Below are 746,397 nucleotides of genomic sequence, written 5' to 3' on the forward strand. Positions count from 1 at the left end.
CAAAATGGAGAGCAAGGAAAGCTCCTGAGAACAGGAGGAACCACCAGTCTTTTTTTGATAGTTTCTTAAATTCTTTTCTGTTTATATAGACCATTGGAAGCATCAAAATTCCTGCGAGCCACATGCGGTACATGCTCAGTATTGTTGCTGGAGCATCCGACCATTTGACAAAAATAGCAGAGAAGGAGATAGCTATAATGGAAATTGCCAATGGGATGGCAATTGATTTTGTGCCTGTTGTCTGTTCCACAATTTACCCCCTTCATTACATAATAAGTAAATGATAGTACTATCTATTCAGTTAAACAAGAGGTTTTTTCCAAGTTTAAGAAGCTGGATGAAAGGGCGATGAGTTCAGCCAGCTAAATATAAAAATGGAGAAGAATATTTTCATAAGCACCGAGATTCACGTTTAAATGTTCTGATTCGGCAGCATATTCCTGACATGTTAGTGGCATTGTTAACTTTTTTCCCTTTAGTGAGAAAGGCAATGGATAACTTACTTGGTCTGGACTGTTATTCATCACAGTCATAAATATTTCATTTTCGTTCCTATGGCAATAAGCAATGCAATTATTTAGGACAGGAAGGAAGGCAAAGCTTGCGTTTCCCGAGAGGATAGCAGCAGACTTTCGAATCGAAATCAGTTTTTTTAAATATTCCTTTATTTCCACGTTCTGTTTTTCTTTATCCCATTCCATGCATTTTCTGCAGCCAGGATCGCTTCCGCCATCAAGACCAATTTCATCGCCGTAATAAATACATGGTGTGCCAGGAAAAGTGAATAGAAAAGTAAACAGCTGCTTAACTCGTTCAGGTCTATAATGGGACTCCTGCATAACCCGAGGTGTGTCATGGCTGCCGATAATGTTAAAGAGGACTTTATTAACATTGTCTGGATATGCATGGACAATGGAGGTCATATCCTCGACGAATCCTTTAGCAGAAATCATGTCATAAGCAAAAAACTGCAAAGACTTGGAAAGCAAGGGATAGTTCATAACAGAATCAAATTGTTCGCCTCTCAACCAAGGCATGGAATCATGCCAAATTTCTCCTAAGATGAAACAATCTGGTTTTACCGCCTTAACACGCTTCCTGAATTCCCGCCAAAAGGCATGATCGACTTCATTGGCAACATCTAGCCGCCAGCCGTCAATATCACATTCCTTGATCCAATATTCAGCAACATGCAGCAAGTAATCTCTTACCGCTTTATTAGCTGTATTGAACTTTGGCATATCCTCATAGAAGCCGAAGGTCTCGTAATGAAAGCCAGAGCTGTCCTTTAATGGATATTGATGGACATGAAACCAATCCTTATAAGGAGATCTCTCTCCATTATTCAGCACATCCTGAAATGGCGGAAACATATAACCACAATGATTAAATACAGCATCAAGCATGACGCGAATTCCCCGCATATGGCACTCGCTCACAAGTTGTTTTAAAATGCTGACATCTCCGAAATGGGGATCAATCTGCAAGTAGTCAATTGTATTATATTTATGATTGGAATTGGCATAGAAGATCGGTGTTAAGTATATGCCTGTAATTCCTAAATCCTGCAGATAATCTAATGAGTCGATGATGCCTTGCAAATCTCCCCCGAAATAATTCGTCAAGCCAGGTGCCTCTTGCCCCCAAACAGCGGTTTCGATTGGGTTTCTGTCAGGATCGCCATTGCGGAATCGTTCTGGAAATATTTGATACCAGATTGTTTCTCTCACCCAATCTGGCGGTGTGAATAGTTCTGTTTCATGTATATAAGGCAAGCAGAAGTAATAGCCTGGATCTTCGGGCAAAAAAGGAAAGAAGCCCTTTTCTGTAAAGGTAATCTGTTCATCTCCTTGTTTGATAATGAAACCGTAGCGAAGCCGTTTAAGACTATCTGTAACAGAGGCTTGCCAGTAATCATGAAGCTGATCAGAGCCTGTCTTTTGCATCTCAAGCAATGAATTTTGCCATCTGTAGTTGCTGGTTTTATATTGGTCGCCATAAATCAAGGTGACAGCATGGACGTTGTCTTTTTTTGTCCGGAGGCGGATATGGAGTATATCTTCCTTGTAAAGATAGCAGAAATTATCTCCAGTCCGATGATAAATGGAAGCCAAATCAATCATTTCCCCACACTCCCTTTCCTACAAGTCATTTTCAACAGTGTAGCCAATTTGCTGAAAACCTATAAGGGAAAAGAAGGCGAAAAAAAAACCAGACATTGAACATTCAATGTCTGGTTAATTTACTCTTTAAACAGCTGTGCTGCTTGTAGGAGTATTAACATCAATATCTTTATTATAAGTATCAGTGTCCAATTCACCTAGTGCTTTACTTGCAACAACTCCAGAAACCATTGAGCCGCTCACATTTAAAGCAGTACGTCCCATATCGATTAGCGGTTCAACAGAAATCAATAATCCAGCCAATGCAACAGGCATATTTAATGTAGACAGAACGATTAATGTAGCGAATGTCGCTCCGCCGCCGACACCGGCAACACCAAAGGAGCTAAGCATAACAACAAGGATTAAAGATGTGATGAAACCAGGTGATAACGGGTCAATCCCTACAGTCGGTGCAATCATAACAGCCACCATAGCAGGGTAAATTCCTGCACAGCCATTTTGTCCGATAGAAACACCAAATGAAGCAGAGAAGTTAGCGATTGCTTCAGAAACACCAAGTTTAGATTTTTGAGCATCAATATTCAAAGGCAGTGTTCCTGCACTTGTGCGTGAAGTAAAGGCGAATGAAAGCACAGGAAGCACCTTTTTCACATATTTTGCTGGACTTAATTTTAAAGCAGCAAGGATAATCAAATGAACGATAAACATTGCTATTAAAGCAACATATGATGCAATTACAAATTTACCAAGTTTAACGATAGCATCAAGATTGCTGCCTGCCATTGTTTTTGCCATTAAGGCAAGAATTCCGTACGGAGTTAAACGCAATACTAGTGTAACGATACGCATGATAATTGTGTAGACAGCTTCGATCATTTTCTCGAAGAATGCTGCCTGTTCTGGATTTTTACGTTTAATGCCAAGCAATGCCACACCTATAAAGGCTGCAAAGATTACAACAGCAATCGTTGAAGTAGGACGAGCACCAGTTAAATCTGAGAATGGATTAGCTGGCAAGAATTCAAGAACTTTTTGTGGAATAGTTGTGCTTTCCACTTGTGTCAAGCTTTCCTCAAGCTGCTGCCCACGAAGAGTTTCAGCATCACCTGAAGTAATGTCAATTGCTTTTAAGTCAAATCCGACTGCAGAAGCAATCCCAATTCCTGCAGAAATTGCAGTAGTCAATAATAATGTTCCGATAACAAGACCGCTGATTTTCCCAATATTGCTTGCTTTTTTCAAACGAGTAAAAGCAGAAATAATGGAGATGAACACTAGCGGCATAACAATCATTTGCAGAAGCTTCACATATCCGCTTCCAATAAGACTGAACCAGTCATTTGATTGAATTACTACTTCTGAAGTAGGTTCATATATTAATTGAAGAATGATACCAAATAAAACACCAAGACCTAAGCCGGTAAATACACGCTTTGAAAAGGATACGTGTTTCTTTTGCATGTAGTATAAAACGCCAAGCAAAACTAGTAAAACGACAATATTAACAACGGTTAAAAATATGTCCATTGTAGTTTCCCCCTATAATTATGTATAAGTTCATTTAAATCCTATCGGTTAAATAGGAATTACTAAAAGTACAATAACATGATTATATGTAAAAGTAAATAAATAAAATTAAATAATTTAGTTAAAATGTCTAAACAGTGAAAACTTTTATTTTGAAAGAAGAGGTTTTCCAAAGTACCTTACCATAAATAAATTTTTTACAACCATATAAAAAAGGAACACAGATGTGTTCCTTGCATTTACCCGTTTACAACATATCCGCCATTGACGTGCATGATTTGGCCGCTGACGTAAGAGGAGTCTTCACTTGCTAAATAAACATAAGCTGGAGCGAGTTCATTTGGCTGGCCAGCTCGTCCAAATGGTGTATCTGCGCCGAATTGGGAAACCTTTTCGCTGTCAAATGTTGATGGAATCAACGGAGTCCAGATTGGACCTGGCGCGACACCATTCACCCGAATGCCATCTTTTGCAAGTGATTGGGATAAGGAACGGGTGAAGGAAGTGATTGCACCTTTAGTTGATGAGTAATCAAGCAGTGTTTCATTTCCTTTATAGGCTGTGATGGAAGTTGTATTGATGATGCTGTCGCCAGCGTTTAAATGCGGCAACGCTGCTTTTGTTAAAAAGAACATAGAGAAAATATTTGTGCGGAACGTTTTCTCCAATTGGCTAGCTGTTATGTCCAGCAGACTGTCCTGTGGATGCTGCTCAGCGGCATTATTAACGAGTATATTTAATGATCCGAATGCATTAATTGTTTCTGCAACAACCTTTTGGCAGAAATCTTCTTCACCGACATCCCCTGCTAAGGTGATGCATTTAACACCTTCTGCTTCGACTAATTCCTTCGTTTTTTCAGCGTCGTCATGTTCATTTAAGTACACAACAGCAACATTAGCTCCTTCTTTTGCATAATAGATGGCAACAGAACGACCAATCCCGCTATCTCCGCCAGTTATGATTGCCGTCTTGCCTTTAAGCTTACCAGAGCCTTTATAGTTGGGGCTCACATCCGTTGGTAATGGATTCATTTCAGTTTGAATACCTGGCTGCTGATTTTGATGCTGTGGTGGAAATGTTTGGTTTTGTTGGCTGTTTGAACTCATCATAAACAACTCCTTTTTTATTTCTTTGTTTGTTGTCTATTTTTCCCTTATAGACAAGGATAAACATGGAAAATTCAGGAGATAAAAAACCTGACCAAAAAAATGGTCAGGCTGTGTTTTAGCGATAGTTTACAAATTGAACGTCAATTGTAAGTTTTGCTTCTTTAACAGCTGCGATGATTTTTTGCAGATCATCGCGGCTTTTTGCTGTTACACGGATTTGGTCGTCTTGCTGCTGGCTTTTAATTTTCAAGCCGCTGTTTTTAATAAGAGTGTTGATAATTTTAGCATTGTCTCTGTCAATCCCTTGAACCAATTTCGCTCTCTGACGGACCGTGCCACCAGATGCTCCTTCGATTTTTCCGTAATCCAAGTTTTTAATAGGAATGTTGCGCTTGAACATTTTGCTGATCAGCACATCTTTTAGCTGCTCCAACTTATATTCGTCGTCGGATAGTAGAACAAGCTCTTCCTTTTCTAATGTAATATTGCTTTTGCTGCCTTTAAAGTCATAGCGTGTTTGAATTTCCTTCATTGCGATTTGTACCGCATTCGAAACCTCTGCCATATCTACTTTTGAGACAATGTCGAATGAACTTTCTTTAGACATAGAAATACCTCCTGGTTAGTATGGGGCTTTCACCCATTTCCTTTTATGTCTGTATTATAGTAAAATATAGCAGTTGTAACAACTTTAGGGTACAAAACAGTTTACGATAGATATAATTCAAGGAGGACAATATAGTGTCTTTAAGAGATTACATAGGCCGAGTAGAAATATTGACGGTCGCAAGGGAAGCAACATTTGGATATTTTCTTACACTGGAAGAAGAAGGTGAAGATGTTCTGCTTCATTTTAGTGAAACAGATCAGAAATTTGAAATTGGGGATGAGGTCCGTGTATTCATTTATACGGATTCACAAGGCAGAGCGTGCTCAAGCACAAATATACCGTCCATTTCAGTTGGAGAATATGATTGGGTGAAAGTAACGGATATTAAAGAAGGGCTTGGCTGCTTTTTTGATATTGGATTGAAAAAGGACATGCTTCTTGGCGAGGATGATCTGCCTGTTCATGAAGAAGTTTGGCCGGAAGTCGGGGATTTGCTCTATATTACATTAAGGGTAGACCGCAATAATTTCCTTTATGTTAAGCCTGCGACAGATCCTGTTATTGAGAGCATTTCGACTAAGGCTACACGAAAAGACTATAATAAAAACATTCACGGCCATATTTACAGAACAGCAAAGGTTGGAAGCTGGATTTACACGGCTGAAGGCTTTAAAGGCTTTATCCATGAGTCAGAGCGTAAAGTAGAGCCGCGTCTTGGAGAAAAGGTAAATGGCCGTATCATTGATGTGAAGGAAGACGGTACAATCAATGTGTCCTTATTGCCACGAAAAGAGGAAGCACTTGATGAGGACTCAAAAACAGTGCTTGCATATCTTGAGCAAAGAAAAGGTCAGATGCCATACACAGACAAAAGTATGCCAGAGGAAATCCAAGAGAGATTTGGGATGAGCAAAGGCTCCTTCAAGAGGGCTCTTGGCAGATTGATGAAGGAAAATAAAATCTACCAAGAACATGGATGGACACACTTGAAGAAAGAAGACGAATAAAAAAGAGCAGCCATGGGGCTGCTCTTTTTCTTATAGATGATCTGTCTTTTTGCTATATTGGTGTTTGCCCAATTTACGATTTTTCTCGCGAAGCAAATTCTTTTGCTCTAAGCGGGCGTTATTGTCTTTTGGCTTTTTATTATTATCAGAAGTATTTGGCATGTCTGTATACTCCTCCATTCATTAGCTGTTCTGTAGAACATTATTAGTATGACTGAAAGGAGAAGGGAGTATGCAGGCACAGCCTTACTGGTTCGATTTGTCTTACTTGCTGTTTAGGAAGAACAATGCAATCGTTCCTGCACCAGTATGGGAGCCGACAGCAGCTCCGATAGAGGATATGTACACATCATTCGGCTGGAAACGCTCCATAATGGTATTTTTGAGTTCGGTTGCAGTCGCTAAATCATCAGCATGGCTGATTGCAATAGTCTGTGTGTTAAGACTATTTCCGCGCTCCTCCATCACATCAAGCATGCGGCGAAGCAGCTTCTTTTTACCGCGGATTTTTTCAAGCGGAACAAGCTTGCCGTCTTCCACATGAAGAAGCGGTTTGATTTGCAGCAACCCTCCGACAAAAGCAGATGCTTTAGAAACGCGGCCGCCTTTAGCTAAGTACTCTAAATCCTCCACAGTAAAGAGATGCTCCATATGTTCACAAAAAAAGCGCGCTCGAGCTTCAGCCTCTTCTTGAGTTTTGCCAAGACTGCGCTGTTTTACGCACTCTTGCACAGCAAGCCCTGCTCCAAGAGAAGCACATTTGCTGTCAATGATAGTGAGGTGGAAGTCAGGATAATTCTCTTTCACTTGCTCATAAATCATCTTAGCTGTTTGAAAGGTGCCAGAAAGCTGCGAAGAAAAGGCAACATAAATGCCGCTTTCGCCGTTTTCAGCCATTTCCGTAAAAACATCCTCAAAAAGGGATGGAGAGACCTGGGAGGTCTTTGGTACTTCACCGTTTCTAATTGCGTCATATACAGCATTCGGCTGGATTGTCTTTAAGTCTTCATACTCTTTGTTTTCCAAATTTACCTTTAATGGAAATAGAATGACATCATTATCGTCATAATAAGAAAGAGGCAGATCACAAGCACTGTCCGCTAATATTTTATATGTCATAAGCTCATCTTCTTTCTGTGTTTTTTTTCATTATATGACTTTCACTTAGTGAAAATTATGGTATATTGATTGCTGGTATGTATACATATGCATTATTTAGGTGTTGCATACTATTAGTTTATAGAATCTTATTCAAAAAAACAATGAATCCTAAAAAGCTTAGGAGCAAATATAGTACTGGGGGATTATTATGTATTGGACATTAACGAAGAAGTTAGTTGTAGTAATTGTTGGGGCTCTTTTGAACGCTGTTGCAATGAACTTTTTCTTAATACCTGCAGATGTTTATGCAAGCGGGTTTGCCGGTGTGGCACAGCTTATTTCAAGTATTACACCTATTACGACAGGAATATTGCTGTTTATTCTCAATGTGCCTATTGCCATACTAGGCTGGATTAAGGTTGGGAAATCATTTACATGCTATAGCTTTCTAAGTGTTGCATTCATGTCTTTATTTCTTGAACTTCTTCCGGTTTATTCCTATTCAGATGATATACTGCTGAATGCTGTCTTTGGCGGTGTTATTGCAGCTGTCGGTGTCGGGATTACGTTGAAAATCGGTGCATCCACAGGCGGAATGGATATTGTTGCAATGATTCTTTCGAGAATGCAGGACAAGCCTGTCGGCACATATTTTTTTACATTAAACAGCATTATCATCATAACAGCAGGGTATCTTTATGGATGGGAAAAAGCTCTGTACACCCTTGTTACACTGTACGCATCCACAAGGGTGATTGATGCGATACATACAAGGCATCAAAAATTGACAGCGATGATAGTCACAAAAAAATCCGATGAATTAAAAGTGGCAATTCATGAGAAGCTAGTAAGAGGGATTACTATGGTTCCAGCAAAAGGAGCCTTTTCCAATGAAGATAGGGATATGATGATGATAGTTGTTACACGGTATGAATTATATGACTTGGAAAAAACCATTAAAGAGGTAGACCCGCAAGCATTTACTAATATCGTGCAAACAACAGAAATATTCGGCTTCTTCAGAAAAGAATAAAGGAGGTAGTCGGTATAGTGCTTCGTGTCATAATTGCAGCAGCACTCGCTTTTAGCCTTTTTTCCTTTGGCGGTGATCGAATACATGCAGAGGGAAATAATCTGCAGTTTGAGATTTCTGCAAAACCGAATAAAGACTATGCGGAAATCAGAATGACTGTTTTAAACACTGGGGATAAAGCCGTTAAACTTGTTTTTTCCTCCTCGCAAAAATATGAATTTTCGATTAGAGCAAAGGGAGGAAAAGAAGTTTACCGTTATTCAGCAGATAAGTCCTTCCTCCAAGCACTGCAGGAGCTAAAGCTCAAATCCAATGAGTCACATACATGGGTAGAGAAATGGAATTACCGAAAAAATAACGGTGAGCTAGTACCGAGTGGCGAATATGCTGTTAAAGCAACCTTGTTAGGAAAGAAAAACAAGGGAGAGACCATAACGGCCAAGACAACTTTAGTTGTTCCTTTCGTTACGGATATTAAGACTACCGGCCAAAAGGGAATATATACAATAGAAGGAATTGCTCATACGAAAGAGCGGTTAACATTTACAGTAGAAGATGGACATAAAGAATTATTGTCAAAGCAGCCTGTTGCCGTTACAGACGTTGGGAGTTTTAAGGTGAATGTGAAGATAAAAACAGAAGATTTGCCGAAAAATGGGACATTGCTTCTTTATTTTCAAGAAGTAAATGGAAAACAAAGCGATCCAGTAATATTGGAACGGTTTCCTTCATAATTAATAAGCTAGCCTCCATTAGTGGATGGCTAGCTTATTAGCTTAACGGGATTCTAGCTGCTCAAGCTCCTTTTGCAAATCAGACAGCTGCTCTTGTTCAGCACTCGTCGTATTGGCATAGGCGGAACTTAATGCATTTTTGGCTTTAGCAATCATCTCACTATCACTGCCACTAGACTTCGCCATTTCTACTGCTTGTCGTGCTTCTTGAAATAATCGGTTTCCCATTTAAAGTCCTCCGTGAGTAGATTCGTTCGAATTAGCCATTTTATAGCTTTCGGCCTCTGCATATGTCATATGATATGGAATACGTTGATCATGCTTAGATACTGAGTCTACACCCTGTTGTACGAAGCGTTTTGATTTATTTCGTTTTCCCATAGCAGATAATCCCTCCGCAAGTTGTTTTTTAGAGACAGCGCGATCATTTCATGGTGGAAACAGCTGCAAACTGCTTCTATAAAATAGTATTGGTCAAAGCAGCAATTAAATAGGCGGTAATGTTAACCAAAAAAAGAGCCTGTTACCAGGCTCTTTGTATTTATCATAGTGCTTGTAAATTTAAATAATCATTTAAAAACACAGCGATGCCGTCTTCTTCGTTTGTCAATGTTATATGGTTAGCCCGTGATTTTAATTCCTGCAAGCCATTTCCCATCGCTACGCCGACTCCTGCATATTCAATCATCTCAAAGTCATTATCTTCATCACCGAAAGCAATAATATTCTTCTGCGGAATATTGTAATAATCAGAAACCTTTTGCAGTCCGACAGCTTTGCTGAGGCCTGTCCTGACAATTTCGATTATATGGTAAGGATCTCCCCAACGACGGTGGTCAATTAAATCGGCATGAACATCAGTTAAATGCTTACGTATTTTAACTACATCCTTTTCTTCGGCATGGATAAGCAAGCATGTTGGCGGTGCTTCTAAGAATTCCAACAAATTGCCTGTAGTCGTTTTCGGATTTCCTAATGAGAAGATATCAAGCAATTTATCATCATGATAATGAAAATATATATCATCGATTACTTCTGCAACGATATTATGATAGTCAAAATTATCACAAGCCTCTACAATGTCTTTCACAGTAGCGATATCTAATGGAGAATGATAAACGCCCCATTCTTGTGAGCGAGGATGGTGGATGAAAGCACCGTTAAAATTGACAATTGGTGTATCCAAATCCAATTCTTTATAGATAGCTTCACTTGCCCGATAAGGTCTTCCAGTTGCAATCATTACAATATGACCGGCTTCTTTTGCTTTTGCGATTACTTTTTTTGTTAAAGGGGAAATCGTCTTATTGTTTTTAAGTAATGTTCCATCAAGGTCTAAAGCAATTAGATGTTTTTCTGTCATAATTTCTCCTTAAATGTTTGTTTATATTATTTATAAAAAGTTAATGGTGAGTCACCATCAGCTTTTTAAGTAGCAATATTTAGTAAATAGAAAGACTTCGTGATAAACTTAATAATGCTAAGTCTTAGTTTATACATATCGTTGATGATTGGAATATATGCATTTATTGTAATGCTCAAATGTTAAGAATCAATAAAGAACTTGTATAGCTAACCATAAAAGCTTGCTAGCTTGCTTTTAATTATATGTTAACGCAATAAAAAAGGATTTTCAAAAAAATATAAGCAAAGGAAGGCATATAAATGATTATTATCGAAAAAATAAAAATTAATGACGTACCAATCCTGCATATTGTCGCAAAAGAAAGTTATGATCAGCCCCTTCCTTTTATCCAATTTATACATGGCTTTACGAGTGCTAAGGAGCATAATCTCCATTTTGCTTATAACCTAGCAGAAAAAGGATTTCGAATTGTTCTGCCTGATGCCCTTTATCATGGCGAAAGAGAGGCAAATCTGTCAGGAATGCAGCTGAATATGCAGTTTTGGGATATTGTGCTGCAAACAATCGAAGACATTGAGCATGTTAAGCATTATTTTGAAGCAAAAGGACTTATACAAGAAGATAAAATTGGTCTTGTTGGAACAAGCATGGGCGGAATTGTTACATTAGGTGCCTTAAGCCGCTATCCATGGATTAAAACTGCTGTTTGTCTGATGGGGATGCCGTATTATGAGAAGTTCGCAAATTACACGATTCAGGAAGTAAAGAAACGGGGTTATGAGCTTCCACTTTCTGAAGAGGAAATTGATAGGCTTTTGAAAAGGCTTGGAGAACTTGATTTAAGCAAACAGCCTGAAAAGCTGGAAAACAGACCGTTGCTGTTCTGGCATGGAAAGAAGGATGAAACGGTGCCATATATGTATTCCCGCCAGTTTTATGAAACAATTCTTCCATTATATGAAGAAACACCAGAGAAACTATCTTATATTACGGAAGAACATACAGGCCATAAGGTGAGCAGAAAGGCGATGCTGAGAACGATTGAATGGTTTGAGGAGTTCCTGCAAAATCAGGCCTCCTTGTAAAAAACGGTTATTTTAGCTCTAGATTATGCGAATTCTTTTTCTCTATAGTTAATCTCTGTTATGATAAGATAGAAGTATGTAAGAAGGAAATAAGATCCAATAGATGGGGTCTGTTATATAAAGAAGTATAAAGGAGTGGGTGTAAAATGGAAGAAGCATTAAAAGATAATATTATGGGTGCATTAGAGCTTGTAATCGACCCAGAATTAGGTGTGGATATTGTTAATCTTGGTCTAGTATATGACCTTGACTTGAATGAATCAGGGGTGCTCACAGTAACGATGACACTTACAGCAATGGGATGTCCGCTTGCAGGAGTAATTGTTGATCAAGTTAAAGCAGCATTGACAGACATACCTGAAGTAAAGGAAACTGAAGTAAACATTGTCTGGACGCCAGCATGGACGAAAGACAGAATGTCAAGATATGCAAAAATCGCATTAGGCGTGCAATAAGAATGTCGTAAGGGAGAGATGTCTCCCTTATTTTATTATATTTTTTTGGAATATTCGGCGAATATAATAATCCGGAGGTGACTGTCATCAAATGAAGGATTTGCTTAATAGGCCGCTCAGAGATTTGAGAATAAGTGTGATTGACCGTTGTAATTTGCGCTGCAGTTATTGCATGCCTGCAGAAATATTTGGGAAGGATTATGCCTTTCTGTCGCAAGGAGAACTGCTTTCATTCACTGAGCTGGAGCGGTTGGCCAAGACTTTTGTGTCACTTGGTGTGGAGAAAATCCGCCTGACTGGAGGGGAGCCTTTGCTTCGGAAGGATCTCCACTTGTTCATCGAAAAACTCATGCAGATTGACGGACTCAAGGATATTGCTTTAACGACAAATGGAATTTTTTTGCCGCGGCATGCTAAAGCACTTAAAGAGGCGGGCTTACAACGTGTTAATATCAGCCTAGACAGTTTGAATGATGAGCTGTTTGGGAGTATTAATGGCAGAAATGTTGGTACCAATCCTGTTAAAAAGGGGATTGAAGCAGCTAAAGGAGCCGGGCTTGGAGTTAAGATCAATATGGTCGTCAAAAAGGGACTGAATGAGTCAGAAATTATTCCGATGGCGAAGTTTTGCCGAGAAGAGGAGATTGAGCTGCGTTTCATTGAATATATGGATGTTGGCAGCACGAATGGCTGGAAATGGGATGAAGTTGTTTCAAAAAAGGAAATCATAGATATATTAAAAACAGAGTTTGAATTAATAGAAGCAGAGCCTGATTATTATGGGGAAGTGGCAAAAAAGTATTTATATAAAGGAAGCAGTACATATGTCGGATTCATTACTTCTGTGACAGAATCTTTTTGTTCAAGCTGCACAAGATCACGGATATCAGCAGACGGAAAATTATATACTTGCCTGTTTAATGGTAATGGTCATGACTTAAAATCCTTCATAAGAAACGGCGCTGCAGATGAGGAACTGCTGAATTATATTAAAAGTATATGGCAAGCAAGAGCAGACAGATATTCTGATTTGCGAACAGCTGAGGCAAAGGGAAGCAACAGTAAGATAGAAATGTCCTATATTGGCGGTTAGAGAAGAGGGAAATGAGATGGTGGAAAGAAGAACTCCGATAGCGGTGGAGGAAGCAGTAAAGAAAGTAATGGATTGTAAGCTGGCGGGGAAAACGGAATATGTTTCGATCTTTGACAGCAGTGACCGATTTCTGGCAGAAGACATAAAGGCCGACCACGATATTCCAAGGTTTGATAGAAGCGCATATGATGGATATGCATTTCTATCAAAGGCTAGTGCTTGCTGTACAGAGGAAAATCCACTCATCTTGGAAGTAATCGACGAAATTGGTGCAGGGTATGTATGCAAAAAAAACATCGGCAAGAACGAGGCTGTCAGAATCATGACAGGAGCAATGCTGCCTAAGGATTGTGATGCTGTTGTCATGCTGGAGGATGTGGCTGAATCTTCAGTTGACGGCAAACCGTATATAACTGTTACTAAGCAAGTGCAAATGGGGGAAAACATCTCTTTTAAAGGGGAGGATGTACAAGAGGGCGAAGTCCTTGTACAAAAAGGAACGAAAATTAACCCTGGTATTGTTGCTCTGTTGGCAACATTCGGCTATGAGCAAGTACCTGTTGCGAAAAAACCAAAAATCGGCGTTTTCGCAACAGGAAGTGAACTGCTTGAGGTTAATGAACCTTTAGAGGAGGGCAAAATCAGGAACAGCAATGCTTATATGGTAATGGCACAAATTAAGCAGGCTGGAGCTGAAGCTGTATATTTTGGGAAGCTTGCAGATATATTGGAAGATAGCTATGAAGCTATTAAAGAGAGCTTAAATGCTGTCGATATTCTAGTAACAACGGGAGGCGTTTCTGTCGGTGATTTTGATCTGCTGCCCGTTATTTATCAGAAATTAGGAGCAGAAGTGCTTTTTAACAAGATTGCCATGCGCCCAGGCAGTGTGACTACAGTGGCAAGCCTTGATGGCAAGCTTCTGTTTGGCCTTTCTGGAAATCCATCTGCATGTTTCGTCGGCTTTGAGCTTTTTGCCCGGCCAATTGTCAGAACGATGCTGTTTGCAGAAAAACCGCATTTGCCAACTGCGACTGCCAAACTGACAGCGGATTTCCTGACTTCCAATGCGTTCACAAGATTTATTAGAAGCAGAACCTTCCTGGATGAAGATGTATTATATACTGGACCAAGCGGGACAGATAAGTCCAATATTGTCAGCAGCCTTAGCCATGCTAATGCGTTGACTGTCCTGCCAGGAGGACAAACTGGCTACAAGGCCGGAGATCGTGTGCAAGTGATAATGTTAGAAGGAAATGTTAATTGATAAATAACGTTAAAACACCTGTTCTTTTTAAGAATAGGTGTTTTTCTTTTTTTATGTAAAAAGAAAGGGCAAGACAACACCATGGCACATATCATTAGTAAAGAAAATAGAAAATTAATTCTTTTTTGAAAAACGGTTGATTTTATAATGCTAAGTTTTTATAATAAGAGAATCGAATATTAATATTTATAAATAAAAATGATTAAATATACAGAGTTTCCTGTAGAAGGAGGAAATGATGAAAGCTGCAATTATCGGCACAACTGGATATGGCGGAGCTGAATTGATGAGGGTTTTAGCTAATCACCCTGAATTTTCTATTCACTCTGTCCATACAACAAGGGATGAAGTCCCTGTATGGAATGAATATCCCCATTTATATGGCATCGTTGAAAATAAATTAGAAAAAGTAGATTCCTCTCTTATTGCAGAGAATTGTGATGTTGTCTTTTTTGCTACGCCGTCTGGTGTATCAAGCAAACTTATTAGTGATTTTGCAGATAAACCAATCAAGATCGTTGATTTATCTGGTGACATGCGTCTTCGAAATTTAGATGATTATCAGAACTGGTATAAAAAACAGCCAGCTTCTAGTGAAGTGGTCAGCAAGTTTGTCTATGGTTTGTCTGAGTGGAATAAAGAAAAAATCGCAAAGGCAGATTGGTTATCTAATCCGGGTTGTTATCCGACTGCAACATTGCTTGGGTTAGCACCTGTTATTAAAGAAAATCTTGTTAAGCCGGACAGCATCATAATTGATGCGAAATCAGGAATCTCTGGTGCAGGCAGGACACCGTCTAGGGGGACTATGCTTGCAGAAATGAATGAAAATTTAAAGATATATAAAGTGAATGAACATCAGCATATTCCTGAAATAGAGCAGCAGCTGACAGACTGGAATGACTCTATCCGTCCTGTTACTTTTTCGACACATTTGCTTCCTGTAAACAGAGGAATTATGGCGACTATTTATGCTTCTCTAAAGGAAGAAAATACAGCAGAGCAAATACATGAACTGTTTATGGAGGCATATAAAGACAAACCTTTCGTGCGGGTGAGGCCAATAGGTAATTATCCTTCCATTAAAGAGGTTAATGGTTCCAACTATTGCGATATCGGCATTCATCTTGATGAAAGAACTAAAAGACTAACTATTATATCAGTAATTGACAATTTAATGAAAGGCGCTGCAGGGCAAGCAGTACAAAACGCGAACATTATGTTCGGCTTGGATGAATGTACGGGCTTGAATTTTGTGCCGATGTATCCATAAGGAGGAGTATTTATGCAGGTTGTATCAAATGGAGAGCAAACCTCTCAAATAAAAGAACTAGTGAATGGCAGCATTGTCACACCAGCTGGTTTTAAAGCGGCAGGTTTGCACGCTGGGCTGCGTTACAATAAAAAAGATTTGGGAGCGATTGTGAGCGAAGTACCTGCAAGCTGTGCAGCAGTTTACACAATGAGTCATTTCCAAGCAGCGCCGCTAAAGGTGACGCAGGAGTCTATTAAATCAGAAAAGCTCATTCAAGCAGTTGTTGTTAACAGCGCCTGTGCAAATGCCTGTACTGGTGAAAAAGGCTTAATTGATGCTTATAAAATGCGCGAATTGCTGGCAAATCATCTCGGAACAAAACAAGAGTATGTAGCTGTTTCCTCAACGGGTGTTATAGGCGAATACTTGAAGATGGATAAAATCGAAGCAGGAATCAGTCAGCTTATCTTTGGAAATACACAAGAGGATGCAGACAGTTTCCAAGAGGCTATTTTAACAACAGATTTAGTCATGAAAAAATGCTGCTTTACAGCTGAAATTGGTGGCAAGACAGTTACTATCGGCGGAGCTGCCAAAGGATCTGGCATGATTCATCCTAATATGGCGACAATGCTTGGCTTCCTGACAACAGATGCGAATATATCTTCAGATGTGCTGCAGACAGCATTAAGTACAGTGATTCCAACATCCTTTAATCAAATCACTGTTGATGGAGATACATCCACAAACGATACAGTGCTTGTAATGGCAAACGGATGTGCAAAAAATGAAGAGCTTACTTTAGACCACCCTGATTATCCTGTATTTGTTGACTTGTTATCTGCTTCATGTGAAAGTCTTGCAAAGCAAATTGCCAAAGATGGCGAGGGTGCTACGAAATTAATCGAAGTAAATGTGAAGGGCTGTAAGACAGAGGAAGAAGCAAGAGTTATTTCTAAACAGATTGTCGGTTCCAACCTCGTGAAAACAGCGATGTATGGATCTGATGCAAACTGGGGCAGAATCATTACAGCTATCGGCCAAACGAAAACGGATGTAAACCCAGCTTCTGTAGATATTGCAATCGGACCGATTACTATGCTGAAGAACAGTGAGCCGCAAAGCTTTTCGGAAGAAGAAGCAATTGACTATTTGAGCAAGGACTATATTCAAGTTCATGTTGATTTGCATAATGGCGACAAACAAGGAACAGCATGGGGATGCGACCTGTCCTATGATTATGTCAAAATCAATGCAAGCTATCGAACATAGGAGTGTGCACGTGATGAAGACAATACTTATTAAATGTGGAGGAAGCGTCATTGATCAGCTTTCCGAAGGATTCTTCACCAGCATAAAAAAACTGCAACAAGATGGCTTTCACATTATATTTGTCCACGGCGGCGGCCCTGACATCAATGAAATGCTTGATTTATTATCTGTAAAAGCCGAATTTCATAATGGGCTGCGAAAAACAACAAAAGAGGCCCTTGCAGTTGTGGAGATGGTCCTTTCTGGAAAAACCAACAGGAAACTGGTCGATTTATTAAGGAAGAATAATCTTTATGCAGTCGGCTTAAACGGAACGGATGACAACTGTCTTACAGCAAGTATTATCGATGAAGAAAATCTTGGGTTTGTTGGCAATGTGGAGGAAGTAAACAATAAGCTAATCTTAAGACTGTTAGAAGAAGGCTATATTCCAGTTGTGACTCCCCTTGGAATTACAGCAGAAGGCATTAAGCTGAACATTAATGCAGATTATGCTGCTTCAGCTGTTGCTAAAAGCTTAAAGGTTGAGCAATGTCTTTTTGTAACAGACGTAGACGGCATTATCATTGATGGAGATATTGCCAGTTTAATAGGAAAAGAAGAAGTGCTGCAGTATATTGAACAAGGGCAGATTACAGGAGGTATGGTCCCGAAAGTTACTTCGGCGTTAGCTGCTATTGACAGTGGCTTAAACAGTGCCATGATCGTATCAGGAAAAAAAGAATTTTATGCAGATGAGAGATGGAACGGAACAAAAATTGTAGCGAAAGCGGAGGTTATGTAAATGAGTCATTTATTTCCTACTTATTCTAAATGGGAAATTGAGCCAGCATCAGCTAAAGGAAGCTATATGTACAGTACAGAAGGTAAGAAATATTTGGATCTTACTGCAGGTATCGGTGTTTGCAATCTCGGCCATTGCCATGAAGAGGTAAAGGCAGCAGTTGAAGCACAACTGGAAAAATTCTGGCATGTTTCTAATCTTTTCCCGGTAGAAATACAGGAAAAAGCAGCCGAAGCATTGGCGAAAGCAAGTTCAATGGATGCAGTATTCTTTGCCAACAGTGGTGCAGAAGCAAATGAAGCAGCAATCAAGCTTGCAAGAAAAGCTACCGGCAAAACAAAAATTATCACATTTGAGCAGTCCTTCCACGGCAGAACCTTTGCAGCAATGTCGGCAACAGGGCAAGAGAAAATTAAGCATGGCTTTGGTCCAATGCTTGAAACGTTCGTATATGTGCCATTTAACGATATAGATGCATTAAAAGCTGTGCTGACAGATGAAGTTGCGGCAGTCATGCTTGAGATTGTTCAAGGTGAAGGCGGCATTCATGTAGCTAGTCAAGAATTTCTGCAAGAAGCAGAAGCGCTAGCAAAAAGCAAAGGTGCATTGTTAATCATAGATGAGATTCAAACAGGAATCGGCAGAACAGGAAAACCATTTGCATTTCAGCATTTTTCCTTAAATCCCGATATCATCACATCGGCTAAAGGGTTAGCAAATGGCCTTCCAGTCGGAGCAATTGCAGCGAAACAAGAATTAGTAGAATTTTTTGGACCTGGAAGTCATGGCACTACATTTGGAGGCAATCCTCTGGCAATGGCAGCAGCGACAAAAACAATGGAGATTATTTTTGAAGAAAGCTTTCTGCAAGAAGTAGAGCAAAAAAGCGAATTTCTTATTAGCCTGTTAACAGAAAATCTGAAGGAAAATACAGCGGTAAAGGATATCCGCGGATTAGGTTTGATGATAGGAATTGAACTTGAAGTACCTGTAGCCAATGTGCTTAGTGACTTAAGAGAATCGGGCTTGATTGTTCTGAATGCAGGAGAAAAGGTAATACGACTTTTACCAAGCTTGAATATAACTACAGAACAGTTAAAGGAAGCAGTAGAAATATTAGCAAGCAAACTAAAAATTTACAGCAATATTGCAATTTAAGATGTATTTTTTTGCAGTGTGATGTATAATTATAAGAAATTTAAAATAAATATACAAGACTTATAGAGGTGTGCTAAAGATGGAAGGATACTTGCATTTAAGCAATGGAGCGAAATATAAAGGAAAATTCGTTACAAACGCAATGGAAGAAATTTGTGGAGAAATCGTCTTCTTTACAGGAATGACAGGATATCAGGAGGTTTTAACAGATCCTTCTTATAAAGATCAAATCATCGTCTTTACGTATCCGCTTATAGGAAACTATGGCATTAACAAAGAAGATTTTGAGAGTAAAAAGCCGCATGTTAAAGGTGTAATCGTTTATGAAGCAAACAAGCAGGCTTATCATTATCAGTCACAACATTCACTTGCTGAATATTTGGAAAAATGGGATATTCCTTTGCTGAGCCATGTTGATACAAGATCAATCGTGAAGAACATCCGTACGGAAGGCTCCATGCCTGCCATTCTTTCAGGAAACGGGGAAGTTGATAAAGCAGGCTTCTCATTAATAAAGGATTCGAAGGTACCGAAAGTGTCAGAAAAGGCACAGCAAACATACAGCGAAGGCGACTACCATATCGTGCTGGTCGATTTCGGCAAAAAGGAAAGCATGCTCGATGCCCTTGTGGAGAGAGGCTGTAAGGTAACCGTCGTACCTTATGACACAGCATTTGAAGCAGTTAAGAAACTGCAGCCAGATGGAATTTTGTTGTCAAACGGACCTGGAGATCCCAAAGAGCTAACGAGTGTATTGCCGACTATAAAACAGTTAATTCAAGCTTATCCTACATTAGGAATTTGCCTTGGTCACCAGCTGGCAGCATTAGCTCTTGGCGGTGACACAACAAAGCTGTCATTCGGACACAGAGGGGCAAATCATCCTGTTTATGATAAGCGAAATAACAAAGTGATTATGTCCTCACAAAACCACAGCTATGTGGTGGAAGAAGGCAGTCTAGCAAACACTGGCTGTGAGGCAAGATTCTTTAACTTGCATGATAATTCTGTCGAAGGTATGACACATAATGTGTATCCTTTGCAGACAGTGCAGTTCCATCCGGAAGCAAATCCTGGACCTTCAGAGGGCCATTATATATTTGATGAATTTATAGAAAATGTTAAAGCAAACAATGGGAGAGTTTTTGCATATGCCTAAAGACAACAGTATTAAAAAAATATTAGTAATTGGTTCAGGCCCTATTGTTATTGGGCAAGCGGCAGAGTTTGATTATGCTGGCACACAAGCATGCATGGCATTAAAGGAGGAGGGCTACCAGGTCATCCTTGTCAATAATAATCCAGCGACCATCATGACAGATCAAACCTTTGCAGATTCGATTTATTTCGAACCGCTTACTCCAGATGTATTGGAAATGATTATTGCAAAGGAACAGCCTGATGGCTTGCTTGCAACATTAGGCGGGCAAACAGGTTTAAATCTTGCCTTCCAATTAAGTGAACAAGGAATCCTTGAAAAATACGATGTTAAGCTGTTAGGAAGCTCGATTGAATCCATTAAAAAGGGAGAGGATCGTGAAGCATTCCGCCAGCTCATGTATGAATTGAATGAACCAGTTCCAGAAAGCAAAATCGTTCATTTAGTAGAAGAAGCAATTGAGTTTGCGGAAGAAATTGGATTCCCCATTATCGTACGCCCTGCTTACACTTTAGGAGGAACAGGCGGCGGAATTGCTGACGATATGGAGGAGTTTAAAAGACTTGTCAGCGGCGGTCTTAAAGAAAGTGCCATCGGCCAATGTCTAGTGGAAAGAAGCATTGCTGGCTTTAAGGAAGTCGAATATGAGGTAATGCGTGACAGCATGAATACATGTATCACGATTTGTAATATGGAAAATATTGACCCAGTCGGTATCCATACAGGTGACAGTATCGTTGTTGCTCCTTCACAGACATTGACGGATGTAGAATACCAAATGCTTCGCTCTGCTTCTATTAAAATTATTTCTGCCTTAGGAATTATCGGCGGCTGCAATATTCAGTTTGCTCTTGATCCGAACAGCAAGAAGTATTATTTGATTGAAGTCAATCCACGGGTCAGCAGATCGTCAGCACTTGCTTCAAAGGCGACAGGGTACCCGATTGCCAGAATGGCAGCGAAATTGGCGGTTGGTTATACACTTAATGAAATCGTGAACCCAGTTACAGGAGATACGTTTGCGAGCTTTGAACCAGCTCTTGATTATGCAGTTGTTAAATTTCCAAAATGGCCATTTGACAAGTTCCCAAGTGTTACTAGAAAGCTGGGAACACAGATGAAGGCAACTGGAGAAGTTATGGGAATTGACCGCAATATTGAAAGAGCGCTGTTAAAAGCAATTCGATCTTTGGAAATTAAAGGGAATGATTTGACTGTTCCCGGAATAGCTGCTGCAAGTACAGATGAATTGTATGCAAAGGCTAAAGATCAAACAGATGAAAGATTTTTTGTGTTGTTAGAATTGCTCCGCAGAGGAGAAACGATGGAAGCAATCCATCACTTAACGAAAATCGATTTGTTCTTCCTACAGATTTTCCATGGGCTTGTAAAGATGGAGAAGGCTATTCTTTCCACTTCTCTTGAAGAAGCAGGAGAAGAAGCATTGCAGTTATGGAAAGAAAAAGGATTCAGCGATGCATTCCTTGCAGCAGCATGGCAGTGTACAGAACAGGATGTGCGCAACAAACGCAAAGCTCTCGGTATATTGCCTGTGTATAAAATGGTTGATACATGTGCAGCAGAATTTGAAGCAAAAACGAACTACTACTATTCCACTTATTATGGAGAGAACGAGCAGACAGAAAGCAGCAAGCGTAAAGTGCTTGTTATCGGCAGCGGTCCGATTCGCATCGGTCAAGGGATTGAATTTGATTACTGCTCTGTTCATGGTGTATTTGCTTTAAAGCAGGAAAATATCGAAACCATCATCATCAATAATAATCCAGAAACGGTGAGCACAGACTTTGCGACAGCAGACAGATTGTATTTTGAACCACTGACAATCGAAGATATTATGAATGTCGTAGATTCAGAGGGAATTAAAGAAGCAATCGTTCAGCTTGGCGGACAGACTGCCATAAATGTGGCAAAAGGATTAGAAGAATACGGTGTGAAAATTCTCGGCACAGACAGCAAAACAATTGATGTTTTAGAAGACAGAGATCTGTTTTATCAAATGCTTGATGAAGAAAGCATTCCTCATATCGAAGGAGATATTGCCTTTGACGAAGCAGGCTTGCTAACTGCTGTGAATAAATTGACTTACCCTGTCCTCATTAGACCTTCCTATGTTATCGGTGGAAAAGGGATGGAAAGAATCAATAATGACGATGATTTGAATGCTTATCTGCAAACAGACATTCCTTATCCAGTCCTTGTTGATCAATTCCTAGAGGCGTATGAAGCAGAATTGGATTTGGCAGCAGATGGAGAAAACATATGTGTTCCAGCAATCATGGAGCATATCGAAAAGACAGGTGTCCATTCTGGTGACAGTCTTTCGATGCTACCGGCCCAAACTCTGACAGAGTCTGTACAAGACAAAATGTTGACATATGCGAAAAAGATTGTCGGCAATACAAAATACAAAGGTCTTATGAACATTCAATATATTATTGATGGCGAGAAGGTATATGTATTAGAAGTAAATCCACGTGCAAGCAGAACCGTTCCAATTGTCAGCAAGGTGACAGGTGTCCCATTAGTTCAAATTGCGACAAAAATATTGCTCGGGAAATATAATTTGTCAGAAGAAGAGAAAACCTTCAAGAATGATCTCGACTTTGTCTGCATTAAATACCCAGTTTATTCAAATTATGCTCTCAAAGGACTTGATTCCAAAGTCGGTCCGGAAATGAGATCTACCGGGGAAGGAATTGCTCTTGCAGATTCAATAGCAGAAGGCTTGAAAAAGGTATTCCATCCGACATTGAAAAAAGTCGAGAATAAACAAATTATCATAAAATCTGACAACTTCGACATTGCTATAAAGCAAAAGGCAGAGGCAGTTGGATTAACAGTAAAAACAGCAGAGGAAGCTGGACCACTGTTGGCTGAAGACCAAACAGTCGCGTTTTATAACCCAGAAAATGGAGCAGATGACAAGCTTCTCCGTGAAACAGCAACAAGAAATCGTCTAATTACATTTACACAACAGGAAAGCTTAGAGGCATTCATTGAGTCCTTTAAAGCAGACTCTATTTCTGTCCAATCTATTAATGAATGGCATAATAAATCGAAAAAGGGTGTGAGCACCGTATGATATTAACGTCACTAACAGACTTGAAGGGCAAAGACTTACTCACATTGGCTGAATACTCTTCAGAGACAATTGTCGAGCTTGTTAATAAAGCGAAGGAATTGAAAGAAGCACATTTAAATGGAGAAATAATCACACCATTAAAAGGAAAAACGCTGGGAATGATTTTTGAAAAGTCCTCAACAAGAACAAGAGTTTCCTTTGAAACTGGAATGTTTCAGCTCGGGGGGCAGGCCCTTTTCTTAAGCTCCCGCGACTTGCAAATTGGAAGAGGAGAACCTATTTCTGATACGGCAAAGGTTTTATCTCAATATGTGGATGCGATTATGATTAGAACATTTGCACATGAAACGGTCGAAGAATTGGCAGAACATGCTACAATCCCTGTCATTAATGGATTAACAGATCTTCATCATCCATGCCAAGCGCTGGCTGATTTGCTGACTATTCTTGAGGTGAAGGGGACTCTGCAAGGGCTGAAGCTAGCTTATATTGGCGATGGAAATAATGTCGCACATTCGCTCATGATTGCTTGCGCAAAAGTTGGAATAGATATCGCTGTAGCAACACCAGCAAATTATAAGCCGAACGAGGAAATTGTTGCTTTAGCAAAAAGCTTTGCAATGATAAGCGGCAGCGCCGTTTCCATTGTCCAAGATCCAGTGGAAGCAGTGAAAGATGCAGATGCTATCTATGCAGACGTTTGGACCAGCATGGGTCAAGAAGAAGAAAACGAACAAAGACTAAAGGATTTCCAAGGTTTCCAAGTTAATAAAGAGCTCGTCGCACATGCTAAAGCTGATTACATGTTCCTTCACTGCCTGCCTGCACACAGGGAAGAGGAAGTAACAGCTGAAATCATTGACGGACCGAACTCGTACGTATTTCAAGAAGCAGGGAACAGAATGCATGCCCAAAAAGCATTGCTTGTTGAATTATTGAGTTAAGTTTCTAAAGCCTATTTCGATAGGCTTTTTTCTTTATGCTTATTATCTCCACTAAACTAATAATAAATTAGCGTTAATGAAGTTAATAATTTCCGTTATTAGCTTGGAAAAACGGGAAATAATAATAATGCAGTTCATGGAAGACACTGTGGATCTTTAAAGCTTAGGAGGGTTTATATGGGACAAAATAGACAGTTTCGACCAGGGCAGAAAGCCCCGAATAACGGTGTATATATAGAAATCGGTGAAACAGGAAGTAATGTCAATAATCCCCAAAAACTGAAATTGAAAGCTGGAGATCGTTTCCCAGAAACATCGAACCATAACCGCCTTTGGTCATACCAAAGAAGGCCGTAACTAAGCCGGGTTTAATGAATAAAAAATGGCCATCCGATCATTCGGATGGCTTTACATATGGAGAAGAAATACTATAATAAAAGTAAAGGTCAAATATGGTCAAAAGAGGTGCTTTTTTATGAATCCTGAGATGATGACGGAAAGAGTGCAACAAGCTTTTAGTGATGCCCAAGCATTCGCCCTTAAACAGAACCATCAAGAAATAGATGATATTCATCTATTTCTGGCAATTTTAGAGCGTCCCGATAATTTGCTGGATTCTGTATTGCAAAAACTGGATAAAGACACAGAGTTGGTACGGCAGGAGCTTTTGAAGGAAATTGATAAGAAGCCTAAGGTTACACTTAGCGGTAATCAGTCTAGTTCCATTTATATAACCAATACACTACAGCAAGTCCTGCATGAAGCAGAAAAAGAGCAGGAAAAATGGAGTGATGATTATCTTTCAGTCGAGCATATACTGCTCGCTGTCTTTGCTGTCGGAAACTCTGCAGTGCGCAGTCTATTTGATAAAATCGGCATAAACAGCCAACAGGTCAGAATAAAAATTAAAGATATAAGGGGGAGCCAAAGAGTGACTAGTAAAAACCCAGAAGCATCTTATGAGGCCCTTTCCAAATACGGCAGGGATCTTGTAGCAGATGTGAAAGAAGGAAAAGTGGACCCTGTCATTGGCAGAGATAATGAAATTAGGCATGTTATTAGAATTTTATCGAGAAAAACAAAGAATAATCCAGTATTAATCGGAGAGCCTGGCGTCGGCAAAACGGCGATTGTCGAGGGTCTTGCTCAGCGAATTGTCAGAAAGGACGTACCTGAAGGACTGAAAGATAAGACTATTTTCTCGTTAGATATGGGTGCCCTTATCGCTGGAGCAAAATTCAGGGGAGAGTTCGAGGAGCGGCTTAAAGCGGTCCTGCAAGAAGTGAAAAATAGTGAAGGCAGAATCATCCTGTTTATTGATGAGCTTCATACAATTGTCGGCGCAGGAAAAACAGATGGAGCAATGGATGCGGGAAACATGCTTAAGCCGATGCTTGCAAGAGGTGAGCTTCATTGCATCGGGGCGACAACCTTAGATGAACATCGACAATATATCGAAAAAGATCCAGCATTAGAGCGAAGATTTCAGCAGGTTTTAGTTGCTGAGCCGACGGTAGAGGATACAGTATCTATTATTAGAGGTCTGAAGGAAAGATTTGAAATACACCATGGTGTTTCTATTCAAGATAGAGCAATTATCGCTGCAGCAACCTTATCAGACCGCTATATAACAGACAGATTCCTTCCGGATAAAGCAATTGATTTAATAGATGAAGCTTGTGCGATGATTAGGACAGAGATAGATTCTATGCCAATTGAAATCGATGAGCTGACAAGAAAAATCATGCAGCTAGAGATTGAAGAAGCTGCCTTAAAAGGGGAAGAAGACCCGCTAAGTAAGGAAAGGCTGCTTGTGATAAACAAGGAAGTCTCCAATTTGCGTGAAAAGGCAAATGCACTTCAGGCTAAATGGCAGCTTGAAAAAGAAGGTCTGTTAAATGTTCAGGCGAAAAAAGAAGAATTAGAAAGAAAACGCAGAGAATTGGAAGAAGCAGAAAATAATTATGACTTAAATAAAGCAGCCGAACTCAGACACGGCAGCATCCCTGCATTAGAGAAAGAATTAGAGCAGCTTGAAAATAAGACCAGCACAAAAAAAGGAGAAAGGCTGCTTAGGGAAGAAGTAACAGAGCAGGAGATATCTGCAATTGTAGCGAGATGGACAGGAATTCCTGTTACTAAGCTTATGGAGAAGGAGAGAGAGAAGCTTCTTCGTCTTGAAAGCATCCTGCATGAAAGAGTGGTAGGGCAAGCCGAGGCTGTTAAGCTTGTCAGTGATGCTGTATTAAGAGCACGAGCAGGCATCAAAGATCCAAATAGGCCGATTGGTTCGTTTTTGTTCCTAGGACCGACAGGTGTCGGCAAAACCGAGCTAGCGAAAGCGTTGGCCTCCAGTTTGTTTGACAGTGAAGAACAAATCATTCGGATTGATATGTCGGAATATATGGAAAAACATGCTGTTTCCCGTTTAATTGGAGCACCTCCAGGGTACGTTGGATACGAAGAAGGCGGACAGCTAACCGAGGCAATCAGAAGAAAGCCTTATAGTGTCGTATTGCTGGATGAAGTGGAAAAAGCCCACCCAGAGGTTTTCAACATCCTGCTCCAAGTGCTTGATGATGGAAGAATCACCGATTCACAAGGAAGGGTAGTTGATTTTAAGAATACGGTCATTATCATGACCTCTAATATTGGCTCCCATCTTCTGCTCGAGGGCAAAGATTCCGATTCCATTCCTGAGCACATCAGAGATGGTGTCATGAATCAATTAAAAGGACATTTTCGCCCTGAATTCTTGAATCGGATTGATGAAATTATTTTATTTAAGCCATTGGCATTAAAGGAAATAAAAGAAATTGTCTTAAAGCTTATCAGTCAATTGCAAAGCAGACTTTCTGACCAGCATATCAGCATAAGCATGACAGACCGTGCCGGTGAATATATTGCAGTAAATGGCTTCGACCCTGTATTTGGAGCAAGGCCGCTCAGACGTTTCCTGCAAAGAACGGTTGAAACAGCATTGGCAAGAGAAATAATCGCAGAGAAGGTCAAGGAAAACGATCACGTTGAAATTGACGCTGCAGAGGATGGCATCTTCCTTACAAGAAAATAAAATAAAAAAGGGTGAAAGCAGCTGCTTTCACCCGATAATTAAGCTAGAGATTAATGCGAACCTTCCTCATGACTCGGTTCATCATTTGGCAATACAGCAGCCAAAAGGAAAATGACAACAGAAAAGACAACTGTTAACACTACTCCCATAGAGAAGCTGTAAGTTATTCCGTTCATAGAACTAATAACATATGTAAGCATTTGCGCTAATAGGAATGTCCAAAAAATCGTTACGATATACCGCATACAATCACCTCACACTTATTTTTAAGGTCTGTTCTAATAGTATCATACAGGGCCAAAATAATAAATCATATATAATCTCCTTTTTTTCTTAAATAACATAAAAAAATCATTTATCGCTTCTGTCATACTTAAAACATGAAATACTTGGGCAAACTCCCTTACATTTTGCTGAAATGGTCATACATTAGTAAAAGGAAAACCTAAAAAGGAGTTTTGAGAGATGGAGAACCGGAACTTCCAACTGGATACCGAATGGAATATGATACATTATCCAACACAGCAGCCTAACGGTTTCGGTATCTTAATTATTGGTGACGACAGACATTTTGTAGATGCAAAGAATAGCTTTTGGGTACAGAATGAAGGGAAGAAATCAATTATTGATTCATTGCGAAATAAAGGATACACCATTTTTTATTCTAATCTCTATGGAAAGAACTGGGGAAGCGAAAGATCTTTAATGCTTGCTAAAAGACTGTATGAGCATATGATTCGCTCAGAAATCCTCAACCCGAAAATACATTTAATTGCAGAAGGAATGGGAGCATTGGTTGCGATAAAGCTGATGATGGAAATGAAGGAAAATATCCGTTCAGTCGTCTTGTTCAACCCTATTCTGTCTTTAAGTGAACATCTTGAGAAAGAAAAGGAGCATAAATTTTTCTTTAAAAAGCTTTGTAATGAAATAGCAGCTGCCTATGATAAAAATGCTAAAGTTATCCCTGACTTTATAAAAGAAATAAAAGAAAATCATCTAGAAGAGACAGACACCCCTGCGAAAATCATCCATATACTTCATAACGGCAAATCCTATTACCAATCCCAGCTGCTGAAGGAAAGAATTAGAAAATGGGATCAAGAAGAGCTGCCCATCTTCGTATCTTATGTTTTGCCAGAAAAAAGGAGTGCAATCCCCGGGCAAATTATCCGCTTTTTTGGACAGTATGAAAAAACCCTCTAGCTGTCCCTTTTTTTACGTTAGAGAGGCTGAAGCGATTAGTTTCAGCTTCTTTTATTCTAAGATAGCAGCTCTTTGATGATAATCATGATTGCTCTTATCTCTGCATAAGATACACTAACCTGACTTCAAGGAGGCTTCTTTAGATGGAGAATGCAGTAATTGTCGGTACATACCAATTTATCGGCTTTCACCTTTGCCGCTCTTTATTGGAAGATGGAGAAACTGTTTATGGAGTATCTTATCCAAATCTGAAACTGGAAGATTCCGAAGATAAGCAGCTAGAAATAGGAAGGAATGCCAATTACGAAGAAATAGGCTGGGAAGAGAAATTTAAGGGAAACAGCGGCAAGATTATTTATGATTGTTATGACATACTAAACAGCGATAAAATAATCAGCCAAATAAAAAATGATTTGCATATAGAAAGCAATATTCAGGATTTGACAGATAGAAAGCATGAATTAATCTTTCTAGGTAATGTGCTGGATTTCACCCGGCATGAAGAAGAACTCTTTCCAATGCTGAAAAGTATTGGTATTCCTTTCAGGTTTATCTATTATCCGACCGTGTATGGACCATGGCAGCCAAAGGAGTTTTTATTTGTTCAATTATTAGAAGACTGTAATGATATAGAATTAAGCGAGCTGGAGTATAAGGAAGATGCTATTTTTATAGATGATGCAGCAGCTGCAACGAAAAAGCTGATGATGGAAACAAGCACAGCCTGTCTTTTCTTGACGAGCGGCATCAAAAATCATTGGATGCACGGTAAAAAAGCAATAAAAGAGTTTCCGGTAAAAATTCCGCGCTATCAGATTCCTTCCTGCTTACAGTCGTATACAGTTGATAATAAAAACAATATTGCAGATAACTTGGAAATGCAAAGAAGACATATTAAGATGTATAAGTGGTAGTGTAGTAGTTTATATGAAAAATTGCGTGAAAGAAAGGCGTTCAAATGAAAAAAATGAAGCTAATGCTGTCCCTTTTCATCCTGCTGAGCACCTTTTTTCTTGCCTCCTGCGGACAAGCCGAAAAAAAGGGGCAATTGAAAAGTGTAGGATTGCTCGTGACTGGAACGGTTACAGACCAAGTCTGGGGCACGAAAGGATATAAGGGGCTGTTAAATATACAATCACATTATAATGTGGATGTTTATTATAAGGAGTATATTGATTCCCTTGCCCTTGCAGAAAGAGCGATCGAGGAATTCGATCAAAAAGGGGTAAATCTCATCTTTGGGCATGGCAGTGAATTTGCGGATTATTTTAATATTTTGTCTGAAAAATATCCTGACATCCATTTTATCAGCTTTAATGGCAGCGCTAAAAATGATAATACAACTAGCGCCTCGTTTGAAGGCTATGCGATGGGCTTTTTCGGAGGAATGGTCGCAGGCCATATGACAAAGACCAATACAATCTCTGTTATTGGAGCCTTTGACTGGCAGCCTGAGATACAAGGATTTATAGACGGAGCTAAGTATGAGAATAAAAATGTGGAGGTTCTGACTGATTTTGTACAGGGGTGGGATAATCGTGAACAGGCACTGAAGCTGCTCGATTCGGCGATTGCCAAAGCTGCTGATATTATTTATCCTGCAGGTGACGGATTTAATATCGATATCATCGAACAAGTAAAGGCGAAGGGCCTTTATGCAATTGGTTATGTTTCTGAACAATCTGATCTTGGCAGAATGACTGTTTTAACAAGCACCGTGCAAAATGTATCAAAAATGTTTGATATACTTGCTGGCAAATTTAACGAAGGCAAGCTCGTATCAGGCGATATATCTTACGGAATGAAGGAAAATGTCATCACATTAGGAAAGTTCAGCCCTAATATTGATGCGGCATTTATCCAAAAAATCAATAAGGAAATGAAGCAATATAAAGAGACAGGCAAATTTCCTAATAACCAATGATAAAAAGCTTGCATTTTGCTCTTTGTGGAGGAGGAGATGCAAGCTTTTTCTCTCCAGCAGGAGCTGCACTAAAGGTTAGTCCATCCATTTTTTTAACATTGGCTTAACTTTGTTAATCAGCGGCTTTAGCTCATTAGCAGAACTCATAAATAGCTCAATATTACTAAAAACTAAGTTCATATCTATTTCGTCCAAAAAGTTCATCACTTTGTTATTATCTTCTGGTTGCTGCGAATCCTCCTCGCGCTGTCTGCCATGCTGACCTAAAATCCAGGAATCTCCTTTCGTTCTTTCCCTTCTTTCCCTTCTTTCATATAAAGCATCATCATGCTGTTTTTTACGATAAACCTTTCTGCCAAGCATGAAGTCATAATAGTAATCTTCCTCTGCTTTCACGCTGTCATCCTGTTCATCGACGGCATTTTGAATATCCTCATCCAACGCAGTTCCCCCCTTTATTCCAGGCAATATTAGCTCTTTATGTTTATCTTATGAATAAATTTAAGAAGTTGTTTAGACAGGCGCTTATAAAGTGAAAAAAAGTTGCATACTATATGAGAAATTTGATAAAATTAGTACCAAGTCATAATAATTGATAATAATATATAGAATACGATTGCGTCGAAAAATGCCTTTCATTTTTCAATTTACAAGCAAATAAAGTATAATCGGACATATTAAAGGAGCTGACAGCTTTGAGTACAGGAATTATTGGCCTTGGCCGTGCATTGCCTGAAAGAATCTTGACAAATTTTGATTTGGAAAAAATGGTGGACACGAATGATGAATGGATTCGTACACGTACAGGCATTGAGGAGAGAAGAATTGCAGATGATAATACAAATACATCTGACATAGCATATGAAGCTGCAAAAAAGGCAATTGAGAATGCTAACATCAGCCCTGAGGATATTGACATGATTGTTGTGGCAACAGTCACACCAGATCAGCCGTTTCCGACAGTTGCCTGCATGCTTCAAGAACGCCTTGGCTGTATTAAAGCTGCAGCAATGGATTTAAGTGCAGCATGCGCAGGTTTTATGTATGGAATGGTTACAGCTAAACAGTTCATCGATAATGGAGCTTATAAATACGTTCTTGTTGTTGGTGTGGAAAAGCTGTCAAAAATCACGAATTGGGATGACCGCAATACAGCTGTGCTCTTTGGCGATGGCGGCGGAGCTGTCGTATTGGGTGAGGTTTCAGAAGGACGAGGAATTCTTTCCTTTGAGCTAGGTGCAGACGGCTCTGGCGGTAAGCATCTTTTCCAAGATGAAGAAGACTTTATCCAAATGAACGGCAGAGAAGTATTTAAATTTGCTGTTCGTCAAATGGGTGAAAGCAGTGAAAATGTATTGGTAAAAGCAGGCCTTTCTAAAGAGGATGTTGACTTGCTGATTCCGCATCAAGCGAATATTCGCATTATGGAAGCATCCAGACAGCGTTTGAATCTTCCTGAAGAGAAGATGTCAAAAACAGTTCATAAGTATGGAAATACAAGTGCAGCTTCGATTCCAATCTCACTTGTGGAAGAGTATGAGGCGGGCAAGCTTAAGGACGATGACGTCATCGTTATGGTAGGCTTCGGCGGCGGCTTGACATGGGGCGCAATCGCTCTGCGCTGGGGCAGATAATTAAAAAATTTTAACACTTAGAGTGTATGAATAAATCAAAGGAGATTACAATCATGAGTAATAGAAGAGTAGTCGTTACAGGTATTGGTGCAGTAACGCCGGTTGGTAATGATGCTGAAAAAACATGGGAAAATATCGTGAATGGAGTTTCTGGCATTGGGCCGCTTACGAGAATAAATGCAGATGAATATCCTGCAAAAGTAGCAGCACAAATCAATGACTTTAACGCAGAAGATTTCATGGATAAGAAGGATGCAAGAAAGATGGATCGCTTTACTCAATATGCTCTTGCTGCTTCTTTAATGGCTGTGAAGGATGCAGACTTGCAAATTACCGAAGAAAACTCAGCACGCATTGGTGTTTGGATCGGTTCAGGAATCGGCGGTATGGAAACATTCGAAAATCAATACGAAATTTTCCAAAAGAGAGGCTATAAACGTGTTAGTCCGTTCTTCGTGCCAATGCTTATTCCAGACATGGCAACAGGACAGGTTTCTATCACGCTTGGTGCAAGAGGGGTTAACTCATGTACAGTAACTGCTTGTGCAACAGGAACAAACTCAATCGGCGATGCCTTCAAAGTTATTCAGCGCGGTGATGCTGATGCAATGATTACAGGCGGAGCAGAAGCGCCAATTACAAAAATGTCAGTTGCAGGTTTCTGTGCGAACACAGCACTTTCCACAAACCCAGACCCAAAAACAGCGAGCAGACCGTTTGATGCAAACCGTGACGGATTTGTTATCGGTGAGGGTGCAGGTATTCTAGTGCTGGAAGAATTAGAGTATGCACTTGCAAGAGGAGCAAAAATCTACGCAGAAATCGTTGGTTACGGCTCAACTGGTGATGCATATCATATCACTTCTCCAGCTCCTGGCGGAGAAGGCGGTGCACGTGCGATGAAAATGGCAATCAATGATGCAGGCTTACAGCCAGAAGAAGTATCATACTTGAATGCACATGGAACAAGCACAGCATATAACGATAAGTTTGAGACAATGGCTATTAAAGAAGTCTTCGGAGACTATGCTTATAAATTGCCAGTCAGCTCAACTAAATCAATGACAGGACACTTGTTAGGGGCTGCAGGCGGAGTTGAAGCGATCTTCAGCATTCTTTCCATTAAAGACAGCGTAATTCCTCCAACAATCAACTATGAAACACCAGATGCTGATTGTGATTTAGACTATGTAGTAAACAAGCATAGAAAACAAGAAGTTAACGTGGCAATGAGCAACTCATTAGGCTTTGGTGGACATAACGCAACAATTATCTTTAAGAAATATCAATAATAATAAAACAGGCTAGCCTTTAATAGGTTAGCCTGTTTTTAATTTATGTTAATAATAATTATTATAAATTAAAATTGACTATAATTAAAAAATGTATATAATTAAATATAGAGTATAAAAAGTTTTTGCGGATAATAACAATTATGAAAATCTTTATTTCTAGAACTAAGTAAGCGCTTGCTTAAGAAGTTAGCTCTTTTCTCATTATGACAGACTGATTATCAATTTAACATCGCTTGTTTAGCAAAGGAGGATAATATGTTAAGTATCGAAAAAGCAATACAGGCATTAAAGGAGAAAAATATTCGCTTAACACCTCAAAGACATGAACTAATAAATATTCTTTCCAAAGGAAATAAACATTGGACAGTAGAGGAGTTATATCAGCTGTTAAATGAGTCCATGCCATCTGTAAGTATTACAACAGTTTATAATAATATAAAGTTATTTTGTGAGATAGGTTTAGTGAAAGAAATTCAGTTTGGAGAATCATTAAGCAAGTATGAATGGAAACAAGAAGACCACTATCATATCGTCTGCAGTAAATGTGGAGAAATGGTAGATGTATGGTACCCAGCTTTAAAGGAGGTAGAAGTATTTGCCCAATCCATATCGAAATTCAACATTAGCTCCCATAACCTCCAGTTCTACGGGACATGCAGCAGCTGTGAACAGAAATAAACAATCTGGGCAGCAGGTTTGTCCTGTATGTAAACAGCCAATCCAAAGATTAAAGCATTCCATCCTTTGCGGCTGCGGATTCAAAATGATCGTAGATAAACGAAAAAAAAGCATTTGAATTAAAACTCTGCACAAAAGATGTGCAGAGTTTTTGTTTTCATTAACTGGTCTTATGAATGAACACCATATGATTTGTCAGAACATAAACTATAACGTTATATTCTCAGTCTGTAGAGGGAAAGGGGGAAAGGATTTGGGGTAGTGAACACAAGAGAGTGGCTCGATGAAAAATTTTATAAACCAGTTGCGATTTGCAGTGAGCTTAAAGGCGCCTTCGAAGGAGAGCCGTCAAGACAGGTATATCAGCATCTTGCCAATTTTGGGATGTATAAGCCTTCAAGAAAAACAAAAGAAATATATGATTCACTTGTTAAAGAAGATGTATGGGCGAAGTGTGAACGAATTTACTTAAAATACAAAAGCTTATGGAAAGGTCCTGATATTCCTATTTATATTTTTCCTTTTAATCAAACTTCCAGAAGAAGTGACAAGAAATCAGGGCTGTCATTTCCTGATATGCTATTCCTCTTTATTGGAGATATAGAAGATGAAAAAGAGCTGGAAGCCTTAATAATTCATGAATATCATCATGTTTGCCGAATACACTATCAAAAAAAGGATGTCGATGAATACACCCTTCTGGACTCAATAATTATGGAAGGGCTGGCAGAGCATGCTGTTAAAAACCACTGTGGAGAGAAGTATAATGCAGATTGGTGCCGTAAATATAAAGAGGATGAATTAGAGGGCTTCTGGGAAAAGCATCTGCAAGAGAATTTGGATATTAATAAAAGTGAATATTTGCATGATGCTTTGCTGTTTGGTCTAGGAAGCTTTCCGGATATGCTGGGCTACTGCTACGGATTTTATATGATTACTAAATTTAAAAAACAAAAAAGTTTTTCTGAAAAAGCATATTTTGTTTTGAAAAGCGAAGAATTTTTAAAGTAAATACAGCATAAAAATAGAGAGAAACCTTTATACTATAGGGTTTCTCTTTTTCTACACAATTTAGACTTATGCTAATATTTAAAAAAATATTGCAATTCAAATAAATCTGTAATAGTATTTTAACAAATAGATTTTAATGTAATAAAAGTCACAATATGTCAGAGGTGTAAAATGAACGGTAATGCTTCCACATCAAATGATAGTTATTTGCTGGAGGTTAAAAACTTAGAAACCTCCTTCTCTATCGACGGAAAGCTGTATAACGCTGTCGATAATGTATCCTTCCAAGTGAAGCCGCGCCAAATTGTCGGAATTGTTGGAGAATCTGGGTGTGGGAAATCAGTCCTTAGCCTGTCTATTATGAAGCTTCTTCCTAAAGGAGCAGGAGTTATCCGCTCAGGTGAAATTATCTTTGATGGAGTCCATCTTGAAACAATGGGAGATAAAGAGATAAACAGTATTAGAGGCAGTGACATTTCCATGATATTTCAAGAACCAATGACCTCATTAAACCCTGTTTTCACAATAGGCTTTCAATTAATGGAGGTATTGTTAAATCACCACGATATCACCAAGAAACAAGCAAGACAAAAGAGTGTCGAATTGTTGAAAAGCGTAGGTATATCAAGGCCGGAAAAACTGGTAGATGAATATCCGCATCAGCTTTCAGGCGGGATGCGCCAAAGGGTGATGATTGCGATTGCCATCGCCTGCCAGCCGAAGCTTTTGATTGCTGACGAGCCAACAACCGCACTTGACGTAACTGTTCAAGCTCAAATCCTTGATCTCATGAAAGAAATTCAAGCAGAGAACGATATGTCTGTCATTCTAATCACCCATGATTTAGGTGTAGTTGCGGAAATGTGTGATGAAGTAATCGTCATGTATGCAGGCAAAATCGTCGAGAAGACAGACGTTGATACACTGTTCTACGAACCGAAACACCCCTACACAAAACTGCTTTTGGAGGCTATCCCAAAAATGGACGAGGAAGTCGAGCTGTTGAGCTCCATCAGCGGAATAGTTCCATCCTTAAAAAATATGCCCGAAGCCGGCTGCCGATTCGCAGATCGCTGTCCGATGGCAATGCCCGAATGTAAATACATAACACCGATTCTTGCAAGCACTGAAGATGGACATGAAGTTTCCTGCCTTCTCTATGATCAAAGCAAACCGAAGGAAGGAGTGAACGCATAATGACAGCAGAAACTATTAAGGATAAAGATATTTTATTGGAAGTTAAAAATCTTAAAACCTACTATCCTATTAAGGGCGGATTTTTACAAAGAAAAGTGGCTGATGTAAAAGCAGTCGACGATATATCTTTTGAAATTAATAAAGGAGAGACATTGGGGTTAGTTGGGGAGTCTGGCTGCGGCAAGTCAACAGCAGGACGAACCATATTGCGGCTGTTAGAGCCGACCGATGGAAAAATCATTTTTGACGGTAAAGATATAACGAAGGTAAAAGGAGCAACTTTACGGAAAATACGTCAGGACTTCCAGATGGTTTTCCAAGATCCTTATGCTTCTCTTAATCCGACTATGATGGTAGGCGACCTAATTTCTGAGCCTATAAGAAATTATTATAGAAAAGACGGTAAAGCTTTGAAACAAGAGATTCTTGAACTACTTATGAAGGTTGGCTTGCCAGAGGATGCTTATTATAAATATCCACATGAGTTTTCTGGTGGTCAAAGGCAAAGGGTTGGAATTGCTAGAGCATTAGCTTTAAGACCGAAGCTAATTATTGCTGATGAACCTGTTTCAGCACTTGATGTTTCCGTGCAATCTCAAGTGTTAAATTTGTTGAAATCCTTGCAAAAAGAGTTTGACCTAACCTTTTTATTTATTGCCCATGATTTAAGTGTAGTTAAGCATATGAGTGATCGAATTGGAGTTATGTATCTAGGTGGTCTTGTTGAAATTTCTGCAAAGGAAAGCCTTTATGAAGAACCGCTTCATCCATATACACAGGCTTTGATATCAGCTATACCTGAGCCTGATCCAAGAAAAAGAAAAGAGCGAATTATTCTTAAAGGAGATGTGCCAAGCCCAATAAACCCACCGAAAGGTTGCGCTTTTCATCCGCGTTGCAAGCATGCAATGCCAGAATGCTCAAGCATTAAACCACAATTAAAGGAGGTGAAGCCAGGACATCAAGTCGCTTGTCATCTTTATAACTAAAAATATATGTATGGGGGGAAGATTATGAAAAAGAAGTCTATGTTATTGATTTTTTCATTGCTGCTAGTATTATCGGCTTTTTTGGCAGCATGCTCGGACACTACTAGTTCAGGGGAAGACAGCGGTGAGAAAAAGGAAGTGGAAGGCGGAACAGTAACATTTGGTTTTACACAGCCATTTAAAGGTGTCTTATCTTATGCTTATTATGAAGGTGAAGATGATGCTAATGCCCTTCAATTTATGCAAGAAGGTTTACTTAAGACAAATGATGATTTGGTTGCAGAGCCAAACCTGGCTACATATGAGTTTTCCGAAGATAATACAGTACTAACTTTTAAAATTAAAGAAGGCGTAAAATGGCATGACGGTGTTGAATTAAAAGCAGAAGATATGGAGTATGCTTGGTACTTGATTGCTGACCCTAATTATAATGGACCTCGTTACGCAAACGTTGCCATGATTAAAGGGGTTCAAGAATATCATGATGGAAAGTCAGATACGATTGAAGGCATTAAGGTAGTCGATGATTATACGATTGAAGTTACATTAATTGAGCCACAAGTCAATGTGCTGGAAAATATCTGGACTTATCCAGAACCTAAGCATTATTATGGTGATCTTGCGGCAGACAAGGTGTCTGAGGCTGACCAAGTACGGAAAAATCCAATAGGTGTAGGACCATTTAAAGTAAAAACAATTGTTCCAGGTGAAAGCATTGAATATGAGCGTTTTGATGATTACTGGCAAGGTAAACCAAAATTGGATGGTGTCGTTTATAAAGTTATAGACGGTTCATTGGCTTCAGGCCTTATTCAAAATGGAGAAGTAGATGTAATTGAAGCACCTAAAGACCAATGGGAAACTATTAAGGCGTTAGACAATATTAATCCAGTTACTGTTGATGCTATGTCTTACTCCTATATTGGCTTTAATTTTGGTCATTATGATAAAGAAGCAGGAAAAGTTGTTATGGACAATCCAAAATATCAAAGCAAAGAATTACGTCAAGCGATGGTATATGCAATTGATCGCCAAGCCTTTATTGACAATTTTGCTTCTGGATTAGGTAAACCGTTAAATACACCATATCCTACTGTATCATGGGCGAAAATCCCTGATGATCAAATCAATTCATATGAATTCGATCAAGAAAAGGCGAAGTCATTGCTTGATGAAGCAGGCTATAAAGATGTTGACGGAGATGGGTTCCGTGAAGATCCAGATGGCAAACCGTTCACAATTAAATTTGATGCTATGAGTGGCGTGGAAACATCTGAAGCACGTGCGCAATTCATCTTGCAGTCATGGGGTGATGTTGGTCTTAAAGCAGAACTGAACGGTGGTTCATTAAAAGAGTTTAACTTGTTCTACGATACAGTAGAGGCAGATAAGTCAGAAGTATTCATGGGTGCATGGGGGCTTGCGAATGACCCAGATCCATCTGGCTTATGGTTATCAACAGATGTTTGGAACTATTCACGCTGGTACAATGAAAAATCGGATGAATTAATCAAAAAAGGTATTCAATATCCGCAAGATGCAAATCAAGATGTGCAAGAGTACAGAAAAGAAATTTATTATGAATGGCAAAAAATTGTAAATGAGGAATTACCGACAATCTTCTTTGAACAGCGTGAAGACGCTTGGGCCATTAATAAACGAGTAGAGGGCGTTAAAGTTACTCCATTTGGAACAGAAGATTTCCACCAATGGCATATTGTTGAATAAAAGTTTAATTGATAAGGAGAATGGAATATGTTGCAATACGCAATTAGAAGGCTAATCGGTATGATTCCAATTCTTTTCCTTATCTCAGTAGTGGTATTTTCCCTGGCGAAGTTAATGCCAGGGGATGCCCTATCTGGAAAAATAGACCCGCTTAATTCAGATCCTGCTTATATTGCCGAAATGCGTGATCAATTAGGGTTAGATGATCCAATTCATATACAATATTTGAGATGGATTGGCGGAGTTCTGCAAGGAGATTTTGGAGATTCATTCCAGCATAAGCAGCCGGTTATGGAACTTATTGGAGAGAGATTGCCAAATACAATTATTCTCGGCATTACAGCATTAATTATTACCTATGTTCTAGCATTTTTTATGGGAAGATATTCTGGAAGAATGCCATATACAGTTGGAGACTATTTAATATCTGGCTTAAATTATTTAATGCTTGCTATTCCAAGCTTTGTAGCAGCATTGGTAGCTATTTATATTTTTGCCATCCATTTAGGCTGGGTACCAGCAAGCGGCAGTGTCGGCTCAGGTGTGGAACCGGGCAGTCTTGAGTATATCCTGAGCAAAGCTAAGCATACAATTTTGCCTGCTATTGTATTAGGAGCGATGTCAACTGCATCGTATACACAGTTTTTAAGAAATGATATGATTGAAAGCTCTCGTAAAGATTATGTTCGTACTGCAAGAGCAAAGGGTACGAAAGAATCAGCGATTTACAATAAGCATATATTGCGAAATTCTATTATCCCGATTATCACACTATTAGGATTCGATATAGCAAATATAATTGGTGGCGCTGTTATAGTAGAGTCAATATTTACATATCCTGGTATCGGAAATTTGTTCTATGAATCAGTAAACAACAGGGATTATTCGGTTATGATGGCTATTTCCCTGCTGTTGACAGTTATGTCTCTAGTGGGAAATCTGATTGCGGATTTATTATATGGGCTAGTCGATCCACGGATTCGTTTAAGTTAGGAGGGAATGAGATTGGAACCATCATTATCGAAGCAGACTAGAGTGACACCGAATTTGAATAAACCTGTTAAAAGCCAATCTCCATGGGCGATTGCCCGCAGGAAATTCCTTGCAAATAAGTTGGCCCTAATAAGTTTATTATTTTTGTTGTTAATTACGATATTATCCGTTTTGGCAGAACCACTTACGATGTCAGTTGAAGAAAACAATCGAATAGATTTTTCGCAAATAAGCAAAACACCATCTTCAGAGCATTTTTTTGGTACTGATAAGTCTGGAAGAGATATTTTCGCTAGAACACTGCTTGGTGGACAGACTTCCTTGCTACTAGCATTCTCCATTACTGCCTCGGTTGTAATAATTGGCACAGTGATTGGAGCAATTGCTGGGTATTTTGGAGGATGGGTAGACAACCTACTCATGAGGTTCACCGACTTTGTCATGAACTTTCCATTCCTGATTTTTGTTATTGTTCTTGCTGCTATTTTTCCAGGTAGCAGTATTGGCACACTGATATTTGTCATAAGTATTCTCAGCTGGACAGGTATTGCCAGACTGGTCAGGAGTAAGATAATGGCTGAGAAGGAAAATGAATACGTCTTAAGCTCTATATCAATAGGATGTTCGCCAGCTAAAGTTATTTTTAACCATTTGTTGCCGAATGTCGTATCTACTATTATTGTACAGGCAACTTTAACACTAGCGACGATGATTGTCGTGGAAACTAGTTTAAGTTTTCTTGGTTTTGGAGTGCCGTTGACTACGCCGACATGGGGCAATATGATGCAAGAAGCAAGAAGTCCCGATGTACTAATGAATAAGTGGTGGATATGGATTCCCCCAGCAGCAATACTAACCTTGACTATCCTATCCATTAACTTCATAGGCGAAGGCCTAAAAGATGCCTTCAACCCAAAATCCAAACGTTAATGATTAACAGGTTTACTGTACAATTAGAAAAGGCTATAGATATAAAGGTAATAAGTCTTTCTTACATAGAAAGGCTTTTTTGCTTTTTAAATCTATGGAGAGTTTGTACATATATAAGAGAAATGTATCATAATAATAAACATACTATGAATGGGCGAGTGCAAAGATTACATGCTTTCTAGAAAAGAAACTTATAAGAACAATGACAAAACAGGAATAAATTTACTGCTCGATGCCCATACTGATTGACAAACAGTTGTTGAAGCGAGGGATAATAATATGCAATATCTTCATGATGTTTGGGTTAATTGGTTTGAAGGAGAAGAAAACGGTTATAATGTTTGCCATTTCCACGAATGGAGAAAAGAAGATGGGGTGGAGCTGCTTGATCAGGTGCCGCTCGTAAAGATTGATTCGGTGTTGTTTAACTACATAGAAAATGATTTAGCAGAGCTTCCGAGGCAGCTGCTTGAAGAAATTTACCAAAAAGCTTATCTTCGAAAAAACCATGAAAGAATCCAATTGGATTATTGCTTTGTTGTTTCAGATGGAATAGGGATTTTGGTTGTTGATACACTTGGTTATTCCATTCCGATTAGAAAAAGCAGAATGATACCTAGGCAGGAACAGCTGGCATATGAGTTACTTGAAAGCCAAGAGACTATAAACTACAACTTTCAAACAGACAACGAAGAAAATAAGGAGTTTCATATCCTGTCGCCTGAGCCGCAAATGATGTACGGGCTGACTAGAAAAGAGCGTCAGCTTAAGCAATTGTTGTTCATGGCACTCGATCAGCTGCATTCCTCTGAAAATGTTGCAGAAGTGAGATATTGGTATACAGAATGGAGCCCAGAGAAGTATTTTGATATTCAAAGCCTTGAATTTGAGGATGCTTGGAGTGAGCTGTTTGACTGCACGAAATTTGGCTGGTCGCCAAAGCATGAGACGTTTTGTGAAAACATTATAAAAGGACAGCCCTTTTTTGAGAAGCTTTGGGAATTAGAACATGGACCAAAGGTAAATTAAATAACTGCTTTCTTCTATTATAAGACATAAAAACAGGCTGATAGCTATCTATCAGCCTGTTTTTATTATCTGCGCTTGCGGCCTAAGCCCATAGCGTTTTCCATTTTTTTAACCATTTTGTTTGCTACTTTATTCGCTTTTTCCGCACCTAAATCTAAAATCTCGTCAAGCTCAGGGGAGTTCATTAATTCATTGTATTTCTCTTGAATTGGACGAAGTGTATCAACAACTACTTCTGCAAGATCTGCTTTAAAGTCGCCGTAGCCTTTGCCTTCATACATTTCCTCCAAGCTTGCAATTGATTTCCCTGAAAGAATAGAGTAAATAGACAACAGGTTGGAAACTCCCGGTTTATTTTCAATATCAAACTTCACGATGCCTTCTGAATCTGTAACAGCACTCTTGATCTTTTTGACAATGGCTGACGGCTCATCTAATAGAGTGATTGTTGCCTTTTTATTAGGATCAGATTTGCTCATTTTTTTCGTCGGTTCTTGCAGTGACATGATTCTTGCGCCGACTTTAGGGATACGAACTTCTGGTATTGTCAGAATGTCGTTATATTTCTTGTTGAATCTTTCAGCAAGATCTCGTGTCAGCTCTAAATGCTGCTTTTGGTCTTCTCCGACTGGAACTAAATCTGTGCTGTACAGCAGAATGTCTGTTGCCATCAATGGCGGGTATGTGAGAAGTGCTGCAGAGACACCTTCTTTGCCAGCTGATTTATCTTTAAATTGCGTCATGCGCTCTAATTCCCCTATATAGGAAATACATTGCATCATCCAAGCACCTTGAGCATGGGCAGGCACTTCTGATTGGATGAATAATGTAGCCTTTTCAGGGTTAATACCGACAGCAAGATACAATGCAGCAAGGCTGCGGATATTGTTTCTTAATACAAGGCGGTCTTGCGGAACTGTGATCGCATGCTGATCAACAATGCAGAAATAGCAGTTATAATCATCCTGTAGCTCCACAAACTGACTTAGTGCGCCAATATAATTTCCTAAAGTAATTGTTCCGCTCGGCTGGATGCCGGAAAAGATTGTTTTCATTTGTTTTTCCTCCATTTGCTGTTTGTACTATATAAAGGTTGGACATAGAAACGTCTTTTTAAGCCTGCAAGGAATTTTTTGCACAAAAAAAGACCACACGTCCCTATACGAACATAGGGACGAATGGTCCGCGGTGCCACCCTAATTGCTTAAAACAAGCCACTTTATCCTTGGTAACGAAAGGAAGTCGCTGAAATGTAATATGCAAGAAGTAGCAGTTCTATTTCAGTGCTCAAAAGTCCATTCCTTATAACTGGCTGTTTGTTTTCACCAGACACAAACTCTCTTTTAAACCATTATATAAGTACTACTCTTTATCAAAGCATAAATGTATTAACTATATATGTATAAATTAAACTAAAAACAAGGAAAAATCAAGGGAAGGCAAGGGATATTTTACGCTTAGAGGCCTAATTGATTCAATGAAGATAAAGAAGGGATAACTTTATCAGGAAAATGTTAGGAAATTTTAATTTTCTAGCTACAAAGTATATCAGAATATTATTCACAGAAAAATCTATAAATTAAATTAATTTAGATTATTCTTAATTCTACAAAATTCTACAAATTTCTTGCAATCTAATAGGTCGATATATATAATTGGTTTTACGAGTGGAAATTAAAAGTGATATTTCAGACTATTTGAAACAATTGGATACTAAAGTTTATTTCCTAATTCATTATTATACTAGCCTAATTGTTTAGTAGTGACGAAGGTTACATAAAGGATTGTTTACTATTGCTGAATAGCGAATAAGTGGGCTTGAATTTACAGACTATTTAGGAAATATAAGTTTATGTATTCTTGCGTTTTATATGGGAAAGATAATTTTTGGAAACTCCACTTGTGGACAAAATATATAAGGGGGTAAAACAATGAAAAAGAGAATGCTTGTACTTCTATCATTAGTACTTGCACTTAGTGCATTCCTTGCAGCTTGTGGCAACGGCGACAGCGGTAGCTCAGAAGAGGCAAAACAAGATTTGCGTCTTAACATCAGATCAGAGCCATTCTCACTAAACCCTGGTTTAGCGAATGATTCTACATCAAGCAACGTATTGCTTCAAACTTTTGAAGGTTTAACTCGTATTGATAAAGACGGTGAGCCTGAGGAAGCAATGGCTGAAGACATTCAAGTTTCAGACGACCAATTAACTTATACTTTCAAAATTAAAGAAGATGCTAACTGGTCAAACGGTGATCCTGTAACTGCTGAAGACTTTGTGTATGCTTGGAAATGGGCTCTTGACCCAGCTAACCAATCACAATATGCTTACCAGCTTTACTATGTAAAAGGTGCTGAAGAAGCTAACACTGGTAAAGGTAAGCTAGATGATGTTGGAGTTAAAGCAATCGACGAGAAAACGCTTGAAGTTACTCTAAACAACCCAACTCCATACTTCACTCAATTAACTGCTTTTTACACTTACTTCCCTGTAAACAGCACAATTGCTAAAGAAAATCCAGACTGGTATAAAGATGCTGGAGATGATTATGTATCAAACGGACCATTCAAAATGACTGAATGGAACCACAGCGAATCCATTAAGCTAGAGAAAAACGAAACTTATTGGGATGCTGACACAGTTAAGCTAGCAACAGTTGAATATTCTATGATCGATGATGCTGGAACTTCTCGCAGCATGTACGAAAACGATGAGTTAGACTGGAATGGTCTTCCATTCGATACTGTTTCAACAGATGCTATTAAAGCACTTAAAGACAGCGGCGAGTTGAAAACTCAAGCAACTGCTGGTACTTACTGGTACAAATTCAATACGGAAGTTGAACCTTTGAACAACGTTCATATCCGTAAAGCATTGACATATGCAATTGATCGTCAATCAATTGTAGACCAAATTACACAAGGTGGACAAATTCCAGCAATGGCAGCTGTTCCTCCAACAATGTTCCCTGAGAACGAAGAAGGCTACTTCAAAGACAATGATATCGAAGCTGCAAAAGCAGAACTTCAAAAAGGTCTTGATGAGCTAGGCTTGAAAGATGCTTCAGAACTTCCAACTATCACTTTATCTTACAACACAGATGAAGCACATGCGAAAATTGCTCAAGCAATTCAAGATATGTGGAAAAATAACCTTGGAATTGATGTAACATTAGGAAACGAAGAGTGGGCTGTTTACATTGATAAACTTCACTCTGGCGATTACCAAATCGGACGTATGGGCTGGTTAGGTGACTTCAATGATGCAATCAACTTCCTTGAGCTATACCGCGATAAAGAGGGCGGTAACAACGATACAAACTGGGAAAATGCAGAATTTAAACAATTGTTGATCGATTCTCAAAAGGAAACTGATGCAGCAAAACGTCAACAAATGCTTAAAGATGCTGAAGCAATTCTAATGGACGAGCTTCCAATCGCACCGATTTACTTCTATACAAATGTTTGGGTACAAAAAGACAACCTGAAAGATGTAGTAATTTCTGGTCTTGGTGATGCTCAATTGAAATGGGCTTATTTCGAATAATATAAGTCAAAAGTAAAAAGGTATATGAAGCTTTTGCTTCATATACCTTCCTTTCTAATTAGAGGTGATTAGAAAATATTGGAGGTTTAAATCATGATAAAGTACTTGACAAGACGTCTGCTGTTTATGTTACTTTCTTTACTGCTTATTGTAACAGCAACGTTTTTCTTCATGAGGTTGGCACCAGGTAACCCTTTTACATCAGAGAAACAGCTGCCACCGGCAATTGAAGCTAACTTAAATGAACATTATGGACTAAACGACCCTTGGTATGTCCAATATGGGGAGTATTTACTTCGCATTGTACAATGGGATTTCGGCCCATCATTCAAATATAAGAGCCAAACAGTTAATGACTTAATCAATGAAGGATTCCCTGTTTCCTTAGTTCTGGGAATGGAAGCAATCTTTATTGCATTAGCAGTTGGTGTATTACTTGGTATTATTGCTGCATTGAAGCATAACAAATGGCAGGATTATACAGCAATGATTATAGCAGTACTCGGAATATCTGTTCCTTCCTTTATTATGGCCGCATTTTTACAATATGTATTCGCGATGAAATTAGGCTGGTTCCCGGTTGCAAGATGGGGAACATTCTCACAAAGCGTCTTGCCTGCCATCGCATTAGCAGCAGGGCCAACGGCGTTCATTGCCCGACTTACAAGATCATCTATGCTTGAAGTGTTGAGCAATGATTATATTAAAACGGCAAAAGCAAAAGGCTTGAGCCAAACTACTATTACAGTAAAACACGCTATCCGTAACGCTATTCTTCCAGTAGTATCCTATATGGGACCACTATCTGCAGGGATTGTAACAGGAAGCTTTGTCATTGAGAAAATATTCGGCATACCAGGTCTTGGATCACATTTCGTCAAGAGCATCGGTAACCGTGATTATACAGTAATTATGGGTGTAACAGTTTTCTATAGTATTATCCTATTAGTATCTGTTCTTCTTGTCGACATATTATATGGACTAATCGATCCACGCATTAAATTAGCTGGCGGGAAGAAAGGAGAATAAGCATGCAGCAAATTTCAAAAGATAAATTCAAAGTTGTCGGTAACAGCAGCGCTGAAGCAGAAACGATTTCCAGACCGAGTCTGTCCTTCTGGAAAGACGTTTTTATGCGTTTCAGAAAGAACAAGCTTGCTATGTTCGGCCTTGTGCTGTTAATTATTTTAATTGTTATGGCGTTTTTGGGACCTTTTCTTACACAATATGATTATCGTGAAAACGACTTAATGAAAGCAAACCAGCCTCCAAGTGCAGAGCATTACTTCGGTACAGATGATCTTGGACGTGATATGTTCGCTCGTATTTGGTATGGTGCGAAAATCTCTCTATTCATCGGGATTGCAGCTGCTATCATTGACTTAGTAATTGGTGTAATCTGGGGGGGAATCTCTGGGTATAAAGGCGGCCGTGTCGATGAAGTAATGATGAGGATTGCAGACGTACTTTACGGAATTCCTTACTTGCTTCTAGTTATCTTATTAATGGTAGTTTTAGGTCAAGGATTAGGAACAATGATCCTGGCAATGAGTATTACCGGTTGGATTAACATGGCACGTATTACACGTGGACAAGTGCTTTCATTGAAAAACCAAGAGTATATTTTGGCTTCAAGAACTTTAGGTGCAGGCTTAACAAGAATCATGGGCAAACACTTGATTCCAAATGCAATGGGACCTATTCTTGTAACATTAACTTTGACTATCCCAAATGCTATCTTTACAGAAGCATTCTTGAGCTATTTAGGATTAGGTTTAACACCTCCTTTAGCAAGTTGGGGAACAATGGCTAATGATGGTATCGCAGCGATGAGCTACTACCCATGGCGTGTATTCTTCCCAGCATTGTTTATCTGTTTAACAATCTTTGCATTTAATGTAATCGGCGACGGCATACGTGATGCACTAGATCCAAGACTACGTAAGTAAGGAGTGAGCAAAATGGAAAAATTGTTAGAAGTAAAAGATTTAAAAGTCTCATTCCATACGTATGGAGGAGAAGTTCAAGCAGTACGCGGTGTTTCTTTTGATTTATATAAAGGAGAAACATTGGCTATCGTCGGTGAATCAGGATCAGGAAAAAGTGTAACATCCCAAACATTGATGAAGCTGATTCCAATGCCACCTGGTCAAATTAAAGGCGGACAAATCCTGTTTAAGGGTCAAGATATTGTTCCAAAAACAGAAAAAGAAATGCAAGCTATCCGCGGTAAGGATATCAGCATGATCTTCCAAGATCCAATGACATCATTGAACCCAACGATGAGAATCGGAACACAAATCATGGAAGTAATTATTAAGCATCAGGATATTTCGAAGGAAAAGGCAAAAGAAAGAGCAATTGAATTGCTGAAGCTTGTTGGAATTCCAATGCCAGAAAAAAGGGTTAATCAATACCCTCATGAATTTTCAGGCGGTATGAGGCAGCGTGCAATGATTGCTATCGCTCTTGCTGCAAGACCATCCTTGCTTATTGCCGATGAGCCTACAACTGCATTGGATGTTACAATTCAGGCACAAATCCTTGATTTAATGAAGGAATTGCAAAACAAAATGGATACAAGCATCATCTTTATCACTCATGATCTCGGTGTTGTTGCGAATGTTGCAGATCGTGTTGCTGTTATGTATGCTGGTGAAATCGTTGAAATGGGCACAGTAGATGAAATATTCTATGATCCAAGACACCCATATACTTGGGGATTGCTTGCGTCTATGCCTAGCTTGGATAATGATGGAGAAACGGAGCTTGCTGCCATTCCAGGAACACCACCTGATTTGACAAACCCTCCTGTAGGTGACGCGTTTGCACCGAGAAATCCGAATGCCCTTGCAATCGATTATGAGCAAGAGCCGCCAATGTATCAGGTTTCAGAAACGCATTTCGTGAAATCTTGGCTGCTGCATCCAGATGCTCCAGCTGTTGAACCGCCTGCATCTGTGAAGGAGAAAATCCGTCCTTTATCCACTAACTTTGATAAACCTGTACTAGTGAAGGGGGATTTGTGAAATGGCTGAGAAATTACTTGAAATAAAAGACTTAAAGCAGCATTTCAATGTCGGCAGACCAAATTTGGTAAAAGCCGTAGATGGTGTATCCTTTGATATCTACAGAGGAGAAACATTAGGTTTAGTTGGTGAATCCGGCTGTGGTAAAAGTACGACAGGCCGATCAATTATTCGCCTTTATGAAGCAACAAGTGGACAAGTTCTATTTAATGGAGAAAATGTTCACGGAAAAAAATCAACTGCAGATTTGAAGAAATTCAATCGTAAAATGCAAATGATTTTCCAAGATCCATATGCATCCTTGAACCCTCGTATGACGGTAGCTGATATTATCGCAGAGGGCATTGATATCCATGGATTAGCGAAAACCAAAAAAGAACGCATGGAAAAGGTATATGAGCTGCTGAATACAGTTGGGTTAAACAAAGAGCATGCCAACCGCTATCCGCATGAGTTTTCCGGCGGACAAAGACAGCGTATCGGAATTGCCCGCGCACTTGCTGTAGATCCAGATTTCATCATTGCCGATGAGCCGATCTCTGCACTTGACGTATCAATCCAAGCTCAGGTTGTAAACTTGATGAAAAAGCTGCAAAAAGAAAAAGGCTTAACATACTTGTTTATTGCCCATGACCTTTCAATGGTTAAATATATTAGTGACCGTATTGGCGTTATGTATTTTGGGAAGCTGGTAGAGTTAGCTCCTGCTGATGAGCTGTACAACAATCCTATCCACCCATATACAAAGAGCTTGCTGTCTGCTATTCCGCTTCCAGACCCTGAGACAGAGCGCACTCGTACAAGAACAGCGTATGATCCTGCTGTACATCAGTATAAAGAGGGCGAAGAGCTTAAAATGCGCGAAGTAAAACCAGGACATTTCGTATATTGTTCGGAGGCAGAGTATAATCAATATAAACTGCAATTCAAAAGTTAATTCATAACGATCTCTCGATTTGAGATCGTTATTTTTTTTGCTTTTTTTTCAGTTAATGGAGAATGGCAAGAACATTTAACCATGAATTAATAGAAACAGGCACATAATAAAAGAAAGATTGTGGAGGTGTCGTATGAAATACATTACTTTTTACTTATCTTTTGCATTATGTGCTTTATTGTTAATACCTAACACAACAGGAGCTGAAAAGCCTGATTTGTTATCAGACCAACAAACGGAGAAGCTTCTAAAGGGTTTTCCTGAAGAAGTTTCTGAAAGGAAGAAAACAAGTCTGACATTTCCTTATCCTGACGCAGTCAGAGGCATTTATGTTAGCGGCAGTGCGGCAGGAAACAGCAATCGGTTTAATCAGCTAATTCAGTTTGTGAATCAAACAGATTTGAACGCGATGGTTATTGATTTTAAGGAGGACAGCGGAAAGCTCGTTTATAAGCCAACAAAAGCTTCATCGTTAGCAAACGCAGGTTCTAATAAAGTGAAAAGTATCCCCGCCATGCTAAAAAAATTGGAGAAAGCAGGCATCTATCCAATTGCAAGAATTGTTGTTTTCAAGGACAGTCATCTGGCACAGCAAAAACCAGAGTGGACATTCAGAAATGGCGAAAAGGTTTGGAAAAATGAGCGTAATGAAGCCTTTATTAACCCTTTTGTGAAGGATGTTTGGGACTATAATGTAGCAGCAGCAATAGAGGCAGCACAGCTAGGGTTTCAAGAAGTTCAGTTCGATTATGTCCGTTTTCCTGAAGGTTTTGAAAAAAAAGGCGCTAATTTAAGTTATTCTAAAGGTGATTATGGGAAACTGAATATAAGTGAAGGGCAAAGAAGGGTAAAAGCAGTATCTGACTTTGTTAAATATGCGAAGGAAAAGCTTAAGCCGTATCATGTAAAAGTTTCTGTGGATATATTCGGCTATGCGGCAACACTGGAAGAAGCTCCTGGCATTGGTCAGAACTTCACAGAAATCAGCAAAAATGTTGATGTTATTTCAAGCATGATTTATCCAAGTCATTGGGGTCCTTATTTTGGAATAAAAAAGCCTGACCTTGAACCATACCGCCTTGTAGACGCGTACATGAAAGTAGAGAAGCAAAAGCTGACAACTTTGCGCAATCCACCAATTTCCCGGCCATGGATTCAAGACTTCACTGCTGTTTATTTAGGAAAGGGAAATTATCAGCCTTACGGAAAAAAGCAAGTCGAAGCTCAAATTGACGCTTTATACGCAAATGGAGTGAAAGAGTTCCTTCTCTGGAACGCAGGCTGTAAGTATACAAGCAATGTGAATTACAAACCGGCGGAATCAAAGAAAAGATAGGAGTTTTTCAATATGCATTGGTATGAGAAATTAAATGAGTATTTTCCGATAGAAGAGATGAAATCACAAGAACATATGGAAGCCTTATTAGCAGATTTTCCAGAAATTTATCATAAGGATGAAGGGAAACACCATGTATTGATGTATGTGGAAGTGGAGGATTTTATTTTCATTGATTATCTGTTTGTTTCTGGAGAGTCGAGAGGACAAGGTTTAGGGCATAAACTGTTAGAAAAACTTAAAGAAAAGGGCAAACCGATTATTTTGGAAGTAGAACCAGTTAACTATAAAGATTCAGATACAAAAAAACGCTTGAAGTTTTACAAAAGAGAAGGCTTCCAGCACGCCAAGACAATTGGCTACAGAAGAAGATCTTTAGCAACAAAAGAAGTTAATGTAATGGAAATACTGTATTGGTCACCAACTAATGAATCTGAAGAACTGGTGTATGATGCACTAGTAAGAACATACGAAAAAATCCATACGTATCGTGACAGTGATTTTTATGGACAGTCATACGATCCGGTTGAACAAGCAGTCCAATTTGATGAGGATAAAGAGAAGCGAGATATATTTGACGAAATTTGACTATAATTGAAAACAGATGGAAAGCGTATGTATGTTTCTATCTTATTTTCAATAACTGATTCTTAATTGAGAATGGATAAAAGAGGTTTATGTAATGGGACAAACGGGTACTTACACTAAGAACAGGAAAAATAAAAGAAAAACAAATGCGCCTAAAAAAAATGAAACCTTTTTACATCTCAATCGTCTATAATAGTAAGCAATTTAAATAGCCTGAAATTCTCAAAAATTTACTGGGAAATAAGGAAAAAGGGCGGGTGATCATTGGCGTAAACACTGAAATGGGCTGCATATTAAAAGAAAAAGCAACTCTAAATAAACCTAAACAAATGATATTAAAAAAAACTATACCAAATTACTTATAATTGGTGTATAATAATTAATATAAATTACTTGATTAAATTAATTACAATTTAAGAATATAACATACTCAAGTATTTATTTGAATTAACTAGTGGTCTAAATACATGTCTAAATAAAGGGAGTGTGAATTTGTAAAATGGTAACATTATACACTTCACCAAGTTGTACATCCTGCAGAAAAGCAAAAGCATGGTTAGAGGAACATGAGATTGCTTATAAAGAAAGAAACATCTTTTCAGAGCCGTTATCCATTGAGGAAATCAAAGAGATTCTTCGTATGACTGAAGACGGTACAGATGAGATTATCTCTACAAGAAGCAAAACATTCCAGAAGCTGAATGTTAATCTTGAAACAATGCCTTTACAAAACTTGTTTGAGTTAATTAAGGATAACCCAGGATTACTGCGCCGTCCGATTATACTGGACGAAAAAAGGCTTCAGGTTGGTTATAATGAAGATGAAATACGCCGCTTCCTACCAAGGAAAGTTAGAACATTCCAATTGCGTGAAGCACAGCGTCTAGTGAACTAAATTGATTATTAAATAATAATATATAGGTCTGGCTAGAAAGCTGCTCTGCAATAATTGTGGAACAGTATAGTCAGACCTTTTTTTCTATAGTAGGAAAAGTCCAAGCTCCTTAAAAGGAATTTGGTTTGAAATTAAATTCCTGAGGTAATAATACTAAATATAGCTTGAAGTGAATACGCTTATAAAAAGAATCTCCTTACTTAGGCAAAAACCGTTTAAATAACCGTGAATATAGGCATACATTGGTTTTTGCTGATTTCAGGATATTTTAATTCCATTTAAAGCGGTTTTGTCATAAAATATAAAGTACAAGGTACAATAGCAGTTGACCTTCTATTTTAAAAAATGAAACATGGGATAAAACGAATATCTGTATGGGGGTTTAGTCCCTTCCATTATAGCTTGAAGGGAGTGTTGCAAAATGGAAATTGAACGTATTAATGATCATACAGTTAAGTTTTATATTTCGTATATTGATATAGAAGAACGCGGTTTTAAGCGGGAGGAAATATGGTATAACCGAGAAAGAAGCGAAGAGCTTTTTTGGGAGATGATGGACGAAGTTCATCAAGAGGAAGATTTTATTTTGGATGGGCCGTTATGGATTCAAGTTCAAGCATTGGATAAAGGACTTGAAATACTTGTGACAAGAGCACAGCTGTCAAAAGACGGTCAGAAATTCGAAATCTCCATTCCGGAAGACAAGCTGAAGGATCTGCCATTGGATGACCGCTTTGAAGATTTAATGGATCAGCACTTCACAGTCAAGGATGGAGACGATGACTTTGGGGAAAACCTTGAATTCCTTATTGCTTTTAAGGAATTTGAAGACTTAATTTCCCTCAGCAAACTTCATGGACTGGAAGGAATCGATACAAAACTTTACACATACAAGAACGAATACTTTTTGTATGTACAGTTTCTTGATGAAGAAACGGATGAAGAAGAAGTCGACAATGCGTTGAGCATCCTACTTGAGTATGGACAAGAAACGCAGACAACCATACATGTTGTTGAAGAATACGGCAAAGCAATCATAGAAGACGAAGTATTTATGGAGCTAAGAAAATACTTTCATTAAATAAATAAAGAGCCTGTTTAATGGTAAGGCAAGAAATTCACATTATAAAGTCTATATATAGTCATGGATTATCTATATAGTAGAAATTGTAATGGTGAGTTTCACCTTACAGGAGAACAGGCTTTTTATTTTTCATTTAATTTTTTCTCACATAGGGCGTATACATAATTGCAATGATGGCAGGTGTTTAACATGAATCATACAGCAAGGCTGGGAATATTTTTAGGAGCCGCAGGCATATTCGTGTATGTTTTTAATTTTTTTATTACCGTTAAGGGCGGAATTATTGGACAGCTTAGCTTAATCATAAGTCTTTGTGTGATATTTATCGGCTTTGTCATCTTCTTTGAAAACAGGCATCCTACACAAACACTGACATGGCTTGTTGTTCTTGGCAGTTTTCCCGTTGTCGGCTTTATATTTTATCTCCTGTTTGGACGTAATTATCGAAAAGAAAGAATTTATCGTAAAAAGTATTTTCTTGATAAACAGGCATTTTTGCGAATTGAAAGAGAAATTGGCACTGGAACAGAAGAAAGGCAAAAGGAAATGGATCTTCATCAGCAAAATTTGTTCCGGCTAGCAGAAAAAATCGGCAACAGCCCCATTTCATTCGGCACTTCTTCCACTATCCTCACAAATGGAGATGAAACGTTTTCCTCCATATTAGCTGAGTTGAAAAAAGCAGAGCATCATATTCACCTTGAATACTATATCGTGAGGCATGACGACATTGGCCAGCAAATTAAGGATGTCCTAATCGAGAAAGCGAACCAAGGGGTGAAAATAAGATTCCTTTACGATGCAGTCGGATCATGGCAGCTTTCGAAGCGCTATATTAATGAAATGCGGCAAGCTGGAATTGAGATTGTTGCATTTGGTCCAGTTAAATTTCCGGTACTTAACAGCAAGTTTAACTTTCGCAATCACAGGAAAATTATCGTTATTGATGGAAATATCGGATTTGTCGGTGGACTCAATATAGGTGATGAATACCTAGGGAAAAATCAGTCGATTGGCTTTTGGAGGGACACGCACCTTTTGGTGAAAGGAGAAGCGGTCCGGTCGCTACAGCTGATATTTTTGCAGGATTGGTATTATATGACGAATAGCAGCTTTTTGACAAATGATTATCTAACACCGATTACGGAAGAAAACACACATGGCGGGGTGCAGCTGATTGCCGGCGGTCCTGACAATGAATGGAGTGTCATCAAAAGTATCTTTTTTTCGATGATGACATCTGCAACGAAATCAATCTGGATTGCAAGCCCTTATTTTATTCCTGATGAGGACATCCTTTCTGCCATTAAGATTGCTTCATTGAGCGGCATTGATGTACGCATCCTTGTTCCTAATAAGCCGGATAAGCGCATTGTATTTCATGCATCCCGATCGTATTTTCCTGAGCTGCTTGAGGCAGGTGTGCGTATTTATGAGTATGAAAAAGGCTTTATGCACAGCAAGCTGTTAATCGTAGATAATGAAATAGCTTCCATAGGGACATGCAATATGGATATGCGCAGCTTCCACTTAAACTTTGAAGTAAGCGCCTTTTTATACAAAACCCAAAGCACTAAAAAGCTGGCAGATATCTATTTGAAGGATTTGGAAGATGCTGTGCAGCTTGAAATAGATTCATTCGGGAAAAGACATGTCGGTTTCCGCATCCTCGAATCAACATCAAGGCTTCTATCTCCCCTTTTATAAGGGAGGAGCCTTCAGTTGTTTTGTGATTAATTGTAAAATTTCATTTTTCAAAGGAGCGTGGCAGTCTATTGTTTACTGCGTTAAATAAGGACGGAAGCATCGTTTGCGCCTTGGATTTTAAAGAGAAAAAGGAGCTTCAGGCAGAAAAAAGAAACAGCATATTCTATTGTCCAGCATGCCGAAGTGTGGTTGTATTAAAGAACGGAGAGAAAAGGCTGCCTCATTTTGCTCACCGTAAGGATGTATCCTGCAGTGGAAGCAGTGAGCAGGAATCATCTTATCATTTGCAAGGAAAGCTGCAGATTTATAATAGATTGAAGGATTTAGGATTAAAGCCAGTACTAGAGCCGTATTTTCCGTCCATTAAGCAAAGAGGAGATATTGGTGTCATGTGGGACAATTCTTATTATGTCATAGAATTTCAATGTTCTTCCATACCAGTGTCCTGCTTGCAAAAACGGACAAAGCAATATCGAAAAGAAAAGTACCAGCCGATCTGGATATTAGGTTATAAAAATGTGAAACGTTCTAAGAGCTTCTCCCGATTTTCTGCTTTTCAATCCTCATTCCTTGTTCCATTTAAGGGCAAATATATCCTCCCAGCTTACTGTCCATACCAAAAATCCTTCTATATTATGGATAACCCGATTCCCATTTCTAAAGAGAAATTTATTACCTCTATTAACAAGCTTCCACTAGCTGCTGTCACCCTCCGTGAACAAACAATAAATCTTAGCAGCAATTTTCCATACAGTGATTGGCAATCTGCCATTCAAAAACAAAAGAATAACCATATACATTATCATTCAAACGAGAATGACCGCTTTTTGCGATATCTCTACAAAAGTGGTTTGCATCCGCATGTTATACCGCCATTCATTGGCATTCCCTTGAAAGAAGGAATTAAACTGTTAACTCCTCCTTTAATCTGGCAGGCATATTTGTATATTGACTGTTTTCTGCCAGCTAGAAAAATTGTTTCTCTTCATAAAGTTTATGATGCTTTTCTAAGCAGAATAAAAAGGGGGGACATCACAGTCCGCAATCTTCCCAATATTATAGACAGTAATTGGAGGAATACAGTTAATGATTACTTAACAGTGCTTGTGAAAATGAAGGTGATAGAAGAGATTCGGCCAGATTTTTTTACAAGCAGTGAGGAAGCTTGCCTTAGCTCAGACTCCCTGGCAAAACACGAGGAGGATTTTTATTTAAGGTTAAAAGGAGGGAGTTTACAATAATAATAGCCAAACGGAAAAATCATTAATGAAATACAGCAAAGCTACATATGATAAGCTTAGTAAATCACAAAAGTTTAAAAATGAGCAGGAATTTAGTTATAATAGATAGAAAATATCGGATAGGAAAATTTTTTCGAAATCCGAAGGAAAGATTGGAGGATTTACATGTCTAATGAAACAACTGTAAAAAAACTGCCTTTACGTAATGAAGTTCCAACGGAAGACACATGGAGACTGGAAGACATCTTCGCATCTGATGATGACTGGAATAAAGAATTTGAAGAGGTGACGGCCCTCTCGAAAAAAGCAGGGGACTATCAAGGAAAGCTTGCAGAAAGTGCGGATGTTTTGTACGAAGCGCTTCAATATCAGGATACGCTTTTAAGCCGTTTAGGTAAATTATATACATATGCACATATGCGATATGATCAGGATACAACAAATGGCTTTTATCAAGGCCTGGACAGTCGGATAAAAAATTTATATGCACAAAGTGCGAGTGAACTCGCATACATTGTCCCAGAACTTCTATCTATTGATGAAGCAATCATAAAGGGTTTTCTTGAGGAGAAGGAAGAATTGCGCCTGTACGAACAATCATTGGAGGAAATTAACCTTCAGCGTCCGCATGTTCTTTCAGCAGATCAAGAAGCACTTCTTGCCCAAGCATCTGAAGTATTGGATGCATCTAGCAATACATTCGGCATGCTTAATAATGCGGATATAGAATTCCCGAGCATTAAAGATGAGAATGGGGAAGATGTGGAAGTTACACATGGCCGCTATTCACGCTTTTTGGAAAGTGCAGATCAACGTGTGCGTCATGATGCGTTTAAAGCGGTTTATGATACGTATGGGAAATTCAAAAATACGTTTTCATCTACATTATCCGGAACAGTAAAAAACCATACATTTAATGCAAGAGTGCGAAATTATAAATCAGCACGGCATGCAGCTCTTGCTGCTAACAATATTCCTGAACAGGTATATGAAAACCTTGTGGAAACAATCAATGAGTATTTACCATTGCTGCATCGTTATGTAAAGCTTCGTAAAAAGGTACTTGGTCTTGAGAAGCTTCATATGTATGACTTGTATACTCCGCTTGTTAAGGATGTGAAAATGGAGATCAGCTATCAAGAAGCTACTGAACATATCCTTAAAGGACTTGCACCGCTAGGAGAGGAGTATTTATCCATTCTGAAAGAAGGCTTTGAAAACCGATGGGTTGACGTTCACGAGAACAAAGGGAAAAGAAGCGGAGCTTATTCATCAGGAACATACGGCACCAATCCATATATCCTAATGAACTGGCAGGATAATGTGAATAACCTGTTTACTTTGGCTCATGAATTCGGACATTCTGTTCACAGCTATTATACAAGAAAATCACAGCCGTACCCGTATGGAAATTATTCGATTTTTGTCGCAGAGGTTGCGTCTACATGCAATGAAGCATTGCTGAACGATTATATGCTAAAAACAATCACAGATGAACAAGAGCGCTTATACTTGCTGAACCATTATTTAGAAGGCTTCAGAGGTACTGTATTCCGTCAGACTATGTTCGCAGAGTTTGAGCACCTTATTCATGAAAAGGCGCAAAATAACGAAGCATTGACAGCTGATTTATTTACTTCCGAGTACTATGCGCTAAACAAAAAGTATTACGGCGAGGAAGATATCATTATTGATGAGGAAATCGGCTTAGAATGGTCAAGAATTCCTCATTTCTATTATGATTACTATGTGTACCAATACGCGACAGGCTACAGTGCAGCAACAGCTTTAAGCAAACAAATTCTTGAAGAAGGCAAGCCGGCAGTGGATCGCTATATTGATTTCTTGAAAGCGGGAAGCTCCGACTATCCAATTGAAGTGCTGAAAAAAGCTGGAGTTGATATGACAAGCAAGGACCCAATCAGAGAGGCTTGCAAAGTATTTGAACAAAAGCTCAACGAAATGGAAAGTCTGCTTTCTTAATGTTTAAGGCATGCGGCTATTTAGCCGCATGCCTTTTTACTTATGAAATCCTTTAAACTTCTTGCGATTGTTCATAAAGGACAAAAATAGAAAGAGCGCGATAAACAAAAGCGGTGAGCTTATATAAAGGGGGATTATATGCATAAGCCCGAGAATATTCAAAAAGAATGCAAACAAGATGCAAAGCAGCAGGGATACAGGGATAATTGCCTTCATGTTAACTCATCTCCTTTCATTAAGATCAATGCTAGCCTGTCAATAATGTATGTTTCTACATCATTAGTTATGAAAGTTTGTCTATTTTGTGAACAAATATACAAACTTATTGATAAGGATAATGATAATATGATATTATTATGTTGTGAAATTAATCACAAACAAACTTATACCCCTTTGTTTGACCGTGAAAAATTTCTCCCATCCCCTTTGTTAATTAATAAAAAAAGGCCTTGCCTTGAGACAGCAAGCCCTTTTTTTATGTCATCATTTATTTATCCAATATATTTCCAAAACATTCCATACTTTGCAGGAATCTGCTCTACTAACTGTTTAAGCTGCAGCTTTTTCATTTCCTTTTCCATCTCTTGGATAGACTTGTTATAAACAACGGAAAGCTCTTTAGAAGCAACAAGGTTAAAGCATTTTAAGAAAGATTCCAATGGGGGAGGATCTGCTTTTTCTGGGACGATTTGAAGCATTTCCTCAATAATTTGTACATATACCTCATAAGGATAATAGCCAGTAACCTTTATTCCTTCCTCCTCAATGTTTTCGTTAAAGAAAACCAATGTCGGGATTTCGGAAACTTCCATTTCAGAAGTAATTTTTAAATCGCATTGGAAAGCTTTCGCAGCACTTGTTGAGTGAATATCGGAAATAAACTCAACAACATCCAAGCCGACGCTTGCCGCACAATTTTTCAGCACGTCAAATGTAGCAATATTTTGCTTTTCAAGAAAGAGCATTTCTTGCAGTTTTCTTAAAAAACGGATGCCGCATTTACGGCCTTGTAATTCAGCTGCTTTTAATGCGATTGAAGCCAAATATGGAGAGACAATGGGATTTTCGAACCAGAGCGAACCGTCGCATGACATTCCTGTTCTGCTCGCTGTTTGTTCCCAAAGTTCAGCGATATTTTCGTATTTCTTCTTTTTATTCATGTTTAATGTGGCTAATCTTCCGCTCAAAACATGCTTTAAGGAAAAATACTGGCCGTATTCAATCTGAAGCTTTTTAATGATAGGCTCTAAAGCCCAACATTCAGGACATAAAGGATCGACAAACATGTATATTTCAAGGGGTTTGCTATCAGGGCAATTGTCATCGGCTGTTTTCGGGATGGATGTAGACAAATCTTTTTCAATCATGTTTAATCACCTTTATCTTTAGTTTTCCTCCGAATTAATCATGTGTTTTGCTGTCAAAGCAAGTCTTGAAAAAAGTCCTTCACGAATGGAGTCGTCTAGCTCAACTTCATCCATTGCTTCACTCATACAGGACAGCCATGCTTTTGCACGCTTTTCCGTAATGGGAAACGGCAAATGCCGGGCCCTAAGCATAGGATGGCCGTGTTCTTCTGTGTATATTTGCGGCCCTCCTAAATATTGTGTAAGAAACTGCTTTTGTTTTCTTGCAGTTTCTGTTAAATCATCTGGAAAGATAGGAGCTAAATCGGGGTGTTTGCCAACACGCTCATAAAATGCGTCAACAAGATTGCTAAGCGTTTTTTCCCCAATAACATCATATGGAGTAGGCATTTTATTGACCATCTTTAAAACTCCTTTTTGTTTGAAATAATAGGACTTTAAGGAAAAGAATATGAATTATTCCTTTTTATAAGATAAAAAATCACTTAATGCTATTTTACCAATGGTCTTTTCATTGTACAAATAAATAGCTTGTAAAACTTTATTATCACATTTTCCGGTTTATGCCTGTTTAATTTACAGCGCCATTTTTTCATAAAAAAATATCCACTAACAAGTACCGGATAAAAGTGTAAGAAAGCAGGCCGGTGAATGTCGGCCTGCAAGTAAAATTGTTATGCTGTATAATGCTGTGTCACTTTTGCGACATAGTTTTGTGTTTCTTTAAATGGAGGAATTCCTCCATATTTGTTTACATTGCCTGGTCCTGCATTATATGCAGCTAGAGCAAGGCTGACATCGCCATCATACTTTGTAAGCATTTGCTTCAAGTACTTAGTGCCTCCCATAATGTTCTGCTCAGGATCATAAGTGTTATTAACTCCCAAACCTCTGGCAGTTGCAGGCATCAATTGCATTAAGCCTGATGCGCCGGCATAGCTTGTCGCGTTTGGATTAAAGTTGGATTCCACTTTAATAACAGAACTGATCAGTTTTTCAGGAACACCGTATTTAGCAGCAGCCTTTTGAATAATATCATCAAAATCGCCATTGCTGCTCGAATCACTTTTCGCTAATTTAGTTAAGCTGATAGGAAGCAGGGAGCTTGTTGCACTTGTCTGCATTAGATTTGAGCTGGCTGCACTACTAATGCCGGCGTAGCTGCCTAGTGTATTCTGCATGATGCTGTCAGCAGCACCTGTCCCGCTCGATGAAAAACTGCCGAGCAGTTCTTGAAATAAATTATTTGAAGAAGAGCTGTCAGCAGTTCCTGCAGTTGACATGTTCTGTAATGCTTGCAATTCAAATAAAACTTTTAATTGATCTATTTTCATGTAGTTCCTCCATATGACTGGTAAACTGAGTTATCTATTTAAATTCCGTTCTTATATTTTTGCTCGTAAAATCTTCTAACTTTATTTTTGGTCTTTCTTACAGGTATTTGAAAGGATTGAAGGAGCTGTTGGAAATATGCCTGTCCTTCTTTTCTATCGCTTACTTCATATTCTAACTCATAATCTTCTATATTTAAATAAAAACTGTGATCGAAAACTAGTAAACCATTTCCAGTTTCTTTTTCTGCTCGGATAGTAGTGAGAGAACCAAAATAATGAATCTTTTCTGGTGCAATACCTAAGTCCAGCAAAAGTGCTGCAAACTGTTCATCCAAAATTCGGCCTGTCTGAATCATTTCCTCGCCAGCTTCTGCAGACAGCTGCTTGTTCGTTTCAAGCAGCCCGTCCTCATGGGGCTGCTTTAACGTCAACTCGTAGCCAGCCTGTTTTTTGCGGATTCGCAGTGCAGAGCTGCGTTCTTTCAAGGCGAAATCTGCCGTGTCAAAATAATGGTTTTCTTGTTTAAATAACTCATTTTCTTTGACTTGATAATGTTCAAGCAAATTGGTGTATTCTTCTTTAGTCAGCATATTTTTAAATTCTATTTCAATGTTTTTCTCCATCATCCAAATTCCTTTCCCGGCTGTTTAACTTTTATGCCTTAAACGGTCTTAAGGCAAGGTTCTAATAGATATTATCTCTTTGTTTGTTTCTGACTGCAATGTTTAGGATAAATTTATCCAATGTGGTAAAATAGTGCATAGTTGGAGGGTGAAAAAATGAAAGAAAAACTACAAGTGCTAAACGCAGAAATGACTGAATCTAATTTAATCTTGAAAGTGGAAGAAAGCTATCCGGTTAACGAGCTTTCTGCAAAGGGGCAGATCTTAGTTGATTCTGACGCTTTCGCCTTTATATATTTAGCTGAAAAAGGGGATCAGTACGTATATATTGTACTCGGCAAAGATATTTGGCCGAGCTTAAAGAAAGGCTTAGAGGCCGAATTACCGGTGTATTTGTCAAACGGACAGAATAACCTTGAATTGGCTGAATGGAAAGAGGAAATGGAATACTTAATTGATAATATTGAAGGCAACGGCAATTATGGAGAAGAGATGGAGGCTAGTGTAACAGCCGTTTTTTCATAATATAAACCGACGTACATAATAGAAGAAACCTATTTAAAATGGGGTGTTATATATGCAGTGGGAGCAATTTTTAGCCCCTTATAAACAAGCGGTTGATGAACTGAAAGTTAAGTTAAAGGGCATGAGGAGACAGTTTGAGCATGAAGAGGAGCATTCTCCGATTGAATTTGTCACAGGAAGAGTAAAGCCGATTGCAAGCATTCTTGATAAGGCCAATGAAAAGGGTATACCTTTAGACAAATTAGGAACAGAAATGCAGGATATTGCCGGCTTGCGTATGATGTGTCCCTTTGTGGACGATATTATAAGAGTAGTAGAATTATTAAGGGCTCGCAATGATTTTGAAATTGTGGAGGAAAGAGACTATATTCTCCACCGAAAAGAGAGCGGCTACCGTTCCTATCATGTCGTTATTAGCTATCCGGTGCAAACAATCAACGGAGAGAAAAAACTCCTGATGGAAATACAGATTAGGACGCTTGCCATGAACTTTTGGGCAACGATTGAACATTCGCTTAACTATAAATATAAAGGGCAATTCCCGAAGGACATCCAAATGAGACTTCAAGGAGCTGCCGAAGCTGCATTCCGCCTGGATAAGGAAATGTCGCTGATCCGAGGGGAGATTCAGGAAGCACAAGCCTTTTTTAATCGAAAAAAGGAGCAGAAAGACAGGAAAAAATGATGGAAATCATTTCAAAGAGGAGCTAATCGAAAATGAAATTTGCCGTAACCTCAAAAGGTGATTCAAAGTCGGATAATTTAGTACAGCGGTTAAAGCAATATTTATTGGATTTTGAGCTGGAGTATGAGGAGGAAGAGCCAGATATCGTCATTTCAGTCGGCGGTGACGGCACGCTTTTATATGCATTCCACCGCTACAGCAGCCGCTTGGATAAAACCGCATTTGTCGGTGTTCACACAGGCCATCTCGGCTTTTATGCAGACTGGACGCCTGATGAAATTGAAAAGCTTGTTATTGCTATTGCTAAAACACCATACAGTGTAGTCGAATATCCATTGCTTGAAGTGACTGTTCAGTATCAGGATGAAGATAAGGAAACACGATATCTTGCCTTGAATGAATCTACTGTAAAAAGCATTGACGGTACATTTGTTATGGATGTAGAAATCAGAGGAGAGCATTTTGAACGGTTTAGAGGAGATGGACTATGTGTATCTACTCCTTCCGGCAGCACGGCGTACAATAAGGCTTTAGGGGGAGCGCTGCTGCACCCGTCTATCAGAGCCATTCAATTGGCTGAAATGGCTTCTATTAATAACCGTGTTTTCCGGACAGTCGGCTCACCGCTCATCATTCCTGAGCATCATACTTGTGTGCTGAGACCTGTCAATGAGCCTGATTTTCGCATCTCCATCGATCATTTGACATTATTGCATAAAAAGGTTAAATCGATTCATTATCGAGTTGCCGAAGAAAAAATACGGTTTGCGAGATATCGGTCATTCCCTTTCTGGAAAAGGGTTCATGACTCTTTCATCTCAGAATAGAATTAGGAGTGCAAGGCATGTGACATTTAAGCTAGACTGGGTTATGGAAGAAGACGGGAAGATAATGCTGAAGGAGTTTCTGAAAGAAAGGTCCATCTCTAAGTCTGCTCTGACGGATATCAAGTTCAAGGGCGGCAGGATTACTGTCAATGAGGTGGAGCAGAATGTCCGTTATATGGTGAAAAGAGGCGATCGGATTTCAGTATTATTCCCTGTTGAGAAGCCGAGTGAGGGCTTGCTTCCCGAAGAAATACCGCTGAACATTATATATGAAGATGACTATCTTCTTATCGTGGAAAAGCCGAGCGGGATGAACACCATTCCTTCAAGAGAGCACCCTTCCGGCAGCCTTGCGAATGCTGTTTTCGGCTACTATGTGAAAAAAGGCATTGCAGCAACAACACATATTGTCACGAGGCTTGATAGAGATACATCGGGGATGGTCCTTATTGCGAAGCATCGTCATGTTCATCATCTTTTGAGTGAACAACAGAAGGCCCGCTTGGTCAAACGACATTATACAGCGTTAGCAGAAGGGCTGTTCTCCAATAAGAGCGGCACCATCAATGCGCCTATCGGCAGGTGTGGAGACAGCATCATTAAAAGGGAAGTAAGAGAGGACGGGCAGACAGCCATTACTCATTACAACGTGCTAACTCAGCTGTCTGATTTTGCCGCTGTTGAGCTGTCTTTAGAGACTGGCAGAACACATCAGATTCGTGTACATATGTCTTATATAAGCCATCCATTAATTGGAGATGATTTATATGGCGGTTCACGCCATAAGTTAGGAAGGCAGGCGCTGCACTGCTCAAGACTTGCCTTTATCCATCCAATCACACAGCAGGAAATGGAATTTTCCGTCAGCCTTCCTGAGGATATGAAAAGGTTATTTACATTAAATAACCAGGCTGGGACATAAATATGTAAATTTGCATAAAAACCGAACTATTTTTATTATTTATTGATAAAAAGTTTGGTTTTTTATGTTTTCATTTAAATAAAATAATAAATAATCTTAGTGGAATGGAGCGGAGGACACTCGACTCCTGCGGGAAATAGAGGAAAGGCTATAGACCCCGCAGGCGAAGACGAGGAGGCTCAGCTTCCTCCCCGCGGAAAGCGAGTGGGACGAGAGCGCAATGAAACGAACTAATTTTAAAGCCATATTCTATTTTTATTGTTTCAAAGTTAGATGAAATTTTATTATTCTTGTTTAGATAGGCTTATTTTGTTGTGCCATCCCCTTTATTTATGCTAATCAAATGTCCGGAATTTCTCTGCTATATAAGGCATTGCAGAAGAAACCGATTGAACAGTCATTTCAGGGTAGCTTAGTGCGGATAAATGTCCACCAAAAACAGCTCCTGTATCAATATTATAAGTATTGTTAATGGCACGCACCTCTTTAACAGGAGTATGTCCGTAGACAATCGCTGCTTTTCCTGTATAAGATTTAGCCCAATCCCGTCGGACTGGTGAACCGTCAGGATGGCTTTCTCCCGTAATATCACCATAAAGAACGAATGTTTTTACCTTCTCAGAATGCTTGCCAATATAATCTTCCTTAATCCCTGCATGGGCAATAACTAACTTTCCACCATCAAGTACATGGTATAAAGGAGAATGATCATACAGCTTCATGAACTTGTTTTTGATAATTTCCCTGTCCTTTTTTTTCAAGCTCTCCAATTCTTCTACTGTTGTTTCCAATCCATGCTTAATTTGCACCTTTCTTCCTAAAAAATAACGGTAAAGCTTGTTGCAGTGATTTCCTGGCACATAATATCCAAGTTTTTTTTCAATAAGTGTGCAAACAACCTCTATCACACGCAGAGAGTTAGGACCTCTGTCTGTTAAATCCCCGACAAAGGCAAGCCATCTGTTCTCTTGATGAACGGGATAGCCTAAATCCCATGTATAGCCAAGCTTTTTTGTTAATGCTTGCAGTTCTTCATAACAGCCGTGTATATCACCGATAATATCCAGTTTCATATTTGTCCTCCCAATTCAATCCTTCGTACCAATTATCTTTTGTAGGGAAACAAAATATTATAAGGTCACAATCTAAAGTTTTACATGTAAAAGAATGGGGAATATATATTAGCTGTCTCCTGTTTCCTTTAGGTTGTTTGTTAAGGTATCATAATTTTTTTATTGGAAATTAGTGAGATGGACGACAAACTCTAAGAGATTTGTTAGTATAGAGAGAAACTTTTGAAAGGAGTATGTTTTGAAAGAGATAACGAGCAGCTATGAAGAAAAACTAGAAGAAATCCTCCATTCTTTACAAAATGAAAACTTACAAACATTCAGAGAAGCATTTTTAGAACTGCATCCATATGATCAAGCTTCATTTTTTAAGGAATTGGAGAAAGTAGAACAAGAGAGTGTATTTCATTTTTTATCACCTGAGGAGATTGCAGAGTTATTTGAGCATCTCGATATGGAAGACCATGATTACCAGGAGCTGTTTGCAAGACTGCTGCCTTCCTATGTGGCTGACATATTCACACATATGTCAGCGGATGATGCAGCAGATATCCTCATCGCTTTGGAAAAGCAGCAAGCACTTAGTTATATCGCCCTTATGCCGCTTGAAGAGGCAAGCAATGTCAAGGCACTAATGGATTATGAGGAGGAAACTGCAGGGAGCATCATGACACTTGAATATGTCAGCCTGTATTCTCATATGACAGTTCATGCTGCAATGGCCTTGCTTAAAGCGGAAGCACCTAATGCGGAGACAATTTACTATATTTATGTGGTGGATGAACAGAAGCATCTTGTCGGAGTAGTATCCTTAAGGAATTTAATCGTAAGTGATGACAGTACAGTGATTGCTGACATTATGAATGACAGTATCTACTCTGTTTCTGTCACTCAAACCCGTGAGGAAGCAGCAAGGAAGATGCGGGATTATGACTTTCTTGCATTGCCTGTCATTGATTTTCAAGGGAGGCTGCTCGGCATCATCACGATTGATGACATTGTCGATGTATTGGAGGAAGAAGCAACTGATGATTATTCAAAGCTTGCGGCTGTTTCTAATATGAACTATGTTGATCAACATCCCGTTTCTGCTGCAAAAAAACGATTGCCGTGGCTGATTATCCTGTTGTTCTTAGGAATGTTTACGGCAAGCTTAATCGGCAGGTTTGAGGAGACGTTAAACAAGGTTTCTATCCTTGCTGTTTTCATTCCCTTGATTGCAGGGATGGCAGGAAACACGGGGACACAGGCACTCGCAGTTGCAGTGCGGGGCATTGCGACAGGAAACCTGGAGAAGGAAAGCAAGTTCAAGCTGATCATGCGCGAAGCGGGAACAGGACTAATAACAGGTGGAGTCTGTGGAATACTTGTAACATTGGTCGTTTATATTTGGAAAGGCAATATTTTTTTAGGGCTTTTAGTTGGTGCATCTATTTTAGGAACACTAATTGTAGCGACAATTGCAGGTTCTATAATCCCTCTATTGATGAATAAATTAAAAATTGATCCTGCCGTTGCATCTGGACCATTTATTACAACTTTAAATGATATTATCAGTATCCTCATTTATTTTGGAATGGCAACGATGTTTATGGGATTGTTGACCAGTTAAGTTATTTTAGAAAGAAAAAAGCAGTTATCAAGGAGGAAATAAAATGGAACACGGCGCTTCTGTAATGTCCTTAATGATTGTAATCATTGTGGCATTATTGACACCGATTATTTTGCACCGCCTAAAGCTAAATGTTATTCCTGTCGTGGTTGCAGAAATTATCATGGGGCTTATTATTGGAAAAAGCGGTTTTAATCTTGTCGAGCAGGATACTTGGCTGGAGACTTTATCAACATTAGGCTTTATTTTTCTAATGTTCTTAAGCGGGCTGGAGATAGATTTTAAATCTTTTTCCAGCAATAAAAAAAGAGAGACACTGCCGAATGGGAGGCTTGAACCGAAGCCGTTCTCAACATCTGTCATCATCTTTGCCGCTATTTTTGCGTTATCGGTTATTTTGAGTTATCTATTTGTCCTTGCAGGCTTTGTAGATAGTATTTTCTTAATGACTATCATCATTTCTACTATTTCACTTGGTGTGGTTGTGCCAACATTAAAAGAAGCAAATATCATGAAAACGGCAATAGGGCAAATCATCCTGCTTATAGCAGTCATTGCTGATTTAGCGACAATGATATTGCTGGCAGTTTTTGCTTCGATTCATGAAAGCGGCGGTAACACTTGGCTGTTACTAATCCTATTTGCAGCAGGGGTGTTATTATATTTTGCAGGCAGACGCTTCAAAAACAAAAACACTTCAGATTCGATGTCAAGAGGAACAGTGCAAATCGGAACAAGGGCAGTGTTCGCATTAATTATTTTCTTAGTAGCGCTGTCTGAAACTGTCGGTGCAGAAAATATTCTTGGTGCTTTCTTAGCAGGGGTGCTTGTGTCGCTCTTGTCCCCGAATGAAGAGCTTGTGCATCAATTAGATTCCTTTGGCTATGGCTTTTTAATTCCGATATTTTTTGTAATGATTGGTGTTGACATGGATTTATGGTCACTATTTACAGATCCTATGCTTCTTTTATTTATACCGCTCTTATTGCTTGCTTTGCTAGCAAGCAAGATGCTGCCTATTTACTATTTAAAAAAATGGTATGATAACAGGACAATAGTAGCATCAGGGTTTTTATTAACATCGACATTGTCTCTAGTAATTGCAGCTGCAGCGATTGGGGAAAGAATGAATATAATAACCTCGCAGATGAGCGGGATATTTATTCTTGTAGCAATTATTTCCTGTATTATCACACCGATTGTTTTCAAAAAACTTTTCCCAAAGGAAACAGCAGGAGAAAGGGCAGTAAATATTTCAATCATCGGTGTGAATCAGATTACTATGCAGCTATACCAAGAGTTAAAATCCCCTTACTATAAGGTGGAATTCTATCATAAAAAACAAGAAAAACATGATCTGCAAATTGCAGATTCTCTGTTTGAAATCACAGAGCTGGACAATTATACCGAGGAAGTTATCAAGGCTACAAACATTTCGGCAGCGGACATTGTAGTAGTTTCTACTGGCGATAGCAGTGAGAATGAAAGAATGAGTCTTTTATTAAAGCAGGCAGGGATTGATAGGGTTATTTGCAGAATGGAAGATCTCGATAAAGAGGCCTCTTTGCAAAAGGAAGGAATTGAAGTGTTTTCATCCTTTACATCAACTAAAGCACTGCTAAAAGCGATGATTCAATCTCCGAGCATCCTTGCTTTGTTAGGGAATAATGAAACATCTTTACATGAAATTACAATTAAGAACAAGGGGTTTGAGGGAATGACATTAAGAAAGTTCCCGTTCACTGGAGATGTTATTTTTGTACGAATCTTCCGTGGAAGAGATTCCGTTATTCCCCATGGAGACACCGAGCTGCAGCTACATGACCATTTAATTGTAACTGGTTCTGAAGAATATGTCAGGGAGCTGAAAAGAAACCTAGAACGTGAGTACTAAGTGGCAACGGAAAAATAAGCCAAATGACTACGGTAACAGCACTTTTCTTTTTGAAGATAGTATAGTAAAATTAGTACTAGGTACTAATAACTTGTAATATAATTTAGGAGGATAAATTATGAGCTTTTCATTAAAGGGCAAAACCTATGTTGTAATGGGTGTTGCGAACAAAAGAAGCATTGCATGGGGGATTGCTACATCTCTTCATAAAGCAGGTGCCCGTCTAGTATTCACATATGCTGGAGAAAGACTGGAGAAAAGTGTTCGTGATCTTGTAGCAACACTTGAAGCAAGTGACAGCATCGTTTTGCCATGTGATGTTACGAATGACCAGGATATCGCACAGTGCTTCCAAACGATCAAAAACGAAGTTGGAACTATTCATGGAATTGCTCATTGCATCGCTTTTGCAAACAAGGAAGAATTGCAAGGGGATTACATGAATACAACAAGAGAAGGCTTCTTGCTTGCGCATAATATCAGCTCTTATTCTTTGACTGCTGTAGCGAAGGAAGCTAAAGGTTTGATGACAGAAGGCGGAAGCATTGTTACATTAACATATCTTGGTGGAGAACGTGCTATTAGAAACTATAATGTTATGGGTGTTGCAAAAGCTTCACTTGATGCAAGTGTCCGTTATTTAGCATCTGATTTAGGCAAGGACGGCATCCGTGTTAACTCTATTTCAGCAGGTCCGATTCGCACACTTTCTGCAAAAGGTATCAGTGACTTTAACTCAATCTTGAAAGAGATTGAAGAACGCTCACCGCTAAGAAGAACAACAACACCTGATGAAGTGGGAGATACGGCTGTATTCTTGTTCAGTGATATGGCAAGAGGAATTACAGGCGAAAACATCCACGTAGATTCAGGCTTCCATATTATTTCATAAGCAATAAATAAGCGCTGACCTAAAATGGGTCAGCGTTTTTTGTTTTGCAGAATAGAGCAGCACCATGATGAATATCTTTTTTAAAGAAATACCTGACACAAACTCCTTGATTAACATTAAAGCATGCCCCAGCATAGATTAAGATGAAGTAGGCAAAAAAACCTGCTGTATATTATGTATTAGGAGGTGACTTTAACTTTATGAGGAAAAAAACAGCAAGAAAAGCTTCACCTCTCTTGTTTCAGCATACTCCTTTTCCTGCTGAAAACATGCAAAGCACATTCTCTGCTCGTAAAGCGCAAACACGTAAGCGAAGAGAGGAAATAGAAAACGCAGCATTGCAGGCTGCTAAAACAAAAACAGAAAAACAAACCGATAAAGAGCATATCGGTATGATTGAGTCTCCAGGGGCTGTTCGGGATAAAATACATGACTACAATGTAGAGCAGGCGGAACAACAAGAAAGCCAAGAACGGAAACCTGCATTCCGCAGGCTGAAAAGCTTTAGGGAGATGGGGATAGAGGAAAGGCTGACATATCTTTTTAACTTTCCGAAACAGCTTCCTCCTGTTGCATGTATCCTGACGGTTGAAGAAAACCAGCAAATAAGAGGATTTATAACTGGCAAAGATGACAAGAAAGTGTCAGTAAAGTTGATGGATGGCGAGGAAATCTCCCTTTTTACGAAGAAAATTACAGATGTTAGAATGGTCGGTATTTAAGCATCGGCTCAGGAAAAAAACGCACTGTTAAAAGTGCGTTTTTTTTTTGCACATATGTAGCTTTCTTTAGTCTAGGGAATTAAAGAAAAGGGAGCCAGCACCTATTACCAGTAATAATAGGGAATAGGCAACAAGAGCAATTTGCGTAGAATGATTTGCTTTGTGGAAAATCTTTATCAACACTCTCACCTCCGAAGTAAGATAAGATGAAGTTTCCTATATTGCAAAAAAAATAAACAACCAGCCATATAAAATGACTGGTTGTAGGGTGTAAATTACGCTTATATTAATCACAGATGTCTAAATCAACGTCAGCAATGCATTGTACGGCACAGAAGCATTTCAAGTCAACTGTAATGCAGTCGCTTGTGCGACGGAATCCATCCACTTCACAGACTTTGCCAAGGTCAATGCCTTTTGGTCCTGTGATATCAAGTGTTTCTCTGCCAGAGTGAGTGTTAGTAATTGGTGCAAGCACTCTCAATACTGCACAGCAGTTGTCAAACACATCTTCTACGCGGAAGAAGATAGACACACATGCACAGTCATCTCCTCTGAAGAAAGCATGGAAAGGTGATCCGTCAGCTGTTTTTAGAACAAATACACGAGTATCTGCTTTACTGCGTTTTGTTGGGGAAACAAGTGAACCTAGTGGCTCAGAAAAGCAGTTTGTTTCACATTCGCAGTTGTCTTCTGCACTATCTTGAATATCTTTAATGGCGCGAACCACTTCGCAAACACAGCTAGAAGTACCGAAAACATCATCTTTTTTTCCACAACCCATAATTGATTTCCTCCTTGTTTGTTTCTTTCTTTGTGATACTACACTACTAACATATTGCCAAAGACCGTTATGGGTTACGGACAAACGCCTTTTTTCTTGAAATTTAGGCATATGCCCAAATTTCCAAGTGTGTTTAGATGTCTGTCATGAAAATAGGCACTGAAAGACTGCTTTCTTCATATTAGTGTGTGTATAGAGGAGGGTAATAAAAATGAATATAGAGTGGATAGAACTGCTGCTGTTAGTGTTAGCCACATTTCGCCTGACTAGATTATTAGTGTTTGACCGCATAACGGAATTCCTTCGCATGTTAGTGCTTGATGAAAAGCTTGAAAAAAATGAAAATGGTGAAGATGAGATATATTATGTTCCAAAGGACGGTTTGGTTAGAGGCTTTTTAGGGGAATTGATTAGCTGTTATTGGTGTACTGGAGTTTGGTCAACTGGCTTTCTTGTCCTATTGTATTATTTCCTTCCAAGCATTTGCACACCAGTTGTACTGATACTTGCCATTGCAGGGGCTGCTTCTATAATCGAGGCTATCGTGCAGAAATTGACGGAATAACATTGAAATTCATTTTCTATATTTAGGCTAGTTGTTTACACATAGACAAAAAGAGCCTCATACAATATGGTAGACATATTCTAATGTCATTCTAAAAAAACGGGAGTGCTTGTAATGATGAAAAAACTGACAAAAAAAGAAGAAGCACCTGCTGCTATTTCCCGGAAAAAAAAGGTGAAAAAGAAAGGCTGCGGCTGTGGGAAAAAAGTTAAAACAAATGGCTAAAAGCCAAGAAAGAAGAGCGGATCTGCCGTTCTTTTTTTTGTCTTTACAAAAATTGGGGCTGTATGCTTCCTTTTTTTTTTCATAAAAAACAGTAAAAACGAAAAAAATAAACAAAGGAAAAACATACATCTTTTACATAGGAAGGGACAAATATGACACATCAAAAACGTTTTTTTGTATTTTTTATTTTCATGTGCTTTCTTCTGGCCGGTTGTGAAGAATCATCTCCTTCCAGCCGGACCGCTTTATTCAAAAGGGTTGATCCTGCTCCATTAACAGTTACCAAAAATCCAGATCAGCTTGAACAAATATTAGTGCGTCAAGTAAAAGATGAAGCAAGTTCGGTTAAATCCATCTATGACGTAGCGGTGATTAAAGGCCAAAAGGAAATTCTGGTTGCTTATAAAGTAAAGCATATGTCCAGGTTTAGAATGAAGGGCATTGAGAGTGACTTGAACAAAATCTTAAGTGATAAGTTTCCCGACCATACATTCACTGTATCAAGTGACTATAAGATATTTCTAGAAGCGATAAGGCTTGGGGATAAGATGAAGAATGCAGATTACAGTGAAAAAAATGCGGATAAGCGGCTTAAGCAAATAATCAATCTCACCAATGAACTAACATAAGGAGAAGGTATTAATGGCGAAGAAAAAGAAAACACCACAGCAAAAACAGTATGAACAATTAGAGAAAAAATACGAAACGAAAAGACCAGTAGTAAAGAACTGCATAAAGGCTTTTTTTGTCGGAGGCTTTATTTGTATGCTCGGACAGCTGCTGTCTTTTATGTATATTTATTTTTTCCACTTTACAGAGCAAACTTCCGGAAACCCTACAAGTGCCACAATCATATTCCTGTCTATGCTGCTCACTGGATTTGGCATTTATGACCGGCTTGGCCAGTTTGCCGGAGCTGGAAGTGCAGTGCCGGTTTCAGGGTTCGGGAACAGCATTATTTCTGCGGCAATAGAGCATCGGACCGAAGGCTTTGTATTAGGTGTAGGAGGAAATATCTTCAAATTAGCAGGCTCCGTTATTTTATTTGGTGTCTTTGCTGCCTTTGTTGTTGCTTTAATTAAAACGCTTATTCTAATGGCCAGGGGGGTTATGTAATTGCTTAAAGGAAAACAGTCATGGCTTTTTGACAATCATCCTGTCATACAGTCTACAGGTGTAGCAGGCGGTCCATTTGAAGGGAACGGAAACTTAGCGAAGGATTTTGATATTTTGCATGAAGACTTATGGATGGGCAAGACATCTTATGAGCAAGCGCATAGAGTGCTTTTGGAGGAAGCAACAGCGACTGCTTTAAAAAAAAGCGGACTGTCTGCAGAGGATGCCCAATTTTTTATTGCAGGCGACCTTATCAATCAAATCACACCAACCAGCTTTGCTGCCCGTGACCTGAAAGTGCCTTATTTCGGCTTGTTTGGCGCTTGTTCTACCTCGATGGAGGGGCTGGCAATGTCTTCTTTTATAATCAACTACAAAGGTGCTAAGAATATCCTTACAGGTGCTTCGAGCCATAACGCAGCTGTTGAAAAGCAGTTCCGCTATCCAACAGAATATGGCGGTCAAAAGCCGCCGACAGCACAATGGACTGTCACAGGCGCAGGCGTTGCTTTGTTAACAGAAAATGACGGAACGCATGAAAATTGCCCGTACACGACGTCAGCAACAATAGGAAGAGTAATGGATATGGGTTTAATTGATCCATTTAATATGGGCGGGGCAATGGCTCCAGCTGCTGCTGATACTATTTGTGCCCATTTCAATGACTTAGGTGTTGATGCATCTCATTATGATTTAATTGTTACTGGTGATTTGGGTAAAATTGGCAGAGATTCTGCACTCGCACTTCTTGAGGAAAAAGGAATTCATATTGATAAAAATAAATTTAATGACTGCGGTTTACTTATCTATAAAGCTGATCAGCCAGTCCAATCAGGCGCTAGCGGTCCTGGATGTTCTGCGACTGTATTATACGGTCACTTGTTGAACGAAATGAAAAGAGGTGTTTATAAGCGGATACTTGTCGTGGCGACAGGTGCATTGTTATCTCCGCTTACGGTTCAGCAGGGAGAATCTATTCCATGTATTGCTCATGCAGTATCAATCGAAATATAGAAGGGAGGAAAATGAGTATGCTGCCAATGTTTTTTTGGGCATTTGTAATAGGAGGCTTGATTTGTGTAATTGGCCAGCTAATGTTTGATGTGGCCAAGCGTACACCAGCACATACTTTAACGACTTTAGTTGTGGCAGGTGCTATATTAGATGGACTAGGTCTGTATGAGCCGTTTGCCGACTTTGCCGGTGCTGGTGCAACTATTCCTATTACGAGCTTCGGTAACGCACTGGTTCATGGTGCTATGCAAGAAGCAGAGACACATGGGTTAATTGGGGTACTCACAGGAATGTTTGAGGTTACCAGCTCAGGAATTTCAGCCGCAATCGTCTTCGGTTTTATTGGCGCTTTAATTTTTAAACCAAAGGGTTAAGAATTCTTCCGTTTCATCCGCTAATAGTCAATCGTACAAATTCACATAGCTTAGGAGCTTGCCTATACACAATACCTCAATTTCCATATGCTATTAAAGAATAAAGGAGAAGTGAGGTGAAGGTGTATGTGTTTCGGCGGATATGGATATGGAGGCGGCGGCTATAGCGGCGGCGGTTATGGTTCTTCATTTGCTTTGATCGTTGTACTTTTCATTCTATTGATTATTGTTGGAGCTAGCTTCTACGCTTAATAATTAGTAAATGAACGAAAGGATAGGCTTTCCATGGGAAAGCCTATCCTTTTTAATTTTTTTAACTGAAAATTTTCACCTTTTACTTTTACCTACATACTATGTAAAGTAGCTCAAGAAGGAGGAAATACAGGTATGAATAACAACTTCTTTAAGAATATAGAATCAAAAACAGGTGTGAATATGAAAGACATTTTTGACCTGGCTAATTCATTACAAAATGCAAACTTCAAAGATGAAAACACAGTAAGAGGGGTCATTCGCCGAGTATCCCAAATCGCTGGCAAACCTGTTCCTAAAGAAACAGAGGACAAAATTGTTCAATCCATTGTTAAGGATGGGAAACAGCTTGATTTCAACACACTATCCAAGATGATTAATAAAAAGTGATTTGGCGGGTAACCTCTTGTCTAAAGGTTACCCTTTTATTCTTTATTCTTGTGTATTGGTGCCAGTCTTAAAGCAGATAAGAACCGGGATGCTTTTGCTTTTCTTCCCCTCAAGTGCATCGGAATGGATACATACAGCTCTGCCATTGATCTTGTCATCGCAACATATAATAGTCGCCTTTCTTCTTCCATAGGCAGATTGTCGCCATTTCGGAAGGCTTCCAATGCATAATCGTGAGGAAGGGAACCGTCAACACCGCCTAGAATATAGACGATTTTATATTCGAGTCCTTTGGCACGATGAATGGTTGTCAGGCTGATTGCATTTTTTGTATCTTTATATTGTTTTTTCAGTTCTGCGTTCATGGCAATCATATGGTCTGTATAGGCAACAAATTCAGCAATGGTGCCAAACTTTTTAGCGACAACTTTAAGATCTCGAAGATCGTCAGAGCCTTTATCCCATTGATTTCCTTCATTTCCCCGTTTTTTAATGAACTCTTGGAAGCCGAGTTCTTTTTCAATAAAGGCAATGGCCTCTAAAGGGGGAGTTGATTTTAGTTTTTTCAGAGCGTCTGGAATTTTTTTTAGTCTCGATTCCTGAAAGGCAAATCCGGTTTTAATTTTTGCGAATCCGTCAGCCAGGCTGCAATCTTCCAAAATACTTAATGCTTTTAAGTCTTGAAGCACACTTTTCTTGAGAAATAATGTCGGCAGCAAACTGTTAACAGCATGCTGATCATCTGGGTCAACAGCAAGCTTTAAGTAAGCAATCATGCTTTTGACGATAAAGCGGCTGTAAAAGGAACCAGAATCCTGCTCGAGTCTAAATGGAAGACTTGAGGAAGACAGTCTTTCAAACATTGCCCTGCTGTTTGTATTAGTTCTAAACAGAATGGCGAAGTCCGTCGGTTCTGCCCCTTTTTGAATTTTTTCTAATATGTCTGTGACTATCATTGTTGCTTCTTCCTCTTCATCATAAGGATAGAAGAGGAGGGGATTTTGTCCAGTATAGGTCGCAGCCATTTTTTTGGGACGTCTGTTTTTGTTTGCTTTTATAATATCATTTGCTGATGATACAATTTCATTAGTAGAGCGGTAATTATTCTTCAGATAAATAATTTTGGCGTTTTTAAAGTCCTTTTCATAATCCAGCAGGTATTTCGGGTCACTGCCTCGAAATGCATAAATAGCCTGATCATCGTCTCCAACTGCATAAATACTTTTCGCTCGTTGGGACATCAATTTTATCCATTCATACTGGACTTTATTAATGTCTTGAAATTCGTCTAGCAGGAAATAGGAAAATCTGTTTTGGTATGTTTCAAGTATTTTAGGATTTTCAAGGAAAAAGTAATATCCGCCGACAAGCATATCGTCAAAATCATATTGGCCTTTGTTATGCTTTGTCTCTTCATATTTTTTGTAAAGTGGCAATACCTTCTCTTCCCAATCAGAAGCAGGCTTAATTTCATGTGGAAATTGCAAAGAATTCTTCCATGCTCCAATCAATTGAAGGGCAGCATCATATGGGAATTCTTTCATATCAATTCCTAATTCTGTGCCAATTTCTTTTAGGATTAATTCTTTCTGCCAGTTGCTGCTCAGCAAATTGGTCCTTTTCCATTTATTTGGTTCGTGAAAAAGGAGTATTTGATACAGGATACTGTGGAAGGTCCCTGAAACAATCCGGCTGATTACCGTTTTGGTCATGTCAGGATACTTCATAAGCCGTTCTTTCATTTCTAATGCAGCTTTGCTCGTAAATGTTACTAGCATGATGGAGGCAGGATCAATTTTCTTCTCATGGATGAGATAGGCAGTTCTCGCCGTCAGAACTCGTGTTTTTCCGCTTCCAGCACCTGCAACAACCAATACTGCTTCCTCATCTGTTGTGACGGCATTGCATTGGGATTCATCAAGCTTGACGCCACTAAGGGAAAGAGCATGAAGATAACTGTCTGGCGCGTTATAATCAAGTCTGCCCACCTTAGCAGCAGTATCTGTAACAGTTTGGATGATTTTAGGCTGTTTAAAGCTAATTTCTTCAACCGGTGTTGAAATGCTTCGAGATTTAGGAAAACGAAATCCGTTTCTTTCTTCATATTCAACAGCAGCAGCTGCTTCACTGACAGCTGGAGTAATATTTTGCTGGCAAGGCTCTGAAGTGGAAGCATGGTAAAAATGCGGTTTTGCTTTAATACCCAAGTAAAGCTTTACAGCCTCACCGCAGACTGAGCAAGCAAGAAGGCCTTTTTTTCCAGCTTCATGCCAAGTCTGCCAGTCGCTTCTCGTATCAGCATATAAATGTATCAATCTATCATAATAGTAGGCTGTTTCCATAGTTAAACCTCATTTTCATACAATACTTCTTTTTTTAACGTACTTATTATCATAGCAAAATAAAAGAGTATATAAAAGGGAAGAAGGAAGTTTAACAAAACCATTAATTGGGTATGGATAAAAAAATCAAGTAGGAGGCAATTCGTATGGGTTATATTCTTCCAGTAAATAACTATCAATATGAACAGTATGTTAGACAGGATATCGCGCAAAAAAATAGACCTGTTAAGAGCCAAAAGGTTTTTGCACCTGCTGTTATTTCCAATACATATGAGAGATTTGACCAGCCCAATTCTGCACATAATAAAGAGGCTTCCAAAAGGAGAATGGAAGATGCGGAGAAGCTCATTGCCGAACTGACAGGAAAAGGTCGGCAATTCAACAAGCTTGTCTAATTAATAGCTTTGAACATATAAAGGAGCATCTTCCTGCCATTCAGCATACAACACTGTTTTAGGAGAATGAATTCCTATTTGGGCTAATTCTGCGTTTAGCTTTTTTTCATCCCAGCCGACAGTAGTCAAATTTTCCTCGATGATTTCTCCATCTAGTATGAGACTTAAAGGCAGAGTGCTGTCTTGGACATTCAGCTGCATTTCTGTCCGGGAGGGACTTGTATATGCCTGTTTTTTAATCGTGTTAACCGTTCCATCTGTTTCTAAAATAGCATAATGGCATTCTTGGATGGAGAAAATATCCTTGGAACGGAGAAGATGCTGAAGCTGGTTCAAATCGAGATGGTTTTTCTTCAGTTCATCATAATCTATCTTTCCTTTTTGGATGATGATAGATGGCTTTCCTTCAAGTAAGCTGCGTGAGCGCCGGAACTTTTGTGTCAAAAATTCTGTCAGGAAGATTAAAAAACCCCAAATAATGACAGCATATAATATTTCCTTTATGCCTGTATTGTCATCATACATTGCGTTTCCGACTAATTCCCCAATAACTAGCACACAAACAAAATCGAACGTTGTTACTTGGGTTATAACAGTTTTACCGAGTATTTTAGTAAAGAGAAGAAGTGCAATAAATCCAAAAACAAGCTCTGAACCAATATGCAGGAAATCCATAAGTTTATCATCCTTTCTCCTCCGTTATTCTAGACAAGAACAATAGAAAATAAACAAAGGGGAATGTCAGCAGACATTCCCCTAAAAATTTGTAAGTTCTCTTATTCATTATTACCGAGACGGAAAGTCTCAAATACAGTCCAAGAGCCGTTTTCCAACTCATACAAGAGATGAAAGCGGTCCGTACTTTCCTCATGGCTGAAACTGCGCATTCTTAAGCTGCTGTATAGATCGAGATGCTCATCGTTAGACAGCTGCTGCCCAAGTGTTACGTGAGGAATGAAAGGATGCTCCTCGGGCACACCGATTGTGTTAATGATTTCCGTATGTAGATCCTCTAAATCGGAATTTTGTTCGATCTTTAAATAAATAACATTATTAACAGGCTGAAATGTGCTTATTTTCAAAACTTTAATCGCAATGGAATGGTAATGGCTCGCCACCTTTTGCAACTTGGCACTGATTGTCTTAATTTCATCATTGTCTGCGTTGAATTCGCCTACTAGCGTGATGTGAGGCGGTACTAAAGCGTATTTCGGATCATAGCGTTTACGGTAAGAATTAGCTAAATCTTGCAGCTCTTTTCCTGGAAAAATAGCGATGCCATATTTCATGGTTGAAACCCCCATTTCTTCTCTTCAATAATGTATATTCCTTAAGACAGGTATTCATTGCCTTACAAGCAGTTTTGCAGTATCTGTAAGATATTATAACAAATTTATAAATTGATGTTCAAAAATATCTGTTTTTTCATTATTTTCATATATAAAAAATTGTTTTAACTGCTATACATATGTAACAGAATAGTCCTCAAATAAGGCTGCCAATATTTCCATGTATGATTTCCTTCGTATTCTTCGTAATGATAATCGGCATTAGATTCGTGCAGCAGTGTAGCCAAGTTCCGGTTTGGTTCAAGGAAGTCCTCGATTGTGTTGCTGGACGTTTTAACTGCTGTTTCCTCGCTTCCTATTATATGGAATATTTCGAGAAGATGAAAGGTCTGAAAGGCGTTTACTTCAGATAACACTTCCTCGTTAACATATGGAGACTGAAGCATCACTTTGCCGAATGTATGTGGATATTTCAAGGCTGCTCTAAGCGAAACGGTTGCTCCAAGGGAATCACCGATAAGTCCTCTGCCGAGCCCCATTTGGTATGTCGGAAATTCACTATCCAAAAACGGGACAAGCTCATGTGCGAGAAAGCGGATATAGCTTTGTGATTTTTCGCCATCTGGGTGATATTTTGACCTTCTGTCTGCAACATCCGCATATGGAATACCAACGATTATTGTTCCTTCTATGTCGTTATTCAACTGCAGTTCATCTGCAGTTCTGCCAATCCTGCCAAGCTGGAAATAATCTTTCCCATCTTGGGCAATCAAAAGCTGGTATTTATATAAATCAGAATAGTTTGGTGGTAAATAGACGAGCAGCTGAATTTCTTCATTCAAAGCATTGCTGTAAAACATGATTTCTTTAATTGTCCCTTGAGTAGACATAATTTGCTCCTTCATTTTTTATTATTATTTACGTTTAGTTTAGCATAAAATCCCTTTTCCTTGCAGATTCTCCGTTTATTTTCATAAACTGCTAATTCACTATATATTGTGTACATTCGGTGAACAAACCTACTATATGTTGATGTTTTTAGAGACGGTTATTTATAATGAGGAAGAATTGAGTGTAGAGGGAGAGAAGGAAATGGGTACATATGAAAAATTAATGAATGAATTTGCTGATATAACAACAGGGGAGCGCATAGACCTTATCCAAGAAAATGCCAACATGGACGGTGTTTCTCCGATGAGCCATATGATGCATTTTGCTTCTGCTTCAACAAAGCATTTTACAATCGAACAACTTTTGTCAGAAGAAGCGAAAAATGCGTATTTAAGCGGTTATATCCATATTCATGATTTAGACTTTTATGCGTCAGGAACGGCTACATGCTGCCAAATCCCAGTCGGCAAGATTTTAAAAGAAGGCTTTAATACGGGCCATGGATATATGAGAGAACCGAAGAGCATTATGAGCGCCATGGCGCTGACATCAATAATCCTGCAGGCAAACCAAAACCAGCAGCACGGGGGACAAGCAGTGCCTTTGTTTGATTATGACTTGGCTCCATATATCAAGAAATCCTATATGCGCCATAAAAACCGACTTGAAGGGCTTTTTTCAAGTGTCAAGCAAAGGGATGAAATTGCCTGGAAATGGACAGAGGAAGAAACCTATCAGGCATGTGAAGCGTTTGTGCATAATTGTAATAGCATGCATTCAAGAGGAGGGGGGCAGACACCGTTTGTCTCTGTTAATCTCGGTACCGACATATCAGTGGAAGGAAGATTGCTTACAAAAAGCTTGCTGCTTGCTGTAAAGGCAGGATTAGGGAAAGGGGAGACGCCAATTTTTCCAATTATCGTCTTTAAAGTAAAGGAAGGTATCAATTACAGCAAGGAAGATATAAACTATGATCTTTTTCAGCTTGCAATCGAGACAACAAGCAAAAGATTGTTTCCGAATTTTCTTTTTCTGGACGCACCGTTTAACAAAGAACATTATGACGGCACACCAGAGTCAGAAGCAGCAACAATGGGCTGCAGAACGAGAGTGATGGGAAATATTCATGGGTCAGCCAGCTGTATTGGAAGGGGAAATCTGTCTTTCACAAGCCTTAACCTACCCCTTATCGCACTGGAATCCAACACTGTTGAGGATTTTTTTACACGCTTGGACAGTTATATACATATTGCCATTGAGCAATTGTATGATCGTTACGAGTATCAAGGGAATAAAAAGGCAGCAAACTTCAAATTTTTGTTCACTCAAGGAGTTTGGAAAGGAGGGGAGGCGCTTAGCCCTGAAGATAATCTTGAAGAAATCTGGAAACAGGGCACGCTGTCTCTTGGGTTTGTAGGCCTTGCTGAAGCTCTGGTTGCCTTAACAGGCTATCATCACGGAGAATCAGAAGAGGCTTATAAGCTTGGGTTGAAAATTGTTAATCATATGAGAAAAAGAACAGATGAAGCAACGAAAGCTAAGCAAATGAACTATTCTCTTATCGCCACTCCAGCTGAATCGTTTGCAGGCAAAGCGCAAAGAGAAGTCAGAAAAAAATACGGAACCATAAAGAGGATTACCGACCGGCCTTATTTCACAAATAGCTTTCATATCCCCGTTCATTACAAAATTATGGCAATTGATAAAATTGAAAAGGAAGCGCCATTCCACCTGTTGACGAACGGAGGCCACATCACTTATTTAGAATTGGATGGGGATGCAAGCAAAAACCTTGCAGCAATGGAGCAGATTGTCCGGGCAATGAAGGAGGCCGGCATTGGATATGGAAGCATTAATCATCCTGTCGATCGGTGTCTTGCTTGCGGGTATAAAGGGGTTATAAATAACAGCTGCCCTAGCTGCAATATTGCGGGAGAGGAGAATTTTGAGCGTATCCGGAGAATTACAGGCTATCTCGTCGGGTCACTAGATAAATGGAACTCAGCTAAACGGTCGGAAGAGAAGGACCGAGTGAAGCATAGATGAGAGTGCTAAATATTATACAAGACAGCATTGTAGACGGCCCGGGACTGAGAAGCACTGTTTTTTTTGCCGGCTGTCCTCATCGATGCAAGGGGTGCCATAACCCGAACAGCTGGAACAGAAGAGGCGGTACAGAGATGGAAGCTGCTGATATTTTTAATATATTGATGGCCAATCCCTTTAATGATGTCACCTTCAGCGGCGGGGAGCCTTTTTATCAGAATCATCACGAGCTCCTCACACTTGCATCAGAACTGAAAAGGAATGGAAAAAATATTTGGTGTTATACTGGATATAAATGGGAACAATTAATTAGCTGCGCAAGCAGCAAAGCCGTTTGCGAATATTTAGATGTTATTGTAGATGGCCCGTTTATTATGGAGAAGAGAGATTTAAATCTGCAGTTTATGGGAAGCAGCAACCAGAGACTGATTGCTGTTTCCCGCAGCTTGGCAGCGCAAGAACCCATTCTTTTTGAATGATAAAAAAGCATGTGCTTTTCGCACATGCCTTTTAGCTTCTATATTTACGCTCTTAAATTTGGAGATAACGGCTTTTCTTCTTTGTCTTTCATGATGTACTTTCGCAAGATTGGCAGCACCCATCTGTCTAGGCCATAGTAGCCTGCATTTGCGCCAGCAAACATAATGATCATTCCCATGAGTATATCTGTTGGGTTATGAGAAATCGTACCTGCGAGAATGAAAGAGAAATTCATCACAACTCCAAAGAATGTAGCTGCAGTTGTCAGACAGCCAAGAATTAAGCCTAACCCTACCAGCAATTCGCCAATCGGAATTAATACGTTAAATAGTCCAACATTAGGAAGTGCAAATCCTTCTATAAAGCTCGTATACCAGCCGTAAACGGCACCGTCAGGACCTGTGACAGGATTTTTAATCGCATTTGTTAAAAATCCGCTTGCATCAAAGCCCTCGCCAGTCAGTTTTCCGAAGCCGGATTTAAACCAAGAATATCCAAGGAATAAACGAATAACAGTTAAAACAATGGCAGCAATCTTATTTTCTCTAATAAAGGCATTAATCATAGTTTTCATCCTTCCTTTATTTCAATATTTCTTACAAGTTAAATATAGCAAAAAAAGAGGGAAGAAAATGATTATTGTGAAATAGTTCACAAAGAAGCCAAGATATTGTGTCTGATATTTGAACATTTATTAAAGAGTGTGTCAGAAATCACTGTAATGTGATTAAGGAGAAGCTCCCAGTTACGAAGGGAGCTTTACTTCTCGATGCTTGGTTTTATTACAGAAGCTGTTGTATTTCTATTGATGATTAGCAATAATTGCTCTGCCATATAGCTTGAGCTGTATTTAAAACCGCCTTTAATCCATTCAACGAGCAGACCAAAGAGGGCGTAGGCAGAATAACTAGCAGCTAGTTCTTTGTCTATGGGGGAGTCCACTACAGGTGTATGAAAATCTTGGAGCGATAATTCCTTTAGAATTTCACACAGTCTATACTGGAAACTATGCAGCAATTCTGCATGGATAATCAGCTTATAAAAGTTTGCGTTTTTTTGGACATGGTCGAACAATTTAATGGCATTTGCCGTCAGTTTACTTACTTCAAAAATTTCGGAATTTTTATAAGGCTCCCGGTAAGAAGCAACCAAATCAGTAATAATGTCATCAATAATTTCATTCAGCAAATCTTCCCTATAAGTATAATGCTTATAGAAGGTGCCGCGATTCAAGTCTGCTAGCTGGACGATATCTGTTATGGTTATTTCCTTAAAGCTTTTTTCCTGCATAAGGGAAAGAAATGCTTCTTTTAGTGCTCGTTTTGATTTAATCACTCGCCTATCAAGGTATTCATTTTTATTAGACATATTCCACCTCTAATGTTCATCAAAAAGGATTTGGCAGCAGAAAGCCTGCGATTTGTTGACTAATAGACAAATTCCACTTTATTTGCTGATTGTCCTTCATCGTTTAGTGTCATTATACTATAAGTGTAGTAAAAATTCGCAATGTTGAAAGCGTATTCTAACAGTTCATATATGGGGGTATCTTAATGAGACTTGAAAACAAGGTTGCAATCGTAACAGGTGCTGGTTCTGGTATGGGAAAACAAATTGCTCTTCTTTATGCAAAGGAAGGAGCAAATGTGGCTGTATCAGACATTAATTTGGATGCAGCAAATGCAACAGTAGAAGAAATAAAAGCAAATGGCGGCAATGCATTCGCAGTATCAGCGAACGTGGCAAAAGAAGAGGACATACAAAACCTTATAGATACAACAGTGCAAAACTATGGAACGCTCGATATTCTTGTTAATAATGCTGGAATTATGGATAATTTTGAACCTGCAGGCGATATTTTGGACGAGAATTGGGAAAGAGTATTTGCCGTCAATACAACAAGTGTTATGAGAGCAACACGGAAGGCGCTGCCGATTTTCTTGGAAAAAGAGAGCGGTGTGATTATCAATGTAGCTTCAGCTGGAGGCTTGCAAGGAGCAAGGGCAGGTGCTGCTTATACTGCTTCTAAGCATGCTGTTGTCGGCTTCACTAAAAACACTGGCTTCATGTATGCCCAAAAGGGAATTCGCTGCAATGCAATAGCTCCAGGAGGCGTGGAGACTAATATCAGTGCTTCAATGACAAATGTTAACCCATTTGGAATGGGCAGAGTACAACCGGGGCTAGGTGTAAACCCTCGTATCGGCAAGGCGGAAGAAGTCGCAACTGTTGCTCTATTCCTCGCATCAGATGAATCAAGCTTTGTTAATGGAACAGTGATCACTGCAGATGCAGGGTGGACAGCATTTTAATAAAAACAGGCGTACCAGAAGGTACGCCTGTTTTCTTAGATTAAAGTACTTTGTTTAAGAAGTCTTTAGTCCGTTCGTTTTGCGGATTACCGAAGATCTCCTGTGGAGTGCCTTGTTCGACAATATAACCGCCATCCATAAATATAACTCTGTCTGCTACTTCTCTTGCAAATCCCATTTCATGTGTCACGATAACCATAGTCATGCCTTCTTGTGCCAATTGCTTAATAACATTGAGCACTTCTCCAACCATTTCAGGGTCAAGGGCACTTGTTGGTTCATCAAACAGCATAATATCTGGATTCATTGCAAGCGCACGGGCGATAGCCACCCTTTGTTTTTGACCGCCAGATAACTTCGCTGGGTTTTCTGGAGCCTTATCCTTTAATCCAACACGATCTAAAAGCTGAAGGGCTTTTTCTTTTGCTTCTGCCTTCGTTGCTTTCTTCAATTCGACAGGAGCAAGTGTAATATTCTCCAGAACACTCAAGTTTGGAAAGAGGTTAAAGTGCTGGAAAACCATTCCGATATTTTCTCTTACCTTGTTAATATCAGTGTTTTTATCTGTCAGCTTTTGGTCGTTAACAACAACTTCTCCGCTTGTTACTTCCTCCAGCATATTCAAACAGCGCAGCAAGGTACTTTTTCCAGAACCAGAAGGACCGATAAGGCAAACGACTTCACCTTCTTGGACCTGCACATCAATCGATTTTAAAACTTCAAGGTTTCCATATGATTTTTTCAGATTGGTCACTTTAAGCTTTGCCATTTTTAATCCTTCTTTCTAAAACATTTGATACTTTAGTTAGTATTGTAATAACAATTAAGTAAATCACGCCGACGATAATCCACATTTGGAATGATTCCAGATTTCTTGCAATGATGATTTTACCGCTTTGTGTCAATTCGTTTATGCCAATAATAGACAGAATCGAAGTATCTTTCAGTGTTATGACAAACTGGTTAATAAATGCCGGAATCATCAATTGAATAGCTTGTGGAAGAACTACCTTCATCATAGCTTTTCCATAAGGAAGTCCTAAACTGCGGGCAGCTTCCATTTGGCCTTTATCTACAGATTGAATACCGCCTCTGACGATTTCAGCCATGTAAGCACCAGCATTTAAGCTTAATGTAATGAGACCTGCAACAAATGCAGTGATTCGGAAATCAAATGCAGCCGGTATACCAAAGTAAATGAAGAATGCTTGGACAATCAATGGTGTTCCACGGAAAATATCAATATAAATCATTGCAATAGTGCTTAAAACTTTACTTTTTGCAATTCGCATTAAGCCAAAGACAATTCCCACTATTGTTGCAATAATTAAAGAAACAACAGTAAGGATTAATGTCATTTTTAATCCTGTCATCAAGCTTGGCATGCTTTCTTTTAGAAGTCCGAAAAATCCAGTGTCTTCTGCAGCAGCAGTGTCAGAGCCTGTTTCCAAGTATTTATCCATGATTTTCTGGTATTCACCAGATGCTTTTAAGTTTGCAAGTCCTGCGTTAAACATTTCTAAAAGTTCCGTGTTTTGGCCTTTTGAAACAGCAAATCCGTAAGAAGCGCCTGCTTCTTTTTCAGTCACTGTTTTTAAGCCATTGCCTTGTTTAATTCCATATGCTAATACAGGATAGTCATCAAATACAGCAACGGAATTTCCTGTTTTTACATCTTCGTACATATTTGCAGAGTCATCAAAAGTAACAATATTAAAGCCGTATTCGTCTTTAATGCTTTCAGCGAAGCTTGCACCTTCCGTTCCTGTTTTAACAGCGACCTTTTTGCCTTTTAGGTCATCGTAGGAAGTAACAGTGTCATTATCTTTACTAACAGCCATGATGATTCCAGAATCAAAATATGGATCAGAGAAATCAAATTTCTGTTTTCTTTCATCGGTAATGCTCATTCCCGCAATAACTGCGTCAACTTGCCTTGATTCTAATGCCTGAACAGCAGCATTAAACCCAAGCGGTTTAATTTCGTATTTAAAGCCTTGGTCTTTTGCAATTGCTGCAACAAGGTCCATATCAATTCCAACGAATTCACCACTCGTATCTTGGAATTCAAATGGAGCAAAAGTAATATCTGTAGCAATCTGATATGTTTTTTCTGCAGCCTTCACATTTGTTAGTGGAGAAAGCATGCTTAAGGTAGTCAGTAAAACTACAAAGAACAAAATTAACTTTGGAAATCTTTGTTTTATCTTCATTCATATAGCTCCTTTTGTACTTTTTCTGTGTTGGGAAATTAGGATAAATAAATCCTTTTTAATAAACATTTGTTTGTATGTAAGATAATCTGACATAAAACATAATTAAAATCATACTAAATAAACGCAAAATTGTACAGATATGATTTTTAATTGAGTATAATTTACCTTTTTATTAATAATTGCATTAGTTCTTTCATACAGCTTGTTTTCTGATATGAAAGAGGTTTCATACCTAGCGATGAAGAAGGTAACGGCAAAATTTCTTCCATGATAGTTTTTTTGTTTGGCGTTTGCTTGATAAAAGAAATGCTTTTTCTAAGTCGTTTTATTTTTTCTTACAATGGTGTATCTAATGCCTGTAATTGAAAAAATTTTTCTATAGCTTTTTAAAGAGGGAAGGGGAATGGGGGTGGATGCTTAAAAGCGTACATGTTTATGCACGCTTTTAAGATAGGTTTACTTAAATTGATTGTCTGGGTGAAGATTGTTTTGCATGAGTTCTTGTACTTTGTTGATTTGATCTGTTGAGGCAATCTCTGTTTTGTACCAGCCTTTGTCATCCATGATTGAAAAGAGCTCGTATTGGTTGGAGCTGGCATTGGCATAGGCTCCTTCGTAAATCTCTCGCAGTCCTTGATGCTTTGTCTCGAGTATAACGTTATTGATGCTATGGCAGCGGCCTTTTTCAAGCTCCAAACAAAGCTGGAGCAATTCCCGGTCTGTCAGTCCGCGTCCTTCGATATTGTTTGGCATAAGATCATTCCTTTCCCATAAGCTATTGAATATTTTGCGTCCTGTTAAAATATTGGGATAGGTCGGCAATCTTTAACTGGTGCTTTTCTGCCATTGCTTCCAATATGTTTTTTAATGTTTCATCCTCACATTGTGTTGCACACCAATTTAATGTTTTAGCGGTAATTGCTTCTGCACGTATCTCATCCTCAATAAATGCCAGTTCCTTCATTGTTAGTTCGGTCAAAGCTTACTTCACCTCCCACAACCATATATGCTTAGTATTGTTTCGGTACAGCTGTTTTATCCTTGTTTGCAGATAATGGCTGTTTATTACGAAGATATTCGGATTTAATAACATGCTCTTACGCTATATGAGCCATAATATAGGCATCGATCCGATTACGATAGAAGGGGCTTATTTAAATTAGATTTGTTTATGCTATAATAGTATTAGAACCAAGTACTAAAACTAGGTGTAATATTATGAATACGACTTGTCGAACTAGGGGGACAATATGGAAGATTTATTAAAGCTAAAAGGCAAAAATATCGTCATTATGGGCGTTGCAAATGAACGGAGTCTAGCTTGGGGTGTGGCTAAATCATTATTTAAAGCAGGTGCAAATCTGATATTTACATACCGTCTTGACCGCTCTCTTGCTAAGTTGAACAAATTGCTGGCAGATAACAGCTATAATGCCGATTTGATTGTGCAATGCGATGTTAATAGTGATGAAAGCACAAAAAATGCCTTCCAGGAAATTGGGGAAAAGGTTGGCGTGATCCATGGAATCGTCCACTCTGTTGCGTTTGCTCATTCGGAAGATTTAAAGGGAGATTTCATTAATACTTCAAGAGAAGGATATGCATTTGCACAGGATACTAGCAGTTATTCATTAGTTGCTGTTGCAAGGGAAGCGAAGCCCTTCATGACAGAAGGCGGATCTATCACGACAATGAGCTATCTAGGAGCAGAACGTGCTGTAGGCGGATATAATGTGATGGGTGTTGCTAAAGCAGCACTAGAATCTTCTGTGAGATACTTGGCATTAGACATGGGTAAAGATAATATCCGCGTTAATGCAATCTCTGCTGGAGCAATCCGCACACTCGCTGCTAAAGGTGTCGGTTCATTTAATGAAATTCTTCATAAGATTGAAGATACTGCGCCATTGAAACGGAATGTAACACAGGACGAAGTTGGTGACATGACATTAGCTATGATCAGTGAGCTGTCCAGAGGGGTTACAGGCGAGATCATTTATGTAGATTCAGGCTATAACATTCTAGGGTAATATAAAGCAAAAAACGAGGCTATGATATAGCCTCGTTTTTTATTATTTAGATTTTGTTCTAGGCGTTGATCTTCTAATGAAAAATGCTAAAAGAAGAGCTAGTGCCGAGATACCTGTAGCAACGATAAAGGCATCGTTAATTCCGTCAATTGTCGCTTGCTGAACTGCTTTCCCATAAATAGAGGATACAGCCAGTGCCTGACCAGAGCTTGTCGGAATGCCAGCTAATGCTGCAAAGCCTTGACCAAGCTGTGCCATTTTTTCGGCGATAAATGGATTATCACTTGTAATAATATTGCTGTAATTAGCAGTATGGTATGTGGATCTGTTTGTCATAACGGTAACAAGGAATGCTGTCCCAATACTTCCTGCAACTGTTCTTGCAGTATTAGAAGCAGCTGTACCATGACTTGTTAAATGCATAGGCAGCTGATTCATTCCTTCTGTCATAACTGTCATCATGATAAACGACATTCCGAACATGCGGAAAATATAAAGCATCATGATATGTGCATAAGTTGTTTGCATCGTCAATTGGGTAAAGCCCCATGTTGTCAAAACAGTAATGACAAGTCCAATAACTGCGAGCGGTCTTGCCCCGAAGCGGTCAAACAGCTTACCGGCAATCGGCGACATGATACCCATCACGATAGCACCTGGGAGCATTAATAGGCCAGAATCCAATGCTGTAAAGCCGCGGATGTTTTGCAGGTAAACAGGGAGCAAGATCATCCCAGCAAACATTGCCATATTAACAACCATGCTTACTACTGTAGTTAAAGCATAAATATCATATTTAAATACTCTTAAATCAAGCATCGGTACATCTGTTGTGAATTCACGCCATACGAATAGAACTAAGAACACAATCCCGATGAAAAGAGATAAGACAACTACACTGCTGTCCCAGCCATCGTTTCCAGCTTCACTGAAACCGTACAGTAAGAAGCCCAACCCGATAGAGGAAGTAATAAAGCCCCAAAGGTCAAATTTAGGATTTGTACGCGGTGTAACATCTCTCATCCAAATGGAGGCGATAATTAAATCGATAATACCAAAAGGAATGACTAGATCGAAAAGCACCCTCCAAGAATAGTGTCCGATAAGCCAACCTGAAAGTGTCGGTCCGATTGCAGGGGCAAAGATCATGGCAACACCCATGATACCCATTGCAGTTCCTCGTTTTTCAGGAGGGAAAATAGTTAAGAATGTTGTCATTAGAAGCGGCATAATGACACCTGCTCCGGCTGCCTGAATAACGCGTCCAACCATCAGCATGCTGAATCCGGTGGAGACAGAACAAACTAATGACCCTATCGTAAAGGCACTCATTGCAAGGATTAATAGTTTCCTTGTACCAAGCTTGCTGATTAAAAACGGAGTAATTGGAATGAATATACCGTTTGTCAGCATATAGCCTGTTGTCAGCCACTGCACAGTGCTTGTTGATACATTCAAGTCGTTCATAATATGCGGGATGGCAACATTCAATAATGTTTGGTTCAAAATCGCAACGAATGCGCCGAGCATAACTGCAGCAATAATTTTGCCTTTACTGCCTTCAAAATCAACCTTCGCTTTTTCTTTTACTGTTTTTTCTACTTCAGGTATTTCTTCTTCGCCAGGTTTTTCGGCATCATCTACATCTACGACATACTCTAGGCTTGGCTCTGTAATCGCAGATTTTGCTAATGTATCATTTATGGCATCAACCATCGGACTCTCTTCAGCGATGGAGCTGGTTTGCGATGTTTCTTTATTAAGGATTGGTTCATCCTTTTCATAATTTTTTGCCGGTTTTGGCTTCCTGCTTTGTTTCCTAATCAGGTAATTGATGGTGAGGAGCAATATAATGCTGATCACTGCATAACTTGCGATATATATCGTCATCGTCATCACCTACTTATGAATTCGCACAGTTACATTCATACCAGGTACTAAATCTAAACCACCATAGTTATCAATCGAGATTTTTACAGGAATGACTTGCGTTTCTTTTGTGTAGTCGCCTGAAGAATTGCTGCTAGGAAGCAAAGAGAATGTGCTTGATGTTGCTAAGCCTAAAGAATCGACTTTACCAGTAAGAGTTGTATCTGGATATGCATCTACATAAAGATCGACATCTTGACCGACCTTTACATCATTTAAGTCCGTTTCATCAACATTTGCTGTAACCCAAAGATTGTTCATATCATATGCTTTAGCAAGAGAAGTACCTGCTGCTACGAATGAGTTTTCTACTGCTGAAGATTGGACAACCGTGCTGTTAGCAGGAACGTTTACATTGATTTTTGAAGTTCCAGTTTCTGTTGTTACTTCAACTGTACCGATTTTTTCGTTTTTGCCGAATTTTTCTCCGACATCACCGCTCCAGTTCGTTAATTTACCTGTTGCAGGGGAAGCAATGCTTACTTGCTGTCCAGCGATTTGGGCATTATCTGTTGAGATATACGAAACTGATTTGTCATAGAAATAATAGCCGGTAAAACCGCCGCCTACTAAGACAACTAGTAGGATGATGTTAATAAGTATCATGCGTCTTGCATTCATTCTTGAAAGTCCTCCTTAGAATTGAGAATCGTTAAGATTTTGTTGTTTAATTCAAGCAGTTTTTGTATATCTTCGTCTGGGAATTGCATTATTTCTTTTATTTTGCGGGCAACGACAGAGTCAGAATGCATCAGTGCTTCTAATTTTTCATTTCCTAGCTTTGTCAGATGTAGATTGACAGCTCTTCTGTCGGTTGTTTGAGTTGTCCGTTCAATCATATCCTGCTGCACAAGGCGGTCAATCACACCGCTGACAGTACTTTTTGTCAGACGTAATTTGTCTGCAAGCTCGCCTAAGCTTATATTCGGCTGAAATGAAACCCGATATAAAGCTTTTAGCTGAACAGCAGTCAAACCCATCCGGTCTGCATCTTCCTTTAGGAGCTGATAGTAAGCCTTGCTTATTCTTGCGTACGATCGAATCAGCTCATTGTTTAAAGCTTCTTTCACGCCATGCCTCCTTTTCCCTTATGAAATAAACTACCCAACCAGACATAAAAAATGCTGGAATTAATACCTTGTCAAAAATAGTTCGTATACGAACTATATCGCAAGAGCTATCTTCGCATAATTAATTAGGAGTATCATTAAAAGAAGTTAAAAAAATGATGAGAAAATAATGAGTGGAAAGTAGCTATATTAAAATAGAAGGAAAGCGGTTTATAAAACAGAGGAAAGACCCTTTTCAAAGGAAAAGGGCCATAGAAATCAACTGTTTAAATCATATAATCCTGGGCTGTGCTCATTTGGCATATCAGGAAGTTCAGGGACAGGATAGCCTTGAGGAGGCTCAACGACTTTAAGCTCTCCTTTATTTCTGCTTGGTGACTCACCTTGGAAAATCTCGCCGATTCTAGTGTCATCAAGACGGAAGTTGAATTGAGCATTATGGAAGCCTAAGTCTACATACTTGCGGCATTCAGGGTACTTATTGATGTCATAGTTTGGAACTGGGAATAGTTTTGCCCAGTTTACGCCTAATGTTTCAAGTGCTTTGGCGAAGGCATTTTGGTGTGCGTTGTCACGAACAATTAAAAATGCCAAAGTTTCACGGAATGTTTTGTTTGAGCTCATTTCATATAAACGTGATTTTTGCAAAACACCTGTTGACTCAAGAACTAAGTTATCAAGAAGATCAGCAACTAAGTTCCCGTGGCTGTATACATAGTTTCCTGTCCATGGGTTTCCACCGGCATCAACTGGCAGAGAAGCCTGTGCACCCATTATATAATGATGTGGGTTAACATTTTCTGTTGCAACATGAAGTGGTGCATTGCTTTCGCCAACAGAACCTACACCTATATCACCTGAACCATTGAGCAGCTGATTAATAGTTGTCTGAACGAGCTCCACATGGCTTAGCTCTTCAAGGAATACACCACGAATCAAGTCGCGATATTGTTTAGCTTTTCCACGGAAGTTAGCACTTTGGAAAGAGAACTGCATCATTGTTCTCATTTCTCCAAAACGTCCGCCTAATGCTTCTTGAAGGACTTTTGCTGCGGCTGGGTCTGGTTTATCAGGAACAATTACATTTATTAAATCTTCTTTATAGAAATACAAGATGATACCTCCAATGGTATTTTTTTAATTTTTATCATTTTTTATTGTTGATTAATTTTCTTTTTTTTATTCCACCCTTTTTAGAAACGAACCAAAAAGGGGATAGTAAATATATAATGAACAATCGAAATTGTTAAAATATTTTTTTCGAAAATAATAGTTGATGAAAGAAATTTTTTTTCGTATAATAAGTACATAGGAAATGAAAACACTTACAAATAAACAACTTTGACTAGGAGGTACATCATATGGATGCCTACTTATTAATTATCACACTAGTTTCAATCGTCCTTGTTATATTAGGAGTTTCCCTGTTTAAATGGCATGCATTTATCAGCTTAACAGTTGCAAGCTTATTTCTAGCCATTTTCTCAGGACTATCTTGGGATAAAATTGTAAGCGCTTATGAGACGGGCGTAGGTGGCGTATTAGGTCATTTAGTCGGGATTTTGGCGCTTGGAACAATACTTGGAAAAATGCTGTCCGAATCTGGGGCAGGGCTGCAAATTGCAAACTTCTTTGTTAGAGTTTTTGGAGAAAAGAAACTGCCATGGGCAATGTTCTTCTCTGGGTTTATTATCGGAATTCCCGTTTTCTTTGAAGTTGGTATTTTAATACTGCTTCCACTTGTTATCTCTATACAGAAAGCAACAAAGAAAAACATTCTTTTGATTGCTTTGCCAGGTATTGCTGGTTTGTCAATCGTTCATGGTTTAGTGCCGCCGCATCCAGGTGCTATTGCGGCAATCGGAATCTTTGATGCAAATCTAGGAAAAGTATTGCTTTACTCACTTATCATTGCACTTCCAGCCGGGATTGTCGGCGGACCGCTGTTTGCTAAATATATTTATAAACGTGTTGTACCACAAGGCGAGCCAGAATTAGTTCGTGTGGAAGAAAAAGACGAAAAGGCACTGCCAAGTGTAGGTATTTCTTTCTTCTCTATCTTGCTGCCTGTTATTTTAATGATTATCGGAACTGCTGCACCATATATGAAATTCTTGCCTGGTGAAGTTCAAAAAGCACTAGCATTTATTGGAAGTCCATTGGTTTCACTGCTGCTTGCTGTATTCTTTGCATTCTATTTCCTTGGCTTCAAGCAGGGAATAGGCAAGGAAAAATTGAAAAAATTCACAGAGGACTGCATCTTGCCAGTCGGATCAATCGTGTTAATCATCGGTGCTGGCGGAGCATTTAAACAAGTGCTGATTGACAGTGGTGTTGGTACTACAATCGGTAATATGTCTGAAAGCTTATCTTTGTCTCCATTAGTTTTAGCCTTTATGATTGCAGGACTTATCCGAATTGCGACAGGGTCTGCGACAGTTGCTTTAACAACTGCAGCAGGAATTGTGTCTCCAATAATTGCAGGTATGTCTGGAGTTAATGTGGAATTGCTTGTATTAGCAACAGGAGCAGGTTCCTTAATGTTCTCTCATGTCAATGACGCTGGTTTCTGGATGGTGAAGGAATATTTAGGATTGTCAGTAGAGGAAACATTCAAAACTTGGACAGTTCTTGAGACGGTTCTTTCATTCGTTGCCTTTGCAGGAGTATTGATTTTGGATCTGTTTGTATAATAAATAAAGAAAAAGGGTGCCAACCTTGAAGCTATCAAGGTTGGCACCCTTTTTATGTTACATTCTCGTATCAGAGATAGCATTTCTGATTTTCTTTAGTGACTTATTGGCTGTATCTTTATTTAAAATCATCATATTAACATACAGAGCATCAATCAGGCTTAATTGAGCAATCCGGGAGGAAAGGGCCTCAGACCTGAATTCTGTTTCCTCTGAGCTTGTAAACAGTGCCACATCTGCATGTTGAGCGATTGGTGATTTTGGATATCCTGTAATGCTAATCGTTTTGGCGCCATTGGTTTTTGCTGTTTTTAAGATATTGATTGTATCTTTGTTCGTACCGGAATGGGAGATGACGACAGCTACATCACGATCAGAAAGCTGGGAGGCAGACATCAGCTGAAAATGTGAATCAATGAATGTAAACGCTTTTATTCCTGTGCGCACAAATTTATGAAATGCATCCATTGCAATGACTGCTGATCCTCCAGTTCCATAAAACTCTACACGCTGTGCTGCAAGCAAAAAATCTGCCGCTTTTTGTATGGACGAACCGTTTACCAGCTGCAAAGTATTTTCCAATGTGCGAATATTCGACATAAACACCTTTTCTGTCACTGTTTTCACATTATCCTGTTCATTTATCTCTTCATGGATATGCTGGATAGGCTCAATGATTTCAGATGCGAGCGCGATTTTCATCGCTTGATAGCCTTTAAAGCCTATTCGTTTGCAAAATCGAAATACAGTTGCATCTGCAACGTTTAAATCCTCTGCAAGCTCATTGATTGTACTGTGAATAATTTTTTCTGGGTTTTCTAATATATAATCTGCAATCTTTTTTTCTTTTTCACTTAGTCTTGCATAATAGGAGCGGATTTTTCCTAAGCAGTTTTGTGCCATATCATTTGATTCCTTTCGACATATTATAAGTATAGTATAGCATATTCAAAATTAGAAAAAATATTTTTTAATACGCTTTCATTAATGAAAAAAATTTCGTATAATAAAGATGAGAGAGAAAATTTTTTTCATGAGGGAGCGTTATAAAAATGAATATTGGATTAATAGGTCTAGGAAAAATGGGATTCAATTTAGCAGAGAATTTATTGGATCATAATTATAGTGTAACAGCTTTTGACGTAAATGTAAGCGCTGTAGAAAAAATTTCAGCAGCTGGTGCCCTTGGTGTAAAGACAATAGCAGATTTAGCTGCTAGTTTGCCAAGTCCGCGGGTGATTTGGGTAATGGTACCATCAGGAAAAATTACCGAGGATGTTATCTTAGAGCTTAGCGAGCAATTAGAAGAAGGGGATATTATCATAGAAGGTGGCAATTCCCATTATCAGGACACAAAAAGGAGAGCAGCTGAGCTGAAGACAAAAGGCATTCATTATCTTGATGTAGGCACTAGCGGGGGAACAAGTGGAGCTAGAAACGGTGCGTGCATGATGATTGGAGGAGACAAAGACGTCTTCACAAGTGTGGAAGGCCTTTTTAGAGATATTTGTGTGGAGAATGGTTATTTATATACAGGAGAAATTGGCAGCGGCCATTTCTTAAAAATGGTTCATAACGGTATTGAGTATGGAATGATGCAGTCAATTGCAGAGGGGTTTGAATTGCTTGAGAAAAGTGAATTCAACTTTGACCATGAGCAGGTTGCGAAAGTTTGGAATAATGGCTCTGTCATCCGCTCATGGCTGATGGAATTAACACAAAATGCCTTCTCGAAAGATCCAAAACTTGAAAGCATTAAAGGAGTAATGCATTCATCAGGAGAAGGAAAGTGGACACTGGAAACAGCACTTGATCTGCAAGTGGCGATGCCTGTGACTGCGATGTCGCTTATGATGCGCTACCGTTCGTTAGAGGAGGATACATTCACAGGAAAAGTCGTAGCTTCATTAAGAAATGAATTCGGAGGCCATAGTGTAGAGAAGAAGTAAAAAAAGCTGCAGCTAATTGCTGCAGCCTCTTTTTATTTAACCCACTTGCGCTGGAAGTCAGCGATATACTCATACTCATTATTAAGCAATCTGGAGATACGGATAAAGATTGGTGTTAAATCTTCATAGATGACAACATTCTCTTTGATAGGCTTATGAGCATGTGTGCTGCCGACAAGCTCTTTCATAATGCTGAAATCTTCAATTTCTCCAAGTCCATACATGCCGAGAACGACTGCACCAAGGCAAGAGCTTTCAAAGCTTTCAGGGACTGTCACTTCCTGATTAAAGATGTCAGCCATCATTTGCCTCCAAAGCTCAGACCGGGCAAAACCGCCAGTAGCCTGGATTTGCTTCGGCTCACCGATTACCTCCTGCAAAGCAAGCATTACTGTATACAGATTTAATATAACGCCTTCAAGCACAGCTCTAACCATATGTTCTTTCTTATGGTGAAGACCAAGTCCAAAGAAGGAGCCTCTTGCGTTCGAATTCCAAAGCGGAGCTCGTTCTCCTGCTAAATATGGATGAAACAGAAGTCCGTCTGCTCCAGGAAGAACGCGGGAAGCAATCTTCGTTAACACTTCATACGGATCAATGCCTAGACGCTTTGCAGTCTCCACTTCTGATGAAGCCAGTTCATCACGAACCCATCTGAACGTCATTCCGCCGTTATTGACAGGACCGCCGACTACCCAATGGTTTTCTGTGAGGCAGTAGCAGAAAGTCCGCCCTTTTGGATCTGTCACAGGTTTATCTGTTACAGTTCGGATTGCACCGCTCGTGCCGATTGTGACAGCTACCACGCCAGGATCAATAGCATTTACACCTAGATTGGATAGAACTCCGTCATTGGCTCCAACGATAAAAGGAACTTCTTGAGAGAGACCGAGCTCTAAAGCAAGCTCTTCCTTGAGACCTGTGACAGCGTGTGTTGTCGGAACAGGTAAAGGCAAATGGTCTGGAGTTATTCCAGCAATTTCAAGTGCTTCTTTATCCCAGTCAAGCTGTTCTAGGTTAAACAAACCTGTAGCAGAAGCAATGGAATAATCGACAATGAATTCTCCAAAGAAATGATGAAAGATATATTCCTTTATACCAATAAATTTAGCAGTTTTTGTGAAGATCTCCGGATGATCAGCTCTAAGCCAAGCGATTTTTGCAAGAGGAGACATCGGATGGATTGGAGTGCCTGTGCGCTTGTATATTTCCATCCCATTTAACTCATTCTTAATTTTATCTGCCCATTCAGCTGAACGGCTGTCTGCCCACGTGATGCATTTAGTCAGCGGTTTGTTTTTATCATCGAGAGCAATTATACTGTGCATCGCAGCACTGAAGGAAACAAGCTTTAATTTCTCCAGCTCGACATTACCTTTTTTCAATGTAGTCTTGATTGCTTCTTTCGCAGCAGAAAGTATTTCATCAGGGTCTTGCTCGGCAATGGCAGGTGCAGGGCTGTAAAGCGGGTATTCAACATGATGCATGCTGATTACCTTGCCAGCTTCGCCGAATAATACAGCTTTTGTGCTTGTCGTTCCAATATCAACACCTAAATAGAAGGAATCCTTAAACATTACGAAATCTCCTTTATCATAAAATCCTTAAATATAAATTAAGAGTAAACGGTAACAAAAAAAATTTCTAGAAAACATAAACTTGTTAGAAAAATTTTTTCTTCTCTTTTATTTTAAAGCATCTTTTTTATTTTTGGAACTGTTTTCATTAAAAGAATAAAAGAAACAGGACAAGAAATCAAACATCACGGCGACAAATATCCCTTCGCAACTCGAATTATAGGGAAATTTTTGTAAGGGATATTCTTGAAAAAGCGGAAGCGGGCACTTAGACTAAAACTTGTAATTGGTAGCGGTTACATATTGCGCTATTAGGAATGATCCCCGTCTGACATCATAGAAATACAAAATTTTTTCTTTAAGTTTGTAAGCGGTTGCAAGTTTGTCTGATGTTTTAAAGAGATGAACGTGTTAGACTCTGAGTTTATTTAAGGGAGTGGGGTCCTCTTAGATAGTCAGAAATCAAACAGAGAAAAGAGGGGAAGAAACATGAAAAAAAGCAAGCTGATTTTGTTAACAATCGTCATGATTTTAGTGCTTGTGCCAATACTGCAAGCCTGCAGTTCCAAATCAGGCACTTCGGGGTCAGACGATACAGTCCAGCTCACCTTCTCAGCATGGGGAAATCCAGCTGAAATAAAGGTGTATCAAAAAGCGGTCGATGGATTCATGAAAGAAAATCCAAATATTAAAGTGAAGTTAGTACCAATCCCAAGTGATGGGTATATTCAAAAGCTGCAAACACAGCTGCAAGGAAGCCAAGCACCAGATGTATTCTATGTCGGTGACGGTGATATTTCCAAAATTATTGAAACAGGCAAGCTTGCACCGCTCGGTGAATTTATGAACAGCTCGGAAAGCTATGCAAAACCAGATGAATTTGCAGAAGGGTTATGGGGAGCGGCTAAAAAAGACAATGAGATTTACGGCATCACAGTCGATTGCAATCCGATGCTTATATATTACAATAAAAAGCTGTTTTCAGAGCTTGGAATTAAGTCTCCTCAGGACTATTATGACGAAGGCAAATGGAACTTCGAAGCGATGAAGGAAGTGACTGATGCCCTGCGTGACGGCGGCAAATATGGATTAATTGTTGATAACTCATGGAATACTCTTTTCAGCTGGATTTGGGCTAACGGCGGGGAAATTTACAACAAAGAGACTGGCGAATTCATTCTCGATCAAAATGAAAAAGGAATTGGCGCAATGAGTTTCTTGGAGCAAATGATTAAAGGAAAGAACTTCACTTATTCAGGATCTCTGCCGAAAGGTCAAGGCTCTGAGGCGATGTTTATGTCAGGGCAAGTTGGCATGGTTACTGCAGGCAGATGGTTCACACCACTTTTCCATGAAAATAAATCATTAGAATGGGATTATATTTCATGGCCATCTAATACAGAAAATAAGCAAGAGCCTGTTGCCATTCCGACTGCATATCTAGCTGCTAATAAAGATTCAAAAAATAAAGAGGCGGCGATGAAATTTGTTTCTTACTACACATCTAAGGTAGGGCAAGAGCAGCGTCTTAACGGTATCGGAAATGCAATTCCTTCTATCAATGGTATTGATGAAGCAATTACTAGCTCCAATGTTCCAGAGCATGTCAACTATATTATTGAAGCAAGGGAAAAAGGCTATGCAAACGCAATTCAATCCACCATTCCTGGGTTGGATAAGGAAGTCAATGACATTATGGACTTGATGTATCTTGGCAAAGATGATGCCCAGACAACAGTAGATAAACTGACGAAAAAAGCGAAAGAAATGATTGAAGAACATAAAGCGGAATAAAAAAGTAAATGGAGGAAGGGGAAGGAATTCCTTTCCCCCTTCTATTTTAAAAAAAGTGGGTGAACGCTGATGAGAGGCCGACAAAATCTTTGGGGATATGCATTTTTAGCTCCGCAATTAATCGGATTAATACTATTTTCATTGATTCCAGTTATCTTCACATTAACATTGAGCTTTATGAAATGGGACGGGTTTGGCGCTAAAGAATTTATTGGGTTAGCTAACTATATCGATCAATTTCAAGATGCCGACTTTTGGAAGGCCTTAGGAAATACGGTTTATTATACAATTTTAGTCATTCCTGTCAGTATCGCTTTGTCATTAGCGGTTGCAATTGCTCTCAATAAAATTAAGGGCAAAAATTTCTACAGACTTTTTTATTTTATGCCTGTTGTTACAAGCTCTGTTTCTATCGGGGTTATCTGGATGTGGATTTTAAATGGAGACTTCGGCATATTAAATCAAATTCTAGCAAACTTTGGAATTAAAGGACCAATGTGGCTGACAGACACAAACTGGGTCATGCCATCGATTGCTATTCTAAGTATCTGGTGGGGACTAGGACATAATATGGTTATTTTTTTGGCAGGCCTGCAGGGGATTTCTAAATCCTATTATGAGGCGGCAGAAATAGACGGAGCAACAAAGTGGCAAAAGCTTCGCCATATTACCTTGCCTCTGCTATCACCAACGACCTTCTTCATTGCTATAATGGCAATTATTTCTTCTTTCCAAGTTTTTGATCAGGCTTATGTTATGACAAGCGGAGGACCTGCTAAATCGAGCTACACGTTTGTGTATCATATTTACGAAGCCGCCTTTGTTGATTTCAAAATGGGTATCAGCTCGGCAGCAGCAATGGTATTGTTTGTCATCATACTCGCATTTACGCTAATCCAATTCAAAATGTCGAAAAGGTGGGTGCATTATGAAGATCAATGACGTACCTGTTAATACAGCCCCCAAGCCTGTGGTTCCATTGCCAACAAAGAAAAAAATCTCTGTTCTGCGCATATTGCTCCATCTTGTCCTAATTGCTGGTGCCTTTTTGATGGTTGCACCTTTCCTTTGGACAATAAGCAGCTCACTGAAAGATATGTCGCAAATTTTCCTTGTGCCGCCGAAATGGTTCCCTAATCCTATTAATTTCCAAAACTATCCCAATTCCTTAACAGCCATGCCATTTGCAAAAGCTTATTTTAACAGCTTCTATATAACAGCAGTTGTTGTGCTTTTAAACTTGCTGACTTGTTCCATGGCTGCATTTGCTTTCGCAAAAATGCGCTTCCGCGGTTCCAATCTGCTGTTCATTATGTTCTTGGCAACAATGATGATACCGAAGCAAGTGACGATGGTGCCATTGTACTTAATTATGGATGCCTTTGGCTGGATTGATACACATCTATCCTTAATTGTTCCAGCTGGCTTGTTTAATGCATTCGGGGTGTTTTTATTGCGGCAGTTTATTAGAGGGATACCGAATGAACAAATCGAGGCAGCTGTATTAGATGGGGCAAACCCAATTCGGATTTATCGAAGCATCATACTGCCATTGATCAAACCAGCACTTGCTGCCTTCGGAATATTTGCCTTTATGGGAATATGGAACAGTTTTTTAGAGCCGCTGATTTATTTAACTTCACCAGAAAACTTCACTGTTCCGCTGCTCTTGAATACCTTTAAAGGCTTATATTTTACAGACTGGTCCTTGATGATGGCTGGAACGACCATTTCCATTATTCCAGTTATTATTGTCTATATTTTTGCCCAAAAACAAATTATTGAAGGCATCGCCTTAACGGGCTCTAAAGGCTAAAGTCATTGATGGTTAGAACTATCCTTAATGAGGTGATCTTATTAACAAGCTGATGAATGCGTGCACATGGATATACCGCCTGCTGTATGCTAATCTTCTCTGGCTGCTGTTTACAGCCGCAGGACTTGTCCTGTTTGGAATTTTTCCTGCAACTGCAGCCATGTTTTCTTTAACGAAACAATGGCTCGAGGGAGCGGGAGATGACCATATGTTCCGAGAGTTTATGCTAAAGTTCAAAGCGTATTTCATCCAGGCAAATATTTTAGGGGCAATCGTTCTATTTACTGGTATCTTGCTGTATGTTGATTTCCAGTTTTTTTTACAAGCAGAGAGTACTATTTTTGTAGTTTTCAGATATACTCTACTGACTATTGCATTTGTTTATATCATTATGCTTCCATACTTATTTCCTCTATTAGTGGAAAAGAAACAAACTATAAGGGAAGTGCTGAAAAGTATGCTGTTTATGAGCATTACCCGGATTGCACACAGCGCAATTATGGTGATCGGCACTATCACGATTTTTGCTGTTTTCAGCCGATTCGCCGGCTTCTTCTTGTTATTCCTAGGAAGCACGATAGCGCTGTGGCTGACTTGGAATGTTAATACAGCATACAGGAACATACTGCGTAAACAAGCATAGCGGTTTTATAGAAGAATAGAGGGGAGAAAAACATATGTCCAAAATTACTTTCATCGGAGCAGGAAGCACTGTGTTTGCAAAAAATGTACTAGGAGACTGCATGATGGTCCCTGCACTGGAAGGTTTTGAGTTTGCTCTGTTTGATATTGATGAAGGCCGCTTGAAGGATTCGGAAAATATGCTGAACAATTTGCGTAACAACTATAATTGCTCTATTACGATAAAAGCTTATTCCAATCGAAAGGAAGCATTAAGAGGAGCAAAATATGTCATAAATGCCATCCAAGTTGGCGGGTATAAGCCTAGCACAGTTATCGACTTTGAGATTCCGAAAAAATACGGTCTGCGTCAAACAATTGCAGATACTGTTGGAATTGGCGGTATTTTCCGCAGTTTACGGACTATTCCTGTCATGCTTGAGTTTGCGAAGGATATGGAAGAAGTTTGTCCTGATGCCTTGTTTTTGAATTATACAAACCCAATGGCAGCACTTACTGGTGCGATGCTCCGTTATACGAATGTTAAGACAGTCGGACTGTGTCACAGTGTTCAAGTTTGTACATCCCATCTTTTAAAGTCTTTAGGGATAAAAGCCAATAATGTCGAGGAGAAGATTGCGGGGATTAATCATATGGCATGGCTTTTGGAAGTAAAAGCAGACGGGCAGGACTTATATCCAGAAATAAAGAGGCGTGCGAGAGAAAAGCAATTGCAAAAGCATTCGGACATGGTCCGGTTTGAATTGATGGAGAGATTTGGTTTTTATGTGACTGAATCATCAGAGCATAATGCTGAATATCATCCATATTTCATTAAGAAGCGCTATCCTGAATTAATTGACCGCTTTCAAATTCCGTTGGATGAATATCCGCGCCGCTGTGTTCAGCAAATCGAAAACTGGGAAAAAATGCGCAAGGAGCTTGTACATAACAGCAATCTAACACATGTGCGCTCCCATGAATATGGTTCAAGAATTATCGAAGCGATGGAAACAAACAACCCTTTCAAATTTGGAGGCAATGTTTTAAACACAGGCGGCTTAATCAGCAACCTGCCTGAAAAGGCATGTGTCGAGGTGCCGTGCCTTGTTGATCGCAACGGGATATTGCCATGCTATATAGGCGAGCTTCCAGAGCAGCTAGCTGCATTAAACAGAACTAATATCAATACACAGCTGCTGACAATTGAAGCTGCTGTCACCCGGAAAAAAGAATATATTTATCAAGCAGCCCTGCTGGACCCTCATACTGCAGCTGAACTGTCTATTGATGATATTGTTGCCATGTGTGATGATTTAATTGAAGCACATGGAAGCTGGCTGCCGAATTACGAATGAAAAATGGATGCATCTATTATGGATGCATCCTGTTTTTTCTTTATTTAATTTTCAAAGCAAGATTTTGATTAACAGTACAATAGAAATGACAGTTTTTACTCTGCTGTTTCTTTAAGCTTTCTATAGATGCCGGGATATGCAATTGCACCTTTTGATAGTCATTGTAGCGTAAATAAAGATTGTACACTGATTTTGGAAGAGCGCTTAGCCACTCGAGCGGTATGGCTATTATTCCTTCACCATTTTCATCGACGGATGCAGGAAGGCTGAATTCTGATGCTGCGGACTGCCTGTCCCGTAAAAGAAGTTCTTGGATCGCTGCATCAACACCTGTTGCCTTCAAATGAAGGCTAATATGGTCCGTGTTAGAGGTGCAGTTGGCAAGCTCTGCATGAGCTGGAAGCTCGATATATTTATAGGGCTCTGCTAATGGTGACACCATAAAGACTTGATCATCTTTAAAATGAAAGTTCTTTATTTTTGTATTCGCATGCCAGCGGGTGAGTTCTTCCACTTCCTTATAGCAACCGTTTTTAAAAAGCTGATAGCATGCTTTGTTAATAGGCTTAAAGAAATGATCGCTAATGTCATAATCTAAACTCTTAGCTGTCCTTAATGTTTTTTTCATTGTCCATACATAGGCTTTCCTTTTCAAATAGTCATTTGCTTTATGCTTTACTGAAGATTTTTCACTTCGCAAAGTATGGTAACGGTTGATAAAGCCGGTAAAGCAGTCAAATTCATATAATCTGTTCAGTATCATCTTTTTTATAACAGGATCAAGTTCTTTGCCCTTAAAGTAGCGAATCACCTTTTGATTACATTTCATCTTATGTAGGACATTCGTTCTTGAAGTTAAGGAATCTTTATTTTCGTTTTGTCTGTTTAAATAGTAAATGACATCTTTTGTTGTTGAGATGGATTTACAGCATGCGAGCACATCCATAAAAAATTGCTTATCTTCGGCAAATTTCATGGCAGGAAACTTTAGGCCATTTTCTTTAATAATGCTCGTTTTCATCATTCTTGCTCGTGGTCCTAAGTGATGAAAGATATGGGGGATAGAAACTGGCGGAACATTCCTTCGCTCTGTGCTTGATTCATGCTCTCCCACGATTGCTGTACCGTCTGTCCGTATTTTCACAGTTTTACCCACGATATAATCATCATTTGTTTCTTTAAGCACATTATAAAGCTTTTCAAGCCCGGATAATTCAAACCAGTCATCTGCATCAAGGAATGAAATATAGGGAGCCTTAGCAAGCTTTATACCTAAGTTTCTTGGGTAGGCAGGTGTCCCTGTATTCTTCTTTAGGAATGCTAGCTTAATATTTGGATGTTTCTTGCTGTACTCAAGCAGAATGGAGCGGGTATTATCTGTTGAACCGTCATCCACGAGGATGTATTCAATTTTTTCTCCTAATGTTTGATTCAAAACAGAATCGATTGTTTTTTTTATAGTGGCATCATTGTTGTATACAGGTGTAACCACCGTTACAATGGGGGCTGCAGTCTGGTTGGGATGCTGGAAAAGCTCATAATCGCTGGCAGTTTTAGTTTTCGGCCGAAAAAAGAGTAGATTCATCTATCATCCAAACTTTCTTTAATGTATTTATTTGAAGCTATTAGTTAAACTAGTGCTATCACCATTATGAAATATTTAGTATAAAACTATACATTTTTCACGAAATTATGCTAGTTTTAGAAATAAAATCCAAGGGAAAGGGGAGAATAAAATAGAAGTATTGACAATATAAAGAGCAGTCATTTATAATCTGCTTGTAAGCGGTTTCGATTGATTGCTAAAAAAATAGGTCAGATAATCTCACAAAAACCAAGCATTATTTTTAATATTTGCTAGAATTGGTTTATATTGAATTAACTGGTCTAGACATCTAGTTATATAGTTGATAAATTATTTTCAGTTAGAAGGGATCATGTTATGACAATGAAGGAACAAGGTGAGCTTTTGCTTCTTAAAGACTTAACCATTTACACAGAAGAGGGAGTGCTCTCAGATGGTTATTTGCTTATGGAGAAAGGAAGGATTCATTCTTACGGAAAATTAGCGGAGCTTGAGAAGACAGAGAACGTGCAAACAATATCATTCCCTAAAGGAAGCAAGCTTATTCCAGGGATGATTGACATTCATATTCATGGGGCGAAAAATGCCGATGCGATGGATGGTTCACACGATGGACTAAAGACGATCGCCGAAATCCTGCCATATGAGGGAACAACAAGCTTTTTAGCGACAACGATGACACAAGGGCAGGAAGAAATTGAATCTGCGCTTACGTGTATTTCGGCATTTATAGAAACAGACAACAAACCAGGCCAGGCAGAAATTCTGGGCGTTCATTTAGAAGGACCATTTATTAATGAAAAGAGAGCAGGAGCACAGCCGCTCGATGCAATTAAAACGGCAGATATTGAGCTTTTCCAAAGATGGAATCAACTGGCTGGTAACCAGATTCGACTGGTTACATTAGCGCCTGAGAAGGAGAATGGGCTAAAGCTTGCAGCTTACTTAAAAGAGAATGGTATTGTCGCGTCAATGGGACACACAGATGCTGTTTATGAGGAAGTAGTTGAAGCCGTACAAGCAGGAATGAATCATGTTACACATCTATATAATGGCATGAGAGGTTTCCATCATAGAGACCCAGGCACAGCTGGAGCTGTCCTCCTTCATGATGAGTTAACAGCAGAGATGATTGTAGATGGAGTTCATATCCATCCAGAAATCGTCAAACTGACCTATAAACAAAAGGGGAAGGATAAAATCATTCTGATAACAGACAGCATGAGAGCAAAATGGCTTGAAGATGGTGTTTCCTCACTAGGCGGTCAGAAAGTAATTGTAAAAGACGGCAAAGCGTTGCTCGAAAATGGGGCTCTTGCTGGAAGCACTTTAAAGATGAATGATGCACTCACCAATATGATGGCTTTTACAGGCTGTTCGTTAGAGGATGTCATCACAATGGGTGCTTATAATCCAGCTAAACAAATTGGCATTTTAGATAGAAAAGGCAGTATTAAAACAGGCAAGGATGCAGATTTAGTCGTACTAGATGACAACAATAAAGTAATCTTAACCATTTGCAGAGGAATAATCGCAGCAAAATCCGGAGGTGCAGAATAATGAAATGGATCGAAGTAGATAACTATGAAAAAATGAGTGCGCAGGCAGCAGATGCCATCATCAGACTTGTGAAGGAAAAGCCTGATGCTATTCTTGGTTTGGCAACTGGCGGAACACCTGCTGGGACATATAAACGTCTTGCAGAAGACTTTAAGCAAAACAAAACATCCTATGAAAACATCAAAACTGTTAACTTAGACGAATATGTGGGCTTAGAGGCAAATAGTGAACAAAGCTATTCCTATTATATGGATAAGCATCTGTTTGATCATATTGACATTAAAAGAGAAAATGTTCATCTTCCAAAGGCGGAAACACCGCCGTATGAACAAGATGCCGCAGAATATGAGGAGCTGATCGACAAATTAGGAGGAGTGGACTTACAAATTCTTGGTATTGGCGAAAATGGCCATATTGGCTTCAATGAGCCGGGCACATCATTTACCTCGAAGACAAGTGTTGTCGAATTGGATGAGTCAACAAGAGAGGCAAATGCAAGATACTTCGAAAATCGCGATGACGTACCGACACATGCGATTTCTATGGGGATCTCTACCATTATGAAAAGCAGAAAAATCATTTTGCTCGCTTCAGGCAGCAAAAAAGCGCCGATCTTATATAATCTTTTCCAAACAGAGGTGACAGAGGATATTCCTGCATCTATTCTGAAGCAGCATCCAGATGTAACAATAATTGCAGACAGTGAAGCTTTGGCAATTTTGAAGGATAAACAAGGAAGTGTATATCGTTGATTATTAAGGATTCCCATATTCCAATCTATTTTCAGCTGGAAACGGAAATAAAGGAGCTTGTAAAGGGCTTAAATCCTGGGGACCCAATTAGTTCTGAAAGAGAATTTGCAGAGAAATATGACATCAGCAGAATGACTGTCCGTCAAGCTATCAATAATCTTGTCAATGAAGGTATTTTAGTTAGAAAGAGAGGCAAAGGAACCTTCGTTGCAGCACAGAAGGTAGAGCAGCCTCTTTCCGGCTTGACGAGTTTTTCAGAGGATATGCGTTCAAGGGGGATGAAGCCGCAGACGAAAATCCTTTCTTTTCAACAAATCAGTTCTGACAAAAATATTGCTGCAAAGCTGAAAATAGAAGAAAACATGCCGGTATATGAAGTGAGCCGTCTAAGGCTAGCAGATGAAAGTCCAATGGCGCTGGAGGTTTCTTATTTACCGGCCCATATTATCACTGACCTGACCGAAAAAACCATTCACGCCTCCCTTTATGATTATATTGAAAAGGAGCTGCAGCTTACAATCAGCCATGCATCACAAACGCTGGAGTCATCCCTTGCTCAAGGAAACGAATGCAATTTATTAAAAATTGAGGAAGGCGATCCTGTGCTGCTTATTGAACGCTACAGCTATTTGGAAAATGGAGCGGCCTTTGAGTATGTTAAATCCATTTACAGAGGAGACCGCTATAAATTTGTCATCGATATGAAGAGGTGAAAATATGAGCGAATTAAGAGGAACAGAGCAGCGCAATCCACACAGTCTTCATTTAGATGAATGGTCAACACTAGAGATTGTTCAATTTATGAACAAGGAGGATGAAGGAGTTGCTCAGGCAGTCCGTGGAGCACTGGCAGAAATTAGCCTTGCCGTCGATGGGATTGCTGACAGATGGAAGCGCGGCGGCAGATGCTTTGTTGTTGGGGCAGGGACGAGTGGCAGACTGGCGGTAGTTGATGCAGTAGAGCTAGTTCCGACGTTTTCAATCGCGCAAAACAGATGGGTGCCTCTCCTTGCTGGCGGATATGAAGCAATGTGGAATTCCCTTGAAGAAACAGAGGATGATGATAACTGGATTATTGCTGCACTGAACAGCCACTCTCTTGCAAAGGACGATGTGGTGATAGGGGTAACAGCCAGCGGGTCAACACCTTTCGTTCTCGCTGCTGCAAAACTTGCAGCTCAAGTCGGTGCGATGACAATTGGAATCAGCAACAACGAACAAACTGTTTTATCCTCTATATGCGAAATCGGGATCGAGGCGCCAACAGGACCTGAAGTGATTAGGGGATCAACAAGACTGAAGGCAGGCACAGCTCAAAAAATGATTTTGAATATGCTGTCAACAGCAACGATGACAAAGCTCGGCAAAGTATATCAAAATGAAATGGCAGACATGAAACTGATTAACAAAAAGCTTGTGGACAGAGCTGTGCAGATGCTGATTAACATAACAGATACAACAGAGGAAGAGGCGCGGGCTGCTCTTATGAGTGCAGACCTTAACTTGAAATCAGCAGCATTTTTGATTCTGACAGGTGCAGCAGCTGAGGAAGCAGCGGAATTCTTAACACAATCAGAGGGGCATTTAAAAAAAGCGATTCAGCTTTATTTCCAGGACGTAAAGGAGGGGAGGGCTTAAACGAACAAAGAAGATTAATCTAAGCTATTATATATAATTTTTTTACTTTGAAAAACTAAAGGGGTAATAGTATGAAAGCTTATTTGCAAAAACTTGGTCGAGCTTTAATGCTGCCTGTAGCTGTATTGCCAGCGGCAGCGATTTTAATGGGGATAGGTTATGCAATCGACCCTTCTGGATGGGGAGCAGACAGTCCAACCGCAGCTTTTCTAATAAAGGCTGGTTCTTCCATTCTTGACAATATTCCATATTTATTTGCAGTTGGGGTTGCATTAGGATTATCTAAGGATAAGGATGGATCTGCTGCGTTAAGCGGTTTAGTAGCATTTCTAGTTATTAAGACATTGTTATCCACAAATTCCGTTGCGATGCTTCAAGGAGTTAATCCAGAAGATGTGAATATTGCCTTTACAAAAATTGAAAATGCCTTTATTGGGATGCTTTCTGGTATAGTCGCATCGATTATGTATAATCGCTTCAGCAAAACACAGCTTCCAGCCGCATTTGCATTTTTCAGCGGCAAAAGGCTTGTTCCAATTCTAAGTGCTGTCAGTATGCTTGTAGTTGCTGTTATCTTATTATTCTTATGGCCGGCTATCTACAGCGGATTAGTATCATTTGGAACACAAATCAGTAAGCTAGGAGCAATCGGAGCAGGTTTATATGGTTTCTTCAACAGACTGCTTATCCCGACAGGTCTCCATCATGCGCTGAATGCCGTATTCTGGTTTGACTTAGCAGGTATTAATGATATCGGGAACTTCTGGGCTGGCAAAGGGGAAAAAGGTGTGACCGGTATGTATCAAGCAGGCTTCTTCCCTGTTATGATGTTCGGATTGCCAGCAGCTGCTTTGGCAATGTATCATACAGCTAAGACGAAAAGAAAGAAGCAAGTCGCATCCCTTATGCTTGCAGCAGGAATTGCGGCATTCGTAACAGGTGTAACAGAGCCAATTGAATTTGCCTTTATGTTTGCAGCACCTGGATTGTATTTAGTTCATGCCGTGCTTACTGGTTTCTCACTGGCAATCGCGTCCTTCTTCCATTGGACGGCCGGGTTCTCCTTCAGCGGTGGCTTAATTGATTTTATTTTAAGCTCACGGCTGCCTTTGGCAAACCAGCCGTATATGCTGATTGTTCAAGGGTTGGTTTTCGCTGTTATTTATTATACGCTGTTCCGCTTTTTAATCACGAAGTTTAACTTGACGACACCAGGGCGTGAGGAAGAGACTGCTGAAGAAGCAGCGGTAACAACACAGACTACTGGTGATAACAAATTTGCTGCAATGGCTTCACAAATATACGAAGGTTTAGGCGGAGATGAAAATGTCGCTTCTGTCGATAACTGTGTAACAAGATTAAGAATTGAAGTGAAAGACATGGATGCAGTAAATCAGAATAAAATCAAAGCGACGGGAGTGCCGGGAATTAATATTGTCGGCCCAACTAGCATTCAAGTCATTGTCGGCACACAAGTGCAGTTTGTTGCAGACGAAATAGAGAAAATCAGACACGAAGACTAACAGCTGTCTCTTAAAATACGAACAAATCCCGATTAAAAGGTAATCGGGATTTGTTGTATGTTAATGGAGGCGTAACTCCTGTTATAAATAACCTTAAGAGTGATATTCACAAGAATTCTGCTCTTTTATTAAAAAAGTAATTTTCTAAATAATTTTATAATGATATGATATGTAACAAGATTAAAGAGATTTGGTTAAAGTGAAAACTGGTCAGATATTCTGACAAGAGTCTCGTTTTTTTACATGAAAAGAGGTAAACTAACGCGGAAGAGTGTTTTTTTTCTATTTAATAGGAAATATTGTTTTGAGATATAGTTCGTATTTTGCTTGGATTTTATTACTTTAGAACTGTTTTTTTATAATTTTTTATTTAAAAAGCGCACATTTTGTTGTAAATGAATAAAAAGGTATGTATAATACAGGTATAAACAGTTTGGCAGGTGATTATCATAGATTCGAATGAAACGAAAAGATTACTTTCTCAAATCTATAATAAAGTATCAAAGGAATTGTTTGGTGCTGGTACCACATTGCTGAAAGTAACCATCGATCAAAACGTAATAACCTTGCAAGCCAAGCATCCGAGGGCTTCCCGATCAGCTGCACTGGAAGGGGAAGTGCCGAGCTTAAAGCTAGAGGTGGATTTCCATCTGTCTCTATTGTTTAAGAAAAAGTTCAGGCAGCAGCTTGAGGAACAAACAGGCTGGAATATTGAAGCTTTATTAAGAGATTACGATTCATTCACTCAATTTGCTTTTACAAATATCGTCTTAAATACTAAATAATGAGGATTTTTGCTTGGATTTATCTGAGTGAAACGCCAAAATATAAGACTAAGATAGTTTTCCCTTTGTTTATCAAAGAAAAGACAATCTTAAGTAGAAGAATGATTCTATTTAAGATTGTCTTTTTTTGTTTTGCTTCGCGCCTTTAAGGCGGGCAGGATAAAAAAAGGGAGTATTATACAGCATTTATTATAAAAAAATATCTAATAGAAATGAAAATGGAGGAGCATAAAAAATGAAAAAAATAGTTCAAGCATTTGCAGCATCATCTTTACTGTTATTGGCAGCTTGTGGTTCTAATGATTCAGGCAGCAACGAAGGAAAAGAGAAACTTGTTGTATCGACATGGGGCTTTAATGAAGACTTTTTCCGTGAAGAAATTTATAAGCCTTTTGAAGAGGAAAACAATGTAGAAATCGTTTTAGATACAGGCAATAATGCTGATCGTCTCAATAAAATCAAGCAAGGCAATTCAGATGTAGATGTTATTTTCTTATCAGACTACTATGCACAGCAAGGCATTCAAGATGGATTATTTGAGACGATTGACCGCGAGAATATTCCTAATGTTGACAAAATCTATGATGTAGCGAAAGCTCCGCTAGGGGAAGAATACGGACCAGCGTACACAATTGCTCAGTTTGGAATTGCTTATAACCCTGATGAGTCTCCAATTGAAATCACTTCTTGGAAGGATTTATGGAGTGCAGATTTAAAAGGGAAAATTACCATTCCAAGCATCACTTCTACAACAGGTCCGATGATGGTTGATTTAGTATCACAGGTGAGCGGTCAAGAAACATTTAATGAAGATGCAGCTTTCACATCCTTGAAAGAAATTATGCCAAGTGTTGTGAAGGAATACGGACAAACTTCTGAATATGTAAACATGTTTGCACAAGGCGAAATTGCAGCTGGACCAATTATGGAAATGTATTTTGCTGACTTGAAAGAAGCAGTTCCAAATGCAGAATTTGTAACACCGGCTGAAGGTGGTTATGCAGTAATGAACACAATGAATGTTATTAAAGGAACAGATCAAAAAGAGCTTTCTGAAAAATTCATCAACTACATTCTCGGTCAAGAAGCTCAAGAGAAATCAGCAAAAAATAAAGTGGATTCTCCTGTAAATATTGATGTCGAGCTGACAGAAGAGGAAGCTGAGGGACTAACATATGGAGAAGACTTGATTAACAGTCTTCACACAATGGATATGAAATTCGTTAATGAGAACTTGAGCAAGTGGATAGACCGCTGGAACCGTGAGCTTATTCAATAAGAGTAGGAGGAACTTGGAATGCCTGAAAAGCTGATACTTGATGTGGATACAGGGATTGATGACGCGATTGGCATTTTGCTCGCCGTTAAAAGCAAAAACTTTGACCTGTTAGGTATAACGACAGTGAGCGGAAACGTCTCCTTGAATACCGCGACTATTAATACATGCAAAATACTTGATTTGCTTGGTAGTACAGAAATACCGGTTGTTAAGGGAGCAGAGTCTCCCTTGTTTAGAAAGCCGGTTTTTGAACATCGTATTCATGGAGAGGATGGCCTTGGCGGAGCGTTAAAGGATATCCCTGTAAGCAATGAGATAAGCGATGGCTTTGCACCAGACTTCATAATCAATTCAATTTTAAGTTTTTCTGGAGAGGTTACCTTAATCTGTACCGGTCCTCTTACCAACTTGGCATTGGCTGTGAAAAAATGTCCTCAAATTACGAAGCATGTCAAAAAGGTGATTTTCATGGGCGGTGTAGTAAGAGGTGTCGGCAATATTACCCCAACAGCTGAGTTCAATGCTTATGTTGATCCAGAGGCTGCAAAGATTGTCCTTCAGGCTGGCTTTCCGTCCATTGTACAGGTTGGCTTGGATGTAACTAGAAAGGCATTGCTTACTAGAGATCATATTCAACAGTTGAAAGATGAAAAGCTTGCGAGCTATATAGATGAAAGCACAAGCGATTATCAGCAAAAGTACTACTCCCGCTATAATGTGCATGCATGTGCCATGCACGACCCGTTAGCGGTCGGAATTGCCATTAACAGCAAGCTGGTGGTAACAGAGAAGCATTATGTGGATGTGGAAACAAAGAGTGAATTATGCGATGGTCAGTTTGTGTGTGATTTCCAAAACCGCTTGAACAAGGAGCCTAATTTAGAGGTATGTCTTGAAGTGGATACGGAAGCCTTTTTTGAAATGTTTATTGAAACTTTAAATTCTAAAAACTAAACAGGGAGTGATGAGATGAAGAAAAGATATCTATACCTGTTGCTTCTACCAGGATTGCTGTTTTTAACTGTCTTTATGGTTATCCCAATCTTGTCGATGATTGGTACAACCTTTCATGATAATGGAACAATTAGTGTAAAAGGATATATCGATTTTTTTAAGGATGATTATTTCATCAAGATTTTACTGACTACCTTGCGTGTCAGCTTGTTGACGACGCTTATCTGTATCTTGATTGGCTTTCCGGTCTCTTATTATATTTCTAAACTTCAAGCTCGGAAAAAGGCAGTTTTCCTGCTGTTAACTATTTTTCCGTTGTTGACAAGCCCTGTTGTCCGCTCATTTAGCTGGATGATTATTATCGGGAAAAACGGAGTTCTGAACAAAATTTTACTAGGAGCCGGGCTTATTGACCAGCCGCTTGAAATTTTGTATACACCAACAGCTATTATTATTGGTTTAGTGCATTTATTCCTGCCTTTAGTAATTGTTACACTTGTTGGAGTAATGGAGAATATCGAAATGGATTTACTGCAGGCAGCAGAGAGTCTTGGGGCATCAAAACTCGGAGTCTTCTTGAAGATTGTTGTGCCGCTTTGTGTGCCAGGGCTGGTAATCGGTAGCATTCTCGTGTTTGTCGGCAGCTTTACAGCTTATACGACGCCAGCATTGCTAGGCGGAAAACAAAGGGTTATTTCGACGTTTTTATATCAAAATGCGATTACATTAAATGATTGGAAGCTAGCATCCATTGTAGCAACAATCATGATTGTGGTGACCTTTATTATTATTTCCATTATGAATGGAGTAGCAAAAAAACTTAATCCGAAGGGGTAGAGGTGTATGCAGGAAAAGAATAGAGGGTTGGCCCTGTTTACCTTCCTCGTTTTTGTTTTTTTACTAGGGCCTTTGCTAATTATATCAATTACTTCATTTGAGGGCGGAAGCATCTTGAAGTTCCCTCCTGAAGAGTATTCGTTTAAATGGTATGAAAATATTTTTCAAGTAGAAATGTTCTTGAGCACATTCAAGACATCTATCCTTGTTTCCATTGCCGGAAATATTTTAGCATTATTACTTGGCGTGCCAGCTGCATATGCGTTAAGCAGATTTGACTTTGCGGGTAAGGGAATTATCAATGGGATTTTTGTTTCGCCAATTCTTATTCCGGGAATTGTGTTAGGTTTTTCCTTCTTACGTTATATTGTGGTTGCATATGAGCTGCCGATCTATACTTCCCTATTTATCGGTCATACTGTCATCATGCTGCCGTTTGTTATTCGTGTTATCTCGTCAAGCTTAACAAACTTTGATTTTTCGATAGAGGAAGCTGCACTTAGTTTAGGAGCAAGCAGAATTGGCACCTTTTTCTCGATAGTTGTCCCGAATATAAAATCAGGCATAATTGCAGCTGTAATGATTGCCTTCTTAGAGTCATTCAATAATGTTGATATCTCTGTTTACATGACAGGACCAGGTGTGAGCACATTCCCAATCCAGATGCTGTTGTATGTAGAGAACTACTTTGACCCTACTGTTGCAGCTATATCTGTACTGTTAATGATTATTACTGCATTGTTCATGTTTATAGTAGAACGATTAATGGGATTATCCTATTTTACAAAAAGATAGAAGGGATTGTTAAATGTGGCTTTGTTTACATTACAAGACATATCTGTAGCTTATAACAAAAAAGAAATTCTTAAGGATTTCAATCTTGAAATCGAAAAGGGGCAGCTTGTATCCCTGCTTGGACCAAGCGGCTGCGGCAAGACAACAACGCTTCGTCTAATTGCCGGTTTCCTGCAATCAAATAACGGGAAGTTCTTGTTTAAAGATAAAGATTATACAAAGGTTCCTGTTAACAAAAGAAACTTTGGGTTTGTGTTTCAAAACTATGCTTTGTTCCCCCATATGACTGTTGCTGATAATATTGCCTTCGGTCTTCGTTTGCGAAAGGTTCCGAAAGCAGAAGCTGTGAAGCGAGTAGAGCGCATGTTGGAAATCGTCAATCTAGAAGGATACGGTAAAAGATACCCTGCAGAGCTCTCAGGTGGACAAAGACAACGGGTAGCAATCGCAAGAGCACTTGTCATTGAACCGGATATTCTCCTTTTTGATGAACCATTAAGCAATCTCGATGCTAATTTGCGTGTCAATATGCGTGTTGAAATAAGAAGAATACAGCAAGAGCTTGGAATAACAACGGTATACGTTTCTCACGATCAAGAAGAATGCTTCTCTATTTCTGATCAAGTAGCCATCATGAATAAAGGCATCATCGAGCAATTGAGCGATCCTGCAACCATTTATAAATATCCTGCAACAAAATTTGTCGCTGATTTTATCGGCTTCAAAAACTTTATTGAGTTTGATAGAAGAGAAGATAAAGGGGATATAGTGGAGCTGTATAAGAATGGCAGTATGTTTACTGTTGAAAAACATTCCCATATGACGCCAGCTAAAAAGGTTGGAGCTGTCCGGCCAGATGACTTCCTGCTTGCAGAATGGAACGAAACACAAGTCCTTCCTTCTAATGGCATACCAGGAAAAATAAAGATTACAACATTCCTCGGCAGAAGCTATCAATATGTTGTCAGCACACCAATTGGTGAATTTACTGTTAATAAAGAGATGACAGCACCATTTAATGTCGGACAAGTTGTAGTCCTGATTATTCCAAAGGATCAGATGGTGCTTGTAGAGTAGGAGGGGTCAAACAATGAAAGTAGATATGCTTATTAAAGAAGCAATGGTTTTTAACAGCTATTTCAAACAGTTCACAAAAGCAAATGTCGCTGTTAAGGATGGCAAGTTCTTTTATATAGGTGCAAAAGGCAGTGAAACGTTTACGGCAGAGAAAATAATAGAAGCTGCTGGCATGTATCTTGTTCCAGGATTGATTGATATCCACCTCCATATTGAAAGCACGATGGTTACTCCAGCGACATTTTCATACGGTTTGCTAAAAAATGGGGTCACCACGATTGTACCTGAGCCTCATGAAATGGCAAACGTGTTTGGAATAGCAGGTGTAAAAGAGATGATCAAGGCAAGCAAGAACTGTCGTTTGGACATGTTCTATGCTATTCCAAGCTCGGTTCCTGCAACTAGTATGGAAACTACTGGCGGAGCAATTGAGATAGAAGATATCGAAGAATTGCTGCAGACAGAGAGAATAAAATGCCTTGGGGAAATCATGAATTATTATGATGTTATTTCCAAACCAGGCGGAAAAACAAACAAGATATTATCATATATGTCAGAGAATTATCCTGAGCTTATTATTGAAGGACATGTTCCAAAACTCCTTGATCTCGAATTACAGAGTCTGGCATTTGCAGGAGTTACATCCGATCATACCCATCAAACAGTAGCAGGGATGAAGGAGCGTATAGCAATAGGGATGTTCCTTGAAATTCAAGAAAAATCAATGACAAAAGAAGTTATAGATTATTTAATTGATCAAGATGTTGATGAGCATTTCTGTTTTGTGACAGATGATGTAATGGCAGATTCCCTGCAAAACAGAGGGCATTTAAATGTTCTCCTGAAAAAAGCTATCGCAATGGGCATGTCTCCTGAGAAAGCGATTTATGCTTGTACTTATACACCAGCTGCCCGCATGCGAATGTATGACAGAGGCGTAATTGCACCAGGCAAGCTCGCAGATTTTCTGCTAATTTCAGAGTTAGAAAGCTTTCATATCCAAGAAGTATATAAAGAAGGAACAAAGGTCTATGATGAGACAATTCCTTACGTACAGGAAGAAAGCAGCCAAGCATTTCCGAGCAGCTTCTACGAAAGTGTAAATCTAAACAAACTGGGTGAAGATGCTTTTCAAGTGAAGCTTATGAAAAATGATGGCAAAGTAAAATGCCGAATAATGAATGTGAAAAACGGCTCTACCTTCACAGAAGAAAAACATGATGATTTAAATATAGAAGCGGGTATGCTGCAGTGGGAGGAAAGTGAATACGGACTTCTTGCTACATTTGAACGCTATGGCAAGAACGGCAATAGTGCAAGAGGGCTTATTGGCGGGGATGTCCTGAAAAGAGGTGCTGTTGCCACAACTTATTCACATGATAACCATAATCTCCTTGTCCTAGGTCAAAATAAAGAGGATATGGTGATAGCAGCGAATGAAGTAATAAAGCAGCAAGGAGGAATCTGCTGTGTTCATAATGGCGAAATTCTTGCAAATGTGCCGTTGCCTGTTGGCGGTATTCTTTCAGAAGAGCCTTTATCTATCATTTCTAAGCAGGTAGAACAATTAACAGCAACACTCCAAGCGCTTGGCTATGAACATTATAATGCGATTATGTCGTTAAGCACTTTATCGCTGCCAGTAAGTCCTGCATTAAAAATTACAGATCATGGCTTAATTGATGTTAATAAAGGGATGGTTGTTCCTTTAGTGGTTAAGTAAGCAATAAAAAAAGAACTAGATCTAAATGGATCTAGTTCTTTTTTTATATTTATTTAATGCCCTTCATTTTGCCTTGAATCATTGGTGATAGAAGGAATAATACAAGAGCTAGTACAATCGAGCAGCCACCGATGATGCCGAAGTACAACATTTCAGTTTTTTCTGAATAGAACTTAACAATTTGTGCATTCAATCCTTGTGCTGCAGCATTAGATAAGAACCAAAGGCTCATCGTTTGTGCAGAGAATGCAGCCGGCGCTAATTTTGTTGTTGCTGATAATCCTACAGGAGATAAGCAAAGCTCTCCAATTACAACGATAAAGTAGCTAAGCACAAGCCATAAAGGATTAACAAGCGAGTTCGCTCCGCCAAAATAAGCTGGAAGCAGGATTACTAGGAAAGAAAGACCTGCAAACAGCAATCCTATTGAGAATTTCTTTGGGATAGAAGGCTGGCGGTCACCAAGCTTAACCCATAGCCATCCTATAATTGGTGCAAAGATAATGATAAACAGCGGGTTCAATGATTGGAATAGTGTTGGCGATAAGTGCAAGCCAGCAAATTCAAGTTGTGTACGTTTATCAGCATATCCTGCAAGAATTGTAGAACCTTGCTCCTGTATTGCCCAGAACATTACAGATGCTAAGAACAATGGGATATAAGCAATCAAACGAGAACGTTCGTCAGATGTTGTTTTTGGACTGCGGTACATTACCGTAATATAGATTGCTGGAATCAAGAATCCAAGGATACCGACTACAATAGCAAAAGTGTCAAATGTAAGAAGGCCTGTTGGAATAGTAATGGCTAAGATGATAGCAAGAACAACGATTCCAATACCAATAATAGAATAAACCTTTTTCTTTTCAGTAGCTGAAAGAGGATTTGCAACAAGGGTACCTGCCAACCCAAGGTTTTTCTTTTTTGTAAACATAAATACTAATAATCCAATAAGCATACCGATTGCAGCAAGACCAAAGCCTAAATGGAAGCTTGTGTTCATGCCGACTTCACCGACGATCAGCGGAGAAAGGAATCCTCCAAGGTTGATACCCATGTAGAAGATACTGAATCCTGCATCGCGGCGATTGTCTTCCTGTGAATAAATTTCACCGACAATACTTGATACGTTTGGTTTCAATAAGCCTGTACCAATAACGATCAGCACCATTGATACGAAGAACATGCTGATGCTTCCTGGTACTGCTAAAACAATATGACCAAGCATGATGAAAATACCGCCATAAAATACTGCTTTAGAAGTACCAAAAATTCGGTCAGCTAACCAGCCGCCAATGATTCCTGACATATAGACAAGTGAACCGTAAATAGACGTAATGGCAAATGCAGTAGTTTCAGGAATGCCTAGTCCGCCTTTTGAAACTTCATAATACATGTAGTAAACAAGGATAGCTTTCATTCCGTAGTAAGAGAATCTCTCCCAGAACTCTGTGAAAAACAGAGTGAAAAGTCCTTTTGGATGACCAAAAAAACCCTTTTGCGGAACACTGTCCACAATTTTCTGTTTATTTAAGTCTAGCATTGTTTTAACCTCCTCTAGTATTCTAATATAATACTGAAAAAACAGATGTTTTGTCAAAAAAATTTTTAATATATCGAACGATATTGTTCTGTAAAGGATTAAACAAGTTTTTCCATTTTTATAATCAAAATAGTTTTATGTAGTTTTAAGTAGAATTTTGTTATTTTATTATATCTATATATAATTTTTAGGTATAATTTGGAATAATTAGAAATGTAGTGAAAAGGAATGGAAATATGTACATTCGGTTAAATTAACAAATGTTTGTAAATTTAAGGAGGTTAAAAAACATGAAGGATACAAGTGAGTTTGTACAAACATTAAAGGAAAACAGTAAAAAACAAGAGAAAAACAAACATAAAGGAAAAGGCCATCCAGAAAGCAGCCTTCCTAACAAACAGCATTGATGTGAAAGCTGCCTGTTTTAATAAATGGGCAGCTTTTTTTCTTTCTGCCAATTCTAATTTTCCCCCAACTAGCACCTTTTTAAACGAAACGCATAACTTAACAAGGGCTGTTTAAGGAGGGAGAACAGATTGAAAATTGAACGTGTTGTCACTTATTACGGTTATGATCTGCTTATTAATGAAGAACTACATAAGAAATGTTTAAATTGTCAAAAGTGGTATGCTTTTGCAGAGGAATTAGGCTTTTGTCCAAACTGCATGAAATCCATTAGAGAGAATAAGCGTATGTAAATGGAAGCATGTTTTCCTAAATATCGGGTATTCTACTTATTAGACAATTAATGTGTGGAAGGGAGTACAAGAATTTATGAAGGAAATGACTGTTTACTTAAAGGAAGCAACAGAAGCACAGCCAATTAACTCATTAGAAGCAGCTTTAGTTACGACAGAAGGGATAGAGAGAGCCCTTGTTGATGTTTCGGACGGAGAAGTCAAAATTGTTTATGATGAAAACCAAATAACAAAGGAAACAGTACTAGAGAAGATAAAAGAGCAAGGGTTTCATTCTATAAGCTGACACTAATATAACTTAAGTAAAGAAAACTGTCCTATTAGTCTAGTAAATGCATATAAATAAAGTAAGTTTGCATGCTAATAGGAGGAGCTTATGTTTTCTTTAATCGGTAAGGCCGTGTTAGGAATGGCGTTGCTCAGACTGCTGTCAGGATGTATTGAAATAACAGCAGCAGTATTGATGCTAAAGTCCAATCAAATAGAAAAAGCCTTAATTATCAATAGTTCTCTTGCAATTGTCGGTCCGCTCATCCTGATTGCCACGACATCAATCGGCCTTTTCAGTATTGCTGACAAAATTTCGTTCGGGAAGATGCTATGTGTGCTAACAGGAGTTGGCTTTATCTTGTATGGTGTTAAGGGCAGCTGAATAATAATAAACCTGATAGACTTCTATCAGGTTTATTTTGCTTTTTGTTTTTAGCAGCTCTAGCTGGTTGCTGTCTGGTTTTTTATTTTGTCTGTTTCTTCCTCTATAGAAACAACATCAATTCGTTCAAATAACGGCTCTATATCCTTTATAAAAGCAGGTATCTTTTCCGTGTATTCCCAAGACCATTTTTCAAGCTGAAATAGAGATTTAAGTTTGTTTGAACTAAATGGTAAAAAGGGATGGAGCATCTGCCCGATATTTATTAACAGGATGCAGCAATCATAAATCGTCTGACGGCATGATTCCTCGTCTTCCTTGATATCAATCCAAGGTTTCCTATTATCAAAATATTTATTCAAATATCGAATAAGCTCAAACAATGATTGAAGTGCCTGCTTTATTTCTCCTGCTTCTATTTTTTTAGCCACTAGTATGTAGCTAGTATTAATTTGCTTGCGGACTTCTTCGCTTGTCTCCCGTTTTTCCACATTATTTGAATAGTATTTACTGATGAATTTCACAGTCCGATTCACAAAATTACCAAAGCTGCCGAGAAGCTCACTGTTATGGCTGTAGATGAATTCGCGCCAAGAGAAATCAGCGTCCCGCTTTTCAGGAGCATTGATTGTAAGAAAATAACGAATAGAATCTGGGTGATATTTCTTGATTAAGTCAGGAATCCAAACAGCATAGTTTTGGCTTGTAGAAATTTTCTTTCTCTCCAATGTCATATATTCATTGGAAAGAATATAGTCCGGCAGTGCTTTGATGTTTAAGCCAAGAAGGAGAGCCGGCCAAATAATAGTATGAAAGGGAATATTGTCTTTCCCATGCACATAATAAGACACAGTATTCTCATTCCAGTAATCATCATGCTTTCCTCCGGTTTTGTGAGCCCAGTGTTTGCTTGCTGAATAATATCCAGCAACAGCCTCCACCCAAACATATATTTTTTTATCTTCATAGTTAGCGATTGGAACACTCACACCAACAGGCAAGTCTCTTGTTACAGCTCTGTCGCGCAGTCCTTCTGTTAAATATCTTTCTGTCAAAAATCTGGCATTGTTTCTCCATGTCTCATTCTTTGAAGAGCTTTTCAGCAGTTGCTCAAGCTGCTGCTGAAAGGAGCTTAAGGAGAAGTAAAAGTGCTCCGTTGTTCTAACAGTAGGTTCATGCTGGCAAAGCTTGCATTTTTTATCATGAAGCTCCAATGCTTCTAAAATGGCAGAGCAATGATCACATTGGTCTCCCCGTGCCTTATTACCGCAGGCTGGGCAGATGCCTTCAACAAAGCGGTCTGGCAGAAATTGAGCACAGTTTATACAGTATGCCTGCTCGACCTCTTTTTTATATAGATGACCATTTTTTTGTAAAGCTAAAAATAGCTCCTGAACGGTTTTATGATGATGGTCTGCATCTGTTCTTGTATAAACATCATAGGAAAATCCTAGTGCTTCAAAATCATGTGCAAATTCCTGATGATACCTGTCTGCGATTGTTTTTGGCTCAACGCCTTCTTGGTTTGCCCGAACTGAAATGGGAGTACCATTGCAGTCACTGCCTGAGACATAAAGTACTTTTTCTCCCTTTTGCCGGTAATATCTTGCCAGAATATCACCGGGCAATAAACTTGCGATATGGCCGATATGCAATGAGCCATTTGCATATGGCCAAGCTCCTCCAATAAAAATAGTCATCCTGCATTCCTCCTAAAAAGTTTTGGAAAAATGAACAAAGCTGCAAAATAAAAAGCCCCGCCCTTTTCCATAAGAAAAGGACGGGGCTCTATGCCGCGTGTTACCACCTTTGTTCACTGCTTGCTCACACAAGTCAGCCTCTGCAAGTACATCCAGCTTAATAAAAGCCTTCATACTGTGACATGGATAACAAGTGTCAAATCTTGCCGCAGCCTACTAATTAATATGTTCAGTGCGGAGCTCAGAGGCCATTTTTCTAATAGATATCAATGCTTCCTTGCAGCAGGGTGGAAGCTCTCTGTAAAAGATAATCTATTGTACTTTCCCTCATCAACGCTACATTTTATATGATTGGATATATTATAAGCTTTGTAATTACCAAAATCAACCATAAAAAAAACAAAAGAAGAAAATCAAAATAAAGCGTTTACATTATTAATGAAAGCATTTACAATGTAATTGTACCAACAAATATAAGACGTTCTAATAAATAGATGGTTAACATTAGATAATGGAGGTTCCATATTATGAAATTCCCTAAAGATTTTTTATTCGGTGCAGCATCGGCTTCTTACCAAGTGGAAGGTGCGTGGAATGAAGACGGTAAAGGTGTGACTAACTGGGATATCTTCTCTAAAATACCTGGAAAAACATTCGAAGGAACGAATGGCGATGTTGCAGTTGACCATTATCATCGCTACAAGGAAGATGTACGATTAATGGCTGAAATGGGATTGGAATCCTATCGCTTCTCCATATCTTGGGCACGGATTATTCCAGATGGTGATGGAGAAATTAATGAAAAAGGAATTGAGTTTTATAATAATTTAATAGATGAATGCCTAAAGTACGGAATTGTCCCATTTGTGACTCTTTACCATTGGGATCTCCCACTTCCATTAGAAGAGGATGGCAGCTGGACAAATAAACGCACAACAAATGCGTTTGCTAAATATGCGGAAGTTTGCTTTAAAGCATTTGGAGACAGGGTTAAGCATTGGATTACATTTAATGAAACAATTGTTTTCTGTACGCTAGGGTATTTAAACGGTGCTCATCCGCCAGGATTAGTGAATGCGCATAAAGAATATTTCCAAGCGACACATAATGTGTTTCTTGCCCATGCGATGGCAGTGAAGAAATATAAAGAACTAAAGCAATACGGGGAAATTGGTATTACGCATGTATTCAGTCCTGCATTCGGCGTGGACAGCAAGGAAGATAATCTGTTTGCTGCTAATCATGCGAATTACTACCAAACATATTGGTACTATGACCCTATCCTTAAAGGCGAATATCCGCAATATGTATTGGATGCACTAACGGAAAAAGGACTGACGCCAGATTGGACAAACGAGGAGCTTCAGCTTTTGAAAGAAACAGCTGGCTTCAATGATTTTATCGGGCTTAACTATTATCAACCGGCACGTGTTGAAAAAATTCAAGGGTCAGCTGAAGCAGTTGAAATCAGCCGAGACAATGCGACAGGCAGGCCTGGAAACCCATCCTTTGACGGGGTCTACAAAACGGTCATGATGGAGGACAAAGTGTATACAAAATGGGGCTGGGAAATCTCTGCAGAAGGATTTCTTGATGGCTTGCGAATGCTAAAAGAAAGATATGGAGATGTAAAACTGTATATTACGGAGAATGGTCTTGGTGACGAAGATCCAGTCATTGAGAATGAAATTGTCGATGTCCCAAGAATTAAATATATTGAAGAGCATTTAAAAGCAGTAAAAACAGCAATTGGAGAAGGTATCCATTTAAAAGGATACTACGCATGGTCTGTAATTGATCTTTTAAGCTGGCTGAACGGTTATAAGAAACAGTATGGATTCATCTATGTGGACCATAAAAACAATCTGGCAAGAAAGAAAAAGCTTTCCTTCCATTGGTACAAGCATATTATTGAAACAAGAGGAGAAGAGCTTTAATTGTAGTCTGTAAGTATTTAAAAGGGGTATTCTTCTAGGTAGAAGTCTGCCCCATTTTTATCGAGAGGAGAAAAGCATATGACAGTCAAATACCAAATGGTTGCCAGTGCCCTCGAGAATGATATTCTAAAAGGGAATTTCCAAGCGAACGAAAAGCTCCCGACAGAAGAAGAGTTGATGCATAGGTTTCAAGTCAGCCGTAATACCATTCGAAGAGCATTAAAAATATTGGCAGATGAAGGCTATGTCTATCAAGTGCAAGGTAGCGGTCTTTTTTTGAGAGAGTTTTCCAGGCCTGGCTGTATAACGATTCGAAAAATGCGGGGGCTCACTAGTGAGTTGGCCGGGGCTGATATGAACAGCTCTATCATTGAATTGTCACTCGTGCTGGCTGACAGCAAACTGGCTGCTAAAATGAAGTGTAAGCCTGGTGATTCTCTGTACTATATTAAAAGACTTCGCTTCGTAAATGGCGAGCCTCTTGTTTTAGAAGAAGCTTACTACAATAAGACATTGGTACCATATTTGAATACAGAAATTGCTGAATCATCTATATATCGATATATAACAGAAGACTTAAGACTAAAGGTAGGGTTTGCCGATAAACTCATTTATTGCGAGAAGCTTTCGAAAGAGGATGGTCTTCATTTAAGTTTGCCAGAAGGAGACCCTGCCTTAGTTGTGGAAAATACCGTTTTTTTAAATACAGGAGTTGTATTTAACGTTTCTCTAGAAAAATATAATTATGCTTCAGCAAGACTGCTGGCATTGACGTTTTAAAGAGGAGGCCGCTTATAAAGCGGTTTTTTTCATTATGAAAAAGGGGGGAAGTACGTTTGACCCTTATTGACAATAAATTTTTTGGCCCTATACTATTGTATATCGGTTAATTTTTCTGAATAGTATGTAAATTATTGATGGGCCATACACGTAAATCAAAAGATATTTAAAAGATTTGCCTAGTCCCCAAACAGGAAGATACTTGCATATAATAATAATGAAGAGGGAGTGTCAAAGTTTATATAAAAGCATTTTACCAGCAATAGAGGTTAGTATGCTGACTTATTATCATTGCTGGGTATCGTAAAATTATAACAATACTTGTCTTTAAAAACGGCACACTTATCGTGACGAAGATAAGGGGAGATTAACAAATAAAGAGAAGTAATTTTTAAAAGAGCATCGAAAGAAAATATAATGGCTAAAAGCATGGATTATCAGGGGGAACACTATTATGGAGGAATATTTAAAAGAAAGGGAAAAAGAGATGATTGAGCTGCTCAAGAATCTCGTAAATATTGACAGCGGAAGCTATGTAAAAAAAGGAGTCGACCAAATTGCAGACATCTTAGAGAGTAAGTTTGCAGAGGCTGGCTTTGTTTCAACCATAAAAAAAGAGAAGAAAACAGGAAATAATCTTGTTTTGCGTCATAAGGATGCTAGAGATCCGAAAGTTATTATTGTTGCCCATATGGATACTGTCTTTCCGGAAGGCACTGCAAAAAAACGCCCGTTCCGAATAGAAGGAAACAGAGCATACGGCCCTGGAGTTGTTGATATGAAGGGCAGCCTTGTATCTGTTCTGTATGCAGTTAAAGCACTAAGAAGCATTCATTCTTCTGCACTAAAAAATGTGGAAATAGTCTTAAATAGTGACGAAGAAATCGGTTCAGCTAATTCAAGAAAGCTTATCGAACAAACGGCAAGAGGGAAGGATTATGCCCTAATTGTGGAGCCAGGCAGAAAGGATGGTTCGATTGTATCTGCTCGAAAAGGCGGGGGACGCTATACGATTATGGTCAAGGGAACCAGTGCACATGCAGGTGTTGAGCATGAAAAAGGGAGAAGTGCAATTGAGGAGCTGGCATACAAAACCATTAAGCTTCAAAAACTGACTAAATACCAAGAAGGAATAACTGTTAATGTAGGAATGATTGAAGGAGGAACATCCATCAATACGGTTGCTTCATCTGCGAAAGCTGGAGTGGATGTTCGTCTTGTTAATATGGAACAAGCTCCTCTTATTGATAAGCAAATCCGCGAAATCTGTGCTGTTTCTGACGTGGAAGGCACTGAGATTGAGGTGAAGGGGAGCATAAGCAGACCGCCAATGGAGAAAAACAGTCAATCAGTTCAACTATTAAAAATAATTAAAGAAGCTGGCAAGGAACTTGGAATTGAAGTCAAGGACACCTTTACCGGCGGAGGCTCTGACGGAGCATTTACAAGCTCGATGGGAATTCCGACAATAGATGGACTTGGACCAGTTGGAGGAAATGCCCACAGTGAGGAAGAATATTTGGAGTTGGATACTTTCATTGAGCGGACACTGCTTCTTGCAACAGTATTAACAAAACTGACCGCCAAAGTGAGAATGACAGCGTAAGCTAGATAATGCTTAACACAAAAAAAGCGAATCAATGATTCGCTTTTTTTTGTGTGTATTATTCGCCGCGCACAGCTTTAATGGCTGCAGCTCTGTCTTCACTGTCATAAATAAAGGAACCGGCAACAAGAACATTTGCACCTGCTTCTTTGCAAAGGACAGCTGTTTGTTCATTTACACCGCCATCTACTTCAATTTCAAGTCCTGGATTGAACTGATCAGCAAGTTTACGAACTTCTGTTATTTTTGGCAATACGCTCGAAATGAAAGCTTGTCCGCCAAAGCCCGGGTTTACCGTCATGAGCAATACCATTTCAACATCTTGAATTACATGCTTAATCATCTCAACTGGTGTGCTTGGATTTAGAACAACACCTGGTTTTGCGCCATGCTCTTTAATGAGCTGGAGTGTGCGATGAAGATGAGGACATGCTTCTGCATGTACTGTGATAATATCTGCACCAGCTTTAGCAAATGCTGGGATATATTGGTCTGGATTTTCAATCATTAGGTGGACATCCAATGGAAGTGTTGTAACCGGTCTGATTGCACTAACAATTAGAGGGCCGATCGTGATATTTGGAACGAAATGGCCGTCCATAACGTCAACATGGATATAATCTGCTCCGCCGCGCTCCACATCTTTTATTTCTTCTCCTAGTCTTGCAAAATCGGCAGACAGGATGGATGGTGCTATTTTAACCATAATAATTGCCTCCACTTATGTAATAATTTGCAGCAAGCTTTCCATTACGTCGCCCATGACTTGGACAAAAAAGCTTTATATGTCTTCTTAGAAAATTATAACAGAGCCTACAAGAAAATTGAAGTATACGGAAACACAGCTCATTGAGGAAGAAAGACAGCAAAAAGACCTAATATCCTCCTAGCTTAAAAGCAAGAGATATTAGGTCTTTTGAATGGATATTACATAGATTGTTCGATTGCTGTTTTTACGTCCTCTGGAGAGTTCTGATAGCCTTCGGATATGCATTGTACAAGTAATTCCTTGTTTTTGTATTGTTCAGGCTTGTTCTTATTATAGTAATAACGTACACATTCTTCTTCTTTAAAGAACGCTTTCCCGATTTTTAATAATGCAGTGACTGGTAGAGCACTAAAGGCAGGCGCGTTTGCTGCTTCAGCTGGTTGTGCCTTAACTTCTTTAACTTCTTGTGTGGATGCTTTCAATTCTGCTGCAGGCGCTTGTCCTTGGCCTTCATGATGGAATTCTTGAACCACTTGATTAATTAAGTTTTCCTGAGAAACAAGCTGCTTTAAAAGCTTTTTCTTTACACGTTTCTTTTTGGACTGCAATCCAAAGGTTTGGAGGATATAATGCTGCAGCTCAGTGTTTTCTGCTAATTCTTCATGTGTTTTGTAAATCGAATTCATTGCTTAACTCCTTTTTTTGCTTCTATCTATTTGCATATCTTATTCGAACAAATTTTTTGCACTTGTACTATTATATACTAATCTATGAAAAGTACAAAATATCCTTCGTGTTGCGAAGTAAGACTCACGAAAAAAGAGGAGGGCAGAGGCCCTCCTTTTAAGTATTTAAGCTCGTTCTTCAAACAGTCTTGCAATCTCAACAATAGTATTAGTTGCTTTTTGCATGTTATCTACTGAAATATACTCATATTTGCCATGAAAGTTTTCTCCACCTGTGAAAATATTAGGTGTCGGCAGCCCCATATAGGAAAGCTGGGACCCGTCTGTTCCTCCGCGAATTGGCTCAATAATCGGTGATATTCCAAGGTTTACCATTGCTTCATGTGCAACTTCCACGATTTCTTTAACAGGTTCAATTTTTTCGCGCATATTATAATATTGATCCTTTAGGTCTAGGACTACTGTCTTTTCTCCATACTTCTTATTTAATTGAGCTACAATCTCAGATAAATTTGTCTTTTTCTCTTCAAACAGTTTTCTGTCAAAATCACGGATTATATATGCAAGCTTCGTTTGTTCCACATCACCTTCAAAAGATAGAAGATGGTAAAAGCCTTCGTAGCCGGATGTTTTTTCAGGGGCTTCTTCAGAAGGCAAGCTGTTTTGTAATTCCATCGCGATTTTCATAGAATTGACCATTTTTCCTTTTGCTGTGCCAGGATGGACATTTGTACCATTTACCGTGACTTTTGCCCCGGCTGCATGAAAGCTTTCATATTGCAGCTCGCCTAATGGACCGCCGTCCACTGTATAAGCAAAATCTGCTGCAAATGCTTTGACATCAAACTTATGAGGCCCTCTTCCTATCTCCTCGTCAGGAGTAAAGGCAACCCTGATTTTCCCGTGCCTAATATCAGAGTTCTTTAATGTAATAAGGGCAGTCATGATTTCTGCAATGCCTGCTTTATTGTCAGCACCTAAGAGGGTTGTTCCATCTGTTGTAATTAACGTATGACCTTTGTAGTTTGCAAGCTCTGGAAAATCAGCTGGAGATAATACAATATGTAAATCAGAATGAAGGACAATATCCCCGCCGTCATAATATTCTACTATTTGCGGACGGACATTTTTCCCAGTAAAGTCAGTTGCTGTGTCCAAATGGGCCAGAAAGCCGATAGTTGGGACACTTTTCTCTGTATTGGCAGGCAGTGTTGCCATAACATAGCCATTTTCGTCTATTGTCACTTCTTCCATGCCAATTTCTTGTAATTCATTCACAAGCTTTTTGGCTAGTGTCAGCTGTCCAGGTGTAGAGGGGCATGAAGTGCTTTCCTCGTTTGATTGTGTTTCAATGACAGCATAGGATATAAAGCGATCAATGATAGAATTTTTCATTATTTCATCTCCTTATTAGCATCTAATGCGATTTTACCATATAAATATTTCGCCTGTCTTAATTTAAAAAAGGGTTAACAAGCCGTTTGTCACAAATATGTCAGAATTGACTGGCAAAAGGATGTCTAAAGGTTTTTTCTGTTCGCTACAATAGAAATATCAAAACGAAGGGAGCGGAAGATGAATAAAAAGGTTAAAGGGCTAATTTTTTCGGCAGTGGTTATATGCTTAGCAGGGCTGCTTGTTATGCTGATACAAACGAACGGACCGAAAGCGATAAAGGACATTAAAAAAATTGCGGCTCAAGAGACATACACGCAAGCTGACAAGGAATATATTGTTTACTTTTGGCAAGAGGCATGCTCTTACTGTAAACAAATAGAAAATGTCGTCCTTGAATACACAAAAACTGGAGAAACTCCACTTTATATCGTTGATATGGGCGATAAGGAAAATGCAGTCAGCTGGTATGATTGGCAAGAACATCACAACAAGTACGACAAAGTGATTGGTAGGGTGGAGGATGGGAAGGAAATTCTCGATGATGCCATAAATATCAATGATTTTATAAATGACAAGGATATAGCTTGGTCTATTCAATCGAGGGATGATCATAAATTGTATGCTGTCCATCAGACTGCATATGAAAATCAAATGCCAAAGTCAGCCTCCGAACTAGAAATAGCAGGGACGCCAACCATGCTGAAGATAAAAGAGGGCAAGCTCGTCGATTATCGTGTCGGTGTGGAGGAAGTGGCTAAATTGCTGAAGAATTAACTAATTAAGAAAAGCAGTTGCGAAAAAACCACAACTGCTTTTTTCACAGCTTATTATCAACTAAATGAGAATAATATTTTCTAATTGAGAAAAAACCAATTGACAATGAGAATCACTTTCATTTAATATGAACCTAGGGCAGGTTGTGCCTGAAATAGGTACAGGAAGGGGGGCACTGAAAATTCGTATTTTAGCTTTACCAATATAACTATATAGAGGGGAGAAATATACTTGCTTAAACAGAAAGTTGCAATAAAAATAGTTGCAATATTAGCAATATTCACATTTTTATCTGTTGGTTTCAGCACTAAATCTTTAGCTGCATCACTAGCAGACGGCGAGTACTCCATTAATTACTCTGTATTAAGAGCAGATAATGACTCAGCCTCAATGGCTGATGGCTATTTCCAAAAACCGGCGAAATTGATTGTCGAAAATGGAGCTCTTAAAGTCCAAGTAGGTATTTCTACTTCAGCTATTACAGAGTTTAAAGTAGGAGGACAAAACGTTACCGAAATAAGTAAAAATGGTGAATCCAGTGTTGTTCAATTTAACATCAACTCACTTCAGAATCCTACAAATGCAGAGATTCATGTCATTGTGGAAGACCAGAATTACGACCATTGGTACACGATAAGATTTGATTTTGATGAAAGTTCAGCACATGCTCTTTCTTCACAATCTAATTCATCCACTTCAGAAACATCAAATTCAACCTCTGAGACAGCAGCAAGTTCAACTGAACAAGACACAACAAAAGAAACAGCAGCCAAAGTGGAAAACCCAAGAACTTCTGATCAATCAGAAATCACTGTCTTCACTGTATTAATGGTTGTATCCCTTGGGATTATCGTATTTTATGTTGTAAACAGAAAAAGGCTAGTTAAATAGTTTCTAATAAGAGTTACAAATTCTACTAAAAAGGAGAAAAAGATGAAAATGAAAACTGCAAATATAGCACTTGCGTTTCTTGTAACAGTCTTTTCCGTTGTTAGTACAGTAATTCCTTTGGATAACAAAGCTTATGCTGCCGAGTCAAGCAGCCGTTCAGTTGTAGCAGATGGGGAATATAGTATCGGCTACACGGTATTGCATGCAACAAATAATGTAGCATCAATGGCCGACCAATATTATACAAAACCAGGAAAGCTAATCATAAAGAATGGTCAGGCTAAAGTCCAAGTAGAATATAGCAATTTAATTACAGAGTTTAAAGTAAATGGTACGCCGGCAACAAAGATAAGTGAAAGCGGCGGCAAAATTAAGGCTGAGTTTCCTGTTGCTGATATTGAGGGTTTAACAGCTGCAGAAATTCATGTACAAGTTCCAGCGATTAGTTATGACCACTGGTATACAGTGAGGATTGACTTTAATACTACTGGATTGTCCAACTAACAGCCGATTTAGTTCAGAATCAAGAAGCAGAACTAAATAACTACATGAAAAGAGCTACATATTCTACTAAAAAGGAGCAAAAGAACAGAATGAAGGCTGCAAAAATTGCACTTGCGTTTCTTGTAATAGTCTTTTCCATCGTAAGCACTGTCATTCCTTTGGATAATAGAGCTTATGCTGCCGAATTGAACAGCAGTACTGCTGTGGCAGATGGGGAATATAGTATTGGCTATACTATATTGCATGCAACAAATGATGAAGCATCAATGGCCGACCAGTACTATACAAAGCCTGGAAAATTAATCATTAAGGACGGACAGGCTAAAGTTCAGGTAGAGTACAGTAATTACATTACAGAGTTTAAAGTTAACGGCACTCCTGTTACAAAGATAGGCGAAGCTGGAGACAAAACTACGGCTGAGTTTCCAGTTGCTGATCTGGAAGGACTGACAGAAGCTGAGATTCATGTCGAAGTTCCAGCAATAAGCTATGATCACTGGTATACAGTCAGATTTGACTTTGATACAGCTTCTTTACCTGTTCAAACAGAACCAAGTGAAGAAGCAGAAGAACCTGCAACAACACCAGAAAATCCAGGTGAAGAAGCAGAAGAACCTGCAACAACACCAGAAAATCCAGGTGAAGAAGCGGAAGAACCTGCAACAACACCGGAAAATCCAGGTGAAGAGCAAGAAGAGCCTGTAACAACACCGGAAAATCCAGGTGAAGAGCAAGAAGAGCCTGTAACAACACCGGAAAATCCAGGTGAAGAGCAAGAAGAGCCTGTAACAACACCGGAAAATCCAGGTGAAGAGCAAGAAGAACCTGCAACAACACCGGAAAATCCAAGTGAAGAAGCAGGAGAGTCAGAGGAAGAAACCCCTGCTGCACCACAGGAAGATATCGTGTACGAAGACGGTGAGTATGAAGTCGACTATACAGTGTTGCATGGAACGGCAGAGGAGAAGTCGATAGCAGATAACTACTTCACAAAACCAAGTAAAGTTATCGTTAAAGATGGAAATATTACTGTGCAGACGGAGTACAGCAGCCTGATTACGGAATTCACTGTTAATGGTGAAAATCCGACGATTATCAGCAATGATGGCACAAAAACAGTTGCTGAGTTCCAGCTAGCATCTCTCAACAGCATTACAGAGGCGCAAATACATGTTGAGATTCCAGCAATTAATTATGATCATTGGTACAATGTAAGGTTTGATTTCAACACAGAAAACTTGCCTGTATTGGAAGAAAAAGAACCACTTGCAGATGGCACATACACAATCGATTACAAAGTCTGGAAGGAAAATGCAGATGAAGCTTCCAGCATGGGCAATTACTTATCAAAACCAGCGAAGCTAATTGTTGAAAATGGAAAAACATATATTCAACTAAATCTGTCTTCCAGCAATTTCGTAACAGGCTTTAAAGCAGAAGTGAATGGAGAATATATGGATGCTGACGTCATTTCAGAAGACGCTGCAGCCAATACAAAAGTGCTTCGTTTTGAAGTTCAGGATTTAAGTGGAGAAACAAACATCCAATTAGCCATGTCTTATGGAATGAGTCATGTAGTCAGAATGGTGTTTGATGAAGGCACTGTTGTTGTAAGTGAGCCAGAAGAAAATCCAGAACCTTCGCCAGGTGAAGGAGAAGAAGAGCCGCTTGCAGATGGCATATACACAATCGATTACAAAGTTTGGAAGGAAAATGCAGATGAAGCTTCCAGCATGGGCAATTACTTATCAAAACCAGCGAAGCTAATTGTTGAAAATGGAAAAACATATATTCAACTAAATCTGTCTTCCAGCAATTTCGTAACAGGCTTTAAAGCAGAAGTGAATGGAGAGTATGTGGATGCTGACGTCATTTCAGAAGACGCTGCAGCCAATACAAAAGTGCTTCGTTTTGAAGTTCAGGATTTAAGCGGAGAAACCAATATCCAATTAGCCATGTCTTATGGAATGAGTCATGTAGTCAGAATGGTATTTGATGAAAGCTCCATTTCTGTTGATGATGAAGGAGAAAATCCAGGCACAATACCAGGTGAAGGCGAAGGAGAAAATCCAGGCACAACGCCAGGTGAAGGCGAAGGAGAAAATCCAGGCACAACACCAGGTGAAGGCGAAGGAGAAAATCCAGGCACAACACCAGGTGAAGGCGAAGGAGAAAATCCAGGCACAACGCCAGGTGAGGGTGAAGGAGAAAATCCAGGCACAACACCAGGTGAAGGTGAAGGAGAAAACCCAGGCACAACACCAGGTGAAAGTGAAGGAGCAAACAGTCAATTTGTAGATGGTGAGTATCAATTAGATTACAGCATTTTACATGCATTGCAAAATGAAAAATCAATGGCAGATCAATATTTCACAAAGCCTGGTAAAGTGACATTAAAAAATGGTAATGCAACTGTTCAAGTAGAATTCAATGACTATATTACAGAGTTTAAGATTAACGGTAAAGAAGCTGAAATTATTAGCCAAAGTGCTGGGAAAACAGTTGTGCAATTTGCTGTTGCTGATTTGACTGGACTAACTAGTGCAGAAATTCATGTTGAAGTTCCGGCAATTGGCTACGATCATTGGTATACCGTTCGCTTTGACTATGATACTAGCAAACTGCCAACAAAATCCGGAGATAATGGAAACGGTACAGGCGGGAACGAAGAAGGAAATGGCAATGGAAATGAAGAAAAGCCTGAAGAAAATCCAGGCAATGTAGATGAAGATAAAGAAGATGGCAAAGGTGATAAAGGCGAAAATACTGTCTTAAAGGATGGAGAATATACGGTTGATTATTCTGTATTACATGCGAGTAATAATGAAAAATCAATGGCAGATTCTTATTTCGTTAAGCCAGGAAAACTAATTGTGAAGGACGGCAAAGTAGTTGCTAGACTGACAGTTAACACAGAATTTATCACTGAATTCCTTGTAGGATCTAAAGCTGTAACGGTAATCAGCAAATCTGGCAATTCCACAGTAGTAGAATTCCCTGTTGCAGATTTAGCTAATCCGACTGTTGGTAATATTCATGTTGTAATTCCTGAGTTGAATTATGATCACTGGTATGAAATCCGCTTCTTATTTGATGTGTCAGATCTTCCGGTCGAAGGAATTGACAATGATTTTGACCAGATTAATCACGAAGACACTAATGCAGAAGATGGTACTACAGACAATGGTGAAAATCTTGAATTTAACCGAGATGGAGACACAACAGCTGATGAAACAAAAACAGCAGAAACTACCAATAAAGTTATCAATGCAAAAACTGGAGATACAGCACAAATAGCATTATATCTATCATTACTGCTTATTTCCCTTGCCGTGTTGGTAAGAAAATATCGCAAACGCTCATTTTAAGATATTCTGCGAGATTGAGCAATCAATCTCGCGGAAAATGTATTTGCTTTAACTCAGGGAGGAGAAATATGAAATACGTTAAGACATGTTTATTTGTATGCATATGTCTTCTGCTTGCAAGCTGCTCTAATAACAGTAGTGATGTGTCCAGCAATAAGCCGGCAGAAAAACAACCGGAAGAAACAGTTGTTGCCACTACATTAGCAGTTGCTGAAATCATGGATAAGCTGGAAGTAGATTTAGCAGGAGTGCCGACAACACAATATACTCTGCCTGAAAGGTACAAGGATGTAACGGAGGTTGGCAATCCGATGAGTCCTGATATGGAAATCATTAAATCTCTTAACCCTTCAGAAGTTCTGTCTGTAACAACTTTGGAATATGACTTGAGCGAAAAGTTTGAGAGCATGAATATTCCGGCCTCTTTTGTGAATTTGGAAAGTGTCGATAATATGATTCAGTCTATCACAGAGCTTGGCGAAAAATATGAAAAAACCGATAATGCAAAGAAGCTTGTTGACTCGATTCAATCAAAGGTTGCAGAAATGGAGGAGCAGACAAAGGATAAGGAGCAGCCAGTTGTGTTGATATTGCTTGGTGTGCCTGGTGCCAGTTATCTTGTGGCCACAGAAAATTCTTATGTCGGCAATTTAGTGGAAGTAATGGGCGGGAAGAATGCCGTTGAAGATCAGGCCGCAGAATACATATCTGCAAATACGGAGTTTCTACAGCAAACCAACCCAGATATAATTTTACGCTTATCACATGGGGTGCCAGACCAAGTTGCCAAAGAATTTGACAAGGAATTTGCGGAAAATGATATTTGGAAACATTTTAATGCAGTGAAAAATGGAAGAGTGTACGACTTGGAAGAGCCGTTATTCGCTACCACTGCTAATTTAAACATCACGCAGGCATTAGACCAGCTATTGGAAATGATGTATGAGTAGCAAAGGAAGAGATACATGAATAAGAAAATTATCAGTTTTATTATCGTAATTATGGCGCTGATTGGAATAACTGTTTACTCTGCTGCAAAGGGGAGCATCTCCGTTAGTTTAATGACATTGGTAAATGGAGTTCTGCACGGTAACAACGAAGAAGTTAATGTCATTGTCGATCTCCGGTTTCCGAGAATTATCGTCGCCCTCCTTACAGGAGCGATTTTGGCAGTTTCCGGTGTTCTTTTTCAATCTGTCATGAGGAATCCACTGGCAGATGCAGGAATTATGGGGATTTCAGCCGGTGCAAGCTTTTTTACGTTATTTGGATTGTTATTTTTGCCAACGCTGTTCATCAGCAGCACCCTATTTGCCTTTTTAGGAGGAGCGGTATCTTGCTTTATTATTTATCTGCTTTCCTGGAAATCTGGATTGAAGCCTTTAAGGGTTATTCTGACAGGTATCGCAGTGAGTGCTATGTTCACAGGGTTGAGAGAAGCTCTCATTAATATTTGCGCCTATTTTAATATCACTGTTGGAGCATCGAACGCATCAAATTTAACAATGAAAACTTGGGAAGATGTTGAGTTAATTGTCCCCCTTGGATTAATAGGTATCCTGCTCGCGTTACTAGTAAGCCCATGGTGTAACCTGCTGAAATTACAAGATAAGAAGGTTGTCCAATTAGGAGTTAATATTCAGCTTGTCCGGATTATTATTTCTGTGATTGCTGTATTTCTCGCATCTGTGGCAACATCTATCGCAGGTATTATTATCTTTGCCGGATTGATTATTCCCCATATATCAAGACAGCTAGTCGGGACAAATCATCATATTCTTATTCCTTTTTCGGCATTGGCAGGAGCTTTTCTGATATTAACTGCCGATACGTTTGGAAGACTTTTGATTGCTCCCTTAGAAATTCCTGCCTCGACAATCATGGCAGTAATTGGCGGTCCATTTTTGATCTTTTTGCTGAGGAAAGGGGATAAATTAAATGGAGTTTAAAGGCCTGTCTTTCTCCTATGACCAAGGAAGAGCCTTTATGGAGGAATTAGAAGGAAGGATAGAAAAGCATAAAATAACGACAATCATTGGTCCAAATGGCTGCGGAAAATCAACCTTGTTATCACTTTTAGCAAGAGGTCAAAAACAAACTGCTGGTGCCATCACCTTGGATGGTAAGGATATACATTCCTATAAAGCGAAGGATTTTGCCCGAAAAATTGCGATGGTTAACCAAACAAACCACATCTCAGAGGATATGACAGTCCAAGAGCTAATACAGTTTGGGAGAATACCTTATAAAAAGATTTGGAAACAGGACAATGAGGAAGATACAGATGCAATAGAGTGGGCACTTGCATGCACCAAACTGCATGACTTCAAGGATACACCTGTGAGTGCATTATCCGGAGGGCAAAGACAGCGTGTCTGGATAGCGCTGGCACTTGCACAAAAAACAGAGATATTATTTTTAGATGAACCAACAACCTATTTGGATATCTATCATCAACTAGAATTACTGTCATTAATTAAAGAATTAAATACTGTTCACGGCATTACAATCGTTATGGTTCTCCATGATATGAACCAGGCGCTCCGATACTCCGATTTGGTCATCGTTATGAAGGATGGGGCAATAAAAGCTTATGGGCGTCCGGAACAAGTGATTACACAGGAAAAAATAAAAGAAATTTATGATGTTCATATAGTCGTTAATGAGGATGACGAAACAGGTTTATATATCGTTCCGTTGAGCATTTGAGAAAGGAAGGGAAACAATGAGTGCAAAGCTGATAATCCAACGAATAATTACCATCATGGCCGTTCTAGTCTTTGTTTACTCAGTCTATAAACTAGTTCCTCCTTTATATGATTACTACACAAACAGAAAAGTGCTGGAAACGGTGCAGGAAATCTATAAACCTAATCAAACGTCGGACGAAAGCTTACAGCCAACATCCATCCGCTCCTCATTTGATCCATTGCTGGAAATTAATGAAGATATGGTCGGCTGGATAACAGTTGATGATACAAAAATAAATTATCCTATCCTACATTCCTCTGATAATGAATTTTATCTGACCCGAAATTATAAAAAAGAAGAAACACGTGCTGGCAGTATCTTTTTGGATTACCGAAATGATAAAAAGCTTGAAAACAATAAAAATACCATAATTTACGGACATAGAATGAAGGATGGTACGATGTTCAGCGGTTTAAAGAAATATTTAAATGAGTCCTTTTTTGAAAAACATAAAAAAATTCACTTAGATTCTTTATATGAAGGCTATGAACTGGAAGTCTTTTCTGTTTATCAAACTACAACGGATTTCTATTATATTGAAACAGATTTTTCTGCAGACAGTGAATATCTTGATTTTGTTGATTTATTGCAGGAGAAATCTTTGTATGATACAGAAATGGAGTTTAGTCCGGAAGATCGAATTGTTACATTATCAACATGTGATTATGCGATTGATTCACTGGAAGGAAGGCTGGTTGTTCATGCCAAGCTGGTGAAAAGGAGTTGATACAAATCTTGCTTAACAAAAAAATAGGAAAGTATATGTCTATATTGAGTATAGGTTTCCTGCTTGCAGCATGTGGAAAAACAGGCGGAGGAACAGCAGAGTCGAGTGCTGATTCTATAGCTGTTACTGATTTTGCAGACCGTACTGTAACATTTACGGAAGCACCGGAAAAGGTAGCGGCTTTGGGCAGTGGAGATGTTGATTTAATGCATGCATTTGGAGTAGAAGTAGTTGGGAAACCAACACTTTCAGACGAAAGCAAGCTTGAAATCGCAAAGGACGCTGAGCAAATTGGAACAACACATGAAGTTAACTATGAAAAAATCGCACTGCTTCAGCCGGATGTTGTGTTAGCAAATGTTGGCTTTAATCAGGAGGATGTGCCGACAATTGAAGGGCTAGGTACGAAAGCAGTTTTGACAGAAGCAAACTCTATTCAAGATATTAAAAAGCAGATTACTCTTTATGGAGAAATGCTGCAAAGTACAGATAAAGCTGATCAGTTGATAAAGGAATTGGATGCAGACTTAAAGGCTGCTAGTTCCGCTTTAAAAAATTCGGAAAAACGTGTGCTTCTTGTTTATGGTGCACCAGGCACGTATATGGCAGCATTGCCAAATTCATTAAGCGGTGATTTCTTAGCAGCAGCAGGAGGGATAAATGTAGCAAGTGATTATCCTGCCTTAGAAAAATTCCCGCAATATGCACAAATAAATACAGAAAGAGTTGTGGAAGCAAACCCAGATGCCGTTCTCTTAATTACACATGGTGATGCAGAGGAAATTAAACAAGGCTTTCTAAAAGAAATGAAACAAAATGCTGCTTGGAATACATTAGATGCTGTTAAAAATGACAGAGTAGAAATCTTGCCTGCCGATTTATTTGGCACAAATCCAGGTACAAGAGCAGTTGATGCTGTGCAATACTTGGTTGAATTGTTAAATCATTTGGAGTGAGCATGTTGGAATATGTAGAAAGAAAGAAAAAACGAATGGCAGTCCTTGTGAGTCTCCTATTATTGCTGCTTATTGCCATATATGCAGGCTTATCATTTGGCGCAGTTTCTGTGTCCTTTAAGGAGTTATGGAGTGTGCTCGCATCAGGTGGAGAAGGTGTGTATGAAAAAATTGTATACAATCTCCGTCTTCCGAGAGTTATTGTCGGCTTATGTGTTGGAGCATGTCTAGCTGCATCAGGAGCATTGCTGCAAGGGGTAATGAGAAACCCGCTGGCAGATCCAGGTATTATCGGAGTTTCGTCTGGCGGTGGCTTGTTCGCTATCATCACAATGGTTATATTTCCACAGTACAGCTATTTATTGCCGTTTATTGCATTTATCGGGGCCTTTTTAACAACCGTTTTGATTTATATGTTTGCTTGGGATAAAGGCGCATCACCGGTAAAGATTATACTGGCAGGTGTGGCAATGAATGCAGTGCTTGGAGCAATTATGAATGGAGTAATGGTCTTGTACAGCGACAGAGTCCAATCTGTAATTGGTTGGCTGTCGGGAGGGTTAAACGGGAGAAGCTGGTATCATGTTGATATCATCTTGCCGTATACAATCATTATGCTGCTTGTCAGCTTGCTCGCCATTAAACCTGTTAATATATTGATTTTAGGAGATGATGCAGCGAAATTATTAGGACAAAATGTAGAGTTAATTCGCATGCTGATTATTCTGCTCGCCTCTTTTTTAGCAGGGATTGCCGTCAGTGTTGCCGGTTTGATTGGGTTTGTTGGATTGGTGGTTCCCCACATCATACGCCTTCTTATCGGAGAAGATTATCGATTTTTGCTGCCTTTTTCCATTATTGGCGGAGCAGCCTTAGTTGTCATTGCGGATACGGCAGCACGAAGCTTGTTTGATCCAATTGAATTGCCTGTCGGTATCTTGCTTGCAGCACTAGGTGGTCCTTTCTTCATCATTTTGCTGCGTCGAAGGAGGATATTGTAATGACAGTGTTAAAATCAGAGGATTTGAGGTTTGCGCAAGGGAAATTTCGTCTCCATGATATTAACCTTGAATTTCCACAGGGAAAAATGACAGCAATTGTTGGTCCCAATGGTTCAGGGAAATCGACACTATTAAAACTTTTTGCACGGCTCTTAAAAACAGACAGCGGCAATGTGACATTGGACAATCAGCTCATTCATAAATATAAAAGAAAAGAGTATGCAAAGAAAATTGCCATGCTTCTGCAGGCAAAAGAAATAATGCCAAATATTACGGTGAAAGAATTAGTTGCCTATGGGAGAATTCCATTTCAAAAGCTTGCCGGAACTGCTTCAGCAAAAGATAAAGAGATTATTGCGTGGGCAATAAAAGAAACTGGGTTAGAAAAAATGGCCGATCGTATGGTAGGACATTTATCTGGCGGGGAAATGCAACGAGCGAGGATTGCCATGGCGCTTGCCCAGAAAACACCGGTTTTATTGCTTGACGAACCAACTACTTATTTAGATATTACCCATCAGCTGGAGCTGATGAAACTTTTAACAAGAATAAATAAAACGTATCAGATTACTATCATTATGGTATTGCATGAGCTGCAATACGCAGGGGCTTACAGTGATAACTTGATTGTTATGAAGGATGGCGCAGTCTATCAAACTGGAAAACCGCAAAGTATTTTAACAGCTCAATTGCTAAAAGACGTGTATGAAATTGATGCAAAAATAAAATTTGAAAATAATTATCCTATTATTATCCCAAACTACGAAATTTAGGAGGAAGAAAATATGTATATTGTAACAAACACGGTAAAGGTTAAAGAAGGATTTGCAGAAGGATTTATCGAGAGATTTAACAGAACTGGAAAAATTGAAGAAAAAGCAGGATTTATCGGATTAGAAGTACTGTTGACTGCTGGGACAACAGATTATGAGGAAATTACTATCGTCACTAGATGGGAAAACAAAGAAGGCTTCTTAGGCTGGGTAGGAAGTGAGGAATTTAAAGAATCACACGCACATAGAGGCGGTGTTCCTGAATTCATTATTGAAAACAAAACTACAAAATATGAAGTGAGAGTGCAACGGAAGCCGATTATTAAAGAGGTTGCTGGCAACTAATGAGGAAAAAGAGGAGCTGTGAAGGCTCCTTTTTCTTTTGTCTTTAAGCTCTCTGTCATTGGCAGTAAAAGCAATCATTTCTCTAAGGATTGAAAACGCTTTAAAAAAGTGGTGGAAAATTAGGTAATGTTGTATGATAATAGACAATAAGTCTAATAAAGGAAATTATCCTGCACATAAATTTAAGCGCTTACATTTTTTTGGAGGAGCAACCATGTCAAATAATAAACAGGAAGTATACGGTTTTCGGTTTTTAGACACATTGAATCAATCATTTTATCAGCTGTTTGCTGTAGGAAACCAAAGTATTACAAAGGAAGCTTATCATTGGAATGGATTAACACGTAAAGATGGTCCGCTTTTTTTGTTCCAATATACACTCGAAGGCTGTGGTTACATTGAAATAGAAGGAACTCTCCATAAATTAGAAAAGGGAACCGGCTTTATGGTCGAGATACCAAGCGACCATCGTTATTTTTTTCTGGAAAATAATTCGAATTGGGAGATTCTATTTATTATGTTCCGTCCTACCAATATTGAAGCAGAATGGCAAAGGGTCGTGTCTAATATTGGCTCTGTTTTTTCTATGTCAGAGGACAGCTCGCCGATTCGTTTCTTAAAAAGGATTTTTGCCAGTGCTGCGAAAAACCACATAACAGATGGCTTTCGGGCCTCTGCGATTGTCTATGAGTTTGTTATGGAACTGTTCAGACATCAAGTATCTGCGAAAAAGGCAAAACAGTCATGGCCCCTGCCAGTAGCAGAAGCTGCATCTTATATGGAGGCATCTTACCAGTGCTTGCAAAGCTTGGAGGAAATAGCGGATAAAGTTAATCTTTCCAAGTATTACTTTACAAGACTATATAAAAAAACAACAGGATACACACCTATTGAGTACTTAACAAAGATTAGGATGGAAGAGGCAATCAGGCTTCTAAGAGAGACGGATATGACAATGGAGGCAATTGCTCAGGAGCTTGGCTACTCGACGGGCAGTTATTTCATTAAAGTATTTCATCAGTGGATTGGCATTTCGCCAGGTGAATTTCGTTTGGCGACAGAACATGCTTATTTACATCAATTAAAATTAGATTAACATAGCAATATATTACATATATAAGCAAAAAGTTATCGTAGATGTGCTGTATGCGTTTCCTTTAAGATTAACTTATAAATCGCGAAGGATGTGAATAGTAATGAATCATCATCGTTTTGCCCAGACTCCTCCACTAGGATGGAACAGCTGGGATTGTTACGGCGCTTCTGTAACAGAAGAGGAAGTTAGAGGAAACGCTGAATATATGGCAACGCATTTAAAGGAGTCTGGATGGCAATATATTGTTGTAGATATCCAGTGGTATGAGCCTGGTGCGAACTCCTCTATGTATCGTCCATTTGTTGAACTGGAAATGGATGAGTTTTCCCGCTTAATTCCTGCAGTCAATCGGTTTCCTTCCGCTGCCGACGGAAAAGGTTTTAAGGAGCTTTCGGATTATGTACATAGCCTTGGCTTAAAATTCGGCATTCATATTATGAGAGGGATACCAAGGCAAGCTGTTCATCAGAATACGCCTATTTTAAACTCTGTTCATACAGCCCGCGATATTGCTCATCCTAATTCTATCTGTCCATGGAATACTGATATGTACGGAATAGATGCGAGCAAGGAAGGGGCACAAGCATATTATGATTCGCTGTTTAAGCTGTATGCTGAATGGGGAGTCGATTATGTAAAGGTCGATGATATTGCTGCATCAAAGCTTTACAACACACATGTGGATGAAATCGAGCTGATCAGAAAGGCGATTGATCATTGCGGCAGAGACATGGTTTTAAGCCTTTCGCCAGGACCTGCTCCATTAGAGTTTGCAGACACATTGCGTGATAATGCGAATATGTGGAGAATGACAGATGATTATTGGGACCAATGGGAGCTTTTGTACGATATGTTTGATAGATGCGAGAAGTGGAGCGGTCTTTCGGGACCAGGCTATTGGCCGGACTGCGATATGCTGCCATTAGGGCATATTGGCATTCGCTCCGTTGATGGAGGGGGAGCAGACCGCTGGACAAGATTTACAAAAGATGAACAGGTTACGATGATGACTTTATGGTCGATTTTCCGTTCACCGCTTATGTTTGGCGGAGAGCTTCGGGATAATGACAGCTGGACACTGTCATTGCTTACAAATAAAGATATGCTGGAACTAAACCAAAAAGGTTCTCACAGCAGACTTTTGTTTAGAGAAGACAATAAAGTTGTCTGGACTGCCAATGGTCCTGAAGATGCTGTTTATGTTGCTCTATTCAATATTGGTGAAGCACATTGTGAAATAGAGGTTTCTTTAGAGGAATTAGGGGGGAACAGTTCTTCCATAGTGAAGGATGTTTGGAGCAATGAAGCCACTTCCAATAAAGAAAAAATCCAAGTAACTCTTGCACCCCACAGCAGTAGACTATATAAAATAACATAATAGCAAAAAGGCTGAACATAATCGTTCAGCCTTTTTGCTTATTGTTTTACGACAGGAACTGCCGCAGTTGAATCTCTGATGATTATTTCTGGTTCATAGACAATCGATGGGGCAGGTTTGCTTTTCTTTTCAACAGCAGCGACAATCCACTTGGCCGCCTCTTCGCCCATTTTCATTTTTGGATGGGTAATAGAGGTTAGTTTGACTTCTGAAGCTTCTGTTAAAAAAGAATCGTCAAAGCCTAGAATGGAAATGTCATTAGGAATAGATAAGCCCATTGTGCGCAAAATGCTGATTGCTTTAATCGCAAGCTGGTCATTATAGCAAACAATCGCAGTCGGCCTGTCTTCTCTTTTTAAAATTTCCTGCAAAGTTTCCAAGGATTTGTCTTGGTCTTCTGTTGTAAAGTTAATGATCATATCCTGAAAGAAAGGAACGGAATGATCTTTGTATGCTTGAATGAAACCTTTCATCCGGTTGACACCTTGCAAATCATCTGTTTTAAAAAGGCCGATGATTCGTTTATGTCCAAGCTTAATTAAATGCTCTGTAGCGATATACCCACCCTTTTCATCATTGACGATTATATAAGGCGGGGCAAGCTGGGAGTAGAACTGATTAATCATTAAATACGGAATCTTATTTTGCTCTAATTCCAAATAATAGCTGATATTAGGGTTGAAATTACTGCTTTTTGTCGGTTCAACAATCAGGCCGTCAATATTGCTACCAAGCATAGTCTGCAAGCTTTGCTTTTCTTTTTCAATATCATTATCCGTACATGCAAAGGTTAAGGAGTAGCCTTTTGTCGATAGATAAGATTCAATGCCTTTGATAATAGAAGGGAAGATGTAATCAGAAATATAAGTGGTAATTACCCCGATATTCTTTGTGCGTTTCACTGCTTGACCAGCAGAATTTGTACTTGTATTTCTGTCGGAGCAGAACGTTCCGGCACCTTGTTCTCTGTACAGCCATCCTTCATGAACCAAATCTCCAATTGCTTGGCGAATGGTATGGCGGCTTACGCCAAACATTTTGACAAGTTCATTTTCAGAATGAATTTTTTCTCCTGGTTTGACTTTGCCTGTTGTAATCCATTCGGTAATTTGTTCTTTTACCATGTTGTATTTTGTTTGTTGTGCCACACTATCACCACTTTCTCGCGTTTCCATATCTGTAACTTATACGTACAAAATTAGATATAGAGATATCGTACCAAAAAACACCGAAAAAAACTATCATTAAATTTTTTACCTAATGCACTTGGAGCAAACACCTTTCAGCTTATAGGAAAGAGGGTGTTTTCGTACAAGTGAAGGTATGCAAGTTGTTCTCCATTTCAGCGAAAAAGAATAATACATGTCTAGAAATGTAAAAGGAATTCAGTTGACATGTACGAACAACTAGCATAAAATTTTTATTATAGAATGCGCTTATATAGAAGGATGCTTAAATTGCAGTTACTGCTTATAAATAAGAGATAGGGAAGTGAAGCTAAAATGACAGTTGAAGCTTTTCATTTAAGGCAAGTGAGAATTACGGATGGCCCGTTTAAACATGCGATGGAATTAAACAGAGATTATCTGTTGCAGCTCAAACCAGATAAGCTATTGTCCAGATACAGACAATATGCAGGGTTAGAGCCGAAAGCAGATCATTATAAGGGCTGGGAAGAACAAGGAATTTCCGGCCATACGCTTGGACATTATATTTCTGCATGCTCTATGATGGCAGCTGCAACAGGTGACAGCAGATTTAATGAAAGAACAGCATATATAATTGACGAACTAGCGCTTTGCCAACAAGCGGACGGAACAGGTTTAATTTGTGGCATACCGAGAGGGAAAGAGATTTTTCAGGAAGTAAAAGAAGGTAAAATCTATTCTCAAGGCTTTGACTTAAATGGAGGATGGGTGCCTTTATACACCATGCATAAAGTGTTTGCTGGTTTAAGAGATGCGTATATTTACACAGATAATGAAAAGGCGCTTCAAGTGGAAATAAAGCTGGGACTTTGGCTTGAGGACATGGTTAGGGGTTTGTCTGAAGAGCAGATGGATGAACTGCTTAAATGTGAATTCGGGGGAATGGCAGAGGTTCTTGCTGACTTGGCAGTCCATACTAGTGACGACCGATTTTTTGCTCTTTCAGAAAGATTTTATCATAAAGAAGTATTAAGTCCATTAGCAGATAGAAGGGATGCTTTAGCTGGAAGGCATGCTAACACACAAATACCGAAAGTGGTCGCTGCGGCACGGCAGTACGAAATCTCCGGCAACGAAATGTACAAGGAAATTTCTGAGTTCTTTTGGGACACTGTCGTTCATGAGCATTCCTATGTAATTGGAGGTAATTCACTTAATGAGCATTTTGGCGAAGCTGGCAAACTAAATGACCGCCTCGGTGAAAATACGTGTGAAACATGCAATTCATACAATATGCTGAAGCTTACAAAGCATCTTTTTAAGTGGAAACCTACAGCTGAAGAAGGCGATTACTATGAGAGAGCTCTTTACAATCATATACTTGCATCACAAAATCCGCATGATGGTAGTGTCTGTTATTTTGTGTCACTTGATATGGGCGGACATAAAAAATACAACTCTAAGTTTGACAGCTTTACATGCTGTGTAGGATCTGGGATGGAAAACCATGCGAGCCATGGCAATGCCATTTATTTTCATGATGAAAATAAACTGTATGTTAATCAATATATACCTTCTCGTCTTGACTGGGATAACATGGGGGTTATTGTCGAGCAAAAAACAGAATATCCACAGAATGGCAGAATTAGAATAGAACTGTCTTGCCAAGAGGAAAAGGCTTTTTCTCTCTATTTAAGATATCCTTACTGGGCGGTTAGTGGAATGGAAATCTCCATAAACGGTGAACAGTACCAGCATGATAATCAGCCTGCGAGTCTTATTGAAATAGAAAGAGTTTGGCAGGATGGAGACGTGCTGGAAATTCATATACCAATGACACTTCGCAAGGAAGCAATCCTGGATAATCCAGACAGAGTCGCTTTTTTACACGGGCCGATTGTGCTTGCAGGAGATTTAGGGGAGATAAGTGACGCACAGGTTACGAAGGATTTATTATTTACACCGGTCCTTGTGACAGATGATGATCCAATTCATGCAATAGTCGCTACTGCTGATGCAGAATACAGGCTGGATGGCATCGGCAATCCTCGTGATGTGAAGCTATTGCCGTTTTACCTTCTGCATGACAGAAGTGCGACTGTTTATTGGGATGTGTTTACAAAAGATAAGTGGCAGGAAGCGGAGAAAGCTTATAAAGAAGCGCTTCAAAAGGAACGAGCGCTGCAAGAAAAAACGCTTGATTTCGTTCAGCCTGGAGAAATGCAGCCAGAGCGCGACCATCAGTTTGAAGGAGAGCATGTCGGAATTGGAACTGTGTCTAACCGGAAGTACCGCGACACATGGCCGAATGGGCATTTCAGATTTAATCTGACAGTCTTGCCAAACGAAAATAATAGTCTTATAGCAACTTATACAAAAAATGAATGGAACAGCATGAAGGAATTTGATGTGTTAGCAGATGACAGGAAGCTTGCCGACGGAAAGATAGAATGGGAAGAAATGAGTCAATTTGTATACGTTAAATATGAGATTCCTAGTGTGGCAACAGACAGAATTTCCATTACATTCCGGGCACATCCAGACAAAAGGGTGCCGAAAGTTTTTGAGCTAAGGACAATTAAGGGCTAAATCATACAAGTTGAAAATAAATAAAAAATTTTCAAAAAAGAGATTGAAATAATTTCAATAGATGTTAGAATTACATTATAGTTATACGTACAAGTTGGTAAAAGTTATCTGGTTGTAAGGATGAATGAGAAATGTTTATGAACAGAGACAACAGGCTTCTTGTACGTATAAAGATTTTAAAGAAGTAAAGGAAAAACTAGACAGATACATTTAAATATCTCAATTTTGAAAACGCATACTTTAGCTAGGAAGGAGAAATACACATGGCAAAGTACTCAATAGGAGTAGATTATGGAACCCAATCAGGCAGGGCGGTTCTTGTAGAGGTAGGAACAGGCAGAGAGGTAGCTACTGCCGTTAAGGAATATACACATGGTGTAATGGACGAGTATTTACCTGACGGAAAGACGAAGCTGGAACATGACTGGGCCCTTCAGCATCCTGCTGATTATTTAGAAGTTTTGCAGATTACGATACCAGAGGTTTTACAGAAAGCTAATGTTTCAAATGAAGATGTTATTGGGGTTGGGATTGATTTCACTGCTTGTACGGTCCTGCCGATTGATAAGAACGGCATTCCGCTCTGCTTCTTGCCAGAGTTTAAGCAAAATCCTCACAGCTACGTGAAATTATGGAAGCACCATGCAGCTCAAGATGAGGCAAACCGTCTGAATGAAATTGCTGCACAGCGGGGAGAAACATTTTTACAGCGCTATGGCGGAAAAATTTCGTCTGAATGGGCAATCCCGAAAATCTGGCAAATTCTTAATGAAGCACCAGATGTTTATGATGCCGCAGATCAAGTGCTAGAAGCAACTGATTGGGTTATTTCCGAATTGACAGGAAAGATTGCGCGAAACAGCTGTACTGCAGGCTATAAAGCAATCTGGCACAAACAAGAAGGCTACCCAAGCAAAGAATTCTTTAAGGCGCTAGATCCACGCTTGGAAAATGTTGTAGAAGAGAAGCTGTCTACAGATATTCATTCCATTGGTTCTAAAGCAGGGGAAATCACAGAAAAAGCTGCGAAATTAACAGGCTTAAAACCGGGGACAGCAGTTGCAGTTGCAAACGTGGACGCCCATGTTGCTGTGCCGGCAGTAGGAATAACAGAGGCAGGTAAGCTGCTGATGATTATGGGTACATCAACATGCCACATCTTGCTTGGTGAAACAGAGGAAATTGTACCAGGAATGTGCGGAGTGGTCGAAGATGGAGTTATTCCAGGCTTTCTAGGATATGAAGCCGGCCAATCTTGCGTTGGAGACCATTTTGAATGGTTCACAGAAAACTGCGTACCGGAAAGCTACCAGAAGGAAGCGGAAGAAAAGGGCTTGAACATCCATCAGCTGTTGACAGAAAAAGCCAGCAAGCTGAATGTTGGGGAAAGCGGACTGCTTGCTCTTGACTGGTGGAACGGGAACAGATCAACACTTGTTGATGTTGACCTGACAGGAGTATTGCTTGGTGCCACTCTTTTAACAAAGCCGGAAGAAATTTATCGTGCCTTAATTGAAGCAACTGCATACGGCACAAGGATGATTGTGGAGACATTCCGTAATAGCGGGGTGCCAGTCAATGAGGTTTACGCAGCAGGAGGCATCGCGGAAAAGAATACCCTTATGATGCAGATTTATTCAGATGTATTGAACATGGATATTAAAATTTCAGCATCCTCCCAAACACCAGCTCTTGGAAGTGCAATGTTTGGTGCTGTCGCAGCGGGTAAGGAGCGCGGGGGTTATGACCATATTAATGAAGCGGCTCAAGATATGGGAAGAATTAAGGACCATATCTATCAGCCTATTGAAAACAATGTCAACGTTTATGAGAAGCTTTTTGATGAATATTCCCGCCTATATGATTATTTTGGTCGCGGTGAAAATAATGTGATGAAAACACTCAAGCAGATTAAAAAAGAAGCTGCACTTGAGGGCAAGGAGGGAAACTATGTTAGAGAAGCTTAAGCAGGAAGTATTAGAAGCTAACCTGGCGCTGCCTCAGCATAATTTAGTAACTTTCACTTGGGGGAATGTAAGCGGTATCGACAGAGAAAGCAATCTTGTAGTCATTAAGCCAAGCGGTATCCCTTATTCACAGCTGAAAGCAGAAGACCTCGTTGTCACTGATTTGGATGGAAATATTATGGAGGGGAATTTAAACCCTTCCTCTGACACACCGACACATCTTGCTTTATACCGTGCATTTCCAGAAATCGGCGGGATTGTACATACACATTCGCCTTGGGCAACAAGCTGGGCTCAGGCAGGCAGAAGAATTCCTGCATTAGGAACAACACATGCGGACTATTTCTATGGTGAGGTGCCTTGTACAAGAAAGCTGACGGAAGACGAGGTCAACCGAGCTTATGAGCTGGAGACAGGCAATGTCATCATTGAAACAATTCGAAAAGAGGGCATTGACCCGAAAGCACTCCCAGGGATATTGGTGACAGGCCATGCCCCGTTCTGTTGGGGAAAGAATGCAGATAATGCGGTCCATAACGCTGTCGTCCTGGAGGAGGTAGCTAAAATGGCCCTTCATACATTGCAGTTAAATCCAGATGTGGAGTGGATTGATCAGTATTTGCTTGATAAGCATTACTTAAGAAAACATGGTGCGAATGCCTATTACGGACAAAAAAGCGAAGAAACAAAACAAAAAACATCCAAATAAAATAACTAGGAGGAATTAATGTGTTAAATACAAGAGAGTACGAATTCTGGTTTGTTACGGGAAGTCAGCTGTTATACGGTGAAGATGTATTAAAGCAAGTGGAAGAGCATACGAAGACAATGGTAAACGGTTTAGATTCCTCGTCTTCTTTAAGCTATAAATTAAGATTTAAGGCGGTTGTGAAAGATGCTGATTCAATCAGAAGACTTGCTTTAGAAGCAAATGCTAATGAATCCTGTGCTGGTATCATCACATGGATGCACACTTTCTCTCCATCTAAAATGTGGATTGCCGGTCTTTCGGCCTTGCAAAAACCTTTATTGCATTTTGCTACACAATACAACAGAGATATTCCATGGGAATCCATTGATATGGATTTCATGAACCTTAACCAATCAGCACATGGTGACAGGGAGCATGGTTTTATTGGAAGCAGACTGCAACTGAACAGAAAGGTTATTGTCGGACATTGGGAAAATGAAGAAATCCGCGGACGAATCGGCAGCTGGATGAGAACTGCAGTTGCTTTCTCTGAAAGCAAAGCTTTGAAGATTGCTAGATTCGGAGATAATATGCGTCAGGTTGCCGTGACTGAAGGCGACAAAATTGAAGCGCAGATTAAGCTTGGCTGGACAGTGAACGGCTACGGCATCGGAGATCTTGTAGCGAAGATGAATGAAGTAACGGATGCAGACCTCGACGCTTTGATGGCCGAGTATGAAGAAAAATACGATATCGTACCAGCAGGTTTAGAGGAAGGTTCAATCAGAGACTCCATCCGCGAACAAGCAAAAATTGAATTAGGTATGAAAGCATTCCTGGAAGAAGGAAATTATACGGCTTTTACAACAACATTCGAAGATTTGCATGGTATGAAGCAGCTGCCTGGTCTTGCTGTGCAAAGACTGATGGAACAAGGCTACGGCTTTGCTGGTGAAGGAGACTGGAAAACAGCAGCGCTTGTCCGCTTAATGAAAATAATTGCCGGCAATGAAGGAACATCCTTTATGGAAGATTACACATATCATTTCGATCCAGAAAATGAAATGGTTCTCGGCTCACACATGCTGGAGGTATGTCCGACAATTTCGGCAACAAAACCGAAAATCGAGGTTCACCCGCTAGGTATTGGCGGTAAGGAAGATCCTGCCCGCATCGTGTTTGATGGAAGAGGAGGATTAGCATTAAATGCTTCTATCATTGACCTTGGCCACCGTTTCCGTCTGCTTGTAAACGAAGTGGATGCGATTCAGCCAGAAGAGGAAATGCCGAATTTGCCAGTGGCAAGAGTGTTATGGAAAACGCAGCCATCATTAAGCCAAGCAGTAGAAAACTGGATTCAAGCAGGCGGAGCCCATCATACATGCTTCTCTTATGTTGTATCAACAGAACAGCTTAGAGACTTAGCAGAATTAGTAGGTATTGAACTCGTTGTTATTAACAATGACACAAACTCTATTTCATTTGAAAACGAGCTGCGCTGGAATGATGTGTATTACCGTTTGAAAGGATAAGAAAATTCATCTATTAAGACGGAACAAAACAACAGCATGATAAGTCAGAACTTCCATGACAATTCTAGATTTTTTTAGAACAATGGAGGTTCTGACTTCAGCTCTTTTATCACACGATAAAGATTAGCGGGAATGTTAACGAAGTACATATTCTGTAAGCGAATCAATAAGGAGGAGAAGATAGCATGGGGAATACGGTAATCATTAACGCGGACGTAAAAAAAGGAAAAATTAATAAAAATATTTACGGTCATTTTGCAGAGCATTTAGGCAGATGTATATATGAAGGAATATGGGTTGGAGAGGAATCGCCAATACCAAATACAAAAGGAATAAGAAATGATGTATTAGCAGCGCTAAAAAAAATTAATATTCCAGTCTTAAGATGGCCAGGCGGCTGTTTTGCAGATGAGTACCATTGGAAGGATGGAATCGGCCCAAGAGAAGACCGCAAACGAATGGTTAATACACATTGGGGCGGCGTCGTTGAAAACAACCATTTCGGAACACATGAATTTATGCTTCTGTGCGAGCTGTTAGGGACTGAACCGTATATCTGTGGAAATGTTGGCAGCGGCACTGTCCAAGAAATGTCAGAATGGGTAGAATACATGACATTCGAAGGAGAATCTCCAATGGCAAATTGGCGCCGCGAAAACGGCAGAGATGAACCATGGCAGCTGACTTATTTTGGCGTCGGCAATGAAAACTGGGGCTGCGGCGGAAATATGAGACCAGAATATTATGCGGATCTTTATCGCCGTTACCAAACATATGTCAGGAACTACGGAGATAACAAAATTTATAAAATTGCAGGCGGAGCAAATGTCGATGATTATAACTGGACAGAAGTGCTCATGAAAAATGCCGGCCACTTGATGGATGGGCTTAGCCTTCATTATTATACAATTCCGGGAGACTTCTGGCTTGGTAAAGGCTCAGCACTAGACTTCCCTGAGGATGAGTGGTTCATTACGATGAAGAAAGCCATTCATATGGATGAGCTCATTACAAAGCATGGCAATATTATGGATAAATATGATCCTGATAAACGTGTTGGCATGATTATTGATGAGTGGGGCACATGGTTTGATGTAGAGCCGGGAACAAATCCAGGCTTCTTGTATCAGCAAAATACGATTCGTGATGCACTCGTCGCAGCACTGCATTTTAATATTTTCCATCAGCATTGTGACCGTGTCCAAATGACGAATATCGCACAAACAGTGAACGTGCTGCAAGCGATGATTTTGACAGAAGGCGAAGAAATGATTCTTACGCCGACATATCATGTTTTTGATATGTACAAAGTCCATCAAGATGCTGAGCTTTTAAGTGTGGATGCGCAAATTGGCAGCTATGAACATAACGGAGAATCCCTTCCGCAAGTAAGTGTGACTGCATCGAAGGATTCTGCTGGCCAGGTTAATGTGAGCTTCTGTAATATCGATCATGTAAACGGCAGCTCATTCGAATTGGATTTACGCGGACTGACCGAGGCGAAAGAGGTGTCTGGTACAATCCTGACAGCAGATGCAATGAATGCTCATAATACATTTGATGCGCCAGAAACAGTTAAGCCAGCTGCATTTACAGATGTGTTAGTAAACGGAAGCAAGCTGTCTGTGAATATTCCACCGATGTCTGTAGTGACATTGGCTATAACAGGAGCTTAAAAACATGATGCAAAAGAATGCATGCAAGGGCTGTGTCGAGAGTGTAATAGTTTCAGAGGAAGTCATTGAGGAGCTGCTTAAAGAGGCAGCAGAAACACCGGAAAAGCTTGTGCTTGATTCAGTCTATCAAGAAAGGCTGAGCATTTGCCGAGACTGCACTTCTTTACAATACGGGACGACTTGTGCCTATAGCGGATGTATTGTCCGCTATAGAGCAAAGTTTAAAAGAAAAGCATGCCCGAATATCGGAAACCCTAAATGGTCTAAAGTTGTATAAAGCTTATCTTTAAAAAACTTTCAAGAAGAAAGGAAGTAAAGCACATGACAGCGAATAAAGCAAAGATGATTCTAGAAAAGGATTTTAAAGTTGGAGAAATTGACAATCGGATTTATGGCTCATTCATTGAACATCTCGGTAGGGCTGTGTATGGAGGTGTCTATGAACCGAATCATCCGGAAGCGGATGAGAACGGTTTCAGGAAAGACGTTATCCATTTAGTTAGAGAACTTCAAGTGCCCCTTGTCCGCTATCCAGGCGGTAACTTTGTGTCCGGCTATAATTGGGAAGATGGTGTTGGTCCTGTTGAAAGCCGCCCGCGCAGATTGGATCTGGCTTGGAGAACGACAGAGACAAATGAAGTAGGTACAAATGAATTCATGAAATGGGCAAAACTGGTAGGTGCAGATGTAAACATGGCAGTCAACCTTGGGACAAGGGGAATTGATGCTGCCAGAAATCTTGTTGAGTATTGCAACCATCCAGGAGGTTCCTATTACAGTGATCTTCGTGCTGCGCACGGGGTGAAGGAACCATACAATATTAAAACATGGTGCTTGGGAAATGAAATGGATGGTCCTTGGCAAATCGGCCATAAGACTGCAGCAGAGTATGGAAGAATTGCTCAAGAAGCAGCCAAAGTGATGAAATGGGTCGATCCGTCCATTGAGCTGGTAGCCTGCGGCAGCTCTCATCGCAATATGCCAACATTTGCAGATTGGGAAGCAACAGTGCTTGACCATACATATGACCATGTTGATTATATTTCCTTACACCAATATTACGGAAATCAGTCTAATGATGTAGCCAATTATTTGGCTTTATCACTCGAAATGGATGACTTCATCTCCTCTGTCATTTCGATTGCAGACTATGTAAAAGCAAAAAAACGAAGCAAAAAGAAAATAAATCTGTCCTTTGATGAGTGGAATGTCTGGTACCACAGCAATGAAAACGACAAGTTGATCGAGCCTTGGAGCATCGCGCCGCATCAGCTTGAAGACGTTTATAACTTTGAAGATGCTCTGCTTGTAGGCTGTATGCTGATTACGATGTTAAAGCATGCAGACAGATTGAAGATTGCTTGTTTAGCACAGCTTGTAAACGTTATTGCGCCAATTATGACAGAGGATAATGGGCCAGCATGGAAACAGACTATTTTCTACCCGTATATGCATACATCTGTTTACGGAAGAGGAGTATCCTTGAATCCAATTATCTCCAGCCCGAAATATGACAGTAAGGACTTTACAGATGTCCCATTTTTAGAATCAACAGCCGTATATAACGAAGAACAGGAACAGCTGACTATCTTTGCTGTGAATCGTCATTTAGAAGAAGGTCTCCTGCTTGAATGTGATATTCGCAATTTTGAAGGGTATCAAGTTGTCGAACATATCGTTTTAGAAAACGATGATATCAAGGCGGAAAACAGTGCCGAAAAACAGCGCGTAGAGCCGCATACAAATGGGAATGCCGAATATAAAGACGGAATTATTACAGCTGTTTTGCCAAAGCTGTCCTGGAACGTAATCAGGTTAGAAAAACGATAATGCGCTATTAAACTAATAGCTGCTAGCGGAAGGGATAGATTATATGAACATAACAGTAGAAGCATATGGGAAAATCGGCGATAAAGCCGTAGATCAATACAAACTGACGAATGATAACGGAATGGATGTTACGTGTATCAACTACGGCTGCATTATTACAAGCATAGTAACACCAGACAAAAATGGCAGCTTTGAAAATATTGTTCTTGGATACGATTCACTTCAAGAATACGAGCAGGATTCCTACTTTTTAGGAGCGGTTGTCGGCAGGATAGCAGGCAGAATTAAAGGAGCTGGTTTTGAACTGGATGGCAAGCAGTATACACTTGCCAAAAATGACGGAGCAAACCATCTGCACGGAGGAGTAAAGGGCTATAACAGAGTCGTTTGGCAAGCGGAGCCAATAGAAGAGGACGGGGCAGTTGGCGTTAAGTTTACTCATACAAGTCCTGATGGTGACGAAGGCTATCCAGGTGAGCTGAGGCTAACAGTATCCTACTTGCTCAATAATGATAACGAATTAAGCATTACTTACGCAGGTACAGCAGATCAAAAAACAATCGTCAATTTAACAAACCACTCTTACTTCAATTTAAGCGGAAATCTTAAAAGAGATGTCCTAAACCATAAGCTGACAATAGCTGCTGACCGTTTTCTGGAATTGGATGGAGAACTGATTCCCACAGGTGTCCTAGCAAACGTGGAAGATACAGTTTTTGACTTTAGGGAAGGACGACTTATTGCGTCTGGTGCTGAATCAAGAGATGAACAAATATCACTTGCAGGTGGCGGCTATGATCATCCATTCCTTCTGAATAAAGAGAAGACGGACGAAATTCTGTTAACGGAAGAAGAGTCAGGCAGAACTTTGACAATCAGTACAGATGAAGCTGGTGTTGTGTTATATACTGGCAATCAAATTGACGAGTCCAGCAGATTTTTTGAAGTTCCGGCAAAACGATACCATGGACTTTGCCTAGAAACACAAGGACTTCCAGATGCAATCAATCAACCTGAATTTCCGACATGGGTAATGGAGGCAGACGAGGAATTTAAAAGAAAAACAACTTACACTTTTGGAACATTATAATAAATAAACACGTGGACTTGGCGGGTGTTAGAGGAGGAGTTTGCAATGGAAAATTTTGTTGCCGAAATTCATGATCTATTTAAAACATGCAGCTGCGGAAATCATCATAATGACATACCGATTGAAACAATTATGGCAGAGAACGGAGCTCTGAACAAAGTAGCTTCCTTCCTGGCTGAAAAGTCATTTATCAGTCCGAAAATCGTTGCTGACAGCAATACGATGACTGCGGCGGGAGATAAATTGACAGAGCTGCTTAACTCAGCAGGTTTAGCGGTAACATCCTGTGAAGTAACTCCAGATGAGAACGGAGATGTAGTAGCAGATGAAAAGGCACTTGTTCAAGTGCTGCTTGAAACAGGGAGAAACAGCGATTGTATGATAGCAGTCGGTTCAGGGACAATTCATGATATTACCCGCTTTTGCAGCGCTACATTAAATATACCATTCATTTCCATACCTACTGCACCTTCTGTTGATGGATTTACTTCACTGGGAGCGCCGCTCATTGTTAGGGGTGTGAAGAAAACATTTCAAATGACATCACCTATTGCAGTATTTGCTGATATTGATGTCTTAAAAAAGGCACCGAAAGAGATGATTGCAGCAGGTGTCGGCGATATGATTGCCAAGTACACGTCTCTAGCTGATTGGAAGTTTGAGCGTTATGCAGCGGATGTTCCTTATTGTGAGCTTTCTGCTGAATTAACTCAGCTCGCATTGGATGAATGTGTTGCCAATATCGAAAAAATAGCGAAAGCAGAGGACGAAGGCATCACCATCTTAATAGAAAGTCTTATCAAGTCAGGCATCGCCATGCTTGTCTTCGGGCAATCACATCCAGCTTCAGGAGGAGAACATCATTTATCTCATTATTGGGAAATGGACCTTTTGAAAAACAATCGTCCCCAAGTCCTGCATGGAGCGAAGGTTGGCGTTACTACTATATTGTTAAGCTCCATATATAAGAGTGAGTTTCTTAATGAACTGGACAATATATTAGAGAATGGCGAAATACAAGAAAAGCATGGTAAAGTGTTGGCTAATTTAAGAGAGAATAAAGACAAAGTGAAAGAAATACTTGAAGCGATACCTGATCCTGAAAGCACTAAAAGGCTGATTGAAAATTTAGGTGGGCCAGTTTTGCCAAATGAACTAGGCATCTCGGAGTCATTAGTGCACGACAGTCTAAAACATGCTCACCATCTTAGAGACCGTTACACAGTCTTGAAGTTTTTGAATGTAGTGTTACAAACAGAGTATGATTTTGCGGCAAAAGCATAAGAGAATGAAAAACCTGCTGTTTAAAACAGCAGGTTTTTTTGTATTATGAATGGTTAACTTTTGAATATCTATCCAAAACTGTTGTGAAAATAAGTACCAAGAATCATTTTCAATAAAAACAAAAATAAATAGAGGGAAACACCTTTATTTGTAAAATATTTAGGTTGGTAGACAATTTTTTCAGTATTTACAGCTCTTATTCACTATTAATAACAAAAATGCACCAGAGATAGACAGGAAACCTATCCTTTTTATCTCTTTATCTCCAAAAATATGAAAAAATAAAGAGGAAAACGGTTGACTGAAAGCGTTATCCGTATTATGATGTAATCATAAATTATCAAAACATAACCAAAACATAACAACAAGATGATGATAGTATGAATAAGTTTTCCCAATATATTTATGAACTGCAGTATCAGCAGACAGAATAAAGTGAGAAGGGAAGCAATACAATCAACTTATTAGCTGTTCAAACAGCCGAAATAATATCTGGAGGAGGAAATGAAGATGTCTACAGTTACAGCAGAAAAACTGAAAAACTATATTAATGGTGAGTGGGTTGAAAGCAATACTTCTGTTTACGAAGAGGTATTTAACCCTGCTACAAAAGAAGTCATCGGTCGTGTTCCTATTTCCACTAAGGAAGATATTGAGCAGGCAACAGAAGCTGCAAAGGCAGCATTTGAAAAATGGAAGAATGTCGCGGTGCCAAGAAGAGCTAGAATATTATTCAACTATCAGCAGCTGCTTATGAAAAATAAAGAAGAGCTGGCAAGGCTGATTACAATTGAAAATGGAAAAAACTTAACAGAGGCTTTGGGAGAAGTACAAAGAGGAATTGAGAATGTAGAATTCGCAGCAGGTGCACCAACATTAATGATGGGTGACTCACTTGCTTCCATTGCAACAGATGTTGAAGCGACAAACTATCGTTACCCAATCGGTGTAGTCGGCGGAATTGCACCATTCAACTTTCCAATGATGGTGCCATGCTGGATGTTCCCAATGGCAATTGCTCTTGGCAATACTTTCATCTTAAAGCCATCTGAGAGAACACCGCTGTTAACAAGAAGATTAGTAGAGTTGTTCACAGAAGCAGGATTACCTAAAGGGGTATTCAATGTAGTTTATGGAGCACATGATGTTGTAAACGGCATCTTGGAGCATCCTGAAATTAAAGCAATCTCTTTCGTCGGCTCAAAGCCGGTTGGTGAGTATGTTTATAAAAAAGGTTCAGAGAACTTAAAGCGTGTTCAAGCACTGACAGGTGCAAAAAACCATACAATCGTCCTGAATGATGCTAACTTGGAAGAAACAGTCACTAATGTTGTTTCAGCTGCATTCGGTTCAGCTGGTGAACGCTGCATGGCATGTGCTGTCGTTACAGTAGAAGAAGGCATTGCAGATGAGTTTATGGCTGCATTAAAAGCGAAAACAAGCAGCATCAAAATTGGAAACGGCTTGGAAGACGGTGTGTTCTTAGGTCCTGTTATCAGAGAGGAAAATAAACAAAAAACATTAGGTTATATCGAAAAAGGTATTTCCGAAGGCGCAAACTTGATTGCAGACGGTCGACAAAATGCTCCAGAAGAAGGATATTTCGTTGGACCAACAATCTTTGATAATGTCACAACAGATATGACAATCTGGAAAGAAGAAATATTTGCTCCTGTATTGTCCGTCATCCGTGTGAAAAACTTAAAAGAAGCAATTGATATTGCGAACCAATCAGAGTTTGCTAACGGTGCCTGCTTGTTTACATCCAATGCATCTGCCATTCGCTACTTCAGAGAAAATATTGATGCAGGTATGCTTGGCATTAACCTGGGAGTACCAGCGCCGATGGCATTCTTCCCATTCTCAGGCTGGAAGTCTTCTTTCTACGGAACACTTCATGCAAACGGCAAGGATAGTGTAGATTTCTATACTCGCAAAAAAGTAGTTACAGCAAGATATTTGGCACCGACTTTTGATTGATAGATAGAATGAGAGTTTTTGTGAATTTTTTGGCCTCGATCAGAGTGGAAAACTCTGATCGTAAGGCTTAAGGAGGAAAAACGTATGAGTCAACTGCTGCGAAAATTTCAGCATACGGAAGCAATCGATGGTGTAAAAGTTATTCATAATGTTACGCAAGAAAACTCCCCGCTAAAATATGTTGGTTTTAAATTAATTGAATTATCCCAAAATGCTCAATACAAAGAGACGCTCAGTTTAGAAGAATGCTGCATTGTTGCTGTAACAGGAAAAATTACTGTCAGTGACGGCACAGCTGTATTTGAGAATATCGGCACTCGAGACAGCGTGTTTGAACGGATTCCAACAGACAGTGTCTATGTTTCTAATGGGAATGAATTCACAATCTCTGCAAACAGCAGAAATGCTAGAGTAGCCCTATGTTATTCCCCTTCTGATGAGGCAAAGCCAACGAAGTTGATTAAAGCAGAAGAAAACAGTGTAGAGCATAGAGGGAAATTTAATAACCAGCGCCTTGTCCATAATATCCTTCCCGATTCGCATCCTGCAGCCAACAGCCTTCTCGTTGTTGAGGTCATCACAGAAACTGCGAATTGGTCAAGCTATCCGCCCCACAAACATGACCAGGATAATTTGCCAGAGGAATCATTTTTGGAAGAAACATACTACCATGAAATCGATCCAAGACAAGGATTCCTGTTTCAACGCGTATACACTGATGACCGATCATTAGATGAGACGATGGCAGTTGAAGATGGTGATGTAGTAATTGTGCCTAAAGGTTATCATCCTGTTGGTGTGCCGGATGGTTATACATCTTACTATTTAAATGTCATGGCAGGACCGACAAGAATTTGGAAATTCAATAATGATAAAGACCATGAATGGATTTTAAACCGCTAAATTAGGAGGATGCTACCAATGAAATATGAATTCAATTCAGATAAAGAGTTTGACTTAATAGCAATCGGCAGAGCCTGCATCGACTTAAATGCAGTGGAATATAACCGTCCAATGGAAGAGACGATGACATTTTCCAAGTATGTAGGAGGATCACCGGCAAATATAGCAATTGGCAGCAGCAAACTAGGCTTAAAAGCTGGCTTTATCGGAAAAATTGCTGATGATCAGCATGGCCGCTTTATCAAGAGCTATATGCAAGGTGTTGGCATAGATGTTTCTAACATAGTGACAGACACAGAAGGACATAAGACAGGCCTTGCCTTTACAGAAATCAAAAGTCCTGATGAATGCAGTATCCTCATGTACCGTGATGATGTAGCAGATTTATATCTTGAGCCTTCTGAAGTAAACGAAGAATATATCAAAAGAGCAAAGCTGCTGCTTGTATCTGGAACAGCTCTAGCTGCAAGTCCTTCTAGAGAAGCTGTAATTAAAGCAGTCCAACTAGCTAAGAAGAATGGCGTTAAGGTAGCGTTCGAACTAGATTATCGTCCATATACATGGAAATCACAGGAAGAAACAGCTGTTTATTATTCTCTTATTGCAGAGCAAGCGGAAATTATTATTGGTACACGTGATGAGTATGATGTGATGGAAAACAGGAAAGATGGCCGTAATCATGAAACAGTGCAGCATCTTTTTGGCCAAAGTGCTGAATTAATTGTCATTAAGCATGGTGTTGACGGATCATACGCTTATGTGAAATCAGGTGATGTCTTCAGAGCGCAAGCGTATAAGACGAATGTATTAAAAACCTTTGGAGCTGGAGATTCCTATGCATCTGCCTTCTTGTATGCATTAATTTCCGGCAAGGAGATCGGCGAAGCTCTGAAATACGGAAGTGCGTCCGCTTCTATTGTAGTAAGCAAGCACAGTTCATCTGAGGCGATGCCGCAAGTGGAAGAAATTGAGGAACTGATTGCGAAAAATGAAAAGATTGAAGCATCAAGATAGGAGGCAAAAGAATGGAAACGATTCGTTTGACAACTGCACAAGCGCTGGTCAAATTTTTGAATCAGCAGTATATCCATGTTGATGGTAATGAGTTTCCTTTTGTAGAAGGAATCTTCAATGTATTTGGTCACGGAAATGTATTAGGAATTGGTCAAGCCCTGGAACAGGACCGAGGACATTTAAAAGTGATTCAAGGTAAGAACGAACAAGGGATGGCACATGCTGCTATTGCTTACAGCAAGCAAATGCTCAGACAGAAGATATTTGCTGTTTCCACTTCTTCAGGTCCTGGCTCAGCAAATGTTATTACGGCAGCTGCCACAGCGCACGCTAATAATATTCCTGTTTTATTTATTCCGGCAGACACTTTTGCATCAAGACAGCCAGACCCTGTTTTGCAGCAAATGGAGCAAGAGTACAGCATTGCAGTAACAACAAATGATGCATTTTTGCCAGTTTCCCGCTACTGGGACCGCATTACTCGCCCGGAACAGCTGATGTCAAGTTTGCTGCGCGCATTTGAAGTGATGACAGATCCAGGGAAGGCTGGCCCGGCAACGATTTGTATCGCTCAAGATGTCGAAGGGGAAGCCTTTGATTATGATGTGAAGTTCTTTGAGAAAAGAGTGCATTATGTTGACCGGAAAGCCCCTCATGAGCGTGAGCTCGACGGTGCTGTCAAGCTGATCCAATCCTCTAAAAAGCCGCTTATTTTAGTAGGCGGAGGCGCGAAATATTCAGAGGCAAGAGAAAGCTTAATCGCATTTTCTGAAAAATACAACATCCCGCTCGTTGAAACACAGGCAGGCAAATCGACAGTAGAAAGTGACTTCAAAAACAATCTTGGCGGTATGGGTATTACTGGTACTCTTGCTGCTAATAAAGCAGCAAAAGAAGCAGATCTCATTATTGGTATTGGTACAAGATATACCGATTTTGCGACATCCTCCAAAACGGCCTTTGATTTTGCTACAGCTAAGTTTTTAAACATTAACGTAAGCAGAATGCAAACATATAAATTTGATGCATTCCAAGTCGTAGCAGATGCAAAAACAACACTCGACCGGTTATTCCCGCTTCTTGAAGGCTATGAAAGCGAATTCGGAAGCAGAATCGGCCAATTGAAAGATGAGTGGCTTGCAGAAAGAGAGCGATTAGGCAAGGTTGAATTCAACCGTGAAGCATTTAATCCTGAGATTAAAAACCACTTTTCACAAGAAATTCTAAATGAATATGCTAACGCTCTTAATACAGAGTTAGCCCAAACAACAGCATTGCTAACTATTAATGATAGTGTTGCAAAAGACAGTACGGTTATCTGTTCTGCTGGTTCTCTGCCAGGCGACTTGCAGCGCTTATGGCATTCTAGTACCCCGAACACATACCATCTTGAATACGGATATTCCTGTATGGGCTATGAAATTTCTGGAGCATTAGGTGTGAAATTAGCTGATCCATCAAAAGAAGTTTACTCCTTTGTCGGAGACGGAAGCTTCCTCATGCTGCATTCAGAGCTTGTGACATCACTGCAATATAAGCAAAAAATTAATGTTCTCTTGTTTGATAATTCAGGGTGGGGCTGTATCAACAACCTGCAAATGGATCATGGCAGCGGCAGCTTCGATTGTGAGTTCCGCGATGCTGATAATCAGATTATGAACATTGATTACGCTAAAGTTGCAGAAGGCTATGGAGCAAAGGTTTATCGTGCCAACACAGTCGAGGAATTGAAAGCAGCTATAGAAGATTCGAAAAAACAAGATATTTCTACCTTGATTGAAATGAAAGTGCTGCCAAAGACAATGACAGACGGCTATGACAGCTGGTGGAATGTTGGGGTGGCTGAAGCCTCTAACATGGAAAGTGTCCAAAAAGCTAATGACTCCAGGAAGGCGAAACTTCAAGAAGCAAAACAATATTAAAAGGGGAGAATGGGGATGGGGAATCAAATCTTATGGGGTATTGCACCGATTGGCTGGCGCAATGATGATATTCCCGAAATTGGTGCCGGCAATACGTTGCAGCACTTGCTTAGTGATATTGTAGTTGCAGGTTTTCAAGGAACAGAAGTAGGCGGCTTTTTCCCAGAACCGAGTGTCTTGAATAAGGAGCTTGGTTTGCGAAACTTAAAGATAGCTGGGAAATGGTTCTCAAGTTACATCATCCGAGACGGCATGGATTCAGCGGCAGAAGCGTTCCATGAGCATTGCAAATATTTACAAGAAGTGAATGCGTCTGTTGCTGTTGTGTCTGAACAGACCTACAGCGTGCAAGGCACTTCAGAAAATGTATTTTTGACAAAGCCCTTCTTTACCGATCAAGAATGGAGACTGTTGTGCAGCGGCTTGAATGAGCTCGGTAAAATTGCTGAAACTTATCAATTGAAGCTTGTCTATCATCATCATATGGGAACAGGGGTTCAGACATTAGCGGAAATAGACCGTTTGATGGATCATACAGATGCCAATCATGTACACCTTCTTTATGATACTGGCCATATATTCGTATCTGACGGAGATTATATGACATTGCTTATGAAGCACAGAGACCGTATCAAGCATGTTCATTTTAAAGATGTCAGAGAAAATGCGCTTACTGAATGCAGTAAGGAAGGCTTGTCCTTTCTGCAATCCTTCCTTCGGGGCATGTTTACAGTACCTGGGGATGGCTGTATTGACTTTACAGAAGTGTATGCCTACTTGCTTGAGACGAATTACAGCGGCTGGATTGTGATTGAAGCAGAACAAGATCCCGCAGTCGCAAATCCTTTAGAATATGCTCTTATCGCCAGAAATTATATAAATAAGAAATTGCTTGTCCAAACATACACGGAAAAGGGGAATGTTGTATGACTACAAGCAAGGATACCCATAAAAAACACTTGAAGAAAATCACCATTATTTCAACATTCGGGGGGCTGCTGTTCGGTTATGATACAGGCGTCATAAATGGGGCCCTCCCCTTTATGTCAGAAGAAGATCAGTTGAATCTTACTCCCTTTACAGAAGGGCTTGTCACAAGTTCTCTCTTGTTTGGAGCTGCTTTTGGAGCAATGTTTGGCGGCAGATTATCTGATCATCATGGCCGGAGGAAGAATATTCTTTATCTTGCTATCTTGTTTATCTTTGCTACATTAGGCTGTACTTTTGCACCAAGTGTAGAATTGATGGTTACCTTCCGCTTCATTTTAGGTCTTGCTGTCGGCGGAGCTTCGGTAACAGTACCTGCTTTCCTGGCAGAAATGTCGCCTGCTGAAAACAGGGGGAGAATGGTTACGCAGAATGAGCTAATGATCGTATCAGGGCAGCTGCTCGCATTTACTTTCAATGCTATTTTAGGAAATACACTAGGTGATACAGCTCATGTCTGGCGATATATGCTTGTCATTGCATCCCTTCCTGCTGTATTTCTATGGTTTGGAATGCTCGTTGTCCCGGAAAGTCCGCGCTGGCTTGCTTCTAAAGGCAGAATTGGCGATGCACTGCGCGTGCTGCAAAAGGTAAGAGCAGAAGCAAGAGCACAAGCAGAACTGAAAGAAATTGAGAAATCGCTTGAAGATCAGTCTCAAATGAAAAAAGCGACTTTTAAAGATTTGAATGTTCCATGGGTTCGAAGAATTGTGTTTATTGGTTTGGGGATTGCTGTTGTACAGCAAATAACAGGCGTTAACTCAATCATGTATTATGGAACAGAAATCTTAAAGGATGCTGGTTTTGAGACAAGAGCAGCTTTAATAGGAAATATTGCAAACGGTATCATATCGGTTGTTGCTACGTTTGTCGGAATCTGGCTCCTAGGTAGGGTCGGCCGCCGTCCAATGTTGATTACAGGTCAAATCGGCACAACCATTGCCTTGCTGTTAATCGGAATCTTTTCTCTTACGATGGAAGGATCACCAGCATTGCCATATATCGTCTTATCCTTAACTGTAACCTTTTTAGCCTTCCAGCAAGGAGCTATCTCACCAGTGACTTGGCTCATGCTTTCGGAAATTTTCCCGCAAAGGCTTAGAGGACTTGGAATGGGAGTGACAGTGTTTTGCTTGTGGATCACGAACTTCTTAGTTGGCTTGCTGTTCCCTGTATTAATGGCAGGAATTGGACTGTCCACAACATTCTTCGTTTTTGTCGGATTGGGAATCATTGCGATTGCGTTTGTTAAGAAGTATTTGCCGGAAACAAAGGATCGCTCCTTAGAGCAATTAGAACAGGAATTTCGCAACTACGGGAAGAACCTCTCAGATGATGATGCAATACCAGAAGCGAAATAAGTTTTTTTGTAAGCGTATACCAAAGGATAGAAAAGAAACTAATCGAAAAGAGGATGAGAGATATGACATTGAATATCGGGGTAATTGGCACAGGTGCTATTGGGCGTGAACATATTAAAAGAATTACAAACACACTGTCAGGCGGAAAAATCGTAGCTGTTACAGATGTAAATCAAGAGTCGGCAAAACAGGCTGTTGAGCAATATGGTTTAGATGCTGTCGTTTATCCAGATGATGTATCATTAGTTGCAGCAAATAACGTGGATGCTGTTTTTGTAACAAGCTGGGGACCTGCCCATGAAGCAAGTGTGCTCGCAGCTATTAGTGCAGGTAAATATGTGTTTTGTGAAAAGCCTTTGGCAACAACAGCAGAAGGCTGCATGAGAATAGTAGAAGCAGAAATGAAGCATGGCAAACGACTAGTGCAAGTTGGATTTATGCGCCGTTATGACAGCGGCTATGTTCAGCTGAAAGAGGCAATTGATAATAAATTTATTGGAGAGCCATTATTAATTCATTGTGCTCACCGCAATCCGGAAGTTAATGAAATGTATACAACAGATATGGCAATCTCAGACACATTAATACATGAAATTGATGTTCTTCATTGGCTAGTAGATGATGACTATAAATCTGTGCAAGTTCTATTTCCAAGAAAATCTAAATACGCACATGAAAACTTAAGAGATCCACAAATTGTCCTATTAGAAACACATTCAGGCATTATCATAAATGTAGAAATCTCCGTTAATTGCCAGTATGGCTATGATATTCAATGTGAGGTAGTTGGTGAAGACGGGATTGTGAAGCTTCCTGAATTCCAAAGCATCACATACCGCAAAAATGCTACATTAGGTTCTAATATATTAGTAGATTGGAAGCAGCGCTTTCTTGATGCCTATGATACAGAGCTTCAGGATTTTATGGATTCTATTAAAAAGACTGGAGAACCAAACGGCCCGACAGCATGGGATGGCTATATAGCTCAAGTCACTGCGGATGCATGCATTAAATCCCAGCAATCAGGCGGCAGAGAAGATGTCGTCCTAGCAGAAAAACCAGATTTCTATAAAAAAGGATTAGAAGCTGCAAGTCTATAATCTATTAAATATAACGTGATTACATTGTGAGGGGATTTCCCCCTCACGCGCATATTTATAATTTACAAAGGGAAGAGGTTAAAAAATATGAGATTAGCATACGATCCATCACACTTTAGGGATAATACAGGTTTAAAGGAAACAATCGACAATGTAGCAAGACTCGGCTACGAATATGTAGAGCTTTCTCCGCGCAAGGATTTCATCTGGTTTTACGAGTATCCAAAAGTTGATAAGCAGCTAATCAAGGATTTGAAGAGATACTGTTCAGATGCAGGGGTGAAAATTTCATCTGTTTTGCCTGTACAGCAATGGTCTTCCCCAAATGAATTAGAACGGCAGGCTGCTGTGAGGAACTGGAAACGATGCATTGAAATCACATCTGATTTAGGTGTTGATTTAATGAACAGTGAATTTGCCGGCGATAAAACCCGCCCAACCGAAAGTGAAGCATCCTTCATTCGCTCCATGGATGAGCTTATGCCTATTTTCGAAAAGGAAGGAATTGCCCTTAATCTGCAATCACATCCTCATGACTTCATTGAATTGAATATTGAGGCTGTTCGAATGATTCGCGCGTTAGATAAGGATTGGATTAAGCTTGTTTACTCTGTGGCACATGCTTTCTTTTATGATGACGGCATCGGCGATATCGGAAAACAGCTGGATGAGGCAAAGGACTTGCTGGCACATGTATTGATTGCAGATACGCTGAACCATAAAGCAGCATTTGGCTTGCGCTATATCGTTAATCCGCCGAATGCTAATGTGACTGTTCATCAGCACTTGAACCCAGGCGAAGGCGAAATTGACTTTGATACACTATACCGCAAGCTGAGAGAATTCAATTTCAACGGCATTATCACAAACTCTGTTTTTGCTTATCCGGATAAACCAGATTGGTCCAATGAAGTGACATTGAGATCCATTAAAGAAGGATTAGGATTATCAGCAGTTAAATAAGGAGGATTGTCAGAATGAAAATAGGATTAAATCAAGGGACAACATTGGAAAACTCAAGCTTAGAGAAGGATTTAGAGCTTTGTGAGAAATACGGCTATGACTATATAGAAATCAGATCAATCGACCAGCTGAAAGACTACTTAAAAACACATACACTTGAAGATTTAGCCCAGTACTTTCAAACTCATCATGTAAAGCCGCTCTCATTAAATGCACTAGTGTTCTTTAATAATCGCACAGAGGAAGAATATGCAGCATTGCGTGAAGAGTTTCAGGAAATGCTTGAGATTTCAAAAGTAATTAATTGTAAGAATATTGTTGTAGTACCGCTTGTTTCTGAACAGAAGATTCTGCGTAAAGACATTATCAACAGCAGTGTCGAGACTTTACGAGATTTGTCTGACTTGGCAGAGCCATATGGAGTGAAACTAGCAATTGAATTTATCGGCCATCCACATGCCACTATCAACACATTGGAATTCGCCAATGAAGTGGTCAAGGAAGTCGACAGACATAATGTTGGCATCGTGTTTGATACATTCCAATATTATGCGATGAATTCTACGCTGGAAAGCTTGAAAAACACAGATTCTGAAAAGATATTTATCTTTCATATTAATGACGTCGAAGATTATCAGCCTGGTATTCTAATGGATGTTGACCGAGTATGGCCAGGGCATGGAGCCATTGATTTAGACAGCATTATCCCTATCTTAAAGAATAAGGGTGTAGACCATGTGTCTGTTGAACTCTTCCGACCAGAATACTATCAGCTTGATGCGGAAGAAGTTATCAAGACTGCAAAGGAAACAACACTTCAAGTGCTTGCTAAGCATTTTGAAGCGGAAAAAGCTCTGTAAGTTTTAGGGGGAAAATAAATAGATGGAGGTGTAGCAATGGCGATTGTTTCGATGCATGATATGTTGAGAAAAGCGAAAGAAGAAAAGTATGCTGTCGGTCAATATAATATGAACAGCTTTCAGTGGGTTCAAGCAATTCTGCAGGCAGCCGAAGCTGAGCAAGCACCTGTCATTGTTGCCGCTTCCGACCGGTTAGTTGATTATTTGGGAGGCTTTAAAATAATTGCAGCAGGTGTATCTGCATTAGTAGAAGAATTAGAAATCACTGTGCCTGTAGCTCTCCATTTAGATCACGGCAAAAGTGTAGCAAGATGCAAGCAAGCGATTGATGCAGGCTTTAGTTCGGTCATGATTGACGGCTCCCATTCACCTATTGAAGAAAATATCAGGATGACAAGAGAAGTCGTTGATTATGCTAGGAACTTTGGTGTTTCTGTCGAAGCAGAGGTAGGAACGGTCGGCGGAAATGAGGATGGTTTAATCGGAGGTATTTCCTATGCAGATCCAAATGAGTGTTTGCAGCTCGTCAATGAAACTGGTATTGATGCACTGGCAGCAGCATTAGGATCTGTTCATGGACCGTATAAAGGAGAGCCAATCCTTGGCTTTAAGGAAATGGAGCATATTTCTCGGATTACAAATGTTCCGTTAGTCCTGCATGGCGGGTCGGGAATTCCGCTCCATCAAATCCAAAGATCGATTGAACTAGGTCATGCAAAAATAAACGTTAATACAGAATGTCTGCAGGCATGGGCTCAGGCTGTACGAGAGCTTCTCGTCCAGGATGACAAAGTATATGATGCGAGAACGATACTTGCACCTGGGCAAGCAGCGATCATAGCAACGGTGAGAAGCAAAATGAAAGAATTCGGAACAAGCCGGAAAGCTGTAAAGCTCGAAGCGTAAAGGAAATATGTAAATATTGGATGAAGACAAAGCTTATTGTGAAACCTAATCACAATAAGCTTTTTTGATTTTGTCAGAAGAAATCAAAAATGAAAACGCATTATTTTTTAATTGACAACATGTATATACATGTTATCATAAATATATAACCTGTATATACAGGGTTCATAAATGTAAATAATGGCGGTGTATATAGATGAATCAAACATGGTGGGAAAAGGCAGTTGTATATCAAATATATCCGAAAAGCTTCAATGATACTACTGGTAACGGTGTCGGTGATATTCAAGGCATTGTGGAAAAATTGGACTATTTGCATGAGCTTGGTGTAGATGTCATATGGTTAACACCAATTTATGCTTCTCCTCAAAGAGATAATGGCTACGATATTAGTGATTATTTCTCCATTCATCCTGAATACGGGACAATGGAGGATTTCGATGTATTGCTGAGTGAGGCTCATAAAAAAGACATTAAGGTTATTATGGACATTGTCGTGAATCATACGTCAACAGAGCATGAATGGTTCAAACAGGCGGCTTCCTCGAAAGATAATCCGTATCGAAATTATTATATTTGGAAAGACGGTAAAGAAGATGGAAGTGCACCGAATAATTGGCAGTCAAAGTTTGGCGGAAATGCATGGCAATATGATGAAAAAACAGGGCAGTATTATCTTCATTTGTTTGATGTCACACAAGCTGATTTAAACTGGGAAAATGAAGAAGTTCGCCATAAAATCTATGAAATGATGAACTTTTGGTTTGAGAAGGGCGTCGATGGCTTCCGCCTTGATGTTATCAACTTAATTTCAAAAAATCAGCAATTTCCAGATGACAATGTGGGGGACGGAAGAAGATTTTATACCGACGGACCAAGAGTGCATGAATTTATTCATGAGATGAACAAGGAAGTCTTCTCAAAATATGATTCTATGACAGTTGGCGAAATGTCATCTACAACATTAGAGCATTGTATTCAATATTCCAACCCGACACGGGAAGAGCTTAGCATGACTTTTAATTTTCATCATTTAAAGGTTGATTATCCGAATGGAGAAAAGTGGGCGCTGGGCGATATGGATTTCCTTTCCTTAAAGAAAATATTATCTGATTGGCAGACAGGCATGAATAAAGGCGGAGGCTGGAATGCGCTGTTTTGGTGTAATCATGATCAGCCCCGGGTCGTTTCAAGATATGGCAATGATCAAAAATACCATAAGGAATCAGCGAAAATGCTTGCTACAGTCATTCACATGATGCAGGGAACGCCTTATATTTACCAAGGAGAAGAGTTTGGGATGACAGACCCTAAATTCGATTCTATTGAAGATTACCGGGATGTTGAATCAATCAATATGTTTCAACTATTAAAGCAAGCGGGAAAAACAGAAGAGGAAATCCTCGAAATATTAAGACGTAAATCTCGTGATAACTCAAGAACTCCTGTACAATGGAATGCAGAGGCAAATGCTGGCTTTACAACAGGAACACCGTGGATAAATACAGCTAGAAACTATCATGAAATAAATGCAGAAGCAGCCTTAAAGGATTCTGATTCGGTCTTCTATCATTACCAAAAGTTGATATCATTGAGAAAAGAGTACGATATTGTTACAAATGGCGATTATGAGCTATTGCTTCCAGATCACCAGCAGCTTTTTGCATATGTTCGTTCCAATGATAACGAAAAGCTGATTGTGGTTAATAATTTTTATGGAGAGCCTATTTCATTCGAATTGCCTGACACATTAGAGGTTGAAGGTTATACAAAAACCATGCTGTTATCTAATTACTCTGACTCAAAAGAGGTTCTAGAAAATATCGAATTACGTCCTTATGAATCAATTGTGTTTTATTTAAAGAAATGACGTTCGTCCTAAATTCATGGAGGTGCTAGTATGTTCAAAAACCTGTTTAAGAAAAACCAGTCAAATGCAGATGAGAATTCCTTTATTCTTCCATTAGAAGGAAGACTTCTTCCTATTGAAGAAGTGCCAGACCCAGTCTTTTCCCAGAAAATGATGGGAGACGGTGCAGCCATTGATCCAACAAATGGCACACTAATCTCACCGGTTAATGGAACAGTTATTAATGTTTTTCCTACAAAGCATGCCATTAGTCTGTCAGATAACAACGGCAGAGAAATTCTCATTCATGTAGGATTGGATACAGTTACTTTAAAAGGGGAAGGCTTCACATCCTTTGTTACGGACGGTCAAAAAGTGAAGCAAGGTGAGAAATTAATGGAAATAGATTTTGAGGCAATTAAGGACAAGGTGCCGTCTGTTATTACACCAATTATTTTCACAAACCTAAAGGAAAATGAAAAGGTAGTTATAGAGGATAACCAGATAAAAATTGTGTAATTGATGCGGGCATGGAGAATTCTCCATGCCTTTTTTTATAGTCCGCCTCACATGACAGTACGATTCAGATTCGTATATACTTAGTTTACAAGATAAAAAGCAAGTGAGGAGAGGCATATGAACAGCATCTTATTTGATTTGCATACACACCATGACAGATGTGGCCATGCAATTGGTAAAATCGAAGAGTATATTCAGGCAGGGATTGAGAAGGGGCTGCATTATATTGGCATATCAGATCATTCTCCCTTGTTCTTTCATAAAGAAGACCAGCCGTTTCCACGGTACTCCATGGGGAAAAGTGAGTTTGTTCACTATGTGGAAGAGGTCCTCAAGCTGAAGGAAGCCTATAAGGACAAAATTCATGTTCTGCTTGGAGTGGAAAGTGATTATTATCCACATCTTCTTCATATGTACAAAAAAGAATATGATAAATATCCATTTGATTATATTATCGGTTCTGTTCATTATGTGAATGGAAAGAGTATTTTTGATAAAAGCAGATGGCCAGGGCTTACTGCGTCACAGCAAGTTCAAGAGAAGGAAGATTATTACCGATTAATTCAAGGATCAGCCAAAAGCGGTGTTTTCCAAATCCTTGGTCATATTGATGCAATGAAAGGTTATTATCCTGCCTTTTCAGCCATTGAAACACCAATCTTAGATGAGACACTGAAAATTATTGGCGAATCAGGTGTATCCATTGAAGTGAACACATCAGGAAAAATGAAGGATGTGGGCGGCTGGTATCCAGCTGATGACATGTTAGAACGTGCCTTTTATTATAATGTCGATATAACATTTGGATCCGATTCTCATCATCCTGACCGAATCGGCGATGATTTGTTCGCTGTCCAGAAGAAGCTGAAACAGATTGGATATCAAGAAATGGTCTATTATGTTGGCCAGAAAAGGCAAACAGCACCACTATAAAAGAGAGAGGAATGCAGAACAACTGCATTCCTCTTTTTTATTCAAATGGATAACGTATACCCCATTGATTGCGAACATCTGTCATAATTTCCATCACATCAACCGTTAATGGCAATGTGCTTTCCTTTTCTTTTTCTGCAACAAATCGCTCCATATCTTCAATTTCATAATGCAAAGCTTTACTGCTCTCGCCTGCTTCCACCGTCTCTTGTGTACCATCTAAATAATGAATGGTTGCCTTATCGGCTCTAGGAAAATCAGGAACCATGATATAGCCGTTGTCGCCAGCGATGATGCCAAGCTTTTGTGTTCTGGCTCTCATTGCAAGTGTGACGACAGCCATTTCGTCTTCTTTGTTTTTTAGGATAATTCCTGACTGTTCATCTGCACCTGTTGAATATTTATTAACGGTTGTCAGAATCTCATGAGGCTGGCTTGAAAGAAAGGATCTAGCAAATGAAAGAGCATATGTACCGATATCAAGCAAGGCCCCGCCTGCCAAATCCATATTAAAATAACGGTTTGTAGGATCATCTTCCTTAGAGCTGCCAAACAGCACATTAACCATTTTCAATTTGCCGATACTGCCTGAAGTGATCCGATGACGCAATTCTTTATACAGCGGCATATGGTAAATAGTCATTGCTTCTGCTAGTACAAGCTGTTTGTCTGCAGCTAGCTTTACTGCAGCAAGAAGCTGCTCAGAGCTAACCGTAATTGCTTTCTCACAAAAGACATGTTTATTGTTTTCTAGGCTTTTCATAATGAATTCATAGTGGTTTGAGTGCGGGGTTGCAATATAGACAACATCTATTTTGTCATCGTGAAGCATTTCCTCATAACTTCCGTATGCCTTTGCAACATTATATTGCTTTGCAAACTGCTCTGCTTTTTCTAATGTTCGTGAACCGACTGCATAGATGCTCCCGTGCATGTCATTTAACGCTCTTGCAAAATCAGCAGCGATACTGCCAGGTCCAAGGATTGCCCAATTTAATTTTTTCATCTACTGTCACCTCTTAAATAGTTTCATAGCCCGAAACCTATATAGAATAATTCCCTATATTATTCCATTGTAAACCATTTACGTAAGTGATTACCAATCCTGCAACTTGAATTTTAAACGAAATATTATAACTAATTTGTACATTATTTGCAAGAATAATAAATTTTATAAAGTGCTAATGTTTAAGGTAGAGTTGGACGATAGAGCAAGTAGGGGAGAGAAATATAAAATGAGGAGCGAAAGGCATGAAAGTGATAAAAAACAGTAAAATTTCTATTAAAATATTAATGATCATTATATTCAGTGCTATATCATTAATTACAGTCGGAATTTATGCTATTAATGGTATGAAAAACATGGCTGACGGATCTGAAGAGATGTATAATGACCGCCTAATACCAAACACATGGGTGGCTAAAATAGTAAGCGACGATCAGGCGACAGATCGGTTTGTTTTAGAGCTGATGTTAAATGAGGATGACTCAAGAAATAGTCAGCTTAATGAAATGTACAAGAAAACAACTGATGAAATAGATCAGTATGTAAGCAAATTAGACCAGCTGGATTTGTCTTCAGAGGAACAGACAGCGCTTGATCAATATAAACAGTCACTGACTGAAATCAGTGAAACAACAAATGAAGCTTTAGCATTAGCATTGGACAATAAAAATGCAGAAGCATATCGTCTTTATTCTGACGAAGTAATAAGAAAACGGGAAGAAATGACAGATTTGCTCGAATCATTACAAAAGGCAAATGAAGACCAGGCAAGTAAAATCGCACAGGAAAACAAAGATAATTACAGTACAACGCTTGTGCTTTCCATCAGCATTATTGCGGTATTTCTAGTGCTGTCTGTATTATTCGGTCTCTATATTTCACGGACAATCACAAATCCAATTAAAAAGCTAAAAGGTTTAATGGAAAGTGGAGAAAATGGCGATTTCTCTCAAAGATCTGACTATGCATCGAAGGATGAAGTAGGCTCTCTGTCTTTAAGCTTCAATAGTATGGCTGACGGAATCAAAGAGCTTGTGGAAACAATCGGTGAAACATCTCAAGCTCTCGCTTCCTCTTCTGAGGAATTAAGTGCAAGCTCAGAGGAAAGCAGCAAAGCGAGTGAGCATATCTCAGAGACGATTCAGGAGCTTGCATCAAGCTCAGAGAATCAAATGAGATTAATGGCATCAAGCTCAGAGGGAATTAACAATGTAACGGCAAGCACGGAAAAAATCTCCGAAAACGCAGAAAAAGTAGCGCAAACAGCCTCCTCTACAGCTGAAGCGTCAAAAGAAGGGCTGCAAAACATTGAGGAAGTAACAGCTCAAATGAATTCGATTAATACAAATGTTGGAAACTTAGCTATGTCTATTGATACGTTGGAAGGACGTATTAAAGAAATCGGCGAAATCACAAAGGCAATTACGGACATCTCTTCACAGACAAACTTGCTTGCACTTAATGCAGCTATTGAAGCTGCAAGAGCAGGAGAGCAAGGCAAGGGCTTTGCTGTAGTAGCCGATGAAGTAAGAAAGCTGGCTGAACAGTCTGCCCAATCTGCAGAGCAGATCACAAGTCTTATCGGTCAAATTCAAGGCGATACAAGAGTTACGATTCAATCTATGTCAAGTGCAAAAAATGAAGTTGATTTAGGCTTAAACATTGTGAAAAATGCAGGAGAATCCTTCGGTAAAATAGAAGTGTCTGTTCTGGACTTAGTCAGCTTGTTTGAGAATGTGTTCACTTCGTTGAAAGAATTGAAGGAGAATACAGAAGTTATTAATGTATCGGTAATGGAAGTAAACAGCATGGCAGGGGAAGCGGCAGCAAATACTGAAAATGTGTCCGCTGCGACAGAAGAGCAAGTGGCGTCAATGGAAGAGATTGCAGCATCGTCGTCTTCTCTAGCAAATCTTGCCGAAAGCTTGCAAGAACTTATCCGGAAGTTTAAAGTGTAAATCACGTATCCCCTAAAAAGGCAAAGGCAGCAACGCTGCTTTGCCTTTTTTTATGCGTCCATATTCAGGTCAATTATACCTCTAGTATGGCAGCATTCTCAAAACCAGTGTTTTTAATGATACGATTAAATTGCATTATAAGCATGGGGCTTTTGTTAATAATGAGAATCATGCTTTTGCATCCTGTTTCCTGGTAAACACGGAAACAGCGCTCCATATATGGAATCATTGCCTGTGTCAGCACATCAATATCTAAACAGTTAATTCTTAATGTGTGCTCACAAGATGGGATGCAATTTACCTGTAAAGCGTATTCAGCAAGAAACTCCTCTACCTTTTCAGGTGTAAAAGTCCCCGCAATAATCATATCAATTGATTTGGCTGAGGGATTCACTGTAATTTCAAATTTTCCACTGTTCATGTCCCTAGAATCTCCTTATTAGATGATGCAGCCTCCTCTTAAAACGAAGAAAGTTTTTATTTCTGTTCTCAATGAGCAAAAATTGACAGGTCTCATCAGTCTGTCGGATATAAACTAATTATAATAGCAGTGCAAGCTTGCTCTGCTACAATTTTAATTTAGGGGGCATATAAATGACAACTTTCAAGGCTTATATTTGGCAGCTGAGAAAAAGTTCCTTTGAAATCGGTCAGGATTATGGAGTTTTCTTGAAGAAACAGCCAGATTTGCTGACTATGTATAAACATGTAACAAAAGAAACGATTGATTGGCGCAATATGGAAGCCATCTATAGGGAACTTGCTCCACATCTTCTAGAGGAGCTTCAAGGTGTGGCAGAAAAGCTAGAAGTTAGCTATACATCGGCTGCAGCCTGTTTTAGCGGTTATGATGTCCCAAAGACAAAAGCAATGGGCTGTACAACGCTCATTGATAATGGTGTTTATACAAGAAACTATGATTTTTCGCCCCTTTTATATGATGGCATTTTTTCCATGATTCAAACCAACAGTCAGTACGCTTCAGCGGGGTACAATTTACAGCTGCTTGGAAGGCATGACGGCGTAAATGAAAAAGGGCTTGTAATTGGTTTGCATTTTGTCAGCAATGAAGGATATAGAAAAGGAGTTTCCCCATGGGTAAGCTGCAGAATAGTGCTGGATAACTGTTCGACCGTGGAGGAGGCTGTCTGTTTATTAAAATTAATTCCTCATGCGGCTTGCTATAATTTCTCCATTGGTGATGAAAAAGGAAATATGGCAACTGTGGAAACCTGTCCCGAAAAAGTTGAAGTTCTTTGGGGGAATGGCTCACTAGCATGTACAAATCACTTCAAGCATAAGAAGATGACCACAAAAAACCGTACAAATATAGCGGGATCGCTTCAAAGGCAGACTCATTTGGCGAAATTGATGGGAAGCAGCTTGAATCAGACTAAATTATTTGAGCATTTCAGTGAGGACACATCTCCGCTGTTTTTCACAGATTATCAGGACTTCTTCGGAACCATTCATACTTTCTCTTATGCTTTCGATCAAGGCTTAATTAAGACTGCTCTTGCTAAAAGCGCTCATCCGTTAGTACTTGATTTTAAAAAGTGGGTGGGGGGAGATGACATTGTTGAGTCAGTGCTGACAGGGGAAATCAACGAAGGTTAGCATAATCCTTAGTATATAGAAATATTTTATCTAAAAATAACGATTTCAGCTATTCAAAGGGAGGATATCAAGTTATGATAGAAGCTAGCAAAAGTTAATTAAAAATATAGGAAGGTGGAAAGATTTTGTCCGATGTACTGGAAAGAAATAAAAGGCTGCGTTTAGCATTCCTGCTTGGTTCACTGGCTATTTTAGGTCCGCTTACGATCGATATGTACCTGCCATCCTTCCCGACCATTGTGAAGGATTACGGCACGACAGCCTCCCTAGTTCAGATTAGCTTGACTACCTGTCTGCTTGGCTTAGGAGCGGGCCAGCTAGTAATAGGGCCGATGAGTGATGTTATAGGACGGAGAAAACCTTTAGTCATTTTCCTGATTGTTTACTTAATCGCTTCTGTCATTTGTTCTTTTGCCCCAAATATTTACTTCTTTATTGTAGCACGCTTTGTCCAAGGCTTTTCAGCAGCCGGCGGGATTGTTATCTCAAGGGCGATTGTCCGCGATGTATACAGCGGCAAGGAATTGACGAAATTCTTTGCGTTATTAATGCTTGTTAATAACTTGGGACCAATCTTAGCACCTGTCGCAGGAAGCACGATACTCAAGTTTGGCGATTGGAATGTTGTATTTCTTGTGCTTGCATGTGTAGGAGTAATCCTATCACTTACTGTTTCTTTGCGTCTTAAGGAAACATTGCCTCCTGAGAAACGAGTGCCGAGTAATATAGGGCAAATTTTGCGGAATTTCGGGACGCTTCTAAAGGATCGCCAATTCAGAGGATATGCACTTACACAAGGCTTTATTGTAGCAGGGATCTTTGCCTATGTTTCAGGGACACCGTTTGTTTATCAAAATATTTACGGCGTTTCGCCAACAACATTCAGTCTGCTGTTTGGAATGAACGGAATTGCTTTAATGATTGGCTCCCAGCTTGTCGGAAGGTTTGCAGATACTGTTTCTGAGAGGACTTTCCTGCAAATTGGCCTCCTTATTGCCAATCTTTCAGGTATTACCTTATTCATTGCCCTGTTGCTTCATGCCCCATTGCTAGCCATTGTTATTCCCATTTTCTTTTTTGTGTCGTCCATTGGAATTATTTCAACAACATCTTTCTCATTAGCGATGGAAACACAAGGTCATATTGCAGGAAGTGCATCTGCATTGCTCGGTTTGCTTCCATTTATTTTAGGATCCATATCCGCGCCGCTAGTAGGTATTGCCGGCGAGCAAACAGCCCTTCCGATGGGTGTGATTATGTTTTTAGCGAGCTTTTTGGCGCTGCTGTCTTATTACGGCTTTGTAAGAAGGGGCAGCCGTGTGGTTGGCTCACCACAGTAATTTGTACAGATGATAGATAAGCCGCTTCTTAAACAGAAGCGGTTTTTCGAATTAATTCTTTGACAATTGGAGAAAATAGGTTTATATTTGATGTATCAATTATTGACATGTCAACTAATTGTTTGGAAGGAGAATACCATGAGTAATGATTGCCTCATACAGCTCCAGATTTTTTATCAGCTGCAAAAGCTGAATAATAATGTAAATACAAAGTTTGAGTCCTGTTTAGGCTCCAGTCCGACAAGGATTGAGATCTTGCATTGCCTCTATAATGCTGATGAGATAAGCCAGAGTGCCCTGCAGAAGGAAGTTAACATTGATAATGCAGCAGTTACAAGGCATTTAAAACAGCTTGAAGCAGCAGGACTAATATCGCGCCGTAAAAAAGCGGAGGATAACCGTGTCACGTTAGTTAGTTTAACAGAAGGCGGCCGGGAGGAAATTACCGTTTCCCTTCAGGCGAAAAAAAGCTTTATTGAACAGACGTTAAACGGTTTTAGTTCAAGCGAGCAGGAAACATTGCTTGATATGCTCTCCCGCTTGAGTAAAAATGTGTCTACGGTTGAAATATAAGATAGCTTAGATACAGTTTAAGTGCGGCTGCCTGCCTTAAGCAAGTCAGCTGCAGCCGCTTATTATACAAATTATAAGGAGGAAATAACTATGTTCATTATTCACGCAAAAATGAAATTACAAGAAGGTAAAGAAGCAGCATTTTTAAATGAGGTACAAGCTTTAGTTAAAGCATCACAAGCAGAAGAAGGTAATGTTGCCTATAATCTTGTGAAAAGTGTAGAAGAAGAAAACACTTATTTAATGATTGAAGGCTGGAAAGACCAAGCTGCTATCGAAAGCCACAACAAAAGCAGCCATTTCCAAGGATTTGTTTCTAAAGCAGGCGAATATTTAGCTGCACCGCTTGAAGCAGAATTATACCATGCAGAGAAAATCGAAAGATAACAACATAACAAAAAGGGCAGAGAATCCACTCTGCCCTTTTTACTATGTCAACTTACCAGTCAAAAATTGTGCTTCTCCAAACCCAAAGCTCCAATCCTCATCATTGTTTATCGTAAAGGATACCATAACGTCATTTGGGGTAATCCCGCATTGGCGTTCAAGTTCATCTGTCAGGCTTTTATAAAAAGTCTGTTTCTGATCAGGGGTGCGGTATCTGCTTGTCACACTTATTATGAGGACATTTTCACTTCTCGAAAAACCAAGCCCTGTATCCTCAATGACCATTTCATATGATTTGTGCTGGGAAACAATCTGATATCTGTCTCTTTCTGGCACCTGAAATGCCTCTACCATGACACGGTGAGATACATCAAGTATTTTTTTGATTTCTGTCTCAGATCTTCCTTCATACATATCGAAGCGTATTAACGGCATATTATCCTCCCCAATGTTTATGATTTAATATACCATAATATTATCATTAATTAACCAAGATGTCACCAAGATATTATCTTTTTTTCTGGAATAAGAATCGGGATATTTTTTTGAATATTTTTACCGGAAAAGACGCATCTTATCTTCGATAAGGAGGTGAAAACATGAAAAAACTAGTAATGGCGCTTCTGTGTTTATTTGCTGTTCCTACAATGGCTTTTGCTGATACATATACAGTCAAAAGCGGAGATTCTATGTGGAAAATAGCTGTTAAATATCAAATAGGCTTAAGGGAAATTATTGGAGCTAACCCTCAAATTAAAAACCCAAGCCTTATTTACCCTGGCCAAAGCTTAAACATTCCGAATATCGATTCTGTTAAAACAGTAGAACGTGAAGTAATTAGATTATGTAATATCGAAAGACAAAAAGCAGGCCTTGCTCCTTTAACAGAAAACTGGGAATTATCGAGAGTAGCAAGAGACAAGTCGATGGATATGGCACAAAAGAATTATTTCAGTCATACGAGTCCAACTTATGGATCACCTTTTGACATGATGAAAGCATATGGAATCAGCTATAGATCAGCTGGTGAAAATATTGCTAAAGGACAGACAACGGCGCAGCAGGTCGTAAATTCCTGGATGAATTCAAGCGGCCATAGAGCAAATATTTTAAGCAGCTCCTTCACTCAAATAGGTGTAGGTTACTATGCAACAGGACATCATTGGACTCAAATGTTCATTTCTAAATAAGCCTTTGGTTATTGCCGCCAACTTACTAAAAATAGCAGGCGGCAATAATCCCTCTTATATCTAATTAACGATTCCTCTGTTTAAATTGAAGAAAATTTCCAATAATGAATGGTGTCTCATCTTTTTGGCTTTCCGTCATATAAACGGTTAACGTATCTGTATTTTGGCTAGGTGAATAGTTGTGGTAATGACCAACAATTTTTCTCTAGACCCATAAGGTTCGCGTTTGTTAAGATACAAAGGTGATTTTTTTAGAGGGGAAGTATTGCTTTGTCGACAAGAGAACGAATTGCGAAAAAAGTAGCTTGGATTAGCGTTATAAGCAATGTAATATTAACGATAGGAAAACTGGTAGTCGGCTGGGCGGCAAACAGTGACGCTGTGTTTGCAGATGGTATTCATTCAGCTGCAGATGTTTTTGCTTCTGTCATTGTATTGTTTGTTATTAAAATAGCAAACAAACCGGCAGATCTTGAACACCCATACGGACATGGAAAAGCGGAAATCATTGTTTCTGGAATTGTTGGAATTGTTCTGTTTGCGGTGTCTTTATATGTTGTTTATGAAGCAATCATCGGCCTGTTTCACCCGATTACAGCTCCGAATATACTTGCTATGTGGATTGCCATTATTTCATATGGCGCAAAGGAATACTTATACAGGTACAGCATGAAAATTGCTAATGACCAAAAAAGTAAAGCAATCGAGGCAATCGCGTATGATCATAAAGCTGATATTGTTGCAAGTATTGCAGCAGCAGCTGGTGTTATTCTCTCCATTATAGGAGATAAGTTCGACATCAAGCTTTTGCTGTTTGGCGATAAAGTTGCGAGTATTATTGTGGCATATTTGATTTTCAGAATATCGAGGGAAATGCTCAAAGAAGCTTTTGATATTCTGCTTGAGCGCAATATTGATTCTGCTATCTTAAGTGATTATGAGCAAATCATCTCTTCTTTTTCAGAGGTAAAAAGAATAGACCGGCTCAGAGCACGTGAACATGGTCATTATGTGCTTGTCGATTTGCGGATTTCTATCGATCATGACAAGACAATCAAGGAGGGGCATGATTTATCGAGAGAAATAAAGCAAAAGCTGATGAAAAAGCATGATAATATTGAAGAAGTGCTTATTCACTTAAATCCTTACTATTAAAACAGCCTGTGGACGCCTAAGTATGAAGGCGGCCACAGGCTGTTATGGTATAATGAAGGATATATAGAAGGACTTTTAGATGGAGGATTTTTTTGTGGAGCGTGGCAGTTTTCAATGGATGAAGTCTGTTAACAAGACAATCATCCTTAATAAAATCAGGATGTCAGAGCCGATTTCGCGAGCGCAGATTGCGAAGGAAACAAGCCTTACTCCGCCGACTGTCAGCAGTATTGTCAAAGAGCTGATGACAGAAGGGCTTGTGGTGGAAAGTACGCTTGGCGAATCGAGCGGCGGCCGCAAACCGACAATGCTGCATATTAACAGCACAGCTTTTTTTGCAGTTGGAGTGGATGCGGGACCAGAAACAGTTGAGTGTGTGCTTACAGATTTAACAGGGAAGATCTATGATCGCAGCACAGCAAAATTGCAGGTGCCAATTACGAATGAAGCGTTTATTGGAACGTTAAAGCAAGCTGTAATAAATCTATTTCTTTGTTCCGGCATTGATAAGGAGCAAGTTATTGGGATTGGCATGGCTATGCACGGTGTAGTTGATGTCGATGCAGGAGAGGTGCTTGTTGCTCCGAATATAAGCTTACGCAATATACGTGTTAAAGAGCTTTTCGAGGAAGAATTCGGCATGACGATAAGAGTGGAAAATGATGCAAGGGCAATGGCATTAGGAGAGTCATGGTTTGGCGGGCATGGTGGTGTGAACAGCATGGTGGCAATAAATATTGGCAGAGGTGTCGGTGCCGGACTTGTTTTGAATGGCAAGCTCCATCACGGGGCACAGGGAATAGCTGGAGAATTCGGCCATATGACGATTGATCTCCATGGTGCAGTATGTGAATGTGGAAATCAAGGCTGCCTGCAAACATTAATAAGCGGCAACGCAATAGAAGAGCGCTCGATTGGTATTTGCGGCGAGCGGATAAGTGGTGAGGAGATATTCGCTTTAGCGCAGGCAGGCAGCGAGGTTCATGCCGACTTCCTTTCGCAAATCGGCGAAATGATTGGAATCGGCTTGACGAATTTAATTCATTTGCTCAACCCTGATAAAATTGTGCTGGGCGGAGGCGTCATGAAAAGCGAGCAGTATTTGCTGCCTGCCATCCAAAGAAAAATCGAAAGAACAGCATTGACGAAAGAAGCAGCAAAAACAGAAGTGGTGGCAACGAGCTTAGGAGATGATGCTACTGTATTAGGAGCTGTGTCCTTGCTGCTTGTCGAGCTGTTTGACCAAAGTTAAAAAAGCTGAACCTGCACTTAGGTTCAGCTTTTTTTGTACGTTTAGTTTAATATATCGAGGAAGCGCTGAAAGGATTGCTTTTCTTTAAAGACACCAGCATCTTCAAGCACTCTCACGAATTTTTTGCCTAATTCTTTTTTGACAATCTGTTCTGCTTCAGAAACAGTGGAGATGATCCCGTATTCTTGAACAATAGCATCAGCCCATTGCTGATGATAATCTTTAACCGTATTTTCTTTCCCGAGTAAAAGCTTTGTGATTTCACCAAGCTCCTCTTTTAAGCGGGGCGGAAGGACTGCCAGCCCCATCACTTCAATCAAGCCGATGTTTTCTTTTTTGATATGATGCACATCAGCATGAGGGTGGAAAATACCGAGCGGATGTTCAGCTGTTGTCCGATTGTTTCTTAAAACAAGGTCAAGCTCAAAGGACCCGTTTCGAACTCTGGCAATCGGCGTAATGGTATTATGAGGCACATCTTCTGTAAATGCATGAATATGTGCTGCTTTATCAGAATAGCCTCTCCAAGATTTTAGAATTAGCTCTCCAGCATTGACAAGCTCTATGCTGCTTTTCCCTCTCAATCGAATCACTGACATCGGCCATTTAAGGACAGACGCAGTGACGTCAGGAAAATTATTTAAGGGAAATTGGAAGCTGTCCTCTGCTCGAGTCATCGCGAATTCATAACAGCCGCCTTGATAATGGTCATGACTGAGAATAGAGCCGCCGACAATCGGCAAATCTGCGTTAGAACCGATGAAATAATGAGGAAATTTCTCGGTAAAATGCAGCAGTCTTTCGAATGCTTGACGGTCAATTTTCATATCTCTGTGTTCGTCTGAAAAGACAATGCTGTGCTCATTATAATAAACATAAGGTGAATATTGTAAGTTCCAAGTTTCACCTGCAAGCTCAATTGGAATAATCCGATGGTTCGATCTGGCAGGATGGCCGATACGGCCGGCATAGCCTTCGTTTTCTTTGCAAAGCAGGCATTTTGGATAATGAACATCCTTCTTCATCGCACGTTCCCGCTTAATTTCCTCTGGATCTTTTTCAGGCTTGGACAGGTTAATGGTAATATCCATAACGCCGTATGCTGTATCAATTTTATAGGAAATATTATTTTTTATTCTGTTCATTTGTATATAGTTGCTGTTCTTACTTAATTGATAAAAGTAAGCTGTTGCAGCTGTCGGTGCTTGTTTATATTTATCGTAAAACGTCTCCCTAACCGCTGAAGGACGAGCTACAAAACAATTCATTAAATTGGCGGCGAAAATGTCCTTCATATCCAATAAGTTCTCGATAATAGCTTGATCAGTGGCATAGGAAACAAGCCAGTCGATTACATCATGAATAGAAAGGTCATCAGAAAGTTTCTCGACAGCAGATTCTTCTGGAAAAGCTTCCAGTTTAAAAAGCTGTATTACTTGATTTCTTACATAAATGACATCCGCAGCTTCAATCAACTCTGCTTCCTTTGCTTGTTGGACAAGTTTGGCTATATAAGCATATATCATCTGGCCACTTCCTTCTTGTATCCGTTCGGATGGGACAAGTGCCAGTTCCAGGCATCCTTCATAATCTGCTCAATGGAAGTTCTGCTCGGCTTCCAGCCAAGAACTTCTTTTGCTTTAGCAGAACTTGCAATTAAGGTGCTCGGATCGCCGGCACGGCGCGGACCGATAACAGCAGGGATTTCTTTGCCTGTTATTGTACGGGCTGTATCGACAAGCTCCTTAACAGAGAAGCCTTGGCTGCTGCCAAGATTGAAAATATCACTTTTGCCGCCTTGTTGTAAATATTGTACGGCTAGTAAATGGGCGTCAATGAGATCCTCCACGTGAATATAATCTCTTATGCATGTACCGTCCGGAGTGTTATAGTCATCACCATATATGGTAACAAATGGGCGCTTGTTCAAGGCAGCCTGCAGAATAATCGGGATAAGATGTGTTTCAGGATCATGATCTTCTCCAATTTCCCCTGTTTCTCTTGCTCCTGCTACATTGAAATAACGCAGTGATACATACTTTATGCCGTAAGCCTTGTCAGCCCATTCTATCATTCTCTCCATAGCCCGCTTCGTTTCTCCGTAAGGATTAGCTGGATTCGTTGCCATATCCTCTGTAATAGGAACTGTGTCCGGCTCGCCATAAGTTGCTGCGGTCGAGGAGAACACAATATTCTTTACGTTAAACTCTACCATTGCCTCAAGCAGCATTTGTGTACCGTGAACATTGTTATCATAATATTTAAGCGGGTTCTCCATTGATTCGCCGACAAGAGAGTTGGCAGCAAAGTGAATAACTGCCTCAATTTCTTCCTGTGCAAAAACAGAACGGAGGAAATTCATATCACGAATATCTCCCTCATAAAATGATGCATCAGGATGGATAGCCTCTTTGTTGCCAGTCTCTAAATTATCGATAATAATTACTTTTTGTCCACGATCATGCAGCTGATGCACAGCGTGCGATCCAACATAGCCTGCTCCGCCTACCACTAAAATGCTCATAAATAACCCACCTTTTTAAATTTCTTTTGCTCCGTCGCCGATAGTCGCTTTATAAAAGGTTGCTTCATAACCAATCTTCTTTAGATAAATTTCATTAACATTCTTTTTGAAATCCTCTGCTTTATCTTCTTCCACAATCGCAATCGCGCATCCGCCGAAGCCTGCACCAGTCATACGTGCCCCGATAACGCCAGCTTGATTCCATGCTGCTTCGACAATTGTGTCCAGTTCAGTTCCAGTCACTTCATAATCTTCTTTTAAGCTGACATGTGATTGATTCATCAGCTCACCGAATCTATTAAGGTCGCCATTGTTTAATGCGGACAGCGCTTCCAATGTTCGCGCATTTTCATAGACAGCATGCTTTGCACGCAATAGATTAACTGGGTCTTTAATAAGATGTTTTGCATTATCAAATTCCTCAACCGTCAAAGCACCTAAGCTTTCAATGGACAGCTCTGTCTGAAGATCACTTAAGGCGGCTTCGCATTGGGAGCGGCGCTCATTATACTTTGAACCAGCAAGGGTGCGCTGTTTATTTGTATTGATGATCATGATTACATGGTTTGCCAGCTTAATCGGTGCATACTTATACTCTAATGTTTGACAGTCTAGCAAAATAGCAGAATCCTTCTTACCCATTCCAATTGCAAACTGGTCCATTATCCCGCTGTTAACTCCAATATAGCTGTTTTCGACTTTTTGCCCAAGTTTTATCATCGGTATGCGCTCAATTGGAAGGTCGAACAGACCTTGAAGGAGTACACCTGTCACAAGCTCGATTGAAGCAGAAGAAGAGAGGCCGGCGCCGTTTGGAATATCGCCGTAAAACAAGATATCTGCACCAGTATCGATTGAAAAGCCGGCTTCTCGTAAATGATGAATCATGCCTTTTGGATAATTTGCCCAGTCATGAGCCTTATCGTATGCTAATGAAGACAGGTCACATTCAATGATACCGCTATCAGAAAAGTTAACAGAATAGAAACGAAAGACAGAATCATCCCGTTTTGTAGCTAGTGCGTAAGTTCCATAAGAGATGGATGCAGGAAAGACATGGCCGCCATTATAGTCTGTATGCTCACCAATCAGATTGATTCTGCCTGGAGCAAAGAACTTCCGAGGCGTAGTATCTGTAGAAAAAATAGACTGATATGTTTCAAGTAAAGGATAGTTAGTATTCATAATAGCCTCCTGTTATCGACTGTTTTAACTTTGTTAATTAATTTAATTAAGTCTATGTTCAGATTACTACTATTCTGCAGAGGACGCAATAAAAAATATAGTGATTTTTTTAAATTCGTGGCATTTTGAAAAAACAGTTTACATCATCATTATTATTTAATATAATTTAGTAAAAAATAAGTAAAAAAATTTACTGATTAAAAAGAGCTATTAAAGTTCATTACATAGATGAAAATGGTGAATGATAAGGCATGGAGGTAAAAGATGGCTACCATTAAAGATATCGCAGAAGAATCAGGGTTTTCGGTTTCGACGGTTTCCCGTGTATTAAATAATGATAAAAGTTTATCTGTTCCAGATGAGACAAGAGAAAAAATTTATGAAGTGGCAGAAAAGCTCAATTACCGAAAGAAAACAGTAAGACCGCTAGTTAAAAACATTGCTTTTTTATATTGGCTCACAGACACAGAAGAGCTTGAAGATATATATTTCAAGGAAATGCGGATTGAGATTGAAAAATCAGCAAAGAAAGCAAATGTTGAAATGTCTACATATAAAATATCAGAAGGAATCATTAGCATACCAGATACAATAGAAGGATTTATTGCTGTCGGTTCTTTTACAGAAACAGAGTTAGCTTATTTAAGAAAGATTACCACAAACGGGGTATTTATTGATACTACTCCTGATCCGGATCATTTTGATTCTGTTCGGCCTGATTTGGCGCAAATTACGAAAAAAACGATAGATTTCTTAATGGAAAAAGGACATACGGAAATTGGCTTAGTCAGTGGTACTTATCATAACCCCAATACAGATAAGGATGAAATGGATGTCAGGGAAAAAATCTTCCGGGAAATTATGGCGGAAAGAGGGCTTTTAAACGAAAGCTACATTTTCTGCAGAAGAGGCTTTTCTGTGGAGAACGGCTATACTTTGATGGGCAGGGCCATTAAAAAGCTTGGTGACGATATGCCGACGGCGTTCTTTACCGCTGCTGATCCAATTGCGGTGGGCTGCCTGCAGGCATTGAATGAGCACGGTATATCCATACCTAACAGAGTCAGTATTATCAGCATAAATAATATCAGTATTGCCAAATATGTATCGCCGCCGCTGACTACTTTTCATATTGATATGAAGGAAATTTGCAAAAACGCCATCACCTTATTGTTAGAGCAGGTAGTGGAGAAAAGAAAAGTGGTTAAAACCTTATATTTAGGCTCAGAGCTTATTATAAGAAGAAGCACGAATTAAGCTAAAAGCAGCACTGTAAAGAGTGCTGCTTTTTTTTGTGAAGAAAAATAATTTCGTAAAAAAATTTACTTAATAAAGTAAAATAATTGTTTACATATTTCTTTACCGGTGCTATATTGATTTTAGTGAAACGCTTTCACATCAATTGGTGCAATTAGGAAAACTATTGGAAAGGATGTCCTATATATGAAAAAGTCTAAAAAGTATTTAAGCCTGATTGGAGGCATCGCTTTAACTTTATCACTGGCAGCCTGCGGACCTCAAGACAGCGAAGGTTCAAGCGGACAGAAAGCTTCATCTAATAAAGACTACGATCTATTAGTCTGGGAAGATATTGAAAAATCAGAAGGAATTAAAGATATCGTTGCTAAGTTTGAAGAAGAAAATGATGTTACAGTAAAAGTAGTGGAAAAACCGTACGCACAGCAAATCGAGGATTTACGCCTTGATGGTCCTGCAGGAACTGGTCCAGATGTTTTAACAATGGCTGGCGACCAAATCGGAACAGCAGTTACGGAAGGACTTATTAAAGAGCTTGCTGTTGATGACAGCACAAAATCCATCTATACAGAGTCTGCTCTGCAGTCACAAATAGTGGACGGAAAAGTATACGGTTTGCCAAAAGCAGTAGAAACGACAGTGCTTTATTATAACAAAGATTTGATCTCAGAAGAAGAACTGCCAAAAACATTGGATGAATGGTATGAATATTCCAAGCAAAACACATCTGGAGACAAATACGGATTCCTTGCTTTATTTGACCAAATTTACTATGCACAAAGCGTGTTAAGCGGCTACGGCGGTTATATTTTTGGTGAAGATGAAAGCGGTGCTTATAAGCCTGATGACATTGGTTTAAACAATGCTGGGGCATTAGAAGGTGCACAATATATTCAGAAGTTCTATAAAGAAGGACTGTTTCCAGCTGGAATTATCGGCGAACAAGGAATCAATGTGCTAGAGTCATTATTCACAGAAGGAAAAGCTGCTGCAATTATTTCCGGACCATGGAATGTTGAGCCATTTAAAAAAGCTGGCATCAACTATGGTGTTGTGAAATTGCCAGAGCTTTCTAACGGTAAAAATATGAGTGCATTCATCGGCGTGAAAAGCTACAATGTCAGCTCTTATTCTCAAGACGCAGAGCTTGCAAAAAAGCTGGCAGTATATTTGACTAATGAGGAAAATTCAAAAACAAGATACGAATTGACACAGGAAGTACCGGCTGTACAGGCATTAGCTGATGATCCGGCTGTGAAGGAAAGCGAAATAGCAAAAGCAGTTGCTGAACAGTCGCAATTCTCTGAATTGACACCGAATATTCCGGAAATGAATGAAGTTTGGACACCGGTTGATGCTGCCCTGCAGACAATCGCAACAGGCAAAGCAGAGCCAAAGGATGCCTTAAATCAGGCAGTTGAGACAGTTAAAGGTCAAATTGAAGCAAAGCATAGCAGCAACTAAAATTTACTGACAGTGCCAAACAAAAATTGTTTGGCACTGCATAATTCCGGCTCATTACATAAAGTAAGAATAATCAAGGGGTGAAAAAGGTGCAACATCGCAATAAAGCTCTTATTCTATCAATTATTCCAGGAGTTGGGCAGTTCTATAACAAGCAATGGGTAAAGGGTCTGCTGTTGCTTTTAACAGGCATAATGTTCTTTTTAGTATTTGGAGATTTGCTTAATATGGGTTTCTGGGGAATCTTTACTTTAGGAACAGAAGTACCTCGTGATAATTCTATTTTCCTTTTAGCAGAAGGAATCATTGCCATCATAGTTACATGCTTTGGATTAGCGGTATATTATTTTAACTTAAGAGATGCTTATAGAAACGGAAAATTACGTGATGAAAACATGGAATTAAGTTCATTGAAAGAACAATACCATAATCTGGTTGCGCAAGGATATCCGTATCTTGTAAGCGGACCTTCTTTATTCATTTTAATTTTTGCGGTAATTTTCCCAATCCTTTTCAGTTTCGCGTTAGCCTTTACGAATTATGACTTATACCATTCTCCGCCGGCACATTTGACAGATTGGGTCGGATTGAAAACATTCGCTGAAATTTTCACAGTAGATATATGGCGTTCGACATTCTTCGATGTGCTTGCATGGACGGTTGTGTGGACAATTGTTGCCTCAACTGTGCAAGTTAGCATTGGTATTGGGCTGGCAGTCCTTGTTAACCAAAAGGAAATCCGCTTTAAGAAATTTTTCCGCACAATTCTAGTATTGCCTTGGGCAGTGCCAGGTTTTGTTACGATTTTGATTTTTGCAGGATTATTCAATGACAGTTTCGGTGCAGTCAACAACGATATTCTTGCAGCATTAGGCATAGGGCCGATACCGTGGCTGACAGATGCTAGCTGGTCAAGAGTTGCCTTAATCTTAATGCAGGGCTGGCTTGGATTCCCATATATATTCCTAGTAACAACAGGTGTGCTTCAGTCTATTCCAGACGATTTATACGAAGCAGCAACGATTGATGGTGCGAGTATTTTTGCAAAGTTCAAGCATATAACAATGCCGATGATCTTAATCGCAATGGCGCCAATCATCATTACACAGTTTACGTTCAATTTTAATAACTTTAATATTATCTATCTATTTAATGGCGGCGGCCCTGCAGTGCCTGGTTCAACAGCGGGCGGCACCGATATTTTAGTATCGTGGATTTATAAGCTGACAATGCAATCAAGCCAGTACTCTTTGGCTGCCGCATTAACGATTCTGCTTTCTGTATTTGTTATTGCGATTGCTCTATGGCAGTTCAGACGCACAAATTCATTTAAAGAAGGAGCGTAAGAGATGAAGACAAACATGAAGCAAAAAAGATTCTTTCGGCTCCTTGTCTCCTATGGCATCTTAGCTTTTATGACAGTAATCATCATTTATCCTTTGCTTTGGACAATCGGAGCAAGCTTTAATCCTGGCAACAGTCTTATTAGTACGTCCATTATTCCGAGCAATCCGACATTGGATCATTATAAAGAGCTGTTCGCAGGCAAAGAGAGTCTGCAATATGCCAACTGGTATATGAACTCGCTAAAAATCAGTGTCTTTACCATGATAGGAACGGTTATCAGCGTATCGTTCACAGCATATGCGTTTTCTCGTTTCCGTTTTAAAGGCAGAAAAAATGCACTTACAGTGTTCTTGCTGCTGCAAATGATTCCGCAGTTCTCTGCATTGATTGCCTTGTTCGTTTTAGCTCAGCTTCTTGGGCTTATGAACAGCCATTGGCTTTTGATCTTACTATATATTGGCGGACAAATACCAATGAATACGTATTTAATGAAGGGCTATATGGATTCCATTCCGATGGATCTTGATGAAAGTGCCAAAATTGATGGCGCAAGCAATACAAGAATTTTTTGGCAAATCCTCATGCCGTTATCAAGACCGATGATTGCCGTTGTAGCAATGAATGGATTCACAGGACCGTTAGGGGATTTCGTTTTGTCATCAACTATCCTGCGCACACCGGAATCTTACACATTGCCGATTGGACTCTATAATCTTGTTAATGAAGTGATGGGTGCAAGCTATACAACATTCGCTGCAGGAGCCATTTTAATAAGCATTCCAATTGCCATCATATTTATTCTGCTGCAAAAGAACTTTGTATCAGGTCTGACTGCAGGTGGAACAAAAGGTTAACTAAAAATAAGGAAACAAAAAGGAGACTTTTATGGCAAACAAAGAGAAAACATTTGTTACAGATGCTAAATTTATGCTGCATGGCGGCGATTATAACCCTGATCAGTGGCTGGACCGTCCAGATATTTTAGCGGATGACATTAAGCTGATGCAGCTGTCCCACACAAACACTTTCTCGCTTGGGATATTTGCGTGGAGCGCCTTGGAACCAGAGGAAGGTGTCTACCATTTTGAATGGCTTGATGAGGTGATAGAAAGAATTCATGGTATTGGCGGCAAAGTGATTTTGGCTACGCCAAGCGGTGCAAGACCTGCATGGATGTCCCATAAATATCCGGAGGTGCTGCGTGTTGACGGCGCTAGAAGGAAGCAGCTCCATGGCGGGCGCCATAATCACTGCTTCTCTTCTAGTGTTTATAGAGAAAAAACACAGCAGATTAACAGATTGCTTGCTGAAAGATACGGCAGCCATCCGGCTTTGCTGATGTGGCATATTTCCAATGAATATGGCGGGGAATGTCATTGTGATACCTGTCAGGAAGCCTTCCGACAATGGCTGAAGAAAAAGTACGACAATAACTTGAAGGCTGTCAATGATGCTTGGTGGGGGCCGTTTTGGAGCCACACATACAGTGACTGGTCACAGATTGAATCTCCTTCTCCAATCGGTGAGAATGCAGTGCACGGCTTAAACTTGGATTGGCGCCGATTTGTGACAGACCAGACAATTGACTTTTTTGAGAATGAAATTGTTCCAATTAAAGAGATTTCACCAGATATTCCGATTACTACAAATTTGATGGCAGATACATTTGATTTGATTCCATTCCAAAGTCTTGATTACAGCAAGTTTGCGCGTCACGTAGATGTGATAAGCTGGGATGCATATCCTGCTTGGCATAATGATTGGGAAACAACAGCGGATTTAGCGGTGAAGGTTGGCTTCATTAATGATTTATTCCGCAGTTTAAAAGAGCAGCCGTTTTTGCTGATGGAGTCAACACCAAGTGCTGTCAACTGGCATAAAGTCAATAAAGCGAAACGTCCAGGCATGCATTTGCTTTCTTCTATGCAGATGGTTGCCCATGGTTCTGACAGCGTTCTATACTTCCAGTGGCGCAAATCGCGTGGGTCGTCAGAGAAGTTTCACGGTGCAGTTGTTGACCATGATAACAGCCCGGATAACCGGGTGTTCCAGGAAGTTGCCAAGGTCGGTACAACGCTGGAAAAGCTGACCGATATTGTCGGTACAAATCGTGTAGCAGATACAGCCATCCTGTATGATTGGGAAAATAACTGGGCGCTGAATGATGCGCAAGGCTACGGATTAGACACGAAGCGCTATCCGCAAACATTGCAGCAGCATTATCGCACATTTTGGGAGCAGGATGTTCCAGTTGATGTGATCACAAAGGAAAACGATTTTTCTAAATACCGTCTGTTGATTGTGCCGATGCTCTATTTAGCAAGTGAAGAGACGATTGCCCGCTTAAAAGCGTATGTAGCAAATGGCGGTACGTTAATCATGACATATATAAGCGGAATCGTGAATGAGCATGACTTAACGTATATGGAAGGCTGGCATCAAGATCTGCAAGACATGTTTGGCCTAAATCCAATTGAAACAGATACACTTTATCCGAAAGATGCTAACACTGTCCATTACGAAGGAAAGGATTATGTACTGAAGGATTATGCAACCGTTGTAAATATTGCCTCTGCTAATGTGGAAGGTGTGTATAAAGAAGATTTTTATGCAAACACAGCAGCAGTAACAAGCAATGCTTATGAGAATGGGAAAGCTTACTATATTGGCGGCCGATTAGATGATGAGTTTCATCGTGCTTTCTACGGCAAGCTTATTGAAGAATTGTCATTAAAGCCAGATTACGCGATAACACATGGCAGCGGAGTATCTGTTCAAGCAAGACAAGATGAAGGTAAAGAGTATCTCTTTATTATGAACTTTACAGAAGATACGCAGCCAGTTGTCCTTGGCAGTGAAGTAAAGGATGTTATTACTGGTGAGCAGCTTCATGGCAGTATAAAGCTAGATAAGTATGAAGTGAGAATAGTAGAGAAAGTAAAAGGCTAATTTTTAGGAAGAGAATGCGAGAACAGCAAGGAGTATCATGCATCATTTTAAAAAAATGAATGTATTAAGCACTGTGCTGTAACTCGTATTCTCTTTTTGTTGTAAAATTCTCCAATTAGAAGGTGATGTTGATGAAAAAGAAGTGCGGTAAATGGAGGAAAGTACTTCCTTTATTGTATGTATTGATATTAATGATAAGTCTAATGCCGACAAACACTAAAGCAGCAGAAAACAGCTATGCAGTGAATGGTGGAATGGAAACAGACTTCTGGACAGATGGTTCTTGGAGCTTTCAAGATTTAGATGATAGTCAGGTTGAGGTACATCATTTTGCTTATGCAGAAGATACTTGGATAAAACCTGCTGAAGGACAGTATGCTTTGAAATTCTGGATAAAGGACAATGCCAGTGCTCAAACCTTTAAAGTGAAGCAAACAGCTGCCTCACTTCCTGCCGGAAAGTACGAATTAACCGTGCAAACGATGGGGGGAGCAGATAAAGAAGCTGGACAGGTAGCGTTATTCGCAGGTTCAAGCAAAACAAGTCAGGCAGCTACAAAAGGCTATAACAACTGGGAGACACAGTCATTGACGTTTGAACTGTCTCAGGATACAGCAAACTTTGAGTTTGGCGCTGAAATTGCAGGACAGCCGAATACTTGGGGTTATTTGGACGGCTTTTCTCTGAAAAAGGTCGATGGCAGTGCAACGGAACCAGTGGAAAGTGATATTTTCGTTGAAAAAGTTGAGGGCTTAAACGATAACTTTATCAAGGGAGTCGATGTTTCCAGCATTATTACCCAAGAAGACAGCGGTGTTACATATTACAATGAAGAAGGACAAGAGCAGGATATTTTCAAAACATTGGCAGATTCAGGCGTTAATTATGTACGTGTCCGCATCTGGAATGATCCGTATGATGCAAGCGGAAACGGATATGGCGGCGGAAATAATGATTTGGAAAAAGCAAAGGAAATAGGAAAAAGAGCGACAGCGAATGGAATGAAGCTGTTAGTAGACTTCCATTATTCGGATTTTTGGGCAGATCCTGCTAAACAGCAGGCACCTAAAGCTTGGGCCAATTTAAGTCTTGAAGACAAGAAAAAGGCGTTGTACTCGTATACGAAGGACAGTTTGCAAGCATTGCTTAACGAAGGAATCAACATCGGCATGGTCCAGGTCGGCAATGAAACGACAGGTGGATTTGTGGGCGAAAAGGACTGGACAAAAATGTCTGAGCTGTTTAATGAAGGCAGCAAGGCAATCAAGGAAGTGGATCCTAACATCCTGACAGCCTTGCATTTCACTAATCCGGAAACAGCAGGCCGCTATGCATCAATAGCAAAGACACTCGATGATAACAATGTCGATTATGATGTATTTGCAAGCTCTTACTATCCATTTTGGCATGGGTCATTAAGCAATTTAACATCTGTTTTGAAAAATGTCGCAGACACATACGGTAAAAAAGTAATGGTCGCCGAAACATCCTATACATATACAAGTATTGATGGAGATGGCCATGAAAATACAGCACCAAAAAGCTCTGGACAAACATTAAATTATCCTGTCACTGTTCAAGGACAAGCAACAGCGGTCCGGGATGTGATAGAAGCGGTCGCTAATGTGGGAGATGCAGGCATCGGCGTGTTTTATTGGGAGCCTGCCTGGATACCAGTCGGCAGCCCAGATAAGTTAGCACAAAATAAAGCCATATGGGAGAAATACGGTTCTGGCTGGGCGTCAAGTTATGCTGCAGAATATGATCCCCATGATGCCGGAGCGTGGTTTGGCGGAAGTGCAGTCGATAACCAGGCATTATTCGACTTTAACGGAAAACCGCTCGCTTCGTTAAATGTGTTTAAATACGTGAACACAGGAGCAGTTGCCCCAGTTAAAATAGAGAAGCTGACAGACGTTACAATTGAGGCAGCAGCAGGGGAAGACATCAAGCTCCCTGAAACCGTAACAGCTGTTTATAATGATGGCACAGAAGGGCCGATTGCTGTCACTTGGGATGAGCAAGCTTTAATCGAGGCAATTAATGCAGGCATCGGTGAGTATGTTATTAACGGGACAGTAGAGGGCGGTTTGTCAGTTAAGGCAAATCTTACAATTAAACCGGAAAACTTTGTGCAAAATCCAAGCTTTGAAGAGGCAGATAAAAGCATGTGGAAAATTACGTATCCGAATGATTTAGCACCACATGCCGATTTTCTAAAAAATCCCGCAGATGCTAAATCTGGTGAACATTCTTTGCATTTCTATTCAGCAGACCGTGTAGACTTTACTGTTGAACAGACAATCACAGGACTGACTCCAGGCTACTATGATGCTTCCATGTTCATTCAAGGCGGAGATGCAGCTGCTGCCAATATGAAGCTGTATGTAAAAACGAATGATAAACAATATGATGTGCCAACTAATGTTACTGGGTGGAATATTTGGGCAGATCCTAAAATCAGCGATATTCTTATATTGAATGGAACTGTTACGATCGGTGCAAGCATTCAGGCGAACGCTGGCGCATGGGGAAGCTTGGATGATTTCTCCTTCGTAAAAACTGCTGATTACGAGGAAGCTGTAGAAGAGGAGGAGCAGACACCGCCTGCACAGGATGATCAAGCAGAGGACTCAGATGAGCAGGAGGAAGTTTCAGCAGGTGAAGAGATAAACAATGAAACTCCTGTAAAACAAGAGGAACCAAAACAAGAAACAGAAAAGCATGAAACAAATAAGCAAGTGAAAGAGGAAAACACACACCAAGAGCAAAAAGGCAACAGCCTGCCTGATACAGCTACAAGCATTTTTAACTTCTTGCTGTTAGGTTCTGTTCTTTTAGTTAGCGGCGCAATTTTGTATAAAATATAAAAGCAAGCCTGTCACTTTTTGAGAGAAGTGACAGGCTTTTTTGATTTTATTTAATAAAAAAGGAGAATATTACTAGTTTAATTATATATTTATTTATTTATTTATTTCGGCAAAGGTGTACAAGTTATGACACTTTTATGAATTTAAATACTTCTAAATTATCAAAAAATAACTAGAGAATTTAACCTGTATATGTTATTTTAGTATGGTAGCACTTTACCAAACTACCAAACTAAAGAAGTGTTTATTTATACATATATTAATTAAAGGGATGATGTGCAATGAAGAATATTGTCATTATTGGCAGCAGCGGCGGAAATCTGTTTAACCTCGGCGGCGCAAAACCAGTACAGCTATTGGAAGAAATATTAAAACAAGCACATGCAGCTGGATTGAATGTAGCTAATATCCAGTTTATCGCTGCGAAAGAGTCGATGGATACAGCAAAGGACCATACGAATGCGGCTATTTACGGCTATAAAGACAATGAGGTGCTATCTTTGTTTGAGGCTTCTTTAAAAGAGGTTAATCTTGAAGCAGCAAAGCTTGATAACATGATTGCAGCAAGTATTAGAAAAGGGGAAGTGGACGGCATCATTGCGATGAGTGCTGACACAAAAGCTGTTAACAAGGAGACTTTAGCTGCCGCCATTGAGAGAAAGCTGCCAATTGTCGGTACAGGAGGAACCTCTATGGCTGCAATGACAGTAATGGGCGCCAATGTTATTTCTTCCTCTGGTACGACAGGATCAACAAGCAGAACAAGAGCCATTTCGTTCATATCCTCCTTGTGTAAGCATTGGAACATAAAATTTAATCCCATCATCGGCTCATACGAAAAGACGCAAGCAACAAATACAGCTCCGTGGAAAAACATTAATATAAGGGGCATTATGGTTTCATCACTGCCAGGCTTTATCGCAATGGCGCTTATTCTCGCTATTAGCCAGATTCCAGCGCTGAAAGGATTAAGTGACATATTTGATTTAATGATAAATGCCTTACCAGTAATGCTTGCAGTTATAGCGGCTAAACAGGTTTCTGAACTGGATGAAGTGTCTATTATCGCGGGTGTTATTGCTGGGATATTGTCTGTTCAAGGCGGTATTATTGGCGGAATAATCGGCGGGATTGCAGCAGGTCTTCTTGTACAATTTTTCTTCCGCAAATGCATACAGTGGAAATTCCCAATCACGACTGTCAATATTGTCAGCGGCGGTTTATCGGGACTAATTGCTGGCTTATTCGTTTACTATTTAATCGGTCCGATTGCTTTACAGGCTGGCAACCTTATTAAGGATGTTATTGAACAAGCGGTAGCTTTTAATCCGATACTTGCCGGTGTACTAGCAGGCGTGCTCATATGGCCTGCAATTTTAGGCGGGGTTTATCATGCAGCAATCTTGCCAATTGTGCTGCTCGAAATGGAGAAAACAGGAAACAGCTTTTTAGGAGCTGTCGATATGGTTGGCTTAGTAATGGTGGCTGCAGGAATTAATCTTGCGAACATCGTTGCGCCAAGAGACAGAGGAGAGAGTGCTGTAGCTGCACCGGGCTTTTTAATCAATATGGGCTTTGGGACATTTGTAGAATCAGCGTATCCGTTCATGTTCTCCAATAAAATCGTCTTTGGCGGAGCACTTGTTTCAGCAGGAATTGGCGGAGGTCTTGTCGGCTTATTCAATGTAAGAGGAACAGCTTATGTTCCATCCTTTACAGCACCATTCCTTTCCAATAACATTGCAGGTTTTATTATCGCAATGGTTGTTCCCCTTGTCGTTGCTTTTCTGATTACACTAACTGCAAATAAGCTATCTTCCAAAAAGAGAACAGGAAAGAAATGGGAAGATGAAGTTGCAGTTTAATAGAAAGAAATCCCATTTTAAAACAATGGGATTTTTTTTATTTAGGAAAACGAATATAATTAGTGTAGATATCTATTTTTAACTAGGCAATATGTTTATTGTATTGCCAGACTGGAGGCAAAAGATGTACAGCTTTAAAAATGATTATAGTGAAGGTGCCCATCCAAATATATTGCAAGCACTAATAGAAACAAATCTTGTACAAGAAGCTGGTTACGGAGAAGACAGCTACACAATACAAGCGGTGAAACTTTTAAAGGAAAAAATGGGCCATGCAGATGCAGATATTCATTTGCTCTCTGGCGGCACACAAACAAATTTGACAGCGATTTCTGCCTTTTTAAGACCACATGAAGCGGCAATTGCTGCAACTAGCGGTCATATTTTCGTTCATGAAACTGGAGCAATTGAGGCCACAGGGCATAAAGTTGTTGCCATTGATACAGAGGACGGCAAGCTGACACCAGCACATATTCAGCAAGTGTTGGACGAACATACTGATGAACATATGGTTAAACCAAAGCTTGTTTACATATCCAATTCAACAGAAATTGGCTCTATTTATTTAAAGAGTGAGCTAGAAGCGCTGAAAAGCTTCTGTGACAGCCATAATCTTTTGCTATTTTTAGATGGAGCCAGACTTGGTTCTGCATTATGTGCAGACGGCAACGATCTTCAATTAAGCGACCTGCCCCACTTAGTGGACGCATTCTATATCGGAGGCACGAAAAACGGTGCCTTGCTTGGTGAGGCGCTTGTGATTATTCGTGATTCCTTGAAAGAGGATTTTCGTTATCATATTAAGCAAAAAGGAGCACTGCTTGCTAAAGGCAGACTTTTAGGAATTCAGTTTTTAGAGTTATTCCGTGATAATCTTTTCTTTGAGCTTGCTGAACATGCTAACAACATGGCAAGTCTTTTACGAACAGGTCTGCATAAGGAGAATATTGATTTCCTTATTGATTCTCCAACCAATCAACTGTTTCCGATTCTGCACAATGATCAGATCAAAAAGCTGCAAGACAAGTATGCTTTCTTAGTGTGGGAAAAAACGGATGCAGATAAATCAGCAATCCGCTTAGTAACGTCTTGGGCGACGAAAGAAGAAGCTGTCATTCAGTTTTTGAAAGATATAAAAGGGTAATAACAAAGTAAGCATGAAGACTTTTTTCATGCTTATTTTTAGTTATATGTAAGGGTTTACAATTGGGAAAATCTGCTGGTATAATCAGATTACATTATTAGGTAAAGGAGGAAGCAAATTGAACAAATTCAAGGGAATTATTCCACCTGTGTCCACGATTTTTGACGAAGAAGGCAAGCTGAGTGAAGTGGAAATGGCACAGTTGATTGACAGGCTGATTGAAGCAGGTGTTGACGGCTTGCTGTTTCTGGGGACTGGCGGGGAATTCAGTCAGATGTCTAGGGAGGAAAGATTACAGACAGCTGAGTTTGCGGTGAGGCATGTAAAAAGGAGAGTGCCTGTGTTAATTGGCACTGGCAGCACCAATACAAGGGAAGCGGTAGAATTAAGTGTACATGCCCAAAAAATAGGGGCAGATGGCGTTATGGTCATCAATCCTTTTTACTGGAAGCTGACTGATGACAATCTATATGGTTACTTCAGCAAAATTGCCCAGTCTGTTGACATTCCTGTTCTCCTCTATAACTTTCCTAACCTTACCGGCCAGGATTTAAGCCCTGAGTTTGTGGCCCGCCTTGTCGACGATCATCCCAATATTTCTGGCATTAAAGAAACCGTTGATTCTATCGGGCATATCCGTGATATGATAATGCAAGTAAAGCGTAAACATCCTCACTTTTCTGTTTTATGCGGTTATGATGACCATCTCTTAAATACGCTTCAGCTTGGCGGAGATGGAACGATATCTGCAAGCGGCAACTTCGCACCGCAAATTTCCATCGGCATTTACCGTGCCTTTTTAAACGGCGACCTTGTTAAGGCCTCCATCCTTTATAAGCAGCTAGCTATACTTCCGCAGCTTTACAAGCTTGACAGCCCATTTGTAAATGTTATAAAGGAGGCAATAAAGCAATGCGGCCTCGACATTTCTACATATGTTCTGCCACCGTCAGCACCACTTAATGAAAAGAAGATTTCACAAGTTAAGGAGATTTTAGCAGAAGCGGGAGTTTTACCTGCGGCAAAATCATAAAATTCCGTAACAGATGAACAATTGGTTCATCTGTTTTTTGTTTCTGTGTATAAACAAAGTGATATCTTAACAATGATGGTCCTATTGCCAGCTTTCTATCAATCAAGTCGCTTAATTTCAGACCTAATTTCCAGAATAAAGCCTTAATTAATATTGTCAGATGTATTCATTTATCAATTTATGTACTGCTGGAATATCAGCTGGAGCCCATTTTAATGATTCAAGATTCTCTCTCTTTAGCCAAATTAATTTAGAATGTTCCTTTGCATTTGGGCTGTCAGAAATAATAGTTGCCTTTATGCAAGTTAGGGTAATAATAAAGCTCTCATATTCATGCGTATTTTCGTGAAATAAATCGGTCGCTTTTATTTGGCAGCCAAGTTCCTCCATGATTTCTCTTTCTAATGCTTGAAATGCATTTTCACCAGCTTCTATTTTTCCTCCAGGAAACTCCCAACTGTTCGGAAGAGACATAACAGGTGAACGAAGGGCACATAATATTTCGTTTCGTTCGTTTTCTATAATTGCTGCAACTACATGAACTACCTTTTTCAATATGAGTATCCTCCTGTAACTCGAATGGTACCATAATAGCATTTTTTTCGAGTAAGAGCATGCTTCATCTAAAAAGCATTTGGCAGTTAAAATGGCAGCATAAAGGCTGGTCCAAAATTAAAGGAACAGCATACTTTAATGAAGAGATGCCTTTACACTGTTTTTCCGCGATAGAAATCCTCAAAGAAGATATCTTCGACTAATTAGATTAAAAATAGACATAGCTCTCTCTGTAGAATAGAGGCGTAGACTGATTTATACAAAATAATCTGTTAGTGAGCTTATTCTTTAGAATCCCGATTAATAGAAATATAAAGTTATTCCAGTAAAATGGCTTGGGATTTGGAAAATAATAAACTTGGTGAATTTTTAAATAATCATTGAATCTTACTGGAGAATTTGTTAAATTAGAAGAAATCAAAAGGCTGTGTGTGACTGGCGAAACGCGGGATTAACCGTAGGGGAGCACATAGTGTCGATGCCGTTCGCCTGGGCAGAGGTAAGGGAATAAAGCTTTCTCTTTTTCCTTTGCCTCTTTCTCTTTATTGGAAGAGATTTTGGGCTGTTTTTGGTCAAATAGCAAAGAATTTTGCAAACTATTTTATGGGAAGAGGAGCAACTTACATGAGCACAACCCTTTTAGACAAAGTAAAAACAATCAAAACCTTGAATAATATCGCAGGCAGCGGATTGAACGTATTTAAGAAAGAGAATTTTATCATTGATAATGACAGTGAAAATCCTGATGCGATTGTAGCTCGCAGTTATAATATGCATTCTATGGAATTTGGGAACAAATTAAAGGCGATTGCTCGTGCAGGTGCAGGTGTTAACAATATTCCTGTTGAAAATTGCACAGAAAAAGGAATTGTCGTTTTCAATACACCTGGAGCAAATGCAAATGCAGTAAAGGAAATGGTTCTGACTTCCTTAATGGCTTCTTCTCGTAATCTGTTTGATGGTATTGCTTGGGCGAAAAACCTGAAAGAAGAAGGCGACCAAATTCCAAAGCTTGTTGAAGCAGGTAAAAAGCAGTTTGTCGGTAAAGAAATTAAAGGAAAAACACTTGGTGTTATCGGTTTAGGAGCGATTGGAGCACTTGTTGCCAACGATGCTCTTGATTTGGATATGGATGTAATCGGCTTTGACCCATTCATCTCTGTTGATACAGCATGGAATCTTTCTCGAAATGTACAGCGTGCGATGACAATTGAGCAGCTGTTTACAGAAAGCGACTATATTACTGTTCATGTACCATTAACTAATGATACAAAAGGGATGTTTAACAAAGAAGCATTCAGCATCATGAAGGAAGGTGTTCAAATTCTGAACTTCTCCCGCGGAGAGCTGGTAAATGAAATCGATATGGCGGTTGCTCTTGAAAATGGCGAAGTCGGCAGATATATCACTGATTTTCCAAATGAAAATGTATTGAAAATGAAAAATACAATTCCTGTGCCTCATCTAGGTGCTTCAACACAGGAATCAGAAGAAAACTGTGCGATTATGGCTGCACGCCAAGTGAAGGATTACTTGGAAACAGGGAATATTAAGAATTCCGTTAACTTCCCAAATGTATATCTTCCTTATACAGGCAAGCAGAGAGTCGCAGCATTCCATAAAAACGTGCCGAATATGGTTGGACAAATCACGATGGCAATCTCTGGATACAGTTTGAATATCGCTGACATGGTTAACAGAAGCCGTGGTGAATATGCATACACGATGATTGATATTGACAATGAGGTGGCTGGCGATATCATCCCTTCATTAGAAGCAAAAATCCGTGAAATTGAAGGAATTGTAACTACTCGTATAATTTAAGATAATAGCTCTCACTTTGATGTGGGAGCTTTTTTTATTATAATAAAAATTAATAGTTTAAATAATTTTAATTTTCTTATAATTATTTGACTAGAAAAGATCTCAAAAAGTATAATGAAACCATTATTTTCTAAGGTTTGTTTAATGTCAACGTGAATCATATTAGAGGAACAAGCAGGCCTTCTACATAAAATAGCAGGAAACGCCCACCCTAAAAAGGTTGGGAGGTGCAATGATGGGAAATGACAAAATGCCTGATTTTAACAGCCTTGATGATCGTCTTATTGGAGATGGCTTGAACCAAGCAGCTTTTTCAATGAAAACAAATCTAGATCCAAAAGACCCTTTAGAGGACAATCCGTATTTTGATAAAACGAAGGAATATAGCAAAGAAGAACTAGAGAAATTTAGAAAGTTTTTCGGCGGCCGATAAAAATGAACTCCTGTGCCAAGGCATGCAGCCTGCTGCCTTGGTATCTTAACTATATAAGCATAGGTGTAAATTTAAATTTCAGAATTTACTGAATAATAAAAGGGAGGAATAGATATGCTGGAGAACTGGAACGAACAATTGGAGGAAATGTATAACAAGATGGTGGAATGGAGACGGCATTTTCATCAGTATCCAGAGCTAACCAACCAAGAATACAAAACATCTAAACTGATTGCAGACATCTTGACTGATTTTGGTATTAAAATCCGGACAAATGTCGGTGGGATGGGAGTTCTTGGGTATATTTACGGAGCGAAACCTGGTAAGACAATTGCACTGCGGGCCGATTTCGATGCATTGCCGATACAGGATGAAAAGAACGTACCATATAAGTCGAAGGTTGATGGTGTCATGCATGCATGCGGCCATGACGGGCACACAGCTACATTGCTGGCAGTTGGCAAGGTGCTGAATGAAAATCGAAAAAATCTTGCAGGAAACGTCATTCTTCTGTTTCAGCATGCAGAGGAAGGCGGAGGCGGTGCCGGAAAAATGATAGCAGACAATTGCCTTGAAGGAGTAGATGCAGTGTTTGGCAATCATTTATGGAGTCTTTATCCTACAGGGGAAATAGCATATACGAAGGGGTATACAACCGCTGCTGGCGATGGTTTCTCGATTAAGATTAAAGGCAAAGGCGGTCATGGATCATCTCCTCATGATACAGTTGATTCTATTGCGGTAGCAGGCCAGCTTATTAACCAGCTTCAATATATCGTCAGCCGCAAGGTGAATCCACAGAAAACAGCTGTACTAACAATTGGTTCCATTCATGCAGGGAATGCTGCAAACGTCATTGCTGATACTGCCGTAATGAAGGGCACGGTGAGAACATACGAAAAGGAAGTACAACAGCTTGTAAAAGAAGCAATGGAAGAGGCGATTAAAGGCATCTGCATGAGTTCGAAAGCAGATTATGAATTCAACTATAAGTATGGAATGCCAAGTGTATATAATCATCCTGCTGAAACGGATATTTTTGCAAACACCATTAAGACCTCCCTGCCTGAGTTAGTAATAAAAGAAGTACCTGCCCTCCTTGTAAGTGAGGATTTTGCATTATATCTAGAGAAGAAGCCGGGGATGATATTTTTTACAGGAGCAGGAAACGAGGAATTGCAAGCAATATATCCACATCACCATCCAAAGTTTGATTTTGATGAAAAAGCAATGCTTTATGCCGGAAAAGCAATGCTTGCTATCAGCCATTATTATTTAGCAGAAATACCGTCAGGATGTGCGGCAGTTACGGTAAAATAAGGATAACCTACCTTTTATCCATACAGGAGAAAAGGTTTTTTTTATTATAGGTTTATGGCAGACATATTGGGGCGATACAGGATATGATTAATCTTGATTAAACTGCTTTTATTAGGGAAAGGTAAAAAAAACGTTTAAAGGAGCTGGCAAAAAATGCAAATCCCGATCGGTGTATCAAATAGACATATCCATTTAACAAAAGAAGATGTAGAAAAGCTGTTTGGAGAAAATTATGAGCTGACAAGTAAAAAAGAATTATCACAGCCTGGAGAGTTTGCCGCAGAAGAAACGGTGACTATCAAAACGGATAAGTCTGAAATTAACAGGGTGCGAATTCTTGGTCCAATCCGTACGCTGACACAAGTGGAAATTTCAAAAACAGATGCCCGCCAGCTGGGCATTAATCCACCCATCCGCCCTTCCGGCAAAATTGAAGGAACACCTGGCATTACGATTATTGGTCCTCATGGAGAAATCACAATAGATAAAGGGGTTATTATTGCAGAGCGGCATATTCATATGACACAACAGGATGCTGACAATTTTGGTGTAAGTGATGGACAATATGTTAGTGTAAAAACGGACGGGGAAAGGGAGCTTATTTTCTATAAAGTATTAATCAGAGTTAAGGATACTTATGCCTTGGACATGCATATTGATACAGATGAAGCAAATGCTGCAGGAATTCAGACAGGGGATAAAGGGGTATTAATAAAATAGTTAAAAAACACGGTCTTTAGGGACCGTGTTTTTTATTAGAAACGAAAAGGTTGACGAAAAAGCAATATGTCGCTATTATTTGTATTAATAATACGTTTTAATACGTATTTTAAAATGGGCGGATAGGGGAGAGATAAAATTGAATATTAAGGAAATCATTAATGAAATACACACAAAAAAGGAAGAAGGAATGAAAGATATTTATTTAGTCGCCTGTGGAGGTTCTTTAGTCGATATGTATTTATCTGAATATTTCCTCAAAAGTGAAGCGAAAAGAACGAGAGTGTCCCTATACACGAGTAATGAGTTTGTGCATGCGGTGCCTAAAGCGCTGGGAAGTCATTCACTTGTTGTTGTCTGCTCCCATGGAGGCAATACGAAAGAGTCTGTGGAAGCAGCAAAAACGGCAAAAGAAAAAGGTGCATCGACTATTACATTGACACATAATGAAACAGGTGCATTAGTCGAATATGGAGACTATAATATTCTTTATAAATGGGGAGAAGAAACAGACGTAAAAGACAACCCAATGGCAATTATTTTTGCCATTGCCGTCGAAGCTTTACACAGTATAGAAGGATATGATGCTTATCATAAAGTAATAAAAGGGTTAGAGCAAATCAATACAGTTATTGCAAAAGCACGCATACAAGTAGCAGAAAGAGCAAGAGCCTTTGCTAAAAAATATGAGCATGAGAATATGTTCTATGTTTTGAGCAGCGGTGCTTCATACGGTCATGCCTACGGGTTTTCCATTTGTTCTTTAATGGAAATGCAATGGGTTCATGCTTCAGCCATACATACTGGGGAGTATTTTCACGGTCCATTTGAAGTAACAGATAAAGAAACACCATATATTTTACTTATGAATGAAGGCAGAACGAGAGCTTTAGATGAAAGGGCGCTTAGCTTCTTGAAGCAATATGGAGAAAAGCTAGAAGTGGTTGACTGCAAGGAATTAGGGATTAATACAATCGATGATGAGGTTGTCGAGTTTTTTAATCCGATTGTTTTCTACAGTATTTTAAGTGTGTACCGAGCAGAATTGGCAAAAATCAGACAGCATCCGTTAGAAACAAGAAGATATATGGGCAAGGTTGCGTACTAAAGTCGTTTTCTTCAGCTGTTTTTACAAAATTGATTAAAAATTGAGCAGTATTGTATAATTGGCGTGGGTTTTATACAGGTGATGTGATGGGGGAGAGGATTGCGGTGAAAGTATTAGGGATTGGCGATAATGTTGTCGATAAATATACATATAAAAGAATAATGTATCCAGGAGGAAATGCTCTGAATTTCAGTGTTTATGCGAAAACGCTTGGCGCTGATGCTGCTTATTTAGGGATATTCGGCACAGATGATGAGGCACATCATATTAGAAATGTACTGAAGGAATTAGCAATTGATACAAAACGCTGCCAGGAAGTCGAAGGAGAGAGCGGCTATGCATTAGTCGGACTAGAAAACGGTGATCGGGTGTTTTTGGAGAGCAATGATGGCGGAATAAGGAAGTATCATAAGCTCCAACTAAATAAGGAGGATATAAAATATATCCAATCCTTTGATTTGCTGCATACTAGCAAGTACAGCTATTTGGAAAAAGAGATGCCGAATATTAAAGCTGCAGGTGTACCAGTTTCCTTTGATTTTTCTGATGATTTCACAGAGGAATACTTGCTTGAAATTGGGCCATTTGTTGACTATAGCTTTCTTTCATGCAGCCACTTAACAGAAGAGGAAGCAAAGGCTGTCCTAAAGAAAATGGTATCACTTGGAAGCACACTTTCTATAGCAACAATGGGAGCAGAAGGAGCATTGCTGTATGATGGAGTAAGCTTTTACAAGCAAATACCGAAACTAATCGAGGCTGTTGATACATTAGGAGCTGGAGATTCCTTCCTGACAGCATTTTTGCTGCACTACTTACAACAAGAACAAGATGGTTTGGAAACTGCACTTGCTAAAGCTGCCGAATTTGCGGCAGCATCTTGTCTTGTAGAAGGTGCTTTTGGTCATGGCAAAGCTTATTAAGTGGAAAAGATTTATTTATTTTTAAGTCTTTGTTATTCTTGGAGTAAATGAATAGAATAGGTGATAACTAATATGATTAAGCAAGAGAATCGTGTCCCTCTCTATATACAGCTGAAAGAAACGCTGCGCACAGCTATTACTGCCAATCGCCTTAAAGCTGGTGACAAGATTCCGACAGAGGTGGAGCTCAGTGACAAGTATAATATCAGCAGAGTTACTGTCCGCAAAGCGATTACCGAATTGGTGGAAGAAGGCTATCTTGTAAAAAAGCAAGGCAAAGGGACATTTGTTCAGACACAAAAGATTGAAAGAAAGATTCTTCATTTAAAGAGTTTTACCGCTTCTTGTGAAGCACATGGCCTGAAAGTAACAAGTAAGGTTATCAAAAAGGAACTGATTGATCCAGATGACAATGAAAAAGAACGGTTAATGCTAGACGATGATGACCAGCTGATTCATATTCAAAGGGTCAGATATGCAGACGATCGTCCGCTCATGCTCGAAAATAATTTCTATTCCTTTAAGCGGTATAAATTTTTGCTGGAAGAGAGTCTCGACGGCTCCCTTTATGAGCTGTTAGAAGAGAAATACGGTATTAACCTAAACAATGCAGGAGAAACTTCCTTGGAAATTGTCAGAGCATCTGACCAGGAAGCGCCGCTGCTTGATATTACAATTGGAGAACCGCTTTTCTATTTGGAAACAGTCGTTTCTGATACTGCTGTCCCTGTTTATTTAGGAAGACAGTATATTGTCGGCGAACGATATAAGTTTTCGTTTTAAAGCCAGCTTGCAACCTTCTTAGAGGAGGTTGCTTTTTTGTATTATGCTGCTAAACGGTTGCCCACGCTCGAGGTCATAAGTCGCCGCTAAGCAGACGCCCTGCACTTTTCTGTCCAGTTCCGGGCGCCATCGGCTCGAGGTCATAAGCCAAGCTGTCCAAGAAGGTGGAAGAGCGCCACCTTCTAAGGCCATCTCGTCTTATGCAAGTCGCCGATAAGCAGGCGCCCTGCACTTTTCTGTAAATTCTAATAATATATTGACTATGCTGGTGGAAAGTAGTATAAATAAATAAAACGTCATGAAACGTATTAAATAATACATATGATTGTTGAGATGGAGGGGTTCTTTTTGAAGAGGAGATTTGTGGGGATGGTTATGCTGGTTGTTTGTATGCTTGGTTTAGCTGCATGCGGGAAGAGTGCGGCTGGTGGAGAGGAAGGTAGTAAGCAATTGGTGATGGGAACTTCAGCTGATTATGCTCCGTTTGAGTATATTGATACGGCAACGAGTGAGGAGATTATTGGGTTTGATGTGGATCTTGCGAAAGCGCTTGGTGAGAAGCTTGGCTATGAAATAGTCATTCAGGACATGGATTTCAGTGGTTTGATTACATCACTGCAATCAGGTAAGGTTGATTTTGTTATGGCTGGTATGGAAGCGACTCCTGAGCGCAGCAAGAATGTGGATTTTACTAATCCTTATTTTCGAAGTGATATTTCTATGGTAGTAGCCAGTGATGGAGCTGTTCAGACTTTTGAAGACATTAAAGGGAAAGTAGTGGGAGTACAAGTTGGTTCCATACAAGCGGAAAAGGCAAAAGAACTGCAAAAAGAAGTTGATTTCACTGTGGAGACAAGGGATAGAGTGCCTGACTTAGTGGAAGAGATTAAAAGCGGCCGTTTTGAAGGAGTTTTAATGGAAGATGTTGTTTCCAAAGGATATATAAAAAACAATGATAATCTGAAAGTTATCTCTGTCCCGAATAATGAAACTGGCGGCGCTTCTATTGCCTTTCCAAAGGACAGTGAGCTGACAGAGAAATTTAATACAGAATTGGCAGAGATGAAAGAAAATGGTGAAATGGATCAACTCGTTTCTAAATGGTTTGGCGGCGTTAAATCAGTAGATTAACAAGTAGCAATATATTATAGAAGAAACTAGGGGAAAAGAGGATGCAGATTAGTCTGCATTCTCTTTATTTTTATAGGCGAGAATGGAGGAATTTAGTAAAACATATATTCATTGTAAAAAATAAAAAAATGTGTTAGATTTTCTTACTTTTTTATACAATTCTGAATAATTATATTATATAATCAACTTAAATAAACAACATTGTCCAAACAAACGAAGTAATTGAACACTTTTGTTCAAAAAAGATGAATTTTCCACATTCAATATGAATAAAATGGAGCAAGAGGCTTGAGTACAAGGAGGATTGACGTAAAATGGAAGCGCTTATGCGGAATATGTTTCAGTCATTAGCAAAAAATCAGCCAGCCAACAGACTTGCGAAAAAATATGGGCTTCGTTTAGGTGCAGCAAGGTTTGTTGCAGGAGAATCAATCGGAATGGCAATTGATGCGGTAAAAAGATTAAACAAACAAGGTAAGGTCGTAACTCTCGACCATTTAGGTGAATTTATCTCAACAGAGGCAGAGGCAGTAGAATCTGCTGCGATGTGTATTCAAACGTTGGACGCCATTGCTGAAGCGAAGGCAGAATCAAATCTTTCTCTGAAGATGACTTCCCTCGGATTAGATATCAGCAGGGAGTTATGTATGAAAAATATGCGTAACATTCTCGACCGGGCGAAGTCGTACGGAAATTTCGTGAGAATTGATATGGAGGATTATGGTCATTGTCAGGAATCAATCGACATATACAAGGAGCTTCGTCAGGAATATGACAATGTCGGAATTGTTCTTCAGGCCTATCTATACAGGACAGAAGGAGATATTGCTGATCTGCATGATCTGTCTGCTAATCTTCGGCTAGTGAAGGGAGCGTATAAAGAGTCACCGAATGTCGCTTTTCCGGAGAAAAAGGATGTTGATAACAACTTCAAAAAAATTATTGAACAGCATTTGCTTAACGGCAACTATGCAGCTGTAGCGACACATGATGAGGCGATGGTCGAGTATACGAAATCCATTGTAAAACAGCATGGTATTCCAAATGACCAATTCGAGTTTCAAATGCTGTACGGCATTTGTGAAGAGCTGCAAGACAGACTTGTGAAGGAAGGCTACAAGGTTCGGATTTATGTTCCTTACGGTATCGATTGGTTCGGTTATTTTATGAGGAGGCTTGCAGAAAGGCCGGCTAATGTTTGGTTTATCGTCAAGAATTTCTTTAAGTAAGCTTAAAGTTTAATAGTTTTATCCAAAATATACAAAAAAGGAGACTGAATTATTATGACGACAACTGCACCTTACACAACTTTCAAAAACGAGGCATTAACTGATTTTACAGCAGAGGAAAATAAAACGGCAATGTATGCAGCAATAGCTAGGGTCAAAGAGGGGCTTGGGAAGAAGTATCCAATTGTGATCGGCTCGGAAAAACTTTTTGTTGAGGAAGAAACAGTCTCAGTGAATCCAGGAAATGTGGACGAAGTAGTTGGCACTGTAAGCAAGGGATCTACTAAGCTGGCAGAAAAAGCTATGCAAACAGCATTAACAGCATTTGAAATGTGGAAAAAGGTAGCTCCGGCTGAACGTGCAGCCTACTTGTTCAAGGCTGCTGCATTGATGAGAGAGCGTAAGCATGAATTTTCCGCCTACCTTGTTTTGGAGTCAGGGAAAAACTGGGTAGAAGCAGATGCTGATACGGCAGAAGCTATTGATTTTCTGGAGTTTTATGGAAGAGAAATGATTCGTTTGAGCGAGACGAGTATTCATCAGCCGCTTACGCAGATTGCTGGTGAAGAAAATAAGATTACGTATATTCCGCTAGGTGTCGGCATTGTTATTTCACCGTTTAATTTTCCATTGGCAATTATGGCTGGAACGACTGTTGCTGCTATCGTCTCAGGCAACACGGTTATTTTGAAGCCGGCTGATGCTACACCGGTTATTGCTGCTAAGTTTGTCGAGTTGATGGAAGAGGTAGGCTTGCCTTCTGGAGTATTAAATTATTTGCCTGGTGATGGTATTGAAGTTGGTGAGTATTTAGTTGAACATCCGAAAACACGTTTTATCTCGTTTACAGGTTCAAGAGCAGTTGGCTGCAGAATTTATGAAAAAGCTTCAAAAGTTCAAGATGGTCAGCTTTGGTTAAAACGTGTGATTGCTGAAATGGGTGGAAAAGATGGTGTGGTTGTTGATGAAACAGCTGATTTAGATGCTGCTGCAGCGGCAATTGTTGCTTCTGCTTACGGATATCAAGGCCAAAAATGTTCTGCAGGCTCCCGTGCAGTTATCGTAGAGTCTGTCTATGACGAAGTGGTCAGCAAGGTAGTACAATTGACAAAAAATCTTTCAATCGGCTTGCCGGCAGAGAATCATCCGGTAGGACCTGTTATCGATCAAAAATCATTTGACAAAATAATGGGCTATATTGAAATTGGCAAACAGGAAGGAAAATTGCTTGCTGGAGGAAAGAGAGCGGATGGAAACGGGTTCTATGTGGAACCGACAATCTTTTCAGATGTTGATCCACAGGCACGTATCATGCAGGAGGAGATATTTGGACCTGTGCTTGCGATTGCAAAAGCTTCCGATTGGCAGGAAGCGATTGACATTTATAACAATACGGAATACGGACTGACAGGTGCATTTCATTCGCAAGATGACAGCAGAATAGATTATGCCCTTGAAAATATGCATTGTGGAAATCTTTATATAAATAAAAAATGTACAGGTGCACTTGTAGGTGCCCATCCATTCGGCGGATTCAATATGTCTGGGACTGATTCAAAAGCTGGCGGCTATGATTATTTGCTATTATTTACGCAAGCGAAGTTGACATCTAGAAAAAAATAATATAAAAATAATAGACTAGGAGATGTACTTTTTCATTGTGCATCTCCTGTTTAAGCGAAAAACATATAAAAATACATATTCGCTTAAATATTTATTGATTTTTGCTTATAAAAGAATGAATATTCGAAAATTTGGCAAAGGATCAAAATGGGGATAAAAGGACTTCTTAGATTAGAGAATGGAGGATGGGGACTTGAATACACAAATTTTAATTTCGATTGCTATTTATATGGCTGGAATGCTTGTTATTGGCTACTTCGCCTATAAACGTACATCCAATCTAGAAGATTATATGATTGGCGGAAGGTCGCTTGGTCCTGCTGTTACAGCATTGAGTGCAGGAGCAGCTGACATGAGCGGCTGGCTGCTTATGGGGCTTCCGGGAGCAATGTACACCCAAGGGATAAGTGCCTCATGGATTGCAATCGGCTTGACGATAGGAGCTTATTTAAACTGGCTATATGTAGCTCCGCGCCTTCGGGCATACACAGAAGTGGCCAATAACTCTATGACTATTCCAGCATTTTTGGAAAATAGATTTAAAGATAAGTCCAATATATTGCGTCTGACATCAGGGTTAGTCATCATTATCTTTTTTACGTTTTATGTTTCATCAGGAATGGTGTCAGGCGGGGTTTTATTTGAAACTACATTCGGCTTGCATTATCAAACAGGACTTTGGATTGTAGCTGCAGTCGTCATTGCCTACACATTGTTTGGCGGATTTTTGGCAGTAAGCTGGACAGATTTTGTGCAAGGATTGATTATGGTTGTTGCATTAATACTTGTACCAATCGTGACCATTATGGAGGTTGGAGGTCTAGGATCCGGCTTTGACACAATAAAAGAAATTGATCCAAAGCTGTTTGATATTTTCAAAGGGACGACTGTTCTGGGCATTATATCGTTGGTTGCTTGGGGACTTGGTTATTTTGGTCAGCCGCATATTATCGTACGGTTCATGGCGATTTCTTCGGTGAAAGAAATTAAAAAGGCAAGACGTATTGGAATGGGCTGGATGATCTTTTCTGTCGGCGGCGCCATGTTTACAGGTTTTTTAGGTCTTGCCTATTTCTCTCAGCAAGGATTAGAAATAAAGGATGCGGAAACAATTTTTATTAAATTGAGTGAAATACTGTTTCATCCGCTCATTACCGGCTTCCTCCTTGCTGCAATACTGGCAGCTGTTATGAGTACGATTTCTTCACAGCTGCTCGTAACAGCAAGCTCCCTGACAGAAGATGTTTACAAAACATTCTTCAGACGCAAGGCAAGTGAAAAGGAGCTGTTGTTAATCAGCAGACTTGCCGTGCTTATAGTATCTATTGTTTCTGTACTTCTTGCTTTTAATAAAAACGGGACGATTCTCTCCCTTGTAGGATATGCGTGGGCAGGCTTTGGTGCATCCTTTGGCCCGGTCATTCTGCTGAGTCTTTCCTGGAAAAGAATGAACAGATGGGGAGCCCTCGCTGGAATTGTCGGCGGAGCGGTGACAGTTATCATCTGGGCAAGCATAGACGTTCTGAAAGAGAATCTTTATGAAATAATCCCAGGGTTTATTGTCGGTCTGCTAAGCATCTGGATTGTCAGCCTGCTTACAGAAGCACCGAACGCTAAACAAGTGGAGAATTTCAACGAATATAAGCAATCTGTATAACAGTCCGTGACTAAAGAAAAAGCTGATTTTGTAAACACACAACAATCAGCTTTTTCTTTTCTATGTATTTTCTTTATATCTAGCAGTAGAAAGTTAAGCCTTTGGTATGGTAAAGTTAGTAAAAAAGCTTGAAAGGGTAATAGTATGTTCGAACATGCACAAATACAGCTTGACCGCTCTTTTGCGGTTGCAGATAAACAGACGCCGATAGCTGAGATAAAATCGAAACTTCTTGAGTATAATTTTGTCGTTGTGACAGGCGGAACATACTTTATAATCGGCAATTATGAGTACGAAATAATCGCGTTGGCTCCACCGACTGCTCCAATAGGTGAGTGGCTCAAGCGGCTTGAATGGATTCCGTCCTTCGCAGCATTTGCAGAAAGGCTCCCGTATAAAGCTGATTGGCGCCGTCCTGCACTGTGGCTGGAGGATGGGATTCCCGCTGGGATTATAACGGAAAGTACTTGGGTAAATATGCTTGAAGCAGAGCGCCGGCAAACTACTGCTTATTTTCATACATTGGCTGAAACGATCAACGATTCGGTAACTGCTGTTGATGAGGAAGGAATTGTTGTTGGCTGGAATACAACAGCAGAGGAAACCTATAAAATAAAAAAAGAGCATATTATCGGAGCAAAACTCGCTAGTCATTTTAGTGATGAATCACTTGTACTAAAGCGCATTCTAAACGAAGGCTATCCAGTGAGAGGGCAGTATCACAGACCTAATGCGGATACTCATGTGCTGATAAATGCAACACCAGTCATTTTGGATAATAAGATTATAGGCGGGATTGCCTCAGAGCATGATATTACAAAAATGATCAGGCTTAACGAAGAGCTGGACTCTGCGTCGACATTGCTTGTTCAGAAAATAAATCCGTTTTTATCCTTCGACAGCGGAAGTCCGAAGTTTCAGGAATCGCTGAAAGTAGCGCAAAAAATGGCTCATGCAGACATCCCTGTTTTAATTACCGGCGAGGCCGGCTCAGGCAAAGAAATGCTTGCCCAAGCGATTCATTACGGCGGTTCAAAGGCTACTGGTTCATTTGTTAATATCAATTGTTCCGTTATTCCGCCAGGGCTGTTAGAAATTGAGCTTTTTGGCATTGAAAAAGCATCGTTTACCGATGAAAAGCAAAATGTTATCACAGGAAAAATCGAACAGGCTGCAAATGGCACTATCTTTATTGAAAATATTGACAAGATGCCGTTGGCCCTGCAAGAAAAACTGCTCCTGTACTTAGTGGAGAATGCCTTTTACCGAGTGGGAGGGCAGGAAGTGATTTCCTCTTCCACAAGAATAATCGCCTCAGCGTCAAGGTCTGTGGAAAGTCTTCTCAAAGATGGAGAACTGAATGAGAAGTTATTTTATAAACTGTCAGTCATTCATATTTATATTCCCCCGTTAAGAACGAGACGTGAGGATATTGCAGCACTTGTTGAAAGATTTTTAGAGGAATTCAGTGTCAAATATACTAAGCCTGTTCCTGTTGTTGATGAAGAAGCAATGGCTTTGTTTGTAAACTATGAATGGCCAGGAAATGTGCGGGAACTGAGAAATATAATTGAACGAATTATCATTTTGCATGATACGAACAGAATTACGCTAGCTCACTTGCCAGATAATCTTATCGAGAACAACGAAGTGGATAATTCCTTCCTATCTTCTCATGCAAAGATGGATGAAGCGCAAGAAATAGAAGAAGCACTCAAGAAAACATATGGCAACAAAAGTGCAGCGGCAAATCTGTTAGGAATTTCCCGGGGAACGCTTTATAATAAAATAAAAGAATACGGATTAAGCTGATAAAAAACACGAAGCAAAGAAGAACAAATAGTCCTTCTTTGCTCCGTGTTTTTTTATGTCTCTAGCTGGAAGAAACGCCGCAGCAAATACGCAAGCCATTTTCCGTTATGGATATGGCGAATGTTTTCAATAAGCCCATTAATAACAGCAGGGCTCATTGTCTGGTTGTTAGCCTGCTCGATCAACAAATGAAGAGACTCCTTGGCATATTCCCCGTTACAAGCTTCAGTATTCGAGTTTAGAAGCTTAACGATTGTTTCCTTATCTAATGAAGCGTCTTGCGGTAACTCTATCAGATAAGATAATTCCTCCGTTATAAAAGGTATTGTTTCATGAATGGCAAGCAGGTTTGTTTTCTCTGCTAAAGATTTTGACAAAAGGCAGACATCTAAAGGGAGCTTTGTAAATACAAATAGTTCAGAGTAAGTTTTTAAAAAGCCTTTGATGCAATACAGCAAATCATATTTCACCTGGTCAGCAGATTTTCCGAAAACTTTTTCTATCAAGAGCAGAATTGTGCTGTTTATCAGCTTATCATAGTGATGTAATTTCTTAATAAGATCTGGGCTGACAGAAAAATTATGCTCGTTCATAAATATCTTTCCACGATCAGAATCTTTTTTAAAAGTGGAAAAAACCGAGTGATAAAAGTTATACAGGAAATTGTCATCTACAGGCGTATGTTTGACTTGGTAGTCAAGATTAGAAACTAACTGCTTCATGGCGTCGTCAATCAGTTCGAGAATCAACTCATCCTTTGATTTAAATGATAGATAGAATGCCCCTTTGGAAATCCCGCAGCTTTCTGTTATTTGCTGAACGGAGGTTGTGGCGATTCCTTGCTTGGCGAACAATTCTAATGCAGTGTCCATAATTAATTGTTTTTTAACCATACTCTATTTTAGCTCCTAGCTATAAATAATTTGACAAATGACTGGCTAGTCAGTATTATATGTAATTAGTTCGACAAAGTCAATAAAGGGTAGGTGCAAAAGTGAAAGGGATAGTTAATTTCGTACTGAAGAATAAACTGGCGGTTTGGTTATTGACCATTATTATCACAGCTTCAGGTATTTATTCTGGTACACAAATGAAAACGGAGACGATTCCGGATATTTCGATACCGTACTTAATGGTAACGGGTGTATATCCAGGAGCAACTCCTGAACAAGTAATGAATGATGTATCGATGCCGATTGAACAAGCAGTGGAAGGACTAGAGGATGTTAAGGCCGTCTATTCTAATTCCAGCTCAAGTGTGTCAAGCATACAAGTAGAATATGAGTATGGCATTGACATGGATGAGAAAAAGAGACAGCTTGAATCTGCATTAGATAATGTAACACTTCCAGAAGATGTGGATGCACCGACTGTGTCTGCAATCAGCATGAATATGATGCCGGTTGTTGCATTGTCCATAAGCAGCACAGAAGAGGATATTGTTGATTTGACATCAACAGTGGAGGATGTAATCCTTCCTGATATTGAAAAGCTTGATGGTGTTGCTTCAGCAACTATTTCCGGCCAGCATGTAGAAGAAGTTGACTTCGCCTATAATAAAGAGAAATTGGCTGAGCTGAACCTGACAGAAGATGACGTAAAACAAGTTATTCAAGCAAGCGATATGGCTACATCTTTAGGTCTTTATGAATTTGAAGAAGGTGAAGAGGCTGTATCTGTTGACGGGAAGCTTACATCAATAGATGAATTGAAAGATATGATGATTCCGGTAACACCGACTGCTGAGAACCCTTCACCATTTGTGAAGCTTAGCGATATTGCTACAATTGAGGCTGTCGGCAAGGAAGAATCAATTTCCCGTACAAATGGGGAAAACGCGATTGCTATCCAAATCGTAAAAGGCCAGCAAGCTAATACAGTTGATGTAGTAAACGCTGTTAAGGATCTTGCTGAAGATGAAAAAGATAAAATTGACGGTTTAGTCATTGACGTAACACTTGACCAAGGACAGCCAATTGAAGATTCTGTCCATACTATGATTGAAAAAGCAGTATTCGGCGGATTGATCGCAGTTCTAATCATCCTGCTGTTCTTGCGTGACATTAAATCTACCATTATATCGATTGTTTCCATTCCGGTATCCATTTTCATGGCATTTTTGCTTCTGCATTGGATGGATATCACACTGAACATTATGACGCTAGGAGCCATTACAGTAGCTATTGGTCGTGTAATTGATGACTCCATTGTTGTAGTTGAAAATATTTACAGACGTTTGCATTCTAAAGAAGAGAAGCTTACAGGGCGTGCGTTAGTGCGTGAAGCAACAATTGAGATGTTCAAGCCGATTCTTTCGTCTACATTAGTAACTGTTGCCGTGTTCGCGCCACTTATTTTCGTGGGCGGTATGGTTGGTGAACTGTTTGTGCCGTTTGCATTGACGATGACATTCGCTCTTGGTGCATCATTGATTGTTGCCGTTACAATCGTACCAGCTCTTTCACACTTCTTATTTAAAAAGAAATTATACAGTGAGAAGACAGAAAGCGGACATAAAGAAGTTGGAAAGCTCGCTTTATGGTATAAAGGATTATTAGAAAAAGCATTAAACCATAAAATCATTACGTCTGCCATTGCAGTAATACTTCTTGCAGGAAGCTTGGCACTTACGCCATTGATCGGATTCAGCTTCATGGGCAGCGAAGAAGAAAAAGTCATGTACTTGACGTATACACCAGAAGCTGGTGAAACAGAGAAGCAAACAGCAGATAACATTCAAGTTGTTGAAGATGAAATGCTGAAGCGTGATGATATTGATACAGTTCAAACATCTATTACCGACAGCAGCAATGCAGACATGACCGCTGCGATGATGGGCGGCGGCGCTGGCGGCGGACTTATGTACCTGATCTTTGATCCAGACATGAAAAACTTCTCTGAAGTAAAAGAAGATATTGAAACATATATTGCTGATATTGGCCAGACAGGAGAATGGAAGAGCCAAAACTTCACTTCTATGTCAGGGTCTACAAATGAAATCAGCTATACGTTCTATAGTGAGGATTTAACTAAGCTTAATGAGTCAGTAAAAGAAGCTGAAGATATTATGAAGGATAATGACGGTCTTAAAGATGTATCTTCAAGTGCAGAAGCAGCATATGTAGAACATACATTAAAGGTTGATCAGGAAAACCTTCTGCAGTACGGATTGACTACAGGTCAAATCGTTATGGCATTAAGCAATCAAGGTTCAGATGAAGTTCTGACAACTGTTGAGAAAGACGGAAAAGAGCTTGATGTTATTGTAAAACAAGAAGAGAAAGCTACTCCGAAATCACTTGATGAATTGTTGGATACAGAGATAGCAACAGCAACTGGAACGACAATGAAGCTTGAAGATCTTGTGGAAATTGAAGAAGGAACAACACTCAATACACTTGATCGAAGCAAGGGTGAGTATTATGCGACAGTTACTGGAACTATTACAACAGATGATATTTCTAAAGTGACAGCTGAAGTAGATGAAAAAATCAATGATATTGACTTGCCTAGCGGCGTAACGATGGGCGTAGCTGGTGTGTCTGCTGACATGACAGAAACGTTCACACAGCTTGGAGTTGCGATGATTGCTGCAATTGCGATTGTATACTTCATCCTTGTTGTTACCTTCGGTGAAGGTGCTGCACCATTCTCCATTCTATTCTCGTTGCCATTCGCAGTGATTGGCTCGTTCGTAGGATTGTTAATTGCAGGTGAAACAATCTCCGTTTCCGTAATGATGGGTATGCTCATGTTGATAGGTATAGTTGTAACAAACGCGATCGTATTAGTAGACCGAATCATCCATATGGAAAGAGAAGGTATGAACTTGCGTGATGCGATTCTGGAGGCAGGCGCAACCCGACTTCGTCCTATCCTGATGACGGCAATTGCCACAATCGGTGCATTGATTCCACTTGCAATCGGTAACGGCGGAAGCGGAATTATCTCTAAAGGCCTTGGAATTACCGTAATAGGCGGTTTAACAAGTTCGACATTGTTAACACTTCTTATCGTTCCAATCGTCTACGAAATTCTGTCTAAAATGTTTAAGAAAAACCGCAAAAAAGTCGAAGAAAATTAATCGACAGAGGGCAGCCGTGATTGGCTGCCCTTTCTTTATTTAATAGGATGAAAATAGGTGCGGAGTGGTGAGTGTCATACGGGATTTGTAGATAAGTCCGAGGGCTCACACGAGATAGGGCGGAGTATTTTGGCACTAGCTGTGTGAAGGTGAAACCATGCAGCGGAATTCAACAGTCTATTCTAAGCTAGACGCTCTTTTTTTTGCTAAAATTCGTGCTATTAAGACAAAAAGCAACAACAGAAAGGGAATCAATGGTACTTATCCTTTTCGTTATGAAAAAATAGAGTAAACAGCTAAAATAACTCTTGATTTTAATGATTTAATTAATTAAGTTGTTTCGAAAACCACAAAATTAACAAAAGTATAAATAATTAAACCTTAGTTTACGGAGTATAAAATATTAGTTAATGTTTTTGTTAATTAAGATATAAAAATATATTGTTAAATTTATATAATAGTTATTGACAGCGTTTTCAGCTTATTGTATAAATAACATGTAAGGTATTTTCTTATAAAAAGGAGGCTCTGATCAAAGTTTAATAGAGCAATTAATTTATCGATTACGTTTTTATATAGTTAATATCAAATACATAAGCAGAAAGAGAAAGGCAATATAGTGATGTGCTAAGAATGATGATTCTCAAGCATTCTCCTTAAAACAGCACAAAACATTTACTGTGCCTTATCGGTACTGTTTGAAAAGTTGCACGTTTATTGCTATATGAACAAATCGATAAAATGCGGCATAAAACTTGTTTTGGTTATAGGGAGAATACAATATATATTTTTCCTGCTGTTTTCTTATCTGTTGCACCAAATGGTTAAGAGGGAGTGGGTTGACGAAAGTGTCAGGATAATCCACTGGATCTTCTGGATTTAAATTTTTACTAAGAGTATATACATGGCAGTACAAAAAATAATTGGGGGAGTACTGATTATGAAGAAACTGAATTTAATGCTGGCTATTTTGTTGGTTGCAAGTATGTTTCTAGGTGCATGTTCAAGCAAAAGCAGCGGAAATAGTGATGAAAAAGAAATTACTTTTATGTTTAGAGGCGGCGAAGATGAAAAAGCGGCTTATACTGCAGCCATCAAAAAATTTGAAGAGCAGCATGAAGGTGTTAAAGTAAAAATCATCAATACAGATGCTGACCAATACTCTACTAAACTATCTGCAGCTGTATCTGGCGGCAATGTGCCTGATGTGTTCTATCTTGATTCAGGAAGCATTGCAAACTATGTAGATAATGGAATTATCAGAGACATTACCGAGGATGTAGAAAAAGCAGATTTCGATTTGAACAGCTTATGGCAGTTTGGAGTAGACATTTACCGCTATGATGGAGATACAGCAGGTAAAGGAGCACTTTACGGATTACCGAAGGATGTTGGACCTTTTGCTTTAGGATATAACAAAGATATGTTCGAAAAAGCAGGCATTCCAATTCCAGACAAAGATAAAGCGTATACATGGGATGAATTCCTGAAAGTCAGCCAGGAATTGACACAAGATACAGATGGTGACGGAGAAGTAGATCAATGGGCGAGCGGATTTAACGCAACATGGTCATTACAGTCATTTGCATACAGCAATGGCGCTTCTTTCCTAAATGAAGCAGGAGATAAAGTAACAGTGGATACTCCTGAATTTGCAAAATCTCTGCAATTCTTCTCAGATTTGTCAAACAAATATAATACAACGCCAAATTCATCTCAAGCAGAAACATTGGATACTTACCAAAGATGGATGAATGGCGAGCTAGCTTTCTTCCCAGTAGGTCCTTGGGATATGAGCACATACGCTAAGCTTGACTTTGAATATGACTTAATGCCATGGCCGTCAGGTGATGCTGGCAAGTCTGTTGCTTATGTTGGTTCATTAGGACTTGTAGTTTCTGAGATGACTCAATATCCGGAATTGGCTACAGAGTTAGCTATTTACTTATCAGCTGATGAAGAAGCACAGCAAACATTGCTTGATGCACAAGTTCAAATTCCAAACCTTGTCGATATGGCGGAAGAATGGGCTGCTGATACAGAGTCAGTTCCAAACAACAAACAAGAGTTCCTTGATATTGTCCAAGATTATGGTGTGCCTTATCCAACATTTGCGACATACAATTCCCAATGGTTAGATGAGTTCTGGACAAATATTACACCAGTTGTTCAAGGCAAAAAGACGGCAGAAGAATACTTGAAAGAAATTCAGCCGAAAATGCAAAAGCTTCTAGATGAAGCAAACGAACAAGCGAAAATGTCAAAATAATAGATTAATAGGCATCTGTGGCAAGTCGCAGATGCCTATTGCTAAAAGGGGTGAAAAGCATGTCTGGCATTAATCCGGTTGTCGGTACTAAAGATGTAAAGCCGACAAAACCAAAAAAGCAAAAATCCAGCGCACTATATAAGCAGGAACATCGAGTTGCCTTTTTATTCGTACTCGCTCCTGTTATAGGTTTCCTATTATTCTCTGTATATCCGTTTGCCTACTCCATATACGCTTCTTTTACCGATTGGAATGGGTTAAACCGCATGAATTTCGTCGGCTTAGATAACTTTGTTAAACTGTTCCAAGATCCGTACTTTTACCAAACGCTCTATAATACGGTCTTTTATATGATTGGTATTCCAATTGGCCTTGGTTTGGCATTGCTGTTGGCTATTGCGTTAAACAGGGGCTTGCGTGGCACTACATTTTTCAGAACGGTTTACTACATACCAGTTATATCTTCCCTTGCAGCCATTTCCATCATGTGGGCATGGGCATATAATGGGGATTTCGGTTTAGTTAACCAAGTGTTGGAGATTTTCGGAATTCAAGGGCCGAACTGGCTTGAGAATAAGTCAACAGTTAAGCCGGCCATTATTTTAATGGCAGTATGGAAAGGTCTAGGATATTCTATGCTGTTGTATTTGGCTGCTATTCAAAGTGTTTCTAAGTCATTTTATGAAGCAGCAGACTTGGATGGAGCTAACTCATTCCAGAAGTTCTTGAACATAACCTGGCCGATGGTTAAGCCAGTTACATTCTTCTTAGTTATCACAAACATTATCGGCGGTTTCCAAATCTTCACGGAAATCAATATTATGACACCGACTGGCGGCCCTGAATACAGTGCTGCATCCATCGTTTGGTATGTATGGCAAAAAGCCTTTAAGTATTATCAAATGGGTTACGGTTCTGCCATGTCATTGATCTTGTTTATCTTCATTTTCATCGTGACAGTCATTCAATTCTACTTAAATAGAAAATCAGATTATAGCTTGGACTAGGAGGTGTGTTAGTGAATGAAAAAGCAAAAGAGAATTACAGACATAATCGTTTATGTAATCCTGTCGCTTGGTTCAATCTTGATGATTGGTCCTCTGCTTTGGATGATTTCTACTTCGTTAAAGGATAAAACAGGTGTATTTGCCTTACCGCCGCAATGGATACCAGATCCGTTCCAGTTTGATGCCTACACGAAGCTGTTTCAGCTGGACACTTTAGGATATGGGATAAAAAATACCATTATTGTTTCATTGTCTGTAACAATAGTTGGAACCATTACATCAAGTATGGCTGCGTTTGCCTTTGCAAAGCTGAGAATGCCATTTAAGGATTGGATATTTCTAATTTTGTTGGCATCTATCATGATTCCATATCCAATTATCATGATTCCACAGTTCGTTATGTTCTCAAAAATCGGTTGGGTTGATACACTCCTTCCGCTTATCGTGCCAGGATTGTTCGGTAATATCACGATGATTTTCTTCCTGCGGCAATATTTGGCCAATGTGCCATACTCGCTTATTGAAGCCGCGAAGGTGGATGGAGCCGGATACTTGCAAATATTCTTTAAGCTGATATTCCCGGTCATTCGCCCTGCGGTCGCAGCACAGTTTATTCTTTGGTTTATGGGTGTTTGGAATGACTATTTGGCGCCATTAATTTATTTGAACAGCCCAGAGAAGCAGACATTACAGGTTGTTATCGCGAATTTAAAAGCAACCTATGCGATACAGACAGATTATCCGTTAATCATGGCTGGCTCCGTTGTTTCCTTGCTGCCTGTGCTGATTGTATTCCTGATATTCCAAAAGCAAATTATCGAGTCAGTTGCTTTATCTGGTGTAAAAGGATAAAGGTTAAGGAGGCTTATTAGTTGAAGGAGAATACAAAAAGATGGTTGGAGACTATTCAATCCTATCAATGGGGTACACTTGGGGCACATGACCCTACAATCGTAAAGGAAGATGGCATTTACTATATGTTTGCAACAGACACCTTTTTTGAGGAAAAGCCTACACAAGGGGTGCCGATAAGGAAATCTAATGATCTTGTCCACTGGGAGTTTGCAGGTACTGCATTGGCAGGAATTCCGACAGAGGCGAATGCTTGGTCGAATGCCCGCGGCCTGTGGGCGCCGGAGGTTATTCGTTATAAAGACAAATATTATATGTATTATTCTGCTTCAACATTTGGCAGCACAGTGTCATGCATTGGTCTTGCAACTGCTGAGCATCTTTTGGGGCCATGGAGCGATCAAGGAATTGTTATTAAAACAAATCCAGACTTAGCCAAACATAATGCGATTGACGCTAATATTGTTGTAGATAAGGATGGAAGGTACTGGATGTGTTATGGCTCTTTCTTTGGCGGCATTTATATGACCGAGCTTAATATGGAGACAGGACGTCTAAAAAATGAACAAGATTATGGCACGCTGCTCGCAAAGCGTCCTAAATCTGTTGATACAGCAATTGAAGGTGCCTTCATCTATTATCATGAAGAATTGGATTATTATTACTTGTTTACTTCCTATGATAGTTTGAATGACAGCTATAATGTGAGGGTGGCAAGGTCAAGGGAAATAACAGGACCTTATTTAGATATAAATGGGAACAGTATGTTAGAAACAGAAACCCGGCCGGACTCTATTGGTGTAAAGCTTGTTGGCAGCTATCAATTCAAGGAGGATATCAGCTGGATTGGTCCTGGCCATAACTCTATTTTTACAGAGGGCAAGAAGAATTACATGGTTCACCATGTACGGATTGAAGAACGTTCTCCGTATCACTTTGCTTTCATTCGGGAGATATTTTGGCTGAACAATGGCTGGCCTGTTGTTTCTCCTGAGCATTATGAAAAAATGGATGCGCATTTGTTGTCAGATAAAGATTTGCTTGGAAAATGGGAGATTATCGCTTTTGATGATACAACTACGATTAAGGAAAGCGAGTTTTTTAACATAAACGAAAGCAACCTGGCAGAGTTCGAGCCATTGGGAGAACAGCAATATCTTCATAAAAAAAGTGGTACTATATTCATTGTTTTTACATGCAAAAACTGGAAAGAAGATAAAGAAGGAATTGGGTTCTCCGGATTAACTCCAAACGGAAACACAATTTTTGGAAAGAGGGTTTAGTATATGGCGTGGTCAAATAAAATCATGATTTATCTGGATAAAGCGGTAAATATCATTTACTTGAATCTGCTTTGGGTTGCTGGCGTGTTGCTTGGACTTGGCTTTTTTGGGGTGTTTCCTGCCACATATGCCTTATTTCATCTGCAAAAAGATGAGGCATATAAAGCGGATTATCCGTCCTATCTGCAAATTGCCAAAAGCTTTTTCACTGCATATAAGAAAGGCTTTATGAAAATGAATGGCTTAGCCCTCATTTATGGAGCGATTCTTTATGTGCTGTGGATTGATATGCAGCTTGTCAAACAAATGGCTATTGGATTGGCAGTGCTCTATTATCCGCTTCTCTTTATCATGATTTATGTTTTGGCTGCCATCGTTTATACATTCCCTGTTGCCATACATACGGAAGGGACATTTAAGCAAAAAGCGAAATTGGTGCTGGCTTTGCCGCTGCTTATGCCATTCCAAAGTATTTTCAGTCTGCTGTTTTTCTTAGTACTGCTGGCAGCAGCTTATAAATTCAGCATTATTCTCCCACTATGCTTCGTTAGCATCTATATCATCTGCATTGAAAGGTTCATATCAGGTGAATTAGTGAAAAAAGGAGCTATTAAAGGAGAAATAATCAAAGAGAACATTTAAAGGGAGATAATGACGATGATTGAGACAACATCTAAATATAATAATCCAATAGTTTTACAGCGTGCAGATCCTTGGGTTTATAAGCATACAGACGGTTATTATTATTTCACAGGCTCTGTTCCTGGTTATCAAGAAATTGAAGTGAGAAGAGCAAAAAGTTTGAATGATCTTGAAAACAGTGAGAAGGCGACTGTTTGGAGAGCACATGAAGAAGGGCCGCAAAGTCAGTTAATCTGGGCACCAGAGATTCACTTCGTGCAAGGCAAATGGTATGTTTATTTTGCGGCAGCACCAAGCAGCCATCCGAAAAACCATATTTTCCAGCATCGCATGTTTGCAATTGAATGTGGTGATGAAAATCCTCTTACAGGTAAATGGGAGGAAAAAGGGCAAGTGAAAACACAACAGGAAAGCTTCTGTCTTGACGCTACCGTGTTTGAACATAATGAAAAACTGTACTATGTTTGGGCACAGAAGGAGCCTGCTATCCCTGGAAACTCTAATCTGTATATTTCTGAAATGGAGAACCCATGGACATTAAAAGGCAAACAGCTTTTGCTGACAATCCCTGAATTTGGCTGGGAAAAAATCGGTTTTCTAGTGAATGAAGGTCCAGCAGTAATAATCCGCAACAATAAAATTTTTATCACTTATTCTGCAAGTGCAACAGATGGAAACTATTGCATGGGTATGCTTTGGGCAGATGCAGATGCAGACCTTTTAGATGGCTACTCGTGGACTAAATCGAAAGAACCTGTTTTCAAAAGTGCGCCAGAAAACGGTCAATTTGGTCCAGGCCATAACAGCTTTACTGTAAGTGAAGACGGTCAAGAAGATATCCTCATTTATCATGCCCGTCCATATACAGAAATGGATGGAGATCCGCTCGATAATCCAGATCGTCATGCCAGAGCACAAGTGTTTACTTGGGATGAGAACGGTTTCCCTGTATTCGGAAAACCGATAGCTAATAATAACTAAAGGTAAGCAAAAAGACAACTAGAAGACCTAGTTGTCTTTTGCCTAGTATCTTGTGTAAATCGATTACAAGAAATTGCATAAAAATAGTACCAGCTCCACCTGCGCTAGGTACCGATGATGACCACGAATGTCATCCAACCTAAAAACAGTATAAATGAAAACGTTTACAATGTCAAACGAAATAACCATATGTCAATGGAAAAATAATCAATGGATAAAAAAGCCATAATCTTTGTCCAAATGCCCATAACGGTTATATACTTATATATAATTCTTTAGAAAGAAGGTGCACATACTTTGGAATATGTTAAATTAGGCAATACTGGCATGGATGTATCTCGACTTTGTCTCGGCTGTATGAGCTTTGGAGTCCCAGAAAGAGGCAGTCACACTTGGGTATTAGATGAGGAGGGGAGCCGTCCGATTATTCAGAAGGCCCTCGAGCTTGGCATTAACTTCTTCGATACAGCAAATGTGTATTCAGATGGAACAAGTGAAGAAATTGTGGGAAGAGCATTAAAAGATTTTGCAAACCGTGATGAAGTTGTCCTTGCTACGAAGGTTCATGGCCGAATGCACCAAGGTCCTAACGGTGCAGGACTCTCCCGCAAGGCAATTATGAGTGAAATCGACAATAGTCTAAGAAGGCTAGGAACAGATTATGTGGACCTTTATCAAATACACCGTTGGGATTATGACACTCCTATTGAGGAAACGATGGAAGCCCTTCATGATGTTGTTAAGGCAGGAAAGGCACGTTATATCGGTGCATCCTCCATGTATGCTTGGCAATTCTTAAAGGCACAGCATGTTGCCGAAAAAAACGGCTGGACAAAATTCATCACCATGCAAAATCATCTTAATCTATTGTACAGGGAAGAAGAACGGGAGATGCTTCCGTTATGCAAAGAAGAAAAAATCGGCGTCATACCGTGGAGTCCTTTAGCAAGAGGCAAATTAACTCGCAACTGGGAAGAGACAACAGCCCGTTCTGAAACGGATGAGTTTGGCAAGTCACTTTATGCTCAAACAGCGGCTGCTGACAAAATAGTTGTTGAACGGGTAGCACAGATTGCAGAAATACATGGAGTATCACGTGCCCAAATCGCACTTGCTTGGGTATTGCAAAAAGAGACAGTCGCATCTCCAATTATTGGATCAACAAAAATGTCTCATTTAGAGGATGCAGTTGCAGCGCTCGCAGTAACATTATCACAGGAAGAAATTGCCCAGCTTGAAGAACCATATATTCCTCATCCTGTATTAGGATTTAAATAAAATATGAAAGAAACCATTCTTGTTGATGGTTTCTTTTTTTAGTGTAAGGGAAATGAAATACTGATAATAAGAACATACTAACACTACCTATACGAGAAAAGCTTACTTAGCAAAAGGTTTAACTTACTAGATAAAGGGTATAAGGCTAAGGTTGATTTTCTTTTCAAAAGGCATAAAGGGAAAAGTTGGGAGTAATTTATTTTTATGAAAAAAGTTTCAATAGTATTTTATATTTCGACAGCATTATTGCTGCTGCTTGTTCTCGTTGGGATTGCAGCACCATCTCTGCTTGAGAATTTAACAAACTCGGTACAAAGCTTTATTACAACTAGTTTTGGCTGGTATTATTTAATTGTTGTATCGTTTTTCCTAGTTGTCTGCCTCTATTTATTAGTTAGTCCAGCAGGACGCATCAAGCTTGGAAAACAGGATGATAAGCCTGAGTTTTCGAGAATATCTTGGCTTGCGATGCTGTTTAGTGCAGGCATGGGGATTGGACTAGTGTTTTATGGGACAGCAGAACCGATAAGCCATTATGCGATAAGTTCACCAACTGGAGAGATAGGGACAGATCAAGGCATGAAGGACGCAATGAGATATACCTTTTTCCATTGGGGCATTCATGCATGGGCGATTTACGGGCTTGTTGCCCTTTGTTTAGCATACTTTACTTTTCGCAAAGGGAATGTTTCATTAATTAGTGCCACTATAAAGCCTATTATCGGTAAAAGGTCAGACGGGATTGCAGGTAAAGCTGTTGATACGATTGCTGTTATTGCCACCGTACTCGGAGTTGCTACAACACTTGGTTTTGGAGCGGTTCAAATCAATGGAGGACTTTCCTTTGTATATGGTGTACCTTCAAGTATAATGACACAATTCATTATTATATGTATTGTAACGGCCTTGTTTATTTATTCAGCATTGAGCGGTCTTGGAAAAGGAATCAAAATCTTAAGCAATGCCAATATGATTTTAGCTGGTATTTTGTTTTTGCTGCTATTTCTCGTTGGGCCAACCTTGTTTACATTAAATCTATTTACAGATACTCTAGGATCTTATTTACAAAATCTCGTGAATATGAGCTTCCGTATTGCTCCTTTGAACCAAGAGAATAGAACATGGATTAACAGTTGGACGATTTTTTATTGGGCGTGGTGGATTGCATGGTCGCCATTTGTTGGTGTCTTTATCGCAAGAATCTCGAAAGGAAGAACAATCAGAGAGTTTGTTGCATATGTATTGTTCATTCCAGCAGTAATTGGTTTCCTTTGGTTCTCTGTATTCGGAGGGACTGCGATGCTGTTGGAGCATGATACACCTGGATTAATTTCTGGGCTGGCAACAGAAGAATCATTATTTGGTGTGTTAGAGAATTATCCATTAAGCAGAACTCTTTCTATCTTGGCGATTGTATTAATTGCTGTGTTTTTCATCACATCTGCTGATTCTGGAACCTTTGTTCTTGCAATGATGACTACTAATGGCTCTCTTAACCCGAGTAATCGTCTAAAGGTAATTTGGGGAGTTTTATTAGCAGCAATGGCACTTGTGCTCCTTTATTCTGGTGGCCTGCAAGCATTGCAAAATACGATGATTATAGCAGCATTGCCTTTCTCGATTATAATAGCGTTAATGGCAATAAGTTTATTGAAGTCAGTCAATCAGGAAGTTAAGGAGTTCAGGCTCGCTAATTTAAAAAGTAACAGCAATCCTAAAGGATAGGATTGCTTTTTTTTCATAAAAAGTTGTGCTTCTTGTTCAGAAAAGCTACACTTTAGAAAGATTATGAAAAGCAAGGAGATACTATGAACAATTATAAAATGATCATTCAATATGATGGCGGCAGGTACAGAGGATGGCAGCGCCTCGGCAACGGAGACAGCTCCATCCAAGGAAAAATCGAAAACGTTCTGACTGAGATGGCTGGTGAAGAGGTGCAAATAATTGGCTGCAGCAGAACAGATGCTGGCGTCCATGCAATGGAGCAAATTGCGAATTTTAAAATAAAAACTTCGATGAGTGAGTTACAAATAAAGACGTATTTAAACAAATACTTGCCGAACGATATAAGCGTTCTTCATCTAGAAACAGTTCCTGACCGTTTTCATGCCCGCTATAATGCGAAGGATAAAACATATTTATATAAAATTTGGAACGAGGAGCATACGAACCCTTTCATGCGCAAATACAGCATGCATGTCGACCAAAAGCTCGATATCTCGAAAATGAAAGAAGCGGCCAGTCATTTTTTAGGAAGTCATGATTTCACTGCTTATTCGAATGCGAAAAGCAAAAAAAAATCAATGGTCCGCGAAATATACGCTATATCGATAGAAAAAGAAAACGGCTTTCTCCATATAAGAGTAAGAGGCGATGGCTTTTTATACAATATGGTAAGGAAAATCGTCGGCACATTAATTGAGGTCGGTTTAAATACAATAAAGCCTGACCAAATTCCTGCTATCATTGAATCAAAAGAAAGAGTCCAAACAGGCCTAATGGCAGAAGCAGCCGGCTTATATTTAGAAAAAGTTGAATTTTAATGTTCGAAAGGAAGCTATGATTATTAGCTTCCTTTTTTTTCCTTGATAAGCATAATGATTGCTTTTTACGTAGGATTGGAGTAAGGTTATGTTCGTTAATTATACCAATTGGTATAAAAAGTGAACTTATTTTATCTTATTTATATAGATTTTTATTTTATTAGGTGATTAGGGGGGAAACAAACAATGGGGATTGTAGTTGTGGAAATATGTGATGGCAGCTTAATCACTGCTGTCCCGCTTGAGGAAATCCTCGAATCAGAATATCCAGAAGTAGCAGTGATTGAGAATACCTGTCTTTCTTTCTGTGGCATGTGTGCAAAGAGACCTTACGCTATCGTTAACGGTAAAAGAATTTTTGCGAAAACTGCTGAAGAATGCGTAGCATTAATTAAAAACCAGATTGAAGCAGAGTTAGCATTATATGCTTAACATCAGAAGTACTGGCATATAGTGAAAAAGGGGTGGGAGAAATGGAAAAAGAGTTAGTAGATCAACAAAAAGAGGTTTTTCAAAGGGATGTTAAGGAACATTGGTATGTTCAATATGAGGAAGCAGAATTCCCAGCCATTCAGAAAGGGTGGGTGCTGCCTGTAGAAAGATGGAAGGATTTTGACCCATTTATTTTAATGGCAGAGGATTGGTTTAAAAGGGGAACATTCTCAGACCATCCCCATCGCGGCTTCCAAACCATCACATATGTTGTAGACGGAAGATTAGAGCATATTGATAATGGCGGAGGACGAGATATTCTTGAACCTGGGGATGTGCAATATATGAATGCTGGCTGGGCGGCTAGACACGCAGAAGAAGGGGTGGGCGATGATATTGCTCATACATTGCAGTTATGGCTGAATCTGCCGAAGAATCTAAAGCACAGTGAGACATTTTATCAAAATGTATATAGTGAGGATGCGCCTACTGTTGATTTCAATGGCGGAAAAATAAAGGTGTTTTCAGGAGATATCGCAGGCGTTCAAGGTCCCCTACATTCTCTTGTTCCCATTACATTGTCAGAAATAACTTTAGAAGAGGGAGCAAGCTATGTTCATCACATGCCAGAAAACCATAATGCTTTTTTATATGTGTTGTCAGGTGATATGGATTTTGGTATTAATCGTGTGAATTTACAAAAGCATGGTACAGCTACATTGACTTATGCAGAACATGGAACAGCAGACAAGCTGAGTGAACTTACCGTTAAAGCAAATCAACGAAGATCAAAGGTGCTTATTTATTCAGGAGCACCAATAAACGAAGAAATTGTACCATACGGTCCATTTGTTATGAATACGATGGAGGAGATAAAACAGGCCTTCCGCGATTTCCATCACGGGGAGTTCGGACCGCCGGCTAAATGAGCGAAAGGAGCATAGCTAGTGCTATGCTCCTTTATATTTACTAAAAAAGGAGACAACCTCTGTATGTCACAGAGGTTGTCTTTTTTAAAACTTAACAAGAAATCTGCAGTGGCTGTCGCCATCTGTTCTGCAGCAAGACCTGCTGATATTTTCTGTTTTGAGGACATCTTTAAACATTTCTGTTTCACATTTGCAGGCAATTTTAAATTCCTTCGCAACCTCAAGAATAGGGCAATTATATTCAATCAGCTCATATGTGTTTTCCTCGAGCTGGTTTAACTCTGCCATATAGCCTTTTTCATTTTGGATTTTTGTGATTTCCTTCATCTTTTGAAGTGGTTCCTTACTGTCCATTCTGACAGCATATTCGTGAATAAGCCGAGCCTCTCTTTTCTCAAATAAGCGCTGAACGGAGCCATCGCCATACAGCTCCTCGATATCCCGCAAAAAACCAATGCTGATTCCTTCATAATTTTTCGGGAAATGCATTTCAGCCTTTTCTGTTAGAGAGTATAGCTGCATCGGTCTTCCCATGGATTGCTTGAATTCCTTCGTTTGAATCATACCATCCTTTTCCATGATAGTAAGATGCTTGCGAACAGCCATATGGGTAATTTCAAGGCGCTTAGTTAAGTCACTAACAGTGAGTGAGCCTTCTTTTTTTAGAAGATGAAGTATTTTGTCTTTCGTATTTTTTTGTTTTGTGTCCATCTATATAACCTCCATTAACCAGTTGGAGTAATCCTTCCTTGTGAACGACAAGCAAAGCAGCCGATTTTATTAATTATACCATAAAGTATAAAATGTTAACATTTTTATGATTAACAGCATAGAATGGGCAGATAAGGTGAAAAAAGTGGAAAAAATCAATTGCAATTTTGTGGTTGATAGGTTATTCTTTAACTATACTTTTTATACTAATAAGTATAAATACTACATATTTAGGGGGATTACAAAATGTCAAAATATGAACTGCCAGCATTAAACTATGATTTTTCTGCATTAGAGCCTCAAATCGACAAAAGTACAATGGAGATCCATCACGGCAAGCATCACCAAACATATGTGAATAACTTAAATGCTGCTTTAGAAGGAAAAGCTGATTTACAAGAAAAATCTCTAGAAGAATTGTTAAGTAATTTAGATTCAGTGCCAGAGGAAATTAGAACTGCTGTAAGAAATAACGGAGGCGGCCATCTTAACCATACTTTGTTCTGGGAAGTAATCGCACCAGCAAAAGAAGGAAATGCGCCTTTAGGGGAATTGGCTGAAGCATTTACAGAAGCGTTTGGAAGCTTCGATGAGTTCAAAAAAGCGTTCGCTCAAAGTGCGACTACTCGCTTTGGTTCAGGCTGGGCATGGCTTGTTGTTAATGAAGAAGGAAAGCTTGCAGTTACTAGCACTCCAAACCAAGATAACCCAATTATGGAAGGCAACAATGCAATCCTAGGCTTGGATGTTTGGGAGCATGCTTACTACTTGAACTATCAAAACAGAAGACCTGATTATATTTCCAGCTTCTTTGAAATTATTAATTGGGATGCTGTTGCAGAAAAATACGCAAGCTTTAAAAAATAAGCTTGAATTGTGAGATGTCCTTTTTAGTGAGGGCATCTTTTTTCAAAAATAAAAGGGAGGCAATCAAGATGAAGCTTGTCGGTATCTCCGGTTCTCTTGTCGGAACCAAAACAGCAAAAGCAGTCTATGAAGTGCTGGCAGCAGCAAAATCTGCTGACCCAAGCATAGAAACAGAGCTGATAGACCTTAAGGAATTTGAGGTTGAATTTGTAAAGGGAACTCCGCTTAGCTATTACAATGACGACACGATAAAAGTAGTGAAGACTGTATTGTCTGCAGATGCTTTAGTTATTGGCAGCCCTATTTATCAGGCATCTATACCAGGTGCTTTAAAGAATCTGTTTGATCATTTGCCTGTTGATGCGTTTAAAGGAAAGGTAACAGGTATTGTTATGACTGGCGGTACGGATAAGCATTTCTTAGTGGCAGAACATCAGCTAAAACCCATTCTCAGCTACTTAAAGGGACTTATCCCGACAACGAATGTGTTTGTTCATAATGATGATTTCAATCAGGATAATGAATTGGCTAGCAGCGAAGTGTCAGCTAGAATAAAGAGCTTAGCGAGTGAGCTGATTGCACTGCAAAAAGGCTATGCCGGGAAATAAAAAAGAGATGTAGGGGGAATACTCCCAAACATCTCTTTTTTTGAACTTATTTAAAAAGCACGCTGACAGGCTTTTGCTCGTAAACCCGAGAAATAGCGTCGCTTAATAACGGAGCGATTGTCAGCTGTGTGATTTTGCTGATTTTTTTCTCTTCTGACAGCGGAATGCTGTTTGTAACAATCAATTCTTTCAGATGTGACTCTGTAATGTTTTCGATTGCCCGCTCTGACAGCACAGGATGTGTGCAGCATGCGTAGACTTCCTTTGCACCATTATCAAGGAGTGCTTTTGTAGCGGTTGTGATTCTGTATGCTGTGTCGATAATGTCATCGACAATAATCGCTGTTTTTCCTTCAATGTTTCCAACGATATTAACTTCACGAGATTCTCCAAAATCCCTAGGGCCCCGTTTATCAATGATAGCAATTGGAGCTTTCAGGCGGTCTGCCAATTCCCGTGCTCTAGTCGTGCTTCCATGATCTGGTGCAACAACAACGACATCATTAGCAAACTCTTTTGTTAGTAAGTATTGCGCCAATATCGGCATTGCGACAAGCTGGTCAACTGGAATATTAAAGAAGCCTTGTGTTTGCGGTGCATGGAGGTCCATTGTAATGACGCGGTCAGCTCCCGATTTCTGGATGAGGTTTGCAATCAGCTTCGCAGTGATTGGTTCCCTCGGCTGAGCTTTTCTGTCTTGGCGTGCATACGCATAATATGGCATAACAACATTGATGCATTTGACAGAAGCCCGTTTAAGGGCGTCAATCATAATAAGCAGCTCCATAATACTTTGGTTTACAGGGTCGCTTGTCGGTTGAATAACAAATACATCACAGCCGCGCACGCTTTCTTCTATATTGATTTGAATTTCTCCATCACTGAATTTTTTAACAGAACATTTTCCAAGCTCTGTTCCCAAATTTTCGACAATTTCTTGTGCTAGCTCTGGATTGGCGTTTAAGGAGAATACTTTTAACTTAGATCCTTTATATGTATTTGGCAACTCGGTTTCCTCCTATAACAGTTCATTATTAGTAGTATGTGCAGCGTTTTCAAAAAAAACTGCCTCTATAAAGTATTGTAGGGTACTGGATGTGTCAATGCAACCAGTTATGTGAATATTTCCTCCTAATAGTCTTCTTTGACTAAAACTGTCAGCATCAACTAAGATAATAGGAGGTTATGGCGTATTTTGGCAAGGGATGTGTATAAATTGAAAATTTTATTAGTGGAAGATGATAGAACTATCGCAGTTGGCCTTGAATACAGTTTAAATCAAGACAATTACGAAACAATTGTTTGTCATACTGCAGAAACGGCCAAACAAACAATGCAAGATGGTCTGGACCAAATAGATTTATGTATCTTTGATTTGTCATTGCCAGATGGCAGCGGCTATGAACTATGTGAATTCGTAAAACAGCGCTGTGACAAGCCTGTTATTTTTTTAACAGCATTAGATGATGAAGTGAATGTAGTTATGGGACTGGATATGGGAGCAGATGATTACATAACAAAGCCTTTTCGCGTTCGTGAATTACTTTCTAGAATTAAATCGGTGTTACGCAGATATAACAAGCATGCACAAACAAAGCCTGTTATTGATATTAATCCTATTTCTATTAATACATTGGAAGGCAAGGTATACAAAAGTGGGGAAGAAGTATTAGTGACTGCGTTAGAATACCGGTTACTCCTAATATTGGCTAATCATGCCGGCCAAGTGCTGACAAGATCTCAGCTGCTTGAAAGGATTTGGGATGTAGCCGGGGACTTTGTCAATGACAACACATTGACGGTCTATATTAAAAGACTGAGAGAAAAGCTAGAGGATGATCCACAAAAGCCGGAACTTATTAAAACAGTTCGCGGCTTAGGATACAAGGTTGGTGATTAAATGCTTCGCAACCGAGAATTGCTTATTAATTTACTGATCCTTTCTGCCATAGCTCTGATGTCTACTTTATTTTTCTATTTGTTCATTTCTCGAGCTGCCGCGATTTATGTATTTGCAGTTAGTCTGCTTTTCATAAGTGTCCAGGCTGTGTTTACCTATTGGCGCTACCGGGAAATCGCCCGTCTAAGTAGCTATTTGCGTAGAATAACGAATGGAGACTACCAGTTTGACATAAGAGATAATCATGAAGGAGAGCTGAGCATTTTAAAAAGTGAGATATATAAAGTCACATTAATGCTCTCCCAGCAAGGCTCTTCCTTAAAAAAAGATAAGTCAACATTGACAGATGCCATTTCGGATATTTCCCATCAATTAAAGACACCATTAACCTCGATGATGGTTATGGCAGATTTATTAAGCAGTAAAAACTTAGACGAGGAAAAACGAAATGAGTTTACAAGAAATATTCGTATTCAGCTTGAGCGGATTGACTGGCTCGTATCCTCTTTATTAAAGCTGTCCAAAATAGATGCCGGTTCTATTTCCTTTAAGCAAGAAAAGGTATCTGTTGTACAAATGCTTGAGAAAGCTGCTGAAGCTGTTCTGATTCCTATGGATATTAAGCAGCAGACATTAAAGCTTTCAGGCAAAAAGGATGTGAGCTTTCAGGGAGATTTAAATTGGACGGCAGAAGCACTTCTAAATATCTTGAAAAACGGGGTTGAACATACGGCAGAAGGCGGGGAAATTGCTATTTCCTTTATGGAGAATGCTCTGTTTACTGAAATATCCATTTATGATAATGGGAAGGGCATACCAAAAAAGGATCTTCCCTACATATTTAAGCGTTTTTATAGAGGAGCTAATGCCGGCGAAGATAGTGTTGGGATTGGTCTTGCCATGTCATACAGTATCATTTCGGCGCAAAACGGAGATATAGAGGTATCAAGTAAAGAAGGCAAGGGCACAACATTTACTATTAAATTTTATAAGCAATCCACAAAAAGCGTTAAGTGACTAAATTGTCACTTTCCTAGTCACCGCTATGTCATTTTAGGCAGATAAACTAGCAATAAATCAACATATGAAAGGGGTACTGAATATGGAAATCTTAAAAATAGAAAATCTGTCTAAAGTGTACGGAAAAGGAGATACGGAGGTGAAGGCACTTGATGATGTGTCTTTTACTGTAAAAAAGGGAGAATTCGTTGTAATAATTGGCCCATCTGGTTCAGGTAAATCAACATTGCTTCATCTCCTTGGCGGCGTAGACAGACCAACAAGCGGAAGAGTATTAGTTGATGGAACCGATATATATGGATTAAACGAAACGAACTTGGCGATTTTCAGAAGAAGGCAAATTGGTCTTATCTATCAATTCTATAATCTGATTCCGATTTTGACTGTTGAAGAAAACATTACATTGCCCTTATTGCTGGATGAGCATCAAGTGGACGACAATAAATTGGAGGATATCATCCGGGTTCTTGGCCTTAAGGACCGCCTCAAGCACCTGCCAAACCAGTTATCAGGAGGTCAGCAGCAGCGTGTTTCCATCGGTCGTGCTCTTATCAGTAATCCAGCTATTGTACTGGCAGATGAGCCTACAGGAAATCTGGACAGCACAAACAGCAAGGAAATAATGGAATTATTGAAGATGTTCAATAAAACGTTTAATCAAACCTTGATTGTCATTACTCACGATGAAAGGATTGCCTTGCAGGCAGACAGAGTCATTGCGATTGAAGATGGAAAGGTCGCCAAGGATGAGGTGATTCGTCCGTGAATATTATTCAAAAGCTTACAATAAGACATTTAAAGGAGAATAAGCGGCGTACGATTGTTACTCTTATTGGTGTCATTATTTCCACGGCAATGATAATGGCGGTCGCAACACTTGGTGTTTCCTTTCTCGACTTGATTATCCGCCAGTCCATTTCTCAGGACGGGGAATGGCATTTGAAATATGAGGATGTTAATCAGACCCAAATAACGGAAATAGAAAAGGATGACACTACGAACAAGCTTTTCCTTTCAAAGGATTTAGGATACTCGGAAATAAAAAACCCCGCAAACGCATACAAGCCATATATTTTTTATAAGGCATTTAATGAAGCCGGTTTTAAAGCTTTTCATATAAAACTTAGTGAAGGGCGCCTTCCTGAAAATCCTAATGAAATTATCCTTTCAAAGAGTATGACAGATAAGGCGGAATTATCCTATAAAATTGGAGACAAACTTACAGCAGACATTGGCCAAAGAGCTGAAATCGGGAATGAGCAAGGCGCCAAGGAGTTGACACAGCAGTTTAGCATTCTTATGGATGAGCAGGGAAAGCGGACGGAAGGTGTAATAAATACTACTGAAAAGTCCTTTACGGTTGTTGGCATCATGGAAGACCCGACCTGGGCGTATACATGGGAGCCAGGCTATACTGCAATAAGTTATATCGATTTTACTTCACTTGCCAAAAATGATAAAGCAAATGCAGTTATCGTTTTAAATAAAGTAACAAGCTCTCTTTTCGATGATGCAGAGGCACTTGCGAAAAGGTTAAATATAGACAAAATCACCTATAATGAAGAATTGCTGCGCTACTATGGTATAACAGATAATGACAGCTTACGAACAACATTTTTTGGTACAGCTGCCGTCATCATTGCTGTTATTATTATTGGTTCTGTTGCATTAATCTATAATGCATTCGCAATCAGCGTGTCAGAGCGGGCAAGGCACTTAGGGATGCTTTCAAGTGTGGGAGCAACAAAAAAACAAAAAAGAAATGCTGTGTTTTTTGAAGGTGCAGTGATAGGAGCAATCAGTATCCCAATTGGGATTCTGGCGGGAATTGCTGGTATAGCTGCAACATTCCTATTCCTAAATTCGTTCATTGAAGGGGCTTTAAACGTTACAGTGAAATTGAAGCTGGTCGTTACACCTTATTCTATATTAGCAGCTGTAGCACTGTCTGCGTTTACTATTTTTATATCAGTCTATTTGCCTGCTCGCAGGGCCTCTAAGATTTCTGCTATTGATGCGATTCGCCAAACACAGGATGTGAAGCTAACAGGTAAAGCAGTGAAAACATCCAGGCTCATTAGAAGGTTGTTTGGAATAGAAGGAGAAATAGGCCTGAAGAATTTAAAGCGGCATAAACGCAGATATCATGCCACTGTCTTTTCATTAATAATCAGTATTGTACTGTTTTTGTCTGTGTCGTTTTTTACATCAAATATAAAAAAATCAGTTCAGATGTCACAGGAAAATGTTAATTTTGACATTCAAGTATTTAGTTCGCTACAAAAGGAACCGAGTGATTATCTGCCCTTAACGAAGCTTGCGTATGTCACAGACAGTACAATTACAAGAGAGCTGTATGCTTTAAGCACGAGGATTGATGAATCCAAAATTGCAGCTGAACTGAAGGAAATGGTAAAAGAGGACAAGAGTCTTCTTACAGACGGAAAGTTAGCTTATGCCGTCCATCTTGTCAGTCTTGATGATAAAAGCTTCCAAAGTTATGCAAAGGAAGCTGGTGTTTCCTTAGAAAAGCTTCAAGCAGAAGATTCCTATACGGGAATTCTAGTAAATCAAATTACTTATCAAAACCCTGATACTGGAAAGTTTGTAGAAACGAAAACGGTTCATGCAAAAGAAGGAGAAAATCTGGAGTTGTACTATAACGATGGGGAGGAAGAATCAAAAGTTAGTGAGGTACAGATTGCTGGTATGACGAATAAGCTCCCCCGTGGTATTCATACAACAGGAGTCGGCGGCATTGATATTATCGTCTCAGACAAGACGTTAACCGATCTCTCAAAGAACGAGCAGATGAAGGATTTTATCGAGACATCACTTTATTTGAACAGCTCTGATCCACTTGCAACACAGAAAGAACTAGAGGACATTATACAAGCAGATATGTATGTTTATAATGTTTTCCAAAACAAGGAGAAGAACGAACAGTTGCTGTTGTTTATATCTGTTTTCACGTACGGTTTTATCATCCTCATCTCGCTTATTTCAGTAGCGAATATCTTTAATACTATCAGCACAAGCATAAATTTAAGAAAACGGGAATTTGCCATGCTTCGGTCTGTCGGAATGACACCGAAAGGCTTTAACAAAATGCTGCAATATGAAAGCATGTTTTATGGGATGAAAGCATTGCTTTACGGTCTGCCAATCAGTATTGGTGTTATGGTGCTTTTATATATGTCTATCAGACAGACATTCGAGTACGGCTTTGCTTTGCCATGGTTGAGTATTCTCTATTCAATTGTTGCTATTTTTGTCATTGTAGCTTCTGCCATGATGTACTCTACTAGTAAGGTTAAAAAGGAAAACATCATTGATGGATTAAAGCAAGAAAATATCTGAAAAAGCGCCGGATTTGTTTTGTCAAATCCGGCGCCTTCGTTATTCTTTTGTTAAGTGTTCATTGCGGGGGAAGGAACGTTTATCAAGAATAACTTCATCCGCCGCATCCCTGTTTGTAGTTCCTTCGCCGCGCCTTTCTAAAATCGGTGTATCTGGTGTATCTTGAAATACGGGATTTCTACGTTCATAGTCTTCATTAGGTCCAAGGGAAATATTCATCCCCTGTTCTTTCCCATTTAATGGGGGCATTTCTGGATAGTCGGTAGAGATATTAGCATTAAACTCTTTTGCCTCTTTTTCAACTGCCAGCAAGAATTTTCCTTGTTCCAGTTCAGTGGAAAATTGATCAAGCTCTGCTGCCGGAATATCCAAGTTTGCTGCTTTCGTATTTTCATTTGTGCCGAAACCAAGGTCTTCCATTGTAAAATAGCTTTTCAATTTCTCAAAAAAACCAGCGGATTCATTTGTATCACCAGATGCAATGCTTGCGTCAGTATTAGCTTCCAAATAATCAGTATCTGTTCTGTTCGTCACGACAGAAAAATCCTCTGCAACATATCCTTTATTCGTCAGTCTTTCAATTGCGTTAATGGTCTCTTCTGGAGTCTCGTAAACAGCTACAATACTTTTTGCCATTTTTATTCCCTCCTTGAAAAATCGAATAAACATCTATGTCCATCCTTTTCCCCTCATACAAAAATATAAACGGAAAGATGATTTTACCAATTAAGGAATGAAAAGGTTATGTTATTAGAAACGTGATTTTTACAGTCTCTTTAAGCGATCACAGGAAAAAACCAGAACAATTCAAAAGAGTTCTGGTTTTTATCATTTAACGTTCGCAAGCAATCAAATCTTTATCTCTGTCGCTTTTTTTGTTGGCATCATAAAGAGCTTTAGAAACGTATGGCTTGTATTTTGTTTTCCCGCCTTTATTTTTCACATTGGCAGCACGGGCCACTCCGCCCTTGTATTTTTTGTTGAGCTCTGTGCAGTTTTTATAGGTAACTACTTTTGTGGCAGCTTCTGCCTCGTTAACCGTACTAAGTGTGAAGGTAAAAAGCAGACCTGCTGCTATAGCAGCTTTCATGATTGACTTCATAAAGATTCTCCTTTGAATGGTACATTAGAATTAGCGTATTTATTGGGAAAAATAGGTATTATTTTCTAATATACTTCCAATCCCTATATGATAGTATCTTAATCCTCTTATACTAGCAATAAAAATATGATATTATGTATAAAATTAATTTCTAAGAAATTAGTCAAGGGAGGATCGTGTGCTTAAGGACTTAAGGGGACCGCGGGAAATGGAGCCTGACGTTGGCATGCTTTTTGCCTTGGTTATGGTATAAAAAGAATTCTAGATAAGACATAAAGGGAGGAACTTTTCATGACACTCCAGCAATTGAAATATGTGGTGGAAATTGTACTGTGCGGTTCAATAAATGAAGCGGCAAGACGTTTATACATGTCACAGCCGAGTTTGTCAAAGGCAGTTAAGGAGCTGGAAAAGGAGCTCGGTTTTGAGATTTTTCTGCGGACCTCAAAAGGAATAACCTTATCAAAAAACGGGGCTGAGTTTCTCGGTTATGCCCGTCAAGTAGTGGAGCAGTCGGAGCTGTTAGAGCGCAGATATTTTAACAGCGCACCTTCTCAGCAGCTGTTCTCTGTTTCCACACAACATTATGCATTTGCTGTCAATGCATTTGTCGAAATGATTAAAAAACATGGTGCAGATGAATATCAATTTACGTTGAGAGAAACGCGGACATATGAAATTATTGAGGATGTTAAAAACTTCCGCAGTGAAATTGGCATTCTGTATGTTAGCTCCTTTAATGAAAAGGTCATGCTGCAAATGCTAGAACAGGAAGGGCTTGATTTCCATTCTCTTTTTGAGGCAGGGCCCCATATTTTTGTGAGTGCCCAAAATCCTCTTGCGGAAAAGTCATCTGTAACGCTCGGGGATTTAGAAGCATTTCCTCGTCTGTCCTTTGAACAGGGAGAGTTCAATTCCTTTTATTATGCGGAGGAAATATTCAGCACGATTCCAAGAAAGAAATCGATACAGGTGAGTGACAGAGCGACATTGTTTAACTTGCTGATTGGCTTAAACGGATATACGATTTCTACTGGTATATTAAGCTCTGATTTAAATGGATCTGATATTGTATCGGTTCCCCTTGCTGAGGAGGAAACAATTTCTGTCGGATGGATTGTTCATAAAAAAACGAGACTTAGCCGGATTGCTAATCTTTATTTAGAGGAGCTTAAAACATTCGTAGATTTTTATGCGAATAAGTGATATAGCTTTTAGTTATAACGGACGATTACTTTTATCAGTTACTCTATACCCTTTTAATTATGCTAATATACAGACAATAATGAGGACAAAGGGAAAAGAGGGAAAGTACATGCAAACGATTGATAAATCAACACAGAAAAAAGCACCATTTCGTGCAGATCAAGTAGGAAGCTTACTTAGATCGGAGGCAATCAAGCAGGCTCGTCTCCAAAGAGCTGCTGATGAAATTACAGCTGAGCAATTAAGAGAAATAGAAGATACAGAGATTGCAAGAATTGTGGAAAAGCAAAAGGAAGTTGGCTTGCAAGCTGTAACAGACGGTGAATTCCGCAGAGCATGGTGGCATTTCGATTTCCTTGAGGACCTTCAAGGCGTGACAGGCTATCAAGCAGGATCAGGCATTCAATTTAAACAGAAACAAACAAAATCACGTTCTATTAAAGTTACTAGCAAGCTTGGGTTTGACAAACATCCATTTTTGGAGGATTTTAAATTCTTGCAGCAAGCAGCAGGTGATCATACAGCAAAAATGACAATCCCTAGTCCAAGCATGCTGCATTTCCGCGGTGAGGTGGACAGTGCTGTCTATCCGGACCAGGATGAGTTTTTTGCAGATCTTGCGCAAACTTATAAAAAAGGACTGCAAGCATTTTATGATGCCGGCTGCCGTTACATACAGCTTGATGATACATCATGGGCTTATCTATGCTCAGAAGAACAGAAGGAACAGCTTCGCGCAAAAGGATTGGATCCTGACTATTTAAGCAGAAAATATTTAGAAACATTAAATGCAGCAGTTTCTGACCGTCCAGATGATTTTAAAGTGACTATGCATATTTGCCGCGGGAATTTCCGTTCCACATGGATTTCTTCTGGAGGCTATGAGCCGGTTGCAGAAAAATTGTTCGGCCATCTGAATATCGATGGATTCTTCCTTGAATACGACAATGACCGTTCTGGAGGATTTGAACCGCTTCGCTATGTGAACAGACCTGACTTAAACATTGTATTAGGATTGATTACATCTAAATTTGGCGAACTAGAAAGCAAGGATGTCATTAAGCGCCGAATTGAGGAAGCGTCTCAATATGTTGACTTAAATCAATTAGCTTTAAGCCCGCAGTGCGGCTTTGCTTCAACAGAGGAAGGCAACCTGCTTACAGAAGAGCAGCAATGGGACAAACTGCGCCATGTTGTGGAAATTTCTAAAGACGTGTGGAAGTAATAGTTAATACAAAAAAACTGGTTGAAATTAATTCAGCCAGTTTTTTATTGTTTTACAATAGGATAAAGCAGTAGTCTATAATGGAAGAAAAGGAAGGAGCTAAATGCTTCATGATAAAAGCTGTTTTGTTTGATTTAGACGGAACTTTTTTGAATAGAGACGAATCAGTCCTTCGCTTTGCTGACTGGCAATATGAAAGATTGAAAAAGTGGACAGGACATATACCGAAAGATACGTATATTAATAGATTCATCGTATTGGATGCGAAAGGGTATGTGTGGAAAGATAAAGTATACAGGCAGCTTGTTGAAGAATTTTGCCTGACTGGCATTACCTCACAGGAACTGCTGCAAGACTATTTAGATGAGTTTTCCTACAGCTGTGTTCCTTTTCCTAATGTAAAAGAAATGCTGGAAGAGCTGGCAGCAGCAGGGTATAGACTTGGAATAATTACAAACGGATTTGGTAAGTTCCAAATGGGAAATATAGAGGCATTACGTATAAGAGGCTATTTTGATGCTATATTGATATCAGAATGGGAAGGTGTAAGAAAACCTGATCCTGCCATTTTTTTGCGTGCACTGCAAAGAATGGATACAGTTCCTAATCAAAGTATATTCGTCGGTGATCATCCGCAAAATGATATTGCTGCAGCTAGTCATGTTGGCATGGTGAGTGTATGGAAAGAAAATGCGCAGTGGAGCGGGGGAATTGCTGATTATACAGTGACGGATTTAGGTGAGATCCCAAACTTACTTCATGATTTAAAAAATAATTCCTAGAATAGTTGTTGGGAGGCAATTATATGAATGAAAGGTTTATTATCGACTATCAATCGCCAATCGGCCTTATCGAAATAACAGGTACAAAGGCTGGAGTATATTCTGTTTTGTTTACAGAAAGAGACAGCTTGCAATATCCGCTGACAGAGGACATACCGAAACCATTAACAGACTGCTATGAGCAGCTTGATCAGTATTTTAATGGCGAGCTTGAAACATTTAGTTTTCCCTACATTATAGAGGGAACTAATTTTCAAAAAAATGTGTGGACAGCATTAATGGACATTTCCTACGGAAATACGGGTTCCTATAAAGAAATTGCCGTCAGTATCGGCAATGAAAAAGCAATCAGGGCTGTCGGCAGTGCAAATGGCAGAAATAAGCTATGTATTGTTATCCCTTGTCACCGGATTATCGGCAGCAACGGAAGTTTAACCGGATATGCAGGTGGGTTATGGAGGAAGGAATGGCTGCTTGACCATGAAAATAAAAAACATGTCCCGAAGCAATAAGCTCGGGACATGTTTTTTATATTTTAAACTGCTTAATGATTGTTTGCAGATCATCTGCTAAAAGAGCAAGTGCCTGGGACGAAGAAGTGATTTCTTCCATAGAAGCAAGCTGTTCCTGTGTAGCAGCAGAGATATTTTGGGTGATGGCAGCTGAATCTTTCGCGACACCACTTACATCAAATATCGATGCATGGACAGTTTCGGTTCCTTTTGCAAGCTTATTCAAGGCTTCTGATATATCTTCAATTTGGGATACAACACTATTTACGGCAGTTTCGATTTTTTGGAAAGAGGTGCCGGCAGAATGAACAACATTCAGTCCTGAATGAACCTCGTGAGATGCTCTTTCCATTGTTTCCAATGTATGCTCAGTATCCTTTTGAATTAATTGAATCAATTTTGAAATTTGTTCTGTTGAATTAGTTGATTCCTCTGCAAGCTTTCTGACTTCATCTGCGACAACAGCGAAGCCTTTGCCGTGCTCACCAGCTCTAGCCGCCTCAATGGCAGCGTTTAATGCCAACAGATTTGTTTGCGCTGAAATGCCAGTGATAACATTTGTGATTTCTCCAATTTCATTTGAACGTTCCTTCAAGCTTCTGACAGCTTCTGATAAGCTGTTAACATTTGCATAAATAGAATTCATTTGTGTGTTAACTTCTGCAATTGCTTCGTTTCCTTCAGTAGACACTTGAGATGCGTGCAGAACATCTTTTGTTATTTTTTCCGTGTTATCAGCAATTGTTTTCGTATAAGCTGTTATGTCACTGATAATATGTGCACTGTCTTCCACCTTATCTACTTGTTTGTCTGTTCCAGCGGAAAGCTCTTGTACAGTAAGAGTTATATGCTCGCTTGCTTTGCTGTTTTCCTCCGCGCTAGCACTTAATTCCTCTGAAGCGGCTGCAACCTGCTGAGAAGAATCATATACAGTGCTGAATACAGATTGCAGCTTTGATGTCATATGATTAAAGGACTCTGACAGCTGACCAATCTCATCACGTGATTGATAACTGCCTTTTACTGTGAAATCTCCGTTTTCAGCAAGAGAAAGAAGCTCTTTTACTTCCTTCACAGGATTGATAATCATTCGTCCAATCAGAATACTTAATCCGATTAGCAGCAGTAAGCCGACAATGATGACTGCAGCAACAAAAATCGTAACTGTTTTTAAGCTATCTTTGCTTTTGCTGTAAATATTTTCTGCATACTGTGTTTTTGTGTTTGCAAGTTCTTTAAGCGTATTATTAACCTTCGCTCTGTTTGGTTCTACTTCTTTTAAGTAAAGGTCATAGCCTTCTTCATTTTTGTTGGCAAGGGCCAATTCGACAACCTTATCTCTTGCGGCAGATAATGCAGTGATTTGTTCTTTAAACTGCTCGAGCAGTTTTTGTTCATCAGACATTAAGTTTCCGCTCTCAATTTCCGCAACAAGTGCATCAATTTCTTCCCAAGCAGAAGTAATTTCCTCGTGCAATTCTTTATTTTTGCTTTCGTCAGTCGTCAGCAGCAATTCTAATGTATATGCGCTGCTCGCCCTTGTATTTATCCTGATCTGCAGCATGTCTGTTACTGGCAGTAAATTCTCCTTGTACATAATCTCTGTGTCCTTTGCCATGACACGGATATAATTTAATCCTAAAAAGCCGACTGATCCGAGTGCAAGAGCACTTACTAAGATGATAATGAACAGCTTCTTTGTAATAGATAAGTTCTTAAGCAGTTTCAATGTATATTCTCCTTTTAAGTAAGATAAATTCCTGAAGCTAATACATATATCGACAGAGTTAAATTAAAATATAGAGGTGTAATTTTTCCTCTTTTTTCCTTAAGGCGATTGTCCATGCATGGAGTTCCTTCTTCTTGAATAAATACTTGTAAGGGGTGAAAAACTGGAGGAATTTGAAAAATAAAAAAGAAGTTTCGCTCTGTGAATAAACGGTTAATTACTAGAATCAGTATGAAAAAAAGATTCTGGAATAAAAAGGCTACATAATAGTGCAAAAAAATCAATTATGCTATAATAAGTGATTAATTGAATATTGAGAAATTTTTCGTTGTTTTTAGTAGAAAGGGAAGGAGAAGGCAAATGAAAAAAAGGGTGGTAATCTATACAGCGATAACGAAAGGCGATGACGAATTAAAGGAGCCGGCAATTAAATCTAATCAGTGTGACTATATATGCTTTACAGATGATCCAGCACTTATTTCATCTACATGGCAAATAAGGCCTCTTCCTCCAAGCGACTTGGATATTGAAAGGCAGTGCCGGCAGGTTAAAATCATGCCGCATTTCTTTTTGCCTGAATATGAATTCAGTATTTGGGTAGATGGGAGTATGGAGATAACTGGAGATATCGATGAGCTGATTGAGCAGTACTTTCTGCTAGGCGACAGACCGCTGTATACCTTTAAGCATCCACTAAGTGACTGCATTTATGAGGAAGCGAACGAGTGTATAAAGCAAGGGTGCGACAATGAAGAAATTATCAGGGATCAGCTGGCGAAATATAAAGAGGAGTATTACCCTAAACATAACGGCTTGATTGAAAGCAGTGTAATCCTTCGAAAAACACATTCTCCTGACGTGATGCAATTAATGGAGCAGTGGTGGAAGCTGGTGAAGAATTTCAGCAGAGCAGACCAGCTTAGCTTCAATTATGCAGCATGGGTATCAGGATTCTTTTATGGATATTTGCAAGGAGACAGCAGAGGAAACAGTAAATATTTCCGCCATGTTCACACAGCAGCTGTGCTGGAAATGGAGCTGCCTGAACTAGTTTAATAGGTAATTTTTAAGGGAGGCATGGATATGCCTCCCTTTTTGTTGCTTTAAGCGGGCAGCTTTTTCGATATGAGCTTGAATACATAGAAGTAAAGGAACACACTAACAAGTGCTGAGAGAAAGATTAAACCGAACACAAGGATAGGCATCATCCAGTCTGCAACAATTACAGCAAAGGGAGCTAAGAACCTGCCAATGGTAAATTGCAATTTAGAGGCTCCCATATATAAGCCGCGCGATTCTTGGGGTGCATATTCACTCACAAAATTATTCATCACAGGAGAGCGAATAATTTCTCCGAAGGTAAAGATAACGGTAAACAGCATTAAAAGCCAAATATTTGTTGTCAGCCCGACGGCGAACATTCCAATGCCTGCTAAAAAAGAGGAAAGCATAAAAATATCGCGGTCTTTCCAATCTTTAAGCCATTTGGCAGATGGAAGAACAAAGAGGACAAACATCAGCCCGTTTAAGCCGAGCATCCAGCCGAAGGCTTCTGTGCCAGACAGTGTAAAGGACCAGTCATTGACTGTCAACACCGTTTGGAGGTGCACAAACTCTGTCACATAAATTGCTAAATAAAGATCAAGCTGCATAATAGCTATAATCGCAAAAACTCCTGCTGCAATATAAAGCACAAATACTTTGTCAGAGAGTAAGGTCCTGTATGCTTTCCACTGGTTAAGGAATGTATTCCAAATACCTCGAGAACCTTGATGACTATTTGCAGCTGCCGGCACAGTTTCTTTTATGGCATAAAAGATGGCAACACTGTAGATGGCCATAATGAGCATACAGGCCCATAGTAATTCTGTTCTGTACTGGAAAAAAAGGGTTGCCCCGATTGCAGGTCCTAATACAGCTCCAATATTGTTAGCTGTGATAAAGACAGCAAATACTTGACGCCTATTCTTCTGTGTAGTCAAATCCGCTACCATGGCATCACTTGCAGGACTATAAATTGCCCCGCCGATTCCGATGCCAATAAAACAAAGATAGTCTAGCCAGTGGGAGGAGGATAAGGCAAAAACAGCAAACATGAGCGCTTTTAAGCAGCACCCTGTAAGCATTACAGGCTTTCTCCCAAAACGGTCGGCTAAATCACCGCCAATCATGCTGAATGCAATTGCTGTAAGGGGAGGAACTGTCATAAGCAACCCTGCTAACTGACTGCCAAGTGCGCTGCTGAAGTAAACAGCGATAAAGGGAAAATACATCCAGTACAATAAGTTGAAAAGAGCTTCTCCAAAAAGCCGTATTTTTAAATTGGCATTCCATACAGTTATGTTCATTTCATTACCTTTTCCTTTTATTTAGTTTCCGGCCGGTATATTTATCCTAAAATAATAAAAAAATTAAATATAGACTTATATTTTGATTTATTTTATAATAATAGTATGAAAATTTAGAATCTTCATCTCTTCGTTTAAGTGCGATAAAAATCGAACATATGCTTCGTTTAGCTGTACGGTACTTTCCAAATGAACATAAGAAACTAGCCATCTATGCTAGTTTCTTTTTTTTATGACATAAATTGAACTAATGTTTTATAAAAATAAATTAATTATTGAAATTAAGTTTCAATAATCCTATAATAAAATGGTAACCAAGAATGGAGGACTAACGTATGGATCAGAAGCTCAAGTTACTAACTACAGAATCTCGAAATGATCAAACAATGCATATAGACACAGCAAAGACGATAGATATCTTGAAGCTTATGAACGAAGAGGATCAAAAGGTTGCCCTCGCAGTACAGCAAGTGCTTCCAGATGTTGAAAAGGCTGTTCAATTTGCCTGTGAGTCTATTAAGAATGGCGGCCGCCTTATTTATATTGGGGCCGGCACAAGTGGTCGACTTGGTGTTTTGGATGCAGTCGAATGCCCGCCGACTTTCAGTACTGCCCCAGGGTTAGTTCAAGGGATAATAGCCGGAGGGGAAAAGGCATTTGTCACTGCTGTTGAAGGAGCAGAGGACAAAGAGGAGCTTGGAGCACAAGATTTAAAAGATATTAGCTTAACAGCCTATGATACAGTGATTGGAACTGCTGCGAGCGGACGTACTCCATATGTAACAGGTGCGCTCTTGTTTGCGCGAAGTGTTGGAGCGAAAGCAATCGCGCTCTCATGCAATAATCAGTCCGTTATCAGCGAGGCTGCTGACCACAGTATAGAAGTGGTCGTAGGGCCGGAAGTGCTCACTGGTTCGACAAGACTAAAAGCAGCAACCGCACAAAAGATGATATTGAATATGATTTCAACAGCTACAATGATTCAGCTTGGGAAAGCCTATGAAAACTTAATGGTAGATGTGCATGTGAGCAATTATAAATTAAAAGAAAGAGCAATCAACATCATCTGTAAAACTACAGGGGCAAGCTATGATCATGCTAAAGAGGCACTGGAAAACGCCCAAAACGAAGTGAAAACGGCAATTGTGATGCTAAAAACGAATAAAGAATACAAAGAAGCGAAGGAACTTCTCGGCACAGCGGGCGGTTATGTAAGAAAAGCGGTTAACTTAGCAGGTGGCAAGGAAGAATAGCACAACTACGCTACCGAGTGAATAATATTGAGACGGCAACAAGGCTGTCTTCTTATACGGAAAAATTAAAGCGGTTTCATTTTTAGTTGTTTCAAATGAGAATAAAGAGGGGGAACTAAAATGTCCGGGGAAAATCATGTTTTAGCGCAAAAAATCTTAGAACAGCTGGGCGGTCCTGCTAATATAGCAGCTTATACACACTGTATGACTCGCCTGCGTGTAACGCCTGTTAATTTTGCTGTTGTAGATAAAGAAGCAATAAAAAAAATCGATGGTGTATTAGGGCTGGTTGAGGATGAGACACTGCAAATCATTATAGGACCTGGGAAAGTTAATAAGGTTACTGAAGCATTTGGAGGGCTTCTATCCTCATCAGGCGAAGTAAATCTAGAAGAGCTAGCAGCACAGAAAAAATCAGAGTTAAAAGCGAAAAACGCTACTCCTGTCAAACTGTTCTTACGAAAAATCGCCAATATTTTCATTCCGCTAATCCCCGCCCTTGTAGCATCAGGATTAATTACAGGAATTACGAAAGCTGTTGTACAAGGCGGCTGGCTTGCGGCAGAGTCGCAATTTGCGCTGATATTAACAGTGATCGGAGGCGGCTTATTTACCTATCTAGGCATTTTAGTCGGCATAAATGCAGCGAAGGAATTTGGCGGTTCACCTGCATTAGGGGGAGTTGCCGGCATTTTAATCATTAATCCGTCTGTCGCTGGAATAACTCTTTTTGGAGAAGAACTGCTGCCTGGACGGGGCGGATTAATTGGTGTTTTGTTTGCAGCCATCTTCATTGCCATTGTCGAAAAACATGTCCGCCGCTTTGTGCCGCAGTCCCTTGATATTATCATAACTCCAACAGTAGCTTTATTAATAACAGGAATTATCACCTATCTCGTGTTCATGCCAATCGGGGGCATTATCTCAGATGGAATTACAAAAGGCTTGCTCGCTGTTTTGGATATGGGCGGAGTTGTAGCCGGCTTTGTGTTAGGAGCTGCATTTTTGCCGTTAGTTGTAACAGGCTTGCACCAAGGGTTAACTCCTGTTCATCTTGAACTAATAAATGCAATTGGGGATGATCCTCTGCTGCCGATTTTAGCAATGGGCGGAGCAGGCCAGGTAGGTGCAGCATTTGCCATCTATTTAAAAACGAAAAAAACACGCTTAAAACGAGCGATTGGCGGTTCCTTGCCGTCCGGTTTGCTCGGTATCGGGGAGCCGTTGATTTTCGGGGTGACACTTCCCCTTGGCAGGCCATTTTTGACAGCTTGCCTTGGAGCAGGAATAGGCGGCGCATTTCAAGCTTATTTTAAAGTTGCTACCATTGCTGTCGGCGTTTCCGGATTACCGCTTTCCTTTCTAGTTCATGCCGAACAGATTTTACTATACTTGGCCGGGTTAATCATTGCTTATGCAGCAGGGTTTGCTTTCACATTTTTATTTGGATTTAAGGATGAAATGGCGAGTGAATTCGAATGATTGGGATTTCCTTTTATTTAAATGATCCTCTCGCTGAACGTCGATTAATAGAAGCAAGTATGCAAGGAGTTAAAAAGGCATTCACCTCATTGCATCTTCCTGAGGAACAGGGGCATCTTGCTAGCAAGGTAAAAAAACTGCTTGCAACAGCCAAAGCTAATGGAGTCGAGGTTTATGCAGATGTGTCTCTGAAAACCCCCAGCCATTTAGGAATAGCAAATTTAGAACAATTGAGGGATCTTGGCATAGCAGGAATTCGACTTGACGACTTTGATTCGCATATGATTATTAAGCTGTCAAAGCAATTCCACATTGCCCTTAATGCAAGTACAATTTCAAGGATAGAGCTTAAAAGTTTTCTTGCAAATGGACTAGAGAGTGAAAGGCTGATTGCTTGGCATAATTTTTATCCTCGCCGTGAAACTGGCTTAGATGAAAACTTCTTCAAGAAGCAAACCGCTTTATTTAAACAATATAATATTCCAGTATGTGCCTTCATACCAGGAGTAGGGGAAAAAAGAGGCCCCATCTTTGAAGGGCTTCCAACGCTGGAAAGCCATCGTGATATAGATCCCTTTATAGCAGCAGTTGAGCTGTTGAAGGTGGGAATAGATGATGTGTATATAGGAGATCCAGCATCAGGAAAGGAACTTTTAGCGAAGCTGATGAAATTTCATTCAGATCGCATCCTCCCACTTCGTATAAATTCCTCCGTTCTCCAAGGGGGAATTTATCGCATCCGTCCCGATTTTGCCCGCGATGTGCTGCGCTTAATGGATACAAGGAATGATGAATCTGCACCTCCTGAATATACAGGGGAGCGGCTTCGGGGAATGATTACAATGGACAATGACTTATATGGGCGCTACCGAGGGGAAGTTCAAATTGCCTTACGAAAACTTCCTGCAGATGAACGGGTTAATGTCATTGGTCAGGTTATCGAGGAGGATCTCGAGCTACTGTCACATATTCAACCAGGTCAACAGCTGGAGTGGAAAGTATTGGGGTCATACTAGAGCGAGTACAGAGCAACATGTAACAAAATAATAGTGAGCTTGTGCCCTGTTATATTTTTAACAGGGTTATTCTTATGTTTTAATAGAGTGATAATTGCTAATTTTATGATAAACTAAAGCGGTAAGGAAATAACTTACAGGAGTTTTCAATAAAAAAGAATGCAGCTTAGCTTGGACAGCAGCATTCTTCCTAATGATTGCTTCTGTTTTTTAGCAGCCATGCTTTTGCAGCAAGTCCAACTGCTAAACCGGGTATGACACAGAGAATCGGCATAAATATCGGTCCAATCAAGAGGCCGAATAAGGTCCATCTCTGTGAATAAATCAGCCCGATGGTTACAAAAATCGTACATGATACGTAGGGAAGAAAGGCGTAAGGTGGAGTAGAACCTTCCTTATATGTATCTCTTACAGCATCCCACATGGCAAAAAAATACAGACATGGATAAAACATAAGCCATTGAAAGTGAATATATTCCGTTGCTTTATCAAAATGGCCATTGAAGCTGGAAATGATCGCAAGATTAAAATTGGATTGGCGGTTAATGACCATTTCCATCAAAATAAAAAGCAGTGATTTTAAGATTTTGTGATTTAACAGCTGGCCAAAGCCAGGAAAAGCAATCGACCATAACAATCTTTCCAATGTTACTTTATTCAATTTAGGATCAGCCTGCTTCCTATTTGTATATTGGTAATTGGTATATAGAAAAAACAGTAACTTGTCATAATGCCGCTGTTTCTTATTATTACACATAGCATTTTAAATATTAATTTTTTTACAGAATTTGTATAATATTATCGCGCGAATATTAGAGGTAGGTGCAGAAGTTTGAAGGAAATAACATATATGGACATACATAAAGAAGGAGAAGTAGTTCTTGATACTGCTAGGTTTCGCCATTATCATGATCCGAAGATGCTCAGTCGTTATGACAGTAATTTTATTGCATTTAAGGAAATGCCAAATAAGAAGGAATTCAGCGATACAGAAAAATATCTACAGGAATATCATGTTGCAAGAGGGCAAAAACATGTAAAGTTTGTGTTTCCGCCGAATGAAAAGCTAGATGATTCATTATTAACTAATCTTTCTAGTGAAGGCTATGACACTGGATTTACGGAGTTGTATAAAATAAATCCGCGAGATTTTCCAGGATATGAGATGAAAAAAGAAATAGAAATTGCTCATGTCGGAGCAAATCAGCTTGAGGATTTTTTAACATTAAACTATCAGCAAGACCTTGTCTTCGGGAGTGCGTTTGCGTCAATGAAGCAGGAAAATAATCGGAGTCACTTTAAGGATTCTGCTTTTGGGCAGGTTATCGCTTATTATAATGGAGTGCCTGCTGGCGGATTAGTAGCAATCCTGAAAGAACAAACAGTCGAGATTGATGGTTTGTTTGTACTGCCGGAATTTCAACGAAAACAAATCGCGGCACATCTCCAGCAATTTGTGATGAAGTCCTTTCCCGAAAAGACGGTTATACTGCTTGCAGATGGTGAGGATACACCAAGGGAAATGTATAAAAAGCAAAATTATGAATATGTCTGTTTTCAGTATGAAACAGTGAAGGTATTTGAAGAGGATTAAATCTATTGCAAAGGGGATGAGCAGCGTGAAATCAGTTAAAGTTTTTCATTATGATGCATTCAGCACCATGCCGGACAAAGGCAATCCTGCTGGAGTGGTTTTCACAGGAGATTTATGCAGTAAGTCGGAAATGCAAGAGGTTGCCTTTAAGGTTGGATTTAATGAAACAGCATTTATTGCCAGCTCTGACAAAGCAGACCTGAAGATAAATTACTTCACACCAGGCCATGAAATGGATTTATGCGGACATGGGACGATCGCCTGTTTATACGGCCTTTACGAACAGAGATTATTGCCTCCGAAAGAGGAGTTAACAATAGAAACCAAAGCTGGCATACTACCGATTAAACTAAAGGTAGATAATTCAGGAAGAATGTACATAACGATGAAGCAAGCACAGCCAAAGTTTATGGAATTTCGAGGTTCCCAGAAAGAGCTAGCCTTGGCAATTGGTTTAAAAGAAGATGATTTATCGGAAGAGCTGCCAATTATGTACGGCAGTACAGGAATATGGACACTGCTTATCCCTATCAGGAGCTTATCTGCGTTTAAGAAGATGAAGCCGGACAATCAATTGTTCCCGAATATTTTGACAGAGAATCCAAAGGCATCCTTGCATCCTTTTTGCCTCGAAACAGAACTGGAAGGCGCTGATATGCATGCCCGCCATTTTTCTTCGCCATTTTCTAAAACAGTGGAAGATCCTGTCACAGGCACCGCCTCTGGAGTGATGGGTGCTTATTATGCTTCTTATATTAAAGAGCAGGCTAAAAAGCCATTGCATTTAATAATAGAGCAAGGTTTGGAAATGAACCGTGCAGGCACAGTGTTAGTAACGGTGTCAGAGGGAGATAACGGACTTGGCATAGAAGTCACAGGAACAGCAGTGTATGTGAATGAAATGGAAATAAATATTGGTCATTAAAAAAAATGGGCTGGAAAAAATAAAATAGATATTGCAACGTTTGGGAATATACGGTAATATGTTAAATAATTATTAAAGCGAAGATAAGGACATGAGTTGTTTAAAAAAGTTGACAGAGAGGGAAGTGCAAGCTGGAATCTTCCTAACAGATTTTAACATCTTACCACCTTTGAGCTGTGTTGGGGAAATATAGTATCCAATGCCGTCAATGCTGCGTTAAAGCACAATAAGCCGCAAAGTTTTTGCGGGAAATTGGGTGGAACCACGGGTATAAGCACGCTCGTCCCTTGCTAGAGGGATGTAGTGTGCTTATTTTTTTATATAAAAAAGTGATGAAAAGGACATGAATTATTTTTACGGTCTACAGAGAGGGAAGTGCAAGCTGGAAACTTCCTGGCTTAGGAAAATGATTTACCGCCTTGGAGCAGTGCCTTAGAAAAGGTACCGTTAGCTGCGTTAAAGCACAATAAGCCGAAAAGTTTTTGCGGGAAATTGGGTGGAACCACGGGTATAAGCACGCTCGTCCCTTGTTAGAGGGATGAGTGTGCTTATTTTTTTATATAAAAAAGTGATGAAAAGGACATGAATTATTTTTACGGTCTACAGAGAGGGAAGTGCAAGCTGGAAACTTCCTGGCTTAGGAAAATGATTTACCGCCTTGGAGCAGTGCCTTAGAAAAGGTACCGTTAGCTGCGTTAAAGCACAATAAGCCGCAAAATTTTTGCGGGAAATTGGGTGGAACCACGGGTATAAAACGCACTCGTCCCTTGTTAGAGGGATGAGTGTGTTTTTTTTATACAAATTTTTAATAGGAGTTGATTGACTGATGAAGAATCAATGTATCAGAGTGAAATTTCCGGATGGGAAATGGAAGGAATATAAAAAAGGAGCTACAGCAGGGGAGATTGCAGAAAGTATTAGCTTAAGTTTGTGCAAAAAAGCAGCAGCGGCAAAAATAAATGGTCAGCTGCTAGATTTAGCTACTCGACTGGAGGAAGATGCTAAGCTTTCGATTATCACTGTTGATTCTATGGAAGGGCTAGGAGTTTTGCGCCATACTGCTGCACATATTATGGCACAGGCATTGAAAAGATTATATCCATCTGTCGAGTTAGCAACAGGTCCGGTCATTGAAAATGGTTTTTATTATGATGTGAAAAGCGAGGTACCGTTATCACTTGGTGACTTGTCAGCTATCGAAGCAGAAATGAGGAAAATCATCGACGAAGATTTGCCGATTGAGCGTATCGAAGTTTCCTTTGATGAGGCAGAAAAAATTTGGCGCGAAAGGAAGGAATCCTACAAGTTAGAATTATTGAGTGCAATACCAAGCGATGAAATCATTTCCATTTATAAGCAAGGAGAATTTATGGATCTATGCCGTGGTCCTCATCTTCCGCAAACAGGGATGTTAAAGTTTTTTGCGTTAACAAATGTTTCTGGAGCCTACTGGAAGGGAGATAGTCAGAATGAAGCCCTTCAGCGTGTATATGGAACAGCATTTGCTCATAAACAGGACTTAGCGGATTATATGCACTTTTTAAAAGAGGCAGCGAATCGGGATCATCGTAAATTAGGGAAGCAGCTAGGCTTATTTATGTTTTCTGAAGAAGCTCCAGGCATGCCGTTTTATTTGCCTAAAGGGCAGCGGATTCGCAATGAGCTGGAAAAATTCTCAAGAGAATTGCAGCAGGAATCGGACTATGAGGAAGTTCGCACTCCTTTTATGATGAATCAAAGACTATGGGAACAATCAGGACACTGGGATCATTATAAAGATAATATGTATTTCTCTGATGTCGACAATCAATCCTTTGCACTGAAACCGATGAATTGTCCTGGTCATATGCTTGTTTACAAAAATAATTTATATTCATACAGAGATTTGCCAATCAGGCTAGCTGAGTTCGGCCAAGTTCATCGCCATGAATACAGTGGCGCCTTGAACGGGATGCTTCGAGTCCGTACATTTTGCCAAGATGATGCCCATATTTTTGTGCGGGAGGATCAAATTCAAACAGAAATCAAAGACATAATTGCGCTGATTGATAAAGTATACAGCACATTTGGATTTGATTATAGTGTGGAGCTGTCAACAAGACCGGAGGATTCTTTAGGAGATGACAGCCTTTGGGAAGCGTCAGAGCATGCCCTTGAACAAGTGCTGGATAATTTAAACATCAACTATGTGGTAAATGAAGGCGATGGAGCATTTTATGGACCGAAGATTGATTTTCATATTAAAGATGCATTAAACAGAAGTCATCAGTGTGCGACAATTCAGCTAGATTTTCAAATGCCGGAAAAGTTTGATCTTGTCTATATAAATGAGAACAATGAAAAGGTTCGGCCAGTTGTTATTCACAGGGCAGTTTATGGAAGTCTGGACCGATTCTTTGGCATTCTAATTGAACATTTCAAAGGAGCTTTTCCAGTTTGGCTTGCACCACTCCAAGTGAAAATCATTCCCGTTTCACATGTACATCTGGACTACTGTTTACAAGTTCAATCCGCCTTGAAGCAAGCTGGTATTTCTGTTGAATTAGATCAGCGGGAAGAGAAGCTAGGCTATAAAATCCGAGATGCCCAGCTGCAAAAGATTCCTTATATTCTTGTATTAGGTGACCAAGAAGCGCAAGCAGGAACTGTAAATGTCCGCAAGTTTGGCAGCAGGGACATAAAGGAGCAATCGCTCATGCAATTTATCGATGCTGTAGGCAAGCAAATAAAAGATAGAAGCTTATCATAATTTCATAAAAAAAGCCTGTCTTGCTAGTCTATACGACTAGTTTGACAAGGCTTTTTTTATATTTCAGGCAAAGAAGTATCTTTAAACACTTGGAACCGCAAACAGCTTCAAAAAGCCGTTCAGCTTATAGGCAGAATGATTTAATAAATAATCTAATCTCGTTCGCAGCCTGATAATTGTATAGATAATGGTTACAAGTATCGCCAAGAAAATCCCTCCTGAATATGGTTCTGCCATTTAATTATGGCTTTTTTAGTGTTTCAACATATAAAAATATTATTCGTACCAATAAATTGACAGAAGAGAGGTAACAAAGAAGAATTTTTATAATATTTCGACACAAAAGAGTGAGCTTGTATTAAAATGACTATACACAGGCATTAGAGAATGGAGGCGTATGGAAGGTGGAAGCACCGATTTTAGTATATAGAGGCACATATATTGAAAGCACACATGATATTCATATAGCTGTTGTCAATAGAGATGGAGAATTGATTTACTCCTATGGAGATCCGAACAGATTGACATTTCCACGGTCATCCATGAAACCGTTCCAGGCTATTCCCCTTATAGAAACTGGTGCAGCAGACCGCTTTGCTTATGATGGTTCTGCACTTGCACTAAGCTGTGCTTCACACAGCGGTGAGAGCTATCATCGCCACACCGTCCTTAATATTTTAGACAAGCTTGGTTTGAAGGAAGATGCCCTCCAATGTGGGACACATACACCTTGGGATATGGCGAGCTATAAAAAATTACTAACAGCAGGCAAAGATGTTACACCAGTTTACAGCAACTGCTCTGGCAAACATTCTGGCATGCTGGCAACAGCGGTCCATATGAACGAAGAAATTGCATCCTACCGCGAGATTACCCACCCTATTCAGCAGCGGATTCTTGAGGCAATCGAAGCAGTATGCTCCTATCCAAAAGAGCAAATCAGAATCAGTGTGGACGGATGCGGGGTGCCTGTCCATCAACTGCCTTTACTACATGCAGCACTTGGTTATGCGAGGCTTGCCAAACCTGATGCTTCAAACAAAAGAGAAGGCGCTCTTGAAAGAATAAGGGATGGGATGATAAATTATCCGGAAATGGTTGGCGGAACGAAACGGTTTGATACAGATTTAATGAAAGCATTTGGAAATCAGATTGTTTCAAAGGCAGGAGCAGAAGCGGTTCAATGTCTTGGTTTAACGATGGAGGGAATCGGCATTGCTGTTAAAGTGGAAGATGGAGGGACAAGAGCTGTCAGTGTTGCCACAATGGAAGTGCTCAGGCAGTTAGGGGTAGGTAATGAGCAAATTTTTAAACAGCTGTCTAAGTATATAGAAGCGCCTGTTTATAATGCAAGGAAGGAAAAAATCGGCGCAGTGAAAGCGAACTTTGTTCTTAAGAAAACGCAGGGAGAAATATAAACAAACAAGGAGACAGGATGCCCCTGTCTCCTTGTTTGTTATTATTTGCTTTGTGCTGGTGCTGCTGATCGAAGGAAGAAGGATACCCCAAGACCAATCAATAAAAACACACTAAGAATGATGAAAGACATTGTCAGCATTCCTGTTTTTAACAGCTGTACAGATACGATTGGACCAGCACTTGCTCCAAGAAACAGAATGAAAGCATTAAATGAGATAGCTGTTCCTCGCGCATTGCCTGCTTTTTGGCTGATTAAAGATATAATGACAGGTGAAACTACTGCAATTCCGGTCACAAACAAAACACTCATAATGACAACTGCAGGCAGAGAGGTGCAAAAACCTAACAAGAATAATCCAGCAGCGGAAAGGCCAAGGCCAGCTCTCATGACGTTCAATGCCCCAAACCGCTTGGAAATGGATCCGACAAAAAAAGCAATAAGCATCCCAATAATTCCAACTGCTCTTACATACAAAATCTGGTCACTAGATAAACCGAATTTCGGAGAGGATAAATAGCTGCCCAAAATAGTGTACATACCAACTAATGTAAATAACAGCATGAACGTAACCGAGAAGCAAAGCAGGAGCTGTGGCTGATAAAACAGCTTTTTTATCTGCTTAAACTTGCTCCAAATATGCTCGGTTGATTTTTCCTGCTCCTCTTTCGGCAGAGCTATAATGACAAGCACTGCAGAAAACAGATAAACAACACCTAAAATAAGAAAGATTGCATTCCACCCGAGCAGTTCATTAATAATGCCGCTAAAAAGCTGCCCGATGATGCCGGCCATCAATAATCCAGTACTGATAAAGCCAACGACTGTGACCCTTTTATTAGGTGGAAACATTTCGCCTGCATAAACAAGGGAAATGGGTGCAAATGCAGCAGCAACAAGTCCTTGTATTGCCCTTAAAACCACGAGCGCATGATAGGAATGGACAAAGCCAATCATAAATGTAATAACAGTTAATACACTGATGCTGACTACCATAAGAACCTTTCGTCCATATTTATCGGAGATAGGTCCATACAGTAAGCAGCCAAGAGCATAACATAAAGAAAACGAACTGCCTATCCAGGATGTCTGGTCTAAAGTAATGTGGAATTCCTTTGAGAAGACGGAGGTTAAGGGAATGGTAATGTACATACTTGTTAACAAGGTAAGTCCGCACCAAAATAGAATAAATGTTATAAAGGGATAATTCCTTTTTTGACTTGCCTCGTTAATAATTGCGTGACTCAATTTCAGCGCTCCTTTTATTGTTAGTTCTCTCCTAAAGATGAGGAGATGATGAAATCCATCTGATTATATAGCCTTTCTAAAAGGTATGCAATGATAGGGATTTTATCCGAGTTCTCAAAGAATGAATGATTACCAGAGACTTAATAAAAGAAATAGGAATATTTTCTTATATATTTGCCAAATTACTTGTCGATATAGGGGGTGGAAAGATATAAAAAGATAAGGGCAGGAGACATCATGGGGAATTTAAAGAGAATAAAGAAGATGAAAATGACGATTCAAAAGAAGCTATTAATCACCTTTTTGCTGTTAGTCATTATACCTGTACTAACAATAGGAGCAGTCTCCTATTTCAGTGCAAACAAGGCGATTTCAGACCAAATCTCGTATGCATCAGAGGCGAGTGTAAACTTGTTAAACGAATATATAGACAGTACTGTAGAGCCAAAGGTGAAAGATGCTGAATTTTTTGCTGAAAACATTGCGGTAAATAAAAACAGCGTAAAAGAGAATTCAGATTTACGCAAACGGCTTGATGAATATGCATCCCTCCATCCCGAGACTGCCAGCATCTATGTAGGCACGGCGAATGGCGAGATGATTCAATACCCAGTTAAAAAGCTTCCGGACGGTTATGACCCAAGGGAAAGAGATTGGTATAAAAATGCAGACCCAACAACAGAAACAGTGATTTCTGATGCTTACTTATCAGCTTCCGGAGAAATGGTTGTTACCATCTCCAAAAAGCTTGCTGATGGATCTGGTATCCTTGGCATAAATTTAAAGGTTGATTCGATAAAAGAAGTTGCTCAAAAAGTGACAATCGGTAAAGAAGGCTATGGCTTTATCCTTGGGAGGGGAAAACAATATATTTATCACCCATCGAAAGAGTCCGGCTCTGAGGCAAAAGACAGCTTCATGTCTGCACTGTATGAAAGTGAATCAGGACATCAAAACTATGAGCTTGATGGTGAGCTGAAAAGCATGGCATTTACAACGAACAAATTAACTGGCTGGAAAATTGCCGGGACGATGTATAAAAGTGAAGTGGATAATGCATCAGCATCTATTGTAAAGTCATCGTTAATTATTCAGATTTTTGCTATCCTAGTTGGCATTGCTGTTGCAATTCTTGTTACACGTTCAATCATCCGCCCGCTTCAGAAGCTGAAGAATAGTGCACAGGTTATCAGCAAGGGAGACTTAACAGCGCCGATTGAAGTGTCTTCACATGACGAAATTGGCGAGCTTGGCACAGCATTTTCCGATATGAAGGAATCACTGCGGGGGCTGATTTCACAAGTAGATTCAAATACAGAGCAGGTGGCAGCAGCAGCTGAAGAGCTGTCAGCAGCTTCAGAAGAAACAAAAACAGCAACTGTTCATGTTGCCTCCTCTATTCAACAGATTGCAAGTGGTGCAGAGGTGCAGACTACTGGCATGGAAAAAACAGCAGCAGCTATTGAAAAGGTAGGACAAGGCATAAATACAATTTATAATAATGTGGAAATGGTCAATAAGGAAGCAAGATTGACAGCAGATCATGCAATAGAGGGCGGAGAGTCTGTCAAAAAAACAGTGGACCAAATGACCACTATTTATAACCATGTGAGCGAATCAGATCAAATGATAAAATCATTAAACGATCGCTCTAAGGAAATAAATGAAATAAGCAATGTAATCAGCGGAATCGCTGAACAGACAAACCTGCTTGCACTTAATGCCGCAATTGAAGCAGCAAGGGCTGGAGAGCAAGGCAAGGGATTTGCTGTCGTGGCTGAGGAAGTAAGAAAGCTTGCAGAACAGTCGCAAACATCTGCTAAACAGATTACTGGTTTGATTAAAGATATTCAGACAAGTACAGAACAGACTGTTGATAAAATGAAGCAGGCTGCTGAAAGTGTTGAAACAGGAATCGAGGTTTCACAAGAAGCAATCGTCAAGTTTAATGCCATTATTGAAGGAATCAAAAATATGGCACCAAAAATGGACGAAGTCTCTCATATCGTTAAAGGTGTTAATGGAGAAATACAGTCCGTCACTGCGACTTCATTTAACTTAGCAAATATCGCTAAAGAAAACACTTCTGCATCAGAAAGTGTTGCAGCAAGCACAGAACAGCAAATTGCTGTCCTTGAGGAAGTTACAGCTTCAGCTAAATCACTTGCAAACATGTCAGAGGAACTGCAAGAGCTGATCCGCAAGTTCACTGTGTAATTAGGTAAATAAATCCAATTGTTGGAACGGTTTTTCTTTCAGCTAAGAAAAGCTGCTGTACCAATGATAAGACCGCTTTTGTCACAAAACAGAAGCGGTCCTTTTTTTCTATCCTTATTGCCGGGATATAGAATATAATGGAGAAAGGAATGCATCGCCATAAGGAACCAAAAGGCTGTTGCACCAATCTTTAGAAAAGATGGAGAAGAAAACTTAAAATGTCAAATGAACTATTCCTTTTTTCCTTTATTGATATTTGCGGTGGGTTATTGAGCGCTTTGCTATGCATTTACGCCTTTTTTAATATACGCCATGCTCCTGGGGGCATCTTCTATATTTTAGGGACTTTTTGTTGCTCGCTGTTTACGTTCTTTTATGTTTTTGAACTGAACAGTCAATTACTAGAGCATGCAAAAATCTGGCTGCGACTAGAATATTTAGTTTTGCCATTCATCCCTGTCTTTACATTATTTATGTGCATGGAGTATGTCGGAGTAAAGTGGAACCGGCATTTGTATTACTTTTTTTTCGGTCTGCCACTGCTGACAATACTTGTTCACTATACAAATGATTTTCACCATTTTTACTATAAATCGATGAGTATGGACACATCTGGACCTTTCCCTGTTTTGAGCTTAGAAGGAGGACCATGGTTCTATGTTCATTCCTTTTTCCTGTATGCCTGTGTGTTAGGGAGCATTGTCCTCTTGCTTGCGCAATTTAGAAAGGGCAGAGCAAGCCGTTTTAAGTGGCAGATAGCCACGATGACTGCAGGACTGTTTGTGCCTGTGCTAGGGAGTGTTTTGTATTTAACTGGTTTAAGTCCAAATGGCATTGATTTAGGACCAATATCAATGAGCATCTCTTTTATTTTCCATGGTGCCGCCATTATATCCTTGCAGATGTTCAGCGTTGCACCAATTGCTAGAGAAAAGGTGTTTGACAGTATGGAGGAAGGGGTTTTAGTTTTAAACCATAACAACATAATTGTAGATTTTAATCCAATTATGCAGCAGATGGTGCCGAAAATCAGCCGTGCCATTGGCAAATCGATTAACGATATCCTCAAGGACAGTCAAACGCTGTTAGGTATTATCTCTAAAGGAGAAAAGCGCGATTATAAACAGGAAACTGCTTATGGAGATATTCATTATCAAATTAAATTCACCCCAGTATTGCACAGAAGTAAGCATCTCGGTCAAATCATCACATTTGTAGATGTGACAGATAGAATACGTCTGCAAGACCAGCTGAAAGCAATCGCAAGCATAGATGGGTTAACAGAGGCTTATAACAGAACCTTCTTTCTGCAAAAAACGGAAGAGCTGCTCGATAAGGGGTGTTTGAAAAGCTTGAGCATCATCATGTTTGATGTGGACTATTTTAAAAAAGTAAATGATACTTTTGGTCATAAAGCAGGAGATACCATCCTAAAGCAAGTGGTTAAACTGGCTAAAAAGCATATGAGAAGATCTGATATTATTGGCCGGTATGGCGGTGAGGAATTTATCATCTGTCTGCCTGATGCTTTCATGCAGGAAGCAATTGTTATTGCCGAAGCAATTCGCAGAGAAATCGAAAGAACACACGTCGATGTAGATGGAAAAGAAATCAAGGTGACGACAAGCTTCGGTGTTGCAAGTGCTGCTGCTAACGACCAAAAAAACAGCAAGCTTATCGCCTCCCTTATGGATGAAGCCGATATGGCACTATATACAGCGAAAAATAACGGCAGAAACTGTGTTCGGTCATTTGAAGACCCAGTTGTCATTCACTAAAAAATGTATCCTGTTAACAGGATACATTTTTTTTATGCAGGGCTTTTCTGCCGATATATTTGGCTTGCCCACAACAAATACATTCCCCCGAAGAAAATATATAAAAGCCCATTGGCCGCACCTAATGCTCGCGGTTCAAATACTTCAAGCAGCAGACCTGTAACGAACATGGATAAACCTAAGCTTGTATTGCCGATTGTGGCAGATAAGGCAAAATAACTTCCTTGGTGCTTTTGCGGCATGGTTTTCATCACAACTGTATCAAGCAATGCATTTCCGACACCTCCAAAAACCGTCAATATCCCAAACAGGACGGCAATCATTGCAAACGAGTTCACCTGGCTTACAATCAACAGAATAATTCCCTCAATGATCATCGCGAGATAAGCAAACAATAAGAAGTTTCCCTTAATTAATCGAGTGAAAAAGGGGCTGATAATAAAGCCAACTCCCAAGACGCTGTATAGAATGCCTACTCCTAGATCTGCAGCAGGAAAGGTGTCTATCGCATAGATGCTTATAAGGACATTTTCTATCCCGTTAGCTAAAGGTACAAAAATATCAGCACTTAACAGCATGATAAATAAGGAGGAAGAGAAAATTACGGCTATAAGCTGATTACCTTTCTCCTTCGTTGCTGGCTGATGAGCTGTATGCCGAACAGCATCATCTATTTTTGCAATTCTGCTTATAAATGCTGCTGCAGTCAAGAAGGATAAGATATTGACAAAAAAGGCAGCTTTTTGGCCAAATAGCAGGGAGATGATTCCGCCGGAAAATGCGCCGATAACAAGGACGAAGCCCAACTGGACTTGTTCCCACCCGTTTACTGCTTTCATACTTTCCCCATTTATTAGTGCTGGAATGCTTGCCTTCCGCACAGGCGCATAGAGGGCTTCACCGCTGGCCAAAAGAAACGAGGCAACATAAATAATCCATATATCTTCTTTGCTGTTTACAAATAGAAAGGATATGGCAATGAAAGCCCGGACTATGTCTGTATAAAGCAAAACTTTTTTTCGAGACCATTTAGCAGCAACCATACTGCTAAGTGGCCCAAACAGTAAGAATGGCAGCATGCGCAAAGCCAGTGTTATGCCTACAGACATACCCGATGCAGACAATTGTAAAAGAAGCGACAGAGAAGCTACTTGACTGAATCTGTCTCCGATGCCATTGATAAGGCCAGAAAAAAACAACTTCTGATATTCCTTTTCTTGCGACAGAATAGACATGATTGATCACCTTCTAATTAGATTGATATCTAATTAGATGATAATCTAATTTAAGTAACTTGTATAGATATAATGATTAATAAATTTAATAGCAGCCATAAAGCCTTATCTTTCATCCGGAAATTTTTTACTGCATTCCCCTCCAAAAGCCTTGCTGTTCCTAGTAATTGTTGGGTTTTTGGTGATTCATTTCTAGTAGGGGAGGATAACAGCATCCGTATATTTTCGCGAAACATGTGTTCTTATATGAGTCGAAAGGCACTTTTTATGAATATACTAAATTGTTAAACTATTTGGTGTAAACTACTAATCCTACAGGAGGGATCATATTATGAGACCAGAAGTGAAGGTAATACCTTACAAAGTGGAGCAAGTGGTACAAATGGCGAATGAGGTGCCGACAGGAATTCAGCAAATTCAAGCACCTGCATTATGGAACAAATCAAAAGGAAAGGGTATTAAGGTTGCAATCCTTGATACAGGCTGTGATACGACACATCCTGATTTGCAGGAACGTATTATCGGCGGCTATAACTTTACAGACGATGATAATTCAAATCCAGATATTTATAGTGATTATAATGGACATGGCACACATGTAGCCGGAACAATTGGAGCAGTGGAAAACAACGATGGAGTGGCAGGTGCTGCACCACAAGTGTCTCTTTTAATCGTAAAGGTTCTTAATGGACAAGGTTCAGGGCAATATGATTGGATTACTAACGGAATTTATTATGCAATTGAACAAAATGTTGATATTATTTCCATGAGTTTAGGAGGACCGGATGATGTCCAAGCACTTCATGATGCTGTGAAAAGGGCGGTTGACAACCAAATTTTGGTCGTTTGTGCGGCTGGTAATGAAGGAGATGGACGTGAGACGACTGAAGAGCTGGCATACCCTGCAGCATATAATGAAGTAATTAGTGTTGGTTCTGTCGATTTTACAAGAAACTCCTCCGAATTCTCCAACTCTAACAGAGAAGTGGACCTTGCTGCACCTGGAGAAAATATTCTGTCCACATATCCAGGCGGCCAATATGCCAGACTTAGCGGTACATCTATGGCAGCACCTCATGTAAGCGGCGGACTTGCCCTAATTAAGGCAATTGCAACGGATGAATTTGACAGACCTCTGACAGAACCGGAGCTGTATGCACAGCTCATCAAACGGACTGTTCCACTAGGATTCTCTCCAAAACTGGAAGGGAATGGGCTTCTTTATTTAACAGCCCCAGAGAAGCTCGCAGAAGCAATCCAGTCAAGTGTGACGAAAATGCTGTCTGTCTGAGTATGATAGAAAACAAGACGCTTCCTTTACGGAAGCGTTTTTTTGTTGGCAGTCAGAAAGAAGTTTAAAGCAGCTGTTTAATAGTAATACATCTCTAAGTCCATTATAATAGCAACATAAAACGTAAAATGAGGGTTATTAATTGAAAACACAAGAATTTATATACACGATTTCTTATCACGAGGATGAGGCAGATGTTTGCCAGCTGGAGATGCGCTCGCTTTTTTCAGCAGAAAATATTACGAATTTCGTGGAAAGCACACTCGAAATTGATCCAAGCAGGAGCCCGTTTATCAAGGGAAGAATCGATATTAAAGCAGCAAACGAAAGCTTTGAAGAGCTGCTGACAGATGTTCAGAAAATCGGACTGGAGGAAGACTCCTATAAAGTTGTGTTTATTAAAGGAACTAGAAATATTCCCTTTACCGAGAGAAAAAGAATGGAAAGAGTCGCAGGCGCTTGTATTAAAGGTAATGTGAATCTGCATAACCCTGACAAAATATATGCCATTATGTTTGGCAATGGCCGCTGGATATTTGGCGATTATCAGGAAAGCACATCCGTTTGGCTTGCACATCAAGGCAAGCCGAATCAATATTCAACAGCGTTAAGCACAAGATTGGCAAGAGCTGTTGTCAATATTGCCGTACCACATCCTTCAGGAACTAAGGCAATTGATCCTTGCTGTGGTATCGGAACGGTGCTCATCGAAGCATTGTCAATGGGTATCGATATAGTTGGCAGTGATATAAATCCACTTGTTACAGGCAAGGCACGAGAAAATATTGCTCATTTCCAACTGAACGGAGAGGTTCTGTTACAGGATATCAAGGATGTGACAGGAAAGTATGATGCCGCTATTATTGATATGCCTTATAATCTTTGTTCTGTTCTTCCATATGAAGAGAAGCTGTCTATGCTTAAGAGTGCAAGACGATTTGCGAAAAAGGCTGTTATCGTATCAATTGAAGAAGTAGACGATGCAATTCTTCAAGCAGGATTTACAATTGTCGACCGCTGCATTGCTAAAAAAGGCAATTTTAAAAGGCATGTTCTAGTATGTAGCTGATGGTTATTTTTGGTGGTGCACAATGTTTGTTGCCTATATCTCTACAGTGTTAGAATAAAAAATATAATATATAAGTTACCCTAAACTTGAAGAAGGAGAAAGCCAAATGAATGTAAAGCTTACGAAAAACATCATAAAAGAAATGTGTGGCAATGTCTCCTTCAAGCGAGGGGATTCTTTTGTGAGAAATAAAAAAGTCACATTTCAACTCTTTCATTCACATACATGCAAAGCGATTGTACATGGAGCAGATGATTTTATGGTGAGTATAAAAGCAGATGCTGCAGGGAAATTGGAGGCAGAATGCTCTTGCCCCAAACTGGCGTCCTTTCAAAAGGACTGTCAGCATGTGGCCGCTGTTTTGCTTGCTGTTTATGAGCAGCAGCTGAAAAAAACTGCTCCGCAAGTGGTGCAGGGTGGTGAAATGCTCGCAATGGAGCTTTTGTCCATTTTTGATGGTGCGCCTGCAAGAAAGAGCGCTCATCAGCGCCATTTTGAGAATCGAGATATTCAGAAGGCTGAGTTTATTTGTCATGTAACGGAGTCTCACGGGAAAAGAAAAACCTTTGCAGTTGAAATGACCATAAATGGCACAGCCTTGCCGGATATTTATGCGTTTTTGCAGGCATGGAAAGTAGGAACCCCTTATACAGATGGAGAAATTTCCTATAATCCAGCTACACAATGCTTTTTGAAGGAAGCCGATGATGTGTTAAGCGGGCTGTTTGCAATCGGTGAGGATGAAAAAGTCAATCAGACAGCAAGCGGTGCCGGAATTGCAGGAGAAGAAAGACAGCTGTTGTACTTATCGCCTTCTTCCTGGCCTACTGTTCGCCGCCTGCTTTCGAAGGCACCATATGTACAATTACAGCATAGAGGCGAGTTATTTTCTGATTTCCGCCTTTCCAACAACCAGCTGCCGTTAACATTCTCATTCGAGCATGAAAACTCAGGTTCCCATAAGCTTGCTATAGCAGGAATGAACCATATAGAATTACTGCCCTTATATGATTCGGTAGTAGCAAACGGAATAATATATGAATTAGACAGCCAGGATATGCAAAGGCTGTCCGAATTAAAAGGCATGCTGGAGCAGACTGGTACAAATCAAATTCCAATCCGCCCGAACCAGGCGGAATTTTTTCTTGAAAAGGTAGCGCCTAATTTAAGAAAACTCGGCAAGGTGAATATAAGCAGCCAATTTGTGCGGACGCCGCTTGAAGCAAAGCTGTATTTGGACCGTGTCAACAACCGGCTGTTAGCAAGCCTGGAGTTTCACTATGGGCCTGTAATGCTTAATCCTGTTGAAAACAGGGATATACCTGCAAAAGGCTTTTTTGTCAGGGAAGAAGAAAAGGAAAATGAGATCCTTAAAATCATGAAAAACAGCTCGTTTGCACAAACTGACAGCGGCTATATTCTTTATAATGAAGAGCTAGAGTATGAATTCTTATATAATACTCTCCCAGAGTTGAAGAAAATGGTGCAAATATATGCAACAACAGCAGTGCGCAACCGAATCTTTAAAGGCAACAGCTTCCCGAAATTCAGAGTGAAAATAAAAAAAGACCGCATTAATTGGCTGGAATTTAAGTTTGAAATGGATGGCGTACCAGAAAGAGAAATTAAAGAGCTGCTGTCTGCACTTGAAGAAAAACGAAAATACTACCGGTTGAGAAGCGGATCACTCTTGTCTTTACAGACTAGAGAATTCGAACAAATCCAGCATTTTTTAAAGTTTCCAGAGCTAGAGCTGAAGGAGGAAGTTGATATTTTTGAACTTCCCGTTACAGAAGGTTTGTCGTTATTTTCAGATGGAGAGCAGGGCATTATCGAGCTGGACAAATCGATGAAAGAGCTTATGCAAACAATCCGTCAGCCAGAAAAAACAGACATTGAAGTGCCTGCCAAGCTGCAGCAAGTCTTGAAAGAATATCAGAAAACAGGATTTAAATGGATGAAAACCCTTGCTAAATATGGGTTTGGAGGAATATTGGCAGATGATATGGGGCTTGGGAAAACATTGCAAAGCATCACATTTATCGCCTCAGAGCTTTCCAATATCAGAGAAAGAACACAGCCTGTATTGGTAGTTTGTCCATCATCCTTAACATATAATTGGCTTCAGGAAATAGGGAAGTTTGCTCCTGATATTCAAGCACTTGTGATTGACGGCGCTGCTGCTGACAGGAAGCAGCTGCTGAAAGAGCTTGCTGGCATTGATGTTGTGATCACTTCTTATCCGCTGCTGCGCAAGGATATTCATTTGTATGAAACAATCGCCTTTCATACGGCATTTTTTGATGAAGCACAAGCCTTTAAGAATGCAGGGACACAGACGGCAAAGACAGTGAAGCGAATTCGTGCAGACCAGCGCTTTGCCTTGACAGGAACTCCGGTGGAAAACTCACTTGAAGAGCTTTGGTCATTATATTATATTGTTTTTCCGCAGCTGTTCAGAACATTGAAAGAGTATGCGAATTTGTCGAAAAAACAAATCTCGCAGAGAATTAAGCCATTTTTGCTGCGCCGTCTTAAAGAGGATGTCTTAATGGAACTCCCTGGTAAGGAAGAATGGGAGGAAGCTGTTGATTTGCTGCCAGAACAGAAGAAGCTTTATGGAGCATATTTAGCAAAACTTCGCCATGATACACTTAAACATCTAGATAAAGCAACACTTCGAAAAAATCGCATACGAATTTTAGCAGGTTTGACGAGATTGAGACAAATCTGCTGCCATCCTGCCTTATTTGTCGACGGCTATAACGGTAAATCGTCCAAGCTGGAGCAGCTTATGCAAATCATAGAGGAGTCAAAGCAGGCAGGCAGGAGAGTACTGATTTTTTCTCAGTTTACTAAAATGCTCGAATTGATTGGAAGAGAACTCGCAATAGAAGGTCTGCCGTTCTTTTATCTGGACGGAAACACTCCCTCTGAAGAGCGAGTTGACTTGTGCCGCCGCTATAACGCTGGCGAAAGAGACTACTTTTTAATCAGCCTGAAGGCAGGTGGAACAGGCCTCAATTTAATGACAGCAGATACAGTCATCCTTTATGATACTTGGTGGAATCCTGCTGTTGAGGAGCAGGCTGCTGACCGCGCCCACCGGATTGGTCAGGAAAACGTCGTCCAAGTAATCAAGCTGTTAGCAAAAGGAACCATTGAAGAGAAAATACATGAGCTGCAGGAAAAGAAACGGCATTTAGTCGATGAAATAATCAATACAGACGAAGCGGTGCTCTCTTCCATTACGGAAGAGGAGTTGCGAAGCCTGCTTCTGTGAAAAAACGAAGGGAATGGTAGAAATGGCAAAACAAATCAAGCTGGATGATACTATAATCCAAGTAAAAAGCTATACAGAAGAGATCCAAAATGATCTGCATTCAATCAAAATTATATTTGATGTAGCAAGCGACGATTATCATGAAATTACTACCCTTCTTTATAAAGGAGCATTCCATGTTACAGTCGCAGAAAAAGATTTAGCATTTCACGCTGCTATCCAGCAATATTCCACCTCTATAACCAATCTATATGAAAAAGGAAATACAGGTGAATTTACGTTAACTCTACTCGAGACAAGGAACTAACTTAGAAAGAAGGCATCGCCATGAGATTAGGAATATTAGATCAATCGCCGATTTCCACTAATCAAGAGGCACAGGATGCTTTAGCTGCCTCTGTTAAATTGGCGCAAGCCGGAGAGGAATTTGGATATGTTCGATATTGGCTTGCTGAACACCATGATTTGCCAGGCCTTGCTTGTTCGGCACCAGAAGTGATGCTGAGCTATATCGGCGCTAACACAAGAACCATCCGCATCGGCGCTGGTGCGGTGCTGCTACCTTATTATCGTCCGTATAAAGTAGCAGAAGTGTATAACATGCTGGCAACCTTAATGCCCAATCGCGTTGATTTAGGAATTGGACGGGCACCAGGAGGTTCTGCAGAAGCAAGCAATGCATTATCCCCAAACTTCCTCCAGCAGGTTTGGGCAATGCCTGACAGCATAAAGGAGCTGCTCTTATATTTGGATGATGAATATAGTACAAATAATGAGCATGCAACATTATCAGCAGCACCAGTTCCGAAAATCCCGCCTGTACCATGGCTGCTTGGCACAAGCAAAAAAAGCGCAATCTTAGCAGGCCAGCTCGGGCTTTCCTACACATTCGGCCATTTTATGAGCGATAAAGACGGCCCGGAAATTGTCCGGCAATATAAAGCTGCCTTCAAGGAACGAAAAGAGGGACAAAAAGCAGGAACGATTGTCGCCGTAGCTGCCTTTTGTGCAGAAACTACAGAAAAAGCGGAAGAAATCGCCTTAAGCTCCTTCATATGGTCACTGCAAAGAGCAAAAGGAGCAGGAGAAGGAGTCCCTTCAATTGAAGAAGCAAAAGCATACAAGCTAACCGATGAAGAAAGTCAAACACTTGCTTCCATGAAAAATAAAGCTGTTATTGGGAACCCGAAAGAGGTTAAAGAACAACTTTTAAGCTTAAAAGAAGCGTACGGTGCAGATGAAATCATGATTGTCACAATCACATATAATCCAGTTGATAAGATCAATTCATACAGATTGATTGCAGAGGAATTGTTATCTTAAGAAAAGGAGGCGCGTTAGTTTCGCGTCTCTTTTCTTTTTTTGTCCAGCTAATTTTCTGGCTGAATTATGATACTCTCTATATCCTCCTGCTTGAAAAGATAGTATAATTCGGATTAAGAAAGGGCTTACAAAAGATTGAAGAAGCAGAAAGCTAAACTTAATAATAAATAGATTTGCCTAGTTTGTATATTGGATAAACTAAGTAGGTTAGTAAACTTGTAAAGGAGAGAGGAAATAATCAATTACGGCTTATAAGTGGAAGAAACTTCGCAAATAAGGGGGAAGTATATGCTTAGGTTGTTAAAAAACTGGAATACGATGCGAAATCAAATATTAATTGTTTTTCTATCTGTCATGTTTATTGTGTTATTAATTGTAAGTATCTTAATATTCAACCAAGTATCGTCTCTGTTAAAAAACAACGCAGAAAAACAAATCAAACAAGTGGCTGTGGAGGCTAATGGAAGACTTGAATCACTGTATGAGCAGATTAACATGGCTTCAAAGCTTGTTGTTACAAACGACAAAGTGCAAAAGCTGCTGACGAAGGAATATGACAAAAAGGAAGTGCCATTTTTAGAGCTGCAGCAATTGATGGGAACAGTTAACACCATTACAGCAAACTCTGATGGCATTTTTTCGTTCCAGCTTTTCACGAATGAAGAGCATCGTATCCTGCCTCTTGATGACGCAAATGCTCCCCTTAAATTAAGGGATATCTGGGTGGAGATGGCAAAGAGAGAAAAGGGAAGACTAGTTTGGATCGGTGAGGATCCGAATGACCCTAATTATTTTCTTGCAATCAGAAGAGTTAATTTAATGGACAGGAATTATGCAAATGGCGGATACATCCTCATCAGCATTTATAAAGAGTATTTTCAGTTCGTCAACAAGGATTTAACTAATAAAACAAACCAGTATTCCTTACTGCTTGATAAGTCTCTTGAGCCGATTATAACCGATTATGATAAGCCGCTTCCGTCCATCATACATAATGAAAAATCAACTGTACAAATAAATAGTCGGGATTATATGGCAACAAGAGAGGTATCGGAAATCACTGGCTGGACAGTCCTTATCTTAACACCTGTAACTGCCTTAACAAGCGGAATTTCTGTTCTCCGTTCAAGTATCTTAATCTCAGGGTTGATTGGTCTGCTCGTTTTTTTTATTTGCTCGTTATTTCTGTCTACCATTATTACAAGACCAATAAACAGGCTGACAGAAACGATGAGACATGCTAGTAGTGAATCTCTTGCGTTAAACCCAAAGTTGCCCTCTGTTAACGAAATAAATGAATTGAATAGTACCTATAACCAGCTTGTGAATGAGACAAACCATTTGATAAAAATGGTATATCAAAAGGAAATTATCAGAAGCCGCAGTGAATTGAAAGCTATTCAAGCACAGATTAACCCACATTTTCTCTTTAATACGTTGAATGCCCTTCATTGGTCGCTGGAGGACAAAATGGAGGATGAGCTTGCAGAGACTGTCGTTGCAATGTCCAATCTCTTTCGTTATACAATTACGAACAGTCCAGATGACGAATGGGTTTACTTGAAGGATGAACTAAATCATATCAACGATTATATGGAAATCATGAAAATGCGCTTCGGAGACGATTTAAAATGGCGCATAGAGATGGATACAGTATATGAACTGGTTAAAGTGCCTAAATTCTTGATACAGCCATTAGTAGAAAACTCTGTTATTCATGGTGCAGGAAACAAAATAGGAGTTTGCACCATTATCATAACTGTTACATTAGCAAGCAACAGACAAGGATTGTTGGTTACTGTAGAAGATGACGGTATGGGAATCACCGAAGAGAATCTAGAGAAAATCAAGACAGGGATGGACATTGGAGGGATTACCTCCATTAACGGCAAAGGAATGGCGATTTCTAATGTCCATAAAAGGCTTAAGCTCTATTATCAGGAGGATGGACAGAAAGGACTGGAAATAAAGAGTAAGCGAAACAAAGGGACAGTTGTTTCCTTTGAAATTCCGATTGTAGGGGGAGACCAGGAATGTATACAAAAACTATCCTAATTGTTGATGATGAACCAATGGCAAGGCAGGGAATAAAGAGGACGCTTGATGCTTGGGCAACTGAAGAATGGCAAATACTTGCTGCATCAAATGGGATTGAAGCGATTGAGCTTGTCAAAAAACACAAGATTCATATATTAATAACAGATATTCGTATGCCCCAAATTACCGGCATTAAACTTTTGCAGGAAATAAAAGTACAGAACTTAACACCTGTAGCTATTGTCATCTCTGCCTATTCTGAATTTGAATACGCACAGGAAGCACTCCGTTTAGGTGTCATTAATTATTTGCTCAAGCCTGTCAGCAAAAAGAAATTGATTGATGCAGTGGAAGATGCCATCCAAAGAGAAACAAAGCAAACAAGAGCAGAGATAATGGAAAAAGTTATGGACGAAAAACTCCTCAAAATCAACATGAAAGAAAACACAGCAAAGGAACCAGTCAGAGAAGCTGTCCGCTATATTGACAAAAATTTAAAGACAGAGCTGAGCTTAAAGTTAGTTGCTGAGCATGTCCATTTAAATCCAAGCTATTTAAGTGTCCTTTTCAAGGAACAGATGAAGGTAACTTTCAGTGAATATATAACAAGACGCAGAATTGAACATGCTAAAGAAATACTGATTGCTACTAATCAACCAATCACAGATATTGCGGAGGAATGCGGCTATAAAACTTCTAAGTATTTCATTAAGATTTTTCGTGAGTTAGAAGGTGTCACACCAAGCATGTACAGACGGACAAATAGTGTAAGAGCTTTCTAAAAAAAGTAGTATTATTCCTAATGACAGTGACCTTTCAGGGCAATAAGTAAAGGTGGTAGACTAACTAGTGTAAAGAAACTAATAAAAAGGGGGCAATACAGTGTTTAGACGCAAATCTATTTTCGTAATAATGTCCATTTTCATGATAGTTGTCTTAGCATTAGCAGGTTGTTCTTCGTCTACAAATGAAAGCGCTTCAAGCGATGGAAAAACCGTCATTAAATTTATGCATCTATGGCCAGAAGGATCTTCAAAGGCACAGTATACAATCGTCAATAACATCATCAAGCAATATGAAAAGGATCATTCAGATATAAAAATCCAAACAGAAATTCTTGGAAATGAACAATACAAGGATAAAATCAAAGTTTTATCCGCGTCAAACGAACTTCCAGACGTTGGGGTAACATGGGCTGCTGGCTACTTAAAGCCTTTCGTGGAAGGAAATATGCTTGCACCATTAGATGATAAAATCGAAAGCGATTTTAAAGATTCGTTTGTTGCAGGGACGACAGAAGCATATGCAGTAGATGGAAAAACATATGGTTTGCCACTAGAGCTTAATATTACACCAGTCTACTATAACAAAGAAATCTTCGAGAAATACAATCTTGAAATCCCAGAAACATACGATCAGTTTTTAGAAGTAGTAAAGACTTTAGTAGATAAAGGGGTTACACCTATTACGCTTGGAAACAAGGACAGATGGACTGGATCGATGTGGTATATGTATCTTGCTGACCGTATTGGCGGGCCAGAGGCATTGGCTAATGCCATTAACCGGTCTGGAAGCTTTGAAGATCCAAGCTTGCTTAGTGCGGCTGAGGAAGTGAAGAAGCTAGTTGATATGGGAGCATTTGTGAAAGGCTTTAATGGTTTATCAAATGATGAGGCAAAAGGCTATTTCATGAATGAACAGGCAGCCATGTATTTGATGGCGACTTGGGAATTGCCGAACTACACAACAAGCCCTGATGTAACGGATGAGTTTAAGGAGAAGGTGGGCTACTTCAAGTTTCCGACATATGATGGCGGTAAAGGAGATATCAACAGCTATGTAGGCGGACCTGGAGTCGGGTTGTTTGTGTCAGAGAACTCAAAGGTGAAGGAAGAAGCAAAAGATTTTGTTTCCTATCTTGTCAAGGAGTGGGGCAAGCATTCAGTCACAGATGCTGGAGTGATTCCTGCTACTGTTGTTGACACTTCCAATACAGACCTTGACCAAATGTATATTGATATACTCAATGATTTAGGCACTGCTTCCAACTTGACTTTATATGCAGACGTACAAATGAGTTCAAGTGTTGCACAAGTCCACTTGGATATGATTCAATCCTTGTTTGGCGGTCAGGCAACTCCAAAAGAATTTGTGAAGAAACAGGAAGAAGCTTTAGCGGAAGAAGAGTAAGCAAGAGGGGGCAATTTCTTTTTGCCCCTAAACTAAAGTCAAAGGAAGGAGGAATAGGTAATGAAAACAGTCATGTCCAATAAAATCGCGATTTGCTTATACGTGCTGCCTGCCTTGCTCCTAATACTTGTGCTGATATATATTCCGATTGTCCTGACAGGTTATTACGGGCTGATGGATTGGGATGGCATCGGGGCAATGAAATTTATCGGGCTGGATAATTATGTACAGCTCATAAAGGATAAGATGTTCTGGACCAGTACGTATCATTCTGTCTTATTGGCTTTATTTTCAGCAATAAGCCTAATATTCTACTTAGTCATTTCTATTATCCTTGCCAGCAGGATTAAAGGAGCAAATCTGCTTCGGAAAATTTATCTAATTCCAATGCTGTTATCGTCTGTTGCGATTGCCCAGCTGTGGCTGAAAATATTTGATCCGACAAATGGGATGCTTAATAAATTGCTAGAGCTGCTCGGTGTAGAAAATACACCAATATGGCTGGCAGATCCTAATCTTGTACTTATCGCTATCTTTGTTCCGATTATTTGGCAATATGCAGGCTTTTATATCATTATCTACTATGCCGCATTAAAAAACGTGCCGGAGGAAGTGATTGAAGCGGCAAGAATTGATGGTGCAACACCATTGCAGATAGCCTACAGAATAAAGCTGCCGCTCATTTCAGGTGTTATTAAAGTAACGATTGTCCTCGCCATTGTCGGCTCCCTAAAATATTTTGACCTTATTTATGTCATGACAGGAGGCGGACCAAACGGCTCCAGTGAAGTAATCGCATCCTATATGTACAAAGAGGCCTTTAAGACATATAACTTTGGCTATGGCAGTGCGATTGGCTTTGCCTTACTTATCTTATGCCTTGTTATGACATGGCTTATCCAAAAATTAACGGCATCAAAAGACGATGTCCAGTATTAAGAAGGGAGGAGTGAAGATATGAGTGAAATTACAGCACAAAAGAGAACGAAGACCATTCCTCACACTTCGCCTAAAACAAAAGGCTCGATAAGCTCGAAAGTAGGCTTTGGGTTTCTTTATCTGATTCTAGGTATTATTGCTGTATTTCAAATCTATCCGCTAGTTTGGCTGTTCTTTTTTTCCTTGAAAACAAACCAAGAAGTATTTGGTTTATCTCCATTTGCTCTGCCGAAGGACCCGCAATGGGGTAATTACGTAAAGGTCTGGACACAAGGAAATATCAGCCTGTATTTCTTTAACAGTGTTTGGATAACGGTTGTAGCAGTAATGTTAACTGTAATCTTAGCAAGCTTTGTCACCTTTGCGATCACAAGGATGTACTGGAAACTAAGCAAGCTTGTTCTCGGACTGTTTATGGTAGGCATTATGATTCCATTGCATTCCACACTTATTCCATTATTCAGCTTCTTTAACAACTTGCATCTAATTGATAATCCTATCTCCATCATTATTTCATATACGGCTTTTAATCTGCCATTAACAATTATGATTCTATTAGGCTTCTATCAAACACTTCCTAGAGAAATCGAAGAGGCAGCCGTAATGGATGGCTGCTCCATACACAGAATCTTTTTTCAAATCACCTTGCCAATGACCACCCCCGTCATGGCAACAATCATTATCATCAACATGATTTATAACTGGAATGAATTTGTATTCGTAAATACTTTTATCAGTTCAGATAAGTGGAAGACATTAACGGTTGGTGTCAATAATTTCGTCGGTCAATATTTGACAGATTGGGGAGCGATTGGGGCAACGTTAATGATCAGCATTATTCCGATATTAATTGCGTTCATCGCATTGAGCAATCGTATTGTTGAAGGATTGGCAGCAGGTTCTGTCAAAGGATAAAAAAGAAAAGGAGCTGTGATTTATGCCGGAAAATATGTTTTTTAATGCACATCACTCCCCAATTGGGGCATTCGCAAGCTTTACAATCGGATTTCCAGCAGCAGGCGGAGGGCTTGATTTGGAACTGGGCCGTTCACCAAAAAAGAATGTTTATATTGGTGCGGAAAGCTTAGATAAAGAGGGGATTTACGAGGCATTTCCGTTTTTTGATTATCAGGAAGATGACGAAAGCAAACGCTATGATATTGAAAATATGGACCCTGATCCAGACAAGCCAAATATTATTTTCCCGTTTTCAAAGGAGAAGGTAACAAGAGAATTTAAGCTTGGAACAGATACATGGAAAGCAGGGGACTTAACCTTCAAAGTTTATACACAAGTAGAATCTGTACCAGAACCGGGGAAGGGCAATGAGGAGGAAATGAAGAGGATTCTTCTTCCGGCAGTCCTCGCAGAATTGACGGTTGATAATACAAAAGGAACAAAAGCTAGGCGGGCGTTTTTTGGGTATGAGGGCAGTGACCCGTACAGCTCTATGAGGCGGCTCGATGATACGATGGACGGAATCGCTGGAATCGGCCAAGGCAGGCTGACTGCAATCGCCGCAAGTAATGCAGATATTAACTCCGCTATGCATTTCAGCATGGAAAATATCTTGACGACACCGCAAGAAGAAAACTGGACATTTGGATTAGGTCCGCTCGGTGCACTAGTCGCAGATGTTCCTGCAGGAGAATCGAGGACATACCGGTTTGCTGTCTGTTTCTATCGCGGTGGAATTGTTACTGCCGGCATGGATACATCTTATTACTATACGAAGTACTTTAAAAATATCGAGTCTGTCGCAGCCTACGCGTTGGAACATTTTGATGAGATTGCAAAAAGAGCAGAAGCTGCGGATGACCGCCTATTAGCTGCTAACCAGTTATCTGCAGACCAGCAGTTCATGCTGATTCACTCGATTCGCAGCTATTATGGTTCCACACAGCTCCTTATTTGTGACGGTGAGCCGTTCTGGGTTGTCAATGAAGGGGAATACAGAATGATGAACACCTTTGATTTAACTGTTGATCAAATATTTTTTGAGCTGAAAATGAATCCTTGGACAGTAAAAAATGAGTTAGATATGTTTGTGAAGCGCTTCAGCTACGAAGATAAAGTCCGGTTCCCTGGCAGTGATACGGAATACCCTGGCGGCATCAGCTTTACACATGATATGGGTGTTGCCAATACAATCTCCCGTCCGCATTACTCTTCATACGAACTGTATGGGCTTGACGGTTGTTTTTCCCATATGACACATGAACAACTTGTAAACTGGATTTTATGTGCTGCTGTTTACGTGTCACATACAGCCGATGAAGCTTGGCTAAAAGAGAATATGGAAATGGTGGAGCGCTGCTTTGAAAGCATGGTAAACAGAGACCACCCAATTCCAGAAAAGAGAAACGGCTTGATGGGACTGGATTCCTCCCGAGTAATGGGCGGGGCTGAAATAACCACATATGACAGCTTAGATGTCTCGTTGGGGCAAGCGCGAAATAATATTTATCTCGCAGGGAAAATTTGGGCATCTTATGTCGCCCTTGAAAAAATATTCAAGGAACAGGGAAAAGAAGACTTGGCAAAGCAAGCAGGCCTACAAGCAGAAAAATGCGCAAATACGATTGTGGAGAATGTGACAACAGAAGGCTATATCCCGGCAGTAATTGGAGAAGGCAATGATTCTAAAATAATTCCAGCAATTGAAGGGCTTATTTTCCCATACTTCACAAACTGCCAGGAAGCGCTTGAAGAGACAGGACGGTTCGGCCCCTATATTCAGGCATTGAAAAAACACCTAAAAACAGTAATGACAGAAGGAGTTTGTCTGTTTGAAGACGGCGGCTGGAAAATATCTTCAACAAGCAGCAACTCATGGCTCAGTAAAATTTATTTAAGTCAATTTATCGCAAGAGAAATCCTTGGCTGGCAATGGGATGAAAAGGGAGCGAAAGCAGATGCCGCTCATGTTAAGTGGCTGACACATCCCGTTCTTTCCGTATGGAGCTGGAGCGACCAGATTATTGCAGGGGAGATTGCGGGCAGTAAGTATTATCCGCGCGGTGTGACAAGCATTCTTTGGCTTGCAGAAAGCAAGTAAGAATAATAAGAGGTGGGAATATGTGGGCGAAATCGATGGGAAAGCTGTTCACTGTTTGTGAGTGGATCACTAGAGGTGCTTACCTTAATATCTTATGGATGGCATATACAGCTGCAGGTTTGTTTGTATTCGGGTTCATGCCTGCGACTACAGCTATGTTTGCGGTGATAAGGAAATGGCTGAGAAGAGAAAAGGACATTCCTGTCTGGAGGACATTCCATGATGTGTATAAACAAGAATTCATTAAAGTAAATTTATTAGGAATTATCCTAATATTACTTGGCATGATTCTTTGCTTGGACTATTGGTTTCTCCAGTTTACAAATGGTGTAATAAAAGGGATGATGACAGGACTGTTACTTTTGCTGTCAGCTGTTTTTCTAACATTGCTAGCATACTTTTTCCCAGTTTATGTCCACTATGACTTGAAGCTTGGCGACTATCTTAAATATGCTCTAATCCTTGGAGCGTATCATCTGCATGTTACATTATTCATGCTAATTCTTACAACAGTGACAGTTAGTCTTTTGTTATATATGCCTGGCGTTATTCCATTTTTCGGAGGTATTTCACTTGCCTGGATTTGGATGGCGGGAGCGAATTACAGCTTTATACAGATTGAGAAAAGAGGAAAGAAAAGACTGGCTGTTTAATGAAGCAGCCAGTTTTTTTAAAGGTAAATTAGAACAATGGAAAATTTCAGAAAATACTTAGTTTGTGCATTGTACTAACTAAGTAACGGTGCTATACTAAAACTACATTATTAATGAAACCGCATACATTTCTGTAATAGCAACGTTTATCAAACACATAATTAAAACTCCGCAGCATTTGCTCGCATCCTGACGGCTCTAAAACATCCTATGAACATTAATCACCAATCTACTTAAATAAAGCATTTCTCACTAAAATAACATTTATTAAACAGATCTTGCTGACGGCAAACTACCATACTAGTATTCCGTTTAGTTAGTTTGTGAACACTTTAGTTTATGAATGTATAACCCATTTTGAGGGGGTTGAACAAGTAGAGAGGCTGATGCAAGACTGGCAAAAGCTAAAAGGGAAAATTAATGAAGAGAGATTTACAGGAGTTCTCCACCGATTAAGTGTTCAGCTTTCTGATGCCAAGGAATGGAGAGATATTGTCAACTCCTACTTTTTTCGCAAATCAGGGATTGGCGACAATAAGCATAGAACCATTTATTAGAAAAGTATTCGACTTAGGCTTGGAACATAGGTGCGTAAAAGAAATTGATGAAATTCGTAGCAAGCATTCGGAAGAATGAGATTTCCTGATAAAGATTATTCCCAATTCTCATAATAACGTCTGTGCGCACAGGAGACTGGTGTTACTATGATATGTTTTGAAATGGAATATGGATGTTTTGCCGCAAATAAGCTATAAAAAAAAGCGTGAACCATATTTGGTTTACGCTTTAATCGTGTTTAGCTTTGAAGCTGTGCCTTCAGAAATGCTTCTGCTGAAAAAGCAGACGCTCCTAATGCAGACACTGGCAGAGACAAATCGGAGAAATCAATTCTGATATCTGTCTGGTTAAACGGGGAAGTATATGCTTTGATAACTTCCCTTACCTTTGGTTCAAGCCACTGTTTACAGGAAGCAAGCCGATTTCCGATAATGATTTGTTCAGGATTGAAGGCATGGATGATATTAATGATGCCGACAGCCAAGTTCTCACCAATTTCTTCTAATATATTTATTACTTGTTCGTCCTCTTTTTTTGCGAGCAGTAAAATATCATCTAAACAAATGTCACTTTCCTTTTTAAGATTCTTGCTGTTTGCTTTTAATAGTAAAGCCTGTTCTGAAGCGTAAAGCTCCCAGCAGCCTTTGTTGCCGCATGTACATTTGGCTCCGTTTCGATCAATCGTCATATGCCCGACTTCACCAGAATAGCCGTTAAATCCGCTGTAAAGCTCACCGTTAATGATAACTCCTGCACCAATACCAATGCCGGCGCTGATATAAATCAAGTTATCAGCATGCTGACCCGCACCAAACCGCTTTTCTCCGTATGCACCAGTGTTCGCTTCGTTTTCAACAATTACAGGTACTTGAAAGATTTTCTCCAGTTCTGATTGAAAATGAATATCGTGCCAGCCTAAGTTTGGGGCAAGCAAAAGTGTTCCTTTCTTATCGACGATACCGGGTGCGCCTACTCCAATCCCAACAATACCATAAGGAGAGGCTGGGGCAGAGCTTATGAAGGCGGTGATAATTTCCACTAGTCGGCTCATTGTATCTTCATAGGAAATATTTTTGTATGCTACATTCTTTTGTACAATAATATTGCCGCTGAGATCTGTCAGGACGCCAAGTATATAATTGACACCGAAATCTAGACCAATTGTGTATCCGGCCCCGTGGTTGAAGTGGAGCATTACTGGTCTCCGGCCACCGCTTGATTCGCCTGGACCTGATTCATTAATAAATTTTTCCTCTAACAGCTCCGCTACAAGCGAGGAAACGGTTCCTTTATTAAGGCCAGAACGCTGTGCGATATCTGCACGAGACAGTGGAGTATGATTGATAATTTGTGAAAGTACGAGTGACTTATTTTCCTTTTTTACAAGCTGTTGGTTCCAAGTGATTGGCATAAACGTCATTTAGCCCCCTTTTTGTCAAAAATAATATTCCCATTTTATCATTAATAACGGAAAACATTAATAATATTGAATTAAGTTTATCTAATAAACAAACAAAGCGCAACAAACTTAGTTTATTCAATAGACAAACTAAGTTTGTGCTGATATAATAGCTTCATAGCTAACAAGAAGATAGAGAGAGAAATGAATATAGGACTTTCTTTTTCTTTTATTTTGTAAGCGATATCAAAATCGATAATTTTAATGAGGAGGCAGTTAACAATGGCGTATTTTGAAAACATCAATCAAATCAGGTATGAAGGTCCAGCATCGAAAAATCCCTTTTCCTTTAAGTACTATAATCCAGAAGAGATAGTAAATGGCGTTTCCATGGAAGAGCAGCTCCGTTTTTCGGTAGCTTATTGGCATACATTCACAGCAGATGGAACGGACCCGTTTGGAAGCGGTACAGCCATCCGCCCTTGGAATCACTTAAAAGGTTTAGATTTGGCAAAAGCCCGTGTGGAAGCAGCTTTTGAATTATTTGAGAAACTGAACGCTCCGTTTTTCTGCTTTCATGATTCTGATATTGCACCAGAGGGAAATACATTAAAAGAAACATATGATAATCTTGACCCGATTGTAGCGATGATCAAGGAATATATGAAAACAAGCAAAACGAAATTACTTTGGAATACAGCTAATATGTTTACACATCCAAGATATGTGCACGGTGCAGCAACTTCCAATAACGCCGATGTGTTTGCGTATGCTGCAGCAAAGGTGAAAAAAGGCCTTGAAATTGGCAAGGAGCTTGGTGCAGAGAACTATGTGTTCTGGGGCGGCCGCGAAGGTTATGATACATTGCTGAACACTGATATGAAACTGGAGCAGGATAACTTAGCCCGTTTCTTCCATATGGCGATTGACTATGCACAGGAAATCGGTTTTGATGCTCCATTCTTAATCGAACCAAAACCAAAAGAACCGACAAAGCATCAGTATGATTTTGATGTGGCGACAGGATTGGCATTCCTGCAGAAATATGATCTTCAGGATCACTTTAAGTTTAATATTGAAGCAAACCATGCGACGCTTGCCGGTCACACTTTTGAGCATGAATTGAGAGTAGCGAGAATTAACGGCATGCTTGGATCTGTTGATGCTAACCAAGGTGATACATTGATTGGCTGGGATACAGACGAGTTCCCGACAGATTTATACAGCACCACTTTAGCCATGTATGAAATCTTGCTGAATGGCGGACTTGGCAAAGGCGGTTTAAACTTTGATGCGAAGGTGCGCAGAGGCTCTTTTGATGCGGAAGATCTTTTCCATGCACATATTGCAGGGATGGATTCCTTTGCAATCGGCCTTAAGGTTGCCAATAAGCTAATTGAGGATAGAGTTCTAGAAGACTTTATTTCTGACCGCTATGCAAGCTTTAAGGAAGGAATTGGCCTTGATATCGTCGAAGGAAGAACTAACCTCCATAAACTGGAGCAACATGCTCTTGCAATTGGTGAAGTGACAAATAAGTCTGGCCGCCAAGAACGCTTGAAGGCGATTGTGAATCAATATTTGTTGGAAACATTAGCGCAAGTACGCGTATAAAAGAGAGAATGTGCTGGGGATCATACCAGCACATTTTTTAACAGGTAAGGTAAATGACTAAATGAGGTGATCTGACATGAAGTATTGCTTTGGAGTAGATTTAGGTACAAGTGCTGTAAAGATTTTACTTGTTGATAAAAACGGAAATGTCGCTCATGAGGTATCAAAGTCGTATCCTTTGATCCATGAAAAATCAGGCTACAGTGAACAAGACCCTGAGGAGTGGGTGAACAAAACACTTGAGGGCTTCACTGAAATCATAGAAGTGTTCGAAGGGGAGAAAGAGGATATTGACGGGATAAGTTTCTCAGGTCAAATGCATGGCCTTGTCCTGCTCAATAAGGAAAATCAAGTATTGCGAAACGCGATACTTTGGAATGATACGAGAACAACAGAGCAGTGCCGGTTTATTGAGGAAAAGGCTGGTGAAAAATTGCTTTCTATCACAAAAAATCCGGCATTAGAAGGCTTTACTTTGCCGAAACTGTTATGGGTTAAGCAATATGAAGAAGATCTTTTCAAACAAGCCGCTGTTTTCATGCTGCCAAAGGATTATCTCAGGTACAGGCTCACTGGCAGCATACATACAGAATACTCCGATGCTGCAGGCACTCTTTTGTTAGATATAAGTAAAAAAGAATGGAGTGCAGAGCTTTGTGAATTGTTCGGCATTGATGCTAGTCTTTGTCCGCAGCTTGTTGAATCACATGCACTTGTTGGAACTGTCACAGCAGAAGTTGCGGAGAAAACAGGGCTGTCTCCTGAATGCAAAGTGTTCGCCGGCGGTGCGGATAATGCTTGTGGAGCAATCGGCGCAGGTATTCTGGCGAGTGGGAAAACACTTTGCAGCATCGGCACATCTGGTGTTGTGCTTTCCTATGAAGAAAAAGCAGAGAAGGATTTTCAAGGAAAGGTACATTACTTCAATCATGGAGAGGAAAATGCCTATTATACGATGGGAGTGACATTAGCAGCAGGTCACAGCTTGAGCTGGTTTAAAGATACTTTTGCCGAGCATGATGGTTTTGAGGAAATGCTGGCAGAAATAAATCTTGTTCCAATTGGGTCAAACGGACTGTTATTTACCCCATATTTAGCAGGTGAGAGAACACCATATGCAGATGCATTGATTCGGGGCAGTTTCATAGGAATAGATGCAACACATAAACGCCGAGATTTTGTTCGTGCTGTACTGGAGGGTATTACCTTTTCCTTAAATGAATCAATTGAGATTTTTCGAGAGCACGGTAAGACAATCGACACAATTATCTCAATTGGCGGCGGAGCCAAAAATGAAGCGTGGCTGCAGATGCAGGCAGATATCTTTAATGCAAAAGTCCTGAAGCTATCAAGTGAACAAGGGCCAGGGATGGGAGCGGCCATGCTTGCAGCAGTTGGAGCAGGGTGGTTTTCGTCATTAGAGGAGTGTGCGAACACGATGTTGCAGACTGTGAAGGAATATGAGCCTATTCAAGAGAATGTAAAAAGGTATGAAGAATTATACCGAATCTACAAGAAGGTCTATGGTCAAACCAAAATGCTGTCTGAAGAGTTAACACAGTTTCGAAAATAATGGAAACAAGGAGGCTCTAATATGAAGTATAGAGAGCTGGGGAAAACAGGTCTGAAGATAAGCGAGGTCAGTTTTGGAACATGGGCGATTGGCGGTTCATGGGGGAAAACGGATGATGAAGAGGCACTGAAATCGCTTGACAGGGCAATAGGGGAAGGGGTGAATTTCTTTGATACGGCCGATGTCTATGGGAATGGACACAGTGAGGAATTGCTGGCTAAGGTGTCTAAGGGGAAGGAAGAGGATATTCACATTGCGACAAAATTTTGCCGAGGCGGAGATATTCATGCAGCCGACACCTATACTTATGAAAATGTTCGAACCTTCTGCGAAAACAGCTTGAAGCGCTTGAACAGAGAAGCAATTGACTTATATCAGATTCATTGTCCGCCCCTTGAAATCCTTCAGGACGGTAAAGTTTTTGCAGTGCTGGACCGTTTGAAGCAGGAAGGGAAAATAAAGCATTATGGTGTCAGTGTTGAAACAGTGGAAGAGGGATTGCTGTGTCTTGAGCATGAAGGGGTAGATTCACTGCAGGTTATCTTTAATATCTTCCGTCAAAAGCCTCTAGAGAAATTGCTGCCAGAAGCAAAGCAGAAGGGAACGGGTATCTTAGTTCGCCTGCCGCTGGCAAGCGGCCTGTTAACAGGCAAATTTACGCAGGGGCACCGCTTTGAAAAAGATGATCATCGCGCATTTAATGAAAATGGGGAGTCCTTTAATATCGGAGAGACTTTTAGCGGACTCGGTTTTTCAAAGGGTGTTGAGCTCACGGAGCAGATTGCGTGGATTGGTGATAGACGTCAATCGATGGCATCTGCTGCCTTAAGATGGATACTTGATCATGAGGAAGTGTCCTGCATTATCCCAGGCTTCAAAAATGAAAACCAAATTCTTGCAAACTTAGCAGCGCTGGATGAAGCACCTTTTACACAGGAGGAAAAAACGAGGCTTAACCATTTTTATCAACAGAACGTAAAAAACAGCATCAGAGGACCGTATTGAAGGAAAAGGGGCACTGCCCCTTTTTTATTATTTTCCTAACTTTATAGATTATTCTAGTATGATATCTGCAATAATCTCACCAGCTGTAACGGGTGCAACCTTTGCCGGCAGTCCAAGGGCATGGATTGCAGATATTCCTTTTTCCTTTGCATAAGCAAAATCGGTTCCGCCAGGCCGAGAAGCGAGATCGATGATTAATGTTTGGTCTGACAGCTTATCAAGCAGCTGTTTTGTCAAAACATGAAAGGGAACAGTATTAATCAGAATATTTTGCTGGTCAAGCTCATCAGGTAAATGTTTAAATAAGACAGGTGTTAAGCCCATTTCCTGAACACGTGCTCTGTCAGCAGACTCTCTTACAGCAACACTGACAACAGCGCCGAGATTTGAAAAGAGACGGGCAACAGTCATTCCTACTCTTCCAAACCCAAGAACTAATACATGAGAGCCATGAATCGTGTAATCCGTTTCTTCAATGGCGATTTTTAAAGCTCCTTCGGCAGTCGGGATAGAGTTTAAGATAGCAACATCATCTCTTGCAAAAATAGCCACAATGTTTCGTCCGGTTGTTTTTTTTATGTATTCTAAAAAGGGAGTGATAATGCCAGAATAAATGCAGCAGTTTTCCTTTGTTTTGCGGAACATATCCTCCGTCAAATAAATGTCTTCACTGGAAAACTTGGATTCTGCTTTTCCATCATTGCCGATACCTGGGATAGGCAAAAGGATGCTGTCCAAACTGCTGAAGTCAACTTCTGAGATATGCTGTTTGCATACATTGGCATACTCAAGCTGTACATTTTCAAAACCTGTTAATATAATCTGTCCAGCTGATTTGGCAAGCTTTTCGATTACATGCAGCTGACGCTGATCACCGCCGATAATCAGAATTGTATGTTGGTTAATCATCTAATCCCTCCTGAAAATTAAATTAGCACACTACTAATAATAATAGCCAATTGTAAAAAATAGTCCTGTAGTTATGATAATATATATTTTCATAGAACAAAGTTTTTTCAAATTTTTGTTAGAAATTATAGAATTTATCATCTCCATGTGGGATTTTTTTTGTTATGATATAATTTTAGTGAAGTGTGAGAAAAGCACTATTTATTGTGATAAATTAACATTTAATATAAAAGGATGGAAACAGGAGCAATTTATAATGGAGAAAGCAGCTATTGATTTTAATTTAATGAAAGCTAAGTTCCGCGAAAATGGCTTGCAGCCTACCGCTATTACTGTTTTTTCGGAAAGATTAAATGAAGAGGAATTATTACAAAAGCATATGCAGTACCAGGAAATCTTGGATGTGGTCATCTATTTTCTCGATAAATTCCTCGATTCGTTAAAAGAGATGCCTATAATCGCTTCTGTCTGTGATGCAGAGGGGTATCTGTTAAAAAATCTTGGTCATGAGCAGAGCATGCGGGATGCTGAAGCTCTCGGAATTAAAGAAGGAGTTCGCTTTACAGAAGAGGATTGCGGCATTGATGCGATTTCCTTGACGTTAAAGCACAAAAAAAGTGTAGAAATCGTAGGAACTCAGCATTACCATGAATATCTCCATCGTAAAGCCTGCTATGCTGTGCCGATTATCGACTGGACAGAGGATAAGGTTCTTGGAACGATTTCCATTATGACTGATATCGAGCATGCAAGCCCTCTTATGCTGACCCTTTTGTCAACGGTCAACCAAACGATTGAACGGGAAATTGATTTAATCAGACAAAACCATGAGCTGAACATATTAAACAAAATAATTATGGATACAACAAGAAATGGAATATTGGTTGCCGCTCAAAGCGGGAAGCTGATTGCCTTCAATGCATATGCTGAACATATAACAGGCTGGAAAAAGGAGAACATTATTGGTGCAAGCCATTTAACCCTGGAGTATTTCGGTGAATATTTGCAGAATGTCTTGTTAACAAAAAGGCCGTATACAGATATAGAAATAACCTTTACACGGGAAAAAGATCAGGAAGCTCTAATTTTTTTGCTTGATTGTTTTCCTATTTTCTTGAATAACGGCACACTTGTTGGAGCTTTTGCCCAATTCAGAGATTATACCGAAAAGAAGAATACAGAAAAGCTGCTGCTAAATTCAGAAAAGCTGACAGCTGTCGGCCAAATGGCTGCAAGTGTTGCACATGAAATCCGTAACCCGCTGACAACTATTCAAGGTTTTATTCAATATTTGGAAAAAGACTTTCGGGAAAAGTCGCATTATGACCTTATCATGTCAGAGCTAAAGCGCATTAACTTTATTGTTAGTGAGTTTCTGATTTTGTCCAAGCCGCACGCTGTCCATTTCATTAATCAGGATTTGCAGAAAATTATGGATGAGACAGTTTCTCTCTTTCAGGCGAGTGCAAACATGAACAATATACTAATAGAAAAAAACTATGCTCAAGATAATATCTTTGTCCAATGTGATGAAAATCAATTAAAGCAAGTCTTCATGAACGTCTTCAAAAATAGTGTAGAAGCATTGCCTTATGGGGGAATTATTAAAATTCGCACAAATGTGACAGAGGATAAAGAAGCGATTATTCAAATAGAGGATAATGGGATTGGCATGACACCAGCACAAATAAAAAGACTCGGCCTTCCGTTTTATACGACAAAGGATACTGGCACTGGCTTAGGGTATATGGTGATCATTAAAATCATTGAACAGCATCAAGGCCATCTTCATATTGAGAGTTCTGTGAATAAAGGAACGACAATTGAAATCAGGCTCCCGCTTAGTTAATATAACAAACTATAATAAAGACCGCCGCAGATTGCGTATCTGCGGCGGTCTTTATTGTTAATATTTATATTGCTTAATTATTTCATGAAGTTCATCTGCCATGACAGACAGAGTGTGAGAAGCTGACGTAATCTCCTCCATTGCTGCAAGCTGCTCTTGTGTAGAGGCAGCAACTTCTTCTGATGAGGCTGCATTGCTTTTGGCAATATCTGAAACTTCATAGGCCGTTCCTTCCACTACTTGAACAACTGTAAGCATAGTCTTAATCGTGTCAGCTACAACGTCCATTTTCGGATTAATATCTTTCATACTGGAAAGAATATCGCTGAATTTTTGAATGGCATCCTCCGAAACAGACAACCCGCTTTGCACATTGTCAACAACGGTAGACATTTTTTGCACAGTATTTTCTGTGTCCTGCTGGATTGCCTTAATTAATTCGGAAATCTGGCTTGCTGAATTCTGAGACTGTTCAGCGAGTTTGCGAACTTCTTCTGCTACAACAGCAAAACCTTTCCCAGACTCACCAGCCCGAGCTGCTTCTATAGCAGCATTCAAAGCAAGGAGATTTGTTTGCTCTGATATTGCTGTGATAACACCAAGTATGGAGCCAATTTCTTTAGAACGGTCATACAAGGAACGTATTACTGTATTAGAATCTAATACAGAGGCATGAATTAGGTTCATTTGATCGACAGTCTGCTTAACAGAATGGCCGCCTTCTTCTGCTTTTTCTGTAGTTGCTCTCGTTAATTCCGAAACAGCTGCAGTACTTTCAGCAATAGATGCTGTACCAGCAGAGATTTTACCTACTGACATAATATTTTCATCCATTCCAGCTGTCTGCTTTTCTGCATTGCTTGCTACCTCTTGGATGGCATCTGCGACTTGTTCTGTTGCTTCACTTGTTTGGACTGCGCTTGCATTCAGCTCTTCTGCTGAGGCGGCAACATGTACTGCATTTTGTTCAACGTTTCTTAACAAACCGCGCAAGCTTGTCTGCATGTCAATGAAAGTCGAAGTAAGGTCGGCGATTTCATCATTTGATTTTACGTGAATTTCTTCTGTTAAATCACCGCTGCTGATTTTCTGTGCTGTTTGTTGGAGTGATTTCACTCGAATAACAATCGATCGTACAATCAGCATGACGATGGCTGCGCCAACAATCACTGCGGCAGCAATCACGAGGAAGGTCGTGTTTAGGATTGGGGCAGCAGCGTCCTCTGTTTCAGATGAAAACATTGTGCCTGCCACTTTCCAGTCTGTCAGCTTATTTGTTGTGAAATACATAACGCTTTTTTCGCTGTCAGCAGTATAATTTATAATACCGCTATCTGATTCGAACATCTTCTTATAATAGCTTTGCTCCGCTTTAGCACCAGCCTCCTCAAGCGGATTCACAATGAACAGTTGCTGTGTATCAAGCAGGATAGCATAACCATCCTCACCGATATTTACGCTTTTTGCTGTTTCCTCGAGTTTTTGAATGTTGATATCAATCGCGACAACACCGCTTGAGTCAGCAATCTTTTTCGTTACTGTTACAATCATTTCTCCAGTGCTTGCATCTTTATAAGGACTTGTAACAACAACATCATTATTGTTCATACCATCTTGATACCATGGTCTTTCACGCGGGTCAAAATCGCTTGGCAAATCCGTTTTAGGATATGAGATCATCTGACCATCCGTTGTGCCAATATAGATGGTTTGCACCTCCGGATGTAAGCCGATATATTGAGTAAACTTTTGCAATGCTTCAGAATTATCTCCGCCTTCATACATATCAGTATTCAGCAGATCAGCAAAAAAGCTTGCATCATGTATCTTTGGGGAAAGGGTATTGTCTATATTTGAATTAAGAAGCTTTACATTTTCTTCCGCACTTTTTAATAAACTGTTTTCCAGTTCATGTTTTGCGCTGTTATAGGAAAGGAATCCTACTAATACTGTTGGAAGTAAAAGAATAACAGCAAAAGCAGTGTATAGCTTAGATCTTAAATTCCATTTGAAGTTCATTTTTTTCATGATGCTTCTCCTTAAGTGAAATTTAGATTACTTGCAACTATTTAACGTTGTTAAGCAATCTTATTAAGATTTATTTCGGCACATCAACATTATAGTTAAGCACTGCTTCTGAAAAATTTTAATTAGTGCCAAAATTCCTAAAATGAAAATGCTTTATTTGTAAAAATTTTAATTTTGTGGATAGAAAATAAATGATCTGATTTTAGGCTTGCATTTGGAAGGAAAAGGAGTTATATTATCATTAACAAGTAATTATTGAATTACAAATTACTGATTGATAAGAGGGTTTATAAGCATGAAATATAAAACAGAAAAAGAAGTTCTGGCAAACTATGATTCGGCAAAGTACCGAACTCCAGACGGCTATACTGCTGATATTGCCATTTTCACAATCGTCTCAGAAAGAAAAGAAGAAAAGGCACCTCCAATAATGACATTAAAACTGTTACTCATAAAGCGGGCAGACGCGGATAACGACGGAAACCCAAATATTGAGGGCGGAAAATGGGCTCTTCCTGGGGGCTTTGTTGATGCAATCAAAGGAGAAACAGCTTTAGAAGCTGCGAAAAGGGAATTAAAGGAAGAGACAAATGTTGATGGTTTGCATATTAAGCATTTTGGTGTGTATGACAATGTCACAAGAGATCCACGGGGCTGGATGATTTCCAATGCTTTTTACGCCATTGTTCCTGAGGAATATATTCAAAAGCGCGAGGCGAACGATGACGCAGCAGAAGTGGAGCTGTTTGATATGGAAGAGGTAACTCAGTTGAAATTAGCTTTTGATCACGAAAAAATTATTGCAGATGCCCATATGTTTATAAAGCGTGACATGATTACCACAACTGCAGCAAAAAGCTTCTTGCCAAAGGAATTTACATTGTCTGAGCTGCAGCGCGTTTTGTTGACGGTAGGAGAAGACCCTAGAATCTCAAATGATTCCGTTTTTTTCACAAAGGCGCCAAAGCTTCCGTTCATTGAAAAAGCATTAGATGCAGACGGAACGCCGAAAAAAACGAAAAGGAATTCATTCAGACCATCACAGCTGTATGTTTTTAATGATTTTGAAATAGTGGAATCCATTTATCATTAATATCTGAAAAGAAGGAAAGAGAGCAGCTTTCCTCCTTTTCTTTAAGGTTAGTAATTTGTAAATGAATAATTACAAATAACTTTTAAATTTTAAATCAGCAAATTTTTAGTTAAGGGAGGAATAATCTATGGTGAATAAGGCGTTAATAAATATTGACTATACATTCGATTTTGCTGCCGTGGACGGGCGATTATCTTGCGGGGAAAAGGGGCAATTAATAGAAAGAGAAGTTTCAGCCATTACGGAAAGATTTATACAAAACGGTGATTTTACAGTGTTTGCAATTGATGTTCATGAATTAAATGATCATTATCATCCAGAGCGAGCATTGTTCCCCCCACATAATATTAGGAACAGTGCGGGCAGAAATTTATTCGGCAGTTTACGGGAAGTTTATGAAAGAAATAAACAGTCTCCACATATTTATTATCTAGATAAAACAAGATATTCAGCATTTGCAGGGACAGATTTGGAGTTGAAATTAAGGGAACGAGGGATAACAGAACTTCATCTTGTTGGGTTATGCACAGATATATGTGTGCTTCATACGGCTGTTGATGCATATAACAAAGGCTTTAGCATAGCAGTTTATGAGGATGCAGTTGCCTCCTTCTCCCAACAAGGGCATGATTGGGCAATGGAACATTTTAAAGCGGCATTAGGAGCTACGATAATCAAGGGAAAAGGAGTGTGTTAAATAAATGAAATATTCAGATGACAGTTTAATGCTGCATACAGACTTATATCAAATCAACATGGTGGAAACATATTGGAAGGATAATATCCATGAACAAAAGGCAGTGTTTGAAATGTACTTCCGCAAGCTTCCTTTTGGTAATGGCTATGCAGTCTTTGCAGGGCTCGAGCGGGTTTTACAAGTTATTAAAAACTTTCATTTCTCTGATACAGACATTCAATATTTGCGAGAATACGGCTATGCAGAAGATTTTTTAAGCTATCTCAGCAAGCTAAGCTTTACTGGTGATATTTACTCGATGAAAGAGGGGGAAATTGTCTTTGGAAATGAACCGCTGCTGAGAGTGGAGGCCCCTTTGGCAGAAGCTCAGCTTTTAGAAACAATTCTCTTGAATATCGTAAACTATCAAACGTTGATTGCGACAAAGGCCTCCCGCATTAAGATGGTCATTGGAGAAGATACTGCAATGGAATTCGGCACAAGAAGAGCACATGAGCTTGATGCTGCTTTATGGGGTACTAGAGCAGCCTATATCGGCGGGTTTTCGGCAACAAGCAATGTCAGAGCAGGAAAACTTTTTGATATTCCAATTGCCGGAACTCATGCTCATGCACTTGTGCAAGCATACCGGGACGAATACAAAGCTTTCAAAAGCTATGCCAGCAGTCACAAGGATTGTGTCTTCTTAGTAGACACTTATGACACCTTGCGTTCAGGTGTGCCTAATGCGATTAAAGTAGCAAAGGAATTTGCAGGCCGCATAAACTTTAAGGGAATAAGATTAGACAGCGGTGATTTAGCGTATTTATCAAAACAGGCCAGAAAGCTTCTTGATGATGCAGGGTTCAAAGATACACAAATCATTGCTTCAAACGATCTTGATGAAAAAACAATCATGAATGTTAAGGCGCAAGGAGCAAGAATCGATGTGTGGGGAATCGGGACAAAGCTTATTACCGCATACGATCAAGCCGCATTAGGCGGTGTTTACAAGCTTGTATGTATTGAGGAAGCGAATGGACAGATGACAGATACGATAAAAATATCAGCTAATCCTGAAAAAGTGACTACACCAGGGGAAAAAAGACTGTACCGAATCATTAATAATGGAAACGGCCATGCAGAAGGGGACTATATTGCTCTTGCTAAAGAAGAGGTGCACAAAGAAAGACTGAAAATGTTCCACCCAGTTCACACATATATAAGCAAATTTGTGACAGATTATACAGCTAAGGAACTTCATGTAGCTGTTGTCAAAGAAGGAGAAGTCTGCTATGAACTTCCGCCTCTCCAAGAAGTGCAAAGCTATGCGAAGAGCAGTCTGAAGCTATTTTGGGATGAGTACAAGCGGATGTTGAATCCAGAGGAATATCCTGTTGATCTCAGCCAGGAATGCTGGAACAATAAAATGACACTTATCAAAAAAGTGCAAGAGGAAGTCGAAAACAGTTTGTAAGGAAGGGAGAGCTTTACAATGGGGAAAATCGGAATATATGGGTCATCTTTTGATCCTGTCACGAATGTCCATTTGTGGACGGCGAGCACTGTCGCACATCGCTGTAAGCTTGATAAAGTTATTTTCCTGCCTTGCTCAAGCAAGCGTCGTGACAAACAGTTACATGTTGAAGATCAGCATCGCTGGAGGATGCTGGAGCTTGCAATTGATAACAATCCTAAATTTGTCGCAGATGATTATGAAATGAAACAAGAGGCGTGGAATATTTATACGTATAACACGTTGAATCACTTTAAAGAAGTATTTCCTGAAGATGATATTTACTTTATTATGGGTGCAGATTTGCTCGTTGATATCGGCAAAGGAAAGTGGACGAAGGGCGAGGAGCTAATTTCAGAAAATAAGTTCATTGTAATGGCAAGAAACGGCATTGATATGCTGCAGGCAATAAGTCACTCGCCTATTTTAAGAAATAATGATGATGGTACGACATTTCACCTTCTTGATAAAGGGCTGGCTATGGAAATCAGCTCTACCTACATTCGCGAGGAATTGGCAATGGGCGGAGAACCGCGCTATTTACTGCCAGACTCCTGCTACAGCTATATTAAAGAGAATAGGCTATACGAATAGGTAAAAGCAGCCGTATGAAACATCAGGACGAAGATGTTTCATACGGCTTCCATCCTATAAAAAGCTGTTATTAATTTCGCAGCCTGTAAATTCAATCAGACCAATATTGTTAGTCGTCTTAATGAGAAAGCCATTTTCTAACGTCTCATGTCGGATTGTTTCCTTCCATATACAAGCTGTGCTTGGTTCTCCCTCACTCAAGAGTTGACTGTGATCATAATAACGATGCGTAATATTCTTTTTGATAACTTGATTGCTTAAGAATAAAGATCCTTTGATTGCAAGATTGGCCAGTCCGCGAAATGATTCATTTTTAATCGGACTGCTTGTGTATTGGTGAATAGTTCTCTTGTCATGAGGAAAAAACTCGACCTCCGATTTTAAGGCGAAAGCCATATGTGCATCACCAGAAAGAATAACACACTCAGAAGGGTTCCACTTAGCTATTCTTGTATGAAATTCATGGAAACCGCGACTGTTGAATTTCCACCATTCTAAGTCCATTGCCTCCTGCAGTTTTGGGATATTTTTTGAAACAGGCAGGACAATCTTTTTTAAGAAAGTCTCAATCAGGTCGACGCCGTATAAAGGAGTTGCAGACAAAAGGATAAGAGGTTCCCCTTCTTGCCAGCCAGATTCATTAAGGCTTGATTCAAGCTGGTCCCATGCGTCCTTGTTAATCAGATTGGGGCCGTTTGTCCGGCTGGTAAGGAATGGTGTAATCATCCGTTGTTTTGTGTCAGGATAGAAGCGCTGTGTTCTAGTATCGAGGACAAGTGTAATTGGAGTAGACGGGATCGTATAATGCCAGTTGGCATAGGTCCACATTGCAGAAATCCAATTCTCATATGGAGTTGTTTTATAATTTAAGCCTTGAAGACGGGAATTAACAACAGCTAAAAAAGGGGCAGAAAAAGAATCAGGTGCATTGCCCCAGCCTTGGAAAGCCCAGTAGGCGGTCAGTCCATTTGCGACGGAATGACGGCCAAGAGGGGCAGACCAAACATTTTCCATCCAGTCAGCGGAAATGTTCCAGTCATCTGTTATATCATGATCATCAAAGATCATATAAACAGACATGTTGGCCAACACTCTGCGAATATGAGGGGTGGATGCTGCAAATTGTATCAGGCTTTTGGATTGTTCTTCATATTCTTTCCGTTTTGTGTGCAAAGCTTTGTCTGACTGTAATGATTTGTCGACAAAATACTTATTTTCAGCTAACAGATGATCCAAATTAGGGATTGCTGCTTTTTGTCCGGCTGCTTGCCAAAGAGCGGGACTCCAGCTCAAAAGGTACATCGCTGCATATTCCCCTAACGATAACAAATGATTTGCTGCTTTTCTGGAGGTAAAGCCGCACAGCTCTTTTGTCAGTTCCCCACGACCGTTCACTTGATACATTTTAGTGCTGTATTTTTGGTCAAGCTCCACACCTAAATCTTGGAGAGGTTCCTTCTTGCCGATCAATATTTCTCCAAGACTTTGAATGAATGGCGTGATTGGGTCTGCGACATCATCAGCATAGATTTGATCTCCAAGAAGGAAGAGAGAGGATGGCCTTACTTGTAAATCAGACCAGAATTCTGTAAGCAGGCTGTCTCCTTTAATTAATGCATCATTGCCTGTGCCATGCAGCTTTTGGCAAGATCCGTACATAAAGGTGCTTTTATTTTCAGGAATAAAAAAAGAAGGCAATGGATAGTCACCGTATACAATGGAATACGGATTATGTGAATCAAGCATTTGGTAGTCACCAAGATGCCATTCTTTGCTTCCATCGCTAAAAAATACATTATAGCCAAGCAGCTGTCCTGTTGGAAAGCTTCCTTCTGTTGGTTCAGCCTTCATTAAATATATAAATAAGTTTTTTCCCATTTTGACAAGGGTTGTTTCACTATGAGAACTTATACGTTCTAGAAAGCAAGCATCATTAGACTGCTGAACAGCAAACACTTCGGTTCTTGCTTCCATTGGCTTGCTTAATGCAATCCAGCAGTACAGCTCTTTGCTTTCTGTTCTTCTTAAGATTGGTCCAGCGAGGATATCAGGTAAATGCAAGATAAATCACCGCCCCCTTTTTTGTTATAGGCTATTCACCTAGCACAAAAAGGTGATAACGAAAGGGTGACAATAAATGCCACCCGCTTTCTTTGCATTATTAATAGAAAGAAGTGCTAATAGAAGCACTGCTCGTTGCTGTAGTATTCGTGCTTGAACCTGGCTTCCAGTTAAAGGGAGGCAGTGAGCTTCCAGACAGCTGTATACTGTTTGGGAAGGCTTCAGAGATAGTTTCACTAGTAACACTTGATGAACTGTCAGCATTGCTCTGCTCTTCATTTAGTTCTTGCAGTATGCTCTCGAAAATGTTAGCAATCTGTTCATCCGAGGCCGATTCTAAATCGAAGCCTGCAAGCTGGCCAGACAGATCACTAGATAATGAATCTGTAATAATGGAAGCTTCCGCAGTATCCTCCGTGTTTAAGCTGCTGATTATATTGGAAAGGAATTGACTCATCTGGGCAACAGTGTATTCCTCGCTCATTTGTGAAATCACTGGTGGAGGCATTGTTCCTATAGACATCACCCTTTGAGGCTTAGCACTTTCCAAAGTGTCTGATACTTGTTCAAAAAGGGAGGAGATTTCGTCTTCTGTACTTTCTTCTGTGTCAAATTCTGATAAGAGACTGCTGATGGTTGTATATGCTGTTTGCAAGCTGTCTTGCAGGGTAGTATCTGTCAAGCTGCCGCTCTCTTCTGCCTTCGGTTGCATATTTTTTAGAAATGCTGTTTTTTGTTCAGTTGTTAATGCTGGTAAGTCCTTTGTGCTTGTGACGGGCACCTCGCTTCCTTGGCTGCTTGCTGTGAGCATATCTTGGAATGAAGCGATAGAGTCATCTTGAGCAGTGACTGTTTGCACTGCTGATTTTTGCAGCATTTGCAAATAAGCAGAAGCATTACTTACTGATATGGACATAAAAAAACTTCCCTTCTAATAAAAATTCGGAATCTAGTAGTATAGATAAATCCGTATTAATAGTAGAGAGGAAAGCTTAAGATATGCTTAAATTTCTTTTTGTTTAAACTGCAGCATTTTGCTGCATGCGAAGACGATATTCCTTTGGAGAGCAGAGATTATGACGTTTGAACAGCTTATAAAACTGGGCAATATTGCTTATGCCAACATCAAAACTGATTTCCATAATGCTTTTTTCACTTGTTAACAGCAGCAGCTCTGCTCTTTTAATTCGTTTAAGATTCACATAGTCTATAAAGGAAATTCCCATGCTTTTTTTGAAATACTTAATGAAATAGTGATAGCTTAAGTTTAAGATAGAGCAGGCTTCCTCGACAAAAAGCTTATCTTTTAGATGATCTTCAATATAATCTAGCACTGGCTTTAGCCGGGTGAAGCTTTCCGCATCGGCAAATTTCAGCAAATTTTGCTCGTCGTTTCTAATGAGCAGCAGCAAAAGCTTTTTTATGGCCGAATTGATGGCAATCTCATATCCTTTTTCCTTTTGCTGTGCCTCCATATAAATCTCCATAATCAGGCTGTATACCTGTTTTTTTACTTGTTCATTTTTTTCAAAAATATAATTTAAATGCTGCAGCGGTGTTGTGACCTCAGAAAAGCAATGCAAATAGGGCAGGATGCTCTGGTCAAAATGCTTCACTAAGTCTACTTGAAACACAATATAGCGCAGATTTCCTTTAGAAGGTTTACATGTCCGGTGGGGCTGGGATGCACCCATAATATAAGTGTCCCCACTTCCAATCACAGTGGATTGATATTGGTGCTGAATCGCTAAATTGCCCTCCATGATTGCGAGAAATTCGACTTCCTTATGAAAATGCCATGTCTCCTGCTCGATAAGCGCAGTATAATCCGGCTCATCATTAATTTCCCAAACCTTTAAAGATAATAACGGATTTTCATAATGAACCACTTCATTAACAGGTTCTTCATATGTATTTTTAACCATTCTCTAAGACCCCCGACAAAAGATATAAATGCATCATCCATTATGGAAGTGTATTTTTTTATTTTCGATAAATGACACAATTGAATAAAAAGAAGCCAATTTTGAGCATTTATTAAATCGCTTTCATTTTTTATAATGATACCATAAATCGGTATTGGAGTGTGGCTAACTTGATAACTATATGGAACGAAAATCGCCATGAAAAAATAAATCCTGTTGTAGCGGAAATTTACCCTGATGGTATACACGGCTGTATTGACAGCGTTCTAAAAAATGCAGGCTTTGATACAAAAACGGCAACCTTGGATGATCCGGAGCACGGCCTGACAGATGAGGTGCTGGAAAACACAGATGTTCTTGTCTGGTGGGGGCATATTGCGCATGGAGAAGTAAAGGACGAAATTGTAGAAAAAGTGCATAAGCGTGTTCTAGATGGAATGGGACTTATCGTCTTGCACTCCGGCCATTTTTCGAAAATATTCAAAAAGCTAATGGGAACAAGCTGTGATTTGAAGTGGAGAGAAGCGGATGATAAGGAAAGGCTGTGGGTAGTTGCTCCAAGTCATCCGATTGCTGAAGGAATCGGTGAATATATCGAGCTAGAAAAAGAGGAGATGTATGGCGAGCATTTTGATATCCCAGCACCAGATGAGCTGATTTTTACAAGCTGGTTTACAGGCGGAGAAGTGTTCAGAAGCGGCTGTACATACCAAAGAGGGAACGGAAAAATATTTTATTTCAGACCGGGACATGAAACGTATCCTACATATCATCAGAAAGACATTCAACAAGTCATCATTAATGCAGTGAACTGGGCGAAGCCGGTTGCCAGAACACGTCCTGTATACGGGAACAGTCAGCCTTTAGAAAAGTTATAGAAAAAAATCATAGGGGGAAAAAAACATGAGTACATTAAAAATTGGTGTAATTGGCTGCGGGAGCATCGCTCAGCACAGGCATCTGCCTGAATACAGCTGGAATAAGAATGTGGAGATAGTCGCTGTTTGTGATATTAATGAGGAGCGCGCTCTTGAGATTGGCAAAAAATATGGTGCAAAAGCATATACAGATTATACAGAGCTTCTTGCTGTTGCAGAAATCGATGCGGTAAGTGTATGTACACCAAACTATCTGCATGCACCAATTTCTGTTGCTGCATTGAATGCAGGCAAACATGTGCTGTGCGAAAAGCCGATGGCAACCTCATCTGAAGAAGCAGCCCAAATGATAGAAGCAGCCAAAAAGAGCGGAAAAAAGTTAATGATCGGGCATAATCAGCGTTTTGTAAAATCACATCAAAAAGCTCGTGAACTAATTAAATCAGGTGAAATTGGCAAATTATACAGTTTCCGCACAGCATTCGGCCATGGTGGTCCGGAGCAATGGAGCGTGGACGGCAAGGGAAGCTGGTTCTTCCAGAAAGAAAAAGCATTCATTGGCGCAATGGGAGACTTAGGTGTTCATAAAACAGACCTTCTCCGCTATATTCTAGGGGAGGAATTCGTTGAGGTTGGAGCCTTTGTGGAAACAAATGCGAAGGATTTTGCCGATGTGGATGATAATGCTGTGTGCGTATTGAAGACAGAAAGCGGAGTAATCGGAACATTGGCGGCAAGCTGGGCTTACACGAGCAAAGAAGATAACTCGACGGTGATTTACGGTGAGAAGGCAATCTTAAGATTGGAAGATCATCCTCAATACTCTTTAATCGTGCAGTATGCTAATGGGGAAACCGTAAACTATGAGCTTGGTAAAATCCAATCAAATGATGAAGGCGGCCAAAATGCAACAGGTGTGATTGATCATTTTGTCGCTTCCATTCTAACGGACAGTGAACCTTTGATTACAGGAGAAGAAGGCAAAAAATCTCTGGAAGTTATATTAGGTGCGATTAAATCAAAAGAGACAAAGCAAATCGCAACAATAATTCAATAAAATATATAGATTAGAAGGAGAGAATGGCAATGAAACTAGGAGTCTTTACAGTCCTGTTTGCAGATAAATCGTTTGAAGAAATGCTTGATGCAGTAAAGGAAGCCGGCCTGCAGGCTGTTGAAATCGGCACAGGAGGCTATCCGGGCAATGCACACTGTGATTTGGACACATTGCTGGAGGATGAAACAAAGAGGCAGGAATATATAAAGAAAGTCGAAGACAGAGGATTAATGATAAGTGCGTTCAGTTGTCACGGCAACCCAATTTCTCCTGAGAAGGAGTTCGCGTTGAAATCTCATGAAACTTTGATGAAAACAATCAAGCTTGCCTCCCTTCTAAATGTGCCTGTTGTTAATTGCTTCTCTGGAACAGCTGGTGATCATGAAGGAGCGAAGTTTCCGAATTGGCCAGTCACTCCATGGCCAACTGAATACAGTGATGTGAAAACATGGCAATGGGAGGAAAAGCTGATTCCTTACTGGAAGGAAGTAGGACAGTACGCAAGTGATCACAATGTGAAAATTGGTCTTGAACTGCATGGCGGATTCTTAGTTCATACTCCATACACACTTTTGAAGCTGCGCGAAGAAACATGTGATGCAATCGGCGCCAACCTTGATCCAAGCCACTTATGGTGGCAGGGCATTGATCCTGTGGGAGCCATTAAAATATTGGCAAAAGCAAATGCAATCCATCATTTCCATGCTAAAGATACGTATATCGACCAGGATAATGCGAATATGTATGGATTGACAGATATGCAGCCATACGGAAATGTACAGTCAAGGGCGTGGACTTTCCGGTCTGTCGGCTGCGGCCATAGTGCTGCAGAATGGTCTGATATGATGAGTGCATTGCGCACATACGGCTATGACTATGTTGTCAGTATCGAGCATGAGGATCCACTTATGTCTATCCGTGAAGGACTGGCAAGAGCTGTATCAACACTTAAGTCAGTTGTTATCGAAGAAGCACCATCTCAAATGTGGTGGGCATAAATACCAATTTAGGAGGATTTAAGCATGACTTCATATAAAGTAGGGATCGTAGGGTGTGGCAATATTTTTCCGATGCATGCACAATCAATCGTAACAAGAGAAGATGCTGAGCTTGTTGCAGTTTGTGATGTAAAAAAAGACCGGGCAGATTCAAAAGCGGCCATTTATAATTGTGCCAGCTACACAGACTATGAAAAGATGTTTGAGCAAGAGTCTCTCGATGTTATCCATATTTGTCTGCCCCATCATTTGCATGCGCCTGTTGCCATTGCTGCAGCAAAAAGAAAGATTCATGTGCTGACAGAAAAGCCGATGTCTATCAGCTTAGAAGATGCAGAAGAGATGGTAGCAGCACATCAGGAAAATGGCACAACATTAGGCGTTATTTTCCAGAATCGTTATAATCCAGGCTCTCAGCTTATTAAGAGGATGCTTGTAAACGGTGAATTGGGTGCGATTAAATCAGGAAAATTATCAGTAACATGGGACCGCTCTGATGAATATTATCAAAAAAGTGATTGGAAAGGTACGTGGGAGAAAGAAGGCGGCGGCGTTATTATCGACCAGGCGATTCACACATTAGATTTGATGAGATGGTTCATTGACAGTGATATTAAATATGTCGATGCAACCATCAGCAACAGAGCTCATGAAATAATTGAAGTAGAGGATTCTGCTGAAGGAGTAATTTCCTTTCAAAACAATGTTGTAGCAGCTTTTCATGCCATCAATTACTACACATATGATGCACCTGTGGAAATAGAGCTGCATTGTGAACAAGGAATTGCTAAAATGGTTGCAGACCGTGCAACTGTTCGTTTGATGGATGGCAGAGAGTTTATCGCTGACAATAATCCGCAAGAAACATTCCATTATGATAATGGTGCAAAGGGCTATTGGGGTGTAAGTCATGTCAAGCAAATCAACAATTTCTATGAGTCTCTAAAATCAGGAGCAGCACCTGATATTACGGGAACAGATGCATTAAAAACACAAAAAATGATTTGTGCTATCTATGAATCTGGCAAGAAAAGAGAAAGAGTTGTATTCCAACAAAATACATCGCAAAAAGAATTGGCTTGACGAACCTTTCTGAAGACTCAAAGGTAGCTGAAACACTCTGCAATGACATTTGCCAAAAGCTATACTAAATTAATTGACTTGATTAAATGAAAGTCAAAAAACAAATTTAGCAGCCATTGTCCAAGCAGAACGTGAATAAATATGAAGAGGATTCCTGATTGGGGGTCCTCTTTCTTAGCTGTCAACAAAAAAAACATGTTTTTCAATTTTTGTAAATAGAAAAAAAGGGTTTGCAAATAGAATAAGAGAATGCTAGTATTGGTGCGAACAATGTGATGAAAGCGTTTGAACTATTAATATATACATGTAGAACACTTAAACTTTTGTGAGGGAAAGAGGTTGGTCAGCTTGAACAAAAAGGATCTATTGCTGTTCATTGGTGACAGCATTACAGAAGCAGGCAGATATGAAGATCCGGAACAGATTGGTTTCAGCTATGTCCGTTATATTAGAGATTATATGGCGATTAATCGGCCAGAGTCTCTCCCAACAATCATCAATAAAGGGATTGGCGGCAATAGAGTCCCTGATTTGGCGGAGCGCTGGGAAGCAGATGTACTGAATCTAAAGCCAGATTATGTATCGATATCAATTGGCATCAATGATGTATGGCGACAGCTGGATTCCCCGCATCAAGAGTCATTGTCGCCAGAACAATTTAAAGAAGTTTATGCTAATTTGATTGAGCAAGTTTGCGCCCGCACAAATGCCAAAGTCATTTTAATGGAGCCGACTGTAATCGAAGAGAATGTAGATGCCCAAGGAAACAGGCTGCTCATACCATATGTAAAAGCAGTACAGGAACTGGCTGAAAGCTATAATGCCGTGCTTGTGCCAACACATACAGCATTTATTGCATATCTTCAAAAAGAGAATCACCAAGTGCTGACAACAGACGGTGTTCATATGAATACAGCTGGAAATATGCTGATGGCACAAACATGGCTTCAAGCCGTCTTAAACTAAATCGAAAAGGAGATAACGAAATGGTGTATACAGCGAATGAAAACCGTTATGAATCGATGAAATATAATCGAGCTGGAAACTCAGGTCTTTTGCTCCCAGCCATCGCTTTAGGGCTTTGGCATAATTTTGGCGGTGTGGATACATATGAAAATGGCCGGGCTATTTTAAGGAAAGCATTTGATTTGGGCATCACCCATTTCGACCTGGCAAATAATTACGGGCCGCCGCCTGGAACAGCGGAAGAGATGTTCGGAAAAATGTTAAAGGATGATTTTGCGCCATATCGGGATGAAATGGTTATTTCCACTAAGGCAGGCTATCATATGTGGCCAGGTCCATATGGTGACTGGGGCTCAAAAAAATATCTTGTTTCCAGTCTTGATCAAAGCTTGAAAAGACTGGGACTTGAGTATGTGGATATCTTTTACTCGCATCGTCCAGATCCAAATACGCCTTTAGAGGAGACGATGTCGGCTCTTGACCTCGTTGTTCGGCAAGGGAAAGCTATGTATGTTGGAATCTCTAACTATAGTGCAGAACAGACTGCAGAAGCAGTCAAAATTCTCAATCGCCTTGGCACTCCGCTGCTTATTCATCAGCCGAAATATTCTCTTTTGGACCGCTGGATAGAAACAGGGCTTCAAGACGTATTAGCAGAAAACGGTGTTGGTTCGATTGCCTTTTGTCCGCTGGCACAAGGTTTGCTGACAAGCAAATACGCAAACGGCATTCCGGAAAATTCAAGGGCTGCAAAACCACAAAGCTTCCTGAAGAAAGACCAGGTTACCGAGGAGTTGGTAGATCGCGTGATGAAATTGAATCAAATTGCATCAAACCGCGGTCAAAGCCTTGCTCAAATGTCATTAGCATGGGTTCTTCGCCATGGGAAAGTTACTTCTGCTCTCATCGGTGCAAGCCGAGTTAGCCAAGTTGAAGAAAATGTCGCAGCACTGAACAACTTAGATTTTTCGGAGAAAGAGCTTGCAGATATTGATTATATTTTAACTGCTTCCTTCTAGCAGTTACAAAATAACATTGCTGTCTAAATGGCAGCAATGTTTGTTTGCTAAAGACTGAATACAACTGTATTGATAGAAAAAAGGAGAGGAAATCATCATGATAAAAAAACTGTTGTTTGTGTGGAGAATCCCATCATTTCCAATTCTTTTTTTAGCGAATTTCATATTTGGCTTATCTATGTCATTTTTTGCCCCATTCTCTTCCCTTTTTGGAATTGATGAGGTTGGAATGAGCAATATCGGATTTGGGGTATTTATGACAATTATGGCAATTGGCGGTGTCGTAATCAGCACCATCATTGCCAAAAAATCAGATGCACAATTAAGCAGAAAGAAAATTTTATTATTTACAAGCTTTACAGGCATGCTCGGCTATATAGGCTTTGCCTTTGTCCGGGATTATCTCTTTTTGGCAGTGATAGCCTTTGTTCTGCTTGGTTCGGCAGCTGCCTCTGTGCCGCAGCTGTGGGCCTATGCGCGGGAGGCGCTGTATCATTCTGATGTTCCGAAAGAACAGGTGCCGTTTGTAATGAATGTTTTCAGGATGTTCTTTGCCCTTTCCTGGACAGTAGGACCTGCAGCAGCAGCATGGCTGCTGGCAATAATAGACTTCAAAGGATTGTTTCTGTTAGTTGCAGCAAGCTATGGAATAGGAATGATTGTAATACTGCTTTTCTTGAAGGATATTCCGAAAATTGTTGGTGAAAAGAAGGCTGTCCCTACCGGGGTGAGCTCTTATGTCCGGAAGCCTCATATATTCGGAAACTTGGCTGCTGCTTTGCTTTTAGCAGCGGCAACATCAATTCATATGTTGAATGCTCCGCAATTTGTTACTAAAGTGCTTGGTGGCAGCGAGTTTGATGTTGGATTAATATTCAGTGTGCCGCCGATTTTTGAAGTACCGATGATGATTGCTGTCGGAATCTTGGCTACAAAGCTTGATAACAGTCTGCTCATAAGGATAGGCTTTGGCATTGCTGCCATTTATTTTACTCTATTCTTTTTTGTTGGCGAACCTTGGCAGATCTATCCACTGCAAATATTAAGTGCTGCACAAGTTTCCATTACTTCAGGAATTGCCATTTCTTATTTTCAGGATTTTATTCCTCAAGCACAAGGAACGGCAACAACACTGTATATGAATTCTACCCAAATCGGCAACACGGTTGGTTATTTACTGTTTGGCGTTTTAGCAGAAGCGATGAGCTATGGCAATGTCATTATTATTTATGCGATTTTCGCCATTGTTGCCTTACTATGTCTAATCCTTTTCGGAAAGGAAAAGCAAAAAGCACAAACAGCATCGTTTCGGATGGAATAAAGTTTTATGAAAAAGGCAGTGACATAAGTATGTAAATTTGTGTAAAAACCGATCTATTTAATCATGTATTGATTAATAGATCGGTTTTTGTGTTTTAGTTTTAATACACTAATTAAAAATCTTAGTGGAATGGAGCGGAGGACACTCAACTCCTGTGGGAAATAGAGGAAAGGATGAGACTACGCAGGCGAAGACGAGGAGGCTCATCTTCCTCCCCGCGGAAAGCGAGTGGCTGGAGCGCAATGAAACGAACTAATTTTAAAGCCGTAATTTAGTCACAAGCTTTATTTTTCAAATTGTAATCTTATTAATCGTGTTTAGACTGGTTATCTTTCGTTTTATCTCAACCTCTTTTTTTATAGCCAAATAAAAATTGCAGTAAACTCATAGTAAAAAAATAAATTTATGTATAAAATAAAAGAATCGTTTGAAATTATCCTCAAGCTAGGAGGAGTGTTGTTGGAGTCTCGAAAGGAAAAAGAGAAAAAACAAGTAAAAAAACAGCATTTGCTGCTTGCCAATATCTTGCAGCAAATTTTGAATATTTCCTTGATTTTGCTTGCGTTAATGCTAAGTGTTTTATTATGCAAAGAAATCATTTACTTTGTCGGACATGCAATGGAGCTCCATCAGATAAGCAGCAATTATGAACTGCTTGAAAGAATATTGGTGTTCTTTTTGTACTTTGAGTTTATTGCCCTCATAGTGAAATATTTTCAAGAAAGCTATCACTTTCCATTAAGATACTTTCTTTATATCGGCATCACTGCAATGGTCAGACTTATCATTGTCTACCACGATAATCCATTGCACACACTGCTGTATACCTGTGCTATTCTTGTATTAGTTATCAGCTACTACATAATCTCGGCAGCATCATCAAGGAAACATTAGAAATAGTAAAGAGAAGCTTCAAAGGGGGAGGATGCAAATGAATAGTTCACTTCAGTCGATAGAATATGAAGTTGCACTTCTGGTTCGTTTAATTACGGCAAGCAATCCAAAGCTTGGGAGTCTTGATCGATCCGAATACTTAATATTAAGTGAATTACAGCAAAAAGGGCCGATTGGAATTAATGAAATAGCACACCAGCTGCTGTTAAATATCTCAACTGCCAGCAGACAGGTTAGTAATCTCGAAACGAAAGCTTATATTAAAAGATACCCTGATGCGAATAATGGACGGATAAGCCTGATTGAAATAACAGAAGAAGGACTTGAGGTTCTAAAACGAGTGCAAAAGGCACGCCGTACAGTGTATGGGGATATCTTAAAAGACTGGAAACAGGAAGAAATCGGCCAATTGGATAAATTAATTAGTCGCCTTAATGCTGATTTTAAGAAGTGGGGGCAAGATTAAAAGGGATTCTTACAAAGAGTCTCTTTTTTTCTGCCGTAAAAAAAGATTGATTATTTATTTATATATTGTATAATACAACTTGTTGTATACAATATATAAATAACCACAAAAAGGGGGAGGGAAAATGAGTCAGCAAGTTAATACATCTGCATCTGAATCAGAGAAGGTGGCAGTTCCTCCATATTTAATCATTTCCATCTTGACAATATTCGCCATCGGTTCACAGTATTTTTCCAATCTTTCTTATATATTAAACCAAGGTGTGATACAAAATGGTTTGCAGCTTGGAACAAGCAGCCTATTGCTGCCTTCGACCTTATCTAATCTTGGGTTTGCATTTGGTGTGCCTATAGGACCAGTGTTGACAAGGAAATTTGGTTTACGAAAGAACTATTTGCTGTTTACATTTATTTTTCTGATTGGCTCCATTATGGCAGTCCTTACAGAAGATTTATTGTTTCTTATCATCGGGAGGGTTGTCCAAGGAATCAGTGCAGGATTTTTGTTTTTAACGATCTTGCCTGCCAGTCTAAAGTCGTTTCCTAATAAAATCAGGAACACGTTTTTGCTGATGATCATCACAGGTCTGTTCGGTGCTAGCGCTTTAGGTGCTTTATTTGGAGCCGTATCCTTACAGGCCGGCGCTTGGCGCTGGCTGTTTGTGCTGAATGTTATAGCTTCTGTTCTGTGTTTATTGGTTGGCTTTTTCGGTTTGCCAAAGCTAGAGCAGAAAGAAGAGCATTTGCCACAGGACAAAACAGGCATATTCCTATGGACGGCTTTGCTAGCGGTGCTTGCCGTTCCATTATGTAATTTAGTGGACAAAGGCTTTTCATCAATCTATGTTTGGCCATTTTTACTAGCAGCTTTCATACTGATGTGCCTATTTATTGTTGTTGATAGAAAGGCCGAAACCCCATTAGTGCCATTTAGAACATTAAAGGCATCAAAGCCTATCTCAGGCACAATCATGGCCATCGCTTCTCATCTGGCATTAGTTTTTGCAATTGCTGGTATTAATGGGTTCTTACGCAATAATTTAGATTTGCCGTTTGTATACTTGTCCCATTTTTATTTCTGGTTTTTCGTCGGTATAGTTGTGACAGCTGTTCTAAAAACGGTTTTATATGACAAATTAGGAGCAGGTATCCTTGGTATTATTGGTTCAATTGCCGTTATTTACGTAAGCATTCAATGGAGAACGATTGATTCAGCAACCTCCTTGCATGAATTATATTTTCAAGTCGCCTGCCTAGGAGCGGGGGTAAGCATGGTATTAGTGGGTGGAGCATTAGGAACTGCTCTTGCAGGAGACATTCACCAAGCCTCCATGCGGTCTGTCACGTTACATTCTATGCGTAACTTTGCCGGTGCCATTGTTTCCCCGTTACTCGCATGGTTTTTAACAAAGCAAAACGCCGTCAATTATGAAATGCTTCGCTGGAGCCTGCAAAGTGACAGTTCAGAGTTTAAATTGGAAATGGCAAATTGGACGCGTCGTTTAATGGGGCAGGGGAATTCTGTTGCAGATGCAAAATCATTGGCATCTTATGAACTCGTTGTTCATGCCAAAAAATCTGCTATTTTAGGAGCCTACCATCAGCTTTTCACAATACTGCTAGTTTTAGGTGTAATTATGCTGCTTTCTTCCATCGGTAAAGTTGCCACAGGCAAGGGCAGATCACTTGTTCAAAAACCGTCAAAGGAAGCTGTAAATCACAAGGCGGAAAACATTAGAGTCTAATCAAGATTGGAGAGAAACAGATGAGCAAAGGGAAAATATTATTAATAAACTTCATCGGACTTGTTGTTATATTAGGTCTGATTGCTTTAGGAGCTTATTTTTATTATCAAAACAAAAATTATGTAAAAACAGATGATGCTGTCGTTTCAGCAGATATTACGGAGATTGTGGCGCCAACTTCAGGGGTTCTAACGAGCTGGAACGGGGAAGCTGGAAAAGATATAAATAAAAAGGAATCAGTAGGAAAGGTAAGCAGTGGGAAGACTGCAAGTAACGTAAACAGTATGGAGGCTGGAACGATTATTAAAAATGAAGCAAAGGCAAATGAGCTTGTTCAAGCAGGGCAGGTGCTCGCTCAAACAGCAGATATGGATCATATGTATGTTTTAGCGAATATTAAGGAAACCGAATTAAAAGACATTGAGATTGGTGATAATGTTGATATAACCGTGGACGGTGATTCAGATGTAATGTTTGACGGAAAGATAGAAGATATCAGCTATGCGACAAACTCTGTCTTTTCTGCATTGCCTTCGCAAAATGCAACAGGGAATTATACGAAAGTGACACAAAAAGTCCAAGTGAAAATTTCCATTCAGAATCCGACAAAAAAAGTGCTGCTCGGTATGAATGCAGAGGTAAAGATATCTATTTAAGAAAAAGGGCAAATCCTAAGAAACTAGCTTAGGGTTTGTCCTTTTTCGTTTTCTTAATATAGTAAAATTAACTTGAGGATGCATGTAAAAGATTGGTATTATAGAAGAAGATTATAGAAAGAGAGAATGCTTCGTATGAGTATGCGTCTAAGAGATTGGGATCAGAATTTAAAGATCCGCCTTGCAGGGGAATCTGTTGTTAATATTACATTTTGGATGTTCTTCCCTTTTTTAGCTATATATTTTACTGATTCCTTCGGAAAATCAACAGCTGGCCTGCTGTTAATATTATCTCAAGTTGTTTCCTGTGCAGCCAATTTGCTCGGAGGCTATTATGCAGATAAATACGGCAGGAAAAGAATGATGGTGCTGTCAGCATTTGCCCAGGGAGCTGCATTCACCGTTTTTGCCTTTTCAAGCTCCCCTTGGCTTGACTCAGCACTGCTAGGGTTTGTGTGCTTTACTGTTGTAAGTATGTTCGGTGCAGTGTATTGGCCGGCAAGTCAGGCAATGATAGCGGATGTAGCGGAAGAGAAGGATCGCAGCGATGTATTTGCGATTTTTTATACGTCGACAAATATTGCAGTCGTGATTGGCCCTATTATTGGCGGTATTTTTTTCGCTGATTACCGATTTGCATTACTGCTGATGGCCGGCGTGCTGAATCTTGTTCTCGGCATTGTTCTTCATTATAAGATCACAGAGACTGCACCCGTTTCCAAAATGGAGGAGAGCGGGCAAGCAAGTAATTGGATTTCTGTGCTCGGCGATCAGCTTAAAGATTATAAGGTAATCATGAATGACCGCATTTTTTTGCTTTTCATCATCGCAGGCGTGCTTGTCGGACAAACCTTCATGCAATTAGATCTCCTGTTTCCAGTGTATATAAATGAAGTGGTGACAGACCAGCCTTTGCTTCAATTCGGTAATTGGTCTTATGTGGTGGAAAGCACACAGGCATTTGGTCTTGTGCTCGCAGAAAACGGCTTGTTAGTCGCTATCTTTACAATTACAGTTACAAGATGGATGAGTAAATACAAAGAACGGAATGTGTTTATCATATCTTCGTTTATTTATGCCGCTTCTGTGCTGTTATTTAGCCAAACTTCATGGATTTGGGGGCTGCTGCTGGCGATGCTTGTGTTTACGCTGGCAGAGTTGATGACAGCTGGCATACAGCAAGGGTTCATTTCCGAGCTTGCACCAGCTGATAAAAGGGGGAAGTATTATGCCGCTGCAAGTCTGCGCTACACCTTCTCGAAAATGATTGCACCATTGTCCATTCCGATGAGTGCATGGGTGGGCTATACGTGGACATTCTTCTTTATCAGCTTGTTAGCCATATTAAGTGGTGTAATTTATTACCGGCTATTTGTTAAATTCGAACAAAGAAAAATGGAAACAGCTCCTAAATGGTAATTTAGGAGCTGTTTTTTATGCTTCTTTTTGAGCAATGACAAGCTTAATATTGTTTTCACTTGCGAATGCCTGATATTCCTTTGGAGGCTCGGCACCTGTTATTAAGTAGTCAATATCATGTAGAGTGCAGTATGTCATTAATGCATATTTATCAAACTTATGATGGTCAACAAGCAAGTAAACCTCAGCACTTCTTTCGACAACATTCTTTTTAATTTCGCTTTCTAATGGGGAGGAGTTTGTGACACCATTACTGATGGAAATCCCTGTTGATGCCATAAAGGCCTTATTGATGTTATAGGATTTGATAACATCTGTGCTTTGGATGCTTGCAAAGGATTTCGTTTTTCTTTCTAGCACACCGCCAAATGTTATAATATGAAGATTTTCATATGGCAGTGCTTTAATGATGAAATCGAGATTATTTGTAATAATGGAAAGCTGTTTTGTTTTAAGGTACTCCAGCATTTCCAATGTGGTTGTGCCTGAATCAATAAAAATTATATCACCGTCTTGAACGAACTCGGCTGCGTTCTTACCAATCAGCATTTTCTCATCCTTATTGCGTATTTGCCGATCGTTAAAAGAAACGAGTGTCGCATGGTTAACGGCAACCCCACCATAGACTTTTTTAAGCTCTCCTTCTTCAACAAGCTCCTGTATGTCTCTGCGAATCGTATTTTTAGAGACATTAAATACTTCTACCAGTTCATCTAAAGAAACAGTTTCATGTTCATGCACATAATCCTGAATTTCCTTGATTCGTTTATTCTTCAGCATTTTTCTAGCCACCTTTTATTATTCCGCTATCTTTTATTTAAGTCTGTCTATTATCAAAGCTGCCCTGAAGTTACTTGAATACATTATTAATCCTGCATCCGCAGTTAAAATATGAAAGTCTAGTAACAGCATTTTTTTATTAACTTAGCTAAATTATACCAAAAACTAACCAAGAGTTCACCATAAAAATTAGAAATTTTCTTGTTCGTCACGAGCAAATCTAGGGGGGGATTCAGTTTGGAAAAGGAGGTTGATATATTGATATAAAAAAACCAAGCTGATCATAATCACAGCTTGGCTTTTTGTATCTATTTATTAGTTTTCTGCAAGTTTTGCAGAAGTTTTTTGCTGCACTTTGTTTGGATTGCTTTGAATATCTTCAGCAGGTGTTGCTCGTTTCATAAAGAATGACAGGATTAAAGCAAGAACAACGACGCCGACAGAAATAAGGAATGCATCATTAATTCCTTCCATCATTGCTTTCATCGCAAGCTGTTCTTTAGCTGCCGCAAGTGTTGCCGCATCTGGCTGTACTGTGCTGTTAGCCATAGATTTCATTGCATCTTCTGCCAATTCATTTGCATGTGTTGTAGTGCGGTTGGACATAATGGTGATCATTAATGCAGACCCGATTGCGCCAGAAACTTGCTGCAATGTATTGTTCATTGCTGTGCCGTGCGGATTCAAACGTCCAGGCACTTGATTTAAGCCGTTTGTCATTACTGGCATCATAACCATTGACATCCCGAACATACGGAAAGAATAAATGATGATTAGAGTTGTATAAGATGTGTCCATTGTTAATTTGCTGAACATATATGTTGTAACAGCTGTGATAGCCAACCCGGTTACTGCTAAAATACGGGCACCATATTTATCAAAAAGTTTACCAGTAATTGGCGACATAATTCCCATAATGATTGCCCCAGGTAAAAGCAGCAGTCCTGAATCTAGTGGAGAGATACCTCTAACTGTTTGAATGTACATAGGCATTAACAGCATCGCAGAAAACATGGCAATATTAACTACAATAGAAATCGCTGCTGATAATGCAAATAACGGATATTTAAAAATCCTGAATTCAAGCATTGGATTTGGAATTTTAAGCTGTCTTACAATGAAGAGAACTAAACTTAGGAAACCAATAATCAATGTTCCATAAACATACGGGCTGTCCCAGCCTTTGTTGCCGGCAGTGCTGAATCCGTACAGCAGACCGCCAAAGCCTAATGTTGACAGAATGACAGAAAGGGTGTCGATAGAAATATCTACTTTATCCTTTTTATCCTTTAATTTCACAATGGCAAGTACCAAAACAAGAATGGCAATTGGTGCGATTACACGGAATAAAACATGCCAATGGAAGTGCTCTACGATATAACCAGACAATGTCGGACCAATTGCTGGTGCGAAAATCATAACTAAGCCGAATACTCCCATTGCACTTCCGCGTTTTTCAACAGGGAAGCTTGTAAGCAGGAAGTTCATCAATACTGGCATCATAATCGCAGAACCAGAAGCTTGGACCATACGTGCTGCCAACAGAACCGGGAACGATCCTGAGAAGCCTGCCACAAGTGTACCAATGGTAAACAATGACATCGCTGTGATAAACAGGCGTCTAATGGAATATCTTTGAATTAAAAAAGCCGTTGTCGGAATCATAATTCCGTTAACGAGCATGTAGCCTGTAACGAGCCATTGCCCGACAGAAGCATCAATATCAAAGTCCTTATTAATAGAAGGCAATGCTATATTTAATAATGTTGAGTTTAAGATAGCAACAAAAGCCCCGGCCATCAGAATGGCGATAATGCCATATGGTGGCTTTTTCGTATTTTGTGTTGCTGTGTTGTTCATGAAATGTTTTCCTCCTTATGAACCTTTAGTTCATTTTTTATACAATTGTTCTAGGCTTAAATAATAATATACTGGCAGTATAAATTTTGCAATAAAAAATGTTTAGGTTTACTAAAAAATAAATTTTGTTGGATTATTTTTCCTGTTGAATAGCGAGAGCAAGGCTTAATGGTAACGTTTTCTTTGCTGATTTCTTGAAATTATTTACCGAATAGGTTAGTATGTTTTTTGAACTGTCAGTATAATTTCCCTAAGGTGATGAATATGAATAACCGGAAAAAGCATGTATTGAATAAAGCTCATGAGCTATTTATTGAAAAAGGATTCCAAGCCACATCCATTCAAGAAATTCTAGAAAGTAGCGGAATCTCGAAAGGAACCTTTTACAACTATTTTTCAAGTAAAAATGAACTGCTGATTTCTATTTTTAAGGATATATACACTGAACTTGGCGAGAAGCGCAAACAGCTTATGATTGGTCAAGATAAAGCTTCATTGGCAATTTTTATTCAGCAAATTGAATTGTTAATTAACACGAACAACCAGTATAAGATTATCTCTCTTTTTGAAGAAATTTTATTTACGAATGATCCGGAGCTCAAGCAATTTTTGAACAGGAGGAGAATTCAGGAATTAAACTGGCTGTATAAGCGGCTAATGGATATTTGCGGAATTGATAAAAAACCGTATCTGCTTGATTGTGCCGTCATGTTGACTGGCAACCTTCATAATATGATCTTTTTCTATTCGTTAGATCAACAGCGGCAAATAGATGTTCATAAAATTGTACAGTACAGTGTTAATAGAATAATTGCGATGACAGAGGATGTTGCGAAGACTGGCGAACGAGTGCTTGCTCCTGAATTGCTGTTAAAATGGCTGTCAGACAGCGCCGAAAGTGACAGGCATACAGATAGTAAAAATATTTCCTGTATGATTGAATCTTTAAAGCTAATGGTTAGAAACAGTGTGCAAAATGTGGAAGATCAGAAAAAATATGAGGAATTAATCGATTTTGTGGAGGAAGAGCTGGCAGAGCCGGAAAATCGCCGCAAGCATCTTGTCGATATGGCAATAGGTGAGTTAAAATCTTCAATCAGCGACAGTGAATGCCATAAAGCAGTTTGTTTACTAGAAGAAAAAGTGCTGACAATGGAATAAGCAATGGAGTGGCCTGAAATCCGCAAATCGAGATTTTAGGCTTTTTTTTATTAAGTTACTTGCTTTATTAATAAATATGCTGATTAGATTTTGCACGATTAGGGAAATTTAAACGATATAACAAGAAAGTGGGTTTGATTTAAAGTGGAGTTTTTTTTAGCAATTCTTCCTGCTCTGTTTTGGGGCAGCATCGTATTAATTAATGTGAAAATAGGGGGCGGGGCATACAGTCAGACATTAGGTACAACAATTGGTGCACTTCTTTTCTCTGCTGTAGTTTATTTGATTGCAAGACCGGAGCTGTCCCTTCTTATTCTTATTGTCGGTATATGTTCAGGTATCTTTTGGGCAATTGGGCAAAGCAATCAATTTAAATCAATTGAATATATTGGGGTTTCAAAGACAATGCCAATTTCAACTGGTTTGCAGATTGTATCAACAACCTTGTTTGGTGTCCTAGTATTTCGTGAGTGGACAACTGCTACTACCATTATTCTTGGCATTATTGCCATTCTTTGTATATTAGCAGGGATAATTTTAACTACATATGATCAGAAGAGAAGTGCAGATGAGTCTGCCAAACTGAAAAAGGGGACAGTTACCTTACTGATTTCTACTTTAGGGTATTTAGGCTATGTTGTAATCGCAAGACTGTTTTCTGTTGATGGCTGGTCAGCACTCTTCCCTCAGTCAATCGGAATGGTGATTGGCGGACTTGTTATTACATATAAACATAAGCCATTCAATCTTTATGCATTAAAGAATATATTGCCTGGTTTGTTTTGGGCAGCTGGAAATATGTTTTTGTTTATTTCGCAGCCAAAGGTCGGCGTGGCAATCAGCTATTCTTTATCCCAGACAGGTGTAGTTATTTCTACCCTAGGCGGAATCTTCTTATTAGGAGAAAAGAAAACAAAGCGCCAGCTTGTCTTTGTTGCGGTTGGGATTATCCTCATTATTGCAGGGGTCATCTGTTTAGGCATCGCGAAAAAATAACAAGGAGGAACTTTCCGTGTATACTGACTTAAAAGGTAAAGTAGTGGCAATTACAGGAGCATCGACGGGCTTGGGCCGTGCAATGGCAATCAGATTTGGTAAAGAGGGGGCTAATGTTGTCATCAATTATTTTTCTGATGACAACGAGGCATCAGCTGTCAAAAAAGAAGTCGAAGAAGCAGGCGGACAAGCTGTCATTATTCAAGGTGATGTCACAAAGGAGCAAGATGTCATCAATCTTGTTAAAACTGCGCATGACCACTTTGGAAAGTTAGATATAATGATAAATAATGCAGGAATTGAGAATCCAGTGCCATCCCATGAGATGACATTAGACAATTGGGAAAAGGTAATCGGCACAAATTTGACTGGTGCGTTTCTTGGCAGCAGGGAAGCGATAAAGTATTTTGTTGAGCATGATATTAAGGGCAATGTAATCAATATGTCAAGCGTTCATGAAATGATTCCGTGGCCGACATTTGTTCATTATGCAGCAAGTAAAGGCGGGGTGAAGCTGATGACAGAAACACTTGCCCTTGAGTATGCTCCAAAAGGAATACGTGTAAATAATATCGGGCCTGGTGCCATTAACACTCCTATTAATGCAGAAAAGTTTGCCGATCCTGCCAAGCGAAAAGATGTGGAAAGTATGATACCATTAGGCTATATAGGAAAGCCGGAAGAAATCGCTGCCGTTGCTGCTTGGCTTGCATCTGATGAGTCCAGCTATGTGACAGGGATAACTTTGTTTGCAGACGGCGGTATGACAAAATATCCGTCTTTCCAGGCTGGGAGAGGCTAAAATAGTTAACAAACAACACTGATATCCTCTGCATTGACCGTTATACTCCCTGTTGGTAGAATGGGAGTTAGTATTTTATAGGAAAGAATTCGGGTTTTGTTATAAGGATATAGGTGGAGATACAATGATGGAAAAACCGGCAAATTCATATACGGAAAGCTGGCTGGCATTATCAAGCTTACAAGGTGCAATAGCGACGGAGCTTGAACATGTCCTGCAGCATCAGCATAAGCTTTCACTTAGAGAGTTTTATGTGCTTCTTTATTTGTCAAAAGCACCAGAGCATAAGCTTAGACTTCAACAGCTTCAAGATATGGTGGGCTTGAGCCAAAGTGCCTTATCAAGGCTTGTGACAAGACTTGAAGCGAAGGAATGCGGAGCCCTGCAGCGACATCTGTGCACAGATGATCGGAGGGGAATTTACACTGCATTGACTGAGTATGGTAAAGACAAGTTTGTGAAAGCAAATGAGACTTTTTCTAACACACTGGCAGCTATACTGGAAAAGACAGAAACAAAAAATGACCTTAGTTCCATATTGCAAATGATGATTGGAAAGAAGTAAAAGCTGATAAGCACATGTCCGCTTTTACTTCTTTCCTTTTTTTATATTTTGTTGTAACTTTTTCCATTCAGTTTTCGCCCTATTAGAAGAAGACAGACTAAGGGGATGTGCTCGTTTGCGAAGGATAATCTTACTGCTTTTTTTCTTTGTATTGCTAATAGGCTGTTCAAACATTCAGCCTGTCATGAATGAACCACCTAGTCTTTTTATTGTTATGGACGATATCCGGCATGAAACGAAGCTTGGCAGCTACTGCTGGTCAAATGGCGGAAGCGGTGTTTGTGCAGATACAGCTGGACCGTTGGAGCTGCTCAAGGATGAAACACCGAAAAAGGTCAAAGCTAATCAAAGGATAAAATTTGAATTTGATTATGAAAATCCTTCTGAAGGGAGCTTACAACAAATACAGTCTGAAAATAAAGAAACAACAGTATTAAAAGCTGGTGGCCAAATGAAGGCTCCGCAAGAAGCGGGAATCTACTATTTTGTGTACTCTGCTTTGTGGACAGATGAGGATAGTCCTAATGGAGATGCACTATATGCTTTTGCTATTGAAGTGGAATAGGTTTGGGAGAAAACGGGTATCTTGTATGTGGAAAAAAAGAGAGAGCTATTTCAAGTTATTTTATTTGACCATCTAGAACAGGAATGATAATTTATATGCATGAGCATGCATTTTGAAAAAGAAAGAAGGAATATAACGATGGAACATTTATTTTCTCCATACTCTTACAAAAGCTTAGAGCTAAAAAACAGAGTTGTTATGCCGCCAATGTGCCAATATTCTGTGACGAAAAAGGACGGAATTGCAACAGATTGGCATTACGTTCATTATGTAAGCAGAGCAATCGGTGGTGCGAGTTTAATCATTATTGAAATGACAGATGTTGAACCAGACGGAAGGATTACTGACTATGATTTAGGATTATGGTCTGATGAGCAAATTGCTCCACTTGCAAGAATAGTGGATGCTTGTCATCAACACGGTGCGAAAGTGGGCATTCAAATTGCTCATGCTGGTCGCAAAGCAGAAGATGCAGAGCTTCCAGTCGCTCCATCGCCAATTCCATTTGACGAAAACTCGAAAACACCTAGAGAGCTAACAACAGATGAAGTAAAAGGGATGGTAGAGAAATTCCGTGCTGCAGTGGAGCGTGCTGTAAAAGCGGGCGTTGACACAATTGAGCTTCATGGTGCACATGGCTATTTAATTCACCAATTCCAATCAAAGCTGACAAATAAACGGGAAGATGAGTATGGTCAAGATCGTACGAAATTTGGTGTGGAAGTTATCAAAGCAGCTAAGAGTGCTATGCCGGAAGATATGCCTTTAATTTTGCGCATTTCTGCGAAAGAATATGTGGAAGGCGGCTACGAGGTGGAAGAAAGCATCGAGTTTTCGAAAGCGTATGTGGATGCAGGTGTGGATATATTCCATATAAGTGCAGGCGGAGAAGGCCCGATTGCAGCAGCAGGAAAACCTGGCACACATGTTGCTTACCAAGTGCCGTTCGCACGAGCATATAAACAGGCATTTAATCTTCCTGTCATTGCTGTAGGCAGATTGGATGAAGCAGCTCTTGCTAATTCAGTTATTGGAAATGAAGATGCAGAACTTGTTGCAGTTGGAAGAGGAATGTTAAGAAATCCTTACTGGGCATTAGAAGCAGCTGCTCAGTTAAGGAAGGAAACAGCAATTCCACAACAATATGTACCAGGGTTCCCAAGATAATTATTCAAAAAGGTGCATAGCTATATGCATCTTTTTTCGTGCAGAAAAAGGATACGCTTCCTGTTTGTAGAATAATATAGTGGCATTACATAGGAAGTATCATCAGTGGAGGGGATATTAGTGGAAAAAGCGCTTGTGATCGGTGGAACAAGGTTTTTTGGTGTGCATCTTGTAAGGTCATTATTAGACATGGGTGTTCATGTAACAGTAGCAACTAGAGGGATGGCGGCAGATCCCTTTGGAGACGAAGTGGAACGAATTTTCTTTGACCGCTCTGATTTAACGAACTTTAAGGAATCATTTAAAGATACAAAATGGGATGCTGTTTATGACCAGATTTGTTACTCCTCAGAAGATGCACTTAATGCAATAGAGGTTTTCAGCGGAAAAACGGAACATTACATACTAACATCCACATTATCTGTGTATGACTCTTACAAGCAGCTTTTAAAAGAAGAAGATTTTAATCCATATGAATATCCAATCGTTATAAAATCCGCCAAAGAGGTGACATATCAAGAAGGAAAAAGACAGGCAGAAGCTGTGTTTTTCCAAAAAGCCCCTTTTAAGACGGCAGCAGTAAGAATTCCCATCGTACTTGGAATCAACGATTATACTAAAAGACTTGAATTTCATACAGAAAAAGTGGCAGCCGGGGAAGAAATCTATTTCCCTAACATTCAGGCAGCAATGGGATTTATTGATGAAAAGGAAGCAGGAAACTTTATTGCCTGGGCTGGAGTAAAGGGGATAGAAGGGCCAGTCAATGCATGTGCTGACGGCATCATTCACTTGTCTGAACTAATAGCAATAATTGAAAAAAGCACTGGAAAACAAGCGGTTTTAGCTAATGAGAAGCAGGACAATAATGCATCTCCTTATGGAATTGACTCATTTTGGGCAATGAGCAATGATAAAGCTAAAGGGATGGGGTATCTATTCTCGAATTTGCAAGAGTGGCTGCCAAGCCTTATAAATAGTATAACAAAAAAGTAAAGTGAATAATTGGAAACTAGCCAACCTGTGCGTATGGTTAGTTTTTTTGCGTAAAGGAAACTTTTTTAACATAATGCATATAAATGGTATTAAAGGAGTGATTTAAATGAATCGAAGCGGACGAGTTGAAAAGAAGATTGCTGCATATTCTTATATTTGCAAAACATTAGGAATTATTAATGAAGCAGAAATGAAACAAATCCAAGCTGGCATCTCTAATAAAAAACGGCAAAATCGCTAAAAGAGGAAAGCTTAGAACGCTTTCCTCTTCATTTAGGTGGTTTCAGGTGAGGACTTTTTATGTTTTAAATGTACGATAAAGGTTGCAATCCCAATCAGTAAAACACAAGCAAGACTTATAAAAAAGCCAGTTCGAATACCTTTTTCTAACACTGTCCCGCTGACAGCAGCAAGAATAAGAAGCAGTCCGATTATTGCCTTTGTCTTATCCCATCCTTTAGGCTTCAAAACTTTAAAGGAGGAGAACAAAATAAATGCCCAATTGTACAGTAACAGTATCCCGGCTGCAGTTGTAATATACTCAAATATCTTCCCTGGCAATAGTAAAGCAGCTAGAACGGATGCAAATAATCCTATTGCTCCTAAAGTTAATGAGGGAAGGGGCAGCTTATGAAATTTCTTTAGCTTCTTTTCGAAAATTTTAGGTGCATCGCCACCTTTAGCCATTGTAACAAGTAATTTAGTTACACCGAATAGCGATGCAGTCATCGTTGAAAACCCAGCAATAATGATCGCCCCATTAAAAACATGAGGGAAAAAGCTGAGCGGATAACCTGCGAGTGCTGTTACAAAAGGACTTTCCTTCTCATTAAATTTATCAAGTGGTACAAGCAATACTGCTAAAGCTAAAGACAGAACATAGATAATCAGCAAAATGATGAGCATATTAGTACCAGCTTTTGGTGCATCCTTCTTGTCCTTAAGCTGCATCGCCATCATTCCAATAACTTCTATCCCTCCATATGCATAAAAGGCATAGATAAGAGATGTCCAAAATCCTTTATATCCTTTTGGGAAAAAAGCATCAAGGCTTTTAGGGGTCTGCATAGCATGATCTCCGCCATGAATCCATCCAAATAAAGCTGCAGCTCCTAAGATGATAAACATAACAATCGCTGCTGTTTTTATAACAGCTAAATAATTCTCAACCTTATCAAAGCCGTCTGTGCCCAAGAAAACGACAAATATCGATAATACAGCAAAAATACAAGCAAATACCCAAAGAGGTATTTTGGGAAACCAAAATTGTGAAAGAAGAGACAGGGCGGTAAGCTGGCTGCCCATAATAAGAATATTGGAACCCCAATAATTCCAACCGCAGCTAAAGCCGGCCCAAGAACCAAAAGCCTTGTTAGCGTAATAACAAAAGGACCCTTCCTGGGGATCTTCTGCTGTCATTTTTGCCAATAAATTAAAAACAATATAAGTTCCAATTGCCGCAATCATGAAAGATAATACAATCGCTGGACCTGTTTCAATGATTCCCAGGCTGGAACCTACAAAGTAGCCAGTGCCAATCGTACAGCCGACACCAACAAGTGATAATTCATACCATTTTAAATTACCTTGCTTATTTGAATCCTTCTGATTGTCTTTTTCTTGGCTGCTCATAATAACTCCTTCTTAAATAATAATAAAAATGGTTATATGTCTTAACTTAGTATGTATCGTTTTCATTGAAATATTTGCGGAGCGCTGATTTTCATCATTGATGGAAAAATATGTGTAAAATTAAGCGGCAGACCTTGTCTAAGCACTACAAAGGACTCAGGAAAAATAAGTCCATTTACATAACTTTGCTAAAAAATTTGCTGCTTGTTTAAAATTCCGCTAAAATGAGAACGAAAAAAGTATGCCAGAAAGAGGTTCAAGCATGATAGATCATATTGTCCTTGTCAAATTTAGTGAAACAACAACAGAAGAACAGCTGCAGGAAGTGATTAAAAGGTTCCGCGCCTTAAGAAACAAAATCATGGGAGTTGTAGACCTGCAGGCAGGACTGAACTTCGCCCAAAGCAGTAAAGATTATCAGGTAGTCCTGAAGGTTCGTTTTGAAGACAGGGAGGCCCTTGCATTATATGGACCAAATCCCGAACATCAAGCAGTAGCAACATATATTCGCGAAGTCGGCAGAGTCGACAGCATCGTCGTGGATATTGAAATATAAAAGAAAAACAGGCCGAAATTGGCCTGTTTTTTGTATTAGATGGATCAAAAGAAATTATCTCCACACATTAAAAATAGAATGCATAGCGGCAGGTTGATACGTGAAGACTATGATTAAATCGACAAATATTTGTAAAAAGTTCTCACTGAAGCATAACTAACGTATCTATAATAACAACGCATGACATCAAGGTTTTTTCCTGGTAGGTAAGAGCAAGGATTGGATGGAGTCGCTGTGACATATCTCACACAAAACAAAAAAATCTTTAAAATTTTGCGGTTCTCACATTTATTTTTAATAAAAAAGTGGTATTATATTAAAGGAGTTAATGAAGGGTTGTTGTAGAAACTTTAGAATTACTAGTTTTGTATAACTACATACCTTATTATCAATGTATCCAAATTATTAGTCTACGAACTATTGTGCAAAAATGCACAATAGTTTGATATTCAAAAAAACATTAGGAAAATGCCAATAGCAAAGGAGAATCAGTTATGTCAGAAACAACTACACAAACAAGTGCTGAACTGACAGCTACATCTACTAATAGCCAAGACTTATTGGATCAGCTTTTAAAGCCTGAGGTACAAGAGTCATTGACTACTTTAATCGAACAGCTGCCAAAATTAACAGAAGTCGTTAATACATTGACAAGCTCATATGATCTTGTTCAAGGCCTATCAAAAGATGAGGTCTTCATGAGTGATATGGTCAATGCAACAACTGAAATGCTTGAACCAGTCGTTCATTCAGCAAAAGGTATGGCTTCAGCTGTAATTGAAGCGAAGGATCGTGCTGAGCAAAGCAATGAAACAATCGGTGTATTCGGATTGCTTAAATTACTAAAAGATCCTCAAGCTCAAAAAATGCTGCGTTTTACACAAAGCTATCTTCAAATCTTGAACGAACGCGACCAACAAAAATAAGTTCAACAATTGAATAGAACGAAGGACGGAGGATATACCATGGCAAAAAATATAGTTATTTTAGGTGCAGGCTACGGCGGTCTATTGGCAGCTCAAAATGTCCGCAAATATTACACTAAATCACAAGCGAATGTAACGGTAATCAATAAATATCCAACACACCAAATCATTACGGAATTGCATCGCCTTGCAGCAGGAAACGTTCATGAAAAGGCTGTAGCAATGCCTCTTGATAAGCTTCTTAAAGGTCTTGATGTTGATATTAAGATTGCAACAGTTGAATCTTTCAACGTAGATAATAAAGAAGTAATCCTTGCAGGCGGATCTAAGCTAAGCTACGATGCACTTGTTGTTGCATTAGGAAGCGTAACAGCTTACTTCGGTATTCCTGGATTGGAAGAAAACAGCATGGTTTTAAAATCAGCTGAAGATGCAAACAAAATTTTCAAGCATGTGGAAGAACGCATCAGCGAATATGCTAAAACGAAAAAACCAGAAGATGCTACTATTCTTATCGGCGGCGGCGGATTGACTGGTGTTGAACTAGTTGGTGAACTAGCTGACATCCTGCCTGCAATGACAAAGAAATACGGCGTTGACTATAAAGAAATCAACCTATCTCTTGTTGAAGCAGGACCAAAGATTCTTCCTGTTCTTCCAGATGATTTAATCGACAGAGCTACTAAAAGCTTGGAAGCTCGCGGCGTTAAGTTCTTGACTGGACTTGCAGTAACAAATGTAGCAGGCAATGTTATTGACTTGAAAGATGGTCAAAAAATCGTTGCTAACACATTTGTATGGACTGGTGGGGTTCAAGGTAACCCTCTAGTTGGTGTTTCTGGTCTAGAAGTAAACCGCGGACGTGCTACAGTTAATGACTTCTTGCAATCAACTTCACATCCTGAAGTATTTGTTGCAGGAGACAGTGCTGTATACTTCCCAGCTGATGGAGATGGTCGTCCAGCACCTCCAACTGCACAAATCGCATGGCAAATGGGTGAATTAATCGGGTACAACCTTTTTGCTTACCTTGAAGGTAAAACACTAGAAGGATTCAGCCCAATCAACTCTGGTACACTTGCAAGCCTAGGCCGCAAAGACGGAGTTGCTATTGTTGGCGGAAGCTCTACACCGCTTAAAGGCATGCCTGCATCATTGATGAAAGAAGCTTCTAACATCCGTTATCTTTCACATATTAAAGGCTTGTTCAGCTTAGCATACTAATATTTTTTCTAAAGGAAGGGTTGTCTTAACGACAATCCTTCCTTTTTTATTTTTTATTTTATAAAACGATGAATTAACGAGAAAAACAGCAAAAAACAGAGAATTGGTTAGATGAGGACGAGTAATTTGCATTGCCTGCGTCTTTTAGCGTTTTTTTGTTCTTTTTTGCTCTTTTTCCTTCATTTACTTTTTATCTTTTTGGGAGTAATATCTTCAAGTAAATAATATTTCGTAAATCGCTTAATCCATTTTTGGAGCGGGGGACCCAATTTTTATGTGCCGTGATAATGGCGCTTGGGGTGAATCCTATTGCAGGAGGGGCAACTCTCAGATGTCCCAACCCGACAGCTAACTCCGCAAGCGTTTAGAGAGAGGAATAATCTGATGTTCGATTTGACACGATCGACCACGGGGTATCCTCGTGGTTTTTTTGTGTGCAAAAATTGGGATATCGCCTACTTGGAAAGACATTTTACGAGAAAGCTGGAGGGTAACATGAGCGGTTCAATTTTGAAACGAATTTTAATTGGGAAGCCACTAAAAACAAGTGCATTGGGGGAGCAAAAATTAAATAAGCTTAAAGCATTGGCGATTCTTTCTTCTGATGCACTTTCATCGGTTGCATACGGAACAGAACAAATACTGCTCGTATTAGCAGGTATTGGTATTCTCGCATACTGGTATTCTATACCGATTGCCATTGGGGTACTTGTGCTGCTTGTAGCACTGATATTATCATATCGTCAAATCATCTACGCATATCCTCGCGGAGGCGGTGCTTATATTGTTTCAAGAACAAATCTAGGGGAAAATGCCGGCTTGATTGCAGGAGGCTCCTTGCTCGTTGATTATATCCTGACTGTTGCTGTAAGTGTATCAGCAGGTACAGATGCAATTACATCAGCATTTCCTAGCTTACATGAACATAATGTGCTTATAGCCAGCTTGTTTGTTATATTAATTACTATTTTGAACTTAAGAGGAGTCACAGAATCAGCATCTATTCTGGCTTATCCAGTGTATCTGTTTGTTATCGCGTTAGTGGTGCTGATTCTTACAGGTTTATGGAAAATGGTCACAGGTGATGTTGGCAACGCGGTGCATACACCAATTGGTACAGCTGTTCCTGGATTGAGTATTTTTCTATTATTGAAGGCATTCTCATCTGGATGCTCAGCGTTAACAGGGGTCGAGGCTATTTCCAATGCTGTACCGAACTTTAAAGAGCCTTCAGCAAAAAATGCAGTCCGAACATTAACGCTGATGGGAGTTATACTGGGCGTGCTCTTTTCCGGTATTACCTTACTTGCCTATTGGTATGGGATTTCGCCAAAAGCAGAAGAAACGGTTGTATCACAAATCGCTTCAGAGGTGTTTGGCCGGAATGGATTTTATTATTTCATTCAAGTAACGACAGCGCTTATTTTAATATTAGCTGCTAATACTGGCTTTGCTGCGTTTCCGTTGCTTGCAGTCAACCTTGCTGTTGATAAGTATATGCCAAGAATTTTTACAATTCGTGGTGACAGATTGGGCTATTCGAATGGAATTGTTACATTAGGAGCGGCATCTATTCTATTAATTATTCTTTTTAAAGGGAATACAGAAATGCTTATTCCGCTGTATGCAGTAGGTGTATTTATTCCATTTACACTATCCCAAAGCGGAATGATTAAAAAATGGTGCACAGAAAAACCGAAAAACTGGAAGTGGAAAATGAGCATAAACTTGGCTGGGGCATTAATAACACTAACTGTGCTGCTTATTTTATTCACGACAAAGTTTTCTCAAGTATGGTCTGTGCTGATATTCCTACCGATAATCGTCTTTATCTTTCATAAGATTAAAGGGCATTATGAGGATGTTGCCAGCCAGCTCCGTATGGATGAACATCATAAAGCAGAAAAGCCAGAAGGTAATATTGTTATTTTGCCTGTTGCTGGGATAACGAAGGTTGTCGATAATTCTTTAGCATATGCAGAAACGATTGGACAGACGATTATCGCTGTATATGTTGCCTTTGACAGAGAAAGCGAAAAACGGATGGAGGAGAAATGGAAAGCATATAGACCGGATATCCGCCTTGTGACAATCCATTCCCAATATCGCAGTTTAGTGAGACCATTAAGGAGATTCATAGATGTAATTGAAGAAAAAGGAGCAGAAAATAACCATAGTGTCACGGTTATTATTCCACAGTTCATAACGAAAAAAAGCTGGCATAATATCCTGCATAATCAATCCAGCTTGCTTCTTAAAGCCCATCTTCTTTACAGACGAAATGTTATCGTAACTACTGTGCCTTTCCGGTTTAAAAAGTAACAGAGAGAAGGGGGCTCATAAACATGAGCCCCCCTTTTTATTAGCCGTAAAGAATACCGCCGTCGATTAATACTGATTGTCCTGTCATATAGTCTGAATCTTTAGAAGCGAGAAAGGATACAAAATTGGCTACATCTTCTGGTTCCTGTGTGCGGCCTAATGCTATAGATTTAGAGAATTGTTCAAAGGCTTGCCCTTTTTCGAGATTCATATACTCAACCATGCCCTCGTCAATTCTGTCCCACATGCTGGTGCCGACAATGCCTGGGCAATATGCGTTAACTGTTATTTTGGCAGAAGCGAGTTCCTCAGCAGCAGCTTGTGTCCACGCTTTGACTGCAAATTTAGTGGCAGAATAAGCACCTAGTAAGGAATAAGCTCTGTGCCCTGCGATGCTGCAGGCATTAATGATTTTTCCGCCAGTTCCTTGTTTTTTCATTTGCACTGCGGCTGCTTGGATACCGTACAAGGTTCCGAACACGTTGACTTCAAAAATTCTTTGTAAATCCTCTTCCGAAATATTAAGAATAGAATCAACTTGATCTATACCTGCATTGTTTACAAACACATCTAGCTGTCCGTATTCTTGCACCGTTTGTTCTACTAATGCTTCTAGCTCTTGTTTTTTGCTGACATTTGCTTGAATTGCAATCGAATCGATGCCTTTTTCTATCAGTTCGATGCTGGTTCTGTTTGCGCTTTCTTCATTAATGTCACTGACTACAACCTTGAAACCATCTTTGCCAAGGCGTTCTGCAATCGCTTTGCCAATCCCCATTCCGGAGCCTGTGATTACTGCTACTTTTTTATCCATAATGCTACTCCCTTCTATTACTAGTTAATTACCATCCTAATTCCCTGATAGAAAGGCAGTGAAACAAGCAAAACCTTATTTAACAGATTTCCTGGGAAATTTGTCGACAGGATAAAGTAGTTAAAATAACAGAAAAAACTTGCATTCATGTATAATAAAAGAGACTAAAAAGCAAAGGGGATATGAGAGATGAGTTTGGCTACAATTATTAAGGAAAGAAGAACCTTTAAGAAGTTTAAAACAGAAGCTATTGATTTGGAAACAATTAAAGAGCTGCTGCAAGTATCAGCATTTGCTCCAAACCATAAATTAACAGAACCGTGGGAAATCGTATTTATCGGGGAAGAAACAAGGGCTAAGTTTAATCATAAAATCAATTTCGGAGATGCGCCAATTTTATTTGCTGTTTTATCTCACAAAGGAAAGACTGCTTTAGAAAGGGAAGAAAATACAGCTGCGGTGTCTTGTTTTATCCAAAACTTTCTATTGCTGGCATGGGAGAAAGGAATCGGAACTTTTTGGAGTTCTGTAGGCGCTTCTGAGAACGGTAGAAATATTTTAGGTGTGACAGAAGACTATGATGTGATCGGTGTAATTGCAGCTGGGTATCCTGATGAGACGAAGGACGCAAAGGAAAGACAATCGATCGAATTAAAAGTAAAACATTTGAATTAGGGATTTAAAAAACTTGATTTTATTAAATCAGGTTTTTTTATTGAGCAATTTCTTCCTTATCCAGCTGTCTTCTGACTGTTGTAAATGCAACGATATTTGCAATTTCTTCTTTTGTAAGCGGCTTTCCATCTACTGTCAGCACAAGGTTGTCCATTTTCGGAATAGACCCAATTTCTACTTTTGTTGTCTTATTCTTGCGGGAAAGAATTACATCAACAGAAACATCAAACAAGTCTGCTATTTGAATGAGGGCTCTTAATGATGGCTCGCGGTAGCCAGATTCATAGCCGGCATAAGTGCTTTTAGCAATTCCTAAAAGTTCAGCTGTTTCAGCTTGAGACCAGTTTTTGTTTTTCCTAAGTTCACTTAATATTTGCAGCAACTTTAATTCCTCCTTTTACTCTATATTTGGAGTATAGCATGTCAATCCTCGTTTTAAAAGAAAAAATACGCGAATTGAATACATATATTGCTTTATTAATAGGAATGGTACTATAATACAAATAAATAAATACGCGTAACGCATATAAAGAAATGATGGAGGAAGTAGGAGGAACACTCATGAAAAAAATATTGCTGCTTGCAACAGGTGGTACAATTGCTTCTGTAGAAGGAAATGAAGGGTTAGTTCCTGGCATGTCTGCGGAGCAGTTATTAGAGCATTTTGAAGGAGATTCTCAGACTGTTGATGTCACATGTGAAATACTGATGAACAGAGACAGTACGAATATGCAGCCAGAGCATTGGAAAGTGATTGCTGAGGCAATCAGCAACAATTATAACTTATATGATGGTTTTGTGATAACACATGGAACAGATACGATGGGCTATACTTCTGCAGCATTATCATACATGCTTCAAGGATTAGACAAGCCAGTTGTTATTACAGGATCTCAAGTTCCGATCAGCTTTAAACAGACTGATGCAAAGAAAAATGTGGCAGACAGTATCCGTTTTGCAACAGAAAACATCGGCGGGGTATTTGTTGTCTTTGATGGCAGGGTTATCATTGGCACGCGTGCAGTGAAGATGAGAACGAAAAGCTATGATGCTTTTGAGAGTATAAATCATCCGTATGTTGCATCCATTCAAGACAATCATATTCATTATTACTGGAAGCCTGGCAAAGCAGAAGGTTCTTTTAAGAAGGATACTAGCCTGTGTCCAGATGTGTTTCTGTTGAAGCTTCATCCAGGTACGAAGCCGGAAATATTCGACTATTTAAAAGACAACTATAAAGGCATTGTTATTGAAAGCTTCGGCAATGGGGGCCTGCCTTTTGAGGGAAGAAACCTGCTTCCTAAGCTTCAGGAAATGGTAGAGTCAGGAGTGGCTGTCGTCATCTCCACCCAGTGCCTAGAGGAAGGACAAGACTTGTATTTATATGAGGTAGGAAGAAAGGTTGCGCAATATAATGTTATCTTATCGGCGGATATGAACACAGAAGCTATTATCGCCAAGCTGATGTGGGTATTAGGAAAAGCAGATAATGTTAAAGAAGCAAAAGAATGGATGGAGAAGCCGATCGCATGGGATCTTTCAGTGGATTGGGAAAAGTGAAGGTAATTTCGTTTGAGAAGACAGCAAGCTATATTTGGCTCCATATAGGGGTATTGCTTATGGCCGTTAATATTCATTATTTTATGGCGCCAAACCAGTTTGCTTCTGGAGGACTCGGAGGTTTGAGCATTGTCCTTCAAGCGGTGTTCCCTAATATGCCTCTTGGCGGGCTGATGGGTTTGCTCAATATAATATTCTTCCTGTTAGGGTTTGCGTTTTTAGGGTTTCAATTTGGCCTTAAAACAATCTATGCTAGTTTTTTGCTAACGTTTTTTGTTTGGGGATTAGGAGAACTAGATCCTGTCAGTGCACCGTTAAGTCATGATCTTTTCATCCAGCTTGTTGTCGGTACTTTAATCGCGGGCTTTGGGTTAGTGCTTGTATTAAAGCAAAATGCATCTACTGGTGGGATGGACTTAATTGCCATGATACTCAATAAATATTTTTCGATTGAAATAGGCAAGGCCGTACTTATGGCAGATTGTCTTATTTCTGTGGCTGCACTGTTTGTTTTCGGTGTGGAAAAAGGATTGTACGCCTGCTTTGGAGTTTTCTTGAGAGGAATTGTAGTGGATTACTTCCGCAACCAGCTGCAAATGACAAAAGAGGTAGTTATCATTAGCGAGAAATGTGAATTCATTAAGCAGTATATTATTGAAAACCTTCATCAAAGCGCAACACTGCACTCTGCCAAAGGGGCATTTTCTAATGACGATAAAGAAGTTATTACGATTGTATTAGAAAGACAGGATTATATAAAATTAAAAAAATTTATCTATAAAATTGATAAGAGAGCATTCATTACTGTACATAATATGAACGAAGTGATGGGCAGTAATTTTAATAATGTTGTTTAAACAGGCATGTAACAGGGTAAGTATTTCTACCCTGTTTTTTTTTATGTCTTTTTGAGGGGGCAGCTTGATTTTTAGGGATTTTTTGTCTGCTGGCAGTGGGAAAACACGGAAAAATATCTTAATAACTGAAAAAACCATCCGATAATACATAGTATAAAAAGCATTTCTTCATTGTGATAAAACGTGACTATAGTATTATATACGTATAATCGCATAAAGAATAATATAGGTAATATACAGTAAATATATGAGAACAAATTACATAATTAATTTTTGTAGGTCAATAGAATCATATTGTTGGATGTGATTCTAGTAATAAGGAGGTTTTAGGATGAAAAAAGTAATTGTGCCAGGTGTGTTTTTTACGGCATTATCAGCACCTGTCCTTATTCAAGAAGCACAAGCAGCGTCAAATGAGGCTGTTGTAAAGTATGTCAATGTAGAAAGCAACTCTTCCCTTAATGTGAGAAAAAGCGCGTCATCTAGCGCGGCTGTAGTAACAACGTTAAAAAAAGGAAAAGAAGTAACTGTTCTGTCTGAAAGCAATGGATGGGCAAAAATATCTGTTGATGGGAAGACTGGCTATGTAAGCACTGCCTATCTTTCTGAAAAAACTAGTAACTACATAAAATATGTGTCTATTGATCAAGATTCTACTCTGAATGTGCGAAGCGCACCGAATACTTCTTCGTCTGTTGTTACAAAAATAAAAGTGAACACTAGTGTGGAAGTTTCCTCAACATCTAATGGCTGGTCAAAAATAAAAGTGAACGGAAAGGAAGGATACGTAGCTTCTAAGTATTTAGCTGACAAGGTAACAGCAGTAAAGGATAATTCTTCGGAAAGCTCTTCTTCCAAACCAAACACAGCTGCTGAAGCAAAAACAACTACGATGTATGTCAATGTTGACCAAGGTTCAAGCTTAAACATGAGAAACAAGGCTTCAAACAGCGGGTCTGTAATCGTGAAGCTTGCCAGGGGAGTGGCGGTAACATCTTACGGAGATTCTAATGGCTGGACAAAAATAAACGTTTATGGAAAAGAAGGATATGTTTCCACACAATATCTATCAAAAACAAAACCTTCAACATCTACTGCTGACAGTGGTTCAACCAATGTTGTGAAAACTACAACGAAATATGTAAATGTTACAAAGGGTTCCTCATTAAATATGCGTTCTAGCGCCAGCACAAGCGCAAGTGTAGTGTCCAAGCTTGCAAGAGGGACAAAGGTGACAGTAACTTCTGAAGCAAACGGCTGGGCGAAAATTACAGCAGGCGGCAAAACAGGCTATGTGAGTACAAGCTATTTGTCCTCATCAAACCCAGACAGTCAAAGCAGCAACAATGGCAACTCCGGCAATACAGACACAGGCAAAGAAACAGCTGTAACAAAGTATGTGAATGTGGATAAAAATTCAACGCTGAATATGCGTTCAAGTGCCAGCACAAGTGCAAGTGTAGTGTCCAAGCTTGCAAGAGGGACAAAGGTGACAGTAACTTCTGAAGCAAAGGGCTGGGCAAAAATTACAGCAGGCGGGAAAACAGGCTATGTGAGTACAAGCTATTTGTCCTCATCAAACCCAAACAGTCAAAGCAGCAACAATGGCAACTCCGGCAATACAGACACAGACAAAGAAACAGCTGTAACAAAGTATGTGAATGTGGATAAAAATTCAACGCTGAATATGCGTTCAAGCGCCAGCACAAGCGGAAGTGTAGTGTCCAAGCTTGCAAGAGGGACAAAGGTGACAGTAACTTCTGAAGCAAAGGGCTGGGCGAAAATTACAGCAGGCGGGAAAACAGGCTATGTGAGTACAAGCTATTTATCCTCATCAAACCCAAACAGTCAAAGCAGCAACAATGGCAACTCCGGCAATACAGACACAGGCAAAGAAACAACTGTAACAAAGTATGTGAATGTGGATAAAAATTCAACGCTGAATATGCGTTCAAGTGCCAGCACAAGCGGAAGTGTAGTGTCCAAGCTTGCAAGAGGGACAGCTGTTACGGTTATTTCTGAAGCAAACGGCTGGGCAAAGGTGACAGCAGGCGGCAAGACTGGCTATGTTAGCAGCAGTTATTTATCTGCAAGCAAATTGGATGACAGCACTGGCTCTGAGTCTAAACCTGATACAGGTAGCGGTACTGATACAAGCACTGGCAACGGTGAGCAAGGAACAACAAAGTATGTAAATGTCGACCAAGGATCAAGTCTAAATATGCGCAGCAAGCCATCTACTTCTGGAGCGGTTGTTGCAAAATTAGCAGCAGGTACAGCGGTCATTGTCTACTCAGAAGCAGATGGCTGGGCAAAGGTGACTACTAATGGTCAAGAAGGCTATGTCAGCAGTTCCTATTTAACGACTAAACAAGCGGAAACTCCAGGTGTGAGCATTGGGGATACAGTTAAGACATACGTAAACTATGATATGACATTGAATGAAATGGCTGATATCCAAATGAAGGCAAACCCGCAAACCGATAAGGTTTACAATGTCTATATAAGAGAAGATGCTATTGCCTTTAAATCCTCTGATTCGACAAAAGGAACTGTTTTAGGAAGCGGATGGAGATTAAGAGGCGGTGCAGGTACAGAATACCAGGTCGTCAATTCTGTTCAAAACGGTCAAGTGCTGACAGTCACTTCAAAAGTGAAGGGTTCGGACGGTTATTATTGGTATAAAGTAAACAGCACACAATCATGGGTAAATGCAAGCAAAGAAGATACTACGTATTATTTGGATCCAAATAATTTCCTTAACACCACTGTGCAGTCCATGCAGTTTCTTAAACTGTCGGCTAAAGCTGACATTAATGACGCAGAAGTGAATGAACGCATTCTTGCGGGGAAAGGGGTTTTGGCTGGAAAAGCTTCCTCGTTTATCACGGCAGCGAATGCTTATGGTGTGAACGAAATTTACTTAATTTCTCACGCCTTGCTGGAAACTGGCAATGGTTCATCTACATTAGCGAAAGGTGTCCAAGTGAACGGCAAAACTGTTTATAATATGTATGGAATTGGCGCATATGATGGCAGTGCAATTTCAAGTGGTGCTCAATATGCATACAATGCAGGCTGGTTTACACCTGAAGCAGCAATCATTGGTGGAGCTAAGTTTATCGCACAAGGATATATTAATGCAGGACAGGATACGCTTTACAAAATGAGATGGAATCCGGGCGCTGCAGAAAGCACTGGGAATGCAACACATCAGTATGCAACAGATATCGGCTGGGCGTCAAAACAAGTAACCCAAATTCATAATCTATACAGTCTGTTAAACTCTTATACGCTGAAATTGGAAATACCAGTGTATAAATAACAAAAATGCTGACCCAATTATTTGGGTCAGCATTTTATTTTTCACTGATAAATTCATCCAACGCGTAATCTGCTGCGGGGATATCCAGCTCTTTATCTAAAGCAAGCTTAGCAAGCTGCTGGCCGAGATAAGGTCCCATTGTTAGTCCTGATGCACCTAGACCGTTTGCGAAAATAACACTGTCCTGCCCAGGAATTCTTCCGAAAATAGGCAAAAAATCTGCGGTGAATGGCCTAAAACCTACTTTTGCTTCCAAAAATGTACTGTTTAACAGTCCTGGAGCAAACAATAGCGCTTTTTCCATTATCTCTTTCATGCCGCCCGTTGTCAGCCTGTAATCAAGGGCTTCATCATTTTCATGGGTTGCTCCAATTACAATGCGGTTCCCATTTAAGGAAAGGATATACTGATCATGTGGAGGCATTACAACAGGCCAATCGTCGCTGTTTACTTCAGGCATTTGCAAGTGAATAATCTGACCCTTTTGAAAGCTTAAGTCAATTGCCAGCTTTAATGGCTGAAGAAGCTCATTCGCCCATACGCCGGCAGTAATAATAACTTCATCTGCCAGAATTGTTTCATGTGCTGTTTTAATGCCGATAACAGTGCCGTTTTCCATTAGCAAGCTGCAATCTGTTTGAAGAAATATCGCATCTAGTTTTTGAGCAGCAGATAGCAGAGAGTTTCTTAATGCCCAGCCATCAACTCTGGCAGCACCGCTCACATAAACAGACTGGTAGCCGTCCGCTAAAGGAGGGAAGAGCCTCTTTGATTCTTGTTCTGATAGAATCGTAACATCTCCTATTTCTGGTGCATCTTCTTTGCGTTTTAAAGTTCTTTTTACCATCGCTTCTAGTTTGTCTATATTATTGTGCGGGCTGATAGCCCCGACTTTTTTATAGCCTGTGTTAAATTCCCCGCTCGCCTGCAGCTCTTCCACTAAAGCGGGATAATATCTGGCTCCCTCCATCGCAAGCCTGTACCAACGCTTGTTGCGTCGCTGTGATATCCATGGACAAATAATTCCCGCTGCAGCTTTTGTTGCCTGTCCAGAATCCTCTCTGTCCACAATAGTTACTAGCGCACCTTGCTTAGCTAATTCATAGCCAACAGACGCTCCTAGAATTCCAGCGCCTATTATTACTGTTTTTTTCATTATAGTCCCTGCCTTACTAGTTATTAAAATGTGCAAAGTGTTACGTTTATGTGACATAACCTAATATAGGTTGCAGACTGTCCACAAAAAAGCGTACTATTATTTTAAGCTTTTACTAGGATAGATTTCAATCCATGCTATTTTAGGTACTGTATTTCAAGAAAATTACTAGATTAATATAAAATTGAAATATAACTGTAACATTCCTATTACTTAAATGACAAAATGTGATGCTATACTACTAATTGTTGGCGAAAGTTGTACAAAGAATAGAAGTTTCGTCGAAAACTAATCGAACGGCTTACAAAAATGGGCCTTTCCTAATATAATGATGGGGTAACCCCATAAACTTTACTAACTACATAAATTACTAGACAGATAATAATAGAACGTACATTAGACCAGTGCAGGGGGAAAATGAAATGTTAAAAAAGAAATTAGTAGTTTTAAACACAACAATTATGCTTGGACTTGGAAGCTTAGGTATTCCGGCAATCAGCGCAAAAGCAGAAACATCTGCATCTATTGCAAGTGAGCGTACTGCATTACAGGATAAAATTTCTGATGCTGAGTATAAAATTATTGAAGCGCAAGAGAAGCTTGCTGACTTAAATGCACAAATCAAACGTGTAGACAGTGCCGTTGAAGATAATAAAGAGCAAATTGAAAAGACAGAAAAAGATATTAAAAGCACGAAAGAAGAAATTGCTTCATTAGAAAAAGAAATTAAAGACCTTCAAAACAGAATTGAACAACGCAATGAAATTTTAAAAGAGCGTGCTCGCACATATCAAGAGAATGGCGGAAGCGTTGATTATATCGATGTTTTGCTAGGATCTGCTAGCTTCAAAGAGTTTGTTGACCGCGTTGGTGCTGTTGCAACAATCATGGAAGCGGACAAAGATCTTATCCAAAGCAATGAAGCAGATAAACAAGATTTAGAGAAAAAGCAATCAAGCGTTGAAGAAAAGCTATCAGGCTTAAAAGATATGCAATTAGATTTGGAAGAAATGCAAAAGCAAAACCTTGCTAAACAAGAGGAAAATGAAAAAGCGAAAGCTGAATTAGAAGAGAAGCAAAAAGAAAATGAAGCGGCTAAAGCAGAGCTTGAAAAGGAAGATAATTCTCTTGCAGCTAAAGAAGAAGAAATCAAGAAAATGATTAAAGAGAAAAAACAAGAGGATTTAGACAATTTAATCAGTACAACAACTCAAGCAACTTCAAGCTCAAGTTCTGATTCGAGCTCTAGCTCTAGCTCTAGCTCAAGCTCAAGCTCTTCTGCTAAGAAAAGCACATCTACAGCAAAGAAAAGCAGTTCAAGTGAACAAAAAGCAACAGGTGGAAAATCTGCTGTAATTACTGCAGGCTATAAATATATTGGAAACTCAACATATAAATTCGGTGGCGGAAGAACTGCTTCTGATATTGCAAATGGATTGTTTGACTGTTCTGCATTCGTAAGCTGGGCTTACTCTCAAGGCGGATACAGCATCCCTGCAAGCACTGATGCATTGAAAAACTACGGAACACAAGTTTCTTACAGCGATATTCAACCTGGAGATTTAGTATTCTTTGATACTTACAAAAAGGACGGCCATGTAGGTATCTATATCGGCGGTGGCAAGTTCATCGGATCTCAAAGCTCTAACGGTGTTGAAATTGTTTCTATGTCTAACAGCTACTGGAAATCTGTTTTCAACGGAAGAGTAGTACGTATCTAATTTGAACTATTAATAGAAAGCATTACTCGGTGGTTAGAATCATTGGGTAATGCTTTTTATTCTTCATTAAGTATATACCCTTATTTTTAAGCAATATTCAAATATTGTTTAAAAATTTTAAAAATGGCAAGAATGATCATAGCAGACAGAAAAGAGTTAATTAGTTTATAAAAAACTATTGATTTATTCATCCATATAGTTTAAAATCAATAATCGTAATCGTTCTGATTTGAAATAATCTTTTATATTTATAGTTTACATGTTTTATAATCACTTATAAATCGTAATCAATCCGAAATAATCACAGATCATAATGAAAGAAAAGGAGCAGATATAATGTTAAATACATATAAAATACTGATTATGTCGCTAATTGTCCTTGTTATCGCGGCAGGATGCAGCAATGGCAATGGAGAAACGAGTGAAGAGAAAGACAGCGATAAGCTGAAAATTATCACTACTTTTTATCCAATGTATGAGTTTACGAAGAATGTAGCCGGTGATAAAGCAGATGTTGAGCTGCTGATTCCATCGACTATTGAACCACATGATTGGGAGCCAACTCCAAAGGATATCGGTAACATCCAAAATGCAGATTTATTTGTTTATAACAGTGATGATATGGAAACGTGGGTTGCTGATATTGAAGCAAGCATCAATAATGACAAAGTATCTGTTGTTGAAGCAAGTAAAGGCATTGAATTGATGGATGGTGAAGAAGAAGAGCATGAACATGAAGAAGAAGGACATGAAGAAGAAGAACATGAACATGAGCATAGCCATGAAGCTGATCCCCATGTTTGGCTAAGTCCAGTTTTAGCGCAGCAAGAAGTCCAAACAATTACGGATGCAATCGTCAAGGCAGATCCAGATAATAAAGAGTACTATGAAACAAAAAGCAGCGAGTATATCGAACAGCTGAAAGCACTTGATGAGAAATATAAAACAGAGTTAGCAGATAAAACGTCAAATGAATTTATTACACAGCATACAGCATTTTCATACTTGGCAAAAGAATATGGACTTGTTCAAGTGCCGATTTCAGGGATTTCTCCTAGTGAGGAACCAAGTGCTGCCAAATTAGCAGAGCTTAAAACTTATGCCCAAGACCATAAGATAAAAGTGATTTATTTTGAAGAGCTCACTTCTAGCAAAGTGGCTGATACTCTTGCAAAAGAGCTTGGGGCTGACACAGAAGTATTGAATGCATTAGAAGGTTTGAGTGATGAGCAGCAAAAAGCTGGTGAGAATTATATTACAGTTATGGAAGATAACTTAGAGCAGCTGAAAAAATCTCTTTTTGAGTAAAGATATGCTATAATCATTAAGGCGTATGTGAAGCATGTCATCACATACGCTTTCTATGTGAAAAAGAGGATAGTTAAATAGATAATAAAAAACGAAAGGGGAGATTGAGATGGCACTTGCTTCTATTAGAAATATAACATTTGGTTATGAACATCTGCCCTCATTAGAAGATGTTTCTTTCGACTTAGAAAGCGGAGAGTTTGTCGGAATCACCGGCCCGAATGGTGCGAGCAAATCGACGCTGTTAAAGCTAATACTTGGCTTGTTGAAGCCTTGGAGTGGAAATGTTGTTTTAAGCAAACAGAACAGTCAAGGGAAAAAATTGACGGTCGGCTATGTTCCGCAGCAAATATCATCTTTTAATGTCGGCTTTCCGAGCACGGTCTTAGAACTTGTTCGCTCTGGCAGATACCAAAAAAAGAAATGGTATAAGCGGCTTCAGGAAAATGACCATAAGGCAGTCCAAGTTGCATTGGAAATGGTCGGCATGTGGGAGCACCGTAATAAAAAGGTAGGAGATTTATCTGGCGGTCAAAAACAGAAAATCATTATTGCTAGAGTACTGGCATCAGAGCCGGATTTGCTCGTATTAGATGAACCGACGACAGGTATGGATGCTGAAAGCCGCAAAGGTTTTTATGAGTTTATGAGGCATCAAGTTGTATCCCATAACCGAACTGTCGTGATGGTAACACATGAGCAGGACGAAGTAGAAAGCTACTTAGATAAAATAATTCATATTGAGAAAGGAGAGAAGGGAGGATGGAGATGTTTGACCTTGAATTCATGCAAAGAGCATTTTGGGCAGGCGGATTAATTGCTATCATTGCACCGATTATTGGTGTGTTTCTTGTGTTAAGAAGACAGGCCCTGATGGCAGACACTTTGTCCCATATCTCGTTGGCGGGTGTGGCAATCGGCTATTTCTTTCACACTAATCTGACTTTCTCAAGCATTCTTGTTGTTGTGGCAGGTGCTTTAGGAATTGAATATATGAGACGGGCATATCACTCTTATTCAGAGGTTTCTGTTGCTATTTTGATGGCTGCAGGTTTATCCTTTGCCCTCTTTTTAATGAGTATTTCAAGCGGGGGAATGTCGACGAGCATGGATCAGTACTTGTTCGGAAGCATCATCACAATCAGCGAGCAGCAAGTTCTTGTGTTGGCTGCAGTAACTGTTATTATATTGCTATTTTTCATCATTTTTAAACGGTCTATGTATTTAATGACGTTCGATCAAGATACAGCAACAGCTAGTGGTGTGAATACAAATCTGTTATCGATATCATTCAGTATTTTAACAGGAATTGCGATTTCGGTGATTATTCCAACAATCGGTGTGCTGTTAGTGTCCGCATTGCTTGTATTGCCAGCTGCGTTTGCAATCAAGCTCGCAAAGGGTTTTAAAATGGTGTTCATCGTGGCAATCCTAATCGCCTTGTTCAGTATTTTCACTGGTCTTTTCTCATCCTATCAATTAGGAACTCCACCAGGAGCGACAATTACATTGCTGCTTGTCATACTATTAGGTTTTGGTTTCCTTATTCAAAAAATAGTGCTGCACTTCATGCGCTACCATAAACAAAAGGAATACCGAAAAAACTTCGGATAAAATAAGAGAAGGAGCTTTCCAAAATGAAAGCTCCTTTTCGTATACTTAATAGCCTTTCTTGTAATCTACAACATTGATTTCTAATTTCTTTTCAGCAAGGAATCTTTTTAAGTTCGGGATGAATATATCTTCGACTACTCGTTTATCATAATGCTCTGTGGAACCGGAAGTGTGTGGAGTAATGATGACATTATCCATTTCCCATAAAGGGCTCGACTCTTCTAATGGTTCTTTCTCAAATACATCCAGGCCGGCTCCTAAAATTTCTCCTGCAGAAAGAGCGGCTGCCAAGTCAGCCTCTTTAATGATTTCTCCTCTTCCAATATTGATAAGGAAGGCACTGTTTTTCATAAGTTGAAACTGCTCTTTTGTAAACAGATGGTAAGTATCCTCTGTTAGGGGAAGCGTGATAACAACGTAGTCACATTCAGGCAGAACTTCATTAAGCATATCTGTTGTGTACATCTCATCAACATAGTTCTCTGGTTTACCTGAATGGCGGATACCGATAACTTTCATACCAAAAGCTTTTGCTAATTTAGCTGTTTCTTTTCCGATTGCTCCGACTCCGATTACACCAACTGTTTTGCCATGCATCTCTAGCTTAATATCTGCTCCATCCCACTTTTTCTTTACTTGGTTTTTAATATAAGTATGTATATTGCGGGTTAATGACAGCATCAGTGCGAAAACAGTCTCGGAAATAGGAAAGCTATGAACGCCATTCGCGCTTGTTATCGTGATGTCTTTTCCTTCTAAATCTTTTAACGGAAGGGAGTTAACACCAGCACTCCATGTTTGAACCCATTTCAGCTCATCAAGAGCATTCATGCTACTGTCTTCAAAGAATTTTCTCCAGCCAAGTATGATCGTTGTATCTTGCACATGTAGCTTCCATTGCTCCGGCTCGTTTGTCATAATAATATCCCAATCAGGTATTGCTTCTTGAATTTGTTTCACTAAGTTATCCTCTATTTGGCGAGTGATAAGCAGTTTTTGTTTTTTCATCCTATTGCACTCCTTTATTGGATAATAAGTATATTGTAACAATATACAAAAAATTTAACATCTGTTAGATGTAAAAAACCAGCAGACACCTTCATGTACTGCTGGTTTTTCCAATTAAATAATTCTTTTGCGCAAAAAACTGGAAATGGCGTCGATAATGGTAACCATTACGATAATTCCTAACAAGATGATTCCAACTCTGTCCCAATCCCTTGAATTTAACGCGAAAATCAAAGGTGTACCGATACCGCCTGCCCCAATGACACCAAGGATGGCAGCAGCACGAATGTTAATTTCAAATCGATATAAAGTATAAGATAAAAATCCAGGCAATACTTGTGGAAGCACAGCGAACCACAATACCTGCATGCGGTTTGCACCTGTCGCTGTTAATGCTTCAGTCGGACCCATATCAAGACTTTCGATTTCTTCTGAGAACAGTTTTCCGAGCATTCCGATGGAGTGCAATCCTAATGCAAGAACACCAGCAAAAGAGCCAGGGCCTACTGCCTTGATGAACAGAATAGCCATAACAATTTCAGGGAAGGTACGGATAAAGCTCAGCACGAATTTTCCTGAGGATGTAATTGCTTTGCCTTTGCTCATATTGTTTGCTGCCCAGAAGGCGAAGGGAACACAAAGAATTCCAGAAATAAAGGTACCAAGAATGGCAATAGCTAATGTATCCAGAAGGCCGCGCAATAAATCCTCGCCTTCAGGCAAATATACATAATCCCAATCAGGATGAAAGATTCCGGAAAAAATTGCTTTTGAGATTTGTCCTGCTGTTTCTTTAATATCATTTACAGGCATGCCTGCAAAAGCCCAAATATACACTAATGCGAGCAAGATAAAAATGACTGTCCTAAAAAGGTATTTTTTCTTTGGCTTATTAACTTTAGTGGATAGTTGGCTCATAATAATTTCTCCCGTAATTTCGTGCTAATATAATCAATCACTAACACAACAACTAACGTCATGATAATGATGGAAGCAGTCTTATCGTATTCAAGGAATCCAAGCGTTTTATCGTAATATTCCCCGATTCCACCAGCGCCGACCAGTCCAAGGATGGCAGCAGCCCGGACATTTACTTCAAATGTATATAAAACATAGGAAGTGAAATGAGCAGTTACTTGAGGAATAACACCAAAAAACACCCATTGCACCTTATTTGCTCCTACTGCTGTCATCGCTTCAAGCGGACCTGGGTCAATAGACTCGATAGCTTCATACAGCAGCTTTGCAACTAAACCAATAGAAAATATAGACAGTGCGATAATACCTGGAAGGGCACCAAGACCGAAAATAGCAACAAATATACTGGCAAGAAGCAGATCAGGTATTGTCCGGATTAAGTTAAGGATAAACCGGAATGGATAGACTATCCATGAGTTACGGATAATATTGCTCGCACACAGCAATGCAAGCGGGACAGCAATGATTGCTCCAAAAGTGGTGCCGATAACAGCCATACGGATTGTTTCAAGCATCGGCTCTAATATGTTCTCGAAATAATGCCAGTTTGGCGGCCACATTTGTACAAGCAAATCAAACATGTTAGGAAAACCGATTGTTAAGTCAGCAATGGAAGATTCTGTTTTAAAGGAGCTCCACCACAGTAAAGCCACTACTAAAATGATCGTGAAAATCATCTTTGTTTTGGCAGGCGGTTTTGGGGCATTTCTTAGCCCTGCTTTTGGTTCATTAATGTTCGGTTCGTTTATGCTCATACTGGTTCACCTAACAGCTCGTCTTTTTTGATTGGTCTGCCGTAAATTTCTGCAAACACTTCATCTGTGGCAGCTTCAACAGGTCCATCAAAGACTACTTCACCTGCCCTTAAACCGATAATTCTAGTCGCATACTCGCGGGCAAGATCAATGAAGTGAAGGTTAACTACTGTTGTAATGCCATCTTCTTCATTAATTCGCTTTAAGTCGTCCATTACTTGTTTTGTTGTTAATGGGTCAAGGGATGCGACCGGTTCATCCGCTAATATTACTTGCGCCTCTTGTGCGAGGGCGCGTGCAATCGAGACACGCTGCTGCTGTCCGCCTGAAAGCTCGTCCGCACGAGAATAAGCTTTTTCTAAAATATTAACCCTATTTAAGGCGTTTAAAGAAAGTTCGACATCATCTTTTGGAAAAGCCCCGAGAATCGTTCGGAATGTGTTATGATAGCCAACACGTCCGGATAGTACATTTTTTAATACGGTAGAGCGTTTTACAAGATTGAAGCTTTGGAAGATCATGCCGATATCACGGCGGATTTTTCGGAGGCCGGAGCCTTTTGCTGCAGTGATGGATTTGCCGTCTATCAAAATTTCGCCTTCTGAAATTTCATGCAAACGATTGATAGAACGGAGGAAGGTTGATTTTCCGGCACCAGAAAGCCCGACAATTACAACGAATTCACCTTTTTCAATCGTAATGTTAATGTTATTCAAACCCTTTGTACCATTCGGATAAATTTTCGTAACATTTTTAAACTGTATCAATTGCCTACCAACTTTCTCTTAATTTTAGAAAAAGAACCTAAACAACAAGCTTCTTTTTTCTACTAAACAACGGAATTTACTAACTCCGATGCTTAGTAGAGAAAATAAGTCCAACCACCTAGTATTTTTACTAGATGGTTGGTTGAATAGATTTATAGTGATTAAAAGAACTTGAATTGCATGTATGTAAAAGAATTTTCTTTAAACATTTAGAAATCCATGCACTTTTGTCCTAATATATATACTATTCAGTCTTTACTTTTTCTGCATATTCACGTACAACATCGAAATTGCTGTCATCAGAAACAACATATCCTTCATGTGTGTAAATTTCTCTTATGATTTCATGGCCTTCATCACTTTTACCGATGGAAATAAATGCATCTTGTAATTTCTTTTTCCATTCGTCTGTCATGTCAGAGCGTACAGATACTGTATCGTTAGGAATTTCCTCTGTAAAAGAAATAACCTTTGTATCCTCAAACACAGTTGGGAAATCTGCTTTTACAATGTTACGAGCATCTTGGAAAACAGCTGCAGCATCCACATCACCATTAAGTAGAGAGATGATTGCTTGGTCATGACCTTTTACTGTAATACCTTGTACATCTTTAAGTGGGTCAAGATCATTATCCATTAATGTAGCCGCAGGCCATACATACCCAGCAGATGATGTAACATCTTGGAATGCGATTTTTTTGTCTTTTAGATCAGCAACGGAGTCGATGCCAGAATCGTTTTTCACTACGAAAATAGATTTATAGAAATCTACCAATTCGTCTTTTTCTGAACCATCATCATTAATACCTTTACGTTGTGCTTGAAGAATTACATCAGCAGCATCTTTTTCTTTAGCTAATACATAAGCTGTTGGAGGCAAGAAGCCAACGTCAACTTGTTTAGAAGCCATTGCTTCAATAATTGTGTTGTAGTTAGTAGAAACACTTACTTTCACTGGAATGCCTAGTTCATCAGATAGCAAATCTTCAAGCGGTTTTGCTTTTGCTTCAAGTGTATCAGCACTCTGAGAAGGAACAAACTGAACGGTTAATTCCTTTGGTTCATATCCCTCTGACGCGTTTGAGCCAGTTTCATTTGATGATCCACAGCCAGCAAGAACACCTGCTGCTAACGACAAAGATAGACCGAATGTTGCAATTTTTTTGAACATTATTTTACCTCCGAAAGATGTTATGTGTTATTACATGTAAAAATATAGCATATAAAATTGTAAAATAGTGAAAATTTTGTATAAAAAAATTATTATTTTTTTGTAAATAGTAACTATTGAAATATTCTGATAATTATTGTAAAACTAGTTATGTCGGCGTTTTTGAAAGAACAATGAATGGACAAATGTTTATTATTTTCCAGAAAATATTATTGTGAAATATTGCACTAAATAGATAGAATGCTATTTTCTGAAAAAAAAGAAAGAAAAAATGATACTCTTCTACTATAATAAAGCATGCAAGCGAGTGTACGATTAAAGATATAGGAGTGGAGAAATTTGACAGATACAAATGTAACAATACTATTTACTAGCGATGTGCACGGGAATATTTATCCTCTTCTTTATGGCAATAACCAGCCGGCAAATGTTGGTCTCGGAAAAGTAGCAGCTATTCTTGCAGAAGAAAGGGCCAAAAATGAGCATACAATTGTTATAGACAATGGGGATTTAATTCAAGGAACACCATTAACTTATCATTATGTGCATGCATTAGCTGATAAAAAAAACCCAATGATCCAAATATTAAATAAGCTCCAATATGATGGCGCAGTTATAGGAAATCATGAATTTAACTATGGACTCGATATTCTCCGCAAAGCAGCCTCAGAGTCAGAGTTCCCTTGGTTATGTGCAAACATAATCGATGAAACGGCAAATCAACCTTTTCTTGGCAAGCCATACATAATCAAGAACGCTGGCAATATCAAAATTGCAATACTTGGCATTACTACACATTACATACCAAATTGGGAAAATCCATCAAATATAAGCGGACTTCGCTTTCATGATGCATTAGAAGAAGCAAAGTATTGGGTCGAGAAAATAAAAGCAGAAGAGCAGCCTAATTGCATCGTTGTTTCCTATCATGGCGGGTTTGAAAAAGATATAGACACAGGAGAGCCGACAGAAGCTCTAACTGGGGAAAACCAGGGCTTTAGCATGTGTGAACAAATCCAACATTTAGATGTACTGATAACAGGTCATCAGCACAGAACACTGACAGGCAACATCAATGGTATTGAAGTTATTCAGGCAAGCAACAATGGCCAGCTAGTCGGTAAAATCACGTTAACGTTCACTGAAAATGGAAAGCTTGCAGCAAAGAAATCTGAGCTGCTTTCGACAGAAGGAGTCGAGGCAGATCCTGACATTTTGGCGCTTGCTACTAGCTATGAACAAAGCACACAACAATGGCTGGATACACCGATAGGCTTTATCGACGGAGATATGACTGTCTGTGATCCAATGGAAACCCGCTTGTCGGACAGCCCTTTAATTGAATTTATTAATAAAGTTCAAATGGAAGCAGCCGGTGTAAAAATCGCTAATACAGCACTGTTCAACAATGATTCACCTGGCTTCAAGCCGAATGTGACAATGAGAGACATTGTTTCTAATTACATTTATCCAAATACGCTGAAGGTTCTGGCCATCTCTGGCGAAGATATAAAGGATGCATTAGAGCAAAGCGCGAAATACTTTGAAGTCGACGAAAACGGTAATCCAGCCGTAAATAAGACATATCTATATCCAAAACCGCAGCATTATAATTATGATATGTGGGAAGGAATTGAATATATATTAGATATTTCTAAGCCAGTCGGACAAAGAGTCACGAAGCTGCAATATGCAGGCAAGGATATAAAGAAAGACGAACAGTTTGAAGTAGTTATGAATAATTATCGGGCCGGCGGGGGCGGTAACTACTTCATGTATCAGAATAAGCCTGTTTTAAGAGAAGTGCAGTTTGACATGTCTGAGCTTATCGCTGATTATATTACGGAAAGAAAAACGGTCAAGGCAACATGCGACCATAACTGGAAAGTTGTCTGGTAAGAGGAATACATCTTCATAACTAGGAAAGAAGCATTGGCAGCAATGCTTCTTTTTCATACAGTAATATTTCATTGACATTCCTTTTTTACTGCTATAGTCTTAATATTAAAAAATTAATTTGTACTATTGGAAAGGGATGAGAAGCTTTGGCAAACAGGCCTGTAATCGGGATAACAGGTGCGTATGTCCTTCATAATAAATTTATGGAGGGGACATATGTTCATCATGATTATCAAAAAACAATCCATGCAAATGGCGGACTTCCGGTCATTTTGCCTTTTGTCAGCGCAGAGCTGGCAGAAGAGATGGTCGATCATTGCGATGCGATTCTGTTAAGCGGCGGAGAGGATGTAGATCCTCAGTTTTATCATCAAGACCCACATCAAAAATTGGCAAGCACGATTCCCTTGAGAGATGAAGTTGAACTCGCGCTTATAAAAGCAGCGATGGAGAAACAAAAGCCGATACTGGCTATTTGCCGCGGTGTTCAGATACTTAATGTTGCTTTAGGTGGTACATTGCTTCAGGATATTCCAAGCCAAGTTAGTGACAGCATTCAGCATACCCAAACAGCAGAGCGCAGCAGAGATACTCATTGGACAAGCATTGATGCGAGCAGCAAACTTTATGAAATAATGGGAGTAGAGTCGGAAAGAGTCAACAGTCTCCATCATCAGGCAATAGACAGGCTCGCAGAAGAATTGATCGTGACAGCAAAAAGCTCTGACGGCATTATTGAAGCAGTTGAACATAAGGATTATGGTAATTTTTTATTAGGAATACAATGGCATCCAGAGTCGATGGCTTCCACCAATGAAAGAATGAATCGGATTTTCACTGAGTTTATCGCTGCGGCAAAATAAACATTAGTTTAAGCCGATAGAGGGCAGCAAACAGCAGCCCTCTTCTGGTTTATTCTTTTAGAGAGCATGACAATTGTTTATTTCCCCTTTTTTATAGAGAACATATGAGAAAAGTGCTAGTATGTTAAGTAGATGAAATATTGTTTTATTGGTAAAGCAAACTTGAAAGATCGTAAACCCAAGCGATTGAAAAGAGTATACTGGGGTGAAATAGATGCTAGAAAATCGCACAGGAAATCTTTTAAAGCAGCTAATGGCTGCAGAGGACCTAATAACAAGTGAACAATTATCGAGAGTGCTTCATGTTACATCAAGAACCATACGCAATGATATGAAGGAACTGGAATCATTGCTAGCGGCAAATGGCGCGAAAATTAAATCTGTGAGAGGACAAGGCTATAAATTAGTAATTGAAAGTGACCAGCTTTTTCGGAAATTTCTGCAAGAAAGTTTTCATGAGGGAAAAGACGATATTATTCCGACGCTGAAAGGCGGAAGAGTTCACTACATTATTAACAGGCTTTTGCTGACAGATAAAAACTTAAAGCTGGAAGACTTGGCAGAAGAGCTGTTCATAAGCAAATCGACGATCCAAAATGACTTGAAAGAGGTGAAAGAGCTTCTTTTAGTTTATGATTTAAAAGTCGAGAAGACAGGAAACAGTGGACTAAGAATAAAAGGGGATGAAGTTAATCTTCGCTTTTGCATGTCAGAATATCTATTTAATAGAAAGCTTGATCAGACAGAGCTGACATATGATCCAGCAGCCCTCTTAGTAAATGAAGAGTTAGCAGCTATTCGCAATATCATTCTCGAAGAAATTAGGGATGCTGGCATCACCTTATCCGACATTAGCTTGAATAATCTCGTTGTTCATATTGCAATTGCTTGTAAGCGTATACGGGAAGGGAATTATATTTCCGCCATTCCGAAAGAAAAAAATGAAATACTAAAGGAAAAAGAGTATGCAGTTTCTGAAAAAATTGTTCGAACAATTGAAGAAGAGCTTAACGTAGCATTTCCTGAAACAGAAATTGCTTATATCGCCATCCACCTTCTAGGCACAAAATTGCTGACTCATCATGAGCTAACAGATGGGGAAGTGCTTGAATTTATTGATGAAAGCATCATGGATTTGACCAAAAAAATACTCGCTGAAACGGACGAAAAGATGGACCTCGGCATTAAAGAAGACAGAGAGCTGTTTACAGGATTGTCTTTGCATTTGAAGCCAGCGATTAACAGATTTCGTTATAAAATGAATTTGAGAAATCCGTTGTTAGACGATATTAAATCTAATTATCCTATTCCTTTTGAAGCAGGAGTTGTGGCTGCAGGAGTTATTAATAAGGAATTAGGCTATGACATTCACGAAAATGAAATTGCCTTTTTGGCTCTGCACTTTGGAGCAGCAATGGAAAGAAAAAAAGTCAGCAGTAAAAAGAAACGGTGCATGATTGTCTGTGCATCAGGAGTGGGAAGTGCCAATCTGCTTTATTATAAGCTGAAGTCTCAATACAGCTCAGAACTTGAAATGATCGGAACAACAGAGCTTTATAAGGTGAAAGAAATCAATTTTGCAGAAATTGACCTTATAATCAGCACGATTCCCATTAAGGAAGAAGTGCCTGTTCCTGTTATTGAAGTAAATACGATTCTTGGAGACAGAGATTTTGAGAAAATCAATGGAGCATTATATTCTAAGAAGGCAAAAAACAAAGCTGATTCTTCAATTAGAAGCGAGTTAGTCTTCTTACAGCAGCCTTTTGATAAAAAGGAAGAGGTATTTGCCTTTTTAGAGGCAGAGCTTTTGAAGTTAGGCTTAATTGACGAAAGCTTTATGGATAATGTGAGAAAGCGCGAAAAAGTGTCACCGACATGTTTTGGGAATTTAGTCGCCATCCCGCATCCAAATACGCCGCAGACTGAGGAGACTTTTTGGGCCTTTTGCACATTGCAAAAGCCAATTGACTGGGGCGGAAAGAATGTTCAGTTTGTTTGTCTGTTAAGTGTTCAAAAGAACAGTACAGGAGATTTTCAGGAAATGTATGACGTGCTGGGAGATGTTCTTGACAGTCCTGCCATTATTCAGCATATGCTGAAATGCAAAAGCTTTTCAGAATTTAAGGCTGTTTTTCCTTCATAAGAGAGTTAAGGGTGTGAGGATATCATGAGAATATTATTATGCTGTGCTGTCGGCATGTCTACAAGCTTGCTTGTGCGCAAAATGAAGAAATATGCAGAGACCAATAATATAGATTGCACTATCTGGGCGATTCCTGCTGAAGCGATCAACCATCATTTAGATAAAGCAGATGTTATTTTGCTTGGACCGCAAGTTCGGTTTCTGCTCCGTGATGTTACAAAAATGGCAAGCAAAAAAGAAATTCCTGTTTCCATCATTAATACGGTGGACTATGGAAAGTTTAATGCAAAGGAAGTTCTTGACCTTGCTGTGAAACTGGTTTCAGAAAAGAAAAACAGCGGGCTGGCCTTTTTGGATGGCCAGCAATAAGCTTTCCAAACACGCAAAAAAACATGAATAGTTTTCTGACTTTATCAAAAGATAGAAGAAGAACGGAAAAGAAAAGAAAAAAAGTTAGTATTAACATTGAAAATCAGCTAAAATAGAAAGGTAACACATATTTTTATTTGGAGGTATTTTACTATGAGCGAAAAAACTTTTACTATTATTGATGAAACTGGAATACATGCAAGACCAGCTACATTATTAGTAAGCACTGCAAGCAAATTCAAATCAGACATGCAAATTGCATATAAAGGCAAATCTGTAAACTTGAAATCCATCATGGGCGTTATGTCACTTGGTGTACCAAAAGGCGGAGAAATTACTATTTCTGCTACTGGTGAAGACGAAGCAGAAGCTGTAGATGGTTTGGAAGCAGTTCTTAAAAAAGAAGGCCTAGTAGGCTAATCCAAACAAAATACATACTAAAGGCCCCCTATACATTAGGGGGCTTTTAGTTTTCACAAGAATTATTGTCCAAATATTCCGATTATCATGTAAAATGGGAATGGGAGGGAAAACTAATGGTTGTAAAGGCAGAAGGTATTGGACTTAAAAGGAATGGGAAATGGATTTTAAAGGATATTAATTGGGAAATTAACCGCGGAGAGCATTGGGTGCTATATGGCTTAAATGGAGCAGGAAAAAGTGCGCTGCTTAATATGATTTGCGCTTATTATCATCCAACAGTCGGAAAGCTGACTGTGCTTGACAAAGAATTCGGTGCATCAGAGCTTGGTGCTAATTTAAGAAAAAGAATCGGCCTTGTATCGAGCAGGCTGCAGCAAAATCTTTATGTATCAGACAGTGCCTATGAAATCATTTTGAGCGGTGCTTATGCAAGCATCGGTTTATATGAAACACCTACAGATGAAGTCAGGGCTAAAGCAATCCGCCTTCTTAGAGAGCTAGGCTGTTATGAATATGCCGACAGGGCATACTCCAGCTTATCGCAAGGAGAGAAGCAGCGTGTTTTAATTGCCCGTGCACTTATGCTCGACCCAGAGCTGGTAATTCTTGATGAGCCGGCGACCGGCCTTGACTTTTTAGCAAGAGAGCAATTGCTTGAAACAATTCAAACCTTGGCGCAAATGGAAGCGGCCCCGACGATTATTTATGTGACACATCATCTGGAAGAAATTTTGCCAGTATTTTCTTCCACATTGCTTTTGAAGGAGGGGACTGTTTTTGCTAAAGGAAAAACGGAAGAAATTATGACAAGTTCTAGCTTAAGCGAGTATTTCTCCTTTCCTGTCGATGTTATCTGGAGTAATGGACGGCCGCTTTTGGCTAAACATGTAACTCAATGACTTAAGAGATGGAATAAGGCTGGCCAAATTTCTGGCCAGCCTAAATCATGTGCATGGTTAATCCCAATCCTCGTAAACAACAACACCGCCAGTTAAATCAATGGTGTTTCGTTCCCCTTTATATAATAGCTTTCCGTTTTCCTCGACAATCAGATTCTCATAAGTAAATACTTTTTTGCCAGTTGGAAGGGTAATGATTACTTTGTCTCCTAGGTTTTGGTCATTGGGCTTATCTGCAAAAAATAGCTCTGTGAAAATAAAGCCGCCGATAAAAAGAAGAAGTAAGACACCACAGCTAATAAGGTATAATTTTTTTTCCCCCTTTTTATGATCCTGGTTTGCATGTTTTTCTAATCGATTCATCTTTTCCTCCATACTTGCATTGTTCAATAAATATTTAAAAATTCCCTTATTAGTAAAATATGAGATTTTCAAAAAAAGATGATTAATAATCGTAATTTAGAAAGATAGTAAATAATAAAAATGTGAATGATTAAAAAAATTAATAAATAGTGAAACTTCTCCGCGCTTTCTTCGTAAATAAGTTATCAAAACATTTAGAAAGGATAGGTGGTGAATGGTTTAGTTTGGGAGAGTGTTTTTTATAAATAAAACTTTAGAAAGTGAATGATGCTAAATGGAGCTATTCGGAGTTAGTATAATATCCATTTATCTCGCTGTATTAGTGATTTCAGCGGTGCTCATTTTGTTCTCCATCTTTTTTTCCGATATTATTCATGCAGATATCGGCATCCTTAATCCTACATTATTGCTTTCCTTTTTGACGATTTTGTCAGCATGCGGATATTTATTAGAACGCTATAGTGGTATGAACAGTCTGTTAATTCTTGGACTGTCGGTGATAGCGGCCTTAATTGCGGCAAGTTGCTTCCACTTTTTTGTATTAATTCCATTATCTTCTGCAGAGGAGTCGCTCGTGTACAATGAAGAGTCTTTAAAGGGAAGAATCGGAAAAGTAATAACTGCAGTTCCAAAGGATGGTTTCGGGGAAATAATGATTGAAAGCACAAGCGGACATATTTCAAAGACAGCGGCCAGTTTTTACAATGAAGTTATCGAAAATGGAACAGAAACAATTGTGGTGGAGGTGAGAGACCGGATTTGCTATGTCGTCCCGTATGACGGCTGAAATGATTTACTTACAACATAAGGGAAAGAAGGAGGAACAATGATGGGAATTGCTCTAGAAATTTGGATTATTATCGGAATTGTACTTATTTTGTTTATTGCGTTAGTAGGTATTTTTATCGCTAAATATAAAACAGCAGGGCCTGATGAAGCACTTATCGTTACAGGCAGCTATCTAGGTTCGAAAAATGTTCATGTAGATGAATCAGGAAATAAAATTAAGATTATTCGCGGCGGCGGTACATTTATTTTGCCTGTGTTTCAGCAGTCAGAGCCGCTAAGCTTGCTGTCAAGTAAGCTAGATGTATCCACACCAGAAGTTTATACAGAACAAGGTGTTCCTGTTATGGCTGATGGTACGGCTATTATAAAAATTGGCGGATCAATTGGCGAAATTGCAACTGCAGCCGAGCAGTTCCTTGGAAAATCAAAAGGAGATCGGGAAAATGAAGCAAGAGAAGTGCTGGAAGGTCATCTTCGCTCGATTTTAGGGAGTATGACAGTCGAAGAAATCTATAAAAACAGAGATAAATTCTCTCAAGAAGTGCAGCGGGTTGCGTCACAAGATTTGGCAAAGATGGGCTTAATGATTGTTTCCTTTACAATAAAGGATGTAAGAGATAAGAACGGCTATTTAGATTCTCTTGGTAAGCCTAGAATTGCCCAAGTGAAAAGAGATGCAGACATCGCTACAGCTGAGGCAGACAAAGAAACAAGAATTAAAAGAGCAGAAGCAGATAAGGATGCGAAAAAGGCAGAATTGGAGCGGGCTACTGAAATAGCAGAAGCGGAAAAGGAAAATCAGATGAAAATGGCTGATTTCAGAAGAGACCAGGATATAGCGAAAGCTCGTGCTGACCAGGCATATGATTTGGAAACTGCACGTTCTAAACAAGATGTAACAGAGCAAGAAATGCAAATTCGCATCATTGAAAGACAAAAGCAGATTGAACTGGAAGAAAAAGAGATACTAAGAAGAGAAAAGCAATATGATTCGGAAGTGAAAAAGAAAGCCGATGCAGACCGTTACGCAGTGGAGCAGTCAGCAGAAGCAAATAAACGCAGACAGATGGCAGAAGCCGATGCCAATCAATACAGAATTGAGTCACAAGCGAAGGCAGAAGCCGAAAAAGTTCGTGTCGATGGATTGGCTAAAGCGGAAGCTGAGAAAGCAAAAGGGGAAACAGAAGCAGAAATCATCCGCTTGAAAGGTTTAGCAGAGGCAGAGGCGAAGCGGAAGATTGCGGAAGCATATGATATGTATGGCCAGGCAGCTATGTTAGATATGGTGTTGGAGATGCTTCCTGAGTATGCGAAACAAGTGGCAAGCCCGCTTGGCAACATCGATAAAATTACAGTTGTCGATACAGGCGGAAACGGCAGCTCTGGTGCAAACAAAGTATCAGCATATGCGACTGATTTAATGGCAACAATGCAAGAATCTTTAAAAGCATCTGCTGGGATTGATGTGAAGGAGCTTCTGGATAATCTTTCAGGTAAGAGAGTCGACGCGCTCCCTTCAGAAGTAAAGGAATAAGATGAAAAGGGTATCCTGATTCGAGGATACCCTTTCGTCTGTAAACAAACTTTAAAGAGGAACTGTATTCATTCTATAAATAATCGAAATGGATGGGGACTACAGAAAAAACTGTTCGCTTTGAATGCATCATATCATTTAAATGTCCTGCAAATCTTTAAAGCAATATTTATTCTTAATTCCTTTTTTTCTTAGCAAACTAAAAGGGCATCCTATTTTTTAGGATACCCTTTTGATGGATTATTCTGCTTTCAAGTCTTCAATAGAATCAATATCCATATAACTTGGAACTACAAAACCAAGCTTTGTGCCTTCTAGGTTTGCACCTAGATCTTCAAACTTGCCTTTATACTTAGTAGCATAATCTTCATGTGTTATTGGCAGCCAGCCTGCAACATGTGCATCAAGGCTTCCATCTGCCACTCCAGTCCACATTGGACCTGCTTCAACTTGGCTTAATGTAACGTCATAACCTAGGTCAGTCAAAACTTTGCCGATAACATTTGTACTGGCAATTTCACTGTCCCAAGCAACATAGCCAAGCTTAATTTTATCGCCATTTACTTTTGAAACGCCCTTCGTCCATTCACTTACAACATCGGCATTATCTTTCACCCATGCAGCAGCTGCATCTTCAGGTTGTGTTCCATCATAAATTTCCATCATAACTTCGCCCATTGCATCTGTATCCCAATGGAAGTTATCAAGCACTTGATATGCTTCTGGCATATCTTCTTTTAAACCGTTGCGAACAATTGTATGAATGTTTTCATCTTCGCCGAATGAACCTTTAGGATCATCTAAATATTTCAGATCATATGCATTAAACATCCAATGCGGAGTCCATCCTGTAATAATGATTGGCTCTTTTTTATCATAAGCTTTTTTTAATGTGGCAGTCATTGCCGCACTTGAACCTTCGACAATTTCCCAGTCAGACAAATCATAATCTTCCTTGGCTTTGTTTGCTGCCTTCATAATTCCTGCACCAGGGTCAATTCCGATAATTTCGTGATCTACCTGCTCTGCGATGGGAGCATTCTCGTCTGCTTTAGAACCGCAGGCAGCAAGAGCGAAGACTAATGCTGCTGAAAATACTAATGTTATTAATTTTTTCATGTGTTTAAATTCCCCCTCGTTTTTTTGTACCAAGATTTTGTGTAATTCTATCAAGAATGATTGCAACCACTACAATTGCCAAACCGGCTTCAAAGCCACGTCCGATTTGGATTTGAGTAACTGCTCGGTAAACGTCAGCACCTAACCCAGGAGCTCCGACCATTGCAGCGATTACTACCATGGATAGCGCAAGCATAATACTTTGGTTAATACCGGCCATTATTGTCGGCATGGCAAGGGGAAGCTGAACCTTCAATAGTTTTTGTGCTGTGGTGCTTCCGAAGGACTCGGTCGCTTCCGTAATATCAGCAGGTACTTGCTGAACACCAAGAATCGTTAATCGAATAGTAGGTGGCATGGAGAAGATAACAGATGCTACTACACCAGGAACGACTCCTATATTAAAGAAGAAAATAGCAGGAATTAAATATACAAATGCTGGCATTGTCTGCATAAAGTCTAGTACAGGAACAACTATTTGCTTCACAGTATTTTTTTGCGATGCCCAAATTCCAAGCGGCACCCCTATGATAATCGAAATAATGACAGCTGACAGCACAAGTGCTAATGTGTCAAGCATTGGATCCCAATACCCAAGATTATCAACTAGAAATAAACCAACTAAAGTAAATAATGCGATTTTCTTATTTGCTAATTTCCATGCAATCAATGTCATAAGAATAATAAAGATATAGGAAGGGATAAAAGCAAATACAGCTACCAATGAATCTACTACAACTTCAAGACCTTCGCTGATACCGTCGAATGCTACTGCGAATGTGGTAGTCAGCCAATCTACAAATGTGTCAATCCAATCTGCAACCGGAAGTTTTGGAAATAGATTTTCCATTAGTTAAGCACCTCCGTTTTTTGTGTTTCAATCATTTCTAATGAACTGTTAATATTTTCATTATTGCCGGCAAGTGCACCGATAACAGCACCTCTGACAAGCATGCCTTTCAAGCGATGTTCCCCGTCTGTTACTGCAACAGGTATACTTGCAGTTGAAACTTTATCGAAGAGGTCAACCAGCAATGTTTCCCCGCTTACTGTTACTGTCTCTTCCAATATTTCATGCAGAGGTATGTTGCTTTCAACCGCTTTTTTAGCTGCATCTGCTGTTACAGCACCAAGCAGCACTCTTTTTTTATTGACTACATAAATGCTGGATATTCCGAGGTCTCTCATCATTTGGAGAGCAACACGAGGCCCTTTGTCTACGTTAACAGCTTCTGCACGTTTCATAACATGGTTTGCTGTTAATACTTTCGAAAGATCAACATCTTCGACAAAACGCTCGACATAGTCGTTAGAAGGATTCATTAAGATTTCCTCTGGTGTACCTACTTGGACAATGGTTCCGTCCTTCATTAAGGCGATACGGTCACCAATACGTAAAGCTTCATCTAAATCATGTGTAATAAAGATGATTGTTTTTTCCATATTTGATTGCAAATCAAGTAATTCATCCTGCATATCTTTACGGATTAACGGGTCAAGTGCACTAAAAGCTTCATCCATCAGCAATACGTCTGGATCATTTGCAAGTGCTCTCGCAAGACCAACCCTCTGCTGCATTCCGCCGCTGAGCTGATCTGGATATTGGTTTTCATAACCTTCTAAGCCGACTAGTTTAAGAGATTCTAATGCACGCTGTTTTCTGGCAGCTTTATCGATCCCTTGTATTTCCAAGCCAAACTCTGTATTTTCCAGAATCGTGCGGTGCGGAAGAAGAGCGAACTTTTGGAATACCATGCTAATCTTTTCTCTTCTGACTTTACGTAGTTCTTCCTTAGACATTTTCACAATGTCCTTGCCATCGATGTAGATTTTCCCTAGTGTGGGATCAATAAGTCTGTTCAGCAAACGGACTAGTGTTGATTTACCGCTCCCTGATAATCCCATAATGACAAATATTTCGCCTGCTTTAATTTCAAAGCTTGCTTTGTTAACACCGACAGTTGAACCTGTCTTTTTTAATATTTCCCCTTTACTCTCACCCTTTTGGAGAAGGGAAATGGCTTTTTTGCTGTTTTTACCGAAGATTTTTGTAACATCTTCAATTTTCACTTTTACGTTGTTTTCCATTCTTTCACCTCGTTTTTTCGGGAACCGTCAAGCTGGCACTCCATAAGTATAGTATTAATTAACTTATTCTCGCAAAGCTTATATTCAGTCAAATTCATTCATTCTGTACGTACAGAAAAAACTGTACGTACTGTAATAGACGTTTCCTTACAATTCCTCTTAAATACTGCCGAATGCTATTGTGATTGTTTCTTTACAAATTTATTAATCATGATAATCTATAAAGGAATAATAATTAATTTGAACAAACGTAGATGCGAAAAAGTGGAGAGTTGCCACAAAGATACAAAGCATCAGTTTCTCCGTTTTTCTTCTATATAATGAATGATGAAATTGGATGTGAATATAGCAATGGAAGGTAAAGAACAACTGGAAAGGGCTCGAGAAAGAGTAATTGACGTAATTGCTCAAAATATGGACTTGTATGGCGTAACAGATTCAATCGGCAGACTATATGGAATGTTAATGTTTCAAGAGCAGCCAATGACACTGGATGAAATGAAAGAAGAGCTCGGCATGAGCAAAACGAGCATGAGTACATCTGTCAGAACTTTATTGGAATTGAAGATGGTCGATAAAGTATGGAAAAAAGGGGTAAGAAAGGACCTATACAAGGCAGAAAGTGATTGGTACCAAAACTTTGTTGATTTTTTTGCAATTAAGTGGAGAGCGGCTATTTCGGAAAATGAAACCGAAATGAAAAAATCACTGACTGAATTAAACAAGCTATTGGACCGGGAAGATGTCGACGAAGAAGTAAAAGAAATGGCGAAAAGCGACATCCAAAAACTCGAGTACGCTCTAAATTACTATGATTGGCTCGAAAGATTTGTAGACAGTCTGGAATCAAAGGAAATCTTTAAGCTTATACCTATGAAGGAAACAGAATAACAAACTAAAAGGCCTCTCTATAATTTAAGAGAGGCCTTTTTAGTTTTTTAGAAAAAATATTTCACTAAGAGAATGTTGATTGGAACGAATAGGTGAGACAGCAGCTGTGCTCCTTTTTGCAATGAGAAAGAGTGCGGGTGCCTGCTTGTACTAGTCAAAAACCTAAAAAATGTGCATTTGACTATCGCACATTCTGGGGGGTTTGAATAGGATATATGGAATTTAAAAAAGGAGGAGTTAATTATGGGTGAAGTAGGATACGGCGGAGGTTTCGCTCTATTAGTAGTTTTGTTCATCTTGTTGGTAATCATTGGCGCTTCTTGGGGCTACGGCGGACTTTACTAAGAGATAAAAATAATTAATTATAAGGAGGAACACTATATGTACGGATATGGTGGATGTGGTTATCCTAGCTACGGTTATTCATGCGGAGGACATGGTTACGGCGGAGGTTTCGCGTTAATCGTTGTTTTGTTTATTCTTTTGATTATTGTAGGTGCAGCTTGCTTTAAATGGTAAGTATATGGAGTAAGCCTGATTCCAGACATGGAATCAGGCTTTTTCGATAAAAAAAATAAAAAAAACGATAAAAAATGTTTAGAGCCTAAAAATAACGGGTAAAGAATACTAAAAAAATTTTTTGAATTAGGGACGTGAGGGGACATGCAAAGAAGATGGGTTATTTACCGTTTGACAGCAGAGGAAAAATTCAATTAAAACATAGTTACATATCATGAATAAACAATTGTCACTTTTTACCATATATTACAATAGGTGTTGGAGTAGTATAATTATAGACATATAACATAGGGCATCAATTTATATCTTAAAAATACATATATTCTTTATAGAATCGGGGGAAATTATGACTGAAAACATCTCTACCCATTCATCGGAGCATACTGATAGGATGAATGACTATTATGTGGTCGGAATTGGGGCTTCGGCTGGCGGACTGGAAGCAATTGAACAGTTTTTTGCCAATATGCCTTCAAACACAGGTATGGTCTTTGTCATTGTACAGCACCTTTCATCCAAGTATAAGAGTTTTATGCCGGAGTTGCTCGCCAAAAAAACGAACATGAATATTTTACGGGCGGCAAAAGGAATGCAGTTGGTTCCTAATACGATCTATTTAAATCCTCCGAATCAGTTCTTAACAATTAAAGAAGGAGTTTTTGAGCTGGAGGAATATGAGAAAGACAAGCATTATAACTTTCCAATCGATACATTTTTCAGGTCGCTTGCCTATGAAAAGCAGCAGAAGGCAATAAGTATTGTTTTTTCAGGTAATGGAACAGATGGGACAGAAGGTATTCAGATCATAAAAGAGAATGGAGGAATTGTGTTTGTTCAGGAAAAAGATACAGCTAAATTCCATAACATGCCAAAAAGTGCAATCACTTCAGGTGTTGCTGATTATGTAGAAGCTCCTTCTGACATTCCTGTAATCATCCAGACAATTACAGATCCATCCAGCTTAAATTATAGTGAAGAGTCACTTAAGCATATCTTTAATATTTTGCTGAAAAAAACAGGTATTAACTTCTCCTATTATAAAAAAAGCAGTGTGCTGCGCAGAATCGAAAGAAGAATGAAGGTAATTAAAGATCCGCTGCATTCATTAGATGCGTACCGTGATTATTTGTTTAAGGTTCCAGAGGAGATTGATTTACTGCAAAAGGATCTTCTTATCGGTGTAACTCAATTTTTCAGAGATCCAGAAGCCTTTAAGGAAATCGAGAAGCTGATACCAGAGCTTGTAGAAAGAAAAATAAAAAATGGTGAAGAAGAAATCCGGGTGTGGACTGTAGGCTGTTCAACAGGACAAGAAGCGTATACAATGGCTATGCTTATTGATCAATATATCGAGACAATTGAAGATTCAATTGATTTTCGTATTTTTGCAACAGATGTTGATAAAGATTCTATAAAGACGGCTAGCCAAGGGATATATGATAGTGAACTGTTAAGCGAAATTCCGTCATACATAAAAGAAAAATACTTTGAGCCTGCCGGTGAAAAGTACCAAGTTAAGAAAACAATCAGAAAGAAAATTGTGTTTGCTCCCCATAATATTTCAAAAGACTCCCCTTTTGTAAATATTGACTTAATCAGCTGCCGCAATATGATGATTTACTTCCAGCCTGAATTGCAGCAAAGAATCTTGTCGCTTTTCCATTTTTCCCTGATTGAGGATGGAATACTGTTTTTAGGATCAAGTGAAACAGTTGGCAAGCTTTCTGGCTTTTTTGAGCCTATCCATTCTAAATGGAAAATCTATCGCAACAAGCAAAGTGATAAATGGGATTTAAAGGAGCCTGCAATTCATTCCAAAACGAAGGCGAAGGAAACCACAAATTCCGATGTGCATGTACCTACCACATTCTTTGATGCACTGCCAGGACGAAAGGTAGACTTGCTTTATCAAAAGCTTGTTAATGATTTTATTAATCCATGCATCATTTTAAATGAGCAGAATGAAGTGGTGCTCACCTCGAAAAAGGCGAATCGTTTTTTATCGGTTCCGATTGGTGAAACGAATTACAGTATTTTTAAAATGGTTCCAGCCCATCTGTCGGTCATTATTGGAACAGGTTTAAAAAAACTAAGAGAAAACGAATCAGAAGTAACGTATAAAAATGTGCTGTTAGTCATTGACAAGGAAGAAAAATATTTCGACTTAACGATTAAAAGATTTCTTGATAAAGATGCTCTTTCGATTCTTTTGTTTCATGAGGAAGAAGAAAGTAAAGGAATTATTTCCTCACCTATCTATTTTGACCATGACAGCACAATCAGTGAAAGGGTCATCGATTTAGAGCAGGAATTATTCTATACGCAACAGAATCTGCAGACAACAATAGAGGAGCTTGAAACGTCCAATGAAGAGCTGCAATCAACGAATGAAGAGCTGATTGCCTCTAATGAAGAGCTGCAATCGACCAATGAGGAGCTGCAATCTGTCAACGAAGAGCTTATAAACGTTAATAATGAATACGAGAATAAGATTGCCGAGTTAACCGATTTAACGAATGACTTGGATAATCTATTAATAAACACAAATATAGGAACGATCTTTTTAGATAAAGGTTTCAACATTAAATTATTTACACCAGAAGTGCAGAAAATCGTCAATGTGCTGGACATGGATATTGGCCGTCCGTTATTTCATATCTCCCATAATTTAGAGTACGGTTCCTTACTTGAGGACGCAAAGGAAGTATTGAAAACGACATCTAAAGTGGAAAGAGAAATTCGCAGCTATGACGGCAACTGGTATGGCATGAAGGCAATGCCTTACCGCACGAGCGATAATATTGTCGATGGTGTTGTTATTACTTTTACCGATATTACAGAAATTAAAACCTATAATCAAAAGCTGAGTCTGACTTCCAGCGTGATTGAACAGAGTCCGACAAGCATTATTATTACCGATAAAGCTGGTAGAATTGAATATACAAATGAGCGCTTTAAGCTTCAGACTAAGCAAGAACTCGATTGTATAGGCCTGCATATATTAGATGTGTACGAGCAATACTTAAATGCAGAGGGATTTCTAGCAGTTTGGGAAGCTATTAAAGCAGGCAATGATTGGGAAGGGAATATTACTTACCGTTTGGATGATGGTATTGAAAGATGGGAGAATGTCAGTTTTCATCCGATTAAAGATTCTTATGGAAATTTAGTTAATATTCTTCGCACATCTGAGGATATAACGGAAAATAAAAAATCAGAAGCCATGCTGAAAAAATCAGAAATGCTTTCTGCTGTCGGCCAGCTTGCCGCAGGTATTGCCCATGAAATTCGAAATCCATTAACTTCACTGAAAGGCTTCTTGCAGCTGATGATGCAGAGCAATACATATAACAAGGAATATACGGAAGTGATGTTCTCAGAATTCAATAGGCTGGAGTTGATTATCAGTGAATTCCTAGTATTAGCAAGACCGCAAGCTGTTGCATTTAAAGAGCAGCAAATAGAAGGAATTCTAGAAGATGTCAATGTATTGCTGAGTACTCAGGCAATCTTAAAAAATATCAGTCTTGCACTAGACTATGAACTGAATATGCCTCCTGTTTATTGTAATGAAAAAGAGTTGAAGCAGCTGTTTATCAACATGATTAAAAATGCAATGGAAGCAATGGATTCAGAAGGTGCAATCTCTATTTCTGCCCGAATGGAGACAGAAGGTCAGCTTCTTGTCAAAGTGTCAGACCAAGGGAAGGGAATACCGAAGGAGCAGCTAGAAAGAATGGGCGAGCCTTTCTATACAACAAAGGAAAAAGGAACTGGCTTAGGATTGATGATCAGTCAAAAAATCATTGATAACCATAAAGGCACACTGACTTTCCATAGTGAAGTAGGAGTAGGTACAACTGTTGAAATGAGATTTCCTGTCAAATGAAAAAAACCCTTAGTAAAGGGCTTTTTTCATTTCATCAACAAGAGACTTTATTTCATACAGCTCATCATAAATCATTTCCGAATATTCCCCTTTTCCATCTTCAATAATGAGCGGGGAAATAACACCGAGCAGGTCAACTATTGTGGAAGTTGACCTTTTAACTTTATCCAGCTTTTTCTTTGTATCGAGATTTTGAAGATGATCAAGACTTTCTTTATCCTGCTTTAAGACTGGAGGCATAATTTTTATATCCTGCCCAGCCTGCAGTTTGAGCAATGCTTCTCTTAGCTGGTTTAGCTCATAGGAAAGATTGATATATTGGCTGTCTATGAAATGACAAACGATATAATAATGTTTGTTAGCTGAATCATATGTATATTGAATCTGACATAGAGCCAAACCTTCACTTGTTTTCATATTCGCTTCCATTGATGTTTTTCCATGGCTGTCTGTAAGAAAGGCAATCGTTTTTTCGCGGCTTTCAAGATCAACGAGCTCCAGAAAACTATCAGCAGCAAAAAACCTCGCTTTGCTTGCATTAGATCTTGCTAATATGGAATAGCGGTCGTTTATTAGGAAGAATGGCATTGGCATCAAAGATAAATCTACCATCATAAAGAGTCACCTCTTGCAGAATGAATAAAGCTGCTTTCTTCATTGTAATCTTTAAGCCAGTATTTCAACTGTGATTGTTCTGATATAAAGATGGTTGCAGGACTTGCATATGGTCTTAAGTTATAATCATGAAGCAGTCTGCTTCCGACAATTATTGCAGGCTGTGGTGTTAGCTCTTCAAGCTGTTCAATATATGGGCGGAGAGTTGGAATTGAATAAGACATCGACAGGGACATGCCAATTACATCAGGCTTCCATTTCTGTGCCATATAAACAGCGTGTTCAAGCGGAAGGTTAGCACCGAGGTTTTTGACATCCCAGCCAGCTTCTTCGAAGGTCGAAGCTACCATTTTTAGCCCTAGCGTATGGTGTTCCCCTTCTAGGCAAAATAATAATGCCTTTTTTGCTAGTGCATCGTTCTTTTGGATATTCAGCATAAAATGAGAGAGTATGATTTCGCAAATACCTGTAGCTAAATGCTCATCTGCAACACTTATTTCGTTTTTTTGCCATAATTCTCCGATATAATTCATGGCAGGTGTAATTAATTCATCGTAAATAAAAGAAGTATTATAGCCTTGATAATCAAGTTCCTGAATAATTGCCATGCTTTTTTGTATATTGCCTTCAAGTAAAGCGCCAGCAAGCTCTTTAGCCGAAACGAAATGCGTCACTTTGTATTGTCACGTCCAATCTGGAATATTGTCTTCGTTATGAATGAAGTTTCGAAATTGTAGTAAATAAATTATACTATAAATACTGGATCAGTTAACTAGAAAATCATAGAAGGGATAAAGAGATAAAGAGATGAATCTTTTGGATAAAGAAAAAATCGTCGAAAAACTGTTTGTTAAGTTTTATGAACAGTATCCTGATTTAGTAAGGTTTGGAGAAAATGGGAGAAAACGAACAAGAGAGGATATAAACTATCATTTTCAGTATATGGAAACGGCCTTTTCTCTTCAAAATAAGCAGATATTCCATGATTATATCATCTGGTTAAGTGAGGTCCTTGAGACAAGAGGAGTAGGTAAGCATTTACTTTATATAAACTTGGAGTGGATTGCTAGTGAGCTTCGCGAATTAGAACAGACAGATGAAATAATCTTTTATCTGGAAATCTTGGCTGAAGGGATGGTAATCATTAAAGCAGGCAGTCAATAATGAAGGAAAACTCCAGCAGATTTGCTGGAGTTTTCCTTATTCGATATTAAAATAGAAAGCTTTCGTATTAGCCAATAGTTGATTATATATTTGTTTTGCTGGCATATTCTTTAGTTTTGATAGTTTCTCCATTGTGTGATGAATCATGGCAGGCATTGTTTTATGGTTATGAAAAGGGCCTTCAAAGGGCCATGGTCCATCGGTTTCTGCCATGATCTTTTGCAGAGGATATTGTGCCGCAATACGTTGGATTTCCTCTTCATAAACAATATCAGGTGTAAAGGAGATATAGCACCCGTTTGTCTTCATCCGCTCTAATGTAGTTTCGCTTCCTTTGAACCAATGAAAGTGGGCTTCCATAAAGCTGTGTTTTTCTAATAATTCCAAAGCAAGCGGTGCTTCATCATAAATGCAGTGCAAAATGATTGGTTTCTTCACTTCCTTGGCGAGCAGGATAAATTGCTCAAGTACTTCAAGATACGGCTCAAGAGGATAACTTTGTGGGTCTTTTTGTCTTTCATAATGAGGAAGACCAACTTCGCCTATTGCAATCATATCTTGCTGATGCAGCCTAATCCATTCAAATAAGTCTGCGAAGTCTCTATCCTTTAGGAGCGGCTGTTCTGGATGAAAGCCGAATGCCGGGTGAACGAAAGAGAAATTTTTGCTTAATTGCCGATTGCGGATGGAGGAAGCTTTGTCCATTGATACAGCAATAAGAGCAGCTATCGATTCATCTCTTTGGATATTGGCAATTTCCTCCTCGGAATATTGGTCAAGATGAATATGAGCATCAATTATTCTGTTCAATCTGCTTTACCTCCGAAGGTTTAAGTTTATAATAGATATCTTTCTTCCATTCTAAGAATTCCTGATTGAGCCAAAGATCGTCTGCTCTCGGCCGAGGAAACGGCACCGTTGCTTCCATAAGCTTATCGTTTGGATTAGAAGGAAGGATATAAATTCTATCCGACAGATACAAGGCTTCATCAATATTATGAGTAATAAAGAGAACCGTTCTTTTATCCATACTCCATAACGATAAGAGCCATTTCTGCATTTCCAATCTCGTCAGCTCATCAAGGGCGCCGAACGGTTCATCCAAAAGAAGCAGTGGCATCGGACTCATTAAGGCTCGAACAAAGGAAACACGTTGTTTCATCCCTCCTGATAGTTCAGCAGGAGTGGCATTAGCATAGGAGGATAAGCCTGCTTTTTTGAGCATATCCAGTGCAAGCGCCTTATCCTTTTTGCCGTTAATTTCTTGGGTAATCAATACATTTTCCAATACAGTCCGCCAAGGAAATAAGGAGGGTGCTTGAGGCATATAGCTGATATGGCCTTTTTGTCCAGTAATATCCTTGCCGTTTTGCATGATGTTTCCTGCATCAGGCTTTAGCATCCCGCCGATGAGATGGAAGATGGTGCTTTTACCACTCCCCGATGGTCCTAATATAGAAACGAATTCTCCTTCTTGAACCGTCATATTTAAATCTCGTAGAACAGGTTTTTTTTCAAATGACATGCTTATATTTTTTAATTCCAGTTTGCCCATTTACTTCTCCTCCTTGCTTTGGCCGCGGATGCACCATTTCTCAAGCAGTTTAATGACAACGAAAAAGAGCAAGCTTAATGCCATAATAGCAAAAATCGCCACAAATACACGGTCTGTGCGGAATGATTTGGATGCCATAGTCATATATACTCCAATTCCTTCTTTCGAACCAAGCCATTCAGAGATAACGGCACCCATAACACTATAGGTAGCTGATATTTTTAATCCAGAAAAAATCGACGGCAGGGCATAAGGCCACTCCAGCTTCCAAAACATTTGCCGTTTTGTGCTGCCTGACATTTGCATAAAGTGTTTAAGCTCTGGAGATGTTTGTCTGAATCCGTCAAGACAGGCTACTGTAATCGGAAAAAAGCATACGAGTGTAATAACAATTAGCTTCGGCATAATACCAAAACCAAACCATACTACAAGCAGTGGTGCAAGCACGATAGTTGGAATGTTTTGAGACAGAATCAGCAGAGGATACACAGCTTCCCGGAAAAAAGCCACCCGATGCAATGTGACAGCAATCAGTAGTCCGACTGCACTACCAATCAAAAACCCGATAACAGACAGCTTTGTAGTGGCAATCAAGTGAACGAAAAAAGTATCCCAGCTTGCATTCGCTTCCGTGAGTATCGCCGAAGGAGAGGGAAGCAACCAGTTCTCGATATGAAAAAACCTTACAGCAGCTTCCCAAAGTCCAAATAAAAGAAGGAGAACCAGTAACGGTCTCCAAAATGTTAATAAAAATTTATTCATTAGCGATATTTCCCCGTTAAGTCTTCCATTGTAATTCCGTCAGGCTGATAAAGAACTTTAATTTGGGTAATAACATTGCTCGATCCAATGTCTGTCATCTTTTTGTTCATGGAGCTGATAATTTGAAACAGCTCATCCATGTCACCTTCCATCGTTGTTTCTAACGGATGGACTTCATATTTAACACCAGAATCTTGAATAATTTTAATTGCCTCATCCACATAGGGAATTACATTTTCCCCGTTTTTTGTTTTTGGAATGATTTGTACACTAATTAAAGCATTTGCCATTATTCGTCTCCTCCTTCAGGCAGAAATTCGTTTGTAAATGCTTTGTCTGCATCAAGCTGCTTTTCTAACAGCTTATTGTCATACATCCAATCAGCATAGTTCTTCCAAACAGACAGCTTTTGTTCCCCCCAGCGAGGTGCGTCATCTTGGTATTTAGATGCCAGCCACTCTTGGCTTTTTTTCACTAGCTCCTCATCTAAATCTGGTGCATGCTTTAACAGGATGGAAGCTGCATCGTCCGGGTTATCTATTGTGTATTCATAGCCCTTTGTTGCTGCTTTCAGGAAAGCTTTGACGGTTTCTGGATTATCTGCAATCATACTTTCGTTTGTGGAAAGTACAGGTGTGTAATAATCAAGCTTATCACTGTAATCAGTTAAGTAAATCATATTAATCTTTTCGCCGCGAAGCTCTGCCTCCACTCCGGTCCAGCCGTAATAAATCCAGGCGAAATCAATGTTTTGCTTCATTGCCGTGAAATAGTCAGCATCTCCGATATTAACAATATCAACATCTTTAACATCCGTATTTTCCTGCTTCATCAGGGAAGAGATGACAGAAGCTTCGACTTCTGAACCCCAGCCTCCATATGTTTTACCTGCAAAATCCTTAGGTGATTTGATGTTATTTTCTGCAGGTGAAGCAAATCCGGATGTATTATGCTGAATGATTGCTGCGATTGATACGAGTGGCACACCTTGAACTCTTGCTTGTGTAATTCCTTCTTGATAGCTAACGCCAAAGTCTGCTTTTCCGGATGCGACTAAGGAATCAGCACCAGCTTCACCAGGTGTGATGATATCAACATCAAGTCCTTCCTCTGCGAAATAACCTTTTTCCTCTGCTGCATAAAGTCCTGTATGATTAGTGTTTGGTGTCCAATCCAGAACAACAGTGATTTTTTGCTTTTTGTCTTCCCCTTGCTCCTTGCTGTTTTCTGATGTGTTGCTGCAGCTTGCTAAAAGCAGGACTGCGGCAAAAGCCATTAAAGCTTTTTTCATAATGCTTCCTCCTGTAGTAAGAAAAAAAGTTAGGAACCTGTAACGAAGTAGGAGAGTTGCTGCACTATAACTTTAAGTTAAAAGTGAGCCGGCAACTGTTATAAAAACGAAAAAAAAGTTCAAGTTACATGAACCTGAACGCTTTAAATACAAAGGTATGTAAAGAATGTCCGTTTCCTACGCTGGCATTAACCAGATCAGGTTCAAAGGGTTTTTATCTTTCGGATAACTCTCAACCAGCAACACTGGTTCCCCTAGTAATTCTTTTTTTCTCATTCTGTTTTCCTGCTTATTATAGCAGATATATAAGACTTGTCCTATATCTTCCATCATATAAATCAAATTTGGCTGTTTTTCTTCCATTTTTCAAAAGCAATCAGCTCCTGATTAACAGCAGAAAGGACGTATTTTAAGACAAGTGCATCGTCGACAATTCCAATGCCAAAGATAAAATCCGGAATAATATCTAATGGAGACAAAAAATATAATAATCCTGCAACAATCAGCACCATTGATTTTTTGTTAATTTGCCGATATGTGCCGTTTTGGTATGCCTTGACTAACGAAAGCAGTAACTGAAGCTTGTCCCAAAGAGACGATAGCCACTTTCTGTTAGAGGTTGCTTTTGGAACAGCCTTTTTTAACAGCTCTGTTAGTCTGGAAGGCTGTTCCACAAGTGCAGCCGCTTTTTTTTCATGTTTTTTATATCCTGTTTCTATTTTATCTTTTTTAAATAACAACATCATCAACTCCGTATAAAGTGTACTGTATAAATAATGTTTGCTTCTTTACCATTCATTAAACATTTCCCTTTATATAGGAGATAAAACTAATAAGGAGAAATTTACTTTCTTTTCGTATGGTTGTTACAATGAAAGTAAAGATTAGAACTGGAGCTGATCATGATGTTGGAAGAATGGATTAAAAATGCAAACCACCTTGTCGTTTTTACCGGTGCAGGTATGTCAACCGAAAGTGGTTTGCCCGATTTTCGGTCTGCAGATAAAGGATTATGGACAAATGAACAAAAATCATATTTATCAAGCACAGATGCACTGAACCATCATTTAGAAGATTTTATCGCCTTTTACAGGGAAAGAGTATTAGGAATTTCTGAATTTAAGCCGAATAAGGGCCATTTTCTGTTGGCAGAGTGGGAGAAAAGAGGTTTGTTAAAAGGGGTTATAACCCAAAATGTAGATGGATTTCATTTTCTTGCAGGAAGTAAAAAGGTGTATGAGCTGCATGGGACTCTGCAAAAGCTCCATTGCCAAACATGTAAAAAAACATATTCGTGCAACGAATATCTGCATGAGGTTTATGTATGTGAATGCGGCGGCACATTGCGTCCATCCATTGTTTTATTTGGAGAAATGCTGCCGGAAAAACCGTTTCTTCTTGCAGAAAAAGCAGCTATTGCATCAGATGTGTTTATCGTGCTAGGCTCTTCACTGAGTGTGTCACCAGCGAATCAAATCCCCTTGCTCGCTAAGCAGACGGGAAGTAAATTAATAATTATTAATAACGAAGAAACAGAGTTTGATTACCTTGCTGATCTCCTAATCCGCGAAGCAATCGGCCAAACGCTTGAATGTGCAGAGGCAAAGCTTAACAGCATATAAAAAAATGCAATCTTTGCAAAAACTAGGGTATGGGGAAGGGATTGCAAACTTTTGTGTATCGAGCTATTATTAAGAGATGAGCATAAATGAAAGTGCAAAAGAGAGGAATAAAACATGTCTAAAACATTTCAAGATGAGGTATTGTCCCGACGTACCTTTGCAATAATATCCCATCCGGATGCCGGTAAAACAACGCTTACGGAAAAATTACTGTTGTTCGGCGGAGCAATTCGCGATGCTGGAACAGTAAAGGGGAAAAAGACCGGGAAATTTGCAACAAGTGACTGGATGGAAATTGAAAAGCAAAGAGGTATTTCCGTAACATCAAGTGTTATGCAGTTTGACTACAACAATGCGAGAGTTAATATTTTGGATACACCAGGACACCAAGATTTCAGTGAGGATACGTATCGAACATTGACTGCCGTTGACAGTGCTGTCATGATTATTGACTCTGCAAAAGGGATCGAGGAACAGACATTAAAGCTGTTCAAGGTTTGTCGTATGAGAGGGATTCCGATTTTTACATTCATCAATAAGCTTGACCGTCAAGGGAAGGCGCCATTAGAGCTTCTTGCGGAGCTAGAGGAAGTAATGGGAATTGAGTCGTACCCGATGAACTGGCCAATTGGTATGGGGAAAGAATTCCTAGGTATTTATGATCGTTACTATAACCGAATTGAGCAGTTTCGTGTAGAGGAAGGCGATAAATATATCTCGTTAAATAAGGATGGGGAAATTGAGGGAGAACATCCGATTAAAAAGGATTCCCTGTATGACCAGACGCTAGAGGAAATCATGCTGCTAAATGAAGCAGGCAATGAATTTTCAGCAGACAGAATTAACAGCGGAGATTTGACACCAGTATTTTTCGGTAGTGCTTTAGCGAACTTCGGCGTACAGACTTTCTTGGAAACTTATTTGGATTTTGCGCCATCGCCGCAGCCAAGAAGCTCTACTGCAGGAAAAATTGATCCGTTGTCAGAAGAATTCTCAGGATTTATCTTTAAGATTCAGGCAAATATGAACCCAGCACACAGGGATAGAATTGCTTTCTTAAGAATTTGTTCAGGTAAGTTCGACAGAGGAATGACTGTCAATTTGCCAAGGACAGGTAAGCAAATTAAACTGGCCCAATCCACTCAGTTTATGGCGGATGACAGAAGCACTGTCAATGAAGCGGTAAGCGGTGATATTATTGGATTGTATGATCCAGGATTTTACCAGATTGGCGATACATTGACAGTAAACAAAAACACCTTCCAATATGAAAAGCTTCCGCAATTTACACCAGAGCTTTTCGTGCGTGTCACAGCTAAAAACGTCATGAAGCAGAAGCATTTCCACAAAGGAATTCAACAGCTTGTTCAAGAAGGAGCAATCCAGCTATATAAAACAGTAAAAACAGAGGATTATCTTCTTGGTGCAGTTGGACAGCTGCAATTTGAGGTGTTCGAGCACCGCATGAGAAATGAATATAATGTAGATGTGCTTATGGAGCATGTTGGTTCTAAAATTGCCAGATGGACAGTGGATGAGGAAGTAAACGAAAACTTATCAAGTGGCAGAAGTCTGTTGGTTGAAGACAGATATGGGAAAAAAGCATTCTTGTTTGAAAATGAATTTGCGTTGCGCTGGTTCCAGGATAAAAATCCTGATGTTAAACTTTATAATCCAATGGATTCAGAAGAATCCTAACAAAAAAAACAGGCGATTATCTTAATCGCTTGTTTTTTGTATCTAAATGTTAGTTTTCTTAACTTGTTATGGGAGTTGTAGCGAGGTAAACAAATGTTTAAAAGGAATATTTGGTATTTTTTTATATTAGTATAATATCAATGTTGGTTGATGGTGTAAGTGTATCCTAAAAAAGAAAGGATTTCTATTAAATTACTTGAAACTATACTATGGTAAATGGATTATTTCGCTTAGCTAAAATTAAGCATAGCAAGGTTTTTTGTTGTATTTATATAATTTCTAACTGTTTAGATTTTTTAAAAAAGTTAAAACTTTCTAAAAAATAATTGTAATCGACTAAAATTTAGGTATAATAAAACCATGTTGTAATAAATAGTAACAAACCTATGTTATATATATTAACATTTGAAGAGAAGGACAATTTTGGTATGAGTATCATTTTAATTAAGGGAAAAGTCTCGGATAGTAAGGTTAATTATCTGAATATTCTTTTAAGTTAAGATGATATTTTTATAAAAAAATATAGGGGGAACAAGGATGAAAAAGAATCTATCAGTAATATTCAGCATGCTGTTAGTGCTTATATTAGCATTGGCAGGGTGCTCGGGGAATTCGGAAGAATCCAATACGAATGCAGATGAGAATTCAAAGACGTCAAGCTTGTTAGATACGGTCATTAAGAGGGGAACGCTGAAAGCTGGAGTCAATGACGCCCTTCCTGGATTTGGATACATAGATTCTGATGGGAAAAACACTGGATTTGATGTTGATTTTGCGAGAGCAATTGCAGCAGGTGTCTTAGGAGATGCTAGCAAAATCGAATTCCGTCCATTATCAGCGACGGACCGGTTTACAGCATTACAATCGAAAGAAGTTGATGTGTTAATCCGCAATTCTACTTGGACAACAAACAGAGACGCTGAAGTTGGGTTAAGTTTTGCACCGGTCACCTTCTATGACGGTCAAGGAATTATGGTTCCGAAAGACAGCGGCTGGACTTCTTTAGAAGATTTAGAAGGAAAAACAATCGGTGTTGAAACAGGAACTACAACTGAATTGAATCTTGCGGATCAAATGAAGGCTGCTGGAGTAAGCTATACCCCGCAAACATTTGATAATGCAGATGCAGTCATTGCCGCATACGAATCTGGCTCTATTGATGCGTGGACTACAGATAAATCTGGTCTAGTGTCACGTCAATCAATGCTGCAAGATCCTGATGCACATATCATTTTAGATGCTACTCTTTCGAAAGAGCCTTTAGCACCAGCAGTCCTTGATAATGATGAAAAATGGAAAGATGCTGTAAGCTGGATTGTTTATGCAACAATTCAAGCAGAAGAGTTTGGTATCACTTCTGAAAATGTCGATGAATTCCTGGAGAGTGAAAATCCTGAAATTCAGCGCCTGCTCGGTGTCGGCGGTAATAATTTAGGAGAACAGCTAGGATTATCAAATGATTTTGCGTACCAAGTAATCAAGCAAGTCGGCAACTATGGAGAGATTTATAACAGGAACCTTGGCCCAGACACTGTGTTCAAGCTTGAAAGAGGGCAAAACGCATTATACAGTGATGGCGGACTGTTATATTCTATCCCATTCCGTTAAAAAGATGATGATTTTATAACAGTTTGGAAGGCCTGCTGATATTGCTTTTCTAGCAGGCCTATTCTTTTAGCTAAGGGAGGCATACAAATGGAGAATAAAAGAACTGCAGCAACCCCCCTGTGGAGAAACAAAAAGATGTTACCAATACTTATCCAATTACTATTTGTGGTAATTGTCGGATTTGCTATTGTCTTTATGGTTCGGAATGTTCAATCTGGCTTAGAGCAAATCGGATTGAAGATAGGGTTGGATTTTCTAAATCTGAAAGCTTCTTTTCCGATTGCAGAATCGCTGATTTCCTATACACCTGAGGACCCTTATAGCCGAGCAATTGTTGTTGGCTTGTTAAATACCCTGAAAGTGTCATTTTTTGGAGTAATTATTGCATCTATACTTGGAGTTCTTATGGGAATTGCCCGGCTATCCTCTAACTGGCTTATTCGTAGTCTTGCAACTGTATATGTGGAGGTGTTCCGTAATACACCATTATTAGTGCAAATTTTCATTTGGAACTTTGCAGTATTCTTACCAATGCCAAAAATTGATAACGCAGCGTCAATCGGTTCCTTCTATTTTTCAAATAGAGGTGCAGCTATTCCTTGGTTTACAACCTATGATAATACACTCATATGGATTGGTGTAATTGTCGTATTGGCAGCAGTTTCCATTTTTTTGTTTAAAAAATTGACATCGTTAACTATTAATAATGGTAAAAATACACATCCACTCTTAACTGCTATTGGCTTTTTAATTTTCGGCTTTATCATCTCTTATTTCTTATTAGGCAATGGGCCATTTGGTATTTCCGTTCCGGAATTTGATGGCAATGCTTTTGTCGGAGGTACATCCTTATCTATAGGTTTCTTGTCCATGCTTGTCGCCTTGTCCATTTATACATCAACATATATAGCCGAAATTGTACGTGCCGGTATCCTAGGTGTTCCGAAAGGACAGACAGAGGCAGCCAAAGCCCTTGGCTTTAAGAGCCCTACAGCATTAAGATTAATTATTTTTCCGCAAGCAATTCGCATTATCATTCCTCCGTTGACGAGCCAGTACTTAAACTTAATCAAAAACTCAAGCTTAGCGATGGCTGTTGCTTATCAGGATATTGTTGGAATCGGCAATACAATCATTAATCAGACAGGGCATACATTTGAAATCATCCTTATTATGATTGCTGTTTATTTACTGTTCAGCTTAGGGACTTCACTGTTTATGAACTTCTTTAATAAAAAATTCCAGTTGGTTGAAAGGTAGTGATGCAAATTGGATAATGTACAGCTTAATAACAGTGAAAGAAGAGTAGAATCAACTTCGCTCAGCAGGCTAGTAAAAGTACAGCTTTGGCTGAAATCAAATCTCTTTAAGGATTGGAAAAATGCGATACTCACCATAATTGCTGCGATGTTTACGGGTGCGATCATCGTCAAAGTTGTTGGATTTCTAGCAAGCAGTGACTGGAGTGTAGTAAGTGCAAATCTGCGCCTCTTAATGGTTGGTCAATTTCCGATGGAGGAGATTTGGAGACTTTGGGTCGGAGTAATCCTCATCTCGATATTATTTGGGACATCATGGGGATTATGGCGAGGTGTCATTGGGCATGTAGCCATTACCTTGTCAGTTATCATGCTTATTTTTGCGGTTGTCCCTTACACAGAACCTATTACAAAGGCCTATTTAGGTGCCAGCATCGCTGCCATTTATTTATGCTATGCCCTTGGCAGAAATCTTTCTGTTTTAAAAATACCAGTATTAATTCTTTGGATTCTCATTATACCGATAGCAGTTGGAATTATTAACGGATTTGGCATCCTTGAGCCGGTGAGCACGAATGTTTGGGGCGGGTTTTTGCTTACACTCGTGCTCGCATCGGTCGCAATCATTTGCTCCTTTCCAATAGGACTTTTACTTGCTGTCGGCCGAAGAAGCAAGTTGCCTGTCATCAAATATACATGCATTGTTTATATTGAAATCATCCGTGGCATGCCGTTGATTATGGTGCTGTTTATTGGGCAATTGCTGCTCCCGATGTTTCTTGGCGGCGAAATCCAAATGGATAATGTTTTACGAGCAATGATTGCCTTCACACTTTTTAGTGCTGCGTATTTGGCAGAAAATATCAGGGGCGGGTTACAGTCTATTCCCCGCGGCCAGTTCGAAGCAGCTCAAGCATTAGGATTAAATAATTTTAAATTGATGGTTTTTGTCATTTTACCGCAAGCCTTAAAGGCGGTAATCCCCGCAATGGTCGGTCAATTCATTTCTATATTTAAAGATACATCATTAGTTGCCGTTATCGGTTTAGCAGATTTTCTTGGTATGGCCAAAAAAGTCGCAGCAAATCCAGAGTACTTAGGTAAGTACATGGAATTATATGTGTTCATTGCATTAATGTATTTCATATTCTGCTACTTAATGTCACATGTCAGCAAAGCTTTGGAAAAATCACTAGGGGCAGGCAGCCGCTAATAGGGGAGGACTAACAATGGAGAGTGTATTTTCTGTAGAAAAGCTTTCAATACCGGTAGAGCAAAGAGAAGATATCATCAAAGTGAAGGGTTTGAATAAATGGTATGGCGACCATCATGTTTTAAAGGATGTTGATCTGCAAGTAAAGCAAGGAGAGGTGATTGTTATCCTCGGACCTTCTGGCTCTGGCAAGTCTACCTTTATCCGGACAATCAATGCGTTAGAAGAGTTTCAGAAGGGTTCTATTATGGTGGATAATATTGCCTTGACAGATGATTTGAAAAATATTGAAGAAATAAGAAAGGAAACAGGCATGGTTTTTCAGTCCTTTAACCTATTTCCTCATATGACAATATTAAAGAATATTTCTCTGGCACCGATATGGGTGCGGAAATGGAAAAAGAAAAAGGCAGAGCAAATTGCGATAGAGCTTCTCGAAAGAGTAGGTATACCAGAGCAGGCACAAAAATATCCTGGTCAGTTATCCGGCGGGCAGCAGCAGCGTGTGGCTATTGCTAGGGCATTAGCGATGCAGCCAAAGATTATGCTGTTTGATGAACCGACATCAGCACTTGATCCAGAGATGGTAAAAGAGGTCCTTGATGTTATGAAGACACTAGCAGAATCTGGGATGACTATGCTTGTCGTTACACATGAGATGGGTTTTGCTCGTCAGGTGGCTGACAGAATCATTCTTTTTGATAAAGGGGAAATCGTCGAAATGGGCAAACCGGAGGATATTTTCGATAATCCACAGCATGACCGCACAAAACTATTTCTTTCACAAATCCTGTAAAAAGAGCCAAATACGGCTCTTTTTTTTCGGTTATTTTTATCGTTTCAGCTGACAGTTTATTGCTCTTGTAAATTTCTTTTCAGCAACATGAACGGATACTGTATAAAAAAATGCAGTTTAGCTAAAAATGAAAAAATGAAAAGGTATATAAGAAGTAGATGGTGATAACCTATGAGGGACCTAAGTAAATTAGAGGCTGTTATGTGGAGCATAGCACTCCCTGGCTTCAGTCAATTATTGATGAAACAGTATTGGAAAGGTACTCTTTTAGTGGTGCTGGAATTTATTATTAATGTGCAAAGTAATTTCAATTATGCAATCATGCAAAGCTTTTTAGGTAATTTTGAATCTTCCATAGAAGCCCTTGATTTTCAATGGATCATGTTTTATCCCTGCTTATATTTGTTCGCAATGTGGGATGCATATAAGTCGACCATGAAAGAACAGGATGAATATGCATTTTTGCCGTTTGTATTTTGTGCTTATTTTGTTACAGTAGGGGTTATGTATTCGACGCGGTTTAAGATATTTGGTATTTTTCCAGGTCCTATATTTACACCGATGCTCTTTTTGATTCCAGGTATTTTAAGCGGTTTTTTAGTGAAGTATGCAATATTGTATTTTAAAGGTCAGTTCAATCCGAATAAAGAATAAACAACGATACTAACTTTCGAAAGTAAAAAATAGTCAGGTCTTGTTTATTTTTTTTCGGTTTTTGATTGTCAAGAAAGAATCTTTCGTATATAATAAGCTTATATCAATCGTATATCTACTCAAAGGGGAGTAGCTTTTAGGATATTTTATCCTAAAACAAAGTCGTCAGTTCGTGGTCTAGTACCATCGGCTTTGTTGGCACTATTAAAAAGTGCTTAGCAAGACCTTTGCCTATTGGCAGAGGTCTTTTTTGCGCTTTTTTGTACATATAAGACAATCCTGTCAATAGGGGGATACCTGTGGGTATACAAAAACTATTGATAGGAGGAGAAAATATGGATTTTGCATTACTGTTAGAGTATGGTTGGGTGCTCCTGATTCTAGTAGGGTTAGAGGGGATACTGGCAGCTGACAATGCGGTTGTTATGGCAGTTATGGTTAAGCATTTACCGCCAGAGCAGCAGAAAAAAGCATTGTTCTATGGTTTGTTCGGTGCATTTATATTCCGTTTCGCGAGTTTGTTCTTAATTTCTGTTCTAGTAGACGTTTGGCAGGTTCAAGCGCTTGGTGCTATTTACTTACTGTATATTTGTATCCACAATTTATATGGAAAGTTCTCACCAAAGGAGAAACAGGAGAAAGAAAAGGAAAGGAAAAAATCTGGCTTCTGGATGACTGTTTTGAAAGTAGAACTTGCTGATATTGCCTTTGCAATTGACTCTATGCTAGCAGCAGTTGCATTAGCAATCACGCTGACACCAACAGGCTGGTTTGATATTGGAGGCATTGACGGAGGACAATTTACAATCATGCTATTAGGTGGAATCATCGGACTAGTTATCATGCGTTTTGCAGCAAACTCGTTCGTAAAACTTCTGCAAACAAGACCTTCCCTGGAGACAGCAGCCTTTTTAATTGTCGGCTGGGTAGGTGTGAAGCTGGCTGTATTTACATTGGCACATCCAGAAGTTGGTCTTCTTGATCAGCATTTTCCTGAGTCGAAAGTTTGGAAATTCTTCTTCTGGTCTGTATTGTTAATCATTGCAGTAGGCGGCTATATTATCTCTGGTCGAAAAGCACAGAAAACGGTGGAAGATAACTAAATGTTAAAAAGGAAATAATGTTTGCTTTAAAACTTTGCAGGTGCCAAAGTGAGCAATCATTATTTCCTTTTTTATTTTTTCTTTGAGCATTGATAATTTTAAGGTATAGTTATTATTGAGTTTTGCCAGACAGCTCTGCTTGAGCTTGCTGAACTAGGCGTTTTGTAATCTCTCCGCCAACAGAACCATTGGATCTGGCAACTGTTTCAGAACCTAAATTAACGCCGAACTCTTGAGCAATTTCATATTTAATGCTATCTAAATATTGTTCAATACCAGGAACTAATAATTTGTTTGAACTAGCCATAATGTCAGGGACCTCCTTGATAAATAAAATACAGAACTTATATACCGTTAACAAAAGGCTATTATGCTGATAATAGGTAAGTTGTTTGGCAATATTAATTTCTGTACTTATAATATGCGGGGTTTTCATTCATTTCATGAGTGGTAATGTTTGTGTAATGGGGAGATAAGAGGAAGAGCAATAGAAGGGATTTGTATGGACATGAAAAGAACGGTAAGGGATTTGCTGAATAAATTTACCCCGGCCCAAATTATTACAGGATATTATTTGCTGGCGGTCAGCGTATCTGTCTTGTTGTTAAGCATACCAGCTGTTCATAAAGAAGGTGTGCATGTTTCCTTTATGGACACTGTTTTTACGGCAATAAGTGCAGTGAGTGTCACTGGTCTGACTGTAATAAATATATCCGATACTTATAGCACATTAGGCATTTTCATATTGATGTTTGTCCTTCAATTCGGCGGAATTGGAGTCATGACTTTAGGAACGTTCTTTTGGATGCTGCTCAGGAAAAAAATCGGTTTAAAGGAGCGGCAGCTGATAATGCTTGACCATAACCAATCACATCTTTCTGGACTGGTCCAGCTTATCAGGGAAATCATCAAGCTGATCTTAATTATAGAGCTTGTTGGGGCAATCGTGCTGACACTGCAGTTTCATCAATACTTCCTATCATGGAAGGATGCAATCATTCATGGACTGTTCGCCTCGATTAGTGCAACAACGAACGGGGGATTCGACTTAACAGGGACCTCCCTAATGCCTTATAAAGATGATTATTTTATTCAGTTGGTACATATTATTCTAATCACCCTTGGTGCGATTGGATTTCCAGTTTTAATTGAAGTGAAGAATTATCTATTCCCGAAGAACCCTGGAAAAGTTTTCCGGTTTTCTCTATTTTCGAAATTGACATCTTTAACATTTGGACTGCTGTTATTTTTTGGTACTCTCAGCATTATTTTGATTGAATCAACAAATTATTTTGCAGGAATGACTTGGCATCAAATCTTTTTTAATGCATTTTTTCACTCGGCTTCAACTAGAAGCGGTGGGCTTGCGACAATGGACTTGAATGACTATTCACTCGGAACACTGGTGATTTTTTGTATTCTGATGTTTATCGGTGCATCCCCAAGCTCTGTCGGTGGGGGAATTCGGACAACTACGTTTGCATTAAACTTAATGTTCATTTATCATTACGCGAACGGCAATCGGCATATTAAAATTTTTAAAAGAGAAATCCATGAAGAGGATATTATTAAATCGATGGTCGTCACAATTTTAGCTTTTGCCTTATGCTTTACCGCAACAGTTATTTTGTGCATCACCGAAAGTGCTCCGCTCATAAAAATATTGTTCGAGGTTTGTTCTGCATTTGGAACAACAGGCTTATCACTTGGTTTAACTCCTGATTTGTCCAATGTAGGCAAATGTGTCATCATGGTACTTATGTTTATTGGAAGAATAGGGCTAACTTCCTTTATCTATATTATTGGAGGAAAAGAGAAAAAGGATAATTTCCATTATCCAAAAGAGAGAATAATCATTGGCTAAGGCGTATTCCGCCTTGGCTTTTTTTATGGTTGGATTGTCATATCATGGTACGGATACGTTCCTGTAATTTGCAAAAAATAGGTTTGTACCATCCATTAAAGGAGACGATCATATGGCGAAAAGAAAGGCAGAATTCAATGCTGTTGAAAAATACAGCAAAACTCCTAAAAAGAACATCCAGGAAACAGAGTTCTCCGCTGAATTCATTCGCGGCGAGGACCCGATGAAGAATGCTAATCGAAACTCCAAGCATGGAAGAGAGGGGAGATAATTATGGCAAAAAAAGCGAATAAAAATAAAAAAGAACAAGCTAATGTAGAATTTGGCCAGGAGTTTGGCGATCTTAATGCAAGCAAACTTTATGATACAGGGGCTTTGACTAAAGACAAAGTAAAAAGCGGCAAAAGAAAATAACGGTATTGTCATAAGCTAAAAAGAGAAGCCTCTTTAAAAGAGCTTCTCTTTATAGCTTGTTTTTGTAGACCATTTTTGCATTTTAGTTGTCCTGAATTCTATAAATGGCTGTGCTAGTGATGCTACCAAGTTGGTTGACAGTACTAATGTTAGCAGAAAAGCCATTAGCACGATGAGAAAATAAGATTTCGGTGTAGTGAACGCTTCCTGCAAATCAGTTGACCGAAAAATCCGGATAAAGAAACCGTGTAATAAATAAACATAAAGCGTGTTTTTACCAAATCGAGTAAAGAAATATTGCTTCTGCGGCACACAGGCAAAAAAGCAGAAAATCATTAAAAAGCTCAATAAGTAGAAACCAAGTCTGACTAGTATTGCTTCAAACGAAGAAGAAGCTAACACATCATATGGCTTCGATCCTAATAGCCATTGGTGATTTATATCTGGGAAATTGTAAAATACAGCAAAACAACTCACGAAAATAAGAATGGCTCCTATTTTGAAAGGCTTTGCTCTGACCCACTCAAAATGTTTTTTGTTCATATAATAGCCTAATAAAAACAAGGGGAAGAATACAAATGTTCTTGTAAGGCTCAAGTAGCTGGAAGTCCAATCAACAAATCCGATTGCAAGGCCGAAAAACATTGCTATTGACAAGCCATAAATTGGCTTCAGCTTGGAAAAGCCCAGCAATAGCATATTCCAGAAAAATAAGCTGATTAAAAACCAAAGTGACCAATGCGGACTTAATGGATCAACCGTTAAGCTTGATTTTCCGTAAAGGTAAAAATAAAAGATACTGTATATAACCTGAAAGATAATATATGGTAATATCAGCTTCTTTACATACTTTTGTACATAACCTTCCTCGTAAATCCCTTTCGCAAAAAATCCGGAAACTAAAATAAATGCCGGCATATGGAAAGTGTAAATGACTTTATACAAACTATAAATACTATTGCTGTCACTATTAAAAGATTGAATAAAATGACCGAATACAACGAAAAAAATCAACAGAAACTTTGCATTATCAAAGTAATAATCTCGGGTTTGCTTCATATTGTTCTCCCTTCTTTGCAAGCTAACCTTTTAGCAGCAATGCCATTTCCAAATATAGTCAATCGGAAAACGTTTCAGGCAGATGATTGGCTGTTTAGCCACTATTATTTATAGCACATATAAACAATAGCTAAACTGTTTTTCGCAAGTTGTTAACTAAATTTCTACTTATTAATAAAAGTGAAATATTTTTGTAAATAAACTTTTTTAATTGTAAATTTAAGGTTAATACAAGCATCTGAAATTTTCCTTAACTTGGTTGACTAACTTTATGATTAATTTATTTTGTAACTGTAAAGGATTTTCTCGAATTTTGTAGAATAAATAATGCACCAAGTTTTACGAGAGGCGGGAAATCCTTGTCTGGTGAAATCTATACAAAAGAAATGCAGCATATCCAGCAGCTGAAAAAGAAAATCAGCTTTTTGGAACAAGAGAATAAGCGGCTGAAGGATGAAAAGAATTGCAGAGAAATGGTGGAGGAGCTGAAAACAGCGGCCTTTGAGAATTCCAGTGAAGGAATGGTCATACTGGACGAAAAGGGAGTAATCCTGGAAGTAAATTATGCAATAAAAGATATATTTCACATCCACAAAAAAGATATGGTTGGGCGTAACCTTACTCACTATCTTCCGCAAGAGTACAGAGATGATTTGAGGAACTGGATCAGCTTACAGTCTTTCGAAAAAGACGCAAAAACAGCTGTTCTGTCAATGGCAAATCCCGCGAGAGACTCCTTTTCTGAAATCCATATATCCAGAATAACTAAGTATCCATATTTTTTAGCTGTTTTAAAAGATGTCACGTATTTGCGCAATTTAGAAAGAAGGCAACGAAAGGATGCTGCTTTATTTCACGATTTCTTTACAGAAGCACTAGATGGAATCGTTCTATGGAAGGAAAACGGCGAGATTGTCTCAGCAAATAAGGCAGCTTTGGCTATCTTTGAAAGCAGTCTGGAAGAAATGAAACGGAAAAAAATCAGTGATTATGTCTATAAAAAGGACGACAGCTATATTCATATTATTAAAAGCTTATGCAGCAAAAACTCCCATCGGGATGAGCTGATGTTTTTGATGCCGAATGGGCAAAAAAAGCTGCTAGAGTTCACAACAAAGCTTCATTCTGTTGAAGGTCTTCATATGAGTATTTTTCGCAATATTACAGAACGCTATAATATGGAACTGGAGCTGCTTGACAGCAAAAGCATGTTTGAAACAATTTTTGAGGAAGTATTTGATGGTGTTATTCTATGGGACAGGGATTATAACATAAGTGATATTAATAAAGCCGCATTGCGAATGCTTCAAAAGGATAAAGAAAGTTTGCTTGGCTTAAACCTGATTGATTATTTGCCAGAAGGGAAATCAATTGGAGAAGAGATTAAGCCAAAACTTCTTTCATTAAGAGAGGAAGGGCAGAACAGAGGTATCTATACTGCCTCCTTTAACGGAGATGATTGGACACAGCTGGAATTTCGGAACAAGTATAATATATATTCTGGCTTTAGCATAACGGCTCTAAGAGATATAACAGAGAACGCGATACTCGAGGAGCAGATAAGAAAGTCTTCCACCCTTCATGTTATCGGGGAGCTTGCAGCTGGAATTGCCCATGAAATCAGGAATCCAATGACTGCATTAAAAGGATTCATACAATTACTGGAAAGCAGCAATGACAGTGAAAAGCATCCGATGTATTTCACTGTTATTAAATCAGAGCTCAGCAGGATTGAGACAATCATCAATGAATTCCTGCTGCTGTCAAAACCGCAAAACGTTAAGTTTGTTAAAGCGGATTTGCAGCAGATTATGAATGAGACACTAGACCTTCTCAATGCACAAGCGGTCTTATATAATGTTCAATTTACAAGAAATTATACAAATTCCCTTACAGAAATGTTTTGTGAACCAAACCAATTAAAAAAAGTCTTTATTAATATTGTCAAAAATGCGATTGAGGTGCTTGAAGTAGGAGGAGAGATCAAGACAAGCATAAAGTCCACTCCGGAATATTTTCATATCACAATTGAAGACAATGGCAATGGGATGAGTAAAGAGAAACTAGCAAAGCTCGGAGAACCATTTTATACAACGAAGGAAAAGGGCACAGGCTTAGGCTTGATGGTTTCCTTCAAAATTATTAAAGAGCATGCTGGGAAAATTGAAGTAGAGTCGGAAGAGGGGGAAGGTACGAAATTTCATATTTATCTTCCGCGCAAAAAGCAATGAAGCTCAAATCAACATAATTTTACGTAATAAAAAGACTTCTTGACAGCACAGAAGTCTTTTTATTATTATCTAATTAGATGATTATCTAATTTAGGAGTGATTATATGCAGTTAGACAGGCTGGTCGCTTTCCACAAAACAATCGGTGATCCAACAAGAATCAGAATTATTGCTTTACTAGCAGCAAAGCCGTGGAATGGTACTGCTCTTGCAGGCAAATTAGGATTGACAGCACCTACTATCACACACCATTTAAAGAAACTGCGAGAAATAAATGTAGTGTATGAACGAAGAGAAAAAAACACGATTTATTTTTATTTAAATAAATCAGTCATTTCCCAACAGGCAGAAGCGCTTGTTAAATTGTCTCTATTGGAGAAAGGAGAGCAGTCGTTGGATATGAATAGGAATAATGAAGAAGCAGCTAAGATTATCGAGAATTTTATCGGTTCAGACGGAAGGCTCAAGAATATCCCTGCACAAAGAAAGAAGAAATTAATCATCTTTCGCCATATCATAAAGGGGCTTAAAGAAGGCATAAAATACGAAGAGAAAGAATTAAATGAATATATCAAAAGGTTTTTTGATGATTATGCGACGATTCGCAGAGAATTTATCATTAACCATTTCATGTATAGGGAAAATAATATTTATGAATTGAACCCGGAGGAAATGTGGGCAAAATGATAGGGATAGAATCATCTATCCCTATTTCTTATCCATAATATTCTGGTCTTCTATCAGAGAAAATTGGAATCATGTTTCGTACCTCGGATACTTTAGCTAGGTCGATGGTCCGTGCTAGGATTTCACTGTTTTCTCCTGCTTCTCCGACAATTTCTCCCCATGGGTCAATTATCATACTATGGCCTGCGAACACATTTGCAGGATCAGAACCGCTTCTATTGCATGCGACCACATAGCACTGATTTTCAATAGCTCTGGCAATTAAGAGTGCTCTCCAATGAGCAAGCCTTGCAAGCGGCCATTCTGCTGATACAAACAGCACATTAGCTCCTTTGGAAGTGTGTGTACGGACCCACTCCGGAAATCTAATATCATAGCAAATCAGACCTGCTGCCGTTTCTCCATTCAGCTGAAAGAGCCCAGTTGCTGTTCCGCTTTGTAAATAAAGATGTTCATCCATGAGTTTAAATAAATGGAGCTTGTCGTAAGTATGTATTAACTCTCCTTCTTTATTAATGACAAGAAGTGTATTAAAAATCCCATCCTCCTTTTTATTGGCAACAGAACCTCCGATAATGTGAACTTGATAGCTCCTAGCGAGATGTTGCAAAAAGCTGATTGCCTTCTCTGCATGTTTATCTGCAATAGTGTCAAGATGTGGCAAATCATAGCCTGTCGTCCACAATTCTGGCAGAATGACAATATCTGTCTGCTTTCCTGCACAGGCTTCTTTAATCCATTTTTCAGCAGCAAGAAAATTCTGCTTTGGATCACCAAAAACAATATCCATTTGAATGATGCTTATGTTCCATTCCAGAAAAATCACCCTCTATTCATCTTGAATTTTATCGCTTATAATGAAAAACAACATTTACGTTTACTTCCCTTGCTTCTTTTATAACATAAATAATTTGAATATTATATATTTTCTAGGTGAAGTGCATCAAGAAAAAAGACGACTGTATTAAAATACGTGTATTAATTTAGAAAGAAGGTAGAAGGAATGAAGGAATATCGTCAATCAGCCTTGTTAGACAGACTCCCAGTTCAATTTTTTGCATCTCTTGTAGAAAAGGTAGCGTCGTACACCGAAAAGGGCTGTGATGTAATTAATTTAGGTCAAGGCAATCCTGACCAACCAACACCTGAGTATATTGTTAAAAGCCTGCAGAATGCTGCAGAAAAGCCAATCAACCATAAATATTCCCCTTTTAGAGGCTATCCTGCCTTAAAAAAAGCGGTTGCTGAATTTTACAAGCGAGAATACGCCGTAGATTTGGACCCGGAAACAGAGGTGGCTGTTTTGTTCGGAGGAAAAGCTGGTTTAGTGGAAATACCTCAATGTCTTCTTAATCCAGGTGATACGGTGCTGCTGCCAGACCCTGGCTATCCTGATTATTTGTCAGGTGTGGCACTTGCACAAGGTGAGATGGTAATGCTGCCTCTTGAAGAGAAGAATCAATTTCTTCCAGATTATAGTAAGCTTTCTAATTCTGTGCTGGAGAAAGCAAAATTGCTGTTCTTAAATTATCCCAATAATCCGACTGGGGCTACGGCGACGAGTGAATTCTTCCAAGAAACAGTATCTCTAAGCCTTGAACATGATATTTGTGTAGTTCATGATTTTGCTTATGGAGCACTTGGATTTGACGGAAAAAAACCAATCAGTTTTCTCTCCGCCCCGAAAGCGAAGGATGCCGGCATTGAAATCTACACCTTATCGAAAACATTTAATATGGCAGGATGGAGAGTAGGCTTTGCAGTAGGAAACAAAAGTATAATCTCTGCACTAAACCTTTACCAAGACCATCTGTATGTCAGTTTGTTCGGAGCAGTACAAGAAGCAGCTATCACAGCTCTGACCAGTTCCCTTGAGGAAGTAGACAAGCTAAACAGCCTGTATCAACGAAGAAGGGATGTCTTCATCAATGGATTAAAAAGTATCGGCTGGAAGGTGGAGGCGCCGAGCGGCTCGTTTTTTGCATGGCTGAAGGTACCTGACGGCTATACTTCTGAGCAGTTTGCAGACTATTTATTAGAGAAGGCTCATATTGCTGTAGCGCCAGGAACAGGATTTGGAGAATATGGAGAAGGATATGTCAGAGCAGGCTTGCTCACATCAGAAGAACGGCTTTTAGAGGCTGTAGAACGGCTCAGAAAGCTGGCTAATGAATAACTTGCAAAAACCCGTCGTAAAGTAAAGCAGGCGGGTTTTTCCTTTTCTGAAAGAAAACGTCGAAAATAAAGGCTAAATAATGTAAAATTTTGTATGGTGATTTAGCGATAAAAAGCACTTAAACAATAATATTTTTCAAAAATAAAATGAAAGCGCTTCATGTTTTTGGGGGGTTATGGAGGTTTTTGAAGGTTTATTTGTCGAAAATCCAGTTATTTTTTGACTATTCTAATTCCAAATACCTATTTTAAAGAAAAAAATGTCTAATATTGCGATTCTATTTACTTTTATTTATTTTCTTGTAATAATTCATCAAGTAAACGTGAATTTGTCTTTACAAATAATTAATATAAATACGATTAGGAGGAAAAGAAAGTGCAACCGAGGAAACAAGAATTACTGCTTGCTATCCAAAAGAAGAGAGAGGTGATGATTGAGGAAGCGCAACGTTCAGGGTATACGAGTGAGGAAACAGTCCGATACAGTCAGGAACTCGATGAGCTGATTTTTCAGTATCAATTGCATGTTCGGCTGCAAAAGACAAAGATGAATTTTGTGAAAAAATCCTATAAATCAATGATCGTATGGCCAAAGCATCTCGTCTACCAGCACAAAAAGATTTCAGAGATACTATGAAACATTTACAACATTGCCTTCCATTTAAAAAAGAATACGTTAATGGCTGAAAGTCAATATCCTTTCTTCTCGCCTCCTTGGGACAATCTGTTATATTCCAAATATAAAAGACAACGAGAGTTTCTTGTAACAAATCAGGTAAAGTCATTTTGATTTTGCGCCATGCATTATTTTATCTGGAAAAGTAACGATGTTTTTGTACATAAGGAAAGTTTTCTTTTATTAAGAAAAACAGCATGAAGGATGATGACAAAACAAAACCTTCGATTAATGCTGAAGGGTTATGGACAGTTTACGCATTTAAGATTAGCATCTATCACTATATCCCTTCTAAGAGTTTTTAATAAAGTATGAAAGCAAGAGCCATCGTCGCCTCGCCTCATTAAGAAATGTAGAAAGCCCTTATATAGATAAGGACTTTTTGCTAAAGGCTCTGATATGTTTTGTTATGAATTTAACGGCAGGATAATATCCACTTTCGTACCTTTGTTTTCCACACTTGAAAGATATATCTCCCCATTGAATGATTGAATAATTCTTCTGCATACGACAAGACCTAACCCTGTTCCAGATGACTTGGATGTATAAAACGGTTCAAACAGCTTTTTCAGTTCTGTTTCAGGAATACCTACACCAGTGTCATATACCGTAATGCTGACACGATTATTCAATTCTTTTAATTTAATTGTCAGTGTACCGCCGTTTTCCATTGCTTCTAATGCGTTTTTCGTAATGTTTAGAATGACCTGTTTCATTTGATCAGCATTGCAATATACAAACAGCTTTTTTTTGGCAATTTCAAAATGACATTCTACGTTATAAAGATTTGCCTCTGAGAGGATCAGGGGCTTTAATTCTGTAACAATGTTTTCAATGTTTAAAAGCTGTTTTTTAAGTTCTGTCGGTTTGCCCAAAATCAGAAACTGGCTGACTATTTCATTAATTCTATTAATCTCTTTTTGAATAATCGAGAAGTAGAATTGATCTTCCGCATCCTTATGCTTTTCACTTAACAGCTGTACGAGGCCCTTGATGCCAGTTAAAGGATTTCTAATTTCATGTGCAGAACTAGCGGCCATATTGCCGACCAGTTCGAGCTTATGCAGTTCATTTTCTTTATTTTCTTGGTCTGCTTTCTTTTTGTGATGATAAAGAATGATGACAAAATACAGTAAATGAAAACATATAAAGAAGATGAGCAGTAAAGGCCAGTTCTTTGTTAAGATTTTTTCGGTTTTAATTTCTTTTTGCTCTACAATTATCTTCCAAGGTAAGCTGTTCATAGGCAAGGCAATTGTGGAGCTGCTTAGAGATATTGGTTTATTCATACTTAATATAGTTTCTTTTTCTTCGCTAATAACGGCAATATTGCTTTTGGGTGTGAGCATTTCCATCACATTCGATAAATAATCGACCCTTAAATAAGCAATAATTAAGTTCACCACATGCTGCTGATCATCTAAAACTGGCTTGGCAAGACCGATTACTTTTTGTCCATCGACAAGGTAATCTGTTTTGTTTGAGACGGTTGCAATTTTTGCTTTAATGGCTTCTTTTACATAATCTTCTTGAGGGATAGCCATTTCTTCAATTTTCCTGTCTGTTCCAGCAATTCTATTGCCAGCAGGATCGAGTATGTAAATTCCTCCATACATTTGCTCCTGTAACAGGAGCTTTTTCAGGAAGATATTTTGCTTAGCTTTATCCCAATTACCTGAAGAGGATTCCAGCATGATGCTGACAGTATTCAATGAGTTAATCGTTTTATTAATAAAATTATCCCATTGCCTTTGATGAACAGAAGCAATTCTGTATGCATTTCTCTCATGCTTTGCGACTTCTTCCTTTTCTTTTGTAAACAATAATATCCCTGCTGCCAGAAGAAACGGGAAGATGGCAACAGTTATATATATTAATAATTTTTTAACAATCATACACATCTTCTCCATTAAAAATAACCAATTTATGTTTTAAGTAGATTTGTTTCTAAACTTATAATATACCATAAATTCCAAAAGAAGTAAGCAACTAGATGCCTATCTTTCGATTAAACAAATTGTCTGTAAACAATCCTGTTGATTCATTCGGAAAAAAAGGGTATGGTAAGAAGAGAAATTGACAAATACAAGGAAAAAAAGTATAATTAATTTGAATTCGAGATATTTTTATATAAAGGAAGAATAAATATGGGCAATGAAGAAACAAATCAATCATTAAAATTATTTATTGTGCTGTCAAGAGCATATCGAGCAATTAACGAAAACGTCAATAAACTTATTCACACATATGGATTGAATCCAACAGAATTTGCTGTTTTAGAACTGCTGTATCATAAAGGTGATCAGCCTTTGCAGCAAATTGGCGGAAAAATTTTATTGGCAAGCGGAAGTATCACGTATGTTGTGGATAAACTTGAGGAAAAAGGCTATTTGAAAAGGGTTGCCTGTCCTACTGATAGAAGGGTGACATTTGCATCCATTACCGACAGCGGAAAAGAAATGATCGAAACAATCTTTCCAAGCCATGAACAAAGAATTCATGATCTAATGTCTGAGCTTTCCACTGAAGAAAAGGAAACCGTCATACAGCTTGTAAAAAGATTAGGTCTTTCTGCCAGCGGAAAAAAATAACCAATTTGTTTAAAGAGGGGAGATACCCCTCTTTTTTTTATACTAATAATATATTAGTATAAACAAGTTTTACTAAGAATGCAGGAATATAGAGGCTCGCTGTATAATAAGAATAGTTGGATAAGAAATTAGATTTATTTCCGTTATACAACTATAATTATGAAAGCTTTGCGAAAAATAAAATAGCTTGGAGGAACATACGTGAAATTTTCAGCATTTACATACGAAAGACCAGATGTAACTAGCATAAAAAAAGAGATGGGCGCATTATTAGAAACCTTTAAAACTGCTGAAAATCTCGAACAGCAGATTGCAGTAATTGAAAAAATCAATAAGATCCGCAACAATGTTTCCACACAGTTTAATATTTGCTATATACGCCATTCGGTTGATACTGCTGATGAATTCTATCAACAGGAGCAGGATTATATTGACGAAATCTCTCCTGAAATAGAAGGGTTAGAAACGAAGTATTACGAGGCACTTGTGCAATCGAAATTCAAGGATGAGCTTGAAGCGAAATGGGGCAAACAATTATTCGCTTTAGCAGACGCTCAGCTGAAAGTCTTCTCCGAAGAAGTAATGTCTTTGCTGCAGCAGGAAAATAAGCTGTCAACAGAATATACAAAGCTTATGGCTTCTGCAAAGATTCATTTTGAGGGTGAAGAAAGAACATTGGCACAAATGGAGCCTTTTACTGAATCGAAAGACCGTGCTGTCCGGAAGGATGCAAATGAGAAGAAGTTTGCCTTTTTAGCGGAAAATGAAGCACAGCTTGACCGGATTTATGATGATATGGTTAAGGTCCGCACCGAAATCGCAAAGAAATTAGGATACAATAATTTTGTTGAGCTTGCTTACTACCGTATGTATCGCACAGATTATGATGCAGAGATGGTTGCTAAATTCAGAGAGCAGGTAAAGGAGCATATTGTTCCCCTTGCATCTAAGTTAAAAGAAAGACAGAAGAGCCGAATTGGCGTAGAAGAACTAAAATTTTATGATGAGCCGTTCAATTTCTTATCAGGTAATGCAGCGCCTAAAGGTGATTCAGAATGGATCCTTGAAAATGGCCAAAAGATGTACAATGAATTGTCAAAAGAAACAGGCGAGTTTTTTAAACTGTTAAATGAAAATGAACTGATGGATTTAGTCGCTAAAAAAGGAAAAGCCGGCGGAGGGTACTGCACTTTTATTGAGGATTATAAGGCGCCGTTTATCTTTTCTAACTTCAATGGAACTTCCGGTGATATCGATGTATTGACACATGAAGCAGGACACGCATTCCAGGTGTATTCAAGCGGTGCTAATTTTGATATCCCAGAATACTACTGGCCGACATATGAAGCGGCAGAAATACATTCAATGAGCATGGAGTTTTTTACATGGCCGTGGATGGACCTGTTCTTCCAGGAAGATGCAGATAAATATAAATTTTCCCATTTAAGCTCCTCCTTGCTTTTCCTTCCATACGGAGTGTCTGTTGATGAGTTTCAACATTGGGTTTATGAAAATCCGGAAGCAACACCGAAGGAAAGAAAGCAGGCCTGGAGAGAAATTGAACAAAAATACTTGCCGCATAAAGATTATGATGGAAATGACTATCTAGAAGGGGGCGGCTTCTGGCAAAGACAATCCCATATTTACACATCTCCGTTCTATTATATTGATTATACGCTTGCCCAGATTTGTGCCTTCCAATTCTGGAAGCGATCAAGAGAGAATCAGGAGGAAGCTTGGGCTGATTATGTGAAACTATGCCAGCTGGGGGGAAGCCTGCCTTTCACAGAACTGGTGAAGGAAGCAAACCTGATATCTCCATTTGAAGATGGCTGTGTGGAATCAGTAATTGGAGAAATTGATGCATGGCTTCAATCTGTTGATGACAGCAAGCTTTAAAGAGGAAAAGAAGACCACATCATTATGATGTAGTCTTCTTTTTTTAAAGACGTTTTAGAAATAATCTATGGCTTTCCGACAAAACGATGTGCGGATAGCGAATATGATAATGAGCATCGCCGGCAGTTAATGGAATATGGTCAATCGCGACCCCGCTCCATACTTCATCTAATGCTCCCATTGTTATAATAACGCGCAGGTTTTTGTCTAATAGGTGATCAAGAAACACAGGCTCTGCTGAGACAGTATAAGCAGGGGATAATTGCTTCATTATATCGGGAAATTGTTTAGAAATGTATAATGGAAAGGGGCAGTTTCGTTTGCTGTTGCCATTGCTGGAATGGCTGCATTAATGAATCAACTCCTTTATTACTAATAAAGTATGTTAAGCATTCATAAAGGTGCTAAAGTCAGAGAATGAAATATAGGAAAAAAAACCGGCAAGGAATACTCCTTGCCGGTTTTTTCGTTTACTCATATATTTCTGTTTTAATTTCTTTTTCAGAAGGGTCCCATATCATAATTGCTTTTGATTCTTCATTTGTTCCAGACAGTTGAACAGTAATCGGTAAATAATCCGGAAGTATTTGTGATTCAATTTTGCCGCCGACATACTCTATCATGGCTGTTGTTTCAGAAGAGGTGATATTAGGTGCTTCAATATCAAGGGTAATATTGGACAGCTCGTCTTCTTCATAGAGAAGCTTTCCGGTCATGATAATGTTCAATGATTTAAACTGTGTTTGTATATCTTCTTCCAGCGTCGAAAGAACATTCGATAACGAGCGGTCTAAGCTTTCAAATGTACTCGAAGGGAAGGCGATATACTTTCTGTTAATGTCATTCCATTTAGCAATAGTATTGTCGTTTTTGTCAATATAAGAGGAAGCTAAAAACTTACCTGGCACGATATTGCCTTTATTTGTTTCTTCATAAAGAGTTAAAAATATTGGAACATCTGGGATATCGCTGTTCGCTCTTATTCTCTTCAAAATCGTTTCTGCAATTTTTTTCCCTTGTTCTTCGACTTCGTTTTTACCGTTTTCTGTTTGATCTACCTTTATTTCGTCTGTATAAACCAATCCTGCATCATCTGTTGCTCGAATATAATAGATTTTATTTAAGGAAACAGCTAAAGAGATGCCTTGAATCTTTCCTTTGCTATTCACATAATCTTGTTCGAGCACATGTGAAAGCACCTTCGGATTTTTCTTTTCGTCCTTTAATATGTCGCCAGTATCTGTTAACGATGGGTTTAAGCCATTTTTGTCATCTGACTTTCTTGCAATCCAGCTGTTTATCGTTGCTGAATCCAAATATTGCCCTTCTTGCAGATAGTAGTTATCTGTTGGGAATTGGTCTGTTGATAAATCCATCAAGCCCATTTCCAACTCTTTAATGTCGACTAGATTATCGACATTGTTTACTATTGCGCCTCTTGCAATATTTACTTTAACAGGCTCTGCAATTCGGTAAATTTCTTTGTTTTGTATGACAGTAGTTGGAACAGTTTCTTCTGTGCCTCCATTGCCAGTGTCGTTATTACAAGCAGCGAGCAGTGTCACTAAAACCGTACTCAGTAATAATTTCTTGTATTTCATTAAAGTAGCTCCTAACCAAGTAAAAATATGTAGAAAAAATGAATACCATTTATATGGTAACATGTTAATGTCTTATTAAATTACAAAAATATAGAGTGTAAAGCCAATGTTTATTCTACCATGTAGATTTTCTTTAGTAAAATGATGTCTGATTTGTAGGGGAGCTAAATGAAAATAGTATCTCACCTTCTGGATATTACAGCTCTGTTTTTGTTGTATATGTTAAAATGAAGGAAAAAGATGTAAATTATCCGTTGGAGGTTTAATATGTTTGCACCGAAATGGAGTAAAGTAAAAAAGCATTTACAAAGCTTTATAAGTCCATCCTTAATAAACAGAGTCGATTTTTTGATTATCAATTATCGTAAAGTCCATGATAACTTAGGAAGAGCGGTTATTACGGTGGATAAAAAAGAAGTATGGAATATGTGTACAATAACAGCTGAGCGAAAAAAATTAGAGAATGTCAGAACATCAGTTAACGTATATGATTTAGATGGTTTTGTCAAAACAACAGCGAGAGGGGACTTTGCTCATAAACGCATGAAGGAGGAGAGCTTTGCCCAAGCTGATTTTTTTGATGGGCTGCAACAATCCTTCAGCACACAAATTCACGTATCCTTGCAATCAAGCAATATGCTGATAAAAATCTTAGCTCTGCTTGATAGACGTGTCGGTAAAAGGACGTTAATACGCCTTTTTGACACTATCCAAACAGAATCGGAACTTGTGCAATTCTTTTACAAGCTAAGATGTGAAGCTTGCGGGATAAATGTTTATAAGTAAAAAAAACGCTCAGAAATGTTCTGAGCGTTGAAGCATTTATTGGACAACCGTGCTGCTGTTCACTTGTTTAATGATGATGTTATCATCTTCTAATACGGCAGTAAGTTCGCCAGCCTCTGGTTCATCTAAGATAAAGTCAGCAAGGCTGTCTTCGAGATGCTCTTGAATGACTCTTCTTAGCGGGCGTGCACCAAAGTCTGGGTGTGTTCCCAGTTCTACCAGTTTTTCTTTTGCTTCAGCAGTAACAGTCAAAGTGATATGCTGTTCTGCCAGTGCATCTGAAAGGTCTTCTAATAATAAATCAGTAATTTTTAGCAAATGTTCTTTTTCTAATGATTTAAATTCAACGATTGCATCAAAGCGGTTTAAGAATTCCGGTTTAAAGAAATTGCCTAATGACTGAAGCAGAGTGCTTTCTTCTAATGCAGCGTTATTCTCAAAACCAACGACGATGCGTTTATGGCCGATGCCGGCGTTGCTTGTCATGATGATAACACTGTCTTTAAAGCTTACTGTTCTGCCTTGGCTGTCAGTCAATCTGCCATCCTCTAAAATTTGCAGGAAGATTGACTGAACGTCTGGATGTGCTTTTTCAATTTCGTCTAACAGAATGATGCTGTACGGATTGCGACGTACTTGTTCTGTTAACTGACCTGCTTCTTCATGGCCGACATAACCGGGAGGAGAGCCGATGATTTTGCTGATGCTGTGTTTTTCCATGTATTCACTCATATCTAAGCGAATCATGCTGTCTTTGCTTCCGAATAATTCATTCGCTAATGTTTTTGTTAATTCCGTTTTACCAACACCAGTCGGTCCGACGAATAAAAAGCTTCCAATTGGTCTGTTTTTAGATTTCAAACCTGCACGGCTTCGTTTAATTGCTTTCGCCACTTTTAGAACAGCCGCTTTTTGACCGATGACTTTAGCTTCTAAATTATCTGCCAAGTTTTTCATTTTTTGCTGTTCATCCTGTTGCAGCTTGCCGACAGGAATGCCAGTTTTCTTCTCAATCAGCTCTTGAATCAGCGTAACATCTACAACAGGTTTTTCTGTATTTGGATTATTTAATGCTTTTTCAAGCTCCTGTTCCTCTTTGCGCAAGTTTGCAGCTGCTTCATAGTTTTCTTCTTTTAACACAGCCTCTTTTTGTTTAGCAATCTCTGCTAGACGGTTATCAATTTCCTCTGTATTTGTGTAGCTTGAAGCTAAGTTCATTTTAGAGCCGGCTTCATCAAGCAAATCAATTGCTTTATCTGGCAAGAAACGGTCTTGAACGTAGCGGTGTGACAATTCTACACATGCTTTAATTGCTTCATCTGTGTAAGCTACTTCATGGAATTTTTCGTATTTATCTTTAATTCCCTCTAGTATGGCAACAGCTGCCGAAACAGTTGGCTCAGCCACTTGGATCGGCTGGAATCTTCGTTCAAGTGCAGCGTCTTTTTCAATTTGGCGATATTCCTTTAACGTTGTTGCACCAATGATATGCAGTTCGCCCCTAGCAAGAGCCGGCTTAAGGATATTTCCAGCATCCATAGAGCCTTCAGCTGATCCAGCTCCCACCAGCTGATGAATTTCATCAATAAAGACGATAACATTTTTTCTTTCTTGGATTTCCTGAATAATTTGCTTCATACGTTCCTCAAACTGACCGCGTATGCCTGTGTTTGTTACTAAGGAAGCGACATCAAGCAAATAGATTTCTTTGTTTTTTAATTTCTTAGGTACATTGCCTTCTGAAATTTTAAGCGCCAAGCCCTCTGCGATTGCTGTTTTACCAACACCTGGCTCACCAATCAGGACTGGGTTGTTTTTATTTCTTCTATTTAATATTTCAATCACTCTGTCGATTTCATTCTCGCGGCCGATAACTGGATCAATCAGACCTGCATGAGCTAAATGATTTAAGTTTTTTCCGAATTTATCTAAAATACCATTTGTTTTATGAGATGGAGCTTCTTGATTTTCTTTGCTTGCCCCTGATTGTTGAAAGTTTTGATTAAATGATTTAAACAATTCATCAAAAGGGGAAGATTGTTGGAAAAACATTTGGTTAGATGTCATTTTTTGTTTTTCTTTTTGATAGCAGCTGTGGCATAGATTTACATTGTTTTCTTCATTATTTAGAACAAAACGCAGGCTCACATTTGCATGGTTAGTTTGGCATATTTGACATTTCATATAAAAATCCTCCTTTTGGAATTTGATCAATTTTGACCTTTTGTAATTATGATTATACTTTGACCTTTTTTGACTTTCAACTATTTTGCCTGATGAAATTATTGGAAATTTAATGGTCCTTTTAAAAATCCACCTAAGAAAAAGGAAAGATTACAGACACTTTAGCGGAAATAAAAGCAGATTACAAAGAAAATGCTCGTCATTGTTTGTCCATTTTGTCATATAGATTAGATAAGGAGGGAAATATGTGAAAAACAAATGGAGTGGAGCCTTTCAGCTTGCAGCTGTATATGTAGGTACTGTTGTGGGAGCTGGTTTTGCAACAGGTAAAGAAATAGTAGAATTTTTCTCTCAGTTTGGCATGATCGGTTTGTTTGGGATACTTGCCTCTGGTCTAATATTCTCTTATTTAGGCTCAAAACTAATGAGAATATCGGTAAAAATAAAAGCGAGATCATATCAGGAATTTACAATATTTCTGTTCGGCAGAATAGCAGGAAGTCTAGTCAATGTCTTAATGCTTATCATGCTTATTGGAGTATGTGCTGTCATGCTGTCAGGGGCAGGAGCTGTCTTTGAAGAGCAGCTTGGGTTAAGCAAATCTTTTGGAGTTATCTTTACCATAATTCTTTCATTAATTGTTATGCTTGTTGGTATGAAGGGATTATTTGCGGTTAATACATTTGTAGTACCTATAATGATAACTTTCAGCTTCATTTTGTTTTCTTTGTCGATTCAGCTGCCTGGCTTTATGGATCGTATTGATGATTACACAATGGTGGATTGGAAAGGGCTGACATCTCCATTTTCTTATACAGCATTAAATCTTTCTTTGGCGATTGCTGTACTTGTTCCGGCAGCTTCAGAAATAGGGGATGATGAAACAGTAAAATGGGGTGGGATAATCGGTGGTATTGCTTTAATGTTTATCCTTCTTTCGAGTCATTTTACGTTAATTATGCTCGAGAATATCGACAGCTACGCGATTCCGATGGCGTCTATTATGAGAAATCTGGCTCCAAATCTTTCTTGGATATATATTCTTGTCATATATGGGGAAATCTTCACTTCTGTCATAGGCAATGTTTACGGGTTGGAAAGGCAATTGAACCAGTATATAAAAATCCCGGGCATCCTCATTATTGCCTTAATCTTTGCAGTATCTTATTTGATCAGCTTCATTCACTATGGAACACTGCTGTCTTATCTATATCCGCTTTTTGGGTATATAAGCCTTGTTTTTTTACTGCTGTTATGGGCAAAGCCGATTCCACAAAAAAATGTCTGACTCCAAAGAGCCAGACATTTTTACTTGTTAGTTAATAAGCGCTTGCAGTGGGGAAGGGATGCGGCCGCCGCGGTCAACAAGCTTTTGAGAGCTGTACGGATTAACACCCATAACTGGAGCTCTGCCAAGCAAGCCACCGAATTCAACCATTTCGCCTTCTTTTTTACCAGGTACAGGGATTACACGAACAGCAGTTGTTTTTTTGTTAATCATTCCGATTGCTGCCTCATCAGCGATAATTGCCGAAAGGGTGGCAGGTGAAACGTCTCCTGTAAGTGCAATCATATCAAGTCCAACAGAGCAGACACATGTCATAGCTTCTAGTTTTGACAATGTTAAGCTGTCATCAAGAATTCCGCGAATCATACCATTGTCTTCGCTGACAGGAATGAACGCTCCGCTCAAGCCGCCAACATAGGAGCTTGCCATTGCGCCACCTTTTTTCACAGCATCGTTCATAAGTGCAAGTGCTGCAATCGTTCCGTGTGTACCGACACGTTCAAGACCGATTTCTTCCAATATATCAGCAACACTGTCATTAATAGCATTCGTCGGTGCTAAAGACAGGTCCATAATTCCAAATGGAACCCCTAGGCGTTCTGCTACCACTCGACCAATCAGCTCACCAGCACGGGTAATCTTGAAAGTTGTCTTTTTAATAATGTCAGAAACCTCTCCTAAATCTGCATCAGGATATTTTCGCAATGCATTAAGCACAACACCAGGTCCGCTGACGCCAACATTAAGAACAACTTCTCCTTCACCAGCTCCATGGAAAGCACCAGCCATAAATGGATTGTCCTCAACAGGATTACAAAAGACAACTAGTTTTGCACATGCTAATCCGTTTTGGTCTTTCGTCCGTTCCGCTGCGTTTTTAATGATAATTCCCATTTGTTTCACAGCATCCATATTGATTCCAGTCCTTGTAGTAGCAACAGAGATAGATGAGCATACTCTTTCTGTTACAGCAAGCGCTTCAGGCAGTGCATCAAGCAATGTTTGATCACCTTTTGTGATGCCTTTATGAACCAATGCAGAGTAGCCGCCGATAAAGTCAACATTCAAGTCTTTTGCTGCTTTATCCAAAGTTTTTGCCAGCTCAATTGCTTGTTCTACTGTTGCATTTCCAAGAATTTCAGCAATTGGAGTAATAGAAATCCGTTTGTTGATGATAGGGATTCCATATTCTTTTTCCGCTGCTTGGGCAACCTCTGTAAGCTTGCTTGCATAAGTAGTGATTTTTTTATAAACAGCGCTGTTCATTTTATTGAAATCAGAGTCAGCACAATCATACAGGCTTATCCCCATTGTAACTGTACGGATGTCCAAATTCTCCATTTGGACCATATTGATGGTTTCCATCATTTCATTTAATGCAATTTTCACTTTTTTTCCCTTCTTTCTTAGACACGGTGCATGGATTGGAATATGTCTTCTAATTGGATATTAATTTTTAAACCAAGCTGATTGCCCAATTCATCCAGCTGCTGGCGCAACTCATCGAGATTTTCTTTTTGAGTAATATCGACTATCATCATCATCGTAAAAAAGTCCTGTAAAATCGTTTGGCTAATATCCAAAATGTTGACATTGTTTTCTGATATGATAGTAGTCACCTTGCTGATAATTCCTACTTGATCTTTACCTACTACACTTACAACGGCACGTCGTTGCTGCATGATATCACCTCATTATAATGATGGTCTTTTGTTAAGAACGCCTTACAAAGTTTTAGTTGTTACTGCATATTCTGCTGCTACCCCCTAAAATTATGTAAGCTTAAGGTAGTGGTTCTTATAAAAAAGACAATTACAATTTGTACACGTTAAAAGAGAGAAAACGTTCCTTCCTAAAACAAAAAAGAGATTGGAATTCCTCCAATCTCTAGTCCAAAGAATAACGAATACACTATAAAAGTATAGATCAGTTACTCTCCTGTCCTTTTACCTGAGATTGTGAATCCTTCGGTGCCTTGAAAAAGGTCTCTCCAGAAGCTGCTCCTGCCATAGTGTAATCCATGACATTCAACGCACGCTATTCGTATATAAAATTATATTTGTGATGTTATCAGTTTTTTTTGATTTGGTCAACAACATTTCTTCCAGCAAGAATTACTGGCAAATAGGTTGACGCTGGATAATTTTAAAAACTCCGCTCATGCTAACAATAGCAAGAAAGGAGGTGCACTATGTCTAAGGCAAAACGAGAAGAAGAAAGAGAGTGGACTGTCCGTAAGCAGAAACAGAAGCCGCACGGAAAGGTCAAAACAAAAAAAGAGCTTGCTGAAGAGTAGAAGCTATTTATACTTAGAGTAAATAACAAGAAGCCGGCATAGCCGGCTTCTTGTTATTTAATTATTTTATAATTTTTATGATTAACGACCGTACGTTGTTCCAGCTCAAGGTCGCGATAATTATCCATATATGTCAAATCTACTATTACCGAATTCTCATTTACTTTTTCTACAATTCCTTGCAGGCCTCTAAATTCAATGATATTGCCAACCTCAGCTCTCTTCATTTGTACTCTCTCCTTATACGCCAAATTTATATAATTCTGTATTTTTAGTTTGCACTAAAAAAACTTTCCCGTAAAGAAATATGGATATATGATGAACAAAGAAGGCATTTGTTTATATCCATTTCGTGCAGTTTAAAATTAAACCGCTTACCTTTTGGGGTAACCCATTAATCGATGCAGTTAATCTAGGCTAACTTTTGCATCTTAGAAGTAGGATATTAGGCTTATGCACACGTTCAACAGCTTGGACAAAAGTTTATTCGTATGAATGAAGTTATTATAACATAGTTTTCAGTAATTGGTAATTATATGCACATTCATATCTTATAGACATTGTATGCAAGGATGAACAAATTTGTTTCCAGCAATCATGTGTGATAATAATATTTATATGTGCATTGTTTAAAGAAATGATAGGTAATAATGAAAAGGCAGGTAATTGGATTATATGTTGCAGGAAGAAGTTATACATGTGTTAGAGCAATTAAAATCTGGAGAACTTAAGGAATATAAAGTAAGCAAAGCCGATTTTCTCGCTTTCCGTCTCGAACTCGTTAAGAGGGAGGATTTTAAGCATTACCGGGGAATTGCTCAAAGAGGCGGCGATGTTATTTATCAATACCTTGAAGAACCGAGAAGCTAGTTGTTAGGAAAAGACTAGTTGTAGGTAATTGGTATGAGGTATGTGCGTACAAAGCTTTTTTAAGTTTGTGCGATATTTTTCATTGTCTCATCGGAAAAGAAATGCTATCCTACTTTTGAGATGTCTTTTTTAAAAATAACTTAAATGCCTGATAATTATCATTAATTTACATTTTTTCTTATGCTTTTGGAAAAAACTATAATGGTCAAATAATATATATAAAAATGTTGATTTTACAGTAAACACAACAATCCAGCAAGTCTTGTACGCTTGATGGCTATTCGGACAAGTTTAAAATTTACATCTTTTATACTTTCAGTTTACAATAGTAGCTATTAAATTATATATTAGTTATGGATAAACAATTTTCTTGACTATTATATAGGGTTGTTTAAGTTGAAAAGGCTTAATGCATCTTATTTATTATTTGAATGAAGGAGTTTGATTTTTAATGGTAGAAAAACAATTTAAAGTTATCGCAGATACAGGGATTCATGCCCGTCCAGCAACTCTTTTAGTACAAGCTGCAAGCAAGTTTGACTCTGAAATTAACTTGGAGTTCAAAGAAAAAAAGGTTAACCTTAAATCTATCATGGGTGTTATGTCTCTTGGAATCGGCCAAGGCGCTGACATTAAAATCATTGCAGAAGGCAGTGACGAAACAGAAGCTATTAACGGTTTAGAAGAAACATTGAAAAAGGAAGGACTTGCTGAATAATGAGTTTTTTACAAGGAATTGCTGCCTCTAGTGGAATTGCCATTGCTAAAGCATATCGTTTAGTAGAACCGGATTTATCTTTTGAAAAGAAAACAGTAGAAGATGCTGCTGCTGAAATTAACCGTTTCCAAGCTGCTCTTTCTACTTCTAAGCAAGAGTTGGATGCTATTCGTGAAAAAGCGAACAAAGAATTAGGTGCTGATAAAGCAGCGATCTTTGAAGCGCATCTTTTAGTATTAAGCGATCCAGAATTAATCGCTCCAATTGAAGACAAAATCAACACAGAATCTGTAAATGCAGAAGTTGCTTTGAAAGAAACAACAGATATGTTTATCAACATGTTTGAATCAATGGATAATGAGTACATGCAAGAGCGTGCTGCTGATATCCGTGACGTTACTAAAAGGGTTCTTTCTCACTTGCTAGGTGTACACTTGGCTAACCCAAGCATGATTTCAGAAGAGGTTGTAGTGGTAGCGGAGGACTTAACTCCATCTGATACAGCTCAGTTGAACCGTCAATTTGTTAAAGGCTTCACAACAGATATCGGCGGAAGAACTTCTCACTCTGCTATCATGGCTCGTTCTTTGGAAATTCCTGCAGTAGTTGGAACGAAAAAAGCGACAGAAGAAATCTCAAACGGTGATTTAGTAATCGTTGACGGATTGAAAGGTGAAATCCATATCAATCCAACTCCAGAAGTAGTAGAAAGCTACAAAAAAGTTGCTGCAGAATATGAAGAGCAAAAAGCTGAGTGGGCTAAGCTTGTTAACGAGCAAACTGTCAGCGCTGATGGTGTGCATGTAGAATTGGCTGCAAACATCGGTACTCCAAACGATTTAGAAGGTGTTACTTCTAACGGTGGAGAAGCAGTAGGTCTATACAGAACAGAATTCCTTTACATGGGCAGAGATCAGCTTCCAACAGAAGATGAGCAGTTCGAATCTTACAAAGCTGTTCTTGAAGGAATGAAAGGTAAGCCGGTTGTTGTTCGTACATTGGACATTGGTGGAGACAAAGAGCTTCCATACCTTGAACTTCCTAAAGAAATGAATCCATTCCTAGGATTCCGTGCAATTCGTCTATGTCTAGAAGAAACTGGAATCTTCCGTACGCAATTAAGAGCATTGCTTCGTGCAAGCTCATATGGAAACTTGAAAATCATGTTCCCAATGATTGCAACATTAAACGAATTCCGTGCTGCTAAAGCATTGCTTGAAGAAGAAAAAGCAAACTTGACTGCTGAAGGTGTAACAGTTGCTGATAAAATCGAGCTTGGAATTATGGTTGAGATTCCTTCAACAGCTGTATTGGCAGACCAATTTGCGAAAGAAGTTGATTTCTTCAGTATCGGAACAAATGACTTGATCCAATACACAATGGCTGCTGACCGCATGAACGAAAGAGTTTCTTACCTGTATCAGCCTTACAACCCATCCATTCTACGTCTTGTTAAGATGGTTATTGATGCTGCGCATAAAGAAGGCAAATGGGCTGGAATGTGCGGAGAGATGGCTGGAGACGAAACAGCAATTCCGTTATTGTTAGGTTTAGGATTGGATGAATTCTCTATGAGTGCGACATCTATCCTTAAAGCAAGATCACAAATTCTTAACCTGTCTAAAAAAGAAATGGAAGAGCTTGCTGAAAAAGCATTGCAAATGTCCACAACAGAAGAAGTTATGGAAGCAGTTAAAGCTGCAGCAAAACTTTCTTAATCAGGCAGAAAAAATAAATAATTTTTTTAATAAAAAAAGTGAGGATTCATGTTTAGAATTGTTCACAGCGGGTAAAAATAAACTAAGCACAGGCACTTAAAGTTTTTTAAGTTTGCTAAGCTATTCTCATTTTCCCCTTATTGACTGACTAGTAGCCTAGTCAGTCCTTTTTTTGCTTCTTTTTCTCATGTCCTGTTAATGAATTATTTTAAGCCTGTATGGTATGATTGAGGAGCAAACGAAGAAATTGGGAGGGAGAATGGAATGCTTTCTAAAGAAAATACGGTAATTGGATTTATCGGCATCGGTGTAATGGGAAAAAGCATGGCGCGCAATCTCATGAAAAAAGGGTATTCTGTTGTGGTGTATAACCGCACGAAGGAAAAAGCAGCAGATTTGCTGCAGGAAGGCGCAGCTTGGGCTGCAAGTCCGAAAGAAGCAGCGGAAAAAGCTAATGTTATCATTACGATCGTTGGCTACCCTAAAGATGTGGAAGAAGTGTATTTAGGGGAGAATGGAATCATAACAAACGGCAAAGAAAATACATATGTGATTGATATGACAACATCAACTCCAAGCTTGGCTAAAAAGCTTTTTGAAGAAGCTAAGAGCAAACAGATGCATGCATTAGATGCACCTGTTTCTGGCGGCGATATTGGCGCTAGGGAGGCTAAGCTGTCGATAATGGTCGGAGGAGACAAGGAAGCCTTCCATGATATGCTGCCAATTTTCGAAATCTTGGGAACAAATATCGTTTACCAAGGTCCGGCAGGCTCTGGACAGCATACGAAGATGTGCAATCAGATTGCCATTGCTTCGAATATGATAGGAGTTTGTGAAGCGATTGTTTATGCTGAAAAAGCAGGCTTAAACCCGGAAAATGTTTTGAAAAGCATTTCGACAGGAGCAGCGGGCAGCTTTTCGTTGACTAACTTGGCTCCGAGAATGATTAAAGGAGACTTTGACCCAGGTTTTTATATTAAGCATTTTATTAAAGATATGAAAATTGCCATGGAAGAAGCAGAAAAAATGGGCATGGAAACACCAGGCTTGACGCTGGCTGAAAGCTTGTACAGCAGACTGTCTGCTTTAGGTCAAGACGAGTTGGGCACACAGGCATTATATAAATACTGGCAGCAATAAAAAAAGGAACTCTCCTTAAGCACAGGAGAGTTCCTTTTTTTGTTTAATGGGAGGCTAAATATGCTGCAAGTCTGTCACATGCCTCTTTTAATGTATCAAAAGAATAAGCGAAGGAAATGCGGAAATAGCCTTCTCCTAAAGCTGAAAAAGCGCTGCCTGGAACAACTGCTAAATTGGCCTTTTCCACTAAATCCAAGCAAAAGTCAAAGGAGCTTGTGCCTGCTACAGGTATCTTAATGAAAAAGTAAAAGGCGCCGTCAGGGTTTATCACTTCTAAGCCCATATCTGCCAGGCGGGAGTAAAGATAGTCCCGTCTTTTTTTATACTCCTCTTTCATTGCTAAACTGTCATTAATGCCGACAGTTAATGCCTGTAATGCTGCTCGCTGGGAAACAGATGACGCGCATGTCACGTTGTATTGATGAACTTTCAATATTTGCTGGCAAATGCTTTCAGGAGCAAACAGAAAACCAATTCTCCAGCCTGTCATGCTGTGAGATTTAGATAGACCATTAATCACAATCGTTTTTTCTCTTAAAAAACTGCCAATGGATATATGATCAGCATCAAAGAGTAGTTCGCTGTAGATTTCATCTGCCAGTACGAATATATCTTTGTCTTTAAGCAGTTCAGCTATAGCCAAAAGTTCCTGCTTGTTAAGGCTGACACCTGTCGGATTGCTTGGATACGGCAAAACGATGCATCTAGTCTTATTTGTTATGTATGGTGCAATAAGCTCTGCAGTAAAGCGAAACCCATTGTCTTTAATATCCACATAAACTGGATCTGCCCCGCAAAGGCGAACTATCGGCTCATATCCAGGATAAACAGGTCCTGGAAGTATCACTTCGACACCTTCGTCTAATATGGTCCGGAAGGCTATATCGATTGCTTCACTTGCGCCTGCAGTTACAATAACCTCTGATTGGGGATTATAGTTTAAGCCGTATTTTTGGTTGACAAAGTTACTTGCTGCCTCTCTGAGTGAAAGATCTCCTGCATTATGAGTATATGTCGTAAAATCCTCATCAATTGCTTTTTTGGCAGCTTCTTTAATATGATCTGGTGTAGGAAAATCAGGCTGGCCGATTGTAAGGGAAAGCATGTCTTTTTTGCCTGCAACCATGTTGGAGAATTTACGAATTCCGGATATTTCAATATCCTTTACTTTTTTGTTTATCAAATATTCCATGTTTTCCACCTTATTTTTTATTTTCTGCTTATTATTAGTATCATAACAAATCCGTGTTATCTTGAAAACATTAGCCTGACCATAAAAAAAGAAGCACTTTGAAAAAAGCGCTAAAGTTTATTGCAAAGATTAATAACCGTAGTCCCAATCTATATCATTTTTGAGAAAAACGATGTCTCCATCCGCGGGTGTAAGAATGAAATTTATTTCCTCTGTGACAGAAGTGTCTGCAATTTGTATATTTTCAACAATGATGATAGATGAATCAAGGTTAAAGAAAATGGCTGTACTATTCATCGGTTTACTTCCCCCCTTATACGCTCCATCTTAAGTTACTGATGCCCTATACAATATCCTATTCGCAAAGGATATTTTCGATTAGATTTTAGCTCGAAATTCACAAAGTTGTGCTTTTTTAAAGCGTATGGCAGAACACTTAAAGTTTTACGATTACAGTTTATTTACATAAAAAGGGTTGTTTCCTTTAATTTCAGCAGATAAGATGGAAAAGGAGGAGGTTATTACCATAAATGTATGGATAATGGGGGTAATCTTCATTTCCTTTCATATAATGATAAAACAAGTTCTGTTTGTTTGAAGGAGGTCAATTTATAGAATGGAACAACGAAAAATCCAAACGAAAGATTTACGAGGGCCCGCACTGTATTTTTCATTACCAATACTCGCTTGGGCTCTATATGATGCAGCAAACACGATATTTTCTTCCAATATTAACACGATATTTTTCCCTTTATATTTAAAAGAGGTAATTGGCTCAAATGAGGTTCAAGACCAAATAGCCAGCACGTTAATATCGTATTCTAACGCACTAGCTAGCTTTTTGTTAGTTTTATTCTCCCCTTTGTTTGGCGTGCTTATGGATAGAACAGGGAGGAAAAAGAAATATATTATCATTTTTACGATCATAACAGTTATTTCAACTGTTCTGATGGGAGTTTTCGGAGGAATCACATTCCAAGACTCTATCATAGGCATACCTATGTCATTATTTATCGTTATATTATTATTCGTTTTTGCAAAGTTTACTTACCATTCTAGTCTTGTATTTTATGATGCGATGATTTCAGATCTTGGCACAAAAGAACAGCTGCCGCTTATTTCTGGATTTGGTGTGGCAGTTGGATATATGGGGACATTGATTGGCTTGCTTGTATACATATTTGTTGGAGATGATAACTTTCATCAATCATTTATCCCGACAGGCTTGCTGTTTTTATTATTGTCTCTACCGCTTTTCTTTATTATTAAAGATACTCCAAAACAGACTGCAGAAAAACAATCCTTTCTGTCTGGCTATAAGGAAATCTATGAAACATTTAAGCAAGCAAAGAGCTACCGTAATATCTTTACTTTTATGATTGCTTATTTCTTCTTAAATGATGCAGTGGCTACGACAATTGCGATGATGGCTGTTTATGCACAAGCCATAGTTGGGTTTTCTACGGGCAAGTTTATTGTTTTATATTTAGTCTCGACACTATCAAGCATAATAGGCTCTTTTATTTTTGGTTACATTGCAAAAAGAATCGGTGCTTATCAATCAATCAGAATTGTGGGGTATCTATTAGTTGCTGCCTTAATTATCGCAACAGCTGCTTGGAATGAGCTGATGTTCTGGATTGCTGGAAGCATGTTTGGTATTGCTCTTGGCAGCATGTGGGTTACTTCTAGAACGTATATCGTTGAAATTACCCCCGAGGAAAAAAGGGGCCAGTTTTTTGGTTTATTTGCCTTCTCAGGTAAAGTTTCCTCTATTGTTGGTCCGCTTCTATATGGAAGCATCACCTTAATTTTTGCTGATTTAGGAGATACTGCGAGCAGGATGGCATTAGGGTCACTAATCATCCTAACTATAATAGGTTTGATCGTGCACGGAAAGGTACAAACAGATAAATAACGAACAAATAGGCTGAAACATAAGGACGTCAATCTCTAATCAAAACCAAACTATTAACGATTAATAGTTTGGTTTTTTGTATGAATATAATAATGAAAAGTCTTAGCAGAATGGAGCGGAGGATACTAGACTTCTGCGGGTAAAAGAGGACACTTTAGCTTCCTCCCCCCGAAAAAAGCGATTGGACGAGAGCTAATGAACCGAACAATTTATTCGTATTTAGATAGGCATCTTTTGTTTTGTCTCATCTCCTGTTGGGTTTATGAGACACATCTGTGCAATTATTTTTTTAGCACTCTTCATAGATTTTAAAAGCGGCCGATATAAAAAAAGAATCAAGGCAAAGCTTTCATCTGAACAAACTTTTGCCAATTATAAAATAAATGTTTAAGTTTACAATAATTGCAACGATATAACGAGTAAGTAGATTATGTTTAGTAGGAAGGACGAAAATAATGAACAACGATAAAGGAATCTTACTAGAGACAGGTACAAATGAATTAGAGATTGTAGAATTTGGTGTAGGCAAAAATAAATTCGGGATAAATGTTATTAAGGTAAAAGAAATTATTAACCCTGTACCTATTACGTCAATTCCCCATGCCCATCCTAATGTTGAGGGCATTATGGAATTGAGAGGAGAAGTGCTGCCAGTCGTAAACCTTGCAAATGCTTTAGGTTTGCCGCCTTCAGAGGAGCCGGACAAAGATAAATTTATTGTTTCTGAGTTCAACAAAACAAAAATTATCTTTCACGTACATAATGTCTCCCAGATACATCGTATCTCTTGGGAAGACATTGAAAAGCCTTCTGAAATGTACCAAGGTGCAGAAAGTCAAATCATTGGTGTAATTAAGCTGAATGGCGAAATGATTTTGCTTCTTGACTTCGAACGCATTGTTGTTGATATTAATCCAGATTCAGGTATTAATGTTCAGCAAGTGAAAAGATTAGGAACACGTGAAAGAAGCAATAAACAGCTTATTGTAGTCGAAGATTCACCATTGCTAAGAAAACTGCTTGAGGATACGCTAGCAGAGGCAGGCTATGAGAAGGTGCATTTCTTTGAAAATGGCCGAGAAGCATTGGAACATTTGCAAGGAGTCATTGATTCTGGCAAAAAGATAGAAGATGTTGTCCAATTGGTGATTACAGATATTGAAATGCCGCAAATGGATGGACATCATTTAACAAGAAAGATTAAAGAGGAAGCTAAGCTGAGCCATCTTCCAGTTATCATTTTCTCTTCCTTAATTACGGAAGATTTAAGACATAAAGGGAAACGTGTCGGAGCGAATGCACAAGTAAGCAAACCAGAAATAGCGGAATTAATTCTGTTAGTTGATGAGTATATTATCTAAAAAAGAAAGACTGCATGAATGATGAATTCTTGCAGTCTTTTTGCTATATGCATTTAACTAATAGCTTTCCCCAAGTCTTTTGAAAACAGGCTTAACATATCGTTTGCTTGGCGGCTTGTTTTGATCTTGGTTGTCTTCTTTTAAACCAGTATATGCAATCAACAGCTTTTTTGCCTGGTTAAGAGAGAGGGTAGATTTTGGATTCCTGACGTTTTGGTTTAAAGAACCAAGATGAGGCAATTCTTCAAAATCTTTTTTTGTTGGCGGCAAGTGAAAGGTATATTCCCCGCATTGAACCAGGATATCAGATTGTTGCTGGCTGTTTCTTGGATTGCTGGAAAAGTGAAGCCCTACCTTTTTTGCTTTCCCTTCACTCAGCAGTTTTTGCAGACTTGCCTGTTTCAGCTTATAAAGAAATTTCGGATCTGTTGCTGTTTTAGCATGGCGATTTACTACTGAAATGGATTGAGAGAGGTTTTCGATCGTTGGATGCAGTTGCGGCATTTTTGATGGATGCTTGTGCATTATCTATAAACTCCTTTCTAGTAGAGAATGAATACAAGCTATTATACTATTTTTCCAATAGAAAAGGAATCCTAATCTAAAAGCGTCTTCTATAATGGAATGATTCCTTTTTAAAAGGTTATTATAAACATTTCTTACTAATTGCCGATAATTATACTAAGAAAAACGTAGATATATTATTGATTCCATTATTGTAGACGAACAGCCTGGGATTTATACATTTTAGCGCATGGCTAATTTTGAACGAAAAGCAATAAAAGAAGTAATTAAGGATGATACAAATGAACGGATTTTTTGAGAGTATTAAGGACGAACAGCATCTAGACCCTAATATGAAAATAGAGAGAATCATATTTGAAATCATTTTTAATCATGTTAATGATCTGGTATATATCATGAAGGCAGAGCCTGGTCCTGTTTTTCGCTATGTATTTGCCAATAAGGCAGGCTATATTCACGCGAAGCTCACACCTGATTATATCGGGAAATCATTGCAGGATGTTCTGCACCAAGGTGTATATGGTGGCCTGCAGCTAGAATATGAAAAGGTGTATGCGGAAAAAAACATCCATGTATTCTCTGATGAAGTTATGTTGCCAGAAGGAATTAAAAGATATGGTGAATCTGTCTTAACACCTATACTGGATAAAAATAGGGATGTTAAATTCATCGTTTCTGTTACTAGAGATGTGACAAAACTGCAGGAAGAAAAGCAGAGACTGATTGAAAGAGAGCAGGAAATTCGTTCCATCGTCGATCATAATCTAGACGCCATTTTAGGGATTGATTTAAACGGCTTGGTCCAAACGATTAATCCGGCAGCTGAAAAGTTAATGGAATATCCTTTAGACAAAATAAAAAACAGGTCAATCTTTGATTTAATAGAAGAAGTAAGCCATACATCCTTTAAGGATCAAGTTAGGAAATGCAGGTTGACTCACCTATCTCAGTCACTCGACAGCATGCTGAAAATGAAGAATGGCCAAGTACTTAATGTTCATATTAAAATCATCCCCATTCTAATTAGTAGTACTGCAAAAGGGATGTATATCATTTTAAGAGATATGTCTGAGAAAACAGAGACTGCCGAGAAAATTAGATATATGGCTTTTCATGATCAACTGACAGGTCTGTATAACAGACGCGCTCTTCTGGAAGATTTAAATATTGAAATAAACAAGGCGACTAAAACCGGCCAAGAAATCGCGCTATTGACAATTGACCTTGATCGGTTTAAATACATTAATGACACATTTGGCCATATTGTCGGCGACCAGATATTGATAAAGGTTGCTGAAAGACTGTTAGAATTCAATAACCAAGATTGCCATGTTTACAGGCAAGGCGGAGATGAGTTCATTATTATGCTATCTAACACAACAAGGCAGAAAACGAGCGCCTTTGCTCAAGCAATTTTGTCGAGGTTTGCCAGCTCTTTTTATCTAAATTCACAAGAATATTATATAACGCCAAGTATCGGCATCAGCATGTATCCTAACGATGGGAAGGATGAAGATACACTTATCAAAAATGCGGATGAAGCACTTTTCCGAGTGAAGGAAAGAGGAAAAGCTCATTCTCAATTTTACCGGTCTGATATGAATGTCGCTTTAACAAATATCGTAACATTGGAAACTAACTTGCGAAAAGCGGTGCAAAATAAAGAACTGACCCTTTTTTATCAGCCGCAGATTGATTTAAAAACTCAGAGTATTAAAAGTGTTGAGGCGTTGCTGCGCTGGGATAGCCCTGTCCTTGGAATTATTTCTCCAGGTGAATTCATCCCTCTTGCAGAGGATACTGGACTTATCATCCCAATTGGCAACTGGGTGATTGAAACAGCTTGTCAGCAAATCAGCAAATGGTTGAAGTCATTTAATGATGGTATTCGAATTGCCGTCAATATTTCACCAAAACAGTTTGAACAGCCGAATTTTGTTGATATTATCAAAACAGCCATTATAAAAAATGATATTCCGCCGCACTTGCTGGAAATTGAAATAACAGAAGGGGCTATGCATAATTCTAAAGATGCTATTCCTATCCTTCGGAAATTAAAGGAGCTTGGGGTTATTATTTCTGTTGATGATTTCGGGACAGGATACTCCTCACTCAGTTATTTAAAACAATTTCCGATTGATATTTTAAAAATTGACCAATCATTTGTCAGAGATGTGCTAAAGAATGTAAAGGATGCGGCTATAATTACAACCATTATCCACTTAGGAGAGAATCTGGGCATGGATGTCATTGCAGAAGGAGTAGAAAGCCGGGAGCAGGCTGATATTTTAAAGGCAGCTAACTGTCATAAAGCGCAAGGATTTTATTATTCCAAGCCGCTCCCTGCTGAGGAAGTTGAACGTTTTTTACAAACAAAAATCAGCATTAATAACAGGAATGAACTACCTGGTTTGTGAATAAAATGATAGTGGATTATAGGAAACATAGGCAGGGAATCTGGCTATTCTCTTGTTTTTAACGGCCATCCTTGGATATTTCCGAGGATGGCATTCTTTATCTATAGCTGACAGCTCTATGCTTTAATGCTGCCCAAGATTCAATAAATCGTGACTTGCTTACTTTTACTTTTTTTCTTCCTGACAGTGGATCGTTTAAATAAACATATTTATCATCATACCCAACGAGGACAACAGCGTGCAAATCAAGCGGTGTTTTGATTGTTCTGCCATTATGCTGCCATGATTCCCATCTGTCTGGTAGTCGGTAGTCTCCAGTAGTCCATACTACAACGGGGTATCCGTCAGAAACATGCTTTTCAACAGCGGAAAAAGAAAGGTTAGTTAAATTAACGGCCCTTTCAGGCAAATAATTATTTACTAAATCTTCTATTGGCTGGTCAAACACAGCGTAGCCGCTCGTTTTGCCTGTCATATCTCCTACAAACCCTACAGCCGGGTCACCCCAGCTTATGATGTCCCCTCGTTTTTTAACAAGAGGGTCAGTATCCTTAGATACCTTTTTATATAAATCCATTTTCGTTACTTTCACCCCAGCATATTGCAGTACCATAGCAAGACTTGTGACTTCACACCCATATTTAAGCTCAGGGTTTTGCTTGATCAGCGGCACATTAAGCATGATGGACCTTTTCTGCGTGGAGGCAGCGTGTGTTTTTTGACTTAAGGCAAATTCCATTCCTATTTGTGATTGTTGGAAGCAAGTGATAAGCACCAACAGAGATAAAAGTCTAAATATACGCATTAGCAACCTACTTTCGATTGCCGGCTCCTATGGTAATTAGGATATGTGTTTATTTCCTGTTTATAAGTATCAACACTTTCCAGTTGAATGAACGATTTGCTTATATGCTCAATATTCAAAATAAATACGTTTCATGGCTATATTAAAGGGAAAAAGTCTAAATTTTTATGGTATAATAAGTCATTATTTATAGGGAGGCTGATCAAAATATGGACGCTTTAGATATTTTGACAGATCTAGATAATGTCATCCCTTATTTCCAAGCCATTTTTAGTGCTGACGAACATACCGTTATTGGATATGAAGTATTAGGAAGATATACTGGAATAAATGGAACAGAAAGCTTAGGCCCGTTTTTTTTAGATGAGTCGATTCCAGAAGAGTATAAAAATGAAGTAGACAAAGTAGTGCTAACAAAAGCATTAGACAGAGCGATAGAGCTTGATGATAATTTCCTGCTATTTATCAATCGTGATGCAGATCTTCTTATGTATGATGACGGCGAGGATTTCTTGCAAATGCTTATGTCTTATGAAGAAAAAGGCTTTGATTTAAATCGGATTGTACTGGAGATATCGGAACGAAATTATACCGGACAATCAGAGCATCTCGATCATTTGCTTGTCTACTATCGAACATTTGGAATTAAAATCGCTATTGACAAAATGGGAAGCGAAAGCAGTTATGTTGACAGAATTGGAGAACTGGCTCCTGATATCCTGAAAATTGACCTTTTGGCTCTTCGTTCCACTTCCACTTCCCATATGTACCAGAATGTTCTCTATTCCTTATCAATGCTTGCTCGAAAAATAGGGGCGAACCTTTTGTTTGAGAATATTGAAATGGTACATCAGCTGCAATTTGCTTGGAAAAACGGCGGCAGATTTTATCAAGGCTTTTATTTGCATCATCCAGAAGAACATTTTGTGGAACCAACCATCCGGCAAGCCAAATTAGGGGCAGAGTTTCATGAATTTATCTCTTATGAAAAGAAAAAGCTGACATCAATCCTTCAATTAACAGATAAATTTCAAACGAAACTTCATGAGTTGCTGCAGAAATATCGTAAATATTCAAGCTATGAAGAACTGTTAAAGAACTTGTCTAACGAGTTGACAGATGTAGCCTTTAGAATGTATGTCTGTAATGAAGATGGATTTCAAAAATCAGCCAATATTTTTTATGATAACAGCAATTGGGTACTGCAAAGGGAGTATGTTAATAAAAACTGGAGCTGGCGCCCATATTTTCTCGAAAATATCATTAAGATGCAAAATGAAAAAAAGGGCATCTTATCGGACTTGTACAGTGATATTGAAACAGGCGGGACAGTCAGAACATTCTCCTATCCTCTTGATGCTAACGAATTTCTTTTTATTGATCTGTCCTATAACTTCCTTGATAAGATGGAAGTGCTTATTAATTAGACCCGCTATGGGTCTTTTTTATTTTGGGTGTCAATCTTTAGTTATTTCGGTTGTTTTTCGGGTATATGTATAATATCGCAGAAAATTGTCAAAGCATTACAGAATTTAACGAACGAAAAATCGAATACTGTGAATAGATTATTGTTATCATTAGAAAGAGAAAGGGGAGACGGCAATGAAGAAAACGATGCTTTGCATTTTTTTATTAATACTTGCCTTTGGAAATGCCCAATTTACCTATGCTATGGAGAAGGACAAGCTGTCTGAAAGAAAGGATGTACTCTTATTTTTAGAGGAAGCCTTTCATGCACAGGTACATTTAAGTGAAAAGCACAGAGAACTCTCTGAAGTTAACTCATTGTTAACACCGTATTTTTCTGACGATTATATTAATAAGTTTCTAAAAGCAAATCTAGTCAAAGAAAACGGAAAGTATATAATCTACGGCAGTGATTTTGCACCATACTATATTCCGTACTTTCAGTTTTCAGAAAATACAGAAATAGATATTGATTCTCAAAAGATTTATGTATACGAATATTTTGAATCACCAGATGATGGCCCCCTATATTATGAGGACCACTATGAAGGAATGCTACTGGAGAAAATAAATGGTCAATGGAAAGTATCAAAGCAGATTTCCGATGAAGAAATAACGAAGTATTTGTCAAAGAATGCGAAGAATGAAAATAGTGAAGTGGAAAAAGTGTCTAGGTTGAACAAACTTGCAGACTTACAAGTTTTCGCACAATTAAAAGTCATCTTTAGTCTTCCTTTTGCACAAAATGGACGATAAATAATGGGAGTTGTTTGCATATTAAAAAGCTGTACCTTGTTGGTACAGCTTGCTTTCTTTAAAATTTAAGAACCTCTTGCAGCTTGTCATGGTCAAAACCGGCAATAACTGTTTCACCGATTACAAAAGTAGGAGTAGAAAAGCATTGATATTTTTGCACAAGCTCTTTTCTAGCTTTGGCATCTTTCTGAATATCCCTCAAATCCAGTTCAAATCCCTTTTCCCGTAAAAACGTCTTCGCATATTCACAAGGCGGGCAATCAGGCTGTGTATACATCGTTATTTTTTTCAAAAAAAATTGCCTCCATCTATCTGAAAATTTCGCTATCTATAATAAATATATTGCCTAATCATAGCACATTTTAAGGGTCTGAGAAAAAAGATTTGCTCATTCTTCAATTTTACTTGGACAAACACTCCGCAATATTTTATTCTGTTATTATTGGCATTTACACAAAGCAAGAACGCTTGCTTTAATTTAAAGGGAAAGTGTATAGAAACATGCTAATAGTTAAACCTATAAGTAATATATGGGTTTGTTTGAAAGGAGAGAGAGCATGTCACAGCTTCAAGGCATATTAACACGTTTAAAAAATTTACAAGAACAATCAACAGGGGGAGAACCTTCCCAACGTTTTTTTGAGGTAAACGGCGAAAGAAAATGTCAAGTTACATTCCATCCTAAAACAGAAACGTATGAGTTGGAAGTATACAATGATAAAGAAAAGCCAAAAAGATATCAATTTGACAATATCGATATGATTACAATCGAAATCTTTGATCTTATTCAATAATCACTAAAAAGGAGCCGTATTCTTACGGCTCCTTTTTCTGTCATTAATCCTTGCATAATTGCTTAAATAAATTAACAGTCTAATAACAGAGTCACTCTAAAAGAAAGGAGATGGAGTTTGCATGCAGATTGCAGTAACATGCCCTGAATGTCAGCAACAGGAGTTGTTAGAGAATGTACTGACAGCCCAATCAAATCAGAATGTCATCTACACTTGTCCTAACTGTGGTTTTAATCAGCGCAATATCGAAACGAGCAAGGGTTAAATGAGCAAATGGCCGAAAACTATGGTAAGATAGTGGAGTAGAAAATAAACTATTGAGGAGTTTTCGGCTATGACCAGCATACACAACGGAGAATTTTTAGACATTACGGTGAAAGAATTAATGATTCCTTCAGAGCGTGTTGCCCATGTGCAAGTTGGTAATAATTTAGAACATGCCCTTTTAGTACTGACAAAAAGCGGCTATTCTTCCATACCGGTTTTAGATCCCTCCTACAAGCTCCATGGTTTGCTGAGTACGCCCATCATTATGGACAGCATACTCGGACTTGAGCGGATTGAATTCGAAAAGTTAGAGAGCATTAAAGTGGAAACAGTAATGAACACAGTTGTTCCTAGAGCAAATTCAAATACATCATTCAAGGATATGATGGAACTTTTAACGGATAATCCCTTCATTTGCCTGGAGGATAATGAAGGCTATTTTGATGGCATTTTGACAAGAAGGTCTGTGTTAAAAAGGCTGAATACGTTTTTGGAAATATAGAGAGTTTTTTCATGGCTTCGTTTTAACGTGCTTCCTTAAAGTTATTCCCCCTACGTAACACATCTGTTTATTCCATCTAATTGCAATACTGCTTACCCGGCAAAAAGAACAACAGGAAAAAGAAGGGAAATATATGTCAACAATATCTGAGCTGCAACTATTAAAGGTCCTTGCCCAAGAGATGAATATGAGAAAAGCTGCAGAAAAGCTGTTTGTGTCTCAGCCTGCCCTTTCACAGCGGCTGCAAAATATTGAGAAAGAATGGGGCGCCAAATTGTTTATCCGATCCCAAAAAGGGCTTTCTTTAACGGCAGCAGGAGAACTTGTTGCGCAGTTTGCAATAGAAACAATAAGCAAGGAAGATAGTGTAAAAGAGTCCATCCATGCGTTAAAGGGAGAAGTTCATGGAACTTTAAGTATTGCAGCCGCCAGCATTGTCGGACAGAACTGGCTGCCTGGAGTGCTGAAGGAGTTTATTAAGACATATCCCCAAGCTAAAGTATCATTGATCACTGGCTGGAGCAGCGAGATTTTAAAATCGATGACTGACGGCAGCATTCATCTTGGCATTATCCGGGGAAGTGCTGATTGGAAAGGGGCCAAAAAGCATTTGTTTGACGATCCCCTATATTTGGTTGACAGCCAAATTTCCAGTTTGGATCAGCTGATGGATACTGACAGGCCGTTTATTCAATTTAAAAGCGATTCGAGCTATTATGAGGAAATCCAGGAATGGTGGCACAGACAGTTTCCTGCGCCTCCCAAAAATACAATTTATGTCGATCAAATCGAAACATGCAAGCAATTGACCTTTAACGGAATAGGCTACAGCATACTTCCAGCCATCGCTCTTAAAGAGGCGAATCAAAACCTCTTTCAAGTGCCTTTGCTCGATGAAAAAAATCAACCGATTTTCCGAAGCACGTGGCTGATTGGCTATGAGGCGGCGTTTCAATTAAAGCAAGTGCAGGCATTTTTTGAAATTATTGAAGAGTATGTAGCTGGAGAAAAGCGGGCGATAAGAGAAGGAAATATTCACCCGCAGTGAATGGCTAAAAGGCAGGCAGAAAGATAGACTAACCGTTATTTTTGCTTGTCTTCTATGCTTTTGTTTGGTAAAGTAATGCTTAGTGTTATATATACATATTGGAGGTAACTAACAATGAAAATGATGGATGCAAATGAAATTATTTCATTTATTGCAAATAGTACAAAATCTACACCTGTAAAGGTTTATGTTAAAGGAAACTTATCTGAAGTTAACTTTGGCGAAAAGATTCAATCTTTCATCAGCGGAGATGCAGGGGTTGTATTCGGTGAGTGGTCTGATATCAATGAAGTGATTGAAGCTAACAAAGGCAGCATCACTGATTTTGTAATCGAAAACGACCGCCGCAACTCAGCGATTCCTCTATTGGACATGAAAAATATTAAAGCTCGTATTGAGCCAGGCGCAATTATTCGCGACCAAGTAGAAATCGGTGATAATGCTGTTATCATGATGGGTGCTGTAATCAATATCGGCGCAAGCATCGGTGAAGGTACAATGATCGATATGGGTGCGATTCTTGGTGGACGAGCTACTGTCGGAAAAAACAGCCACGTAGGTGCAGGCGCAGTTCTTGCTGGTGTTATTGAGCCGCCATCTGCTAAGCCGGTTATCGTTGAAGACGATGTTCTTATCGGTGCAAACGCAGTTGTAGTTGAAGGTGTTACAGTTGGAAAAGGTGCTGTCGTTGCAGCAGGAGCAATCGTTCTTGAAGACGTTCCGGCAAATACATTGGTTGCAGGAGCTCCAGCACGCATCATCAAAGAAATCGATGAGAAGACAAAATCTAAAACAGAAATTATGCAAGAGCTTCGTAAACTATAATGTTAAAAAAAGCGTGGAAACTTCATTCCGCGCTTTTCCTTTTAGCCTGCAATTTATAAGCAGGAGCTATATTTACATTAAGCTGGAGGAGAGAAATGGTGGCAAATACAGACTATGTACAAATCAGAAGAGAGCTGCACCAAATCCCTGAACTTGGGTTTCAAGAATTCAAAACACAAACATATCTGTTAAATTATATTCATGCATTACCTAGCGAGCGGATTGAAATAAAGACTTGGAAAACCGGGATATTTGTAAAGGTGAAAGGCAGAAAGTCTGCAAGACTTATCGGTTATCGTGCGGACATTGACGGTTTGCCGATTACCGAAGAGACAGGCCTTCCCTTCAGCTCTAGTCATGAGCAGGCAATGCATGCATGCGGACATGATTTTCATATGACAATTGCCCTCGGTGTATTAACAAATATAGTGGAAACTCCAATTGATGATGATATGCTGTTTATTTTCCAACCGGCAGAGGAAGGGCCCGGCGGTGCTGAACCAATGCTGAAAAGTGACATCATGCAGGAATGGATGCCTGATATGATCATGGCCCTGCATGTGGCACCAGAGTATCCTGTCGGCACCATTGCAGTGAAACCTGGTCTCTTGTTTGCCAATACTTCAGAGCTTTTCATCGATCTGAAAGGTAAAGGAGGGCATGCTGCCTATCCGCATCAGACGAATGATATGGTTGTAGCGGCTTGTTCCTTAGTAACACAGCTGCAATCAATTGTAGCAAGAAATATCGATCCTCTAGACAGTGCTGTCGTCACAATCGGTAAGATTACTGGAGGCACAGTTCAGAATGTTATCGCAGAGTCAGCGCGATTAGAAGGGACGATGCGGACGCTTTCTGCTGAATCCATGACCAAGGTTAAGGATAGAGTTAAAGCGCTCGTTAAAGGAATTGAAGCAGGGTATGAATGTGAATGTACAATCGATTTTGGAAGCGGATATTATCAAGTTTATAATGAAGAAGCAGTCACGAAAGAATTTATGGACTTTATTAGACAAAACACAACGATTGAGCTGATTGAATGCAAAGAAGCAATGACAGGTGAAGACTTCGGTTATATGCTGAAGGAAATCCCTGGTTTTATGTTTTGGCTTGGTGTCCATTCTCCATATGGTCTTCATCACAGCAAACTGAACCCAGACGAAGATGCATTGCAAACTGCTATTACTATGATTACTTCCTACTTACAGTTTAAAGGCAATAACAACTGAGCAAAAAAAATCCTCAAAGACTAAAGTGTGCATTTCAGTCTTTGAGGATTTTTAGTTTATTTACTTATTGCCGTTTTCTAAAGCTAAACTTGCCGGTGATGGCAATTTAACTCCTTTTTCCTCCAATGTTTCCTGAACTCTTTGCCGCAGTATTCTTTCGACACCCCATTGCTCATTATTAAGTGTTTTGGCAATAATGCGGATAGTCAAGCTTGTCCCAGCAAACGATTGAATACCAATAACATTCGGACCATCTGTGATTACATCACTTTCCTTACGGATAGTATCACAAACATCCTGGAGTATTTCCAAACAAGCCGGGATGTCATTGTCATTAGAAATAATAACGTCAACAAGTGCCTGCATATCTCCCCTAGAGTGGTTACTTAAAATTTTAATTTCCCTGTTAGGTATGAAATGAAGGGTGCCATCTGGAGAACGGAGCTGTGTTGTTCTTAGTCCGACTTGTTCCACAGTGCCTGAGAAGGTGCTTGTAGTAATAGAATCACCGACATCGAGCTGTTTTTCTAATAAAAGAAAAAAACCTGTGACAATATCACTGACAAGTCCTTGGGCACCAAAGCCGACGGCAAGACCAACAATACCAGCACCAGCAAGGATAGCAGTAGCATCAATCCCGAATGTTTGAAGAACAGTGACTGCCAAAATAAAAATAAGGATATAGGACAAAATATTCTTGGTTAAACTTTCTAATGTTGAAGCTCTCCCTGTTGAGATGGAATGCTTCTTCATATAAGAATCAAAAAGCTTGGATATAAATAATAAGCAGATTTTTTTGATGATAAAATAGAGACAGAATATCAGCAGCAGCTTAAGTAAAATTAATCCTGTGCTGACAAGGAGATTTGCCCAATTGAAGTTTATAAAATAATCTTGCATATCTGTAATTGTATTCATACTGCACTTCCTTTATATGTATTGCTGCTATTAAAAACTTTTTTAATGTATTCCCTAAAAAATAAATTGTAAACTTTTTGGCTGACTAATTATTCCTAAGTATTTTAACCGATTTTTGTAAAAATATTATTAATAATTATTATTAATTTATATTTAATATTACGTGTATTTGACTGGTGAAAATATAGTGTTTATAATTAGAATAATAAGATTATTCTGTTCGTCTCGTTACTAAGTATTCTCAATTAAATCAGTTTTTTTGGAGGTAATTAATAATGCCGGAACGTATGGTAGGCAAGCAAGCACCAAAATTTGAAATGGAAGCAGTATTAGCAAATAGAGAATTTGGAAAAGTTAGTCTCGAAGAAAATATGAAAAATGACAAATGGACAGTACTGTTTTTTTATCCAATGGACTTTACCTTTGTATGTCCCACTGAAATCACTGCACTTTCTGCCCGTTATGACGAGTTTGAAGATCTTGATGCAGAAGTAATTGGTGTTTCTACAGATACAATACATACTCATTTAGCGTGGATTAAAACAGATCGTAAAGAAAATGGGCTAGAGGACGTAAACTTCCCGCTGGCAGCAGATACGAATCATGTAGTATCAAGAGAATACGGCGTTCTGATTGAAGAGGAAGGGATTGCTCTGCGCGGTTTATTCATCATCAGCCCTGAAGGGGAATTGATGTATTCAGTTGTGAATCATAATAATATCGGCCGAGATGTTACTGAAACATTGCGCGTACTCCAAGCACTGCAAACAGGCGGACTTTGCCCGGCTAATTGGAAGCCTGGCCAAGCTACTCTATGATCTGGTTAAAGAATAAGAGAATATATACTTAATGGAGAACCAATTGGGGGAGAAATCAAAATGAAACTACGAGAGCAGATGCCTGAATTAACAGGTGCCACAGCATGGCTGAACAAAGAACAATCAAAAGCCGATTTGATTGGTGACAAACCAACTTTGATTCATTTTTGGTCTGTAAGCTGCTACTTATGTAAAGAAATAATGTCCCAATTCAATGCGTTTAGGGACGAATACAGTGAAAAGCTTCATTTTATCGCCGTGCACATACCAAGGGTAGAGCAGGATTTAAATATGGATACAATCAAAGCAACAGCTGAAGAATATGGCATAACACAGCCAATTTTTATAGATAATGAGCATAAACTTGCTGATGCCTTCGAAAATGAGTATGTCCCTTCCTATTATGTATTTGATCTGACCGGTGAATTGAGACATTTCCAGGCTGGCGGAAGCGGTATGAAAATGCTGGAGAAACGTGTGAATAGAGTGCTTGATGAGCCGATTAAGAAGGGTGATTAAGCAAATTTAAAAAGCATAGATTTTAATCTATGCTTTTTATTATGCAGTAAAAAAACTTTGAATCATTTTGATTTCAAAAAATTGCTAAAAATCTTATAAAAGCAGTAGATTAATATTTCGAAAACCGTTATATTAATAGTGCAACTTTTTTTGCTCTTAAAAAATGGAGTCTGTTAGGGAAGAAGAGGGGGAGCGGTATTTGGAGACATTTCAGAAGTTAAAGTCGTATTATTTGCCGTTTAAAAAGTATTTTATGGTTTCGATTTGTTTTTTAATTGTGGTGACTGGCATTACCGTTGTGTATCCGATTATTTTGCAGATCACCATCGATGAAGTCGTATTGCAAGGCAAGTATGATTGGATACCGTATTTGTCAATCGGATTTATCGGGGTGATGATTATTAAAGGAATTGCAACATATATTTACCAGTACACAGGTGATATGTTCGGTATCAGCTCTGTGTACTTATTGCGGAATGGGTTATACAAAAAGCTGCAGTATTTGCCTTTTTCCTATTATGATAATGCAAAAACTGGTGATCTGATGTCGAGGCTGACAGCAGATGTAGAAGGATTCCGCTTTTTCTTATCAGCAGGCTTCTCTGAGCTGATCCGTTTTATCTTGTTAATCGCAGTAAGCTTTACTGTAATGCTGAATTACTCTGTATCTTTAACGTTTGTAACTTTGGTAACGCTTCCGTTTTTAGCTGTAGTTACATACAAGTTCGATAAAGCAGTTCATCCTGCGTTTAGAGGAATCAGGAAATCCTTCGGTGTCCTCAATACAAAGGTGCAGGAAAACATCAGCGGCATTAATACAGTGAAATCACTTTCCAGAGAGGATTTTGAGGTCGGAAAGTTTAATAGAGCGAACGGTGACTATAAAGATCAATATTTATTCACTTCAAGTATTTGGTCAAAATACTTCCCATTAATGGAGTTTCTGGGAAATGCCAGCATTGTCCTGCTTATTTCTTACGGCGGATATTTAGTTATTGAAAACAAGCTGCAGCCAGGTGAACTTGTGGCATTTTACAGTCTGCTTGGGTATATTATGTGGCCAATTATGAACTTGGGATTTGTTGTTAATCAGTTTTCCCAGGCAAAGGCCTCTGGTGAAAGACTTTTAGAAATTTTGGAAAAGGACTTTATTATCGAAGATAAACAGGATGCTAAATATGCACAAAAGCTGGTTGGGGAAGTGGAATTCCGCAATGTCAGCCTTAAGTATGCAACAAAAGAAGGTTTTGCCCTACAGGACATCAGCTTTTATGCACAACCTGGCAAAACAATCGGCCTGATCGGCGGAACAGGCTCCGGCAAAACAAGCATTACCCAGCTGCTGACAAGATTTTATGAAGCAACAGAAGGCGTTGTTCTTGTTGACGGGCATCATGTGGAAGAGTATGAGATTGAGTCGCTTCGGGGCAATATCGGATTAGTGTCACAAGAATCGTTTTTATTCTCCTCTTCTATTAAGAGCAATATTGCATATGGCAAACCGGAAAGTACAATGGAGGAGATTATCCATGCTGCTAAACGGGCTCAAGCACATGATTTTATTATGGAGCTGCCAGACGGCTATAATACAATGCTTGGGGAGCGCGGTTTAGGACTGTCTGGAGGGCAAAAACAGCGTATCGCTATTGCGAGGGCTATTTGTATTAACCCTAGTATTCTTATTTTAGATGATGCAACAAGCGCAGTTGATATGCAGACGGAATTTACTATTCAGAAGGAACTGAAAGAAGTAATGGACAATAAAACGACCTTTATTATTGCCCATCGGATTTCGTCTATTAAGCATGCTGATGAAATAATCGTGCTTGATGAAGGGCGGATTGTAGAAAGGGGCTGTCATGAGGAGCTAATTACCCAAAATGGGCAGTATCGAAGAATATATGATATTCAATTCCAAGATAAAAAAAAGATAATAAATGCTTAGGGAAGCAAGGGGGTAAGAAACTTTGAGTAAACAGAAAACGGAAAATAAAGATACCCTAATTTTAAACAGGTTTGAATATACGACAGAAGAAGTAATTGAAAAGCCGTTTAACTGGAAGCAAATGTGGCGCTTGCTGAGCTATATGAAACCATATCAAAAAAATCTATTGCCGTTGTCCATTATCACTGTTTTGATAACAACAGCTGTAAGGCTGATAATTCCAATCCTGATTGGTGTTTATGTCCTCGATCAAGCTATCACAAATAAGGATGGCAGCCAGTTGACAACATTTGTACTGCTAATCGGAGCGATGTATGCCGTTTCCTATGCAGCCAATTTCTATCGAATCAAATGGATGAACGAATTAGGTCAAAAGGTAATCTATGATTTGCGAAAAGGCCTATTTACACATGTGCAAAAGCTGTCACACCGGTTTTTTGATGAGCGGTCTGCCGGTTCTATACTTGTTAGAATATTAAATGATATTAATTCCCTACAAGAGCTATTTACAAATGGTGTTATCAACCTATTAATGGATATCATATTACTGATTGGAATTTTTGTAATCCTGCTAACATTAAGTCCAGAACTGGCTTTAGCTGTATTAGTGGTCATTCCTGTCATGTTCTTTATCTCTACAGCGTTAAGACGGAAAATCAGGAAATCATGGCAAATTGTTCGGCTTAAACAATCTAAGCTGAACTCGCATTTAAACGAGAGCATTCAAGGAATTAGGGTTACCCAAGCTTCTACTCAAGAAAAGCCAAATATGATGTTCTTCGATGGCTTGAACAATGAAAACTTTGAGAGCTGGAAAGATGCTTCTAAGCAGAATGCTATGTTCCGTCCGTTTGTGGAAATTACCAATGCCATTGGTACAGCAGTACTCATCTGGTATGGAGCCTATTTAATCCAGCACGGAATGACAATAGGTGTTTTTGTTTCCTTTGCGTTTTATTTAGGAATGTTCTGGGAGCCAATATCCCGACTAGGCATGGTATATAACCAGCTTTTAATGGGAATGGCTTCCTCGGAGCGGATATTTGAATTTTTGGATGAGAAGCCAAATGTTTCAGAGGCGGACGATCCTGTCACCCTTCCAGAAATGAAGGGGCAAGTTTGCTTTAAAGAGGTGGAGTTTGCTTATACAAGTAATCGCAAAGCTTTAAATGGAATTAATTTGACCATTCAAGCTGGTCAGACAGTTGCTCTTGTTGGCCATACAGGTTCTGGAAAAACCACTATTGCCAATTTAATCAGCCGCTTTTACGATCCGACAAAGGGAGAAATTTTCGTAGATGGTATCGAAATAAAAGACATCTCACTGAAATCGTTACGAAGTCAGATCAGCATTGTGCTGCAAGACACATTCATCTTCTCAGGAACCATTATGGAAAATATTCGCTTCGGCCGACCTGATGCAACAGATGAGGAAGTGATTTCTGCGGCGAAGGCAATCGGAGCTCATTCATTTATAGAGGCATTGCCTAAAAAGTATGAAACAGAAGTAGAAGAACGAGGGAATATCTTATCTGTCGGCCAAAGGCAGCTTTTATCCTTTTCAAGAGCACTTTTGGCTAATCCACGCATATTAATTTTAGACGAAGCGACAGCAAGCATTGATACAGAAACGGAAGTCAAAATCCAAGAAGCATTAAAGACCCTACTAAAGGGAAGGACTGCCATCATGATAGCACATAGACTTTCTACGATTCGAGATGCGGATAAAATAGTTGTTCTTGACCACGGCAGCATAATGGAAGAAGGCTCACATGAACAATTGATGGAACAAAACGGTATATATTATCATCTCGTAGAAGCGCAATTTAAGATGTTAAATGCAGTATAGATCTTAAAACGAAAATGGTATTCCTTTTAGTGACAGTATGGGTATAGCTGGTAAAATAGTAGCTGTTCCTTTATTATTATAGAATAAGGTACTAAAACTGGAGGAAATACAGTGAAAAAGGAATTTGCAGTAATCGGACTTGGCCGCTTTGGCGGAAGCATATGTAAAGAATTAATGGAGCTTGGTATGGAAGTGATGGTCATTGACAAAAATGAGGAACGTGTCAATGAGTATGCTAATATTGTGTCACATGCAGTTGTCGGAAACTCTGTAGATGAAAATGTACTGAAAAGCCTAGGCATTCGAAATTTCGAGCATGTGATTGTGGCGATTGGCGACGATATCCAGGCGAGCATTTTGACGACGCTTATCTTAAAGGAGATGGGTGTCAATAACATTACCGTTAAAGCCCAAAATGATTATCATGAAAAAGTGCTAAAGAAAATTGGCGCAGATTCAATTATTCATCCAGAGCGGGATATGGGGAAAAGAATTGCCCATAATATCGTTTCTAATAATGTCCTCGATTATCTCGAGCTGTCTGACGAACATAGTATTGTCGAAATCAAATCTAGCAGCCGTTTGGCGGGACATACAATGGTTGATCTTGATATCCGTGCCCGCTACGGTATTACAATTGTAGCTATCAAGCGAGAAAATGATATCATTGTTTCTCCGCAAGCGAATGAACCGATAAAAGAGGATGATGTTCTCATCGTAATTGGGGCCGATTCTGATATTAACCGGTTTGAGAAAAAAGTAATGTCCTAAATAAAGAAAAGAGGTCAGCGATTAAGCTGGCCTCTTTTTATTAAACTTCCATAATGATAGGAAGTATCATTGGTCTTCTTTTTGTTTTTTCGTATAAGAATGGAGATAGGGTATCAATAATCTCGTTTTTAATTTCAGACCATTGCGTTGTTTTACGCTCCATTACTTTGTTTAAATGCTTGTTAATCAATGATTGCGCATCGTTGATTAAGTCGCCAGATTCTCGCATGTATACAAAACCTCTGGAAATAAGGTCAGGTCCAGCGGAAATTTTGAAGTCCTTCATATTAATGCTCACTACGACAACAACAAGGCCTTCCTCTGAAAGAATGCGGCGGTCGCGCAAGACGATATTGCCGATATCTCCGATGCCGCTTCCATCAATGTAAACAGAACCGGACGGAATTTTCCCTGCTACCTGTGCTGTATCGCTTGAAAGAGCAAGCACTTCACCATTATCCATGATAAAGCAGTTTTCTTCTTCCACACCGCAGTCAATTGCTGTTTGTGTGTGGATTTTTTGCATTCTGAATTCTCCGTGAATAGGCATGAAGAATTTAGGTTTAATTAATCGCAGCATAAGCTTTTGCTCTTGCTGTCCGCCGTGACCTGATGTATGAATATTGTTTAAAGGTCCGTGGATAACTTCGGCACCAGCGCGGTAAAGCTGATTAATTGTTTTATTGACACTTAATGTATTCCCAGGAATCGGGGAAGATGAAAAGACAACTGTATCTCCAGGTATGATCTGGATTTGGCGATGTGTGCCGTTGGCAATTCTAGACATCGCTGCCATCGGTTCTCCCTGGCTTCCTGTACATAGAATCGTTACTTGATTTGCAGGTAAACGATTGATATGGTGCGGTTCAATAAACGTTTCTTTCGGAGCTTTAATAAACCCAAGCTCAAGACCAATATTGATTGCAGCTTCCATGCTACGTCCAAACACGGCAACTTTACGGCCAAATTCTACTGCTGCATCTGTAACTTGCTGCAGTCTGTAGATATTTGAAGCGAAAGTCGCGAAAATCAAACGTCCGTCTGCTCTGCGGAAAATATCTTGAATGCTTTCGCCGACTTTTCTTTCAGACATAGTGAAATTCGGCACTTCACTGTTTGTGCTGTCAGACAGTAGGCAAAGCACGCCTTCTTTTCCAATTTCAGCCATTTTTGTTAAGTTCGCAGGTTCGCCGACAGGAGTAAAGTCAAATTTAAAGTCTCCTGTATGAACGATTTGCCCTGGCGGTGTCTTAACGACAATCCCGTAAGAATCAGGGATACTGTGTGTTGTCTTAAAGAAGGAAACAGATGTTTTTCTAAACTTAATCACATCATCTTCTTTAATTTCATGCATAGTTGTTTGTCTTAATAATCCATGCTCTTCAAGCTTATTGCGAACAAGAGCAAGAGCAAGCTTTCCGCCATAAAGAGGAATATTTACTTGTCTAAGCAAGTAAGGAATACCGCCAATATGGTCCTCGTGACCATGTGTAATGAATAATCCTTTAATTTTATCTGCGTTTTTCACAAGGAAACTATAATCAGGAATTACATAATCGATACCGAGGAGCTCGTCCTCAGGAAACTTAATTCCAGCATCAATAAGTATAATTTCATCTTGGAATTGCACACCGTATGTGTTTTTACCGATTTCCCCTAGTCCACCTAGAGCAAATACAGCTGTTTGATCGTTTTTAACAAATTTCATTATTCAATCTCCAATACTGTAAAATCTTCATTTTGTTTTTCATAGTCTAGGTAAGCTCCATCTACTGGGCGTACAAATTCAATATTGTAAGGTTTTTCAGCTAGTTTAGTACGGACATCTCTTTCTGATATACCTTCAACGTAAATTGTTTTTGTTTTTTCTCTTACTGGTACCTCTGTTTTTAATTCTTGGAAGTAAACTTTATAAACCATTTGAATCGCTCCTTAAAAAAATATTATCTAATTTTTATTATATAAAAGATTAACATGTTTTTCATGTTTTTCTATATAGAAATCGCTTTAATGTAAAGATATGTAAATTTGTGGGTTTCAATCTTTCCTGAAATCCTGCTTATTTTAGAACAATGATAATCGTATCATAGCATTATTTTCCCATAAATAATATAGATGAAACAGATGTTCACAAGCAAGTCCATGAAAAAAATAAAAGGCCCAACCCTCTGATAAGTGTACATGCATATAAAGGGCCATTCGACAGCCGTGCTTTATATACGTGTTGGCAAAATGAGGTCAGACCCTAATGGAACAATCGGTTAGTTTTTAAGCAATTGTTTTTTTACGCAACAAATCTTTCCACTGTCTACGAAGCTTTTGACGAAGCTTTTTTAACATAGTGGATCATCTCCTTACTTCCTATTTTAAACCATTCTTGTACAAAGTAAAGCCTTGCTTCTTAGTATATGGTGTATTTTGTCCTGAAAAGAGAAAATTATGTCTATAGTGGAGAATATTATAGGAGGAAAATTAGTAATGACTCTATATTGTTAGTATATGTAACACTAGTTAAATCTTTTATGTCAGGAGAGGTTTTTTTGAAAATGGGCGACAGAAGGCACTGCCTAATAGCAGCGCCTTAACCCATTATCTATCAATTGGAATCGCGTTTTCAACCGGTGTATACGGAGCTTCTAAATTGATATGGTCATAGAACATAACACCGTTCAAATGGTCAATTTCGTGCTGGAAGACGATAGCAATAAGTCCCTTAAGACGCAGCTTTATCTCCTTATTATCAAGGTCGACTCCCTTAACAGTGACTCTAGCATATCGCGGCACGAAACCAGGGATGGTCTCATCCACAGACAAACAGCCTTCGCCGCCAGTTAAATAAGACTTTTCAACAGAATGACTGATTATTTTAGGATTAAACAAGCAATAGCTGTAAAGTTTTCCATCCTCATCTTTAGCATGAACGGCAATCATGCGTTTTGGAACATTAATCTGTGGTGCTGCAAGGCCCACACCGCCCCTTAAGCCATACTTTTCAGCTTTTTCAGGGTCTTGGCTATTTATTAAATACTCCATCATGCTTTGTAAAATCTGTTTGTCTTCCTCGCTGGCAGGCAGAGAAACTTCTTCTGCTACATTTCTTAATGTCGGATGACCGTCACGAATGATATCCTTCATCGTTATCATACTGATCACGTCCTTTTGCATACATAAAATGATAAATACGAATATAAGTCTAACAGACAAATGCTAAAAAGTTAATCTTTTGGAATTCATCCAAAATTATATGAAAAATAAAATACTAGAATAAGTAATATAAAAGAAGAGAACGGAATAGCTTTTAATAGAAGATTACTATTTGGGTTTTCGTAAAGGTATTTGCCCTTATGTTTCACAAATGGCAGAATAGAGTGGTTATATCATAAAACCATACAGCATTATATTTATACTTAATAGCAAATGAAACGAGAGTGGGGAGGATATAATTGAAAAAAGCGAAAAGACTGGCAGCAGCAGCACTTATGATTGTCATTATTACCAGCTTGTCCGCTTGCAAGGGCTTCGAATCTTCTGGTGAAAAAATGCATGGCAAGCTGGAAAAGGTAGTAGAGCTAGAGAAAGAGTTTGAGGATCAGCAAGATCCGCTAGTAAAACTAGAAAAGAGTGAACAAGAGATTTACGCCAACATCATCTCGTTAGGGCTCGAAAAAATGGATGAAATAAAAAGTCTCTCAGATGAGGCACTTGCATCAGTAGCCAAACGGGAAGAATATATGAATAAAGAGGAAGAAAGCATCCAGAAATCAAAGGAAGCTTTTAAGAAGGTTAAACCAATTATTGAAGATATGGATGAAGATGAAAAAGACCTTAAAGCAAAAGCAGAGGAGTTATACAATGTCATGATAGACAGGTATGAAGTGCATGACCAATTATATGCAAATTACACTACCGGCTTAAAGTATGATAAAGAGCTGTATGAAATGTTTAAAGACAAAGATGTAAAAATAGATGCGCTTGAAGAGCAGATTAATAAAATTAATGAAGTATATCAAAAAGTGCTTGCCAATAATGAAGAGTTTAATAAATTGACGAAGCAATACAATGAACAGAAGCTCGATTTTTATAAAAAAGCGGGAGTCGAAATTAAAGTAGAAGAAACACAAAATAAATAGACTAAAGTAAGCGTCTTAAGAGATTGGATGCCAGATAGGTATTGGATGTATATTCATTTACTTATCTGGGCATTCATTACACTAGGGCGCTTTTTGTTTTACATAGGCGTTTTTTAGGATGTTTTCGACAAAATGGCGAGCTGGAAAAAAATGTTGATATTATAATACAGATTCGGATAGTGTTATTTTTATAGTACAGATATATAACAGCTGATAATACAGTTTAAATAAATTTTTTTTAGCAAAATAAAAAAATACACAAAAAACATAGTACTTTAAGATTGACGGATAATATTTATGTATATTAAACTTATACATGTATTAAAAAGTTGTATTAATATATTTTATTGTACTTATTGATACAGAACATACGGATACCGAATTATTTATAAAGACGTTTTTTCTAGCGGATTTTGTGGAAAACTGCATAAGTATGGTTTTTTTTAAGTTGAAAAACAATGTGGAGGATAAACTAGAAAGCGCTGTCTAACTAGGTTACCACATTTTCATTACCATGAAACAACGAAAAGAAAATGCGTTAGATTTTTTTTGATGCGTCTTTTTAAAAAGAAAGGAAAGGGTGGCTTAAATGGCTTCTAAAACGAAGAAGGCTCAATTAGATGTGCAAGCACAGCTTGAACAAGTAGAAAACCAATTTCAAACACTTCAGATTCTAAATGAAGAGGGCGAAGTGGTAAATGAATCTGCAATGCCTGATTTAAGTGATGAGCAATTACAAGAATTGATGACTCGCATGGTGTACACTCGTATTCTTGACCAACGCTCAATTTCTTTAAACAGACAAGGTCGTCTAGGTTTCTATGCACCGACTGCAGGTCAAGAAGCTTCTCAATTAGCTTCTCAATTTGCATTGGAGAAAGAAGATTTTATTCTTCCAGGATATCGTGATGTTCCTCAGTTAATCTGGCACGGACTTCCTTTATACCAAGCATTCTTATTCTCTCGTGGACATTTCAAAGGTAACCAAATGCCTGAAGGTGTTAACGTAATTTCACCGCAAATCATCATCGGTGCACAATACATCCAAACTGCTGGTGTAGCACTAGGTATGAAAAAACGCGGAGCGAAATCAGTAGCTATCACATACACAGGTGACGGCGGTGCTTCACAAGGTGACTTCTATGAAGGTATTAACTTTGCTGGTGCATTCAAAGCTCCTGCTATCTTTATCGTACAAAACAACCGTTTCGCAATCTCTACTCCAGTTGAAAAACAATCTGCTGCAAAAACGATTGCACAAAAAGCAGTTGCTGCTGGTATCCCAGGTATCCAAGTAGACGGAATGGATCCATTGGCTGTTTATGCAGCTGTTAAAGATGCTCGTGAAAGAGCTGTTAATGGTGAAGGTCCAACATTGATCGAAACACTTACTTATAGATATGGTCCACATACAATGGCTGGAGATGACCCAACTCGCTACCGTACATCAGATCTTGATAGCGAATGGGAAAAGAAAGATCCATTGGTTCGCTTCCGTAAATTCCTAGAAAACAAAGGAATCTGGAACGAAGAAAAAGAAAACGAAGTAATCGCTCGTGCTAAAGACGAAATTAAAGAAGCAATCAAACTTGCTGATGCTGAACCACAGCAAAAAGTAACTGACTTGATCAACAACATGTTTGAAGAGCTTCCAAATAACTTGAAAGAACAATATGAAATCTATGCAGCAAAGGAGTCGAAATAAGCCATGGCGCAAATGACAATGATTCAAGCAATCACTGATGCGTTACGCACAGAATTACGTAATGACCCGAACGTTTTAGTATTCGGTGAAGACGTAGGTGTTAACGGCGGTGTATTCCGTGCAACGGAAGGACTTCAAAAAGAATTCGGCGAAGATCGTGTATTCGATACTCCGCTAGCTGAATCCGGTATTGGTGGTTTGGCTGTAGGTCTTGGTCTTCAAGGCTTCCGTCCAGTTCCTGAAATCCAATTCTTCGGTTTCGTATATGAAGTAATGGACAGCATCAACGGTCAAATGGCTCGTATGCGTTACCGTTCAGGCGGACGCTACAATTCACCTGTTACTATCCGTTCTCCATTTGGCGGTGGTGTTCATACTCCTGAGCTTCACTCAGACAGCTTAGAAGCACTTGTAACAACTCAACCTGGTTTGAAAGTTGTTGTTCCATCAACACCTTACGATGCAAAAGGTCTATTGATTGCTGCGATCAGAGACAATGATCCAGTTGTTTTCCTTGAGCATTTGAAATTATACCGTTCATTCCGTGAAGAGGTACCTGAAGAAGCGTACACAATCGAAATCGGTAAAGCAGACGTTAAACGTGAAGGTAAAGACCTATCATTGATCGCTTACGGTGCAATGGTTCACGAATCACTTAAAGCTGCTGAAGAACTAGAAAAAGAAGGATACTCTGTAGAAGTTGTTGACTTGCGTACAATCAGCCCATTGGATGTTGATACAATCGTTGCTTCTGTTGAAAAAACAGGAAGAGCTGTTGTAGTTCAAGAGGCGCAAAGACAAGCAGGTATCGCTGCACATGTTATCGCAGAAATCAACGAGCGCGCTATCCTTAGCCTAGAAGCTCCAGTATTGCGTGTAGCTGCTCCTGATACTGTTTATGCATTTACACAAGCTGAGAACATTTGGCTTCCAAATTACAAAGATATCATTGAAACAGCTAAAAAAGTCCTTACTTTCTAATAAAGTAGTTATTAGTCAGGGATAATAAGAAGCAACGTAAATAATGGAAATGTAGGAGGTTGAATTACTTTGTCTTTTCAATTCAGATTACCGGATATCGGTGAAGGTATCCACGAAGGTGAAATCGTAAAATGGTTTGTTAAACCAGGCGATAAAGTTCAAGAAGACGACGTTTTGTGTGAAGTACAAAACGATAAAGCAGTAGTAGAAATTCCGTCTCCAGTTGACGGTACAGTAGAAGAAGTACTTGTAGAAGAAGGTACAGTTGCAGTTGTAGGTGATATCCTAATCACTTTCGATGCTCCTGGTTATGAAGACATTCAATTTAAGGGCGACCATGGACATGACGCTCCTAAAGAAGAAGCTAAAACAGAAGCTCAAGTACAAGGCACAGCAGAAGCTGGCGATACTGTAGCTAAAGAACCAGTCCAAACTCCTGCTGCTGCAGAAGAAGTGGATCCAAACAGACGCATTATCGCTATGCCATCTGTACGTAAATATGCTCGTGATAAAGGTGTGGAAATCCGCACAGTATCTGGTACTGGCAAAAACGGCCGTATTTCAAAAGAAGATATCGATGCATTCTTGAACGGTGGAGCTGCTGCACCTGCTGCAACAGAAGCTGCTGAAGCTACTCCAGCTGCAGAACAAGAAGCACCAAAACCACTTGCGATTCCAGAAGGCGACTTCCCAGAAACTCGCGAAAAAATGAGCGGTATCAGAAAAGCAATCGCTAAAGCGATGGTAAACTCTAAACATACAGCTCCACACGTAACACTTATGGATGAAGTAGAGGTTTCAAACCTTGTTGCTCACCGTAAGAAATACAAAGAAGTTGCTGCTGCTAAGGGCATTAAATTAACGTTCTTGCCATATGTTGTTAAAGCATTGACAAGTGCATTAAAAGAATTCCCAGCACTTAACACTTCTTTAGATGATGCTACAAGCGAAATCGTTCACAAGCACTACTACAACATCGGTATCGCTGCTGATACTGAAAAAGGACTTCTAGTTCCTGTTGTAAAAAATGCTGATCGTAAAGGAATTTTCAATATTTCTAACGAAATCAACGAACTTGCTGGTAAAGCTAGAGACGGTAAACTTGCTCCAGCTGAAATGAAAGGTGCTTCTTGCACAATTTCAAACATTGGATCTGCTGGCGGACAATGGTTCACTCCAGTTATTAACCACCCAGAAGTGGCTATCCTTGGAATCGGACGTATTGCAGAAAAAGCGATCGTTAAAGACGGCGAGATTGTTGCTGCACCAGTATTAGCTCTATCTCTAAGCTTCGATCACCGCATGATCGACGGAGCTACTGCTCAAAATGCAATGAATCACATCAAGCGTTTGCTAAACGATCCAGAACTATTGTTAATGGAGGCGTAAAAACATGGTAGTTGGAGATTTTCCTATTGAAACAGATACTATAGTCATTGGTGCTGGCCCTGGTGGGTATGTAGCTGCAATCCGTGCGGCGCAACTAGGACAAAAAGTAACAATCGTTGAGAAAAATGTATTGGGCGGAGTTTGCTTAAACGTAGGCTGTATCCCATCAAAAGCATTAATCACAGCAGGTCATCGTTTTGAGACTGCTAAGCATTCTGACGATATTGGGATTACTGCTGAAAATGTAAAAGTAGATTTCTCAAAAGTTCAAGAATGGAAAGCAAGTGTTGTTAACAAGCTTACTGGCGGTGTAGAAGGCCTTCTTAAAGGAAACAAAGTAGATATCGCTTATGGCGAAGCATACTTTGTTGATGCTAACACACTAAAAGTAATGGATGATAAGTCATCTCAAACTTACACTTTCAAAAATGCAATTATTGCAACTGGATCTCGTCCAATTGAAATTCCTGCATTCAAATACTCTAAACGTGTTCTAGATTCTACTGGTGCACTTTCTCTTAAAGAAATTCCAGAGAAAATCGTTGTTATCGGTGGAGGTTATGTAGGTACTGAGCTTGGTGGAGCATACGCTAGCTTCGGAACTAAAGTAACTATTCTAGAAGGTGCTGACGATATCCTTAACGGTTTCGAAAAGCAAATGTCTTCATTGGTAGTTCGCAACTTGAAGAAAAAAGGTGCGGAAATCATTACTAAAGCAATGGCTAAAGGTGTCGAAGAAACAGATACTGGCGTTACTGTAACATATGAAGCAAAAGGTCAAGAGCAAAAGATCGAAGCTGACTATGTATTCGTAATGGTTGGAAGAAAACCAAACACAGACGAACTAGGTCTTGAACAAGTAGGAATTGAACTTGCTGAACGCGGACTTATCAAAACTGATAAGCAATGCAGAACTACTGTAAGCAATATCTTTGCAATCGGTGATATCATTGAAGGACCACCACTTGCACATAAAGCTTCTTATGAAGGTAAAATTGCTGCAGAAGTTATCGGTGGTCACAATTCTGAAATCGATTATCTTGGAATTCCTGCTGTTGTGTTTGCTGAGCCAGAATTGGCTACAGTTGGACACACAGAAGCTTCTGCTAAAGAAGCTGGAATCGAAGTTACAGCTGCTAAATTCCCATTCGCTGCTAACGGCCGTGCACTTGCACTTAACCAAAGCGAAGGTTTCATGAAGCTTGTTACTCGTAAAGAGGATGGCCTAGTAATCGGTGCTCAAATCGCTGGTGCAAACGCATCTGATATGATCGCTGAACTTGGTCTAGCAATCGAAGCAGGTATGACTGCTGAAGACTTGGCAATGACTATCCATGCTCACCCAACATTGGGAGAGATTACTATGGAAGCTGCTGAAGTTGCAATTGGTAGCCCAATTCATATCATTAAGTAATAATAAAAAAACCTCTCTTTATAGAGAGGTTTTTTTTGTATTATTTAACAGTTTTCTATGCTTGGGTGCTGAGAATGGTTTGCAAGTTTGAGGGGACTATATAATGGAAGGAAAAATCGTTATTATACGGCATGAATTGTGAGGACATGCATAAATATAGTGTATCATACTTACATTTCATAATGGACGAACTTAAGCGGAATGGAGAGTGGGGTGTTTTCCTTGAAGGTTTATACGACAATTCTACTGCAACTTATGTTATGGAGCGGTTACTCTATCATTGAATGGCTGTCAGAACATGACCTTTTCATTTATAAAGTGGTGATGTTTGGCGTGTTTTTATACTTGGCTGTTATACTAGGGAATTACGTAAATAGGTCGCAAAGGAAAACCATGCTGGCTACTGCCATAAGTCTTTCTATTTATGGCTCCTTTCAGATGATTATGAGTATCATAGCAGTCGTTTAAGAGTGAATAAGGGTTCCTATTAATGTTTAGCATAACTTCTTGCCTTCCAGTCATTGTGGGCGTCTCACACAACATTATATACAAATAAAAAAAGCCTTCTATAATAGAAGTCTTTTTTCATATAGTAGATCTTTAAAAATTAAAGTTCATCTTTTTTATCTTTTTTTCTGCCGTTTTTATTAATTGCTTTTGTGCTGAAGCTTGCAACTACTGTGTATACACTGAAAATTAATAAGAAATAACAGATGAATGTAAACACAAGTGGAAATGGTTGAAGCTTTGTTTCCGTTTCTAAAGGTGATTGGAAAGTGAATTCAGCAGGGTAGGCATTTTCCTCTTCGGGTAATTGTACCTTTTGTTCAGCAAAGGGGATAGGTCCGCCAAAAACCAATGTTTCTTTCTGTTCTAACGGTTTTTTCTCTAAGTAGTTATGAAAGATGAACGGGGAACTTAAGCTGACGATAAGACTGATAATTGCAACTATAATAACTCTCTTCAATGAATAATTCTCCTATCTTTATCTATCTTTTCCCGCAAATAAATATATACGGATGCAGGTAGTTGCATCCGTATATGATTATGCAAATTTAAATTTAGCGGATAGCTTTATGTTCTTTAATAACGCGCAGTTTTTTGAAATCATAATCCTCAGGACCTTGCACAGGTAGTCCTGCTTCCATATTCCTGCGAATGTATTCCAGATTGTCCTCTGTAATAATTTCTCCAGGAATGAAAATAGGAATTCCCGGTGGATAGACCATGATGAATTCAGCAATAACTCTTCCAACAGAGTCATTAAAATCAACAAGCTCTGTTTCCGAATAGAACGCATCACGAGGAGTGACGGCAAGCAACGGTATATTAGGAAGCATTACTTTTGCTTCTACCTTGCCTGCTTTACTATGACATTCTTTGGACAGTTCATTTAATGCATGAAGGAGCATGTCTGCTTCTTTTTTTGTATCTCCTGGTGTAATAATACAAAGGATATTATATAAATCAGACATCTCTACTTCAATATTATAATGCTTACGCAGCCATTCTTCCACATCATGGCCTGTTAAGCCTAAATCCTTCACAGAAATAACTAGTTTAGTCGGATCAAAGTCGAAGGCCATAGATGAACCAACGATATCTTCACCTAAGCAATAAAGATGTTCGATTTCATTCACTCGTCTGCGAATGTTTTGGGCAAGCTCAATCGTATTATCAAGAAGTTTTTTTCCTTCTGTTGCTAAACGTTTTCTTGCTACATCTAATGATGCGAGCAATAAGTATGATGTGCTCGTTGTAGTCAGCATGCTCATAATCGCTTGGACGCGTTTATAATTAACAAGATTGCCCCTCATATTCAAAATGGAGCTTTGCGTCATCGAACCACCTAGCTTATGAACGCTGGTTGCTGCAATATCTGCGCCTGCCTGCATTGCTGACATTGGCAGCTCGTCATGGAAGTGTATATGCACACCATGAGCCTCATCGACGAGGACTGGTATATTATAAGAATGGGCTAAATCCACAATTTTTTTTAAGTCTGCAGCTATGCCAAAGTAAGTAGGATTTATTACTAATAAACCTTTTGCATCTGGATGTAAATCTAGGGCATGCTGAACAGCTTCCACTGTTATACCATGCGAAATGCCAAGCTCTTTATCCACTTCTGGGTGGATGAATATTGGAATAGCACCAGCAAAAACAATGGCAGACATAATAGATTTATGAACATTTCTTGGTACGATTATCTTATCTCCTGGACCACAAACGCTCATAATCATGGTCATAATGGCGCCGCTGGTTCCTTGTACCGAGAAAAAGGTATAATCAGCACCAAATGCTTCCGCTGCCAATTTTTGCGCTTGTTTAATAATTCCTTTCGGTTGATGAAGATCATCAAGTGGACCAATGTTTATTAAATCGATGGAGAGGGCATTTTCTCCAATAAACTCTCTAAACTCTGGGTCCATTCCATTTCCCTTCTTATGTCCAGGAATATGAAATTGAACAGGATTTTTTTTTGCATGTTCCAATAAACCGTGGTATAACGGTGTTTCGTATTGTGACAATTTATTACCACACCTCTTTAAGTTAGTATTTTGTTTGCCGTTTTCATAACGGATTTTGATCCTCCTAAAAATAGAAGTTTTCCACTGTTTGTAAAAACAAATGGATATTGGGTTTTACCCTTAAAAACTTATTAAATTCATAAAACAAAAGAATTATAGCACTTTTTATTTTTTTTGCATACAATTAGTTTTTACTATAAAGGAAAGAATTATTGTAACGAATTTATAAAATATATATTTGCCTTGTAATAACAGCCTAATTTCCGCAGTGAATTAAAGCTGGAAAGCATGTAGAAGTGTTTTAAACTGCGGCAGAATGCGTATAGTAGGAAGGTGTTTTACAATTTGTTTTTATTCCACTAAAATAAAGAGAACTAAAAATTTTAAAAAACAAAAGAGGTACTTATATGGAATATCAATACCCGATAGATATTGATTGGTCAACAGAGGAAATAGTTGAGGTAGTAAAGTTTTTTGAATGCATCGAAGCAGCATATGAGAAGGGGATTGAAAAGGAAGCACTTATGGAACAGTATAAGTTGTTCAAAAAAATTGTCCCTGGTAAAGCACAAGAAAAAAATGTATGTGATGAATTTGAAGAAGTCAGCGGCTATTCTACGTATCGCACTATAAAGAAGGCGAAGGAAGCGGAAGCTGGAACTAAAATAAAAATGCCTTAATAGAAAAGAGGAAGAAAACATATTGTTTTCTTCCTCTTTTTTTAGATGGATAGTTTATAAAATGGCAGCAACGTTTCATATGTGTTGTCCACTAATTCAGCAAACTTTGCTCCGTCTTGTAAGATTGGATCATTTGCATCGAAATGTCTGCCAACAAGGAATTCTGCTTTTTTGACATCTCTGAATCTTTCCAATGCCTTTTGTAAGTCAATTTCAGCTATTGGGAAAGACTCCTTTTTCATATGATCCATTGATACTACAAAATCTCCAGGGATTTCTGTAGAGAATCGCTCCATATTCTCTAAAAATACATTTGCGATGCTGCTTTTGTTTGGAAGCTCGTAAATATAGGCAAGCCATATAAATACATGATCATCAAATAATCCAAGCTGGAAATGCGGATGCTGCTTATAGCCTCGTTTGTTCCCTGCAATTGCCATCCATGTATCCTTCGGAGGATTTACGGTGCGGCGTGCATGCTTCGCAATATGCAAATGCATTTCGATTCCTAGCTTGCTTGAAAGGCTGTCAGTCAGCTCTTGACCAATCTCCTTAAATTTCGGCTGTATGCGAGTTTGGATTGCTTCCATTCTTTCCTCTAAACCATCTATTGTAAATGTTTCGAAATCGTTTTTGTTAAAACCAGCAAATTTCATAATTTCTAGAAACTCCTTTACTCGTTTATATCTTAGCTTTTTGGGTAAACAGATTGTAAGAAGGAAAGCAAGTTAGTTAGAGAGCGTGTGATCATTTCTCTAAAACTTTTCTTAAATTAACTATCTGCTTACAGTAATTCCTAATTCTGTACCGCTATTCTGTATTTTAGCATACATATTGCTGACAAGAGAAATGATTAGGACTAAAGGTTAGGTAATAGCACATATTTGTACCACTGATAAGGAAAGCGACATATTATATAAGAAATAAAAGAAGCAATCCACTAAAGTCTATGGAAGGGGTGTACTGTCCGTGAAACAATTAATGAATTCATCAAAAAGAAATAGACTAGAAAATGAGAAGAAAGCTGTTTTGCGATTAGAAATGGATTATGAGCTTGCTACATTATTTGATGCAATTAAGGAAAACAATGAAATGCAGAAAAAAGCTAGCAAACAGAAGCTTGAAAAGATTCGACAGGAACTTCTGAGACTTAAGGCATTATAGGTAGCGGTTTAAAAATCATAAATAAAACCCTTCTCCCGGTTTTATTTATGATTTTTTCCGTTGTTGTCATTTTGTTGGAATTTATTTCTTCATGCATGATAAAATAACGATAAGCAAAAATATAAGAATAGCATACGGAATAGGGCAGCCTGAAAAAATTATTTCAGTACGAGAAGGATGAGAATATGACAAATTGGCAAGAGGTCGATACATATGCGAAACTTTGGATTAAAGAAGCGGGGGATAGGATAAAAAAATCCTTCACCAAAGAATTAGTAGTAGAAACAAAATCTAACAAAAATGACTTAGTTACAGAAATAGACAAAGGGACAGAGCAATTCCTAATAAGTAAAATAAAAGAGGTATACCCGGAACATCATATTCTAGGCGAAGAGGGCATGTCATCAGGAGTTAATGACCTGAAAGGGGTTGTCTGGATTATTGACCCGATTGATGGAACGATGAATTTCGTCCATATGCAACGGGACTTTGCCATATCAATCGGAATATACGAAGATGGAGTCGGCCAAATCGGACTTATTTATGATGTAGTCGCTGATGAACTTTATCATGTGAGAAAAGGGAACGGCGTATATATGAACAAAACGAAATTGAAGCCGTTAAAGCCTACTAAAGTGGAAGAAGCTATCATCGGCTTGAATGCAACATGGGTAACGGAGAATAAAAGGATTGATCCTAAATATCTTGCTCCGCTTACGAAGGATGCAAGAGGCACCCGCTCGTTTGGTTCAGCTTGTCTGGAGCTTGCCTATATCGCAGCAGGACGAATGGATGCCTATATAACGTTAAGGCTGTCTCCGTGGGATTATGCTGCAGGCAAGATAATGGTCGAGGAGCTCGGCGGTAAAGTAACCAGTCTCAAAAATGAAGAACTTGATATGCTGACGCAAAATTCATTCTTTGCCTCAAAACCAGATCTTCATGAAGAGATATTGCAAAACTATTTAAATAATGGAAAATGGTGAGACAGCAAATAATTGCTGTCTTTTTTAAATGTAAATAATGTTTCCGTTTACATTTATTTTTTTTACTGTTTTTTTTGTTTTAAGAGAAAAACCCTTTAGGTTATTCTCATTTTCTATGGTATAATGACTCAGTTATAATGTGTAAACTAATGATAAACGAGATAGACATTTCAGGTAGGAGTGAAATTTTTGAAGATTAGAGAAGATATTCGTAATATCGCTATTATTGCCCACGTTGACCATGGGAAAACAACGCTAGTTGACCAGCTGTTAAAACAATCTGGTACATTCCGTACGAATGAACATGTAGATGAGCGTGCAATGGATTCAAATGATTTAGAAAGAGAACGCGGTATTACAATCCTTGCAAAAAATACTGCAATTCAATATAAAGATACAAGAATCAACATCTTGGATACTCCAGGACATGCTGACTTCGGTGGAGAAGTAGAACGTATCATGAAAATGGTTGATGGTGTGCTTCTTGTTGTCGATGCATATGAAGGCTGTATGCCACAAACACGTTTCGTTCTTAAAAAGGCGCTTGAGCAAAACTTAACGCCAATCGTCGTAGTTAACAAAATTGACCGTGATTTCGCACGTCCAACAGAAGTTATCGACGAAGTACTTGATTTGTTCATTGAACTTGATGCATCTGAAGAGCAGCTTGAATTCCCAGTTATATATGCTTCTGCAATTAACGGAACTGCAAGCACAAACCCAGAGCAGCAAGATGAAAACATGCAATCATTATATGATGCAGTTGTTGAGCATATTCCAGCTCCAGTTGATAATAGAGATGAGCCGCTTCAATTCCAAGTATCTCTTCTTGACTACAATGACTATGTAGGACGTATCGGAATTGGCCGCGTATTCCGCGGAACAATGAAAGTAGGTCAGCAAGTTGCTTTAATGAAGCTTGATGGAACGGTAAAACAATTCCGTGTAACAAAAATCTTTGGTTTCTTCGGTCTGAAAAGACAAGAGGTAGAAGAAGCTTATGCTGGAGACTTGATTGCAGTTTCTGGAATGGAAGACATCAACGTAGGAGAAACAGTATGTCCTGTTGAGCATCAAGAAGCATTGCCTGTATTGCGCATTGATGAGCCGACATTGCAAATGACATTCCTAGTGAATAACAGCCCATTTGCAGGTAGAGAAGGTAAATACCTGACTTCAAGAAAAATTGAAGAAAGACTTCGTGCACAATTAGAAACAGATGTAAGCTTGCGTGTAGAAAACACAGATTCTCCTGATGCATGGACAGTATCTGGACGCGGTGAATTGCATTTGTCTATCTTGATTGAGAACATGCGCCGTGAAGGTTATGAACTACAAGTTTCTAAGCCAGAAGTTATCGTTCGTACTATCGATGGAGTTCGTTGTGAGCCAATCGAGCGCGTACAAATCGATGTGCCAGAAGAGCATACTGGAAGCGTTATGGAGTCTATCGGTGCCCGCAAAGGTGAAATGCTAGATATGATCAACAATGGTAACGGCCAAGTTCGTTTGATCTTCAACGTACCTGCACGCGGACTAATCGGATATACTACTGAGTTCTTAACACTAACTCGCGGTTACGGAATCATCAACCACACATTTGACAGCTACCAGCCAATGGCTTCAGGTCAAGTAGGCGGAAGACGTCAAGGTGTGCTTGTCAGCATGGAATCTGGTAAAGCATCTACTTACGGTATCATGCAAGTAGAAGACCGCGGTATCATTTTCGTAGAAGCTGGTACAGAAATCTATGAAGGAATGATCGTCGGAGAACACACTCGTGAAAATGACATCACTGTTAATATCACGAAAGTAAAACAAGCGACAAACATCCGCTCAGCAAACAAAGACCAAACAGCTACAATGAAAAAACCAAGAATCATGACTTTGGAAGAATCTTTAGAATACTTGAATGACGATGAGTATTGTGAAGTAACGCCTGAATCTATCCGTCTTCGTAAGAAGATCCTTGATAAATCAGAGCGTGAACGTGTAGCGAAAAAGAAAAAGCTTGCTGATCAATAATAATTAAAAAGGCTGTTCCTTTAGGGAACAGCTTTTTTTGTGTTTGATTTTTGAGTTCTGTTGAGATAGGTACTAGCGCTTTTATAGGGGCGTGTGATTGTTTGGGGAGGAGGTCATAGGTAAATAAAGCCAAGGAGGTGAAAACCGCACCTCCTTGGCTTATTCGTCTTATGCTAGTCGCCGATAAGCAGGCGCTCTCCGCTTTTCGTAATGTCTAGCTCCAGGCGGCAGCTGCTCGATGAACTTCCCTCTCCTCCCTACGATAAGTCAACATCGCTTCACTATCGTTCAGCGTGTTTCCTTTATCTCAGTCGAAGAGCTCCAGTTCATCAGCAGCTAAACGCCGCCTTCCGCTTTTCGGTTGTCCAACTCCGAGCGCCATCGGCTCGAGGTCATAAGCCAAGCTGTCAAAGGGAGGTAAAGAACACCTCCCATTGCCACCTTGTCTTATGCTAGTCGCCGATAAGCAGGCGCTCTGCGCTTTTCTTTTACCATTCTTCTTCTTTTATTTTGCTTCTGTAGAGTACGAATTTTCCGGAGTCGATTCGTTTTTGTGTGTTTTCGGTTATTCTTGTTTCGCATTCTTTGCACATATATGTGTGAATGGGTCTGTTTCTTAGTCTTTTTGCTTGAAAGGAGTTTTCTTCAATATCTTCGATTTTGTCGCATATTACACATTTCACTCTCAATACGTGCACCTCTAATCAATCTTTGTTATTTATTTGATTATAGGTTTATTATAATAAAAAATGCTGTGGAAATCGAATGTTAGTCTTTCAAGTGATTGTTTGATTGTTCGTCTTGGTCTTTTTTGAGCTGATTCTTTTCGTTTTCGTTCAGTTTATTGTCAGGTGTTTTCAGATTGCTGCCTGGGTCGTTATTCAGGATATCTGCTGGTAATTCTGGGATAATTCTGCCGGTAATGTCGGCGAGTTCATTGAATATGCCTTGTACTGGTTCACCGTCCTGGATGTCTTCGGCAATTTCTGCTAGGCGCGCATTGATATCAGGATCTGCGACAATCATCGCATTTGCGCCATTTGGGTCGTTTTTAAGGCTTTCTGCTACAGCATACTTAATGGAGCCAACCTCTGATCGGTCTAAGTTAGAATTTATATCAATTCCGACAATAGCATATCTTCCTATTACTACGGCTGTGGCATCATTCACATTAGGAATGCTTGTTGCTAAATTTACAAGACGCTCGGAAATTTCTTGGCCGGATTTTCGATTTACATCATCTATCGTTGAGTTTTTAACGTCCGCTAGATCGTTGTCTGTTTGTGCATCACGATTACCGTTAGCGGCACAGCCAGCAAGCAATAGTACAAGACAAGTACATAAAATGCTTTTTTTCATGCAGGATTTCCTCCTTTTATGATGATTCCTCTAAAATTTTTTTACACTTCTAATGTTTATTGTGCAAAATATCTTCTATCTTTATTCGATAAAACATATATTTTATCAAGGTTCTTTCCGATATCGGAGAGTAGGGCAACTCATGACGTTTTAGAGCAGGAGGCATCAGTTTGAGTAAAATTTATGTTTTAGATACAAATGTCTTGTTACAGGATCCTTATTCCATTTTTTCTTTTGAAGAAAATGATGTAGTCATTCCAGCAGTAGTTTTAGAAGAGGTAGACAGCAAAAAAAGGTATATGGATGAAATAGGGAGGAATGCAAGACAAATATCCAGACTAATTGACAATCTAAGAGAATCAGGAAAGCTGCATGAAAGAATACCACTCGAAAATGGCGGCACATTACGAATCGAATTGAACCATCGCTCTTTTCACCAGCTGCAGGAAATTTTTGTGGAGAAAACAAACGATAACCGCATTCTGGCAGTTGCAAAAAACTTGTCTTTAGAGGAAGAGAAAAAAGAGGATGGACGAACTGTCATACTGGTTAGTAAGGATACGCTCGTCCGAGTGAAGGCAGATGCAATCGGCCTTGAATCAGAGGATTTTCTGAGCGACCGGGTGGTGGAAAACGATCATCTTTATACTGGTTTTACGGATGTACAAGTAACCTTAGATATATTAAATAAGTTTTATGAAAAAGGGCAGCTGCTTATTTCTGAATTGGGAGCTGGCTATAATACAGGAGCTTTTTATCCAAATCAATTTATCCTCCTGAAGGATGTACTTGGTTCGTCCTCATCAGCGTTAGCAGTGGTGGATGCAACTCGTAAGTATGTGAAGAAGCTCATTTTTGATCATGAACATATATGGGGAATTCGTCCGAGAAATGTTCAGCAGACGATGGCGATTGAACTGCTGCTGAAAAGAGACTTGCCGCTTGTCACATTGATTGGCAAGGCTGGAACAGGTAAAACTTTGCTTGCATTAGCATCAGGTCTGATGCAGACAGAGGATTATGGAGATTATAAAAAACTGCTTGTTGCAAGACCGATTGTACCAATGGGGAAGGACTTAGGTTTTCTTCCTGGAGAAAAGGAAGAGAAGCTGAGACCTTGGATGCAGCCTATCTTTGATAATCTGGAGTATCTTTTCAATACAAAAAAACCAGGAGAGCTGGAAGCAATACTAGCTGGAATGGGGTCTATTGAAGTAGAGGCGTTAACCTATATAAGGGGAAGAAGCATACCAGATCAGTTCATCATCATTGATGAAGCGCAAAACTTAACAAAGCATGAAGTGAAAACGATTCTGACACGAGTGGGAGAAGGCAGTAAAATAGTACTCATGGGAGATCCGGAGCAAATTGACCATCCGTATCTTGATGCTTTCAATAATGGTTTGACATATGTAGTCGAAAGGTTTAAAGACCAGCAGATTGCAGGGCATGTCAAGCTTGTCAAAGGAGAGCGGTCTGGTTTAGCCCAATTGGCTGCAGACCTGCTGTAATAAAGTATGTGCATCTATTTCAGGCTGTTGTGACAGTATATCCTTCTGAAAGTGTGTCTGATAAAAACGCATCTCGATTGACAGCTTGAGATCACATTTAGAAAGATAAGCGGTTTCAAACAGCCTGGCATAGTTGGATTTAAAGTACTTTAGTTAGTAACCATAAAAAGGGCAAGCTGATATAACTAAAAAGCAATGTTTAAGTAAGTTCAAATCCTGTGATGGACGTTAACGGCGTTTGGTCTATTCCTTTGTTTTTAAAAAATAAATGAATAGGTCCGCTGTCCGTTAGCGGCTTTCCGTTTTTGCAGAAAAGCAGCACCATCTCATCTACAACGCTTAGTGGGTAAGTAAGCTCCTTTTCTGCAGATTGGATCACAATTTGCTCTGCTTCTTTTAATGGCTCGGCATTTTTTATAAAAGGAGCAAGCGGCATGTAAAATGTACCTGTTATTATCTCTTGTTTTTTAAATTTTTTTCCTGCAGCTTTTTCAGGCAAATGTGCACCTTCAAGCAATTCCCGGTCCCAGTGCTTCGAAACCTCTTTCGTATATGCTTCCAAATCAGACTCAGATTGCGTCAAAGCAAATATTTCCTCACTTGTTTTTTTTCGGTCATCAAAAATCCAAACACTTGGATCGATAGTAATTGGAAATGCAACTAATCCCTTTACTTGCATGATTTGGTTCATATTTTTATCTCTCCTGTCTGTATGACTGCAATTAGTATGTATGTTTTTAGTATATCTTTTCTATGTTTCTTTGTCAGTTTTTAACTTTCGGCAGATAAGGAGAATTCTAGATTAGCTTTCCTGTAAATAACTTTCTTGTGATAGTTCTTGCAATTTTCCTATGTTGAGTTTAAACTTTATAGATAGGATAATCGCTCGGAAACGGGGGGATAGGGTTGACTTCTGATATGATCATAAACCATAAAGAGAAAGCAAATGCACTGTTAAAAGCAGATGCTGACAAAATACTAAAGCTTATAAAAGTTCAAATGGATAACTTAACAATGCCGCAATGTCCTTTATATGAAGAAGTTCTGGATACACAAATGTTTGGATTATCCAAGGAGATAGATTTTGCTATTCGGTTAGGGTTAGTGGAAGAAAGCGTCGGCAAGAAGATACTAGACGAATTAGAAAAAGAACTCTCAGTATTACATGAAGCGTCTATAAGAAAATAATAAGCGAACTCAAACAAACGAACTTATTGTTTGAGTTTTTTTATTGTTGAAATCCATGTGATATTTTTTATATCATGTTAGAATAGTAAAAGCAGCAAAAGAAAAACTTCCAAGCTAATAGGCAGGAATTGAAACAAATGGCAGCGAATGTATTGTCATTGCTTAAACTTTAGTAAGGGGTAGCAGCGGATGTTCAAAAAAATCTTAAAATCATATGATTATACACTGATTGTTGCAATGGTATTACTTTCTCTATTTGGAGTAATTATGATATACAGTGCCAGTATGGTATCATCTGTCCAATATTATGGGGAAGACAGCAGCAGTTTCTTTTATAAGAAACAGATTCTTAACTTGCTTGTGGCAGGAGTGGCCTTTATTGTTGTCGCCCTTTTTCCTTATAAGGCATTTATGAGCAATAGATTTCTCGTTCCCATGGTTTTTATATCGTTAATTGGTCTTTTCGGTGTTTTTGTTCTTGGTCATGTGGCAGGAAATGCACAAAGCTGGTATAAGCTTGGAACGGCAAGCCTGCAGCCTGCGGAATTCGTTAAGCTGTCGGTGATTGTTTATCTCTCCGCCATCTATGCGAAAAAGCAATCTTACATAAACGAATTTAACAGAGGGGTTGCACCTCCGCTCGCATACTTATTGCTTGTATGTATGCTTGTCGGCTTACAGCCTGACTTTGGAACAGCAGCGATAATCTTCATGATTGCGGCAACGATTATTATCTGTTCCGGAATGAGTTTGAAGAACTTGTCAAAGCTAGCCGGCATCGGCCTTGCTGTAGTGGCAATTGCTGTAGTAGTTCTTCAGCTTTTTGGCAAAGATGTCTTGACTGAAAAGCAGCTGAGCAGGATTTTCGTATTTATGGATTCGCCTTTTGCTGAAGACATGGTCCAATCCACCGGCTACCAAATGAGCAACTCGCTTATTGCCATAGGCGGAGGAGGCTTAAAAGGTCTTGGATTAGGACAGGGTATACAAAAGCTCGGATATTTAACAGACGGCCACACAGACTTCATTATGGCGGTAATTGCAGAAGAGCTCGGTATTTTTGGAGTAGGCTTTGTAGTCGTATGCTTAAGCTATATTGTGTTAAGAGGTATATATATTGGATTGAAATGCAAAGATCCTTTTGGCAGCCTCCTTGCAATCGGGATTTCAAGCATGATTGGCATCCAGTCTTTCATTAACATCGGCGGTGTGTCAGGAGTGATACCTCTAACAGGTGTTCCGCTCCCTTTCGTAAGCTACGGAGGGTCATCGCTTGTACAGCTCGCCATAGGCATGGGAATATTGCTGAATGTTTCGATGTTCACTAAATATGAAAAAGTGTATAAAAATCGAGAAGAGGCTGTTCCTGAGGTTCCTTTGAGAAAAAGAATCGCACAGCAGGAAAGAATCTAGCATAAAGAAGATGCCCTAGTGGATTAGGGCATCTTCTTTAATTTTCCTATGTAAGTGAAGTATATCCATTTCAGTTATTTTATTTGGCTAACGGGGCAATTAGATTTATAATAGATTGTGGGTCGAAGGAATCTATTTCGCATAGAGAGACTTTTATTTTTTTGTAAAAAAATGCGGAAAAAAAGATTGAAATATGTTTTAATTATAAAAGGGCCTTTTTTCATCGTTTAAATGTTGTTAATAATTGTGAAATTGGGCACAAACAATCATTTACCTTTATGTTTATATAAAGGAAAGATGAGTTTAAGTGGGAATGAACAGTAATTCCAATTGCACTTTTAAGCTTTTTATAAAGGATATAGATTTGGTTTAAATAAGGGAGGAAACATCTATGGCAAATTATAGAGCGTATCCTGAAGCTCAGGTTGACGGGGAAGAATCACTGCCAAAAACATCTGCGTGGAAGGATTTCTTAGCGCTGATCAAAGTAGGTATTGTAAATTCTAACCTAATTACAGTCTTTACAGGATTGTGGCTGGCGCTGCATTTTTCTGGAGAGAAATTTTTGGTGAATATCGACACAGTCTTGTATACATTAATTGGTTCAGCCTTAATTATTGCAGGATCTTGTGCACTAAACAATTATATTGACAGGGATATTGATCCGCTGATGGAAAGAACTAAGGAGAGACCGACTGTTACTGGGAAAGTCACACCAGGCAAGGTTGCAGTTCTCGGATTCGGTTTGCTTGCAATCGGAACATTCTTTATGCTTCTAACGACTATCTCTGCAACGGTGATTGCATTGGTAGGAGCTTTCAGCTATGTGGTTGTCTACACAATGTGGTCTAAGAGAAGACTTGTTTCAAACACAGTTATCGGTAGCTTTTCCGGTGCTGTTCCGCCTTTAATCGGTTGGGCGGCAATTGATCCGAATCTTGATATTATGGCATGGAGCTTGTTCTTAATTATGTTCTTCTGGCAGCCACCGCATTTCTATGCATTGGCAATTAGAAGAGTAGAGGAGTACAGAGCAGCAGGAGTGCCGATGCTTCCTGTTGTAAAAGGCTTTGAAGTAACAAAAAAACATACGTATGCATGGGTTATCGCTTTACTTCCATTGCCATTCTTATTAGTGAAACTTGGTATTCCTTTCTTAATTCTGGCAACATTGCTTAATATCGGCTGGATTATCACAGGTATTATTGCAAGCAAGAAAAAGGACGAGATTAAATGGGCGACTGCTATGTTCGTATATTCTCTTCAATATATGACCATTTTATTCGTTGCCATGGTCCTTGTCACATTCATCATCTAAGTAAGAGGATATTCTATCAATGGATAGACACGATCATTCAACATAACTCCAATACTTAAGGCAGACTTACTTAACAGTAATTCCTAAAGCAGGCACAGTATACTTGATTCTTGCTTTAGGAAGCCGTTAAGATGAAAGGGAAAGCTAGACAAACTTTGGAGAGATTGTCGAATAGAAGTGTTATCCTTTTGCTAGAATATCCTTTTTTTGTCTTGCTTGTTTCGTACATATTTTTATTGTGTGCAAGGTACACTTGTTAAAAGCTTAGGGAATTCCCTTTAAAAATACTTATTTAGAGAGGGTTTGAAAATGAATTATTCACTACCGGTTTTACCTACTATTAGCACTGCATTTATTGTATTGAGTGCGATTTTTGTCGCAATTGGCTGGGGCTTAATAATCAAACGAAAATTGGAAGCACATCAAAAAGCAATGCTTATTGGCGCAATCTGTGCGGTTATTTTCTTTGTCATCTACGCTTCCAGAACTATTTTTATTGGGAATACTGCATTCGGTGGACCAGATGATATTAAAATATACTACACAATATTTCTGATTTTTCATATCACTTTAGCAACAACAGGCGCTGTGTTAGGAATTACGATGCTTGTCACAGGTTATAAGAAGAAATATGAAATTCACCGTAAGATTGGCCCAACTACGAGCATCATCTGGTTCTTCACTGCCATTACCGGTGTTGCGGTTTATTTACTGCTTTATGTAATCTATCATGGCGGAGAGACTACCTCTGTTATTAAAGCTATACTAGGATTTTAATTTCTAAAAAGTTCAGTCTATCAGATTTTATTTTAATAATGCTATACTATTTAGTAAGCAGCAAACATATAATGATAGAAATGATGGTAGAGAGGGGGTTCAGCCTCTGAAGACATTACTCAGAATTGTAATTATTATTTCTATATTGCTAGCGGTCTGGTTTTACATGAGTATTACTGATACAAGTGAAAACTCTGATGCCCTTGTAGATGACGGCACGAACTCAGCGAAAGTCGATGAAGGTCTTTCAGAAGAAGCGGACGAAGACACATCGATTTCAATGCCTGAAGAGGGGCTTGGAAGCATGATCGGCAGCAGTGCAAAGGACCTTGTCAAAAAATACGGAGAACCAGCAAGAAAAGACTCATCCAATTACGAATATGAATGGTGGATATACAATCAAGATTCCTCTAAATATTTTCAGGTTGGTGTGCTCGATGATAAAGTGGTGACGATTTTTGCAATTGGACAAGATGTGAACATAGCTCCGTACAAGATTGGCGAAGAAATCGGCAATATATATGAAAAGACACCAATCGAGACAAATATCAGTTTGAATTATGAGGACTCCTCCTACCGGTTTGAGCTTTCAGAAGATGAAATTAACAACAGGCCTCTTGTGAAAATGGGCGATTATTATGTGCAGCTGTACTTTGATAAGTTTACAGGAACACTCTCAAGCGTCCGTTATATGGATGCACGAACATTGCTTCAAATCAGGCCGTATGAGCTTGTATACAGAGGAGAGCTTTTGGAAGCAGATTTGGTAGTGAAGGAAAATGAAGCTGTTGAGGATGGCAATGAACGTCAAATATTAGATATTACGAATGTTATTAGAAGCAGGTTTAATTTAGGGAAGGTTCAATGGGATGAAGACACAGCAACAGTAGCTTTAGGTCATAGTGTAGATATGTATGATACGAAGAATTTTTCCCATACATCTGATAAATATGGCGACCTGGAGGAACGGCTCAAGACAGGAGATGTTTTTTATCAGCTTGCAGGGGAAAATATAGCAGCGGGATACACAGATGCAGCTGCTGTTATGGAAGGCTGGCTGAACAGCAAGGGGCACAGGGAATGCCTCTTGAATGAAAGCTTCACCCATTTAGGTGTAGGAGTATATAATAAATACTACACGCAAAACTTTATTGAAAAATGGTAAAAGGTTAACTGCAGCACTTTTATTGCTAAGAATCCACTTAACAATAAAAGTGCTTTTTTATGCCCAATTTTCTTTTGCCAACTAGGCACCTTTTAAGGAAGTTAACATATAGTAAGGTAGGCAAATTCAGCGTAATAGAGGTGAAAAAAGCATGTCAGGTAAACAACTTCATCCTTCAGTCCAACAATTTAAAGAGTTTGTGAAAGAGAATCCCCACATTATTCAAGAGGTGAGAAGTGGCGAAGCAACATGGCAGCAGTTATTTGAAGATTGGTACTTGCTGGGAGAAGAAGACGCTCGCTGGAGCAGTGAGCAAAATACAGGGCAAAGTACAGAAAAAACCGAAGAGACAGGAACAAATACAAGTAAATCATTATGGATGTCTTCTATTATGGATTCCATAAAAAATATGGATCAAAATCAGCTGCAAGGCTATATCGCTAATATCAACCAAGCGCTTGGTACAATTCAAGGTGTCATTGCGCAGTTTTCTCCAAACAGCAGCCCCTCTCAAGAGGCCAGCAAAGGTAAAGTGCAACAGCCGACAGGTCCTTTTGCATTTAGAAAAGATTAAGGAGGCAAATCTTTGAGGAAAAACGTGAAAGAGTACTTAGAGGAAAACAGGGAATTGCAGCAATTTATCCGGGAACAGCCGCTTTGGTACAGACAATTAAGCAGAAATCCAGGTGAATTACAGAGTTTTGAAGTTGCTTCATTACATTATTATAAAAAGACTATTCCTCATCATGTGGAGAAGTTTTCCAATGGTGTCCAAATGGCCTCGATGATGGTCGGGATGTTCCAAGCAATGAACTCACAATCGTGATGGTAAATTTTCGGCACTCTGTGTGAGTAAAAAGGGAAGCAGCAGCGAATACTAAACGAAAAGAATTCATGTTAGGGAGCTGTTCCTTATGAAAAAAATTCTAATGTTTTGTATTCCTGCTTTATTCCTTTTGAATGGCTGCAACAATGACGTTCCAGATCCTCAAGTGAAGGAGGAAGGACAAGCAGCAATGAATTTAGGAAGTGAAACAGCATTAGCATCAGCATACGTTCAGAGTCAAGATATTACCGTGCATTACCTCATTAAGGGTAATAATGTTTATATTGATTGTAAAGCACCATCTCTTTCTTTTCGCGAAGACAGTGGCAAGGAAACAGGGAAAATTATATTAGAAATGGACGGCAAGACTGTAGGGGAATACAAAAGCGCCGCATTTGTTGTCAGGAATGTAGAAAGCGGCCAGCACCAAGCTCTTCTTAAAATTATTAATAACAAAGGGATAAATTTGTTTCAAAAAGAATTTACCGTGACAATCAACTAAGTCCTGTTAAGGCAGGTTTATGTACAGCTGTTTTCGTAACAGATTGCTTTCTTTTCTCGTATTTATCAGTTAAAATGAGAATTGGAGGTGAGCTAATCGTGCTTGCTACAACTGAAATGCTTATGTTACAAGAAGAGGCAGAGTCCATAGCGGAAATGATATTGGAATCAGATGTGGCAGAACAATATCGTATGCGCATGGCAAACCTTATAACTGATAAAGAAACACAGGGGAAAATCATTTCTTTTAATGAAATGAAAGAACTGTACGAAGAAGTGCAGCGCTTCGGCAAATATCATCCTGAGTATAAGAGAGTTATGATGGAAATCAGACAGCTCAAAAGGGATATGGATATGGACGAGAATGTTGCTGCATTTAAGATAGCAGAAAATAATCTGCAAAAATTGCTCGATGAGGTCAGTGTTATCATCGGAAGATCTGTTTCTGAATTCGTAAAGGTACCAACAGGAAACCCATTCTTCGATGAGCTTTCCGGCTGCAGCGGAGGCTGCGGAAGCGGAGGCAGCTGCAGCTGTTCGGCATAAATGATAGAAGGCGATGATGATTGCTTCATCGCCTTTTTTATGGATTAATGAAGGCGGAACCTTTCTAAAATTTACATAATTCATATGAATTTTTTTATTGCTATGCTAGAATATAAAAAAATAGAAGCGGGGGAATATCATGCTAGGGCAGAGACAAGGCATCATCGTGTACCTTTATTCGTTGAAGCAGGCGAAAATGCTGCGCAGATATGGAAATGTCCACTATATTTCCAAACGATTAAAGTATGTTGTGCTATATACTAATTTAACGGAAACAGAAGCTCTAATGGAAAAGTTAAACTCCTTTTCATTTGTGAAAAAAGTAGAGCCTTCGTATAAACCGTTTTTAAAAATGGAATTTGAAAATTCTAAACCGGACAAAGCAAAAGAATATGATTATAAGATGGGCATATAAAAAAACTAAGAATACATCTTGGTTTTTTTATTTTGAAAAAAAAAACCTGCAAGCTATTTGCTTGCAGGCTCCTTCTATATCCTCTTACAGGAAAGAAGGTAAAGGGAGAGGAGAAACCGGAGGAAGAACTTATGGGGAAACGTAAGTCTTCTCCGCGGTTGGCAACAACATCCTCGAATAGATGTTGTTAATTACAGTATTGCCAAGGAAGCGCACCTTATACATCAAAGTTTGCTTTTTTGTGAAAAATTAAAAACAGCTTGAGATTTGTGTGTGCCGATATCTGATTCTTTATAGAAGTGTAAATGAGTGTTGGAATCCCGGGAATGTTTATGATAGGATAGTCAATGATAAACTATCAACTAATAAATCAGTGGTGATGTATGATGAGAGTCGTTTCAGGAACGAATAAAGGCATTTCATTAAAGGCGGTGCCTGGCAATTCGACAAGACCGACTACGGATAAAGTGAAAGAAGCAATCTTCAATATGATTGGCCCGTATTTTGAAGGCGGAATTGGTCTCGACCTGTTTGCCGGCAGTGGTGGATTAGGGATTGAGGCGTTAAGCAGGGGGCTTGAAAAGGTCATTTTTGTTGATAAGGATGGAAAAGCTATACATACAGTTAAGACGAATATCGCTGCTTGCAAATTGGAAGCTAAAGCAGAGGTTTATCGCAATGAAGCAGACAGGGCGCTTAAAGCGCTAATAAAAAGAGATGTAGTTTTTGATTACATATTTTTAGACCCGCCTTATAAAAAACAGCAATTGGAGAAATTAGTCCTGATTATTAATGAAGAGGGCCTCCTTGCTGATGATGGTGTAATAGTTTGCGAACATGGTTCAGAAGTAGCACTCCCGGAAAAAATCGGCAGTTTTCAGCAAATTAAATATGAAAAGTATGGAATCATTGCTGTATCGATTTATTCAAAACAAACAGATATGGAGGAAAATGCATAAATGGCTAGTATTGCAGTATGTCCTGGCAGTTTTGATCCAATCACAAATGGTCATATCGACATTATTAAAAGAGGGGCAAAAGTTTTTGATCAAGTTTATGTTTGTGTTTTAAACAACTCATCGAAAAAGCCGTTTTTTTCTGTGCAGGAAAGACTTGAGTTAATAAAGGAAGTAACAAAGGACATTCCTAATGTAACTGTCTCCTCATATGAAGGTCTTCTTATTGAATATGCGAAAAGTGTCAATGCAACTGCCATCATTCGCGGCCTTCGTGCTGTTTCTGATTTTGAGTATGAGATGCAGATCACATCTATGAACAGAGTCTTATCAGATGAAATTGAAACTTTTTTTGTGATGACAAATAACCAATATTCATTTTTGAGCTCTAGTATTGTGAAAGAGGTCAGTAAATACGATGGAGATATATCTGAACTCGTACCGCCATCGGTTGAGAGTGCGTTAAAGGAAAAATTTCGTCAGTTAAAAAGTACAGATAAAAAGGGATTGTGAAGATTTTTCACAATCCCTTTTTTGTTAAACTGTCCGTTTCTTTCCTGGAAGCCGGAAGAAAAGGATGACAACATAAACGGACAAGCAAATAATGGTAAATGCCGGACCTATCTCCATCCATTTTTGCATAGCTTGGCTAATCCATCCCTGGTCTTCTAAAAACGCGGGCATCGCAAACGCTGGTTTATCATCATTAAGGAAATTCGCGCTGAAAACATCCCAGAACAAATACGTGTAAATACTTGCAAAAATAGCTTGCAGAATTCGTGCGAAGAAGAACGGCTTAAAACCAATATCTGTTTGTGCTAAGATACTTGCAACCTGTGCTTGCACACTCAATCCGCAAAAGCCAAGAATCATGCTTGTCACAATTGCTTGTTGCATTAAAGTGCTCGATTCTACTCCGCTTGTTAATTTACTTCCCAGCGTAATCTCGAAAATCCCGGCAATAAATGGGATAGACAAAGCGGTGGAGAAGGAAAAAAGCTCAAAGAATTTATCTATGAACCCAGCCAAAAGGGAAGTTACCTGCAAGTGAAACAGCAAGCGATTAATAACAGAAAAAAGAATGATGAACCCGCCTACCATTAATAGAGACTGTATGGAAGATGTTACAGCATCACCTAGCAGCTTTCCTAATGGACGCTTATCCTTCAAGCGGGTGTGATGAAGCTCCCGCAATGCACGCTTCAAAGAAGGAACTTTGCTGCTCTTTTTATCTTTCGGAATCTTTTCATCTACTCCGTAAAATCTCATACAAAGACCGACAGTAAAATTCGCTAAGTAATGGGCTCCTGCCAGCAGAAATCCAAGCTTCGGATTATGAAAGAAAGCAGCAGAAACGGCGCCGATAATGAACATCGGGTTAGAAGCATTTGAAAAGGAGACGAGCCTTTCAGCTTCAACCTTCGTAATTTGCTTTTCTTCTCTTAACCTGGCTGTTAATTTTGCTCCTGTAGGGAAGCCGGATACCATCCCCATCGCCCATACAAACCCGCCGACACCTGGAACTTTAAAAAGTGGGCGCATTACCGGTTCTAGTAAAACCCCTAAAAATCGAACAACTCCAAATCCGATTAAAACTTCAGATAAAATGAGAAAAGGAAGCAATGATGGAAAGACGATTGTCCACCATGTGTTTAGACCGTCCTTGGATGCTTCGACTGCTGTTGCAGGGAATGTAACTAGTGCAAAAGCTAAAAAAGATGCAGTGCCAGCTAGAATTATGGTTTTCACTTTCGAACGATACAAGAATATATTCCCTCCCCTTTATAAAACATCTATTTCAAACTCGTCCTTTTAGCCCTCTACCAAACAATATACTCATAAGCAGAAAAAAAAGACCATAAGATTACTATGACCAAATTAAATAATTGGAGGGTTTTCCTTTAATGAATAGACCGAAGATTGGATTAGCACTTGGTTCGGGCGGTGCCAGAGGGTTTGCGCATATCGGCGTCATCAAAATATTAAAAGAGGCCAATATTCCGATAGATTATATCGCAGGAAGCAGCATTGGAGCGATAGTTGCTTCCCTTTATGCGGCAGGCTCAGATATTGACAGACTTTATTTCATCTCTAAATTTTTTAAACGAAAATATTATCTTGATTTCACACTCCCGAGAATGGGTTTTATAGCAGGAAACAAAGTGAAAGAGCTTATTCATTTGTTTACGTATGGAAAAAATATTGAAGATTTGGATTTCCCTATTGCGATTGTCGCAACAGATTTGTCGTTGGGAGAAAAGGTTGTCTTTAAAAAGGGGCCGATTGCAGAGGCTGTCAGGGCAAGCATTTCGATTCCAGGCATTTTTGTGCCGGAAAAAATGGACGGGCGGCTTCTAGTGGACGGAGGAGTAATCGACAGGATTCCTGTTTCTGTCGTGAAAGAAATGGGAGCAGACTTAGTGATTGCCGTTGATGTAGCAAATGTAGGCAATGATGCCGAGATAAGCTCTATATACGATGTCATCATGCGCAGTATTGACATTATGCAGCGGGAGCTTGTTAATTATCGGGAAGAGGCGAGTGATTTTATGATAAGGCCCCAAGTTGAAATGTTTAACAGCAAGGCTTTTACCGATTTAGAGAAAATAATTGAAAGAGGAGAAGAGGAGGCAAGACTGCATACAGCTAACATAAAAAAAGCGATAGCAAAATGGAAAAGAGAAAAAAAGGAATGACCTGTTTTTACTTGGTCATTCCTTTTATTTATTCATCTACCATGATAGGAACATGACTGTATTCCATCGCTAATAGCTCCTTCTGGTTTGCAGGGTGTGCACCCAGTGCATAAATAGATGCTGCTCGTATGTCTAAGTCAATTTGATGATGTTGTATGGAAGAAAGCTTGCTGATAAGTGGGAGTTTAAGTGTCTTTTTGTGCTTCTTCAAATAAGCTCTCCCTAGTTTTGTGCTGCCTAACAGTCGCAAGTATGCAGGTGTGTCGTTCTTTTGTATTTCCTCTTTTGTTGTGTTTGTCAGAATATGGACACATATTCGCTGGAGCCTTGTCCAAGTGTAGCGTTTCGTTTTCAACAAGGACATGAACTCCTGAAAGGAATCTGCTTTTTGACAAATCGCCAAAATTCGGTTCTCAATACCTTCCTCTACTTCATAAATCGTTTGCAGTTCACTCGGTGACATTTGTATAAGCCTAAACTTAAGATATGGCCAGTAATTTTCCCATTGATGAAAAATAGAGAAGGTTTGTTTGTAGTCTTCTAAGATCTTCAGAGTAGTGGTATTCACGTAGGGTGCAATCGTTTGAACGCTATGTTTTTCAAAAATTTCCTTGCGGATGCTCGTAGCGCTGGCAATAGTCTCGGAACTAAAATATGAATCATGATAATTTGCTTTAATCCGCGGAATGGTATAAAGACCCATCTGCAAGCCTTTTGACATTACTGCTTTTACATACTCAAAGCCCAAAATATTGTTTGGCAATGTTAAGTCGGCAATATTATCCTCACCTGTTGTTAAATCCGTAAAGGCAAATGACATTGCTTTTGGATAACTGCAGCCTTCCTGCAGATGCTGCTTGATCCTTTCAGCGAATAAAGCATTCTTGCTAGTCAAGATATGGTATGCATTCATAAATTCATTGATTTTTCCAGACTCGCTGCCAAAGCAAACAGCATCACAGTGTAAACTGTCCAACAACTGCACTGCTCCTTGTGCAAAAATGGTTGCATGTTGTACGCTGAACGCATAGGGAAGTTCAATGACAAGATCAGCACCGCCAGAAATCGCCATCTCTGCTCTGTGCCATTTGGAAACTAATGCAGGTTCGCCCCGCTGCAGGAATGGTCCACTCATAACTGCTATGACAATATCTGCATCTGATAATTCCTTTGCTTTTTGGATATGATGTAAATGTCCATTATGAAATGGATTATATTCGACAATTATCCCAACAGCTTTCATTTCAAATCTCCTTACAAGTTTCTTTCAAGAATGATTGGCATTGCTTTCGTAACTATATCGATTAAAGCTCAATTTCTTATCCTAGAATACATGATAAAGAAACGATAAGCAAAGCTTATAAAGCAAGGATTCTTTTTGCGGAAAAAGGTGCAGCCATAATATTTGCAATTCCGTCTATTCGAGGTAGAATAGATACAGTGCTATTGCATTAGAATTGCAAACCCATCATGCTTTTAAGTATAAAAGGGAAAAGCAAAGATAGTGTAAAGAAAAAATATTGACAAATAATTATATGAAAGCTATAATTACCTTTGTTGCCTTGGGGTGATATATATGAAATGGACGTTAAGCCAGTTACAAAAATACCGAAGTAAGGGACTATCTATTGATGAAACAATCAACGCAGATGGAATTAAGGAAGTTGATTCCTCCATCAGGCGTGTATCTCCTATGCATATTACAGGAAGAACAGATATTGATTCAAAGAAAGTGACTTTTCATTTAAAAATACAAGGTCATTTAGTATTACCTTGCTCTCGTACTTTAGTAGACGTGGATTATCCAATTAATGTAGAAACGACTGAAACTTTCCTTTTGAATGTTCCGGATTATGAAACAGGAGAAGAGGAAGTTCATCAAGTAAAGGGCGATGTAATTGACTTATTGCCAATTATAGAAGAAATACTTTTACTTGAAGTACCAATGCAAGTCTTCTGTGAAGACAGTACAGAAGAGGGTGCTCCTCAATCCGGTAAGGACTGGGAAGTTATCCATGAGCAAGAGAAGAAGGAGAAAGTTGATCCTCGGCTTGCAGGACTTGCGAAATTTTTTGAAAATGAGTAAAGCTCCTTGCTTTATGCTTGGACAAACAAGAAAACCTGAGAATGGATTGTATCTGCTCTCAAGACTTTCTTAATACTCTTTAAGGAGGTGGGAAGAATGGCTGTACCTTTTAGAAGAACATCTAAAACTGCAAAAAGAAAACGTCGTACACATTTTAAATTACAAGTGCCTGGTATGGTAGAATGCCCTAACTGTGGTGAAATGAAACTTGCTCACCGCGTATGTAGCGCTTGCGGAACATACAAAGGTAAAGAAGTTGTAAGCAACTAATTTTCCTTTGAAAAAAGCACCGGACAAATAGTCCGGTGCTTTTTTTGTGCTTAAGTTAATCTTAGGAGAAAAAAACACTTAGTTATTTGTATAATAGAGGTATTAAATAGTAGTGACGAAGGAGGCAGCTTTGGCGTGATTGTGGTCAGTTCATGTTTAGCAGGGTTGAAGGTAAGATATAACGGGTCGCATAGTCTTAATGAAAAGATTAAAGAGCTGATTGACAAAAAAGAGGCGATTGCCGTTTGTCCAGAATTGCTGGGAGGTTTTCAGACACCAAGAGAGCCCTGTGAAATTAAAGGCGGCAATGGCTATGATGTGCTCGATGGTCATGCAATTGTAATAGATAAAAGTGGGAATGATGTTACAGATTTATATGTAGATGGTGCCTTTAAAACACTGGCTGTTGTGAAGCAGCTGCAGGCGAGTACAGTCGTTCTTAAAGAGTCTAGCCCATCTTGTGGTAGCAGCTATATATACAATGGTAATTTTGAAGGGATACAGCATGAGGGAGCAGGAATTACAACAGCGCTATTAAGAAGGGCAGGAATTAAAGTTATATCAGAGAACGAACTCGCAAAAGCGTTGCTGTGATAGACTAGCTTTTTAGAAAATTTCAGAGTAGATTCTTTGTGAAATGCAGGTTTAGGCCAATAACTAGTCTAGTTAAGACAAGTCTTGTTTTGTTCTAGTGTGATTTTAAATATTTTTTTTCTAAAAGACTAAATATCAGTCTATCTTTTCTAGTATACGCATATGTATGAATAAAAAACACTAGGAGGGATTTAGCTGATGTCAACAACAAGACAAGATGCTTGGTCAAAAGATGAAGATATACTGCTAGCAGAAGTAGTACTCCGTTTAATTAGAGAAGGTGGAACACAGCTTCAAGCGTTCGAGGAAGTAGGAAAGCTATTAACAAGAACAAGTGCAGCATGCGGATTCCGCTGGAATTCATATGTGCGCAAACAATATAAATCAGCTATTGAATTAGCAAAGAGCCAAAGAAAGCAGTTAAAAAAAGGTTTTGTTCTTGTGGAAGAGCCAGTGGAAGAAGTTTCTTTCATAGGCGGTCAGCCAGAGCCTGTCGAAACGAAAAACTTTGAAGAAATTTTAGAATATTTAAAAGATATATATCAAAAATCTTTACAGCTTGAAGAACATCATAAGCTTGATAATGCAGCTGTTAAAGAGACTGCTGAACTTGAAGCAAAAATTAGTGAGCTGCACAATGAGAACCAAAAGCTCCAAAAGGAATTGCAAACAATGGATGAAGCCTATAAAGCTCTTGTTGATTTGATGGAAAAGGCTCGTAAAATGGTTGTATTTAAAGAAGAAGAAAAACAACAAAACGCTTAACAAAAGCAACATGGTCTTGCCCCCTTGAACCTTTCTTTGCAAAAGGATTCAAGGGGGCTTTTTCGTCTAAATGGATATATCTCCTTATAAAATTTTTCATTCATAATTATTTTTTCTGATCATATGGAACTGTTTTTGCTTTACACCTTTTATATTTATAGGTACTTTGGTCTTAATTACTACTAATTTAGCTGGAAAATGTTAAGATGGTACTACAGAATAATAAAGAATACAGGGGAAAAGGTGTTGAAATGAAAATAAGCATTATCGGCGGTGGGGCTATTGGCTTGCTTTGTGCAGCTTATTTAGCACCAAAACATGATGTAACCGTATTTGTCCGCACACAAAGCCAAAAAGCACAATTAAGGGAAAAGGGACTGACCCTCTTTTTGGCGAATAAAGAAGAACAGCATCATTTTACGGTAGAATTATTTGAAAATTGGGATGGAGCAGGAGATCTGTCCATCATAACTGTTAAGCAGTATCAGCTTTTGCCTGTGATGAAAAAAGTGACGGAACTGTCATCCGAAATCAGAGGGCTTTTGTTTCTGCAAAATGGAATGGCTCACCTGGAAGCACTAAATAGTTTGGCAGTGGAAGAATTATATGTTGGGATTGTAGAGCATGGTGTGATGAAGCTCGACAGCACTTCTATTAGACACACCGGAATCGGGACGATTCAAATTGCTAGTCTACCATTTAAAGACCAAGTCCGTTTGAATCTGACAGGCACTATTCTAGAGCAGGACAGTATTCCAGGATTTTTGGTGCAGATTCAGCCAGACCCGATATGGATGATGCAAAAAAAACTGGTAGTAAACTGTTTGGTTAATACATTGACAAGCATTTTGGAAGTGACTAATGGCCAGCTACTCGAAAATCCTCACTATAAACGACTTCTAGCACCTTTTTTAGCAGAGATAACGGATACCTTCGGCTGGAATGAACAAAAAAAAGAGACATGCAAACAGTACGTTTGGAAGGTTATTAAGCAGACAGCTGCAAATAAGTCTTCTATGCTGAAGGACATAGAGGCAGGGAGAGAGACAGAAATTGATGCTATCTTAGGGTATGTGTTGAAGATTGCTGCACAGACAAATAAACATCTGCCGTTATGCGCTGCCTATTATGCCATGCTAAAAGGCAAAGAGCAGGAAAGGAAAGGGGGGATATAATGTTTCAATTTACGTCTGCAGTCATTAGTTTTTTCGTTGCATTCCCAGTTATTTGCTATCTTTTGATATTTATCCTCAGTAAACAAATGACGAAAAAACATAAATTATCTGTACATATTGCGTTAGATATAAGCACGCTCTTTTTTATCATTTCTGTCCATTTTTTAATTATATCTATTTGGGGAAAGTCCATGCTGTCTTATATATTGTTAGTGATCCTTTTTATTGGTGTCTTCATTGTGATCCTTCATTGGAAAGTGAAACAAGAAATTATTTATAAGAAAGTCTTCCGAGGATTTTGGAGAATTAACTTTCTGCTCTTTTTTTGTGCCTATCTTTTTTTAATGGCATACGGACTCGTCTACTATGTAATGAAACAGTTTGGCATATAGCTAATGAGCATATCTGAAAGAAAAAGACAATTTTTAAGCAAAGTCTTTTTCTTTTTTTTAAAGAGAATGCTATACTCTCTATGTATGTAAAGTATAGGTTATTTTCTTTAAGCAATATAATAATCACGGACGACATAAAATAATAAATAAAAATGAAAACTTTTTTGATGAGAAAGGAAGTACATAAATGGAGATGGTAAATCTCTCGTTGCCAGCGGGGAATCAGTTTGTGACAGATTATTTATCACAGGACGATAAAGTGAAAGGTTTTTATCATTATAATCATGGTGATAAAGATAGTTATTTTCAAAGGGTGAAGGAACTGGAGAAGAGACAGTTCATGAGAAATGAATTAGCTGATCATATTGCTGGTTATATGAGAGCTTTTCCGCAATCAGAGAAAGTCCAGCAAAATATCGCCAATTTAAGAAAGGACAACAGTGTTGTTGTCATTGGTGGACAACAGGCTGGTATACTTACAGGCCCGCTCTATTCTGTACATAAAATCATCAGCATCATTCTCCTTGCAGAAAAAAAGGGTAGTGAGCTTGGAATACCTGTAGTTCCTGTATTTTGGATTGCTGGTGAAGATCATGATTATTTGGAAGTAAACCATGTATTTGTGCCTGGAGCAGAGAAAATGGAAAGAAAAACATTCCCGCAAAGGGTAGTGGAAAAGAAGATGGCTTCCGATATTGAGCTCGATAAAGAAATTTGTTATGCATGGGCAGAGAAGCTAATCAAGGCTGATGGCGAAACAGAGCATTCAAAAGAGCTCTTGGTATTAGTGAAAGAGGCAGTTGATGCATCCCATACTTTTGTTGACCTGTTCAGCTATTTAGTGATGCACTTATTCCAGGAGTTTGGTTTACTGATTGTTGATTCAGGTGATAAAGCATTACGTGTTCTCGAAAAAGAAATTTTCTTAAACCAAATAGACCAGTTTAAAGAAATAGGAGAAGCTGTTCAAAAACAGCAAACGATTGTTAAAGAAAGCGGCTATTCTACAGTTATTGAAATGAGTGATAATCCTGTCAACTTGTTCTATTATGATGAAGAAAATTCAGAGAGAATACTGCTTACATATGATGAAGAAAAAAGTCTGTTTGTCGGTAAAGACCAGACAGTACATTTTACGTTAGAGGAATTAAAGGAAATCGCAAGTGAATTCCCTCATAAGCTTAGCAATAATGTGGTGACAAGACCAATCATGCAGGACCTTCTTTTCCCGACACTTGCGTTTATTGGCGGTCCTGGGGAAATCGCTTATTGGGGCGAGCTGAAGCAGGCTTTTGAACAAATGAATATTAAAATGCCGCCAATTGTACCGCGTCTAAATATCACCTTGCTTGAGAGATGTGTGGAAGCTGATATGGAAGAGCTTGGTTTAACGCTCGCAGATGTATTACAGTCAGGCACAGAGGAAGCATGCAACTCGTTCCTTGCAGCTGTTAGCAATGATAAGGTGGATGATCTTATTGTTCAGCTGAAATCCGACATTGCCAATAAATACAAGGATTTGCAAAGTGAAATGGAAAAAACCATGAAAGGCATGCTGCCATTGCTTCAAAAGAATGAGAATCTCCTGCTTAATCAAGTGGATTTCCTCGCTAAAAAGGTGGAAATGGACCTAAAGACGAAGCATGAGGTGATTTTAAATAAGTATGCACGAATTGAACGATGTATCAGGCCAGACGGGATACCGCAAGAGCGTGTATGGAATATTTTCTACTTTTTGAATCACTTTGGTCTTCATTTCCTTGAAGATGTACTGAAGCTGCCGATGGAGTTTGACGGCAGCCACAAGGTTGTTAAATTGTAATATTTGTAGCTGTCCTGTTAAAAAGGGCAGCTTTTTTTGCGTTTATCAGGCAAAATCAAACATTTTTCCTCAAATGTTCAGTAAAACAGCCGAAATAAAAGGCGAAACCGCAAAATTTGCTTATAAAAATACAGGGATATCTCTTGCAGGAAATGCATAATACAGATAGAATTTATGTATCAGTGGTGGAAAGTGGGGGAATGTGGTACATTGAGGTTAGAAAGTGGGGGTTGCAGGTATGTTTATGGGCGAATATCATCATAATGTTGACGCCAAAGGTCGTTTGATCGTACCTGCGAAATTTAGGGACCATTTAGGGGAAACCTTTATACTAACCCGCGGACTTGATCAATGTTTATTCGGTTACCCGCTCTCAGAATGGGAGATAATAGAAGAGAAGCTGAAGGCGCTGCCTTTAACGAAAAAGGACGCTCGGGCTTTTACACGTTTTTTCTTTTCTGGAGCCACAGAATGCGAGCTCGATAAACAAGGGCGCATTAATATTGCTTCCCCGCTTGTGCAGTATGCAAAGCTGGAAAAGGAATGCATAATTTTAGGTGTATCCAATCGCATCGAAATCTGGAGTAAATCACTCTGGGAAGAATATTTTTCAGAATCTGAGGATTCTTTTGCAGAAATTGCAGAAAATATGATTGGCTTTGATATTTAAAAATGGTTTTTAGAATAATCTATAGACAGGTGGACAACATGTTTAAACATACTACAGTATTGCTGAATGAGGCCGTTGACGGCTTAAATATACAACCAGATGGCATTTATGTCGACTGTACGCTTGGTGGAGCAGGACATAGTGAACTGATTCTATCCAAACTATCTGACAAAGGCAGACTGATTGCTTTTGACCAAGATGAGACAGCTATCATGAATGCAGAGAAAAAACTTGAACCCTATAAGGACAAGCTGACAATCGTCAAAAGCAACTTCAGCAATTTAAAGGAAGAAATACATAATCTTGGAATTACAGGTGTGGATGGGGTGCTTTACGATTTAGGTGTTTCCTCACCTCAGCTAGATACACCAGAAAGAGGCTTCAGCTATCACCATGATGCCCCTCTCGATATGAGAATGGACAGTGATGCAGATATATCTGCATACGAAGTTGTTAATAATTGGAAGTATGAAGATTTAGTGAGAATCTTTTTCCGTTATGGGGAAGAGAAATTTTCAAAGCAAATCGCCCGCAAGATTGAAGCGGCAAGGGAAACAAAGCCTGTAGAAACGACTGGGGAGCTTGTTGAATTAATTAAAGACGCAATTCCAGCACCTGCAAGACGAAAAGGCGGACATCCGGCAAAAAGAGTATTCCAAGCCATCAGAATTGCTGTAAATGATGAATTGGGTGTTTTTGAAGACTCCATTGGACAAGCTATTTCATTGTTAAATAAGGGCGGAAGAATAAGTGTCATTACCTTCCATTCCCTTGAAGATAGAATTTGCAAGGCTGCATTTAAAAAGGCGAGCGATTTACCTGACTTACCGCCAGGTTTGCCAATCATTCCTGATGAGTTTCAGCCAGAGTTAAAGCTAATCACTAGGAAACCGATTGTTCCGTCTGAAGAAGAGCTTGAAGAAAATAACAGAGCAAGATCTGCGAAGCTTCGCATTGCAGAGAAATTATAAAAACTTTAGGAGGTATACAAATGAGCAATTTAGCGCGAAAGCTGCAGCAGGAACAGTTTCAGCAAGAAGAAAAACAAACATTTAAAAAGGTAATAAAGCAAACTAAATCATTATTATCTCCTGGAGAAAAACTGCTTGGAATTGCTTTCGTTGCATTGCTGTGCATTGGCGGTGTGAAGATTGTCAGCAACCAAGCAGAGATTTATCAAGTGAACAAGGATATCCAAGTTGCCGAAGGCTCGATTTCTAAGCTTGAGAAGTCCAATAAGGAACTGGATATTGAAGTGAAGGATTTGAGCAGCTTTGAAAGAATTAGGGAAGTGGCAGAAAAACTTGGCCTTGATTTTAGCAAAGATAATGTAAAGGTTGTGCAATAAAAAATGATTCGAAAGCAGCAGAATATTAACCTTGGAGCAGCCATCTTGTTTTTATTTTTCTGTCTGCTCTTTTTTATTTTAATCGTCCGGTTTGCCGTCATTCAATCAACAGGGAAAGTCTCTGGTGAGGTGCTGGCAAAAGAAGCTGAAAAAAAATACAGCTCCTCTATGGTATTAGAAGCGTCAAGAGGGACGATTTATGACAGAAATAAAGATGTGATTGCAGAGGATGCGTCATCCTATAAGCTTGTAGCAGTTACAGACAGTTCTTTGAGCAAGAATGATACTGAAAATCCAATTCATGTGGCTGATCCAGAAAAAACGGCTAAAGAGCTTGCTAAATATATTGATATGGAAGAATCAGAGATATATAGAATCTTGACAAAAGAAGGAGCTAAGCAGGTAGAATTCGGATCTGCAGGTAAAAATCTTTCTTATGAAACAAAGAAGAAAATTGAAGACTTAAAGCTTCCTGGTGTTCTCATAGTGGAAGGGAAAAAACGCTTCTATCCTAATGGAACATTTGCTTCCCACGTCATCGGGTATGTAGAGGAAAAGGAAGATGAGGCAACAGGTAAATATACAGCTACAGGAAAACTGGGCATTGAAGAGAGCTTGAATAATCTTCTCACAGGTAAAGACGGTTACTTAAATTATAAGCGGGATATTTGGGGATATATACTGCCAGATTCAGAGGAAGATATAACACCTGCTCAGAACGGTGATGACGTCTATTTGACATTGGATAAAAAAATTCAATCCTTCCTAGAAGATACGATGTCGAAGGTGCAGGAGAAGTATAATCCGAAAAAGATGATTGCGATTGTGGCAAATCCAAAAACTGGTGAAATTTTAGCTATGAGCCAGCGGCCTAGCTTTGACCCGGAAACATTGGAAGGAATCAATGCTACTTGGCATAATGAAGCAATCGAAACTTCCTATGAGCCTGGGTCAACGATGAAAATCTTCACATTGGCAGCGGCGATTGAAGAGGGCAAGTTTGATGCAAACGCAAAATATCAATCAGGTTCATACAAAGTAACAAAAAATTCGCAGACAATCCATGACCATAATGGAAGCGGCTGGGGATCAATAACTTATTTAGAAGGAGTTCAGCGCTCATCTAATGTGGCCTTTGCAAAAATTGCGAAAGAACAGCTTGGCTTTGAAAAGCTGCGAGAGTACATCACAAACTTTGGACTTGACCAAAAAACAGGGATTGACTTGCCGCATGAAGCGAACAGCTCGATTGCCTTTACTTGGCCTGTTGAGAAAATTACAACTGCATATGGACAAGGAACAGCCTTGACTCCTATTCAGCAAATCCAAGCGGTAACGGCCATTGCCAATGACGGCAAAATGGTCAAGCCACATGTAATTGACAAGATTGTTGATCCGAATACGAATAAAGTGGTAAAACAAGTGAAAACAGAGGTTGTCGGAACACCTATTTCAGCAGCTACAGCAAAAGAAGTTCGCGACATTTTAGAAACAGTAGTGACAGATCCTAAAGGGACAGGCTATAAAAAATATAATGTTGATGGGTACAGTGTTGCCGGTAAAACGGGCACGGCCTCCATTCCGAAAGCAGGCGGCGGCTATTTAACAGGAAGCAGCAATTATGTTTTCTCCTTTTTAGGAATGGCGCCGAAGGACGACCCAGAACTTGTTATGTATGTGGCAGTTCAGCAGCCTGAATTGAAAGAAACACAAACAGGTTCTGACCCTGTTGCTGAAATCTTTACATCTGTTATGAAGAGCAGCCTTCAATATATGGAGATTCAGCCTACTGCTGACAGTTCCCTGCAAACAGTTGATGTCCCAGATCTTGCTGGTATGAGCACATCTGTAGCGGAAAAAGAACTGAAGAAATCTGGTTTAGAACTGGTAGTAACAGGTGAAGGTAGCACGATTACAGACCAGCTCCCTGCTGCAGGGGAAAGTTATCTCGAAGGAGAAAAAATTGTCGTGAAGACAGACGGAAAAGGAACTGTGCCAGATATGATTGGCTGGTCATTGCGAGATATACTAAAAGTGACAGACTTGCAGTCCTTAAAGCTGAAAACGAACGGCAACGGCTATGCGACAAAGCAAAGCATAAAAGCAGGTAAAACAGTCAAGGAAAATGATACATTAACGATACAATTGAAAAAACCAGAATAAAAAATAAGGTCCGCATGCAGCGGGCCTTATTTTTTTGTAAAGGGATGGTAAATGCCTGCAACTTCTATAGTCTTTGATTCTAAACAGAGGTGTACAAGCATATATTGGAACGAGCCATAGAAAAAGGAGGTTCTAAATGGATGCGGGTTTCAAACGTAACCGTTCGTAAGCGGTTGACGATTGCTTTAATTGTAGGCATTGCTATTTTTTTTATCATTGACTTGAGACTTGGGTATGTGCAATTTTTTCTTGGGGATGAATTGACAAGCAAAGCGAAAAGCTTATGGAGCAGACAAATTTCCTTTGAGCCGGAACGAGGCGAAATTGTTGACAGGAACGGTGTTGCATTAGCGACAAATATCAGTGCTCCAACCGTGTATGTTGTTCCGCGGCAATTAAAGGACCCAGCAGATGCTGCTGAAAAGCTTGCGGCAGTCCTAGAAGCGGACAAGGAGAAGATATATAAAGAGTTAATTCAAAAAGAAATGAGTGTCAGATTGCCTGAGGGCAGAAAGATTTCTCACGAAAAGGCAAAAAAGGTAAGAGCGTTAGATATTGACGGTGTATATATAGGAGAGGATTCTAAAAGGTCTTATCCTTACGGAAACTACTTGTCACATGTTTTAGGATTTGCAGGGATAGATAATCAAGGCTTAATAGGTCTTGAACTGGAATATGATGATGAATTAAAAGGCTCGAAGGGGTCTGTGCAATATTATTCTGATGCTAAAGGGCAGAGGATGAATGATATGGCAGATGATTACGAAGCCCCTGTTAACGGAAACGACTTGAAGCTGACAATTGACACGAGAGTGCAGACAATTATAGAGCGGGAGCTGGATATCGCCGAACAGACATACAATCCAGACAGCATAATCGCCATTGCGATGAATCCTAATACAGGTGAAATTATGGGGATGTCAAGCAGACCTGGCTTTGACCCGGCAGATTTCCGTAATGTTTCATCAGAGGTTTTTAACCGAAACTTGCCGATTTGGAGCGCATATGAGCCGGGATCGACATTCAAAATTATTACCCTTGCTGCAGCCTTAGAAGAAGGCAAGGTAGACTTGGAAAAAGACACATTCACAGACCCAGGTTATGCTGATGTCGATGGAACGAAGCTGAAATGCTGGAAGCGCGGCGGGCATGGTGCACAAACCTTTTTAGAAGTTGTCCAAAACTCCTGTAACCCTGGATTTGTATCGTTAGGGCAAGAGCTGGGTAAGGATACTTTGTTTAAATATATTCGCAGCTTCGGATTTGGCGAAAAAACCGGAATTGATCTTCAGGGAGAATCGAAAGGTATCCTTTTTAACTTAGATAGGGTCGGACCTGTTGAGCTTGCGACAACTGCCTTTGGACAAGGTGTTGCTGTAACGCCTATCCAGCAGGTGACAGCATTATCAGCAGCCATCAATGGTGGCACATTGTACACGCCATATGTGGCAAGCGAGCTGATTGACCCAAACACAGGTGAAGTCATTATGAAGAAGGAGCCAGTTGCAAAAAGGAAGGTAATATCCGAAGATACTTCGAAAAAAATCAGGGAAGCGCTGGAAAGCGTCGTTGCCCAAGGCTCAGGGGGGAAAGCCTTTGTAGATGGGTACCGTGTCGGCGGGAAGACAGGAACAGCCCAAAAAGCTTCTGGCGGAAAATATTTAGAGAATAACTTTATTGTTTCCTTTATCGGTTTCGCACCAGCAGACGATCCTGAGCTTGTCGTGTATGTGGCGGTCGATAATCCGAAAGGTACAGTCCAATTTGGTGGAGTAGTAGCAGCTCCGATTGTAGGAAGCATCATGGGTGACAGCCTTCGCGCACTTGGAGTGAAGGAAAGGAAGGATCAGCTGGAAAAAGAATATAAATATCCAGAAAATCCTTTAATCGAAGTTCCAGATTTAGTAGGCCTGACGAAAAAAGAAATCAGTGAAGTTTTCCTTAACCTCAAGATTGAGCCGAGCGGAAGCGGAGACACTGTTATCAAGCAGTCGCCAGAGCCGGGAACAAAGGTAAAAGACGGCTCAACCATTCGTTTATACTATAATAATTAACCACACCTTTTAAGATAAAGGCGGCACAATCGCCGCCTTTATTTTTCATTATTACGGAGAAAAAACCGAACACGATGGCACAATTCCTTTTTATCATGTAAAATATAAACGCTAAGAAAAAATGCATTTTCTAACATTGGTCATGCATTTGATATAATATTAGTATTTATGAATAAAATGAGTACATATGGATTTATTAGAAAAGAGGATTTGAATCATGCAGTTAAAACAATTATTAAAAAGCTTAGGGCCATATGCTTTATATAATGGAACAGATGCAGAAATCACTTCAATTGAAAATGATAACCGCAAAGTGGGTCAAGGCAGCTTGTTCATCTGCATCAAAGGATTTACTGTCGATGGACATGATTTTGCTCATAAGGCTTATGAGGCAGGTGCCGCTGCTATCCTTGCAGAAAGAGAATTAGCGGAAGACTTTGACATACCGGTCATTATTGTGAAGGACACGAAAAGGGCGAGCAGCATTCTTGCTGACGCGTTCTATGGTCATCCAACACAAAAGCTAAAGCTTATCGGCATAACAGGAACAAATGGCAAAACAACAACAAGCCATCTGATTGAGACAATCCTGCAAAAGGCTAATAGACGTACAGGTATCATTGGAACAATGTATACAAAAATAGACAATGAAATTCAGGAAACAAAAAACACTACACCAGAAGCAGTAACTTTACAAAAGATTTTTCATCAAATGACAGAAAAACAGGTGGATACTGCCGTGATGGAAGTTTCTTCCCATGCCTTATATGAAGGCAGGGTGTTTGGCTGCGATTATGATGTGGCAGTGTTTACGAACTTGTCACAGGATCATCTAGATTTCCATGGCACGATGGATGAATACAGAAGAGCAAAAGGCTTGTTATTCACAAGGCTGGGCAATGTTTATTCAACAAAACATCCGAAATATGCTGTTTTGAACAAGGATGATGCTGCAAGTGAAGAATATGAAAAACTGACAGCAGCAATTGTCGTTACGTATGGAATTGACAAAGATGCAGACATCATGGCGAAGGATATACATATCGATGCAGGTGGAACGAAGTTTGAATTAATAACACCTGCAGGAAGCTATGCCGTTTCCCTGCAAATGGTCGGCAAATTTAGTGTATATAATGCTTTAGCGAGTATTGCAGCAGCGTTTGTGAGCGGCATTCCAATGGAAACGGCTATTTCCGCCCTTGAATCAGTAAAGGGTGTGTCAGGCAGATTTGAGACAGTTGATGCAGGTCAGGATTTTTCTGTTATCGTCGACTATTCTCATACACCAGACAGTCTTGAAAATGCCCTTGTAACCATTAAAGAGTTTGCAAAAGGTGATATTCATGTTGTTGTCGGCTGCGGCGGTGACAGAGATAAAACGAAGCGTCCTTTAATGGCAGAGATAGCGTGCAGATATGCCGACCATGCTATATTTACAAGCGACAACCCAAGAAGCGAGGACCCGCTTGAAATATTGAAAGACATGGTTTCAGGCGTTCCTGGCAAGGAATATAACGTCATTGCCGACAGAAAAGAAGCTATTGATCATGCGGTTAAGACTGCAAAAGCAAATGATGTTATTTTAATTGCAGGTAAAGGGCATGAAACGTATCAGCAAATAGGAGCACAAACTTTTGACTTTGATGACCGCCTTGTAGCGAAAGAGGCGATATTAGGAGTGAAAAAATGACACTGTCCTATAAAACTATTCTGCAGGCAATTCCTGATGCGAAAGGATACGCAAATGAAGAGATAAACTTTTTGACGGTTTCTTTTTTCAGTGATGAACAGCAGACTAAAGGACTGTTTGCGCCCTTGTATGGCAAAGAGTCCGGGGATTTGTCCACAGCAATTGCAAATGGTGCAATAGGAGCAATATGGGACAAAGAAGAAGAAATACCATCCTATACACCAAATCATTTTCCAATATTCTATACAAATGATATAAAGAAAGGCTTATACAAAATGATCGAACTATATGAACAAAACTTAAATGGACAACAACAAGCTAAATTTATTTATGCAAAAGACAAAAGCGCGAAGGCCTTGGAAACATACGACGGAGCTGTAATCAAAAATGTGCTTGGCGCTGTGAAAGGAGGGGAATGAACATGATGGAGAAAGTTATCTTTTTTACAATAATATTAGGGTTTTTAATAACGGTTCTTACTTCACCAGTTTTTATTCCCTTCTTGAGAAGGCTGAAATTCGGACAAAGCATTAGAGAGGAAGGCCCAAAATCCCATCAGAAGAAATCAGGGACGCCAACAATGGGCGGTCTGATGATTTTATTATCTGTTGTCGTAACAACACTCGTAATGACTTATAAGTTTACAGAGCCGACTATGAAAACATACATGCTCCTTTTTGTTATGTTAGGATTCGGATTGCTTGGCTTCTTGGATGATTTTATTAAAGTTGTGATGAAAAGGAATTTAGGATTAACTTCCAGACAAAAGCTTTTAGGTCAAATTGTTATTTCCGTTATTTTCTATTTTGTGCTGATGCAAAATGATTTCTCAACAAGCATCAATATTCCGCTGATTGATAAATCATTTGATCTCGGTTGGTTTTATGTTGTATTCATCGTCTTCTGGCTTGTAGGTTTTTCAAATGCAATCAACCTTACAGACGGTTTAGACGGACTAGTGTCCGGAACCTCTGCCATAAGCTTTGGTGCGTTTGCGGTACTTGCATGGAGCCAGTCACAGTTTGAAATCAGCATTTTTTCTGTGGCAATTGTCGGTGCTGTTTTAGGCTTTTTAGTATTCAATGCCCATCCTGCGAAGGTATTTATGGGAGATACAGGTTCATTAGCTTTAGGAGGAGCAATTGCGGCAATCGCTATTTTAACGAAGCTGGAAATTTTGCTTATTCTAATCGGGGGAGTCTTTGTTATCGAAACATTGTCAGTTATCCTTCAAGTAATTTCCTTTAAGTCAACAGGAAGAAGGATTTTCCGAATGAGCCCGCTTCACCATCATTATGAGCTTGTAGGCTGGTCAGAATGGCGCGTTGTTGTGACATTCTGGAGTGTAGGATTGCTGTTTGCAGTATTAGGAATTTATATTGAGGTGTGGTTATAAAAATGAAACATATCACTGATTATCATCATAAAAAGGTACTTGTATTAGGTCTTGCGAAAAGTGGCGTTAGCGCTGCTTCTCTTTTGCATAAATTAGGGGCGTTTGTGACTGTGAACGACAGCAAGCCACTTGGAGAAAATCCTGAGGCGCAAGAATTGCTGGAGCAGGGGATTACGGTTATATGCGGCAGTCACCCTGTGGAGCTATTAGAGGAAGGATTTCAATTAATTGTGAAAAATCCTGGTATTCCATACTATAACCCAATGGTTGAAAGAGCTGTAGAAAAAGGGATTCCTATCATTACAGAAGTGGAGCTTGCTTATAAGGTTTCTGAGGCTCCTTTTCTTGCGATTACTGGTTCAAATGGCAAGACAACGACAACTACCCTATTGTTTGAGATGCTTGAGGCTGCCAGCAAAAAGCCACTGATTGCGGGGAATATTGGAACTGTTGCTGCAGATGTCGCACAAAAAGCAGAAGCCGACAATCAAATTGTTATTGAGCTTTCATCATTCCAGCTGATGGGGATTGATCAATTCAAGCCGAAAGTCGCGATTATTACGAATATTTATGATGCCCATCTGGATTACCATGGCACTAGGGATGAGTATGCAAAAGCGAAGGGTAATATTACAAACAACCAGGATGAGCATGATTACCTTATTGTCAATGTGGAGCAAGAAGTGGTAATGGATATTGCCCGCAGAAGCAAAGCAACCATCATTCCTTTTTCAACAGCAAAGCCCCTTGAATTCGGAGCATTTGTAAAAGATGGTTCTATTTACTTCCATGATGAAAAAGTGATTGAGGTTAAGGATATCGTATTGCCTGGCGCTCATAATTTGGAAAACATTTTGTCTGCCATTGCTGCAGCGAAGCTGACTGGTGTTGACAATAACAGCATTCACCGTGTATTGAGCTCATTCAAAGGGGTAAAACACAGATTGCAGTTCATTGATGAGATCCAAGGGAGACGCTTTTATAATGATTCAAAAGCAACGAATATCCTTGCGACGGAAAATGCGCTTGCAGCGTTTACGGCACCGACCATTCTTCTTGCTGGAGGCTTAGACAGAGGCAATGAGTTTGATGAGCTCATTCCGTCCCTTAAAAATGTCAAGGCGATGATTACGTTTGGCCAAACTGCTGAAAAACTGGAGCGAATTGCCAAAGAGGCAGGAATAAAAACTATCCAACGTGTCGATAATGTGGACAAAGCTGTACCGGCTGCTTTCCAGCTATCTGAGGAAGGCGATGTTATCCTTCTGTCACCAGCATGTGCAAGCTGGGATCAATACAAAACTTTTGAAGTCAGAGGAGACATTTTTATTGAAGCGGTGCATAAGCTTAAATAAGGGCTTGTTTACATCCATCGTTTCAAATTAGGAAAATGATGATTAAGGTGATTTTATCACCTTAAAAGGGATAGGAATGTCACCCTTCATTCTAAAGTCCGATGCAAGCCCTAATACTTGCAACTCGAGGTGTGGAAAAGGTGCCGACAAAAAAAACAACTCCCGACATATTCCTTATTATCATCACGTTTACATTACTGGCGATAGGACTGATCATGGTGTACAGTGCAAGTGCTGTATGGGCAGATTACAAGTTTGATGATTCTTTCTTCTTTGCAAAAAGACAGATGCTTTTTGCCGGAGTCGGGATTGTCGCCATGTTTTTCATCATGAATATCGACTATTGGACATGGAGAACATGGGCGAAAATTATCGTTATTGTATGTTTTGTTCTGTTAGTATTTGTACTTATACCGGGAATTGGGAATGTCCGTAATGGATCGCGCAGCTGGATTGGAGTGGGAGCATTCTCCATTCAGCCATCAGAATTTATGAAGATGGCGATGATTGCTTTCCTTGCAAAATTTCTGTCAGAAAATCAGAAAAAGATTACTTCCTTTAAAAAGGGGCTTGTGCCAGCATTAGGCATTGTATTTTTAGCGTTTGGGATGATTATGCTTCAGCCTGATTTAGGGACAGGCACCGTCATGGTTGGGACAAGTGTTGTGATGATTTTTATCGCTGGTGCAAGAATACGGCATTTCGTGTTTCTCGGTTTGATTGGACTAGCCGGCTTTGTCGGACTGGTTGCCTCTGCGCCGTACCGGATTAAAAGGATAACTTCTTTCCTTGATCCGTGGTCAGACCCTCTTGGAAGCGGCTTTCAAATCATTCAGTCTTTATACGCGATAGGACCAGGAGGATTGTTTGGCCTAGGGCTTGGAGAAAGCAGACAAAAATTCTTTTACTTGCCAGAGCCGCAAACGGACTTTATTTTTGCGATTCTTTCAGAAGAGCTTGGATTCATTGGAGGCTCTTTGATCCTGCTGCTGTTTTCCTTACTGCTGTGGAGAGGCATTAGGATTGCCCTCGGAGCACAAGATTTGTTTGGAAGCTTGCTAGCTGTAGGAATTATCGCAATGGTTGCCATTCAAGTTATGATCAATATCGGAGTTGTAACAGGCTTAATGCCAGTTACTGGGATTACACTGCCGTTCTTAAGCTATGGCGGATCTTCCTTGACATTAATGCTTGTGGCAATAGGGGTTTTATTGAATGTGAGTCGCTATTCGAGATATTAAATAAAGAGAAGCAGCATTACACGGAGAGGTTGGCTTAAAGCCTTCCTTTTTTTTATGCGTTCAGCAGGTAATTTTATTTAAAATCTTCATATAATTCACTAATATAAACAAATGATAACAATTATTTCACTACGAATGTAGGGAGAGGGGAGGGGAAGGGGGAGGATGCTCAAATAAAATGCTTGTTTGACAAGGGGTTATTAATGCAAGCCCCGCAAATGAAGCTCTTTTTATCCTTCAATAAATGTATTACAATTTGTTTTCAATTTTAGTAAATTACACGAATAGGTTTAAAATATAGTACAATAGGGAACATCTAGTTTTGGGCTTTAAGAAAATCCTCCAAAATATTCAAAGAAGATAGTTTCTGTTTTTCATAAATAAAGCTATAATAAAGAAGATTTGAAAATCGTAAATAAATGCTTAAATAAGCAGCTAGAACAAGTACGTGTTATGAGGTGGGAAAATGAAAATAGTGGTTAGCGGCGGTGGTACCGGAGGACATATTTATCCAGCACTTGCCTTAATCCGTGAAATACAAAAAGAAGTCAAGGATGTCGAGTTCTTATACATAGGAACAGAACAAGGGCTAGAGAGTAAACTAGTGCGCCGTGAAAATATTCCATTTAAAGCGATACATATAACTGGGTTTAAACGAAAGCTCTCACCTGAAAATGTGAAAACCGTTTGGAGATTTATTTCTGGTGTCAATAAATGCAAGAAAATCTTGAAAGAATTCCAAGCAGATGTGGTAATTGGAACAGGCGGTTATGTTTGCGGACCTGTAGTGTATGCTGCCGCAAAAATGGGGATTGCTACGATTATTCATGAACAGAACAGTGTGCCTGGATTGACTAATAAATTCTTGAGCAAGTATGTCGATAAAGTGGCAACATGCTTTGCCGAAGCCGAACAGTTTTTCCCGAAGGAAAAGGTTGTTCTAACAGGCAACCCTCGTGCATCGGAAGTATTAAACCAGGATGCAATTAAAGGAAAGCTTTCTGCCGGACTTAAACTTAATAGCCCAGCTGTGCTAATCTTTGGAGGCTCAAGAGGAGCGAGACCGATTAATGATGCGGTTATTGCTGCATTGCCTGAGTTTGGGAAGAAGGATTATCAGATCCTTTATGTAACGGGAGAAGTCCATTATGAATCAGTGAAGAAGGAAGTCGAAAAAGTCGGCAATCCGGAAAATGTGATTATCAAACCGTTTGTGCATAATATGCCAGAGGTGCTTGCAGGAATTGACCTGACAGTAGCAAGGGCAGGAGCTACAACATTGGCTGAGCTCACGTCCCTTGGAATTCCAAGCATTTTAATCCCAAGCCCTTACGTGACGAATAACCATCAAGAGAAAAACGCCCATTCACTTACTAATAACGGTGCAGCAAAACTATTGCTTGAACGTGAATTGACTGGTGATAGCCTGGTGAAAGACATCGATGATATTATGCTGCAGCCTGAAAAGTTGAAAAGCATGAAAGCTGCTTCATTGGAATTAGGGATTCCAGATGCTGCGATGAGACTTTTCAATGTTATGAAGGATGTCACAAAATAATCAGTTGGGTGGGGAAAGTTTTCCGTTTCCCATCCAGACTTTTCTTCAATTAATGTAATCAGGATGCTATAATCAAACATTAGAAGAGTTAAGTCTATTATATTTGTAATAGACAAGCTTTATCACCTTGAAAGTCATGAAAAAAGTTTCAAAACAAGACATTTTCTGCTTTAAATAAAACAGATATATTCCGATATATATTAAGTGATTATGAAACGGCAGCTTACATACTGTTGCTTGTTTGTTAGAGGTGGTTATTTGGATAAAGGGAAGATTGTTTCCATTGAAGATAGAATTCCTAAATTGAAACAGCAGCGAAAAAAGAAAGCAAACAAACGCCTCATATTTCTGCTCATGCTATTTTTTCTCCTCATTGGATGCATTATTTACTTTCAGTCACCATTAAGCAATGTGAAAGAAACAATCGTGACAGGAAACATCTTGTATACGGAAGGGGAGATAGAGGAAATCAGCGGAATCAGCTCTTCGACAAATATTTGGACTATAAAAAAGGACAAGATTGAAGAAAAACTGAATACACTGCCTGAAATCAAGTCATCCTCTGTTTCTTTAAAGCTTCCAAACAAAGTGAATATTGAAGTGGAAGAATATAAACGGATTGCTTACATGGTAAGCGGCAATAAGTATATTCCCATTCTGGAAAGCGGAACTGAATTAGAGGGAAGAAGCTCTGATTCAACACCGTATGATGCTCCGCTCATTATGGATTTTGATAATGACAAAGCGTTGGAGAAAACAGTCAAGGAGCTGAAAAAACTCCCAGCTGGTGTTTACAATGCTATCTCTGAGATCCATTACACACCGAAAAAAACGGATTCATACCATATTAATGTATTTATGAATGATGGATTTGAAGTGGCAGCCTCTTTAAGCACTTTTGCAGAGAAGATGGAACACTATCCATCGATTATCAGCCAATTGAATCCAAAGAAAAAGGGTGTTATTGACTTAGAAGTCGGCTCTTATTTCAAGGAGTATGGATCATCAGAAGGAGAGGGAAATAGTGAAGAATAAACGAAAGGGGAGCCACGTAATCTTTTCTTTTGTTTTTCTTGTACTAGGGTTCATTGTTGCCTTTGCCTTCCAAATGGCCAATGCTGAAGACGGTCCGAAAAGTTTGAGTGACAGCCAGTTTGATCGGGATCTTGCATTGCGAAATGAGCTGATCGAACAAGAAGAAAGAAATAATGAGCTTTATAAAGAGCTCGAACAAGTTCAAAAGGATCTGTCCGATTACGAAAAAGAGCTCTCCACAAAAGCGGATGCCTATTACAATCTTGCTGAAGATGCCAATAATTACCGCATGTATTTAGGCAAGGTTGGCGTTGTGGGACAAGGAGTGCAGGTTACTCTAGAAGATGGGAATTATGATCCGAATGATGATAATGTTAATAATTATCTTGTTCATGAACATCATATCTTTGAAGTGGTGAATGAGCTTTATGTTTCAGGCGCAGCAGCCGTTAGCATTAACGGCCAGCGCTTAAGCCATGATTCTTATATTCTATGTAATGGACCTGTGATTGAAATTGACGGAAATCAGTATCCTGCTCCATTTGTGATTACTGCCATTGGAGACAGTGAAGTAATGGAAGGTGCATTAAACATTAAAGGCGGAGTGAAGGATACATTGGTGAATGAAAACATCAAATTCACACTCGAAAAGAAAGAGACCATTACAATGGAGGCACTTAGAACAAATTAGGTGAAAAGAGATGTGCTGCCGAATATTTATTATGGAAGTATGGTGAAGGCATGAACAAAAAACTTTTCACTATGACAATAATCTTGCTAGTAATCGGGTTTATGCTTGCCGTTCAATTCCAAACAGTCAAAAAGCCGAAGGTGAGAGACACAAGGGATACTTGGGAGTTAAAGCAAGCCCTTCTCAAGGAAAAAGAAACGGAGCTTAAGCTGTTAAGCGATATTCGTGCAAACAGCCAAAAAGTCGACGAGTATAAAAGCGACAGCTCACAGACGAAAGAAGAGCTCCTTCAAGAGACAATTGCTGAGCTGAAAGATGATATTGGTCTTACAGAAAAAGCTGGATATGGAATCGTTATATCCATTCAGCCTGTCAGCTCAGATTTGCTGATGGGTGATGAGCAAGGCGCCATTACAGCCGATCTTTTGAAACGGCTCATTAATGAGTTGAATTTGTACGGCGCAAAGGAAATAGCCATTGACGAACATCGTTACATTAATACTTCTGTCATTAGGGATATTAATGGGGAGACAAAGATGAACGGTTATTCTGTCAACAAATTTCCTTTGACGATAAAAGTGATTGCTGCAGATAAAAACAGTGCCGAGCAGCTGTATAATCGCATGAAGGTTTCACAATCAGCGGATGATTTCTTTATGGACAATCTGTTGCTGGATGTTAAAAAGCCGCAGCAAACAATAACCATTCCAGCATATGAAGACAATATCCGGATTCGGTATATGAAGCCTGCAGGAGATGAAGAAGGAGGCGGTGCTTAATGTGGCTGCCTATATTTGGCCTTATTATCGGCATATCACTTGGTCTTATGACAGATATTACAGTCCCGGATGAATATGCCAACTATTTGTCAATTGCAGTACTAGCAGCACTCGATACGCTGTTTGGCGGCATCAGGGCGCATTTGCAGAACATATATGATGAAAAGGTGTTTGTATCAGGTTTTTTCTTTAATATTCTCCTTGCTGCAAGTTTAGCTTTTCTCGGTGTTCATCTTGGTGTAGACTTATACTTAGCTGCCATATTTGCCTTCGGTGTAAGGCTGTTTCAAAATATCGCAGTCATTAGAAGAATCATCTTGACAAAGTGGGAAAATAAACGAGAAAAAACTGAAAAAAATCAATCATAAAAAAGGGAATATATTAGTTTTGGCGAATTATTTAATAAATAATATATTAATAGGGAATTTTATTCATTAAAATTTAACATTCGCTAAATAAGCAGGATAGCTGTTGTTCACTTATTTTTAAAAAGCAAAAGGAGGTGCCCGAGAATGAACAGCAATGAATTTTATGTAAGTCTAGACATCGGTACATCCAGCGTGAAAGTAATCATCGGCGAAATGATTAATGAGTCCTTAAACATTATTGGAGTAGGCATCGTACCTTCTGAAGGGTTGAGGAAGGGTTCTATTGTCGATATAGATGAAACCGTTCATTCCATACGAAGAGCTATTGAACAGGCGGAAAGAATGATTGGTGTAGAAATTAAACAAGTTATTGTTGGCGTTTCGGGAAATCATGTAAGCTTGCAGCCCTCACATGGAGTAGTGGCAGTTTCAAGTGAAAATCGTGAAATAACAATAGAAGATGTAATGAGAGTAAAGGATGCAGCACAAGTTGTTTCCATTCCGCCTGAGAGGGAGATAATCGACATTATCCCAAAGCAGTTTATCGTGGATGGTCTTGATGAAATTACAGATCCTCGCGGGATGATAGGCGTCCGCCTTGAAATGGAAGGAATCATTATAACAGGCAGCAAGACAATATTACATAATACGCTTCGCTGCGTGGAAAAAGCAGGCCTTGAGATTGTTGATATTACATTGCAGCCTCTTGCCGCTGGTTCCTTCGCGCTGTCAAAGGATGAAAAAAATCTTGGAGTGGCACTGCTTGATATTGGAGGCGGGTCTACTACAATCGCTGTTTTTGAAAATGGCTTCTTGAAAAAAACAAGCGTCTTGCCAATCGGAGGAGATCATATAACAAAAGATCTGTCCATTGGCTTGCGAACAACAACCGAAGATGCAGAAAAAATCAAAGTGAAATATGGCTATGCCTATTACAATCACGCATCAGAGGAAGAAGTATTCAGCGTTCCGATTATCGGAAGTGACCAGCATCAGCAGTTCAACCAACTGGAAATTGCCGATATTATTGAAGCAAGATTGGAAGAAATGTTTGATTTAGTGATGGACGAGCTAGAAAGACTAGGTGTGTATGATCTTCCAGGCGGTTTCGTACTTTCTGGAGGAGTCGCCGGAACAAAAGGCATTTTGGAATTGGCCCAGGAAGTTTTCCAAAATCGGGTCCGCATCGCGATACCTGATTATATTGGTGTAAGGGAAGCTCAATATACAACTGCTGTCGGCTTGATTAAATTCTCATACAAGAACAACAAGCTGCAAGGCGGCAGTATTCAACAGGCTGAGCCTGTTGCAGTTGGGGAACCAAAGGAAAAAAGAGCACCAAAACAGGCTCCACCAAAAGCTTCATACGAAAAACAGCCTGTCGAAAAAGGACCTTCCAAGCTAAAGAAATTTATGGGATACTTTTTCGATTAAAAGATAAAAAACATAAGAACTATTAAAATGGTATGTTTACTCCATATCACCAAGATTTGAGACGCGGACAGTTCGATACTGCTGAATATCGACGAATTAGGAGGATTTGTCATGTTAGAATTTGATACAAATATAGATTCATTAGCTGTAATAAAAGTTATTGGTGTCGGTGGCGGCGGGAACAATGCTGTCAATCGAATGATTGAACATGGTGTTCAAGGAGTAGAGTTTATTGCAGTAAATACGGACGCACAAGCGTTGAACTTATCAAAAGCTGAAGTGAAAATGCAAATCGGTGGCAAACTGACAAGAGGTTTGGGTGCCGGTGCTAACCCTGAAGTGGGTAAAAAAGCTGCAGAGGAAAGCAAAGAACAAATCGAAGAGGCTCTAAAAGGAGCTGATATGGTATTTGTTACTGCAGGTATGGGAGGCGGAACAGGTACTGGTGCAGCACCTGTTATCGCACAAATCGCAAAAGACATCGGCGCATTAACAGTTGGTGTTGTAACAAGACCGTTCACATTTGAAGGCAGAAAGCGTTCAACACATGCAGCAAGCGGTATCTCTGCTCTTAAAGAAGCTGTAGATACTTTGATTGTCATCCCGAATGACCGCTTGCTTGAAATTGTGGATAAGAGCACTCCGATGCTTGAAGCATTCAGAGAAGCAGATAATGTACTCCGTCAAGGTGTACAAGGTATCTCTGACCTTATTGCAACACCAGGGTTAATCAACCTTGACTTCGCTGATGTGAAAACAATCATGGTTAACAAAGGATCTGCATTGATGGGAATCGGTGTTGCATCAGGAGAAAATCGCGCGGCAGAAGCAGCCAAAAAGGCAATTTCATCACCGTTGCTTGAAACATCTATCGATGGAGCGCAAGGTGTGTTAATGAACATTACGGGCGGATCTAACTTAAGCCTATATGAAGTTCAGGAAGCAGCTGACATTGTCGCTTCTGCATCTGACCAAGATGTTAACATGATCTTCGGTTCTGTTATTAACGAAAACTTAAAAGACGAAATTGTCGTAACAGTAATTGCAACTGGATTTAACCAAGATGCGATTCAAGTATCTGCTTCAAGGCCATCTTTAAATAGCATGAAGCCTTCAAGCAACCCTAGCAGCTCACGTGAAGTGAAACGCGAGGAAAATCCAAACAGTGCAAAAGAGCCTGTACGCGGAAACTCAATCCAAACAGGTGAAGATACATTGGATATACCAACATTCTTACGTAACAGAAATCGCAGAAGATAAAAAAAAGCGGGATAATTTCCCGCTTTTTTTTTTATGCTTTCATAGCCTGGGAAATAATTTCATTTTAAAAAAACTGAAAATTTACCATTAGAACAAACTTATAGCAGAAGGCAAGAAATAGTGACAAAATCTGTTGTTAATAGAGAAAATTTCTGATTTTTTGATTACAGGAAGTGACACACTTTCCTCAAGCAGTAGGTTATACTTTTTCGTAACAGATTAATAGAGTTAGATGAGCAAGCAATCATGCCATAAAACTTTAGGAAGGAGGCTCAAACTACTTGGCCGTTTATTTAGATGTCATATGGCTGCTAAATTTCTTGTTTGACAGCTTGCTGCTCTACTTGACAGCCATCATCTTAAAAAGAGACGTAAAGCTTTGGAGAGTGCTGTGCGGCGGCCTGATAGGATCGATAATCATTCTTTTGGCAGTTACTCCATACCACATCTATACAAGTCACCCGATTTCAAAGCTAGGCTTCTCTTGTGTGATGATTTTGACTGTTTTTGGCTTTAAAAGACTGCGCTATTATCTTAGTGGATTAATGACCTTTTATTTTGTCACCTTCCTGATTGGAGGGGTACTGATTGGCAGCCATTATTTTGTTCAGTTTGATTTTCAATTATCTTCTTCTGTTATGCTAGCTAGTGTTAAAGGTTTTGGTGATCCAATCAGCTGGCTGTTTGTATTGCTTGGCTTTCCAGCAGCCTGGCATTTTTCTAGAAAGAATGTAGAAAGCATTGAAATAACAAAAATCAAATATGAAGAGATTGTCCAAGTGAGCTTTCAAATAGCCGGCAAGGCTTTTACTTTAAAGGGGCTCGTTGACAGCGGCAACCAAGTATATGATCCAATTTCAAGAGTTCCCGTCATGTTTGTATCTATTAATGGAATGGGCGATGATCTGCCAGCTGAGTTATGTGAAATTGTTGATGACTCGGAAGCGATTATTCATGGGCAAAAGCAGCTAAGTGATGACTGGCAATACCGGATGCGCATTATCCCCTATAAGGTGATGGGGAAAGAGCATCAGCTCATGATTGCCATTAAGCCAGAACAGCTTGTCATTGAACAAAAAGATGACAAATATTTAGTGGAAAAAGGGCTGATTTCTTTTACAAGACAGCAGCTTTCATCAGATGATGCTTTTTCATGCATTGTGCATCCTAAAATGCTGACAGGCAAAAAAATCAATGTGGTAAACGAAGGAATGGTTAGTTAATATACTATACTCTTTTGATACATCATTTAGAAGGAGGACAATTATGAAAAAACTAAAGCTTCGCTTAACTTACTACTGGTATAAGCTATTAATGAAATTAGGTTTGAAAACAGATGAAGTTTTTTATATTGGCGGAAGCGAAGCATTGCCTCCACCGTTAAGCAAAGAAGAGGAAGAAGAACTACTTCTGAAGCTGCCAGAAGGTGATCAGGCAGCAAGATCGATTTTAATTGAACGTAATTTGCGTCTTGTTGTTTATATTGCCAGGAAATTTGAGAATACGGGCATCAATATTGAAGACTTAATTAGTATTGGAACCATCGGACTAATAAAGGCTGTCAATACTTTTAATCCTGAAAAGAAAATCAAGCTTGCTACATATGCATCAAGATGTATCGAGAATGAGATACTGATGTATTTGAGAAGAAACAATAAAATACGGTCAGAGGTTTCCTTCGATGAACCGCTGAATATTGACTGGGATGGCAATGAACTGCTGTTATCAGATGTAATGGGTACAGAGGAAGATATCATCACGAAAGACCTCGATGCAAGCGTCGATAAAAAACTGCTCATAAGGGCATTGCATCAGCTTTCTAAAAGAGAGAAGCAAATTATGGAGCTGCGCTTCGGCCTTGGAACAGGCGAAGAAAAGACGCAGAAGGATGTAGCAGATATGCTTGGCATTTCTCAGTCCTATATATCCAGATTGGAAAAAAGGATTATAAAAAGACTGCAAAAGGAATTTAATAAAATGGTGTAGAGTGATCTGTCAGCTAAACTTCAACTAACAAGGATGAATTAATTCTTCTTTCTTGTTAGAAAGTGCGGCTGGCATTTTTTGTCGAATAAAAAATTTTTTTGTGCGAATTATTATTGCAGAAAAACATTGTACTGATAGTTTTTTGAAGAGAAAACGGTAGTGAATTTGTATTAGGATGGAAAATCACTTATGCATATTTTTCCTTCTCAAGGAGATACTGTTTTTTGTACAGCAGCTCCTGTGAGGAGGGAAATAGATTGACTCGAAATAAAGTAGAAATTTGCGGTGTGGATACATCTAAGCTTCCAGTATTGAAAAACGAAGAAATGAGAGAGCTCTTCAAGCAAATGCATCAGGGAGATATTACCGCAAGAGAAAGTCTCGTTAATGGAAATCTCCGCCTTGTATTAAGTGTGATTCAAAGGTTCAACAATAGAGGCGAGTTTGTCGATGACTTATTTCAAGTTGGTTGTATCGGTCTAATGAAATCTATTGATAATTTTGATTTAAGTCAAAACGTAAAGTTTTCCACCTATGCTGTCCCGATGATAATTGGTGAAATTCGCCGTTACTTGCGTGACAATAACCCGATAAGGGTGTCCAGGTCCTTAAGGGATATAGCTTATAAAGCATTGCAAGTCAGAGAGCGATTAATGAGCAAGACATCAAAGGAACCAACAGCTGAGGAAATTGCAAAAGAGCTTGATATTCCCCATGAGGATATCGTCTTCGCATTGGATGCAATTCAAGATCCAGTCTCTCTTTTTGAGCCGATCTATAATGACGGTGGCGATCCAATCTATGTGATGGATCAATTGAGTGATGAGAAGAACAAGGATATACAATGGGTGGAAGAACTCGCCCTCAAAGAAGGAATGCGAAGATTGAACGATCGGGAAAAACTTATTTTAAGAAAGCGTTTTTTTCAAGGGAAAACGCAAATGGAAGTTGCTGATGAAATAGGTATCTCCCAAGCTCAAGTATCAAGACTGGAAAAGGCTGCTATTAAACAAATGAATAAAAATATCCAAAGCTAGTAGTGAGCTTGTACATGAGAACTGCCGAAAAAATGTTTCGGCAGTTTTTTTATGGGCAATTATCTCCCTGACGTACGAGAATTTGTACTAATTATCGTAATTGGCAACATATATTTTTATAAAGGCTATCCTTGCATTCAGTGATTATTATATAGGAGTGGGAGCAATGCTTAAAATTTCTGATTTTCAAATAAAAGATGTCGTCAATGTAGCGAATGGGAAAAAGCTTGGTAATATTGGAGATATAGATATTAATTTGCAGACAGGAAAGATTGAATCGATTATTATTGGCGGGCCAGGAAAGGTATTAGGATTCTTCAATAGAGAAGCAGATATTGTGATTCCATGGAGCAATATTTTAAAAATCGGAGAAGACGTAATCTTAGTTAAATATACAAAGTCGCTCGAGCTCACAGAAGTGGAAGAATAGGGCGAAATATTATTGGTTTTTTTATGACCAATGCACAAGTCTATGGTAAACTATAAAAAAAAGCTGAGGTTATAAAAAATGGAACCTTTCTTATTACATGAAAATGAATATTTTACCATTCAATCATGGTGTAAAGACTACCCGCAATTAGCAGCAGGATTCACTACAAAAAACGGCGGCACAAGCATTGGCCATCATAAAGGTTTAAATATGGCCTATCATGTTAATGATTCAAATGAGAAGGTAACAGCAAATCGCCAAATTGTCGCAAATAAACTCCATTTCCCGTTGAGAAATTGGGTTGGTTCTGAACAAACCCATAAGAACAACATTTGGGAAGTGACAAAAGCAGATGTAGGTAAAGGGGCGTGCGACTATGAAAGTGCATTGCCAGATACAGATGGCTTATTTACAATGGATGAAGGCATTTTATTGACCCTTTGCTATGCTGACTGTGTTCCGCTGTATTTCATCCACAGGAAAACGAAGGCGATCGGCATTGCCCATGCCGGCTGGCAAGGTACTGTTAAGAAAATTGCCAACAAAATGGTCGAGGTGTTCAAATCACACGGAATTGATTCGAGTGAAATTGAAGTAGCCATCGGTCCGTCCATAACTGACGAACAATACATAGTAGACGGGCGTGTCATAAACAGAGTTGAAGATGCGTTAGATAAAGATGATGATAAGCCATATGTGCTTGTCTCCCCGAATCAATATTCATTGAGTTTACAAAAGCTGAACAAACAGCTGTTAATAAAGGCAGGTATTCAGGAATCCAACATTTTGGTGACTGGCCTTTGCACAAGTGTTCAGGAGTCATACTTTTATTCCCACAGGCGAGATCAAGGGAAAACAGGAAGAATGATGAGCTTTATTGGCTGGAGAGAGGATGTTTAAAGTAAGATGCAAGTAAAGGTTAATTTGCAAGAAATTAGGGAAAAGATGAAATTGGCTTGTGAAAAAGTCAATAGATCTGTTGAAGATATCACCATTATCGCAGTGACAAAATATGTTACAATAGAAAGGGCAAAAGAGGCAGTAGAGGCAGGTGTGACCAATCTTGGCGAAAACCGGGAAGAAGGCTTGCTTGCCAAGCGTGAGGTGCTGATGGACGAGCCGGTTTGGCATTTTATCGGTTCCTTGCAAACGCGTAAGGTGAAGAGCATTATTGATCATGTGGATTATATCCATTCCTTGGACCGCTTATCTTTAGCCAAAGAAATTAATAAGCGTGCATCCAAAAAGATCAAGTGTTTTGTTCAGGTCAATGTATCGCAAGAAGAATCTAAGCACGGCATTGCCCCTGAGGAGACAATTGACTTCATCAAAAGCCTCGATGCATTTCCAAATATCGAAATAGTCGGCTTAATGACAATGGCGCCATTTACAGATAACGAAGAGTTTCTGCGCAGCTGCTTCCGTAACTTAAAAGCACTGCAAACAGAAGTTCAGAGCTTAAAAATCAGCAATGCCCCGTGCACGGAGCTTTCCATGGGAATGTCTAACGACTACTCGATTGCCATTGAAGAAGGTGCAACGATGATTCGTATCGGCACAGCACTCGTTGGCAGCGATAAATAGGAGGTTTAGAAATTGAGTATAAAGTCGAAAATAAAAACATTTTTTTTCTTAGAAGATGAAGATTATGAGGAAGAAGAGTATGAACAGGAGCAGGAGCCAGTGAGAAATCAACAGAGACAGCAGCCAACACAGTCCTATTTTCAACAGCAGCAACAACAGCAACAGCCTGTTCAGCAGCAAAAACAAAATGTTGTCAGCTTGCAAAGCGTGCAAAAGTCGTCCAAAGTATTTTTGGTTGAGCCAAGAGTTTATGCAGAAGCACAGGATATTGCGGACCAGTTAAAAAATAGACGTGCAGTTGTCGTGAACCTGCAAAGAATTGATAAAGAACAAGGAAAACGAATCGTCGATTTCTTAAGCGGAACTGTTTATGCAATCGGGGGAGACATCCAAAAAGTGGGTACAGATATCTTCCTATGCACACCGGATAATGTCGAAGTATCAGGGAACATCTCCCAAATACTTCAAGAAACTGAATTTGAAAATGCGAGGTGGTAATCTTAGATGGATTTGGTCTTTTTAATTATTTCAAGAGTACTAACTTATTACTCTTATGCGCTGATCATTTATATTTTCATGTCATGGATACCTAATGCAAGAGAAACTGGAATCGGAATCTTCCTTGCCCGTATTTGTGAACCGTATTTAGAGCAGTTCAGAAAGATAATTCCGCCAATCGGTATGATTGATATTTCTCCGATTGTGGCTATCTTTGTTTTGAATTTAGCAGGCAATGGTGTTAGACAGTTATTTCTATGGTTTTAAAATCAGGGCTTACATTAAGCCCTTTTTTCATGCAGTCATTTAGATACATCTATTAAAGGAGTTTGTAATATGTCGATATACCAGCATTTTCGGCCAGAGGAAAAGGAATTCATTGATCAAGTGCTTAATTGGCGTCAATATGTGGAGGATGCTTATGCGCCGAAACTGACAGATTTTTTAGATCCTCGCGAACAGAAGATTATTAATACAATTATTGGACAAAATGCAGATGTTTTAGTATCGTTTTCTGGCGGGACGAGAGCTGCTGAAAGAAAACGGGCATTTCTGTATCCTTCCTACTATGAAGTAGAGCAAGCGGACTTTCAGCTGTCCTTACAAAATATCGAGTATGCGAAAAAGTTTGTTACGATTGAGCATCCGCAAGTGCTTGGTAGTATTATGTCATTAGGATTATCGCGCAGTAAGTTTGGGGATATTCTCATTAAGGACGGCGATGTTCAGCTGATTGTAGGTAAAGAAGTAGAAGACTACATCCGCTTGCAGCTTGACTCTATCGGAAAAGCAAAGGTATCGTTACATCCAATTCCTTGGGAGAGGGCAATTGCTATAGAGGAAGAATGGGTTGAAACAAGCACAACACTTACCTCATTAAGGCTTGATGCAACGATTGCTGCTATTTACAATATTTCGAGACAAAAGGCCCAAGGCTACATTGCAGCAAGTCATGTGAAAGTAAACTGGGGTACTGTGGAAAACATCTCTTTTACTTGTGAAGAAGGAGATGTTATTTCCGTCAGAGGACATGGCAGGTCAATCATTAAATCACTCGAAGGTAAAACAAAAAAAGATAAATGGCGGATTGTTATCGGCAAATTAAAATAATCAGTCATTTGTTTTACAAACACTAATAATTTTCATGTCATTCCAAAATTCCATAGTTATTTATATATTATCTATGTTACAATATTTTCAACAGTATAATTTGTCTCACTTCCTGTTTTTTTGGCGTTTTCTCTTTGGAAATGCAGGAATACTAAAAAAGCTGTCGAAAAAAATACATAAGAAATTGAAGTTTGGGAGGTGGCATTATGCCATTAACACCGTTGGATATTCACAATAAGGAATTCAGCAAAGGATTTCGCGGTTATGATGAAGATGAAGTAAATGAGTTTTTAGACCAAATAATCAAGGACTATGAAAATATAATTCGTGAGAAAAAAGAACTAGATGCAAGACTTAGTGAATTAGATGATCGCATCGGGCACTACAATAATATAGAAGAAACATTAAATAAATCAATCGTTGTTGCTCAAGAGGCAGCTGAGGAAGTAAAGCGAAACGCTCAAAAAGAAGCAAAGCTGATCATTAAAGAAGCAGAAAAAAATGCTGACCGCATTATCAATGAATCACTTTCTAAAGCAAGAAAAATCGCATTGGAAATTGAAGAGTTAAAAAAGCAGTCAAAAGTGTTCCGCACACGCTTCAAAATGCTGATCGAAGCGCAGCTTGATATGCTGAACAACGATGATTGGGATCATTTGCTTGAATATGAGCTTGATGCATCAGAGCTTAACTCAACGAAATAATTGCAGAGAGCTTGACGAAGCATCTGTTAATAGCCTATAATTTGTACACAAAACAATATTCATGCGTACGTTGATAGGGACAGTACAATTACTGTTGGCTTATTTTAAGCGAGCTGGGGACGGTGGAAGCCTGGCATAAGCGGGAATTGGAATATCACCCTTGAGTCCTTTTCTGAAAGGCTTTTTAGTAAGAAAAGGCGGTTCATAACCGTTAAAAAATGCTTAAGTGGATAGTCTAACTATCTATAAGGGTGGTACCGCGGGAGAATAAACCTTCTCGTCCCTTTTTGGGATGAGGGGTTTTTTTATTTGTCTAAAAACCACAAGATACATCCCTAACGCATCAAAAAACCATGAATTTAGAACATTATTTGGAGGATTTTTAATGGAATATAAAGATACCTTGCTCATGCCGAAAACGGCTTTCCCGATGAGAGGAAACTTGCCAAACCGTGAGCCTGAAATTCAAGCAAAATGGAATGAAATGAATATTTATGAAAAAGTTCAAGAACGCACTAGCGGCCGTCCGCTTTATGTTTTGCATGACGGACCTCCTTATGCGAATGGAGATATCCATATTGGACATGCATTGAATAAAATTTTGAAGGATTTTATTGTGCGCTTTAAGTCGATGACTGGTTTCCAAGCACCATACGTTCCTGGCTGGGATACACATGGATTGCCGATTGAACAAGCTTTGACTAACAAAGGTGTTAAACGTAAGGAAATGACAATCGCTGAGTTCCGTAAGCTGTGTGAAGAATACGCTCTTGGCCAAATTGACAGCCAAAGAGAGCAATTCAAACGCCTAGGTGTACGGGCTGATTGGGAAAATCCATACATCACATTAAAGCCTGCATACGAAGCACAACAAATTAAAGTGTTCGGGGAAATGGCGAAAAAAGGCTATATTTATAAAGGTAAAAAGCCGGTTTATTGGTCTCCTACAAGTGAATCTGCTTTGGCAGAAGCGGAAATTGAATACCAGGACAAACAATCTCCATCCATCTATGTTGGCTTTAAAGTAAAGGATGGCAAGAATGTGCTTAGTGAAGATGTACAAATTGTGATTTGGACAACAACACCATGGACAATTCCTGCAAACCTTGGTATTTCTGTTCACCCTGACTTGACATATGTTGTAGTGGAAGAAAAAGGTAACAAGTATTTAGTTGCTAAAGACTTGCTAGAAGCAGTTAAAACAGAAGTGGCATGGGAAGAAGCAGCTATCATCCAAGAGGTTCAAGGTTCTGAATTGGAATACATTAAAGCACTTCATCCACTATATGACCGTGAATCATTAGTAATGCTTGGCGAGCATGTAACAACAGATGCAGGTACTGGCTGTGTTCATACTGCACCAGGACATGGTGAGGATGACTTCATTGTTGGTCAAAAGTATAATCTCGAAGTTCTTTGTCCAGTTGATGACAAAGGTGTTATGACAGACGAGGCGCCAGGATTTGAAGGTTTATTCTATGATAAAGCTAACAAGCCGATCACAGAAGCATTAGAAGAAGCGGGAGCGTTGTTGAAGCTGAAATTTATCACACACTCCTATCCGCATGACTGGAGAACGAAAAAACCGGTTATTTTCCGTGCGACAGCACAATGGTTTGCGTCTATTAAAGATTTCAGACAAGACTTGCTTAACGCAGTCCAAGAAACAAAATGGGTTCCGGCATGGGGAGAAACAAGATTATTCAATATGGTTCGCGACCGCGGTGACTGGTGTATTTCCAGACAGCGTGCATGGGGTGTTCCGATTCCGGTATTTTATGCTGAAAATGGTGACAGCATCATAACAGACGAAACAATCGAGCATATCTCTAACTTGTTTAGAGAGCATGGTTCAAATATCTGGTTTGAAAGAACTGCAAACGAACTTCTTCCAGAAGGCTTCACACATCCTGGCAGCCCGAATGGAAACTTTACAAAAGAAACAGATATCATGGATGTTTGGTTCGATTCTGGTTCTTCTCATCAATCTGTACTAGAAGAAAGAGAAGAATTGCAAAGACCTGCAGACCTTTACTTGGAAGGTTCTGACCAATATCGCGGGTGGTTTAACTCCTCCCTATCTACAGCTGTAGCTGTAACAGGCAAAGCGCCATATAAAGGTGTATTAAGCCATGGCTTCGTTTTAGACGGTGAAGGCAGAAAAATGAGTAAGTCTCTTGGAAACGTTATGGTTCCTTCAAAAGTAATGAATCAGCTTGGTGCTGATATCTTGCGTTTATGGGTAGCTTCTGTTGATTTCCAAGCAGACGTGCGTGTATCTGATGCTATCTTGAAGCAAGTAACAGAAGGTTACCGCAAAATCAGAAACACATTCCGTTTCTTACTTGGAAACCTTGCTGACTTCAACCCAGCAGAAAATGCTGTTGCGTATGAAAACTTGCGTGAAGTAGATCAGTATATGTTAGTGAAGCTGAATAATTTAATCAAAAATGTTACAGTATCCTATGATAAATTTGAGTTCTCAACTATTTACTCAGATATCAACAATTTCTGTACATTAGACTTGAGCTCCTTCTACCTTGATTTCTCAAAAGATGTCCTTTATATTGAAGCGGCAGATAATCATGAAAGAAGAGCTATTCAAACTGTATTGTATGAAAGCTTGATTGCATTAGTGAAATTGATGGCGCCGATTCTTCCGCACACAGCAGAAGAAGTTTGGGAGCATATCACATCTGTTAAAGAAGAAAGTGTGCAGCTGACAGACTTCCCAGAATATGTGGAATATGACAACGCACAAGCTTTAACAGAAAAATGGAGCAAGTTCCTAAACTTGCGCGATGACGTGTTGAAAGCTTTAGAAGAAGCCCGCAATCAAAAAGTAATCGGTAAATCACTTGCGGCGAAAGTTTCCCTGTATGTACGAGAAGATGCGAAAGAATTGCTGGATTCCATCGAAGAGAACTTGAAGCAGCTGTTCATCGTGTCAGGCTTTGAAATTGCTGGTAAGTTTGAGGAAGCTCCAGACAATGCGCTGAAATTAGAAAATACTGCTATTGTCGTTGCAAAAGCAGAAGGAGAAACATGTGATAGATGCTGGACAGTAACACTTGATGTTGGAACTGTTGAAGAACATCCAACATTATGTGCTCGCTGTGCAACAGTAGTACAAGAAAATTATTAATATGTTAACATTCCGGCGAAAGCCGGAATGTTTTTTTTGGTCAGTTTTCCCTTCAGCTAAAAAAAATTCCACCTCCGTAAATTGTTGTTATGCCTGTTAAATCTTAAGCCGGTTTTTGAACATCAATTTGGAAAAGCTATCTGTAACAACATAGAAACGGAGGAATTTAGCCATGAACCTTGATGTTGAAAAGCTTTATACAGAACTCCGTATGACACAAATAGAACTACAAGCCACACTTAGAGTGAAAAGATCTTCAAAAATAAACCACTATATTGAGGCAGAGCTGCTGGATGTGGAAGAATCAATGCGCAGGCTGGAAAATGGCCAATTCGGAACATGTGAAATTTCAGGAGAATTAATGCCTGCAGAATTATTGCAGCTTGTGCCCACCATCAAATCAAAAAAAGATTTGGAACAAATGCAAACCTACTACAGAAAGTCCTTGCACTAAAGAAAACTTACATTATTTGAAGGAACCCTTAGAAAAATAAGCTTCAAGACGGCACAAGCTATCGTTTTTAAGTAGTTTATGCTAAAATGCTAAAGGAGACTCGAGAATTGGAGGAAACTTTAGTGTTTTATTACATAATTGCACTTATAATCATTGCATTGGATCAATGGACAAAATGGCTTGTGGCAACGAAGATGGAACTTGGAGAAAGCATTACTGTCATTGAGAATTTCTTCTATATAACATCCCATCGCAACAGCGGTGCTGCTTGGGGGATTCTGGAAGGGCAAATGACATTCTTCTATATCATCACAGCAGTTGTTATTGTCGGCATCGTTTATTTCATCCAGAAAGGTGCAAAAGGCAAGTTGCTTTATGGAGTTTCCTTAGGCCTGATTCTTGGCGGGGCTATCGGAAACTTTATTGACCGCGTCAGACATCAGTATGTCGTGGACTTTGTAAATACGTATATCTTCAATTATGATTTTCCTATATTTAATATTGCAGACTCATCTTTAGTAATTGGTGTTATATTGCTTATCATTGTGATGCTAAAGGAGGAAAGAGAAGCAAAGAAGGAGAAAGAAAATGGAAAAAAGGGAACATATCATTCAGAGTGAACAAGTAAGTGAAAGAATAGATAAAATCGTTTCAACTATCAACAAAGAATGGTCGCGCACACAAGTGCAGCAATGGATTAAGGACGGCCATGTGACTGTGAACGGCAATGTGGTAAAGACAAAGTACAAAGGCATCTTGAATGATGTTGTTACAATTGAAATTCCAGAATTAACAGAGCTTGATGTTCTGCCAGAGGAAATGGATTTGGAAGTGTATTATGAGGACAGTGATGTCATTGTCGTCAACAAACCAAAAGGGATGGTTGTACATCCTGCCCCTGGTCATGTAACAGGAACACTTGTAAACGGCTTGATGGCCCATTGTAAAGATCTTTCTGGAATTAATGGTGTCATGCGTCCAGGGATTGTCCACCGCATTGACAAAGATACGTCCGGTCTATTAATGGTTGCCAAAAATGATGCAGCTCATGAAAGCCTTGTGAACCAGCTTGTTGCAAAAACAGTAACAAGAAAATATAAAGCACTTGTTCATGGAAGCATACCTCATGATTACGGAACAGTGGATGCACCGATTGGCAGAGACCCTAAAGACCGTCAAAAAATGGCAGTTGTTGATAACGGCAAGCATGCTGTCACTCATTTTCACGTATTAGAGCGCATCGGTGAGTATACATTCATTGAATGTCAGCTAGAAACAGGAAGAACGCACCAAATCCGCGTTCATATGAAATACATCGGTTTTCCGCTGGCAGGCGATCCTAAGTACGGACCGAAAAAAACGATCGACATCGGCGGCCAGGCGCTTCATGCTGGCATCCTTGGATTCGACCACCCAAGAACAGGTGAATATATTGAATTTGAAGCACCGCTTCCGAAAGATTTTGAAGAGTTGCTAGATAATATTAGAAATAATCGTTGACAAAATTCGAGCTTTATTATAAGATTAACTCAATTAAATAAGTCCTTTAAGTCAATCCTGTGAGGTTGAGAAGGTATCGGATTTGTTTCATTAGATAGCCATGAACGGCTATCGGTCTGTCCTCTCACTGAATAGGTGGGAGGATTTTTATTTTAAGAAAAAGGTGATGCAGATGTCACGTAAGGCACAAGTCCTTGATGACCAAGCGATTCGAAGAGCATTAACGAGAGTTGCGCACGAAATCATTGAAAAGAATAAAGGTATTGAGAACTGCGTATTAGTCGGTATTCGCACGAGAGGAATTTATATCGCAAACCGCCTTGCAGAAAAAATCTCGCAAATTGAAGGCAAAAGCATAACGGTTGGAGAATTGGATATTACATTATACCGTGATGACTTAAGCAAAAAGACAGAGAATCAAGAGCCGCTTGTTAAAGGTTCAGATATCCCTACAAGCATTGAGGACCTTAAGGTAATTCTTGTGGACGATGTCCTGTACACAGGAAGAACAGTCCGCGCAGCAATGGATGCCTTGATGGATGTGGGAAGACCTGGGTCGATACAGCTTGCAGTCCTTGTAGACAGAGGACACAGAGAGCTTCCGATTCGCGCTGATTATGTTGGCAAAAACATTCCGACTTCAAGCTCAGAAAAGATTGTAGTAGAGCTCGTAGAAGTTGATGGTCAAGATGAAGTAAATATATACGAAAATTAAATATAACCCTTTTTAAATGACAGTCCAGAGAGGCTTCAAAGGGGGAAATGGAATACAGGTGTGTTTTCACCTGTCCAAAAACCCCTTTTTGCCATGCGAAAAGGGGTTTTTTATTGGAATTGCGTATACTAACAACACGAACTAAGTACATGCACCATAGATGGAAAGAGGGAAAAATATGAATCAAACAAAGCCAATACTCGGCATAAAAGATAAACCAAATGCATCCCAATGGATTACATTAAGCTTACAGCACTTATTCGCCATGTTTGGATCAACTGTGTTAGTACCATACTTAATCGGCTTGAGTCCAGCAATTGCATTGATTTCAAGCGGACTGGGAACACTAGCTTTCCTCCTCATTACGAGATTTAAAGTTCCTGCCTATCTAGGCTCATCCTTTGCCTTTATCGCTCCAATGATTGCGGCACAAGAGCTTGGCGGACCTGGAGCTGCGATGATTGGAACCTTCATAGCAGGTCTTGTATACGGAATAGTCGCATTGATTATTAAAAAAGGTGGCTATCGCTGGATTATGAACTTGCTGCCGCCAATCGTTGTCGGACCAGTAATCATGGTAATCGGGCTTGCGCTTGCTGGAACAGCAGTCGGCCAGGCGATGTATGAAAATAACGGAACACCAGATCAAACTTACAGTCTCTTATATCTATCAGTAGCATTAGTAACATTGCTTGCGACGATATTATTCACGATTTTCGGTAAAGGAGTATTCAGCTTCATTCCGATTCTTGCAGGGATTATCGTTGGCTACGTTTACGCATTATTAGTAGGAGTTGTTGATTTCCAAGGTGTCATCGATGCTAAATGGCTTGCAATGCCAGAATTCATATTCCCATTCAGGGATTATGACCTTACGATAAACAGCGCCATCCTGGCATTGTTCGTGCCAGTCGCAGTTGTAACACTTGCAGAGCATATCGGTCATCAGCTTGTATTAAGCAAAGTTGTCGGTAAAGATTATATTAAAGACCCAGGACTTCACCGCAGTATTTTAGGTGATGGTACAGCAACCTTAATTTCCTCCTTAATGGGTGGACCGCCAAAAACAACTTACGGTGAAAACATCGGAGTATTAGCAATAACAAGAGTATATAGTGTATATGTTCTTGCGGGAGCAGCAGTATTTGCCATCCTGTTCGGATTCATCGGGAAGATTACAGCACTTATCCAATCGATTCCAACACCTGTAATGGGGGGAGTATCCATTCTGTTATTCGGAATCATCGCATCCTCTGGATTGAGAATTTTGGTAGATGCAAAAATGGACTTCTCGAAAAACAGAAATCTTGTGATTGCATCAGTAATTTTGGTTACTGGAATCGGTGGAGCTTCCATTCATATCGGTACAGACTTTAAACTAGAAGGAATGGCACTTGCAGCAATTCTAGGCATTATCTTAAACTATGTGCTTCCAGGAAGAGAAAAGTCCACAGACGACTTGTTCGAAGAAGAAGCAGTAAAAGAAACTAAATAGTTACACCTTTTAAACAAGTACAGAGAGACTTATAAGGGTGTTGAAGGTTAGGCGAAGGGATCCGCTTATTTAAGCAGGCTTAAATAAGGATCTTTAGCCAAGAACATTCAACTTTTAGCACCCATTTTTCAAAGATGGGTGCTTTTTTTGCCCGAAAAACATTGACGATAGCAGAAAAAGTCCATGAAGGAGGCAATAAATAATGGAAAACTTATTAACAACCTCGGAACTGACAGTGCTTGAAATAAAAGAAATACTGGAGGAAGCACAAGCCTTTGCAGAAGGGAAGGAGTGGAAGCCAGCCAAGCAGTTATTTTTAGCAAACCTGTTCTTTGAGCCTAGCACAAGAACGAAGTGCAGCTTTGAAGTAGCAGAAAGAAAGCTGGGTCTTGAAGTCATTCCTTTTGAAACGACTACTTCTAGCGTTGTTAAGGGAGAAACATTATATGATACCGTCCGGACATTGGAAAGCATCGGTGTGAACGGTGTTGTTATCCGCCATAACGAGGATAATTACTTTCAGGAACTAATCGGGAAAGTTAAGATTCCTGTTATCAATGCGGGAGACGGTTGCGGGAATCATCCGACACAATCCTTGCTTGATCTTCTGACAATCAAACAGGAATTTAAATCTTTCCATGGTTTGAAAATCAGCATCATCGGTGATATTCGCCACAGCCGTGTGGCTAGGTCGAATGCAGATGCGCTGACAAGGCTTGGTGCAAATGTAGTTTTCTCCGGGCCGAAAGAATGGTTTGATGACAGCATCCTGAAAGAAGCAAACTATGAGGATATTGATACTGCGATTGAAACCTCCGATGTTGTCATGCTGCTGCGTATTCAGCATGAACGGCATGAAAGCGGAGCCTCTTGGACAAAAGAAGATTATCATCAAATGTATGGTTTGACTACAGAAAGAGAAAGACGCATGAAGCCAGGCAGCATTATTATGCACCCTGCTCCTGTTAACAGGGATGTAGAAATTGCAGATGAGTTAGTAGAATGCGACCGGTCCAGAATTTTTAAACAAATGGAAAATGGAGTATTTATCCGCATGGCAGTATTAAAAAGATCTTTACAATCAGTTGAGGGAGGAAATGTACATGTCAATGATTATCAAAAATGGCCAGTTGCTTAATGAAAAAGGGGAAGTTATTACACAGGATATTCTCATTCAAGACGGAGTCATCGCTGAAATCGCTCCACAGATTAATACAGCAGCCGAAGAAGTGATTGATGCTAAGGGCAAGCTGGTAGCACCAGGTTTCATTGATGTCCATGTGCATTTGCGCGAGCCTGGCGGAGAGAAGAAGGAAACAATTGCGACCGGAACAATGGCTGCTGCTAGAGGCGGATTCACAACAATCGCCAATATGCCTAATACTCGTCCAGTCCCAGATACAGTCGAGAACTTTCAAAATTTAATGAATCGCATTAACGAAACAGCAAATGTTCATGTTCGTCCGTATGCATCCATTACAATCAGACAATTAGGTGCAGAGCTGACAGATTTTAAAGCTTTAAAGGAATTAGGAGCATTTGCATTCACAGATGATGGTGTTGGTATTCAAGAAGCAGGAAAAATGCTTGAAGCGATGAAGCTTGCAGCAAGCCTTGATATGGCCATTGTAGCTCATTGCGAAGACAACAGCCTTATAAATAAAGGGTCAGTTCATGAAGGGAAGTTTTCTAAAGAGAACAACCTAAATGGCATTCCATCTGTCTGTGAATCTGTACATATAGCAAGGGATATCTTGCTTGCAGAGGCAGCAGATTGTCACTACCACGTTTGCCATATCAGCACAAAGGAATCTGTCCGCGTAGTAAGAGACGCGAAGCGAGCAGGCATTAACGTAACAGCAGAAGTGTCACCGCATCATTTATTACTATGTGACGAGGACATCCCTAGCATCGACACAAACTATAAAATGAACCCGCCTTTAAGAGGAAAAGCAGACAGAGAAGCATTAATAGAAGGCTTGCTAGATGGAACAATAGATTTCATTGCAACAGATCATGCTCCGCATACAGCAGAAGAAAAAGCACAGCCAATTGAGTTAGCTCCATTTGGAATTGTCGGCTTGGAAACAGCATTTCCGCTTTTATATACACACTTTGTAAAAGAAGGCATCATGACCTTGCAGCAACTAGTCAGCTTTTTGACAAATAAACCGGCAGAAACATTTAAGCTGGAAGCAGGAACAATTGCAGTCGGCAAAACTGCAGATATTGTCATCGTAGATTTAGAAGATAAGGAGACTATCAATCCAGAAAACTTCTTATCTAAAGGGAAAAATACCCCGTTTGCAGGATGGGTTTGTCAAGGATGGCCTGAAACAACGATTGTGGCCGGAAAAATCGCTTGGAGAAAGGAAAGTGTACACGCATGAAAAAACAGCTGATTCTCGAAGATGGTACCGTATTTATCGGGCAAGGTTTTGGAGCAGATACTAATACTATTGGGGAGGTAGTCTTCAATACAGGTATGACAGGGTATCAGGAAATTTTGTCAGATCCATCATACTGCGGTCAAATTGTAACTTTAACATATCCATTAGTAGGCAACTATGGAATTAACCGAGATGATTTTGAATCAATCGCACCAGCAATTAACGGATTTATTGTGAAGGAAGTTTGTGATGCTCCGTCTAACTGGAGAAATGAGCTGTCATTGGATGAGTTTTTTAAACAAAAGAACATACCAGGACTTGCTGGGATTGATACAAGAAAATTAACAAGAATCATTCGTAAATACGGTACATTAAAAGGAGCAATCTGCAGCATGGAAGAGAATGTAGAAGATGTTATTAGACAGCTGCAATCTTCCGAGCTGCCGACAGACCAAGTACAGCAAGTGTCAACTAAAAAAGCATATCCAAGTCCAGGCAGAGGAAGCCGGGTCGTGCTAGTTGATTACGGCATGAAACATGGAATCTTAAGAGAGCTGAATCAGCGTGACTGTGATGTCATTGTTGTGCCTTATAATGCGACAGCTGAAGAAATTCTGTCTTTAAGTCCAGATGGTGTCATGCTGTCAAATGGACCTGGAGATCCAAAGGATGTTCCAGAGGCGATTGAAGCGATTAAGGGCATTATCGGCAAGGTTCCACTATTCGGTATATGCTTAGGCCATCAACTGTTTGCATTAGCAAGCGGCGCAAACACAGAGAAAATGAAGTTCGGACACAGAGGCTCTAACCACCCTGTAAAAGATTTGCTGACAGGCAAGGTTTCCTTAACTTCCCAAAACCACGGCTACACAGTGAATGAAGAATCTATTGAACAAACAGACTTAGAAATTACTCATTTAGCACTAAATGACGGGACGATTGAAGGATTGCAGCATAAACAGTATCCAGCATTCACCGTGCAATACCACCCAGAAGCTTCACCAGGACCAGAAGATGCGAACTATTTATTCGATCGATTCATGTCCATGATACTAACACAGAAAAAGGATGGTGCCGCATATGTCAAAGCGTAAAGATATTAACAGCATACTAGTTATAGGATCAGGTCCAATCATCATTGGTCAGGCAGCAGAATTTGACTATGCAGGAACACAAGCATGTATGGCCTTGAAAGAAGAAGGATATCGTGTCATCCTGGTCAATTCCAATCCGGCAACAATCATGACAGATACAGAAATGGCAGACAGTGTCTATATTGAACCACTGACACTAGAATTCGTAAGCAGAATTATCCGCAAGGAAAGACCTGATGCGATTCTGCCGACACTTGGCGGTCAAACAGGCTTAAATCTCGCTGTCGAACTATCAGAGGCTGGAGTTCTTGAAGAATGCGGCGTGGAAGTTCTCGGAACGAAGCTTTCTGCCATTCAGCAGGCAGAGGATAGAGACTTATTCCGCAACTTAATGAATGAACTTGGTGAGCCAGTTCCTGACAGTGAAATTATCCATAACATGGATGAAGCTAAAGCGTTTGTGGAACAAATCGGTTATCCAGTTATCGTTCGTCCTGCCTTTACATTAGGAGGAACTGGAGGCGGCATCTGTCATAATGATGATGACCTGAACGAAATCGTGACAAGCGGTTTGAAAAACAGCCCGGTTACACAATGTCTGTTGGAAAAAAGCATTGCCGGATTTAAGGAAATCGAATATGAAGTAATGCGCGACAGTAATGATAATGCAATCGTAGTCTGCAACATGGAAAATATTGATCCTGTCGGCATTCATACTGGGGATAGCATCGTAGTTGCACCAAGCCAAACATTAAGCGATAGAGAATACCAGATGCTGCGAAACACATCATTAAAGATTATTCGTGCACTAAAAATCGAGGGTGGATGTAATGTGCAGCTGGCACTGGATCCAGACAGCTTCCAGTACTATATTATCGAGGTAAATCCAAGGGTAAGCCGTTCGTCCGCTCTTGCCAGCAAAGCAACCGGCTATCCAATCGCGAAGCTTGCTGCTAAAATCGCTGTTGGCTTAACATTGGATGAGATGATGAACCCAGTAACAGGAAAAACATATGCAAGCTTTGAGCCTGCACTCGACTATGTAGTAAGCAAAATCCCTCGCTTCCCGTTTGATAAATTTGAATCTGCTAAAAGAAATCTAGGCACGCAAATGAAAGCGACTGGCGAGGTTATGGCGATTGGCAGAACATTTGAGGAATCGCTTCTTAAAGCAATCCGTTCATTGGAAGCAAAGGTTTACCACTTTGCATTGAATTCTGGCGAAAAAGTTAGTGATGAACTTCTGGAAAAAAGAATTCGAGTTGCAGGTGACGAAAGATTATTCTATGTAGCAGAAGCATTAAACAGAGGCGTTTCCATTGAAACAATCCATGACTGGAGCAAAATAGACTTATTCTTCCTGCATAAATTAGAAGGTATTATCAAGTTGGAAAGACAGCTTGCAGAACATCCGTTTGATTTGGAATATGCAAAAATCGCTAAAGAAAAGGGCTTTGCTGATATACAGCTTGCAAAATTATGGAATACGACTGAACTTGAGGTGTACAACTGGAGAAAAGACAACAAGCTTGTGCCAGTTTACAAGATGGTTGATACATGTGCAGCTGAATTTGAATCCGAAACACCATACTACTATGGCACCTATGAGGATGAGAATGAATCTGTCGTAACAAACAAAAAAAGCATCGTCGTATTAGGATCTGGTCCAATCCGAATCGGACAAGGAATCGAGTTCGACTATGCAACAGTCCATTCTGTCTGGGCAATCAAAGAAGCAGGCTATGAAGCGATTATTATCAATAATAACCCAGAAACTGTGTCTACAGATTTCAGCGTTTCTGACAAACTGTATTTTGAGCCACTGACAATTGAAGATGTTATGCATATCATCGACTTAGAAAAACCAGAAGGTGTAGTTGTGCAATTCGGCGGACAAACAGCAATCAACTTAGCTTCAGAGCTGGCAAACAGAGGAGTTAAGATTCTTGGAACTTCCTTAGAAGATTTAGATAGAGCAGAAGACAGAGATAAATTCGAATCCAGCCTGCACGCATTAGGCATTCCACAGCCTGAAGGAAAAACGGCATTGACAGTAGAGGAAGCAGTAAAAGTAGCAGACTCTATCGGGTATCCGGTGCTTGTGCGCCCATCCTATGTGCTGGGTGGAAGAGCAATGCAGATTGTATATAAAGAAGAAGAGCTGATTCCATATATGGAAAAAGCGGTAGAGGCAAGTCCAGGACAGCCGATTTTGATTGACCGCTACCTAACTGGTAAGGAAATTGAAGTAGATGCAATCTGTGATGGGGAAGATGTAGTGATTCCAGGCATCATGGAGCATATTGAAAGAGCAGGGGTTCACTCAGGTGATTCTATCGCGGTCTATCCGCCGCAAAGCTTATCAGCGGAAATTAAACAAACATTGATTGAGTATACAACGAAACTAGCAAAAGGATTAAATATCGTAGGGCTTTTAAATATCCAGTATGTTGTTTCAAAAGGCGAAGTGTTTGTACTGGAAGTTAACCCGCGCTCAAGCAGAACGGTTCCTTTCTTGAGCAAAATCACAAATGTGCCAATGGCAAAAATCGCTACAAAGGTGATTCTGGGCAACAGCTTGAAAGCGCAAGGTTATACATCCGGGCTTGTTGAAGAAAAGCAGGGCGTATTTGTTAAAGTTCCAGTCTTCTCGTTTGCGAAGCTGCGCCGTGTGGACATAACGCTTGGACCTGAGATGAAATCAACTGGAGAAGTAATGGGTAAAGACATTACTTTGGAGAAAGCTTTATATAAAGGATTGATTGCTTCTGGCATGAAAATCCAGACATTTGGAACAGTTTTGCTTACAATCGGTGATAAGGACAAGGAAGAAGCATTGCTGCTTGCGAAGCGTTTCGTCAATATTGGATACAGCTTAATGGCAACTAGCGGAACAGCAGAGTTTTTGCAGGACAATAATATTCCAGTCAAAGTGGTGGATAAAATCGGCGGCGAAGGCACGACATTGATTGATGTCATCCGCGATGGACAGGCGCAATTTGTGATCAACACATTCTCTAAAGGAAGCCAGCCAGCTCGCGATGGTTTCAGAATAAGAAGGGAATCAGTTGAAAATGGAATTCCATGCCTAACCTCTCTTGATACAGCAGAAGCAATTCTGCGAGTTGTAGAATCAATGACATTCTCTGCTGAAGCGATGACACCAGCAGGCAAGCAATGGGAGGCGGTCCTTGCATGATCAAAAATGAAAAATGCACCGTGATTTCACACAAGGAAATAGCAGAAAACATTATGGAGCTCACCTTAAAAGGTGAGCTTGTTCATGAAATGAGCGCGCCAGGCCAGTTTGTACACATTAAGGTCGCAGACGGCTTTGATCCTTTATTAAGAAGACCTATAAGCATATGTAATATCAATCACGAAGAGAATACCTTCACAATGATATACAGAGCGGAAGGAAAGGGGACGAAGCTGCTTGCACAAAGAAAAGAGCAGGAGCTGATCGATGTCCTTGGCCCTCTTGGGAATGGCTTTCCTGTAGATGGAGCTAAACGAGGAGAAACCGCTTTGCTTGTTGGAGGCGGAATCGGTGTTCCGCCATTATACGAGCTTGCCCAACAATTGACAGCAAAAGGAGTAAATGTCGTCATTGTCCTTGGATTCCAAACAGCTTCAGCAGCTTTCTATGAACAGAAATTTGCTGCAATGGGAGCGACTTTTGTAGCAACAGTGGACGGAACAATGGGTGTAAAAGGGTTTGTTACAGATGTAATTACACAAGAAGATATCCAGTATGATGTTCTTTATTCATGCGGGCCGACACCAATGCTAAGAAATCTGGAGAAAAACTTTGCTAAAGAAAGAGCCTATATTTCTTTAGAAGAACGAATGGGCTGCGGCATTGGCGCATGCTTTGCATGTGTGTGTCATACGAAAGAAGACCCAACAGGCATCTCCTACAAAAAGATTTGCACAGACGGACCAGTATTCAAAGCAGGGGAGGTAGTAATATGAACAGATTGAATGTCGAGCTTCCAGGCTTGAGTTTAAAAAATCCAATTATGCCTGCATCAGGCTGCTTCGGATTCGGGCGGGAATACAGCAATCTTTATGACCTGAGCAAATTAGGCGCAATAATGATTAAGGCGACAACGGTAGAGCCAAGATTCGGAAATCCGACACCGCGTGTTGCAGAAACTAACTCTGGAATGCTGAATGCAATCGGTCTGCAAAACCCTGGCTTAAAAAAGGTAATGGGCGAAGAGCTGCCGTGGTTAAGTGGCTATGATGTGCCGATTATCGCAAATGTGGCAGGATCGTCTGAAGAGGATTATATAGAGGTCGCAAGAGAAATATCAAAGGCGCCAAATGTGGCAGCATTGGAGCTTAATATATCTTGTCCAAATGTTAAGACTGGGGGCATTGCCTTTGGTACCATTCCAGAAGTGGCAAAAAGCTTGACGAAAAAGGTGAAGGAAGTTTCGGGAAAACCTGTTTACGTAAAGCTGTCGCCTAACGTCACTAATATAGTGGAAATGGCAAAAGCGGTAGAAATGGGCGGTGCAGACGGCCTGACTATGATTAACACATTGCTAGGAATGCGCCTTGATTTAAAGACAGGCAATCCTATCCTTGCCAATAAATCAGGAGGATTATCAGGACCTGCCATTAAGCCTGTTGCTATTCGCATGATTTATGAAGTGAGCCAGCATGTAAAGCTCCCGATTATCGGCATGGGCGGGGTTTCCAGTGCAGAAGATGTTCTTGAATTCTTCTATGCTGGCGCAAGTGCTGTTGCAGTCGGCACAGCAAACTTTGTAGACCCATTCATCTGTCCTAATATCATTGAGGACCTGCCGGCATTACTGGACAAATACGGAATAGACCACATCTCAGAATGTACAGGAAGGAGCTGGGGAAAGAATGAACAACTCACTTATCATCGCGCTTGATTTTCCCGACAAAACAGAGGTTTTCCGCTTTTTAGACCGCTTTAACGAGGAAAAGCTGTTTGTTAAAGTAGGCATGGAGCTTTTCTATCAAGAAGGGCCGAATATCGTACGAGAATTAAAGGAACAAGGCCATCAAGTGTTCCTTGACTTAAAACTCCATGATATACCAAATACAGTGAAGAGCGCGATGCGCAATATCGCAGGACTGGGTGCAGATCTTGTCAATGTCCATGCAGCAGGAGGAATCCGCATGATGGAAAGCGCTCTTGAAGGCCTCGAGGCTGGAACAACTGCAGGACAAAAAAGACCATACGCAATAGCTGTAACACAACTCACAAGTACTTCACAGGAAGAAATGCAAACATGGCAGCAAATAAAGCTTCCATTGCATGAATCTGTTGCTCAATATGCGGCGATTACAAAACAAGCAGGCATGGACGGTGTCGTTTGTTCGCCCCTTGAAGCGAGCATGATCAGAGAACAACTTGGAGCAGACTTTTTGACAGTAACACCAGGCATCCGATTGGCACAAGCTGATGTTCAAGACCAGGTGCGTGTGGCCACACCACACTCAGCTAAAGAATCAGGGGTATCGGCCATTGTTGTCGGCAGACCAATTACACGCGCACAAGATCCGTATGCAAGCTATCAATTGTTCAAAACAGAATGGGAAGGTGTAACATTATGAAAGAAAGAATTGCAGAACAGCTACTAAAAATAAAAGCGGTATTTTTACAGCCTAATGATCCATTTACATGGTCTTCAGGATTAAAATCACCAATTTATTGTGATAACCGTTTAACATTGTCTTATCCAGAAGTACGTAAAGAAATCGCTCAAGGATTGGCAGAGTTAATTAAAGAAAACTTCCCTGAAACAGAGATAGTGGCAGGAACAGCTACTGCTGGCATTCCTCATGCTGCATGGGTAAGTGATGTGCTTGATTTGCCGATGGCATACGTCCGTTCAAAGGCAAAGGAACATGGCAAAGGCAACCAAATTGAAGGAAAAGCAGAAAAAGGCCAAAAGGTCGTTGTGGTAGAAGACTTAATTTCGACAGGAGGCAGTGTAATTACTGCTGTAAACAGTCTGCGTGAGGCCGGCTGTGAGGTGCTCGGAGTTGTATCGATCTTTACATACGAGCTGCCAAAAGGAAAAGAACTGTTGAAGGATGCAAATATAGAAAGCCATTCTTTAACTGGTTATACAGCGCTTCTGCATGTGGCACAGCAACATGGCTACATTAAGGAAAGTGATGTTGCAAGCCTGCAGGCATGGAAGGAAAACCCTGCTGAATGGGGCAAGTAAACAAAAGGAGGATAATCCCGGCTTAACCCGGGATTATCCTCTTATTTTTTTAAGGAAATAACCGTTTCTTCGTCTGGTGTAACATAAACTGTCTGCTGATTATCGTAAATTACAAAGCCAGGCTTTGCCCCGCTTGGTTTTTTTACATGGCGGACTAGTGTATAGTCAACAGGAACGGAACTCGATTGTCTAGCCTTGCTGAAATAAGCAGCCAGTTTTGCCGCTTGCAAGATTGTTTCCTCTGAAGGGTTTTTGCTGCGGATAACCACATGACTGCCTGGTATATCCTTCGTATGCAGCCAAATTTCATCTCTTGCTGCGACTTTATTAGTTAAGTAATCATTTTGCTTATTATTTTTCCCTACTAATATTTCAGTTTCATCATAAGTATACTGGTCAAGAACAGGCTTCGCATTTTGCGGCTTTTTGGCTTGTTTTTTCTGTCTTTCTCTTAAATAGCCTTCCTCTATTAATTCCTCGCGTATTTCCTGGATATCTTTCGGAGAGGCAGTCAATATTTGGTGATACAAGGCCTCAAAATATTCTAGCTCCGTTTTTGCAATAGCAATCTGTTCCTTAATGATATCAATAGAGTTTTTCGCTTTTTGATAGCGAGTGAAATACTTTTGGGCATTCTCAGATGGTGATAGTCTTGGATTCAATTCAATATCCATGCTGCTTCCGTCAGGGTCGTAATAATTGATAACTTCAAGCTTTTTCATCCCTTTTTTAGCAGCATATAGATTGGCGGTCAGCAGTTCACCAAGGAGCTGGTAATGATCAGCATTTTCTGCTTCAGATAAAGTTCTTTCCAGCTTGCTGATTTTTTTGCTGTTTTTATCCCGCTCATTTTGAATAAAACGCTCTAAATCATTGCTCTGCTGCTTAACACGATCTCTTTCGGCTTTCCCGAAATAGAAGCGGTCGAGCATTTCACTTAATGTAGAAAAGCTTTTTGCTTCACCGCCGACATGTTCAATCGGCACGAAATAAAAGTATTCCTTGTTTTCAGTCATCATGATTGCAGGCTCGAATTTTTCGGTTTTCACGATGGTCATCGCTGCTGCAAAGGCTGCGGGTAGAGTCGTTCTATTCGCTAGCCCTGCTTTGTATACGATCTCCTTAGCGATGAGCGGTGATAGGCCGGAAAAATGCTGAACAAGCTGCTTATCGAGCTTTCCGCTATTGAAATCAACCTTTTTGAGTACATCTTCTTCCGTTGCTTCAAGAGGGTTGCTTTTTTCTTGAGCTGGCGGTGAGATATATTCATAACCAGGCAAAATGGCCCGATGGCTGTTAACCGCATAGGAGACATGCTTAATGCTGTCCAAAATTGTTTTTTTCTCTTGATCCACTAAGATGATGTTGCTGTGTCTTCCCATGATCTCAATAATCAGCTTTTTATAGGAGATATCACCGATTTCATTGCGTCCTTTTACTTCAAGGACAATGATCCGTTCATTTTCGACTTGATATATATTTTCGATAAAGTAGCCTTCTAAATGCTTGCGCAGAAGCATACAGAACATAGGCGGTTCTTTAGGATTTTCATATGATTCTTGAGTGAGCTGAATTCTTGCATAGCTTGGATGAACGGAAAGAAGCAGCTTTTGGTTTTTGCCGTTTGCCCGGACAATTAAGACAATTTCATTCGTAAAAGGCTGCTGAACCTTATTAATTCTTCCCCCTTTAAGATTTTGCGATATTTCCGAAGCCATCGCTCTAGTAAATAAACCATCAAATGACATAATAAACATTCCTTTTCTTTACGAGTAAAAACATAAGTACCTTCTATTAATGTACATGAAATCTCTTTTATTATAAAGCATCAGCCTCTATTAGGGAATTTACGGCTTGTGAGGGGCTTTTTATGCTTTTCCAATTATTAATAGCATTATTTCACAAATGCATGAATATGATTTCTTATATAGTGGTGTGGGACAACTATGTAGGTTTGGCAGGTGTTCGAACGACTATAATTTCTTCGCCTTTTTAAGTGGCGAGCCTGATTTTAGAAAAGGGGGAAGTGAGATGGCCGGATGAACTATCATGAAATGAATGAGAACGAAGTGGAAGAAGCATTGAATACCGATTTTTCGGCTGGATTGTCGGATGATGATGTCGGCAAGCGCGTAAAGCAATTCGGATCAAATGAGTTGGAGGAAGGAGAGAAGCAAAGTGCTTTGCTCTTATTCTTCAACCAGTTCAAGGATTTTATGGTTCTGGTGCTTTTAGCAGCAACGTTGATTTCAGGTTTATTAGGCGAATATATCGATGCGATTGCAATCATTGCAATCATCATTCTCAATAGTTTTCTTGGTTTTTTCCAGGAGAGAAGGGCTGAAAAATCACTTTCTGCATTGAAGGAGCTTTCGCAGCCGCAAGTCCAAGTGCGAAGAAATGGCGAATGGATAAAGGTGCTGTCAAGAGAGCTTGTGCCTGGAGATGTAATCAAGTTTTCCAGTGGTGACAGAATTGGTGCAGATGTTCGTGTTATCGAATCACGGAGCTTGGAAGTAGAAGAGTCAGCTTTGACAGGTGAGTCAGTGCCTGTGCAAAAAGTGACTAACTCTATAAAAAATCCCAATTTGACTTTGGGTGATATGGAAAACATGGGCTTCATGGGAACAATGGTCACAAGAGGAAGCGGCATGGGGGTTGTCATTGCTACAGGGATGAAAACGGCTATGGGCCAAATTGCAGATCTTTTGCAAAATGCAGAGTCACAAACGACACCGTTGCAGCGCAGACTTGAACAGCTCGGAAAAATCTTGATTGTCACAGCGTTGTTCTTAACGGTACTTGTTGTTGGTATTGGTGTGCTGCAAGGCAATGATCTGTATACAATGGTGCTTGCAGGTGTATCTTTAGCTGTTGCAGCTATCCCAGAGGGACTGCCAGCAATTGTAACTATCGCACTGAGCCTCGGTGTACAAAAAATGATTCGTAAAAATGCTGTTGTCCGGAAGCTTCCAGCTGTAGAGACGCTCGGCTGTGCTTCTATAATCTGTTCAGATAAAACAGGAACATTAACACAAAATAAGATGACAGTAACTAAGATTTGGAGCAGCGGGCGTACTTGGTCTGTGGACGGTGCAGGCTATGAACCGCAAGGGAATTATTATGAAAAAGATCAAGTTATTGATCCTAAAAACGAAAAAGGCCTGCAGCAGCTCCTCACATTCGGGATGCTCTGCAATCATGCAGAAATTGAACAAAAATCGGGTGAGTATGTTTTGAATGGTGACCCAACAGAAGGAGCGCTAATCGTTGCCGGGATGAAGGCCGGATTTACGAAAAGCCAGCTGTTGAGTCAATTCGAGATAGTAAAGGAATTCCCATTTGATTCAACAAGAAAGATGATGAGTGTCATTGTTAAGGATTCTACTGGAAGACAGTTTGTTGTAACAAAAGGCGCCCCAGATGTGTTAATTGGACAAAGTAAGACAATCTTGATGGGGAATAGAATGGAGAACATCGGCAGTCGGGAGAAGTCGGTCGTACAAGCTGCCATTGATGGACTTGCATCCCAAGCATTAAGAACAATTGCCATCGCTTTTAAAGAGATTTCTGCTAACACTATTATTTTGCATGAAAAAGAAGCAGAAAGCGAGCTTGTGTTTATTGGACTGCAAGGAATCATCGATCCTCCGCGTCCAGAAGTGAAACAGGCCGTAAAGGAATGTAAGGAAGCTGGAATTAAAACGGTTATGATTACAGGTGACCATGTGATTACAGCAAACGCCATTGCTAAACAGCTTGGCATTGCTAACAGCCAGTCAAAAGTGCTTGAAGGTAAAGAGCTTTCAAATATGAGTGTGGAAGAATTAGAGGATGTTGTAGAGGATGTTTCTGTGTTTGCTAGGGTTTCACCTGAGCATAAACTGAAGATTGTTCAGGCCTTCCAAAACAGGGGTCATATCGTGGCAATGACAGGTGACGGAGTCAATGATGCTCCAGCTATTAAGACGGCTGATATCGGGATTGCGATGGGCATTACAGGCACAGATGTAGCCAAAGAAGCATCTTCCCTTGTTTTAATGGATGACAACTTCGCTTCTATTAAAGCAGCGATTATAGAGGGAAGAAATATCTATGAAAATATCCGCAAATTTATCCGCTATTTGCTAGCATCCAATGTTGGTGAGATTCTAGTGATGCTTTTTGCAATGATATTAGGACTGCCCCTGCCGTTAGTGCCAATCCAGATTCTTTGGGTTAACCTAGTCACAGATGGTCTGCCAGCGATGGCGCTTGGATTAGACAGACCAGAAGATAATGTCATGAAGCGTGATCCGCGCAGTCCGAATGAAGGTGTATTTGCAAGGGGACTTGGCTGGAAGGTTATTTCCAGAGGTTTTCTAATCGGGTTATCAACTATCGCGGCCTTTATGTTCGCATATAATGAAAATCCTGATAATCTTGCATACGCCCAGACAATTGCCTTTGCTACATTAGTAATGGCACAGCTGATTCATGTTTTTGACTGCCGCAGTGAAAAATCAATCTTGTCCCGCAATCCATTTGGAAATATGTATTTAGTTTGGGCGGTTATTTCTTCCTTACTGTTAGTGCTTGTCGTTATTTACGTACCAGCATTGCAAAGCATTTTCCATACAGTAGCCATCGTTCCAAAGGATTGGCTAATGGTGATAGGTCTAGCTTCTGTTCCAACTTTTTTACTAGCAGGATCATTTTTGTTAAGTAAATCAAAATAAAATATGTTATAATCCAAAAGGTACTAGAGATAACTCTATGCCTTTTGTTTTTTTTATGTGGATATCTCTTAATGAGCAAGTGATTAAATGGCAGCAGCAAAGCGAAATGCCAAAACATTTGGATGTGTTGATATATGGTGAAAAGCATGACGGGCTATGGGCTAGGTTCCCGAAACGGTGAGGGCATTACCATAACTGTCGAAATTAAGACTGTTAATCACCGCTTCTGTGAACAGACTGTCCGTATGCCGAAACAATATATACTATTGGAAGATGCAGTGAAAAAGACAATAGCAGCTTATATACATAGAGGAAGAGCAGAAATATTCATCACGATTGAAGGCGATAATGCCAAAAATCAAAAGATGGTCGTTGATTGGCAATTGCTTGATGAGTATTACCGAGTACTTGAAGAAATGAAAGCCAGGTATGGCATCAGCCAAGCGGTGTCGATTCATGAGCTGTTGCAAAACAAAGATTGCTTTAAAACATTGGACAATTCCATTAATGCTGCAGTACTGGAGCCGCTCCTATTGGATGCTGCAGGTGAAGCTGCACAGCATTTGTCTGTAATGAGACAAGCGGAAGGACGGTTGTCAAAGGCCAGCATAAGCATATTGCTCGAAAACGTCCGCCAAGTCACAGACCAGTTGAAGGAACTTGCGCCAAAAGTGGTTGAAAGCTACCGGGAGAGGCTCAAGGAAAAGCTGGAAAGCTATACAAATGGTCTTTTTGATGAGAGCAGGCTTTTGACAGAAGTTGCAATATTTGCTGACAAAGCCGATATTTATGAAGAATTGGTGCGCATGTATAGCCATATTCACCAATTTACTTCTATAATAGAGGAAACTGGACCTGTTGGCAGAAAGCTTGATTTTCTTTTACAAGAGATGAACAGGGAAGCGAATACCGTCGGCGCAAAAGGCAATGCGGCAGATATAGCCTCTGTTGTAGTGGAGCTGAAAAGTCTCTTAGAGAAAATAAAGGAGCAAGTCCAAAACATTGAATAAGGAACGTTTAGATTAAGTCTAACTCGTCAAAAATAATACAATATGATTGGGGTAGAATTATGTCCATCAAGCTAATTAACATTGGTTTCGGTAATATTGTTTCTGCAAACCGGATCATTTCGATCGTAAGTCCTGAATCAGCTCCAATTAAGCGAATTATTCAAGATGCTAGAGATCGAGGCTCACTTATTGATGCAACATATGGCCGGAGAACAAGAGCCGTAATTGTGATGGATAGCGATCATGTTATCCTGTCGGCTGTTCAGCCTGAAACAGTTGCACATCGATTAAATGACCGTGATGAAATTTTGGATGAAGGGTAGGAGAAAGATTTGGTAGATAAAGGGCTTTTGATTGTTTTGTCAGGACCTTCCGGAGTAGGTAAAGGAACGGTCCGCAAGGAGATTTTCTCTCAGGAAAATACTTCTTTTGAATATTCCATTTCCATGACAACAAGGCTTCCGCGTACTGGTGAAGTGGATGGAACTGATTATTTCTTTAAGACTAGAGAAGAATTTGAAGATTTAATCGAGCAAGGGAAGCTGCTGGAATATGCTGAGTTTGTCGGCAATTATTACGGCACGCCTGTCGACTATGTCAGAGAGACAACAGACAGAGGGAAAGATGTTTTCCTTGAAATAGAAGTGGAAGGTGCAAGGCAAGTAAGGGAGAAATTTCCTGATGGCTTGTTTATATTCTTAAGCCCGCCGAGTTTGTCCGAGTTGAAAAACCGCATTGTGACAAGAGGTACAGAAACAGAAGAAATCATTAATAACCGTATGAATGTGGCAAGAGAAGAAATTGAAATGATGCACTTGTATGACTATGTAGTTGAAAATGATACAGTTGAAAATGCATGTGAAAAAATAAAAGCAATTATTGTTGCAGAGCATTGCAGAAGAGAAAGAGTAGAACCAAAATATAAAAAAATGCTGGAGGCTAACTAATCTATGCTAAATCCATCTATTGATTCTTTATTAACTAAAATTGATTCAAAATATTCATTAGTGTCTGTTGCTGCTAAAAGAGCAAGAAAGCTTCAATTAAACGCAAAACCGCAATTGGATAAATATATTTCACACAAAAACGTAGGAAAAGCGCTAGAGGAAATCAATCATGATCAGCTGACATACCGTGTAAACGACCCAGCTGAAACAGAATGATCTATTAGATTCACGTTTAGAAGAGTGAATATCAACAAAAAAAGACTGGATCTTTCATCAGATCAGTCTTTTTTCATGGAGTGGACAAAGTTTGTAAACTCACGAGTTACCTCAGGTGAAAAATCTTTTAATTTCTTGCATAATAAGAAGTACTAAAGAAGAGAAAGAAGTGGATGCAAATTGTTACAAGGTAAAAAGATTCTATTATGTGTGACAGGGGGTATCGCTGTCTATAAGATGTGTGCGTTGACTAGCAAGCTTACCCAAAAAGGTGCAGAAGTCAAAGTAATCATGTCTGAATCGGCTATGCAATTTGTGTCCCCGCTCACATTTAAGGCGCTTTCGAAAAACGAGGTGTTCACAGATACTTTTGATGAAAAAGATCCAAAAGTCATCGCGCATATTGACCTTGCAGATTGGGCTGATTTGATTTTAGTCGGACCGGCAACCGCTAATATCATTGGGAAGTTGGCGAACGGAATTGCTGATAACATGATTTCCACAACACTGTTAGCGGCAACCGCTGAGGTGTGGATTGCTCCAGCAATGAATGTGCATATGTATGATCATCCAGCTGTGCAAAAAAATATAGCAGTATTGTATGATTACGGGTACCGTTTCATTAATCCAGGAGAAGGCTATTTAGCATGCGGCTATGTTGGAAAAGGCAGATTAGAAGAGCCGGAAAAAATCATTGAGCATATGGAGGCTCATTTTCAAGGGGAAAAGAAGCTGCTCGAGGGGCAAACGGTTTTGGTAACAGCAGGACCTACACGGGAAAAAATTGACCCAGTGCGGTTTGTTTCTAACCATTCAACTGGAAAGATGGGTTACAGTATAGCGAAGCAGGCAATCAAAATGGGAGCAAAAGTAATTCTTGTTACAGGACCTACTCATTTGACACCTCCTAAAGAAGCGGAAGTATTTCCTGTCGAAAGTGCGGAGGAAATGTACGAGCGAGTTATGGAAAACAGCAATCATGCCGATATTATTGTGAAAACTGCTGCAGTCAGCGACTATAAGCCTGTCTTGGCACATGAGCATAAAGTTAAAAAGAAAGACGGCACAGAAATGATCGAGTTTACGAGAACAAAGGACATTTTGCTGGAGCTGGGAAAACGAAAAACCAATCAAGTGCTGGTCGGCTTTGCTGCTGAAACACAGAGCGTTGATGAATATGCCCGTGAAAAGCTCAACCGGAAAAATGCTGACATGATTGTAGCCAACAATATAACTGCTGCAGGAGCGGGGTTTGGCACAGATACAAATCTAGTGACCATCTATAAACGCAATGGCGAAAAGGATGAGCTGCCTCTTATGACAAAGGATGAGGTCGCAAAAAAGATTCTCGAGCAAGCTTATAAAATAAAGGAAGAGATTTAAAATGAGTGTTGCAAAGGTAATTGTGGACGTGCCTGCAAAGCAAACGGACAGGCCGTTTGACTATTTAATACCAGAGCACTTGGAAGAAGTCATTCAGCCAGGAATGCGGGTGATTGTGCCGTTTGGACCGAGAAAGGTGCAGGGATTTGTTGAATCCATAGAAGAGACATCATCCTTTAAGTCACTGAAAAAAGTGATTGAACCGATGGATGTTGTTCCAGTGTTAAATGAAGAGCTGCTATTGCTTGGGGACTGGCTTTCCAAAACAACATTATGCTATAAAATCTCTGCCTATCAGGTAATGCTGCCACCTGCATTAAAAGCGAAATACGAACGAAGCCTTAAACTTATAAAGGAAGACAGGGAACTTTTGCTGTCTGAAGGACTAAGACAGCTTTTTAAAAACGAAGAGACAGTGCTTTGGGAGGAAGCGATAAAGCATGTTTCCATTCCTGCGATTCAGAAGCTTGTTAAAGACAGTATTGTGGAAGTTCAATATAAAGTCCAATCAAGGGGAAAGCAGAAAAAAACAAAGCATATCATTCCACTGATGAGTGCAGATGAAATGCAAAGATATGCAGATTCTTTGTCTAAGCAAGCAAGTAAACAAAAGCAAGTGGTCGAGTTTTTTATTGAAAACAGAGATCCGATTGAACAAAAGCAATTGCTTGAAAGATTACAAATTTCAAGTTCTGCAGTAAAAGGCCTTGTGGAGAAGCAAGTCTTAGCTGAAAAAAACATGGAAATCTACCGTGATCCCTATGAGCAAAGGCAATTTGCCAAAACAGAGCCACTTACCTTAACAGCCGAGCAGGCAAAAGCAATCGAGCCAATCCATTCATCCATTAGGAATGATAAGCATGAAGTGTTTTTGCTGTATGGCGTTACAGGAAGCGGCAAAACAGAGGTTTATCTGCAGTCCATTCAAAATGTCCTTGAAAAAGGAGAAGAAGCCATTGTTCTCGTTCCAGAAATTGCTTTAACTCCGCAAATGGTTAATCGTTTTAAAGGACGGTTCGGCGACCAGGTAGCGGTCCTCCACAGCGGATTATCTGTCGGAGAAAAGTATGATGAGTGGAGAAAAATCCAACGTAAAGAAGTGAAGGTAGTAGTAGGTGCCAGATCCGCGATATTCGCTCCGTTTGAGAATCTTGGAATTATCATCATCGATGAGGAACATGAGATGACGTATAAGCAAGAAGAAAACCCAAGATATCATGCAAGAGATGCAGCGATTGAAAGAGGAAAACGTCATGGCTGTCCTGTTGTTCTTGGCAGTGCTACACCGTCACTGGAGAGCTTCGCCCGAGCGCAAAAGGGTGTCTACACCCAATTGTCCCTTCCGAGCAGAATGAATAACAGACCGCTGCCGCAAGTTGAAATTGTCGATATGCGGGAAGAGCTTAAAGAAGGAAACCGCTCCATGTTTTCACGGGTGCTGTTAGAAAAGCTTAAAGTGCGCATTGAAAAACAGGAACAGACTGTATTGTTCCTGAATAAACGGGGTCATTCTTCGTTTGTCATGTGTCGTGATTGTGGTTATGTGGTAAAATGTCCTCATTGTGATATCAGCTTAACTTATCATCGCTTTTCTAATCAGATGAAATGCCATTACTGTGGTTATGAAGACCAGACGCCGCTTCAATGTCCTGAGTGCAACAGCGAGCATATTCGCTATTTCGGCACAGGAACGCAAAAAGTTGAGGAAGAGCTCGTTAAAGTGCTGCCAGAAGCAAGAGTTATTCGCATGGATGTTGATACAACAAGTCGCAAAGGTTCACACGAGAAGCTTTTAAGAGAGTTTCAAGAGGGCAATGCAGACATATTGTTAGGAACACAGATGATTGCCAAAGGGCTGGATTTTCCGAAAATCACGTTAGTTGGAGTGCTTTCAGCAGACACGATGCTGCATTTGCCTGATTTTCGATCTTCAGAAAAGACATTCCAGCTTCTAACCCAGGTCAGCGGGCGGGCTGGCAGGCATGAATTGGCAGGGGAAGTAATCTTTCAGACATACACACCGGACCATTACAGTATTGAATTGGCAAGCCAGCAAGATTATGACAGCTTTTATCAGAGTGAGATGATGATAAGAAGAAACCACTCCTATCCTCCTTACTATTATATAACACTAATAACTGTCAGCCATGAGGAACTGATGAAAACAGTCGCCGTAACGGAACAAATTACGAAAGTCGTGCGACATAAGCTTTCTCCTAAGACGGTCGTATTAGGACCAGTTGCTTCCCCTATTTCCAGAATAAAAAATAGATATCGGTATCAGTGTCTGATAAAATACAAACAGGAACCAAACCTGAAAGAGGTATTGAAGTCGATTTTAGATCACTATCAAGGTGAAATGAGCACAAATGGTTTACAAATTTCGATAGATGTTAATCCTTATATACTAATGTGATAGCATTATTAAAATAAAAAAGTATTTTTAGATATAAAAGTTATTGGAGGAAAAGCAGTGTCTGTAAGAAAAATAGTGCTGTCTCCTGATCCGGTTTTAGAACAGCCGTGTACGGAAGTAACAGTTTTTGACAAAAAGTTAGCAAAATTACTAAATGATATGTATGATACAATGCTAGAATTTGACGGTGTTGGGCTAGCAGCTCCGCAAATTGGCATAGGAAAACGCATTGCAGTTGTTGATATTGACGATGGTTCTGGAACGATTGAACTTATTAATCCTGTGCTGCTGTCTGCAGACGGTGAACAAACTGGACCAGAAGGCTGCTTGAGCTTTCCAGGCCTTTTCGGTGAAGTAAGCAGACCATACTCCATTAAAGTCCAAGCACAAAATCGCAGAGGGAAATGGTTTACGATTGAAGCAGAGGACTTTTTGGCAAGAGCCATTTTACATGAGATGGATCATTTGGACGGAGTGTTATTTACTTCCAAAGTATCTAGATATTTAGAAGAAGATGAACTTGAAGGAGTGGAGAGCTGATGACGAAAATAGTATTTATGGGAACGCCTGACTTTTCCGTGCCGGTTTTGCAGCGCATCATTGGGGACGGTTATGAAGTTATTGCCGTTGTCACACAGCCTGATCGCCCTGTTGGCAGAAAAAAAGTGCTTACTCCTCCACCAGTAAAAGTTGAAGCATTAAAGCACGGTATACCTGTTTACCAGCCAGAGAAAATACGTCAATCTGAAGAATTAGCGCAAATAATCGCTTTGAATCCTGATTTAATTGTGACTGCTGCTTTCGGTCAAATTTTGCCGAAAGAGCTTCTTGATGCTCCGAAACTGGGCTGTATTAATGTCCATGCGTCTCTGTTGCCTGAACTTAGAGGCGGAGCGCCAATCCATTACAGCATTATTCAAGGGAAAGAGAAAACTGGTATTACCATCATGTACATGGCGGAAAAACTAGATGCGGGAGACATCCTGACTGTTGCAGAAGTGCCGATTGAGGAAGAAGATACAGTTGGTACATTGCATGATAAACTAAGTGAAACAGGCAGTGAGCTCCTGTCCAGCACCTTACCTAAGCTGATTGCCGGTGAATTAACACCGATTCCTCAAGATGACGAGAAGGCGACATTTGCACCAAATATAAAAAGATCTGATGAAAGAATCGACTGGTCGTCATCAGGAGAGCAGATATACAATAAAATTCGCGGCATGAATCCGTGGCCTGTTGCCTTTACAGAATACGAAAGTAAGCCGATGAAGATATGGGGAGCAAAAAAAATAGCTAGACAGACAGATGCTCTTCCAGGCACGATTGTAAGCATTGGGGAAGACGGTCTAATCGTAGCAACTGGCAGCGGTTCGTTCATAAAGATTACAGAACTTCAGCCAGCAGGCAAGAAAAAAATGACAGCTGACGTTTTCCTGCGTGGTGCAGGTGCGAAGCTTGCTGTCAAGGAAATATTAGGAGTTATCAATGAAAACTAAAAAGAAAAACGTCAGGGAAGCAGCACTCGAAATTTTAGAGAGCATTAACAGCAACCAGGCATACAGCAACCTGCTGTTGAACAGCAGCATTAAAAAAAATGAAATACCGCAAAAGGATATCGGGCTTTTGACAGAAATCGTCTACGGCACACTGCAGCGGAAAATGACCTTGGACTTTTACTTGGATACCTTTTTGACAAACAAGAAAAAGATGGAAAGCTGGGTCATTACACTTTTGCAAATGACTTTATATCAGCTCGTATTTCTGGATCGTATTCCAGATCATGCTGCTATCAATGAGGCAGTTGAGATTGCAAAAAGAAAAGGTCATAAAGGAATAGCAGGTCTTGTAAATGGTGTTCTTCGCAATATCCAAAGAAAAGGGCTTCCTGCCTTTGATTCCATTAAGGATCCAGCCGAAAGGCTTTCCATTGAGATGAGTCATCCTTTGTGGCTTGTTAAACGCTGGATAGATCAGCTTGGTTTTGAAGACACAAAAAAAATGTGCGAAATTAACTTAACTGCTCCTGTGCAGACAGCACGGGTCAATACAACCAAAACAACAGTCGGTGAATGTTTGCGTATGTTAGAGGAGGAAGGCTATCAAGTTGCAGCAAGCGACATTATTCCTGAAGGCATCCAAGGACTAAAAGGCAATCTCGCTAATTCTGACTGCTTTAAGCAAGGCTTGTTGACAATTCAGGACGAGAGTTCTATGATTGTTGCCTATGCTCTTAATGTGGATGGAGACGAAACTGTCCTGGATGCATGTGCTGCACCAGGAGGCAAATCAACTCATATAGCTGAAAAGCTTCAAAATGGTGGCAATGTGCTATCTGTTGATTTGCATGAGCATAAAGTGAAACTTATTCAGCAAAATGCCCAAAGACTTCATTTGGATAATATTAACACAAAAGCGATGGACAGCCGTCGTTTGCCTGAAGTATTGGAGAAAGAATCCTTTGACAGAATTCTGCTTGACGCCCCTTGCTCCGGTTTTGGGGTAATGAGGAGAAAGCCTGATATTAAATACGCAAAAAAAGAAGAGGATGTCAGCCGTCTTCATACGATACAGCTTCAGCTCCTTGAATCATTATCTCCATTGTTAAAAAAGGGCGGTACAATGGTTTACAGCACTTGTACTGTTGATAAAGCGGAGAATGAAGCAGTGCTGGAACAATTTTTGCAAACAAATAACCAATTTGAAAAAGATACAAGTTTAGTGGAACGATTGCCCGCATCTATTCAGAAATATGCAAATGGGCATGAACTGCAGGTATTACCACAATATTTTGGCTCTGATGGCTTTTATATTGCGGCATTAAGAAAGAAGGTGCAATAAAATGGAACAAGTAAAATCATCAAGAAGAAAACAAACAGCAGAACCGACAATCCCATCCATCTACTCTTTGCAATTGGACGAGTTGAGAGAATGGTTAAAAGAGCATAATGAAAAAGCGTTTAGAGCAGAACAAATCTTTGAATGGCTTTATAAAAAAAGGGTTACTTCCTTTGAAGATATGTCTAACTTGTCGAAAAATCTCCGTTTGCTTTTAGAAGAGAATTTCACAATTACAACATTAAAAACGATTATTGAACAAACATCAAGTGATGGTACTATTAAATTTTTATTTGAACTTCATGATGGATATTCCATTGAAACAGTTTTAATGAGACATGATTATGGTAATTCTGTATGTGTAACGACACAAGTCGGCTGCCGTATCGGCTGTACATTCTGTGCTTCTACCCTTGGTGGATTAAAAAGAAACCTAGAAGCAGGAGAAATTGTTGCTCAAGTCGTAAAAGTACAGCAAGCCCTTGATAAATTGGATGAGCGTGTAAGCTCTGTCGTAATCATGGGAATTGGTGAGCCTTTTGATAACTTCAACAGCATGCTCAGCTTCTTAAAAATCATTAACCATGATAAAGCATTAAATATCGGTGCTAGACATATCACGGTTTCGACAAGTGGTATCATTCCGAAGATCTATGAATTTGCCGACCAGAACATGCAAATCAACTTTGCCGTTTCTCTGCATGCTCCAAATACGGAAATTAGAAGCAGACTTATGCCAATCAACAGAGCGTATAAGCTTCCTGAATTAATGGATGCTATCCGTTATTATATTAATAAAACAGGACGAAGAGTAAGCTTTGAGTATGGTTTATTTGGAAATGTTAATGACCAGGTAGAACATGCGGAAGAATTGGCTAAACTTGTAAAAGGGGTTAAATGCCACGTGAATCTAATACCTGTTAACTATGTTCCAGAACGCGATTATGTTCGCACACCAAGAGATCAAATTTTCTTGTTTGAGAAAACGTTAAAAGACCGTGGTGTAAATGTAACAATCCGCAGAGAACAAGGTTCAGACATTGATGCTGCTTGCGGCCAGCTTCGCGCGAAGGAGAGACAAGAAGAGACGAGGTGATAACTTTTGAGTCAAATATTCATGACAGATAAAGGGAAAGTCAGACAGCATAATGAAGATAGTGGAGCGATTTGCTTCAACAAAGCCGGACAGCGCCTTGCCATCGTAGCCGATGGTATGGGCGGCCACCGTGCTGGTGATGTTGCAAGCCGTTTAACTGTTGAAAATCTAGCTAACTTTTGGGAGAATGCGGAAGCAATCATAACAGCAGATGCAGCTGAAAACTGGTTAAAATCGCATATTCTTGAAGTCAACAAGATTGTTTTGCGTTATGCCCAAGAAAACCCGGAATGTGATGGGATGGGGACAACGATTATAGCTGTTATCAGTACAGACAGTTTTTCTACGATTGCCCATGTCGGCGACAGCCGCTGTTATCTTTATAACGAGGACGGCTTTAAGCAGCTTACAGAGGACCATTCCCTTGTGAATGAGCTAGTAAGGATGGGACAGATCACGAAGGAGGATGCTGAGCATCATCCGCGAAAAAATGTTGTGCTGCGGGCGCTAGGCACAGATGAGCAGCTTGACATAGACGTGATTACGATTGTTTTTGAACAGGGAGATGTTATTTTCATTTGTTCGGACGGCTTATCTAATAAAGTGGGAGACGAGGAGATTAAGGAAGTGCTTGGAGCTCCAGAAACTTTAGAACGAAAGGCTGAGTATTTAATTGAAACAGCCAATAAAAATGGCGGCGAAGATAATATAACAGTCATTATCCTTGAATTTTTTGACGGTAATAAAGCAGGTGAAGCAAGATGATGATAGGCAAAAGGATAAGTGGTCGCTATAAGATAATTGATATGATCGGCGGCGGGGGAATGGCCAATGTTTATCTTGCCCATGATATGATTCTTGACCGTGATGTTGCAGTGAAAATGCTGCGTCTGGATTTCGTCAATGATGAAGAATTTATCCGTCGTTTTCACAGAGAAGCACAATCGGCCACCAGTTTGGCTCATCCGAATATCGTCAATATTTATGATGTCGGCGAAGAAGGAAACATCTATTACATTGTCATGGAATATGTGGCAGGAGACACCTTAAAACAATACATACAAAAACATTCTCCCGTGCCTATTGAAACAGCATTAGATATCATGAGACAGCTGACATCCGGAATTTCTCATGCCCATCAAAACAATATTGTCCACAGGGATATAAAGCCCCATAATATTTTAATTGATAACCATGGCAATGTTAAAATCACAGATTTTGGCATAGCGATGGCATTGAGTGCAACGAGCATTACGCAGACAAACTCGGTACTCGGATCTGTCCATTATTTATCACCAGAACAGGCGCGAGGCGGGATGGCCAATAAAAAGTCGGATATATATTCACTGGGGATAGTCATGTTTGAGCTGCTGACAGGAAGACTGCCGTTTTCAGGCGAATCAGCAGTTTCCATCGCCTTGAAGCATCTCCAGTCAGAAACGCCGAGTGTCAGGAGATGGAACAGTGAGGTTCCGCAAAGTGTGGAGAACATTGTCTTAAAAGCAACTGCAAAAGATCCATTCCACCGCTACAGCAGCATGGAAGAAATGCAAGAGGATTTGCGGACAGCACTTGACCCGGAACGGATAAATGAACCGAAATTTCATGTCCCGGTGGATGATGAAGCAACGAAAGCTATTCCGATTATTACCGATGACCGCAGCTTTCCTAACTTAGACGAAACAATTGTACATGCGAAGGAAGAAAAGCATGCAAAGGAAGAACCGAAGGAGAAGGCAGGCAAAGAGAAAAAGCAAAAAAAGCCGAAAAAGAAAGGGAAAAAGCTGACGATTGCGTTAGTTTCTACATTTTTGGTTTTAGTTATTCTCGCCATACTGACAATCACACTTTTTCCGGCCATTTACATTCCTGAGGAAGTTGCGGTCCCTGATGTTGCAGGTTCGACAAAAGATGAAGCAATATCAGAACTCGAAGCAGCTGGTTTTAAAATCGGAGAAATCAAGACACTAAATGATGAAGAAGTGGATGCAGGTTCTATAATCCGTACAGCACCGAAAGCAGGCAATAATGCGAAACAAGGTGCATCAATCACCCTTTATGAAAGCTTAGGGAAAGAGAAGTATGAACTGGATGATTACGTCGGCAGGGAATATGAAGATGTTGTGAAGCTGTTGGAAAAGCAGGGCTTTAAGAACATCAGCAAAGTGGAGGAATTCGATGAATCACAGCCTTCTGGAACTATCCTTGAACAAGATTTTGAAAAAGGAGACGAAGTCGTTCCGGAAGATGCTGAGTTAGAATTTACGATCAGCAAAGGAGCACAGTTTATTAAACTGACAGATTTGGCTGGTTATACAAAAAAAGAAGTCAATGATTATATTGATGAACAAGATTTAGCGGTGACCTTCACGGAGGAATACAGCGACACCGTCGATGAAGGAAAAGTCATTTCTCAAACACCGGCAGCGGGTACAAATGTGCGGATTAGCGCACAAGTTTCTGTTGTGCTTTCAAAGGGTAAGGAAGAAGTGCCCCCTAAAGAAGTAACACAGGAAATCACGATACCATTTGAACCGACTGAAATGACAGAAGACGGACAGCCGAAAGCGCAAGAAGTAAAAATATATATTGGCGATTTGGAAAATAATATGACAGAGCCAATAGATACCTTTTCTATAACGGAAACGACAAAAAAGACAATTACACTAAGAATTCCAGAAGGCGGAAAGGGCTACTATCGCGTGTTTCGTGATCAAAGTGTCATCATTGATGAAGAAGTGCCATATCCAGGTTAAGGAGCGTTATAATCTATGCCAGAAGGCAAAATCATTAAAGCATTAAGCGGTTTTTATTATGTGATTAGCGATGGAGAGATTACACAGTGCCGAGGCAGGGGTGTATTCCGCAAGAATAAAATCACCCCATTAGTAGGCGACGAAGTAGTATTTCAGGCAGAGAATGTGACAGATGGTTATATTTTAGAGGTAAAGGAGCGCAAGAATGAACTGATTCGGCCCCCGATTACCAATGTTGATCAGGCAATACTTGTATTTTCCAGTGTGGAGCCTGATTTCAGCACTGCATTGCTGGATCGTTTTCTTGCATTAGTCGAATTCAACCGGATTGATCCTGTTATTTGTATCACAAAGATGGATTTGACGAGTGAGGAAGAAGCAAACAGGATGAAAGAATATGCTGCTTACTATGAGCAAGTCGGCTATAAGGTCATCCTTACTTCTTCTGAAACAGAGCAGGGTATTGAAACACTGCTCCCTGAACTAAGTGGAAAAATATCCGTATTTGCAGGCCAATCAGGTGTTGGCAAGTCGTCTCTTTTAAATGCAATCCGTCCAGATTTAAGTTTAAAAACAGATGAAATATCATCCCATTTAGGAAGGGGTAAACACACTACCCGCCATGTGGAGCTCATAACTGTCGGAGATGCTCTAGTAGCAGATACGCCGGGCTTTAGTTCCTTAGAGTTTGAGGATGAAATGGAGCTGGAGGATTTAAATTATTGTTTCCCTGAAATAGAAAGCACAAGCGCAGCTTGCAAGTTTAGAGGCTGCTTGCATCTGTCTGAGCCGAAATGTGCTGTTAAGGCGGCAGTCGACGCTGGTAATATTCAAGAGTACCGCTATGAGCATTATAAAGACTTCTTGCAAGAACTAAAAGACAGGAAGCCGAAATATTAATCAAATTAATAAAGAGCATGGATGTAATTCCCATGCTCTTTTTTTGCTAACTAAAGGGAGGAACTAACGTGAAAATTAATATTATGGCAGGCGGTCCAGCCGGTCTAATACCGTCATTGCCTGGATATATGGAAGATAACAGCAAATGGGTAGGTGTGGACAGGGGAGCTCTATATTTAGTGGAAAGAGATATTCCTATCTTTGCATCGTTTGGCGATTTTGACTCTGTAACAGATGCCGAAAGACAACGGATTAGCAGCCATTCACATGAGTTAAAAACCTTTAAGCCGGAAAAGGATGAAACAGATATGGAACTTGCAATCAACTGGGCTATAAGCTTCGGTGCGTCCACTATAAGGCTATTTGGAGCAACTGGAGGGAGATTAGACCATACGATTGCGAATCTCCAGTTATTGCTTAAGTATTTAACCGAGCATCCTGATGTAACGATTGAAATAATAGATAAGAAAAATATCGTCACAATAGTCAATGCAGGCACTTATAAATTAAAAAGAGAGGAAAGCCGCCGCTATGTGTCTTTTTTTCCGTACGGATCTGAAATAACTGGTCTAACTTTACAAGGCTTCAAATATCCTTTAAATGATAGGGATCTTCCTGTCAGCAGCACATTGTGTATCAGCAATGAAATTATTGAGGATTATGGTACTTTTTCATTTGCGAGCGGCATATTAATGGTGGTAAGGAGTCATGATTGATGATGGAAAAAATATGTACTCATTTTGGATTTTTTGAATAGCATGTAGTGTGTTGTAGCGAGTTTGCGGTTTTTTGCTAATGTTGAAGGAGGGACGGTATTCATGAGATTTTATACCATTAAATTGCCTAAGTTTTTAGGCGGGCTTGTCCGTGCAATGTTAGGAACATTCAAAAAAGAATAAACACCAGTATGGGAAGCATTTCTTTTTTGTACAGACAACCTTTCATTTTTAGATTAGTGTTGTCTGTACAAAATAGACCGACTTCATTTGAAAATTTAGACAAAAATAAAAAAGGACAGCAATGTGTCCTTTTTTATTTTCGCATTATACGCGTTCAACTTTACCAGATTTAAGAGCTCTAGCAGAAACCCAAACACGTTTAGGTTTACCGTCTACTAAAATACGAACCTTTTGAAGGTTTGCTCCCCAAGTACGCTTGTTAGCATTCATCGCATGGGAACGAGCATTACCTGTAGTTGTTTTTTTACCAGTTACAACACATTTACGTGGCATGTATATTTCCCTCCTTATAACCAAAACTCATCATAAACGAGCTTTAAAAATTCATAGATAGCATTAATCTTGAGAAATATCCTAAATAGTCCTCACAAAGATACTTTAATAATTTATCATACAACGGACATGAATGCAATAGCTGTGATGGAAGGTTTCAAGAAAATTTCCTTGACATGTTTTTTACAGGGAGAAAAAAGCAGTGTGTATATTGTTGTAATCTAGTGAAACAATAGAAGAAAAAAATATAATTGGAGAGCGCGAAATCAGATTAAACAGACAAAAAAACGCTAAGTCTGTTGCATTAATTTCCAAATAGTAAAAGGCTGGAAAGTTTTTTATAGCCAGAAATAAAAGGTTTTCAACAATAGCTTTCAAAAAGCAGTGTGTTATAGTAAAATGTCATTAGTCAAGGAGCAATTCCAAAGGGGGAACACTCATGTCCATTGAACTAAAAACAAATTTCGGACAAATTGATATTTCAACAGAAGTAATCGCAACAATCGCAGGAGGAGCTGCTGTTGATTGTTATGGCATTGTTGGGATGGCATCAAAAAATCAAATTAAAGATGGATTAACAGATATTTTGCGAAAAGAAAACTTCACTCGCGGAGTTATGGTTCGAAAAGTAGATGATGAAGTGCATATTGATATGTATATAATTGTAAGTTACGGAACGAAAATTTCCGAGGTTGCGCACAATGTTCAATCTAAAGTGAAATATACACTCAATAAAACAGTTGGACTTGCCGTTGACTCGGTTAATATTTACGTTCAGGGAGTTCGTGTCACGAACCCGTAGTGAGGAGGAAATCTTAGTGACAATTACAGTCTTAGAAGGAAAGCGATTTGCCGAAATGGTAATCCAGGGAGCAAACCATTTATCCTCTAATGCTAATTATGTAGATGCGTTAAATGTTTTCCCAGTGCCCGATGGAGATACAGGAACAAATATGAACCTGTCGATGACATCTGGTGCAAAGGAAGTTCAAAATAATATTCAGTCCCACATCGGCAAAGTCGGAGTATCCCTTTCAAAGGGACTGCTTATGGGAGCCAGAGGGAATTCTGGTGTTATTCTTTCCCAATTATTCCGCGGCTTCTCAAAATCAATTGAACAAAAAGAGAGCATCACTGCGCAAGAGTTCGCAAATGCCCTCCAGTTCGGCGTGGAAACCGCTTATAAAGCAGTAATGAAGCCGGTTGAAGGAACGATTTTGACTGTTGCAAAAGATGCGGCGAAAAAAGCAGTTAAATCAGCAGAAAAGACAGATGATATCACAGAAGTTTTGACAGATGTTGTTACAGAAGCAAAAGCGTCTTTAAACAGAACACCTGAACTGCTGCCTGTGCTGAAAGAAGTTGGCGTTGTGGACAGCGGTGGCCAAGGTCTTGTTTTTGTCTATGAAGGCTTCTTGTCTGTCCTGACTGGAGAAGAGCTGCCAGAGACAGTACAGCAAACAGTTTCTATGAACGATCTTGTTAACGCTGAGCACCATAAAAATGTTCATGGCTTCATGAATACAGAAGATATCGAGTTTGGATACTGTACGGAATTCATGGTGCGTCTTGAAGAAGATAAACTGGAAGGCAAGCCGTTCTCAGAGGATCAATTCAGACAGGATTTAAGCAAATACGGCGATTCATTGCTAGTCATTGCAGATGATGAAGTTGTTAAGATACATATCCACTCCAATCTGCCAGGTGAAGTTCTAACGTTTGGGCAAAAATATGGAAATCTTATTAAGATGAAAATTGAGAACATGCGTGAACAGCACAGCAGCTTGGTTGAAGGATCAAAGGAATCCTTTGATGCTCCAACCCAAAAGCGTGAGGAGCTAAAAGAATACGGTATTGTTACTGTGTCTATGGGAAGCGGTATTGCTGACATGTTCCGCAGCATCGGGGCACATAGTGTCATTGAAGGCGGACAAACGATGAACCCGAGCACAGAAGATATTGTCAATGCTGTGAAAAAGGTTCATGCTAAAAAAGTGTTCATTCTGCCTAATAACAAAAATATCATCATGGCAGCAGAACAGGCAGCACAGGTTTTAGAGGAAGATGTTGCAGTTATTCCGTCTAAAACAGTGCCGCAAGGAATGTCCGCATTGCTTGCATTCAATCCGACAAGTGATATGGAGTCAAATAAAAAAGGTATGATTGCTGCGTTAGAGCATGTGAAAACAGGTCAAATAACGTATGCAGTCAGAGATACAACAATTGACGGACTTCAAATAGAAACAGGGGACTTCATGGGAATAGCAGATGGAAAGATTGTGGCTAAAGGCAAGGATAAAGCACAATCTGCTAAAGAGCTGCTTAGTACGATGATTGACGAAGATTCAGAAATACTGACAATCATCAAAGGGGAAGATGCCCTTGATGAAGAGTTAGAAGCAATCGTATCCTTTGCAGAAGATAAGTTTGAAGATGTAGAAGTGGAAATTCATGACGGTAAACAGCCGCTGTATTCCTTCATTTTCTCAGTCGAATAAACAAAAAAATAAAATCATGGTGATTTTTTCCACTGTTTAAAACAGTGGTTTTTTTGTGTTTAACGAATGAAATGGAAAAAGAAGAAATATCGGCGTAACTTGCATAACCTATGTTATTATATTAAAAGAATTTACGTTTTTTCGCGTTTGAATAATATAGATTGTTTGTTTTGTGTTCACGAGTCAGTTTAAGGGAGAGTTATTTATATGAAATATAAAAGCGTTTTTGATATTATTGGACCAGTAATGATCGGCCCGTCCAGTTCCCATACAGCAGGCGCGGCAAGAATTGGCCGGGTGGCAAGAAGCTTGTTTGAAAGACAGCCGAAATGGGTTGATGTACATCTGTATGGATCATTTGCTGAAACCTATAAGGGCCATGGAACAGACGTTGCCATCGTGGGAGGTATTCTTGATTTTGATACTTTTGATGAAAGAATAAAATCATCCCTTGAGTTGGCTGAGCAAAGGGGAATGAAGGTTCAGTTTCATGTAGAAGAGGCCATTCCGGAACATCCTAACACCGCAAGAATTCGTGTAGGCGATGATGACGGTGAACTGGAACTTGTCGGAATTTCAATCGGTGGTGGAAAGATTGAAATCACAGAACTTAATGGTTTTCAACTCAAGCTATCCGGGCATCATCCAGCCATTCTTGTTGTTCATAATGACAGGTTTGGTGCGATTGCTAAAGTGTCTAATGTTTTGGCAAAATATGAAATTAACATTGGGCATATGGAAGTAAGCCGGAAAGAAAAAGGAAAACTTGCCTTAATGACGATTGAGGTAGACCAAAATATAGAAGAAAAAATTCTGAAAGAAATAGAAGACCTTGAAGGAATGGAAAAGGTTACAAGAATTGTTGATTAAGCTAGGGGGAAGAACGATGTTTCGAAATGTAGCGGAACTTGTAGAGATGGCAAACACGCAAAATAAGCCCATCTCAGAAATAATGATTGAGCAAGAGATAGAAATTACAGGAAAAACAAGGGAACAAGTTATTGCCCAAATGGATACAAATTTAACAGTGATGGAGCAGGCAGTTGAACGAGGGCTTAACGGTGTTGTTTCCCATTCAGGCTTAACTGGCGGAGACGCAGTGCTTATGCAAGAGTATATAAATAAGGGCAACTTCCTGTCAGGTGAAGTAATCCTTGATGCTGTCAGCAAAGCGGTTGCAACAAATGAAGTGAACGCGGCAATGGGAATGATTTGTGCGACTCCGACAGCAGGCTCTGCTGGTGTTGTTCCAGGAACATTATTTGCAGTGAAAAACAAACTGAATCCAACTAGGGAGCAAATGCTTAACTTTTTATTTACATCAGGAGCATTCGGGTTTGTTGTTGCAAACAATGCGTCTATCTCTGGTGCAGCTGGAGGCTGCCAAGCGGAAGTCGGATCAGCTGCAGGTATGGCAGCGGCAGCTATTGTAGAAATGGCAGGAGGCACGCCAGAACAAAGCGCTAATGCGATGGCAATCACGTTAAAAAATATGCTTGGACTAGTATGTGACCCAGTTGCTGGACTAGTGGAAGTTCCATGTGTGAAAAGAAATGCAATGGGAGCAGCAAATGCGATGATAGCAGCAGATATGGCGCTTGCAGGAATTACAAGCAGAATTCCGTGTGATGAAGTTATCGATGCTATGTACCGCATTGGTCTAAGTATGCCGTCAAGCTTAAGAGAAACAGCGCAAGGAGGGTTGGCAGCAACACCAACTGGCCGGAGACTGGAAGCAGAAATCTTCGGTAATGCTGCAGCAGGAAAGTGAATAAAAATTTAAATCTTCCATTGGACCAGCTAAAAGGCGTCGGACCTGAGACAAGAAAACAGTTAGAAGACATGCGAATTCACACGATTTATGATTTGCTTGAATATTTCCCTTATCGTTATGAAGATTTTCGTGTCCGTAATCCAGAAGATATGAAGCATGAAGAAAAGGTGACAGTAGAAGGGAAGGTCCATAGTGAACCTTCCCTAATCTTTCACGGACGCAAAAAATCCCGATTAACGGTGAAAGTGCTAATAGGCAATGTTTTAATTAGTGCTGTCTTTTTTAACCAGCATTATTTAAAAAACAAGCTGGCTCTAGGAGAGCTGATTACCGTTACAGGTAAATGGGATCAGCACCGGCAAACAATAACGGCAACACATCTGCAAGTCGGCAGTAACCAAAAAGCCCAAGACTTTGAGCCTGTTTATACGGTAAGAGGAAGTATAACGGTTAAAGCTTTAAGGAAATACATTTCAGCAGCGCTCACTCAATTCGAGCAGGAAATAGAAGAAATTTTTCCAGATTCACTTTTAGCGAAATATAAGCTGATGAGAAGAAGTGACGCACTGCGAATCATCCACTTTCCGCCTAGTAGAGAAGAGTTAAAGCTTGCTAGAAGGCGGTTTGTTTACGAAGAATTCTTGCTGTTTCAATTAAAAATGCAGGCATTGCGGAAGCACGAGCGCGAAAACTCGCAAGGAATGAAGCAGGAATATAAGCTTGATATGCTGATGGATTTCATTAACGGTCTGCCGTTTCCCCTTACGAGCGCACAAAAAAGGGTTGTAAATGAGATATTAAAAGATATGAAAAGTCATTACCGTATGAATCGGCTTTTACAGGGAGATGTAGGCTCTGGGAAGACGGTTGTAGCTGCCATCGTTTTGTATGCAACCATTCTTGCAGGTCATCAAGGTGCTTTAATGGTTCCAACTGAAATTTTGGCAGAGCAGCATGCAGAATCACTTACGTCCATGTTTTCAAAAGTAGGAATCCGAGTTGCTTTGCTGACAAGCTCTGTCAAAGGAAAAAAAAGACGAGAACTTTTAAGCGAGCTGAAAGAAGGAAATATACACATCTTAGTCGGCACGCATGCCCTTATACAAGACGATGTCGAATTCCAATCACTTGGTCTTGTTATTACAGATGAGCAGCATCGCTTCGGTGTTGAACAGCGCAGAGTGCTGAGAGAGAAAGGGTCAAGTCCAGATGTTCTCTTTATGACAGCGACACCGATTCCAAGAACGCTTGCGATTACAGCTTTTGGAGAAATGGATGTAAGTATTATTGATGAGATGCCGGCAGGGCGAAAAGCGATTGAAACATACTGGGTGAAACATGATATGCTGACACGAATACTGCAATTCATGGAGAAAGAGCTCTCCCAAGGAAGACAAGCATATGTCATTTGTCCGCTGATAGAAGAATCAGAGAAGCTGGATGTGCAAAATGCAATCGATGTGCATACAACATTGGCGACCTTTTTCCAAGGCCGTTATAAGGTTGGACTCATGCACGGCAAGCTTCCTGCAGTTGAAAAGGATGCCATTATGAAGGAATTCAGCGAAAATGAAACACAGATTCTTGTCAGCACAACAGTAGTCGAGGTTGGTGTAAATGTTCCAAATGCTACATTCATGCTCATTTATGATGCAGAAAGATTCGGTCTGTCACAGCTGCACCAACTTAGAGGCCGTGTCGGCCGGGGCGATGCTCAATCATATTGTGTGCTAATAGCAGATCCGAAAACAGATGTTGGAAAAGAACGAATGAAAATTATGACGGAAACAAACGACGGGTTTGTTTTGAGCGAAAAAGACTTGGAGCTTAGAGGCCCAGGTGACTTTTTTGGCAGGAAGCAAAGCGGTGTGCCAGAATTTAAGATGGCAGATATGGTTCATGACTATCGAGTTCTTGAAACAGCCAGAAATGACGCCGCTGTTCTTGTCGACTCGAAGGCGTTTTGGGAGTCTGATGAATACCGCATTTTAAGGGAGATGCTCGAGCGTACGGGAGTAATGTCAGGAGAAAAACTGGATTAAAACGAGAATGGAAGAAAGGCAGATTGCAAAGTTACAGCTTGCAATCTGCCTTTTATTTATTATATACTACTATTAGTACCTAGTCTTAATAGCGCGGACGGTGTTGCAGATGAGAAGAAGCAAAAAAGAACGGCAATCATTGTTAGTACAAACAATAAAAGAAACACCTTTCATTACAGATGAAGAATTGGCGGAAAAATTTTCGGTTAGTGTGCAGACAATCAGATTAGATCGTTTAGAATTATCCATTCCTGAGCTGAGGGAAAGGATAAAAACGGTTGCGACGAAGACACTAGAGGATGAAGTGAAATCATTGCCGATTGAAGAGGTAATCGGAGAAATTATAGATGTCGAATTAGACAGCAACGCTATATCTATGCTAGAAATCATGCCAGAGCATGTTTTCAAGCGGAACGGTATTGCCAGAGGGCATCATTTGTTTGCACAGGCGAATTCTTTAGCTGTTGCTTTAATAGATGATGACTTGGCTCTTACTGCTAAAGCTAATATCCACTTTACATCTTCTGTCAATTTAGGTGAACGTATCATCGCAAAAGCAAAAGTAACAAATATTGACGAGAAAAGTGGCAGAACAACAGTCGAAGTAAACAGTTATGTGCAGTCTGAACTTGTTTTTAAAGGTCATTTTGAAATGTACCGGTCAAAAAATAAATAACTGGGAGAAATTATTATGAGAATTGCGTTAGATGCAATGGGCGGAGATAACGCACCAAAGGAAATTGTCGCTGGTGCTATAAAAGCTGTTCAAGCTTTTCCAGATATCGAAATTCTGCTTGTTGGTGACGAAAAACAAATTAATCCCTTCTTGACGGAGAAAGAAAGAATATCTATTTTACATACGGAAGAACAAATACTTGCTACAGATGAACCTGCACGGGCAGTGCGAAGAAAGAAAAATGCCAGCATGGTTTTATGTGCAAATGAAGTAAAGGAACAAAAAGCCGATGCTTTTATTTCAGCAGGAAATACAGGCGCATTGATGGCAACAGGCCTTTTTGTCGTTGGCAGAATAAATGGCATTGAAAGACCAGCTTTAGCACCGACACTCCCAACGATAGGCGGAGATGGCTTTTTGCTACTTGACGTTGGTGCAAATGTAGATGCTAAACCGGAGCATCTTGTGCAATACGGGATAATGGGAAGTATCTATATGGAGAAAGCCCTTGGAATTGCCGAGCCGCGAGTTGGGCTTTTAAATATCGGAACAGAAGAGAAAAAAGGAAATGACTTAACGAAGAAAACCTTTGAAGAGTTAAAAAATGCCCCTATCAACTTTATCGGGAATGTTGAAGCAAGAGATTTGCTTGACGGTGTCTGTGATGTTGTTGTAACAGACGGATTTACTGGGAATATGGTCCTTAAGACTATTGAAGGAACAGCATTGTCCATGTTTAAGATGCTTAAAGAAGTAATGACAAGCAGTTTAAAGACAAAGCTTGCAGCAGGTGCAATGAAACCGGAGCTAAGGGGCTTGAAGAACAAGCTTGACTACTCTGAGTATGGCGGTGCAGCATTGTTTGGTCTTAACGCCCCTGTTATTAAAGCTCACGGATCTTCTGACAGCAACGCGATATACAACGCCATCAGACAGACAAGAGATGTTGTAAAGTCTGAAGTAATCGGCACTATCAAGACAACGATTGAAAATGAAGGGTAATGCTAAAACAAGCAAACCAGCATAGAAAGGAAAGATGGTAATGAGTAAAATAGCTTTTATGTTTCCAGGCCAAGGCTCCCAATCTGTTGGAATGGGCAAGGATTTAGCGGCAAATTTTGAACCTGCCGGTGAAATTTTTAAAAAAGCAGATGAAAGATTAGGTTTTTCTTTATCTTCCATTATCTTTGAAGGCCCTAAAGAAGAGCTGACATTAACACAAAATACACAGCCTGCATTGCTTACAGCAAGTACAGCACTGCTTGAGCACTTTAAAAAGCATGGAATTCAAGCAGATTTTGTAGCAGGTCACAGCCTAGGTGAATATTCTGCTTTAGTGGCTGCTAATGTTCTATCCTTTGAGGATGCAGTTTATGCTGTCCGCAAAAGAGGGGAATACATGCAGGAAGCAGTCCCGGCAGGACAAGGGGCAATGGCTGCAGTCTTGGGACTTGAGCGCGGTAAGTTAACAGAGGTTACAGAGGCTGTTTCAAGTGAAGGAAACGCAGTACAGCTTGCTAACCTGAATTGTCCAGGTCAAATCGTTATTTCTGGAACAGTTAAAGGTGTTGAGCTTGCTTCTGAACAAGCAAAAGCAGCTGGCGCAAAACGGGCGATACCGTTGGAAGTAAGCGGGCCTTTCCATTCTGAGTTAATGAAGCCTGCTGCGGAAAGATTCGCATCCGTCCTTGATGAACTGTCTATGAACGACGCAGAGATTCCTGTAATCGCAAACGTAACAGCAGCACCACTTTCCGCAAAAACAGAAATCAAAGAAAAATTAATCGAACAGCTTTATTCCTCTGTTCTATGGGAGGATTCTATCCAAAAAATGATAGAATTAGGTGTTGATACATTTATCGAGATTGGACCTGGGAAAGTGTTGGCAGGTTTAGTGAAGAAAATTGACCGGAATGTGCGCATTTATTCTGTGTATGATGAAGAAACTAGCAACAGTGTTGCAGCAGCGTTAAAAGGAGACGAATAATATGAAACTAGATGGTAAAACAGCGTTAGTAACAGGCGGGTCTAGAGGAATCGGCCGTGCGATTGCTTTAAAACTTGCGAAAGAAGGAGCTAACGTAGCTGTCAATTACGCAGGAAGTGCAGCTCTTGCTAATGAAGTTGTTGAGGAAATCAAACAGCTTGGCAAAGATGCGATTGCAATCCAATGCGATGTTTCAAACGGCGAATCTGTAGCTGAGATGATAAAAGAAACAATTGCTCACTTTGGAAGCCTGGACATTCTTGTGAACAATGCTGGTATTACAAGAGATAACCTTTTGATGCGCATGAAAGAATCAGAGTGGGATGATGTTATCAACACGAATTTGAAGGGCGTCTTCCATTGCACGAAGGGTGTTACAAGACAAATGATGAAGCAAAGAAAAGGAAGAATTATTAACATTACTTCCATTGTCGGTGTAACAGGTAATCCCGGGCAAGCAAACTACGTAGCAGCAAAAGCAGGAGTTATCGGCTTAACGAAAACAACTGCTAAAGAGCTTGCAGCACGAAATATTACTGTAAATGCAGTTGCACCTGGGTTCATCACAACAGATATGACGGATAAACTGCCAGAAGATGTGAAAAATGCGATGCTTTCGCAAATTCCCCTTGCGAAATTCGGCGATCCGGATGATATCGCAAATGCAGTTGTATTTTTAGCTTCTGATGAGAGCGGCTATATTACAGGGCAAACAATCCACATTGATGGCGGTATGTATATGTAATAAATTTGAAATATGCTGATATTAATAAAAATGATGCAATCAAGAAATACTTTAACGTAAAGCTTATTTCAGCATATTTTTCATTTGTAATAAAAAGAGCATTTATTATTTGCTCGAAATGCTCTATAATCATTGAGGGGAGGTGACTAGAATGTCAGATGTATTAGAACGCGTAACGAAAATCGTTGTTGATCGTCTTGGAGTTGAAGAGTCAGAAGTTAAGCCTGAAGCTTCTTTCAAAGATGACCTAGGAGCAGATTCTCTAGATGTAGTAGAACTTGTTATGGAACTTGAAGATGAGTTCGACATGGAGATTTCTGACGACGATGCTGAAAAGATTGTAACAGTAGGAGATGCTGTTAATTACATAGGTAATCGTTAATCCAACCAATAAAAGCTCCGTTAAATAGCGGGGCTTTTAGATTGCAAAAAAATAGGGAAACTAATGCTGTCGAAGTTTATTAAAATGTACAGCGCACTTTTGCATGGAACCTTATACAAGCCTCTGTTAGAAAAATGCTGGCAAATGGCTGAAAGTTAGTTTAAAATAATAAGGATTTCATAAGCAAAAAGCGCATATAAAAGACAGCCTATCTGAAAGGAACGGCTTGGAGAGAAAAAACTTTCCAAGTTTCTTTGCGTTTTTTATCTGTTTTACTTAAACTTATTATTGATATGTAAACTTAGTGCTAAGGTGGAGGCAAAATGCGAGGCAACGGAAAAGATAAGAGACATACACGTCCAAATGATAAAAAATTAAAAGAATTGCAAGAAAATCTGGGCATCCAGTTTGAAAACGAAAAATTGTTAAAACAAGCATTTACTCATTCATCATATGTGAATGAGCATCGCAGAAAGCCTCATGAAGACAATGAAAGACTCGAATTTCTAGGAGATGCAGTATTAGAACTTACCGTTTCTCAATTCCTCTTTAAGAAATTCCCGATGATGAGCGAAGGTGAGCTGACGAAGCTGCGGGCAGCAATTGTTTGTGAACCGTCACTTGTTTCTTTTGCTAATGATCAATCGTTCGGCAAGTTTGTCTTGCTTGGCAAGGGAGAGGAAATGACAGGAGGGCGAGCTCGTCCAGCTCTTCTAGCGGATGTTTTTGAGGCATTTATCGGAGCTCTTTACCTGGATCAAGGACTGGAGCAGGTTGTTGTCTTCCTTGAGAAAGTCGTGTTTCCGAAGATTAATTCCGGTGCTTTTTCTCATGTGATGGATTTTAAGAGTCAGCTTCAGGAATTTGTCCAACGAGACGCAGTTGGGACTATTTCCTATCGAATTCTGCAAGAAAAAGGTCCTGCTCATAACAGGGAGTTCGTATCCCAAGTGTTCTTAAATGATATGGAGTTAGGAACTGGAACAGGACGCTCTAAAAAAGAAGCAGAACAGCATGCAGCACAGATGTCGTTAACTATGCTGAAGACAAAAGATGCTAAGACAGATAAAAACTGATAAAAGCACCTATAAGAAGAAAGCGAAATCACTGTTGATTCTTTGCTTTCTTAATAACCAAAGACAACTAGAGATGATGCAAAAAAGTAAAGGGGTTTAGGAGGTGAGGTAAGTGTTTTTAAAACGGTTGGATGTTGTTGGTTTTAAATCATTTGCTGATCGAATTGCAGTGGATTTTGTGCCAGGTGTGACCGCAGTGGTGGGACCAAATGGAAGCGGTAAAAGCAATATAACAGATGCAATTCGCTGGGTATTAGGAGAACAATCTGCCAAAAGCCTCAGAGGAAGTAAGATGGAGGATGTCATATTCTCGGGCAGTGATTCCAGAAAGGCAGTTAATTTTGCGGAAGTAACCTTAACACTTGAAAATGATGATCAGTTTCTCCCGCTAGACTATCACGAGGTGAGTGTAACCAGAAGGGTTTATCGCTCAGGGGAAAGCGAATATTTAATCAATAAGCAGTCCTGCAGGCTGAAAGATATTATTGAGTTATTTATGGACTCAGGGCTTGGAAGAGAAGCTTTTTCGATTATCAGCCAAGGGAAAGTGGAAGAAATCCTTAACAGCAAGGCAGAGGATCGCCGCTCCATCTTTGAAGAAGCTGCTGGTGTGCTTAAATATAAGACAAGAAAAAAGAAAGCAGAAGGCAAGCTTGTAGAAACACAAGAGAATCTAAACAGGGTGAATGATATTCTCCACGAGCTGGAAGGGCAAGTCGAGCCGCTGAAGATTCAAAGCTCTATGGCTAAGGAGTATCTTGACCATAAGGAAAATCTTGAACAAATTGAAGTAGCGCTAATGGTTCATGATATAGAGGAAGCTCATCAAAAGTTCGAAGCTATTTCAGCACAGCTTGAAGGCTACAAGGAAAAAGAGCTCCAACTTCTTTCTATGCTGCAAAGCAAGGAAGCTAAGATGGAAGAATGGAAGAACGACGTTTCTGCATTGGATGAATCCATCAATGACCTTCAGCAAGTGCTGCTCCTTGTAAGTGAAGAACTGGAAAAGCTTGAAGGCAGAAAAGAAGTACTGAAAGAACGGAAAAAGAACGCTGCACAAAACAGAGGACAACTTGAAAAAAGCAAGGCAGAGCTGGAAGAGAAAGTATCTTTATTAAAGCAGCAAAAAGAGGAGCATCTTCTTTCAGTGACTCAGCTTAAGAGCGAAGCAACCCAGATTGAGGAAGAGCTAAAAGTCAACGAAAAGAAAATGCAGCTTTATAATGTTAATCTTGAAGAAAAAATTGAATCCTTGAAAAGTGATTATATCGAGTTGCTGAATGAACAAGCTGCCTCAAAAAACGAAAGCAGCTATATCACCCAGCAGCTGGAATCACAAACTCGGAAAACCTCTCTTCTAGATGAAGATAATGCAAAATTCACGTCGGAAAGAGCACGGATTGTGGCAGAGAAAGCCCGCATTACGGCAAGATTGGCTGAATTAGAAGCAGAATTGGCAAACAGTGCTGCTGGATACGAGCAAAAACAGCTAGCAGTGGATGAAATGAAGGCAAAAGTCCAAAAAATTGAAAAATCGCTGTATCAATCATACCAGTTCATTCAACAGGCGAAATCAAGAAAAGAGATGCTTGAGGAGCTTGAGGACGACTATGCTGGGTTTTTCCAAGGTGTTAAGGAAGTTCTTAAGGCAAGAGACAAGGCGCTTACTGGGATACATGGTGCTGTTGCAGAATTAATGAACGTTCCGAAAGAGTATAATGTCAGCATAGAAATTGCTTTAGGCGGTAGCATGCAGCATCTAGTTGTGGAAGCAGAACAGCATGCACGCCAGGCAATCGCCTATTTAAAGAAAAACGGCTACGGCAGAGCAACGTTTTTGCCAATGAGCATTATTAAGGGCAAAAAGCTGTCTGAATCTCAGCTTCGGTTAGTACAAGGCCATTCCTCCTTTATCGGAGTTGCAGCTGACTTAATTTCCTATGATTCAAAGTACCAAGACATTATGGGGAATTTATTAGGAAATGTCATTATCACAAAAGACTTAAAAGGCGCTAATGAAATGGCAAAGGCACTGCAATATAGGTCAAGATTTGTCACGCTAGAAGGGGAAATCGTTAATCCTGGGGGCTCCATGACAGGAGGAGCCATCAAGCAAAAGTCAGCGAGCATTCTTACACGTAAAGGTGAATTGGAAGACTTGAAGACAAAAATCTTTGAGATGGAAAAGACATCTTTAAAGTTGGAGGACCAGCTTAAAAAAGGGAAAAACACCACGCAAGAAGAAAGCGCAGCGTTAGAAGAACTGCGATTAAAGCAAGAGGATATCCGTTTCTCCATTCAATCCATTAAAGATGAACAGAGAGAGATTGAATTCGAAGAAAGAACAATGAATGAGAAGCTGTCCCAATATGATCGTAATAAGGCAGATTACCTTGATGAACAGCAAGCTTTAAAGGACAGGAAAATGCTTCTGAACGAAAAGCTTGGCGAGTTTGTGCAAAACATTCAAGCACTTGAGCAGGAGATTGCTCAATTGACTGAACAGAAAAATCAACAAAGCCAATCAAGAGAACAAGTTGCAGAGTCTATTGGCGAGTTGAGAGTAGCCTTCGCTGCAAAAAAAGAACAGCTTTCCAACGCAACAGAAAAGCTGGCTACGGTAACTTCTGATTTAGAAGAGTCAGAAGCTAAATGGCAGCTTGTGAAGGAAGACCTCGAGCTGCTGACATCTGAAATGACAGACAGTCATTCAGGTGAAGAGCATCTAGAGGATGCTGCTGAAAAAAAACAGCAGGAAAAGGCTGCTGCTATTCAGTTGATTGGCGAGCGCCGCGCAGAACGCCTGCAGCTCCAAATGCAGCTTGATGAACTCGATCTTGATGTAAAGGAAACACGCCGTATACACCGTGGTATGGTACAAGCTCTTAAAGACGAGGAAGTAAAATTAAACAGAATTGATGTAGAACTTGATTCAAGACTCACTAACTTAAGAGAAGAATACATGATGACATTTGAGGGAGCGAAGGAAGAGTATCCTCTAACAATGGAATTAGAAGATGCCCGTAAAAAAGTGAAGCTGATTAAGCTGGCTATGGAAGAGCTTGGAACAGTTAACCTTGGGGCGATAGAGGAATATGAAAGAATATCTGAAAGATATGATTTTCTTCTTGAGCAAAAGACCGACCTGGAAGAGGCAAAAGATACCCTTTACCAAGTAATTGACGAAATGGATGACGAAATGAAAAAACGGTTCCAGCAAACGTTCGAAGGAATTCAAGGCCATTTTGAAGGCGTGTTCCAGCGGTTGTTTGGCGGCGGTCATGCAGCATTGCGTTTGACAAATCCAGACGATTTACTGAACACAGGTGTAGAGATTGTCGCACAGCCTCCAGGGAAAAAATTGCAGAACTTAAGCTTGCTATCAGGCGGAGAAAGAGCCTTGACTGCAATTGCCTTGTTGTTTGCGATATTAAAGGTTCGTCCCGTGCCGTTTTGCATACTTGATGAAGTGGAAGCGGCCCTTGATGAAGCAAATGTATTCAGATTCAGTTCTTATCTGAAGTCTTACAGCAGTGAAACGCAATTCATCGTTATTACACACCGAAAAGGGACAATGGAAGAAGCAGATGTCCTATATGGTGTGACAATGCAAGAATCAGGCGTATCAAAGCTTGTTTCTGTTCGCTTAAGTGAAACAAGTGAGCTTGTTGCAACATAATCAATCAACTTTAAATGAGAAAGTGGGAATCAAATGAGTTTCTTCAAAAAGCTAAAAGAAAAAATGTCTCTGCAGACAAATACGGTTACGGAAAAATTCAAAGATGGACTAGCAAAAACTAGAAGTAATTTCTCCGATAAAGTGAATGATTTAGTGTCCAGATACCGCAAAGTGGATGAGGACTTTTTTGAAGAATTAGAAGAAATTCTTATCGGAGCAGATGTCGGCTTTGAGACAGTAATGGAATTGATCGACGAGCTGAAGAGCGAAGTGAAAAAAAGAAATATACAAGATCCGAGAGAAGTACAATCCGTTATTTCAGAGAAGCTAGTAGCTATCTATCAAAATGGTGAGGAAGAAACTTCTGCCATAAATGTTCAGCAAGACGGGTTGACTGTCATTCTTTTTGTTGGTGTAAATGGAGTCGGTAAGACGACAACTATCGGCAAGCTCGCCCACCGATATAAATCAGAAGGCAAAAAGGTTGTACTTGCAGCAGGAGATACGTTCCGTGCAGGTGCCATTGAACAGCTTGAAGTATGGGGAGAGCGTGCTGGAGTGGATGTTATTAAGCAAGCTGCCGGCTCCGATCCTGCAGCGGTTATGTACGATGCTGTGCAGGCTGCAAAATCAAGAAATGCAGATATCCTCCTTTGTGATACGGCTGGAAGATTGCAAAACAAAGTTAACCTTATGAATGAATTAGAAAAAGTAAAACGCGTAATTGAAAGAGAAATCCCTGGTGCTCCACATGAAGTGCTTCTAGTGCTTGATGCAACAACAGGGCAAAATGCACTTATTCAAGCGAAGACTTTCAAAGAAGCGACTAACGTAAGCGGAATCGTGCTTACTAAGCTTGATGGCACAGCAAAAGGTGGAATTGTGCTAGCTATCCGCAATGAGCTGCAAATACCAGTCAAATTAGTCGGACTTGGTGAAAAGATGGACGACTTACAAAACTTTGACGCAGAAAAATATGTATACGGCTTATTTTCCAACTTGGTTGAAGCGGAGGAAGAATAAGCAAAAGCTGTGCAGACATCCCGTTACTGTGATATCTGCACAGCTTTTTTTGTGTTATAAAAACAACAGCAAGGCAGATAATAAGACTGTGCAAAATATGATAAGAAAGCAAGGAGGAACATAATGTGTTCATACAGCTGATTCTCATAACTATCATGTTGTTTGGAGCGTTTCTGTCTATTAAAGGCCGACTTGTTCAACGCAGTTCCGTATGGCATCTTGGCAATATGCTAGGACAAAAAGGGCTGCTAGAGGAAGAAGCGTATTCAATAACATTAGAAGAGGAAAATCTATTTTTGCGCAGCCTTTCTGGAATACGGATGAAAATAATCGGTGCCCTAATGATGGGAATTACAGCTAGCCTAATCATCTTATTCCACATATAGTGGACTAAAGATCTTTTTGTCAAACCATTGATAAAGAGATCTTTTTTGTTATATATTGGAATAATTAACAAAAAATAAGAAGAACGTACTAGAGAAAGTATGTTATCATAGGGGTGTAATCCTTTTTGTGAAAGAGGTTACATACATAAAACTTGAGGTGATTTTTTTAGATGAGTCTTAATTTGAGAGCGCCAAGAATTTTAGGCATTATTGCATTCGTACTGTTGTTAATCGGTTTCTTAATATCAATAGTACTTTATACGCAAATTGATAAGTGGGATATACTAAGAGATTCTTTTATAGATGCATATAATGCAGATCCGACATTCCAAGAAGATCTAGGACTGACGAACATGCCAAGTACAGCCGAGGAATTTGCTGATGATATGATTACAGCAGGGAAGAATTTCTTGCTACTACCTGTTATCAGTTCATTGATTGCATGCGCAGCAACTTTGTTCGGAATAATTATGATGAATAGGCTACCTCGCACAAGTGGTGTATTATTCATTATTATTGGGGTAATATCCCTTCTCTCTGTCGTTGTCCCTGTATTGTTGATTACAGCAGGCGTAATGATATTGCGCAGATCATCAAGATACAAAAATGAAGCGGGGATACCCGCTTAATACAAGTCCTGCTTGAAGCTTAGATAGGATACCCTCCTAAGCCTTCAGCAGGGCTTTTTTTTGTTTGATTATTTCAGTCGTAGTTTTTATACAGTGTTGAGAAACACTTTCTCCCTATGATAAAGGAAACATCGAATCGCTAACGCTCTTGGTGTTTCCTTTATCTCAGTCAAGGCCCTCCAGTTTCTCCGCCGCTAAACGGTCGTCTTCCGCTCGAGGTCATAAGCCAAGCTGTCCAAGAAGGGGGAAGAGCACCCCTTCTCGGCCACCTCGTCTTATGCTAGTCGCCGATAAGCAGGCGCCTTCCGCTTTTCTGTTGACATCTTTTTTGTTGGTGTGTACAATAAGGGTGTAAAGGTGTTTGACTTAACATGGAGGTATTGTTCGATGCTTGAAAAAACAACACGAATGAATTATCTGTTTGATTTCTATCAGTCGTTGTTGACACCGAAGCAACGAAGTTACATGTCTCTTTATTATTTAGATGATTATTCTCTTGGTGAAATTGCTGATGAATATGACGTTAGCCGTCAAGCTGTTTATGATAATATTAAACGGACTGAGGCAATGCTGGAAGAATATGAAAATAAATTACTCTTACTTCAAAAGTTTCAAGAGCGTAATACTCTTTTTGTACAAATAAAAGAGTTATTAAAGGATGATACTCCTTCGGTTTCAGCATTGCTGGAAGCAGTTTGCGAGCTGGAGAAATTAGATTAAGGAGGCGGCGCAATGGCATTTGAAGGTTTAGCTGACCGACTGCAGAATACGATCCAAAAGATCCGCGGAAAAGGGAAAGTAAATGAGGCGGATGTTAAGGAAATGATGCGTGAAGTCCGACTTGCATTGCTTGAGGCGGATGTTAACTTTAAGGTAGTCAAAGAGTTTGTTAAAAAAGTCAGTGAGCGTGCTGTTGGACAAGAGGTTATGAAAAGTCTGACTCCTGGACAGCAGGTCATTAAAGTTGTTAAAGAAGAACTTACGGAGCTGATGGGCGGAGAACAAAGCAAGATTGCTGTATCCAACCGTCCGCCGACAGTCATTATGATGGTTGGTTTGCAAGGTGCCGGTAAGACAACTACAACTGGAAAATTGGCTAATTTACTGCGTAAAAAGCATAATAGAAAGCCGTTGCTTGTTGCGGCAGACATATATCGTCCTGCGGCTATTAAGCAGCTCGAAACACTTGGTAAGCAGCTCGATTTCCCTGTTTTTTCACTTGGAGATCAAGTCAGCCCTGTTGAGATTGCGAAACAGGCGATTGCTAAAGCAAAAGAAGACCATCATGATTATGTGTTAATCGATACTGCAGGTCGTCTGCATGTGGATGAAGCATTGATGGACGAGTTAAAGCAAATTAAAGAGCTTTCCAATCCAGATGAAATATTCCTTGTAGTTGATGCGATGACAGGTCAGGATGCAGTCAATGTGGCAAGCAGCTTTAACGAGCAGCTTGGACTGACAGGTGTCGTATTAACGAAGCTAGATGGTGACACTCGAGGCGGGGCAGCGTTATCTATTCGTTCTGTTACACAAACACCGATTAAATTTGTCGGTTTGGGTGAAAAGATGGATGCATTAGAGGCATTCCATCCAGAGCGTATGGCATCACGTATTCTTGGAATGGGTGATGTGCTAAGCCTAATCGAGAAAGCGCAAATGAATGTCGATGAAGAAAAGGCAAAAGAGCTGGAAATGAAAATGAAAACAGCTTCCTTTACTTTAGATGACTTTTTAGAACAGCTTGGACAGGTCCGTAACATGGGGCCTCTTGATGAGCTGCTGAAAATGATGCCAGGAGCCAACAAAATCAAGGGCTTGGATAATCTCCAAGTAGATGAAAAGCAAATCAGCCATGTGGAAGCGATTATTCGCTCCATGACAAAGGCAGAAAAAGAACACCCGGAAATCATCAACTCAAGCAGACGGAAGCGTATAGCTAAAGGGAGCGGCAGAACCGTTCCTGAAGTGAACAGGCTGTTGAAGCAGTTTGAGGATATGAAAAAAATGATGAAACAAATGACGGGTATGACTCAAAAAGGCAAGAAAAAAGGCAAGTTTAAATTACCATTTAACCCTTTTTAAGGGTGTTAACAAGCGGTTTTTTATTAATTTGAACAGAATGTTTAGTCTGACAAGAAAAAACACTTTACAAACTGTTCAACTATTGATATTATACTATCTTGTGTGAAACTATTCGGAGGTGCATTTTTAAAATGGCAGTAAAAATTCGTTTAAAACGTATGGGAGCTAAAAAGACTCCTTTCTATCGTATTGTAGTAGCAGATTCTCGTTCACCACGTGATGGACGTTTCATTGAAACAGTAGGAACTTACAATCCAGTAGCAAACCCTGCTATCGTGGATATCAACGAAGAGAAAGCTCTACAATGGTTACAAAATGGTGCAAAACCATCTGATACAGTTCGTAACCTTTTCTCTAACGAAGGTATCATGGAGAAATTCCACAACATCAAAAACGGTAAGTAATTCGTTTGAAGATGAAGGAATTAATTGAAACGATTGTTAAGCCCCTTGTGGATTTTCCGGATGATGTTGCGATAAAAGTTACTGAAGAGGATAATCGAATCATTTACTTGCTTTCTGTCAACAAGAATGACATGGGAAAGGTAATTGGGAAGCAAGGGCGGGTTGCTAAAGCGATTCGAACGATTGTTTACGCTGCTGGCTCACAGCAGCAAAAAAAGCTGGTTTTAGAAATTAGCGAATAATAAAGGAGGAGGGGGAACCCTTCTCCTTTATTTGTTTATATCTCTTTGCAGATTCTTTATACTAGAAGTGGGAGCGTATTGGTGGGATGCCGTTTGACGCTTTGCGAGCATTAAAAATAGCAGTGCATGGATAGGAGGAAAAAATGCAGATTCTCCATACTGTCACAGTCAAACAAATATTAACCGAACAAACGAAACAAGCCTTAGAGAAGAAACTCACAGAAGAGCTGCTTCAGCTTGAAAAGGAGTGCGAACAATTCAAGTTTGAAGAAAAAAAGCTGCTTAAAAGTCATCCTGCAAATGCTATTAAACAGCAGATTAGCAAGAGACTTGCCAACAAAGAGGAAAAAAAGAAATCACTAGAGTTTCAATTAGCACAATTACATATACTACCATTGGGCAGTGAACTAAAAGAACAAGAGCTTACTGGCATTGTTGATATAAAAGTTGGAGATGTTTGGGATGAGGCCTTGCTTCATAAAACAATACTCCTGAAAGATGGAAAAGTTGTAGACATACGTTAGAGGTGATAATAGTGGAAAAATGGTTTAATGTAGGAAAGATTGTTAATACACATGGTATTCGTGGTGAAGTGCGTGTCATTTCCCGGACGGATTTTCCAGACGAAAGATATAAGATTGGCAATACGATTTTTCTATTTGGAGAAGGCAAAAAAGATCCAGAAGAACTAAAAATAAAAACACATCGCCTTCATAAAAACTTTAACCTTTTGACATTTGAGGGCTATGATAATGTTAATGAGGTGGAATACATGAAAGGCGGCGCTTTAAAGGTGCCTGAAAGCTTTTTAGGAGACTTGGCAGAGAATGAATACTATTTCCACGAAATCATCGGCTGTAAGGTTGTAACAGTTGAAGGAGACGAGATAGGGGTTATATCTGAAATTCTTACACCAGGTGCGAATGATGTATGGGTCATCAAAACTAGTAAAAAAGAAGAAGTTTTAATTCCTTATATCGAGGAAGTTGTTATGAAAGTAGATGTTAAGGAGAAGTTAGTTGTTATCGAGCCAATGGAGGGACTGTTATCATAATGAGAGTGGATGTATTAACACTATTTCCAGAAATGTTTGATGGTGTGTTTAACAGCTCTATATTGAAAAAAGCGAAAGAAGCAGAAAAGGTGACCTATGGTGTCACTAACTTCAGGGATTATTCGGATAACAAGCATCAGTCTGTGGATGATTATCCATATGGCGGCGGTGCGGGAATGGTCCTTAAACCTCAGCCGATCTTTGATGCGGTTGAGGATTTGCAAAAAAAGAGCGGCACTAAGCCGAAAGTGGTACTAATGTGTCCTCAAGGCGAGCGTTATACACAGAAAAAGGCGGAAGAGCTGGCTAAGGAAGAGCATTTAATTTTTATCTGCGGTCATTACGAAGGCTATGATGAGCGAATTCGCGAGCATTTAGCGACAGATGAGATTTCAATCGGCGATTATGTGCTTACAGGCGGCGAGCTTGGAGCAATGGTAGTGATTGATAGTGTCGTCAGACTTCTTCCAGGAGTACTTGGGAGCGAGGCGTCTCATGTGAATGATTCCTTCAGCACAGGACTGCTTGAGCATCCACACTACACCCGTCCTGCTGATTTCAGGGGGATGAAGGTGCCGGATACACTCATTTCAGGAAATCATGCTCATATTGACGAATGGAGAGAAAGAGAGTCGCTGAAAAGAACACTTGAAAGACGTCCGGATTTGCTGGAAAATTACCCGCTCACAGCAAAACAGCAAAAACTATTAAATGAATTGCAGAAAAACAAATAATAGATATTGATGTCTTAAGTTATTTATGTTAAGATAACACTTGTGACTTGAGCAGAAGTATTTCTGCAATGAAAGTCTTATAACGATGTTCCGCTGCAAGGATTTGACTGCAAGAGCGTCTGTTGGAAGGAGTTGAAAACGATGCAAAAATTAATAGAAGATATCACAAAAGAACAACTTCGTTCAGATCTTCCTGCGTTCCGTCCTGGTGACACTGTACGTGTACACGTTAAAGTTGTTGAGGGTACTCGTGAGCGTATTCAGGTATACGAAGGTGTTGTGATTAAGCGTCGTGGTGGTGGAATCAGCGAAACTTTTACAGTACGTAAAGTTTCTTACGGAGTAGGCGTTGAGCGTACATTCCCAGTTCATACACCAAAAATTGCGAAGCTTGAAGTTATTCGCCGCGGTAAAGTCCGTCGTGCTAAACTTTACTACCTACGTAACCTACGTGGTAAAAAAGCTCGTATTAAAGAAATTCGATAATATTTTCAAAAAAGAGCCTGTTCTTTGCAACAAGCTCTTTTTTATTGCAACTTGGCTATTCACCCTTTTTCTTCCGTACTTATATTAGGCATGATAATTTAATTAGGAACGGACCATGGCATTTTACTTCGACTTTTTATTTCGCTACAATAAAAGGGAGAGGGTTTGTCCTTTAGCATTATTTTGTTTAAAAAAGCCTTTTAATAAACTTAAGACAGTTACAATTAGAAGGCATGGAGAAGAGATGCTTACTAAAAACAAGGATTGGTGAACGAAATGGCAAAGAAGAAAAAGAAAAATGAGATATGGGAATGGGGTAAGGCGCTTGTAATCGCAGTAGCATTGGCTTTTGTGATCCGCTCCTTTTTATTTGCTCCGATCGTAGTGGACGGGGAATCGATGATGCCCACATTACATAATTCAGACAGAATGATTGTTAACAAGGTTAACTACAAAATCAGCGAGCCTAACCGCTTTGATATCATTGTTTTCCATGCCCCTGAAGGAAAGGATTATATCAAGAGAGTAATCGGTTTGCCTGGTGATACAATAGAGTATAAGGACGACGTTTTGTATGTGAACGGAAAAGCATATGACGAGCCGTACTTAGATGAATACAAAAAGCAGGTGACTGACGGACCGCTGACAGAATCCTTTAAACTCGAAGATAAAATCGGCAGAAGCACAGTTCCCGAGGGAGAACTGTTCGTAATGGGTGATAATCGCCGTGACAGCAAAGACAGCCGCCATATTGGGACAGTGTCTTATGAGAAAGTACTTGGCAACACGAGCGTGATTTACTGGCCGTTAACAGACATACAAATAGTGAACTAAGGCTTTGTTTATAAAGCAAGCTTTTAACTGAGGTGGATATTTTGACGATACAGTGGTTTCCCGGCCATATGGCCAAAGCAAGAAGACAAGTAACAGAAAAGCTGAAGCTTGTGGACATTATTTTTGAGTTGGTGGATGCAAGAATTCCCCAATCTTCCAGAAATCCGATGATTGATGAGATCATCCAGCATAAGCCAAGGATTGTTTTGCTGAACAAGGCAGATATGGCAGATGGAGAAAGAACGAAAGAATGGATTGCCTATTTTAAAGAAAAAGGCATTCAAGCATTAGCGATCAACTCACAGGCTGGTGTTGGAATGAAAGAAATCACAGCTTTAGCTAATGTGGTGCTTGCAGAGAAATTCGACCGAATGCGAGCAAAAGGAATTAGACCCCGTGCAATCAGAGCAATGATTGTCGGAATTCCGAATGCAGGCAAATCAACATTAATCAACAGGCTTGCCAAAAAGAATATCGCAAAAACAGGGAACACTCCTGGTGTAACAAAAGCACAGCAATGGATTAAAGTAGGAAAAGAATTAGAGCTGCTTGACACTCCAGGGATTCTTTGGCCAAAATTTGAGGATCAAGAAGTAGGTTTAAAGCTTGCTTTGACTGGTGCGATTAAAGACACCATTCTTAATTTGCAGGATATCGCTATTTTTGGTTTGCGCTTTTTAGAGAAAGAGTATCCTGAAAGGCTAAAGGAACGGTTCCAGCTTGAAGAAATTCCAGAGGATATCGTTGAGTTGTTTGACAAAATCGGTGTAGTTAGAGGCTGCCTTACAGGAGGCGCTGTAGTCGATTATGACAAAGTTACTGAACTGGTCATCAGAGAAATCAGAAGCGAAAAATTCGGAAGGCTGACATTCGAAAGAGCAAGAGATTTCATAGAGGAAGACGAAAGCGATAGTTAATAGTAGGGTGAGTCTGACCTTGTTAAAAAAGAGAATTGACCATTATTTTGGGCACTTCTCTTTTTTGATTTTGAGGATACATAACTTGTACTTAAATCTTTCATAATATGGGACGATATAAAGAGAGAAGGGAAGTTTCAACAGTGGCAAATGGAACATTAAAAGAAATAAAAGCTAGATTAGATGATATAACAGACAATAATGACCCTTACTGGGAGACGATAAAAGAAGACAAAAGAGTCGGAGTGCAAAAGCTCGTAACTGCATGGGAAAAGCAAAAGGAAAAAGAGTTGCAGCTTCATGCCCGTTTTGTAGAGCTCTGCACATATGAAACAGAACTAAGAAAGCAAGGATATACATATATTGCAGGTATTGATGAAGTGGGAAGAGGCCCGCTTGCAGGTCCCGTTGTAACAGCAGCTGTTATACTCCCGGAAAACTTTTATTTGCCTGGAATAGATGATTCAAAAAAACTGTCTGAAGCAAAAAGAGAGCAATTTTACGAGATTATCCAAAAGGAAGCCGTTTCTATTGGAGTAGGCATTATCGCTCCTGCGGAAATTGACCGTATAAACATATACGAGGCGACCAAAAAAGGAATGCTTGCAGCCCTTCAAAATCTTGATCAGCAGCCTGACTTCCTGTTGATTGATGCGATGAAGCTTGACGTTCCATATCCAAGCAAATCGATTATAAAAGGAGACAGTAAAAGTGTTTCCATTGCTGCTGCTAGCATTATTGCGAAAGTCACGAGAGATGAAATGATGAGAGAGCTTGATAAAGAATTTCCAGCATACGGTTTTGCGAGTAATATGGGTTACGGCACAAAGGAACATCTTCTTGCTTTAGACAGAGAGGGATATACAATTCATCATCGCAAAAGCTTTTCGCCAATTAAGGAAATGGCAGAGGAGAATAGGAGCATGTAAATGAATGACATACGAATTGGACCAAGTTTTCAACCAAATCTAGAAAGAACAATCAGCTCAAAGCTGCTGGAGCTTCGCCAAGGCCAAATTATAATGGGGCATGTTAATAAGCATTTTCCCAACAATATGGCTGAAGTGCAGGCAGGAAGCCAAAGGCTCCTTGCAGAACTTTCTGCTCCCTTAAGCACAGACAAGAACTATTGGTTTCAAGTTCAAGACAATGAAGATGGGAAGCTTAGCTTAAAGGTATTATCAGCAGCAAGTCCAGTAAATCTTGATGGGGGGGCTGACTCTCTTCTTGAGCAATGGTCCTTGCCTCGTACAAATGATCTGAAAAACTTGGCAGCCCAATTGCTAAATGAAAAAATGCCGTTCAATAAAGATATGCTCTTCCTTGCTGGAAAATGGATGGAATCAGCACAAGACAGCTCGAAAGCTATCGAAACAATTAAGGAAATGCTGCAGAGAAATCTTCCGTTCACAGAGAAGGTGTTTACAAGCCTAATGGCAACAAGGGACGGCAATACGATGAACAATCTTGCTGGTAAATTGCTGAGTGAGATGAGTGCTCAACAACTCTCTCTTCCAAAGCTCGAGGAAACATTAAGGTTGTTTGAGACGGGTAAAAATGTTGATTTGCCAGATGGCGGTGCCATCAAAGAGCATTTGCAAAGACTGCTGCATACAATTGGGTTTTCTTATGAAAATGAACTTTTGAACAATCCGGACGGAGGCAAAGGAGCTCAATGGAACCAGCTAAAACCGCTCCTGCTTGATGTATTAAAACAAGATGCTCCCGCTTCTGTAAAGGAGTTAGCAAATGCCCTTACGGACAAGATAACAGGTTTGCAGCTATTAAGTCAGGATTCAGGACCTATTACGCAGCTGATGCTTCAATTTCCCCTTCATTTTCAGCATCATTCCATGGATGCAACCCTGCAATACAGTGGAAAGAAAACGAAAGACGGAAAAATAGACGCAGACTTTTGCCGTATCCTTTTTTATCTTGATTTAGCATATTTAAAAGAAACAGCCATTGATATGCATGTGCAAAAGAGGATTGTTCATTTAACGGTCTTTAATGAAAACCGTGAGATTGAGCCGCTTATGAAAAGTATGCTTGCAGGTTTGCGAGAAAAATTGAACGAAGTCCAATACAGTCTGTCATCAATAGATTTTAAATCCTTTCAAGAAGATAAAGAGAAGAAAATAGATTTAGATTCAAAGCGAAATAACTCTGCCTACTACAAGGGGGTAGATTACAGAATATGAAGAACAAGGATAAGGAAAACCAGCGAAGGCAAGCGGTGGCTTTAAGCTACAAACAGCATCAGCATGCAGCTCCAATAGTAGCTGCTAAGGGAAGCGGGTTGATTGCCGACAATATCGTGGAGAAGGCGAAAGAAAATGGAGTGCCAATCCAAGAAGATCCATCCCTTGTGGAACTGTTAAGCAAGCTCAATATCCAGGAACAAGTACCGGAAGATTTATATCAGGCTGTCGCAGAGGTGTTTGCTTTTATTTATAAGCTTGATAAAACCTATGGCACACAAAAGGAAATCTAGTATATTAGTCCCCTAAACGAAGGGGATTATTTTTTTTATTGGAAAATAGAGCCTTTTTGATAGACAAAACGGTTGCTTTTTTATAAAATGAAAGCGTGAACAATAGAGTGTTTTTTCCAAAAAGTAAGAAAATATTGTGTTGATAAAGAATATTAATACAGTATTAAAGATACTTTTTAAAAGGAAGGGGTCCTTTTAAATTGGAAAAAATATTTTTTTGTCGAGAAGGAAAAAAGCCATTTTTTTTCGTCCTCGTACATAAGTAAGAGTATGCACTAATGAACCTGGCAAGAAGCGAAAGAAATTTTAGCAAAAGGGGTGTGGGAGAATGAATATTCACGAATATCAAGGGAAAGAAATTCTAGCATTAAACGGTGTAGCTGTTCCTAAAGGAAGTGTTGCTTTTACCGTGGAAGAGGCCCTGTTTGCTGCTGAGCATTTAAACAGTGATGCATGGGTTGTTAAGGCGCAGATTCATGCCGGAGGAAGAGGGAAAGCTGGTGGTGTCAAGGTTGCTAAGTCTCTCGATGAAGTGAAGCAATATGCTGAACAGATTTTAGGAAGCACGCTTGTCACACATCAGACTGGTCCTGAAGGAAAAGTTGTTAAACGTTTGCTGATTGAAGAAGGCTGCCGTATTAAGAAGGAATACTATATTGGCTTTGTAGTCGACCGCTCCACTTCCCGGATTGTCTTGATGGCATCAGAAGAAGGCGGAACAGAGATTGAGGAAATTGCAGCAACACAGCCTGAAAAAATCATCAAGGAAGTTATTGACCCGCTGACTGGGCTAACTCCTTTCCAGGCTAGAAGAGTTGCATTTGCCATCAATATCCCTGGTCCTCAAGTAAATAAAGCGGTTGCTTTTATGACAGGCCTTTATCGTGTATTTTGTGAAAAAGATTGCTCAATTGCCGAAATCAATCCTCTTGTATTGACAGAAGAGGGCGATGTAATGGCGCTCGATGCTAAGCTGAACTTCGATTCCAATGCCTTGTACAGACATAAGGATATTCTTGCATACCGTGATTTGGATGAAGAGGATGAGAAGGAACTGGAAGCTTCAAAATTTGATTTGAGTTATATTGCCTTGAACGGAAATATCGGCTGCATGGTAAATGGTGCTGGTCTTGCAATGGCTACAATGGATATCGTGAAGCATTACGGCGGAGAGCCGGCAAACTTCCTTGATGTTGGCGGCGGTGCGACAGCTGAAAAAGTTACTGAAGCATTTAAGATCATTCTGTCAGATGAAAAAGTGAAGGGCATTTTTGTTAATATATTCGGTGGAATTATGAAATGCGATATCATTGCAGAAGGTATCGTTGAAGCAGCTAAACAGGTGAGCCTGCAGGTGCCGCTTGTTGTTAGACTGGAAGGGACAAATGTAGAGCTTGGCCAAAAAATTCTTAATGAATCAGGCATCAATATAATATCTGCAAGCTCCATGGCGGACGGTGCAGAAAAAATCGTGTCATATGTACAAAAAGGAGGAGAAATCAATGAGCATATTCATCAATAAAGAAACAAAAGTCATTGTTCAAGGTATTACAGGGGCAACGGCTCTTTTTCATACGAAGCAAATGCTCGAATATGGCACAAAAATTGTTGCAGGGGTAACACCAGGCAAGGGTGGCACGGATGTAGAAGGTGTGCCGGTCTTCAATACGATGAAAGAAGCTGTTGAAGCGACAAACGCGACAGTGTCTGTCAACTATGTGCCTGCCCCGTTTGCAGCAGATGCTATTATGGAAGCTGTAGATGCAGAGCTTGACTTGACGATTTGTATTACAGAACATATTCCAGTTCTTGATATGGTGAAGGTTAAGCGATATATGGAAGGCAAAAAGACAAGATTAATAGGACCGAACTGTCCGGGAGTTATTACTCCTGAAGAATGCAAGATAGGAATTATGCCTGGTTATATCCATACAAAGGGCCATGTAGGCGTTGTATCCCGTTCTGGTACTTTGACATACGAAGCTGTCCATCAGCTTACACAGGCGGGAATAGGGCAGTCTACAGCGGTAGGAATTGGCGGAGACCCGGTTAATGGAACTGATTTCATTGACGTCTTAAAGCAATTTAACGAAGATGAAGATACTTATGCTGTTATTATGATTGGTGAAATCGGCGGAACAGCAGAAGAAGAAGCGGCTGAATGGGTAAAAGCCAATATGACAAAGCCTGTAGTCGGCTTTATCGGCGGTAGAACGGCACCTCCAGGAAAAAGAATGGGCCATGCGGGCGCCATCATTTCAGGAGGCAAGGGGACTGCTGATGAAAAGATTAAAACAATGAACGAGTGCGGCATTAAAGTAGCTCCTACACCTGCTGAAATGGGTGCAACATTAATTGAAGTTCTCAAAGAAACAGATCTTTTCGACAAGTGCAAAACCCATCAGGTAGAAGAAAGCAGAGTCTGATTTTAAAAAAAGACTAGCCCCCTTTTGCGCCATGCAGTTGGGCTAGTCTTTTTATGCTGCAAAAAAACGACGTGTTTCTTCTATTATATAGCAAATCTTTGGAAACTATAGCAAGAAATGATTATAATAGAGATAGCAAGGTTTGTATTTTTATACTTTGCATAGAATATTGTGAGAAAGGAATTGAGTTACTTGCTAAAAAGTTTTAGAGAAAGATTAATACAGCTCCATCATTGCCGCAATATGTCTTGGAAAAGGATCTACACTCTCCTCAAAGCAGACCCTGATCTGCACGCCCTCAACCGTCCCCTTCAAAAAATCGTTACAGACTTTCACTCACACTCCATCCAGCAAACTATCCACCAATACGCCACATTAGGAATACAAACCATCACTTATTTTGATCCTGCATATCCAAGCTTGTTAAAAGAAATATATCAGCCTCCATGGGTGCTTTATGCAAAAGGAGATCTGTCTTTTTTGCAGGAGCAGCGAAAGTTGGCAATTGTAGGCTCCCGTTATCCGACAGTTTACAGTAAACAAGTAATTATAGCCATGATGACTAAACTTGTTCGCGAACGAGTAGTAATTGTCAGCGGTCTAGCAAAAGGTGTGGATGCTATTGCTCATAGGACAGCAGACGAACATAACGGCAAGACAATCGCCATTATTGCAGGAGGATTTAAGCATATTTATCCAAAGGAAAATATTTTACTTGCAGATAAAATAACAAGATCACATCTTCTTTTATCAGAGTATCCACCAGATACAAAACCATTAAAATGGCATTTCCCAATGCGCAACCGGATCATAAGCGGCCTCTCAAGGGGAACGCTTGTTGTCGAGGCAAAAAGAAAAAGCGGCTCATTAATCACAGCGCATCTTGCTTTGCAAGAAGGAAGAGATGTTTTTGCTGTTCCTGGCAGCATATTCAGCCCCACTTCTTTTGGACCGAATGACTTGATAAAACAAGGAGCAAAGCCAGTTTTATGTGCGACTGATATATTAGAAGAGTGGGAATATTATCCATAAAATAGAATAGAAAAGGAAAAAAATGTTTTTCATCTATTTTCAAAAATTTTTAAAAAGGTATTGCTATTTTTTTGAATTTGTTATACTGTTTGCACAGATATAACTTTAATTTTTATGGATTTTCATTCATATAATAACGGTGTAACCGTTTACTTTTTTCGTAATGTTTGACAAAAGAGATCATAGTATACAATAATAGTGAATATTTATTATCCCTCTAAGGAGGACGTTGGATGTCAGAGTTTCTAGTAATCGTAGAGTCGCCTGCAAAGGCAAAAACGATTGAACGTTATTTAGGAAAAAAATATAAAGTAAAAGCATCAATGGGACATATAAGAGATCTACCAAGAAGCCAAATGGGTGTTGATACTGATAAAGAATATGAACCGAAGTACATAACGATCCGCGGAAAAGGTCCTGTTCTTAAAGAATTGAAGACAGCAGCCAAAAAGGCAAAAAAGATTTATCTTGCAGCCGACCCCGATAGAGAAGGGGAAGCAATTGCCTGGCATTTAGCCAACAGTCTGCAGGTTGATGTAGATTCGGATTGCCGTGTCGTATTTAATGAAATCACAAAAGACGCCATTAAAGAATCATTTAAACACCCCCGTCCAATTAATATGGATCTAGTTGATTCCCAGCAAGCAAGACGGGTGCTTGATCGCCTAGTAGGCTACAACATCAGCCCGCTGTTATGGAAAAAGGTCAAAAAAGGGCTTAGCGCAGGAAGAGTGCAATCTGTCGCAGTTCGTTTAATCATCGACAGAGAAAAAGAGATTAAAGCATTCGAACCGGAAGAGTACTGGACAATTGAATCAGACTTCGCAAAAGGGAAAACAAGCTTTGAAGCAGCTTTTTACGGGCTGAAAAATAAAAAAATGGAGCTGCATTCTCAAGCGGATGTAGACAATATTAAAAAACAGCTCAATGGCAATAAATTTACTGTTGAGAAGGTAACGAAGAAGGAACGTAAACGGAACCCAGCAGTACCTTTTACAACATCCTCCCTACAGCAGGAAGCTGCGCGAAAGCTAAACTTCAGGGCAAAAAAGACAATGATGCTTGCCCAGCAGCTTTATGAAGGAATAGATTTAGGCAAAAAAGAAGGGACAGTCGGTTTAATCACCTATATGAGAACAGACTCAACCCGTATTTCTGAAGTGGCTCAAAATGAAGCGTATGAATATATAACAGCCAACTACGGAAAAGAGTATACGAAAGAAGAAAACCGCAAAGAAAAGAAAAATACAAATGCACAGGATGCCCATGAAGCGGTAAGACCTACAAGTACGTTCAAGGAGCCAAACTCCCTGAAAGAGCACCTTTCTCGAGACCAGCTTCGCTTGTATAAGCTGATCTGGGAAAGATTCATTGCAAGCCAAATGGCGCCTGCTGTGATGGATACAATGAGTGTAGATTTACGTAACGGGGATGTCATATTCCGTGCAACAGGTTCAAAGATTAAGTTTCCTGGGTTTATGAAGGTGTATGTGGAAGGATCAGATGATGCGGTTGAAGAGCAGAACAAACAGCTTCCTGATTTGCAAGAGGGAGATGAAGTCATCAATAAGGACATCAATCCGAAGCAGCACTTCACACAGCCGCCACCAAGGTATACGGAAGCAAGGCTTGTTAAAACATTAGAAGAGCTTGGAATTGGCCGTCCTTCCACATTTGCGCCGACTTTGGATACTATCCAAAAACGCGGGTATGTGGCTCTCGATAACAAAAGATTTATACCGACTGAGCTTGGAGAAATCATTCATGAATTGATTCTCGAGTTTTTCCCGGAAATCCTTGACGTTGAATTTACAGCACATATGGAGCAGAATCTTGATAATATTGAGTCAGGCCAGATCAATTGGGTAAAGGTAATCGATAGTTTTTATAAGATTTTTGAACAAAGTCTCGAAAAAGCTGAAAAAGAAATGCAATCTGTCGAAATAAAGGATGAGCCTGCAGGGGAAGACTGTGAGGAATGCGGCAGTCCGATGGTATTTAAAATGGGCAGATATGGCAAGTTTATGGCATGCAGTAATTTCCCGGATTGCCGCAATACGAAGGCAATTGTCAAGGAAATCGGTGTGAAATGTCCTAAGTGCCGCGAAGGTAATATTATTGAAAGAAAAAGCAAAAAACGCCGAATTTTCTACGGCTGTGACCGTTTTCCGGAGTGCGATTTCATTTCATGGGATAAACCAATACAGCGTCCATGTCCGAAATGTGATAATATGCTTGTAGAGAAAAAGCTGAAAAAAGGTGTCCAGGTCCAATGTGTAGAGTGTGACTATAAGGAAGAACCTCAAAGCTAAAAAAAGAGTGAGCGGTCCATGCTCACTCTTTCCGTGTGTTTTTGAAGAAGTGTCTCCTGAAGTTTCTTAAATAATTAATCTTTAGTTGAAACTTTTCAACTTGGCAAACGTAGTGTAAAATGCTAAAGGATATAATTTTAAGCCGAAACTGTATGGACTTTTGTTTTTTTCTAGTCTTTCTACCGAAAACGGATAGGAATTAGCATACATATGCATGATAAAAATGCTATCGCCCATATAAAAACATATAGATATTTAAAAAAGTTGGAGGATTTACAATGCAAGATACACAAAAGGTAGTAAATGTCATCGGTGCAGGACTTGCAGGAAGTGAAGCAGCATGGCAAATAGCGAAAAGAGGTATTAAGGTAAACCTTTATGAAATGAGACCTGTCAAGCAGACGCCTGCCCATCATACTGATAAATTTGCAGAGCTTGTATGCAGCAACTCATTAAGAGGAAATGCACTTACTAATGCAGTTGGTGTTCTAAAAGAAGAAATGAGAAGACTGGACTCTGTTATTATTGAGTCTGCGGATCTTTGCGCAGTGCCGGCAGGTGGAGCACTTGCAGTGGACAGACATGAGTTTGCTGGCAGAGTGACAGAAATGGTGAAGAACCATCCCAATGTAACAGTTATTAATGAAGAGGTTACTTCTATACCAGAAGGGGTAACTGTTATTGCGACAGGACCACTTACGAGTGCAGCTCTTTCAGAAAGTCTTAAGGAGCTTACAGGGGAAGATTATTTGTACTTTTATGATGCAGCTGCTCCTATCATCGAAAAAGACAGCATAGACTTAGATAAGGTCTACTTGAAATCCCGTTATGATAAAGGGGAAGCAGCTTATCTGAACTGTCCGATGACAGAAGAGGAATTTGATCGATTTTATGAAGCGCTAATTAGTGCTGAAACTGTACCTTTGAAGGAATTTGAAAAAGAGATCTTCTTCGAAGGATGCATGCCGATTGAAGTGATGGCTTCAAGAGGGAGAAAGACAATGCTGTTTGGACCGATGAAGCCAGTTGGTTTAGAAGATCCGAAAACAGGAAAACGCCCTTATGCAGTTGTTCAGCTACGTCAGGATGACGCTGCAGGCACATTGTACAATATTGTCGGTTTTCAGACACATTTAAAATGGGGACCTCAAAAAGAAGTGCTACAATTAATACCAGGTCTTGAAAACGCTGAAATTGTTCGCTATGGTGTTATGCACAGAAATACATTCATTAATTCACCGAAGGTTCTAAATGCAACATATCAATTCAAAAACCGTCCAAACTTATTCTTCGCAGGCCAAATGACAGGCGTAGAAGGTTATGTAGAATCAGCAGCGAGCGGACTTGTAGCAGGTATTAATGCAGCGAAGCTTGTTAACGGCGAAGAACCAATTCAATTCCCTGTTGAAACAGCGATTGGAAGCATGGCTAGCTATATCACAAAGACGAATGCTAAAAACTTCCAGCCGATGAATGCTAATTTTGGACTTTTCCCTGAGTTACCAACTAGAATAAAAGGGAAAAAAGAAAGATATGAACAGCACGCTAACAGAGCGTTGGAAACAATTCAGAACTTTATGAAGAATGTGTAAATTAATTGCTTGTCGCTACAAAGTATGTTAATATAGTGAAGCCGTTGTGAGGTGAAGCAATGAATAAGGAACAAAACGCTTTCTTGAACCTGTTTATTGAATACTTGAAGATTGAAAAAAACTGCTCACCATATACGATTGATGTCTATAAAAAGGACATCCAGCAATTTTATCTATTTATGTCCAAGCAGCTGCTTGAACATGTACAGGAAGTAAGCGCCCAAGAGGTGCGGATTTTTTTGACAGAGCTTTTCCATGAAGAGCTTGCAAGAAAATCAATTGCCCGCAAAATTTCAAGCCTTCGGAGCTTTTATCGATTTTTAGCAAGAGAAAATATAGTGGGATCTAACCCCTTTGCCGTTATCAGCATACCGAAACTTGAAAGCAGACTGCCTGATTTCTTTTATGAAGAAGAATTGCAGCATATCTTTCGTTCGGTAGATACGACAAGCATGCTTGGAAAAAGAAATGTCGCCATCCTGGAGCTCCTGTACGCAACAGGAATCCGGGTCGGCGAATGTACAAAAATCGAGATGAAGGATATTGATTTCAGCATCTCGACATTGCTTGTCAAAGGAAAAGGGAAAAAGGAACGGTATGTGCCGTTTGGGAGTTTTGCTCATTCCGCTCTTGAATCTTACATAAAGAACTGCAGAAGCAAGCTGATGGATAAATACAAGACGAATCACCCCTATTTATTTGTTAACTACAAGGGTGGTCCGCTGACAGAGAACGGTGTACGCGACATTCTTAACCGAATGATGGAACATTCTGCTGCCAAAGGAAAGATCCATCCGCATAAGCTTAGACATTCATTTGCTACACATCTCTTGGCAAACGGTGCCGATATGCGGACTGTTCAAGAATTATTAGGTCACGCCTTTTTATCGTCCACCCAGATTTATACGCATGTCACTAGCGAGTACTTAAAAAAAACATATATGTCCTTTCACCCAAGGGCATAGCTGTAAACGGATAAAGGAGGAAGTAAACATGTCTGGACTGCCACAGTTTCACGCAACTACTATTTTTGCTGTTCAACATAAAGGGAAATGCGCCATGTCAGGTGACGGCCAAGTCACTTTCGGCAATGCTGTCGTGATGAAACATACTGCCAAGAAGGTAAGAAAACTTTTTAATGGAAAAGTAATCGCAGGTTTTGCAGGCTCTGTTGCCGATGCCTTTACCTTATTTGAGCTATTCGAAGGAAAATTGGAAGAGTATAATGGGAATCTGCAAAGAGCAGCTGTAGAACTTGCAAAGCTTTGGAGAAGCGATAAGGTTTTACGCAAGCTTGAAGCAATGCTGATCATTATGAACGAAACTGATTTGCTGCTTGTATCTGGCACAGGGGAAGTAATTGAGCCGGATGATGGAATTTTGGCGATTGGCTCAGGCGGTAACTATGCTCTGTCAGCCGGAAGAGCGCTTAAACAATACTCAGGTGAACATCTTTCTGCATACGAAATAGCAAAAGCAGCTCTTGAAATCGCTGGCGATATTTGTGTATATACGAACAATAATATTATTGTAGAAGAATTATAAGGAGAGGATTACTTGATGAATAAGAACACAAGCTTAACACCTCGTCAAATTGTAGAACGTCTTGATCAATATATTGTTGGGCAAAAGGATGCCAAAAAAGCTGTTGCGATTGCGTTAAGAAACCGTTTTCGCCGCGGTTTGCTTGATGAGAAGCTGCGTGACGAAATCAGTCCGAAGAACATCCTTATGATGGGACCTACTGGTGTAGGTAAAACGGAGATAGCAAGGCGTATAGCGAAAATAGTCAGCGCTCCATTTGTTAAAGTGGAAGCTACTAAATTCACAGAGGTCGGTTATGTCGGCAGAGATGTTGAATCAATGGTAAGAGACTTGGTTGAAACATCTGTGCGAATCGTAAGAGAAGAAAAGATGGCTCAGGTAAAAGAAAGGGCAGAAGCAGCAGCTAATAATCGACTAGTTGATCTGATGATGCCTGCTTCGGCAAAAAAGCAAAAAAATTACAGTAATCCACTTGAAATGCTTTTCGGCGGCGGAAACACAGAACCTCAAGCAGAGGAGCCGACTGTGGAGGAATCAAGCCGCTATGAAAAAAGAAAAGTGCTTAAAGAAAAATTAGCACTTGGCGAGCTTGAGAACGAAGTGATTACAGTGGAAGTCGAAGAACAGCAGCCATCGATGTTTGATATGCTGCAGGGCTCAGGCATGGAGCAGATGGGGATGAATATGCAAGATGCATTAAGCAGTTTCATGCCGAAGAAAAAGAAAAAACGCAAATTGACTGTACGTGAAGCAAGGGTTGTCTTGACGAATGAAGAAGCCCAAAAGCTGATCGATATGGATGAAGTTACACAAGAGGCAGTCGTAAGAGCTGAACAAATGGGTATCATCTTTATTGATGAAATCGACAAAATTGCCAGCAAAAGCAGCGGTGGTTCTTCCGCTGATGTTTCAAGAGAAGGAGTTCAGCGTGATATTCTTCCCGTAGTAGAAGGTTCTACAATTGTGACGAAATATGGTTCTGTAAAAACAGACCATATATTATTCATTGCTGCTGGAGCTTTCCATATCTCCAAGCCTTCAGATTTGATCCCTGAGCTTCAAGGTCGTTTCCCAATTCGTGTGGAGCTTGGCAAGCTGACAGTGGACGATTTCTATCGCATCTTAGTCGAGCCGGATAATGCATTGATTAAGCAATATCAAGCATTACTGCAAACTGAAGGTATAGAAATTGAATTTTCTGACGATGCTATACGTAAGATAGCTGAAGTGGCTTTTGAAGTGAATCAGAACACAGATAATATTGGTGCTAGAAGGCTTCATACAATTCTTGAGAAATTACTCGAGGATTTATCGTTTGAAGCACCTGATATAACAATGGACAAAATTACCATTACACCGCAATATGTAGAAGAAAAACTAGGTGCAATTTCAAGAAATAAAGATTTAAGTCAATTTATTCTTTAACTTTAAGTCAGTGTTAGATTGTTAATAAAATACTCCTACAATGATTAGAGCAAATAAATGCTCTTGCCATTAGATAAAGAATAAATGATAGTTTCGGTTTTAGTTAATAGGAGGAAAAAGAAAATGGATTTATTGTCAAAAACGAGAAAAATTAATGCGATGCTGCAAAGAGCTGCTGGAAAACCAGTTAACTTCAAGGAAATGTCTGAGACATTGAGCGAAGTAATTGAGGCAAACATATTTGTAGTAAGCAGAAGAGGGAAGCTGTTAGGTTTTGCAATCAACCAGCAAATCGAAAATGACCGTATGATTAAAATGCTGGAAGACCGTCAGTTCCCAGAAGAGTACACAAATAATCTCTTCAATATTCAAGTAACTTCAAGCAACCTTGATGTGGAAAGTGAATACACTGCATTCCCAATCGAAAACAAAGAGCTATTCAGCAAAGGGTTGACAACTATCGTTCCAATCATTGGCGGTGGAGAAAGACTTGGTACGTTAATTCTTGCAAGACTGCAAGAGCAATTCCATGATGATGACCTTATTTTGGCTGAATATGGTGCGACAGTTGTTGGAATGGAAATTCTGCGTGAAAAAGCAGAAGAAATTGAAGAGGAAGCTAGAAGTAAAGCAGTTGTTCAAATGGCAATCAGTTCGTTGTCTTACAGTGAGCTTGAAGCAATTGAGCATATTTTTGAAGAGTTGAACGGAAATGAAGGACTTCTAGTTGCATCTAAAATTGCAGACAGAGTCGGTATAACAAGATCAGTAATTGTTAACGCATTGCGCAAACTTGAAAGTGCTGGTGTTATTGAATCTCGTTCACTTGGTATGAAAGGTACTTACATTAAAGTATTGAACGATAAGTTCTTATTAGAATTAGAAAAATTGAAAGCAAACTAATATAGAAAAAGAATCTTTTCCTTGTTGGAAAAGATTCTTTTTTTTGCTCTAAAACATTGTTTTTTAACAGGAAATTAGTGGGAAATAATATTCTTTTCTAACAGAATGTTGATAATCTGCGATTTTCGAACTACATGATTCGACATTTTTCCATAAAATTTCATTTACATTACAATCTCTGTCGATTATATTCGTTACATAGACAACAATATTTTTTCACCGATAGTTCATTGATACTATGAACTTAGTCGTTTAATTGTTAAGTAAATGCTGGTTATAAAAAACAAAAATATACCTTTTTAATTATAAAATTGACCGATTTTATCATAAAGTTAACTAAAATAGGACTATAGAATCATTAAAATTGCGGTTCTACCGATAGACATATTATTTTTCATTTATTACAATTATAGACATCGCGTGAAAAATTCGTCATTAAACTGCAAAATTCTACAAAACGATAATTATAGATGTAAGAGGTGTGTGATGAAACTTTTTTCAAATACTATTTCAACACTTGAGAGTGCGTTAAATTACTCTAATACAAAACAGAAGGTTATATCGCAAAATATAGCTAACGTCGATACGCCTAACTATAAAGCGAAGGAAGTATCCTTCAAAAATACATTGTCAACAGCAATGAATGCAAATAAGACTGACAGCAGGCATTTTGATTTCGAAGGCTCAACTGGTTCTGTGAATGTTACTACAGATAAAAACGTTACTTACAATAACAATGGTAACAGTGTTGATGTCGAAAAAGAGATGAGTGAACTGGCAGAAAACCAGATTTATTACAATGCACTTGTTGAAAGAATTAGCGGCAAGTTCAATTCCCTATCAACTGTCATAAAAGGAGGAAGATAAGATGTCGATATTCCACAGCATGAATACAACTGCAACAGCATTAAGTGCAAACCGCTTGCGGATGGACGTCATTTCCTCCAATATGGCGAATGCAGAAACGACAAGAGGAAAGCTAGTTAATGGCGAGTGGGAGCCGTACAGAAGAAAATCAGTCGTATTACAAGCACAAGAAGGGAATTCCTTTGCATCACATTTAAGTGCAGCACAAGGAAGTAATGATGGAACAGGTAATGGTGTGAAAGTTAGTGCGATTGAGGAAGATACAGAAACACCTTTTGAACTAGTGTATGACCCAGAAAACCCAGATGCGAACGAAGATGGCTATGTACAAATGCCTAATGTAGACCCGTTAAGGGAAATGGTTGATTTGATGAGTACAACGAGATCGTATGAGGCGAATGTCACTGTATTAAACGCATCGAAAAGCATGCTTATGAAAACATTAGAGATTGGAAAGTAGAGGTATTCTAAATGGCAACAGTAAATTTTCCAGCAGTGTCATCCGCATTTCCTTTAAATAATTCTTCTGCAACAACGGCGAAAGCAACAGGTTCAGAAGTTCAAAAGAATTTTGCTTCTTTCTTAAAGGACTCACTTAATGAAGTAAATAAAGCACAGAACGAATCAGACGCTTTAACTAACAAGCTAGCCAAAGGGGAAGACGTCGACTTATCGCAAGTGATGATTACTTCTCAAAAAGCAAGCATTATGATGCAGGCAACAATGGAATTTAGAAATAAAGCAGTTGAAGCATACCAAGAGATGATGAGAATGTCTATTTAGGTTAGGGAATTAGGGGCGGTTATTAACATATAAAATAACGGTAACCGGGGGTAGAAATGAAAGAGAATATGAATAAGTTTTTTAATCCTTTAAAAGAATATTGGACAAACCGTTCGAAAAAGCAAAAGACAATGTTAATAAGCAGTGTTCTTTTGCTTCTTCTTGTGATATGTATTGCGGTTTTCTTTTTAACAAGAGTAAATTTAGTTCCTTTATACAGCAATCTGTCTCCATCCGAAACAGGTGCGATTAAAGAAAACCTTGATGGCAGAGGAATTAAGTCGGAAATTTCTGATGGCGGAAAAACGATAAGTGTTCCAGAAGAGGTTGTTGACACGCTGAAAGTTGAGTTGGCAGCTGAAGGGATTCCAAACTCAGGAAATATTGACTATTCGTTCTTTAGTGAAAATGCAAGCTTTGGAATGACAGATAATGAGTTTAATGTCATGAAGTTAGATGCAATGCAAACAGAAATCGCGAACTTGATCAAGGGGATTGACGGTATCAATGATGCGAATGTAGTCATTACATTGCCAAGTGAAGGTGTGTTTGTATCAGATGAAACAGGAGACGCTTCAGCCTCCATTGTACTGAACACAAAAGCAGGCTATAACTTCTCAGAGAGTCAAATAAAAGGATTATATACACTCGTCTCTAAAAGTGTACCAAACCTTCCTACAGAAAATATCGTCATAACAAACCAAAACTTTGAGTATTTTGACCTAAATTCTACAACTAATACAGCAGGTGATACATTCACTGCTCAAAACAATGTGAAGAAGCAAGTTGAAAAGGATATTCAAAGACAAGTACAGCAAATGCTTGGAACATTAATGGGACAAAATAAAGTCATGGTTTCAGTAACTGCTGATATAGACTTTACCCAAGAAAACAGAGAAGAAAACCTAGTTACACCAGTTGATGAAGAAAATATGCAAGGTATTGCTGTAAGTGCACAAAAAATCTCGGAAACATACACGGGAGAAAATGCAGCGGCACAAGGAACACCTGCTGCTGAAGAAGAGACAGATACAACAACTACTAACACAGAAACAACAACTTCTGGTGATGGCGACTATGAAAAAGTCGATGACACGATAAATTACGAGGTTAATAGAATTAAAAAGCAAATCTCAGAAAGCCCTTATAAAATCCGTGATCTTGGTATTCAAGTAATGGTTGAGCCGCCAACAGCAGATGATCCGACATCACTGCCGCAAGAAAGCATTGATGACATCACAAATATGCTAGGCACGATTGTAAGAACATCTATTGATAAGACGGCAGCTGGCGATCTTACTGATGAAGATTTACAAAATAAAATCGCTGTATCTGTTCAGCAATTTAACGGCAAAGCAACTACGACTGAAACAGTATCTGCTGGAATCCCTTGGTGGGTATATGCAGTTGGTGGAGTATTGCTAGCAGTAATTGGACTATTAATCTTCTTAGTTATTAGAGCACGCAAGAAGAAAGCAGCAGAGCCGGAAGAAGAAATTATTTCTCCTGTCTCAATACCTGATGTAAACGAAGAAGTGGAATCAGAAGGAACGCTTCGCAGAAAGCAATTAGAGAAAATGGCGAAAGAAAAGCCGGAAGACTTTGCGAAACTCCTTCGCACATGGATAACAGAGGAATAAGGCTAGGAGGACAACGATGGCCAGAAAAGAAGCTACGGAACTTACGGGAAAACAAAAAGCTGCTGTTCTGCTTATATCTTTAGGACCAGATGTAGCAGCTTCTGTTTATAAGCATTTGAGTGAAGAAGAGATAGAAAAACTCTCCTTAGAGATTTCTGGTGTGAAGAAAGTAGAGAACACTTCAAAGGAAGAGGTACTAGAAGAGTTTCATAACATAGCATTGGCGCAAGATTATATTGCCCAGGGCGGTATTGGCTATGCAAAAACGGTCTTGGAAAAAGCGCTAGGATCAGACCAGGCATCTGTTATCTTGAATCGATTGACTTCTTCACTGCAAGTCAGACCATTCGATTTTGCAAGAAAAGCAGATCCGAGTCAAATCCTGAACTTTATCCAAAATGAGCATCCACAGACAATTTCATTGATTCTATCCTATTTAGATCCTACTCAGGCTGGACAAATATTGTCTGAACTGCCTCAAGAAATGCAGGCAGATATCGCAAAAAGGATTGCGGTTATGGATAGCACTTCGCCGGAAATTATTAATGAAGTAGAGCAAATCTTAGAGCGGAAATTATCTAGCACTGTTACGCAGGATTACACACAAACAGGCGGCATTGAAGCAGTTGTTGAAGTTCTTAACGGTGTCGATCGTTCAACAGAAAGAACAATTTTAGATGCGCTTGAAATACAAGATCCTGAACTGGCAGAAGAGATTAAGAAAAGAATGTTTGTATTCGAGGATATTGTTACATTGGATAACCGTGCAATTCAGCGTATTATCCGTGAGTGTGAAAACGAAGACCTCATGCTGTCACTAAAGGTTTCTGGCGACGAGGTAAAAGAAATTGTATTCAGCAACATGTCAGCAAGAATGGTCGAGTCCTTCAAAGACGAAATGGAATTCATGGGACCTGTCCGCTTGAAAGACGTCGAAGAAGCTCAATCAAGAATTGTTGCTATTATTAGACGTTTAGAAGACTCTGGTGAGATTGTCGTAGCACGCGGCGGAGGAGATGATATTATTGTCTAGGCTTATTAAATCAAGTTTGGCAAATGCAGAACAGGCAAATGAAAAAATCATCTCAATAAAATACGTGAATAGCTTTCAAACTGCAGATATTCAATCAGATGAAGAATATAAACGAATTGTTGATCAAGCAAAGCGCGAGGCTGCAGCAATTCTTGAAGAGGCAAAAAGCGAAGCAGCAGCTGCAAGAGAGCTGCTGCAGCAAGAAAAGGATAACTGGCAAACAGAAAAAAACACTTTGATGGAAGAAGCACATCGCGAGGGATACCAAATAGGTATCAACGAGGGTCAAAATGCTGGATACACAGAGTATGCAGAGTATCTTGAACAAGCAAAAAGCATCATTGAAGCTAGCAAGCTGGACTATGAGAATTATATTAATAGTGCAGAAACGGAAATTTTAGAGCTTGGTATGAAGGTTGCCGAAAAAATCGTTCAGACAAGCATTTCAGAAAATAAAGAACATTTCTTACAGCTAGTCAAAAAGGTTTTAAAAGAAACAAGAGATCAAAAGGAAATTCAGCTTCATGTTAATCCATTACATTATCAATATCTTCTGTCAGAGAAGGATGAATTATTAGCGCTGTTCCCAATTAAGCCAAGCTTGTTCATCTTTCCTGATGAAGCAGCAGCAGAAAATGGCTGTATTATTGAGACGGCTAACGGAAGAATTGAAGCGAGTGTGGATACACAGCTGTTAATGATTAAGCAGAAACTACTAGACCTATTGGAGAGTGAATGAGGATGAAAGCGGCAGAACTTCTATCATCGATTGATACCATCGATCCGTATAAACGTTATGGCAGAGTGAAAAAAGTGGTTGGTCTTATGATAGAGTCGCAAGGTCCTGAAAGCTCCATCGGTGATGTATGCAATATATATATAGGAACAAAGAAGAAACGAGTCATTAAAGCAGAGGTTGTAGGCTTTAAGGAAGACGGGATTATCCTGATGCCATATACGACTGTGAATGATATTTCGCCAGGCTGCCTTGTAGAAGGAACATCTGATCCTCTAGAAATCAAGGCTGGTGCCGGCATGATTGGTACAGTCGTCGATGCACTAGGTATGCCGCTTGATGGATCTTCCCTTCCAAAAGGCTTAAAAAGTGTGCCGATTGACCAAGATCCGCCAAACCCGTTAAAACGTCCGCCTATATCTGAATCAATGGAAGTGGGAGTTAGACTGATTGATGGTCTTCTTACTGTCGGGACAGGACAGCGCCTTGGTATTTTCGCAGGTAGTGGTGTCGGAAAAAGTACATTGCTCGGTATGATTGCCAGAAACACGAAAGCGGATCTTAACGTCATCGCCCTCATCGGAGAGCGGGGCAGAGAGGTAAGGGAATTCATTGAAAGAGATTTAGGTCCAGAAGGTTTAAAGCGATCCATCGTTGTTGTTGCAACAAGTGATCAGCCAGCATTAATGCGGATTAAAGGAGCTTATACTGCAACAGCAATTGCCGAGTACTTCCGTGATAAAGGCTTGAATGTAATGTTGATGATGGACTCTGTAACAAGGGTTGCGATGGCACAAAGGGAAGTGGGGCTTGCAATCGGTGAGCCGCCGACAACAAAAGGATATACTCCATCTGTTTTCGCCATTTTGCCGAAGCTTTTAGAAAGAACAGGTACAAATGAGCATGGCAGCATCACGGCCTTCTACACGGTCCTAGTTGATGGGGATGACATGAATGAGCCAATAGCCGACACTGTTCGGGGGATATTGGACGGTCACTATGTATTAGACAGGGATCTGGCCAATAAGGGCCAATATCCGGCAGTTAACGTTTTGAAAAGTGTGAGCAGGGTCATGAACCATATTGTTCCTAAAGCTCATGTGCGTGCAGCAGAAAAATTAAGAGATTTACTGAGCACCTATATCAACTCTGAAGATTTAATTAATATCGGGGCATACAAAAAAGGTTCCTCCTTGGAAATCGATACAGCAATCCGCTTATATCCTGATATTTTATCGTACATCAAGCAATCGACAGATGAAAAAATCTCCCTAGAAGAAAGTGTTCAGGCATTAATATCATTATCTGGAGTAGGGGATAACCGATGAGCTATAAGTTTAAGTTTGAAAAAATCATGACAATTAAAGAAAGAGAAAAGGATGAGGCGAGCGCGGACTACAACCAAGCTGTCAAGCGCTTTGAGGAAGCGGCCGAGAAGCTGTATGAGCTCTTGAAGCGCAAGGAAGAATTGGAAGAATACCAATCGAACGAGCTTGTTAGCGGACTTTCTGTTCAGTCAATCAGGCATCATCAGCATTTTATCAACAACTTAGCTAAGATGATTGAGCATAGTCAGCAAATGGTTGTTAACGCACGGAACTCCATGAATTTTTATCAGCAGAAGTTGATTGATAAAAACCTGGAAGTGAAGAAGTTCGTCAAAATCAAAGAGAAAGATTTACTACAATTTATCCATACAGAAAAGGTACTAGAGGCAAAGCAGATGGATGACATCTCCATCCAGCAATATATGCAGCCAGGAAGGTTAGGTAGCTAATGGATAACTTAATCGATGATAAAAAGAAATCATTTAACTTTTTTCAGCGTTTTCTGCTGGTTGTTGTTATACCAATAATGTTTGCTGTTGTCGTCGGATTAATCTTAATGGTATATTCCGGTGCGGATGTTGTCACAAAAGGAAAAGAATTAATGAATCAGATTCCATTCCTAAGTTCTGAGAAAGCATCAACAGATCAGATTATTGAAGACAATAAACAGAATATCGCAGATTTAGAAAGTCAGCTTAAAGAGCAGCAAACAAATATAGAAACACTAGAATCACAGCTAAAAGTGAGTGAAGAGGAAAGCAAGGCTTTGAAAGTTGACAAAATCAAGCTCCAGAATCAGCTCGATGAACTCAAAAATACACAAGAAAAAACACAAAAAGCCTTCGATGATATTGTAAAGACATATGAAACAATGTCAGCAAAAAATTCGGCGGCCATTATCTCAGAAATGTCTGAGAATGAGGGATTGAAAATATTGGCATCCCTTAAACCTGCTAAACTTGCGTCGATATTAGAGAAAATGGAACCTTCTGTAGCGAGCAAATATACAGAACTGTTAGCAGCAACTGATTCTGCAGGTGAAACTGCCACAGATAATAGCAGCACTTAAAACAGTATTAAATCCATTTATAGAAATGTTCTGAAAGGAGGTGACAAGATGCTGCTTAATAGTGTGGGGATAAATGCAACAGGAAATACATCAAGTCAGCTTTCCTTTAAGGCGGCAGATAAAAATAAATTTACATCAATGATCAGCGGGATGTTAAAAGGGAAAGCTCCGCAAGAAACAGCAGCGCCAGAGCAAGAGAAAAGCGGGAGTTTACAAGGCTTAACAGATATTTTAACAGAAGAACCGGTAGATCAAGAGCAACTCGCAGAAAGCTTAACTGCGATTCAGCAGCTTCTTGCTGCTAATGGAGAAGAAGGAAAGGATGTATCCGATTCTTTAGAAACAGCTTACGATCTAGTGATCAACCAATTGATGGATTTGTTGAAAGGGCTGGACATTGCAAACATTTCAAACGGCATGTTTACAAATACTGACCTTCCAGAAATGATCAACCAATTAAAGGCAATTCAGCAGGTTGCTGGCCAAAATCCTGATCTTTCCTTGAACAATCAGGTTGCAGATATGATTCAAAGCTTAGCTAAACTGTTCACAAGCTTAATGCAAGCAGCAGGTGGTCAATCACCAACAGCTTCCCAAGCAGCAGAAGCTGCAGCTATTTTGCAGAAAGAGGCCACTGATGACATGTCTGGGACTCCAAGCAGCAAAGCAGGCACAGAAAAAGATGGGCAAACTGCAGTAAAAACTTTGATAGATGCTATTATTCAAAAAGTCGAAACATTAGCTAAAAAGCAAGATAATGCTCCAGCATTGCCTAATAAGGTGCTGAACCCATTGCTTGTTGGAACACTAAAGAAGGCAGAAGCAACAACAGCTGCGGCAGTGACACAAGAGTCAGCTGCTGAACCAAAAGAAACAGACACATCAAGCAAAACAGAATGGAAGATGCCAGCAATTGCAGGACAGCTTCAAAATACAGCTTCTTTCGGAAAGCCAGGAGCATTAACGTTAATTCAAGGCTCAGGCAGCCCGGTTACTGGAAACGAACTCGAAGAGCAGCTTGAAAATATTTTAAAGAGCAGTTCGTTTACGAAAGTCGGCAACAGTCAAAAGCTGATATTAAGACTAGCCCCTGAAAATCTTGGGTCATTAAGAATTGAGATACTGCAAAATGATGGGAATATAGTTGCGAAGATAATGACAACCACAGCACAAGCAAAAGAAGCATTAGATGCTCATATGAACAGCTTAAAGCATGGGCTGAGCTCACAAAATCTTAATGTTGACAAGATTGAAGTTTCCTTTGTTCAACAAGCACAGGACAAAGAAACAAAGGATCAGCAAAGCCAGCAGGAAAACAAACAGCAGCAGCCTGCAGACAAAGAAGGGAATAAAGCAACAGACAAGGAGCAAGAGGAAACAAGCTTCATGGATGAACTTCTGCAAGCAGGATTGTAAGGAAAGGGGATTTACTAATTGGCAACTAAAATCGATGATTCTTCCCTTTATTTATCAAACTATCAGAATCAAACAAGTAATACGGGTAGCACAAGTCTGGGCAAAGATGACTTTTTAAAGATTCTTATTACGCAATTGCAAAACCAGGACCCGACAAACCCGATGGAAGATAAAGATTTTATCGCTCAAATGGCTACATTTTCAAGCTTAGAGCAAATGACAAATATGAACACAACAATGAGTAATTTCATCTCCTTGCAAACACAATCGAACTTGATTTCCTACGGACAGTTTGTCGGCAAGGAAGTTTCATGGACGAAAGTGGAAACAGGTGAAAATGGTGAACAATCCATTACATCTGGAAATGGCAAGGTTGCATCTATTGCTTATAAAGGAACAGATGTTGAATTTACGCTTGAGGATGGCACTGTTGTCAACCCTGGAAACATTTCGACTGTACACAGTGAATCTGCTGACAATAATTTAGTAACAGCAAGCCAGCTAATCGGCAAAACAGTTTCCTACATGAATGCAGACAACGAAGAAATTAGCAGTGTCGTTAAGTCAGTATCATTAAAAAATGGCCAAATCCAGCTTATATTGGATGATGACAAACAAAGCCAGATAACTGCAGGACAAATTACGAAAATTGAATAGGAAGTGATTAGATGGATAGACCTATTTATCCTTCTTTAAAATCACAGGCCGTAATCAATAGTGGCATAAAGACAATTAAATCAAACAGCAGCAATGCTTCTTTTTCATCACATTTACAAACATCAATGCTCTCACTCGATAAACTGTCAATCAGCAAGCATGCATCACAACGTCTCGAACAGCGAGGAATCGTGATAGATGAGGAACAGTGGAAGCAGATTGAACAGAAAGTGAAACAAGCAAAAAAAATGGGAGTCAAGGAATCACTCGTTTTGCTTAATGATGCAGCATTAATCGTCAGCGCAAAAAATAATACAGTGATTACGGCAATGAATCGTAAAGAAGCAACTGAGCAAATATTTACAAATATAAATGGCACAATAATTATGAATGAATAAAAAAAAAATCATTAGGGAGTCAGGCTGGACTGTAATGGAGGCCTAGCTGTGGATAGATAGAAGCAGCTTTTTACTAGAAAGGGGAAAATTAAATGTTACGTTCACTATATTCAGGAATCAGCGGTATGAAAAACTTCCAAACTAAGCTTGATGTTATTGGAAACAATATTTCTAACGTTAATACTTATGGCTTTAAAAAAGGGAGAACAACTTTCAGTGATCTTATCAGCCAAACATCTGCAGGTGCAACAGCTCCAACAGCAACTGCAGGCGGTATCAATTCTAAGCAAGTTGGTCTAGGTTCTCAAGTTGCTTCCATTGACACTATTCATACACAAGGAAGTATGCAAACAACTGGGAGAACGCTTGATTTAGCGATTTCCGGTGATGGATATTTCGTGGTACAAGATGCTGCAGGCTCTAACTTCTATACAAGATCCGGTAACTTCTACTTTGATGCAGACAGAAACATTGTAACATCAAGCGGATTGAAATTAGCTGGAGCAGGCACGATTCCTGAATCAGCACAATCCTTCAGTATCGGAACAGACGGTAGCATCTCATATGTGGATGAAAATGGTGAAACACAAGATGCAGGTCAAATTCAGCTTGCGAAGTTCTCTAACCCAGAAGGCTTGGATAAAGCTGGTGGCAACACTTACCAAGTATCCGGTAACTCTGGTGAAGCTACATTGACTTTTGCAAATGAAAATGGAGCTGGAACAATTAACAGCGGTTATTTAGAAATGTCCAACGTTGATTTATCTGAAGAATTTACAGATATGATTGTTGCCCAAAGAGGGTTCCAATCTAATACAAAAATCATCACTACTTCTGATGAAATCCTGCAAGAATTAGTTAACTTAAAACGATAATAAAAGGAGGAGCAGGAGAGGCAGATAAGTAGAAATCCCCCTCTCCTGTAAATAACAGTGATAAATGTTACTCGATTAAACGGAAAGACTTTCAAGCTTAATGCATTATTTATAGAAACAATAGAATCCTTCCCAGATACAACCATTACATTGGCGAATGGGAGAAAGTATGTTGTGAAAGAAAAAGAAGAAGAAGTTGTTAAGTTAATGAGAGCTTTTTATCAATCTGTTAACCTTTTTGGATTACCGAACTTGGGAGAGAGAGACGATGAAGAACAATAAAGTCCTTGTTATTATGTTAGTTTTAATACTGACAATTGCTCTTGTTGGAGCAGGAGCATTTGTGTATATTTGGAAATTTTCAGGAGAGAAAGAGGAGAAAGAACCTACGATTGATGAAGTAGTGGAAGCTTCTATTGATATTCCTGAATTAACAACCAATTTAGCAACCGATAACTTCATCCGCATATCCTTTAAAGTGCAAACAGATAGTAAAAAAGCGGCAGAAGAACTAGAAAAACGAATTTTCCAAGTTCAGAATATTATCATTCAAGAGCTTTCTGAAAAAACACCGAAAGATATGCAAGGTAAAGAAGGTCAAGTTAAGTTGGAAAATGATTTGAAAGAAAAGATTAATGAGTTAATGCAAGAAGGTAAAGTAGTGCAAGTATATATAACAAATTCTCTTCTCCAATAATAATGGGATGAATGATGAGATTTGAGGTGAAGGTTTTTGTCAGGAGATATTTTATCCCAAAATGAAATTGATGCATTATTGTCTGCGTTGTCATCAGGTGAGATGGACGCAGACGAATTAAAGAAAGAACAGCAAGAGAAAAAGGTTAAGGCTTATGATTTTAGAAGAGCTCTCCGTTTTTCTAAAGATCAAATCAGAAGTTTGACTAGAATCCACGAAAACTTCGCAAGACTTTTGACGACATATTTTTCTGCTCAGCTCAGAACATTAGTGCAGATTTCGGTTACTTCAGCAGATCAGATTCCTTATGAAGAATTTATCCGGTCTATACCGAAAATGACGATTCTGAATGTGTTTGAAGTCACACCGCTTGATGGAAGAATCTTGATGGAAGTGAACCCGAATATTGCTTATGCAATGATGGACCGCATGATGGGCGGTAAAGGAACAAGCGTCAATAAAGTAGAAAACTTGACGGAGATTGAGTCGAAGATTATGTCGAATACATTCGAGCAGGCCTTCGATTACTTAAGAGAAGCATTAGAGGATATTGTGGAAATTGAACCGACGCTGTCAGAGTTTGAAGTGAACCCGCAGTTTTTGCAAATGGTTTCTCCAAACGAAACAGTTGTCGTTATATCTCTAAATACAACAATCGGTGATACAAGCGGAATGATAAATATCTGTATCCCGCATGTTGTGTTAGAGCCAATAATACCGAAGCTGTCTGGACACTATTGGATGCAGACAGAAAAGAAAGCACCTGTGCCTGAAGTGGCTCAAGCGTTGCAAAATAACATTCAAAAATCGATTGTTCCTGTCGTTGCTGAACTTGGAACATCGGATATTTCTATCCAAGACTTCCTGATGCTTGATATAGGGGATGTTATTGAGATGAATCAAACGATAGATCAACCCTTGATTATTAAAGTTGGAGACATACCTAAATTTATCGGACAGCCTGGAAAAGTGAATAAGAAGGTTGCTGTACAAGTATTAGGGACTTTAGAAAGGGGGAAAGAAGATGGTGAGTAAAGATATGCTTTCACAAGATGAAATTGATGCTCTATTAAGAGGGGATAATCCTGAACCGCAGGAAGAATTAGCAGTGGAGGATTACTTAAATTCAATCCAAGAAGATGCACTAGGTGAAATTGGAAATATTTCATTTGGAAGCTCTGCAACAGCACTTTCTACGCTTTTAAATCAAAAGGTGGACATCACAACGCCTAATGTGACGGTTGTCCTGAAGAAAGACTTAGCAGAGGAATTCCCACATCCATATGTGGCAATCAGTGTGAATTATACAGAAGGTTTCTCTGGCATGAACCTGTTGGTTATCAAGCAATCAGATGCTGCTGTCATTGCGGATTTGATGCTTGGAGGTGACGGCACTAATCCGCCGGAAATGCTTGATGAAATCCAATTAAGCGCAGTTCAAGAAGCAATGAACCAAATGATGGGTTCAGCTGCTACATCTATGTCGACAATTTTTAGTAAAAAGGTGGATATTTCGCCGCCTGCTATCGACATCTTAAATTTGTCAGATGGAGAAGGAGCAGAAACAATTCCAGATCATGATATATTCGTCAAAATCTCTTTCCGTTTAAAAATCGGAGACTTGATTGATTCGAATATTATGCAGCTATTGCAGCTTGATTTTGCAAAAAGCCTTGTAGATAGTCTATTGAACCCGTCTGCAGAGCCTGCTGAACCGCCAGTTCCGGCCCAAGAAGCACCACGGCCAGAGCCTGCTTTAGCGCCGCCAGTTCAACCTAGCTATGCAGAACAGAATTCGGCACCGGCACCAAGCTATGCGCCGCCGCAGCCACAAAGACAGCAGAGCACACCGCAGCACTTTGGGTCAAGCTATAGCGGAGCTCAGCCAAATGTACAGCCAGCAGTTTTCTCTAATTTCGAAACCTTCACACCAAATGAGAGTGAAGCAAGGAATTTGAACATGCTGTTAGATATTCCTTTAAAGGTTACAGTCGAGCTAGGCAGAACAAAGCGTTCTGTTAAGGAAATCCTCGAGCTGAGCTCTGGGTCTATTATTGAACTGGACAAGCTTGCAGGTGAACCAGTTGACATTCTTGTCAATAACAGGCTTATTGCGCAAGGTGAGGTTGTAGTTATTGACGAAAACTTTGGTGTTCGTGTAACAGACATTGTAAGTCAATCAGACCGCTTAAACAATTTAAAATAATCTAATTTATATTTATGGGGGTAGAGAGTTATGGCACAGAAAATACTAATTGTAGATGACGCAGCATTTATGAGAATGATGATTAAAGATATCTTATCTAAAAATGGATATGAGGTAGTTGGAGAGGCTGCAGACGGTGCACAAGCTGTCGAGAAATATAAAGAAACACAGCCAGATTTAGTGACAATGGATATCACAATGCCAGAGATGGATGGTATCACTGCATTGAAAGAAATCAAAAAAATCAATCCAAATGCGAAAGTCATTATGTGTTCAGCAATGGGTCAGCAAGCGATGGTAATTGATGCTATCCAAGCTGGAGCGAAAGACTTCATCGTTAAACCTTTCCAAGCGGATCGTGTTCTTGAAGCAATCGGCAAAACATTAGGATAATTTAGAAACAAATACTAGAGGGTGTCATACTTGAATACAAAACAGTTATTTATTAAATGTTCACTACTCTTAATTGTTCTGCTAGGCTTTAATCATCAAGCCTATGCAGAACAACTTGATAATAGTGTCTATGATGCAATTGAAAAAAATCAGAACCAAACAGAAGAAAACAATAAAAGTAATGAACAAACGGATAACGGCGGGACAGAAGCAACGACAGAAACTAATGATACTGCGGTAACAGAAGCTGGCGATGTGGGGCTTACATTTTGGGATTTTGTTAGAATGATTTTTGCCACTCTTTTTGTTATTGCACTGCTTTATGTTGTGCTCCGCTTTATTAACAAACGTAATCATGTGTTTAAAAGCACACAAATTATTGAGAATCTGGGCGGTACGACATTAGGTGCCAATCGATCTATACAAATTGTGAAAGTCGGCAAACGCTTGCTCGTAGTTGGAGTCGGCGAAAGCATCCAGCTTATAAAGGAAATAGACGATGAAGAGGAATATAAAAGCCTCATCAAAGACTATAACCAAAAGATGGACCAGCTTATACAGCCAAGCGATATTGTGACAAAGGTTATGAATGGCATAAAGAATTATCCTAACCAGAAACAGCAGCAACAATCTTTCGCCAGTCATTTAAAGAAGCAGTTGCAAGAGGTATCGAACGGCCGCAAAGAAATAATGAATGAATTGAAAAAGAGAGGTTCAGAAAAAGATGAATGAGTTTATGCAGCTTTTTAATGACAGTGCACCAGAAAATGTTTCCACTTCTGTGCAATTGTTATTGCTATTGACTGTCCTTTCTTTAGCTCCAAGCATCCTAATATTGATGACTAGCTTTACGAGAATCGTCATTGTTCTTTCCTTTGTCAGAACGGCGCTTGCAACACAACAAATGCCGCCAAACCAAGTTATCATCGGCTTATCCTTGTTTATGACGTTCTTCATAATGGCACCTACATTCCAAGAGGTAAACAAAACAGCCTTAACACCATTATTTAATGAGGAGATTAGTCTCGAACAAGCATATGAGAATGCAGCAGTCCCCTTTAAGGAATATATGAGTAAGCATACAAGACAGAAGGATTTAGCTTTATTTCTCAACTATTCGAAAGCGGAAACACCAGAATCTATCCAAGATATACCACTGACAACATTAGTTCCGGCTTATGCAATCAGCGAATTGAAAACAGCCTTTCAAATTGGCTTTATGATATTCATTCCATTTTTGGTTATCGACATGGTCGTTGCCAGTATCTTAATGTCTATGGGTATGATGATGCTGCCGCCTGTTATGATTTCACTGCCGTTTAAAATATTGTTGTTTGTAATGGTAGACGGCTGGTATTTGGTAGTTGAATCTTTATTAGAAAGCTTTTAAGAAGGGTGATGCATCATGTCACAAGAAATGGTTATATCAATTGCGGAAAAAGGGGTCCTTACGGTTTTAGTCGTTAGTGGGCCATTGCTTATTATAGCCCTTGCCGTAGGGTTGTTAATCAGTATATTTCAGGCTACAACCCAAATCCAAGAACAGACGCTTGCATTCGTGCCAAAAATTGTTGCTGTCCTTTTAGGGATTATCTTTTTTGGAGCTTGGATGTTAAGCCATCTTTTATCCTACACAAGTGACATCTTTTCAAACCTGACAAGGTTTATAGGGTGAAGCTATGGAGGATTTTTTAGCAAAGTTCCCGGCTTTTTTGCTGATTGTTGTAAGGGTGACATCCTTCTTCCTTATGCTCCCTCTCTTTTCTTATCGGACGATACCGACAAGTCATAAAGTAGGTTTTTCATTTTTTCTTTCATTAATGATGTTTTTTGGAATGGAAACCCCAACATTAGAAGTGGACGGGGCATATTATCTCCTTATTATTAAAGAAGCGATGGTCGGACTGTTTATCGGTTTTCTAGCATATATGCTATTTTCAGCTGTCCAAGTTGCCGGGGGATTAATTGACTTTCAGATGGGATTTGCCATCGCCAATGTTGTTGATCCGCAAACCGGTACACAAAGTCCGCTGACAGGGCAGTATTTAAATATTATTGCTCTCTTTTTTTTATTGGCAATTAATGGTCATCATTTGCTTTTGGATGGTGTATTTTACAGCTATCAATTCATTCCACTTGACCAGGCATGGGTCAACTTCGGTGATGAAAACATCATGCAATATGCCGGAAAAACACTCGCATTAATGTTTGCCATTGCATTCCAAATGTCCATCCCAGTTGTGGGCGCGATCTTTTTAGTCGACGTTGCTCTTGGGATAGTCGCAAGGACTGTTCCCCAATTAAATATTTTTGTTGTAGGTGTGCCGGTGAAAATTGTGGTTGGTCTTATTATGCTGATCATTGTAATGGGTGCTATCATGGCATCTGTTTCCAATCTGTTTTCGACGATATTGACGACAATGCGGGATATGATGAATTTGATGGGAGGTTAGTAGCATGCTGTTAAGATTGGATTTGCAGTTTTTCTCTGGTGAAAAAACAGAAAAGGCCACACCGAAAAAAAGGCAGGATACCCGTAAAAAGGGTCAGGTTGCCAAAAGCCAAGATATAAATACTGCTCTCGTGCTGCTGGCTGTCTTTGCTGTCCTTAACTTTGTAGGCGGGTCGATGATGAAAGGGATAGTTTCCCTTCTGAATTTTTCCTTCCAGGATCTTATGCTCATGGATTTGACAGAACATAATATTAAAAGTGTCTTTATTGAGATACTAATACAAACGGCTGTAATTTTAAGCCCAATCATGGCAGCTGCATTAGTTGCTGGTGTGATTGCCAACTACTTGCAAGTTGGCGTGCTTTTCACGACAGAACCGATTAAGTTTAAGCTCGAAAAAATAAACCCGTTATCAGGCTTAAAAAGAATGTTCTCGATAAGATCCATTGTCGAACTGCTTAAATCTATCTTGAAAATTACTGTTATCGGCATTGTTACATTTGCTATTCTTTGGAACAAGCTGGAGGAAATTCTTCTCCTTTCCCAAAAGTCAATCGGGGCTACCTTAATTACCTTGGCAAAATTAACGGTTCAAATGGGGTTATACGGTTCTGGAGCACTGTTATTTTTAGCTCTTTTTGATTATTTATATCAAAAATATGATTATGAAAAAAACATCCGGATGTCAAAGCAGGACATCAAGGATGAATATAAAAACATCGAAGGGGACCCACTAATCAAATCAAAGATTAAACAGAGGCAAAGAGAGATGGCAATGCGCCGAATGATGCAGGATGTGCCGAATGCCGATGTGGTTATTACAAATCCGACTCATTATGCAATCTGTTTAAAATACGATGAAGATAAATACGATGCCCCGTATGTTGTTGCTAAAGGTGTTGATTTTCTGGCTCAGAAAATTAAGCTGATTGCAAAGGAACATGAGGTTATCACAGTGGAAAACAGGCCTCTAGCACGAGCACTGTACAGCCAAGTAGATGTTGGGGAAACAGTCCCTGAAGAGTTTTTTAAAACAGTTGCGGAAATACTTGCATATGTCTACCGCACAAAAAAACAGCATTCTTAGTCAGACCTTTAAATATAGATGTTTGGTTGTTAGTTAGGAGCGAAAATATATGTCTGGTAGAGATTTAACCGTCGTATTCAGCGTAATACTAATCATAGCGATGCTCATTATTCCATTCCCTACATGGTTGCTAAGCATCTTGATTTTGCTGAATATTTCTTTAGCACTATTAATTTTATTATTGACGATGAACATGAACGAAGCGCTGGAGTTTTCCATCTTTCCATCGCTCTTGCTTTTAATGACACTGTTTCGGCTTGGGCTGAACGTATCGACAACAAGATCTATCCTTTCCACTGGGGAAGCTGGGGGAGTTGTTCATACGTTTGGAACCTTCGTGGTCGGCGGAAACTTGGTTGTTGGACTTGTCGTCTTTGCCATCTTGGTTATTATTCAATTTATTGTTATCACAAAAGGGTCGGAGCGTGTATCAGAAGTTGCTGCCCGTTTTACTCTTGATGCGATGCCAGGTAAACAAATGGCAATCGATGCCGATTTAAACGCCGGTCTTATTTCCGAGTCAGAAGCAAGAACACGCAGGGAAAAAGTCAGCAGAGAGGCTGATTTCTACGGTTCGATGGATGGTGCGAGCAAATTTGTTAAAGGTGATGCCATTGCCGGTATCATCATCGTCTTCATCAACTTAATTTTTGGGATTGTCATCGGGATGACACAGCTGGATATGCCAATAGCTGATGCAGCGCAAAACTTCTCGCTCATGTCTATCGGGGATGGGATCGTCAGCCAAATACCAGCCTTATTAATTTCAACTGCAACAGGGATTGTCGTAACAAGAGCAGCTTCTGACGGCAACTTAGGTTCTGATTTAACAAAGCAGCTACTATCTTATCCGAAAATGCTGTATGTAGCAGGCGGAACTATTTTTGTCCTTGGCTTGATTACACCTATTAATGACCTACTCACAATTCCTATTGCTGGATTGCTCGCTTTTGGAGGATACGCATTATCAAAAGCACCGAAACAGGATCTCGAGGAAATGCTGGAAATCGAAGAGGAAGTCCAGACAAACGAACTGAAAAGTCCAGAAAGTGTTGTCAGCTTATTGAATGTAGATCCGATTGAATTCGAATTCGGCTATGGGTTAATTCCGTTAGCTGATGCCAATCAAGGGGGCGACCTTCTTGACCGGGTTGTAATGATTAGAAGACAGTTGGCAATTGAGCTTGGTCTTGTTATTCCTGTTGTGCGCATTAGGGATAATATTCAGCTCCAGCCGAATGAATACCGTCTGAAAATCAAAGGCAATGAAATGGCAAGGGGAGAGCTGCTGCTTGATCATTACTTAGCAATGAGTCCAGGAATGGATGATGACTCTATTGATGGTATTGATACAGTTGAGCCGTCATTCGGTCTGCCAGCCAAATGGATAACCGAAACGGTTAAGGAACAGGCAGAGATTTTCGGCTATACGGTAGTTGATCCGCCATCTGTTGTTTCCACGCATATTACAGAAGTTATTAAAGCAAATGCTCATGAGCTGTTAGGACGTCAAGAAACAAAGCAGCTTGTTGATCATGTGAAGGAATCTTATCCAATCCTTGTAGAAGAAGTTACACCAAATCCATTATCAATTGGTGATATTCAAAAAGTTTTGGCTAAACTATTAAAAGAAAATGTTTCAATCCGCAACTTGCCCGTTATTTTTGAAACATTGGCTGATTACGGGAAAATCTCTAGTGATACTGAATTGCTGGCTGAATATGTAAGACAGGCTTTAGCCCGTCAGATTACTAATCAGTATTCAAGCAATGTGGATACACTGAAGGTAATTACTCTTTCAGGCAAAGTAGAGAAGCTGATAGCAGACAATATTCAGCAGACAGAGCACGGAAATTATTTAGCGTTGGATCCAAGTATATCTCAAGCTATTTTAGAAGCTGTTGCCTCACAAGTAGAGCAGCAATCTATTATGGAACAAGTGCCGATTATTTTGTGTTCACCTGCTGTGCGTATGTATGTGCGTCAGCTGACAGAAAGATATTTCCCGCAGGTTCCAATATTGTCTTATAACGAATTAGAAGCAAATGTGGAAGTTCAAAGTGTTGGGGTGGTGACGGTAGAATGAAAATAAAAAAATATGTTGCAGCAAGCATGCCTGAAGCGATGAAGCGAATTCGGGCAGAATTAGGTAATGACGCGGTGATATTGCATTCGAAAATCATTCACACCGGCGGTTTTTTAGGAATGTTTAAAAAAAGAAATATAGAAGTACTTGCTGCAATAGACCCTGAATTGGCAGAAGCAAAGGCACCAGTTGAAAAACCGATGCCAACACCGAAGCTGATTTCAAAAGTCGAGCGTAGTCCAATAGAGGAGCCTAAAGTGAAGGCTCCTGTTCTTGCAGATGATAACATCTTAAGACAGCTTGCCCAAATGAATGAAAATATTCAAAGAATGGCAGAAAGCGGTAATGCACTACAGATGGAGCTGCCGCAACAGCTAAAGTCAGTAATTGATCGCTTAAAGAAACAAGACCTAGATAGTGATCTTCAATCAAGTTTGACAGCAAAGCTGTTGGAAAAATGGTATTTAGCTGGAGCAAACAGCAGTGATGAAGAGGTGCGTAGCTGGGCACAAGAATTCCTTTATGAAGAGATGAATCAATACACATTTGGCGGATTAACGCTTACGAAAAAATTTGTGAATGTCATCGGTCCTACTGGTGTTGGAAAAACTACTACATTAGCCAAAATGGCAGCGGAATTTATGATGAAACATAACAAAAAAATCGGGTTCATCACAACAGATACATATAGAATCGCTGCAATAGACCAACTGAAAACATATGCCAATATACTCAATGTCCCAATTGAAGTTTGTTACAACTTAGAAGATTTTGAAAAAGCGGCCCAAAGCCTGTCAGACTGTGATGTCATATTAGTGGATACAGCTGGTAGAAATTTCCGCAACCAACAATATGTTCAAGATTTGAAAGAAGTGGTCGATTATAATAGAGACATGGAAACATTGCTTGTTTTGTCACTAACCGCAAAACAGTCAGATATGGAAGAAATTTATCAGCAATTTTCCTCGATTCATATCGATCAGTTTATTTTTACGAAAATGGATGAAACATCAACATATGGAGCCATGATAAACCTCGTGGTTAAATACAAAAAGGGTGTGGCATATTTGACTACAGGACAAAACGTTCCAGATGATATTATGCCGGCAAATCCCCGCGAAATTGCAAAAAGGATAATTGAGGTCGATTAATATGACAGATCAGGCGGCAATGCTCAGAAAAAGATTCGAACAGTTTCATAGCGATAAGAAGCAAAAGACATTAGCCGTTGTCAGCGGAAAGGGCGGAGTAGGGAAATCTAATTTTTCCTTAAATTTTTCCTTATCGCTTAAAAGAAAGGGCTATTCTGTCTTATTGATAGACATGGATATTGGAATGGGAAATGTGGACATTTTAATGGGTTCACAGCCAAGATATACGATTGTCGATTTTTTTAAGAATCACGCCTCCTTTTCTGATATCATCCATAGCGGTGCAGGAGGAATTGATTTTATTGCAGGAGGTTCAGGCTTAACTGATTTTCTTGACATGGAAGAAAGGCAGCTTGAAAGATTTTTTCAGGAATTCGAAAGTCTTATGCGTCAATACGATTATATTCTGTTTGATATGGGAGCAGGAATAAGCACAGACAGCCTTAAGTTCATTCTATCTGTTGATGACGTTATTGTTATAACGACACCTGAGCCTACATCTATTACAGATGCGTATGCTGCAATGAAATTTATTCACTTGCAGAAGGATGATATTCCCTTTTATATAGTTGTAAACAGAACAATTAGCACACTTGATGGAAAAGAAACATACCAAAAGCTTAAAAATGTCATGGGCCGATTTTTAGATAGAGATATTATCAATCTTGGGCCGATTCCTGATGATCAGAATGTGGCAAGAGCGGTAAGGAAACAAGTTCCATTCATTATTTTTAATGAAAACTCACAAGCCTCTAAAGCTTTGTCAGAAATAGCCGATAGATATTGTAAACAACAGTTTGCAGATCCTCAAGATAACAAAAGGCCGTTTATGGCGAAATTAAAGAGGCTGCTGTTTGAAAGGTAGTGGAGTTGCCGTGGGAAAAATTAATATCTTGATTGTTGACGATTCGGCGTTTATGCGTAAGCTTATTTCCGATTTTCTCACAGAAGACTCACGCATGTCGGTCGTAGGCACTGCCAGAAATGGTCAAGATGCATTAAAGAAAATAAAGGAACTTAAACCAGACGTGGTCACGATGGATGTCGAAATGCCAATTATGGATGGCATCAGTGCATTAGAACAGATCATGAAGGAAAATCCAGTCCCTGTCATCATGCTTTCGAGCACGACAAAGGTAGGAGCAGAGAATACGATTCAGGCGATGCAAATCGGAGCAATCGATTTTATAGCAAAGCCTTCTGGAGCGATATCTCTTGATTTATATAAGGTTAAAGAAGAATTAATTGAGAAGGTAATTTCAGCAAGCAAAGTGAAGCTCTCTAAGTTGCTTCCACCGAAAGTGCAGGAAAAAAGTTCTATTATCAATCGTCCTACTTATAGTAGAATAGAACCAAAAGAAGTAATGCCAGTCAAACCAATTAAACCGACAGATCCGAGCTGGAATGCTGCAGCAAATAAACTTGTTGTTTTAGGAACGTCAACAGGCGGGCCAAGAGCACTGCAGCATGTTATTACAAAACTTCCTGCAAATATAAATGCGCCAATCTTGATTGTTCAGCATATGCCGGCAGGTTTTACCCAGTCACTTGCCAATCGCTTAAATTCTCTTTCAGAGATAACAGTCAAGGAAGCGGAACATGGAGAGACTATTCATAAAGGCGTCGCGTATATTGCACCTGGTGGATATCACTTAAAAGTGAAATCCTCAGGGAATAGCCTTGTCGTTCATCTAGACCAATCGGCACCTGTAAATGGTCATAGACCGAGTGTTGATGTCATGTTTGAATCGGCAAGTGAACTCGAAACCTATCATAAGCTAGCTGTTATTATGACTGGTATGGGCTCTGACGGCACGAACGGGCTGATCAAGCTTGTCAATAAAGGAAAAGTTAAGTCGATTGCAGAATCAAAGGAAACTTCCATCGTATTTGGAATGCCAAAGGCAGCCATTGCGACAAACTATGTAAATGAAATTCAAAATGTAGAAAATATCGCACAAACAATAATGAAATATGTATAAACGCCAAGGGGTGTAAACTATATGGAGATGAGTCAGTATTTAGAAGTATTTATTGAAGAAAGCAAGGAGCATTTGCAAACATGTAATGAGCAATTGCTGGAATTAGAAAAAAATCCAGAAAACCTACAAATTGTAAATGAAATATTCCGTTCTGCCCATACATTAAAAGGGATGTCGGCAACAATGGGATATGAAGACCTTGCAAGCCTTACCCACCAGATGGAAAACGTGCTTGATGCAATTAGAAACGAGAAAATTTCAGTTTCTCCAGAAGTTCTCGATGTTATCTTCCTTGCTGTTGATGACTTAGAGGCAATGGTGGAATCAATCGCGAGCGGTGGCGACGGAAAAAGAAACGTAGAAGAAGTTGTAAAGAAGCTCGCAGCAATAGAAAACGGCGAAGCATTTGTTGAGACAGGTGCTGAGGAAGCAGCTGCCGCTGTTGTGGAAGAAAAAGCATTAACGCAAAACAGCTATGACGAATTTGAGATAACAGTTATGCAGCAATCGAAGGAACAAGGCTTCAACGCTTACGAGATTGAAGTGTCACTAAGTGCAAGCTGCTTGTTGAAAGCAGCTAGGGTGTTCATGATATTTGAAGCATTAGAATCATTAGGTGAAGTGATTAAATCTAATCCTCCTGTTGAAGAGCTGGAAGAAGAAAAGTTTGAGAACTCTTTCATGGTTACAATTGTTTCAAAAGAAGAGCCTAGCCAAATTGAAGCGAAAATTATGAAGGTTTCTGAAGTTGAAAAAGTAGTAGTTAAAGAATTTGCTGCATCTGAAGTAACAGTTGCAGAAGAAGTTACAGAAACTGCTCCAGCAGTTCAGGAAACAGCGGTTGCAGCGGTAACACCAAGTGCAGCTCCGAAAAAAGAAGAGGAAAAACCTGCTGCTGTAGCGAAGCAATCAAGCAAAACAATCAGAGTTAACATCGAGCGTCTCGATATTTTGATGAATTTGTTTGAGGAGCTTGTGATTGACAGAGGAAGGCTTGACCAGATTTCGCAAGATCTGCAAGTTCAAGAGCTGCATGAGACAGTGGAAAGAATGTCCCGCATTACCGGCGACCTTCAAAATATTATCTTAAACATGCGAATGGTACCGGTTGAGACTGTATTTAACCGTTTCCCTCGTATGGTTAGACAGCTGGCAAGAGATTTGAACAAAAAAATCAATCTAGAAATCATCGGTGCTGATACAGAATTAGACAGAACGGTTATCGATGAAATCGGGGACCCGCTTGTTCACCTTATCCGAAATGCACTTGACCATGGTGTTGAGTCACCGGAAGTTCGAAGAGCGAACAATAAAAACGAAGAAGGTACAGTAGTCCTAAGAGCCTATCACAGTGGAAACCATGTATTCATTGAGCTTGAAGATGACGGTGCCGGCATCAATAAAGAAAAAGTCCTGCAAAAAGCATTAAGCAAAGGCATTATCACGCAAGAAACGGCTAATAGCTTAACAGATTCACAGATTGCAGAACTTATTTTAGCATCTGGCTTCTCTACAGCAGATAAAATTTCAGATATCTCTGGCCGCGGTGTTGGCCTTGATGTAGTAAAAAGCACGATTGAATCATTAGGCGGAACAATCACAATTGAATCACAAGAAGGAAAAGGCTCCTTATTCTCTATCCAGCTGCCATTGACACTTTCCATCATTTCCGTGATGCTTGTGGAAATTCAGCAGGAAAAATATGCGATTCCTTTATCATCTATTATTGAAACAGCAATCGTCAATAAGAACGATGTGATGCAAGCACATAATCAAACAGTAATTGATTTCCGCGGCAAAGTAGTTCCGCTTCTATTCTTGAAGGATATCTTTGAAGTTCCTGTTACGAAGGAAGAAGAGGAGTTCTATTCTGTTGTTATTGTGAGAAAAGGTGAAAAGCTGGCAGGATTTGTTGTTGACTCCTTCATTGGACAGCAAGAAGTCGTCTTAAAATCACTAGGTAATTATTTGACAAATGCATTTGCTATTTCAGGTGCAACTATTCTAGGAGATGGGCAAGTAGCCTTGATCGTTGACTGCAACGCCCTGATTAAATAACGTCAGAATTCATGCAAAGATAGATTGATAGAGAGGAAGAAATGAAATGGTAGAATCGGTTTCAACAGAAGTAAAACTGATTATTTTCGAATTGAAGGGAAAAGAGTATGCGATTCCTGTTAACGATGTAAGATCGATTGAAAAAATCATGCATATTACGAGAATCCCAAATATTGCTCCATTCGTAAAAGGAGTTATAAACTTACGTGGAGTTGTTACACCAATCATTGATCTGCGCAGGCGTTTTGATTTAGAAGAAATCGAGCATACAGATCAAACAAGAATTATCATCATAGCGATTGAGGACATGGAAGTTGGATTGATTGTAGATGCTGCCAATGATGTGGTTGATGTTAATTCAGACGATTACGAGCCAGCTCCAGAGGTTGTAGGAGGCAAGGAAGTTGATTATATCAGCGGCGTCGTGAAAGTGGACAAACGCTTGCTTATCCTTGTTAACCTTGAAAGAGTGTTCGATCGAGAAGAACTAAAAAAATATGCTAGAAGTGAAGTTTAATGAGCTTTACAGACAAGATTAATTCGCTTCATCTCGACATTTTGCGGGAGATAGGGAATATTGGGGCAGGAAATGCTGCCACCGCTCTGTCAAAGCTTCTTAATAAAAAGATTGATATGAAGGTTCCGAATGTAGAAATCGTTTCATTTGATGAAATGATGGATATGGCAGGCGGATCAGATAATATAGCAGCAGGAGTGTTCCTTAGAATTGAAGGGGATGCTCCTGGCAGCATGTTTTTCATGTTGCCGCTTGAACAAGCGACGAATTTCATCAGAGATATGATCGGTGATGAGACAGTCCAATTAGCTGAACCTCCATATGAAGAATTAGCATTATCTGCTTTGCAGGAGCTAGGCAATATTCTGTCAGGCTCTTATTTATCTGCACTTTCTGACTTTACAAATCTATCTTTATATCCATCAGTACCAGCACTTGCTATTGATATGGTCGGCGCAATTGTCAGCTACGGGCTGATTGAACTTTCGCAAGTGAGCGATTATGCTATCGTCATCAACACTGCCCTCAATGAAGATGAAAAATCAATTTCTGAAACAGTCAAAGGTCATTTTTTCTTACTTCCAGACCCAGACTCTTTTCATACCTTGTTTGAATCATTGGGAGTGAAGCTTGGATGATGATCGATCAGGCTGTTGTTATAAAGGTCGGTATTGCGGATATGAACACAGTAAAAGCACCGGATGTCATTCGTACTTCCGGGCTTGGCTCCTGTGTCGGCATTGTTTTGTATGATGAGAGAAGATCGATTGCAGGTTTGGCACATATAATGCTTCCTGACTCCTCTCTAAGCAAGAGCGGCCCAGTTAATATTGCTAAATTTGCTGATACTGCGATTCCTGAGCTTGTAAACAGACTAGGGGAACTGGGGGCTAGCAAGTTTTCCTTAAAGGCGAAAATCGCCGGCGGAGCGCAAATGTTCCAGTTTAGCGGAACAAGTGATATTATGAGAATCGGTCCGCGCAATGTAGAGGCAGTTAAAAAGGAACTGAATGCACTCAATATTAAAATTTACGGAGAGGACGTAGGCGGCAACAGCGGAAGAACGATAGAATTTAATCCTGCTACCTATGAGCTTGCGATTCGTACTGTAAATAAGGGAACACATATTATTTAAGGATTTATCAGAAATATCCAAAGAATAGGAAAGTCTGTCACTTAAAAGAGTGCAGGCTTTTTTGTTTACCATAAACTATTATATTAATGGTTCAAAAGAACTATATAAAACGAAAAATTCAATCCTTTTTTTTACATAAGGTAATTTTACAACAAAAATAGGTTAAATGTACTATTCCGCAGAAATTTCGACAATGTTAAAGTTTAATAGGTGGAAAGCTGTTTAATCACTTGAAGAAACGGGTTTTCAGCGCCAGTTTAAAAAACTGTTTTAATAAAAATGTAGGATAAGCGGCTTATCAAATTAGAGTAGTACAATTATCTTATTGAGTAGTAAAGTACTATTCTGTTTTAAATAATAAAATGATTTGCATAAAAGTCTGCTCGGGTCAGGAAGTACCTGAAAGAAAAAGCCTTTCTTACACTTTAGCCGTAGTAGCTTTTGTTTAAAAGAAGGTTTTTAGTATGGGAATGGCTCAGAGCGTTCAAAATAAAGAAATAATACCAAATGGAATGGAAATGCTGTTTTGAGGAGGATGTTTATGGCAAGCGAGACGACGTTAGAGGAGAAAAATGCATGGGAGATGTGGATAACCACTAGAGATACAGATGCGTGCAACACATTGATAAAAAAATATATGCCCCTTGTTAGCTTTCATGTGCAGCGCATTTCTGTAGGTCTTCCTAAGAGCGTCTCAAGAGAAGAGCTGAACAGTTTAGGAATGATCGGCCTATATGATGCACTGGAAAGATTTGATCCTAAACGCGATCTGAAGTTTGACACATACGCGTCTTTTCGCATTAGAGGAAGCATTATTGATGGTTTAAGGAAAGAAGACTGGCTTTCTCGAGGCACGCGGGAAAAGACAAAAAAAATCGAGGCAGCAATTGAAAAGCTCGAGCAGAAAATGATGCGAAATGTGACAGTTCAGGAAATTGCCAATGAGCTCGATTTGTCGACAGAAGAAGTGTACTCGACGATGAATGAACATTTCTTTGCCAATGTCCTCTCCATTGATGAGCAGCTTAATGAATCGGATGAAAAAGAAGGCCCGACATTCGCCATCAGGGATGATAAAACAGAAATACCGGAAGAAAAAGTAATGAAGGATGAATTAATTAAGGAAATGGCATCCATGATTGAGACATTAAACGATAAAGAACAGCTTGTTTTAAGCTTGTTTTATAAAGAAGAGCTTACATTAACAGAAATTGGACAAGTCATGAATTTATCTACTTCCCGTATTTCACAAATCCACTCGAAAGCAATCTTTAAATTAAGACATTCATTAGAGAAGGTCATTTAAAGGGAGTGGGAAAGGGAAATGAGCTTAAAGGCGATTGAAATGCAGGTAGCCTTACCCCGCACATATGATGCTGGGAAAATCCAGGAGCAGCAGGACCAACGAGGGCAATTGATGAATAATCATGCCCTGCAAGCTACCTTGCAAGAAGAATTGAAAAAAAGGACAAGTGTTGTTAAAGGGGAAGAAAAGGGGAATGTCTCCAATAACAACCAACAAGACAGGGAGAGCGCAGATTTGCCGAAAGGGAAGAAGAAACGCACCCAGGAGGAGCTGTCCCTTCCTGATCACCCGTATAAAGGGAATATGATAGACTATAGTGGATAGATTGAGGGAATAAAATGGTTAATTTTCTGCTTGTTTTTAGTATTGCGTTAAATATATTGGCGCTGTTATGCATTGCGCTGTTGTTTATTAGACAAAACAGACTGGCTGCATTTGAAAGCCGACAAGAAAAAGCTTTGGAAGAAATGGAAGAAATCGTTTCGACATTTATTGCGGAAATAAAAGAAGAGAACGAATTGTTCCTGCAAAGAATTCATGAGCTTGATGAACAGCCGAAAAAAAGCCTGGAAGAAGCTGTCGAAGAAAAAGAGGACAAGAATGAGGAGCCTGCTTCATTAACAGTGCCAAAGGTGAATCCTTATGCAGCAGCAGTCAAATCCTATCAAACTTATGACAGTAACATAAAGCCAGATGATGTGGAAGAACTATTGGATCTTATTTTACCGCAAAGCGAAGTTCTTGCTGAAGATGACTCAATAGTAGAAGAAATAGAGCAAGAACCAAAGGAAATGTCCCTGCTTGAACAAGTTATAGAGCTTGAGAAGCAAGGCGAAACGATTGAACAGATTGCCAAAAAATTAAACAAAGGTAAGACAGAAATAGAGCTTTTACTGAAATTTAGACAAAATAATCAGGAATAGCTTGATTGTCTATCATACATATGCTATATTAAAAAACGGTGTTAATACACACGCTTTTGGATTTAATCATTGGTGCTGTTTATACAGTTTTGATTAAAAATGATAAAGGCGGAGGAAAACAAAACCATTAGGAGGAACAAACATGTCAGTAATCTCAATGAAACAATTGCTTGAAGCTGGTGTACACTTCGGTCACCAGACTCGCCGTTGGAACCCAAAAATGAAAAAATACATTTTCACGGAGCGTAACGGCATCTACATCATCGACCTTCAAAAGACAGTTAGAAAGGTTGAAGAAGCTTACAACTATGTGAAAGAACTTGCTGGTAACGGCGGAACTGTTCTTTTCGTAGGAACTAAAAAACAAGCTCAAGATTCAGTTAAAGAAGAAGCTATCCGTTCTGGTCAATACTATGTAAACCAACGCTGGTTAGGTGGAACTTTAACTAACTTTGAAACAATCCAAAAACGTATTGCTCGTTTGAAAGAAATCGAAAGAATGTCTGAAGACGGTACTTTCGAAGTACTTCCTAAAAAAGAAGTAGTTCAATTGAACAAAGAGCTTGAGCGCTTGGAAAAATTCTTGGGCGGAATCAAAGAAATGAAAAAAATGCCAGATGCATTATTCATTGTTGATCCACGCAAAGAGCGCATTGCAGTTGCAGAAGCGCATAAATTGAATATTCCAATCGTTGGAATTGTTGATACAAACTGTGATCCAGACGAAATTGATGTTGTTATCCCAGCGAACGACGACGCAATCCGTGCTGTGAAACTATTAACTGCAAAAATGGCAGATGCTATTCTAGAAGCTAAACAAGGCGAAGAAGTAACAACTGCTTAAGTCAAATAACTGTGTCTGCTAGAAAAACGAACAGCGCATAGAGATCACAATGTGGTCTTTATCAACCTAGTAGTCTTTTGCTAGACACACTAGTTTAGGGACTTGTGAAAAAGGTGATAAAGAGCAGCCCTCTTATCACCTTTTTTTAAAGAGAATTGCTTAAAAGCAATAATAAATGGAAAAACAATAAGTATACGTACATACGGAAAATACAAGGAGGCAATTAACATGGCTGTAACAGCTCAAATGGTTAAAGAACTACGTGAAAAAACAGGTGCTGGTATGATGGACTGCAAAAAAGCACTTACAGAAACAAACGGCGACATCGAAAAAGCAATCGATTTCCTTCGTGAAAAAGGTATCGCTAGCGCTGCTAAAAAAGCAGACCGTATCGCTGCAGAAGGTACTACTTACATCGCTGTAGAAGGTAACGAAGCAGTAATTCTTGAAGTGAACTCAGAAACTGATTTCGTTGCTAAAAACGAAGGTTTCCAAGTGCTTGTTAAAGAACTTGCAGCACATCTTCTAAGCAGCAAGCCTGCAACTGTAGAAGAAGCTGTAGCTCAAAACATCACTGAAGGAACTACTGTTGAATCTCACATCAATGCTGCTATTGCTAAGATTGGCGAAAAGCTTTCATTACGCCGTTTTGAAATCAAATCAAAAACAGACAGCGACGCTTTCGGTGCTTACCTTCACATGGGCGGACGCATCGGTGTTCTAACAGTATTAGAAGGCTCTACTGATGAGTCTGCAGCTAAAGATATCGCTATGCATATCGCTGCACTAAACCCTAAATACGTTTCTCGTGACCAAGTTTCTCAAGAAGAAGTGGAACACGAAAGAGAAGTATTAACTCAACAAGCTCTTAACGAAGGCAAACCAGAAAACATCGTTGCAAAAATGGTAGAAGGCCGCCTTGGCAAATACTTCGAAGATGTTTGTGTTCTTGACCAAACTTTCGTTAAAAACCCAGACCAAAAGGTTCGTCAATTCGTTGAGTCTAAAGGTGCAACTTTGCGTGAGTTCGTTCGCTACGAAGTAGGAGAAGGAATCGAAAAACGCGAAGATAACTTTGCTGAAGAAGTAATGAACCAAGTTAACAAAAAATAATATTTGTCGGATTCAATATAGGAACACTCCTGTGTTCCTTATATTGTGTATCATTCATGAAATGGTTAGTTGATTGGATGCGCTCTTCTTCCAAAACCACTGCTTTTTCCATCTTGGAAGATAAGCAGCATGGAATGGCTAAAGAATGGTGTTTCGACAAGTTTAAGAAGGGGAGCACATTGTGTTCCCTATTTTTAAAGACATTTAATACATACGGAGGTTTCCATGAGTAATCCAAAATATAAACGTGTTGTTCTAAAATTAAGCGGGGAAGCTTTAGCTGGCGAAGCTGGTTTTGGCATTAATCCTGCTGTCATCAAAAATGTAGCGGAGCAAGTGAAGGAAGTTGCTGAACTAGGTGTAGAAGCTGCCGTTGTAGTCGGCGGCGGGAATATTTGGAGAGGCAAAATCGGTGAGGAAATGGGCATGGACAGAGCAAATGCCGATTATATGGGAATGCTTGCCACTATCATGAACTCATTAGCCTTGCAGGACAGTTTAGAACAATTAGGTATTGAAACACGTGTACAAACATCAATTGATATGAGACAAATAGCTGAACCTTACATCAGAAGACGTGCGATTCGCCACCTAGAGAAAAAACGTGTTGTTATTTTCGCTGCAGGAACTGGAAATCCGTACTTCTCCACAGATACTACTGCTGCATTAAGAGCTGCTGAGATTGAAGCAGAAGTTATCTTGATGGCTAAAAACAATGTGGACGGAGTTTACTCTGCAGATCCTAGAGTAGATAAAAACGCAACTAAGTATGATCAGCTGACTTATTTTGATGTGATTAAAGATGGACTTGCTGTCATGGATTCAACTGCATCATCCCTATGTATGGATAACGATATTCCACTGATTGTATTCTCTATTATGGAAGAAGGCAATATTAAAAGAGCAGTTATGGGTGAAAAAATCGGAACATTAGTAAGGGGGAAAAAATAATGCCAAAACAAGTCATTTCAAGTACAAAGGAAAGAATGGATAAAGCAATCCAAAGCTATTCACGTGAACTTGCAAGCATCCGTGCAGGAAGAGCTAATGCAGCCCTTCTAGATCGCATCAATGTGGATTACTACGGAGCGCCAACACCAGTAAACCAACTAGCTGGAATCAGCGTGCCGGAAGCAAGACTGCTTGTCATTCAGCCTTACGATAAATCAATTCTAGGTGAAATCGAAAAAGCTATTCTAAAATCAGATATTGGGTTAAACCCAACGAATGATGGTAATATCATTCGCCTGACTATCCCAATGCTTACAGAAGAACGCCGTAAGGAACTGGTTAAAAACGTTAAAAAAGAATCAGAAGAAGCGAAAATCGCTATCCGTAACATCCGCAGAGATGGGAATGACGATTTGAAAAAGCTTGAAAAGAACGGTGAAATCACAGAAGATGCTTTGCGTGGTTACAGTGATGATATTCAAAAGCTTACAGATGATTACATTACAAAAGTGGATGCATTGACAAAAGAGAAAGAAAAAGAAATTCTAGAGGTATAATAGAAAGTTTGCTGCCAAAAAGGGAAGCGAATTTGAATTTACCAAAGCCTTTTTCACTCTTTCTCTCGCTAAGGAAGATATAATGCAGACTTTAATGGTTGCATGCCAGAGATGAATTCAATTAAGATTTCGTAACCTCTCGGGTAGCCAGTGCTTTCTCATCTTATTCCAGTAATAAGGTAGCGTTAAAGCTTCTGGGCAAGAGGGTGCGTAAAAGACCCTGTTTTATATGCCTGAATGATTGGTTAGGGCTTTGTCTAAACTAAAGAACCCTCTATTATTAGGGGGTTTTTCGCTTTATTATAAGCTATTTGTATTTTTGGTTGCTTATGCAGTCTAGTTTCCTATAAGATATAAAGGGAACATTGTAAGCCTACCCTCACTGTTTTTGCGCATACAAGGAATGTGGATGTTTTTCTACTTATATAAGAAAAAGCTAAAGTAACATAAGAAGGATATAATTGATGTGAGAGGATCTACTTTGGAGGAACAATAGTATGTTTAACAAATTAAGGTTATGGAAGACGGGGACCACTACTAATACTCTCCAAGACCAGATAAGCAAAATAAAGCAGCAGAAAGTTCCGGAGCATGTCGCTATCATAATGGACGGCAATGGCAGATGGGCTAAAAAAAGAAAGCTGCCAAGGATAGCTGGCCATCATGAAGGAATGAAATGTGTCAAACGCATTACGAAGATGGCTGATGATTTGGGGATAAAAGTTTTGACCCTATATGCCTTTTCAACAGAAAATTGGAAACGGCCGAAAACGGAAGTTGATTATATCATGTCACTGCCTGAACAGTTTTTAGGAACCTTCTTGCCGGAGTTAATTGAGAAGAATGTTCGCGTGACTGCCATTGGATATAAAGAAAAGCTTCCGGAACATACCTTAAAAGCATTGGATAATGCAGTGGAAAAAACAAAAAATAATACTGGCTTGAATTTGAATTTCGCTTTGAACTATGGGAGCAGATCGGAAATTCTTCAAGCGGTAAGCAACATCGTAAAAGATTGTCAAAACGGAAGTATGGAAGCAAAGGACATTACAGAAGAAGTCTTTTCATCTTATTTGATGACAGGCGGACTGAATGATCCGGATTTGCTGATTCGCACAAGCGGCGAAATCCGTATAAGCAACTTTATGCTGTGGCAGCTTGCCTATACAGAGCTTTGGTTCACAGATGTCCTCTGGCCGGATTTCAAAGAGGAGCATTTAATCGAAGCTATTGAAGTATTCCAAAGTCGCCAGCGGCGTTTTGGAGGAGTCTAATAAGGGTTGTGAATGTATGAAACAGAGAACTATTACAGGAGTGATTGCGGCAGCTATTTTTATCCTGTTTATCTTGCTTGGCGACATGCCATTGGTGCTGTTTACATTTTTAATTGCGGCCATTGGTTTATACGAGCTGCTGAAGATGAGAAAGCTTCCGCTTTTATCTTTTAGCGGCATTCTTTCCTTGCTGGTGACATGGATATTTATATTGCCAGATCAATACAGCGGTTTTCTAGCACATTGGAACTTGTCAAAAACAGAAATAGGCTTGCTTGCCATCATGCTTTATTTAAGCTATATGGTTGCATCTAAAAACAAATTTACTTTTGATGATGTCGGCTTTTCCGTCCTTTCTGTCCTTTATATGGGTGTCGGTTTTCATTTTTTTGTGCAAATTTCAAATAATGATCTGACTATCCTCGTTTACTCATTATTTATTATTTGGGCGACAGATTCAGGTGCTTATTTTATTGGACGAGCTATCGGAAAAAGGAAGCTTTGGCCGGAGATTAGTCCGAATAAGACTGTTGAAGGCTTTATCGGAGGCATTGTTTGTGCCGTTATCGTTTCAGTTCTATTTTATGTGTTTGGCTACATAGAATGGTCTATAATACCGTTTATTACAATCATCTTGTCTATTTTTGGACAAATTGGTGATTTGGCAGAATCTGCGCTTAAACGCCATTACGGTGTTAAAGATTCTGGTAAGATTCTTCCGGGACATGGCGGCATCCTGGATCGTTTTGACAGTTTACTGTTTGTTTGGCCGCTGCTGTATTTTATTTTAGATATAGTAGGTAAGATATAATCAGCATTTAAGTTTGAAAAATGCTGTGAATTTACGAATGAAGAAATATAGCAACATGGTCTGGGAGTGAGACAGTGAAACATATCAGTTTATTAGGTGCAACTGGTTCGGTAGGAACACAGACGCTGGATGTCATAAGAGAACATCCCGATAGCTTTAAGCTTGTCGCCTTTTCTTCAGGCAGAAATATAGAGCTGACAAGGCAGATCATCGCAGAATTCCAGCCAGCATTAGTATCGGTTACTGAAAAGGAAGACTGCGACAAATTAAAGGTTGAGTTTGCTAATACCAAGTTTACGTTTGGTCAGGAAGGTTTGGTAGAGGTAGCAGTCTTTGACAAGGCGGACATACTGGTGAATGCTGTGCTTGGAAGTGTCGGTTTATACCCCACTTTACAGGCAATCGAAGCAAAAAAGACAATTGCAATTGCCAATAAAGAAACATTGGTGACAGCTGGTCACTTGGTGATGGAAGCAGCGAAAAAGAATAATGTTCCCATCCTCCCTGTTGATAGTGAACATTCAGCTATTTATCAATGCTTGCAAGGTGAAAAAGAAAAAAATATTGAACGCTTAATCATAACAGCCTCAGGCGGCAGCTTCCGTGATTTATCGAGAGCAGACCTGCAGCATGTGACAGTAGAGGATGCCCTAAAGCATCCAAATTGGTCAATGGGTGCGAAAATCACGATTGATTCTGCAACAATGATGAATAAAGGCTTGGAGGTTATCGAGGCATTTTGGTTATTTGCATTGCCTTATGATCAAATTGATGTCTTATTACATAAGGAAAGCATCATCCACTCTATGGTCGAATTCCATGACAGCAGTGTCATTGCTCAGCTTGGCACACCAGACATGAAAGTGCCTATTCAATACGCGCTGACATATCCGGACCGCCTTCCCCTTCGATCGTCAGAACGTCTCGATCTTGCAAAAATCGGGAAACTGCATTTTCAGGAGATGGATCTTGAACGGTTCCGCTGTCTGCATTTCGCGATTGAAGCGGGCAAAGCCGGCGGTACGCTGCCAACCGTTTTAAATGCTGCCAATGAAGTGGCTGTTTCCAGGTTCTTGAAAGGGGAAATCAGCTTCTTGCAAATTGAAGAGCTGATTGAAAGAGCGTTGAACAATCATCGTCTTATCGCTAATCCAAGCCTTGCCATTATCCAAGAGGTTGATCAAGAAACGAGAAAAATTGCAAGCACACTTCTATAAAAAGGTGGTTATATATTGTATACAGTAGTTGCTTTTATTATCATTTTTGGTGCGTTAGTGTTTTTTCATGAGCTCGGACACTTCGTATTTGCAAAAAGGGCAGGTATCCTGTGCCGTGAATTTGCAATTGGATTCGGTCCAAAAGTCTTTTCTCAAAAGAGAGGAGAAACAACGTATACCATTCGTCTTCTTCCATTAGGCGGATTTGTCCGCATGGCTGGGGAAGACGCTGAAATGATTGAAATTAAAGCAGGACATCGGATTGGGCTGCTTTTTGGCAAAGATGGATCAGTGGAGAAAATCATTCTTAATAACAAAGAAAAGTATCCGAATGCAAGAATAATTAATGTTGAAGCTGCCGACCTAGATCACGATTTAACGATCAAAGGTTATGCAGAAGATGATATGAATGAAGAGCTGCAAGTATTCCGAATTCATAGAGAAGCGGTTATCATCGAAAATGGCATTGAAACACAAATTGCGCCATATGATCGTCAATTCAATAGTAAAACTCTATGGCAACGCACATTGGCTATCTTTGCAGGGCCGATGATGAACTTTGTTCTAGCTTTCGTTGTGTTTGTTATCATTGCTTTAACACAAGGAATGCCTTCCAATGAGCCGAAGCTTGGCAAATTGACAGAGGATGGTGTAGCAATCACTGCAGGCTTAAAAGAAGGAGATACCGTATTAAGTATTGACGGACAATCTGTTTCTTCTTGGGAGGATGTTGTCTCTATCATTCAGAAGAGCCCAGGTGAAGAGCTTGAGTTCCTGCTTGTCCGAAACGGGCAGGAAATGACTGTTGACGTTACGCCTAAAGAAACGGAAGTGGAAGACGGAGAAAAGATCGGATTAGTTGGTGTATACAGCCCGATGGAAAAATCCCCGTTAAAAGCATTCCAATACGGTGTAACAGAAACCTATACATGGACGAAAACGATCATTGGAGCAGTCGGTAAACTGGTAACAGGACAATTCTCCATCGATGCGTTAAGCGGACCTGTGGGAATCTATAAATCAACGGATACGGTCGCTCAATCAGGTATATACTCATTGATGAGATGGGCGGCTATCTTGAGCATTAACTTAGGTATCATGAACTTGCTGCCGCTGCCGGCTCTTGACGGCGGAAGATTGATCTTCTTTGCTATTGAGGCAATCAGAGGCAAGCCGATTGACAGGCATAAAGAAGGAATTGTTCACTTTGTTGGCTTTGCATTGCTGATGCTGCTAATGATTGTGGTAACGTGGAACGATATTCAGCGTTTCTTCCTTAAATAATCAATTAGTTAATCTGTGAATGGGTGAGGAGAAAATAGACCTCACCTTCATTCGTGATTTGTTTGAAAATAAAAATAGAGGTGCTAAATAATGAAGCAAAGTAAAATGTTAATCCCGACTTTAAGGGAAGTGCCAGCAGACGCAGAAATTAAAAGCCATCAGCTGCTTTTGCGCGCAGGCTATATCAGGCAGAATGCGAGCGGAATATATTCTTATTTGCCATTAGCAAATAAAGTGCTGAAAAAGATTGAACAAATTATCCGTGAAGAAATGGATAATTCAGGATCAGTCGAGCTGCTAATGCCTGCTATGCAACAAGCAGAACTTTGGCAAGAGTCTGGCAGATGGTATTCTTACGGACCAGAATTAATGCGTCTAAATGACCGTAATAATCGTGAATTCGCCCTCGGTGCAACACATGAGGAAGTAATCACAAGCCTAATTAGGGATGAAATTAAATCATATAAGCGTTTGCCTTTATCTCTTTATCAAATTCAAACGAAATTCAGAGATGAAAAGAGACCAAGATTCGGGATTTTACGTGGCCGTGAGTTCATCATGAAGGATGCTTATTCCTTCCACAGCTCTCACGAAAGTCTTGGGGAAGTGTATGATGCAATCTTCCAGGCATATTGCAATATTTTTGAAAGATGCGGTTTGAACTACCGTGCTGTTATTGCAGACAGCGGCGCTATGGGCGGAAAAGATACGCATGAATTTATGGCACTTTCCGATGTTGGAGAGGATACAATCGCTTATTCAACAGAATCAAACTATGCAGCTAATATTGAAATGGCACCAGTGCTTGCTGTATATGAAAAAGAGGATACACCTCAAGGCGAGCTTGAGAAGGTAAAAACAGAAAACGTTAAAACAATCGAGCAAGTTTCAGCTTTCTTGAATGTTTCAGAAAATAAATGCATCAAATCACTTCTATTTAAAGTGGACGACAAGCATGTACTTGTATTAGTTCGCGGAGATCATGAAGTGAACGATATTAAATTGAAAAACTTGCTTGAAGCATCAACTGTCGAGCTTGCTGATGCGTCCGAAACAAAGAATATTCTAGGCTGCAGTGTTGGTTCACTCGGACCAATCGGCGTTAAAGATGTGGAAGTAATTGCAGATAATGCGGTTCAATATGTTGTTAATGGTGTTTGCGGAGCAAATGAAGAAGACTATCATTATACGAATGTAAACCCAGAAAGAGACTTTGCTGTAAGTCAATATGCTGATTTGCGCTTCATTCAAGAAGGGGATGTTTCTCCAGATGGAAAAGGTACAATCGTGTTTGCAAAAGGAATTGAAGTAGGTCATGTCTTTAAACTAGGAACTCGCTACAGTGAAGCAATGGGTGCGAGCTATCTGGATGAAAATGGCCGTTCTCAGTCTATCATCATGGGCTGCTACGGTATCGGTGTGTCTAGAACAATGGCTGCAATCGTTGAGCAATTTAATGATGAGAGAGGCATCGTTTGGCCAAAAGCAATCGCACCATTCGATCTGCATCTGATTACAGTTAATGCTAAGGACGAAGCTCAAACAGAATTGACAGACAAGCTATATAATAGCTTGAAGCAAAACCGTTATGATGTGCTTGTTGATGATCGTGCGGAAAGAGCGGGAGTAAAGTTTGCAGATTCTGATTTGATCGGTTTGCCAATTCGTATTACTGTCGGCAAAAAAGCGGCAGAAGGAATTGTAGAACTGAAAGAAAGAAGCAGCGGCGAGGTTCATGAGGTTCATGTTGATAATCTGCTTGAGACTCTTGCAAAGCTTTCCAACTAAGTTTTACAGCTACAGCGACAAGCTGTAGTTTTTTTTTATGGTGTAAATAGGCTGCCAACCGTTCTTTAAATTGCCAACATTTAAGCAGCCTTTTATTCAATAAGAAAAAATAGATTATGATATAATGTAGCTTGGTAGAGCACCAATAAAAGAAATATAGAAAAGTAAGGGGAGAACAAATGGCAGAAATAGAAGGGAAATTGGAACGATTTCAATTGCTATTGCAGCAGCTTCAATTAACAGATGATGCGATTGTTACCCATTTTCGTAACGCTAAAATAGATAAAATAGTCATTGAAAGAAAAGCGAAAAAATGGCATTTCCATTTCGCGTTTGAAAGCATTATTCCTTATAACATTTATCAATTGTTCACAACTAAACTTGTCAGCAATTTCGAGCATATTGCAACAGTGACATTCAATATAAATGTTCAATCAAGCCTTGCTGATGAAATACTTATAAGGGATTATTGGTCTGCATGTATTGAACAAATGCAGGGAATTGCACCGCCGCTCATTAAATTGCTTAATGAACAAGTGCCGAAAATTCAAGGCAACAAGTTGACGATAACAGTCAATAACGAAATGGAAGGACTGGCTATTAAGCGCAAATATGCTGATTTAATTTCAAATGCTTATCAGTATTTTGGTTTTCCAGCTATGATGATCGATACAGAAGTGGCAACTCAAGAGACGAATGACGCATATGCCCAGTTCCTTGAAGCGAAAAGACTGGAAGATCAAGAAAGAGGAAAACAGGCCATGCTTGATATTCAGAAGATGGAGGCTGACAAAGAAGCTGGCGATGCGAGCATTCCATCAGGTCCGCTTACAATCGGCTTAACAATTAAGGATGACAGCGACTACCGCCGACTTGAGGAAATTGTCGATGAAGAAAGACGAGTGACAATTGAAGGATACGTGTTCTTCGCAGAGACGAAGGAGCTTCGCAGCGGCAGAACATTGCTGACATTCAAGATTACCGACTACACTAGCTCCATCATGGTGAAGATGTTCTCAAGAGACAAGGAGGATGCAGCGTTATTCCAGCTTGTTAAAAAAGGAATGTGGCTAAGGGCGCGAGGCAGCATTCAGAACGATACCTTTGTCAGAGACTTAGTGATGATCGGGAATGACTTAAATGAAATAAAGCCAGTCGAAAGACAGGACACAGCTAAAGAAGGCGAAAAAAGAGTCGAGCTTCATCTCCATACTCCAATGAGCCAAATGGATGCTGTTTCGTCTGTTGGAGCGCTTGTCGGCCAGGCGAAAAAATGGGGTCATAAAGCGATTGCTATAACCGATCACGCAGTTGCCCAATCCTTTCCGGAAGCCTTTGGTGCCGGAAAGAAAAATGGCGTGAAAATCCTTTACGGAGTCGAAGTGAATCTAGTCGATGACGGTGTGCCGATTGCATATAACGAAAAGGATCTGCATTTAGAAGATGCAACATATGTCGTGTTTGACGTAGAGACAACTGGGTTATCTGCTGTTTACAATACAATCATTGAATTGGCAGCGGTGAAGATTCATAACGGAGAAATTATCGACCGCTTTGAATCATTTGCAGACCCTCATCACAGATTGTCGGCAACTACCATTAATCTGACTGGGATTACAGATGATATGGTCCAAGGTGCGCCAGAGATTGGTATCGTCCTGCGCAAATTCAAAGACTGGGCTGGAGACAGCATACTTGTTGCTCACAACGCTTCCTTTGATGTCGGATTTATTAATGTCGGCTATCAAAAGGCTGGAATGCCAAAATCAGATAATCCTGTCATTGATACATTGGAACTAGGAAGATTTTTGTATCCAGAGATGAAAAACCATCGATTGAACACACTTGCGAAAAAGTTTGATATTGAACTGACACAGCATCACCGTGCCATTTACGATGCAGAAGCAACGGGATATTTAGTGTTGAAAATGTTGAAGGATGCACAGGAAAAAGGCATCACCAATCATAATCAGCTTAATGAGAATATGGGACAAGGCAATGCCTATCAAAGAGCCCGTCCATATCATTGCACACTGCTAGCCCAAAATGATGTTGGTTTGAAAAACCTATTCAAGCTAGTCTCAATTTCTCACTTGAATTATTTCTACCGTGTGCCGCGCATACCGCGTTCTGTCCTGCAAAAGCACAGAGAAGGATTGCTTGTCGGCTCGGGCTGTGATAAAGGAGAAGTATTTGAGGCAATGATGCAAAAAGCGCCGGAAGAAGTGGAAAGTGTGGCGCCGTTTTATGATTATCTGGAAGTAATGCCGAAAGAAGTATATGCCCATTTAATTGAAATGGAGCTAGTACAAAATGAAAAGGCCCTTGAAGAAATCATCGGAAATATCACAAAGCTCGGTGAGAAACTTGATATACCTGTTGTCGCAACAGGAAATGTCCATTACCAAAACCCGAACGACAAAATTTACAGACAAATACTCGTCGGTTCTCAAGGCGGAGCTAACCCGCTGAACAGGCATAAACTTCCTGATGTTCATTTCAGGACTACAAATGAAATGCTTGACGGCTTCCGCTTTTTAGGAGAAGACAAAGCAAAGGAAATCGTCGTTGCCAACAGCAATAAGATTGCCGATATGATAGATGAAATCAAGCCGATTAAAGATGACTTGTACACACCGAAAATTGAAGGCGCAGATGAAGAAATGCGCGAAATGAGCTACAGCATGGCCCGAAGAATATACGGGGACGAATTGCCAGAAATCGTAGAGGCAAGGCTAGAGAAAGAGCTGAAAAGTATTATCGGCCATGGATTCGCCGTTATCTACTTGATTTCTCATAAACTGGTGAAGAAATCATTGGATGATGGATACTTGGTAGGATCACGTGGATCTGTCGGATCATCCTTCGTTGCCACAATGACCGAAATCACAGAGGTTAATCCGCTTCCGCCTCATTACGTTTGTACAAGCTGTAAGCAATCAGAATTCTTCAATGACGGATCAGTCGGTTCAGGCTTTGATTTGCCAGATAAGGACTGCCCGAATTGTGGAATTAGATATAAAAAAGACGGACATGATATTCCGTTTGAAACCTTCCTTGGGTTTAAAGGGGATAAGGTACCTGATATAGATTTGAACTTTTCCGGGGAATACCAACCAAAAGCCCATAACTATACAAAGGTGCTGTTTGGTGAGGAATATGTTTACCGTGCAGGAACGATAGGTACTGTCGCAGATAAGACAGCTTACGGATATGTTAAGGCGTATCAGCAGGATAATAACCTGCAAATTAGAGGTGCGGAAATTGATCGGCTTGCATCAGGCTGTACTGGTGTAAAACGTACTACAGGTCAGCATCCAGGGGGAATTATCGTAGTACCTGATTATATGGATATTTACGACTTTTCACCTATTCAATTCCCGGCAGATGATAGAAATTCTGAATGGAAAACGACTCACTTTGACTTCCATTCCATTCATGATAACCTGCTTAAGCTTGATATACTTGGACACGATGATCCGACTGTTATCAGGATGCTACAGGATTTGAGCGGGATTGATCCGAAAACCATTCCGACAGATGATCCGGAAGTAATGAAAATCTTCAGCGGTACGGAGTCACTTGGTGTTACAGCGGAACAGATTAATTGCAAAACAGGTACTTTTGGAATACCAGAGTTCGGAACTAAATTCGTCCGACAAATGCTTGAGGATACAAAACCAACTACATTCTCAGAGCTTGTCCAAATCTCTGGACTTTCACATGGTACAGACGTTTGGCTCGGCAATGCACAAGAGCTTATCCACAATAATATCTGTAACCTGAGTGAAGTTATCGGCTGTCGTGATGACATCATGGTTTACCTGATATACCAAGGTTTAGACCCGGCATTTGCCTTTAAAATCATGGAAAGTGTCCGTAAAGGTAAAGGTCTAACTGATGAGATGGAAGAGGAAATGCGTAAAAATGAAGTGCCGGAATGGTACATTGATTCTTGTAAAAAGATAAAATATATGTTCCCGAAGGCGCATGCTGCGGCTTACGTCCTCATGGCCGTAAGGATTGCCTATTTTAAAGTGCATCTTCCGCTTCTTTACTATGCAGCATACTTCACAGTAAGAGCAGAAGATTTTGATGTAGACGCCATGGTGAAAGGCGCCCAAAGCATTAAAGCAGTTATAGATGAAATCAGCGGCAAAGGTCTTGATGCATCTACTAAGGAGAAAAACTTGCTTACAGTTATGGAGCTTGCTTTCGAAATGGTAGAGCGAGGATTCTCTTTCCAAAAAGTCGATTTATATAAATCAAGTGCTTCTGAATTCATTATTGAAGGAAATACTCTTATTCCGCCGTTTAACAGTATTCCAGGCCTTGGAACAAATGCGGCATTGAATATTGTGCGTTCAAGACAAGACGGCGAGTTTCTGTCTAAAGAAGATTTGCAACAGCGCGGAAAAGTGTCTAAAACTATCATGGAGTACTTGGATAACCATGGCTGCTTAGCTGACATGCCGGACCAAAACCAGCTGTCACTATTCTAAGACAGTTTGTTAATTTAGGGAAAAGGCAGGCGGAGCCTTGCTGTATCAGAGTTCTATTTGCATAAATAGTGCGGTTATGGTATAGTTTAGTTGGAAATACTAAAGATAACTTTCGCGAATGGAGAGTGGGGCAACCCACTCTTTCCTATTGTACGCACCTTTTTACGGGTGGTATTTTCTATTTGGAAAGCGAAAAATTATTAAACAGGTTAGACAAGAAAAGCATGCTTGAACAGTCTGCATTCTTGCCTCAATAATTGTTCCTTGCTTAAGGAGGGAAAAAGTTTGAGCAAAGTAACAGGGATAGTCGAAGAAATGGTTAACCCAATATTAGAAGATCTTAACTTAGAACTAGTTGACATTGAGTATGTAAAAGAAGGTCCTAACTACTTTTTGCGCGTCTTCATTGATAAGGACAATGGTGTAGATATTGATGAGTGTGCTGCGGTCAGCGAAAAGCTAAGCGAAAAACTGGATGAACTGGATCCGATTCCAGAAAACTATTTCCTAGAGGTTTCTTCTCCTGGTGCCGAAAGACCTTTGAAGAAGGATAAGGATTTCCAAAAGGCAATTGGGAAAAATGTACATATTAAAACATATGAACCGATTGACAACGAAAAAACCTTTGAAGGAATCCTTACAGGTTTTGATGGCAATGTTGTCACAGTAGAAGTGAAAATCAAAACTAGAAAAAAAACCATTGAAATTCCTTATGAGAAAGTTGCTAAAGCTAGGCTTGCAGTGAGTTTCTCGTAAGAAATACGAAGTGCTTTGGCAAAATTTTATAGCAAAGCACTTTTGCACTTATTTTATTTTTGCGTCAAGCCCTTAAACCTTCGACACTTAATAGTCAGGCCCGACTTCTAGTACTGACTCGTAAGTTGTTTGGTTTGGTCAAAGGGCTTCCGCTCTATATTTTCCGTTGAGGTTAAAGGGGGATACACTCTCATGAGCAGTGAATTAGTAGATGCTCTTGTATTGCTTGAGAAAGAAAAAGGAATTTCGCGTGATGTAATTATTGAGGCTATTGAAGCCGCACTTATTTCTGCATACCGCCGAAACTTCAATCAAGCACAAAATGTTCGCATAGATTTAAATTTAGGTTCAGGTACAATGCGTGTATTTGCACGTAAAGAAGTGGTGGATGAAGTTTTTGATCCGCGTTTGGAAATTTCATTGGAGGATGCTCAAAAGGTAAATCCAAACTATGAAGTGGAAGATGTCGTGGAACTGGAAGTGACTCCAAAGGACTTCGGCCGAATTGCTGCGCAAACAGCTAAACAAGTTGTTACACAGCGTGTTCGTGAAGCGGAAAGAGGAATCATCTATTCGGAATTCATCGACCGTGAAGAAGATATTATGACAGGTATTGTTCAGCGCCAAGACAGCAAGTTCATTTACGTGAGCTTAGGAAAAATCGAAGCGATTCTACCTGCAAATGAGCAGATGCCAAATGAATTTTACAAGCCTCATGACCGTATTAAAGTATTTTTGACGAAAGTTGAAAAAACAACAAAAGGTCCACAAATTTATGTGTCTAGAACACATCCTGGCTTGCTAAAAAGATTGTTTGAAATGGAAGTTCCAGAAATCTATGACGGCACTGTAGAAATTAAGTCTGTTGCTCGTGAAGCTGGTGACAGATCTAAAATCTCTGTACACTCTGAAAATGAAGAAGTAGATCCAGTAGGTTCATGTGTTGGCCCTAAGGGAACTCGTGTTCAGACAATTGTTAATGAACTTAAAGGGGAAAAAATCGATATCGTCCAATGGTCGCAAGATCCAAAGGTGTTTGTTGCTAATGCTCTAAGCCCATCTAAAGTGTTGGAAGTAATTGTAGATGAGGAAGAAAAGGCAACAACTGTTATCGTTCCTGATTATCAGCTTTCATTAGCAATCGGAAAAAGAGGTCAAAACGCTCGCCTTGCTGCTAAGCTGACTGGCTGGAAGATTGACATCAAATCTGAAACAGATGCAAGAGAAGCTGGGATTTATCCAACTGAAGCTTCGCTGTTAACGTTTGATGACAATGATGAGGAAGAAGAGGATTTTCGCTTAAATAGTGAAGATTTAGATTGATTGGGGTGAATGAGTGTGAACAGCAGAAAAAAAGTACCAATGCGCAAATGTGTTGCTACAGGTGAAATGAGACCAAAAAAAGAACTAGTTCGCATCGTTCGCTCGAAGGAAGGTCTAGTATCTGTTGATTTAACTGGAAAGAAATCAGGACGCGGAGCATATCTTTCTAAGGATAAAGAAGCAGTGCTTTTAGCCAAGAAAAAGAATATTCTAGGAAATCAGCTTGACGTTGCAATTGAAGATTCTGTATACGACGAGCTGCTTGATTTAATAGAGAAGGAGCAAGGACAATCCAAATGAACAATAATCAATGGATGTCATTACTTGGCTTAGCATATCGAGCGCGGAAAATTACCTCTGGTGAGGAACTTACCGTAAAAGAAATTAGAAGCGGAAATGCAAAACTAATATTATTGTCGGAAGATGCTTCACAAAACACGGCCAAAAAAATAATGGACAAGTGCCATTCCTATAAAGTGCCGTTTAAAATGGTACCTAACCGGGAAGTGCTTGGACAGTCAATAGGCAAAGAAGCAAGAGTGGTTGTCGCTGTTTTGGATAATGGATTTGCAAAAAAACTTTTAACGCTGCTCGATTAATTCTTGCGGGGGTGAAATGATGAGTAAAATGCGAGTTTACGAATACGCAAAAAAATTCAACATATCAAGTAAAGATGTTATTACAAAGCTGAAAGACATGAATGTAGAAGTCTCGAATCATATGACAACACTAGAAGAGGAAGCAGTAAAAAAATTGGATAGTATTTATAATAAAAGTACAGAAGCGATACAAAATAACAATAAGAATGCTGTATCAAAAAATATAGCAGAAACTTATGAAGAAGAAAGTGATGCAATGGCTGAAAAAGGAAAAACAACTCAAACTAAAACTAATAATACAAAACCAGGTTTCAACAAACCAAAAGGCAACAACAACAACAATAATAACAATAAAAACAGAAATAACAACAACAATCGCAAGGGGAAACAAGGTCAAGCTCCAGCAGCTCCTCCAGCTCCTAAAAAAGAAAAAGAACTGCCAACAAAAATTACGTTCAGTGATTCATTAACAGTTGCAGAACTTGCAAAAAAACTGCATCGTGAACCTTCTGAAATCATCAAAAAATTATTCATGCTTGGTGTAATGGCTACGATCAACCAAGATCTTGACAAAGATTCCATTGAACTAATTGCTGGAGATTATGGTGTAGAAGTAGAAGAAGAAATTAAAATTGATACAACTGATCTTGAAGTGTATTTCGGTGATGACGAAGAAGCTGCTTTAATCGAACGTCCATCTGTTGTTACAATCATGGGTCACGTTGACCATGGTAAAACAACATTGCTTGACAGCATCCGTAACACGAAAGTGACTGCAGGTGAAGCAGGCGGTATTACACAGCATATCGGTGCATACCAAATTGAAGAGAACGGTAAAAAAATTACCTTCCTTGATACACCAGGACATGCTGCGTTTACAACAATGCGTGCACGCGGTGCTAAAATTACGGATATCACAATCCTTGTTGTTGCAGCTGACGACGGAGTAATGCCTCAAACAGTTGAAGCAATTAACCATGCGAAAGCGGCTGAAGTGCCAATTATCGTAGCTGTAAACAAAATGGATAAACCGACTGCAAACCCAGACAGAGTTATGCAGGAACTGACAGAACATGGATTAGTACCAGAAGCTTGGGGTGGAGATACTATTTTTGTACCGCTATCTGCATTAACTGGTGAAGGTATTGATACACTTCTTGAAATGATTCTTCTTGTAGGGGAAGTAGAAGAGTACAAGGCTAATCCAGATCGCAATGCTGTTGGTACAGTTATTGAGGCAGAGTTGGATAAAGGTAAAGGTTCTGTTGCGACATTATTAGTCCAGAACGGAACATTAAACATCGGTGATCCAATCGTTGTCGGAAACACATTTGGCCGTGTCCGTGCAATGGTAAATGATCTTGGCCGTCGTGTTAAAACTGCAGGTCCATCTACTCCTGTTGAAATCACGGGATTAAATGAAGTACCGCAAGCTGGTGACCGCTTCGTTGTATTTAAAGACGAAAAAACGGCACGCCAAATTGGTGAAGCACGTTCTTCTATAGCAATTCAGGCACAGAGATCTGAAAAGGCGAGAATCAGCCTTGATAACTTATTCGAACATATGAAACAAGGCGAAATGAAAGACTTGAACATCGTACTGAAAGCAGACGTTCAAGGTTCAGCTGAGGCGCTAGCAGCAGCACTTTACAAAATCGAAGTTGAAGGTGTAAATGTTAAAATCATCCATACTGGTGTCGGTGCTATTAACGAATCTGACATTACTCTAGCAGCTGCTTCTAATGCGATTGTTATCGGCTTTAACGTAAGACCAGATGTCAACGCGAAAAGAGCTGCAGATGCCGAAGCAGTAGATGTGCGCTTACACCGCATTATCTATAAAGTAATTGAAGAGATTGAAGCGGCAATGAAAGGTATGCTTGATCCTGAGTTCGAAGAGAAAGTTATCGGTCAGGCTGAAGTTCGCCAAACATTCAAAGTTTCAAAAATCGGTACGATTGCTGGTTCTTATATAACTGATGGAAAAATTACAAGAGACAGCGGTATCCGCATCATCAGAGATGGCATTGTTATCTTTGAAGGAGAAGTTGATGCGCTGAAACGTTTCAAAGATGATGCAAAAGAGGTTTCTCAAGGGTATGAATGTGGTATCACTATTAAGAACTTCAATGATATGAAAGAAGGAGACATCATTGAAGCTTATGTAATGCAAGAAATTGAGCGCAAATGATTGTCGGTCTTCTGACAGTTGAGTGCATCATTTATGATGCTCATTCGCTCAAGGAGAAGCGCGCTGTACTCCAGCGAATTATGGATCGCTTGAAACAAAAATTTAATATAGCTGTTTCGGAGGTTGACTTCCAGGATATGTGGCAGCGGACAGAGCTCGCCGTTGTAACGGTAGCATCTGTCAAGGTTGCAGCAGAAAGAGAGCTTCAGAATGCTTTGAAGCTGATCGATTCATTTCCGGAAATTGAAGCTTCGACGACAGCTATAGAATGGCTTTAATAGAACGAGGTGAGAATGTTATGAGCCTTAGACCCAACCGTGTTGGCGAACAAATGAAAAAAGAGCTTGGCGAGATCATTACGAGAAAGATTAAAGATCCTCGTATTGGCTTCGTTACAGTTACAGATGTTCAAGTAACAGGTGACCTGCAGCAGGCAACTGTATACATTTCCGTATTGGGAGATCAAGAACAACGCGAAAATACCCTAAAAGGGCTGGCAAAAGCAAAAGGATTTATACGTTCTGAAATTGGACAAAGAATTCGCTTGCGCAAAACGCCAGAGATTACTTTTGAATTTGATGAGTCTATTGATTACGGAAACAGAATCGATACATTGCTTCATCAAATAGCAAGAGAATCGGAATCAGAATCAGATAAATAAGAAAGCTGTTAAATAATTTTAGCAGCAAGTATGACTCCTATTTTCATCTGTCTTAAAAGCAAAGAGGGTATTCCTCTTTGTTTTTGAAACAATAGACAATAGGAGTCATTTTGTTTAACAGAAAGGGTTGGAAAATATGGAGGGCATTTTGCCATTATGGAAGCCGAAGGGCATGACATCACACGACTGTGTGTTTAAGCTTCGCAAAATATTGCGCATGAAAAAAATCGGTCATACAGGGACATTGGATCCTGATGTTACAGGTGTTCTACCGATTTGCTTAGGAAGGGCGACTAAGGTTGCTGAATACATAACAGATGCAGGTAAATCGTATGAAGGGGAAGTAACCATCGGATACTCCACAACAACAGAAGACAGCTCAGGCGACAAGGTCGAGGAAAAAGTCGTAACAGGTTCCATTACAAGGGAACAAGTGGAGGAAGTACTCCGTTCACTGACAGGTGTAATTAAACAAACTCCACCGATGTTTTCAGCTGTGAAAGTCAATGGGAAAAGGCTCTACGAGTATGCAAGACAGGGAATAGAAGTAGAGCGGCCAACACGGGAAGTGACAATCTACAAGATAGAACTGCTTGATGAGTGGGAGTCACTGTCCGGTGAGCAAGTTTCCTTCCGCTTTAAAGTGGATTGCAGCAAAGGGACATATATTCGAACATTAGCAGTCATGATTGGAGAGAAGCTCGGTTACCCTGCTCATATGTCGGATCTATCAAGAACCCGTTCGGCCACAATGACTTTGTCCGATTGTCTTACCTTTGAGCAGATTGAAGAAGCGCAAAGTAAAGGGCTTTTAGAGCAAAGCTTGAGACCGATTGAGGATGCGCTCAGTTATTTGCCGAAATATGAAATAAATGATACATTAGCTATGAGAGTCCGCAACGGTGCAGTGCTTGAAGCGCCGCCCGAGCTCCTCCAAACGGAAGGGCCAATTGCTGTGTTTACGGAAAGTGGTGAAGCTATAGCGATTTATGTGCATCATCCTTCCAAACAAGGAATGATAAAGCCTTCAAAAATTTTAAAGGTTTTGTAAATAGACTGTAGCGTTGTCGGTATAAGGACAGGCATAAGAAAAATAAATTTCAGGTGCTAGAAAAAGGTGAGTCAAGTTTGAGAGTAGTGAGAATAGATAATATAGAAAATATGCATTCTATGGAAATTCCTTCACTGGTTATGGCTTTGGGCTACTTTGACGGAGTCCATCTTGGCCATCAGAAGGTCATCGGGGAAGCTAAAAAAATTGCCGGCGAATTGGGATTGAAGACTGGAGTTATGACCTTTGATCCCCATCCGTCTCTAGTGTTGTCAAAAGAAAAGAAACAAATCGGTCTGATTACGTCACTGGAAACGAAAATTGCTGAGATGGAGAAGCTTGGTGTTGATTACTTATTTATCGTCCATTTCACAAAAGAGTTTGCCGGATTGCATCCGCAAAGATTTGTTGATCAATATTTGGTGGATCTTAATGTTAAGCATGTTGTTTGCGGGTTTGATTATACGTATGGAATGAAAGCAGCAGGCACTTCCGAAACATTGGCTCTTCATGGCCGTGAGCGGTTTGGGACAACGATAATCAGCAAGGAGACCTTTGAAGGGGAGAAGGTTAGCTCAACCTTAATCAGATCCTATATAAATGCTGGAGATATGGAAAAGGTTCCAAAGCTCCTTGGCCGTTTCTATACAAACCACGGTAAAGTCATTCACGGCGACAAGCGGGGCAGAACGATTGGTTTCCCAACAGCGAACGTCAAGACTGGGGACGAGGAAATCATTCCTCCACAAGGCGTATATGCTGTGAAAGTGAATGTTGGCGAGAAATGGTATAATGGCGTCTGTAATGTGGGAACGAAGCCGACATTCCATCCTGGCAAGACTGTTCAATCCGTTGAAGCGCATATTTTCGAGTTTAATCAAGATATTTATGATCAGATTATTACCATTGAATGGCATATGCGGATAAGAAGCGAGAAGAAATTTAACGGCATTCAAGAGCTTGTTGAGCAAATTGAAAGAGATAAGCAGACAGCAATTGCTTACTTTGCTAATCTATAATGTTTAAAAATAACTAGGATTGGCAATGATAGTGACAGGTATCCCAATCCTAAAAAATTAATAGATGATTTTCTTGCTTTTTTTATGAAAAAAGGTTATTCTTATAAACGTACTAAAAACAACCTTTGCTTGGCAAAATCGAATCACCAACGTTTTGCTCAGTAAATGGGGATTAGTGTAATAGGATATAGGAGGTGAAACAGGATGGCAATCACTCAAGAACGTAAAAACGAACTTATCAATGAGTACAAAACGCATGAGAACGATACTGGATCTCCAGAAGTTCAAATCGCTGTCCTTACTGAGTCTATTAACAACCTGAATGATCATTTACGTACACACAAAAAAGATCATCACTCACGTCGTGGTCTTTTGAAAATGGTAGGTAGACGTCGTAATCTACTAACTTACCTACGTAATAAAGACGTTCAACGTTACCGTGTTTTAATCAACAAACTTGGTCTACGTAGATAGTATTAAAAAGCGGGATACTTGTTCCCGCTTTTTTATTGTGCAAGAAGACAACTATAACTATTGACATATATACTTGATAACTAATGAATAGATTACATAATTGTTGGTGGACACTGACTTTTGACATAAACGAATTTAACTGAAATAATATGTAATAAGTATTTTGGTAATGATAAAAAATATCCATGTAGGTTTAGGTAGCACTAAAATAACCAAAACCTCTAACAAGTGAAATGAGTAGAGAGGGGTTTTTAGAATGGGACAAGATAAACATGTCTATTCAATGGACTGGGCAGGCAGGAAGCTCTCAGTCGAAATCGGCCAATTGGCAAAACAAGCAAACGGCGCAGCATTGGTGCGTTACGGGGATACAGCAGTTCTAAGTACAGCAACTGCATCAAAAGAACCAAAGAATTTAGACTTCTTTCCTTTAACAGTTAACTATGAAGAGCGTCTGTATGCTGTTGGTAAAATCCCAGGCGGTTTTATTAAAAGAGAAGGCAGACCAAGTGAAAGAGCAATCTTGGCGAGCCGTTTAATCGATAGACCAATCCGTCCGCTATTTGCTGATGGTTTCCGTAACGAAGTACAGGTTGTCAGCCTTGTAATGAGTGTGGATCAAGATTGCACGTCGGAGATGGCGGCAATGTTCGGATCTTCCTTGGCATTATCTGTATCTGATATACCGTTCGGAGGACCGATTGCAGGCGTATATGTCGGCAGAATTGACGGCGAATTCATCATCAATCCAACAGTGGAACAAGCAGAAAAAAGCGATATTACGCTTGCTGTTGCAGGAACTAAGGATGCCATTAACATGGTTGAAGCAGGCGCTTTAGAAGTACCTGAAGAAGTGATGCTTGAAGCAATCATGTTTGGACATAACGAAATTAAAAAGCTAATTGAATTCCAAGAAAAGATCGTATCCGAAATCGGTAAAGAAAAAGTAGATGTAGTTCTTTATGAGTTGGACAAGGATATTGAAGCAGAAGTTCGCGGACTATGCGAAAAAGAAATGCTTGATGCGATCAGAGTTCAAGAAAAGCATGCTCGTGAAGCAGCTATTAGAGAAGTGAAAAATTCTGTTGTTGCGAAATATGAAACAGAAGAAGCAGATGAAGACAAGCTGAAACAAGTAAAGCAAATTCTTGATAAACTTGTTAAAAATGAAGTTCGTCGTCTCATCACAGAAGATAAAGTAAGACCTGATGGACGTGGACTTGAAGAGATTCGCCCACTGTCATCAGAAGTTGACCTTCTTCCACGTACACATGGATCAGGCTTGTTTACTCGCGGACAAACTCAAGCGCTCAGCATTTGTACTTTAGGAGCATTAGGTGATGTGCAAATCTTGGACGGCCTTGGTGTCGAAGAAGAAAAACGTTTTATGCATCATTATAACTTCCCTAACTTCAGCGTTGGTGAAACAGGGCCAATGCGCGGACCTGGACGTCGTGAAATCGGACATGGAGCACTTGGTGAAAGAGCATTGGAACCAATTATTCCATCTGAGAAGGATTTCCCTTATACAATCCGTCTAGTATCAGAAGTGTTGGAATCTAATGGTTCTACATCCCAAGCAAGTATCTGTGCAAGCACGCTTGCAATGATGGATGCTGGTGTTCCGATTAAAGCTCCGGTTGCAGGTATTGCAATGGGTCTTATTGCATCAGGCGAACATTACAGTATCTTAACAGATATTCAAGGCATGGAAGACCATCTTGGAGATATGGATTTTAAAGTAGCAGGTACAGCAAAAGGTGTTACAGCATTGCAGATGGATATTAAGATTGAAGGACTTTCAAGACAAATTCTTGAAGAGGCTTTGCAACAGGCAAAAATCGGCCGTATGCAAATCCTTGAATCAATGCTTGCAACAATCCAAACACCAAGAGAAGAACTGTCCACATATGCACCAAAAATCTTAATGATGACAATTAATCCAGATAAAATCCGTGATGTTATTGGGCCAAGCGGTAAACAAATCAATAAAATCATTGAAGAAACTGGCGTGAAAATTGACATTGAACAAGATGGAACAGTGTTTATCTCTTCAGTGGATGATGAAATGAACAAAAAGGCGAAAGCGATTATCGAAGATATTGTCCGTGAAGTTGTTGTCGGTCAAATGTATCTTGGTAAAGTAAAACGAATTGAAAAATTCGGAGCATTTGTAGAAATCTTCAACGGTAAAGATGGACTAGTTCATATTTCTGAACTTGCAGAAGAAAGAATCGGTAAGGTCGAAGATGTTGTTGCGATCGGTGACGAAATTCTTGTTAAAGTAACAGAAATTGATAAACAGGGCAGAGTAAATCTTTCCCGCAAAGCTGTACTGAAGGAACAAAAAGAACAAGCAGAAGATGCAACAAAATAATTTTTTAAAATGAGGTTTGACTCTAATGATTTCTGTATTTAACGCAGCTATTGCTGTTAGGCAGTGAATTTTTAAGGGTCTGCCTTTTTTTATATAGATGGTAAAAAGACTGCCAAGCTTTAGATATTTACGCTTTTCATTACGTTCTACCTTGTCCTCCTTCTACATAAAGATTTAGTAGGAGGGGATTTAGAATGAAAAGAATAATTCCGATGGCTGGTCTATTGTTAGCAGCATGGTTTGTTGCCAACAATCCATTGTCCAATACATATGTAGCAACTTTAGTTGATAACAGAGAGAGTGTGACTGTGTCCAAAAGCACTAGTCCACTGTATGAAACAATTGAAAGTAATGCAGACAAGTACAGAGTCGAAGCAGTTGATGCGAAGATTGATCCTGTGTGGAAGGCGATTCCAGGTATTAATGGGTTAGAGGTCGACGTACAGGCATCCTACAAGAAAATGAAAAAAGTCGGCGTTTTTGATAAACAAAAACTCGTATATAAACAACTAAAGCCGAAGGTGCATCTCGAAGATCTTCCGGCAGCAGCCATTTATAAAGGCAATCCTGAGAAAAAAATGATCAGCTTTATCATTAATGTTGCTTGGGGCAATGAATATCTGCCTGATATTTTAGCAACTTTAAAAAAGCATCATGTTAAGGCAAGTTTTTTTCTTGAGGGCAGATGGGTTCAAAAAAATCCAGAATTGGCAAAAATGATCGCAGAGGCTGGCCACGAGGTAGGCAATCATTCTTACACACATCCTGATATGAGCAAAATTAGTGAAGCGAAAATCAGAGAAGAAATAACAAAAACAAATGATGTAATTGAAGCAACAACAGGAAAAACAGTAACATGGCTTGCGCCTCCGAGCGGTTATTATAATGAATCAGTTGTGAAAATTGCTAAAGAGCAAAACTTAGGCACCTTAATGTGGTCAGTTGACACAATTGATTGGCAAAAGCCGAGTCCGGAAGTGTTGCTGCAGCGTGTAATGGGTAAAGTCCATAATGGAGCAATGATTTTAATGCATCCAACCGAATCTACGGCAAACAGTTTAGATGAACTCATCAGCCAAATCCAAGCTAAAAATTTGGAAATTAATACTGTCACAGAAATGCTCAGCGAGGACCGTTCTATGCCTGATAAGTAATTGTTTGCAAGTTTTAGAACAATTATTTTCATAATGAAACAACTTTTTGGCAAAAATACGAAGAATAAGATATACTAGCAGTCGCGAGCAGTTACATTGGCAAACGAGAACAGGAGGAACTTACTTGATAAAAAGATACACTTGCCAAAACGGAGTTAGAATAGTGCTGGAAAATATCCCTACCGTGCGTTCTGTAGCTATCGGTGTTTGGATTGGCACTGGGTCTAGAAAAGAAGACGAAAAAAATAATGGCGTGTCTCATTTTTTAGAGCACATGTTTTTTAAAGGAACAAAAACAAGAAATGCTAGAGAGATAGCTGAGTCATTTGATAGCATCGGCGGTCAGGTTAATGCATTCACTTCAAAAGAGTACACTTGCTATTATGCAAAAGTACTTGATACACATGCAGATTTTGCACTTGAGGTGCTTGCTGATATGTTCTTCCATTCCACTTTTGAAGAGGGAGAGCTGAAGAAAGAGAAAAATGTCGTCTACGAAGAAATAAAAATGTACGAAGACACACCTGACGATATTGTTCATGACTTATTGAGCCAGGCAGTGTATGAGAAGCATCCGCTTGGTTATCCGATTTTAGGGACAGAGGAAACATTAAGCACTTTCAATGGCGATACATTGAGAGAGTATATGTTTGAACATTACACACCTGAAAATACGGTTATCTCCATTGCAGGAAATATCACAGATGACTTTATCGCTGAAGTGGAAAAATACTTTGGAGCGTTTGAAGCAGGTAAAAGTGAAAGAGAAATTAGTAAGCCATCGTTCCATACGAACAGAATTTCTCGTAAAAAGGAAACAGAGCAGGCACATCTTTGCCTAGGATATGAAGGATTGCAAGTTGGCCATGAGGATATGTACAGCTTGATTTCTTTAAATAATATTCTTGGCGGCAGCATGAGCAGCAGATTGTTCCAGGATGTAAGGGAGCAAAAAGGCTTAGCATACTCAGTCTTTTCTTATCATTCCTCCTTCCAAGACAGCGGAATTGTGACAATCTACGGCGGAACTGGTGCAAAACAGCTGGATGAGCTGTATGAAACGATTCAGACGACTCTTGCTAACCTAAAACGAGATGGCATTACTGAAAAAGAGCTTTCAAACAGCAAGGAGCAGTTAAAAGGCAGCTTGATGCTGAGCTTAGAAAGCACAAACAGCCGAATGAGCCGCAACGGTAAAAATGAATTATTGCTTGGAAAACACCATACTTTAGATGAGATTATTGCGAAAATAGACAAGGTATCCAATGCAGATGTGAACAAGATGGCACATCAGATTTTCACTGATTCCTTTTCTGTATCGCTTATCAGTCCTGACGGCAATATGCCGAAAAGCCTTCTATAATATAGAAGGGGTTACATAAAAAATACTTTTAGCTAGTCTAATTCTCTACCTCTGTTGATATGATAATAGAAAAGCATTAATCATTAGGAGGCAGAGAAATGAGACTAAGCGAATTAAGCGGAAAAGAGCTTGTAGATGTGAAAAATGCCGTCCGGCTTGGCATGCTCGGTCAAACAGATTTAGAAATAAATGAAAAGGACGGGCAAATCAAAACTTTGTTGATTCCCTCCCTTAAATGGTTTGGCTTCCGGAAGACAGGGGATGAACTGAGAGTGCCTTGGTCCCATATAAAAAAAATCGGCACTGATATGATTATTATCGATATTCCGAATAAGGATGACACGACTAATTTGTAAAAGTCCGGCCCATTATCCCAAGTTAACATAACAGGGATAAATGGCGCCGGGCTTTTTTTGTTTTTGGAAAATACTGCATGCGATGATTTTAGAGGAAAATCTATAAAGCAACTCACCTAAAACAAGATCGTGACATAAGATGTTGGAGTAGTAATTGATTAGTGTTAGGATCTTTAAAAAAGAAGGTGAAATATACATGCTGACAGGGATGAAAATCGCCATTATCGGCGGCGATGCAAGGCAGCTCGAAATTGTCCGCAAGCTGACAGAGCAGCATGCACAGCTTTCTTTAGTTGGCTTTGAACAGCTGGATCATGCTTTTGCTGGAGCCACAAAAGAAAAGATCGATAATGTGGATTTTTCAATGATTGATGCGATCATTCTGCCTGTTAAAGGAACCGATCTAAACGGACAGGTGGATACAATCTTTTCAAATGAAAAGGTTTTTTTAACAGAAGAATTGCTAGAGAAAACACCGTCCCATTGTACTATTTATTCGGGAATCACCAATGACTATTTAAATGGCATTATCTCAAGTACAAATCGTTCGCTCGTACAGCTGTTTAACAGAGATGATGTGGCAATACTGAACAGCATTCCAACGGTAGAAGGCACGATTATGATGGCTATTCAGCATACGGATACAACCATTCATGGTTCGAATATCCTAATACTTGGTTTAGGCCGTGTTGGAATGAGTGTAGCAAGGACGTTTCATGCATTAGGAGGCAAGGTGAAGGTTGCAGCAAGTGAGAGCGAGCACCTGGCCAGAATCTTAGAAATGGGCTTGACGCCCGTCCCGTTATCAGAATTAGAAAAAGCGGTTTGTGATATAGATATGTGCATTAACACCATTCCCCACCTTGTTGTTACATCCTCTGTCATTGAAAAAATGCCACTGCATACATTAATCATTGATCTTGCCTCCAAACCAGGTGGTACAGATTTCCAATATGCAGAAAAAAGAGGGGTTAAGGCGCTGCTTGCACCTAGCTTGCCTGGAATTGTTGCGCCTAAGACTGCTGGGAATATACTAGCAGAGGTTCTATCACAGCTGCTGCAAGAAGAATGGCAAAGTCGAAAGGAGCAATCATAAATGAGCTTACAAGGAAAAAGAATCGGATTTGGAATTTCTGCTTCCCACTGCACATATGCAGAAGTTATGCCGCAAGTAGAAAGGCTTGTAAGTCTTGGAGCTGATGTCGTTCCTGTTGTTACAGGCAATGTTCAGCATACAGACACAAGATTTGGTAAAGGATTGGAATGGATCGGTAAACTGGAGGAAGTAACAGGGAATGAAATTATTGACAGCATTGTCAAAGCGGAGCCTCTAGGACCTAAAATTCCCCTTGATTGCATGGTAATAGCTCCGCTTACTGGGAATAGCATGAGTAAATTCGCTAATGCTATGACAGACAATGCAGTACTTATGGCAGCAAAAGCTACGCTAAGAAACCAAAAGCCAGTCGTTTTAGGTATATCGACGAATGATGCTTTAGGCTTAAATGGAGTTAACCTAATGCGCTTGATGGCAACAAAACATATTTATTTCATTCCTTTCGGCCAGGACGATCCAGACAAAAAGCCAAATTCCATGGTTGCAAGAATGAGCATGCTGGCTGAGACAATTAACGCTGCATTAGAAGGAAAACAAATACAGCCTGTTATCGTCGAAAAATATTTAGATAAGTGAAAATAATAGAATAATTTATACTGTTTTTTAACTTTTTGTCATATTTCAAGTAAAAAGGTTCTGTTCATATAGCACGAATATGTTAAAATAGAGAATATTCATTTGGCGGCGAGCTTGTCGCCGTCATTAATTGTATAATATACAGAGAAAACACCTGAAAGAAGGGGAGCCTTTATGGAGCAAAAAAAAGGATTTAATGTAGCAGTGGTTGGAGCAACTGGAGCAGTAGGACAACAAATGATTAAAACATTGGAAACAAGAGATTTTCCCATTTCAAAATTAACTCTTTTGTCTTCTAAGCGTTCTGCAGGGACAAAGGTTACTTATAAAGGCAAGGAAATCACAGTGGAGGAAGCGACACCTGAAAGCTTCCAAGGAATTGACATTGCCTTGTTCTCAGCAGGCGGAGGCGTATCAAAGGATCTTGCACCACATGCTGTAGAGCATGGTGCGATTGTAGTCGATAATACAAGTGCATTCCGCATGGATGAAAACGTACCGTTGGTCGTTCCAGAAGTGAATGAAGAAGATTTGCATAAGCATAACGGCATTATCGCAAATCCAAACTGTTCTACTATTCAAATGGTTGTAGCTCTTCAGCCGTTAAAAGAAAAATACGGTTTGAAGAAAGTGCTTGTCTCCACATACCAAGCTGTTTCAGGATCAGGTGCAGCAGCGGTGGATGAGCTTAACAGCCAGACGAAAGCAATCATCAATGAAGAGAGCTTTGAACCGAAAATTCTTCCAGTAAAAAGCGATAAGAAGCATTATCAAATTGCCTTCAACGCTATTCCGCAAATTGACGTATTTACGGACAACGGATTTACGTATGAAGAAATGAAAATGATCAACGAAACGAAAAAAATTATGCATGACGAGGATCTTAAAGTAGCGGCTACTTGTGTGAGAATCCCTGTTGCTACAGGCCATTCTGAATCCGTTTATTTTGAACTGGATGCAACAGACGTAACAGCATCCGATATCCAAAGCTTGCTGAAAGACGCTCCAGGTGTCATTTTGCAGGACGACATCCAAAATCAAGTATATCCAATGCCGGCTGATTGTGTCGGATCAAATGATGTATTTGTAGGTCGTATCCGCAAAGACCTTGATACAGAAAACGGGTTTCATATGTGGGTTGTTTCCGATAACCTGCTAAAAGGTGCTGCGTGGAATTCTGTTCAAATCGCTGAAAGTCTTGTAAAACTGGGACTAGTGAAATAAACAAGAATACACTTTTTAACACAGCACATCTCTTTATTATATTCTAAGCAGCGTTGCCCTTATCATAAATTTGCGGCAAACTGTTTCATATAATAGCAATAAGGGGACATGTTTGAGGAACTGCAGCTTTCTAGCAAATGAAGATGCGGATTCTTCATAGTGATCCCCTTTTTATTAAGAAACACTTTTTAAAAGTGTCCAGAGGTGTATAGCAATGACAAACATAGTAGTACAGAAATTCGGAGGAACATCTGTAAGAGATGAAAACAGCCGAAATCAAGCAAAAGAGCATATTCAAGACGCTTTAGCAAGCGGTAAAAAGGTAGTAGTTGTTGTATCTGCAATGGGAAGAAAAGGAGAGCCGTATGCAACAGATACTCTTCTGTCTCTAATTGGAGGTTCTGACAGTCATTTAAGCAAAAGAGAAAATGACTTGCTGCTATCTTGTGGAGAAATCATTTCCAGCGTTGTGTTCACACAGCTTTTACTGGAAAATGACATAAAAGCAGCTGCACTTACAGGCGCACAAGCTGGCTTCATCACAAACGATGATTTTACGAACGCAAGAATATTGGAAATGGATTGCACTCGCGTATTAAAAGAGCTTGAAACACATGATGTCGTTGTAGTAGCCGGATTCCAAGGTGCTGCTACAAACGGAGATACGACTACTTTAGGCAGAGGGGGCAGTGATACTTCTGCAGCAGCATTAGGCGCAGCTTTAAACGCTGAAGTAATCGATATTTTCACAGATGTGGAAGGCATCATGACTGCAGATCCGCGCATTGCAGAAAATGCAAGACCTCTTTCTGTTGTCACATATACAGAGGTGTGCAATATGGCGTATCAAGGTGCTAAGGTAATTCACCCTAGAGCTGTGGAAATTGCAATGCAGGCGAAAGTTCCAATCCGCATTCGTTCCACACATTCAAAGGGAACTGGTACGCTTGTGACATCTAGCAGTGATGACAATAAAGGCAGTGATATCCAGGAAAGACCAGTAACGGGGATTGCTCATGTAGCAAACGTTACTCAAATTAAAGTTCTCGCCAAAAAAGACCAATATGATCTGCAATCACAAGTCTTTAAAGCGATGGCCAATGAAGAAATCAGTGTTGACTTTATTAATATTTCATTGAACAGTGTTGTTTACACTGTAACCGATGAAATGGCTAAAAAGGCGACAGCTGTTCTTCAGGAAATGGGCTATGACCCGATTGTAGAGAGTGAATGTGCAAAGGTATCTGTAGTTGGTGCCGGCATGGCAGGTGTACCTGGTGTCACTTCAAAAATAGTCACTGCACTTTCAGGTGAGGGAATTCGTATTTTGCAATCAGCGGATAGCCATACAACCATTTGGGTCCTCGTTAAACAGGAAGATTTAGTACGTGCTGTAAATGTATTGCATGATTCGTTTGATTTAGATAAGGAACAGCATTAATCACAACAAGATTGAAAATGAGAATAGGAGTGGAACGATGGGTTTATTTGGTAGAGTGTCAACGGCCATGATTACACCATTTGATGCAAAGGGACATATTGATTTTCCAAAAACAACACAGATTGTTAACCATTTGATAGCAAATGGAACAGATTCCTTAGTTGTTGCAGGAACGACAGGCGAATCTCCAACATTATCAAAACAGGAAAAGATAGCATTATTCAAACATGTGGTAAAGGTAGTGGAAAAGAGAGTTCCAATCATCGCAGGGACTGGTAGTAATAACACTTATGACTCCATCGAGATGACAAAAGAAGCAGAACGGGCTGGGGTGGATGCCGTAATGGTTGTAGGCCCATACTATAACAAGCCAAACCAAGAAGGCATGTATCAGCATGTGAAGGCAGTCGCAGATAGCACAACCCTTCCAGTCATGATTTATAATATTCCAGGTCGTTCTGCTGTAAATATCGAACCCGAAACAATTATTCGATTATCAGCTGTTGAAAATATTGTTGCAGTTAAGGAAGCAAGTGGAAACCTAAACAACATCACAAAAATTATCGCAGGCACCCCGGATGATTTTTATGTGTACAGCGGAGATGACAGCTTAACATTGCCATTGCTTTCCGTTGGCGGAACAGGAGTTATCTCTGTTGCCTCACATGTAATCGGTCCAGAAATGCAGGAAATGGTTGGTGCTTTCCTTGAAGGAAACTACAAAAAAGCAGCGCAAATGCATCAAAAATTGCTGCCTGTCATGACTGCACTATTTGCTGCACCGAACCCAGTGCCAGTTAAAACAGCCCTGCAATTAAAGGGAATTGATGTTGGATCTGTCAGATTGCCTCTAGTGCCGCTGACAGAAGAAGAGAGAACAAAACTAGCAAGCTTTTTCTAATGCAGTTATTAGTGGATAGATCAGTTAAGTAAACGAAGCAAAATAGGAATTACATAGCTAGTCTATCCATATAGACGTAAAACAATTTTAGTCAAGGCTTATAGACATGTGGAAAAAACAAATCCAGATTTCCCGTTAAGCCCTGCTGTGCTTGCAGTAGAACTTCGGGAGATTTGGATTTTTTGTTTCATTTTGTTATTATTGGTTATTCATTGTTTAGGAGGATTTGAAATTGGAGACAAAGAATACGCTGCAGAAAAAATTGCAGCCGAGACATATCAGCCTTATGGCGATGGGAGGGGCAATTGGGACAGGCATCTTTAAAGGAAGCGGAGAAACAGTAGGTGTCGCTGGTCCAGGAGTAGTTGTTACTTATATCTTTGCCGGTTTATTATTATTAGTCGTGATGGGAGCCATTGCTGAAATGGCGATTGCATACCCAAACACAAATATGAAGGGCTTCATTTTAAAGGCTTTTGGAAGCAGAATGTCTTTTATTGTTGGCTGGCTTTACTGTGTTCTGTGGCTTGCCGTTTGTATTATTGAAGTGGTTGTAGCAGGAAGCTTTTTGCAATATTGGTTTCCAAACATTCCATTATGGGTATTAAGCATTCTTTGTACCATATTTATTTTGAGCATCAATTTGATGAACGTAAAGCATTATGGAGAGTTTGAGTTTTGGTTTGCTGGCATTAAAATCGCAATGATTATCGTCTTTATTATATTAGGTGCCGGTATCTTATTTGGCATCATTCCTTCAGATGGAGCAGATTATTTCCGCAATTATACAGAGCATGGAGGCTTTTTCCCGAATGGGTGGTCATCCATTTTTGCAGCACTATTAGTAGTTATGTTTTCATATGGTGGCTCTGAGCTTATCGGTGTTACCGTAACAGAGGCGCAAGATGCAGAAAAGATTCTGCCGAAAGTTATTAAAAGTTTTATTTTCCGCATTGTGCTTTTCTATACATTGCCAATTCTTGTTATATGCGGATTGATTCCTTGGAATGAATTGACAGAATCTTCAAGCCCGTTTGTACAGGTGCTTTCCATGTCAGGTCTTCAAGGAGCTGCACATGTGATGAACTTTATTTTAATTATCGCGGTGTTATCCGCAGCAAACTCGGGCATTTACGGCTGTACTAGAATGCTTCACTCTCTTGCAGAGGAAGGAGAGGCGCCTAAGGCTTTCAGTAAATTATCAAAAAGCGGTGTGCCGACATACAGTTTAATACTGACAGGGATAGTATTGATTCTCGGATCAATGATTGCATTAGTCGCACAAGATGAAGTCTTTACGATTCTAATGGCATTCCCAGGCTTTGTCGTATCAATCGTTTGGGTAAGTATTTGCCTTGCTCAAATCAAACTGCGCAAAAGCTATCCGACAATGCCGAGTTTTCGTCTATGGGGATATCCATATATCACAGGACTTGCAGCTGCAGCACTAACATTAATCAGCATCAGCTTTGTATTAAATAAAGACAACCGAATAAGCATTATGGCATGTTTGCTTGTACTAGTTTACTTAATCATACATGCGGCATTTAAATTTAAGAAAACAAAATAAAAAACATGCTTTTGCATAAGGATTTTTCTTGCAAAAGCGTTTTTTACTCTAAGGTAACGCCGTATTTCTCCCTCCATCTTGCAGGCGTTTTCTTTGAAATTGGTTGTAAACATTTAAATAGATAAAGTATAATATTGTTAACTGATCAATGGTCGGCTAACTCAACATAGGAGGAAACAAAAATTGAAAACAAATGAAAAGATAAAGCTGGTCGCCCTCGGAGGAGTAGGGGAGAACGGAAAAAATATGTTGGCAGTCGAAGTCGATGAAGACATATTTGTAATTGACGCTGGCTTAATGTATCCACAAAACGAGATGCTTGGAATTGATATTGTTGTTCCAGATATCTCTTATTTAAAGCAGAACGAAGAAAAAGTAAAAGGTATCTTTTTGACGCACGGACATGAGGACCATATTGGGGGTCTATCCTTCTTTTTAAGAGAGCTGAACGTACCTGTTTATACGACAAGGCTTACTGCTGAACTGGCAAAAGAGAAAATGAAGGAACAGGACTTTAAAGGGCAAGTTCGTTTTGAAATTGTCACATCAAAAACTGTTCTGAAATTCCCTTCTGCGTCTGTATCCTTTTTTAAAGTGAACCACAGTATTCCTGACAGTATTGCTATTGTCATTCACACTTCTGAAGGTGCGATTGTACATACTGGCGACTTTAAATTTGACCAAACTGCAGGCGATCTTTATAAGCCGGAATTTGCAGAGATGGCGAAAATTGGGGAGAAAGGCGTTCTTTGCTTGCTTTCTGACAGTACGGATGCAGACAAGCCGGGCTACTCAACGTCAGATGCAGTCGTAACAGAGGAATTGACAGCTGCTTTTCTTCGTACAAAAGGCCGAATAATTGCAACTGTGTTCGCAACAGATTTGAACAGAATTCAACATATCTTTGATGCAGCTGCGAAGGCAAAGCGCAAGATTGCGATAATGGGGAAAAACCTTCAAGTTATCTTAAATATTGCGATGAAGCACGGTTATATCGATATTGCCGAAGATATTCTAGTATCATTCCAGGAAATCCAAGGATTTGAGAAAAATCAAACGATTATTTTAACAACAGGAAACAAAGGTGAACCTGTTGAAGCGCTGCAAAGAATGGCAAGGAAAAACCATAAGCAAGTAAATATTGGCGATGGAGATACAATTCTATTTGCAGCATCTTCACTCCTTGGCAGTGAAGTGTTTGTTGGAAAAACAATCGACATGCTTTACCGACTTGGTGCAAGTGTCCTTACAGGAAACAAAACATTCAATAGTTCGAATCATGGTAGCCAAGAAGAGCTTAAGCTTATGATCAATATTCTAAAGCCGAAATTCTTCCTGCCGATTCACGGGGAATACCGCGTGTTGAAAGCACATGCTCAGCTAGCGGAAAAAACCGGATTGCAACCGCAAAATATCCATATCCCTGAACTAGGTGAAATGATTGAAATTAAAGACGGCAAGCTTCGTTTAAGCGGCAAGGTTCAATCAGGCAATGTACTTATAGACGGAAGCGGTATTGGCGATGTCGGCAATATTGTTTTAAGAGACCGTAAACTTTTATCACAGGACGGAATTTTGACAGTTGTCGTAACATTGAATAAGCAAGAGCGAAAAATCTCTGCCGGACCTGAAATTATTACTAGAGGATTTGTCTACGTTAGAGAGTCCGAACAGCTGCTTGAAGAAGCTGCAAATCGGGTTAAAGACATTGTCGAAAAAAGCATTAGCAAAGACAGCTTTGATTGGACAGGCATTAAACAAGATATTAGAGATACATTAAATCAGTTCTTGTACGAAAAAACAAAGCGCAGACCGATGATTCTGCCGATTATTATGGAAGTTAAAACGCCAAGAAAGTAAGGATAAAAAAGTTTCCTTGTGCAATCAAGGAAACTTTTTTGCATGTACGCTTCCTTCAAAGGAAAGATTAGTGGGTAGATATGGCGTTTAACATTATGAGGTGACAAAATGAGCAAAGCAAAAGGCAAGAGTGGTATAGGCAGAGGGACCGGTAAAAAAGGCTGGAACCGCTGGCAGGCTAGTGCTAAAAAAGCCAAAAGTGCAAAACCCTATAAAAGCAAAGGGGTAAAACACAAACAAGATAGTGAAAACGAACAAGGATAAACGGGAGTAGGATCTTGCTATGAGCAAGGTCCTTTCTTTATGCTCATATCCTTACAGTCTTAAACGGCACCTGGCTTGATTACGATGTCGAATAGAAAGATATTAAAAGGACAAGCACATTAATGTTCAGCCAAATGACGAGGCTTTGCGGAATTTTTATTTTGGTTCGCATGAAATTCTCCTTCTAGCTTCATAATAAAAACATCATGTGAAAGGAAGGGAGAAAATTATGGCTAACCGAAATGAAGCAAATAATACAGAAGAGACTCAGCCAAAAGAAGACAAACCAGCATCTTCTTTAATGGAAAAAATACAGCAGCTTGGTCAAACGAATGTACCGCAACTATCGCAGGATTCTAAAATACATTGTTTAACAATTGTTGGGCAGATTGAAGGACATCTTCAGCTTCCGCCACAAAATAAAACAACTAAATATGAGCATCTTATTCCGCAAATTGTCGCCATTGAGCAAAACCCGAAGATTGAAGGAGTACTTGTCATTTTGAATACAGTCGGCGGTGATGTAGAGGCAGGTTTGGCAATTTCTGAAATGCTTGCTAGCCTTTCTAAGCCAACTGTTTCCCTTGTGCTAGGGGGAGGACATTCAATTGGTGTGCCGATTGCTGTATCTTGTGATTATTCATTCATAGCAGAAACAGCAACAATGACGATACATCCAATTCGTTTGACAGGTCTTGTTATTGGAGTTCCGCAAACCTTTGAGTATTTGGATAAGATGCAGGAGCGAGTAGTGAAATTTGTGACAAAGCACAGCAAAATTGAAGAAGATGGCTTTAAAGACTTAATGTTTGCAAAAGGTAACCTGACAAGGGATATTGGAACAAATGTAATTGGCAGTGATGCAGTGACGTCTGGACTGATTGACAGTGTCGGCGGAGTGGGCGAAGCGATGACAAAGCTAAATGAGCTCATTGAACTGAATAAAGATAAGAACGAAGGTATCGTACAATGATTATGTATACGATGATGCCGGAGGAGTTAATGTTTCCTATCGGTCAAGAAACGTATGAAAAACAGCAAGTAATTGATTTTAACGGTATTCCGCTCCTCGTTGCCAAAAATGAGATGCATGAATATGAGGTAGTGCGTGTGCTTTCGACAGATCCAAGCCATTATTTGCATGCTCCTGTTCAGCCAGGGGCAAAGATTCCATTATTATGACTGTATTTTTCCATCTTATGATATAATAGAATTGAATAACCAAACATTAAGCAGCCGAACTAAGGCTGCTTATTTCATACATAAAGATACTTAAGAAAACATAGAAACATTAGGTGATAAACATGGCAAAAAGAAAAACAAGAAAAACGAAAAAGAAACAGCATCTGAAAAAAACAATTCAGTATGAACTTGCTGCTCTTCTTTTAATTACGTTAAGCTTTATCTCTATCTTGCAGCTAGGAGTTGTAGGAAAGACGATTGTGCTGTTCTTTCGTTTCTTTACGGGTGAATGGTATATTTTAAGCCTCCTTGGGCTGATTGTATATGGCGGCTATTTGATGTGGAAAAGAGAGAAGCCATATTTATTTCATACTAAACTGAATGGCCTCTATTTAATTGTTGGAGCAATCCTGCTTTTAACCCATGTATCCTTGTTTAATATGCTGTCAGGAGAAGGTAGATTTACCAATCCAAGCGTCATTTTTAATACTTGGGAGCTGTTTTGGTATGAAGCGGACGGCAATGCCTCAAAGATTGGCTTGGGAGGCGGTATGATTGGGGCAGTCCTGTTTGCGATGTTTCATTATTTATTTGATACGGCAGGCACGCAAATTGTCAGCTTCTTAGCCATTATTACAGGTATAATTCTGTTGACAGGCAAGACGCTCAGCGGTGCATTCCGCAAGATGATGCTGTCTATTTGGAGCTTTATAAAGCGGCAATGGCTGGAGTTTCTAGATGATATTCGTGAGTGGAAAGAAGCGCGCATTGCAAAAAGGGAAGCGAAAAAAGCGGACAGGCAGTCAGACCGGACAGCAAGGAGACAAAGAGTGGAGCGTAGACAAGAAGCTGAGGAGGAAGTTCAGCCTTTAATTGTTAATCCACCTATCCAGCAGTCTGAAGAGCCTGCATATGCTGAACCTATCATTTCTTCTTTTACAGAGAATGCTTATGATGACAGACAAGTCCAGGAAGAAGCTGGCAACGCTAGTGAACCAATTGAAACAGAGGAGATTATTGCTCCGATTACCTTCACAGAGGTGGAGAATAAAGATTATGAGCTTCCGCCTATTAAACTATTAATGGCCCCGAAAAAGGCAGACCAAAGCGGAGAATATGAACAAATTCATGCAAATGCAGCAAAGCTGGAGAGAACATTCCATAGTTTTGGTGTTAAGGCAAAGGTAACTGAGGTCCATCTCGGCCCTGCTGTCACAAAGTATGAAGTGCATCCGAGCGAGGGAGTTAAGGTAAGCAAGATTGTCAATTTAAGTGATGACTTGGCATTGGCTCTTGCGGCAAAGGACATCCGCATTGAAGCGCCAATCCCAGGCAAATCGGCAATTGGGATTGAAGTGCCTAATTCGGAAGTAGCGATGGTGTCATTACGGGAAGTGCTCGAAACGAATAAAAATGATAAGCCGGAAAGTAAGTTAATGATCGCATTCGGGCGAGATATTACAGGGAATGCTGTTTGTGCTGAACTGAATAAGATGCCCCATCTGCTTGTTGCCGGAGCAACCGGGAGCGGTAAGAGTGTCTGCATCAATGGGATTATCACAAGCATTCTCATGCGGGCAAAACCGCATGAGGTTAAGATGATGATGATTGACCCGAAGATGGTCGAGTTGAATGTGTATAATGGTATTCCCCATCTCCTTGCACCTGTTGTTACGAATGCGAAAAAAGCATCTCAGGCTCTTCAGAAGGTCGTAAGCGAAATGGAAAGAAGATATGATTTGTTTTCCCATACAGGAACTCGTAATATTGAAGGCTATAATGACTATGTCAAAAGGTATAATGCAGAGGAGCAGGAAAAGCAGCCTCTTTTGCCGTATATTGTCGTGATCGTAGATGAGCTTGCAGACTTAATGATGGTCGCGTCTAATGATGTGGAAGATTCGATAACAAGACTGGCGCAGATGGCGCGTGCAGCTGGAATTCATTTAATCATCGCAACACAGCGCCCTTCTGTTGATGTAATCACAGGTGTCATCAAGGCGAATATCCCTTCACGGATTGCCTTTGCTGTATCTTCTCAAACAGATTCTCGGACAATCCTTGACATGGGCGGAGCGGAGAAGCTTCTTGGCCGCGGTGATATGCTGTTTTTCCCATATGGAGCGAGCAAACCAGTTCGTGTTCAAGGTGCTTTCTTGTCGGATGAGGAAGTGGAAGAAGTAGTGGACTTTGTTATCGGCCAGCAAAAGGCCCAGTATCAGGAGGAGATGATTCCTGATGAGGTTGCTGAAACAAATCAAGGAGCTGTAGAGGACGATTTGTATGGAGAAGCTGTCGACTTGATTATTGAAATGCAGACTGCGTCTGTAAGTATGCTGCAAAGACGGTTTAGAATCGGATATACAAGAGCTGCCCGCCTCATTGACGAAATGGAGGCAAGGGGCATCGTCGGTCCGTATGAGGGCAGCAAACCGCGGACAGTTCTTGTGCCAAAAGCATCAGAAGAGATCAATTTATAAAACGGATTATCTTTCGTACGCCGAAATAGGTTATACTATTAAAGTTCGGTTTTAAGCATTATAATACAAATGTTTTACTAGACTAAAGGAAAAAATATCTTGTAAAGACGAATATTAAGAGAAAGAAGCAATAGAATTGGAAGTCATTTCCGGACAATTGTTTCTTTTCTCTTTTTTTTCGACTTATTTCACAATTCACTATTTATTTATTAGTCAAAAAGTGTTATAGTATTTTCGATTAGTAGGAATGATTGAACATCAGATGTCTGATGTCTTAGAAAGTTTTTGGAGGAAGGTCGCATGCTAATTAAGTCAGATACAAGGCATTTATATTTGCAGGTTGTGGACAGACTGAAACGTGATATTGAGAATGGGATTTACAAAGAAAAAGAAAAATTCCCTTCTGAATTTGAGCTTGCAAAAACTTTGGGCGTAAGCAGAGCTACACTAAGAGAGGCGCTGCGCACACTGGAAGAGGAAAATGTCATCATAAGGCGTCATGGCGTTGGGACATTTGTCAACAGCAAGCCGCTTTTCAATTCAGGCATTGAACAGCTCCACAGTGTGACCCACATGATTCGGCAAGCTGGAATGAATCCAGGAACAATTTTTCTAAGTTCAACAACTCAATGTTCAACTGAAGAGGATGCAAGGCGTTTTTCCTGCACGCAAGACGAAGAGATAGTAGTGATCGAACGTGTTCGAACTGCTAACGGAGAGCCTGTTGTTTATTGTATAGACAAGCTTCTGCAAAATATTCTGCCTGAAAGATTTTCGTATGAAAACGATTCAATTTTTCAGTTTTTGGAAGCGGATGCCCAAAAGAAAATTACATATGCTGTCGCGCAAATCGAGCCGATCGGCTATCATGAAAAAATCTCTCCGATCTTACAATGCGAGCCTGAAACTGCACTGCTAGTCTTAAAGCAGATGCATTATGATGAAAAGGATGAGCCGGTGCTTTATTCAGTCAATTACTTTAGAGCCGATAAGTTTAGCTTTCAAGTGCTAAGAAAACGAATTTATTCGTGACAATCGGAGAAACTATTGTTAAAGCATTTCTCACTATGAAAACAAAAAACAAAAAAAATTAGGGGGTACAAACCTTGAAAAAGCGTAAATTTGGTTTAGCGCTGTCCTTAGTACTTGCTGCTGGGACTGTTTTAGGGGCTTGTGGTAAAAACGATGATAACGAAGGATCTTCTGGAGAAGAAAAGAGTGATTCTTTCAGCGTTGCAATGGTAACAGATGTCGGCGGTGTTGATGATAAATCATTCAACCAGTCAGCATGGGAAGGCCTGCAAGCTTTCGGTAAAGCAAATGGACTTGACAAAGGAAATGGTATCGACTATTTACAATCTCAATCAGACTCTGATTATTCAACAAACTTGAACAGCTTAGTACGCCAAAAATATGACTTAGTGTATGGTATTGGTTTCATGATGGAAGGGGCAATTGATGAAATTGCTAAACAGCAAACAGATGCTCATTTTGCAATTGTTGATGCTGTAGTTGACGAACCAAACGTAGCAAGCATTACATTTAAGGAACAAGAAGCAGGCTTCCTTGCTGGAGTAGCTGCTGGTAAAGCAACAAAAACAAATAAAATCGGATTCATCGGCGGAGTAGAAAGTGAAGTTATCACTCGCTTTGAAGCTGGCTTTGAAGCTGGTGTAAAAGAAGCTAACCCTGACGCTACAATTGATTCCCAATATGCTGGTGCATTTGACAAGCCGGAAGTTGGAAAAACAATTGCAAGCAAAATGTACTCTTCTGATGTTGACGTAATTTTCCACGCTTCAGGCGGAACTGGTGCTGGTCTTTTCACAGAAGCTCGTGAGCTAAAGGAAAAAGATCCATCAAGAGCAATCTGGGCAATCGGTGTTGACTCTGACCAAGCATCTGAAGGTGTTGTCGGCGACCACAATATCGTATTGACTTCTGCACTTAAAGGTGTGTCTGCTGCAGTTCAAGATATCTCTACTAAAGCTCAAGAAGGAAACTTCCCAGGCGGAGAAACTTCTGTATACGGACTTGCTGAAGACGGTGTTGGTCTAGCTGAAATCAACGAAGAAGCAGAAAACAAAGCAGACATCGAAGCTGCTGTTAAAGAATGGACAGACAAAATTAAAAACGGTGAGTACACTGTTCCTGATACTGTACAATAATTAGATTTAAGAAGTTTTTACAGGAATAAGTGGTTTGCATGGCAAAACACTTATTCCTTTTTTACGACCATAACTAGAATTTTAACTAAAAGGCAGAAGCCTTCTGCTTTTTATTAAAAATTTTACGATGGTGAAATTATAGCGAAATAGTTAAATATCATAGGTTGCAGAAATTCCTCTTACTGCTGACACTTAAATATTTTTTTGCCAGCTGTATTTTTAATTATTTGACATTCGTTTGTGGAGAAGAAGGAGTGAATGAGATGGAATATGTTATTGAGATGCTGAATATCCGAAAAGAATTTCCTGGAATTGTTGCCAATAACAATATAACCCTTCAGTTAAAAAAAGGGGAAATTCATGCATTGTTAGGGGAAAACGGTGCAGGAAAGTCAACATTGATGAACGTATTGTTCGGACTTTATCAGCCGGAAAGAGGAGAAATCAGAGCAAGAGGGAAAGTGGTCAACATCTCCAACCCTAATGTGGCGAATGATTTGGGCATCGGGATGGTCCATCAGCATTTCATGCTGATCGATACCTTTACTGTTACAGAAAACATTATTTTAGGAAAAGAAACAGTAAGTAAAGGAAAAATAGACTTAAAAAAGGCAGAAAATGAAGTAAGAGAAATCAGTGAGCGTTACGGGCTTGCAGTAGACCCACGGGCGAAAATTTCTGATATTTCTGTAGGTATGCAGCAAAGGGTGGAAATCTTAAAGACTTTATACCGCGGAGCGGAAATCCTTATCTTTGATGAGCCTACTGCTGTGCTGACACCTCAGGAAATTACAGAACTCATTGGCATCTTTAAAACATTGATTAAGGAAGGAAAATCCATCATCTTAATCACTCATAAGCTGAAGGAAATCATGGAAGTTTGTGATCGTGTAACCGTTATCCGCAAAGGGGAAGGAATCGGTACATACGATGTAAGCGGAACAAATCCAACAGAGCTTGCAAACTTGATGGTCGGCCGTGAAGTTACATTCAAAACCGACAAAAAAGCACCGCAGCCTAAAGAGACAGTTTTGGAAATTTCTGATTTGACTGTTAAAGATTCTAGGGGAGTACCTGTTGTAAATTCGCTTAACTTGAATGTCCGTGCCGGCGAAGTAGTCGGAATTGCCGGTGTAGATGGTAACGGGCAGTCAGAGCTGATTGAAGCGATAACAGGGCTGCTAAAAAAAGATAACGGAAGCATTAAGCTGAACGGCAAAGAGCTCAGCGTGCTGACACCTAGAAAAATCACAGAAAGCGGTCTCGGCCATATCCCGCAAGACCGTCATAAACACGGCTTAGTTCTTGATTTCCCAATTGGTCAAAACATGGTGCTGCAAACGTATTACAAACAGCCATTTTCTAAGGCTGGCTTCTTGAACAAACGGGAAATTGATTTAAAAGCGAAAACGCTGATTGAAGAGTTCGATGTAAGAACACCTGGCGCACATACTCCAGCGAGAGCTTTATCAGGCGGTAATCAGCAGAAGGCAATCATCGGAAGAGAAGTGGACAGAAACCCAGATCTTTTGATTGCGGCACAGCCGACACGCGGACTTGATGTCGGAGCGATTGAATTTATCCATAAACGTCTGATAGAACAAAGAGATAAAGGAAAAGCGGTGTTGCTTGTTTCCTTCGAACTAGAGGAAATCTTAAATGTTAGCGACCGGATTGCTGTTATCTTTGAAGGGAATATTATTGCGGAGGTAGACCCGAAGAATACAACAGAACAAGAGCTAGGATTATTAATGGCAGGATCGAAAGATAAAAAAGTGGGTGTGGAGAAGAATGTCTAATACAATAAGAAAAATAAGTATACCTGTTATATCTGTATTGCTGGGCATTATAGTTGGAACAATCATCATGCTCGTTACCGGCTATGATCCTGCTGCAGCATATACTGCACTGTGGAACGGCGCATTCGGCGAAGTCTACTTTGTCGGTGAAGTAGTGCGCCAGATTACTCCGTTAATCCTTGCAGGACTTGCAGTGGCATTTGCCTTCCGTACAGGCTTGTTTAATATCGGAGTAGAGGGTCAATTAATCGTCGGCTGGCTTGCAGCAGTGTGGGTCGGAGTCGCTTTTGATTTGCCGAAAATCATTCATTTGCCGTTGGCAGTGCTTGCAGGAGCAGCTGCAGGTGCATTATGGGCATTTGTGCCAGGATTTTTAAAAGCACGCTTCCGAGTGCATGAAGTAATCGTCAGCATTATGATGAACTATATCGCATTGCATGTATCAAACTATTTAATTCGTAATGTATTAACAGATAAGGCAGACCGTACGGAAAATATTCCGGCATCTGCGTCTCTTCGCTCAGATTTCTTGAGCAGCATGACAGATTATTCCCGTTTACACTGGGGAATTTTAATAGCTCTAGCATGTGTGCTTATTATGTGGCTTATTCTTGAAAAAACTGTTAAAGGCTATGAATTGAAAGCAGTTGGCTTTAACCAGAATGCTTCGCAATATGCCGGTATGAATGTTAACAGAAATATCGTTCTTTCTATGGTAATCTCTGGTGCCTTTGCAGGTCTTGCAGGTACAATGGAAGGGTTAGGAACATTCGAATATGTCAGCAATAAAGCTGGATTCACAGGCGTAGGATTTGATGGAATCGCCGTTGCTCTTCTCGGTGCAAATGGACCATTAGGTATTGTCTTTGCAGCCGCTTTATTCGGCTTCTTGAAAGTCGGAGCGTTGAATATGCCGCTCGAGGCTGGTGTGCCGAATGAAATGGTTGATATCATCATCGCATTAATCGTATTCTTCGTGGCAGCAAACTATATGATACGCATCTTCTTAGAGAAAATGAGCAAAAATAAAAGTAAAAAGGGGGAGAAGTAAGTGGGATTAATGGATGTATTATTAATTGTCATTCCTTCTTCACTATTATGGGCTGCTCCGCTGATTTTTACAGCGCTTGGCGGTAACTTCTCAGAGCGTGCCGGTGTTGTTAATATCGGGCTAGAAGGTCTTATGCTGATGGGGGCATTCTCTTCCATCGTATTCAACTTAACTTTTGCAGACAGCTTAGGAGCATGGACTCCTTGGGTAGCCTTATTGTGTGCAATGGTCGTTGGCGCAGTCTTTTCCTTGCTGCATGCTGTTGCGTCCATCACATTCCGCGCTGATCAGACTGTTTCCGGTGTTGCGATAAACTTGCTTGCAGCAGGTTTGGCAATGTTTTTGGTTAAACTGATTTATGACAAAGGACAAACTGCAACAATTCAATACAGCTTCAAAAAAGTGGATATTCCAGTATTGAAAGATATTCCAGTCATTGGAGAATTGTTCTTCCAGAATACGTACTGGACATCTTATCTGGCTATTATAGTAGCTATTATTTCTTGGTTTGTAATGTTCAAAACACCATTCGGTCTTCGTCTCCGTGCTGTTGGGGAGCATCCGATGGCAGCTGATACAATGGGTATCAATGTTACTAAAATGCGCTATATCGGTGTTGTTTTATCTGGTGCGTTAGGCGGTATCGGCGGCGGTGTGTTCGCACAGTCGATTACAAATGACTTCACTCATTCTACAATCAGCGGACAAGGGTTCATGGCTCTTGCAGCATTGATTTTCGGAAAGTGGAATCCATTAGGAGCGATGGGAGCGGCCCTGTTCTTCGGATTTGCCCAATCATTGAGCATCGTCGGAAGCAGCTTGCCATTCCTTGAGAACATTCCGAATGTATACTTGCTGATTGCCCCATATGTGCTGACAATCATCGCACTTACTGGCTTCATCGGCAGAGCAGATGCACCGAAAGCTTCCGGTGTCCCATATATAAAAGGAAGCAGATAATTATATTACGAAAATCTCCTAGTTGCATTTATGCAACTAGGAGATTTTTTTGTTTTAAGGATTATGAAGTGGTATTAAAACATACCATTTGATAAACACGTTGTGATTTGCACGAAAGAAACTTGAAAACGTGTGCTTAACAAAGTTATAGTAAGAATATCCTTTGTATTAGAGTCAATACTATAGTTATAAAAATATGCATTTTTTAGTGCAGTGAACTTAGGAGGTAGCCCATGAGTGTTGCTGAAGAGAAAGTCAGGAAATACGGCGGATATAATCTGCATACTGTTAAGACAGAGAAGTTTAAAACAAATAATATTGTCGTAAAGTGGAAGGCTCCCATTACAGAAGAAAGTGCTACATTAAGGGCTCTTTTGCCGTACGTCCTGCAAAACAGCTCCAATAAGTACCCAAATACCGCAACACTTCGTTCATATTTGGAAGAGTTATATGGAGCGACATTTTTTATTGACCTTTCCAAAAAAGGTGATTATCAAATTATTTCCTTCTCCTTAGAAATAGCTAATGAAAAGTTTTTGAGCAATCCAGACCCGCTGCTGAAAAAAGGCGTCGATTTTTTGGCGGAAATTCTTTTTAACCCTAACGGAGATGGAAAATCCTTCGTAGCAAAAATAGTCGAAGATGAAAAAAGGGCCTTGAAGCAAAGAATTCAATCCATTTATGATGACAAAATGAGGTATGCTAATTTCCGTTTAGTAGAAGAAATGTTTAAAGGAGAGCCATATGCTTTAGGTGTAAACGGCATTGCTGATAAGGTAGATCCTATCACAGCAGAAGAACTGTATCAATACTATGAGAAATCGCGACAAGAGGATCAAATCGATGTATTTGTTGTAGGAGATATTGATGAAGAGGAAATAGCCTCTTATATAAGCACAAAGCTGCCATTTGCTGATAGAACGGCTTCCGAACATACGAGGGCGGTACATAAGGAAGTAAAGGAAAAGGAAGTAAAGGAAGTTCAAGATGTGAAACAAGGCAAACTTCATATCGGTTACAGAACAAATGTTGTGTATGGGGATGAAGATTATTTTGCTTTGCAAATATTCAATGGCATTTATGGCGGCTTTTCCCACTCCAAGCTTTTCCTTAATGTAAGAGAAAAAGAAAGTCTTGCTTACTATGCTGCAAGCCGGATTGAAAGTCATAAAGGCTTGCTGATGGTTTTGTCAGGGATTGACCAGCAAAATTATGAAAAGGCTGTATCTATCATTAAGGAGCAGTTAGACCTAATGAAAAAGGGTGATTTCACTGATGATGAAATTATGCAGACAAAGGCAGTCACTCATAATCAAATGCTTGAAACACTTGATACAGCAAGAGGTATGATAGAGGTGTTCTACCATAATGCAGTAAGCGGTGTAAAAGTGGATATGTCCCAATGGCTGCAATCCATCAGCAAGGTAACGAAGGAAGAAATTCAAAGTGTTGCTAATAAAATCGAATTGGATACAATCTATTTCCTATCAGGATCGGAGGGGAATAACTAATGGAAAAAATCTCTTTTGAACAGCTGCAGGAAGAACTTTTCTTTGAAGAGCTTGATAATGGGCTTAAAGTCTATATTCTCCCGAAAAAAGGCTTCAACAAAACATTCTGTACGTTTACAACAAATTACGGGTCTGTTGACAACATGTTCGTCCCGTTGAACGGAACAGAATATAAAAAAGTTCCAGATGGCATCGCTCATTTTCTAGAGCACAAGCTTTTTGAGAAGAAGGACCGTGATGTCTTCCAAGAGTTCAGCAAAAACGGAGCTTCTGCTAATGCATTTACCTCCTTTACAAGAACGGCTTATTTATTTTCTAGCACACAGAATGTTGAAAACAACCTAGAAACATTAATTGATTTTGTGCAAGATCCATATTTCTCTGAACAGACAGTTGAAAAGGAAAAAGGTATTATCGGCCAAGAAATTACGATGTATGATGATAATCCTGACTGGCGTTTGTATTTTGGCTTGATTGAAAACATGTATAAAAACCATCCTGTTAAAATTGATATTGCAGGTACAATTGAGTCGATATCACATATTACAAAGGATTTGCTGTATGAGTGCTATGATACTTTTTATCACCCTAGCAATATGCTCTTGTTTATTGTCGGTCCGGTAGATCCTAACGAATATATGGAAAGTATTAAAGCAAACCAGCAGAAGAAGGACTATACGAAAAAGTCGGAAATAAAAAGGCAGTTTGAGGAAGAACCACTAGAGGTGCATAAAAAGAAACAAGTGCTTAATATGAATGTGCAAACATCCAAATGCCTTGTCGGCGTTAAAGCAGTGGACACCGAGCAGCAAGGTGCTGAAATGCTGAAGAATGAGCTGTGTATTAACACGTTGCTCGACTTGCTTTTCTCTAACAGCTCCGAAAATTATCAACATCTGTTTTCTGAAGGGTTGATTGATGATACCTTCTCTTATGATTATACACAGGAAAAGGGCTTTGGCTTTGCGATGGTCGGCGGAGATACAAGCAAGCCGGATGAACTTGCAGAGCAAATTCAAAAAATACTTCTAGAGGCAAAATCAACTGCGATTCAAAAGGAAACGCTTGAACGGTCGAAAAAGAAACGAATCGGAACCTTCCTTCGTGCCGTTAATTCACCTGAATATATTGCGAATCAGTTTACAAGATATTCCTTCAATGATATGAATTTATTTGATGTTGTCGGAACGATTGAACAAATAACTGTAGAGGACATTCAGGCAGCTGCACAGCGGTTTATTGACGAAGACAGAATCACTGTCTGCCAAGTTGTGCCAAAGGCATAGCATAAGGCAGTTAACAGCAAAAAGGAAATGGGATGAAACCCACTTCCTTTTTTGCTGTACACATTAGAAATGACGGAGTGAACAAAATGGGGAAACATATTTTAATTACAGGAGCAACAGGGGAAATTGGCACAGCCATTGCAAAATTGCTAGCAAGCAAGGGGTATTCCTTGTATTTGCATTATAACCAGAATGAGGAGGCTATCCGAAAACTACTTGGAGAGATAGCGCCATTTGGTCAAGATTATATAGCAATAAAAGCTGACTTAAGCAAACGGGATGGATATAAACAAGTGATAAATTCAATTTTTTCCCTTGATGGTATCGTGTATGCCAGCGGAGTGAGTGTTTACGGAATGTTGGCGGATACGACTGATGAAATAATGGACCAGCTATGGAATCTACATGTCGCTTCCTTAATATCTGTCACAAGGGAGCTTTTGCCGAAAATGACACAAAAGCAAGCTGGTAATATTGTCGCTATATCTTCGATTTGGGGACAGATCGGTGCATCGATGGAGGTTGCTTATTCCACTGTAAAGGGTGCCCAACTATCCTTCGTTAAGGCATTGAGCAAGGAAGTTGCCAGAAATGGTATTCGCGTTAATGCTGTGGCACCTGGTGCTATCGATACAAAGATGCTCGGCATGTTTACAGCTGAAGAAAAGGAATGGATGGCAGAGGAAATTCCGATGGGCAGGCTTGGAAAGGCAGAGGAAGTCGCACAAAGCGTTTTATTTTTGCTGTCTGGCGACTCCTCTTATTTAACAGGACAAGTATTATCACCAAATGGCGGCTGGCATGTGTAAAAGATTTTTTCCTAAGTTGTTATGCATATAATTCGGTTGAACAATCCAAAATAACTATGTAATACAACTTACAGAATGGAAAGGAGTACCTCTATGTCTATATTGCAAAACTGGGATCAATGGAAAGACTTTTTAGGTGACCGCCTTAATCATGCACAAAACGAAGGAATGAACAAAGGCGTTATTGGTGATCTTGCATTCCAAATTGGTGATTACTTATCAAACCAAGTAGAACCAAAAAACGATCAGGAAAGAATTCTTGCTGATCTTTGGTCTGTTGCTTCTGAAGAAGAGCAGCATGCAATTGCGAACATGATGGTCAAGCTTGTTCAAAACAACGGAACTGACCGTTAATTAGGATTATTTTTCGAGGCGGCTATATCTATAGGGAGATCCGTAAAAAGCAAGAAGGCAATTAAAGCTATTCCTTTTTTTCATTTTATGGTCACCTTATGGATAAGCTGCCTCTTTTCCTTTTTGAAAAACAGCTTCAAATAATACATAGCTGCACATGCTTCTAATTTTATCGGAAAGTGCTTGGTTTTTTCTTTCATCTTTAGGAACTTTCCTTTATTATTATATAGAGTTAAAAAAACGAACAGAACAAGATTTGGGGAGGATTTTTTTGAGAGAGAAGGAATGGTATCTGGAATATGAAATCCAAAAAAATCGACCTGGACTACTCGGGGAAATATCATCATTGCTAGGTATGCTTTCCATCAATATTATTACCATCAATGGGGTCGATGATGGGCGGAGAGGCCTTTTAATGACAACAACCGATGATGAGCAGGTGAGGCGTCTGGAATCCATCCTTTATACGATGGACACGATCAAGGTGTTCAAGCTCCGTGTGCCGACTCTTCGGGACAAAATGGCTGTGCGTCATGGCAGATACATACAAAGAGATGCAGATGACAAAAAAACATTTCGGTTTGTCCGCACTGAACTGGGGCTATTGGTCGATTTTATGGCAGAACTGTTTAAGCTCGAAGGACATCGGCTAATAGGGATAAGAGGAATGCCCAGGGTTGGCAAAACAGAATCGATTGTCGCAGCAAGCGTCAGTGCTAACAAAAGGTGGCTTCCAGTCAGCTCAACGTTATTAAAACAGACTGTCAGAAGTTCACTGATTCAAGATGAGTATAGTGAGAACAATCTTTTTATTATAGATGGAGTTGTTTCTAGCAAGCAGATAAACGAGAAGCATTGGCAGCTGATCAGGGAAGTGATGCGCCTTCCTGCTGTCAAAGTGGTCGAGCATCCGGATGTGTTTGTTCATAATACGGAATATTCACTAGATGATTTTGATTATATTATCGAGCTTCGTCATGAGCCGAATGAAGAAATCATCTTAGATGTCCGCAAAAAGAATGCGCTGCTTTTACAAAATGAGTTTCAAGGATTTGATTTTTAGCAAGTTGGAAGGTGTTATTTGTGAGTGAACTAGGAAACAGATTAAAAGAAGCAAGGCTTGCAAAAGGCTTAAGCCTTGAGGAGCTGCAAGAAATTACAAAAATACAAACCCGTTATCTTATCGGGATTGAAGAGGGCAACTTCAGCATGATGCCCGGGAATTTTTATGCCAGAGCGTTCATTAAACAATATGCGGAAGCAGTAAATTTGCCTGCTGATGACTTGTTTGAAGAATATAAGAGCGAAATCCCGTCAAGCGGCAATGAGGAAATACCAGAGAAGCTCTCAAGGGTGACATCAAGACAAACGATGTCAGAAGGCGGATCAAAGGTATTTGATATATTGCCGAAGATTCTTATTACATTGCTCGTTATTGGTGTGGCTGCCATTGCTTGGTATTTCATATCAAAAGGCGGCAATGGTGACTCTGCTGCAGAGAATGAAAACGCCCCAACAGAGGCGAAATATGGCGAGTCAGAAACGCTGAAGGATACGGAAAACAGCGAGGCGAAAGATGACAATGCCTCTGAAGAAAAAGCGGCCGATACAGCAACTAAAGAAGATGAGCCTGCTGAAGAAGAGGAAGAGGAAACGCCTAAGCAGGAAATTACCGTTAGCGGAACAAGCGGAAGCGCCTCTACATATGAATTGAAAAATGCGGACAAGTTCAGCGTCAAGCTTGTTTCAACAGGACAGACATGGGTGAACATGCAAAACGGCAAAGGGTATTCTTTCTTCCAAGGCATTCTCGATAAAGATGGAGAAGAATCTAAGACAGTAGATTACTCGAAGGAAACAGAAGCGGTGCTTGTCATCGGTAACAGCAGTCAAACAGAGGTTTATGTTAATGATGAGAAAATCGATTTTGCTGTTTCGCCGTCAGATTCCGTACGCCAAGACATCACAATCAAGTATGTCAAGGATAGTGAATAACAAAAACCATTTAGCAAGAAAAAAGGGCTGTGTAATCGGCTCTTTCTTGCTTTTTGCAGACTTCTTTCTTAATATGCAGCATGTTTAGAGAGTCTGCTAGGTCACTATATTTCGCTTTTTTTATTATTATTGGGTATAATACTAATGTTTTCATACTATTTTGGCTAATTTTGCGTAACGTAAGTCTTCTTTGACTGGCCAATAATGAAATAACGCTATTTTTGTACATAAAACGGAGGAAGTAAGATGAATTTACCTAACAAAATAACCATTTCAAGAATACTGTTAATTCCGGTATTTTTAGTCATTATGCTTGCAGACTTTTCTTGGGGCGAACTGGAGATGCTTGGCGTTTCATTGCCTGTGACTCATTTTGTCGGCGCACTTCTGTTCATTTTGGCATCGACAACAGATTGGGTTGACGGCTACTTCGCACGAAAATATAATCTCGTGACAGACTTGGGCAAATTTCTTGACCCTTTGGCAGATAAACTGCTTGTATCAGCTGCTCTAATTGTACTTGTAAGTTTTGATATGGCTTCTGCCTGGATTACTATTGTCATTATCAGCAGAGAATTTGCTGTAACAGGGCTGCGTGCTATTCTTGCAAAAGGCGGAGAAGTGGTCGCTGCAAACATGCTTGGGAAAATAAAGACATGGGCACAAATCGTCGCAATTTCCGCATTGCTTTTGCACAACATGATTTTTGAATTGATTGGACTACAATTCGATCAAATCGCTTTATGGGTTGCTTTAATCTTTACAATCTGGTCTGGTTGGGACTATTTCGCTAAGAATAAGCATGTTTTTGCTAATTCTAAATAATTTTCAGCAGAAATTAACTTTTGAATTAAAGGCAAGTTGGGAATAAGGAAAGAGACACCCATATATGGGAGAGAGAAAGGGGAAATGAACGGATGAATGCAGAAATCATAGCTGTTGGTTCTGAGCTGCTGCTCGGTCAAATCGCCAACACAAACGCCCAATATATTTCAAAGCAACTGGCAAATCTCGGAGTAAATGTTTATTATCACACAGCGGTTGGGGACAATTCAACCCGCTTGGAGGATGCGATTAAGATTGCCGAGTCTCGTTCAGATCTTCTTATTTTTACCGGGGGGCTTGGTCCTACAAAGGATGATTTGACGAAGGAGACAATCGCTTTGCATCTTGGGAAAAAGCTTGTCTTTGATGAAGATGCTCTCCATTCAATCGAGCAATACTTTGTGCGTTCTAAGCGCACGATGACAGAAAATAACAAGAAGCAGGCGCTAGTACTGGAAGGCTCCCGCATACTTGCAAATGATCATGGAATGGCGCCTGGAATGTTCCTTGAAAAAGACAGCCGTTTCTACATGCTCCTTCCTGGTCCGCCTAAGGAAATGCAGCCAATGTTCGATGTATACGGCTATCAGGCACTGCAGGAAAAGCTGACAACAAAAGAGCTTATCGTCTCAAGAGTGCTGCGCTTTTTCGGCATAGGAGAATCGCTGCTGGAAACAGAAATTGTTGATTTGATTGATAAGCAGTCGAATCCGACAATCGCACCGCTGGCTGGCGAAGGGGAAGTCACTCTCCGCATAACATGCAAGCATGATTCACAAGAGGAAGCAGAGCGTTTAATTGATGCTGCTGAAACAGAGATTTTTGAACGTGTCGGCGAATTCTTCTATGGGTATGATGACACGACTCTTGCTAAAGAGCTTTCTAAGGAATTAGAGAAACACGGACTGACTGTCGCTGCGGCCGAAAGCCTCACCGGCGGATTGTTCCAGCAGGAAATGACGAACATCCCAGGAGCAGGCGTTGTTTTTGGCGGTGGAGTGGTCTGCTATACGAATGAAGTGAAGCAAAATGTTCTTTCTGTTAAGGAAGAGACTATTAAGAAACACGGTGTTGTAAGTGAGCAGTGTGCAATCGAACTGGCTGAAAACGTCGCTAAACTGATTGGCACAGATATCGGAATCAGCTTCACAGGAGTCGCTGGTCCTGATGAGTTAGAAGGGCATCCGGTTGGAACTGTTTATATCGGAATTGCTGTGAAAGGAAAACCGACTATTTCAGAAAAGCTTCTTCTTGGAGGAGGACGTTCGGCAAACAGAAGCAGATCGTCAAAATACGGACAATTTTTCCTGCTTAAAGAATTGAAGAAGCTGTAATTAGCACTCCTGGCTCGTTTCTTAGTTATGGTGCAGCATTTTAAAAAAAACGAATGAATGTTCTACTTTTTGCTGTACAAACTCGGAGAAAAAGAGTATATTTAATATATATTCTTGAACACCAAATGAATCTGCCGAATGGGAAATGATTCATTTTTATATATTAAAGGAGGAGAATTTTTTGAGCGATCGTCAAGCTGCTTTAGAAATGGCATTAAAACAAATAGAGAAACAATTTGGTAAAGGTAGTATCATGAAATTAGGAGAACAGACAGACCGGGTTGTCTCCACTATTCCGAGCGGTTCATTAGCATTGGATGCAGCACTTGGGGTTGGCGGATATCCACGAGGCCGTATTATTGAAACCTATGGTCCTGAAAGCTCAGGTAAAACGACTGTTGCTCTACATGCAATTGCAGAAGTTCAAGCAACTGGTGGACAAGCTGCATTTATCGATGCAGAGCATGCGTTAGACCCTGTTTACGCACAAAAGCTCGGTGTAAACATTGATGAGCTGCTTCTTTCTCAGCCGGATACGGGAGAACAAGCGCTTGAAATCGCGGAAGCATTGGTAAGAAGTGGTGCCGTTGATATCCTTGTTATCGATTCCGTTGCAGCACTTGTACCTAAAGCGGAAATTGAAGGAGAGATGGGTGATTCCCATGTTGGTTTGCAAGCTCGCTTGATGTCACAAGCGCTTCGTAAGCTTTCAGGTGCAATCAACAAATCGAAAACAATCGCGATTTTCATTAACCAGATTCGTGAAAAAGTTGGCGTTATGTTCGGAAACCCTGAAACAACACCAGGTGGCCGCGCATTGAAATTCTATTCAACTGTTCGTTTAGAAGTTCGCCGTGCTGAAACACTTAAACAAGGTACGGATATAGTCGGAAATAAAACGAAAATCAAAGTTGTGAAAAATAAAGTAGCACCGCCGTTCCGAGTTGCGGAAGTCGACATCATGTATGGAGAAGGTATATCCAAAGAAGGCGAGACAATTGATCTTGGTTCTGAGCTGGATATTGTTCAAAAGAGCGGATCTTGGTATTCTTATAATGATGAGCGTTTAGGCCAAGGCCGTGAAAATGCGAAGCTTTTCCTTAAAGAAAACAAAGATATTCTTCTTGAAATTCAGAAGAAGATTCGTGACCACTACGGTTTGGATAACGAAGTTGTCTTAAAACCAGGACAAGATGAAGAAGACCAAGAGTCTTTTGAATTAGTAGACTAACGTAAAGGATAGGATAGCGGTCACTAGACTGCTATCCTTTTTTCGTTATTTGAAAAACAGCTAAAGGTGCTGTTTAGGTATTTTTTTCCTGTCTATACTAGTAATACGAATCGATTTTATCTGAGGGTTGGGAATTAGAATCTATTCGTTTCGCAACAGTTTTTTACAAGAAGAGAGAAAGATGTATAATTTACCAGTAAATGCTAGATTATGCATAGGCGAATAAGATGAAACCCCTTAAATTAGTGTCTATCCTCCTAATTCAAGCTCTTGACAATGAATTGGCACAACTATACAATTATATTGTATATTTTACATTTTTATGAGTATGAAAAACCTAGAAACTATGTGCTAGGGCAGTATTTTCGCTTTAAAAAGAACTATAAGCCAATACTTTTAAAATCGTAACAACACAATTTAATAGCAAGAGGAGGTGAAATGATGGAAACCAATACAATTATCATCTCCATTTTGCTTGGCCTAATCGTAATTGCCGTTGTTGGCTTTGTTGTATATTTTATTCGTAAGTCCAATGCTAATGCAAAAATTGCTAATGCGACAATGACTGCTGAACAAATGATTGAAACTGCAAAACGTGAAGCAGAAGCATTGAAAAAAGAAGCTTTGTTAGAAGCAAAGGATGAGATTCACAAGCTTCGCAGTGAAGCAGAACTAGAAGTTCGTGATCGAAGAAATGAACTACAAAAACAAGAAAATCGTTTATTGCAAAAAGAAGAAAACCTTGACCGTAAGGGAGAGGCGCTTGATAAACGGGAAACAATTTTAGAAAAGAGGGACGATTCTCTTAATAAAAGACAACAGCATATGGAAGAGATGGAGAGCAAAGTGGATGAGATGGTTCGCAAGCAGCAAACTGAACTAGAGCGCATTTCCGGTTTAACTCGCGAAGAGGCAAAATCCATCATTTTAGACAAAACAGAGCAAGATATCGCCCATGATATCGCTATAATGATTAAAGAAAGCGATACAAGAGCAAAAGAGGAAGCAGACAAGAAAGCGAAAGAAGTTCTGTCGCTTGCTATCCAAAGATGTGCCGCAGATCATGTTGCCGAAACAACTGTATCCGTGGTTAACTTGCCTAATGATGAGATGAAAGGCCGAATCATCGGTAGAGAAGGGCGCAACATTCGTACGCTTGAGACACTTACTGGAATTGATTTAATTATTGATGACACACCAGAAGCTGTCATTCTTTCAGGTTTTGACCCTATCAGAAGGGAAACAGCAAGACTGGCCCTTGATAAGCTTGTGCAGGATGGCCGCATCCATCCAGCTCGCATTGAGGAAATGGTCGATAAGGCAAGACGTGAAGTTGATGAACATATCCGTGAAATCGGTGAACAGACAACATTTGAAGTTGGTGTACATGCACTTCACCCTGACTTGATCAAAATTCTCGGCCGTTTAAAATTCAGAACAAGCTACGGCCAAAATGTGCTGAAACACAGTATAGAGGTTGCACAGCTTTCAGGTATACTTGCTGCGGAACTTGGGGAAGATGAAACACTTGCGAGAAGAGCAGGATTGCTCCATGACATCGGAAAAGCTATTGACCATGAAGTCGAAGGAAGCCATGTTGAAATTGGGGTAGAACTTGCCACCAAGTATAAAGAACATCCTGTGGTTATTAATAGCATTGCTTCCCATCATGGCGATACAGAGCCTACTTCTATTATTGCGGTACTTGTTGCTGCTGCTGATGCACTTTCAGCTGCAAGACCTGGTGCCCGCAGAGAGACACTAGAGAATTATATTCGCCGTCTCGAAAAATTAGAAGAAATCTCTGAATCATATGATGGTGTTGAGAAGTCGTTTGCTATTCAAGCAGGCCGTGAAATACGAATAATGGTTAAACCTGACTTGATTGACGATTTGGAATCACATCGATTAGCACGTGATATCCGCAAAAAGATCGAAGAAGAGCTGGATTATCCAGGACATATCAAGGTTACAGTTATACGTGAAACAAGAGCTGTTGAATACGCAAAATAAAAAAACGGTGCCATGTGCACCGTTTTTATTTTGAAAAGCTGTATAAGAGAAAAAGAATGAATGTATGTTAAACTAAAGAGAACCTAGTTTGGATAGGAAGCTGCCATATTTGGCAGGGCTTCATAGAAAGGATTTATATTATGCATATTTTATTTATAGGCGATGTGGTCGGATCGATGGGAAGGGACATGATTAAAGAATATGTGCCAAAGCTGAAGGAAAAATACCGCCCTCAATTGACGATTATTAATGGTGAAAATGCTGCTGGCGGCAAAGGGATTACAGAAAAAATTTACCGCGGCTTTTTAGAGGTTGGAGCTCAAGCGGTGACTTTAGGTAATCACACTTGGGATAATCGGGAGATTTTTGATTTTATTGATGAAGCCAAATATTTGGTGAGACCAGCCAATTTTTCGGAGAATAATCCTGGCAAAGGCATGGTTTTTGTCAAAATCAATGATATAGAAGTAGCTGTCATCAATCTGCAAGGAAGAACCTTCATGAATCCAAGTGATGATCCATTTGTAAAAGCAGATGAACTGATTGCTGAAGCGAAAAAACGAACAGATATTATCTTTGTTGATTTTCATGGAGAGGCAACAAGTGAAAAGCAGGCAATGGGCTGGTACTTAGATGGCAGGGTTACAGCAGTTATCGGAACACATACCCATGTACAAACAGCTGATAACCGCATCCTTCCGCAAGGAACAGCATTTATGGCAGATGTCGGCATGACAGGCCCCTATGACGGCATATTAGGAATGGAACGGTCAGCTGTCATTAACAGATTTTTGACAAACTTGCCGACACGCTTTGAGCCGCCAAAATCAGGAAGAGCGACTTTGAGTGCATGTCTGATCGAGGTGGACAAAAAAACCGGCAAAGCGAAAAAAATCAACCGAATCCTTATTAATGAAGATCATCCATTCTTCTCTTAATAAAGTGGAAACCGAAACGTAAAGTTTCGGTTTTTTTATTTTGTTATACAGTGTTTTACGCAATTTAGGATTATTTTTCCTAAATTTTTGTCCAAGCTGGAATAAGTGTTTTAAAAGCAGAATATAGTAGCAATGGAATGATATATATCCTGATGTGTTCTATTAATATGCTGAACATGCGGGGGGGTTAACAAGGAGGAGCTAGAAATGGAGATATTAAAGGTTTCAGCAAAGTCTAGTCCCAATTCTGTAGCTGGTGCGCTTGCAGGTGTTCTGCGTGAAAGAGGCGGAGCAGAAATCCAAGCTATTGGTGCAGGTGCATTGAATCAAGCTGTTAAAGCAGTTGCTATCGCAAGAGGGTTTGTAGCACCTAGCGGAGTGGATTTAATTTGTATCCCAGCCTTCACTGATATCGTTATTGACGGTGAGGAACGAACAGCCATCAAGCTCATTGTAGAGCCTAGATAAACAGGCGAAAAATAGGCAAATGAACAAACCATAACCCTGTTAACACTGCTCTTTTACATAGTAAATAGCCGGCAGAGGAATAAGGGACTGAACCTGTATGATTAGCCATACAGGTTCTTTTTTTAGCAAGTAGGCGCTTTTGGATAAAAGCAGAATATAATATAGTTAATTATGATTTCACGAGGTGAGAAGATGGCAGCATTGCCTTTTTTTGATGGACATTGTGATGTGTTGTTTAAAATGTTTTTAGACCAGAAGATTCATTTTCATGAAAGCAACAAACTGCAAGTTACCTATAAGGGATTACGCAGCAGCGGAGCAAAGGTTCAATGCTTTGCGATTTATCTGCCTGAATCCGTGCATCCTGATGTGCGCTTTGATGCAGCCTTGAGAATGGTTGATATCTTTTATGAACAAATCTTAAAACCGAATCCGCTTTTAAAGCTAATTAAAAGCCAACAGAATATTGATTCCCTATTGCCGGATGAAATCGGTATTGTCTTAACATTAGAAGGGTGTGAAGCGATCGGGGAGGATTTAGTTAAGCTTAAAACCTTGCTGCGTCTTGGCGTTACCTCTGTTGGACTGACTTGGAATCACGCCAACGCTGTAGCCGATGGAGCGATGGAGCCAAGAGGGGCTGGGCTGACTGTCTTTGGCAAAGAAGTAGTGAAAGAGCTTAATAGTAAGAAAGTCTGGTGCGATGTCTCCCATCTTTCAGAAAGAGGCTTTTGGGATACACTGGAAGTGGCAGACTACCCATTCGCTTCTCATTCGAACGCGTACACATTATGTCCTCATCCAAGAAACTTGCGAGATGATCAAATAAAAGCGCTGATTGATGTGAACAGTGTTATCGGCATCACATTTGTTCCACCTTTTTTGAGCGGAACAGACTCTGCGGCGCTAACAGATGTGATTCGGCATGTAGATTATATTTGTTCATTAGGGGGCGAGGATCATGTGGGATTCGGCTCCGATTTTGATGGCACAGACTCATTTGTGTGCGGCCTCGAGTCCATTTATGGCTATGAAAATCTAATCAATGAACTGTTAAAATACTATACTACCAGTCAGACAGAAAAGTTTCTGTTTCAGAACATGAAAAAACGGTATCCACACGAGTAGCCAACATTCGTTCATCCAGTATGCTCTAAGAACCTTCCTATTGTGTTCATAGCTTGAAAGGCTTATACTAATATAATGTAAACTTGTCAAAACTAGCATATGAATGCGTTAATGGGAAATTTTTCAACAAAAGCTTATGGATGATATTGACATCTCATCGATAAGAGAGGAGTATGTTAAATGAACGAAAAACAGCGTTTAGAAACTCAAAAATTGGATACTGTTACTTCAACGGTTAAAAAACCTGAAAAAGACTACAGCAAATATTTTGAAACTGTCTATACACCTCCATCCTTAAGGGATGCAAAGCGCAGAGGAAAGGAAGAAATCCGTTATGAAAATGACTTTGTGATTTCTGAACAATTCCGCGGTATGGGAGAAGGACGGAAGTTTTATATCCGCACATTCGGCTGCCAGATGAACGAACATGATACAGAAGTAATGGCAGGTATTTTCTTAAGTTTAGGCTATGAGCCGACGAATACAGTAGAGGATGCGAATGTCATCCTGCTGAACACATGTGCAATTCGTGAAAATGCAGAAAATAAAGTGTTCGGTGAGCTTGGTCATCTTAAGTCTCTGAAAACAGAGAAGCCTGATCTTCTACTTGGCGTTTGCGGCTGTATGTCTCAAGAGGAATCTGTCGTTAATAAAATTTTAAAAACATATAACCAAGTTGATATTATCTTTGGAACTCATAATATTCACCGTTTGCCAAACATCCTTCATGAAGCTTATATGTCCAAGGAAATGGTCGTAGAAGTATGGTCGAAGGAAGGGGATGTTATTGAAAACCTTCCGAAAGTACGTAATGGACAGATTAAAGCATGGGTTAATATTATGTACGGCTGTGATAAGTTCTGTACATACTGTATTGTGCCTTATACTCGAGGCAAGGAAAGAAGCCGACGTCCTGAGGATATTATTCACGAAGTCCGTCAGTTGGCAGCACAAGGCTATAAGGAAATCACACTCCTAGGACAGAACGTTAATGCATATGGTAAAGACTTTACAGATATGAACTACCGCCTAGGTGACTTGATGGATGAAATCAGCAAAATCGATATTCCGCGCATTCGTTTTACAACAAGCCATCCGCGCGACTTTGATGACCATTTGATTGAAGTTTTGGCTAAAGGCGGCAATATGGTTGAGCATATTCATTTGCCAGTACAATCAGGTTCTTCTGATGTATTGAAAATCATGGCTCGAAAATATACGAGAGAGCAGTATTTAGAGCTTGTTCGCAAAATGAAAGCAGCGATTCCAAACTTGACGTTAACAACAGATATCATCGTCGGCTATCCAAATGAAACAGAAGAGCAATTCCAAGAAACACTTTCTTTATATGAAGAAGTTGGCTTCGAAGCTGCTTATACGTTCATTTATTCACCGCGTGAAGGAACTCCTGCTGCCAAAATGAAGGACAATGTGCCGATGGAAGTGAAAAAGGAACGTCTGCAGCGCTTGAATGCATTGGTGAATGCAAAATCAGCTGAATCCATGAAGAGCTATAAAGGCCAAATCGTGGAAGTACTGGTAGAAGGCGAAAGCAAAAAACAATCGGATGTGCTTGCAGGCTATACGCGCAAAAACAAGCTTGTGAACTTTGTCGGTCCGAAATCAGCAATCGGCAAGCTCGTATCAGTTAAAATTACAGATGCGAAAACTTGGTCATTAAATGGTGAAATGATTGAGATTATCGAAGCTGTAGAGGCAAACTGAGATGGCTAAATATTCTAAAGAAGAAATATTGAAGCGGACAGAAGAGCTTGCCAAAATGATTCAGGAAACAGAAGAGGTTGATTTTTACATACGTGCGGAAAAACAAATCAACCAAAACAGTAAAGTGAATGACCGAATTGCTCAGATTAAAAAGCTGCAGAAGCAAGCAGTAAATTTGCAGCATTATGGAAAAATCTCAGCACTGAAGGAAACAGAAGCGAAGATTGATGCACTTCAAGCAGAAATTGACGAGATACCGATCGTATCAGAATTTAAAGAATCACAAAAAATTGTCAATGACATGCTGCAGCTCGTGACGAAAACAATTGCCAACAATGTTGTTGATTCCTTTGATGATATAAATACAACAAACAAAAATAAGCTTCATTAAGAAGCATGTTAAAAAGCCAACAATGTTGAACTGCGCCCCAATTGGTAGACACTGTCTAACAATTGGAGATGCAGTTTTTTTATGACTAAATATACAAGTGATATAAAATTAAATATTGTCCAAGGCTTCAACCCGAAAGTAATTGCCACTAATGGATACTGCATTCTTTTTAAAATCCCTAGTTATACAATGGTGTATAATTAGCAGAGATAAATGAAGGTTGGCGATATAGAAGCCCCTGAACCGCAAGAAAAGGGGCATCCATCCGTAAAAAAACCAACCTATTCACTTGTTTCGGAGATGTTAGAGAAAACCCTTGAACGTTCACCAGAAGAGCAAATCAGATCAAGGCTGGCATTACCAGATGAAAACAATATCATCATGCCCTCCAAAAAAGAGGAATGAAACAAAGTATGTCTCATAAAGGAAACTGTTACGATAGCTCAGTGATGGAGAATTTCTTCGGGATGATGAAATCAGAATTCCTTTAATATAAGGAATTCGAATATGTAGAACATCTTAAATAAGAACCTTGAAAAATATATGGAATATTATAATGCCAAACGGATAAGGCAAATTCAAAATGAGTCCGGTACAATACCGAACTCATTTTGAGCAAGCTGTCTGATGAAATAACCGTACCTAACTTTCATGGGTCACTTCCATGTTGTTGGCTTTTTATCTTTTACAGTTATTTATTATTAAGAATGTTGATTGCTTGCAGGAACGCTTTCCTGTATTCCTGCTGTTCCTTCATTGCAGTCTCGAGAGTAGTCAGCAAGGATTTGTTTAGCTGTCTTGTTTCTCTGTCTCGATTGTTACTTTGCTGAATAGTATTTAAAAGAAAGGTGTAAACAAGCATTAAGCTCGAATAATTGTCCACATAGGTTAAACTGACTGCACTGCCCCCATTTCCTCCTTCTGCGTGTGTGTTGACAGAAGGTGCTCCTGATTCAAGGATTTTGTCAACAAGCTCCTCTGGCACGCCTAATTCCTGCAGCTTTTCCTTCGTTAAGCCAATGTTCTTTTCCGCCATGTTCCCACTTCCTTTCGTTTATGTAATATATATAAGATAAGAAGGGCAGTCATGCCCATAATTGACGAATCAATCACGGAAATGCTGCCCGGAAATTTTGATTAGTATTAAGCTTCGTTCACCTGTTCAGGGTTGTTCTCGTTGAAAGAAACAGCAGTAGCATCACCAGCACTGTTTGCATTTACAAGAATTCCGCCAATGAAGAAGTTCAACAAGTTTACACCTACAGCAGCTCCTCCAGCAGCACCAGCAGCAGAAAATTGGTTAGCTAGGTTACCGTTACCTTGAGTAGCGTTTGTAAATGCACGAAGTTCTGTACCGTTACCAGAGCCAGAACGGCTTCTTTTGTGAGAATCAGATGTGCATCCAGACAACATATGATTTCACCTCCTTTCAAGCAACATTTCTTTTTTTGTTATTTCTTTATGAAATTAGAAAGGTCTAATGAGAAAAGTGATTTTCCATTTACATTTACTTTTAAATTTCCTTCCTCATTTGAAGCGTCAATGACAGGTAGCTTTTCTTTCAGCTTGCTGAGGTTATCCTCATTCAGCAAGTCTTTAATGGAATTAATATTTAGTGTATTGACTGCTTTTTCCTTTATCGCATCCACACTTTTATTCGCAACAGTGTCTGTGACCTTGCTGCTGAGCTTTTTTGCCAAGCCGCCCATTTCTTCTGTCATCTTGTTCATGAACTGCTCCACATATGCTGCTCTTTCTTCATTTGAAACTTCTTTTCCATTTACATTAAACTTTAAATCGAATTGATCTTTTATATTGAATTTCCCTGCCAACTCCCTCACCCCCTTGCCGTATAGTACAGTATATAAAAACGAGACCAAGCTGTATCCGCGAATTAATCAGTGCAAACGCATATTTTTAAGACAACAATACAAATAAGCCTTGTTTGAAAGCGTTCTTGAACCTTAAAAAACAACAAAAGGGTTAGAGTTTTCAGCATTTGCTGCTTAACATCACTGCTTTTTTCTTTATTTTTATCATTCATTTTTATTGAGCCACTTGCCTTTGCAGTCAGACTGTCAGGTGCAAGTTGTTCGACAGGTAAGAGTATGAAGAAGGGCGAAGAGGAGCAGCAGTCATTTACTGCAAGCCTCATAAATAAAGCGCCGAGTATAGAAGACACTTGAGTATGTGAAAAAGCAGGAACAGAATGATGATCCATTTATCAGCAGAGAGGGGCACTCATCTATATCAAGAAGTTTGTAGTGTTCATCCTTGTGCCGAAGATGCCTTAACATAAAGAATCACAGTTGAATGGTTATCCGTACACAGCTCCTGTTCAACCCTCGTGCCGCATACTAAGTTCATCGTGTGACACAGCAGGATTTCAATGAGTATTGCTAGAATGTAAACGATAGGAAACTTATCTTTGCTGCTAGAAAAACAGGATAAAATATTTGGAGGTATGTTATGTCTGAAAAGCAAACTTTTGAGCATATAGTCTATTACACGGAAGGTAATAATCTTGTAATAGAGAGAAAGTTTAAGGCACCTAGAGCAGCGGTTTTTAAGGCCTATTCCGACTCAGCACTGATAGAGGCTTGGTGGGGACCAGAGGGCTGGAAAACTAAAAATACAAGCTTTGAATTCAAGCAAAATGGCGTATGGCATTATTGCATGACTTGTACAGATGAAAATCAGGGAGATTTTTTTAGGCAGGAATCTTGGGGACTTGCAGTGTATAAGAAAATGGTTGCACCAGAAGTCATACTCTATACAGATGCGTTCTCAGATAAGGACGGAAATGTTGCTCCTGACATGCCGGAAATGCAGATCAGCGTCTTTTTCAAGGAAGAAAGCCAGCAAACACTTCTTGAAATTAAGAGCGGCTTTGCTTCAGAGGAAGCGCTGATGCAAGTGTTGGAAATGGGTGTTGTCCAAGGCATGGAATCCCAATTCTGCCGTCTGGACGAATTGCTTGCTAATGGCTTATAAACTAAACAAACAGAATGCCTTTAATAACAGCATTCTGTTTTTTATTTATTGTTTATTCCTTCATACCCATGACTCGAATTCGTTTATAGTCGGCTATCCATGTGCCATCCACATATAAATCTGCTCTTAATTTAGCTTCTACACTTTTAATAATCTTATTTTTTGTGCTCTCTGCCATTCCTGCAAAAAATGCTCCACCAAACATCTCCAGCCAGTTATACAGACCGTTTTCACCAATAAAAGGTGTTGGCCTGTCAAAATGCTGTGCATAAATACAGCGGAATCCTATTTGCTCCATTTTGGTTGTATACTCAGCAATACTCGGGAAATACCAGGGATACTTATCCCAGTCAAAGGTCAACCCGCAAGCAGCGATTTCTGATAGAACTGCCTCTGAAATCTTTTGCACATTGCCTTTTCCACCGAATTCGGCAACAAACCTTCCTCCTTGCTTTAAACTGGTATAAATGGAAGCTAATGCTTGCTCAGGAGGCTTAACCCAATGAAGTGTCGCATTGGAAAAAACAGCATCAAATTCCTCGGTATATGGAAGGTTTGTCGCATCGCCTACAAGGAAGTTCAGATGAGGGTACTTCTTTTTTGCGGTAGCAATCATATTCGGCGAGTTATCCATGCCAAGAACTTCACAGTTGCTCGCAGATAACTTGTTTGCCAAATCTCCTGTGCCGCAGCCAAGATCCAATATTTTTTCCCCAGCTTTCGGAGCAAGGAGGCTGACTAAATCACCTCCGTAGTTTGATACGAATGAATGTTTTTCATCGTATAAGCCTGCATTCCACATGTCTTGCTTACTTATGCTGTTCATCGTCTTTCCCCTTTCTTTCGTATATGTATATTTCTGTAATTAGATTATAATGGGAATAACATTGTTTGGAAATTAACAAAAAACGAAGAAATTAATAACGGATAGTTATTAGAGAGTAGGTTAACATGGATATTAAATGGCTTAAAACGTTTATTGTTGCTGCAAAGCATGAGAATTTTCGCATCGCATCAGAGGAGCTGTTTTTGACACAGCCTGCTGTCACAAAGCATATTAAAAGATTGGAAGAAACATTGCATACAGAATTGTTTGATAGAATCGGCAAAAGTATTTCGCTCACATCAGCTGGTCATCATTTTCTGCCCCTTGCTATGGAAATGATGGATAAATATGAGCAAGGCTTGGAGAGTTTTGAATCGTGGAAGCAAGGTTATGTAAAAAAACTGACTATCGCAGCAGCACCGCAAATCGCTTCAAGCATTTTGCCGTCGATTTTACGCAGCTTTATGGACCAATACCCGGATATTGAGGTACTTGTCCGCGTGGTGAGCTCCTATGAAATGGGGGAAGAAATCAGCCTATTAAAAGCAGATATCGGATTATCACGTTTAAAGCCTATCCAAGCTAGTCTACATGTCGAAACCCTTCATGAAGATAAAGTAATGCTTATAGCGCCTCCTCAAAAGCAAATGGAGGAAGGGGAGGTGCTAAAAAAATATAGGTTAATTACGCATAATCATCCAGAATATTGGGAGGATCTGCTACATGTCATTAAAAGAAATTATCCTGCTGTCAGGACGATGATGGTAAATCAAATGGAAATAACGAAGCGATTTATAGGAATTGGACTCGGTGTATCTTATCTGCCTTACACGACTGTTATGGAAGAAATAAAGGAAGCCAGGCTAATGGAAGTAAAGGCGGATAAAATATCGCCCCCAGCATCAACTACCTATTTATTGTCGAAGGTGATAACAAAGGAGGCAAATTTATTCATTTCGTTTTTAAAAAGACAGATTGCGACCATGTAGGAGAACTGCTATAAGTTCTCTGCTAGAATAATTTTTTCTAGTTCTCTATGAAAATGCAGCTTTTGAACATGGTCAGCTAGAATCTTGTTTACATCCGTTTCTTTTATGAATGCACGAACAGCACTATTCATTTGCAGCATTGTTCCATATTTGTTTAAAAGCTGCATATACATTGTCTCTTTTTGAAGCAGCTTGTATTTTTTATAAAGTGATCGAGAGGGCGAAGCGGAAAAAATACCTATTATCAGGCTGAACAATAAATCTAACAATTTCATGCAACTCCGTTTATATTAAAGTTTTTTGTCTTTGTTACTATCTACGTGCAAGCAGTCAAAGAAGTTTCTTTATTAAAAGAAAATAATAGTTTTGCTTACTCCAAAAGTTTCAGCAAGTGTGAATAGTATGGTAGAATTGCATTCGAGGTGGTAAAAATGGAGCAGCTGATTTATACGCTGTTGGCATATATCAACAATTCCTTGAACAAGGATATTAATTATCATGTAGCAAGAGGTCTTCTTGAACATATTCATGAGATTGAAAGCTTCTCACTCGAAAGCGCTGCAGATGCTTGTCATGTGGCACCATCTACGATTAACCGCTTTTGTAAGAGAATTGGATTCCGGAATTTTTCTAGCATGCGCAACAGTGTCAATATCCCAATTGATGCATCACTTAACGAAACGAATCATACTCCACTACATACACATGAACTGTTTCAGCAATTAAACGAAAATCTTGCCATGATTGATCAAATACCGCTAGAGCAGATTGATCGCATTGCAACACGTATCAAAAAATCAAAAAGAATCATCATACTAGGTTTTGAGAAATATCAAGTCCAAGCGATGGAACTGCAGAAGAAGTTGCTTCTTTTAGGTAAGCTGAGTGAGTGCGGCACCAATTTCTTTAAACAAATGGATGCATTAGCAGAGCTCGGCGAGGATGACCTCATTATTACGATTTCCATTCAAGGGAATATATTTTCTGCCTATTTTCCATTTATTGAAAAATTCAAGGCTGCACAAGGTCAAAAGCTCCTTATAACGTTTTCGGACGAGCTTGGTAAATTAGGCGTTTTCGATGAAATCATCCAATGTGGCAAAATAGAAAACTCAAGCGTGAGCAGTTATACACTTCTGAGGCTGTTTGATGTGCTCTTTTTCCGCTATTAACTGGTCTCATTCAGACCAGTTCCCCCCGTTGACAGCAGATAGGTGTTGGTCTATCAGCTTTAATTCTTAGTGACGTGAATAATAGTTTTTATAAAGCCAATAAGCTGGTCTTAATCAGACCAGTTTTTATTGTGGAATACTAGTATCATAGATTTATAAACATACTAGGAGGCATTGATATGAAAAAAAGTCATTTTCCTGAAGGATTTTTATGGGGCGGAGCAACAGCAGCTAATCAGCTCGAAGGGGCTTATAATGAAGGCGGAAAAGGATTATCTATTTTCGATATGGTAGCATTCGTGCCGAAGGAAGAAAGAAATCATGAAATTGAAATGGATGTAAGAAGTGAAGAGGAATTAGAAGAGCTGCTTGCTGGAAAAGGCGGAGATAACTTCCCAAAACGCCGCGGCATTGATTTCTATCATCGTTATAAGGAAGATATTGCGCTTTTTGCGGAAATGGGCTTCAAAACATTCCGTATGTCGATTTCTTGGCCGCGTATTTTTCCAAATGGAGATGAAACGGTACCGAATGAAGAGGGCCTAGCATTTTATGACAGAGTGTTTGATGAACTGCAAAAATACGGAATTGAGCCATTAGTAACATTGTCTCATTATGAGCTTCCACTGAATCTTGTGCAGAAGTATAATGGCTGGACTGACCGCAGATTAGTAGACTATTTTGTGCATTATGCTGAAACCGTCTTCAACCGTTATAAAGATAAAGTGAAATACTGGCTGACATTTAATGAGATCAATGTTTCCACAATTTCACCGTATATCGGCAGCGGTATCCTCGTAGACCGTGTTGAAAACCGTGAACAGGCTGTTTACCAAGCACTTCACCATCAATTTGTGGCAAGTGCAAGAGCAGTTAAAGCTTGTCACGAAATCATTCCAGGTGCGCAGATAGGCTGTATGCTTGCCCGCATGGAAACATATGCTGAAACATGCAATCCAGATGATGTGCTTGCAGCATTGGATGAAGACCAAAAAAATCTTTTCTTCACAGACGTACAAGTGCGCGGTTATTATCCTAGCTATATGAACCGTTATTTCGAGGAAAATGATATCAAGATTGAAATGCTTCCAGGTGATGAAGAAATTCTGCTTCAGCATCCAGTTGATTTCTTGTCCTTCAGCTATTACATGACAATGGTATCAAGTGGTTCACCTGATAAAATGAAAGAAAAAGGTAACTTCTTTAGCGGCATTCCAAATCCTTATTTAGAAGCATCTGATTGGGGCTGGCAAATCGATCCGAAAGGATTGCGCATTACGTTGAAGAAAATGTATGACCGTTACCAAGTACCATTGTTCATTGTTGAGAATGGATTGGGTGCTTATGATAAAGTAGAGGAAGACGGCACTATTCAGGATGACTACCGAATTGATTACTTGCGTGCTCATATCGAACAAATGGGCGAAGCGATTAAAGATGGCGTAGATGTAATGGGCTACACTAGCTGGGGCTGTATTGATTTAATCAGTGCAGGTACGTCTGAAATGTCTAAGCGCTACGGCTTTATCTATGTAGATCAAGACGATTATGGCAATGGTACATTGGAAAGAAAGAAGAAAAAATCGTTTGACTGGTACAAAAATGTTATTTCCACAAACGGGGCAGAACTATAATTAAAATGAACGCCTTCTCACATGGAGAAGGCGTTAATTTTTGCTAGCAGGAATTTTATCCCTTTTGCTTGGTGCTTTTTTTACTAACAGGATGAACAATATAATTATGGGGATAAAAAATTGCAGCGGCAAGTTTAGAAAATAAGGAATAACCTGAAATCCCTCGAGGACATGATCCGCAATTCCCCGCGCAATAAATACCGTAAATAGCGTAATAATGCACATAATCGGCATAGTAAAATATCGATACGGAATTTTACATACATATTCTAGTCCCTTTAATCCAGCAAACATAAACACAGAGCTTTTCACCAATATGCCGAGCAAGATAATAAATGCTGTTATCGCATCAATTCTTTCGATAAATTCCCCAATTGCAACTAAGCGGGTTGCGCTTAACAGCGGAAAAGTCGCTCTTGATGCGATATTGCTTCCTAATGCAAGGGTAACGATTAATGTCGCCACAGTCAGAAAAAAGCCTGACATAATAACACCAAAGATTAACACATTATTGCTTTTTTTGAAGTTAGCAAGCAAAGGAAATATACAAGTAAATGCAATTATTTGACCGTATGGGCGCACAAGCTCATATGGAAATATTACTTTCAAAAGCGGCTTAACTCCACCTTCGAGTATAGGTGTTATGTTTTCAACAGAGAAATTTCTGCTTGCATACAGAAAAACGGCCAGTAAGATGAAAAAAATAATCGAATACGGCGTGAATATTTCAGTGGTTCTTCCAAGTACTTCAATTCCTGAATATAGGATATAGGCAATTGTCAGCATAAGTGCTAATGTCTGAACTTCGATTGGTGTGTTTGGCAGAATAACCGTCGATGTCATTTCAATAAAATCTCTGATGACACGGGCAGCCATATAAAAAAAATAAACGATGTATACAAAGCTAATCAAGACAGCAAGCGGTCTCTTAAAACAATACTCCATCAGTTCATATAAGTTCTTTTCTGGTAAAAACGAATGCATATAGTGATAGGCTAGTACAATCGCTATCCCAATAATGCAAGAGATTAATACAACAATCCAAGCGTCCTGCTTCCCTTTTAAACCGATACCAAGCACGACAGAGCTTCCCAAATTAAAGCAAATGACTAGGGCAAGCAGCTGATTTAATGAGATATTTTCCTTCATCATATGGGAAGTTTTCCCTCTTTCTTGGCCGATTTAGCCTTCTTGCACAAGAGTAGTATGTGTTAAAAATTTGTGATTATACTAATTGTTTCCATTCATCTATCTCGCTTATTAAAAGAGTAAAAAAGGCAGTAAAATCCTTCATTGTGAAAAGTATCAATATTTTTACTTTTCTGGTAAAATGAAATCATAAAAAATTTCCAAAAGAGAAAGCTCTAATGGTTGGCAAGTTTCCAATTACCGTTGTTGCAGCAAAAGTTTAACTTGTGTCTATTTTTAGTTTGAATCAAGTAATCTATCACTCACACAAAAACACTAATATCGGAGGCTTTTATGAGACAATACCAAACGCTCCAAGAGACTTATTCTTTTTCGGAAAGTTATCAAGAACAGTTAGCTGACACGATGCGAGAAACATTTGATATAGTATCGATTAAAGACAAACCGATTGTCAGTTTATTTAAATTAGATTATTCCCTTAATACTAAAAATAAAAAGCCGAGTTATAATACGCTGCAAGTAAATAACATTGCCATTATCTTCGACCCGGAGTATAACTATAAAATAGAAATGAATCAGAAGCATCGTTTTCCGCTTCGGTCCACTTCGTATTATTCGGAGGATGTGTCCTCTGATAATAAAGTAAAAGAATTCTTTAAGGATTATATCGACGACACGCTTACTGCGTTGTTTGCGAAAAGAAAGTCGGAAATAATAGACATCTTCTGCAGTTTCATAGAAAGTGAGAATACGGTTGTTATAGAAGTAGTGGAAATGAAAACAGGAGAGTTTAAAAAGTACAGAAACAGTGGATTTTTTCATCAATTAGTTTCAGATTCTATCGTATATGCGAGCAAGCCTCTTATTCATGAAGGAATGGAACATTATATTAGCACAAATAACATCGTCCGAAATGTTGCTGAGAAATATATTAGCAATACATTTTTATCCATTCTTGAAGTATTTGATTTAGCAATCTATCAAAAGTTAAATGAGATTGCGACGAGTTACTACGAAGGAGCTGAATGCTGCGGCAAGATCCTCTTTTGCAAGGAGAATGATATAGTTAACAGTGCTGTAATGTTTGTTGATAGAATGCCGCTCACTAATTATAAAGGCGTTCGTAAACTACTAGAGATAGCCCAAGAAAATATATATCTCCTATCTAATGGCAAGGAAATAATCGGTTTCATTGAATGGACTAATGAGCTGAATAATCGCATAAACGGCTACTCTGTGACTTTTGTAAGTCATGCTAATTGGGATTTAGAAGAAACAGGAAATAGAAAGAAAAAGATATTTCATGTTAGTTATGGCATTCCCCAATTCCCAAAAGCGCCTTTAGAAGAAGCGGAATTTGCAGCATGCTTCAATCAAGCCTTTTCGAATCGGTATCATTACCGGGCGATTTGGGATTTGTGTACACAAGCTAAAAATCAACAAAAAGGTACGATGCTCGTTATTTCAGAACAAGCTGCAGCAGAGGCTAGCCGCCTGTCGAATCAATGCATACGCTTAGAATATAAAGCAGATAACAAAAATTTCTTCAGCTCTATCAAACATATTTCCGCTATTGATGGAGCGGTGCTGCTTCATCCAGATGGGAATTGTCATGCTATCGGTGTTATACTAGATGGCACTGCAGATACACGTTTCGGTGATCGATCAAGAGGTGCAAGATATAATTCTGCATATCGCTATTTACATAGTACTAAGTATAAAAATTGTCTTATTCTTGTAGTTTCAGAGGATGGAATGATTGATTTGATACATACGAACAAATTATAAGGAACAGCCTTGGGATAAGAACCCAGGGCTTTCCTTTTTAGGATGATAAATAGTATAAAACGAATAGGGGGGCAACAAATGGAAACAACTACATTGTTTGTTGGAATTGATACAAATATTTCCTTACAAAGAAATTTAGATAAAAGAAAAAAACGGCAAATTAAGAGGACAGATTTAATAGAACTAACTCCGAATGTTTCTTATGCCTCGTACAGAAAAGACGAGACGATAATCCGTACCTATTTTTTAAAAAAAGAAGTTATTTTATTTGTTGAAGTAACACCCTTTATAAAGGAAATGGAAGAAATCTTTGGAATATGCAGTTCTGACTTGGATGTGATCACTACAGATCTATCACATGAAGCCCTTATACCAAAATTTGAGCATGTGTTAAAAGAGTATGAAAACCAAACGAGGCACTTTCCTATACTTCATGCATACGGGCAAAAATCCTGGCATGATGAAGCCTTGATTGTTGCTAATAAGGAGGCATTAATAAAGCTGAAAAATGCCATTGATGTTGCCTTAAAGTATGGAGAAGGACGCCTCTCTGCATCAACAAGTGATGGTGAAGGATATGACCTATACGTAAAATGTCTTAATGGGGATGCAGAAACGAATGAAGTTTGGAGAAATTTGGAGCTGCCTTATCATGACAGAGAGATGTATGCTCCACAGGAGGAAGAAGTCGATCCATACTCTATAAATTCTGTTTACAGCCAACTTTTGAACAGGCAGTAAACCAGCAAAAATAGGCTAATAGTAAGATGAAAACGCTATATTGATAAGGTAGAATATCGTTGTAAACGCTTAAAATACATATGGACATTAGGAATGTTACCTAACGGGCATAACCTAAACAAATGCATGGCTACCGTGTGTTTGTTTAGGTTTTTTGTTTTTCTCCCGTTAGGTAATCTTCTAAAATCCAAAAAGAGGGGATGAAAAGGATGAAAGGAAAAGGGTTAATTACTTTGTTGCTGATATTTGCTATCATTGCAGCGGGCTGTTCAAACAGCAAAGAGGAAACTAATTCATCTAACGAAACAAAAACAGAAAACAGCAGTGACAGCAAACCAGCTGAAAAGCAAAAAGCCAGAACGGTTATTACAACAGATGGCGAAGTGGATGATATGAACTCTGTACTCCGCTACTTAGTGTATGCCAATGAGATGGATTTAGAAGGAATTGTGCTGACAAGCTCTGTCTACCATTATGCAGGTGATAAAGCAAAAGGAATTGAACCTTTTAGATGGACAGGGACCCAATGGCTTACAGATATGATTAATGCGTACGAAGAGGGTTATCCTAATTTGGTGAAGCATGCTGACGGCTATCCTGAACCAGATTACTTACGCAGCATTACAAAAATCGGTAATATTTCTAATGTAGGGGAAATGGAAGAAGAGACAGAGGGATCTGAGTTCTTGAAGGAACTGTTCCTCCATGATGATGATAGTGATTTATATGTGCAAACATGGGGTGGAACAAATACAACGGCCCGTGCATTGAAATCGATTGAAGAAGAATATAGCAAAACAGATGATTGGGAGAAGATTAAATCGAAAGTAAGCGATAAGCTTGTTTTATATATCATTTTGGACCAGGATGACAGCTACAGTAAATATATTGCTAAAAACTGGCCAGATATCCGCATCATTAATGATACCTCGAATTTCTGGCATTTTGCATACGCGTGGAAATTACATTCTGAGGAATTAAACACAAAGCTTACTGGTGATTGGCATAAAGAAAATATTGTCGGTCATGGTCCGTTAATGGATATGTATGCATTAATGGGTGACGGCAAGATGATTGAGGGAGAGCTTTTCGAAGAGCAGCGCGGTACGGAAGAATACTTACAGAAAAATCCTCAATATCAAAAGTATGATTTTATTTCAGAAGGTGATTCTCCATCCTTCTTCTACTTAATCGACAATGGACTAAGAAGCTTGGAGGACCCGACATATGGAGGCTGGGGCGGCCGCTTTGACGCTGTGAGCAGCAAGGTGTATAAAAACACTGTTACAGACTTTAATGTGTACGCAAACCGCTATGAAGCAGAGTATTCTTTAACACGCTGGTTTGATGATATACAAAGCGATTTTGCAGCAAGGGCAGATTGGCTGACTGCAGAAAGCTATGAGGATGCAAACCATAATCCAACAGTTGAGGTAGAAGAAGGTTTGGATTTGGCGGTTGAAAAGGGAGAGGAAGTGACGTTGCATGCTAATGGCAGCGATCCAGACGGTGATGAAATCTCCTATAAATGGTGGAGATATTTTGAAGCAGATACGTACGAAGAGTCAAAGGTAGCTAAGAACGACACAGTTTCAGATGTAACAGATGGTCTTCAGCTTGGCCTTCATCGTGAATTGGCAGAAGGAGAAGCAACGGATACGATTGAATTAACAGGCAAGGACACAAAAACAGTGAGCTTCACTGTGCCAAAAGATGCGAAATCTGGAGATACACTTCATATTATCGTAGAGGTGCAGGATGACGGTGCACATAAGCTTAAATACTATCAGCGTGTTATTCTAACTGTAAAATAAACAATTGTCTAAAGGCGGTGGAAGCTATTCTGCCGTCTTTTTTCCTATTGTATAGAAGTTATGGAAACTCCTTCCTCTGTTGTGCAACAATATTTTCAAATGGAGATGAAAAGTGATTAATTTTCACAAATTTGGACCGATACAACCATTAGCATCATTAAATTGCTAATTTTTTAAGGGATGGGAAAGTGTATGAAATTACAGCTTAAGATGAAATTAGGCACAAAGATTAACTTAATTGTTGTTGCCATTATTATTGTTTTATCCGTGGTAGTCGGGTATGTGGCAAATAGTGAGATTACAAGGGGAATAAAGGAGTTTGCAACAGAAAAAGCAAAAGGTGATCTTGCGCTTAGTTATAACTATGTAAATAGTGAATACCCTGGCGAGTGGAAAGCGGACGGAGATAAGCTTTTAAAAGGCGAGACAATAATCAATGATAATAATGAATTAGTCGACATAATTGGCAAGGACACGCACGATACAGTTACATTCTTCTTAGATGATACAAGAATTGCGACGAATGTAATGACAGACGGCAAGCGGGCAACAGGTACACAAGCATCACAAGAAGTAATTGACACCGTTATTAATAATGGAGAAACATACTACGGCGAAGCAAATGTAGTCGGGAAAAACTATCAGACAGCCTATATGCCTCTGAAAAATGCAGCAGGGGAAGTTGTAGGTATCATGTATGTTGGTGCCTCAGAAGAAATGATTGATAATATCCTGTCTTCTTTCTTAACGAAATTTGTGATTGTATTAATCATTATGGTTGTTATTGCAGTGGCAGTCGTTCTTTTATTTACAAATTCAATAAGAAAAAGACTGAAAAAGCTTACTGCAGCCTTGGAGTTGGCAGGCAACGGCGATTTTACTTCAAAAGTGGAGGATAAATCGACTGATGAGCTGAGCCTATTATCTGTAAGCTATAATAAAATGACAGACAGTTTAAAATCGATGATGAATGAAGTTATCTCAACATCTGAACAGTTAGCTTCTTCTTCAGAACAGCTGACGGCAAGCTCAGAAGAGACAAGCAAAGCGACAGAAGTAATTACAGAATCAATCCAGCAGGTCGCAAATGGTGCAGACCAATCAGCATCAAATGTACAAGACAGTGCTGCTGCTCTTGTTGAAGTAACAGAAGGCATTCAATCAATTGCTGATAATGCTCAAGCAGTTTCCGATGTCGGCTTGAAGGCGACTGAAAAAGCGAAGAATGGCGGACTGTATGTGGATAAAACGGTTCAGAAAATCACTGAAATCAATCATTCTGTTGCCAAAACAGGGGAAGCGATTAAAAATCTGGACTCCCGTTCACAAGAAATCGAGAAAATTACTAATGTGATTACAGATATCGCTAATCAGACAAATTTACTAGCGTTGAATGCTGCAATTGAGGCTGCCAGAGCAGGGGAAAACGGAAAAGGCTTTGCTGTTGTTGCAGATGAAGTCAGAAAGCTTGCCGAACAGTCTCAAGCATCTTCTGCTCAAATATCAGCACTTATTAAGACAATCCAAGCAGATATGGTCCAATCTAATGCGTCAATGGAACAAGTGACATTGGATGTAAAAGAGGGCTTGGAAATCGTCGAGCAGACGAAAGCGAACTTTACAGAAATTATGGACTTTATGCAAAATCTTACAGAGCAAATTGAAGGAATGGCTCATACTTCGGAAATACTTGCTGCAGGCACACAAGAAGTGGCGACAACTGTTTCAGAGATACAAAATATTTCTGGACAAACATCGATGCATTCACAAAATGTTGCCGCCTCAGCAGAGGAGCAGCTAGCATCCATGGAAGAAATTGCTGCATCTGCTCAAGCTTTATCTCATTTAGCAGAGGACTTAAAAGAAGTAATCAGCAAGTTCAAAGTATAATTGATTGCCAGTCTCCAATAATTGGGGACTGGTTTTTCTGTATAGGTTAAAAGTATATCTCTTCCATTTCCCTCCTTTTCCAAGTATGCTAAAGAATAGCAGAGATGGGGGATATGAGATGAAAAAAGTTTATGCAGATGTCATGCAATTTCGTGGAACACATTATGACTTTGGTTATAAGCAAGGAGAATATTTTAAAGAATCAATCCTTGTAAAGAACAGGGAAAGGCAATGGAAGGTAAGAAAGCCGAAATTCAAGATAGATATCGAGGAAACCCGACTTATCTTTGCTAAATTCGCCCCGTTAATCTGGGAGGAATTTGAAGGCTTTCGTGATGCATTAGGATGGCCGATGGACAAGGTGCTCCTTGAATTTTGCGGCTATCGTCTTGATATTGACAAGTCAGGCTGTTCAATTTATGTCGGCGGTGATTATTTAATCCGAAACTATGATTATCATCCAAAAACATATGATGGCCGCTATACCATTTTTAAGCCGACTGACGGAGGATATGCCATCATCGGTCCAAGCCAAAGAGGCACAGGCAGAATGGATGGCATGAATGAACAAGGCTTGACGATGGGCTATAATTTCATGAACAGGAAGAAACCGGGCACGGGCTTTGTGTGCAATATGATCGGCAGGCTCATCTTAGAGCTTTGCAGTACGGCAGAAGAGGCGGCCGCTTTGCTCAAAGAAGTTCCCCACCGTCATTCCTTTAGCTATGTATTGTTTGACAGAAGCTGTGAAACACCATTTATAGTGGAAACCTCTCCAAGAAGAGTGGAAGTGAGAAGAGGCTTTTCTTGTACAAACCATTTTAATATTATGACAGAAGAAAACCGCCATGTTCTAGATGATTCGAAAAGACGCCTCGAAATTATCGAGACCCATCAAACCAGTTTGATAGGTGGAAAGGAAGCCTTCAGTTTGTTGAATGACTCCAATGCAGGCATATTCTCCAATTTGTATGGAGCTTGGGCTGGAACCATTCATACTTCTGCTTATTTCCCTAAGGAAGGAAAAGCTTGGTTTGCACTTGGCGGTGACCAAGACCCAATTGAATTCAATTTTTCAAACTGGCTTAAAGGAGAAGACTTGCCGATTGAAAAGGTCGAAGGCTTGATTGATACAGATATCCCATTTGTTCATATGGAGCAAGCTGACTGGTATAAATAAACATGTGCACCTGCAATCAAAAAGACCATGGTTCTTTTAATTTGCAGGTGCCTTTTTTACAAACAAAATAATAAGGAGCGGGAATGAATGAAGCATGCATTAGTAGTAGGCGGGACAGGAATGCTTTCGGAAGTAACGATTTGGCTGGCAAAACAGGGTTATGTCGTCTCTGTAATCGGAAGAAATAAACATAGAATGGACGAGATCAGAACCATTTGCCCAAATTCTATCATTCATCCAATTTTGGTTGATTACAGCAAGCTAGAAGATCTAGAGTCAGAATTGCGAAATACTATTCGTATTCATACCAATATTGAGTTAGTGGTTGCTTGGATTCATTCTTATGCAGAAGAAGCTGTTAACCTTATTATAGATACAGTTTCTAATGATTCAAGCACTTGGCAGTTATTTCATGTGCTAGGAAGTAATGCAGATTTGCAAGTCTTGCAAAGCAGGCTTACAGACAAGCGAAATATGATATATCATCAAATTCAGCTAGGCTTTATGATGGATGATGGTCATTCACGCTGGCTGACGAATAAGGAGATAGCAAGTGGTGTAATCCAAGCTATGATAAACAAGAAGTCTATTCATATAGTTGGAGTAACAGAGCCAAGGGAGCAAAGGCCATAAAAATATTTTTATTTGTGAGTGTTTTAGAGGTGGATATGATATATTTGAAGAAAAAGCAAAAGAAAATAAAAACAAACAAAGAAATATGTCTAAATCTACTAAAAAGGAGCCTGCCTGTGAATAGTGCTGAATTAAGAGCAAAGCTTGAAAGCTATAATAAGATGGACCCTCCAGACTGGAATTTTATTAAAACTACTTATCAGGTTGAACCGATTGCGACAATTAATGGCGAGCCGTTGTATGAATTTAATATGATATTTGATCCATCACATAATCCGATTGAAGATAATATCTTCCTGTCCCAATGTCCTGCAAATGCATATGTTCCCATGCATATTCATCAATATATTGAGCTGATATATGTGTATCAGGGCAAATGCAAAATCATTCTTCAAGATGATGCCATCGATATTCTGGAAGGAGGTATGATTATGATAGACAAAAATACTCCTCATACGGTACAGGCGACGACAAGCTATGATATTGTGATTGAAATTAAGCTGAAGCATGATTACTTGTCGACGAATTTCTTGAGCAGATTCACAAATAAAAGCATTATCTCACAGTTTTTAGTCGACTCTCTCATCGGCAGCAGAAGTGCTAATAAATATCTTTTTTTTCCGTTTGAAGCTAGCTCCAACTTTAATAACATTATGGAGCATATTATGTGTGAGTATTTTGATGAAGATGCTTTTACATCAGGCTTGATAGATGCCTATTTGTTTATTATGTTTACGGAGTTGATCCGGCACAGCAACAGCTATACAAGCATGAAGATGAACCATCGAACAGAAAGAGACGTAATTATTGTTGATTTTTTGAAATATATCGAAAACCATTGGAAGGACTGCAGCCTTGCTTTAATGGCAGAGCAATTTAAATATCACCCTAACTATATTTCTGCTATTCTAAAAAAAGCTACTGGCAAGTCGTTCACTGATTTGCTGCAAATTCAGCGGATTAACAAGGCTGCGCTTTATTTGACGAATTCGGATATGCCGATTCCAGACATTGCCGAAGAGGTTGGTTATTCAAGCGTTTCTTTTTTTTATAAAAAATTCAACGAAATTTTCCTTCAGACACCAAAGGAATACAGAGAGCAAAACCGTTAATGATAACTTAAGTCTCTTAACTACCTAATATCTTTGAATCGAGCAAACATTTCCTTTGTATTTGCCATTAAATCAATTGAAAACGCTTGCTAAAATAAAAGACATAAGAGTAAGTAAAAGATATTAGGGGTGTATACATGATGAGTTTTTCATTTCCAAAGCAATTCCTCTGGGGCTCAGCAACGGCAGGCCATCAGGTGGAGGGCAATAACGATAACAGTGATTTTTGGGCAGAGGAGCAAGTCGAAGGCTCGCCGTATCAAGAAAAATCGGGGGATGCAATCGACCATTACAATCTTTATAAAGAAGATATCGCCCTAATGGCAAGCCTTGGCTTAAAAGTGTTCCGCTTTTCTATAGAATGGTCGAGAATTGAGCCAGAGCCAGGACAGTATTCACAAGCTGCCTTGGATCATTATCGGGACGTTCTTGAAACATGCTATGCCAATAATATGACACCTTTTGTCGCGATGCATCACTTTACATCACCAAAATGGCTGATGCAATTTGGCGGCTGGGCAAGCCCAGATGTACCTGAACGCTTTGCCAACTACTGTGAAACAGTATTCCGTGAGCTAGGTCATTTAATTCCGTATGTTTTGACGATGAATGAGGTGAATCTGCCTGTCATGCTTCGTGAGCTGTTTACGGGCATTGGGTTTATTCCGCCGGTCGGAATTGATCAAGATGCATGGACAGCGCCTAAATGGCGCGAGGCTGCAGCTGAGCGTTGTGGTACGACAACAGACAAGTATTTTACTTTCCATATGATATCTGATGAGAAATCGATGAAGCTTCTCCACAAAGCTCATGTTAAAGCGCGCCAAGTGATCAAGGATATTTCTCCTGACACATTAGTTGGCTTTTCCATGGCGCTGTCTGATGTACAATCCATCACAGGGGGCGAGAAAATAGCTGCGGAAAAATGGCATAGCTATTTTGAACAATACTTGCCGATGATGGCAGGTGATGACTTTTTTGGTCTGCAAAACTACACGAGAGAAGTGTACGGTCCAAATGGTCAAGTGCTGACAGAGCATGCAGAACGAACACAAATGGGCTATGAATATTATCCGGAAGGCTTGGCAAATGTCATTCGCAAAGTATCAGCTGCCATCACCATTCCAATCATTATTACAGAGCATGGCATTGCTACAGACAATGATGAAAGACGTGTAGAATTTATCCGCAGAGGATTAGAGGGTGTTCAGGCTTGTATAGAGGATGGTATTGATATAAGAGGTTATTTGCATTGGTCCACTTTTGATAATTATGAGTGGAATTCAGGTTACTCCAAAAAATTCGGATTAATTGAGGTAGACCGCACTACACAAAAAAGGACGGTAAAAGAAAGCGCCAAATACCTTGGCCAAATCGCTCAAACCTGCTCCCTTGTTAACAATTGACCTTACCACTTGCTCCCAAGCTTTTAGGGAGCAAGCTTCTTATTATAGTTATTATTCGATAATCTTTGAATCAAGCAAAAATATTCTTTGATTATCTCATTCATTCGTTTGAAAGCGCTTGCTATAATGTGAAAAAACAATACTAAGGACAAAGTTGGAGGGAAAATGATGGAGACAGTTGGCTGGAAAAGGACACCGTTTAAGAGGTTGATAGTAGCGGCAATGCTTGGTGTCGGTACTGCTATCGCACCACTAGTATTATTAGGATTTGGTCTTTCTACTTTTATTGTAATAAGAATTGTCGGTTCAGAGGATGCGACTGCTGTTTATGGAACGGCATCAGGGATTACAGGAATTGCCATTGTTATTTTTGGATTGTTTGGAGGGGTGATTGCTGATAAGACAAGGCTCAAAATGGGGAGAAGAAGATTTTGGATGGTAGCAGGAAGCATTCTTGGTGCGATTTCAATGCTGATGCTTACCTTTGCATCATCCATTCCTATATTCATTATTTCTTTATGCTTGGTGAATTTCTTTTACGGCATGGTTTCCCTTTCCAGTTATGCAATAGTTCCAGAGCAGGTAGATCCGGATAAATTCGGCCGTGTGTCAGGTTTGATTGGAGCCGCTGGACCTGCGTTAGTTATGTCTGGTCAAATGCTGATGGGGGTGCTCGCCAATTCAACGATTGAACAAAAGATGATTGCATTGATTATTGTCCAACTGATCGGCGGAATAACGGCGGCACTTTTAATTAAGGATAATTATTTGGCGAAAACAGCCACAATCAGCAAAAAAAACCTTGGTATTCGCGGCTTTTATCCGAGCTATAAACAGCATCCTGCATATACTTGGGCCCTTTTAACAAAGCTGTTCATCAATTTCTCCAATGCAGGATTGAATATGCTCACTTTGTTTTATATTGCCAGATTTCATTTAAGCGAAGCGGAAATTTTTCAAATTATGGGGCTGACTGCGCCTACGATTATCATGATGGTTGGAGCCGGCATTCTCGGCGGGTTTTTATCAGATAAAGTGAAAAAGCAAAAGCCGTTTGTAATGGGAGCGGCCCTAGTTACCGCACTGTGCCTTGTTGCCTTTGCATTCTCCACAAGCGTGGCATGGGTTATTGTCGGTAATTTCATCTTTAACTTTGGGTTCGGTATGTACAATGCTGTCGATAATGCCCTTGTAAACCGCATCCTGCCTTCTAAGGAAAATGCGGCGAAAGATATTTCTATCATGAATACAACAACAAATATGGCCTCCACATTAGTCAGCTTTGCAGCTCCAGCTCTGATTGCTTTTGGTGCAAGAACATTTGGCGGTGATGGATACACGCTGTTTTTCCTAGTGCTCGCTGTGTTTTCCATTCTCTCTGCTATCGCTGTTCTTCCGATTCCAGAAATGGAAGGAAAAGGGGATGTTGATGACGAACCTATGGATGAAATCGTCGTTTCCTAAATGTTGATTGGGATGAATATCTATTCATCCCTTTAAGGAAAGTGACGCATAAAGCTGCCAAAGGGGAGAAGCATGTATGAAAATCGAAAAGATTCAGTTGTGGGAAGATAATGCTCATGTTACCTTGACTGCCTATCTGCTAGAGAATTCTCAAGAATTTCAAACAGATAAAAAGCGTCCTGCTGTTATTATTTGCCCAGGAGGGGGTTATTTAAGTACATCTGACAGAGAGGCAGAACCGATTGCTTTACGGTTTGCTTCAAAAGGCTACCATACATTTGTGTTGCGCTACAATACGTACTTTCGTGAGTGGGTGAAAGATTTCAAACAGCTACCGGAGGTAAATGAGCGCTCTCTCTATCCCAATCCATTACTTGATTTAGCGAAAGCGATATCTTTAGTAAGAAGAAATGCGAAAGAATGGCTTGTAAATCCAGATGCCATTGCTTTATGCGGCTTTTCTGCTGGTGGTCATTTGGCAGCAAGCATGGCTGTTCATTGGCAAGACAGCTTCCTCCAAGAGTCTATTCAAGCAAGCAGCGATTTATTTAAGCCAAATGCTGTTATATTAGGATATCCGCTCCTTGATTATGAATGGATGAAAGCAAAAGTAGAGCGTGATGCGGATGAGAATAAAAAAAGCTTTTGGGAAATATCAAGCAAGGCAGTTTTCGATACAACCACACCTACTGACCAACAGCTAAGAGAAGCAAGTCCTGCCCGTTATGTCACTATAAATACACCGCCTGTCTTCCTATGGCATACAGCCGATGATGATTTAGTTTACGCAGAAAATGCTTTAGTTTTTGCTGTAGAACTAACAAAGCATCATATTCCCTATGAATTACATGTATTTGAAAGTGGTGTACATGGATTGTCGCTAAGTGATGAAACGACAGCAGGCAACGCTGAACACATAAACGAAGCATGCCAGCCATGGTTTGATTTAGCGGCCGCATGGCTGAAAAGGCATTTCTAATAATGACAGAAATTTTACTAGAAAGGAAGTAACTATGACACACTTAAAAGCAGCATCCTTAACAACTGAGTACCGAACAAATCCACTCGGCATTGATTGTAAAAAACCACGGTTAAGCTGGAAAATCATTTCCGATGAAAGAGGAACATTGCAGCAATCCTACCAAATTCAAGTTTCTGAACATCCTACTTTTGATACATTACTGTGGAATACAGGCATCATTCACTCACAAGAGTCCTTGCATCTTCCATATGAAGGTCCAGATCTAAAAGAAAGAACTAGATATTTTTACAGAGTGAAAGTCTGGGATAATAAAAGCCGCGAATCCGCTTGGAGTGAAACAGCTTGGTGGGAGACTGCTTTGTTTGCCGAATATGACTGGAAAGCACAATGGATTACACCAGATGAAGAAGTGATAGACCGTTTGAGTGTGCCGGCTTTTTGTCTAAGAAAAGAATTTCAGCTGCAAAACGACATTGTATCTGCCCGCATATATGGCACAGGCTTAGGTCTGTATGAGCTGTATGTAAATGGAGAGCGTGTCGGTGATGAGCTGTTTGCTCCCGGCTGGACCAGCTATCACAAACGTCTTCAATATCAGACATATGATATCACATCCCAACTTCAAGCGGGACCGAACGCCTTTGGCATCATGCTTGCAGACGGCTGGTATAAAGGGAATATGACATGGGAAAACAAGCGTCATATATACGGCGACAGGCGAGCAGCATTTTTTGAGCTGCATGTAAGATACAATGATGGCACGGAAGATATTATTGTGACAGATCCATCATGGAAAGCAGCATTAGGGCCTGTTGTATATTCAGAGATTTATCAAGGAGAAAAATATGATGCAAGACTTGAGGAGGGTTTCAGTCTGCCTGACTTTGATGACAGCAGCTGGTCTTTAGTGCAAGAACAACAAATGCCAGTAGGTCAGCTGATTGCACAAGAAAATTGGCCGACAAAAGTGACCGAGGTTATTAAGCCTATTGCGGTATTTACGACTCCTTCAGGAGAGACGGTAATCGATATGGGGCAGAACATGGTCGGCAGAATTCGCTTTTTTGTTAAGGCTGATAAAGGAACGAAGATTATTTTAAAGCATGCAGAGGTGCTGGATAAGGACGGAAACATATACTTCGGCAATTTGCGCAAGGCAGACCAGCAAGTAGAATATATTGCAAAAGGAATCGGGCTGGAAAACTATGCTCCGCACTTTTCTTTCCAAGGTTTTCGATATGTGAGGGTGGAAGGGTATCCAAACCAGGAAAACGGGCTTTCTCTCGAGCACTTTGTAGGCGAAGTCATCCATACAGATATGGAGCCGACTGGAGAGTTTGAATGCTCCAACCCGCTTGTAAACAAGCTTCAGGAAAATATTAAATGGGGGCAAAGAGGCAATTTTCTTGATGTGCCGACAGACTGCCCGCAGCGTGACGAGCGCCTTGGCTGGACTGGTGATGCACAAGTATTTATACAGACGGCTTTGTTCAATTATCATGGAGGTCCTTTTTTCACAAAGTGGCTTCGTGACCTCAAGGCAGAGCAGCATCCAGATGGAGGAGTTCCCTTTGTTATTCCAGCTGTAGTCGGCGGTGCCAATGCGGCAGCCTGGGGTGATGCAGCAACAATTATTCCATGGGAGATTTACAAAGCATACGGTGATAAGCGGTTGTTAGCAGAGCAATATGACAGCATGAAGGCATGGGTTGAGTATATGCGCAGACAAGGGGAAAATGAGTACCTCTGGATTGTCGGCTTCAATTTCGGTGATTGGCTTGCCCTTGATGCACCGTCAGGCAGCTACAGCGGTGCCACACCAAAGGACTTTATTGCAACAGCTTTTTATGCACACTCCACGAGAATTCTGCGTGAAGCTGCTAAAGTGCTTGGCAAATGGGAAGATGCTAAAAGTTATGGTTTGCTGCTTGAAAATATAATAGAAGCATTCAATCATGAATTTGTCTCTAAATCTGGCAGGCTAGTGTCACCGACGCAAACCGCCCATGTTCTGGCATTGATTTTCGATCTCGTCGATGGAGGCGTAAAAAAGCGAACAGCACATGAATTAAACGAGCTCATTATTAACAATAATTATCATTTGACAACAGGGTTTGTCGGAACTCCGTATTTATGCTTTGCTCTTTCAAAAGCAGGTCATCACGAAACAGCTGTTAAACTATTGCTGCAAGAGGGCTATCCTTCCTGGCTTTATTCTGTCAAAAAAGGAGCTACAACCATATGGGAGCACTGGGATGGAATTAAAGAGGATGGTTCGTTTTGGAGCGATGATATGAATTCCTTTAATCATTATGCTTACGGCGCAATCGGGGATTGGATGTACAGAAAAGTTGCAGGCCTTGATATGGATGAAGAGCTGCCAGCCTACAAACGAATCCGCATACAGCCAGCATTTGCCGGAATTCACTTAACCTATGCAAAAGCTGCTTTTGAGTCGATGTATGGCAGAATCCAATCCGCTTGGAGCATAACAGCAGACAAGATTGAACTGAAAGTAGAGATCCCAGCAAATACAACAGCAGAAATTGTCTTGCCGTTTGCACAAACAGCGAATGTGTCAGAAGGCGGCAACCCGCTTGCACAAGCAAATGGAATATATACGTATAAGGAAAAGGATGATACAGTCACGTTAACCGTCGGATCTGGCAGCTATCATTTCCAATATGATAACAAGAACGGATTAATGGTGGAATTTACGAAGAACTCACGATTGATTGATGTGCTAGGACATCAATCATCAGCAGCTATTCTCGATAAGCATGCACCATGGATTGCTAAGCCGCCAGGCATTTTTGCGATGAGAACAAAAACATTGCAGGAATTAGCAGAGTTTCCAGAAGCGAACCTGACAAAAAATCAAGTGGATGCTTTAATAGAAGAGCTTAACACCATTGAGTGGAAAGCAGAGTTAGTGAAATAAAGCATTATAAGTCATTCATCAATTTGATGAATGACTTATTTCTATTTTAGTAGAAGGGATATAGCCATCTGGTGGAGAATTATTCCAACAAAGACTATGGCCACTTGCAAAAATTACGAGCCTGTGAAGAAAGTAAGGGAAAAATTTTTTCGGATGATAAGAATATATTTGGTAACAGCAATATGGATAGGATGCATGATGCACTGAAAACTTTGTCGGACAAATAGAAAGATCGATGGGGTGAAAAGGAGAATGAAAATTTGCAGAGAATCTTATCAAGAAAATAGTGATTTTCTCCGAAAGAGGGTAATAGAATACAATCTTTCCCGCTTGCCAGATGAGGTAAAGCATCCAGTTAACAAACTCTGCTTTACTGCCAGAGATGATAACGAAAAAATCGTTGGCGGTATTTCGGGAGTGATTTTTTGGCATCATTTGCAAATCGAATCATTATGGGTGGATGAGACAAAAAGAGGGGAGGGATATGGCAGCAGCCTGCTCAAAACAATCGAGGAAAGTGCTATTGAATGCAAATGCACCCATATTCAACTGGATACCTTCAGCTTCCAAGCCCCAGAATTTTACCGGAAACATGGCTATGAGATTGCTGGACTCATTAGTGAACATCCTACAAAGGAAAGCAGCCAGTATATTTTAGTAAAACGTTTAAAAAGATCTTAAGCGAAAAAATAGCATAGAGAAGAGGGATAAACTATGGAGAATTTTGGATTATTAGGAAAGTTTACGGCTAGGGAAGAGAATCGTGATATGCTTGCAGCCATTCTAATTGAAGCCGCATCGCAAATGGAGGCAGTTGAAGGCTGTCAACTGTATACGATTAATCTGCCAGAAACTGAACTTGATAGTGTGTATGTTTATGAGGTATGGAGCAGTAAAGCCGCCCACGAAGCTTCTTTATCCCTTGAAGGAGTGCAAACGCTAATTAATCAGGCGAAACCATTGATTACAGGGATGGAGAGAATGGAAAGCTTTAAGCAGGTGTGGGGCAAGGGAACATTCCGGTGAGTCTGTCTTATTCCCGATAAGTATCAGGTAGGAAGGAAGAATACATCATGAAGTTTGTTCTTATATTTGGACCGCAGGCTGTTGGAAAGATGACGGTTGGCCAGGAGTTAGCCGCCATTACAGGTTTAAAGCTTTTTCACAATCATATGAGCATTGATTTAGTCAGTAATTTTTTCGGATATGGAACGAAAGAAGGAAGCAGGCTTGTAAATCTTTTTCGGCAGGAAATCTTTGAGACAGTCGCCAAAAGCGATTTACCTGGATTAATTTTCACCTATGTGTGGGCATTTAATTTGAAAGAAGATTGGAATTATGTTGAAAAAATCTCTAATATTTTTAAACAACAAGGCGGAACAGTCTATTACGTCGAATTAGAAGCAGATCTCGACGAACGGCTATACAGAAATAAAACTCCGAACAGATTAGAACATAAGCCAACAAAAAGAAATATTGAATGGTCGGAATCAGAGCTAAAAAGCTCTCTGGAAAAATATCGATTAAACTCCCGTGAAGGAGAGATACAAAAAGAAGAATATTTAAAAATAAACAATACAGATAAAAGCCCTAAAGACGTTGCTGCGTTGATTAAAGACAAATTCAAGCTGTAAATTCATTGCTTTGCTTCTTGGATCAGAAGCATGGCTTTTTTTTATTGGCTTTTAGTCAATATCATACAAGAGCAGCTATAAAGTCATATGCTACACTAATTTTAAGAAAATGAACGAAAAAGGAGGCACGACTCATTGAAGGAAAAAAGAATGGTGAAATTTGATTCTCAGCTGCAGGTGGAAGCATACCATTTTGATGGGATCATGCAGAAATTCCCAAACCATTTCCATGAATATTATGTTATCGGCTTTGTCGAAAATGGGCAAAGGAAACTCACTTGCAAAAATAAGGAATTTATTATTAACAAAGGAGATATGGTCATCTTTAATCCTCTTGATAATCATGCATGTGAACAAGTTGATCTTAATGCGTTAGATTACCGCTGCTTGAATATTAATGCTGATATTATGAAGAAAGTAGCTAAGGAAATTATGGGAGTAGATTATCTTCCTTACTTTACTTCACCTGTTCTTGTGCAAACAAGCTTTGCACCACTGTTAAAGGAAGTGCATGAGATGATTATGTCTACCAATGAAGAGCTGGAAAAGGAAGAAAGCTTTTATTTTTTAATGGAACATTTAATCAAAGAATGCAGCATTAAGTATGAAGAAAGTACATCAACAGATGAGCGTCTGCATGCAGTATGCCGCTATATGGAAAAAAACTATACAGAACATTTAACATTAACTGACTTAGCAGAGGTTTGTGATATGAACAAATATACGCTCTTGCGGTCGTTTACACGCAATTTTGGCATTACTCCATATAGATACTTACAAACTATTAGGATTAATGAGGCAAAAAAACTGCTTGAGAGCGGGCGTAAGCCAATAGATGTTTCAATGGAGACAGGGTTTGCAGACCAAAGCCACTTCAGCAATTTTTTCACTGAATTTATTGGTCTGACACCGGGCCAGTATCGGGAGATTTATCAACATAAGAAACAAGCATGACGAAAAGGGCGAGGACAAAAAATGAGAAATCAAACTACAAATGGTCATATAGCAGCACTAGTGACTATTTTTATCTGGGGCATTACCTTTATTTCGACTAAAGTTTTACTGACAGGTTTTACACCGACTGAAATTTTGTTTTTTCGGTTTGCTATTGGCTTTATCATGCTGCTGATTATATTTCCAGCGAGGATGAAAGTAGCAGACAGAAAGCATGAGCTGTTATTTATCTGTGCCGGGTTATGTGGCGTTACCTTATATTATTTGTTGGAAAATATCGCTTTAACGATGACAATGGCCTCTAATGTGGGAGTTATCAGCGGAATTGTCCCGTTTTCAACAGCAGTTCTGACGATGCTGTTTTTGAAAGATGAACGTTTAAAAGGAAACTTTTTTGTTGGTTTTGCAATGGCGATGATTGGCATCTTTTTAATCAGCTATAATGGAAAGGCCAATTTTCAGCTAAATCCACTTGGAGATATGCTGGCAGCTGTCGCAACATTTGCGTGGGCAGCCTACTCCGTGCTGACAAAAAAGATCTCAAGCTATGGCTATCATCCAATCCAGACAACAAAAAGAGTATTCTTTTACGGACTGCTTCTTATGGTGCCAACATTGTTTTTCTTTGATTTCAAGCTTGAGCTTGCCAGGTTTGCTAATCCAATCTATCTATTCAATATTCTATTTCTTGGAATAGGAGCTTCTGCCGTCTGCTTCGTAACATGGAATACAGCTGTCAACATTCTTGGGGCAATAAAAACGAGTGTTTATATTTATATGGTACCTGTCATTACAGTCGTAGTGTCTATGCTTGTGCTGCACGAACAGCTGACAAAGCTGTCAGCATTGGGAATACTACTTACATTAGTAGGACTGGTTGTTTCAGAGGTGAAAATTACGATTAAGAAAAAAAGAGCATTGGGAAGCAGTGCAGTGAAATAAGTTGCTTGTTTAAGGAAGTCTTGCTGATAAATAGCCAGACTTCCTTTTTATATATAAAGAAGGGTGAGATATTGATTACCGCTGGATTTCGAGATTTCGGTAAAAGATTTATGGGAAGGAAAGGGGAAGTGCTTGTTTAAGAGATAATAAGAATGAACCTTATTGGCCGAAAACACAATTTTTCCTATCTTTTACTATTGGCAATGACATAGCCAAGCCTTGAGGTGAATAATATTAAGGATAGTAAACTATTTGATAAACATGAGAAACAGGGGTTAGCGAATGGTTAGTATAGAAATTAGTGATGCTCATACTAAATCCACTTTTCAAGCATTTGTACAGGCAGTTATTCCTCCTCAAGCATATTACCTTCCCAACAGCACTTCGTTTATCAAGCCAGGTGCCTTTGAACTGCAGGTTTACGAATATCTAATGCAGATACTAAATCAGTCCATGCCCCTAAAGGTCAAAAAACAGTTGATGATTGCATCAATGGCTAAGTCTACAGCAGAACTGCTAGATAGTGGAGCAGTTTATCTGGTCCAATCTCAGAAAAATATATATCCGCTCTGCTGTAATACATTCCCTGAAGGTGGTCCTTACACGTTATTAGCACCATTAGACAGGCTTAACGCAATCTCATATATAGAAAGGCTAGAAATAAATCCGGTGAATTTAAAACCGCCTTATGACAATAATCCAGGACTTATTCAAAATATCGTTGATGTGTTGCATCAGCTGACTTTTTTCGGGTTTTATTCCGAATGGACGGGATATGGCAGTACTACTTTTTTGCCTCCGGAAAACCGGCAAATGGAATATTTCCCTGTTGCCTGGCATCGGGCAGGCTATCCAGGACCAGCTTATGCTTATCGGGATTTTCGCGGTTTTTTAGCTCTTATGCCACATAAAAAGGAGGGATAGTATGAAGTTGCAGGATGTCATCGTAATTGGGTCTGGCGGTGGAGGGGCTGTCATGGCGAAAGAGCTTGGAGAAAAAGGATTAAAGGTGCTTGTTTTGGAGGCTGGTCCTTGGTATGGCAATAAACAATGGCCACAACCCAATACGGAGTCGAACAGCGAAAGCAGTTCCTCTTTATCTGATCTCGACATTGATCTATACAAGCAGTTAATGGATAAGAAGGAAATGAACATGAATGATTTAGTGACAGGAAGGTATCGCTTTGGACCGGCAGACCGAAGCAAGGCGCAATGGTTCCGGAATATTAAACAAAAGGCAATGATATGGCAGTGTGCCGGCGTTGGCGGCACTACGCAAGTTTATACAGCCAACTGTCCGCGAGCTTATCCGCAATCAGTGGATGGTAAATGGCCGTTTTCGTATAAGGAGCTTATCCCGTATTATGAAAAGGTAGAGGAAACCTTACCAGTGAACTTTGCGCCAGTTACGGCAAAGGAAGAACTATTTTATTTCGGTGCCAAAAAACTCGGGCTGCATTTAAATCCATCGCTTGATATTTATTCGCCTGGATATCGACCGCAGCCTAATGCCATTCTTCCACCAAACGAAGCAATCATTAACCCCAATATTACTGATGTCGAGCTATCCTGGATGGAAGGCTGTACATTATCAGGACATTGTATTAACGGTTGTGCTCATGGTCCTTCTATAGAGAAAATCGCAAAGCGCTCTACGAATGTAAGTTATATTCCACTCGCTTTAAGGACAGGTAATGTAAGCATAAGGCCAAATGCGTTCGCTGTGAAAATCCTAACCGAAAAGGAGGGTTCTGAACTCCGTGCAATCGGTGTAAGAATAAAAGATACATGGACAGGACAAGAAGAAGAATTAACCGCATCCGTAGTTGTGTTAGCTTGCGGCAGTATAGAAACTCCGCGACTTTGGCTGAATTCATCCCTGCCAGAAAATGAGTTTGTTGGCAAAGGATTAGTCACACATTATATGGACTGGATTACAGGAATCTTTGAAAAGAAAGATTTATTGTCTGTTATAGGAGCAACGCAAATAAGACCATATGTAGGAAACACTTGTGGAGCAAGGCTAGACTATCCAGGACTTGGTGCACTACAGACAGCTGGAATGAGTCCAGGATTGACCGCTTCCTTTTATGGCTTGAGTACAGATGGGTATGCTGTTAGAAAAGAGCGAAGCAATCACAGACCATGGGATATGGAGGGACGGCCAGTTGGACAAACTTTACATTACTTGATGGATAATTATGCTCGATCTTTAAGTATATTGGTAACAACAGACGATGAAGTGGATGACAGAAACGGTGTCGCACTAGATCCGCGTATTTCCGATGAGAATGGTTTTGTGCCAGTTATCCGGTATAGAGCTACAAAAAAATCAGCCGAGCGGCGCAGAAAACTTGCTGTACTGGCTGCAGACCTATTACGCAAGGCGGGAGCGAAACAAATTTTGCGCTCCAATTGGCCGGAGGGTATGATGATTCATATGGAAAGCACGATGAGAATCGGCTTTGTTGTGGATGAAAACTGTGAGGCCTATCAAGTAAAACGGCTTTATATTGCTGACAACAGTGTGCATGCTAATGGTCTCGGTGGTGCTAATCCAACCCTTACAACTCAAGCCTTAGCTGCTAGGACAGCAGAAAAGGTGATAGAGACTTATTTTTCTTAGTATGTTTTTAAAATTTTTAGACAAACTAACTCAAAAACATACTTAAGAACGGTGGGATTTACTTATGAAATTGTTTGAAGTCATGTACGATGCGTTTGAGCCATTTTTGGACGGTGAAAAAAGACCATTAAATGTCTTAGAAGTCAGCAATCTGTGGTTTTATTTGTTGGCAACGGAAACAACCCTTCGTAATGAAGAGCTTGCTGTTAACATCGTTCAAGATCCAAAATTAAAAGCAATCATTAAGGATACTACCGATTCTGTGCATATTCCGATGCGCGATGAGTTAAAAGAATTTTTGACAAAAGAAGGAGTTCCGCTCCCACAGACTACCCCAGAAAAACCAGTCGGAGATTTTCGCGACATCCCGGAAGGAGCAAAACTGAATGATGAAGAGACTGCCAACCTCCTTTCTTATAATCTTGCAGCAGGAGTAAATTATGCAGCAAGAGGTCTTACAGAATCTATCCGTGCAGATGTCGGTTTGCTTTTTTCTAAATATATTATGAAGAAGACCATTGCCGGTCTAACTGTTAAGCAATACTTAGATGAGCATGGGTGGCTGCGGGTGCCGCCGTTTTACAACAAATAGTTATTCACTTTAAGTGAAAATATATATAAGTAGAAGGAAGAAGTTGAATGTAAGGAATTCAGCTTCTTTTTTTGGTATAATAATTTGTGCTAAAGACAGTCTGAGTCAAAAGTTGATACAAAAAAATAAAAAATATTAAAAAATGTATTGACGCTCATTTAAATACTAGATATAATAATCCTTGTCGCTGATACATGACAGCGAAGAAAATGAAACGGCCCATTGGTCAAGCGGTTAAGACACCGCCCTTTCACGGCGGTAACACGGGTTCGAATCCCGTATGGGTCACCAATATAATGGAGGATTAGCTCAGCTGGGAGAGCATCTGCCTTACAAGCAGAGGGTCGGCGGTTCGATCCCGTCATCCTCCACCATAATACGCCGATGTAGCTCAATTGGTAGAGCAACTGACTTGTAATCAGTAGGTTGGGGGTTCAAGTCCTCTCGTCGGCACCATTAGATTTTGCGGGTGTGGCGGAATTGGCAGACGCACTAGACTTAGGATCTAGCGCCGCAAGGCGTGGGGGTTCGACTCCCTTCACCCGCACCATTTAATTTAAATACTCTAAGCGGAAGTAGTTCAGTGGTAGAACACCACCTTGCCAAGGTGGGGGTCGCGAGTTCGAACCTCGTCTTCCGCTCCAAAAATATGCGCCCGTAGCTCAATTGGATAGAGCGTCTGACTACGGATCAGAAGGTTATGGGTTCGACTCCTTTCGGGCGCGCCATATACATTTGCATTTTACGGGGCCTTAGCTCAGCTGGGAGAGCGCCTGCCTTGCACGCAGGAGGTCAGCGGTTCGATCCCGCTAGGCTCCACCAATACGGAGGAATACCCAAGTCCGGCTGAAGGGATCGGTCTTGAAAACCGACAGGCGGGTCAAACCGCGCAGGGGTTCGAATCCCCTTTCCTCCTCCATTAATTTAATAGTTTGGTCCGGTAGTTCAGTTGGTTAGAATGCCTGCCTGTCACGCAGGAGGTCGCGGGTTCGAGTCCCGTCCGGACCGCCATTATATTTCGCGGGTGTAGTTTAATGGTAAAACCTCAGCCTTCCAAGCTGATGTCGTGGGTTCGATTCCCATCACCCGCTCCAATTATGCCGGTGTGGCGGAATTGGCAGACGCGCACGACTCAAAATCGTGTTCCTTTGGAGTGCCGGTTCGACCCCGGCCACCGGTATTATGATGCTGCTTATGCAGTGAAATCAACGTTTCTTACACTCTGTAAGGGGCGTTTTTTATTTTAAAAAGAAAACCACCATTTGATCATAAAAAATTAATCCATAATGAGAGGATTTGATTGTAATGATGAAAGATAATTTCTGGCGTGAACTGCCACGACCGTTTTTTGTACTTGCACCAATGGAAGAGGTAACGGATGTAGTATTTCGCCATGTAGTGAGCAAAGCAGCAAGACCTGATGTGTTTTTTACAGAGTTTACGAACACAGAGAGCTACTGTCACCCAGATGGGAAGCAAAGTGTACGCGGGCGTTTGACTTTTACAGAAGATGAACAGCCAATGGTTGCACATATATGGGGAGATAGACCTGAAAATTTCCGCCAAATGAGTATTGGAATGGCAGAACTCGGGTTTCGTGGCGTCGATATTAATATGGGCTGTCCTGTGCCTAATGTGGCATCTAAGGGGAAGGGGAGCGGCCTTATCCTCCGTCCAGATGTCGCTGCAGAGATAATCCAAGCAGCAAAAGCAGGCGGATTGCCTGTAAGTGTGAAAACAAGACTTGGCTACACGGAAGTAGAAGAGTGGAAGGAATGGCTAGCACATATATTGAAACAAGATATTGCTAACCTTTCAATTCATTTGCGTACACGTAAGGAAATGAGCCAAGTGGATGCTCACTGGGAGCTGATTCCAGAGATTAAGAAGCTCCGTGATGAAATAGCGCCAGATACATTGTTGACGATTAACGGAGATATTCCTGACTATCAAACTGGCTTGGAGCTTGCTGAAAAATATGGTATTGATGGGGTAATGATTGGGCGCGGTATTTTTAAAAACCCATTTGCATTTGAAAAAGAGCCAAAAGAACATAGCAGTAAAGAATTGCTTGATCTCTTGCGATTGCATCTTGATCTACATGACAAATATTCACAAGAATTAGAGACACGCTCATTCCGAGCTCTGCATCGCTTTTTCAAGATATATGTTAAAGGATTTAGAGGAGCAAGTGAACTAAGAAATCAATTGATGAGCACAAATTCATCGGATGAAGTGCGTGAAATGCTTGATCTCTTTGAGAAAAATGCTGACATAGTTGAGTAAGAATATGTGATTAATTGGCTGATGTGAGTACATTTACCTTGACTCCCATCAGCCAATTTTTGCTTTTATCAATTGTATATGGCTAGACTGTTGCGAAGTATTATTAGTTATACTAAAATTAAGTGCCTGTTGCTTTATAAAAAGGTACTATTATTTAATATAAGGAGTTACATAAATGGAAATTAAAGATATGCTTATTCGCTTGAGATATGCGCTAGAAATAAAAAATAAAGAAATGGTGGAGATTTTTAATCTTGGCGGTGTCGAGGTAACGGTACCTGAAGTGGTGCAAATCCTGAAAAAGACAGATGACGAAGAAGAGGAAAATGACGATCAAATTAAATGTACAACTAGTATGTTCGATTCCTTTTTAAATGGTCTCATTATTTATAAAAGGGGAGTACAAGAGCCTAAACCAGGGATGCCTAATGCTCCAGCTCAACCCTCTCAAAAAGGGGAACATATTAATAACCTCCTTCTAAAAAGAGTGAAGATAGCACTGTCTTTAACTACGGAGGATATGCTGGATATTTTTGCAAACGCAGGGTTAACAGTGACAAAAGGTGAGTTGGGTGCTTTATTGCGAAAAGAGGGACATAAAAATTATAAAGAGTGTGGAGATAAATTCGCCAGAAACTTCTTAAAAGGACTCGCAGTCCGATACAGAGGATAAGGTGATGTAAATGATTCATACGTACTCAGGTTCGACAATTAGCTATGAAGTAAAGTACAAAAATAGAACCTCCATCGGAATATCAATAAATAGCTATGGAGAAATTGAAGTACAAGCTCCGAAAAAGATAGCAGATGAAAAGGTGCTTCAGGCTTTAGAAGACAGATGGGAACTCATACAGGAAAAATTAGCAGAAATGAAGGATAGGTGGAATGGTCCACAAGAAAAGGTCTATGATAATGATGAAAGCTTTCTGTATTTAGGGAAAGCATATCCTATTAAAATATTCCAAGACCGTAAAATTAAGCAGGACTATGTTGTATTTGAAGAAGAAACACTGTATATATATGTGAAGCAGCTTGACGATGAAAAGAGTAAACAAGCATTAAGACGTTTTTATTATCAGCAGTGTAAGGACTTAGTACAAAAAAGTATCTCTGTTTATCAAGGCAACTTTAAAACAAAACCCCGTTCTGTACGGATATCAGATAGTAAAACGAACTGGGGTACATGTGATTCCAATTTGCAATTAACCTTCAATTGGAGACTGGCAATGGCACCACGTGAGGTCATTGACTATGTAGTTGTACATGAGATGTGTCACATGGTCCATTTAAACCACGACCGCTCGTTTTGGCGTCTTGTTGGGAAAATAATGCCTGATTATAAGGAAAAAGAAAATTGGCTAAGCTTTTCAAACTGGAAAATGACTGTTTAGAATACAGGGCTGGAAACAATTCATTGAGCTCTCACGATTGTGAGAGCTCTTTTTTACGTATTTTAGAATTGTTGTAAAGCAATTGCACCAAAAATGTATATAACTTGGTTAGCATTCAAACAATAATAGTTGCCATATTTAAGTTATAGGTGGGATTGATATGTATATCTTATGGAGTACAGTAGGTTTGCTTGTTATCATGCTCTTTTTTATGCCGAAGCAATTAACATGGCGAGAAAATGTCATTGTTGTGCCGATTGTAAGCTATTGTGCTTGGCTTGCTCATTTCTTCATTGCTGTGAAGCTTGATTATGTAGATTTTGGCCCATCCAAGGAGGTAGAATTTACGGATTTCGCTCTCGTTTCATTAGTTCCTCCGTTGCTAACAGTATTATATTTAAACTTTCAAAAAAATAATCATTATCTTCTCTATGTAATCATTTGGACAGCCATCTCTTTTTTGATTGAGTATCTTTTGCATAAAGCAGGATTCATGAAGCATTTCGAGTGGAAGCTTTGGTACTCTATCCCTGTATATTTTATATCTTATCTAGGTTTGTATTGGTTTTATCGGAAGGTGATCAAATGCCCTCCAGAAAACGGCTAAACTAAAGCAATCCCAAAACTCTCCCACCATCAGGAGAGTTTTGTTAATGCCTCAAGAAAAACTATATTTATTAAGCAGCACCCACACCAATTCTCCTCTCGTTGTACTGTTCGTTTTTGTGAAAATCGATTTTAAATGGTCCTGTCCTGTATGTGGCGAAATATATAATGCTGCTGCAATCTCTTTAGTGGTATTTCCGAGAAATATATAGTTTACTAGCTGTTTTTCCCGGTCTGACAGTCTATATAGGGAAGCTGTATTATGTAAAATTTCTTGTGGTGCTGTTTTTTGGCAGGTGACGGCAAAGTGCTGGTCCTGTGATTGCATTAAAGTCGCATGGATTGTGAAAAATTCTCCTGCAGAGGGGTGAATACAAATTTTTGCTTCTGTCTGCACTAGATCATTCGCCTTTGCTTTTGTACATACTGCCCTAACCGGCCGCGGTAAAATGGTGCTGTCTATCTGTTCTAGCTTACGCAGAAAGTCAAGCAAGCTCTGCCCGCCTTTATTGGCTGCGGTTATTTGCATATCTTCATTAAGCAGTATCACACTTTTATCCCAATCTGCTGTATTGCCTGGTGGCAATGGAGCAGCAAAAAAGTCATACAGCTTTATGGAGATCGGCTGCAACAACGAAATTATCTCGTCCATATCTTTTTGGGTAAACATCTGCTGTTTATTAGAACGAAACAATGTCAAAAATCCGCAGGATTTTCCTTTATACATAACAGCTGCACGCAGCTCATCTGAAAAACCAGCAGGCTGAAGAATTTCTTTACTGCGGGTACTCAACGCAAGATTTCCATTTGTAGAGTGACTTAAAACACCAACTGGAACAGGAAGCTTTATGAGATTTTCAAACCGGTTAAAGTCCTTCTGTAAATATTCATTTTCAAATAAAAGAGGATGTATTTTTTCAATCCGAGCATCCGTGAAGGCACCTGTTGATAGAAGTGTTAATGAGTCGACTGTCGTAAAACACCCTGCCTCATAACAAATAGACTTTTTTATATGTATTAAACAGTTATTCAAAAAATCAGTTATAAACGCTGTGTCTTTCTTCAATTTTTGTTCGCCTCTTTCCAGGGTGATAACTATCCCATAAATATGGGATTTTGCTTGTTGTAATTTTTAAATAGAATGATAATGATTATTAATATCATTAATTTAATGATAACAAATGGGAAATACAATTGCATTCATTAAAAAAGGAGGCATTCATATGCCGGAAAGCAAACGAGCGAAGAGCTGGGAGGATCCTAGTGTTAATTCCTATGCTACAACAATAAGGAAAAAGATTGCAGGTTACCCACTATTATATGAGCTGACAGGGAACTTGATGGAAGGTTTTTTAATTGGTGACAGTAATCATACAGTATTAATTGTCGGAGCTGGCGGCGGGCAAGAACTCGTCACATTCAGCAATAATTCGCTCTGGTCATATGTGGCTGTCGATTCCTCAGAGGAGATGCTTAAACTTGCGAAAAGCAGAACAAAGAATATAGCAGATCGAATCTGTTTTCACCACTCAGAATGGGATATGTTTTCTACCGAAAAACAATTTGATGGAGCTACATGCCTGCTTGTTCTTCATTTTATAAAAGGGTTAGAAAATAAACGGAAATTTCTGTTGAATATTGCTAAACACCTTAAACCAGGTGCACCGCTTTTACTTGCTGCCATTCAAGGAGAACAGGTCAGTGAATCTTTCGAAATGCAAATGGCGGGTTGGAGAAATTATATGATCTCAAACGGCATATCACCTGAAGAGTTCGCAGAATTTGCTGCAACAATTGGGCAGGGAACAGAGGTTAATAGTGACGAAGAATGGAAAGAATTATTGTATGACTGCGGCTTTACTAATGTCAGCTGTTATTTTGGATCATTTCTTATTAGAGGCTTCATCTGCACAAGAGATAAGGCTCAAGCTACTTAAGAACCAATAAGGGGGTATATTATTCGGCTTCCCCCCTCATTAATTTCCTAAAGATAGCAATATTGATTAGTTGAAAAATCAACAGCAGCGGATAAGCAGCGGCAGAATACCAATAGTTCCAGCCATTATGATAAAAGTAACCTGATTTAACGGAGGCAAACTCATAAATTATACAGAAAATACTCCAATAAATTACATATAAGGATTTATGAAGCACTGATTTTTTATATGGGAAAAAATTTACAAATAATATTCCGGATGCAGGAAAGAGAATGATGATTGGCAAGTACCCGGCAAATTGAATGCCTGGGGAAAAATAGCCATATAGATGGAGCTTAAGATCAAGCAGTACGTCAACAAAAAATCCAATAAACATGGAATATAGGATAACGGCATATTGCTCTGCTTGTGAAATTCTCTTCGGAATTATCCAAGCGATAACAATAAATAGGAGGCAGGAGATAATTAAAAAGGTCATAATACGCATCAGTTCCTTTAGTGTAATAATCCATAAAAAATATCGTTATCCTTTTCTTTCCTTTTCTACAACAAAACGATGAAAGAAATAGTTGCATCCTGCGACAGACAGACTTAAGCAGAAGAGCTGCAGCCTCTTAAGGTTGACCAGCTTATAGATTTTGAACTTTTCAGCGAGTGTACTTAATGGGTAGGCAAACAGAAAATCGGCAAAAATATTCGAGATAATATAAAGCCAAACTTTTTCATATGTAAGTTTAAAAATCCATAAATTTAAGGTGAAAAAAAGGCCGAATACAAAGGTGATGTCTGTAGAGAGTCCTGGAATAATCGGTTTTTTTACTTTCCACCATGTGTAGCTTTTAGAAAGCTCACTGATTAAAGTAATTAGAAGTGAACTAAAAATGCCTGTAGGTAAAAAGCGTCTAAAGGATTTCGCGCCAAATAGTAAAAAAGTGAACCATGGTCCAATCAGCAGCACATACATTTTCCAGTTTCTCATCTTTTTTCCTCCTAAAAATTATCAACATCAAATATAGTATTTCCGTCCTAACTGCATTTAATTAGTTCAAAATAATGCCATAAAATGGTACGATAATAGGGAGAAAAATGTCCGCAAACAAGAAAAGGTAGTGATAGCTTGAAAAATCTGCTGAACAATGAAAATTTTGAATGGCTGAAATCTGCCTTTATAGCGATTATTGCAGTGCTTGTCATTCGCCTATTTATTTTTGTCCCAATCATTGTGGACGGTGAATCAATGGAATCTTCGTTAGATAATGGCGACAGAATGATTGTTACAAAGGTAGGGAAGATTCAAAGATTTGATATTGTCGTGTTCCACGCTAATGAAAAGGAGGATTATATCAAGAGGGTAATCGGCTTGCCGGGCGACAAGATAGAATATAAGGATGATACACTCTACATAAATGGCGAGGCTTATGAAGAGCCTTACTTGGATAAAAACAAGCAGGAATTACGGCAATTATTCGGAAGCGGGGCATTGTTAACAGAAAACTTTACATTAAAGAGCCTGCTAGGGTTGGACCGAGTTCCGAAGGACTCCCTGTTTGTGCTCGGTGATAACAGAAGAAACAGCAAGGACAGCCGTTATATCGGAGTAATCCCGACAAGCAAAGTAGTTGGGACGACAAATATTATTTATTGGCCAATCAAGAATATTCATCTCGTAGACTAACAAAAAAGTGAAAAGGGGAATAAATGTTGGGAAACGATTTTTACTGTGAGGAAGTTCTGAGTAATAAGACAAAGGTGAAAAAAATAATCGAAACAGATAATGTTTTAGCTTATTATCACACTAAACCATTTTATCCGGTACATATCGTGGCCATACCAAAAAAGCATATTTCGTCGCTATTGACACTTGAGGAAAGTGATCAAAAACTGCTGCTTGAGCTTTTAGGTGTCATTCAAAAGCTTGCAGCGAGTGTGACGGAGGAATATGGTGCATGTCGTGTAATTACAAATTTAGGAAATTATCAGGATTCCAAACATCTTCATTGGCATATAGTATTTGGCAATCCTCTAACGAATCAGTAAAAGGAGCGCATAATGTTACGAGCAATCATTTTTGACATGGATGGTACGTTATTTCAAACAAATTCTATTTTAGAATTGGCCTTAGAAGATGCTTTTAAACGTTTAAGGGATCAGCAGCTATGGAATAGTGCCACACCAATTGAAAAATACAGAGAAATTATGGGGGTGCCGCTTCCGCAAGTATGGGAAATTCTACTGCCCTTACATAGCCAAGAGGTACGTGCGGCAATAGATGCTTATTTTTTAGAAAGATTAATAGAAAATATTAACAATGGCAAAGGGGCATTATATCCTCACACACAAGCAGTGCTTGCAGAATTAAAAAACAGGAACTTTGCAATTTTTATTGCCAGCAATGGCCTGCCTGCCTATTTAAAAGCAATTGTCGAGTATTACGAGTTAGATAAATGGGTAACCGAAACCTTTAGCATTGCTCAAATACATTCACTAAATAAAGTCGATTTAGTAAGAGCTGTCATCCAGAAATATGAGATAGCGTCTGGCGCTGTAGTCGGTGACCGCTTGTCAGATATTCAAGCAGCGAGTCGAAATGGCTTCCTTTCGGTCGGATGTAATTTTGATTTTGCTAAACTAGAGGAGTTATCCGAGGCAGATATAGTAATAGATGACTTGCGTGATTTGCCTGCAATTTTTACTAAGTCATTAAAGTGACTCTTTCAAACTATTTGAAAGGGTCTTTTTTTGTTTATACATATATGGAGAGGCTTATGGGAATTATAGGTACATCGGTAATGGGAAAGAGGCTGCTGCTGTTATGTTAACGGAAAAAGTTTCGCTCACACAATTATTTACATTAATATTAGGCTTTAATCTAGGAAGCTCCCTTGTTTTTGGTATAGGCCTTGAGGCGAGGGAAGACAGCTGGCTTGTTATTTTATTTTCTACATTTATCGGCGTTATTATTGCCTATTTATATTATCATATGATTATGTTACAGCCGAACAAGAACTTATATCAAATCCTGGAGTTCTGCTTTAACAGAACAGTTGAAATCATAATAGGTTTTATTTATGCTGTCTATTTTTTTTATATTGCAGCAAGGATTGTCAGAGACTTTAGTGTGTTGACTTCTGCTGCTATCTTGCCGTTAACACCAATAGAATTCATCGCGTTAACCTTTACGCTTCTGCTCGGTTATATTTTATATCTTGGAATAGAAGTGCTCGGTCGAACAACGGAGGTGCTGACACCATACTCTATCGTTTTTTTACTATTGCTGACGATTTTTTTGTATGGTAGCAGAAGTCTCACCCTTGAAAACATTCAGCCTGTATTAGGGAGAGGGATTGGACCATTTGTAAAAAGCATGTTTCCATACGAAGTAGCAAGGCCATATGGAGAAATGATTGTTTTTATGTGCATTCTGCCTTTAGTAGGGAATATACACAAAAGCAGAATCATCTACTTATTTTCCATTATTTTTTCAGGGCTGTTTTTAACATTAACTAGTTTGCTGATAACAGCATTTCTTGGAAGCAGGATTGCCTTAAGAGCAAACTTCCCCCTCTTATCTGCAACCCGTCTTGTATCAAATGGGGTTTATTGAAAGAATGGATGTTATTACAGTGTTTATGATCATGCTTTTGAGTGTTGGTAAAAAGCTCGGTGTTTATATACGGAGGACTAAAAGGGCTGGAATATATATTTCGGCTTCCCTATCGCTTTTTTGTTATGCCCGTTATTTTTATCGTTTCTATGTTTTCCATATTCATCAGCAGATATTTCGCTGACCATGTATACGAAGGTCTTCATGTTATTCATTATCTTTTAAGTATGCCGCTGCAATTTATGCTTTCACTTTTTTTATATTTAATTATTTTGGTAAAAACGGCAGTCAAACAACGAGGGATCGCGAAGTAAAAATATGGATAAGTTTTGCATGGCGGAAAAACAATTACGCAAAGTGAATTTTTTAATTTTTGTGCAAGAAGATTGCTCTAGACCCACCCGAAATATGCTTGTTATCATATGATTATTATTAAGTAGGGAGAGATTTCATGGAGGAGCAAAAATTTAAGGACTTAAAATTAGGAGAACGAGGAGCATTAATCAGTATTGCTGCCTATATTTTCCTTTCGATTATAAAGCTGTCGGTAGGTTTTATGACGGATTCACAAGCATTGCGGGCAGATGGTCTGAATAACGCAACAGATATTATTGCTTCGGTTGCAGTCCTAATAGGATTAAGACTATCACAAAAGCCTGCAGATAAGAATCATCGCTATGGTCATTGGAAAAGCGAAGGCATCTCTTCTATGGTAGCTTCATTCATTATGATGGTTGTCGGCATTGAGGTGTTAATTGATTCTGTTTCTTCCTTCATGCACAAGGATAGTCAGTCACCTGATATGATGGCAGGGTTTGTCGGTTTATTTGCTGCAGCAGTAATGTATGGTGTATATCGCTACAATAGCACTTTAGCTAAGAAAATTAACAGCAGTGCTGTTATGTCTGCGGCAAAGGATAATATTTCAGATGCGTGGGTAAGTATCGGTACGGCTGTCGGCATATTCGGGTCACAGTTGAACATGCCGTGGCTTGATTCTGTTACTGCACTGGTTGTCGGAATGCTGATCTGTAAAACAGCTATTGAGATATTCAGGCAAGCATCCCATGAGCTGTCAGACGGCTTTGATGTGGACAGGCTGCAAAAGTTAAAGAATGCTATTTTGATTATGGAAGGGGTAAAGGGCATTAAAGAAATAAAAGGGAGAAACTACGGCAATAACGAAGTGGTCGATGTTTCTATTCTCGTTGATTCTACATTGGATATTAAAAAAGCCCATGGGATAGCTGATGATGTGGAGGCAGAGCTGCAGCGTGAATACGGAGTTTACCAAGTGCATGTCCATGTAGAGCCCCAATAAAAAAGCAAGCTTTTTAAGGCTTTGCTTTTTTATTTTGTTTGTTTAAGGCTCTTTGGGCTTGAATAAATTTTTTCATTTCCTTTTTTTCCTTTTTTGACAAGCCATTCAATCGTTTTTGCAAAAGCTCTTTAGCAAACTGATACAGTTCCATATCAAGCTTATTATAATCTTCTATCAGCTTGATCGTTTCCTTCGGGACATCTGCCCGTCTAAGCTTTTTCTTTGTAATATTGACCTTGTTATAATGAATGTCGTTCCAATTATACACAGAATTAAGTAAATATAAGGATTCATCGAATCTTTCCGTTATCCCCACAGCATCAAATGACTCTAATCTTTCTTTGGCTAAGTTAAGATCATATTGGACAGGATATCCGCATAAAAGCAGTGTCTGACAGTTATTAGCTTCTGGTTCTGTCCTCACAAACTCCTCTAATGTCATATCTTTTAATCTTTCATAGCCTGGATAGTTTCTCAAATAAGAATACAGGGATAAAACCCGATCGACAGGATGGCGAAGCATAGTGAAGTAGTGGTGCTGCTTTTGAAAATGCTCATGAACTCCATACAAATGATGGCCGGCAAATGCATTAATATCGTTTTTTTGCCGTTCTGTCAGCTGATCCAATGGAATAACTTCATTTTGAAAAAGCTCATGATCATAAATTTCCTCCACCGAAAATTGCCGTTTGAAAATAGTATTAAGAGTGGACCCGCCTGTTTTAGGTATGTGGAGAAAAATAATCAAGTCTTGTTCTGTCATTACAAACATCTCCTTTTTATTAGTAAATGAAATTTATAAAAAAAAGGGAATGGCGCAAGCATCATCAGCTAAAAAAGGGCGAAGCTTTTAACATGTATCTATTAGCAAACATTCATAATTCCTTGGAGTTCAGGTGACAATATGGAAAAAGCAGTTGGAGGTTATGATGGCATTTGCAATTTATTTTTTTATAGGGTGGCTGACCATTATTTGTTTTTTTGTTCAAAAGAAGAAGTACAGCATTGTAGAAAATACGGTTTTAATTTTAAGTGTTTTAATTATAAATCTTAATTGGACTTGGCTTGTTTATGAGGAGTTTGAGTTGATTACCTATTCTCGTGAACCGTGGGATTTTGTTGCTTATTTGATTAAGAGAAGCATTGTTATTCCGGTGATTGTGTTAATTTGTTTGAATTTTGGTCGCAAACAATCTTCCCTAGTGAAAAAGCTAATGCATATCCTCGTGTCATCATTAGTGATATTAGGTATAACAATTATCAGTCATTTATTAAAGGTCACTACAGTCAAACACTGGTCGATATTTTATGATTTGGTTTACTATCTTCTTCTCCATCTTGTAGTGTTAGGGATTCATAAATGGTATCAAACATATATGGTGGATAAAGAGAAAGAGGTGCTGACAAAATGATTTGGATTGGAAAATTTGATATTAATGAGATATCCTTATTGATTTTGACGGTTGCCGCCTATTTGTTCGTTATGTTCACACCGAAAAAGCTGAGCAGGGAAATAACCTGTATGAGTATATTTTGGGGAATAACTACGGGAATATTATATGACTTTACAATAGGGGGAGGATTACTCGATTTATATCGGGAAAATGATACGAACCACTACGAGCTTTTTGACCTGTTTTATTATGCTTTATATGGACCTTTTGGCTATGCCTTTATATATTTTTACGAAGTATTAAAAATACGTAAAAAAACGTTTGCGTTTTATGTAGGAGGATGGGCTCTATTTGGGGTTATTGCACAATGGCTTTTCACCTTGTTGCATATCATCACCTATCAGAATAATTACAGCTTGCCTTATTCCTTCCCGATATTTTTGTTAACCCAGACGATTACTGGGTTGTTTTATCACTATGTTACAACAGTCTACCCTAGCGGAGATTCCGTCCAATAAGAGCGAATGTAGGAGGATTAATAGGACTAAACTATTATTCCAAGTAAATCAATCAGAATACCCTAAAAAATGATTGACAACGACTTTTAGATGCTGTTAACATAGGTTTAACAGATATTTGTAAATATTTTAAAGGAATCGACTAGATCACTAGAGATTCAGCGAAATACATGTCAAGCAGACTTGTATTTTGTTGGTCTCTTTTTTTATCAACTTAAATTACATAATACTTATACAGGAGGATGGCCATGAGATTTAGCTACATACACCATCTGGAATGCCCAAAATGCAGTAAATATTATTCTGCCGAAGAAATACAGCAATTATGTAGCTGTGGTTCCCCACTACTCGCTCGATATGAATTGGATAAATTAAAACATGACTTATCGAAAGAGGATTTGCAAGGCAGGGAAAACACTTTATGGAGATATCATGAGGTGCTTCCAGTATTGAACCAAGAGAATGTAAAAACTTTAGGCGAAGGGATGACACCGCTGCTTCCATTAGAAAGGGCAGGAGCAGAGTTAGGCTTTCAGCATCTTTATTTAAAGGATGAAGGACTTGTTCCAACAGGTTCATTCAAAGCAAGAGGCGCTGCAGTCGGTGTTTCAAAAGCTTCAGAGCTTGGGGTGAGGGAGTTTGCGATGCCTACAAATGGGAATGCAGGTGCTGCATGGTCCCTTTATTCTGCAAAAGCGGGAATTCGCGCACATATCGTCATGCCTCTTGATGCTCCAGAAATTACGCGCAAAGAAGTGAGCGTTTCTGGAGGAGAGCTATATTTAGTTGACGGTGTTATAAGTGATGCAGGCAAAATCACGGCACAGCTGGTAAAGGATAATGGCTATTTTGATGCATCAACCTTGAAGGAACCATATCGGATTGAAGGGAAAAAGACGATGGGCTATGAAATTGCTGAGCAATTTGGCTGGGAACTACCAGATGTCATTCTCTATCCAACTGGAGGCGGTGTCGGTTTAATTGGTATTTACAAGGCATTTCTGGAAATGCAAGAGCTTGGCTGGATCAGCGGTCGACCTCCCCGTTTAGTCGCCGTACAAGCAGAAGGCTGTGCGCCTATTGTCAAAGCGTATTTAGAGGGGAAAGAAGAGTCTGATTTTTGGGAGAATTCAGAAACGAAAGCATTTGGAATTAATGTACCGAAAGCTTTAGGAGATTTTTTGGTTTTAAAGGCGATATATGAGACAAATGGCTGTGCAGTGGCAGTATCAGAAGAAGAATTAACGAAAGCTCAGCAGCTTGTCGCAAAGTCAGAAGGTCAGTTTATATGTCCAGAGGGTGCCGCAACAATTGCAGCAGCTGATAAACTTCGGGAAGCAGGCTGGCTTGGCAAGGAAGAAAAAGTCGTTTGTTTAAATACAGGAGTTGGTATTAAGTATCCAGATACAGTGGAATATACCGCAAAATATATAGAAAAAATTCGTCCATAATTTTTTTGTGATTTAATACCCAGTAAAGAGATTAAAATAATTAGTATTTAAAGAGATTACTAAGGAGCGATGAAAAATGTCTGGAAAATTAAGAGAGTTGGTAGACAGAAGAAAAAGTTATTTAATCCATTCCTTGATAGCTGCAGGCATTTATAAAAAAGAGGGACAGCATCTGTTTGAATGGACACTAACAGATCTGGAAAAGGAATATTCACGCATAAAGAATACAAAAGAATAAGCAAGGTGCTGATCAGACAACTGAAGGCCGCTTCCCAATATTGGAGTAAGCGGCTTTTTTAAATTTATATAGGGGGTTATTTAAATGGCCGAAGTAACTTACGAAAATGAAAAATATATCATCTCCATATTAAAGGAAATTGAGTATGGTTCTGTCACCATTACCCTTCATGCCGGGAGAATAGCACAAATTGAGAGAGAAGAAAAAATCCGTATACAAACAGACACAAAAAAATAAAAGATGCTCTTGCTACCGGACCACCGGAGAAGACACGGTTGCTGATTTTTTTGCTTCGTGTCTTTTTTTTATCCATATTCCAATCGTAAATAGGAAGATTGAAAGGAGAGGAGAAGTTTATGACATTATTAGCAATCAATCAATTAAATAAAAAATTCAGCTCGAAAAATGGTGATACACATGCATTAAAGGATATTGACTTAGCAGTAGAAAAAGGTGAACTGATTACCATTATCGGCCCGAGCGGCTGCGGGAAAAGCACCTTGCTGAAAATCATAGCAGGCCTTGATACGGAAGTGTCCGGCTCTGTATCGATTGAGGGGGTGGAAGTAACCGGGCCCAGCGTCGATAAGGGCTTTATCTTCCAAGAACCACGCCTCTTTCCTTGGCACACGGTAGAAAAAAATATCGCCGCAAACTTCTCCCTAAAAAACAAAAAAGTTCAAGAAAAGGTCGCAGAGCTGATTAAGCTCGTTAAGCTTGACGGCTTTGCAAAATCATACCCAAGGGAGCTATCAGGAGGAATGGCACAAAGAGCAGCAATTGCAAGAGCTCTGCTCCGCAATCCGAAAGTCTTGCTATTAGATGAACCATTCGGTGCGTTAGACGCATTCACAAGGACACATATGCAGGATGCTTTGTTGAATATCTGGCAAGTAAACAAAACGACCATGCTGCTAGTAACACATGATTTAGATGAAGCCATCTATTTAGGAGGCAAAGTTGTCATTATGAATGCAAGACCAGGATCGATACAAAAGGTTGTAGATATTCAACTTCCGTACCCGCGGAAGAAAGCGGATAATGCATTTCAAGCATACCGTCAAGCGATTTTGCAGGAGTTTGAGAAATCAGAGCATGCAGTGATGGGAGGGAGGTCACATTGAGTAATAATAGTGAACTGTTATACGGAGACTCAGTTGTAAAAGCTAAGCGTAAAAAAAAGATAAAAGGAAAACAGCTGCCTTCTAAAACGGTTATTTTTTTGCGGGGAATGATTTTCCCTGTTCTATTAATAGCAGTATGGGAAGCAGCGGGAATATATGGGTTTGTATCAGAGACACTGCTTCCAAGACCGAGTGAGATTTTCATGGCTTTCATTGATTTATGGACAACAGGGTATTTGCTCTACCATTTCCAAGTCAGTTTTCTTAGGGCAATCGGAGGGTTTATAATTGGAGGTTCTCTTGGTCTATTAGCTGGATTAGCTGTTGGATTTTCTAGCAAAATAGAGCATACCCTTGACCCGACTATGCAGATGCTACGCACAATTCCGACATTAGCTGTCATACCGCTATTTATCCTATGGTTTGGTTTTGGAGAGGTTTCAAAGGTTCTTTTGATTGCCAAAGGTGCTTTCTTTCCGCTATATGTGAATGCTTTTTTAGGCATACGCAGTGTTGATGGGAAAATGTATGAGGTTGCGAAAGTTTTACAGTACAGCAAATGGAAACAAATAACTAACTTAATTATCCCATCAGCACTTCCTAATATTCTGCTCGGCCTGCGTCTTGCCTTAGGAGCAGCCTGGCTTGCGTTAGTGGCAGCAGAGCTGATGGGATCATCTGAAGGTATCGGCTATTTAATTACAGATGCCCGGCAATTTTCACAAACAACAGTCGTTTTTGTAGGAATTATTATCTTTGCAGTGTTTGGGAAGGCTTCAGATTCGTTTATAAGGATATTTGAAAGAAGATTGTTGAAATGGCAGGACAGCTTTAAAGGCTAATGAACAAAGGGAGTGAAATCAAATGACATACCGTACAAAAGGGGAAAAAATGCGCTTAAACTTGTTTTTAACAAGCATGGGTCATCATGAAGGAGCTTGGAGGCATCCAGCCTCTGCAGTAGAAAGTGTGCAGGATTTCAGGCTTTATCAAGAAATTGCTGCTAAAGCAGAAAGGGCAAAATTTGATTCTATCTTTATGGCAAACAGGTACTCTGTTTCGACTAAAGCAGTTACATACGGAGAACTCGGTGGAGGGGGGATGGAACCGCTCATCCTCTTGTCCGCGCTGGCAGCTGTTACGAAGGAAATCGGCTTAATTGGAACAGTATCAACCTCCTTTACAGAGCCTTTCAATGTTGCCAGAAGTTTTTCCTCCCTTGATCATTTGAGTAAAGGAAGAGCAGGCTGGAATGTTATCACGTCTGGAACAGATGAAGAAGCGAAAAACTTTAATTTAGAAGAAATACCAGATCATGAACAGAGGTATGTGCGGGCACAGGAATTTTTAGAAGTGACCAATAAGCTTTGGGACAGCTGGGAAGCAGATGCACTTGTCAAGGATAAGGCAACAGGGGTTTATGCGTTAAGCGAAAAAGTCCATGAAATTAACCATAAAGGTAGCTATTTTTCTGTTAAAGGCCCATTAAACAGCCCAAGATCACCGCAAGGCAAGCCAGTAATTGTTCAAGCTGGCTCCTCTAAAGACGGCATTGACTTTGCGGCACAATATGCAGAAATCGTTTTTACAGCACAGCAAACACTGGAAGACGCACAAATCTTCTATAAAAAACTAAAGTCCAGAGTTCAAGATATTGGACGTGATCCAAGCAAGGTCATTGTTCTTCCGGGAATTTGCCCTGTTATCGCAAATACGGATGAAGAAGCAAAAGCAAAAGAGACAGAGCTGCATAAGCTTACAAATCCAGCGTACAGTTTGCTTCAGCTGTCCAACAGAGTCGGGTTTGATTTGACTTCTTACCCGTTAGACGGTCCTTTCCCAGAACTGCCTGATATAAAAGAAATAAAGGGGCATCAGAGCAGAACAAAACTAATCAGCGACCTAGCTAAAAAAGAAAATCTCACATTAAGACAGCTGCTGCTCCGCTTAGCCGGCGGTCGCGGGCATTTCACTATTGCCGGAACACCAGAAAGAATTGCAGACGAACTGCAGGTCTGGTTTGAAAATGGTGCTGCTGACGGTTTTAACATCATGCCCCAGCAGATGAGTGAAGGCTTGACGGAGTTTATCGAGTCCGTTATCCCGGAACTACAAAACAGAGGCTTGTTTAAAACAGAATACACTGACGGCACGCTTCGAGATAAACTGGGCATATAAGAAGACACCTCTCATAAAAAGAGAGGTGTCTTTCATTAGCTTGATAGAATGTAAGAGACAAGCATTCAGAAGGAAATCTATTAGCTTATTCGTATTCTTTTAAAACTTTTTCAATGTAACGGTTATTAACAACCTCTGCCACATCCAATTTTTTTGTCAATCCACCTTGCTCCAAAAGCAAATCAGCAGTTATTTGTTGTTCCTTGATAATGTCAGCGCTAATAGGTGTGTTTTCAGGAACAGAATTTTCAAGGACTCTGCTGATTATTTCTTCGTCCGTATTCTTTAAGTCTGCATAAATTTTAATTGCTTCTTCTTTATGTTCATTTTGCCATCTAGTTGCTTTTTCCGTAACTTTTAAGTACAGCTCAACAAGCTCAGGGTGTTCTTTTGCAAATTCAGATCGAACAATTTGGAAGCCTGGGCTGTAGCTGCCGATATCTTTTCCTGTTGCGATTACTTTCGCCTTCTTGTTAATCACCTGAATGGACTGATAAGGTTCCCAGATGGCCCATGCATCAACAGAACCAGTTTCAAATGCAGGCTGAGCTTCATCTGGCTGAAGCTGGATAATTTCCAGTTCAGATGGTTTAATGCCTTCTTTTTCAAGCAGTCTGTATAAAAGACCATATGCACTGCTGCCTTTAGCAACAGCAATTTTTTTGCCTTTCAAATCATCTGCTGTTTTAATCGGGCTGTCTTTGGGAACGATAATGGCATCACCAAGCTCCCCGGTGCTTGCTGTTGCGATTTCCTCGAATTTTATTCCCCCGCCTTGGCCAGCTAAAACGGGGATATTGCCGACACGGCCAAAGTCAAGGCGGTTAGAAGCAATTGCTTCAAAGTAAGAAGGCCCGCTCTGAAATTCTACCCAGTTAACTTTAGCACCAGCCTTTTCAAACTCACTTTCAAACCAGCCTTTCTCTTTCGCAAGCAGAATTGGCCAAATGCTTTGCTGTACCCCGATATTTACAGTTATTTCGCCAGCCTTTTCGTCAGACGAACTGTTTGATGCAGAGGGCGCACCGCAGGCGGCACTCACAAAGATTAACAGTAAAACAGATAGTAAGAAACTTGCTTTCTTAAAATAAACCATTATGTATCCTCCTATACGATTTTTATAAACAAACAAATCAGAGCCTATACAGTTCTCACCACCTTTCAAGCTGAAAATAAAAAGGCCCTAAGTATAGCAAACACTATACATTAGGGCCTTCAGGCTGACTGATCGGCATATTCATTTAGATTAGCAGATTATATTTATATCCAATTATTCTTACTTGTTAGGTTGGTTTTCGAGTAAAAAATTATCTTTGCTTTTTCCACTTAATAGAGCCTGTTCCATCATGAGGATGCACTGCTGCCATACACTCATGGTATCTTTTATTCAGTTCAGGAAGAGAAAAGCTATTTAAGGCATCAAACGAGTAATTGCCATACACTGCTAATTTTTGAATCATTAATCTTCTTTTTGCATCATTAAGATTTACCATGGTATTCCCTCCTATGGATATTCTATATCAATATGTGTCTATTACTGTATAACTCTGATTTTGTTTGTTCGTATTATCATATATTCATTATACAACAAAAAAATACACTAATCCAAGTGGTTTAGATGGATTTTAATAAAAATAATAAAAAAATCTAAGTTCCTATATTAAAAACAAGCAGGGGAAGCGGGGGATTAAGCGAACTTAATAAGTTAATAGCAGTATTTAGGAGGGAAACATGAGAAACGAACTTGCAGCAGCATTAAAGTGGAGAGAGGACGGGGAGTATTATAAATCAAGCGGTGTGCTGATGGAATTAGTCCAAAGCTATCCGGAGGATTCGTTTATCCTTTATCAATACGCCTGGAGTCTAGATTTATTAGGAGAAGAAAGGAAGGCAGTGTTATTTTATGAAAAAGCTATTCAGTTAGGACTTCCCGAAGCGGAATTGGAAGGAGCCTTATTGGGGCTTGGCAGCACATACCGAACATTAGGAGATTATGAGAAGGCAAGCGACATTTTTTCACAGGCAATTCAGAAGTATCCGGCCAACAGAGCACTCCAAGTGTTTTACGCGATGACTTTATACAATCTGGAGAATCACGCAAAGGCGATGGAGCTCCTGCTTACTGCCTTAGTGGAGACAACAATGGATGAAAGTATATTACAGTACAAGAAAGCAATTACCTTTTATTCAGATAAATTGAACGAATCGTGGAAGTAGGGATTTATTAGCTAACTTTTAAGAGGTGTTACTAATATATGAAACTATATGGAGACTTTACGGAAGAAGATTGGCTTCATGCTGTTGGCATCCAAAAACACCATGTTCCTGATGCTTTAATTGTTCATGGGGAATGGAATCATGCAGATAATATCAATAAGTGGAAGGGAATCTTGAGCCAGGAAATGCTTTTGCCAAAGTGGAATACAGTCATTGGGAGAAATAAGGCTGTCTTAACAGGATTTGCTAATGTATACGGAGGAGCAATGGCTGCAGCAGTTTCCCACCAGTTCGCAGCAATGGGCACTGACATATTTATCCAAACAGGCTATTTTGGCGGTTTGTCAGCTAAAGTCAACTATGGTGATATTTTGATAGTGACTGAGGCAAAAATGGACGATGGAGTTTCAGCTGCTTATTTGCCAGGCTGTGAAACGGTAACATCCGATGAGGAACTGGCAATGAGGGCCATTGAATTTTGCCAGAAAAAAAACTACAAGTATGTTACAGGCAGTGTTTTGTCTGTGAGCACTCCGTATTTAGAGACAGAAAAGATGGTTCTAGCCTGGTCAACAGCTGGGCATTTAGGTGTTGATATGGAGTCAGCCGTTACACTTGCTGTTGCGAACAAATTTAACAAAAAAGCAGTCAGTTTATTAAATTTATCGGACCATTTGCTTAAAGGTGATACTTTTTATTCCTATAGTAAGGAAAGGGAAGCAATAGAAGCGGAAATAGATGAAAGGATACGAGACATTGCCTTATATTTAGGGAGATCTTTTTAAGAAAAACGAAGAAGCTCATTAGTTAGCAGGCTTCTTCGCTGTTTCTGTCTTTTCTGACCCGTTCAGAAGAAAAACACCGCCAATAATAAGCACAATTCCGCACAGCATGACTGTGTTCATCAGCTCATCCCATAAAATGACGCCTATTATCGCAGTCGCAGCGGTCCCAACACCTGACCATATTGCATAGGCTAAGCTTAGCGGCAGTGTTTGGAGCGCTTTTGAAATGAAATAAAAGGCAAGTACATAGCCGATAATTACACCGACAGACGGGAGCATAACGGTAAAGCCTTCTGACAATTTAAGCATTGTTGTGGCAAATACTTCAGTTATAATCGAGATTGTTAAATAAATATATCCTTTCACAATGGAAGTCTCCTTTCAATTAATGAGCTCCGCCAAAATTCAATAAGATTACCCCGCCGATGACAAGTAAGAGGCCGATTACTTTTTTGCTGGTTGAAGCTTTCTTTATAAAGTACGGCTCCAGCCACCGCCGTCAGTGCTGTGCCAACACCTGCCCAAATTGCATAGGCTGTTCCAATCGGCATGGTCTTTAATGTCAACGATAAAGCATAAAAGGCAATTCCATATCCTAAAGCGACACCAACAGACGGTAGCAGCCTTTTGAAGCCCTCTGTTGCTTTCAGCATCGAGCTTGCAAACACTTCACTTATAATGGAAACTACAAGTAGTAAATATGGATTCATTACACATCCTCCTTCCTTGTCATGAGTGTGAGCTTATCAAGCACTGCTGTTTGCATTTTTTTATCCAATGGAGCAACATGGAGCATTTGCGAGTAGTACAGTCCATCAAGGGCGAGACGGATAACTGAAGCTGTCACAGGAGAAATGCCGTCGTTTTCCAATTTTGTTAAAGCTCTTTGATAGCTGTTTGAAATACCTTCAGCTACATCCTTATCCAATAACGAGGAAGCCATCACTGCAACATTTAGCTCGGCACGGTTGTATAAATCATCCTTTGTCACTTCAATCATTGCCCTTGTCCACTTGCCTGTCTCAACGGGGTCTTTTTTTGCGTATTCCGTTAAAGCTGTATCCAAGTCTTCAAATATAGACAAAGCAATTCCCTTTATTAAAGCCTCTTTGCTCGAATAATGATACAAAAGACCGCCTTTGCTGATATTAGCTTGTTTGGCAACAGCATCCAGGGTTAAGGAGGTAATGCCACTCTCATGAATAATTTGTTTCGCTGTATCAATAATAAGCCGGCGTTTAACATCAGCTTTTGAATCCATTGTAATGTCTCCTTCCTGTTTTTTTATTATTGTACCGTCTGGACGGTTTTTTGGTCAATAAAAGAATTTGTTGACACTGCTAAGAAAACCTTTTATGTTTTTCCATATATATCTATTCTTATAGGAGGGAAGGATATGAAAATACGGACATATAATGGCTGGATATTGGAAATAGATGTGGAAAAAACAAATAAATTTTACAAAACAGATATAGAGGTGTGTGATTGTCTCTATTGCTGTAATTATGCAGAGGCGGTCAAAAGTGCCGATGCTTCTGTCACCTCATTTTTTGCTGAGCTTGGCATCATACCAGAAAAACCGGCAGAAGTTTCAGAGTTTGCAATGGAAAACGCAGAGCTGCATCATTATATAGGCTTTTATCATATTGTCGGCAAGGTTTTGAAGGGCAACACATGTACAATGTCTGATTGGCAGGATCATCATACATACCAGCTCGGCCCTTTTGAGTTTTGTCTAGCACAGGAAGCAGAACAGGTACAAGCAAATTTTCCTGAGCCCATTCTTCAGCTGAATTTTGAAGTTTTTCTTCCATGGGTGTTGGAGGAATATCCAGATCGACTGGAAAAATACAAAAAAGTTTACAAATAATGTATAGTTTGAGATAGTGGATTAGCAGTTTAATGAATGTTTTTGGTGGTGTACGATGGTAAAAAATTATGTTTGGTTTAACTGGCTCATGCTTGCAGTGTTCGGATTATCTACCGTTTTAGCTATTTTTATTGTTTATTTTCATAATGGTCTTGCCTTTGCAGAAAATTTTATTTATGGATATATAGTATTTATTTTACTGTATGCTTTGTACCTCGGTGGTAGTGCTTTAAAATATTGGAGAAAGGCAAATCGGACAGAAATTAAAAAGAGAATGCTAAAATTCCTCTCTTGGTTTGTTGTGCTTGCCATTATTTCTTTTTTTATTAATAATGTTCTCAAGCAAGATAATAACGGTGCATACTCTTATTTATTTATCCCGTTGGGCTGCTCATTCGGTATAGTATTTTTGGATGTTCTATTTATGAAGAATAAAGCAAAATAGGTAATTAGAAGTAGCATATCCTTGCAGACATTAGAAAACGGCATTATTATATAATTATAATTTAATGGAAATGGATGATTATAATGTCTAATGAAGAGTTGGAAGAAACAGCAGCCATTTTAAAGTTATTAGGTGATAAGACTAGGTTGTCCATAATCGGGATGCTGAATATCCATGATTGCTGTGTATGTGAATTTGTTGACATTTTTCAAATGTCTCAACCGGCAGTCAGTCAGCATTTAAGAAAGTTAAAGGATGCAGGACTTGTGAAGGAACAAAGACGAGGGCAATGGATGATATACTCTCTTGAACGCAATACGAAGTATTTTCCGATGATTGAAGATGTGCTCCGGTATATCCCTGACCAAACGGAAAGATTTACTTGGCTAGAGGAAAATGGTCTGAGAATTTCATGTGATGCATAACTTCATTAAAAAATATAGGTAGCGGGGCTCACCGCATATAGCAGAATTTGCAATTGTTATATGCGGTGAGTCTTTTTTATGAAAGAAGGGATGATATGAATAGCTTAGAGAGAATTCATGAAATAGATATAGTAAGAGGTTTTGCTGTTTTAGGGCTTGCTTTTGCGAATATTGTGCCGTTAAGCAGTCCCGTATTATATGACAGCTTTCCAAGCAGTCTTTGGACAGGACAAGTTGATTTATTAATACAACAATTATTATTTATTTTCGTACAAGGAAATTTTTATCCTTTATTTGCTCTTCTGTTCGGATTCAGTTTTATGCTGTTTATGGACAAGGCAGCGGCAAGGGGAAAAAATCCGTACATACTATTTTCCAGAAGGCAATTCGTTCTACTTTGTATTGGGGCAGTGCATGCTATTTTCATTTGGTACGGAGACATCCTAACCACCTATGCTCTGTTTGGCTTTTTGTTGCTGCCACTCTATAAGGCGTCTAGTAAGACAATTAGCATTCTGCTAATACTGTTATATTTGCCAAATATGTTGCTGCTTATTTTATTTATTCATTTTCCGTATAATCCGGCTGAGTACTTTGATTACGATTACTTACTAACCGTTATTGAAAATTATCAGACAAGTGGAATCACAGCTTTTTTACAAAATTTTTATGATTGGCTGTCAACCTTTGAGTTTTTTTCTATTGTATATTTATTTCTAAGCATTTTTCCGATGTTTTTAATCGGGGTTTTACTAGCGAAAAATAAATCAACTATTATACATATAACGAAGAAGCATGTGTTTGTATGGATTTTGTTTGGAGGACTAGGGTTAGGCTTGAAAATATTGGCTGTGCTGCACCCTGATTCCTTGCTGTTTATTCAAGCATCTGATGCATTTGGTAATCCGCTTATGTCATTGTTTTATGGGTTAAGTATTTTACTGTTTTTGCAGCTAAGCAAAATGAGTCTAATCTATTTCCGTTATGTTGGCAGATTGGCGATTACTAATTATTTAATGCAAAACATTATTGGGTTACTCATTTTCAGAATTTTTTCTTTGTATGCAACAATACCGCCGTCAAAGTTAATACTCATCTCTTTTGTACTTGCTGTCTGCCAAATTGGCTTAAGCTATCTTTGGTTACAACGTTTTAAACAAGGCCCAGTTGAATTTTTGTGGAGAAAGTTAACCTACTTTAAAATTCATTAAAATCTATAGGAAATTCGAATTTGTAACATTGAATTACACAATAGTCGAAAAGTTTGATTTTTTGGATTTTCATTTAATATTTTACTAGTTTAGTTGCAAAACCATAGGAAATAAGTACAATGAAGTAGTTGATAAAAATTAGATTATAAAAGGAGTTGAATTTTTATGAGTAGTCATTATTGCAGTGAACCAGAGCCCGAGTCGACCAAGGGGGAAGTCAATAAGGAGTCATTCCTTCAATTATTGAATGCAAGTAAAATTCAACTTGTTTATGGCTAAGTTTTGGCTTCCTCATAATTTTTAGAGGAGGTTTTATCATGTTAAACATTTATCTTTCTAACGAAGAAGGAGTACTTAAAGAAACGAATACGATTACGAGCGGGTGCTGGATCAACATGGTTGCCCCAACGGAACAAGAGATACAGTTTATTGCCCAGAAGCTTGAACTACCGAATGGATTTTTGAAAGACTCTTTGGATGAGGGGGAGCGTTCAAGAATTGAAAAAGACGGTGAAGATATTTTGATCATTGTCAACGTTCCAAATGTTACGATGAATGAAAAAAAGAAACCGGAGTATGATACGATTCCATTAGGAATTATCATTGCGAAAAACTGTTTCGTCACCATTTGTTTACAGGATAATCCGATTTTTCAAGCTTTTTCTCAAGGGAAAGTCAAGGATTTCTTTACATATAAAAGAACGAGATTCGCTTTTCAAATCCTGTATTCTATGTCTAATGCGTATTTAAAGTATTTAAAACAAATCAGCAAAAAGATAGATACGATTGAAGGTCAACTTCTGCAGTCGATGCGAAACAAGGAGTTATTTTCTCTGCTGCATCTTCAGAAGAGCCTTGTTTATTTTACAACATCACTCAAAACAAATGATATTGTTATGCATAAAATGATGAAAAGTAGATTTTTAAAAATGTATGAAGACGATCAGGATCTCCTTGAGGATGTTATTATAGAGAACCAGCAAGCGATTGAGATGGCTGAAACACATGCATCTATTTTAAGCAGCATGATGGATGCATTTGCTTCCATTATTTCTAACAATGTAAGCATGGTAATGAAGTTCTTAACTTCCTTTACGATTGTTCTTTCCTTTCCGACAATGGTTGCGAGCTTTTATGGAATGAATGTAGACATTCCTTATCAAGAATATAAATATGCCTTTTTTGTCGCTATTTTAATTTCAACAATCTTATCTAGTATTACAGCGGTTGTTTTTTGGCGAAAGAGGTTCTTTTAAAGTAGACAGAGTGCATAATAAGATGCACTCTTTTTTATTTTATCCAATAAATTCAAGTAGAGTTACGGATATTTTTAAGGAGAGATTTTCTTACAAAACACATTGACTGAAAAATCTGAATATAATATACTCCAATTATCGGAAAATTTTTTTGCTTAAATATTTAAGTGTCACTTCAATTTTTTAAACGGATATGAAGTGGTAACAAAATATTTGATATTAGGTTAAAAGGGGAGTGGGGAGGAGAAAACATATGATTACCTCATCTAGGGCAGGCAGAGCAGATAAAAAAATGTGAAGATGGAGTGATATGGATAATGGAGACACAGCCAATACAAGTTCAGCCGGCAGTGACAAAAAAGATTGCCAGTAAAGCATTAATTGCTAGTTTAATAGGCAGTTCCATTGAATGGTTTGATTATTTTCTATATGGCACAGTTGCTTCCTTAGTATTTACAACCTTGTTTTTTCCAAATCATGATCCTGTTGTCGGATTGCTGTTATCTTATGTGTCCTTTGCATTGCCTTTTTTCATTCGACCTCTTGGAGGAATTATCTTTAGCCATATTGGTGATAGAGTCGGGCGAAAAACAACGCTTGTAATGACATTGTCGCTGATGGGCGGCGCAACAGTCTTAATCGGCTGTTTGCCAGATTATGATGCAATTGGTGTTTGGGCACCAATCCTGCTTATTACATTAAGATGTATTCAAGGCCTTGGCATTGGCGGGGAATGGGGCGGTGCTTTGCTGCTAGCAGTCGAGTATTCAAACAAAAACAGCCGCGGTTTTTTTGGAAGTATCCCGCAAATCGGCGTAACAATTGGGATGCTGTTAGGAACATTATCCATTACTATTTTGACTACTGTGTTAAGTGATGCTCAATTTATGTCATGGGGCTGGAGAATACCGTTTATTTTAAGCGCTTTATTAGTATTTCTAGGCCTTTGGATTAGAAAGGGGCTTGATGAAACACCTGCATTTAAAGAAGCTAAAGAAAGTGGAAACGTTGCAAAGGTGCCGATTATTGAGACAGTGCGCTATCACTGGAGAGCAGTGTTAATAGCTGTCGGCGCAAAAGTGGTGGAAACAGGACCATTTTATATTTTTGGAACCTTCATCATTGCCTATGCCACTGAATACCAAGGTTATGAGCGGACTGTTGCTTTGAATGCAGTTACAATCTCGGTCTTAGTTGCAACTGTCATGATTCCCTTGATGGGAAAATTATCAGACAAGGTAGGGAGAAAACCGCTCTACATTGGCGGAACGGTTGCGATTCTTCTTTATGCCTTTCCGTACTTCTATCTTGTATCCTTACAATCAGATTTCTTGCTGATTATAGCAACTGTTATTGGCCTTGGCATTCTGTGGGCACCAGTTACAGCTGTACTTGGCACGATGTTTACTGAAATATTCACTACAAATGTCCGTTATACAGGTGTCACACTAGGCTATCAGCTTGGAGCTGCACTTGCTGGCGGGACAGCACCGCTCATTGCAACAGCATTGTTAAGCGCATACAGTAATTCGTGGATTCCTGTTGCATTATATATTGTTGCTACAAGTGTCATATCTTTAATTGCCATTTACTTTGCGAAAGATAAAAGCAACGAAGAACTGGATTGATGGGGATGGGGGCTATAGATCTGCTCCCAGAAAAATTTTTTAAGGGGAGGTAAAAAGATGCTGATATTATCACAGAAGCAGATTCGCACCATGTATCCTATGGAAGATTGTTTAGAAGATGTGCGCAAAGCCTTTTTATATGATGCACAAGGAGAGACAATTACTCCTGTAAGGACAGCAGTGGAGCATGAAAAGGCAGGTGGAACTTCCCTTATAATGCCTTCATATTTAAAGCCGCTCGACTATGCAGCGGTTAAGGTTATCACAATTTTTCCGAATAACGAACAAGGCAATCCTGCCTTAAAAAGCGTCATTTTGTTAACTGAAACACAAACCGGCAAGCAAACAGCCCTTATGGATGCCAGTTTCTTAACTGTATTACGAACAGGTGCGGCAAGTGGTGTCGCAACAGACCATCTCGCAAGGAAGAATGCTAGGAGTGCTGCCATACTGGGTTGCGGAGCTCAAGCTCTCGGTCAAGTACAAGCTGTGATGGCAGTTCGTAATCTAGAACAGCTGGTTTTGTATAACCGGACGACGGAAAAAGCAGTCGAGTTTGCTGAAGTAATCTCCTCCCTCTATCCAGACTGGAATGGTGAGATAAAGATTGCAAAAACAGGCAATGATGCGGTGAAAGAAGCAGACATTATTGTCTGTAGCACTAAATCGACTGAGCCGCTTTTTGATGGCAGCCATATACGGCCTGGCACACATATTAATGCAATCGGCGCCTTTAAGCCGCAGATGAGGGAAGTTGATTTAGTGACATTAAAACGCTGCAGCAAGATTGTTGTCGATACAATCGAAGGTGCTCGTGATGAAGCAGGAGACTTACTCATACCAGAAAAAGCAGGGCAGTGGAGCTTTGACATGCTTTACGGGGAATTAGGAGAGCTTGTAGCTGGCAGAAAGGCCGGCCGTACTTCGGAGGATGAAATCACTCTATATAAATCTGTCGGTGTTGCTTATTTAGATACTGCCGTTGCAGCTGCAGTCTTTATGAAGGCAGTTGAAAATGGGGTGGGTTACGAAGTTGCATTATAAAAAAATCCCAATCTTATATGATGGAGATACTTTAAGTTACGCTTGAGCGCACATATAGTATTTTAACTAATTTATCCGTTCTGTTATACCAGTTATGAGGATTGGTAGATTCTACATGAAAGCTGTCTCCAGGATGAAGCTCGTATTCATCCTCCTCATAGAGGACGGTAAGTATCCCTTCTAGTACATACAGAAACTCCTGTCCTGAATGAGTGAATGTTGTTACTTTTTGATTGCGCGGCAACAATGTGACAATCATCGGTTCAAACACAGGGTTGTTTACATCACCTGTGATGCTTTCATAAATGAATTGGGACGCTTGAATGGTTACCGCATCTTTAACACTGCGATGAACAAATTTTTTCTCTTTGTTTTTATCTGTGAAAAAATAGCTTGGGCTGACATTAAGCGCTTCAGCAATTTTTGTGAGCGACTCAATCGTAATGGAAGACTTAGATCGTTCCACCTGAGATATAAAACTGATAGATAAGCCAGTTTTTTCTGCAATCTGTTTCAATGTTTGTTTTTTGCCGCGCCGAAGCTCATAAATTAATCTGCCGATGTTTTGCTCCATAACTGCTCCTTTATAGACAAAAAGAATAATAATTTTTAAAGCTGTATGTACTGGTCATTTTATTATATACAAGTATTAGAATATTGCAAAAGGTTTGCGTTTTTAAGGAACATACATGAAATCCTCCGGTAATGGGCAAACTCATAAAAAAATACGTGGAGGACTTACTGTGTCAAAAAAAGACTCACATCTATTATCTTCAGCAGAAGTATCCCAGCTATGGGGATCTTATATGGGAGAAAGCTCTCAAGTATGCATGTTCAGTTATTTTTTGAAAATTGCCGAAGATAAGCAAACAAAGGATATTGTGGAGTTTGCTTATCACACATCGGTTCGCCAGCTGGATGAAATAAAAAAAATCTTTAAGTCTGAGGGTAGGGCAATACCTCATGGTTTTCATGTAGAAGAGGATATATCTCCAACAGCAAAAAAGGTGTATACAGACGATTTTATACTGGAGTATATTCACCAGTTTGCCAGAATGGGTTTACGGGCGCATGGGATAAATTTATCTGTTGTTCAAAGACAAGATTGTATGGACTATTATAAGAAGTGTCTAACAGATGCTATGAAGCTTTATGAAATGCTGGTGGAACTTCTTACACTTAAAGGGAAATACCAGAGCTTACCGGAGGTTCCGCCAGCAAAGGAAGTCGATTATATCCAGCGCCAGAGCTTTCTGTCTGGATTCCTAGGAGATAAGAGACCGCTCACTGCTCCAGAGATTACAAATTTATATGCCAATTTCCACCGAAATGCTTTAGGTGCTGGATTAATGATTGGCTTCCTTCCATCAACACGTTCAGAGGAAGTAAAAAAATATTTAATTCGCGGAAAAGAAATTGCTGAGAAGCATTGCGAGATTTTCCAAGCATATTTGAAAGATAATGATTTGTACGCTAGCCTTCATTGGGATAAAGAGGTCATACCACAGGATTTGAAAGTATTCTCTGAAAAGCTGATGATGTTCATTGCAAGCGCACTTACATCAGCAGGCATAGGCTTTTACGGATTAGGGTTAGGCACAAGCTATCGTCGGGATTTAGGCGTCTCTTATAACCGTCTGTTAGGAGAAATTGAACTGTATGCAGAGGACGGAACTAATATTATGATTGATAAAGGCTGGCTGGAGTCACCACCGAAAATGAGAGTTTAGCTGTACAAGAAGGTGGATACTGATAGAACAGTATCCACCTTCTTTGTTAAAGATAAGCTAATTATGTAAACTATCGCATTGCTCCGTTTAGGTACCGTATTCTCCTATGATAGAATAGAATAATATAAAAAAGGGGGCATTATAGTTGGTAACAGAAGTAACTGTTAAACTGCAAATAAACAAGCCTGTTGAAAATGTATTCGCAGCGATTGTAGAGCGAGAAAAAATCGGCAATTTTTGGTTTTCATCCAGTTCAGAAAATTGGGCGCAAGGTCATACTGTCATCCTTAAATATAACGAGTATAAGGCAGAAGCAGCAATTCGTCTGCTGGAAATTCTGAATAACGAAAAAATTGTGTTTGCTTGGGGCGCTGAACGGGAGGAAACAATCGTTACCATTAAATTAAGGGAGCACGAACAAACAAATACAATAATGGAAGTGCGGGAATCGGGCTTCAAGCCCGAAGATCCCCTGCTTGTTGAAAAACTGCTCGGCCAAAAGGAAGGCTGGGTTTACACCCTTACCTGCTTAAAAGGTTACTTAGAACATAACATCTGTGATTTGAGGGCGGCGCTAGTGTTTGATTAAGAAGGTGCAATATTGTTTTTATTCAGGAAGACTGCTGCTTAACTAGCAGTTTTTTTCTTTTTTAGGACAATGTGGGTATTCATTGAATTTGAATATGGTAAAATGAGGTAGTTTACAAGCAGAAAGGGATGTTGGAATGAAAACATATAAAGTCATACTATTTGATTTGGATGGAACACTTTCAGATCCTAAGGAAGGAATCACGAAATCTGTTCAACATGCTTTCGCAAAGCTTAATAAACAAGTACCAACATTGGATGAATTAGAATGCTATATCGGACCGCCATTGCATGTTTCTTTTGCAGAATATGCTGGATTTGATGAGGAAACAATTCCAAAGGCAATTGGATTTTATCGGGAGAGATTTAAAAAATACGGAATGTATGAAAATGAACTCTTTGAAGAGATACCAAAATTGTTAAGCCGGTTAAAAGCGAACGGCTGTATTTTGGCAATCGCAACCTCAAAACTGACGGTTTTTGCTGAAAAAATTGCCGAGCATTTTGCAATTGATTCTTATTTTGATATGATTGTCGGCAGCAATCTCGATGGAACTAGATCAGCGAAAACAGACATCATTCAATATTTGCTTGATTATTACAAAGAATATGAACCTAGTAATTTTATCATGATTGGGGATAGAAAATATGACTTAATTGGAGCAAATAATACTGGCATAGACTCTGTCGGTGTTACATATGGATATGGGTCCCGGGAAGAGCTGGCTTTATCCAAGCCTACCTATCTAGCAGACACTATTCAAGAGGTTGAGAATATTTTCTTTGGCGGACAAAGCTCCATTATTCCAAGCATGTATGCAGAAGATAACATCATCATTAGACCGTTGATAGAGGCTGATCTTTATCCGCTTTGGGAACAGGCATATAAAGAAGAGGCACCTGAATGGAAAAACTGGGATGCGCCTTATTATGAACATAAGGCTGTTCCGTGGGCCGAATTTATGAAGCGCAAGAATGAAATAATCGGTCAAGGCGATTATTGGGGGATTGAGGTAGACGGAAAGCTTATTGGTACGGTTAGCTACTACTGGGAGCATAAACCTTCCAATTGGTTGGAAATGGGTATCGTTATTTTCAATCCTCAGTATTGGAGCGGAGGATACGGAACAAAAGTACTAAAGCTGTGGACAAGTCATTTGTTTCAAACACTCCCGCTAGTAAGAGTTGGCTTTACAACATGGTCTGGCAATCATCGCATGATGAAGGTAGGAGAAAAGCTTGGGATGCAGCTAGAAGCACGGCTCAGGAAATGCCGTTATTATAATGGTGTTTATTATGATTCCATCCGCATGGGAATATTGCGGGAGGAATGGGAAACGAGCGCGATTTAGCATATAAGCCGATTCCTTTTTTTGTCATTTATAGTTTGTAAACCATTGCATTGAAAAAAGAGTTTTGTTACACTGTTAGTAACAAAGCAGAAAGGGATGATGGGTGGACGATGATTATCTAATCTTATTTTATTTAGCCTGAAATGCATATTTGCAAATCAAACTAAAATAGGATTAGTCTGCCCATTTTCTATCTATACGTATCAATAAGTCTTACAAGGCTTATTTGGTCATGCTTAAAATGTTCGGCTAATCCTTCCAAAATTACTTTTGGGAGGATTTTTTTGTCCTCCCTATTTAAGAGAGGGATTAATTAATGAAAGAATTATTGAAATTGCATCATATTAGTTATGAAATCAAGGACCATCTTGTATTCGAAGAAGTGACAGCATCGGTGCAGCAAGGGGATATAATCGGCATTATCGGTAATAATGGTGCTGGCAAATCGACACTTTTGCATCTGTTGAATGAAGACATAACTCCTTCTAACGGTGAGCTCCAATGGCTTGTTCCCTTAACTTCTTGGCTTGTTGTTCAGGAATCAGCGACGCATCTGTCTGCAGATAAATCAGTCGCTGAAGTAAAGCTATTAGAAAAATGGCAAGTGCCTGACTCTCCATATGAATACTTAAGCGGTGGCGAAAAACTAAAGGCCAGACTTGCTGAAGGATTCGCACAAGATGCTGATATGTTATTGCTGGATGAGCCGACAAATCATCTTGATGACAAGGGTCTGCAGATGCTTCAAAAGCAGGTAAAGGAATATAAAGGCACCATTGTATTAGTGTCACATGACCGCTATTTTCTTGATGAAGTGGCCACAAAAATTTGGGCTATTGAAGGCAAGAAGCTTGTGGAGCATAAGGGGAACTATACTGCTTATATGGAGGCTCGCAAACAAAAAAGACTTGTGCAGCAGAGGGAATATGAAAAACAGCAAAAGCTGACAGAACGAATAGAAGGTCAGATTAAGGAATTGAATTCCTGGTCAAAAAAAGCTCACGCCGAATCCACGAAAAAGGAAGGGGTAAAGGAGTACTACCGAGTTAAAGCAAAGCGCATGGATGCCCAAGTAAAATCAAAACAAAAGCGGCTTGAAAAGGAGCTGGAGAAGAATAAGGTGGAACCTGTTGAAGGCGAGCACTCCGTTTATTTTTCCCTTCAATCCAACAGTAAGGTCGGCAAACGGTTTCTCGAAGTGAAGGGTTTGGCGAAAGCATATGGCAAGCGGACATTGTTTAAGGATGTGCATTTTACCATTAAACACGGCGAAAGAGTAGCTCTAACAGGTCCAAATGGATCCGGCAAAACGACTCTTTTGAAAATGATTGTTGGTAGTGAGCAAGGAATTGGCGAGATATGGGTATCTCCTACAGCTAAGATTGGCTATTTATCGCAGGAGGTTTTTGATCTTCCCCTTGAACAGACACCCTCACAGCTTTTTCATCGCGAGACGTTTGCAGAACGAGGCAAGGTACAAACTTTAATGAAGCAGTTAGGTTTTATTGCGTCTCAATGGAGGGAACCAATCGGCTCGATGAGTATGGGCGAGCGCGTTAAATGCAAGCTGATGGCATATATATTAGAGGATAAAGATGTGCTTTTACTAGATGAACCAACCAACCATCTGGACCTTGCATCCCGTGAGCAGCTGGAGGAAACACTGGCACAATATAATGGAACATTAATTGTTGTTTCACATGACCGCTATTTCCTGGAGAAAACGACAACAAGCTCGCTTTTAATCACGAATAATGGAGTTCGCAAACAATGGCAATTACCTGCTGCAGCTAGAGATGATGTGGAAGAACTGCGGCTGAAGCTTGAAACAGAAAGGCAGGAAATACTAGGAAGGTTAAGTTTCATGATGCCGCATGATAAGGAATATTCTAAGCTTGATGCGAAATTCAACGAGCTAACAAAAAAGCTGAAAGAGCTGTCATAAGGATTACAAGAATAAGCACTTTTCTGTGAAGGAAAAGTGCTGTTTGCTGTAGAAAGAATATTAATGGCAATGATATCTACAAATACAAAGGGGACATGATTAATGCAATTTGTTGTTACGGCATATGATGGTACGGATGAGCAGGCATTGGAACGGAGAATGCTTGCAAGAAAAGAGCATTTAAGTTCCGTAGAAATGCGGTTTAAGGAAGGAAAGCATTTATATGGTGCAGCCTTATTGGATGATCACGGAAAAATGATTGGTTCGATGATGGTCGTTGAATATCCGACAAGAGAAGCTGTTGACGAATGGTTAAAGGTAGAACCCTATGTAACAGGCAATGTGTGGCAAAAAATTGATGTTAAGCCATGTATGGTGGCAGGGACGTTTATGGAATTGTATAAATAAATGGAGGTAAATACATGTGCCTCAAGCATAAAGATTTCCCACTGCTTGCAACAGATCGCTTACATTTAAGAAAAATAACGAAGGAAGATGCAGCAGATATTTATCGTTATCTTTCTGACAAAGCTGTAATGAAATATTATGGAATGGAGCCTTTTCAGTCAGTGGAGGAAACAGTCGAGGAGATCGATTGGTATAGCAAAATCCACATGCAGCAGACTGGAATAAGATGGGGCATTACATTAAAAGGCGAAGACAAAGTAATTGGCAGCTGCGGTTTTTTAAATTGGGAGAAGCGCCATTTTCGCTCAGAAGTTGGCTTTGAGCTTCATCAACAGTATTGGGGACAAGGACTTGTCAGTGAGGCTCTTCACGCTGTCGTTGATTATGGCTTTGACCAAATGAAACTAGTGCGGATTCAAGCACTTGTAGAGCCTCCAAACCGCCAATCACAAAGAGTGCTGGAAAAGAATAACTTTTTACAGGAGGGACTGTTAAGAAGCTATGAATACAGCTGCGGAAAAATGGATGATCTTTATATGTATTCCCTATTAAAGACTGATTTTAAGAGCTAATACTATTTACTCCTATAAAAAATTTATTAAAATGGTAAAAAGCACGAGACATTCTCTATAAAGAACGTTACAATAGAAATGTAATGCTATCACCAATGCCTAGAGTAGTAGCACTTACATTTTTAAAAGCCATGAAAAATGGGGACTAACATTTTTCATGGCTATTTTTAACCTCTATTTTCTTCTTCATTACTGTCTTTTTTATCATCCCATCCATATATTTCATTAATTTCCTCGACGAGATGATCTAAAAATTCATCTGAGATAACTTCTTGCTCTTTTTTCATCTATCAAGGCTCCTTTAAGCAAAATATATTATTTTTGTTTTTTTGCAAGTAAATTACGGTCGATGTTATGCGGTGGCTTGTCCATCCAATTGTGCTCGATTAATAGATTTCCGCCGTCCTCTGCATAGTTTGAAGTTTCCACCATTAGCCGAAGATAGATAGAACCAAGGTCATGGCGCGGACTAACTGCAATAGAATCACCAAAATTTCGTAATTTTGCAGAAGACAGATTGCTGATATGAAAAAGCATCAGTTTTTCAGAGTAGGGTGCTGTTTGGGATGTGGTGATATTAAATTGACTTGGCATTGTCAATGGCAAGTCTTCTGACTTTAGTACATTGGAAAATACGGAATTTTGTTTAATATTTATATGCTTGCCTCTTATAAAATAGTTGCTGATATCCTCTGATTTTGCGACTTGGCTGAAACCGAGCAGCAGCACGGTTTTCATCGTGTTGAACTGGATATTAGCAAATAATTGTGAAATTTCAATACCTGTTAATGGCCTTTTATCACCAAAAAAGCCATTAAAAAAGCTTTGCCGTTGAACCATTTCAGCAGCATCCATCGCAGGTATATTCGGAGGCCGCACATGAATCCCCATTTCGTGCATTAACTCTGTCACCTGATTGGAAAGAGTAGCAGCGTCCCTCATGATTTCGACAATAAATTGACGTATATCTAATCTTGATGTATTAGGCAAGGTAATGCTGTAAAAGATAATTCCCAACTTATACATCATGTCTATGTACTCAAGATAAAACTCATCAGAAAACAGCCGTGGTGCGGAAAGATTTACATCTTTTTCTGCTGAAAAACCGACAGGAAGAGGGATATTATCTGCTTGGAATAAAATGGTAACATGATCAATGATTCTTTGGCTTAAAACATCACTGTCTTTAATAATTGCCTTGATTCTTTTATCCTCCACATTTGTTAAAAAAGGCTGGAACATACAGTGAGACATCGTGTTTGCTATATAAAAGTTCCATAAATTTCCCTGTTCAGCACTTGTTAGCGGTGGTTTGTTAAGTTTCGTCATATATGATTTGCTCCCATCAGAACGATAACGGTCTATATTGTCTAAAAAAAGTTTTCCCATATGTCTGATTTTCATTCATTGCTGGCTGTAATTGTTTTCTATTATTTTACAAAATAAGCAGGATTATATACACTATTAAGCGAACTGGACTAAAAACGGCAGCACATTCCCAGTTGTGAAACTGCTGTTATAAGTGTAATGAGGAGGGATTTTATGATTGAAGTGCAAGGGAGATTTAACAGCGCCAAAGTTTTTACAGATAAAGTCGAAGAAACAGCATTGTCGCAAATTCAAGAGCTTTGCGATCAGGACTTTACAGAAGGAACCAAAATCCGGATTATGCCTGATACTCATGCAGGCGCAGGCTGTACAATCGGAACAACGATGACTATAACAGATAAAATTGTTCCAAACTTAGTCGGGGTTGCTTGATGTTGGCCCAGACGTTAAACCACTCGCTCAATTGCTGGAACCCCTATTAGGGCAATCAGCAGCCAGAGGCTGTGGCAACATAGTCAAATGGTTCAGAGACTTGCACGCTAGTGGCAGATTTACGTGCAGAATTATTACCAAACCTTATAAATGATGGGATAATTAATACGGCGAGCCTGCGATAGGAGCTGCCTAACTCCGATAACCGCAGAGAAGGTATAGTCCAAACTCTTAAGTAATTAGGAGAAAAATGTGATATCGGCTGCGGCATGGAAGTTGCCGTTATAAATAAAAATAAAACAGAAGTTAATTTCGATAAGCTCGATGAAATAATCCGCAAACATATTCCAAGCGGCTTTGCCACAAGGGAAAGCAGTCAATTCCATCCGTATTCCAAAAAAATTGATTTTCGTAATGTGGTCGCGCCTTTTAACTTGAAAAGAGCTAAATCATCAGTTGGAACTTTAGGTGGAGGTAACCATTTTGTTGAGTTGAACGAATTAGACGATAAAATTGTGATTGTCATCCACTCTGGTTCTAGAAATTTAGGCAAGGTAATTGCAGAGCATTATCAAAACTTAGCATATAATGAGCTGTTAAGTTTGCAGGAAGAACGCCAAACGCTGATTAATGAATTGAAAGCAGAAGGCAGGGAAAGGGAAATTGAAGAAGCGTTAAAAAGCCTTAAAAGTCCTTTCATCAAAAAGGATCTTGCTTATCTTCAAGGAAAAAGCTTTGATCATTATATGAATGATATGAAAATCGCGCAGCATTATGCACTTTTGAATCGTAAAGCAATGGCAGAAGAAATTGTCTCCCGTATGGGCTGGGAAATAGCGGACAGCTTTACAACGATTCACAATTATATTGATATGGAACAAATGATTCTCAGAAAAGGGGCAATCTCTGCCAAAAAAGGGGAAAAAGTAATCATTCCAATCAATATGCGTGATGGCAGCTTAATTGCAATCGGTAAAGGTAATGCAGAATGGAATGAATCGGCTCCTCATGGTGCAGGCAGATTAATGTCAAGAACGAAAGCAAAAGAGATGGTGTCATTGACAGAATTCCAGGATTCAATGAAGGAAGTATGGACGACTTCTGTTAATGAAAGCACATTAGATGAGAGCCCGATGGCATACAAGCCAATGGAGGATATTATTAGACATAGTGTTGATACCATTGAAATTATGAAGGTTATTAAGCCGTTGTATAATTTTAAGGCCAATTAAAACCAAAGAAAAAGAAGGATTGCGCTTGTAATCCTTCCTTTTCTTTGGAGAAGATGACCTTCAAAAAAACACATCTACAAGCAATATGCCTAACCCGATCAAAAAGATAATCATTTAATCAGCTCCCCTCTTTAAAAGGAATACTACATCATATGACAAAAGGGAAAAAACTAATGTAACGAGAGTGGAAATTTTACTAAAAATACATAATTCTTTTGATAAAAAAGCAAAGTGTCCCTTATGTTTATCGCCATGATTTAAGCTCTTCATACATAAGGGGAAGGAAAAAGGGGAGTCTAGCTGGATTCATAGGAGGTTACGCTTAAGCATGCACCCCAAAAAAGGTGCTTGCTTAAGCATGTTTTTTATTTGTTTGTTCTTTGTGCTACTTGCTGACATACTTCATCAGCAGAAAGGCCGTTTGCCTCAATAACAGAGCCTTGTATTTGTGTGTCCTGCATGCCCATTACGTTAGAATCAATTCCTGAGACAACACAGCAATCACAGTTTTGTGCATCAGACTCTTGCTTTAAATCAATCACCTCATGCCCTTGTTCACGGAGAGCCTCTGAAATATTTGTTAGTGATTGTTCTACACCAATTCTTGCCATATGTATCACCTCCTCCAAAAAGTAAGTTGTCCTAAAACAACAGAATTATTCTAAGTGAAACTAAACTGAAAAATCTGATATTTAAAAGGAGGAATTTAACAGGATAAACAGAATAAAGAGATATTGGCATGAAAAATAATTTTTGGTGGTGGCAATAGTTGAACAAACCAATTGTGGAACTATTTCGGCAAAAGCATCAAGCTGAAGTGGTTGACTTGATATTAACGATTCAGCAAACAGAATATAATATCCCTATTACAAAAGAAGACCAGCCTGATTTATTGATGATAGAAACATTTTATCAAAGAGGAAAAGGCAACTTTTGGGTTGCTCGTAGTGAGGAGAAGGTAGTTGGTACCATTGCTTTACTTGATATCGGCAACAGCCAAGCTGCCTTAAGAAAAATGTTCGTGCATAAAGATTATCGCGGCGCAGGCTATAATACAGCGAGACTTTTGTTGGAAAATGCCCTTGCTTGGGCAAAGGAAGTCGATATTTTAGAAGTTTACCTTGGCACTACGCCTCAGTTTTTAGCAGCTCATCGCTTTTATGAGAAAAACCAGTTTACAAGTATTGAGCTGGCCGAACTGCCTAAGGCCTTTCCGCTTATGGAGGTTGATAAGAAGTTTTATAAGTATAAGGTAGAAGAGCACGCAATATAAGAAGCTGCCGATTTTTTGACGGCAGCTTCTCTTTTTTTATAGTTGGACAGATTGAGCGTTCTGCCGTTTAAAAGCAGATAGAAGCAGAATGACACCGATAATGCAGGCTGCGCCAAGCCATTGAAATAAGCCAAATGGCATGTTGAGCCAAAAGACCGTCGTCAACACAGCCGCAAGCGGCTCAATGCTGCCTAACAAGCTGGATTCTTTCGGCAATAGTGACTCTAAACTTTTTATATAAAACCAAAAGGCTATCATTGTGCCAAACACAATCACAAACAATAAATAACCAATGGCTGCACTAGGCAGTTCAGCAGGTGCTGTCTTCCACACAGGTTCTAACGTATTTAAGCAAAGTCCCCCGATTATCATCGCCCAGCCGACAATTACCATAGAATCAAACTTTTCCAGCAAGCGTCCGGCACTTAAAGTATAAAAAGCAGCCGCTATTCCAGAAAGCACACCCCATACAACAGCTTGAACAGGAACAGAAAGCTCGGAAAAAGAACCATTTGTCAGCAGAAGAAAGCAGCCGCCTAATGCAAGTGCGGCAGAATATCCGTCTAGTTTAGACAGCCGCGCTTTTTTGGTTAAAAGATAATATATCATAATCATGATTGGTGCTAAATACTGCAGCAACGTAGCAACAGCTGCATTGCCATGATTGATGGCTGCCATATAAGTATACTGAACGGCCAGCATCCCAAAAAGGGAAAAGGCAATCAATCGGAAAGCGGATTGAGGACTCTTCCAAACAGCAATAATTTGACTGCGCTTTTTGCTAAAGGCTGTCAGCAAAAGCAGCATTAAGCCAGAAAGCAGCAGCCTTACGACAACTAGCCAATTTACATCGATTTGATAGGTTTGAAAGAGCTTCTGGGCAACTGTGCCGCCGACTCCCCAAAAAGCAGCACCTGTAATTACAAAAAACAAACCTCTATTTCTAGTCATTATGTCTCCGCCTTTTATAAAGATATTGTTATAATAAAGGAATAATCAGCGGAAAAATACGATAATAGACGGAAAAAATATAAATATATGGAGGTTGTTATGCAAAACCGTCCTTTTCCTATCGGTGATGATCTAAAAGAGCTGACAGAGCATTATACTGTATTATTGCCTGTAGCCTGCTACGAAACAACCATTAATAAAAACATGTATGGGCACATCCCGCTGCATTGGCATGATGAACTGCAGTTTGTGTACATGCATAAAGGAGAAGCGAATTTCTCGGTAAATGGAGACGATATTTTACTGAAAGAAGACAGCGGCCTATTTATAAACAGCGGTTTACTGCATATGGCAGCGGAGGTCACAAAGGACGCATCCTATATTTGCCTTAACGTCGCACCTTCCTTTATGCTCACACAAGAACTTTTTTCTCAGTATGTTTATCCATATATGCAAGCAAGCAATCTTCCATATGTTCCTCTTGATGGTCATAAAGAATGGGGCAGAATTATATTGGACGCTATCCTAGCCATTAACGAACTCCTTCAAAAAAAGGAGCCGTATTTTGAAATTGATATTAGTATACAGCTTTCCTTATTATGGAAAAGTTTTATGAAAAATGGACTTCCGCCTGCCTTTAACAAAGCAGAGTCAGTTAAAAATGAAAGAATGAAACAGATGCTCGACTGGATTCATCATCATTATGAGGAGAAAATAAAGCTTGTCGATATTGCTGCAGCAGGCCATTTGAGTCGATCGGAATGCTGCCGCTATTTTCAAAGGATCTTAAACCGTTCGCCCTTTAATTATTTGGAGCATTATCGCATTCAGAAAAGCTTAATTTTGCTTCAAGAAGAGGATGCCAATATTACGGAGGTCGCTTATCGGGTTGGCTTCAGCAGCACAAGCTACTTTATTCAAAAGTTTCGTAAGGAAATGAAGATAACGCCTTTAGCCTACAAAAAACAGAAGCAGTTGTAACAGCTTTTCCTAGAGACCTTAAATAAATGTATGCGATAATAAGATGGCGAACAAGGAGGTATTTAAATGAAGGAAATAATGTCATTTAATAAGCTTACAGGCAAGGCCATCAGCAATTATAATTCCGTAGCTGCTTATTACACGAATTTAATGCGAACAAATGAACCTGTTAGTATCGGTATAATTCATGTCGAGCCTGGGGGAATGGTAGGTTATCATGATGCTCCGGTTAAACAGGCCTTCATCATAATGGAAGGGCAAGGCTGGATTAAAGGAGCGGACGGACAAATACAGACACTGCAAACAGGTGAGGGAGTGCTGTGGGACAAGGGAGAAGGCCATGAATCAGGCAGTGAGCAAGGCATGACAGTCCTTGTCCTTCAAGGAGAGAATCTTTTTATATAGTTAGGAGGATGACAAATGCATGAATTAAATGAACGCTTTCGGCAGCGAATTGGCTTCCCTCTTGCAGAAGCAATAACGTTGCAAAATCTAGAAATTGTATTGGAAAAGGTGGCAAAAACAGTCCCTTTTGAAAATATGGCTATAATCGGAGGGAAAACGGGCGAGATATCTCCCGCTTATTTACAAGATAAGATCATTGAGCGAAAAGAAGGCGGGCTTTGCTATGATATAAATTCCCTTCTTTACTTGTTTTTACGTGAAAACGGGTTAAATGTCGCCCTAATTAAGGGGATTACCTATGATCCTGCCAATCAAGCTTGGAGCAAGACAGGAGCTACCCACGCTTGTATATTGCTTGAGGATAATGAACGCCAATATGTGGTGGATTCAGGATATGGCGCCAATCTGCCATTAAAGCCTGTGCCCCTTGATGGAGAGCTAATAGTTTCAGATAATGGAGAATTTAAGATAGAGCAGAAGCCGAGTGAGTATGGAGATTATATGTTATATGTCAAGCTGAAGGATAAAGATGAGGACTGGAGGATTGGTTATGCCTTTTGCTCAACTAAAGTTTTCGATGATGTCAAAGAGTTAAATGAAATGCAAGGAATTATCGTTAATCATCCTGCGTCGCGTTTTAATAAAGATCCTCTGCTTAGCTTGTTAACAGATAAGGGAAGTATAGTTTTGACTAATCATTCATTTACAGAATGGTCGGACGGAACTAAACAAAAGGAAGACATAGATTCGCAAGAATTTATATTAAAGGCGAAAGAAAGATTTGGTATTAGGAGCTAAACAGGATGCTTTTGCATCCTGTTTTTTTTATTTAGGAAAGGCATTATCTATCGTATCGCTGAATTGCTGCATATCAGCATCTGCTTTCAGTGATTGAACATGGAAGGCATTTGCCTTTTATGTCCAGCTTCTGTTCTAATCCCCATCTGATTACTGTTTCCACTTGGGATGACTCCTTCTCTTGGACCATCCTTATGAGATTCTGTTTCCACATGAATATTGTCTGCATCTCTAGGCATTTTGTGATTCCCTCCCATTGCTTGATGTATCTCTTCCTTATTGTTAGATGAAAAAGCGGTTTTTATGTTGCTATTCGTATTCGGAACGTAATAGATATTTTTTTGTTTTGTCATTTTTTTGTAATGGTATTGTCGACAAACACTTCTATAATGTTAATATTCCCTTATAATAATGAAGGTAGAAGGAAAGAAATACATAAAATGGACTACTGAGCAAGAGAAGAAAGGTGACAACATGAAAAAAATAATTACGACTGCAGCTATTGCTTTTATTTTGAGCGGCTGCAGTACGACACAACAAGAGAGTCAGCCAAAAGAGGAAAACACGAACCAAACTTCCCAGCAGCAGGCAGAAAATCAAGAAACAAAGGAATGGACCATACCAAGTGAAAATCTAAATAAAGTAAAGGAAGAAGACGGACATAATGTCATTTTGAATCCTGAAAATATATTAGCGTTAGTTAATAAAGAATATTATTTGCCAAGTGATTATGAACCAAAGGATCTTATCAGACCAGAAGTTTCCTTTTCCTTTGGGAATGAGGATATTGAGAAAAGCTATATGAGGAAGGAAGCAGGAGAAGCGCTTGCTGAAATGTTTAATGGAGCTAAATCAGAAGGTATGATTCTTTATGCCTCTTCAGGATACAGGTCATATGAACGACAATCTGCAGTTTTTGACCAAGAGGTTGCAAATGTAGGGGAAGAACAAGCAGAGCAGGCAGTAGCTATTCCCGGCTCTAGTGAACATCAAAGCGGGTTAGCAATGGATATCACTTCAGAGGGTCAGAATTTCTTATTAACGGAAGAGTTCGGAGAAGATAAAGAAGGCAAATGGTTAATGGACAATGCTTATAAATATGGATTTATTCTGCGCTATCCGAAAGATAAGGTTGACATAACCCAATATGAATATGAACCATGGCATTATCGCTATGTTGGCAAGGAAGCAGCTAAATTAATAAAAGAGAAGAATTGGACATTGGAAGAGTTTTTTGCCAATGTAGAGGATAATTAAGCGGGTTCCAACGCTGTTTTCATTCCTTCCTTTTGGGTATAAACGAAAAAGGGTACAGCGATGATATAAACAGATTTGCTAGAAATGTAAAATGGCACTAAAACTAAACTGTTTCGTGTCGATATTAAGGATAATCAAGACGAACAAAAGGTGATAAAATGCCACATACATTTACGAGAGAACAAGATGCTTTACTGGCAGAAACGGTATTGAATCATATTCGTGAGGGCAGTACAGCAATTGCTGCCTTTGAAGAGGTTGCCGTTGTATTAAATAAAACGGCGGCAACCTGCGGGTATCGCTGGAACAATACAGTCAGGCACAATTATCGCGGCGCTTTCAGGCTTGCAAAAAAAGAGAGATATGAACTGAAATACGCAAATAATAAGGAATGAGGAAAGCTTGAATTACTTTTTAGAAAGGCATCGAAAACTCGATGCCTTTATTCTTCGTCATTAATTTCATTATCGCCGATTTCATCTTCTCCTGGCTGGTCTGTGCCTGGATTAATTTCATCACAGCCAGTCATCGTTGAGCCAAGAAATGCAGCGAGGAGCAGTGCAAGCATTGTTTTACGCATAGCCAGAAAACCTCCTATAAAAGAAATGAAGTCTAGTATAGCATGTTACTTTGGCAGCTCCTATATGTACATTGAATAATGGTATATGCAGGAAAAAGGGATTCTATTTTCTGATTGGTTTTTCCAATGTTAAAATTTCATCTTCAATAGCAGAGAATTGCTCTTCCACTAAATTTTTGACATCCATAACGCCAGCATTATAAAAATGAGGAGCAATCGTGTCCTTAAAGAACTCAAGCACGCTTTCCGCTGCGAATTCTGATATTTCCTCGTCCCGTTCAGCTGCAAAAAACGTTTGTATTTCCGAAACCATTAGCTGCTGCTGTTCTTTTGTTAATTTATAAAACAAGTAAAACATTCCTTTCATAAGAAGATAGTTGTACTATACATGGAACTAGAACGATTTACCAGTCTTGCTTTTTTTATAAATTTTTGTCAAATAGCATGAAAAAAGGAGACTGACAATTGCGTCAGTCTCCTTTTTTCTTTCGTTTGATCTATTTATTTAAAGTAGCAACACTCTCTTTGTTAAGCTGCACTACATAGCCGATTATAGCGCCGACTATAGCAGGAAAAATCCATCCTAAACCAATCCCGTACATTGGCAGGAAACTTGCAAAGAACGAATCAAGTGCTGAAATTTTTAATACAGTTCCTTGCAAACTGTCCACTAGGCTGACGATAAATGTAAACAATAGGCTTATTTGATATACTGCTGGTCTTCCTTTAAAAAGTGGATGAAGGAAAGTCAGGAATATAAGCACAATCGCCAGTGGATAAATAATAGTCAACACAGGCACAGAAATCGTAATTAACTCAGTCAAACCGACATTGGCAATTACTGCACTAAATACGGATAAACTGATTGCAATTGCTTTATACGAAATAGACGGGAACAGCTTATGGAAGTAGGAAGAACAAGATGTGATTAGTCCGACGCTAGTTGTTAAACAAGCGACTGTAATCATCAAGCCAAGCAATACTCCGCCGTATGTTCCAAAATAGTAGTCAGAAACACGAGCTAAAACTTCTCCGCCATTGTCTAAATAACCGAGCTTTTCCACACTAGATGCACCCATAAAGGAAAGTGCTGAATAAATAGCAGCAAGGATGACAGCCGCAATTGCTGTTGCCATTAAACAAACCTTCATGATTTGGCCTCTAGTAGTAGCACCTTTTTCACGAATAGCATTGATAATAATTATTCCAAACACAAAGGACGCAAGTGTGTCCATTGTTAAATATCCTTCTTGGAACCCGTTGAAAAACGAGTTTGTCATATAATGCTCTGTTGGAGCTTGAAACTTACCAATAGGGAAAATGACGGAAACAACAACCAAAATCCCGATAAATGTTAACTTGATTGGCGTTAAGAATCTGCCGACTATGTCTACTATTTTAGCTGGGTTAAGAGACAAGAAACAAGTAATAGCAAAAAAGATAATAGTGAAAATAAGAAGGGCAATACCGGCAGAACTTTCTGTCACAAATGGCTTAACACCAATCTCAAAAGATACATTGCCTGTACGCGGTATAGCGAATAATGGGCCAATTGCTAAATAAAGAACCGTTGTAAAGATAATCCCGAAAAGTGGGTGTACACGGCTCGCTAATGACTGCAAGTCTTCTTTCCCGGAAAAGCCGAAAGCTAGTACACCGAGAAGTGGCAAGCCAACACCAGTAACAAGGAACCCAGCATTAGCTGACCAGATTTCACTGCCTGCTGATTGGCCAAGCATGGCCGGGAAAATAAGGTTTCCTGCACCAAAAAACAGTGCAAATAACATCAGGCCAATAATAATAATAAAGGAAAATGGTACTTTAGTTGACACGATAAAACCTCCAGAACTTAGATCAAATATAAAAGTTAACTACTTTTCGAAAATACTCTTCGCGATTATTGATTGGCGAAATCGTAAAGATAGCAATTTTCAAAAAATAATAGCCAAATGAAAAAATCACCAGATGCTGCCACTTCGTAAGTCTCAATGCTGTTCATTAACAAATGTCTAACTTTTAAAGAATGATTTGTCTTTAGGGGCCTTGCCGGTCCTTATTAGTATTTCTAAAAATTTCTGAAAATAATCGGAGACATCAAATCTATAAATCATACATTAAGCAGTGGAACATCATGCTGACTAAGTAAGGCTAAAAAAGCCAAAGATTTTGTTTTTTCTGTTAACTATCTATTGTATTTTTTATAAACAACGTTCACTATGTTATAATATTAAAATTAAAATTTCAAGCATTTCTATAGAACTTTCGGTTCTCGGAAGAATCCAGTTAGAGGGGCTGAAAGCAGTTCTGCCCATATTGCAAGGCGTTTGGACAGTTATAAAATAAGTAGTTGGAAATTGATAGTTTTATTGGATATTTTTTTTTATTCTATGATAAGATTTGAGAGAGTGAAAGGAGGGGGAAAAGTTTGGGACATATACATATAACGGCATGGTCGGTTGCCTTGATTCTTTTTGTGGTATCTTTGCTTCTGCATAAGAGCGGCAAAGACAAAGGAAGTAAAATTGTGCATATGGTTTTAAGACTGATGTACTTAGCCATCATTGGCACAGGTGTGACGATGCTTACCTACACTGGCCTTGATGTTATGCATACATTAAAAACATTAGTAGGATTATGGGTAATTGCAATGCTTGAGATGATTGTAATTCGCACTAAAAAGGGAAGAAAAACATCTATTTTATGGATTCAGTTTGTTGTCGCCCTTATTATCGTACTATATTTAGGTTTTACGCTATAAGACAGAACAAAGCCTGCAGCAAAGATTTGCTGCAGGCTTTGTTCTGTCTTATTAATTTTGTGCCCCTTTCCTATAATATCCTTTATCACGGTGATACAAAATAATAGCAATCATTAATATGCCTGCAGCAATCCAAATCGAAGTTTTTCCAAAATAAGTTGTAGAAAACGTTCCAAGCAAAGCACCAGCAAAAAAAGATAGAATGATTACACCGAAATCAATAAACTGCCGCTTAGCTTCCTCATCGTGTCCGACAATAGCCGCATAGGCAGCCTGTGTTGCTGTTCGCAGGTTTCCTGTCGTAATAGTCGAGTTATAGGCCCATTTGTCCACTTTATTGAATGTGGAAATCTGTAAGGAAGAGACAAAAGCGATGCTGACAGTCACAAGCATGTTTGGCACACTTAATGGCAAAAAGCCGACAAACACAAGAACAAAAAACTCCAATATTAGAATAGAGCGTCGGTAGCTGTATAAAACATGCCGTACATGCGGTATTTTCACTATTTCAGAAACAAGTACACCTAATATAAAGGCAATGATTGGCGGGATATACAAAAGAGCCCCTTTCCATTCGCCGTTTGCTGCCTTAACAGCTAAAAGCACCATATTTCCTGTTTGGGCATTAGCAAACACTCCGTCTCTGCTGACAAAAGTATAAGCATCAAGAAAGCCCCCCACAATGGCGAGTATAAGACCCATATAAATAGAATTCGAAGAAAGGGAGGGAATGGTTTTTAGTTTTTCATGCATGTAAATTTCTCCTTCTCCATTAAAAATAATTTCTTGCCATAATAATAAAAAGCATGAATTGCAAAATATAGTTTATCATAATCAGTTTGTTACAACCGAAAAACATCCGAAAATTTTGTGTCTGTTTATTCTTTTTCTTTACAAAGCTTAGGCAGGAAAAGAGCAAACCATCAAGAATTTAATATTCTAGATGTGTTTAACTGATTCTAGGGAGAGCTGGTCATATTTTTAGGTGCTGACTAATATAAAAACATTATCTAAATTCAGCAAACAGGAGGGAAAAGGACAATAATCGAATTGGAATTAATCGATAAAACTTTGCTTTTTAGCATAGACCTCTAGTAGTTGACACAAGAGTTCTTTGCAAAATACATATTGAACAGAACCGACTAAAGAAAGGAAAGTCTATGGCTAATTTAAATTACAAACAAGACGATACAGCACGCGCTGTGCTGCAAAAAAATCCGTTGGATCGTAAATGGAATCACTATTTGCTCATAAGTATAGTTTTCGGCGGTTTTTTGATTTTTGGTTTTTCGGAAAATATAAAAGGTCCGGCTATTCCGCTTATTCAACAAGACTTTCGTGCTAGTCAGACGCAGATTGGTTTGCTTTTAGCCTTAAACTCATTCGGCTATCTTCTTGCATGCTCCTATACATCCTGGATGTCTGACAGAATCGGAGTGAAATGGACAGGAATCTCTGCATTCCTACTTATGACCTTTTCAGGAGTATTCATTTATCTGTCAGCAAGTTTTCCTTCGCTGTCTGCTGCCTTTTTTGTTTTATATTTGGGGAATGGCATGCTAGAGATTGCCCTTGGCATTATGGCAGCCAGAATTTTTACAAAAAATACAGGTACCATGCTGAATATCTCTCATTTCTTTTATGGATTAAGCTCCACTGTCGCACCAATTTTCGCTGCCTCTGTGATGGATTGGCATTGGGGAGAAGGAGATGTCGGATGGCGCGGCATGTATTTTTTGTTTTTAGCTTTATCCTTACTGCCGATTCTACCGTCTCTTTTTAGTAAATTTCCGGCTGAAAGTAAAAGTGACGGCGACGGTGCTTCCTTTAAGTCTTTGATTAAGGACAGGGTTGCATGGCTGATTGTCGCTGTTCTTTCGTTAGGAGTCGTCTCAGAAATGGCAGTAGGCGGCTGGCTGATCAATTTCTTAGTGCAGGCATATAGCTGGGATATAAAGGAAGCATCGAATATGCTGTCATTATTCTTTCTGTTTTTTATGTTTGCACGGCTTTTGCTAGGTCCTGTAACAGACAAGATTGGCTTTGCTAGGTCCATCATGTACTTTTCGGCTTTTTCTGGTATTTGCACCATTGCAGGAATTCTTATCGGAGAAAAAGGCGCCATCTTCTTTTGCATTTCTGGCATAGGCATAGCCCTGGTATATCCAACGATTATGGCATTGCTCGCCAAGAGATACCCGATTGGAACGGGAGCTGCGATCACTTTTACCGTTACTTTAATGGGAATAGCGAGTGTGATCGGAAATTTCTTAATTGGCTTTATCATTGATACAGCTCGTATAGCTGCAAATAGCCTTGGTGCAGCGAACAGTGAAATCATTGGTTTGAAATTTGGTTATGGATTTATAGGACTGCTTGCTCTCTTATGCTCGGTATGCTGTTATTTTCTGTATAGGTCAACAGAAAAAAACAAAGAAATAATATGATTTAATGCGTTTACACAATTAATAATTGACCTGAAATGCGTTTCATACCGTAAACTAAATGAAAATTAAGCTGTTACTTCAAGTAATAGACATAACAGCGGAGTTATTTTTACAGCAGGATTACTAATAGAAAGCAGGGAATGAAATGAACGAGAAAAGCATTATATTTTTTGATATAGATGGGACTTTGCTTACACATGAAAAGCAATTGCCTCAGTCTGCCAAAGAAGCAATTTTCCAATTAAAAGAAAAAGGCCATGAGGTAGCGATTGCTACAGGAAGAGCGCCGTTTATGTTCGAAGATTTACGCAAGGAGCTTGAAATCGATTCGTATGTCAGCTACAACGGACAGTATGTCGTGTTAAATGGCGAGGTTATATATAAGAACCCATTAAATATTCAATCATTGGAAAAGCTTGCCGAAGCCGCATTGCTAAATGACCATCCGGTAGTGTATATGGACCATGAGGATATGAGAGCAAATGTTCCGGAGCATATCTTTATACAAGAAAGCATCCAAACACTGAAAATAGCCCATTTTCCAACACATGATCCTCTTTATTATAAAGACAGAGACCTGTTCCAGTCGCTATTATTCTGCCAGGAGGGGGAAGAAAAGCAGTATGAACAAGTCTTTGAAGATTTCGACTTTGTCAGATGGCATCCTGTATCTGTCGATGTTTTGCCTAAAGGCGGCTCAAAAGCTCGAGGTATTGCCAAAATGACCGAAAAGCTCGGCATTGCTAAAGAGAACCAATATGCCTTTGGCGATGGTGAAAACGATTTGGAAATGCTGACAGCTATTGTTAACAGTGTGGCAATGGGCAATGCAGAGGAGCATATAAAGGCTTGTGCCAAATATGTAACGAAATCGGTGGAAGAAGACGGAATTGTTCATGGTCTTCAGTTGGTAGGTCTGCTGTAAGAGTAACTAATCCTTTGTATAATCTGATTCCTTCACGGAAAAAATAAGCAAAACCGACGTGGAGGAATATGCCTTGAATACAATCAAACCGATTAAAATAGGCTCACATAAATCAAGTCCGAATGAACCACTTACTTCGGCAGAAGTGGCAAAGCTGTGGGCAACCTATATGGGAAACAGCATGTCGAGATGCATACTGAGCTATTATTTACAGCATGTGGAGGATGAGGATATTAAAGCATTATTAAAGAATGCTTTACACTTATCGGATGTTTTCCTGGAAACGACGAAGGAAATATTTAAAAAAGATAAGATTCCATTTCCTGTCGGCTTCACAGAAAAGGATGTTAATTTAAATGCTCCTAAGCTATTTGAAGATGAATTCTATGTTCATTATTTAAAATACGCAGCCAAAGCAGGTTTGAGCATCTATCAAATAGCCATTCCCCTCGTCTATCGTGAGGATGTTCGTGATTTTTTCGTTTATTGTATGGATGCAACGATGCAATTGATGGAGCAAATTAAAATGATTCTATTAAGGAAGGGCTTTATTAAGAAGCCGCCGCTTATTCCAGTGCAAGACAGGCCTGAATTTGCCAACGAAAATTTTCTGAATGGATATATTGGGAAAGTTCGCCCTCTTCATGCGATGGAGATTACCCATCTTTACGACAATATCGAAAACAATGTCACAAGCAAAGCGCTAATACTGGCTTTCGGTCAAGTTGCAAGACAGGAAAAAGTGAAAAGCTTATTTATAAGAGGGAAAGAGATGACGCATAAGAATGTGGAACGGTACAAGCTTTTACTTCATGAGGAAAACTTGCCGTCTCCCGAATACTTAGACCATTTAATAACAACTTCGACGTTTGCGCCCTTTTCTGATAAGCTGATGCTTTTTCATAAAGTTGACATGTTTTCCATGAAAATAAGAGCGTTCGGAAATTCTCTTGCTGTAAATGGCAGACATGATATCGGAGTTATGTATACGAAATCGCTTATGAATATTATGATGTTTGTGACAAACGGGGCAAAAATAATGATGGAAAACGGCTGGATGGAAGAACCGCCGCATGCAGTTAACCGGGATGATCTTGCCAAACCTTAAATAGTAAGTGGAAAGAGCAAAAGAAGGGTAAACCTTCTTTTGCTCTTTATTTGTACAAAATATCGTCCTTTAAGCCGCCAACCTTTTCTAAAGCGGTCTGGATATCGTTCTCCTCTACACCGTAATGAGCAAGTGCATCATGCAAATGCTTGACGATTGCATTAAAGTGTTCCGGCTGGATATTCATTCCTTCATGCGCTTTTGCCATTGCCTTTCCTGTATATTGCTTCGGTCCGCCTAATGCAAAACTGATAAATTTAGTCTGATGACTGCGTTGTTTTTCCATATTTGTATGCTCAAAAAAATGACTTACTGATTCATCCTTTAATACTAACTCATTATAGAAATAATCAACTACTTTAGAAATTGCTTCTTCTCCGCCAACTTTTTCATATAAAGATTGCTCCATAACTATTCCTCCTTTTATTCACTATGTATAGATTAACCATTCTTACTACTTTTATCCTTTTTATAAAAAAAACAGGAGATTAGAAATAAGCAGAGAAATATTAAATGAAAATGAAAGGCAGGATGTGAGCAGGTTGGTTAAAAAGGGACAGTTAGAGTTAATTCATTTATTAGAGTTGACAAAGGGTAAGGCAGAATACAGTAATTTTATAGTAAGTGAGGTAAATGATCACGCTCTTCGGATAGCTGTCATTGAAGGAGAATATCATTGGCATAAGCATGAGGATTGTGATGAGCTGTTTATTGTGATCGAAGGGGAGCTGTTTATTGATTTGGAAAATAACCAAACAGTAAGCTTAAAGCCAGGTGACATGTATACTGTGCCGGCAAATGTGATGCATCGAACCCGCTCATTAGAACGAACGGTTAATTTGTGCTTTGAAAAGGCAAGTAATGATATATCTGGCACATGAGCTGCATAGACATAGCTAAAAATGCTTTCCTAGTGGAAAGCATTTTTTATAGGAGGGAGAAAAACAAGATGAAACTGGGATTAATTCGCCATGGCAGTACAGCTTGGAATAGAGAGGGAAGGGCACAAGGGAGCAGCAATATTCCTTTAGATAAAGAGGGAGTAGATGGAGCTCGTTTGCTTGCAGACCGTCTTTGCCAAGATAATTGGGATGTAATCTACACAAGTGACTTAATGAGAGCGAAACAAACCGCTGAAATCATGGCAGAAAGACTGCAAATAAAGGTTATTTTTGATTCAAGGCTGCGCGAAACAGGCGGAGGAATGATAGAAGGAACAACAGAACGAGAAAGAATAGCAAGATGGGGCGAGGATTGGCGTGAGCTAGACTTAGGGATAGAGTCTGTTGAAAGTGTCAAAGCACGCACACAAGCCTTTAGAAGTGAAAGATTAGACAAAGCAATACATCAAAATATATTGATAGTCAGTCATGGTGCACTTCTAAATATGCTTATAGCTGAGCTTGACCGGCAAGTTAGTGTGGAACATCCGCTGAAAAATACATCCTTTACGAATTTTTCATTTATTGATAACAGCTGGAAATGCAGCTTGTATAATTGTACAACACATCTAACTTGATGAGGGTTTATAGGTATATAAAACTAGGTAAATACAAATAATTGGTTATATTTACCTTTCTTTAATAGTTCTAAAATACTAGACGAAGGAAAATAAATATACTAAAATAATCTCGTACATGAGAAGATAAGCCTTCGATACTAGCAAACTTATTGAAAAATAAGGACGCAAAGCTATGGGTCTAAAGCAGTGGTTAAGCTGCAATGATTGCCAGGTTGCCGAAAAGGAGACAGATACCAATCCATCCTTTTTCGGGTGGATTTTTTTTATGAAATTTGGGGGAGTGTGAGCAAGTTGGCTAATCAAGTTAAAATTAAGGGTGTTAGCATTGCCCACCCAGAAACAAAATATGATAATCAGTTTTTTATAGACCATTTTCACGCATTAGGCCTAGAAGCAGAAGGATTGATGAACCATCTTGGCAGGAAAGAACGATATTTAGTTAATCCGGAGAAAGAAAACACCATTACGATGGCAAGCGAAGCAGCAGTAAAAGCACTTGATAGTACTAATACTAAAGCAGAAGAACTGGATATGATTGTTTTTGTCTCTGACACACCTGAATACACTTATCCAAGCAACGCACTTCTCCTTAATCGTATATTAGGGGCGAAAAATGCTCATATTGTCTATGATATGAATGCTAACTGTATTGGAATGCTGTCAGCTATTGATCAAGTGAATGCATTTTTGAAGAGCCGTGCAGACCTTCAGAGAGCACTTATTATCGGCAGTGTGTATGTAAGCAATATCGCCAGAAAAGATGATACTGTTATGTATCCTAACTTTGCAGACGGCGCATGTGCTGTAGTTCTGGAAAAAACAGAAGAGCCTATTGGACTTATAGCAAGCAATTATCACACAGATGCAAGTCTTGCAGACTTCGTCATGTATCCAGCTGTAGGATTTTCTCAACTGTTTAATGAGAACATCCCTGCTGCAAGTAAAAAACTTCGGTTTGATCCCCATGATGTCAGCTTTTTCTCTGACGAATGGAAAAAGCTGATTACTGCCATGCTCTCTCGGCATAATGTGCAGCCAGCGGAGATTGACCACTGGATTTTTTCTCAGTTTTCCAGACCAGAAGTGGAAGAAGCATTGCAGAAACTTAAGGTTGGTCTAGACAACTATACATTTGTAGGTGAAAAGTTTGGTTATACAGGCGTAACCAGCCCGATATTTGCGCTCCATGATGCTCTTGAACGAAAAAGAATAAAAGACGGAGATAAGGTAGTTTTTTGCTCTGTAGCTGTCGGCTATAGTATGTCATCACTTTTATATCAATTTTAGGAGGAAATTATTATGTTTACATTTGAAAAAAAGGAAGCAACAAAGGAATTATTTATTACTGTCAGCGGATTTATGAAAGAAGAAGATGGTCAGTCGTTTCTTGCTGAGTATAATAAGCATGTTAAATCAATCGTTCCAGCAACATATACATTAGTTATTGATTCAACCAATCTTGCTGCATCTAAGCCTGATATGCTCCCAGTTTTAGAAGGATGCTTCAAGCTGTATATGTCTAACGGCTTCAAAAAAATCATCATGATTAATCCATCATCTGCTATTTCCAAAATGCAAATGAAGAAGCTTGCAGCAAGCATCAACTATACAGGAATTTTTGTTGATAAATTAGAAGAAGCAGTAAGATAAATGAATGTAAGCCTGATAAGCCTTTGCTTA

At 39.5% G+C, this 746,397-nt stretch carries 721 protein-coding genes, 11 tRNA genes, 4 pseudogenes, 6 riboswitches and 5 other annotated features (1 of these 747 running past the window's edge); of the genes and pseudogenes, 589 read left to right on the forward strand and 147 right to left on the reverse strand.

Annotated features, from left to right (window positions below; all coding sequences use genetic code 11):
* The 5 genes from ACLIJJ_RS06080 to ACLIJJ_RS06100 all read right to left on the reverse strand — a co-directional run.
* On the reverse strand, positions 1 to 250 hold the 5' portion of the coding sequence (locus ACLIJJ_RS06080; protein WP_411410665.1) for a DMT family transporter. Its footprint begins 653 nt before the window's first position; only the first 250 of its 903 coding nucleotides appear in the window; its start codon is at positions 248 to 250; the stop codon falls past the left edge of the window.
* Positions 251 to 362: 112 nt separating this feature from the next.
* The gene (locus ACLIJJ_RS06085) at positions 363 to 2,123 is read right to left on the reverse strand and encodes a glycoside hydrolase family 13 protein (protein WP_233316681.1); all 1,761 of its coding nucleotides are present in this window, start codon (positions 2,121 to 2,123) and stop codon (positions 363 to 365) included.
* A 126-nt stretch (positions 2,124 to 2,249) separates the two neighbouring features.
* The gene (locus ACLIJJ_RS06090) at positions 2,250 to 3,653 is read right to left on the reverse strand and encodes an L-cystine transporter (RefSeq protein ID WP_233316682.1); all 1,404 of its coding nucleotides are present in this window, start codon (positions 3,651 to 3,653) and stop codon (positions 2,250 to 2,252) included.
* 239 nt (positions 3,654 to 3,892) lie between these two features.
* Positions 3,893 to 4,762, reverse strand: coding sequence for an SDR family oxidoreductase (locus ACLIJJ_RS06095; RefSeq protein WP_233316804.1), 870 nt, complete (start codon positions 4,760 to 4,762; stop codon positions 3,893 to 3,895).
* 118 nt (positions 4,763 to 4,880) lie between these two features.
* Complete coding sequence (locus ACLIJJ_RS06100; RefSeq protein WP_233316683.1) at positions 4,881 to 5,372, reverse strand: YajQ family cyclic di-GMP-binding protein; 492 nt, start codon at positions 5,370 to 5,372, stop codon at positions 4,881 to 4,883.
* 134 nt (positions 5,373 to 5,506) lie between these two features.
* Here ACLIJJ_RS06100 and ACLIJJ_RS06105 point away from each other — a divergent pair, with 134 nt between their 5' ends.
* Entirely contained in the window at positions 5,507 to 6,382 is an 876-nt protein-coding gene (locus tag ACLIJJ_RS06105) for a CvfB family protein (RefSeq protein ID WP_233316684.1), read from the forward strand.
* Between the two features lie 30 nt (positions 6,383 to 6,412).
* Here the strand turns inward: ACLIJJ_RS06105 and ACLIJJ_RS06110 are convergent, their stop codons facing one another.
* Positions 6,413 to 6,544, reverse strand: a complete 132-nt coding sequence (locus ACLIJJ_RS06110; protein ID WP_233316685.1) for a DUF3941 domain-containing protein — start codon at positions 6,542 to 6,544, stop codon at positions 6,413 to 6,415.
* A 102-nt stretch (positions 6,545 to 6,646) separates the two neighbouring features.
* Complete coding sequence (locus ACLIJJ_RS06115; RefSeq protein ID WP_411410666.1) at positions 6,647 to 7,501, reverse strand: DegV family protein; 855 nt, start codon at positions 7,499 to 7,501, stop codon at positions 6,647 to 6,649.
* Between the two features lie 190 nt (positions 7,502 to 7,691).
* Between ACLIJJ_RS06115 and ACLIJJ_RS06120 the strand changes: the two genes are divergently transcribed.
* Both ACLIJJ_RS06120 and ACLIJJ_RS06125 read left to right on the forward strand, forming a co-directional pair.
* Positions 7,692 to 8,516, forward strand: a complete 825-nt coding sequence (locus tag ACLIJJ_RS06120) for a YitT family protein (RefSeq protein ID WP_233316687.1) — start codon at positions 7,692 to 7,694, stop codon at positions 8,514 to 8,516.
* A 17-nt stretch (positions 8,517 to 8,533) separates the two neighbouring features.
* Complete coding sequence (locus tag ACLIJJ_RS06125; RefSeq protein ID WP_237940925.1) at positions 8,534 to 9,250, forward strand: BsuPI-related putative proteinase inhibitor; 717 nt, start codon at positions 8,534 to 8,536, stop codon at positions 9,248 to 9,250.
* 42 nt (positions 9,251 to 9,292) lie between these two features.
* On the opposite strand, the gene ACLIJJ_RS06130 is transcribed toward ACLIJJ_RS06125, so the two are convergent.
* The 3 genes from ACLIJJ_RS06130 to ACLIJJ_RS06140 all read right to left on the reverse strand — a co-directional run bounded on the left by ACLIJJ_RS06130 (position 9,293) and on the right by ACLIJJ_RS06140 (position 10,613).
* The gene (locus ACLIJJ_RS06130) at positions 9,293 to 9,478 is read right to left on the reverse strand and encodes a DUF3813 domain-containing protein (RefSeq protein WP_233316689.1); all 186 of its coding nucleotides are present in this window, start codon (positions 9,476 to 9,478) and stop codon (positions 9,293 to 9,295) included.
* Positions 9,479 to 9,631: a hypothetical protein gene (locus ACLIJJ_RS06135; protein WP_233316690.1), complete on the reverse strand. Its 153-nt coding sequence runs from the start codon at positions 9,629 to 9,631 to the stop codon at positions 9,479 to 9,481.
* 163 nt (positions 9,632 to 9,794) lie between these two features.
* Positions 9,795 to 10,613, reverse strand: coding sequence for a Cof-type HAD-IIB family hydrolase (locus ACLIJJ_RS06140; protein ID WP_245399840.1), 819 nt, complete (start codon positions 10,611 to 10,613; stop codon positions 9,795 to 9,797).
* A 302-nt stretch (positions 10,614 to 10,915) separates the two neighbouring features.
* Here ACLIJJ_RS06140 and ACLIJJ_RS06145 point away from each other — a divergent pair, with 302 nt between their 5' ends.
* The 13 genes from ACLIJJ_RS06145 (at position 10,916) to clpB (ending at position 27,264) form a co-directional block, all read left to right on the forward strand.
* Positions 10,916 to 11,701: an alpha/beta fold hydrolase gene (locus ACLIJJ_RS06145; protein WP_237940927.1), complete on the forward strand. Its 786-nt coding sequence runs from the start codon at positions 10,916 to 10,918 to the stop codon at positions 11,699 to 11,701.
* Between the two features lie 146 nt (positions 11,702 to 11,847).
* Entirely contained in the window at positions 11,848 to 12,156 is a 309-nt protein-coding gene (locus ACLIJJ_RS06150) for a metal-sulfur cluster assembly factor (RefSeq protein ID WP_233316692.1), read from the forward strand.
* A 91-nt stretch (positions 12,157 to 12,247) separates the two neighbouring features.
* Positions 12,248 to 13,249, forward strand: coding sequence for a GTP 3',8-cyclase MoaA (moaA, locus tag ACLIJJ_RS06155; protein WP_411410667.1), 1,002 nt, complete (start codon positions 12,248 to 12,250; stop codon positions 13,247 to 13,249).
* 16 nt (positions 13,250 to 13,265) lie between these two features.
* Entirely contained in the window at positions 13,266 to 14,516 is a 1,251-nt protein-coding gene (locus ACLIJJ_RS06160) for a molybdopterin molybdotransferase MoeA (protein ID WP_411410808.1), read from the forward strand.
* Positions 14,517 to 14,754: 238 nt separating this feature from the next.
* Positions 14,755 to 15,789 (forward strand): N-acetyl-gamma-glutamyl-phosphate reductase, encoded by a 1,035-nt coding sequence (argC, locus tag ACLIJJ_RS06165; RefSeq protein ID WP_233316806.1) that lies wholly within the window; start codon positions 14,755 to 14,757, stop codon positions 15,787 to 15,789.
* Positions 15,790 to 15,801: 12 nt separating this feature from the next.
* Positions 15,802 to 17,043 (forward strand): bifunctional ornithine acetyltransferase/N-acetylglutamate synthase, encoded by a 1,242-nt coding sequence (gene argJ / locus ACLIJJ_RS06170; RefSeq protein WP_237940931.1) that lies wholly within the window; start codon positions 15,802 to 15,804, stop codon positions 17,041 to 17,043.
* Between the two features lie 13 nt (positions 17,044 to 17,056).
* Positions 17,057 to 17,827: an acetylglutamate kinase gene (gene argB, locus ACLIJJ_RS06175; RefSeq protein ID WP_233316696.1), complete on the forward strand. Its 771-nt coding sequence runs from the start codon at positions 17,057 to 17,059 to the stop codon at positions 17,825 to 17,827.
* The gene (gene argD / locus ACLIJJ_RS06180; RefSeq protein ID WP_233316697.1) at positions 17,828 to 18,985 is read left to right on the forward strand and encodes an acetylornithine transaminase; all 1,158 of its coding nucleotides are present in this window, start codon (positions 17,828 to 17,830) and stop codon (positions 18,983 to 18,985) included.
* A gap of 79 nt (positions 18,986 to 19,064) precedes the next feature.
* Entirely contained in the window at positions 19,065 to 20,144 is a 1,080-nt protein-coding gene (locus ACLIJJ_RS06185; protein ID WP_233316698.1) for a carbamoyl phosphate synthase small subunit, read from the forward strand.
* Positions 20,137 to 23,247 carry a carbamoyl-phosphate synthase (glutamine-hydrolyzing) large subunit gene (gene carB / locus ACLIJJ_RS06190; protein WP_233316699.1) on the forward strand — a complete coding sequence of 1,037 codons (3,111 nt, stop codon included), beginning with the start codon at positions 20,137 to 20,139 and terminating at the stop codon, positions 23,245 to 23,247. Before ACLIJJ_RS06185 ends, carB (ACLIJJ_RS06190) begins: the two co-directional genes overlap by 8 nt.
* Complete coding sequence (gene argF, locus ACLIJJ_RS06195) at positions 23,244 to 24,191, forward strand: ornithine carbamoyltransferase (RefSeq protein WP_233316700.1); 948 nt, start codon at positions 23,244 to 23,246, stop codon at positions 24,189 to 24,191. The genes carB (ACLIJJ_RS06190) and argF overlap by 4 nt, the downstream gene beginning before the upstream one ends.
* 177 nt (positions 24,192 to 24,368) lie before the next feature.
* Positions 24,369 to 24,548, forward strand: a complete 180-nt coding sequence (locus ACLIJJ_RS06200) for a YjzC family protein (RefSeq protein ID WP_127735956.1) — start codon at positions 24,369 to 24,371, stop codon at positions 24,546 to 24,548.
* Positions 24,549 to 24,666: 118 nt separating this feature from the next.
* Complete coding sequence (gene clpB, locus ACLIJJ_RS06205) at positions 24,667 to 27,264, forward strand: ATP-dependent chaperone ClpB (protein ID WP_233316701.1); 2,598 nt, start codon at positions 24,667 to 24,669, stop codon at positions 27,262 to 27,264.
* A gap of 50 nt (positions 27,265 to 27,314) precedes the next feature.
* Here the strand turns inward: clpB and ACLIJJ_RS06210 are convergent, their stop codons facing one another.
* A complete protein-coding gene (locus tag ACLIJJ_RS06210) occupies positions 27,315 to 27,509 on the reverse strand; it encodes a YjzD family protein (protein WP_233316702.1) in 195 nt (64 codons plus the stop codon).
* 220 nt (positions 27,510 to 27,729) lie between these two features.
* Between ACLIJJ_RS06210 and ACLIJJ_RS06215 the strand changes: the two genes are divergently transcribed.
* From ACLIJJ_RS06215 to ACLIJJ_RS06225, 3 genes are all read left to right on the forward strand, one after another.
* The gene (locus tag ACLIJJ_RS06215; RefSeq protein ID WP_233316703.1) at positions 27,730 to 28,470 is read left to right on the forward strand and encodes a lipase family protein; all 741 of its coding nucleotides are present in this window, start codon (positions 27,730 to 27,732) and stop codon (positions 28,468 to 28,470) included.
* A gap of 143 nt (positions 28,471 to 28,613) precedes the next feature.
* Positions 28,614 to 29,384 carry a hypothetical protein gene (locus ACLIJJ_RS06220; RefSeq protein WP_233316704.1) on the forward strand — a complete coding sequence of 257 codons (771 nt, stop codon included), beginning with the start codon at positions 28,614 to 28,616 and terminating at the stop codon, positions 29,382 to 29,384.
* Between the two features lie 44 nt (positions 29,385 to 29,428).
* On the forward strand, positions 29,429 to 30,394 hold the full coding sequence (locus tag ACLIJJ_RS06225; RefSeq protein ID WP_411410668.1) for a BMP family ABC transporter substrate-binding protein: 966 nt from the start codon (positions 29,429 to 29,431) through the stop codon (positions 30,392 to 30,394).
* Positions 30,395 to 30,469: 75 nt separating this feature from the next.
* On the opposite strand, the gene ACLIJJ_RS06230 is transcribed toward ACLIJJ_RS06225, so the two are convergent.
* Entirely contained in the window at positions 30,470 to 30,835 is a 366-nt protein-coding gene (locus ACLIJJ_RS06230) for a hypothetical protein (RefSeq protein WP_233316706.1), read from the reverse strand.
* 254 nt (positions 30,836 to 31,089) lie between these two features.
* Between ACLIJJ_RS06230 and ACLIJJ_RS06235 the strand changes: the two genes are divergently transcribed.
* The 10 genes from ACLIJJ_RS06235 (at position 31,090) to ACLIJJ_RS06280 (ending at position 41,878) form a co-directional block, all read left to right on the forward strand.
* Entirely contained in the window at positions 31,090 to 32,028 is a 939-nt protein-coding gene (locus tag ACLIJJ_RS06235; RefSeq protein ID WP_341075290.1) for a beta-ketoacyl-ACP synthase III, read from the forward strand.
* Between the two features lie 53 nt (positions 32,029 to 32,081).
* A complete protein-coding gene (fabF, locus tag ACLIJJ_RS06240) occupies positions 32,082 to 33,320 on the forward strand; it encodes a beta-ketoacyl-ACP synthase II (RefSeq protein ID WP_233316708.1) in 1,239 nt (412 codons plus the stop codon).
* A 258-nt stretch (positions 33,321 to 33,578) separates the two neighbouring features.
* The gene (locus tag ACLIJJ_RS06245; RefSeq protein ID WP_233316709.1) at positions 33,579 to 34,001 is read left to right on the forward strand and encodes a Fur family transcriptional regulator; all 423 of its coding nucleotides are present in this window, start codon (positions 33,579 to 33,581) and stop codon (positions 33,999 to 34,001) included.
* A 261-nt stretch (positions 34,002 to 34,262) separates the two neighbouring features.
* A complete protein-coding gene (locus ACLIJJ_RS06250) occupies positions 34,263 to 35,012 on the forward strand; it encodes a DUF2268 domain-containing putative Zn-dependent protease (RefSeq protein WP_233316710.1) in 750 nt (249 codons plus the stop codon).
* 171 nt (positions 35,013 to 35,183) lie between these two features.
* Complete coding sequence (locus ACLIJJ_RS06255) at positions 35,184 to 36,209, forward strand: ABC transporter ATP-binding protein (protein ID WP_411229515.1); 1,026 nt, start codon at positions 35,184 to 35,186, stop codon at positions 36,207 to 36,209.
* Positions 36,209 to 37,198 (forward strand): ABC transporter ATP-binding protein, encoded by a 990-nt coding sequence (locus ACLIJJ_RS06260; protein ID WP_411410669.1) that lies wholly within the window; start codon positions 36,209 to 36,211, stop codon positions 37,196 to 37,198. The genes ACLIJJ_RS06255 and ACLIJJ_RS06260 overlap by 1 nt, the downstream gene beginning before the upstream one ends.
* A 24-nt stretch (positions 37,199 to 37,222) precedes the next feature.
* Positions 37,223 to 38,926: an oligopeptide ABC transporter substrate-binding protein gene (gene opp4A, locus ACLIJJ_RS06265; protein ID WP_411410670.1), complete on the forward strand. Its 1,704-nt coding sequence runs from the start codon at positions 37,223 to 37,225 to the stop codon at positions 38,924 to 38,926.
* Between the two features lie 27 nt (positions 38,927 to 38,953).
* A complete protein-coding gene (gene opp4B / locus ACLIJJ_RS06270) occupies positions 38,954 to 39,919 on the forward strand; it encodes an oligopeptide ABC transporter permease (protein WP_251645325.1) in 966 nt (321 codons plus the stop codon).
* 12 nt (positions 39,920 to 39,931) lie between these two features.
* Positions 39,932 to 40,849, forward strand: a complete 918-nt coding sequence (gene opp4C / locus ACLIJJ_RS06275) for an oligopeptide ABC transporter permease (RefSeq protein WP_411229519.1) — start codon at positions 39,932 to 39,934, stop codon at positions 40,847 to 40,849.
* Between the two features lie 279 nt (positions 40,850 to 41,128).
* Entirely contained in the window at positions 41,129 to 41,878 is a 750-nt protein-coding gene (locus ACLIJJ_RS06280; protein WP_233316716.1) for a YjbA family protein, read from the forward strand.
* Positions 41,879 to 41,943: 65 nt separating this feature from the next.
* On the opposite strand, the gene trpS is transcribed toward ACLIJJ_RS06280, so the two are convergent.
* The gene (gene trpS / locus ACLIJJ_RS06285; RefSeq protein ID WP_233316717.1) at positions 41,944 to 42,933 is read right to left on the reverse strand and encodes a tryptophan--tRNA ligase; all 990 of its coding nucleotides are present in this window, start codon (positions 42,931 to 42,933) and stop codon (positions 41,944 to 41,946) included.
* Between the two features lie 112 nt (positions 42,934 to 43,045).
* Positions 43,046 to 43,263, reverse strand: a binding site (T-box leader).
* Positions 43,264 to 43,809: 546 nt separating this feature from the next.
* Here trpS and ACLIJJ_RS06290 point away from each other — a divergent pair.
* The 12 genes from ACLIJJ_RS06290 (at position 43,810) to pepF (ending at position 58,226) form a co-directional block, all read left to right on the forward strand.
* Positions 43,810 to 45,426, forward strand: coding sequence for a peptide ABC transporter substrate-binding protein (locus tag ACLIJJ_RS06290; RefSeq protein WP_233316718.1), 1,617 nt, complete (start codon positions 43,810 to 43,812; stop codon positions 45,424 to 45,426).
* Between the two features lie 93 nt (positions 45,427 to 45,519).
* Entirely contained in the window at positions 45,520 to 46,455 is a 936-nt protein-coding gene (locus ACLIJJ_RS06295) for an ABC transporter permease (RefSeq protein ID WP_233316719.1), read from the forward strand.
* Between the two features lie 2 nt (positions 46,456 to 46,457).
* On the forward strand, positions 46,458 to 47,375 hold the full coding sequence (locus ACLIJJ_RS06300) for an ABC transporter permease (protein WP_233316720.1): 918 nt from the start codon (positions 46,458 to 46,460) through the stop codon (positions 47,373 to 47,375).
* A gap of 12 nt (positions 47,376 to 47,387) precedes the next feature.
* Positions 47,388 to 48,455, forward strand: coding sequence for an ABC transporter ATP-binding protein (locus tag ACLIJJ_RS06305; protein WP_245399841.1), 1,068 nt, complete (start codon positions 47,388 to 47,390; stop codon positions 48,453 to 48,455).
* Position 48,456: 1 nt separating this feature from the next.
* The gene (locus tag ACLIJJ_RS06310) at positions 48,457 to 49,392 is read left to right on the forward strand and encodes an ABC transporter ATP-binding protein (RefSeq protein ID WP_233316722.1); all 936 of its coding nucleotides are present in this window, start codon (positions 48,457 to 48,459) and stop codon (positions 49,390 to 49,392) included.
* A 133-nt stretch (positions 49,393 to 49,525) separates the two neighbouring features.
* Positions 49,526 to 50,728 (forward strand): putative glycoside hydrolase, encoded by a 1,203-nt coding sequence (locus ACLIJJ_RS06315; protein ID WP_341075311.1) that lies wholly within the window; start codon positions 49,526 to 49,528, stop codon positions 50,726 to 50,728.
* Between the two features lie 12 nt (positions 50,729 to 50,740).
* On the forward strand, positions 50,741 to 51,316 hold the full coding sequence (locus tag ACLIJJ_RS06320) for a GNAT family N-acetyltransferase (protein ID WP_233316724.1): 576 nt from the start codon (positions 50,741 to 50,743) through the stop codon (positions 51,314 to 51,316).
* 499 nt (positions 51,317 to 51,815) lie between these two features.
* On the forward strand, positions 51,816 to 52,211 hold the full coding sequence (gene spxA, locus ACLIJJ_RS06325) for a transcriptional regulator SpxA (protein WP_233316725.1): 396 nt from the start codon (positions 51,816 to 51,818) through the stop codon (positions 52,209 to 52,211).
* A gap of 421 nt (positions 52,212 to 52,632) precedes the next feature.
* Positions 52,633 to 53,292, forward strand: coding sequence for an adaptor protein MecA (gene mecA, locus ACLIJJ_RS06330; protein WP_233316726.1), 660 nt, complete (start codon positions 52,633 to 52,635; stop codon positions 53,290 to 53,292).
* Positions 53,293 to 53,484: 192 nt separating this feature from the next.
* On the forward strand, positions 53,485 to 55,002 hold the full coding sequence (cls, locus tag ACLIJJ_RS06335; protein WP_237940952.1) for a cardiolipin synthase: 1,518 nt from the start codon (positions 53,485 to 53,487) through the stop codon (positions 55,000 to 55,002).
* Between the two features lie 68 nt (positions 55,003 to 55,070).
* Entirely contained in the window at positions 55,071 to 56,243 is a 1,173-nt protein-coding gene (locus ACLIJJ_RS06340) for a competence protein CoiA (protein WP_411410671.1), read from the forward strand.
* Between the two features lie 165 nt (positions 56,244 to 56,408).
* Positions 56,409 to 58,226, forward strand: coding sequence for an oligoendopeptidase F (pepF, locus tag ACLIJJ_RS06345; protein WP_237940956.1), 1,818 nt, complete (start codon positions 56,409 to 56,411; stop codon positions 58,224 to 58,226).
* Between the two features lie 36 nt (positions 58,227 to 58,262).
* Here the strand turns inward: pepF and ACLIJJ_RS06350 are convergent, their stop codons facing one another.
* The 5 genes from ACLIJJ_RS06350 to ACLIJJ_RS06370 form a co-directional block, all read right to left on the reverse strand.
* Positions 58,263 to 58,442, reverse strand: coding sequence for a hypothetical protein (locus ACLIJJ_RS06350; protein ID WP_233316730.1), 180 nt, complete (start codon positions 58,440 to 58,442; stop codon positions 58,263 to 58,265).
* A 275-nt stretch (positions 58,443 to 58,717) separates the two neighbouring features.
* Complete coding sequence (locus ACLIJJ_RS06355; protein ID WP_233316731.1) at positions 58,718 to 59,593, reverse strand: ClpXP adapter SpxH family protein; 876 nt, start codon at positions 59,591 to 59,593, stop codon at positions 58,718 to 58,720.
* Between the two features lie 18 nt (positions 59,594 to 59,611).
* Complete coding sequence (locus ACLIJJ_RS06360) at positions 59,612 to 59,995, reverse strand: globin domain-containing protein (protein ID WP_233316732.1); 384 nt, start codon at positions 59,993 to 59,995, stop codon at positions 59,612 to 59,614.
* Between the two features lie 272 nt (positions 59,996 to 60,267).
* The gene (locus ACLIJJ_RS06365) at positions 60,268 to 60,927 is read right to left on the reverse strand and encodes a lytic transglycosylase domain-containing protein (protein ID WP_237940958.1); all 660 of its coding nucleotides are present in this window, start codon (positions 60,925 to 60,927) and stop codon (positions 60,268 to 60,270) included.
* Between the two features lie 38 nt (positions 60,928 to 60,965).
* Positions 60,966 to 61,550, reverse strand: a complete 585-nt coding sequence (locus ACLIJJ_RS06370) for a CYTH domain-containing protein (protein ID WP_411229549.1) — start codon at positions 61,548 to 61,550, stop codon at positions 60,966 to 60,968.
* Between the two features lie 156 nt (positions 61,551 to 61,706).
* Here ACLIJJ_RS06370 and ACLIJJ_RS06375 point away from each other — a divergent pair, with 156 nt between their 5' ends.
* The 4 genes from ACLIJJ_RS06375 to ACLIJJ_RS06390 are packed head-to-tail and all read left to right on the forward strand — an operon-like array spanning position 61,707 to position 64,509.
* Positions 61,707 to 62,075 (forward strand): UPF0738 family protein, encoded by a 369-nt coding sequence (locus ACLIJJ_RS06375; RefSeq protein ID WP_233316733.1) that lies wholly within the window; start codon positions 61,707 to 61,709, stop codon positions 62,073 to 62,075.
* 52 nt (positions 62,076 to 62,127) lie between these two features.
* Positions 62,128 to 62,760, forward strand: coding sequence for a GTP diphosphokinase (yjbM, locus tag ACLIJJ_RS06380; protein WP_245399842.1), 633 nt, complete (start codon positions 62,128 to 62,130; stop codon positions 62,758 to 62,760).
* Between the two features lie 32 nt (positions 62,761 to 62,792).
* The gene (locus ACLIJJ_RS06385; RefSeq protein WP_233316735.1) at positions 62,793 to 63,587 is read left to right on the forward strand and encodes an NAD kinase; all 795 of its coding nucleotides are present in this window, start codon (positions 62,793 to 62,795) and stop codon (positions 63,585 to 63,587) included.
* A complete protein-coding gene (locus ACLIJJ_RS06390; protein ID WP_411229524.1) occupies positions 63,565 to 64,509 on the forward strand; it encodes an RluA family pseudouridine synthase in 945 nt (314 codons plus the stop codon). Before ACLIJJ_RS06385 ends, ACLIJJ_RS06390 begins: the two co-directional genes overlap by 23 nt.
* Before the next feature lie 335 nt (positions 64,510 to 64,844).
* On the opposite strand, the gene prpE is transcribed toward ACLIJJ_RS06390, so the two are convergent.
* Positions 64,845 to 65,582, reverse strand: a complete 738-nt coding sequence (gene prpE / locus ACLIJJ_RS06395; protein ID WP_411410672.1) for a bis(5'-nucleosyl)-tetraphosphatase PrpE — start codon at positions 65,580 to 65,582, stop codon at positions 64,845 to 64,847.
* A 247-nt stretch (positions 65,583 to 65,829) separates the two neighbouring features.
* Here prpE and mgtE point away from each other — a divergent pair, with 247 nt between their 5' ends.
* From mgtE to ACLIJJ_RS06415, 4 genes are all read left to right on the forward strand, one after another.
* The gene (mgtE, locus tag ACLIJJ_RS06400) at positions 65,830 to 67,191 is read left to right on the forward strand and encodes a magnesium transporter (protein ID WP_411410809.1); all 1,362 of its coding nucleotides are present in this window, start codon (positions 65,830 to 65,832) and stop codon (positions 67,189 to 67,191) included.
* Positions 67,192 to 67,234: 43 nt separating this feature from the next.
* The gene (locus ACLIJJ_RS06405) at positions 67,235 to 69,085 is read left to right on the forward strand and encodes a monovalent cation:proton antiporter family protein (protein WP_411410673.1); all 1,851 of its coding nucleotides are present in this window, start codon (positions 67,235 to 67,237) and stop codon (positions 69,083 to 69,085) included.
* Between the two features lie 118 nt (positions 69,086 to 69,203).
* Entirely contained in the window at positions 69,204 to 69,977 is a 774-nt protein-coding gene (gene fabI / locus ACLIJJ_RS06410; RefSeq protein ID WP_233316740.1) for an enoyl-ACP reductase FabI, read from the forward strand.
* Positions 69,978 to 70,177: 200 nt separating this feature from the next.
* Positions 70,178 to 70,699 carry a CotO family spore coat protein gene (locus tag ACLIJJ_RS06415; RefSeq protein ID WP_233316741.1) on the forward strand — a complete coding sequence of 174 codons (522 nt, stop codon included), beginning with the start codon at positions 70,178 to 70,180 and terminating at the stop codon, positions 70,697 to 70,699.
* 286 nt (positions 70,700 to 70,985) lie between these two features.
* On the opposite strand, the gene ACLIJJ_RS06420 is transcribed toward ACLIJJ_RS06415, so the two are convergent.
* Complete coding sequence (locus tag ACLIJJ_RS06420) at positions 70,986 to 71,483, reverse strand: CotY/CotZ family spore coat protein (RefSeq protein ID WP_233316742.1); 498 nt, start codon at positions 71,481 to 71,483, stop codon at positions 70,986 to 70,988.
* Between the two features lie 211 nt (positions 71,484 to 71,694).
* On the opposite strand from ACLIJJ_RS06420, the gene ACLIJJ_RS06425 reads away from it, so the two are divergent.
* The 7 genes from ACLIJJ_RS06425 to spoVIF all read left to right on the forward strand — a co-directional run bounded on the left by ACLIJJ_RS06425 (position 71,695) and on the right by spoVIF (position 75,419).
* Positions 71,695 to 72,048 (forward strand): DUF1360 domain-containing protein, encoded by a 354-nt coding sequence (locus ACLIJJ_RS06425; RefSeq protein WP_237940967.1) that lies wholly within the window; start codon positions 71,695 to 71,697, stop codon positions 72,046 to 72,048.
* A 377-nt stretch (positions 72,049 to 72,425) separates the two neighbouring features.
* Positions 72,426 to 72,902 (forward strand): sporulation protein, encoded by a 477-nt coding sequence (locus ACLIJJ_RS06430; protein WP_233316744.1) that lies wholly within the window; start codon positions 72,426 to 72,428, stop codon positions 72,900 to 72,902.
* 13 nt (positions 72,903 to 72,915) lie between these two features.
* A complete protein-coding gene (gene spoVAC / locus ACLIJJ_RS06435; RefSeq protein ID WP_233316745.1) occupies positions 72,916 to 73,389 on the forward strand; it encodes a stage V sporulation protein AC in 474 nt (157 codons plus the stop codon).
* Complete coding sequence (spoVAD, locus tag ACLIJJ_RS06440; RefSeq protein ID WP_411410674.1) at positions 73,390 to 74,403, forward strand: stage V sporulation protein AD; 1,014 nt, start codon at positions 73,390 to 73,392, stop codon at positions 74,401 to 74,403. It begins immediately after the preceding gene.
* Positions 74,404 to 74,420: 17 nt separating this feature from the next.
* The gene (gene spoVAE / locus ACLIJJ_RS06445; RefSeq protein ID WP_233316747.1) at positions 74,421 to 74,777 is read left to right on the forward strand and encodes a stage V sporulation protein AE; all 357 of its coding nucleotides are present in this window, start codon (positions 74,421 to 74,423) and stop codon (positions 74,775 to 74,777) included.
* 126 nt (positions 74,778 to 74,903) lie between these two features.
* Positions 74,904 to 75,029, forward strand: coding sequence for a YjcZ family sporulation protein (locus tag ACLIJJ_RS06450; protein WP_233316748.1), 126 nt, complete (start codon positions 74,904 to 74,906; stop codon positions 75,027 to 75,029).
* A 135-nt stretch (positions 75,030 to 75,164) separates the two neighbouring features.
* Positions 75,165 to 75,419, forward strand: coding sequence for a sporulation-specific transcription regulator SpoVIF (gene spoVIF, locus ACLIJJ_RS06455; protein WP_233316749.1), 255 nt, complete (start codon positions 75,165 to 75,167; stop codon positions 75,417 to 75,419).
* A gap of 35 nt (positions 75,420 to 75,454) precedes the next feature.
* On the opposite strand, the gene ACLIJJ_RS06460 is transcribed toward spoVIF, so the two are convergent.
* Entirely contained in the window at positions 75,455 to 77,761 is a 2,307-nt protein-coding gene (locus ACLIJJ_RS06460) for a UvrD-helicase domain-containing protein (RefSeq protein ID WP_411410675.1), read from the reverse strand.
* 146 nt (positions 77,762 to 77,907) lie between these two features.
* Here ACLIJJ_RS06460 and ACLIJJ_RS06465 point away from each other — a divergent pair, with 146 nt between their 5' ends.
* The gene (locus ACLIJJ_RS06465; RefSeq protein ID WP_411410676.1) at positions 77,908 to 78,156 is read left to right on the forward strand and encodes a hypothetical protein; all 249 of its coding nucleotides are present in this window, start codon (positions 77,908 to 77,910) and stop codon (positions 78,154 to 78,156) included.
* Here ACLIJJ_RS06465 and ACLIJJ_RS06470 read toward each other — a convergent pair whose 3' ends face one another.
* The 3 genes from ACLIJJ_RS06470 to ACLIJJ_RS06480 form a co-directional block, all read right to left on the reverse strand.
* A complete protein-coding gene (locus ACLIJJ_RS06470) occupies positions 78,157 to 78,831 on the reverse strand; it encodes a DUF421 domain-containing protein (protein WP_233316752.1) in 675 nt (224 codons plus the stop codon).
* A gap of 101 nt (positions 78,832 to 78,932) precedes the next feature.
* Positions 78,933 to 79,445, reverse strand: a complete 513-nt coding sequence (locus ACLIJJ_RS06475; RefSeq protein ID WP_233316753.1) for a 2'-5' RNA ligase family protein — start codon at positions 79,443 to 79,445, stop codon at positions 78,933 to 78,935.
* A gap of 164 nt (positions 79,446 to 79,609) precedes the next feature.
* On the reverse strand, positions 79,610 to 80,350 hold the full coding sequence (locus tag ACLIJJ_RS06480) for an alpha/beta hydrolase (protein WP_411410677.1): 741 nt from the start codon (positions 80,348 to 80,350) through the stop codon (positions 79,610 to 79,612).
* Positions 80,351 to 80,537: 187 nt separating this feature from the next.
* On the opposite strand from ACLIJJ_RS06480, the gene ACLIJJ_RS06485 reads away from it, so the two are divergent.
* Together ACLIJJ_RS06485 and nrdG are read left to right on the forward strand one after the other, a co-directional pair.
* Positions 80,538 to 82,382, forward strand: a complete 1,845-nt coding sequence (locus tag ACLIJJ_RS06485) for an anaerobic ribonucleoside triphosphate reductase (RefSeq protein WP_411410810.1) — start codon at positions 80,538 to 80,540, stop codon at positions 82,380 to 82,382.
* Positions 82,379 to 82,861 carry an anaerobic ribonucleoside-triphosphate reductase activating protein gene (nrdG, locus tag ACLIJJ_RS06490; protein ID WP_233316756.1) on the forward strand — a complete coding sequence of 161 codons (483 nt, stop codon included), beginning with the start codon at positions 82,379 to 82,381 and terminating at the stop codon, positions 82,859 to 82,861. Before ACLIJJ_RS06485 ends, nrdG begins: the two co-directional genes overlap by 4 nt.
* Before the next feature lie 44 nt (positions 82,862 to 82,905).
* On the opposite strand, the gene ACLIJJ_RS06495 is transcribed toward nrdG, so the two are convergent.
* Both ACLIJJ_RS06495 and ACLIJJ_RS06500 read right to left on the reverse strand, forming a co-directional pair.
* Complete coding sequence (locus ACLIJJ_RS06495) at positions 82,906 to 83,427, reverse strand: DoxX family membrane protein (RefSeq protein WP_233316757.1); 522 nt, start codon at positions 83,425 to 83,427, stop codon at positions 82,906 to 82,908.
* Positions 83,428 to 83,621: 194 nt separating this feature from the next.
* Complete coding sequence (locus ACLIJJ_RS06500; protein ID WP_233316758.1) at positions 83,622 to 84,230, reverse strand: TetR/AcrR family transcriptional regulator; 609 nt, start codon at positions 84,228 to 84,230, stop codon at positions 83,622 to 83,624.
* Between the two features lie 185 nt (positions 84,231 to 84,415).
* On the opposite strand from ACLIJJ_RS06500, the gene ACLIJJ_RS06505 reads away from it, so the two are divergent.
* Positions 84,416 to 85,174 carry an SDR family oxidoreductase gene (locus ACLIJJ_RS06505; RefSeq protein WP_233316759.1) on the forward strand — a complete coding sequence of 253 codons (759 nt, stop codon included), beginning with the start codon at positions 84,416 to 84,418 and terminating at the stop codon, positions 85,172 to 85,174.
* 40 nt (positions 85,175 to 85,214) lie between these two features.
* Here ACLIJJ_RS06505 and ACLIJJ_RS06510 read toward each other — a convergent pair whose 3' ends face one another.
* The 4 genes from ACLIJJ_RS06510 to ACLIJJ_RS06525 all read right to left on the reverse strand — a co-directional run bounded on the left by ACLIJJ_RS06510 (position 85,215) and on the right by ACLIJJ_RS06525 (position 88,369).
* Positions 85,215 to 85,943: an amino acid ABC transporter ATP-binding protein gene (locus ACLIJJ_RS06510; RefSeq protein WP_233316760.1), complete on the reverse strand. Its 729-nt coding sequence runs from the start codon at positions 85,941 to 85,943 to the stop codon at positions 85,215 to 85,217.
* Positions 85,930 to 87,387: an amino acid ABC transporter substrate-binding protein/permease gene (locus ACLIJJ_RS06515; RefSeq protein WP_411410678.1), complete on the reverse strand. Its 1,458-nt coding sequence runs from the start codon at positions 87,385 to 87,387 to the stop codon at positions 85,930 to 85,932. Before ACLIJJ_RS06515 ends, ACLIJJ_RS06510 begins: the two co-directional genes overlap by 14 nt.
* Positions 87,388 to 87,846: 459 nt before the next feature.
* Positions 87,847 to 88,143 carry a spore coat protein gene (locus tag ACLIJJ_RS06520; protein WP_237940978.1) on the reverse strand — a complete coding sequence of 99 codons (297 nt, stop codon included), beginning with the start codon at positions 88,141 to 88,143 and terminating at the stop codon, positions 87,847 to 87,849.
* Positions 88,144 to 88,165: 22 nt separating this feature from the next.
* On the reverse strand, positions 88,166 to 88,369 hold the full coding sequence (locus ACLIJJ_RS06525) for a hypothetical protein (RefSeq protein ID WP_233316762.1): 204 nt from the start codon (positions 88,367 to 88,369) through the stop codon (positions 88,166 to 88,168).
* 271 nt (positions 88,370 to 88,640) lie between these two features.
* On the opposite strand from ACLIJJ_RS06525, the gene fabI (ACLIJJ_RS06530) reads away from it, so the two are divergent.
* Positions 88,641 to 89,420 (forward strand): enoyl-ACP reductase FabI, encoded by a 780-nt coding sequence (gene fabI, locus ACLIJJ_RS06530; RefSeq protein WP_233316763.1) that lies wholly within the window; start codon positions 88,641 to 88,643, stop codon positions 89,418 to 89,420.
* A 42-nt stretch (positions 89,421 to 89,462) separates the two neighbouring features.
* Here fabI (ACLIJJ_RS06530) and ACLIJJ_RS06535 read toward each other — a convergent pair whose 3' ends face one another.
* From ACLIJJ_RS06535 to ACLIJJ_RS06550, 4 genes are all read right to left on the reverse strand, one after another.
* Positions 89,463 to 91,310, reverse strand: a complete 1,848-nt coding sequence (locus tag ACLIJJ_RS06535) for a DHA2 family efflux MFS transporter permease subunit (protein ID WP_411410679.1) — start codon at positions 91,308 to 91,310, stop codon at positions 89,463 to 89,465.
* Positions 91,311 to 91,319: 9 nt separating this feature from the next.
* Positions 91,320 to 91,970: an HlyD family secretion protein gene (locus ACLIJJ_RS06540; RefSeq protein WP_233316764.1), complete on the reverse strand. Its 651-nt coding sequence runs from the start codon at positions 91,968 to 91,970 to the stop codon at positions 91,320 to 91,322.
* On the reverse strand, positions 91,967 to 92,419 hold the full coding sequence (locus tag ACLIJJ_RS06545; protein ID WP_233316765.1) for a MarR family winged helix-turn-helix transcriptional regulator: 453 nt from the start codon (positions 92,417 to 92,419) through the stop codon (positions 91,967 to 91,969). The genes ACLIJJ_RS06540 and ACLIJJ_RS06545 overlap by 4 nt, the downstream gene beginning before the upstream one ends.
* A 258-nt stretch (positions 92,420 to 92,677) precedes the next feature.
* Positions 92,678 to 93,532 carry a manganese catalase family protein gene (locus tag ACLIJJ_RS06550; RefSeq protein WP_233316766.1) on the reverse strand — a complete coding sequence of 285 codons (855 nt, stop codon included), beginning with the start codon at positions 93,530 to 93,532 and terminating at the stop codon, positions 92,678 to 92,680.
* A 248-nt stretch (positions 93,533 to 93,780) separates the two neighbouring features.
* Between ACLIJJ_RS06550 and ACLIJJ_RS06555 the strand changes: the two genes are divergently transcribed.
* A complete protein-coding gene (locus ACLIJJ_RS06555) occupies positions 93,781 to 95,112 on the forward strand; it encodes a GntT/GntP/DsdX family permease (RefSeq protein ID WP_233316767.1) in 1,332 nt (443 codons plus the stop codon).
* A gap of 57 nt (positions 95,113 to 95,169) precedes the next feature.
* Here ACLIJJ_RS06555 and ACLIJJ_RS06560 read toward each other — a convergent pair whose 3' ends face one another.
* Complete coding sequence (locus ACLIJJ_RS06560; RefSeq protein ID WP_233316768.1) at positions 95,170 to 96,015, reverse strand: MurR/RpiR family transcriptional regulator; 846 nt, start codon at positions 96,013 to 96,015, stop codon at positions 95,170 to 95,172.
* 149 nt (positions 96,016 to 96,164) lie between these two features.
* Between ACLIJJ_RS06560 and gnd the strand changes: the two genes are divergently transcribed.
* A complete protein-coding gene (gnd, locus tag ACLIJJ_RS06565) occupies positions 96,165 to 97,061 on the forward strand; it encodes a phosphogluconate dehydrogenase (NAD(+)-dependent, decarboxylating) (RefSeq protein ID WP_233316769.1) in 897 nt (298 codons plus the stop codon).
* 32 nt (positions 97,062 to 97,093) lie between these two features.
* On the opposite strand, the gene gntK is transcribed toward gnd, so the two are convergent.
* Positions 97,094 to 98,638: a gluconokinase gene (gene gntK, locus ACLIJJ_RS06570; RefSeq protein WP_237940982.1), complete on the reverse strand. Its 1,545-nt coding sequence runs from the start codon at positions 98,636 to 98,638 to the stop codon at positions 97,094 to 97,096.
* A gap of 489 nt (positions 98,639 to 99,127) precedes the next feature.
* On the opposite strand from gntK, the gene ACLIJJ_RS06575 reads away from it, so the two are divergent.
* From ACLIJJ_RS06575 to ACLIJJ_RS06595, 5 genes are all read left to right on the forward strand, one after another.
* Positions 99,128 to 100,432, forward strand: coding sequence for an ABC transporter substrate-binding protein (locus ACLIJJ_RS06575; protein WP_237940984.1), 1,305 nt, complete (start codon positions 99,128 to 99,130; stop codon positions 100,430 to 100,432).
* A 69-nt stretch (positions 100,433 to 100,501) separates the two neighbouring features.
* Positions 100,502 to 101,374: a carbohydrate ABC transporter permease gene (locus ACLIJJ_RS06580; RefSeq protein WP_396953793.1), complete on the forward strand. Its 873-nt coding sequence runs from the start codon at positions 100,502 to 100,504 to the stop codon at positions 101,372 to 101,374.
* On the forward strand, positions 101,361 to 102,248 hold the full coding sequence (locus tag ACLIJJ_RS06585; protein ID WP_233316772.1) for a carbohydrate ABC transporter permease: 888 nt from the start codon (positions 101,361 to 101,363) through the stop codon (positions 102,246 to 102,248). Before ACLIJJ_RS06580 ends, ACLIJJ_RS06585 begins: the two co-directional genes overlap by 14 nt.
* Before the next feature lie 52 nt (positions 102,249 to 102,300).
* Positions 102,301 to 102,891, forward strand: a complete 591-nt coding sequence (locus ACLIJJ_RS06590; RefSeq protein ID WP_251645350.1) for a YesL family protein — start codon at positions 102,301 to 102,303, stop codon at positions 102,889 to 102,891.
* 34 nt (positions 102,892 to 102,925) lie between these two features.
* A complete protein-coding gene (locus ACLIJJ_RS06595; protein WP_411410680.1) occupies positions 102,926 to 104,227 on the forward strand; it encodes an alpha-glucosidase/alpha-galactosidase in 1,302 nt (433 codons plus the stop codon).
* Positions 104,228 to 104,267: 40 nt separating this feature from the next.
* Here the strand turns inward: ACLIJJ_RS06595 and ACLIJJ_RS06600 are convergent, their stop codons facing one another.
* A complete protein-coding gene (locus ACLIJJ_RS06600) occupies positions 104,268 to 105,812 on the reverse strand; it encodes a glycosyltransferase family 2 protein (RefSeq protein ID WP_411410681.1) in 1,545 nt (514 codons plus the stop codon).
* A gap of 363 nt (positions 105,813 to 106,175) precedes the next feature.
* Between ACLIJJ_RS06600 and nagA the strand changes: the two genes are divergently transcribed.
* The 12 genes from nagA to ACLIJJ_RS06660 all read left to right on the forward strand — a co-directional run bounded on the left by nagA (position 106,176) and on the right by ACLIJJ_RS06660 (position 118,735).
* Positions 106,176 to 107,372 (forward strand): N-acetylglucosamine-6-phosphate deacetylase, encoded by a 1,197-nt coding sequence (gene nagA / locus ACLIJJ_RS06605; RefSeq protein WP_411410811.1) that lies wholly within the window; start codon positions 106,176 to 106,178, stop codon positions 107,370 to 107,372.
* Positions 107,372 to 108,124, forward strand: coding sequence for a glucosamine-6-phosphate deaminase (gene nagB / locus ACLIJJ_RS06610; RefSeq protein ID WP_411410682.1), 753 nt, complete (start codon positions 107,372 to 107,374; stop codon positions 108,122 to 108,124). The genes nagA and nagB overlap by 1 nt, the downstream gene beginning before the upstream one ends.
* Positions 108,121 to 108,837 (forward strand): GntR family transcriptional regulator, encoded by a 717-nt coding sequence (locus ACLIJJ_RS06615; RefSeq protein WP_233316777.1) that lies wholly within the window; start codon positions 108,121 to 108,123, stop codon positions 108,835 to 108,837. The genes nagB and ACLIJJ_RS06615 overlap by 4 nt, the downstream gene beginning before the upstream one ends.
* A 4-nt stretch (positions 108,838 to 108,841) precedes the next feature.
* A complete protein-coding gene (gene murQ / locus ACLIJJ_RS06620; RefSeq protein WP_233316778.1) occupies positions 108,842 to 109,762 on the forward strand; it encodes an N-acetylmuramic acid 6-phosphate etherase in 921 nt (306 codons plus the stop codon).
* Positions 109,763 to 109,833: 71 nt separating this feature from the next.
* A complete protein-coding gene (gene nagE / locus ACLIJJ_RS06625) occupies positions 109,834 to 111,285 on the forward strand; it encodes an N-acetylglucosamine-specific PTS transporter subunit IIBC (RefSeq protein WP_411410683.1) in 1,452 nt (483 codons plus the stop codon).
* Positions 111,286 to 111,725: 440 nt separating this feature from the next.
* Entirely contained in the window at positions 111,726 to 112,070 is a 345-nt protein-coding gene (locus tag ACLIJJ_RS06630; RefSeq protein ID WP_233316780.1) for a DUF2294 domain-containing protein, read from the forward strand.
* Between the two features lie 235 nt (positions 112,071 to 112,305).
* Complete coding sequence (locus ACLIJJ_RS06635; protein WP_411410684.1) at positions 112,306 to 113,349, forward strand: ABC transporter substrate-binding protein; 1,044 nt, start codon at positions 112,306 to 112,308, stop codon at positions 113,347 to 113,349.
* A gap of 18 nt (positions 113,350 to 113,367) precedes the next feature.
* Positions 113,368 to 114,303 carry a nucleoside hydrolase gene (locus ACLIJJ_RS06640; RefSeq protein ID WP_233316782.1) on the forward strand — a complete coding sequence of 312 codons (936 nt, stop codon included), beginning with the start codon at positions 113,368 to 113,370 and terminating at the stop codon, positions 114,301 to 114,303.
* 15 nt (positions 114,304 to 114,318) lie between these two features.
* Positions 114,319 to 115,140, forward strand: a complete 822-nt coding sequence (locus tag ACLIJJ_RS06645) for an ABC transporter permease (RefSeq protein WP_233316783.1) — start codon at positions 114,319 to 114,321, stop codon at positions 115,138 to 115,140.
* Between the two features lie 6 nt (positions 115,141 to 115,146).
* Positions 115,147 to 115,935 (forward strand): ABC transporter permease, encoded by a 789-nt coding sequence (locus tag ACLIJJ_RS06650; RefSeq protein ID WP_233316784.1) that lies wholly within the window; start codon positions 115,147 to 115,149, stop codon positions 115,933 to 115,935.
* A gap of 15 nt (positions 115,936 to 115,950) precedes the next feature.
* Positions 115,951 to 117,012 (forward strand): ABC transporter ATP-binding protein, encoded by a 1,062-nt coding sequence (locus ACLIJJ_RS06655; protein ID WP_233316785.1) that lies wholly within the window; start codon positions 115,951 to 115,953, stop codon positions 117,010 to 117,012.
* Positions 117,013 to 117,025: 13 nt separating this feature from the next.
* Positions 117,026 to 118,735, forward strand: a complete 1,710-nt coding sequence (locus ACLIJJ_RS06660; RefSeq protein WP_341075396.1) for an adenine deaminase C-terminal domain-containing protein — start codon at positions 117,026 to 117,028, stop codon at positions 118,733 to 118,735.
* A 49-nt stretch (positions 118,736 to 118,784) separates the two neighbouring features.
* Here ACLIJJ_RS06660 and ACLIJJ_RS06665 read toward each other — a convergent pair whose 3' ends face one another.
* Positions 118,785 to 120,278, reverse strand: a complete 1,494-nt coding sequence (locus tag ACLIJJ_RS06665) for a peptide MFS transporter (protein ID WP_233316787.1) — start codon at positions 120,276 to 120,278, stop codon at positions 118,785 to 118,787.
* Between the two features lie 290 nt (positions 120,279 to 120,568).
* Here ACLIJJ_RS06665 and ACLIJJ_RS06670 point away from each other — a divergent pair, with 290 nt between their 5' ends.
* The 4 genes from ACLIJJ_RS06670 to ACLIJJ_RS06685 all read left to right on the forward strand — a co-directional run bounded on the left by ACLIJJ_RS06670 (position 120,569) and on the right by ACLIJJ_RS06685 (position 121,628).
* Complete coding sequence (locus ACLIJJ_RS06670) at positions 120,569 to 120,685, forward strand: DUF4023 family protein (protein WP_233316788.1); 117 nt, start codon at positions 120,569 to 120,571, stop codon at positions 120,683 to 120,685.
* Positions 120,686 to 120,814: 129 nt separating this feature from the next.
* Positions 120,815 to 120,976, forward strand: a complete 162-nt coding sequence (locus ACLIJJ_RS06675; RefSeq protein ID WP_233316789.1) for a hypothetical protein — start codon at positions 120,815 to 120,817, stop codon at positions 120,974 to 120,976.
* A 76-nt stretch (positions 120,977 to 121,052) separates the two neighbouring features.
* Positions 121,053 to 121,262, forward strand: a complete 210-nt coding sequence (locus tag ACLIJJ_RS06680; RefSeq protein WP_233316790.1) for a hypothetical protein — start codon at positions 121,053 to 121,055, stop codon at positions 121,260 to 121,262.
* A 90-nt stretch (positions 121,263 to 121,352) separates the two neighbouring features.
* Complete coding sequence (locus ACLIJJ_RS06685; RefSeq protein WP_233316791.1) at positions 121,353 to 121,628, forward strand: YqhV family protein; 276 nt, start codon at positions 121,353 to 121,355, stop codon at positions 121,626 to 121,628.
* A gap of 59 nt (positions 121,629 to 121,687) precedes the next feature.
* Here ACLIJJ_RS06685 and metG read toward each other — a convergent pair whose 3' ends face one another.
* Positions 121,688 to 123,328 (reverse strand): methionine--tRNA ligase, encoded by a 1,641-nt coding sequence (gene metG / locus ACLIJJ_RS06690; protein ID WP_411410685.1) that lies wholly within the window; start codon positions 123,326 to 123,328, stop codon positions 121,688 to 121,690.
* Positions 123,329 to 123,855: 527 nt separating this feature from the next.
* Between metG and ACLIJJ_RS06695 the strand changes: the two genes are divergently transcribed.
* The 3 genes from ACLIJJ_RS06695 (at position 123,856) to ACLIJJ_RS06705 (ending at position 127,651) form a co-directional block, all read left to right on the forward strand.
* Entirely contained in the window at positions 123,856 to 125,265 is a 1,410-nt protein-coding gene (locus ACLIJJ_RS06695) for a glycoside hydrolase family 1 protein (protein WP_411229541.1), read from the forward strand.
* Between the two features lie 78 nt (positions 125,266 to 125,343).
* Positions 125,344 to 126,045, forward strand: coding sequence for a GntR family transcriptional regulator (locus ACLIJJ_RS06700; protein ID WP_233316794.1), 702 nt, complete (start codon positions 125,344 to 125,346; stop codon positions 126,043 to 126,045).
* 454 nt (positions 126,046 to 126,499) lie between these two features.
* Positions 126,500 to 127,651, forward strand: coding sequence for a M20 family metallopeptidase (locus ACLIJJ_RS06705; protein ID WP_237941002.1), 1,152 nt, complete (start codon positions 126,500 to 126,502; stop codon positions 127,649 to 127,651).
* Positions 127,652 to 127,709: 58 nt separating this feature from the next.
* Here ACLIJJ_RS06705 and rpe read toward each other — a convergent pair whose 3' ends face one another.
* The 3 genes from rpe to pepT all read right to left on the reverse strand — a co-directional run bounded on the left by rpe (position 127,710) and on the right by pepT (position 130,441).
* Positions 127,710 to 128,357, reverse strand: a complete 648-nt coding sequence (gene rpe, locus ACLIJJ_RS06710) for a ribulose-phosphate 3-epimerase (RefSeq protein ID WP_237941004.1) — start codon at positions 128,355 to 128,357, stop codon at positions 127,710 to 127,712.
* 221 nt (positions 128,358 to 128,578) lie between these two features.
* On the reverse strand, positions 128,579 to 129,046 hold the full coding sequence (locus ACLIJJ_RS06715) for a hypothetical protein (protein WP_233316797.1): 468 nt from the start codon (positions 129,044 to 129,046) through the stop codon (positions 128,579 to 128,581).
* Between the two features lie 165 nt (positions 129,047 to 129,211).
* Positions 129,212 to 130,441: a peptidase T gene (gene pepT, locus ACLIJJ_RS06720; RefSeq protein ID WP_411410686.1), complete on the reverse strand. Its 1,230-nt coding sequence runs from the start codon at positions 130,439 to 130,441 to the stop codon at positions 129,212 to 129,214.
* 180 nt (positions 130,442 to 130,621) lie between these two features.
* On the opposite strand from pepT, the gene ACLIJJ_RS06725 reads away from it, so the two are divergent.
* From ACLIJJ_RS06725 to ACLIJJ_RS06790, 14 genes are all read left to right on the forward strand, one after another.
* Positions 130,622 to 131,218 carry a thioredoxin fold domain-containing protein gene (locus ACLIJJ_RS06725; protein WP_233316799.1) on the forward strand — a complete coding sequence of 199 codons (597 nt, stop codon included), beginning with the start codon at positions 130,622 to 130,624 and terminating at the stop codon, positions 131,216 to 131,218.
* A 231-nt stretch (positions 131,219 to 131,449) separates the two neighbouring features.
* Positions 131,450 to 132,109, forward strand: coding sequence for a heme uptake protein IsdC (gene isdC, locus ACLIJJ_RS06730; protein ID WP_411410687.1), 660 nt, complete (start codon positions 131,450 to 131,452; stop codon positions 132,107 to 132,109).
* Positions 132,110 to 132,151: 42 nt separating this feature from the next.
* On the forward strand, positions 132,152 to 132,613 hold the full coding sequence (locus tag ACLIJJ_RS06735) for an NEAT domain-containing protein (protein ID WP_233316801.1): 462 nt from the start codon (positions 132,152 to 132,154) through the stop codon (positions 132,611 to 132,613).
* Between the two features lie 44 nt (positions 132,614 to 132,657).
* On the forward strand, positions 132,658 to 135,981 hold the full coding sequence (locus tag ACLIJJ_RS06740) for an NEAT domain-containing protein (protein WP_411410688.1): 3,324 nt from the start codon (positions 132,658 to 132,660) through the stop codon (positions 135,979 to 135,981).
* Positions 135,982 to 136,049: 68 nt separating this feature from the next.
* Entirely contained in the window at positions 136,050 to 136,931 is an 882-nt protein-coding gene (isdE, locus tag ACLIJJ_RS06745; RefSeq protein WP_233317182.1) for a heme ABC transporter substrate-binding protein IsdE, read from the forward strand.
* A 15-nt stretch (positions 136,932 to 136,946) separates the two neighbouring features.
* Complete coding sequence (locus tag ACLIJJ_RS06750; protein WP_233317181.1) at positions 136,947 to 137,930, forward strand: FecCD family ABC transporter permease; 984 nt, start codon at positions 136,947 to 136,949, stop codon at positions 137,928 to 137,930.
* Positions 137,920 to 138,690 carry an ABC transporter ATP-binding protein gene (locus ACLIJJ_RS06755; protein ID WP_411410689.1) on the forward strand — a complete coding sequence of 257 codons (771 nt, stop codon included), beginning with the start codon at positions 137,920 to 137,922 and terminating at the stop codon, positions 138,688 to 138,690. The genes ACLIJJ_RS06750 and ACLIJJ_RS06755 overlap by 11 nt, the downstream gene beginning before the upstream one ends.
* Positions 138,691 to 138,706: 16 nt before the next feature.
* Positions 138,707 to 139,459, forward strand: coding sequence for a class B sortase (gene srtB / locus ACLIJJ_RS06760; protein WP_233317179.1), 753 nt, complete (start codon positions 138,707 to 138,709; stop codon positions 139,457 to 139,459).
* Positions 139,460 to 139,467: 8 nt separating this feature from the next.
* Positions 139,468 to 140,415 (forward strand): ABC transporter substrate-binding protein, encoded by a 948-nt coding sequence (locus tag ACLIJJ_RS06765; RefSeq protein WP_341075430.1) that lies wholly within the window; start codon positions 139,468 to 139,470, stop codon positions 140,413 to 140,415.
* Between the two features lie 2 nt (positions 140,416 to 140,417).
* A complete protein-coding gene (locus ACLIJJ_RS06770) occupies positions 140,418 to 141,416 on the forward strand; it encodes a FecCD family ABC transporter permease (RefSeq protein WP_411410690.1) in 999 nt (332 codons plus the stop codon).
* Complete coding sequence (locus tag ACLIJJ_RS06775) at positions 141,416 to 142,189, forward strand: ABC transporter ATP-binding protein (protein ID WP_411410691.1); 774 nt, start codon at positions 141,416 to 141,418, stop codon at positions 142,187 to 142,189. The genes ACLIJJ_RS06770 and ACLIJJ_RS06775 overlap by 1 nt, the downstream gene beginning before the upstream one ends.
* A gap of 12 nt (positions 142,190 to 142,201) precedes the next feature.
* Positions 142,202 to 142,534: a heme oxygenase gene (gene isdG / locus ACLIJJ_RS06780; RefSeq protein WP_233317176.1), complete on the forward strand. Its 333-nt coding sequence runs from the start codon at positions 142,202 to 142,204 to the stop codon at positions 142,532 to 142,534.
* Between the two features lie 214 nt (positions 142,535 to 142,748).
* The gene (locus ACLIJJ_RS06785; protein WP_233317175.1) at positions 142,749 to 143,630 is read left to right on the forward strand and encodes a helix-turn-helix transcriptional regulator; all 882 of its coding nucleotides are present in this window, start codon (positions 142,749 to 142,751) and stop codon (positions 143,628 to 143,630) included.
* A 100-nt stretch (positions 143,631 to 143,730) separates the two neighbouring features.
* The gene (locus ACLIJJ_RS06790) at positions 143,731 to 145,008 is read left to right on the forward strand and encodes a glycoside hydrolase family 27 protein (RefSeq protein ID WP_341075437.1); all 1,278 of its coding nucleotides are present in this window, start codon (positions 143,731 to 143,733) and stop codon (positions 145,006 to 145,008) included.
* Between the two features lie 38 nt (positions 145,009 to 145,046).
* Here ACLIJJ_RS06790 and ACLIJJ_RS06795 read toward each other — a convergent pair whose 3' ends face one another.
* Entirely contained in the window at positions 145,047 to 146,156 is a 1,110-nt protein-coding gene (locus ACLIJJ_RS06795) for a GntR family transcriptional regulator (protein ID WP_282581422.1), read from the reverse strand.
* A 354-nt stretch (positions 146,157 to 146,510) separates the two neighbouring features.
* On the opposite strand from ACLIJJ_RS06795, the gene ACLIJJ_RS06800 reads away from it, so the two are divergent.
* The 22 genes and pseudogenes from ACLIJJ_RS06800 (at position 146,511) to ACLIJJ_RS06905 (ending at position 174,112) form a co-directional block, all read left to right on the forward strand.
* On the forward strand, positions 146,511 to 148,745 hold the full coding sequence (locus tag ACLIJJ_RS06800; protein ID WP_411410692.1) for a glycoside hydrolase family 127 protein: 2,235 nt from the start codon (positions 146,511 to 146,513) through the stop codon (positions 148,743 to 148,745).
* 263 nt (positions 148,746 to 149,008) lie between these two features.
* Positions 149,009 to 150,712: a ribulokinase gene (gene araB, locus ACLIJJ_RS06805; protein ID WP_233317172.1), complete on the forward strand. Its 1,704-nt coding sequence runs from the start codon at positions 149,009 to 149,011 to the stop codon at positions 150,710 to 150,712.
* A complete protein-coding gene (gene araD / locus ACLIJJ_RS06810; protein WP_411410693.1) occupies positions 150,696 to 151,421 on the forward strand; it encodes an L-ribulose-5-phosphate 4-epimerase in 726 nt (241 codons plus the stop codon). The genes araB and araD overlap by 17 nt, the downstream gene beginning before the upstream one ends.
* A gap of 20 nt (positions 151,422 to 151,441) precedes the next feature.
* Positions 151,442 to 152,935 (forward strand): L-arabinose isomerase, encoded by a 1,494-nt coding sequence (araA, locus tag ACLIJJ_RS06815; protein ID WP_233317170.1) that lies wholly within the window; start codon positions 151,442 to 151,444, stop codon positions 152,933 to 152,935.
* 185 nt (positions 152,936 to 153,120) lie between these two features.
* Entirely contained in the window at positions 153,121 to 154,611 is a 1,491-nt protein-coding gene (locus ACLIJJ_RS06820; RefSeq protein ID WP_233317169.1) for an alpha-N-arabinofuranosidase, read from the forward strand.
* Between the two features lie 4 nt (positions 154,612 to 154,615).
* On the forward strand, positions 154,616 to 154,888 hold the full coding sequence (locus tag ACLIJJ_RS06825) for a DUF6171 family protein (RefSeq protein ID WP_233317168.1): 273 nt from the start codon (positions 154,616 to 154,618) through the stop codon (positions 154,886 to 154,888).
* Between the two features lie 44 nt (positions 154,889 to 154,932).
* A complete protein-coding gene (arfA, locus tag ACLIJJ_RS06830; protein ID WP_233317167.1) occupies positions 154,933 to 156,441 on the forward strand; it encodes an arabinosylfuranosidase ArfA in 1,509 nt (502 codons plus the stop codon).
* A gap of 43 nt (positions 156,442 to 156,484) precedes the next feature.
* Positions 156,485 to 157,531, forward strand: coding sequence for an aldose epimerase family protein (locus ACLIJJ_RS06835; RefSeq protein WP_233317166.1), 1,047 nt, complete (start codon positions 156,485 to 156,487; stop codon positions 157,529 to 157,531).
* 45 nt (positions 157,532 to 157,576) lie between these two features.
* The gene (locus ACLIJJ_RS06840) at positions 157,577 to 158,815 is read left to right on the forward strand and encodes a sn-glycerol-1-phosphate dehydrogenase (protein ID WP_411228400.1); all 1,239 of its coding nucleotides are present in this window, start codon (positions 157,577 to 157,579) and stop codon (positions 158,813 to 158,815) included.
* A gap of 510 nt (positions 158,816 to 159,325) precedes the next feature.
* Positions 159,326 to 160,795 (forward strand): methylmalonate-semialdehyde dehydrogenase, encoded by a 1,470-nt coding sequence (iolA, locus tag ACLIJJ_RS06845; RefSeq protein ID WP_233317164.1) that lies wholly within the window; start codon positions 159,326 to 159,328, stop codon positions 160,793 to 160,795.
* Positions 160,796 to 160,879: 84 nt separating this feature from the next.
* On the forward strand, positions 160,880 to 161,698 hold the full coding sequence (gene iolB / locus ACLIJJ_RS06850) for a 5-deoxy-glucuronate isomerase (protein ID WP_411410694.1): 819 nt from the start codon (positions 160,880 to 160,882) through the stop codon (positions 161,696 to 161,698).
* An 18-nt stretch (positions 161,699 to 161,716) separates the two neighbouring features.
* Complete coding sequence (gene iolC, locus ACLIJJ_RS06855) at positions 161,717 to 162,712, forward strand: 5-dehydro-2-deoxygluconokinase (RefSeq protein WP_233317162.1); 996 nt, start codon at positions 161,717 to 161,719, stop codon at positions 162,710 to 162,712.
* A gap of 11 nt (positions 162,713 to 162,723) precedes the next feature.
* Positions 162,724 to 164,634 carry a 3D-(3,5/4)-trihydroxycyclohexane-1,2-dione acylhydrolase (decyclizing) gene (gene iolD / locus ACLIJJ_RS06860; protein WP_411228401.1) on the forward strand — a complete coding sequence of 637 codons (1,911 nt, stop codon included), beginning with the start codon at positions 162,724 to 162,726 and terminating at the stop codon, positions 164,632 to 164,634.
* A gap of 15 nt (positions 164,635 to 164,649) precedes the next feature.
* Positions 164,650 to 165,564, forward strand: coding sequence for a myo-inosose-2 dehydratase (gene iolE / locus ACLIJJ_RS06865; RefSeq protein WP_233317160.1), 915 nt, complete (start codon positions 164,650 to 164,652; stop codon positions 165,562 to 165,564).
* A complete protein-coding gene (locus tag ACLIJJ_RS06870) occupies positions 165,561 to 166,982 on the forward strand; it encodes a sugar porter family MFS transporter (RefSeq protein WP_233317159.1) in 1,422 nt (473 codons plus the stop codon). The genes iolE and ACLIJJ_RS06870 overlap by 4 nt, the downstream gene beginning before the upstream one ends.
* A 62-nt stretch (positions 166,983 to 167,044) precedes the next feature.
* Positions 167,045 to 168,082, forward strand: coding sequence for a bifunctional inositol 2-dehydrogenase/D-chiro-inositol 1-dehydrogenase (gene iolG / locus ACLIJJ_RS06875; RefSeq protein ID WP_411410695.1), 1,038 nt, complete (start codon positions 167,045 to 167,047; stop codon positions 168,080 to 168,082).
* 87 nt (positions 168,083 to 168,169) lie between these two features.
* A complete protein-coding gene (locus ACLIJJ_RS06880) occupies positions 168,170 to 169,045 on the forward strand; it encodes a sugar phosphate isomerase/epimerase family protein (protein WP_233317157.1) in 876 nt (291 codons plus the stop codon).
* Between the two features lie 14 nt (positions 169,046 to 169,059).
* Positions 169,060 to 169,905, forward strand: coding sequence for a sugar phosphate isomerase/epimerase family protein (locus ACLIJJ_RS06885; RefSeq protein ID WP_233317156.1), 846 nt, complete (start codon positions 169,060 to 169,062; stop codon positions 169,903 to 169,905).
* Between the two features lie 36 nt (positions 169,906 to 169,941).
* The gene (gene fba, locus ACLIJJ_RS06890) at positions 169,942 to 170,811 is read left to right on the forward strand and encodes a class II fructose-1,6-bisphosphate aldolase (protein ID WP_237941017.1); all 870 of its coding nucleotides are present in this window, start codon (positions 169,942 to 169,944) and stop codon (positions 170,809 to 170,811) included.
* Positions 170,812 to 171,007: 196 nt separating this feature from the next.
* Positions 171,008 to 172,681, forward strand: coding sequence for an alpha,alpha-phosphotrehalase (gene treC / locus ACLIJJ_RS06895; protein ID WP_411410696.1), 1,674 nt, complete (start codon positions 171,008 to 171,010; stop codon positions 172,679 to 172,681).
* A gap of 69 nt (positions 172,682 to 172,750) precedes the next feature.
* Positions 172,751 to 173,179, forward strand: a pseudogene (locus tag ACLIJJ_RS06900) (PTS sugar transporter subunit IIA); the annotation flags it as partial.
* Between the two features lie 117 nt (positions 173,180 to 173,296).
* Positions 173,297 to 174,112 (forward strand): histidinol-phosphatase, encoded by an 816-nt coding sequence (locus ACLIJJ_RS06905; RefSeq protein WP_233317153.1) that lies wholly within the window; start codon positions 173,297 to 173,299, stop codon positions 174,110 to 174,112.
* Positions 174,113 to 174,149: 37 nt separating this feature from the next.
* Here the strand turns inward: ACLIJJ_RS06905 and ACLIJJ_RS06910 are convergent, their stop codons facing one another.
* Positions 174,150 to 175,118 carry a Gfo/Idh/MocA family protein gene (locus ACLIJJ_RS06910; RefSeq protein WP_233317152.1) on the reverse strand — a complete coding sequence of 323 codons (969 nt, stop codon included), beginning with the start codon at positions 175,116 to 175,118 and terminating at the stop codon, positions 174,150 to 174,152.
* Between the two features lie 245 nt (positions 175,119 to 175,363).
* On the opposite strand from ACLIJJ_RS06910, the gene ACLIJJ_RS06915 reads away from it, so the two are divergent.
* Entirely contained in the window at positions 175,364 to 177,076 is a 1,713-nt protein-coding gene (locus ACLIJJ_RS06915; RefSeq protein ID WP_251644679.1) for a methyl-accepting chemotaxis protein, read from the forward strand.
* A gap of 73 nt (positions 177,077 to 177,149) precedes the next feature.
* Here the strand turns inward: ACLIJJ_RS06915 and ACLIJJ_RS06920 are convergent, their stop codons facing one another.
* Positions 177,150 to 177,497 carry a hypothetical protein gene (locus ACLIJJ_RS06920; RefSeq protein WP_411410697.1) on the reverse strand — a complete coding sequence of 116 codons (348 nt, stop codon included), beginning with the start codon at positions 177,495 to 177,497 and terminating at the stop codon, positions 177,150 to 177,152.
* A gap of 173 nt (positions 177,498 to 177,670) precedes the next feature.
* Here ACLIJJ_RS06920 and ACLIJJ_RS06925 point away from each other — a divergent pair, with 173 nt between their 5' ends.
* From ACLIJJ_RS06925 to ACLIJJ_RS06940, 4 genes are all read left to right on the forward strand, one after another.
* Positions 177,671 to 178,693, forward strand: coding sequence for a C45 family autoproteolytic acyltransferase/hydrolase (locus ACLIJJ_RS06925; RefSeq protein WP_411410698.1), 1,023 nt, complete (start codon positions 177,671 to 177,673; stop codon positions 178,691 to 178,693).
* A gap of 125 nt (positions 178,694 to 178,818) precedes the next feature.
* Positions 178,819 to 180,033: a Bcr/CflA family multidrug efflux MFS transporter gene (locus ACLIJJ_RS06930; protein ID WP_233317148.1), complete on the forward strand. Its 1,215-nt coding sequence runs from the start codon at positions 178,819 to 178,821 to the stop codon at positions 180,031 to 180,033.
* Positions 180,034 to 180,171: 138 nt separating this feature from the next.
* Positions 180,172 to 180,606, forward strand: a complete 435-nt coding sequence (locus ACLIJJ_RS06935; RefSeq protein WP_233317147.1) for a MarR family winged helix-turn-helix transcriptional regulator — start codon at positions 180,172 to 180,174, stop codon at positions 180,604 to 180,606.
* Positions 180,607 to 180,696: 90 nt separating this feature from the next.
* Positions 180,697 to 180,993, forward strand: coding sequence for a putative quinol monooxygenase (locus ACLIJJ_RS06940; RefSeq protein WP_233317146.1), 297 nt, complete (start codon positions 180,697 to 180,699; stop codon positions 180,991 to 180,993).
* A gap of 42 nt (positions 180,994 to 181,035) precedes the next feature.
* Here ACLIJJ_RS06940 and ACLIJJ_RS06945 read toward each other — a convergent pair whose 3' ends face one another.
* Positions 181,036 to 181,428, reverse strand: coding sequence for a tautomerase family protein (locus tag ACLIJJ_RS06945; RefSeq protein ID WP_233317145.1), 393 nt, complete (start codon positions 181,426 to 181,428; stop codon positions 181,036 to 181,038).
* Positions 181,429 to 181,592: 164 nt separating this feature from the next.
* Between ACLIJJ_RS06945 and safA the strand changes: the two genes are divergently transcribed.
* The 3 genes from safA to ACLIJJ_RS06960 all read left to right on the forward strand — a co-directional run bounded on the left by safA (position 181,593) and on the right by ACLIJJ_RS06960 (position 184,590).
* Positions 181,593 to 182,183: a SafA/ExsA family spore coat assembly protein gene (safA, locus tag ACLIJJ_RS06950; protein ID WP_233317144.1), complete on the forward strand. Its 591-nt coding sequence runs from the start codon at positions 181,593 to 181,595 to the stop codon at positions 182,181 to 182,183.
* Between the two features lie 270 nt (positions 182,184 to 182,453).
* The gene (locus tag ACLIJJ_RS06955; protein ID WP_233317143.1) at positions 182,454 to 183,338 is read left to right on the forward strand and encodes a cation diffusion facilitator family transporter; all 885 of its coding nucleotides are present in this window, start codon (positions 182,454 to 182,456) and stop codon (positions 183,336 to 183,338) included.
* 94 nt (positions 183,339 to 183,432) lie between these two features.
* Positions 183,433 to 184,590, forward strand: coding sequence for an ROK family transcriptional regulator (locus tag ACLIJJ_RS06960; RefSeq protein WP_341075494.1), 1,158 nt, complete (start codon positions 183,433 to 183,435; stop codon positions 184,588 to 184,590).
* A gap of 41 nt (positions 184,591 to 184,631) precedes the next feature.
* Here the strand turns inward: ACLIJJ_RS06960 and ACLIJJ_RS06965 are convergent, their stop codons facing one another.
* Genes ACLIJJ_RS06965 through ACLIJJ_RS06975 form a run of 3 tightly spaced genes read right to left on the reverse strand, consistent with a single transcriptional unit; the run spans position 184,632 to position 188,299 of the window.
* A complete protein-coding gene (locus tag ACLIJJ_RS06965; RefSeq protein WP_411410699.1) occupies positions 184,632 to 186,116 on the reverse strand; it encodes a UDP-glucose--hexose-1-phosphate uridylyltransferase in 1,485 nt (494 codons plus the stop codon).
* Complete coding sequence (gene galE, locus ACLIJJ_RS06970) at positions 186,113 to 187,114, reverse strand: UDP-glucose 4-epimerase GalE (protein WP_233317140.1); 1,002 nt, start codon at positions 187,112 to 187,114, stop codon at positions 186,113 to 186,115. Before galE ends, ACLIJJ_RS06965 begins: the two co-directional genes overlap by 4 nt.
* Positions 187,115 to 187,129: 15 nt before the next feature.
* Complete coding sequence (locus ACLIJJ_RS06975) at positions 187,130 to 188,299, reverse strand: galactokinase (RefSeq protein WP_233317139.1); 1,170 nt, start codon at positions 188,297 to 188,299, stop codon at positions 187,130 to 187,132.
* A gap of 264 nt (positions 188,300 to 188,563) precedes the next feature.
* Between ACLIJJ_RS06975 and ganR the strand changes: the two genes are divergently transcribed.
* From ganR to ACLIJJ_RS07020, 9 genes are all read left to right on the forward strand, one after another.
* On the forward strand, positions 188,564 to 189,556 hold the full coding sequence (gene ganR, locus ACLIJJ_RS06980; RefSeq protein WP_233317138.1) for a galactan degradation operon transcriptional regulator GanR: 993 nt from the start codon (positions 188,564 to 188,566) through the stop codon (positions 189,554 to 189,556).
* A 186-nt stretch (positions 189,557 to 189,742) separates the two neighbouring features.
* Positions 189,743 to 191,020, forward strand: a complete 1,278-nt coding sequence (gene ganS / locus ACLIJJ_RS06985) for an arabinogalactan oligomer ABC transporter substrate-binding protein GanS (RefSeq protein WP_237941030.1) — start codon at positions 189,743 to 189,745, stop codon at positions 191,018 to 191,020.
* Positions 191,021 to 191,109: 89 nt separating this feature from the next.
* On the forward strand, positions 191,110 to 192,366 hold the full coding sequence (ganP, locus tag ACLIJJ_RS06990) for a galactooligosaccharide ABC transporter permease GanP (RefSeq protein ID WP_251644677.1): 1,257 nt from the start codon (positions 191,110 to 191,112) through the stop codon (positions 192,364 to 192,366).
* Between the two features lie 3 nt (positions 192,367 to 192,369).
* Positions 192,370 to 193,221 carry a galactooligosaccharide ABC transporter permease GanQ gene (gene ganQ, locus ACLIJJ_RS06995; protein ID WP_233317135.1) on the forward strand — a complete coding sequence of 284 codons (852 nt, stop codon included), beginning with the start codon at positions 192,370 to 192,372 and terminating at the stop codon, positions 193,219 to 193,221.
* 31 nt (positions 193,222 to 193,252) lie between these two features.
* Positions 193,253 to 195,316, forward strand: coding sequence for a beta-galactosidase GanA (gene ganA, locus ACLIJJ_RS07000; RefSeq protein WP_237941034.1), 2,064 nt, complete (start codon positions 193,253 to 193,255; stop codon positions 195,314 to 195,316).
* Between the two features lie 191 nt (positions 195,317 to 195,507).
* Positions 195,508 to 198,186, forward strand: coding sequence for a glycosyl hydrolase 53 family protein (locus ACLIJJ_RS07005; protein WP_411410700.1), 2,679 nt, complete (start codon positions 195,508 to 195,510; stop codon positions 198,184 to 198,186).
* 281 nt (positions 198,187 to 198,467) lie between these two features.
* Positions 198,468 to 200,051 carry a PTS sugar transporter gene (locus ACLIJJ_RS07010; protein ID WP_411410701.1) on the forward strand — a complete coding sequence of 528 codons (1,584 nt, stop codon included), beginning with the start codon at positions 198,468 to 198,470 and terminating at the stop codon, positions 200,049 to 200,051.
* 124 nt (positions 200,052 to 200,175) lie between these two features.
* The gene (locus ACLIJJ_RS07015; RefSeq protein ID WP_237941040.1) at positions 200,176 to 201,195 is read left to right on the forward strand and encodes a threonine aldolase family protein; all 1,020 of its coding nucleotides are present in this window, start codon (positions 200,176 to 200,178) and stop codon (positions 201,193 to 201,195) included.
* A 118-nt stretch (positions 201,196 to 201,313) separates the two neighbouring features.
* Positions 201,314 to 202,228 carry a dihydrodipicolinate synthase family protein gene (locus tag ACLIJJ_RS07020; protein WP_237941043.1) on the forward strand — a complete coding sequence of 305 codons (915 nt, stop codon included), beginning with the start codon at positions 201,314 to 201,316 and terminating at the stop codon, positions 202,226 to 202,228.
* Between the two features lie 156 nt (positions 202,229 to 202,384).
* On the opposite strand, the gene ACLIJJ_RS07025 is transcribed toward ACLIJJ_RS07020, so the two are convergent.
* Positions 202,385 to 202,783, reverse strand: coding sequence for a (deoxy)nucleoside triphosphate pyrophosphohydrolase (locus ACLIJJ_RS07025; protein WP_233317129.1), 399 nt, complete (start codon positions 202,781 to 202,783; stop codon positions 202,385 to 202,387).
* 421 nt (positions 202,784 to 203,204) lie between these two features.
* Positions 203,205 to 203,285, forward strand: a riboswitch (ZMP/ZTP riboswitch).
* Between the two features lie 122 nt (positions 203,286 to 203,407).
* Between ACLIJJ_RS07025 and ACLIJJ_RS07030 the strand changes: the two genes are divergently transcribed.
* The 12 genes from ACLIJJ_RS07030 to ACLIJJ_RS07085 all read left to right on the forward strand — a co-directional run bounded on the left by ACLIJJ_RS07030 (position 203,408) and on the right by ACLIJJ_RS07085 (position 217,346).
* A complete protein-coding gene (locus ACLIJJ_RS07030; RefSeq protein WP_411410702.1) occupies positions 203,408 to 204,607 on the forward strand; it encodes a phosphoglycerate dehydrogenase in 1,200 nt (399 codons plus the stop codon).
* 232 nt (positions 204,608 to 204,839) lie between these two features.
* Positions 204,840 to 205,040 (forward strand): hypothetical protein, encoded by a 201-nt coding sequence (locus ACLIJJ_RS07035; protein ID WP_233317127.1) that lies wholly within the window; start codon positions 204,840 to 204,842, stop codon positions 205,038 to 205,040.
* Positions 205,041 to 205,154: 114 nt separating this feature from the next.
* Positions 205,155 to 206,360 carry an amidohydrolase gene (locus ACLIJJ_RS07040; protein WP_411410703.1) on the forward strand — a complete coding sequence of 402 codons (1,206 nt, stop codon included), beginning with the start codon at positions 205,155 to 205,157 and terminating at the stop codon, positions 206,358 to 206,360.
* 153 nt (positions 206,361 to 206,513) lie between these two features.
* Complete coding sequence (gene pduL, locus ACLIJJ_RS07045) at positions 206,514 to 207,080, forward strand: phosphate propanoyltransferase (RefSeq protein ID WP_233317125.1); 567 nt, start codon at positions 206,514 to 206,516, stop codon at positions 207,078 to 207,080.
* A gap of 139 nt (positions 207,081 to 207,219) precedes the next feature.
* Complete coding sequence (locus ACLIJJ_RS07050; RefSeq protein ID WP_237941049.1) at positions 207,220 to 208,188, forward strand: SIS domain-containing protein; 969 nt, start codon at positions 207,220 to 207,222, stop codon at positions 208,186 to 208,188.
* Positions 208,189 to 208,274: 86 nt separating this feature from the next.
* On the forward strand, positions 208,275 to 209,111 hold the full coding sequence (locus ACLIJJ_RS07055; protein ID WP_411410704.1) for a PfkB family carbohydrate kinase: 837 nt from the start codon (positions 208,275 to 208,277) through the stop codon (positions 209,109 to 209,111).
* 72 nt (positions 209,112 to 209,183) lie between these two features.
* The gene (locus tag ACLIJJ_RS07060; protein WP_233317122.1) at positions 209,184 to 209,894 is read left to right on the forward strand and encodes a GntR family transcriptional regulator; all 711 of its coding nucleotides are present in this window, start codon (positions 209,184 to 209,186) and stop codon (positions 209,892 to 209,894) included.
* Positions 209,895 to 210,242: 348 nt separating this feature from the next.
* Positions 210,243 to 211,025, forward strand: a complete 783-nt coding sequence (locus tag ACLIJJ_RS07065; protein ID WP_282581424.1) for a transporter substrate-binding domain-containing protein — start codon at positions 210,243 to 210,245, stop codon at positions 211,023 to 211,025.
* A gap of 314 nt (positions 211,026 to 211,339) precedes the next feature.
* Entirely contained in the window at positions 211,340 to 212,254 is a 915-nt protein-coding gene (locus tag ACLIJJ_RS07070) for a proline dehydrogenase family protein (RefSeq protein WP_233317121.1), read from the forward strand.
* Positions 212,255 to 212,308: 54 nt separating this feature from the next.
* Complete coding sequence (gene pruA / locus ACLIJJ_RS07075; protein WP_411410705.1) at positions 212,309 to 213,877, forward strand: L-glutamate gamma-semialdehyde dehydrogenase; 1,569 nt, start codon at positions 212,309 to 212,311, stop codon at positions 213,875 to 213,877.
* 193 nt (positions 213,878 to 214,070) lie between these two features.
* Positions 214,071 to 215,534, forward strand: coding sequence for a sodium/proline symporter PutP (putP, locus tag ACLIJJ_RS07080; protein ID WP_237941053.1), 1,464 nt, complete (start codon positions 214,071 to 214,073; stop codon positions 215,532 to 215,534).
* Positions 215,535 to 215,678: 144 nt separating this feature from the next.
* Positions 215,679 to 217,346 carry a sigma-54 interaction domain-containing protein gene (locus tag ACLIJJ_RS07085; RefSeq protein WP_237941055.1) on the forward strand — a complete coding sequence of 556 codons (1,668 nt, stop codon included), beginning with the start codon at positions 215,679 to 215,681 and terminating at the stop codon, positions 217,344 to 217,346.
* A 53-nt stretch (positions 217,347 to 217,399) separates the two neighbouring features.
* Here the strand turns inward: ACLIJJ_RS07085 and ACLIJJ_RS07090 are convergent, their stop codons facing one another.
* Positions 217,400 to 218,239, reverse strand: coding sequence for a TetR/AcrR family transcriptional regulator (locus tag ACLIJJ_RS07090; RefSeq protein WP_237941056.1), 840 nt, complete (start codon positions 218,237 to 218,239; stop codon positions 217,400 to 217,402).
* 101 nt (positions 218,240 to 218,340) lie between these two features.
* Here ACLIJJ_RS07090 and ACLIJJ_RS07095 point away from each other — a divergent pair, with 101 nt between their 5' ends.
* The 12 genes from ACLIJJ_RS07095 (at position 218,341) to ACLIJJ_RS07150 (ending at position 233,649) form a co-directional block, all read left to right on the forward strand.
* Positions 218,341 to 221,430, forward strand: a complete 3,090-nt coding sequence (locus ACLIJJ_RS07095; protein ID WP_411410706.1) for an efflux RND transporter permease subunit — start codon at positions 218,341 to 218,343, stop codon at positions 221,428 to 221,430.
* Positions 221,431 to 222,370: 940 nt separating this feature from the next.
* Complete coding sequence (locus ACLIJJ_RS07100) at positions 222,371 to 223,699, forward strand: ABC transporter substrate-binding protein (RefSeq protein ID WP_233317115.1); 1,329 nt, start codon at positions 222,371 to 222,373, stop codon at positions 223,697 to 223,699.
* 59 nt (positions 223,700 to 223,758) lie between these two features.
* Entirely contained in the window at positions 223,759 to 224,706 is a 948-nt protein-coding gene (locus ACLIJJ_RS07105) for a carbohydrate ABC transporter permease (RefSeq protein ID WP_233317114.1), read from the forward strand.
* 15 nt (positions 224,707 to 224,721) lie between these two features.
* On the forward strand, positions 224,722 to 225,558 hold the full coding sequence (locus ACLIJJ_RS07110; RefSeq protein ID WP_127735451.1) for a carbohydrate ABC transporter permease: 837 nt from the start codon (positions 224,722 to 224,724) through the stop codon (positions 225,556 to 225,558).
* 20 nt (positions 225,559 to 225,578) lie between these two features.
* Positions 225,579 to 226,841, forward strand: a complete 1,263-nt coding sequence (locus ACLIJJ_RS07115; RefSeq protein WP_411228417.1) for an arabinan endo-1,5-alpha-L-arabinosidase — start codon at positions 225,579 to 225,581, stop codon at positions 226,839 to 226,841.
* Positions 226,842 to 226,844: 3 nt separating this feature from the next.
* Positions 226,845 to 227,483: a YesL family protein gene (locus ACLIJJ_RS07120; RefSeq protein ID WP_233317112.1), complete on the forward strand. Its 639-nt coding sequence runs from the start codon at positions 226,845 to 226,847 to the stop codon at positions 227,481 to 227,483.
* A 9-nt stretch (positions 227,484 to 227,492) separates the two neighbouring features.
* Positions 227,493 to 228,464, forward strand: a complete 972-nt coding sequence (locus ACLIJJ_RS07125; RefSeq protein ID WP_396953773.1) for a glycoside hydrolase family 43 protein — start codon at positions 227,493 to 227,495, stop codon at positions 228,462 to 228,464.
* Between the two features lie 297 nt (positions 228,465 to 228,761).
* Entirely contained in the window at positions 228,762 to 229,742 is a 981-nt protein-coding gene (locus ACLIJJ_RS07130) for an aldo/keto reductase (protein WP_233317110.1), read from the forward strand.
* A 204-nt stretch (positions 229,743 to 229,946) separates the two neighbouring features.
* The gene (locus ACLIJJ_RS07135; RefSeq protein ID WP_411410707.1) at positions 229,947 to 231,467 is read left to right on the forward strand and encodes a glycine betaine uptake BCCT transporter; all 1,521 of its coding nucleotides are present in this window, start codon (positions 229,947 to 229,949) and stop codon (positions 231,465 to 231,467) included.
* A gap of 83 nt (positions 231,468 to 231,550) precedes the next feature.
* Positions 231,551 to 232,288 (forward strand): tRNA pseudouridine(38-40) synthase TruA, encoded by a 738-nt coding sequence (gene truA / locus ACLIJJ_RS07140; RefSeq protein WP_411410708.1) that lies wholly within the window; start codon positions 231,551 to 231,553, stop codon positions 232,286 to 232,288.
* 186 nt (positions 232,289 to 232,474) lie between these two features.
* Positions 232,475 to 232,720, forward strand: a complete 246-nt coding sequence (locus tag ACLIJJ_RS07145) for a YuzB family protein (protein WP_233317107.1) — start codon at positions 232,475 to 232,477, stop codon at positions 232,718 to 232,720.
* A gap of 41 nt (positions 232,721 to 232,761) precedes the next feature.
* A complete protein-coding gene (locus tag ACLIJJ_RS07150; protein ID WP_233317106.1) occupies positions 232,762 to 233,649 on the forward strand; it encodes a pirin family protein in 888 nt (295 codons plus the stop codon).
* 84 nt (positions 233,650 to 233,733) lie between these two features.
* On the opposite strand, the gene ACLIJJ_RS07155 is transcribed toward ACLIJJ_RS07150, so the two are convergent.
* Complete coding sequence (locus ACLIJJ_RS07155; protein WP_233317105.1) at positions 233,734 to 234,360, reverse strand: helix-turn-helix transcriptional regulator; 627 nt, start codon at positions 234,358 to 234,360, stop codon at positions 233,734 to 233,736.
* 246 nt (positions 234,361 to 234,606) lie between these two features.
* On the opposite strand from ACLIJJ_RS07155, the gene ACLIJJ_RS07160 reads away from it, so the two are divergent.
* Both ACLIJJ_RS07160 and ACLIJJ_RS07165 read left to right on the forward strand, forming a co-directional pair.
* Positions 234,607 to 235,227 carry a superoxide dismutase gene (locus ACLIJJ_RS07160; protein ID WP_411410709.1) on the forward strand — a complete coding sequence of 207 codons (621 nt, stop codon included), beginning with the start codon at positions 234,607 to 234,609 and terminating at the stop codon, positions 235,225 to 235,227.
* Between the two features lie 68 nt (positions 235,228 to 235,295).
* The gene (locus ACLIJJ_RS07165) at positions 235,296 to 235,835 is read left to right on the forward strand and encodes an NADPH-dependent FMN reductase (protein ID WP_251644663.1); all 540 of its coding nucleotides are present in this window, start codon (positions 235,296 to 235,298) and stop codon (positions 235,833 to 235,835) included.
* Between the two features lie 46 nt (positions 235,836 to 235,881).
* On the opposite strand, the gene ACLIJJ_RS07170 is transcribed toward ACLIJJ_RS07165, so the two are convergent.
* A complete protein-coding gene (locus tag ACLIJJ_RS07170) occupies positions 235,882 to 236,841 on the reverse strand; it encodes a ribose-phosphate diphosphokinase (RefSeq protein WP_233317102.1) in 960 nt (319 codons plus the stop codon).
* 210 nt (positions 236,842 to 237,051) lie between these two features.
* Between ACLIJJ_RS07170 and ACLIJJ_RS07175 the strand changes: the two genes are divergently transcribed.
* The 4 genes from ACLIJJ_RS07175 to ACLIJJ_RS07190 all read left to right on the forward strand — a co-directional run bounded on the left by ACLIJJ_RS07175 (position 237,052) and on the right by ACLIJJ_RS07190 (position 242,115).
* Positions 237,052 to 237,735, forward strand: a complete 684-nt coding sequence (locus ACLIJJ_RS07175; RefSeq protein ID WP_233317101.1) for a response regulator transcription factor — start codon at positions 237,052 to 237,054, stop codon at positions 237,733 to 237,735.
* Positions 237,736 to 238,752 (forward strand): sensor histidine kinase, encoded by a 1,017-nt coding sequence (locus tag ACLIJJ_RS07180; RefSeq protein ID WP_411410710.1) that lies wholly within the window; start codon positions 237,736 to 237,738, stop codon positions 238,750 to 238,752.
* An 85-nt stretch (positions 238,753 to 238,837) separates the two neighbouring features.
* Positions 238,838 to 239,521: an ABC transporter ATP-binding protein gene (locus ACLIJJ_RS07185; RefSeq protein ID WP_233317099.1), complete on the forward strand. Its 684-nt coding sequence runs from the start codon at positions 238,838 to 238,840 to the stop codon at positions 239,519 to 239,521.
* On the forward strand, positions 239,518 to 242,115 hold the full coding sequence (locus ACLIJJ_RS07190) for an ABC transporter permease (protein ID WP_411410711.1): 2,598 nt from the start codon (positions 239,518 to 239,520) through the stop codon (positions 242,113 to 242,115). Before ACLIJJ_RS07185 ends, ACLIJJ_RS07190 begins: the two co-directional genes overlap by 4 nt.
* Positions 242,116 to 242,154: 39 nt before the next feature.
* Here ACLIJJ_RS07190 and ACLIJJ_RS07195 read toward each other — a convergent pair whose 3' ends face one another.
* Positions 242,155 to 242,751 (reverse strand): YflT domain-containing protein, encoded by a 597-nt coding sequence (locus tag ACLIJJ_RS07195; RefSeq protein ID WP_233317097.1) that lies wholly within the window; start codon positions 242,749 to 242,751, stop codon positions 242,155 to 242,157.
* Positions 242,752 to 242,947: 196 nt separating this feature from the next.
* Positions 242,948 to 243,205 (reverse strand): excalibur calcium-binding domain-containing protein, encoded by a 258-nt coding sequence (locus ACLIJJ_RS07200; RefSeq protein WP_233317184.1) that lies wholly within the window; start codon positions 243,203 to 243,205, stop codon positions 242,948 to 242,950.
* A gap of 303 nt (positions 243,206 to 243,508) precedes the next feature.
* Between ACLIJJ_RS07200 and ACLIJJ_RS07205 the strand changes: the two genes are divergently transcribed.
* From ACLIJJ_RS07205 to ACLIJJ_RS07220, 4 genes are all read left to right on the forward strand, one after another.
* Positions 243,509 to 244,423, forward strand: a complete 915-nt coding sequence (locus tag ACLIJJ_RS07205; protein WP_341075577.1) for a LysR family transcriptional regulator — start codon at positions 243,509 to 243,511, stop codon at positions 244,421 to 244,423.
* A gap of 109 nt (positions 244,424 to 244,532) precedes the next feature.
* Positions 244,533 to 245,648 (forward strand): 5-methyltetrahydropteroyltriglutamate--homocysteine S-methyltransferase, encoded by a 1,116-nt coding sequence (locus tag ACLIJJ_RS07210; protein WP_233317095.1) that lies wholly within the window; start codon positions 244,533 to 244,535, stop codon positions 245,646 to 245,648.
* 110 nt (positions 245,649 to 245,758) lie between these two features.
* Entirely contained in the window at positions 245,759 to 246,430 is a 672-nt protein-coding gene (locus ACLIJJ_RS07215) for an HAD family hydrolase (RefSeq protein ID WP_411410712.1), read from the forward strand.
* Between the two features lie 23 nt (positions 246,431 to 246,453).
* A complete protein-coding gene (locus ACLIJJ_RS07220; protein ID WP_233317093.1) occupies positions 246,454 to 246,942 on the forward strand; it encodes a methylated-DNA--[protein]-cysteine S-methyltransferase in 489 nt (162 codons plus the stop codon).
* A 16-nt stretch (positions 246,943 to 246,958) separates the two neighbouring features.
* Here ACLIJJ_RS07220 and ACLIJJ_RS07225 read toward each other — a convergent pair whose 3' ends face one another.
* Positions 246,959 to 248,671 carry a methyl-accepting chemotaxis protein gene (locus ACLIJJ_RS07225; RefSeq protein WP_237941075.1) on the reverse strand — a complete coding sequence of 571 codons (1,713 nt, stop codon included), beginning with the start codon at positions 248,669 to 248,671 and terminating at the stop codon, positions 246,959 to 246,961.
* Between the two features lie 360 nt (positions 248,672 to 249,031).
* Here ACLIJJ_RS07225 and ACLIJJ_RS07230 point away from each other — a divergent pair, with 360 nt between their 5' ends.
* On the forward strand, positions 249,032 to 249,727 hold the full coding sequence (locus tag ACLIJJ_RS07230; RefSeq protein ID WP_237941077.1) for a glycosyltransferase domain-containing protein: 696 nt from the start codon (positions 249,032 to 249,034) through the stop codon (positions 249,725 to 249,727).
* 47 nt (positions 249,728 to 249,774) lie between these two features.
* Here ACLIJJ_RS07230 and ACLIJJ_RS07235 read toward each other — a convergent pair whose 3' ends face one another.
* Positions 249,775 to 251,019 (reverse strand): MDR family MFS transporter, encoded by a 1,245-nt coding sequence (locus ACLIJJ_RS07235; protein ID WP_411410713.1) that lies wholly within the window; start codon positions 251,017 to 251,019, stop codon positions 249,775 to 249,777.
* A gap of 335 nt (positions 251,020 to 251,354) precedes the next feature.
* Here ACLIJJ_RS07235 and murQ (ACLIJJ_RS07240) point away from each other — a divergent pair, with 335 nt between their 5' ends.
* The 3 genes from murQ (ACLIJJ_RS07240) (at position 251,355) to ACLIJJ_RS07250 (ending at position 254,770) form a co-directional block, all read left to right on the forward strand.
* Positions 251,355 to 252,272, forward strand: a complete 918-nt coding sequence (murQ, locus tag ACLIJJ_RS07240) for an N-acetylmuramic acid 6-phosphate etherase (RefSeq protein ID WP_411410714.1) — start codon at positions 251,355 to 251,357, stop codon at positions 252,270 to 252,272.
* A 120-nt stretch (positions 252,273 to 252,392) separates the two neighbouring features.
* The gene (locus ACLIJJ_RS07245) at positions 252,393 to 253,754 is read left to right on the forward strand and encodes a PTS transporter subunit EIIC (RefSeq protein WP_411410715.1); all 1,362 of its coding nucleotides are present in this window, start codon (positions 252,393 to 252,395) and stop codon (positions 253,752 to 253,754) included.
* Positions 253,751 to 254,770 carry a MupG family TIM beta-alpha barrel fold protein gene (locus tag ACLIJJ_RS07250; protein ID WP_411410716.1) on the forward strand — a complete coding sequence of 340 codons (1,020 nt, stop codon included), beginning with the start codon at positions 253,751 to 253,753 and terminating at the stop codon, positions 254,768 to 254,770. The genes ACLIJJ_RS07245 and ACLIJJ_RS07250 overlap by 4 nt, the downstream gene beginning before the upstream one ends.
* A 190-nt stretch (positions 254,771 to 254,960) precedes the next feature.
* Here ACLIJJ_RS07250 and ACLIJJ_RS07255 read toward each other — a convergent pair whose 3' ends face one another.
* Complete coding sequence (locus ACLIJJ_RS07255; RefSeq protein ID WP_411410717.1) at positions 254,961 to 255,431, reverse strand: hypothetical protein; 471 nt, start codon at positions 255,429 to 255,431, stop codon at positions 254,961 to 254,963.
* Between the two features lie 189 nt (positions 255,432 to 255,620).
* Between ACLIJJ_RS07255 and ACLIJJ_RS07260 the strand changes: the two genes are divergently transcribed.
* From ACLIJJ_RS07260 to thrS, 3 genes are all read left to right on the forward strand, one after another.
* Entirely contained in the window at positions 255,621 to 256,364 is a 744-nt protein-coding gene (locus ACLIJJ_RS07260) for a GNAT family N-acetyltransferase (RefSeq protein WP_411410718.1), read from the forward strand.
* A 25-nt stretch (positions 256,365 to 256,389) separates the two neighbouring features.
* Complete coding sequence (locus ACLIJJ_RS07265; RefSeq protein WP_411410719.1) at positions 256,390 to 257,289, forward strand: PhzF family phenazine biosynthesis isomerase; 900 nt, start codon at positions 256,390 to 256,392, stop codon at positions 257,287 to 257,289.
* A gap of 71 nt (positions 257,290 to 257,360) precedes the next feature.
* Positions 257,361 to 257,580: a binding site (T-box leader), on the forward strand.
* Positions 257,581 to 257,612: 32 nt separating this feature from the next.
* Positions 257,613 to 257,820, forward strand: a binding site (T-box leader).
* A 31-nt stretch (positions 257,821 to 257,851) separates the two neighbouring features.
* Positions 257,852 to 258,060, forward strand: a binding site (T-box leader).
* 55 nt (positions 258,061 to 258,115) lie between these two features.
* Entirely contained in the window at positions 258,116 to 260,038 is a 1,923-nt protein-coding gene (gene thrS, locus ACLIJJ_RS07270; protein ID WP_411410720.1) for a threonine--tRNA ligase, read from the forward strand.
* Positions 260,039 to 260,119: 81 nt separating this feature from the next.
* Here thrS and ACLIJJ_RS07275 read toward each other — a convergent pair whose 3' ends face one another.
* Positions 260,120 to 260,245, reverse strand: coding sequence for a hypothetical protein (locus tag ACLIJJ_RS07275; RefSeq protein ID WP_267913469.1), 126 nt, complete (start codon positions 260,243 to 260,245; stop codon positions 260,120 to 260,122).
* Between the two features lie 197 nt (positions 260,246 to 260,442).
* On the opposite strand from ACLIJJ_RS07275, the gene ACLIJJ_RS07280 reads away from it, so the two are divergent.
* On the forward strand, positions 260,443 to 261,456 hold the full coding sequence (locus ACLIJJ_RS07280; RefSeq protein ID WP_411410721.1) for an asparaginase: 1,014 nt from the start codon (positions 260,443 to 260,445) through the stop codon (positions 261,454 to 261,456).
* A gap of 41 nt (positions 261,457 to 261,497) precedes the next feature.
* Here ACLIJJ_RS07280 and ACLIJJ_RS07285 read toward each other — a convergent pair whose 3' ends face one another.
* Positions 261,498 to 262,703, reverse strand: coding sequence for an MFS transporter (locus ACLIJJ_RS07285; protein WP_411410722.1), 1,206 nt, complete (start codon positions 262,701 to 262,703; stop codon positions 261,498 to 261,500).
* A gap of 237 nt (positions 262,704 to 262,940) precedes the next feature.
* Between ACLIJJ_RS07285 and ACLIJJ_RS07290 the strand changes: the two genes are divergently transcribed.
* Both ACLIJJ_RS07290 and ACLIJJ_RS07295 read left to right on the forward strand, forming a co-directional pair.
* A complete protein-coding gene (locus tag ACLIJJ_RS07290) occupies positions 262,941 to 264,920 on the forward strand; it encodes a methyl-accepting chemotaxis protein (protein WP_237941085.1) in 1,980 nt (659 codons plus the stop codon).
* 218 nt (positions 264,921 to 265,138) lie between these two features.
* Positions 265,139 to 266,698 carry a histidine kinase N-terminal 7TM domain-containing diguanylate cyclase gene (locus ACLIJJ_RS07295; RefSeq protein WP_411410723.1) on the forward strand — a complete coding sequence of 520 codons (1,560 nt, stop codon included), beginning with the start codon at positions 265,139 to 265,141 and terminating at the stop codon, positions 266,696 to 266,698.
* Positions 266,699 to 266,730: 32 nt separating this feature from the next.
* On the opposite strand, the gene ACLIJJ_RS07300 is transcribed toward ACLIJJ_RS07295, so the two are convergent.
* On the reverse strand, positions 266,731 to 267,933 hold the full coding sequence (locus ACLIJJ_RS07300) for an MFS transporter (protein ID WP_237941087.1): 1,203 nt from the start codon (positions 267,931 to 267,933) through the stop codon (positions 266,731 to 266,733).
* Positions 267,934 to 268,264: 331 nt separating this feature from the next.
* Here ACLIJJ_RS07300 and ACLIJJ_RS07305 point away from each other — a divergent pair, with 331 nt between their 5' ends.
* From ACLIJJ_RS07305 to ACLIJJ_RS07365, 13 genes are all read left to right on the forward strand, one after another.
* A complete protein-coding gene (locus ACLIJJ_RS07305; protein ID WP_411410724.1) occupies positions 268,265 to 269,224 on the forward strand; it encodes a S8 family peptidase in 960 nt (319 codons plus the stop codon).
* Positions 269,225 to 269,366: 142 nt separating this feature from the next.
* Positions 269,367 to 270,293: a TRM11 family SAM-dependent methyltransferase gene (locus tag ACLIJJ_RS07310; protein ID WP_411410725.1), complete on the forward strand. Its 927-nt coding sequence runs from the start codon at positions 269,367 to 269,369 to the stop codon at positions 270,291 to 270,293.
* 106 nt (positions 270,294 to 270,399) lie between these two features.
* Positions 270,400 to 273,576 (forward strand): DEAD/DEAH box helicase, encoded by a 3,177-nt coding sequence (locus ACLIJJ_RS07315; protein ID WP_237941089.1) that lies wholly within the window; start codon positions 270,400 to 270,402, stop codon positions 273,574 to 273,576.
* A 22-nt stretch (positions 273,577 to 273,598) separates the two neighbouring features.
* Positions 273,599 to 273,883, forward strand: coding sequence for a DUF3219 family protein (locus tag ACLIJJ_RS07320; protein WP_233317866.1), 285 nt, complete (start codon positions 273,599 to 273,601; stop codon positions 273,881 to 273,883).
* Positions 273,884 to 273,903: 20 nt separating this feature from the next.
* Positions 273,904 to 274,899 carry an LLM class flavin-dependent oxidoreductase gene (locus ACLIJJ_RS07325; protein WP_233317863.1) on the forward strand — a complete coding sequence of 332 codons (996 nt, stop codon included), beginning with the start codon at positions 273,904 to 273,906 and terminating at the stop codon, positions 274,897 to 274,899.
* Between the two features lie 288 nt (positions 274,900 to 275,187).
* The gene (locus ACLIJJ_RS07330) at positions 275,188 to 276,954 is read left to right on the forward strand and encodes a sensor histidine kinase (RefSeq protein WP_233317862.1); all 1,767 of its coding nucleotides are present in this window, start codon (positions 275,188 to 275,190) and stop codon (positions 276,952 to 276,954) included.
* The gene (locus ACLIJJ_RS07335) at positions 276,933 to 277,718 is read left to right on the forward strand and encodes a response regulator transcription factor (protein ID WP_233317860.1); all 786 of its coding nucleotides are present in this window, start codon (positions 276,933 to 276,935) and stop codon (positions 277,716 to 277,718) included. The genes ACLIJJ_RS07330 and ACLIJJ_RS07335 overlap by 22 nt, the downstream gene beginning before the upstream one ends.
* Before the next feature lie 130 nt (positions 277,719 to 277,848).
* Positions 277,849 to 279,126, forward strand: a complete 1,278-nt coding sequence (locus tag ACLIJJ_RS07340) for an extracellular solute-binding protein (protein WP_233317891.1) — start codon at positions 277,849 to 277,851, stop codon at positions 279,124 to 279,126.
* 60 nt (positions 279,127 to 279,186) lie between these two features.
* Positions 279,187 to 280,065 (forward strand): carbohydrate ABC transporter permease, encoded by an 879-nt coding sequence (locus ACLIJJ_RS07345; protein ID WP_233317859.1) that lies wholly within the window; start codon positions 279,187 to 279,189, stop codon positions 280,063 to 280,065.
* Positions 280,066 to 280,083: 18 nt separating this feature from the next.
* Positions 280,084 to 280,980, forward strand: a complete 897-nt coding sequence (locus tag ACLIJJ_RS07350) for a carbohydrate ABC transporter permease (RefSeq protein WP_233317857.1) — start codon at positions 280,084 to 280,086, stop codon at positions 280,978 to 280,980.
* 22 nt (positions 280,981 to 281,002) lie between these two features.
* The gene (locus ACLIJJ_RS07355) at positions 281,003 to 283,123 is read left to right on the forward strand and encodes a glycoside hydrolase family 52 protein (RefSeq protein WP_411410726.1); all 2,121 of its coding nucleotides are present in this window, start codon (positions 281,003 to 281,005) and stop codon (positions 283,121 to 283,123) included.
* Between the two features lie 20 nt (positions 283,124 to 283,143).
* The gene (locus tag ACLIJJ_RS07360; RefSeq protein WP_233317853.1) at positions 283,144 to 283,776 is read left to right on the forward strand and encodes a YesL family protein; all 633 of its coding nucleotides are present in this window, start codon (positions 283,144 to 283,146) and stop codon (positions 283,774 to 283,776) included.
* Positions 283,777 to 284,099: 323 nt separating this feature from the next.
* Positions 284,100 to 284,333 carry a hypothetical protein gene (locus ACLIJJ_RS07365; RefSeq protein ID WP_411410727.1) on the forward strand — a complete coding sequence of 78 codons (234 nt, stop codon included), beginning with the start codon at positions 284,100 to 284,102 and terminating at the stop codon, positions 284,331 to 284,333.
* A gap of 239 nt (positions 284,334 to 284,572) precedes the next feature.
* On the opposite strand, the gene ACLIJJ_RS07370 is transcribed toward ACLIJJ_RS07365, so the two are convergent.
* Complete coding sequence (locus ACLIJJ_RS07370; RefSeq protein ID WP_411410728.1) at positions 284,573 to 285,754, reverse strand: ROK family transcriptional regulator; 1,182 nt, start codon at positions 285,752 to 285,754, stop codon at positions 284,573 to 284,575.
* A gap of 261 nt (positions 285,755 to 286,015) precedes the next feature.
* Between ACLIJJ_RS07370 and xylA the strand changes: the two genes are divergently transcribed.
* From xylA to ACLIJJ_RS07385, 3 genes are all read left to right on the forward strand, one after another.
* Positions 286,016 to 287,347 carry a xylose isomerase gene (gene xylA / locus ACLIJJ_RS07375; protein WP_237941098.1) on the forward strand — a complete coding sequence of 444 codons (1,332 nt, stop codon included), beginning with the start codon at positions 286,016 to 286,018 and terminating at the stop codon, positions 287,345 to 287,347.
* Between the two features lie 76 nt (positions 287,348 to 287,423).
* On the forward strand, positions 287,424 to 288,920 hold the full coding sequence (gene xylB / locus ACLIJJ_RS07380) for a xylulokinase (protein WP_411410729.1): 1,497 nt from the start codon (positions 287,424 to 287,426) through the stop codon (positions 288,918 to 288,920).
* Between the two features lie 21 nt (positions 288,921 to 288,941).
* Entirely contained in the window at positions 288,942 to 289,925 is a 984-nt protein-coding gene (locus ACLIJJ_RS07385; RefSeq protein ID WP_233317826.1) for an aldo/keto reductase, read from the forward strand.
* 48 nt (positions 289,926 to 289,973) lie between these two features.
* Here ACLIJJ_RS07385 and dpsA read toward each other — a convergent pair whose 3' ends face one another.
* Complete coding sequence (gene dpsA / locus ACLIJJ_RS07390; RefSeq protein WP_233317824.1) at positions 289,974 to 290,834, reverse strand: dipicolinate synthase subunit DpsA; 861 nt, start codon at positions 290,832 to 290,834, stop codon at positions 289,974 to 289,976.
* Between the two features lie 256 nt (positions 290,835 to 291,090).
* On the opposite strand from dpsA, the gene ACLIJJ_RS07395 reads away from it, so the two are divergent.
* Positions 291,091 to 292,683: an ATP-binding protein gene (locus tag ACLIJJ_RS07395; RefSeq protein ID WP_411410730.1), complete on the forward strand. Its 1,593-nt coding sequence runs from the start codon at positions 291,091 to 291,093 to the stop codon at positions 292,681 to 292,683.
* Between the two features lie 57 nt (positions 292,684 to 292,740).
* Here ACLIJJ_RS07395 and ACLIJJ_RS07400 read toward each other — a convergent pair whose 3' ends face one another.
* A complete protein-coding gene (locus tag ACLIJJ_RS07400) occupies positions 292,741 to 294,711 on the reverse strand; it encodes a methyl-accepting chemotaxis protein (protein ID WP_411410731.1) in 1,971 nt (656 codons plus the stop codon).
* A gap of 295 nt (positions 294,712 to 295,006) precedes the next feature.
* Between ACLIJJ_RS07400 and ACLIJJ_RS07405 the strand changes: the two genes are divergently transcribed.
* From ACLIJJ_RS07405 to nadD, 4 genes are all read left to right on the forward strand, one after another.
* Positions 295,007 to 295,804, forward strand: coding sequence for an NUDIX domain-containing protein (locus tag ACLIJJ_RS07405; RefSeq protein ID WP_233317817.1), 798 nt, complete (start codon positions 295,007 to 295,009; stop codon positions 295,802 to 295,804).
* Between the two features lie 130 nt (positions 295,805 to 295,934).
* On the forward strand, positions 295,935 to 296,501 hold the full coding sequence (locus ACLIJJ_RS07410; protein ID WP_237942261.1) for a cysteine hydrolase family protein: 567 nt from the start codon (positions 295,935 to 295,937) through the stop codon (positions 296,499 to 296,501).
* A 4-nt stretch (positions 296,502 to 296,505) separates the two neighbouring features.
* Positions 296,506 to 297,957: a nicotinate phosphoribosyltransferase gene (locus ACLIJJ_RS07415; protein ID WP_233317814.1), complete on the forward strand. Its 1,452-nt coding sequence runs from the start codon at positions 296,506 to 296,508 to the stop codon at positions 297,955 to 297,957.
* 18 nt (positions 297,958 to 297,975) lie between these two features.
* The gene (gene nadD, locus ACLIJJ_RS07420; RefSeq protein ID WP_233317811.1) at positions 297,976 to 298,590 is read left to right on the forward strand and encodes a nicotinate (nicotinamide) nucleotide adenylyltransferase; all 615 of its coding nucleotides are present in this window, start codon (positions 297,976 to 297,978) and stop codon (positions 298,588 to 298,590) included.
* Between the two features lie 54 nt (positions 298,591 to 298,644).
* Here nadD and ACLIJJ_RS07425 read toward each other — a convergent pair whose 3' ends face one another.
* The 3 genes from ACLIJJ_RS07425 to ACLIJJ_RS07435 form a co-directional block, all read right to left on the reverse strand.
* Positions 298,645 to 300,651, reverse strand: a complete 2,007-nt coding sequence (locus tag ACLIJJ_RS07425; protein ID WP_411410732.1) for a metallophosphoesterase family protein — start codon at positions 300,649 to 300,651, stop codon at positions 298,645 to 298,647.
* Between the two features lie 100 nt (positions 300,652 to 300,751).
* The gene (locus ACLIJJ_RS07430; protein ID WP_251644642.1) at positions 300,752 to 301,567 is read right to left on the reverse strand and encodes a hypothetical protein; all 816 of its coding nucleotides are present in this window, start codon (positions 301,565 to 301,567) and stop codon (positions 300,752 to 300,754) included.
* A 103-nt stretch (positions 301,568 to 301,670) separates the two neighbouring features.
* Positions 301,671 to 302,576 carry an AraC family transcriptional regulator gene (locus ACLIJJ_RS07435; protein WP_233317801.1) on the reverse strand — a complete coding sequence of 302 codons (906 nt, stop codon included), beginning with the start codon at positions 302,574 to 302,576 and terminating at the stop codon, positions 301,671 to 301,673.
* Positions 302,577 to 302,746: 170 nt separating this feature from the next.
* Between ACLIJJ_RS07435 and ACLIJJ_RS07440 the strand changes: the two genes are divergently transcribed.
* The 12 genes from ACLIJJ_RS07440 to ACLIJJ_RS07495 all read left to right on the forward strand — a co-directional run bounded on the left by ACLIJJ_RS07440 (position 302,747) and on the right by ACLIJJ_RS07495 (position 315,077).
* Positions 302,747 to 303,454 carry a ThuA domain-containing protein gene (locus tag ACLIJJ_RS07440; protein WP_267913468.1) on the forward strand — a complete coding sequence of 236 codons (708 nt, stop codon included), beginning with the start codon at positions 302,747 to 302,749 and terminating at the stop codon, positions 303,452 to 303,454.
* A gap of 25 nt (positions 303,455 to 303,479) precedes the next feature.
* A complete protein-coding gene (locus tag ACLIJJ_RS07445; protein ID WP_285109841.1) occupies positions 303,480 to 304,511 on the forward strand; it encodes a Gfo/Idh/MocA family protein in 1,032 nt (343 codons plus the stop codon).
* 29 nt (positions 304,512 to 304,540) lie between these two features.
* The gene (locus ACLIJJ_RS07450) at positions 304,541 to 305,509 is read left to right on the forward strand and encodes a sugar phosphate isomerase/epimerase family protein (RefSeq protein WP_237941105.1); all 969 of its coding nucleotides are present in this window, start codon (positions 304,541 to 304,543) and stop codon (positions 305,507 to 305,509) included.
* 24 nt (positions 305,510 to 305,533) lie between these two features.
* Entirely contained in the window at positions 305,534 to 306,592 is a 1,059-nt protein-coding gene (locus tag ACLIJJ_RS07455; RefSeq protein ID WP_233317789.1) for a Gfo/Idh/MocA family protein, read from the forward strand.
* 348 nt (positions 306,593 to 306,940) lie between these two features.
* Positions 306,941 to 307,558: an SGNH/GDSL hydrolase family protein gene (locus ACLIJJ_RS07460; RefSeq protein ID WP_285109843.1), complete on the forward strand. Its 618-nt coding sequence runs from the start codon at positions 306,941 to 306,943 to the stop codon at positions 307,556 to 307,558.
* Positions 307,559 to 307,578: 20 nt separating this feature from the next.
* Entirely contained in the window at positions 307,579 to 308,577 is a 999-nt protein-coding gene (gene mgrA, locus ACLIJJ_RS07465) for an L-glyceraldehyde 3-phosphate reductase (RefSeq protein WP_411410733.1), read from the forward strand.
* Positions 308,578 to 308,674: 97 nt separating this feature from the next.
* A complete protein-coding gene (locus ACLIJJ_RS07470; protein ID WP_233317783.1) occupies positions 308,675 to 309,898 on the forward strand; it encodes a sugar efflux transporter in 1,224 nt (407 codons plus the stop codon).
* A gap of 453 nt (positions 309,899 to 310,351) precedes the next feature.
* A complete protein-coding gene (gene psiE / locus ACLIJJ_RS07475) occupies positions 310,352 to 310,792 on the forward strand; it encodes a phosphate-starvation-inducible protein PsiE (RefSeq protein WP_396953772.1) in 441 nt (146 codons plus the stop codon).
* A 37-nt stretch (positions 310,793 to 310,829) separates the two neighbouring features.
* The gene (locus tag ACLIJJ_RS07480; RefSeq protein WP_233317776.1) at positions 310,830 to 311,258 is read left to right on the forward strand and encodes a MarR family winged helix-turn-helix transcriptional regulator; all 429 of its coding nucleotides are present in this window, start codon (positions 310,830 to 310,832) and stop codon (positions 311,256 to 311,258) included.
* 124 nt (positions 311,259 to 311,382) lie between these two features.
* On the forward strand, positions 311,383 to 313,002 hold the full coding sequence (locus ACLIJJ_RS07485) for an MFS transporter (protein ID WP_285109844.1): 1,620 nt from the start codon (positions 311,383 to 311,385) through the stop codon (positions 313,000 to 313,002).
* A 20-nt stretch (positions 313,003 to 313,022) separates the two neighbouring features.
* Positions 313,023 to 313,658, forward strand: coding sequence for a biotin/lipoyl-containing protein (locus ACLIJJ_RS07490; RefSeq protein WP_285109845.1), 636 nt, complete (start codon positions 313,023 to 313,025; stop codon positions 313,656 to 313,658).
* Positions 313,659 to 313,799: 141 nt separating this feature from the next.
* Positions 313,800 to 315,077: an MDR family MFS transporter gene (locus ACLIJJ_RS07495; RefSeq protein WP_411410812.1), complete on the forward strand. Its 1,278-nt coding sequence runs from the start codon at positions 313,800 to 313,802 to the stop codon at positions 315,075 to 315,077.
* A gap of 15 nt (positions 315,078 to 315,092) precedes the next feature.
* Here ACLIJJ_RS07495 and ACLIJJ_RS07500 read toward each other — a convergent pair whose 3' ends face one another.
* Positions 315,093 to 315,857, reverse strand: coding sequence for a DeoR/GlpR family DNA-binding transcription regulator (locus ACLIJJ_RS07500; protein WP_237941109.1), 765 nt, complete (start codon positions 315,855 to 315,857; stop codon positions 315,093 to 315,095).
* A gap of 315 nt (positions 315,858 to 316,172) precedes the next feature.
* Positions 316,173 to 317,717: a DHA2 family efflux MFS transporter permease subunit gene (locus ACLIJJ_RS07505; protein WP_233317768.1), complete on the reverse strand. Its 1,545-nt coding sequence runs from the start codon at positions 317,715 to 317,717 to the stop codon at positions 316,173 to 316,175.
* Positions 317,718 to 317,981: 264 nt separating this feature from the next.
* Between ACLIJJ_RS07505 and ACLIJJ_RS07510 the strand changes: the two genes are divergently transcribed.
* The 8 genes from ACLIJJ_RS07510 to ACLIJJ_RS07545 all read left to right on the forward strand — a co-directional run bounded on the left by ACLIJJ_RS07510 (position 317,982) and on the right by ACLIJJ_RS07545 (position 324,210).
* A complete protein-coding gene (locus ACLIJJ_RS07510; protein ID WP_233317766.1) occupies positions 317,982 to 318,878 on the forward strand; it encodes a TetR/AcrR family transcriptional regulator in 897 nt (298 codons plus the stop codon).
* 144 nt (positions 318,879 to 319,022) lie between these two features.
* Positions 319,023 to 319,874 carry a GRP family sugar transporter gene (locus ACLIJJ_RS07515; RefSeq protein WP_233317765.1) on the forward strand — a complete coding sequence of 284 codons (852 nt, stop codon included), beginning with the start codon at positions 319,023 to 319,025 and terminating at the stop codon, positions 319,872 to 319,874.
* 16 nt (positions 319,875 to 319,890) lie between these two features.
* Positions 319,891 to 320,676 (forward strand): glucose 1-dehydrogenase, encoded by a 786-nt coding sequence (gene gdh, locus ACLIJJ_RS07520; protein WP_237941110.1) that lies wholly within the window; start codon positions 319,891 to 319,893, stop codon positions 320,674 to 320,676.
* A gap of 124 nt (positions 320,677 to 320,800) precedes the next feature.
* On the forward strand, positions 320,801 to 321,241 hold the full coding sequence (locus tag ACLIJJ_RS07525; protein WP_237941111.1) for a MarR family winged helix-turn-helix transcriptional regulator: 441 nt from the start codon (positions 320,801 to 320,803) through the stop codon (positions 321,239 to 321,241).
* A gap of 115 nt (positions 321,242 to 321,356) precedes the next feature.
* Complete coding sequence (locus ACLIJJ_RS07530) at positions 321,357 to 321,806, forward strand: hypothetical protein (protein ID WP_411410734.1); 450 nt, start codon at positions 321,357 to 321,359, stop codon at positions 321,804 to 321,806.
* A 138-nt stretch (positions 321,807 to 321,944) separates the two neighbouring features.
* Positions 321,945 to 322,973 (forward strand): NADH:flavin oxidoreductase/NADH oxidase, encoded by a 1,029-nt coding sequence (locus tag ACLIJJ_RS07535; RefSeq protein WP_233317756.1) that lies wholly within the window; start codon positions 321,945 to 321,947, stop codon positions 322,971 to 322,973.
* 105 nt (positions 322,974 to 323,078) lie between these two features.
* Positions 323,079 to 323,969, forward strand: a complete 891-nt coding sequence (locus tag ACLIJJ_RS07540; RefSeq protein ID WP_411410735.1) for an NAD-dependent epimerase/dehydratase family protein — start codon at positions 323,079 to 323,081, stop codon at positions 323,967 to 323,969.
* Positions 323,970 to 324,075: 106 nt separating this feature from the next.
* Positions 324,076 to 324,210 carry a hypothetical protein gene (locus tag ACLIJJ_RS07545; protein WP_267913467.1) on the forward strand — a complete coding sequence of 45 codons (135 nt, stop codon included), beginning with the start codon at positions 324,076 to 324,078 and terminating at the stop codon, positions 324,208 to 324,210.
* A gap of 32 nt (positions 324,211 to 324,242) precedes the next feature.
* Here ACLIJJ_RS07545 and ACLIJJ_RS07550 read toward each other — a convergent pair whose 3' ends face one another.
* The gene (locus ACLIJJ_RS07550; RefSeq protein ID WP_237941114.1) at positions 324,243 to 325,601 is read right to left on the reverse strand and encodes an amino acid permease; all 1,359 of its coding nucleotides are present in this window, start codon (positions 325,599 to 325,601) and stop codon (positions 324,243 to 324,245) included.
* 262 nt (positions 325,602 to 325,863) lie between these two features.
* Here ACLIJJ_RS07550 and ACLIJJ_RS07555 point away from each other — a divergent pair, with 262 nt between their 5' ends.
* From ACLIJJ_RS07555 to ACLIJJ_RS07570, 4 genes are all read left to right on the forward strand, one after another.
* Positions 325,864 to 326,157, forward strand: a complete 294-nt coding sequence (locus tag ACLIJJ_RS07555) for a Dabb family protein (RefSeq protein ID WP_233317750.1) — start codon at positions 325,864 to 325,866, stop codon at positions 326,155 to 326,157.
* Positions 326,158 to 326,651: 494 nt separating this feature from the next.
* Positions 326,652 to 327,083: a helical membrane plugin domain-containing protein gene (locus ACLIJJ_RS07560; protein WP_127735207.1), complete on the forward strand. Its 432-nt coding sequence runs from the start codon at positions 326,652 to 326,654 to the stop codon at positions 327,081 to 327,083.
* A 39-nt stretch (positions 327,084 to 327,122) separates the two neighbouring features.
* Positions 327,123 to 328,307, forward strand: a complete 1,185-nt coding sequence (locus ACLIJJ_RS07565; protein ID WP_233317748.1) for an NAD(P)/FAD-dependent oxidoreductase — start codon at positions 327,123 to 327,125, stop codon at positions 328,305 to 328,307.
* Positions 328,308 to 328,534: 227 nt separating this feature from the next.
* Positions 328,535 to 328,686, forward strand: a riboswitch (cyclic di-AMP (ydaO/yuaA leader).
* Positions 328,687 to 328,802: 116 nt separating this feature from the next.
* Positions 328,803 to 330,629, forward strand: coding sequence for an APC family permease (locus tag ACLIJJ_RS07570; protein ID WP_411228444.1), 1,827 nt, complete (start codon positions 328,803 to 328,805; stop codon positions 330,627 to 330,629).
* A 40-nt stretch (positions 330,630 to 330,669) separates the two neighbouring features.
* On the opposite strand, the gene ACLIJJ_RS07575 is transcribed toward ACLIJJ_RS07570, so the two are convergent.
* Complete coding sequence (locus ACLIJJ_RS07575; RefSeq protein WP_237941116.1) at positions 330,670 to 331,443, reverse strand: acetoin reductase; 774 nt, start codon at positions 331,441 to 331,443, stop codon at positions 330,670 to 330,672.
* Positions 331,444 to 331,632: 189 nt separating this feature from the next.
* Between ACLIJJ_RS07575 and ACLIJJ_RS07580 the strand changes: the two genes are divergently transcribed.
* Entirely contained in the window at positions 331,633 to 332,118 is a 486-nt protein-coding gene (locus ACLIJJ_RS07580) for a nitroreductase family protein (protein ID WP_233317741.1), read from the forward strand.
* 37 nt (positions 332,119 to 332,155) lie between these two features.
* Here ACLIJJ_RS07580 and ACLIJJ_RS07585 read toward each other — a convergent pair whose 3' ends face one another.
* Positions 332,156 to 332,500, reverse strand: coding sequence for a helix-turn-helix domain-containing protein (locus ACLIJJ_RS07585; protein WP_233317739.1), 345 nt, complete (start codon positions 332,498 to 332,500; stop codon positions 332,156 to 332,158).
* Between the two features lie 179 nt (positions 332,501 to 332,679).
* Here ACLIJJ_RS07585 and ACLIJJ_RS07590 point away from each other — a divergent pair, with 179 nt between their 5' ends.
* The 3 genes from ACLIJJ_RS07590 (at position 332,680) to ACLIJJ_RS07600 (ending at position 337,860) form a co-directional block, all read left to right on the forward strand.
* The gene (locus ACLIJJ_RS07590; RefSeq protein WP_233317737.1) at positions 332,680 to 333,678 is read left to right on the forward strand and encodes an asparaginase; all 999 of its coding nucleotides are present in this window, start codon (positions 332,680 to 332,682) and stop codon (positions 333,676 to 333,678) included.
* Positions 333,675 to 334,535, forward strand: a complete 861-nt coding sequence (locus tag ACLIJJ_RS07595; RefSeq protein ID WP_411410813.1) for a YitT family protein — start codon at positions 333,675 to 333,677, stop codon at positions 334,533 to 334,535. The genes ACLIJJ_RS07590 and ACLIJJ_RS07595 overlap by 4 nt, the downstream gene beginning before the upstream one ends.
* 331 nt (positions 334,536 to 334,866) lie before the next feature.
* Positions 334,867 to 337,860, forward strand: coding sequence for an SH3 domain-containing protein (locus ACLIJJ_RS07600; protein ID WP_411410736.1), 2,994 nt, complete (start codon positions 334,867 to 334,869; stop codon positions 337,858 to 337,860).
* A 34-nt stretch (positions 337,861 to 337,894) separates the two neighbouring features.
* On the opposite strand, the gene ACLIJJ_RS07605 is transcribed toward ACLIJJ_RS07600, so the two are convergent.
* A complete protein-coding gene (locus ACLIJJ_RS07605) occupies positions 337,895 to 339,016 on the reverse strand; it encodes an NAD(P)/FAD-dependent oxidoreductase (protein ID WP_237941119.1) in 1,122 nt (373 codons plus the stop codon).
* Between the two features lie 422 nt (positions 339,017 to 339,438).
* Between ACLIJJ_RS07605 and ACLIJJ_RS07610 the strand changes: the two genes are divergently transcribed.
* The 4 genes from ACLIJJ_RS07610 (at position 339,439) to ACLIJJ_RS07625 (ending at position 343,659) form a co-directional block, all read left to right on the forward strand.
* Entirely contained in the window at positions 339,439 to 340,737 is a 1,299-nt protein-coding gene (locus ACLIJJ_RS07610) for a coiled-coil domain-containing protein (RefSeq protein ID WP_411410737.1), read from the forward strand.
* 336 nt (positions 340,738 to 341,073) lie between these two features.
* Positions 341,074 to 342,045, forward strand: a complete 972-nt coding sequence (locus ACLIJJ_RS07615; protein ID WP_237941121.1) for a metal ABC transporter substrate-binding protein — start codon at positions 341,074 to 341,076, stop codon at positions 342,043 to 342,045.
* Between the two features lie 109 nt (positions 342,046 to 342,154).
* Positions 342,155 to 342,862, forward strand: coding sequence for a metal ABC transporter ATP-binding protein (locus ACLIJJ_RS07620; protein WP_233314692.1), 708 nt, complete (start codon positions 342,155 to 342,157; stop codon positions 342,860 to 342,862).
* A complete protein-coding gene (locus ACLIJJ_RS07625; protein ID WP_233314691.1) occupies positions 342,808 to 343,659 on the forward strand; it encodes a metal ABC transporter permease in 852 nt (283 codons plus the stop codon). Before ACLIJJ_RS07620 ends, ACLIJJ_RS07625 begins: the two co-directional genes overlap by 55 nt.
* Positions 343,660 to 343,704: 45 nt before the next feature.
* Here the strand turns inward: ACLIJJ_RS07625 and ACLIJJ_RS07630 are convergent, their stop codons facing one another.
* The 5 genes from ACLIJJ_RS07630 to ACLIJJ_RS07650 all read right to left on the reverse strand — a co-directional run bounded on the left by ACLIJJ_RS07630 (position 343,705) and on the right by ACLIJJ_RS07650 (position 348,338).
* On the reverse strand, positions 343,705 to 344,667 hold the full coding sequence (locus ACLIJJ_RS07630) for a D-2-hydroxyacid dehydrogenase (RefSeq protein WP_411410738.1): 963 nt from the start codon (positions 344,665 to 344,667) through the stop codon (positions 343,705 to 343,707).
* Positions 344,668 to 344,781: 114 nt separating this feature from the next.
* Positions 344,782 to 345,585: a phosphonate ABC transporter, permease protein PhnE gene (gene phnE, locus ACLIJJ_RS07635; protein ID WP_237941123.1), complete on the reverse strand. Its 804-nt coding sequence runs from the start codon at positions 345,583 to 345,585 to the stop codon at positions 344,782 to 344,784.
* Positions 345,582 to 346,400, reverse strand: coding sequence for a phosphonate ABC transporter, permease protein PhnE (phnE, locus tag ACLIJJ_RS07640; RefSeq protein WP_237941124.1), 819 nt, complete (start codon positions 346,398 to 346,400; stop codon positions 345,582 to 345,584). Before phnE (ACLIJJ_RS07640) ends, phnE (ACLIJJ_RS07635) begins: the two co-directional genes overlap by 4 nt.
* A complete protein-coding gene (gene phnC, locus ACLIJJ_RS07645; protein ID WP_233314687.1) occupies positions 346,397 to 347,167 on the reverse strand; it encodes a phosphonate ABC transporter ATP-binding protein in 771 nt (256 codons plus the stop codon). Before phnC ends, phnE (ACLIJJ_RS07640) begins: the two co-directional genes overlap by 4 nt.
* 244 nt (positions 347,168 to 347,411) lie before the next feature.
* Entirely contained in the window at positions 347,412 to 348,338 is a 927-nt protein-coding gene (locus ACLIJJ_RS07650) for a phosphate/phosphite/phosphonate ABC transporter substrate-binding protein (protein ID WP_411410739.1), read from the reverse strand.
* A 339-nt stretch (positions 348,339 to 348,677) separates the two neighbouring features.
* On the opposite strand from ACLIJJ_RS07650, the gene ACLIJJ_RS07655 reads away from it, so the two are divergent.
* The 6 genes from ACLIJJ_RS07655 to ACLIJJ_RS07680 all read left to right on the forward strand — a co-directional run bounded on the left by ACLIJJ_RS07655 (position 348,678) and on the right by ACLIJJ_RS07680 (position 354,937).
* On the forward strand, positions 348,678 to 350,237 hold the full coding sequence (locus ACLIJJ_RS07655) for a bifunctional metallophosphatase/5'-nucleotidase (RefSeq protein ID WP_237941125.1): 1,560 nt from the start codon (positions 348,678 to 348,680) through the stop codon (positions 350,235 to 350,237).
* A gap of 146 nt (positions 350,238 to 350,383) precedes the next feature.
* Positions 350,384 to 351,100: a gamma-glutamyl-gamma-aminobutyrate hydrolase family protein gene (locus ACLIJJ_RS07660; protein WP_233314684.1), complete on the forward strand. Its 717-nt coding sequence runs from the start codon at positions 350,384 to 350,386 to the stop codon at positions 351,098 to 351,100.
* Positions 351,101 to 351,314: 214 nt separating this feature from the next.
* Entirely contained in the window at positions 351,315 to 353,246 is a 1,932-nt protein-coding gene (locus ACLIJJ_RS07665; protein ID WP_233314683.1) for a BglG family transcription antiterminator, read from the forward strand.
* A gap of 24 nt (positions 353,247 to 353,270) precedes the next feature.
* Positions 353,271 to 353,615, forward strand: a complete 345-nt coding sequence (locus ACLIJJ_RS07670) for a PTS sugar transporter subunit IIB (protein WP_233314682.1) — start codon at positions 353,271 to 353,273, stop codon at positions 353,613 to 353,615.
* 153 nt (positions 353,616 to 353,768) lie between these two features.
* On the forward strand, positions 353,769 to 354,035 hold the full coding sequence (locus tag ACLIJJ_RS07675) for a phosphocarrier protein HPr (RefSeq protein WP_233314681.1): 267 nt from the start codon (positions 353,769 to 353,771) through the stop codon (positions 354,033 to 354,035).
* Between the two features lie 116 nt (positions 354,036 to 354,151).
* Positions 354,152 to 354,937: an ABC transporter ATP-binding protein gene (locus tag ACLIJJ_RS07680; protein WP_251644630.1), complete on the forward strand. Its 786-nt coding sequence runs from the start codon at positions 354,152 to 354,154 to the stop codon at positions 354,935 to 354,937.
* Between the two features lie 57 nt (positions 354,938 to 354,994).
* Here ACLIJJ_RS07680 and ACLIJJ_RS07685 read toward each other — a convergent pair whose 3' ends face one another.
* On the reverse strand, positions 354,995 to 355,300 hold the full coding sequence (locus ACLIJJ_RS07685) for a hypothetical protein (RefSeq protein WP_411410740.1): 306 nt from the start codon (positions 355,298 to 355,300) through the stop codon (positions 354,995 to 354,997).
* Positions 355,301 to 355,574: 274 nt separating this feature from the next.
* On the opposite strand from ACLIJJ_RS07685, the gene ACLIJJ_RS07690 reads away from it, so the two are divergent.
* Together ACLIJJ_RS07690 and floT are read left to right on the forward strand one after the other, a co-directional pair.
* Entirely contained in the window at positions 355,575 to 356,087 is a 513-nt protein-coding gene (locus ACLIJJ_RS07690; RefSeq protein WP_411410741.1) for an NfeD family membrane protein, read from the forward strand.
* Positions 356,088 to 356,135: 48 nt separating this feature from the next.
* A complete protein-coding gene (gene floT / locus ACLIJJ_RS07695; protein WP_233314796.1) occupies positions 356,136 to 357,623 on the forward strand; it encodes a flotillin lipid rafts scaffold protein FloT in 1,488 nt (495 codons plus the stop codon).
* A gap of 240 nt (positions 357,624 to 357,863) precedes the next feature.
* Here the strand turns inward: floT and ACLIJJ_RS07700 are convergent, their stop codons facing one another.
* Genes ACLIJJ_RS07700 through ACLIJJ_RS07710 form a run of 3 tightly spaced genes read right to left on the reverse strand, consistent with a single transcriptional unit; the run spans position 357,864 to position 360,830 of the window.
* Entirely contained in the window at positions 357,864 to 358,742 is an 879-nt protein-coding gene (locus ACLIJJ_RS07700; RefSeq protein ID WP_411410742.1) for a glycine betaine ABC transporter substrate-binding protein, read from the reverse strand.
* 4 nt (positions 358,743 to 358,746) lie between these two features.
* Positions 358,747 to 359,592 (reverse strand): ABC transporter permease, encoded by an 846-nt coding sequence (locus ACLIJJ_RS07705; protein ID WP_233314676.1) that lies wholly within the window; start codon positions 359,590 to 359,592, stop codon positions 358,747 to 358,749.
* Positions 359,592 to 360,830, reverse strand: coding sequence for a quaternary amine ABC transporter ATP-binding protein (locus ACLIJJ_RS07710; protein ID WP_233314675.1), 1,239 nt, complete (start codon positions 360,828 to 360,830; stop codon positions 359,592 to 359,594). The genes ACLIJJ_RS07705 and ACLIJJ_RS07710 overlap by 1 nt, the downstream gene beginning before the upstream one ends.
* A 324-nt stretch (positions 360,831 to 361,154) precedes the next feature.
* On the opposite strand from ACLIJJ_RS07710, the gene ACLIJJ_RS07715 reads away from it, so the two are divergent.
* The 4 genes from ACLIJJ_RS07715 (at position 361,155) to ACLIJJ_RS07730 (ending at position 366,129) form a co-directional block, all read left to right on the forward strand.
* On the forward strand, positions 361,155 to 361,721 hold the full coding sequence (locus ACLIJJ_RS07715; protein ID WP_237941128.1) for a GbsR/MarR family transcriptional regulator: 567 nt from the start codon (positions 361,155 to 361,157) through the stop codon (positions 361,719 to 361,721).
* A 243-nt stretch (positions 361,722 to 361,964) separates the two neighbouring features.
* Positions 361,965 to 362,066: a YjcZ family sporulation protein gene (locus ACLIJJ_RS07720; RefSeq protein ID WP_233314673.1), complete on the forward strand. Its 102-nt coding sequence runs from the start codon at positions 361,965 to 361,967 to the stop codon at positions 362,064 to 362,066.
* Between the two features lie 36 nt (positions 362,067 to 362,102).
* Positions 362,103 to 362,240, forward strand: a complete 138-nt coding sequence (locus ACLIJJ_RS07725; protein ID WP_233314672.1) for a YjcZ family sporulation protein — start codon at positions 362,103 to 362,105, stop codon at positions 362,238 to 362,240.
* Between the two features lie 346 nt (positions 362,241 to 362,586).
* Complete coding sequence (locus ACLIJJ_RS07730; RefSeq protein ID WP_341075768.1) at positions 362,587 to 366,129, forward strand: CheR family methyltransferase; 3,543 nt, start codon at positions 362,587 to 362,589, stop codon at positions 366,127 to 366,129.
* A gap of 9 nt (positions 366,130 to 366,138) precedes the next feature.
* On the opposite strand, the gene ACLIJJ_RS07735 is transcribed toward ACLIJJ_RS07730, so the two are convergent.
* Together ACLIJJ_RS07735 and ACLIJJ_RS07740 are read right to left on the reverse strand one after the other, a co-directional pair.
* A complete protein-coding gene (locus ACLIJJ_RS07735) occupies positions 366,139 to 366,744 on the reverse strand; it encodes a hypothetical protein (RefSeq protein WP_233314670.1) in 606 nt (201 codons plus the stop codon).
* Positions 366,741 to 367,418, reverse strand: a complete 678-nt coding sequence (locus tag ACLIJJ_RS07740) for a cobalamin B12-binding domain-containing protein (RefSeq protein ID WP_233314669.1) — start codon at positions 367,416 to 367,418, stop codon at positions 366,741 to 366,743. The genes ACLIJJ_RS07735 and ACLIJJ_RS07740 overlap by 4 nt, the downstream gene beginning before the upstream one ends.
* Before the next feature lie 142 nt (positions 367,419 to 367,560).
* Here ACLIJJ_RS07740 and ACLIJJ_RS07745 point away from each other — a divergent pair, with 142 nt between their 5' ends.
* On the forward strand, positions 367,561 to 367,908 hold the full coding sequence (locus tag ACLIJJ_RS07745; protein WP_233314668.1) for a hypothetical protein: 348 nt from the start codon (positions 367,561 to 367,563) through the stop codon (positions 367,906 to 367,908).
* A 36-nt stretch (positions 367,909 to 367,944) separates the two neighbouring features.
* Here ACLIJJ_RS07745 and ACLIJJ_RS07750 read toward each other — a convergent pair whose 3' ends face one another.
* The 6 genes from ACLIJJ_RS07750 to ACLIJJ_RS07775 all read right to left on the reverse strand — a co-directional run bounded on the left by ACLIJJ_RS07750 (position 367,945) and on the right by ACLIJJ_RS07775 (position 372,262).
* Entirely contained in the window at positions 367,945 to 368,718 is a 774-nt protein-coding gene (locus ACLIJJ_RS07750) for a TatD family hydrolase (protein ID WP_233314667.1), read from the reverse strand.
* Positions 368,702 to 369,463: an ABC transporter ATP-binding protein gene (locus ACLIJJ_RS07755; RefSeq protein ID WP_237941131.1), complete on the reverse strand. Its 762-nt coding sequence runs from the start codon at positions 369,461 to 369,463 to the stop codon at positions 368,702 to 368,704. The genes ACLIJJ_RS07750 and ACLIJJ_RS07755 overlap by 17 nt, the downstream gene beginning before the upstream one ends.
* A complete protein-coding gene (locus ACLIJJ_RS07760) occupies positions 369,464 to 370,225 on the reverse strand; it encodes an ABC transporter permease (RefSeq protein WP_237941132.1) in 762 nt (253 codons plus the stop codon).
* Positions 370,225 to 370,515, reverse strand: coding sequence for a thiamine-binding protein (locus ACLIJJ_RS07765; RefSeq protein ID WP_233314664.1), 291 nt, complete (start codon positions 370,513 to 370,515; stop codon positions 370,225 to 370,227). The genes ACLIJJ_RS07760 and ACLIJJ_RS07765 overlap by 1 nt, the downstream gene beginning before the upstream one ends.
* Complete coding sequence (locus tag ACLIJJ_RS07770) at positions 370,515 to 371,516, reverse strand: ABC transporter substrate-binding protein (protein ID WP_233314663.1); 1,002 nt, start codon at positions 371,514 to 371,516, stop codon at positions 370,515 to 370,517. The genes ACLIJJ_RS07765 and ACLIJJ_RS07770 overlap by 1 nt, the downstream gene beginning before the upstream one ends.
* 157 nt (positions 371,517 to 371,673) lie before the next feature.
* Positions 371,674 to 371,782: riboswitch (TPP riboswitch) on the reverse strand.
* Between the two features lie 72 nt (positions 371,783 to 371,854).
* Positions 371,855 to 372,262: a YkvA family protein gene (locus ACLIJJ_RS07775; protein WP_233314662.1), complete on the reverse strand. Its 408-nt coding sequence runs from the start codon at positions 372,260 to 372,262 to the stop codon at positions 371,855 to 371,857.
* A 159-nt stretch (positions 372,263 to 372,421) separates the two neighbouring features.
* Between ACLIJJ_RS07775 and ACLIJJ_RS07780 the strand changes: the two genes are divergently transcribed.
* The 8 genes from ACLIJJ_RS07780 to ACLIJJ_RS07815 all read left to right on the forward strand — a co-directional run bounded on the left by ACLIJJ_RS07780 (position 372,422) and on the right by ACLIJJ_RS07815 (position 381,469).
* On the forward strand, positions 372,422 to 373,138 hold the full coding sequence (locus ACLIJJ_RS07780) for an NAD-dependent deacylase (protein WP_237942265.1): 717 nt from the start codon (positions 372,422 to 372,424) through the stop codon (positions 373,136 to 373,138).
* A gap of 114 nt (positions 373,139 to 373,252) precedes the next feature.
* The gene (locus tag ACLIJJ_RS07785) at positions 373,253 to 374,836 is read left to right on the forward strand and encodes a peptide chain release factor 3 (RefSeq protein ID WP_411410743.1); all 1,584 of its coding nucleotides are present in this window, start codon (positions 373,253 to 373,255) and stop codon (positions 374,834 to 374,836) included.
* 537 nt (positions 374,837 to 375,373) lie between these two features.
* On the forward strand, positions 375,374 to 376,444 hold the full coding sequence (locus ACLIJJ_RS07790; protein WP_233314660.1) for an amino acid ABC transporter substrate-binding protein: 1,071 nt from the start codon (positions 375,374 to 375,376) through the stop codon (positions 376,442 to 376,444).
* 87 nt (positions 376,445 to 376,531) lie between these two features.
* Positions 376,532 to 377,704, forward strand: coding sequence for an amino acid ABC transporter permease (locus tag ACLIJJ_RS07795; RefSeq protein ID WP_233314659.1), 1,173 nt, complete (start codon positions 376,532 to 376,534; stop codon positions 377,702 to 377,704).
* Positions 377,705 to 377,713: 9 nt separating this feature from the next.
* Positions 377,714 to 378,916 carry an amino acid ABC transporter permease gene (locus tag ACLIJJ_RS07800; protein WP_233314658.1) on the forward strand — a complete coding sequence of 401 codons (1,203 nt, stop codon included), beginning with the start codon at positions 377,714 to 377,716 and terminating at the stop codon, positions 378,914 to 378,916.
* Between the two features lie 16 nt (positions 378,917 to 378,932).
* Complete coding sequence (locus ACLIJJ_RS07805; protein ID WP_245399848.1) at positions 378,933 to 379,712, forward strand: amino acid ABC transporter ATP-binding protein; 780 nt, start codon at positions 378,933 to 378,935, stop codon at positions 379,710 to 379,712.
* Positions 379,713 to 379,952: 240 nt separating this feature from the next.
* On the forward strand, positions 379,953 to 380,366 hold the full coding sequence (locus tag ACLIJJ_RS07810) for a hypothetical protein (RefSeq protein ID WP_411410744.1): 414 nt from the start codon (positions 379,953 to 379,955) through the stop codon (positions 380,364 to 380,366).
* Positions 380,367 to 380,478: 112 nt separating this feature from the next.
* A riboswitch (yybP-ykoY riboswitch) is annotated at positions 380,479 to 380,647 on the forward strand.
* Positions 380,648 to 380,701: 54 nt separating this feature from the next.
* On the forward strand, positions 380,702 to 381,469 hold the full coding sequence (locus tag ACLIJJ_RS07815) for a TerC family protein (RefSeq protein WP_233314656.1): 768 nt from the start codon (positions 380,702 to 380,704) through the stop codon (positions 381,467 to 381,469).
* A gap of 112 nt (positions 381,470 to 381,581) precedes the next feature.
* Here ACLIJJ_RS07815 and ACLIJJ_RS07820 read toward each other — a convergent pair whose 3' ends face one another.
* Entirely contained in the window at positions 381,582 to 381,776 is a 195-nt protein-coding gene (locus tag ACLIJJ_RS07820; RefSeq protein WP_233314655.1) for an alpha/beta-type small acid-soluble spore protein, read from the reverse strand.
* Positions 381,777 to 381,977: 201 nt separating this feature from the next.
* Here ACLIJJ_RS07820 and ACLIJJ_RS07825 point away from each other — a divergent pair, with 201 nt between their 5' ends.
* The 3 genes from ACLIJJ_RS07825 (at position 381,978) to ACLIJJ_RS07835 (ending at position 383,747) form a co-directional block, all read left to right on the forward strand.
* Positions 381,978 to 383,333, forward strand: coding sequence for a TrkH family potassium uptake protein (locus ACLIJJ_RS07825; protein WP_237942267.1), 1,356 nt, complete (start codon positions 381,978 to 381,980; stop codon positions 383,331 to 383,333).
* Positions 383,334 to 383,445: 112 nt separating this feature from the next.
* Complete coding sequence (locus ACLIJJ_RS07830; RefSeq protein ID WP_233314654.1) at positions 383,446 to 383,604, forward strand: hypothetical protein; 159 nt, start codon at positions 383,446 to 383,448, stop codon at positions 383,602 to 383,604.
* Between the two features lie 2 nt (positions 383,605 to 383,606).
* The gene (locus ACLIJJ_RS07835) at positions 383,607 to 383,747 is read left to right on the forward strand and encodes a hypothetical protein (protein ID WP_233314653.1); all 141 of its coding nucleotides are present in this window, start codon (positions 383,607 to 383,609) and stop codon (positions 383,745 to 383,747) included.
* Between the two features lie 33 nt (positions 383,748 to 383,780).
* On the opposite strand, the gene ACLIJJ_RS07840 is transcribed toward ACLIJJ_RS07835, so the two are convergent.
* Positions 383,781 to 384,806 (reverse strand): acyltransferase family protein, encoded by a 1,026-nt coding sequence (locus ACLIJJ_RS07840; protein ID WP_233314652.1) that lies wholly within the window; start codon positions 384,804 to 384,806, stop codon positions 383,781 to 383,783.
* 359 nt (positions 384,807 to 385,165) lie between these two features.
* Between ACLIJJ_RS07840 and ACLIJJ_RS07845 the strand changes: the two genes are divergently transcribed.
* A complete protein-coding gene (locus ACLIJJ_RS07845) occupies positions 385,166 to 387,037 on the forward strand; it encodes a PAS domain-containing protein (RefSeq protein WP_233314651.1) in 1,872 nt (623 codons plus the stop codon).
* Positions 387,038 to 387,141: 104 nt separating this feature from the next.
* A complete protein-coding gene (locus tag ACLIJJ_RS07850; protein ID WP_233314650.1) occupies positions 387,142 to 387,723 on the forward strand; it encodes a DUF2087 domain-containing protein in 582 nt (193 codons plus the stop codon).
* 28 nt (positions 387,724 to 387,751) lie between these two features.
* Here ACLIJJ_RS07850 and ACLIJJ_RS07855 read toward each other — a convergent pair whose 3' ends face one another.
* Positions 387,752 to 388,540, reverse strand: a complete 789-nt coding sequence (locus tag ACLIJJ_RS07855; protein ID WP_233314649.1) for a carbon-nitrogen family hydrolase — start codon at positions 388,538 to 388,540, stop codon at positions 387,752 to 387,754.
* Positions 388,541 to 388,726: 186 nt separating this feature from the next.
* Here ACLIJJ_RS07855 and ACLIJJ_RS07860 point away from each other — a divergent pair, with 186 nt between their 5' ends.
* A complete protein-coding gene (locus ACLIJJ_RS07860) occupies positions 388,727 to 389,899 on the forward strand; it encodes a pyridoxal phosphate-dependent aminotransferase (RefSeq protein ID WP_411410745.1) in 1,173 nt (390 codons plus the stop codon).
* A gap of 375 nt (positions 389,900 to 390,274) precedes the next feature.
* Positions 390,275 to 390,535 (forward strand): aspartyl-phosphate phosphatase Spo0E family protein, encoded by a 261-nt coding sequence (locus ACLIJJ_RS07865; protein ID WP_233314647.1) that lies wholly within the window; start codon positions 390,275 to 390,277, stop codon positions 390,533 to 390,535.
* A 446-nt stretch (positions 390,536 to 390,981) separates the two neighbouring features.
* Here the strand turns inward: ACLIJJ_RS07865 and ACLIJJ_RS07870 are convergent, their stop codons facing one another.
* Positions 390,982 to 392,469 (reverse strand): PAS domain-containing sensor histidine kinase, encoded by a 1,488-nt coding sequence (locus ACLIJJ_RS07870; protein ID WP_233314646.1) that lies wholly within the window; start codon positions 392,467 to 392,469, stop codon positions 390,982 to 390,984.
* A gap of 252 nt (positions 392,470 to 392,721) precedes the next feature.
* On the opposite strand from ACLIJJ_RS07870, the gene ACLIJJ_RS07875 reads away from it, so the two are divergent.
* Together ACLIJJ_RS07875 and ACLIJJ_RS07880 are read left to right on the forward strand one after the other, a co-directional pair.
* A complete protein-coding gene (locus ACLIJJ_RS07875) occupies positions 392,722 to 393,165 on the forward strand; it encodes a MarR family winged helix-turn-helix transcriptional regulator (protein WP_233314645.1) in 444 nt (147 codons plus the stop codon).
* Between the two features lie 201 nt (positions 393,166 to 393,366).
* A complete protein-coding gene (locus tag ACLIJJ_RS07880) occupies positions 393,367 to 395,064 on the forward strand; it encodes a M3 family oligoendopeptidase (protein ID WP_237941140.1) in 1,698 nt (565 codons plus the stop codon).
* A 43-nt stretch (positions 395,065 to 395,107) separates the two neighbouring features.
* Here the strand turns inward: ACLIJJ_RS07880 and ACLIJJ_RS07885 are convergent, their stop codons facing one another.
* On the reverse strand, positions 395,108 to 395,335 hold the full coding sequence (locus ACLIJJ_RS07885) for a YuzF family protein (RefSeq protein WP_251644620.1): 228 nt from the start codon (positions 395,333 to 395,335) through the stop codon (positions 395,108 to 395,110).
* A gap of 199 nt (positions 395,336 to 395,534) precedes the next feature.
* Positions 395,535 to 396,665 carry a CamS family sex pheromone protein gene (locus ACLIJJ_RS07890; RefSeq protein WP_233314642.1) on the reverse strand — a complete coding sequence of 377 codons (1,131 nt, stop codon included), beginning with the start codon at positions 396,663 to 396,665 and terminating at the stop codon, positions 395,535 to 395,537.
* 267 nt (positions 396,666 to 396,932) lie between these two features.
* Between ACLIJJ_RS07890 and ACLIJJ_RS07895 the strand changes: the two genes are divergently transcribed.
* On the forward strand, positions 396,933 to 397,451 hold the full coding sequence (locus ACLIJJ_RS07895; RefSeq protein WP_411228455.1) for an SF0329 family protein: 519 nt from the start codon (positions 396,933 to 396,935) through the stop codon (positions 397,449 to 397,451).
* Positions 397,452 to 397,487: 36 nt separating this feature from the next.
* On the opposite strand, the gene ACLIJJ_RS07900 is transcribed toward ACLIJJ_RS07895, so the two are convergent.
* Positions 397,488 to 399,635 (reverse strand): ATP-dependent Clp protease ATP-binding subunit, encoded by a 2,148-nt coding sequence (locus ACLIJJ_RS07900; RefSeq protein WP_411410746.1) that lies wholly within the window; start codon positions 399,633 to 399,635, stop codon positions 397,488 to 397,490.
* Positions 399,636 to 399,882: 247 nt separating this feature from the next.
* Between ACLIJJ_RS07900 and ACLIJJ_RS07905 the strand changes: the two genes are divergently transcribed.
* A complete protein-coding gene (locus ACLIJJ_RS07905) occupies positions 399,883 to 400,923 on the forward strand; it encodes a YkvI family membrane protein (protein WP_233314636.1) in 1,041 nt (346 codons plus the stop codon).
* Positions 400,924 to 400,950: 27 nt separating this feature from the next.
* Here the strand turns inward: ACLIJJ_RS07905 and ACLIJJ_RS07910 are convergent, their stop codons facing one another.
* Entirely contained in the window at positions 400,951 to 402,312 is a 1,362-nt protein-coding gene (locus tag ACLIJJ_RS07910; protein WP_237941145.1) for a PFL family protein, read from the reverse strand.
* A 17-nt stretch (positions 402,313 to 402,329) separates the two neighbouring features.
* A complete protein-coding gene (locus ACLIJJ_RS07915; RefSeq protein WP_233314633.1) occupies positions 402,330 to 402,605 on the reverse strand; it encodes an ACT domain-containing protein in 276 nt (91 codons plus the stop codon).
* Between the two features lie 246 nt (positions 402,606 to 402,851).
* Positions 402,852 to 402,927, reverse strand: a riboswitch (glycine riboswitch).
* A gap of 187 nt (positions 402,928 to 403,114) precedes the next feature.
* On the opposite strand from ACLIJJ_RS07915, the gene ACLIJJ_RS07920 reads away from it, so the two are divergent.
* On the forward strand, positions 403,115 to 403,219 hold the full coding sequence (locus ACLIJJ_RS07920) for a DUF6254 family protein (RefSeq protein WP_233314632.1): 105 nt from the start codon (positions 403,115 to 403,117) through the stop codon (positions 403,217 to 403,219).
* A gap of 53 nt (positions 403,220 to 403,272) precedes the next feature.
* Here the strand turns inward: ACLIJJ_RS07920 and ACLIJJ_RS07925 are convergent, their stop codons facing one another.
* The gene (locus ACLIJJ_RS07925; protein ID WP_233314631.1) at positions 403,273 to 403,446 is read right to left on the reverse strand and encodes a YkvS family protein; all 174 of its coding nucleotides are present in this window, start codon (positions 403,444 to 403,446) and stop codon (positions 403,273 to 403,275) included.
* A 448-nt stretch (positions 403,447 to 403,894) separates the two neighbouring features.
* Here ACLIJJ_RS07925 and ACLIJJ_RS07930 point away from each other — a divergent pair, with 448 nt between their 5' ends.
* The 4 genes from ACLIJJ_RS07930 to ACLIJJ_RS07945 all read left to right on the forward strand — a co-directional run bounded on the left by ACLIJJ_RS07930 (position 403,895) and on the right by ACLIJJ_RS07945 (position 407,668).
* A complete protein-coding gene (locus tag ACLIJJ_RS07930) occupies positions 403,895 to 404,089 on the forward strand; it encodes a hypothetical protein (protein ID WP_233314792.1) in 195 nt (64 codons plus the stop codon).
* Positions 404,090 to 404,540: 451 nt separating this feature from the next.
* Entirely contained in the window at positions 404,541 to 404,807 is a 267-nt protein-coding gene (locus ACLIJJ_RS07935; RefSeq protein ID WP_127735011.1) for a phosphocarrier protein HPr, read from the forward strand.
* Positions 404,807 to 406,525: a phosphoenolpyruvate--protein phosphotransferase gene (gene ptsP / locus ACLIJJ_RS07940; RefSeq protein ID WP_233314630.1), complete on the forward strand. Its 1,719-nt coding sequence runs from the start codon at positions 404,807 to 404,809 to the stop codon at positions 406,523 to 406,525. The genes ACLIJJ_RS07935 and ptsP overlap by 1 nt, the downstream gene beginning before the upstream one ends.
* Positions 406,526 to 406,789: 264 nt before the next feature.
* Positions 406,790 to 407,668 carry an NAD(P)-dependent oxidoreductase gene (locus ACLIJJ_RS07945; protein WP_411410747.1) on the forward strand — a complete coding sequence of 293 codons (879 nt, stop codon included), beginning with the start codon at positions 406,790 to 406,792 and terminating at the stop codon, positions 407,666 to 407,668.
* 43 nt (positions 407,669 to 407,711) lie between these two features.
* Here ACLIJJ_RS07945 and ACLIJJ_RS07950 read toward each other — a convergent pair whose 3' ends face one another.
* Both ACLIJJ_RS07950 and ACLIJJ_RS07955 read right to left on the reverse strand, forming a co-directional pair.
* Entirely contained in the window at positions 407,712 to 408,860 is a 1,149-nt protein-coding gene (locus tag ACLIJJ_RS07950) for an aminotransferase A (RefSeq protein WP_233314627.1), read from the reverse strand.
* Between the two features lie 129 nt (positions 408,861 to 408,989).
* The gene (locus ACLIJJ_RS07955) at positions 408,990 to 409,157 is read right to left on the reverse strand and encodes a hypothetical protein (RefSeq protein WP_237941148.1); all 168 of its coding nucleotides are present in this window, start codon (positions 409,155 to 409,157) and stop codon (positions 408,990 to 408,992) included.
* 319 nt (positions 409,158 to 409,476) lie between these two features.
* On the opposite strand from ACLIJJ_RS07955, the gene ACLIJJ_RS07960 reads away from it, so the two are divergent.
* Together ACLIJJ_RS07960 and ACLIJJ_RS07965 are read left to right on the forward strand one after the other, a co-directional pair.
* Positions 409,477 to 410,778 (forward strand): MFS transporter, encoded by a 1,302-nt coding sequence (locus ACLIJJ_RS07960; protein ID WP_233314624.1) that lies wholly within the window; start codon positions 409,477 to 409,479, stop codon positions 410,776 to 410,778.
* Between the two features lie 455 nt (positions 410,779 to 411,233).
* Positions 411,234 to 412,139, forward strand: a complete 906-nt coding sequence (locus tag ACLIJJ_RS07965; protein ID WP_411410748.1) for a chemotaxis protein — start codon at positions 411,234 to 411,236, stop codon at positions 412,137 to 412,139.
* A gap of 57 nt (positions 412,140 to 412,196) precedes the next feature.
* Here ACLIJJ_RS07965 and ACLIJJ_RS07970 read toward each other — a convergent pair whose 3' ends face one another.
* Positions 412,197 to 412,664 carry a YkyB family protein gene (locus tag ACLIJJ_RS07970; RefSeq protein ID WP_233314621.1) on the reverse strand — a complete coding sequence of 156 codons (468 nt, stop codon included), beginning with the start codon at positions 412,662 to 412,664 and terminating at the stop codon, positions 412,197 to 412,199.
* Positions 412,665 to 412,945: 281 nt separating this feature from the next.
* On the opposite strand from ACLIJJ_RS07970, the gene ACLIJJ_RS07975 reads away from it, so the two are divergent.
* Complete coding sequence (locus tag ACLIJJ_RS07975) at positions 412,946 to 415,081, forward strand: EAL domain-containing protein (protein WP_411410749.1); 2,136 nt, start codon at positions 412,946 to 412,948, stop codon at positions 415,079 to 415,081.
* Between the two features lie 97 nt (positions 415,082 to 415,178).
* Here the strand turns inward: ACLIJJ_RS07975 and ACLIJJ_RS07980 are convergent, their stop codons facing one another.
* A complete protein-coding gene (locus ACLIJJ_RS07980) occupies positions 415,179 to 415,886 on the reverse strand; it encodes a C39 family peptidase (RefSeq protein ID WP_233314617.1) in 708 nt (235 codons plus the stop codon).
* Between the two features lie 209 nt (positions 415,887 to 416,095).
* Between ACLIJJ_RS07980 and ACLIJJ_RS07985 the strand changes: the two genes are divergently transcribed.
* Together ACLIJJ_RS07985 and ACLIJJ_RS07990 are read left to right on the forward strand one after the other, a co-directional pair.
* Complete coding sequence (locus tag ACLIJJ_RS07985) at positions 416,096 to 417,313, forward strand: EAL domain-containing protein (protein ID WP_233314616.1); 1,218 nt, start codon at positions 416,096 to 416,098, stop codon at positions 417,311 to 417,313.
* A gap of 175 nt (positions 417,314 to 417,488) precedes the next feature.
* Positions 417,489 to 418,109: a DUF3993 domain-containing protein gene (locus ACLIJJ_RS07990; RefSeq protein ID WP_411410750.1), complete on the forward strand. Its 621-nt coding sequence runs from the start codon at positions 417,489 to 417,491 to the stop codon at positions 418,107 to 418,109.
* Positions 418,110 to 418,167: 58 nt separating this feature from the next.
* Here the strand turns inward: ACLIJJ_RS07990 and ACLIJJ_RS07995 are convergent, their stop codons facing one another.
* Complete coding sequence (locus ACLIJJ_RS07995; protein ID WP_233314614.1) at positions 418,168 to 418,401, reverse strand: glutaredoxin family protein; 234 nt, start codon at positions 418,399 to 418,401, stop codon at positions 418,168 to 418,170.
* A gap of 265 nt (positions 418,402 to 418,666) precedes the next feature.
* Here ACLIJJ_RS07995 and ACLIJJ_RS08000 point away from each other — a divergent pair, with 265 nt between their 5' ends.
* From ACLIJJ_RS08000 to ACLIJJ_RS08025, 6 genes are all read left to right on the forward strand, one after another.
* On the forward strand, positions 418,667 to 418,903 hold the full coding sequence (locus tag ACLIJJ_RS08000) for a YkuJ family protein (protein ID WP_127734982.1): 237 nt from the start codon (positions 418,667 to 418,669) through the stop codon (positions 418,901 to 418,903).
* Positions 418,904 to 419,024: 121 nt separating this feature from the next.
* On the forward strand, positions 419,025 to 419,168 hold the full coding sequence (locus tag ACLIJJ_RS08005) for a hypothetical protein (RefSeq protein ID WP_233314612.1): 144 nt from the start codon (positions 419,025 to 419,027) through the stop codon (positions 419,166 to 419,168).
* Between the two features lie 69 nt (positions 419,169 to 419,237).
* Positions 419,238 to 419,672, forward strand: a complete 435-nt coding sequence (gene cbpB / locus ACLIJJ_RS08010) for a cyclic-di-AMP-binding protein CbpB (RefSeq protein WP_233314611.1) — start codon at positions 419,238 to 419,240, stop codon at positions 419,670 to 419,672.
* 133 nt (positions 419,673 to 419,805) lie between these two features.
* Positions 419,806 to 420,720 (forward strand): transcriptional regulator CcpC, encoded by a 915-nt coding sequence (ccpC, locus tag ACLIJJ_RS08015; RefSeq protein ID WP_233314610.1) that lies wholly within the window; start codon positions 419,806 to 419,808, stop codon positions 420,718 to 420,720.
* Positions 420,721 to 420,834: 114 nt separating this feature from the next.
* On the forward strand, positions 420,835 to 421,545 hold the full coding sequence (gene dapD / locus ACLIJJ_RS08020; RefSeq protein WP_233314608.1) for a 2,3,4,5-tetrahydropyridine-2,6-dicarboxylate N-acetyltransferase: 711 nt from the start codon (positions 420,835 to 420,837) through the stop codon (positions 421,543 to 421,545).
* 95 nt (positions 421,546 to 421,640) lie between these two features.
* Positions 421,641 to 422,774, forward strand: coding sequence for an N-acetyldiaminopimelate deacetylase (locus ACLIJJ_RS08025; RefSeq protein ID WP_267913303.1), 1,134 nt, complete (start codon positions 421,641 to 421,643; stop codon positions 422,772 to 422,774).
* 60 nt (positions 422,775 to 422,834) lie between these two features.
* Here ACLIJJ_RS08025 and ACLIJJ_RS08030 read toward each other — a convergent pair whose 3' ends face one another.
* Positions 422,835 to 423,692 carry a mechanosensitive ion channel family protein gene (locus ACLIJJ_RS08030; RefSeq protein WP_251644612.1) on the reverse strand — a complete coding sequence of 286 codons (858 nt, stop codon included), beginning with the start codon at positions 423,690 to 423,692 and terminating at the stop codon, positions 422,835 to 422,837.
* 275 nt (positions 423,693 to 423,967) lie between these two features.
* Here ACLIJJ_RS08030 and ACLIJJ_RS08035 point away from each other — a divergent pair, with 275 nt between their 5' ends.
* The 5 genes from ACLIJJ_RS08035 (at position 423,968) to ACLIJJ_RS08055 (ending at position 429,594) form a co-directional block, all read left to right on the forward strand.
* Complete coding sequence (locus tag ACLIJJ_RS08035; RefSeq protein WP_411410751.1) at positions 423,968 to 424,510, forward strand: peroxiredoxin; 543 nt, start codon at positions 423,968 to 423,970, stop codon at positions 424,508 to 424,510.
* Positions 424,511 to 424,570: 60 nt separating this feature from the next.
* Positions 424,571 to 425,029 carry a TlpA family protein disulfide reductase gene (locus ACLIJJ_RS08040; RefSeq protein ID WP_233314604.1) on the forward strand — a complete coding sequence of 153 codons (459 nt, stop codon included), beginning with the start codon at positions 424,571 to 424,573 and terminating at the stop codon, positions 425,027 to 425,029.
* A 199-nt stretch (positions 425,030 to 425,228) separates the two neighbouring features.
* Complete coding sequence (locus ACLIJJ_RS08045) at positions 425,229 to 426,974, forward strand: ABC transporter ATP-binding protein (protein ID WP_237941156.1); 1,746 nt, start codon at positions 425,229 to 425,231, stop codon at positions 426,972 to 426,974.
* A 22-nt stretch (positions 426,975 to 426,996) separates the two neighbouring features.
* Positions 426,997 to 428,823, forward strand: a complete 1,827-nt coding sequence (locus ACLIJJ_RS08050) for an ABC transporter ATP-binding protein (protein WP_233314601.1) — start codon at positions 426,997 to 426,999, stop codon at positions 428,821 to 428,823.
* A gap of 111 nt (positions 428,824 to 428,934) precedes the next feature.
* The gene (locus ACLIJJ_RS08055) at positions 428,935 to 429,594 is read left to right on the forward strand and encodes a potassium channel family protein (protein WP_233314599.1); all 660 of its coding nucleotides are present in this window, start codon (positions 428,935 to 428,937) and stop codon (positions 429,592 to 429,594) included.
* Between the two features lie 40 nt (positions 429,595 to 429,634).
* Here ACLIJJ_RS08055 and rnjA read toward each other — a convergent pair whose 3' ends face one another.
* From rnjA to def (ACLIJJ_RS08070), 3 genes are all read right to left on the reverse strand, one after another.
* Complete coding sequence (rnjA, locus tag ACLIJJ_RS08060; protein ID WP_233314598.1) at positions 429,635 to 431,302, reverse strand: ribonuclease J1; 1,668 nt, start codon at positions 431,300 to 431,302, stop codon at positions 429,635 to 429,637.
* On the reverse strand, positions 431,302 to 431,514 hold the full coding sequence (locus ACLIJJ_RS08065) for a DNA-dependent RNA polymerase subunit epsilon (RefSeq protein WP_233314596.1): 213 nt from the start codon (positions 431,512 to 431,514) through the stop codon (positions 431,302 to 431,304). The genes rnjA and ACLIJJ_RS08065 overlap by 1 nt, the downstream gene beginning before the upstream one ends.
* A 669-nt stretch (positions 431,515 to 432,183) precedes the next feature.
* Positions 432,184 to 432,738 carry a peptide deformylase gene (gene def, locus ACLIJJ_RS08070; RefSeq protein ID WP_251644610.1) on the reverse strand — a complete coding sequence of 185 codons (555 nt, stop codon included), beginning with the start codon at positions 432,736 to 432,738 and terminating at the stop codon, positions 432,184 to 432,186.
* 299 nt (positions 432,739 to 433,037) lie between these two features.
* Here def (ACLIJJ_RS08070) and ACLIJJ_RS08075 point away from each other — a divergent pair, with 299 nt between their 5' ends.
* The 6 genes from ACLIJJ_RS08075 to ACLIJJ_RS08100 all read left to right on the forward strand — a co-directional run bounded on the left by ACLIJJ_RS08075 (position 433,038) and on the right by ACLIJJ_RS08100 (position 439,681).
* A complete protein-coding gene (locus ACLIJJ_RS08075; protein ID WP_237941157.1) occupies positions 433,038 to 433,724 on the forward strand; it encodes a YkyA family protein in 687 nt (228 codons plus the stop codon).
* Positions 433,725 to 434,313: 589 nt separating this feature from the next.
* On the forward strand, positions 434,314 to 435,429 hold the full coding sequence (gene pdhA, locus ACLIJJ_RS08080; RefSeq protein WP_233314593.1) for a pyruvate dehydrogenase (acetyl-transferring) E1 component subunit alpha: 1,116 nt from the start codon (positions 434,314 to 434,316) through the stop codon (positions 435,427 to 435,429).
* A 3-nt stretch (positions 435,430 to 435,432) separates the two neighbouring features.
* Positions 435,433 to 436,410: an alpha-ketoacid dehydrogenase subunit beta gene (locus tag ACLIJJ_RS08085; protein ID WP_233314591.1), complete on the forward strand. Its 978-nt coding sequence runs from the start codon at positions 435,433 to 435,435 to the stop codon at positions 436,408 to 436,410.
* A 69-nt stretch (positions 436,411 to 436,479) separates the two neighbouring features.
* Complete coding sequence (locus ACLIJJ_RS08090) at positions 436,480 to 437,799, forward strand: dihydrolipoamide acetyltransferase family protein (RefSeq protein ID WP_233314590.1); 1,320 nt, start codon at positions 436,480 to 436,482, stop codon at positions 437,797 to 437,799.
* A 4-nt stretch (positions 437,800 to 437,803) separates the two neighbouring features.
* A complete protein-coding gene (gene lpdA / locus ACLIJJ_RS08095; RefSeq protein WP_233314589.1) occupies positions 437,804 to 439,213 on the forward strand; it encodes a dihydrolipoyl dehydrogenase in 1,410 nt (469 codons plus the stop codon).
* Positions 439,214 to 439,426: 213 nt separating this feature from the next.
* A complete protein-coding gene (locus ACLIJJ_RS08100; protein ID WP_311315869.1) occupies positions 439,427 to 439,681 on the forward strand; it encodes a hypothetical protein in 255 nt (84 codons plus the stop codon).
* A gap of 139 nt (positions 439,682 to 439,820) precedes the next feature.
* On the opposite strand, the gene ACLIJJ_RS08105 is transcribed toward ACLIJJ_RS08100, so the two are convergent.
* Positions 439,821 to 440,180, reverse strand: coding sequence for a hypothetical protein (locus ACLIJJ_RS08105; protein WP_233314571.1), 360 nt, complete (start codon positions 440,178 to 440,180; stop codon positions 439,821 to 439,823).
* A 94-nt stretch (positions 440,181 to 440,274) separates the two neighbouring features.
* Positions 440,275 to 441,744 carry an aminotransferase class I/II-fold pyridoxal phosphate-dependent enzyme gene (locus ACLIJJ_RS08110; RefSeq protein WP_233314568.1) on the reverse strand — a complete coding sequence of 490 codons (1,470 nt, stop codon included), beginning with the start codon at positions 441,742 to 441,744 and terminating at the stop codon, positions 440,275 to 440,277.
* 407 nt (positions 441,745 to 442,151) lie between these two features.
* Here ACLIJJ_RS08110 and ACLIJJ_RS08115 point away from each other — a divergent pair, with 407 nt between their 5' ends.
* The gene (locus ACLIJJ_RS08115) at positions 442,152 to 442,424 is read left to right on the forward strand and encodes a UPF0223 family protein (RefSeq protein WP_233314565.1); all 273 of its coding nucleotides are present in this window, start codon (positions 442,152 to 442,154) and stop codon (positions 442,422 to 442,424) included.
* A 41-nt stretch (positions 442,425 to 442,465) separates the two neighbouring features.
* On the opposite strand, the gene ACLIJJ_RS08120 is transcribed toward ACLIJJ_RS08115, so the two are convergent.
* Positions 442,466 to 443,080, reverse strand: coding sequence for a YktB family protein (locus ACLIJJ_RS08120; RefSeq protein ID WP_233314564.1), 615 nt, complete (start codon positions 443,078 to 443,080; stop codon positions 442,466 to 442,468).
* 313 nt (positions 443,081 to 443,393) lie between these two features.
* Between ACLIJJ_RS08120 and ACLIJJ_RS08125 the strand changes: the two genes are divergently transcribed.
* The 3 genes from ACLIJJ_RS08125 (at position 443,394) to typA (ending at position 446,599) form a co-directional block, all read left to right on the forward strand.
* Positions 443,394 to 443,588: a hypothetical protein gene (locus ACLIJJ_RS08125; protein WP_233314562.1), complete on the forward strand. Its 195-nt coding sequence runs from the start codon at positions 443,394 to 443,396 to the stop codon at positions 443,586 to 443,588.
* Between the two features lie 185 nt (positions 443,589 to 443,773).
* The gene (locus ACLIJJ_RS08130) at positions 443,774 to 444,574 is read left to right on the forward strand and encodes an inositol monophosphatase family protein (protein ID WP_233314560.1); all 801 of its coding nucleotides are present in this window, start codon (positions 443,774 to 443,776) and stop codon (positions 444,572 to 444,574) included.
* Positions 444,575 to 444,763: 189 nt separating this feature from the next.
* On the forward strand, positions 444,764 to 446,599 hold the full coding sequence (gene typA, locus ACLIJJ_RS08135) for a translational GTPase TypA (RefSeq protein WP_233314557.1): 1,836 nt from the start codon (positions 444,764 to 444,766) through the stop codon (positions 446,597 to 446,599).
* 488 nt (positions 446,600 to 447,087) lie between these two features.
* Here the strand turns inward: typA and ACLIJJ_RS08140 are convergent, their stop codons facing one another.
* Positions 447,088 to 447,288 carry a YlaI family protein gene (locus tag ACLIJJ_RS08140; protein ID WP_233314545.1) on the reverse strand — a complete coding sequence of 67 codons (201 nt, stop codon included), beginning with the start codon at positions 447,286 to 447,288 and terminating at the stop codon, positions 447,088 to 447,090.
* Positions 447,289 to 447,367: 79 nt separating this feature from the next.
* Positions 447,368 to 447,958, reverse strand: coding sequence for a YhcN/YlaJ family sporulation lipoprotein (locus tag ACLIJJ_RS08145; protein WP_233314542.1), 591 nt, complete (start codon positions 447,956 to 447,958; stop codon positions 447,368 to 447,370).
* A gap of 170 nt (positions 447,959 to 448,128) precedes the next feature.
* On the opposite strand from ACLIJJ_RS08145, the gene ACLIJJ_RS08150 reads away from it, so the two are divergent.
* Positions 448,129 to 449,469 carry a PhoH family protein gene (locus ACLIJJ_RS08150; protein ID WP_233314536.1) on the forward strand — a complete coding sequence of 447 codons (1,341 nt, stop codon included), beginning with the start codon at positions 448,129 to 448,131 and terminating at the stop codon, positions 449,467 to 449,469.
* A gap of 199 nt (positions 449,470 to 449,668) precedes the next feature.
* On the opposite strand, the gene ACLIJJ_RS08155 is transcribed toward ACLIJJ_RS08150, so the two are convergent.
* Positions 449,669 to 450,160: a peptidyl-prolyl cis-trans isomerase gene (locus ACLIJJ_RS08155; RefSeq protein WP_233314535.1), complete on the reverse strand. Its 492-nt coding sequence runs from the start codon at positions 450,158 to 450,160 to the stop codon at positions 449,669 to 449,671.
* A 215-nt stretch (positions 450,161 to 450,375) separates the two neighbouring features.
* On the opposite strand from ACLIJJ_RS08155, the gene ACLIJJ_RS08160 reads away from it, so the two are divergent.
* The 12 genes from ACLIJJ_RS08160 to coaD all read left to right on the forward strand — a co-directional run bounded on the left by ACLIJJ_RS08160 (position 450,376) and on the right by coaD (position 459,087).
* Entirely contained in the window at positions 450,376 to 450,657 is a 282-nt protein-coding gene (locus ACLIJJ_RS08160) for an Fpa/YlaN family protein (RefSeq protein ID WP_233314534.1), read from the forward strand.
* Positions 450,658 to 450,846: 189 nt separating this feature from the next.
* Positions 450,847 to 452,070: an FtsW/RodA/SpoVE family cell cycle protein gene (locus ACLIJJ_RS08165; protein WP_233314532.1), complete on the forward strand. Its 1,224-nt coding sequence runs from the start codon at positions 450,847 to 450,849 to the stop codon at positions 452,068 to 452,070.
* Between the two features lie 391 nt (positions 452,071 to 452,461).
* Positions 452,462 to 453,388: a heme o synthase gene (gene cyoE, locus ACLIJJ_RS08170; protein ID WP_233314531.1), complete on the forward strand. Its 927-nt coding sequence runs from the start codon at positions 452,462 to 452,464 to the stop codon at positions 453,386 to 453,388.
* A 309-nt stretch (positions 453,389 to 453,697) separates the two neighbouring features.
* The gene (locus tag ACLIJJ_RS08175; protein WP_233314530.1) at positions 453,698 to 454,165 is read left to right on the forward strand and encodes a DUF420 domain-containing protein; all 468 of its coding nucleotides are present in this window, start codon (positions 453,698 to 453,700) and stop codon (positions 454,163 to 454,165) included.
* A 106-nt stretch (positions 454,166 to 454,271) separates the two neighbouring features.
* The gene (locus tag ACLIJJ_RS08180; RefSeq protein ID WP_411410814.1) at positions 454,272 to 455,330 is read left to right on the forward strand and encodes a CAP domain-containing protein; all 1,059 of its coding nucleotides are present in this window, start codon (positions 454,272 to 454,274) and stop codon (positions 455,328 to 455,330) included.
* Between the two features lie 151 nt (positions 455,331 to 455,481).
* Positions 455,482 to 455,904: a YlbD family protein gene (locus ACLIJJ_RS08185; protein ID WP_233314528.1), complete on the forward strand. Its 423-nt coding sequence runs from the start codon at positions 455,482 to 455,484 to the stop codon at positions 455,902 to 455,904.
* 12 nt (positions 455,905 to 455,916) lie between these two features.
* Entirely contained in the window at positions 455,917 to 456,156 is a 240-nt protein-coding gene (locus ACLIJJ_RS08190; protein ID WP_233314527.1) for a YlbE-like family protein, read from the forward strand.
* Between the two features lie 88 nt (positions 456,157 to 456,244).
* Entirely contained in the window at positions 456,245 to 456,658 is a 414-nt protein-coding gene (locus ACLIJJ_RS08195; protein WP_233314526.1) for a hypothetical protein, read from the forward strand.
* A gap of 98 nt (positions 456,659 to 456,756) precedes the next feature.
* A complete protein-coding gene (locus tag ACLIJJ_RS08200) occupies positions 456,757 to 457,203 on the forward strand; it encodes a YlbF/YmcA family competence regulator (protein ID WP_233314524.1) in 447 nt (148 codons plus the stop codon).
* Between the two features lie 139 nt (positions 457,204 to 457,342).
* On the forward strand, positions 457,343 to 457,618 hold the full coding sequence (locus ACLIJJ_RS08205; protein ID WP_233314523.1) for a YlbG family protein: 276 nt from the start codon (positions 457,343 to 457,345) through the stop codon (positions 457,616 to 457,618).
* A gap of 386 nt (positions 457,619 to 458,004) precedes the next feature.
* Positions 458,005 to 458,577, forward strand: a complete 573-nt coding sequence (gene rsmD / locus ACLIJJ_RS08210) for a 16S rRNA (guanine(966)-N(2))-methyltransferase RsmD (protein WP_233314790.1) — start codon at positions 458,005 to 458,007, stop codon at positions 458,575 to 458,577.
* A complete protein-coding gene (gene coaD / locus ACLIJJ_RS08215; protein ID WP_233314522.1) occupies positions 458,578 to 459,087 on the forward strand; it encodes a pantetheine-phosphate adenylyltransferase in 510 nt (169 codons plus the stop codon).
* 24 nt (positions 459,088 to 459,111) lie between these two features.
* Here coaD and ylbJ read toward each other — a convergent pair whose 3' ends face one another.
* Entirely contained in the window at positions 459,112 to 460,338 is a 1,227-nt protein-coding gene (ylbJ, locus tag ACLIJJ_RS08220; protein WP_233314521.1) for a sporulation integral membrane protein YlbJ, read from the reverse strand.
* A 140-nt stretch (positions 460,339 to 460,478) separates the two neighbouring features.
* On the opposite strand from ylbJ, the gene ACLIJJ_RS08225 reads away from it, so the two are divergent.
* Positions 460,479 to 461,270, forward strand: a complete 792-nt coding sequence (locus ACLIJJ_RS08225) for a patatin-like phospholipase family protein (protein ID WP_233314520.1) — start codon at positions 460,479 to 460,481, stop codon at positions 461,268 to 461,270.
* Positions 461,271 to 461,298: 28 nt separating this feature from the next.
* On the opposite strand, the gene ACLIJJ_RS08230 is transcribed toward ACLIJJ_RS08225, so the two are convergent.
* Positions 461,299 to 462,513: a nucleotidyltransferase gene (locus tag ACLIJJ_RS08230; protein ID WP_411410752.1), complete on the reverse strand. Its 1,215-nt coding sequence runs from the start codon at positions 462,511 to 462,513 to the stop codon at positions 461,299 to 461,301.
* 333 nt (positions 462,514 to 462,846) lie between these two features.
* Here ACLIJJ_RS08230 and ACLIJJ_RS08235 point away from each other — a divergent pair, with 333 nt between their 5' ends.
* From ACLIJJ_RS08235 to pyrE, 48 genes are all read left to right on the forward strand, one after another.
* Positions 462,847 to 463,356: a YceD family protein gene (locus ACLIJJ_RS08235; RefSeq protein WP_233314518.1), complete on the forward strand. Its 510-nt coding sequence runs from the start codon at positions 462,847 to 462,849 to the stop codon at positions 463,354 to 463,356.
* A gap of 96 nt (positions 463,357 to 463,452) precedes the next feature.
* On the forward strand, positions 463,453 to 463,626 hold the full coding sequence (gene rpmF / locus ACLIJJ_RS08240; RefSeq protein WP_016200993.1) for a 50S ribosomal protein L32: 174 nt from the start codon (positions 463,453 to 463,455) through the stop codon (positions 463,624 to 463,626).
* Between the two features lie 135 nt (positions 463,627 to 463,761).
* Positions 463,762 to 464,220 carry a 2-thiouracil desulfurase family protein gene (locus tag ACLIJJ_RS08245; RefSeq protein ID WP_233314517.1) on the forward strand — a complete coding sequence of 153 codons (459 nt, stop codon included), beginning with the start codon at positions 463,762 to 463,764 and terminating at the stop codon, positions 464,218 to 464,220.
* Between the two features lie 198 nt (positions 464,221 to 464,418).
* Positions 464,419 to 464,985, forward strand: a complete 567-nt coding sequence (locus tag ACLIJJ_RS08250; protein WP_233314515.1) for an RsfA family transcriptional regulator — start codon at positions 464,419 to 464,421, stop codon at positions 464,983 to 464,985.
* Between the two features lie 251 nt (positions 464,986 to 465,236).
* Positions 465,237 to 466,160 (forward strand): 2-dehydropantoate 2-reductase, encoded by a 924-nt coding sequence (locus tag ACLIJJ_RS08255; RefSeq protein WP_233314514.1) that lies wholly within the window; start codon positions 465,237 to 465,239, stop codon positions 466,158 to 466,160.
* Positions 466,160 to 466,552: a DUF3397 domain-containing protein gene (locus ACLIJJ_RS08260; RefSeq protein WP_233314513.1), complete on the forward strand. Its 393-nt coding sequence runs from the start codon at positions 466,160 to 466,162 to the stop codon at positions 466,550 to 466,552. Before ACLIJJ_RS08255 ends, ACLIJJ_RS08260 begins: the two co-directional genes overlap by 1 nt.
* Before the next feature lie 187 nt (positions 466,553 to 466,739).
* A complete protein-coding gene (gene bshC, locus ACLIJJ_RS08265; RefSeq protein WP_233314512.1) occupies positions 466,740 to 468,374 on the forward strand; it encodes a bacillithiol biosynthesis cysteine-adding enzyme BshC in 1,635 nt (544 codons plus the stop codon).
* Between the two features lie 238 nt (positions 468,375 to 468,612).
* Complete coding sequence (mraZ, locus tag ACLIJJ_RS08270; protein ID WP_233314511.1) at positions 468,613 to 469,044, forward strand: division/cell wall cluster transcriptional repressor MraZ; 432 nt, start codon at positions 468,613 to 468,615, stop codon at positions 469,042 to 469,044.
* 38 nt (positions 469,045 to 469,082) lie between these two features.
* Positions 469,083 to 470,015, forward strand: coding sequence for a 16S rRNA (cytosine(1402)-N(4))-methyltransferase RsmH (gene rsmH / locus ACLIJJ_RS08275; RefSeq protein ID WP_233314510.1), 933 nt, complete (start codon positions 469,083 to 469,085; stop codon positions 470,013 to 470,015).
* Between the two features lie 20 nt (positions 470,016 to 470,035).
* Positions 470,036 to 470,392, forward strand: coding sequence for a cell division protein FtsL (gene ftsL, locus ACLIJJ_RS08280; RefSeq protein ID WP_233314509.1), 357 nt, complete (start codon positions 470,036 to 470,038; stop codon positions 470,390 to 470,392).
* Positions 470,393 to 470,395: 3 nt separating this feature from the next.
* The gene (locus ACLIJJ_RS08285) at positions 470,396 to 472,555 is read left to right on the forward strand and encodes a penicillin-binding protein (protein WP_237941161.1); all 2,160 of its coding nucleotides are present in this window, start codon (positions 470,396 to 470,398) and stop codon (positions 472,553 to 472,555) included.
* 140 nt (positions 472,556 to 472,695) lie between these two features.
* Positions 472,696 to 474,609 carry a stage V sporulation protein D gene (locus tag ACLIJJ_RS08290; protein ID WP_237941162.1) on the forward strand — a complete coding sequence of 638 codons (1,914 nt, stop codon included), beginning with the start codon at positions 472,696 to 472,698 and terminating at the stop codon, positions 474,607 to 474,609.
* Positions 474,610 to 474,826: 217 nt separating this feature from the next.
* Positions 474,827 to 476,299, forward strand: coding sequence for a UDP-N-acetylmuramoyl-L-alanyl-D-glutamate--2,6-diaminopimelate ligase (locus ACLIJJ_RS08295; protein WP_233314503.1), 1,473 nt, complete (start codon positions 474,827 to 474,829; stop codon positions 476,297 to 476,299).
* Positions 476,296 to 476,718, forward strand: a complete 423-nt coding sequence (locus ACLIJJ_RS08300) for a hypothetical protein (protein WP_233314501.1) — start codon at positions 476,296 to 476,298, stop codon at positions 476,716 to 476,718. Before ACLIJJ_RS08295 ends, ACLIJJ_RS08300 begins: the two co-directional genes overlap by 4 nt.
* A gap of 2 nt (positions 476,719 to 476,720) precedes the next feature.
* The gene (gene mraY / locus ACLIJJ_RS08305) at positions 476,721 to 477,695 is read left to right on the forward strand and encodes a phospho-N-acetylmuramoyl-pentapeptide-transferase (RefSeq protein ID WP_233314500.1); all 975 of its coding nucleotides are present in this window, start codon (positions 476,721 to 476,723) and stop codon (positions 477,693 to 477,695) included.
* A gap of 2 nt (positions 477,696 to 477,697) precedes the next feature.
* Entirely contained in the window at positions 477,698 to 479,050 is a 1,353-nt protein-coding gene (murD, locus tag ACLIJJ_RS08310) for a UDP-N-acetylmuramoyl-L-alanine--D-glutamate ligase (protein ID WP_233314499.1), read from the forward strand.
* A gap of 140 nt (positions 479,051 to 479,190) precedes the next feature.
* Positions 479,191 to 480,291 carry a stage V sporulation protein E gene (gene spoVE, locus ACLIJJ_RS08315; protein ID WP_233314498.1) on the forward strand — a complete coding sequence of 367 codons (1,101 nt, stop codon included), beginning with the start codon at positions 479,191 to 479,193 and terminating at the stop codon, positions 480,289 to 480,291.
* Between the two features lie 466 nt (positions 480,292 to 480,757).
* Positions 480,758 to 481,849 (forward strand): undecaprenyldiphospho-muramoylpentapeptide beta-N-acetylglucosaminyltransferase, encoded by a 1,092-nt coding sequence (gene murG, locus ACLIJJ_RS08320; protein WP_233314496.1) that lies wholly within the window; start codon positions 480,758 to 480,760, stop codon positions 481,847 to 481,849.
* Between the two features lie 258 nt (positions 481,850 to 482,107).
* Positions 482,108 to 482,884 carry a cell division protein FtsQ/DivIB gene (locus tag ACLIJJ_RS08325; RefSeq protein WP_411410753.1) on the forward strand — a complete coding sequence of 259 codons (777 nt, stop codon included), beginning with the start codon at positions 482,108 to 482,110 and terminating at the stop codon, positions 482,882 to 482,884.
* Positions 482,874 to 483,575, forward strand: a complete 702-nt coding sequence (locus ACLIJJ_RS08330; protein WP_233314494.1) for a DUF881 domain-containing protein — start codon at positions 482,874 to 482,876, stop codon at positions 483,573 to 483,575. The genes ACLIJJ_RS08325 and ACLIJJ_RS08330 overlap by 11 nt, the downstream gene beginning before the upstream one ends.
* A 50-nt stretch (positions 483,576 to 483,625) precedes the next feature.
* Positions 483,626 to 484,354, forward strand: coding sequence for a DUF881 domain-containing protein (locus ACLIJJ_RS08335; protein WP_237941166.1), 729 nt, complete (start codon positions 483,626 to 483,628; stop codon positions 484,352 to 484,354).
* Positions 484,354 to 484,722, forward strand: coding sequence for a small basic family protein (locus tag ACLIJJ_RS08340; protein WP_233314492.1), 369 nt, complete (start codon positions 484,354 to 484,356; stop codon positions 484,720 to 484,722). Before ACLIJJ_RS08335 ends, ACLIJJ_RS08340 begins: the two co-directional genes overlap by 1 nt.
* Positions 484,723 to 484,866: 144 nt before the next feature.
* The gene (gene ftsA, locus ACLIJJ_RS08345) at positions 484,867 to 486,156 is read left to right on the forward strand and encodes a cell division protein FtsA (protein WP_233314490.1); all 1,290 of its coding nucleotides are present in this window, start codon (positions 484,867 to 484,869) and stop codon (positions 486,154 to 486,156) included.
* 111 nt (positions 486,157 to 486,267) lie between these two features.
* Positions 486,268 to 487,416: a cell division protein FtsZ gene (gene ftsZ / locus ACLIJJ_RS08350; RefSeq protein ID WP_233314489.1), complete on the forward strand. Its 1,149-nt coding sequence runs from the start codon at positions 486,268 to 486,270 to the stop codon at positions 487,414 to 487,416.
* A 281-nt stretch (positions 487,417 to 487,697) separates the two neighbouring features.
* Positions 487,698 to 488,639, forward strand: a complete 942-nt coding sequence (gene spoIIGA, locus ACLIJJ_RS08355) for a sigma-E processing peptidase SpoIIGA (protein WP_233314488.1) — start codon at positions 487,698 to 487,700, stop codon at positions 488,637 to 488,639.
* A 43-nt stretch (positions 488,640 to 488,682) separates the two neighbouring features.
* Positions 488,683 to 489,402 (forward strand): RNA polymerase sporulation sigma factor SigE, encoded by a 720-nt coding sequence (sigE, locus tag ACLIJJ_RS08360; RefSeq protein WP_233314486.1) that lies wholly within the window; start codon positions 488,683 to 488,685, stop codon positions 489,400 to 489,402.
* Positions 489,403 to 489,659: 257 nt separating this feature from the next.
* Entirely contained in the window at positions 489,660 to 490,439 is a 780-nt protein-coding gene (sigG, locus tag ACLIJJ_RS08365) for an RNA polymerase sporulation sigma factor SigG (RefSeq protein ID WP_233314485.1), read from the forward strand.
* A gap of 166 nt (positions 490,440 to 490,605) precedes the next feature.
* Positions 490,606 to 490,869: a YlmC/YmxH family sporulation protein gene (locus ACLIJJ_RS08370; RefSeq protein WP_233314484.1), complete on the forward strand. Its 264-nt coding sequence runs from the start codon at positions 490,606 to 490,608 to the stop codon at positions 490,867 to 490,869.
* A gap of 78 nt (positions 490,870 to 490,947) precedes the next feature.
* Entirely contained in the window at positions 490,948 to 491,769 is an 822-nt protein-coding gene (gene pgeF / locus ACLIJJ_RS08375; RefSeq protein WP_233314483.1) for a peptidoglycan editing factor PgeF, read from the forward strand.
* Between the two features lie 6 nt (positions 491,770 to 491,775).
* Complete coding sequence (locus ACLIJJ_RS08380; protein WP_233314482.1) at positions 491,776 to 492,453, forward strand: YggS family pyridoxal phosphate-dependent enzyme; 678 nt, start codon at positions 491,776 to 491,778, stop codon at positions 492,451 to 492,453.
* 12 nt (positions 492,454 to 492,465) lie between these two features.
* On the forward strand, positions 492,466 to 492,951 hold the full coding sequence (locus ACLIJJ_RS08385) for a cell division protein SepF (RefSeq protein WP_233314480.1): 486 nt from the start codon (positions 492,466 to 492,468) through the stop codon (positions 492,949 to 492,951).
* A 6-nt stretch (positions 492,952 to 492,957) separates the two neighbouring features.
* Positions 492,958 to 493,218 carry a YggT family protein gene (locus ACLIJJ_RS08390; RefSeq protein ID WP_233314478.1) on the forward strand — a complete coding sequence of 87 codons (261 nt, stop codon included), beginning with the start codon at positions 492,958 to 492,960 and terminating at the stop codon, positions 493,216 to 493,218.
* A gap of 69 nt (positions 493,219 to 493,287) precedes the next feature.
* Positions 493,288 to 494,061 carry a YlmH family RNA-binding protein gene (locus ACLIJJ_RS08395; RefSeq protein ID WP_411228471.1) on the forward strand — a complete coding sequence of 258 codons (774 nt, stop codon included), beginning with the start codon at positions 493,288 to 493,290 and terminating at the stop codon, positions 494,059 to 494,061.
* Between the two features lie 206 nt (positions 494,062 to 494,267).
* Positions 494,268 to 494,765: a DivIVA domain-containing protein gene (locus tag ACLIJJ_RS08400; RefSeq protein WP_233314473.1), complete on the forward strand. Its 498-nt coding sequence runs from the start codon at positions 494,268 to 494,270 to the stop codon at positions 494,763 to 494,765.
* A gap of 61 nt (positions 494,766 to 494,826) precedes the next feature.
* Positions 494,827 to 495,053, forward strand: a binding site (T-box leader).
* Positions 495,054 to 495,150: 97 nt separating this feature from the next.
* Positions 495,151 to 497,910 carry an isoleucine--tRNA ligase gene (ileS, locus tag ACLIJJ_RS08405; RefSeq protein WP_233314472.1) on the forward strand — a complete coding sequence of 920 codons (2,760 nt, stop codon included), beginning with the start codon at positions 495,151 to 495,153 and terminating at the stop codon, positions 497,908 to 497,910.
* 172 nt (positions 497,911 to 498,082) lie between these two features.
* Positions 498,083 to 498,364: a hypothetical protein gene (locus tag ACLIJJ_RS08410; RefSeq protein WP_233314471.1), complete on the forward strand. Its 282-nt coding sequence runs from the start codon at positions 498,083 to 498,085 to the stop codon at positions 498,362 to 498,364.
* 86 nt (positions 498,365 to 498,450) lie between these two features.
* Positions 498,451 to 498,984: a signal peptidase II gene (lspA, locus tag ACLIJJ_RS08415; protein ID WP_245399854.1), complete on the forward strand. Its 534-nt coding sequence runs from the start codon at positions 498,451 to 498,453 to the stop codon at positions 498,982 to 498,984.
* Entirely contained in the window at positions 498,953 to 499,864 is a 912-nt protein-coding gene (locus tag ACLIJJ_RS08420) for an RluA family pseudouridine synthase (protein WP_233314470.1), read from the forward strand. The genes lspA and ACLIJJ_RS08420 overlap by 32 nt, the downstream gene beginning before the upstream one ends.
* 172 nt (positions 499,865 to 500,036) lie before the next feature.
* On the forward strand, positions 500,037 to 500,579 hold the full coding sequence (gene pyrR / locus ACLIJJ_RS08425; RefSeq protein ID WP_233314469.1) for a bifunctional pyr operon transcriptional regulator/uracil phosphoribosyltransferase PyrR: 543 nt from the start codon (positions 500,037 to 500,039) through the stop codon (positions 500,577 to 500,579).
* Positions 500,580 to 500,757: 178 nt separating this feature from the next.
* Positions 500,758 to 502,074 carry a solute carrier family 23 protein gene (locus ACLIJJ_RS08430; RefSeq protein WP_233314468.1) on the forward strand — a complete coding sequence of 439 codons (1,317 nt, stop codon included), beginning with the start codon at positions 500,758 to 500,760 and terminating at the stop codon, positions 502,072 to 502,074.
* Positions 502,075 to 502,276: 202 nt separating this feature from the next.
* Positions 502,277 to 503,212, forward strand: a complete 936-nt coding sequence (locus ACLIJJ_RS08435; RefSeq protein WP_233314466.1) for an aspartate carbamoyltransferase catalytic subunit — start codon at positions 502,277 to 502,279, stop codon at positions 503,210 to 503,212.
* Complete coding sequence (pyrC, locus tag ACLIJJ_RS08440) at positions 503,178 to 504,464, forward strand: dihydroorotase (protein ID WP_411228474.1); 1,287 nt, start codon at positions 503,178 to 503,180, stop codon at positions 504,462 to 504,464. The genes ACLIJJ_RS08435 and pyrC overlap by 35 nt, the downstream gene beginning before the upstream one ends.
* On the forward strand, positions 504,461 to 505,558 hold the full coding sequence (locus ACLIJJ_RS08445) for a carbamoyl phosphate synthase small subunit (protein WP_233314464.1): 1,098 nt from the start codon (positions 504,461 to 504,463) through the stop codon (positions 505,556 to 505,558). The genes pyrC and ACLIJJ_RS08445 overlap by 4 nt, the downstream gene beginning before the upstream one ends.
* On the forward strand, positions 505,545 to 508,757 hold the full coding sequence (gene carB / locus ACLIJJ_RS08450) for a carbamoyl-phosphate synthase large subunit (protein WP_233314463.1): 3,213 nt from the start codon (positions 505,545 to 505,547) through the stop codon (positions 508,755 to 508,757). The genes ACLIJJ_RS08445 and carB (ACLIJJ_RS08450) overlap by 14 nt, the downstream gene beginning before the upstream one ends.
* The gene (locus ACLIJJ_RS08455) at positions 508,754 to 509,533 is read left to right on the forward strand and encodes a dihydroorotate dehydrogenase electron transfer subunit (RefSeq protein WP_233314454.1); all 780 of its coding nucleotides are present in this window, start codon (positions 508,754 to 508,756) and stop codon (positions 509,531 to 509,533) included. The genes carB (ACLIJJ_RS08450) and ACLIJJ_RS08455 overlap by 4 nt, the downstream gene beginning before the upstream one ends.
* The gene (locus tag ACLIJJ_RS08460) at positions 509,530 to 510,471 is read left to right on the forward strand and encodes a dihydroorotate dehydrogenase (protein WP_233314453.1); all 942 of its coding nucleotides are present in this window, start codon (positions 509,530 to 509,532) and stop codon (positions 510,469 to 510,471) included. The genes ACLIJJ_RS08455 and ACLIJJ_RS08460 overlap by 4 nt, the downstream gene beginning before the upstream one ends.
* Positions 510,443 to 511,159 (forward strand): orotidine-5'-phosphate decarboxylase, encoded by a 717-nt coding sequence (pyrF, locus tag ACLIJJ_RS08465; protein ID WP_233314452.1) that lies wholly within the window; start codon positions 510,443 to 510,445, stop codon positions 511,157 to 511,159. The genes ACLIJJ_RS08460 and pyrF overlap by 29 nt, the downstream gene beginning before the upstream one ends.
* Entirely contained in the window at positions 511,156 to 511,779 is a 624-nt protein-coding gene (gene pyrE, locus ACLIJJ_RS08470) for an orotate phosphoribosyltransferase (RefSeq protein WP_411410754.1), read from the forward strand. Before pyrF ends, pyrE begins: the two co-directional genes overlap by 4 nt.
* Positions 511,780 to 511,820: 41 nt before the next feature.
* Here pyrE and ACLIJJ_RS08475 read toward each other — a convergent pair whose 3' ends face one another.
* The gene (locus ACLIJJ_RS08475; protein ID WP_411410755.1) at positions 511,821 to 513,527 is read right to left on the reverse strand and encodes an Rqc2 family fibronectin-binding protein; all 1,707 of its coding nucleotides are present in this window, start codon (positions 513,525 to 513,527) and stop codon (positions 511,821 to 511,823) included.
* 291 nt (positions 513,528 to 513,818) lie between these two features.
* On the opposite strand from ACLIJJ_RS08475, the gene ACLIJJ_RS08480 reads away from it, so the two are divergent.
* The 16 genes from ACLIJJ_RS08480 (at position 513,819) to spoVM (ending at position 530,955) form a co-directional block, all read left to right on the forward strand.
* The gene (locus ACLIJJ_RS08480; RefSeq protein ID WP_233314449.1) at positions 513,819 to 516,497 is read left to right on the forward strand and encodes a calcium-translocating P-type ATPase, SERCA-type; all 2,679 of its coding nucleotides are present in this window, start codon (positions 513,819 to 513,821) and stop codon (positions 516,495 to 516,497) included.
* Positions 516,498 to 516,631: 134 nt separating this feature from the next.
* The gene (locus tag ACLIJJ_RS08485; protein ID WP_411410756.1) at positions 516,632 to 517,507 is read left to right on the forward strand and encodes a YicC/YloC family endoribonuclease; all 876 of its coding nucleotides are present in this window, start codon (positions 516,632 to 516,634) and stop codon (positions 517,505 to 517,507) included.
* Between the two features lie 59 nt (positions 517,508 to 517,566).
* On the forward strand, positions 517,567 to 517,830 hold the full coding sequence (gene remA, locus ACLIJJ_RS08490) for an extracellular matrix/biofilm regulator RemA (protein WP_101576563.1): 264 nt from the start codon (positions 517,567 to 517,569) through the stop codon (positions 517,828 to 517,830).
* 9 nt (positions 517,831 to 517,839) lie between these two features.
* Entirely contained in the window at positions 517,840 to 518,454 is a 615-nt protein-coding gene (gene gmk, locus ACLIJJ_RS08495) for a guanylate kinase (RefSeq protein WP_233314447.1), read from the forward strand.
* Between the two features lie 3 nt (positions 518,455 to 518,457).
* Positions 518,458 to 518,670, forward strand: coding sequence for a DNA-directed RNA polymerase subunit omega (gene rpoZ, locus ACLIJJ_RS08500; protein WP_233314446.1), 213 nt, complete (start codon positions 518,458 to 518,460; stop codon positions 518,668 to 518,670).
* 180 nt (positions 518,671 to 518,850) lie between these two features.
* Positions 518,851 to 520,053, forward strand: a complete 1,203-nt coding sequence (coaBC, locus tag ACLIJJ_RS08505) for a bifunctional phosphopantothenoylcysteine decarboxylase/phosphopantothenate--cysteine ligase CoaBC (protein WP_233314445.1) — start codon at positions 518,851 to 518,853, stop codon at positions 520,051 to 520,053.
* A gap of 1 nt (position 520,054) precedes the next feature.
* The gene (gene priA, locus ACLIJJ_RS08510; RefSeq protein ID WP_251644593.1) at positions 520,055 to 522,469 is read left to right on the forward strand and encodes a primosomal protein N'; all 2,415 of its coding nucleotides are present in this window, start codon (positions 520,055 to 520,057) and stop codon (positions 522,467 to 522,469) included.
* A gap of 57 nt (positions 522,470 to 522,526) precedes the next feature.
* Complete coding sequence (def, locus tag ACLIJJ_RS08515; RefSeq protein ID WP_233314443.1) at positions 522,527 to 523,009, forward strand: peptide deformylase; 483 nt, start codon at positions 522,527 to 522,529, stop codon at positions 523,007 to 523,009.
* Positions 523,009 to 523,965, forward strand: a complete 957-nt coding sequence (gene fmt, locus ACLIJJ_RS08520; protein WP_411410757.1) for a methionyl-tRNA formyltransferase — start codon at positions 523,009 to 523,011, stop codon at positions 523,963 to 523,965. The genes def (ACLIJJ_RS08515) and fmt overlap by 1 nt, the downstream gene beginning before the upstream one ends.
* Positions 523,955 to 525,307, forward strand: a complete 1,353-nt coding sequence (rsmB, locus tag ACLIJJ_RS08525; RefSeq protein WP_237941171.1) for a 16S rRNA (cytosine(967)-C(5))-methyltransferase RsmB — start codon at positions 523,955 to 523,957, stop codon at positions 525,305 to 525,307. The genes fmt and rsmB overlap by 11 nt, the downstream gene beginning before the upstream one ends.
* A 1-nt stretch (position 525,308) precedes the next feature.
* Entirely contained in the window at positions 525,309 to 526,400 is a 1,092-nt protein-coding gene (rlmN, locus tag ACLIJJ_RS08530) for a dual-specificity RNA methyltransferase RlmN (protein ID WP_233314440.1), read from the forward strand.
* A gap of 6 nt (positions 526,401 to 526,406) precedes the next feature.
* A complete protein-coding gene (locus ACLIJJ_RS08535; protein WP_282581425.1) occupies positions 526,407 to 527,165 on the forward strand; it encodes a Stp1/IreP family PP2C-type Ser/Thr phosphatase in 759 nt (252 codons plus the stop codon).
* A complete protein-coding gene (pknB, locus tag ACLIJJ_RS08540; RefSeq protein ID WP_233314439.1) occupies positions 527,162 to 529,156 on the forward strand; it encodes a Stk1 family PASTA domain-containing Ser/Thr kinase in 1,995 nt (664 codons plus the stop codon). The genes ACLIJJ_RS08535 and pknB overlap by 4 nt, the downstream gene beginning before the upstream one ends.
* A 15-nt stretch (positions 529,157 to 529,171) precedes the next feature.
* Positions 529,172 to 530,056: a ribosome small subunit-dependent GTPase A gene (gene rsgA / locus ACLIJJ_RS08545; protein WP_233314438.1), complete on the forward strand. Its 885-nt coding sequence runs from the start codon at positions 529,172 to 529,174 to the stop codon at positions 530,054 to 530,056.
* Positions 530,057 to 530,124: 68 nt separating this feature from the next.
* A complete protein-coding gene (locus tag ACLIJJ_RS08550) occupies positions 530,125 to 530,772 on the forward strand; it encodes a thiamine diphosphokinase (RefSeq protein ID WP_233314437.1) in 648 nt (215 codons plus the stop codon).
* A gap of 102 nt (positions 530,773 to 530,874) precedes the next feature.
* Positions 530,875 to 530,955, forward strand: coding sequence for a stage V sporulation protein SpoVM (spoVM, locus tag ACLIJJ_RS08555; RefSeq protein ID WP_032088878.1), 81 nt, complete (start codon positions 530,875 to 530,877; stop codon positions 530,953 to 530,955).
* Positions 530,956 to 531,099: 144 nt separating this feature from the next.
* Here spoVM and rpmB read toward each other — a convergent pair whose 3' ends face one another.
* The gene (rpmB, locus tag ACLIJJ_RS08560) at positions 531,100 to 531,288 is read right to left on the reverse strand and encodes a 50S ribosomal protein L28 (protein WP_066393509.1); all 189 of its coding nucleotides are present in this window, start codon (positions 531,286 to 531,288) and stop codon (positions 531,100 to 531,102) included.
* Positions 531,289 to 531,727: 439 nt separating this feature from the next.
* Between rpmB and ACLIJJ_RS08565 the strand changes: the two genes are divergently transcribed.
* The 127 genes and pseudogenes from ACLIJJ_RS08565 to ACLIJJ_RS09195 form a co-directional block, all read left to right on the forward strand.
* Complete coding sequence (locus tag ACLIJJ_RS08565) at positions 531,728 to 532,090, forward strand: Asp23/Gls24 family envelope stress response protein (protein ID WP_233314436.1); 363 nt, start codon at positions 531,728 to 531,730, stop codon at positions 532,088 to 532,090.
* 16 nt (positions 532,091 to 532,106) lie between these two features.
* The gene (locus ACLIJJ_RS08570) at positions 532,107 to 533,786 is read left to right on the forward strand and encodes a DAK2 domain-containing protein (RefSeq protein WP_411410758.1); all 1,680 of its coding nucleotides are present in this window, start codon (positions 532,107 to 532,109) and stop codon (positions 533,784 to 533,786) included.
* 207 nt (positions 533,787 to 533,993) lie between these two features.
* Positions 533,994 to 534,656: an L-serine ammonia-lyase, iron-sulfur-dependent subunit beta gene (gene sdaAB / locus ACLIJJ_RS08575; RefSeq protein WP_233314434.1), complete on the forward strand. Its 663-nt coding sequence runs from the start codon at positions 533,994 to 533,996 to the stop codon at positions 534,654 to 534,656.
* A 16-nt stretch (positions 534,657 to 534,672) separates the two neighbouring features.
* Entirely contained in the window at positions 534,673 to 535,557 is an 885-nt protein-coding gene (sdaAA, locus tag ACLIJJ_RS08580; protein WP_233314433.1) for an L-serine ammonia-lyase, iron-sulfur-dependent, subunit alpha, read from the forward strand.
* Positions 535,554 to 537,602 carry an ATP-dependent DNA helicase RecG gene (gene recG / locus ACLIJJ_RS08585; RefSeq protein WP_237941174.1) on the forward strand — a complete coding sequence of 683 codons (2,049 nt, stop codon included), beginning with the start codon at positions 535,554 to 535,556 and terminating at the stop codon, positions 537,600 to 537,602. The genes sdaAA and recG overlap by 4 nt, the downstream gene beginning before the upstream one ends.
* Before the next feature lie 109 nt (positions 537,603 to 537,711).
* Positions 537,712 to 538,278, forward strand: coding sequence for a transcription factor FapR (fapR, locus tag ACLIJJ_RS08590; RefSeq protein ID WP_233314431.1), 567 nt, complete (start codon positions 537,712 to 537,714; stop codon positions 538,276 to 538,278).
* Between the two features lie 15 nt (positions 538,279 to 538,293).
* A complete protein-coding gene (plsX, locus tag ACLIJJ_RS08595) occupies positions 538,294 to 539,280 on the forward strand; it encodes a phosphate acyltransferase PlsX (RefSeq protein WP_233314430.1) in 987 nt (328 codons plus the stop codon).
* A gap of 40 nt (positions 539,281 to 539,320) precedes the next feature.
* Positions 539,321 to 540,265, forward strand: a complete 945-nt coding sequence (gene fabD, locus ACLIJJ_RS08600) for an ACP S-malonyltransferase (protein WP_233314429.1) — start codon at positions 539,321 to 539,323, stop codon at positions 540,263 to 540,265.
* Position 540,266: 1 nt separating this feature from the next.
* Positions 540,267 to 541,010, forward strand: coding sequence for a 3-oxoacyl-[acyl-carrier-protein] reductase (gene fabG, locus ACLIJJ_RS08605; RefSeq protein WP_233314428.1), 744 nt, complete (start codon positions 540,267 to 540,269; stop codon positions 541,008 to 541,010).
* A gap of 151 nt (positions 541,011 to 541,161) precedes the next feature.
* The gene (locus ACLIJJ_RS08610) at positions 541,162 to 541,392 is read left to right on the forward strand and encodes an acyl carrier protein (RefSeq protein WP_185766980.1); all 231 of its coding nucleotides are present in this window, start codon (positions 541,162 to 541,164) and stop codon (positions 541,390 to 541,392) included.
* A gap of 323 nt (positions 541,393 to 541,715) precedes the next feature.
* A complete protein-coding gene (gene rnc / locus ACLIJJ_RS08615) occupies positions 541,716 to 542,468 on the forward strand; it encodes a ribonuclease III (protein ID WP_233314427.1) in 753 nt (250 codons plus the stop codon).
* Positions 542,469 to 542,580: 112 nt separating this feature from the next.
* Entirely contained in the window at positions 542,581 to 546,147 is a 3,567-nt protein-coding gene (smc, locus tag ACLIJJ_RS08620) for a chromosome segregation protein SMC (RefSeq protein ID WP_233314426.1), read from the forward strand.
* A gap of 33 nt (positions 546,148 to 546,180) precedes the next feature.
* Positions 546,181 to 547,170 (forward strand): signal recognition particle-docking protein FtsY, encoded by a 990-nt coding sequence (gene ftsY / locus ACLIJJ_RS08625; protein WP_233314425.1) that lies wholly within the window; start codon positions 546,181 to 546,183, stop codon positions 547,168 to 547,170.
* Between the two features lie 125 nt (positions 547,171 to 547,295).
* A complete protein-coding gene (locus ACLIJJ_RS08630) occupies positions 547,296 to 547,556 on the forward strand; it encodes a hypothetical protein (RefSeq protein ID WP_341075998.1) in 261 nt (86 codons plus the stop codon).
* Positions 547,557 to 547,726: 170 nt separating this feature from the next.
* Complete coding sequence (locus tag ACLIJJ_RS08635; RefSeq protein ID WP_237941176.1) at positions 547,727 to 548,185, forward strand: DUF4064 domain-containing protein; 459 nt, start codon at positions 547,727 to 547,729, stop codon at positions 548,183 to 548,185.
* A gap of 387 nt (positions 548,186 to 548,572) precedes the next feature.
* On the forward strand, positions 548,573 to 548,905 hold the full coding sequence (locus ACLIJJ_RS08640; RefSeq protein WP_233314422.1) for a putative DNA-binding protein: 333 nt from the start codon (positions 548,573 to 548,575) through the stop codon (positions 548,903 to 548,905).
* A gap of 12 nt (positions 548,906 to 548,917) precedes the next feature.
* A complete protein-coding gene (ffh, locus tag ACLIJJ_RS08645) occupies positions 548,918 to 550,270 on the forward strand; it encodes a signal recognition particle protein (RefSeq protein WP_233314421.1) in 1,353 nt (450 codons plus the stop codon).
* Positions 550,271 to 550,401: 131 nt separating this feature from the next.
* Complete coding sequence (gene rpsP / locus ACLIJJ_RS08650) at positions 550,402 to 550,674, forward strand: 30S ribosomal protein S16 (RefSeq protein WP_127734638.1); 273 nt, start codon at positions 550,402 to 550,404, stop codon at positions 550,672 to 550,674.
* A gap of 11 nt (positions 550,675 to 550,685) precedes the next feature.
* Positions 550,686 to 550,916, forward strand: coding sequence for a KH domain-containing protein (locus tag ACLIJJ_RS08655; RefSeq protein ID WP_233314787.1), 231 nt, complete (start codon positions 550,686 to 550,688; stop codon positions 550,914 to 550,916).
* Between the two features lie 143 nt (positions 550,917 to 551,059).
* Complete coding sequence (locus tag ACLIJJ_RS08660; RefSeq protein ID WP_233314420.1) at positions 551,060 to 551,440, forward strand: YlqD family protein; 381 nt, start codon at positions 551,060 to 551,062, stop codon at positions 551,438 to 551,440.
* A gap of 11 nt (positions 551,441 to 551,451) precedes the next feature.
* On the forward strand, positions 551,452 to 551,970 hold the full coding sequence (rimM, locus tag ACLIJJ_RS08665; RefSeq protein ID WP_233314419.1) for a ribosome maturation factor RimM: 519 nt from the start codon (positions 551,452 to 551,454) through the stop codon (positions 551,968 to 551,970).
* Positions 551,970 to 552,704: a tRNA (guanosine(37)-N1)-methyltransferase TrmD gene (gene trmD, locus ACLIJJ_RS08670; protein ID WP_233314418.1), complete on the forward strand. Its 735-nt coding sequence runs from the start codon at positions 551,970 to 551,972 to the stop codon at positions 552,702 to 552,704. The genes rimM and trmD overlap by 1 nt, the downstream gene beginning before the upstream one ends.
* A 141-nt stretch (positions 552,705 to 552,845) precedes the next feature.
* The gene (gene rplS, locus ACLIJJ_RS08675; protein ID WP_127734629.1) at positions 552,846 to 553,190 is read left to right on the forward strand and encodes a 50S ribosomal protein L19; all 345 of its coding nucleotides are present in this window, start codon (positions 552,846 to 552,848) and stop codon (positions 553,188 to 553,190) included.
* A 276-nt stretch (positions 553,191 to 553,466) separates the two neighbouring features.
* Complete coding sequence (lepB, locus tag ACLIJJ_RS08680) at positions 553,467 to 554,024, forward strand: signal peptidase I (protein WP_233314417.1); 558 nt, start codon at positions 553,467 to 553,469, stop codon at positions 554,022 to 554,024.
* A gap of 41 nt (positions 554,025 to 554,065) precedes the next feature.
* Positions 554,066 to 554,941, forward strand: a complete 876-nt coding sequence (gene ylqF / locus ACLIJJ_RS08685; protein WP_233314416.1) for a ribosome biogenesis GTPase YlqF — start codon at positions 554,066 to 554,068, stop codon at positions 554,939 to 554,941.
* Positions 554,942 to 555,084: 143 nt separating this feature from the next.
* A complete protein-coding gene (rnhB, locus tag ACLIJJ_RS08690; RefSeq protein WP_311315867.1) occupies positions 555,085 to 555,870 on the forward strand; it encodes a ribonuclease HII in 786 nt (261 codons plus the stop codon).
* Positions 555,871 to 557,142, forward strand: coding sequence for a hypothetical protein (locus ACLIJJ_RS08695; RefSeq protein ID WP_411410759.1), 1,272 nt, complete (start codon positions 555,871 to 555,873; stop codon positions 557,140 to 557,142).
* Entirely contained in the window at positions 557,139 to 557,435 is a 297-nt protein-coding gene (locus tag ACLIJJ_RS08700; protein WP_233314413.1) for an EscU/YscU/HrcU family type III secretion system export apparatus switch protein, read from the forward strand. The genes ACLIJJ_RS08695 and ACLIJJ_RS08700 overlap by 4 nt, the downstream gene beginning before the upstream one ends.
* Before the next feature lie 328 nt (positions 557,436 to 557,763).
* Entirely contained in the window at positions 557,764 to 558,957 is a 1,194-nt protein-coding gene (gene sucC, locus ACLIJJ_RS08705) for an ADP-forming succinate--CoA ligase subunit beta (RefSeq protein WP_233314412.1), read from the forward strand.
* Positions 558,938 to 559,861, forward strand: a complete 924-nt coding sequence (gene sucD / locus ACLIJJ_RS08710) for a succinate--CoA ligase subunit alpha (protein ID WP_233314411.1) — start codon at positions 558,938 to 558,940, stop codon at positions 559,859 to 559,861. Before sucC ends, sucD begins: the two co-directional genes overlap by 20 nt.
* A gap of 243 nt (positions 559,862 to 560,104) precedes the next feature.
* The gene (gene dprA / locus ACLIJJ_RS08715) at positions 560,105 to 560,893 is read left to right on the forward strand and encodes a DNA-processing protein DprA (protein ID WP_341076026.1); all 789 of its coding nucleotides are present in this window, start codon (positions 560,105 to 560,107) and stop codon (positions 560,891 to 560,893) included.
* 233 nt (positions 560,894 to 561,126) lie between these two features.
* Positions 561,127 to 563,205: a type I DNA topoisomerase gene (topA, locus tag ACLIJJ_RS08720; protein WP_233314409.1), complete on the forward strand. Its 2,079-nt coding sequence runs from the start codon at positions 561,127 to 561,129 to the stop codon at positions 563,203 to 563,205.
* A 278-nt stretch (positions 563,206 to 563,483) separates the two neighbouring features.
* Positions 563,484 to 564,797: an FADH(2)-oxidizing methylenetetrahydrofolate--tRNA-(uracil(54)-C(5))-methyltransferase TrmFO gene (gene trmFO / locus ACLIJJ_RS08725; protein ID WP_233314408.1), complete on the forward strand. Its 1,314-nt coding sequence runs from the start codon at positions 563,484 to 563,486 to the stop codon at positions 564,795 to 564,797.
* Between the two features lie 59 nt (positions 564,798 to 564,856).
* Positions 564,857 to 565,762 (forward strand): tyrosine recombinase XerC, encoded by a 906-nt coding sequence (gene xerC / locus ACLIJJ_RS08730; protein ID WP_233314407.1) that lies wholly within the window; start codon positions 564,857 to 564,859, stop codon positions 565,760 to 565,762.
* Positions 565,763 to 565,799: 37 nt separating this feature from the next.
* The gene (hslV, locus tag ACLIJJ_RS08735) at positions 565,800 to 566,342 is read left to right on the forward strand and encodes an ATP-dependent protease subunit HslV (protein ID WP_233314786.1); all 543 of its coding nucleotides are present in this window, start codon (positions 565,800 to 565,802) and stop codon (positions 566,340 to 566,342) included.
* Between the two features lie 15 nt (positions 566,343 to 566,357).
* Complete coding sequence (hslU, locus tag ACLIJJ_RS08740; RefSeq protein ID WP_233314785.1) at positions 566,358 to 567,767, forward strand: ATP-dependent protease ATPase subunit HslU; 1,410 nt, start codon at positions 566,358 to 566,360, stop codon at positions 567,765 to 567,767.
* Between the two features lie 123 nt (positions 567,768 to 567,890).
* Positions 567,891 to 568,670, forward strand: a complete 780-nt coding sequence (codY, locus tag ACLIJJ_RS08745) for a GTP-sensing pleiotropic transcriptional regulator CodY (RefSeq protein WP_233314406.1) — start codon at positions 567,891 to 567,893, stop codon at positions 568,668 to 568,670.
* A 486-nt stretch (positions 568,671 to 569,156) separates the two neighbouring features.
* The gene (gene flgB / locus ACLIJJ_RS08750) at positions 569,157 to 569,537 is read left to right on the forward strand and encodes a flagellar basal body rod protein FlgB (protein ID WP_233314405.1); all 381 of its coding nucleotides are present in this window, start codon (positions 569,157 to 569,159) and stop codon (positions 569,535 to 569,537) included.
* A 1-nt stretch (position 569,538) separates the two neighbouring features.
* The gene (gene flgC / locus ACLIJJ_RS08755) at positions 569,539 to 569,997 is read left to right on the forward strand and encodes a flagellar basal body rod protein FlgC (RefSeq protein ID WP_233314404.1); all 459 of its coding nucleotides are present in this window, start codon (positions 569,539 to 569,541) and stop codon (positions 569,995 to 569,997) included.
* A gap of 11 nt (positions 569,998 to 570,008) precedes the next feature.
* Positions 570,009 to 570,320 carry a flagellar hook-basal body complex protein FliE gene (fliE, locus tag ACLIJJ_RS08760; RefSeq protein WP_233314403.1) on the forward strand — a complete coding sequence of 104 codons (312 nt, stop codon included), beginning with the start codon at positions 570,009 to 570,011 and terminating at the stop codon, positions 570,318 to 570,320.
* Between the two features lie 56 nt (positions 570,321 to 570,376).
* Complete coding sequence (fliF, locus tag ACLIJJ_RS08765; RefSeq protein ID WP_233314402.1) at positions 570,377 to 571,960, forward strand: flagellar basal-body MS-ring/collar protein FliF; 1,584 nt, start codon at positions 570,377 to 570,379, stop codon at positions 571,958 to 571,960.
* 16 nt (positions 571,961 to 571,976) lie between these two features.
* Positions 571,977 to 572,993, forward strand: coding sequence for a flagellar motor switch protein FliG (fliG, locus tag ACLIJJ_RS08770; RefSeq protein ID WP_233314401.1), 1,017 nt, complete (start codon positions 571,977 to 571,979; stop codon positions 572,991 to 572,993).
* Positions 572,986 to 573,732, forward strand: a complete 747-nt coding sequence (fliH, locus tag ACLIJJ_RS08775) for a flagellar assembly protein FliH (protein ID WP_233314400.1) — start codon at positions 572,986 to 572,988, stop codon at positions 573,730 to 573,732. The genes fliG and fliH overlap by 8 nt, the downstream gene beginning before the upstream one ends.
* Before the next feature lie 2 nt (positions 573,733 to 573,734).
* Positions 573,735 to 575,057 (forward strand): flagellar protein export ATPase FliI, encoded by a 1,323-nt coding sequence (gene fliI / locus ACLIJJ_RS08780; RefSeq protein WP_233314784.1) that lies wholly within the window; start codon positions 573,735 to 573,737, stop codon positions 575,055 to 575,057.
* On the forward strand, positions 575,054 to 575,506 hold the full coding sequence (gene fliJ / locus ACLIJJ_RS08785) for a flagellar export protein FliJ (protein WP_233314399.1): 453 nt from the start codon (positions 575,054 to 575,056) through the stop codon (positions 575,504 to 575,506). The genes fliI and fliJ overlap by 4 nt, the downstream gene beginning before the upstream one ends.
* Positions 575,506 to 576,126 carry a MotE family protein gene (locus ACLIJJ_RS08790; protein WP_233314398.1) on the forward strand — a complete coding sequence of 207 codons (621 nt, stop codon included), beginning with the start codon at positions 575,506 to 575,508 and terminating at the stop codon, positions 576,124 to 576,126. The genes fliJ and ACLIJJ_RS08790 overlap by 1 nt, the downstream gene beginning before the upstream one ends.
* A 48-nt stretch (positions 576,127 to 576,174) precedes the next feature.
* Entirely contained in the window at positions 576,175 to 577,542 is a 1,368-nt protein-coding gene (locus tag ACLIJJ_RS08795; protein WP_411410760.1) for a flagellar hook-length control protein FliK, read from the forward strand.
* A gap of 18 nt (positions 577,543 to 577,560) precedes the next feature.
* Positions 577,561 to 578,199 carry a flagellar hook assembly protein FlgD gene (gene flgD, locus ACLIJJ_RS08800; RefSeq protein ID WP_233314396.1) on the forward strand — a complete coding sequence of 213 codons (639 nt, stop codon included), beginning with the start codon at positions 577,561 to 577,563 and terminating at the stop codon, positions 578,197 to 578,199.
* 11 nt (positions 578,200 to 578,210) lie between these two features.
* Entirely contained in the window at positions 578,211 to 578,597 is a 387-nt protein-coding gene (locus ACLIJJ_RS08805) for a TIGR02530 family flagellar biosynthesis protein (RefSeq protein WP_233314395.1), read from the forward strand.
* A 92-nt stretch (positions 578,598 to 578,689) separates the two neighbouring features.
* Complete coding sequence (flgG, locus tag ACLIJJ_RS08810; RefSeq protein ID WP_237941184.1) at positions 578,690 to 579,472, forward strand: flagellar basal body rod protein FlgG; 783 nt, start codon at positions 578,690 to 578,692, stop codon at positions 579,470 to 579,472.
* Positions 579,473 to 579,529: 57 nt separating this feature from the next.
* Entirely contained in the window at positions 579,530 to 579,754 is a 225-nt protein-coding gene (locus ACLIJJ_RS08815) for a flagellar FlbD family protein (protein WP_237941185.1), read from the forward strand.
* Positions 579,741 to 580,169 carry a flagellar basal body-associated protein FliL gene (fliL, locus tag ACLIJJ_RS08820; RefSeq protein WP_233314392.1) on the forward strand — a complete coding sequence of 143 codons (429 nt, stop codon included), beginning with the start codon at positions 579,741 to 579,743 and terminating at the stop codon, positions 580,167 to 580,169. The genes ACLIJJ_RS08815 and fliL overlap by 14 nt, the downstream gene beginning before the upstream one ends.
* A 36-nt stretch (positions 580,170 to 580,205) precedes the next feature.
* Positions 580,206 to 581,204 (forward strand): flagellar motor switch protein FliM, encoded by a 999-nt coding sequence (fliM, locus tag ACLIJJ_RS08825; protein ID WP_233314391.1) that lies wholly within the window; start codon positions 580,206 to 580,208, stop codon positions 581,202 to 581,204.
* Positions 581,194 to 582,375, forward strand: a complete 1,182-nt coding sequence (fliY, locus tag ACLIJJ_RS08830; protein ID WP_233314390.1) for a flagellar motor switch phosphatase FliY — start codon at positions 581,194 to 581,196, stop codon at positions 582,373 to 582,375. Before fliM ends, fliY begins: the two co-directional genes overlap by 11 nt.
* 30 nt (positions 582,376 to 582,405) lie before the next feature.
* Entirely contained in the window at positions 582,406 to 582,768 is a 363-nt protein-coding gene (gene cheY / locus ACLIJJ_RS08835; RefSeq protein WP_233314389.1) for a chemotaxis protein CheY, read from the forward strand.
* A gap of 30 nt (positions 582,769 to 582,798) precedes the next feature.
* Positions 582,799 to 583,500, forward strand: a complete 702-nt coding sequence (locus ACLIJJ_RS08840) for a flagellar biosynthetic protein FliO (protein ID WP_237941187.1) — start codon at positions 582,799 to 582,801, stop codon at positions 583,498 to 583,500.
* The gene (gene fliP / locus ACLIJJ_RS08845) at positions 583,493 to 584,158 is read left to right on the forward strand and encodes a flagellar type III secretion system pore protein FliP (protein WP_233314387.1); all 666 of its coding nucleotides are present in this window, start codon (positions 583,493 to 583,495) and stop codon (positions 584,156 to 584,158) included. The genes ACLIJJ_RS08840 and fliP overlap by 8 nt, the downstream gene beginning before the upstream one ends.
* A gap of 15 nt (positions 584,159 to 584,173) precedes the next feature.
* Entirely contained in the window at positions 584,174 to 584,443 is a 270-nt protein-coding gene (fliQ, locus tag ACLIJJ_RS08850; protein WP_233314386.1) for a flagellar biosynthesis protein FliQ, read from the forward strand.
* A 4-nt stretch (positions 584,444 to 584,447) separates the two neighbouring features.
* Positions 584,448 to 585,221: a flagellar biosynthetic protein FliR gene (gene fliR, locus ACLIJJ_RS08855; protein WP_233314385.1), complete on the forward strand. Its 774-nt coding sequence runs from the start codon at positions 584,448 to 584,450 to the stop codon at positions 585,219 to 585,221.
* 4 nt (positions 585,222 to 585,225) lie between these two features.
* Positions 585,226 to 586,308, forward strand: coding sequence for a flagellar biosynthesis protein FlhB (gene flhB / locus ACLIJJ_RS08860; RefSeq protein ID WP_233314384.1), 1,083 nt, complete (start codon positions 585,226 to 585,228; stop codon positions 586,306 to 586,308).
* A gap of 49 nt (positions 586,309 to 586,357) precedes the next feature.
* Positions 586,358 to 588,394 carry a flagellar biosynthesis protein FlhA gene (flhA, locus tag ACLIJJ_RS08865; protein WP_237941188.1) on the forward strand — a complete coding sequence of 679 codons (2,037 nt, stop codon included), beginning with the start codon at positions 586,358 to 586,360 and terminating at the stop codon, positions 588,392 to 588,394.
* The gene (gene flhF, locus ACLIJJ_RS08870; RefSeq protein WP_237941189.1) at positions 588,391 to 589,545 is read left to right on the forward strand and encodes a flagellar biosynthesis GTPase FlhF; all 1,155 of its coding nucleotides are present in this window, start codon (positions 588,391 to 588,393) and stop codon (positions 589,543 to 589,545) included. The genes flhA and flhF overlap by 4 nt, the downstream gene beginning before the upstream one ends.
* Before the next feature lies 1 nt (position 589,546).
* A complete protein-coding gene (locus ACLIJJ_RS08875) occupies positions 589,547 to 590,410 on the forward strand; it encodes a MinD/ParA family protein (RefSeq protein WP_233314381.1) in 864 nt (287 codons plus the stop codon).
* Between the two features lie 10 nt (positions 590,411 to 590,420).
* Positions 590,421 to 591,527, forward strand: a complete 1,107-nt coding sequence (locus ACLIJJ_RS08880; protein WP_411410815.1) for a protein-glutamate methylesterase/protein-glutamine glutaminase — start codon at positions 590,421 to 590,423, stop codon at positions 591,525 to 591,527.
* A gap of 21 nt (positions 591,528 to 591,548) precedes the next feature.
* Complete coding sequence (locus ACLIJJ_RS08885; RefSeq protein ID WP_233314380.1) at positions 591,549 to 593,585, forward strand: chemotaxis protein CheA; 2,037 nt, start codon at positions 591,549 to 591,551, stop codon at positions 593,583 to 593,585.
* A gap of 46 nt (positions 593,586 to 593,631) precedes the next feature.
* A complete protein-coding gene (locus tag ACLIJJ_RS08890) occupies positions 593,632 to 594,102 on the forward strand; it encodes a chemotaxis protein CheW (RefSeq protein ID WP_233314379.1) in 471 nt (156 codons plus the stop codon).
* The gene (locus ACLIJJ_RS08895; RefSeq protein WP_233314378.1) at positions 594,102 to 594,740 is read left to right on the forward strand and encodes a chemotaxis protein CheC; all 639 of its coding nucleotides are present in this window, start codon (positions 594,102 to 594,104) and stop codon (positions 594,738 to 594,740) included. Before ACLIJJ_RS08890 ends, ACLIJJ_RS08895 begins: the two co-directional genes overlap by 1 nt.
* Positions 594,740 to 595,237: a chemotaxis protein CheD gene (locus ACLIJJ_RS08900; protein WP_282581430.1), complete on the forward strand. Its 498-nt coding sequence runs from the start codon at positions 594,740 to 594,742 to the stop codon at positions 595,235 to 595,237. The genes ACLIJJ_RS08895 and ACLIJJ_RS08900 overlap by 1 nt, the downstream gene beginning before the upstream one ends.
* A 541-nt stretch (positions 595,238 to 595,778) precedes the next feature.
* On the forward strand, positions 595,779 to 596,543 hold the full coding sequence (locus tag ACLIJJ_RS08905; RefSeq protein ID WP_267913299.1) for a FliA/WhiG family RNA polymerase sigma factor: 765 nt from the start codon (positions 595,779 to 595,781) through the stop codon (positions 596,541 to 596,543).
* A gap of 18 nt (positions 596,544 to 596,561) precedes the next feature.
* Positions 596,562 to 596,867: a hypothetical protein gene (locus ACLIJJ_RS08910; RefSeq protein ID WP_233314376.1), complete on the forward strand. Its 306-nt coding sequence runs from the start codon at positions 596,562 to 596,564 to the stop codon at positions 596,865 to 596,867.
* A gap of 14 nt (positions 596,868 to 596,881) precedes the next feature.
* Entirely contained in the window at positions 596,882 to 597,466 is a 585-nt protein-coding gene (locus tag ACLIJJ_RS08915) for a hypothetical protein (RefSeq protein ID WP_233314375.1), read from the forward strand.
* A 142-nt stretch (positions 597,467 to 597,608) separates the two neighbouring features.
* Positions 597,609 to 598,310, forward strand: coding sequence for a 30S ribosomal protein S2 (rpsB, locus tag ACLIJJ_RS08920; protein ID WP_233314374.1), 702 nt, complete (start codon positions 597,609 to 597,611; stop codon positions 598,308 to 598,310).
* Positions 598,311 to 598,538: 228 nt separating this feature from the next.
* On the forward strand, positions 598,539 to 599,423 hold the full coding sequence (tsf, locus tag ACLIJJ_RS08925) for a translation elongation factor Ts (RefSeq protein ID WP_233314373.1): 885 nt from the start codon (positions 598,539 to 598,541) through the stop codon (positions 599,421 to 599,423).
* Positions 599,424 to 599,648: 225 nt separating this feature from the next.
* Positions 599,649 to 600,374, forward strand: coding sequence for a UMP kinase (gene pyrH, locus ACLIJJ_RS08930; RefSeq protein WP_233314372.1), 726 nt, complete (start codon positions 599,649 to 599,651; stop codon positions 600,372 to 600,374).
* The gene (gene frr / locus ACLIJJ_RS08935) at positions 600,374 to 600,931 is read left to right on the forward strand and encodes a ribosome recycling factor (RefSeq protein ID WP_233314371.1); all 558 of its coding nucleotides are present in this window, start codon (positions 600,374 to 600,376) and stop codon (positions 600,929 to 600,931) included. Before pyrH ends, frr begins: the two co-directional genes overlap by 1 nt.
* 497 nt (positions 600,932 to 601,428) lie before the next feature.
* Positions 601,429 to 602,205 carry an undecaprenyl pyrophosphate synthase gene (gene uppS, locus ACLIJJ_RS08940; protein WP_411410761.1) on the forward strand — a complete coding sequence of 259 codons (777 nt, stop codon included), beginning with the start codon at positions 601,429 to 601,431 and terminating at the stop codon, positions 602,203 to 602,205.
* A gap of 16 nt (positions 602,206 to 602,221) precedes the next feature.
* Positions 602,222 to 603,016, forward strand: a complete 795-nt coding sequence (locus ACLIJJ_RS08945) for a phosphatidate cytidylyltransferase (protein ID WP_233314369.1) — start codon at positions 602,222 to 602,224, stop codon at positions 603,014 to 603,016.
* Positions 603,017 to 603,090: 74 nt separating this feature from the next.
* Positions 603,091 to 604,233, forward strand: a complete 1,143-nt coding sequence (gene dxr / locus ACLIJJ_RS08950; RefSeq protein WP_233314368.1) for a 1-deoxy-D-xylulose-5-phosphate reductoisomerase — start codon at positions 603,091 to 603,093, stop codon at positions 604,231 to 604,233.
* Between the two features lie 15 nt (positions 604,234 to 604,248).
* Positions 604,249 to 605,517, forward strand: a complete 1,269-nt coding sequence (gene rseP, locus ACLIJJ_RS08955) for an RIP metalloprotease RseP (protein WP_233314367.1) — start codon at positions 604,249 to 604,251, stop codon at positions 605,515 to 605,517.
* 90 nt (positions 605,518 to 605,607) lie between these two features.
* The gene (locus ACLIJJ_RS08960; protein ID WP_237941193.1) at positions 605,608 to 607,305 is read left to right on the forward strand and encodes a proline--tRNA ligase; all 1,698 of its coding nucleotides are present in this window, start codon (positions 605,608 to 605,610) and stop codon (positions 607,303 to 607,305) included.
* 179 nt (positions 607,306 to 607,484) lie between these two features.
* Positions 607,485 to 611,807 carry a PolC-type DNA polymerase III gene (locus ACLIJJ_RS08965; protein WP_233314365.1) on the forward strand — a complete coding sequence of 1,441 codons (4,323 nt, stop codon included), beginning with the start codon at positions 607,485 to 607,487 and terminating at the stop codon, positions 611,805 to 611,807.
* 285 nt (positions 611,808 to 612,092) lie between these two features.
* Positions 612,093 to 612,563: a ribosome maturation factor RimP gene (gene rimP, locus ACLIJJ_RS08970; RefSeq protein ID WP_233314364.1), complete on the forward strand. Its 471-nt coding sequence runs from the start codon at positions 612,093 to 612,095 to the stop codon at positions 612,561 to 612,563.
* A gap of 192 nt (positions 612,564 to 612,755) precedes the next feature.
* Positions 612,756 to 613,886 (forward strand): transcription termination factor NusA, encoded by a 1,131-nt coding sequence (gene nusA / locus ACLIJJ_RS08975; protein WP_233314363.1) that lies wholly within the window; start codon positions 612,756 to 612,758, stop codon positions 613,884 to 613,886.
* A gap of 15 nt (positions 613,887 to 613,901) precedes the next feature.
* Positions 613,902 to 614,186, forward strand: a complete 285-nt coding sequence (gene rnpM, locus ACLIJJ_RS08980) for an RNase P modulator RnpM (RefSeq protein ID WP_233314362.1) — start codon at positions 613,902 to 613,904, stop codon at positions 614,184 to 614,186.
* Positions 614,183 to 614,485, forward strand: coding sequence for a YlxQ family RNA-binding protein (locus tag ACLIJJ_RS08985; RefSeq protein WP_233314361.1), 303 nt, complete (start codon positions 614,183 to 614,185; stop codon positions 614,483 to 614,485). Before rnpM ends, ACLIJJ_RS08985 begins: the two co-directional genes overlap by 4 nt.
* Positions 614,486 to 614,504: 19 nt before the next feature.
* Positions 614,505 to 616,676 carry a translation initiation factor IF-2 gene (gene infB / locus ACLIJJ_RS08990; protein WP_233314781.1) on the forward strand — a complete coding sequence of 724 codons (2,172 nt, stop codon included), beginning with the start codon at positions 614,505 to 614,507 and terminating at the stop codon, positions 616,674 to 616,676.
* Positions 616,673 to 616,954, forward strand: a complete 282-nt coding sequence (locus ACLIJJ_RS08995) for a DUF503 domain-containing protein (protein WP_233314360.1) — start codon at positions 616,673 to 616,675, stop codon at positions 616,952 to 616,954. Before infB ends, ACLIJJ_RS08995 begins: the two co-directional genes overlap by 4 nt.
* Before the next feature lie 20 nt (positions 616,955 to 616,974).
* Positions 616,975 to 617,337: a 30S ribosome-binding factor RbfA gene (gene rbfA, locus ACLIJJ_RS09000; protein WP_233314359.1), complete on the forward strand. Its 363-nt coding sequence runs from the start codon at positions 616,975 to 616,977 to the stop codon at positions 617,335 to 617,337.
* Positions 617,338 to 617,473: 136 nt separating this feature from the next.
* Entirely contained in the window at positions 617,474 to 618,388 is a 915-nt protein-coding gene (truB, locus tag ACLIJJ_RS09005; protein WP_233314358.1) for a tRNA pseudouridine(55) synthase TruB, read from the forward strand.
* A gap of 77 nt (positions 618,389 to 618,465) precedes the next feature.
* A complete protein-coding gene (gene ribF / locus ACLIJJ_RS09010; RefSeq protein ID WP_411410762.1) occupies positions 618,466 to 619,407 on the forward strand; it encodes a bifunctional riboflavin kinase/FAD synthetase in 942 nt (313 codons plus the stop codon).
* Between the two features lie 204 nt (positions 619,408 to 619,611).
* On the forward strand, positions 619,612 to 619,881 hold the full coding sequence (gene rpsO / locus ACLIJJ_RS09015) for a 30S ribosomal protein S15 (RefSeq protein WP_101175791.1): 270 nt from the start codon (positions 619,612 to 619,614) through the stop codon (positions 619,879 to 619,881).
* Positions 619,882 to 620,137: 256 nt separating this feature from the next.
* Positions 620,138 to 622,258 carry a polyribonucleotide nucleotidyltransferase gene (pnp, locus tag ACLIJJ_RS09020; RefSeq protein WP_233314356.1) on the forward strand — a complete coding sequence of 707 codons (2,121 nt, stop codon included), beginning with the start codon at positions 620,138 to 620,140 and terminating at the stop codon, positions 622,256 to 622,258.
* 194 nt (positions 622,259 to 622,452) lie between these two features.
* Positions 622,453 to 623,412, forward strand: a complete 960-nt coding sequence (locus tag ACLIJJ_RS09025; protein ID WP_411410763.1) for a polysaccharide deacetylase family protein — start codon at positions 622,453 to 622,455, stop codon at positions 623,410 to 623,412.
* 124 nt (positions 623,413 to 623,536) lie between these two features.
* Positions 623,537 to 624,775, forward strand: a complete 1,239-nt coding sequence (locus ACLIJJ_RS09030) for a M16 family metallopeptidase (RefSeq protein WP_233314354.1) — start codon at positions 623,537 to 623,539, stop codon at positions 624,773 to 624,775.
* 98 nt (positions 624,776 to 624,873) lie between these two features.
* A complete protein-coding gene (locus ACLIJJ_RS09035) occupies positions 624,874 to 625,131 on the forward strand; it encodes a YlmC/YmxH family sporulation protein (protein WP_233314353.1) in 258 nt (85 codons plus the stop codon).
* A gap of 196 nt (positions 625,132 to 625,327) precedes the next feature.
* The gene (dpaA, locus tag ACLIJJ_RS09040) at positions 625,328 to 626,227 is read left to right on the forward strand and encodes a dipicolinic acid synthetase subunit A (protein WP_237942271.1); all 900 of its coding nucleotides are present in this window, start codon (positions 625,328 to 625,330) and stop codon (positions 626,225 to 626,227) included.
* A complete protein-coding gene (locus ACLIJJ_RS09045; RefSeq protein WP_233314352.1) occupies positions 626,228 to 626,824 on the forward strand; it encodes a dipicolinate synthase subunit B in 597 nt (198 codons plus the stop codon).
* A gap of 174 nt (positions 626,825 to 626,998) precedes the next feature.
* Positions 626,999 to 628,048 (forward strand): aspartate-semialdehyde dehydrogenase, encoded by a 1,050-nt coding sequence (gene asd / locus ACLIJJ_RS09050; protein ID WP_233314351.1) that lies wholly within the window; start codon positions 626,999 to 627,001, stop codon positions 628,046 to 628,048.
* A gap of 214 nt (positions 628,049 to 628,262) precedes the next feature.
* Positions 628,263 to 629,489, forward strand: a complete 1,227-nt coding sequence (gene dapG, locus ACLIJJ_RS09055; protein WP_237941196.1) for an aspartate kinase — start codon at positions 628,263 to 628,265, stop codon at positions 629,487 to 629,489.
* Between the two features lie 37 nt (positions 629,490 to 629,526).
* Complete coding sequence (dapA, locus tag ACLIJJ_RS09060) at positions 629,527 to 630,390, forward strand: 4-hydroxy-tetrahydrodipicolinate synthase (protein ID WP_233314349.1); 864 nt, start codon at positions 629,527 to 629,529, stop codon at positions 630,388 to 630,390.
* Between the two features lie 286 nt (positions 630,391 to 630,676).
* Positions 630,677 to 631,960 carry an amino acid permease gene (locus tag ACLIJJ_RS09065; protein WP_233314779.1) on the forward strand — a complete coding sequence of 428 codons (1,284 nt, stop codon included), beginning with the start codon at positions 630,677 to 630,679 and terminating at the stop codon, positions 631,958 to 631,960.
* Positions 631,961 to 632,143: 183 nt separating this feature from the next.
* Positions 632,144 to 633,820 (forward strand): ribonuclease J, encoded by a 1,677-nt coding sequence (locus tag ACLIJJ_RS09070; protein ID WP_233314348.1) that lies wholly within the window; start codon positions 632,144 to 632,146, stop codon positions 633,818 to 633,820.
* Between the two features lie 108 nt (positions 633,821 to 633,928).
* The gene (locus ACLIJJ_RS09075; protein ID WP_233314347.1) at positions 633,929 to 634,084 is read left to right on the forward strand and encodes a DUF3934 domain-containing protein; all 156 of its coding nucleotides are present in this window, start codon (positions 633,929 to 633,931) and stop codon (positions 634,082 to 634,084) included.
* A gap of 229 nt (positions 634,085 to 634,313) precedes the next feature.
* Positions 634,314 to 635,057, forward strand: coding sequence for a ClpP family protease (locus tag ACLIJJ_RS09080; RefSeq protein ID WP_233314346.1), 744 nt, complete (start codon positions 634,314 to 634,316; stop codon positions 635,055 to 635,057).
* Positions 635,054 to 635,266, forward strand: coding sequence for a YlzJ-like family protein (locus ACLIJJ_RS09085; protein WP_233314345.1), 213 nt, complete (start codon positions 635,054 to 635,056; stop codon positions 635,264 to 635,266). Before ACLIJJ_RS09080 ends, ACLIJJ_RS09085 begins: the two co-directional genes overlap by 4 nt.
* A 122-nt stretch (positions 635,267 to 635,388) precedes the next feature.
* Complete coding sequence (locus ACLIJJ_RS09090) at positions 635,389 to 637,746, forward strand: DNA translocase FtsK (protein ID WP_411410764.1); 2,358 nt, start codon at positions 635,389 to 635,391, stop codon at positions 637,744 to 637,746.
* A 300-nt stretch (positions 637,747 to 638,046) separates the two neighbouring features.
* Positions 638,047 to 638,778 (forward strand): GntR family transcriptional regulator, encoded by a 732-nt coding sequence (locus tag ACLIJJ_RS09095; protein ID WP_233314343.1) that lies wholly within the window; start codon positions 638,047 to 638,049, stop codon positions 638,776 to 638,778.
* A gap of 74 nt (positions 638,779 to 638,852) precedes the next feature.
* Positions 638,853 to 639,914, forward strand: a complete 1,062-nt coding sequence (locus ACLIJJ_RS09100) for a BMP family lipoprotein (protein WP_233314342.1) — start codon at positions 638,853 to 638,855, stop codon at positions 639,912 to 639,914.
* A gap of 263 nt (positions 639,915 to 640,177) precedes the next feature.
* Positions 640,178 to 641,713, forward strand: a complete 1,536-nt coding sequence (locus ACLIJJ_RS09105) for an ABC transporter ATP-binding protein (RefSeq protein ID WP_233314341.1) — start codon at positions 640,178 to 640,180, stop codon at positions 641,711 to 641,713.
* Complete coding sequence (locus ACLIJJ_RS09110) at positions 641,706 to 642,764, forward strand: ABC transporter permease (protein ID WP_233314340.1); 1,059 nt, start codon at positions 641,706 to 641,708, stop codon at positions 642,762 to 642,764. Before ACLIJJ_RS09105 ends, ACLIJJ_RS09110 begins: the two co-directional genes overlap by 8 nt.
* Entirely contained in the window at positions 642,765 to 643,724 is a 960-nt protein-coding gene (locus ACLIJJ_RS09115) for an ABC transporter permease (protein WP_233314339.1), read from the forward strand.
* A gap of 233 nt (positions 643,725 to 643,957) precedes the next feature.
* Positions 643,958 to 645,235, forward strand: coding sequence for an EF-P 5-aminopentanol modification-associated protein YfmF (gene yfmF, locus ACLIJJ_RS09120; protein WP_411410765.1), 1,278 nt, complete (start codon positions 643,958 to 643,960; stop codon positions 645,233 to 645,235).
* The gene (gene yfmH / locus ACLIJJ_RS09125) at positions 645,235 to 646,521 is read left to right on the forward strand and encodes an EF-P 5-aminopentanol modification-associated protein YfmH (RefSeq protein ID WP_237941198.1); all 1,287 of its coding nucleotides are present in this window, start codon (positions 645,235 to 645,237) and stop codon (positions 646,519 to 646,521) included. Before yfmF ends, yfmH begins: the two co-directional genes overlap by 1 nt.
* 86 nt (positions 646,522 to 646,607) lie before the next feature.
* Positions 646,608 to 647,330, forward strand: a complete 723-nt coding sequence (ymfI, locus tag ACLIJJ_RS09130) for an elongation factor P 5-aminopentanone reductase (RefSeq protein ID WP_411410766.1) — start codon at positions 646,608 to 646,610, stop codon at positions 647,328 to 647,330.
* A 93-nt stretch (positions 647,331 to 647,423) separates the two neighbouring features.
* Positions 647,424 to 647,684, forward strand: coding sequence for a DUF3243 domain-containing protein (locus tag ACLIJJ_RS09135; protein WP_233314335.1), 261 nt, complete (start codon positions 647,424 to 647,426; stop codon positions 647,682 to 647,684).
* Between the two features lie 271 nt (positions 647,685 to 647,955).
* Positions 647,956 to 648,747: a YmfK family protein gene (locus ACLIJJ_RS09140; protein WP_233314334.1), complete on the forward strand. Its 792-nt coding sequence runs from the start codon at positions 647,956 to 647,958 to the stop codon at positions 648,745 to 648,747.
* Between the two features lie 20 nt (positions 648,748 to 648,767).
* The gene (locus ACLIJJ_RS09145) at positions 648,768 to 649,679 is read left to right on the forward strand and encodes a helix-turn-helix domain-containing protein (protein ID WP_233314333.1); all 912 of its coding nucleotides are present in this window, start codon (positions 648,768 to 648,770) and stop codon (positions 649,677 to 649,679) included.
* Between the two features lie 246 nt (positions 649,680 to 649,925).
* Positions 649,926 to 650,504, forward strand: a complete 579-nt coding sequence (gene pgsA / locus ACLIJJ_RS09150; RefSeq protein WP_411410767.1) for a CDP-diacylglycerol--glycerol-3-phosphate 3-phosphatidyltransferase — start codon at positions 649,926 to 649,928, stop codon at positions 650,502 to 650,504.
* 92 nt (positions 650,505 to 650,596) lie between these two features.
* Positions 650,597 to 651,838, forward strand: a complete 1,242-nt coding sequence (locus ACLIJJ_RS09155) for a competence/damage-inducible protein A (RefSeq protein WP_237941199.1) — start codon at positions 650,597 to 650,599, stop codon at positions 651,836 to 651,838.
* A 181-nt stretch (positions 651,839 to 652,019) separates the two neighbouring features.
* Entirely contained in the window at positions 652,020 to 653,069 is a 1,050-nt protein-coding gene (recA, locus tag ACLIJJ_RS09160) for a recombinase RecA (protein ID WP_233314330.1), read from the forward strand.
* 441 nt (positions 653,070 to 653,510) lie between these two features.
* Entirely contained in the window at positions 653,511 to 655,082 is a 1,572-nt protein-coding gene (gene rny, locus ACLIJJ_RS09165) for a ribonuclease Y (protein ID WP_233314778.1), read from the forward strand.
* A gap of 140 nt (positions 655,083 to 655,222) precedes the next feature.
* Positions 655,223 to 656,020 (forward strand): TIGR00282 family metallophosphoesterase, encoded by a 798-nt coding sequence (locus ACLIJJ_RS09170; RefSeq protein WP_411410768.1) that lies wholly within the window; start codon positions 655,223 to 655,225, stop codon positions 656,018 to 656,020.
* Positions 656,021 to 656,227: 207 nt separating this feature from the next.
* Positions 656,228 to 656,488 carry a stage V sporulation protein SpoVS gene (gene spoVS / locus ACLIJJ_RS09175; protein ID WP_016201204.1) on the forward strand — a complete coding sequence of 87 codons (261 nt, stop codon included), beginning with the start codon at positions 656,228 to 656,230 and terminating at the stop codon, positions 656,486 to 656,488.
* Positions 656,489 to 656,659: 171 nt separating this feature from the next.
* On the forward strand, positions 656,660 to 657,616 hold the full coding sequence (locus ACLIJJ_RS09180; RefSeq protein ID WP_411410769.1) for a dipeptidase: 957 nt from the start codon (positions 656,660 to 656,662) through the stop codon (positions 657,614 to 657,616).
* Between the two features lie 180 nt (positions 657,617 to 657,796).
* Complete coding sequence (gene miaB / locus ACLIJJ_RS09185; protein ID WP_233314327.1) at positions 657,797 to 659,341, forward strand: tRNA (N6-isopentenyl adenosine(37)-C2)-methylthiotransferase MiaB; 1,545 nt, start codon at positions 657,797 to 657,799, stop codon at positions 659,339 to 659,341.
* Position 659,342: 1 nt separating this feature from the next.
* Complete coding sequence (locus ACLIJJ_RS09190; protein WP_233314326.1) at positions 659,343 to 659,732, forward strand: YlbF/YmcA family competence regulator; 390 nt, start codon at positions 659,343 to 659,345, stop codon at positions 659,730 to 659,732.
* A gap of 273 nt (positions 659,733 to 660,005) precedes the next feature.
* A pseudogene (locus tag ACLIJJ_RS09195) lies at positions 660,006 to 660,360 on the forward strand (IS3 family transposase); the annotation flags it as partial.
* Between the two features lie 63 nt (positions 660,361 to 660,423).
* Here the strand turns inward: ACLIJJ_RS09195 and ACLIJJ_RS09200 are convergent.
* The 4 genes from ACLIJJ_RS09200 to ACLIJJ_RS09215 form a co-directional block, all read right to left on the reverse strand.
* Positions 660,424 to 660,768 (reverse strand): hypothetical protein, encoded by a 345-nt coding sequence (locus tag ACLIJJ_RS09200; RefSeq protein ID WP_233314325.1) that lies wholly within the window; start codon positions 660,766 to 660,768, stop codon positions 660,424 to 660,426.
* A 107-nt stretch (positions 660,769 to 660,875) separates the two neighbouring features.
* A complete protein-coding gene (locus ACLIJJ_RS09205) occupies positions 660,876 to 661,145 on the reverse strand; it encodes a hypothetical protein (RefSeq protein ID WP_185766892.1) in 270 nt (89 codons plus the stop codon).
* Between the two features lie 38 nt (positions 661,146 to 661,183).
* Entirely contained in the window at positions 661,184 to 661,564 is a 381-nt protein-coding gene (locus ACLIJJ_RS09210) for a hypothetical protein (protein WP_233314324.1), read from the reverse strand.
* A 62-nt stretch (positions 661,565 to 661,626) separates the two neighbouring features.
* Positions 661,627 to 661,953, reverse strand: a complete 327-nt coding sequence (locus ACLIJJ_RS09215) for a hypothetical protein (protein ID WP_411410770.1) — start codon at positions 661,951 to 661,953, stop codon at positions 661,627 to 661,629.
* 248 nt (positions 661,954 to 662,201) lie between these two features.
* Between ACLIJJ_RS09215 and ACLIJJ_RS09220 the strand changes: the two genes are divergently transcribed.
* Positions 662,202 to 662,726 (forward strand): SRPBCC family protein, encoded by a 525-nt coding sequence (locus ACLIJJ_RS09220; RefSeq protein ID WP_411410771.1) that lies wholly within the window; start codon positions 662,202 to 662,204, stop codon positions 662,724 to 662,726.
* 52 nt (positions 662,727 to 662,778) lie between these two features.
* On the opposite strand, the gene ACLIJJ_RS09225 is transcribed toward ACLIJJ_RS09220, so the two are convergent.
* Complete coding sequence (locus ACLIJJ_RS09225; protein ID WP_411410772.1) at positions 662,779 to 663,552, reverse strand: class I SAM-dependent methyltransferase; 774 nt, start codon at positions 663,550 to 663,552, stop codon at positions 662,779 to 662,781.
* A 125-nt stretch (positions 663,553 to 663,677) separates the two neighbouring features.
* On the opposite strand from ACLIJJ_RS09225, the gene ACLIJJ_RS09230 reads away from it, so the two are divergent.
* Positions 663,678 to 664,541, forward strand: coding sequence for a LysR family transcriptional regulator (locus ACLIJJ_RS09230; RefSeq protein WP_251648163.1), 864 nt, complete (start codon positions 663,678 to 663,680; stop codon positions 664,539 to 664,541).
* Between the two features lie 8 nt (positions 664,542 to 664,549).
* Here the strand turns inward: ACLIJJ_RS09230 and ACLIJJ_RS09235 are convergent, their stop codons facing one another.
* A complete protein-coding gene (locus ACLIJJ_RS09235; protein WP_237941205.1) occupies positions 664,550 to 664,816 on the reverse strand; it encodes a hypothetical protein in 267 nt (88 codons plus the stop codon).
* 156 nt (positions 664,817 to 664,972) lie between these two features.
* Between ACLIJJ_RS09235 and ACLIJJ_RS09240 the strand changes: the two genes are divergently transcribed.
* Both ACLIJJ_RS09240 and ACLIJJ_RS09245 read left to right on the forward strand, forming a co-directional pair.
* The gene (locus ACLIJJ_RS09240; protein ID WP_233314319.1) at positions 664,973 to 665,713 is read left to right on the forward strand and encodes a MurR/RpiR family transcriptional regulator; all 741 of its coding nucleotides are present in this window, start codon (positions 664,973 to 664,975) and stop codon (positions 665,711 to 665,713) included.
* 179 nt (positions 665,714 to 665,892) lie between these two features.
* Complete coding sequence (locus tag ACLIJJ_RS09245; RefSeq protein ID WP_237941207.1) at positions 665,893 to 667,347, forward strand: glycoside hydrolase family 1 protein; 1,455 nt, start codon at positions 665,893 to 665,895, stop codon at positions 667,345 to 667,347.
* Positions 667,348 to 667,380: 33 nt separating this feature from the next.
* Here the strand turns inward: ACLIJJ_RS09245 and ACLIJJ_RS09250 are convergent, their stop codons facing one another.
* Positions 667,381 to 668,499, reverse strand: a complete 1,119-nt coding sequence (locus tag ACLIJJ_RS09250; protein WP_233314317.1) for a GerAB/ArcD/ProY family transporter — start codon at positions 668,497 to 668,499, stop codon at positions 667,381 to 667,383.
* A gap of 330 nt (positions 668,500 to 668,829) precedes the next feature.
* On the opposite strand from ACLIJJ_RS09250, the gene ACLIJJ_RS09255 reads away from it, so the two are divergent.
* The 34 genes from ACLIJJ_RS09255 to ACLIJJ_RS09420 all read left to right on the forward strand — a co-directional run bounded on the left by ACLIJJ_RS09255 (position 668,830) and on the right by ACLIJJ_RS09420 (position 695,479).
* Entirely contained in the window at positions 668,830 to 670,284 is a 1,455-nt protein-coding gene (locus ACLIJJ_RS09255; protein ID WP_237941208.1) for a diadenylate cyclase, read from the forward strand.
* 78 nt (positions 670,285 to 670,362) lie between these two features.
* Positions 670,363 to 671,025, forward strand: coding sequence for a hypothetical protein (locus ACLIJJ_RS09260; RefSeq protein ID WP_233314315.1), 663 nt, complete (start codon positions 670,363 to 670,365; stop codon positions 671,023 to 671,025).
* 200 nt (positions 671,026 to 671,225) lie between these two features.
* Entirely contained in the window at positions 671,226 to 672,839 is a 1,614-nt protein-coding gene (locus ACLIJJ_RS09265; RefSeq protein ID WP_237941210.1) for a DUF1593 domain-containing protein, read from the forward strand.
* A 192-nt stretch (positions 672,840 to 673,031) separates the two neighbouring features.
* Complete coding sequence (locus ACLIJJ_RS09270) at positions 673,032 to 674,729, forward strand: methyl-accepting chemotaxis protein (protein WP_411410773.1); 1,698 nt, start codon at positions 673,032 to 673,034, stop codon at positions 674,727 to 674,729.
* Positions 674,730 to 674,847: 118 nt separating this feature from the next.
* The gene (locus ACLIJJ_RS09275; RefSeq protein ID WP_411410774.1) at positions 674,848 to 675,909 is read left to right on the forward strand and encodes a C45 family autoproteolytic acyltransferase/hydrolase; all 1,062 of its coding nucleotides are present in this window, start codon (positions 674,848 to 674,850) and stop codon (positions 675,907 to 675,909) included.
* Positions 675,910 to 675,996: 87 nt separating this feature from the next.
* A complete protein-coding gene (locus ACLIJJ_RS09280; RefSeq protein ID WP_411410775.1) occupies positions 675,997 to 676,542 on the forward strand; it encodes a Rossmann-fold NAD(P)-binding domain-containing protein in 546 nt (181 codons plus the stop codon).
* A 116-nt stretch (positions 676,543 to 676,658) separates the two neighbouring features.
* Positions 676,659 to 677,654, forward strand: a complete 996-nt coding sequence (locus tag ACLIJJ_RS09285) for an AraC family transcriptional regulator (protein ID WP_237941212.1) — start codon at positions 676,659 to 676,661, stop codon at positions 677,652 to 677,654.
* A 137-nt stretch (positions 677,655 to 677,791) separates the two neighbouring features.
* Complete coding sequence (locus tag ACLIJJ_RS09290) at positions 677,792 to 679,060, forward strand: glycoside hydrolase family 1 protein (RefSeq protein ID WP_237941213.1); 1,269 nt, start codon at positions 677,792 to 677,794, stop codon at positions 679,058 to 679,060.
* Positions 679,061 to 679,225: 165 nt separating this feature from the next.
* Positions 679,226 to 680,524: an MFS transporter gene (locus ACLIJJ_RS09295; RefSeq protein WP_411410776.1), complete on the forward strand. Its 1,299-nt coding sequence runs from the start codon at positions 679,226 to 679,228 to the stop codon at positions 680,522 to 680,524.
* Positions 680,525 to 680,600: 76 nt separating this feature from the next.
* Entirely contained in the window at positions 680,601 to 681,503 is a 903-nt protein-coding gene (locus tag ACLIJJ_RS09300; protein WP_411410777.1) for an alpha/beta hydrolase, read from the forward strand.
* A 34-nt stretch (positions 681,504 to 681,537) separates the two neighbouring features.
* Positions 681,538 to 684,447 (forward strand): family 78 glycoside hydrolase catalytic domain, encoded by a 2,910-nt coding sequence (locus tag ACLIJJ_RS09305; RefSeq protein WP_411410778.1) that lies wholly within the window; start codon positions 681,538 to 681,540, stop codon positions 684,445 to 684,447.
* 252 nt (positions 684,448 to 684,699) lie between these two features.
* Positions 684,700 to 685,128 carry a GNAT family N-acetyltransferase gene (locus ACLIJJ_RS09310; RefSeq protein WP_341076179.1) on the forward strand — a complete coding sequence of 143 codons (429 nt, stop codon included), beginning with the start codon at positions 684,700 to 684,702 and terminating at the stop codon, positions 685,126 to 685,128.
* Between the two features lie 33 nt (positions 685,129 to 685,161).
* Complete coding sequence (locus ACLIJJ_RS09315; RefSeq protein WP_233314304.1) at positions 685,162 to 685,473, forward strand: putative quinol monooxygenase; 312 nt, start codon at positions 685,162 to 685,164, stop codon at positions 685,471 to 685,473.
* A 47-nt stretch (positions 685,474 to 685,520) separates the two neighbouring features.
* Positions 685,521 to 686,081, forward strand: coding sequence for a DEAD/DEAH box helicase family protein (locus ACLIJJ_RS09320; protein ID WP_233314303.1), 561 nt, complete (start codon positions 685,521 to 685,523; stop codon positions 686,079 to 686,081).
* A gap of 150 nt (positions 686,082 to 686,231) precedes the next feature.
* Entirely contained in the window at positions 686,232 to 687,035 is an 804-nt protein-coding gene (locus ACLIJJ_RS09325; RefSeq protein WP_411410816.1) for a helix-turn-helix domain-containing protein, read from the forward strand.
* Between the two features lie 21 nt (positions 687,036 to 687,056).
* On the forward strand, positions 687,057 to 687,977 hold the full coding sequence (locus tag ACLIJJ_RS09330; RefSeq protein WP_411410779.1) for a DMT family transporter: 921 nt from the start codon (positions 687,057 to 687,059) through the stop codon (positions 687,975 to 687,977).
* Positions 687,978 to 688,259: 282 nt separating this feature from the next.
* Positions 688,260 to 688,901: a hypothetical protein gene (locus tag ACLIJJ_RS09335; RefSeq protein WP_411410780.1), complete on the forward strand. Its 642-nt coding sequence runs from the start codon at positions 688,260 to 688,262 to the stop codon at positions 688,899 to 688,901.
* Between the two features lies 1 nt (position 688,902).
* A complete protein-coding gene (locus ACLIJJ_RS09340) occupies positions 688,903 to 690,603 on the forward strand; it encodes a GMC family oxidoreductase N-terminal domain-containing protein (protein WP_411410781.1) in 1,701 nt (566 codons plus the stop codon).
* Positions 690,604 to 690,667: 64 nt separating this feature from the next.
* The gene (locus ACLIJJ_RS09345; RefSeq protein ID WP_233314299.1) at positions 690,668 to 691,195 is read left to right on the forward strand and encodes a DUF3231 family protein; all 528 of its coding nucleotides are present in this window, start codon (positions 690,668 to 690,670) and stop codon (positions 691,193 to 691,195) included.
* A gap of 216 nt (positions 691,196 to 691,411) precedes the next feature.
* Positions 691,412 to 691,486 (forward strand) — tRNA-Glu (locus ACLIJJ_RS09350).
* A gap of 7 nt (positions 691,487 to 691,493) precedes the next feature.
* Positions 691,494 to 691,569 (forward strand) — tRNA-Val (locus ACLIJJ_RS09355).
* A gap of 6 nt (positions 691,570 to 691,575) precedes the next feature.
* A tRNA-Thr gene (locus ACLIJJ_RS09360) sits at positions 691,576 to 691,651 on the forward strand.
* A gap of 9 nt (positions 691,652 to 691,660) precedes the next feature.
* Positions 691,661 to 691,745: transfer RNA gene (locus tag ACLIJJ_RS09365), tRNA-Leu, on the forward strand.
* Between the two features lie 19 nt (positions 691,746 to 691,764).
* Positions 691,765 to 691,839, forward strand: a tRNA-Gly gene (locus tag ACLIJJ_RS09370).
* Between the two features lie 7 nt (positions 691,840 to 691,846).
* A tRNA-Arg gene (locus tag ACLIJJ_RS09375) sits at positions 691,847 to 691,923 on the forward strand.
* 18 nt (positions 691,924 to 691,941) lie between these two features.
* A tRNA-Ala gene (locus ACLIJJ_RS09380) sits at positions 691,942 to 692,017 on the forward strand.
* Positions 692,018 to 692,021: 4 nt separating this feature from the next.
* Positions 692,022 to 692,114: transfer RNA gene (locus ACLIJJ_RS09385), tRNA-Ser, on the forward strand.
* 15 nt (positions 692,115 to 692,129) lie between these two features.
* A tRNA-Asp gene (locus ACLIJJ_RS09390) sits at positions 692,130 to 692,206 on the forward strand.
* A 9-nt stretch (positions 692,207 to 692,215) separates the two neighbouring features.
* A tRNA-Gly gene (locus tag ACLIJJ_RS09395) sits at positions 692,216 to 692,289 on the forward strand.
* 5 nt (positions 692,290 to 692,294) lie between these two features.
* Positions 692,295 to 692,375 (forward strand) — tRNA-Leu (locus ACLIJJ_RS09400).
* 128 nt (positions 692,376 to 692,503) lie between these two features.
* Complete coding sequence (locus ACLIJJ_RS09405) at positions 692,504 to 693,481, forward strand: tRNA dihydrouridine synthase (protein ID WP_233314776.1); 978 nt, start codon at positions 692,504 to 692,506, stop codon at positions 693,479 to 693,481.
* A gap of 175 nt (positions 693,482 to 693,656) precedes the next feature.
* Positions 693,657 to 694,154, forward strand: a complete 498-nt coding sequence (locus tag ACLIJJ_RS09410) for a YehS family protein (RefSeq protein WP_233314298.1) — start codon at positions 693,657 to 693,659, stop codon at positions 694,152 to 694,154.
* A 10-nt stretch (positions 694,155 to 694,164) separates the two neighbouring features.
* Positions 694,165 to 694,872, forward strand: coding sequence for a M48 family metallopeptidase (locus ACLIJJ_RS09415; RefSeq protein ID WP_233314297.1), 708 nt, complete (start codon positions 694,165 to 694,167; stop codon positions 694,870 to 694,872).
* 160 nt (positions 694,873 to 695,032) lie between these two features.
* The gene (locus tag ACLIJJ_RS09420) at positions 695,033 to 695,479 is read left to right on the forward strand and encodes a CBO0543 family protein (protein WP_237941221.1); all 447 of its coding nucleotides are present in this window, start codon (positions 695,033 to 695,035) and stop codon (positions 695,477 to 695,479) included.
* A gap of 51 nt (positions 695,480 to 695,530) precedes the next feature.
* Here the strand turns inward: ACLIJJ_RS09420 and ACLIJJ_RS09425 are convergent, their stop codons facing one another.
* A complete protein-coding gene (locus tag ACLIJJ_RS09425) occupies positions 695,531 to 696,544 on the reverse strand; it encodes a helix-turn-helix transcriptional regulator (protein WP_411410782.1) in 1,014 nt (337 codons plus the stop codon).
* A gap of 157 nt (positions 696,545 to 696,701) precedes the next feature.
* On the opposite strand from ACLIJJ_RS09425, the gene ACLIJJ_RS09430 reads away from it, so the two are divergent.
* On the forward strand, positions 696,702 to 697,415 hold the full coding sequence (locus ACLIJJ_RS09430) for a class I SAM-dependent methyltransferase (protein WP_233314294.1): 714 nt from the start codon (positions 696,702 to 696,704) through the stop codon (positions 697,413 to 697,415).
* Positions 697,416 to 697,434: 19 nt separating this feature from the next.
* On the opposite strand, the gene ACLIJJ_RS09435 is transcribed toward ACLIJJ_RS09430, so the two are convergent.
* Together ACLIJJ_RS09435 and ACLIJJ_RS09440 are read right to left on the reverse strand one after the other, a co-directional pair.
* Positions 697,435 to 697,902 carry a CBO0543 family protein gene (locus ACLIJJ_RS09435; RefSeq protein WP_411410783.1) on the reverse strand — a complete coding sequence of 156 codons (468 nt, stop codon included), beginning with the start codon at positions 697,900 to 697,902 and terminating at the stop codon, positions 697,435 to 697,437.
* A gap of 36 nt (positions 697,903 to 697,938) precedes the next feature.
* Entirely contained in the window at positions 697,939 to 698,394 is a 456-nt protein-coding gene (locus tag ACLIJJ_RS09440; RefSeq protein ID WP_233314292.1) for a hypothetical protein, read from the reverse strand.
* A gap of 138 nt (positions 698,395 to 698,532) precedes the next feature.
* On the opposite strand from ACLIJJ_RS09440, the gene lepB (ACLIJJ_RS09445) reads away from it, so the two are divergent.
* From lepB (ACLIJJ_RS09445) to ACLIJJ_RS09460, 4 genes are all read left to right on the forward strand, one after another.
* Complete coding sequence (gene lepB, locus ACLIJJ_RS09445) at positions 698,533 to 699,090, forward strand: signal peptidase I (RefSeq protein WP_237941226.1); 558 nt, start codon at positions 698,533 to 698,535, stop codon at positions 699,088 to 699,090.
* Positions 699,091 to 699,113: 23 nt separating this feature from the next.
* Positions 699,114 to 699,452 (forward strand): HIT domain-containing protein, encoded by a 339-nt coding sequence (locus ACLIJJ_RS09450; protein WP_251647749.1) that lies wholly within the window; start codon positions 699,114 to 699,116, stop codon positions 699,450 to 699,452.
* Positions 699,453 to 699,464: 12 nt separating this feature from the next.
* The gene (locus ACLIJJ_RS09455; protein WP_411410784.1) at positions 699,465 to 700,124 is read left to right on the forward strand and encodes an HAD family hydrolase; all 660 of its coding nucleotides are present in this window, start codon (positions 699,465 to 699,467) and stop codon (positions 700,122 to 700,124) included.
* A gap of 103 nt (positions 700,125 to 700,227) precedes the next feature.
* A complete protein-coding gene (locus tag ACLIJJ_RS09460; RefSeq protein ID WP_411410785.1) occupies positions 700,228 to 701,019 on the forward strand; it encodes a GerAB/ArcD/ProY family transporter in 792 nt (263 codons plus the stop codon).
* A 77-nt stretch (positions 701,020 to 701,096) separates the two neighbouring features.
* Here the strand turns inward: ACLIJJ_RS09460 and ACLIJJ_RS09465 are convergent, their stop codons facing one another.
* Positions 701,097 to 701,234, reverse strand: coding sequence for a hypothetical protein (locus ACLIJJ_RS09465; protein ID WP_411410786.1), 138 nt, complete (start codon positions 701,232 to 701,234; stop codon positions 701,097 to 701,099).
* 236 nt (positions 701,235 to 701,470) lie between these two features.
* Between ACLIJJ_RS09465 and ACLIJJ_RS09470 the strand changes: the two genes are divergently transcribed.
* Positions 701,471 to 702,340: a cation diffusion facilitator family transporter gene (locus ACLIJJ_RS09470; RefSeq protein ID WP_233314286.1), complete on the forward strand. Its 870-nt coding sequence runs from the start codon at positions 701,471 to 701,473 to the stop codon at positions 702,338 to 702,340.
* 13 nt (positions 702,341 to 702,353) lie between these two features.
* Here the strand turns inward: ACLIJJ_RS09470 and ACLIJJ_RS09475 are convergent, their stop codons facing one another.
* Complete coding sequence (locus ACLIJJ_RS09475) at positions 702,354 to 703,103, reverse strand: sulfotransferase family 2 domain-containing protein (protein WP_411410787.1); 750 nt, start codon at positions 703,101 to 703,103, stop codon at positions 702,354 to 702,356.
* A gap of 133 nt (positions 703,104 to 703,236) precedes the next feature.
* On the opposite strand from ACLIJJ_RS09475, the gene ACLIJJ_RS09480 reads away from it, so the two are divergent.
* From ACLIJJ_RS09480 to ACLIJJ_RS09515, 8 genes are all read left to right on the forward strand, one after another.
* Complete coding sequence (locus ACLIJJ_RS09480; protein WP_233314284.1) at positions 703,237 to 703,752, forward strand: hypothetical protein; 516 nt, start codon at positions 703,237 to 703,239, stop codon at positions 703,750 to 703,752.
* On the forward strand, positions 703,749 to 704,252 hold the full coding sequence (locus ACLIJJ_RS09485; RefSeq protein WP_411228508.1) for a hypothetical protein: 504 nt from the start codon (positions 703,749 to 703,751) through the stop codon (positions 704,250 to 704,252). Before ACLIJJ_RS09480 ends, ACLIJJ_RS09485 begins: the two co-directional genes overlap by 4 nt.
* Before the next feature lie 248 nt (positions 704,253 to 704,500).
* Positions 704,501 to 705,703 (forward strand): threonine synthase, encoded by a 1,203-nt coding sequence (locus ACLIJJ_RS09490; RefSeq protein WP_411410788.1) that lies wholly within the window; start codon positions 704,501 to 704,503, stop codon positions 705,701 to 705,703.
* A gap of 76 nt (positions 705,704 to 705,779) precedes the next feature.
* Positions 705,780 to 705,941 carry a Fur-regulated basic protein FbpA gene (locus tag ACLIJJ_RS09495; RefSeq protein WP_233314281.1) on the forward strand — a complete coding sequence of 54 codons (162 nt, stop codon included), beginning with the start codon at positions 705,780 to 705,782 and terminating at the stop codon, positions 705,939 to 705,941.
* An 84-nt stretch (positions 705,942 to 706,025) separates the two neighbouring features.
* Positions 706,026 to 706,178, forward strand: a complete 153-nt coding sequence (locus tag ACLIJJ_RS09500) for a YezD family protein (RefSeq protein ID WP_233314280.1) — start codon at positions 706,026 to 706,028, stop codon at positions 706,176 to 706,178.
* Between the two features lie 119 nt (positions 706,179 to 706,297).
* Positions 706,298 to 707,065 carry an ABC transporter ATP-binding protein gene (locus tag ACLIJJ_RS09505; protein ID WP_411410789.1) on the forward strand — a complete coding sequence of 256 codons (768 nt, stop codon included), beginning with the start codon at positions 706,298 to 706,300 and terminating at the stop codon, positions 707,063 to 707,065.
* On the forward strand, positions 707,062 to 707,907 hold the full coding sequence (locus ACLIJJ_RS09510) for an ABC transporter permease (protein WP_411410790.1): 846 nt from the start codon (positions 707,062 to 707,064) through the stop codon (positions 707,905 to 707,907). Before ACLIJJ_RS09505 ends, ACLIJJ_RS09510 begins: the two co-directional genes overlap by 4 nt.
* Before the next feature lie 22 nt (positions 707,908 to 707,929).
* On the forward strand, positions 707,930 to 709,243 hold the full coding sequence (locus tag ACLIJJ_RS09515; RefSeq protein WP_411410791.1) for an LLM class flavin-dependent oxidoreductase: 1,314 nt from the start codon (positions 707,930 to 707,932) through the stop codon (positions 709,241 to 709,243).
* 85 nt (positions 709,244 to 709,328) lie between these two features.
* On the opposite strand, the gene ACLIJJ_RS09520 is transcribed toward ACLIJJ_RS09515, so the two are convergent.
* Together ACLIJJ_RS09520 and ACLIJJ_RS09525 are read right to left on the reverse strand one after the other, a co-directional pair.
* On the reverse strand, positions 709,329 to 710,339 hold the full coding sequence (locus ACLIJJ_RS09520) for an aliphatic sulfonate ABC transporter substrate-binding protein (protein ID WP_233314277.1): 1,011 nt from the start codon (positions 710,337 to 710,339) through the stop codon (positions 709,329 to 709,331).
* A gap of 211 nt (positions 710,340 to 710,550) precedes the next feature.
* Complete coding sequence (locus tag ACLIJJ_RS09525; protein ID WP_233314276.1) at positions 710,551 to 710,736, reverse strand: hypothetical protein; 186 nt, start codon at positions 710,734 to 710,736, stop codon at positions 710,551 to 710,553.
* Positions 710,737 to 710,974: 238 nt separating this feature from the next.
* Between ACLIJJ_RS09525 and ACLIJJ_RS09530 the strand changes: the two genes are divergently transcribed.
* Positions 710,975 to 711,460 (forward strand): tetratricopeptide repeat protein, encoded by a 486-nt coding sequence (locus ACLIJJ_RS09530; RefSeq protein WP_251647762.1) that lies wholly within the window; start codon positions 710,975 to 710,977, stop codon positions 711,458 to 711,460.
* A 38-nt stretch (positions 711,461 to 711,498) separates the two neighbouring features.
* Positions 711,499 to 712,245 carry a phosphorylase family protein gene (locus tag ACLIJJ_RS09535; RefSeq protein ID WP_411410792.1) on the forward strand — a complete coding sequence of 249 codons (747 nt, stop codon included), beginning with the start codon at positions 711,499 to 711,501 and terminating at the stop codon, positions 712,243 to 712,245.
* An 18-nt stretch (positions 712,246 to 712,263) separates the two neighbouring features.
* On the opposite strand, the gene ACLIJJ_RS09540 is transcribed toward ACLIJJ_RS09535, so the two are convergent.
* From ACLIJJ_RS09540 to ACLIJJ_RS09550, 3 genes and pseudogenes are all read right to left on the reverse strand, one after another.
* Complete coding sequence (locus ACLIJJ_RS09540; protein WP_411410793.1) at positions 712,264 to 712,611, reverse strand: DMT family transporter; 348 nt, start codon at positions 712,609 to 712,611, stop codon at positions 712,264 to 712,266.
* Positions 712,612 to 712,630: 19 nt separating this feature from the next.
* Positions 712,631 to 712,955 (reverse strand): annotated as a pseudogene (locus ACLIJJ_RS09545) (DMT family transporter).
* Positions 712,955 to 713,506 (reverse strand): TetR/AcrR family transcriptional regulator, encoded by a 552-nt coding sequence (locus tag ACLIJJ_RS09550; RefSeq protein WP_411410794.1) that lies wholly within the window; start codon positions 713,504 to 713,506, stop codon positions 712,955 to 712,957. Before ACLIJJ_RS09550 ends, ACLIJJ_RS09545 begins: the two are co-directional and overlap by 1 nt.
* 135 nt (positions 713,507 to 713,641) lie before the next feature.
* On the opposite strand from ACLIJJ_RS09550, the gene ACLIJJ_RS09555 reads away from it, so the two are divergent.
* The 7 genes from ACLIJJ_RS09555 (at position 713,642) to ACLIJJ_RS09585 (ending at position 720,124) form a co-directional block, all read left to right on the forward strand.
* Positions 713,642 to 714,115 (forward strand): hypothetical protein, encoded by a 474-nt coding sequence (locus tag ACLIJJ_RS09555; RefSeq protein ID WP_411410795.1) that lies wholly within the window; start codon positions 713,642 to 713,644, stop codon positions 714,113 to 714,115.
* A gap of 55 nt (positions 714,116 to 714,170) precedes the next feature.
* Entirely contained in the window at positions 714,171 to 714,560 is a 390-nt protein-coding gene (locus tag ACLIJJ_RS09560) for a hypothetical protein (RefSeq protein WP_233314270.1), read from the forward strand.
* Between the two features lie 83 nt (positions 714,561 to 714,643).
* Entirely contained in the window at positions 714,644 to 714,985 is a 342-nt protein-coding gene (locus tag ACLIJJ_RS09565) for an ArsR/SmtB family transcription factor (RefSeq protein WP_233314269.1), read from the forward strand.
* A gap of 95 nt (positions 714,986 to 715,080) precedes the next feature.
* A complete protein-coding gene (locus ACLIJJ_RS09570) occupies positions 715,081 to 716,196 on the forward strand; it encodes a DUF418 domain-containing protein (protein ID WP_411410796.1) in 1,116 nt (371 codons plus the stop codon).
* A 317-nt stretch (positions 716,197 to 716,513) separates the two neighbouring features.
* Positions 716,514 to 717,452, forward strand: a complete 939-nt coding sequence (locus ACLIJJ_RS09575; protein WP_233314267.1) for a magnesium transporter CorA family protein — start codon at positions 716,514 to 716,516, stop codon at positions 717,450 to 717,452.
* A gap of 317 nt (positions 717,453 to 717,769) precedes the next feature.
* A complete protein-coding gene (locus tag ACLIJJ_RS09580) occupies positions 717,770 to 719,080 on the forward strand; it encodes an MFS transporter (RefSeq protein ID WP_233314266.1) in 1,311 nt (436 codons plus the stop codon).
* A 57-nt stretch (positions 719,081 to 719,137) separates the two neighbouring features.
* Positions 719,138 to 720,124, forward strand: a complete 987-nt coding sequence (locus ACLIJJ_RS09585; RefSeq protein ID WP_411410797.1) for an ornithine cyclodeaminase family protein — start codon at positions 719,138 to 719,140, stop codon at positions 720,122 to 720,124.
* A gap of 31 nt (positions 720,125 to 720,155) precedes the next feature.
* On the opposite strand, the gene ACLIJJ_RS09590 is transcribed toward ACLIJJ_RS09585, so the two are convergent.
* The gene (locus tag ACLIJJ_RS09590; RefSeq protein ID WP_233314264.1) at positions 720,156 to 720,698 is read right to left on the reverse strand and encodes a helix-turn-helix domain-containing protein; all 543 of its coding nucleotides are present in this window, start codon (positions 720,696 to 720,698) and stop codon (positions 720,156 to 720,158) included.
* Positions 720,699 to 720,867: 169 nt separating this feature from the next.
* Between ACLIJJ_RS09590 and ACLIJJ_RS09595 the strand changes: the two genes are divergently transcribed.
* The 7 genes and pseudogenes from ACLIJJ_RS09595 to ACLIJJ_RS09625 all read left to right on the forward strand — a co-directional run bounded on the left by ACLIJJ_RS09595 (position 720,868) and on the right by ACLIJJ_RS09625 (position 726,719).
* On the forward strand, positions 720,868 to 721,854 hold the full coding sequence (locus ACLIJJ_RS09595) for a DUF3231 family protein (protein WP_237941236.1): 987 nt from the start codon (positions 720,868 to 720,870) through the stop codon (positions 721,852 to 721,854).
* Positions 721,855 to 721,999: 145 nt separating this feature from the next.
* Positions 722,000 to 722,443 (forward strand): SRPBCC domain-containing protein, encoded by a 444-nt coding sequence (locus tag ACLIJJ_RS09600; protein WP_237941237.1) that lies wholly within the window; start codon positions 722,000 to 722,002, stop codon positions 722,441 to 722,443.
* Positions 722,444 to 722,579: 136 nt separating this feature from the next.
* Positions 722,580 to 723,197, forward strand: a pseudogene (locus ACLIJJ_RS09605) (HAD hydrolase-like protein); the annotation flags it as partial.
* Between the two features lie 57 nt (positions 723,198 to 723,254).
* Positions 723,255 to 723,794 carry a GNAT family N-acetyltransferase gene (locus ACLIJJ_RS09610; protein ID WP_237942273.1) on the forward strand — a complete coding sequence of 180 codons (540 nt, stop codon included), beginning with the start codon at positions 723,255 to 723,257 and terminating at the stop codon, positions 723,792 to 723,794.
* A gap of 316 nt (positions 723,795 to 724,110) precedes the next feature.
* The gene (gene abc-f / locus ACLIJJ_RS09615) at positions 724,111 to 725,739 is read left to right on the forward strand and encodes a ribosomal protection-like ABC-F family protein (protein WP_411410798.1); all 1,629 of its coding nucleotides are present in this window, start codon (positions 724,111 to 724,113) and stop codon (positions 725,737 to 725,739) included.
* Between the two features lie 102 nt (positions 725,740 to 725,841).
* The gene (locus tag ACLIJJ_RS09620; protein WP_233314260.1) at positions 725,842 to 726,147 is read left to right on the forward strand and encodes a YciI family protein; all 306 of its coding nucleotides are present in this window, start codon (positions 725,842 to 725,844) and stop codon (positions 726,145 to 726,147) included.
* 14 nt (positions 726,148 to 726,161) lie between these two features.
* Positions 726,162 to 726,719, forward strand: coding sequence for a GNAT family N-acetyltransferase (locus tag ACLIJJ_RS09625; RefSeq protein ID WP_233314259.1), 558 nt, complete (start codon positions 726,162 to 726,164; stop codon positions 726,717 to 726,719).
* Between the two features lie 167 nt (positions 726,720 to 726,886).
* Here the strand turns inward: ACLIJJ_RS09625 and ACLIJJ_RS09630 are convergent, their stop codons facing one another.
* On the reverse strand, positions 726,887 to 727,006 hold the full coding sequence (locus ACLIJJ_RS09630; protein ID WP_233314258.1) for a hypothetical protein: 120 nt from the start codon (positions 727,004 to 727,006) through the stop codon (positions 726,887 to 726,889).
* Positions 727,007 to 727,034: 28 nt separating this feature from the next.
* Complete coding sequence (locus ACLIJJ_RS09635; RefSeq protein WP_411228514.1) at positions 727,035 to 728,048, reverse strand: DUF3231 family protein; 1,014 nt, start codon at positions 728,046 to 728,048, stop codon at positions 727,035 to 727,037.
* A gap of 213 nt (positions 728,049 to 728,261) precedes the next feature.
* Here ACLIJJ_RS09635 and ACLIJJ_RS09640 point away from each other — a divergent pair, with 213 nt between their 5' ends.
* Complete coding sequence (locus tag ACLIJJ_RS09640) at positions 728,262 to 728,480, forward strand: RtcB family protein (RefSeq protein ID WP_233314256.1); 219 nt, start codon at positions 728,262 to 728,264, stop codon at positions 728,478 to 728,480.
* 269 nt (positions 728,481 to 728,749) lie between these two features.
* Positions 728,750 to 729,712 (forward strand): RtcB family protein, encoded by a 963-nt coding sequence (locus ACLIJJ_RS09645; protein WP_233314255.1) that lies wholly within the window; start codon positions 728,750 to 728,752, stop codon positions 729,710 to 729,712.
* Between the two features lie 365 nt (positions 729,713 to 730,077).
* Here ACLIJJ_RS09645 and ACLIJJ_RS09650 read toward each other — a convergent pair whose 3' ends face one another.
* Positions 730,078 to 730,323, reverse strand: coding sequence for a YkuS family protein (locus ACLIJJ_RS09650; protein WP_233314254.1), 246 nt, complete (start codon positions 730,321 to 730,323; stop codon positions 730,078 to 730,080).
* Between the two features lie 158 nt (positions 730,324 to 730,481).
* On the opposite strand from ACLIJJ_RS09650, the gene ACLIJJ_RS09655 reads away from it, so the two are divergent.
* Positions 730,482 to 730,985: a GNAT family N-acetyltransferase gene (locus ACLIJJ_RS09655; protein ID WP_233314253.1), complete on the forward strand. Its 504-nt coding sequence runs from the start codon at positions 730,482 to 730,484 to the stop codon at positions 730,983 to 730,985.
* 36 nt (positions 730,986 to 731,021) lie between these two features.
* On the opposite strand, the gene ACLIJJ_RS09660 is transcribed toward ACLIJJ_RS09655, so the two are convergent.
* Positions 731,022 to 731,939, reverse strand: a complete 918-nt coding sequence (locus tag ACLIJJ_RS09660; RefSeq protein WP_233314772.1) for a DMT family transporter — start codon at positions 731,937 to 731,939, stop codon at positions 731,022 to 731,024.
* A gap of 96 nt (positions 731,940 to 732,035) precedes the next feature.
* On the opposite strand from ACLIJJ_RS09660, the gene ACLIJJ_RS09665 reads away from it, so the two are divergent.
* The 3 genes from ACLIJJ_RS09665 (at position 732,036) to ACLIJJ_RS09675 (ending at position 734,120) form a co-directional block, all read left to right on the forward strand.
* Positions 732,036 to 732,917 carry an AraC family transcriptional regulator gene (locus ACLIJJ_RS09665; RefSeq protein WP_233314252.1) on the forward strand — a complete coding sequence of 294 codons (882 nt, stop codon included), beginning with the start codon at positions 732,036 to 732,038 and terminating at the stop codon, positions 732,915 to 732,917.
* A gap of 66 nt (positions 732,918 to 732,983) precedes the next feature.
* Positions 732,984 to 733,322 carry a cupin domain-containing protein gene (locus ACLIJJ_RS09670; protein ID WP_233314251.1) on the forward strand — a complete coding sequence of 113 codons (339 nt, stop codon included), beginning with the start codon at positions 732,984 to 732,986 and terminating at the stop codon, positions 733,320 to 733,322.
* 15 nt (positions 733,323 to 733,337) lie between these two features.
* A complete protein-coding gene (locus ACLIJJ_RS09675; protein WP_411410799.1) occupies positions 733,338 to 734,120 on the forward strand; it encodes an arylamine N-acetyltransferase family protein in 783 nt (260 codons plus the stop codon).
* A gap of 86 nt (positions 734,121 to 734,206) precedes the next feature.
* Here the strand turns inward: ACLIJJ_RS09675 and ACLIJJ_RS09680 are convergent, their stop codons facing one another.
* Positions 734,207 to 734,473 carry a hypothetical protein gene (locus ACLIJJ_RS09680; RefSeq protein WP_411410800.1) on the reverse strand — a complete coding sequence of 89 codons (267 nt, stop codon included), beginning with the start codon at positions 734,471 to 734,473 and terminating at the stop codon, positions 734,207 to 734,209.
* Between the two features lie 121 nt (positions 734,474 to 734,594).
* On the opposite strand from ACLIJJ_RS09680, the gene ACLIJJ_RS09685 reads away from it, so the two are divergent.
* Together ACLIJJ_RS09685 and ACLIJJ_RS09690 are read left to right on the forward strand one after the other, a co-directional pair.
* Complete coding sequence (locus ACLIJJ_RS09685; protein ID WP_233314248.1) at positions 734,595 to 735,377, forward strand: D-alanyl-D-alanine carboxypeptidase family protein; 783 nt, start codon at positions 734,595 to 734,597, stop codon at positions 735,375 to 735,377.
* 158 nt (positions 735,378 to 735,535) lie between these two features.
* A complete protein-coding gene (locus tag ACLIJJ_RS09690; protein WP_411410801.1) occupies positions 735,536 to 735,772 on the forward strand; it encodes a hypothetical protein in 237 nt (78 codons plus the stop codon).
* A 47-nt stretch (positions 735,773 to 735,819) separates the two neighbouring features.
* Here the strand turns inward: ACLIJJ_RS09690 and ACLIJJ_RS09695 are convergent, their stop codons facing one another.
* The 3 genes from ACLIJJ_RS09695 to brnQ all read right to left on the reverse strand — a co-directional run bounded on the left by ACLIJJ_RS09695 (position 735,820) and on the right by brnQ (position 737,789).
* Positions 735,820 to 735,957 (reverse strand): hypothetical protein, encoded by a 138-nt coding sequence (locus ACLIJJ_RS09695; protein ID WP_233314247.1) that lies wholly within the window; start codon positions 735,955 to 735,957, stop codon positions 735,820 to 735,822.
* 103 nt (positions 735,958 to 736,060) lie between these two features.
* On the reverse strand, positions 736,061 to 736,306 hold the full coding sequence (locus ACLIJJ_RS09700) for a DUF2164 domain-containing protein (protein WP_233314246.1): 246 nt from the start codon (positions 736,304 to 736,306) through the stop codon (positions 736,061 to 736,063).
* 148 nt (positions 736,307 to 736,454) lie between these two features.
* Positions 736,455 to 737,789, reverse strand: a complete 1,335-nt coding sequence (brnQ, locus tag ACLIJJ_RS09705; RefSeq protein ID WP_233314245.1) for a branched-chain amino acid transport system II carrier protein — start codon at positions 737,787 to 737,789, stop codon at positions 736,455 to 736,457.
* Positions 737,790 to 738,382: 593 nt separating this feature from the next.
* On the opposite strand from brnQ, the gene ACLIJJ_RS09710 reads away from it, so the two are divergent.
* Positions 738,383 to 738,715 (forward strand): YisL family protein, encoded by a 333-nt coding sequence (locus ACLIJJ_RS09710; RefSeq protein ID WP_233314244.1) that lies wholly within the window; start codon positions 738,383 to 738,385, stop codon positions 738,713 to 738,715.
* A gap of 51 nt (positions 738,716 to 738,766) precedes the next feature.
* Here ACLIJJ_RS09710 and ACLIJJ_RS09715 read toward each other — a convergent pair whose 3' ends face one another.
* A complete protein-coding gene (locus ACLIJJ_RS09715; protein ID WP_233314243.1) occupies positions 738,767 to 739,468 on the reverse strand; it encodes a YoaK family protein in 702 nt (233 codons plus the stop codon).
* A 407-nt stretch (positions 739,469 to 739,875) separates the two neighbouring features.
* Here ACLIJJ_RS09715 and ACLIJJ_RS09720 point away from each other — a divergent pair, with 407 nt between their 5' ends.
* The 3 genes from ACLIJJ_RS09720 to ACLIJJ_RS09730 all read left to right on the forward strand — a co-directional run bounded on the left by ACLIJJ_RS09720 (position 739,876) and on the right by ACLIJJ_RS09730 (position 743,195).
* Positions 739,876 to 741,162, forward strand: a complete 1,287-nt coding sequence (locus ACLIJJ_RS09720) for an MFS transporter (RefSeq protein WP_411410802.1) — start codon at positions 739,876 to 739,878, stop codon at positions 741,160 to 741,162.
* A 145-nt stretch (positions 741,163 to 741,307) separates the two neighbouring features.
* Positions 741,308 to 742,087, forward strand: a complete 780-nt coding sequence (locus ACLIJJ_RS09725; protein ID WP_411228519.1) for a Cof-type HAD-IIB family hydrolase — start codon at positions 741,308 to 741,310, stop codon at positions 742,085 to 742,087.
* Between the two features lie 73 nt (positions 742,088 to 742,160).
* Positions 742,161 to 743,195, forward strand: a complete 1,035-nt coding sequence (locus ACLIJJ_RS09730) for a DUF3231 family protein (RefSeq protein WP_233314240.1) — start codon at positions 742,161 to 742,163, stop codon at positions 743,193 to 743,195.
* Positions 743,196 to 743,241: 46 nt separating this feature from the next.
* Here ACLIJJ_RS09730 and ACLIJJ_RS09735 read toward each other — a convergent pair whose 3' ends face one another.
* Positions 743,242 to 743,604: a group I truncated hemoglobin gene (locus tag ACLIJJ_RS09735; RefSeq protein ID WP_233314239.1), complete on the reverse strand. Its 363-nt coding sequence runs from the start codon at positions 743,602 to 743,604 to the stop codon at positions 743,242 to 743,244.
* 133 nt (positions 743,605 to 743,737) lie between these two features.
* Here ACLIJJ_RS09735 and ACLIJJ_RS09740 point away from each other — a divergent pair, with 133 nt between their 5' ends.
* From ACLIJJ_RS09740 to ACLIJJ_RS09755, 4 genes are all read left to right on the forward strand, one after another.
* Positions 743,738 to 744,076, forward strand: coding sequence for a cupin domain-containing protein (locus ACLIJJ_RS09740; protein ID WP_233314771.1), 339 nt, complete (start codon positions 743,738 to 743,740; stop codon positions 744,074 to 744,076).
* Between the two features lie 68 nt (positions 744,077 to 744,144).
* Positions 744,145 to 744,714 (forward strand): histidine phosphatase family protein, encoded by a 570-nt coding sequence (locus ACLIJJ_RS09745; protein ID WP_411410803.1) that lies wholly within the window; start codon positions 744,145 to 744,147, stop codon positions 744,712 to 744,714.
* Between the two features lie 132 nt (positions 744,715 to 744,846).
* A riboswitch (cyclic di-GMP riboswitch) is annotated at positions 744,847 to 744,937 on the forward strand.
* Between the two features lie 71 nt (positions 744,938 to 745,008).
* A complete protein-coding gene (locus ACLIJJ_RS09750; protein WP_237941246.1) occupies positions 745,009 to 746,004 on the forward strand; it encodes a ketoacyl-ACP synthase III in 996 nt (331 codons plus the stop codon).
* A 12-nt stretch (positions 746,005 to 746,016) separates the two neighbouring features.
* Positions 746,017 to 746,367, forward strand: coding sequence for a hypothetical protein (locus ACLIJJ_RS09755; protein WP_233314237.1), 351 nt, complete (start codon positions 746,017 to 746,019; stop codon positions 746,365 to 746,367).
* Positions 746,368 to 746,397 lie beyond the last annotated feature (30 nt).

This window comes from Niallia laureatilytica, assembly GCF_046613985.1.
In the GTDB taxonomy this organism is placed as follows: Bacteria; Bacillota; Bacilli; order Bacillales; family Cytobacillaceae; genus Niallia.

Excerpts from the sequence above, each read along its gene's own strand:
- ACLIJJ_RS06085 (WP_233316681.1), bottom strand. The coding sequence starts at position 2,123 with ATGATTGATTTGGCTTCCATTTATCATCGGACTGGAGATAATTTCTGC.
- ACLIJJ_RS06090 (WP_233316682.1), bottom strand. The coding sequence starts at position 3,653 with ATGGACATATTTTTAACCGTTGTTAATATTGTCGTTTTACTAGTTTTG.
- ACLIJJ_RS06095 (WP_233316804.1), bottom strand. The coding sequence starts at position 4,762 with ATGAGTTCAAACAGCCAACAAAACCAAACATTTCCACCACAGCATCAA.
- ACLIJJ_RS06100 (WP_233316683.1), bottom strand. The coding sequence starts at position 5,372 with ATGTCTAAAGAAAGTTCATTCGACATTGTCTCAAAAGTAGATATGGCA.
- ACLIJJ_RS06110 (WP_233316685.1), bottom strand. The coding sequence starts at position 6,544 with ATGCCAAATACTTCTGATAATAATAAAAAGCCAAAAGACAATAACGCC.
- ACLIJJ_RS06115 (WP_411410666.1), bottom strand. The coding sequence starts at position 7,501 with ATGACATATAAAATATTAGCGGACAGTGCTTGTGATCTGCCTCTTTCT.
- ACLIJJ_RS06120 (WP_233316687.1), top strand. The coding sequence starts at position 7,692 with ATGTATTGGACATTAACGAAGAAGTTAGTTGTAGTAATTGTTGGGGCT.
- ACLIJJ_RS06130 (WP_233316689.1), bottom strand. The coding sequence starts at position 9,478 with ATGGGAAACCGATTATTTCAAGAAGCACGACAAGCAGTAGAAATGGCG.
- ACLIJJ_RS06135 (WP_233316690.1), bottom strand. The coding sequence starts at position 9,631 with ATGGGAAAACGAAATAAATCAAAACGCTTCGTACAACAGGGTGTAGAC.
- ACLIJJ_RS06140 (WP_245399840.1), bottom strand. The coding sequence starts at position 10,613 with ATGACAGAAAAACATCTAATTGCTTTAGACCTTGATGGAACATTACTT.
- ACLIJJ_RS06145 (WP_237940927.1), top strand. The coding sequence starts at position 10,916 with ATGATTATTATCGAAAAAATAAAAATTAATGACGTACCAATCCTGCAT.
- ACLIJJ_RS06150 (WP_233316692.1), top strand. The coding sequence starts at position 11,848 with ATGGAAGAAGCATTAAAAGATAATATTATGGGTGCATTAGAGCTTGTA.
- moaA (WP_411410667.1), top strand. The coding sequence starts at position 12,248 with ATGAAGGATTTGCTTAATAGGCCGCTCAGAGATTTGAGAATAAGTGTG.
- ACLIJJ_RS06160 (WP_411410808.1), top strand. The coding sequence starts at position 13,266 with ATGGTGGAAAGAAGAACTCCGATAGCGGTGGAGGAAGCAGTAAAGAAA.
- argC (WP_233316806.1), top strand. The coding sequence starts at position 14,755 with ATGAAAGCTGCAATTATCGGCACAACTGGATATGGCGGAGCTGAATTG.
- argJ (WP_237940931.1), top strand. The coding sequence starts at position 15,802 with ATGCAGGTTGTATCAAATGGAGAGCAAACCTCTCAAATAAAAGAACTA.
- argB (WP_233316696.1), top strand. The coding sequence starts at position 17,057 with ATGAAGACAATACTTATTAAATGTGGAGGAAGCGTCATTGATCAGCTT.
- argD (WP_233316697.1), top strand. The coding sequence starts at position 17,828 with ATGAGTCATTTATTTCCTACTTATTCTAAATGGGAAATTGAGCCAGCA.
- ACLIJJ_RS06185 (WP_233316698.1), top strand. The coding sequence starts at position 19,065 with ATGGAAGGATACTTGCATTTAAGCAATGGAGCGAAATATAAAGGAAAA.
- carB (WP_233316699.1), top strand. The coding sequence starts at position 20,137 with ATGCCTAAAGACAACAGTATTAAAAAAATATTAGTAATTGGTTCAGGC.
- argF (WP_233316700.1), top strand. The coding sequence starts at position 23,244 with ATGATATTAACGTCACTAACAGACTTGAAGGGCAAAGACTTACTCACA.
- ACLIJJ_RS06200 (WP_127735956.1), top strand. The coding sequence starts at position 24,369 with ATGGGACAAAATAGACAGTTTCGACCAGGGCAGAAAGCCCCGAATAAC.
- clpB (WP_233316701.1), top strand. The coding sequence starts at position 24,667 with ATGAATCCTGAGATGATGACGGAAAGAGTGCAACAAGCTTTTAGTGAT.
- ACLIJJ_RS06210 (WP_233316702.1), bottom strand. The coding sequence starts at position 27,509 with ATGCGGTATATCGTAACGATTTTTTGGACATTCCTATTAGCGCAAATG.
- ACLIJJ_RS06215 (WP_233316703.1), top strand. The coding sequence starts at position 27,730 with ATGGAGAACCGGAACTTCCAACTGGATACCGAATGGAATATGATACAT.
- ACLIJJ_RS06220 (WP_233316704.1), top strand. The coding sequence starts at position 28,614 with ATGGAGAATGCAGTAATTGTCGGTACATACCAATTTATCGGCTTTCAC.
- ACLIJJ_RS06225 (WP_411410668.1), top strand. The coding sequence starts at position 29,429 with ATGAAAAAAATGAAGCTAATGCTGTCCCTTTTCATCCTGCTGAGCACC.
- fabF (WP_233316708.1), top strand. The coding sequence starts at position 32,082 with ATGAGTAATAGAAGAGTAGTCGTTACAGGTATTGGTGCAGTAACGCCG.
- ACLIJJ_RS06245 (WP_233316709.1), top strand. The coding sequence starts at position 33,579 with ATGTTAAGTATCGAAAAAGCAATACAGGCATTAAAGGAGAAAAATATT.
- ACLIJJ_RS06255 (WP_411229515.1), top strand. The coding sequence starts at position 35,184 with ATGAACGGTAATGCTTCCACATCAAATGATAGTTATTTGCTGGAGGTT.
- ACLIJJ_RS06260 (WP_411410669.1), top strand. The coding sequence starts at position 36,209 with ATGACAGCAGAAACTATTAAGGATAAAGATATTTTATTGGAAGTTAAA.
- opp4A (WP_411410670.1), top strand. The coding sequence starts at position 37,223 with ATGAAAAAGAAGTCTATGTTATTGATTTTTTCATTGCTGCTAGTATTA.
- opp4B (WP_251645325.1), top strand. The coding sequence starts at position 38,954 with ATGTTGCAATACGCAATTAGAAGGCTAATCGGTATGATTCCAATTCTT.
- ACLIJJ_RS06280 (WP_233316716.1), top strand. The coding sequence starts at position 41,129 with ATGCAATATCTTCATGATGTTTGGGTTAATTGGTTTGAAGGAGAAGAA.
- trpS (WP_233316717.1), bottom strand. The coding sequence starts at position 42,933 with ATGAAAACAATCTTTTCCGGCATCCAGCCGAGCGGAACAATTACTTTA.
- ACLIJJ_RS06290 (WP_233316718.1), top strand. The coding sequence starts at position 43,810 with ATGAAAAAGAGAATGCTTGTACTTCTATCATTAGTACTTGCACTTAGT.
- ACLIJJ_RS06295 (WP_233316719.1), top strand. The coding sequence starts at position 45,520 with ATGATAAAGTACTTGACAAGACGTCTGCTGTTTATGTTACTTTCTTTA.
- ACLIJJ_RS06300 (WP_233316720.1), top strand. The coding sequence starts at position 46,458 with ATGCAGCAAATTTCAAAAGATAAATTCAAAGTTGTCGGTAACAGCAGC.
- ACLIJJ_RS06305 (WP_245399841.1), top strand. The coding sequence starts at position 47,388 with ATGGAAAAATTGTTAGAAGTAAAAGATTTAAAAGTCTCATTCCATACG.
- ACLIJJ_RS06310 (WP_233316722.1), top strand. The coding sequence starts at position 48,457 with ATGGCTGAGAAATTACTTGAAATAAAAGACTTAAAGCAGCATTTCAAT.
- ACLIJJ_RS06315 (WP_341075311.1), top strand. The coding sequence starts at position 49,526 with ATGAAATACATTACTTTTTACTTATCTTTTGCATTATGTGCTTTATTG.
- ACLIJJ_RS06320 (WP_233316724.1), top strand. The coding sequence starts at position 50,741 with ATGCATTGGTATGAGAAATTAAATGAGTATTTTCCGATAGAAGAGATG.
- spxA (WP_233316725.1), top strand. The coding sequence starts at position 51,816 with ATGGTAACATTATACACTTCACCAAGTTGTACATCCTGCAGAAAAGCA.
- mecA (WP_233316726.1), top strand. The coding sequence starts at position 52,633 with ATGGAAATTGAACGTATTAATGATCATACAGTTAAGTTTTATATTTCG.
- cls (WP_237940952.1), top strand. The coding sequence starts at position 53,485 with ATGAATCATACAGCAAGGCTGGGAATATTTTTAGGAGCCGCAGGCATA.
- pepF (WP_237940956.1), top strand. The coding sequence starts at position 56,409 with ATGTCTAATGAAACAACTGTAAAAAAACTGCCTTTACGTAATGAAGTT.
- ACLIJJ_RS06350 (WP_233316730.1), bottom strand. The coding sequence starts at position 58,442 with ATGAAGGCAATTATCCCTGTATCCCTGCTGCTTTGCATCTTGTTTGCA.
- ACLIJJ_RS06355 (WP_233316731.1), bottom strand. The coding sequence starts at position 59,593 with ATGATTGAAAAAGATTTGTCTACATCCATCCCGAAAACAGCCGATGAC.
- ACLIJJ_RS06360 (WP_233316732.1), bottom strand. The coding sequence starts at position 59,995 with ATGGTCAATAAAATGCCTACTCCATATGATGTTATTGGGGAAAAAACG.
- ACLIJJ_RS06365 (WP_237940958.1), bottom strand. The coding sequence starts at position 60,927 with ATGAAAATAGATCAATTAAAAGTTTTATTTGAATTGCAAGCATTACAG.
- ACLIJJ_RS06370 (WP_411229549.1), bottom strand. The coding sequence starts at position 61,550 with ATGGAGAAAAACATTGAAATAGAATTTAAAAATATGCTGACTAAAGAA.
- ACLIJJ_RS06375 (WP_233316733.1), top strand. The coding sequence starts at position 61,707 with ATGAAAGAAAAACTACAAGTGCTAAACGCAGAAATGACTGAATCTAAT.
- yjbM (WP_245399842.1), top strand. The coding sequence starts at position 62,128 with ATGCAGTGGGAGCAATTTTTAGCCCCTTATAAACAAGCGGTTGATGAA.
- ACLIJJ_RS06385 (WP_233316735.1), top strand. The coding sequence starts at position 62,793 with ATGAAATTTGCCGTAACCTCAAAAGGTGATTCAAAGTCGGATAATTTA.
- ACLIJJ_RS06390 (WP_411229524.1), top strand. The coding sequence starts at position 63,565 with ATGACTCTTTCATCTCAGAATAGAATTAGGAGTGCAAGGCATGTGACA.
- prpE (WP_411410672.1), bottom strand. The coding sequence starts at position 65,582 with ATGAAACTGGATATTATCGGTGATATACACGGCTGTTATGAAGAACTG.
- ACLIJJ_RS06405 (WP_411410673.1), top strand. The coding sequence starts at position 67,235 with ATGGAACACGGCGCTTCTGTAATGTCCTTAATGATTGTAATCATTGTG.
- fabI (WP_233316740.1), top strand. The coding sequence starts at position 69,204 with ATGAGCTTTTCATTAAAGGGCAAAACCTATGTTGTAATGGGTGTTGCG.
- ACLIJJ_RS06415 (WP_233316741.1), top strand. The coding sequence starts at position 70,178 with ATGAGGAAAAAAACAGCAAGAAAAGCTTCACCTCTCTTGTTTCAGCAT.
- ACLIJJ_RS06420 (WP_233316742.1), bottom strand. The coding sequence starts at position 71,483 with ATGGGTTGTGGAAAAAAAGATGATGTTTTCGGTACTTCTAGCTGTGTT.
- ACLIJJ_RS06425 (WP_237940967.1), top strand. The coding sequence starts at position 71,695 with ATGAATATAGAGTGGATAGAACTGCTGCTGTTAGTGTTAGCCACATTT.
- ACLIJJ_RS06430 (WP_233316744.1), top strand. The coding sequence starts at position 72,426 with ATGACACATCAAAAACGTTTTTTTGTATTTTTTATTTTCATGTGCTTT.
- spoVAC (WP_233316745.1), top strand. The coding sequence starts at position 72,916 with ATGGCGAAGAAAAAGAAAACACCACAGCAAAAACAGTATGAACAATTA.
- spoVAE (WP_233316747.1), top strand. The coding sequence starts at position 74,421 with ATGCTGCCAATGTTTTTTTGGGCATTTGTAATAGGAGGCTTGATTTGT.
- ACLIJJ_RS06450 (WP_233316748.1), top strand. The coding sequence starts at position 74,904 with ATGTGTTTCGGCGGATATGGATATGGAGGCGGCGGCTATAGCGGCGGC.
- spoVIF (WP_233316749.1), top strand. The coding sequence starts at position 75,165 with ATGAATAACAACTTCTTTAAGAATATAGAATCAAAAACAGGTGTGAAT.
- ACLIJJ_RS06460 (WP_411410675.1), bottom strand. The coding sequence starts at position 77,761 with ATGGAAACAGCCTACTATTATGATAGATTGATACATTTATATGCTGAT.
- ACLIJJ_RS06465 (WP_411410676.1), top strand. The coding sequence starts at position 77,908 with ATGGGTTATATTCTTCCAGTAAATAACTATCAATATGAACAGTATGTT.
- ACLIJJ_RS06470 (WP_233316752.1), bottom strand. The coding sequence starts at position 78,831 with ATGGATTTCCTGCATATTGGTTCAGAGCTTGTTTTTGGATTTATTGCA.
- ACLIJJ_RS06475 (WP_233316753.1), bottom strand. The coding sequence starts at position 79,445 with ATGAAATATGGCATCGCTATTTTTCCAGGAAAAGAGCTGCAAGATTTA.
- ACLIJJ_RS06480 (WP_411410677.1), bottom strand. The coding sequence starts at position 80,350 with ATGAAGGAGCAAATTATGTCTACTCAAGGGACAATTAAAGAAATCATG.
- ACLIJJ_RS06485 (WP_411410810.1), top strand. The coding sequence starts at position 80,538 with ATGGGTACATATGAAAAATTAATGAATGAATTTGCTGATATAACAACA.
- nrdG (WP_233316756.1), top strand. The coding sequence starts at position 82,379 with ATGAGAGTGCTAAATATTATACAAGACAGCATTGTAGACGGCCCGGGA.
- ACLIJJ_RS06495 (WP_233316757.1), bottom strand. The coding sequence starts at position 83,427 with ATGATTAATGCCTTTATTAGAGAAAATAAGATTGCTGCCATTGTTTTA.
- ACLIJJ_RS06500 (WP_233316758.1), bottom strand. The coding sequence starts at position 84,230 with ATGTCTAATAAAAATGAATACCTTGATAGGCGAGTGATTAAATCAAAA.
- ACLIJJ_RS06505 (WP_233316759.1), top strand. The coding sequence starts at position 84,416 with ATGAGACTTGAAAACAAGGTTGCAATCGTAACAGGTGCTGGTTCTGGT.
- ACLIJJ_RS06510 (WP_233316760.1), bottom strand. The coding sequence starts at position 85,943 with ATGGCAAAGCTTAAAGTGACCAATCTGAAAAAATCATATGGAAACCTT.
- ACLIJJ_RS06515 (WP_411410678.1), bottom strand. The coding sequence starts at position 87,387 with ATGAAGATAAAACAAAGATTTCCAAAGTTAATTTTGTTCTTTGTAGTT.
- ACLIJJ_RS06520 (WP_237940978.1), bottom strand. The coding sequence starts at position 88,143 with ATGCCAAACAATATCGAAGGACGCGGACTGACAGACCGGGAATTGCTC.
- fabI (WP_233316763.1), top strand. The coding sequence starts at position 88,641 with ATGGAAGATTTATTAAAGCTAAAAGGCAAAAATATCGTCATTATGGGC.
- ACLIJJ_RS06535 (WP_411410679.1), bottom strand. The coding sequence starts at position 91,310 with ATGACGATATATATCGCAAGTTATGCAGTGATCAGCATTATATTGCTC.
- ACLIJJ_RS06540 (WP_233316764.1), bottom strand. The coding sequence starts at position 91,970 with ATGAATGCAAGACGCATGATACTTATTAACATCATCCTACTAGTTGTC.
- ACLIJJ_RS06555 (WP_233316767.1), top strand. The coding sequence starts at position 93,781 with ATGGATGCCTACTTATTAATTATCACACTAGTTTCAATCGTCCTTGTT.
- ACLIJJ_RS06560 (WP_233316768.1), bottom strand. The coding sequence starts at position 96,015 with ATGGCACAAAACTGCTTAGGAAAAATCCGCTCCTATTATGCAAGACTA.
- gnd (WP_233316769.1), top strand. The coding sequence starts at position 96,165 with ATGAATATTGGATTAATAGGTCTAGGAAAAATGGGATTCAATTTAGCA.
- gntK (WP_237940982.1), bottom strand. The coding sequence starts at position 98,638 with ATGTTTAAGGATTCCTTCTATTTAGGTGTTGATATTGGAACGACAAGC.
- ACLIJJ_RS06575 (WP_237940984.1), top strand. The coding sequence starts at position 99,128 with ATGAAAAAAAGCAAGCTGATTTTGTTAACAATCGTCATGATTTTAGTG.
- ACLIJJ_RS06580 (WP_396953793.1), top strand. The coding sequence starts at position 100,502 with ATGAGAGGCCGACAAAATCTTTGGGGATATGCATTTTTAGCTCCGCAA.
- ACLIJJ_RS06585 (WP_233316772.1), top strand. The coding sequence starts at position 101,361 with ATGAAGATCAATGACGTACCTGTTAATACAGCCCCCAAGCCTGTGGTT.
- ACLIJJ_RS06590 (WP_251645350.1), top strand. The coding sequence starts at position 102,301 with ATGAATGCGTGCACATGGATATACCGCCTGCTGTATGCTAATCTTCTC.
- ACLIJJ_RS06595 (WP_411410680.1), top strand. The coding sequence starts at position 102,926 with ATGTCCAAAATTACTTTCATCGGAGCAGGAAGCACTGTGTTTGCAAAA.
- ACLIJJ_RS06600 (WP_411410681.1), bottom strand. The coding sequence starts at position 105,812 with ATGAATCTACTCTTTTTTCGGCCGAAAACTAAAACTGCCAGCGATTAT.
- nagA (WP_411410811.1), top strand. The coding sequence starts at position 106,176 with ATGAAGGAACAAGGTGAGCTTTTGCTTCTTAAAGACTTAACCATTTAC.
- nagB (WP_411410682.1), top strand. The coding sequence starts at position 107,372 with ATGAAATGGATCGAAGTAGATAACTATGAAAAAATGAGTGCGCAGGCA.
- murQ (WP_233316778.1), top strand. The coding sequence starts at position 108,842 with ATGAGCGAATTAAGAGGAACAGAGCAGCGCAATCCACACAGTCTTCAT.
- nagE (WP_411410683.1), top strand. The coding sequence starts at position 109,834 with ATGAAAGCTTATTTGCAAAAACTTGGTCGAGCTTTAATGCTGCCTGTA.
- ACLIJJ_RS06635 (WP_411410684.1), top strand. The coding sequence starts at position 112,306 with ATGAAAAAAATAGTTCAAGCATTTGCAGCATCATCTTTACTGTTATTG.
- ACLIJJ_RS06640 (WP_233316782.1), top strand. The coding sequence starts at position 113,368 with ATGCCTGAAAAGCTGATACTTGATGTGGATACAGGGATTGATGACGCG.
- ACLIJJ_RS06645 (WP_233316783.1), top strand. The coding sequence starts at position 114,319 with ATGAAGAAAAGATATCTATACCTGTTGCTTCTACCAGGATTGCTGTTT.
- ACLIJJ_RS06650 (WP_233316784.1), top strand. The coding sequence starts at position 115,147 with ATGCAGGAAAAGAATAGAGGGTTGGCCCTGTTTACCTTCCTCGTTTTT.
- ACLIJJ_RS06660 (WP_341075396.1), top strand. The coding sequence starts at position 117,026 with ATGAAAGTAGATATGCTTATTAAAGAAGCAATGGTTTTTAACAGCTAT.
- ACLIJJ_RS06665 (WP_233316787.1), bottom strand. The coding sequence starts at position 120,278 with ATGCTAGACTTAAATAAACAGAAAATTGTGGACAGTGTTCCGCAAAAG.
- ACLIJJ_RS06670 (WP_233316788.1), top strand. The coding sequence starts at position 120,569 with ATGAAGGATACAAGTGAGTTTGTACAAACATTAAAGGAAAACAGTAAA.
- ACLIJJ_RS06680 (WP_233316790.1), top strand. The coding sequence starts at position 121,053 with ATGAAGGAAATGACTGTTTACTTAAAGGAAGCAACAGAAGCACAGCCA.
- ACLIJJ_RS06685 (WP_233316791.1), top strand. The coding sequence starts at position 121,353 with ATGTTTTCTTTAATCGGTAAGGCCGTGTTAGGAATGGCGTTGCTCAGA.
- metG (WP_411410685.1), bottom strand. The coding sequence starts at position 123,328 with ATGACTATTTTTATTGGAGGAGCTTGGCCATATGCAAATGGCTCATTG.
- ACLIJJ_RS06695 (WP_411229541.1), top strand. The coding sequence starts at position 123,856 with ATGAAATTCCCTAAAGATTTTTTATTCGGTGCAGCATCGGCTTCTTAC.
- ACLIJJ_RS06700 (WP_233316794.1), top strand. The coding sequence starts at position 125,344 with ATGACAGTCAAATACCAAATGGTTGCCAGTGCCCTCGAGAATGATATT.
- ACLIJJ_RS06705 (WP_237941002.1), top strand. The coding sequence starts at position 126,500 with ATGGAGGAATATTTAAAAGAAAGGGAAAAAGAGATGATTGAGCTGCTC.
- rpe (WP_237941004.1), bottom strand. The coding sequence starts at position 128,357 with ATGGTTAAAATAGCACCATCCATCCTGTCTGCCGATTTTGCAAGACTA.
- ACLIJJ_RS06715 (WP_233316797.1), bottom strand. The coding sequence starts at position 129,046 with ATGAATTCGATTTACAAAACACATGAAGAATTAGCAGAAAACACTGAG.
- pepT (WP_411410686.1), bottom strand. The coding sequence starts at position 130,441 with ATGAAAAATTCTATCATTGATCGCTTTATATCCTATGCTGTCATTGAA.
- ACLIJJ_RS06725 (WP_233316799.1), top strand. The coding sequence starts at position 130,622 with ATGAATAAAAAGGTTAAAGGGCTAATTTTTTCGGCAGTGGTTATATGC.
- ACLIJJ_RS06735 (WP_233316801.1), top strand. The coding sequence starts at position 132,152 with ATGAAAATGAAAACTGCAAATATAGCACTTGCGTTTCTTGTAACAGTC.
- ACLIJJ_RS06740 (WP_411410688.1), top strand. The coding sequence starts at position 132,658 with ATGAAAAGAGCTACATATTCTACTAAAAAGGAGCAAAAGAACAGAATG.
- isdE (WP_233317182.1), top strand. The coding sequence starts at position 136,050 with ATGAAATACGTTAAGACATGTTTATTTGTATGCATATGTCTTCTGCTT.
- ACLIJJ_RS06750 (WP_233317181.1), top strand. The coding sequence starts at position 136,947 with ATGAATAAGAAAATTATCAGTTTTATTATCGTAATTATGGCGCTGATT.
- ACLIJJ_RS06755 (WP_411410689.1), top strand. The coding sequence starts at position 137,920 with ATGGAGTTTAAAGGCCTGTCTTTCTCCTATGACCAAGGAAGAGCCTTT.
- srtB (WP_233317179.1), top strand. The coding sequence starts at position 138,707 with ATGAGTGCAAAGCTGATAATCCAACGAATAATTACCATCATGGCCGTT.
- ACLIJJ_RS06770 (WP_411410690.1), top strand. The coding sequence starts at position 140,418 with ATGTTGGAATATGTAGAAAGAAAGAAAAAACGAATGGCAGTCCTTGTG.
- ACLIJJ_RS06775 (WP_411410691.1), top strand. The coding sequence starts at position 141,416 with ATGACAGTGTTAAAATCAGAGGATTTGAGGTTTGCGCAAGGGAAATTT.
- isdG (WP_233317176.1), top strand. The coding sequence starts at position 142,202 with ATGTATATTGTAACAAACACGGTAAAGGTTAAAGAAGGATTTGCAGAA.
- ACLIJJ_RS06785 (WP_233317175.1), top strand. The coding sequence starts at position 142,749 with ATGTCAAATAATAAACAGGAAGTATACGGTTTTCGGTTTTTAGACACA.
- ACLIJJ_RS06790 (WP_341075437.1), top strand. The coding sequence starts at position 143,731 with ATGAATCATCATCGTTTTGCCCAGACTCCTCCACTAGGATGGAACAGC.
- ACLIJJ_RS06800 (WP_411410692.1), top strand. The coding sequence starts at position 146,511 with ATGACAGTTGAAGCTTTTCATTTAAGGCAAGTGAGAATTACGGATGGC.
- araB (WP_233317172.1), top strand. The coding sequence starts at position 149,009 with ATGGCAAAGTACTCAATAGGAGTAGATTATGGAACCCAATCAGGCAGG.
- araD (WP_411410693.1), top strand. The coding sequence starts at position 150,696 with ATGTTAGAGAAGCTTAAGCAGGAAGTATTAGAAGCTAACCTGGCGCTG.
- ACLIJJ_RS06820 (WP_233317169.1), top strand. The coding sequence starts at position 153,121 with ATGGGGAATACGGTAATCATTAACGCGGACGTAAAAAAAGGAAAAATT.
- ACLIJJ_RS06825 (WP_233317168.1), top strand. The coding sequence starts at position 154,616 with ATGATGCAAAAGAATGCATGCAAGGGCTGTGTCGAGAGTGTAATAGTT.
- arfA (WP_233317167.1), top strand. The coding sequence starts at position 154,933 with ATGACAGCGAATAAAGCAAAGATGATTCTAGAAAAGGATTTTAAAGTT.
- ACLIJJ_RS06835 (WP_233317166.1), top strand. The coding sequence starts at position 156,485 with ATGAACATAACAGTAGAAGCATATGGGAAAATCGGCGATAAAGCCGTA.
- ACLIJJ_RS06840 (WP_411228400.1), top strand. The coding sequence starts at position 157,577 with ATGGAAAATTTTGTTGCCGAAATTCATGATCTATTTAAAACATGCAGC.
- iolA (WP_233317164.1), top strand. The coding sequence starts at position 159,326 with ATGTCTACAGTTACAGCAGAAAAACTGAAAAACTATATTAATGGTGAG.
- iolB (WP_411410694.1), top strand. The coding sequence starts at position 160,880 with ATGAGTCAACTGCTGCGAAAATTTCAGCATACGGAAGCAATCGATGGT.
- iolC (WP_233317162.1), top strand. The coding sequence starts at position 161,717 with ATGAAATATGAATTCAATTCAGATAAAGAGTTTGACTTAATAGCAATC.
- iolD (WP_411228401.1), top strand. The coding sequence starts at position 162,724 with ATGGAAACGATTCGTTTGACAACTGCACAAGCGCTGGTCAAATTTTTG.
- iolE (WP_233317160.1), top strand. The coding sequence starts at position 164,650 with ATGGGGAATCAAATCTTATGGGGTATTGCACCGATTGGCTGGCGCAAT.
- ACLIJJ_RS06870 (WP_233317159.1), top strand. The coding sequence starts at position 165,561 with ATGACTACAAGCAAGGATACCCATAAAAAACACTTGAAGAAAATCACC.
- iolG (WP_411410695.1), top strand. The coding sequence starts at position 167,045 with ATGACATTGAATATCGGGGTAATTGGCACAGGTGCTATTGGGCGTGAA.
- ACLIJJ_RS06880 (WP_233317157.1), top strand. The coding sequence starts at position 168,170 with ATGAGATTAGCATACGATCCATCACACTTTAGGGATAATACAGGTTTA.
- ACLIJJ_RS06885 (WP_233317156.1), top strand. The coding sequence starts at position 169,060 with ATGAAAATAGGATTAAATCAAGGGACAACATTGGAAAACTCAAGCTTA.
- fba (WP_237941017.1), top strand. The coding sequence starts at position 169,942 with ATGGCGATTGTTTCGATGCATGATATGTTGAGAAAAGCGAAAGAAGAA.
- treC (WP_411410696.1), top strand. The coding sequence starts at position 171,008 with ATGAATCAAACATGGTGGGAAAAGGCAGTTGTATATCAAATATATCCG.
- ACLIJJ_RS06905 (WP_233317153.1), top strand. The coding sequence starts at position 173,297 with ATGAACAGCATCTTATTTGATTTGCATACACACCATGACAGATGTGGC.
- ACLIJJ_RS06910 (WP_233317152.1), bottom strand. The coding sequence starts at position 175,118 with ATGAAAAAATTAAATTGGGCAATCCTTGGACCTGGCAGTATCGCTGCT.
- ACLIJJ_RS06915 (WP_251644679.1), top strand. The coding sequence starts at position 175,364 with ATGAAAGTGATAAAAAACAGTAAAATTTCTATTAAAATATTAATGATC.
- ACLIJJ_RS06920 (WP_411410697.1), bottom strand. The coding sequence starts at position 177,497 with ATGAACAGTGGAAAATTTGAAATTACAGTGAATCCCTCAGCCAAATCA.
- ACLIJJ_RS06925 (WP_411410698.1), top strand. The coding sequence starts at position 177,671 with ATGACAACTTTCAAGGCTTATATTTGGCAGCTGAGAAAAAGTTCCTTT.
- ACLIJJ_RS06935 (WP_233317147.1), top strand. The coding sequence starts at position 180,172 with ATGAGTAATGATTGCCTCATACAGCTCCAGATTTTTTATCAGCTGCAA.
- ACLIJJ_RS06940 (WP_233317146.1), top strand. The coding sequence starts at position 180,697 with ATGTTCATTATTCACGCAAAAATGAAATTACAAGAAGGTAAAGAAGCA.
- ACLIJJ_RS06945 (WP_233317145.1), bottom strand. The coding sequence starts at position 181,428 with ATGCCGTTAATACGCTTCGATATGTATGAAGGAAGATCTGAGACAGAA.
- safA (WP_233317144.1), top strand. The coding sequence starts at position 181,593 with ATGAAAAAACTAGTAATGGCGCTTCTGTGTTTATTTGCTGTTCCTACA.
- ACLIJJ_RS06965 (WP_411410699.1), bottom strand. The coding sequence starts at position 186,116 with ATGATATATGCTTATATAGCCAAACTTGTCCAACAAGCAAAGGAAGCA.
- galE (WP_233317140.1), bottom strand. The coding sequence starts at position 187,114 with ATGAGCATTTTAGTGGTAGGCGGAGCAGGCTATGTTGGATCGCACGCT.
- ACLIJJ_RS06975 (WP_233317139.1), bottom strand. The coding sequence starts at position 188,299 with ATGAATACTAACTATCCTTTACTTGAAACATATCAGTCTATTTTTTCT.
- ganR (WP_233317138.1), top strand. The coding sequence starts at position 188,564 with ATGGCTACCATTAAAGATATCGCAGAAGAATCAGGGTTTTCGGTTTCG.
- ganS (WP_237941030.1), top strand. The coding sequence starts at position 189,743 with ATGAAAAAGTCTAAAAAGTATTTAAGCCTGATTGGAGGCATCGCTTTA.
- ganQ (WP_233317135.1), top strand. The coding sequence starts at position 192,370 with ATGAAGACAAACATGAAGCAAAAAAGATTCTTTCGGCTCCTTGTCTCC.
- ganA (WP_237941034.1), top strand. The coding sequence starts at position 193,253 with ATGGCAAACAAAGAGAAAACATTTGTTACAGATGCTAAATTTATGCTG.
- ACLIJJ_RS07005 (WP_411410700.1), top strand. The coding sequence starts at position 195,508 with ATGATAAGTCTAATGCCGACAAACACTAAAGCAGCAGAAAACAGCTAT.
- ACLIJJ_RS07010 (WP_411410701.1), top strand. The coding sequence starts at position 198,468 with ATGAAGAATATTGTCATTATTGGCAGCAGCGGCGGAAATCTGTTTAAC.
- ACLIJJ_RS07015 (WP_237941040.1), top strand. The coding sequence starts at position 200,176 with ATGTACAGCTTTAAAAATGATTATAGTGAAGGTGCCCATCCAAATATA.
- ACLIJJ_RS07030 (WP_411410702.1), top strand. The coding sequence starts at position 203,408 with ATGAGCACAACCCTTTTAGACAAAGTAAAAACAATCAAAACCTTGAAT.
- ACLIJJ_RS07035 (WP_233317127.1), top strand. The coding sequence starts at position 204,840 with ATGATGGGAAATGACAAAATGCCTGATTTTAACAGCCTTGATGATCGT.
- ACLIJJ_RS07040 (WP_411410703.1), top strand. The coding sequence starts at position 205,155 with ATGCTGGAGAACTGGAACGAACAATTGGAGGAAATGTATAACAAGATG.
- pduL (WP_233317125.1), top strand. The coding sequence starts at position 206,514 with ATGCAAATCCCGATCGGTGTATCAAATAGACATATCCATTTAACAAAA.
- ACLIJJ_RS07055 (WP_411410704.1), top strand. The coding sequence starts at position 208,275 with ATGGGGGAGAGGATTGCGGTGAAAGTATTAGGGATTGGCGATAATGTT.
- ACLIJJ_RS07060 (WP_233317122.1), top strand. The coding sequence starts at position 209,184 with ATGATTAAGCAAGAGAATCGTGTCCCTCTCTATATACAGCTGAAAGAA.
- ACLIJJ_RS07070 (WP_233317121.1), top strand. The coding sequence starts at position 211,340 with ATGGAAGCGCTTATGCGGAATATGTTTCAGTCATTAGCAAAAAATCAG.
- pruA (WP_411410705.1), top strand. The coding sequence starts at position 212,309 with ATGACGACAACTGCACCTTACACAACTTTCAAAAACGAGGCATTAACT.
- ACLIJJ_RS07085 (WP_237941055.1), top strand. The coding sequence starts at position 215,679 with ATGTTCGAACATGCACAAATACAGCTTGACCGCTCTTTTGCGGTTGCA.
- ACLIJJ_RS07090 (WP_237941056.1), bottom strand. The coding sequence starts at position 218,239 with ATGGTTAAAAAACAATTAATTATGGACACTGCATTAGAATTGTTCGCC.
- ACLIJJ_RS07100 (WP_233317115.1), top strand. The coding sequence starts at position 222,371 with ATGAAGAAACTGAATTTAATGCTGGCTATTTTGTTGGTTGCAAGTATG.
- ACLIJJ_RS07105 (WP_233317114.1), top strand. The coding sequence starts at position 223,759 with ATGTCTGGCATTAATCCGGTTGTCGGTACTAAAGATGTAAAGCCGACA.
- ACLIJJ_RS07110 (WP_127735451.1), top strand. The coding sequence starts at position 224,722 with ATGAAAAAGCAAAAGAGAATTACAGACATAATCGTTTATGTAATCCTG.
- ACLIJJ_RS07120 (WP_233317112.1), top strand. The coding sequence starts at position 226,845 with ATGGCGTGGTCAAATAAAATCATGATTTATCTGGATAAAGCGGTAAAT.
- ACLIJJ_RS07125 (WP_396953773.1), top strand. The coding sequence starts at position 227,493 with ATGACGATGATTGAGACAACATCTAAATATAATAATCCAATAGTTTTA.
- ACLIJJ_RS07135 (WP_411410707.1), top strand. The coding sequence starts at position 229,947 with ATGAAAAAAGTTTCAATAGTATTTTATATTTCGACAGCATTATTGCTG.
- truA (WP_411410708.1), top strand. The coding sequence starts at position 231,551 with ATGAACAATTATAAAATGATCATTCAATATGATGGCGGCAGGTACAGA.
- ACLIJJ_RS07145 (WP_233317107.1), top strand. The coding sequence starts at position 232,475 with ATGGGGATTGTAGTTGTGGAAATATGTGATGGCAGCTTAATCACTGCT.
- ACLIJJ_RS07150 (WP_233317106.1), top strand. The coding sequence starts at position 232,762 with ATGGAAAAAGAGTTAGTAGATCAACAAAAAGAGGTTTTTCAAAGGGAT.
- ACLIJJ_RS07155 (WP_233317105.1), bottom strand. The coding sequence starts at position 234,360 with ATGGACACAAAACAAAAAAATACGAAAGACAAAATACTTCATCTTCTA.
- ACLIJJ_RS07160 (WP_411410709.1), top strand. The coding sequence starts at position 234,607 with ATGTCAAAATATGAACTGCCAGCATTAAACTATGATTTTTCTGCATTA.
- ACLIJJ_RS07165 (WP_251644663.1), top strand. The coding sequence starts at position 235,296 with ATGAAGCTTGTCGGTATCTCCGGTTCTCTTGTCGGAACCAAAACAGCA.
- ACLIJJ_RS07180 (WP_411410710.1), top strand. The coding sequence starts at position 237,736 with ATGCTTCGCAACCGAGAATTGCTTATTAATTTACTGATCCTTTCTGCC.
- ACLIJJ_RS07185 (WP_233317099.1), top strand. The coding sequence starts at position 238,838 with ATGGAAATCTTAAAAATAGAAAATCTGTCTAAAGTGTACGGAAAAGGA.
- ACLIJJ_RS07195 (WP_233317097.1), bottom strand. The coding sequence starts at position 242,751 with ATGGCAAAAAGTATTGTAGCTGTTTACGAGACTCCAGAAGAGACCATT.
- ACLIJJ_RS07200 (WP_233317184.1), bottom strand. The coding sequence starts at position 243,205 with ATGAAAGCTGCTATAGCAGCAGGTCTGCTTTTTACCTTCACACTTAGT.
- ACLIJJ_RS07205 (WP_341075577.1), top strand. The coding sequence starts at position 243,509 with ATGACACTCCAGCAATTGAAATATGTGGTGGAAATTGTACTGTGCGGT.
- ACLIJJ_RS07210 (WP_233317095.1), top strand. The coding sequence starts at position 244,533 with ATGCAAACGATTGATAAATCAACACAGAAAAAAGCACCATTTCGTGCA.
- ACLIJJ_RS07215 (WP_411410712.1), top strand. The coding sequence starts at position 245,759 with ATGATAAAAGCTGTTTTGTTTGATTTAGACGGAACTTTTTTGAATAGA.
- ACLIJJ_RS07220 (WP_233317093.1), top strand. The coding sequence starts at position 246,454 with ATGAATGAAAGGTTTATTATCGACTATCAATCGCCAATCGGCCTTATC.
- ACLIJJ_RS07230 (WP_237941077.1), top strand. The coding sequence starts at position 249,032 with ATGAAAAAAAGGGTGGTAATCTATACAGCGATAACGAAAGGCGATGAC.
- ACLIJJ_RS07235 (WP_411410713.1), bottom strand. The coding sequence starts at position 251,019 with ATGAACATAACTGTATGGAATGCCAATTTAAAAATACGGCTTTTTGGA.
- murQ (WP_411410714.1), top strand. The coding sequence starts at position 251,355 with ATGGATCAGAAGCTCAAGTTACTAACTACAGAATCTCGAAATGATCAA.
- ACLIJJ_RS07245 (WP_411410715.1), top strand. The coding sequence starts at position 252,393 with ATGTCCGGGGAAAATCATGTTTTAGCGCAAAAAATCTTAGAACAGCTG.
- ACLIJJ_RS07250 (WP_411410716.1), top strand. The coding sequence starts at position 253,751 with ATGATTGGGATTTCCTTTTATTTAAATGATCCTCTCGCTGAACGTCGA.
- ACLIJJ_RS07260 (WP_411410718.1), top strand. The coding sequence starts at position 255,621 with ATGGACATACATAAAGAAGGAGAAGTAGTTCTTGATACTGCTAGGTTT.
- thrS (WP_411410720.1), top strand. The coding sequence starts at position 258,116 with ATGAAGAATCAATGTATCAGAGTGAAATTTCCGGATGGGAAATGGAAG.
- ACLIJJ_RS07290 (WP_237941085.1), top strand. The coding sequence starts at position 262,941 with ATGGGGAATTTAAAGAGAATAAAGAAGATGAAAATGACGATTCAAAAG.
- ACLIJJ_RS07295 (WP_411410723.1), top strand. The coding sequence starts at position 265,139 with ATGTCAAATGAACTATTCCTTTTTTCCTTTATTGATATTTGCGGTGGG.
- ACLIJJ_RS07300 (WP_237941087.1), bottom strand. The coding sequence starts at position 267,933 with ATGTCTATTCTGTCGCAAGAAAAGGAATATCAGAAGTTGTTTTTTTCT.
- ACLIJJ_RS07305 (WP_411410724.1), top strand. The coding sequence starts at position 268,265 with ATGAGACCAGAAGTGAAGGTAATACCTTACAAAGTGGAGCAAGTGGTA.
- ACLIJJ_RS07315 (WP_237941089.1), top strand. The coding sequence starts at position 270,400 with ATGAATGTAAAGCTTACGAAAAACATCATAAAAGAAATGTGTGGCAAT.
- ACLIJJ_RS07320 (WP_233317866.1), top strand. The coding sequence starts at position 273,599 with ATGGCAAAACAAATCAAGCTGGATGATACTATAATCCAAGTAAAAAGC.
- ACLIJJ_RS07325 (WP_233317863.1), top strand. The coding sequence starts at position 273,904 with ATGAGATTAGGAATATTAGATCAATCGCCGATTTCCACTAATCAAGAG.
- ACLIJJ_RS07330 (WP_233317862.1), top strand. The coding sequence starts at position 275,188 with ATGCTTAGGTTGTTAAAAAACTGGAATACGATGCGAAATCAAATATTA.
- ACLIJJ_RS07335 (WP_233317860.1), top strand. The coding sequence starts at position 276,933 with ATGTATACAAAAACTATCCTAATTGTTGATGATGAACCAATGGCAAGG.
- ACLIJJ_RS07340 (WP_233317891.1), top strand. The coding sequence starts at position 277,849 with ATGTCCATTTTCATGATAGTTGTCTTAGCATTAGCAGGTTGTTCTTCG.
- ACLIJJ_RS07345 (WP_233317859.1), top strand. The coding sequence starts at position 279,187 with ATGAAAACAGTCATGTCCAATAAAATCGCGATTTGCTTATACGTGCTG.
- ACLIJJ_RS07350 (WP_233317857.1), top strand. The coding sequence starts at position 280,084 with ATGAGTGAAATTACAGCACAAAAGAGAACGAAGACCATTCCTCACACT.
- ACLIJJ_RS07355 (WP_411410726.1), top strand. The coding sequence starts at position 281,003 with ATGCCGGAAAATATGTTTTTTAATGCACATCACTCCCCAATTGGGGCA.
- ACLIJJ_RS07360 (WP_233317853.1), top strand. The coding sequence starts at position 283,144 with ATGTGGGCGAAATCGATGGGAAAGCTGTTCACTGTTTGTGAGTGGATC.
- ACLIJJ_RS07370 (WP_411410728.1), bottom strand. The coding sequence starts at position 285,754 with ATGACGTTTATGCCAATCACTTGGAACCAACAGCTTGTAAAAAAGGAA.
- xylA (WP_237941098.1), top strand. The coding sequence starts at position 286,016 with ATGGCGTATTTTGAAAACATCAATCAAATCAGGTATGAAGGTCCAGCA.
- xylB (WP_411410729.1), top strand. The coding sequence starts at position 287,424 with ATGAAGTATTGCTTTGGAGTAGATTTAGGTACAAGTGCTGTAAAGATT.
- ACLIJJ_RS07385 (WP_233317826.1), top strand. The coding sequence starts at position 288,942 with ATGAAGTATAGAGAGCTGGGGAAAACAGGTCTGAAGATAAGCGAGGTC.
- dpsA (WP_233317824.1), bottom strand. The coding sequence starts at position 290,834 with ATGATTAACCAACATACAATTCTGATTATCGGCGGTGATCAGCGTCAG.
- ACLIJJ_RS07395 (WP_411410730.1), top strand. The coding sequence starts at position 291,091 with ATGGAGAAAGCAGCTATTGATTTTAATTTAATGAAAGCTAAGTTCCGC.
- ACLIJJ_RS07400 (WP_411410731.1), bottom strand. The coding sequence starts at position 294,711 with ATGAAAAAAATGAACTTCAAATGGAATTTAAGATCTAAGCTATACACT.
- ACLIJJ_RS07405 (WP_233317817.1), top strand. The coding sequence starts at position 295,007 with ATGAAATATAAAACAGAAAAAGAAGTTCTGGCAAACTATGATTCGGCA.
- ACLIJJ_RS07415 (WP_233317814.1), top strand. The coding sequence starts at position 296,506 with ATGAAATATTCAGATGACAGTTTAATGCTGCATACAGACTTATATCAA.
- nadD (WP_233317811.1), top strand. The coding sequence starts at position 297,976 with ATGGGGAAAATCGGAATATATGGGTCATCTTTTGATCCTGTCACGAAT.
- ACLIJJ_RS07430 (WP_251644642.1), bottom strand. The coding sequence starts at position 301,567 with ATGTCCATATCAGTAAGTAATGCTTCTGCTTATTTGCAAATGCTGCAA.
- ACLIJJ_RS07435 (WP_233317801.1), bottom strand. The coding sequence starts at position 302,576 with ATGGTTAAAAATACATATGAAGAACCTGTTAATGAAGTGGTTCATTAT.
- ACLIJJ_RS07445 (WP_285109841.1), top strand. The coding sequence starts at position 303,480 with ATGAGTACATTAAAAATTGGTGTAATTGGCTGCGGGAGCATCGCTCAG.
- ACLIJJ_RS07450 (WP_237941105.1), top strand. The coding sequence starts at position 304,541 with ATGAAACTAGGAGTCTTTACAGTCCTGTTTGCAGATAAATCGTTTGAA.
- ACLIJJ_RS07455 (WP_233317789.1), top strand. The coding sequence starts at position 305,534 with ATGACTTCATATAAAGTAGGGATCGTAGGGTGTGGCAATATTTTTCCG.
- mgrA (WP_411410733.1), top strand. The coding sequence starts at position 307,579 with ATGGTGTATACAGCGAATGAAAACCGTTATGAATCGATGAAATATAAT.
- ACLIJJ_RS07470 (WP_233317783.1), top strand. The coding sequence starts at position 308,675 with ATGATAAAAAAACTGTTGTTTGTGTGGAGAATCCCATCATTTCCAATT.
- ACLIJJ_RS07480 (WP_233317776.1), top strand. The coding sequence starts at position 310,830 with ATGAATAGTTCACTTCAGTCGATAGAATATGAAGTTGCACTTCTGGTT.
- ACLIJJ_RS07485 (WP_285109844.1), top strand. The coding sequence starts at position 311,383 with ATGAGTCAGCAAGTTAATACATCTGCATCTGAATCAGAGAAGGTGGCA.
- ACLIJJ_RS07490 (WP_285109845.1), top strand. The coding sequence starts at position 313,023 with ATGAGCAAAGGGAAAATATTATTAATAAACTTCATCGGACTTGTTGTT.
- ACLIJJ_RS07495 (WP_411410812.1), top strand. The coding sequence starts at position 313,800 with ATGCGTCTAAGAGATTGGGATCAGAATTTAAAGATCCGCCTTGCAGGG.
- ACLIJJ_RS07500 (WP_237941109.1), bottom strand. The coding sequence starts at position 315,857 with ATGCTGAAGAATAAACGAATCAAGGAAATTCAGGATTATGTGCATGAA.
- ACLIJJ_RS07505 (WP_233317768.1), bottom strand. The coding sequence starts at position 317,717 with ATGAACAACACAGCAACACAAAATACGAAAAAGCCACCATATGGCATT.
- ACLIJJ_RS07510 (WP_233317766.1), top strand. The coding sequence starts at position 317,982 with ATGAATAACCGGAAAAAGCATGTATTGAATAAAGCTCATGAGCTATTT.
- ACLIJJ_RS07525 (WP_237941111.1), top strand. The coding sequence starts at position 320,801 with ATGATGGAAAAACCGGCAAATTCATATACGGAAAGCTGGCTGGCATTA.
- ACLIJJ_RS07535 (WP_233317756.1), top strand. The coding sequence starts at position 321,945 with ATGGAACATTTATTTTCTCCATACTCTTACAAAAGCTTAGAGCTAAAA.
- ACLIJJ_RS07545 (WP_267913467.1), top strand. The coding sequence starts at position 324,076 with ATGAATCGAAGCGGACGAGTTGAAAAGAAGATTGCTGCATATTCTTAT.
- ACLIJJ_RS07550 (WP_237941114.1), bottom strand. The coding sequence starts at position 325,601 with ATGAGCAGCCAAGAAAAAGACAATCAGAAGGATTCAAATAAGCAAGGT.
- ACLIJJ_RS07555 (WP_233317750.1), top strand. The coding sequence starts at position 325,864 with ATGATAGATCATATTGTCCTTGTCAAATTTAGTGAAACAACAACAGAA.
- ACLIJJ_RS07560 (WP_127735207.1), top strand. The coding sequence starts at position 326,652 with ATGTCAGAAACAACTACACAAACAAGTGCTGAACTGACAGCTACATCT.
- ACLIJJ_RS07565 (WP_233317748.1), top strand. The coding sequence starts at position 327,123 with ATGGCAAAAAATATAGTTATTTTAGGTGCAGGCTACGGCGGTCTATTG.
- ACLIJJ_RS07570 (WP_411228444.1), top strand. The coding sequence starts at position 328,803 with ATGAGCGGTTCAATTTTGAAACGAATTTTAATTGGGAAGCCACTAAAA.
- ACLIJJ_RS07575 (WP_237941116.1), bottom strand. The coding sequence starts at position 331,443 with ATGGATAAAAAAGTAGCAGTAATCACAGGCTCCGGAATGGGGATTGGC.
- ACLIJJ_RS07580 (WP_233317741.1), top strand. The coding sequence starts at position 331,633 with ATGAGTTTGGCTACAATTATTAAGGAAAGAAGAACCTTTAAGAAGTTT.
- ACLIJJ_RS07590 (WP_233317737.1), top strand. The coding sequence starts at position 332,680 with ATGAAAAAAATATTGCTGCTTGCAACAGGTGGTACAATTGCTTCTGTA.
- ACLIJJ_RS07600 (WP_411410736.1), top strand. The coding sequence starts at position 334,867 with ATGAAAAAAGTAATTGTGCCAGGTGTGTTTTTTACGGCATTATCAGCA.
- ACLIJJ_RS07605 (WP_237941119.1), bottom strand. The coding sequence starts at position 339,016 with ATGAAAAAAACAGTAATAATAGGCGCTGGAATTCTAGGAGCGTCTGTT.
- ACLIJJ_RS07610 (WP_411410737.1), top strand. The coding sequence starts at position 339,439 with ATGTTAAAAAAGAAATTAGTAGTTTTAAACACAACAATTATGCTTGGA.
- ACLIJJ_RS07615 (WP_237941121.1), top strand. The coding sequence starts at position 341,074 with ATGTTAAATACATATAAAATACTGATTATGTCGCTAATTGTCCTTGTT.
- ACLIJJ_RS07620 (WP_233314692.1), top strand. The coding sequence starts at position 342,155 with ATGGCACTTGCTTCTATTAGAAATATAACATTTGGTTATGAACATCTG.
- ACLIJJ_RS07625 (WP_233314691.1), top strand. The coding sequence starts at position 342,808 with ATGGAGATGTTTGACCTTGAATTCATGCAAAGAGCATTTTGGGCAGGC.
- ACLIJJ_RS07630 (WP_411410738.1), bottom strand. The coding sequence starts at position 344,667 with ATGAAAAAACAAAAACTGCTTATCACTCGCCAAATAGAGGATAACTTA.
- phnE (WP_237941123.1), bottom strand. The coding sequence starts at position 345,585 with ATGAGCCAACTATCCACTAAAGTTAATAAGCCAAAGAAAAAATACCTT.
- phnE (WP_237941124.1), bottom strand. The coding sequence starts at position 346,400 with ATGAGCATAAACGAACCGAACATTAATGAACCAAAAGCAGGGCTAAGA.
- ACLIJJ_RS07650 (WP_411410739.1), bottom strand. The coding sequence starts at position 348,338 with ATGTTCAAAAAAATTGCAACATTCGGTCTATCTTTGTCGTTAGCAGCA.
- ACLIJJ_RS07665 (WP_233314683.1), top strand. The coding sequence starts at position 351,315 with ATGCTAGAAAATCGCACAGGAAATCTTTTAAAGCAGCTAATGGCTGCA.
- ACLIJJ_RS07670 (WP_233314682.1), top strand. The coding sequence starts at position 353,271 with ATGAGAATATTATTATGCTGTGCTGTCGGCATGTCTACAAGCTTGCTT.
- ACLIJJ_RS07675 (WP_233314681.1), top strand. The coding sequence starts at position 353,769 with ATGAGCGAAAAAACTTTTACTATTATTGATGAAACTGGAATACATGCA.
- ACLIJJ_RS07680 (WP_251644630.1), top strand. The coding sequence starts at position 354,152 with ATGGTTGTAAAGGCAGAAGGTATTGGACTTAAAAGGAATGGGAAATGG.
- ACLIJJ_RS07685 (WP_411410740.1), bottom strand. The coding sequence starts at position 355,300 with ATGAATCGATTAGAAAAACATGCAAACCAGGATCATAAAAAGGGGGAA.
- ACLIJJ_RS07690 (WP_411410741.1), top strand. The coding sequence starts at position 355,575 with ATGGAGCTATTCGGAGTTAGTATAATATCCATTTATCTCGCTGTATTA.
- ACLIJJ_RS07700 (WP_411410742.1), bottom strand. The coding sequence starts at position 358,742 with ATGAAAAAATTAATAACATTAGTATTTTCAGCAGCATTAGTCTTCGCT.
- ACLIJJ_RS07705 (WP_233314676.1), bottom strand. The coding sequence starts at position 359,592 with ATGGAAAATCTATTTCCAAAACTTCCGGTTGCAGATTGGATTGACACA.
- ACLIJJ_RS07710 (WP_233314675.1), bottom strand. The coding sequence starts at position 360,830 with ATGGAAAACAACGTAAAAGTGAAAATTGAAGATGTTACAAAAATCTTC.
- ACLIJJ_RS07715 (WP_237941128.1), top strand. The coding sequence starts at position 361,155 with ATGATGAAATTGGATGTGAATATAGCAATGGAAGGTAAAGAACAACTG.
- ACLIJJ_RS07720 (WP_233314673.1), top strand. The coding sequence starts at position 361,965 with ATGGGTGAAGTAGGATACGGCGGAGGTTTCGCTCTATTAGTAGTTTTG.
- ACLIJJ_RS07725 (WP_233314672.1), top strand. The coding sequence starts at position 362,103 with ATGTACGGATATGGTGGATGTGGTTATCCTAGCTACGGTTATTCATGC.
- ACLIJJ_RS07730 (WP_341075768.1), top strand. The coding sequence starts at position 362,587 with ATGACTGAAAACATCTCTACCCATTCATCGGAGCATACTGATAGGATG.
- ACLIJJ_RS07735 (WP_233314670.1), bottom strand. The coding sequence starts at position 366,744 with ATGATGGTAGATTTATCTTTGATGCCAATGCCATTCTTCCTAATAAAC.
- ACLIJJ_RS07755 (WP_237941131.1), bottom strand. The coding sequence starts at position 369,463 with ATGGGCAAACTGGAATTAAAAAATATAAGCATGTCATTTGAAAAAAAA.
- ACLIJJ_RS07760 (WP_237941132.1), bottom strand. The coding sequence starts at position 370,225 with ATGAATAAATTTTTATTAACATTTTGGAGACCGTTACTGGTTCTCCTT.
- ACLIJJ_RS07765 (WP_233314664.1), bottom strand. The coding sequence starts at position 370,515 with ATGGCAAATGCTTTAATTAGTGTACAAATCATTCCAAAAACAAAAAAC.
- ACLIJJ_RS07770 (WP_233314663.1), bottom strand. The coding sequence starts at position 371,516 with ATGAAAAAAGCTTTAATGGCTTTTGCCGCAGTCCTGCTTTTAGCAAGC.
- ACLIJJ_RS07775 (WP_233314662.1), bottom strand. The coding sequence starts at position 372,262 with ATGATGTTGTTATTTAAAAAAGATAAAATAGAAACAGGATATAAAAAA.
- ACLIJJ_RS07780 (WP_237942265.1), top strand. The coding sequence starts at position 372,422 with ATGTTGGAAGAATGGATTAAAAATGCAAACCACCTTGTCGTTTTTACC.
- ACLIJJ_RS07785 (WP_411410743.1), top strand. The coding sequence starts at position 373,253 with ATGTCTAAAACATTTCAAGATGAGGTATTGTCCCGACGTACCTTTGCA.
- ACLIJJ_RS07790 (WP_233314660.1), top strand. The coding sequence starts at position 375,374 with ATGAAAAAGAATCTATCAGTAATATTCAGCATGCTGTTAGTGCTTATA.
- ACLIJJ_RS07795 (WP_233314659.1), top strand. The coding sequence starts at position 376,532 with ATGGAGAATAAAAGAACTGCAGCAACCCCCCTGTGGAGAAACAAAAAG.
- ACLIJJ_RS07805 (WP_245399848.1), top strand. The coding sequence starts at position 378,933 with ATGGAGAGTGTATTTTCTGTAGAAAAGCTTTCAATACCGGTAGAGCAA.
- ACLIJJ_RS07810 (WP_411410744.1), top strand. The coding sequence starts at position 379,953 with ATGAAACAGTATTGGAAAGGTACTCTTTTAGTGGTGCTGGAATTTATT.
- ACLIJJ_RS07815 (WP_233314656.1), top strand. The coding sequence starts at position 380,702 with ATGGATTTTGCATTACTGTTAGAGTATGGTTGGGTGCTCCTGATTCTA.
- ACLIJJ_RS07820 (WP_233314655.1), bottom strand. The coding sequence starts at position 381,776 with ATGGCTAGTTCAAACAAATTATTAGTTCCTGGTATTGAACAATATTTA.
- ACLIJJ_RS07825 (WP_237942267.1), top strand. The coding sequence starts at position 381,978 with ATGAAAAGAACGGTAAGGGATTTGCTGAATAAATTTACCCCGGCCCAA.
- ACLIJJ_RS07830 (WP_233314654.1), top strand. The coding sequence starts at position 383,446 with ATGGCGAAAAGAAAGGCAGAATTCAATGCTGTTGAAAAATACAGCAAA.
- ACLIJJ_RS07835 (WP_233314653.1), top strand. The coding sequence starts at position 383,607 with ATGGCAAAAAAAGCGAATAAAAATAAAAAAGAACAAGCTAATGTAGAA.
- ACLIJJ_RS07840 (WP_233314652.1), bottom strand. The coding sequence starts at position 384,806 with ATGAAGCAAACCCGAGATTATTACTTTGATAATGCAAAGTTTCTGTTG.
- ACLIJJ_RS07850 (WP_233314650.1), top strand. The coding sequence starts at position 387,142 with ATGCAGTTAGACAGGCTGGTCGCTTTCCACAAAACAATCGGTGATCCA.
- ACLIJJ_RS07860 (WP_411410745.1), top strand. The coding sequence starts at position 388,727 with ATGAAGGAATATCGTCAATCAGCCTTGTTAGACAGACTCCCAGTTCAA.
- ACLIJJ_RS07870 (WP_233314646.1), bottom strand. The coding sequence starts at position 392,469 with ATGATTGTTAAAAAATTATTAATATATATAACTGTTGCCATCTTCCCG.
- ACLIJJ_RS07875 (WP_233314645.1), top strand. The coding sequence starts at position 392,722 with ATGGGCAATGAAGAAACAAATCAATCATTAAAATTATTTATTGTGCTG.
- ACLIJJ_RS07885 (WP_251644620.1), bottom strand. The coding sequence starts at position 395,335 with ATGAAGCAATTATCCCCTGCTTATACTGTCTCAGCAGAGCCTGTGTTT.
- ACLIJJ_RS07890 (WP_233314642.1), bottom strand. The coding sequence starts at position 396,665 with ATGAAATACAAGAAATTATTACTGAGTACGGTTTTAGTGACACTGCTC.
- ACLIJJ_RS07895 (WP_411228455.1), top strand. The coding sequence starts at position 396,933 with ATGTTTGCACCGAAATGGAGTAAAGTAAAAAAGCATTTACAAAGCTTT.
- ACLIJJ_RS07900 (WP_411410746.1), bottom strand. The coding sequence starts at position 399,635 with ATGAAATGTCAAATATGCCAAACTAACCATGCAAATGTGAGCCTGCGT.
- ACLIJJ_RS07915 (WP_233314633.1), bottom strand. The coding sequence starts at position 402,605 with ATGCAGCAACGACGTGCCGTTGTAAGTGTAGTAGGTAAAGATCAAGTA.
- ACLIJJ_RS07920 (WP_233314632.1), top strand. The coding sequence starts at position 403,115 with ATGTCTAAGGCAAAACGAGAAGAAGAAAGAGAGTGGACTGTCCGTAAG.
- ACLIJJ_RS07925 (WP_233314631.1), bottom strand. The coding sequence starts at position 403,446 with ATGAAGAGAGCTGAGGTTGGCAATATCATTGAATTTAGAGGCCTGCAA.
- ACLIJJ_RS07930 (WP_233314792.1), top strand. The coding sequence starts at position 403,895 with ATGTTGCAGGAAGAAGTTATACATGTGTTAGAGCAATTAAAATCTGGA.
- ACLIJJ_RS07935 (WP_127735011.1), top strand. The coding sequence starts at position 404,541 with ATGGTAGAAAAACAATTTAAAGTTATCGCAGATACAGGGATTCATGCC.
- ptsP (WP_233314630.1), top strand. The coding sequence starts at position 404,807 with ATGAGTTTTTTACAAGGAATTGCTGCCTCTAGTGGAATTGCCATTGCT.
- ACLIJJ_RS07945 (WP_411410747.1), top strand. The coding sequence starts at position 406,790 with ATGCTTTCTAAAGAAAATACGGTAATTGGATTTATCGGCATCGGTGTA.
- ACLIJJ_RS07950 (WP_233314627.1), bottom strand. The coding sequence starts at position 408,860 with ATGGAATATTTGATAAACAAAAAAGTAAAGGATATTGAAATATCCGGA.
- ACLIJJ_RS07955 (WP_237941148.1), bottom strand. The coding sequence starts at position 409,157 with ATGAATAGTACAGCCATTTTCTTTAACCTTGATTCATCTATCATCATT.
- ACLIJJ_RS07960 (WP_233314624.1), top strand. The coding sequence starts at position 409,477 with ATGGAACAACGAAAAATCCAAACGAAAGATTTACGAGGGCCCGCACTG.
- ACLIJJ_RS07965 (WP_411410748.1), top strand. The coding sequence starts at position 411,234 with ATGAACAACGATAAAGGAATCTTACTAGAGACAGGTACAAATGAATTA.
- ACLIJJ_RS07970 (WP_233314621.1), bottom strand. The coding sequence starts at position 412,664 with ATGCACAAGCATCCATCAAAAATGCCGCAACTGCATCCAACGATCGAA.
- ACLIJJ_RS07975 (WP_411410749.1), top strand. The coding sequence starts at position 412,946 with ATGAACGGATTTTTTGAGAGTATTAAGGACGAACAGCATCTAGACCCT.
- ACLIJJ_RS07980 (WP_233314617.1), bottom strand. The coding sequence starts at position 415,886 with ATGCGTATATTTAGACTTTTATCTCTGTTGGTGCTTATCACTTGCTTC.
- ACLIJJ_RS07985 (WP_233314616.1), top strand. The coding sequence starts at position 416,096 with ATGGACGCTTTAGATATTTTGACAGATCTAGATAATGTCATCCCTTAT.
- ACLIJJ_RS07990 (WP_411410750.1), top strand. The coding sequence starts at position 417,489 with ATGAAGAAAACGATGCTTTGCATTTTTTTATTAATACTTGCCTTTGGA.
- ACLIJJ_RS08000 (WP_127734982.1), top strand. The coding sequence starts at position 418,667 with ATGTCACAGCTTCAAGGCATATTAACACGTTTAAAAAATTTACAAGAA.
- ACLIJJ_RS08005 (WP_233314612.1), top strand. The coding sequence starts at position 419,025 with ATGCAGATTGCAGTAACATGCCCTGAATGTCAGCAACAGGAGTTGTTA.
- cbpB (WP_233314611.1), top strand. The coding sequence starts at position 419,238 with ATGACCAGCATACACAACGGAGAATTTTTAGACATTACGGTGAAAGAA.
- ccpC (WP_233314610.1), top strand. The coding sequence starts at position 419,806 with ATGTCAACAATATCTGAGCTGCAACTATTAAAGGTCCTTGCCCAAGAG.
- dapD (WP_233314608.1), top strand. The coding sequence starts at position 420,835 with ATGAAAATGATGGATGCAAATGAAATTATTTCATTTATTGCAAATAGT.
- ACLIJJ_RS08025 (WP_267913303.1), top strand. The coding sequence starts at position 421,641 with ATGGTGGCAAATACAGACTATGTACAAATCAGAAGAGAGCTGCACCAA.
- ACLIJJ_RS08030 (WP_251644612.1), bottom strand. The coding sequence starts at position 423,692 with ATGAATACAATTACAGATATGCAAGATTATTTTATAAACTTCAATTGG.
- ACLIJJ_RS08035 (WP_411410751.1), top strand. The coding sequence starts at position 423,968 with ATGCCGGAACGTATGGTAGGCAAGCAAGCACCAAAATTTGAAATGGAA.
- ACLIJJ_RS08040 (WP_233314604.1), top strand. The coding sequence starts at position 424,571 with ATGAAACTACGAGAGCAGATGCCTGAATTAACAGGTGCCACAGCATGG.
- rnjA (WP_233314598.1), bottom strand. The coding sequence starts at position 431,302 with ATGAAATTTGTTAAAAACGATCAAACAGCTGTATTTGCTCTAGGTGGA.
- ACLIJJ_RS08065 (WP_233314596.1), bottom strand. The coding sequence starts at position 431,514 with ATGGTTTATAAAGTTTACTTCCAAGAATTAAAAACAGAGGTACCAGTA.
- def (WP_251644610.1), bottom strand. The coding sequence starts at position 432,738 with ATGATAACGATGAAGGATATCATTCGTGACGGTCATCCGACATTAAGA.
- pdhA (WP_233314593.1), top strand. The coding sequence starts at position 434,314 with ATGGCTTCTAAAACGAAGAAGGCTCAATTAGATGTGCAAGCACAGCTT.
- ACLIJJ_RS08085 (WP_233314591.1), top strand. The coding sequence starts at position 435,433 with ATGGCGCAAATGACAATGATTCAAGCAATCACTGATGCGTTACGCACA.
- lpdA (WP_233314589.1), top strand. The coding sequence starts at position 437,804 with ATGGTAGTTGGAGATTTTCCTATTGAAACAGATACTATAGTCATTGGT.
- ACLIJJ_RS08115 (WP_233314565.1), top strand. The coding sequence starts at position 442,152 with ATGGAATATCAATACCCGATAGATATTGATTGGTCAACAGAGGAAATA.
- ACLIJJ_RS08120 (WP_233314564.1), bottom strand. The coding sequence starts at position 443,080 with ATGAAATTTGCTGGTTTTAACAAAAACGATTTCGAAACATTTACAATA.
- ACLIJJ_RS08130 (WP_233314560.1), top strand. The coding sequence starts at position 443,774 with ATGACAAATTGGCAAGAGGTCGATACATATGCGAAACTTTGGATTAAA.
- ACLIJJ_RS08145 (WP_233314542.1), bottom strand. The coding sequence starts at position 447,958 with ATGAAAAAAAGCATTTTATGTACTTGTCTTGTACTATTGCTTGCTGGC.
- ACLIJJ_RS08155 (WP_233314535.1), bottom strand. The coding sequence starts at position 450,160 with ATGAACCAAATCATGCAAGTAAAGGGATTAGTTGCATTTCCAATTACT.
- ACLIJJ_RS08165 (WP_233314532.1), top strand. The coding sequence starts at position 450,847 with ATGTTCAAAAAAATCTTAAAATCATATGATTATACACTGATTGTTGCA.
- cyoE (WP_233314531.1), top strand. The coding sequence starts at position 452,462 with ATGGCAAATTATAGAGCGTATCCTGAAGCTCAGGTTGACGGGGAAGAA.
- ACLIJJ_RS08175 (WP_233314530.1), top strand. The coding sequence starts at position 453,698 with ATGAATTATTCACTACCGGTTTTACCTACTATTAGCACTGCATTTATT.
- ACLIJJ_RS08185 (WP_233314528.1), top strand. The coding sequence starts at position 455,482 with ATGTCAGGTAAACAACTTCATCCTTCAGTCCAACAATTTAAAGAGTTT.
- ACLIJJ_RS08195 (WP_233314526.1), top strand. The coding sequence starts at position 456,245 with ATGAAAAAAATTCTAATGTTTTGTATTCCTGCTTTATTCCTTTTGAAT.
- ACLIJJ_RS08205 (WP_233314523.1), top strand. The coding sequence starts at position 457,343 with ATGCTAGGGCAGAGACAAGGCATCATCGTGTACCTTTATTCGTTGAAG.
- rsmD (WP_233314790.1), top strand. The coding sequence starts at position 458,005 with ATGAGAGTCGTTTCAGGAACGAATAAAGGCATTTCATTAAAGGCGGTG.
- coaD (WP_233314522.1), top strand. The coding sequence starts at position 458,578 with ATGGCTAGTATTGCAGTATGTCCTGGCAGTTTTGATCCAATCACAAAT.
- ACLIJJ_RS08225 (WP_233314520.1), top strand. The coding sequence starts at position 460,479 with ATGAATAGACCGAAGATTGGATTAGCACTTGGTTCGGGCGGTGCCAGA.
- ACLIJJ_RS08230 (WP_411410752.1), bottom strand. The coding sequence starts at position 462,513 with ATGAAAGCTGTTGGGATAATTGTCGAATATAATCCATTTCATAATGGA.
- ACLIJJ_RS08235 (WP_233314518.1), top strand. The coding sequence starts at position 462,847 with ATGAAATGGACGTTAAGCCAGTTACAAAAATACCGAAGTAAGGGACTA.
- rpmF (WP_016200993.1), top strand. The coding sequence starts at position 463,453 with ATGGCTGTACCTTTTAGAAGAACATCTAAAACTGCAAAAAGAAAACGT.
- ACLIJJ_RS08250 (WP_233314515.1), top strand. The coding sequence starts at position 464,419 with ATGTCAACAACAAGACAAGATGCTTGGTCAAAAGATGAAGATATACTG.
- ACLIJJ_RS08255 (WP_233314514.1), top strand. The coding sequence starts at position 465,237 with ATGAAAATAAGCATTATCGGCGGTGGGGCTATTGGCTTGCTTTGTGCA.
- ACLIJJ_RS08260 (WP_233314513.1), top strand. The coding sequence starts at position 466,160 with ATGTTTCAATTTACGTCTGCAGTCATTAGTTTTTTCGTTGCATTCCCA.
- bshC (WP_233314512.1), top strand. The coding sequence starts at position 466,740 with ATGGAGATGGTAAATCTCTCGTTGCCAGCGGGGAATCAGTTTGTGACA.
- mraZ (WP_233314511.1), top strand. The coding sequence starts at position 468,613 with ATGTTTATGGGCGAATATCATCATAATGTTGACGCCAAAGGTCGTTTG.
- rsmH (WP_233314510.1), top strand. The coding sequence starts at position 469,083 with ATGTTTAAACATACTACAGTATTGCTGAATGAGGCCGTTGACGGCTTA.
- ftsL (WP_233314509.1), top strand. The coding sequence starts at position 470,036 with ATGAGCAATTTAGCGCGAAAGCTGCAGCAGGAACAGTTTCAGCAAGAA.
- ACLIJJ_RS08285 (WP_237941161.1), top strand. The coding sequence starts at position 470,396 with ATGATTCGAAAGCAGCAGAATATTAACCTTGGAGCAGCCATCTTGTTT.
- ACLIJJ_RS08290 (WP_237941162.1), top strand. The coding sequence starts at position 472,696 with ATGCGGGTTTCAAACGTAACCGTTCGTAAGCGGTTGACGATTGCTTTA.
- ACLIJJ_RS08295 (WP_233314503.1), top strand. The coding sequence starts at position 474,827 with ATGCAGTTAAAACAATTATTAAAAAGCTTAGGGCCATATGCTTTATAT.
- ACLIJJ_RS08300 (WP_233314501.1), top strand. The coding sequence starts at position 476,296 with ATGACACTGTCCTATAAAACTATTCTGCAGGCAATTCCTGATGCGAAA.
- mraY (WP_233314500.1), top strand. The coding sequence starts at position 476,721 with ATGATGGAGAAAGTTATCTTTTTTACAATAATATTAGGGTTTTTAATA.
- murD (WP_233314499.1), top strand. The coding sequence starts at position 477,698 with ATGAAACATATCACTGATTATCATCATAAAAAGGTACTTGTATTAGGT.
- murG (WP_233314496.1), top strand. The coding sequence starts at position 480,758 with ATGAAAATAGTGGTTAGCGGCGGTGGTACCGGAGGACATATTTATCCA.
- ACLIJJ_RS08335 (WP_237941166.1), top strand. The coding sequence starts at position 483,626 with ATGAACAAAAAACTTTTCACTATGACAATAATCTTGCTAGTAATCGGG.
- ACLIJJ_RS08340 (WP_233314492.1), top strand. The coding sequence starts at position 484,354 with ATGTGGCTGCCTATATTTGGCCTTATTATCGGCATATCACTTGGTCTT.
- ftsA (WP_233314490.1), top strand. The coding sequence starts at position 484,867 with ATGAACAGCAATGAATTTTATGTAAGTCTAGACATCGGTACATCCAGC.
- ftsZ (WP_233314489.1), top strand. The coding sequence starts at position 486,268 with ATGTTAGAATTTGATACAAATATAGATTCATTAGCTGTAATAAAAGTT.
- sigE (WP_233314486.1), top strand. The coding sequence starts at position 488,683 with ATGAAAAAACTAAAGCTTCGCTTAACTTACTACTGGTATAAGCTATTA.
- ACLIJJ_RS08370 (WP_233314484.1), top strand. The coding sequence starts at position 490,606 with ATGCTTAAAATTTCTGATTTTCAAATAAAAGATGTCGTCAATGTAGCG.
- pgeF (WP_233314483.1), top strand. The coding sequence starts at position 490,948 with ATGGAACCTTTCTTATTACATGAAAATGAATATTTTACCATTCAATCA.
- ACLIJJ_RS08380 (WP_233314482.1), top strand. The coding sequence starts at position 491,776 with ATGCAAGTAAAGGTTAATTTGCAAGAAATTAGGGAAAAGATGAAATTG.
- ACLIJJ_RS08390 (WP_233314478.1), top strand. The coding sequence starts at position 492,958 with ATGGATTTGGTCTTTTTAATTATTTCAAGAGTACTAACTTATTACTCT.
- ACLIJJ_RS08395 (WP_411228471.1), top strand. The coding sequence starts at position 493,288 with ATGTCGATATACCAGCATTTTCGGCCAGAGGAAAAGGAATTCATTGAT.
- ACLIJJ_RS08400 (WP_233314473.1), top strand. The coding sequence starts at position 494,268 with ATGCCATTAACACCGTTGGATATTCACAATAAGGAATTCAGCAAAGGA.
- ileS (WP_233314472.1), top strand. The coding sequence starts at position 495,151 with ATGGAATATAAAGATACCTTGCTCATGCCGAAAACGGCTTTCCCGATG.
- ACLIJJ_RS08410 (WP_233314471.1), top strand. The coding sequence starts at position 498,083 with ATGAACCTTGATGTTGAAAAGCTTTATACAGAACTCCGTATGACACAA.
- lspA (WP_245399854.1), top strand. The coding sequence starts at position 498,451 with ATGCTAAAGGAGACTCGAGAATTGGAGGAAACTTTAGTGTTTTATTAC.
- ACLIJJ_RS08420 (WP_233314470.1), top strand. The coding sequence starts at position 498,953 with ATGGAAAAAAGGGAACATATCATTCAGAGTGAACAAGTAAGTGAAAGA.
- pyrR (WP_233314469.1), top strand. The coding sequence starts at position 500,037 with ATGTCACGTAAGGCACAAGTCCTTGATGACCAAGCGATTCGAAGAGCA.
- ACLIJJ_RS08430 (WP_233314468.1), top strand. The coding sequence starts at position 500,758 with ATGAATCAAACAAAGCCAATACTCGGCATAAAAGATAAACCAAATGCA.
- ACLIJJ_RS08435 (WP_233314466.1), top strand. The coding sequence starts at position 502,277 with ATGGAAAACTTATTAACAACCTCGGAACTGACAGTGCTTGAAATAAAA.
- pyrC (WP_411228474.1), top strand. The coding sequence starts at position 503,178 with ATGTCAATGATTATCAAAAATGGCCAGTTGCTTAATGAAAAAGGGGAA.
- ACLIJJ_RS08445 (WP_233314464.1), top strand. The coding sequence starts at position 504,461 with ATGAAAAAACAGCTGATTCTCGAAGATGGTACCGTATTTATCGGGCAA.
- carB (WP_233314463.1), top strand. The coding sequence starts at position 505,545 with ATGTCAAAGCGTAAAGATATTAACAGCATACTAGTTATAGGATCAGGT.
- ACLIJJ_RS08455 (WP_233314454.1), top strand. The coding sequence starts at position 508,754 with ATGATCAAAAATGAAAAATGCACCGTGATTTCACACAAGGAAATAGCA.
- ACLIJJ_RS08460 (WP_233314453.1), top strand. The coding sequence starts at position 509,530 with ATGAACAGATTGAATGTCGAGCTTCCAGGCTTGAGTTTAAAAAATCCA.
- pyrF (WP_233314452.1), top strand. The coding sequence starts at position 510,443 with ATGAACAACTCACTTATCATCGCGCTTGATTTTCCCGACAAAACAGAG.
- pyrE (WP_411410754.1), top strand. The coding sequence starts at position 511,156 with ATGAAAGAAAGAATTGCAGAACAGCTACTAAAAATAAAAGCGGTATTT.
- ACLIJJ_RS08475 (WP_411410755.1), bottom strand. The coding sequence starts at position 513,527 with ATGTCATTTGATGGTTTATTTACTAGAGCGATGGCTTCGGAAATATCG.
- ACLIJJ_RS08480 (WP_233314449.1), top strand. The coding sequence starts at position 513,819 with ATGAACTATCATGAAATGAATGAGAACGAAGTGGAAGAAGCATTGAAT.
- ACLIJJ_RS08485 (WP_411410756.1), top strand. The coding sequence starts at position 516,632 with ATGGTGAAAAGCATGACGGGCTATGGGCTAGGTTCCCGAAACGGTGAG.
- remA (WP_101576563.1), top strand. The coding sequence starts at position 517,567 with ATGTCCATCAAGCTAATTAACATTGGTTTCGGTAATATTGTTTCTGCA.
- rpoZ (WP_233314446.1), top strand. The coding sequence starts at position 518,458 with ATGCTAAATCCATCTATTGATTCTTTATTAACTAAAATTGATTCAAAA.
- priA (WP_251644593.1), top strand. The coding sequence starts at position 520,055 with ATGAGTGTTGCAAAGGTAATTGTGGACGTGCCTGCAAAGCAAACGGAC.
- fmt (WP_411410757.1), top strand. The coding sequence starts at position 523,009 with ATGACGAAAATAGTATTTATGGGAACGCCTGACTTTTCCGTGCCGGTT.
- rsmB (WP_237941171.1), top strand. The coding sequence starts at position 523,955 with ATGAAAACTAAAAAGAAAAACGTCAGGGAAGCAGCACTCGAAATTTTA.
- rlmN (WP_233314440.1), top strand. The coding sequence starts at position 525,309 with ATGGAACAAGTAAAATCATCAAGAAGAAAACAAACAGCAGAACCGACA.
- pknB (WP_233314439.1), top strand. The coding sequence starts at position 527,162 with ATGATGATAGGCAAAAGGATAAGTGGTCGCTATAAGATAATTGATATG.
- rsgA (WP_233314438.1), top strand. The coding sequence starts at position 529,172 with ATGCCAGAAGGCAAAATCATTAAAGCATTAAGCGGTTTTTATTATGTG.
- spoVM (WP_032088878.1), top strand. The coding sequence starts at position 530,875 with ATGAGATTTTATACCATTAAATTGCCTAAGTTTTTAGGCGGGCTTGTC.
- rpmB (WP_066393509.1), bottom strand. The coding sequence starts at position 531,288 with ATGCCACGTAAATGTGTTGTAACTGGTAAAAAAACAACTACAGGTAAT.
- ACLIJJ_RS08565 (WP_233314436.1), top strand. The coding sequence starts at position 531,728 with ATGTCCATTGAACTAAAAACAAATTTCGGACAAATTGATATTTCAACA.
- sdaAB (WP_233314434.1), top strand. The coding sequence starts at position 533,994 with ATGAAATATAAAAGCGTTTTTGATATTATTGGACCAGTAATGATCGGC.
- sdaAA (WP_233314433.1), top strand. The coding sequence starts at position 534,673 with ATGTTTCGAAATGTAGCGGAACTTGTAGAGATGGCAAACACGCAAAAT.
- fapR (WP_233314431.1), top strand. The coding sequence starts at position 537,712 with ATGAGAAGAAGCAAAAAAGAACGGCAATCATTGTTAGTACAAACAATA.
- plsX (WP_233314430.1), top strand. The coding sequence starts at position 538,294 with ATGAGAATTGCGTTAGATGCAATGGGCGGAGATAACGCACCAAAGGAA.
- fabD (WP_233314429.1), top strand. The coding sequence starts at position 539,321 with ATGAGTAAAATAGCTTTTATGTTTCCAGGCCAAGGCTCCCAATCTGTT.
- fabG (WP_233314428.1), top strand. The coding sequence starts at position 540,267 with ATGAAACTAGATGGTAAAACAGCGTTAGTAACAGGCGGGTCTAGAGGA.
- ACLIJJ_RS08610 (WP_185766980.1), top strand. The coding sequence starts at position 541,162 with ATGTCAGATGTATTAGAACGCGTAACGAAAATCGTTGTTGATCGTCTT.
- rnc (WP_233314427.1), top strand. The coding sequence starts at position 541,716 with ATGCGAGGCAACGGAAAAGATAAGAGACATACACGTCCAAATGATAAA.
- ftsY (WP_233314425.1), top strand. The coding sequence starts at position 546,181 with ATGAGTTTCTTCAAAAAGCTAAAAGAAAAAATGTCTCTGCAGACAAAT.
- ACLIJJ_RS08635 (WP_237941176.1), top strand. The coding sequence starts at position 547,727 with ATGAGTCTTAATTTGAGAGCGCCAAGAATTTTAGGCATTATTGCATTC.
- ACLIJJ_RS08640 (WP_233314422.1), top strand. The coding sequence starts at position 548,573 with ATGCTTGAAAAAACAACACGAATGAATTATCTGTTTGATTTCTATCAG.
- ffh (WP_233314421.1), top strand. The coding sequence starts at position 548,918 with ATGGCATTTGAAGGTTTAGCTGACCGACTGCAGAATACGATCCAAAAG.
- rpsP (WP_127734638.1), top strand. The coding sequence starts at position 550,402 with ATGGCAGTAAAAATTCGTTTAAAACGTATGGGAGCTAAAAAGACTCCT.
- ACLIJJ_RS08655 (WP_233314787.1), top strand. The coding sequence starts at position 550,686 with ATGAAGGAATTAATTGAAACGATTGTTAAGCCCCTTGTGGATTTTCCG.
- ACLIJJ_RS08660 (WP_233314420.1), top strand. The coding sequence starts at position 551,060 with ATGCAGATTCTCCATACTGTCACAGTCAAACAAATATTAACCGAACAA.
- trmD (WP_233314418.1), top strand. The coding sequence starts at position 551,970 with ATGAGAGTGGATGTATTAACACTATTTCCAGAAATGTTTGATGGTGTG.
- rplS (WP_127734629.1), top strand. The coding sequence starts at position 552,846 with ATGCAAAAATTAATAGAAGATATCACAAAAGAACAACTTCGTTCAGAT.
- lepB (WP_233314417.1), top strand. The coding sequence starts at position 553,467 with ATGGCAAAGAAGAAAAAGAAAAATGAGATATGGGAATGGGGTAAGGCG.
- ACLIJJ_RS08695 (WP_411410759.1), top strand. The coding sequence starts at position 555,871 with ATGAATGACATACGAATTGGACCAAGTTTTCAACCAAATCTAGAAAGA.
- ACLIJJ_RS08700 (WP_233314413.1), top strand. The coding sequence starts at position 557,139 with ATGAAGAACAAGGATAAGGAAAACCAGCGAAGGCAAGCGGTGGCTTTA.
- sucC (WP_233314412.1), top strand. The coding sequence starts at position 557,764 with ATGAATATTCACGAATATCAAGGGAAAGAAATTCTAGCATTAAACGGT.
- sucD (WP_233314411.1), top strand. The coding sequence starts at position 558,938 with ATGAGCATATTCATCAATAAAGAAACAAAAGTCATTGTTCAAGGTATT.
- dprA (WP_341076026.1), top strand. The coding sequence starts at position 560,105 with ATGTCTTGGAAAAGGATCTACACTCTCCTCAAAGCAGACCCTGATCTG.
- topA (WP_233314409.1), top strand. The coding sequence starts at position 561,127 with ATGTCAGAGTTTCTAGTAATCGTAGAGTCGCCTGCAAAGGCAAAAACG.
- trmFO (WP_233314408.1), top strand. The coding sequence starts at position 563,484 with ATGCAAGATACACAAAAGGTAGTAAATGTCATCGGTGCAGGACTTGCA.
- xerC (WP_233314407.1), top strand. The coding sequence starts at position 564,857 with ATGAATAAGGAACAAAACGCTTTCTTGAACCTGTTTATTGAATACTTG.
- hslU (WP_233314785.1), top strand. The coding sequence starts at position 566,358 with ATGAATAAGAACACAAGCTTAACACCTCGTCAAATTGTAGAACGTCTT.
- codY (WP_233314406.1), top strand. The coding sequence starts at position 567,891 with ATGGATTTATTGTCAAAAACGAGAAAAATTAATGCGATGCTGCAAAGA.
- flgB (WP_233314405.1), top strand. The coding sequence starts at position 569,157 with ATGAAACTTTTTTCAAATACTATTTCAACACTTGAGAGTGCGTTAAAT.
- flgC (WP_233314404.1), top strand. The coding sequence starts at position 569,539 with ATGTCGATATTCCACAGCATGAATACAACTGCAACAGCATTAAGTGCA.
- fliE (WP_233314403.1), top strand. The coding sequence starts at position 570,009 with ATGGCAACAGTAAATTTTCCAGCAGTGTCATCCGCATTTCCTTTAAAT.
- fliF (WP_233314402.1), top strand. The coding sequence starts at position 570,377 with ATGAAAGAGAATATGAATAAGTTTTTTAATCCTTTAAAAGAATATTGG.
- fliG (WP_233314401.1), top strand. The coding sequence starts at position 571,977 with ATGGCCAGAAAAGAAGCTACGGAACTTACGGGAAAACAAAAAGCTGCT.
- fliI (WP_233314784.1), top strand. The coding sequence starts at position 573,735 with ATGAAAGCGGCAGAACTTCTATCATCGATTGATACCATCGATCCGTAT.
- fliJ (WP_233314399.1), top strand. The coding sequence starts at position 575,054 with ATGAGCTATAAGTTTAAGTTTGAAAAAATCATGACAATTAAAGAAAGA.
- ACLIJJ_RS08790 (WP_233314398.1), top strand. The coding sequence starts at position 575,506 with ATGGATAACTTAATCGATGATAAAAAGAAATCATTTAACTTTTTTCAG.
- ACLIJJ_RS08795 (WP_411410760.1), top strand. The coding sequence starts at position 576,175 with ATGCTGCTTAATAGTGTGGGGATAAATGCAACAGGAAATACATCAAGT.
- ACLIJJ_RS08805 (WP_233314395.1), top strand. The coding sequence starts at position 578,211 with ATGGATAGACCTATTTATCCTTCTTTAAAATCACAGGCCGTAATCAAT.
- flgG (WP_237941184.1), top strand. The coding sequence starts at position 578,690 with ATGTTACGTTCACTATATTCAGGAATCAGCGGTATGAAAAACTTCCAA.
- fliL (WP_233314392.1), top strand. The coding sequence starts at position 579,741 with ATGAAGAACAATAAAGTCCTTGTTATTATGTTAGTTTTAATACTGACA.
- fliY (WP_233314390.1), top strand. The coding sequence starts at position 581,194 with ATGGTGAGTAAAGATATGCTTTCACAAGATGAAATTGATGCTCTATTA.
- cheY (WP_233314389.1), top strand. The coding sequence starts at position 582,406 with ATGGCACAGAAAATACTAATTGTAGATGACGCAGCATTTATGAGAATG.
- fliP (WP_233314387.1), top strand. The coding sequence starts at position 583,493 with ATGAATGAGTTTATGCAGCTTTTTAATGACAGTGCACCAGAAAATGTT.
- fliQ (WP_233314386.1), top strand. The coding sequence starts at position 584,174 with ATGTCACAAGAAATGGTTATATCAATTGCGGAAAAAGGGGTCCTTACG.
- fliR (WP_233314385.1), top strand. The coding sequence starts at position 584,448 with ATGGAGGATTTTTTAGCAAAGTTCCCGGCTTTTTTGCTGATTGTTGTA.
- flhB (WP_233314384.1), top strand. The coding sequence starts at position 585,226 with ATGCTGTTAAGATTGGATTTGCAGTTTTTCTCTGGTGAAAAAACAGAA.
- flhA (WP_237941188.1), top strand. The coding sequence starts at position 586,358 with ATGTCTGGTAGAGATTTAACCGTCGTATTCAGCGTAATACTAATCATA.
- flhF (WP_237941189.1), top strand. The coding sequence starts at position 588,391 with ATGAAAATAAAAAAATATGTTGCAGCAAGCATGCCTGAAGCGATGAAG.
- ACLIJJ_RS08875 (WP_233314381.1), top strand. The coding sequence starts at position 589,547 with ATGACAGATCAGGCGGCAATGCTCAGAAAAAGATTCGAACAGTTTCAT.
- ACLIJJ_RS08885 (WP_233314380.1), top strand. The coding sequence starts at position 591,549 with ATGGAGATGAGTCAGTATTTAGAAGTATTTATTGAAGAAAGCAAGGAG.
- ACLIJJ_RS08890 (WP_233314379.1), top strand. The coding sequence starts at position 593,632 with ATGGTAGAATCGGTTTCAACAGAAGTAAAACTGATTATTTTCGAATTG.
- ACLIJJ_RS08895 (WP_233314378.1), top strand. The coding sequence starts at position 594,102 with ATGAGCTTTACAGACAAGATTAATTCGCTTCATCTCGACATTTTGCGG.
- ACLIJJ_RS08900 (WP_282581430.1), top strand. The coding sequence starts at position 594,740 with ATGATCGATCAGGCTGTTGTTATAAAGGTCGGTATTGCGGATATGAAC.
- ACLIJJ_RS08905 (WP_267913299.1), top strand. The coding sequence starts at position 595,779 with ATGGCAAGCGAGACGACGTTAGAGGAGAAAAATGCATGGGAGATGTGG.
- ACLIJJ_RS08910 (WP_233314376.1), top strand. The coding sequence starts at position 596,562 with ATGAGCTTAAAGGCGATTGAAATGCAGGTAGCCTTACCCCGCACATAT.
- ACLIJJ_RS08915 (WP_233314375.1), top strand. The coding sequence starts at position 596,882 with ATGGTTAATTTTCTGCTTGTTTTTAGTATTGCGTTAAATATATTGGCG.
- rpsB (WP_233314374.1), top strand. The coding sequence starts at position 597,609 with ATGTCAGTAATCTCAATGAAACAATTGCTTGAAGCTGGTGTACACTTC.
- tsf (WP_233314373.1), top strand. The coding sequence starts at position 598,539 with ATGGCTGTAACAGCTCAAATGGTTAAAGAACTACGTGAAAAAACAGGT.
- pyrH (WP_233314372.1), top strand. The coding sequence starts at position 599,649 with ATGAGTAATCCAAAATATAAACGTGTTGTTCTAAAATTAAGCGGGGAA.
- frr (WP_233314371.1), top strand. The coding sequence starts at position 600,374 with ATGCCAAAACAAGTCATTTCAAGTACAAAGGAAAGAATGGATAAAGCA.
- uppS (WP_411410761.1), top strand. The coding sequence starts at position 601,429 with ATGTTTAACAAATTAAGGTTATGGAAGACGGGGACCACTACTAATACT.
- ACLIJJ_RS08945 (WP_233314369.1), top strand. The coding sequence starts at position 602,222 with ATGAAACAGAGAACTATTACAGGAGTGATTGCGGCAGCTATTTTTATC.
- ACLIJJ_RS08960 (WP_237941193.1), top strand. The coding sequence starts at position 605,608 with ATGAAGCAAAGTAAAATGTTAATCCCGACTTTAAGGGAAGTGCCAGCA.
- ACLIJJ_RS08965 (WP_233314365.1), top strand. The coding sequence starts at position 607,485 with ATGGCAGAAATAGAAGGGAAATTGGAACGATTTCAATTGCTATTGCAG.
- nusA (WP_233314363.1), top strand. The coding sequence starts at position 612,756 with ATGAGCAGTGAATTAGTAGATGCTCTTGTATTGCTTGAGAAAGAAAAA.
- ACLIJJ_RS08985 (WP_233314361.1), top strand. The coding sequence starts at position 614,183 with ATGAACAATAATCAATGGATGTCATTACTTGGCTTAGCATATCGAGCG.
- infB (WP_233314781.1), top strand. The coding sequence starts at position 614,505 with ATGAGTAAAATGCGAGTTTACGAATACGCAAAAAAATTCAACATATCA.
- ACLIJJ_RS08995 (WP_233314360.1), top strand. The coding sequence starts at position 616,673 with ATGATTGTCGGTCTTCTGACAGTTGAGTGCATCATTTATGATGCTCAT.
- rbfA (WP_233314359.1), top strand. The coding sequence starts at position 616,975 with ATGAGCCTTAGACCCAACCGTGTTGGCGAACAAATGAAAAAAGAGCTT.
- truB (WP_233314358.1), top strand. The coding sequence starts at position 617,474 with ATGGAGGGCATTTTGCCATTATGGAAGCCGAAGGGCATGACATCACAC.
- rpsO (WP_101175791.1), top strand. The coding sequence starts at position 619,612 with ATGGCAATCACTCAAGAACGTAAAAACGAACTTATCAATGAGTACAAA.
- pnp (WP_233314356.1), top strand. The coding sequence starts at position 620,138 with ATGGGACAAGATAAACATGTCTATTCAATGGACTGGGCAGGCAGGAAG.
- ACLIJJ_RS09025 (WP_411410763.1), top strand. The coding sequence starts at position 622,453 with ATGAAAAGAATAATTCCGATGGCTGGTCTATTGTTAGCAGCATGGTTT.
- ACLIJJ_RS09035 (WP_233314353.1), top strand. The coding sequence starts at position 624,874 with ATGAGACTAAGCGAATTAAGCGGAAAAGAGCTTGTAGATGTGAAAAAT.
- dpaA (WP_237942271.1), top strand. The coding sequence starts at position 625,328 with ATGCTGACAGGGATGAAAATCGCCATTATCGGCGGCGATGCAAGGCAG.
- ACLIJJ_RS09045 (WP_233314352.1), top strand. The coding sequence starts at position 626,228 with ATGAGCTTACAAGGAAAAAGAATCGGATTTGGAATTTCTGCTTCCCAC.
- asd (WP_233314351.1), top strand. The coding sequence starts at position 626,999 with ATGGAGCAAAAAAAAGGATTTAATGTAGCAGTGGTTGGAGCAACTGGA.
- dapG (WP_237941196.1), top strand. The coding sequence starts at position 628,263 with ATGACAAACATAGTAGTACAGAAATTCGGAGGAACATCTGTAAGAGAT.
- dapA (WP_233314349.1), top strand. The coding sequence starts at position 629,527 with ATGGGTTTATTTGGTAGAGTGTCAACGGCCATGATTACACCATTTGAT.
- ACLIJJ_RS09065 (WP_233314779.1), top strand. The coding sequence starts at position 630,677 with ATGGCGATGGGAGGGGCAATTGGGACAGGCATCTTTAAAGGAAGCGGA.
- ACLIJJ_RS09075 (WP_233314347.1), top strand. The coding sequence starts at position 633,929 with ATGAGCAAAGCAAAAGGCAAGAGTGGTATAGGCAGAGGGACCGGTAAA.
- ACLIJJ_RS09080 (WP_233314346.1), top strand. The coding sequence starts at position 634,314 with ATGGCTAACCGAAATGAAGCAAATAATACAGAAGAGACTCAGCCAAAA.
- ACLIJJ_RS09085 (WP_233314345.1), top strand. The coding sequence starts at position 635,054 with ATGATTATGTATACGATGATGCCGGAGGAGTTAATGTTTCCTATCGGT.
- ACLIJJ_RS09090 (WP_411410764.1), top strand. The coding sequence starts at position 635,389 with ATGGCAAAAAGAAAAACAAGAAAAACGAAAAAGAAACAGCATCTGAAA.
- ACLIJJ_RS09095 (WP_233314343.1), top strand. The coding sequence starts at position 638,047 with ATGCTAATTAAGTCAGATACAAGGCATTTATATTTGCAGGTTGTGGAC.
- ACLIJJ_RS09105 (WP_233314341.1), top strand. The coding sequence starts at position 640,178 with ATGGAATATGTTATTGAGATGCTGAATATCCGAAAAGAATTTCCTGGA.
- ACLIJJ_RS09110 (WP_233314340.1), top strand. The coding sequence starts at position 641,706 with ATGTCTAATACAATAAGAAAAATAAGTATACCTGTTATATCTGTATTG.
- yfmF (WP_411410765.1), top strand. The coding sequence starts at position 643,958 with ATGAGTGTTGCTGAAGAGAAAGTCAGGAAATACGGCGGATATAATCTG.
- yfmH (WP_237941198.1), top strand. The coding sequence starts at position 645,235 with ATGGAAAAAATCTCTTTTGAACAGCTGCAGGAAGAACTTTTCTTTGAA.
- ymfI (WP_411410766.1), top strand. The coding sequence starts at position 646,608 with ATGGGGAAACATATTTTAATTACAGGAGCAACAGGGGAAATTGGCACA.
- ACLIJJ_RS09135 (WP_233314335.1), top strand. The coding sequence starts at position 647,424 with ATGTCTATATTGCAAAACTGGGATCAATGGAAAGACTTTTTAGGTGAC.
- pgsA (WP_411410767.1), top strand. The coding sequence starts at position 649,926 with ATGAATTTACCTAACAAAATAACCATTTCAAGAATACTGTTAATTCCG.
- ACLIJJ_RS09155 (WP_237941199.1), top strand. The coding sequence starts at position 650,597 with ATGAATGCAGAAATCATAGCTGTTGGTTCTGAGCTGCTGCTCGGTCAA.
- rny (WP_233314778.1), top strand. The coding sequence starts at position 653,511 with ATGGAAACCAATACAATTATCATCTCCATTTTGCTTGGCCTAATCGTA.
- ACLIJJ_RS09170 (WP_411410768.1), top strand. The coding sequence starts at position 655,223 with ATGCATATTTTATTTATAGGCGATGTGGTCGGATCGATGGGAAGGGAC.
- spoVS (WP_016201204.1), top strand. The coding sequence starts at position 656,228 with ATGGAGATATTAAAGGTTTCAGCAAAGTCTAGTCCCAATTCTGTAGCT.
- ACLIJJ_RS09180 (WP_411410769.1), top strand. The coding sequence starts at position 656,660 with ATGATTTCACGAGGTGAGAAGATGGCAGCATTGCCTTTTTTTGATGGA.
- miaB (WP_233314327.1), top strand. The coding sequence starts at position 657,797 with ATGAACGAAAAACAGCGTTTAGAAACTCAAAAATTGGATACTGTTACT.
- ACLIJJ_RS09190 (WP_233314326.1), top strand. The coding sequence starts at position 659,343 with ATGGCTAAATATTCTAAAGAAGAAATATTGAAGCGGACAGAAGAGCTT.
- ACLIJJ_RS09200 (WP_233314325.1), bottom strand. The coding sequence starts at position 660,768 with ATGGCGGAAAAGAACATTGGCTTAACGAAGGAAAAGCTGCAGGAATTA.
- ACLIJJ_RS09205 (WP_185766892.1), bottom strand. The coding sequence starts at position 661,145 with ATGTTGTCTGGATGCACATCTGATTCTCACAAAAGAAGCCGTTCTGGC.
- ACLIJJ_RS09215 (WP_411410770.1), bottom strand. The coding sequence starts at position 661,953 with ATGGATCATCATTCTGTTCCTGCTTTTTCACATACTCAAGTGTCTTCT.
- ACLIJJ_RS09220 (WP_411410771.1), top strand. The coding sequence starts at position 662,202 with ATGTCTGAAAAGCAAACTTTTGAGCATATAGTCTATTACACGGAAGGT.
- ACLIJJ_RS09225 (WP_411410772.1), bottom strand. The coding sequence starts at position 663,552 with ATGAACAGCATAAGTAAGCAAGACATGTGGAATGCAGGCTTATACGAT.
- ACLIJJ_RS09230 (WP_251648163.1), top strand. The coding sequence starts at position 663,678 with ATGGATATTAAATGGCTTAAAACGTTTATTGTTGCTGCAAAGCATGAG.
- ACLIJJ_RS09235 (WP_237941205.1), bottom strand. The coding sequence starts at position 664,816 with ATGAAATTGTTAGATTTATTGTTCAGCCTGATAATAGGTATTTTTTCC.
- ACLIJJ_RS09240 (WP_233314319.1), top strand. The coding sequence starts at position 664,973 with ATGGAGCAGCTGATTTATACGCTGTTGGCATATATCAACAATTCCTTG.
- ACLIJJ_RS09245 (WP_237941207.1), top strand. The coding sequence starts at position 665,893 with ATGAAAAAAAGTCATTTTCCTGAAGGATTTTTATGGGGCGGAGCAACA.
- ACLIJJ_RS09250 (WP_233314317.1), bottom strand. The coding sequence starts at position 668,499 with ATGATGAAGGAAAATATCTCATTAAATCAGCTGCTTGCCCTAGTCATT.
- ACLIJJ_RS09255 (WP_237941208.1), top strand. The coding sequence starts at position 668,830 with ATGAGACAATACCAAACGCTCCAAGAGACTTATTCTTTTTCGGAAAGT.
- ACLIJJ_RS09260 (WP_233314315.1), top strand. The coding sequence starts at position 670,363 with ATGGAAACAACTACATTGTTTGTTGGAATTGATACAAATATTTCCTTA.
- ACLIJJ_RS09265 (WP_237941210.1), top strand. The coding sequence starts at position 671,226 with ATGAAAAGGATGAAAGGAAAAGGGTTAATTACTTTGTTGCTGATATTT.
- ACLIJJ_RS09270 (WP_411410773.1), top strand. The coding sequence starts at position 673,032 with ATGAAATTACAGCTTAAGATGAAATTAGGCACAAAGATTAACTTAATT.
- ACLIJJ_RS09275 (WP_411410774.1), top strand. The coding sequence starts at position 674,848 with ATGAAAAAAGTTTATGCAGATGTCATGCAATTTCGTGGAACACATTAT.
- ACLIJJ_RS09280 (WP_411410775.1), top strand. The coding sequence starts at position 675,997 with ATGAAGCATGCATTAGTAGTAGGCGGGACAGGAATGCTTTCGGAAGTA.
- ACLIJJ_RS09290 (WP_237941213.1), top strand. The coding sequence starts at position 677,792 with ATGATGAGTTTTTCATTTCCAAAGCAATTCCTCTGGGGCTCAGCAACG.
- ACLIJJ_RS09295 (WP_411410776.1), top strand. The coding sequence starts at position 679,226 with ATGATGGAGACAGTTGGCTGGAAAAGGACACCGTTTAAGAGGTTGATA.
- ACLIJJ_RS09300 (WP_411410777.1), top strand. The coding sequence starts at position 680,601 with ATGAAAATCGAAAAGATTCAGTTGTGGGAAGATAATGCTCATGTTACC.
- ACLIJJ_RS09305 (WP_411410778.1), top strand. The coding sequence starts at position 681,538 with ATGACACACTTAAAAGCAGCATCCTTAACAACTGAGTACCGAACAAAT.
- ACLIJJ_RS09310 (WP_341076179.1), top strand. The coding sequence starts at position 684,700 with ATGAAAATTTGCAGAGAATCTTATCAAGAAAATAGTGATTTTCTCCGA.
- ACLIJJ_RS09315 (WP_233314304.1), top strand. The coding sequence starts at position 685,162 with ATGGAGAATTTTGGATTATTAGGAAAGTTTACGGCTAGGGAAGAGAAT.
- ACLIJJ_RS09320 (WP_233314303.1), top strand. The coding sequence starts at position 685,521 with ATGAAGTTTGTTCTTATATTTGGACCGCAGGCTGTTGGAAAGATGACG.
- ACLIJJ_RS09325 (WP_411410816.1), top strand. The coding sequence starts at position 686,232 with ATGGTGAAATTTGATTCTCAGCTGCAGGTGGAAGCATACCATTTTGAT.
- ACLIJJ_RS09330 (WP_411410779.1), top strand. The coding sequence starts at position 687,057 with ATGAGAAATCAAACTACAAATGGTCATATAGCAGCACTAGTGACTATT.
- ACLIJJ_RS09335 (WP_411410780.1), top strand. The coding sequence starts at position 688,260 with ATGGTTAGTATAGAAATTAGTGATGCTCATACTAAATCCACTTTTCAA.
- ACLIJJ_RS09340 (WP_411410781.1), top strand. The coding sequence starts at position 688,903 with ATGAAGTTGCAGGATGTCATCGTAATTGGGTCTGGCGGTGGAGGGGCT.
- ACLIJJ_RS09345 (WP_233314299.1), top strand. The coding sequence starts at position 690,668 with ATGAAATTGTTTGAAGTCATGTACGATGCGTTTGAGCCATTTTTGGAC.
- ACLIJJ_RS09405 (WP_233314776.1), top strand. The coding sequence starts at position 692,504 with ATGAAAGATAATTTCTGGCGTGAACTGCCACGACCGTTTTTTGTACTT.
- ACLIJJ_RS09410 (WP_233314298.1), top strand. The coding sequence starts at position 693,657 with ATGGAAATTAAAGATATGCTTATTCGCTTGAGATATGCGCTAGAAATA.
- ACLIJJ_RS09415 (WP_233314297.1), top strand. The coding sequence starts at position 694,165 with ATGATTCATACGTACTCAGGTTCGACAATTAGCTATGAAGTAAAGTAC.
- ACLIJJ_RS09420 (WP_237941221.1), top strand. The coding sequence starts at position 695,033 with ATGTATATCTTATGGAGTACAGTAGGTTTGCTTGTTATCATGCTCTTT.
- ACLIJJ_RS09430 (WP_233314294.1), top strand. The coding sequence starts at position 696,702 with ATGCCGGAAAGCAAACGAGCGAAGAGCTGGGAGGATCCTAGTGTTAAT.
- ACLIJJ_RS09435 (WP_411410783.1), bottom strand. The coding sequence starts at position 697,902 with ATGCGTATTATGACCTTTTTAATTATCTCCTGCCTCCTATTTATTGTT.
- ACLIJJ_RS09440 (WP_233314292.1), bottom strand. The coding sequence starts at position 698,394 with ATGAGAAACTGGAAAATGTATGTGCTGCTGATTGGACCATGGTTCACT.
- ACLIJJ_RS09450 (WP_251647749.1), top strand. The coding sequence starts at position 699,114 with ATGTTGGGAAACGATTTTTACTGTGAGGAAGTTCTGAGTAATAAGACA.
- ACLIJJ_RS09455 (WP_411410784.1), top strand. The coding sequence starts at position 699,465 with ATGTTACGAGCAATCATTTTTGACATGGATGGTACGTTATTTCAAACA.
- ACLIJJ_RS09460 (WP_411410785.1), top strand. The coding sequence starts at position 700,228 with ATGTTAACGGAAAAAGTTTCGCTCACACAATTATTTACATTAATATTA.
- ACLIJJ_RS09465 (WP_411410786.1), bottom strand. The coding sequence starts at position 701,234 with ATGAATAACATGAAGACCTTCGTATACATGGTCAGCGAAATATCTGCT.
- ACLIJJ_RS09470 (WP_233314286.1), top strand. The coding sequence starts at position 701,471 with ATGGAGGAGCAAAAATTTAAGGACTTAAAATTAGGAGAACGAGGAGCA.
- ACLIJJ_RS09475 (WP_411410787.1), bottom strand. The coding sequence starts at position 703,103 with ATGACAGAACAAGACTTGATTATTTTTCTCCACATACCTAAAACAGGC.
- ACLIJJ_RS09485 (WP_411228508.1), top strand. The coding sequence starts at position 703,749 with ATGATTTGGATTGGAAAATTTGATATTAATGAGATATCCTTATTGATT.
- ACLIJJ_RS09490 (WP_411410788.1), top strand. The coding sequence starts at position 704,501 with ATGAGATTTAGCTACATACACCATCTGGAATGCCCAAAATGCAGTAAA.
- ACLIJJ_RS09495 (WP_233314281.1), top strand. The coding sequence starts at position 705,780 with ATGTCTGGAAAATTAAGAGAGTTGGTAGACAGAAGAAAAAGTTATTTA.
- ACLIJJ_RS09500 (WP_233314280.1), top strand. The coding sequence starts at position 706,026 with ATGGCCGAAGTAACTTACGAAAATGAAAAATATATCATCTCCATATTA.
- ACLIJJ_RS09505 (WP_411410789.1), top strand. The coding sequence starts at position 706,298 with ATGACATTATTAGCAATCAATCAATTAAATAAAAAATTCAGCTCGAAA.
- ACLIJJ_RS09515 (WP_411410791.1), top strand. The coding sequence starts at position 707,930 with ATGACATACCGTACAAAAGGGGAAAAAATGCGCTTAAACTTGTTTTTA.
- ACLIJJ_RS09520 (WP_233314277.1), bottom strand. The coding sequence starts at position 710,339 with ATGGTTTATTTTAAGAAAGCAAGTTTCTTACTATCTGTTTTACTGTTA.
- ACLIJJ_RS09525 (WP_233314276.1), bottom strand. The coding sequence starts at position 710,736 with ATGGTAAATCTTAATGATGCAAAAAGAAGATTAATGATTCAAAAATTA.
- ACLIJJ_RS09530 (WP_251647762.1), top strand. The coding sequence starts at position 710,975 with ATGAGAAACGAACTTGCAGCAGCATTAAAGTGGAGAGAGGACGGGGAG.
- ACLIJJ_RS09535 (WP_411410792.1), top strand. The coding sequence starts at position 711,499 with ATGAAACTATATGGAGACTTTACGGAAGAAGATTGGCTTCATGCTGTT.
- ACLIJJ_RS09550 (WP_411410794.1), bottom strand. The coding sequence starts at position 713,506 with ATGGATTCAAAAGCTGATGTTAAACGCCGGCTTATTATTGATACAGCG.
- ACLIJJ_RS09555 (WP_411410795.1), top strand. The coding sequence starts at position 713,642 with ATGAAAATACGGACATATAATGGCTGGATATTGGAAATAGATGTGGAA.
- ACLIJJ_RS09560 (WP_233314270.1), top strand. The coding sequence starts at position 714,171 with ATGGTAAAAAATTATGTTTGGTTTAACTGGCTCATGCTTGCAGTGTTC.
- ACLIJJ_RS09565 (WP_233314269.1), top strand. The coding sequence starts at position 714,644 with ATGTCTAATGAAGAGTTGGAAGAAACAGCAGCCATTTTAAAGTTATTA.
- ACLIJJ_RS09570 (WP_411410796.1), top strand. The coding sequence starts at position 715,081 with ATGAATAGCTTAGAGAGAATTCATGAAATAGATATAGTAAGAGGTTTT.
- ACLIJJ_RS09575 (WP_233314267.1), top strand. The coding sequence starts at position 716,514 with ATGTTAAACATTTATCTTTCTAACGAAGAAGGAGTACTTAAAGAAACG.
- ACLIJJ_RS09580 (WP_233314266.1), top strand. The coding sequence starts at position 717,770 with ATGGAGACACAGCCAATACAAGTTCAGCCGGCAGTGACAAAAAAGATT.
- ACLIJJ_RS09585 (WP_411410797.1), top strand. The coding sequence starts at position 719,138 with ATGCTGATATTATCACAGAAGCAGATTCGCACCATGTATCCTATGGAA.
- ACLIJJ_RS09590 (WP_233314264.1), bottom strand. The coding sequence starts at position 720,698 with ATGGAGCAAAACATCGGCAGATTAATTTATGAGCTTCGGCGCGGCAAA.
- ACLIJJ_RS09610 (WP_237942273.1), top strand. The coding sequence starts at position 723,255 with ATGTATGCAGAAGATAACATCATCATTAGACCGTTGATAGAGGCTGAT.
- abc-f (WP_411410798.1), top strand. The coding sequence starts at position 724,111 with ATGAAAGAATTATTGAAATTGCATCATATTAGTTATGAAATCAAGGAC.
- ACLIJJ_RS09620 (WP_233314260.1), top strand. The coding sequence starts at position 725,842 with ATGCAATTTGTTGTTACGGCATATGATGGTACGGATGAGCAGGCATTG.
- ACLIJJ_RS09625 (WP_233314259.1), top strand. The coding sequence starts at position 726,162 with ATGTGCCTCAAGCATAAAGATTTCCCACTGCTTGCAACAGATCGCTTA.
- ACLIJJ_RS09630 (WP_233314258.1), bottom strand. The coding sequence starts at position 727,006 with ATGAAAAAAGAGCAAGAAGTTATCTCAGATGAATTTTTAGATCATCTC.
- ACLIJJ_RS09635 (WP_411228514.1), bottom strand. The coding sequence starts at position 728,048 with ATGACGAAACTTAACAAACCACCGCTAACAAGTGCTGAACAGGGAAAT.
- ACLIJJ_RS09640 (WP_233314256.1), top strand. The coding sequence starts at position 728,262 with ATGATTGAAGTGCAAGGGAGATTTAACAGCGCCAAAGTTTTTACAGAT.
- ACLIJJ_RS09645 (WP_233314255.1), top strand. The coding sequence starts at position 728,750 with ATGGAAGTTGCCGTTATAAATAAAAATAAAACAGAAGTTAATTTCGAT.
- ACLIJJ_RS09650 (WP_233314254.1), bottom strand. The coding sequence starts at position 730,323 with ATGGCAAGAATTGGTGTAGAACAATCACTAACAAATATTTCAGAGGCT.
- ACLIJJ_RS09665 (WP_233314252.1), top strand. The coding sequence starts at position 732,036 with ATGCAAAACCGTCCTTTTCCTATCGGTGATGATCTAAAAGAGCTGACA.
- ACLIJJ_RS09670 (WP_233314251.1), top strand. The coding sequence starts at position 732,984 with ATGAAGGAAATAATGTCATTTAATAAGCTTACAGGCAAGGCCATCAGC.
- ACLIJJ_RS09675 (WP_411410799.1), top strand. The coding sequence starts at position 733,338 with ATGCATGAATTAAATGAACGCTTTCGGCAGCGAATTGGCTTCCCTCTT.
- ACLIJJ_RS09680 (WP_411410800.1), bottom strand. The coding sequence starts at position 734,473 with ATGACAAAACAAAAAAATATCTATTACGTTCCGAATACGAATAGCAAC.
- ACLIJJ_RS09685 (WP_233314248.1), top strand. The coding sequence starts at position 734,595 with ATGAAAAAAATAATTACGACTGCAGCTATTGCTTTTATTTTGAGCGGC.
- ACLIJJ_RS09690 (WP_411410801.1), top strand. The coding sequence starts at position 735,536 with ATGCCACATACATTTACGAGAGAACAAGATGCTTTACTGGCAGAAACG.
- ACLIJJ_RS09695 (WP_233314247.1), bottom strand. The coding sequence starts at position 735,957 with ATGCGTAAAACAATGCTTGCACTGCTCCTCGCTGCATTTCTTGGCTCA.
- ACLIJJ_RS09715 (WP_233314243.1), bottom strand. The coding sequence starts at position 739,468 with ATGCATGAAAAACTAAAAACCATTCCCTCCCTTTCTTCGAATTCTATT.
- ACLIJJ_RS09720 (WP_411410802.1), top strand. The coding sequence starts at position 739,876 with ATGGCTAATTTAAATTACAAACAAGACGATACAGCACGCGCTGTGCTG.
- ACLIJJ_RS09725 (WP_411228519.1), top strand. The coding sequence starts at position 741,308 with ATGAACGAGAAAAGCATTATATTTTTTGATATAGATGGGACTTTGCTT.
- ACLIJJ_RS09735 (WP_233314239.1), bottom strand. The coding sequence starts at position 743,604 with ATGGAGCAATCTTTATATGAAAAAGTTGGCGGAGAAGAAGCAATTTCT.
- ACLIJJ_RS09745 (WP_411410803.1), top strand. The coding sequence starts at position 744,145 with ATGAAACTGGGATTAATTCGCCATGGCAGTACAGCTTGGAATAGAGAG.
- ACLIJJ_RS09755 (WP_233314237.1), top strand. The coding sequence starts at position 746,017 with ATGTTTACATTTGAAAAAAAGGAAGCAACAAAGGAATTATTTATTACT.